Here is a 922,746-nt window from a genome sequence, read left to right on the forward strand (position 1 = left end):
GCTCCAAAGCCTGAATGGCGGGCGGCGCGCTTCACGTTGTGTTCTCGACCCAGCGGCCAGAGTGCGCCCATGCCTCGCCGAGCGGGCGAGAAACGTGGAGAACAACGATGAAAATGCGCACCTCCCTGCTGGGTATGTCCCTGACCGGCCTGATGGCGACGAGCACGTTCGCACAGGCGCAAAACTACGCGCATCAGCAGCGCTATACGGAAGCGGACGAAGGTCGCAGGTTTAACGACGGCACCCGCGTGCGCTGCCGCAACGTCGAAGTGCAGAAGAACTCGACCGATCCGAACCGCATCGGCGGTACGCTGGCCGGCGCTGCAATCGGTGGCCTGCTCGGCAACCAGGTTGGTGGCGGTAACGGCAAGAAGCTGGCGACCGTGGCAGGCGCAGTGGCCGGTGGCGCGGCGGGCCGCACCATCCAGGGCAACCGTCAGCAGGCCAACGGCAATCGCCAGGTCGAGCGCGTCTGCGAACGTCGCTGAGCAGGTGATGCGATGGGCCTGAGTTAATCCTGCAAGCCCCGGCCACGCCGGGGCTTTCTACGTTTGAGAATGGCGTTGTGCCGACGATTCATTGCGTATGTCATCGATGAGTGTTGTCCACGCGCATCGCAGTTGTTCATTGCGCTCACCAACGGCGTCGATGCCGCTACGGTATGCGCGCCTGCGCCTGCGCCTGCGCCGGCTTGCCGCGCTGGCGTGTGCAGGCGGCTTGCTGGCGGCTCAGCTGCTGCAGGTCGCCCATGCTGCGCCAAGCCAGACCGCAGATGCTGCCAGCGCAGATTGCGTGGAAGCATTGCTGCGACGGCTGGGCTGGACCATCCACCGCGCCGCGGTGCGCGAACCGGTACTCACGCGTGGTGAACCGTGTACGCGCGGCACGCTTGCGCAGGCGCAGGCCGCCGGGGATCTGCAGCTGACGCTTCCCGCCGATTGGGGCACTCAACAGCGCCGCGCAGCGCTGACCGCCGTGCTGGACGATGCAGCCACGCACTGCGCCTATGCGTTCGAACTCGGTGCTGCCACCCGCCGTGCGGTCACGCAATTGCAGAACAACCCGCGCTACCGCTTCTCGGCGGTGCAGCTGGGCTGGGTCGGATTCGGCTGGCGTGGCGCAGCCGCGCAGGGCTGGAGCGGTTTTCGCAGTTTCGGTCGCGGGTATCAGCCGCGCGGCAGCAATGCGCAGGCGCTGGATGCGTTCTACCGCGGCCAGGTGCGCTCCGAATGTGGCGTCGGCCGACAGGTGGCTCAGCTGGCCACCCAGCGCGAGTTGTTCGGCGATGCCGGGTTCGATAAGGCGTTCACGCCAGGCGAATTGTCGATCGGCACATTCCTGACCTTGCACGACACCGACAGCATCCTGCTCGGTGCGCATGCCGGGGAATTCTTCGCCGACGGCAAGGCAGTGAAGACCTCACAACTCGGGCGGCAGGCGTTCGTGGGCGCACCAGGCTTCATCGCGCATGTGTTCGACACGTCTTACCTGGATGACATCCACAATCAGGCCGAGAATTTCGTGGTGGTGGATGTCAGCGATGCAGCCGCGCAGGCGCTGGCGCGGCACGGTGGCTTTGCGTACTACGATGCGCGCAACCGGCAGATCTGGGAATTGGCCAAGCATTTGCGTGGGCCTGGCAAGCGCCGCTTCGAGCGCCTGCTTTACGAGCGCGACGCAGCGTTGCGGGCCACGCTCGACCCACAGCAGCAGACCCAGCTGCAGCAGCTGCAGACGCTGCTGGATGACCCGTTCTACCAAGGCTTTTTGGTCTATGTGCACCCCAAGGGCACCAAGCCGATCGGCTACCACGTGGCACGCCTGCTCGACCGTAACCCGCGCACCCCGTATGCCATCGACCTGACGTTGCACAATCTGCGCAGCACCTTGTATTGGCGGTGGATCGACTGGCAGCTGCAGCAGTGCAGCGCCGCCACCGTCGCGGAACAATCCATTGAGAATTCCGCCACGCCAGCGTACGCCGAGCGTGGCACCCTGCACTGATCAGATCATGAGGAGCGATTATGGAACTGGGTATGGTGGGACTGGGCCGCATGGGCGCCAACATGGCCGAGCGTTTGGTCAATGGCGGGCATCGCGTGCATGGCTACGATCCAGGCGCGAACGCGCGCACCAGCGCGCAAGCCAAGGGCATCGTCACCGCCGATGCGCTGGCAGCGCTGGTGTCGGCACTGCCGAGCCCGCGCGTGGTGTGGTTGATGGTCCCGGCCGGCAAGATCGTCGATGACACGCTGGCGCAGCTGCTGCCCTTGCTGCAGGCCGGCGACATCGTCATCGATGGCGGCAATTCGTACTACAAGGATTCGCAGCGGCGCGCAGCATTGCTGCACGCCAGTGGCATTGCGTTTGTCGATTGCGGCACCAGCGGTGGCATCTGGGGCCTGCAGGAAGGCTATAGCTTGATGGTGGGTGGCGACGAAGCGGCGGTGACGGCGTTGCACCCGATCCTGGCAACGCTCGCGCCGGCGCCGGACAAGGGCTGGGGACGCGTTGGCCCGAGCGGTGCCGGCCACTTCACCAAGATGGTCCACAACGGCATCGAATACGGAATGATGCAGGCCTACGCGGAAGGCTTCGCGCTGATGCAGCACAAAGCCGATTTTGCGCTGGATCTGCACCAGGTTGCCGAAATCTGGCGCGATGGCAGCGTGGTGCGTTCGTGGTTGCTGGATCTGACGGCCGATGCATTGACGCATAACCCGACCATGGCCGGCATTGCGCCCTTCGTGGCCGATTCGGGCGAAGGCCGCTGGACGGTTGCCGAAGCGATCGATCTGGAAGTCTCTACACCGGTCATCACGTTGTCGCTGATGGAGCGGCTGCGCTCGCGCGACAAGGATTCGTTTACCGACAAACTGCTGGCGGCGATGCGCAACCAGTTCGGCGGCCACGCGGTGATGACCACGACCTCGGCAGCGCCGACGATCGGTAGCAAGGACGCGTAAGGACTTGGATGCAATGACGGTGCGCGCCTGGAGTGCGGCGCGCACCGTTGGAAGTGGGCAACCGCCTCAGCGTTATTAACCGCGCGCGGCATCCACCCACTGCACTCGGCCGTCCGCAGCGCTGCGTTGCGCAAGGTCCACCAACTGCATCAGTTGCACCGCATCGGTGCCGCTGACCGGTGCCGCTCCGGTGCCTGCCAGCGCGTCGCGGAAGGCGGCGTAGCACTGCCGATAGTCGCCAGGCAGGTTGTCGGGCTGATGGGTGTGGATGCGGCCTTCGTCATCGACGCGGGTGAGCGTGCCCGGCAGCGGGTCCACGCCCCAGCCGACCGTGCCGGGGCGACGGCCGGCGCGCAGCTGGTCTTCCTGCGTATCCAGGCCGTGCTTGAGGTAACTGCCGCGCGTGCCATGCACGGCGAAGCGCAGGCTGCCATCGGCCACCAGCGACCCTGCGTGCAGAATCACGCGCAGCCGAGGGTAGTGCAGGGTGACGTGGAAATAATCCACGCTGCGCGCCTGCTCGCGCTGACGTTGCAGATCCGCGCCAATGCCCTGCGGCATACCGAACAACTGCATCGCCTGATCGAGCAGATGCGGGCCCAGGTCATACCACAGTCCGGCACCGGGGCCATCGCTCTCGCGCCAACGGTCGCGCACCTGCGGGCGATAGCGGTCGAAGTGCGAATGAAATTCCACCGCCTCGCCCAGCTGGCCTTCTTCGATCAGCCGGCGCACGGTGAGAAAGTCCGCATCCCAGCGGCGATTCTGGAACACGCTGATGATGCATCCCGCCGCATCGGCGGCAGCGACCATCTGCTGCGCCTGCGTCGCATCCAATGCAAACGGCTTGTCCACCAGCACATGCTTGCCGGCGGCCAGGGCCTTCAGCGCGAAGGGGGCATGGGTGTGGTTCGGGGTGGCCAGCACCACGGCATCCAGTGCGGGATCGGCCAGCGCACTGTCGAGGTCGGCCACCACGGTGACGCCGGGAAAATCGGACTGCGGCTGTTGCGGCTTGGACGACACCACACTGTGCAACTGCAGGCCGGGGGTGCTTGCGATCAGCGGTGCATGAAAGGTGCGGCCGACATAGCCATAGCCGACGACGGCCAGATTGAACTGTTTAGGCATTGAAAAAACGGTTCATCGCAACGACGGAGGGAGCACGCATGGTATTGCACCTGCCCGTGTGCGCAGGGTTCACAACCTCTGCATGCAACGGTCACGTCTGCTCGACGAGCGCCACCGCAAGCTGCGCCCACATTCAACAGGAGGTGCTTGGTATGAAGAACATGACGCATGCACGCAAGCTGCTGGCTCTGTCGCTGTCGCTCGGTCTGACCCTCGGCGCGTCGCAGGCATTTGCGGCACCGCAGGAACATGCCGACCACAAGGACCACGCTGCCGGCATGAACGAGTCCAAGAAGCCGGTCACCGACACCTGGATCACCACCAAGGTCAAGGCCGATCTGCTGGCCACCGACAATGTCTCGGGTACCGACGTGAAGGTCGAGACCAAGAACGGCATCGTGACCCTGACCGGCGCGGTTGCCACCCAGGCCGAGCATGACAAGGCCGTTGCCGTTGCCAAGGGCATCGAGGGCGTCAAGAGCGTCAAGTCGACCGGCCTGAAGGTCACCGCTGCGAAGAAGTAAGCGCAGCTGCTGCGAATGCCGGGTCGCCGAGGCGAGGCGGCGACCCGAGCACCGGGCGCACTCCACGGAGTGCGCCCTTTTTTTTTGTCTTGAAGAGGTGTCAGCTGAGCCGATGGCCGGCGACGCACTCGCGCGGTTTTCACGCATACTGCACGTATGCTATGCCTATTCAGCTATGTCGTAGTTCGGCATGATTTCTCTGAATCATTAATCTGGCAAGCTGCGTGATCGGAGACAATGCCGATCAGTCCTTGGCCCTGCAGTGAGCGGAATTCGGTCCAGCAATGCAAACAACGGTCCAAGCAGACAAATGGGATCGCTGGCGCCTGCCTTTGTTGGCGGTTGCCGTATTCCTGATTGTGGTGGTGCCCTCATTGTTGCTGCAGCAAATGGCCCGCAACGCGAACCAGGCTGCGTCGTGGGTGTCGCATAGCCAGCAAGTGCAGGAGACCGCACAGCGCCTGGAGGCGGCGATGCGCGATACCGAATCGGCGGCGCTGATGCGCTCGCACGGCGTGGAGCGCGAGGCGCTGAACGAGCGCATGCGCCGCGGCCGACGCGAAGCGCTGGCCGCCGTGCAGCGACTGATCGAACTGACCAAGGACAACCCCGCGCAGCTGGTACGCATCGGGCGTATCCAGAGCACCATCGAACGGCGCCTGTTGTTGGCCGAGCGTATTGCGGTGACCACCGCGCCGGAGCAGATACGCGCGCTGATCGACGACATGACGCTGAACAACCCGATCCGTGTGCTGATCGACGACCTGCAAAGCGCCGAAGGCCGGTTGCTGGCGCTGCGCAATGCGCGCGCCGAGACCGAGCGCTTGCATTACGCAGTGCTGAGCTGGGCGGCGCTGGGGGTGCAGTTGCTGCTGCTGGGCACGGTGACCTGGCTGCTGCAGCGGCAGATCCGCCGCCGCCTGGCGGCCGAGCAGGAATACCTGCGCGCCAACGGGCGCGCCAGCTCGGTGCTGCAAACCGTGCGCGAGCCGATCGTGTTGCTGGATGCCAGCCAGCGCATCGTGTTGCATAACCCGGCCTTTGCCGACCTGTATGGCCTGGAAGAGCGCGGCAACGAATTGATGCCACTGGAAGAGGTGGGCGAGGGCGTCTGGCGCGATGCACAGATCCATCAACGGCTGGCGGACGTGTTGTTGCGTGGACGCGAGTTGTGGGACTTCGAACATGAGCAGCGCGCCGCCGACGGCGTGCTACGCACCATGTTGATCAATGCACGCCGCATGCCGTTGCCCGACAGCACCGACGAAGACGTGGTGCTGATGACGGTGAGCGACATCAGCCTGCAGAAGGCCGCGCAGTTGCGTATCCAGGAGCTCAACCGGCAGATGGAAGGCAAGGTGGAGCAGGTCTCGGAAGTCAACCGCGAGCTGGAAGCCTTCAGTTACTCGGTCTCGCACGATCTACGCGCACCGCTGCGGCACGTGGCCGGATTCTCCGACAAGCTGGCGCGCCACCTGGGCGATGCGGCCGACGAGAAGTCGCGCCATTACATGGAAGTGATCAGCAGCTCGGCGCGGCGCATGGCCTCGCTGATCGACGATCTGCTGGTGTATTCGCGCCTGGGCCGCGGTGCGCTGCGCCTGCAGGCGGTGGACATGCAGTCGCTGGTGGCCGAAACGCGTGCGATCCTGGATTCCAACGTGCAGAGCGAGAACACTGGGCACCGGGTGGAATGGCATATCGCACCGCTGCCGGTGTTGGTTGCCGACGAAAACATGATGCGCCAGCTGTGGATGAACCTGCTCGGAAATGCGGTCAAGTACAGCGCCAAGCGCGAGGTGGCCAAAATCGAGGTCAGCTATACGCCGATGTCCGACGGCGGCCACCAGTTCAGCGTGCGCGACAACGGCGCCGGTTTCGACATGGAATACAGCGGAAAATTGTTCGGTGTGTTCCAACGTTTGCACAAGGCCAGCGAATACGCTGGTACCGGCATCGGCCTGGCCAGCGTGCGGCGCGTGTTGACGCGTCACGGCGGCCGGGTGTGGGCTGAAGGCGCCGTCGACGAGGGCGCCACGTTTTATTTCGTGTTACCTCCTGCGCTTGAAGCGCCCAACCAAGAGTTCATTGCATGACCGCCATCCGTACCATTCTTCTGGCAGAAGACAGCCCGGCCGATGCGGAGATGGCGGTCGACGCCTTGCGCGAAGCCCGCCTTGCCAATCCCATCGTGCACGTCGAAGACGGCGTGGAAGCCATGGACTACCTGCTGCGCCGTGGCGTGTTCGCCGACCGCGAGGAAGGCCTGCCGGCCGTGCTGCTGCTGGACATCAAGATGCCGCGCCTGGACGGGCTGGAAGTGCTCAAGCAAGTGCGCAGCGACGAAACGCTCAAGCGCCTGCCGGTGGTGATCCTGTCGTCCTCGCGCGAAGAAAGCGATCTGGCCCGCAGCTGGGACCTGGGCGTGAATGCCTATGTGGTCAAGCCGGTGGACGTTGACCAGTTCTTCAATGCGGTCAAGACGCTCGGCACCTTCTGGGCGGTCATCAACCAGGCACCGGAGCTGGACTGAACCATGCCGCATGAGGGGGGCAACCTGGAGCAGCTGAAGATCCTTCTGGTGGAAGATTCACCGGAAGACGCCGAGCTGTTGTCCGATCAGTTGCTCGAGGCCGGGCTGGATGCGGCATTCGAGCGCGTGGACAGCGAGCCGTCGCTGCGCGCCGCGCTGGATGAATTCCAGCCGGACATCGTGCTGTCGGACCTGAGCATGCCGGGCTTTTCCGGCCACCAGGCGCTGCGCCTGGTGCGCCAGAACGGTGCCACGCCCTTCATCTTCGTCTCCGGCACCATGGGCGAGGAGACCGCGGTCAAGGCGCTGCAGGATGGCGCCAACGACTACATCATCAAGCACAATCCGACGCGCTTGCCGAGCGCGGTGATCCGCGCGATCCGCGAGGCGCGCGCCGATCTGGAGCGCCAGCGCGTGGAAAGCGAGCTGATGCGCGCGCAGCGTCTGGAAAGCCTGGCGATGCTGGCGGCCGGTTTGAGCCACGACCTGCGCAATATCCTGCAACCGTTGTTGATCGTGCCCGACCTGCTGGCCGGGCGCACCGACGACCCGCAGCTGCGTCAGCTGGCCAACGTGGTGGCCGAATGCGGCCGGCGCGGGCATGAGATGGCCGAGTCGATGCTTTCTTTCGTGCGCGGTTCCAACAAGCCGCGCGAGCAGGTATCCCTCTCCAATCTGTTCCAGGCCGTGCAGATGCTGCTCAAGAGCAGCCTGCCCGACGGCGTGCGTCTGCAGATGGACAACATCGCTGCGGACCTGACCATTGAGGCCAACTACACCGAACTGCAGCAATGCCTGCTCAACTTGGGCTTGAACGCGATCCAGGCGATGCCCGAGGGCGGCAGACTGATCCTGGCAGCCGATCGCTACGATGCCTCGCGCGTGCGCATGAGCGTGTCCGACACCGGCGTGGGCATGAGCGACGAAACCCGCGCGCGCCTGTTCAGTCCTTTCTTCACCACCAAGGCCGATGGCACTGGGTTGGGACTGATTTCGTGCAAGCGCATCATCGAAAGCTATGGCGGCAGCATCGTGGTCGATAGCCGGCTGGGCGAAGGCACGCGCTTTGACATGATCGTGCCGATGCGTGCGGTGTCGGCGGCGGTGACCGAAGCCGAACTGCCGCTCCCGCTTGGCCACGGGCAGCGCATTTTGCTGGTGGATGGCGAGGCAACGCGCCTGTCGCTGCTGGGCAATGCGCTCTCCAGCCAGGGCTATCAGCCGCAGCTGGCCAGCGATGGCGCCGCGGCACTGCAACTGGTGCAGCAGCATGCGATGCCGGATCTGGTGATCATCGACAGCGACATCATCCTGCTTTCGGCAGTGAGCGTGCTGCTGAGCATGCAGGAGCTGGGCTACCAGGGGCCGGCGATCGTGCTGGAAGATGTCGGCGCGCCGTTGCAGCGTGCGCATTTTCCGGCGGATCTTCCAGTGCATGTGCTGCGCAAGCCGCTGGAAATGCGCCGGGTGTTCCGCGCCGTTTCGCATGCGCTGGAAGTGGCCTGACACCACGTCGCGCGCACCCATGGCGCGCATCGATGGGTGCGACACGATTGCAACAGTTGACGTCCACGCCGGCCGCGTGCGCGAATAACGTATGACCACCGTGCTTCTCAGCCTCGGCAGCAACGTCCAGCCGACCCACTACCTGCGCTTGGCTGTCGCCGCCCTGCGCGCGCGCTTCGGCCAGATCGTCGTGTCGCCCGCGTACCGCACGCCCGCAGTGGGCTTCGATGGGCCGGACTTCGTCAACAACGCGGTGGTACTGCAGACCGATCTGGATCTGGACGCGCTGGATCGCTGGCTGCATGCACTGGAAGATGCGCATGGACGCGATCGCAGCGGCCCGCGTTTCAGCGACCGCACCCTGGATCTGGATGTGGTGTTCTTCGGCGACCGTATCGTCGAAGGCCCCGGGCATCTGCGCATCCCGCGGCCCGAACTCAAACACGCATTCGTGCTCAAGCCGCTGGCCGACATCGCGCCGGACTTCATCGACCCGCTGAGCGGGCAGACGCTGGCAGCCCTGTGGCAGGCGCATCCGCAGCACGGCAGCGCGTTTGCCACGGTGGAGCTGGATGCGGCTGCGCCGCAGTTGAGCGTCACGCAATAGCGCTGTGCTGGCGGCGCGGTTGAGCGCGGCCGGGCAGGCGCGCAGGTCGCGCGATGATGGGCGTCACTGTCTGGCAGTGACGCACGCTGGCGAGGTCGCAGCCGAGCTCACGTGCATGACACAGAGAGCGTCCCTGCGCAGCGCAAGCGCGCAGGCCACCGAAGCGGCGTTCAACTGAGCTGGCGGCCACCATCCACATGCAGGGTATGGCCGGTGACGAAGCTGGCGTCGTCCAGCAGCCAGCGCACCGCTTCGGCAATTTCCTCCGGCGTACCGATGCGCGCCAGCGGCGTCCGCGCGAGCAGCGCCTGCTTGGCGTCGGCGGATTTGCCTTCTTCCGGCCACAGGATGGCGCCAGGCGCGACCGCGTTGACGCGCACCTGTGGCGCCAGTTCCAGCGCCAGCGACCGGGTCAGCATTTCCAGCGCGCTCTTGGACGCGCCGTAGAGCGGGTGGTTGCGCATCGGTTGCTGCGCGTGCAGATCGGTGAGGTTGACGATGGCCCCGCGCCGCTGGCGCAACTGCGCGGCGGCGGCTTGCGCGATGAAGAACGGCGCGCGTGCATTGACCGCAAACAATTCGTCCCACTGCGCTGCCGTGGCCGCGCCCACGGGGGTGGGGTAGAACGCCGAGGCGTTGTTGACCACGCCATCCAGGCGACCGAAGGCGGCAAGGCAGTCGGCCACCAATTGCGCAGGTGCGTCGGGCAAGCGCAGATCGGCGTGCAAGGCGTGTGCGCTGCCGGCACGCTGGGCGCACAGTTCGGCCACGCGTGCGTCCAACGCGTCGGCGGAGCGGTGTGCATGCAGCGCAACGCGGTAGCCGGCAGCATGCAGCGTGGTGGCGATCTGCGCGCCGATGCGGCGGGCTGCGCCGGTGATCAACACCACCTTGGAACTGTCTGTCATGGCGTACTCGCTCGGCGTTGCGGAGGGCTCGGCTATCCTGTGCATTGTCCCCGCAACCGGTGCCCGCATGCACGCCGACCTTCCCACACCCGATCCGGACGCGCTGGCCCATAGCGACCGGTTGGCTGCGCACGTACGCGCCGAAATCCAGGCCGCCGGTGGTGCGATTCCGTTCTCGCGCTTCATGGAGCTGGCGCTGTATGCGCCGGGCCTGGGCTATTACAGCGCCGGCGCCAGCAAGTTCGGCGAGGCCGGCGATTTCGTCACCGCTCCGGAATTGGGGCCGTTGTTTGCGGCCACCGTCTCCGGCGCGTTGGCGCCGGTATTGCAGCAGCTCGGGCCGCAGGCGCGGGTGCTGGAAGTGGGCGGCGGCAGCGGTGCGTTTGCCGAAGTCACGCTCAAGCGGCTGCTGGAACTGGACGCGTTGCCCGAGCGCTACGCGATCCTGGAGCCCAGCGCCGACCTGCGCGAACGTCAGCGCGAGCGACTGAGACGCAGCCTGATCCCGCCGGTGTTCGATCTGGTGGAATGGCTGGATGCGCCATTCCCGGACGATTGGGATGGCGTGCTGTTTGCCAACGAAGTCATCGACGCCTTGCCCACGCCGCGCTTCGCACTGCGCGATGGGCAGGTGTATGAAGAAACCGTGGTGCTGGATGCCCAGCAGCACTTCGCACGTGGCGAGCAACCGGCCGATGCGTTGCTGAGCGCAGCCGTGCGTCACCTGGAGCGCTATCTGGAGCAGCCGTTCGCCGATGGCTATCGCTCCGAGCTGCTGCCGCAATTGCCGTACTGGGTCCAGGCGGTCGCCGGCGGTTTGAAGCGTGGCGCGATGTTGTTCGTCGACTACGGTTATCCGCGCGGCGAGTTCTATCGTGCGCAGCGCGAGGACGGCACCTTGCGTGCGTTTTACCGGCACCGCATGCATGAAGATCTCTACCGCTGGCCAGGCCTGCAGGATCTGACCGCATCGGTGGACTTCACCGCGTTGGCCGAGGCAGGCACCGGCGCAGGTTTCGAGTTGGCCGGGTATTGCACGCAAGCAAGCTTCCTGCTCGGCAATGGGCTGGACGCCTTGTTAGCGCAGGCCGATACGCGCACCGATGAAGTGGGGCGCATGCGTCTGCGCGAACAGATCAAGCGGCTGACCCTACCCAGCGAGATGGGCGAGCGCTTCCAGGTGATGGGCTTCTCGCGCGATGTCGATTTCGCCCCGGCATTCCTGTCCGGCGATCTCACATGGCGGTTGTGAGTTCGGCACTCCGGCCGTTTCATCGGCCGCGCTTGTGGGTGGGCTTGTGGGTCGCGGCGATCGTTGTGGTCATTGCCGTGTGCCTGGGGCCGCCGCCGGAGTTTCCGGAGTTGCCGTCCAACAGCGACAAGGCCGAGCATTTCCTGACCTTCGCGCTGTTGTGTTGGGGAGCGGTGCAGTTGTTTGCCACCCGGCGCGCACTGGCGTTGGCTGCGTTCGGATTGGTGCTGCTGGGCATCGGCATCGAAATCGCGCAAGGCGCGCTGACCACCAATCGCAGCGCCGACCCGTACGATGCATTGGCCGATACGCTGGGCATTCTCGCCGGGCTATGTCTGGCATGGACGCCGTTGCGGTTTGTGATGGTGCGGATCGATCAGCGCCTGTTTGGACGGCGGTGACGCTGCTTGAACGAAGCTGCGGCAGGCCAGGTGCCTGCCCGCTGCCGTAAACGGAGCCGGGCGGCAGCGCGGTCCTGGTTGCGGCCGCGTGTTGCCGCAGCGATCTAACGCGTCGCGTTGCACGACCGCTTGCTCCACGGCAGCGTGCCGCGGCCGCGGCGGGGCATCCGCTGCCGCTGTGCGATGCAGGTTGTGCAGTCGTTACGCTGCGTTGCGGACCAGCGGCTGGCACGTCGCCACAGCGACCGCGGCCGTTACAGCTTCATCCTCAGCCCGAGATACAGCTGCCGTCCGGCGGCCGGCGAGAACATGGGCTGCGCCTGTGCCCAGAAGAAGCTGTCGTACCACACGTAGGCATACGCGCGACCGGTGGCATTGCGGACCTGCATGTCCACGCTCCAGTTCGGGTTGATCGTGTAGCGCGCGGTGAGGTCGAGCGTCGCAAAGCCGCCGTACTTGCCTGCCACGTTGCGTTCCTCGAGGTAGTAGTCGCCCTGGGCGCGCCCCTGCAGGCCCAGTTGCAACGCCTCGGTCGGGCGGTAGTTCACGCCGATGTTGCTGATGTAGCGGGGCGTGGCGATGACTTCGTTGCCTTGCAGCGACAATGCGGCGGCACGGTCGTCGCGCGTGATCTTGGCTTCCTGGTAGGCATGCGACGCCCAGAGCGTCCATCGATCGCCCAGCTGTGCGCTGATCTGCGCATCCACGCCGCGGCGACGCGTCTTGCCCAAGGTCACGGTAGTGCCGGTGGCCGGCATGTTCGAGACTTCGTTTTCCGCATCCTGTTGCCAGACGGCGACGCGCGCCTGGCTGCCTGCAAATGGGCTGAATTTCATGCCCAGCTCGACGCCGGTGTTGGTGGAAGGGCGGATGCCGGCTTGCCCTGGGGTGAGATAGGCCGGGGCGGTGGAGCCGGTCAACACCTGGAAGGTACGGCCCCAGTTGGCGTACACGTTGGTGCTGGGCGTCAGGGCGTAGATCACGCTGAGCTTGGGCTGCCCGATGCTGCCGTAACGCTGCAGCGGTGCGCGCACCGCATCCGGCAGCTGGGTGTCGCCGTCGAAGCGGTCCACGCGATAGGCCGGCACCAGCTTCAGGGCCTCGACCGGCTGATAGATGGCCTGTACGTAGGCGCCCCAGTTGTCGAACGTATAGCGGTCCGCGTTCTGGATGCGCGCTGGCGCTGCGGCAAAGTCGGTGGGCTCGGCATAGTTGAAGCGCTCGCGCCGGTACGCATTGTCTTGATGTTCGTAGTTGATGCCGCCTTCCAAGGTCAGCAGGTCGTTGGCGCGCAAGGTCAGGGTGTTGAGCATGCCGACCTGCGTTTCGTTCCAACGCCGACGCTGGCGCGGCGCATTGCCGATGGGCAGGTCGCTGAAGGTCACCCGGCGGTCGTCCTCGTAGCGGTTGTAGTAAAGCTTGCTGCCCAGGAACAGGGCGTCGGTCAGTTTCAGGTCCAGATGCATGCCGAGCTGCTGCATGTCGCGGTCGTCGCCATCGTTGCGGTTGCGGCGGTCCGAGCTGCGCCGATCCGCCTGCAGCTCTGCTGCGGTCATGAAGCCCGGCTCGTCGGCCTGGTTGCGGTACGTGCGTGCCGTCAGACCGATGCGCATGCCGTCGTCGAGAGTGCCGTAGAACTATTTGCCGCCCAGCACATACTTGCTGGAACGATCGTGCGCGCGATAGCCATCCGATGCCTGCGCGCCGATGAAGTAGTTCTGCGCGAATCCGTCGCGTTCGCGCCCGACCGCGATCTGCGCATCGCGGCTGGCGTAACTGCCGTAGGCCACGCGGGCATCGGTGTAGCTGCCGCCCTGGCGGGTGCCGAAGTTGATGTTGCCGCCGATGTTGTGCAGCCCATAGCGCGGATCGTTGGTGCCACGCACCACCTCGATGTAGCTGATTTCAAGCGGAAACAGCATGTCGATGAAGCGCTGGTTGCCGCTGTTGACGTTGCTGGGAATGCCGTCGATCAGGGTCTTGATCGCATTGAGATAGCCCTCGCCGTTGAAGGCGCGGAAGCTGACCTTGCCCGATTCGGCGCCCTGGCGGGTTTCGGTCAACTGCATGCCTGGCATCTGCCCCAGCAATTCCCAGCTGTAGGACACGTTCTTGTCCTCGATCTGGTCGGCGCCCAGCACATCCACCGACGTCAGCACCTGATGCGCACTGAGCTGGCCTTCGTGATGCTGATGGACGTCGACCTTGCCGAGCGTCAGTGCCGAATCGGAGGACTGCGCGCGTGCGTCGGCAGCAAACAGCAGAGCGGCGACAGTCGCCACGAGGGGATGGATCTTCATGAAGCGGGCAACACCTGGGGGCCAATGGAAACATGTGTCAGGAATGACATGTTATAACATTTTATGGCAAATTCAATTCGTGGTGTGCTGCTGCCGTCTTTGGCGACGGTCAGCAAAGAATCGTGTTGCAACGCGTGGTGCGCGGTTTGCGTATTGGCGATGCGCAGCGTGGGGAACCGCCAATAGCCACCGCACTGCAGGCGATGCAGGTGCGGTGCCGTTCCGCGCTGGCGGCCGACGTGACCGATCCCGCCGGCGCGTTGTTGCCGTGCTTATGCGGGCATGCGCACTGCGCGTTCGCGCAGCCACTTGGTGGCCACCCACTTGTCGCCGGCCAATACCGGCGCACCGGCGTGCAGGCTGCGTGTCATCGGGTGCGGGCGGTCGTAGCTGAAAAACACTGCGTTGCCCTTGACTGCAGCGACATCCAGATGCGCATCGGGAAAGCGCGTCGCGCCGCCGCGTTCTGGCGTGTTGAGGTACATCACCAGCGAGGCGACGCGTTGCCCGCCGGCCTGCAGCAATACCGGGGTGCCCGCTGCGTCCGGGTCGAAGTAATCGTAATGCGGCCTGTATTCCGCACCGGTGGCGTAGCGCAGCACTTGCAACCCTTCGCCGTGATCGACTGGCCAGTCGAGCAGGCGCGCGATGCGCGTTTCGATACGTTGGCACAGCGCATCCTGGCCAACGCGCAGACACATGCTGTCGCTGGTGCGTGCTGCATGCACCACGTGCTCTCCGCTTGCATCGTCCACGGTGCGCGAGCGCGCCAGGCGCGGCTGGGCCAAGGCGATCAATGCATCGCATTCCTCGTCGGAAAGAAAACCGCCGAGTACCACCACGCGTGGCAGCAACAGGCTGACCAGCACGCGCACATCGCGGTCGCCCAACGCAAGCAGCGACGCATCGGTGTCCTGTTGCAACGCGGGCACGCGCACCGGCATCGGCAAGCCGTTTGCTTGCGCGTGTTGCTGGATGTGCGCACGGACCAGTGCCTCGACCGCATCGATGGCGTCCTGCTCGTTCCAGCCCTGATCAAGCAGCGGCTGTAGCGCTTGCTCGGGCGAATGCCCGGCCATGGCTTGCGCCACGATCCAGTCGGCCAGCGGATTGGGGATATCTGTGTGTGTCATGGCTCTACAGTGCATGTCGTCGTGTGGCACTCGTATGTCAATTGTGTCGCGGTAAGACAAATGAAACAGATGCCCACTATAAAAGTGACGGGGATCTTGAACGTGCTCGCCACTGCAGTGCGCGGAACGCCACCAATTCTTGACGACTCCTCTTCATACCGGACCCTTTGACCTGGAGATCAGCCGCATGGCCGTTCGCAACAGCAGCAAGACACTTCTCATGACGTTTGGTACCGCACTGGCGCTGTCGGCCTGTGGTGGCGGAGCCGACCGTGTCGCCTCGCCAGGTGAAGGCGCATTCCCGCCGGCACCGGCCCCCGCGCCGACGCCGGCGCCCACGCCTGCACCAACGCCGGCACCTGCGCCGAGCGGCCCGGCCGCCGATTGCCCGAGCGGTTTTTCCAACGTCGGCACCATCGCCAACAACACGCTACGCGCCTGCCAGTTGCCGGAAACCATCAATGGCAACCTGGTGGTGCCGGCGCGCGCGGGCACCGTCTACTCGATCAGCGGCCGCGTCAATGTAGGTACCGACCGCGGTGGCAACGCCACCGCACCGGCAGCCGGTAGCACGCAGGGTGTTTTGACCATCGAGCCGGGCGTGACCCTGTTCGGCTCGGCCGGTAGCGACTACATCGTGGTCAATCGCGGTTCGCAGATCTTTGCCGAAGGCAGCGCGACTGCGCCGATCGTGTTCACCGCGCGTCAGGCGCTGGAGAGCACGGTCAGTGCCAACACCATCGGCCTGTGGGGCGGCATCGTGGTGCTGGGGCGTGCGGCGATCAACAACTGCCCGGGCACCACGGTGTCCGGTACGCCGGAATGTCAGGCGCAGGTCGAGGGGACCAACGCGTTCTATGGCGGCAACAACGCCACCGACAACAGCGGTTCGATGCGCTACCTGCGCGTGATGTATTCGGGCTTCGAAATTTCGCCGAATAACGAATTGCAAGGCATCACGCTGGCGGGCGTGGGCAGCGGCACCAAGCTGGATTATGTGCAGATCCACAACAGCTCCGACGATGGCATCGAATGGTTCGGCGGTACGGTCAACGGTAGCCATCTGGTCATCACCGGTGCCGACGACGATTCGCTGGATACCGATGCTGGTTGGAGCGGTGCACTGCAGTTCGGCATCGTGGTGCAGCGCGCCGGTGGCGGCGACCGCATGAACGAGTGGAGCAGCTTGCGTCGCCAGCCGTATTCGCGCCCCAAGGTGGCCAATTTCACCTACGTGGGCAATGCGCGCGCCGGTGCGGCGATCATGCTCAACCAGGGCACGCAGGCCGCGTTCTACAACTCGGTGGTGACCCGCCCAGCCGGCGGCACCGGTGATGGCCTGGTGTGCTTCAACCTGGCCGATACGGACACGCTCGGTACCTTCAACTCGGTGTTCTTCGCTTGCCCGACCGCCTTCGGCAGCGACGCGCGTGCGGCCAGCCAGTTTGCGGCCGGCACCAACAATGTCGCCAATGGCGTGTCCACATTGCAGAACACCTTCGTCAATGGCGTCAATGAATCCGCAGTACCGGCGTTTCAGGGCTTGAACGGGGTGAGCAGCTTCTTCCAGCAGGTGAACTACATCGGTGGCGTGCGCGATGCCAACGACACGTGGTGGCAGGGCTGGACCTGCGGCCTGACCGCCGATCGTCCCTGCTGAGGCATGGCATCGCGCGGCGGCCATCGGTCGCCGTGCGATGCGTCCAGCTTCATCTTTCTGTTGCCAGGGCTCCCACGATGCGAACCTCCGCTGTCGCCCGTCTTTCGCGGACGGGCCTGTCTCTTTCCATTTCCACCCTGCTGATGTCCGGCGCCGCCATGGCGCAGTCGACCACCAGCGATGCCGACGCCGGCAGCAGTACGTCCAGCGCGGCCAGTACCAGTGTGCCCAAGCAACTCGACCAGGTCGTGGTGCGTGGCGAATACATTCCCGAGCCGATGCTGCAAACCTCCGAAGTGGCCTCGTTCGTGACGCGCGAAGACATGGAGCGCACCGGCGACAGCAGCGCCGCGGTGGCGCTGACGCGTGTCACCGGGCTGAGCTTGTCGCGCGGCAAGTATGTGTATGTGCGCGGCCTGGGCGAGCGCTATTCGTCGGCGTTGTTCAACGGTTCGCCGCTGCCCAGCCCCGAGCCGATGCAGCGCGTGGTGCCGCTGGACCTGTTCCCCAGCGACGTGCTGGCCAGCGTGACCGTGCAAAAGACCTATTCGGCCGATTATCCGGGCGAATTCGGCGGCGGCGTGATCGACCTGCAATCGATGGAAATCCCCGACAAGCCATTCCTGTCGTTGACCGTGGGTGGCGGCGCCAACAGCGTCAGCACCGGCGAAAAAGGCCTGACATATTACGGCTCCGACGATGACGAGTGGGGTTTTGATGATGGTACGCGCAAGCAGCCTGCTGCCTTGCGCGATGCGATCAGGACCGGCCGCCGGGTCGATCTGGGCAGCTTTTCGCGCGAAGACATCCGCCGCATCGGGCGCAGTTTGAACGATGCCAACCTGTATGTGCTGCAGGAAAAGGACAGCATCGCTCCGGACGTCAATGTCGGCGGCAGCGCCGGTTACAGCATGGACGTGGGCGAGGCGAAACTTGGTGTTATCGCGGTGGCGAGCTACGACAACGAGTGGCGCACGCGCACCGGCAAGCAGCAGGACGGTATCTTTGTCGGCGACAGCGTCGAGTTCAATTCCAATTACGACTTCGCCACCACCCGCAATAATGTGCGCAGCAACGGCATGCTGGGGCTGGGGTGGGAATACGGCCGGCATGCCATCGGCTGGACCACGTTGTACGTGCACGACACCTTGAAGGTGGCGCGCAGCCGCGCCGGTCGCGACGAGCTGGCAGGTTTTGACGTGCGCGACGACAACACCGAGTGGTACGCGCGGCAGTTGATCAACAACCAGCTGCGCGGCACGCACGCGTTCGGCCAATACGATGATCTGAAGATCGAATGGCGGGCTGCAGTGGCCAACGCCAGCCGCGATGTGCCTTACGAAACCGGCATTCGCTACGAGCGGCTGGATGGTTACTGGGCGCACGATGCCTCACGGGTGCAGAACTACACCCGCTTCAGCAAGGTCGACGACAAGGTGGCCAGCGGCGGCGTGGATGTCACCTGGCGCTTGCCGATGGAGCACGACCTCACCGTCAAGGGCGGCCTGGCCTATCTGGACAACGACCGCAGCGCGTGGAGCCGCGAATTCCGCTTCCTGGCGCTGGACGGCCCGCTGCCGTTCCTGAACCAATATCAGCGCGTGGATTATCTGTTCTCCGATTACAACCTCAGCAACGATCTGCTGCGCCTGCGCGAAACCACCGGCAGTTTCGGTGCGGCCGCCTACGAGGCGACCTTGAAGGTCAAGGCGGCGTATCTGCAGGCGGAGGGCGAGATCGTGCCGACACTGCGCGCCACGGCGGGCGTGCGTTATGAAGACGCCACCCAGGCGGTGCATCCGTACGACATCTTCAGCGGCACGCGCCAGGACGGCGTGGCACCGTTGCAGAACAGCTATGCGCTGCCGTCGGCCACGCTCACCTGGAATTTTGCCGAGAACCAGCAGCTGCGCTTTGGCGCTTCCAAGACCATCGCACGCCCGCAATTTCGCGAAATGGCGCCACAGCAGTATCTGGACCCGGACATCGACCGCCAGTTCTTCGGCAACCCGTTCTTGGTCGATAGCGAGCTGGTCAACCTGGATGCGCGCTACGAATGGTTCTTCGAACCGGGCCAGTACGTCACCGTCGGCGCGTTCTATAAGAACATCGACAAGCCGATCGAAGCCATCGTCAACGACGCCCCTGGCGGTGGCATCGTGCAGAGCTTCATCAATGCGCCCAAGGCCACCCTGTACGGCGTGGAGCTGGAGGCCAAGAAGTATCTGCAGTTGCCGATCACTGCCGACTGGTGGGGCGACAAGCGCATGTTCGTGTCCGGCAACTACACGCGCACCAAGTCCAAGGTCAGTGCCAGCGATGGCGATACGGTGCAGCCGTTCGGCTTCAGTGCACCGGTGCAGGCAACCTTGTTCATTCGCGATGGCTCGGCATTGCAAGGCCAGTCCGATGACATCGCCAACCTGCAGATCGGCGTGGAAAGCGAGAGCACGCACAGCCAGGCGACATTGATCGCCAACTACGTGGGCGAGCGGGTGTCCGCGCGTGGTCGCCCCGGGCAGCCGGACTACATCGACAAACCGGGCACCTCGCTGGATCTGGTGATCAAGAAGGGGCTGGCGTGGTCGGGCGATACGGTGTCGGTGAATTTTGCCGCGCGCAACCTGCTCAAGACCAAGTACCAGGAGTACCAGGAGGTGGGGAGCAACCGGGTGGACCTTTACACCTACCAGCCTGGCATCAGCTATGACATCAGTGTGACAGCGCGCTTCTGATTTGAGGTGCGGTTGCCCGTGTCGCAAACGCCCGCTGTGCATCGCATGGCGGGCGTTTTGCATTTTTCATGTGGCGCCGTGTGTCGGTTTGTGTCATCGGTTTCTTCGAACTGACACATTGTCGCCGCATTCTGTCATCCAATCGAAATCCTGAGACGGATGTCCGCTTTGCAGCGCGCCTGGCCCTCGTTGAATTCCTTGTTGCTGGCGCCGGGCGCTCGCACGGCGGTGGCGTGCGGCGTGGTTGCATTGCTGGTGCTGCAAGGTGTGCGCCTGTTGTGGCTGGTGCTCACGCCGATCGGGCCGTTGGGCACTGCGCAGCGCGCTTCGGTCACGCGTCCTGACGTGTCGGCATTGCATCGCGATGTGTTCTATCGCAGCGCATCCGACGCCCACAGCGATGGCATCGTGCTGCACGGCGTGCGTGCTGGCGGCGCCCAGGCGGCCGCCTATCTCAGCGGTAGCGATGGCCGGCAAGGCGTCTATCGCGTAGGCGACACGGTTGCGACCGGCGTGGTGGTGCAGGCGATCGCGGCCGATCATGTGCTGCTGCGCGCGGGCGGCAGTGTCCGTCGCATTGCATTGGGTGAATCCGGTGCTGCGGCAGCAGCGCTCCCTCCTGCAGCAACGGGGGCCACCGCATCGGCCGCCGTCGCTGCAACAGTGCAATCGAATGTCAGCGCGGCAGCAGGCACGAGCGCAGCCACCGCCGTCGACCCGCAGCAGTTGCTCGCCAGTGCCGGCCTGCGCGCCAGCGCCGATGGCGGCGGTTTCACCATCATGCCGCGCGGCGATGGCGCGCTGCTGCGTCAGGCCGGCTTGGCGCCGGGCGATGTGCTCACCCAGATCAATGGCCGCACGCTCGATGCAGAACATCTGCGCGAGTTGCAGGACGAATTGCGCGATGGCCAGAGCGCCACGCTGACCTACCGCCGCGACGGCCAGACCCACACCATGACCTTGAAGCGCCCGCAATGACTGCTGTTCGCCCGCTCTGGCTGCTCTCGGCCGCGTTGTTGTTCGCGCTACCCGCGGTGCCGATGACCGCACTGCATGCTGCCGATGCGCCGGCAGTGCGACTGCAGGACGTGGACCTGCGCGCTTTCATCCAGGACGTCTCGCGCGCCACTGGCATTACCTTCATCGTGGACACGCGTGTGCAGGGCTCGGTCAACGTGGCGCGCGCGCAGGCGATGTCCGAAGCCGATCTGCTGGGCATGCTGCTGGCCGTGTTGCGTGCCAATGGATTGATTGCGGTATCCAGCGGGCCATCGACCTACCGCATCATTCCCGACGACACCGCCGCGCAGCAGCCGGGTAGCGCGGCCAACGGCAACCTGGGATTTGCCACGCAGGTCTTCACCCTGCAGCGCGTGGACGCACGCAGCGCGGCAGAAATCCTCAAGCCGCTGATCGGGCGCGGTGGCGTGATCATGGCGATGCCGCAAGGTAACAGCCTGTTGATTGCCGACTACGCCGATAATCTGCGACGCATCCGCACGCTGGTGGCGCAGATCGACACCGACCGTGCGGCCATCGATACGGTGACGCTGCGCAATAGCTCGGCGCAGGAACTGGCGCGCACCTTGACCTCGCTGTTTGGGCAAGGCGGCGAGCGCAGCAATGTGTTGTCGGTGTTGCCGGTGGAAAGCAGCAATTCCTTGATCGTGCGTGGCGACCCCGCACTGGTGCAGCGCGTGGTGCGCACCGCAGTCGATCTGGACGGGCGCGCCGAGCGCCGCGGCGACGTCAGCGTGGTGCGCCTGCAGCACGCCAGCGCGGAGCAATTGTTGCCGGTGCTGCAGCAGCTGGTCGGGCAGGCGCCAGGCAACGGGGCGCAGGCCGGGCAAGACACACGTACCAATGCAGTGGATGTGGCAGCCGCGAGCGGCGCGGCGCAGACGCAGGTGATCGCGCCGGCGGCAGGCAAGCGCCCGGTGATCGTGCGCTACCCAGGCTCCAATGCGTTGATCATCAATGCCGATCCGGAAACCCAGCGCGCCTTGATGGATGTGATCCGGCAGCTGGATGTGCATCGCGAGCAGGTATTGGTCGAAGCGATCGTGGTGGAGATTTCAGACACCGCCGCCAAGCGCCTGGGCGTGCAGCTGCTGCTGGCTGGCCGCAATGGCACGGTGCCCTTGCTCGCCACGCAATACAGCGGCGCGGCGCCAGGCATCGTGCCGCTGGCAGCGGCGGCAGCTGGCACGCGCAGCGGCAATGCCGACGACGATTCGGTGCTGGAACAGGCGCGCAACGTGGCTGCGCAATCGTTGCTGGGCTTGAGTGGCGGCTTGATCGGCCTGGCCGGGCAAAGCGACGATGCGGTGTTCGGCATGATCATCGATGCGGTCAAGAGCGACACAGGCTCCAACCTGTTGTCCACGCCCTCGATCATGACGCTGGACAACGAGCAGGCGCGCATCCTGGTAGGCCAGGAGGTGCCGATCACCACCGGCGAAGTGCTCGGCGCGGCCAACGACAACCCATTCCGCACCATCCAGCGCCAAGATGTGGGCGTGGAGCTGGAAGTGCGCCCGCAGATCAACACCGCCGGCGGCATCACGCTGGCGATCAAGCAGGAAGTCTCGGCGATTGCCGGGCCGGTCAGCGCGCAGTCGTCGGAGCTGGTGTTCAACAAGCGCCAGATCGAAACACGCGTGGTGGTGGAAAACGGCGCCATCGTCGCGCTTGGCGGCCTGCTCGACCAGAACGACCGCCAGACCGTGGAAAAGGTGCCGTTACTTGGCGATGTGCCCGGCCTGGGCGCGTTGTTCCGGCACAGGTCGCGCAACCGCGACAAAACCAATTTAATGGTGTTCATTCGCCCCACCATCATTCGCGATGCAGCCGATGCCCAGCGCATGACCGCGCCGCGCTACAACTACCTGCGCGAGCGTCAGCTGGCCGATGGCGATCCGGAAGCGGCGCTGGATGCCCTGGTACGCGACTACCTGCGTGCGCAGCCGCCGCAGCTGCCGGCCGGTCCGTCGTCAGGTGTCCCGGCAACTGCAACGCCACCTGCGCCCGGCGCGCGTCCCGTGCAGCGTTGATGCCATGAGTGCCGCCCGTGCCAGCATTTCCTATGCCTTCGCCAAGCGTCACGGCGTAGTGTTGCTTGGCAGCGACACCACCGCGCAAATCGGTTTGCGCGAAGGTGGCGATGTGCAGGCCCTGATCGAGTTGCGCCGCGCGTTGGGCATGCCGTTGCAGGTGCGCACGCTGGCGCCGTCGGTGTTCGACCGGCATGTGTCGGAGATCTACGCCGATGCCGGGCTGGAGCAAGGCGTGCAGGTGGAAGCGCTGGATCTGCATGGCAGCCTGGATTCGTTGATCGACGACATCCCCACCGCCGATCTGCTCGACAGCCAGGACGATGCGCCGATCATCCGCCTGATCAACGGCATCATCGCCGAGGCCGCACGGCTGGGTGCATCCGACGTGCATCTGGAATCCTACGAATCGCGCTTGCGCGTGCGCCTGCGCGTGGATGGCGTGATGCGCGAGGCGGCCACGCTGCCCGGACGCATCGCACCGCTGCTGGTGTCGCGCGTCAAGGTGATGGCGCGGCTGGATATTGCCGAAAAGCGCATCCCGCAGGATGGGCGCGTGTCGCTGGTGATGGGGGCCAAGGCACTGGACGTGCGGGTGTCCACGTTGCCCACGCGCGGCAGCGAACGGGTGGTGCTGCGTATCCTGGATAAGGAGCAGGGCACGCTGTCGCTGGCGCAGCTGGGCATGCCAGCTGCGGCGATGCACACCGTGCAGCGTGCATTGCAGGTGCCCAATGGCATCGTGCTGGTCACCGGCCCCACCGGCTCTGGCAAGACCACGACCTTGTACGCGGCGCTGAGCCTACTCAACGATGGCTCGCGCAATATCCTCACCGTGGAAGACCCGGTGGAATACGCCATCGACGGTGTCGGCCAGACCCAGGTCAACGCACGTGTCGGCATGACCTTCGCCGCCGGCCTGCGCGCGATCCTGCGCCAGGACCCGGACGTGGTGATGATCGGCGAGATCCGCGACACCGAGACCGCGCAGATTGCGGTACAGGCCAGCCTCACCGGCCATCTGGTGCTTTCCACCGTGCACACCAACGATGCGGTGGGCGCAGTCACGCGGTTGCGCGATATGGGAATCGAGCCGTTCTTGCTGGCTTCCAGTCTGCGACTGATTCTGGCGCAGCGGCTGGTGCGGCGCTTGTGCACGCAATGTCGCAGTGCACGGCCGATCGACGCCGGAACGGCCCACCTGTTGGAAGCGCCGGCCGATGCGGCGATCTACACAGCGGTGGGCTGCAACGCCTGCCACCACAGCGGATATGTCGGGCGCGTGGGCATCTACGAAGCCATTGCCGTGGACGATGCGATGCGCCGCCTGATCGGCGGCAACGCCGACGAAGATGCATTGGCTGCGGTGGCCTTCGCGCGCGCACCGCGGCTGGCCGATGCGGCACGCGCGGCGGTGCTGCAGGGCCTGACCACGCTGGAAGAAGCGCTGCGCGTCACCCGCCAACAGGAAGACGCGTATGCCGCAGTTTGATTACACCGTGCTCGATCTGCACGGGCGCAACCGGCACGGCGTCATCAGTGCCGACAGCGTGCACGGCGCACGTGCGCAGCTGGAACAACGGCAATGGGTGCCGGTGCGTGTGGAGGCTGCGGCCGCGACCGCCAGCACGTCTGGGCGCGCAGCGCGCTTCAGCGGCAAGGATCTGGTGCTGTTCACCCGCCAGCTCGCCACGCTGGTGGAGACCGCACCGCTGGAAGAGGCCTTGCGCACCATCGGCACCCAATCCGAACGCCGCGGCGTGCGTCGGGTCACCAGCCGGACGCATGCATTGGTGGTCGAAGGGTTTCGACTGTCCGATGCGATGGCACGCCAGGGCAAGGCGTTCCCTGCGTTGTATCGCGCGATGGTGGCCGCCGGCGAAAGCGCGGGTGCGTTGCCGCAGGTGCTGGAACGACTGGCCGATCTGCTCGAACGCCAGGCGCAAGTGCGCAGCAAATTACAGTCTGCATTGGTGTATCCGGCGGCGCTGGCAGTGACGGCCGGTGCGGTGGTGATCGTACTGATGACCTTCGTGGTGCCCAAGGTGGTGGACCAGTTCGATTCGATGGGCCGCGCGTTGCCGTGGCTGACGCGCGCGGTCATCGGCGTGTCGCAGTTTCTGCTGCACGCAGGCATCCCGTTGCTGGTTGCACTGGTGGTGGCGCTGGTTGCAACGGCACGGCTGCTCCAGCGCCCTGCGCTGCGCCTGGCCGCGGACCGGGCGCTCTTGCGTGCGCCGCTGCTGGGCCGGCTGATTCGCGATCTGCACGCCGCGCGCATGGCGCGCACCCTGGCGATCATGGTCAACAGCGGCTTGCCGTTGATGGAGGGGCTGATGATTGCCGCACGCACCGTGGACAACCGCGCACTACGCCTGGCCACCGATAGCATGGTCACCGCGATCCGCGAAGGCGGCAGCCTGGCCGCGGCCATGAAGCGTGCGGGGGTGTTTCCGCCAACGCTGCTGTACATGGCCTCCAGCGGCGAGAATAGCGGACGCCTGGCGCCGATGCTGGAGCGTGCCGCCGATTACCTGGAACGCGAATTCGAGGCCTTTACCGCCGCCGCGATGAGCCTGTTGGAGCCGGCCATCATCGTGCTGCTCGGCGGCGTGGTGGCGGTGATCGTGTTGTCGATCCTTCTTCCCATCCTGCAATTCAATACCCTCGCGCTTGGCTGAGCGCGGCCTCTCATCTTGGAGATCGTCATGCAGTACATCCACCCTCGTGCACGCGTTCGCTCGCTGACGGCACGTCGTCGCACGCGTGGCTTCACCCTGGTCGAACTGATGGTGGTCATCGTGATCATCGGCCTGCTCGCCACCGTGGTGATGATCAATGTGATGCCCAGCCAGGATCGCGCGATGGTGGAAAAAGCCCGCGCCGACGTCGCGGTACTGGAGCAGGCGCTGGAAACCTATCGCCTGGACAACCTCAGCTACCCAAGCACCGAACAAGGGCTGCAAGCCTTGCTCAACCCGCCGAGCGGATTGACGCGGCCGGAACGCTACCGGCAGGGCGGCTATATCCGCCGGCTGCCGGAAGACCCATGGGGGCATGCATACCAGTACCGGCGCCCGGGCCGCCAGGGCGGCTTCGACGTTTACTCGTTTGGCGCAGACGGTGCCGAAGGTGGCGACGCCGACAATGCCGATATCGGCAACTGGCGCTGAGTGCCGGCCGTGTCCGCAATGCTGGGCCCTCCAGGGCAGTGTTCCCCGCGCCTGCAGATGCGCGTGGCAAACCGCTGCGCGCGTGGCTTCACCTTGCTGGAGATGCTTGCCGTGCTGGTCATTGCCGCGCTGGCCAGCACCTTGGTGGTGATGACCTTGCCGGATACGCGGCGCGATCTGCACGATCATGCCGACACGCTGGCCAGCGCACTGATACATGCACGCGACGAAGCGATCCTGAGTTTGCGCATGGTGGAGGTCGGCATCGATGCCGGCGGTTATGGTTTCCGTCGCCAGGCGCAGCAGCAGTGGATTGCCTTGGATCAAGCGCCATTTGCCGCGATGCGTTGGCCGCAGGGCATCCAGGCGCAGCTGCCCGCCGACAGCAGACGCGTGAGTGTGCGCTTCGACCCCACCGGTGCGGCCACACCGCAGCGCATCGCGTTGGGCGACGGCCGCCAACAGGTACAGGTCGTGATCGATGCCGCAGGCGTGGTGCAGGTTGATGCGCCATCTCGCTGACGCACGCGCATCAGGTGGATTCTCGCTGCTCGAACTGATCGTCGCGCTGGCGATCTTCGCCATGGCGGCGGTTGGCCTGTTGAACCTTTCCGGCGAGAGTACCCGCACCGCCGTGGTGCTGGAGGAGCGTGCGTTGGCCGCGGTGGTGGCCGAGAATCAGGCGATCGAGGCGACGCTGGCGCCGGCTGCCGCGATTGGCGCGCCTGCGCACGGGCAGGTGGTGCTCGGCGGGCGCAGCTGGGAATGGCAACGCCAGTCGACGCCGGCTGGCGCTGCGGGCTTGTTGCAAATCCAGGTGCGCGTGCGCGCCGCAGGCCAGGCGCAGGAAGTTGCGAGTCTGACTATCCTGCGGAGCGCCGAATGATCCGCAAACAGCGCACGCGCGGCTTCACTTTGATCGAATTGCTGGTGGCGCTGGCGGTGTTCGCACTGGTGGCCGCAGCCGCGGTGATGGTGATGCGGCAGAGCATCGACCAGCGCGATGCCGTGCGTGCGCGGCTGCAGCAGATTCGCGACTTGCAATTGGCCCATGGCCTGCTGCGCAGCGACCTGCAGCAGGCTGCCGTGCGCCGCACGCGCAACAGCGAGGGCAGCGCCGCACGCAGTGCATTTGTCGCCAGTGCGCCTGGAACGTACGGGCCGTTGTTCGGGTTTGTGCGACGTGGCTGGAGCAATCCGGACCAGGCGCCGCGTGCGTCGCTGCAATACGTGGAATACCGGGTCGTGGAGGGGCGGCTGGAGCGCAGCGCACGCCCTGCGCTCGACGGCGCGGCAACTGGCACGCCGCAGGTGCTGTTGCGCGGCGTGCGTTCGGCGGCGGTGGCATTCCATTACCGGGCGCAATGGAGCGATGGCTGGAGCGGCGGGCTTGAAGCGTTGCCGGATGCAATCGCGCTGGAGCTGGACCTGGAGCACTGGGGGCGCGTGCGCCAACTGTTCCTGTTGCCGGAAGGGCGCACGTGATGGCACTGCACGCACCTGCCAGGCAACGCGGCGTGGCCTTGCTCACAGTATTGCTGCTGGTCGCCGTGATGACCTTGCTGATGGCGACCGTGCTGGAAGACCTGCGCTTTGGTCTGCGCCGCAGCGGCAATGGCCAGGCGATGACGCAAGCGCAGTGGTACGCGCTGGGCAGCGAGGCCGTTGCGCGGCAACGCTTGCAGGCACTGTCCAAACGGGATCCGCTGCGCACGACGCTGGACGGCGGCTGGAACGACCAGCCGATCCGCTTTCCGTTGGACGACGGCGCGGTGAGCGTGCGCCTGCGCGATCGCGGCGGTTGCTTCAATCTCAACAGCGTGGTGGTTGGTGCACCCGAACAATGGCAGCGTAGCGACGAGGGTGTACGCCAATATCGTGCATTGCTCGAGGTGTTGGGCATCGCCCCGCAACAGGCGCATGCGCTGACCGACGCATTGGTTGACTGGATCGACTCCGACACACAGCCGGGCGCGCACGGCGCCGAAGACGACCGTTACCTGCAGGCCGCCGCGCCACGGCGTACCGGTGCCACCTTGCTCGCGGGCGTCAGCGAACTGCGCGCCATCGACGGCTATACGCCGCAACTGATCGCACAACTGCAGCCGTATGTCTGCGCATTGCCGGAGGGCCGCTTGTCGCCGATCAATATCAACACGCTGCGCCTGGACGATGCGCCGGTGCTGGTGGCGTTGACCGAAGGAGCGCTGGAGCTGCCGGCCGCGCGGCGCATCATTGCTGCGCGGCCGGCCGGAGGATGGCGCGACATCAGGATGTTTCTCAGCCAGCCGGCACTGATGCAGGCCGGGCTGTCCAATACGGTGCTGGAACAGCTCGAACTGCGCACCCGCTACTTCTCCCTCTACAGCCAGGTCGACCATGCCGGCGCGCAGGTCATGCTGGAAGCATTGCTGCAACAGGAAACGGCCGGCCGGGTCCGGCTGGTCGCGCGCCAATGGAGTTCTGATCAATGACCACCACCTTGTTGTTGCTGCCAACCGATGCTGGTGCTCAATCCACTGCGGTACGTGTGGATGCGCAGGGGCAGGTGCAATCGGTGAAGCGGGCCACGACGCCGCCTGAGCCATCCGCGCGTACCCTCCTGGTGGTACCGGGTGTGGATGTGCACCTGCGCTGGTTGAGTTTGCCTGGCCGTAGCATGGCGCAATCACGGGCTGCTGCGCGCCTGCATTTGGCCGAGCATCTGGCTGTCGACGCGCAGGCCTTGCATGTGGTGATTGCCGCTGGCGCGGAGGCTGATGGCACGCGCCTGGTTGCCGCAGTGGACAGCGTGGTGATGCAACACTGGCTGGCGCGCGCAACGCAATTGGGCTGTGTTCCCGATGCGGTGGTGCCGGATTGCCTGCTGCTGGAGCCCGGTGCCGATGCAACGGTCGCGCTGATGCACTGGGATGGCCGTTGGCTGATCCGCGGCGTACAGCTGGCCTGCAGCCTGGAGCCAGAGGCGGCGCGTCTGCTGCTGGGCGATGGTGTGCCGGCCGTGCTGCCGGTGCCCGATCCGACGCAGTCCATTGCCTGCTTTGCGCGCAACGCTGCCCACGTGCCGATCAATCTTCTGCAGCACCGGTTCGCGAACAAGGCCGCTGCTGAGCAAAAGCGCGCTCCGCGCCGTCTGGCGGTGTTGGCCGCACTGGTGCTGCTCTCGCCGGCACTGCTTTTGCTGGCGCAGACATTGCGCTACGAGATCGGTGCGCGTGTACTGCAAACGCGCGCCGCCACGCAGTTGGGTGTGCGCGATGCAGCGGCGGTGCCCGCCGCATTGCAGGCGCGTCGGCAGGCCCGCACGGCGACCGATCGCCTGGCGGTGCAACTGAGCACCTTGTTCGCCGCAGTCGATGCCCTTCCAGCGGCAGAACTGGATCAGCTGGACTACAACGCCGCACAGCCGTTGCGTGCCACCTTGCTGCACACCGATGACGCCAGCCTGCAACAGCTCTCGGCGCGGCTTGCGGATGCCGGCTGGCAGTTGGATCCGGGCAGCAGCCAGGTCGAAGACGGTCGCATGCGGACACCGTTTGCGTTGGAGCCGTTGCGATGAAGGCAGCTGTGCAACGCGGCACGCACTGGTGGCAGGCGCGGGCGCCGCGAGAGCGGCGCATGCTGGGCGTGATGTGCGCGGCATTGGCGGCCTTCGTGGGTTGGTACGCGCTCTACATGCCATTGCGCCACTGGCATGACCGGGCTTGGGCGCGCTATGCCGACGCTGCGCAGCTGGTGCTCGATGCATCTGCGCAGGCAGCATCGACCGGACGCGCTGCCGCACCGGGCCCAGCGGCCTTGGCCGAGATCATCGCAAGCAGCGCACGCGATGCCGGCGTCGACATCACCTCCCAACAGCGCAGTGCCGCGGGCGGGGTGGAGGTGCAGATCGATGCCGTCAGCGCCGCCACGCTGTTCGGCTGGCTTGAGCGATTGCGACAGGCGCACGGCCTGGCGCCGACCCACCTGCGCGTGGCACGCGAGCAGGGCCAACTCCGCGTACGCTGCGGGTTTGCGGAATCGGGACCGTGACTCGCATGCGTTGGGCCTTGCTCTTGCTGTCGATGGCGGGTGTCGCGCTGCTGGCGTTTGTCCCGTTGCGCCTGGTGCTGCCACGCGAGGGGCTGCCGTTTTCGGTGCTGGACGTGGAGGGCCCGATCTGGGCCGGCACGTTGCGGCAGGTGCAATGGCAAGGCGTCGCGTTCGGCGATGTGGCGGTGCGGCCGCGGGTCTGGCCGCTGGTGCGTGGCGAACGTCAGGTGCAATTGCAGTCCACACAGTTGCAACTGCTGTTGGTGGATGGCGCGCAACGCGGCATGCGCAATGCACAGGGCCAACTGCTGGTGCGTCAGCCGGGTGGCGTGGCGCTGATCGATCTGGCGTTGCAGTTGCAGCAGATGGATCTGCTATTCGATGCCACCGGCTGTGTGCGGGCGCACGGGCGGGTCAGTCTGCAAGTGCTGGCTAGCGGCGCGGGCGAGCTGCCCGGTCTGTCGCCGCTGCGCTTGTCCGGGCAGCCGGCGTGTGTGGACCACATCGCCGTGCTGACTTTGGTGCCCGATACCGCACTGCCCGCCGGCGTGCAGGCCGAAGCACAGCTGCAACTCTGGCCCGACGGACGCTGGCAGCTGCAGTCGCGCGTCGATCCGGCGCAGGACGCGGTGTTGGGCGTCGGCCTGCAGTTGCTGGGCTTCGCTGCCACACCGGAGCGCGGGTTGGTGCGCAACGACCACGGTCAATTGCGCAATTAGCGCCATCGCTGGCTGCGCGCCGTAGCGCCGGTTTCCCTGCACCATGCGCGTGCATGCGGCGCCGCTGGCGCATCCATCGCGGCCGATCCAAGCAGCACGCCGGGGCATCCGCCGGAAAACGTTTCGCCATGGCGCGGTGTCGAGTGATCGCGGCATTCGTCAGCGCCCACGCAACCTGCGCATCAGCTCTGGCGGGCCTGCACGGCGCCGGCCAGGGGAGTGCAGCCGATCCGCCGCAGCCCTATGCCTCGCCCGATCGGGTGCATTCGGGGGGCGCCCGGGGCCTGATGCACGCGGGACGAATTGGTACTATATTGGACCTAACAAATCCAAGTCGGTCCGGAGGACAGGCAGTGGCCAGACCCAGAACCAATGCCAGGACGGACGACGACCCCAGGATGGACGCGCTGGCGCTGGAGGCTTCCGCGCCGACGCCGCTGTACCTGCAACTGGCCGCCAAGCTCAGCGATGCCATTCGCGGCGGGCAGTGGAAGGCCGGCGAGGCGCTGCCGGCCGAGCGCCAGCTGTGCGAACGGCTGCAGATCTCGCGGGTGACCCTGCGCCAGGCGGTGGATGTGCTGGTCGAACAAGGCTTGGTCTCGCGCCGGCAGGGCGCCGGCACCTTCGTCACCACCCAGATCCAGCATCAGCTCAGCGGCCTGACCAGTTTCAGCGAGACGCTGCGCATCAAGGGCTATGAACCCGGCACGCGCTGGCTGGAGCGGCGGCTGCGCCCGGCGCATGGTGAAGAGATCTTGCGGCTGGGCTTGTCGCCGGATGCGGCGGTGGCCTCGCTGACGCGTCTGCGCAGCGCCGACGACCGCGTCATGGCCTACGAGCACGCGGTGCTGCCGAAACGCATCGTCGCCGACCCGCAGCAGATCGGCGATTCGCTCTACAGCTATCTCGATGCGCAGGGCACGCCGGTGGTGCGCGCACTGCAGTACTTCCGCGCCATCAATCTGCCCGCACGGTTGGCCGAACACCTGCGCATGAAGACCGGCGAGGCGATTTTGCATGTGGTGCGCGTGGGCTATGCCCGCGATGGCAGTGCGATCGAATTGACCGACACCTATTGCCACAACGATTTCTACGATTTCGTCGCCGAACTGCGCCGCTGATGCCAACGGCATTCCTTACGACAACCTCAGAGCCAGCCGATCCATGACTACCGCCAGGCCCGCAAATCCCGTTGTCTCGATCGCCATCGTCGGCGTGCTGTTCTTCATCATCGGCTTTTTCACCTGGATTAACGGGCCGCTGATCACCTTCGTGCGCCTGGCGTTCGATCTCAACGAGGTCAACGCGTTCCTGGTGCTGATGGTGTTCTACCTGTCGTACTTCTTTCTGGCCTTGCCCTCGTCGTGGATTCTCAAACGCACCGGCATGAAGAAAGGCCTGGCGCTGAGCCTGGTGGTGATGGCTGTGGGCGCAGCAGGCTTCGGCCAGTTCGCCACGCAGCGCTGGTATCCGGGCGCGCTGGGCGGCCTGTTTGTCATCGGCAGCGGCCTGGCCCTGCTGCAGACGGCGATCAACCCGTACATCAGCATTCTCGGGCCGATCGAAAGCGCCGCGCGCCGTATTGCCTTGATGGGCATCTGCAACAAGATTGCCGGCATCCTGGCGCCGATCCTGATCGGCTCGCTGGTGCTGCACGGCATTGGTGACCTGTCCGCGCAGGTGGCCAGCGCCGATGCGGCAACCAAGGAAAGCTTGCTCACCGCCTTCGCCGCCAAGATTCACGCGCCGTATCTGGTGATGTCCGGTGTGCTGTTGCTGCTGGCCATCGGCGTGCTGTTCTCGCCGCTGCCCGAGCTCAAGCCCTCCGAAGCCAATGCCACGCCGGGCGCGAGCGGTGGCGTGGAGAAATCCAGCATCTTCCAGTTCCCGCACCTGTGTCTGGGCGTGCTTTGCCTGTTCGTCTACGTGGGCGTGGAAGTGATGGCCGGCGATGCCATCGGTACCTACGGGCACGGTTTCAGTCTCCCGTTGGACAGCACCAAGATCTTCACCTCCTACACATTGGGCGCGATGTTGCTGGGCTATATCGCCGGCCTGGTACTGATTCCGCGCGTGATCTCGCAGGCCCGTTATCTGAGCGTCTCGGCGGTGCTGGGTGTGCTGTTCTCGCTGGGTGCCTTGTTCACCGAAAATTATGTGTCGGTGGGCTTCGTGGCCGCGCTCGGCTTTGCCAACGCGATGATGTGGCCGGCGATCTTTCCGCTGGCCATTCGCGGACTGGGGCGCTTCACCGAAATCGGCTCGGCCCTGTTGGTGATGGGCATTGCCGGCGGCGCGATCATTCCGCAGCTGTTCGCCATCCTCAAGCAGCATTACGACTTCCAGGTCGTGTTCGCTGCGCTGATGGTGCCGTGCTATCTGTACATCCTGTTCTATTCGCTGCGCGGTCATCGCGTGGGCCTGCCGGCCCAGGCCAAGTGATCGCGGCGGCATGATGCGTTCCGACGGACAAGGTACATCCATGCGCAGGCCCACCATCAAAGATGTCGCCGAACGCGCCAAGGTCTCGTTGAAGACCGTGTCGCGGGTGATCAACAACGAGCCGTCGGTGATGCAGGCCACGCGCGCACGCGTGCTGCGCGCCATCGCCGATCTCGACTACGAACCCGACCCGTCCGCGCGCAACCTGCGTAGCGGCACGCCGTTCGTGATCGGCCTGGTATACGACAATCCCAACCCGTACCACATCATCGGCATCCAGAACGGCGTGCTGGCGGCGTGCCGGGAAACCGGCTTCGGCCTGCAGATCCATCCCTGCGATTCCACCTCGCCGTTGCTGGCCGAAGAACTGGCCGAATGGGTGCAGCGCTCGCGCCTGGCCGGCGTGGTATTGACCGCGCCGATGTCCGAACGGCCGGAGTTGCTGGCCGGCCTGGCCGCGCGCGGCATCAAGAGCGTGCGCATCATCGCCTCCACCGACGACCCCGGCGACGGCCCGTGCGTGTATATCGACGACCGCGACGCCGCCTATGAAATCACCGAGCACCTGATCCAGCTCGGCCATCAACGCATCGGCTTCCTGTGGGGCGGCCCGCAACATCGCTCCAGCGGCGAGCGTTACGCCGGCTATGAAGCGGCGTTGAAGGATTACGGCATCAGCCTGGACAAGCACCTGGTGATTCCCGGCGACTACACCTTCGACGATGGCTTCCGTGGCGCACGCCGGCTGTTGTCGTTGCGCGAGCCGCCCACCGCCATCTTCGGCAGCAATGACGAAATCGCGGCAGGCGTGCTGGCCGCAGCCAAGTCCACCGGCATGAACGTGCCATATCAATTGTCGATCGCCGGGTTCGAAGACAGCCCGTTCTCGCGCCAGTCGTGGCCGGCATTGACCACCGCCAAGCAGGCCACCGACGACATCGCGCGGCATGCCGCACGCTTGTTGATCAGCCAGCTGCGCAGCGACGCCTACGACGACCAACCGGCGCAATTGCAGAGCCGCGGCTTCGTGCCGCAATTGGTGGTGCGCGGCTCCACCGCGCCGGCGCCTGCGTCCACCGGCAAACCCCTTCCTCCTGAATCTGCCTGAGCCACGATGAGCCTTCCCTCCGAAACCGAGACCTTGATGTTCCGCGAAGCGGCGCAGACCGCCGATGTGGTGGCTGCACAGTTCGCGCGTAATGCCGACACCATCGCCGCGCTTGCGCAGTCGCTGCGCCAGACCCCGCCGCCGTTCGTGGTGACCTGCGCGCGCGGTAGCTCCGATCATGCGGCCACCTATGCCAAGTACCTGTTCGAAACCCAGCTCGGCATCGTCACCGCATCTGCGTCGCCATCGGTGGGCTCGGTCTACGCGGCGCCGCTGCAGCTGCGTGGCGCGCTGTATATCGTGATTTCGCAATCGGGCAAGAGCCCGGATCTGCTGCGCAATGCCGAAGCCGCCAAGGCTGCCGGCGCGCGCGTGGTCGCCCTGGTCAACGTGGAAGATTCGCCGCTGGCGCAACTGGCCGAGGTGGTGATTCCGCTGGGCGCAGGCCCGGAAACAAGCGTGGCCGCCACCAAGAGTTATCTCGCCTCGCTGGCCGCGGTGCTGCATCTGGGCGCTGTGTGGAAAAACGACCCGGCCTTGCTGGCCGCGCTCGATGCCTTGCCGCAGCAGTTGCGCAGCGCGTGGCAGGCCGATTGGTCGGCGCTCACTGCTGGCCTGGTGCCTGCGCACAACCTGTTCGTGCTCGGCCGCGGGCTGGGCCTGGGCGCAGCGCAGGAAGCAGCTTTGAAGTTCAAGGAAACCTGCGGCCTGCACGCCGAAGCCTACAGCTCGGCCGAGGTCAAGCACGGGCCGATGGCCCTGGTGGGGCCGGGCTTCCCGGTGCTGGTGTTCGCACAGCCCGACGAAACCGGCGCCGGTACCCGCGCACTGGCCGAAGAATTCCGTGCGCGTGGCGCGCAGGTGTGGCTGGCTGCGCCCGGTGGCGATTTACCGCTGGCAGACGCCGCGCACCCGGCCTGCGCGCCGCTGCTGACCGTGCAGAGCTTCTATCGCGCGATCAATGCACTGGCGCTGCAGCGCGGCAACAATCCCGATCTTCCGCCGCATCTGAACAAGGTCACGGAAACCGTCTGATCATGCATGCTCTCGCGACTCAGGCACTGTGCAATGCACGCGTGCTCACCGACAACGGATTGCAGGATGGCCTGGTCGTGGTACTGGCTGGCACGCAGATCCAGGCGATCGTGCCGGCCGACGATGCGCGTGTTGCGCAGGCGCACACGCGCGTGGATCTGGGCGGCGCCACCTTGCTGCCGGGTTTCATCGATATCCAGGTCAACGGCGGTGGCGGCGTGTTGTTCAACAACGCACGCGACCCGCAGGCGCTGGCCACCATTGCGGCCGCGCATCGTCGTTTCGGCACCACCGGCATGCTGCCGACCTTGATCAGCGACACCGCGCAGGTGATGGCCGAAGCGATCGATGCCACGCGCCAGGCCATCGCACAAGGCGTGCCCGGCGTGCTTGGCATCCATCTGGAGGGCCCGTACCTGAGTCCTGCGCGCAAGGGCACGCACGACGCAGACAAGTTCCGGGTGCCGGACGCGCACGAGATTGCTGTCGATACCTCATTGGACAACGGCGTCACCCTGATCACGCTCGCCCCCGAGCGCGTGCCGGTGGAGGACATCCGCGCGTTCGTGTCTGGCGGCGCAATCGTGTTTGCCGGCCACACTGCGGCCACCTACGAGCAGGCCCGCGATGGCATTGCCGCCGGCGTCAGCGGCTTCACGCACGTGTACAACGCGATGTCGCAACTGGCCGGGCGCGAACCCAATGCCGTGGGCGCTGCGCTGGAAGACCCCAATGTGTGGTGCGGCGTCATCGTCGACGGCGTGCACGTGCATCCGGCCAGCCTGCGTGTGGCGTTGGCGGCCAAACCGCGTGGCAAGCTGCTGCTGGTGACCGACGCCATGCCGATGGTCGGCAGCGACAGCGCCAGTTTCGACCTCTATGGCGAAACCATCACCGCCGTGGATGGCGTGGTGCGCAATGCCGACGGTGCACTGGCCGGCTCTGCATTGGACATGGCCACTGCCGTGCGCAACAGCGTGCGCTGGCTGGGCGTGGACCTGGCCGAAGCCGCGCGCATGGCCTCCACCTATCCTGCGCAATGCATTGGCCTGGGCGAACGCCTGGGACGCATCGCACCCGGCTACCAGGCCGATCTGGTACTGGTGGATGACGATGTGCAGGTGTTGGGCACGTGGGTGGCCGGGCAGCGCGATTAAGCGCCACGGACAACACGATTTGGCCGATCTATGCATCGTGCGCACCGCATTGTGTGATGCGGTGCGTGGGTTGTGTTTGAACTTTGAAATGCAGGGCGTGCAGCGGGCCCTGCATTGAATCTGCGCATGTCGCATGCTTGGCCTTGCGTACCCGACCAACGCGCTCGTTGCCGCCAGCACCTGATGTGCAGGTGTTGTTGCAGGCAGCCGGAACTATGCCGGACGCTGGCGCCGTGCACGCCCTGAGGCAACGATGAAACCAGTCCTGCGGTGGAGAGGCTGTTGTCTGGCCCGACACGCCTGCAGCTGGCGATCGTCTATCGGACGACAGCGCAGCGCTTAAACCTCCGCGAGTTCCATGCGCATCATCGATGCTCGCATGCGCAAGACACGCCGCGTGCGCAGATACTTTGCGCCGCAACATTCGGGTGCGCCGCCTTGTGCGAGCAGGGCCTAGGGCGCAGTGGTCTGCATCGACGCCAACGACAGTGAGACAGCGATCACGCCATCATCCCGACATCTGCAGGGAAGGCGGCGTTTAGTGCATAAAAATAGAGGTATGCAGCAGCGGGTTGACACTGCCACCCACGGAAGGCACCTTCGCTGGTAACGTTCTCAGCAAAGACATACCTACTCCACGTCTGAGAAGACGACAACCGGCCGTTGTTCCAGCGGTCCGGCGTTTACCCGCATGTCGTCATGCAATGCGGGCGGCTGCTCGTATCCGGCACAGGGGACGGATCACGGGCTAGGCACGCGCGTCGCGCGCCGTTGTGCAACCAAGCGGTTGCCATCCGACATCAGTGATGAGGTCCACGCAATGCTGTTTTCCCGTATGTTCGTGTTGTCCCCTTGCGTTCCGTTATCTGCGTCCAACAACCTATTGCGCCGCTCACCATTGAGCGCTGCTGTCGGGCGCCTGCTCATTGGTGGCGCCAGCCTGGCCTGCGTCGCAAGCCTTCCCGCAGTTGCGCAGGAGCAGCCCGCACCCGCGCAACAACAGACACCATCACAAACCAGTCCCTCGGTCTCCACCCTGGACGAAATCAAGGTGGTGGGTTATCAGGCCAGCCTGGGCAAGGCGCTCAACGTCAAGCGCAACGCCGACGCGATCGTCGATGCGATCAGCGCCGAAGACATCGGCAAGTTTCCAGATACCAATGTTGCCGAATCGCTGTCGCGGTTGTCCGGTATCACGGTGGACAGGCAGTTCGGCGAGGGTGAGAAAGTCAGCATCCTGGGAACCGACCCGGCGCTCAATCGCGTGCTGCTCAATGGCCAGACCATCGCATCGACCAGTTGGGGCGGCGATCCCAACGATCCGGACAGTCGCTCGTTCAACTACAGCACGCTGGCGCCGGAGGTGGTCGGCTTGATGGAGGTCTATAAGACGCCCGAAGCGCGCATCGACGAGGGCTCCATCGGTGGAACCGTAATCGTGCATACGCGCAAGCCGCTCGACCTGGATCGCAATACGCTCACCGGGACCGTCAGTTACGGCTACAACGATCGTTCCGACGAAGGCAAGCCGAACGCCTCGGCGCTGTACAGCTGGAAGAACCAGGACGAAACGCTGGGCGTGCTCACCTCGGTGATGCATTCGCAGCGTGTCCTGCGCCGCGACGGCGTCGAAATTTTCGGCTATGACAATGTGCAGGGCGCCGGGTTTCCACCAGGTGTGGTCGGCAGCAACACCGGCGTGTTTCCGACCTCGATCAACACGGCGTTGTTCCAGCAGACGCGCAAGCGCGACGGTGTCAGCGCAGCGCTGCAGTGGAAGCCAGATAGCGATTTCGAGCTCAATCTGACCGGTTTGTATGTCAAGGAAAGCTTCGACAACTACAACCAGAGCCGCTACGGCTATTGGGGTTCGACGCCGGGCGATGCGCAGGCACTGGGCTTCGAAAACGGTATCGCCACTTCGGGTACGTTCGGCGATCAGTCCAACACCTATCTCGACGGCTATCTGCGCAATAGCCAGGTCAGCACCGGCAGCATCCACTTGCGCACCGACTGGCATGGCGATGGCTGGAACGCCTCCAGCCAGGTGGGCTACACCAGTTCGCAAGGCGGCGCCGAGCGTATCTACGGCATCCAGTTCCGCAATCTGGCTGGCTACAGCTACGCCATCGATGGGCGCCGTACCGCGATGGACTACGGCACCGATCCCACCAATGCGGCAGCGATGCAGCTCAACAACGCATCGGCCAGTCACAGCCCGCAGTACGACAAGGAGCGCTATCTGCAGCTGGATTTCGATCATGCGGTGGAGTGGGGGCCGTTTACGCAGATCCTCACCGGCATCAAGCTCACCAATCACGCCACCGGGCAATCGTCCTATAGCCGTACCTGGACCCCGAACGATGGCAGCACGCTGGCGGCATTCTCGCCGGGCACCACGCCGTCGGGCTATCTGGACGGGCTGTCGACCAGCGCCGACATGCAACGCTGGTCGACCATCAACAGTGGTGCGATCAGCCGGTATATCAGCGGACTGGAAGGCGACGATGGGCTGCCGATCAGCTATGCCGGCAACTACAGCATCCAAGAGCAGAACCGTGCATGGTTTTTGCAAGGCAATTTTTCCGGCGAGCGGTACCGCGGCAACATCGGCGTGCGTTACGTGCATTCGCGCGATTCGACAGATGGCTACAGCTATGCACCGGGCGGCGGCTACACGCCGGTCAACTTTCTCAGCAGCTACGGTAAATGGCTGCCTTCGTTCAACATTGCCTACGACCTGCGCGACGACCTGATGCTGCGGTTTGCCGCCTCCAAGGTCATCGCGCGGCCGCGCTACACCAACATGACGCCGTACGTGGCCACCGACGACACCACGCTGACGGCGTCGACCGGCAATCCGGGACTGAGCCCATACGAGTCGACCAACCTGGGCGCCTCGCTGGAGTGGTATTTCTCCGACAGCAGCTTGCTCAGTGGCGAATTCTTCTCGCGCGATATCTCCAACTACATCCTGACCACCGTGCAGGACCGTGTGTTTTTCAATAACGCCACCGGTGGATCGAGTACCTACCAGACCTCGGTGCCGACCAATGCCGGCGATGCCAAGGTGCGCGGTGTGGCGCTCAATCTGCAGCACAATTTCGGCAATGGCTTCGGCGTGGTGGCCAACTACACCTATTCCGATTCCAACACCGACGGCGACTACAGCCTGCCTTACAACTCCCGCAACGCCTACAACATCAGCCCGTACTACGAGCAGGGCAAGTGGAGCGCACGGGTGAATCTGGGGTGGCGCTCGGAATACTTCACCCAGATTGGCCGGCTCAACGGGCAGCAGATGACCGACGCGTTTACGCAGGTAGATGCGTCATTGGGCTACCAGGCCACCGAGCGGCTGCGCGTGGCGCTGGAGGCCACCAACCTGCTGGATGAAACCTACTTCAGCTACATCGGCAACAAGAACCAGCCGTACTACATCTACAAGAACGGTCGCTCTTTCATGCTGAGCCTGAACTTCAAGCTGTGATGCCCGGCCGCGGCGGCTGCTCGTGGGCAGCCGCCTTTATCCAACGGCGGAAATCGGATTTCCGGTGAATTACTGACGTCGAATGGGCAGGCTTTTCGGTGCACCGGGTTGCTGCAATTCCGTCCTTGCTCGCGTCCCCACATCGCGTTGCACGTGAAAACAGGTGCGCGACATGCAATCATGCACCGATTTTTCGTGCCGCCGCAATCGCCGCAATGCGTGCCTTTGCCAATGCTTCACCGATCTGCGGGCCTTGCAGGCCCTCGGCTGCCAGGTCGCGCGCGTTGATTGCCAAGGCCGCGGCGTGCAGTCGCTTGAGTTCTTCGCCTTGTGGGTACGCGGCCTCTTCGCTACCCAGACGGCCACGCTTGTCGGCTTCGCAGACCAGTGCCAGCTGCGCGATACGTTCCGGCCGGCGAAACGCATCGCAGCGCAGCAGCAGTTCGTGCAGGGTACGGTCGCGCAGCTCGGCCAGGCGATGCACGTTCAAGTGCTCGCGGCAGGCGGTGACGGCGAGCTGGCGATACTCCTGCGGCACCTTGAGGCGTTCGCACAGCGCTTGCAATGGCGCCACGCCGCGTTGTTCGTGCATGACGTGGCGCGGCCATTCCTGGCGTGGTGTGAGTGCCTTGCCCAGATCGTGGGTCAGTGCAGCAAAGCCCACCAGCGCGTCGCCGGGCGCGAGACGCGCGGCCATGTCGCTGACCATTTCCTGGTGAATGCCGGTGTCGACCTCTGGATGGAATTCGGCGCGCTGCGGCACGCCGTACAGCGCATCGACTTCCGGCAGGATGACCCGCAGCGCATCGGTGTCGTGCAGCGTGCGCAGGAACGCCGAGGGCTGCGCGCAGCCCAAGGCGCGCCGCAGCTCCTGCCACACGCGCTCCGGTACCAGGCTATCGAGTTCGCCGCTGGCGGCCATGTCCCGCATCAATGCCGCAGTTTCAGCAGCGACAGTGAAGCCCAGCGGTGCCAGCCGCGCCATGAAGCGCGCGGCACGCAATACGCGCACAGGATCTTCGATGAACGCCGGACCGACATGCCGCAAGACGCGCGCCTGCAGATCACGCGCACCGTTGTACGGATCGAACAATTCACCCGTTTCCTCATCGCGCGCGATCGCGTTGATGGTGAAGTCGCGGCGTAGCAGGTCTTCTTCCAATGTCACCGATGGGTCGGCGTCCACCACGAAGCCGCGATATCCGCGGCCGGACTTGCGCTCGGTGCGCGCCAATGCGTATTCCTCGCCACTGCGCGGGTGCAGAAACACCGGGAAATCCTTGCCGACCGGCTTGAACCCCTGCGCTTCCATCTGCGCCTGATCGGCACCGACCACCACCCAGTCGCGGTCGCCAGCCGGCTGGTCAAGCAATGCATCGCGGACTGCGCCGCCAACAAGATAGATCTTCATCGGCGCATGATGCCCGAGCAATCATGCGCCTGTCTGTGCGGTGTCCCGGCTGCTTGCCGGCCCTTTGGCGGCGTGGACGCGGCCAATGGGCCTACGGACGGGTTCGCGATGGAGGCCAAAGGCGGGAGGACACCGCACGCGCGACCGAGGCAAGAGTCACCCGCGCACAGGGGTATCGCCGGCAATGTAGTAATCGGCGGTACTGCGCGCCAATGGGGTGCGGCCGCGCATGCGGTCGGCGATTTTCTCGGCAATCATGATGGTGGTGGCGTTGAGGTTGCCGGTGATGATGCGCGGCATGATCGAGGCGTCGATCACGCGCAGGCCCTCCATGCCGTGCACGCGGCCCTGGCCGTCGACAACCGCCATGTCGTCGGTGCCCATCGCGCACGAGCAGGAGGGGTGATAGGCGGTTTCTGCGCGGGAGCGGACGAATGCGTCCAGCTCCGCATCGGTCTTGCAGTCCGCGCTGGGGCTGATCTCGCGGCCGCGGTAGGGGTCTAGCGCCGGCTGCGCGATGATCTCGCGGGTGATGCGGATCGCATCGCGGAATTCCTGCCAGTCCTGGTCGGTGGATTGGTAGTTGAACAGGATCGAAGGATGCTGGCGCGGGTCGCGCGATTTGGCGTGCACACGCCCGCGGCTGGGGGTGCGCATCGAGCCGACGTGCGCTTGGAAGCCGTGCTCCTTGACGGCATTGCTGCCGTTGTAATTGATGGCCACCGGCAGGAAGTGGTACTGGATGTTGGGCCAGTCGAATTCCTCGCGCGTGCGGATGAAGCCGCCGGCTTCGAACTGATTGCTGGCGCCGGTGCCGGTGCCAGCGAACAACCATTCCGCGCCGATCGCCGGCTGGTTCCACCATTGCAGTGCCGGATACAGCGAGACCGGTTTGGTGCACGCATACTGGATATACACCTCCAGATGATCCTGCAGGTTCTGGCCGACACCGGGCAGGTCGTGCACCAGCTGCACATCGAGCGCGCGCAGCAGATCGGGCGCGCCCACGCCGGAGCGTTGCAGCAGCTGCGGCGAGGCGATCGCACCGGCGCACACCAGCACTTCGCGGCGTGCATGCGCATCGATTCCCTCGCTGCTGTTGCCCACCAGGTAATGCACGCCGATGGCACGCTTGCCTGCGAACAAAATGCGGTCGGTGGTGGCGTGGGTGACGATATGCAGGCCATCGCGCGGCTTGGCCATGTCCAGGTAGCCGCGCGCGGTGCTGGCACGGCGCCCGCGTGGTGTCACCGTGCGGTCCATCGGTCCGAAGCCTTCCTGCTGGTAACCATTGAGATCGTCGGTCCGCGGGTAGCCTGCCTGTACCCCTGCCTCGACCATGGCATGGAACAACACGTTGTTGTCGTTCTTCGGCGTTGCCACGCTCACCGGGCCGTCGCCGCCGTGATAGTCGTTGGCGCCGATGTCGCGCGTCTCTGCCTTGCGGAAGTACGGCAGGACGTCGCGGTAGCTCCAGTCCTCCAGGCCGGGACGCTTGGCCCAATGATCGAAGTCCAGCGCATTGCCGCGGATGTAGCACATGCCATTGATCAGCGACGAACCGCCCAGGCCCTTGCCGCGGCCGCATTCCATGCGCCGGTTGTCCATGTAGGGTTCCGGCTCGGTTTCGTAGGCCCAGTTGTAGCGACGCCCCTGCAACGGAAACGCCAATGCGGCCGGCATCTGCGTCCGGAAATCCAGGCGGTAATCCGGCCCGCCGGCTTCGAGCAGCAGCACGGTCACACCGGGATCTTCGGTCAGGCGTGCCGCCAGCACGTTGCCTGCCGAGCCGGCACCGATGATGATGTAGTCGTATTCGCGTTGCATGGTGTTCTCCTGATGCGGTAGCGGTGCGGTGGCGATCAAGGCGTATGGGACTGACGCAGGTAGGCTCCCGGGGAGCGATCGCGGCGCGTTGGTGCGACCGCGCTTGCCTGCGCTGGCTCCCCGCCGTCAGAACACCGACGCGTAGCGTTCCAGTTCGATCTGGACCGATTTGGTGCGCGTGTAGGCCTGCAGGGTCGCCAGGCCGTTTTCGCGACCCACGCCCGACTGCTTGTAGCCACCCACCGGCATCGGTGCCGGCGACTCGCCCCAGGTGTTGACCCAGCAGATGCCCGCTTCCAGGCGATGGATCAGACGATGTGCACGCGCCAGGTCCGGCGTGACCACGCCTGCCGCCAGGCCATACGTGGTGGCGTTGGCGCGCGTCACCGCTTCGTCTTCATCGTCGTAGGTGAGCAGGCTTAAAACCGGCCCGAAGATTTCCTCGCGTACGATGGTCATCACATCGGTGCAGTCGCTGAAGATGGTCGGCGCCACGTAATAGCCCTGCGCCAAGGCGCCGTCTTGCAGGCGCTCGCCGCCGCACAGCAGACGCGCGCCTTCGGCCTTGCCCTGTTCGATATGCTCCAGCACGCGCTGCATATGCGCGGCGCTGACCAGCGGACCGAAGGTGGTGCGCTCATCGAGCGGGTCGCCGATATGGATCCGTTGCACGCGGGCCAGCAGGCGCGCTTCGAATGCGTGACGCAAGGCGCGCGGCACGAACACGCGCGTGCCGTTGGTGCACACCTGCCCGGAGCTGTAGAAGTTGGCCATCATGGCGATGTCGGCCGCCAGGTCCAGGTCGGCATCGGCGCAGACGATCAGCGGCGACTTGCCGCCCAGCTCCATGGTCACCTCCTTCAGCGACGAACTCGATGCGCTGGCCATCACCTTGCGGCCGGTGGCGGTGCCGCCGGTGAAGCTGATCTTTTCGATCTGCGGATGCTCGGTGAGCGCCGTGCCCACGCTGGCACCATAGCCGGGCAACACGTTGAACACGCCATCGGGCAGGCCGGCCTCGGTGAAGATTTCGGCCAGTTTAAGCGCGGTGAGCGGGGTGACTTCGCTGGGTTTGAAGATCATCGCGTTACCGGCGGCCAGGGCGGGGGCGGCTTTCCACAACGCGATCTGGATGGGGTAATTCCATGCGCCGATCGCACCCACAACGCCCAGCGGTTCGTGGCGCGTGTAGAAGAAGCTGCCCTCGCGCAAGGGCACCTGCGCGCCCTGCAGCGCCTGCGCAACGCCGGCGTAATACTCCAGCACGTCGGCGCCGGTGAACACGTCCACGCTACGCGTTTCGCTCAGCGGCTTGCCGGTGTTGAGCGTTTCCAGCTCGGCCAACGCGTCGTTGCGCTCGCGCAGCAACGCCACCGCACGCAGCAAAATACGTGATCGCTCCACCATCGTCAGGGCGGCCCAGTGTTGCTGGCCTGCCTGCGCGCTATCGACGGCCGCATCCAGGTCGTCGGCACCGGCGTTGTGCACGTTGGCCAGCACCTCGCCGGTGGCGGGGTTGACCACTTCGAACGTGTGGCCGCCGCGGGCGGGAACATAACGGCCGCCGATATACAGCAACTGGTCGGGGAAACGTGGCATGACAAACCTCCTGTGGGACGGTCGCCGCAGCGAGGCACCTTCAGCGGGTGAGGTGCAGAAACTGCAGGTGACGTTCGTATTGATCGATGATGTCGTTGATGATCTGTTCGCGGCTGTAGCCCACCAGGTCGTAGTCCTGGCTGCCTTCGTACAGGTAGACCTCGGCGCGGTAGTAGCGCTGGTTGCGGAAGCGCTGCGCGGCAAACGACGGAGTGAGATAGCCGCGCATCACGATTTGATAGCGGAAACCCTGCTGTTCGCCGTGATCGACGCTGATTTCCATGTCGCCGTCGTCGATGCGGCTGCTGACCTTCCAGCCTTCCTCCTGCAGCTGTGCGGTGACCGCTTCGATGGCCGGGCGCACCTGGTCATGCATGAAGCGATACACCTCATCGCGCGCCGGGAAGTGCATCGCCTGGCCCAGCCGCTGACGCCAGCCGCCGTGGTGACGCGATTGCCCGATCAACGGGCTGGGGCTGTAAAGCTGCGCGCGTTTGCGCTGCGATTCTTCGCCAAGTGCGCGCGACAGGCCCCAGGCCATCAGCAGCAGCACTGCGGAAAATGGCAGCGACGCCAGCACCACCGCCGATTTCAGTGCGTCCATGCTGCCGGCCAGCAGCAAGCCTGCCGTGACCACGGCAGTGAGCACGCCCCAGAACACGCGCAGCCAGCGCGGGCCATCGTCGTGCGGTTCGCCGCCGTGAGAGGAGAGCGTGGACAACACCACCGTGCCGGAATCGGCGGAGGTCACGAAGAACACGAAGCTGATCGTCACCGTCACCGTGATCACCGTGCGGCTCCAGGGGTAACTCTGCAGCAACGCATACAACACTGTCTGCGGCGCATCGATGGCCTGCTGCGCCCAGGCAGCCTGGCCGTGATGCAGCAGCTGATCCAGCGCGCTGTTGCCGAAGATCGACAGCCACGCCAGCGTGAACCCGAGCGGGATCAGCAACACTCCCAGCACGAATTCGCGAATGGTGCGGCCGCGCGAGATGCGCGCGATGAACAGGCCGACGAAGGGTGCCCAGCCGATCCACCAGGCCCAATAGAACACTGTCCAGTTGCCCAGCCAATCGGCACGGCCACCATAGGCGTACACGTCGAAACTCTTGTTGACCACGCTGCCCAGGTAGTCGCCCAGGTTTTGCATCAGCGCATTGAGCAGGTACTGCGTCGGGCCGGCGAACAGCATGAACAACAACAGCGCAATGGCCAGCAGCATGTTGATGTCCGACATCCAGCGCACGCCTTTTTCGACGCCGGAGACCGCCACCACGATGGCCGCGCCCATCATCGCCACGATCAACGCGACCTGCACCCAGTGCGTATGCGGCATATCGAACAAGGTGCTCAGCCCGGCGTTGAGATGCAGCACGCCAAAACCCATGTCCGCACCGATGCCGAACACCGTGGCCACGATGCCCAGCGCATCCACGGTGTAACCGATCGGCCCGTTGATGCGCTTGCCGATCAGCGGATACAACGCCGAGCGCAATGCCAGCGGCAGGTTGTGGCGGAAGGCGAAATACGCCAGGGCCATGGCGGCCAGTGCGAACACCCCCCAACCATGCAGGCCCCAATGCAGGAACAGCACCTGCATCGCCTGGCGTGCGGACGCCTCGCCGCTGCCGGTACCACCCTGGGGTGGTTGCAGATAATGCGTGAGCGGCTCGGAGACGCAGAAGAAGAACAGCGTGATGCTGATGCCAGCGGCGAACAGCATGCCGGCCCAGGAGAGATAACTGAATTCCGGCTCGTCGTGATCGGCGCCCAGCTTGATGTTGCCGTAGCTAGACAGGGCCGTGGCTAAAACGAAAACCAGATACAGCGTCATCGCCAGCAGGTAGTACCAGCCGACATTGCGCGACGCCCAGGTCTGCGCATCCAGCAGCACACGCCCGGATTCCAGCGGAAACAACGACACCAGCAAGGCAAACGTGCATACGACAGTGGCAGCCAGCACGAACACCGGGCGCAGGGTACGTACCGGCAAGGTCTGCGGCGCTGTCGCACTCATGGCGACGCACTCATACGCTGCGTATCACGTGCTGTGCTCCCAACGAAAAACCGCCTGCGTTATCGCACAGGCGGTGTCGAGGGGGGGTCAGCGGTCGAGTTCGCCAATGCGAACCCGTTGTCACTTTTCCGGTTGCTTAACGCAGCAATTGCCTTGGCACGCGGATATCCATGCCCACCGCCAAGTGATCTGAAAACGCGGCCGGAATCGCTTCGGTATGTTCGATCACCAGGCTGTCGCTGACCAGGATGTGGTCGATCGCCCGGTCCGGACGCCAGCTGGGAAAGGTATGCACCTCGCAACTGGGCGGTTGCAGACGGGTATGGCGATAGAGCGATTGCATCTCCGGTCGATCGGCCATGCAATTGAAATCGCCCATCAACATCGCGTTGGGATGGTCGGACAATAGTTCGGCGATGAAGGCCAACTGCGCCATGCGCGAATTGGCGCCCAGCGACAGGTGCGCCACCGCCACGGCCAGGCCATCGCGGCCTTCGCCGAACTTCGCCAGCAGGATGCCGCGCCCGCCGATGCGGCCGGGCAGGGCATGGTCCTGCACTTCCACCGGTTCGAGCTTGCTCAACAAACCGTTGGCGCTGGAGGCCACCCCACCCATGCGGCGGTTGGGTTGGTGGCTCCAGTAATCGAAACCGGCGCGCTCGGCCAGATAGTGGGTCTGGTTGGTGAAACCCGAGCGCAGGCTACCCGGATCGGCCTCCTGCAGGCCGACGATGTCGCGTTCGCCCACCAGCTTGGCGATGCTGTCCAGGCTGGTGCGCTTGCTGCCCAGCGGCAACGCGTGCGACCAGCTGCGCGTCACATAGTCGCTGTAACGGCGAGTGCTGGAGCCGGCCTGGATATTGGCGGTCAGCACCCGCAGGATGCGCGAGTCCGAAGCGTTCACGACGTTGCGTTCGCGCGCCTCACTTGGCCAGCGTGGCGCGTTCGCGCGCGATCAGGTGATCGGCAATGCGCAGCATGTCCGGGAAGCTCTGGCCCTTGACCAGGTACTTGCCGTTGATGATCAGCGACGGGGTGCCGGTGATCTTGCTGCGGGTGGCGAACTGCTTGGCGCGGTTGGTCTTGGCCGAGACGCCGAAGCTGCTCATGGTGTCGATGAAGGTCTTCTGGTCCACGCCGTACTTGGCATAGAACGCGGCGATGTCCTGTACCGAATCCTTGCCGCGCTCGCCCTTGAGGGTCTGGTCGACGTGGATGGCCTTGTACAGCGCTTCGTGGGTCTTTTCCTGCACGCCCAGGGTTTCGGCGGCATAGAAGGCGCGGCCGTAGTCGTCCCACGGGCCACCGAACATGGCCGGCACATAGACGAAATGCACGTCCGACGGCAGGCCGGCCTTCCACGGCCCGATCAGCGGCTGGAACGCGTTGCAGGCAGGGCAGACGTAGCCGAAGACTTCGGCCACTTCGATCTTGCCGGCGGCCTGCTGATAGGGCTGGCCACCGTCGATGTCCAGATAATCGGTGCCGGCGACCGGCTCGGGGCCATTCGGTGCGCGCGGGGCAGCGCTGGGCGCGGCAGGCGGCGGCGTGGTGGCGCTTTCGCCCACTGCAGGCGGAGCGGCCGGATCGGTGGCCGGGGTAGCGGCAGCAGGCGCGGACGCCGGTTCGGCAGCTGGGGTGGTGGCGGCAGGTGCGGTGTCGGACGAACCGTCCTGCGCCTTGCAGGCGACCAGGATCGGCAACAGCGCCATCAGCGTCAGGGCGAAGCGGGTCTTCATCGGATTGGATCTCCAGCGTGGGGCGAGAAAAGGGCCGGACGGCCGCGGGGCGCATGATGCCACGCGTGGCCGTCGCTGGCGGTTATGCGGTTCAGCGCTTGGCTGGCGCGGCGTGTTCGCGGGCGATCAAATAGTCGGCAATCCGCAGCATGTCCGGGTAATTGCGTGCGCCGATCAGGTAACGGCCATTGACGATGATGGCCGGGGTGCCGGGGATCTTGCTGCGCAGCGCGAACTCGCGCGCGGCCTTGAGCTTGGCATCCACCGCCTCGCTCTTGTAGGTCTCGATGAAGCGCTGCTGCGGGATTCCATAAGTGGCGTAGAACGCGGCCAGTTCTTCGGGCGCCACGTTCTGGGTGGGCACGGTCTGCTTTTCATGGATCGCCTCGAACATGGCGCGGTGGCTGCGCTTGGCCACGCCCAGGATATCGGCGGCGAAGTAGGCGCGCGCGAACGCGTCCCAGAAGCCACCAAAGGCCGCCGGTACCGGGGTGAAGCGTACGTACGCCGGCTGCTTGGCCACCCAGGCTTCCAGCACCGGTTCGAAATGCGCGCAGTGCGGGCAGGTATAGCCGAAGACTTCGGTTACTTCGACCTTGCCGGCCAGCGGGGCGTACGGCTGGCCGCCGTCGATCAGGGTGTAGTCCTCGCCTTCGACCGGCACGGCCTTCTTGTCGGCGGCGCAGGCCACCAGCGGCAACAGGAACATCAACAGCAAGGTCAGACGGGAAAGCAATTTCATGCGGGCTCCGTGGGGGCGAGGGGGAGAGCGGTAAACGACGACGCCGGTCGCGGGACCGGCGTCGTGAAGCGGTGTGTGGCGACGGCAGGGATCAGCTCACGAACGTGCAGGCGCTCCTGCAGGCGGCTGCGTCGCTGCCGCGTCGTCGGCACGATCATGCAGGCCTTGCAGATAGCTGGCCAACGCCTGGATCTCCTGCTCGGTCAGCGGATGCGCCACCTGCGCCATGATATTGAACAGCGCCGGATTGCGCTCCTGGGTGGCGCCGGCCTGGTATTCCTTCAGGCGCCGCGCCACGTACTCGGCGTGCTGTCCGCCCAGGCGCGGATAGGCCGGGCCCGGATTGCCGCCGCCCGATGGCCCATGGCAGGCCATGCAGGCCGGCACGCCGCGCGCGATGTCGCCACCGCGGTAGAGCTTTTCGCCGACCTCGTAGAACTTCATGCCCTGGTACGGGCCCTCGGCGATCGCCGCGTCGTCGGCGACACCGGCGGAGGCCTTCTGGGTGGCGAAATAGGCGCCCAGATCGCGCATATCCTGCGCGGTGAGGTCCTTGACGAAGGGCACCATCACCGCCGACATCCCGGTATTACGCTCGCCGCTGGCAATCAGCGCCACCTGATGCGCCACGTAGCGCTCGGTTTGCCCGGCAATGCGTGGGTACATCGCCACTGCCGGATTGCCGTCCGGTCCATGGCAGGCTGCGCAGGCAGCGGCCTTGGTCTGGCCGGCCTTGGCATCTCCCCAGGTGGTCTTGGCCAGATCCACCTCCAGCGGCGCAACGCGCACCGGCGGCGGATCGGGGATCGGCGTGACTGCCGATTGCGCAAACGCCACGGCCGCAATGACCGGTACGGCGAGGGCGGCGAGGACTAGCACACGAGCATGGCGCATCAGCTAAAGCTCCGTATGGACCCGGCCCGCGCGCGTTGGGTACTGGCAGTGGCAGGCGTGCTTCGATTATCGACACGCCTTTGCGCCAGGGTCAACGAACAGTGCAGCAAAACTGCCAGGCTCGAACGTGCGATCCTAAGGGGATGTCGCTCCTTATCGAACAAGCCCGCTACCACCTGTCCGCCCACAACGCCCGGCAATTGCCCGACGACGACGGCTACGAGGTGGCCTTTGCCGGCCGCTCCAATGCCGGAAAATCCAGCGCGCTCAATGCGCTGACCCGCCAGAACGCGCTGGCGCGCGTGTCCAAGACCCCCGGCCGCACCCAGCAGCTGGTGTTCTTCCAGATCCAGCCCGAGCGGTATCTGGTGGACCTGCCCGGGTACGGCTACGCCAAGGTGCCGCAGGACCTGCAGGCGCACTGGCAGGCCTTCATCGACCGCTATTTCCGCACCCGCCAAGCCTTGCGCGGGCTGGTGGTGGTGATGGATATCCGCCACCCGCTGAAAGACTACGACCTGCAGATGCTCGGTTACGCCGCCGAACGCGGCCTGCCCGCGCATGGTTTGCTGACCAAGGCCGACAAGCTGGGCCGTGGCCAGCAGATGCAGGCCCTGCAGAAGGTCAAGAAGGAAGTGACCTCGCGCTTTGGCGACAGCGTGACCGTGCAGACCTACTCGGGCGAGTCGCGCCAGGGTGTGGACGAATTGCGCGGGATTGTCGGTGCTTGGCTGGGTTTGACAGTCGAGCCGCCGGCCGAGCACTGAGCGGGCACGGCAAGATTGCGCTGATCGCCCAGAGGCAGTGCGTCGCCGCATAGGCAGCAACACAACCGATTCGTGAGACGGTCGCGGCTGCTTAGACGTGGACGTTGAACAGGTGTCCGATCACGGCGGTGGTGGCCATTGCCGCTGCGCCCCAGAACAGCACCCGGATGGCGCCGCGCAGGCCAGAGGCGCCGCCAGTCCGCGCCGCTACCGCGCCGGTCAAGGCCAAACCGAGCAACGCGGTCAGGCTGGTCACCGGTGCCGTGCGAGCGGTCGGCGCCAGCAGCGCGGCCAGCAGCGGAAGTGCCGCGCCGCAGCAGAATGCCGCGGCCGACGCCAGCGCGGCCTGCAGCGGTCGCGCGCGCAGGCTCTCGGTGATGCCGAGTTCGTCGCGTGCATGTGCTCCCAGTGCATCCCTGGCGGTCAATTGTTCGGCGACCTGGCGTGCCAGCGCAGCATCCAGCCCGCGCTGGCAGTAGATCGCAGCGAGCTCTTCCAATTCGCTCTGCGGGTGATCGCGGAGTTCGCGCCGTTCCAGCGCCAGGTCGGCACGCTCGGTGTCCGCCTGCGATTGCACCGACACATATTCGCCGGCAGCCATCGACATCGCGCCGGCGACCAAGCCGGCGATGCCGGTGGCAAGCACGTCCGCTGCGGCCGCACCGCTGCTGGCCACGCCGACCAGCAAGCCGGCCACCGAGAGGATGCCGTCATTGGCGCCAAGCACGGCGGCACGCAGCCAGCCAGCGTTGTCGCTGCGATGGCGTTCGTGATGGATAGGTCGCATTGTGCGTGCTCCAGGTGGACACGGCGCCAACTTAACCGGGCAAGGCGGAGCAAGCGTGGTTGCGTCTTGTTCTCGCCGGCGTCCGCGTGGTGAGGTGTGGAATGCTGCACCACCACCGATGGCGATATGGGCGGTACGCCGCTCAGGCTATAGTGCCGGCCTTGCGACGGCGCCACGCCATCCCCAGATCATTCCCCCTTTTGCGCGAGCATCACACCTTGTCGAGTCCTAGCCACGTTGCCGAAACGCCGATCACCGAACGCGCGGAGCTGGTCCAGGTGCTGGCCTCCGGCGAGAAGCCGAGTGCGGACTGGCGGATCGGCACCGAGCACGAAAAGTTCGGCTTCCAGTTGGATGACCTGCGTGCGCCCAGCTTCGAAGGCGCACGCGGCATCGAGGCCTTGCTGACCGGGCTGACCCGTTTCGGCTGGGAGCCGGTGCAGGAAAACGGCCGCACCATTGCACTGCTGCGCGACGGCGCATCGGTGACGCTGGAGCCGGCCGGGCAACTGGAGCTCTCCGGCGCGGCAGTGGAAACCCTGCATCACACCTGCGTGGAAACCGGCACCCATCTAGACGAGGTGGCGCAGGTGGCCGGCGAGTTGCAGCTCGGCTTCCTGGGCATGGGCTTCCAGCCCAAGTGGCGTCGCGACCAGATGCCGTGGATGCCCAAGGGCCGCTACCAGATCATGAAGAACTACATGCCCAAGGTCGGCGCGCTCGGCCTGGACATGATGACGCGCACCTGCACGGTGCAGGTCAACCTGGATTACGCCACCGAAGCGGACATGGTGAAGAAGTTCCGCGTCTCGCTGGCGCTGCAGCCGATCGCCACCGCGTTGTTTGCCGATTCGCCGTTCACCGAAGGCAAGCCGAACGGCTACCTGAGCTACCGCTCGCATATCTGGACCGACACCGACGCCGATCGCACCGGCATGCTGGATTTCGTGTTCGAAGACGGGTTCGGCTACGAGCGCTACGTCGACTACCTGCTCGATGTGCCGATGTATTTTTCCTACCGCGATGGCGTGTATCACGACGCCAGCGGGCAGAGCTTCCGCGCTTTCATGCAGGGCAAGCTGCCCGCGCTGCCGGGCGCGTTGCCGACATTGCGCGATTGGTCCGGCCACATGACAACCGCGTTTCCGGAAGTGCGATTGAAGAAGTATCTGGAAATGCGCGGCGCCGATGCCGGCCCGTGGGATCGGTTGTGCGCGTTGTCGGCGTTCTGGGTCGGTCTGCTGTACGACCAGACCGCGCTGGATGCGGCTTGGGACCTGGTCAAGGATTTCAGCCCGACCGAGCGGCACGCGCTGCGCGACGGCGTGCCCAAGGACGCGTTGGGCCTGCCATTCCGCAATGGCACCGCGCGCGATCTGGCCGTGGAGGCGGTCAACATCGCGCGCGAAGGCCTGCGTCGCCGCGCACGCCTGAATCGCGACGGGCAGGACGAAACCGGTTTTCTGGATGTCATCGCCGAGATCGCCGAAAGCGGCGTCACCGCTGCCGAGCGCAAGCTGGCGCTGTATCACGGCGCATGGAACGGCGATATCGACCGGGTGTTCCGCGAGTTCGCTTACTGAGGGCACGTTGGCCGATCGCCAGCGCGCGTTGGCGCTGGCAGTCGTTGGCCGTCAGCAGGTGCGTGCCAGTGCCAGTGCAGGAGTCGTCGCGTCGGCCGATGTAGCCAGACGCGCAAGGCCATTGGCGCCGGAACGGCGTTCGTGGGCTCGGTTAAGCGCAACTGCCGCTCGCGCCGCCGACTGGCCGCACTCGATCTCGCGTCAGCGCCGTTCGGGCATGCAGGGCAGTCGTACGGTCACCCGCAATCCGCCACGCGGTCGATTGTCCAGGCGCAGGTCGCCGCCGTGCGCCAGCACGATGCTGTGCGCCACCGACAAGCCCAGCCCGATGCCGCCGGTATCGCGATTGCGCGAAGACTCGCCACGCACGAACGGCAGCAACAATTGTTCGCGCTGGGTAGGGTCGATGCCGGGGCCGTCGTCGTCGATCCACAGCACGCCGTCCTCGCCATCGCGCTGCAACTGCAGACGGGCGCGCTTGCCGTATTTCAACGCGTTTTCGAGCAAATTCATCACGGCACGGCGCAACGCCAGCGGGTCGCCGTCCAGGGTGATTTCCGGGCCCGGCAGCAGCTCGGCGTCGGCACCGATATCGGTGGCATTGTCCACCACGCTCTCCACCAGCAAGCGCAGATCCAGCGGCGCGCGCTCGCCGCGATGGCGATCGTTCTGGATGAAGTCCAGCGCTGCGGAAATCATCGCCTTCATTTCGTTGATATCGGCCAGCGCCTTGTCGCGCAGCGGTGGCTGCAGGCCATCCAGACGAAACGACAGCCGCGCCAGCGGCGTGCGCAGGTCGTGCGCGATCGCTGCGACCATGTGCGTGCGTTCGTTGATCAGGCGGTTCAGGCGTGCCTGCATCGCGTTGAACGAATCGGCTGCGCGCACGATTTCCGGCGGGCCGCTGCGTTGCAGGGCGGCGGCATCGGGATTACGGCCCAGGCGGTCGGCAGCTTCGGCAAAGCGCTTGATCGGTGCCGACAGTGCGCGCGAAAACCACCATGCCAGCGGTACGTTGGCCAGCAGGCCGGCCAGGAACAGCAGCACGACATGGGTCTTGAACTCGCCCGAGAGGCGTCGACGCGGCGATTCCACCGTGCGCCATCGGCCATCGGGTTGTTGCAGGGCGGCGGTGAAGCCGTCCAGCAGCGGTACGCCGGGGGTCAGGCGCTCGCTTTCCCAGGCGCCGGGCAGCTCGTCCGGGCGCAGCCCGTTGCCGGGCAGCGCAGCGGGGTGGCCGTCGCGCGGCCAGTCGTCCGGAAACGGCGGTAGAGGTTGCGCGCCAGGGCGTTCGTGCGCCCCGTCAGCGCCGTCGCCCGCGTGGTCCCGGTTGGACCACCGCTGCGGCGGCAGCATGCCGGGCTGCGGGCCTTCACGATCGTTGGCGTTGCGGTAGAACCGCACCTGGCGTTCGGGCACGTCCAGCCAGTGCGCAAGCAGCATTTCGGCGAAGGGGTCGCGCACCTGGCCTGTCGGCGGCACCGGGGCTTGTGCCGATTCGTGCACTTTCAGGGTCTGGGTCCCGGCCGGCATGCGGGTGGAGAGCAGCGCCACCACCTCCGGCGGATGGACCGGAGGCTCGTAGACGGGGGTCCGCATCACCAGCAGGGCGATGCCCACCGCCTGGGCGGTGAGCAAGGCCACCGCCAGCAACACAAAGGTCCGCGCAAAGATCGACAGCCCGCGCCGTGCCGGTTTGCTCACAGGCGCGAGACGCTCGGCAGCAGCATGTAGCCCTCGTTGCGTACGGTGCGAATCAACTCGGTATGGACGCGCTCATTGATTTTGCGGCGCAGGCGGCTGATCTGGCTGTCGATGGCGCGGTCGTAGACGTCGGTGTCGCGGCCGCGGGCGTAGTCCAGCAGCTGGTCGCGGCTGAGCACGCGCTGCGGGTGTTCGACGAAGGTGCGCAGCAGCGCGAACTCGCCGTCGGACAGATTGATGAAGATGCCGGTGGGGTCGCGCAGGTCGCGGCGCACCACGTCCAGCCGCCAGCCGGCGAATTCGTAGACGTTTCCGCGCTGGTCGGCCTGTTCGTTGCTGGCCTGGCTGCGCCGCAGCAGGGCCCGCACCCGGGCCAGCAGTTCGCGCGGATTGCAGGGTTTGGCCAGGTAATCGTCGGCACCCACTTCCAGGCCGATGATGCGGTCGGTGTCGTTACCCAGCGCACTGAGCATGATGACCGCAGGTGAACCGCGCTCGCTGGCCAGGGCGCGCGCTGCACTCAGCCCATCTTCTCCCGGCATCATCACGTCGAGTACGATGAGGTCCGGGCGGCGCTGCGCCATGACAGAGCGCATCTCCGCTACGTTTTCGGCCATATCCACCTGGTAGCCGTGAGCGCTCAGAAATTCGCCGATCAGCTTGCGCAGGTCCGGGTCGTCGTCGACCACGAGAACGCAGGGTTGTTGCAGGTCCATAGGGATCATCGTCTGTGGCGCGGAGCTTGGCCCGCGCGAGGTGGTGGCTGCCGGATACATGGTGCTCGCAATTGCAGGGCTGGAGCACGCATCATAATGATCGAATTTGTCAACCATTGGCACACGTGTAACGCACCATGACAGACCAGGACATCGCGCAGGAAGCCACGGCATCGACACTATGCCGTTGTACTGGCGCGTGCGGGCATGACAAGGCATTTCCAATGATGCGGGTGATCAGCCGCGACAACGGCGTGGGGCTGACCCGCGACATGGTGCTGATGGCCGACACGCTGCGCGCCGGCGGCGTGCCGGTGCAGGAAGTGGGATTCACCAGTCAGCGCCTGCATGACACCGGGCGCGAGGCACGCCTGTGGGCCAGCCGTACGCTGTTCGGGCGGGTGCCGCTGCAGATCTTTTCCGAGCGCGTGTACAAGCGCTGCCTGCCGCTGGGGCAGATCAACCTGCTGGTGCCCAACCCGGAATGGCTGCTGCCCAAATGGCTGCCATTGCTGCCGCGCTTCGATGCGGTGCTGTGCAAGACCCACCATGCCGAGCGAATCTTCCGCAGCCTTGGGTGCGCCACACGCTTCATCGGCTTTACCAGCCCGGATCGGTACGACCCACGCGTGTTTCGTCGGCGCGCTTTCTTCCACCTGGCCGGGCGCAGTACTGCCAAGGGCACGCGCGTCTTGCTGGATACCTGGCAGCAGCATCCGGAGTGGCCGCTGCTGACGGTGGTGCAGAACCCGCGCACTGCCGGCAAGCCGGTCGTGGCCCCGAATATCGACCACCGTGTGGGGTATCTGGACGATGCCGAACTGCGCCGCATGCAGAACGCGCATCTGTTCCATATATGCCCCTCCGAGGCCGAAGGGTTCGGGCATTACCTGATGGAAGCGCTAAGCGTGGGCGCGGTGACGTTGGCGACCGACGGCGAGCCGATGAACGAATTGATCAGGCCCGAACACGGGGTGCTGATTCCGGTGGCCGAGGTGCGTCAGCGTCGTCTGGCATCGTATTACTACGTGGACGCGGCAGGCATCGCGCAGGCAGTGCAAACCGCCCTGGCATTGCCGCAGGCGCAACTGGACCAGTTGTCGGCCAATGCGCGCGCGTTCTACCAGGCCAACGATGCGGCATTTGCCGCGCGCTTTCGCGCTGCGGTACTGGCCTCGCTACCGGAGCATGCAGTGGACGCTGCGGTCGCTGCGGTCGCTGCGGCGCCGGCCGCCGTCGAAAACTGACAGCGGCAGCACCTGCGTCGCCACTGTCGCACCAGCGGCATCTTGCAGCGCGTAAGCCGAAGCAGGTGTTGCACGCGCCTTGCGTCGACGCCGCACATGCCGGCAAGCGCCAATCCACGCCGGCGCGCGGCGCGCGGTGGCAAATGCGCAGCACAGTCAGCTGCAACTCTTCCCGGACGAGCGCGGCCCAGCCCCCGCCCGCCGTCTGCATGCCATACGCAGATGTGCCATCCAGCCAGGGAGATCACGATGGTCCACGCAGCACCACGCGTTGTCGTTACCACTGCAATACTCGCCGCGCTCAACCTGGCAGGTTGTGCGAGCCTGTGCGGTGCCCCGCCTCATGCGCCTTCGCCCTACGCGCATCGCGCGCCGCCACCGCCACCGCCACCGCCGGGTGCAGGAACCATCGAGGCGTCACCGCCTTGTGCGCCGGAACACGATGTGGTCCCAATGCCGCCGCTTGCCGGCGTGGCGCGCCGCGCTGCGCCGGAGCGGCAAGATCGGGGCAGTGGCGACGGCTGCCTGGTGCATAGGGGAATAGCACCGCCACCGCCGCCACCCTTCGATAGCGACGCATTCGACGCGCCGGATGCCGCAGATGAACCGCCTGGCCTGCCGCCAGACGATGCCGAATTCGACGCAGCGCTGCAGGCATGCGCTACCGCCGAAGGCATTGCAACGCCATTTCCGCAGGGGCCTTCGCCGGACCTGCCGCCTGACCTGCTGGCCGAATGCCTGGATGCCGCAGGATTTGCGCCGCCGCCGCCGCCGCCGCCGTTCCAGCCCTGGCGCTGATGCGGGGACGCCACCCCAGCGGTCGGCACCGGTCGGGATGATCGAAGGGGCCGGCGCTGCGGCCATGGCCCGCAACCATCCTTGCGCTGGGTGCCTCGCGCGTCAGCGGCGTGCGAGGTGTGTCGCCACGTCTGCGCAATGTGCATGCTGCATTGCGGCCAACAGGTGGGCTCTTGATTCCCGTGACGCCAGCGGCATTCGGGGCATCGCGCCATATGCCAACGCGTGGCGGTGATCGCGCTCGACAAGACGACGATCGGCATGCCGCCGGCCATAGCTTTTTTCGAAACAATCCATATACTGCCCCCCAGTATTTTGCTGGAGCTGCCATGCCGCATTCGCCGCACGAGAAAAAGCGAGCGCTAGCACGTGTGCGCCGTTTGCGCGGGCAGTGCGACGCGTTGGAGCGGGCGCTGCAGGCCGGCGCAGACTGCGCTCCGGTGTTGCAGCAGATCGCCGCCATCCGGGGCGCCGTGAACGGGCTGATGTCGCAGGTGCTTGAAGCGCATATCCGTGAAGATTTCGGGCACGCCGCCGCATCCGATGCGCAACGCGCCGAGCGGGTGCAGGACCTGCTCGGCCTGGTCCGGTCCTACCTGAAATAAAACTCCCACCGGGTCGGCGCGTGTCGCGCCCCCGTCCTCGAACCTCATCGTCAGGAGCCTCATCCCATGAAATCCCGTGCAGCAGTCGCATTCGGACCCGGCAAGCCGCTGGAAATCGTCGAAATCGACGTCGCGCCGCCGAAAGCGGGTGAAGTGCTGGTCCGCATCACCCACACCGGCGTGTGCCACACCGATGCATTCACGCTGTCCGGCGACGACCCGGAAGGCATCTTCCCGTCGGTACTCGGGCATGAAGGCGGCGGCATCGTCGAGGCGGTCGGCGAGGGCGTGACCAGCGTCAAGGTCGGCGATCACGTGATCCCGCTGTACACGGCCGAGTGCCGCAAGTGCAAATTCTGCCTGTCCGGCAAGACCAACCTGTGCCAGGCCGTGCGCGCCACCCAGGGCAAGGGCCTGATGCCGGACGGCACCACGCGCTTCTCCTACAACGGCGAGCCGATTTATCACTACATGGGCTGCAGCACCTTCAGCGAATACACCGTGGTGCCGGAAATTTCGCTGGCGGTGGTCAATCCGGAGGCGCCGCTGGAGAAGGTCTGCCTGCTCGGCTGCGGCGTTACCACCGGTATCGGCGCGGTGCACAACACCGCCAAGGTCAAGCCAGGCGAGAGTGTTGCCGTCTTCGGTCTGGGCGGTATCGGTCTTGCGGTGATCCAGGGCGCGGTACAGGCCAAGGCCGGGCGCATCCTGGCCATCGACACCAATCCGGGCAAGTTCGATCTGGCGCGCAGCATGGGCGCAACCGATTGCATCAACCCGAAGGACTACGACAGGCCGATTCAGGAGGTCATCGTCGAGTTGACCGATGGCGGCGTGGATTTCAGCTTCGAATGCATCGGCAACGTCAACGTGATGCGTTCGGCGCTGGAGTGCTGCCACAAGGGCTGGGGCGAGAGCGTCATCATCGGCGTGGCGGGCGCCGGCCAGGAAATCAGCACGCGTCCTTTCCAACTGGTGACTGGCCGCGTGTGGCGTGGCAGCGCCTTCGGTGGCGTCAAGGGACGTACGCAATTGCCGGGCATGGTGGAGCAGTCGATGAAGGGCGAGATCGACCTGGACCCATTCATCACCCACACCATGCCGTTGGAAGAGATCAACGAGGCCTTCCACCTGATGCACGAGGGCAAGTCGATCCGCACCGTGATCCATTTCTGACCAGACGGCCAGGAGCGGCGCGCGGCCGCTTCCGCGCACGTGGTACCCGACACTCCGGGAGGAGCGTAATGACTAACGTGTCGATTCATCCTTCGGTAGATAATGGTGTTGCGCGAAGTGGTGCAGAAAATTTTCGAGGCGGCACGCTTGAATGCCACTGCGCCAGCGACAAGGTGACCGTCGAGGTGTCTGCGCAGACCGCGCACAACCATGCGTGCGGTTGCAGTAAATGCTGGAAACCCGAGGGCGCGAAGTTCTCGGTGGTGGCGGTGGTTCCGCGCGACAACGTCAAGGTCACCGCGCACCAGGAAAAGCTGAAGATCGTCGACGAAAGCGCCACGATCCAGCGCCATGCGTGCACCGGTTGCGGCGTGCATCTGTATGGGCGGATCGAAAACAAGGATCACGCGTTTTACGGTCTGGATTTTGTGCACACCGAGTTGTCGAAACAACAGGGGTGGTCGGCACCGGGCTTTGCCGCGTTCGTTTCGTCGATCATCGAAACCGGTACGCCGCCGGAGCAGATGGATGGCGTACGCACGCGCCTGACCGAACTGGGGTTGCCGCCCTACGACTGCCTCTCTCCGGCGTTGATGGATGCCCTGTCGGCGCATGTGGCACGCCAAAAGGGTCTGTTGCACTGATGGTCCAACCCTGCAGCCGGCGATCCGGCTGCAGGGTTTTCTCTTCGTAAGGAATCTCATGGAACGTATCGAACACTGCGCCTGCTTCGGCGGCTGGCAGGATGTCTATCGGCATCAGTCGCACACCTTGAACTGCGGCATGCAGGTGGGCGTCTACCTGCCGCCGCAAGCCGCCGACGGCCCGTTGCCGGTGCTGTACTGGCTGAGCGGTTTGACCTGTACCGAACAGAATTTCATCAGCAAGGCCGGCGCGCAGCTCTATGCGGCCGAGCATGGCGTGATCCTGGTCGTGCCCGACACCAGCCCACGGGGCGAGGATGTGGCGGATGCGGACGGTTACGACATCGGCAAGGGCGCCGGCTTCTACGTCGATGCCACGCAAGCGCCATGGGCGGCGCACTACCGCATGTACGACTACGTGGTGAACGAATTACCGGCGTTGATTGAAGCGACCTTCGCCACCACCGGTGCGCGTGCGATCAGTGGCCATTCGATGGGTGGGCATGGCGCGTTGACCATCGCACTGAAGAATCCGGGCCGTTATCGCAGCGTGTCGGCGTTTTCGCCAATCGTGGCACCCAGCCAGGTGCCGTGGGGCGAGAAGGCGTTTGGCCAGTATCTGGGCAACGACCGTGCGACCTGGAAAGCCTACGATGCCACCGCATTGATCGCTGGCGCCCAGGAGCGTCTGCCCCTGCTCATCGACCAGGGCGACGCCGACGAATTTCTGCAAAACCAGCTGAAAACCGCATTGTTCGAAGATGCGGCAAGATCCGCCGGCTACCCGGTGACGGTGCGGCTGCAACCCGGCTACGACCACAGCTACTACTTCATCGCAAGCTTTATTGGCGAGCACATTGCGCATCATGCTGCAGCCTTGCGTGGTTGAGTGCCGCTGTTGGTGTACGCCGTTGGAGATGCCATCCGGTGGATGAGGGGCGGGCGCTGCGCCGATGCAGTGCATGGCTTTGGTTGCGGCGGAGTGGCCTGCCGCACCCGCTCTGCTATCGGCGGCGTCGTGCAATGCCCGCGCCGCCGACACATTGCGCATGGCCGTTCAACGAACGTCGCGCAGTTCCCAGTGCGAGCCAGCCAGGGCCTGCATGCGCTGTTTGAACAGGTCGCCGGGAATACTTGTCGTTGCGACCAGATCGATGCGCAGGTCGTGCTGCTTGCCGGTGACCGTGGCGGCCGGGTCGGTGATGCCCAGGCTGGGATCCACCTCGTCAGGATCGGTCTGTAGCTGGCGCCAACGGTCGAACCACGCCGGATCGCGTAGCGCCGCCTGCAATTGCTCGGCAAAGGCCTCGGCGCCATTGGCAGTGAAGCTCACCGAGGGCGCGCTGCCACGGGCGAGCTTGGGATCGGGCAAGCTAATCGAATAGCTGACAGGCATATGCAAGGCTCAGATGGAGGACGCCGGCACGGTAGTGCAGCTTAAGTGAGCATGCCGTCGACGGGCGGGCGAGTGCACAGGCGCGGGCGGACGGCGGTAGCAGCCGACAGCCAGGCATCTGTCCGTTTACTTCGCCCCAAAAAAAGGCGCCTTTCGGCGCCCTTTCTTCTACTCCGACGGCGACTTACTTCAACGCCTTGAAGCGCAAACGCTTCGGGCCGGCGTCGTCGCCCATTCGGCGGCGCTTGTCTTCCTCGTACTCGCGATAGTTGCCCTGGAAGAACTCCACGTGCGAGTCGCCTTCGAAGGCCAGGATGTGCGTGGCGATACGGTCCAGGAACCAGCGGTCATGCGAAATCACGAAGGTGTTGCCGGGGAACTCCAGCAACGCATCTTCCAGCGCACGCAGGGTTTCGATGTCCAGGTCGTTGGACGGTTCGTCCAGCAGCAGCACGTTGCCGCCCTGCAGCAGGGTCTTGGCCATGTGCAGGCGACCGCGCTCGCCACCGGACAGCGAACCGACCATCTTCTGCTGGTCCTGGCCCTTGAAGTTGAAGCGGCCGATATAGGCGCGCGACTGGATTTCGATGCCGTTGATGTTGAGGATGTCCAGGCCGCCAGCGATTTCCTGGAACACGTTGTGGTTGCCTTCCAGCGCGTCGCGGCTCTGGTCCACGTAGGACAGCTGCACGGTCGGTCCGACCACGATCTCGCCGGAGTCCGGCTTCTCCTGGCCGGTAATCATCTTGAACAGGGTCGACTTACCGGCACCGTTGGGGCCGATGATGCCGACGATGGCGCCCGGCGGCACGATCATCGACAGGTTGTCGATCAACAGGCGGTCGCCGAACTTCTTGGACACGTTCTTGAACTCCATCACCGCATTGCCCAGGCGCTCGCCCGGCGGGATGAAGATCTCGTTGGTTTCGTTGCGCTTCTGGTAATCGACCGACTGCAGCTCTTCCAGGCGGGCCAGACGCGCCTTGCCCTTGGTGCGGCCGCCCTTGGCGTTCTGCCGCGACCATTCCAGTTCCTTCTGGATCGCTTTCTGGCGAGACTTTTCCTGGTTGTCTTCCTGCTTGAGGCGCTCGTCCTTCTGGGTCAGCCAGTCGGTGTAGTTGCCCTTCCACGGAATGCCGCGGCCGCGGTCCAGTTCCAGGATCCACTCGGCGGCGTTGTCCAGGAAGTAGCGATCGTGGGTCACCGCCACCACGGTGCCGGTGTAGCGCGCCAGGAACTGCTCCAGCCATTCCACCGACTCGGCGTCCAGGTGGTTGGTGGGTTCGTCGAGCAGCAGCATGTCCGGCTTCTGCAGCAGCAGGCGGCACAGCGCCACGCGGCGCTTTTCACCACCGGAGAGCTTGCCCACGATGGCGTCCCACGGCGGCAGGCGCAGCGCATCGGCGGCTACGTCCAGTTGGTTTTCCAGCGTATGCGCATCGCCGGCGGCCAGGATCGCTTCCAGGCGTTCCTGTTCCTTGGCCAGCGCATCGAAGTCAGCGCCTTCTTCGGCATAGGCCAGATACACCGCATCCAGCGCGGCCTGGGCCTGCAGCACATCGCCCACGCCTTCTTCCACCGCCTCACGCACGGTGTGCTCGGGGTTGAGCTGCGGTTCCTGCGCCAGGTAGCCGACCTTGATGCCCGGTTGTGGGCGCGCCTCGCCTTCGAAATCGGTGTCCACCCCGGCCATGATCTTCAGTACCGTGGACTTGCCCGCGCCGTTCAGGCCCAGCAGGCCGATCTTGGCGCCCGGGAAAAAGCTCAGCGAGATGTCCTTGATGATCTGCCGCTTGGGCGGGACCACCTTGCTGACGCGGTTCATGGTGTAGATGTATTGCGACATGGGGGCTCCGTGGACGCAGGCAGCCCGCCGGCCGAGGCCGGAGGCAGCGGAAAAGGGGTTGCGCCAATTATACGGGCAAGTGGCTTGGGTCGCGGCAGCACCCCTGCAGCTAAACGGCACCTTGCTTGCGACCTGAATAGGCTTTTTCGTAATCGATTCCAGCAAGAATGCGTTAAGGCGGTCCGCCTCTTAATGAAATTACGACACCGCGAACAGGAACTGTCATGAACCGCAAACGCATCGTTACCGTTGTGCTTTCCTCCATCCTGGCGCTGGGTGCCTTCGCACCTGCTGCGTTCGCCGGAGATTGGGACCGCGACCACGATCGCCGCGGCCCTGACCGTCACCATGTCCATGATCGACGAGACTGGCGCGATGACCGCCGTGACGACCGTCGCGAGTGGCGCCAGGACCGTCGCTACTACAGCAATGGCTATCGCGAGGGCTACCGCGATGCCCGCTACCAGGACCGCCGCTACGACCGCAATCGCGTCTACGTCTACGATCGTCCGGCGTACTACCGCGCCGGCCCGCCGCCGCGTCCGTATTGGGCCCGTGGCCAGCGCTACCACGGCCCGGTCTATGTGGTGAACGATTACGACCGCTATGACCTGCGCCGCCCGCCGTACGGCTACCGCTGGCAGCGCGACGACCGCGGCAATCTGCTGCTGGTGGCCATCGCTACCGGCATCATTGCCGACCTGGTGCTCAACAACTAACCCGGCGCGGCCGCCGGGTCCTTCCCGGCCGCGGCCGGCAATCGGTTCAGTCATCACACAAGGGCGCACCTTCGGGTGCGCCTTTGTCATGAACTCAGGGCGGGCGCACAGGCGGCGCTGGCTGCGCGATTGGTCACCCGTGCGGCAGGGGCTTACAATCGGCAACCCTATTGGCAATAGCTGCCCCGGAGCTTGGAATGTTCTCGCGCGATGTCCGACTGGAAACCTACGACCCCGAACTGGCCAAGGCCATCGCTGCTGAAGCCGGCCGCCAGGAGGATCATGTCGAGCTGATCGCCAGCGAAAACTATTGCAGCCCGCTGGTGATGGAAGCGCAGGGCAGCCAGCTGACCAACAAGTACGCCGAAGGCTATCCGGGCAAGCGCTACTACGGTGGCTGCGAGTTCGTCGACATTGCCGAACAACTGGCGATCGACCGCATCAAGCAGGTGTTCGGCGCCGATTATGCGAACGTCCAGCCGCACAGCGGGTCCCAGGCCAACCAGGCAGTGTATCTGGCACTGCTGCAGCCGGGCGACACCATCCTGGGCATGAGCCTGGCGCATGGCGGTCACCTGACCCACGGCGCCAAGGTCAACGTCTCCGGCAAGCTGTTCAACGCGGTGCAGTACGGCGTCAACGAGCAGGGCCTGATCGACTACGACGAGGTCCAGCGCCTGGCGACGGAACACAAGCCCAAGATGGTGGTGGCCGGTTTCTCTGCGTATTCGCAGAAGATCGACTGGGCCCGCTTCCGCGCCATCGCCGACAGCGTCGGTGCCTATTTGTTCGTGGACATGGCCCACATTGCCGGGCTGGTCGCCGCCGGGGTGTACCCCAGCCCGATGGAACATGCGCACGTGGTCACCTCGACCACGCACAAGACACTGCGTGGCCCGCGTGGCGGCATCATCGTCGCCGAGGGCGCCAGCGAAGAGCTGCAGAAAAAGCTGCAGTCGATCGTGTTCCCCGGCATCCAGGGCGGCCCGCTGATGCACGTCATCGCGGCCAAGGCGGTGGCGTTCAAGGAGGCGCTGGAGCCGGCGTTCAAGACCTATCAGCAACAAGTGGTCAAGAACGCCCAGGCGATGGCCAATACGCTCATTGCGCGCGGCTACAAGATCGTCTCCGGCGGCACCGAGAACCACCTGATGCTGGTGGACATGATCGGTCGCGATGTCTCCGGCAAGGACGCCGAAGCTGCGCTCGGCAAGGCGCACATCACCGTCAACAAGAATTCGGTCCCCAACGACCCGCGCTCGCCGTTCGTCACTTCCGGTCTGCGCCTGGGCACTCCGGCGATCACCACGCGCGGTTATCAGGAACAGGACAGTATCGACCTGGCTAACTGGATCGCCGACGTGCTCGACGCGCCAACCGACGAAGCCGTGCTGGCGAAGGTGCGCGATGCCGTGACCGCGCAGTGCAAGCGCTATCCGGTGTATGGCTGAAATGCCGGGATTGGTGATTCGGGATTCTGAATGCGCTAACCGCGCGTTATTGCTTGTGCTGTTGCCAATCCCCAATCCCCAATCCCAAATCCCGGCCACCTAATGCATTGCCCCTTCTGCCAGCACAACGATACCCGCGTGATCGATTCGCGGGTGTCCGAAGACGGTACGACGATCCGTCGGCGCCGCGAGTGCGAGGCGTGCGGCGAGCGGTTCAGTACGCTGGAAACGATCGAACTGAAGCTGCCCACCGTGGTCAAGAGCGATGGTGGACGCGAGGCGTTCGATGCACGCAAGCTGCGCACCAGCTTCGACCGCGCGCTGCAAAAGCGGCCGGTGGCCGAAGAGCAGATCGAGGCGGCGGTGCGTGCGGTGGTGCACCAGCTGCGCATGTCCGGCGAGCGCGAAGTGGGTTCGCTGCGGGTAGGCGAATACGTGATGGTGGAGCTGCGCAAGCTCGATCATGTCGGCTATGTGCGCTTTGCTTCGGTGTATCGCAGTTTTCAGGACGTGGCCGATTTCCGCGAGGAAATCGAAAAGCTCGAACGCGAGCTGCCGGTCGGCAGCGAGCAACTGCCGCTGCTGGAAGCGGCATTGGAACGTGCCGGCAAACCCGGCAAGCGATGAGCGCGATGCGCATTGCCTGCGTTGCGCAAACGCCGCAGTACCTGCCTGCGATTGCGCAAGCGCATCTACAGGCCTTCGGCGCGCTGTTGCCGGAATGGAATATCGATGAGGCGCTGCGCGAATTGCGCAGCCATGCGCGCGATGGCGTCATTCCGACCACCTGGGTGGCGCTGGATCAAACACAGTGGCTGGGTTCGGTGAGCCTGCTCGAAAATGACGACGCACGCATTCGGCAATGGTCGCCGTGGTTGGCGTCGTTGTATGTGCAGCCGCAGGCGCGCGGGCAGGGCATTGGCGAGGCGTTGGTGGCGCACTGTGTGCAGGCCGCCGCGCAGTTGGGCGTGCCGCTGCTCTACCTGTATTGCCAGCCGGGATTGGTGCCGTTCTACCAGCGCCTGGGATGGCAGACACATACCGAGTTCCTGCTGGGCCCGATGCAGATCGTGGTGATGCGCATCGTGCCGGGAGTGCCATGCAATGCGTGAGGCCACAACGACGGCCAGTGCCGATGATCATCGCTGGATGGCGCATGCCTTGCGCCTGGCCGAACGCGGCGCCTACACCACCCGGCCCAATCCGATGGTGGGCTGCGTGATCGTGCGCGATGGCGTCTGCGTGGGCGAGGGCTTTCATCAACGTGCTGGCGGCCCGCATGCCGAAGTCTTCGCGCTGCGTGCAGCCGGTGAGTTGGCGCGCGGTGCCACCGCGTATGTGACGCTGGAGCCATGCGCGCACTATGGGCGTACCCCGCCATGCGCGCTGGCATTGATCGAGGCCGGCGTTGCGCGGGTGGTTGCGGCAATGGCCGACCCGTTTCCGCAGGTCAATGGCGGTGGGTTTGCGCTGCTGCGCGAGGCCGGGATCGACGTGCTGAGCGGCGTGATGGAAGCGCAGGCGCGCACGCTCAATCAGGGCTTCCTGTCGCGGGTGGAGCGTGGGCGGCCGTGGTTGCGGGTCAAACTCGGCGCCAGCCTGGATGGACGTACGGCGCTGGCCAGCGGCCAATCCAAATGGATTACCGGTGCCGACGCACGTGCAGACGTACAGCGCTGGCGTGCGCGTGCCGGGGCAATCCTCACCGGTGCTGGCACGGTGTTGGCCGACGATCCGTCGATGACGGTGCGGCTGGGCGACGACACCCCCGTGCAGCCGCCGCTGCGGGTGGTGCTCGATGCTGGGCTGCGGACGTTGGCGTGCGGCAATATCCGTACGGGGGACGCAGCGACGCTGTACCTGCATGACGAGTCGCTGACGCCGCCACCGCACGACGATGCGGAGTTTCTCGGCCTGCCGCTGCAGGACGGACGCTTTGCGCTGCCGACAGTGTTGCAGCTGCTGGCCGAGCGCGGCATCAACGAGCTGCACGTGGAAGCCGGGGCGACCCTGAGTGGTGCGCTAGTGCAAACAGGATTGATCGACGAGCTGCTGGTGTACCTTGCGCCGGTCCTGCTGGGCGACACCGCCAGGCCCTTGTTGGCCGGGCTCGGCATCGAGACGATGGCGCAGCGCTATCCGCTGCAGTTGGTGGAGGCGCGGCAGCTGCAGCAGGACCTGCGGTTGCGCTATGTGCCGCTCTCCTCTGCCGCCTTGTAAGAGGGCGGGCATCTGCGCGCGGTCTGCTGGGAGGCGACGCCGCAGTCTGGCAAGCGTATCGCGCGAGTGGTCTGCCGCGTCCCAAGCGCGCGTTGCACGTTAAAGTCAGTGGGCGGGGGGAGCGTCTGGGTCTGGCCTGACAGCCATCCATGCCCATAACGCAGAAGGCCCCGCATGCGGGGCCTTCTGGATACCGCACGATGCCGCGATCAGAAGCTGGCGCGGACGCCGATGGTGCCTTGACGGTTGCTATCGTAGAACTGCATCTCGCCGACGATGCCCCACATCGGCGTCAGGTTGACCTGCAGCCCCGCGATACCAGCGGCTTTGCCCTCGTTCTGGCCACCGCCGTTAAAATGAAAATAGCCGGCCTTCAGCCAGGCTTCGGTGCGCGGCGAAGGTTTCCCACGGACACCTGCAGTGATGCGGGCCACATCCACGTTGGCCTTGTCGGAGTCGCTCGACGTGCTGCTGGAGACTTTCGCTTTCACTTCCAACTGCTGGTAAGCAGCGTCAGCCACGAAATCTAGCTTTTCGGTGAACTCCATGTGGTAACCGATGCCGATTTCCGGCTGAGTGATCGTGTACTTGAGCCGTAATTCGTCTTCATCACCAGGAAAGCCAAAATCGAAGCGCTGGGTGTCAGAGACGCGGCTGTAGCTGCCGAAGACGAAGACCTGCGGAGCAATCGCGAACGAGCCCCGCGCATAGGCGCCGGACATTGCGTCCACGCCATCGCTCTTCAGATTGGCATAGCCGGCTTCCACATAGGTGTAGCTCATTCCTTCCGCAGATGCGGCAAACGGTGCGGCAGCCAGCAGGGCAGCCAGAATCAGGGTGTTACGCATTGGATGTCTCTCTCCGAATTGATGTCCGTGTCTCCACCCCGTTGCGAGGTGGAAAAGAACGACGTCTCCCGTCGCGGCGCGTAAATTAACAGATCCTTCACAATCCTGGCTATGGGGGATTTCCCGACATGACGCAGTGTCCTGCCAGCCTTGGCTCCCACTCGGCAATCGCGCCGATGTGCCCTGTTAAACTCTGCGCGCCGGTTCGCCGGTACTCACGAACGTCTTCAGGGCGGGGTGCGATTCCCCACCGGCGGTAGGCGTGCGCAAGCACGCGAGCCCGCGAGCGCTTGCACTCCAGGGTTGAGCGAACCAACGCGAGACCCTGATGTGCAAGGTCAGCAGATCCGGTCCGATGCCGGAGCCGACGGTATAGTCCGGATGAAAGAAGACGGCCAACGCTCAGCCTTGCGGCTGTGCGCGCGCCTGTTTGCTTTGCCTTGCGGCGTTTTTCGCTCAACTCCTACGAGAAACGACTAATGTCCATGCAGCACCTGCCGCGCTGCGCCGCGGCCTTCCAGCGCTCCATCACGGCAGCCTTGCTGCTGCAAGCGGGGGCACGCTGATGTTCACCGGCATCATCGAAGGCGTCGGCCAACTGGCCGCGCGACAGCCGCAGGGCGGCGATGTGCGTTTCACCTTCGCCACCGGCACGCTGCCGTTCGAAGCGGTCCAGTTGGGCGAAAGCATCGCCGTCAATGGCGTGTGCCTGACCGTGATTGCGTTTGACGCGGCCAGTTTTCAGGCCGATGCCTCGACCGAGACGCTGTCGCTGACCACCCTGGGCGCGTTGCCAGAGGGCGCACTGCTCAATCTGGAGCGCGCGATGCGGCCCACCGACCGGCTTGGCGGACACCTGGTCAGCGGACATGTGGATGGCCTGGGCCAGGTGCAGTCGGTCCATGACGATGCGCGTGCGCAGCGCTGGCGGTTTGCCGCGCCGGCGTCGGTGTTGCGCTATGTGGCCAAGAAGGGCTCGATCTGCGTGGACGGCGTGAGCCTCACCGTCAATGACGTAGACGAAGACGGCTTCGAGGTCGCGCTGATTCCGCATACCGTGGCCCACACCGCGTTTGCGCAGACTGCGGTCGGTGCGGCGGTGAACCTGGAAATCGATCTGGTGGCGCGCTATGTGGAGCGCCTGCTCGGCACGCGGGGGGCGGCATGAATTTCGCACCCGTTCCGGAACTGATCGAAGAACTGCGCGCCGGACGCATGGTGGTCATCGTCGATGACGAAGACCGCGAAAACGAAGGCGATCTGATCATGGCCGCCGAGTTGGTGAAGCCGTCGGACATCAACTTCATGGTCACCCACGCGCGCGGGCTGGTGTGCCTGTCGCTGACCCGCGAGCGCTGCGCGCAGCTGGGTCTGGCGCCGATGGTGCGCAACAACACCGCGCAGTTCCAGACCAACTTCACCGTCAGCATCGAAGCGGCCGAAGGCGTCACCACCGGCATTTCCGCCTACGACCGCGCGCACACCGTGCGTACCGCCGTACGCCCGGATGCCCGGCCGCAGGATCTGAGCCAGCCCGGGCATATCTTCCCGTTGATCTCCCAGCCCGGTGGCGTGCTGACCCGTGCCGGCCACACCGAAGCGGCCAGCGACTTGCCGATGCTGGCCGGGCTGGAACCGGCCGGTGTGCTGGTGGAAGTGCTCAACCCGGACGGCAGCATGGCGCGTCGCCCGCAGCTGGAAGTGTTCGCGCGCGAGCATGGGCTGAAAATGGGCTCGATCGCCGACCTGATCGCCTACCGGCTTGCCAATGAGCACACCGTCGAGCGCGTGGACGAGCGGCAGATCACCACCGAGTTCGGCCCGTTCAAGCTGGTGACCTACCGCGACCGCATCGCGCATGACCTGCACTTTGCGCTGGTGCGCGGTCGCGCCGATCCACACACGCCGACGCTGGTACGCGTGCAGGTGGAAAACCCGTTGGCCGACCTGCTGCATTGGCAGCGCGATGACTTTGGCGTGGCAGCCACCGACGCCTTGCGCGCGATCGCCGCCGAAGGGCAGGGCGTGATGGTGGTGCTGTCGGCGCCACGCGACAGCGAATCGCTGCTGGCACGGCTGCGCCAGCAGCCCGAAGCCGCCGCCAATGCCAAGGACGTGAGTCAGTGGCGGCGCAACGGCGCCGGTGCGCAGATCCTGGCCGACCTCGGCCTGGGCAAGTTGCGCGTGCTGGGCACCCCTCGGCGCCAGGTGGGGCTGGCCGGGTTCGGGCTGGAGGTGGTCGAGTATCTGGAATGCCATGCCGGTGAAGGCGTGCGCTCGGTGCCGCCGTCCGCCGTTCCCTGACATGGCTGCGAGCCGTTGCCGCAGTTAACGGCCGGTCCCGGTGGTCTCGACCATCGGGTAGCCGGCGGTGCGCGGCTGTCAGCAAGCGCCGCGCGTGCCGGCGCTGAAGTGGCCTGGTGTCGGCTGCCGATTCCAGCCGTAGGCTGCCCCGGCCGGTTGCAGGCGCAAACGCCTGGGGGCGCTGGGCGATGCCATCGATACCTTCGTCGATCGCCGTGCCCTGTATTGTCGAAGCGCATGGCCGGGTCTGCTTTGTCCGGCCCGGCCCACACGCGTCGGCCAGGCCTGGGCCCGGCAGCTGTTAAACTTCCCGCCCCCTCGAGTTGCCGACCCGCATGACCCACTACGAAGGCGATCTTCGCCCCACCACCGCGCGCTTTGCGATCATCGCCAGCCGCTGGAATGCCCGTATCACCGACGTGCTGGTTGCCGGCGCGCGCCAGAGCCTGGCCGGCAACGGCATCGGCGAAGATGCCATCGACGTGATCCGCGTGCCGGGTGCCTGGGAGATCCCTATCGCGGCCAATCGCGTGGCGCAGTCCGGCCAGCACGGCGCGATCATCGCGCTGGGCTGCGTGATTCGTGGCGATACCCGCCATTACGAGCACGTGGCCGACCTGTGCGCCGAAGGCCTGATGAGCGTGCAGCTGCAGACCGGCGTGCCGGTGCTCAACGGCGTGCTGGCGGTCGAACGCGTGGAAGATGCCGAAGCCCGTGCCGGCGGCAGCCACGGCAATAAAGGCGAGGAGTGCGCGCTTGCAGCGCTGGAACTGGTGAATTTGATGGAGTTGTTGCCATGAGCAAGCCCGGTGGACATTCGCGCCACGGCCGTCGCGACGGCATCGACCCGGTGCTGCGGTCGCGCGCACGTCGGCGCGCCTTGCAGGCGGTCTATGCCTGGCAGATCTCCGGCGGTTTCGCCAAGCAGGTGATCGCCCAGTTCGCGCACGAGCAGGCGCACGAAGTGGCCGATCTGGCGTACTTCGAGAACCTGGTGGAAGGCGTGCTGAGCAACCGCGCCGAGCTGGATACCGCGCTGACGCCGTATCTGGATCGCAGCGTGGAAGAGGTCGATGCGATCGAACGCGCCGTGCTGCGTCTGGCCGCCTACGAGTTGCTGTACCGCCAGGATGTGCCGTACCGCGTGGTGATCAACGAAGCGATCGAAACCGCCAAGCGCTTCGGCTCCGAGCACGGCCACACCTACGTCAACGGGGTACTGGACCGCGCGGCGGTGGAGTGGCGCAAGGTGGAGTCGGGCGCCTGAAGCGCCGAGATTGGGCATTCGTGATTCGGGATTTGCAGAGATTGACGGTCCTGCCGATGCGCGGTGCAACCGTGCGCATTTGAGCGGTTCGACCGTTGGGGTGAGCGGCCATGCCCGCGCTGCATATCGTTCGATGGTGCAGCTAATCCGCCATCTTGCCGCATCTTGCAAAGCCCGCTGCTACGAATCCCGAATGCCCAATTCCCAATCCCAGCCCTTCAAATGCCCGAATTCGATCTAATTGCCCGTCTGCGTGCGCGCATTGCGGCGCGTGCCGATGTGCCGTTGGGCATTGGCGACGATGCGGCGTTGCTGCAGCCGCCAGCCGGCGAGCAGTTGGCGATCACCGCCGATACGCTCAATGCAGGCGTGCATTTTCCGCACGAGACGCGTGCTGACGACCTGGGCTGGAAGACGCTGGCTGTCAATCTCTCCGATCTGGCGGCGATGGGCGCGCAACCGCGTTGGTGCACCTTGTCGCTGTCGTTGCCGCACGACGATGCGGCATGGGTGGATGGGTTTGCCGATGGCTTCTTCGCGCTGGCCGATGCGCACGACATTGTGCTGGTCGGTGGCGACACCACGCGTGGGCCGCTCTCGTGCGCGGTGACGGCGATCGGCAGCTTGCCGCCGGGCGCAGCATTGCGGCGCGACGGCGCGCGCGTTGGCGATGATGTGTGGGTGACCGGCGCGCCGGGTGAAGCCGCCGCCGCGTTGGCGTTGTGGCAGGCCGGCCAGCTGGATGTGACCTGCGCGGCTACCGACCCGTTGCACGAGCGCTGGCGTGGCCGCCTGCTGCGTCCGCAGCCCCGTGTACAGGCGGGGCTGCGCCTGCGCGGGCTTGCGCATGCGTGCGTGGACATTTCCGACGGGCTGCTGGCCGATCTAGGGCACCTGTGCGAGCGCAGCGGCGTGGGTGCGCGTCTGTTGCTTGCGGCCTTGCCGGCAATGCCGCGCAGGGCCGGAATTGACGTGGAGCAGTGCCTGGGCTGGCAACTCGGCGGTGGCGACGATTACGAGCTGTGTTTCACCGCCGCGCCGCAGCATCGCGATGCGGTGGCGCAGGCAATGGAATTTGCAAAGGTGGCTGCAACGCGCATCGGCCAGATTGTCGCCGCGCCCGGTGTGGTGGTGCACGACGCCGAGGGCAGCCCCTGGCACCCACCGCAGCGCGGCTATCAGCATTTCGTTGGCTGATGCGTGGGGTTGGAGCGTGTGCAGTGGAGACGGGCGGTGTCGGTGCGCTGCGCTGAGACGATGGCGCTGCGTTGATCGCTGGGTGCCGTATTGGATTGCTGCGGTGGCGCCTTCTGCGAAGTTGGGTGGAGCGCATCGGGAACAACGGGTGCTGCCAGCGCCCTCATCCGCCCTCCGGGCACCTTCTCCCGCAGGCGGGAGAAGGCAGCGAGCCCGCGTGATCCTGCCAGTCCTGCACGATGAGTCCATGTCGGCCGAGCTAGGCGCGATGCCGCCTCTCGCTTCCCGAATCCCGAATCCCGAATCCCGAATCCCGAATCCCGAATCCCGAATCCCGAATCCCGAATCCCGAATCCCGAATCCCGAATCCCGGCCCTTGAGCCATACCGTACCGTCTGGTACGTTCGCCACGTTCTCCCCCGAACCACGGATGCATCGCAGTTGCCGCTGGGCCATCCCGGCTCGGCTTTGCCTGGGAGAAGCAGCATGAGCAAGCGTTGGATCGGGAGCATCGTCGCACTGGCGTTGCTGTTGGCATCGGCGTCGGCCGTGGCGGGCGCCTTCAGCAAGACCTATGAACGCATCCCCGGCTGGAACGGGGCCCAAATGGGGGCCTTGGTGCTGGTGCCGCAAGGGCAGGGCGCCGGGCCGTTTCCGCTGATCGTGATGCCCGCCAGCTGGTCGTTGCCCAATCTGGAATATCTGGGCCGCGCCACCCAACTGGCCAGCGATGGCTATGTGGTGGTCAGCTATACCTCGCGCGGGTTCTGGGATTCGGCTGGGCAGATCGATATCGCCGGGCCGGACACGGTGGAAGACGTCAGCGCGGTGATCGACTGGGCGTTGGCGCATACGCCGGCCAACCCGAATGCGATCGGCGCGTCGGGCATTTCGTACGGGGCAGGCATCAGCCTGCTGGCGGCCGAGCGCGACCCGCGGATCAAGGCCGTGGCTGCGCTCAGCGGCTGGGCCGATCTGGAAGCGTCGCTGTATTCCAATCGTACGGTCAGCCAGCAGGGCGTCGGGCTGCTGGTGGGTGCAGGCGCACTGACCGGCCGGCCCGGCCCGGATCTGGCGCAGATCGGCGCACGCGTGGCGCAAGGCGATTACGACGGCGCGGTGCAGGGCTTCCTGCCGCAGGCCGCCTCGCGCAGCCCTGCGACCGATGTGGCAGCGCTCAACGCGCGCGGTACCGCGGTTTTGCTGGGAAATGCCTTCAACGACGGATTGTTTCCGCCGAACCAGACCATCGCCTTCTTCAACCAGTTGCGTGGCCCCAAACAACTGCTGCTCAGCCAGGGCGATCACGCCACCGCAGAGCTGCCCGGCGCATTGGGATTGCCAAATGAGATCTATACAGCGACCACGCGCTGGTTCGATCGCCACCTCAAGCAGCTTCGCAACGGCGTGGACGCAGAAGCACCGGTGCGGCTGTCGCCACGTGCCGGGCAATGGCTGGACTATCCGGACTGGGCATCGGTGCAACAGGCCACGACACAGCTGGGTCTGTCCGCACCAACCGGCTTGCTGAGCCCCACCGGTGGATTGACCGGCGGGACGTCCAGCGGCTGGCAATCGCGCATCGCCACCGACGTGCCGACCGTGGCCGATTCCGGGGTGGTGCTGGTCAGCGGTTTGCTGCAAGGCATCGGCCTGCCGGTGAGCACCTCCATTCCGCGGGTCAACCGCGCCGGTGCCGCGGTGTGGGTGGGCTCGCCATCGAACAGCACCCGGCGCCTGGCCGGTAGCCCGTCGCTACGTGTGACCGTGGTGCCCAGTCAATCGAAGGTAAGTCTGTTCGCGTATCTGTACCGCATGGATGGCTTGGGCGTTGCGCAACTGATCACGCATGCACCGTACTCGTTGCGCAATGCCACGCCGGGCCGCGCAGTCACCCTGGACTGGCCATTGCAGGCGGCGGCAACCGAGATTCCGGCAGGGCAGCGGCTGGTCTTGGTGATCGACACACGCGATGCGCGCTATACCGATGCCAGCGACGGCGGCGGTACGCTGACATTCACCTCGCCAGCTGCAGCGCCATCGGTATTGAACCTGCCGCTGCGGTAACGCGCGCCGGGACCTGACAGCTGCAGCGCTGCGCTTTTGCCGCAGGTCCTTGCCAGCATCCACGCAGACGCTGCAGCTAGATCCTGGCAGCTTTAGGGCGCGGCATCCATGCCGCGCAAGCCCCGGCAACGGTGCGCTTGCAGTGGTCCGTCCAGTTGATCGCTCTCTACGTGAGAGCGATGCACGAGGGCATTGCGGGCCTGCAATGCATTTCTTCACCACGATTGCCCGGCACTCGCGTGCATCGATGAGCTGGGAGGCGATTCGGAACAGCGAGGCAACGGTCATGTACACGACCTGCGTTCGGTTGGCTGCTGCAGGCTCGATCTTCTGAGGTTCAGTCAATTCACGCGAAGCCCGTCGCCAAAGACCCATCGCCCGCGACAGAGAGACGCTGATGGCCAGCCAAAGTGGTTCAGCCCTAACGCAGAAGGTACAGGGGGGGCGCACCGCTCGTGACGCTTCTCGTTTACCGCTACCTGATCTTCGCGGGCCTTGGCCTGCGGCCAAGACCCCCGAGATCAGCCGCTACGGGTGATTTATGCGGAATTTACGCGATGGCCAATTCAGGTCCATAGCGACTTTACGCGGCCCAGGCAGAGACTGCGCAGGTTGGCGGAGCGGTTCCGCCGTGGACGATTCCGATGCATCCCTTGACCTGTCTGCTCCATCGGCGCTGCGCGCACGGTGCGGCAGCGCTTTGCCATGTTGGCACGCACACGCGGCCGACGCCGTTGCACATCGCACTTATCGCGCCGCCGTGCGCGCAGATAGGGGAGTGACCGACATGCCTGGCTGGTTGTCCCTGTTGTGCGGCGTGGCCGTACTCGTTGCTGCTGCGTACCTGCTGTACGTGGTGCTGCGGCCCGAAGACTTCTGATCCGAGTGCGCTCCAATGACTGAAACTTTTCTTGTGTACGCGCTGGCCATCGTGCTGGCGTGGCCTCTGGGCCGTTATCTGGCTGCCGTGATGCGCGGTGCACCGATGCGCGGCGACATGCTGTTCGGCTGGATCGAACGGCCGTTGTACGCCTTGCTTGGCACGCGCCCGCAGCAGGGCATGTCGTGGCGCGGGTACAGCATGGCATTTCTGCTCAGCAACCTGGTCGTCGGTCTGCTGACCTGGGTGGTGTTCATGACCCAGGCGTGGCTGCCGTTCAACCCGGACGCCATCCCCAACATGCGCTGGGACACCGCGCTGCACACCATGGTGTCGTTTCTCACCAATACCAACCAGCAGCACTATTCTGGCCAGGCGCAGTTGTCGTATCTGGCGCAGATGACCGGCATCGTCGGCCTGCAGGTGGTGACGCCGATGATGGGCTTGGCGTTGGCGGTGGCGACGCTGCGGGCGTTGTTCGGTGGACGTGCAGCCAAACAGGCGTCGGTTGTTGCACCGAATTCGGACACGGCGGCCGTGGCGGAGATTGCGGAGCCGGAACCGTCGCGTCCGGGGCGCCAGCACGGCGGGTCGGGATTGGAAGCCCTGCCTGAAGCAGACGTCGGCAATTACTGGGCCGACGTGATTCGCTCCAGCGTGCGCGTGTTGTTGCCGCTGTGCCTGCTGTGGACCGTGCTGCTTGGCTGGCAGGGCGTGCCGTCGACATTGCAGGGCGCGGCGACCGCGACGCCGTTGGATAGCAGCGCGGGCATGCCCAAGCAGACCATTGCGGTGGGTCCGGTTGCAGCGATGGTGGCGGTGAAACAGCTCGGCACCAATGGCGGTGGCTGGTATGGCCCCAATAGTTCGGTGGCGCTGGAAAACCCCACGCCGTTGAGCAATCTGCTCGAAACGCTCGCGTTGGTCCTGCTGCCGATGAGCGTGGTGTTCATGGTCGGCTATCTGACCGGGCGCAAGCGGCTGACGGCGTTGGTGTTCGGCACGATGTTGACGATGTCGGCCGCGTCCACCGCATTGTTGCTGTGGTCCGAAGCGCATTCGGCCAGCGCGAACTCGCCGGCGCTGATGGAAGGCAAGGAAGTGCGCATCGGTGCCGATGCCTCTGCATTGTGGGCGGCGTTGACCACGCAGACCTCCAATGGTTCGGTCAATGCGATGCATGATTCGTTGGCGCCGTTGAGTGGCCTGGTCACGCTGGTCGACATGCTGATCAACGCCATCTGGGGCGGCATCGGCTGTGGTCTGCAGCAGTTCGTGGTGTATCTGTTGCTGAGCGTGTTCCTGGCCGGTTTGATGACCGGACGCACGCCGGAGTTGTTCGGCCGCAAGATCGAATCGCGCGAAGTGCAGTTGCTGGCGCTGTTGATCCTGCTGCAGCCGCTGGTGGTGTTGGGCTTTACCGCAGTGGCGCTGGCAATGCCGGCATTGACTGCCAATTCCAACCCCGGCTTCCATGGCATCAGCCAGGTGTTCTACGAGTACACCTCTGCATTCGCCAACAACGGCTCGGGTTTCGAAGGTCTGGGCGATGCCACGTACTGGTGGAATCTGAGCTGTTCGGTGGTGCTGGCGCTGGGCCGGTATCCGGCATTGATCCTGCCGTTGATGGTGGCCGCACGCATGGCAGTCAAGCGGCGTGCGCCGGAGTCGGCCGGCAGCCTGCAGGTCGAAACACCCACCTTTGCGCTGACCCTGATGGCAATCGTGATCGTGCTGACCGTGCTGCAGTTCATGCCGGCACTGGTGCTGGGTCCTATCGCTGAACACCTCGCCCTGGCGGCGTCCTGAGAGTTTTGAGCAATGTCTACGATCGATACGACTGAAAAACGCGCGCGCGGTGACGCAGCGTTGTTCGATGCCGCCGTGCTGGTTGCGGCGATGCGTGCGGCTTTTGCCAAGTTGGCGCCGCGGCATCTGCTGCGCAGCCCGGTGATGGCGGTGGTGATGGGTGGCACGGTGCTGGCGGCGGTGATCACCGCCAGCGGGCATTCGCATGCCGGCTTCGGCTGGGCGGTGACGACGATTCTGTTCGTCACCGTGCTGTTCGGTAATTTTGCCGAAGCCATCGCCGAAGCGCGTGGCCGCGGCCAGGCCGCGTCGCTACGGCGTGCGCGCAAGGACCTGGTGGCACGCAGGGTGGAAACCGCTCTTGGTGGCCGCGAAACGCGCGTGCCGGCAGCGGAGTTGCGTCCGGGCGATTACGTCATGGTGTCCGAAGGCGAATTCGTGCCCGCCGATGGCGAGATCGTGCGCGGTGTTGCCACCATCAACGAAGCGGCGGTGACCGGCGAATCGGCGCCGGTATTGCGCGAGGCCGGCACCGATCGCAGCGGCGTGATCGGTGGTACCCGCGTGCTCTCCGACGAGATCGTGTTCAAGGTCACCGCCGAGCCCGGGCACAGCTTTCTCGATCGCATGATTGCCTTGGTGGAAGGCGCCAACCGGCAAAAGACGCCGAACGAAATCGCGCTGACCTTGTTGCTGGCCGCGATGACGCTGACGTTCTTGATCGTGGTGGCATCGTTGCCGGCGATTGCGGGCTTTGTCGGCGTCACGCTGGATCCGCTGCTGCTGATCGCGCTGCTGGTGTGCCTGATCCCGACCACCATCGGCGGGCTGTTGCCGGCGATCGGTATCGCCGGTATGAACCGCGCGCTGTCGGCCAATGTATTGGCCAAATCCGGCAAGGCGGTGGAAGTGGCCGGCGACGTGGATGTGCTGCTGCTCGACAAGACCGGCACCATTACCTACGGCGACCGCCAGGCCACCGCGTTCCATCCGCTGGCCGGCGTGGACCGCACGCAACTGCGCGATGCGGCCATGCTCGCCTCGCTGGCCGATCCGACGCCGGAAGGCAAGTCCATCGTCAAGCTGGCGCGTCAGCAAGGTGCGGTCGCAGTGGAAGCCGAGGGTGGGCATTTCATCGCGTTCACCGCGCAGACGCGCATGTCCGGTGTCGATATCGGCGGGCGCAGCATCCGCAAGGGCGCCGGCGATGCGATCGTGGCGTATGTGCAGGCGCAGGGCGCGACGGTCTCGCCGGAACTGCAGGGCCGTATCGAGGAAGTCGCACGTGGCGGTGCCACACCGTTGCTGGTGGCCGAGGGCCGGCATGTGCTCGGTGTGGTCGAGTTGAGCGACGTGGTCAAGCAGGGCATCAAGGAAAAGTTCGCGCAGTTGCGTGCGATGGGCATCAAGACGGTGATGATCACCGGCGACAACCCGCTCACTGCTGCCGCAATCGCCGCCGAAGCCGGCGTGGACGACTACATCGCCCAGGCCCGCCCGGAAGACAAGCTGGCACGCATCCGTGCCGAACAGACAGGCGGACGGTTGGTGGCGATGGTCGGCGACGGCACCAACGACGCCCCGGCGCTCGCGCAGGCCGACGTGGGCCTGGCGATGAACTCCGGCACGCAGGCTGCCAAGGAAGCCGGCAACATGGTGGATCTGGATTCGGATCCGGCCAAGCTGCTGGCGGTGGTGGAAGTGGGCAAGCAGCAGCTGATCACGCGTGGCGCGTTGACCACCTTCTCGCTGGCCAACGACGTTTCCAAGTACTTCGCGATCCTGCCGGCGCTATTTGCCGCCGCCATCCCGTCGATGGCCGCGCTCAACGTGATGCAGCTCTCCAGCCCGCGCCATGCGGTGCTGGCGGCGCTGATCTTCAATGCGTTGATCATTCCGGCATTGATTCCGCTGGCATTGCGCGGCGTGCGTTTTCGTCCTTCCAGCGCTACCGCGCTGCTGCGCCGGAACATGCTGATCTACGGCGTGGGTGGCGTGTTGCTGCCGTTCGCTGCGATCAAAGTGATCGATCTGGCGCTGGTCGCCGTCTTCGGCGTCTGAGTTGCGTGTGAAGCACCTTTCTACTTCCGGGAACATGTCCATGTCTTCTTCCTTGCCGTTACGCGACGACGGTGTCCTGCGCGGTTCGCTGATGCTCGCGGTGTTCACCTTGTTCGGGTTGGGTCTGGCCTATTCGCTGATCGCCACCGGCATCACCGGGGCGCTGTTCTCCGAGCAGGCCACCGGCTCGCTGGTGCGCATCGATGCGCGCGTGGTTGGTTCGGCGCTGGTGGCCCAGCCGTTTACCGATGCGCGCTATTTCCAGCCGCGGCCGTCGGCGGCCAAGTACGACCTCACCGCCGCGGCCGGCAGCAACCAGGCCCGCTCCAATCCTGATTTGCTGGCCCGTATCGCGACCACGCGTGCGCAAGTGGCCACACGCGACGGTATCGCGCCAGAGGCCGTACCGGGCGAGCTGCTGACGCAATCCGGCAGCGGCCTGGACCCGCACCTGAGCCCGGCCGGCGCACAGGTGCAGATCCGCCGCGTGGCCGCCACACGCGGCTGGCCGGAGCAACGCGTTGCTGCGCTCGTGCAAGCGGCGACCGAAGCGCCACAGTTCGGACTGCTTGGGCAGCAGCGGGTGAATGTGTTGGCGTTGAATCTGGCGCTTGATCGAGCTGGGAATGGGGAGCCGGGAATGGCGAATGGTGTGAAGCAAGCGCACTAGGAACATCACGCAGCTGTACGCTCTGCGATTCCCGATTCCCGATTCCCGATTCTCGATGAACGACGCCCGCACCCAGCAAGCCGACGCCCTGATCGGCGAATTACAGCGCGAACACGGCGGGCGGCTGACGGTGTTCCTGGGCGCCGCGCCCGGGGTCGGCAAGACCTACGCCATGTTGTCGCGGGCGCGCGAGCGCCTGCGCCAGGGCATGGATGTGGTCGCCGGCGTGGTGGAAACGCACGGGCGCAGCGAAACCGCGGCGCTGCTGGAAGGCTTGCCGCTGCTGCCGCGGGCCCGGGTCAGCTACCAGGGCCGCATGCTGGAGGAACTGGATCTGGATGCCTTGCTGGCGCGCAAGCCGCGGCTGGCCCTGATCGACGAGCTGGCGCACCGCAACGTGCCGGGCAGCCGCCACGAACGGCGCTGGCAAGACATCGTGGAGCTGCTCGATGCCGGCATTGACGTCTACACCACGGTCAACATCCAGCACCTGGAAAGCCTCAACGACATCGTGCTGCGCATCACCGGCGTGCGCGTGTCCGAGACCGTGCCCGATGCCGTGTTCGACCGCCTGCGCGACATCGTGCTGGTGGACCTGCCGCCACGTGAGCTGATCGAACGCCTGCAGCAGGGCAAGGTGTATCTGCCCGAGCAGGCCACGCAGGCATTGCAGGCATTTTTCTCGCCTTCCAACCTCACCGCGTTGCGCGAGCTGGCGATGCAGACCGCCGCCGACCGCGTCGACAGCGATCTGCGCGATACCCAGGCCGCGCGCGGCCTGCCTGGCACCGCCGCGTTGCGACGCCGCGTGGTGGTGGCCATCGATGGCCGTGGCAGCTCGGATTATCTGGTGCGCGTAGCGCGGCGCCTGTCGGAGCGGCGCGATGCACCGTGGACGGTGGTCACCGTACAGACCCGCACCGTGGCCGATGCGGCCTGGCAGCTGGAAATCGATCGCGCATTCGCGCTCGCCCATCGTCTCGGTGGCGACACCGCGCTGCTGCACGGCGCCAACGTGGCCGACGCCTTGCTGGATTTCGCTTCGCAAAACGGCATCTCCACCCTGGTGCTGGGGCGCACCCGCGAGCGCCCGCTGGCGCGCATGTTCAACCGCACGCTGACCCAGCAATTGCTGCAACGTGGCGCGCATTACGAATTGGTCATCGTCAGCTCCGCCGATGCGCGCGCACGTGCGCGCAAACGCTGGCGCAATCCGCGCCAATGGCTGCAGCGTTACGACATGGCGTTCGCTGCGATCGCCGCAGCGGGCGCGGTGGGGGTGGCGTGGTTGCTGCAACGCTGGACCGACATCGACGACCTGTCGATGGTGTTCATCGTCGCGGTGGTGCTGGTGGCCTCGCGCACCCGCATGGCCGCTGCGGTGGTTGCCGCATTGCTGAGTTTTGTCGCCTACAACTTCTTCTTCATCGAACCGCGTTTCACCTTGCAGATCAGCGCGCGCCAGGGCGTGGTGACGGTCTGCCTGTTCCTGATCGCCGCGCTGGTCGCCGGCCGGCTGGCCTCGCGCCTGCGCAGCCAGGTACTGGCCTTGCGCGCGGCCAATGCGCACGCCAACGCGTTGCAGGCGCTGGGCCGCCAGCTCAGCACCGCCGCCGATCTGGGGCAGGTGCTGGAAGCCGGCCGTCGCGCGCTGACCACTGCGCTGGATGCCGACGTCTGGCTGCGCCTGGAGCAGCGCGAAAGCGACGCGCCCACCAGCCTCGGTGCGCTCGATCGCAGCGCCGCCGACTGGGCCCAGCGCCACGGCCAGCCCGCCGGACGCTTCACCGACACCCTGGCCGGGGCACAGTGGTGGTGCCTGCCGGTGCGCCACGAGCGCGGCACCCTGGGGGTGGCCGCGCTGCGCTTTCGGCAGGCCCTGCAACGGCCCGGCCTGGAACAACGCCGCCTGGCCGAGGCGATGGTGGAAGACATCGGCCAGGCCGCGTTGCGCACGCGCCTGGTCGCCGATCTGGAGGGTGCGCGCGTCAGTGGCGAAACCGAGCGCCTGCGTTCGGCCCTGCTCTCGTCGGTTTCGCACGATCTACGTTCGCCGCTGGCCTCGATGATCGGCTCGGCCAGCAGCCTGGCTAGCTACGGCGATGCGATGGACGCGCACGACCGCCACAGCCTGCTCGACACCATCCAGCTCGAAGGCGAGCGGCTGGATCGCTACATCCAGAACCTGCTGGACATGACCCGGCTCGGCCACACCGGCCTGACCTTGAATCGCGACTGGATCGGCGTCGACGAATTGATCGGCTCGGCCACCCGCCGCCTGCAGCGCTACCAGCCGGAGGTGCGCCTGCAACTGCACCTGGCCGCCGACCTGCCGGCAATCTGGGTGCACCCGGCTCTGGTGGAACAGGCCATCTTCAACGTGCTGGAAAATGCGGCGAAATTCTCGCCAGCCGGCGTGCCGGTGACCGTGCACGCACAGCTGCGCGCCGGCGCATTGCAGATCGACATCGGCGACCAGGGGCCGGGCATACCCGAAGACGAGCGTGCGCGGATCTTCGACATGTTCTACAGCGTGGAGCGCGGCGACCGCGGGCGCAACGGCACCGGCTTGGGTCTTGCCATCTGCCAGGGCATGATCGGCGCACACGGGGGCAGCGTGGAGGCATTGGCAGGCGCGCATGGTCACGGCACCACGATCCGCATTACGCTGCCGTTGCTCGTTCCCGCCGCGCCACCTCGCCCCGATGCCGACTGACCTCACCGCCATCCCGCCCGCCCGCGTGCTGATCGTCGACGACGAGCCGCAGATCCGTCGTTTCCTCGATATCAGCCTGCGTGCGCAGGGCTACCGCGTGCTGCAGGCCGGTACCGGCGAAGAAGGCCTGGCCTTGCTGGCCGGGCAGGGCGCCGAACTGGTGGTGCTGGACATCGGCCTGCCCGATCGCGATGGGCATGAAGTGCTGCGCGAGATCCGCCAGTGGTCCAACGTGCCGGTGATCATGCTGACCGTGCGCGCCGGCGAAACCGAAAAGGTCGCCGCGCTCGATGCCGGTGCCAACGACTACGTCACCAAACCCTTCGGCGTGCAGGAACTGATGGCCCGCATCCGCGCGCTGCTGCGCCAGGCCGGCGCCGGCAGCACGGTGGAAGAAAGCGTGTTCGACGATGGCCGGCTGCATATCCATCTGGGCCTGCGCGAGGTCACCCTCGACGGCGAGCCCGTGCCGCTGAGCCGCAAGGAATACGCCTTGCTCGCACTGCTGCTGAAACACGCCGGCCGCGTGGTCACCCAACCGCAGTTGTTGCGCGAAGTGTGGGGCCCCACCCACGAAGAAGACACCCACTACCTGCGCATCCTGGTCGGCAAATTGCGCCAGAAACTGCAGGACGATGCGGCCGACCCTCACTACATTGTCACCGAACCGGGCGTGGGGTTGCGGTTTATCGGGGGGATGCGGTGAATCCTGCGCATCGCTAAACGGGCGGCAACACCTTGCCCGGATTCAAGATCCCATCCGGGTCCAGCGCGGTCTTGATCGCGCGCATGGCGGCCAGTGTCGCTGCGCTGAAGGCCTGGCTCATGAAATCGCGCTTGGCCACGCCGATGCCGTGTTCGCCGGAAAGCGTGCCTTCCAGCGATAGCACTAATGCGAACAGCCGTGGCAATGCAGCATGCGCGCGGGCGTCTTCGCTGGCATCGGCCGGGTCGTACATGATGTTGACATGCAGGTTGCCGTTGCCGGCATGGCCGAAGGCGACGATAGGCAGTGCGACTTCGGCGGCAAGCGCTTCCACGCCGGCGACCAGTTCGGGGATGCGCGACACCGGCACCACCACGTCTTCGTTGATCTTGCCTGGCTTAATGGTGCGCAGGGCAGGCGACAAGGCGCGGCGCGCGGCCCACAGCTTGTCGCGCGCACTGCCATCGGCGGCCACGTCCAGGCTCAACACACCCTCGCCATCGGCTGCGTCATGCAGGGCTTGCAGCGCGTAGGGCAGGGTGTCGTGATCGCCGTCGGCTTCGATCAACAGCATGGCGCCGGCGTCGGGCACATCGCTGCCATTGCGGCGTAGCAGCGCAATCGCGCTGGCATCCATGAATTCCAGCATGGTGGGCGTGGTCGGTTGCGCCATGAGCCGCGACACTGCGGCTGCGGCGCTGGACGCATCGCGATACAGCGCGCGCAAGCCGGCTTGCGCAACTGCGCGCGGGGTCAGCTTCAAGGTCGCCTCGACGATGATCGCCAGGGTGCCCTCGCTGCCGACCAATAGATGCGTGAGGTCGTAACCGGTGGAATTCTTGGTGTACGCGCCGCCGCAGCGGATCACCTCGCCGGTTCCGGTCACTGCCACCAGGCCGAGCACGTTGTCGCGGGTGGCGCCGTATTTCACCGCGCGCGGGCCGCCGGCGTTGGTGGATAGATTGCCGCCGACGCTGCAGATCTCCGCGCTGGACGGGTCCGGCGGCCAGAACAATCCGTGCGGCTGCAGCGCCTGTTGCAGGTCGCCATTGAGCAAGCCCGGTTGCACCACCGCGCAGCGGTCTTGCGGACGCAGGGCCACAATCTGGTTCATGCGCGCCATCGACACCACCACGCCGCCGGAACACGGCACTGCCGCGCCGGTGGTGCCGGTGCCGGCGCCGCGCGCCACGATCGGCACGCCGTGCGCACGACAGGCCTGCACGATCGCCACCACCTCATCGGTGTCGTGCGGCAAGGCGACGGCAGCAGGCAATGCCCAGCGGCGCGAATCGTCTTCGCCGTAGCGGCGGCGCGAATCCTCGCCGGTCAACCAGCCATCGGGCCCCAGGCGCGCGGCCAACGACTCGGCAAGTGCGGTAGGAAGTACATCGGTCATGACATGCGATCCTGTGGAGCCGCGCGCTGGATGCATTTCCACCCCAGCACGGCGACGGTGAGCGGCAACCAGACCCAGCGCAGCTCGGAGAGCAGCGTGTCCATGCCGCGCGCATTGAAGAAGCCGCCCGCAAATGGCGACACCCGAATCGGCCGCCATGGTGCGAACCAGCGCGTCTGGCTCCACGGCCAACCCAGCGCCACGCCCAGGCCGCCGGAGGTCATCGCATCCAGCAGCGGGTGCGATGCGGTGCAGACGAACAAAAACACGGATGCCTGCACGGCGTCCGCTCGCAACAGGCGATGTAATGCAACGCCGAGCAACGCCATCACGGCGGCAAACAGCAGCGAGTGGCTGGCGCCGCGATGGCCGAATGCATCGGCGTAGGGAATGTGCAGCGCGAACGCCAGCACATCGGCATCGGGCAGCATCGCCGCCGCCACGCCGGCCGCGATCAGGTGCGGCGAGATGCGGCCGCGTTCGCTGGCGCACCACAGCGCCAATGGCACGGCAGCATGGGTCATGATGGTTGGCATAAGAAACGTTGGCGTGAGCGTCGGTGGCGGTCAGCAATCGTCGGCGCGGAACGCGTCGCGGATCCAGTGCAATACCGGCGGTTCGCCGCTGGCATCGACCACATCGAAGCGGCACGGCAGCGCCGCCAGGGCCGGGTGAGCGCCAAGAAACAACTGCGCGGCCAACACCAGCTTGCGACGCTTGCGCCAGTCCACCGATGCCGCACCGCCGCCGAAGCGGTCGTCGCGCCGGTAGCGCACTTCCACAAACACCAGCGATGGCCCATCGTGCATCACCAGATCCAGTTCGCCGCCGCGGTAGTTGGCGTTGCCGACCACCAGCCGTAGCCCGGCCTGCTCCAGCAACGCGCGTGCGGCCGCCTCAACCGCCGCACCACGCTGCTGACGCCCCACCGGCATGGCTCAGCGGCCGTCGGCGATCGGCGTTGGGCGGCCACCGCTGAAGGTGGACCAGGCCGGCGTACGCAGCACGTTGCCGAAGCCATCCAGGTGCAGGGTGCCGGTGGCGCCGCGCAGGCCGCCATCGGTGCCGGTGGCGAGTTTCTCCAGGTACGCCGTGATCTTCCAGGCGTCGTAGCCGAACGCGAACAGGCGGGCGGCCGGGCCGCGTGCGCTGGGCAGGGTGCTGGCCACCTGGCTGACCGCCGGCAGGCCGGACACGCCCAGGGCGGTCCAGGTTTCGCTCGGATAGACGATGCCATCCAGCGCCAGATCGTCTTCGACCTTGCCGGTGCCGGCCACCAATTGCGAGGTGCCCACGCGCGACTTGCCGGCGAATCCGGCCAGCGCCAGCTGCGGCGCCAAAGCACGCGCGGTGTTGCCGCGCACCGCCAGGAACACCGCGTCGGCGGTGCCGTAATTGCGCAGCTGCGCGCCGATGTCGCCCGGCGCGTCGGCCACGCTGATGCTGCCGGCCACCGTGCCGCCGCGTTCGCTGAAACGGTCGCGGAAGGCCTTGATGGTGCGCTTGCCGTTGTCGTCGCTGGTGCCGACGATCAGCACGTTGCGGCGTTCGCGCGAGAGCAGGTATTCGGCGGCCATGATGCCGTCGTCTTCCGGCGCCAGCGAGAAGCCTGCGCTGCCGGTGGGCGGGGCCTTGTTGTCGCTGGGACGGTTCAGTGCCAGCACCGGCACCGCCAGCTGGCCGCGCGCGAACAACGCGCTGACTTCGTCGCGCCCCAGCGGGCCGACCACGTAATCCACCCCGGCGCTCACCGCCTTGTCGTAGGCGGCATTGGCACCGGCGGCGGTGCCGGCGGTGTCGAAGAACTGCACCTCCGGGCGGCGGCGGGTTTCCGCGTAGTAGCCGGCCAGCAGGCCATCGCGTACCGGCGCGGCGGCGGTGGCCAGGTTGCCGGTGATCGGCAGCAGCACGCCCAGCTTGACCGGTGGGCGGTAGCCATCGCGCTCGGCGGGTGGGCGCTTGCTGGTGTCGAAGCCCCACTGCGCATCGCGCTCGAAGGCGCGCGGCAATGCCAGGCCGCGGCTGATCAACGCGCGCCCGGCAAAGTTGTACAACGGGTCGCCGGCCGGCAACGCAGCGGTGCGGCCCTTGAGGGTGGCGTCGTCGAGCGCGGCAAGCAGGCGCACGATGGCGCGCTGGTTGTCGCTGCGCGCGGTGCCGGTCAGGCTGGCATCGGCGCGCGCGCGGTCGGCGGCGGCACCGAACAGGTCGCCGGTGGCTTCCAGCGCCGCAGCGCGGGCCACCAGCCAGCGCGTCTGCAGCGGCTGGGTCAGCCCCTGCGGGCTGTCGCCCAGGGCCTGCAATGCCTGTGCGCCCTGCTTGTCGAGCACCGCCAGCTCGCCGGTGAGCAGCCCGAAGCGGGCCCGCTCCTCGCCGCTCAGGTGGCGCGCGTTGACCTGCGCCAGCAGCGTGCGGGCGCGCGCTTCGTCGCCAGCGTCGTGCCAGCCGAACGCCGCGGCAGCCAGCAGCCGGCTGCGTTGCGCGCCGCTGGCACTGGCAGCTTCGGCTTCCAGCTGCTGCGCGGCGTCGCGCGGTTTGCCCTGATCCAGCAGTGCCAGCGCTGCGCTCTGCGTCGGCGAGGCGGTCGGCGTGACGCTGCTGGTGGCGCAACCGGCGGCCAGCATCACCATCAGCGAAAGAGCAGAGATCCTTGCAACACGCTTGTTCATTTCAGATCCATTGGACAGGGGCCGCCGGGGCGGACCGTTAAAAACGCTACGATTCTACCCTTTGCCCCCGGAAAACCGCTGATGACGTCCCCTGGAACCCTGCACGTGGTCGCCACGCCGATCGGCAACCTGGCCGACCTGTCGCCGCGCGCGCAGGAGGTGTTGCGTGGCGTGGCCGCGATCTGCGCCGAAGACACCCGCCATACCCGCCAGTTGCTCGGCCATTTCGGCATCGACCGCCCGCTGCTGGCGCTGCACGACCACAACGAAGAGGCCATGTCCGAACGCATCGTGGCGCGCCTGCGCGAAGGCGAGTCGCTGGCCATCGTCAGCGACGCCGGCACCCCGCTGGTCAGCGACCCGGGGTTCAAACTGGTGCGCGCCGCGCGCGCCGCCGGCATCAAGGTCAGCCCGGTCCCGGGCGCCTGCGCGGCAATCGCTGCGCTCAGCGTGGCTGGCCTGCCCAGCGACCGCTTCGGCTTCGAAGGCTTTCTGCCGGCCAAGAGTGCCGCCCGTCGCGAGCGCCTGGCGCGGTTGGCAGGGGAGACCCGCACCCTGGTGTTCTACGAATCGGCGCACCGCATCGTCGAATCGTTGGCCGACCTGCGCTTTGCCTTCGGCGACGAGCGCCCGGCAGTGATCGCCCGCGAATTGACCAAACTCTTCGAAACCGTGCTCGACGGCAGCCTGGCGCAGCTGCAGGCCCAGGTCCAAGCCGACGACAACCAGCGCAAGGGCGAATTCGTGGTGATGGTGCAGGGCGCCGCCGACGCCGCCGAAGGCCAGCTCGCCGAAGGCCGCCGCGTCTACGCCAAGCTCGCCGAGCACCTGCCCCCATCCACCGCCGCCAAGCTGGCCGCCGAGCTGACCGGCGCGCCCCGGAAGGCGTTGTATGGCGGCTAATGCGGTCGTCGCAGGGCATGCCTGGAGACGACGGTGGTTGGTCGGCACTGCTCTCGCGCCCGGGTGCGCTCCTACAAGGCAATGGCCAGCTTGAAGTCGCCGTGCCGTTTCGCACCGCAGCGATAGCGTAGAATGCGCCCCGGCGGAGTCGGCCAGACAGTCGCGTCACTCGCAAGAGTGCCGAGGAAAGTCCGGGCTCCATAGGGCAAGGTGCCAGGTAACGCCTGGGCGGCGCAAGCCGACGGACAGTGCAACAGAAAGATACCGCCTACGTTCCCTTCGGGGAGCCGGTAAGGGTGAAATGGTGCGGTAAGAGCGCACCGCGAGTCCGGTAACGGACCGGCACGGCAAACCCCACCTGGAGCAAGACCAAATAGGGATCCATTGGCGTGGCCCGCGCTGGATCCGGGTAGGTTGCTTGAGCGCTGCGGTGACGTAGCGCCTAGACGAATGACTGTCCACGACAGAACCCGGCTTACCGGCCGGCTCCGCCGCCTTGCTTTGGGCATCGCCCAAAGCTAAGGCGCCCACGTTTCGTACCGCCGCAGGCGATACAAAACGCGAGTCCCGCTCCGGGCATTCCACATCCCCGCGGCTGTCGCCGCGCCCCTTTGACGCAAGGGGACTTGCAGGTAGGCAGTTGGTCGAGGCTTAGGCCGTTGGTCGAGGCTCTCGCGACGCGACCGACTCCCTTCCACCGCGTGCGGGGGAAGGTGCCCGAAGGGCGGATGGGGGCATGCAAGCGAATGGGGGCATGCAATTGGCAACGCCTGCAGCCGCATACGGCACTAGCCGAACGAGCGGTGAGCAGCGCGTCGAGGGCGTCGATGTTGATCTGGCCCTGGTCTTTCGATGGTCGGCGGGCATTGGCGTGAACATCGAACTGGACGGTCACCGCGTGGAAACCCGTCGGCGAAGGAGTTGTGCACCTCGGTGAAGGCCTTCCATTCGCTTGCCGCGCGTTGCAGCGCACGCGCGCTCGCGCTGAGGCTGTCGCGTTCCTTGGTGACTTACTCGGTCAAGGATCTTCCACACTTGCCGAGAGCTTGCCGGTCATTGCGCGGGCATGCGCCGCCAGGTCGGTCTTGCTGGTCGGATGCAACGGCTTCTTCTGCGCAGAAGCCTCGTGATAACGGTGCGTGCGTCCACTTCTCGGCCATGCGCATGCTTGTGGCTTGTCAACGCGGGCCAGGGATCTCCAGGCGTGTCTCGCCCTGCAAACTCCCATTCGGCCCGAAGCGTCGTTCGTGGATGAAGCCGTGGCCGTCATGGTCCACCGCAACGATGCTGCTGGCGCGGGGCCCGTAGCTGGGGCCGCCGATGAAGGCGGCCGAGAGCAGGCGTTCGGTGGGCAGGTCCACGCCGGTCTGCGGTAGCGCAGCGTCGGCGGCGATGGCCGGATTGCCCAGGGCGGTCCACAACGGCTGCAGGTCTTCATCGCCGTCGGCGCACCAGCGGTGCAGCACCTTGGTCAGCGCAGCGGTCTTGGGCCACGGCGCATCCAGCGGCCCGTTGGACATGCCATGGATGCCCGCAGCCAGCTGCCGCGCCAGTGGCGGGTGGTTGCTCAGGTGCTCGCAACGGTCGGCGTCGCACAGCAACAGGTTGAAAGGTGGGAACTGGTGGGCGGCGCCGGCCAGTGCGTCGGCGTAGGCAGTGGCGCTCAGGCTGCCGGACAGATAGTCGCCGATCAGATGCCCGCGCGAGCGCCCCGAGGCCGTGGCGAGCGGGTCACGCACGTTGGTGACCACCGCCGCGCGTCCATCCCGACCCAGGCCAACCCAACTGCCACCGGAGCGCAGGTCGCGACCGGCCAGCACGTTGTCGGCCGGCGCCGCCCAGCGCGCCAGTGCCGCAGTGGGACGTGCGTGGAATTCGTCGCGGTTGCCCGCCAGCAGTAAACGCCAGCGCGGGTGGACTTTCCAGGCAAGGGCGACCAGGCACATGCCACCGATTGTCACCTTGTTTGCGCAGTTGAGATACGCCGCTGGCGCAATGTGAAGTGAGACGGCAGTCGGGTTTACATGGCCTTCACCGCCCTGAATTTCCGTTCAATCTCAAAATATGAGACGAAACAGCAACTTGTGGATAACCTTTGAACAAGTCTCTAAAGAGTGCCGCAACTCATTGATGCAACTGGCGATTTGCGGCCTTGAAAACTGTTGACAACCTTTGACGCACTGCTAAGGTGGGCAACGGAGGGAAAACCAGGTGTTTTGTGGTTTTTCGTGGTTCAATGATCCCCCAGCGGGTATTCGAGGTTGCATTCGGTGTTTCAGGGCGAGACTGCCATCACGGTGGACGACAAGGGGCGTATGGCGGTGCCAACCGCATACCGCGACCTCGTTGCGCGTGTCAGCGGCAATCGTCTTGTCCTCACCTACAACCCGTTCGAAGCCGGATGCCTGTGGCTCTACGCGGAAAAGGAGTGGGAGCGGGTGCGCGACGACGTGATGTCCAAGCCCAACACCCAGCGCGTGGTCCGCACGCTGCAGCAGAAACTGGTGGGTTCTTCGGCGGTGCTCGAGTTGGACGCCAACGGCCGTCTGAGCATCCCGGCCAGCCATCGCAATGCGGTGGGCATCGAGAAAAAGGCCGTGCTGCTGGGCATGGGCGACAAGTTCGAACTCTGGAGCGAGCAGGCACATCGCGCACTGATTCAGCAGACATTGTCTGACGGGGATCTGGGCGATGAATTGCTCGATCTCAGGTTGTGAGCCGGGGTGCCCGGATGCGCGGTGAAGCGCAGCCCGGTCACCCGGTGTCGCAGCCGCCGGCGGCCCATGTGCCGGTGCTGTACACGCAGGTCCTGGATGGCCTGCAGGTGACCGAAAACGGAACGTATCTGGATGGCACGTTCGGGCGTGGCGGGCACGCACGCGGCGTGCTGGAACACCTTGGACCGGGAGGTCGACTGCTGGTGATGGACAAGGACCCCGAAGCGATCGCAGTGGCCGAACACAGCTTCGGCGGCGATGCGCGCGTGTCCATCCATCGCGGCAGTTTCGCCACGCTCGGCCAGGTGGTCGCCGCGGCCACCGTCGACGGCATCCTGCTGGACCTGGGCGTGTCTTCGCCGCAGCTGGACGTGGCCGGGCGTGGTTTCAGTTTCGGCAAGGACGGCCCGCTGGACATGCGCATGGACCCGGACGGCGGCCAGAGCGCGGCGCAGTGGCTGGCGCAGGCCGGCGAGCGCGAGATCGCCGATGTGCTGTGGACCTATGGCGAAGAACGCCAGAGCCGCCGCATCGCGCGCGCCATCGTGGCGCGTCGCGCCGAACAGCCGCTGCTGCGCACCGCACAACTGGCCGAGCTGATCGCATCGGTGATGCCGCGCGGCGACAGCAAGACGCATCCGGCCACGCGCAGCTTCCAGGCCATCCGCATCCACATCAATCGCGAGCTGGCCGATCTGGAAGCCGGGCTGGACGCTGCGTTGGACGCGCTCAAGCCGGGCGGCCGGCTGGCGGTGATCAGCTTCCATTCGCTGGAAGATCGCATCGTCAAGCAATTCATGGCCCGCTACGCCAAGGCCCCGCCGAGCAACCGCCGCCTGCCCGAAGCGCAGCCGTTCGTCCCCACGTTGCAGCTGATCAGCGGCGCGATCAAGGCCGACGATGCCGAGTTGAACGTCAACCCCCGCGCCCGCAGCGCGGTGTTGCGGGTGGCCGAGAAGCTGGGATTCGGCAGTCGGGATTCGGGATTGGAGGAGCGCCCTGAGCGAATCCCCAATCCCCAATCCCCAATCCCGGCGTCTCGAGGAGACGCCGCATGAGCCGCTTGCTGCTCGTCGTGCTGCTTGCTTGCAGCATCGCCTCGGCGATCGGGGTGGTGTACATGCGCCACATGCATCGCAAGCTGTTCGTGCAGTTGTCCAAGCTCGAACACACGCGCGACGAACTGAATATCGAATTCGGCCGGCTGCAGCTGGAGCAGGCCACGTGGGCGGAAAGCAACCGGGTCGATCAGGTCGCGCGCGCGCGCATCGGGATGAAGTTCCCGGAGACCAACGACATCGTGGTGGTGCGCCCATGACCGGTCGGCAGAGCAGCCGTTTCGCACGGCGCAGTCGCCGCCAGGACGGCGCACATGCAGGTGCGTCTGTGACAAAACGGCAGGACAGCCGCTTTGCACGGCGAAGCCGCCCGCAGCGTGGCGCACATGCAGGTGCGTCTGTGACAAAACGGCAGGACAGCCGTTTTGCACGGCGAAGCCGCCCGCAGGGTGGCGCACACGGAGGTGCGCCATGAAGGCCGGTCGCAACCGCCCCCGTAGCAATTTCAATCTCCGTGGTCGCCTGACCCTGGTCGGCATCGCGCTGGGCCTGTGCTCGGTGACGCTGATCGGGCGCGCGGCCTACGTGCAGCTGGTCAATCGCGATTTTTACCAGCGTCAGGGCGAAGCGCGTTACCTGCGCGAACTGCCCATCGCCACCTCGCGCGGCATGATCACCGACCGCAACGGCGAGCCGCTGGCGGTGTCCACGCCGGTGGAATCGATCTGGGTCAATCCGCAGGAACTGCTGCGCAACCCCGACCGCATTCCCGAGCTGGCAAAAGCGCTCGGGCAGCCGCTGGACGAGTTGAACGCCAAGCTGGCACAGAAAGCCGGCAAGGAATTCATGTACCTGCAGCGCCGGATCAATCCGGACAAGGCGCATGCGATCGTCGATCTGAAGATTCCTGGCGTGTTCTCGCAGCGCGAGTTCCGCCGCTTCTATCCGCAAGGCGAGGCGATGGCCCACGTGCTGGGCTTCACCAATATCGACGACCGCGGCCAGGAAGGTCTGGAGCTGGCGTTCGACGAATGGCTGCGCGGCAAGCCCGGCTCCAAGAAGGTGGTGCGCGATGCGCGCGGCGCCATCGTGGAAAGCGTGGACCTGGTGCGTCCGGCGCAGCCAGGCAAGGACCTGACGCTGAGCATCGACCGCCGCATCCAGTTCCTGGCCTACAAGGAACTGCGTAACGCCTTGGTCGAAAACAGCGCGGCCGGCGGTTCGATGGTGGTGATGGACGTGGCCACCGGCGAAGTGCTGGCGATGGTCAACCTGCCGACCTACAACCCCAATTCGGTGACCGGCATCAATCCGTCGGCGCGCCGCAACCGGGCGGTCACCGACCTGGTCGAGCCGGGTTCGACGATGAAGCCGCTGACCGTGGCCACCGCGCTGACCGCCGGCGTGGTGACCAAGGACACCGTCATCGACACCAACCCCGGCTACATGTCGGTGGGGCGCTTCACCATCCGCGACGTGCCGCGCAACAACGGCGTGCTCAACGTCACCGGCGTGATCACCCGCAGCTCGAACATCGGCGCGGCCAAGATCGCGGCCAAGGTGCCGGACCAGACCTTCTATCAGTCGATCCGCAACTTCGGTTACGGCAGTGCGCCGCATAGCGGGTTTCCCGGCGAATCGGCCGGCGTGGTACTGCAGCCGTCGCGCTGGAGCGGCCCGTCCAAGACCACGATGTCCTACGGTTACGGCCTGTCGGTGACGCCGCTGCAGATTGCGCAGGCGTACGCCACGCTGGGCAACGGTGGCAAACTCACTCCGCCGACCTTCGTGCGTGGCCAGCACAACGAAACCCGTCAGGTGATCACGCCGGAAGTGGCGCGCCAGGTCATCGACATGATGGAGACCGTAGTCACCCAGGGCGGCGCCAAGGGTGCGGCAATTCTGGGATACCACGTGGCCGGCAAGACCGGCACGGCGCGCAAGAATGGCGCCAACGGCTACGAGCGTGGGCACTACAACGCCCTGTTCGCGGGCCTGGTGCCGGCCACGCGCCCGCGCTTTGCCACCGTCATCGTGATCAACGATCCGCAAGGCAAGGTGTATTACGGCGGTCTGGTGTCGGCGCCGGTGTTCCATCGCGTGATGGAAGGCGCGCTGCGCCTGATGGACGTGCCGCCGGACGATATCCAGTCGTGGCTGGCTGCACAGGCTGCCGGCAAGACCGGCCAGCCGGTGGCCAAGCCGCAAGCGGCCGAACCGGATCCGGCGCTGGTGCCGGACCCGGTGGATGAAGTCTCTGCCGGCATTCCGACCGCACTGACGCCTGCGCCGGCTGCCGCGCCAGCGCAGCCCGCGCCATTGCAGGAGAGCCGCCAGTGAGCCGCTGCATGGCGCTTTCGCAGTTATTGCCGGACGTGGCGTTGACGCACGACGTGCAGGTGTCCGGGTTGGTGATGGATAGCCGTGCCGTGCGTCCGGGCGACGCGTTCGTGGCGATCGCCGGCTTCGGTGCGCATGGTCTGGGCTTTGTCGAACAGGCGCGCGCCAATGGCGCGGCGGCAGTGTTGTTCGAGCCGCCGGCGCCCGACGGTCTGCCGGTGCCGGCCGATGCGATTGCCGTGCCCGGTTTGCGCGCGCGCCTTGGCGTGATGGCCGATCAATTTCATGGTCGGCCGTCGCAGGCGATGCGCATGGTTGGCGTCACCGGTACCAACGGCAAGACCTCCACCGTGCAGCTGCTGGCGCAGGCATTGACGCTACTCGGTACGCCCACCGGCACGCTCGGTACGCTGGGCGTCGGTCTGTATGGCGCGGCCGTGCCGACCGGCTTCACCACGCCGCTGGTGCTGCCCACGCATGCCTTGCTGGCGCAATTGCGCGATGAAGGTGCGCAGGCGGTGGCAATGGAAGTCAGCTCGCACGCGCTTGATCAGGGCCGTGTGGATGCGGTGCACTTCGACGTGGCAGTGTTCACCAACCTCACCCGCGACCATCTCGATTACCACGGCGACATGGCGCAGTACGGCGCGGCGAAGGCCAAGCTGTTCACCCGCGCTGGCTTGAAAGCCGCCGTGGTGAACCTGGACGATACGTTCGGCCACACGCTGTTCGCTGCGCTCGATCCCGCGCTGCGCGCGATCGGTGTGAGCTCGCACGCGCATTCTGATGCCAGCGTGAGCGCGCAAGCACTGCAGCTGGACCACAACGGCATCAACTTTGCGTTGAATGTCCAGGGCCAGGTGCATCCGGTGCATTCGCCGCTGCTGGGCCGTTTCAACGTGGACAACCTGCTCGCCGTGGCCGGCGCGTTGTGGGCGATGGAGTTTGCGCCTGCGCAGATCGCCAGCGTGCTCGGCCAGTTGCAGCCTATCCATGGCCGCATGAACCGCCTTGGCGGCGCATATGGCGCACCGTTGGTGGTGGTCGATTACGCACACACGCCCGATGCGCTGGAACAGGCATTGAGCAGCCTGCGTTCGCATGCGCAGGACCGCCTGATCTGCGTGTTCGGCTGCGGTGGCGAACGCGACACCGGCAAGCGCCCGCAGATGGCGGCGATTGCCGAGCTCAAGGCCGACGTGGCGATCGTGACCGACGACAACCCGCGTGGCGAAGACGGCGATGCGATCGTGGCCGATATCCTGCGTGGCTTCGCGCGACCGGATGCGGCCATCGTGCAGCGCGACCGCGCCGCTGCGATCCATCAGGCCATCGGCATGGCCAGCCCATCGGACATCGTATTGATCGCCGGCAAGGGCCATGAGCCATATCAGGAAGTTGCCGGCGTGCGGCATGCCTTCGACGACGCCATCGTGGCAGCCCAGGCGCTGCTGCCGCGGACCGTCTTGGGGGTGCGCCCATGAAGCTCACGCCCCTGTCGTTGATTGCCCACTGGGCCGGCGGCGAGTTGCACGGCGACGACGCCATGATCGATGCGGTCGGCAACGACACCCGCGCGCTCGCCGACGGCAGCCTGTATGTAGCGCTGCGCGGCGAACGCTTCGATGGGCACGAGTTCGCCGCCGAGGCGGTGGCGCGCGGTGCAAGCGGTTTGCTGGTCGATCGCCTGCTGCCGGCGTTGAGCGTGCCGCAGGTGGTGGTGGACAACACCGAGCTGGCATTGGCGCGCATCGCCGCCGGCATGCAGCGCGACCGCGCCACGCGCGTGCTTGCGCTGACTGGCTCCAACGGCAAGACCAGCGTCAAGGCGCTGCTGTTGTCGATCCTGACCGAAGCCGGGCGCGTGGATGGCATCACCGTGTACGCCACGCCGGGCAACCGCAACAACGAGATCGGTTTGCCGCTGGCGGTGATCGCCGCGCCCGACGATGCGGACGTTGCGATCTACGAAATGGGCGCCGGCAAGCCGGGCGATATCGCCTATCTCACCGAGATTGCACGACCGCATGTCGCACTGGTCAACAACATCGCACCGGCGCATCTGGAACGTCTGGGCAGCCTGCTCGGCGTCGCACAGACCAAAGGCGCCATCTACGCCGCATTGCCTGCCGAGGGTGTGGCGGTGATCAACGCCGACGACGCGTTCGGTATGTGGTTCGAACAGCAGTTGCAGGCCCAGCCGGTGCGCGGACGTCGCATCTTGCGCTATGGCTTGCAGGCCAGTGCCGAGATCACCGCGCGTCAACTGCGTCTGCACACCGGCGGCGCGCAGTTCACCCTGGTGACGCCGCAGGGCGAGGCGCAGATTGCGCTGCCGTTGCCGGGCCGCCACAACGTGCTCAACGCACTGGCGGCTACCGGCCTTGTACTCGGTGCCGGCATCGCCTTGCCGGTGATCGCGGCCGGTCTGGCACAGGCACGCGCGGTGGCCGGCCGGCAGATCGCCCAGACCTTGCCCAACGGCGTGGTACTGATCGACGACAGCTACAACGCCAACCCGGGCTCGCTGGATGCGGCCATCGATGCCTTGGCCGCCGCACCGGGCGAAGGCTGGCTGGTGCTGGGCGACATGCGCGAACTCGGCGCCGAAGGCGTCGCACTACACGCCGCCGCGGGGCGTCGGGCGCGCGCGGCCAAGCTGCAGCGGTTGTATGCGCTGGGCGAGCTCAGCGCTGCCGCAGCGCAGGCATTCGGCGAAGGCGCCCGCGTGTTCGCCACGCACGCCGAGTTGATCGACGCCTTGCAGGCAGATCTGGTCGATGCCGCCAGCCAGCAACAGCAAGTGCCGCAGCACGGATCAGGAAATACGCAGGAACATGCAGTGATTCACCAACAGCAATCGCCATCCACCAACGCGCTTCCGGGCGTCGCCTCCATCACGATCCTGGTGAAGGGTTCGCGCGGCAGCGCGATGGACCGTATCGTCACCGCGTTGCTCGCACCGGCGGAGGATGCCTCCCATGCTGCTTGAGCTGGCCCGTTGGCTGCAGCAACTGGAGAGCCTGTTCGGGCTGTTCAACTATCTGACCTTCCGCGGCATCCTGGCGGCGCTGACGGCGCTGTTCCTGTCGTTATGGATGGGGCCTGCGGTGATCCGCAAGCTGGCCCAGTTCAAGGGCGGCCAGCCGATTCGCCAGGATGGCCCGCAAACGCATTTTTCCAAGGCCGGCACGCCGACCATGGGCGGTTCGCTGATCCTGCTCACCGTCACCTTGTCGGTGCTGTTGTGGGGTGATCTGCGCAACCGCTACGTGTGGTTGGTGCTGGCGGTGATGATCTGCTTCGGCGCGATCGGCTGGTACGACGACTGGATCAAGATCGTCAAACGCGATCCCAATGGATTGAAGTCGCGCTGGAAGTATCTGCTGCAATCGATCTTCGGTCTGGCCGCCGGCTTGTTCCTGTACTACACCGCCGATGTGCCGGCGGCGATCACGTTCTACATCCCCATGTTCAAGTCGATCGCGCTGCCGCTGGCCGGCGTGAGCTTCGTGGTGATCGCCTACTTCTGGATCGTGGGCTTCTCCAATGCGGTGAACCTCACCGATGGCCTGGATGGCCTGGCCATCATGCCGACCGTGCTGGTGGCCTGCGCGCTGGGCGTGTTCGCGTATGCCTCCGGCAACGTGGTGTTTGCCGAATACCTGAAAATTCCGCTGATTCCCGGTGCCGGCGAGCTGATCATCATCTGCTCGGCGATCGCCGGCGCAGGCCTGGGCTTTCTGTGGTTCAACACCTACCCGGCGATGGTGTTCATGGGCGACATCGGCGCGCTGTCGCTGGGCGCAGTGCTCGGCACCATCGCGGTGATCGTGCGTCAGGAGATGGTGCTGGTGATCATGGGCGGGGTGTTCGTGATCGAAACGCTGTCGGTGATGATCCAGGTGGCCAGCTTCAAGCTGACCGGCAAGCGCGTGTTCCGCATGGCGCCGATCCACCACCATTTCGAGCTCAAGGGTTGGCCGGAGCCGCGGGTGATCGTGCGCTTCTGGATCATTTCGGTGGTGCTGGTGCTGATCGGCCTTGCCACGCTGAAGGTGCGCTGATGAACGACATGTCCCGCCAGGCCACACGACTGGACGCCATCGGCGGCCGCTACGACCCGTGGCTGCTCGGGGCCGCCGTCACGCTCGCGTCGCTGGGCGTGGTGATGGTGGCGTCCAGCTCGATCGAGCTGGAAGCCAGCCCGTTCTATTACCTGACCCGCCACCTGCTGTTTTTGGGCGGCGGCATCGCACTGGCGTTCTGGGCGATGCGCACCGAGCTCAAGACCATCGAACAGCACAACCAGATGCTGTTGCTGGCCTGCTTTGTGCTGCTCGTGGTGGTGTTCGTGCCTGGCCTGGGCAGCACCGTCAATGGCGCCAAGCGCTGGATCAACCTGGGCGTGTCGCGGTTCCAGGTGGTCGAATCGGTGAAGGTGTTCTACATCATCTGGCTTGCGAGCTATCTGGTGCGGTTCCGCGACGAGGTCAACGCGACCTGGCAGGCAATGCTCAAGCCGGTGTTCGTGGTCGGCTTCTTGGTCGGCCTGTTGCTGCTGCAACCGGACTTCGGCTCCTCGATGCTGCTGTTGAGCGTGACCGCCTGCATGCTGGTGCTGGGCGGTGCGCCGATCGGGCGCATCATCCTGCCGATCCTGCTGCTGCTGCCGGCCCTGGTGGCATTGGTGATCTTCGAGCCGTACCGCATGCGGCGCGTGACCTCTTTCATGGACCCGTGGGTGGATCAGCTGGGCTCCGGTTACCAGCTGTCCAATGCGCTGATGGCCATCGGCCGCGGCCAGTGGACCGGCGTGGGCCTGGGCGCGTCGGTACAGAAGCTCAACTACCTGCCCGAATCGCATACCGACTTCATCTTCTCGGTGATTGCCGAGGAACTGGGCTTTGTGGGGGTGTGCGGGGTGATCGGGCTCTACGCGCTGCTGGTCGGTCGCGCCTTCTGGCTGGGCATGCGCTGCGTGGAAATGAAGCGGCATTTCTCCGGTTACATCGCCTTCGGCATCGGCCTGTGGATCGCGATGCAGAGCTTCGTGTCGATCGGCGTCAACCTGGGCATCCTGCCGACCAAGGGGCTGACCCTGCCGCTGATTTCGTCGGGCGGTTCGTCGGTGCTGATGACCTGTCTTGCAATGGGTGTGCTGCTGCGGGTGTCCTACGAGGCCGATCGCGCCGAGCGCCTGCGCAGCAAGTTGTCTCCGCAGAGCGCGGCCAGCTCGCCCGCCGAGCCGGCCGAGCCGGTGGTCGATTCGGTGCCGCCGGCGTACGCGCCGGCGCGCACGCCGCAGCGCGATACGGCCGCTGCACCCGCACCGGTTGCCGCACCGGTTGCCGCCGCCTATGTCGCACCGGCGTCGGCCATCCTGCGCGGCACCAGCCGCATGCAACCGCGTGTGGAACCGACGTTCGGGAGGATTGCGTGAGCGTTTCTGCGAGTGTCGCGCAAACGTCCGCACAGTCGTCTGTGGTGCTGCGGCCGGTCATGATCCTGGCTGGCGGCACCGGCGGGCACATCTTCCCGGGCCTGGCCGTGGCCAAGGTGCTGCGCGCACGCGGTGTGCCGGTGACCTGGCTGGGCGCCGATGGCGCGATGGAAACCCGCCTGGTGCCGCAGCACGAGATTCCCATCGATACGCTGGCCATCAGCGGCTTGCGCGGCAAGGGCGTGGTGAAGCTGCTCGGTGCGCCGGTGCGGGTGATGCGCGCGGTGCGCGCCGCCGGCTTGGTGCTGCGCAAGCGCCAGCCGCGTGCGGTGATCAGCTTTGGCGGCTTTGCAGCCGGCCCGGGCGGCCTGGCCGCGCGCCTGCTCGGTGCGCCATTGCTGGTGCACGAACAGAATCGCGCCCCGGGCATGACCAACAAGGTGTTGTCGCGTTTCGCGCGCCGCGTGCTGACCGGTTTCCCGGGCAGCTTCGCTGGCGAAGAAGCGGTGGGCAACCCGGTACGCGCCGAAATCGCTGCGTTGCCTGCGCCGGCCGATCGTTTGGTCGGTCGCACCGGCCCGGTACGCGTGCTGGTGCTGGGTGGTAGCCAGGGCGCGCGCGTGTTGAATCAGGCGGTGCCCGCAGCGTTGGCCGCACTGGGTCGCCCGGATGTCGAGGTGCGCCATCAGTGCGGCGAAAAGCTGCGCGCCGAAGCCGAAGCGGCTTATGCACAGGCAGGCGTCAACGCCAGCGTCGAACCCTTCATCGCCGACATGGCCGCTGCCTATGCCTGGGCAGATCTGGTGGTGTGCCGCGCCGGCGCATCCACCCTGGCCGAACTGTGCGCCGCCGGTGTCGGCAGCGTGCTGGTGCCGTTTGCCGCCGCCGTCGACGACCATCAAACCCGCAATGCCGAATACCTGGTCGGCGCCAACGCCGCCGTGCTGCTCAAGCAGGACGAGCGCCTGGCAGTGCACTTGCAGCAGGTGCTGCAGACCCTGCTCGCCGACCCGGCCCGGCGCCTGTCGATGGCCATCGCCGCCCGCACCCTGGCCAAGCCGGACGCCGCCGAGCGCATCGCCGACATCATTCTGCAAGAAGCCGGGAGTGGTGAATCGGGAATGGGGAATGGGCAGAGCTCAGAACAAACGCAGGAACACATCTTGATGCACGCAGACAAGCGCACCGACCAAGCATCCGTCGCCGCTGGCGCTCAGCTCCATACGATTCCCGATTCCCGATTCCCGATTTGCGCCACCGCAGGAGGTGCAGCGTGATCCGCCGTCTGCAAGACAGTGGCGATCTGGTGCGGGCGTTCCCGCGCGTGCATTTCGTCGGCATCGGCGGCACCGGCATGAGCGGTATTGCCGAGGTGATGCTGACGCTGGGCTATGAAGTGTCCGGCTCGGACAACGCCGACAACGTGGCCACGCGCCGGCTGGCCAAGCTGGGTGCGCGCGTGATGCGCGGCCATTCGGCGGCCAATGTGCTGGGCACCGATTGCGTGGTGGTGTCCAGCGCGATTCGCGAAGACAACCCCGAGCTGATGGAAGCGCGCAGCCAGCGCATTCCGATCATGCCGCGTGCGGCGATGCTGGCCGAGCTGATGCGTTTCCGTCGCGGCATTGCGGTGGCTGGCACGCATGGCAAGACCACCACCACCAGCCTGGCGGCTGCGGTGTTGAGCGAAGGCGGGTTGGACCCGACCTTCGTCATCGGCGGGCAGCTGCTGGCCGCCGGTGCCAACGCAAAGCTCGGTGGCGGCCAGTGGCTGGTCGCCGAAGCTGACGAAAGCGATGGCAGCTTCCTGCGCCTGAATCCGTTGATGGCGGTGATCACCAACATCGATGCGGATCACCTGGAAAACTACGGCAACGATTTCGCCCGCGTGCAGGCCGCATTCGCCGAATTCCTGCAGCGTCTGCCGTTCTACGGCTTGGCGTTGCTGTGCATCGACGACCCGGAAGTGGCTGCACTGGCCGGCAAGACGCCGCGCCACGTGATGAGCTACGGCATGAGCGAAACCGCCGACGTGCGCGCCGAAGATGTCGTGCAGGACGGCCCGCGCATGCGCTTCACGCTGCGCCTGCCCGAAGGCACCACCACGCCGGTGACGCTTGCGTTGCCGGGTCGGCACAATGTGCTCAACGCGCTGGCGGCGGCTGCAATCGGCTGGCAGCTCGGCGTGGCGCCGGAAACCATTGCGCGCGCGCTGGAAAACTTCGCCGGCATCGGCCGTCGTTTCAACGATCTGGGCGAAGTGACCACCAGCAGCGGTGCACGTGTGCGCGTGGTCGACGATTACGGCCATCACCCGCGCGAGCTCGAAGCCGTGTTCGCCGCCGCGCGTGGCGGCTGGCCGGACAAGCGTCTGGTGGTCGCCTTCCAGCCGCACCGCTATAGTCGCACCCGCGATCAGTTCGACGCCTTTGCCGCAGTGCTTAGCACGGTCGATGCGCTGGTGTTGAGCGAGGTCTACCCGGCCGGCGAAGCGCCGATCCCCGGTGCCGATTCGCGTGCACTGGCACGCGCCATCCGGGCGCGCGGCCGCAGCGAACCGGTGGTGGTCGGCCAGATCGCCGGCCTTGCCGAAGTGTTGCCGGACGTCCTGCAAGATGGTGACTTGCTGTTGATGATGGGCGCCGGCGATATCGGTTACGTGGCCCAGCACATCATCAACAACGGGTTTGTCGGAGAGCAGGCATGAGCGCGGTGATCGGCAACGCCCGCACCAGCGATCCGGCAGTCTTCGGTCGCGTCGCCGTGTTGCTCGGCGGCACTTCGTCCGAGCGCGAGGTGTCGTTGAATTCCGGCAGCAATGTGCTGGAAGCGCTGCGCGCACGCGGCGTCGATGCACAGCCGGTCGACGGCATTCCGGCGTTGGCCAAGGCCCTGGTCGCACAGCAGTTCGATCGCGTGTTCAATGTGCTGCACGGGCATAACGGCGGCGGCGAAGACGGCATCGTGCAGGGCCTGATGGACGCCTTCGGCGTGCCGTACACCGGCTCGGACGTGCTGGGTTCGGCGCTGAGCATGGACAAGATACGCACCAAGCAGGTGTGGCTGTCGTTGGGCCTGTCGACGCCGCGCTATGCGCGGCTGGCTGCTGGCGCGAGCGCTGAGGACATTCACGCTGCTGCTCAACACATCGGCTTGCCGGTGATCGTCAAGCCGGCCAATGAAGGGTCCAGCGTCGGCGTCAGCCGCGTGTTCGACCAGGCGCAGCTCGAAGAAGCAGTGACCCTGGCAGCGCGCTACGACGGCGCGCTGTTGATGGAACAATTGATCGAGGGCGACGAACTCACCGTAGCCGTGCTCGGCGACACCGCCTTGCCGTCGATCCGCATCGTGCCCAAGGGGCAGTGGTACGACTACAAAGCCAAGTACATCGCCGAGGACACGCAGTATCTGTGCCCGGGGCTGGAAGGCGAAGCCGAAGCACAGATCCGCCAGCTCGCGCTGGACGCCTTCCGTGCTGCCGGCTGTCGCGGCTGGGGCCGCGTGGACGTGATGCGCGATGGCCGCAGCGGCCAGCTGTACCTGCTCGAGGTCAACACCGCGCCCGGCATGACCAGCCACTCGCTGGTGCCCAAGGCCGCCCGCCAGCTCGGCATCGATTTCGAAACGCTGGTCTGGCGCGTGCTGGAGCAGACGCTGTGAAGCAGGGAATCGGGAGTCGGGAATCGGGAATCGCAACAGCGGCAGCCGGCCGTACGCCGCTGTTGACGATTCCCTATTCCCTATTCCCCATTCCCGCGCGCGGAGCGCGCGCATGAATGCCACCCTGCGCATCCTGGCCTGGTTGCTCGCGCTGGCGTTGGTCGCGCTGCCGGTGGTGGCCGTGCTCAATGGCTGGGTCGGCGCCGAGCGCTGGCCGCTGGCCAAGTTGCGGGTGTCCGGCGACTTCAAGCGGGTGCCGGCAGAGGAGTTGCGTGCGGTGGTGTTGCCGTATGCGCGTGCGGGCTTTTTTGCGGTGAAGTTGCAGCAGGCGCAGGACGCCATCGCGCGTTTGCCGTGGGTGGAAAGTGCGCAGGTGCGCAAGCGTTGGCCGGACGTGCTGGAAGTGCACGTGACCGAGCACAAGCCGTTCGCGCGCTGGGGCACCGACCGCATGCTGTCCGAGCAGGGCCGGCTGTTTCGCACCCCGCCGCTGTTGAAGGATTTCAAGTTGCCGCAACTCGGTGGGCCGGACAGCAAGACCCAGGACGTGGTGGCGCTGTACAACGAGTCGCGCGCGCTGTTCGCACCGACCGGGCTGGATGTGGAGCGTCTTGAAATGGACGCGCGCGGCAGCTGGTCGCTGGGGCTGAGCAATGGCGTGCAGATCGTGGTCGGCCGCGACGATGCACGCGCACGCTTGCAGCGCTTCGCCCGCGTGCTGCCGCAGCTGTCCGATCCACAGCGCCCCATCGCCCGCGCCGACCTGCGCTATACCAACGGATTTACCGTTGAGAGGCGAATGGAGAATGGGGAATCGGGAATGGAGAAGAAGCCCAAGCAGGCATCGCCCGCTACGACTCACGCACTTGTTCTCAATTCTCCCCGCATTCGTGCACCGCTGTTGACCATTCCCCATTCCCCATTCGCTATTCCCGGCTTTAAGACATGAACCGCAAAGGCGACAAATCCCTCATCGTTGGACTGGACATCGGCACCTCCAAGGTCGTTGCGCTGGTCGGCGAATACTCGCCCGGCAATCCGATCGAAGTGATCGGCATCGGTTCGCATGAATCGCGCGGTCTCAAGCGCGGCGTGGTGGTGGATATCGAATCCACCGTGCAGTCGATCCAGCGTGCGGTGGAAGAGGCCGAGCTGATGGCCGGCTGCGAAATCCGCTCGGTCTACGCGTCCATTTCCGGCAACCACGTGCAGTGCAAGAACTCGCCCGGCATCGTGCCGATCCGCGATGGCGAAGTGACCTGGAGCGATCTGGAACGCGTGCTCGATGCCGCCAAGGCGGTGGCCATTCCGGCCGACCAGCGCATCCTGCACGCGATTCCGCGCGAATACGTGCTGGACGATTCGCAGGAAGGCATCCGCAACCCGGTCGGCATGACCGGCGTGCGCCTGGAGGTGCATGCGCACCTGGTGGTGTGCGCGCAGTCGGCCGCCGCCAACATCACCAAGTGCGTGCAGAAGTGCGGCCTGCAGGTCGACGACCTGGTGCTGTCCTCGCTGGCCTCCTCGGTGGCCGTGTTGACCGCCGACGAACGCGAGCTGGGCGTGGTGCTGGTGGATATCGGCGCCGGCACTACCGATCTGGCGGTGTACGTGCAAGGCGCGATCTGCCACACCGCGTCGTTGCCGATCGCCGGCGACCACGTCACCAACGACATCGCGCACATGCTGCGCACGCCCACGCCGGAAGCCGAGCAGATCAAGGTCCGCTACGCCTGCGCGCTGGCACAGCTGGCCACCGCCGAAGAAAGCATCCAGGTGCCATCGGTGGGCGACCGCCCGCCGCGCCGCATGCCGCGCCATGCACTCGCGCAGGCGGTGCAGGGCCGTTACGAGGAAATCTTCGAGATGGTGCAGGCCGAACTGCGTCGTTCCGGCTTCGAAGAAATGGTGCGCGCCGGCATGGTGCTCACCGGCGGCGCCTCGAAGATGGAAGGCGTGGTGGAACTGGCCGAAGAAATGCTGCAGATGCCGGTGCGCGTGGGCATTCCGCAGCACGTCACCGGCCTGGGCGAAGTCGTCGGCAACCCGGTACACGCCTCCGGCGTGGGCCTGCTGCTGATGGGCAGCCAGATCGAACATCCACGCCGCCCGTCGATCCCGACCGGGCGCGCAGGCAGCTTGTTCAAGAAATTGAAGAATTGGTATCGCGGTGAATTTTGAATCGGGAATCGGGAATCGGGAATCGGTTAAAGCAAAGCAAAGCGGGTGCAGCAGGATTGAGTGGAGAGCGGTAAGAGTGGGCAGGGCGTAGTTTTTTTGTGGTTCCGCCGAGGAAACAGTGGTTGGAGCGAAGGTGTTTCGCTGTTGCGATTCCCCATTCCCAACTCCCCATTCCCGGCATTCAAACAACAACATTCGCCGACATGCGGGTGTTGGGCTGGCGAACGGAGCAATCCGATTCCCCATTCCCGATTCCCCATTCACGGCATCTAAAGAGGACACTGACATGGCACATTTCGAACTGATTGAAAAAATGGCTCCCAACGCGGTCATCAAGGTCGTGGGCGTGGGCGGCGGCGGCGGTAACGCGGTTGCGCACATGGTCAACACCAATGTCGATGGTGTGGAATTCATCACCGCCAACACCGACTCGCAGGCGATCAAGAACTGCGGCGCCAAGCTGCAGCTGCAGCTAGGCACCAACGTCACCAAGGGCCTGGGCGCAGGCGCCAATCCGGAAGTCGGCCGTCAGGCCGCGCTGGAAGATCGCGAGCGCATCATGGACGCACTGCAGGGTGCGGACATGGTGTTCATCACCGCCGGCATGGGCGGCGGTACCGGTACCGGTGCCGCACCGGTCGTCGCGCAGCTGGCCAAGGAAATGGGCATCCTGACCGTGGCCGTGGTCACCAAGCCGTTCCCGTTCGAAGGCCGCCGCCGCATGCAGGTGGCGCTGAAGGGCATCGAGGAACTGAGCCAGCATTGCGACTCGCTGATCACCATCCCCAACGAAAAGCTGATCACCGTGCTGGGCCGCAACGCCACCATGATCCAGGCGTTCCGCGCTGCCAACGATGTGCTGCAGGGCGCCGTGCAGGGCATCGCCGACCTGATCGTGCGCCCGGGCCTGATCAACGTCGACTTCGCCGACGTGCGCACCGTGATGTCGGAAATGGGCCTGGCCATGATGGGCACCGGTTCGGCACGCGGCGACGATCGCGCGCAGGCCGCTGCCGAAGCCGCCATCCAGAACCCGCTGCTGGACGATGTGAACCTGGCCGGTGCCAACGGCATCCTGGTCAACATCACCGCCGGCCCGGACTTCACCATGTCCGAGTTCGACGAGATCGGCCGCACCATCGAAGCGTTCGCCTCGGAAGACGCCACCGTGGTCGTCGGCACCGTGCTGGACCCGGACATGCAGGACGAAGTGCGCGTGACCGTGGTGGCCACCGGCCTGAACCGTGCGGTTGCCCGTCAGACCCAGCGTCCGGACCAGCGCGCGCCGATCAAGCTGGTGCGCAATGCCACCACCGGCCAGCCGGAGTTCGGCGATTTCGACACCACCAGCGGCGACGCGGTGTCCAAGGCGGTCGGCGGCAGCATGGGCCTGGGCCTGCGTCGTCCCAGCAGCGACTCGGTCGGCGGCGGCAGCCACAACAGCGGCGGCGCCTCGACGCCGGCGGCAGACCTGCCCAACGATTACCTGGATATCCCGGCGTTCCTGCGCCGCCAGGCCGACTGAGGATCGTCGGCTGCGTCGCTACGGTGACGCAGCCCGTCCCGCCCGGAGTCCGCTTCGGGTTGCATTGCCATGTCATGTCTTTCCTGCCGGATCGGTGCCGATCCGGCAGCTTTTGTTATCGCGTGACTGACTGATTACGGTTGCCGTCACGCGCCACTTGTTAAAATTCGGATAATCTCAACGGATTAGACAGTCGGTTCAGCGTCTGTCTGCATTGTTCATCCAGACTTCGCATATGACCCAGCAACGCACTCTCAAGAACACCATTCGCGCCACCGGCGTCGGCCTGCACAGCGGCGACAAGGTGTACATGACGTTACGGCCGGCTCCGGTCGATCATGGCGTGGTGTTCCGACGGGTGGACCTGGAACCGGTCGTCGAAGTGCCTGCAGATGCCGAGCTGGTCACCGAAACCACGCTGTGCACCGGGCTGACCTGCAACGGCGCCAAGATCCAGACCGTCGAACACCTGATGTCCGCACTGGCGGGCCTGGGTGTGGACAACGTCATCGTCGAACTGTCCTCGGCCGAGTTGCCGATCATGGATGGCTCGTCCGGTCCGTTCGTGTTCCTGCTGCAGTCGGCAGGCATCGTCGAGCAGAGCAAGCCCAAGCGCTTCATCCGGATCAAGCAGACGGTGGAAGTGCGCGACGGCGACAAGGTGGCGCGCTTCGAGCCGTACGAAGGCTACAAGCTGGGTTTCACCATCGAATTCAATCACCCGATGATTCCGGCCAAGCAGTCGCGCCAGGAGATCGATTTCTCTACTTCGGCGTACGTCAAGGAAATCTCGCGCGCCCGCACCTTCGGTTTCATGCGCGACCTGGAATATATGCGCGAGCGCAATCTGGGCCTGGGCGGTTCGATGGACAACGCCATCGTGCTCGATGAGTTCCGCGTGCTCAACGAAGACGGCCTGCGCTACACCAATGAATTCGTGCGGCACAAGATCCTGGACGCCATCGGCGACCTGTATCTGGCCGGCGGCGCCATCCTCGGCGCCTACGAAGGCTTCAAATCCGGCCACGCCCTCAACAACAAACTGGTGCGTGCGCTCCTGGCCGACCAGGCCGCCTGGGAATGGGTCAGCTTCCCGGAAGGCACCGAGCAACCGCCGGTCACCTACGCAAGCCCCGTCTACGCCTGATGTCGGGGAATGCCCTGGTTGGCGTTCGAAGTGTGAACCCGGTCGGATTTCCGGCCCATTCTTAACACTTATTTAAGACTTCCCTAACTCCTGCGGGCCACATGCCCGCTAGGATGCGTCGGGTCGTGCGTGGTCTTCGCAACTCGTTCACGCACTGGCGGCCGCCTCGGATGGGCGGCAAGGCTTCACCGTTTGGTCGGTAACACGTCCTGCAGGGAAGCCAACGCGTCGCGCAAGCCTTTGTGCGTCGCCTCGGATACAGGGTTAGGACGGTCGCGGTTCTGCTGCGTTGGGGAATGCAGCGGCACGGTTGCGTTCTTGACGGTCACCGCGGTGGCCTTCAGTCCGACGGATCGGGCGGCATCCAGGATTTGGGGCTCGGCAAGCCGCACCTTGGCATGCCAGACCGGCGAATCCACCAGAAAAACAAGCTGTTCGCCTCGGACATTGGCCAACCGGCAACGGGTCGCCAGATGAGGTGGTAACAGGGGGCGCAACTGCCGGTCCAGCGCATCGAGCCACAAGGCTCGGCGCAAGGGGTCGCCAGCCTTTTCCCCCAGCGCGGCCTCGATGGCCGGTTGTGGATTGGAAGGGTTGCGTGCGTTGGACTTGGGCTTGGACATGACACTCATATGGCGTTGAACAAAGTTGTAATCAAATCTCGGCAGACCCGGGCCCAGCGTGTGGCCCGACAGTTCCAGGACTTTGCAGCAGATCGGCCGATGGTGGTGCTTGGTGCGGTATTGGGCCTGGGCATGCTGATCGGCGTCGGTGCCAGCACCGCGACCGGCATGGTGACCAATTCGGCGTTGCAGGCCAAGGTCGCGCAGCAGCAGGCCGAGCTGGCCCAGGCGCAGCGCGCCTCGCAGGCGCAGGTCAATGCACTGGCCGCGCGCCTGGGCGAGCTGCAGGCGCAGGCCACCCGCCTCAACGCGTTGGGCGAGCGCCTGACCGAAATGGGCAAGTTGAAGGACGGCGAGTTCGACTTCGACGAGCCGGTCGGCGTCGGTGGCGGCGATGAGCCGGTCAGCGACATGCCGGTGAAGGACCTCAAGCAGACGCTAGGGCAGGTGGAGCAGCAGTTCTCCGCCTCCGGCCAGCAATTGAACGTGCTGGCCTCGCTGATGTTCGATCATCAGCTGGAGCAGAATTCGGTGCCCTCGCGGATGCCGATCCGCAACACCTACATCACCTCCGGTTTCGGCGGTCGTGCCGATCCGTTCGACGGTGGTTCGGCCTTCCACAAGGGCGTGGACTTCCATGCCAACGTGGGCGACCCGGTGCTGTCGGTGGCCGATGGCGTGGTCAGCTACGCTGGCGTACGCGGCGGTTACGGCAACGTGGTCGAAGTGGATCACGGCAATGGCTATGTGACTCGCTACGCGCACAATTCGCGCCTGGTGGTGAAGGTGGGCGATCTGGTGCGCGCCGGCCAGCAGGTCGCGCGTGCCGGTTCCAGCGGCCGCTCCACCGGTGCACACGTGCATTTCGAGGTCTGGGCGGACGGGCGCGTGGTCAATCCGCGCAAGTTCCTGGGTGAAGCCACGCCGGTGGGACGTCAGGGGCGCGGTTGACCAGGGCGCGGGCCGCGCTTGATTCGTGAAGGCCCGCCCCAAGCTACAATAGGGTGTTGCCATCGACAGGGCGCAGTGCGCCCTGTTTCGTTTACGGCGGTCGGGTCTGTGGGGACCGGCGTCGGTCAAACCGTTCCTTTTCAACCGGTTTCTTCAATGATCAACAGTCTGCTTACCCGTGTCTTTGGCAGTCGTAACGAACGCCAGCTGCGCCAGCTCAACCGCCTCGTCACCCAGATCAATGCGCTGGAGCCGACGATCGAGAAGCTCTCCGACGCCGAGCTGCAAGCCAAGACCCCGGAGTTCAAGCAGCGGCTTGCCGGCGGCGAGTCCCTGGACAAGATTCTTCCCGAAGCGTTCGCGGTATGCCGCGAGGCCAGCCGCCGCGTGCTGGGCATGCGCCATTACGATGTGCAGCTGATCGGCGGCATGGTGTTGCACCTGGGCAAGATCGCCGAGATGCGCACCGGCGAAGGCAAGACCCTGGTGGCCACGCTGCCGGTGTACCTCAACGCGCTGCAGGGCGAGGGCGTGCATGTGGTTACGGTCAACGACTACCTGGCGCGCCGCGACGCCGCGCAGATGGGCAAGCTGTACAACTGGCTGGGCCTGAGCGTGGGCGTGGTGTATCCGGGCATGCCGCACAGCGACAAGCGCGAAGCCTACGGCGCCGACATCACCTACGGCACCAACAACGAATTCGGCTTCGATTACCTGCGCGACAACATGGCGCTGTCGCGCGCCGACCGTTACCAGCGCAACCTGCATTACGCGATCGTCGACGAAGTCGACTCGATCCTGATCGACGAAGCGCGCACCCCGCTGATCATCTCCGGCCCGGCCGACGAATCGCCGGAGCTGTACATCCGCGTCAATCGCATCGTGCCGCAGCTGACCAGGCAGGAAAGCGAAGAAGGCGAAGGCGATTTCTGGATCGACGAAAAGGGCAAGCAGGTGCACCTGTCCGAGGCGGGCATGGGCCACGCCGAAGAGCTGCTGTTGCAGGCCGGCATCCTGGAAAATGCCGAAGACGGCCTGTATGCCGCGCAGAACCTGAGCGTGGTGCACCACCTCAATGCGGCGCTGCGCGCGCATGCCATCTATCAGCGCGATGTGGATTACATCGTGCGCGATGGCGAAGTGGTGATCGTGGACGAATTCACTGGCCGCACGCTGTCCGGGCGTCGCTGGTCCGACGGCCTGCACCAGGCGGTCGAAGCGAAGGAAGGCGTGCCGGTCCAGCGCGAGAACCAGACCCTGGCCAGCATCACCTTCCAGAACCTGTTCCGCATGTACAAGAAGCTGTCCGGCATGACCGGTACGGCCGATACCGAAGCCTACGAATTCCAGAGCATCTACGGCCTGGAAGTGGTGGTGATTCCGACCAACCGCCCGACCGTGCGCAAGGATCATCCGGACCAGGTGTTCCTCAACCGCAAGGGCAAGTTCAACGCGGTGCTGGCCGACATCGAAGATTGCGCCAAGCGCGGCCAGCCGGTGCTGGTGGGTACCACCTCGATCGAGACCTCGGAGATGCTGTCCGAGCATCTGCGCAAGGCCGGGGTGAAGCACGAGGTGCTCAATGCCAAGCAGCACGAGCGCGAAGCCACCATCGTGGCCAACGCGGGCCAGCCGGGTGCGGTGACCATCGCCACCAACATGGCCGGTCGCGGTACCGATATCGTGCTGGGCGGCTCGTTGGAATCGGAGTATCACGCCCTCGGCGAAGATGCCAGCGAAGACGCGCGTTTCAAGATCAAGACCGAGTGGCAGCGTCGTCATGACGCGGTCAAGGCGGCCGGCGGCCTGCACATCATCGGTACCGAGCGCCACGAATCGCGGCGTATCGACAACCAGCTGCGCGGCCGTGCCGGTCGTCAGGGCGACCCGGGTTCGTCGCGCTTCTATCTGTCGCTGGAAGACAATCTGATGCGCATCTTCGCCTCGGACTGGGTCCAGAAGGCGATGCGCATGATGGGCATGAAGGAAGACGACGTCATCGAAGATCGCCTGGTCAGCCGTCAGATCGAAAAGGCGCAGCGCAAGGTGGAAGCGCATAACTTCGACATCCGCAAGAACCTGCTGGATTTCGACGACGTCAACAACGATCAGCGCAAGGTGATCTACGCCCAGCGCGACGAATTGCTGGACGCCGAGTCGGTCAAGGACAATGTCGACGGGATTCGCGGCGATGTGATCTACGATCTGGTCGCACGCTTCGTGCCGCCCAATTCGGTCGACGAACAGTGGGACCTGAAGGGTCTGGAAGCCACGCTGGAGTCGGAGCTGGGCATGACCTTGTCGCTGACGGACATGGTGCGCGCGCAGGAAGAAATCGATGCCGAGCAGATCGCCGCCAAGGTGCAGACAGCGGTGGATGCGCATTTCGCCGAGAAGGAAGCGGCCATTGGCGCGGACACCATGCGCGCGCTGGAAAAGCACGTGATGCTGACCGTGCTCGACCAGGGCTGGAAGGAGCATCTGGCCAAGATGGATTACCTGCGCCAGGGCATCTACCTGCGCGGTTACGCGCAGAAGCAGCCCAAGCAGGAATACAAGAAGGAAGCCTTCGAGCTGTTCTCCGAGATGCTGGAGAACGTCAAGCGCGAGGTGATCAACCTGCTGGCGCGCGTGCGCATCCGCAGCGAAGAAGAAGTGGCCGAACTGGAAGAGCAGGAACGTCTCCAGGCGCAGGCGCGCTTGATGGCCTCGCAATTCCAGCACCAGGAGGCGGGCGGCTACGGTGCCGACGAGGAAGTGGAGCAGATGCAGGGCGGCAACGCGCCTGTGCCGGTGTCGCAGGTCACCCGCGACGAACCCAAGGTGGGCCGCAACGACCCATGCCCTTGTGGTAGCGGCAAGAAGTACAAGCATTGCCACGGTCAGCTCAGCTGATGCTGAGCTGACCGTGGAGCAGCCCGCGGCGCGGGCTGCTCACCAGGCGCCCGCGTAGCGGACGCCTGGCGCACGGTCCTTGCTTCCGATCCCCGGCGCCTTCGGCGCGCCCCCCTTACCAAGGGGGGCTTTGCTTTCGGAACTATCGCGATACTTTTGCAAGCCACGAGGTTACGCAGGGAAGGGCGGGGTTGGTTTGCCGTTGAGGCGGAGGTTGGGGATTCGGGACCGGCAATGCCTATGCAACGCCTGCGTTAGCCCATCCCGCATCCCTGCCTCATTGCGCTGTACCGCTCACTCGCGGCACTCTTGCAGCCATGCCTGATTCTCTTCGATCCATTCACGTCGTTGCCGGCGTGATCACCGACCCCCGCGGGCGCATCCTGCTGACCCGCCGTACCGAAACCCGCGACATGCCTGGCCTGTGGGAATTTCCGGGTGGCAAGCGCGAGCCTGGCGAGACCTCCGAACAAGCGTTGGTGCGCGAGCTCAACGAAGAGCTCGGCATCGAGGCGCAGGTGGGCGACTGGGTGATGGAGGTACCGCAGCTTTATCCGGACAAGCGGCTGCGCCTGGAAGTGCGTCATATCACTAGCTGGAAAGGCAGCCCGCGCGGCCGCGAAGGCCAGGCCATGACCTGGGTGGCGGCCGACAAGCTGGTCCGCTATTCGATGCCGCCGGCCGATGTGCCGGTGGTGGGCGTGCTACGGCAGCCGGACCGTTACCTGATCACGCCCGAGCCGGAGGACGAGGCGCGCTGGCTGGAGAGCCTGGAGCTCGCATTGCAGGACGGGATCACCCGGATCCAGCTGCGTGCGCGGCAGCTTGCGCCTGCGCGTTGGCAGGCGCTGTTGCAGCAGGTGATGCGCTTACGTGGCCGCACGCGTGCGCAACTGCTGCTCAATCGCGATATTGCGCTGGCTGCGGACCTGGGTCTCGGCGTGCATCTGGGATCGGAGCAATTGGCCGGTTTGCAGGAACGCCCGTTGCCGGCAGAACAGCTGGTGGCTGCGTCGTGCCATGGCCTGGACGACCTGCGTCACGCCCAACGGCTCGGCTGCGACTTCGCGGTATTGGGCCCGGTGCAGGCGACCGCTTCGCATCCGGGCACCACACCCATCGGCTGGGACGGTTTCGAAACCTTGCGCGAACAGGTCTCGCTGCCGATCTACGCGCTCGGCGGCATGCAGATCGAGGATCTGCGCGAGGCGCGCTCGCACGGCGCGCAGGGCATCGCGGCGATTCGCTCGCTGTGGCCGCAATGAGCGCACCGCAGCGTCCGACGGCCGAACCGCCAGCGCAACGCCCTCGCTAGCTGTCACGGCGTGCAGCGGTCCTGCGGTGATCCTGCGCAGCCGGATGCCACGCAGACGTTGCTAGAACGTCACCCAGAAGCAGTTGTATTGCCTGCGCAGCCGCAGCACGCTGCGCGCCGGCGTGCCGCTGGCAAGGTTCTGTTCCAGCCGCAGTCCCCAGGGGCGCGGGCGGCTGGGCGGGGTGGGGAGCGGCGCATCGATGGCACTGCCATCCAGCGACGGTGTGGGCGTGGTGGTGTCCGCGTCCCAGCTCGGGGTGTCGCTTTGCGGATACATCGGCACGATGTCCAGCAACGGGCGCTGCACGATGGCTTCCAGGCGGCTCAGCACCTGATTGGCGGCGGCATCGGATTGACCGCTCCACAGATACAGGCTGGACAGGCGGTTGACGTCGCGGCTGTCCACTGCCAATTGCAACAACGACACCAGTTCGCTCAGCCGCCGCGGGCAGCCATAGCGATACAGGCCGGTATTGCCTTGCGGGCGGATGGCAGGCGGTGTGCGGCTGGCCGCGCCGACGTCTTCGCAACGCCGGTCGGTGAACAGGGTTTGCCCATCCGGCGCGACGCAGCGATGGATTTCCTGCGCCTGCACGCGCGCGGCGGGATAGGCGCAGAGCAAGAACAACAGGGGCAGAAGGCGATGCATCGACGCAGCGTAGCCGGGCGCGTGTGAGCTGGCGATATGCATGCGCGCGGGTGTGCGAGGGCGAGGACTGGAATGCGAAGCAGGTGCTCAGCGTCCGAGCAGCTGCAACACCTGCGTGGTCGGCTTGGCCAGATTGAGGGTGTAGAAATGCAATGCCGGCGCGCCGCCTGCGATCAGGCGCTCGCACAAGGCCGCCACGACCTCTGCGCCGAAGGCACGCACCGCGTCGGCGTCGTCGCCGTAGGACTGCATCTTCTTGCCGATCCAGCGCGGGATCTCTGCGCCGCACTGCTCGGAAAACCGCCGCAGCTGCGAGAAATTGGAGATCGGCATGATGCCGGGAACGATCGGTATCTCCACGCCCATCCGCTGCACTGCGTCGCGGAAATGAAAGTAGGCATCGGCGTTGTAGAAATACTGGGTAATGGCCGCATCGGCGCCGGCATCGACCTTGGCCTTGAAATAGCGCAGGTCGCTGAGCGCGTCGGCCGCCTGCGGATGGGTTTCCGGATAGGCGCCGACCTCGATCCGGAACGCGTCGCCGTGCTCGGCGCGGATGAAGGCGATCAGGTCCGAGGCGTAACGCAGGTCGCCCGGATGGCCCATGCCCGACGGCAAGTCGCCACGCAGCGCGACGATGCGGGTGCAACCGATGGCCCGATACAGCTTGAGCAGCTCGCGGATTTCCTGCCGGCTACCGCCGACGCAGGACAGATGCGGCGCCGCTTCGAAGCCATGTTTCTGCTTGAGGTGGCGCACCGTCTCGGAGGTATAGCTGAGCGTGGAGCCGCCGGCGCCGAAGGTGCACGACACGTACTCCGGCGCGTAGCCCTTCAACCTGGCTGCTGTGCGGTCCAGTTGCGCGCGCTGATCATCGGTCTTTGGTGGGTAGAACTCGAAACTGAGATGCGTCATCGCGGCGGTTCCGGCGGATCGTCCGGGCATAATATCGCTTCATCGCGATGAATGCATATCTGGCTGCAACGATTCCGATGCGCCTTGTCGTGGGGCGGGCGAGGGCGGCAGCACGCGGAATGGCAGGTTGGCATAGCCGGCGCGACCGGCGTCATCGCGCGCTTCCACGAACAAGCGGTAATTGCCCGGCGGCGGTGCGATCAGGCGCACCTCCTCGCCTGTCCCATGTGCGCGGTTGCGACCACCGGCCACAGGGGGCGGCGCAATGGCGGCAGCGACCAGCGGTGGCAACGTCTCGGGGTCGCCACCGATGCTGCGTGCGGTGCTTTCGCTGCGCACATGCCAGTCGTAGTGCAGTGCGGATGCGCCGCTGGCAACAATGCGTGCGGTCACGGCCTGGCCCGGGCGAAGGCTCACGCTGTCGATGGCGCGTTGGCCAGCCAGCGTGAGCGACGATACCGCTGGCGCCCGCGTGGCCGGCCACTGGCCGGTCCACAGCCACTGCAGCGTGTCCACGCTGGGCGTGGCCTCGCCCGATGACAGGAACAGGCCATACCAGGTGGGCGTGCGCTCCTGCTTGTCGCCCCACAGGAACACGAACGAGCCCAGCCCCTGCCGTGCGTCGCTGGCGATGTAGCTGCGGTAGCGTTGTTCCAGCAAGAGTGCCTTGCGCGTGCTGTCGTCTTCGATCGGTGCGCCCCAGGTGGTGGTCGGCGATTCCCAATGTCCGGTGGGGCCCCACTCGGTGACTACGTAAGCGCCGCGCCAACCGCTCTCGTGCAGCTTCTGCGGCAGCGCTGCGATTTCGCCGTAAAGCTGCACGGCGATCAGGTCCAGTGCCGGCGCGCGCGTCCTGAGTTGGTCGATGAGTTGCTTGTCGAAACCGGCCAGGGTGGTGGTGACCGGATGATCCGGGTCGAGGGCATGGATCGCCTCGGCGATCTCGCCGACCGCATTCCAGACCTTGGGATTGGTGTAATCCAGATTGAGTTCGTTGCCGACCACCCACATCAGCACCGCCGGATGCATCGCCGATTGCCGTACCTGCGCAAGCACGCGCTGCAGTTGCTGCTGCACTGCCGCTGCATCGTCGTAATCGAAGCCGTGTCGCTGGTTGCCGATTTCGATGCCGACCGCCACCTTCAGGCCGTTGCGTTGTGCGCGATCGAGCAGGGCGCGCTGGCGCTGCGGGTCCGGATCCACGCGCCAGGTGCGCAACGCATTGCCGCCGCGTGCGGCCAGCGTTTCCATGCTGCCATTGCCCAGCCCGGCACCCTTGATCACGAAGGGAGCGCCATCCACCAACAAGCGGTAGCCGTCTGCTTCCTGCGCAATGCGCACCTGCGCCGCGCTTACCTGCGTGCTTGCGGACAGTGCGAGCGCGCAGACGGCGATGAGATGCGCATTCCATGGAAGTTGCATGGCGACTCCTGGTGGTTGGCAAGGCACCAGCATAGGCCGGGACACCGTGGTGCGGGCAGCCGCGCAGCATCTGCCTGGTTGGGGTTGCTTGCGGGAAATCGCCTTCGGTTCTGGGGCCGCGGTTGCTGATGCAATCGCGCGCCGCTTTGCGTGCTTGAACCTGCGGCGTATTCGGTGAGCGCAAGCGTGTCGCGGCGCCGGGCTGCATGCGACATGCAGGAAGCGGCGGTGGGCTTGGCACCAAATCCTGGCGTGGGATCTGATCGCATTGGCGCTGCGTCGACGACCGTGCGTTTGTGTTGGCCACGCAATCCAGGGTGGAGGCGCCATGTTGCTGAGCGATGTTGCAGCACGGTTGTTCCCTCGTCTCAGGCGTATTCTGGAAACCCGGCCAACCACTGCATGCGATATGTTGTGGGCGGCTGTCGATTCGACGGACGCAAGACGGATGGCATCTGCAGTGCGGGTGTATGGCATCGCTGCAGCCGCCCGATTGCGCATGCATCCCTGCGATGCTGTCGACGATGAGCGCTTGTCCGATACGCACGCTCTCCTTCGAATGCCACGCAGTATCACGACGTTGTCGAACACCCACCATCGCGCGCTCGCTGCTGCTGCGGCGACACCTGCACGTACACATGGGAGGCATCTGCGCCAGGCGTTGACGCCTGCACGCCTACACTGGACGCACTTTCCATGGAGCGCCTTCATGAGCGATACCACGATGACCGCCATCGCCATCCGCGATGGCAAGGGCGACGCCGACGCGCTGTACGCCACCGAGCAACCGCGCCCACGCCCTGCGCCGGGCCAGGTGCTGATCCGCGTGCATGCCGCCGGCATCAATCGCCCCGATCTGCTGCAACGCGCCGGGCACTACCCGCCGCCGCCTGGCGCGCCGGAAACGCTGGGGCTGGAAATCGCCGGCGAAATCGTGGAGCCGGCTGGTCGCTGGAAGGCGGGCGACCGCGTATGCGCGCTGCTGGGTGGCGGTGGCTACGCGCAATACGCCGCCGTCGATGCGCGTCACGTCCTGCCCATTCCCGCCGGCATGGATCTGGTGCACGCCGCCGCGTTACCGGAAACCATCTTCACTGCCTATGCCAATCTGTTCGAACACGGCCGGCTCGCGGCAGGCCAATGGTTGCTGCTGCATGGCGCAACCTCGGGCATCGGCGTCACGGCGATCCAGATGGCCAAGGCGGCGGGCGCGCACGTGCTGGCTACCGCGCGCTCGGCCAGCAAGGCGGCACAGGCGCGCGAGTTGGGGGCCGATGTGGCGATCGATTCCACCACTGCCTCGTTTGTCGAAGTGGCCAAGGCGCACGGCGGTGTGGATGTTGCGCTGGACATGGTGGGCGCCGCGGTCTTCGCCGACACCCTGGAAGCGCTCAACCCACACGGGCGCATCGTCTATATCGCCTCGCAGGCCGGCGCCACCATCGAGGTGCCGATTCCGGTGCTGATGCGCAAGCAGGCGGTCATCACCGGCTCGACGCTACGCCCACGCAGTGCAGACGAAAAAGCCCGGTTGGCCGCGGAAGTGGAGCGCGTGGTGTGGCCCTGGATCGAGCAGGGCAAGCTGCGCGTACTGCTCGACAAGCGCTTTGCGCTGAGCGAAGCGGCCGCGGCGCATCGTTACCTGGAGCAGGGCAGTCACCTGGGCAAGGTCGTGCTGGAGATGTAGAGCGTTGCCGCTGGCATCCACCAGATCGGCGCCTGCGGCTGCAGGCGCCGTGCGCCCGGCGATCGACAAGCGCCGGCCACGCCACTGCGCAATCGTGCAGGTATCTCGGCACGAGGTTCGCGTGTCGGTTGGCGGTTGCATCGTTTCACGCACACATAGTTCGCACTGCTGCGTCTGAAAGCACTGCCGCCTCGTGAGAACCCGCGGCCTATTCACTCACGATCAATGGCGGCAAACGAATGATGACGCGCTCTTTCGCTCAGGCTGTCCTGGCCTGCGCCGTCGCGCTGGGTATGACCGGTATCGCGCAGGCAGCCGAACCGGCACCTGCGCAAGGCGCCGTCGGTGGCGTGCTGGCGCCGCAACGCATCCTGCAGGTGGGATTGGTGCTCAAGCCGCAGGTGTCCATGCGTCAGCAACAGGCGGCGGTGGAGCAGTGGTTGACCCGCGATGGCGGCGATCCGCTGTTGCGCGGCCAACTCGCTCGTGCATCGGTTGCTTCCACCCGCGATATCGCACAGGTCAAGGCCTATCTGAGCCGGTATGGCATCACCGATGTACGCCCGGCCACCGATGGCCGCCTGCTGCAAGTGCGCGCGACAGCGGCGGCGTTGCAGGCCGCCCTTGGCGCCCCGCTGCGTGCGGTGAGTGCCGATGGCCGCGTCGGCGTTGCCGCCGCGCAGGGCGCGGTCGCAGTGCCGGCCGGCTTGCAGGCCGTGGTGCAAGGTGTGGTCGGCCTGGACGGTACCGCCGGGGCCAAGGTCACGCCGCATGGGGCGCCGCTGAGCGCTGCGCGCGCATCGTTGTCGAACAGTAACGCCGTGACGGCCGCCAGCAGCGGCGGCGCGGAAGTCGTGCGCCACAGTATCGAAGAGCTCAATAGCGCCTATGGCGCCGATACGCTGGCACCGGCCAGCGATATCGTCGGTGCGGTCATTGCCGCCGGCAATCTGGAAAATACCCTCGCGCGGCTGCAGAGCTTCCAGGCGCTGCACGGTCTGCATACCCCGGTCACGGTGGTGACGGTGGGCGACCCCGGCGCACCGGGGTATCAGTCCAATGCTGCCAGCAAGGATTCGGAAGTCGAGTGGGACATGGATACCCAGTTGCTGGTCGGCAGCGCCGGCGGGTTGAAGCGCCTGATCATCTACAACATCCCGGATTTTTCCTGGAACAGCATCATCGACGGCATGGCGCGCGCGGCCGACGACAACCTGGCCCGCGTAGTCAGCATGTCGATCTATGGGCAGGAACTCCAGGTCAACGACGCGGTCTTCCAGGCCATGGACGCCAGCCTGACCAAGGCGGTGCGCCAGGGACAGAACGTCGTGATCTGCAGCGGCGACGACGGCGTCTACCTGCCGCTGAGCGCACGCGCCAATGCGCCGTATTACGACTCGCTGGCCGGGCGCCCGGACCTGCGCCAGGTCGGTTGGCCGGCGTCGCACCGCTACGCGATTGCGGTGGGCGCCACCGAGTTGCTGACCCAGGGCGGCAACCCCGGACGCTATGCCTCCGAGCGCGTCTGGAATGCCGGTGTCGGCCGCCAACTCAGCCAGGGCGGCGTCAGCAAGATCGCCTATGCGCCGCAGTGGCAGCGCACCCTGCTGCCGGGGCAGACGGCCTCCGGCTACCGCGCAGTGCCCGATGTCAGCTTCAATGGCTCGTTCTACAGCAGTGCGCAGATCCGCGGCACCGATGCACAAGGCAACGAGGCTGCCTGGTATGTGTGGGGCACCAGTGCCGCCACCCCGACCTTCGCCGGCTATATCGCCCGGCTGTTGCAGTCGCATCCCAATCTGGGCTTTGTCGCGCCGCAGATCTATCAGTACGCGAGCCAGCGTCACGATGCACAGCGCGCCCATGACGTCGTGGTCGGCAGCAACGGCCTGTATCGCGATGGATACAACGCGAGCTACGGCTGGGACTTCGCGTCGGGCTGGGGCAGCATGAACATCGGCGACTTCGACCGTTTCCTGACGCAGGCAGCGCCGTGACCTTCACTGCGGGATGAGCGTGCCGCGCGTGCAGGACCCCAACCTCTGCCACTGCGCTCTTGCGTGCGCTGCTGCCACTTGGCGGGGCGGCTTACGGTCGGCCACCGCTGCGATGTGGTGCCGTGGGGGGCGATGACGAACGCGTCGTCGTCATCGTCGCCATGCTCCGGTTGCAAGCCTGGCGCGCAGGGCGGTGGCCGCCGTGCTTGTAGCGCAGCGCGATGGAAGGCGTCCGCCGCCGAGGCATCGGTGGCCGCAAATTTGAGGTGGACGCCGGCCCCCGGAACGCACTGTGCGGCCTGACGCTGCTTCAAGGCCGGGCAGTCTTCGCCGCCGGGCCTGCCATAGCCGGCAGCCTGGTCGCGCGTGCCCGGTGTCAGATCCGACCACACCCCGAACATAGCCAAGCGCGCCCAGCGTTGCGTCGTAAAAGGCGCCGGTTGGTCAGCACGCCGCTGCGCGTTGGTCCATCATGCGCAGCGCCGCGTCGCAATCGCCGACCTCGCTGCGGTGGATCAGCGGAGGCGTCGATCGTGCGAACGCCCAGCGCAACGTGATGCAACACCGGTGCAGCCTTCAAGGGCGACGGCACATCGGCATGCCGGCGGCGATGCTGGTCTGCATGCGGGCCTGCGTCAATCGCCGGTTGCAACGCGTGTCTGTGGCGTGGTGGTCGGGCGTCGTGCGCGTTGCTGCGGTGCCCGGTGTGCGTGTAGCGCGTCATGCCATGCGTGGTGCAAGCAGGCCGGCCCGTACGCAAAGACGAAACGCCAGGTATAGCAAAACAAGCAGGAGCGATGTCTCGCGGTGGGTCGCGCCCTGACCTTACACTGCGCCGTCGCGTGGGCTTCCCGCATCGCGCCCCTGCAGCGTTGCCCAAGCAGGGCGCGTGAGCAGGTGCTTGCGCCGCTTGCCACCTACTACCAGCACGAAGGTTTCGATGAAGCATCCAGACGCATTGCGTATTGCCCTTGTCGGGATCGGCAAGATCGCCCGCGACCAGCACGTGCCGACCATCGCGGCGCGCGAGGATGTGCAACTGGTGGCCACCGTGAGCCGGCATGGCACGGTCGACGGTGTGCCCGCCTATCACACCCTGGAAGACGCATTTGCCGCCCAGCCGCAGATCGAAGCGGTGGCCTTGTGCACGCCACCGGTCGGACGGCACGTATTGGCGCAGGCCGCGTTGATGGCCGGCCGCCATGTGTTTCTGGAAAAGCCGCCGGCCGCCACGCTCGCCGAAATTCATGACCTGCAAGCCGTGGCGCAGCGCGCGCAACTTACCTTGTTCACCAGCTGGCATTCGCGCTGCGCCGCCGGTGTCGCGCCTGCCCGTGCCTGGTTGGCCGACAAGCAACTCGTACGCGCGCACATCACCTGGAAGGAAGACATCCGCCACTGGCATCCAGGCCAGGACTGGATTCTGGAACCCGGCGGCATGGGGGTGTTCGACCCGGGCATCAATGCGCTCTCCATCGCGACCCATCTGCTGCCACGCAGCTTGGCGCTGCGCGACGCCGAGCTGCATACCCCGGAAAACCGCCAGGCGCCGCTGTATGCCAGGCTCGCGTTCGTCGACACCGCAGGACTGCCGGTGACGGCCGAATTCGATTTCCTGCAGACCGGGCACCAGCGCTGGGATATCGAAGTGGAAACCACCGCGGGCCTGCTCGTGCTCAGCGAAGGCGGGGCCAAGTTGAGCATCGATGGGCAACCGCAGGCGCTGCCTGCGGCCAGCGAATACGACGGCTTGTACGGCCGCTTCATGCAGCTGGTGCGCGCGGGCCAATCGGAAGTGGATATTGCACCGTTCGTGCACGTGGCAGATGCGTTCATGCTTGGCGCACGCCAGGTCACCGCAGCGTTCGCCTGGTAGGTCGGTCAGTCCACTTGGCCGACGGCGAACACCGCTGGCCAGTGCCGGTGGTGCTGCGGCCGGATGCTATCTGTGGACGTTAGGTGCGGGGCACGCAGTCGTGCGCCGCTGCCAGCGTCGTTCGCCCATCGCGGTGCGCGGCGCCGCACCAAACGCGCCGACTGCAACGCATGGCGTCGGTCCATCGATGCAGTGCGCATGTGCGCTGCACCCAATGGCCTGCTGGCGGCGCAGTCGATCGGCGCCAGCCCGCAGAGACAACGAAGCCCCCGTACGCCGGTTTGCGGCGGGGGCTTCGCCTTGATCGTATTGCAGCGTTCTCGTGCGAGGTTGCACGATACGCCGCGCTCACCGTTTCAAGCGACGAGAACACTGCAACGGAGTGTCATCGCCAGACTGTGGTGGTTGCTCAACGGCGCCACATGCGCGCGCCACGCGCCGGCAGGGTGAAGGTGTAGGAGCTGCTGGAAATGCGCACCACGTTGCCCGAGCCCAGCGCGTCCACGTAATCGGCATTCCAGTACAACACGCTGTTGTTCATCCCACCGTGGTGGTGACCGGGTTGCCGCACTTGTTGATGCCCACGATGCCCAGGCTGCCGCGACGGAACAGGATGTGGCAGGAGCTGGACGACAGGACCTGCATATCGGTGCCCTGCACGCCGTTATGAAAGCCGATCATGCGGCGCAGGTCGTCGCGGAGATAGGCGTTGACCCAGCGGTTGTCGCCGCTTTCGTTGTTGTCGGTATAGATCATCGGCATGCCGCCATTGCGACCGATCAGGTAGGCGTAGGCCAGCGTTTCATCCACCGGGTCGAGAATCGCGTAGCGGAAGCCGGCGTTGTTGGGAATGTCGTGGGTCACTGCAAAGGTCACGGCGCGGTTGCCCGGCAATGCCTGGCCCGACGCGGCGGGGTCCACCAGCTGCTGCATGCTGGCGCCAATGGCGAACGCATTGCGCACCGCATTGAACAATGGAAAGTCGTAGGCCGCATGCGGCGTGGATTGCAGATACGGCGCCAGGAACTGGTCGTAATCGCCATTGCCCGTGCCGCCGCCGGTGATCACTTCGCCGAAGACATACACACCCGAGCGGATGCCGGCATCGAAGACGCGATTGAGATGGTCGAAGGTCATATGCTTGGCCGCATCCACCCGGAAGCCGGTCACGCCAATGCTCTTGAGCGCCTGCAGATAGGCGCGCTGCTGCTGCACCACCCAGTCGTTGCCGATCAAGTCCGGCAGGCCTGGATCGCTGCCGCCGCCGCAGATGCGGTAATTGCGCACCTGGTAGGCGTCGTTGTAGTTGCTGATGCATTGCGCCGGGCCGAAATCGCTGGCGCTGAGGAAGTTTGACTGCAGCGTGCCGAACAGACGCAGCGCATCGTAACGGCCGGGGTTTGCAGCGTACTGCGACAGCACCGCGCTGCCCGGGTAATTGAGGTCCGAACGCGTGGCCGCTTCGTTGGCCATGTGGTTGAACACGATGTCGGCATAGGTTTCCACGCCGTTGTTGGCCAGCGCCTGGACCATCTTCTTGAATGCGGCGGTGTCGCCGAGCGGGTTATCGATCAGGCGGATGTCCTGGGGTTGATAGCGCGCCCACCAGGCACTCCCTTCGGAGCGGTACGCGGGGGCCACCAATACCTTGCGGTAGCCGGCATCGGCAATCTGCTTGGCGCGCGCTTCGACGGTGGCATACGGCCAGTTGAAGGCATGCAGGATGACATCGGCCTGCGCGTTGGCAGTGGTCAGCAGCAGGACCAATGCAGTCAGCAAGAGACGTGCACCGCGTTGCAGCAGTGAAGGTGGAGCATGAGCAGGCGTGTTGCGCATCGGATCGATCTCCAGTGGTAAGCGCAGGCCGACGCGCAGTGCGCGATGCCCGCATCAAGGCCTCCGGCCCCTGTTCCGGAAAGCGCGCGCACGGCGTGCAGCGCGCGGTGATGCTAAGCGCGCATCGCGGCGCAGCATGGGTGTTGTGCATACGTATTCACTGCAGCGGGCCAGCAAACTGCGCGCGGGGTTGGACGCCAACGGCGCGATTGGTCGCAAAAATCAGTGAACCACGCAGCCGTTGCCATCTCGCCCGCACCGGCCGTATCGAATCAAGACCTGGCGATAGCCTAAGTGCATCGTTGACATGCGGCGCGTGCAACGTGGCCGGCGCATCTGGCTAGACCGTCGCTGGTGACATAGAACAGCTGCTTGGCGTTGTTTGTCATTGGCACCGTGCACGTCACCTTTGCACGCCGCGCTGCCTTGTCCGGCAACGCCAAGGTGCCGATTTCCTGCTGCACGCTGCATCCGCATCGCGCCGAGCAGGCACAGCTCATCCCAGCGGCGATAAGGCCGAGCATGCGGCTGGTTGCGACGTGCAGCGGCACGGCCGCGATCCTGACACAGGCGATACCAACGGCTCGGCCCGGCCGCGACGATGAGGCGGCGCTGGCCGCGTTAAACTAGCTGCCAGTCCACTGCCCGGCCTCCCGATGCGCAATCCATTGCAAGAACAGCTGCTCAAGGCCGGCCTGGTGAAAAAGGCCCAGGTGGACAAGGTTGCGCGCGAACAGGTCAAGCAGCGCCATGCCAAGGGCGCGGCGGTGCAGCCGGCGGCGACGGACAAGGTCGATGCGGCGCGCCTGCAGGCCGAGCGTGCCGAGCGCGATCGTGCGCTGGCCGAAGAGCGCAACGTGCAGGTGCGCCGACAGGAGGTGCTCGCGCAGGTGCGGCAGATCGTGGAGACCAACAAGGTCAAGCGCGAAGGCGAGATCGACTACCGCTTCAACGACGGCAGCGTGATCCGCAGCGTGCTTGTCAACACGACGCTGCGCAGCCAGTTGGCCAGCGGCGCGCTGGTGATCGTGCGGTACGGCGATGGCTTTGAGCTGATTCCGCGCGCGGCCGCCGACAAGGTGTACAGCCGCGATGCCGATGCCGTGGTGCTGGACCACGGACGCAACAGCGCGCCGGCCACGCCCGACAGCGATGACGACTACTACAGCCAGTTCAAGGTGCCGGACGATTTGATCTGGTAACGCCGGCGAACTGCCGCATTGGGTGATTGCGGGACGGGGTCAGCGCCACCGCAGGCGCAACAACGCTGCATGCTGCGCACCTGCACGCTGTGGGTGCGTGTTCGCTGACCGCCGGAAACCAGGCCAGGCACTCGCGCCAGGCCGATCGCCGCGCGGTTGGCTGATGCTGATCAACGTAGTCGTGCGAACGCCTGCGCGCTAACCTGGCGCTCTTTGTCGCCGCATAGCCCGCTCATGTCGATCGTCTTGACCCAGTTCGCCCGCACCCGCTTGTTCCCGCGCGATGGGCGTCGCAATGCCATCCAGGACTGCACGCCGGAGCAGTTCCTCCAGCGGCTCAACGATGAGCCGCCGCTACGCGTGATCGAGGGCTATGCACCGTTTTGTCAGTTGCATGTGCACCGCAACTGGACCTCGACCCGCTGCCTCACCGTTCCCGTCACCGATGACAACCGGCACCTGCTGCGTTCCGGCTACGAGGCGCGCAGCACGCAGGAATTGGCCGTGCTGGTGCGTTGGTTCGAAGGTGTCGAGCCACCGGTGGCCGCGTATCTGCTGCCCATCCTCTACAGCCGCGACCAGTTGGCCAAGGAAGGCACGCCCATCGAGGCAGACTGGGGCGTGGTCGGTTGCCTCTACACCGCAGAGCCGGACGAAATTCCGATGGCACCGATCACCATGTTGCGCAATGCCTTGGGCGTGGAAGAGGGCGGCTCGGGTACGCCGCTGGACCGCGATGCCTATCGGCGTAGCGTTGCGTTCTGGGAGCGCAATGCCAATTGGCGTGGGTAAGCAGTTCGGTCGCGCTGCAATGGCCGAGCGCCACGCGCTCCCGGCGTGATTCGTCCCAGCCGTATGGCTGCAGTGCAGTCGCCGCAGACCTGATTCGCATCGGCAGCCTGCGGCTTACCGCAGTGGACGCCGCGATTGGCTTGGTGTGATCCAAACGGGTCGCGCCGGTTACAGGGCGGTCGGCAGGAAGGCCTCTTTGGCGAGCCTTTCCAGGTAGTTGCGCATGCGGTGTTCGATCAAGGCCGGCTCCGTTGGCAGCTGACGCACCGACGCGTTCCCGGTGCGCCGAGCATGGACGCGGGGATACGGCAGCGCCGGCACTGGCAGATCGAGAAATGCACACAGGCGTTCCCAGTGCGCGTCGGCGTCGGCATCGAGCACCAACAGGCGAGACGGCGGTACGCGCGCGATCACGCTCTGGTTCCAGCGACGGAAGTATTCGGTCATGAAGTCGCGATCACCGAGGTGTGCCTGGATGTCGCGACGCAAGAAGCGGCTCACGCGTTGGCCATGGGCGCCAAATAGCGACGGCACGCTGCCGTCGCCGGAGAAGATCGTCGCGCTGACCGAGTCGAACCACGCGTCGGGGTCGCGCATGGTCAGGATCACCTTGGCGCGCGGAAAGTGCGCGGACAATTCGTCCCAGAAGCAGCAACCGGGATAGTCGGTGGTCGCCGCATAGCCGGCGAACAGTGCATCCCAATCCGGGTGCCCGTCGATCGCCGCCTCCCAGCGCGGCAGGTCTCGACGCAGATTCGCTGCCAATTCCATCGCGTGATAGCAGCGGCCCACGCCGAGCTGCTCGAGTGCCAGCTTCAGGGAGAGGGTGCCGGTGCGGCCCAGGCCGGCGCCGATGAGTTGCAGGCTCACGACGTCCGCGCTTGGCCGTGCGCTAGCCACTGCGCTGCGTCTTCGCCGAGTTCCGCATGTGCGCGTTGCACATATGCGTGATTGAGCGCGTCCGGCAGGGCAGTGCGCCAGCGACCGCTGCGACCCTGGTTGAAGAAGGCCTTGCCGCCTTCGCGCCACAGGCCGGCGCCCTGAGGCACGTACCGCGCTGCATGCTGTCGCATGTAGTCGAAGCGGCAGTGCGCCACGATCGTGTCCCATTTGCCGGGTGGAACCGGAATGTCGAGGAAGGCGGCGATGCGGCGGACCTGGCCGGGCAGGTCGTCGAGCAGGTCGTTGTAATGAAGCTGCAGCACGTTCGCATCCTCGCGTCGCTCCCACCACGAACGCACGCCTTCCCATAACGGCCAGAATGGCGCTCCATCATGTTCCAGCCAATGCGCCACATAGGCATCGCGCGTCAGCTGCGGCGGCGGCAGCACGCGCAGCTTGCCGGGTTCGCCACCGCCAGCGTCCAGGCGTGCCTGCGCATCCTGGCTCACCGCGCATTGATGGTCATACAGACTCAGTGCAATGTCGCGTCCATCGCGGCCGATATACAGATATTTGGCCAGCGTGGTGGTGACCAGCGCATCGGCCGGCAAGTGCGTCTTCATGAAGCGTCGATGGTTCTGCGCGTCCAGCAGCGCGAGCTTGGTTGCCTTGTCCGGATAAACGCCGTCGACCCAAGGTGAAATCGCCGAAACATCGACCTCTGCTTCGCCGCCGAAGATCAGTTGCGCCACGATCTGCTGCAGCCAGGTCGTGCCGGCCTTGGCGTAACTGGCGATCACGATATCTCCTTCGCGCAGAGATAGATCGTTCCAGACGCTGGAGTCGAAGAATCGATGTGGATATTCCCTGAGCTTTTTGCGGATATGTAGATCGGTCATGCGGCAGTGCCTAGGCGAGATGCGATGCCCGGTCGTGGCCGTAGTGCGATGCGCACATCCAATGGTCGTAACACGAGCGCGGGAAAAGGCGTGGGGCGAGCATCGGCAGCCAGATGCAGGCTGCGCGACCGCAACACGGTGGCGATGACCGCGGTCATCTGGGTGAGGGCCAGCATGCTGCCGATGCAGCTGCGTGGGCCGCCGCCGAATGGAAAGTAGCTGTAGCGTGCCAGCGAGTGCGTGGCGGTATCGTCTAGCCAGCGGGCAGGCAGGAACGCCTCGGGATCGGGGAAATGACGTTCGTCGCGGTGCACCACCCATGGGCTGATCAGCAGCTGGGTGCCGCTTGGAACGTGGAAGCCGTCCAGGGTGGTGTCGCGTTGCGCAATCCGCGCGGTCATCCAGGCCGGCGGATACAGGCGCATGGCCTCTTTCACGCAGGCCCGCGCATGCGGCAAGCGGTCGAGCAACCCGGTGCCGGTTGCGGTATCAACATCGTCCAGTCCTTCCGCTTCCTGCGTAACCTGCTGCGCCACGTGCGGATGCTGCGCCAGTAGCAGCAAGGTCCAGGTCAGCGCGGCCGCCATCGGTTCCAACGCGGACATCAGCATCGCCGCAGCTTCGTCGCGGCACCAGTGGCTGTCACCCCGTGCAGCGTCGGCCAACAGCAGCGACAGGACCGATGCTGCGTGGGGTGGCTGCTGCCGAGCACGCATCAAAATTTGGTCCAGCGCCAGGTGGAGCTCGTCGCGTGCGTGGCGCATGCGCTGTCGATGCGCCGATGGCCACCACATCGGCACCAGGGATTGATGGCGCGTCTGCTGCAGGATCGTATCGATCATCGGCAGCATGCGCAGCAGGTCCGGTGCATGAACCGGATTTCCAAGGAGAAAGCCGGCGCCCAATTGCGCACATAATCCGGTCATGAGTGTGCGCATGTCCTGTGCAGCGACACACTCGTCCTGTTCGCTTAGAAGCGCCAGCGTGGCAGTCGATGCCTGCACTGCGGCATCACGCACCAAGGCGGCACGAAATGCAGGCTGCAGTGTCTGCCGCCTCTGCCGCCAGACGACGCCACTGCTGTTCATGACCGAGGCGGGGAATGCCGCGCGCCGCGCGATCGGGTCAGGATCGGTTTTTCCGTAAAGCGTCCCATCGTCGCTCAACACCGTAGCGATCGTGGCCGGCGCGGCGATCAGGTATGTGCGTTGGGCGACCCTGACCACGTCGCCATGCGCGCGCACGCACGATTGCAGAAATGCCAAGGGATCTTCGGAGAACTGCCGGCGGTTGCCGAACGCCCAGTGCCCAACCGGGCCGGGTGGGATTGCGTGCCCGCGACCTGAATTCATGCGCATTTGGGTGTGGCAAACGACGAAGCGGACGGCGCGTTGTGGACGGAGCGGGCCGGCGGCGAGGCCACGCTGTCACGGGAGGAGGTCTCGCTTCCCGTGACAGCGTGGGGGTTAGTAGCCGTAGATGTAACCGAGCTTGCGACCCCCGATGGCCTGGATCCAGCGCGACAGGGCATGAAAAAGACGGTTCATCATAATCTCCTTATAAAACGATCGATGGGAACAGCACGCTGATCTGTGTAGAAATTATTCAACAACGGTGTTGTTTGAACAGGGTTCAATAAATTGCATATGCCCTGCATTGGTCAAACCGGATTGCGCAGATCTGTCGCGGCATGCGTAGTATTTCGAGTCGTTGTCTCGGCCGCGAACGCTCACGCCTGCATCGCCGCGTACTATCGCCGAACTGTTCCGAATGCGAGCGCGCAGGATGCCCGGTTATTCCCAATACGATCGGATGGCGGCGTTTTACGACAGCATCCATGATCGTTGGCCGACGCAGGCACTGCAGCGGTGCGTGCAGACTTTGGCGGATCTGGCCGATGGCCGTGCATCGCTGGAGTTGGGCATCGGCAGCGGGCGTATCGCACTGCCGTTGGCCCAATGTGGCGTGCCGGTGACCGGCATCGACAATGCGCGCGCAATGCTTGACGCGTTGCGTGCCAAACCTGGCAGCGATCAGCTGCAACTGGTCCGCGCCGATTTTGCCGATATGCCGTTGAGTGGTCCGTTTGGTCTGATCTACGCGGTGAACGCGTTCGGCTACCTGCTCACCCAGGCCGAGCAGGTGCGCTGCGTCGTCAATGCCGCGCGTTGCCTTGCACCCGACGGCATGCTCGTGATCCAGACCGCGGTACCTGGCGCCGAAGTGTTCGACGGCAATGGAAAGATAACCCAGGTACTGGATATTCCGGAGTCGCAGCACGAGGGCGCTGCCGTGATGCTGGTGTGCTCGCAACCCGAGCCGGTGCAACAGCGGATCGATCAACGGGCAGTCGTTCTGAGCGAGGATGGCACGCGCATCTTTTCCGAACGTCGGCGTTATGTGTGGCCGTCGGAACTCGACCTGATGGCGCAGATCGCCGGTTTGCGACTGCACACGCGGTGGGGTGGGTGGGGCCGCGAGCCGTACGATGCGCGCAGCCGCATCCAGATCTCGGTGTACGTGCGGGCGGATACACGCAAAGAGCCAGGCACCGGTTCTGTTTCACTGTGAGCAGTAAAGAGCGGCTTATTCCTGCAGGCGGATTCTTGGAGTGGTGCTTGCGCGGGCTCCGTGGGTGGAGGCGCAGGCCAACGTAATGCAGGCGTGGGACAGCATCTCAGCCGGGAGAAGTTCCCGCCAATCACAAACAAAACGGGCGCCTTGCGGCGCCCGTTTGTTTGCATCGCGATGGTTCGCCGATGGATCAGTAGCGATAATGATCCGGCTTGTACGGGCCAGCCACGTCCACGCCGAGGTAGTCGGCCTGGTCCTTGGTCAGGGTGGTCAGCTTCACGCCGATCTTTTCCAAGTGCAGGCGCGCGACTTCTTCATCCAGGTGCTTGGGCAGGATGTAGACCTTCTTCTCGTAGCTGTCGCGCTTTTCCCATAGGTCGATCTGGGCCAGGGTTTGGTTGGCGAACGAGTTGGACATCACGAAGCTCGGGTGGCCGGTGGCGCAGCCCAGGTTCACCAGGCGGCCGTCGGCCAGCAGGAAGATCGCGTTGCCGTTGGGGAACACATACTTGTCCACCTGCGGCTTGATGTTGATCTTCTGCACGTCCTTCAGCGCCTTGAGCGCATCGACCTGGATCTCGTTGTCGAAGTGGCCGATGTTGCAGACGATGGCCTGGTCCTTCATCGCCTGCAGGTGCTCGACGGTGATGATGTCCTTGTTGCCGGTGGTGGTGACATAGATGTCGGCACGGCCCAGGGTGGATTCGATGGTGTTGACTTCGAAGCCTTCCATCGAGGCCTGCAATGCGCAGATCGGGTCGATTTCAGTGACGATCACGCGGGCGCCATAGGCGCGCAGCGAGGCAGCACTGCCCTTGCCGACATCGCCGTAGCCGCAGACCACGGCGACCTTGCCGGCCAGCATCACGTCCATCGCGCGCTTGAGGCCATCGGCCAGCGACTCGCGGCAGCCGTACAGGTTGTCGAACTTGCTCTTGGTGACCGAGTCGTTGACGTTGATGGCCGGGATCAGCAGCTTGCCGGCTTCGGCAATCTGATACAGGCGGTGCACGCCGGTGGTGGTCTCTTCGGAGACGCCCTTCCAGTCCTTGACCACGCGGCCCCAGTAGCCCGGGCGCTCGACGGCCACGCGCTTGAGCAACGCCTTGATGACGCCCTCTTCGTGCGAGGAGGCCGGCTCGTCCACCCAGGTGCTGCCGTTTTCGAGCTCGTAGCCCTTGTGGATCAGCAGGGTGACGTCGCCGCCGTCGTCCACCACCAGCTCGGGGCCGGTGAGGGTGCCGTCGGGCAGGGTGAAGGTCAGCGCGTCCAGGGTGCAGTCCCAGTACTCTTCCAGCGTCTCGCCCTTCCAGGCGAACACGGGCGTGCCGGTCGCGGCGATCGCGGCGGCGGCGTGGTCCTGGGTGGAGAAGATGTTGCACGAGGCCCAGCGCACATCGGCGCCGATGTCCTTGAGCGTTTCGATCAGCACCGCGGTCTGGATGGTCATGTGCAGCGAGCCGGTGATGCGCACATCCTTCAGCGGCTTGGTCTGCGCATGCTTGCGGCGGATCGACATCAGGCCCGGCATTTCGTGCTCGGCGATGTCCAGCTCCTTGCGGCCCCAATCGGCCAGGGAGATGTCGGCAATCTTGTAGTCGGTGTGCGGGGTGATCTTTGTGACAGCGCTCATGCAATGGCTCCGGTAGGCAAACGAATGTCTGCAATGCCGGGCGCCGTTGAACGGTAACTGCTGGTCGAGCCTGGCCGTATTGCCTGCACCTTGTGGTGCAGTGAGCGGATCAGTCCGCCCTACCGGTCGCAGCGCCCCTCGACGAGAGTGCCCGATTATATCGGCAGCACCCCCGCGCGGCATGAATTGCGGCCCACCCCCTACCAACGGCAGGGGAGCGGCCGGCAGGCGGCTGCTATGGTCCGGAGTCGATCATCGGCGGGGACGGACAATGCGGGCGAAACGGCATGCGCAAGGCTGGCGGCAGCACACATGGGCGTTGGCAGGGGCGCTGGCATTGAGCGCACCGGTGCTGGCCGGGGCGGCTAGCCCGGCAGCAACCGGCGCGGCAGTCGTGCAACCGGGCCCTGCGTCAGGCAGCAATTACCGACTGCCGTCCAAGGCGCTGCAGGCAGTGGTTGACGCCCCGCGTGCGCCGCTGCTGCAGCTCTCGCCCAGGCGCGATCTGGCCGCGATGCTGCAAATGCCGGCACTGCCTGACATCGCCGAGGTGGCCCAGCAGGAGCTGAAGCTGGCCGGCCTGCGCATCCATCCGAAGACCTTTGCGGCCAGCCGCTTTGCGTTCGCCAGCAAGCTGTGGCTGCTGTCGGTGGCCGACGGCAGCGAGCGGCAGATCGCCGGGTTGCCCTCCCCGCTGTCGCTGGCCGATCTGAGCTGGTCGCCCGACCAACGTTACCTGGCGTTTCGCCGCGAAGATGCCGCCAGCGGCGCCAACGAGCTGTGGCTGGTGGACGTGGCCGCCGGCCAGGCGCGGCGGCTGGTGGCCGGCTTGAACACCAGCGTCAACGACGACTTGCGTTGGTTGCCCGATGGCAGTGGCCTGCTGTTGCAGCAACAGGTGGCAGGGCAGGGCGCGCCGCCGACCCGCGACGCGACGCCAACCGGCCCGGCGACCCAGCAGACCAGTGCGGCTGCCGGGGTGCGCCGCTGCCCACCTATCAGGACCTGTTGCGCAACGAAGCCGATGCGCGCGTGTTCGAGTACTACGCCACCGGCCAACCGATCATCGTCACGGTGGCCGGGCAGGTGCGCCCGATCGGCACGCCGGGCATCTATCTCAATCTGTCGGTGTCGCCGGATGGCCGTTACATCCTGAGCGAACGCAGCGAGCGGCCGTTCTCGTATCTGGTGCCGGTGGACAACTTCGCGCGCCGCATCGAGGTGCTGGACCTGCAGGGCAAACCGGTGCGCCAGATCGCGCAGCTGCCGCTGGTGGAAGGCCTGCCGACCGGTAACGACGCGGTGCCGACCGGCGTGCGCGACATCGCCTGGCGGCACGATGCGCCGGCTACGCTGGTGTGGGCCGAAGCGCAGGACGGTGGCGACCCGGCACGTGAGAGCAAGGTCCGCGATGCGGTGCGGATGCAGGCCGCGCCGTTTACGCGCCCACCGGTGACGCTGGCACAGCTGGGTAGCCGCTTTGAAGGCATTCTATGGGGCCGCGGCGACTTGGCGATCGTGAGCGAAAGCTGGTGGAAGACCCGCCGCACCAAGCAATGGCGCGTCGCACCGGATCAACCGCAACGTGCGCCCGAACTGTTGTGGGACCGCTCCTCGCAGGACCGCTACAAGGACCCGGGCACGCCGGCGACGGTGGCCGATGGCAAGGGCCGCCCGCTGCTGCAGACCAGCAGCGATGGCAACAGCCTGTTCCTGTTCGGCAAGGGTGCTTCGCCGGAGGGTGACCGCCCCTTCGTCGATCGATTCGATCTGCGCAGCAAGCAGACCACGCGGTTGTTCCACTCGCAGGCGCCGACCTATTCCGCACCGCTGGCCTTGCTGGACGCACAGGCCACGCAACTGCTGCTCAGCCGCGAATCGCCGGAGGAACCGGCCAACTATGTCGTGCAGTCGCTGGGCGATGCGGCGCCTGCACCGCGTGCGTTGACGCACTTCGCACACCCACTGCCGCAGTTGCGCGGCGTGCAGAAAGAGCAGATCCGCTACAAGCGTGCCGACGGCGTGGACCTCACCGCCACGCTCTTGCTGCCGCCCGGTTACGACCCCAAGCGCGATGGCCCACGGCCGCTGCTGATGTGGGCCTACCCGGGCGAATTCAAAAGCGCCGACACCGCCAGCCAGGTCACCGACTCGCCGTACCGTTTCAACGCGATCAGCTACTGGGGGCCGCAGGCGTTTCTGGCGATCGGCTACGTGGTGCTCAACAATCCGAGCATGCCGATCGTCGGCGAAGGCGATGCCGAACCCAACGACACCTATGTGCCGCAGCTGATCGCCGATGCGCAGGCCGCCGTGGACGAAGTGGTGCGGCGTGGCGTGACCGACCGCGAGCACATCGCCATTGGCGGGCATTCCTACGGTGCTTCATGACTGCCAACCTGCTTGCGCACACGCGCCTGTTCAAGGCCGGCATCGCACGTAGCGGCGCCTACAACCGCACGCTCACCCCGTTCGGCTTCCAGGCCGAAGAACGCAATTACTGGCAGGCGCAACCGGTGTACCAGGCGATGTCGCCGTTCAATTACGCCGACAAGATCAAGGACCCGCTGCTGCTGATCCACGGCCAGGACGACAACAATACCGGCACCTTCCCGATCCAGAGCGAACGCATGTTCGCCGCGATCAAGGGCCTGGGCGGCACTGCGCGCCTGGTGATGTTGCCCAACGAATCGCATGCGTACCGCGCGCGGCAATCGATCATGCAGATGCTGGCCGAAAGCGAGCAGTGGTTGACGACCAATGTCGGCGAGCCGGTGAAGGATGCGAGCGCTTCACGCACACGTTGATCGATGGCGCGCTGGCACCGGTAGGAGCGCGCTTGCGCGCGATGCGGCTTGATCGATAAGGCTTCTCCGCGCCCGGGTGCGCTCCTACAGCAATCGCGGCCGGGCGCACCCGGCAGCATCTGCTGAGCCGTCCAGATCATTGCTGCGATCACCCGTAGGAGCCGGCTTGCCCGCGAGGGCGTTACCGGGAAAGCCGCGCCGCGTAGAGCGGGCTTGCTCGCGAGGGCATTACCGGGAAGACCCCCGTCGCGCGAGAGTGCGCTCCTACGAGAGCCCTCGGATACGCGCATTGGCACACGATGGTTGGTGTTGAAACCGTCACCGTCATCGCGATCATCTAATCCTTTTGGGTTAGTCTTCGACGACTTTGCGCTTGAAGAGGGTGTGCGTTTCCGATGAACGAGTACCGCAGCAGTCTTGTGTTCGCTACCCCCGATCTTCCCTTGCGCGACGATGTGCGTCGGCTCGGTGCACTGGTGGGCGATCTGCTTGCCGAGCAGGTTTCTGCGGAATTCCTCGATGAAATCGAACGCGTGCGCACCACCGCCATCTCGCGGCGCGAAAGCGATGCCCCACCTTCCACGCTGAGCGAACAACTCACCGGGCGGGCGCCGCGCGACGCCGAAGCGCTGGTGCGCGCCTTCAGTACCTATTTCCAGGTGGTCAATATCGCCGAGCGCGTGCACCGCATCCGGCGCCGCCGCGAATACCAGCGCAGCGGCACCGACACGCCGCAGCCCGATGGCCTGCACGACGCATTGCGCCGCCTCAAGGCGCAGGGCGTGACCCTGGACGAACTCAGCCAATGGTTGCCGCGCATCGATGTGGAGCCGGTGTTCACCGCGCATCCCACCGAGGCGGTGCGCCGCGCGCTGCTGGAAAAAGAACAGCTGATGGTCGCCAGCCTTGTCGACAACCTGGACGGCATGCGCACGCCCAACGAACGCGCCAGCGATGCCGCGCGCTTCCGCATGGCCCTGACCGCGTCGTGGCAGACCGCCGATTCCTCGCCGGTGCGCCCCACCGTGGACGACGAGCGCGAGCATGTGGGCTTCTATCTCACCCAGGTGCTCTACCGCGTCATCCCGGTGATGTACGAAACGCTGGAACACGCCATCGAAGAAACCTACGGCAGGGTGCCGGCATTGCCGCGTTTGCTGCGTTTCGGCACCTGGGTGGGCGGCGACATGGACGGCAATCCCAATGTGGATGCCAACACCATCGCCGGGACGCTGGACGCGCAGCGGCGCGCAGTGCTGGACCGCTATCAAAAAGAACTGTGGCAGCTGGCCAGCCTGCTCAGTCAGTCGACCACGCTGGTGCAGGTCAGCCCCGAACTCACCGCACAGCTGGAACGCTACCGCGCACTGCTGCCCGAGGCCGCCGCGCGTTCGCGCCCGCGCCATGGCGACATGCCGTACCGCCTGCTCAACGACCTGATGCGCGCACGACTGCAAGCCACCGTGGACGATGCCGAAGGTGCGTACGCGGCTCCATCGGAGCTCGAACAGGATCTGCAATTGATCCTGGACAGCCTGCAGGCCAACAAGGGCCTACATGCTGGGTGGTTCGCGGTGCGGCGGCTGCTGTGGCGGGTGCGCAGCTTCGGGTTCCATCTGGCGCGGCTGGACGTGCGCCAGGAATCGAGCGTGCATGCGCGCGCGGTGGCCGATGCCCTGGGCCAGGCCGACTGGGATGCGCAGGACGCCACCCAGCGTGCCGCCGTGCTCGGCCCGTATGCCGCAGGGCAGGAGCCCCTGCCGCGCGTGGACGATGAAGGCAACGCGCGTCTGGATGCGGTATTCGCCGCGCTCGCCGATGCACGCACCCGCCATGGCGCCGATGCATTGGGCAGCTACATCATCTCGATGGCGCATAACCGCGCCGACGTGCTGACCGTGCTGGCGCTGGCACGGCGTGGCGGCTTGGTCGACGACGCCGGCGCGGTGCCCCTGGATATCGTGCCGCTGTTCGAAACCGTGGACGATCTGCGCGGCGGTACCGGCACCGTGCAGGACCTGCTGGCCGACCCGGTGTATCGCCAGCATCTGGCCGCGCGCGGCGATACCCAGATGGTGATGCTGGGCTATTCGGATAGCGGCAAGGATGGTGGCATCGCCGCCTCGCGCTGGGGCCTGCAACGTGCGCAGGTCGAGCTGCTGGAAGCGGCGGCCGAGTTGGGCGTGCGGCTGACCTTCTTCCACGGCCGTGGCGGTTCGATCGCGCGCGGCGGCGGCAAGACCAGCCGCGCGCTGGATGCCGCACCGCGCGGCAGCGTGGATGGCCGCTTGCGCGTCACCGAGCAGGGCGAGGTGATCCACCGCAAGTACGGCATCCGCGCGTTGGCGCTGCGCTCGCTGGAGCAGATGACCGGCGCGGTGCTGCTTTCGAGCCTGCGCCCGCGTGCGCCCGAGCCGCGCGAGGCGCGCTGGCGCCCGGTGATGGATCTGGTGGCCGAGCGCAGCACGGTGGCCTACCGCGCCTTCGTCGGTGCGCCGGACTTCATGCAGTACTTCCGCCTGGCCACGCCGATCGATGTGATCGAGCGCATGACGCTGGGCTCGCGCCCGTCGCGGCGGCTGGGCCAGGACGCGGCCTTGTCCAACCTGCGTGCGATTCCGTGGGTGTTCGCGTGGAGCCAGGCGCGCGCGGTGATTCCGGGGTGGTATGGCGTCGGCAGCGGACTGCAGGCCGCGGTGGATGCCGGGCATGAAGACACCTTGCGCGAAATGGCGCAGGACTGGCCGTTCTTCCGCACCTTTCTGGACGACATCGCCATGGTGCTGTCCAAGGGCGATCTGAATATCGCCGAGTTGTTCTCGCGCTTGTCCGGCGACCTGCATACGCGGTTTTTCCCGCTGATTCGCGACGAGCTGGCGCTGACCAAGGGCTGGGTCAAGGCGCTGCTGCAACAACAGTCGCTGTTGCAGCACGACCCGCGGCTGGCGTTGTCGATCCGCCTGCGCAACCCGTACATCGACCCGATCAGCGTGCTGCAGGTGGACCTGCTGCAACGCTGGCGGGCAACCGACGGCGAAGACGAAGCGCTGCTGCGTGCGCTGGTGGCCTGCGTCAATGGCGTCTCGCAAGGCGTCCAGAACACCGGTTGATCGCATGGCCGGCTGCAGGGCGGGTAGGGAACAGATCCACCGCAAGCCAACGGCAACCACGCCGTTGGTCGGACAGCGCGGGTATTGAACAAGCGGACTCTGGCGTAAACGGACAAATCTGTCCGATAATGCCGGCATGATGACTTCCCGCCCCGACGCCGCGCTGCGCCGCCGGCAGATTCTCGATGCCGCCGACGAGGTGTTCAGCGAACACGGCGTCAATGCCCCGCTGGAGCTGGTGGTGGAACGCGCCGGTCTGGGGCGCGCCACGCTGTACCGCAATTTCCCCGACCGGCTGGCGCTGCTGACGGCATTGATGGCGCGTGGCCTGGATGGGTTGGAGCGCCTTGCCGCCGATCTCGCCGACCGCCCGGATGGCCTGGCGGTGCTGCTGCACGATGTCGCCGAGCACATCGCCCAGTCGTCGCCGCTGGTGGATTTCTGGCGCTCGATCGAACGCGCGCACCCCGCGGTGGAGGCAGCAGACCGGCGTGTGGTCGGCATCTTCCTGCCGTTCGTGCATCGCGCCCGCGACGCCGGGCTGTGCCGGGCCGATGTCGACGAGGAGCACGTGCTGCTGGTGATCGACATGCTGGGCAGCTGCCTGCGCGGCAACGACGAGGCAGAACGCAAACGGCTTGCGCATCGCTCGGCCGACCTGTTGATGCACGCGCTGGGCATGCAGGTGCCCGCAGGCGGCACGCGGTGACACCGGCCACACGTGCCCGCATCGGGCGCTGGGCCCTGCGCGTTGCGCTGGTGCTGGCCGCCGCATGGGGCGGACTGGCGATTTATTACGCACTGACCGGCAACGCCTTCGTACGCGCCGGATGGGTGGCCTCGTGGTGCGCGATGGCGGTGGCAGCGTTATGGGGGATGCGTCGTGGCCGCGAGAACTAGGCCCTGGTGGGCATCTTCAGTGCCGCGTTCGTGGTGCTGGCAGTGTCGTGGTGGATGATGCAGCCCAGCCAGGACCGCGACTGGGCCGACGATGTCGCCCAGCGTCTGCAGCCGCAGGTGCACGGCAACATCGTCACCCTGCACAACGTGCGCAACTTCGATTGGCGCAGCGAGACCGACTATGAGCCGCATTGGGAGACGCGCCACTACGATCTGAAACGCCTGGTCAGCGCGGATCTTGCGCTCTCGTACTGGATGGGCCCGGCGATCGCGCACACGCTGGTGTCGTTCGGCTTCGACGACGGTTCGCACGTGGTGTTTTCGCTGGAAATCCGCAAGGAACGTGGCGAATCGTTTTCTGCGTTGGGTGGATTCTTTCGTAGTTTCGAAGAAACCCTGGTCGCCGCCGACGAACGCGACATCCTGCGCGTACGCACCAACGTGCGTGGCGAAGACATGTACCTGTATCGCCTGGCGATTCCCAAGGCCGGGCTGCGCCGCATGTTCATGGGATATGTGGAACTGGCCAACCAACTCGATCGCAAGCCGGCGTTCTACAACACGCTCACCAGCAACTGCACCACGATCGTGTTTGCGCTGGTGCGGCAACTGCAGCCCACGCTGCCGCTGGATCATCGCCTGCTGCTGTCCGGCTATGTCGACGAATATGCCTACGACCACCATGGCCTGATGCCCGGTTATCCCTTCGCCACCTTGAAGCAGCGCGGGCATTTCACCGCGCGCGCGATCGCCGTCGACAAGGCCACGGATTTTTCTGCGCGCATCCGTGCCGGCATGCCGTTGGCACCGGCGCCAGGCGCAACAGCGATCACGCCGCGATGATGCCGCGCATGCCCCGATCTCGTGCCGCTGCATTCCTGGCGGGAGTGCTGGCAACTATGTGGTTGAGCGGCTGCGCCATGGTGACCGTGCAGTCGCGCAACAGCGGCGACTACATCGCGCAAACGCGGGGCGATGTGCTGAGTACCGGCCAATTGAGTCAGTCCGGCAGCGAGACCTTGCAGGTTGCCGGCTTGCAGCCCAAGGCCTGCCGCGCTGCGCCGCTACCGTGCCTGCAGCAGCTCACCAGTGAGGCCGGTATCGGCGATGAGCGGCGCTTGGCCACGCAGGCAGAACTGTGGACCGCGCGGGCCATCGCACTGAGCGGGCGCAACCCCGCCACGATGAGCGATGCCGCGGTGGAGGCCTGGCTGGAAGCGGCGCGGCATGCGTATGCGTACTTGTTTTTCACCGCGCGTGCGCCCAGCGCGCGGGCGTTCGAGAACCGCCAGTCGCAGGTGCGCGATTACTACAATTACGCCGTGCAGCAGGTGGTGGAGCGCTTGTTCGCACGCGCGCAGCAAGCCGGGCAAGCCACCCCGGCATCCACCGCGGTCGGGCGCTGGCAGCTCGACGTCGATTTGTCCGCCTATCGGCTGCCGGGCGACGGCAATACACCGCGTGCGATCTTTGCCGCTTCGGCGCTGCGCTTCAATGGCCTGCGCAGCACCTACCGGCGCGATGGATTCGGCGCCGAGCTGGTCGCGGAAGTGGACCCGCAAGTGGTTGGCGACCCCGCTGGGCTGGCGTTGCAGCAGGCCGTCGCGGCGGGTGCAGCGCCCGATCGCCCGTTACCGACGTTCAGCGAAATGCCGTACGCGCCGGCAACGATATTGCTGCGTTTTGAGGGCCAGACGCTCGCTGAGGTGTTACGCAGCCACCTCGCTACCTTGGTGCCGTACGACCCGTATCGCCAGAACGAAGTGGTGCTGCATGGCCAACGCGTGCCGCTGGCAGGCAACTTCACTGCCGCGTATGGATTGTGGCTGGCCAAATCCGGATTTGCGGAGCAGTCGCTGCGGTCGATGCTGGGCAGCGCACGCGGTATCGATCGTCCGCACCTGTATCTGATGCAGCCCTACGATCCCGACCGACGCGTACTGCTGATGCTGCACGGTCTGGCCAGCAGCCCGGAGGCATGGGTCAATGTGGCCAATGAAGTGATGGGCGATGAAACGCTGCGCCAGCGCTACCAGATCTGGCAGGTGTATTACCCGACCAACGCGCCGATGGCGATCAACCGTGCGGAAATTCAGTCGCTGGTGGAACGCAGCCTGCAGCACTTCGATCCGTCCGGCAGCGCGATCGCCTCGCACGAGATGGTGTTGGTCGGGCACAGCATGGGTGGGGTGATCGGGCGTCTGCTGGTGTCGTCCTCTGGCGAGCGGTTATGGGATTCCCTGCTGCAGAACTACCGGCTGGACGGCGAACGCGGCGCGCGTATCCGCGCCAAATTGTGGCCGTTGCTGCACTTTTCGCCGATGCCGCAAGTGGACCGCGCCATCTTCATTGCCGCGCCCCATCGCGGTACGCCACTGGCCGAGGGCGGGCTGGGGCGGTTTGTCGGTAAATTGATACGCCTGCCGGGCGCGTTGCTGGATCGCTTCGGCGATGTGATGCAAGACCTGGCCAACAGCGAACGCGACGATCCGGGCGGCGCTCCCCGCCGCAAAGGCCGCGCGCTGGTACCCACCAGCATCGACAACCTGCGCGACACCGATCCGTTCGTGCGTGCCACGATGGATCTGCCGATCTCTCCAAAAGTGCAGTACCACACCATCATCGGGCGCGAGAAACCGCAGATGCCGCTGGCCGATTCCGACGACGGCCTGGTGCCGTATCGCAGCGCGCATCTGGACGGCGCGGCCTCGGAACTGGTGGTGACCTCCTGGCACAGCGTGCAGGAAACGCCGCAGGCCATTCTGGAGATTCGTCGCATCCTGCATGTGCAGTTGCAGGCAGAGCAGCAGGCCGCGAACGCGCCGGGCCGCTAGGCTGCCGGTCGGGCGGCTGCAGTTCCGCGTGCTCCACCGGCGGCACCGGCATGCAGCCTGCAAGCCCGCGTCTTAGCGCCATGTTGACCGCGCGCATGCTATCAGGCGGGTCTGGTACAGGCTCGAACAAGGAAGAGGCGATGCGCAAGCTGTCGGCGATGTTGTGGGTACCGGTGTTGTTGGCCGGATGCGGGCGTGGCGAAGCTCCACAGGGTGCAACCACTGCTGCCAGTGCAACGGCCGCTGCACCGCTGCAGCCTGCAGGCACGTCCCAAGCTGCGGTGGCCGCCGAACAGGCCGCACCGGAATTTCCGGCCATCCCCACCATCGTGGTGCCCGAGATCGTTGGCGTCACTGCCGCGCAACGTGCATTGGAAGCATCGCTGCAGGACATTCTCGACCCGATCGAAGGCGTCAGCGTCGCCCCGGCACGCTGCGGCGATGGCGGTACCCTGATCACCGATGCCGGCATCACCAGCGTCGACGCCAACGGCAACCTGGTGCGCAATGGCGAGGGCGGCCTGTTCGATCTCAAGGCCGACGGCAGTGGCACCGCCAACTTCGAGGGCGGGTTGGTCAACGTCAATGCCGACGGCAGCGGCACCATCAATGCGACCGGCGACGGTGGGTCCGGTGGGGCGCTCATCGATGTGCAGTCCGATGGTGGCGGCACCTACAACGGCCCGGCCGGCTTGATCAGTCTGGACGGCAAGGGCGCCGGCACCTGGAACAGCGAAAAGAGCGGGCTTGTCGACAATCGCGGCGATGGCAGCGGCACCTGGAACGGGCCACGCGGGCTGGTCACCATCAACGCCGACGGCTCGGGCACCTGGAACGGTCCCGATGGCCTGGTGCAGAACCACGGCGACGGCACCGGCACGGTTGGTACGCCGCCGCGCGAAGTCCGCATGCCGCCGCTACCGAAAGTGCCGCCGGCAGGCCGCTTCCCGCCGCTGCAAAAGTTCGCACCGTCCGGCGCACCCTGCGGCTACCTGATCACCTTGAACGACCGCATCCTGTTCGACTTCGACAAGTCCGACATCCGCCCCGACGCGGCGCGCGTGCTCGACACCCTGAGCGCCGCACTGAGCAAGGTCACGGCAACGGACATGCAGGTGCGCGGGCACACCGACGCCAAGGGCAGCGATGATTACAACCAGGCGCTGTCCGAGCGCCGCGCAGTCGGCCAACGCAAAGGGCTATGGCGAATCGCAGCCGGTGGCGCCCAATACCGTCAACGGCCAGGACAATCCAGGCGGGCGGCAGCTCAATCGACGGGTGGAGATCTTCCTGCGGACCTGACGCAGGCGCGCGGCGGGAGGGCGCTTGACCGCACGGTACGGGCTGCCTTGCGTGCCACCGTGATGCGTGTCGGTCGCAGGCTGGCGGGTGGCCGAAGGCCGCCGACCACAGCTGCCGTTTGCACGTGCGCAATCGTCGGATGATTTTAGATGCGTGTCTGCGCCACCACCAGGGTCCATGCATCCACGGTCCGTGCATCGCATCGCTGACGCATGCCCTGTTGTTGGTGGGTGTACGCGCCAGGCAGGCAGCGCACACCTTTGACAAATTTCGCCTCCATACGGCAACGACTGTGCCGACTTGCGCATGCGTCGCGCGCATTTGTCATGTTCGCAAACACGGTCACCAAACTGACATACCGCATCACCACCATGCGCGGCGCCTGCTCGCAGGTGTGATGCAGTTCCGCCTTCGCTGGCTGCGTCGCTTCCCCACATTCGCGGCGGCGCAGCCTTGGCGCGCTGCTGCATTCATCGGATCCAATCATGATCGTTCGCTGTCCGCTGTTGCGTCCTTCGCGGTTGTCGCAGGCGCTGTGCTTATCGTTGTGCGCCCTGTGCGGCCATGCCGCGGCCCAGGAGACGCAGGCCACTACGCCTGCGCAGGGCGAGATGGCCACGCTGGACAAGGTCACCGTCGCGGCCACGCGCTATAACGCGACCGACATGCAGATGGCCGCCACCAATACCGTCAACGTGTTGTCGGCCGACGATCTCAAGACCACCGCCGTGCACAATGTCGCCGAAGCGCTGGGCCTGATGCCGGGCGTCAACGTGATCAATACCGGGCAGTCGTATTTCGGCGGCATCGACGGCGCCGCGCGCGGTGAAGGCATGTTTTCATCGGTACGCGGCCTCAATGCCGAATACAACGTCAACCTGATCAATGGCATCAACGTCGCCCAAGGCATGCCGTACAGCCGCGGCGTGCAATTGAGCCTGCTGCCGCCCTCGGGCCTGCAGACCATCGTGTTGAACAAGACCTCCACCGCCGACATGGACGGCGATGCGATCGGCGGCACCATCGATTACCGCACGCCCAGCGCATTCGATTCACCCGATCGCCAGGGCGGCAGCGTGACCTTGAGTGGACGCCTGGAAAGCCGTGCACGCGACTACGGCGATTCCGGGCTGGGCAGTGGCGCAGCTGGCGATTGGCATGCGCGTTTCGGCAATGCCGGGCAGTTCGGCGTGTCGGTCAGTGCGTATTACGACGAGCGCCATTTCGTGAACAGCGAAGTGGCCTCTGCCTCGGCGGCACGCAACGATGGCGCATGGAAATTCGCGCGTGCCGATGCCAGCGGCAAGCTGGCCGCTGGCGCCGACCCGCAAGAGGTCTTGCAGAGCACCGGCGTCAATATCGGTTACTCGCAGGGCGACACACGCCGCTACGGCGGCAACGCGGCCTTCGATTGGCGCGTGGATCCCAGCTTGCATCTGTATGCACGCATGACCTATGCCTTCGCCAAGACCGAGCAGAACACCGGCTACACGCAGTTCGTGCCGGCCAGTGTCAGCTTCACCCAGATCGGCAGCAGCGGCGTGTATCAGCCGCAGATCAACCGCGTTGCAGTACGTTACTGGTACGAAACCAACCCCGAGCAGGCCGACCTTGCCACCGTGCAGTTCGGCGCAGAAAAACAGCTTGGCCATTGGACGTTCGCACCGAACATCTTCTACGGCACCGGCAATAACGACCGCCCGGATCATGTGGAAATCTCCGCGCGCAACGACCAGTACAGTTCGACCAACTTCGCCTATGGCGCCAACCGTTTCATCAGCTACGACGGCGACGGTTTCCCGATTCCCTTGCTCACCCCGGCCATGCAGGCGCAGGCCTCGGACGTGGGCAGCCTGTATGCGCGGCGTACCGGGCAGATTTCCAAGCAATACAGCGGCCAGGACAAGGGCGGCGGCAAGTTCGACGTGGCATATGACTTCGATGCGGGGCTGCTTAGCCGCATTGCCTTTGGCGTGAAGTATGTCGACAGCTCGCGCAGCTTCACCGACCGCGATTGGACCAATGCCAAATACACCGATGGCACCTTGCTGCGCGATACCGGCCTGATCGCGCAGCGCTACGATGCGGTCTATCCAGGCCAGTACGCGTTTCCCACCGTGCGCCTGAGCAATGCTGCGCTCAACGACCTGATCGCACGCACGCTCACCCCCGCCAGTTTCGACAGTTGCGGCCAGTTGGCCATCAACAACCTCAACTGCAACACCATGCGCGCGACCGAAGCGGTGAGCGCTGCCTATGCAATGGCCACCTTGCGCACCGGCAACTGGGAAATCCTGCCGGGCGTGCGCTTCGAACACACCGCCATCACCAACACGTTCTGGGCGCAGCCGGCCGCCATCAACAGTGCCGAGCAGATCGGCGCATTCGCCAATAACCACACGCGCTACAACGTCGCCTTGCCCAGCGTGTTCGTCAATTACCGGCCCGATGGCGATGGCGCGGTGTATCGCGGCTCGGTATGGACCAGCTACACGCGTCCGGCCTTCGTGCAGCTAGGCGGCGGCCGCTCCACCGACATCTCCAGCGATGGCCAGACCACCATCACCGAAGGCAACCCGGACCTGAAACCGATCAAGTCGCTCAACGTGGACCTGTCGGGCGAATGGCAGAACGACAGCGGCGGCCACGCCATGTTGGCCGGCTACTACAAGCGCCTCACCGACTACATCTACGAAAGCGGTTCGAACGCCGCCAATGCCGGCGAAAGCCAAAGCGGCAATCTGCGTTTCGTGCGTCCGCAAAACGGCGGCGACGGCCGCGTGCTGGGCATGGAAGCAGCCGTGCGGCAAACCTTCCAGGGCCTGCCCGCACCGCTGGACGGCTTCGGCATCGGTGCCAATATCACCCGCCAGACCACGCGCGTGGACCTGGGCGAAGAAGGCTTCGCACACGAACGTATCCAGAACGCGCCGAACCTGCTCGCCAATGCGGAGCTGTTCTACGAAAAGGGGCCGTGGTCGGTGAACCTGAGCTATCACTACTCCGGCGAATACGTGTCGGTGTACGACTATCTCAACCAGGGCGCAAACTGGGACAACCTGTGGATCAAGCCGATCACCCGGGTGGACCTGCATCTGGGCTTTGCGCCAAACGATCACCTGCGCGTGGATCTGTCGGTGGCCAACCTCACCAAACAGCACAGCTATTGGGCGCATGTTGGCCATGACACCGATGCGATTTCCGACATCGTCGATTCCGGCATGACCAGCCTGTTGACCGCCAAGTATGTGTTCTGATCGCGTACGATTCGCATGCGACGACCTTCCAGGCGCGCAGCAAGATGCAGAGGTCACGACGGACGCGCGGCATCGCGCAGACCGTGCATGCGCTTGCGATGGAAGCGAGCAGTGGGCATTGCAACGCGCGTTGTCGGCCAGCGGTGGGGAGCCGCGATGGGCCGCCCGCGTTGTCGTGCGCATAGGTGCCGCGATGGGGATCGCGGCACCTACGCGGCAGGCCAGACGCGAGCAGGGCGCCGGTATTGCACCGAGGTCCGGCACGCCCCGTGGCACGCCGGTTGCTACCGGCAGTGTGCTGTGCGTGGTATTGGCGGCTGCGTTGGCGTTGGGCGGCTGCACCACGTCGATCCCGAGCGTGTCCACCGCGCGCGGCTCCACAGCGCACGGTGGCGATCAGCCGACGGGCATCGCCGGCAAACAGGTGGGCACCGGAGCGCCGGCATCCAAGCAGGCCGCGCAACTGGAGCGCGTGGTGGTGATATTCCGGCATGGCGTGCGCGCACCGCTGCAAGGCGAGGCCGCCGCCGCGCACTATGCCGACCAGCCCTGGCCGCAGTGGTCCACGCCTGCCAGCCTGCTCACTCCGCATGGTCGCCAAGGCGTGCGCTTGAGTGGCGAGTACCTGCGTCAGTGGCTGGTGCAGCAGGCGTTGTTGCCGGGCAACGGTTGCCCCGCACCTGACAGTGTGTCGGTGTGGGCCAATACCGATCAACGCACCATCGAGAGCGGCGCACTGCTGGCTGGCGCGCTTGCACCCGGCTGCGGCCTCGTGGCCGGGCATCGGGACGCTGGCAGCAACGATCCGCTGTTTCGACCGATCGAAGCCGGCACGGTGCCGTTCGATGCGGCGGCAGCGGTCGCATCGATCCAGCACCAGACCGGTGGCCCTGCCGCCCTGCTGCAAGGCCATGCTGCCGAGCTGCAGGCACTGCAGCAGATTCTGGGCTGCGCGCGGACGCCGTGCGAGTTTGCGCAGATGCCGTCCACGCTGACGCCGTCGGCCAACGGGCGCGGGCTTAAATTGGGTGGACCAATTGACCTGACCTCCGGCACCGGCGAGGTGTTGCTGCTGCAATACGCAGAGGGCCTGCCGCTGTCGCAGGTCGGTTGGGGCCGCGCGACGCCCGAGCGCCTGGCCCAGGTCTCACGCTTGCATGCATTGCTGTTCGATGTTTACGCACGGCCGCACTACATGGCCTCGCGGTCGGGCGCACCGCTGGCGCGCGAGGTCTTGCAACGTTTCGGCGACGCGCAGGCGCCGAAGGTCTCGGTGTTCGTCGGCAGCGACACCCACATCGCCGCATTGAGCGGCCTGCTGGATGTGCATTTCCATCTGCCCGGCTACGGCGCCGACGACCCGCCACCGGGCGGCGCATTGGTGCTCGGCCTTTGGCGCGAGAGCGACGGCCGCCAGCTCGTGCGCGCCCGTTACCTGGCGCAATCGCTGGATCAACTGCGCACGCTGGCACCGCTGGATCTGGCCCATCCGCCGCTGCAGCAGGACCTGTCGCTGGGCTTGTGCGCTCCGGGGCAACGCATGGCCTGCCCATTGGCGGATTTTGCGATGGCGCTAGAACAGCAGTTACAGCTCGATCGGTAGCGACAGGTTCGCGACCGCTGTTCTGCGGTGGTCCACATGGCATGTGGCTTCGCCCGTACCCTCACCCCAACCCCTCTCCCGTGGGGAGAGGGGCTTGAGCAGCGGGTGGCGTCGTTGTCCCTTCTCTCGCAAGGCGGGAGAAGGTGCCCCGTAGGGGCGGATGAGGGCGCGTGCGCAGCCACGTGCGATCGGGCAGGTGAGTGGCTTTGCCCGAACCCTCACCCCAACCCCTCTCCCGTGGGGAGAGGGGGCTTGAGCAGCGGTGGCATCGTTGTCCCTTCTCCCGCAAGGCGGGAGGTGCCCCGTAGGGGCGGATGAGGGCGCGTTCGCAGTCTCGTGCGATTCGGCAGGTGACTGGCTTCGCTCCGTACCCTCACCCCAACCCCCCTCCCGTGGGGAGAGGGGCTTGAGCGGCGGTGGTGTCGTTGTTCCTTCTCCCGCAAGGCGGGAGAAGGTGCCCCGTAGGGGCGGATGAGGGCGCGTTCGCAGTCTCGTGCGACTGGGCAGGTGAGTGGCTTCGCCCCGTACCCTCACCCCAACCCCTCTCCCCTCGGGGAGAGAGACTCTATTTCGTCACGCCCGTACGCGTGCGGGTCCGCCGTTAGCCGAAGCCTTCGCAACCTGCCACTTCCTGGCGTTGGGCAACCCACCGACAACCCCAAAAACGCAACTGGGCCGCATCAGCGGCCCAGTCGTTACGCGTCTACCTGGCTCCCGCAGGAGCGGGGCGATTATTTCAGCTTGGCGGCGGCACGCAGGGCGTCGGCGCGGTCGGTCTTTTCCCACGAGAACGAGGTCGCGCTGTGCTGCGCGCCGGTGCCGTCGGTGTAGGTGAAGTCATTCGGCTTGCGGCCGAAGTGGCCGTAAGACGCGGTCTGCTGATACATCGGGTGGATCAGGTCGAGCATCTGGATGATGCCGAACGGACGCAGGTCGAAATGCTTGCGGATCAGCTTTTCGATCTGCTCGTCAGCGATCTTGCCGGTGCCGAAGGTGGTGACCGAAATCGAGGTCGGCTCGGCCACGCCGATGGCGTAGGAGACCTGCACTTCGCAACGGTCGGCCAGACCCGCGGCCACCACGTTCTTGGCGACATAGCGCGCGGCATAGGCAGCCGAACGGTCGACCTTGGACGGATCCTTGCCGGAGAACGCGCCGCCACCATGACGGGCCCAGCCGCCGTAGGTGTCGACGATGATCTTGCGACCGGTCAGGCCGCAGTCGCCCACCGGGCCGCCGATCACGAACTTGCCGGTCGGGTTGATGTGGAACTTGGTGCCCTTGTGCAGCCACTTGGCCGGCAGCACCGGCTTGAGGATTTCCTCGCGTACCGCTTCGATCAGGTCCTTCTGCTTCACGCCCGGGTCGTGCTGGGTCGACAGCACCACCGCATCGATCGCCGTCGCCACGCCATCTTCATAGCGCAGGGTGACCTGCGACTTGGCGTCCGGACGCAGCCAGGACAGTGCCGAGTTCTTCTTCTTGCGGATCTTGGCCTGCTGCTCGACCAGGCGGTGCGAGAGGTGGATCGCCGCCGGCATGAAGCTGTCGGTTTCGTTGGTGGCATAGCCGAACATCAGGCCCTGGTCGCCGGCACCCTGCTGCTCGGGGTTCTTGCGATCCACGCCCTGGTTGATGTCCGGCGACTGCTTGCCGATCAGGTTGAGCACGCCACAGGTCTCGCCGTCGAAGCCGACGTCGGAGCTGTTGTAGCCGATGTCCAGGATCACCTTGCGGGTCAACGCTTCCAGATCGATCCAGGCACTGGTGGTCACTTCGCCGGCCACGATCGCAACGCCGGTCTTGACCATCGTCTCGCATGCCACGCGGGCGCGCTTGTCCTGGGCCAGGATGGCGTCCAGCACTGCGTCGGAGATCTGGTCGGCGATCTTGTCCGGATGGCCTTCGGAGACCGATTCGGAGGTGAACAGGTAGCTGGACATCAGGCTTATATCCCTTAATTCGGATGAAAAGATGGGTGCGGATGATACACGCCCCGTGTGTCGGTTGCATTGTGCGCCTGAATGGATCGCTTTGGGGTTAAGCCGAGATCGGTCCCCCTACCGGACGCCTGCGCCTGTGCGTTGCCCATGACGATTCGCTGCCCAGCGATGCAGCGGTGCCGGCCGGCGGCATGCCGCATCAACCATCCCGATCCGTGCATGTGCGGCCTGCTAGCATCGGCCGATGGATTCATTGACCCAGATCGTTCTTGGCGGCGCCATCGCTGCCGCCATCGCGCCGCCCGGACAGCGGCGTGCCGCCTTGTTGGCCGGCGCGGCACTGGGCACCTTGCCCGACCTCGACGCGCTGGCCTTGCTGCCGCTGACCGACGACCCGGTCACCCTGATGACCGTGCACCGCAGCGTCAGCCATTCGTTGTTCGTGCTGCCGCTGGTGGGCTGGTTGATCTGGTGGCTGTTCCGCCGCTACGGCAATGGACGCGTGGCCAGCGCACCCACGCGCTGGTTCTGGGCGATCCAGCTGGCCTTGATCACGCATCCGCTGCTGGATGCGTTCACTGTCTACGGCACCCAGCTGTGGTGGCCGTTGCAGCCGCATCCGACGATGTGGTCGAGCATGTTCATCATCGACCCGGCCTACACGTTGTGGCTGTTGCTCGCCTGTGCGGTGGCCTGGTTTGCGCGTGCGCGCCCGCTTGCGCAACACGTGTTGGTGATCGGATTGGTGGCGAGCACCGCGTATCTGGGTTGGTCGTTGATTGCCAAGCAACTGGTCGACCGCCAGGCCGACCGTGCGCTGGCGGCGATGGGCCTGGCCGATGCGCCGCGGTTCTCGGTCCCGATGCCGCTCAACACCTTGCTGTGGCGCGTGGTGGCGATGACGCCCAACGGCTATGTCATTGGCGAGCGTTCGCTGGTGGCCGACACCGGCCCGATGCACTTCCGTGGGTTTTCCAGCAACACCCAGGCCTTGGGCGAAGTGGCCAGCTTCGATTCGGTACGTCGGCTGACCTGGTTCAATCGCGGCTTCATGCGTGCGCGCCTGGTCGACGATGACCTGATGCTCAGCGACCTGCGCATGGGCCTGGAACCGGACTACAACTTCAACTTCGTGGTGGCCCATCGCGACAACGGAACCTGGCAGCCGATCGTGCCGCGGCAGGTGCAGGCGGCATACCGTGCGCCGGTGGCCCGCGATCAGATCGGCGCGGTGCTGGGGCAGATGTGGCATCGCATCTGGCACGAACCGCGCAGCACCGTGCTGACCGGCGGCCTGGAACATATCGGCCCCCCGGTCGCCGCGCCCGCATCGGCCACTCAATAGACCGTGGCGCGCGCCTGCACGAACGAATAGAAAAACACGGCGTCCGGGTCGCTGTGCACCTGCGCCAGCTCGCGGTGCATGCCCTCCACGGTGGCGGCCTCGACCGCGCCGGCCTGCAGTAATTGGTCGGCCGCCGAGAGCAGCACTTCTTCCCAGAACCCGATCATGGTCTTGCGCCGGCCCGGTTCGCGGTTGTCCAGGTGCAGCGTCTTGATCTGGGTGTGCACATCGCGAAACCCCCCGGCCAGCAGCAGGTTGCCCAGCTTGGCGCCGACGAACGGGTCGCCGCCCTGGTCGTGCTGGAAATCGTTGAAGGCCATCCAATAGCGCCACAGGTTGGGCGAATACGGATGCAGCAGGAACGAGGCATTCATCACCTCGGTCACATACACCGGCGAGCCGGGCAGCAGCACGCGCCGCACTTCGTTGAGTACGCGCGCAGGCGAGGGCACGTGTTCGAGCACCCAGCACAGAAACGCCGCATCGAACTGGCGCGCTTCGAACGGCAGGTCGCTGGCATCGGCCTGTTGCAGGGTGTAGCGCGCGCGGCACCATGCCAGCCGCTCGAGGTTTGCGCGTGCCGCGCCCAGTTGCGCTTCGCTCAAATCCACGCCGGTGACATGCAGCTCGGGAAAACGGCGCAACAGGATTTCGGTCTGTGCGCCGACGCCGCTGCCCACTTCCAGCAGGCGCCGCGCGCCGCTGTAGTCGATCTCATTGAACAGCGTGGTTTCCAGCAAGCGTGCCTGTTTGAGCAGACGCGCCTGTTCGGTGGCGGAAAAGCCGTGCAGATAGGTCGGGGTGTCGCTCGGTGCGCTCATGCGTGCGGCTCCAGCAGGACAGAAAACCTCAGGCAGCGTCCGATAGTGCGGGCGGTACGCCGGCGATCAAGGCATCGAAGTAATCGCGCGTCAGCGTCAACTGCGCATCGGGGGTTTCGGCGCGATTGACCACCGCCCGGAAGTCGGCGCTTTGCGGATGGTCCTTGGCATACCACCCCAGATGCTTGCGTGCGATGCGCACGCCCTGCGGTTGGCCATAAAACGCGTGCAGTGCTTCCAGGTGGCCGAGCAAGGTGTCGCGCACGAACGCCAGCGACGGTGGCGGCAATACCTCGCCGGTGGCCAAGAAATGCGCCACTTCGCCGAAGATCCACGGGCGGCCTTGCGCGGCGCGGCCGATCATCACCGCATCGGCGCCGGTGTCGCGCAGCACCTGGGCGGCTTTCTGCGGCGAGTCGATATCGCCATTGGCAACCACCGGGATCTGCAGCGCGGCCTTGATCTGCGCAATCGTCGCGTACTCGGCGCTGCCGGTGTAATGCTGGTCGCGGGTGCGCCCGTGTACGGCGAGCGCGGCGATGCCGCAGTCCTGCGCGATCCGCGCGATGGTCGGGCCGTTGCGGTGGTCGCAATCCCAACCGGTGCGGATCTTCAACGTCACCGGCACGTTCACTGCCTGTACCACCGCGGTCAGGATGCGCGCCACCAGGTCTTCATCGCGCATCAACGCCGAGCCGGCCCAGGCGTTGCAGACCTTCTTGGCCGGGCAACCCATGTTGATGTCGATCAACTGCGCACCGTGGTCGACGTTGTAGCGCGCTGCCTCGGCCAGTTGCTGCGGCTCGGTGCCGGCGATCTGCACGCTGATCGGGTCCGGCTCGCCGGCGTGGTCCATGCGGTGCAGCGATTTGCGCGTGCCCCAGAAACGCGGGTCGGAAATGGTCATTTCCGACACCGCCAGGCCCGCGCCCAGCCGCTTGCACAGCAGCCGGAACGGCTTGTCGGTGACGCCCGCCATGGGCGCGAGGATCACCTTCGGAGCGATGGAGTAGGGGCCGATCTGCATGGCGCTAGTGTAACGTCAGCGGTGACAGCCCTTCGTACCGCCAACCCTGCGGCGGCCGGGCAGGCACTGCCGCAGGTATGGCCTACTGCGAGACGGCCAAATTATCCAGGTACAGCTTGGCCTGGGTGCCGGCGCTGGCGCGGTACTCGACCACGTTATCGCCGGCATTCAAGGTTGCCGTCAGCGGACTGCTGGCCCAGTCGCTGGCCGAGCTGGTCTGGGCGAAGGCCGGAGTGCCGACACGCACGCCGTTGACGTACAGGTCCACGGTGGCGACGCTGGCGCCCGGTGCGGAATAGCGCGTGGCCAGCGTGTAGGTTCCGGCCTGCGGCACGTTGATGGTGGTCCGCAGGCGTGCGCCAGGGTTGCCGCCGAAGTCGACATATCCCAAGCCCTGGAAATTGTGCACCGTGCCGGAGACGCCATTGGGGACCAGACTGCCGATGCGCAGGAAGTCGAAGTTCTCCGCTTCGTATTGCCGCACACCGGTATAGGCGGGTGGCGCGGCAGGCGCCTGCAGTGCAGTCACCGGCGTAGCGCTTGCGCGCCCGGTGGCCGCGCCGGAGCACTGGATGGTGATATCCAGCGGCCCGTTGTGGGCGACGTTCAGAGTCAGAACCCCGTTACTGGGTGTGGCGGTCACACTACTGGCCCGGTGCTCGCCGCGATCGGTAAACGTATAGCTCGGCGTGCTGCTGGCGCCGCTGATGGCGATGGTGTCGGTCTTGAGCGGGCCGGTCTCCGAGTCGAAATTGGTCAGGTAGATCGACACCGAGTTGGCGAACTCCTTGACCACGCCGGTGGTGTAGGGGCCATACGTCATGCTGAGCGCGGCGCAACTGTTGTACTTGAGGTTGAACGCACCGCTGGTGGCCTTGTTGGTCTTGTAGGGGTTGTAGGTGACCCAGGTGTTGTCCTGGCGCCCGACGTAGAGGTCGCCGGTGGATTCCTGCGGGAACAGCGCATTCAATTCCTGGGTCTTGGCGGCGATGGAGGGCCAGCGGCTGTCGTATGCGCTGCGCTTGATCTGTACCGGGAAGGACTTGGCCAGGTCGTCGTTCAACTGCCACACGGTGGGGATGGCGGGGTAGCGTCCGCTCTTCTTGTACCAGCTGTGCTGGTTGAGATAGGTGCCGTCGTCATCCATCAGGTAGAGACCGGAGAACAGCGTCTCTGGCGTCGCGTACACGGCACGGTCGTTACCGGTGGTGACATCGTCGACCACCACCACCTTGGTCCGATCGATCACCTGCTGGCGATTGAGGATGTGCAAGGTGCCGTCGAGGATCTTGCGGTAGACATCCATGTGGATGTTCTTGAACTGCGGGAAGAACTGCCAACGACGGGTGTTGTAGCCATCGGCGGTGGTGCCGTTGGGCAGGCTTTGCACGCTGTCGGTCCAGATCAGTTCCGGGCCGTCGAAGTAGGTTTCGCCGGTCAGCGCCAGGTGCTCGATCAGATGCGGTGCGCCCGCCGGGATCGGATAGGCGCTGCCATCGGCGGCGTACCAGCCGCTGCTGTCCGGACGGATGCCGTAATGGCCCGCGAATCCCGACAGGAACATGCCCAGGCTGACACTTTCGATGTCGTGGTAGCCATAGTTCATCGTGAACTTTTCTTCGATGATGAAGTTTTTGGCATAGCTGGTGAGCGAGGTGCGCAAGGCATCGTTACGCTTGACCATCGCCAGCGGATTGATGTTGGCGCCCCAGAAGCCGCCGGTGAAGCTCACCGCCAGATAGCCGCCGTACTTGTTGGTCAGCTTGAGCAGGTTGGCCCAATGCTCCCAGCGCTGCGCCGCCGACACCGAGCACGGTTGATCGAATCCCCAGAACTGCTCGGCATAGTTGAAGCCAAGGAAGTTCGGATAGTCGCGGAAGAATTCACCGTACACCGTCGATTCGAGATCGGTGCCGTTGGGATAGTCGGGGAAGTGGCTGAAGCCGCCGCTGGAAGGCTGGACCATCGCCCAGACGCCGTTGGCTGCCGCGGTCTTGATCCACGAGCGTGCCGTCTCGATGCCGTTCTCCACCTGGTTCCAGTTGCACTGATTGTTGGTGGCGCCGTTGTGACTGATCGAGAGCGAGATCAGCAGCACCGTGTAGGGGCGCAGGTCTGCAGGAATCAGATCGATGATCTTCTGCGGATCGACGGCGTTCCAGGTGTCGGCATGGATCACGAACATCGGCTTGTCGGGCGCGAGGCTGCGCCGGAATGCCGGGTCGGTACTGGCGCTCGCCGTTGCCGTGGACGCCTGCGTCGTGGCCGGCGGCATGGCGCGCGGGGCACTCACGGTGACCGTCGCCGCCGGCGATGGGGTCGCAGCGGCGCCGACATCGGCGGCATCCTCGCCGCCGCAGGAACTGAGTAGGCAGGGCAGCAAGACGCAGGGCAGCAGGAATGGCGAGCGCGATCGACGCAGGATCATCGGTTGTTCCGTTGAGCTTGGGAGGGGGCAGGGCCAGGCACACGCGTGACTGCATTGCGTGACGCGGTGGTGCGCCAGTCGACGATGCAGCCGCATCTCGGCAAGCCGCGCCGCCAGGAGCGTCCTCGCATGACAGCAGGCAATGGTCGTGGTGCGCCCGGTGGTGCGGCGATAGTAGGCAAGCGCAGACAACGCGCTAGCGCGTGCAGCCGGTCAGCGCGCTTTATGCGATGCGCTTTCGCTTTTCGAACACAGAAAACAGCGCTGGGTCACGTGGCGCTGCGATGGCGCAGCTGGTGGCGTGAGGTCGGCAGCAGCGCGTGCGCAGCGCGGCGAAAACAGACATGCAGTCATGGCAGTGTCACATCGCTCGGCGCGATGCGGTGCGACGCGACTCGACGCGGTAAGAGGCCGCTAGCCGCTAGCCGCAGTCATCGTTGGTACGAGAAATGCGCGCGCATGCTTGCAGAAAGCCAGGGCACGCCAGTGTGGGTGCGGTGTCGATGGCATGCGCCTGTGGCGCACGCCAATCGCAATGAGCCGCGGTCTCACTCGTCCGCGCGTAGCCGCGGCATCGATACCGCTGCACCTTCCACTTCGGTGGAGCGCGCCGCATAACGCGTGGCAAAGCGCACGTGGGTGGCGAAGCTTGCAGCCGGTACCTGCGCCAGCGAGGCAACCAGCGCACCGTTGAACGCGTCGCCGGCACCGGTGGTGTCGATGGTCTGCGCGCTTTCCGCACCCACGCGGTAATGCGCCTGGGTATCGCCGCACAGTTGTTCTTCGGCGTGCGAAATGAAGGCGCCCACCGCGCCCAGCGTCACCACCACGGTACCGCCCGGCAGCAGCTTGCGGCACAGCGAATGCAGCGTATTGCCGTCCAGCGCGGCGACGTCGTCGGCATTGATGCGCTCGCCGACATGGCGACCGAGCAGTGCGGCGAATTCGGTTTCGTTGGGCGTCAGCACATCCGAAAGCTTGAGCAGGCCAATCGAGGTCGGTGCATTGGCCGGTGCGGCATTGAGGACGGTGAGCACGCCGCATTCGTGCGCCAACGCCAGGGCAGACTCGACCGTCTCGGCCGGGGATTCCAGCTGCGCCAGCAGCACCTTTGCCGCAGCGACCAGCGGGCGTTGATTCTCGATGAAGGCCGGGCTCAACACGGCGTTGGCGCCGGCGCCGATCACGATGGTGTTGCGGCCATGCCCGTCGACATAGATGCCGCCGGTGCCGGTCGGTTCGTTGCTGGGCTCGGCGATCAGCGCAAAGCCGTCCTGCGCGGCCAGCGAGCGCGCCAGCGCACCACCGGCGTCATCGCCCAGTGCGCACAGGAAATGTGTCTTGGCGCCAGCACGTGCGGCCGCAACCGCCTGATTGAAGCCCTTGCCACCCGGGCCAGTGCTGTAGCGCCCGGCGATGGTCGCGCCCGGCACCGGCAAGGTATCGCAGCGCCACACGTGATCGACATTGAAGGACCCGACAACGACGACCGAACTCATAAATACCTTGCCTTGAATGACTGACTTGAATGACTGGATGAAACGCGGCGTGCAGTGATTAGACCGTCACGCCGATGAACCCGCACCGCCTCAACCGAAATGCGACAGCACACCGGCAATGGTAGCGGTCATGAAGGTGGCGATCGAACCGCCGAGCACCGCACGCAGGCCGAACTTGGCCAGATCGTGACGACGTTCCGGCGCCAGCCCGCCGATCCCGCCGATCTGGATCGCGATCGAGCTGAAATTGGCGAAGCCGCACAGCGCGTAGGTGGCGATCAGGCGGCCCTCGGCGCTCAGGCCCACGCCCGGCACTTCGCCCTTGACGATGCGCGACAACTCGCTGTAGGCGACGAACTCGTTGATCACCACCTTCTGGCCGATCAACGAACCGACCGTGGTGGCATCCACCCACGGGGTGCCGATCACCCAGGCGATCGGCGCCAGCACGTAGCCGAAGATCGTCGACAGGTTGGTCGGGCGGCCCAGCAGCGCGGCGGCGCCGGTGACCTCGCCCAGCCAGGTCAGCGGTGCGTTGATCAGCGCGATCAGCGCGATGAAGGCCAGCAGCATCGCGCCGATGTTCAGCGCCAGGCGCAGGCCGTCGCCGGCACCGGCCGCAGCCGCATCGATGACATTGCTGGTGGTTTTTTCCACTTCCATCTTCACCGTGCCGCGGGTCAGCGGAGTGCCGGTTTCCGGCACCAACAGCTTGGCGACCACCAGCGTGGCGGGCGCGGCCATGATGCTGGCGGCCAACAGATGCTTGGCATAAAACGCCTGCTGCGCCGGATCGCTGCCGCCGAGCATGCCGACGTATGCAGCCAGCACGCCACCGGCGATATGCGCCATGCCGCCGATCATCATCGTCAGCAGCTCGGACTGGGTCATCTTGGGGATATACGGGCGCACCGTCAGCGGCGCTTCGGTCTGGCCGATGAAGACGCTGGCGCACACGCTGGTGGTTTCCGCACCGGAAACGCGCATCACCTTGGTGATTGCCCACGCCATCGCACGCACCACCATCTGCATCACGCCCAGGTGGTAAAGCACGCCCATCAGCGCCGAGAAGAAAATGATGGTGGGCAGCACCTGGAACGCAAAGATGAAGCCGTAGCTGTCGATGTTCATCAGGTTGCCGAAAATGAAGGTGGACCCCTCATTGACAAAACTCAGCACCTTGACGAAGCCCTTGCCCAGCGCGTCGAACACGTCGCGCCCGCCCGGCACCAGCAACACCAGTGCGGCGAACGAAATCTGCAGGGCCAGACCGGTGGCGACCAGCTTCCAGTCGATCGCGCGGCGGTTGCTCGAAAACAGCCAGGTGATGCCGATGAGCACCGCCAGACCGAACAGGCCGAAACCGATCCTTCCCAAACCTTCGACCATTCCAATCCCCGGGCTGCTGATGGCAAAACGGGAAGCCTAGAGCAGGGGGTGACAGGGGGCAAGGCGAGGGGCATTCAGATGGCCTCGGTCGGCCCACAGACGAGAGGCGGCGGGCTCGGGCAGGCCCGCGTTGGCGCGCCGTGGGACCGTGCTTGCGCAAAGTCGGGAGTTCGCTTGGACGAGGTGGCGGCATTTCACAGCGTGGCGGCGCGGCTGGTGGCTGTCGTGGCCGCGCCCGGATGAGGTGTTCACCGTCATGCGTCAGCGTTCGGGGGAACTGCCGCGCAGCCTGCAGTGGCTGAAGCGCGTGATTCGATCTACTGCTGCGACTGCTACGGCTGTCGTTGCTGTATCCGCTTCATTGGGCGGGGTGTCTCTGGCGCAGATGGCCTGGGACTGTTGGCGTTTGTGCGCGAGTGCTGCTGACCGCTGCACGCATATCCGCCGGCGTCATGCGCTGGTGTATCCAGGCACGGTGCCGCATCCGGTGTCGGGGCACGCCGTCAATCCGTCCATGCGGCTGGCTGGCGCATGCATGCCACCAATGGCCCCGCCCTGGTTGCGACGCCACACGCTGGCGATTTTGCCTGTCGATCGGCAAGCAGTCGCTGCAGCAAGGCGTCGCGCCTGTCACCTGTGGATTGATGGTGACGCATCGCGCATGTAGGTGTGGAAACGCCCATGCAAGCCGAAGCATTCGGTGCAGGTAACCACCAACGGCAGACCAACACCGACGCAAGCACCGATCACGGTGCATGCGCAGTGCAGGCGGTGCTGCGAAGAGACAGTCGATCCGAGGAGAGGCCGATGCACCGCGCCGTACACGCCGCGCGCTGTGCCTGCCCGACTACACTGCGCACTCCGGTCCGGGGCAGGTGCCCTGGAGGTTGTGGGAGTTCGCCATGCTTTACCGTCGTCTGGGTTCCACCGGGCTGCAGCTATCGGCCTTGTCGTTCGGGGCCTGGGTCACCTTCGGCAAACAGATCGGGCGCAGCGAAGCGCGCAATCTGATTGCCGCCGCCTGGGACAACGGCATCAACTTCTTCGATAACGCCGAGGTCTACGCGCGCGGTCGCGCCGAGGAAGTGATGGGCGATGTGATCGCCGATCTGCGTTTGCCGCGCGATGGCTTTTGCGTGTCGAGCAAGGTGTTCTTCGGTGCGGTCGACAGCCCGCGGCCGACCCAGCGCGGGCTCTCGCGCAAGCATGTCACCGATGCCTGTCACGCCGCGCTCAAGCGCCTGCGCGTGGAGTACCTGGATCTCTATTACTGCCATCGGCCCGATCCGGAAACCCCGATCCAGGAAACCGTACGCGCCATGGATGCGCTGATTCGCCAGGGCAAGGTGCTGTACTGGGGCACGTCCGAATGGAGCCCCGCGCAGTTGCGCGAGGCCATCGCCATTGCCGAACGCGAACATCTGCATGCGCCGGCGATGGAACAGCCGCAATACAACCTGCTGCACCGCGAGCGGCTGGAGCACGAATACGCCCCACTGTGCGAGAACGGGCTGGGCACCACGATCTGGTCGCCGCTGGCCTCGGGCCTGCTGACCGGCAAGTACAACACGGGCGTGGAGGCCGACAGCCGGCTGGGCCAGCCTGGCAACCAATGGTTGCAGGACGAAGTGCTGGGCGCGCCTGAAGCGCGCCGGCTGGAGCGCGCCCGCGCGTTCTGTGCGGTGGCGGCCGAGCTTGGCCAGTCGCCGGCGCAGTTGGCCATCGCCTGGTGCCTGCGCAACCGGCATGTGTCCAGCGTGATCCTGGGCGCGAGCCGGGTCACGCAGCTGGAAGAAAACCTCGGTGGCCTGGACACCCTGGATCAGGTCGATGACGCCGGCTGGGCGCGGGTGGAGTCGAGCACGCGCTGAGCCTGGGTTGATCGAGTGCTGCGGTGGATGTCTTGTGGCGGTCGCCGCAGCTGAGAACAGCGACGCCATCGTTTTGATTTGTGCCATGAATCGAAAATCAGGAAACGATTTAAAGATCAGGTGCCTCAAATGAGAATGGCTCTTGATCATTAAATGAGAATGGTTATTATTTGTCTGGCCAACCGACTGGAGAACCAGATCATGACCGCTCACCCCGTGCTGCTTCGCTCCGAACCGGTCAATCTGCGCGACCGCGCCACGCCGCGTGCCGTGCCCGCCGAAGACCTCATCAGCAGCGAGGCGCTGCTCAAGGGCCGGCGTGAAGTGCTGATCCAGCACGGCGATCGCGTCTATCGCCTGCGCCACACCAGCAACGACAAGCTGATCCTGACCAAGTAATTCCAGCCACGAGCTGGGCTGCGCACAGCCATTGTGCGCAGCCGCTGCCGCAACGCTCATCGTGCGCCTTGAGTGCCGATGACGCGATCCTGCTCCGCGCGCAACGCTCGATGGCCATCGCATCCCATCTCGCCGCACTCGCTCGCTGCGTGTGCGCAAAGATCGCAGCGGGCGCTGCCGCCGCCGCCCGCCACTCAACTCCCTCTTCCCTGCCGCGCGCGGCCTATGCCGCAACGCGCGCTGCCGGGGACGCGTAAAGGTTCCTGATGATCCGCCTGCATCCGCTGGTGGTCGCGCTGTCGCTGGCGCTGCCTGCTATTTCCCTGTGTGCCCGTGCTGCCGAACACGATGCCGGAGCGGAGGCTGCGCGTGAGGTGCACGACTTCGAACGGCTACAGGTCACCGCCACACGCACCCAGCGCGCACTGGTGGATGTGCCCAGCACGGTGGATGTGATCGATCGCGAACAGCTCGACAACCAACTGGTGCGCGAACTCAAGGATCTGTTCCGCTACACGCCGGGCGTATCGGTCACCAGCACCAGCGGCCGCTTCACCGGTGCCAGCGGCATCCGCATCCGTGGGCTGGATGGCAACCGCGTGGCGATGTTGGTGGATAACGTACCGGTGCCGGACAGCTTCAGCTTCGGCAGCTATCTCAACGCCAACCGCAACTTCGTCGACCTGGAGACGCTCAAGCGCGTGGAAGTGGTGCGCGGACCGGCCAGTTCGTTGTACGGCTCGGACGCATTGGGCGGTGTGGTCGCCTTCGTCACCAAGGATCCGTCGGACTATCTGAGCGCCGCCAAGCACAGCTACGTCGGCCTGAAGTTCGGCTATGAAGGCGACTGGAACGGTCTGTTCGCCGGTGCCACCGGCGCGTTCGGTGGCGAACGCTGGAGCGGCATGGTGGCGGTGAGTCATCGCCAGGGCCAGGAGGCGCAAAACCAGGGCGATAACCGCAGCCGCGATTTCACCCGCACCGCGGCCAATCCGCAGCGCATCGATGGCCGCAGCGTGCTCGCCAAACTGGTGTATGCCCCAAGCGCGCAACAGCGCTTCAAACTCACGGTCGAAGGCAACGAAGACGACGGCAGCATCGATGCATTGACCGGCGTCGACACGCGTAGTCCGACGGCGTCGCTACGCATCCTGTCGCAGGAAGGGCGCGATCATCAGACCCGTGCGCGGGTTTCGCTGCGGCACGAAGTCGATGCGCTGGATTCCGTGTTGGCCAACGATCTGCAGTGGCAGCTGTATCGCCAGGACAGCGAGAGCCTGCAACGCACCAACGAACTGCGCGGCAACAACACGCGCCGGCATAACGAGCACACCTTCGATCAGCGTGTTTACGGGCTGCTGGTCAACGCGCATAAAGCCATCGACACCGACATACTCAGTCACCAGATCACCTATGGCCTGGATGGCACCTGGACCGATACGCGGGCCAAGCGCGACGGCTATTCGGTCAACCTGGCCAATGGCATGGTGAGCGAGCGCGTTGGTCAGGACGCGTTTCCGGTGCGCGATTTCCCGATGAGCGAAACCACCAAGCTGGGGTTGTATGCGCAGGACGAAATCGGCTTGCTCGATGGGCGCTTGTCGCTGACCCCGGGTGTGCGCGTGGATTATTTCCGCCTGTCGCCGCAGGTGGACGCCATCTTTCGCGAAGACAATCCGGGCGTGGCCGTCGAGACCATCGATCAAACCCAGCTCTCGCCCAAGTTCGGCGGGGTGTGGCGGTTCTCCGATGCATGGTCGGCGTACGCCAACTATGCGCATGGCTTCCGTGCGCCGCCGTACAACGACGTCAATATCGGCTTTACCAATCTGCAGGCGCGCTACACCGCCATCGCCAATCCGGACCTGAAGTCGGAAACCAGTCGCGGTGGCGAACTGGGGCTGCGTTTCAACGATGCGGTCGGCTATGTCGGGCTGGCCGTGTACTACACCGATTACCGCAACTTCATCGAATCGTATGCGCCGGCCGGTGTGAATGCCGACGGGCTGGCGCTGTTCCAATCGCGCAACGTGGACGATGTGGTGATCAAGGGCGCAGAAGCACGCGCGGGGATCGATCTGGGCGCGCTGGCCGGTTGGCAGGGTTGGTCGCTCAACAGCGCCGTTGCCTATGCAGAAGGCGACAACCTCACCGACAGCACGCCGCTCAACTCGGTCGACCCATTGCGCGGCACGCTCGGCGTGGCCTTCGACAGCGATGCCTGGGGGGCGGAATTGATCGGTACCTTGGTGGCCCGCAAACGGCGCCCGCAGCTGGATAGCTATTACGTACCGGCCGGCTACGCCACGCTGGATCTGATGGGGCATTGGGAATTCGCGCCCGGCGCCAAGCTCACTGTCGGCGTGTTTAATCTGGCCGATCGCCGTTACGTGGACTGGAACGCGCTACCCAACGGCACGCTGGCCAGCAGCACGGTGCTGGACCGCTTCACCGGCGCCGGGCGTACTGCCTCGGTCAGCCTGGCCGTGAGCTGGTAGCGGCCATGCCCAACCTCCGCGCAATCCCGTTGCCCCTGCATGCACGTGCTACCCGCGCGGCACTGCCGCGACCACAGCAGTTAGCGGCGCTGGGGACGGTGCTTTGCCTGTATCGGCCCACGTTGGGCAACGAACTGGATGGTTGGCAGCACGCAGTCGCTGCAGCCGCGTCCCGTCGGGTGGACAGCGATGGCGTGCACGAAAGTATCTGGTTCTTCGATGCGGCAGGACACTGCTGCTGGCGGCTCTGCCTGTTGCCCGACAGCGATTTCCTGGGCTGGGACCGCCTGGTCTCGCGACTGCCGCCACTGCCAATGGATACGCACGCGCTGGGCGTCGGCGAACGGCTATGGCGCCGGCTGGCCGGACGCATGCGCGGTGATGCATGGCGCGTGAGCGCACTACGCTTGCAGCCTGCGGCCAGCCGCGATCACCCCATCACCGCCAGCCTGGTCACTGTCTCTGCACTGGGCGCCGAGGTTGCTGCACGGCTGGCACGCGAAGAGGGTATCGACGGCCGCGTGCTCGTGGACGACTGTTGCTGCGCCCGCGCTGCGGCACTGCGTACTACCGCTGCAAACGCATGCGGTTCCGATCCCACCGACATGACGACGTCGCTGCTGCGCTTGCGCCGTTGACCTCCCCACGGTCACAACCGAGAGTTCCAATGAGCCGACTGTTTCCCCGCTGTATCGCCGCCACGCTGAGCCTGTTGCCGTTGATTGCCGCCGCCGATGCCCAGCGCGATCGGCAAAGCATCCTGGCGATGCAGGGCGAGTACGCGGTGGATTTCGCGTTCGACGAAACCGTGCTGCTCAAGCCTGGCTACGAGCGTGCATCGGCCATGCGCAGCGGTGCCAGCGAAGTGGTCATCGTGGTGGAGGATTCGCCGCGCAAGCTGGTGCTGCAGCATCTGCTGGTCGACGAAAAGAGCGGGCATGTGACCAAGCATTGGCGGCAGGACTGGACCTTCGAGGCACCGCAGCGCTTCGAATTCACCGCCGAGCAGACCTGGACGGTGCATGCGCTGGCGCCTGCCCTCACCCGCGGTGCCTGGACGCAATGTGTGTATGAAGTCAGCGACGCGCCGCGCTATTGCGGCACCGGCCGCTGGGACTACGCCGATGGCCACCCCACCTGGACCAGCGATCCGAGCTGGCGCCCGTTGCCGCGGCGCGAGTACACCCGGCGCAGCGACTACAACGCGCTGTCGGTGATCAACCGCCACACGCTCACGCCGAATGGCTGGACCCACGAACAATTCAACACCAAGGTGTTGCGCAAGCCCGACGGCACCCAGGAAGCGATCGCACGCGAGTTCGGCTTCAACGATTACCGCAAGACCACCGAGGTGAACTTCGCCCCGGCCTACGCGTACTGGAAAGGCACGCAGGGGTATTGGGCCAAGGTGCGCGCGCGCTGGGCCGCATTCCTGCAAACACCACCGGGCCTGCATCTGAAAACCAAGCCGGACGGCATGGCGATGATCGTGCCGATGTTCGAGCAGGCCGAGTCAGTGCAGAAGGGCAAGCGGGTCAAGGACACGCAAATCGATGCGGTGTTCGCGCAGTGGGTCGAACCGGCGAACTAGGCACCCCGACGCCGTAGGAGCGCACCCGGGCGCGATATGGCATTCCCGGTAAGGCCCATCGAGCCGCGGGAGGCTCTTGCGAGGTCGACCCCGGGTACGCTCCTACGAGCGAGACGGCGCTTGCCTTTATTCCTTGAACATCAGAAGCGCGGCCACCAGGATCAGGCCGAACGCGGCCCAATGGTTCCACTTCAGCGACTGCCCCAGGTAGAAGGTGGAGAAACCGGCAAAGACCAGCAGCGTGATCACTTCCTGCATGCCCTTGAGTTGCGGCGCCGAATACACCGCGCTGCCCAGACGGTTGCCAGGCACCTGCAGGCAGTATTCGAAGAACGCGATGCCCCAGCTGACCAGGATGGCGATCATCAGCGGCGTGGTCTTGTACTTCAGGTGCCCGTACCAGGCGAAGGTCATGAACACGTTGCTGGCGATCAGCAGCAGGACCGGGTACAGGTAGGCGGTGAAGGGGGCAGTGGGCATGGCGGCGAGCGGCAGAGAACGGGGGCCGAAGCATAAGCCAAGCTCGTTAAGCGCACGCGACCGTGCCGCCGGGCTCGCTCTAGCGCAGCATGCCCCAGCGGCGCACCGTGGGCCGCTCGATCGCCTGGAACACCACGCCCTCCACCAGCAGTCCCAGCACGATCACCATCGCCAGCCCGGCGAATACCTTGTCGGTGTAAAGCTCATTGCGGTTCTGGAAGATGTACCAGCCCAGGCCGCCCTGGCCGGAGGTGGCGCCGAACACCAGTTCGGCGGCGATCAGGGTGCGCCAGGCGAACGCCCAACCGATCTTCAGCCCGGACAGGATCGCCGGCAGCGCTGCCGGAATCAGCAGTTGCGCCACATAGCGCGGGCCGCGCAGGCCGTAGTTGCGTCCGGCCATGCGCAGCGCGTCCGGCACCGCCTGGAAGCCGGCGTAGGTGGTCAGCGCCAGCGGCCACAGCACCGAGTGCACCAGCACGAACACCTGGCTGCCGGTGCCCAGCCCGAACCACAGCAAGGCCAGCGGCAGCAGCGCAATGGCCGGCAGCGGGTTGAACATGGCGGTCAGCGTGCCGAGTACATCGCGGCCCCAGCGCGTGGAGGCGGCCAGTGCGGTCAGCACGAACGCCAGCAGCACGCCCAGCGCATACCCCTGCGCCAGCACGCGCAACGAGGCACCCACCCGGCGCAGCAGTTCGCCCGACAGCAGCCCGTCGTAGAACGCGTGCGCGGTCTGGACTGCGCCGGGCAGCATCAGGTCGTCGCCGACCAGCCGCGCGGCGATTTCCCATGCCGCGACCAAGACCGCCAGCACCCATGCCTTGCGCAGCCATGGCGGTGCCTGCCGACGCGTGGGCGTGGTCGCGGCAACCAGGGCAGGGTCCAGCGGCGTCAGCGCCACTTCGTACTCGGGCCGTACCGGTGGAATCGGCGGCAATGCGCTTGCGGTGTTGTCGCTCATGTCAGCGCCTCGCGTTGACGCAGGGACGGGCGACGCAACGGTGCCACCTTGTCGTCGTCCAGCGTTTCGTCGGGCAGGTCGAACAGCAGCCGATGAATGCGTTGCGCGGTCTGCTGGAACGCCACGCTGCCGGCACTGTGCGGGCCAAAGGCATGCGCGTTGAGTTCGGCGCGCACCTGGCCCGGGTGCGGCGACAGCAGCAACACGCGGTTGCCGACCACCAATGCCTCTTCGATGGAATGGGTGACGAACAGTAGCGTGAAGCGCAATTGTTCCCACAATTCCAGCACCTGCTCCTGCATGCGCGAACGCGTCAGCGCATCCAGTGCCGCGAACGGTTCGTCCATCAGCAGGACACGCGGGCGCATCGCCAGGGCGCGTGCGATGGCCACACGCTGCTTCATGCCGCCAGACAAGGTGTGCGGGTAGGCATCTGCAAATCCGCCCAGCCCGACCTGCGCCAGACTTTCGTCTGCCCGCTCGCGCGCTTCGGCGCGACCGAGTTTGCGCGCCGCACGCAGCCCGAACACCACGTTCTCGCGCACGGTTTTCCATGGCGCCAACTGGTCGAATTCCTGGAATACCACCACCCGGTCCGGCCCAGGACCGGTGACCGCATGACCGTCCAGACGGATCTGTCCTTCGCGCGGGGCAACGAAACCGGCAACCGCCTTGAGCAACGTGGATTTACCGCAGCCTGAAGGCCCCAGCAGCACGAAGCGGTCGGCTTCGTGCACGTCGAAGCGCACGCGATGGGTCGCGCGCACCACGCGCTGGGCGGAGGCATATTCCAGGCTGAGCTGATCGATCTGCAGCAGGGGCATCGACATCGCTCAGCTCCCGCCCGCAATCAGCGGGTCGTCGAAAAAGTAATCGCCCACCTTGCCCGGCGCCTGCTTGATCGCCCCGCTGTGCTGCATGAACTTGCCCAGCCCCAGCGTGTTCTGCGGTGCCACGGTGAACTGCACCTTGGGGTCCTTGAGGATCTGCAGCACCAACGCGCGGTCGATGCCCGAGCCATTGCGGCGCAGGAAAATGTCTGCCGCCTGCTCCGGATGGGCAGTGACGAACTTCGCTGCCTGGTCCAGGGCCGCGACAAACGCGCGGTAGGTCTTGGGATTGTCCTTGCGGAATTTTTCGGTGGCATACAACACCGTTGCCGACGACGGCCCGCCTTCGATCTCGTAGGAACTGGTGACGATATGCGCGGCCGGGTTACGCGCCAGTTCCTGCTCCTGAAACGGCGGGCTGGCGAAATGCGCGGTGATTTCGGTGCGGCCACGGATGATCGCCGCGGCGGCATCCGGGTGCGGCAACGCCACCTGCAGCGCGTCGAGCTGATGGGTGCCCTTGTCGCCCCAGCGTTGTTGCGAGGCATGCTGCAGAAACCGCGACTGCACCGAGACACCCGTTGCCGGCACCGCAATGCGGTCCCTTGGCGTGAAATCGCCGATGGACTTGATGCGCGGAGCGTTGCTGATCAGGTAGTACGGGAAATTGCCCAGCGATGCGACACCACGGACATTCTGGCGGCCGCGCGTGCGGTCCCAGATCGTGAACAACGGCCCGACACCGGCACCGGCGATATCGATCGAACCGGTCAACAACGCATCGTTGACTGCCGCCCCGCCGGAGAGCTGCAGGAACTGCACGTCGATATCCACACCGGCGGCCTTGCCCTGCTGTTCGATCAACTTTTGGTCCTGCGCCACGTCCAGCAGCAGGTAAACGATGCCGAATTGCTTGGCGATCCGCAGCGTGCCTTCGGCCTGCGCCTGCGCGCTGTGCACCAGCGGCAGCGCGGCCAACACCAGCAGCGCGATGCGCCGCGAAAAACGCCGGCGCGGCGCAGGAGCGTGGGAAGAGACAGTCAAACGCATGCGGCGCTCCAGTCGAGAAGGGGAGGGAACAGGTGCAGGCTCAGAACGGCGCATCGCCTTCGATGGTGGTGCGGTTGAGCCGACGGCGCAGATGATCCGGCGTGCCCGCAGCCAGATGCATCACCGAACGGTTGTCCCAGAACACCATGTCGTGCGCCTGCCAGCGATGCCGATACACCAGCGCAGCATGCGTGGAGTGTTCGAACAACCTCTGCAATAGCGCGCGGCTCTCGTCCTCGGACAAGCCGACGATGCGAGTGGTGAAATGCTCGCTGACGAACAGCGCCTTGCGGCCGGTTTCCGGATGCGTGCGCACCACCGGGTGCTGCACCGGGGTGACCTCGGCAATCTGCTCCGGGCTCAATGCCGGGCGCCACGGATTGCGGGCGCGCAACTCCTCGTACTTGGCCAGATAGCTGTGTTCGGCACGCAGGTCCTGCACCGTGCGTTTGAGCGATTCGGGCAGCGTTTGCCATGCCAGGTGCTGGTTGGCAAAGAGGGTGTCGCCGCCTTCGCTGGGCAGCTCCTGCGCATGCAGCAGCGATCCCAGGCTCGGTGTTTCCTTGTAGGACAGATCCGAGTGCCAGTAATGCCCGGCATCGCCCAGCCCGATCGGCTCGCCGTTCTCCTTGATGTTGGACACCACCAGCACTTCCGGGTGCCCGCGCAGTTGAAAGTTGCGCAGCACGTGGATCTGCAGCGGCCCGAAGCGACGGCTGAATTCCACCTGCTGCGCCGGTGTGATGCGTTGATCGCGAAACACCAGCACGTGGTGATCCAGATACGCACGGTGGATACGCGCGAAGGTGGCCGCATCCAGCGGTTGCGCAAGGTCCAGACCGATCACCTCGGCGCCCAGCGGAGCGTCGAATGGCACGATCCGGACGCTGGAGGTCTGCACGGGGGAAGACGCATCGCGCGGCGTGTGCACACGCGTTGCGGAAGTGATGCTGGCCATGACGTGGCACCTCGACGGCAACGAAAGGCCGCCTGGGCCGGCGGCCGGACACACCACTCTAGGCAGTCGTGCCACCGCTGCGAACGTACGATTTGCAAGGTACTTATGCGCTGCAGACATATGCAGCGCTCACCGACGCGCGAGGCCTCTCGCGCCGGTCGCCACAGCGTCCGTTGCCTGGCGTGCAGCACCGCCACCAAGCCACCCGCCGCATGCCGTTACCCGCATGCGACGGGTGTTACCCGCACTTACTCGCTCCGCAATGCCAGCGCCGGCGGCGTGGACAGGATGCGCCGGGTGCCCGACCAACCCGCCAACAGACTCAACGCCAACCCGAACGCGCCGCCGAGCAGCAGGCGCGGCCAATCGGGCGTCAACGCCATCTCGAACGCCTGCTTCCCCACGACCGCGCCGATCACGGCCGCAGCGGTCACCGCCAGTGTCGCCGCCAGCACGCCGAGCGCGCCGAATTCCACCAGCACCGCCCCGCGTAACTGGCCACGGCGTGCGCCCAAGGTGCGCAATACCGCGCTATCGTAGCGGCGTTCGCCGGCGGTGGCCTGCAACGCGGCCAGCAACACCAGCACGCCGGCCAGCAGGCTGAAGCCCATCACCAGTTGCACCGCCTGTGCCACCTGGTCGATGACCTCGCGCACGCGGCCCAGGATGGCATCGATATCCAGCAGCGAAATGTTCGGATAGTCGCGACTCAGCGCCGCCAGCTTGGAGGCATTGCCCGGCGGCAGGTGGAAGGCCGAAATCAGGTTGTACGGCGCATCGCCGACCGATCCTTGATTGAGCAGCAGGAAGAAGTTGACCCGGAACGAATCCCAGTCGGCCTTGCGGATGCTGGTCACGGTGAACGTGCGTTGCTGCTCGCCCAGCAGCAGGGTGATGCGATCGCCCAGCTTGAGCTGGCAGCGCTGTGCCCAGCCTTCTTCCACCGAGGCTTCCGCCGCGGTGCTGTCGGCCGCCCAGAACTTGCCCTGCAGCAGCGTATTTGCCGGCGGAAACGCGTGGCGCCAGGAAAAATTCACCGGGCGGTTGTCGCCGTCGCCATCGTCGGCCGGGTCGCGGTCGCCACGCACCGGCGGTTTGTCGTTGATGGCCACCAGGCGCCCGGTGGAAAACGGCTCCACGGCCGCATCATTCACCCCCAGGCCGCGCAGCGTCTGCAGCACCGGCTGGGTTTGTTCGGGCTGGATGTTCATCAGGAAGTAGTTGGGCGTGTCTGCCGGCAGGCGGTCGCGCCATTGAGCGAGCAGGCCCGGGCCGACCACTGCCAGCAGCAACAGCGCGCACAACGACAGCGACAGCCCGACCAGTTGCACCACGCTCAGGCCGCGGCGCCGTGTCAGCGAGGCCAGGCCCAGTTTCCAGGCACCGCGCAGGCGGTGCTGGATCGGCCGCAGCAACGCGAGCAGGCCCAGCCCCAGCAACATCGCCACCAGTGCCAGCGCGGCCAGGCCGCCCAGCACCCAGCCGGCCAGCACCAGATTGCCGGTGGCATAGACGGTGAGCGCGAGCGTGGCGGCCAGTGCTGCGCCGTACACCAGCAACGAGCTGGGCGGCACGGCAGCAAAGCTGCGGTTGAGCACGCGCATCGGCGGCACGTTGCGCAGCCGCAGCAGCGGCGGCAGGCCGAAGCCCAGCAACAGCACCAGGCCGATGCCTGCACCGGCCAGGGCAGGGGTGGCCTGCGGCAGCGGCAGCCGGTTCGGGATCAGGCTGCCCAGCGCCTGCACCAGGCCTTCCTGCGCGAGCATGCCAAGCCCGATACCGACCAGGCAGGCCGGAATCGCCGTCAGCAGCAGCTGCAGCGACAGCATCGCCAGGATGTCGCGCTGGCGGGCACCCAGGCAGCGCAAGACCGCCACGGTGTCGATGCGTCGCATCGCGAACCGGTTCGCCGCCAGCGCAGTCGCCACGCCGGACAACAGCACGGCCAGCAATGCCGACAAGGCCAGGAAACGGCCGGCGCGATCGAACGCTGCACGCATGCCGCGTTGGGTGTCTTCGATACCGACCAAGCGGTACTCGCTGGCGCGGGGTTTCAACCAGGCGCGCAGATCGGCGATGGCATCCGGTGCGCCGGCGAACATCAGCCGATAGGAAGCGCGGCTGCCGGGGCCGAGCAGGCCGGCGCCGTCGATATCGGCGCGATTGACCAGCAGCGGCGGCGCGAGCTGCATCAGCTCACCGGAGGCATCGGGCTCGGCGCGCAACACGCCGGTGATGGTCAGATGGCCGGCACCGAATTCCAGCTGCTCGCCCACGTGCAGGCCCAGTGTTTCGAGCAGGCGCGGATCGGCATAGGCCTGGCCCGGCGGCGGTGCGCTGGCGGCGCGACCTTCCGTGCCGGTGCCGTCCCTGGACACCAGCAACTGCCCGCGCAGCGGGTAGCCGGCGCCGACGCCGCGGATATTGGCCATCTGGCTGGCATCGCCATGGAACAACACGCTGGGGAAGCTGACCATGCGCGTGCTCTGCAGGCCGCGCCGTTTGGCTTCTTCGGCAAAGTCGGCCGGGATTTCCTGCCGCCCGGTCACGCCCAGGTCGCCGCCAAGCACTTCGGCCGCGCTGGAGGTCAGTGCGAGCGTCACCCGGTCGACCAGGGTGCCCACTGCGGTCATCACCGCCACGCCCAGCACCAGCGCGGCGAACACGGTCAGCAGGTCCCCGGCCAGGAATTCGCGGCGCACCGCGCGCGCGGCTTGTCGCACGACGTTCATGCGGCCGGACCGGTCTGTGCGTGCAGGCGGCCGCTGTCGATGCGGTAAATATGGCGACAGCGCTGCGCCAGCGTCATGTCATGCGTGACCAGGACCAGCGTGGTGTCGCTGGTGGCGTTGAGCGCGAACAGCAGGTCGCTGATCTGCGCACCGGTGGCCTGGTCGAGGCTGCCGGTGGGCTCGTCGGCGAACAGGATGCGCGGGCGGGCCACGAAGGCGCGCGCCAGCGCCACGCGTTGCTGCTCGCCACCGGACAGCTGGCGCGGATAATGCCGCGCACGTGCGCTCAGGCCCACGGCCTCCAGCACCTCGCGCACCCGCGCCGGATCCTCGCGCCCGGCCAGTTCCAGCGGCAATGCGATGTTTTCTTCGGCAGTCAGCGCCGGCAGCAGGTGAAAACTCTGGAACACGAAGCCGACGTCGCGGGCGCGTAGCGCAGCGCGCGCTTCTTCGTCGAGCTGGCCCAGGTCCTGGCCCGCCAGCGCGATGCTGCCGCGGCTGGGCAGGTCAAGCCCGGCCAGCAGGCCGAGCAGGGTGGTCTTGCCGGAACCGGACGCGCCAACGATGGCGATGCTGTCGCCTTCACTGACCGTCAAGCTCACGTTGTCGAGGATGTGGAGCGTTCCCTCCGGGCCACTGACGGACTTGCCGACCTCGCGAACGTCGATGGCGGTGCGGGTGCTGGAGCGGGGGGCCAGACTGTCGATGAGGAATCTCCGAATGCGTGAAAGAACACTGCGATATGGCGTACTGGCCCTGTGGCTGCTGACACTCTCCCTGCTTGCGCCGGGGATTGCCTCTGCCAAAAGTCCGGTCGCCACCGCGCCGATCCTGGTCGTCGGCGACAGCCTGAGCGCTGCGCACAACATCCCGGTGCAGTCCGGCTGGGTGACCTTGCTGGACCAGCGCCTGAAGCGTGACATGGCGACGCCCCCGGCAGTCGTCAATGCCAGCATCAGCGGCGAAACCACCTCCGGCGCGCTGACCCGGCTGCCGGGCCTGCTGGAAAAGCACCGCCCCGGCGTGGTGGTCATCGAGCTCGGCGGCAACGACGCGCTGCGCGGGCTGACCCCGGCCCAGCTCAAGGGCAACCTGGAAAAGATGATCCAGCTCAGCCAGCAAGCCGGCGCCAAGGTGCTGTTGCTCGGGATCGACGTGCCGCCCAATTACGGCCCAGCCTACCGCGAGCGGCTCAAGGCGACCTATGCGGACCTCTCCAAACAGTACAAGACCGCGCTGGTGCCGTTCTTTTTGGAGAAGGTCGCGCTGCAGCCTGGCCTGATGCAGGCAGACGGCCTGCATCCCACCGCCGCCGCGCAACCGAAGGTGCTGGAGACGGTATGGCCGGCGTTGCGCCCGCTGCTCGGCCGCTAACGACGGGGCAGCGCAAAACGTTATCCAGTCTTCACGCCCTTTCCACCGTCGATCCGGCATTTTTCACAAAGCTGAAGACCGAGGAAAGTCCATGCGTCAGACCAAGGAAACGTCCGGCCTCGTGCTGGTCGTCGAAGACAACCGCAATATCTCCGAAATGATCGGCGAGTACCTGGAAGGCCGTGGCTTCGAGGTCGACTACGCGCAGGACGGCCTGGATGGCTACCGCCTTGCCGCGGAGAACAGCTACGACGTGGTCGTGCTGGATCTCATGCTGCCACGCCTGGACGGCATCGAAGTGTGCCGCCGCCTGCGTAACGACGCACGCAAGTCCACCCCGGTGTTGATGCTGACCGCCCGCGACACGCTGGACGACAAGCTCACCGGCCTGGGCTTTGGTGCCGATGACTACCTGACCAAGCCGTTCGCAATTCAGGAACTGGAAGCGCGCCTGCGTGCCCTGATCCGCCGCGAGCGTCGCCAGGTGGGCTCGGAAGTGCTCAAGGTCGCCGACCTGGTGCTGGACCCGGTGAGCATGCGGGCCACCCGTGCCGGCACCGAGCTGCAGCTCTCGCCGATCGGCCTGCGCTTGTTGACCATCCTGATGCGCGAATCGCCGCGCGTGGTCACCCGCCAGGAAATCGAGCGCGAAATCTGGGGCAACGGCCTGCCGGATTCGGACACCCTGCGCAGCCATCTGTACAACCTGCGCAAGATCATCGACAAGCCGTTCGACCGTCCGCTGCTGCACACCGTGCAGAGCGCCGGCTATCGCATCGCCGACATCGCCCAACCGATGGCGTGATGTCATGTGCCGGCCGCCGTTCTGGCGGCCGGCTGCCTGCGGTGCAGGCGCTCGCGCGCCGATCGATCTCCTGTGCCGCCGGCTGGTTGCACGAAGGACTCACGGAAGCGTTGCCTATACTCCGGCGCTCTTCCCTGGATGCAGCAATGCCACACGGGCTCCCGAGAAAAATACGTCTCGCCTTCCTGCTGCAGGTCGCGCTGGCGAGCCTGGCGCTCGTGCTGGCCGGGTATCTGGTGTCGTTCGTCATCAAATACAGCCTGGTGCGCACCGTGCTCGCCGACGAAGCCGTGCATTTCTGGCAGATGCAAAAGAGCGTGCCGGACAACCGGCCACCGAATACGCGCAACATCCAGGGCTATTTTTCGCCTGCCGGTGCTGCCCCCGCCGCTGCGCCGGCCGCGCTGCGCCACCTGTCTCCGGGTTTCAGCGAAGTGGCTGCTGCCGATGCGCTGGTGTATGTCGATCAGCGCCCGGAGGGGCGGCTGTATCTGGTGTTTCCGCGCTCGCGTGCGGCGCATCTGACCTTGTGGTTCGGTGTGGTGCCGGCAATCGTGGTGCTGGTGGCGATCTATGGCGTGTCCTGGTTCACCTATCGGGTTTCCAAGCGGCTGGTCTCGCCCATCAGCTGGCTGGCGCGGCGTGTGTCGCATTGGGATCCGCGCAACCCGGATGTGGACGAACTGGCTCCGGAGCGGCTGCCTGCCGAATTGCAGGGCGAAACACGCCAGCTGGCCGCCGCGCTGCATGCGCTGGGGCTGCGCGTCAGCGAGCATGTCGCGCGCGAACGCAATTTCACCCGCGATGCCAGCCATGAATTGCGCACTCCGCTCACGGTGATCCGCGTGGCCAGCGACATGGCCTTGGCCGACGACGAATTGTCCGCACGCACGCAGCGCAGCCTGCGCCGCATCCAGCGTGCCGGCCACGATATGGAAGCGGTGATCGATGCGTTCCTGATCCTGGCGCGCGAGGCAGAGATCGACCCGCAAAGCGAAAATTTCGATGTGGCCGAGCTTGCCAGCGAAGAACTGGAAAGTGCGCGCGAACTGCTCGGCGACAAACCGGTGTCGTTGCGCATGGTCGGCGACCGCAGCCTGCAGATGTTTGCTCCGCCCAGGGTCATGCGGGTGGTGCTCAGCAATCTGTTGCGTAACGCCTGCGCGTACACCGATACCGGCAGCATCGAGGTCGAGGTGACCCACGACCGTATCGTGGTCCGCGATACCGGCATTGGCATGAGCGAAGAGGCGCGTGCCCGCGCGTTCGAACCGTTCTTCCGCGCCGATCCCACCCGCCCGCAAGGCACGGGGCTTGGCCTGTCGATCGTTCGTCGGCTGTGCGATCGCTTCGGCTGGCGTATCGAACTGCAGAGCGAAGCCGGGGTCGGGACGTCAGTGGCGGTGATCGTCGCCTAAGGCGGTACTCGGGGGTCCTGGCGCGTGCTGATAACGCCCTGCTGCCGGCCAATAGCCAGGCAGCATGGCAGGAAGACGACGAACGGCTGCTGCACGTGCGATTGGCTAACTGCTTCAATCACTTTACTGGCCGCTCGGTAGCCGGAACGCTCGACGTGGTGCCAGCAGTGCAGCGCCCGGCGAGTGCACTCCTGCAGCGTGTTTAGCGACGTTGCAGATGCTTGGCATCGCCGGTATCTCTCGCGCACCGCAAACGCCATCGCCGCGGCCGAAATCGCAGACGCCTACGGCAGTCGTGTGTGAGAACAGGGCCGGCAGCCTGCCGCCACGATAAAAACGCGCTGCCATGGAGCGGCAGCCAACCTCGCGCCTGCAGCCGGCCGATCCGGCGACAGGCGTGCCGGATCGGCTCGGTTGCGTTCTAGCGTTGTTCCAATACCGGTGCCACGACCTTGCGCCAGATCGCGTACCCATCGGCCGTCATATGCAGCCTGTCGGCGCGGAACAGTTCTGCGCGCGGCTTGCCGCTGGCGTCGAGCATCGGAGTGTAGATGTCCACGAAGTCCACCCGCGGCAGCGGGGCGAGCGCGTCCTTGATCAGGCGGTTGGCCGTGATTACCGCCGGCAGCAACTGCGCGCGCGACGGGCTGGGCTTGATCGACAGATAGCTGATGCGTGCCTCGGGCAGGTCGCGGCGTACACGTGCAACGAATGCCAGCACGTCATCGCGCACCTGTTCGGGCGTGCGGCCGCTGTTGAGGTCGTTGTCGCCGGCATACAGCACCACCTGGCGTGGCGCATATGGAATCACGATGCGGTCTGCGTACCAGGTGCTGTCGCGCACTTCCGAGCCGCCGAAGCCGCGATTGATCACCGGTTTGCCCGGGAAATCCTGCGCCAATGTCTCCCAGAACCGGATCGACGAGCTGCCGACGAACACGATGCCGTGCTTGGGCGGAGGCTGGCGCGCATCGCTCTCGGCGAAGCGTTGCATGTCTTGTTCCCAAGCGGCATTGGAAACCTGGGCCGGCACGGCCGGAGCGGTGTGCAGGGCGTCGGCGTACGCATGGCCGGACAGAAGGGCGAGGGCGCACAGCACGCTGCGCAGGCGATGGATGGTCATGCAGGAACCTTCAACAGTGAAGCGGGCTCCCATGGTGCGCCAGGCTGGAAGCTGAGGGCAAACCTGCCGGCAGCTGGCGGGGCGGGGCGCCACGGTGCAAGATTCGCACTTTCCCCAGCAGCGACCATGCCATGCGTTCGACTTGTTCCCCTCTTCGCCCCTGCGGCAGGACGCACTGACGCATGGCCGATCAATTGGGGCACGTCCCGCGCGGTCCGCGCCGCATGCTCAAGGCGGCGATCTGGTCATGGCAGGGATTGCGCGCGGCGTGGCTGCACGAATCCTCGTTCCGCCTGGAGGTCTGTCTGGCAGCCGTGCTGGTACCGCTCGGTCTGTGGCTCGGGCAGTCGGGACTCGAGCGCATTGCACTGATTGCACCACTCTTGATCGTGTTGGCGGCCGAACTGCTGAACTCGGCCATCGAAGCGGTGATCGAACGCTACGGCCCGGAACACCACATATTGGCCGGGCGTGCCAAGGACATGGGTTCGGCGGCGGTGTTCGTGCTACTGATCAATGTGCTGCTGTGCTGGGGATTGATCCTGCTGCCGCGGCTGTGGTGACGCGCGGCAGGCAGGGCGAACCGGGCGGGGAGGTGTGCATGCGGGCTTGACTTGGCACGTGGCATGCTCGGGCTCTCTTCCAACGGAATCGCCTGCATGCCTGTCCTGATTCGCGCCCTGGTGTTGCTGATCCTGACCGCGTCGCTGTCCGGTTGCGGCTATAACGCGATCCAGCAGAAGGAAGAAGGCGTCAAGGCCGGTTGGTCGGAAGTGCTCAATCAGTATCAGCGCCGTGCCGATCTGATTCCCAACCTGGTGCGAACGGTGCAGGGCTACGCCCAGCAGGAACGCCAGGTCCTGACCGAGGTGACCAATGCGCGCGCGCGCGTCGGCCAGATCCAGGTCAACGCCGATGACGAAGCGTCGTTGAAGCAGTTCCAGCAGGCACAAGGCGAATTGGGTAGCGCGCTGTCGCGGTTGTTGGTGGTCAGCGAAAACTATCCGCAGCTCAAGTCGGACCAGTCGTTCCGCGATCTGCAGGTGCAGCTGGAAGGCACCGAGAACCGGATTACGGTAGCGCGTGGCCGCTATATCCAGACCGTGCAGGACTACAACACCTACATTCGCTCATTTCCGCAGGTGATCACGGCCAAGATCTTCGGATATCAGCCCAAGCCCAATTTCAGCGTGGAAAACGAAGCGCAGATCTCGCGGGCCCCGCAGGTGGATTTCGGTACGCAGCAGGCGCCGCAGCAACAGCCCGTGCCGCGGCCTGCGCAGTAATCAGCTGCTCTACGTGTCCGGCGCCTGTGCAGTCGTCGCCAGCAAGCGCAGTACGCGCTGTCGAACGACGCACGGGCACCTGCCACGGCAACGCCTGCCAAGGTGCACATCGGTCCGAATCTGCAGGCCAGACCGACAGAGGCGAGCGCTGGCTTCTCGCCCATCGGGGAGGGGGTGAAGGGAAGGCGCCAGAGCGTGCAGTCGTTCCGACCACCCGTGGCCTCGCTTCGGGCGCACCCTCTCTGCAAGAGGCAATGTCCTGCAGTGAGAAGGAATCGCAAACCCAGCGCTGATCGACGGTCAGCGCACATCAGCTAGGAGTCGGCAATGCGGCGATTGTGTGTGCGAGTGGTGTGGATGATGGCGTTGCTGCTGCTGCCGGCATCGCTGCTGGCGCAGGAGTTGGCTGCCATCCCGCCGCTGCGGTCGCCGGTGGTCGACGTCACCGGCACCCTGGATGCGGCGCAGATCCAGCGACTGGAGCAACAGGCGCTGGCCTTGCAGCAGCGCAAGGGCGCGCAGCTGCAGATTTTGATCGTGCCCACCACGCAGCCCGAAGCGATCGAGCAATACGCCCAGCGCGTGTTCGACCAATGGAAGATCGGCCGCCAGGGCGTGGACGACGGCGTGCTGCTGCTGGTGGCCAAGGACGACCGTCGCGTGCGCATCCAGCCAAGTTACGGGCTGGAGGGCGCCATTCCGGACATCACCGCCAACCGCATCATCCAGGAGTATCTGGCGCCGAGCTTTCGCGAGGGCGATTACGCGGGCGGCATCACGGCGGCGACCGCAACACTGGCCGGGCTGATCGAGGGCGAGGCCCTGCCGGCGCCGGTCAGCGGGCACGCCGATGGCGGCAACGGCACGGGCGGCGGTGGCTGGATCATGGCGCTGTTTATCGGCTTCGTGGTGGCGATGGTGGCGCGCGGCATCCTGGGCGCGCTACCGCGCCCGCTGCGCGCGGTGCTGACCGGCGTTGCCGCTGGCGGCGCGGCATTGCTATTGACGTCGTTGCTGTTCGCCAGCGCAGGTGCGGCGGTGATCGGTCTGCTGGCTGGCTTGGCCTCCGGCTCGCCGGGCCGCTTTGTCGGTGGCGGTGGCTGGGGTGGTGGCGGCTTCGGTGGATTTGGCGGCGGCGGCCGTGGCGGCTTCGGCGGTGGTGGTGGTTGGGGCGGTGGCGGCGGGTCATCAGGAGGCGGTGGCGCCTCGGGGAGCTGGTAATGCGGTGGCTCAGGCATCTTTTCGCGCCCTCGGCGCAGCGCATCTTTCCAGCCGCATGCATGGATTCCATTGCGGCGGCGGTGACTGCGAGCGAGCGCTCGCACACCGGCCAGATCATGGTCGCGGTCGAGGCCGACCTGCCACTGCAGGCATTGTGGCGCGGACACAGTGCACGCCAGCGCGCCGAGCAGGCCTTCGCGCAACTGCGGACCTGGGATACCGAAGCCAACAACGGGGTGCTGATTTACCTGCTGCTGGCCGACCACGCCATCGAGGTGGTGGCAGACCGCGGCCTGCGCAGCCGGGTGCCGGAAGCGTGTTGGGCAGAGGTGTGTCGGCGCATGCAGCAGTTCCTGCGCGAAGGCCAGCACGAAGCGGCGGTCCTGGCCGGCATCGAGGCGGTGACCGAGCTGTTGGCCGAGCATTTCCCGGCCCCCGCCGGCGCGCAGCATGAAGACGAGCTACCTGACCGGCCGCGGATCTTAGGCTGAGCGCGTACGAGGTGTCAGAATAGCGGCCTCGCTCTATGTGATACGCGGTCCGCATGATCTATTTGCACGCCATCGACCCCATTGCCTTCTCGCTCGGCCCGGTGCAGGTGCACTGGTATGGCTTGATGTACCTGGCGGCGTTCTTCTCTGCCTGGGCGCTGGGCCGTTCGCGCATCCTGCGCGGTCGTCTGCCCGGGGTAGACATGGATGGTTTCTCCGATCTGCTGTTCTACGGCATGCTCGGCGTGGTGTTGGGCGGGCGCATCGGCTACATGCTGTTCTATGCGTTCGAGACCTTCCTGGCCAATCCGCTGATCCTGTTCAAGGTCTGGGAAGGCGGCATGAGCTTCCACGGTGGCCTGCTCGGCGTGTTGATCGCTTGCTGGCTGTGGGCGCGCAAGCACCGGCTGCACTTCTTCGATGTGATGGATTTTGTCGCCCCGCTGGTGCCGCTGGGTCTCGGTTTCGGGAGGCTCGGCAATTTCGTCGGCGGCGAGTTGTGGGGAAAATTCACCCAGGCCGGCTGGGGCGTGATCTTTCCGCATGCGCCGGAGCTGGCCGACCGGTTGCCCGCGCAGATCCAGGCGCAGTACGCCGCCGGCGCCTTGAACCAGTTCGCCCGCCACCCCTCGCAGCTTTACGAAGCTGCGCTGGAAGGCGTGGTGATGTTCGTGGTGTTGTGGACGTTCTCGATGAAGCCGCGTGCACGGTATGCGGTCTCCGGCCTGTTTGCATTGCTGTATGGCGTGTTCCGTTTCATCGTCGAATTCGTGCGCGTACCCGATGCACCGATCGGCTACCTGGCCTTCAACTGGCTGACGATGGGCCAGATTCTGAGCCTGCCATTGATTGCGGTTGGCCTGGTGTTGCTGGCGATGTCGCGCCGCGCGCCGGTGTTGCAGCCGGTGCTGCCGGCGCCTGCGGGCGTGGAGGCTGCCAAGTGAAGCCGTACCTGGAGTTGTTGCAGCACGTGCTGGAACACGGCGCGGAGAAGTCCGACCGCACCGGCACCGGCACGCGCAGCGTGTTCGGCTGGCAGATGCGCTTCGATCTCAACGACGGCTTTCCGTTGGTGACCACCAAGAAGCTGCACCTGCGCTCGATCATCCATGAGTTGCTTTGGTTCCTGAAGGGCGACACCAATATCGGCTACCTCAGCGACCACCAGGTGCGCATCTGGGACGAGTGGGCCGACGACAACGGCGATCTGGGGCCGGTGTACGGTAAGCAGTGGCGGCGCTGGACTGGCCCGGACGGCGTCGAGATCGACCAGATGCAGTGGCTGGTGGATGAAATCAAGCGCAATCCGGATTCGCGTCGCCTGGTGATCAGCGCCTGGAATGTCGGCGAGCTGCCGCAGATGGCGTTGATGCCGTGCCACAGCCTGTTCCAATTCTATGTGGTGAACGGCAAGCTCAGTTGCCAGCTCTATCAGCGAAGCGGCGACATCTTTCTGGGCGTGCCGTTCAATATCGCCAGCTATGCGCTGCTGACCCACATGGTGGCGCAGTCCACCGGGCTGGGCGTGGGCGATTTCGTGCATACGTTGGGCGATGCGCACCTGTATTCCAATCACTTCGACCAGGCACGCGAGCAGCTGACGCGCACCCCGCGCGCGCTGCCCATCTTGCGTTTGAATCCCGAGGTCACCGACCTGTTCGCGTTCCGCTTCGAAGACATCGCCATCGAAGGCTACGACCCGCATCCGGCGATCAAGGCGCCGGTGGCGGTCTAGACTCAGCCTGGCCCATAACTGACTAGGCGCCTCATGCAGAAGATGAGTCTGTGCATCGCACTTGTATTCTGCTTGCTGACACCCGTGGCGGAAGCCCGGAAAGTGGCGGGCATGTCTCCAATCGAGCAGTCACGTCAAATCTACTTGCGAGTCTTTCAGCCGCCCTTGCACCAACAGATGGTGCAAGGTTCGATAGACGACTTGCTCAAGGTGACGGAAGCCCAAGCGAAATCCAAGTGGCAAGATAACTGTCCTGAAATGCAGCCTGCGCTGTCTTCGATGCTGGATAGGCAGTTGCGTCCGTCACTCGAAAGGATGATGAACGATCCGGCGCTCGCAGAGAGCACCATCGCGGCCATGCAAACGACACTCTCCGCGAGCGAGCGCGTCATGGCGACGGCGGCTCTAGACTCCGGAAACGACTTGGTGGCCACTCAATTGATCTACAACAACCAAGCGCTCGCACGGGAAGTGGGTGCGATCATGGAAAATACGCTGCGGGAAGCTCAGCCAGCCCTGATGGAGCTGGTCAAGAGCGGAAGTTTGAGCTTGAGGCCGATTGCCGAGATGTGCGATGCGCGCTTAATTCAAGGCCAGGGCAAAGAATGAAACTCTCGCTGATCGTCGCCTTCGACCGCAACAACGCCATCGGCCGCGACAACGATTTGCCCTGGAAATTGCCGGACGATCTCAAGCGCTTCAAGGCGCTGACGCTGGGCAAGCCGATCCTGATGGGGCGCAAGACGGCGCAATCGCTGGGGCGTGCGTTGCCGGGGCGATTGAATCTGGTGCTGACCCGTTCGGGACAGGTGCCGTTCGACGGCATGCAGGCTGTGGCGTCGGTAGAGCAGGCGATCGAACGCGCCGTGCAGGATGGGGCGCAGGAGCTGTGCGTGATCGGTGGCGGGGAGGTGTATCGCCTGACCATGGAGCGTGCCGATCTGCTGGCAGCGACTGAAGTGAACACCGCAGTGGATGGTGCCGACACGCATTTTCCGCCGATCGACCCAGCGGTGTGGTCGCCGGTGAAGCGCGAGTTGCATGCTGCCGATGATCGGCATGCCCATGCGTTTGCGTTCGTGGATTACGCGCGCCGCTGAGCGATGCCGTGTCGCGCCCGGCACCGCGATGGCGACGGGCGCCTCGCGCGCTCAGTCCTGTGGCGGATCGACCGGCGGCTTGGGGCCGGCCACTGCGTTCCCCGCATTGCCGCGATTGCCGCGCGAACGCTGACGTCCCTGTCGCTCACGTGGACGCCGCGGCGCGCGTGCGGCCGGTGCCGGCCCGGTCACTTCGCGTCCGGGCACCTGCACCACGCGTAGTTCATCGCTATCCAGCTGCAACGCCGTCAGCTTGCCGCCCCAGACCGCACCGGTATCGATCGCATGGACGCCCTGGGTGATCGTCAGACCCAGCGCGGACCAGTGCCCGCAGACGATCTTCAGGTCGCGCTCGACCCGACCCGGCACTTCGAACCAGGGATACAGGCCCTGTGCCTGCGTCCCCGGCGTGCCCTTGTCGTCGGTGGCGATGCGCCCACGCGGGGTGCAATAGCGCATGCGGGTGAACAGATTGATGATGGCGCGGCTGCGGTCGTAGCCGCTCAGGCCCGGCGACCAACCCGGCTGGTCGCCGTACATATTGCGCAGCAGCTTGCGATAGCCGCCGCCCTGCAGTTGCTGCTCGACCTCGCGTGCGTGTTTTTCGGCCATCTGCGTGGTCCACTTCGGCGCCAGCCCGGCGTGGATCATCATCCAGCCCAGCGCGCGGTCTACGTGCGCCAGCTTCTGCATGCGTAGCCAGTCCAGCAGCGCATCGCGATCTTCGGCCATCACGATGCGCAGCAGATCCGGATTGACCTTGCGCTGCTCTTCTTCCGAACGCGCACCGATCGCCAGCAGCGACAGGTCGTGATTGCCCAGCACCACCACGCTGTGCGCGCGCAATGAATGCACCAGACGCAACGTTTCCAGCGATTGCCCGCCACGGTTGACCAGGTCGCCGCAGAACCACAGCGTGTCCTGGGCGGGGTCGAAATTGATCTTCTCCAGCAAGCGCTGGGTGATGTCGTAGCACCCTTGCAGGTCGCCGATGGCCCAGACGCTCATTGCGTGCGCTCCCTCACTCCAGCATTCATCAGTGCAGCGTCCTGGGCACGCTCAGCACGAAGGCGGCGATCGGGGCGATAAATTCGGTGCCATCGTCGGCCACCATGTCGTAGTGGCCTTGCATCTGTCCCTGCTCGGTCTCCAGCAGCACGCCGGAGGTGTAATGGAAAGCCTCGCCCGGGCGCAGCCACGGCTGTTCGCCGACCACGCCTTCGCCATCCACCTGCTCGGTGCGACCGTTGCCATCGGTGATCTGCCAATGGCGCGCGATCAGGCGCGCAGGCACCGCGCCCGCATTCTGGATGCGGATGCTGTAGGCAAAGGCGTAGCGGCCTTCGTCCGGGGTGGATTGATGGGCGAGGAAGCGGGGCGATACCTCGACCTCGACCCGGTAGCGCGGATCATCTTGCATGGCGAAAGTCTAAATAAAACAGTGTGGGAGCGGCGCTCAAGCCAGCTCGACATTGGCCAGCCGGATGAAATCCGCGACCTCGAGTTGTTCGGCGCGTGCATCCGGTCTCACCTGCGCAGCCTCGAAATGGGCCGGTTCGCAGATGGTGGACAAGGCATTGCGCAGGGTCTTGCGGCGCTGCCCGAACCCGGCGCGCACCACATCGGCGAAGCGGCGGCGGTCGTTGATCTGCACCGTGGCCGGGTCGCGCGGCACCAGCCGCACCACGGCCGAGTCCACCTTCGGCGGCGGCCGGAACGCGCCCGGCGGCACCACGAACAGCGCAGTCACCTCGCAATACGCCTGCAGCATCACGCTGAGTCGTCCGTACACCTTGCTGCCGGGGCCGGCGGCCATGCGGTCGACCACTTCCTTTTGCAGCATGAAGTGCATGTCGGCCACGGCAGCGGCATGGTCCAGCGCATGGAACAGGATCGGCGAGGAGATGTTGTAGGGCAGGTTGCCGACCAGGCGGATCGGCGTGCCATCGGCCAGTGCAGTGAAATCCACGCTGAGCACGTCGCGGTGAATGATGCTCAGCGCGCCGATCGGTGCGGCGGCTTCGGTCAACGGCGCGATCAGGTCGCGATCGAATTCGATCACGGTCAACGCGCCATGCTTGCGTAGCAACGGAAAGGTGATGGCACCCTGGCCCGGGCCGATCTCGACCAGATGCTGGCCGGCGCGCGGGTCTACCGCCTGCACGATGCGGTCGATGTAATACCGGTCGGCAAGAAAGTGCTGGCCAAGCGACTTCTTGGCCGGTGCGCTGAAGGAAGAATTCATCTGCGCAGTTTAACGGAGGCCGCGCCTGCACGCGGCGTCGTCGCGCATCCGCCGGGCCTGGCGGATAGACGGCATGCACCAGCGGCATGCTCGCAGCGCGGAAGCACACGGGGTGTTAGCGGCGCGCCGCCAATCGCGCGCACAACGCAGTGGCTGCCATCAGGCTGGAGGGGTCGGCGATTCCGCGGCCGGCCAGTTCCAGCGCAGTACCGTGATCCACCGCAACGCGCGGGTAGGGCAGGCCCAGGGTGATGTTCACTGCCTGCTCGAAGCCGCTGTACTTGAGTACCGGCAGGCCCTGGTCGTGATACATCGCCACCACTGCGTCGAAACCACGCAGTTTCTGCGGCAGGAATGCGGTGTCCGCCGGCAGCGGGCCGATCAGCTGCATGCCCTCGCCGCGCAGCTGCTCCAGCAGCGGAATGACGATATCCAGTTCCTCGCGGCCCAGGTGACCGTCTTCGCCGGCATGCGGGTTGAGGCCGAGCACGGCGATGCGCGGGTGCTCCAGGCCGAAGTCGCGCTGCATCGCTGCGTGGGTGATGCGCAGGCACTGCAGCAGCGCATCGGCGGTGATTGCATCGGCCACCGCACGCAGCGGCAGATGGGTCGTCACCAGCGCGACGCGCACGATGCTGTTGGCCAACATCATCACCACCGGGCAACCGGCTTGTTCGGCCAGCAGTTCGGTGGTGCCGGTGTAAGCAATGCCGCCGGCATTGATCACTGCCTTGTGCACCGGGCCAGTGACGATTCCCTGCAACCGGCCGGCAAGGCAGTCGCCGGCCGCGCTGCGCAGGCCGGCGATCACCGCTGCGGCATTGGCCGGGTCAGGTGCGCCGAAGCGTGTTGCCACGGCTTGGCGAACGGGATGCAGCGGCAGGTCGCCAGGCGCGCGCGCGGGCTGGTCGGGATCGAGCAGCCGCACAGACAACGACAGCGCCGTGGCGGCGCTGTGCAGGGTATCTGGGTCGGCGTAGGCAATCAGATGCGCGTCCGAGCGCGGCTGCTGCGCGAGCCGGACGCAGAGTTCCGGCCCGATTCCGGCCGGCTCGCCTGGCACCAGCGCGAGCGACGGGACCATCATGCTATCCGGCTACCCGGTCTCAGCGCGTCGGCTTTGCCGGCGGCGGTGAGGGCGCTGCCGGATCAGCCGACTTGGCCGGAGCGGCAGTGGCATTGTCATCGGCACGGTCGCCGGTGCGGTAGCTCACATACGCTTCGCCACGCAGTTCCTGCAGATAGCGGTTGTACTCTTCTTCCAGCTTGCGGCGACCGATGGTTTCACGCACCTGCGCGCGCTGATTCTCGGCGCTCACGTCGGTCTGACGGCTGCCGACGCGCTGCACGATGTGCCAGCCCGCCTGGGTCCGGAACGGTTCGGAGACCGCGCCATCGGTCAAGCTTTCGACCTGCTTGCCGAAATCCGGGCCGAATGCGTCGGCTGGGAACCAGCCCAGATCGCCACCCTGGCCGCGGCTGTTGGTGTCCTCGGAGGACTCCTTGGCCGTCGCCTGGAAATCGGCACCGCCCACGATGCGCGCGCGAATCGTATCGATCTTTGCCTTGGCCTGCGCCTCGGTCTGGTTGTCGCCGATCCGCACCAGGATGTGGCGTGCGTGGTACTCGGTGACCATCTTCTTTTCGCCGCCGGCATTGGCGTCGCGCATTTCCACCAGCTTGAGCAGCTGGAAGCCGCTCGGGCCGCGCAGCGGGCCGGCCACCTGGCCAGGCTGCATGTCGCGGATCAGCTGCGCAAATGCGTTCGGGATCTCATCCAGGCTGCGCCAGCCCAGATCGCCACCTTCCAGCGCATTGGGGCTATCGGAATAACGCACCGCAGCGGCCGAAAAATCCAGCTCGCCCTTGTCGATCAATGCTTTGACGCCATCGACCTTCTTCTGGCCGGTGGCGATCTGCTCGGCAGTTGCGCCTTCCGGCAAGCCGATCAGGATGTGCGCCAGGTGGTACTGGCTACCGGTGGCGGCCTGTTGGGCCAGCGCGGTATCCACTTCGCCTTCGCTCACGCTGATGCGGCTCTGCGCAAAGCTTTGGCGCAGGCGCTGCACGATGATCTCGTCGCGCACCGAAGAGCGGAAATCGGCGTAGCCCATCCCGTCGGCTGCCAGCTTCTGGCGCAAGCCGTCCACCGTCGTGCCGTTCTGCTGGGCGATGCTGGCGATGGCGCGGTTGAGTTCCTCGTCGCTGACGCGGATGCCGTTGCCATCGGCACGGCTGACCTGCAGCTTGACCAGCACCAGGCGCTCAAGGACCTGGCGCTGCAGCACATCGTCTGGCGGCAGCTGGTTTTCGCGACCGGCGTACTGCGACTTGACGTTGCGCACGGCGCGATCGAGCTCGCTCTGCAGCACCACGTCTTCGTCGACGATGGCAGCGATGCGATCCAGCGGCTGGGATTGCTGTGCCGAGGCCAACGGCGAAACCGTGCTGGTGATGGCCAGCAGCGAGGCAAGAACAACAGAGAAAGGCTTGGTCATGGAATCAGGTTCGGATCGTAATCGTCCGGATTGGTCGTGGTGTTGCTGGGCGGGACCAGGTAGAGGTCGTCGCGGTAATAGCCGAGAATAGCACGGCGCAAAGTGCGGTCCGTGTTCTGCCCGAACGAGCTCAGGCCCTTCAGCACGAACTCAATCTGGATCGAGTTGTCCATCTCGCCATCGCGGTTGCGCACGAACCGGCGCACCAGCCCGCGCACCGCCAGGCAGCAGCTATCCCATTGCACGCCCCCGATGATTTCCAGCGGCTTGCGGTCCAGCAGCGAGTAGTAATACCGACCGACCGCGCTCCAGCTGGGGTTGATCGGGTACAGGAAGGAGAAATCGGCCTGCTTGAGCTGGTCGCTGTTGTCGGTGAGGTTGCGACGGTAGCGATACGCCAGGTTGATGATGCCGTCGTTGTTGAGCAGATAGCGCGTGCGCAGGCTGGCCAGATCTTCCTTGCGCGAGTTGGGGTTCCACTGGTAGGTGGCGCCCATCGACCAGCGGTCGTTGATCATGTAGTTGGCGTCGGCCACCCAGGCGGACTTGCCCTGGTCGATGGTCTGTTCGCTGCCGGCTGCCGAGTTGTTGCTGTTGTTGATGGTGACCAGCGAATCGCTGAAGTACAGGATTTGGCCCGCACTCAGCGAGAGCTTTTCGCGACCATCGTCCTGGCGCAGCCAGCGCGAGGTCACCGCCAGGGTCAGCTGGTTGGCATCGTTCTGGCGGTCGGCGCCGGTGTAGCGGGTGTCGCGGAACAGCTGCCCGTAGCTGAAGGTGAACGGACGGGTGTCGAACACCGGCAGATCGTCTTGGTCGCGGTATGGCACGTACAGGTAGTACATGCGCGGCTCCAACGTATTGAGATAGTTGGTGCCGAACAGCGAGGTTTCCCGATCGAAATACAGGCCGGCGTCCAGCGAGGCAATCGGCAGGCTACGCGACGGCGAGCGGTTGCCAGTCAGCGGTTTGGTATTGGCCAGCGTGGAATCCAGCTGGTACGCGGTGTAGCGCCATGCCACGGTGGGCGTCAGGAACCACGCTGCGCCCGACAGCGGCATCGAGATATACGGCTTGACGTCCAGGCGCGCACCGCTGCCGTATTCCTTGTTGCGGATATTGGTACGGACGTACTCGTCGCCATTGTTGCCGTTGGCGTTCGGGATGTAATTCACCTGGTACGAATCGTCGTGGGTGAAGCGCACCGCCTCGGCATAGATGCCGGCCTCGAAAATGCCCAGCGGCTTTTCCCAGGTGAAATACGCACGCGGCTGCCGGTTATATGGCAGGGCTTGCTCGTCCAGCGTGTAGTCGGTGAGCTGCCAACGGTCGGCCATCAGGCCTGCGGTCCAGGTTTCGCCGGTGCCGTAGATGCCCACGGTGCTCTGCAGGCTGGAAGCCGAGCCGATGCCGTTCAGGCGACTGGTGAAGTCCTCGACATAGCGCGTGTCGCTGACCCAGGAAATGCTGCTGCGCGCCTGCCAATTGCTGTTGACGTTGTGGTAGCCGCTGTAGAACACGCTGCCACGGTCCTTGTCGCGCAACTTGTCGTTGGGCAGGTAATTCCCGGTGACTTCACCGCGACCGCCCTCGTACAGGTAGCGGAATTCGGTGCCGAACATGAAACCGCGCTTGCTCATGTAGCGCGGCAACAACGTGGCGTCGTAGTTCGGCGCCAGGTTCAGATAGATCGGCTGCAGGTAATCGAAGCCGTTACGGCCGGACAGGCCGAATTGCGGAAACAGCAGGCCGGTCTGGCGGCGGTCATCGATCGGGAACTTGAACCACGGGAAGTACAGCACCGGCACCTTGCCGATCTGCAGCACCGCGTTGCGCGCGGTACCGAAACCTTCCTCGTTGTCGACGTCGATCTCCGGCGCGCGCACGCGCCAGATCGGCTGCGAGGGGTCGCAGGTGGTGTAGGTGGATCGATGCATCTGCCCGACCTGGCCCTGCAGGTCCACCGATTCGGCGTCGCCATTGCCGCGGCGCTCCACCAACTGGTACTGGATGTTGGTGACCTTGTGGGTGTCGGTATCCTGATTGCCCTCGGCGCGGTCGGCCACCATGCGGAACGAGGTGTCCTGGTAACGGACATTGCCTTCGGCGATGTAGTTGCCGGTTTCGGTGTCCATGCGCAGGTTGTCGGCACCCAGGAACTGGTCGCCGCGCTTCAGCGCGACATTGCCCTGGTATTGCGGGGTGGTGCTGGTGCCGGAGAGCTGGTCGCCTTCGATGTCGGTCGGCAACTGCTGGCGCATCTCGGCCGCCTTGGGGTCGGCGGCGGGGGCGCCGTCGAAGCCGGGTAGCGGGTCTACGGCCGGGCACAGTCCCCAGTTCAACGGCTTGTCGGCAGCCATGGCCGGAAGGCAGATGGCGATGCTCAAAGGCAGGGGCAGCAGGCGGAGAGCTCGGCGCACGCGTGGGTTCAACCAATAAAATGGCGACTAGCTTGCCGCATACCCCGCATAGGGGCAATGAAGAGCGCCGGCGCCGGGAGGGCGAGGTTCATCGCACCCGGCGACGCGACCGGCGCCCTGGCCGGGGTTCAGCGCAGCGCTGCCACGTGCGCCACGCTGCTTTCGCGCAGCGCCTGCAGGTCGTAGCCGCCTTCCAGCATCGAGACCACGCGGCCGCGTGCATGGCGGTCGGCCAGGGTGCGCAGCGCGCCGGTGAGCCAGGCGAAATCGGCGTCGTCCAGCATCAGGTCGGCCAGCGGGTCGCGCAGATGCGCATCGAAGCCGGCGGAGATCAGGATCAACTGCGGGCGGAAGGCATCGATGAGCGGCAGCATCTCGTCTTCCCAGACATTGCGGAAGCGCAGCCCGTCGCTGCCCGGTGGCAGCAGCAGGTTGTGGATATTGCCGACCCCGCGCTCGTACACGCTGCCCGAATGCGGATACAGCCCGGACTGGTGGGTGCTCAGGTATTGCACGGCGGGGTCGCGTTCGAAGATCGCCTGGGTGCCGTTACCGTGATGGACGTCGAAGTCCACGATGGTGATGCGCTCCAGCCCATGCCGGTCGCGCGCATGGGCGGCGGCCACGGCGATGTTGTTGAACAGGCAAAATCCCATCGATACCTGTGCGGTGGCGTGGTGACCGGGCGGACGCACCGCGCAGAAGGCGGTGCGGGTCTGGCCCTGCATCACCGCATCGACCGCGGCAATGCCGGCACCGGCCGCGCGCAAGGCCGCCGCGCGCGAGGCCGGCACCATGCGCGTGTCCACGTCCAGCTGACGGTAGCCCTCGAAGGCGGTTTCCAGCACTGCATCCACTTGCTCGCGCTCGTGCACGCGGCACAGGTCGCCCAGCTTGGCCAACGGCGCTTCGCGCCAGTCCAGATCCGGGAATGCGCCGCGCAGGGCCTGGACCACCGCTTCCAGGCGGGCGGGGCTTTCCGGGTGCTCAGGGCCGGCGTCGTGACCGAGGCAGGCGGGATGGGTAAAGACCAACATGGGGCAACTCTAGCCTCTGTGCCGACCCGGGCACATGCTCAACCGCGTCGGCGGTCGTGCCGCCACAGGACTTCCTGCCGACCATCGGTACGCGCCAGTACGCGCGCCAACACGAACAGCAGGTCGGACAAGCGGTTGAGGTAGCCGATCGCCTCGTTGCGTACCGTTTCCTGACGCGACAGCGCAACGGTCTCGCGCTCGGCCCGGCGCACGATGGTGCGGGCCAGGTGGCAGCGCGCGGCGGCCTCGCCGCCGGCTGGCAAGATGAATTCCTGCAGTGCGGGCAGGGTGTCGTTGAAGGCATCCAGCTGGCGCTCCAGCGCCTGGATGTCGGCCGCGTCGATGGCGGCATGGCCGGGAATGCACAGCTCGCCGCCCAAATCGAACAACTGGTGCTGCACGGTGGTCAGCAGTGCGGCGATCGGCTCCGGCACGCCGGGGGCGGCCAGCAGCACGCCGATGGCCGAATTGGCTTCGTCCACGGTGCCGTAGGCATTGACGCGCAACGCATCCTTGCCGGTGCGGCTGCCGTCGCCCAGGCCGGTACTGCCGTCGTCGCCGGTCCGCGTATAGATACGAGAGAGTCGGTTGCCCATGGCTTAGCCGGCGTAGGGCTGGCGACGCGGTGCGGACAGACGCTCGGCAGCCACCTGGATCACCGCGGCAGCCGCCACGTACAGCGCGGCGCTGCGCAGATAGGGCCCCAGCCAGTCGGTGTAATTCTTGAACCAGCCGGCCACGGTCGGGTCGGCCACGCTGGCGCTGATCCAGTAGAAGCTGCCCTGGGCGATCAGCTGGCACAGCGCCACGGCAATCAGCAGGGCCGGCACCAGTCGCGCCAGCGCGCTCCACTGTGCGCCGTGGTAGTGCCGGCGCAGCCACACGCCGCCGGCCCACAGCGCGAAATACGCCGGGATTAGGCACCAGTACGCCGGCGACACGCAGTAGTGCTGCCAGAAGCTCAGGCCCTGGCCGGTGATGACCAGCCAGTCCACCGCCACGGCCAGCAGCATCAGCAGCGGAAATGCCAGCTTGGTACGTGCAGCCAGATGGAATCCGCCGATGAAGAACACCGCCCAGGACGCGTCCGGAACCGGCGCGAAGTGATTGATCCGGGTGGCCGCCATCAACGCGGCGAGCAGACTCAGAATCAGGGTGTCGTGCGAGCGAGACGTCATGCGCGAGGCGGGCCGGATTGCAGGCCCTGGAGTGTAGCGTGGAAGTGGTGCTGCCCGCGGCTTGGGTAACGGCAGCTGCACAACGACTGTGCAGTGCCAAGCGGGCGTGGCCGGCGCCCGGAATCGGCCTGCGCCACGCCTACACCGCCGTTTCTGGGTGCGCCATCCACGCCCGCCTGGCGACTGCTCGCCACGCTTTTCCAGCCGCTGCATGTGTTTGGGGAGCGCGTGAAGCGCTGCGCTGCGCGTCAACCATGCACGGCGCAGGTGGCAGCGGGCGCGGCAAGATGTCCCGCCCTGCGTCGGCAACGCGCAGGGGGCGAAGGCTTATCATGTGGGGATGACACATCCCCATGACGTTCTGATCGTTGGCGGCGGCCTGGTCGGCTCCAGCCTTGCGATTGCGCTGGACCGCCTCGGCCTGGATGTCGGGCTGGTGGAGGCCACCCCGGCCGGCACGCCGCCGGCAGTGTTTGATCAACGCAACCTCAGTTTCGCCGCGGCCACCGTGAACGCGCTCGGTGCGCTCGGAGTGATGGCCAAGCTGCGCAGTCCGCCCGGGCCGATCCGGCGCATCCATGTCAGCCGCGCCGGGGACTTCGGCCGCGTGCAACTGGACGCGGCCGATTATGGCCGCGACGCCTTCGGCCAGGTGGTGGTGGCACGCGACTTCGGCGATGCCTTGCAAACGCGCCTGGACGAACTGACCCATCTGCGCCGTTACCGGCCCGCACGGTGCATCGGCATAGAACCGGTGCAGGACGACCTGCGCGCGGTGCGCCTGGCTACCGATGCGGGCGAGCAACGGGTGCAGGCCAAACTGGTGGTCGGCGCCGACGGCAGCCATAGCGCGGTGCGCGAGCTGCTGCATATCGGTACCGATACCCACGATTTCCTGCAGACCCTGTTCGTGGCGCGCGTGCGTGCCTCACGACCGCCCGATGGCACGGCCTGGGAGCGTTTTGGCGAACATGGGCCAACGGCGCTGTTGCCACGCGGCGACCGTCATTACGGTGCGATCCATTGCGTGGCGCGCGCCGAGGCCGAAGCCGTGGCTGCGCTCGATGACACCGGCTGGCTGGCGCGCCTGCAGCGTGCAGCCGGCTGGCGTGCCGGGCGCATGGTCGCCACCGGCGAACGCAGTGCCTATCCGCTGGTGCAGGTGCTGGCCGACAGCCTCATCGCCGAGCGCGTGGTGCTGCTGGGCAATGCCGCGCAGACGCTGCACCCGATCGGCGCGCAGGGCTTCAACCTGGGGCTGCGCGATGCGCTGACGCTGGCCGAATTGATCGAGCACGATCGCAGCGATGCCGGTGCCGGTGCGTTGCTGGCCGAGTATCTGGCGCGGCGGCGGGTGGATCGCGAGCACACCATCGGGCTTTCCAGCGGTCTGGCGCGGCTCACCGGCAACCCGGCACCGTTGCTGCGGCCGTTGCGTAGCCTGGGCTTGTTTGCGGCCTCGCAGGCGGCCCCGCTGCAATCGATGCTGGTGGGCGGCGCCATGGGCTTCCGTGGCGATGTGCCGCAACTGTGCCGGGGCAGCGCATGAGCCGGCGCAGCATGCACGAGGTGGTGATCGTCGGCGGTGGCGTCGTCGGCGCCGCCTGCGCGCTGGCATTGAACGATGCCGGCCTGCGCGTTGCCCTGATCGAAGGGCGCGAGCCTGCCCGCTGGCGCGCCGAGCAACCCGATCTGCGTGTCTATGCCTTCGCTGCCGACAATGCCGCGTTGCTCGACAGCCTGGGCGTGTGGAATGCGGTGCGTGCCGCGCGCGTGCAACCTTATCGGCGCATGCGGGTCTGGGATGCGGGCGGAGGTGGCGAGCTGGGCTTCGACGCCGACACCCTGGGACGCGAGCAATTAGGCTGGATCATCGAAAACGACGTGCTGGTGGACCGCCTGTGGGCCGCCGTGCACGCGGCCGGCATCGAAGTGCATTGCCCGGCACGCGTGGTCGAGCTGGAGCAGGACGCCGCCAGCGTGCGCCTGCGCCTGGACGATGGCAGCCGGCTGGAAGCGGCAATGGCCATCGCCGCCGATGGTGCAGCATCCACCCTGCGTGAACTCGCCGGGCTGCCGGTTTCCCGGCATGCCTACGCACAGCGCGGCGTGGTTGCCTTCGTGGAAACCGAGCACCCGCATCAGGCCACCGCCTGGCAGCGTTTCCTGACCACCGGGCCGCTGGCCTTCCTGCCGTTCGCCGATGGCCGCAGTTCGATCGTGTGGACCTTGCCCGATGCCGACGCCGAGCGCGTGCTGGCGCTGGACGATGCCAGTTTCTCGCGGGAGTTGACCCAGGCCTTTGCTGCGCGCCTGGGCGAGGTACGCGTGGTGTCGGCACGCACCGCCTTCCCGCTACAACGGCAGCTGGTGCAGCAGTACGTCAGCGGCCGCGTGCTCACCTTGGGCGATGCCGCGCATGTGGTGCATCCGCTGGCCGGGCAGGGCGTCAACCTGGGTCTGCGCGATGTGGCGGCGTTGCGGCAGAGCGTGCGCGAGGCGATGGCCAAACGCGCCGATTGGGCCGCGCCGCATCGCCTGCAACGCTGGGCACGTACCCGGCGCAGCGAGAACACCGTGGCTGCCTACGGCTTCGATGCGATCAACACGGTGTTTTCCAACGACGACATGCACCTGACCTTGTTGCGCGGATCGGTATTGGGCCTGGCCGGCAAGTTGCCGCCGTTGGTCGATGTGCTGTGGAAGCGCGCCTCCGGCGGCGCGTGAGCCAAGCGCGCCAGCCGCCAAAATCGGCGGCGGCTGGCTGTCATGCCTTGATATGCCTTTGATGCTATAGCGAAGGCAGCAGGTTCCATACGACGTGCGTGGCTGCCGTGGCTACAGTCGCGCCATGACCTTGTCTGCGCCTCCTTCGTCCAAGCCGGCAGTGTTGTTGTTGTGCGGGCTGCTGTGCGATGCCGCCATCTGGCAACCGCAGCGCACCGCGCTGCGCGATCTGGCCGATGTGCAGGTGATGGATTTCGCTGGCTTCGACAGCATTGCGCAGATGGCCGCGCATGTCTTGGCCGTTGCGCCGCCGCAGTTTGCGCTGGCAGGACATTCGATGGGCGGGCGGGTCGCGCTGGAAATCATGCGCCAGGCGCCCGCGCGCGTGCTGCGGCTGGCACTGCTGGATACGGGCATCGCGCCGCGCCGCGAGCGCGAACGCGAAGAACGGCTGGCATTGGTGCGACTTGCGCATGCCCAGGGAATGCAGGCGCTGGCGCAGCGCTGGCTGCCGCCGATGCTGCACCCCGATCACCGTGCCGATGGCGAATTGATGGATGGCTTGATGGCCATGGTGCAGCGGCAAAGCGCGCAAAGTTTTGCCGGGCAGATCAACGCCCTGCTGGAACGCCCCGATGCGGCGCCGGTGCTCGCGCACATCACATGCCCGACGTTGCTGGGCGTCGGGCGGCAAGACGCGTGGAGCCCGTTGGCGCGGCACCAGGACATGGCGCGACACATTCCGCAGGCGCGGCTGGCGATCTTCGAACACTGCGGGCACATGGCGCCGGTGGAAGCACCCGCTGCCGTCAGCGACGCGCTGCGCGACTGGTTGCAGGCCGCGTGATGGCGCACCCGCCCAACGCGTGGCACGAGGTGGCCACTGCTGCGCAAACACGCAATCCGCCGGATATCGAGAGTGCTTTGGTCACGCCTTGAGGAACGCTGCATGCACGAAGACGTTTCGATCATCATTGCCTGCGAGCAAGCGATCCGCCGGTTCGCGCTCTACAACGATCGCCATGATCATGCCGGTCTCGCCGCGTTGTTCACCGACGATGGCGTGTTCGCGCGCCCCAGTGCACCGGATGCGCCCGTGCGGGGGCGCGAGGCCATCTTGCAGTCGTTTCGCGAGCGTGCGCCGCGCACCACGTGCCACCTGATGCTCAATACCTTGGTCAGCGTCCAGTCGCACACGCTGGCGCATGCGCACAGCCACGTCCTGCTCTACACCGCTGACGCTACCTCCGCAGCGCCGCCGTGGACGGCGCAAGCGCCGGCATTGCTGGGCAGCTTCGAGGATGTGCTGGTGCTCGAGCAGGGACGCTGGTTGTTCCAGCAACGGCTCGGGTCACTGCTGCTGCGGGTCGGCGCCAGCTGAGTCGGCGCATCCGGGCGGCAGACAACTTCTTGACTCACCGCTGTCCTGACGGCGCATGCCGCGTGCCGCCGTCTTCCAGTCCCACGTTCTCCCCCTCCCCGTCGCGTTGCATCGCAGTCATCCATTCCCTTTGCATCGGAGATTCGCCTAGTGGAACGCGTCCGTTCGTCTGCTCGTTGTGGTTCGGTGTTGCCGCGTGCGCTGTCGCCTCGTCAACCTGCATTGATCATCGCTGCCTTGCTGGCCGCAGCGTCGCCGGCAGCGTGGGCGCAGGCTGTGCCGGAAACCGCGGCGCCACCCCAAGGCATCAATCTGGGTGGCACCAGTTTCTTGGATGGCTTCGGTTCCATGCAGCCTGGATGGACGGCCATCGAGTATCTGCGCTACTACGATTTCGACGCGATCAAAAATGCCAACGGCAACAATTCGCCGGCGTTCCGCGACCCCAAGGTTGGCGTCAGCGTCGCATTGACCCAGCTCATCTATGTCACGCCCTACACCTGGAAAGGCGGTTCGTTGAGCTTCAATGCGATCGTGCCGCTGGTCAATTACGACACCTCCGTCGCTGCCGATAGCCCGGTGCGCTTGAGCAGCAATGGCTTGGGCATGGGCGATATCTCGTTCGGGCCGGCGCTGCAGATGCCACCGGTGATGCGCGATGGGCGGGTGTTCTTCTTCCAGCGGTTTGCCATCGATGCCTTCGCGCCCGTGGGCAAGTTCGATCGCGATATCGCCATCAACCAGAGCACCGGTTTTTGGTCGGTCGCACCGCATTGGGCCTTCACCGTGCAACCCAGCGACACTTGGGAAATCAGCGGGCGGCTGAATTATCTCTATAACTTCCGCACCAGCCGCGCAGGTGGCGTGCCGCCGATTCCCGGGTTCCGTTTTCGCAATGGCCAGGCCGGCGATGTGCTCTGGGCGAACTTCGCCAGCTCGGTCAAGGTCACCGAGCAATTGCGTCTGGGCATCAACGGGTATTACCTGCAGCAGTTGAAGAACAACCGCACCAACGACCAGAGCGTCCCCGACAGCAAGCGCAGGCAGTTCTATGTTGGCCCCGGGTTGTCCTGGCGGTTCGACGAAAAGAACCTTCTCAACTTCAATGTGTACCTGCCCATCGAGGTGGAGAACTCGGTGGCAGGCAATAGCTACAACCTGATGATCGTGCACTCGCTGTAACGCGCGCCGGTCATGCATCCCGCATTGCCGCCGCCGCGGTGCCGGCGATGCGGGATGACGCGGATGCGATGCGTCATGCGAACGAGCTCGCGCTGGTGGCCTGGCCTCATCGCTTAAGCGGGATGCTTGGCACGCAGGGCATCGACGAGCAAAGCGCTCGTCTCACAGTCCCATGCTGTGCCGTTGCGTGTTGGCATGTTCGCGGAACAGCAATTCGGCGCGTGCGCCATCGCGTTGTTCGATGGCCGAGACAATGGCGCCGTGTTGCCTGTGCCCGTAAAACAGGTCGTCGTAGGCGAGCGCAGCAGTGCGTTGGCCGAACACGACGTTGACCGGGCTGACGAACGGCACCAGTGTGCAGCGTTCCACGGTTTCGGTCAGGATCGGCTTGTTGGCCGCCTCCACGATGGCGCGATGGAAACGGGCATTCATTGCGCCATACGCCTGCTCGTCGTCGGCACAGAGATTGCGGCTGGCCAGGATGCGGTCGCCTTCGCCCAGGCAGGCGTGCAAGGTGGCGAGCAACTCGGCGGCGGCGCCCCGTTCGGCGATGGTGCGCGCGGCCATGCCTTCCATCACTGCGCGCACCGCCAGTGCATCCAGGCTTTCCTGCTGGCTGAAGCGCCGCACGGCGTAACCACGGCTGCCTGCCTGCACCAGCAGGCCTTCCTGACATAACGCCGGCAGGGCCTGACGGATCGGCGTGCGCGAAATCGCCAGGCGCTCGGCCAGCGCGGCTTCGGTGACACGCTCGCCCGGCGCGAAGGTGCCGCACAGGATCAATTCGCGTAGCTGCTGAATCGCTTGCAATCGGTGGTTGTTCGCCATTGGCTCCATTCTCTCGCGCCATACCGCAGCGCACGTTCCTTCGACAGGGAAAACTTGCAATCACTTGTATAAAAACCTTGCGGATGAGATCGCTTGATGGCAATTTGGATCCCAAGGATACCGTTTTGGCAATCCGGAGTCGTTGGTCGTCCTTTGTTGGGATCCATTGCGTTGCAGATCCCCAATCACCCACTGACGCGCGCCTGCCCTGACCGGGGCCCGGCCCGCGTCGCAGGAGCGGAACATGGCAAGCATCATCGGCGGTATCGGAACCTCGCACGTTCCCACCATCGGGGTGGCCTACGACAAGGGCAAGCAGCAGGACCCGGTGTGGAAGCCGTTGTTCGACGGCTACACGCCGGTGGCCGCGTGGCTGGCCGAGCAGCAGGCCGACGTGCTGGTGTTCTTCTACAACGACCACTGCACGACGTTCTTCTTCGATCTGTATCCCACCTTCGCGCTGGGTGTGGGCGAGCGCTTTCCGGTTGCCGACGAAGGTGCGGGGCTGCGCAACCTGCCGCCGATCCGCGGCGACGTGCAGTTGCAGGCGCATATCGCCGAATGCCTGGTCAATGATGAATTCGACCTGACGGTGTTTCAGGACAAGCCGATCGACCATGGCTGCGCGGCGCCGCTGCCGCTGCTATGGCCGCATGTGCCGGACTGGCCGGGCACGGTGGTGCCGATCGCCATCAACGTGCTGCAGTACCCGCTGCCGACGGCGCGGCGCTGCTATCGCCTGGGCCAGGCAGTGCGCCGCGCGATCGAATCGTATCCGGAAGATCTTCGGGTGGTGGTGGTGGGTACCGGTGGGCTATCGCACCAGATCCATGGCGAGCGCACCGGGTTCAACAACACCGAATGGGACATGGAATTTCTGGACCGGTTCCAGCATGCGCCCGAGACCCTCACCGATCTCACCCACACCGATTACGTGCGCCTGGGCGGTGCGGAGAGCGTGGAGCAGATCATGTGGCTGGCGATGCGCGGCGCGCTGGATGGGCCGATCCGCAAGCTGCATCAGAACTACTACCTGATGACCACCACCGCGATGACCGTGGTGCTGTACGAGCCGGGCGAAGAAGCGGCTGGCGCGCCGCGTTCGGCCGATCTGCTCGCGCGCGCTGCCGCTGCGGCCTGAGGAGGTGCTGATGAATCCGCAAACCAAGGGCATGGAGCAGATCGGCGGTACGTACCTGTTCGATCTGCGTACCAGCAATCGCGCGCTGCGCCTGAACCGCTTTTTCTGGCACATGATCCGCGCGCCGTGGCGGGATCGTTTCTTGCAGGATGCAGAAGTTCTGATGCAGGAAGCCGAACTCACCGAGCAGGAGAAGGCGCTGATCCGTGCGCGCGACTGGCTGGGCCTGGTGCAATACGGCGCCAACTTCTTCGTCATCGAAAAATTCGCGCGCGTGGTGCGCATGACCAATCTGCAGGTCTACGCAATCATGCGCGGCGAATCGTTCGAAGACTTCATGCAGACGCGGCGTGTGCCCCATGCGCGCTGAGCTGGGCGCAGTGGCCGTGCGCCGCATCGTCGCGTTACCCGACTTCCCAACCCAAGGTCTTCCCCAATGACCATGTCATCCGTGTTCTTCGAACACCGCATCAAGGTGCGGCACCTGCGTGTCATCGAGGCGCTGGACCGACAGAAAAGCCTGTTGCGCGCCTCACGCGTCTTGAATGTCACCCAGCCCGCGCTCACGCGCGCCTTGCAGGAGATCGAAGAGATCGTCGGTGCGCCGCTGTTCGAGCGACATTCGCGCGGCGTTCGTCCCAATGCGATGGGCGAGGTGCTGGTGCAGACGGCGCATGTGGTGCTGGGGCAGCTACGACGCGCGCAGGACACCTTCGAAGGGCTGCTGCAGGACGATGCGCTCACGATCACCGTGGGCGCCTTGCCGGTGGCGGCCAGCGGTTTGCTGCCGGCGGTGCTGGCCGCGCTGTATCGCACCGAACCGACGCTACGGGTGCGCCTGCTGCATGGCCGCACCGATGAGCTGTTGCCCAAGCTGGCCGGTAACGAGATCGATCTGGTGGTCGGGCGGTTGTATCCGCTGGCCCGCTACGATGCATTGATTCGCAAGGTGTTGTACCAGGACCCGATCGCGCTGGTGGCGCGCAGCGACCACCCGCTATTTACCAATGGGCCGGTACGCATTGCCGAGGCGGTCGCGTACCGGCAGGTGCTGCCGACCCTGAGCCAGCATGTGGAACGCGACGTGGCGCAGGTCATGCGCGAGCATGGTCTTGCAACGCGCGACCAGTTGCGTTCCAGCTCGGCCAGTTTCACACGCGAAATCCTGCTCGGTACCGACAGCATTGCGGTGATGCCGAGCATGATGGTGGCCGGCGACATCGCACGTGGCGAGTTGCGTGCCTTCCAGCTGCAGCAGCCCTCGCAGGCACGCGCAGGAGGGGTGATCTATCGCGATGGCGCCGCAATCCACAAGCCCGGCGTGCGCTTGCTGATGCGCGAGCTGGAGCACCAGCTGGCCCTCATGGCCGAGCAGGGCGCGGTGTGGGTGGACGACCGCGTTGGCGAAGACGATGTATTGCTGGATGCGTCTGCGTGAGCGCATAAGGCTGGCGCAACGCGCAACGCTTGGCGATGCATGCTGGGTTGCATCGACGCCCAGGGGCCATTGAGCGTGGCTGCATACATCGGAACGTGCGCCGCGCCACAGCAACGGGCAGCCCAGGCTGCCCGTCGTGCCGTTGGCGGTGCGCATTCGCGCCCATGCGACGGCACCTCAGGTGTCACTGGCCAAGGTGTCCTTCAAGCGCGCTTTTTGTAATTTGCCGGTTGCCGTGCGCGGCAAGGCGTCCACCACGCGCAGATGCTTGGGGGCACCTTGTACTTGGCCAGGCGTGCGGCCAGATAGTTGCGGATCTCCTCCAGGTCCGGTGCCGCAGCGGCCGGCACGATCGCCAGATAACCTACCTCGCCCCATTGCGGGTCGGCCAGGCCGACCACCGCGCACTCGCGGATGTCCGGGTGGTCTGCGAGCAACGCTTCGATCTCTGCCGGATACACGTTCTCGCCGCCGGAAATGAACATGTCTTTCTTGCGGTCGACGACCCAGAAGAAACCGTCGGCATCGCGCTGCACGATATCGCCGGTACGGAACCAGCCCTGCCCATCGAGCACGTCGGCGCTTGCCTGCGGATCGCGCCAGTAACCGGGGCTGAGGTTGGGGCCGCGCAAGAGCAATTCGCCGGGAACGCCCGCTGGGCAGTCGTTGCCGTTGTCATCGACCACGCGCGTGCGCACCGATGGCGTCGCGATGCCGGCCGCGCCCAGCTTGTTGCGGATCACATCGCAATCCACCGACATGCCGAACACCGTGCCGGCTTCGCTCATGCCGAAGCCGCAGACCATCGGGATGCCATCGTCCAGCCAGCCAAGCAGATCGTCGCTGGCGTGCGGCGCGCCACCGCTGACCAATGCGGTGAGATGGCGCAGCGCTGCCGCATCGAAGCCGGGCTGTTGGCGAAATGCCTGCATCATCTGCGGCACGCCGACGTAATGCGTGATTCCCAGCGATGGATCGGCAAGCCAGCCCAACGAGCGTTTGGGCTCGAAGCCATTGGAGACCTGGATCGAACCGCCCACCGCCAGCGCCGAGCGCACATTGGTGACCAGGCCGATGATGTGAAACATCGGCGCTTCGCACAGAAAGCTGCTGCGCGCATCCACGCGTGTGGTGACGCCGAAGTTATGCGCGGCATGCCGCAGGTTCTGCTCGCTGAGCATCACGCCCTTGGGCTGGCCTGAAGTGCCGGAGGTAAACAGGATCAGGCTCACACGCTCCGGCGGAATCGATGGCGTGTCGGCAGGCTCCAGTGCATCGGCGCTCCCGATAAAACCTGCCAGGCTTTCCATGTCCGTGCGACCGGCAGCGACATCGTCGCCCAGCAGCACGCGCGGCTCTGCGCGTTGCAGTAGCGCATCGAGCTCGCTTGCGCTCAACCGCCAGTTGAGCGGGACATAGATCGCGCCGACCCGCCCGCAGGCAAAGTGCAGGGCCACCTGCCAAACCGAATTGCGCGCCAGCACCGCCAGCCGCTCGCCATCGACGCAGCCACGCCGACGCAGCAAGGCCGCCAGGCGGCCCACCAACGCATCCATTTCGGCGTACGTCCATTCCAGGCCCTGCACCAAATCGCGTGCGGCAAGCTGTTGCGGCGAGAGACGGGCGTGGAAGGCGATCGAGTCGGTCGGCATGGCCATGGCGCGGTCTTCTGGAAGAGTGGGAGGTGACTGGGTGTGGGTGCGGGTGCTGTGTGCGAAAGGTTGAGACGTCGCGCAAAAACGTGGTGCGCGAACGGCCGGTGCCGCCACACGCATGCCGGCGCACGGCAGGCAAGCAGTGTGCAATCGGTTGCTGGTGTGCATGCCAATACCCAGGCAGGCGCGCGTTGCTTGGGCTGTGCGCTAGCTCAGGTAGACGGTCTTGGTTTCGAGGAAGGCCTGCAGGCCTTCGATTCCGCCTTCGCGGCCGATGCCCGAGTGCTTGAAGCCACCGAATGGCATGCTGATATCGACCCACATGCCGTTGATTGCATGACTGCCGCTGCGCACGCGGCGCGCGATGCGATAGGCGCGTTCGGCGTCTTCGCTGTAGATGGTGCCGTGCAGGCCGTAGTCGCTGGCATTGGCCTTGGCGATGAGGTCGGCGTCGTCGTGGTAGTCGATGAAGCTCACCACTGGTCCGAAGATCTCCTCGCGCGCAATGGTCATGTCCGGCGTCACCTCGGCAAACACCGTCGGCTCGACGAAGAAGCCGCGCGACAGGTGCGCCGGGCGGCCTCCACCCATGACCAGGCGTGCGCCCTCGGCCTTGCCCTTGGCGATGTAGGACTGCACACGTTCGAGCTGGCGGCCAAGGGCCAACGGGCCCATGCCGGTGTCTGCCGCAAACGGGTCGCCCAGTTTCACGGCGCTCAATGCCGCGCAATACGCCTGCAGGATTTCTTCGCGGCGCTGCGCCGGCACCAGGACGCGGGTCAACGAGAAACACACCTGTCCGGCGATCGGCATGGAGTAGGGCACCAGGCTGGGCAGCACCTTGGCGAGGTCGGCATCTTCAAGCACGATCGCTGCCGATTTGCCGCCCAGCTCCAGGCCAACCCGTGCCAGACGCTCGGCGCAGGCAATGCCGATCGAGCGGCCGGCCTGGGTAGAGCCGGTGAAGCTGACCTTGTCCACGTGCGGGTGGCGGATCAATTGCTCGCCCACCTCGCAGCCGGCGGGGAGCAGGTTGAACACGCCATCGGGCACGCCGGCGGCGCTGATGCACTCGGCCAGGATATAGGCATCGATCGGGGTTTCCGGCGAGGGTTTGGCCACCACCGTGCAGCCGGCAGCCAGCGCGGCGGCGACCTTGTAGCACAGCAATACCAGCGGCGCGTTCCAGGGCGTGATGGCGGCGACCACGCCAACCGGCTCCTGCACCACATGCACGCGGCCACCATTGGGGCGCACGCGCGGTTCGACGAATGCGTGGGTGGCAATCAGATCGGCGTAGTAGTCGAATAAATCCGGCGCCTGCTGCGACGCGCGCCTGCTGAAGCCGATGGTGGCGCCCACCTGGCCGGTCCATGCTTCGGCCAGCTCCGGCATGCGTGCACGCAAGTGATCGGCCACCCGCTTGAGCACCACGCTGCGCTCTTGCGCGGAAAGCTGCGGCCAGGGGCCATGGTCGAACGCGCTGCGTGCAGCAGCGATGGCCGCTTCGGTATCTGCGTGCGAGGGCTCGGTGTAGCACAGCAGCGGTTGTTCGGTGTGCGGCGCGATCACATCGACAGTGCGATCGCCGGTGCTTGCGCGCCATTGCCCATCGATGAACAGGCCCAGGGGACTGCGCGCGGCGATCCCGCGCAGCGTTTCGGATAAGGCTTCCATACTCCCTCCTCGGTGCAGAAAACCACTGGCAGCGCCAGCGATGCACGCGCAACGCGCACCGCTTGGACGCCGTAGGACGCGCTTACGCTCGGTGCTTGCTGAGGTCGTACTCGCCCAGGCCAGGCTTGTAGCTCTTCTCGTCGATGAACTGACGGATGCCTTCCTTGCGGGCGTTGTTGTCGAACGAGTTGGCCGCTTCCTGCATGCGCACCAGGTAGTCTTCGGCCTCGTCGTAGGTCATGGTGCCGACGCGGCGTACCGCATCCTTGGCGTACTTGAGTGCGACCGGGTTCTTGCGCAGCAGCAGCTCGGCCACTTCGCGGGTGCGGGCTTCCAGGCGTTCCAATGGCACGCTTTCGTTGACCAGGCGCCATTCGGCAGCCTTCTTGCCATCTACCATTTCACCGGTCAGCGTCATCCACATCGCATCGCGCATCGACAGCAGTTCCACCGCGACCTTGGTGACGCCACCACCGGGCAGGATGCCCCAGTTGATTTCCGACAGGCCAAATTGCGCCTCATCGGCGGCAATCGCCAAGTCGCAGGCAAACAGCGGGCCGAAGCCACCGCCGAAACACCAGCCGTTGACCATGGCGATGGTCGGCTTCTGGTACCAGCGCAGACGACGGAACCAGCCGTACGATTCGCGCTGCGAGCGCCGCACGCCACGCAGGCCCTGCGCTTCGGTTTCGCGGAAATATTCCTTCAGGTCCATGCCCGCCGACCAGGCGGTGCCTTCGCCGCCGAGCACCAGCACGCCGACGTTGTCGTCGAACTCCAGCTCGTCCAGCACGTCCATCATGCGGCGGTTGAGCGCCGGGCTCATCGCGTTGCGCTTGTCGGGGCGAGCGAACTTCACCCAGGCGATGCGGTTTTCGATGCGAACCGATACCACGTCATGCTCGTTCAAGCGGCGTCTCCTTCGAGTCGTGAGAGTGCTGATGCGTTGATGGGCTCAGAGCGCTTCGGCCAGCGCGGTGTCTGGTACGGCGGCGCGCTCCAGCGCAGCGCTGGCGTTCAACTTGCAGAGCAGGCGCAGCAGGGTTTGTTGCTCGCCGGCCTGCAGGCCGGTGCAGGTGCGTTCGCCCGCGCGCGCCAGGCAGCCCTGTGCAACCAGCAGCGTGCGCTCGCCCGCGTCGGTCAGGTACAGGCCCTTGCTGCGACGGTCGCGGCCGGCAAGGCGTTCGATCAGGCCTTGCTCGGCCAGCGCATTGGCGATCTTCATGCCGGCGGCGCGATTAACCAGCAGCCGGTTGCCCAGCTCGGTCTGGTCGCAGCCGGGTTGATCGCGGATGTGGATCAACGCGGTCACGCGCGCCGGGGTCAGCTGCAGTTCGGCCAATTCCTGGCGCGCGGCGTGGCTGGAGGCCAGGGCGGCGAGTTGCAGCTGGTAGCCAAGGTCGGCGGCAAGTGAGAGGCAAGCGGTCATCGATCCGTCCAGATTGTATCCGTCAAATACAATCTAGCCGACCGAAGCGGGCGCTGCAAGAGGGGGCGAAAGCATGATGCGAAGCACAGTGCGCGGCTGCGTAGTAGCGCCGCGCCTGCCGTTACGACGATCAGCGAATCAGCCAGCCGGCGAGCTGTTCGCGGGTCAGGTACCCGCTGTGACGGGTGTCGAGCGCGTCGAATTCATCGGCCAGGGCAGGGTTGGCCTGCGCCTCCGCACGGCTGATGCGGCCATCGCCATCGGTATCCATGGCTTCGAAATCGATGCGATAGCTGCCGACCACGCTGCTGGGCTGGATCGAACGCACGATCACGCTGGATTCCCCGCGCGGGCGTTCCAGTTCGGTTTGATGGGTGACCTCGCCACTGGACAGCGGCTGGGTGCGGATGGCACTGGGCACGTCGATCAGCGGCATGCTGCTGGCCGGCGTCGTGGGCGCCTGTTGCGCCTGTGCGGCAGTGCAGAGCAAGAGCGACAGCGTGGAAACGAGTGTGGCAAGACTGCGGGTAGTCATCAGATCCCCCTGATGCGGAACAGCCCACAATCATAGGGCCTGGCGGCCTGTTGCGCTGGGCGTGACGGCGGCGCTGCGCTTGGCGGCCGGGATACGTTGCTGGAGTGTCACAAGCGGCGAACATGCCTTGTCGCGCTGCTGCGCAGTCAGCGTGAGGCGAGCACTGCGCATCGCATCGCGCAGTGCTCTGGTGAGCGCCACTCAGCCGGGGATGAAGGGGAACACGATCTTCAGCAACCCCTTCAGGCCGCCCTCCGCCGTGCTCGTCACCGCCTTGGCACCCAGGCTGTTGAGTGCCCGGCGCACGTCGTCCCAGCGCACCTGCGCGATGTCCTTCTTGAGCAGGTCCGACACCTCTTCTGCGGTGGGTGTGAGTTTCTGCAAAGCGCGCACGGTGGCTTGCGGATCCGGTTGCAGGTAGCCCCAGCGCTCGGCGATTTTCAGCAGCGTGTCGAAACGCACCGCGACCACTTCGCGGTTGCGTTCGTACACCGGCAGCGCACCGACATCCAAAATGGCTTGTTCGAACTGTTGCGCGTCGTCGGGGTGTTCGATGCGCACCGCCAAAAAGCCTTCCTTGCGGCTGCGTTCGCTGACATGTTTTGCGCCGGAGCGCAGATTGTCTTCGGTGAGCACGTTGGCGACGATCCGCTGCATCGCCGCGTCGCCCTCTTCGGGCACCAGCGAGCGCCAACGCGCATAGCCATCGCGCCGCAGCGCCTTGACCTTGGCCGACGTTACCCGCAACTGCAATGCGACCGCCGCGTTGGAGCTGTTGCGCGAGATGGCGCCATCGCGTTCGAGCAGCACGAAGATCAACAATTCCAGGTCACGCTTGGTCAGCGACTGAAACCCCTGCAACAGGGTCAGGCGCAGAAATTGGCTGCCGAAGGCGGCCGCGTCCTTCAATTCGATCGGTTGCATGGGGAGTCCTCCACAGGTGACCTGCAGCATGCCAGGACGCTGTTGCGCGGCCTGAGAACCAATGCGACGCACACGCCAGTTTCAGTGTCCGGTTTCGCGCCCGCGACGATCGGACCTGAACGTTTCAACTGCGCCACGATCCTGCAAGGTGACGAACACCTGCTTGCCATCGGCACCGCCGAAGGCCACGTTGCTGGCCTTGCGTCCCTTCAATGCAACCGTGCGCAGCAGCTTGCCCTGCGGCGACACCACTGCAATCTGCCCGGCATCGTAGCGGGCGATGTACAGATTGCCGTCGGCATCGCAGCGCATGCCGTCCATGCCGAAATCGGCAAAGCTGATCAGCAGCCGTTTGTTGCGCAGGCTGCCGTCGCTGCCACGGTCGTAGACCCACACCTTGCGCGACATGCTTTCGTTGACATACAGGTGCTTGCCGTCGGGGCTGACATCCAGGCCGTTTGGCGTGGTCATCCCTGCTTCCAGCAAGCGCACCGCGCCGTCGCGGCCGATGTGCCACAAGCGCCCGCCATTGTCCTTCCAGTTCGGATCGCTGGCGTAGAAGCTGCCATCGGGCGCCAGCGCCAGATCGTTGGGGCCGTCTGCTTCGGGCAACGCCGCAAAGGTACTCACCGCGCGCGTTTGCATGTTCACCTGCAGGATCTTGTGGCCGGTGTAATCGGCGACATACATGGTGCCGTCGCGAAAGCGGATGCCATTGCCGGTGCTTCCCGCGGGCAAGGTGACGAACACCTCGGCACGTGCGCTGCCGTCTGCCTGCAGCGCGATGCGCGCGATGGTGCCGTCCTTGCCCAGGTTCACCGCGTACAGCGCGCCATCCGGACCAGTCGCCGGGCCTTCGGCATTGTGTGTGAATGCGCCATCGCCGATCAGATCGCGCGCAACGAAGGGTGTGTCGGCAGCGATGGCGAGCGAACTGGACAACAGCAGTGCCAGCGGCAAACAGCGAAGATGGGCAGCGAGGGTCATGCGCAATGCTCCGGATGTGATCGCCAGCAGTGTGCCAGAACGTGCAGCGCGACCATGGCGGTGATCACACCCGATCAAGTAAGGTGCGCGAGCAGTACGCCCACACCCGCGAAGGAGGTTTGCATGTCCGTGGAATCGATCACACGTCGCCGCTTGCTTGCCGCCTTTGGCGGTGCAGGCATCCTGCTCGCTGCACCGACGTGGGCAGTGCCGAAGAAAAAGCCCGGAAAACCGCTCAATGTCGCGTTGGTCGGGTTGGGAAGTTATGCCAGCGAACAGCTCGCGCCCGGCCTGGCACTGACCAAGCATTGCAAGCTCGCCGGGATCGTCACCGGTACGCCGTCGAAGATTCCGCAGTGGCAATCCAAGTACGGCATCGCCGACCGCAATGTCTACAACTACGAGAACTTCGATCGTATTGCCGACAACGACGACATCGATGTGGTGTACATCGTCACGCCCACGCATCTGCATGCACCACTGACCCTGCGTGCGGCTGCCGCAGGCAAGCATGTATGGTGCGAAAAGCCGATGGCGATGCATGCCGGTGAATGCGAGGCCATGATCGCTGCCTGCAAACGCAACAAGGTGGCGCTGACGATCGGCTACCGCATGCAGCATGAACCCAATACGCGGCGCGTGATTGCGATGGCCAGCGAGAAACCGTTCGGCGCGATGCAGCGCGTGCGTGCCGAGGCCGGGTACAACGGCTACCAAGGCACCGCCAAGGCCGATCGCCCGTGGCGGTTGCGCTCGCAGTTCGGTGGTGGCGCGATGTACGACATGGGCGTGTATCCGCTCAATGCCGCCCGCTATACAACCGGCGCCGAGCCGCTGGCAGTGACGGCCAAGCGCTGGACCGACCGACCCGATCTGTTCGATGAAGTCGACGAGCACATGGACTTCACCCTGGAGTTTCCCAATGCGGTGCGCGCCGAGTGCAAGACCAGCTTCGGCAAGAACATGAATGTGTTGCGCGCCGAATGCGAGCGTGGCTGGTACGAGTTGTCGCCCTTCCAGAGCTACCAGGGCGTGACCGGCAGGGCCAGCGATGGCCGCGTGTTCGACGCCAAGGTGCCGCATCAGCAAGCGCTGCAGATGGACGAAGACGCGCTGGCGATTATGAACGGCGCACCATTACGTGCACCGGGCGAAGAAGGTCTGCGCGACATCCGCATCGTCGATGCGATCTACCGTTCGGCGCGCGAGGGCAGCAAGCGCATCGTGCTGTAAACGAGCCGGTTCCGGCGGCCAAGTGCCGCCGGGGCCACCGCAATAGCAAGCAGCGGCCCAGGGCCGCCAGGCATGGCAGCACACAGCGGCCAACACATATCCCGACTGTGGAGCGAGCAAGCGGCCAATCAGCCGCGGTGCGTCACGCCCGCAATCAATGGCCGACAGCCGCAAGCAGCACACCAGCGGCAACCCGCGGCCGCAGACATGTCGATTCAGTGAGAAGAGCAAGCGTCAATTTCGCAGAAGCGAGCCGCGCCAGTCGGGAAGCAATTTCTACTACAAGGCACGGGACAACCATCACGAGGATTCCCGCTGCACGCCTCAGGCGCGCTTCAAACGCTCAGAGCATCGCTGCAGGAATGATTCAAACGCTCAGTGAACGTTGCGCGGTGGTCGAAGGAATCGACGACAGCATACACAGCCGAACCGGCCAACTGCTTTTACGATTCCCGATTCCCGATTCCCGATTCCCGATTCCCGATTCCCGGCCTCACTCCCGCATCGCCAGTACCGTGATCTCCTCGCGATCGTGATACAGCTGCTTGGCGCGCACGATCAATGACTTTTCTGCCTGTTGCTCGAACAGGTCCAGGCATAGACGGGTCTCGTCCCAGCGCTTTTTCATCGGCAGCTTGAGGTTGAAGATGGTGTTGCGGCACCAGCCTTCGCGCACCCAGGTGGCCATGCGTTCGGCCACGCGGCGCGGTTGCTCGACCATGTCGCAGACCATCCAGTCCAGCGGTTGCGCAGGCTTCCAGTGAAAGCCGTCGGCACGCAGATGCTCCACCAGCCCGGTCTCCAGCACATGCTCGCGCAGCGGGCCGTTGTCCACGCTGGTCACGTGCACGTGCTGCCGCGTCAGTACCCAGGTCCAGCCGCCGGGCGCAGCGCCCAGATCGGCTGCGCGCATGCCCGGCTTGACCCGTGTGTCGCGTTCTTCGGGCGTGAGCAGCGTCAGCAGGGCTTCGTCGAGCTTGAGCGCAGAGCGCGAGGGCGCTTCCGGCAGCAACTTCAGGCGTGGAATGCCCAGTGGCCACGGCGCGCTGTCGGCGCTGTCGGCCATCGCCAGTACGGCGTGGTCGCCGTCGAGAAAACAGACGTGCAACCGCGGTTGGCGCAGTTGCGGCTTGTCGGTGAGCAAGCCGGCCTTGCGCAGGGCCGGGCGCAGCGCATTGCCGAAGCTGCGCGCCAGGCCCGCCAGCGGCTTGCCCGCGTCCGAATCCGGGTGTTCCACCCACAGATCGCCAAAGCGCTGCTGCCCGTCCAGCGCGGCCAGGATCGGCGTGATCCGGTCCTTGGGGTCGATGCCCTTCAGCTCGGCAATCACCACCAGCTTTTGCCGGGCGAAGATCAACTCGCGCCACTGCAGTTTTGCTGCAAGTTGCGCGGCGTCGTCGCAGACGAACAGCACATAGCCATCGTTGCGCTGGGTGCGCGCATAACCGGCGATGCCGACGAATGCCGCGCGCGCGCTCAGTTCTGCGGCCAGCTCAGGTTCGAAACCCTGCCGGCAATAACACAGCAGGCCGCTCATCGCTGCACCTGCCCGGCGCCCATTGCGCCTGCGACATCAATAATGGTCACCGCCGCCCTCGCCGTAGTTGCGCAGCACGGTACACGCCTGGTCGCGCAGCACGTCGCGCACCACCTCGATGCCGCGACGGGTCAGTTCGCCCACCCAGTCGGCCGGCAACGGGCCTTCGTCGAATTGCGTCAGCGCCATCACGTCGTCGGCGCGCGCGCCGATCAGCAGGCGATCGATGCCGGCCCATACGGTGGCGCCGTAGCACTGGCAGCACGGCTGCGCGGAGGTGGCCAGCGTCACCGGCGACAGCACATCGTTCAAGCGTGGCGTCTGCAGGCGCTGTTGCGCGAGCATGTAGGCCATGTTTTCGGCATGCGCCAGCGAGGTGGTCTGCGGCACCACGCGGTTCACTGCCGCGGCGATGATGCGGTGGTCCGGGCCGAACACCACCGCGCCGAACGGGCCGCCGCTGCGCTCGCGCACATTCATCCGTGACAGCTCGATCGCCAGGGCCACCTTGTCCTCATCGCTGGGATAGGCGCGGCTGTCGTCGACATGCGCGTGGATCCAGTCGGGCAGGGTGAGGTGGACGTGCGCGTAGAGCATCAGTGGACCATGTCTGTAGGGGGAGTGGCGGGGCGCAGTGTATCGGCCTGCGCGTCCTTTGCGGCACATTGGCCGGCCACGCACTGGCAGGCGCTGATCTCGCGGAAGCCGCACACGCTCATCATGCCGCCAGCCTGGCATTGCGCCAGCACGCCTTTGGGGTCGGTGGCGCTGTTGACGTTGACGCAGGCCGGAAACGCACCGCAACAGTTGCCGACATTCTTCACCGTGCAATCGGCATCGGTGCGGCAGGTGGCGGTGACGATGACCGCCTTGCCGGTTGCCGGGCCGCGTGTCGCGCCGGTCGCCGCAGGCGGCGTGGCGGTATCGGCCGGTGGTGCGGCCACGCAGCCAATCGACCCAAGACAGGCCAGCAGCAATAGCGTGCTCAGACACCGGGACAAAAGACGGGACATGCGGCCGCTCCGATCAGGATAGGTGAGCGGCCATGGTAAGCCCCGGATGCGCGGAATGTGGCGCGCGCAGGATCAGCGACAAGATCCCGCAATCCAGGTCATGCGCGCGTTGAGGCTGATGACGCTGGCGATGGCGTTGGGTGTGACCGGGACATGCCTGCAGTCTTGGAGCAGCTAACAAAACCATTGTGCAGCCCCATGCGGGCGCGGCCGATGCTCGAATCGGCACGTGCCACGCGTCCACTCCGGTTCCTCCGTACCGTCCGCACCCACCTGGCGACTGCTCGATACGTGTTGTCAGCCGCTCTTGGTGAAGTCAACGCCGTCTGCGCAGTGACCGGTGGCAGCGCGTGGCAAGGTCCAGTTGCTGCATGCTTTCGTCGCGGCGATCGCTGGGCAGATCGTCATCTAGCCGACCCGGAAGCAGCGTACAGAACACCTCGGCCGGAGTCGCCGCGTCCGAGATGGGCGGCTGCGGCGAGCAGGCCGCCAGGCCGATCGACAGCGAAAACACCGCGCCGCGCAAGATATTTGCAGGTGGGCGTAAGCATGGTTGCGGGAGGCACATGGCAGCATCGCTGGCTGACACAGCCTGCACTCTAGGCCGCCGCGTGCATCAGGTACCGGCGTCATTTCGCTTGCGCATGCAGTGCTGCGCACCACAGCACGCCGACCAGCAGGCAGGCGATGGCGGCCAGCTCCAGTGGCGTGGGCAGGCGCATTTCCCAGGCGAAGCCGTACAGCAGCGCAAAGACCGTCTCGAACACGATCATCTGCCCGACCAGGGTCAGCGGTAGCACGCGACTGGCACGGTTCCACAGCGCGTTGCCGATGATCGAGGCCAGGATGCCCAACAACAGCGACACGCCCCAGAAACTTGCCCACTCGAGCGGTGCATGCGTTGCACTGCCGATCAGGGCCACCGGTGCCAGCAACAACGCCAGTGCGCCGGTGACCACGCCGGTGAGCAACGACCAGTCGCCGCCGGACAGATCCGGGCGCCGCCGCAACCAGCGCGCATTGGCGATCGAATAGGCCGACCACGACACCAGCGCACCCGCCGCACACAGCAGGCCGGCGATCCGGGTCAGCCGATCGCTTGCCTGCTGGCCGGAGTCGTCCTGCACGGTATCCAGTGCCACCAATGTCACGCCGATCACGCACAGCACGCAGGGCGCGGCCAGACGTCGCAATTGCACCGCACCGGCGGCCCGCGTCCCGATCACGGTGACCACCACCGGCAACAGCCCGATGATCAATGCCGTTGCCGCGCCGCCTGCCCACTGCACGGCGCTGCCAAGCAGCACGTAATAAACCAGGTTTCCCATCAGGCTCAAGCGCACCAGCGCCCACCATTCGGCAGCGCCCAGCCGGGCAGCGGTCTGCCGCGCGCGGGGCGCCAGCAGCAAGGCCGCCACGGCGCCATACGCGAGATACCGCGCCACCGCCAACTGCAGCGGCGTAAAAGCGCCCAGCAGTTGCGGTGCCAGAAACACCAGCCCCCACAGCGCGCCTGCGCCGATTCCGCAGGCGACACCCACCATCAAGCGTTCACGCATCGTGCCGTTCCTCAGGGCGTGTATTGCAGCGTGCCGTGCGGCAGGGCGTTGATCAAGGCGAGCGCTGCAGACAGATACAACCCCGCCACGCCGCAACGGTGCGCTGTTCCAGCCGCTGTGATGTCGTCGGTCACACGCACCGCGCCGCGTGCGAACGATGGCGTTGCGCAATCAGTGGGATGGCGTCGCAGCACCTGCGCGACCGCCACGATCGTGATGGTCTGCAGATCCACGGCATGGCGGCCAGTCTGCTGCGCATCGGCGCTGCGGCGGCGAGGGTGCGTGATAACGCAGATGCCGCCTCTGCAGCCGCACAGCCGCCGACCGATCTCGCTGGCAGCGACGCCCTGCTTGCAAGAGCGCCGCTGGCTGTCCTGCGCGCTTACTTGGCCCAGGTATCGCGCAAGGTCACGCTGCGATTGAAGACCGGTGTGGCCGCACTATGGTCGCGACGGTCGGCAACGAAGTAACCGGTGCGTTCGAACTGGAACGCCTGCTCGGGCGCTGCCAACGCTGCACCCGGCTCCACGTAGCCGCGCACGTTGCGCTTGGATTCGGGGTTCAGGTAATCGCGGTAGGTCTTGCCTTCGGATTCGTCGTCGGGCTTCTCCACCGAAAACAGGCGGTCGTACAGGCGGATTTCCGCTTCCACCGCGTGCGCGGCGCTGACCCAGTGGATGGTGCCCTTGACCTTGCGGTTGGCACCTTCCATGCCCGGTCGCGATTCCGGATCCAGCCAGCCGCGCAGTTCGACGATCTCGCCGTCGGCGTTCTTGATCACCTCGTCCACGCGCGCAATGCCTGCGCCGCGCAAGCGGATTTCGCCGCCCGGCACCAGACGCTTCCAGCCCTTGGGCGGAACCTCGGCAAAATCCTCGCGCTCGATCCACAGCTCGCGCGCGAACGGCACCTCGCGTGTGCCAAAGCTGTCGTCCTTGGGGTGGTTGGAAAATTGCAGCGTTTCGGCGTGGCCTTCCGGCAGGTTGGTCAGCACCAGCTTGAGCGGATCGATCACGGCCATGCGGCGCGGCGCCGCTGCGTCCAGATCCTCGCGCAGGCAACCTTCCAGCACCGAGAAATCGATCAGCGAGTTCTGCTTGCTGATGCCCACGCGGTCGACGAACAACCGCATCGCCGCCGGCGTGTAGCCGCGGCGGCGCAGGCCCTGCAGCGTGTACATGCGCGGGTCGTCCCAACCGTCCACCAGTTGCTCTTCCACCAGCGCGGTGAGCTTGCGCTTGCTCATCACCGTGTAATTGATGTTGAGGCGCGAAAACTCGATCTGCCGCGGCTTGGCCGCTTCGCGCGGCAAGCCCTTGTCCAGCAGCGGCTGCAGCAGTTCCGGGTGACCGGCCAGGTCCACCTTGTCCACGCACCAGTCGTACAACGGGCGGTGGTCTTCGAATTCCAGCGTGCACAGCGAGTGGGTGATGCCTTCCACCGCATCGCCGAGCGAATGCGCGAAGTCGTACATGGGGTAGATCGGCCACGCATTGCCGGTGTTCTGGTGCTCCACATGCTTGATGCGGTACAGCGCCGGGTCGCGCAGGTTGATGTTGCCGCTGGCCATGTCGATCTTGGCGCGCAGCGTGCGCGCGCCGTCGGGGAATTCGCCGGCACGCATGCGCGCGAACAGCTCCAGGTTTTCTTCGACGCTGCGCTCGCGGAACGGCGAATTGCGGCCGGGCTCGGTCAGCGTGCCACGGTACTCGCGCACCTGTTCTGCGGACAGGTCGCACACGAACGCATGGCCATCGCGAATCAGCTTCTGCGCGGCCAGGTAATACACCTCGAAATAATCCGAGGCGTGGCGCAGTTGCGCCCACTCATAGCCCAGCCAGCGCACATCGTCCTGGATGGCGACCACGAACTCGGGGTCTTCCTTGGCCGGGTTGGTATCGTCCAGGCGCAGATTGCACAGCCCCCCGAACTCGGCCGCCAGTCCGAAATCCAGGCAGATCGCCTTGGCATGGCCGATGTGCAGGTAGCCGTTGGGCTCGGGCGGGAAGCGGGTGCGGATGACCGTGTGCTTGCCGCTGGCCAGATCCTCGCGGACGATCTGGCGGATGAAGTCTTTCTTCTCCGCCGGGGCGGTGGCGTCGGTGGCTAGGGTCTCGGACATGCGCGCATCAGCAATAGGTAAACCGCAAGTTTAGGCGGTGGCACCGGATAGGGGTAGGCGCGGGCGGCGGCGGGGTGCCGTCTGGGCGTCGATTTGCGTGTGGCCTGGTGCCCAATCGCCCCTGCAGGCCGTGCCGGGGTTGCGTGGGTTCTGGCGTCGCCTGCCTTCACGCTGCAACCCACCGGCACGCCAGGCGGCGCCGACGGACCAGGCGAGCAGGCGCGGTCGGAGCGCCCTTCGCGCAACAACCGCGGTGCCAAAGCCGCTCTCGCCTCACGCTTGGCTTCTTCGCGCTGTTGATCCGCAAACACGGCCTTGCGCGCGTGCTGCAGGACAGGGCATGCCGTGCGGCCCGGCATGGCTGGCGGGCATCGGCCGCGACGCGTACGCTGCGCCGACCCCGTTGGAGCGCTCGAGCCCATGTCACTGCCCCGTCTGGTGATCGGCGACAAGACCTTGTCTTCCTGGTCGTTGCGGCCGTGGCTGCTGTTGCGTCACTTCAAGGTGCCGTTCGAGGAAGTCGCGCTGCCACTGGCGACGCCCGAATTCCAGGCGCGTATTGCCGGGTATTCGCCGACCCGCCAGGTGCCGGTGCTGTGGGACGACGCCCTGCATGTGTGGGATTCGCTGGCGATCTGCGAGTACATCAACGAGCGCTGGCTGGACGGGCGCGGCTGGCCGGCCGACCTTGCCGTGCGCGCACAGGCGCGCGCTGCCGCGGCGGAGATGCATTCGGGCTTTGCGGCCTTGCGCAGCCAGCTGCCGATGAATCTGGCCCGCGCGCCGGGCCCTGCCCAGTGGGATGCGGCCGCCGAGCGCGATATCACGCGCATCCAGGCGCTGTGGGCCAGCCTGCGCGCCGAACACGGCCATGCCGGGCAGTTCCTGTGTGGGCAGTTCGGCATCGTCGATGCGATGTATGCGCCGGTGGCGCTGCGTTTTTCCAGCTACGGCGTGCCGTTGTTTGAAGCGGCCGGCGATTATCTGGCGGCGCTGGATGCGTTGCCGGCGTTGCGCGACTGGCGCAACGGCGCAGCGCGCGAACGTGCGGAGCGTGGCTGAAGATGCAAATCGCCTACCGCGCCAGTCACCTCATCGATGCGCATCTGGCCAAGCACGCGCTGGAAGATGCCGGCATCACCGCGTTCGTCTTCGGTGAATCGCTGCTGGGCGGCGCCGGCGAGCTGCCCGCCTTCGGCGTGCTGCAGGTCTGCGTGGCAGATATGCAGTTGACTCAGGCCCAGGCGGTGCTGGCAGAGATCGGCTTGTGCGGGCAGGTCACGCGGGCGCTGTAGCGTTGAACGCGCTGGGCGCCTGTGCAATGCCTGGCGTAGGAGCGCACCCGGGCGCGACGGGCATTGCCGGGAACATACGTCGCGCGCGGGTGCGCTCCTACGAGGGAATCGCGCGATCGCGCGCCCATCAACTCTGCTGACGCCACCCCGGCGGCGCTGCATCCGGCGCGGCCAATGCGCGCAGGCGCTTGAACAACACGGTGGTTTCGGCCACGTTCCAGACCCGCAGTGCGACCTCGAAGGTATCCAGCGGCTTGGTCAAAAAGTCCTTGGCGCCCAGGCCCAGTGCGCGGTGGCGCGCGCTGCGGCTGGGGTCGGCGGTGAGCACGATCACGGGCAGGAACTGGCCAGGGTCTGATAGCCGCGCCAGCTGTTCCAGCAGCGCGTAGCCGTCCAGCTCGGGCATCTTCAGATCCAGCAGGATCAGGTCCGGCGCAAATGCCGAGACCAGGCCCATGACCCGGAGCGGATCGGTGGTGGCGATCACTTGCTGGAAGCCTTCGCGTTGCAGCAGGTCTTCGAGCAACCGCACATTGGCCGGCTCGTCGTCGACAATGAGGATGCGGGAACCGAGGATTTCGTCGCGTGTCATGCCAGCAATCCGTCAAGCACAGTGAAGAATTCCGCCACATCGAGCGGCTTGGTCAGATAGGCGCGCACGCCTTGATTGCCGACGCGCGCCAGCGTGGCGGTCGTGGCATCGGCACTGATCACCACCACCGGGATGGCGGCCAGCGCCGGCTGCGCCTGCAATTCGCGCAACAGCTCTTCGCCGCTGCCATCGCTCAGGTGCAGGTCCAGCAGGATCAGATCCGGCGCGCCGTGCTGCAATAGCGCACGCGCCTGCGCCAGGCTGGCCGCTTCGAGCAGTTGCCACTGCGGGCGACGCTCGGTGAGCGTGCGGATCAACGCCTGATTCGATGGGTTGTCTTCGATGCTCAACAGCCGGCACACGCCGCTGCCGACACTGCTCGGCGGCACCAGCGGCCGCGCAGGTTCGCTTTGCTGATGCTCGCCCTGCGGCAGGGAAATCCAGAACCGCGCGCCATCGCTGCTGCTGTCCACGCCAATCTGCCCACCCATCGCCTCGATCAAGCGCTTGCTCAGCGCCAACCCCAGCCCGGTGCCTTCCACCGCAGAGCGCTCGGCGCCCAAACGCTCGAACGGTGTAAACAGGCGTTCGATCTGCGCCGGGGTCAGCCCCGCGCCCTGGTCGGCAACCGTGATACGCACCTGCTCGCCATCGGCCTGCGCGCTCACCTGCACCTGGCCGCCAGTACGATTGAACTTGACCGCGTTCGACAGCAGGTTGAGCAGCACCTGGCGCAGCCGCTGCGCATCGGCGCGCACCGTCCACGGTCCATCGATGGATGCCGGTTGCAGTGCAATGCCATGCTTGTCGGCATCCGGCGCGATCAGTCCCAAGGCTTCGTGCACGGCCGCGCGTACCGAGACCGGCCCCGGGCTCAGATCAAGTTGATCGGCTTCGATACGCGCGATGTCCAGCAGCTCGGTGATCAACCCGAGCAAGTGCCTGCCGGCACCCAGAATGTGCTGCAGGTGCCGCCGATGACCCGGCTCGGGCAGATCCATTTCCAGCACCTGCGCATAGCCCAGGATCGCATTGAGCGGAGTCCGCAGTTCATGGCTGCTGCGCGAGAGAAATTCGGTTTTTGCGCGGTTGGCGGTTTCGGCCTCGCGCCGCGCCAGCTGCGCTTCGGCTGCGCGTGCGGCCAATAGTTCGCTGGCTTGCGCCAGACGCTGCCCGACCTGGCCCAGCTCGTCGCCGGCACGCGGTTGCGGTGCCAGCGGCAGGCCTTCGCCCAGCCGGTCGGCGTTGGCGGCCAGGGTGCGCAGGCGCCCGGACAATGCCGAGGCGAACCATGCCACCGCAAAGACCGCGCCCAGCCCGCCCAGCATCGCCGCGCTCAAGGTGATGATGAGGTTGCGCTGGCGCAGCCCCTGCGCCTTGGCGGTACGCACCTGCAACTGCGCGGTTTCGTAGTTGCGCAATTCGCGCAGTTCCGCACGCAGGATGTCGAGTTTGTATTTGCCATCCCACAGTTGCCGGATCTCTTCTTCGCGGCTCAGATCCGGTGCCAGCAATCTGCGCCAACCCTGCATTTTTTCGGCAAAAAGCGGCTTGATGCGCGCAAAGCGCCGCGCCTGGCTGGGGTCGGTGATGCGTTGCGAAAGACGGTCGGCCACGCGCTGCAGCCGCGGCTCTGCATCGCGGTACGGGGTCAGGAATTCATCGCGCCGCACCAGCCGATAGCCGCGCACACCGGCCGCGGTTTCGGCCAACAGCGCGTGTGCTTCGTACAGGTCGCTGAGCACTTCCAGGGTCTGGCGCACGTCGTTTTCGGCGGCGATGTTCTGCCGTTCCACGCTGTAGATCGCCATCAACGCAACGGCCAGCAACAGCAGCGGCAGGGTGACCACCGCCAGGCTTTTGCGGGTAATCGGCCAATCGTTCCAACGCACCGCCAATGCATTCATAGCGCAAGTCCGGATTGGACCGCGTACACCGCGGCCTGGGTGCGATCTTTTACCTCAAGTTTCTGCAGGATTCGCTCCACGTGCACTTTGACCGTGCCGGGAGAAATCCCCAGTTCAGCTGCGAGGGTCGCGTTGGTGAGTCCGCGCGGGAGCAACGACAACACCTGTTTTTCGCGCTTGCTCAGCGCGGCCAGACGGTCGTCCTGCAGCGGTTTGCGCCGCCGCGTGGCAATTGGTTTGGCCGGTTCTGCCACCATCGCCGGCAGCAACAGCGCGAACGCCTGCAGCGCCTGCACGTCGTCATTGCCGGGAGGCGGGCGGCCGTCGCTCCAGGCCACGCAGAGCATGCCGTGCGTGGTGCCCAGCGCGTGGATCGGCACCCTGGCTTCGCGCATATCGGACGGGCGTGGCGGCATCCACCAGGCCGCTTCATGGCCATCGCCCGCGGCGCTGGCCCCGGGCGGCAATGCCCGGCCGCGGCTGGCTAACACCTGCGCGCGCGGGCCGCGCTGCGCCAATACCGCGCCGTGTTCCAGGCCCAGCAACAACAGCACCCGCCCGAGGACTGCATCGCAGGCCTGCTCGGGGCTCTGTGCCTGGCGCAGTGCAACGGCTGCTTCCCACAGCGCCTGCCAACGCGCGCTATCGGAGGCCTCGCGGCGCAAGGTCAGGCGCCAATCGCCAGCATTGGTAGGGGTTTCCATAGGTTCGCTCTAGGCCGATCAGCATATTTGAGTATATGCCACTCGGCAGAATTGTTGGGGCTGCTTGATTTCGATACTGGCCTTGCCTGCTGAGGCACCCCCATCAATCACACGGAGACTTCCCATGCGTCGCACCCTCTTCTCTCTGGTTCTGGCTGTGGCTGCCACCCCGGCGCTGGCTGGCGGCGTGATGCACTACACCGACAAGGCCAAGCTGCCGGCCGGCGGCGAGGAGCGCGAAGTCGCTGCGCTGTTCGACACCTGGAACGCGGCGCTGGCCACCGGCAACCCGCACAAGGTGGCCGACCTTTATGCACCGGACGGCGTGTTGCTGCCGACGGTCTCCAACGAAGTGCGCGCCTCGCGCGAGCAGATCGAAAACTACTTCGAGATGTTCCTGACCAAGAAGCCGCAGGGCGTGGTCAACTACCGCACCGTGCGCGTGCTCGACGACGACAGCGCCGTGGATGCCGGCGTGTACACCTTCACCTTGACCGACAAGGCCGGCAACAAGAGCAACGTGCAGGCCCGCTACACCTTCGTCTACGAAAAGCGCGACGGCAAGTGGTTGATCATCAACCACCACAGCTCGGCGATGCCGGAAGTGGACACGCGCGCGACAGTTGCCAAGGCCAAGTAATGCGGCGCGGGCGACAGGCGCCGGTCGGGCAGGCTTGAAAGTGGCTCTGGCCGGCGCCATCCAGCAGGCAATCCTCACGATTGCGGAGTTGCACCATGCTGGGAATCGGCGCCTTCAAACAACGTATGCCACGCCCGGGCGAAGCCCTGCCTGGGCGCGAGCAAGCGCTGCCGCTGCATAACACGCACCTGGTCAACGGCCATCCGTTGCGCGGGGAATTCACTGGTCTGGCCCAAGTGCAATTCGGGCTTGGCTGCTTCTGGGGCGCAGAACGCAAGTTCTGGAACGTGCCAGGGGTTTACACCACGGCAGTGGGTTACGCCGGCGGGCAGACGCCGAACGCGACCTATTCGGAAGTGTGTTCCGGGCAGACCGGCCACACCGAAGCGGTTCTGGTGGTGTTCGACGAACAAGCGGTGTCGTTCGCGCAATTGCTGCGTACGTTCTGGGAAAGCCACGACCCCACCCAGGGCATGCAGCAAGGTAACGATGTCGGCACGCAATATCGCTCGGCGATTTACTGCACCACGCAGGCGCAGTACGACGCCGCGCTTGCCAGCCGCGATGCGTATCAGCAACAACTGACCGCAGCCGGGTACGGCGAAATCACCACGGAGATCCGTTTCCCGGCGCCCACGTTCTACTACGCCGAAGACGATCACCAGCAATATCTGGCCAAGCACCCCAATGGTTATTGCGGGCTTGGCGGCACGGGAGTGAGCTGCCCGATCGGGCTGGATGCCTGACGGAAAGGCGGGCCGGATTGAAACGTTGCCATCCACAAAGATCGTGGCAGCGTGCCGATGGCCGACAGTGACCGGCAGCGTTATCACGATCAGGCACCGCATGGGAGTGCGTGCTAGGCAACTTGAATGGCTGCGTCGGAGACGGCGTGGCCATCTTTTTTTGCGGCGTTCTCGCCAGGCATGCCGCTGATGGCGCGGTGTGTTCGCAGGCGAACCGGCGCGGTGAAGCTGCGCCGCAAATCGCAGTTGCGTGCTGCCACGGCACGCGAGGCGTAAAAACCGGTTGCGTACCCAACCTGGCGCTCGTTGCGCCAGCATTGGAGGCAAGTCGCCAGGGCGCGCGAAAGACCGGTTGCTGCATCGGATGGTCAGCCGATGCAGCGCATCAACCATGCCGGCCTGAATCGAGTGGATTAAACGAATTCTCCGGCAAACATGCCGCGCAACTGGGCAAGCGTGTCGGTGCGCTCCGGATGCAATTGCCGCATGCATGCCAATGCGAAATTCACCGGGCTGGTGCCGGGTGCGGTGATGACGCCGTCGGCGCTGACCACCTTTTCGTGGCGATAGTGCGCAGCGCCTGCGGGCACCACGTGCTCCTGCAGGAAGGCCAGCGCGTTGCTGGTGTGCGCGCGCTCATCGAGCAGGCCGGCATAGGCGAAGGCGAGGGTGGCACCGCAAATCGCCGCGACCGGGCGCTGCTGCTGCACGCGCTCGACCAGCAAGCCGCTCAGACCGGGGATTTCGCCGGCCTGCCAGCGTTCGCTGCCGGGCAGGATCCACAGATCGGCCTGCAGTGGCGCCAGATCGGAAAGGGCGAATTCCGGCGTGATGCGCACCCCGCCGATGGACTGCAGCGGTTGCCCGTCGATACTGGCAATGGCGACCTGGTCGCCGAACCATTCGCGTGCTGCCGGCAGCACCACGCCGATTTCCCAATCGGCCACGCCGTCGACCATCACCACTGCAATGTTTGCCATTGTCCGTTACGCCAGTTGAGGGAATCCGGATTCTAGGCAGTGCGCGCGCAGCGGATGTAAGCGATATGTGGAGGGCAGGGCTCACTCGGTCCGGGCGTGACACGGCGCGGGTATGGCGTGACGTTGCCGCGCGGTCTCCTGCCTGTCGTGCAGCGGCGCTGATATGTGGTTGCCGTTGATCCCCGGCAAAGCCGGCTGCGCACGCCGACGCCCGCGAGCTGCCGCACCGGTGTCCGTTATCGGCACGCAGACCGGCTTGGCCGCACATCTCCATCTAAACCCAAGTCAAAAACGACAACGCCCGCAGCCAAGCAGCTGCAGGCGTTGTGAGCAGAACAGGCGCGCTGCGTGATCAGCCAGCGAGCTTGTCGGCGATGGTCTTGCGCAGTGCGTGCAAGTCCTTGGCGAACGTGTCGATGCCGCCGGCCAGCTTCTCGGTGGCCATCGGGTCGGCGGCCAGGCCCGAAGCGAAGCTGTCGCTGTCGATCGGGGTGAACGGGGCATTGTCGGCCTTGGCCGGGGAGAGCTTGCGCGGCAACTCGCCGTGCTCGGCGTCGAGCTTTTCCAGCAGGTCCGGCGAAATGGTCAGGCGGTCGCAACCTGCCAGCGCTTCGATCTGCGCGGTGGAGCGGAACGAGGCGCCCATGACCACGGTGGACGAGCCGCGCTGCTTGAACTCGTTATAGACGGTGCGCACGAAGACCACGCCCGGATCTTCGTCGATGCTAGCCGGGGTCTGCCCCTTGCCCACGTAGTAGTCCAGGATGCGGCCCACGAACGGAGAGATCAGGAACACGCCCGCTTCGGCGCAGGCCAGCGCCTGCGAGCGGTTGAAGATCAGCGTCAGGTTGCAGTCGATGCCTTCTTTCTGCAGCTGACGGGCGGCTTCGATGCCTTCCCAGGTCGCGGCGATCTTGATCAGGATCTTGTCCTTGGACACACCGCGCTCGGCGTACATCGCAATGAACTTGCGCGCCTTGGCGATGGTGGCCTGGGTGTCGTGTGCCAGATCGGCGTCGACTTCGGTGGACACGCGCCCCGGCACCAGTTCGGCCAGCTTGACGCCCACGCCGATGGTGAGCCGGTCGGCGACTTCGTTGACGGTGGCAGTGCGATCGTCGCCGCCGTGCTCGCGGCCCCAGGCCAGCTCGCGTTCGATCAGGTCGGCGTAGACCGGCAGATCCAGGGCCTTTTTGACCAGGGTGGGATTGGTGGTGCAGTCGACCGGCTGCAGGCGCTTGATGGCGTCGTAGTCGCCGGTATCGGCAACGACAACGGACAGTTCACGCAGCTGGGCGAGCTTGGAGGGGGATGCAGTCATGCGGGTTCTCTCGAATCGTGGAACGGGTCGGGGATAGGACGCAGCGCGCTACGTTAGCGCGCTGCGCGCCGGAAGTCGCCCGCAGCTGCGGGTTGGTCGTGCACGGCAGTCACGCGCAGGCGCAGGTCGCGTCCGTCGGGCGTGCGCCAATCGATGCTCTGGCCGACCGACAGGCCGAGCAATGCGCTGCCGACCGGCGCAAGCACCGAGATGCGGCCGTGCTGCACATCGGCTTCATGCGGATACACAAGGGTGAGCGTATGCCGTTCGCCATGCAGTTGGTCTTCGCATTCGATGCGTGAGTGCATGGTGACAACATCGCCGGGAATCTGGTCGGGCGGCAACACGCGGGCGCGGCCCAGTTCGTCGCTCAGCGCAGTGGCGGCGGGATGCTTGTTGAAGGTTGGCGAATCGAGCAATGCCTCGAGCCGGGCAAGGTCGTGGCTGGATACCAGGATGGATGGCGGCAAGCCGCTGTGGTGTTGCGAAGTCATGGCAGTCTCCTGACGAATACGGCTTGCCAACACGGCAAGCGGCACTGGCAAGATGAGGGCGCCGGCGGCTGATGGCAATGGATGGTGTGAAGCCAGGACACCGTCAGGGCCGCCAGGCAGTCGCTGCGGGCCTGGTGCGGCGAGCAAGCGCTGCGGTTGGGTCAATTGGAGGGGGAGGGCATGACGGGCGCTGCACACGAGCCTGCTACCAGCCCATGCCGCAAACGCCGCGCCATCGGTCTCAAGCAAGCGAACAAGACGCTGCGCGTACATCGCATGGTCGCGTGGGCAGCGCGCCGCCGCCAGCCGCGTCGAGCAGACAGCGGCGGATTGATGCGCCGCCAACCTTGGGCAAGAGGGCTGCGCACAAACACAAAGCGACGCTCGCGCGCCGCCCATTTCCAAACCTCCAACCACAGCCAAAGCGATCGCAACCGCGATACGCTTTTCCGATTCCCGATTCCCGATTCCCGATTCCCGATTCCCGAATCCCTAAGCCGCAACCGCCTTCGGTCCTGTCGCCGGCTGATCCAGCGTGAACAGGCTCTCGGGCAATTCCTTGAACAATTGCGAGAGCTGCTCGAGAAATGCGGTCATGGCCGAACTGCGGCGCCACGCCATCGCGATGCGGCGGCTAGGCTGCTTGTCTTCACGGAAGCGGATCAGGCGGATGTTCTCCGAGCGCGCAACAGGCGGCTTGACCGCCAACAGCGGCAGCAAGGTCACTCCGACATTCGCCGCGACCATCTGGCGCAAGGTTTCCAGACTGGTGGCCTGAAATTCGGATTTTTCCAGCGCGCCTGCCAGGTGGCAGACATCCAGTGCCTGGTCGCGCAAGCAGTGGCCATCTTCCAGCAGCAACAGTCGCTGCTCGGACAGGTCATCCAGGGTCATGCTGTCGTGGCGCGACAGCGGGTGGCCTTCGGGCACTGCCAGCACGAAGGGTTCTTCGAACAGGAATTCGGCATGCAGCTGGTCGTCCTGCAATGGCAGTGCAAGCAGTGCGGCATCCAGGCGGCCTTCGCGCAACTGGTGCATCAGCCGATCGCTCTTTTCTTCGATCAGCAGCAGTTCCAGACGCGGAAAACGCTGGCGGATACGCGGTACCACGTGCGGCAACAAATACGGGGCCAGGGTGGGAAAGATGCCCAGGCGCACCGTACCCGCTTCCGGATCCTGGCTGCGGCGTGCGGCTTCCTTCATCTGTTCCACCTCGGCCACGATGCTGCGCGCGCGCACGGCGGCTTCGCGGCCGGCCGGGGTCAGCATGACCTTGCGCGGTGCACGTTCCACCAGCGACACGCCGAGTTCGTCTTCGAGTTTCTTGATCTGGGTGGACAGCGTGGGCTGGCTGACAAAGCAGGCCGACGCAGCACGGCCGAAATGCTTGTGGTCGGCCAGGGCTACCAGATATTTCAGGTCACGCAGATTCATATGCAGCAGCCTTCTTTGCGGTGACGGGGAACGACTGGCGCGTGTGCAAGCTTAGGCGCCCGGGCTGGCCGGGCGCCAAGCAGGCGCTCGCTTATGCCGCCTGGGCCACGCTGTCGGCAGTGGCCGGTGCGCTGGTGCGGATCAGGTGGTCGAATGCGCTCAACGCGGCCTTGGAACCTTCGCCCATCGCGATCACGATCTGCTTGTACGGCACCGTGGTGGCGTCGCCCGCGGCGAACACGCCGGGCACATCGGTCTGGCCGCGGTCGTCGACGATGATTTCGCCGCGCGGCGACAGCGCCACCGTGCCGCGCAGGAACTCGGTGTTGGGGAGCAGGCCGATCTGCACGAACACACCTTCCAGCTCGATGTGCTGGATGTCGCCGCCGGTGCGGTCCTTGTAGACCAGACCGGTGACCTTCTGCCCGTCGCCCAGCACCTCAGTGGTCTGCGCGCTGGTGATGATGCGCACGTTGTGCAGGCTGCGCAGCTTGCGTTGCAGCACTTCGTCGGCGCGCAGCTTGTCGTCGAATTCCACCAGCGTGACATGCGCCACGATGCCGGCCAGATCGATCGCCGCTTCCACGCCGGAGTTGCCGCCGCCGATCACCGCCACGCGTTTGCCCTTGAACAGCGGGCCGTCGCAGTGCGGGCAATACGCCACGCCCTTGTTCTTGTACTGGTCTTCGCCGGGCACGTTCATCTGCCTCCAGCGCGCACCGGTGGACAGGATCACGGTCTTGCTCTTGAGCGAGGCGCCATTGGCCAGCTTGATTTCGATCAGGCCGTCGGCACCAGCCGGAATCAGCTGCTCGGCACGCTGCAGATTCATGATGTCCACGTCGTACTGGCGCACGTGCTGCTCCAGCGCGGCGGCCATCTTCGGGCCTTCGGTCTCCGGCACGGAGATGAAGTTTTCAATCGACATGGTGTCCAGCACCTGGCCGCCGAACCGTTCGGCCGCCACCCCGGTGCGGATGCCCTTGCGCGCGGCATACACCGCTGCTGCCGAGCCGGCCGGGCCACCGCCCACCACCAGCACGTCGAAGGCTTCTTTCGCGGCGATCTTCGCAGCGTCGCGCTTGGCGGCGTTGGTGTCGAGCTTGGCGACGATCTGCTCCAGCGTCATGCGGCCCTGGTCGAACAGCTCGCCGTTCAAGTACACGGTGGGCACCGACATGATCTGGCGGGCTTCCACTTCGTCCTGGAACCAGGCACCGTCGATGGCCACGTGCTTGATGCGCGGGTTGAGCACGGCCGCCAGGTTCAGCGCCTGCACCACGTCCGGGCAGTTCTGGCACGACAGCGAGAAATAGGTTTCGAACTGGTAGTCGCCCTCCAGGTGCTGCACCTGCTCGATCAGCTCGGCAGCGGCCTTGGACGGGTGGCCGCCCACCTGCAGCAGCGCCAGCACCAGCGAGGTGAACTCGTGGCCCATTGGCAAGCCGGCAAAGCGCAGCGAGATGTCCTGGCCCGGCGTGGTCAACGCGAACGAGGGCTTGCGCTGGTTGTCGTCGCGGTGGATGTCCAGGCTGATCTTGTCCGACAGCAGGACCAACTCTTCCAGCAGGTCGAGCATTTCGCGCGAGCCGGCACTGTCGTCGATCGAGGCGTTGATTTGAATCGGCCGCGTCACCCGTTCCAGGTAGGCGGTCAGCTGGGTCTTGAGATTGGCATCCAACATGGAGAACTCCTGGGAATGGGCAAGGGGAGGGCATGGCGTCGCTGCGCTGAGGCAGGTCGCCGGGAAGGAAGGGAGTGAACCGCAGCCGGCGCGAGGTCGGGATGCGTGCTGGCGGCGGCTGGCGGGCAGCCCGGCACCGGCTCCGGTTCACCCCCGGCCCAATTGGGCCGGAGATGCTCCGACCTTGCGACAGGTCGGAGGGGGACAGCCGGCTTAGATCTTGCCGACCAGGTCCAGCGACGGAGCCAGGGTCTTGGCGCCTTCCTTCCACTTGGCCGGGCAGACCTGGCCAGGATTGTTGGCCACGAACTGCGCCGCGGTCAGCTTGCGCAGCGTCTCGGTGACGTCGCGGGCGATGGAGTTGTCGTGGATTTCCAGGGTCTTGATCACGCCTTCCGGATTGATGATGAAGGTGCCGCGCAGTGCCAGGCCTTCTTCTTCAATGTGCACGCCGAACGCGCGGGTCAGCTTGTGGGTCGGGTCGCCGATCAACGGGAACTGCGCCTTGCCCACGGCCGGGGAGGTTTCGTGCCACACCTTGTGCGAGAAATGCGTGTCGGTGGTGACGATGTAGACCTCGGCGCCAGCCTTCTGGAAGGCGGCATAATTGTCGGCGGCGTCTTCCACTTCGGTCGGGCAGTTGAAGGTGAACGCGGCCGGCATGAAGATCAGCACCGACCACTTGCCCTTCAGGCTGGCCTCGGTGACCTCGATGAAGTTGCCGTTGTGGTACGCATTTGCCTTGAACGGCTGGACCTGGGTGTTGATAAGAGACATTGAGTTTCCTCGTGCGGTGAAAGGGGGCGGGGGATGGAACAAGCGCCATGGTAGGCAGAATCGATAGATTCCTCAAATCGATTGATAGAATTAAATAGATAGCCTGTGACTATCAACTCGTCAGATGGCATCTAGCGCAGTCGCAGTGCACGCCATGGTCGATAATGGCCAGCCGATGTTGCGCGTAGGTGAACAGCCCGTATGTCCGACGATCTTGCCGCCATTCCCGCCGATCAGTTGCTTCGCCGCGCTGCCGGGCGGATTGAGCGCTGCGATGCCGAAGCACTGCTGCTGCACGCCTTGGACCGTGATCGCGCCTGGCTGTTCATGCACGGCCGCGATGCGGTGCCTCTATCGGTCGCGCAGGCCTTCGACGCCTTGGTGCAGCGCCGCGAAGCCGGCGAACCGGTGGCCTATCTGACCGGCTCGCGCGGGTTCTGGACGCTGAACCTGGCGGTCTCGCCGGCCACGCTGATCCCGCGCGCCGACACCGAAGTGCTGGTCGAGCTGGCGCTGGAGCGCCTGGACACCATGCCAGGCCGTCGTGTCGCCGATCTGGGTACCGGCAGCGGCGCGATCGCGCTGGCTATCGCCAGTGAACGTCCGCAGGCGCAGGTGATCGCCACCGATGCCAGCGCCGCGGCGCTGGCGATGGCCCGGCGCAATGCAGACAGCCATGGCCTGCGCAATGTCGATTGCCGGCACGGGAGCTGGTTTGCGCCGCTGGCGGGGGAGGCCTTCGATCTGATCGCCAGCAACCCGCCGTATATCGCCGCGCACGACCCGCACCTGCAGCAGGGCGATCTGCGCTACGAACCGGCCAGCGCGCTGGCCTCGGGCAGCGACGGGCTGGACGATATCCGCCTGATCGTGGCCGATGCGCCTGCGCACCTGCTGCCCGGCGGCTGGTTGCTGCTGGAACACGGCTGGGACCAGGGGGCGGCGGTGGCCGAACTGCTGGCCGCGCGCGGCTTCGCTGCGGTGGCCACGCATCAGGATCTGGAGCAGCGCGATCGCGTGACCTTGGGGCGCTGGTCGCCAGCTGCGGGCCAGGCCAGCTGAGCAATTGCCTTAGCGCCATTCTCGGCAGACCCACCGCGCGTTCCGACGCGGAGCACGCGCATTCTGCAGGGCGGTCGTGCGTATGCGCCCGCCTGCCGGTGAGCGCTGAAGGTTGATGTGCTCTTCAGGGCCTTGCCCCTCACCGCGCATCCGCCTTTTCGATCGCAGGGCGTTGCCCGTGTGCGTGCGCAGCAGCCGATACACTAGCGGTTTCCCGCAGGACCGACGCATGCGCACGCTCTATCCCGAGATCACGCCCTACCAGCAGGGCAGCCTGAAGGTCGACGACCGCCACACGCTGTATTTCGAGCAGTGCGGCAATCCGCAGGGCAAGCGGGTGGTGATGTTGCATGGCGGCCCTGGCGGCGGATGCAACGACAAGATGCGGCGCTTCCACGACCCGGCCAAGTACCGCATCGTGTTGTTCGATCAGCGTGGTTCCGGCCGTTCCACGCCGCATGCCGATCTGGTGAACAACACCACCTGGGATCTGGTGGCCGACATCGAACGGCTGCGCACGCATCTGGGCATCGATCGCTGGCAGGTGTTCGGTGGCAGCTGGGGCTCCACGCTGGCGCTGGCCTATGCGCAGACCCACCCGCAGCAGGTCACCGAGCTGGTGCTGCGCGGCATTTTCCTGCTGCGCCGTTTCGAACTCGAATGGTTCTACCAGCAAGGCGCGAGCCGGCTGTTCCCGGATGCCTGGGAGCACTACATCAACGCGATTGCGCAGGACGAGCGCGGCGACCTGATCGCTGCCTTCCATCGCCGCCTGACCAGCGACGACGAGGCCACGCGGCTGGCCGCCGCCAAGGCCTGGAGCGTGTGGGAAGGCGCCACCAGCTTCCTGCATGTGGATCAGGACTTCGTCACCGGGCATGAAGACGCCCACTTTGCGCTGGCGTTCGCGCGCATCGAAAACCATTACTTCGTCAATGGCGGTTTCTTCGAGGTCGAAGACCAGTTGCTGCGCGACGCGCATCGCATTGCCGACATTCCCGGTGTGATCGTGCACGGCCGCTACGATGTGGTCTGCCCGCTGCAAAGCGCCTGGGACCTGCACAAGGTCTGGCCGAAAGCACAGCTGCAGATCAGCCCGGCATCGGGGCACTCGGCGTTCGAGCCGGAAAACGTCGATGCCTTAGTGCGTGCCACCGATCGCTTCGCCTGATCGCAGCGGCGCGCGTTGCGATGCGGAGGATCGTTGATTGCCTGCGCGGTGCGCGCGTCACCCGATTTGTAGGAGGGGTCGCTCGCGAAGGACTCGTTTTTCGTAGGAGCGCACCCGGGCGCGAGGTGCTTTATCGGTAACGCCCGTCGCGCCCGGGTGCGCTCCTGCCTGGTATGTGTTGTTCATCGTCGCATGTCGCAAGACAGTTATCGTTGCAGCAACCCATCGGCCAACGGTGGAAGAAGGCGCGCCAATCGTTGCGCCCACGCCGTTTGCCCGGCGGTGTCGGCAATCAGGTCCTGGCGGATTTCCAGTTCCACATGCAGCAGGCCGCGGCCCTCGCCATACACCGGAATGGCGTAATCGGTGGCGTCGCTGACCGCATACGGCTGGTTGTCGCCGACCACCAGGTCGGGTTCGGCACGCAGCGCCTGCAGCAGGCGATGCGCCAGCCGCGTGTCGCGGTGGTAGAGCACGCCGGCATGCCAGGGCCGCGCGTTGCCGGCCATGACCGGGGTGAAGCTGTGCATCGACACCAAGACGGTCGGTTGATGGCGCTGTGCACGCGCATCCAGCTCGGCGGCGATGCGTGCGTGATACGGCGCGAAGATCGCCGCGATGCGCTGCTGCCGGTCGCCGTCGGTCAGGTGCTGGTTGCCCGGAACCAGGGTGCCGTCGCTGACTGCCGGCATCAGGCTGGGAGCGTCGTGCGGGCGGTTGCAGTCGATCACCAGGCGCGAATACGTCTGCGCGATGGCGAACGCATCCAGCGCCTCGGCCAGCCGCTGGGTGATCTGCGCAATGCCGATATCCCAGCCGATATGGCGGTCCAGCTCGAACTGCGGCAGCCCCAGGTCGGCCAGCCGCGCCGGCACGCGTTGGCCGGCGTGGTCGGCGATCAACAGCCACGGCGAGGCGGCCTGCGCGTTGTACACGGCGAACGGCGCCGGATCGTCGGCGCCGAGCAATGGTTCGATGGCTGCGTCAGCCACGCGGGGTGCCGTCCAATGCATGATCGGCCAGATACAGGCCGGCCCACAGCTTGGGGTCCATCTGATAGCCCTCGGCCATCTTCTGCACCAGCCAGGCGCCGACCTGCGCGCGCGGGATTGCGTGCACGGTGATGTCCTCGCTGGCATCGCCGCCGCCGTCGCCGACCTTGCGCAGACCGGTGGCACGCACGAAGGCGATCTTCTCGCTGCTGGCGCCGGCCGAGGTGGGGCCGATCATCAGCACTTCGGCATGCTTGGCGGTCCAGCCGGTTTCTTCTTCCAGTTCGCGGATGGCCGACAGCTCGATCGATTCATCGGCATGCACATCGCCCACCGGCCCGGCCGGCATTTCGATGGTGCGCGCCTGCAGCGGCACGCGGAACTGTTCGACGAACAACATCGCATCATCCGGCGTTACCGCCACGATGATCGCCGCCAGGCCGCCGGCATGCACACGTTCGGAATACTCCCAGGTGCCACGCACGACCATGCGCTGGTACTTGCCTTCGTAGGCCACGGTGGGCGGGGTGTCGGGTCGGTTCATGGGCGGGGACCTTGTGCCAGGGAGACGGGAGGAAACGGTGCGGGGGCGCCGGTGCTGGCGGCCAACAGGCGGCGCCGGGTGAGCGGGCCGAAGCGCAGGCTTTCGCACAACCCGGCGAGCATGTCCGCATCGGCGTGGGCACGCGTGAAGCCGGCCTCGGTGAGCGCCAGCGGCGCGTCGAGCGCGATGGTGGTGAGCTGACGCCACAGCAATGCGTGTTCGCGCTGTTCGCGCAGCCGCACCGCCATTTGCGCCGCGCCGCGCAGGCGCAGGAAGGGAATTTCGTCGATGCGCTCCAGCAGCGCATCCAGGCTGCCGAAGTGCGCCAGCAGCACGGCCGCCGATTTGGCGCCGATGCCGGTCACGCCGGGGATGTTGTCGATGGCATCGCCGCATAACGCCAGGTAGTCGGCGATCTGGTGCGCATGCACGCCGTGGCGCGCCTTGACCCCATCCATGCCCCAGCGCTGGTTGCGCGCGTAGTCCCACTGCTCGTCATGCTCGAGCAATAACTGCGACAAGTCCTTGTCGGCCGACACGATCACCCCGCGCAAGCCGTGCGCCCGCACGCTGTGCAGCGCGCTGCCGATCAGGTCGTCGGCCTCGTAATCGCGGTGGGCCAGCACGCTCAGCCCGAGTGCTGCGCACAGCGCCTTGCAATGCGCGAACTGGCGTCGCAACGCATCCGGCGCGGGCGTGCGGTTGCCTTTGTAGGCCGGGTAGATCGCATGCCGGAAGCAGCTGTCCAGGGCTTCGTCAAAGGCGATGGTGATGTGCTGCGGATCTTCGCGTTCGAGCAGGTCCAGCAGAAACCGCGCAAAGCCGTGCACCGCATTGGTGGGCCACCCCTGCGCATCCTGGAATTCGTCCGGGATGGAGTGCCAGGCACGGAACACGTACAGGCTGGCATCCACCAGATACAGCGGGGACGGGCGCTGGATGGCCAGCGGCGCAGCGTCGAGCGGGTTGGTCGGTGTGGTCACGGCGTCCAGTCGCGCAGCAACGCACGCGGGTCCGGGCGCTCGCGTTCGGGCACCTGCATGCGCGGCGTGCCGATATGGATGAAGCCGGCGATGCGTTCGTTGTCTTGCAGGCCCAGGTAGCCCGTCACCGCCGGGTCGTAGGCCATCCACGCGCTCAACCACTGCGCGCCGAAGCCGTGCGCCTGGGCAGCCTGTAGCAACGCGAAACAGACGCAGCCGGCGGTGAGCAGTTGCTCCTGCACGGGTACCTTGTGCTCCGGGCGCAGCGAGGCGATCACCACGATCACCACCGGTGCGTCGCTGAAGCGTCCACGTTCCTTGGCAAGGGTGGCCGGCGATGCCAGCGGGTCGGCGGCCAGGGTGCGCTCGGCGAGGAACTCACCCAGCGCAGCGCGCGCGGCACCGCTGATGCGCAGAAAGCGGAACGGCACCAGTTTGCCGTGGTCGGGCACGCGCACCGCCGAGGTAAGCATGCGCAGCAAGGTGTCTTCATCCGGCCCGGGCGCGCCGAGTTGTTTGGAGGGAACCGAACGGCGCGCGTCCAGCGCCTGGAGCGAATACGGTGCGTGCATAGATCCGGGTCGGGGCAACGAGGTATCGAATTATAGACGGCCGCTTCCCAACGATCGCTGCAGCATGGCCGGTGGGGCCGTGGCTCTGCCGCGATCCACCTTCCGTACCCGCACCCATCTGGATTTCATCCACCGCGCGGGCCGCGGATTGTTGCGGGCAAGCCGTCTGGGATCAGCCCGATCTCCGGCGCCTGGTGGTCGGCGACCGGCGGCGTGGGCGGCGGTGCCTCGCCTCACCGGCGGAGCTGGCGATGCCGATGCTGCTGGAACGCCTGCGCCTGCAACGCGATGGCGATATCTTCCATGGCGCGATGCAATGCTTGGCGGATGGTCCGGAAGCGTCCGCGAAGCTGAAGGCTTAACACCCGCACGCGCAGAATGACCGCCGGCAAGCTCCACCGCGACGTTGCGAGCTAGGATGGCCGCTTGGCACGCAAACCCTGGGCGGTCACGAGTAAAGTGAGTAACATGTCACACTTAACGGATGCGCGAACCGCCTACCATGCACGGGCGGAATTTGGGGCCGCGTCTGTTTCTTCTCGTTTTGAAATTTTCACGCCTGCAGAGGCGGGGAGCCTTTGCGCATGACTTTTCAGCCCAGTCCGTCGGGACATCCGGGCCGTGACCAACGCTTGCTCGAGCAGGCGCACGACGTGTTCGTGCCGGCGCTCGCGCAGGTTTTTGCTGCTGCAGTCGCGCATTTCGACGATGTGCTGTTCGACCGTGCCGAATCCGCTGGCGCGTCACAGTTGCTGTTTCTCGATGGCATGCGCGAATTGCGCCGCAAGCGCGAAGACGTTGCACGCCAGTTCCGTCAACAGCTGGAAGACGGCTGGCAGGCGTTGGTGCTCGGCACGCCGTTGTCGGCCGAAGTGGTGCTGGCCGGCGACATGGGCGCCGGCCCGCTGAGTCTGGTGCCCGAGCACGTGCTCGAATCGCGGCTGGCAGTGCGCAATCTGGCCACGGTGCTGTTGCGCGATTTCAAACAGGTGCTGGCGCGGGTGGACCGCCGCCTGGGCTGGATTGCCGGCGGGCTGGAGCTGATGGCCGATACCAACCCGATTGGCCCCGAACATCTGGGCGTGGCGATCCACGAAGCCTTCGCCACCTGCGACCTGGCGCCGGAAGTGCGACTGGTGCTGATCAAGCTGTGCGAACGCGATCTGGCCGAGCCGATCGGCAAGTTGTACGCACGCCTGGACGAAACCCTGGCCAAGGCCGGGGTGATGCCGGAAATTTCGCAAGCCAAGCGCGCGCCGCCGCGCATGCAGCCGCGGGGCGAAACGCCGGAAGAGCGCGGCCAGGCAGAGGCGCAGGGCGCTCATGCCGAGATGGGCGGCGACGATCAGGGTGATCAGTACGCACCGGCCTGGGCCAACCGTTTTCTCGACCGTTGGGCGCACAGCCGCGGCCGCATGCAGGCCGCGACGCAACGCGGGCATGCCGACGGTGGCGGGGCTGGCGGCATGGACGGTGGGGCCGACCATCCCGGCGGTAGCCAGGGCATGCTGCTCGAGGCGCTGCACGAGTTGCTGCAACAGACCCGCAGCGTGCGCGACACCGCCGCTTCTGCCGCCACCGTCGCGGTTGGGCAGCAACGCCCGTTGAGCCAGCGCGAAATGATGTCGGTGCTGTCGCTGTTGCAGGCCACACCCAGCGCGACGCTGCAGGCGGCCATCGGCGACGACACCGAATCGCTTGCGCAGCGCTTGAAGAACGAGGTGCTTTCCAGCGCCACGCGCCTGGGCGTGGACCCGGCTACCGCAAAACTCGACCCGATGGACGAAGACGCCATCGACCTGGTCGGCATGCTGTTCGACGTGATGCTGGACGAGCGCGATCTGGAAAATCGTTCGCGCGAAATGATCGGCCGCCTGGTCGTGCCGTTCGTCAAGGTCGCGCTGCTGGACCGCAAGATGTTTGTGCAGAAGACCCATCCCGCGCGGCGCCTGCTCAACTCGCTGGCTGAGGCCTGCGAAGGCAACAACGGCGACAGCGCTGCCGAGCGCGTGCTGATGGGCAAGGTGGAAGAGATCGTCGACCGCCTAGTGGCCGAATTCAACGAAAACCTGGCGATCTTCCTCACCCTGGAAGAAGAATTCCGCGACTTCCTTTCGCAGCACCGGCGCCGGGTGGAAATTGCCGAGCGTCGTGCCACCGAAACCCAGCGCGGGCAGGAAAAGCTCGAGCTGGCGCGCAGCCGCGCGCTGTTGGAACTGGAGCAGCGTGCGCCCGAAGACGCGGGCCTGCCCAAGGCGGTGGACGACTTCCTGCGCCAGCCGTGGCTGCATCACCTGACCATGGCGATCCTGCGCGACGGCGAGGAAGGTCCCGGCACTATCGAGGCCCTGGCGCTGGCCGACGGCGTGCTGGAAGAACTGGCAGAAGCGCGCCGTCATATCGTCGGCAAGCCATGGCTGCAGGTCTGGCAGCCGGCGCTGCATCGCGTGTTCGCCAGCGTGGGCCTGCACGGGGATGCGGTGGTGGTGGCGATCACCGCCTTGCACGACACCTTGCAGGCGATCGCCGAAGCGCGCCCAGAACTGGAAAAAGCCCTGCCGGAACTGCCGCAGGTCAATCTGCCGCCACCGGCTGCGGAAAGCGTCAGTGTGGTGCTGGGTGCCGAAGCGGTCGCGCAAAGCATCGACAGTGCCGATGCCGAACGTTTCCGCGCAATGGATATCGGCACGTGGCTGGATTTTGTCGACAAGGACGGCAAGGTGCAGGCAGGCAAGCTGTCGTGGGTGAGCCCGATTTCGCAGCGCCTGCTGTTCGTCAATCGACGCGGCGTGCGTTTCTGTGTCGCTTCGCCGGAAGAACTGGCGGTGATGGTACGCCTGGGCCGCCTGCGCGAGCACATCAACGACGGCGCTTTCGACAGCGCGATGCAGGGCGTGATCGATCGCCTGGATCCGTTGCAGAACAACAGCACGGTGCACTGAGCAGTCCTACACGCAGTTGTCGCTGCCGGGGGCGTAGACGATTGGAACGCGCGCGCTGCGCGGGCGTCGTCCGGTACCACCGGCAGGCGCACCGCGCTCTGCCTGGCATCGCCGCGACTGGGCGCAAGACCTGAGCAACGCATGGCTGTGCAGGTGCTGGTGCTGAAAGAACGGGCCGCTGGCACGCCGCGTGGCCGCGACGCCGGAAACGGTCAGGAAACTGGCCGCGCCCGGTGCCGCCGTGTGGATCGAGCCGGGGCCGGCCGGGCCAGCAGCATGCACGATGCCGCGTACCTGCAGGCCGGTGCGCAGCCTGCCTGCGCCGGCGCCATGGCGCAGGCCGAGATGGTGCTGTGCGTGCAGGCGCCCTCTACCGACACATTGCTTCGCTGCAAACCGCACACGGCGGTGATCGGTATGCGCTGGCGCCGGACACAGATCCGGCGCGCCCAGGCATTTGCCACGCGGCAATTGATTGCGTTTCCACTGGAGCGCCTGCCGCGCACCGCACTCGCACAATCGATGGATGTGTTGCGCTCGCAGGCAGGCATGGCGAGTGACAAGGCGGTACGGAGTGCCGCGCAACTGGCGCCGCGTTTCTTTCCGATGCCCATCACCGCCGCCGGCACCATGCGCTGTGCAAAGTGTTGGCGATACGGACGGTGCGTTGACGCTCGGCCGGGACGATGAGTTGCTGGCCAAGACGCGCTATTCGGCGCCGGCAGCGACCGCCGCTTAGGCGTCGCAGAAAGTTCGGTGCACGCAATCCAGCAAGGGCAGCGCGCTGCGCATCACGACCCATCGTCGGCCCGGCGCTGAAGAGCGCCGTTCCGGGCCGGTTGAGGTTTGGCGCGGCCAGGCATTTCGTCATTGTCGTTGCAATGAGCGACGCAGCAAGGCCATCGATGCGAGTACCGGTGCTGGCGTGCGTGCCGTTTGCTGCGACGTCCTGTCGCTGCGTGCGCTACAAAACGTCTGCGGCCTCGCGTATGGGTATTCGGGGTGCGCAGTTTGCGCGTCGCTGCAGTGGCTGGCCTTGGCATGCTGCAAGTTGCCAAGCGCGACGGCTGATCAATGTCCACCGCGCATTGCAGCCCTGCGCGGCGCTTGAGCAAGCGCAATCTTCCGCCGGCTCCGCTGCGCACTCCTGGTAATCGTCAGTCCTCGACCGGTGGATGCTCGCGCAACCAAGCGCTGCGTTCGGCCGGGCTCATCTTCTGCCAGCGTTGCTGCAGTTCGTTGCGCTGTTGCGGGTTGAGCGTGCGCATGCGGTCGAACAAGGCCTTGGCCTCGCGGCGTTGCTCCGGACTCATGTTGCGGAAGCGGTCCATGCCGGCCTTGGCCTGCTTGCGCTGCTCGGGCGTCATGTCCAGCCAGCGGCGCGCGTGCCGGTACATCCTGGGGCGTTCTTCGGGCACGTCGTTCCAGCGCTCGCGCAGCGCATCGATCATGACCTGGCGCTGCTGCTTGGTCAGTTGGTCCCACTCGGGCATGGGCGTCTCGTCGCGCGGGCCCTGGCCGCGTGGGCCAGGCGCGTCCATGGGCGGACCCGGGGGCGGAGGTCCGGGCGGGCCGTCCTGAGCCAGCGTGGAGGCGCATGGCCCGGCGCACAGCAACAGGGTCAACAGCAGGCGGGTGGTGTGGGTCATCGTGCTTATTCCATGGCCAGGGCGGTGTCGGAGCCGAGCCAGACATACAGGTCCGGGTTCTGGGCCAGCAGGTCGTCTGTCTCGGTGGTGGCGCTGGTACTGGCAACCGGCGAGGTCGGCGCGGCGCCAGATGAGACGCTTTGGCTCGGATGCAGCTGCAGGCCGATGCCGATCGCCAGCAAGCCCGAGCATGCGGTGGCCAGCAACCAGTAGCCACGTCGGCTGCGCGTGGGTGCCGAGGCGTGGCGGGCCTGGCGCAGGCGTGCCAGTGTCTGCGGCGGCAGGCTGGTCAGCGCGGTGGCATGCAGCTGGCGCAGCTGCGCATCCAGCCGGGCGGTGTCGTGGGAGTGGTTCACAGGAAATCCTCGAACTGTTTTTGCAACGCGTCGCGCGCGCGCGACAGGTGGGTTTTGACCGAGCCTTCGGAGCAGCCCATCGCCTTGGCGGTGGTGGCCACGTCCAGGTCTTCGAGCACGCGCAGGGTGAAGGCTTCGCGCTGGCGCGCCGGCAACGTGCGCAATGCATCGACCAGCCGTTGGTAGGCCTGTTGATGCTGCTGTTCGTCGACCGGCCCGGTACCGGGGTCGGCCCAGTCGATCGGGCCTTCGTCGTCGGCGCGCTCGGTCGGTGCCCAAAACTTCAGGCGAAAGCTGCGTCGCCGCTGCAGGTCGATGATGCGGCTGCGCAGGATGCTCCAGAACAGCGGCGTCCATTCGTCGGCCGGCCGTTCGCGGTAGCCCAGCAGCTTCACCATGGCGTCCTGCACGGCGTCCAGCGCATCTTCGCGGTGCCGCAAGCCGGCCTCGGCAAAACGGAAGGCACGCGGCCCGATGCCGGCCAGAAAGGCATCCAGCGACACCGGCGCGGTGGCGGTCGATGCGGTTGTAGCTTGCGGATCGAAAGGAGTTCCCACCAGCACAGCGTAGCTTCCGCGGAGACGATACGACGTCAACGAACGAGCGCGGATTCGGTTGACAGGCGCCCGCACGGACGTGGCGTGGGTACGATCGGCGGGCCGCACCGGTCAGTGGAGCCAGCGACGATGAGCGACGGATTCGTAGCGTTGTACATCTTCATGCTGGCGGCCATCGCCGGCCACGTGATCATCTCGCCGGTGCCGGTGATGCGGCATACGCCACTGATGTCCGGCCCAACTTCGTCCACGGCATCGTGCTGACCGGGGCGATGATGGTGCTGGGGCATGCCGACACCACGGTGGAAAAGCGCTGGGATGTGTCGCAGTGGCGCTAGGTGCGGGAAACGCGGCGGGGCTAGGTGGTCACCGAGCGAATGTTGTAGACGTTCAAGTCCAGCAAGACGCCGCCTGGCAGGGATAAGTCACGAACGTCTGCACTGCCGAGCAAGCCCCACGGTGGGCTTGCCAGGCGGAACGCATGGCAAGTGTCTCCGTGACGGTTGCCGGGGCTGGAGTGGCCGCCGTATGGGCGCATGCGCCCAGAGCAAGAGTGGCGAGCAAGGCTTAGAGGGTGCGCGCGATCCTGAAGCGTCCGTTGTGCGCTGGCGTGGCGGCGACGCTAGTGGCCTCGGACATTGAGGTCAATCGTCAGGATTGCGTTGCGTTCTATCGCCGACCCGCTCGACAGCGTTTGGCCGGCGCCTCCACCAGTGCCGATCCCTCCCTCAACAGCCGGCCTGCGCTCGTCGCGATGCGCAATTTGGTACAGATGGCCAAGCCCAGTCGTTCCACTGACACGCCAACGGTCCGGCAATCGGCTAGGGGCCCTGTCATCGTGCCGATTCAGCGCGCCGTCCACCACGCCAGCACCAGCGCGGTGGCGTAGCACAGCAGGTCGAAGCCGTTGTTGGCCAGTTGCAGCAAGGTCCAGGCCAGGCCGGCGCCCATCTTCTGTGCCGAGGTCCACGGGTCCAGGCCGAGCGGTCCGCCCAGTTGGGCCGAGGCGATGCCCCAGTTGGCGCCCGCGATGATCAGCGCCGTCGCCACCAGGGCCACGCCGATGCGCAGGCGGCCTGCAGGCAGCGTGCCCAGGCGCAACATCCAGACGATCTCCAGCGCGGCGACCACGGCCATCCAGCCGGCCTGGTTGCCCAGGGCCAGGGCGATGAGCAACCAGGCGATGAGGGCGGTGACGCATCCCAGCAACAGGAGCGGGGGCCAGAGCCAGTGGGCCGTTCTGGCGGACGCGGTGGTGGGCGGCATTGGAGCTCCTGACAGTGCGCACATGATAGAGCGCGCGCCGGCCTTTGCGACGCACACCACACCACGACGGTGCGGCTGATGGAATGCAGCGTCGTTCCCGGCTGGCGCGGTGGCCGGCGGCGGTGGCGTCGCGGTCGGCTAGAATGGCCGACTTGCGCGCGACCTGCGCGGCCCCATATCCAGCCCATGTATTCCCGTAGCAGCGAACCCGTCCAGTTCGAACGCGATTGCGATGCCGTCATGGTGCCGCAGGGCGATTCGGTGACCCTGCCCGCCGGCAGTTACGGCTATATCACCCAGGCGCTGGGTGGCAGCTATACCGTCTTCGTCGAAGGCAATCTGTTCCGCATTGCCGGCAAGGATGGCGATGCGATCGGCAAGGAGGCCCCGCCGGGGCTGGAATTGCCCGCCAATGCCAGCGACGAAGAGGTGGAAGCGCTGGTGTGGCAGCAGCTGCGCACCTGTTTCGACCCGGAGATTCCATTCAATATCGTCGATCTGGGCCTGGTCTACGAAGCGGTGGTCAGCCATCGCGAGGAAGACGATCAGCGCCGGGTCGACGTCAAGATGACCTTGACCGCGCCCGGTTGCGGGATGGGCGAAATCCTGGTCGACGATGTGCGCAGCAAGGTCGAAATGATCCCGACCATCGCCGAGGCCGACGTCGAGCTGGTGTTCGACCCGCCGTGGGGCCGGCATATGATGTCCGAAGCGGCCCGTCTCGAGACCGGCATGCTCTGATCGTCACGCGCCATGTCCACGATGTGGCGCTGCGTCCTTTCGCCCGCCATACAGGAATCTCCCGGTGTCCGTGTCCTTCGCTTCCACCCGTTCTCCGTCGCCGCGCAGCGCCGACGAACTGTCCGTGATCCTGGCCGCACCCGGCTTCGGGCTGCATTTCACCGACCACATGGTCGCCATCTCCTGGAACAACGAGCAGGGCTGGCACGACGCGCAAGTGCGCGCGTACGGCCCGCTGCAGCTGGATCCGGCAGCGTCGGTGCTGCATTACGGCCAGGAGATCTTCGAAGGCATCAAGGCCTACCGGCACGCCGACGGTTCGATCTGGACCTTTCGTCCGCAAGCCAACGGCGAGCGCCTGCAGCGGTCGGCGCGCCGTCTGGCGCTGCCGGAATTGCCGGTGGACCTGTTCGTCGAATCGCTGCGCCAGCTGGTGGCCGTGGATAGCGGTTGGGTGCCGTCGGCGCCGGAGACCAGCCTGTATTTCCGCCCGTTCATGATTGCCGATGAGGCCTTCCTGGGCGTGCGTGCGGCGCACAAGGCCTCCTATTACGTGATCGCCAGCCCGGCCGGCCCGTATTTCGCCAAGGGCGTGGCGCCGGTGTCGATCTGGTTGTCCACCGAATACGCACGTGCGGCCAAGGGCGGCACCGGCGCGGCCAAGTGTGGCGGCAACTACGCCGCGTCGTTGTTGCCGCAGCAGAAGGCCTATGCCCAGGGCTGCTCGCAGGTGTTGTTCCTAGACCCGGTGGAAGGCAAGTACATCGAAGAACTCGGCGGCATGAACGTGTTCCTGGTCTACAAGGACGGCACGTTGGTGACCCCAGAACTGTCCGGCAGCATCCTGGAAGGCATCACCCGCGACAGCATCCTGCAACTGGCCCGCAACCGTGGCATGCAGGTGATCGAGCGCAAGGTCGCGATCGACGAGTGGAAGCAGGGCGTGGCATCGGGCGAGATCACCGAGGTGTTCGCCTGCGGTACCGCGGCGGTGGTGACCCCCATCGGCGAGCTGAAGGGCGAGGGGTTCGCGGTGGGCGATCTGTCCGCGCCCGCGGGCGAGGTGACCATGTCGCTGCGCCAGGAACTGACCGATATCCAGTACGGCCGCGTGCCGGACCGCCACGGTTGGTTGGTGCGTTTGTCGTAAGCAGACATAGTTCGTCAAACAACGGCCTCCGTGTGTCAGCACGGGGGCTTTTTTGTTTGCGCAACAGCAAAAAGACCATTTTTCGACCGTGAACCGGTCGAATTCAGCATGAGTCGTATGTGATTCAAATCGCACAATGACATTTTAATTTCGAAAATTACCAACTCCGTATTGTCCAGTTCGGTTTCTTTGGGATAGGTTCGCTGAACGGATCGATAACATGGGCGGTCCGGGGCACTGGGCCAGTCGCCATCGCGACGGTTTCGGAACTACCGCTTCGGCGGTTCTCTTGACTGGAAGGGAATTCGATGTCTAATGCGTCGTTTCGTCCGCGCCACCGAGCGCTCTGCATCCTGGGTGCTTCGGCACTGACCTCGCTGCTGCTGGCAACGCCGGCGTTCGCCGGCGATGTCTACCTGGGTGGCCTGGCCACCGCGCAGACCCACCAGAAGTTCATCGTGACCTACAAGGACGGCAGTAGCGCCCTGAGCAGCCCCAGTGTGTTGACGACCTCGTTGCGCACCGCTGCACGTGCGTTGCCGGCCAAGGCCGGCAAGCCGTTGGGCCTGAACAGCGTGCGTCGCCTGGCAGTGGGACCGGAGCTGGTTCAGGCCGACCGCGCGCTGGATCGCGCCGAAGCCGAAACCCTGATGCGCCAGCTGGCTGCCGACCCCAACGTGCAAAGCGTGGAAGTGGACCAGATGCTGTACCCCACGCTGACCCCCAACGACAGCCGCCTGTCCGAGCAGTGGGCCTTCGGCACCACCAACGCCGGGCTCAACATCCGCCCGGCCTGGGACAAATCCACCGGTGCCAACGTCGTGGTTGCGGTGATCGACACCGGCATCGTCAGCCATCCCGACCTCGACGCCAACATCCTGCCCGGCTACGACTTCATCAGCGATGCCACCGCCGCGCGCGACGGCAACGGGCGCGACAACAATCCTGCCGACGAAGGCGACTGGAACTCCACCAGTGGGTGCACCACGTCCAATTCCAGCTGGCACGGGACCCATGTCGCCGGCACGGTGGCGGCGGTGACCAACAACACCACCGGCGTGGCCGGCACCGCGTTCAATGCCAAGGTGGTGCCGGTCCGCGTGCTCGGCCGTTGCGGTGGTTCGCTGTCGGACATTGCCGATGCCATCATCTGGGCTTCCGGTGGCACCGTGAGCGGTGTGCCGGCCAATCCCAACGCCGCCGAAGTCATCAACATGTCGCTGGGCGGCGGTGGCACCTGTTCGTCCACGATGCAGAGCGCAATCAACGGCGCAGTCTCGCGCGGTACCACGGTGGTCGTGGCGGCCGGCAACAGTGCCGCCAACGTGTCCGGTTCGTTGCCGGCCAACTGCGCCAATGTGATCGCGGTGGCGGCCACGACCTCGGCCGGTGCCAAGGCCAGCTATTCCAACTACGGCAGCGGGATCGACGTTTCCGCGCCAGGGTCGGGCATCTTGTCCACGCTCAACAGCGGTACCACCACGCCGGGCAACGCCAGCTACGCTTCGTACAACGGCACCTCGATGGCGGCGCCGCACGTGGCCGGCGTTGTGGCCCTGGTGCAATCGGTGGCGCCCACCACGTTAACGCCTGCCGCAATGGAAACGCTGCTGAAGAACACCGCCCGCGCCTTGCCGGGAGCCTGTTCGGGCGGTTGCGGTGCGGGCATCGTCGATGCCGATGCGGCAGTAACGGCGGCCATCGCCGGCAGCAGTGGCGGTGGTGGTGGTGGCGGAACCGGCAACACCTTGACCAACGGCACGCCGGTGACCGGCCTGGGCGCAGCCACCGGCGCGGAGTTGAACTACACCATTACGGTGCCGGCCGGCAGCGGCACGCTGACGGTGGCCACCAGCGGCGGCAGCGGCGATGCAGACCTGTACGTGCGGGCCGGTAGCGCGCCCACCGACACCGTCTATGCCTGCCGTCCGTATCTCGATGGCAACGCCGAAACCTGCAGCATCACCTCGCCGTCGGGGACTTATTACGTGCGGATCAAGGCGTACAGCACGTTCTCCGGCGTGACCCTGACCGCCAGCTACTGACACGCTGGACCGCTGCACGCGTTCCCTGGCATGGCCGCCAGGGAACGCGCTTCTTGACTTCACCCCATCTGCGATACCTCGCCCAGGTCTGCCGTTTCGGCAGGCGCAGGCGACGTGTTGCCGCTTGGCCGGAATGGACACCGGTCAGTCGCTCCGACGGGCCTGGCGCCCGTGCAGTTTCCGGCTCCGAACCGCAGCGTGCGGCAACGGGCCGGCCCTCCCGCCGCAGCTGCGGCACCTCTCCAATAAGGAACGATCGATGTCCAATGTGTCGCAACGTCGTGCGCCCACGCGCGCGCTGGTAGTCCTGGGTGTTTCTGCGCTGACCTCGCTGCTGGCCGTGCCGGCGTTCGCCGGTCAGGTCAATCTGTCCGGGTTGGATTCGCAGCCCACCCTGGACCGCTTCATCGTCAAATACAAAGACGGTTCCAGTGCGGCGGTCAGCCCGACCTCGATGCGCGCATCGCTCAATTCCGTGGCCGGTGCAATGCCGGCACGCGCCGGCCGTGCGCTGGGCCTGAACCACGTGCGCCGCACGGCGTTGGGTTCGGAAGTGCTCAAGACCGACCGTGGCCTGGACCGCGCCGACGCCGAAACCCTGATGCGCCGCATCGCCGCCGACCCCAGCGTGGACTACGTGGAAGTCGACCAGATCATGTACCCGGTGCTGACCCCCAACGACACGCGCCTGTCCGAACAGTGGGGCTTCGGCACCTCTTCCTCCAGCATCAACGTGCGCCCGGCCTGGGACACCGCCACCGGTACCGGCGTGGTGGTGGCCGTGATCGACACCGGCATCATCAGTCATCCGGATCTCAACGCCAACGTGCTGCCGGGCTACGACTTCATCAGCGATGCCACGCGTGCACGCGACAACAACGGGCGCGACAGCAACCCGGCCGACCAGGGCGACTGGACCACGGCCAACCAGTGCTTCTCCGGTTCGCCGGCCGCCAATTCCAGCTGGCACGGCACCCACGTCGCCGGCACCATCGCGGCGGTCACCAACAACAGCACCGGCGTGGCCGGCACCGCATTCAACGCCCGCATCGTGCCGATCCGTGCGTTGGGTGCCTGCGGCGGCGCCACCTCCGACATCGTCGATGCGATCGTGTGGGCCTCGGGCGGCACCGTGTCCGGCGTGCCGGCCAATGCCAACCCGGCCGAAGTGATCAATATGTCGCTGGGCGGCAGTGGCAGCTGCTCGAGCAGTTACCAGAACGCGATCAACAGCGCGGTGTCGCGCGGCACCACCGTGGTGGTGGCGGCCGGCAACAGCAATGCCAACGTGGCCAACTTCACTCCGGCCAGCTGCGCCAACGTGATTTCGGTGGCATCGATCACTTCGACCGGCGCGCGTTCGAGCTTCTCCAACTATGGCACCGGCATCGATATCTCCGCGCCGGGTTCGGCGATCCTGTCGACCTTGAACAGCGGCACCACCACGCCGGGTTCGGCCAGCTACGCCAGCTACAACGGCACCTCGATGGCGGCCCCGCACGTGGCCGGCGTGGTGGCGCTGGTGCAGTCGGTCGCCAGCCGTCCGCTGACCCCTGCGGCGGTAGAAACGCTGCTGAAGAACACCGCACGTCCGCTGCCGGGCGCCTGCTCGGGCGGCTGCGGCGCGGGCATCGTCAACGCGGCCGGCGCGGTCAGCCAGACCCCGTAAACCTGCGCCGACGACGACCGCGCTGCCGGCGCGATGCCGGCAATGCGTCGGGTCTTCTCCGACACCCGTGTCGGTGGTTTGGAAACCTGCACTGCCCCGCTCTGAGCGGGGCAGTGTGCGTTTGGGAAGCGGCAATTGCCGCACCGCCGGCCAGGGCCGCCAGCGCTGGCTGAATGAAGCGCGTGCCAGCGTGGCACGGCCGCTTCAGCGCGCCCGGTCGCACGCCGATAGCCAGCCCACGTGAGGCATGCAACCTCTGCATGCACGCGCATCGGGCACGGCGCAGCGCAGTGGCGTCAGCGCGTTGCCAACCGGGTTGCAAGATCCTTGGGGAGGGATGAGGTCATGCCGTATCACTCAGTGGGCGCACTGCGCCGCGTTGCATTCGTCTGTGCGTTGTCATGCACGTTTCATGCCGCCGCTGGCGAGGTCAGTCTGCAAGGGCTGAATTCCAGCAGCACCCATCAGCGCTTCATCGTCAGCTACAAGAACAGCGTCGGTAGCAGCCGGGCGACCGGGTTGTCTGCGCCATGGGCTGAGATCGCGCGTGCCGTGCCGCAGGCGCGCGGGAAAGCGCTGGGCCTGTCGGCCACGCGCCGGCTCAGTGGCGGGCCGATGTTGCTGGTGGCTGACCGCAAGCTGGACCGCGTGGATTCGGAAAGCCTGATGCGGCGCCTGGCCGCCGACCCGGCGGTCAAACGCGTGGAAGTGGACATCCTGATGCGGCCATTGCTGGTTCCCAACGACCCGGGCGTGCCGCAGCAGTGGGCGATGGGCGCGACCGCCGCCAGCCTCAATATCCGTCCGGCCTGGGACCGTTCCACCGGCAAGGGCATCGTGGTGGCGGTGATCGACACCGGCATCACCAATCATCCGGACCTGGCAGCCAACGTGCTGCCCGGCTACGACTTCATCGTTGATCCGGCCACGGCGCGCGATGGCACTGCGCGCGATGCGAACGCCGCCGACCAAGGCGACTGGGCCGCGGCCAACGAATGCGGGCCTGGTGCGTCGGCGTCCAATTCCAGCTGGCATGGCACGCACGTGGCCGGCATCGTGGCGGCGGTGGGCAACAACGCGGTGGGCGTGGTCGGTACCGCGTTCAACGCCAAGATCCTGCCGTTGCGGGTGCTGGGCCGCTGCGGCGGCTACATGTCCGATATCGCCGATGCGATCGTGTGGGCGTCCGGCGGCAAGGTCAGCGGCGTGCCGACCAACCCGAATCCGGCCACGGTGATCAATCTGTCGTTGGGTGGCGCGGGCACCTGTTCGGCGACGTTGAACAACGCCATCGCCGCAGCCGTCACGCGCGGCAGCGCGGTGGTCGTGGCCGCCGGCAACAGCAATCTGGACGTCTCCACCAGCGTGCCGGCCAATTGCGCCAACGTCATCGCCGTGGCGGCCACCACCTCGGCCGGCGCCAAGGCCAGCTTCTCCAACTTCGGCAAGGGCGTGGATATCGCCGCGCCCGGGCAATCGATCGTGTCCACGCTCAATACCGGAACCACGGCACCGGGCAATGCGGCCTATGCGGTGTATAGCGGCACCTCGATGGCGGCGCCGCACGTGGCTGGCGTGGTGGCGCTGATGCAGTCGGTTGCCCTGAACCCGCTGACGCCGGCAACGGTGAAGGCCCTGCTGAAAGCCAGCGCGCGGCCCATGCCGGTGGCCTGCACACAGGGGTGCGGGGCCGGGCTGGTGAATGCCGATGGCGCGGTGGCGGCGGTGATCGAATCGACCACCTTGGCCAGGAATGTGGCACGCACCGGGCTGAGCGCAGCGCTTTCCGATTCGCTGTATTACCAGGTCAACGTGCCGGCCGGCACACGTTCGCTCAAGGTCACGCTCGCCGGTGGCAGCGGCAATGCCGACCTGTCGGTACGGGCCGGCGCGTTGCCGACCGACGCCGCATACAGCTGCCGCAGCGTGTTGCCGGGCAATGGCGACAGCTGCACGCTGGCCGCGCCGGCCGCGGGTGTCTATTACGTGCGCTTGAAGGCAACGCTGGGCTTTTCCGGCGTCAGTGTCACCGCAGCGTATTGAGTGGTTCCGGCGTGGCGTTGCCGTGCCGGACACGCGGCATGGTGCTCTGGTGCGGCAATGGTGCATGCAGTGCGGAAGACATCGGTGGAAGATCGACCTCACGCAGGCGATCTGTCAGAGCCATCGCGTGCGTCGCGTCCCAAACGCGTAACGCGCATGCCAACCGGCCTGCGCGCATCGCGTCTACGCGTTCACTCGCAGAGCGCGCAGGCGCGTGCGGCGATTGCTTGCATCAGCTGGTTGCCGGGCAATTCCAGCAGCAGCCCGCGTTGGCCGGCGTTGATCCACAGCGCCGGTGCATCCAACGCGGTGATTTCGACCAGCACCGGCGCCTGTCGTTGCTGGCCGAGCGGGCTGATGCCGCCGACCTTGTAGCCGGTGCGCCGTTCGGCATCGGCCACCTCCATCATGCGTGCCGACTTGCCGCCGCAAGCGCTGGCCAGTTTCTTCAATGACACCCGGCGATCGCATGGAATCACCACGCACACCGGCGTGTCGTCGACCCATGCCATCAGCGTCTTCAACACGGTATGCGGCTGCAGGCCCAACGCATGTGCGGCCTGCAATCCCTTCGCATCGGCATCGGCCTGGTAGTCGTAAGGATGCAGGACATAACCCACGCCGGCCGCGTCCAGTGCCTTGGTGGCGCGGGTGGCCTTGCTCATGCACTCAGACCGATTCGAAGCGGTTGGCGGCCACGTTCTTGCGCACCTTTTGCGGATTCCAGATGCGGCCGTTCATGGCGATATACACGCCTGCCGGTAGCGATTGCACTGCACCGACGGCGCAACCGATATTGAATTCGGCATCCGAGCCGCGAAAACGCGCCGGATTCAACGCGCCGGTCATCACGATGGTCTTGTCGGCGATCGTCTGCAGCACCTTGCCGGTTTCCACCATCGAATCGGTGCCGTGGGTGATCAACACGTGGCGGGTGGGCTGGGCGGCGATGGTGGCGCGGATCAGTTCGCGGTCGGCATCGGTGATGTGCAGCGAATCCTTGCGGATGATCGGAATCACCGAAAAACGAAACGTCACGCCCAGTTCTTTCAGAATCTGTCCGATCTGCGGGTCGCCGATCTGGTAGTCCGATTTGTCGTCGAAGTAGATCTTGTCGATCGTGCCACCGGTGGTGACGATCAGGAGGTCTTCCATTGCTGCGGATCCTGTAGGGCTAACGCGGGCAGGCCGCGCGCGGGCCGCCATGATACCGCCCGGCCAGGGGGCTGGCAGTACGGCAGCCATCGGAATAAACAGCGGGGTCGAGACGTGCGCCTGGTAGCCGAATGCGTGGCGGCGCTGCGTCCGATCGAAATGGCGTGGCACAGGCGCACGCCGACGCGCCCAAGGGTGACTGCCTGTTCCACGTGCAGCGCGTGTTGTGCAGGCCGGGCGGGGCCCTGGCCATGTCGTGCTTGCGTCGCGTCAGCGCGCAGCTGACTCTTAGACTGAACGCGTTCCTCAGCGGTGCCTGTGCCCAGCTTCCACATGCCGCAGCGCAAAACGCAGTGTGATCGGCGCACCCCTGCGCTGCGCTGGGCGCGTGTGCTACGTCACGGACTCAACAAAGGGGCATGACGGAAATTGACTTGACATGTATGCGGTCGATAGTCGGCGAGCCGTCGGTACGCATGCCCTCGGCATTCCCCTTCCCGGAGAGCCTCATGAACAAGTCCTTGTCGATGTTGCGCGCGCTCACCTGCGTGATGGCCGTGCTGCTGGCGGGCCACGCCGCCGCGCAGACGGTGACGATCACGCCTACGCAGACCTACCAGACGGTGCGCGGGTTCGGCGGTATGAATGGCGCCGGCTGGATCAACGACCTGACACCCGCGCAGGTGGATCTGGCTTACGGCAGCGGCACCGGGCAGATCGGGTTGTCGATCCTGCGCATGCGCATCGACCCCTCCAGCTCAGGCTGGGCGACCCAGGTGCCGACGGCAACGCGCGTGCATGCGCTGGGCGGGCTGGTGTTCGCAACCCCCTGGACCCCGCCGGCCTACATGAAGTCCAACAACAGCCTGACCAATGGCGGCAAGCTGCTGACCAATTACTACGGCGCCTATACCCAGCACCTGCTGGATTTCGCCAATTACATGTCGGGCAAGGGCGCGCCGCTGTATGCGATTTCCCTGCAGAACGAGCCGGATTGGCACCCGGATTACGAATCGGCCGATTGGAGCGGCAGCGACTTCGTCAACTACCTCGTGAGCCAAGGCAGCAGGTTCGGCAGCCTGAAGGTCATCGTCAGCGAGTCGGTGGGGTTCAACTTTTCCATCACCGACCCGGTCCTCAACAACGCCACGGCCAATCAGGCCACCTCCATCGTGGCCGGCCATCTGTATGGCGCAAAGCCGCGCGACTATGCCTTGGCGCGCAGCAAGGGCAAGCAGGTGTGGATGACCGAGCATTACACCGACAACACCGATGGCAACGCATGGCCGTCGGCATTGGGAGTGGCCAGCGAACTGCACGCCAGCATGGCGGCCAATTTCAATGCCTACATCTGGTGGTACATCCGGCGCAGCTACGGGTTGATCAGCGAAAACGGCGCGGTGAGCAAGCGCGGCTATGCGATGTCGCAGTTCGCACGCTTCGTGCGGCCAGGGTCGGTGCGCATCGGCGCCACCGAACACCCGTATAGCGATGTCTCGGTGACCGCCTACCGCACCCCGGACAACAAGCTGGTGGTGGTAGCGGTCAACACCAGCACCGGCCACCAGCGGCTGGACCTGACGCTACCGTCCGGCACTGCCACGCAGTTCGCCAAATACAGCACCTCGAGCACGCTCAATGTCGGGTTCGGCGGTAACTTCAGCGTGGTCAACGGCAAGACCTCGCTGTATGTCGACCCGCAGAGCGTGGCCACGCTGGTCGGAAACTGACAGCGGCCCCCGAAACGCCGCACGTCTTCGTCAGGTGGCGCGGACCGCGCGCAGGGACCGGGGTGGAGGCGTGTGCACGCCGCCCTGATCGCCGGCCGCGTCCGCCTGACGATGATTGCAGTTGGTTGAATGGCTGCGTTGGGGTGGTCGCGGCTGACCACCTCGACCGGACGCATGCCCAGCCGCATCGCGCAGCTGCGCACGCGGTTTGTTCGACTCGCCGATCAGCGTGGCGGGCGTTTCCTGCCAAAGCGCGCCGCCATGCCGGGGCCGCCGACCAAGCCCACCACCGCCAGGGCGAGCAGCAGTTCCAGCCATGCCATTACACGTGCCTGCGGCTGGCTCCAGGCGGCCATGACGCCATGGCTGAACCAGCCCAGCGCGAACACGCCGGCCCAGAAGCGTGCACGCGCGCTGCGTACGGCCAGCACCCCGGTCAGCGCGGCCGGCAGCACGAACACGATGAGCGCGGCCAGTGGGCGCGGGTCGTCGTGAAACCACACCGCAAACAACGCTGCCAGCGCCAGCAGCGCGGCGCTCAGCAACCAATGCGTGGCGCGCACGCTCACGGAGTTGCCAGCCGCCGCGCGACATCGGCCACCCGGCGGCCCAGCGCACGCGCCAGCAGCGCTTCGTCCTCGCTCGGTTGCGGGTCGCCGCCAGCGCCAGAGACATGGCTGGCACCATAGGGCGTGCCGCCACTGGTGGTGTGGCTGAGCGCAGCTTCCGTAAACGGAATCCCCACGATCAGGCAACCGTGATGCAGCAGCGGCAAGTGCATCGACAGCAAGGTGGATTCCTGGCCGCCATGCATCGACGCGGTAGAGGTAAACACGCCCGCCGGTTTGCCGGCCAGGGTGCCACTGGCCCATTCGGCGCCCAGGCTGTCGAGGAAATGCTTCATCGGTGCGGCCATGTTGCCGAAGCGGGTGGGGCTGCCCAGCAGCAGGCCGCTGCACTCGGCCAGATCGGCACGGTCTACATAGGGCGCGCCTTCGTCCGGGACCGGCGGGGCGCTGGTCTGGGTGACCGCAGCCACCGGTGGGACGGTGCGCAGCCGCGCGCTCATGCCGGGCACTTCGCCGATGCCGCGTGCGATCTGCCGCGCCAGCCGCGCCACCGAACCGCCCCGGCTGTAATACAGCACCAGAATCTCCGCCATCGTGTCGTTGCCGCCTGTGTGAGTTGCCGCAGTATCGGCCAAGCCAGCCTGTTGCTGCACGCCGCAGCTGCGGCAAGGCCGCGATGACGGCGCATCGGGTACCCTTGCGCGATGTCGCGTGTGAACAAACTCCACCAATGGAAAGAACGTCTGCGCGACCGCGCGCGGACGGTGAGTTTCGGGCGCTTTCTGTGGCGCCGCTTCCTGGACGACCGGCTGTTCCAGGCCGCCGCCTCGCTTGCGTACACCACCGTGTTCGCGCTGGTGCCGTTGGCGATCGTGGTGTTCGGGGTGCTGTCGGCGTTTCCGGCCTTCAACGAATGGAAGGACGCGCTGACCGACTTCATCTTCAACAATTTCGTGCCTGGCGCAGCGCGTTCGGTGCAGAACTATCTCAATCGCTCGCTGGAAGACCTGGGCAAGTTCACCGTGGCCGGCATGGTCGCGCTGGTGGCCTCGCTGCTGATCACCCTGCACAGCATCGAACAAACCTTCAACAGCATCTGGCGGGTCGCCGCCGCGCGCCCCAAGGTGACGCGCTTCCTGATCTATTGGACGGTGCTGACGCTGGGCACCATGCTGGCCGCCGCCGCCATGGCGATGGCGGCCTACGTGTTCGCACTGCCGCTGTTCCGCACCACCGAAGGCCAGTGGCTGGCCGAATTCGCCTGGCGGCTGGCGCCGATGGCGGTGGAGTTCGTCTGCATCGTGCTGATCTACCGCGTGGTGCCGCAGCACGTGGTGCGGCTGCGGCATGCGCTGCCGGGCGCGCTGCTGGCGGTGATCCTGATGGAAGTCGTCAAATGGGGGTTCGGCTTTTACCTGGGTAATTTCCAGACCTACCAACGCATCTACGGCGCGCTGTCGGCACTGCCGATCCTGCTGTTGTGGATCTACCTGAGCTGGGTGTCGGTGCTGCTGGGCGCCTCGCTGGCCTCGTCGATGTCCGCCTTCCGCTACCAGCCCGAGGCCATGCGGCTGCCCCCGGGCTTCGAGATCTATGGCCTGCTGCGTCTGCTCGGTCGGTTCCGCCAGGCGCGCATCCACGGCGATGGCCTGGACGAAGACCGCATCCTGGCGCTGGAGCCGATGCTCACCGACACGCTGATGCAGGAACTGCTGTGCGAGCTCAAGCGCATCCGCCTGCTGCGTCGCGACGAGCGCGGGCAGTGGCTGCTGGCGCGCGATCTGGATGTGGTGCCGCTGGCCGAACTCTACGAACACTGCCAGCTGCGCGTGCCGATCGAAGACCGCCCGTTGCCGTGCCGCGACGATGCCTACGGCCAGGCCGCCGCCGCCGCGCTGGAACAGCTGCGCCAACCCTTGCGCAGCGTGCTGGCGCAGCCGGTCGGCGACCTCTACACCCACCTTCCCGGAGATCCTGCATGACCGTGCGTCTTGTCCGCAGCGCCTGCGCGCTGCTATTGCCACTGCTGTTGCTGACCGCCTGCAAGCCGGCCAGCGAGGCCACTCCCGCTGCCGGCAACGGCGCTGCGCCTGCCGCCACGCCCCAGGCGCCGACCACGCCAGCCACGCCGGCCGACCCGGCTGCACCGCCCAACAGCTCGGTGGTGCAGCAGACCGCCCAGATGCCCAAGCTCTCGCTGCCGACCGTGACCGGCGAGACCTACGACCTGGCCGCGCACCGCGGCAAATGGGTGGTGGTGAATTTCTGGGCCACCTGGTGCGCGCCGTGCCTGAAGGAAATGCCCGAACTGTCGGCGCTGCACACCATGCGCGACACCGTCGAGGTGGTGGGTCTGGCCTACGAAGACATCACCAGCGCCGACATGCAGGCGTTCTTGAAGGACCACCCGGTGTCGTACCCCATCGCGATCCTCGACCCGTACCAGCCACCACAGGACTTCGCTACCCCGCGCGGCCTGCCGATGACCTACCTGATCGGCCCGGACGGCAAGGTGGCCAAGCAATTCCTTGGCCCGGTGACCGCACGCGATATCGAAGCGGCCGTCGGCATCACCGGCAAGGCGGGTTGATGCAGGCGGCGCGTTTTGTGGTGAGCGGCGTGGTGCAGGGCGTGTGGTACCGCGCGTCCACCCGTCAACGTGCAGTCGCACTCGGCCTGATCGGGCATGCCCGCAACCAGGCCGACGGCAGCGTGGAGGTAGTCGCCGCCGGTAGCGCGGCGGCGCTGGACGCCTTGGAAGCCTGGCTATGGCAGGGCCCGCCGGCTGCCACGGTCGCGGCGGTCACGCGCACGGCCTGCCCGGTTCCGCCGACTGAAGACTTTGTAACTGGGTGAGCGCGCGCCACTGAAGCAGGGCAACAGAGTTGGGTTGCCTCGCCGATAACCCTGTCAACGCGATCAGGCGTGCACGGGGAATGTAATGGCCGCTCCATCTCAAGACCGCAACGACGGGCACGACCTGCCCGCGCATCGCCGCAACCGCCAGATGGCGCAGCTGGCGCCGTGGCTGTATCTCGGTGGCCTGCTGGGCAGCGGCTGGTTGCTGTTTCTGCACCCGCAAACCCGTGTGCTACCCACCGGACAGGCGGCAACCAGCTGGCTGCTGGCCTGGATCTTTACCGGCATCGTGATCGGCGCGGTGGTGTGGAGCCTGCGTCTGGCACGCCAGGGGCTGGCTCAGCCTGCGGCAAGCTATCCGCTGTCGGCGCGCTTGCCCGATTCGTGGGCCGATGCCTACGCTGCACTCCTGCGCCCGGCCACTGCAGCTCCGGTGGCCGCGGCCAGGCCGGACCCGGCCGGCGCCCAGCGTGGTGCAGCCTGGCATCGCTTCGGCGGCGGCATGCTCAGCGCGGAAACCTTCGACCCCAACGACGCCACCCGCGCGCCTTGGGACGGGCTGGATGCGCAGTCCTGCATCGTGCGCCTGGACGATGTGCGTCAGGCCTGGCACAACGCCGCCGCCAACCGCACCCTGCAGCAGGAGCGCCGCTACTGGCTGGATGTGGTGCTGTCGCTGCTCGACCACGGCGTGATGCGCCCACTGCAGGACGGCTACCTGCCCGACACCGCCGCGCTGCGCACCGAACGCTTCCTGTTGGGCGCCGATGCCGGCCCGATCGTGCTGTCCGAGGTGCCGGCATTGTTTGCGCGGCGTCTGGCGCTAGCCATCGAAGCCATGCCGACCGCCCAGCGCGAAGCCGCTGGCGTGCAATGGCGTCTGCTGCAGCAATTGCATGCATTGGTCGCCGAAGGACGCATGTTGGACGAGCGTTCGCAGGTGATCCAGGTGCTGGCATGGAACCCGGATGTGGACCTGGACCAGGTCGAAGTGGCCTACATCCTGGCCGCCGAATACCGCGAAGGCATGCGCGACTGGCTGCGCCGCGCCGCGTTGGTGCGCCTGCCCGATAGCGCGTTGCGCCTGGACGAAGTGCTGCTGTCGTCCTGCAGCCCGCTCGGTGCGCAGGCCGACGATGTGGACTACATGGAAGCGATGCGTCCGCTGCATCGCGGCTTCATGCAATTGTTCAGTCAGCGCCTGAGCCAGCTGGTGCTGCAGGCCGAGCAGGCCGAACGTCAGGCCGGCCTGCACCCGCTATCGCGTGCCACCGCGGCCAGCGACGAAATCTCTCAGGACTGGGCGGCGTAATCGTCGATCGGTTCCAGCACGCCATAGCGTTCCTTGTGCAGCTTGCCGGGCAACGGCGGCAGCTGCACCCCCGCATCGGGCACCGCGGTGTCCGGTAGCCGGTCCAGTAGATCGCGGATCAGGCTCAGGCGGCCACGTTTCTGGTCGTTGAAATCCACCAGCGTCCACGGTGCGTCGGGCGTATGCGTGGCCTCCAGCATGCGTTCGCGTGCGGCGGTGTAGTCGTCGTATTTGGTGCGCGACTGCAGGTCCACCGGCGAGAGCTTCCAGCCCTTGAGCGGGTCTTCGCGGCGTTCGGCAAAGCGCTTTTCCTGCTCGGCCTGGTCCACGCACAGCCAGTACTTGAACAGCAGGATGCCGTCGTCGACCAGCATCTGTTCGAAGCGTGGCGCCTGCTCCAGGAACAGGTCGTACTGCGCGTCGGTGCAATAGCCCATCACCTTCTCGACGCCGGCGCGGTTGTACCAGCTGCGGTCCATCAGCACCAATTCGCCGCCCGCCGGCAGGTGCGTCACATAGCGCTGGAAATACCACTGCGTGCTTTCGCGGTCGTTGGGTTTGGGCAGCGCCACCACCCGACACTGGCGCGGGTTGAGGTGGCTGGCGATGGCCTGGATCACGCCGCCCTTGCCGGCGGTGTCGCGGCCTTCCACCAGCACCAGGGCGCGCTGGTTGGTGTGGCGCAGCCAGCGCGCCATGTCCACCAGCTCCAACTGCATTGGCGCCAGCAACTTTTTGTAAGCCTTGCGTTTCAGGTGCGACATGCGCGTTCCAACACCAGTGGAAAGCGCGCAGGCTATTGCCCCAGGCGTGGACGCAATGTCGCCAGATTGCACGGCTTGGTGCGGGCATCCAGCTGCGCACGCACGATCTTTTCCCAGGCCGTGCGGCAGGCCGAGGTGGAGCCGGGCAGGCAGAACACGAAGCTGTGATTGGCCAGCCCGGCAAAGGCGCGCGACTGCAGCGAGGAGGTGCCGATTTCTTCCACGCTGATCGCGCGGAACATCTCCCCGAAGCCAGGCATGAGCTTGTCCAGCAACGGAGTGATCGCTTCCGGGGTACTGTCGCGCCCCGTGAAGCCGGTGCCACCGGTGATCAGGATGCCGTCGACCTGCGCATCGGCAATCCAGTTCGACACGATCGCACGCATGCGGTAACGGTCGTCCGGGCACAGTGCACGTTCGTGCAGCACGTGGCCTTCGTGGGTGAGGGCATCGGCCAGGTAATCGCCGGAGCGGTCATCGGCCAGGGTGCGGCTGTCGGACACGGTCAGCACGCACAGGCGCAGGGGAATGAATTCGGGAATGGAAGGCATGCGTGCAGCCTAGCGAGCGTGGACGGCCGGGTACAGCGTTATGGTGTGAAGTTGCATGAACCGGGTGACTAAAGGGTGTTGGCTAACGCGTCGCTGTTAGCCCCTCTTCCTGCGAAAGAGGGGTTGGGGTGAGGGTACGGTTGACCGATACCACCGCCGGAGCCGCATGCTCATTCGGCGCTACGCGCTACCTTCGCCTCCGCATGAAGGAGGGCAATGTCCCGACGGGAGACGGCACTACAGCATCGATGCTTGTTCGCAGCGCTTGGCGGCGCCTTCCACCGCTCATCTCACGCAACACGTGGGTGCTGCACCCAACGACCGAGCCTGGAGCCGGCCAGCGAAACGACCGGGGGCGCCGGATGGTACGGCCGATGCCCGGAGACGCAGCCCATCGCTCGTCCACTCCAGCTTCGGCGCACCGGATGCCCGAGTAGCGACTGCTCGCGACAGCTGGCGGCGCTCTAAACCCCCAACCACCCGCTGCGCCGCGCAATACCACGCAGCAGCGCGGCCAGATCATCCGCAAACCCGTCCATATCGAAAACGCCGCTGCGCAGGCGTTGTTCCGCCACCCGAGCATGCACGCCACGCAATGCCTCTGCATCGCTCGCCAGTTCGATCGCCTTGGCCACAAACGCAGCGTCATCGGCAACATTCATGTCATCCAGCCCCAGATGATGATTCAGGCTGCCGGCCACACGCGCGGCAAACGTCTGCCCAGGCGTGGTCAAGACCGGGCAACCTGCCCATAACGCATCGGAGGCGGTGGTGTGCGCGTTGTACGGGTGCGTATCCAAAAACAGATCCGCGTGTCGATAGCGCGCCAGATACTGCCGGTGCGGCAGTTTGGGCATGAAGACCAAGCGCTGCGCATCCACGCCTTGTGCCTGCGCTGCTGCACGCAATCGCGCATCGGCCTGGCCCGGGCCGGACAGCAGCCACAGCACGCTGCCGGGCACCGCGCGCAACACCGCCAGCATGCGCGCCATGCTGCGTGGATTGAGCTTGTAACTGTTGTTGAAGCAGCACAGCACCACCGCATGCTCCGGCAGCCCGCACTGCACGCGCGATGGTGGTTCGTCCACCGTGCGCGAGGTGTCCGATGGCTGGAAGGCGCGCGGCAGGCGCAGCACCTGTTCGCTGTAGAACGGCTCCAGCGACGCCGGCAACGCAACGGCATCGCCAAGCACATAGTCCATCCACGGCGCGCCTGAGGTGCCCGGATACGCCAGCCAGTTGAGCTGTACCGGTGCCGGCCGCAATGCGAAGACTTCCGGTCGTCCGCCACCGCCCCAGCCACGCAGATCGAACAACAGATCGATGCCCTGGTCGCGGATATGGTGCGCAGTGGCCAGATGCCCCAGCGCAGTGACATCGTGCATGCGCGTTGCCTGCGCCAGGCGTGCGCGAATGTCGCTGCCATCGTCCGGGGTGGTTGCAAACAACTGCACCTGCAGGTCCGGTTGGCGTTGCTTCAATGCTTCGAACAAGGCCACCGTCAGCAAGCCCGTCGGGTGCGCACCAAAGCCGTTGGACACGAATCCGAGTTGCAGCGCGCCGTGGGTGCGCAGCGTTGCCGCTGGCAGCGGGCGCACGGAGGAGGCAACGACCTGCGCGCGGGTACGTGCGCACGCCAGTTGTTCCGCGGCGCTGGCGTCCTCGCTCAGGAACGCGAAAGGCTCCACGGCCGCCTGGCCTTGCGTCACTGCAGTGCGCACCTGTGCAGCCAGTGAGTCCAGCTCGCGCCAATCGCATAGGCGGCGCCGCCAGTTGAGCAATTGCGCGGTGATGTAGGGTTCGTCGGGCAATAGCCGATGGGCGCGCGTATAGGCGGCCGCGGCCTGTTCCGGTTGGCCTGCATCTTCGAGCGCGTGCCCAAGCCACAGGGCGATCCCTGGATGCTGCGGTACCAGGTCCGAGGCTTGCTGGAGCAGCGTGGCCGCTTCGGCATGGCGCTGTTGCGCCCAGCGCACCCGTCCCAGCCGCGCCACCGCTTCCGGATGGCCCGGATGCAACGCCAGCGCGCGCTGCACGGCTGTTTCGCCGGCAGCGGTGACGCCCATGCCCAGCTCGGCATCGGCCAGCATCAACCAGGCGACGAAATCGCCCGGCTGGCGTCGCACTTGCTCGCGCAGCTGCAGCAGCTCGCGCGGCACTTGCGCACTCACGGGCTATCGCTCAACCGTGCCAGTTCGTCGGCTTGATGTTCGTGCAGCAGCCGCCCGATCAATGCATCCAGGTCGCCTTCGATGATGTTGGGCAGGTCGTACAAGGTCAGCCCTTCGACGCGATGGTCGGTGATGCGACCCTGCGGAAAACTGTAGGTGCGGATGCGCTGGCTGCGGTCGCCGCTGCCCACCTGCAACTTGCGCGTCTGCGCTTCGGCCGCTGCCGCCTTGCTGCGTTCGGTGTCCAGCAGCTGCGCCTTCAACCGCTTCATCGCCTTGTCGCGATTGGCATGCTGGCTGCGCTCGGTCTGGCATTCCACCACCACCCCGCTGGGCACGTGGGTGATGCGGATCGCCGATTCGGTCTTGTTGACGTGCTGGCCGCCCGCACCGGACGAGCGAAACGTGTCCACCTTCAGATCGGCCGGATTGATCGTGATCTCTTCCACGTCGTCGGCTTCGGGAATGATCGCCACCGTGGCGGCCGAGGTGTGGATGCGGCCTTGCGATTCGGTTGCCGGCACGCGTTGCACCCGATGGGTGCCGGATTCGAATTTCAGGCGCGAATACGCGCCGCGCCCGACCACGCGCGCCACCACTTCCTTGTAGCCGCCGTGCTCGCCGGGGCTGTCCGATTCGATTTCCACCTTCCAGCCCTGGCGCTCTGCGTAGCGTGCGTACATGCGGAACAGGTCGCCGGCAAAGATCGCTGCCTCGTCACCGCCAGTGCCGGCGCGCACTTCCAGGAACAGGTTGCCGTCGTCGCGTGGGTCGCGCGGTACCAGCAGCGCGGCCAGCTGTGCATCGAGGTGTTCCAGGCGCGCCTGTGCAGCGGCCATTTCCTCTTCGGCCAGCTCGCGCATCTCCGGGTCGTTGCGCAGCGCCTCGGCCGTGGCCAGGTCGGCCTTGGCGCGCGCCTCCTCTTCCAGCGCCACCGCCACCGGCTCCAGTTGCGACAGTTCGCGCGAAAGCGTACGGAACGTGTCGTTGTTGCCCACCACATCGGGGTCGGAGAGCAGGTGCTGCAGTTCTTCGCGGCGCTCGGCCAGCGCTTCGAGCTTACGGCGCAGGGTCGGCGTCATCGGTCCTCACGATCGGGGTAGCTATGGGGGGATGTTGGTAACCCGGTTTTTCCGGAAACAGCCGGTCGGCCGCAGTGGTCAATTCCAGGTCGTTGTTGAGCGCCGCATCGCGTAGTGCGGCGGTGGGCGGATGCAGCAGGCGGTTGGTCAGCGCATGCGCCAGCTGCTCCAGCACTTCGTCGGCCGGTTTGCCGTTGTGCAACTGCTGGCGCGCCTTGGCCAGCAGCTCGTCGCGGGTGCTATCGCCGAAGGCGCGCAGCCGCTTGAGCGGTGCCTGGCGCGCGTTGGCCTGCAAGGTTTCGACATAGCGCGCCACTTGCAGGTCGATGATGGCTTCGGCCTGGTCGGCCGCTTCGCGGCGGCCACGGCGGTTGTCTTCGACCGCGCGTTCCAGGTCATCCACCGTGTACAGGTAGGCGTCGCTCAACTCACCCACCGAGGCCTCGATATCGCGCGGCACTGCCAGGTCGAACAGCAGCATCGGCTTGCGCTTGCGTGCGCGCAATGCCTGTTCCACCTGTGCGCGTGTCACCAGCGGCTCACGTGCAGCGGTGGCCGAAAACACCACATCCGCCTCGGCCAGGTGGCGTTCCAGATCGGTCAGCGGCAAGGCGAAGCCGCCGTGCTGGCTGGCGAGCGTCTGCGCGTGGGCGAGGGTGCGGTTGGCGATCAGCAGGCGGCGCACGCGGCCTTCGCTCAGATGCTTGGCCGCCAGTTCGATGGTTTCGCCGGCACCGATCAGCAACACCGTCGATTCGTTGAGCCGGGCAAACGAGTCTTGTGCCAACCGCACCGCCGTGGATGCGACCGACACCGGATTTGCGCCCACGCGGGTGTCGGTACGCGCGCGCTTGGCCACCGAAAAGGTCTGTTGGAACAGCCGGTCCAACCCGCTGCCCAGCGCGCCGTGCGCCCGCGCCACTGCCCAGGCGTCCTTCACCTGGCCGAGGATCTGGGGTTCTCCCAATACCATCGAATCCAGCCCGGTGGCGACGCGGAACAGGTGACGCACCGCCTCGGCTTCCTGGTGCTGGTACAGATAACCGCTCAGCCCGGGCGCGTGGGTTTCCAGCCAGGTGACCAGGCTGTGCGCCTCCTCGGCCATCGCATACAACTCGGTACGGTTGCAGGTGGACAGCAGCGCGGCCTCGCTTACCTGGGGCAGCGCACGCAGCGATTCGAGCGCGCGCGGCAGCGCATCACCTGCGAACGCCGCGCGTTCGCGCAGGTCCACAGGTGCGGTCTGGTGATTCAGTCCGAGCACCCACAACGTCATTGTTCAGTTGCTTGCGATAAGCTGGCGGCCATTCAGGGCCCCATTTTACGGCCCGGTTGCCCCCGATGCCTGTACCGATTCGCATCCTGTGTGTTCTTCTGCTGGTCGCAGTCTCCGCCAGTGCCACCGCAGCACCCAAGAAAGCACCGCCCGCTCCGCTCCCAAGCAGTGCCGGTACTTCGTCGCTGGAGCCGGTGCTGGCCGGCGAATTCGCCTTGCAGGCCGGGCAACTGGACGATGCCGCGCGCGCCTACCTGGACGCCGCCAAGGCCGAAGCCGGCGATGCCGGGCTGGCCGAGCGCGCCGCCCGCATCTCCATGTTGGCCAACGACGACCCGCGCGCGATCGAAGCGCTGGCGTTGTGGCGCGCCCGCGCGCCGTCGTCGATGTCCATGCGCAGCACCGAGGCCTCGCTGGCCCTGCGCCGCAACGACCTGCGCACCGCGCGCCGCGACCTGCTCGGCCTGCTCAAGGAGCCCGACCCGCGTGGCTGGCGCTTTGCGCTGATCGCCCTGGCCAACGGCGGCCGCGAGCCGGAAGCCTCGGCCGACGTGCTCGAAGACCTGGTCAAGGCCGGCGCCATCCCGAATCAGATCGAAGCCTGGCAGGAATTCGGTCGGCTCGCGCTGCGCATGGAGCGCCCCGCGCTGGCCAAGCGCATCGTCGACGAGGTGGTGCGCCGCTTCCCCGAAGAGCCGCGCGTGGCCTTGCTGCACGCCACCCAGTTGCAGCAGGAAGGCAAGAACGACGAAGCGCTGGCGCTGCTGAAGAATATCGAACCGCAGGCGGTCAAGGACTCCGAGCTGCGCGGCGCACTGGCGTTCGCCTACGACGCCATGGGCCAGACCGAAGCTGCGGCACGCGTGCTTTCGACCGGGCCGCAGGACACCCAGACCTATGGCTTGCGGGCCTCGATGCTGGCCAAGGAAAAAGACCGCAGCTCGCTGCAGGCGCTGTACGCCGAGCTCAAGAGCAACGCCACCAAGCCCGATCCGGACCGCCGTCTGCTGCTGGGCAAGATCGCCGAATTCCTCAAGCGCTACGACGAGGCGGTGGAGTGGTATCGCGGCGTGCCGGGTGGTCCGCAGCTCAGCGAGGCGCGTCTGCGCGCCGCCAGTGCCTTGTACGAACTGGGCCGCAAGCCCGAAGCGCTTGCCGAAGCCCGCGCCTTGCAGGGCGACGCCAGTGCCGACGATGACGCGCGCCGCGACGCCTACGTGCTCGAAGCCGAACTGCATCAGCGGGCCGACGATGCACCGGGCGAACTGGACGCCTTCGAACGTGGCCTGGCCGCCTACCCGGACGACAGCGCGTTGCTGTACGCCCGCGGGCTGGCCTGGGAGCGGCGCGACGATGTCCCGCGTGCCGAGGCCGATCTGCGCAAGATCCTGGTGACCGAACCGGAAAACGTCGCGGCCCTGAACGCGTTGGGCTATACCCTGGCCGACCGCACCACCCGCTACAAGGAAGCGTTGGCGCTGATCGACCGTGCCCGCACCGCCGACCCGGACAACCCGGCCATTGTCGACAGCTATGGCTGGGTGCTGTACCGGATGGGCCGCACCAAGGAAGCGCTGGTGCAGCTGCGTCGGGCCTGGGCGCTGGTCAAGGACCCGGAAATCGCGGCCCACGTGGGCGAAGTGCTGTGGGTCAGCGGCAAGCAGGATGAAGCGCGTCGCTACTTCGATGAAGCGCGCCGTCTCGACCCGGACAACCGTGCGCTGCAGCGCGCCGTGGAAAAGTTCGGGCTATGAGCAAGATGGTTCGAACGCTGGCCCTGGGCGGGCTGGTGCTGGTCGGCCTGTCGGCCTGCGTCAGCGTGCCGCGCGGGCAGGGCAGTGCGGCGGCCGTGGTCGATCATGTTTCCGACGGTGCGCGCCAGGCTGAAGCCGCTCGCCAGGCCTGGTTGCAGGTGCATCCCAACTGGTCCTTCCAGGGCCGGGTGGCGATCAGCAAGGACCGCGACGGCGGCAGCGGCCGCATCGATTGGCAGCAGGACGGCCCACGCTACCGCGTGCAACTCAGTGCGCCGGTCACCCGGCAAAGCTGGGTGCTCACCGGCGACACCACCAGCGGCGCCGGCCGGCTGGAAGGACTGGACGGCGGTCCGCGCAGTGGCCCCAATGCCGAGCAGGTGCTGCTGGAAGCAACCGGCTGGACTATCCCGGTCAACCAGATGCCGGACTGGGTGCGCGCGCTGCGCATCGCCGATGCGGCTGCCGCACGCGTCGATCTGGATGCGGCCGGGCGCCCGCGCACCGTGCAGCAGGACGGCTGGACCATCGATTTCCTGGCCTGGGCGCCGGCCGGCGTTGGCCAGCCCGAGCTGCCACAGCGGATCGAAGCCCGCAACGGCCAAGCAAAGGTGCGCCTGTTGGTCGACCAATGGACCGTATCGCCCTGATGGACGTGCCGGGAAGCGATTGGTTGGCGTGGCCCGCGCCGGCCAAGCTGAATCTGTTCCTGCAGATCACCGGGCGCCGTGCCGACGGCTACCACCTGCTGCAGACCGTGTTCCGGCTGCTGGACTGGGGGGACACCGTTCATCTTCGTGTGCGCCGCGACGGTCAGATCCGCCGCCTGGGCGAGAGTTTGCCCGGCGTTGCCGAAGACGATGACCTGGTGGTCCGCGCCGCGCGCCTGCTGCAATCGGCAACCAACGCCCAGGCGGGCGCGGAGATTCGGGTCGACAAGCGCATCCCGGCCGGCGGCGGTTTTGGCGGCGGCTCCTCGGACGCGGCGACCGTGCTGGTCGCGCTCAACGCCTTGTGGGGCCTGGGTCTGGCGGCCGATGCGCTGGCCGCGCTGGGCTTGCAGCTGGGCGCAGACGTGCCGGTCTTCGTGCGCGGCCGCAATGCCTGGGCCGAAGGCGTGGGCGAACAGCTGACCCCGATTTCCCTGCCGGAAGCGGCATATCTGCTGGTCGACCCTGGCATTCATGTGCCGACCCCGGCGTTATTTCGATCACAGGAATTGACGCGGGATGCTGCGCCCGCGAAAATAGCGGACTTCGCTTCCGGTTCCCTGCTCGACAATGCGTTCGAGCCGGTCCTGCGGCGCCGCGAACCCGCCGTCGAGGCGGTGTTCCAGGCGCTTTCCAGGGTCGGTACACCGCGTTTGACCGGGTCGGGAAGTGGTTGTTTCGTCGAGTTCGCCACGCGCGCTGCTGCAGAACAGGCGCTGGCGCAGTTGCCGGGCAGCCTGCGGGCGTGGGTGGTGGAGGGTGCAGTGCACTCGCCATTGCTCGACGCGCTGGACGCGACACAGGTTTGATGCAGGGGCGTCGCCAAGAGGCCCAAGGCACCAGGTTTTGATCCTGGCATTCGTAGGTTCGAATCCTACCGCCCCTGCCAGTTTGTCGAGAAAGGCAGGTCCGCCTGCATCAGGTTTCACTGCAGATCCTTTTGCAACACCTCGCGCATCCTTGCGCGGGAATCGAACGAAAGCCCGGCATTGGTTCGGCTTTGTCCTGCTCCACCATCGATCCGCACGCTCTTCGCCGCCGCCCGAGAGATCTCATGCAAGACCAACGTAATCTGCTGGTGTTCTCCGGCAATGCCAACAAGCCGCTTGCCCAGAGCATCTGCAAGGAACTGGGCGTTCGCATGGGCAAGGCGTTGGTCACGCGCTTTTCCGACGGCGAAGTGCAAGTGGAAATCGAAGAAAGCGTGCGTCGGCAGGAAGTGTTCGTCATCCAGCCCACCTGCGCGCCCAGCGCCGAAAACCTGATGGAACTGCTGGTGCTGATCGACGCGCTCAAGCGCGCCAGCGCCCAGTCGGTGACCGCGGTGATCCCGTATTTCGGTTATTCGCGCCAGGACCGTCGCATGCGCTCCTCGCGCGTGCCGATCACCGCCAAGGTGGCTGCCAAGATGATCTGCGCCATGGAGGCCGACCGCGTGCTGACGGTCGACCTGCACGCCGACCAGATCCAGGGCTTCTTCGATGTGCCGGTCGACAACGTCTATGCCTCGCCGCTGCTGCTGGCCGACATCTGGCGCGCCTACGGCACCGACAACCTGATCGTGGTGTCGCCGGACGTGGGCGGCGTGGTGCGCGCACGCGCCGTCGCCAAGCGCCTGGATGACGCCGATCTGGCCATCATCGACAAGCGCCGTCCGCGCGCCAACGTGGCCACCGTGATGAACATCATCGGCGACGTGCAGGGCAAGACCTGCGTGCTGGTCGACGACCTGGTCGATACCGCCGGTACCTTGTGCGCCGCTGCCGCAGCGCTGAAGCAGCGCGGCGCGCTCAAGGTCGTGGCCTACATCACCCACCCGGTGCTGTCGGGTCCGGCGGTGGACAACATCAACAATTCGCAGCTCGACGAGCTGGTGGTCACCGACACGATTCCGCTGAGCGAAGCGGCGCGCACCTGCGCCAAGATTCGTCAGTTGAGCGTGGCCGAGCTGCTGGCCGAGACCATCCGCCGTATCGCCTTCGGCGAATCGGTCAGCTCGCTCTACGTCGACTGATGCCCATTCGGTGCCCGGATTGCCGGGTGCCGCCACACGTCTCACCTGGTCGCGGGTGAGACGCTTCATCGCCGCGAGGCGGTGTTCCAACTAGGTAGTGAAATCCAATGGCAAAGACTCATGAAATCAAGGTCGAGCGCCGCGCTGACGAGGGGAAGGGTGCGAGCCGCCGCCTGCGTCACGCTGGCGTCATTCCGGCCATCGTGTACGGTGGCGAACTCGAGCCGGTCAGCATCCAGCTCAACCACGAGCAGATCTGGCTCGCCCAGCAGAACGAGTGGTTCTACTCGTCCATCCTGGACCTGAACCTCAATGGCGACGTGCAGCAGGTGCTGCTGCGCGACATGCAGCGCCATCCGTTCAAGCAGCTGATCATGCACATCGACTTCCAGCGCGTCAGCGCCAACGAGAAGCTCAGTGCTGCCGTGCCGCTGCACTTCATCAACGAAGCCAACTCGCCGGCCGGCAAGTCGAGCGAAGTGGTCGTCACCCACGAGCTCAACGAAGTGCAGGTGGTCTGCCTGCCGAAGGACCTGCCGGAGTTCATCGAAGTGGACCTCGGTGCACTGGAAGTGGGCAACGTGATCCACCTGTCCGAAATCAAGCTGCCGGCCGGTGTTGAAATTCCGGAGCTGAAGCTGGGCAAGGAGCACGACGTGGCAGTGGTTGCTGCCAAGCACGTGCGGATCGAAGAAGACGACGCTGCCGGCGAAGAAGGCAGCGAAGGCGCCGAGACCAAGTAATCCGTCGGCCGATCCCCTGCACTACGCGCGGGATCGGCTGCGGTCACTGGCATGTCTGCACTCCGCCTGATCGTCGGGCTCGGCAATCCGGGCCCGGAACACGCGCAAACCCGGCATAACGCCGGGTTTCGTTTCGTCGATGCCCTTATCGAGCGCAGTGGCGCCCGCTGGGCATTGGACAGCAAGTTGTTCGGCGAGACCGCCAAGGTCGAGATCGCCGGGCAGCCGGTCTGGCTGCTCAAGCCGGCCACCTTCATGAATCTCAGCGGCAAGTCGATCACCGCCGCATTGCGGTTCTGGAAGATCGAGCCCGAACACCTGCTCGTCGCCCATGACGAACTGGATCTGGCGCCCGGCACGGCACGGCTCAAGTTCGACGGCGGTCACGGCGGGCAAAACGGCTTGCGCGACACCATTCGCCTGCTCGGGCACGGCAAGTTTCACCGTCTGCGCGTCGGTATCGGTCATCCCGGTCACAAGGATCGCGTGGTGCCCTGGGTGCTGGGGCGGGCAGGGCGCGAGGACGATGCGGCGATCGGCGCTGCGGTGGATGCCGCCATCGACGTGCTGCCGCTGGCGATGGAAGGCAATTTCAACGAGGCGATGAAACGCCTGCATACCAGCAGGGATGCGTGATTGGGGATTGGGGATTCGTGGCCAGGTGGCATGACGAATCTCCAATCCCGAATCCCAAATCCCGGATGTGACCCATGGGTATCAAATGCGGCATCGTCGGCCTGCCCAACGTCGGCAAGTCGACCCTGTTCAACGCGCTGACCAAGGCGGGCATCGCTGCGGCCAATTTTCCGTTCTGCACCATCGAGCCGAACGTCGGCATCGTGCCGGTGCCCGATCCGCGCCTCAATCAGCTGGCTGACATCGTCAAGCCGCAAAAGCTGATTCCCACTGCGGTCGAGTTCGTCGATATCGCCGGCCTGGTGGCCGGTGCGGCGAGCGGCGAAGGCCTGGGCAACAAGTTCCTGGCCCACATCCGCGAAGTCGATGCGATCACCCACGTGGTGCGTTGCTTCGAGAACGACGACGTCATCCATGTCAACAACAAGGTCGACCCGATCGCCGATATCGAAACCATCGATACCGAGCTGGCGCTGGCCGATCTGGATAGCGTGGAAAAGGCCCTCAACCGTGCCGAACGCAGCGCCAAGGGCGGCGACAAGGATGCGGCGGCGCGCAAGCCGGTGCTGGCCAAGTTGCAGGCCGCGCTGGCCGACGGCAAGGCGGGTCGTGCCGCCGGTCTGGACGATGAAGAAAAGGCGCTGGTGCGCGATCTGTTCCTGCTGACGCTCAAGCCGGTGCTGTACATCGCCAACGTGCTGGAAGACGGCTTCGAGAACAATCCGCACCTGGATGCGGTGCGCGCGCATGCGGCTGTCGAAGGTGCCGAAGTGGTGCCGGTCTCGGCGGCCATCGAAGAAGAGCTGTCGCAGCTGGACGATGCCGATCGCGATAGTTTCCTGGCCGATCTCGGCCTGGAAGAGCCAGGTTTGAATCGTGTCATCCGTGCGGCCTACACACTGCTTGGCCTGCAAACGTATTTCACCGCAGGCGTCAAGGAAGTGCGCGCCTGGACGGTCAAGGCTGGTTCGACCGCGCCGCAGGCTGCTGTCGTGATCCATACCGATTTCGAAAAGGGCTTCATCCGCGCCGAGACGATCGGTTTCGACGACTTCATCAAATACCGCGGCGAAACCGGCGCCCGCGATGCCGGGCGTCTGCGTCTGGAAGGCAAGGAATACCGCGTCCAGGAAGGCGATGTGCTGCACTTCCGCTTCAACGTGTGATCGGCTGTGTGCGGCGCCTGACGCCGCGTGTGGTCAAGAGTGAAGAATTGCTCAAAATTTTTGTTGACACTGCATGCGTCCCACAACAAAATAACGGGCTGCTTCACCCCGAACCGAATTCGCCTCTCGGCGCACAGGTCCGGTAGTAAAAGCTGGAGGGATACCCAAGCGGCCAACGGGGGCAGACTGTAAATCTGCTGGCTTACGCCTTCGGTGGTTCGAATCCACCTCCCTCCACCAGTTTCACGTTGTGGCATGCAGTTCCCGGCGCGGGAGTAGTTCAACGGTAGAACCTCAGCCTTCCAAGCTGATGGTGCGGGTTCGATTCCCGTCTCCCGCTCCATTGAACGCAAATGCATGGCATAATGCAAAACTCGCTCACGTAGCTCAGTCGGTAGAGCACCTCCTTGGTAAGGAGGAGGTCGAAGGTTCGATTCCTTTCGTGAGCACCATTGCTCAATCGTCTTCAACTCCAAACGATTACCGAGACACGCACCCATGGCAAAAGCTAAATTCGAGCGCACCAAGCCGCACGTGAACGTCGGCACCATCGGTCACGTTGACCATGGCAAGACCACGTTGACCGCTGCGCTGACCAAGATCGGTGCCGAGCGTTTCGGTGGTGAGTTCAAGGCGTACGACGCGATCGACGCAGCGCCGGAAGAGAAGGCGCGCGGCATCACGATTTCGACCGCGCACGTCGAATATGAATCCCCGACCCGCCACTACGCGCACGTTGACTGCCCCGGCCACGCCGACTACGTCAAGAACATGATCACCGGTGCAGCGCAGATGGACGGCGCGATCCTGGTGTGCTCGGCCGCCGACGGCCCGATGCCGCAGACCCGCGAGCACATCCTGCTCTCGCGTCAGGTCGGTGTGCCGCACATCGTGGTGTTCCTGAACAAGGCCGACATGGTCGACGACGCCGAGCTGCTCGAGCTGGTCGAAATGGAAGTGCGCGAGCTGCTGAGCAAGTACGACTTCCCGGGCGATGACACCCCGATCATCCACGGTTCGGCGCGTCTGGCGCTGGACGGCGACCAGAGCGACATCGGCGTGCCGGCGATCCTGAAGCTGGTCGAGGCGCTGGATTCGTTCATTCCGGAGCCGACCCGCGACGTCGACCGTCCGTTTCTGATGCCGGTCGAAGACGTGTTCTCGATCTCCGGTCGCGGCACCGTGGTGACCGGTCGTATCGAGCGCGGCATCATCAAGGTCGGCGACGAAATCGAAATCGTCGGTGTCCGCGACACCCAGAAGACCACCGTCACCGGCGTGGAAATGTTCCGCAAGCTGCTGGACCAGGGCCAGGCAGGCGACAACGCCGGTCTGCTGCTGCGCGGCACCAAGCGTGACGACGTCGAGCGCGGCCAGGTGCTGTGCAAGCCGGGTTCGATCAAGCCTCACACCGAGTTCGAAGCCGAAGTCTACGTGCTGTCCAAGGACGAGGGTGGCCGTCATACCCCGTTCTTCAAGGGCTACCGTCCGCAGTTCTACTTCCGCACCACCGACATCACTGGCGCCTGCCAGCTGCCGGAAGGCGTGGAGATGGTGATGCCGGGCGACAACGTGAAGATGGTCGTGACCCTGATCAACCCGGTCGCGATGGACGAAGGTCTGCGCTTCGCCATCCGTGAAGGCGGCCGTACCGTCGGCGCCGGCGTGGTTGCCAAGATCATCAAGTAAGCGCCTGTATCCAGCTGCCTGTTGGCGGCTGGATTCAAACGAATGGCGGGCCGGCTGAACCGCGGTCCGCCTTCGTTGTCTTGGGGTTTGCGGTAAACGAGTACATACGCCAGTAGCTCAATTGGCAGAGCAGCGGTCTCCAAAACCGCAGGTTGGGGGTTCGAGTCCCTCCTGGCGTGCCACTCCTCTTTCCGGCCCAGCGATTCGGGTCAGATCGGTAACTAGAGCCGGATGAATAGCAAAATCGAGCCTTCCAAGAGCGCGTCCTCTAGCGCTGATGTCGTTAAGTACGTTGTCTCCGCTGCCCTTGTGGTTGCGGGGCTTTTTGTGTGGTTCTGGTTCTCCGCTCCCGAGCGCGCGACCCAGTTGGGCGCGTGGACGCCGCAGTTGCGTGCGTTGGCTGTCATCGTTGGATTGGTGGCGGGCGCATTTGTGTTTTTGGGCACCGGCAAGGGCCGGGAGACCCGCGAATTCCTGTCCGAATCCAGGTTCGAGTTGCGTAAGGTGGTCTGGCCCACGCGCCAGGAAGCTATCCGCACCACCTGGGTCGTGATTGTGGTTGTAATCATTCTGAGTTTGCTGTTGGGCGGCTTCGACTTTGTCATCCAGAAGCTCACGCAGTGGTTCCTGGCTCGTTGAGGAGAATCAAGCAGTGAAGCGTTGGTATGTCGTTCACGCCTATTCAGGCTTCGAAAAATCCGTTGCGCAGGCATTGCGCGACCGTATTGCGCGCGCCGAGATGGAAGACCGTTTCGGCGAGGTGCTGGTGCCGACCGAAGAGGTCATCGAAATGCGCGCCGGCCAGAAGCGTCGGTCCGAGCGCAAGTTCTTCCCGGGCTACGTGTTGGTGCAGATCGAAACGCATGAAGAGGCCGGTATTCCGCGCATCGACAACGAAAGCTGGCACCTGGTGAAGGAGACTTCGAAGGTGATGGGCTTCATCGGCGGTACCGCGGACCGTCCTTTGCCGATTCGTGATGAGGAAGCGGATGCGATCCTGCAGCGTGTGCAGGATGGCGTCGAGAAGCCGCGTCCGAAGGTGTTGTTCGAGCCGGGCCAGATGGTGCGCGTCACCGAGGGTCCGTTCAACGACTTCAACGGCGTTGTCGAGGAAGTCAACTACGAAAAGAGCAGGCTGCGTGTCGCCGTGCTCATCTTCGGTCGCTCTACGCCGGTCGAGCTCGAATTCGGTCAGGTCGAGAAGGGCTGACCCAGCGGGTGCCGGCTAGGCGCTTGCTCCAAATGCTGCTATAGTGCGCGGCTCGCTGTCCTGGCGAACCGCCTGGAACCAATGGCTGCCGCATGGCGGCCATCTGCGTGTGGTCAACAACGTGAAGCCGGGACACGTGAATCCCGGTCCGATGGGGAGCCTGCAGGTCAGGCGCTAGCACCCGGAGAGTATTGAAATGGCTAAGAAGATTACTGCTTTCATCAAGTTGCAGGTCAAGGCCGGTCAGGCCAACCCTGCGCCGCCGGTCGGCCCTGCCCTGGGTCAGCGCGGTCTGAACATCATGGAATTCTGCAAGGCATTCAACGCCGCGACGTCGAAGCTGGAGCCGGGTTTGCCGACGCCGGTGATCATCACCGCGTATTCCGATCGTACCTTCACGTTCGTCACCAAGAGCACCCCGGCCAGCGTGCTGCTCAAGAAGGCTGCAGGCGTGGCCTCCGGCTCGAAGCGTCCCAACACCGACAAGGTGGGCAAGGTGACGCGCAAGCAGCTGGAAGAGATCGCCAAGGTCAAGGAAGCCGATTTGACGGCAGCCGAGCTGGAAGCGGCAGTGCGCACGATTGCGGGTTCTGCCCGCAGCATGGGTTTGACGGTGGAGGGCTAAGACATGGCACAGAGCAAGCGCGTTAAGGCCATTACGGCCGCTGTCGTTCCGGGCAAGACCTATGCCTTCGAAGACGCAATCAAGATCCTGAAGACCGCCACCAAGGCCAAGTTCGTCGAGTCGATCGACGTTGCCGTGCGCCTGGGCGTGGACGCCAAGAAGTCCGACCAGCAGGTGCGCGGTTCCACCGTGCTGCCGGCCGGTACCGGTAAGAGCGTGCGCGTTGCAGTGTTCGCACCGGCCGGCGCCAAGGCTGACGAAGCCCTGGCCGCTGGCGCCGAGGCAGTGGGCATGGACGACCTGGCCGAAAAGATGCAGGCCGGCGATCTGAACTATGACGTGGTCATCGCGACCCCGGACGCCATGCGCGTCGTCGGTAAGCTGGGCACCCTGCTGGGTCCGCGCGGCTTGATGCCGAACCCGAAGGTCGGCACCGTCTCGGCCAATCCGGGCGAAGCGGTCAAGAATGCCAAGTCGGGCCAGGTGCGCTACCGCACCGACAAGGCCGGCATCATCCACTGCACCATCGGCAAGGCCAGCTTCGACGACGAAGCGCTGAAGTCGAACCTGCAGGCGCTGTTGCTGGATCTGGTCAAGGCCAAGCCGGCCACCTCCAAGGGTACCTACCTGCAGAAGGTGTCGGTCAGCTCGACCATGGGTCCGGGCGTGACGGTCGACCAGTCGAGCCTGTCGCTGAAGTAATCCGATACGTCGGGCGTCATGCGCCTGACGTATTCCTGTAGTACTGCATTGTTTTTCCGGCCCGGGTCACCGTGTGCTGGGAGTCCGTTCCCTCCTTTGGGGTAACGGACATTTTGAAGGCGATCGCCGGCACGTCCGGCGGTAGCCGTCAAAGACCGCAGGTGCGGTCAGCGCAGATCGACGACGGGCAGGGATGCTCGCACTGGCACGGAGTCGCCGTCGATGCAGCGGGATCGCTTAATTGGTTCGTGTCGAACCGGCCGGCGTAGATGGTGTCGCCCTTCTGGAGCTTTCTGGTTTACGCGCGTCTGGGACATCCCGGATCGAGTCCACTCCAGGTCTAGAGCGGCCACCAAAGGAACATCGGTCGATGTTCCCGGCTTCCAGGAAGGAGGCTGCCCTGGACCGCAACCGGCAGGAGCCGCGAGCGGAGTAGTTTGAAGCGGGGATAGCGATTCGGCATTGGGGATTTGCAGGGGCTGCTTCATGGCCTTCGACGAATCACCAATCACCAATCACCAATCACCAATCCCGGCTTTAACGGAGGAGTGCAATGGCTCTCAATCTGTCCCAGAAGCAAGAAGTAGTCGCCGAGCTGGCAGACATCGCCGCCAAGGCCCACTCCCTGATCGCCGCCGAATACGCTGGCACCACGGTCTCCCAGATGACCGCGATGCGCAAGCAGGCCCGCGAAACCGGCGTGTTCTTGAAAGTTGTCAAGAACACCCTGGCTGCGCGTGCCGTTGAAGGTACTGATTTCGCTGTCGCTGCTGACAAGCTGGTCGGTCCTCTGCTGTATGCGTTTTCGATGGAGGAGCCCGGCGCAGCCGGTCGCCTGATCAAGGAATTTGCCAAGAGCAACGACAAGCTGCAGGCCAAGGTCGTGTCCATCGGCGGGGAACTGTTCCCGGCTGGTCACGTCGACGTGTTGGCCTCGCTGCCGACCCGTGACCAGGCCCTGGCCATGCTGGCCCGCGTGCTGTCCGAACCGGCTGCCATGTTCGCCCGTGCCGTCAAGGCCGTTGGCGACAAGCAGGGTGGTGGCGAAGAAGCTGCCGCGCCGGCTGCCGAGACTGCCGAAGCTTGATGTCCTAGCGTTCGCTAGAACCCCAATCCAGAAAATCATTTAAAGGTAATCACAATGTCCCTTACCAACGAACAGATCGTCGACGCCATCGCCGAGAAGTCCCTGATGGAAGTGATGGAGCTGGTCAAGGCCATCGAAGAGAAGTTCGGCGTCTCCGCCGCTGCCCCGGTCGCTGCTGCTGCAGCCGGTCCGGCCGCCGTGGTTGAAGAGCAGACCGAGTTCACCGTGGTGCTGACCAGCGCCGGCACCAACAAGGTTGCCGCGATTAAGGCTGTCCGCGGCGTGACCGGCCTGGGTCTGAAGGAAGCTAAGGACCTGACCGAAGCCGGTGGCGTCCTGAAGGAAGGCGCTTCGAAGGACGAAGCCGAGAAGATCAAGAAGGAACTGACCGAAGCTGGCGCGACTGTCGAAATCAAGTAAGCAGTACCTTGCATCGCCAGCGTTTCATGGTGATGCACTGAAGGCTGGGAGCGTAAAGCTCCCGGCCTTTGGCCGTTGATGGAAAGCCGGGATTTGAGATTCGGCATTCGGGATTCGAAGGCGGCCTTCGCTAATCCCCAATCCCGTCATCCCCAATCCTCGCCTCACCGAGTTGGTAGTTGGAAGTAGCGGGAGAAGGCGTGCTGGTGCCGGCAATACCAGCGACTTCCAACTGACAATTTTGTTATTTCAGGGCCGCCGCGACGTGGCCCCCGCAGCCTAGGGTGAAGATCTCATGACGTCTTATTCGTTCACCGAAAAAAAGCGTATCCGCAAGGACTTCGGTAAGCAGCGCTCGATCCTCGAAGTGCCGTTTCTGCTTGCCATCCAGGTGGATTCCTACCGCGAATTCCTGCAGGAAGACGTGGAGCCGAACAAGCGCAAGGACCTCGGTCTGCACGCGGCATTGAAGTCGGTGTTCCCGATTTCCAGCTACAGCGGCAACGCTGCGCTGGAGTACGTCGGTTACAAGTTGGGTCAGCCGGTGTTTGACGAGCGTGAATGCCGTCAGCGCGGCATGAGCTATGGCGCGCCGCTGCGCGTGACCGTGCGCCTGGTGATCTACGACCGCGAGTCGTCGACCAAGGCGATCAAGTACGTGAAGGAGCAGGAGGTCTATCTCGGCGAAATTCCGCTGATGACCGGCAACGGTACCTTCATCGTCAACGGCACCGAGCGCGTGATCGTCTCGCAGCTGCACCGCTCGCCGGGCGTGTTCTTCGACCACGACCGTGGCAAGACCCACAGCTCGGGCAAGCTGCTCTATAGCGCCCGCATCATTCCGTACCGCGGCTCCTGGCTGGACTTCGAGTTCGACCCGAAGGATGCGCTGTTCACCCGTATCGACCGTCGCCGCAAGCTGCCGGTGTCGATCCTGTTGCGTGCGCTTGGCTACAGCAATGAAGAAATGCTGGCCGAGTTCTTCGAGATCAACACCTTCCACATCAACCCGGACGAGGGCGTCCAGCTGGAGCTGGTGCCGGAGCGTCTGCGTGGCGAAACGCTGAACTTCGACCTGGCCGATGGCGACAAGGTCATCGTGGAAGCGGGCAAGCGCATCACTGCGCGTCACGTCAAGCAACTGGAAGCTGCCGGCGTTGCCGCGCTGGCCGTGCCGGACGACTACCTGGTCGGCCGCATCCTGTCGCACGACGTAGTCGATGGCTCCACCGGCGAACTGCTGGCCAATGCCAACGACGAGATCAACGAAGACCAGCTGGCTGCCTTCCGCAAGGCGGGCGTCGATGCGGTCGGCACCCTGTGGGTGAACGACCTGGATCGTGGCCCGTACCTGTCCAATACCTTGCGCATCGATCCGACCAAGACGCAGCTGGAAGCGCTGGTCGAAATCTACCGCATGATGCGTCCGGGCGAGCCGCCGACCAAGGAAGCCGCGCAGAACCTGTTCCACAACCTGTTCTTCACCTTCGAGCGCTACGACCTGTCCACGGTCGGCCGCATGAAGTTCAACCGTCGCGTCGGTCGCAAGGACGTGCTGGGCGAGTCGGTGCTGTACGACAAGAAGTACTTTGCCGAGCGCAACGACGAAGAATCCAAGCGTCTGGTTGCCGAGCACGCCGACACTTCCGACATCCTGGAAGTGATCAAGGTGCTCACCGAAATCCGTAACGGTCGCGGCGTGGTCGATGACATCGATCACCTGGGCAACCGTCGCGTGCGTTCGGTCGGCGAAATGGCCGAGAACGTGTTCCGCGTGGGCCTGGTCCGCGTCGAGCGCGCGGTCAAGGAGCGTCTGTCGATGGCCGAGTCCGAAGGCCTGACCCCGCAGGAACTGATCAATGCCAAGCCGGTGGCTGCAGCGATCAAGGAATTCTTCGGCTCCTCGCAGCTGTCGCAGTTCATGGACCAGAACAACCCGCTGTCGGAAGTGACGCACAAGCGTCGCGTCTCCGCGCTGGGTCCGGGCGGTCTGACCCGCGAGCGCGCCGGCTTCGAAGTGCGCGACGTGCACCCGACCCATTACGGCCGCGTCTGCACCATCGAAACGCCGGAAGGCCCGAACATCGGCCTGATCAACTCGCTGGCCGTGTTCGCCCGCACCAACCAGTACGGCTTCCTCGAAACGCCGTACCGTAAGGTGCTGGACGGCAAGGTGTCCGACGACGTCGAATACCTGTCGGCGATCGAAGAAAACGAGTACGTGATCGCCCAGGCGAACGCGCTTACCGATGCCAAGAACATGCTCACCGAGCAGTTCGTGCCGTGCCGGTTCCAGGGCGAATCGCTGTTGAAGCCGCCGTCCGAAGTGCACTTCATGGACGTCTCGCCGATGCAGACCGTATCGGTCGCAGCGGCACTGGTGCCGTTCCTCGAGCACGACGACGCCAACCGCGCACTGATGGGCGCCAATATGCAGCGCCAGGCCGTGCCGACGCTGCGTTCGCAGAAGCCGCTGGTGGGTACCGGTATCGAACGTGCAGTGGCGCGCGACTCCGGCGTGACCGTCAACGCGCTGCGTGGTGGCGTGATCGAGCAGATCGACGCCGCGCGCATCGTGGTCAAGGTCAACGAGGCAGAAATCGGCGGCGGCACCGATGCCGGCGTGGATATCTACAACCTGATCAAGTACACCCGCTCCAACCAGAACACCTGCATCAACCAGCGTCCGCTGGTGAATGTGGGCGACGTGATCGCGCGCGGCGACGTGCTGGCCGACGGCCCGTCCACCGACATCGGTGAGCTGGCGCTGGGCCAGAACATGCTGATCGCCTTCATGCCGTGGAACGGCTACAACTTCGAAGACTCCATCCTGCTCTCCGAGCGCGTGGTCGAAGAGGATCGTTACACCACGATCCACATCGAAGAGCTGACCTGCGTGGCGCGCGACACCAAGCTGGGGCCGGAGGAAATTTCCGCCGACATCCCGAACGTGTCCGAGCAGGCCTTGAACCGTCTGGACGAAAGCGGTGTGGTGTACATCGGTGCGGAAGTGCGCGCCGGCGACATCATGGTCGGCAAGGTCACGCCGAAGGGCGAAAGCCAGCTGACCCCGGAAGAAAAGCTGCTGCGTGCGATCTTCGGCGAGAAGGCGTCCGACGTGAAGGACAGCTCGCTGCGCGTGCCCCCGGGCATGGACGGCACCGTCATCGACGTGCAGGTCTTCACCCGCGACGGCATCGAGAAGGACAAGCGTGCGCGTCAGATCGAAGAGTCTGAAATCAAGCGCGTCAAGAAGGACTTCGACGACCAGTTCCGCATCCTGGAAGCGGCGATCTACGCACGCCTGCGCTCGCAGATCGTGGGCAAGGTCGCCAATGGCGGCGCCAACCTGAAGAAGGGCGACACCGTCACCGACGCGTACCTGGACGGGCTGAAGAAGTCCGATTGGTTCCAGCTGCGCATGAAGGACGAAGACGCTGCCGACGCCATTGAGCGTGCGCAAAAGCAGATCCAGGCGCACGAGAAGGAATTCGAAGCACGTTTTGCCGACAAGCGCGGCAAGATCACCCAGGGCGACGACCTCGCACCGGGCGTGTTGAAGATGGTCAAGGTGTTCCTGGCGGTGAAGCGCCGCATCCAGCCGGGCGACAAGATGGCAGGCCGCCACGGCAACAAGGGTGTGGTCTCCAACGTGGTGCCCGTGGAAGACATGCCGTACATGGCCACCGGCGAGTCGGTCGACATCGTGTTGAACCCGCTCGGCGTGCCGTCGCGTATGAACATCGGCCAGATTCTGGAAGTGCATCTGGGCTGGGCCGCCAAGGGCCTGGGTCGCAAGATCCAGCGCATGCTGGAAGCCCAAGCCGCCGTCAGCGAGCTGCGCAAGTTCCTCAACGACATCTACAACCACGACAACGCGATCAATGCACAGCGCGTGGACCTGTCGCAGTTCAGCGATGAGGAATTGCTCAACCTGGGCAAGAACCTGATCGACGGCGTACCGATGGCGACTCCGGTGTTCGACGGCGCCAGCGAAGCGGAAATCAAGCGCATGCTGGAACTGGCCGACCTGCCGCAGAGCGGTCAGACCCAGCTGTACGACGGTCGCACTGGCGAAGCGTTCGATCGCAAGACCACGGTCGGCTACATGCATTACCTGAAGTTGAACCACTTGGTCGACGACAAGATGCATGCACGCTCGACTGGCCCGTACTCGCTCGTGACCCAGCAGCCGCTGGGCGGCAAGGCGCAGTTCGGTGGTCAGCGCTTCGGCGAAATGGAAGTCTGGGCGCTGGAAGCCTACGGCGCGGCCTACACCCTGCAGGAAATGCTGACGGTGAAGTCCGACGACGTGCAGGGCCGCAACCAGATGTACAAGAACATCGTCGATGGTGAGCACGAGATGGTCGCGGGCATGCCGGAATCCTTCAACGTGTTGGTGAAGGAAATCCGCTCGCTGGCGATCAACATGGAACTGGAAGAGTAAGAGCCGGGCCCGGTCAGGGGCCGGCAACCCGGAAGAGGCGAGCGCTCAGCGCGTGCGTTCTTCCGGGGGACGGTCCCTGATTCCAGTCCCGATCGAAGCTGTTCGCGTTTCATCTCAGATACGAAATTCCTCCGACCCGGAGATATCAAATGAAAGACCTGCTCAACCTCTTCAATCAGCAGCGCCAGACGCTGGATTTCGACGCGATCAAGATCGCGTTGGCGTCGCCGGACCTGATCCGTTCGTGGTCCTACGGCGAAGTGAAGAAGCCCGAAACCATCAACTACCGGACCTTCAAGCCCGAGCGTGACGGCCTGTTCTGCGCCGCCATCTTCGGACCGATCAAGGACTACGAGTGCCTGTGCGGCAAGTACAAGCGCATGAAGCACCGTGGCGTGGTCTGCGAAAAGTGCGGCACCGAAGTGACCCTGGCCAAGGTGCGCCGCGAGCGCATGGGCCACATCGACCTGGCCTCGCCGGTGGCGCACATCTGGTTCCTCAAGTCGCTGCCCTCGCGCATCGGCCTGATGCTGGATATGACCCTGCGTGACATCGAGCGCGTGCTGTACTTCGAAGCCTATGTCGTCACCGAGCCGGGCCTGACCCCGCTCGAGCGCCGCCAGCTGCTGACCGAAGAGCAGTACCTGACCGCACGCCAGGAGTACAACGACGACTTCGACGCCGCGATGGGCGCCGAGGCGGTGTATGAGCTGCTGCGCACGATCGACCTGCAATCGGAAATGACCCGCCTGCGCGAAGAAATCGCCAGCACCGGTTCGGAAACCAAGCTCAAGCGCCTCACCAAGCGCATCAAGCTGATCGAAGCCTTCCTGGAATCGGGCAACCGTCCGGAATGGATGGTCATGACCGTGCTGCCCGTGCTGCCGCCAGACCTGCGTCCGCTGGTGCCGCTGGATGGCGGCCGCTTCGCGACCTCGGATCTGAACGATCTGTACCGACGCGTGATCAACCGCAACAACCGCCTGCGTCGCCTGCTGGAGCTCAATGCGCCGGACATCATCGTGCGCAACGAAAAGCGCATGCTGCAGGAATCGGTCGATGCGCTGCTGGACAACGGCCGTCGCGGTCGTGCCATCACCGGCACCAACAAGCGTCCGCTGAAGTCGCTGGCCGACATGATCAAGGGCAAGCAGGGCCGGTTCCGTCAGAACCTGCTCGGCAAGCGCGTGGACTACTCTGGCCGTTCGGTCATCACCGTCGGTCCGTACCTCAAGCTGCACCAGTGCGGCCTGCCGAAGAAGATGGCGCTGGAGCTGTTCAAGCCGTTCGTGTTCGCCAAGCTGCAGCGTCGTGGCCTGGCCACCACCATCAAGGCCGCCAAGAAGCTGGTCGAGCGCGAAGAAGCCGAAGTCTGGGACATCCTGGAAGAAGTGATTCGTGAGCATCCGGTGCTGCTGAACCGAGCGCCGACCCTGCACCGTCTGGGTATCCAGGCGTTCGAACCGGTGTTGATCGAAGGCAAGGCCATCCAGCTGCATCCGCTGGTGTGTACCGCCTTCAACGCCGACTTCGACGGTGACCAGATGGCCGTCCACGTTCCGCTCTCGCTGGAAGCCCAGCTGGAAGCGCGTGCGTTGATGATGTCCACCAACAACATCCTGTCGCCGGCCAACGGCGAGCCGATCATCGTGCCGTCGCAGGACGTGGTGTTGGGTCTGTACTACATGAGCCGCGCCCTGGAGAACAAGAAGGGCGAAGGCATGGTGTTCGCCAACACCAGCGAAGTGAAGCGCGCCTACGACAACCGCGTGGTCGAACTGCACGCCAAGGTCAAGGTGCGCATCACCCAGGTGGACGTGGAAGCCGGCGGCAAGCGCAGCAGCGGCACCTCGATCGTGGACACCACGGTCGGCCGGGCGCTGCTGAGCGAAATCCTGCCCGAAGGCCTGCCGTTCCAGCTGGCCAACACCGAGATGACCAAGAAGAACATCTCGCGTCTGATCAACTCCAGCTACCGTCTGCTGGGCTTGAAGGACACCGTCGTGTTCGCCGACAAGCTGATGTACACCGGCTACGCCTACGCTACCCGCGCCGGCGTGTCGATCGGTATCGACGACATGCTGATCCCCGACGAGAAGAAGGGCATCCTCACCGAGGCCGAAGCCGAAGTGCTGGAAATCCAGGAGCAGTACCAGTCGGGTCTGGTCACCGCCGGCGAGCGCTACAACAAGGTCGTGGACATCTGGTCGCGTACCAGCGAGCGCATCGCCAAGGCGATGATGGACACCATCGGTACCGAAAAGGTCGAGAACGCCAAGGGCGAGACCATCGACCAGAAGTCGATGAACTCGCTGTACATCATGGCCGACTCCGGTGCCCGTGGTAGCCAGGCGCAGATCCGTCAGCTGGCCGGTATGCGCGGCCTGATGGCGCGTCCGGACGGCTCGATCATCGAGACGCCCATCAAGGCGAACTTCCGCGAAGGTCTGAACGTGCAGGAGTACTTCAACTCCACCCACGGTGCCCGTAAGGGTCTGGCCGATACTGCGCTGAAGACGGCGAACTCCGGTTACCTGACCCGCCGCCTGGTCGACGTGGCGCAGGACGTGGTGATCACCGAAATCGATTGCGGCACCACCGAAGGGTTGATCATGACCCCGATCGTGGAAGGCGGCGACGTGGTCGAGCCGTTGCGCGAGCGCGTGCTGGGTCGCGTGGTGGCCGAGGACGTGTACCTGCCGGGCAACGACGAAGAGCCGATCGTCACCCGCAACACGCTGCTCGACGAAGCCTGGGTGGCCAAGCTCGAAGACGCCAGCGTGCAGTCGGTGAAGGTGCGTTCGACCATCAGCTGCGAATCTTCGTTCGGCGTGTGCGCACGCTGCTATGGCCGTGACCTCGCACGTGGTCACCAGGTCAACATCGGTGAAGCGGTCGGCGTCATCGCCGCGCAGTCGATCGGTGAGCCGGGTACCCAGCTGACCATGCGTACGTTCCACATCGGTGGTGCGGCATCGCGTGCGGCTGCGGTGGACAACATCACCGTCAAGACCACCGGTTCGGTGAAGTTCAACAACCTCAAGTCGGTGGCGCATGCCAGCGGTTCGCTGGTTGCGGTCTCGCGTTCTGGCGAACTGTCCGTGCTCGATGGCCATGGCCGCGAGCGCGAGCGTTACAAGCTGCCGTACGGTGCGACCATCACGGCCAAAGACGGCGATGCGGTCAAGGCCGGGCAGAGCGTTGCCAACTGGGATCCGCATAACCATCCGATCGTGTCGGAAGTGGCCGGCTTCATCCGCTTCATCGACTTCGTCGACGGCGTCACCGTCATCGAGAAGACCGACGAGCTGACCGGTCTGGCGTCGCGTGAAATCACCGACCCGAAGCGTCGCGGTGCACAGGCCAAGGAACTGCGCCCGATCGTGCGCATCGTCGATGCCAAGGGTAACGACCTGACGATTCCGAATACGGATCTGCCGGCCCAGTACCTGCTGCCGCCGCGCTCCATCGTCAACCTGCAGGACGGCGCTGCCGTCGGCGTGGGCGACGTGGTCGCCAAGATCCCGCAGGAAGCGTCCAAGACCCGCGACATCACCGGTGGTCTGCCGCGCGTTGCCGACTTGTTCGAAGCACGCAAGCCGAAGGATCCGGCGATCCTGGCCGAACGCTCGGGCATCATCAGCTTCGGTAAGGACACCAAGGGCAAGCAGCGCCTGATCATCAAGGACACCGATGGTTCGGAACACGAAGAGCTGATTCCCAAGTACCGCCAGATCATCGTGTTCGAAGGCGAGCACGTGACCAAGGGCGAGACCGTGGTGGACGGCGAGCCGAGCCCGCAGGACATCCTGCGTCTGCTGGGCGTCGAGCCGCTGGCCGCATACCTGGTCAAGGAAATCCAGGACGTGTATCGCCTGCAAGGTGTGAAGATCAACGACAAGCACATCGAGGTGATCACGCGCCAGATGCTGCGTAAGGTCGAGATCGTCGACCAGGGCAATAGCAAGTTCCTCAACGGCGAGCAGGTCGAGCGCCAGCGCGTCATCGAGGAAAATGCCCGTCTGGTCAAGCGCAACGAACTGCCGGCCAAGTACGATCCGGTGTTGCTGGGTATCACCAAGGCATCGCTGGCCACCGAGTCGTTCATCTCGGCGGCGTCGTTCCAGGAGACCACCCGCGTGTTGACCGAGGCAGCCGTCCGCGGCACCCGCGACAACCTGCGCGGTCTGAAGGAAAATGTGATCGTGGGTCGTCTGATCCCGGCCGGTACGGGTCTGGCGTATCACGCCGGACGTCGCAAGGCCTCGGGTCTGACCGACTCGGAAATGGAAACGCTGTCGGGCAAGCCGGCAGCTGCCGAACCGGTCGCAGCAGTGGCCGACGCTGGCGCGGACGAGGAGTAAGCGCTCCGACGGCGGTCGCAAGACCGCCGTAAGCCAAGCGAAAAGGAGGGCAGGACGCCCTCCGTTTTCCGGCCTGGGATGGGCCAGCAGGTTCAGATTTCGTGAAGTTGACGGAGTTCCGTCCTGCCAGCTATACTTCTCTGTCTCGGTGGGCCGGTCTCGGCCTGCCTTCGTTTTCGTGCAGGCCGTCTCGGCCTATCAATCAGAAGAATCAACTGATGACGACGATCAATCAGCTGGTCCGCAAGCCTCGGCAAGCGACCACCTACAAGAGTGCCTCTCCGGCACTGGACAAGTGTCCGCAGCGCCGTGGCGTCTGCACACGCGTCTATACCACTACCCCGAAGAAGCCGAACTCGGCCCTGCGTAAGGTCGCCAAGGTGCGACTGACCAACCAGGAAGAGGTCATCAGCTACATCGGTGGTGAAGGCCACAACCTGCAGGAGCACTCCGTGGTCCTGATTCGCGGTGGCCGCGTCAGGGATCTTCCCGGTGTGCGTTATCACACCGTCCGTGGTTCGCTGGACGCCGCCGGCGTCGCCAAGCGTCGTCAAGGCCGTTCCAAGTACGGCGCCAAGCGCCCGAAGAGCTAAGGAAATACTCAAATGTCCCGTAAAGGTTCTACTCCGCAGCGCACCGTCCTGCCAGATCCAAAGCATGGCAGCGAAACCATTGCCCGCTTCATCAATATGGTGATGCAAAGTGGCAAGAAGTCGGTTGCTGAGAAAATTGTCTATGGCGCAATGGACGTCATTGGCGAAAAGAATCCGAATGCCATCGAGCTGGTGCAGAAAGCACTGGACAACGTGGCCCCGGCCGTCGAAGTTAAATCGCGTCGCGTCGGTGGTGCTACCTATCAGGTGCCCGTCGAAGTGCGTTCCTCCCGTCGCATGGCGCTGGCAATGCGCTGGTTGATCGATTCCGCGCGCAAGCGTGGCGAGAACACCATGCCGCGTAAGCTGGCTGCAGAACTGTTGGACGCCTCGGAAAGCCGCGGCGGCGCGATCAAGAAGCGCGAAGAGACCCACCGTATGGCGGAGGCGAACAAGGCGTTCGCACATTACCGCTGGTGACCTCGGGGGCCTTGGTAACGGGGCCCTTCAGCACCATATGAGTGCTGTTTGCGACGCATGTTGCGTCGCATCCAATCCGAAGGCCGCCGAAAGGCGGCGTTCGGCCATCCGAAATCCAAGAAATTGAGAGGCTCCCCGTGGCCCGCACCACCCCTATCGAGCGTTACCGCAACTTCGGCATCATGGCCCACATCGATGCCGGCAAGACCACCACGTCCGAACGCATCCTGTTCTACACCGGTGTCAGTCACAAGATCGGCGAAGTCCATGACGGCGCTGCAGTGATGGACTGGATGGAGCAGGAGCAGGAGCGTGGTATCACCATCACCTCCGCTGCGACCACCGCGTTCTGGTCGGGTATGGACAAGTCCATGCCGCAGCACCGCTTCAACATCATCGACACCCCCGGGCACGTCGACTTCACCATCGAAGTGGAGCGTTCCTTGCGCGTGCTCGACGGTGCGGTGTTCGTGCTGTGCGCCGTCGGTGGCGTGCAGCCGCAGTCCGAGACGGTGTGGCGCCAGGCCAACAAGTATTCCGTGCCGCGCATGGCCTTCGTCAACAAGATGGACCGTACCGGTGCCAACTTCGACAAGGTCGTTGAGCAGCTGAAGGCCCGTCTGGGTGCGTACGCCGTGCCGATGCAGGTGCCGATCGGCGCCGAAGACGGCTTTGAGGGCGTGGTCGACCTGCTGAAGATGAAGGCGATCCATTGGGATACCGCATCCCAGGGCACCACCTTCGAATACCGCGATATTCCGGCCGACCTGGTCGATGTCGCGACCGAGGCACGTTCGTTCATGGTCGAAGCGGCTGCGGAAGCCAGCGAAGACCTGATGGACAAGTACCTCAACGAGGGTGACCTGAGCGAACAGGAGATCCTGTCGGGTCTGCGCGAGCGCACCTTGAAGGTGGAAATCGTGCCGGTGTTCTGCGGTTCGGCATTCAAGAATAAGGGCGTGCAGGCCATGCTCGACGGCGTCGTGCACTTGCTGCCGTCGCCGGCTGACCGTCCGCCGGTGCAGGGCATCGACGAAGACGAGAAGGAAGATACCCGCGCTGCCACCGATACCGCGCCGTTCTCGGCGTTGGCGTTCAAGATCATGACCGACCCGTTCGTGGGCTCGCTGACGTTCTTCCGTGTCTATTCGGGCACGCTGAACTCCGGTGACCAGGTCTACAACCCGGTCAAGTCGAAGAAGGAGCGCGTGGGCCGCATCCTGCAGATGCACTCCAACAATCGCGAAGAGATCAAGGAAGTGCGCGCGGGCGACATCGCCGCTGCCGTGGGTCTGAAGGACGTCACCACCGGTGACACGCTGTGTGCGCAGGACAAGATCATCACCCTTGAGCGCATGGTGTTCCCGGAGCCGGTGATCTCGATGGCGGTGGAGCCGAAGACCAAGTCGGACCAGGAAAAGATGGGCATGGCCCTGGGCCGTCTGGCGCAGGAAGATCCCTCGTTCCGCGTCAAGACCGACGAAGAATCCGGCCAGACCATCATCTCGGGCATGGGCGAGTTGCACCTGGACATCATCGTCGACCGCATGCGTCGCGAGTTCAATGTCGAGGCCAACGTCGGCAAGCCGCAGGTGGCCTACCGCGAAACCATCCGCAAGTCCGACGTCAAGTCTGACTACAAGCACGCCAAACAGTCTGGTGGTAAGGGTCAGTACGGTCACGTGGTGATCGAGCTGTCGCCGATGACCGAGGAAGAGCGCAAGAGCGAGAACGTCAAGGACGATTTCCTCTTCGTCAACGACATCACCGGCGGCATCATCCCGAAGGAATTCATCCCCTCGGTCGAAAAGGGCCTGCGCGAGACGATCACCAGTGGTCCGATCGCCGGCTTCCCGGTGGTGGGCGTGAAGGTCAAGCTGGTGTTCGGCTCGTACCATGACGTCGACTCCTCGGAAATGGCGTTCAAGCTGGCTGCTTCGATGGCGTTCAAGCAGGGCTTCGCGAAAGCCAGCCCGGTGTTGCTGGAGCCGATCATGAAGGTCGAAATCGTCAGCCCGGAGGATTACCTGGGCGACGTGATGGGCGACGTGAGCCGCCGTCGTGGCGTGTTGCAGGGTCAGGACGACAGCCCGTCGGGCAAGATCATCAACGCGATGATCCCGTTGGGTGAAATGTTCGGTTACGCCACTTCGCTGCGCTCGATGAGCCAGGGCCGTGCGACGTTCTCGATGGAATTCGACCACTACGAAGAGGCACCGGCCAACATCGCCGACGCCGTCACCAAGAAGGGCTGAGTTCGCCCAGCCGCTTCTCACAAATTTTTCAATTAGAGGTAGTTAGTCATGGCAAAAGCTAAATTCGAGCGCACCAAGCCGCACGTGAACGTCGGCACCATCGGTCATGTTGACCATGGCAAGACCACGTTGACCGCTGCGCTGACTAAGATCGGTGCCGAGCGTTTCGGTGGTGAGTTCAAGGCGTACGACGCGATCGACGCAGCGCCGGAAGAGAAGGCGCGCGGCATCACGATTTCGACCGCGCACGTCGAATATGAATCCCCGACCCGCCACTACGCGCACGTTGACTGCCCCGGCCACGCCGACTACGTCAAGAACATGATCACCGGTGCAGCGCAGATGGACGGCGCGATCCTGGTGTGCTCGGCCGCCGACGGCCCGATGCCGCAGACCCGCGAGCACATCCTGCTCTCGCGTCAGGTCGGTGTGCCGCACATCGTGGTGTTCCTGAACAAGGCCGACATGGTCGACGACGCCGAGCTGCTCGAGCTGGTCGAAATGGAAGTGCGCGAGCTGCTGAGCAAGTACGACTTCCCGGGCGATGACACCCCGATCATCCACGGTTCGGCGCGTCTGGCGCTGGACGGCGACCAGAGCGACATCGGCGTGCCGGCGATCCTGAAGCTGGTCGAGGCGCTGGATTCGTTCATTCCGGAGCCGACCCGCGACGTCGACCGTCCGTTTCTGATGCCGGTCGAAGACGTGTTCTCGATCTCCGGTCGCGGCACCGTGGTGACCGGTCGTATCGAGCGCGGCATCATCAAGGTCGGCGACGAAATCGAAATCGTCGGTATCCGCGACACCCAGAAGACCACCGTCACCGGCGTGGAAATGTTCCGCAAGCTGCTGGACCAGGGCCAGGCAGGCGACAACGCCGGTCTGCTGCTGCGCGGCACCAAGCGTGACGACGTCGAGCGCGGCCAGGTGCTGTGCAAGCCGGGTTCGATCAAGCCGCACACCGAGTTCGAAGCCGAAGTCTACGTGCTGTCCAAGGACGAGGGTGGCCGTCATACCCCGTTCTTCAAGGGCTACCGTCCGCAGTTCTACTTCCGCACCACCGACATCACTGGCGCCTGCCAGCTGCCGGAAGGCGTTGAGATGGTGATGCCGGGCGACAACGTGAAGATGGTCGTGACCCTGATCAACCCGGTCGCGATGGATGAAGGTCTGCGCTTCGCCATCCGTGAAGGCGGCCGTACCGTCGGCGCTGGCGTGGTTGCCAAGATCATCAAGTAAGCAATGCCTGCAGCACGGCAGCTTCCGCTACCGTGTCGCTAGAAAGGAAAGGTCGGCGAAAGCCGGCCTTTTTCTTTGTCTGCGTGTTGGCGAAGTCCCGGCTTGGCGCGGGAATGCAGTTGCCGATGCAGAGAGAGATCAGAGAAAACAGGGCGCCTGCGCCACTCATAACGCTGTGCTAGGTGGCTGAGTCGGTGCGCGCGCAGATCGCACCGGCGGCATGATGATGGATCGACGAGCCGGCTGTCATGACGTAATGCGGCATGGCGCGCAGATGGCGACAATGGTCAGCGAATACCGTTGATCAGGCCGTTTGTCGGGTCTTTGAGCAGATTCAGGCCGGGCAATCGGAAATTGTCCAACTCCTGCTTGGTGGTTGCGATGTTCAACCCGACGATGGCCAAGGTGTCCGGGTCCACGTCGACGCCCAGCGGCATGGCGGGGAACTGGACATAGTCGCGGCTGGCATTCCACTGCGGGCTGCCGCCGATCGTTTGGAGGATGCGGTTGATATGGGTGCCGGCCGGATGGCCGAGCAGCTTGAAGGGCAGGGGCGCCTTCGGATCGGCGAAGGCGATCAGGTTGCTGACGCGGTCATCGCGGAATCCCACCACCAACTCGCCATGCGCCAGGGTGCCAGCTGGACGCGGCTGCTGCGCCAGCTGTGCTTTGAGGTCGCGCGGGTATAGATACAGCAGGCTGAGTCTGTGCGGGTCCACCGCATCGGTGCGAGTAATGTCAGGCTGCCCCAGCGCGGCCACTACCTGTTGCTTGCGCATTCCAAGTGCGACTGGACCGATGTGCGCGCATGCTGCCGGCAACGTGGTCGCGCTGGCGGATGTGGTAAACGCCTGGTGCAACGCATGCGAGCAGGCCTTGCCCTCGTTGTTGGCAGCGTGGGACTGCTGGGCGACGAGTCCGAGGAGCAGCAGGCCGAAAAACGAGAGAAAGTGCTGGGTCATAAAGGTCTCCGATGGCGAAATCCTTCAAGGGCGAGGCGGGCCGGGAAGGAAAGGCTAGCTACTCGTGTTGCTTGACACGCTTATCCTCGTTTCGCCTTTGCATCTGGCGGTTATCTGGCCCGCGATGGAGTTCGACCCGATGAGCGCCGGTGGGGCCTTCGATGTCGCCGAGCCCGGAAGCGTTGATCGCGATACGGTCCAGCATCAGCGCCGTCAGATGCCACGTCGCTTGCGCGGATACGGACGTCTTCGATGAGTTCGATATGGTTGGCGCTGCCAGTGTAATGGGCGGGTTCTAGTTGAGTGATCGACACCTTGCTACCGGGTGGGTCGTGGCGTGCTGCTTATGGTGTTGTCTGCAGGGCCATCGTTGTGCGCATCAGTGCTGCGACCTTAGTGTGCTTTGCCCGCACCGGCGGACCGGTGACGCACATGGGGCAAAGTCCTGGGTGCAGAGCGTGCCACGATCACTGCAGTACCGCGGCCACGCGGTTGGGATTCAATATTGCCGTGAAGCAATGTGGCTGCCCCCACTCGTGCGCCGCTAGGTGAATCGAGCGCCTGGTTGCGGAAAAGCGAACTTTCCATTCCACGCTGACCCGATCTCATCATCTGTTGTGAATGCCGTGCCGGTCCTGCCCGGTGGTCGTCACTGGAGATCAGGATGGTGGTGATCTTCTTTCTGACACTTGCAGACTGGCTTTTGCGACCCTTTCGTCGCTAGAGCGACATCGCTCGCGGCATCGGCTGGCGAAGGGCGTCCCCCATGTTGACGACAGGGCGCCGGCTACGACAGGGAGTTCAGTCGTTGTCCATGCCGCCGTGTCTGCGCCCCGGCCCTGAATTCTGGCCAGTCCGGGACTGGTGCCACGACGAGGTGGCGTCCGGAACGGGCTCATGTCCCCAGAGTCGCGACCTTGCTCACTCGGGAGCAGAACAGTGCGCTTGCAGACGCCGCGGCGAGCCACTACAATACGCGGCTCAGTGTCCCTGGGTAGGGCGCTGAGTTACAGCGAAAAGAACGGCAGGATGCCGCTCGTGTTCGCCAGACCGGGAAGGTCGCGTTGCATAGAGCACTCAACAACTCACGTGTTGTTGACCGTGCTCTTGTTGCGCATTATACTTTTCCGTCTGGGCAGGCCGGGTTACCGGGCTGCCTCAGTTTTTGGGCGGAGGAAATGCCCTCGCCAGCAGGATGCGCGGCGATTTCATCAACGTCAGGAATATCGGGGCAGGTATCCCAGAGGCCTTGCCCGTCGCTCTTTTAACGAAGGAAGCTTCCGTCATGTCGGAACAAAAGATCCGGATTCGGCTGAAGGCGTTCGATCATCGTTTGATCGACCGTTCGGCCAGCGAGATCGTCGAAACGGCTAAGCGGACCGGCGCGCAAGTGCGTGGCCCGATCCCGTTGCCGACCAAGATCGAACGTTACACCATCCTCGTATCCCCGCATGCCGACAAGGATGCGCGTGACCAGTACGAAACCCGCACGCACAAGCGTGTGCTCGATATCGTCGACCCGAACGACAAGACCGTGGACGCGCTGATGAAGCTCGAACTCGCGGCTGGCGTCGACGTACAGATCAAGTTGACCTGAGGACTACGACCATGACGAAGAAATATTCGTTGGGCTTCGTGGGCCGCAAGGCTGGCATGAGCCGCGTCTTCACTGAAGACGGCCGCTCGGTGCCGGTTACGCTGATCGAAGCAACTCCGAACCGCATCGCGCAGATCAAGACCGTCGAAACCGACGGCTACAGCGCCGTGCAGATTACCGTTGGCGCGCGTCGCGCCGCACTGGTCAACAAGCCGGCCGCCGGTCACTTCGCCAAGGCGAAGGTGGAAGCGGGTCGCGGCTTGTGGGAATTCCGTGTTGAAGATGCCCAGCTCGGCGATTTCGCCGTCGGTGGCGAAATCAAGGCGGACATCTTCGAGGTCGGCCAGAAGGTCGACGTCCAGGGCGTCACCAAGGGTAAGGGTTTCCAGGGCACCATCAAGCGCTACAACTTCCGTATGGGCGATGCAACCCACGGTAACTCGCTGTCGCATCGCGCGCCGGGTTCGCTGGGTCAGCGCCAGACGCCGGGTCGCGTTTTCCCGGGCAAGAAGATGTCGGGCCACATGGGCGCCGTGCAGCAAAGCACGCAGAACCTGGAAGTGGTCAAGGTCGACGTCGAGCGTGGTCTGATTGCTATCCGCGGCGCCGTGCCTGGCGCAGCTGGTGGCGACGTGATCGTCCGTCCGGCGAGCAAGGCATAAGGAGAGATGACGATGGAACTCGTTATCACGGGTAGCAACAACAAGGTCTCGGTCTCCGACGCCGTGTTCGGTCGCGAATTCAGCGAAGATCTGGTTCACCAGGTCGTCGTCGCTTATCGCAATGCCGGTCGCGCCGGTACCAAGGCACAGAAGACGCGTTCGGAAGTTGCGGGCACGACCAAGAAGTCGAAGAAGCAGAAGGGCGGCGGTGCGCGTCATGGCGCGCTGACGGCTCCGATCTTCGTCGGCGGCGGCGTGACCTTCGCGGCCAAGCCGCGTAGCTTCGAGCAGAAGGTCAACCGCAAGATGTACCGCGCGGCCATCTGCGCGATCTTCTCCGAGTTGAACCGTCAGGGTCGTCTGATGATCGTCGACGCGTTCGATCTCGAAGCGACCAAGACCAAGGGTCTGATCGAGAAGCTGAAGGGACTGGATGTGGGTAAGCGCCCGCTGATCGTCACCGAAGAAGCCTCCGAGCACCTGTATCTGTCCGCCCGCAATCTGCCGTATGTGCAGGTGCGTGACGTGCAGGGTCTGGATCCGGTCGCACTGGTCGGGGCCGATACGGTCGTGATCACCGCCGATGCGGTCAAGAAGGTCGAGGAGTGGCTGGCATGAGCGGCAACGAAAAAAGCAGCAACGAAAAAATCTTCAGCGTGCTGCGTGCTCCGCGAGTCTCCGAAAAGACCGCGCGCCTGCAGGAAATCTCCAACCAGTATGTCTTCGAAGTTTCGAACGACGCCACCAAGGCCGATGTAAAGGCCGCGGTTGAGCAGTTGTTCGACGTCAAGGTCAAGGCAGTCAACGTGGTCAACGTCAAGGGCAAGAGCAAGTCCTTCCGTAACCGTGCTGGCAACCGTGGCAATTGGCGCAAGGCGTACGTCCGCCTGGTCGATGGTCAGTCCATCGACGTAACGGCCAAGGCCTGAGGTCCATCCCATGCCATTGATGAAGTTCAAACCCACCTCTCCCGGCCGTCGTTCCGCCGTGCGCGTGGTCACTCCCGATCTGCACAAGGGCGCACCGCACGCGGCGCTGCTCGACTCGCAGAGCAAGTCCGGTGGTCGTAACCACCATGGCCGCATCACCGTGCGTCACGTCGGTGGTGGCCATAAGCAGCACTACCGCATCATCGACTTCAAGCGCAACAAGGAAGGCATTCCGGCGCGTGTGGAGCGGATCGAATACGATCCGAACCGTACCGCTCATATCGCCCTGCTGTGCTATGTCGACGGCGAGCGCCGCTACATCATCGCCCCGAAGGGCCTGAAGGCTGGCGACCAGGTCATTGCCGGTGCCAATGCACCGATCAAGACCGGCAACACGCTGCCGCTGCGTAACATCCCGGTCGGTACGACGGTTCACGGTATCGAGCTGAAGCCGGGTAAGGGCGCTCAGATCGCACGTGCTGCCGGTGCAGCCGTCCAGCTGGTCGCTCGCGAAGGCATCTATGCCACGCTGCGCCTGCGCTCGGGCGAAATGCGCAAGGTGCCGGTCGAGTGCCGCGCCACCATCGGCGAAGTCGGCAACGACGAGCACAACCTCGAGAAGTTGGGCAAGGCCGGCGCCAAGCGTTGGCGCGGTGTTCGCCCGACCGTTCGCGGTGCGGCCATGAACCCGGTCGATCACCCGCACGGTGGTGGTGAAGCGAAGGCTGGTCAGGGTAATCCGCATCCGGTCACCCCGTGGGGTGTTCCGACCAAGGGTTACAAGACGCGCAAGAACAAGCGCACCCAGCAGTTCATCGTCCGCGATCGTAGGGGCTAATCGACCATGGCACGTTCACTTAAGAAGGGCCCGTTCGTCGATCACCACCTTGCAAAGAAGGTGGAGTCCGCTGCGGGTAGCAAGAAGCCGATCAAGACCTGGTCGCGCCGTTCGATGATCCTGCCTGAAATGGTAGGCATCACCATCGCCGTGCATAACGGCAAGAACCACATTCCGGTGCTCGTCAACGAGAATATGGTCGGCCACAAGCTCGGCGAATTTGCCGTCACCCGGACCTTCAAGGGTCACGGTGGCGACAAGAAGTCGGGCAGGTAAGGAGAGATGACGATGGAAGCGAAAGCAATCCTGCGCACCGCGCGCATCTCCCCGCAGAAGGCCCGCCTGGTCGCTGACCAGGTGCGTGGTTTGTCCGCCGAACGTGCGGTCAATCTGCTGAAGTTCTCGGACAAGAAGGCTGCACACCTGATCAAAAAGGTGGTGGAGTCGGCGATCGCCAATGCCGAGAACAATCAGGGCGCGGATGTCGACGAGCTGAAGGTCAAGACCATCATGGTTGATGAAGGTCCCTCCCTGAAGCGTTTCATGGCGCGGGCGAAAGGCCGCGGTACCCGCATCCTCAAGCGCACCAGCCACATCACTGTGGTTGTGGGCGCCGCCAAGTAAGCGGAAAGGAAAAGACCATGGGTCATAAAGTTCATCCGACTGGAATTCGCCTGGGCATCGCCAAGGACTGGAATTCCAAGTGGTACGCAAACAAGGCCGAGTTCGCCGCCTATCTGGCAGCCGACATGAAAGTGCGTGAAATGCTGCGCAAGAAGCTCGCGCAGGCAGGTGTCAGCAAGATCTTGATCGAGCGCCCTGCCAAAACCGCCCGCGTGACCATTCATACCGCCCGTCCGGGCGTGGTGATCGGCAAGCGTGGCGAGGACATCGAAAAGCTGCGCAAGGAAGTGAGTGAGCTGATGGGCGTTCCGGCGCACATCAACGTCACCGAAGTGCGCAAGCCGGAGCTGGATGCGCAGCTGGTCGCCGAGTCGATCGCGCAGCAGCTTGAGCGTCGCATCATGTTCCGCCGTGCAATGAAGCGCTCGGTCGGTAACGCGATGCGCCTGGGTGCCTTGGGCATCAAGGTCAACGTGGCTGGCCGCCTCAACGGTGCAGAAATCGCCCGTTCGGAGTGGTACCGCGAAGGCCGCGTGCCGCTGCACACGCTACGTGCCGACATTGATTACGGTTTTGCCGAGGCGTCCACGACATACGGCATCATCGGCATCAAGGTCTGGATCTATAAGGGCGAAGTCTTCGACTTCTCTCAGGTTGGCCAGGAAAAGCAGGACGACAGCCCGCGCAACGATCGTAACGATCGCGGCGACCGTGGTGACCGCCCGTCGCGTCCGGCTCGTGAAGCGAGGTAACGGCAATGTTGCAACCCAAGCGAACCAAATATCGCAAGATGCACAAGGGCCGTAACGACGGCCTGGCATGGAGCGGAAACGCCGTCAGCTTCGGCGAGTATGGCCTCAAGGCCACGGCGCATGGTCAGCTGACCGCGCGCCAGATTGAAGCAGCACGCCGCACGATCAGCCGCCATGTCAAGAAGGGCGGCAAGATGTGGATCCGTGTGTTCCCCGACAAGCCGATCACCAAGAAGCCGATCGAAGTCCGCATGGGCTCCGGTAAGGGCAACGTGGAGTACTGGGTCGCGCAGATTCAGCCGGGCCGCATGATCTATGAAATCGAGGGAATCCCCGAAGAGATCGCACGTGAGGCGTTCCGCCTTGCCGCTGCCAAGCTCTCGGTGACCACCACTTTCGTGACCCGGACGGTGCGCTGATGGATACCAAACAACTCCGCGAAAAGTCGGCTGACGAATTGAAGGCCCACCTGATCGATCTGCGTAAGGAGCAGTTCTCGCTCCGGATGCAGCAGGTCACCGGCCAGCTGCCGAAGACCCACGAAACCCGCCGGGTGCGCCGCGAGATTGCTCGCGTCAAGCACCTGCTCGGCAGCACCAAGTAAGGACGGCCGCGATGAGCGACAATAACGAAAAGCAAACGCTGCGCACGGTCGAAGGCCGTGTCGTCAGCAACAAGATGGACAAGACGGTCACCGTGTTGGTGGAGCGCCAGGTCAAGCATGCGCTGTACGGCAAGTACATCAAGCGCTCGACCAAGCTGCACGCACACGACGCCGACAATGCCTGCAACGAAGGCGATGTCGTGCGCGTGACCGAGATTGCTCCGATGTCCAAGACCAAGAACTGGCGGGTGGTGGAAATCGTCGCCCGTTCGGCCGAATAAGGGAGATCTGAATCATGATCCAGATGCAGAGCTACCTCGATGTCGCCGACAATTCGGGTGCCAAGGAAGTGATGTGCATCAAGGTGCTGGGCGGCTCAAAGCGCCGTTACGCACACATTGGCGACATCATCAAGGTGACCGTCAAGGACGCCATTCCGCGTGGCAAGGTCAAGAAGGGCGAAGTCTACGACGCCGTCGTGGTGCGTACCCGCAAGGGTGTGCGCCGTCCCGACGGTTCGCTGATCCGCTTCGATGGCAACGCCGCTGTGCTGTTGAACAATAAGCAGGAGCCGATCGGGACCCGCATCTTCGGGCCGGTGACGCGCGAGCTGCGTTCCGAGAAGTTCATGAAGATCGTCTCGCTCGCTCCCGAAGTGCTGTGAGCGGAGGACATACACATGGCTAACCGTATCAAGAAGGGCGACCAGGTCGTCATCAACACCGGCAAGGACAAGGGTAAGCAGGGTGAAGTGGTGCGTGTGGACGGCGATCGCGTGATCGTCTCCAACGCCAACGTCATCAAGCGCCATACCAAGCCGAACCCGCAGGCAGGCGTTGCCGGCGGCGTGGTCGAGCGTGAAGCGTCGATCCATATCTCCAACGTCAATATCGTCAACCCGGCAACGGGCAAGGGCGAGCGCGTTGGCTTCAAGGTGCTGGAGGATGGACGCAAACTGCGTGTGTTCCGCTCCAGCGGTGAGGCGCTCGACGCCTGAGGAATGAGATCATGAACACTCGTCTCGAAAAGTTTTACAAGGAAAACGTGGTGCCGGCCCTGATGAAGGAATTCGGCTACACCAATCCGATGGAAGTGCCGAAGCTGGTCAAGGTCACGCTCAACATGGGCGTGGGCGAAGCCGCTACCAACAAGAAGATCCTGGAAAATGCGGTCGCCGACATGGCCAAGATCTCCGGTCAAAAGCCGGTGGTCACCAAGTCGCGCGTTTCGGTCGCATCCTTCAAGATCCGTGACGGTTGGCCGATCGGCTGCAAGACCACCTTGCGTCGCGCCAAGATGTACGAGTTCCTGGATCGCCTGATCAACATCTCGTTGCCGCGCGTGCGCGACTTCCGTGGTGTGTCCGGTCGCTCCTTCGACGGTCGTGGCAACTTCAACATGGGTGTGAAAGAACAGATCATCTTCCCGGAAATCGACTTCGACGCCGTCGACGCGATTCGCGGTATGGATATCGCCATCACCACCACCGCCAAGACGGATGCGGAAGCGAAGGCGCTGCTGGCAGCGTTCAAGTTCCCGTTCCGTAACTGACCGTCGAGGACATCCGAAATGGCAAAGACCTCCATGATCCACCGCGACATCAAGCGTGCAAAGCTGGCGAAGAAATTCGCCGGCAAGCGTGATGCGCTGAAGAAGATCCTCTCCAGTCAGGACGCGTCCTACGAAGAGAAGATCGATGCGTCGACCAAGTTGCAGAAGCTGCCGCGCGATTCGTCGCCGAGCCGCCATCGCAACCGTTGCGAATTGTCCGGTCGTCCGCGCGGTGTCTACCGCAAGTTCGGTCTGGGCCGCAACATGCTGCGCAAGGCCACGATGAACGGCGACGTTCCGGGCCTGCGTAAGGCAAGCTGGTAACAGCATTCCGGCCGCCCGCGGCCGGATTTGAACAGGATGGTTCTGTTCAACACGAGAGTCCGACGCAAGTCGGGCTCTTTTGTCGTATACTTCCGCTTCTGTCTTGCCCGTAGGGGCCTGGCATGGCGTCAAGGGTCCTGGCCCGTCCCCAGGAAAACACAAGATTTTCGCGAAAGCGGATATCGGTGCACTCAAAGGTACTCACATGAGCATGACTGATCCCATCGCCGACCTGCTGGTTCGCATCAAGAATGCGGCCGCGGTTGGTAAGCAGACGGTGAAATTGCCGTCGTCCAAGATTAAGGTTGCGATCGCCCAGGTCCTGAAGGACGAGGGTTACATCACCGACCTGCGCGTGACCCAGACCGAAAACAACAAGGCGGAACTGGAAATCGTGCTGAAGTATTTCGAAGGCCGCCCGGTCATCGAGACCCTGAAGCGTTTTTCGCGCTCGGGTCTGCGCCAGTACCGCGGCAAGACCGAGCTGCCCAAGGTCCTCGGTGGCCTGGGTATCGCCATCATCTCCACGTCGAAGGGCATCATGACCGATGCGCAGGCTCGCGAAGCCGGCGTTGGTGGTGAAGTTCTGTGCTTCGTGGCCTAAGGGAAGGAATCGAACATGTCCCGTGTAGCCAAGAAGCCTGTTTCCCTCCCGAAGGGTGTTGAACTCAAGGTCCAGCCTGAGCTGGTCAGCGTCAAGGGCCCGAAGGGCACGTTGACCCTGCCGAAGCCGGCTGGTGTCGAAATCGCCATCGATGGCGACGTTGCCACGCTGTCGGCTAACGATCCGTCGCAGATCGCCCTCACCGGCACCGTGCGCGCCATTTTGGCCAATATGGTCAAGGGTGTCTCCGAAGGCTTCGAGCGCAAGCTCGAGCTGGTGGGCGTCGGTTACCGTGCTGCCATGCAGGGCAAGGACCTGAGCCTGGCGCTCGGCTTCTCGCACCCGCTGGTGTTCGTGGCGCCGGAAGGCATCACGCTGTCGACCCCGAGCCAGACCGAAATCGTGGTCCAGGGCGCCGACAAGCAGCGCGTCGGCGAAGTTGCCGCCAAGATCCGCGGTTTCCGTCCGCCGGAGCCCTACAAGGGCAAGGGTGTGAAGTACGCCGGTGAAGTCATCATTCGCAAGGAAGCCAAGAAGGCGTAAGGCAGGTCCCTCTGCGAGGAGCCCGGCCATCCATGGCCGGACTTTTCAATGTACAAGCCTGTTTTCCTTCAGCTTTCGTAGGATAAATATCATGAGCATCAACAAGAACATCGCCCGTCTGCGTCGCGCCAAGTCCACCCGTGCGCACATCCGTGAGCTGGGCGTTGCCCGTCTATCGGTGCTGCGCACCGGCCAGCACCTGTATGCGCAGGTCTTCACTGCCGACGGCTCCAAGGTGATCGCTGCTGCGAACACCCTGCAGGCCGACGTCAAGGACGGCCTGAAGAACGGCAAGAACAGCGATGCGGCTGCCAAGGTCGGCAAGCTGATCGCCGAGCGCGCCAAGGCTGCGGGTATCGAGAAGGTCGCATTCGACCGCTCGGGCTACCGTTACCACGGCCGCATCAAGGCGCTCGCTGACGCGGCGCGCGAAGGCGGCCTGCAGTTCTAAGTACTGCTGCGAAGGTGGTCATCGACCACCTTCGCGATACCGCCGGCAGGAAGATGCCGGACCGACCCGTTCTTTTGCAGCGGCATCGGGAACACCGCGTCACTTCACAACCATAAGCGGCTTCGAGCCGTACATACTCAATCAATCAAGGAATCAAGATGGCAGAAGAACGTGCACCGCGGGGTCGTGATCGCGACCGTAACCGCGAAGAGAAAGTCGACGATGGCATGATCGAGAAGCTGGTCGCGGTCAATCGCGTCAGCAAGACCGTCAAGGGCGGTCGCCAGTTCACCTTCACCGCGCTGACCGTGGTCGGCGATGGTCTGGGCAAGGTCGGTTTCGGCTATGGCAAGGCGCGCGAAGTGCCGGTCGCCATCCAGAAGTCGATGGAACAGGCGCGCAAGAACCTGGCCACTGTCGATCTGAACAACGGCACCTTGTGGCATGCGGTCAAGTCGGGCCATGGCGCAGCACGCGTCTACATGCAGCCGGCTTCGGAAGGTACGGGCGTCATCGCGGGCGGCGCCATGCGCGCTGTGCTGGAAGCGGTTGGCGTGAAGAACGTGCTGGCCAAGGCCGTTGGTTCGCGTAATCCGGTCAACCTGGTCCGCGCGACTCTGAAGGGTCTGTCGGAAGTGCAGTCGCCGGCACGCGTTGCGGCCAAGCGCGGCAAGAAGGTGGAGGAGCTCAACCATGGCTAAGGACACCAACAAGACCGTGAAGGTGCGCCTGGTGCGTGGCCTGCGTGGAACCCAGTCGCGTCACCGCCTGTCGGTGCGTGCGTTGGGCCTGAATAAGCTCAACGATGTGCGTGAACTGAAGGACAGCCCGCAGGTGCGTGGCCTGATCAATACGGTTCACTACCTCGTCAAGGTTGAGGAGTAATCCCATGACTCTGCGTCTTAATGACCTCAAGCCGGCCGACGGCGCCCGTACCGAGCGCACCCGCGTCGGTCGTGGTATCGGTTCGGGCCTCGGCAAGACCGCTGGTCGCGGTCACAAGGGTTCGTTCGCTCGTAAGGGTGGCGGCAAGATCAAGGCCGGCTTCGAAGGCGGCCAGACCCCGATGCAGCGCCGTCTGCCCAAGATCGGTTTCCGCTCCAAGATGGCGCGCGATACCGCAGAAGTGCTGTCGTATCAGCTGGACAAGCTGGATGCCGGTGATGTCGATTTCGCAGCGCTGCGTGCGGCCAATTTGGTCCCGAGCCGCGCCAAGAAGGCGAAGATCGTGCTGAAGGGCGAGCTGAGCAAGAAGTTCGTGCTGAAGGGCGTTGCGGCAACCGCAGGCGCCAAGGCGGCAATCGAAGCTGCCGGCGGCAGCGTAGAGGAGTAATCGGCAGATGGCGCAGGCTGGCATTGGTAACCTCGGTGGCGGGCTCGGCAAGTTCACGGAACTTCGCCAGCGGCTACTGTTCGTCCTCGGGGCATTGATCGTCTATCGCATCGGTTGCTACGTGCCGGTGCCTGGCGTGAATCCCGATGCCATGCTTTCGTTGATGCAGGCGCAGGGCGGCGGCATCGTGGACATGTTCAACATGTTCTCGGGCGGCGCCCTGCACCGTTTCAGTATTTTTGCGTTGAACGTGATGCCGTACATCTCGGCATCGATCGTGATCCAGTTGGCCACGCATATCTTTCCCGCCCTCAAGGCGATGCAGAAGGAAGGCGAATCGGGCCGACGCAAGATCACCCAGTATTCGCGCATCGGTGCGGTGTTGCTGGCAGTGGTGCAGGGCGGCAGTATCGCGCTGGCACTGCAGAACCAGACCGCCCCGGGCGGCGCTCCGGTGGTCTATGCGCCGGGCATGGGCTTCGTGCTCACCGCGGTGATCGCATTGACCGCTGGCACCATCTTCCTGATGTGGGTCGGTGAGCAGGTCACCGAGCGCGGCATCGGTAACGGCGTATCGTTGATCATCTTCGCCGGTATTGTCGCAGGCCTTCCGTCGGCAGCGATCCAGACCGTTGAAGCGTTCCGCGAAGGCAATCTGAGCTTTATTTCGCTGTTGTTGATCGTCATCACGATCCTGGCGTTCACGCTGTTCGTCGTATTTGTCGAGCGTGGGCAGCGCCGGATCACGGTCAACTACGCGCGCCGCCAGGGCGGTCGCAATGCGTACATGAACCAGACCTCGTTCCTGCCGCTGAAGCTCAACATGGCCGGCGTGATTCCGCCGATCTTCGCGTCCAGCATCCTGGCATTCCCGGCGACGCTGTCGATGTGGTCCGGCCAGGCGGCCTCGGGTGGGGTGGGGTCGTGGCTGCAGAAGATTGCCAATGCGCTTGGGCCCGGTGAGCCGGTGCACATGCTGGTCTTCGCTGCGCTGATTATTGGTTTTGCGTTCTTCTATACCGCGCTGGTGTTCAACTCGCAGGAAACCGCGGACAACCTCAAGAAGTCGGGCGCACTGATTCCGGGCATCCGTCCTGGCAAGGCGACCGCTGATTATGTCGATGGCGTGCTGACGCGTCTGACCGCAGCCGGTTCGTTGTACCTGGTGATCGTTTGCCTGTTGCCGGAAATCATGCGCACGCAGCTCGGTACCTCGTTCCACTTCGGTGGCACTTCGCTGTTGATCGCGGTAGTGGTGGTGATGGACTTCATTGCGCAGATTCAGGCGCACTTGATGTCGCACCAGTATGAGAGCTTGCTGAAGAAGGCCAACCTGAAGGGTGGGTCACGCGGCGGTCTTGCGCGCGGTTAAGTGGTACACTAGATCTTCATTGCGTGAAGACGGCCTGGTTCCCGGGCCACGATCTTCCGATCAGAAGGGCGGCTCGCGCGACGTCTCGCGCGCGGGTGTGACGGGGTGGTCTTGTGCGGGAGTAGCACAGGCGATTCAGAGCGGTTTTCTGGATCAACACCGTCCGGCGCCGGAGCGAGGGCACACTCCCCACGCCGGGTCCATGGAACCTTTGGTTCCACGGGCTTCAAAGCAATCCGAGGCCTTGCTATAATTCCGAGTTCACTTTTGATCCATCCTGCCGGATGGCGCCTGGGCGCTGTCGGGCCATCACTCAGTTGGAGAATCGCGTCATGGCGCGTATTGCAGGCGTCAACCTGCCAGCCCAGAAGCACGTCTGGGTCGGGTTGCAAAGCATCTACGGCATCGGCCGTACCCGTTCGAAGAAGCTCTGCAAATCCGCAGGCGTTACCTCGACCACGAAGATTCGTGATCTGTCCGAACCCGAAATCGAGCGCCTGCGCGCCGAAGTCGGCAAGTATGTCGTCGAAGGCGACCTGCGCCGCGAAATCGGTATCGCGATCAAGCGACTGATGGACCTGGGCTGCTATCGCGGCCTGCGTCATCGCCGTGGTCTCCCGCTGCGTGGTCAGCGCACCCGTACCAACGCCCGCACCCGCAAGGGTCCGCGCAAGGCGATCAGGAAGTAAGGGATAGATCATGGCCAAGCCAGCAGAAAAGAAAACGAAGAAGAAGATCAAGCGCGTCATCACTGACGGCGTCGCTCACGTCCACGCTTCGTTCAACAACACCATCGTCACCATCACCGATCGCCAGGGCAATGCACTGTCGTGGGCTACGTCCGGCGGCGCCGGTTTCCGTGGTTCGCGTAAGTCGACCCCGTTCGCTGCCCAGGTTGCCGCCGAGAAGGCTGGCCGCGCTGCGCTCGATTACGGCGTGAAGTCGCTGGAAGTGCGTATCAAGGGTCCGGGTCCGGGCCGTGAGTCGGCCGTGCGTTCGTTGAACAACGTGGGCTACAAGATCACCAACATCATCGACGTGACGCCAATCCCGCACAACGGGTGCCGTCCGCCGAAGAAGCGTCGCGTCTAAAGGGAGCGATAAGAAATGGCTCGTTATATCGGTCCTACCTGTAAGCTCGCGCGTCGCGAAGGCGCCGACCTTTCCCTCAAGAGCCCGGCGCGTGCGCTGGACTCCAAGTGCAAGCTTGAGCAGAAGCCCGGCCAGCACGGCGCGGCTCGCAAGGGCAAGCTCTCCGACTACGCCACCCAGCTGCGCGAAAAGCAGAAGGTCAAGCGTATCTACGGTCTGCTGGAACGTCAGTTCCGCAACTACTACAAGAAGGCCTCTACCAAGAAGGGCAACACCGGCGAGAACCTGCTGCAGTTGTTGGAAACCCGTCTGGACAACGTCTGCTATCGCATGGGCTTTGCCGTCACCCGTCCGGCTGCGCGCCAGCTGGTGTCGCACCGTGGCGTGCTGGTCAACGGCAAGTCGGTGAACCTGGCCTCGTACCAGATCAAGGCCGGCGATGCGATCACGCTGTCGGAAAAGGCACAGAAGCAGCTCCGCGTGCAGGAAGCCCTGACCGTGGCTGAGCAGCACGACATGACGCCGTCGTGGGTTGAAGTCGATTCGAAGAAGTTCAGCGGCGTGTTCAAGGCCGTTCCGGATCGCGCTGACCTGCCTTCGGATATCAACGAAGCGCTGATCGTCGAGTTGTATTCGAAGTAATTCACATTGGAGAACCTCCGGTACTGCCGGAGGTTCGCAGGAGACCCCGCAACATGACGGTTACCGCCAACCAGGTTCTGCGCCCCCGTGGTCCGCAGATCGAACGTCTTACCGACAACCGTGCCAAGGTCGTGATCGAACCCTTGGAGCGCGGTTACGGGCACACGTTGGGCAATGCCCTGCGTCGTGTGTTGTTGTCGTCGATCCCCGGTTTTGCGATCACCGAGGTCGAGATCGACGGCGTGCTGCACGAGTACACCACGGTCGAAGGTCTGCAGGAAGACGTGCTCGACGTCCTGCTGAACCTGAAAGACGTGGCCATTCGCATGCATAGTGGCGATAGCGCCACGCTGTCGCTGTCCAAGCAGGGTCCGGGTACGGTCACTGCGGCAGACATCAGGACCGATCACAACGTCGAGATCATCAACGGCGACCATGTGATCTGCCACCTGACCAAAGACACCGCGCTGAACATGCGCTTGAAGATCGAGCGTGGTTTCGGCTACCAGCCGGCTGCTGCACGTCGTCGTCCGGATGAAGAGACCCGTACCATCGGTCGTCTGATGCTGGATGCGTCGTTCTCGCCGGTGCGTCGCGTTGCCTACGCCGTGGAAGCTGCGCGCGTTGAACAGCGTACCGACCTCGACAAGCTGGTCATCGATATCGAAACCAACGGCACGATCGATGCCGAGGAAGCCGTGCGCACCGCCGCCGACATCCTCAGCGATCAGCTGTCGGTATTCGGCGATTTCACCCACCGCGATCGCGGTGCGGCCAAGCCGGCTGCCAGCGGTGTGGATCCGGTGCTGCTGCGCCCGATCGACGACCTCGAGCTGACCGTGCGTTCGGCCAACTGCCTCAAGGCCGAGAGCATCTATTACATCGGCGATCTGATCCAGAAGACCGAAGTGGAGCTGCTCAAGACCCCGAACCTGGGCAAGAAGTCGCTCACCGAAATCAAGGAAGTGCTGGCACAGCGCGGCCTTGCGCTGGGCATGAAGCTGGAGAACTGGCCGCCGGCCGGCGTCGCCCAGCACGGCATGCTTGGTTAATGCATCAAGGCATGGGCGTCTTCGGGCGCCCATGTTCGTTTTTCTACATCGACGGGTTAAAGCCTGCGATGACATCCGGTTCAAGGACGGCCGGCTCGGACCAACCGCAGTCCATTCAACAACGCCAGGATGGCGACAACGTCACTGAAGCAGTCTCAATATTCCTTAGGAAATCACACTCATGCGTCACCAGAAATCCGGTCGTAAGTTCAACCGTACCAGCGCGCACCGCGAAGCCATGTTCCGCAATATGGCCGCTTCGCTGTTCAAGCACGAGCTGATCAAGACCACCTTGCCGAAGGCCAAGGAACTGCGTCGCGTCGCCGAGCCGCTGATCACGATCGGCAAGGTCGATGGCGTTGCCAATCGTCGTCTGGCGTTCGCTCGCCTGCGCGACAAGGAAGCGGTGGGCAAGCTGTTCGTCGAATTGGGCCCGCGTTATGCGACCCGTCCCGGCGGCTACCTGCGTATCCTGAAGGCCGGCTTCCGTGCTGGTGACAATGCGCCGATGGCGTATGTCGAGCTGGTCGACCGTCCGGTCGTTGCCGAAGAAGTGGCCGAGTAATCGGATCGCCTCTGTAAAGATTCTCGAAAAAGCCCGGCACGCGCCGGGCTTTTTTATTGCCAGTCGAATGGGTTGGGTGCTGAACGCTGTTGGCTCTATCAGTCGGCCGGCGCGTGCTGCGCAAGCTGGGGCGATGCGGGTAAGCAGGCGTGCACGGAAACGCGCCTGCGGCTTGGTCGATGCGTGTCGGTGCCCGAGGCTGCACCGGCGTCGCCGTGATTGGATGTTTCATGCGGTGATCCTGACCTCTGGGGTAATGCGTGCAGCGCTTGCTCGCCTTGTCGCCGCCATGCGGCAGATCCCTCCCGGCGCCTCGACCGAAGGGCCGCGCGTTCGAGCATGCGTGGTCACGGCCGTGGCGATGGCTGATAATCGACAACCTGACCCAAGGCAAGCAGTGACGATGAATCCATTTCGTTGGAGTTTCCGGGCGCAGTTTCTGCTGGGCTTTCTTGCATGCGCAGGATTGCTGGCTTACGCGATCTATGTGCAGTTGCATCTGGGTCTGGAGCCGTGCCCGCTGTGCATCTTCCAACGGATCGCCTTCGCGGCGCTGGCAGTGTTTTTTCTGCTCGGCGCACTGCATGGGCCGCGTGCCGCCGCCGGGCGCAAGGTCTATGGGGTCTTGAGTTTCATCGCCGCAGGCGTGGGCATGGGCATCGCTGCGCGGCATGTGTGGGTGCAGATCCGGCCCAAGGACATGATGTCTTCGTGCGGGCCGCCGTTGAGCTTTCTGAGCGAGACGATGGGGCCCTTCGAGGTGTTCCGCACCGTGCTGACCGGCACCGGCGACTGCGGCAATATCGATTGGCGCTTCCTCGGGTTGAGCATGCCGATGTGGAGCATGGTGTGGTTCGTGGGGTTGGCGTTGTGGGCGCTGTACGCGGGCTTCAAGGCGCGGCGTAGCTCGGTCCATCACTAACGGCTCCGGTGCGTTGCAGTGCCCTGCGGCAGCCTGGTAGGCGTGCAGGGTCATCGTGATGGTCAACGGGTGCTGTGCGTCACCTAGGCGACGCTGATGCGTGATTGGCGGGTAGAAGGGGCGCCTGATCCGCTGCAGGTCAGGCACCTTGGTTCGTCGCAAGGTGGCCGGCCTGCGCTGCGTTGGGCCGGCGCGTCTGCTTCCAGGCCTTGGTGCTGGACGCCGCTGCCGCTGCCGCTACTGCTACCGCTACGGCTGCTGCTGCCGCTTTTGTACGCGTCTGCGGCGTGTCGACCGCGAGCGCCAATGAGGACATCGAAGGCGTGACTGATTCCTGGCTCTTTCCGCTGGCCAGCGCTGGTGGATCGCCGTTGGATCGCGGCACCGCTCGAATCAATGAGCCGATGCATGCGTCTGCCAAACGATGCGCATCCCGCATGCGGGCGGTAGGCAGCGTGGCCAGCTGCTCGCTAGGCTCGGTCATCGGACTTCGGCAACGAATGGGCCGGTTATGCACCGTTCCATCCGTTGCCTTGCACCGCATCAGAAGTCCTGTTGCAGGCTCACATAGACGCCGCGGCGCGGCGCCCACTGTGGCGCGAAGACGCCGATACCGCCGCCATCGCGCAACTGGTAGCTGCGGTTGAGGACATTGACTGCGGCCAATTGCACGTGCAGCGGATGCGTATTGACGTCGAAGTCGTGGCCGACGCTGGCGTTCAACTGGAAGTACGACGGAAGCGAAGCGCCGTTGGGCACAGTGTCGGTATCGGTGCGCAAGCCGCTGCCGAACAGATAGTTGAGGCCGACCTTGCTGCCTTCGCTGAAGGCGTAGTTGATGCCGCCGGAAGAGGTCAGCTTCTGGTCGTGATCCAGGTGGATCCAATTGTCGTAGGTATAGGCCAGCGCATCCGGATCGAAATTGTACAGGCTGGTCATGACCCGCTTGCCCATGGCTTTGCTGTAGGCAAGATTGAAATACGCCGTCACCGGCCCGTTAGTGTAGTCGGCACTGAATTCGGCGCCGCGGATGCGGCCATAGCGGTAATTGAAGGTGGAATAGATATAGGCGGCACCGAACTGGCCTTCGTCCTGGAGCCGGTCTGCCTTGCGGTAATAGGTGTCCAGGCCGAGCGTCAGATGGTCGGTGACCACTTGCGAGATGCCCAGGTCGTAGTAGTCGCTACGCTCGCTCAGTGGCGTGGTCGGGCCGTCACCGGCCGACTGTTGGTTGGTGGTGCCGTCGTAGAGCGCGATGTCGCTGGTGGAGATCAGCTCGCTGGCCGGTGGGGTGAAGTAACGCGCGTATCCGGCGTGCAGGGTGGTGCTGTCGCTGGCGCGCCAGATGACGCCCAGGCGCGGGCTGAGCTGACCTTCGGTCGCGCCGAAGGCCTTGTATTTGTCGCCGCGCAGCCCGTAATTGACGGTCCAGTCCTCGCCGATCTTCCACTCGTCCTGCAGGTAGAGCGCGTAGGTGCTGGCATGGAAACGGCTGCCGTCGGGAATGAACAGTGGCACGTTACTGCTCTGGCTGCCGTCGTCGTTGGCGGGGAAGACATACGAATTGTTGCTGGCGATGGCGTGTTCGAAATTGCCATACACGCCGTAGCGCAGCGTGTGCGAGCCGCCCCATGGCGTCGCGAAATCCGCCTGCACGGTATTGGCGCGGTTGCTGCGGTCCACCTGCGAGGCGATGCCGTTGAAGATCAGGTCGCCGGCAACGTCGGGGGAGAAGGCGACGTTGCTGTAACGCTGGCCGGCGGAGAGCTGATAGTTGGTGTCGCCGAGCGTGCCTTGCAGGGCCAGGGTGCCGAAGCGGGTGTTTTCGCGCTGGTTCTCGTCCAGGCGCGAGGAGTCGAAATCGGTGGTGCCCAGGTAATCGAAGGCCGGCGTCTGCCCTGGATTGTTGGGGATCTGGAAGCGATTGTTCGCGTAGCCGACGAGCAGGCTGAGACGGGTGTTGTCGTTGACCAGGTAGGTCAGATCGGCGAAGCCCTTGCCCTGATGGGTTTTGTCATGGAGGGGGTTGAGGCTGTCGACCGGGTTTTCCAGGCCATTCTTGTTCTGGTCGTAATCGCCGCTGACGAACCAGCTCCAACGCCCGCTGCTGCCCCACAGCGAGGCGTTGGGGTTGATGGTGCCGAATGACCCGGCGGTGATACCGACGCTACCGCCATTGCCGAGTTCGGCACCGCTCTTGGTGGTGATGTCGACCACCGCAGCGGTGCGGTCGCCGAACTGTGCCGGCAACGCGCCATCGAGCAGCTTGAGGTTCTTGATGATGCGGGGCTCCAGGCTCTGGCCGAAGCCGGAGATGGATTCGGGAATGATCACGCCGTTGATGCGGTACTGCAGGTTGGCGTGGTCGCCGCGCACGTGGATGCCGCCGTAGGAATCCTGCACCACGCCCGGGGCTTGCAGCAGGACCTGATTGAGTGGGGTCGCCGCGCCGAGCGGCAGGCGATCGATGTCGTCAGCGGTGATGGCGAATTGGCTGCTGCCGATGTCCGGCGACAGGGCATTGCGCGCCGCCTCGAGCTTGGCGATCACATTGACCGTGTCCAGATCGGTCGTGCGTTCGGCGTCGGCATCGGCAGCAAACGCCATACCGATGGGGGCTGCCAGCAGGGCGGCGGTAATGGCGGCAGACAGGAGACGAGGAGTCATGGCGGTTTCGCGGGGCGGGTGAGGGGAGGTATTGTTACCTTGTAACGTTGAGCGCTTTGGCGAGCGCTAGCGTAGGTCGAAAGTCATGGCTCGACAGGCAATGTTGTTTGCTGTTCAGGTCCAAGCGCCTGCGCGCGATAAGCGCGTTGGACGGATTTGGCGGCAATTCGGTGCCACTGGCCTCCCGGCGCTTTGCGTAGCATTCCGGCTCTGCGAACATCGCAGGCTGCCTAGGAGTCCTTTCATGAATCTTCCTGTTGCCACTTCCGCTACCGATTCGGCCGCCGCAGCGTGGGCACCGGACAGCTGGCGCGGCAAACCTGCATTGCAGCTGCCGGTGTACCCGGATGAGCGCGCGCTGCAGGCGGCCATGCACGAGTTGGGGCGGCTGCCGCCGCTGGTGACCTCGTGGGAAATCTTTGCGCTCAAGCGCCAGTTGGCCGAAGCGCAGGAAGGCAAACGCTTCCTGCTGCAGGGTGGCGATTGCGCTGAAAATTTCAGCGATTGCGAATCGGGCACCATCTCCAACCGGTTGAAGGTGCTGCTGCAAATGAGCCTGGTGCTGGTGCATGGCCTGCATTTGCCGGTGGTGCGGGTGGGGCGCTTTGCCGGGCAATACGCCAAGCCGCGCTCGGCCGACACCGAAACGCGCGATGGGGTGACCTTGCCGAGCTATCGCGGCGATGTGATCAACGCGCCGGACTTTACCGAGGCCGCGCGCGTGCCCGATCCGCGTCGCATGATCACCGCGCATTCGCGCTCGGCAATGACGATGAACTTCGTGCGCGCGTTGATCGACGGCGGCTTCGCCGACCTGCATCACCCCGAATACTGGAATCTGGACTGGGTGGGCTATTCGCCGCTGGCGGCGGACTACCAGAAGATGGTGGCCTCGATCGGCGACGCCGTGCGCTTCATGGAAACGCTGTCCGGGGCAGAGGTATACAACCTCAATCGCATCGATTTCTACACCTCGCACGAGGCCTTGTTGCTGCCGTACGAAGAAGGCCTGACCCGTCAGGTGCCGCGCCAGTGGGGCTGGTTCAATCTGAGCACGCATTACCCATGGATCGGGATGCGGACGGCCGCGCTGGATGGCGCGCACGTGGAATACCTGCGTGGCGTGCGTAACCCGATTGCGATCAAGGTCGGGCCGTCGGTGCAGCCTGACCAGCTCTTGCGCCTGATCGATGTGCTCAATCCCGAGGACGAGCCCGGGCGTTTGAGCTTCATCCATCGCATGGGCGCGGCGCAGATCGCCGAGAAGTTGCCGCCGTTGCTGGATGCGGTCAAGCGCGACGGGCGGCGGGTGCTATGGGTGTGCGATGCGATGCATGGCAATACCGAAAGCACCGGAAATGGCTACAAAACGCGGCGCTTCGACAATATTCGCAACGAAGTGGAGACCTCGTTCGATCTGCACGCGGCCGCCGGCACGCGGCTGGGCGGCGTGCATCTGGAACTCACCGGCGAAGATGTCACCGAATGCACCGGCGGTGCGCGCGAGCTCACCGAGCGCGATCTGGAACGGGCGTATCGCTCCAGCGTGGATCCGCGTCTGAACTACGAACAGTCGCTGGAAATTGCGATGGCGATCGTGCGCAAGCAGCAACAGGTGGCCTCGCAGCCGCTGCGCGCATGATCGGCGTATGCGCATGACGTGATGCTCATGCCGCGTGCGGCATGCTCTGGCAGCCATCCCTCTTTCCCCCACAGGAGGAACGGTTTGACTGCCGATTGGAACGTCATCCGCGAATACGCAATTCCGCTCGGTGCCTCGCTGCTGGCGGGCATCGTTACCTGGTCGTTGATGCTGTGGCTGTTTCGCCGCATGCAGGGCCGCGACTACCGCCGCGCGCGCATCATTCGCGTGATCACGCTGCCGGCGGCATTTATCCTGCCGTTGCTGTTTCTGGGGATTGCCACCGAAGCGACCCCGTTGGCCGGCAAGGCGCTGGCAGCGGTGCAGCATCTGCTGCACCTGGGAATCGTCGGCTGCGTCACCTGGCTGCTGGTACGCGCGGTGGCCGCCGGCGAAGCGGCGATCTTGCGCAGCAACCCGATCGAGGTGTCGGACAACCTCACCGCACGGCGCATCCAGACCCAGGCGCGGGTGCTGAGCCGCGTGCTGATGGGCACGGTGATCTTGCTCGGCATTTCGGTGGTGCTGCTGACCTTCCCGCAGGTGCGCCAGATCGGCAAGACCTTGCTGGCGTCGGCCGGCATCATCGGGCTGGTGGCCGGTATCGCGGCCAAGCCGGTGTTCGGCAACCTGATCGCCGGCTTGCAGATTGCACTGACCCAGCCCATTCGCCTGGACGATGTGGTGATCGTGGAGGGCGAGTGGGGCCGCATCGAAGAGATCGGCAGCTCGTACGTGGTGGTACGGATCTGGGACGAGCGCCGCATGGTGGTGCCGCTGACCTGGTGGATCGAAAACCCGTTTCAGAACTGGACGCGCAGCAGTGCCGATCTGCTCGGCACCGCGTTCCTGTGGCTGGATTACCGCACGCCGATTGCAGCGGTACGTGCGGAGCTGGAGCGTATTTGCCACAGCGAACCGCTATGGGATGGCCGCGTGTGCGTGACCCAGATTACCGACACCAGCGACAACACCATCCAGGTGCGACTGCTGGTCAGCGCACGCAATTCGGGCGATGCCTTCGATCTGCGCTGCCTGGTGCGCGAACGCATGATCGATTTCCTGACCCGCGAGCATGCCTATGCCTTGCCGAGGCTGCGCGCCGAAATCGCGACGCAGGAAAGAACGCCATCACGCCCTGCCGAGCCGATTGCACAGGAGAGCGTGCGCTCGCCGGGCGCCGAAGACGGCGAGCCTGCGGCCAGCATCTAGCGCGGCCAAGACCGCTTGCACGGTCGCCAAGCGGTGCGGCCGGTGCTCGGCATCCGCATGTCCTCCGGTGTCTTCGCACCGTGCGCGCTACGTACGCATCAGCGACTGCTCGCTACGGTTTGATAGTCGTGCTTGGGGCCTCGTATAGCGCTGGCTACCGGCGTCCAAGACGTACGGTTGGTACTTATGAAGGTATCGGAGGGCACGGTCTTGGCGCTTGCATTTGTTCGCGCAAGTACTGGCTGCGCTTGCATGCGTCAGTGCGGCGTCCAATGCCAGCCGTGGCACGTGGTCATGCGTCGCCCAATCAATTCTTCTTGATCGACGCCCGTGCCGGCACGACGGGCACGGGTGCTGATGTGGCTGGATCGCGCGCACTCGGCGCACTTGGCGCATAGCCCGGCGTAAAGCGCGCATGGCTGCGTTGTTCGTACGCATACGCCAGCTCGATCAGGCGCGGCTCGCTCCAGGCCGTGCCCATGAACAACAGGCCGAGTGGCAAGCCCTGGGTCTGCCCCATCGGCACGCTCAGGCTCGGATAGCCGGCCACCGCCGCGGCACCATAGCCGGCACCGGGGAAGGTATCGCCCTTGCCGAGTGTGGTGATCCATGCCGCGCCGGTGGTAGGCACGATCAAGGCATCCAAGCGATCTGCCTTCAAGGCTGCGTCGATGCCTTCCGGTCCGGCGAGCCGTCTGGCAGTGGCGCGCGCACTCAGGTACCCCGCATCGTCCAGACCGGGCGCTGCCTGCGCCTGTTCGAACAATTCCTGCCCGAAGTACGGCATCTCGCGCTGCGCCTGCGTGCGATTGAACGCAATCAACTGCCCCAGGCTCGCCACGGGCGCGCGGTGGTTCTGCAGATACGCGTTCAAACCGGCCTTGAATTCGACCAATAAGACCGTTTGCTCGGCAGCATCCCACTTGCCATCCGTGGCCAGCGCGGTCTCGACCACGGTGGCGCCGGCGTCACGCAGGGTGCGCACGGCGCGGTCGAGCGCCGCGGCGATCGCCGGGTCCTCGCGCAGCGGGTTGCGCAACAGGCCCAGGCGCGCGCCACGCAGGCTGTCGGGTTTCAGGTGGGCCAGGTAATCGACGCTGGTCGCCGGTGCCTTGGCGGTGGCCGGGTCCTGCGGGTCGGGTGCGGCGATGGCCTGCAGCACTGCAGCACTGCAGCCGCATCGGCGACGCTGCGCGTCATCGGGCCGGCGGTGTCCTGGCTGGCGGAAATCGGGATGATGCCGTCGCGACTGACCAGGCCCACGGTCGGCTTGAGCCCGACCAGGCCGTTGACCGATGCCGGGCAGGTGATGCTGCCGTCGGTTTCGGTACCGATGCCGACGGTGGCCAGGCTGGCCGCGATGGCCGCACCGGTACCGGCACTGGAACCGCAGGGATTACGATCCAGCGCATACGGATTGCGCGTGAGCCCCCCGCGTCCGCTCCAGCCGGAACTGGATTGGGTGGAGCGGAAATTGGCCCATTCGCTGAGGTTGGTCTTGCCCAGGATCACCGCACCGGCGGCGCGCAGGCGCTGCACCACAAACGCATCGCGGTCGGGGCGGAACTCGGCCAGCGCGAGCGAGCCAGCGCTGTTGACCATCGGCAGCGCGTCGATATTGTCCTTCAGCAGCACCGGGATGCCGTGCAGCGGCCCACGCACGTGGCCGGCTTTGCGTTCGGCGTCCAGGGCGCGTGCGTCGGCTTCGGCCTGTGGATTGAGTTCGATCACCGCGTTGAGCCTGGGGCCGGCGCCATCGATGCTGGCAATCCGCTGCAGATACGCGCGCGTCAGTTGCAGGCTGCTGCTCTGGCCGCTGGCCATGCGCGCCTGCAGGCCGGCGACGTCGGCCTCGCTCAGATCGAACGAAAGGACGGTGGATGCGTTGGCAGCACCGGTCGCAGAACGCGACGGATCATCGGCATGCGCACAGCCGCACAGCGCGGCAAGCAGCGCGAAGGACAAAAGAGTGAATCGCATGGAAGGTCGTCCCCGGGGAGAAGTTGCAGGCTAACGGCGCTGCGTCGGGGTGACAACGGAAGGACGCGCCCGCCAACGGGCGGCAAACTCAGCGACTGCGGCGCCGCACCAGATCGCGTGCCAGCACGCCGACCACCAGCAGGTTGATCGCCAGCACGCCCCAGGCGGTCCAGCCAGGATGGCGCACGATGGCGTAGATATCGAAAGGCAGATAGATGGCCGCCGACAGGCAGCCCAGCACCGAGGCCCACGCCTTGGCACGCCACAGACCCCAGGCTTCCACCACATGCAGCAGGCCATAGGCCAGCATGGCGGCAGCAGCTAGATGCACCGCATCGGGGCTGATGGTCTTGAGCAACGACGGCAGCGCGCCGTGGTCGGGGTCCAGATTGAAGCGGCGGATCAGGGTGATGACCGCGTTTTGCAGCGGGAGCGGGCCCAGAATTTCCAGGCCCGTCGCCGCCAGCAGCGCAAGCGTTCCCTTGACCGCCTCAAGCAAGGCGATCACATGCAGTCCCGGATGCGCGCGCGGATCCGGGCTATAGGGTTTGTTACTCACGCGTCAGCTCAACAACTCAGCCCGAACGGCCGGCGCGCTTGCGGTCGCTTTCGGTCAGAAACTTCTTGCGCAGGCGGATTTCCTTCGGGGTGACTTCCACCAGCTCGTCGTCCTCGATGAAGTCCAGCGCCTGTTCCAGCGTGTACTTGATCGCCGGGGTCAACTTGATCGCATCGTCCTTGCCCGAGGCGCGCATGTTGGTCAGCGGCTTGGTCTTGATCGCGTTGACGGTCAGGTCGTTGTCCTTGGAATGGATACCGACCAGCTGGCCTTCGTACACGTTGTCGCCTTCGGCGGCGAACAGGCGGCCACGCTCTTCCAGCGGTCCCAGGGCATAGGCCGGGGTCGCGCCCGGTGCATTGGCAATCATCACGCCGTTCTGGCGCTTGGCGATCGCGCCCTGTTCCTTCGGACCGTAGTGGTCGAACACGTGGAACAGCAGGCCCGAGCCCTGGGTCAGGGTGCGGAATTCGTTCTGGAAGCCGATCAGGCCACGCGCCGGGATCATGTAATCCAGGCGCACGCGGCCCTTGCCGTCGGGTTCCATGTTCTTCAGCTGGCTCTTGCGGGTGCCCAGCTTTTCCATCACGCCGCCCTGGTGCTGTTCTTCGATGTCCACCACCAGCTGTTCGATCGGCTCCATCAGCTTGCCGTCGATTTCCTTGATGATCACTTCCGGACGCGACACGGCCAGCTCGTAGCCTTCACGACGCATGTTTTCGATCAGCACCGACAGGTGCAGCTCGCCACGGCCGGAGACCAGGAACTTGTCGGCGTCCGAGCCTTCCTCGACCTTCAGCGCCACGTTGTGCACCTTCTCGCGGTCCAGGCGGTCGCGCAGCTGGCGGCTGGTCAGGAACTTGCCGCCGGACAAGTCCTTGTTGCCGGCGAACGGCGAGTTGTTGACCTGGAAGGTCATCGAGATGGTCGGCTCGTCCACGGTCAGCGCCGGCAGCGCTTCGGGATGATCGAGCGCGCATACGGTGTCGGAGATGGTCAGTTCCTGGATGCCGGAGATGGCCACGATGTCGCCGGCCTCGGCGGTGTCCTGCTCGATACGCTCCAGGCCCAGGAAGCCCAGTACCTGCAGCACCTTGCCCTGGCGCTTCTTGCCTTCGCGGTCGATCACGCTGACCGGCATGTTCTTCTTCAGGGTGCCGCGCTGGATGCGGCCGATGCCGATCACGCCGACGAAATTGTTGTAGTCCAGCTGGCTGATGCGCATCTGGAACGGGCCGTCCGGGTCCACGTCCGGGGCCGAGACGTGCTGCATGATCGCTTCGTACAGCGGGGTCATGTCGCCTTCGCGCACGTCCGAATCCAGGCTGGCGTAGCCGTTCAGTGCGGAGGTGTAGACGATCGGGAAATCCAGCTGCTCGTCGGTGGCGCCGAGCTTGTCGAACAGGTCGAACACCTGGTCGATCACCCAGTCCGGGCGTGCGCCGGGACGGTCGATCTTGTTGACCACCACGATCGGCTTGAAGCCCATCGCAAAGGCCTTCTGGGTCACGAAGCGGGTCTGCGGCATCGGGCCGTCCATCGCGTCGACCAGGATCAGCACCGAGTCCACCATCGACAGCACGCGCTCGACTTCGCCACCGAAGTCGGCGTGTCCAGGGGTGTCGACGATGTTGATGCGGTTACCCTGCCAGGTGATGGCGGTGTTCTTGGCCAGGATCGTGATGCCACGTTCCTTTTCCTGGTCGTTGCTGTCCATCACGCGTTCAGCCAACACCGTGCGTTCGGACAGGGTGCCCGACTGCTTCAGCAGGCAGTCGACGAGGGTGGTCTTGCCGTGGTCGACGTGCGCGACGATGGCGATATTGCGGAGTTTTTCGATAGACATGCGGAAAGGGCCCCTGTCTGGCGCCAGTCTTGAGATGAGGTAAGCCCGACATTATAGCGGTTTCGTTGCGCTGCCGTTGCCGATTGCCCGAAGTTGATTCAGATGGCCCATTCAGCCAGCGTGACGGGCCATGCGCCGGGCGGGCGGGAGCGTTGAACGATGGTCGTACCCATGCGGTCGGCCACGCACCCGGGTGTATCCTAGCGGGCTATTGATCACCCCAGAACCTGCAAGGATTTCTATGTCCCTGATCGCCACTTTCGACACCTCCCGCGGCCCGATCGTCGTCGAGCTGTACCCGGACAAGGCCCCGCTGACGGTTGCCAACTTCGTCAACCTGGCCAAGCGCGGCTTCTATAATGGCCTGAGCTTCCACCGCGTCATCGCCGACTTCATGATCCAGGGCGGTTGCCCGGAAGGTTCCGGCCGCGGTGGCCCGGGCTACCGTTTCGAAGACGAGACCAACAATGGCGTCGGCCACGAGCGCGGCGTGCTGTCCATGGCCAATGCCGGCCCGAACACCAACGGCAGCCAATTCTTCATCACCCACACCGCCACCCCGTGGCTGGACGGCAAGCACACCGTGTTCGGCAAGGTCACCCAGGGCCTGGACGTGGTCGATAGCGTTGCCCAGGGCGACACCATCAAGACGCTCACCATCGAAGGCGACACCGACGCCGTGCTGGCCGCCAAGGCCGACCGCGTTGCGGAGTGGAACAAGATCCTCGCCGCCTGATCGCATCCCGTCGAACGGCCGCCATGTGCGGCCGTTCGCTTGTCAACGCGCGCCGCCAGGCCTTGCGCCCCGCCAGCGTGCGACCCCCGCCAACGTTTTTTAGCAGAGGAAACTCCCCATGAAAGCACCTGTTCGTGTTGCTGTGACCGGCGCTGCCGGCCAGATCGGCTATGCCCTGCTGTTCCGCATCGCCTCCGGCGAAATGCTGGGCAAGGACCAGCCGGTCATCCTGCAGTTGCTTGAACTGCCGATTGAGAAGGCCCAGGCCGCCCTCAAGGGCGTGATGATGGAACTGGAGGACTGCGCGTTCCCGCTGCTGGCCGGCATGGTCGGTACCGACGACGCCGAAGTGGCCTTCAAGGACGTCGATGTCGCCCTGCTGGTCGGTTCGCGTCCGCGCGGCCCTGGCATGGAGCGCAAGGACCTGCTGCTGGCCAATGCGGAAATCTTTACCGCACAGGGCGCGGCCCTGAACAAGGTCGCCAAGCGCGACGTGAAGGTGCTGGTGGTCGGCAACCCGGCCAACACCAACGCCTACATCGCCATGAAGTCGGCGCCGAACCTGGACCCGAAGAATTTCACCGCCATGCTGCGCCTGGACCACAACCGTGCGCTGAGCCAGCTCTCGGCCAAGCTCGGCAAGCCGGTCGCCGGCATCGAGAAGCTGGCGGTGTGGGGTAACCACAGCCCGACCATGTACCCGGATTATCGTTTCGCCACCGCCGATGGCGCCTCCATCAGCGATGCGATCAACGACCAGGAGTGGAACGCTTCCACCTTCATTCCGACCGTGGGCAAGCGCGGTGCAGCGATCATCGAAGCGCGTGGCCTGTCCTCGGCCGCCTCCGCCGCCAATGCCGCCATCGACCACATCCGTGACTGGGTGCTGGGCACCAACGGTAAGTGGGTGACGATGGGCGTGCCGTCGGACGGCTCCTACGGCATTCCGGAAGGCGTGATGTTCGGCTTCCCCGTCACCACCGAAAACGGCAAGTACACCATCGTCAAGGATCTGCCGATCGACGACTTCAGCCAGAAGTACATCGACAAGACCCTGGCCGAGCTGGAAGAAGAGCGCAGCGGCGTGGCGCATCTGCTGGGCTGAGTTGTTCGGTCACTGCTGTCATGAAAACGCCGGGCATTGCCCGGCGTTTTTTGTTGCGCGTCGTGTGGCAGACGCCTGCGCGGTCAGGCCAGACCTTCGGCCTTGAGTGCAGCCTGCACATCGGCATCGGCCAGCATGCGTTGCACGAACGTCTGCAGCGCATTCAATCCATCCAGATTCACCGTGACTTTCTGCGCCCACAGCAAGGTGACGAACAGATACGCATCGGCACCGGTGTGGCTGTCGCTGGCAAGCCAGTTGCGACCTTGCAGATGCGCATCGACGCGCTCGTACAGCGTGCGCAATTTGCTGCGCGCATCGTCCTGGCTGCGTGCAATCAGCGCCGGGTCTTGCAGATACGCGGTGCTGCCGAAGATCGGCTTGAAGGTGGGGTGCACGTCGGCGTTGACGAAGGCGATCCACCGATTGATTTCGGCACGGCTGCGCGCGGTGCCATCGCCGGCCAGGCCGGTGAGCGGTGCGATGTCGGCGATGTAATTGAGGATGGCTGCGTTCTGGGTCAGTGCCCAATCGTCGACCAGCAGCAATGGCACGGCGCCTGCGGGATTCAGGCGCAAGTATTCGGGAGATTTCATCGTCGCCGCATCGACCACACTCAGCTCGAACGGCAGCCCCGACCAACGCAACACGATGTGATCTGCCAGCGAACAAGCGCCGGGCTTGGTATACAGCTTCATGGACGGTACCCGCGGGAATGAAGATCCAAGCTTAGCGGGCAGACGACGCCGTGTGGAGCGCGCAGCGGGTATTGCGGCTTCAATAGGGCGCCGCTGAGTTGCCTTGTGGTCGCTGGAGCCGGTGTCGTGCCGAGATGAATGGCATCACCGAGCTGGCCGCGCGCACGTGGCGGCTCCGGCTTGGTCAGGAGCTTGTTTGCAACCCACCGGCTGTGCGAGACGGGGCGGTGCCTGATACGGCGTGCGGCCGCACCGACTGATTGCCATGTGGGCGCCGTGTTCGTCGCGCTGCGACGCATGACTGTCTCGAGATGGGCGCTTGAAACGCATCAAACCCATCGACACTGCATCTTGATGATCGGCGAGCTAAGCAACCTATGACGCTCGCAGGCGCCGCAACGCTGCGCGCTCAGGACGCGTTGCGCGGGCGCAGCGATTGCACGCGATAGAACGTGTGGTCGCCGATGGTGGCCACCTGATAGGCATTGCGCCAGCTGGGGCTTGCGATTGCGCTTGCGGCAAAGTGGCTGGCGCCCGGCACGATCTCTTTGCGTTGGCCAACCGGCAATGCCCAGTTGCGCTGCGCCGCCAGTGCCACGCCCAATGCCTTGTTCCAGGCATCGTCGTTCTTCAACTGCGTGCCTGGCGCGACGATCGTCGGCGCGAACTGCTTGCGTGCAGTGACCACCTGGCACATCGAGTCGCCCCACAAACCGCTATCCAGGCGGCGCAATGCAACTTCTGCAACGGCCTGCTGGCCACGCAAGGTCTGGTCGCGCGCTTCCAGATAGACGGTCGTGCTCAAACACAGCGAATCTGCGGCTGGCTGCGGCAACACATGCGACAGCCAGAGTATCCAAACAAGTTTCATAGAACTCCTTGCTCCGTATGGGCCGGTCCGCAGAGCATCCAATGTGGATGCACCAGTGCAGAGGGCTTGGCGTCATGGGGAGGCGACCTGCCACCGGTCGCCAAATGCTTCGGCGAAAGACCATCTGCCGAAGGCGCCCACCAAATGCGGTGGGTCAAAAAGTTGGCGCAAGGTAGGCGTCGATCACACAATCGCGGCTGAATGAGAGGGGTTGACGATGACGATTGCCCGCAACGCATAGCGCTGCGCAGCAGCGTCGCGTGCATCGCAACATCGAATCTGCGTCGCATCATTGCAGCGACTGTTGTGCTGCGTAAGTTCCTTGCCGCATCGCGCGCGTTTGCGGCACTACGCGCCGGTTGGATGGTCGTACTGGTAGGCAACAGCGCCCGCTGCATAAGCACAACTTTCATGCACGCGCTCGTCACGCGTTGTCGTGCTGGCTGGTGGCGTTGAGTAATTGAGTTTCGTACATCGACCGCGGATGCGCGAGAAAGACAAGCGTTGCGCAGACGCCAGAGATGGCGGAAGTGCTGCGCGTCCGAGCTGCAGCGTCGTGCTGCTCGATGCTGATTTATGCATCATCTTTGATGCGTATAGATGCGCAGTTGACGCATCTGCTGGTAACGCCATCAGAAGCAGCGTAGACGCCAGCCATTGCAGCGAAAGCTATCTGCCATTACGTCGCGATTGCCGGTGTCGCATGATGTTCGGAAGATGCCTGGCGATGTTTCGAAAGCTCGTCGATCATTCGATGCATCAGTGGTGCGCGTTATTGCGTTGCGATTGCTTCCGGGCTCGCATGTTCAAGAGCACAAGAGCACAAGAGCGCAAGAGCGCAAGAGCGCAAAAGAGCAAAAGAGCAAAAGAGCAAAAGAGCAAAAGAGCAAAAGAGCAAAAGAGCAAGAGCGCGGAGATGCTCAAGTGCAAAAAAGTGTCAGACACAAAATTTTTAAAGACGAATTGGCGCCAAAGCGAAGGTGGCGCTGATGCGCATAATGCTGCAGCCAGTGCAGCACGCACTGTCATCGACGCGCGCATGCACCTTGCGAAAATCTCTGTCGAAGCGATAAGGCATGTGGTGCGATCGCATCCCGTAAGCGCGCTGATGCTGTAGCGGAAACTGCAGATCGACAACGCAAGCAGCAAGCGCTGACCTGACCACGTTCTGGTTCCGAGAAGTGCCCGCCCATCTACCAGGCAGGCGCTTTTCGAAATACGCAGTCATGCAGGCACGCAAGATGGCAGGCGGTAGGGCGTGAGGCGACCATGCATCGGGCACGTATCGCCGAGCCGCGCGACAAGAAAAAGATGGGCGTTGCAGACCGCCACATCCGCGTGCACGTCGGCGTCGATAATGCCGCATGCACGTCAGCCGTGCAGCCGAGCCCTCAGCACGACGACGGCATCGTAGCGACGCCGTCGTCGAGAACTCTTTACAGGGTCGCGGCCAACCGACTTGCCTGGTTGATCGCACGCTTGGCATCCAGTTCGGCCGCCACGTCCGCGCCGCCGATCAGGTGCGGCTGCTGGCCATTGGCTTGTAGCGTGGCCAGCAGCTCGCGGCGCGGCTCCTGCCCGGCGCACACCACCACCGTGCCGACATCCAGCAGCTGTTCGCTGCCTTCCACGCGAATGCGCAGGCCGGCATCGTCCACGCCCAGATATTCCACGCCGCCGAGCATCTTGACGCCCTTGGCCTTGAGCGTCGCGCGGTGGATCCAGCCGGTGGTCTTGCCCAGGCGTCCACCGGGCTTGCCGGGGCTGCGCTGCAACAGCCAGACCTGGCGGGCGGCGCGCTCGGGTTGCGGTTTGGTCAACGCGCCGCGCGCTTCGAAGCTGGGATCTACGCCCCATTCGGCCATCCAGCGCTGCGGATCCAGCGCCGGCGATTGGCCGGTGTGCACCAGAAATTCGCCGACATCAAAGCCAATTCCGCCGGCACCGATGATCGCCACCTTGTCGGCGGCCACGTGCCGGCCCAGCACCACGTCGAGGTAGCTCACCACCATCGGATGATCGGCACCGGGAAAGTCCACCTTGCGCGGCTCGATGCCGGTTGCCAGCACGACTTCGTCGAAGTCTTTCAGATCGTCCGCCTGCACCAGGGTATTCAGACGCAGCTGCACGCCGGTCGCTTCGATGCGATGGCCGAAATAACGCAAGGTCTCGTTGAACTCCTCCTTGCCCGGAATGCGCCTGGCGACATTGAATTGCCCGCCGATCGCATCGCTTGCATCGAACAAGGTCACCCGGTGCCCGCGTTCGGCTGCCACTGTCGCGCAGGCCAGGCCGGCCGGGCCGGCACCGACCACGGCAATGCGCTTGGGCGTGGCAGTGGGGGTGTAGTTGAGTTCGGTCTCGTGTGCGGCGCGCGGGTTGACCAGGCAGCTGGCCAGCTTGTTGTCGAACACATGATCCAGGCAGGCCTGATTACAGGCGATGCACGTATTGATGGTGTGCGCCTGCCCGGCGCGCGCCTTGTTGGTCCACTGCGGGTCGGCCAGCAGCGGCCGCGCCAGCGACACCATGTCTGCTGCACCGTCGGCCAGGATGCGCTCGGCCACCTCCGGCATGTTGATGCGGTTGGTGGCCACCACCGGAATGCGCAGATGCGGCTTGAGTTTGGCGGTGACCCCGGCAAACGCGGCGCGCGGCACCGAGGTGGCGATGGTGGGAATGCGCGCTTCGTGCCAACCGATCCCGGAATTGATGATGGTCGCGCCGGCCGCTTCGATCGCCTGCGCCTGCGCCAGGATTTCCTGCCACTGGTTGCCGTCTTCGACCAGGTCCACCAGCGACAGCCGGTAGATGATGATGAAGTCCGGCCCGCAGGCCTCGCGGATGCGCCGCACGATCTCCACCGCAAAGCGCATGCGCTTGCTGGCATCGCCGCCCCAGGCGTCGCTGCGCCGATTGGTGCGCGCGGCGGTGAATTCGTTGATCAGATAGCCTTCCGAGCCCATGACCTCGACGCCGTCGTAGCCCGCCTCGCGCGCCAGCCGCGCGGCACGCGCATAGGCGGCGATCTGCCGGTCCACCGCGCCGGCCGACAACGCACGCGGAGTGAACGGGTTGATCGGTGCCTTCAGCCTGGATGGCGCAACCGAGAGCGGGTGGTACGCATAGCGCCCGGCGTGCAGCAGTTGCAGGCAGATCTTGGCGCCGTGCTCGTGGACTGCGCGGGTGACCTGGCGATGCGGGCGGACCTCCCACGGCCACGACAACTTGCCGCCGAACGGCTTGAGCCAGCCCACCACATTGGGCGAAAAGCCACCAGTCACGATCAGGCCCACGCCACCGGCGGCGCGCTCGGCAAAATACGCTGCCAACTTGGGGAAGTCGCGCGCACGGTCTTCCAGGCCCGTATGCATCGAGCCCATCAGGACGCGATTACGCAATTGCGTGAAGCCCAGATCGAGCGGGGTGAACAGGTGTGGGAAAGACAGGGCGGACGGGCCGGTGGCGGGCGACATGATGTGGATACGCTGGCGTACGGATTGCGCACGATGCCGGCAAAGCGGCGCGGCGGCAAGTCCTGGCGTATGCAGCCGCCACGCGGATGCTGGAAACGGCCGGTCGGCAACACGCCTACGCGGCCGCCCGCACGGGCGCGCCCGGTTGCATAGGCGCAGCATCGATGCATCGCAGCGACCTTGGCCAGATGGCCGCCTTACCAGCCGGCCAGCACCAGCTTGCCGATCGTGCTGCCGCTTTCCAGCCGACGATGCGCCTCGCGCAGCTGCTGCGCATTGATCGGCGACAGCGTCTCGGTATGCGTGGTGCGCAGCTCGCCGGCATCGATCAGGCTGGCCGCCCGGTTGAGGATACGGTGCTGCTCGACCATGTCCTCGGTCGCGTAGCGCGCGCGCGTGAACATCAGCTCCCAATGAATGCCGATGCATTTGGATTTGTAGGGGTCGCCGATCGACAACGCCCCGCGCGGCTCCACGATCAGGCCCACGTGGCCCTGCGGTGCCAGCACTTCGCCCAGTGGCTGCCAGTAGCGGTCGGTATCGGCCAAGTTGAGCGCCGCATCCACCGTGTCCAGCCCCAGCGCCTGCAGTTGCGGCGGCAGCGGCTGGTGATGATCGATCACGTGATGCGCGCCCATCTGGCGAACCCACTCGATGCTCTCCGGGCGCGAGGCGGTGGCAATCACCGTGAATCCGGCATGCCGCGCCAGCTGGATCGCGATGGAGCCCACGCCACCAGCGCCGCCGATGATCAGCAGATGCCTGCCGCGATTGCGTGCACCGTCGAACGAAAAGGGCATGCGCTGGAACAGCAGCTCCCATGCCGTCAGGGTGGTCAGCGGCAGCGCAGCTGCCTGCGCGAAGCTGAGCGAGGTCGGTTTGCATCCGGCAATGCGGGCGTCCACCAGCTGGTACTGCGCATTGCTGCCCGGCCGCCCGATATCGCCAGCGTAGTAGACCTCGTCGCCGACCGCAAAGGCAGTAACCTCCGGGCCGACCGCCTCGATCACGCCGGCTGCGTCGTAACCCAGGATCTTCGGCGCCTGCAGCGGCTGCGGCTTGGGCGCGCGCACCTTCGTATCGACCGGGTTCACCGAGATCGCCTCCACCCGCACCAATAAGTCATACCCCGACGGCGCCGCAGGTGTCGGAAGTTCCATGTCAATCAGCGATTCGGGATCGTCGATCGGAAGATAGCGGGTGAGGGCGACAGCTTTCATTGGAGCGCTCCTGAGCGGGAGGTTCAGGGTGCGTTGTGGAGCAAGTCGCTCGCAACCACCAACCCCACAATTCAGCTCGGACGGGGCTTGGTGTTCACCAATGTAGTTTTCGGTGCGGTCTGGAACACTGAAAACCGGTCAGCCCGAAGGCGTATTCAAGTGACTTAATTGGGCTGCGGTTCATGCAGGTGCGATCCCCGAATTGGGCGCCCGGTCATTTCCTTCATGAAGCTGTATACGTAGGATTGCTTGGCGTTGCGGGACCTGGTGATTGCTTTCACATGTTATATGACCGTTAACGCGATCTTCACCGAGGCCGGCTTAATCTGCGCCCCGATGGCTCTGGATGTGACGAGCATCTTTACCAAGCACAACGCCTCTATCGGTTTTATCTCCCAAAGAAGGAGCTGTATAAATGAACAAGAAAATTCTCACTGCCGCGTTGCTCGGCGGTCTGGCAGTTGCCCAGGCTGCTTCCGCGCAGGAGTTCGACGACCGTTGGTACCTGACCGGTAGCGCTGGCTTCAACTTCCAGGACAGCGATCGCCTGACCAATGATGCCCCGTTCGTCACCCTGGGTCTGGGCAAGTTCGTGAGCCCGAACTGGTCGATCGACGGTGAGCTGAACTATCAGAACCCGAACTTCGATGCCAACCAGGACCTGAACTGGAGCCAGTACGGCATCTCGTTCGACCTGCGTCGCCACTTCATCCAGGAAGGCCGCGGCTGGAACCCCTACCTGCTGTTCGGTCTGGGCTATCAGCGTTCGGAAGAAGAATTCGACGCGACCCCGAACCCGGTTTCGCCGGGCCAGCAGAAGGACGGCAACTTTGCCGCCAAGGCTGGTGTCGGTCTGCAGACCACCTTCGACAAGCGCGTCGCCGTGCGTGCCGAGTTGGCCTACCGCGCTGACTTCAACGACCAGAGCGTTGCCGCTCCGCGCGAAGACTGGTTCGGTGACGTGCTGGCTTCGGTCGGCGTCGTGATCCCGCTGGGACCGGCTCCGTCGACCGCTCCGCCGCCGGCCCCGGCTCCGGTTGCTCCGAGCTGCGCCGATCTGGATGACGATGGTGACGGCGTCAACAACTGCGACGACAAGTGCCCGAACTCGCAGCCTGGCCAGACCATCGGTCCGGACGGTTGCCCGGTTCCTGTCTCGATCGATCTGAAGGGCGTGAACTTCGACTTCAACAAGTCGACCCTGCGTCCGGATGCCGTGTCGATCCTGAGCGAAGCGACCGAAATCCTGAAGCGCTACCCCGACCTGAAGGTCGAGGTTGCCGGTCACACCGACTCGAAGGGTACCGACGCGTACAACCAGAAGCTGTCCGAGCGTCGTGCGACCACCGTGTACGACTACCTGACCAAGAACGGCGTCGATGCGTCGCGTCTGGTCGGCCCGATCGGCTACGGCGAGAGCCGTCCGATTGCTCCGAACACCAACCCGGATGGTTCGGACAATCCGGAAGGTCGTGCGAAGAACCGTCGTACCGAGCTGAACGTCCAGAACTAATCGGACCGCTAGCTTGCTGCACACAAAACCCGGCCTTGCGCCGGGTTTTGTCTATGCAGGCCCCGGAAAAGCGCGCTCAAGCGCTGCCCATCCTGTCTGTGTTGCCATCCAGGCACGGTTCCTGTTGAAACAGCGTTCATCGCTGCCTACACTCGCCGCGTCAATACCACACTCATACCTGGAAGAACCCGATGCTGCGTACCGCTACGGCAGGACTGCTCTGTCTCGCTCTGATCCCCGCTGCCTACGCCGCTCCGAACTGCGCCGGCAGCATGGTGTCCCAGCCGCTGCCGTTGCCCGCCACCGTGGTTGCACCGGCGGCTGCCGAGTTCTACACCCGCAGCGTGCAGCTGGGCATGCCCACCGGCGTGCTGGCACAGCCCTATAGCAGCGACCAGTCGGTGGATCGTGTGCTGCTGCGCCTGCGCGTGGAAGGCTGCCAGGATCTGGCCAAGGTCATTCCGCCTGGCGGCACCGTCAACCCGAACGACCCGGCTGCCTACAAGGCCACCACCGCGTTCGACAACACCCCGTGGCGCTTCGACATGAGCCAGAACGGCAAGCGCATGACGGCAGAAGAATTCGATGCCTGGATGAAGGCCCGCGGTGTGCGCGTGGTCAAGGCTCGCCCGGCCGCTGGCGCGGCACCTGCAGCGGCAGCGCCCGCAGCACCTGCGGCCGACGCCAAGTCGGTCGAAAACAAGTAAGCCTGCGGTCGGGACGGCATGCCCCGGCGACCTGCGCCGGCACCGTCCCGGCAGCGTCAGCGTAGCCCGGGAGCGGCCGGTCCAGTGCGCACGTCCGCTGCCGCATCTGCCAATGCCGTGCCACGCCATGGGCTGGCGCGCGTGCTGTCCAAGCTCGGCGTGTGTTCGCGCACCGAGGCGGCGCGCTGGATCGCCGATGGCCGCGTCAGCGTGTCGGCGCGTGTGGTGCGCGACCCCGAATGCCCGATCCGCGGCGATCAGCAATCGTCCATCACTGTCGACGGGCAGCCGCTTGCGGGACCGGCGCGTTGCTATCTGATGCTCAACAAACCGCGCGGCATGGTCACCACCGTGCGCGACGAGCAGGGCAGGGACACGGTCTACCGTTGCTTTGATGGCGCGGGCTTGCCGTGGATCGCGCCGGTGGGGCGCCTGGACAAGGCCAGCGAGGGCCTGCTGCTTTTCAGCAACGACCCGCAATGGGCGGCGACAGTGACCGACCCGGCAACCGGGCCGGACAAGACGTATCACGTGCAGATCGATTGCCGCCCCAGTGCCGCGCAACTGGCGCAGCTGCAGGCCGGTGTGGTCGATCCGGACACTGAGGGCGGCGGCGTGCTGTTGCGCGCAAAGCAGGTCAGCGTGCTACGCGAAGGCGAGCGCAATGCCTGGCTGGAAATCGTGCTGGACGAAGGCCGTAACCGGCAGATCCGCCGGCTGTTAGCCGCAGTGGACATCGGCGTGCTGCGGCTGGTGCGCGTGGCGATCGGCGCGCTGGCGATGGGAGCGCTCGGCAAAGGCGCGTGGCGGATGCTGAGCGCCGAGGAAGTCAGGGCGTTGGTGCCGGCGGCGCACGCCAGCGTGCCAGACGCGCGCTGAGCAGGGCGCTCACCACCTCAACCGCACGCGTGTTGCCAGCGCCGTTGGCATCGTGGCGGCGCCCCTTGGCGTGATTGCAGCCAGCACAGGCCAGCGCCAGATTGCGCGCATCGTTGGCGTCCTCGCCCACCAGCGCGCACAGCGACGCGGCCGCGCGACGACCGAACCAGGCCTGCGGCACCACGTGTTCCAACGTGGTGTGGCCCAGCGGTTCGCCGTCGGCGCGCACCTGCAGATGCCGACGGCAGTGCAGGCAGCGTGTCTCCCAATGGCCGTCGCGCAGCTGCGCCTGCGCATCGGTCTGCGCCGCCAACAGCAGCCGTTGGCGCAGCACCGTGCGCATGCTCAGGCGTCGACGACCTTGAGTTCGCGCCCGATCTTGATGAACGCTTCGATCGCTTGATCCAGGTGCGCGCGTGTATGCGCTGCGCTGATCTGGGTGCGAATGCGTGCCTGGCCTTTCGGAACCACCGGGAAGAAAAAGCCGATGGCGTAGATGCCTTCTTCCAGCAAGCGCTCGGCGAACTTTTGCGCCAGCGGTGCGTCGTACAGCATCACCGGGCTGATCGGATGTACGCCCGGTTTGACATCGAAACCGGCGGCGGTCATCCGCTCACGGAAATACCGGGTGTTTTCGACCAGCTGGGTGCGCAGCTCGCCGGCGGCGTCCAGCATTTCGAAGGCTTTGATGCCGGCGGCCACCACGTGCGGCGGCAACGAGTTGGAGAACAAGTACGGGCGCGAACGTTGGCGCAGCAGTTCGATCACTTCACGCTTTGCGGTGGTGAAGCCGCCCAATGCGCCGCCCATGGCCTTGCCCAGCGTGCCGGTGAAGATGTCGATCTTGTCCATCACCCCCTTGACCTCGGCCGAGCCGCGACCGGTGGCGCCCAGGAAGCCGGTGGCATGGCATTCGTCGATATGCACCAGCGCGTTGTACTTGCGGGCCAGGGCCGTGATCTCGTCGAGCGGGGCGATGAAGCCGTCCATCGAGAACACGCCGTCGCTGGTGATCAGCTTGGTCTTGCAGCCGGCGGCGTCGGCGGCCTGCAGCTGCGCTTCCAGGTCGGCCATGTCGCAGTTGGCGTAGCGGAAGCGCTTGGCCTTGCACAGGCGCACGCCGTCGATGATGGAGGCATGGTTGAGCGCGTCGGAAATGATGGCGTCGTGCTCGCCGAGCAGCGGTTCGAACAAGCCGCCGTTGGCATCGAAGCACGCCGCGTAGAGGATGGTGTCCTCGGTGCCGAAGAACTCGGCGATGGTGCGCTCGAGCTGCTTGTGCAGGTCCTGGGTGCCGCAGATGAAGCGCACCGAGGCCATGCCGAAGCCGTGGCTGTCCAGCGCGTCCTTGGCAGCCTGGATGATGTCCGGGTGGTCGGCCAGGCCCAGATAGTTGTTGGCGCAGAAGTTCAGCACACCGCGGCCATCGGCCAGGGTGATCTCGGCCGACTGCGGACCGGTGATGATGCGCTCGGACTTGAACAGGCCTTGGGCCTGGATGGCCTCCAGTTCGGCGGCGTAATGGGCGGTCAGCGCGGCGGGAGCGGTGGTCATGGCGGTCGCAGTGGCAGAAAGAAGCGCAATTTTAACGATCACGGTGGCATACCACTACGTCATGCAATATCGGCATAAGCGGCGGCGCGGATGTCATTTCACCGCCTGCGTGCCGCTGCGCAGCATGGCATGCTTGCTGTTCAGCTGTGCTCAACCGGCCAGGAGATCGTCGTGACATACCCCCGTTTCCGTTTTGCCTCCCTTCTTTGCGCCTTGCTGGTCCTGGCCGGGCCGGCTGGTACACGCGAGATCGGGCTGCTCAACGTGAGCTACGACCCCACCCGCGAGTTCTACCGCGACTACAACGCCGCCTTCGCCGCGCAGTGGAAACAGCAGCACCCACAGGACACCGTCACCGTGGAAACCTCGCACGGCGGCTCTGGCAAGCAGGCGCGCGCGGTGATCGACGGCATCGAGGCCGACGTGGTGACCCTGGCGCTGGCCTACGACGTGGATGCCATCGCGCAGAAGGCCAAGCTGATCGATGCCGATTGGGAAAAGCGCCTGCCCGACAACAGTGCGCCGTACACCTCGACCATCGTATTCCTGGTGCGCAAGGGCAACCCGAAGAACATCCACGACTGGCCGGACTTGCTGCGCTCGGGCGTCGCGGTGGTGACGCCGAACCCGAAGACCTCCGGAGGCGCGCGCTGGAACTATCTGGCCGCCTGGGCGTATGCCGACCACATCTTCAAGGGCGACCGCGAGCGCATCCTGCGCTATATGCAGGCGTTGTTCCGCAACGTGCCGGTGCTGGATACCGGCGCGCGCGGTGCCACCACGACGTTCGTGCAGCGCGGCATCGGCGATGTGTTGCTGGCCTGGGAAAACGAAGCGTTGCTGGCGCGCGAGGAACTGGGCAAGGACAAGTTCGAGATCGTGGTGCCGAAGCTGTCGATCCTGGCCGAGCCGTCGGTGGCGCTGGTGGACAAGAACGTCGACAAGCATGGCACCCGCGAGGTGGCCGAAGCCTACCTGCGCGATCTGTATGCGCCCGAAGGGCAGAAGCTGGCAGCCAGGCATTTTTATCGCCCGCGGCATCCCGAATTTGCCGATGCGGCCGACATGGCGCGGTTTCCGGACATCAAGCTGGTGACCATCCAGCAGGCGTTCGGCTCGTGGGAGAAGGCGCAGCAGGAGCACTTCGCCGACGGTGGCGTGTTCGACCAGATCCAGGCCAACAAGTAGGCGATGTCGATGTCGGTTGCACCCCACCCAGCGCCGTCATCGCGCCGACGCGTGATGCCGGGGCTGGGCCTGAGTCTGGGAATCACCCTGACCTGGCTTGGCCTGATCGTGCTGATCCCGCTGCTGGGCATCTTCATCAAGACCAGCGGGTTGGGTTGGGAAGGCGTGTGGAAGGTCTGGAGCGAGCCGCGCGTGCTATCGGCGCTGCGGGTGAGCTTCGGCACCGCGTTTGCGGCCGGCGCCTTCAACGCAGTGATGGGGACCTGGGTGGCGTGGGTCTTCGTGCGCTACAGGTTCCCGGGCAAGCGTTTTTTCGATGCGGTGATCGATCTGCCGTTCGCGTTACCCACAGCGGTGGCCGGCATTGCGCTGACTGCACTGTATGGCGGCAACGGGTGGGTAGGGCGCTGGCTGGAGGCGATCGGGATCAAGGTGGCCTATACGCAGCTGGGTATCGTGCTGGCGTTGGTCTTCGTGGGCCTGCCTTTCGTGGTGCGGGTGGTGCAGCCAGTGCTGGCCGAGAGCGATCGTGAAATGGAGGCTGCCGCCGCCACGTTGGGTGCCTCGCGCTGGCAGACCGTATGGCGGGTGGTGCTGCCGGGGCTGTGGCCGGCAGTCCTGACCGGCTTTGCGCTGGCGTTTGCGCGCGGCGTGGGGGAGTACGGCTCGGTGATCTTCATTGCCGGCAACCTGCCCAATTCCACCGAGATCGCGCCGCTGCTGATCACCATCCGGCTGGAAGAATTCGACTACGCCGGCGCCACAGCCATTGCCGCGGCCATGTTGTTGCTGTCGTTCGTGATCTTGCTGGTAGTCAATACGCTGCAGGCACGGCTGCTGCGCTATCAACGGAGGCCCGTATGAACGATGCCGTTTCATCGCTGCCTTCCATGTTGCCGACCCATGCCATGACCCAGCAGGCGCGTCGCATCAGCGATTCGGCCACCAACGAGCCGCGTTGGGTGCAATGGCTGATGATCCTGGGGGCCGTGCTGTTTCTGCTGGCGTTCTTACTGCTGCCGCTGGTGCTGGTATTCGCCGAGGCATTGCGTGGCGGTTGGGAAACCTTCCTGCGCGCGGTGGTCGACCCTGACGCGTTGTCGGCGATCAAGCTGACCTTGCTGGTGACCGCAATCGTGCTGCCGTTGAATCTGGTATTCGGCGTGGCCGCTGCGTGGGCCATCAGCAAGCATCAGTTCTGGGGCAAACGTCTGCTGGTCAGCCTGATCGACCTGCCGTTTTCGGTGTCGCCGGTAGTGGCGGGCCTGATCTTCGTGCTGATCTTCGGCCGCAGCGGCTGGGCCTGGCCGTTGATCGACGAAGGCTGGCATGTGCAGCTGCCGGCGCTGGGCGATTTTGTAATCCAGCTGCCGCGGATCGTGTTCGCGTTACCGGGCATCGTGCTGGCGACCACGTTCGTGACATTCCCCTTCATTGCGCGCGAATTGATGCCGCTGATGGAGCAGCAAGGCAGCGACGAGGAACTGGCGGCATTGAGCCTGGGCGCGAACGGCTGGCAGATGTTCTGGCGGGTGACGTTGCCCAATATCCGTTGGGGCCTGTTGTACGGCGTGCTGTTGTGCGCGGCGCGTGCGATGGGCGAGTTCGGTGCGGTGTCGGTGGTGTCCGGGCATATCCGTGGACGCACCAATACGCTGCCGCTGCATGTGGAAATTCTCTACAACGAATATGCCTACAGCGCTGCGTTTGCGTGCGCGTCGCTGCTGGCATTGACCGCGCTGCTGACCTTGGCGCTGAAGACGTATCTGGAATGGCGACACGGCGATTCGCTGGCCGCCAACCACCGCCACTGAGGTGACCATGGGCATCCGCATTCACCGCCTGCGCAAGCAGTTCGAGACCTTTACCGCGCTGGACGACATCAACCTGGAAGTGCGCCAGGGCGAGTTGCTGGCCTTGCTTGGGCCCTCCGGTTCGGGCAAGACCACGCTGCTGCGGATCATGGCCGGGCTGGAGCATGCCGATGGCGGCCAGGTGCTGTTCGGTGACGAAGATGCCACCCGCATGAGCGTGCAATCGCGCCGGGTCGGCTTCGTGTTCCAGCACTACGCACTGTTCAAGCACATGGACGTGTTCGAGAACATCGCATTCGGCTTGCGGGTGCGCCGCGGCAACGAACGTTGGGCCGAAGCGCGCATCCGTGCGCGCGTGGAAGAGCTGTTGGCGCTGGTGCAACTGCAGGGGCTGGAACAGCGGTATCCCACCCAACTCTCCGGCGGCCAGCGGCAGCGCGTGGCGCTGGCGCGCGCGCTGGCGATCGAACCGCGCGTGCTATTGCTGGACGAGCCATTCGGTGCGCTGGATGCGCAGGTGCGCCGCGACCTGCGCCGTTGGCTGCGCGAGTTGCACGAACGTACCGGCCTGACCACGGTCTTCGTCACCCATGACCAGGAAGAAGCACTGGAACTGGCCGACCGCGTGGCCATTCTCAACCGCGGGCGCATCGAGCAACTCGACACGCCGGCGATGATCTACGACAAGCCGGCCTCGCCCTTCGTGTATTCGTTCGTGGGCGCGGTGAACCGTATTCCCGGGGTGCTGGCGCAGGGGCAGATCCAGGTTGCTGGGCACGCACTGCCCCTGGCCAATGCCGCGCTGGCTGCAGGGCCGGTGGAGGTGTATGTGCGGCCGGAAGATCTGGTGCCCGACGAGGCAGGCTGGCCGGCGACGGTGGCGTGGTCGCAGCGCAGCGGCCCACGCCTGCGGCTGCGCGCAACGCTGGAACCGGCGGGCAACGAGGTGGAAGTGGAACTGCCGGCCTCGGCCGGCAGCTTTCAACCGGGGCAGCAAGTGCGCCTGGCAGCACGGCAGTACGGGATATTTCCTGCGAAAGCAGGCGCCGGCTGAGATCGGTGAGCATGTAAGGGGATGTGCGAGGCGCGTTTCGCCTTTGCTGTGACCAATCCCCCCAATGCCCGATTTCAACCCTGGACATCAAGAATCGGCGCACGCGGTCGATGACATCGACACCTGATTCGCGCATGGGCTCTTGAGTGTGTGCGCTGGATCAAGCGAACGCGACTTTCATGTTGCGCTGCAATGACAGTTGGACTAATAAGTCCTTGCAGCCTCGCTTCGCGCCATCCCACCGTTCATCGCTCCAGGAGATGCCCATGAAGTCGTCCCCGCTCGCTTGTTGTCTGTCGTTCCTGCTACTAGGCGTTGCACCGCTTGCGCAGGCGCAGGACGAAGATGCGTCCACATCGCCGTTCAGTGGCACCTTTGCGGTGACCAGCGATTACCTGTTCCGTGGTATTTCGCAGACAAACGAAGAGCCTGCGTTTCAGGCCGGTTTGACCTACAAGACGCCATTCGGGTTGTACCTGGGGACCTGGACATCCAACGTCGATTTCGGCGCTGGCGATCCGGATTGGGAAGTGGATGGTTTCGTCGGCTACAACACCGACCTGGGCACCCGCTGGAACTTCGACGTCATGATCAACCGCTATCAGTACCTGGGAGCGGGCGCATCCAACTATGCCGAGTTGATCACCAAGACCACATTCTTGAAGACCTATAGCGTGACGGTCGCCTACACCGACGATCTCTACGGCAGCAAGACCGATGGCTATTACTACGCCTTCGATGCCAATTGGACGTTGCCGTACGACTTTACGTTCGGCGCGCACGCAGGGCACAGCGTCTACACCTCGTCGCTGAGTCAGGTGGACCACGACTACAACGATTTCGGCGTCAACGTCGGCAAGACCTTCGGCCCGTTGGGTTTGAGCGTGGGGTATTACGACACCAGCAAAGCCGCCGAATTCGGCTTCGGGCGTCAGAATTCGCAGAACCATCTGGTGGCGACGGCGACCGTCACCTGGCCGTGATGGCGATGACTGAAGCAGCTCTGACAACGCGCAGGATCGTCGTCATGCGGGAAGCGTCGACACACTGAGTCTTTCGGCTCTGCATCCAGACTGGGTCAAGACTCGAGGCTTGGCTGGATTGTTTTTTTGAATGACTGCAGCCTGCGGATCGATCACGTGCGCAGCGGCCGATCTGCGGATCTTCGGCAGGGGGCTTGCCCCCTCACCATGGCGGGACACGCTGCAAGTACATCCTTGTCAGCGCCTTGGCGGCATCCGTGCCGCCAAGGGTCCGGCGACGGTAGCGGGCAAGCACCAGTTGAGATGACCGGTGCGTAGAGTTCAAACGAAGCAGTCAGCAAATGATCTACTGCAGTGTGTTGCTCTTCGTGAAAGTGGCCAGTATTCGATCTGCCGCGGTGTGCTCGTCTTCGATGGATCCAACAGCAAATTATTTGGTGCGGTGTCCTTGTCGATTGCGGGACCGTTGGCGGCATGGATGCCGCCATCGAGCCCACATGGACGTGCTTGCGGCGTGTCCCGTGAGCGGCGAGGCGCCGCGCCCTCGACCCACGAGGCGTTTATCCAGCCCCTAGCCGACCCCGCGTCTGTTGAGATGCTTCGCTAGCTCCTGAAAAAATCGCTCGCCGCATTCGTCAGCATGTGTAGGTCAGAAAACGCGAAAGGCGCCTCGCGGCGCCTTTCGCATATCTGCAGTGTCAGTCGATCAATTCCAGCTCAGCACGACCTTGCCGGCCTTGCCTTCTTCCATCAGGTCGAAGCCCTTCTGGAAGTCGTCGATCGGCAGCTGATGGGTCAGCACCTTGTGCAGCGGAAAACCCGACAGCACCAGCTGCGTCATCTTGTACCAGGTCTCGTACATCTTGCGGCCGTAGATGCCTTGCACGGTGAGGCCCTTGAAGATGATCTTGTCCCAGTCGCAACCGGCCCCACGCGGCATGATGCCGAGCATGGCGATCTTGCCGCCGTGGTACATGCAGTCGAGCATGTCGTTGAACGCGCGCGGGTTGCCGCTCATTTCCAGGCCCACGTCGAAGCCTTCCATGTGCAGGTCCTTCATCACCTCTTTCAGCGAGGTGTTGGCGACGTTGACCACGCGCGTGGCACCCATGTCGGCCGCCAGCTTGAGGCGAAAATCGTTGACATCGGTGACCACCACATTGCGCGCACCGATGTGCTTGCAGATGCCGGCCGCAATGATGCCGATCGGGCCGGCGCCGGTGATCAGCACGTCCTCGCCGATGACGTCGAATTCAAGCGCGCAATGCGCAGCATTGCCGTAGGGGTCGAAGAACGCGGCAAGCTCGGACGGAATCTGGTCCGGGATCGGCCACAGGTTGCTGGCCGGCATCACCATGTATTCGGCGAAAGCGCCGTTGACGTTGACACCGATCCCGACCGTGTTGGGGCACAGGTGCGGACGGCCGCCACGGCAGTTGCGGCAATGGCCGCACACGATATGGCCTTCGGCCGACACGCGCTGGCCGACCTGATAACCGGTCACTGCCGAACCGAGCTCGGCCACCCGGCCGACGAATTCATGACCGATGGTCAGGCCCGGCTTGATGGTGCGTTGGCTCCACTCGTCCCACAGGTAGATGTGCAGGTCGGTGCCGCAAATGGCGGTCTTTTCCAGCTTGATCAATACCTCGTTGGGGCCGGGCGTCGGCACCGGCACCTGCTCCAGCCAGATGCCCTTGTTCGCTTCGCGCTTGACCAGCGCCTTCATCGTCTGCGCCATCTGGCGGAACCTGCTGAGTGAAAGTAAGTCGGCGATTATAGGCGGGGGCCAGGCGGATGCATGTGGCGGTGCACGAGCAATGGTCCCGGCGCAGTCTGGGCCGGGTGGTGGTGGTGATGGGGCGGTTGGCGGAGAGGATGCGTCTGTTGCCGGGCGTTGCCCCCATCCGCCCTTCGGGCACCTTCCCCCGCAGGCGGGGGAAGCGCAGGGAAGCCGAGCGACAGGGAAGTGGAGCTACAAGGAAGTCGGCAAGCAGGGAAGGTGAGAAGCAGGGACGTCGATAAGGAGGGAGGCCGCTGTGCAAGACCGGCCACCGCTTGGGGGAGGCAAAGGAAAAGCGGAGAAGGCAAAAAGTAGATGAGGCCGAGAACGGCAAGGAAGACAGAAAGCAGGTGAGGCGAGACACGATAAGCCGAGCAAGCGCGAAGCTATGTGAACGGGCGCCGCGGACCGGCTTGAGGCGTCAAGACGCCGCCGGCCTGCCTTCTCCCGCGCGCGGGAGAAGGTGGCGCGTAGCGCCGGATGAGGGCGCTTTCAGATGATGCAGCGCTACTTAGAACTTCACATCCAGGCTCATGAAGTACTGCCGCGGTGCGCCGACCACCATGGTCTGGTTGTAGCCATCCGGATCGGAGGCGACGTAGCCGTTGGTGCCGGTGCTGGCGAAGTAGCGCTTGTCGGTGAGATTGCTGATGTTGAGCGCCAGCGCCACATCCGCCACCCCGCCGACACGCCCGAAGTCGTACCGCGCCCCGGCATTGAACAGCCAGTAGGACGGCACCTGCGAATCGTTGAGGAAGGTGATGTAGCGCTTGTCCACGTACTTGCCGTCCAGATCCAGACGCAGGTTGCCGATCTGGTAGCTGGCGCTGGAAGAGAACATCAACGCCGGGATGCCCACCACGTCCTTGCCGGAGGTGGCGACCACGCCGTTGTTGAGGTAATCGTCCTGGTAACGCGAGCGATTCCACGACAACGAGTTCAACCAGCTCAGCCCTTCGGTCGGGCGCCACATCAGCGCCAGATCCGCACCGGCGCTGTGCACCGCGCCAACGTTGCTCAGGATCGCCGCGCAGGTCTGCACCGCGGTGCACGGCGAGGTGGTCAGCAGGCGGTTGGAGAACTTGGTGAAGTAGGCGTCGGCCGAGAGCTGGAACTGCTCGTCCTGCACGCGGTAGCCCACCTGCACGGTCTGCGATTGTTCCGGCTCCAGCGTGGAGCGGCTACGGTCGAAGGCGGCCTGCGAGGTGGCGAACGGGGTGAAGCCGAACGCCGCGATGTTCTTGCTGTAGGACGCGTACAGGTCCTGGCGTTCGTCGAGCTTGTAGTTGATACCCACCTGCGGCAGGAAATTGTCTTCGGCGCGAATGCGGCCCTGTGCCAGCGCGGTGGTCGGCACCAGCGATTGCGCGCGCGTCGTGGTGTTGAGCGCTTTTGCGCCGTAATTCAGGGTCAGGCGATCATCGAGCAGGCGCACGGTGTCCTGCAGATACAACATGCGGGTTTGCGTGGTGTAGCGCTGCAGGAAGTCGCGACGGAACGGGGTCTGTGCGTCGTACACGTTGTAGAGCGAGGTGTAACCTTCGTTGCCGAGCGCGAAGTAGTTGCGGCCCTGCGTGGTGCGCGCGTTTTCTGCCCATGCGCCCACCTCCAGATCATGATTGCCCCACGACCATTTCAATGCGGTGGTGCCGCCGAAGCGATCCAGGCCGTAGTCGGTGGTGCGCATCGACAACGGAACCTGTGCAGAGGTGGGCACATACGGTGTCACCCATTGGCCTTCGCCACGATTGCCGTGGTAATAGCCGCTGGCATCGAGTGTGGCGCCGCCGAAGACAAACGTGCCCGACAGGCCTGCCAGGTTGTCGCGACGCAGTCCGCCGCCGGCGTAATAACTGGCATCGAGCCAGCTGTAGTCGCTGGGCAGACCGGCCAGCGATTGCGGGTAGCCGTTGGCCACGCCGCTGATGGCGCCGGTGTTCTGGTAGGCGCGCGCCATCTGCACGGCGGTGGCCCAATCCGGTTGCAGGTAATCGTAGTCCCAGCCGAGCACGCGCTGGCTGGTCAACGACAGATCCATGTAGTCGTATTCCTTGCGCCGCGAGGTATCGACGAACAGGCTCAGGCGGTTGCCGTCGCCCCACTGGTACACCGTCTTGAGATTGGCCTGTTCGGATGTCTGATCACCATAGCCCTTCCACTTGTCGGTGCTGGCATTGGCGTACGACAGATACGCCGACAGCCCATCGCGATCGCCGGTGTCGGCGCGCACGAAGGTGCGGCGCGTCGCATCGCTACCCACCGTCTGCACCAATCGTGCGCCGGGTGTGGTCTGTGGGTCGGCCGAGTAGAACTGCATGGTGCCGCCGAGATTGGTGTTGGAGGCGGTGCCGAGCGCGCCTGCCCCTTGCGCAATCTCTACCGAACCGAGGTTTTCCGAAATGATGGCGCGCGTGATGTGCAGGCCATTGGTCACGCCATAGCTCATGTTGCCCAGTGGAATGCCATCGAGCGTGTAACCCAGGCGGCTTTGGTCGAAGCCATGCAGGGTCACCTGCGTGGACCATTCGTAGGTGCCGAATGGATCGGCGGACTGGAACTGCACCCCAGGCAGTTTTTCCACCGCCTTGAACGCGCTGCTACCGGGCGTCAGCTGCTCGATGTCCTGCTGGCTGATGCGTTGCACCTGGCGGGTGCTGCCTTGTGACACCACGTTGATTGCATCCAGTTGCGTTGCATTGGCGGCGTCGGCCACAGGGGTGGCTGCCTCCGCTGCCGGAGCAACGGCAACCGGGTCAGCCGGCGAGGCGGCCTGCGAAACGACGGGAAGCAGCGTTGCCAGGGCAAGCGCCAGCGGAGTGACATGAAAGCGACGAGCGGAAGTCATGGGGGAGTCCTGTTCGGCCACGGCTGAGGGCGGACGCACGGTGCAAAGCCGGCGTTTCGCGACGCAGGGTGTCAACGGCTCATGAAACATTGATGACGGTCGCTGTCGCAAAACTGTCGTGCTCGCCCGCTATACGTGTGGTGTCCAGCCGCGCTGCGCGGTGACAAAAGCACTACTTTTTTGCAGGTTCTGCCGCCATGACGTCTTCCTCTTCGCGTCGCGATTTCCTCAAGCGCGTCGCTGCGCTCACTGCTGCCGGCGCCTTGCCGTCTTCGATCGGCCGTGCGCTCGCTCTGCCGGCCAACGCGCGGACCGGCACGTTGCGCGATCTCGAACATGTGTTGATCCTGATGCAGGAAAACCGCTCGTTCGATCATTATTTCGGCGCGCTACGCGGCGTGCGTGGCTTTGGCGATCCGCGCGCGCTGCAACTGCGCGATGGCCATCCGGTATGGAGTCAACCCACGTCCGATGGACGACGCTTGCTGCCGTTCGCGTTCGATTCGCAACATACCTGCGCGCCGTTGATCAAGAGTCTGGATCATTCCTGGAAGGCCGGTCACGGGCAGGACCCGGCACGCTGGGCCGAATACGATGCATGGGTACCGTGCAAGGGCGAATTGACGATGGGGTACTTCCAGCGTCACGACATCCCGTACTACCACGCGCTTGCCGACGCGTTCACCATCTGCGATGGCTATTACTGCTCGCTGCACGGGCCGACCAACCCCAATCGCATGTATCTGTTCACCGGTACCAGCGGCCCGAGCGTGGGCAACGTCGGCGCGCAGGCGGTGACCAATGACGACGATGGCAACTGGACCGCCGACATGGCGCGCGACAAGCCCGGCTACGCAGCACTGCAATGGACCACGTACGCGCAGCGCTTGCAGGCTGCCGGCGTGGACTGGCGCGTGTATCAGGAATACGACAACTTCGGCTGCAACTCGCTGGCATATTTTTCGCACTATCGCGATCTGCGCACCGACGACGAACGGTACCGGCGTGCACGTGCGTGTGTGCCCGGTTCCACCGCGGCCAACGCCGCCACCACCCAGGCCGAGCATCTGGTTGCCGCGATCGCTGCCGATGTGCAGGCCAATCGCCTGCCGCAGGTGTCGTGGGTCATCCCGCCCACCGCGTATTGCGAACACCCCGAAGCGCCGCCTGCCTATGGCGAGTCGCTGGTGGCGCGTCTGATCGATGCGCTCACTGCCAATCCAGAGGTGTGGGCCAAGACGGCGCTGATCATCAATTACGACGAGAACGACGGCTTCTTCGATCACGTGCCCGCGCCGTTGCCGGCATTGGACGCACGCATGGGGCGCAGCAATGTCGACACGCGTGGCGAGGTCTACGATGGCGTGCCGATCGGCCTGGGCATTCGCGTGCCGATGCTGGTGATCTCGCCGTGGACGCGTGGTGGCTGGGTCAACTCGCAGGTGTTCGATCACACCTCGGTCCTGCGTCTGCTGGAACGCCGCTTCGGCGTGGCCGAACCGAACATCAGCCCGTGGCGGCGTGCGGTCAGCGGCGATCTCACCAGCGTGTTCGACTTCCGCAAGCCGGACGATTCGGCGTTGAGCGCGTTGCCGTCGGTCGACGACTATCGCGCACGTACCGCTGCCTTGCGCGACAAGCCGCTACCGTCTGCGCCTGCCGCCGCGACGATGCCGCGGCAGGAACCGGGGCAACGGCCGGCGCGCGCATTGCCGTATGCCTTGCAGGTGCATGCACGCGTACAAGAGGGCGCCGCCGTGCAGTTGCAGTTCGTCAACAGCGGCGCGGCAGCGGCGGCGTTCAATGTCTACAGCAGCGCGGCCAGTGGCGGCCCCTGGTATTACACCGTGCTGCCCGGCACGCAGTTGGACGATGCGCCGGTTGGGGCCACGCACAAGGGTGCGTACGCGTTGCGCGTGCACGGGCCCAATGGCTTCTTGCGCGAGTTCGCCGGGCAGGTGCCAAGTGCCTCTGCGCCCTCGGCAGCGCCATGGGTGGAGGCGCGACAGGAGGGCGACGCCTTGGTGCTGGAAATCGGCAATGCCGGGCAGCACGCCTGCACCGTGCAACTGCGTGCGCTGGACTATGCAGACCCAGGTACGCGTACCTTGCCGCTGGCTGCAGGCCAGCGCGAGACCATTCGCCTGGCGCTTGCCGCCAGCAATCACTGGTACGACCTGGTGGTGGAGCAACCGGGCAGCGCCTTCCGCCGCCGGCTGGCCGGGCATCTGGAAACCGGCAGACCCAGCCGCAGCGACCCCGCGTTCGGTCGCGTCTAGGCCGGCGCTCGGCCGCGGTACGCTGCAGGCGAATCCGCTGGCGCCTACTGCGCGGCAAACGGGCGCGCGCGGAGAGCACGCGCCGACCCTGCCATCGGTCATGGGTTTGCCAGCGAATGTTGGCGTTACACTGTAACGAAAATAACCCGTGGGGCTGTCGATGCGTCCAAACCTGTTCGCTGTTTCCGTGCTGGCCACGCTGGCTGTCGTTTCGTCTGCACAGGCGGGCGAGGGGATGTGGGTTCCACAACAACTGCCCGAGATCGCCGGGCCCCTCCAGCAAGCAGGCTTGCGGCTTTCGCCGCAGCAGCTGGCCGACCTGACTGGCGATCCGATGGGCGCGGTGGTCGCCCTGGGTGGTTGCACCGCCAGCTTCGTCTCGCCGCAGGGGCTGGTCGTCACCAACCACCACTGTGCCTATGGCGCGATCCAGCTCAACTCCACCGCGCAAAAGAACCTGATCAAGGACGGGTTCAACGCCGCACGCCCAGCCGACGAGCTCAGCGCCGGTCCCAGTGCGCGTATCTACGTGCTCGATGCCATTACCGACGTCACGGCACCGGCAAAGGCAGCGATGGCCACTGCAGGCGAGGACGCGCTCAAGCGCACGCTGGCCCTGGAGGATTTCAGCAAGCAGCAGATCGCCTCCTGCGAAGCGCAGCCGGGTTACCGCTGCCAGTTCTTCAGTTTTACCGGGGGCAACGCCTACCGGTTGTTCAAGAACCTGGAAATCAAGGATGTGCGCCTGGTCTACGCACCGCCCGGCAGCGTGGGCAAGTTCGGCGGCGACATCGACAACTGGATGTGGCCGCGCCATACCGGCGATTTCTCGTTCTATCGCGCCTATGTAGGCAAGGACGGCAAGCCTGCCGCCTACGCAAAGGACAATGTGCCCTACCAGCCCAAGCACTTCCTGAAATTCGCCGACCAGCCGCTGGGCGCCGGCGACTTCGTGATGGTGGCCGGCTATCCGGGCCGCACCAATCGCTACGCGCTGGCCGCCGAATTCGACAACACGGCCAATTGGACCTACCCGGTGGTCGGCCAGCAGTTGAAGGACGTGATCGGCCTGATCGAACAGGCAGGCAAGCACGATCCCGACATCCAGGTGAAATACGCCAGCACCGTCGCCAGCCTCAATAACTCCGCCAAGAACTTCGATGGGCAACTGGAAGGTTTCAAGCGCATCAATGCGCAGGCCACCAAGCAGGCCGACGAAGCGGCGGTGCTGGCCTGGCTCAAGGGGCAGGGTGCGGGCGGGCGCAACGCGCTTGCCGCGCACGACACCTTGGTCAAGCTGCTCAAGCAGACCCAGGCCACGCAACAGCGCGACTTCGTGCTGCGCCAGTTCGACTCCACCGGAACGGTGGGCGCCGCAGTAACGCTGTACCGGCTGGCGCTGGAGCGTGCCAAGCCCAATGCGCAACGCGAATCCGGGTACCAGGACCGCGACCTGCCGTCGATCGAAGCGACGATGAAGCAGATGGAGCGCCGTTACGTGCCGGCCATGGATCGTCAGCTGCAACAGTACTGGCTCAGCCAGTATCTGAAGCTGCCGGCCACCCAGCGCATCGCCGCGCTGGACCAGTGGTTGGGCGGTCGCGATGTGGCGGCCGTGCAGGCGGCCGTGGGCAAGCTCGATGGCACGGTGTTGGGAAGCACGCAAGCGCGGCTGACGTGGCTTGCCGCCGACCGGGCCGCCTTTGAAACCAGCACCGATCCGGCGATCCAGTACGCCGTGGCGGTAACCCCGGCCCTGTTGCAGATCGAGCGCGAAGACAAACTGCGTACCGGCGAGCAGCTCAAGGCGCGGCCGGTGTATCTGCAAGCCCTGGCCGACTACAAGAAGAGCCGGGGCGAGGCGGTCTACCCGGATGCCAACCTGTCGCTGCGCATCACCTTCGGCAACGTCAAGGGTTACGTCCCGAAAGACGGAGTGGCCTACACACCGTTCACCACCTTGGAAGGGGTGGCCGCCAAGGAGACCGGCGCCGATCCGTTCGATTCGCCCAAGGCCCTGCTGGATGCGGTCAAGGCCAGGCGCTACGCCGGGCTGGAGGACAAACGCCTGGGCTCGGTGCCAGTCAATTTCCTGTCGGACCTGGACATCACCGGCGGCAACTCCGGTTCGCCGGTGATGGACGCGCAGGGCAAGCTGGTCGGCCTGGCGTTCGACGGAAATTGGGAATCGGTGAGCAGCAACTGGATCTTCGACCCGGCCATGACCCGCATGATTGCCGTGGACAGCCGCTATCTGCGTTGGATCATGACCGAGGTCGCTCCGGCGCCACAGCTGTTGCAGGAGCTCGGCGTGCGCTGACGCGGGCGGCCGGCGCGGGGGCGGCAGGGGTTATCATGCGGTCCCGTTTCGCTGCGGCGAGCGGGCCCCTCCCCCAAGGAACTCCCAGCGCATGCGCATCCTGCTTGCTCGTCACGGCGAGACGCCGTGGAACGCCGAAGGCCGTTACCAGGGCCAGATCGATATTCCGCTTTCGCGAGTCGGCGAAGGCCAGGCGCGCGCATTGGGCGAACGGTTGCACACGCTGCAGATCGACCGCGCGGTGGCATCGCCGTTGTCGCGCGCGCAGGCCACTGCTAAGGCCGCATTGGGCGCTGCGCGCGCAGTGCTGCTGCAGACCGATGCCGACCTGCAGGAAATTGCACACGGCGAATGGGAAGGCCTGCTGGCCAGCGAGATCAACGACAAGGACCCGGCACGTCTGCGCGCCTGGCGCGAAGAGCCCGATACGGTGTTGATGCCGGGTGGCGAATCGCTGCGTCAGGTGCTCGATCGCAGCTGGCGCGGCCTGGTGCGCGCCGCCGATGGGCTGGGCGCGGACGGCACCTTGCTGGTGGTTGCGCACGATGCGGTCAATCGGGTGATCCTGTGCAAGATCCTGGGCCTGCCGTTGTCCAAGCTGTGGAGCTTCCGACAGGCCCCGACCACGCTGAACCTGCTCGAAGGCGATGACGTAGAGCATCTTGAAGTGGTACGCCTCAACGACTGTGCGCACCACACACCGTTCTTTGGTGAGGCAAAGCATCGGGCGTTATAGCGTCTGGCAACGTCAGCGCAGGTCTACCAGGACGGAGACGAGTCATCATGGACATGTCGCGGTTCAAAGAAAGATTGTGGCCGGTATGCCTCTTTCTGACATTCTTGTTTTTTCTGCAGGTCCACTATTTCAGGTTTCTTCCGCCAACGAATGCATTGATCGATCTGACCTTTGTGGTCGCATGTGTTGCAGCTGCGATGTTTTTTTCCTTGTTGCTGTGGGCCAATGCAACTGGCCGGCTTCAACGTCAGATCGAAGCACATGGTGCCGGCAGCGTCATGTTCCGGTGGTCGTTGCTGGGCATCGTCATTGCGATGCTGGGATGGTCATTGATCCTCAGACTCGGTCCCTGGGTATGGACAGAAGTCTTTGGCGATGTGTACTCAGAAGATGTCTTGATCCGCTCGGCTTCTGGGAGTTTGCTCTGCCCGCATGCGGTAACGGTGGACCCCATGCCGCGTGGAGCCCCGCAACGGCTTTGTCTGCTGGCTGGTGAAGTTCCTGATTTGGGTGACGGATATGTACAGGCAGTGATCGAGGGGAAACGCTCAGCTGCTGGCTCTACAGTGCGCAATCTTCATCTCAATGCCACCCATCAGTGATTGGGTAGTGATGCGCGTCCTGACGGATGGCGTGATGTGGTTGCTCAAGTGATGGCGTGCGATCTAGTGACGGTATTCGCGATATACGGTGTACCGTTATTATTGGGCTTATTATGCTTGTTGCTGCTATGCAGGCTGCTGCCATGGCTGTTCACCGTGGTGGTGGGCGAGTCATACGAAACGACATACGTGATGCAGGCGCATCACCAATATGATCGCAAGCTTTGCGAATACCGATTAACTGGTGGGCCGATGGAAGGTGCCGTGCCAGGCTATCTCTGCATCAATGAGTCGTCTTATCGGCGCCATCTGGAGCAACCGGTGCAGGTGTTATTGACCGGCCAGCGGTCTGTGCTGGGCGTGCGGATTAAAGGGATTTACGAGAATGAACCACGCAACACCAGGGTTCGAACTCGGATAGCGCTTGGCGTGGTCGGCAGTCACGTGGAAGTGCATGCACGGTTTTTCATCGGGCCTCAGCCATCGCTTTGCTGATAAATTGTGCGCTGCATTGGCGATAATGCTCCCCAATACGCATGAAGTCAGGTAACCCCGTGCCCACTCCCAGCACACTTTCCGACTGGCTCGCCTACATCGAGCAGCAGCATCCCAGCAGCATCGCGATGGGGTTGGAGCGTGTGCGCGAAGTGGCCGCGCGCTTGCAGATCGCCGCGCCGGCCAAGCACGTCATCGTCGTGGGCGGGACCAATGGCAAGGGCTCGACCGTGGCCTTCATCGAGTCGATCGGTCGCGCCGCCGGCTGGAAGGTGGGTGCCTACACCTCGCCGCATTTGCTGCGCTACAACGAGCGCGTGCGTATCGATGGCGAAGAGGCCAGCGACGCGCAGCTGGCCGCGGCGTTTGCGGCGGTCGAAGCAGCGCGCGGCGACACGGCGTTGACCTATTTCGAGTTCGGCACCCTGGCGGCGCTATGGTTGTTCCAGCAGTCCGCGCTGGAGTTGGCGGTGCTGGAAATCGGCCTGGGCGGGCGCCTGGATGCGGTGAACATCGTCGATTCGGATGTGGCGGTGATCACCACCGTGGATATCGACCACACCGACTGGCTGGGCGAAGACCGCGAGGCCATCGGCACCGAGAAGGCCGGGATCATCCGCGCCTGGAAGCCGGTGGTGCTGGGCGAGATCGACCCGCCGTCCAGTGTGCTGCGTCGCGCCTACCAGCTCGGTGCCAATGCAATCCGTGCCGGTAGCGATTATTTCTTCGAGCCGATCGACACACAGCACGCCGAGAGCCCGCGAGCCGATGCGCCGCAGTGGCGCTGGCGCGATGTGGCCGTGACGCTGGAACTGCCGATGCCGGCACTGCACGCGCCGGTGCAGCTGGCCAACGCCGCTGCCGCGATCGCCGCATTGCAGGCACTGCCGGTGGACGTGCCCGGCGCGGCCTGGGCACAGGGCATCGGCAACGCGCACGTGGCCGGACGACTGCAGCGGCTTGAGGTCGATGGCGTGCAGATATTGCTGGACGTCGGCCATAACCCGCAGGCCGCGCGCGCGCTGGCCGCCGCGCTCGGTGCGCAGGCGCATGCCGGCAGCACCTATGCGATCTACGCCGCATTGGCCGACAAGGATGTGCTGGGCGTGGTGGAGGCAGTCGCTGCGCAGATCGACCACTGGGCGCTGGCGGGGCTGGAAGGCGCACGCGGCCAATCGGCGCAGGCGTTGCAGGCCCGGCTGCAAGGCAGTGCCGCCGCGCAGGCGCCGTGTCATCGCGATGTTGCCGGCGCAGTGCACGCGGTCCTGGACGCGGCCAGCCCCGGCGACCGCGTGCTGGTGTTAGGCTCGTTTCACACCGTGGCCGACGCGCTTGACGCACTTCATTCAGCCCGCTGAGGTCGTCGGGGTGGCGCCGGCCTTATAATCGCCGCGGCACCCCGCCACGCCGCCTCTCGTCTCTTCCGTGGATACTGCTCTGAAACAGCGACTGATTGGCGCCATCGTTCTGGTGGCGCTTGCCGTGATCTTCCTGCCGATGCTGGTCAAGGGCCCCGCGCCGTCGAGCGGTGTGGCCGATGTGCCGCTCGAGGCGCCCGCAGCGCCCGCCAATGGCGAGTTCGAAACCCGCGAATTGCCGCTGGTCACTCCGGGCAATGCACCGGCCGGTGGCGCGCTGGGCATGGCCGGCGCGCCGGCGCCGGTGCAGAACAACTCCGACGCCGCCGATCTGGCCGCTCCATCCAGCACGCCCTCGGCTCCGGAAGTGGCTGCCGGCAACTACGCTGTGAATTTCGGTGCATACGCCACCAGCGCCGACGCCGACGCGGTGATTGCACGGCTCAAGCAGGCGCAGTTGCCCGGTTTCAGCGAAAAGACCCAGATCAACGGCCGCCCGGCCTGGCGCGTGCGCGTGGGGCCGTATGCCGACCAGGCCCAGGCCGAATCGGCCCGGCTGCAGGCAGTGAAGGTGCGCAGCGACGTCAACGCCCAGGTGGTGACGTTGGATGCCAACGCCGCTGCGCCGGCGCCCGTCGCCAGCGCGCCGGTGCCTGCACCTGCTGCCAAACCCGGCAGCAGCGTCGCTGCCGCCGGCACCACCGCACCGACCAAGACCGAAAGCCTGCCGCCGGAGCCCGCCAAACCGGTGGTCGCCGCGCCCAAGCCCGCCGAAGTGGCCAAGCCCGCGCCGACCAAGTCTGAGGTCGCCAAGCCTGCAACCCCTACGCCTGCAGCCGCCAAGCCGGAGCTTGCCGCCAAGCCCGAGCCTGCCAAGCCGGTGGTCACCGCGCCGGCTGCGCCTGCGGCCAGTGCGGTCGGGTTTGCCGTGCAGCTGGGTGCGTTCGGTCGTGCCGAAGACGCCGATGCCTTGCGCGACCGCGTGCGCGCCGCAGGCTTCAGCGCCTTCGTCGAACAGGTGCGGACCGACAAGGGCGCGTTGAACCGTGTGCGTGTCGGCCCGGTCGCCAATCGCAGCGATGCCGAACAGTTGCGTGCCCAGGTGGCAGCCAAGGTCGGTATCTCCGGCATGGTGCGTCCGCATCCGTAATCGCAATGCCGGCCGCAAGCAAGCGCGGCCGCCGCGCAGGTGGCAGCCGCTCGTACACTGCACTACCTGTGGACCGTCACGTGTCTGCCAACTGCCTGCACTGCGTGCCTGCAGCTGCTGGATTTTCGAACGCCTCGCACCCATGGAGGGGAGGGCAATGACGACCGAGCCCAATTGCACTCACGGCGCGCGCGCCACGCGGAGAAGTTGCCCATGATCGACATGGTGCTGGGCGTCATCATTCTGGTGTCGGCCCTGTTGGGCTTGCTGCGTGGCTTTGTCGCGATCGTGGTGGGCACGTTGTCGTGGCTGCTGGCCGGGTGGGCCACCTTCATGTTCGGCGGCGCAGCCGCGCGCTGGCTGGCCGATGGCAAGCATCCGTCTGCGACCGAATCGTTCGGCGGTTACGCCATGGTGTTCGTCGGCGTGCTAATCAGCGTGGCGGTGATTGGCATGGTGATCCGCGCGGGCGTGGATGCGATCAAGCTTGGCGGCACCGACCGCATGCTCGGGTTCGGCCTGGGCGTGGTGCGCGGTGCGTTTCTGGCCAGCGTGCTGGTACTGCTGATGGGCTTCACCCCGCTGCCGCGCGAGCCGGCATGGCGCCAGTCGGTGCTGCTGCCCATGCTGCAGCCGGGCGCGGGCTGGATGCGTGCGCAGCTGCCGGCCTGGCGAATGCCATCGATGGAGATGCCATCAATGGAACTCGGCAACTTGCCCACGGAGTTGGGGAAGTTGCCTTCGGCAGGCGATAATACGGATCTGGGCAAGGCACTTGGCGGTTCCGGGCTGAGCGACACCATCACCCGTGCGCTTGGCAAACCCGGCAAGACGGCTGGCGACGGACGCGATCCGACGCAGGCGATGCCGGCCAACATCGATCCGGCGCAGGTTCGCGGCGGAGAAAGCGACCCGGCTCGGGTCGAATCCCAAGGCCAGGCACGGCCACCTTCACAGTAACGGCGCAAGCCGAAGCGGAGAACGCGCACCATGTGTGGCATCGTCGGTATTGTCGGCAACCAGAACGTCGCCGGGCAGCTGTATGACGGCCTGACCGTCCTGCAGCATCGTGGGCAGGACGCCGCAGGCATCGCCACCGCAGACGGCACGCGCCTGCGCGTGCAGAAGGCCAATGGCCTGGTGCGCGACGTCTTCGACGAAAAGAAGATGGCGGTGCTGGAAGGCCGCGTCGGTATCGCGCATTGCCGCTACCCGACCGCAGGCTCGGAAGGCATGGACGAGGCGCAGCCGTTCTACGTCAATTCGCCCTACGGCATCGCGCTGGCGCACAACGGCAACCTGATCAACACCGAGGCGTTGCGCCAGCAGGTGTTCGAAGCCGACCGCCGCAACATCAACACCGATTCGGACAGCGAAGTGCTGTTGAACGTGTTCGCCTACGAGCTGGACGCGCAGCGCATGCTCACCCCCGAAGCGGCGATCCGTGCGGTGGCCGGCGTGCACCGCCGCTGCAAGGGCGGCTACGCGGTGGTCAGCGTGGTGCTGGGCCTGGGCCTGGTCGCGTTCCGCGACCCGCACGGCATCCGCCCGCTGGTGCTGGGCAAGCGCGAGCATGCCGAAGGCACCGAATACATCGTGTCCTCCGAATCGGCAGCGCTGGATATCCTCGGCTACCAGCGCGTGCGCGATGTGCGCCCGGGTGAAGCGCTGGTGATCACCGCGCGCGGCGAGCTGTTCTCGGAAGTCTGCGCCGCGCCGACCAACAACGCGCCATGCATTTTCGAGTACGTGTATTTCGCGCGTCCCGATTCGATGATCGACAACATCTCGGTGCACAAGGCGCGCATGCGCATGGGCCTGAAGCTGGGCGAAAAGATCCTGCGCCTGCGCCCGGACCATGACATCGACACCATCATTCCGATCCCGGACACCTCGCGCGATGTGGCGCTGGAGATGTCCAACGTGCTCGGCGTGAAATACCGCGAGGGCTTCGTCAAGAATCGCTACGTGGGCCGTACCTTCATCATGCCGGGGCAGGGCGAACGCCAGAAATCGGTACGCCGCAAGCTCAACCCGATCCACCTGGAATTCCGCAACCGCGTGGTGCTGCTGGTGGACGATTCGATCGTGCGCGGCACCACCAGCCGGCAGATCGTGCAGATGGCACGCGATGCCGGCGCACGCAAGGTGTACCTGGCCTCGGCCGCGCCGCCGGTGCGTTACCCCAACATCTACGGCATCGACATGCCGGCGGCCGAAGAACTCATTGCGCATGGCCGCAGCGAGCTGGAAATCCAGGAGTTCCTGGGCTGCGACTGGCTGATCTACCAGGATCTGGAAGACCTGGAAGTGGCGGTGCGCGAAGGCAACCCGGACATCAAGCAGTTCGATTCCTCGTGCTTCAACGGCGAATACATCACCGGCATCGAGCCGGGGTATTTCGAACGCATCCAGCAGCTGCGCTCGGACGATGCCAAGAAGCGTCGCCGCGCCTGAGTCACCGAGGCGCGGCGGCCGCCTGGCCGCGCTGGTAGGCGTGCGGATGGCATCGGCAGGGTGTGGCGACCAAAGCGCTGCAGCCATCCACACGCTCGAGGGTGCGCGCCTGCACAACGGGCAGTGGCCTGCGGCCGAACGCGTGCAAGCGCAATCGGTTTCTGCAGCGCGCCATTGCCTCGTCCGGCCAACGGCATGAGCAGCGATCCGTTCGCAAGCGCGGATCTGTTCGACGCCGCGCGCCTGTGCCTGGACCAGGCCGACCCGCGACAGAAAGTCGCGCTGACCCAGCACTACGCAGCCGCCTTTCGCGAAGGCGTCCTGACGCTCGATCCGGCGGCGCCTGCGCCTGCGCCGATCCGCATGCCAGGCCGTCCGCCGGCGCCACTGCTGGTGCATCCGCGCGACTTGCCGCGCCGTGGACTGGGCACGCCGGAAGGGCGCGCTGCGTTCATTCACGCCATTGCGCACATCGAGCTCAACGCCATCGATCTGGCGTGGGATGCGGTGTACCGCTTTCGCGGGCTTCCCGCGGCGTTCTACGCCGATTGGGTGGCGGTGGCCGACGATGAATCGCGCCACTTCATGTTGCTGCGCGCACGATTGCAGGCGCACGACCACGACTACGGCGATTTCGCCGCGCATAACGGGTTGTGGGAAATGTGCGAGAAGACGGCACACGACGGTCTGGCGCGCATGGCGCTGGTGCCGCGCGTGCTCGAAGCGCGCGGCCTGGACGTGACACCGGCAATGATCGTCAAGCTTCGCTCGCTCGGCGACGCTGCCACGGCCGAAGTGCTCGAAACCATCCTGCGCGAAGAAGTGGCGCACGTGGCCGCCGGCTCGCGTTGGTACCGCTGGTATTGCGAGCAGGCCGGTGTCGAGCCGCGCGCACGGTTCAAGGCGCTGCTGCGCGAATACGCCGGCGGGTATCTGCATGGGCCGTTCAATCTGCAGGCGCGCCTGCTTGCCGGCTTCGACGAGGACGAGCTGGCCGACCTGGTGGAGCAGGCTGGCTGAGCGTGGCCTGCATGTGAGTCGCGAACCTGCGTTGCTGGCCTGCGTCGTGGATCTGACGCCTGCGTGCGCGAATTCCAATGACGCCACACACGCCGCGTCACGCGCCACAGATTGGAGCGCCTCTTCGCGTCATGGCCGATGCGGCGAGCATCGATGCACGCCGTGCCATGCGTGACGACGTGGCGCCGCGCGCCATCTGCACCGACGCCGACGCCGACGCGGTGCGGTGTCGGCAACACAGGCGAGGATCGACACAGCCGATCGCGTGGCGATGCAATCAGGTCCATGTGCATCGATCTGTTTGATCTCGTGGGATCGCCCTGTTGTCTGCGAAGGCGGCTGTGCTCGTTCGACACGCTCGCTAAAAACATGCGCTGTGACTGGGACTGTGCGCTGGTTCCTCTTCCAGAACTGCTGGAATCGCATCCAGGTCTTGGCAAACATCACAGAAACATAATTTTCCGTTGCAACAACTTGCATTCGGTACAGGCACGCGCGCCCTAATGGCGTCCCGGGGGCAGGGGCCCGGTGTTTCACATCCGTAACTTTCATGTCTTAGGAGAGAAAGACGATGAAGTCGAAGTCGATGTGCACCACGGTCGGTCTGATTGCCATGTGCCTGGCCGGCTCGGCCGCCGCTGCCGGCAAACCGTTGTATCAAACCGGCCCTGCGCTGAGCCGCAGTGCCACCGCCACCGCTGCAGCCGAACCTTCGCTGCAACGCCTGTTGAGCGCCCCGTCCACTGCCAACGCGCAAGTGGTTCAGCTCGACGCCGGCGCGGTGACCGCCTCGGAAAAATTGCTGGAGCTGCAGCTGGATGGTCAGGCCATCACAGCCACCCAGGCCAAGGTCGATGCCCTGGAGGGCGGCGACAGCGTGTGGTACGGCAATCTCGGGCCGCGTGCCGGCACCCGCGCGCGCACGCTGTCGGGCGTGGACCCGCTGAACTCGGCCATCTTGGTGCGCAGCGGCGACACCGTGACCGGTACGATTCGCTACGCCGGCAAGCTCTATCGCTTGCGTCCGCTGGCCGATGGCCGCCACGTGCTGGTGCAAGTGGATGAGCAACGCATGCCGCAGGAGCACCCGGCCGACTACAGCCTGCTGCCGAAGTTCGATATGCCCGGCGATGGACGCGTGAGCGCTGCGGCCGCCTCATCAGGTAGCCCGGCTACCATTCGCGTGCTCGTGGTCGCCACCAACAAGGCCGTGACCGCTTACGGCGGCAACATGCAATCGCTGGTGCAACTGGCGGTGGCCGAAGCCAACCAGGGTTACATCAACAGCAACGTGGGCATCACCTTGCAGCTGGCGCGCTACGAGACCACCAGCTACACCGAGACCGGCAACTTCACGACCGACCTGCAGCGTTTCCGCGTGACCAACGACGGCTACATGGACAGCATCCACACCAGCCGCAACACCTACACGGCCGATGTGGGAGTCATCGTGCTGGATAACAGCAGCTACTGCGGCCTGGCATCGGGTATCGGCTCTAACGCCGCGAGCGCATTTGCTTCGGTGTACTGGGATTGCGCCACCGGCTACTACAGCTTCGCCCATGAAATCGGGCATCTGCAAAGCGCACGCCACGACGCCACCAACGACCCGAGCACCTCGCCGTACGCGTATGGCCACGGCTACCGCTACGGCAACAGCTGGCGCACCATCATGGCCTACGACTGCACCAGCGGTTGCCCGCGCCTGAACTACTGGTCCAACCCCAACATCAGCTACAACGGCGTGCCCATGGGCAATGCCAGCACCGCCGACAACCAACGCGTACTGGTCAATACCAAGGCCACGATCGCCGCCTTCCGTTAAGCGGTTGTCGACCGATCCAAGCCCGGCCCGGCACCGCAAGTGCCGGGCGTTCTAGCTACACCCGCGCGCATGGATCGCGCAGACTAGGCGCACCGCCGGTGACTGCCGGCCTTGTCCTGTCGAGCGGAGCCCTCATGTCCACGTCCCTGCGTCATGCGCTTGTGTTCCTGGCCGCGCTGACGGTTGCCGGATGCAAGCAGCAACCGGCCGACCCTGTCGCCACGCAACCCAAACCTGCCGTGAGCGCATCGGCGGCGCCTCCCAGCGAAGACGCGCAAGCTCGCGCGCTGCAGGCGCTCCAAACCCGCTTGCAGGGCGACAAGGTGTACCCGGATAACTGCATCAGCATCATGGCCGAGGACGGCGATGCACCTGCGCCGGACACGTTCGATTTTGCGGTGCGCGAACGCCATGGCGACGGCTGCCCCGGCGACCCGCAGACCAGCCCGGTACGCGACCGGTTCCGCGTGCAGGCCGATGGCACGCTGCTGTGGTACGACGTGGTGAATGCCGATTTCGTCGACTACGCCGAGCGTGCGCGAAGCGCGCAGTGATGCGTTGCGGTCATTGATTGGCACACCTGACGATGCTGCGCGCCTCGATCGGCAAGCGCTGCCGATCCATCGTTGCGTCGCCGCGCGTCTGTGGCCTCAGGCGCGCTTTCGCGCATGCTGCATGCCCTGAATGCAGCACTGCGCCGCCGCGCCTGCCATGGCACGGCAATGTGGATCGGCTGTGTTACAGCGCCAACTGCTCCAGCGACACGCCATCGGCATCCACGCGCAGGACCGAGCCTTGCTCGTACCAGTCGCCCAGCACGATGCGCGTGCAGGTGGTGCCGCCGGCCTGCAAGGTGTGGATGGCAGGGCGATGGGTATGGCCGTGGATCAGTCGATCCAGCCCGTAACGCACGAAGGTGGCTTCCACTTCGGCCGGCGCCACGTCGGTGACGGTTTCGAAGCGCGACTGGTCGCCCTGCTTGAGTTCTGCATGCCGCGCCTGACTGGCCGCGCGCGCCTGCTGCGCGAACGCAACGCGTGCGGCCAGCGGCTGGGCCAGGAACTGCGCCTGGAACACCGGGTCGCGCGTCTGCGCGCGGAAGGCCTGGTAGGCCGTGTCGTCGGTGCACAGCAAGTCGCCGTGCATCAGTAGCGTGGTGTGCCCGTACAGATCGATGACGGTGGGGTCGGGCAGGATCCGGAAGCCCGCCCGTTGCGCGTAGGCTTCGCCCACCAGGAAGTCGCGGTTGCCGGCCATGAAGAACACCGGCACGCCCGAATCTGCCACTGCATGCAGGGCCACCGCCACTGCATCGGCGGCGGTGGATGGAGTGTCGTCGCCGATCCAGGCTTCGAACAGATCGCCCAGGATGTAGAGCGCGTCGCTCCCGGGCACCTGCGTACGCAGGAAGTCCAGGAACAACTCGGTGATCGCCGGCCGGGCCGGATCCAGATGCAGGTCGGAAATGAACAGGGTCGTCATTGCGCCATTGTACGGCGGCAGCGCGGGGCGGGAATCGGGAATCGGGAATCGCAGAAGCATTGCAGCTCCGCGGCGATTGGTGGGCCAACTCGCAACGACACCGCAGGCTGGCGATCGCCAGTCAGACATCCTGCGGGTCGCACGTGCCGTGGCACATGCGCGCGGGTGGGCACCCTTCCGTCAGTCCACCGCGTACCGTCAGCGCAAGATCCCCGCGAAGCGTCAGTGCAAGATCCCCTCTCCCTGCGGAACAGGGGTGGGGGTGAGGGTACGGGGCGAAGCCACGCGCTGAAGTCGCAATTGCTGCGCTGGGTTCTTTTCGACTTTTACGAAACGCCCATCGACGGCGAGTGCATGAGGCTTCGACGGTACCCTCATCGGCCCCTGCGCGGCCCCTTCTCCCCCACAAAGATGGCCAATGTCCCGAAGGGAGAAGGATGAAGCGAAGAGGTCTTGCTGCTGACTGGGCAGCGTCTTGGTCGCTGTCCGTTTGCCGTTACGCTTACCTGTCAGCGAGCCGCCATCACGCAACCCCCAGCGCTCATCCCAGCACCACCGGCAAGCCCCATAGCGACAGGCTCGCCAGCAGCACGCCGATCAGCGTGGCGGCCAGCACGTCGCTGGGATAATGCAGCCCCAGCACCACCCGCGAGAGCGCCACGCCGGCCGAAAACGGCACCAGCAAGGGGGCCAGCCAGGGGTAGTAGGCCAGCGCCACGATGCTGAAGGACACCGCGTGCAAGGTATGGCCGGAGGGGAAACTGAACTCGTCCAGCGGCGCCACCCATGCGCGAATCCGCACGTCCGCCGCATACGGGCGCGGACGCCGTGTCCAGCGTTTGAGCGCCTTGTACAACGTCAATGCAAGCACGCCGGTGGCGGCCATGTGCGCCGATGCACGCACACCGTCCATGCCGTCGAGCACTACCAGCAACCCCATCAAGGCGTACCAGAACACGCCGTCGCCCAGCCGGCTGATGGTGGCGAAGACACGCCGTACCGGGTTGCGTCGGCACCACAGATTGGCGCGTCGGCACCAGCGCGCTTCGTGACCGCGCAAGACCTCAAGCCGCGTTGACGACATAACGCCCCCGTGCAGCACTGATTCCCAGCAACAAGGCTTCGAAATCGGAGACCACATTGTCCGGATGCAATTTCTTCATCGCCTGCGCCGCCGCCGTGCCCATGCGCCGGCGCAGTGCGTCGTCTTCGGTCAGCGCGACGGCGGCCTGGATAAAGGCCTCGTCGGTGTCCACCGCCGCGCCGGTATGGCCGTTGCGCAGATATTCGCGGGCCGCGCCGTAGTCGAAAGCGACCGTCGCCACGCCGCTGGCCATTGCTTCCAGCGTCACATTGCCGAAGGTTTCGCTGCGGCTGGGAAATAGGAACAGATCGCCGCTGGCGAAGTGACGCGCCAATGCATCGCTACGCTGGACACCGCAGAAAATGAAGTCCGGATTGTCGTGCGCAAGCTTCTCGCGCGCCGGGCCATCGCCCACCCAGACGAAACGCGCCTTCGGGCGGATCTGCTGCAGTTTGCGAAAGGCGCGTACAGCCAGCGGCAGATTCTTTTCGCTTGCAATACGCCCCACATAGATGGCGGCAAAGCCTTCGCCTTCGATGCCCCAATCGGCGCGCAATGCGACATCGCGACGGCTCGGATCGAATTGCTGGCTATCCACCGCGCGCGCCAGCAATTGCACGCGCTCGAAGCCATCGTCGCGCAGGAACTGCTGCAACTCGCGCGTGGGCACCAGGGTGGCATCGGCCTGGTTGTGGAAGCGCCGCATCCAGCGCAGCGCGGTGCCCTGCAGCCAGGCGGCACCGTAGTCGGGCAGGTATTCGTCGAAGCGGGTGTGGAAGCCGGTGGCGACCGGAATGCCGAGCCGGCGGGCCGCGCGCATTGCCGACCAGCCCAGGGGGCCTTCCGTGGCCACATAGATCGCGTCCGGTTGCGTGCTGCGCCAATGACGGACGAGGCGTTGCGTCGCCGGCAGGCCGAATTTCAATCCCGGGTAGCGCGGCAACGAGGCGCCACGCACCAGCAGCGCATCGGTCGGCGCGGTATCGGCGCTCTGGCGTGGCCGCACCACATCTACCTGGTGTCCACGCGCACGCAGACCGGTTTCCAGACCATGCACGGTCAACGCAACACCGTTGACCTCGGGGGGGTAGGTTTCGGTAACGATCGCGTAGCGCATGCCCGTTCTCCCGTTTTGACTAGCTTCCGGGAGTGCGATGGCATTGATGTTGCGCCGATAAGACGTGGCGGTGACAGCTGTGACGGGAATGGAGAATCGGGAATCGGGAATCGCAAAGGCAGCGTGTTGCTTCGGTTCGGCGCCATCAACACCAGTCAGAAACTTCTAAGAGCCCCGTGGCGGACTATTCCCGATTCCCGATTCCCGCCTGAGGCCGCAGGCCTCAGGTCACAAACGGTTTGAACGCAATTCCCAGCCCGGCCATGCTCTCGACTTCGCCGATCAGATCGGCGCGCAGCAGCGGGCGCGAGTCGATCCAGCTTTGCGACAGGATCAGCGATAGCCGGGTGTCGTCGGCGGTGAGTTCCAGGGTCGGAATCGGATCCGCCTCGTGTGCGCGGTGCAGCAATACCGCCAGTCGCAGCAGCGCGGCCTTGCGCCGGGTCGGCAGCAACAGGCGGTCGGGCAATGCATCGAAAGCGGTCTTGGGCACATTGCGGCGGTGCGTGCGCACCAGCGAGGCCAGCACTTGCTGTTCCTGTCGCGAAAAACCCGCGATATCCGAATGCTCCAGGATGTAGCTACCGTGCACGTGGTATTGGCTGTGCGCGATGATCAGCCCCAGCTCGTGCAGGCGCGCGGCGCGACGCAGCACCTGCGCATCGTCGCCATCCAGTTGCCAGGATTCGCAGACCTGGTCGAACAGGCGGCAGGCGGTCGCTTCCACGCGCTGCGCCTGTACTTCGTCGATGCCGTAACGCTGCATCAGCGAGGTCACCGAACTGTCGCGCGGGTCGTTTTCCCCGCCACGGCCAAGCATGTCGTACAGGATGCCTTCGCGCATCGCCGCCTTGCTGACCATCAGTTTCTCCAAGCCCAGCGCCTGGAACGCCGCTTCCAGCACCAGGATGCCGCCGGCGATGATCGGCCGCCGTTCGGCCGCCAGGCCGGGTAGCTGGATGTCTTCGATACGCTTGGCCTTGAGCAACTCCTCGCGCAGCGCCGGCAGCGCCTGCGCGGTGATCGCGCCCTTGGTCAGCTTCATCGCCGCGCACATCTCGCCGATGGCCTTGTGCGTGCCGGACGAGCCGATCGCCTCATGCCAGCCCAGCGCCTTGTACTGGCCGGCGAACTGCTGGAACTCGGCGCCGATCTCGGTCAGCGCGTCCTTCCATTTCTTCTTGGACAATTTGCCGCCGGGAAAAAACCGCCGCGTGCTGGCAATGCATCCGGCCTGCAGACTCTCGCGTTCCAGCGTCTGAAACCCGCGGCCGATGATGAACTCGGTCGAGCCGCCTCCGATGTCGATCACCAGCCGGCGTTGGTCGGGCTTGGGCGGTTGCGCATGCGCCACGCCCAGATAGATCAGGCGTGCTTCCTCGCGCCCGCTGACCACTTCGATCGCATGGCCCAGCGCGGTTTCGGCCGGCATCAAAAACGCTTGCGGCGAACGCAGCTGACGCACCGTGTTGGTCGCCAGCGCACGCACGCGCAGCGAAGGCACGTCGCGAATGCGCTGGCCGAAACGCGCCAGGCATTCCAGTGCGCGTTGGCGCGCTTCGTTGGAGAGCCCACCTTTGCCATCCAGGCCATCGGCCATGCGCACGGTCTCGCGCAGGCGATCGACGACGCGCAGCTGACCCATCAGGTAGCGCGCAATGACCATGTGGAAACTGTTGGAGCCTAGGTCGATGGCGGCAAGAAAATCGCCATCGCGCAGGGGCGGAATCGTGGGGGAGGGCATTGGCATGGCCGCATGGTAGCCGATGGGCTGTTGGCCACGTGAGAGGCCGTGCGTGCGCCCAGCCGACCGCGCACGCGATCGGTATTGCCAAGCGCTGGAAGCGGACGGTCAGTCGCCGTAATGGGTATGCCGCATGCCTGCGCAAGCGGCTTGCCACCTGGCGTGCGGCAATGAGCGCTCAGATCCGCTCGAGCAAGGTCATCTGCGCCGAATGCGCCGGCTCGCCCGGGGCAGGCGTGCGCTTGTGGTACACGCCCTCGGCGTCCAGCTCCCACGCGCTGACGTTGTCGTCCAGATAGTTCTGCAGCACCTCACGGTAGACGCGTTTGGCCAGGTCCGGTTCCAGGATCGGGAAGCAGGTCTCCACCCGCCGCAGCAGATTGCGTTCCAACCAGTCGGCACTGGCGCAGTACAACTCGGCGGCCCCGTCGTTGCCGAACCAGTACACGCGGCTATGTTCCAGAAAGCGGCCCACGATCGAACGCACGCGGATGTTGTCGGACACCCCTGGCACCCCGGGGCGCAGCGTGCAGGCCCCGCGCACGATCAGATCGATCTGCACCCCGGCCTGCGACGCCGTGTACAACGCACGCACCACCTGCGGTTCGTTGAGGGCGTTCATCTTGGCGATGATGCGGCCCGGGCGACCCTTGCGGGCCAGCCGTGTCTCGCGATCGATCCGCTTCAACACGCCGGCATGCAGCGTAAACGGCGACTGCAGCAACTGGTCCAGCTTCATGCGCGGCGCAAGCCCGGACAACTGCTGGAACAGCATGTGCACGTCGTTGCCGATTTCGGCATCGGCGGTGATCAGGCTGATGTCGGTATACAGGCGCGCGGTGCCGCTGTGGTAATTGCCGGTGCCCAGGTGCACGTAGCGTTTGAGCTTGCGGCCCTCGCGGCGCACGATCAGCAGCATCTTGGCGTGGGTCTTGAAGCCGACCACGCCGTAGACCACCTGCACGCCGGCTTCCTGCAGTTTGTCGGCCAGGCCCAGGTTGGCTTCTTCATCGAAGCGCGCACGCAACTCCACCACCACGGTGACGTCCTTGCCGTTGCGCGCGGCCAGAATCAGCGCATCGACAATCAACGAATCCTTGCCGGTGCGGTACAGCGTCTGCTTGATCGCCAGCACGTTCGGGTCGACCGCGGCCTGGCGGATGACGTCCAGCACCGCGGTAAACGCATCGAAGGGGTGATGCAGCAACACATCGCCTTTCTTGACGATCTCGAAGATGCCCTCGCTGTCGCGCAAGGTGCGCGGATTGAACGAGGGGTACTTGAGTTCGGGGCGCTGTACCAGGTCGTAGACCTGCGTGACGCGGCTCAAGTTGACCGGCCCGGCGATGCGGTAGACCGCGTTCTCGTTCAGGCCGAAATTCTGCAACAAGGTGCGCAGGATCGGTGCCGGGCAATCGTGCGCGATCTCCAGTCGCACCGCCGGCCGGTAGCCGCGCGTGACCAGTTCATCGCGCAGGGCCAGCGCCAGGTTCTCGACTTCTTCCTCGTCCACCACCAGTTCGGAATTGCGGGTGACGCGGAACTGATACGAGCCCATCACCTGCATGCCCGGGAACAGCTCGTCGACGAATTCGGACAACACCGAGGACAGGAACACGAAGCTCTGCGTGCCCTCCGGCGACAGGCTTGCCGGCAGCTGGATGATGCGGGGCAGCGAACGCGGTGCGCGCACGATGGCCAGATGCCCGGCGCGTCCGAACGCGTCCTGGCCTTCCAGCACCACCACGATGTTCAAGGTCTTGTTGAGGATCTTCGGGAACGGGTGCGCAGGGTCCAGGCCCAGTGGCGACAGCACCGGCATGATCTCGTTGCGGAAATACGCACGCAGCCAACGTTTCTGGCGCGCGGTCCATGCCGAACGGCTGAGCACGGCAACGCCTGCGTCTTCCATCGCCGGCCGCAGCACCTCGTTCCACGCGTGGTACTGCTGCTCGACCAATTTGGCGGCGCGATCGTGCACCGCGTTGAGGATGGCGGTCGGGCTCAGCCCGTCCGGCGCCGGCGGCAGCCCGAACTCCTGTGCGTGCCGCACGGTAGCTGCGCGGATTTCGAAGAACTCGTCCAGGTTGGTGCACGAGATGCACAGGAAGCGCAGCCGTTCCAGCAATGGCACCTGCTCGTCGAGCGCCTGCGCCAGCACCCGGAAGTTGAAGTCCAGTTGCGACAGCTCGCGGTTGATGTACAGCGCCGGATCACGCAACGGATCGGTGGCGACGTCGTCGCCGGGTGTGATGTCGTGCAGTTCTTTGGCGTGGCCCATGGAATCGATCGTCAAGACGGGTTGTGTAATTGCCTGGGTCGCGCAACGCAGGCAATGCGGCGCGTGGCAGACGCGTCCATCGCAGCGCGCTGCGGCGCGCACTGACTACATATCACGCCGAGCGTGACAGTGGCACCGATTGCTCGCGCTGCACGACGCGCGCAGGTACGAAATGACACGAGAATTCGCTGCCGCGTCCCACTTCGCTTTCGATATCCAGGCGCGCCTGGTGCAGCCCCAGGATGTGCTTGACGATCGACAGTCCCAGCCCGGTGCCGCCGCTCTCGCGCGAGCGGCTGCTGGACACCCGGTAGAAGCGTTCGGTGATGCGCGGCAGGTGCGAGGCGGGGATGCCATAGCCGGTGTCGCGCACGGCCAGCGCCGCACCGTCGCCTTCGCGCACGAAACGGATCGTCACCGTGCCGCCGCCGGGCGTGTAGCGCACCGCATTGGTGACCAGATTGGAAAACGCACTGTGCAGCTCCTTGTTGGAGCCGAGCAGGTCCACACCGGCCTCGTCGATCACCTCCACGGTGTGGCGGCCCTGGCTGTGCGCCTCGGCCTCGCGGCGCAAGGTCGACAGCATGGGCGCCATCGCCACGTGTTCTTCGCCGAGTTCTTCCTGCGATTCCAGCCGCGACAGCGTCAGCAGGTCTTCGACCAGCTGCGCCATGCGTTGCGATTGCTTGCGCATTTCCGCCAGCATCGGGCCCGAATCGGGAAAGTCTTCCGGATCGAGCATGTCCAGATACCCGTGCACCACCGTCAGCGGGGTACGCAGTTCATGCGAGACGTTGGCCACGAAATCGCGGCGCACCTGTTCCAGCCGCAGCAGCTTGCTGACATCGCGCGCCACCAGCAGCCAGTAGTCGTCGGAGTAGGGGATCAGGCGCAGGTTCAGGCGCAGATTCGGGTCTGCCGGCGAGGCGGCATCCAGCATCGGCTCGGCGTTGCGCCCGGCCGCCAGCCAGTGCGCCAGCGGCAACGGCTGCAGCCGCTCCACGATCGACACGCCCATGTCGCCGGGATGGTGCAGGCCGAGCAAACCGCCGGCTGCCTTGTTGAACCACTGCACGCGCTGGCTGTTGCGATCCACGACCACCACCGCATCCGGCAGCGCCTGCGCCGCGGCGCGGTAGGTGCGCAACATTTCGATCAGGCGGCGCTTGCGTGCGCGCATTTCGGCCTGGCTGCGATACAGCAGCCGGTCCAGTTCGTTCCAGGCGCCGATCCCCGCCGCCGGCTCGGCACGCTGGCGTGCAGTGAGCCGGCGCAGCACCTGGCGCAGCCGCCAGTAATGCCAGGCCAGCACGCCCAGGGCGGTGAGCGTCAGTGCCATCCACACATGCCCGATCAGCACGCCTGCCACGACGGCAGCGCCCAACAACAGCGCGAGGGTGCCCAGCGTCTTGAGCCAGGCGGAACGGATGTGTTGAGGCATGGAAGGCGTTACCACGAAGCGTCAGGTAGGCAGCCGCCCGACCGGTGTGCGGCCGGGCGGCTTTGCGGCACGTCAGGTCGCCGAGGAAAAACGATAGCCCGAGCCACGCACGGTCTGCACCATGTTTTCCAGCCCGAACGGTTCCAGCGTCTTGCGCAGGCGGCGGATATGCACGTCGATGGTGCGCTCTTCCACATACACGCTGCCACCCCAGACATGGTCCAGCAGCTGGGTGCGCGTATACACGCGCTCGGGGTGTGTCATGAAAAAGTGCAGCAGACGATATTCGGTCGGGCCGATCGGCACCGGCGCATCGCCGGCGAACACCCGGTGCGCGGCGCCGTCGATGCGCAGCTTGCCTACCGCCACGCTGCCGTCTTCGTCGTCTTCACGGGTGCGCCGCATCACCGCGCGGATGCGCGCCAGCAGCTCGCGTGCAGAGAACGGCTTGACCACGTAATCGTCGACGCCGGCTTCCAGGCCGCCGACGCGGTCGTTTTCTTCGCCGCGCGCGGTGAGCATGATGATCGGAATCTCGCGAGTGAGCTGCTCCTTGCGCCAGCGCCTTGCCAGGTCCAGCCCGCTGGTGCCCGGCAACATCCAGTCCAGCAGGATCAGGTCCGGCACACGGTCGGCGATGGCGGTCTGCGCCTCGCGGGCGTCGCCGGCATGGATGGGCTCGAACTCGCCTTTGCGCAGCGCGAACGCCACCATGTCGCGGATCGCGGGTTCGTCATCGACGATCAGAATGCGTTTCTGCACGCGGGGCTTACCGTCTGGCTTTGGTTGATCGCCAGTAGACTACGGTTTTGTGACTCTAATGTGACATCGCCGAAGGCGCCTGCGCGGCGGCTGTGGGGCGTGAAGCGGACTGGGCAGTTCCGTTACCGGCGGGCGGCCGCGCGATAACCTTCCGTCGTGAACAGCCGGCGATGCATCGGCGATCAGCGCGTGGACAAATCCGGGTCGCGGATACCCTGGCGACGCAGCTCCAGCACGGTTGGGGTGATCGCGGCAATGCGCGCATCCACGCGCGCCCGTGTCACATAGTCGAGATCCTTCTTTTTCAGTGCTTCCAGCTGGATTAATGCCTGTTCGGCGCGGCCGTTCAAGAACGCAGCCTCCGCATACGCTTCGCTGGCGCGCAATGGGTCGCCGGACAGCTCGCAGGCACGCGCGTAGCTCTGCTGCAGCAGCGGGTCGTCGCTGCTCCGGTGCAACAACGGCTCCAGCACCTGGCGCGCGCGCTGGCCGGACTCCTTGCTGGCCTGCTCGTTGAGCGCAGTGGCATAGGTCAGCGCGACCGCGCGGTTGTTGGGTAATTGCTTGAGCAGCGCATCGAAGCGGGCATTGGCCGTTTCTCGCGGACCCACGCGCGCCTGCGCCTCGCTCAGGCCCAGCGCCAGCCACAAATTGTCCGGATGCGCCTGGAGCAGGCTGGTCAGCTCGGCCACCGGCTCGCCCGGCCGCCCGCCGCTGTTGCGCAGCCGCGCCAGCGCCAGGCCGTAGCGCTGCGGATCGCTCAAGCCGTGTTTGGCGCTGCGGCGCAGGTTTTCGTACTCGCGAATGGCCGCATCCGGCGTGGCGGCGCTGAGTACGCGCAGGCGCTCCTTGGCCCAATCGAAACCCTGTTGGTCGGCGCCGCGGCTGAGCGCATCCACCGGCAACCGCAGCGCGTAAGGGAGCAGCGCGTTGCCATTGCGGCTGAGCGGCTCCGACAGCGATGGGTCGGCCGGGTCGACGCGCTCCTGGCGCGTCCCGCCCGGCACCGAGGTCGTCAGGACCACGGTGTTCTTCTTCATCTGCTCGGCGCGCGACTTGGCTTCGCTGATGCGGGTGACGGTCACCGGGTGGGTCTGCAGGAAATCCGGCGCGCTGTAGCCGCCCTCGTTGGCACGCATCGCCACCGACATGCGCTCGAAGAAGCCTGCCATCGCGTCCACGTCGTAGCCGCTGCGCGCCAACGTGCGGATGCCCAGCCGGTCGGCTTCGGACTCGTTGGAGCGGGTGTAGTCGATCTGCCGCTGCTGCATCAGCCCCATCGCGCTGGTGATGGTGGCCATGGTGGCGTCACCCTTGGAGTTGCCCCCGGCCTGCTGCGCTGCCACCACCGCCGCCAGCATGCCGAGCAGGATCGGAATCTGGTCGCGCTGCGCGCGCTCCACTCCACGTAGCACGTGCTGCTGGGTGACGTGGGCGATCTCGTGCGACAGCACCGCCGCCACTTCGTCCTCGCGCTCGGCGGTCAACACCAGCCCGGCATTGACGGCGATGTAGCCACCCAGCGTGGCGAATGCGTTGATCTGGCGGTCGCGCAGCATGAAAAACGTAAACGGCTGCTGCGGTTGGTCGCTGTTGGCGCCCAGCCGGGTGCCCATGGTCTGCAGCCAGTCGGTGATCAGCGGGTCGTCCAGCACGTAGTCGTAGTTGCGCAACTCGGCCAGCATCATCCGGCCATATTCGGTCTGGCGGGCCGGGGTCAGCAACTCGCCGGCCGACGAACCGATATCGGGCAGGCGGCTTTCCTGCGCAGGTGCCACACCCATGGCAACGGCCAGCGTGAGGGCAGTGGCGAGCGGTAGCAGGCGCAAGTGGAACTCCCAGGTGATGCGCGGAGCATGCGGGCAGCCCGGCGCAGAGGCGTGAATCATCGGTTAACCCACAGTGTTGCGGTGACGACATGGAAATTCCAGTCGCCCGGTACCATGTGTCAGACCTCACACCAACCACGGAGTTTCCCGTGAGCCAAGACCATACCGATCAGGACGCGGCCTCCGGCCCGCAGATCACCCTGTATTCCTCCGCCATCTGCCCGTATTGCGTGGCGGCCAAGAACTTCCTCAAGAGCAAGGGCAAGACCTGGACCGAGGTGCGGATCGACCTGGACCCGGCCGAGCGCGACAGGATGATTGCCCTGGCCAAGCGCACCAGCGTGCCGCAGATCTTCGTCGGCGACGTCCACGTGGGCGGCTACGACGACATGATGGCCATGCATCGTGCCGGCAAGCTCGAGCCGCTGCTGGCCGGCAGCGCGGGCGGCCAGGCATGAGTGGTTCCGACGACGGCAGCGCCGACCGCCTGCGCGAGTTCACCGAATTTCGTCAGCGCATGAACCAGCGCATCCTGGCCGAGCCGAACCAGGTGGTGCGCCGGTTCTTCGCGCTCGACACGCAGACCTACCAGGCCGGCGCGCTGGACGTGAAGACCAAGGAACTGCTCGGCCTGGTCGCCTCGATGGTGCTGCGCTGCGACGACTGCATCAGCTATCACGTGGCCCAGTGCAAGGAAGCCGGCGTGAGCCGGGAAGAGTTCTTCGAAACCTTCTCGGTCGGCCTGGTGGTCGGCGGCTCCATTGTCATCCCGCATCTTCGCCGCGCGGTGGATTTCCTGGACCAGCTCGAAGGCGGTGCACAAGTGCCGGCCCAGCACGCACACGACTGAGTGTGGTGCTGAGGCGGAAGTGGGGGATTCGGGATTAGTAAAAGCGAGCAGGACACGCGCCGCCCGATCAGGCGGCGCGTTGCGTTTGGGCGCCAGCGGCTCTTGATGGCTGCGAAAACATAGCGGGCAGTCGTCAGGCGGTGTGGGCGGCATGGAGCAACCGCAGTGCGCGGAGGATGGATCCATGCCGATTCCGTGCACCGGCTTCCTGGCCACGCAGTCGTTGGATGGTGGCCCTTAGACCAAGGTCGGTTTGGGCGCCTTCACCGGCATCGGGCATAATTGCCCGTGAAACCTCCTTGCGCCGCTCTGCCGGGTATTGCGGCTGGCGCTCCCCCCTTCAAGTTCGGAAACCCAACGTTATGACGCAGACAATCACGGTCATCCGCGGCGACGGCATCGGCCCGGAGATCATGGATGCCACGCTGTTCGTGCTCGACGCGCTGCAGGCTGGCCTGACCTACGAATACGCCGACGCCGGCTTGGTTGCGCTGGAAAAGCACGGCGATCTGCTGCCTGAGTCCACTCTGGCGTCGATCACCAAGAACAAGGTGGCGCTGAAAAGCCCGCTGACCACGCCGGTCGGCGAGGGTTTCAGCTCGATCAACGTCGCCATGCGTCGCAAGTTCGACCTGTACGCCAACGTGCGTCCGGCCAAGTCGTTCCCGAACACCAAGTCGCGCTTCGCCGACGGCGTGGACCTGATCACGGTGCGCGAGAACACCGAAGGCGCGTACCTGAGCGAAGGCCAGACCGTGTCAGAGGATGGCGAGACCGCGTTCTCCGGCACCCGGATCACCCGCAAGGGCTCCGAGCGCATCGTGCGCTACGCCTTCGAGCTGGCCAAGAGCACCGGCCGCAAGAAGGTCACCGCCGTGCACAAGGCCAACATCATCAAGTCGACCTCGGGCCTGTTCCTGAAGGTGGCACGCGATGTGGCCGCGCAGTACCCGGAGATCGAATTCCAGGAAATGATCGTCGACAACACCTGCATGCAGCTGGTGATGCGTCCGGAGCAGTTCGACATCATCGTGACCACCAACCTGTTCGGCGACATCATCTCCGATCTGTGCGCCGGCCTGGTCGGCGGCCTGGGCCTGGCCCCGGGCGCCAACATCGGCCTGGACGCGGCGATCTTCGAAGCCGTGCACGGCTCGGCGCCGGATATCGCAGGGCAGGGCAAGGCAAACCCGTGCGCGCTGCTGCTGGGCGCGGCGCAGATGCTGGACCACATCGGTCAGCCGCAGAATGCCGAGCGCCTGCGCGAAGCCATCGTCGCCACCCTGGAGGCCAAGGATTCGCTGACCCCCGACCTGGGCGGCACCGGCAACACCATGGGCTTCGCCAAGGCCATCGCCAGCCGCCTCTGAGCGCCTGGCAGATTTGCACAAAAAGAAAGGGCGCCTAGGCGCCCTTTCTTTTTGTTGGAAACCGGTCGCTCGACGCCAGTGTCACGCGTTCAAGCGAGGGGAGCCGCCGTTGCGATTCCCGAATCCCGAATCCCAGCTCAATTGCGCGACTGCAGCTTCGATAGCAGGCGCAGGAACTCGATGTACAGCCACACCAGCGTCACCATCAGGCCGAATGCGCCGTACCACTCCATGTGCTTGGGCGCGCCTTGCTCGACGCCGCTCTCGATGAAGTCGAAGTCCAGCACCAGGTTCAACGCCGCCACCACCACCACGAACAGGCTGAAACCGATGCCGATCAGGCCCGAGTCGTGGATGAAAGGGATGCGCACACCGAACAGGCCCAGCACGATGGTCGCCAGATAGACCAGCGCGATACCGCCGGTGGCTGCGACCACGCCCAGCTTGAAGTTTTCGGTGGCCTTGATCATTCCGCTGCGATACGCAAACAGCAGCGCGAACAGGGTGCCGAAGGTGAGCAGGATGGCCTGGAACACGATGCCGTTGAAGCGTGCTTCGTACACTGCCGAGATCGAGCCGAGGAAGAAGCCTTCGATCAATGCATATAGCGGCGCCGTAATCGGTGCCCAGGTCGGCTTGAAGCAGGTAGCCAGTGCGAACACCAGGCCGCCGATCGCGCCGGCGATCATGTAGATGCGCGCGACAGGCAGCGGCATGCCATCGGAGCCGATCGATTGCGACCACGCGAAGGCGGCGGTGATCACCGCCATCAGCAACAACGCGCCGGTCTTGTTGACCGTGCCGTTGAGGGTCATCGCCTGACCGTCGCGGGTGACGATCGAGCCGGAGCCGGAGTCGAGAAATGTGGATTCCCGAAGGGCAGGGTTACCGCTACGCATGCGTGTTCTCCATGAAAATAGTGCTCACCCTACTGGCGAACGTGGTTGCGAGGATAGCTGATCGTTCAACTTACACAGGGTGATTGACAGCGAGGCCAATCATTCCCAAAATAGCCGACCTTTCGAGCCTTCGGGATTGAAAGGTCCCGCCGGGGTATAGCGCAGTCTGGTAGCGCGCCTGCTTTGGGAGCAGGATGTCGGGGGTTCGAATCCCTCTACCCCGACCATTCCGAGCTTTCGACGGCGTGGGAATGCGAAGTTCGGTCCGGGCGCCCGTAGCTCAACCGGATAGAGCACCGGCCTTCTAAGCCGGCGGTTACAGGTTCGAGTCCTGTCGGGCGCGCCATCGGCGGTACGGTAGGAAGCAGGTTTTCAGTGGTGGCTGTAGCTCAGCTGGTTAGAGTACTGGATTGTGATTCCAGATGTCGGGGGTTCGAGTCCCCTCAGCCACCCCACTGATGACGGGAAATTGCAGGAATGTTTGACCCCATGTGTCACGGGGTGTTGCAACGAAGCAAAAATGCACATACAATGTGCGACCAGTTTCAGGGCCGTTAGCTCAGTTGGTAGAGCAGTTGACTCTTAATCAATAGGTCCAAGGTTCGAATCCTTGACGGCCCACCAAATAAAAGCACTTAGGCAGCCGCCTAGGTGCTTTTCTTTTTCCAGGACCAAAAACAGGGTGCGCTCGTTGGGGCTGCTTTGAAAGAATCGAGGCCAGCGATAACTCGGCGTCGCGACCACGCTGTTGCAGCTTGGCGATAGCGCCGGCACCGCCCATGTCTGGTCCGGTTGGATAGCGGCTTTTCAACGCCTTTGGGGCAACGCTCAACATCGAACGCCTGGCTGGAGCGCGCTTGCCGCAGTCGCCGTCAGGGATCGAGCCGGGTCAGTTCTTCAGCGATGCCAGAAGTCTCGCGGTGCGCCATTGCGGGGCCACGTCATGGCTGTGCTGAGCGCGTCGCGCGCCGTGCTCTGCGCGATCTACAAGAAGTTGCAGGAAGCAGCCACGTCACTCGCCAGCGCCCCCGTGCAAGGCCCGCAACGCAGGCGTCTGGCTTCGCTGATCCGCAAAACTGGCCCCGAGTCCGACCAGCCCGTTGAGGGGGGGGCGACGTGATTCGCTCATCCGGGTCGATCTCTTCGATGCAATCACGTGACAGTGCCACGGTCTGGCGATATTGGGCTGTCATCGCAAGTGCTGATTTCACGCGGAAATTAACGAAATTTTCTCAAATCCGGCTGCAACGTGCTGGCAGCGAATGGGCTTTGTCTGCATTCAGTCGGGCGGGTGGGCCGGCCGCCGATGGCCCTCTGCATTGCATGGAGCCTCAAGTCACCGCGCGAAGCAGCTCGTGCCCTGCGGACATCACGCGCCCAGGCCTCGCAGCGCTTTTTCTTTACCGGCATCCCTGCAACAATAGCCGGGCATCTACGGCATTGCGAAAGTGGCGGAATTGGTAGACGCACCAGATTTAGGTTCTGACGCCGTAAGGCGTGGGGGTTCGAGTCCCCCCTTTCGCACCAATGCCGCGCGGCCGTGTGGGTTCCGGCCGCTGCACTTCCTGCAAACCGCTCGCTTGTGTCCGTAACGCCGCTGCGCGCATGCCGCTGGCAGCGGCCGCCGTTATCGGCGAAACTACAAGGCTCGGCGGCATTCTCGCCATCCGTCAACCCGCATCTTCCATCTCGTGCCGACGCTGTGCGCTGTCGGTGGCAGGAGTCAACATGCAAGCATCGATCGAATCCACCGGCAATCTGGAACGCCGCCTGACCTTCACCCTGCCGCAGGAGCGCCTGGAGACGCACGTCGGGGGCCGCCTGCGCGAGCTTGCGCGGACCACGCGCATCAAGGGCTTCCGTCCCGGCAAGGTGCCGACCAAGGTGATCGAGCAGCGCTTCGGTCAGCAGGTGCGTGCCGAGGCGATGGAAGGCCTGCTGCGTGAGACCTTCGATTCGGCCGTCCGCGAGCATTCGCTGCGCCTGGCCGGCAACCCGCGTATCGATCAGGGCGAGACCGATTTCGACTTCGTCGCCACCTTCGAAGTGGTACCGGATTTCGGCGACATCGACGTGACCAAGCTGTCGGTGGTGCGTGCGACCGCTGAAGTGACCGATGCCGACATCGACCAGATGATCGAGAACCTGCGCCTGCAGCGCCGCACCTGGAATCCGGTCGAGCGCGGTGCGCAGGTCGGCGACCTGGTGGCGCTGGAGACCTGGTCGCAGGCTGGCGACGAGCGTCTGCCCGCCGAAGGCGTGGAGACCGGCAGCAGCGTGCTGGGTTCGGGCGTGATGTTCGACCAGATCGAAAAGGGCCTGGAAGGCCTGACCAAGGGTGAAGAAAAGACCCTGACCGTCGATTTTCCTGCCGAATGGCGCGTCCCGCAGCTGGCGGGCAAGACCGTGCAGGTGCACGTCAAGGCGGTCGAAGTCTCCGAGCCGGTGTTGCCGGCAGTGGACAAGGAGTTCATCAAGAGCTTCGGCGTGAAGAGCGGCGATGCCGAGCAGTTCCGCGCCGATATCCGCACCAACCTGGAGCGCGAACTCAAGGGCGCGCTGATGAACCGTCTGCGCCGCGAAGTGGGCGAGCAGCTGATTGCCGCCTACGCGCATGTCGAAATGCCGCCGCGCCTGGTCGAGAACGAAGCCCGTTCGATGCTGGCCCAGCAGGTCGAGCAGGTCCGCCGCAGCGGTCGCGATCCGGGTCAGGTGCCGGCCGATGCGCACCAGGGATTCATGGATGCCGCCGCCAAGCGCGTGCTGGTCGGTCTGCTGGTGGGCGAGGTGGCGCGCCGCAACGAATTGCGCCTGGAATCCAAGCGCGTCAGCGAAACGCTGCGTCTGATCGCTTCGACCTACGAAGAGCCGGAACAGGTCATTGAGATGTATCGCAACGACCCCCAACTGATGAACGGGCTGCAGAGCCGCGTGATGGAAGAGCAGGTGATCGACTGGATCGCCGAGCGCGCCCAGCACACCGAGCAGTCGCTGTCGTTCCAGGACGCCATCCGCGTCTGATCCGGCAGTAAGAGAAGAACCGCGCCCGCAGCTTGGGGGGGCGGATGGCGAACACCGGCAGCGGCACAGGCCGCTGCCACAACGGGAAGACTGATGAGCATTGTGACCAAAGCCCTGAACCTGGTGCCCATGGTGGTCGAGCAGACCAGCCGTGGCGAGCGTGCGTACGACATCTACTCGCGTCTGCTGAAGGAGCGTCTGATCTTCCTGGTCGGTCCGATCGACGACCATATGGCCAACGTGATCGTGGCCCAGCTGCTGTTCCTGGAAGCGGATAACCCGGAAAAGGACATCAGCATCTACATCAATTCGCCCGGTGGCGTGGTCACTGCCGGCATGGCGATCTACGACACCATGCAGTACATCAAGCCGGACGTCAGCACCATCTGCGTCGGCCAGGCCGCCTCGATGGGCGCGCTGCTGCTGGCCTCGGGTGCGGCCGGCAAGCGCTACGCGTTGCCGAATTCGCGCGTGATGATCCATCAGCCGCTGGGTGGCTTCCAGGGCCAGGCGACCGATATCGATATCCATGCGCGCGAGATCCTGACCCTGCGTTCGCGCCTGAACGAGATCCTGGCCAAGCACACCGGCCAATCGCTGGAGACCATCGCGCGCGACACCGAACGCGACAACTTCAAGAGCGCGGTCGATGCGCAGGCCTACGGCCTGGTGGATCAGGTGCTTGAACGTCGTCCGGAAGAGTCGATCCAGCCGTCTTGATCGTCAAGTTATTGAAATTGCAGGAAAAACCGGCAGGGTCGGGCGGGGCGAATGTCCTCCCGACCCTGTGCTATTCTCGAAATCGAACCCCCGTGCATCGGGTGGGGTAACTGGGTAACAGAAGCATGAGCGAAGACCGCCAAGGTCGTTCCGGCGACAGCAACAAGATTCTCTACTGCTCGTTCTGCGGTAAGAGTCAGCATGAAGTCCGTAAGCTGATTGCCGGTCCCAGCGTATTCATCTGCGATGAGTGCGTTGAGCTGTGCAACGACATCATCCGCGAGGAACTCGAAGAGAAGGCGCAGTCGGCACGTTCCAGCCTGCCCAAGCCGCGCGAGATTCTCGAGGTGCTGGATCAATACGTGATCGGGCAGCTGCGCGCCAAGCGCACGCTCGCGGTGGCGGTGTACAACCACTACAAGCGTATCGAGAGCCGCAGCAAGAACGATGACGTCGAGCTGGCGAAATCCAACATCCTGCTGGTCGGTCCGACCGGTTCGGGCAAGACGCTGCTGGCCGAAACGCTGGCGCGCCTGCTCAATGTGCCGTTCACGATCGCCGATGCCACCACGCTCACCGAAGCCGGCTATGTCGGCGAGGACGTGGAAAACATCATCCAGAAGCTGCTGCAGAAGTGCGATTACGACGTCGAGAAGGCGCAGCAGGGCATCGTCTACATCGACGAAATCGACAAGATCTCGCGCAAGAGCGAGAACCCGTCGATCACCCGCGATGTGTCCGGCGAAGGCGTGCAGCAGGCGCTGCTGAAGCTGATCGAAGGCACGGTGGCTTCGGTGCCGCCGCAGGGCGGCCGCAAGCACCCGCAGCAGGAATTCCTGCAGGTCGATACCAAGAACATCCTGTTCATCTGCGGCGGTGCATTCGCCGGGCTGGACAAGGTTATTCAGCAGCGTTCCAACGACGCTGGCGGCATTGGCTTCGGTGCCAAGGTCAAGAGCAGCGAGCGCAAGCAGGAAGTGGGCAAGATCCTGGCCGAAGTCGAGCCGGAAGATCTGATCAAGTTCGGCCTGATTCCCGAGTTCGTCGGCCGTCTGCCGGTGGTCGCCACGCTGGAAGAGCTCGATGAGCCGGCGCTGATCAAGATCCTGACCGAGCCCAAGAACGCCATCACCAAGCAGTTCAAGAAGTTGTTCGACATGGAAGGCGTGGAGCTGGAGTTCCGCCCCGATGCCCTTTCGGCGATCGCCAAGAAGGCGCTCAAGCGCAAGACCGGCGCCCGCGGGCTGCGCACCATCGTCGAATCGGTGCTGCTGGACACCATGTACGAGCTGCCGTCGCAGGAAAACGTCAGCAAGGTCGTGGTGGACGAGTCGGTGATCGAGCACAAGTCCGAGCCGTATCTGATCTACCAGGCGCAACCGGCTCCCGCCAAGGCTGCGTCCGGGGACTGAGTCTGTTGGCCGCCTCGCCGGGCCTCGGCCTCGCTGGCGGATAACCGCTTTCCGAACGCTACTTGCAACACCTCGCCGATGGCCCCATAACGGGGCCATCGGCTTTTTACTGCCCCAAAAACCCCCATTCCTGCGGAGTGCCCCATGGCCCAGTCCCAACCAGAAATTCTCGATCTGCCAGTGTTGCCGCTGCGCGACGTGGTGGTGTTTCCGCACATGGTGATCCCGCTGTTCGTCGGCCGCGACAAGTCGATGCGCGCGCTGGAAAAAGCCATGGAAGCGGACAAGCGCATCCTGTTGGTGGCGCAGAAGTCGGCCGAGACCGACGACCCGGCTGCCGGCGACCTGTATACCGTCGGCACCCTGGCGCAGGTGCTGCAGTTGCTCAAGCTCCCCGATGGCACCATCAAGGTGCTGGTCGAGGGTCTGTCGCGGGTCACCGTGGACAAGGTTGTCGAGCAGGACGGCGCATTGCAGGGGCAGGGCACCGAAATCGAGGCCAGCGACGCGCGCGAGCCGCGCGAGGTGGAAGCGATTGCGCGGTCGCTGATGTCGCTGTTCGAACAGTACGTCAAGACCAATCGCAAGCTGCCGCCAGAGCTGCTTCAGACCTTGTCGGGCATCGATGAGCCGGGCCGCCTGGCGGACACCATCGCCGCCCACATCGGTGTGCGTCTGGCCGACAAGCAGCGTCTGCTGGAAATCACCGACACCGGAGAACGGCTGGAATTGCTGGTCGGTCTGGTGGATGGCGAAATCGACGTGCAGCAGCTGGAAAAGCGCATCCGCGGCCGGGTCAAGTCGCAGATGGAAAAGAGCCAGCGCGAGTACTACCTCAACGAGCAGATGAAGGCGATCCAGAAGGAACTGGGCGACCTGGACGATGCGCCCGGCGAGCTGGAAGAGCTGGCGCGCAAGATCGCCGAGTCGGGCATGCCCAAGCCGGTCGAGACCAAGGCCAAGGCCGAGCTCAACAAGCTCAAGCAGATGTCGCCGATGTCCGCCGAGGCGGCCGTGGTGCGCAACTACCTGGACTGGCTGCTGGGCGTGCCGTGGAAGAAGCGCACCAAGGTGCGCAAGGACCTCAAGGTTGCCGAAGATACGCTGGACGCCGATCACTACGGCCTGGACAAGGTCAAGGAGCGCATCCTTGAATACTTGGCCGTGCAGTCGCGCGTGAAGCAGATGAAGGGGCCGATCCTGTGCCTGGTCGGGCCGCCGGGCGTGGGCAAGACCTCGCTCGGGCAGTCGATCGCCAAGGCGACCAACCGCAAGTTCGTGCGTATGAGCCTGGGCGGCATTCGCGACGAGGCCGAAATCCGTGGCCACCGCCGGACCTATGTCGGTTCGATGCCGGGCCGCCTGGTGCAGAACCTCAACAAGGTCGGCAGCAAGAATCCGCTGTTCCTGCTGGACGAAATCGACAAGATGTCGATGGACTTCCGTGGCGACCCGTCGTCGGCATTGCTGGAGGTGCTGGACCCGGAGCAGAACAACTCGTTCAACGACCATTATCTGGAGGTCGATCTGGACCTGTCGGAGGTGATGTTCGTCGCCACCTCCAACTCGCTCAATATCCCGGGCCCGTTGCTGGACCGCATGGAAGTGATCCGCATCCCCGGGTACACCGAGGACGAGAAGCTCAACATTGCCACGCGCTATCTGATGCCCAAGCAGATCAAGGCCAACGGCTTGAAGCCGGAAGAGATCGAGATCGCCAGCGATGCGATCCAGGACATCGTGCGGTATTACACGCGAGAGTCGGGCGTGCGTAACCTCGAGCGCGAGGTGGCCAAGATCTGCCGCAAGGTGGTCAAGGAAATTGCGCTCGCAGGTCCGCAGCCGGCGGCCAAGAAGGCGGTTGCCAAGAAGGGCAAGCCAAAGGCGCTGGTCACCGTCAATGCGAAGAATCTCGACAAGTATCTGGGCGTGCGTCGTTTCGACTTCGGCCGTGCCGAAGAAGAAAACGAGATCGGTCTGGTCACGGGTCTGGCATGGACCGAAGTCGGCGGCGAACTGCTGCAGGTCGAGTCCACGTTGGTGCCGGGCAAGGGCAACCTGATCCTCACCGGCCAGCTCGGCAATGTCATGAAGGAATCGGCATCGGCGGCATTGTCGGTGGTGCGTTCGCGCGCCGAGCGGCTCGGCATCGATGTGGATTTCCTGCAGAAGCAGGATGTGCATGTGCATGTGCCCGACGGCGCCACGCCCAAGGATGGCCCAAGCGCAGGTATCGCGATGGTGACCTCGCTGGTGTCGGTGCTGACGCGGGTGCCGATTCGCGCCGATGTGGCGATGACCGGCGAGATCACCCTGCGCGGACGGGTATCGGCGATCGGTGGCTTGAAGGAGAAGTTGCTGGCGGCCCTGCGCGGTGGCATCCGCACCGTGCTGATCCCGGACGAGAACCGCAAGGACTTGGCCGACATCCCTCCGAACGTGACCCGCGATCTGAAGATCGTGCCGGTGAAGTGGATCGACGAGGTGCTGGACCTGGCACTGGAACGTCCGCTCGCGCCGAAGAAGGCCGGCAAGGAAAAGGCCCGCAAGGCGGCTTCGCGGGTGACCGTGCGCGGCAAGTCGCGTAGCACACCGGGTACCCGCGTCAAGCACTAACGAGGGCTGTCTAAGCCTAGCCAAAACAAGCCAAAACCCGCGTCGTTATTGGGTTTTGGCTTGCGTGCTGTTGGGGGCGCTGGTATAAATGCACGACTCGTGGGCGCGGCAAAATGTGATGCGTCATGCGATACCACTTGTGTCGGGTTCTTCGCTTAGGGCAAGAGCGCCGATTGTCGATTCCGCGGCATCTGCCGCAAAGGGAGTTTCAAGAATGAATAAAACCGAATTGATCGATGGCGTTGCCGCTGCCGCTGACATCTCCAAGGCTGAAGCTGGCCGTGCTGTTGACGCGGTTGTGAGCGAAATCACCAAGGCACTGAAGAAGGGCGACGCCGTCACCCTCGTTGGCTTCGGTACCTTCCAGGTCCGTGAGCGCGCCGAGCGCACCGGCCGCAATCCGAAGACCGGCGACAGCATCAAGATCGCTGCTTCGAAGAATCCTGCATTCAAGGCTGGTAAAGCCCTGAAGGATGCAGTAAACTAATCGACTCGCTAGGGTGCTTAGCTCAGCGGTAGAGCGTCTCCCTTACACGGAGAGGGTCGGGGGTTCGAAACCCTCAGCACCCACCATTAAGCACCAGGCAAATGTTTCAAGCGCGGAGCGGTAGTTCAGCTGGTTAGAATGCTGGCCTGTCACGCCGGAGGTCGCGGGTTCGAGTCCCGTCCGCTCCGCCAGTTACACGCAAAGCCCCTGAGCAATTGGGGGCTTCGTTTTCTCCACGACATTCGTGATGCGAATGGAGTGGAGGCAGATGTCCAAGTTTAAAGCGGAGCGGTAGTTCAGCTGGTTAGAATGCTGGCCTGTCACGCCGGAGGTCGCGGGTTCGAGTCCCGTCCGCTCCGCCAGTTATACGAAGCCCTCGGCCTTGTGTCGGGGGTTTTTTTTGACTGTCGGTTGGCGGGTGTGGGTCCATTGGTCGTGGCGTCGTCGCGTGCTGTTGCGCATCGGGCAGCGGCACGTGCCGCTGCGTTTGACGGTGCTTCGGTCTGTGGCCCGAGTGGGCGCTGTTCACCCTGGATCAACTGATGCGCCACGCCGTCGTCACGGGCATTGGGCTGGGTGCTTGGCGCCAAGCGCGTTACACTGCGCGGCTCGCCCACAGGCCGTGATTTGCCAATGCTGCAGAAACTTCGCGACAAGACGTCAGGCTGGATCGCTACCGCCATCCTCGGGTTGCTGATGATTCCATTCCTGTTCGTCATCGACAACAGCTACCTCGGCGGTATTGGCGCCAACAACGTGGCCAAGGTGCAGGCGCCGCCGACCTGGTGGAAATCGGCACCGTCGTGGTGGCCGGTCTCGTTGCTGTGGCAGCACCACGAAATCAGCACGCAGGATTTCCGCGCGCGCTTTGAGCAGGCGCGCATGCAGGAGCGTCAGCGCCAGGGCGAGAAATTCGATCCGCGCACCTTCGAATCCCGCGAAAACAAGCTGCAGGTGCTCGACCAACTGGTCGACGAACAGGTGGTGCGACTGGGTGCGGAAGACGCTGGAATCGTCATCGGTGATGCGACCGTGCGCGATTACATTGCCAACATTCCTGCATTCCAGGTCGATGGCAAGTTCAGTCCCGACCAGTACCGCGCTGCGCTCGCGCAGGGCACGCCGCCGCGCACGCCAGCGCAGTTCGACACGCTGGTGCGCGATAGCCTGCAGCAGTCGGTGATCCCACAGGCGGTGGCGGAGTCCGGCTTTGCGACCAAGTCCGAGTTCGAGCGCCTGCTCAAGCTGATGGGCGAGACGCGCGATGTGGAGCTGGCGATGCTGCCGCCACCGGCCGCAGACACCGCGCCGGTGAGCGATGCGCAGATCAAGCAATGGTACGACGGGCATACGCAGGATTTCCGTCAGCCGGAAACCGTGACGATCGAATACGTGGAACTCAACGCCGCCACGATGCCGCCAGCCACTGCGGCCGACGAGGCCACGCTGCGCAAGCGTTATGAAGACGAGAAGGCACGCTTCGTCGAGCCGGAGCAACGCCTTGCGTCGCACATCCTGATCAGTGCCGGCGCCGATGCCGCCGCGCAGAAGGCTGCCGAAGCGAAGGCTGCCAAGCTCGCTGCCGAGGCCAAGCAGCCGGGTGCCGACTTTGCTGCGCTGGCGAAAGCCAATTCGCAGGACCCTGGCTCCAAGGATGCCGGCGGCGACCTGGGCTGGGTCGAGAAGGGCACGATGGTCAAGCCGTTCGAGGACGCGCTGTTCTCGATGAAGGCTGGCGAGGTGGTCGGCCCGATCAAGAGCGAATTCGGCTATCACGTGATCCAGCTGCGTGAGGTCAAGGGCGGCCAGGGCAAGTCGTTCGAGCAGGTGCGCGACCAACTCGCTGCCGAGCAGCTCAAGGCTGACGCAGACAAGGCCTTTGCCGATGTCAGTGGCAAGTTGGTGGACCAGGTTTACAAAAACCCCACCGCACTGGAGCCGGCGGCCAAGCAGGTCGGCCTGCCGGTGCAGACGCTGGGGCCGTTCTCGCGCAGTGATGCCAGCGGTGTTGCCGCCAACCCGGCTGTGCTGCGCGCGGCGTTTTCCGAAACGCTGGTGCAGGACGGCACCGTGAGCGATCCCATCACCATCGCGCCGAACCACAGCGTGGTGTTGCGTGTGACCAATCACACTGCCGAACAGGCATTGCCGTTGGACAAGGTGCGCGACAAGGTGACCGCGGCAATCCGTGCAGACCGTGCCGAGAAAGCCGCCGCGGCTGCTGCCGACGCCTTGCTGGCACGCGTGCAAAAGGGTGAGACGCTGCAGGCGCTGGCCGACAGCGAGAAGTTGCAGGTGCAGCCGATCCCGGGGCTGCCGCGGACGGCGCCGATCCCGACCCCGGCTGCGAACCGTGCGATCTTCAGCGCGCCGCGACCGACCGAAGGCAAGCCGTCGGTGGGCAAGGTGGAGCTGGATGGCGGGCGCTTTGCTGTCTTTGTCATCAGCAAGGCGACGCCGGGCGATCTGAAGCAGATGCCGGCCGAACAGCAGACGATGCTGCGCGAGCAGTTGAGCCAGATCGACGGAAACAACGCTGCGCAGGCTTATGTCAAGGAAATGCGCAAGCGCTACAAGATTCAGATCGAAGAGGCCCAGCTCTAAGGTGGGATAATCATCGGTAGAGAAAAGCCCGGGCAACCGGGCTTTTTCTTTGGGCGTTCGCCGTGCAGAACGGGCCGGCTGACGCCTGTCGCAGTCACACTCCCGTGCGGCGCGGATTGATTGGCCGGCAGCGTTTGCGTGCCCGGATGGCTCAAGGGAGTTGCGCTTGCAGTACGCCAATCGCGGGGTTGTCGGCTAGTCGCCTGACGATGTGGCAGTCGCCGCCTTTACCGCTCGATTGTGCGACGGCGCGCGCGGGCAGGGGTCCTGAAAGACATGCGAGGTGTACCGCTGATGATCTCCGGTGGCCGGGTCAGTTGAATGGCTAGGCACGATTGACCTAACGGGGAGCATCGCTAACGTCATGGCGCGCATTGCGTGGAGGTCTGCAGGCTTCGATTTCGTCGGAGCTCAGCTTGCAGACCTAGCGCCAGGTCGGTTCTCCGGCGCGACACCCGGGAGGTACTAGCTGTGCGTCTGCGCCCCAGGTCACATTCGACATCCATCTTTCGCGACCGAAGCGGCCTGACCAAGGCGGCTGGGTTGGTGAGCGAAGTTCAGGATCGACGCGCTCATGCTGCTGGCCGCCTGCCTGCGCCCACGACGACGTTCAAGGTGCGCCGGCCCTCGGCGCGTCACTCAGGGCGAATCGTCGAACGACAGCACCATGCCAGGCTTCAGGATGGCGCTTTTGTCCAGGCCGTTGGTGGCGAGCAGGGTCGTCACGGTGATGCCATAGCGGCGTGCGATCGCCCAGGCCGATTCGCCACTGCGCACGGTGTGGGTACGTGCCGGCGAGGTCGACGCTTTGCTGGCTGCAGAGGCGACGGCGGTCGGTGCCGCAGTGCTGGCGGCGCCAGTTCCCACCTGGGCAGATGCGACCGCGGCGCTATTCGCGCCGGGCTGCGGCGGCGCAAGCGGCGCAAGCACGTGCACACCGCGCGGCGCAACGCGTGCGCCAGCGAGGGCGGGATTCAGGCGCGCGAGCACTTGCGGCTCGATCGCGCGCTGTCCAGCCCAGGCATTTAGGCTGGTGCCTGCCGGCAACGCATGTTCGGTGAGGACGGGTACCTCGCGATCCAGTGAAGTCAGCAAGTTGCCCTGCTGTTGCGCGTGATCGAGCACGCAGGCAAGTGCGTGCAGTTTTTCCACATAGTCGTAGGTGACCTTGGACATGCCCGGCAATTCGGACGGGCGTGCGTTTTGCGCGTTCATCCCGGCGCTGCGCATTGCTTGCAGCACGCGGTACTCGCCGGCGTTGTAGGCCATCAGGGCCAGGCGCCAGTCTCCGCCGAACATGCCGTAAAGGGTCTTGAGATAGCGCACCGCCGCAGTGGTGGAGTCCACCGCCGACAGGCGTCCGTCGTATTGCGCACCGACCGGCACCTGGTGGTTGCGCGCGGTGGTCGCGATGAATTGCCACAAGCCGGCAGGACCGCTGCCGTTGCGGGCCCCCGGGCGGTAGCCGCTTTCAACGAATGGAATCAGCGCAAATTCGGTCGGCATGTCGGCCTTGCGCAACTCGTCGACGACATAACCGAAGAGAGGCAGGACATCCTGTGCGTCGTCTGCCAGGCGGGCCGGGGCGCGCGAAAAATGCTGTTCCCAGCGGGCATCGCTATGCGCACTGTCGCACCCCGGGTCGGCGCGGCCGTCGAGGAAGGCCGAAAAAATCTCGCGCCCGTTGCGGAGGCTGGGCGCGCTGGCTTGCGCGACCTGGCTACTTGCGCGTGCGGAGCTTGCGTCGTTGGGCGTTGCGGCTGCCGGTGCAATGGCCGAACAGGCGGCCAGCACTGCCAAAACCATGCGCCTCATGCGCGAAATTCGTCTTTCCAGCGCCGAAGTTCGGCGAAAACATCAACTTCAGAGGAAATTGCGCCGGGTGCGCGCGATGCCACTGCAGCGCGGATTTCGGGGCGGCCGGTGCGTAAGAACGGATTGGTGGCCAGTTCACTCTTGAGCGAAATCGGCAGGGTAGGACGGGCTGCATGACGCATGGCCTGGGCTTCCTGTTGACGGCGCTGCAAGGCAGCGTTGGTGGGATCGACGTGCAGCGCGAAGGCCGCGTTGGCCATCGTGTATTCGTGGCCGCAACACACAAGCGTTTCGCCAGGCAGGCAGGCCAGGCGCTGCAACGAGTCGAACATCTGGGGAGCGGTACCTTCGAACATCCGCCCACAGCCTAGGCTGAACAGGGTATCACCGCTGAACAGGTGACCGTCAGCGACGAAGGCGATGTGGCTGCGGGTGTGGCCGGGCACCTCAAGCACCTGGAACTCGACATCCAGCAGGCGCAAGCGCTCGCCGTGACCCACCCGATGCGCGTCCGCCGGGATGCGTTCGTCGGCCGGGCCGAACAGCTCCAGGTCCGGCCAGCGCTGCTGGAGCTCGGCAACGCCGCCGATATGGTCGCCGTGGTGGTGGGTCAGCAGGACAGCGCTCGGCACCAGGCCCTGGTGCTGCGCGGCCGCCAGGACCGGCTCGGACTGACCGGGGTCGACAATAATGGCGCGGCCATCTGCAGCGATCAGCGCCCAGATGTAGTTGTCGTCGAATGCGGGCAGGGCGATCAGTCGCATAGAATTGGGACCATGCCTGCCCCGCCATTCTCCCGTCAAGCTGGCGTCTCATCCTGGTTTGAAACCGGCGCCGGGCGCGGCCTGCTTCAGCTGGAGCGTCGTCTGGCGTTGGAAGCGCTCCAGACACGGCCGTCGCAGCCGTGGTTGTGGCTGACGCCGACCGCCGACATGCCGGCGCGCGAGCTGCTGCAAGGGCGCGGTTTGCGGCTGCATCGCAGTGCCGGCCGCTTTGCTGGCGACGCACGCTGCGCGCTGCCATTTCCGCTGCCCACCGAGAGCCTGCAGGCGATCGTGGCGCAGCATGCGGTAGTTGGTGGGGCAGCGGATTTTCTGGCCGAATGCGAGCGTTTGCTGATGCCCGGCGGCCGTCTATGGCTGTTCACGCTCAATCCGATGAGCCCCTACCGCTTCCGCTGGGCGCGGCGCGGGCCGGTCGCGTTGCGTCCGGATCGCTGGCGCCTGTTGGCGCAGCGTGCCGGTCTGCACAGCGTGCAGGCGGAGCGCTACCTGGGGCCGATCTGGCGCCCCAGCGGCGAGTCCACCGACCCCGGTCGGGCACCCTGGCGCGCGGTGTACCTGCTGGAGGTTGAAAAGCGCGCTGCCGCAGCGATCGGGCCGACACCGATTGCCCTGCCTGCCCGCTGGCCACAACCGGTGGCCACGATCTGACCTGTTTACGTTCAACTCTGGAACCTGATGAAATCCATTGAAGTGCATACCGATGGCTCCTGCCTCGGCAATCCCGGCCCGGGCGGCTGGGCGGCCTTGTTGCGTTACAACGGCCGCGAGAAGGAGCTGGCCGGCGGTGAGGCGGTGTCGACGAACAACCGCATGGAATTGATGGCGGCGATCATGGCGCTGGAAACGCTGACCGAGCCGTGCCAGATCGTGTTGCATACCGATTCGCAGTACGTGCGCCAAGGCATCACCGAATGGATGTCGGGATGGGTGCGGCGCAACTGGAAAACCGCCGGTGGCGATCCGGTCAAAAATCGCGAGTTGTGGGAGCGGCTGCACGCGGCCACGCAGCGCCATCGCATCGATTGGCGTTGGGTGAAAGGCCACAATGGCGACCCGGACAACGAGCGCGTCGACGTGCTCGCCCGCAATCAGGCCATCGCCCAGCGCGATGGTCTTGCGACATCGTAAGAGGACACATGCGTCAGATCATTCTCGATACCGAAACCACCGGCCTGGAGTGGCGCAAGGGCAACCGCGTCGTCGAAATCGGCGCGGTGGAGCTGCTGGAGCGGCGTCCGAGCGGCAACAATTTCCATCGTTACCTGAAGCCCGACTGCGATTTCGAACCGGGCGCACAAGAGGTGACCGGGCTGACCCTGGAATTTCTGGCCGATAAACCGCTGTTCGGCGAGGTGGTGGACGAGTTTCTTGCCTATATCGACGGCGCGGAACTGATCATCCACAACGCCGCGTTCGACCTGGGGTTTCTGGACAACGAGCTGTCACTGCTGGGCGATCACTACGGGCGCATCGTCGAGCGCGCCACGGTGGTGGATACCTTGATGATGGCGCGCGAGCGCTATCCGGGGCAGCGCAATTCCCTGGATGCCTTGTGCAAGCGTCTGGGCGTGGACAACTCGCATCGCCAGCTGCACGGCGCCTTGCTCGATGCCCAGATCCTGGCCGATGTGTATATCGCGCTGACCTCGGGCCAGGAGGAGATCGGGTTTGCCAGTGCCGACGCTGGCCAGCAGAGCGAAAGTGCGAGCGGCATGATCGCGTTCGACCCGGCGCTGCTGTTGCCGCGTCCGCGCGTTGCGGTGACCGCTTCCGAATCGCAGGCGCACGAGGCACGCCTGGCGCAGCTGCGCAAGAAGGCAGGGCGTGCGTTGTGGGATCCGCCGGTCGAGGAGATTGCGGTCGCCGGCTAGGCGACGATAAGCAATAGGCGAGTGGCAGGCGACGTTCTCAGGCGTAGCTCGCCCAGCCGCTCGCGACGCGCACTGCGCGGATCAAGATGCAAAGCGGCTGTTGAAATGCTCCAGCAGCGCGAGGTGTGCCTCAGTAACTGCGCACCAGGATCGCGGTGATGTTGTCCGAACCGCCGCCATCCAGTGCGGCGGCGACCAGGCATTCCACGCACTCCTGCGCGCTGCAGTCGGCCTGCGACAACGTGGCAGCGATGGCGGCATCGTCCACCTCTTCGGTCAGGCCGTCGCTGCACAGCAACAGCTGCATGCCGGATTTGAGTTCGCCTTGCATGATGGCGACATTCAGATGCGCCGGGTCGGTTACGCCGAGTGCCTGGGTCACCACGTTGCGATGCGGGTGCGCGCGTGCCTGCTCGCTGGTCAGCGTGCCCTGGGCGATGAGCTCCTGGACGTAGCTGTGGTCCTGGCTCAGCTGCGCCAGCCGGCCATCGCGCCACAGGTAGGCGCGGCTGTCGCCGACCCAGGCCACTTCGAAACGCTGGCCCAGCACGCGCGCGGCGACCACGGTGGTGCCCATCGGCAAGGTATCGTTGCAGCGGCGCGAAGTCTTGATGATCTCTTCGTCGGCGATGCGTACCGCCTGGGCCAGCGGGGTACCGGCGCGGACTTCTCGCACGATGGTTTCGCGCGCCAGTGCGCTGGCCACTTCCCCGCAGGCATGCCCCCCCATGCCGTCGGCGACCAGCCACAATCCCAGCTCGCTGTCGCCGTAATAGGTGTCCTCGTTGAGGTCACGGCGCAGGCCGACATGGGTGAGGTGTCCGAATTCGAGCATGGGGCCGGGTCGCCAAGGAGAAGATGCGCCACCATCATCGCGGGCCGGCCGGTTAGCGGCAACACGCCACGCGCGGGCGCCGCAGCACCGGTTCACGCCTGGATGCGGGCAGGCACCGTCTGCGCCGGCCCGGGCCGCTTGTGGCTGGGGCCATGTGCCCGTATGATGCACGGCCCCAGGACACTGGGGACCATCTGGAGAGGTGGCAGAGCGGTTGAATGTACCTGACTCGAAATCAGGCAGGCGTTTATAGCGCCTCGGGGGTTCGAATCCCCCCCTCTCCGCCAGATTGAGGCGAGCAGTTGTGCCAGTGCCGCGTGAGTTTCGCCGGCGGCATTGGGGGGGATGAGAAGCCCCGGGTTCGACAGGCAGCGCAGCTGCCTGCACGGCGAAGCCGCCCGCAGGGCGAAGGCACGTAGTGCCGAGTGAATCCCCCTCTCCGCCAGATTGAGGTGAAGCAGTTGTGCCAGTGCCGCGTGAGTTTCGCCGGCGGCATTGGGGGGGGATAGAAGCCCCGGGTTCGACAGGCAGCGTAGCTGCCTGCACGGCGAAGCCGCCCGCAGGGCGAAGGCACTTAGTGCTGAGTGAATCCTCCCCTCTGTCGCCAGATTCGCATCAGCCCCGCAAGGGGGCTTTTGTTTATGTATGGCAGTCGCCGGCCGCGGCGATGACTACAATCCGCCCGATCCCCCGTTGGAGGCCTGTCATGTCCGAGATCCTGGTGCCCGTGTCCTTTGGTGAGCTGCTCGACAAGATCGCGATCCTGCAGATCAAGTCCGAGCGCATGCGCGATGCGGCCAAGTTGGCCAATGTGCGCAACGAGCTGTCTGCGCTGGAAACCAGCTGGATGGCGCATCCGGCCGCCGGGCACGACATCGTGCGCCTGCGCGCCGAGCTCAAGGCCGTCAACGAGCGGCTGTGGGTGATCGAGGACGACATCCGCCTCAAGGAGCAAGCGCAGAGCTTCGACGATGCCTTCGTGCAGCTGGCGCGCAGCGTGTATATCGAAAACGACGAGCGCGCGCGCATCAAAAAGGAAATCAACCTGGCGCTGGGTTCTGCGTATGTGGAAGAAAAGTCCTATCAGGACTATCGCGCTACCGGCGTCTGAGCATGTTGACGGTTTGATCGCGGGGGTGGTCTGACAGTGCGAGTTGTTGCAGCAAGCGTATCCGCTCGATCTCACGCCCATTGGTGCGGGCGCCTCTGCCATTTGCCCGGCGCCTGATCGCCGAGCAGATTCAGGGCCAGTGATGAAGGGCTGGCTGCGTCGCCTTTGCGCCAACTGTGTGGCGGTCCGGCGGCGATTGATCGCCGATCTTCAACGCCGATGGTCGGCGCGATAGCGCTCAAAGGCGGCAATCGCGTCATCCACGGTGATCAGCGACATCACCTCGTCGAATTCGATCTTGGTTCCCCAGCTCAGCTGGTCGGCCGGTTTTTGCAGGAATTTGCGCGCGGCGTCGTCGTAGCGGTCCACGCAATAGCGCACGTCCGAATACGGGCCGCTCCGTCGCGGGTTGCTGGCGGCATGCAGGCCGAGCACCTTCGTGCCCATCGCATTGGCGATGTGCATCGGCCCCGAATCCGGCGTGACCACCAGATCCGCGCGGGCGAGCAGGGCGGGCAGCTGCTTGAGCGTGTCCTTGCCAACCAGGTCCAGCACCGGCGCATGCGCGTTGGCGATGATGGCGTCGGCGGTGCTGCGTTCCAGATCGCTGCGGCCGCCGCACAGCACGATCCGCCAGCCCTGCGCGGCGGCATGGTCGGCCAGCGCGGCATGGCGATCGGGATACCAGTTGCGACGCGCGTGGCTGGAGCAGGGTGAGATCATCAGCACCGGGCGACCATCGTCCTGCCACTGAGCCTGCGCCCAGGCGTGTGCGTCCTCGGGCACCGGCAGATCCCAGCGCACGTGGTTTTGGCGCAGGCCCAGCGGCTCGGCAAAGCTGCCGATGGCGTCGAGCACATGGATGCCGGGTCGATCTGCGATGCGCTCGTTGACGAACAGGCCGTGCAGGTCCTTGGAGCGGCTGCGGTCGTAGCCGATGCGTCGCCGCGCCGGCACGAAGGCCGACAGCACATTGGCGCGAAAGGCCACCTGCATCTGCAGCAAGGCATCGAAGCGGCCCAGCGGCGCCAGCGACCGGCGTAGCGCGCGCATGCCGGCCACCCCGCTGCGTTTGTCGTAGGCGTGAAATTGCACGCCGGGCAGGCCATCGAGCAATTTCAGCCCGGCCTTGTCGATGATCCAATGCAGTTGGGTTCCAGGAAACCCCGCCTGCAACGTGCGTACCAGTGGCACCACATGGGTGACATCGCCCAGGGCGGACAAGCGCAGCAAACACAGCGATGCGGGCGTTACAGCCATGGTGTTGTTAGACTCGATAGATGGTTTCTTTCGATGCCACCGAAGCGCTGGCGCCGTACCGCGAAGGTCGCGGTTATGGCGCCATTCTGTTCGACCGCGAACGGCTGCGGCAAGCCGATGCCAGCCTGTTTTCGCCGCAATCGTGGGGCGACAGGGCGCGCCCGGTGGACGCAGGCGGGCGTGGCGGCGCGTGGTTCGTGGATGCGCCATTCGGCCATAGCGTGTTGCGGCAGTACCTGCGTGGCGGCATGGCCGCACGCGTGAGCCGCGATCGCTACCTGTGGAAAGGGGCAGGGCGTACGCGCAGTTTTGCCGAGTTCCGGCTGATGCGCGAACTGCTCAAACGCAAGTTGCCAGTGCCGCGTCCGTTGGCCGCCTGTTATCTGCGCGAAGGCGTGGGCTATCGCGCTGCGCTGTTGATGGAGCGGCTGGAAAACGTGCGCTCATTGGCCGACCACGCCCAGGTCGCCGGCCGCGGTGCGCCGTGGGAGGCGACCGGCCAGCTGATTGCACGCTTCCATCGCGCTGGCCTGGATCACGCCGATCTCAACGCGCACAACATCCTGTTCGACGCCGGCGGGCATGGCTGGTTGATCGATTTCGACCGCGGCGTGCTGCGCATTCCGGCCACGCGCTGGCGCGAGCGCAACCTCAAGCGGCTGCATCGCTCGCTGTTGAAGCTGCGCGGCAACCGCAGCCGCGAAGACGTCGACAAGGACTATGCGCGCCTGCATCGCGCCTACGAACTGGCCTGGGGCCGGGGCTACTGATGGACTGGGGCTTGCGCGTGCAGGGCGTCGGCAATGCGTCGGCGGTGGCGCTTGGCTCGCCGATGGCCACGCTCGAGCGCGCCGGTGCGCCCTGGCTGACCATCGATTGCGGCAGCGAGGGCCTGACCGCCTATCAGGCCCACTATGGCCAGCTGCCACAGGCAATCTTCATCACCCACGTGCATCTGGACCATGTCGGCGGCCTGGAACGGGTGTTCGTCGACAGTTATTTCTCCGAGCGCCGCGGACGCACGCGCCTGTACGTACCGGCGCCGGTCGTGCCGCTGCTGCAGCGGCGCATCGCCGATTACCCCAACGTGCTGGCCGAGGGCGGGGCGAACTTCTGGGATGCGTTCCAGCTGGTGCCGGTCGGCGATGCGTTCTGGCACGACGGCGTGCGGCTGGAAGTGTTCCCGGTACGCCACCACTGGCCCGAGACGGCTTACGGATTGCGTTTGCAAGGCGCGCTGGTCTGGACCGGCGATACCCGGCCGATTCCGGAAATGCTGAAGCGTTATGCGGACGACAGCGAGCTCATCGCACATGACTGCGGCGTTCACGGCAACCCGTCGCATACTGGCGTGGACGATTTGGAGCGGGAATACCCGCAGGACCTGTTGAGCCGCATGCTGCTGTACCACTACGCCAGCGACGCCGAAGGCGATGTGCTGCGTGCACGTGGCCACCGCGTTGCCGTGCCCGGTCAATACCTCGCGTTGGCGAACCCGACCGCCGCGACGGTGCCCTGATGGGCGCCTTGCTGCAGCCGGATCTCGTGATGGCGCCGATGCAGGACCGCTACGGCCGCCCGTTGCGCGATCTGCGCCTGTCGGTGATCGAAGCCTGCAATTTCCGCTGCGGGTACTGCATGCCGGCCGATCGCGTGCCGGACGATTACGGCTTCGATTCACAGCAGCGGTTGAGTTTCGATCAGCTGGAAACCCTGGTGCGTGCCTTCGTCTCGGTCGGTGTGACCAAGGTACGCCTGACTGGCGGAGAGCCGCTGCTGCGCCGCGACCTGCCGAGCCTGATCGCACGGCTGACCGCGATCGAGGGCATCGAAGATCTGGCCCTGACCACCAACGGCACCTTGCTCGCCCGCCAGGCCGTCGCGCTGCGGCAGGCCGGGTTGCGCCGCATCACCGTCAGCATGGATGCGCTGGAACCGGCGTTGTTCAGGCGCATGAGCGGCGATCGCGGCGAGATTGCGCAGGTGCTGGCCGGCATCGCCGCCGCCGAGCACGCCGGTTTTCAGCGGCTGAAGATCAATTGCGTGGTGCAGCGTGGCGTCAACGAAGCTCAGGTGCTGCCGCTGGTGGAGCACTTCCGCGGCACCGGGCACGTGCTGCGCTTCATCGAATTCATGGACGTAGGCAGCTGCAATGGCTGGACCCCGGATGCGGTGGTGACCTCAGCGCAATTGCACGAACGCATCCACGCGCGCTGGCCGCTGGTGGCGCTGGACGCCAATTACACCGGGGAAGTGGCCCAGCGCCACGCGTTCGCGGATGGCGCCGGCGAAGTGGGCTTCGTCAGTTCGGTCAGCGTGCCGTTCTGCGGCGATTGCCAGCGGGCGCGCGTCTCGGCCGACGGGCATCTGTATACCTGCCTGTTCGCCAGCCAGGGCCACGACCTCAAGCCGGCCCTGGCCAATGGCGCGCCTGCGCTGGCGACGCATCTGCGCCAGCGCTGGAGCGTGCGTGGCGACCGCTACAGCGAAGTGCGCGCCTCGGTGCCACGGCGCGGCAAGCCGGTCGAGATGTTCTTGATCGGCGGATGAGCGAGGACGCGCTGCTGGTGCTGCTGCGCACGCTGGAGCTGCGTCTGCTCGATCCGCAGCAGCGTGCCGATGTCCAGGTGTTGGAAGCGCTGCTCGATCCGGCATTTGTCGAGTTCGGTACGTCGGGCCATCGGTACACGCGGAGCGAGGTAATCGCGGCCTTGCGCGTCCCCGGTGTCGCTGCCGAGTACTGCGCAGACGACTTCGAATGCGCGCGGTTGGCACCGGATCTGGCGCAGGTGCGCTATCGGTCGATGGATCGCCGGCAGGGTGTTGAGCGGCAGGCCTTGCGCAGCTCGTTGTGGCGCAGGAATGCTGCTGGATGGCAGCTGCTGTTCCATCAAGGTACCTTGTTCACCGAGAATGCCGCATCCTGATGGCCTGTCGTTCGCGTCGTTTCCCATGCCTGCAAAATCCCGTTCCGCACGCCTCACCCATCTGGACGATGCCGGGCTCCCCACCATGGTGGATGTCTCGGACAAGGCGGTTACCGCCCGTAGCGCCACCGCGGAAAGCCGCGTGCGCTTTCCGGCTGCCGTGGCCGCACAATTGCGCGCCAACGGCTTGCGTAGTGCCAAGGGCGGCATCGTAGAGACGGCGGTGATTGCCGGCACCATGGCGGTCAAGCGCACGCACGAATTGATTCCGTTCTGCCATCCATTGCCGATCGATGCGTGTCGTTTCGAGATCGACTGGGCAGGCGAGCAGCTGCTGGACATCCGTTGCACGGTGCGCTGCGTGCATCGCACCGGTGTGGAGATGGAAGCGCTGACCGGTGCCAGCGTGGCGGCGTTGACGGTGTATGACATGTGCAAGGCGTTGTCGCACAGCATGAGCATCGGCCCGACCAAATTGGTGTCCAAGCGCGGCGGCAAGCGCGACATCGGAGCGGAACAATGACGGTCATGGTGACGGTGCTGTACTTCGCCAGCCTGCGCGAGGCTGCAGGCATTGCCGACGAGCGTGTGCACACCGGCGCGCAGGATCTGCGCGGCCTGTATGCAGAACTCGATGCACGGCATGGCCTGCGCTGGACGCCTGCGCAGCTGCGTGTGGCTGTCGATGGCGCATTCGCGCGCTGGGAGGATGCGCTGCGCGACGGCAGCGAAGTGGTGTTCATTCCGCCGGTGTCGGGAGGTTGACTGTGAACGAGCAGGTCGCCGCGATCTTTGCGCTTTCCGAGGTGCCGTTGCCGATCGATCAGCTGCGTGCCGGGGTGGAACACCCGCAAGCCGGCGCGTTTGCCAGTTTCGAAGGCTGGGTGCGCAATCACAACGAAGGCCGCGGCGTGGCCGGCTTGCGTTACGAAGCCTATGCCGCGCTCGCGCAGGCCGAGGGGCAGCGTGTTGTCGACGAAGCAATGCAGCGATTCGCCATCGTGCACGCGCATTGCGTGCACCGCGTGGGTGAGTTGCGTATCGGCGAGATGGCGGTGTGGGTCGGCGTCAGTGCGGCGCATCGTGGCGCCGCATTCGACGCATGTCGCTACATCATCGATGAGGTCAAGGCGCGGGTGCCGATCTGGAAGCACGAGCATTACCTGGAAGGCGACGCGGGTTGGTTGCATCCCGAATCGCAACCTTAGCGATGCAGATGCGGCGCGCGTCCGCGCGTGAGTAGGCGACCGGCGTTGCATAGGGCGCAGCGCAGCACGAGCTGCCTGCTGCTTGTGGCTGGATCAATCGCGCGCAAGCCAGGGGTTCCAGCCAGCTCGCCTGCAGTCTTTCGAAGTTGGGGGTGGTGTCCCCGCCGGTTGACCTCGGCGCCCGCATCGCGCCGTGGGAGACGCTAACGCTGCGGGATGCATGCGCCGTCGCCACGGCGGGCACGAATGACGGATCGGCCTTATGCATGGGCATGCAGCGCTGCAAAAGATCCCCGCTGCTTGTTGCTCATGAATCGTGAGAAAGCCAGGGCTCCGGCTAGTTCGCCTGGAGTCTTTCGAAGTTGGGGGTGGTGTCCCCGCCGGTTGACCTCGGCGCCCGCATCGCGCCGTGGGAGACGCTAACGCTGCGGGATGCATGCGCCGTCGCCACGGCGGGCACGAATGATGGGTCGGCTTTTCGCATCGGCTTTGCGTATGGGCGCACAGCGCTGTACGAGGTGATCGCTATTTGCTGCTCGATCAATCGTGCGCAAGCCAGAGGTTCCAGCTGGTTCGCTTGGCGTCTGTCGAACGTTAGGGTGGTGTCCCCGCCGGTTGACCTCGGCGCCCGCATCAATCGATACCGTTGCTGCCTTCCGGCCCTGGCGGGATTTTCGATCTAGCGTCGCGAGGGACCGACGGGGCCACCATAAGACGTGGGCCACGATGCCGTGGCCCTGGACCCGTGCAATCAGCTTGCAGAGTCATAAAACTGGCGGAGAGAGAGGGGGAGGTACTGATCCCACTCGAACGTCCTGACTCTCCTACAGCCACGCAAACCAGGAGGGTGTCCTGCTTTGTGGTCCGCCATTGTAGCGGGTGCAGTGTCTTGGGCGCTAGTCCAGCTGCAAGACATCGAACCTGTTGCCTAAGGGGCCGCGCTGTCCGTAGTCTGTAGTCGGTTTATGCACCTACTTCAAGTAGCGCAGGGCAGCGCAGCAGTTTCAAATAAAGGAAGGGGATAGAGTTGAGCAATGATCGCGTGGTCGAATATCAGAGCGAACATTTCGATTGCAGCACTTGTGTTATTGAAGGACTGGGCCAAGAAGTGGTGGATGCGCTCGGTTGCGGGATCGAAACTGATTTGTTGATTGGGCTAATCGGAGCGCCGACAAAATCGAAAATCAGGGTCGTGGTGAAATGGGAGTGGTCTGAGGAAGAAATTCCTGATGGGGAGGACGTGCCCCCGGGTATTTTGTTTCTTGTGGAAAACGATAAATATTTCGATGAGCCCGCCGAAGTGGTCGTATTTTTGGATGGTCTAAGAGACAAGATTGGTGTTTATCTGAAGCTAATTGTCTTCAAAGATGACCCTGCGCTGAAAGGGCTTGCTGGGCACATGATTCATGTCATGGCAGGGGCCGCGTTGAAGATTCCCGGCACCTCTAGGCTGAAGCTCTGGGCTGCGGGCGGCCTTTTATGGGACGATATGAGCCCTGGCGTGAGGTGGGGCGGATATTTCGCATGGCCAAAATACGGCTTCGATTGCATTGTCCCGAGCCCCACAAGAGCGCTGTTCGCACACTTCCCCTACTATCCGGCTGGACTCGCCTCTTGCCTGAAGGTTTCTGATGTGTTATCGTTAGTTGGCGGAAGGGATTTTTGGAAAATTGCTGGTGAAGGTTCCTATATGAACTTTGACTTGGCGAAGAATTCGAAATCACGCGAAACGCTAGGCAAGTTCCTTCAGGACTGGAGAAAGATATGAAGGTCAAACAGGGTTTGATAGCACGTGTGCTAGGGCGCTTTCAGTCGACCAAAAAAATAAAGGCTGGTGCCAGTTTGCCTGTCTACAGCGTGCACAGAGAGAAGGGTGCTAGGCAGATAACGAATTCCGAAGAAATGAAGAGAAGTCGCGTTTACGCGAATGTCCCACTTGGGATGGATTGAAAAAAAAAGCTCCCGAAAGGGAGCTTTTTTGTTGAAGCCATATGGGAGCCAAGTGTTCGTTCTTGAGATGGCGATCATTCCGTCAGCTGCATCCATGCCACGAGCAGTACCATGGGCAGCCCGCTAAGCATCGAGGTGACCCAAAAAGCCCCCATGACGGTCAGCGGGGTCATGACCCACCACTGTGCAGCGGTGAACCCTTGGTCGCGCCGCCGAGCCGCGTCAGCCTGCTGCGGATAGAGCCGCTCCGCTTTCCGCAGACCCCGTCGAGCCATTAGCGGTCCGACGATGAAACCAAACGGGCCCAGGAAGAGCAGGCTCAGCGAGAACCACCAGAAGAAGCGGTTGTGCGGAGTCATGACCTTCCTGGGAGCAGCGCGGAGCGCGGCGTCCCCGCCAGCCCCCACGGCGTCGACGGACGTTCCTGCCATCGAATCAGTCTTCATGCTCATTTGGCGTAGGCCCTCCAAGTGCCGTCGGCTTTGGCATAGCGCAAGTTCTTGTTGACCGGCACGGGGACCTGCCGACCGGCAATCACCAGGACCACTTGGCCGCGCGTGTCGCAGCGGTAGCCGTCGGCGCCCTCGGCTTCCACACAGCCGGAGAGCTCGAAGTTTTGAATGTCCGTGACCTGGCCGGCGCCGCTCTGCTGAAGCAGCGCGACCAGCGCCTGCTTGGCGCTGTCGCTCGACGGCTTGCCGCTGCAGGCACTCAGGCCCAGGGCCATGGTCAACGCGACCAAGCCAATCCATGCGTTTTTCATGTCGTTCCTTTGCTGGGTAAAAAGGGAGGAAGTGAGGGCGAGCGGGCTCTTACTTGTCGCGGTTGCCGTCGGGCTTAAAGCCCGCGATCCAGAGCCTGGTGTCTTTGAAAGGCGTCAGCATTCCTGACGGTCCCGGGTGCAGGTCAGAGGTCTGGAGGAATCCCGAGACCCAGGCGACGCGCAGGGCGACATCGACGGCACGGTCAGCCACGCCGGGCCGGCTCACGTTGACGACAAAAGGCTGCGCTGGCGGGTTGGGGCCGCTGGAGCGCTGGACGCCCGTGTTGGGCTTGCTGGAAGGCACGCGGACGCCGTTGAGGGTATCCCTGCCTTTCCACAGAGCGGAGGTATTGAGCTCAGCGGTTTCGCCCAGGTCGTCCGTTTCCGTCACCGCGGCATCGAAGCAGGTGCGGAAGGTTTCGACGCTTGAGGCGGTCGGACTGGTCCAGATGCGAGCTTCGACCGTCCAGCAGGGCAGCGAGGCGCCCCATTCGGTGAAGGTCAACGTGACTCGGGGCCACTCCAGCTTCCCGTGCTGGGCCTGCTGGTGGTTGTCGCCTTTGAAGAGCCCGGGCAGCTTTCCTGCACCGCTGAGGGGCGCGTAGATGGCGCCAGTGCCTTGCGCGCTGGTTTTGCTGCCCGAGTTCGGCTGGATGCCGACCAGCTGCCTCCCAGAGTCGGCCAGGCTCTTTCGGAGCTGACGGAAGAAGCCGGGTTTTTGTTCCGGCACGTCCTGGGCGTGGGTGGTGAAAGGCCTGATGAGTGTCAATGCCAGGAGCGCTGCGAACACTCCTTGTCCTGAAAGTTCCATGTGGCCTCAGATAGATGTGGTTCTATCTGCCATATTGGAAGATAAGTGCGCTAGGATGCTACTCGGTGCAGACTTGGAGGTCAGCCATCAGTTAGATCTCCATGCCCGCATCTCTGCCCACAAGTTCCGTCTTCGGTCGTCGCCTACGTGCGGCCAGGCGCGTGGCAGGCCTGTCGCAAGTCGAACTGGGAGCGCTGCTGGGGATGAATGAGAAATCTGCCTCGTCACGACTCTCCCGCTACGAGCGGGGGGAGAGGGAGCCCGACCACGAGACGCTGGCGGCTTTAAGCAAGGTGCTGGACGTGCCTCCGGCCTACTTCCATGCAAGTTCGGACGTGCTGGCAGAGATCATCCTGCTTGTCGCCAGATTGCCTGTAGACCGTCAGGAAAGGCTTCTAGGTGTCATCAAGGGCTACCTGACCCAGCCGCAAGCACATGTTGAGAAGGATTGACTTGGCAGGGAGGCGGCATTAGATTTGCCGAGTGGAGCAGAAAATGGTGATGAAGCGGTTGCAAACCTTTTTTTTGCTGGTATAGTTCCAGGCTTGTAATGCACCCCGTCGTTCCTGGTGGATGAGCGGGTATTAATCTTCGCCGGCGGTGGTAACGCTGTCCGGATTTAATGTAAAAAAAAAAGGCAAAAATGGGCGCTTCGGCGTCCATTTTTGTATCCAATTCAGGGGTGGACATGGATCGTTTGTGCGGTTTTCATTGATGGTGGCTATGTAGCCAAGCTGCTCAGCAACAACTTTGATGGGGCAAGGATTGACTACAGTAAATTTGTGCAGCACGTCCTGCAGGGATCTGACGTGTTGCGCACTTATTACTACGACTGCCCGCCGTATCAATCATCCCACCCGACAGAAGAAGAAGCCCAGCGATTTGCAGGGAAGGAAAAGTTCTTCAACGCGCTGTCTCGCCTTCCTCGCTTCCAAGTCAGGCAGGGTAAGTTGGAGCGTCGCGGGACTGCACCAAACTTTGTGTTTCAGCAGAAGCGGGTAGATATTCTCCTCGGAGTGGACATGGTTGAGCTCGCAGCGACTCGCCAGATCCAGAAGGCAATTCTAATTGCCGGGGATAGTGACTTTGTTCCGGCTATTGAGGCAGTGAAGCGCCATGGGGTGCTTACTGTGCTGTGGCACGGCCCCCACATCAGGGGGCCCGGAAACACGGTCCACGACGAACTATGGGACCAGTTCGATGAGCGCTTTGAAATCGACTTGGCTGTGGTGGCGGGTAGTGCTCCGCAGCAGAGTCGATGAGGTCCTGAGGCCGCTTCGCATAGCGCAGCCTTGAAAGCTGCGCAGCAATGTATTGGTTTGGGGTTGGTTGGAGGTCAAGGGTAGAACTTGCTCGAAGCTGCCAAGCACTTGGCAAACTGCCCCCGGTGGTAGCGCGGCAGTTCCATGTTTGGCTGATAGAGCTCCAAGGCGCTGATTTGCTTGCTTCGTGTCACCTGCGGTTTCTTGTGCAGGTAGTGCTGGCGCAAGACCTGGACCCGGTCGCGGGGATCGGTGCTGTGGCCGGTGACCAAGGCAATCTCCTTCTCCGGCACGTCGTTGACGTCGAGCTCAGTGGCCAGCGTATGGCGGAAAGCATGGAACCCGACGCCCTTGGGGAAGCCCAGGCTCTTTAGGTAGCGCCCAAAGTCCACCACGAACTGCTGGCTGTAACGCGCATTCGTTTCCCCTGTCGTGCGGTTCACGCCGGCGGAGAGCAGGGGGAACAGCCGAGGGTGGCCGATCGCTTTCATGTCTTCCACGAACTCCAGGAATCCGGCCTCCAAGAGCGGCTTGGCGATAGGGATGATGCGCATGCACCCCGCGCCCTTCATGCTTTGCCGGCTGCGCCGACGGCGTTTCGGGTCCGCGGCCAAGTCTTGGTCCAACGTCTTCTGGAAAGAGATGCACCACACCCCGCGTTCCTCGATGATGTCGGTCAGCTTCAGCTGGCAGACCTCGTTGACCCTGGCGCCGGTATACAAGCCGATCATCGGCGCCCACCAATACTGGGGTTTCTTGGCCCAGGGGATGAATGTCTCGGGGTCGAAAATGGCCTGCAGGTCTTCGTCCTCGAACAGCCGGATGGCCTTCTCTGGATCGATGGTGTCGTCCTGCTTGATCTTCCGGGAGGCTTTCATGGGCGAAGAAACGATGGCCTGTCCGTTGACCAAGTGGTTGAAGAAAGCGACGAGGAACCGGCGATGACGCTCCTCGGTGGCCGGGGCCAGCGGCGGCACGTCCTGCTCTTTCCCCATGGCGATGGCTTCGTCGAAGGTGAGATCCTTCAACAGCGGGTCCGACGTCAAGTTCCTGGGGGCCCAGCGTAGGAGCTTCCAGAGCGCTTGGATGTGGTGGTAGTCGACACGGGACGCGGAGATGTTGCCGCAGGTAAGAAGCAGCAGCTTCAACGTGCGCTCGGTGGACTGCACGGTCTTCGGGTCGAGCTGGCGGCGACGCATGTCCTCCAGATGATCTTCGATCTCCTTGACCAAGGGGCGCGAAGGCGTGCCGGTAATCCCCCCACAGGTTAGCTGACGCCAGAAGTGGAATTTTCTCGTACCCTTTTCCGAGGAGGTTCCATGAAGACATCCCGCTTCACCGACAGCCAGATCATTGCCGTCCTCAAGCAGGCCGAGGCCGGCACGCCCGTGCCGGAGTTGTGCCGGGAACACGGCATCAGCTCGGCGACGTTCTACAAGTGGCGCAGCAAGTTCGGCGGCATGGACGCATCGCTGATGTCCCAGCTCAGGGAGCTGCAGGACGAGAACCGGCGCCTGAAGAAGATGTACGCCGATGCCCAGCTCAGCGCCGACCTGCTGAAGGAGGCGATGGCAAAAAAATGGTGAGGCCATCTCAACGCCGGGAGATGGCCCGATGGGCCGTAGATGGTGGCCACACGAACATCCGGCATGCCTGCCGGACCTTTGCGGTGAGCGAGACCTGCTTTCGCTATCAAGCCAAGGCCAGCGAGGAGAACGCCCGGATTGCCGATTGGCTGGTGCGGTTGACCACAACCTATCGTGATTGGGGGTTCGGCCTGTGCTTTCTGCACCTGCGCAACGTGAAGGGCTTTGGCTGGAATCACAAGCGGGTGTACCGCATCTATCGGGAGCTGGAGTTGAACCTGCGGATCAAGCCGAAGAAGCGGCTGGTGCGCGAGCGGCCAGAGCCGTTGGCGGTGCCGGAGACGATCAACCAGGTCTGGTCGATGGATTTCATGCACGACCAGCTGGCCGACGGCCGCAGCTTCCGGTTGTTCAATGTGCTCGATGACTTCAACCGTGAGGGTCTGGGCATCGAGGTCGACTTATCGCTGCCATCGGCCCGGGTGATCCGCTCGTTGGAACAGATCATTGACTGGCGCGGCAAGCCAAACGCCATTCGCTGCGACAACGGCCCGGAGTACATCAGCGGCGCGCTGCTAGCTTGGGCACAGCAGCGCGGGATTCGGATCGAGCACATCCAGCCAGGCAAGCCGCAGCAGAATGCCTATGTCGAACGTTACAACCGCACCGTCCGCTACGCCTGGCTGGCCACAACGTTGTTCGACACCATCGAGCAGGTTCAGGACAAGGCCACGCGCTGGCTATGGACGTACAACCATGAGCGCCCCAACATGGCGCTCGGCGGTATCACGCCAGCAATGAAATTGGCGATGGCCGCCTAGCTCCACTTTTGGCGAACGCTCAAAGCGGGGGGATTACCTGCCCATGGGCAGTTGCGCTGGGTAGCGCGTGCTGTTCTTCGTGCCGCTCTTCCGTCCGGTTTCGTCGAGCGCGGCGAGGATGTATTCTTGGAGATTGATGGCGGCTTCCCGGCCTCGGATGATGGCGCGGTCGATACGGAACCGTCCGATGTGGATGCCTTCCAAGTGCAGGAGGCCGAAGGGCGAAGCGATGTAATCGTTGAGTGCAGCGGAGGGTAGAGCGGTCATGGGTCACTTCCATCGGAGATGGAAGTAGGGATATGACAGGAGGAAAATTCGTCAACGGGGTCGATACAAAAATTTGCGGCGGCGGCGCAGTCCTTAGGTGTTGGGATATTCCCAATGAAGTGCTTCCCGGGTCCGCCAATTCGTTATCCGGCGAGAAGCCTTGTAAACCAAGGGTTTCAAGAGAATTTGTGTCGATTTATCGCAGTCAATTGCGTACTGTTTGCAGTAAATAAGCTAACTAAATGACCTTATTTCTCGATTTTGAAAATGAATTTAAGTTAAATGTTAGCCTGTTATTGTTAGTCTGATTTATATTAAAAGCAGCGATCTGCTTGGTTCAGAACTTTCTGACATCCGATGGGGCGCGACACCGATGGTCCGACGAATGGCAGGAGCGCAATCTGACCTTGCCGGGCGTGGACCCCAATGACCGCTTCCCCTGCAGGCGCTTGAGCAGCGTCGTGCTGGCATCTGCTAGGGGGCTGGTAGTGTTGACTTGTGACGATGTGTCTTAAACAGTGGAAGACGGTGGCCGACCTGACAAGTGCTTACTGTGCCTTGCCATTGGATTGAGGAAGGACAACGGAAATCGATCTTTTGCCATTTGAGGCCTGAAATGCGCCAGGCCAAAAGGCAATAGCACCCGCAGCACAGGTGCCTCGCTCGCATTGGATTTCTATTTTTCCAGATTTATCAAGATGAACTGCTGCGGCTGCAGTTGCTACCGCTAAGCTTCCGGCCAGACACCAATACAGGTTCACTGATCGCTTTCTAGCGGTCAGCACCGACAAAAAGAAAAGGGCGGCAAAGAATCCTGCACCCGCAAGCGCCTTTAGCCAAGTTTCCAAGAAAACCTGTGTTCGTCCGGGACCAGTGAAGACGTAGGTGGCTAGGACTGAGAACGCCAGCCAAGCCGCGCCGGAGATAGCGAAGGCTGCCCCTGGTGTTTTGTGTCCACGCCACACCAAATCTGCTTGCAACACGAAGAATGCTAACAGCAAAAGTGGCGCTACTGCGTAGCCAAGTAGCCCAAATTGGTTTTGAGTCACCAGAAAAAGGGCCGAGCAAGCCACTGTCCCAAGGAGAAGAGTTACTTCGCGGGAGCGCAGGCTAAGCCTGCGCTCCCTGAAATGGACTGTGCTCATTACTTAACTTGCACTACATCGCCGACAAGGACGGTTCCGCTGCCTACAGTCACTGTGCCTCCAGAAATGGTCGCTGCGCCACTTGACGTGAGCCAGTCTATCCCACGCTGGTAATCAGGTCGAGACGCCGCGTCCGGGCTTTCGTAAGAACTGTAATCGACGTTGATAGGCTCGCTGCTAGATGTCCCAATGAGGTTGCCTGCTGAATCGTAGGCTTCAACGTAAACAATGGCTCGCTTAGCAGAGTCGTAAGCGAAAATCGCCCTGCTTTTATCATTGAACGTTGTGTCAATGCGGATGCTGTAATCCTCCGAGCTCCTCCATTTGTAAGCGTTGGACAGAACCTGTTGAATGAAGAAGATGAAATTTTCGCCGGTGTTGGGCACTTGCCAGTCGTTTGCTTCAAGCCACTGTATGACCTGCTGACGCGTTGCGCCTTCCCGACGCACATCAAATGCACTAGCAAATGCTGCTGACTGGTCTGCTGCAGGCGTGGCCATCTTCCTGACTGAGCTGGGTGTGACAGTTCCATTAGCTAAGTCAATCTTCACGTTGAGAGTGCCGATATTTCCGTAACTCCGATATACAGACGAATAAACGGCGAACTGGTCGATATCTGCTTGTGCCACAGGTCGCTCTTGAATCCCCGGCGGCGCCACAGAGACGGGACCGTTTACAGTATTGACCGTGTAGAGGTATGGAATGCCGGTCGAACGATCACCGATGTAGGCTTGACCGAGACCCGAAGTCAGCTGATTTGCAAGCGCTCCTCGTTGCGCCTGTGTGCAGGCATCACAGAAGTGGATGTCATTCGCAGTGGCTTGTCCGACATATCCTGCGAGCACTAGGCTGCCAGCCATCACAATCGTCTTAATCGTCAAGAACCCCTTTTTAATCCCCTGCCATGGCAGGTTCACCCCCGCCACCTCCTATCGTCAAACCTAAATTCAGTCGTAATTTTGGAATGTAGAGCTCGGTCACACTTGACGGCCAACGCCCACAAAAATCTGGTCTGAGGCTGGGCCTGACGGCCGTCGAGCAGAGGAAATCCTGTCGTGGCACGGGCTAACGGACGCGGACGACAAGGGTTGATGCCAAGTTGCGGTTAGGCCGCGCTTAGCGAGCTTGTGCTCTAGTCGTAGCACATGGTCATCCAATGCTTAGCTTAGCCACGCGCAGCGCTTCGCTCGGGAAGACGGCGCTGGGACTGGAGTAGCGTTGACGAGTAATGCCGCCTGATAAAAATGTTCCAGGCAGTATCCCCAACTGAGCAGCCGGGGCATGCCGGGCACTTGTGAAGCGGCAGGATGTGTGGCTCTGAGATGGTGTGACGATCTAATCAAGTGCTTAACCGATATGCGGCCTCACATGCCGTGAGGCTTATATTTTTTGCGGACAGGTAGCCCATGTTCCTGCCTGATGGAGTTTTCGCTCGGTTGCCTGGTCTTTCGATATTCGTATTTTCCGACGCCGACGGCCCTGAGTTCCTCCTTTCCGGCTTCGGATGTTTCGTCGTAGCGATCTCCACCCTTGTAGGCTCTCGATGTGCCCGCCAATAGATGCTGAGCATGGATAAGCTCGTGTGCAAGAACTACAAACGACTCCTCGGGATCCGATCCAAGACGAAGAGGGGAGCCGTTTGAATTCAGTTCGATATGACTCTGCGGGCTCCATTCTATAATGGCATTGCATCCCTTTCCTTTTCTTGCTCGTTCCTTGGCGAGCTCTAGGTTATCGGCGAAAGTCTCTGGATCATATTTTTCAACTTCGCTCGCGCTAAGTACGGCTCTGGTATTGGGCTGCGCTTCAGCGCCGATCTCCGCTATGGTCACTTTTCGATTCTTGCGAGCGCTGATAGCGCTCAAGCCTTGAAGAAGAGCGCTGCCTGAGCTGCCGGCCGCAATCTTCTCAAGCGCTGATTCAACTTGGTTCTTGTATGGCTCTTCTCGAGCGCTTGTCTGAGTGGAAATATAGATTCCTGGAAAGTTCGTTTGACTGATTGGCATGTGAGTATGTGTCGTCGAAGTGTCTGTAGGAGTTGCACTTGAATGGTAACGGTGAGGAGGCTGACATGTCGCCGGCATGTGAAATCCTGTCATCAATGGCGAATGCATGTTCCATTTCGGGCTCTGTGGATTGAGTTGTCGCAGAGCAGTGCAACCTCCGCGACGCGGTTGAATTAATCAAATTTATATTCAAAGCAGCGATGTGTGTGCCTCGGAACTTTCTGGCATCCAATAGGGCGCGACACCGATGGCGCGACGAATGCTAAGAGCGCAATCTGACCTTGCCGGACGTGGGACCCAATGGTCGCTCACCCTACGGGGCGCTTGAGCAGCGCCATCTCGGCACGTGAAGGGGGCTAGCTGCCCTGCGTTGGCCGCGGCGTCTCAAGCGGTGCGACCGCACTGCCGGTAATCCCCCCACAGGTTAGCTGACGCCAGAAGTGGAATTTTCTCGTACCCTTTTCCGAGGAGGTTCCATGAAGACATCCCGCTTCACCGACAGCCAGATCATTGCCGTCCTCAAGCAGGCCGAGGCCGGCACGCCCGTGCCGGAGTTGTGCCGGGAACACGGCATCAGCTCGGCGACGTTCTACAAGTGGCGCAGCAAGTTCGGCGGCATGGACGCATCGCTGATGTCCCAGCTCAGGGAGCTGCAGGACGAGAACCGGCGCCTGAAGAAGATGTACGCCGATGCCCAGCTCAGCGCCGACCTGCTGAAGGAGGCGATGGCAAAAAAATGGTGAGGCCATCTCAACGCCGGGAGATGGCCCGATGGGCCGTAGATGGTGGCCACACGAACATCCGGCATGCCTGCCGGACCTTTGCGGTGAGCGAGACCTGCTTTCGCTATCAAGCCAAGGCCAGCGAGGAGAACGCCCGGATTGCCGATTGGCTGGTGCGGTTGACCACAACCTATCGTGATTGGGGGTTCGGCCTGTGCTTTCTGCACCTGCGCAACGTGAAGGGCTTTGGCTGGAATCACAAGCGGGTGTACCGCATCTATCGGGAGCTGGAGTTGAACCTGCGGATCAAGCCGAAGAAGCGGCTGGTGCGCGAGCGGCCAGAGCCGTTGGCGGTGCCGGAGACGATCAACCAGGTCTGGTCGATGGATTTCATGCACGACCAGCTGGCCGACGGCCGCAGCTTCCGGTTGTTCAATGTGCTCGATGACTTCAACCGTGAGGGTCTGGGCATCGAGGTCGACTTATCGCTGCCATCGGCCCGGGTGATCCGCTCGTTGGAACAGATCATTGACTGGCGCGGCAAGCCAAACGCCATTCGCTGCGACAACGGCCCGGAGTACATCAGCGGCGCGCTGCTAGCTTGGGCACAGCAGCGCGGGATTCGGATCGAGCACATCCAGCCAGGCAAGCCGCAGCAGAATGCCTATGTCGAACGTTACAACCGCACCGTCCGCTACGCCTGGCTGGCCACAACGTTGTTCGACACCATCGAGCAGGTTCAGGACAAGGCCACGCGCTGGCTATGGACGTACAACCATGAGCGCCCCAACATGGCGCTCGGCGGTATCACGCCAGCAATGAAATTGGCGATGGCCGCCTAGCTCCACTTTTGGCGAACGCTCAAAGCGGGGGGATTACCGATGTATGTCTATATCAAGGTGTGGTGGTGCCACCGTCGCCATCGCCCGCGGAGGAAAAATTCATTGCGGCAACTCTCGGGCTGTATAAGCTTTACTATCCCGAACTTGTAGATGCCTCAGATGCAGCAGGAGGAGAGCAGCAGGAGATTGGTCGGTCATGGGACAGGTCTGAGGCTAAGAGGGCTGCCATTTTTCAAATCGAGAGCTTTAAACTGCTTGTTCGTTACCGTTCTGATGTTACTCGTAGACGTGTCACTCTCATGCAATACCATCAGATGATGACAATTAGAGAGGAGTTCGAGCGCTCGCGAGAATTAATCGAACAAGAATTCGTCGAAGGAGGGACGAGTAGCTGGTTAGATTTTGTTAGGAATTTTGATGAGCTGACACAAAGATTTCAAGAAAGTCTAGCCACGATTTTACCTGAAGAGGACTACAAGGCTCTGCTTGACATTTCTCGCGATGAACGCATTGTCTTGTCTGACCCCGCTATTGTCGAAAGCATTTATGAACCAGAGTCAAGGCCGCGAGGGCCTGGAAGAAGGTCGCCGTGAATATGGCCGGCGACTGAGTCCCCAAGAATATGATTTGCAAACGATATCTCTTTACGAAGGTCAGGCGCCGATTCCTTCGCGGGATGATCTCGAAAAAATAAGGCGTGCTGAACTCGACTTGACGGTTGATTTCACCTTAGGGGTAGGCTTTCCTCGGGATAAGAGAGATGAGCTATGGTGCACTCAGCGGAAGCTGGCTAGGAGTAGCATTGCTCGTCTGGTCTTTGGAATTTTTGCAAGTCCATTCGCGCCATCTCGCTACCTAGTCAAATCACAGGTTAGAGCGTTTTCGAAAATTCTCAATCGCCGAGAAGTTTGCGATTTTCTCGGGCTCAGTGATAAAGATTTCGAAGATCTAATGTGATATAGGAATGCTTTGATTATACCGATACTCATACGGTGGTAGTCGGGCAACATCTCTGCCCCGAAGAGCCTAGATTCCCGGAAAGCACGCAAAAATGCACCGCTATGGATGAACCCTCCTGGCCCCTTGTCCAAAGGTCTGTCGCCGCGCTGTGCGTGACTCCAGGTGGGCGACGCGTATCATTATACGCAACCGCGTTCTTCGCTTTAAACCAACACGCGTCAGCACCAAGCTAACCTTGACAAGACCCTTTCCAGATGATCATGGATCATTGTCGTAGCAAGCGTGGCCAGACGGCACGCCAACCTGTTGTGATCACGCCCCGGTGTTCGCGAATGCGGCATCGAGGGCAGCATCTGTAGCCAAAGCAAGAGGATCTACTCCATGCCGGGCAGACGCGGCTACGGGCGTCACCTGCCGCGGCGAGCGTTGTCTTGCAGCGCTCATGCTGGAACGGTCGGGCGCTAAGACACCTTGCCGCGTTAGAACGAGTAGCGGGATGTTGGGCGTGTGCCTTTCTTGTCTGCCCAAGTTGGCGATCGTGACTGTAGACTTTGCTCGACTAAGGTAAGAGCCGTACCCAGGTGGCCGGAGAACGCATGGAAACAACGACGAACAATCAGCCCAAGAAAGGGGAGTTCTTCCACCTGCAGCCGGACGTTCGGCGCGGGGGAAAAGGCCATGGGGTTGTCTTTGAGAACCGAGATGCTCTCATCACTCCGCCAAGGCTAATTCTGAAGCCTAAGGACGGCGGATTTCCCGCTTTGCGCGAGATCCCTCGCCTTGTCTACCAACCCGGTGAAGGCGTGCTTCCCGAAGACCTGGAAGGGGGATTCAGCGGCTACTGGCTGGTTTCAGAGCGCCTGCGTCGAGTGATGGAGATGGTAGATCCTGCGGCGTTCGAGTTTGCCGAGACTGACTATCGGTTGGCCGATGGCTCGAAGGGGCCAAACGTCTACCTGTGCGATGTGGTCCGCACGTTGGACGCGCTGGATGAAGATGCCTCTCACCTCGATATCAAGGTGAGTGACGAATACGAAGATGGTAAATATTACAGCCTGGCAGGGGGCTCGCGGCTGGCCTTCAAACGCGACGTGCTGGGGTCGGCGCACGTGTTCAGGCTGCCGTTTCACGGCGGCGTCTTTTGTGACCGGGTGTTCAAGGATGCTGTGAAAGCAGCCGGGATAGGCGCGCAAGGTCAGTCGGACGGCCTCTGGTTCTACGATGTAGTCAACCGATAAGGCTAGCCACAAGGTCGCAAGGAAGGAGCCTGATCCGTGTCGAACTACCGAACGCTTTTTCAGGACCACCACAATATTGAACAGCAGACGCTGAAGAACAGCGAGTTGCTTGATGAGCTTCAGCGGGCGGGGAAGTTCGATATCCACGCACCGCAAAACCGACTGTTCCTCCCGGCCAATCCAGCATTTGCTCAAATGATGGGCATCACGCCACATAGCGGCGGCCCTCTTAGCGCATACCAGTATGGGCTGCTTGATCGCCTTGAAGATATTTCCGCGTCTCGAGATGGACAAGCCATGTTGGAGGGCGACCCAGCGGCAATGGACCGCGTTGTCCAGCGCGTCGAGCAACTACGCGATACAGTCAAAGTAGGCCTAATCAACGGCGACTTGAACACCAATACACCTATTGGTTTAACCCCTGCGCAGACTAGCCAGAGGGTTCAAGACTTTTTCCGCGATATCCCGACCTGCCAGCAGACCCATGCCCAACAGATTGAAGCCTTGAAGGGCTTCACGGGGGTGGACCACGGCTGGGGGGCTGTTGCGCATTCCGAGTCGCGCATCGTCACCACGCTCAACCAGATCGATGTCAGCAACACCGCCATCATTCGAGGCGGGGACATGAGCTTCAGCGCCATGGGTTGTCACTCGCCATCGCCAATGCCCATCACGATGGGCGCGTGGTCTTTTCCGAGCGGAGCATCCTCAAGGTCGAGCAGGTTCTGGGCGAAGAAGCCGCCGGAGCTCTGCGGGTTCCCCGTGGGCAAAGGGGTGCCGCGTCCATGGAAGTATTGCTCGGCAATGCGTCGGCGAGCACCTTGGTGCGTTCGGGCGGTTTGTTGGCGACCGGCGCAGACGCAGTGATGACAGCTCGCCGATCTGCCGAGTTGCTGGAACAAGGCAATGCCACCGCCGCGCAGTCCGAAGTTACCCATGCATTGGCCCGCAACGTCGGCGGGTGGGCCGGTGGTGCCTCCACCGCGGCGGCTCTGGGCGGCAGCGGCTTCGTCCCGGCGGCGTTGGTGGTCGGCGACGCGCTGTTGATGAGCAAGGCGTTCGACAAAGGCGCCGATTTGCTGGACAACCGCGTCATCTACCACCAGACCGACAAGGCGGGCGTGGAGTGGCAGTTCAACGGCCGCAACTGGCAGCGCGAAGCCGCCATTGACCTCGCCCAGGAGGGACGGCGCACATCGGGCGAGCAGCCCGTGGTCGCCAGCTATGAGAAATCGCAGGAACTGGGCGCGCTTGCTAACGCCAAGGCAGTGGAGCTGGCGTTGGGCAAAGCACCGCCACCCCAGGACCCGTTCAACCTCCCCGCCCAGGCAAGCGACCACGTGGGATTGGACAACCAGAACTGGCGGCGCAATCCAGAGAGCCAGGCATGGGAACGCCAAGTCAAAACCGCCGTGTCCGGTGCCAACGACCGAGGCAGCTACGAGCACCAGACCGCCTCCCCGGAACGGGCACAGCAACTCAACCAAGAAGCCCTGGGCCGCATCGAAAGCAACATCGCCACCGGGCGCGAAGCCATCGCCACCGCCTACCTGGAAAACCATGCAGCGCAACGCGCCCAGGCTTACGGTGTCGAAGTGCCTGCGGCTGTTCAAGCCGCCCAGGCCAAGCCCGGCGCGGTGCTGGGGTCAGACGCTCAGCTTTACCAGCGCACTGAGTCAGGACAGTGGGCCGGCAAAGATGGCGTCGCCAGTGGCAATCTGGCGGTGGAGCTGGAACTGACCGACCAGATGCGCCAGGCCTCGCTGGAGCGCGCTAAGGAAACCCTGGCGGCTATTGAGGCACTTCCCGCGCCCACGGCTGCGCAGCTGGAGCACAACGAGCTGCTGCACCGTTACCGGGCCGCAGGCGTCGATTTGAACGTCAACCCGCAGACCCAGCAGGCCGTGGCTCTGGCCTCGCAGCGGACCATGGACGCCAATGGCATCAGCGGGCCGACCATGCAGCAGTTGCAGCGCAATGAGTCGGGGCAATATGGGTATGACAGCCCCATCGCGCACCTCCAACGCTGCAGCGATGGGGTCACTCGTGTGGTGGCCATCACCAGCAGCGAAGACATCCGGCAGGCGTTGAGTGAGACGCAAGGCTATCGGCGAGAATCGCCGATCCTTGGGCGCGTGACCGAGGGAACTGCAGACGCGGACACATCGACCTCTGAGTCGTCCAATCCGCAGCAAGTGCTGGATATCCAGGCGCGCATGCAAGCCTCTGTCGCGGCGCAGGCTCGGCAAGAACGTGAACAGCAAGAGCGTGTTGCGCAAGAGCAGCACGTCGCGCAAGTGCGCGAGCACCTCCAGCAGGCACAGCCTGAGCACGAAGACAGGTCGCAAAGCGAACAAGCGGTCCAGGCGCAGGCCGTGTTGGAAGGTCAACGCCAAGCCGAGCAGCAGCGTGAGCTAGAAGAGCGCCAGGTGCAGGAGCGCCAAGCTGACAATCAGCAGCGGGAGCAACAAGACCGGCAGGCTCAAGAAACCAGGCAGGTTGAGGCCCAGGAAGGTCAGGCTCGGCAGGCACAGGATCAGCAGCAACAAACTCAAGCACTCGAACCGACGCAGGACCAACGTCAGCAAGCCTCGCAGCAACCAGACACTCAGCTGCACGCACCAGAGCTCGCGCTGACTCAGCAAACAACGCTCCCTCAGTCACAGGAGGATGCACGCTCACGGCTGGCAACACAAAATCAACCGGCGAACGAACGCCTTGCTCCTGACGCACATGACTCACTGAAGCAAACGTCCGAGGCAGGTGACGCGCAGGCGCGTCAAGCCCAAGAAGCAGAGCACTCGCTGGAAATGTCGGCGGTGGAGAATCGCGCCGTCGCCCGCGTCCAGGCGTCTTCCTCCAAAGGCCCGGAGCCGGGAAGCCTATCTTCCCAGAGCTGCAGGCCGATGCGGAGCCGTCAGCGCTAACGCAGCATGTGGAGATGGAGCAAGCGTTGGTCCGCCAGCAAGACACGGCGCGTGAGCAGGAGGCAGAGCCGGTTCGCGTCATAGCTCAAACAACGCCTGCGACAGCAGAGCCGTTGAGTGCATCGCAATCCGCAGCGTCTACCAATCCTGAGCAAGAAACGACGTCAGAGCAGAACCGCCCTTCGGACGCGTTTCTCGCTGAGCATGACGCGCCAGCGCTATCCCCTGCATACCTCGCGCAGGCATACGGGCAATCGTTAGGAGGTAGCGCAGAGAATCGCTTTCCCAAGGAGCCAGCAGACGCGGAAAGCCAGCAGGCCCAATCGACCCCAGCGCAGGAGCGCAGCGCCGCTGACCCGGGTGGCGCACTGTTCCTGGAAGAGACCATGCGCTCGCTGCGTCAACTGCAACAGGAGATTGAGGCGGCTGATCGGGAAGACGAACGCTTCCATCAGGAATGGAAGGAGTATCGCGAGCGTGGAGAACCCTATCCCTTCGCTCACCACGATACGCAACGCGTGCAAGGCGCAAGCCTCGATGGGTTCCCGCAACACGAGCAAGCGCGTCGCTCGCCCAGTGAAGCTGCTGAGCAAACCGATGCCTTTCCACCTCTAGCTCAGCGCTTCGCCGGTCCAGGGGCAGGGGATGCGCCAAACGATTCGTCGCAGACTCAGCGAAAATCCATCACCGGCGACCCGGACGTGGACGAGGTGCTCTACGCGCTCGACAGCAAGAACGAGTTGGCGATTGAGCAGGCCCTGGACCGGGTGGCCAACAGCGCAGCGACGCAGGCGCTCATCAAAAAAGGCAACGAGTTCCTTGAGGCGCAGGCCCAGCAGGAGGCCCAGGAGCTCGCCGCCACACGCCAGGCGCTGGGGATGGATGTCTCAGCGGAGATCAACACCAGCCGCGGGCCGGTGATGGTGATGACCTTGCCGGAGTTTGCCAAGGGACCGATGCAGAGCGGTCCCCAAGGGGACGGCGGTGGGGGTGGAGACGGCGGAGGAGGCGGTGGCGGAGGAGGAGGCGGCGGTTAGTCAAAATCGCTTCCGTGACCAGCCGAGCTCAGGAAACCTCATGGACAGGCAAGATGCCGCAATGGCGGAAATGATGGCCACGTTGAATGCATCGAACACCTCGTTGCAAGAGACGGTCAAAGTGCTGACGACGTTGGTGGCATCCATGCATCAGCGCGAACAACGGTTGCGCGAGGTGGTTGCCGAGCAACTTCAGGTAGTCCAACACGCGGCCAGCAGCGCCGATGCCAAGGTCAATCGAGTGCTGGAGAATGCGTTGCCGCGCTTGACGCAGCTGACCAATCAGGCGTTGACGCAGACGCTGGAACCGGCCGCCAGGCGGTTCAACAAAGAGATGGCTCATGCGGACGAGACGTTGCAGCAAGCCACTCGGCGTTACGCGCAGGCCCAGCAGTCCTTGGAAACACGGATCACGCGGCGCATGGGCATCGCATCCGCCACGATGCTCGTGGCCGGCGTGTTGGGCCTAGGGGCGGTGGCCTACTCGGTGGGCATCATCAACGAAAAGCGAACCGAACTCGCACAGCTTCGAGCATCCATCGACTACATCGATCGCGTGTCTCGTGCGGACCTCGCCCCCTGTGGCGAAGGCCGGCTTTGTGCCACCCTCGAGAAGAACGGGCCGCGTTACGGCAACCAGAGGCAATACAGAGCGATCAACCTACGCAATACATCGGCTGCGCGGTGATGCCTGCTGGCCTCGTTCGGTCAGTGGAGCATCGACAAGGCTGCCGGCTGCTTTGGTCCTTTGCCTGCCGGCTTCATTCGATGGGACCCCTTGGCGGTCGCACTGTCCGTTGATGGCCACCATTTGCCTGCTGCAACCTTCCGGCGCACCAGGGCTTTGAACGCTTCGGGAGTTAGAAGCTTCTTGCGCCTGTGCCGGCGCTGGTTGCAGGTCCAACAGGCGGCGGCGATGTTTCCTCGCGTGTCTTTGCCGCCCTCCTGCTGAGCCAATAGGTGCTCAGCAGTGCACTGGGAGTAACGTGCGGTGCGGGGGGATAGCTCAAGCTCTGTCGGACAGGTCAGCCACATTGGTTGCTCGCAATAGCAGCAACGCCCCTGTTGGGAATGGAAGGCGAGGGTGCGGAGGAATTGAAGGCGGGTCATGGAAGGCTCCTGGAATCAAGGTTCGATTCCCGTGCCTCCTAGATGAGAACCTCGGGCACCCGGAGCCTAGAGGCTATGCGGGCACAACACCGGGGGATGCCCCACTGGCTAATACTTTGTAACCGACCATCGGTGCGGCTGCAACCCTTTGGCGCGCGGTTGGCAGGACGGCCGACCAGGCTCAATGGGTGCTGTGACTATCTTCAGTGTTCGAGATTTCCATTCGCAACGCGCCGAGGGAGCGCGCTTGGTTACGGATTGCCGCGTCGCTCCGATTTCCTACGTGAGCCAAAAGCGCACCCACCAACTCGGTGTCCTCCAGGGATTCTGCTCCTGCAAGAAACACGAGCTCTGCCACCCGCCCGCGTCGCTTGGCTTCTTCGCGGCGCTGCGTTTCCTTGGCCTTCACCGCTTGGCGCTGTTGCGCTAAAAGCTCGCGCGCTTGATGCTGAGCTAAGCGTTCCGTGGCGCGTTGGATTTGGTCTCGGTAGTGATTCGTTGCGGTCATGCGTTTCTCCTGTCGCTTGGAAATGAGTCAAGCAGGAAAACTGCTTGCGTCAAGCGTTGGGCTGGTCTCAAATTTCGTCCGCCCCGAGAATCGAAAAGGCTGAAAAACAAGGCTTAGAAGAAAGAAGCAAGAGCGCACCTAGGTGTCACTGCGTGACACGTGCGCAAAGGGCTCCGCCCCTTGAACCCCAAGCGCCGAGGGCGCTTGCGAAAATCCAAAGCCGAGGCATAAACCAAGCAACCCCACTGCTTCGGAGTCTCCGCCTCATGGCCATCTACCACGCCAACGTAAAAACATTCAGCCGCGCCAAAGGACATTCGTCCATTGCTGCGGCCGCCTACCGCGCCGGCCTGCTTCTCGAGGACGAGAAGACCGGGCAGCGCCACGACTACCGCCGGCGGGACGGCGTGGTCGAAACCCGCTGCATCGCCCCCGAAGACGCGCCCGACTGGGCCCTGGTCCCTGCCCAGCTCTGGCCAGCTGCAGAAGCCGCCGAGCGTCGCAAAGATTCGACGGTCGCGCGTGAGTTCGAGTTCGCGTTGCCCCACGAGCTTGACGACCTCCAGCGCTCCGACCTGGCCGTGGAAGTCACCCGTGCGCTGGTCAGTCGCTACGGGTTCGCGGCGCAGGCCAGCATCCACAGCCCCGGCAGCAAGGACGGCTTGAACTGGCACGTCCATGTCCTGGCGACGACCCGTCGCATGGGACCAGACGGTCTCACGGACAAAACCAAGGAACTGGACGGCGGGCCATCGGGACGTGTCGAGGTTCAGTGGGTGCGCGAACTCATCGCCTCCACCACCAACGCCCATCTCGAAAAGGCGGCGCTTGAGATTCGGGTGGACCACCGCAGTTTGGAAGCACAGGCAAGTGACGCCTTGGCGCGCGGCGACCTGGCCGCGGCTGCCATCCTGTCCCGCGAGCCCACCAAGCACGTCGGCAAGAACGGCACTGCGTTGGCCCGGCGCGGCCAGCCTTCGGAGCGGTTCGAAGCCAACCAGCTCATCGAAGAGACCAACGAGACGACGTTTAAGAAGCTGGTTGCTGCGTTCGAGCAGGAGGGGCGCGCCATGCCGGTGCCCGACGGCCACAACCAGGCCCAGGCCGAGCGCGAGGCTCGCCGACCTTCTGATGGGCTGTCCTTGCCGCTCGGGCCTGGGGCAGGGCGCATCGAGGTGTCCCGCAGCATGGCGACCCTTGCCCGTGGGTTGGGACTGATGGAGGCCAAGCCGCCGCGCGAGCCACGTTCGGTCGCGGAGCTCGCAGAGGAGGCCAATGACGAATGGGGAGTGGCTGTTCAAGCGGATCCCCGCTTGGCTCAGACCCTCCAATCAACCTTGGCATTGTTGCAGTGGATCAGGGAGCGCGTGACTGCCTTCGCCGAGGAGGCCCGGCTACGCCCGGACCTCAACGAGCTACTGCGGCGGTTGCGGCGCTTCAAGGCAGCCGCCATGAAGTTCGCCCGGCGGCTCTTGGCGGGGCGCCGAGCGGAGAAGCTGCACCACATGGCCGAAAACGCGTGGCACGACTTTTTGGCGAACAATCCCGAGCCGGGGACCTCGTGGACGCACGGGGACTGGAAGCAGCGGCGCGGCCGTCGGTTGAACACCCTCGAAGCCCGAGCCGCAGAGCTGGCCGATGCAAGGGCCAGGGTGACCTCGGAGGAACAAGCCCTTTGTAAGAAAGAGGCATCTGCCAGCGCGGCGCATCTGGAGGCTTGGAGCCGGGACATGCTCCAGCGCTATCCCCTCCAGCTTGACATGGCGATTGAACCTGATCAGCCTCGTTCAAGTCCTGCCATCTCCGCCCCTCCTGCTCCTACCTACGTTCCCAAGCCGCCGCGCTTCCACTGAAACCAAAGAGCCCCGCAGTGCGGGGCTCAATGTTTGCGGGCTCTCGGTCGGATTAGTGGAGGGTAGGACGCTTCTTGCTGCGGACTGGATCCAGCTGCGCGTCTTTCTTATTCCGGCCCGCGCGCCATTCCTCCACCGACGGGAACTCGCGCACGATGACGGCCTCGCGGGTGCGCACCGACTGGGAGGGCTGAGGAGGCGCGTGGTCCAACGATTGAGCGGCGGTGCTCCCGCCTGGCGGCTTCTTCTGGCTATAGACGATCAGCTCGCCAGCAGAGGCCCAGGCATTGCAGACGTTGCGTTGTCGCACGAGCGGCTCGTCAGACAGCGTTTGGCTCATCAGCCCGGCGAGCAGCTGGCCGGCGATTTCGAGTTGTTGGGGGTTGGTGGTCATCAAAGCTCCTACTTGTGGGGGGGGCCCTCATCCAATCAGTAATTTGAAACTTCGCAAGAGTTCGCTTTGAGCTGTATTTCACAAATTTGAATGCGCGAAAAAACTTGATGGACGCTATGCCTTTTTTGGGATATGAGCGCCTTAGATGCTTTTCGAATTTTTTGTTATAGCTCGTGCGCAAGCGGGCGGCTTGGACGCGGGCGAGTGGTTCCGTCAAATGGACTTCCCCTTCCTGCGAAGCGCTGACCTGCCAACTGCCAGTGTCCCCGTGCTGAACGAGGAGGCTGGGACGGCTGCGGAGGTCGGGCGAAGATGGTGGGGCGGCCTGGTTCAGGTGTAGGCCAATGCGCCGTTTCATTTTCGCCCATTGAAAAGACTTTACTTGTCGACGTATCGCCAATATCGTTGAGCCCTAGCCGCTCCCCTTTATGGGACAGGTTGTGATCACCACCGCTGCCAGCGTGGGGTGGGTGGGAATGGATTCCTAACTGATGCTGCGAGTGCAGCTGACAAGGAGTGTTGCCGTGTCAAATCGGGCCGTGGCGCGTTTCTCTGCTTCCTCAGTTCTGTCTAAGGGCGGGCGTTACGCGGCGCTCTTGATGCCGGTTGTTTTTGGTGCCTATGCGTTGCAAGTTGCTAGTCCTGCGCACGCCCAAACCCCGCCTAAAGCCACGTTCTGCGCGGCGGGCATCGGCTGCTACGACACGATGGAGAAAGCCGCCGATGCCATTCGCAACTCCAAGGACTACCAAGGCATCGGTCAGTATTTGAAGGCCTACTCCAGAGGTTTTTTGAATCGGGGAGCGGGAGAGGTCTGGACCTATTTCCGTGTTCCGTCTCTCAAGGCCACCTCGGTCTCTAACCCATCCTATGGGGTCAACCTGGGTATCTACGGGGTCGGAAACCCCGGGTGCACAGCGTCCCCAGAGTTTGGATCAAGCTGGTGCACAGATGAAGGCGCACTCATCGCCAAGTCGTTGGACATCCTAACGACCAAGGTTGGGAAGTCTTGTTCACTTCAGTCCAATACTCAAACGTCGGATTACAACACGACAGGGCTGGGTAATCCCCCCGCTTTGAGCGTTCGCCAAAAGTGGAGCTAGGCGGCCATCGCCAATTTCATTGCTGGCGTGATACCGCCGAGCGCCATGTTGGGGCGCTCATGGTTGTACGTCCATAGCCAGCGCGTGGCCTTGTCCTGAACCTGCTCGATGGTGTCGAACAACGTTGTGGCCAGCCAGGCGTAGCGGACGGTGCGGTTGTAACGTTCGACATAGGCATTCTGCTGCGGCTTGCCTGGCTGGATGTGCTCGATCCGAATCCCGCGCTGCTGTGCCCAAGCTAGCAGCGCGCCGCTGATGTACTCCGGGCCGTTGTCGCAGCGAATGGCGTTTGGCTTGCCGCGCCAGTCAATGATCTGTTCCAACGAGCGGATCACCCGGGCCGATGGCAGCGATAAGTCGACCTCGATGCCCAGACCCTCACGGTTGAAGTCATCGAGCACATTGAACAACCGGAAGCTGCGGCCGTCGGCCAGCTGGTCGTGCATGAAATCCATCGACCAGACCTGGTTGATCGTCTCCGGCACCGCCAACGGCTCTGGCCGCTCGCGCACCAGCCGCTTCTTCGGCTTGATCCGCAGGTTCAACTCCAGCTCCCGATAGATGCGGTACACCCGCTTGTGATTCCAGCCAAAGCCCTTCACGTTGCGCAGGTGCAGAAAGCACAGGCCGAACCCCCAATCACGATAGGTTGTGGTCAACCGCACCAGCCAATCGGCAATCCGGGCGTTCTCCTCGCTGGCCTTGGCTTGATAGCGAAAGCAGGTCTCGCTCACCGCAAAGGTCCGGCAGGCATGCCGGATGTTCGTGTGGCCACCATCTACGGCCCATCGGGCCATCTCCCGGCGTTGAGATGGCCTCACCATTTTTTTGCCATCGCCTCCTTCAGCAGGTCGGCGCTGAGCTGGGCATCGGCGTACATCTTCTTCAGGCGCCGGTTCTCGTCCTGCAGCTCCCTGAGCTGGGACATCAGCGATGCGTCCATGCCGCCGAACTTGCTGCGCCACTTGTAGAACGTCGCCGAGCTGATGCCGTGTTCCCGGCACAACTCCGGCACGGGCGTGCCGGCCTCGGCCTGCTTGAGGACGGCAATGATCTGGCTGTCGGTGAAGCGGGATGTCTTCATGGAACCTCCTCGGAAAAGGGTACGAGAAAATTCCACTTCTGGCGTCAGCTAACCTGTGGGGGGATTACCCCTTCATCCGAAATTTGGATGCAGGGGAGGCCGCCATCCGTAACCACGTCGGCGGTCAGCAGTTGGCCGACCTCCGAGGCGCGGGCGCCGGTATACAGCCCGAGGAGGGAGGCCCATCGCGCGGCCAAGGGCAATGCTTCGAAGGCGGCCGGCGCGAACAAGGCCTGGACCTGGTGGGCGTCGTAGGCTTTGAATCCGAACTTGCGCCGAGCGCGCTTTTCCCGGGTGGAGTAGCTCACGTGCCCGGAGGCGGGGTTGTCGCCCCGGGGGTAGTGGCCGGACGCTTGGGCCCATTCGAAGAACCCGCCCTTGCCGCCGATATAGCTCTGCTTATTGGTCAGTGTCGGGGTGGAGGCGCCTTTGTCGCGCATGTCTTGATACCACCGGGCCAGGTCCGAACGGGTGACCGTGTGCAGCTTGGTCTTATCGCCGAGAAAGCTGGTCAGCAGTTCGACAGCGGTCCGCTTGATGGTCCAGGTCTTGGGCAAGGTGCTGCCCTTGAGGCTGTTCAGCCAGGCGTCTCGGGCCTTCCCGAGCGTGATTGATTCGAGGGAGGGTCTGGTTACCCGCCTCGGCGTGGGGAGAGGCGGCACATGCTGGTGAATCAGCTCTCCCAACGCGCTGGGCTGCGGGGCCGTGAGCGCCATAAGTTGCTGGTAGAGCGTGACGTCCTCGGGGGTGTCGATCTGCCATTGCTCGGTAATCGACCCATCCGGAGAGCGCGTCCGATTCAGCGTCAGCTCCTGCGGACGGGTGCCGGTCAAGCGCGCCAGGAGCGCGTCCAAGTCGTCGTCTCGGTTTTGCATGCGTCGTTCCTTCAACACAGTGAAGACCTGAGCATACCGGGCAGCCAGGGTCAGCGCGCGCAATCTCGCCTCCCGCATGTCGTAGGTGTGCAGGGTGCGTTTAAAGGTCTGGCGACCCACGATGGGCTGCAAATCGACCGGGACACGTTGGCGGTAGGACCAGAGTCCGGAGGGAGCTCGAACGAGATGATGAGGAATGCGCATAAGTGTCGTGTGTTCCGACGTGCGCAGCTGCAGCCAGTTTTTACGCTAACAAAAAACCCCTGATTTCTCAGGGGTTTGCGTATTCTGGCGGAGAGAGGGGGATTCGAACCCCCGAAGCGCGGTTTAGACGCTTACACACTTTCCAGGCGTGCTCCTTCAACCACTCGGACACCTCTCCGTGCCTGCACGACTGTGGTCGAACAGGGCCGCAAATTCTAGCGGTCGCCGGCCCGTATCACAAGCTGAATCTTCCAGCCGCAGTCGTTGAGACCGGGCGTGGCACAATATCGGCTCAAACAAAGCCGGTTGCCCGATGTCTTATCTTGTTCTCGCCCGCAAGTGGCGCCCGAAGCGTTTTGCCGAACTCGTAGGCCAGGAACACGTGGTCCGCGCGCTCAGTAACGCGCTCGACAGTGGGCGCGTGCATCACGCGTTCCTGTTCACCGGCACCCGTGGCGTGGGCAAGACCACCATTGCGCGCATTTTCGCCAAATCGCTCAATTGCGAGACCGGCACCAGTGCCGATCCGTGCGGGACGTGCCCGGCCTGCCTGGACATCGACGCCGGGCGCTACATCGACCTGTTGGAGATCGATGCCGCGTCCAACACCGGCGTGGACGATGTGCGCGAGGTGATCGAGAACGCGCAGTACATGCCCTCGCGCGGCAAGTTCAAGGTCTACCTGATCGACGAAGTGCACATGCTGTCCAAGGCGGCGTTCAATGCGCTGCTGAAGACCCTGGAAGAGCCGCCCGAGCACGTGAAGTTCCTGCTGGCCACCACCGACCCGCAGAAATTGCCGGTGACGGTGCTGTCGCGCTGCCTGCAGTTCAACCTCAAGCGCCTGGACGAAGACCAGATTCAGGGGCAGATGACTCGCATCCTGGCCGCCGAGCAGATCGAATCGGACCCGTCGGCGATCGTGCAGCTGTCCAAGGCGGCCGACGGCTCGCTGCGCGATGGCCTGTCGCTGCTGGATCAGGCGATTGCCTACGCCGGCGGTGCGCTGCGCGAGGATGTGGTGCGCACGATGCTCGGCACGGTGGACCGCACCCAGGTCGGCGCGATGCTGCAGTCGCTGGCCGATGGCGATGGCGCGCGCCTGTTGCAGGTGGTGGCCGCGCTGGCCGAATTTTCGCCCGATTGGAGCGGCGTGCTGGAGGCCCTGGCCGAGGCGTTGCACCGGGTGCAGGTGCAGCAGCTGGTGCCGTCGGTGGCCTTTGTCGGCGACGGCATCGACCCGACGCCGTTTGCGGCGCAGCTGCGACCGGAAGTGGTGCAGCTGTGGTATCAGATGGCGCTCAACGGGCGGCGCGACCTGTATCTGGCGCCCAGTCCACGCGCCGGTTTCGAAATGGCAGTGCTGCGCATGCTTGCCTTCCGCCCCGCAGCGGCGGTGCCCGCTGGCGGCTCGGATGACGGGCGCGGCGCCAGCGCAGGCGGTAGCGCGCGTTCGGCCCCTGCCGGCGGTCAGGCTGCTGCGCCGGCAGCGGTAGCGCCGGTGACGGCTGCGCCCGCCGTAGTGGCCGCGCCTGCTGCGGTGACCGCTACGATGCCTGCTGCCGCAGCGGAGGCGTCCTTGCCGGCATCAGCGACCCAGGCAATCCCGACTCCGGCTGCGGCTCCTGTCGTCATGCTTCCCTCCCAAGCGCCTCCTCCGGCCGGCCGCGCGTCGGCAGCCAGTGCACGTAATGACGACACGCCGCCGTGGGCCGTGGACGATGCACCGGTGCGGGCGCAGGCCGCGCCGGCGCACGACACCATGGCCGTGCTTGCGCCCGAAGCGGCGATGGCTCCGCCGTCTGCACCCGCCGAGCTCGCGCAGCCCGATGCGATTGCGTCTGACGCTGCGGTTGAAGCTCCGGCTTCGCTTGTCGTGTCTTTGCCGACCGCGCTGGTCGATCCCTCATCATTTGAAGAGTCAACGCTGGTTGCGCCACCGACAACGGCAGCGCCCGCATCGGACTCGGCAACCGACGCGACGGCCCTGCTCGATGACGGCCGCATCGCCGATGCCGAGCAATGGCTGGAACTGGTCACGCGCAGTGGCTTGAATGGCCCGTCGCGCCAGTTGGCCGCCAACGCCGCCTTTATCGGCCATCGCGATGGCGTGCTGCGGCTGGCGCTGGCGCCGGGCTTCGAATATCTCCACTCCGAGCGCTCCATCGCCAACCTTGCGCAGGCGCTGGCACCGGTGTTGGGAAATCCGCCGCGCATCGTCATCGAAACCGGTAGTGCCGATGTCGAAACCTTGCATGAGCGTGCCAACCGCCAGAAAGGCGAGCGCCAGAGCGCGGCCGAAACAGCCTTCATGAACGACCCGACGGTGCAGCTGCTGATTCAGCAGCAAGGCGCGCGGATCGTGCCCGATTCCATCCGCCCTTACGACGAGTGACGACCCATGCGTGGAAACATTGCCCAACTGATGCAGCAGGCGCAAAAGATGCAGGAAAACCTGCAGCGCGCCCAGGAAGAACTGGCCAAGCTGGAAGTCACCGGCACCGCTGGCGGTGGCATGGTCAGCGTGACGCTGACCGGCGCCAAGGAGTGCCGCAAGGTGCGCATCGACCCAAGCATCCTCTCCGACCAGGAGATGGCCGAGGATCTGATCGCCGCCGCCTTCAACGACGCCTCCAACAAGATCGACGCCGAATCCAAGGATCGCATGGGCTCGGCGACCGCCGGCATGCAGTTGCCGCCGGGCATGAAGCTGCCGTTCTGAAAGGCGGGGAATCGGGAGTAGGGAATCGGGAATCGTAGAGCGAGCTGGCTTTGCTGTTGCGATTCCCCAATCCCGATTCCCAATTCCCGACCCAATGTCCACTCTGCTCGAACAACTGATCGAGGCCTTTCGGGTATTGCCCGGCGTAGGCCAGAAATCGGCGCAACGTATGGCCTATCACGTGCTCGAGCGCGAGCGTGAGGGCGGGCGTCGGCTGGCCGCGGCCTTGGGCAACGCGGTGGAAAAGGTCGGGCATTGCGTGCAGTGCCGCGATTTCACCGAATCTGAAATCTGCACCATTTGCGCCAGCAGCCGCCGCGATCGGCAGCAGCTATGTGTGGTGGAGTCGCCGGCCGACCGCCTAGCGATCGAGCACGCCACCGGCTACCGCGGGCTGTATTTCATTCTGCAAGGGCGCCTGTCGCCGCTGGATGGCATCGGCCCGCGCGAACTGGGGCTGGATCGGCTCGGCGAACGGCTGGCTGCCGGCGAAGTGACCGAAATGATCATCGCCACCAACGCCACGGTCGAAGGCGAAGCCACGGCCCATTACCTGGCGCAACTGGCGCGCCAGCACGCAGTACGCCCGAGCCGGCTTGCCCAGGGCATGCCGCTGGGTGGCGAGCTGGAGTATGTGGACCGGGGCACCCTGTCGCATGCCTTCGGCACCCGCAGTGAGGTGCTTTGAGGGCGGGGAATCGCGAATGGTGAATAGGGAATCGGAGAAGCAAAGTCAGAAGCACGCGCGGTAAGCTTTGGCCAATCCCGAATCCCGAATCCCGTCTATGACTGACACCCTCTTCGGCAAAATCATTCGTCGCGAAATTCCGGCCACCATCGTTTATGAAGACGACGAGGTGCTGGGCTTCGAAGACATCGCGCCGCAGGCGCCGGTGCATGTGCTCTTCATTCCCAAGCAGCATGCCTTTCCCACCCTGGACGATGTGCCACCCGAGCAGGCGCTGCTGGTTGGCAAGCTGGCAATCGCGGCGGCGACCTATGCGCGTGCGCAAGGCTTGGCGCAAGACGGCTACCGCATCGTGATGAATTGCCGCGAGCATGCCGGCCAGACGGTGTTCCATATCCATCTGCATCTGCTGGCCGGTGCGCCGCTGGGCCGCTTCGGCACGCCATGATGCGTCGTTGGATCACGCGTGGCGCGCAAGCCGCGTCAGGCGGCGATCGTCGCGCAGAGACAAAAACGCCGCTCCCTGCGAGCGGCGTTTTTGCGAGTAACGTAGGTTAGCGGCGCATTACCACCAGCCGCGGCCCCAGCCCCAACCGCCGCCCCAGCGCGGACCCCACGGATCGCCCCACGGGCCATACGGGTAAGCCGGCACGACTTCCACGTCGCGCACGACCGGCCACAGGTAGACCACATCGGCATTGACCTTGGGCAGCTTGTAGTCGTACTCGCCGATCTTGGTGGTTTCGTAGCCGTCGATCTTGCCGATGAAGGTCACTTCACGGCCCGGCTCGAACACCGCCGGATCGTAGAAGCCCGAGCGGCAGGCCAGGAAACGGCCATCGCTGGCATCCACGGCATTACGGTCGGGACGACCGCTGGCATTGAGCGGGCGCGAGATCAGCTCGAAGCAGGTCTGGCCCTGGCCAGGCGTGGTCTTGATGATCTTGCCACCCCAGCGCACGGACGTGCCGACCTGCGCGCTGGCGGTGGAATCGCTCGGACTGACCGCGGGGAACTGGCCCTGCAGCGGCTTGGGGGCGGTGGCGCAGGCTGCGAGCCCGAGCACAGCGATAAGAGGAACAAGAAAACGGGTACTCATGAGGAAGCTCCGGTTCGCGGGCGATGCTGCAGCAAATCTTTCAAGAGAGTGGCGCTGTCCGAATCAGCGCCAGCGTATCGCGCGGCAGCGAAACGTTGGCTGAGTGCCAACAGTGGCGTATTGGGGTGTGCGCGGGCGACACGTTGCGCCCACACACCGGCCGGTTCGTGCGGTTCACGGGCAAGGCCGAGCTTGCGGTAGCGGCGGCTCAGTCGGTGCCAGGCGCGCAGCAACGGATCGCGCTCACGTTCGCCACGTGCCAGTAGCCAGCCCATCCACGCCAGCGCGCTCACCGCGAACACGCCGAAGATGGCGGCCAGTTGCGAGGTGTCCAGGCGATCGATGCCGAAGGGTTGCAGCAGCCGTTGCTGGCGGTCGGCGTCGAAGGACAGCACCAGCTCGTTCCAGCCGCGCCGCAGCCAGTCGCTGACCTGGCCCAGGCTGGCCCATGTACCGAGGTCGGCGAAGTCGTTGCCGCTGCCGGCTTGCAGGCGATCTTCGAGCGTGTCGTAGATGCGTTCCGGCGCCACCGCGGCAGTGGGGTCCACGCGTACCCAGCCGCGCCCGGCCAGCCAGACTTCGGTCCAGGCGTGCGCGTCCATGCGGCGTACCACCCAGTAATTGCCCAGCCGGTTGTAGGTGCCGCCGGCGTACCCGGTCACCACGCGCGCCGGGATGCCGGCCGCGCGCATCAGCACCACGAACGAGGAGCTGAAGTGTTCGCAGAAACCGGCCTTCTGCTGGAACAGGAACTCGTCGACGCTGTTGCGGCCGAGCAGCGGCGTGTCCAGCGTGTAGGCGAATTCGCGGGTGATCCACTGCAGCGCGCGCTGCACCACCGCATCGTCGTTGTCGCCGGCCTCGCGACGCCATTGCCGTGCCAGCGTCAGCGTGCGCGGATTGAAACCGGGCGGCAGGGCAAGTGCACGCTTGCGCAACTGATCGGGCAGATCGGTATCGAAGCGCGTTGGCGGTGCCGATTGCAGGTCCCAGCGGGTCAGTGCGCTCAACGGCCGTTGCGCGAACAGTTCGTAGTCCGGAGATAACTCGGCGTTGGGCACGCCCTGGGTAGGCAGATCCAGCGACACCAGCTGGCGGCGATCGGTCGGTTCGTAATCTAGGCGATAACGGTAGGTTTGCGGACCTGCGGTGACCGAAGCGGGCTGGCCGCGGCCGGTCCAGCGCGCGCGCTGCCAGGTGCGGCCGTCGAAGTCCCACATCACCGGGCCGCGCCAGTAGCGCTGTTGCGGTGGCGGCGCCTTGCCGGCGAATTGCACGCGCAAGGCCGGGCTGTCGTCGGCCATCAGGTCGATCCATTCGCCCGGCGACATGTTGTCCGACAGGCCAGGCCGGGAGCGCGCGCGCTCGGGCACGCCCCACAGCGGTGCACTCAGGCGCGGCAGCAACCAGAACGTGGCCAGCGCCAGCGGCACGCCGATGGCAACCAGCTTGCCGATACCACGCAATTGCAGGCGCAGGGCCGGCGTGGCGGCGTGGTGTTCTTCGTCGGCCAGCCGCTGCATGCTCAGCAATGCGCTGACCACTGCCAACAATGCCAGGCTCATCGTTGCCGGGCCCTGGTCGAGCAGAAAGGCGGCAAACGGTGCGAACAACACAAAACCCAACAGGCTGCGTGCATCGCGCAAGGTACGCAGTTCGGAGGCCTTGATCGCCAGCATCGATGCCAGCACCGCGCAGCCGGTGTCGCGGCCAAAGCGCATGCCGATCTGCCAATACACCGCCGCCAGCATGGCGATCACCAACAACAGCCGCACCGGCGCCATCAAGGTGCCGCGCCAGCTCAGCACGCCGACCAGCACCGCGGCCACGGCGACAGTGGCCGCAAGCAGGCCGGGCAACTGCAACAGCAGCGGCGTCAATGCCAGCCAACTGGTGGCCAGCACCCAGGCGCGGCTGGCCTGGCTGATCGGGAGGGCGGGCTCAGTCATGCGGAAGCAGGGCCAGGGCGCGTTGGCACAGGTGGTGGTGCGACGGTCCTTGCGCGGGACCTAACGGTGGCTGGCCGGGCAGCAGCAGGCGATAACGGCGCCCGTCGCGCTCGGCCAGGTTGACCCAGCGGGCAAGGCGCGCAATGCGGCGCTCGTACGGCAGCGCATTGAGCGCACGCCAGTCCAGCGTGACGTCGACTCCCAGTGGCTGTTCGTATTCGCGCACCAGGAGCGTGTCGCGACGGGCCGAGTGTTTCCAGGAAATCGTGCGCGGGGCGTCGCCAGCGCGATACGGGCGCAGCTGGTGCAGCTCTTCGCCTTGCGCATGCAGGCGCGTCTTGTTGGGCGAGCCCGTCCCATCGGGCAGCGCCGGACCCTGTTGTTCGGGCCTGGGGTAGGCCAGCAATGGCGTTTCCGGCCAGACCCACGACCAGGCGCGCACCAGGCCCAGCGGCTGGGTGCTGGACAGGCGGATGCGCTCGATATCCTGCCAGCCGCGGCGCTCGGTCGGCACCAGCAGATCGACCTCGGCCATGTCGTGCTCGATCAACGCGCAGAAGCCGCTGCTGTCCAGATGATCCAGCCGCAGCCCGCGCCGCGCGCGGGTATCGCGACGCGCCAACGACACCCGCATGCGCAGCGGCTCGCCGGCGACCACCGGTTCGGCCGATACCGCTTCGATACGCAGCGCCGACAGCTGCAGGTGCGCCATGATGCTGCTGGCGATCCCGGCCGTGGCCAGCAACAGCGCCAGCAGCAGCGCCGGGTTGTTGTTGTAGTTCAGTGCGCCCAGCAGCATCGCCAGCAACAATGCGCTGACAAACAGCCCGAAGCGGGTCGGCAACACGTAGATGCGCCGCCGATCCAGCACGATCGGCACGCCTTCCGCGCCCCGCGGCCGCACCAGCAGGCTGAGTCGGCGGACGATGCCGCGCAGGTGCGCACGCACCTGGGTCAGTCCACCGGCACGCTGTGCAGCAACGCCTTGGCCAGTGTCGGCCCGGACGACGATTCGGCTTCCGGCACCAGCCGGTGCCCGGCCACGGCCACAAACAACGCCTGCACGTCTTCGGGCAGCACATGCTCGCGCCCAAGCAGCAGTGCATAGGCCTTGGCCGCGCGCAGCAAGGCGATACCGGCGCGTGGCGACAGGCCTACGCGCACCCCGGCATGCTGGCGGCTACGCAGCAACAGGGCCTGCACATAGCCGATCAGCGCATCGCTGGTATGGATCTGGTTGACCACCCCGCGCAGCGCGACCACGTCGGCGTCGCTCAGTTGCGGGGCGGCCTGGGCAATCAGTTCGCGCCGATCCGTGCCCGACAGCAGCGCACGCTCGGCATCGGCGCTGGGGTAGCCCAGGCTCAGCCGCAGCAGGAAGCGGTCCAGCTGCGAATCCGGCAGCGGGAAGGTGCCGGACAGATCGACCGGGTTCTGCGTGGCAATCACGAAAAACGGCTCCGGCAAGGCATGCGTCACGCCATCCAGCGTCACCTGCTGCTCGGCCATCGCTTCCAGCAGCGAGCTTTGCGTACGCGGCGGAGCCCGGTTGATCTCGTCGGCCAGCAGTACGTTGGTGAACACCGGTCCGGGGTGGAACTGGAACTGCCGCGAGGCAGCGTCGTATACCGATACGCCCAGCACATCGGCCGGCAGCAGATCGGAGGTGAACTGCACGCGCTGGAAGCCCAGCCCCAGGCTGGAGGCCATCGCATGGGCGAGCGTGGTCTTGCCCAGGCCGGGCAGGTCCTCGATCAATAAATGTCCTCCGGACAGCAAGGCCACGAACGCCAGCCGCACTTCCTGCGCCTTGCCCAGCAGCAGCGAATTGACCTGGTCTTGCGCGCGCCGCAGCGATTGGCGCAGCGCATCGGTTAGCATTTCCGTGGAACGCAGCGGTGTCGACATCACAATTCCGTAGGTGGAAAAGAAGAGTGCACAGGGCAATGCAGGGGGACCAACGCGCACATCGCACCTTCGTGATCCTGTGGACACTGGCGACAGCCGTCAAGCTATTGATCGCCGCACGCTTGCCGCTCTTCGTCGACGAGGCCTTCTACTGGCAGGAAGGCCAGCATCTGGCGGCGGCGTATTCGGATCTGCCGGGCATGACCGCCTGGCTGGCGCGGCTGGGCGTGGAGCTGGGCGGACATCATCTGTTGGCGTTGCGGCTGCCGTTTCTGGCCATTTCCGCGCTGATTCCCTGGTTGATCGCGCATATCGCCACGCGCTGGTTCGGCTCCACGCTGGGGTGGCAAGCTGGCAGCCTGACCTTGCTGATGCCGCTGTCGGCCACGCTGGGCATTCTGGCCGTGCCGGATGTGCCGATGGCATTGGCGGCGGTGTTGTGCATGGACGCTGGCGCGCGCCTGCTGCGCGAGGTCGATGCCACCAGCGCGCTGGAGCTCGCCATTGGCCTGGCCATCGGCGCACTCAGCCACTACCGCTTTGTCGGGGTGATCGGGGTGGGCTGCATTGCATTGCTGTGCATCCCGCAGGGGCGTGCGGTGATGCGCGACCCACGCATCTGGATGGCACTGACCGTCGGCGCGGTGAGCTGGCTGCCGCTGCTGTTCTGGAATACCGACCACGACGATGCCGGGTTGCGTTTTCAATTGGTCGACCGGCACCCGTGGCGGTTCCAGATCGGCGGGCTGTGGTTCCTGCTGATCCAGACGGTGGCGGTGACGCCGCTACTGGCCTGGGCGATGGTCAAGGTGGGTCTGGCCGGCACCCGCAGCGGTGGCGGCTCGCGCGCGCAATGGCGCTATTTCGGTCTGCTCGGCGGCATTTCGACCGTGGCGATCTTCGTGCTGGGCTTCTTCAGCGATGCCGAGCGGATCAGCTTCCATTGGCCGCTGCCCGGCTATCTGGCGCTGCTGGTGGCAGTGCCGATGATCCTGATGCGGTGGCCGCATGCGCTGCGGCGTGCCGCCTGGCTGCTTGCGCTGCTCGGCATGCTCGGCGCATACGGCTACTACCTGGCGGTGTCGGTGCCGTCGATTCGCGCCCATGCCGCTGGCGAAAAATACTACCCGCGCAACTTCGCCGGCTGGAACGATCTGGCGCATGCGGTCAAATCCCGGTTGGCGCAGATGCCGCCAGGCACGCGCGTGCTGGCAGAAAATTTCAAGGTGGGCGCCGAGCTCGGCTTCCAGTTGCACGACGCCAAGATCGAGGTGCTGCGTGCCGACTTGAATGATAAGCACGGGCGCAGCGCGCAGCTGCAGCAGTGGGGCCTGCTCAGCGATGGCGCGCGCACCGGGCCACGGCTGCTGGTGCTCTCGCCCAGCGATCAGCGCTACCGCGATCTGTTGAAGCGCTATCACGCCATCTGCGACATGGTCGGCCCGCTACCGCCACCGACGGTGGTCTCTACCGACCATGGTTATCAGCGCTTCCTGCTGTTCGCACTGCCTGCAAAACGCCAGCCCGGGCCGTGCGTGACCCCGGCGATGGCCTGGATCGACGCACCGCTGCCGAACGTCTCGGTGTCCGGCACGTTTGAGGTGCGCGGCTGGGCCTTCAAGGATGGCGTCGGGCTGGCGAATGTCGAGCTGCTACTCGACGGCCGCCCGGTGGCGAACGCCGAATATGGCAGTGCGCTGGACGTGCGCCCGTATTGGAAAATCTCCAACGACCCACAGCACCCCAACGTCGGCTTCACCGCCACGCTCGACGCCCACGCCTTGCCGCCCGGCACGCACTGGTTGGGACTGCGCCTGCACGGCCGAGACGGCAGCGTGGAAGATTGGTGGGAGCAACCCCTCACTGTCAGAGATAATGCCCAGTTGCAGCGATCAAGCGCCCACTAGAGCGGTCCGCAAGAGTCGCCACGCTGTTCAAGCAATCTTCTACGTCGTCCTGCTTCTCGGACCGAAGACGTAGCTGTCGGTGAGGAGTTTTGCAAACCTGTCAGAGGTAACGGACGAACCAAAAACGGTTGGTCGCGCTGGCGGTCGCTAAAATGCACCCACAGGCCATGTGCTTGGCTCCCCGTCGTGAAACGGCCGCTGCTAGCCGACAAGGCAATGAAGGAAAAGCAATTGCCGCGCAAATATAGGGCTTTATCCAGCGACTCCGGCGACCGGCTGGGAGCAGGCCGGGCTTAGGGCAAGCTCTCGCACCAGTTGTTGGATTTTTTGCAGGCACACGCCTTCTCAATTGGGTCTCCACTGCCGGCGTGACGTGGGGATCGCTGACGCCACCGTTGGTGCCAAGTGGTTCTATTGAGTGGTCGGCGTGCTGGCAATGGTCGTTGTCGCCCAGGGTGCTCTAAGCCGATCCATGGCGATTCGCAAACAACCTCCTGAGCCAGCCTTGGCCACGGACTGTACTTGCGGTGGGACAACGGACATCGTGAGGTCTTGCCCAGCCTGCTGCGTCTTGCCGAGCTCAGATGGTTTTATCGAGATCAATGGCTGCAGATTCGGGCGGGTGTTGCGTCGGCGTTGCTGGCAGTGTGGATGCTGCGACGTCTGGTTCAAACTGAGCGTCTGGGTGCTACGGCATACGCCGCCGGACTGATTGGAACCCTGAGTGTCTTCTGGCTGGGAACGAACGGGCATTGGCGCATGCAGACGTTGCTCCCTCATGTCTTCGTGCTCCCAGGGTAAGAGGTAACCCCTGGGTTTTGGGCTTGCCTTCGCGTCTGGTGGTTCAAGCGGTTGACTCGATTCTGGCGCCCTGATTGCAAACGAGGTCTTGCCTTCTATTGGGTCATCGCTGTCGATCACTCAAGGCAGGTCAAATTCCGCTTGCCGTAACAACCGCGCCAGCGCAATCAGCGGTAGGCCCACCAAGGCGGTGGGGTCTTGCGAGCGGACCGCGTCGAACAGGCTCATGCCGAGGCCTTCGCATTTGAAGCTGCCGGCGCAATCCAGGGCCGGTTCGGCGTCCAGGTAGCGTTCGATCTCGGCGATGGTCAGCGCGCGGAGCTGCACCTCGGTCAGGTCCAGCGCGTGCAGCTGGCGTTCCGGGCCGACCAGGCTGACGGCGGTATGGAAGCGCACGGTTTGGCCGGACATGGCAGTCAGCTGCATCCGGGCACGCTCGCGCGTGCCGGGTTTGCCCAACGCCTGGCCGTCCAGGTCGGCGACCTGGTCCGAGCCGATCACCCAGGCGGCCGGGAAGCGGGCTGCCACCGCGGCGGCTTTTTCCACAGCCAGGCGGCTGGCCAGTGCGCTCGGGGATTCGCCCGGCTGTGCCTGCTCATCGACCTCCGGCCGGACGGTGTCGAACTCGAGCTGCAGGCGCCCGAGCAGCTCGCGCCGATAGACAGACGTGGAAGCAAGGATCAGGCGTGGCATCATGGCGCGCTACCGGGGTGGGCAGGGGAGTCTGCCGTCCCGCGGCCCCTGCGGCAATCGCGTGAATGGAGTCATTTGACAGGGCTGCCGCGGGTCTTTAACATTCTGCGGCTTATGTCCGCGAACGTGCCCGAAATGCTGGATGCTTGGCGGATGGTCGCAGCGCGCAGGCGCTTCGACGGCCGCATCCCGCTCTCTGCGATGACCCGTCTGCAGGGAAGTCTTGTCGATACCGACGGCGAATGTGTCTATTCGCTTCAATTCGATCAAGACCCTCTGCTCAAGGTCGCCTATGTCGAACTCGGTATCGATGTGGAGCTTCCGCTGGCCTGCCAGCGCAGCCTGCAACGCTTTCTGTATCCGGTGCAAATCAGACAGCGTCTTGGTTTGATCCGTGACGAGGCCGACGAAGCTGCATTGCCGGCCGAGTACGAAGCGTTGCTGGTGCCGGAAGATGGCATGCTGCGGGCAGTCGACATGATCGAGGACGAACTGGTGCTGTCAGTGCCAGTGGTGCCGGTGGCGCCGGGTAGCGAAGCGATCGACGCCGAATGGGTTCCGACCCAGGAAGAGCAAGACAAGGCCAGTCCGTTCGCGGCGCTGGCAGCGTTGAAGAAACAGTAACCGCCGCTGTTAAGGGCGGTAAGACAGGTCGAGGCGGGCGTAGAGCGTGCTGTTCGACTCAACAGACAAGTTATCGAACTAAAGTTGGAGCAATCCCATGGCTGTGCAGAAATCCCGTGTCACCCCGTCCCGCCGCGGCCAGCGTCGTTCGCACGATGCCCTGACCGCCAAGCAGCTGTCGACCGACCCGACCAGCGGCGAGATCCATCTGCGCCACCACATCACCGCTGACGGTTATTACCGCGGCAAGAAGGTGATCGCGACCAAGTCGTCGGCCGTCCAAGAAGATTGATCCGTGGCGCCCGCCGCGTTCGACGCGGCCGGGTGACTCTCGCTTCTTCAGGAGCCGCCGGTCACCGCGGCTCTTGCAACAGGGAACAGTATGAGCAAGCGGATCTATTCCAGAATCGCGGGCACGGGTAGCTATTTGCCCGAAAAGGTGTTGACCAACGACGACATGTCGAAGATCGTCGACACCAGCGATGAATGGATCTTCTCGCGCACTGGCATCCGTGAACGTCACATCGTTGCCGACGACCAGACCACCAGCGATCTGGCGTATTTCGCCTCGCTGAAGGCGATGGAAGCGGCCGGTGTGACCGCCGACGAGATCGATCTGATCGTCATCGGTACCACCACCCCGGACCTGATCTTTCCGTCGACCGCCTGCTTGTTGCAGGCCCGGCTGGGTAACGTCGGTTGCGGTGCGATGGACGTCAATGCTGCCTGCTCGGGTTTTGTCTACGCGCTCAGCGTGGCCGACAAGTTCGTACGCAGTGGTGACGCCAAGACCGTACTGGTGGTTGGCGCAGAAACCCTGACCCGCATCGTCGACTGGACTGATCGCACCACCTGCGTGCTGTTCGGCGATGGCGCCGGCGCGGTGATCCTCAAGGCCGACGAAGAAACCGGCATCCTCAGCACCCATTTGCACGCTGATGGCAGCAAGAAAGAGCTGCTGTGGGATCCGGTGGGGGTCTCGGTGGGGTTCGGCGAAGGCAAGAATGGCGGCGGCGCGTTGCTGATGAAGGGCAACGACGTCTTCAAGTATGCGGTCAAGGCGCTGGACTCGGTGGTCGACGAGACTCTGGCGGCCAATGGCTACGACAAGCACGACCTGGATTGGCTGATTCCGCATCAGGCCAACCTGCGCATCATTGAAGCCACTGCCAAGCGGCTGGAGCTGCCGATGGAGCAGGTGGTCGTTACCGTGGATCGCCATGGCAATACGTCGTCTGCGTCGGTGCCGCTGGCACTGGACGAGGCGGTCCGCTCCGGTCGCGTGCAGCGTGGGCAGTTGCTGTTGCTGGAAGCCTTCGGTGGCGGCTTCACCTGGGGCTCGGCGCTGCTGCGCTACTGACGTTTCTGCGTCCTGCGCGCAAATAGGTGCGCACGTCCACTCAAGCGGATTCGTGCATGGCGGGGGCGCGCGTCTTTACCTTGCGGTGGTGGCAATCTTGCCTCCCGGGGCGTGTGTACGGTTTCGGAGCGTTTGAATTTCCGTGACGGGCAGCGCCCGGTCTTAGGTCGCGTGATTCGCTTGATTCGCCAGATGCGACCCGTTTGCGGGCCAGGGCGTCGGGCAGGCCGGCGGGCAGGTAAATTCAGCGCATGCACCCCGCCCACGACCCCGACTTCGTCGCCTTGCTCACCGGTAGCTACCGGCGGTTTGCAGGCCGCCCGTTGGTCGCAGATCGACCGATCGAGCCCGATTGGCTATATCGCGATGCGCCTTTCGCCCTGCTTGCGCACGATACCGATGCAGACCCGCGGTTTGTCTATGCGAACCAGGCGGCGCAGCGCGTTTTCGGCTATAGCTGGGGCGAGTTCGTCGGCATGCCATCGCGGCTATCGGCAGAATTGCCGGAACGAGCGGAACGTCAGCGGTTGCTCGATGCGGTCACCCGCGACGGCGTCGTAAGCGGCTACGCGGGTGTGCGGATCGCGAAGGATGGTTCACGCTTCCGGATCGCCGGGGGTGTGGTCTGGCAGCTGGTCGATGAGGACGGGGTGCTGCGTGGACAAGCGGCGGCATTTCCGCTGCCGGGGTAGGCAAGGCGCAGCTGGCAGCACCGGGTGCGCCCGGCCCTTCAGCTTCCTCGCTGGCGTTGCGGGCGCTGGCCGCGCCGCCTTCGCCGGCAGCGCTTTCATCATCGAACCCGAATAGCGGCGCGTCAGCGCGACTGCTGCCGTTGCGCGCACGGCCCGACCCCGCCCGGTGTGCGGTTTTGCGAAGTGGCGACACGTCCGCGCGGCCATCTGCATACGCGGCAGTACAGACGCCGGGGCGATTTCGCACGTATGATCCCGGCTCGATTTTTGTAGGCAGCAACGCGTGACCGAATCCACTCTCGCCTTCGTGTTTCCCGGCCAGGGCTCGCAGTCCTTGGGCATGCTGGCCGAATTGTCCGAACTGCACCCGCAGATTCGCGACACGTTTGCCGAAGCCTCCGAAGGCGCTGGCGTCGACTTATGGGCCTTGTCCCAGGGCGGCCCGGAAGAAATGCTCAATCGCACCGAATACACCCAGCCCGCCTTGTTGGCCGCGGGCGTGGCGGTGTGGCGGCTGTGGACTGCCCAGCGCGGGCAGCGCCCGACGCTGCTGGCGGGACACAGCTTGGGCGAATACACCGCGCTGGTCGCGGCCGACGCCTTGTCGCTGCACGATGGTGCGCATCTGGTGCGGTTGCGCGGCCAGTTCATGCAGGCTGCGGCACCGGCGGGCGTCGGCGCGATGGCTGCGGTGCTGGGCGCAGAAGATGCCGTGGTACAGGAGGTCTGTGAGCAGGCGTCCGGTAGCGACGTCGTGGTGCCGGCCAACTTCAATTCGCCCGGTCAGATCGTGATTGGCGGCCACGCTGCGGCGGTGGATCGCGCGCTGGCACTGCTGGCCGAACGCGGCGTGCGCAAGGCGGTCAAGCTGGCCGTGAGCGTGCCATCGCACACCCCGCTGATGCGCGATGCCGCCAACCAGCTCGGCGAGGCAATGGCCGGGCTGACCTGGCACGCCCCGCAGATTCCGGTGGTGCAGAACGTGGACGCGCGCGTACATGAAGGCAACACGGCCATCCGCCAGGCGTTGGTGGAGCAGCTCTACCTGCCGGTGCAATGGACCGGCTGCGTGCAGGCGCTCGCCAGCCGGGGCATCACCCGCGTTGCCGAATGCGGCCCGGGCAAGGTGCTGAGCGGGCTGATCAAGCGGATCGACAAGAGTCTGGACGCACGGCCGCTGGCAACGCCTGCCGACTATGCCGGCGCGCTCGACGCGTGGGCGCACTGATCCAACGCCGCTGCCGGTGGTGCCGGCACCCCTCGACGTTCGCGGCCACGGTTGCGGCGTCCCCCATCGAGGAACAGCAATCATGAGCAAGCCCCTGCAGGGCGAAATCGCCCTCGTCACCGGCGCCAGTCGCGGCATCGGTGCGGCCATTGCCGACACCCTGGCCGCCCAGGGCGCCACGGTCATCGGCACCGCCACCTCGACCTCCGGCGCTGCGGCGATCGGCGAGCGTCTGGCGGCCCACGGCGGACACGGCCGTGAACTGAACGTCACCGACGCGGTTGCGGTCGATGGCCTGATCGATGCCATCGGCAAGGAGTTCGGCGCCATCTCGATCCTGGTCAACAACGCCGGCATCACCCGCGACAATCTGTTGATGCGGATGAAGGACGACGACTGGCAGGCGATTATCGACACCAACCTGACCAGCGTGTTCCGCACCTCCAAGGCGGTCATGCGCGGCATGATGAAGGCGCGCAAGGGCCGCATCATCAATATCGCCTCGGTGGTGGGCGTGACCGGCAATCCGGGCCAGACCAACTATGCCGCCGCCAAGGCCGGCATCATCGCGTTCTCCAAATCGCTGGCCAAGGAAATTGGCTCGCGCGGGGTGACCGTGAATGTGGTGGCGCCCGGTTTTATCGACACCGACATGACCAAGGCGCTGCCGGACGAGGCCAGGACCGCCTTGTTGCAACAGATTGCGCTGGGTCATCTGGGCCAGCCGGAAGACATCGCCAATGCGGTGGCGTTTCTGGCCGGCCCGACGGCCCGCTACATCACCGGTGAGACCCTGCACGTCAACGGCGGCATGTACATGCCGTAAGCGTGCGGCGCCGGGAGGCGCTAAGTGGCTGATCGGCCGGGAGTTGTGATGCAATGCAAGGCCCGGTCGCTTCCACTACACTATCCAACGCGGCCATCGCAGCAGCGATGGCATTTTGTGAGTCCCTCACAGGAGCACCGCACATCGTGTGCGGGGATCCTGAAACTCGAACCACCACTACTCCAGCTGGAGCGATATCCCCAATGAGCACCATCGAAGAACGCGTCAAGAAAATCGTCGTCGAACAACTCGGCGTCAAGGAAGAGGAAGTCACCACCAGCGCATCGTTCGTCGATGACCTGGGTGCCGACTCGCTGGACACCGTCGAGCTGGTGATGGCGCTGGAAGAAGAGTTCGAGTGCGAGATCCCGGACGAAGAAGCCGAGAAGATCACCTCGGTGCAGCAGGCGATCGACTACGTCAAGGCTCACGTCAAGAGCTGATGCGTTGTTCCTGATCGCGGCGGCGTGCATCGAGCCGCTGCCGCATCAGACATTCCATGGGGCCGCTGATGCGGCCCTGTGTTTTTCAAGTGTCACCCGCAAACCCCAAGCACCGTCCGTTCCGTGGTGAGGAGATCTGCAATGAGTCGTCGTGTTGTCGTTACCGGCATGGGCATGGTGTCGCCGCTGGGCAATGATCTGGCCACCAGCTGGGATGGAATCGTCCACGGCCGCTCGGGCATTGGCCCGATCACGCAGATCGATGCCTCGCAGTTCACCACCAAGATCGCCGGTGAAATCAAGAATTTCGACCCCACGCTTTTTGTGTCCGCCAAGGACGTCAAGAAGATGGATTCGTTCATCCACTACGGTGTCGGCGCCTCGTTCATGGCGCTGGACGATTCCGGCCTGGAAATCGACGAAAGCAATGCCGAACGCGTGGGCGCCATTCTCGGCTCCGGCATCGGCGGCCTGCTCGGCATTGAAGAGCAGACCATCAAATTCCATGAGGGCGGCGCACGCAAGATTTCGCCGTTCTATGTGCCCAGCACCATCATCAACATGCTGCCCGGCCAGGTGAGCCTGATCAAAGGGCTGAAGGGCCCGACGTTCTCGGCGGTATCGGCCTGCGCCACGTCCAATCATTCGATCGGCACCGCGATGCGCATGATCCAGCACGGCGATGCCGACGTGATGCTGGCGGGCGGTGCCGAGCGCGGCTCCTCGCCGAGTTCGGTGGGCGGCTTTTGCGCGATGAAAGCGATGTCCACCCGTAACGATGATCCCACCGGCGCCTCGCGGCCATGGGACAAGCAGCGCGATGGCTTCGTGCTGGGCGACGGCGCCGGCGTGCTGGTGCTGGAAGAGTACGAACACGCCAAGGCGCGTGGCGCGCGCATCTATGCCGAACTGGTCGGCTTCGGTGCCAGCTCCGATGCGTTCCACATGACCGCCCCCAGCGAAGACGGCGAGGGCGCGGCGCGCAGCATGGCGGCAGCGTTGCGCGATGCCAAGCTCAATCCCGAGCAGATCGGCTACCTCAACGCGCACGGCACCTCCACGCCGCTGGGCGACCTGGCCGAAACGATGGCGATGAAGCGCGCGCTGGGCGATCACGCCTACAAGACCATGGTGAGCTCGACCAAGTCGATGACCGGACACCTGCTCGGCGCGGCTGGCGGTGTGGAAGCGATCTTCTCGGTGATGGCGCTGCACACCGGCATCATCCCGCCGACCATCAACCTGGAAGAGCCAAGCGACGGCTGCGACCTGGATTACGTGCCGAACGTCGCGCGCGAGGTGCAGGTGGATGCGGTGATGTCCAACGGCTTCGGCTTTGGCGGCACCAACGGCACGCTGGTGTTCAAGCGCGTTTGACTCTGCAAATCGGTCGCGTGGCCGTCATTGGCGCGCGATCTGCCTGGCTGCCGCATGCACTGCCGGCGTGCGGGTTGATGTTCCATCCTGCGATCAACCGTTGATCCACTCCTCGCGTGCGCTGCGTACGGCAGCGGCGCGCCTGTACCTCACGCCATGCCGGACCGATGACGCTTACCCGATCACTGCATGCGGACATCGACCTGCTGGCGCTGCATCGGCTGTCACCGCAGCGCTATCCGGCCCTGCTGGAATCCAGCGCTTCCGGCACCGAGCACGGTCGCTGGGATGTCCTGCTGCTGGCGGAGGGGCCATGCCTGCGGCTGGATCCGGACGGACGCACGCGCGATGGCACTGGGCAAGTGCTGGAGGGCGGTTTCCTGGCGGCGCTGGATGCCGCCTGGCAGGCCGAGCGGGTGCCGCACGCGCCTGCGAGCCCCTGGCCATTTCGCGGCGGTTGGGCGCTATTGCTGGATTACGAGTTGGCAGCGCAGGTCGAACCGATTCTGCAGTTGCCGACGCGCAGCGATGGCGTGCCCACCGCGCTGGCCTTGCGCGCGCCGGCAGCGGTGCTGCGCGATCGCCTGCACGGGCGCTGCGTGGCGCTGGCAGAGCCGGGTCGGGAGGAGTTGTTGCAGCAGATCGGCGAGGACATTGCTGCCTGCGCCGCACTGCCGCCGCTGCCTGCCTGGGCCGGGCCGCTTGCGGTGGACGAAGATGCCCCCGAGCGTTTTACCGCGGCAGTGGAGCGCGTGCTCGATTACCTGCGCGCCGGCGATGTGTTCCAGGCCAATATCTCGCGCGCCTGGCACGCGGCATTCGCTGCGGTGGTCGATCCTGCCGCCTTGCATACGCGCCTGCGTGCAGCCAATCCGGCGCCGTTCGCCGGCCTGTTCGTGGCAGCCGGGCGTGCAGTGGCCAGTTCCTCGCCCGAACGGCTGGTCTCGGTACAGGGCGATGTGGTGCAGACGCGTCCGATCGCCGGAACACGCGCGCGGTTTGCCGGCGACGACGATGCCGCACGTATTCGTGAGCTGGTGGGGCATCCGAAAGAGCGCGCCGAGCACGTGATGCTGATCGATCTGGAGCGCAACGACCTGGGCCGCCTTTGCGCGCCGGGCACCGTGGAGGTGGACGAGTTGATGTGCGTGGAGAGCTATGCGCATGTGCATCACATCGTCAGCAACGTGCGCGGGCGCCTGCGCGCCGGGGTAACGCCCGGTGAGGTAATTGCCGCGGTGTTTCCCGGTGGCACCATTACCGGTTGCCCGAAGGTGCGCTGCATGCAGGTCATCGCCGAGCTCGAACAGACTGCGCGTGGGGCCTATACCGGCGCATTGGGCTGGCTCAATCGCGATGGCGACATGGATCTGAATATCCTGATCCGCACTGCCGAGGTGGCCGGTCGCCAGGTGCGGTTCCGCACCGGGGCCGGGATCGTGGTGGATTCGGATCCGCAGCGCGAGCTGGACGAAACCCGCGCCAAGGCGCGTGGCGTGTTGCGTGCGATCGAGCAGACATGAGCGCTTCAACGGGACATCACCGGCGCGCGGTATCCTGCGCGGCGCAGGGGCAATGACGAGGTGGGTGTGGCGGTGACTGGCAAACGCGGATGTCTGGCCGTGCTGGGCACGGTGTTGCTGCTTGCAGCGCTACTGGCGATTGCCGCCGTGGTGGCGTGGCGGCATTACCTGCACTTCGCCGATACCCCCGTGGCCGCGAGCGCGCCCAGCGTGGTGATTGCGCCCGGCGATTCGCTCAAGGCCACGTTGCGCAAACTGCGTGCTGCCGGCCTGGCGCAGGGCACCGAGCTGGAATGGCAGCTGTTGGCGCGCCAGGTCGGTGCGGCCGGCAAGCTCAAGGTGGGCGAGTATGCGCTGTCGCCGGCGCTGTCGCCGGCGCTGTCGCCGCGTGAGCTGCTGACGCGCATGCGCCAGGGGCGGGTGATCCAATACCGCTTCACGATCGTGGAAGGCTGGAATTTCCGTCAGCTGCGCGCCGCCCTGGCGACTGCCACGCCGCTGCAACATTCCATCAATGCGCTGGACGATGCGGCACTGATGGCCCGGCTGGGATTTGCCAAGCAGCATCCGGAAGGACGCTTCCTGCCGGAGACCTATGTGTACCAGCGTGGCGACAGCGACATCGATGTGCTCAAGCGCGCGCATGCGGCCATGGACAAGGCATTGGCGCAGGCCTGGGAGCAGCGCGCCCCGAACCTGCCGCTCGCCTCGCCGGAGCAGGCATTGATCCTGGCCTCGATCATCGAAAAGGAAACGGCGCTGGCCTCCGAGCGCCCGCTCATCGCCGGGGTGTTCCTGCGCCGCTTGCAGCTGGGCATGAAGCTGCAGACCGACCCCACCGTGATCTATGGCATCGGCAGCAGCTACGACGGCAATATCCGTCGCCGCGACCTGACCACCGATACGCCGTACAACACCTACACCCGCACCGGCCTGACGCCGACGCCGATCGCCATGCCGGGGCGCGAGGCGCTGCTGGCGGCGGTGCGGCCGGCGCCCGGCGAAGCGCTGTATTTCGTGGCGGTGGGCGATGGCACCGGCGCGCACGCGTTTTCGGCCACGTTGGCCGAACATAACGCAGCGGTAGCGCGCTATATGCAGCGCCGCCGGCTGCCGAGCACGCCGCAGACGGAGACCACGCCATGACCGCCGCATTTTCGCCCTGGCAGCAGCGCGCCTTCGACCAGACCGTGGCTGCGCTGGATGCGGGGCGGCTCGGACATGGGTTGCTGATCTGCGGCCCGCAAGGTCTGGGCAAGCGCGCGGTCGCCCTGGCCCTGGCCGAGCACGTCCTGGCCAGTTCGCCAGACCCGGCGCTGGCGCAGCGCACACGCCAGCTGATTGCCGCCGGTACCCATCCGGACCTGCAACTGGTCTCGTTCATTCCCAATCGCACCGGCGACAAACTGCGTACCGAGATCATCATCGAGCAGGTGCGCGAAATTTCGCAGAAACTCGCGCTGACCCCGCAGTACGGCATCGCGCAGGTCGTGATCGTCGACCCGGCCGATGCGATCAATCGCTCGGCCTGCAATGCCTTGCTCAAGACCCTGGAAGAACCCTCGCCAGGGCGCTACCTGTGGTTGATCAGCGCGCAGCCAGCGCGTCTGCCGGCGACCATCCGCAGCCGTTGCCAGCGCCTGGAATTCAAGCTGCCGCCCGCGCACGAGGCGCTGGCCTGGTTGCTGTCCCAGGGTGTGAGCGAGCGCGCCGCGCAGGAAGCGCTGGACGCCGCGCGCGGCCACCCCGGCCTGGCCGCGCAGTGGTTGCGCGAAGATGGCCTGGCCGTGCGGCGTGCGGTTGCGCAGGATCTGGAGCAGATCGCCAGTGGGCGCGCTGGCGCCGTCGATGTCGCGCAGCGGTGGACCAACGATGGCCAGGCCGACCAACGCCTGCGCCATGCTGCCGATCTGGCATTGGCACAGGCATCGGCCGGCTTGACCGATCCATCGCGGTTGCACAAGCTGGCGACCTGGTTCGACGCTGCCAACCGCACCCGCGATCTGCTGCGCACCACCGTCCGCGCCGACCTGGCAGTGACGGAATTATTGCTGTCCTGGCGCGAGGGAGAGCGCCAGCCACGTCCTAGGGGAACTCGATGAGTGCAATGAATGCACGCCAAGGCATTTTGTCGCTGGCGTTGAAAGACAAGCCAGCGCTCTACAGCGCCTACATGCCGTTCGTGAAAGGCGGCGGCATCTTCGTGCCCACGCCCAAGCGCTACATGCTGGGCGACGAAGTCTTCCTGCTGCTGACCCTGCCGGACTCCAGCGAGCGTCTGCCGGTCGCCGGCAAGGTCATCTGGACCACGCCTGCCGGCGCGCAGGGCAACCGCGCCGCCGGCATCGGCGTGCAGTTCCCCGACGGCCCGGAAGGCGAGGCGGTACGCAACAAGATCGAGACGCTGCTGGCCGGATTGACCACCTCGGACAAGCCGACGCATACGATGTAAGCGGCAGGGGCAGGGCGAGATGCCAGTGAGGCTCGCGGTAGAGCTGCTAGGTCATCGCGGCAGACCGGTGCGATGAATGTGCGATCTGGCTGGCGTGAAAGAGAGCAGGTAAACAGTTGTTGACGACCGCCGCCGCTGCCCTATAATGTGCGGCTCGCGTCACCGGGCGGTTAGCTCAGCGGTAGAGCATTGCCTTCACACGGCAAGGGTCACAGGTTCGAACCCTGTACCGCCCACCATGAATTCAGTGTCAAACGAAAGCCGGCGAAAGCCGGTTTTTTCGTAGTTGCAGCGCATCAAGCACAGGCTTGGTGATATGACTGCGCGCAGTCACCTTTCGATGCAGCGATACAGGCGGTCACCACCGCCAACTCGGCGGTATGGCATGCGATCGCTGGCTTCCGTGACATGCGGGAGGCTGGGGACGCAGGGGTCCCCTTTGAGCTCATTATCGATGGCGACTACATTGCTACCGAGCCATTTCCCGGTCTTGGCGTGAACTGGACCTTTAAGGTTTACCCGGAACAGTTGCGGGAGCGCGCGCAGGAAGTGGTTCGATATACCGCGCGTCAAGCAATCGTCGAAATCTCTGATGCCATGTGGAGGTATGCGTTGGCATCAGACCTCAAGCGGAGCGATGAAAGTGAGCCCGCGGTTGTCTTGCTGCGCGCCTTGCGTAACGCATATGCCCATCGTAGGGATGACTGGGCTTTCGGTAAGGCTGAGCTGCCGCTTCGGTGGCGGCAGCTGGATCTTGTTCCTGGGATGCAGGGTCTACCAGTCAGCGAGACCATTTTTCTCAATGAACAACTGTTACTCATCAACGACGCGATCTATCTGCTCGATCCCGACAGCACTTTGACGAGGCAGGTTCATCGTTGAACTGGGCGCTACACGGTTTGCTTGGCCTATCGACTGCGAGAGCAACCAGCTGCGGTGCTGGTATCGCCGTGCTTAACTGAGAGCGGAGTCCGGCACCATTCGCGCCAGACGCTGCGTTTAAGCACTTTTCGCTAGGACGGGTGCCTTGCGAGCTCGACAGGGACTTGCCATCCTGCAAGGCCCCGGATCGAGATGGAGTGGCGATGAAGACGCTGCTTGGAAGTGCGCTGGTTGCGACGTTGCTGTTGGCCGGGTGTGCGCGCGACGTGGGCGAGCAATTCGTGGGCAAGTGGGTCAATGTGAAGTCGGAAAAGCACGTGCTGAGCATCGAGCACAATGGCGAGAGCTTCATCATTCGCGACACCCAACCGGAGCTGTTCGGCAATGGCGTCAAGACCCGCAATCATCCGGCATTGCTGACCAAGGGCGTGCTGCAGGTATCCAACGGGGTGGGCACGGTCAACTACGCGATCGATGAGGCGACCGGCAAGTTGAGCACGGGCGATACCGAGTACACGCGGGTCAAGTGACGGCAAGACGCTTGGTCAACGGCATGCGATGGAGGCGCGGTGTTGCGGCAGGCGAGTTGATCGTGTCACCAGCTAGCTGCCTCATGTCTTCTGATTGCGGCGCACACGGTGGTCAGCGTGGGCTGGGCATCCATGCGCCGAGCGCGCATGCCATGCCGTCATCTGCCGCTTGAGTGTGGAAGGTCGCGCATGCCTGTGTGGTCTGATCAGTCGTGCGAGTTCGCGCTTGCACTATGTACGCGACGCCACCGCCTGCGCCTGCATCCAGCGCCACAGCGTGGTGCGCGAGACGCCGAGCGCTTGCGCGGCGAGGGTGCGGTTGCCGTTGGCGCGGTCGAGCGCTGCGCGGACTGCGCTGGCGGTGAGCTGCAGGCGAGAGGTCGCCAAATCGGCATGCTCAAGCGGTGCGCCGCGGTTGTCGGGAGGAGTATCGAATAATTCCGGCGCCCAGCGTCCGAGTTGCTCCAAACTCAGGCTGTCGTGCGGTTGGGCTTTCCAGTGAATGCATAGCCGTTCCACCAAATTGCGCAGCTCGCGCACATTGCCGGGCCAGCTGTGTTGTTGCAGGCATTGCAGTGCAGCTGGCGATAGCGGCGATGGCATGCTGCCGAGTTGCTGGAAAAAATGCGCAAGCAATAAGGCAATGTCGCGGTGGCGGTGTCGTAGCGGCGGTAGTGCAATGCGCAGCGCGGCAAGACGATAGAACAGGTCGCGGCGGAAGCGGCCCTGTTCGACCAACTGCTGCAGTTCCTGCAGGCTGGCGGCAACCACGCGCACGTCGATCGCAACGGGCACAGTTGCGCCGACGCGCAGCACTTCACGTTCTTCCAGGACGCGCAGTAGCCGGGTCTGCAACGGCATGGGCAATTCGCCGATTTCGTCGAGGAACAGCGTGCCGTCCTGCGCAGCTTCGATCAGACCGGTGTGGCCGCCGCGACGGGCACCGGTAAAGGCGCCGTCGCTGTAGCCGAACAGTTCCGCCTCCAGCAACGATTCGCTGATGGCGCCACAGTTGATCGCCACGAAACGGCCGCGGCGACGACTGCCGGCATGCAGTTGTCGCGCGACCAGTTCCTTGCCGGTGCCGGTTTCGCCGCTGATCAACACGGTGCCGGCATGCGGTGCGTAGAGCTGCACCAGCTCGCGCACGCCCCGCATTGCGCTGTCTTCGCCCAGCAGGGCGTCGGCGCGTCGCGCGCGGCGAGGCGCGGTACGGCCGGCGAAGCGATCGGTGCCTGGAGCGACGCCCAGCGTGATGGCCTGTTCCAGCGCGTGACGCACCGAATCGGCCGAATACAGCAGCACGCCAGGCAGCCCGGCCTGCTCGGCGAAATCGATCGCCATGCCGGTGCCGACAATGACCTGGATGCCGCTGGCGCGCAGATCGGCGATGCAGTGGCGTGCGTCTTCGGCGGTGACGAAACGGCGGTGTTCGATTTCCAGATCGAAGCTGTGCTGAAACGCGCGGAACGACGGCACATCGGTGGCGTGGGTGACCACGCCGATGCGTGGCGCAATGCGGCGCGCACGCGCCAGCGCTTCCATCAGATCGAACCCGGTGGCCTGGATGGGCGCCAAGGGCAGCGCGAGCCGGCTGCGCAGGTACGCCGCATTGGATCCGCCGGCCACCAGCGCGTCGCAGCGCTCGCGGCGCAGGCGCTGGCCGATGACCTCGACCGCTTCGGCAAAGCCGAGGTTGATCTGCTCGATGCGCGCGCGCTGGTCGAACTCGGGAATGACATCGGCCAGCAGGCCGGTCAGGCGCGAGACGCTGACGGTCCAGATGATGGGCAAGGAGGCGTCTGCGGTTTCCGGAAGGACAGGGCTGCGCATGACGTTGCCGCGTTTCAAAGGTGTTTCATGGTGGGCCATTTGTTGCATGAGTGCAACGAACGGTCGGCAGAGGTCCATAGGAATCAATGGCTTGCACTTGGCATGGTGTTTGCGCCTGTACGGTTATCCCACTCAAGGAACCGCCATGACGCCCTCGTCCACTCCCTCCGCTGGCACGCGGTTTCGCGCAGCACTGGCTGCCGAATCGCCGTTGCAGGTGATCGGTGCGATCAATGCCAACCATGCGCTGTTGGCGCAACGCGCCGGCTATCAGGCGATCTACCTGTCAGGCGGCGGCGTGGCGGCCGGGTCGCTGGGGTTGCCGGACCTGGGCATCAACACGCTGGAAGATGTGCTGATCGACGTGCGGCGTATCACCGACGTGTGCGAGTTGCCGCTGTTGGTGGATGTGGACACCGGTTTTGGCCCGAGCGCGTTCAATATCGAGCGCACCATCAAGTCGCTGATCAAGGCGGGCGCGGGCGGCTGCCATATCGAAGACCAGGTTGGTGCCAAGCGCTGCGGTCACCGGCCGGGCAAGGAGATCGTGAGCCAGGGCGAGATGGTGGATCGGGTCAAGGCCGCGGCCGATGCCAAGACCGATGCGGCGTTCTTCCTCATTGCGCGCACCGACGCAATCCAGATGGAAGGCGTGGATGCGGCGATCGAACGCGCCATCGCCTGCGTGGAAGCGGGTGCGGACGGCATCTTCGCCGAAGCTGCCTACGACCTGGAGACCTACAAACGCTTCGTCGATGCGGTAGGCGTGCCGGTGCTGGCCAACATCACCGAATTCGGCAAGACCCCGCTGTTTACGCGCGACCAGTTGGCGCAAGCCGGCGTGGCGATCCAGCTGTTTCCGCTGTCGGCATTTCGCGCGGCCAACAAGGCCGCCGAGGCGGTCTATGCCGCAATTCGGCGCGACGGCCATCAGCAGGGCGTGCTGGATAGCATGCAGACGCGCGAAGAGCTGTACGAACGCATCGGCTATCACGATTACGAGCAGCGCCTGGATGCGTTGTTTGCGCGCAAAGGCGCATGATTACGCGCTGCTGACCAACTTCATTGCCACCTCGCACGCCACGCCGCGACACCACAAAGTTTGGGAGCTCATCGCATGAACGACACTGTCACTCCTGGTTTCAAGCCGAAAAAATCCGTTGCCTTGTCCGGCACTGCCGCCGGTAACACGGCCCTGTGCACGGTGGGGCGCAGCGGTAACGATCTGCATTACCGCGGTTACGACATTCTCGACCTGGCCAGCACCAGCGAGTTCGAAGAGATTGCGTACCTGCTGGTGCACGGCAAGCTGCCCAACAGCGGCGAACTGCGCGGCTACAAGGCCAAGCTGCGCTCGCTGCGCGGTGTGCCGGCAGCGGTGAAAATTGCGCTGGAACAGTTGCCGCCGTCAGCGCATCCGATGGATGTGATGCGCACCGGCGTGTCGGTGCTGGGCTGCCTGCAGCCGGAAAAAGACGACCACAACCACCCGGGTGCGCGCGACATCGCCGACAAGTTGATGGCCTCACTCGGTTCGATGCTGCTGTACTGGTATCACTACAGCCACAACGGCAAGCGCATCGAGGTGGAGACCGACGACGATTCCATCGGTGGGCATTTCCTGCATTTGCTGCACGGGTTTGCGCCCAAGGACTCGTGGGTGCGCGCGATGCACACCAGCCTGATCCTGTATGCAGAGCACGAGTTCAATGCATCCACGTTTGCCTGCCGCGTGATTGCCGGCACCGGCAGCGACATGTACAGCGCCATCGCCGGTGGTATCGGCGCGCTGCGTGGTCCCAAGCATGGCGGCGCCAATGAAGTCGCGTTCGAAGTGCAGAAGCGCTACGACACGCCGGACGAAGCCGAGGCCGACATCAAGGCGCGGGTGGAGCGCAAGGAAGTGGTGATCGGCTTCGGGCACCCGGTGTATACGGTGTCCGACCCGCGCAACAAGGTGATCAAGGACGTGGCGCGCGAGCTCTCCGACGAACAGGGCAGCCGCAAGATGTACGACATCGCCGAACGTCTGGAAAGCGTGATGTGGGACATCAAGAAGATGTTTCCGAACCTGGACTGGTTCAGTGCGGTGAGCTACCACATGATGGGTGTGCCGACGGCGATGTTCACCCCGCTGTTCGTGCTGGCGCGCACGGCCGGCTGGAGCGCGCACATCATCGAGCAGCGCGTGGACGGCAAGATCATTCGGCCCTCGGCCAATTACACCGGGCCGGAAGATCAGGTGTTCGTGCCGCTGGATCAGCGTTCTTGAGTCGCTATGAGGGCGATACCGGCCCTCATTGCCTTATTCCCTGGTTTCCCCGTTCCCTCATCCGCCCGTCGGGCACCTTCTCCCGCTTGCGGGAGAAGGACAAAGTGAATGCAAACTCCTCGGCCGCCTTGTGATATCGCCAGCCATGAATAGCCAGTACCGCAAGCCCTTGCCGGGCACCTCGTTGGATTACTTCGATGCACGCGCCGCCGTCGATACGCTGCAGCCCGGTGCGTATGCGAGCTTGCCGTATACCGCACGCGTGCATGCCGAGAATCTGGTGCGGCGTGCAGAGCCACACATGCTGGAGGCGTACCTGGGGCAGTTGATCGAGCGCAAGCGCGATCTGGATTTTCCGTGGTTTCCGGCACGGGTGGTGTGTCACGACATCCTGGGCCAGACCGCATTGGTGGATCTTGCGGGCTTGCGCGATGCCATTGCCGAGCAGGGCGGCGACCCGGCACAGGTCAATCCGGTGGTGCCGGTGCAGTTGATCGTGGATCACTCGCTGGCAGTGGAATACGCCGGCTTCGACAAGCAGGCCTTTGCCAAGAATCGTAGCGTGGAGGATCGGCGTAATGCCGATCGCTTCCACTTCATCGAATGGACCAAGCGCGCGTTCGAAAACATGGAAGTGATCCCGCCAGGCAACGGCATCATGCATCAGATCAATCTGGAGAAGATGTCGCCGGTGATCTACACGCTGGACGGCGTGGCGTTTCCGGATACCTGTGTGGGCACCGACAGTCATACGCCGCATGTGGATGCGCTGGGCGTGATCGCGGTGGGTGTGGGCGGATTGGAGGCGGAGAACGTGATGCTGGGGCGCGCCTCGTGGATGCGCCTGCCGGACATCATCGGCGTGGAATTGACCGGCCGGCCGGCGCCGGGCATCACTGCCACCGACATCGTGCTGGCATTGACCGAATTCCTGCGCGCGCAACGCGTGGTTGGGGCGTATCTCGAGTTCTATGGCGATGGTGCGCGTGGGCTGACCATCGGCGACCGCGCGACCATCTCCAACATGACGCCGGAATTCGGTGCGACGGCGGCGATGTTCTACATCGACCAGCAAACCATCGATTACCTGCGCTTGACCGGTCGCGACGATGCGCAGGTCGCATTGGTGGAAATCTATGCGCGGCATACCGGCCTATGGGCCGACGATCTGGCCACCGCGCACTACGAGCGCGTGCTGCAGTTCGATCTGGCGAGCGTAGTGCGCAACATGGCCGGGCCGTCCAATCCGCACAAGCGCGTGGCCACCACCGAACTGTCAGAGCGTGGGATTGCCCGTGCGTGGGAGCAGGTGCCGGGGCAGATGCCTGACGGCGCCGTGATCATTGCAGCGATCACCTCGTGCACCAATACCTCCAACCCGCGCAATGTCATCGCGGCCGGTTTGCTGGCGCGCAATGCCAATGCGCGTGGCTTGACCCGCAAGCCGTGGGTGAAGAGCTCGCTGGCGCCGGGCTCCAAGGCAGTGCAGCTGTACCTGGAAGAAGCCGGTTTACTGCGCGAGCTGGAGCAGTTGGGCTTCGGCATCGTGGCGTTTGCCTGCACCACCTGCAACGGCATGAGCGGTGCGCTGGATCCTGCGATCCAGCAGGAGATCATCGATCGCGATCTGTATGCCACGGCAGTGCTCTCGGGCAACCGCAATTTCGATGGCCGCATCCATCCGTATGCCAAGCAGGCGTTTCTCGCATCGCCGCCGCTGGTGATTGCCTATGCCATTGCCGGTACGGTGCGCTTCGATATCGAAAAGGATGTCCTGGGCATCGACGCCGACGGCGTGCCGGTCACGCTCAAGGACCTGTGGCCGAGCGATGCCGAGATCGATGCGGTGGTGGCGCGCAGCGTCAAGCCGGAACACTTCCGCAGCGTGTACGACCCGATGTTCAAGCGCAGCGTGGGGCACGGAATCAGCGTGAACCCGTTGTACGATTGGCGCCCGGCCAGCACGTATATTCGGCGCCCGCCGTATTGGGAAGGCGCGTTGGCCGGTGCGCGCACGCTGCGCGGCATGCGCCCGTTGGCCGTTCTGGGCGACAACATCACCACCGACCATTTGTCGCCGTCGAACGCGATCATGGCCGGCAGTGCGGCCGGGCAATACCTGGCGCAGATGGGCGTGCCGGAGGAGGACTTCAATTCCTACGCCACCCATCGCGGCGACCATCTCACCGCACAGCGCGCCACCTTTGCCAATCCCAAACTGATCAACGAAATGGCGGTGGTCGATGGGCAGGTCAAGGCTGGTTCGCTGGCGCGTCTTGAGCCGGAAGGCCAGGTGCTGCGCATGTGGGAGGCGATCGAAACCTACATGACGCGCAAGCAGCCGCTGATCATCATTGCCGGCGCCGATTACGGGCAGGGGTCTTCGCGCGACTGGGCAGCCAAGGGCGTGCGGCTTGCCGGCGTGGAAGTGATCGTCGCCGAAGGCTTCGAGCGGATCCACCGCACCAACCTGATCGGCATGGGCGTGCTGCCGCTGGAGTTCAAGCCGGGCACCGATCGCAAGACCCTGGGCATCGATGGCAGCGAAACCTTCGACGTGGTGGGTGAGCGCACGCCCGGCGCCACGCTGACGTTGTCGATCCACCGGCGCAATGGCGAGCAACTGCAGGTGCCGGTGACCTGCCGTCTGGATACTGCAGAGGAAGTGTCGATTTACGAAGCCGGTGGTGTCTTGCAGCGGTTTGCGCAGGATTTTCTCGAGGCAAACAAGGCGGCATAGGGCAGCATCATGGCCGATTCTTCGCGATTGATCTTCATGCTCAAGCCGCCACCGCAGGTGCTTGAAGCGATGGCCGGTGCCGTGGCCGCACACCGCCTCGATGCACTGCTTGGTGACGCGTACTTCGATCCAGGCAACTGGCATCAGTCGGTTTCGGATCGGTTTGAAGGGTCAGTTGCGCGTGCGGCAATGCTGCGCGCTGGCGATCGTCTCGATGCCCAGGCCGTTACGTTGTGCTTGAACCGGATCACCAGTCGCGGAACAGACCCGGTGCATTGGGCATTCCGGGCAGAGGGCGTTCCATTTGCCTTCGTTGCATTGCAGGCTGCCATCACAGCGGCGCTGCGTGCGGAAGGCCTACACGCAGGGGGCGGACATACGCCGCACGTAACGATTAGCTATGCAGCGCCCGGTAAGCTCAACCAGCCAATTGTGCCCATCACCTGGCACGCCACTGAGGTGCTATTGGTCGAAGGCGGTGGGCGACCGTACCGCTATGTACCCATCGGATCTTGGCCATTACAACCTGAGGGCCTCATGCCGGAGCAGGCGCAACTACCGCTATGACCTGAGTCGGAAGGCGTGTTGCGATCCTTATGGTGATGCTTGGCCAGTTCGTACAGATGCATCACGCAACATGTTTCACATCACGTCCGCACGTCGTTTTCCAAGGAATATTCATGGCATTCGCTCCCCAACTCCGCATCCCCGCCACCTACATGCGCGGGGGCACCAGCAAGGGCGTGTTTTTCCGTCTGCAGGATCTGCCCGTGGCCGCGCAGCAACCAGGGGCTGCACGCGATGCGCTGTTGTTGCGGGTGATCGGCAGCCCGGATCCGTATGCCAAGCAGATCGATGGCATGGGCGGGGCCACTTCGAGCACCAGCAAGAGCGTCATTGTCTCGGCCAGCACGCGCGATGGGCACGATGTGGACTACCTGTTCGGGCAGGTGTCCATCGAGAGTGCGTTCGTGGATTGGAGCGGCAACTGCGGCAATCTGTCGGCGGCGGTGGGGCCGTTCGCCATCGCCAGCGGCTTGGTCGATCCCGCACGCGTGCCACGCGATGGGGTGGCCACGGTGCGGATCTGGCAGGCCAATATCGGCAAGACCATCGTGGCGCATGTGCCGATGACCGATGGGGTGGTGCAGGAAACCGGCGACTTCGAACTGGATGGCGTGACCTTTCCCGCGGCCGAAGTGCAGCTGGAATTTCTCGACCCGGCCGACGATGCCGAAGGCGAGGGCGGGGCGATGTTTCCCACCGGCAACGTCATCGATCAACTGCAAATTCCCGGGCTGGGCACGCTCGATGCCACGCTGATCAACGCGGGCATTCCCACCATCTTCGTCAACGCGAGAGACCTGGGTTACACCGGGGCCGAGCTGCAGGACGCCATCAACGGCGACCCGCGCGCCTTGACCATGTTCGAGACATTGCGCGCGCATGGGGCGGTGCGGATGGGGTTGATTGCGAAGGTGGAAGACGCCGCGACGCGGCAGCACACGCCCAAGGTCGCCTTCGTGGCACCGCCAGCCGACTACACCGCATCCAGCGGCAAGCCGGTGCACGCGGCCGAAATCGATCTGCTGGTGCGTGCGATGTCGATGGGCAAATTGCATCACGCGATGATGGGCACTGCAGCAGTTGCGATCGGCACCGCTGCGGCCGTGCCGGGCACGCTGGTCAATCTGGCTGCCGGCGGTGCGGCGCGCTCGGCGGTGCGCTTCGGGCATCCGTCCGGCACCTTGCGGGTTGGTGCGCAGACGCAGCTGGTCGAGGGCCAGTGGCAGGTGACAAAGGCGCTGATGAGCCGCAGTGCGCGGGTGCTGATGGAGGGGTGGGTCAGGGTACCGGCGCCTGTTGCCGAGGTTGGGTAAGCCTGCGCAAGGTGTTGGCGTGCGTGGCTGCACGCGATACATGCCTGGCGTGCGAGGCGCTTGCTTGGTGCTGGTGTGCGAGATGTGCATCGCGTCGGTCGGGCGCGCCCGGTCGCGAATGCGGAGCCGGCGTCGCGCTGCCCGCGTCAGCCGGATCTGCTCCGCATCGGCATGTCCGGGCGGACGCGTTGGAAGCCAACGCAGCTGCGTTTGAGTGCGGCGTGTCTCCTCATGCTGGATGTGATTCCGATGCCATTGATCGATGTTACTGGGTTGCGCCCTAGGCAACTGGCGCAGGCCATACAGCGCAGGACAACATGGCCAGCATCGCTAACCGAGCGTGCTTTCTCGTCGTCGTGAAAAACGCACGGTGCTGTTGCATTAATTCGAACGCTTTTTCGAATTCTGGAAACTTTTTCGCACGCGCTCTGCCATATTTGTGTAAATCGTGTTAATTCTGTTGCACCGCGGCACGCAGGCCGGGCCGCCCCGCCACCAGAATCCGGAGTTCTTCCCATGTCCGCCAGCCGGTCGCTCAAGATCAGCGCGCTTGCCGTTGCCATCGTTTCCTTTCTTCCGCTCCAAGCCGCTGCCCAGCAGGCGCCCGGCGGCGACGGCGTCGTGCGTCTGGATGCGGTCAAGGTCACGGTCGAGCGGCGTTCGGAAGACTCCAAGGACGTGCCGGTTTCCGCATCGGTATTGCGCCCGGAATTCCTGGATGCCATCTCCACCAGCGGCTCGGACATCCGCGTGCTGGCCGGCAAGGCGCCCAGCCTGAACATCGAATCGTCCAACGGCCGTGTGTTCCCGCGCGTGTACATCCGCGGCTACGGCAATACGGACTTCAACACCTATGCCTCGCAGCCGGTGTCGCTGATCTATGACGACGTGGTGCAGGAAAACGCCTTCCTGAAGGGCTTCCCGATCTTCGATCTGGAAGGCCTGGAAGTGCTGCGCGGCCCGCAAGGCACGCTGTTCGGCCGCAATACGCCGGCCGGCGTGGTCAAGTTCAATTCGGTCAAGCCGACCATCGGCGCCAATGACGGCTACGCGAGCCTGTCGTACGGCACCTACGGCACCATGACCCTGGAAAGCGGCCTGAGCATCGCGATGGGCGACCATTGGGCAGCGCGTCTGTCGACCCTGGGCCAACGCCGCGACGATTGGGTGGAAAACCGCGACGGCCGCGATCTGGAAGGCTATACCGATTCGGCCGTGCGCCTGCAGCTGCTGTACCAGGCCAGCGACGACTTCAGCGCCTTGTTCAATGCGCATGCGCGCCATCTGGACGGCACCGCGCGGCTGTTCCGCGCCAACATCATCCAGCCCGGCACCAACCAGCTGGTGGATGGCTTCGATGCGGAAAAATCCTTCATCGATGGTGCCAACACGCAGGAACTGCAGACCTACGGCGGCAGCGCCAACCTGACCTGGGATCTGGGCGACGTCGCGCTGCACTCGATCACCGCCTACGAAGGGATCGGCAAGTACTACAGCCGTGGCGATATCGACGGTGGCTTCGGCGCGGTGTTCGCACCGCCGTCGGGCCCGGGCGTGATTCCGTTCCCGGTGGAAACCGCCGGGGGCATCAAGAGCCTGGATCAGTACAGCCAGGAGGTGCGCGCCGAATCGCAGTACGACGGCCCGCTCAACTGGCAGGCCGGCCTGTACTACTTCCACGACGATGTGGAAGGCGAAAACTACACCTACAACACCCTCAGTGGCGGTGATCTGGCCAGCTATCAGCTGACCCGCCAGCGTAACACCTCCTGGGCGGCGTTCGGCTCGTTGAACTACGCGGCCAGCGACCGTTTGAACCTGCGCGCCGGCATCCGCTACACCTACGACAAGAAGACCTTCGACGTGCTGGCGCTGGATCGCGTCACCCTGGTCGAACCGTCCAGCGGCGAGACCGACAACTCCAAGGTCACCGGCGATCTGGCGGCCACGTTCTCGATCAACGACGACGTCAACGTGTATGCACGTGCCGCACGCGGTTTCCGCGGCGCCAGTTTCGGCGTGCCGTCGGGCACCGCGCCGCTGACGGTAGCCGAGCCGGAGACGGTGGATTCGTTCGAGGTCGGCATCAAGTCGGATTTGTTCGACAATCGCGCGCGCCTGAGCTTCGACATCTACGATTTCCGGGTGAAGAACCAGCAGCTCACCGCGGTGGGCGGCGCGTCCAACGACATCCGCCTGCTCAACGCCGACAAGACCAAGGCGCGCGGCGCCGAGTTCGATTTCGAGGCGCTGCTCACCCAGAACCTGCGCGTGACCGCCGGCGGCGCCTACAACTGGACCCGCATCGACGACCCCAACCTGTCGGTGGGCATCTGCCGCACCTGCACCGTCACCGACCCGATCAACGCGGCAGGCCGCGCGGTGATCGACGGCAACGATTTGCCGCAGGCAGCCAAGTGGATGGCCAATGCGACCTTGCGTTACGGCATTCCGATGGGCAACGACGGCGAGCTGTTCTTCTACACCGACTGGTCCTACCGCAGCGAAGTGAACTTCTTCCTGTACGACTCCAAGGAGTTCACCGGCCAGCCGCTGGTCGAAGGTGGCGCCAAGATCGGCTACAACTGGGGCGCGGGTGCGTACGAGTTGTCGGTGTTCTGCCGCAACTGCACCAACCAGATCCGCGTGACCGGTGCAATCGACTTCAACAACCTCACCGGCTTCATCAACGACCCGCGCATCGTGGGTGCGCAGTTCCGCGCCAACTTCTGATCGGCGTTTTGGCGTAGCACTATCGAGCCGCCGGCTATCATGCCGGCGGTTTTTTTATGGTCGCAGGAGTGGATGCATGCAGCGTGGATGGCCAAACATGTGGTGGATGCTGGGGCTGTGGTGTGCGTCGGCAGTGGCATGGGCGCAGACACCTGCCGCCACTGCCGCGCAGCCGGCGCCCACGCCCACCTCGACATCGACATCGACATCGACGTCCCCCGAGTTGCTGGTGGTCTCTACCGATATTGGCGACGACATCGACGATGCGTTCGCGCTCGGGCTGCTGTTGCGTAGCCCGCAGCTGCAGGTGCTGGGCATTGCATCGGCATGGGGCGACACCAGCTTGCGGGCACAGCTGCTGCAGCGCCTGTTGCAGCAGGCCGGGCGCAGCGAAATTGCGTTGGCGGTGGGCGCACGCACCACCAGCGCGATCCCCTTCAGCCAGGCGCGCTGGGCCGCCAGGGGACAGTTGCCCGACAAGCTGCCGGATGCGGCCGCGATGATCCTGCAGCAGGCGCGCCTGTACCCTGGCAAGGTGACCTTGCTGGTATTGGGGCCGATGACCGACGCCGCAGTGGCGCAGCAGCGCGACCCGGCCGGCTTTGCCAAGCTCAAGCGCATCGTGGCGATGGGCGGTTCGGTGCGCGTCGGCTACGGAAAGTCGGCCTATCGGCCGGCCAGCGCGCCGGCGCCGGAGTACAACATCCTGGCCGATGTGCCGGCGGCGCAGCGGGTGTTCGCGACCGGCGTGCCGATCGTATTGCTGCCCTTGGACGCCACCCAGATCACGCTGGAAGAACCCGAGCGCATCGCGCTGTTTGCGCACGGCGACGGGCTCACCGATGCGCTCACGCAGCTGTACTACCAGTGGCGCAACACCGACCAGCCCTGGGCCAGTGCCACGCCCACGTTATTCGATGTGGTGCCGGTGGCCTGGCTGCTGCGCCCCGACCTGTGCCCGATCACGCCACTGCATCTGGACGTGGATGCGCAAGGCTATACCCGCGAAGGTGCCGGTACGCCCAATGTGCAGGCCTGTCTGCGCGTGGACAAGCCGGCGTTGATCGACCTGTACATGCGCACGGTGCTGCAGTTGCGCTAGGAGTGGCTGTCAAAATGTGGTGGGCACCCGCTTGGTGGCGAGCGCAGTGGTTTTATTGGCCGCAATTTGGGATGCAGTCAAAAGTCTGTTTGGTCGTGCGCGCGATGCCCTCACCGCTCGCCGGACACGGCGTGAACCGGTCCATGCGGATGCGATGGCGGCATCCATGCCGCCACCGCGCCCGCAATCGGCAAGGGCAGCGCGCCCAGGAAGTTGGCTGGTGGCCAACTGAAAGCGGGTCACTCGGCTCGCGTGCTGCCGCGGATCGATTGTTTGGCACTCGATGGACGCGACAACAGAACGAGCGAGGGCCTGCAGCCAACGCCGCAGTCCAGCTGCCTGCGCTAGGCGGCATACCGTGGTTTGGCGGTCGCTCCAAGCGCGGGTACCAGACCACTGCGCTCACTGCCAGTCGGCCATCGCAACGCTCGCCAGCAGGGCACGCTTGCCGCCCATCGGCAAGCAGCCACGTCGTCGCATTGGCGCCATCAGCCAGATGCGCAGCGTCGCTATACTTGCGTTCTCACATTGCGAGTAGCACGAATGGACAGCCAGGGATCACGGATGATGCGGTCGGGCACGCGGCGCATGCTGCTGTGGGTGGTGTTGCTGGCCGTGGCAATCGGCGCGGTGGCGTGCAAGCGCAACGAAAGCGGTCAGCTGCCCGCCGCCAGCGGCGAGGCGATCAAGGCCGAAAAGCAGGCCATCACCGGTTTCGCGTTGGCGCGTGCCTATCCCGACCAGACCAGCGACGGCCTGTCGCTGGCACTGGAATTCTCGCGGCCACTGGTCGGCACGCAGGATTTCGATGCGCTGGTGCGCTTCGAAGAAAAGGTCGGCACGGGCGACAGCAGCTGGACGCTGTCCGAGGACGGCAAGACGCTGCGCTACCCGTACGTCGAAGCGGCCAAGGACTACACCGTGCTGGTCGACGCCAACCTGCTGGCCGCCGACGGCAGCCGCCTGAGCACGCCGCTCAAGCAAAAGGTCTACACCGGCGAACTCAAGCCTGTGGCCGGGTTCGCTTCGCAGGGCAGCGTGTTGCCGGCGCGCGAAAGCCGCGGCCTGCCGGTGGTGTCGGTCAACGTGTCGGAAGTGGACGTGGAGTTCCTGCGCGTGCGCGAAAAATCGCTGCCGGCGTTCTTCCAGCAGTTCCAGCGTGGCGGGCGCCGTGGCAGCTGGGATCTGGAGAGCGAATACAGCGGCAACCAGCCGCTGTCCAAGCTGGCCGACCCGGTGTATGTCAATCGCTTCATCCTTGGCGGCAAGAAGAACGAGCGCGTGCTGACCTACCTGCCGACGCAGGACATCAAGGAACTGCAGGAACCTGGCCTGTATTTCGCGGTGATGAAGCGTGCTGGCAGTTTCGAGAACGAATTCGACACCGCGTTCTTTACCGTCAGCGACATCGGCCTGCATACGCGCGCCTACAAGGACAAGTTGTTCGTGCACACCGCCTCGTTGCAGAGCGGCGAGCCGATCAAGAACGTGGAGCTGCGCATCCTCGATGCCAAGGGCGAGTTGTTCCTGAAAGGTGCGACCGACGGTAACGGCAATGCGCTGCTCAACTACACGCTCGACGCCGGCCATGTGCTGACCGCCCGCAGCAAGACCGACATTTCGCTGCTGCCGTTCAACCAGCCCGCATTGGATTTGAGCGAGTTCGCCGTGGCCGGGCGCCAGGGCGCGTGGTTCGATGTGTTCGCCTGGGCCGGTCGCGATCTGTATCGCCCCGGCGAAACCATGCGGGTGTCGGCGATCCTGCGCGACAACGATGGCAAACCGACCAAGCCGCAACCGGTGTTCCTGCGTCTGAAGCAGCCGGACGGCAAGACCTTCCGCGAGACCAAGCTGCTGCCGGGCGAGCAGGGCTATTTCGAATTCGCCCAGCAGATTCCGGCCGATGCGCCGACCGGCCGCTGGCAGGTGGAATTCCGCACCGATCCGGCCAGCAAGGACGCCGTGCAGGGCATGACCGTGCGCGTGGAAGAGTTCCTGCCCGAGCGCATGAAGCTGGACCTGGACAGTACGCAAAAAACCTTGAGCGCCGGCCAGCCGTTCAAGCTGGTGGCCAATGCCGCGTACCTGTACGGCGCACCGGCCGCCGGCAACCGTTTCACCGCCAAGCTGGCGGTCAGCGTCGAGCAGCATCCGCTGGAAGCGTTGCCCGGCTGGTTCTTCGGCGACCCCACGCTGGAGCTGCCGCGCGAAGCCAAGGACGTGATCGACACCGAGTTCGGTGGCGACGGCATCCTGCGCGAAGACATCGCATTGCCGGCCGAAGCCAAGCCGGTCAGCACGATTGCCGCCGTCGTTTCCGGCAGCGTGTACGAAACCGGCGGGCGCACGGTCACCCGCACCCTCAAGCGCGTGCTGTGGCCGGCCAAGGCCCTGGTCGGCGTGCGGCCATTGTTCGACGACAAAGACGGCACCGATGCCAATGGGACGGCGCGCTTCGAAGTGACCCGCGTGGATGCCGATGGCAAGCCGCAGCCGGCCAAGGGCCTGAAGGTCACGCTGGTGCGCGAGCTGCGCGATTACCACTGGAACTACACCGACAACCACTGGGATTACGACTTCACCCGCCGCTTCGAAAACAAGGACACGCGCACGCTCGATGTGGGCAGCGTCAATGCCAAGATCGATTTCCCGGTGGAATGGGGCGAATACCGCCTGGATGTGTTCGACCCGGCCAGCGGGCTGACCACGCGTTACCCGTTCCGCGCCGGCTGGAGCTGGAACGATGAAAACCGTGGCCTGGACGCGCGCCCGGACAAGGTCAAGCTGGCGCTGGACAAGACCGGCTACCGCGCCGGCGACACGCTCAAGGTGACGCTGACTCCGCCGCATGCCGGCAAGGGCGTGTTGCTGGTGGAAAGCGACAAGCTGCTGTACGTGCAGGACATCGACGTCAAGCCGGGCAGCAGCTTCGAGATTCCGGTGACCGAGGCGTGGGAGCGCCACGATGTGTATGTCACCGCACTGGTCTTCCGCGGCGGCAGTGCGCCCAGCAAGATCACCCCGGCACGCGCGGTGGGCGTGGCCTATGTGCCGATGGATCGCAAGGCGCGGCGCGTGGCGGTGGGCTTGTCCGCACCCAAGCAGATGCGCCCCGAGCAGCCCTTGCCGGTAACGGTGAGCGTGCCCGAGCTGGCAGGCCAGGCCGCGCACGTGACCATTTCGGCAGTGGACGTGGGCATCCTCAACATCACCCGTTTCCCGGTGCCCGATGCCAATGCGCAGTTCTTTGCGCAGCGTCGTCTGGGGACCGATGCGTACGACATCTATGGGCGGGTGATCGAAAGTTTCGAAGGCGCCAGCGGCAAGCTCAAGTTCGGCGGCGACATGGCGCTGGAAGCCTTGCCGCAGGCCAAGCGCCCGACCGCGCGCGTACAGACCGTCGACCTGTTTTCCGGCTCGGTCAAACTCGACGCCCGTGGCAACGCGCGCGTGCAACTGCCGGTGCCGGATTTCAACGGCACCTTGCGGGTGTCGGCGCTGGTGTACTCGGACACGCGGTACGGCAACCGCGACATGGAAACCGTCGTGCGTGCACCAATCCTGGCCGAGGCCAGCATGCCGCGCGTGATGGCCCCGGGCGACCGCAGCACGGTGACGCTGGACGTGCAGAATTTCACCGGCAAGCCGGGCGAATTCGACGTGCGTGTGGAGGGCATGGGCCCGCTGGCCATCGGCGAAGCGTCGCGCAGCGTCAAGCTCGGCATGGACGCCAAGCAGACGCTGAGCTTCCCGCTGAGCGCCACCGAAGGCTACAGCGTGGCCAAGGTGCGCGTGCGCGTGGACGGAAACGGGTTCAAGGCCGACCGTAGCTACGAGCTGCCGGTGCGCGCCGGCTGGCCACAGGTGCTGCGTGCGCAGACCCGCGTGCTCGATCCGCTGGCGCCGATCACCCTGGACAGCGGCTTTGCCGATGGCCTGATGGCCGGCTCGGTCACCGCGCGCATGGTGGTCAGTGCGTTGCCGCCGATTCCGTTCGCCAGCGCATTGCAGGGCGCGTTGGAGTATCCGTACGGCTGCGCCGAGCAGACCACCAGCAAGGGCTATGCGGCGCTGCTGCTCGACGATGCCACCGCCAGGGCGCTCGGCACCAAGGGGCTGGAAGCGGCCAAGCGCCGCGAGCGCATGGAAGGCGCGTTCGGGCGCCTGGCGTCGATGCAGATCGCCAGCGGGCATTTTTCGATGTGGGGCGACGATGGCTACGTCAACCCGGGACTGACGCCGTATATCGCCGAGTTCCTGCTCGACGCCAAGGACGCCGGTTTTGCGGTGCCCGACACGGTGCTGCAGAAGGCGCTCAATCGCCTGAGCGAAGATCTGTTGTCCGGTGGCAACGAGTTCTATGGGCAGGACCGCCGCGACAACCTGAAGTTCGCCAATCAGGCCTGGTCCGGCTACGTGCTGGCACGCGTCAACCGCGCGCCGCTGGGCACGCTGCGCGCGCTGTACGACAACCAGCGCGACAAGGCGCTGACGGGCCTGTCGCTGGTGCATCTGGGCATCGCCTTGTCGCTGCAGGGCGATACCAAGCGTGGCGAAGCGGCGATCAAGGCCGGGTTTGCCAAGGACAGCAGCGAGCGTCCGCCGTACTTCGGCGATTACGGCAGCGCGATCCGCGACGACGCCTTGATGATGGCGTTGCTGCACGAACGCGGTTTGTCCAAGCCCGAGTACGACACCCGCGCGGTGGCCCTGGGCCGCGCGCTGGATGCACGTCGCGCGAGCGGTTGGTTGTGGCTGAGCACGCAGGAGCAAGTGGCGCTTGCCAGGTTGGGCAAGGCGTTGATGGTCGGGCAGGGCAAGCAGGTGTCCGGCAGCTTGACGGTGGGCGACCAGGTGCAGCAGATCGCACCGGCACGCGTGTTCGGGCGCAGTTTCGACAGTGCGGCCCTGGCGCGCGGCGTGCAGTTCGCACCGCAAGGCGAGGCGCCGATGTACGCCAGCCTGGAAGTGGCCGGCATTCCGCGCAGCGCACCGGAACCGGATACGCGCAATCTCAGCGTGGAGCGCAGCTGGTACACCACCGATGGCAAGCCATGGACCCCGCGTCCGCTCAAGGAAGGCGAAGCGTTGATCGTGCGCGTCAGCATTACTGCCAACAGCAGCATGCCCGACGCCTTGCTCACCGACCTGTTGCCGGCCGGTTTGGAAATCGAGAATTTCAATCTCGGCGATGCCAAGCAATGGGCCGACGTGGTGGTGGACGGTATCGGCATCAGCGAGCGGTCCAGCGCCGCCGACGTCAAGCACGAAGAATTCCGCGACGACCGCTATGTGGCCGCGCTGGCGCTCTCTTCCGGCAGCAAGGCGCAGGTGTACTACCTGGTGCGTGCCGTCACCCCCGGCACCTACACGGTGCCGCCGTCGCTGGTGGAAGACATGTACCGGCCGGAGCTGCGCGGTGTAGGCCGCAGCACGCCAGCCACGATGACGGTGGTGCAGCCGTAGGGCGACAAGGAGCGCGCTCGCGCGATGGGGCGTACCGGTACGCCCCATCGCATGCGAGCGCGCTTCTACGTACGGTGTTTTTCACCGAAGCGAGTGTCCGGCTCCGATGCCAGCGTTTGCGTGGCTGGGCCAGCGTGCAGCGATGATCAACGCTATTTCCGCGGGACATCGTGCGCTTGGTCGTGGTCGGCACTCGCTTGCGAATCACTGCTACCGCCTCACCGTCACGAGGCGCCAGCGGCAACGCCTAGTCGACGATTTTCAGCTGGCCGCATCAGCGTCCCGTGCGTTCATCGCCGCGCTGCCAGGAGCGCAAGCGCGCTCCTAAGAGCCCTAACTTCGCACACCGCGACATCGCTGCGCATGGTCTTCTTGGTGCGACCTGGGTGACACACGAAGGTCATTTTTCAACTCTACGGTGGCGTGCTTTCTCATCGGCGCGGCGTTGGTGCCGCGCAAATAACGGGATTCCATGCAGCGCTTCGATCCGTACCGTGTGCACCTGTCCGTTCTCGCCGTGGCCATCGCCGCATGTTCGCCTGCAGTGCAGGCGCAAACCGTCGGCGCATCATCCGATGCTGCGCGCCTTGCGTCGCCAATGCCTCCGGACACGGTATCAACCAACGAGAGCCAGCGTCGTACAGAGACAGCGTCGGTGGTAGAGCACCGCTCCAACACCGACGCTACAGACACGCGCAGCGATGCAGCCGGCAGCGATGCGCCCGCCGCAGACGCGCCGGAAAGCGGCGTAAAAACCCTCGATGCCATGCAGGTCACCGGCGTGCGCCGCGCCAACGCGGCTGCGGTGGAAAGCAAGCGCGCGGCGACCAATATCACCGATGTGATCAGCGCCACCGATGTGCGTGCCTTGCCCGACAGCACCATCGTCGAGGCATTGCGGCGCGTGCCGGGCTTGTCCGTCTTGCCTGCCACCGACAACGAGCATCCGCGCGATGAAGCAGCCACGCCGGTCTTGCGTGGCCTGGGGCCGTCGTACAACAACGTCACCATTGACGGGCTCACCATCGCCTCGCCCGGTACACCGAACGGTACGCTCGGTTCGATCACCCGCGGCGTGCGCCTGGACCTGTTGCCGGCCTCGATGGTCAGCGAATTGCAGGTCGTCAAGACCTTCACCCCCGACCTGGACCCCAACGCCACCGGCGGTGCGATCAACCTGAAAACCCGCAGCGCGTTCGAAAACGGTGGCAAGCCGTTCTTCAGCGCCGAGGCAGCGCTAGGCCACGCAAACGATGTAGGCAAGCCGCGCGATCAGGACGACCCCGGTTATCGCTTGAACGCCACCGGCAGCCGCACCTTCGGGAGCGAGCAGCAGTACGGTGTCACCCTGTCTGCCAACTATCAAACGCTGAGCAGCTACACCGAAACCCATATGACCACCGACACGGTGCATTACGGGTTCTACGACAACAGCGGTGTCTTGCAGACCGGCGACAGCCTGGGCAATGGCTGGGCGGTGCCGCAGCAGGATAAATACTGGTACGTGCAGGATCAGCGCGACCGTTATGGCCTCACCGGCAAGTTCGAGATGCGGCCCAGCGCGGCGCTGGAAGCCTATGCCATGGCCGGCTACTACTATTTCAAGGACGACATGGAGCGCAACGAGGTCATCATCGATCCGCGCAACCGTGGCCGGGTCTTCAATCAGACCGCCACCTCCGGCAGTTATCCCGGTGGCGACGTCGAGGTGGGCTATTCGAACCAGATCGTCACCACGCGTACCAAGGTTGCGCAGCTGGGAGCGATCTGGCGGCCCACCGATCGCCAACAGTTTTCCGCGCGTGGTGCGTGGTCGGATGCGACCTACGACGAGCCGATTCGCATGATCAAGTACGCTACCGGCATCACGCGCCCGGCACCGGTGCCGGTGGGCCAGACCGGCAGTGGCGTGACCATCAATGCCACGCCCGATTATGCGTTCAACTACGACACGTCCGGGTTCGACCAGCGCTTCGGCGTGTCGCCGCAGGCCTACAACAACCTGGACAATTACAGCCTGTCGTACTGGCGCCCGGACTATAAACGCACCGCCGCCGATCGCATCCTCACCGGTCGGCTCGATTACGGCTTCAATCAAGGCGAAAGCGATCAGGGCATTGGCTTTGCGGCAGGCGTGTCGTACACCACCGACAAGCCGTCCTATGAGATCTATCGCGTCGAGTACCAGCCCAATACGACGGCGCCAACGCTCGGTCTGGCCGACGTCGTGGGTACCGGCAGGGCGCCGATGCGCTATGCCGGCTTGAACCTGCTGAGCATCGACCCGAACAAGGCCAATCGCGTGCTGGCAGCCGTGCCGTTGAGCGCGTTCAACAGCACCGACCAGCAGGCCTTCAGCAATCAGGACAACTTCACGCATACCGAAAAAACCTTCGGCAGCTATGGCTTGGTGAGCTATCGCAGCGATCGTTTGAACGTGCAGGCCGGTGTGCATTTCGACAGCACCAAGCTCGACACGGTGGGCCGCCAGCGGCAGCTGGATGCGGCAACCAATCACTACGTGTACGTCGATAACCCGACCAGTGCGGATTACGACTATCTGCTGCCATCGGCGGTGATGACCTATCACCTGACCGATGCGCTGGACCTGCGTGCCGGTGCAAGCCGCACGCTGGGCCGCCCGCCGTACGATGCCTATGCGGCGCGTACCTCGATCGGCTTCGTCAATGCGACAGACGCGGGCAACCCGAATGCGCAGGGCGTCACCGTCACCATCGGCAACCCGGATATCAAGCCGCGCGTGTCCAACAACCTGGATCTGTCGCTGGAATGGCGACTGCCCGGCGATTTCGATGCGTTCGCCTCCGCCGCCGTCTTCGACAAGCACATCCAGGACGAGATCTTTACGCTCTCGCGCACCGACAGCTTCACTTTCGACGGCACCACCTATGCGAATGCGTTCATCAGCACGCCGGCCAATGCCGCCAAGGCGCGCATCCGCGGTGTGGAGCTCAACGGCATCGTCAACACACTAGGGCCGATCGTGCCGTGGTTGCGTGGCGTCGGCTTCAGCGCCAACCTCGCGTTGCTCGATGGCAGTCTGGATGTGCCCTACAGCGTCGGCAGCGGCAGCAGCCTGACCCAGCGCGAGCGCAAGCTCGACAATCTGGTTGGTCAGCCCGATTACACCGCCAACGCAACGCTGTTCTACAACCCCGGTGGGCTGGAGCTGCGCGCGGCCTACAACCGGCAAGGCAAGGCGCTGCGCTCCATCGTCAGCAATATCGATTGGCAGGACCTGTACTGGTCGCCGCGTTCGCAACTGGATTTCACCGCCACCTATGCGGTGAGCAAGCAGTTGAGCCTGATCGGCCAGGTCAGCAATCTCACCGACAGCCGCATCACCAGCGTGACCGGCCCAGGCGAGAATCTGCTCAAGGACAGTTACTCGGTGCCTACGACCTATTGGGTTGGTTTGCGGTTTACACCGGCGTTTTGACCACCTTCCCTCCCTTCTTCCTTCGGATTGCGCTACCCATGAAATCCTCTTTGTTGCCGCTACTGTTGCTGGCCAGTGGCCTGACCGGCTCTGCCGCTGCGGCATCCAGTACCGGCGCCGGTACGGCGATCCAGGCGCGCCTGGCCAATCCCGACGGTGGGATCTTCGTCGTCGCCCATCGCGGCTGCCACAACCCTGCTCCTGCGCACGGCTTCCCCGGCCATGCGCCGGAGAACTCGCTGGCCGGCCTGGAGCGCTGCGTGGCGATGGGCGTGGATATGGTCGAAACCGATATCCGCCGCGCGGCGATGGCACCCTGGTGATGTTCCATGACGCCACCGTCGAGCGCACCACCGACGGCAGCGGCAAAGTCGCCGAGTTGACCTGGGCGCAGCTATCGCGACTGCGGCTGCGCGACGACGAGGGCGGCGCCGATGCCGCACTCACCGACCAGCATCCGGTGCGGCTGGATCAGATGCTGGCCGCGGCCAAGGGCCGCATCATGCTCAATCTGGACGTCAAGGCACCGATCTATGCCGAAGTCGCGGACGCGGTGCGGCGCGCCGGTATGGAGCGCCAGGTGGTCCTCAAGACCGAGGTCGGCGTGTACAGCCAGCCGCTGGCATCGCTGCCGCCGTTCGACCGTATCAACTTCACCCCGATCCTGCTCAATCCGCCGGGTACCGACGACTTGCTGAAGACCTTGCGTACCTAGCTGAGCGGCAAGGTGCGGCCGGTGGCGATCGAACTGCCACGGATCAGCGGCGAGCAGTTGCCCGCGCTGGCTACACTGGCCAAGCAGCAGCACGTGCGGCTGCTGGTCAACACGCTGTGGGATGGCTTCGTCGCCGGTGCCGGCGGCGACGCGGATGCGGTGCGCGATCCGGATGCGGTGTGGGGACGGCTGCATCGCGCCGGCATCAGCGCGTTCCAGACCGACGAACCCGAAGCGCTGCTGCATTACCGCGCCTCGCTCGAACAACACTGAGCACGCACTTTGCCGCGCAACCGTCCGCAATCGGTCGGTGCGCGTCTACTTGCGGACGCTGTGCCCCTGACTGGCGAGAGCGCTGTGTAGCGGTTTCAATGACTTATCACGCTTTGCGACCTGGCATGCCATCTGCTTTGCAATGGCCATGGATAGCGCGAAGTCTCCACCGCGTTCGTTCTGGCGCCACCAACGCGGTTGGCTGTCACTGGCCATTGGCGTCATTGTCCTCGCTGCTGTGGCGGTAGCTGTGGATCGATGCCGCCACGCGCGGGTCCAGGCCAAACGCTGATCCTGCAGCTGCGCAATCCCGAGCTGGACGCCGCACTGGATCGCGCCCACGCCGCGCTGGCCTGACCCATAGCGAGATCGTCGAGGCGCAGCAGCGTAGCCGCGCCAGCATCGAAACCCAGCGCGTGGCGGAGCATGGCCTTGCAGCGCTTTCTCGGCGGCTATGCGCGGCTGGCGCGACTACCGGCGCCGGTGCCGGCAGCACTCGCGCTGGCGCCGGGTTGCGGCTGCGCGCCGATACCGACCAGCTCGAGCAGGTGTTGATCAATCTGTTGCGCAACGCGTTGGAGTCCGGTGGCGATGCGCCGGTCGTTCTGCGGGCGTGCGCCGATGGCGCGATGGCACGCATCGAGGTGCTCGATGGCGGTGTCGGATTGCCGCCTAGCGACAATTTGTTTGTGCCGTTCTTCACCACCAAGCCCGGCGGCTCGGGGATTGGTCTGGTGCTGTCGCGGCAGATCGTAGACGCACAGGGCGGCAGCCTGGAGCTTAGACCACGCAGCGATGCGCCGGGCAGTGGTGCCAAGTTGTGGCTGCCGCTGGCGGCGGACGGCGCGGTGTGATGCCGGTGCCATGGCCTGCCATCGGATCGGCCTGTGCGGAAACGTCGCGCCAGCACGCCGCCTTGCCCATGACGTTGCCGCAACGGGCAAAATAGCGGCTTCCATTGGGAGCACGCATGCTGCAGGACGACACCGCCGCCACGCATCCCGCGCGGCGAACCCGGCGCTGGACGCGCCTGCTGCCTTGGCTGCGCTGGGGTACGGTGGTGCTGTTGAGCGCGCTGTTGCTGTTGGACCTGGCCTTCCCGCTGCCGTTGCCCAAATCCCGCGACACCTCCACCCTGGTGGTCGCGCGCGATGGCACGCCGTTACGCGCCTTCGCCGACCGTAATGGCGTATGGCGTTACCCCGCCACGCCGCAGAGCGTGTCGCCGCTGTATCTGCAGGCGCTGCTGAACTACGAAGATCGCTGGTTCTGGCGCCACCCAGGCGTCAATCCGTGGGGTCTGCTGCGTGCCGGGGGGCAGTGGATCGAGCAGGGCCGCATCGTGTCCGGCGGCTCCACCCTGACCATGCAGGTGGCACGCATCCTGGACCCGCATACGCGCACGCCATGGGGCAAGGCCAAGCAGTTGTTGCGCGCGTTGCAGCTGGAAGCGCACCTGAGCAAGCATGAGATTCTCATGCTGTATCTGGAGCGCGCGCCCTACGGCGGCACCATCGAAGGGGTGGAGGCGGCCAGCTGGGCGTATCTGGGCAAGCCGGCCAAGGCCTTGTCGCATGCCGAGGCCGCGTTGCTGGCGGTATTGCCGCAGTCGCCCAGCCGCCTGCGCCCGGACCGGCACCCGGAAGCGGCGCAACGCGCACGCGACAAGGTGCTCGACCGCATGGTCGAGCTGGGCGTGTGGTCGCGCGCACAGGTGGACGATGCGCGCATCGAACCGGTGGTCACCCGCTCGCTCAAGCCGCCCCTGCATGCGGCCCTGCTGGCGCAGCGCCTGCACAGCGCGCAGCCGCGTGCGGCGCGTATCGTCACCACGCTGGATGCGGAATTGCAGCGCACGCTGGAAGAGCGCGTGTCCACGTATTTTTCGCAGCTGCCGGAGCGCACCTCCGCGGCATTGCTGGTGGTGGATAACGCCACGATGGAGGCGCGCGCCTACGTGGGCTCGGCCAGTTTCGGCGACCGCAAGCGCCTGGGTCATGTCGACATGGTGCAGGCGTGGCGCTCGCCGGGCTCCACGCTCAAGCCCTTCCTGTATGGCATGGCGCTGGACGATGGCCTGATCCATTCCGAAAGCCTGTTGGTGGATGCGCCGCAGAGTTTTGGCGACTACCGGCCCGGCAACTTCGATGCGGCGTTCAACGGCCCGGTGAGCGCGGCCACGGCGTTGCGGCTGTCGTTGAACGTGCCGGCAGTGGATCTGCTCGAGCGCATCGGCCCGGCGCGCTTTGCTGCGCGACTGTCCAATGCCGGGATTGCGCTGCATTTTCCCTCCGGCAGTACGCCGTCGCTGGCGTTGATATTGGGCGGTACCGGCGCACAGTTACAGGAGTTGGTGGGCGCGTTCGCCGCGCTCAATCGCAGCGGCATTGCTGGACGTGTGCGCTATACGCCGGACGATGCGCATATTGATCGCCGCTTGATGTCGCCGGGTGCGGCCTGGATCGTGCGCGAAATCTTGCAAAGCAATCCGCGGCCCGGCTACGGCAGCGGCACGTTCGATACCACCGCACGCCCCGGCGTGGCGTGGAAGACCGGCACCAGTTACGGCTACCGCGATGCATGGGCCCTTGGCGGAACGCGGCGTTACACCGTCGGCGTCTGGGTAGGACGGCCGGACGGCACCCCGCTGCCGGGCCAATACGGTGCGGTCACCGCATTGCCATTGATGTTCGAAGTCATCGATGCCTTGCCCCGTAGCGCTGGCGACAGTGCGCCGTTGCCGATGCCAGCCACGGTGCAGGCAATCAACATCTGCTGGCCGCTGGGCGGCGCCGCCGATCAGACGCCACCGCCTCTGTGCGCACGTCGTGCCGATGCGTATGCACTCGACGGTGCCGTGCCGCCCACCTTTGCCGAGCGCGACGCGCGTCTTTGGCAAAGCGGGCAGGTGCGCTTCGAGGTCGATGCGCGCAGCGGTCAGCGGTTGTCGCAGGAATGCAGCCAACCGCATGCGCGTGTGCCGCGCGCGGTGGCGCGCTGGCCGGCATTGGTCTCGCCCTGGCTCAGTACATCCGAACGCGCCGCCGCGCAACTGCCGCCCTTGGCTGACGATTGCGTGCCGGACGGGCGCATGACCGGTGGCGGGGTGCTACGCATCGACGGGTTGAGTGACCGCGCCACGCTTGCGCGGGCCAATGACGCCGCGCGCCCGGTACGGCTGCAGTTACGTGCGCTGGGCAGCGAGGCGCGAATCGATTGGCTGCTGGATGGCCGCTGGATTGCGCAAACCAGCGGAAGGCAAGGATTTCAGCGCGATTTCGAAGAAGCCGGGTTGCATACGCTCACCGCAATGGCCAGCGATGGCGCATGGACGCAGGTGCGCTTTCGGGTATTGCGCTGACCGGATCACCAACCAAGTGCGACCGCCCCGTGCTTGGCGGCAGACCTGCTGCGCGCGACAAACGGGTAGGAGCGCACCCGGGCGCGAAGAGGCCTTGCCGGGAATGCGTCATCGCGCCCAGGTGCGCTCCTACAGAGGCGTTGACGAGGGCGGCGGCTGCGTCGGGATCTGTCCGCCTCGTAGGGGCGTGGCTCACGGGGCGCGATCGTATACGCGCAAGCTGGCGGCACAAAAAAAGACAGACAGCGCGCTCTAAGCGCTGACCTGTCTGCCTCATCACCGAGTCGATTTCAATTTCAACTCGCTGCGATCGTTCATCGCAACGCAGCGCTACATCGCAGAAATCAAAAACTCACTCGCCGATCCAGCCTTCCAGCATGTCGGCGAATTCATCGGCATGTTCTTCTTCCTGGGCCAGGATGCTTTCCAGAATGCGCTTGGTGGTGGTGTCCTTGTCGCCGATGAAATCGATCATCTCCCGGTAGCTATCGATGGCGATGCGTTCGGCGATGAGGTTTTCCTTCACCATGTCGCGCAGATCGGTGCCTTCCTTGTATTCGGCATGCGAGCGCTTGGTCAGCGTGTCCGGATTGAGGTCCGGTTCGCCACCCAGCTGCACGATGCGCTCGGCCAGCTTGTGTGCGTGCTCTTGTTCCTGTTGCGCATGTTCCAGGAACTCGCCCTTCACTGCGTCGGCAAGCATGCCCTTGGCCATGAAGTAGTGGCGGTAGTAGCGCAAGGTGCACACGTATTCGGTGGCAAGCGCGGTGTTGAGCAATTCGATCACCTTCTCACGATCGGCGTGGTAGCTCTCGGTGATGGCGCCGTCTTCGATGCTCTGGCGCGCGCGGGCGCGCAAGGTGGCAGTGTCGGTGATACCGGCGGGGGTTTTGGTGGCTGGCTGATCAGACATGGCTGGCCGTGTTCCTTCTGAGTGGATGGGAGAAATGGGTGCTCAATCCGGCAGATGCTGCAGCACGTAATCGGCTGCAGAGACTTTGAACTCGCCGGGTTCTTCAACAAACAACGCCTTGACCACGGCGTCGTCTGCATACAGCGCATAGCGGCGCGAGCGCAGGCCCATGCCCGAGCCGCTGGCGTCGATTTCAAGGCCCAGGGCGCGCGCCAGTTCGGCGTTGCCGTCGGGTAACAGGTGCAGGCCGTCGGGGATCAACTGGCTGCGTCCCCAGGCCTGCATCACGAACGGGTCGTTGACCGCGGTGCACAGCACGTCGATACCGCGCTTGCGGAATTGCTCGAAGTGTTCCACATAGCCCGGCAGGTGCTTGGCCGAGCAGGTGGGAGTAAAGGCCCCCGGCACCGCGAACATCAGTACCTTGCGGCCTGCGAACAGGCTGTGGGTGTCGACGGCCTCGATGCCCTCGCGCAGGCGCTTGAGCACGACTTCGGGAATGCGGTCACCAACGTGGATGGTCATGCGGCGGGCTCCTGTGGCTGAACGGATTCTAGAAAGGGGCAGGGGAAAAGCGCGTCAACGCGCTTGAAATCCGTCCGGCCACGCCTATCTGACGCACATGGCCGGCGCACCTGCGCATCCTGCAGTCGCCGGCCCCGTCATCAACCTTTTGGAGGCTTTCAATGAACATCGTTCGTTATCCCCAATTTCCCACCCACGCGCTGCAGAACGAGATCAAGCATGTGTTCGATCGCTTCTTCGAGCAGAACGGCGACACCGACGAATCGGCGGTGGTGACCGCGCAGTGGGTGCCACGCGTCGACATCAAGGAAGAGCCGAATCACTTCGTGCTGTACGCCGATTTGCCGGGCATCGATCCGAGCCAGATCGAGGTGCAGATGGACAAGGGCATCCTGTCGATTAAGGGGGAGCGCAAGAGCGAATCCAGCACCGAGACCGAGCGCTTCTCGCGGATTGAGCGCCGCCACGGCAGCTTCCATCGCCGCTTCGCGCTGCCCGATAGCGCCGATGCCGATGGCATCACGGCTGCGGGCCATAACGGCGTGCTGGAAATCCGCATTCCCAAGCGCCCGGCCGCCACGCCGCGCCGTATCCAGGTGGGCAACGGTCAGAACCCCAACGGCAGCACGGTGCAGTAAGCGCAATGAACCGCGCGGCGGTGCGCCGTGCAGGCGCGCAATGTTCGCCTGGCCGGCCTGTCCTGTGCGTGCAGGCTGGCCAGGCGACCGGCAGTTCCGACTGGCCCCTCTGCCAGCCGAAACTGGCCGCCGCAAGACGCTGACCCTGGAGCGAGGCCACCGCTTCGCTCTCCGGCGACAGTCGCGCCGTAGAATAGGCGCGGTTGCCCGCCCGGCTGCGAATAGATTGGCCAACAGCTCCCAGGCGTGACCGCTTGCGGACGCGGCTGGTATGCAAACCCGGCACGTACATCGGTACGGGGCAGGGTTGCACGCCTTCCGCCCTGCATACGCGCTGTCCGCCGGAGCGCTGGCCGTTCGAACTGGCTCGTGGCCTCGGCTGCGGGCCATTTTTTTTCCAGAGGTGATTAGATGGAATTCAAGGATTACTACGCAACGCTCGGCGTGGAGCCCAGTGCAGGCGATGCGGAGATCAAGACCGCCTACCGCCGGCTCGCACGCAAATATCACCCCGATGTCAGCAAGGAAGCCGGCGCCGAAGACAAGTTCAAGGCGATCAACGAAGCCTACGAAGCGCTGCGCGACCCGGCCAAGCGCAAGGCCTACGACCAGTTGAAGGCGCAGGGATTCCGGCCGGGCGACGAGTTCCAGGCCCCGCCTAATTACGGCGGCGGGCAGGGCTTCGATTTCGAGGAGGTGTTCGGCAATGGCGGCGCCGGCGGCGGCTTCAGCGATTTCTTCGAAAGCCTGTTCGCCGGCCAGCGCGGTGGCCGGCCGCGCGGCCCCGGCGCCGGGCCTGGTGCCGGGGCCGGCCCGCAGGCGCGCGGCGACACCCGCGCCAAGCTTGCGGTGCCGTTGGAAGCGGTGCATTCGGGCGACAGCGTGCGCATCACCATCAATGGCAAGCAATTGGACGTGCGCGTGCCCAAGGGCGTGCAGCCCGGCCAGGTGATCCGCCTGAGCGGGCAGGGCAACGGCGGCGGCAACCTGTTGCTGGAGATCGAATACGCGGCGCATCCGCATTTCGAAGTGGACGGGCGCAACATCCTGTACACCTTGCAGGTCATGCCCTGGCAGGCCGCGCTGGGCACCACCATCAGCGTGCCCACCCTGGGCGGCTCGGTCGAATTGAAGGTGCCGGCCGATTCGGACGCCGGGCGCAAGCTGCGCCTGCGCGGCCGCGGCCTGCCGGGCGCCACCCAGGGCGACCAGATCGTGGAACTGGAAATCCTCGCTCCCGCCCCCACCGACGATGCGCAGAAGAAGGCCTACCGCAACCTGGCCAAGGCATTCGGCGAGACCGTAGGCTGAATTGATCGAAGGGCCGGATCAGCTGTGCGCGCACGAGGGTTGGGCGAGGCCACGCTCGCCCAGCGATGCGGCAGGTGATGTCGGCCCGCATCATCGAATCTTGGCCCCCCCTCATTCGGCCCTGGAGAGGGGGAGCTAGCCCCTCTCCTTTGGGAGAGGGGTGAGGGTTGGGTGCTCCGCAACCTGATCATCAACTCGATCTGCATCCCTCGCATCGGGACCCCGCCCCATCCAGCGCATGCGCCCCTTGTCTGCGATGAAAGGGGACAGGAGAGCGAATCGACGCGGTCGCTCGGTGCGTCCTGTATTGAATCCAGCCTGTCCTATCCAACGTAGTGGCTCCAGCGACTGGCAAAACAGCGCATGCTCCATCACCTCTGGCCTCGCTCACAAACCACGAACCGTCACACAACTCACCTGGCCCAGCTATCGAAAGCGCGGCGGGCGCACTACACTCGCCGCGCACACTAGGGGAAACACATGGCACGCATTTTGATCGTCGACGACTCGCCGTCGCAGCTGCTGGGGATTCAGCGCATCGTCGAGAAGCTGGGGCACGAAACCATCACCGCCACCGATGGTGCCGCCGGCGTGGAAGCGGCCAAGGAATCGCTGCCGGATCTGGTGCTGATGGACGTAGTGATGCCCAACCTCAACGGGTTCCAGGCCACGCGCACGCTCAAGCGCGAGCCCACCACCCAGCATATTCCGGTCATCCTGGTCACCACCAAGGATCAGGACACCGACCGCATGTGGGGCATGCGCCAGGGGGCCCGCGCCTACATCACCAAGCCGTTCTCCGAAGACGAGCTGCTGGAAGTGATGGAGCGAGTGTTCAACCAGAAGGACGAGCCCCCGCAAGCGTAAGTGCACCGGCGAGCCGTGATCGAGGGCGGATTTCGGCAACGCAGATGGGGGATTAGGGTGGAATGTGCCAACCCTCTCTTGCGCGCTGGGGAGCCCGCTGAGGGTTCGGCAGACCGGCCATGCGGAAGTCCACGTCGTCGTTCGCCATCGCATCGCAGCTGCACCTTCAGGCTGTGCCGAGCGCTACCTTCTGCCGATGGGCCGTGGAAGCGCAGTCGGGGTGAAGCGCGCGGCGCAGCCGTCGTCGCCCGGGAACACCCTATGGTTGAAAGGATGAGCGCCCAGGACGCAATCGCCGCTGGGCCGCACGCGTGCGATCTCCCATCACCGTCCGCGCTCGACCCCTGCCATCCAGGCACGCGCCCGGTCAGCGGTCTTCAACCGCCCAAGACCCATCAGGTGGCCGGCTGCGTCCAACAGATGCGCACGCAGCGCTCGGCAGGCGCATCCATGCCTGTTGCAGCCACGTGCATCCTTGTCTCCAGGTCCTCGGCGCAAAGGCCCCCGCCGGTCGGCCGCTGCGTGTGTCCCAGCAGCCCGATCCGCCCCGCCGGCTAAACCAACCATGCATCGCACCGGGTCTTTCAAAACGGCGGGTCTGCCCCATCTAGTAGAATCGGCGAATCAAACAACATGGCGGCACTGCGGGACTGGCCCGCACAGCCCCTCGATCATGGAGCGTGCATGGCCTGGAACACACCCGGCAACAAGGGCGGAGACGGCCCGGACCCCAACCGTCGCAGGTCCTGGGGACCGCGTGGTGGTGGCAACGGCGGCGGTTGGGGCAATCTGCCCGCTCCGTTGAAGGAGCTGTTCGACGGCGGCGTGGGGCGCTGGATCCTGGTCGCGGTGGTGCTGATGGTGCTGTTCTCCAGCTTCCAGCTCATCGGCGAGCAGCAGCGTGGCGTGGTGCTGCGCTTCGGCCAGTTCTCGCGCATCCTGCAGCCCGGCCCGAACTTCAAGCTGCCCTGGCCGATCGAGTCGGTGCGCAAGGTCAATGCCACCGAGATCAAGACCTTCAGCAACCAGGTGCCGGTGCTGACGCGCGACGAGAACATCGTCAACGTCTCGCTCAACGTGCAGTACCAGATCAACGACCCGCGCAAATACCTGTTCGGTTCGCGCAATGCCGATCTGGTGCTGGAGCAGGCTGCGCAAAGTGCCGTGCGCGAGCAGGTGGGGCGTTCGGACCTCAATACCGTGCTCAACAATCGCGGCCCGCTGGCGATCGCCTCCAAGGACCGGCTGCAGGCGGCGCTGGATGCCTATAACACCGGCCTGGCCGTCACCGGCGTGACCCTGCCGGATGCGCGCCCGCCGGAAGAAGTGAAGCCGGCCTTCGACGAGGTCAACGGTGCCCAGCAGGTGCGCGAGCGCCTGATCAACGAAGCCCAGGCGTACGCCGCCAAGGTGGTGCCCGAAGCGCGCGGCCAGGGTGCCCGCACCCGTACCGGCGCCGAAGGCTACAAGCAGGCCACCATTTCCAAGGCCGAGGGCGACGCCGATCGCTTCACGCTGTTGCAGGCCCAGTACGCCGGCGCGCCGGAAGTCACCCGCAAGCGGCTGTGGCTGGAAACCGTGCAGAAGGTGCTGTCGGAGAACCGCAAGGTCATCGGTAGCGATGGCCGCCAGGTCATCTACGTCCCGCTGCCGGCCGACGCCAGCAAGCCGGCCACTTCCGCTGGCAATGCCGGCATGCCGTCGATGGTGCCGCAGGACGTGCTGTTGAATCCGCCGCAAAGCGCCAGTAGCGAGGCCATCCGCAACCCGGAGCGCGGCCCGCGCCCGACCGGCCGTGAGGGAACCGAATAATGAAGAATTCGCTAGTGATCGGCCTGATCATTGCCGTCTTGCTGACCCTGATGGGCTCGGTGTTCGTCGTGCGCGAAGACCAGACCGCCATGGTGCTCAACCTGGGCCGTGTCGTGCGTGCCGACCTCAAGCCCGGTTTGCATTTCAAGATTCCCGTGGTGGAATCGGTACGCGTGTTCGACCGCCGCTTCCAGGTGCTGGACACCGCTCCTGCGCGTTACTTCACTGCCGAGCAGAAAGACGTGAGCGTGGATTTCTTCGCCATCGGCTACATCTCCGATGTGCGGGCGTTCTATCGTGCGACCGGTGGCGAGGAATCGGTGGCCAACTCGCGCCTGGCCCCGATCATCACCGATTCGCTGCGCAACCAGATCAACTCGCGCACTCTGCAACAGTTGGTTTCCGGCGACCGCAGCGAACTGATCGCCAACCAGCTCAAGGGCATCAATGGCGCCATCAAGGGCCTGGGGATGCAGATCACCGACCTGCGCATCAAGCAGATCGACCTGCCGACCGACAGCCAGGTGATCACCGACGTGTACGAGCGCATGCGCGCCCAGCGCAAGCAGGAAGCGAGCAAGCTGCGCGCCGAAGGCGAAGAGCAGGCGCTGACCATCCGCGCACAAGCCGACCGCGAGTCCACCGTGATCGTGGCCGACGCCGAGCGCGACGCGCAGAAACTGCGTGGTGAAGGCGATGCCGAAGCAGCCCGCATCTACGGCCAGGCCGGTTCCAAGGATCCGTCGTTCTATGCGTTCTACCGCAGCCTGGAGGCCTACCGCAGCTCCATGACCGACGGCAATGGCGTGGTGGTGCTGGACAAGAACGACCCGTTCCTGCAGTACCTCAAGAGCGACCGTTGATCGTTCTGCCTTGAAACAACGCTCTGCCTTGAAACAAGAACGCCCGCGTAATGCGGGCGTTCTTGTATGCGCTGTCAGCCAATCAAGCTGAGGCTACTCTTGCACCCGTCGTCGGGCCCAGCCAAATCAATCAGACGGATACCGCGGTTGCAGAAGCGCGCACGACCTTGGGGCCTAGTCGTTTGCCTAGGGCGATGGCCGGCGCCTCGATGAAGCGATAGGTCAGTGCCGCCATCGGTAACGTAACCAGCAAGGTCAAGGCGGCACAGCCTGCGTAGGCGACCGAGGGGTTCGGCGTTGCGTCCTGGATGCGCCGAAACAGCGGCGCCAGTATCGCAATCACCACGGGGTGGCCCAGGTAGACCGAATAGCTGATCTTGCCTAGAAAAGCCGTTACCGGATTAACTACCAGGCGAGGAGGCGACTGCGACATGCCGACCAATAACAATGCATACATCAGCCCGCTAGCGATCCAGTAAGTGGTGGGGCCGATCATGGCCAACGCCAGCAAGGTGATCGTTCCAGCCAAACCGGCCGAACCGACAGCGATCGACACCGCGCCCCAATGCTTCGCGGTGACTGGCGTTGTCTCGCAGAATTTCCGGTAGGCAAAGAAAGTACACAAGCCAATTGCAAATGCTGGGAAATGACGCAGTAGCCCGTAGTCGCCGATCATTGCGGTGCCTGCGTCTCCAAGAACTCCCGCTCCCGCCAGGCCGGCGGCAGTGATGGCGCAAAGCGCCAGCACCGAGGCATCGCGCATGGTTCTGACAACCAGGAAAAGTAGCGGAAACACCGCATAGAACAGCATTTCCACACCGATGGCCCAACTGGCCCAGACAATGCCGTCCTCCCAGCCGCGGACGAAGTTGAAGGTGAAAGTCAGATTTGCTGCGATTTCCGCCCAATGGTGTCCGGCATGGGGGCCGCGTCCATCCCGATAAACAGAAAAGGCCAGCCAACAATAAAATAGTGGCGCAATGCGAAAAAAGCGATGCAGATAGAAGCTCGCCAGCGGTCGGCCGGTTGCGGCATGGCGTGGCATCGTGTAGCACAGCGAGAAAGCGCTGATGGCAAAGAACAATGCCACTCCGCTGCCGCCTGCCATCAGCACAGGTGTGAGTGCATGGCCAGGCGAAATTGCCGGGGTCGGCATGGCCATGACATGAAATAGCAGCACATACAGCGCGGCCAACCCGCGAAGTGCGTCCAAGAAGACCAGCCGATTGTTCGTAAGCATGCGTCCTTGCCAATGAGAAAACACGCAACGATAGGCGTTGCGGCGCGTCAGCTCAAATGGCGCGTACTGCAACACGGCCGAGCGTCATGGAAAGAGGAGCAACTCGTGCACGGTCGTGACCGCTCAATGCGACCTTAGTGGTGTCCTTGCATGGCGCGCCCGTATCTCGCTACTGCGGACACACTTTTTACTGCGGACACACTTTTTATGGAGCAGCTGAAGGCTGTTACTTTCTGGTTGAGTCCTTCCGGGTTGAGTCGAGCATTGTGTCTTGAAGCCAGGATCGACCAGTGCCGGCAGGAGCAGAATTGGGCGGTAACGCCATTTCCGTGGACCTGGCAAGTAGGCACACTTCGGAGCCCTGATGCGGTGCTCCCTCATGCATGACCTATTGACCGCCCTATGCCTGATTGTTGTGATTGAAGGCCTGCTGCTGTTCGCCGCGCCCAGGCAGTGGAAACTCATGGTCGAGCAACTGTTCAGCTTGCCTACGGCCCATCTGCGTGCCATTGGCGGGGTCACCCTGGCGCTTGGCGCTATCGCGCTCTGGATCGTCCGCCATTGAGCGATGGCGGCAGGGCGCGGCCCGTTCACTACCGAGGCCAGAGCCGGTAGTTCGGGCACCGACCTGCCCCCGGGGTATCGGCGCCAGGGGTAGTGCACGCCACCGGAAACCCGGATAATGCACAAAAGCCGGCCGGGCACGCTCCAACCAGAGCACTCGGTTCGGCTTTTTCCGTGTCAGGGCTATCGCGCCACTGCAACGCTCCCCGATGGAGCCGCGCGCAGGGTGTCGCGGCCAACCCTGCAGCGGTCCCATCCCGCGGCCCCGATGGCCGCAGCAAAACTTAGGAGTTCACCCGTCATGGGTCAGTCAGTTGTCGTGCTCGGTGCCCAGTGGGGCGATGAAGGCAAAGGCAAGATCGTCGATCTGCTCACCGAGGAAATCGGTGCGGTGGTCCGCTTCCAGGGCGGCCACAACGCTGGCCACACGCTCGTCATCAACGGCAAAAAGACCGTCTTGCATCTGATTCCGTCCGGCATCCTGCGCGAGGACGCGCTGTGCCTGATCGGCAATGGCGTGGTGATCTCCCCGGCCGCCTTGATCAAGGAAATCAGCGAGCTGGAAGACGCCGGCGTGGAAGTGCGTTCGCGCCTGAAGATTTCTCCGGCTGCGCCGTTGATCATGCCCTACCACATCGCGCTGGATCAGGCGCGCGAGAAGGCCGCTGGCGGCAAGGCCATCGGCACTACCGGCCGCGGCATCGGCCCGGCCTACGAAGACAAGGTGGCGCGTCGCGGCATCCGCATCGCCGACCTGCATTACCCGCCGCAGCTGGAAGAGCTGCTGCGCACCGCGCTGGACTACCACAACTTCGTGCTGACCAAGTACCTGGGCGTGGAAGCGGTCGATTTCCAGAAGACCTACGACGAGGCGCTGGCCTTCGGCGAGTACGTGCAGCCGATGAAGTCGGACGTGGCCGGCATCCTGCACGACCTGCGCAAGCAGGGTAAGCGCGTGCTGTTCGAGGGCGCGCAGGGTGCGTTGCTGGACATCGACCACGGCACCTATCCGTACGTCACCAGCTCCAACACCACCGTGGGCGGCGCACTGGCCGGTACCGGCGTTGGCGCCGATGCGATCGACTACGTCCTCGGCATTGCCAAGGCGTACGCCACGCGTGTCGGCGGCGGCCCGTTCCCGACCGAACTGGACGACGAAGTGGGCCAGGGCATCCGCGACCGCGGCGCCGAGTACGGCGCGTCCACCGGTCGCCCGCGTCGCTGCGGCTGGATGGACATCGTGGCGCTCAAGCGTGCGGTGGCCATCAACGGCATTTCGGGCCTGTGCATCACCAAGCTCGACGTGCTCGACGGCATGGAGAAGCTGAAGATCTGCATCGCCTACGAATATCACGGCAAGCGCACCGAGTACGCGCCGCTGGACGCGCAAGGCTGGGAAGAGTGCACCCCCGTGTACCTGGAGTTCCCGGGTTGGAGCGAGAACACCCACGGCATCACCGTGTGGGACGAACTGCCGCCCGCCGCTCGCGCCTACCTGCGCGCGCTGGAAGAACTGGCCGGCTGCCCCATCTCGATCGTCTCCACCGGCCCGGATCGCGACCATACGATGGTGCTGCAGGATCCGTTCGCCTGATCGGCTGATGCGTGATTGAACCGACGAAAGCCCTGCGAAAGCGGGGCTTTTGTTTGCAAAACGCCATTGCGTTGCCTCGTCCATGTGCCCGCATCTGCCTGACGTCGCTGATCAGGTGTTATTGCCCGCCCAGGCCTGATCGATGCGGGGCGGGTTCAGCAGGGCGGTGTAGCATGCTCCGCCAATCGGGATTGCCTTGGTTTGACGCACGCGTGCCCTGTCGTTGCCGTGGCTTCTCTTTGACGTGTGTGTCTTCGCATCTGTCAGGCAGGCGCATGACTTTCGGCCGTGTGTGGTCTTGCATGTCGGCGCGATGATGCTGGCCGCTTTACGACGTCGTTTACTTCATTACTCATTTTAGGAATCTCATGCGCCAGATCCTGGTGACTGCTATTGCGCTGGCCCTGGCCAGCACCTGCGCCGTTTCGCCGGCTCACGCTGCTGTGGCTGCACCGGAGGCGGCCAGCGCATCGGTCGCGCAGGTCACCAGCCAGTTGCCGCGCACGGCCAAGCCCACCCACTACGCGGTGGAAATCACCCCGCATGCCGACAAGATGACCTTCGACGGCAAAGCGGCCATCGACGTCGTGGTGCTACAAGCCACCGACCGCATCGTGTTGCAGGCGGCCAACCTCAGCTTCGCGCGCAGTACATTGGCGCAGCGCAAGGGTGGCACGCCGCAGACGGCCAAGGTCAGCACCGACGCGCAGGCGCAGACCGCCACCTTCGCTTTCGACAAACCGCTGGCACCGGGCAACTACGTGTTGTCCATCGACTACAGCGGTGTGATCAACACCCAGGCCAACGGCCTGTTCGCACTGGATTACGCCACTCCGCAAGGCCAGCGCCGCGCGTTGTTCACCCAGTTCGAAAACTCCGATGCACGCCGCTTCCTTCCGTCGTGGGACGAGCCTAATTTCAAAGCCACCTTCGACCTGGCAGTCAATGCGCCGGCCACGCAGATGGCGGTGAGCAACATGCCGGTTGCCTCGTCCAGCAATGGTGCCGGCGGCATGAAGCGCGTGGTCTTCCAGACCACGCCCAGGATGTCCACGTACCTGCTGTTCCTGAGTGTCGGCGACTTCGAGCGGGCGGCGCGCAAGGCCGACAACGGCACCGAGATCGGCGTGATCGCGCAGAAGGGCAAGGTGGACCAGGCGCAGTTCGCACTGGATTCGGGCCGCGATGTGCTGCACGAATACAACGCTTATTTCGGCATTCCATACCCATTGCCGAAGCTGGACAACATCGCCGCACCCGGGCAAAGCCAGTTCTTCAGTGCAATGGAAAACTGGGGAGCGATCTTCACCTTCGAATACTCGCTGCTGCTCGACCCGGCCACCTCCAACATCGACGACAAACAGGGCGTTTTCACCGTTGCCGCGCACGAGATCGCGCATCAGTGGTTCGGCAACCTGGTGACCATGGCGTGGTGGGACGACCTGTGGCTCAACGAAGGGTTCGCCAACTGGATGGAGGCGCGCACCACGCACAAGCTGCACCCGGAGTGGGACATCGACAACACCGGCGCAGCCTTCAAGAGCCGCGCGGCGATGCAGCGCGATGCGTATGTCACCACCCACCCGGTGGTGCAGCACGTCGCCACGGTGGAGCAGGCCAGCCAGGCATTCGACCAGATCACCTACGACAAGGGCGAAGCGGTGATCGCCATGCTCGAAGACTATGTGGGCGCAGACAACTGGCGCAGCGGTGTGCGCAGTTACATCAAGCAGCATCAATACGGCAATGCCGTCACCGATGCGTTGTGGCAGCAGATCGATGCGGTGGAACCGGGCAAGCAGTTCACCCAGGTGGCGCACGACTTCACCTTGCAGCCGGGCGTGCCGTTGATCAAGGTCAGCGCCAGCTGCACGGCAGGCACCACCACCGTGCAGCTGAAACAAGGCGAATACACCGTCGACCGCCCCGCCAAACCGCCATTGCGCTGGCATGTGCCCGTCACGGTGCGGGGCGCCAATGGCACGCCGGTGCGCGTGTTGGTGGATGCCAGCGCGCAGATGCAGCTACCCGGCTGCGATGCGCCTGTTGTAGTCAATGCCGGGCAGAAGGGGTACTTCCGCACGCTGTATGCACCGGCGCAATTCACCGCGCTCAGCAAGGGGTTCGACGCGTTGCCGGTGGTCGATCAGCTGGGTGTGCTGATGGATACCGCTGCCCTGGCACCGGTGGGCCTGCAGCCCGAGGCGGACCTGCTCGAGCTCACCGCCAAGGTGCCGGTGGGTGGCTCGCCGGATCTGTGGAAAGTGGTGTCTGAGACGTATTCCAGCATCGATCGCCTGTTCGCCGACGACCTCAAGGCGCAGGCCGGCTGGCGGCGCTTCGCGCGGGCACGGCTTGCGCCCGAGTTCGCCACGCTCGGCTGGGACGAGCGCAAGGACGATAGTGCGCAGACCAAGCAGTTGCGCGCCAGCCTGCTCAACAGCCTGAGCGCGCTGGACGATGCACAGGTGATTGCCGAAGCGCAGCGTCGTTTCGCTGCGTTTCAGGCCGACCCGGGCACGTTGTCGCCGGAGTTGCGTAGCACGGTGCTGCGCATCGTCGCCCGCCATGCCGACGCGGCCACGTGGGACGCGTTGCATGCCATGGCAAAGAAGGAAACCTCCTCGATGCTGCGCGACCAGTCGTATGCGTTACTCGCCTACGCCAAGGACCCGGCATTGGCGCAGCGCGCCCTTGAACTTGCACTCACCGACGAGCCCGGCGCCACCACCGGTGCCAGCATGATCGGCGATGTCGCCAGCGAGCACCCGGAGCTGGCATTCGACTTCGCACTGGCGCATCGCGCCCAGGTGGACACGTTGATCGACTCCACCTCGCGCGCCCGCTACTACCCGCACCTGGCCGCAGGCTCCAGCAAGCTGGAGACCATCGACAAGATCAAGGCGTACGCCGACAAGTACCTCGCTCCCACCTCGCGCCGCGATGCCGAAACCGCCATCAGCACCATCCAGACGCGGGTGACCTTGCGCGAACGGCGCGTGCCGCAGATTGCGGCATGGTTGAAGAAGCAGAAGAGCTAAGCAGTTGCGTGGAAAAACAAAAAAGCCCGGTAATTCCGGGCTTTTTTGTTCGGTGCAGAGGCCGCCATTGCAGGTGAAGCGGATTGAACAGCAACAGTAGCGAAGGGATCCGATGAGCAACTGCCTGAAAAGCGCAGCGTGCGCGTGGTGACTGCCGAAGCCGGGGTCGCGTGTTTCCGAGTCGTGCTGCCGCTCTGCGCGCCGCGTCTGGCTTCGGCGCGCCTGCCGACCGGCTGCGGTTGGCTGCGTGCATCACGCCATGCGCATCGACATGTTCTCGCGAACCCGATTGTCCATGTCTTGCTGCTGGCTCTGCGCCAGGGTTGGTTGCCGCTCCACGCTGGCCATTTCCAGCTGCTGCAGCGACTGCTCAACCGGCGTGCGCACCGCCACATCGGTGGGCATGGCAGCACGCAAATGGGCAGGGTTGTTCAATTCTCCCTGCACCACGAAGACCGTGCGCCCTGCCGGGTGTTCGGTGGTCTGGTTGCTCAGCACAACATGATCGGCGCGATCCAGATTGTTCTGGCGGGCGAGGGTCATCACGCTGGCGATCAGGCGGTCGCTAGTGTCGTCATGCGTCCGCCCGGCTTGCGCATCGATGGCACTCACGCCCGCGCGTACCTGCTGCAGCAACGCGTAGTCCCGGTGATCCGGGCCGATATCGGCCAGCTTGGTGGGCGGCAGCATCCGATCGGGCACGCCGTCGGTCGACGCGGTGAACGGACTGCGGGTGATGGAGCGGTACGGATCATCGGCATGGAACTGCGTGGCTTTCTGCTGCCGTTCCAGGCGTACTTCGCGCGCATCGTTGAGTTCTGCAATGCGGGCGGGATTGGTTTCTTCGCGCATGGAAAGATGCCCGCCGCCTGCGCTGACGTTCACCCACTTGTGTTCTTTTTCGAAGTACATCGCGTAGAAGCTGTTGCTGCCGATGACGTTGGGGTCGACCGCGGAGCGGCCCTCCAGCATTTGGATCGCTTCGGTGGTGCCGAGCTTGGCCAAGTACTGGCTGCCGGCCGCCACGCCCATCTGCGCGAAGGTCTCGTAGCCGGTATTGCTGATGCGAGTGGCGCCGACGTACTCGTTGTCGAGCATGTTGGTCCAGATTTGTTCGAGCTTCTGGGGACCGCTTTTTTCCAGGGCCGCTTGCAGGAGGACGCGTGGAGTCCAGCAGTTGGGGTCGAGACGATGCTGCTCAAACGCGCGGTCGTGCGCGAGCATGACGGAGGCGCCTGGTAGGTTCAGTGCCAGATCCGGACGGTCTCGACGGAGCCATGCTTGCCGAAGTTCCAAATCCCTCTCCAGCAACGTCTGTCCGAAGCTCTCCCACTGACGTTCGCTCAGTTGAGCATTAGCAAAGCGCGAGCCGCTGTCGTGCTGCGTATTCGCGTAATCCTGCGCGTAACTATTCGCAACGCGCCCCGGCAAACTGTCATTACGCACGACACCAAGCGCGAGCGTCCCGTAGCCGTCTGCATCGGGCAGTTGCGAGAGGTAGTTCCAGTACAGCTCACGATTGCCTGCTTTTGCGTAGCTGCGCAGGATCGTCAAGTCCTGCTGAGTTAATCCACCCATGATTTACTCCTTGCAAAAAGTCTGGATCACCCAACTTTAGTGCGTGCCAAAACGTCCCGAATCGCTTTTTCCATACGTTTCCAGTCCCTTAGAAACGCGCGATGGTAGTTGAGCGTGATGGATAGTTTATTCTCGACATCCACAAGGTAGTGCGTGCATCCGGCGACAACTGGCCCTTCTTCGTCAATGACTTGGTCGCCCTCAAGCCGGATGCCGTCCTTACGAAACTTGACGCTATCGCACTTGATGAAAGTGGTGAGATTGCCGCCGGAATCGCGCGCGACATACCAATCGTCCTCAAACGCGGGGTTGCGTGTCGGAGGTTTGCTGTAGCGGGCCTCGTACGCTTTAACGTACACCGCCATCTTTTCTTCATCGATGGCATACGGCGTCAATCCGAGTGTTTCAGGCTGTGCAATACGCAGATCGAGTCTGTCGACGGGATCACCTCGTTCGACCGAATCAGGCTCGGTGATTGCTTCATTGGATGAGTAGCGTGCCAGCAATGCCTCGATGGGGACGCGGTCGACATAGTCAACCGAGGCATGGATTTCCTTCCGGAAATCATTCGTACGCGGGTTGGCCCGTGCGCCAGGCGGCGTGGGGGTCATATCCGGCCACTCGATGACAAGCGTCACGCCTTCGCCCGGCCATGGTGCGATCTGGCTGTCCAGGTAGTTGGCGGGGATGCGGAAGGTATTCGGCCCCAGCTTTACGTCAACCGGAGCGTCCGAATAGGTATGCCCGTTGATGGTGCGACCGGTGGTGACGGTGTCCGACATGGGGGAAGTCCTTTTATGTTCGGGTGATGGCGTCCGTGCACATGCACTGCCGGTCACGGCGATGGCGAGTGCAAGGGCCAGGGATCGGCCGGATGACATCATGTACATTGGTCAATCCATTGCAGGGTTCGTCCCGAACTATAGGCAAATCACGATCAAGGCGACAGCAAGCCCAGTTAGTGCACGTGCAGTGCGCCGCATGACATCGGAATGCGGCGCACTGCCAGCAGGAGATACGCGCGGACACAAGGTCGGCCGTGCAGCGGCAGCTCGCTATATGTGCTGAAGGATGGCATTTGCCGCCATCTGTCGTGGGAATGGCGTGTTAGCCCGTTGCCGTAACGCGCTGATCGAGGTCAGTACTCCTTCGCCGATGTGTCGATCCAACTGCAGCGAGGTCCCTTTGGGTGTCGTCCAGAGGCGTGGGCTGCACGACGTGGAGAGCTGCAGTGCCATCAGTACAAATGTGGCCGCGTCATGCCCCGAACGCACCGTCGATCGTATGCATCGCGCCAGTCACAAAGCTCGCTTCCGGGCCCGCCAGCCAGGCCACCATGCCAGCCACTTCCTCGGCGCGGCCGTGGCGCTTGATCGCCATGAAGCTGTGCATCAGGTCTTTCATCGGTCCGTTTTCCGGATTGGCGTCGGTATCGATCGGGCCGGGTTGCACCACGTTGATGGTGATGCCGCGCGGCCCGAAGTCGCGCGCCAGCCCGCGGGCCAGCCCTTGCAGCGCGGATTTGCTTAGCGCGTAAGAGGCCATGCCGGGCAGCGGCATGCGGTCGCCGTTGACCGAGCCGATGACGATGATGCGGCCACCCGATGGCATCTGCCGCGCGGCCTCGACAGCGGCGTGGTAGGGCGCGTGCACGTTGATGCGGAACAGCCGGTCGACCGCGTCCGGATCCTGGTCCAGCGCATCGCCGAACAACGCAATGCCGGAGTTCACCACCAGCACATCCAGCGGCCCGCTGCGGCGCACCGTGGCGATGACCGCATCGCGATCGGCGCTGTCTGCCAGCACCGCGGTGCTGCCGGTTTCGCCGGCCAGGCGCTGCGCCGCCTCGGCAGAGCCAGCATAGGTAAACGTCACTCGCGCACCTTCGGCCACGAAGCGCCGCACGATCGCGGCCCCAATTCCCCGGCTGCCACCAAGCACCAACACCGACTTGTTCTTGAACGCTGACATGTACCTACCTCGCTATTAATATAGCGAGTAATACATAATAGATTTCGGTTGCCGTCAAGGGTTTTGTAACAATGACTACAGAAATCTCACGGGCCCGCGGCCGGCCGCGGGCGTTCGACGCGGAGCAAGCGGTCGCCACCGCGCAGCGGCTGTTCCATGCAAGCGGCTACGACGCATTGAGCGTGGCCGATCTCACCGCGGCGCTGGGCATCAACCCACCCAGTTTCTACGCCGCCTTCGGCAGCAAGGCCGGCCTGTACGCGCGCATCCTCGACCGCTATGCGCAGACCGGCGCGATCCCGCTGCCGCAACTCCTGGACGCCGACCGACCGCTGGCCGACGCGCTGGCCGATGTACTGGAGCACGCCGCCCGCTGCTACGCCGCAGACCCCGCCGCCACCGGCTGCCTGGTGCTGGAGGGCACGCGCAGCAACGACGCGCAGGCGCGCGAGGCCGCCTGCGGCTTTCATGTCGCCGCCCAGGCGTTGATCCGCTCCCACATCGCCCAGCAGTGCCCGCACGACGCAGACCGGCTGGCCGATTTCGTCAGCACCACCATGGCCGGCCTGTCCGCCAGCGCCCGGCATGGGCAGAGCCTGGAGCGTCTGTTGGCGAGTGCGCGGTTGGCGGGGGAGGGGATTCGGGCGGCGTTGCGCGGGTAGTGCAGGTAGCGGGTGGGCAGAAGGCTTTCGATGGTGTGAGCTGCCGCAAAGCGGGAGTGTCAGATTCGTTCTTGCGCGAGTTGGTGATCGGTTTCGGCGCCAGCGTTACGTCCTGTTGTTTGAGATTGAAAGCGATCAAGTCGTCACCGTTTTAGCAGTCAGGCATCTTTCGCAGTCAGGCATCAGCGTGAAGACGACTATCATTAGGCGGCGAGTCAATCGAGAAGTGGCGTCTGTGCCTCGGGGCGCGTCGCCAATTGCGGGAAGATGGAGACACAGGGGATTGGATGGACAAGTCGTCGTTAACCGAGCGCGATATCTGCACGAAATTCATCATTCCCTCGATCGTCGCCGCGGGCTGGGATCTGGATTTCCAGGTGCGCGAAGAGGTCGCTTTTACCAAGGGGCGTGTCGTAGTTCGCGGCAAGCTGCACAGCCGGGGGTTGGCGCGTCGTGCCGACGTCGTGCTATACCACCGAGCCAATCTTCCTTTGGCCGTGATCGAGGCAAAGGACAACAGGCATACCGTTGGTTCCGGTATGCAACAGGCACTGGGATATGCAGATGCGCTGGATGTTCCGTTTGTGTTCTCGAGCAACGGCGACGGATTCCTTTTCCATGATAGAACCGCGACCGGCGACAAGATCGAATCCGAATTAACGTTGGACCAGTTTCCCTCGCCAGAGGAACTTTGGCGTCGCTATTGCATCTGGAAGGGGCTTGGTGAGGACGCGCGGCAGGTGGTCGAGTCCCCGTATTACGATGATGGCAGCAGTCGCTCGCCGCGCTACTACCAGATCAATGCGATCAATCGAACGATCGAAGCTGTGGCCAATGGTCAAAACCGCATCCTGCTGGTGATGGCCACCGGAACCGGCAAAACCTATACCGCTTTCCAGATCATTTGGCGGCTTTGGAAGTCGCGCCAGAAGAAGCGCATCTTGTTCCTGGCTGATCGCAACATCTTGGTCGATCAGACAAAAAACAACGATTTCAAGCCGTTCGGCACGGCGATGACCAAGATCACCAAGCGCCAGATTGATACGTCTTACGAGATCTACCTGTCGCTGTACCAGGCGGTAACCGGCGTAGAGGACGTCAAGAACATCTACAAGCAGTTCTCTCGGGAATTCTTTGATCTTGTCGTCATCGATGAATGCCATCGTGGCAGCGCGGCCGAGGATTCTGCGTGGCGGGAGATCCTGGAGTATTTCTCTGGTGCCACGCATATCGGTTTGACCGCAACGCCAAAGGAGACCAAGGAAGTCTCTAGCAGTACTTACTTTGGAGAACCCGTCTACAGCTACACGCTGAAGCAGGGCATCGATGACGGCTTCCTGGCACCGTACAAAGTGGTGCGCATCGACTTCGATGTCGATCTGCAGGGCTGGCGGCCACCTAAAGGGATGCGCGACAAAAACGGCGAGTTGATCGAAGATCGCATCTACAACCTGCGGGATATGGATCGCCAGCTTGTGGTCGAAGCGCGGACGTATCTGGTCGCGCAGAAAGTCACCGAATTCCTCACTGCCACCGGTCCATTCCAGAAGACCATTGTGTTCTGCGACGACATCGATCATGCCGAGCGTATGCGCCAGGCCTTGGTGAATCTCAATCCAAAGCGTGTCGCGGAAAATCGCAAGTACGTCATGCGCATCACCGGCGATGACAACGAGGGAAAGGCCGAACTGGACAATTTCATCAATCCTGAAATGCGTTACCCCGTCATCGCGACCACCAGCAAGCTGATGACAACCGGCGTTGACGCGCAAACCTGCACGCTCGTCGTGCTGGACCAGCACATCAGGTCGATGACCGAGTTCAAGCAGATCATCGGTCGCGGGACCCGTATCAATGAGGATTACGGCAAGTACTGGTTCACCATCATGGATTTCAAGAAGGCGACCGAACTGTTCGCTGATCCATCATTCGATGGAGACCCCGAGGTGATCTACAACCCCTCGCCCAATGACAGTCCGGTACCGCCTGAGATCGGGGGCGGCGACGGTGGCGACGGCGGTGGCGACGGCGGTGGGATCGTCGATCCTCCAGAGGGCGGTGATGACGTCACCACTGGCGGTGAAGATGGGCCGAAGCGCATCAAATACGTCATCGACAAACTGCCGGTATCGGTCGTGGCCGAGCGCGTCCTGTATTACGGGTCCGATGGCAAGCTCATCACTGAGTCGCTGCGCGACTATACCCGCGAGCGCGTCCTGCGCCAGTTTGCGTCGCTCGATGACTTCCTGCGGCGCTGGAGCGATGCCCAGCAGAAGAAGGCCATAATCGATGAGCTGGCTACGCAGGGCGTGCTTTGGGAGGAACTGGCCGGCGAGGTCGAGAAGAAGCTCGGTCAGTCGCTCGATCCGTTCGATCTGATCTGTCACGTGGCCTTCGATCAACCGCCGCTGTCGCGCAGGGAGCGAGCGGAGGGTGTGCGCAAGCGCAATTACTTCGCCAGGTATCAGGGCAAGGCGCGGCAAGTGCTCGAAGGCTTGTTGGACAAGTACGCCGACACCGGGGTGGAGCACATCGAGGACATCAGGATCCTGCAGCTCGATCCGTTTCGTGCCCTTGGAGCACCGGTCGAACTTGTGGCGGCCTTTGGCGGCAAGACGAATTACCAGCGCGCCATCCTGGACCTGGAAAGCCAGCTATATAGCAGTGCGGACGTTGCCTGACCTGCGTTCCATAGTATTCTTGTCCTCTGTTTCAGGACGGGGGACGGGCCATTTCCGTTACTCATGAAAAGTCAAGACATCCTGCTCTTGCTGAAGCTGGTCAGCCTTGAGCGCCAACAATTGGTCCCTGTGAGCGGCGAGAAAGCAGCGCTCGGCATTCCTGATGACTGGCGTGGCTGGGCCGTGTCGGCGGCTCAGGAGGATGAGATGGCGGCAGGCTTGGCCGAAGATGCCTTCTCCGTGCGCGGCCTTGAGGAATCCACCGGCATCAGCAAATCGGAAGTCAGTCAGGCGCTCCGGCGTTGCGCCGACGTGGGGCTGGTGCTGGCCGAGCGCGGCAGTGGCATCCCGCGCGCCAACACGCGCGCGCTGCTGGGCTTTGTGTTGAACGGGCTGAAGTATGTGTTTCCGGCGCGCCCGGGCCCGATTGTCCGCGGCATTCCCACGGCACACGCGGCGCCAGTGCTGGTCGATCGCCTGTTGTCCGCAGGCGAACACATCTACGTCTGGGAGGACGGCTACGGCAGCGAGCAGGGCCAGCGCGTGGTGCCGCTCTACAAGAGCGTGCCGCGTGCCGTACGTCGCGATGCGGAGCTGTACGCCATGCTGGCGCTGGTGGACGCGATCCGGCTGGGGCGTGAGCGTGAGTCGGCGCTTGCCGGCAGTGTGCTGACCCAATACCTGCGGGAGGTACCGTGATGGGCACGCCTGGAAACTGGGATATCCAGCAGCACATGCTGGCACGCGTGGCCGAAGCGCTTGGGCCGGATCTGCTGCCGGAAGTTGCCTTCGTCGGTGGCTGCACCACCGGTCTGCTGATGACAGACGCGGTCAGCCGGGAAGCTGTTCGCTTTACCGAAGACGTCGACTTGATCGTGCACGTCATGGGCTTGGGCAGTTGGTACCGTCTGCAGCAGGTGCTGGCCGGTAAGGGCTTTCGCACCTCGCCCAACGACGACGTCGTCTGCCGTACCCGCCTGCGCGATCAACATGCCAGCGAACTGATCGTCGATTTCATGCCTGATGACGCTGTCGTCCTCGGCTTCAGCAATCGCTGGTACGCCGATGCGCTGCGTGAGGCGTACGATCACGCACTGCCGTCAGGTGTGACAATCCGCGTGGTCGCTCCAGCCTATTTTCTGGGCACCAAGCTGGAGGCCTACCGGGGTCGCGGCAACCGCGATCCATTGGCCAGCCGGGATGTCGAGGACATCCTCAATGTCGTGGATGGCCGCGCCACCCTGTGCGATGAGGTCGCGCAGGCGTCCACGGCATTGCAGTTGGATATCGCACAGGGGATCGCCGAACTCCTGCGCCACCGCGACTTCAACTATGCCGTTCGGGCCACTTCCAACAACAACCGCCAGCGCGAGGAGTTGATCTTCACGCGGCTGGACGCACTTGCATCCTTCAACAGGTAACACGATGTCGATCAGCAGCACCATCAAATCCATCCAGGACATCATGCGCAAGGACTCCGGCGTCGACGGAGACGCGCAGCGCATCGGCCAGCTGGTGTGGATGTTGTTCCTCAAAATTCTTGATGACCGTGAGCAGGAATGGGAGCTCATCCACGAGGACTACCGTTCGCCGTTGCCACAGCGCCTGCGTTGGCGCAATTGGGCAGCCAATCCGGAAGGGATCACCGGTGATGAGCTGAAGAACTTCATCGATATCGACCTGTTTCCCGAGCTGCGTGATCTGACGCCGCGCCATAGCAAGCCGCTGGGCTTTGTCGTGCGCGATGTGTTCCAGGACGCCTACAACTACATGAAGTCCGGGCAGCTGATCCGCCAGGTACTCAACAAGATCCAGAGCGGCGTGGACTTCAACAAGGCGCAGGAACGCCATGCGTTCGGCGACATGTACGAGCAGCTGCTGCGCGACCTGCAGAGCGCCGGTAATGCAGGCGAGTTCTATACGCCGCGCCCGGTCACCGAGTTCATGGTGCGCATGGTCGACCCCAAGCTGCATGAAAAGGTCATGGACCCGGCCTGTGGCACCGGCGGCTTCCTCACCTGCGCCATCGAGCACAAGCGCCAGCGCTATGTGCGCACCGCCGAGGACGAGGCCATCCTGCAGGCCAGCATCTTCGGCGTGGAGAAGAAGCCGCTGCCGCACCTGCTGGCTACCACTAACATGGTGCTGCACGGCATCGAGGTGCCCAGCCAGATCAAGCACGACAACACCCTGGCGCGCCCGCTGATCAGCTGGGGGCCGGGCGAGCGGGTCGACTGCATTGTCGCCAATCCACCATTCGGCGGCATGGAAGAAGACGGCATCGAAAGCAACTTCCCCGCTGCCTTCCGCACCCGTGAAACCGCCGACCTGTTCCTGGTGCTGATCATGCACCTGCTCAAGGACGGTGGCCGCGCCGCCGTGGTGCTGCCCGATGGCTTCCTCTTTGGCGAAGGCATCAAGAGCCGCATCAAGGAAAAGCTGCTCACCGAGTGCAACCTGCACACCGTCGTTCGCCTGCCCAATGGCGTGTTCAACCCCTACACCGGCATCAAGACCAACCTGCTGTTCTTCACCAAGGGCACGCCCACCAAGGATGTGTGGTTCTACGAGCACCAGTACCCGGCTGGCTACAAGAGTTACTCCAAGACCAAGCCCATGCGCGTCGAGGAGTTCGCCGTTGAGGAAGCCTGGTGGGGCAGCGAGGCCGATGGCTTTGCTGCTCGCCAGGAAAATGAGTTCGCCTGGAAGGTCAGCTTCGACGAACTGCAAAGCCGCAACTGGAACCTCGACAGCAAGAACCCGCATGTGGGCGAGCAGATCAGCCACAACCCGGACGAGCTGCTGCGCGGCTATGCCGCCCTGCAAGGCGAGATTGACGGGTTGCGTGACCAGCTCAAGGCTGTGCTGGCCGAAGCGCTGGAGCGCCGGGTATGACGACGCTGCTTACCCGCAATCTGCCGCTGCTGGCAGGCGCGCCCAATGGTATCAAGAAGCTGCGCGAGCTGATTCTGGAGCTGGCGGTGCGTGGCAAGCTGGTGCCGCAAGATCCGAATGATGAGCCGGCGAGTGAGCTGCTGAAGCGGATTGCGGAGGAAAAAGCGCGGTTGGTGGCTGAGGGGAAGATCAAGAAGCAGAAGCCACTTGCCGAGATTGGCGAAGAAGAGACACCGTTTGAAGTGCCTACCAACTGGGCGTGGACGCGTCTTGGAGAGTTGGGTTTAGTCGGGTCTAGTTCGCGTGTACACCAGAAAGACTGGCAAACTAGCGGTATTCCTTTCTACCGTGCCCGGGAAATAGTTCGGCTATCCAAAGATGGTTTTGTCGAAAACGAATTATTTATTTCGGAGGCTCTATATCAAGAGCTTTCCACAGGAGAGTCAGCGCCGAAAGTAGGAGACATAATGCTGACAGGTGTAGGGACAATTGGTGTCCCATACCGCGTACAGAAAACAGATCGTTTTTACTTTAAGGATGCCAGCGTCCTGATTTTCAAAAATCATATAGCGGATAATTCAGGCTATCTTCTTAAGTACTTCGTTTCTCCGCTATGGATAGAGAAAATTCACGCTGAGAGCATGGGTACGACAGTACACACGCTCACTATCGCCAGAGCAAATGAAACACTCTGCCCACTGCCGCCACTCGCCGAACAATACCGCATCGTCGCCAAAGTCGATGAGCTGATGGCCCTGTGCGACCGGCTGGAAGCTCGGCAGGCCGATGCCGGCAGCGCCCACGCCCAACTGGTGCAGGCGCTGCTGGACAGCCTGACCCAGGCCCCCGATGCCGAGGACTTTGCGCAAAGCTGGCAGCACCTGGCCGAGCACTTCCACACCCTGTTCACCACAGAATCCAGCATCGACGCCCTCAAGCAAACTCTGCTGCAACTGGCGGTGATGGGAAAACTTGTGCCTCAAGATCCTAGTGATGAGCCGGCTAGTGAACTTTGCAAAAGTATCGAGGCCGAGAAGCAGCGCTTAGTAGCAGAAAAAAAAATGAAAGAAACTCCACACCTGGAGCCAGTAAGCACTGATGAAGAGCTGTTCACTGCTCCGTCTTCCTGGGTGTGGGTACGCATGGGCGATATATGTCGACCTATATCTTCTGGTTCCACTCCGCCCTCAGATTTATTTCGGTACGACGAAGGAATACCGTTCCTTAAGGTCTACAACATTCGGAACCAAGAAATCGATTTCGAATACAAAAAACAATTTGTGAGTCCTGAGAATCATAGGGGGAAGATGAAGCGCTCCGCTCTGGTGCCTGGTGACGTGGTTATGAACATTGTCGGCCCACCATTGGGCAAGGTCGCGATCATTCCCGATACTTTTCCTGAGTGGAACTGCAATCAAGCGATAGTGTTTTTCGGACTGATTGCGCCAGTGAGCCGTCAGTACATCTATACGTTTTTGAAGGAAGGTTCGTTTTTAAAAAACATCGCTCTTATTGGTACAGCAGGGCAAGACAATATCTCGGTTACCAAATCTAAAAATATAGCTGTGCCGCTGCCACCAATTGCCGAACAACACCGCATCGTCGCCAAACTCGATCAACTAATGGCGCTTTGTGATCAGCTCAAATCACGCCTCAGCGAAGCCCGGCAAGTACATGAGTACTTGGCCAATGCATTGATTGGCCAAGCTTTAAGTGGTGAAAAGAAGTCAGGTGCCGAGGTCGTTGATTTCAGTGCTTACCTCATTTCAAAGCTCGCGCCACAACGCACCTTTGGGCGCGTGGCACATATGAAGATGCTGTTTTTGGCGGATTCCCATCTTGGCTTGGGTTTGATGGATGGATATCGTCGCCATGCGGCGGGTCCGCTCGATACGTCGATTTATCGAATGGAGGAGCGTGCCGCTCAAGAAGGGCTGTATTCGGCCTCGATCGAGGTGCTGAAATCTGGGCAGGAAAAGGTCTCCTATCATGTCGGGGCGAACATCAGTCGCTCTGTCGAAATGGCGGCTGCCGCACTTGGCGCTGGTCGGAAGGAGTTGGATCGTCTTATCGCGTTATTCGAAGGGCGTAAGACGGACGATCTGGAGGCTGTCGCAACGCTATACGCAGTCTGGAACGATGCGCTTGCTGGGGGGCTCCATCCCAATGACGAGTGGTTGATCAGCGAGTTCCGCAACAACTGGCATGAGGCGAAGGAGCGCTTCACGCCGGACATCTTGGGTAACTGGCTTGGCTGGATGCGCGATCATGGACTTGTCCCGACGGGTAACAGTGCGGTGACGAAGTCACAGGCAGCTTTCTTGTTCAAATGAACCTGTGGCGTTCGGGGTACGGGCTGATGGCAACGAGTCGTCTGAGCTCCGACGAGGAGAGCTCGTTGCCGTTGGCCAATGATGCGTTTCCCTGCTCGCAGCAGTGTTCGATATCCATGCTTGACGTCGGGATTTTTCAGTAGCAGTCTTGCTGCACGGAGCCTCGAAACTCCTCAAACAGCGGTACCCACCTCCGAAATACTGGTGGGTTTTTTGTGCCTGCATGTTTTGCAGGCACAACCGACGCGATGCCTGCGTCGGGAGGGCGGCGAATACAACACCCGCAAGGGGAATAAGCCCGCCGGCTGTTTGCGGTTTCGAGCCTCCCGACTTCCCGTCCGTCGCCTCGCGGCGGGCGGGGGCGATTCCATGGAATGAGGAGCAGGCCATGTCGGACGTTGTACGCGATGTGCAGTCACAGCCGGGCTATTACATGCCGGAAGGCGCGCAATACCGCCTGCAGCAATTGCGCGACCATATGCGCTTTTTGGCGCGTCTGGCGCAGCCACGCACGCAGGCCGAAGAGCAGGCAAGGCAGCCGACCATCTGCATGGACGAGTTGGCGTTTTGTCTGGAACTACTGGCCGAGCAGGTGGGGAGAGTGCTGGACGATGTGGAGTGCGCTGTGATCGAAGGCGCGCATCCATTGCCATGACGTGTTGTGCCGTCTGGATCTTTTGCCGTATGGATCACTGCCGAATGGACGCATTGATCGGCCTACGTATGGCAGCAAGCAGCGGTGCCGATTGAATGCCCGAATCAGCGCTCAGACTGCTCGCAGGCGTGCACACTTGCCTCACTTGTCTGTCGATCCCGCGCTTCTAGACCCAGCCACCACACACTGCATGGTCTATCGGTTCGCGCTCACTTGTAACGTGGGCGCTGCTAAAAATAATTGCTGCTAAAAAGAAGGCAAGCGCTTCAGTTTTTCGAAGGTGCGATGCATCCGATCACGGGGCGGGAGCGGCGGTTCGGTGAAAAAGGGGTCGCGCAGCAGTCTCTCTGCCTTGGTGCGCTCGCCGGTTCCGTCGTCCAGCATGCTGTTGAAGAAGTGGACCACCGTGCGCTTGTGGTCGGCCGGGAGAGCCTGCAACGCATCCATGAAGGGGAAGGTGTCTGCAGTCTTGGTGCGATTGATCCCGATCATGCCCATGTTGTAGTCGGGGCGCTTGAGCACATGCACCAGCAGTTGCGCCACGCTGTAGACGTCGCGCGCATGCCTGGCAGGGGTGCTCAAGTCGTAGAAGCCCGGTGTGCCGCCGCGGTTCGGATCGCCTTCTTCTGCGCCGAGTCCCATGTCGATCAGCCGAAAGATCCTGGTGGGTTGGTCGTACATGACGTTGTTGTGCGAGATGTCCTGATGCACGATGCCGGCGTCTTCGCAGCAGGCGATGCCCACCAGTACATCGGCCATCAGCTGCCGGGCCAGGCCGAGATACTCCATTGCGCTGATGGCGCCTTGCTGCAGCGCTGTGCGTGCGCGGCCAATCATGCTGCGCACGCTGATGCCGTCGATTTTCTCCAGCAAAATTCCGAAGGTGTGTTCGATCTGCACCACGCCATGGGCATGGACGATATACGGCACCGCATCGACCGACCTGATCATTTGATACTCCTGGAAGATCATGGCTTTGCGCTCATCGATCCGCTCCTGCAGCGTCGGTGCGTCTGCAACGGTGGCGGGGTCGCACAGTGTCGGTGGGATCGGCCATTGCGGGTCCGTGCACAACAAGGCCTTGAAGATGAAGTCGCGGCCGCAATGTTGCCCGCCCTGCCAGAGATCTTCGGCCAGCCGAACCGCGTAGGTCGAGGCGGAGGCGCCGGTGCCGATGGTTGGCAGTGTGTGCAGCGTTGCTGCAGTGCCTGCGTTCCCGCTTTCCAGCGTCACCTGGAGAAAACCAGTGTCTACATCCACGGCGCCGGGCTTCAACGCCGAGAGCTTCTGAATCAAGTCCGGGCGTTCGGATCGGCTGGTCAGCGATTTCACCAGACGCGGGCTCAGCACGACGTGCTGCCGGGCATGACGCATCTCGCTGACCAGACGCCGTGCGTTGCGCAAGTTCTGGAATGCGTCATTGCTGTCGGCGCCCGCAAGAGCCGATGTGCGCGCCGGCGTCTCCAGCAGGCAGGCCCAGGTCGGTGAGCCGGGCTGCGGGCCCAGACGGGGGCTGCGGCCGGTGACAGGCGTCGTTGGCGAGTCGCTACTGGATGAGGACCAGGTGTGCGGTGCCAACGCTGCCTGCAGGCGGGGCACCACGACCTCCAGGCGCGTATTTTCATCGGCGAGCACGCCGGTGGTGCTTCTTCGTTTTTCCAGCAGGTTGAGTGGATGGTCTGCGACGGGATGGGGCGGGGTGTGCTGCTCGGGCGCCTGTGCAGTTTCGGGCGCATCGCGCTCTGCGTCTGCGCGCAGCGCCGTGGAAGGGAGAGTGACGTTGCCGGAGATCTGTTTCATGGTCGAGGCCAGTGTGGTCAACGATCAGGGGAGGTGGCTCTGGCGGTTCGCTTGCAACACACGGCATGCGGCAGCTGGCGTGAGCCCGTTGCAACCAGGAGCCACTCAGCGGCGATGTCGGCTGCGTCACCGGCATCATCATTGAGGCAGTGGTGCATGCGTAGTGAGCAATGCACGAAGCGGTGCAGGCGTGGGCGAAGTTGCGCCAGTGCTGCGTGTCTTGGCATCCGGGGCGGCGGGATCGCGCCGGCGGGTGTGGCCGACGCGCAATGTCAACACGATCGCCAGCCACCCGGCTCGTTCGCCTGCAGCGACGCACTGGTGCCGGCTGGAACGCGTGCGCGCTTTGGCAAGCGCAGCGCCGCTTGATTCGTGTTCGGCAATGGTTTTTCGGCCGGATGCGTCATGCCCGATCACGCTGGGGAACAATGGCGCGCACCGAAAGCGGAGAGGTGACCATGCAACCGTTAGCGTTGACATCCGCCACGCGCAGAGGCGCCAGGCGCGAGCAGCAAGAGGACGCGACCGTGGCAGATGCCGGCCCGTCTGCACCGGCCAGCGACCCGCACGCCAATACGCAGCTGGCCCAGAGCCTGCCGCGGCGGCCGGTCCGTGAGGCGCCGCTGAGGGCGCCTGGCACGCCGCGTGGCGTCCACCTCGCCAATCTAGGGCGAACGATGGCTTATGTGGGCGCCGCCGGGTCCGCACTCTGCGGAGGGTTTGCGGCACTCCAGGCACCCGCCGCGGCGGCATACGGCTATCTCAACGATGATCAGTATTACAAGAATCTTGCTGTGGTGAGTAGCTGCCAGGCAGTGGGAGCGCTGGCCGCATTCTTGGGGATGAGGCTGGCCGATGTGATGGCCGCTCGTTACGTGGAGGCGCAAGCTCGGTGGTACGACGTGCCGACCAAGGCGCAGCGGGCAAGCGAGTTGGGAACAACCGAGGCCTGCCTGGATCAGGCGGTCGACATGGTGACCAGATTGGACGCCGACCATCCTGGTCCTGCCATGGACGAAGGCGAGCGGCTGGCATTGGCCAGGGATCTGCTGAACCTCATCATGGTAGAACGTTCCCGTCTGCCGCCAGACCTATGGCGAGCAGCGAGCAGCACTGACAACAACAGCGATGCGTACGGTCTGGTCGCCCGGCTCCTGCAGGCCGCCAGAGCCCGTGCAGCGGAAGAGGCGTCCACGTCGTCGGCAGATTGAGCGCGCCTGCCTGCAAGATACCCGGGCGCGGCCCGCAATCGCCGGGCAGTGCTGCTTTGGGATTACACCGGCGCCGACTTGAGAATGCCCGACAAACTCTCGCGCAGGATCAGCTGCAGATGCATGCGGTTGAGTTCCATGCCGCTGGTCATCACGCTGTGCAGGCCGCCGCACATGGCGGCAACGGCGAACACGCGGGCCTGGAATTCCTGTTCGCTGCTGGCGGTGTCGGTGTGGCCGCGGAGCAGACGCTTGAGCAATGCGCTGAGGTGTTCGATCAGCGATGCGCTCTGCCGGCGCATGAAGGCGGCCAGCACCGGGTCGCGTAGCGTGGCCAGGTGCAGCTCCAGGTCGATGCGGGTGCGCTTGATGTTGATTTCCTGCAGCAGCCAGTCTTCGAGCAGGCCGGCGATGAAGTCCACCACGTGCACATTGGCCGGGCGTTCCACCAGCCACATCTGACGGATGGCGCGCATGTAATTGCGCTCGAGCAATGCGCGCACCAGCGCGTCCTTGTCTTCGAAGCGCTGCAGCAGGCTGCCGCATGACAGACGGGTGCGTTCGGCGATGAGTTCGAAGCTGGTGGCCGAAAGGCCGATCTCGTCGATGCAGCGTTCGGCCGCATCCAATACGTCGTCTACCAGGAGCTCTTCGCGCTGTTTTGCGGTGCGCAGCTGAAGGACGTTGGACATGGGCGAGCGAGGTGTCGGGGGCCTGCAGTATACCGAGCCAGGGTTACGCATCCGTTGGAGCGGCGCTGGTCTGTGCTATGGCGCATGGTTCTTGCAGCGTGTGCGATGTGCGGGCTCATGCATGACACCGGTGGCGCGGCCGCGCACGGCCGCAGGCATGGTCGACCAGCTGTTCACGGCGGCTGTGCGACACGTGGTGCCGACGTGATGCAGGAGATGGGTGTGAGTGAGAACAGTGCGGTTGCGGGGGTGTCGGCGCAGTGGCCGGCGCGCTTGTGGGTGGTGCGGCATGGGCAAAGCGCGGGCAACGTGGCGCGCGATGTGGCCGAATCCAATGGCGCGACGTTGATCGACCTGGAGCATCGCGATGCGGACGTGCCGCTCTCGGAACTGGGCGAGCGCCAGGCCGAGGCATTGGGCGCGTGGATGGCTGGGCTGCCCGAACACGAGCGGCCGAGCTTGATCCTGAGTTCCACCTACGTGCGCGCGCGACAAACCGCCGCTGCGGTGGCACGTGCGCTCGGCCAGCCGGCCGATGCGGTCAGCGTGGACGAGCGGCTGCGCGAGAAGGAATTCGGCGTGCTCGACCGCTACACCACGGCCGGTATCCTGGCGACGTTTCCGGCGCTGGCCGAGCAACGCAAGCTGGTGGGCAAGTTCTATTTTCGCCCGCCTGGTGGCGAGAGTTGGTGCGATGTGATCTTTCGGTTGCGCAGCATCGTGGGCGACCTGCAGCGCAATCATGTGGGTGCGCGTGTGCTGATCGTGGGGCACCAGGTCATCGTCAACTGCTTCCGTTACCTGATCGAGCGGATGGACGAGGCCACCATCCTGGCCATCGACCGCGAAGGCGATGTGCCGAACTGTGGCGTCACCGAATATGCGGCCGCGGCCGATGGGCAATCGCTGCAATTGGTGCGCACCAAGTTCGTGCCGCCAGAGCTGGCCGACGAGCCGGTGACCACCGAATCCGACCGCCCGGCCGGAGCGCGCTGATGGCCGCCGCACGCCTTCGCACGCTGACCGCTGCCGCACTGCGTGCGATGCCGCTGCCATCGCCCGGCGGCGACAAGGAGCAGCGGGGGCGCGTGTTGGTGGTCGGTGGGTCGATGCGCGTGCCCGGTGCGGCGTTGCTGGCCGGGGAAGCTGCATTGCGCGCGGGCGCCGGCAAATTGCAGATCGCCACCGCTGCCAGCGTGGCGCCGGCGATGGCCCTGGCGGTGCCCGAGGCATTGGTGCTGGGGCTGGGGCAGAACGGGCAGGGCGAGATTACGCGCGGGCATCGTGCGTTGGACGCGGCGCTGGCCGCCTGCGACGCGGCCGTGATCGGGCCGGGCATGGCCTCGACGACGACGACAACGGCGCTGGTCAAGCTGGCCGCTGCCAAGGCGGTCTGTACCTTGGTGCTGGACGCCGGTGCGTTAGTGCGCAGCTTGCGTGCGCCGCCCGGGCGCCCATTCGTGCTGACGCCGCATGCCGGCGAAATGGCAACCCTCGCCGGCGATGACAAGGCCGCGGTGGAAGCGGCGCCCGGCGAGTACGCGCTGACCTTCGCGCGGAAGATGCGCAGCGTGGTGATCGTCAAGGGCGCGGACAGTTTCATCGCCGGGCCGGACGGTGCGTTGTGGGTGCATCGCGGCGGTGTGCCCGGGCTGGGCACCTCGGGTTCGGGCGACACCTTGGCCGGGTTGATTGCAGGTTTCGCTGCGCGGGGCAGCGACGCGTTGACCGCGGCGTTATGGGGCGTGTTCGTGCATGCGGCTGTTGGCAAACAGCTCGCAAAGCGGATCGGCACGGTGGGATTTTTGGCGCGCGAGATTCCGCCGGAAGTGCCAGGCGTCCTGGATCGTTTGTCGCGTAGGTGATCAAGCCCTTTTCCAGACGGCAGAGGTGCATGTTGGCGCTGCAGCTGAGCCCCTCTCCCGCCGGGAGAGGGGTTGGGGTGAGGGTACGACAACTGGGATTGGTGCAGATTGAAGTCTTATTCCTCGCTGTTTGTGATGCATCAAGCGCTGCCGGCACCGCCATCTGCGCCCGTACCCTCATCCGGCGCTGCGCCACCTTCTCACCCATGAAGGGGGGCAATGTCCCGCCGGGAGAAAGGAATGCTTGTGCTGCAGCCAAGCCCCCCTGCTGATGGAAGAACCAATGAATGCCACACCGCGTTGCGCTTGCGCTCGTTTTTCGTGCGATGTTGCGGCGCGTTGGTCGGTTAGGCTTGCGCGATCTACCTGGGAGGGTGCGCGGTGAAGCGAGCGATGACGTGGTCGGTGGTGGGAATGCTGGGGATGCTGGGCACGGTGAGCAGCGCGAGCGCCGCAACGGCAGCCGTGGCACACGCGGCGGCTGCAGCAGCGCCAGATGCAACCTCGCCAGCGACGCGCAGCGCTGGCGCATTGCGCATCTACACCAGCTCCCAAGGCGCCACGCAACAGATGCGCGCCAGCACGGCGGCCGCGCCTGTCGCCGGCCATGCATTGACCGAAAAAGAAAACTCCATCTTCGTCAATCCGCAGCGGCAGTTTCAGCAGGTACTGGGTATTGGTGGTGCGATCACCGATTCCAGCGCAGAGACCTTTGCCAAGCTGCCCAAGCGTACGCAACGTGCGTTGCTCACGGCCTACTACGATCCGCAGCAGGGCATCGGCTACACGCTGGCGCGTACCACCATCCATAGCTCGGATTTCAGCAGCGGCAGCTACACCTACATCAAGGAGGGCGACGCGGCGCTGAAGAGTTTTTCGGTCAAGCACGATGCCAAGTACCGCATCCCGATGTTGCGCCAGGCCATTGCGGCGGCCGGCGGCAAGCTCACCACGTTCGCCAGCCCGTGGAGTGCGCCGGCCTTCATGAAAGACAGCAAGACCATGCTCAAGGGCGGCAAGCTATTGCCCGAGTACGCGCAGGCCTGGGCAAGCTACTACACGCGGTTTATCGCGGCCTACGAAAAAGCGGGCATCCCCATCTGGGGCATCAGCCTGCAGAACGAGCCGATGGCGGTGCAGACCTGGGAGTCGATGCTGTTTTCGGCCGAAGACGAACGCGACTTCCTGAAGAATCATCTTGGGCCCACCATGGCCAGCGCCGGCTACGGCGATCGCAAGATCATCGTGTGGGACCACAACCGCGACATGATGGTGCACCGCGCGCATGTGATCTTCGATGATCCGGAGGCGGCAAAATATGCGTGGGGCATGGGCTTCCACTGGTACGAAACCTGGGCCGGATTCGAGCCGATGGTGGAGAACGTGGCGGCAGTGGCGCAGGCCTACCCGGACAAGCACCTGCTGTTGACCGAAGCGGCGGTGGAAAAGTTCGACCCGGCCAAGTTGCAGTACTGGCCCAATGGCGAACGCTACGGCACGGCCATCATCAACGACCTCAATCATGGCGCAGTGGGCTGGACGGACTGGAACATTCTGCTCGACCAACAGGGCGGGCCGAACCATGTAGGCAATTACTGCTTTGCGCCGGTGCATGCCGATACGCGCACCGGCGAGGTGACCTATACGCCGAGCTATTGGTATATCGGCCACTTTTCCAAATTCATCCGGCCGGGCGCACGGCGGGTCAGCGCGGCCAGCAGCCGCAGCAATCTGGCGACCACCGCGTTTGTCAACACCGATGGCAGCCTGGCCATGGTGGTCATGAATGCCAGCGACGTGGCGATTGCCTACAACCTGTATGTGGGCGAAGCATCCAGCACGTTGGAAATTCCCGCGCACGCGATCCAGACGGTGGTAATGGCGCAGTAGGCGAATCGACGCAATGGGTCGAGCTGTGGTCTGGCGCAGCCGCATTCGCGAGGTGTCCGCTTCTGCCGACGGCAGAAGGCGTCTGCTGATGGCAGCCTGATGCACCGGCGAGGACAGATGCTGCGCTGCGCTTATTCGCCATCTACGGCCAGCGCTGCGTGGATCAGCGCGAGGTGGCTCAAGCCTTGCGGTACGTTGCCCAGGGCGGCGCCAGTGCTGGTGTCCAGCATCTCGGACATCAGTGCGACATCGTTGCCCAGCTGTTCCAGCAACTGTTCGAACAAGCGCCTGGCTTCGGCACGCTCGCCGAGCAGCCCATAAGCTTCGACCAGCCAGAACGAGCAGGCGATAAATGCTCCTTCGCGTTGTTGCATGCCGCTGTAGCGGTGCAGCAATGCGTCGCTGCCGAGTTCTGCGGCAATGGCATCGCGGGTGGCGATCATGCGCTCGCGGCGCGGCCCGCCCAGCCCAAAGCGCGAGGCCAACAGCAGGCTTGCGTCCAGGTCGTCGGTGTCCGCGTAAAAGGTGTATGCCTGCTTGGCGTCGGACCAGCAGTGCATGTCGATCCACTCCAGAATCCGCGCCTGTTCGCGCTCCCAGCGTGGCAGCATCGCGGTGGAGAGGTGGCCGGCCTTGGCCAGCTCGCTGGCGCGGCGCAGCGCCAGCCAGCATTCCACTTTGGACATGGTGTAGTGTTGGGCGGTTTCCAGTTCCCAGAAGCCTGCGTCCTTGCGCATCCAGGTGTCTGCGCATTCGTTGCCGAGCTCGAACAACTGACGTGCGGTTTCCTGGTCCAGGATGTGGCCTGCATCGAGGAAGCGCGCGGCCATTTCGAAGATATCTCCGTACAGGCACAGCTGCAGCTGGGTGTTGGCGGTGTTGCCCACGCGCACCGGGCGCGTGTTGCGATAGCCGGGAATGTCGATCACGCGTTCGTCGGGCACCAACGCGCCATCCAGGGTGTAGCAGGGGCGCACGCCGGGCCGGTGCTGGCGGATGGTGCGCATCAACCAGCTAAACGCAGCCTTGGCATCGGCCAATGCACCCACGCGCAGGAAGGCCTTGGTGGTGTAGGCGGCATCGCGGACCCAGGCATAGCGGTAATCCCAATTGCCGTTTGCGCCAATCTGTTCCGGCAATGACGTGGTGACTGCAGCAGCGATGGCGCCGGTAGGCGAAAACCACAGGAACTTGAGCGCCAGCGCAGAGCGCACGACCGCATCGCGGTAACTCTTGTCGTAAGACAGGTTGCCGCTCCACTCGCGCCACTCCTGGTCGCTGCGCTCGATGCGCCCACCGATGTCTTCCAGCGCGGGCACTGGCAGCGCATCTTCTTCGGCGGCCAGCAGTGCTACGACCTGGGTGTCGCCTGCGTGGATCGCCAGCGTCACGTGCACGCCGCGGTCATCGCACCGCACTAGCTGCGCTGCATTCTCGTCGTAGCGCAACATGGTCATGAGCGAACCGACGTGATGCACACGTCCGTTCGGCGTCTCGCTTTGCCAGGGGGTGGCTTCTCCGGCACGTGTGCCGGGCCGGTAGATCAGGTCGAAGACAACGCGGCCTTCGATGCCTTCGATGCGTCGCGCAAGTTCCGACCACGGCAGCCGGCCGGCTTCGCCGCTGTTGAGTGACTCGGTCAGGCGTGCGCTGCCGGTGGCGGTGCTGAAGGTCGTTTCGAGAATATTGCTGCCATCGCGGTAGTTGCGCTGCACGTGCTGCAGCTGTTGCGGCGTAAGGGCGAAATAGCCGCCTTCGCCTGCATCCAACAGGCGATCGAACAACGGCGGCGAGTCCATCTTCGGCACGCACCACCAATCGATGCTGCCGTCTGCACCGCATAACGCCACCGAGCGCCCGTCACCGATCGCCGCATAAGCGGCGATCGGCAAGGCGCCGGTGGCATCGCGTCGAAACTCAGCGCCGGGATGGCTCAAGACAGCAACAGGCCGCCAGTGGCACCGAACACTTCGCCGGTGGCGTAGCTCGATTCCTGCGATGCAAGAATCACATACAGCGGCGCCATTTCCACCGGCTGGCCAGCGCGCTTGAGCGGCGTTTCAGAGCCGAAATCGGGAATCTTTTCCGGCGGCTGACCACCGCTGGGCTGCAGCGGCGTCCACACCGGTCCAGGCGCGACTGCGTTGACGCGAATCCCCTTCTCGGCGATCTGCTGCGCCAGCCCCTTGGTGAAGTTGACGATGGCCGCCTTGGTGGAAGCGTAGTCGAGCAGCGTAGGCGAGGGCTGATACGACTGGATCGAACCGGTATTGATGATGGAGGCACCCGGCGGCAAATGCGGGATGGCCGCCTTGCACAGCCAAAACATCGCATAGACGTTGGTCTTGTAGGTGGCGTCGAACTGCTCGGTCGTGATGTCCGCGATGTCTTTCACGGCGGTCTGTTTACCCGCGATGTTGACCAGTACATCCAGTCCGCCAAGCTCTTTCACCGCCCGATCCACGAGTTGGGTACAAAATTCCTCGTTCTTGAGATCGCCCGGAACGCTGATGGCTTTGCGCCCTTCTGCCTGGATCAGTTGCACGACTTCGGCTGCGTCCTGTTCCTCTTCCGGCAGGTAATTGAGCACGATATCGGCACCTTCGCGTGCAAATGCGATGGCGGTGGCGCGCCCGATCCCGGAATCTGCGCCGGTGATCAGGGCCTTGCGACCCTGCAAGCGACCAAAGCCCTTGTAGCTCTGCTCGCCATGGTCTGCCTTGGGCTGCAGTTCGTGGACGGTGCCCGGCGCTTGCTGGGTTTGTTCCGGAAATTGCGGTTGCGGGAACTGGGTCAACGGGTTCTGCATTTCGTACTGATTCTTGGTGCTGGACATGCACACGCTCCTGCATTGGGGGAAGGGCAGGCACGCAGTCGTCGTGCGTACCGATGACGACCAGTGTGGAAAGCGGGGCGATGCGTATCGGTGAACGAAAGTTGTGCATCGTGTGAATACGTGACCGCGGTGCATGCAGTGCCATCGCCCCGGAGACGTCGCATTCAGAAACTGACGCAAGACAAACGCACGCGTTGCGCAGGAGTCGACGACGCTGGCACAGCTGGCTGTACGGCAGCGTTGATCGAGCGCGGTGCATGCGGTTTGCGCATGCGGACCCACGACTGAGGCAATTAGCCAGGGCCACTCCAGGGGCAGCTGACCAAATGTAGCGAACGTTCGGTGGAGCCGCGCAGACACCTCATTTCCTGCGGGATACATCCCTGCAGGATCATCCGGGCGCTACATCTCGCAACGGCGTTGGATCATTGCAGCTGGGCCGACATCGAATACGGCCGCTGCGCCGGGTCGGTGGCCCATCGCGGATTCGGTGTCGCCTGCATGCGGAAACGCAGCTCGCCGCCAGCCTGGATTTCCTCGTGTGTCACATAAGCGCGGGTCAGCGGTTTGCCGTTGAGCGTGGCGCTGCCGACGTAGCTGCGTGCATCGCTCACGCCTTCGGCGATGATCGAGAAACGATTGCCATTGGGCAGGTTGAGCGTGGCACGCGGCAGGAACGGGCGGCCGATGACGTACTGGTTGCTGCCGGGCGCCACCGGGTAGAAGCCCAGCGTGGTGAACACGTACCAGGCCGACATCTGGCCGAGATCGTCGTTGCCGGCCAGGCCCTCGGGCCCGGCGTGATACTGGCTGCGCATGATCTGGGTCAGGCGCGCCTGCGTGCGCCACGGTTGGCCGGCATACGCATACAGATAGGCAACGTGATGGCTGGGTTCGTTGCCGTGCGCGTACCAGCCGATCAGGCCGGTGATGTCTTCCATGTGCTCGAAGATCTTCGGGTCCACCTTGGCATCGAACACCGCATCCAGCCGGGCAAGCAAGTTGTCGTCGCCGCCATGCGCGGCAGCCAGCCCGGCCACGTCCTGCGGCACGTACCAGGAGTATTGCCACGCATTGCCTTCGGTGTAGTCGCTGCCGTAGCCACTGGCAGATGGGTCGAATGGCTCGCGGAAGTTGCCGGCGCGGGTGCGCGCGCGCATGTAGCCGGTGGCCGGGTCGAAGGCATGCTTCCAGTTGCCTGCGCGCTTGTTGAATTCTGCAGCGATGGCGGGCTTGCCGAGCTTGTCGGCCATGCGCGCGATGGTCCAGTCGTCGAAGGCATATTCCAGCGTCTTGGAGGCGGCTTCGCCTTCTTCGTCGATGGGCACGTAGCCCAGCTCGCGGTATTGCGCAATGCCATCGTACGGGCCGTAGTTGGCGCTGGCGACCATGGCCTGCAGGGCTTCCTCTGCGTCGAAGCCGCCGATGCCTTTCATGTACGCGTCGGCAATCACCGGGACGGCGTGGTAGCCGATCATGCACCAGGTTTCCAGGCCATGGAATGCCCATATCGGCAGGATGCCGTAGGCGCTTTCGCGACGCGAGGCGAGCAGGGAATTGACCACGTCGCTGCTGCGTTGCGCCGGCTGCACCAGGGTGAGCAGCGGATGCAAGGCGCGGTAGGTGTCCCACAGCGAGAAGGTGGAGTAGTTGGTCCAGCCATTTGCCTGATGCACCGCATTGTCCGGCCCGCGGTAGCGGCCGTCGCTGTCCATGAACAGCGTTGGCCCCAGCAGGGTGTGATAGAGCGCGGTGTAGAGCTGGGTGCGTTGTTGCGTGGTGCCTTGTGCATCGATCGCCGACAGCGCCTGCGTCCATTGCGCACGTGCATCGGTGCGTACGCGATCGAAATCGAAGCCAGGCACTTCGGCGGCGAGGTTGGCGATGGCGCCGGCCTCGCTGACCGGCGAGAGCGCCACCTTCACCACCAGCGGTGTGCCGTCATTGGCCACGTCGAACACACCGACCAGTTGCCGGCCTTCGATCTGCGCGCGCTGCGCAGGATTCTTTTCGCCCGGTGGTGGGAAACCCTTGTATGGGATGTCCTGCTCGGTGTCATGCAGTTGCGTGGCAGTGAGCGGACGCGAGAAGCGCATGGCGAAATACAGCTGCCGGCCGGGCGCCCAGCCGCGTGTTTCGCGAAAGCCGGTCACCGTGCCATCGCTGCGCACCCGCAGCCGCGACCACTGCACCTTGCCGGGGTAGTCGTACAGGCTGGTGCGCAGGTCGATGAGCACATGCGCCGGCGTGCCTTTGGGAAACTGATAGCGATGCACGCCCACGCGCGCGCTGGCGGTGAGTTCGGCGCGGATGTTGCGGTCTTTCAAGGTCACTGCGTAATAGCCGGGCTGCGCCTGTTCGCTGGCGTGGTCGAACTGCGCGGTATAGCCGCTGCCCGGCTTGCTGGCGTCGCCGCGTTCGAGCTTGATGTCGCCGGCCTGCGGCATCAGCAGGATGTCGCCCAGATCCGAATGCCCGGAGCCGGAAAAATGCGTATGCGAGAACCCGACGATGGTGGTGTCGCTATGCCGATAGCCAGCTGCCCAGCCGTAGGCGTCCTTGCGCGGCTTGATTTGCGTATCCGGGCTCAGCTGCACCATGCCGAACGGCACCGTGGCACCTGGATAGGTATGGCCTTCGCCACCGGTGCCAATGAACGGGTCCACTGCGTCGAAGGCAGTTGCAGGCGTACGCGGCGCCGCGTTGCCGAACACTGCGACGACGGCGGCAAGCAATGCCAGCCAACGAGCCCGACGTGGGGCGATCAAGCGAGACGACATGCCAAGTGCTCCAGGCGGATGCAGCGCCGGACCGTAGCACAGCTGAGCGGGCGCGCTACAGGTGAGAGGATGCGATGGCCATCGTGGTCATGGTTGGGTTCGCTGAGCAGGCGCGCGTGATCGATGTGGTTGCTTGGGCACGCACCGCGGCACATCTGGCGGCTGTCGTGCTGCATGGACGTTAGTCTGTGTTCTCCGCGTGGTCCGCGTTAGGCAATCGCCGGCGAGAACGCGCAACGGTCGCCAACGCAGTCGCACACCGCAGCCATTTCCCTGCGCCGTGACGCCAGCACCGCCAAACCCGCCACTGCTGCAGCGGCGGCACCGATCAACACCTTGTCGCGGGGAGAGCGTGCGCGCAATCCGGGGCGCCGCCGGTCGCCACCGTCGATGCCGCGGCAATGCCAGGTGCTTGCCCGATGCCGCTGGACACGCCGCAAATCACCACGTGGGCAGGAGGGGGGCGATGCATGCGATCTCTCCACGAAAACGAGCAGGCATGCTTGATCGCCGTACGTGAGAACGGTGCGGCGCTTTGTGTACCGCAGCGTGAAGCTGAACTGGTCGGCTGGCGCCATGGGCGACGAAGGCGTGGCGCTGAAATCTGCTGCAGGCGCCCGCATATTGCGTTGATGGATTTGTTCAACGCTCCCATCGCACCGCTGCAGGTGCTGCACGACCAGCAAGGTGGCGTGCGCTATTGGCCGCAGCTGTTGCCGCCCGCACTGGCGCAGGCCGCGTTCGACGCACTGCGCGAGGGCGCCGATTGGCGCAGCCAGCGCCGCGAAATGTACGAACGGGTGGTGGAGGTGCCGCGCCTGCTGGCCTCGTATCGGTTGGATGAAACATGGCCTGCGGGATTGCCGCTGCAGCGCTTGCTCGATGCGGTGCAGGCGGTGCTCCCGGCGCCGCATAACGCGGCGGGCTTGAATCTGTACCGCGATGGGCGCGACAGCGTGGCAATGCATCACGACGCATTGCACACACTGGTGGCACCGCATCCGATCGCGCTGCTGTCGCTGGGTGCACCGCGCCGGATGCAACTGCGCGCCAAGGACGGCAACGCGCGGGCGGTTGCGCTAGAGCTGGCACCGGGGAGCCTGCTGGCGATGAGCCACGCTTCGCAACACACGCACGCGCACGGCATTGCCAAAACCACGGGCGCGGTGGGCGAGCGCATCAGCGTGGTGTTTCGCGTGCGCCCGGCCCAGCGCATGGCGGCCGGGCAGCATGGGCCACATTGGCAGCCCGTGCGGTCGTAGTGCCCAGGCTTGGGCTCGATTGATCGGGCAGCTCACAAAACGCCTGTGCAGTTGTCGGACGCGCACAAGGGTTACTTTGCGCGGGATGCAACATGCGGATCCTGCGTTTGCCATGCGCGGTCTGCACCTGGCGGATGATTGCTTGCCGGGTGTATCGGCCGCGCCGGATTCCCCACGCCGAACGCGTGCGGTCTTCACCAGCTGCAAGCGCCTGACCGGCCGCAGCACGCGCTCGCGTACGCTTGCCCGGTGTCTGCACGCTGTCGCGGCGATGCGTGACCATTTCGGGTGATTGCCATTGCCATCACCACTGCCCATGCTTGCATGTGATCCCCTAGCCGCGTCGCCCCTCCATGTCTTTGGACCAGACCCGCCACCATCAGATGTTTCCCGAGCTGGACGCGGGCCAGCTGTCGATCACCCGGCGATTTGCCAGCGGGCCGGCGCAACGGTTCGGCGCGGGCGATCCCGTGTTCGAGGTTGGCGATGCCCACGCGCCGGTGTGGGTGGTGCTGGAGGGCGCCATCGAAGTGGTGCGCCGCGACGGACTGGGCAACGAAAAGCCGATCACCCGGCACACGCCCGGCCAGTTCACCGGCGAGGTGAGTCAGCTGGCCGGGCGCGCGTCGCTGGCGGCCGGACGTGCCGGGCCGGACGGCTGCCTGGCGCTGCCCTTCGATACCGCGCATCTGCGCGCGCTGATGATCAGTTCGGCCGAAGTGGGCGAAGTGGTGATGCGTGCGTTGATCCTGCGCCGCGTCGGGCTGATCGAGGGCGATGCTTCCGGTTCGGTGCTGATCGGCGAGCCGAACGATCCGCATCTGACCCGTCTGCAGGGATTTTTGACCCGCAACGGCTACCCCAACACGGTGATGGATGTCTCCGACGACGACGGCCGCGCGTTGGTGGAGCGCCTGGGCATCCAGGAACACGATCTGCCGGTGATGGTGTGCCCCAGCGGGCGGGTGCTGCGCCAGCCCAGCGACGCCGAAGCCGCGCATTGCCTGGGCATGACGCCGGACATCGACCCGGACAAACGTTACGACGTGGCGATTGTGGGCGCCGGCCCTGCCGGCCTGGCGACGGCGGTGTATGCCGCATCCGAAGGCTTGTCGGTGCTGGTGCTGGACCAGCGCGCCATCGGCGGGCAGGCCGGTGCGTCGGCGCGCATCGAAAATTATCTCGGCTTTCCCACCGGCATTTCCGGGCAGGCGCTGGCCGGGCGCGCGTACAACCAGGCGCTGAAATTCGGCGCGGAACTGGCGATTCCGATCGAGGCGGCCACGCTGGAATGCGGCCGCGACGATGGCGCGCTAAAGCTGGATCTGGCCGATGGCAAACAAGTGCTGGCCAGCACGGTGGTGATCGCCTCGGGTGCGCGCTACCGGCGCCCGGAGATCGAGGGCCTGGATCGCTTCGAAGGCCACGGTGTGTCCTACTGGGCCTCGCCGGTGGAAGCGCGCCTGTGCGAAGGCGGCGTGGTGGCGCTGGTGGGCGGCGGCAATTCTGCAGGGCAGGCGGTGGCGTTCCTGGCGCCGCGGGTCAAGGAACTGCACCTGATCATTCGCGGCGACGGGCTGGAAAGCTCGATGTCGCAATACCTCATCGAACGTATCGCCGCGTTGCCGAACGTGCAGCTGCACACCGGCACCGAAGTGGCCGCGCTGGAAGGCGACCCCGAGCGCGGCTTGCAGGCCGCGGTGTTGCGCACGCGCAAGGACGGTGCAACCGCGCGCGTGGAGTTGCGGCACCTGTTCCTGTTCGTCGGCGCAGACCCCAACACCGGTTGGCTGCAGGACTGCGTGGACACCGACAAGCGCGGCTTCGTCATGACCGGCACCGCGCGTGGCGACGGCGTACCGGCGTGCCTGCCGCTGGAAACCAATCGCCCTGGCGTATTCGCCATCGGCGATGTGCGTGCGGGCTCGGTCAAGCGCGTGGCCGCCGCAGTGGGCGAGGGCGCCGCCGTGGTTGCGCAGATCCATCAGTACCTCGCACATCAGGCCAACCCGGTGCCGGTCTCCGAACTTGCCAGCGCCAGCCAGGAGTCCACCAGCGCATGAGCCAACACTGCCGCCATACCGATCAAATCCATGCGGTCACACCCAGTGCGCGCGGCTGCGAAGAGTGCCTGGCCATCGACAGCGTCTGGGTGCATCTGCGCCTGTGCCGCAGTTGCGGCCATGTGGGGTGTTGCGACGACTCGCCCAACCGACATGCCACCGCGCATCACCATGCCACCGGCCATCCCATCATCGAAGGCTACGACCCGCCCGAAGGCTGGGGCTGGTGCTATGTGGATGAAGTGGAGGTGGAGCTGCCGGATCAGACGCCGCAGCTGGGGCCGATTCCGCGGTATGTGTGAGTGGCGCCGCGTGGTGTTCGGCGGTCGCTGGTGGCTTGCGAGGCGGTGTCGGGATCGGGATCGGGATCGGGAATCGGGAATCGGGAATCGGGAATCGGGATTGGGGAATCGTAAGAGCGGTTTCCGCGCGTTCGATTGCCGCTGGTTGGGACGTTGTGCGCTTGCGCCTGCGTGTTGCGCTTGCTGGTTGGCGCGCAGATTTGCGTCGTTCGTGCGCACACCCGCACGCTCACTGCGGCCAATGCACCTTCGGTAGTTCTCCGATCTGGGGTCTGGCGAACAGATAGCCTTGCTGCAGGTGGATGCCCAGGTCGCGCAGGGTGCGGTATTCGTCGGGTTGTTCGATGCCCTCGGCGATGACGGCAATGCCGAGTTCTTCGCACATGCGGGTGACATGGCGCACGATGGCCTGGCGGCTGCGGTCGGTGTCGATCCCGCGGACCAGGGCGATGTCCAGCTTGAGCAGATCCGGCTGGAACTCGGCCAGCAGGCCGAGCCCGGCGTAGCCGGCGCCGAAGTCGTCGATGGCGGTCTTCATGCCACGCGCCTGATAGGTGCGCAAGATACCGAGCAGATGCGCCGGATCGGTGAGATGTTCCTGCTCGCTGACCTCGAAGATGATGGCGTCGAGCGGCCAACCGTGTTGCGCGGTGGCCGATAGCGTGGCGCGCAGGCAATGCTCGGGGTTATAGACCGCGTTGGGCATGAAGTTGATCGACAGCAGCGCCGGCAGGCCAATCTGCGCAGCGCATTCGATGGCCTTGATGCGGCAGGCCTGGTCGAATGCGTAGCGATTGCGCTCATCCACTGCGGCCAGGATGCTGCCGGCCGACTCGCCGTTGATGCCGCGCACCAGCGCCTCGCCTGCGTAGATGCTGCGGGTGGACACGTCCACGATCGGCTGGAAGGCCATGGTGATCGCGGTGGGGAAGTCTTGGCCGTCGCGGCAGGCGTTGCAGACAGGAAGTGTGGTCATGGCGTTGGGTCATCGAACGGCGTAGGTGCAGCCTAGACCTATCGGCCGCGATCGCGCAGCATTGAGCCTGAATCACTCATGGCGGTGTCCTCACCTGTCGGCAGTCGGGCTCGGCGATACTAGGCGCATCGCTCGCATCGGATGCCCCATGGCCGCTCTCACCGAACGCTATGCCCTGGCCGTGGACTACGCGCGTATCGCGCACGCCGGGCAGGTGCGCAAGGGCACGCAGGTGCCCTACCTGAGTCATTTGCTGGGCGTCTCGACGCTGGTGCTGGAATGCGGCGGCGATGAGGAACAAGCCATCGCCGGCCTGCTGCACGATGTGGTGGAAGACTGCGGCGGCGGGCACGAGGCCTCGATCCGCGCACAGTTCGGCGATGCGGTGGCCGATATCGTGATGGCGTGCACCGATGCCACTGCCGAAGACAAGGCCGAGGTGGACAACAGCCAGCGCGCACGCAAACGCGATTGGCGCGAGCGCAAGCAGGCCTATCTTGCGCACCTGCGCAAGACGCCCGAGCGCGCGCTGCTGGTGTCCGGCTGCGACAAGCTCTATAACGCGCGCAGCATCGTGCAGGACCTGGAAAATCCTGCGGTCGGTCAGGACATCTTCAATGTGTTTACCGCCGGGCGCGAAGGCACGTTGTGGTATTACGCCGCGCTGGAAGAGGTCTTCCGTACCCGCAATGCCGCCACCGCGCGGCTGTTCAGTGGCGTGGTGAGGCGCATGCATGCCCTGGCCGACACCGGCGAGCAGGTGTCGCCGGCGCATGCGCTAGGTTAAGCGCCGCATAGAGAGGGCGGTACGCGCCTCAGGCACGAGCGGCTCACGCCAGGCAGCGGCAGCGACCACACAAGATGTGACTGCTACGCGCTGTCCACATCCATCTGACGAATGCGCCCCCGTGCCTCGTTGGCCACTGCATGCCATCTGCAGCGCCTGGCACCTCAGGTGTTGCCTGCGCTCGATCAGCATCGCTGACACCGGCTGCATGCCGCGCACGCTAGGCTGGCGTCTTGTCGATCTCTGGTTTCGGTAGTCATGTCAAACGCGACGTCTTCCACTGGCCTGGTGCGCGTGCGCGTGCGCGGCGCGCGCGAGCACAACCTCAAGAACGTGGATGTGGACATCCCCCGCGATGCGCTGGTGGTGTTTACCGGCATTTCCGGCTCGGGCAAGTCGTCGTTGGCGTTCGGCACCATTTTTGCCGAGGCGCAGCGGCGCTATCTGGATTCGATCTCGCCGTATGCGCGGCGGCTGATCGACCAGGTCGGTGTGCCGGAGGTGGATTCCATCGATGGCCTGCCACCGGCGGTGGCCCTGCAGCAGGCGCGCGGCGCGCCCAGCGCACGCTCGTCGGTGGGCAGCGTCACCACCATCTCCAACTCGTTGCGCATGCTGTATTCGCGTGCCGGCCAGTACCCGCCGGGGCAGGAGATCATCTACGCCGACGGTTTTTCGCCGAACACGCCCGCGGGAGCATGCCCGACCTGCCACGGCCTGGGGCGCATCTATGACGCCACCGAAGCGACCATGGTGCCGGACCGAAGCCTGAGCATTCGCGAGCGCGCGGTCGCCGCCTGGCCGGGCGCATGGCATGGGCAGAACCAACGCGACATCCTCACCACGCTGGGCCATGACGTGGATGTGCCATGGCACACGCTGCCGAAGAAGACCCGCGACTGGATCCTGTTTAGCGACGAACAGCCGGTGGTGCCGGTCTATGCCGGTTACAACTTGGCCGAGGTCAAGCGCGCACTCAAGCGCAAGGAAGAGCCCAGCTACATGGGCACCTTCACCAGTGCGCGGCGTTATGTGCTGCACACCTTCGCCACCACGCAAAGCGCGCAGATGAAAAAGCGCGTGGCGCAGTATTTGCTCAGCACGCAATGCCCGCAGTGCGACGGCAAGCGCCTGCGCCGCGAGGCCTTGTCGGTCACCTTTGCCGGGCTGGATATCGGGGAGCTGTCGCGGCGCCCGCTGGACGAGGTGGCCGAGCTGCTGCGCCCCGCCGCCGAAGCCACGCCCTCCAACAGTACGCGCAAGGGTGCGCGCCAGCATCCGGAACAGGTGATCGCCGCGCAACGCATCGCCGCGGATCTGCGCGCGCGCATTGCCGTCGTACAGGCGCTGGGTCTGGGCTATCTCAGCCTGGAGCGCAGCACGCCGACCTTGTCGCCGGGCGAGTTGCAACGGCTGCGGCTGGCCACGCAGATCCGCTCGCAGTTGTTCGGCGTGGTGTACGTGATGGACGAACCATCGGCCGGCTTGCATCCCGCCGATGCGCAGGCGCTGCTGGGTGCGTTGGATCAACTCAAGGCGGCCGGAAACTCGGTCTTCGTGGTCGAACACGAAGTGGACGTGATCCGCCATGCAGACTGGATCGTGGATGTCGGCCCGGCAGCCGGCGTGCAGGGCGGGCAGGTGCTCTACAGCGGCCCGCCCGCAGGATTGGAGCAGGTGCAGGCCTCGTCCACGCGGCGCTATCTGTTCGGCGCACCGCCGCAGGTGCATCGCCATGCGCGCGTGGCAAGCGCTTGGCTGCAGCTGCGCGGCATCACCCGCAACAACGTCCGTGCGCTGGATGTGGACCTGCCGTTGGGTGTCTTCACCACCGTGACCGGTGTGTCCGGCTCGGGCAAATCGTCGTTGGTGAGCCAGGCGCTGGTGGAACTGCTGGCCGCCCATCTGGGGCAGGCGCAGGCAGAGGACGAAGACGCCTTGGATCCGCTGGAGCGCGGCACGCAGGTGCCGTTGGGCGGTGCGATTGTCGCCGGGTTGGATCAGGTGCGCCGGCTGGTGCGCGTGGATCAAAAGCCCATCGGCCGCACCCCGCGCTCCAATCTGGCCACCTACACCGGCCTGTTCGACCCGGTGCGCAAGCTGTTTGCGGCCACGTCGGCCGCACGCCGGCGCCGTTATGACCCGGGGCAATTCTCCTTCAACGTCGCCAAGGGCCGCTGTGCCACCTGCGAGGGCGAAGGCTCGGTGTACGTGGAATTGCTGTTCATGCCCAGCGTCTACGCACCGTGCCCCACCTGCCACGGCGCACGCTATAACGCCAAGACGTTGGAGATTGCGCTACGCGGTCGCAACATCGCGCAGGTGCTGGAAATGACGGTGGATCAGGCAGCCGGTTTCTTCGCCGACGATGCCAGCGTGCTGCGCCCGTTGCAGGTGTTGCGCGAAGTGGGGCTGGGCTATCTGCGTCTTGGTCAGCCGGCCACCGAGCTATCCGGTGGCGAAGCGCAGCGCATCAAGCTGGCGACCGAGCTGCAACGCGCGCAGCGACGCGACACCGTCTACGTGCTGGACGAGCCGACCACCGGCCTGCATCCGTCCGACGTGGATACCTTGATGGGCCAACTGCAAGGGCTGGTCGACGCAGGCAACACGGTGATCGTGGTCGAACACGATATGCGCGTGGCCGCCAGCAGCGACTGGGTGCTGGAGATGGGGCCGGGCGCGGGTGACGCTGGCGGCAACGTGGTTGTCGCAGGCACGCCGGCTGCGGTAGCTCAATATGTCAAGAGCCGAACAGCTGCATTTCTTGCGCCGTTGATCGTTTAGGCGACGCACGTCGCAACTGATCGATACGGTCGGAATTTCAGTGCGCCACGTTTCGCCATCGCGCGCGGCGCTTCGCATTCGACATTCCGCGCGATGCTCAGCGCACTACTTTAGGGGGTGAGCAGCGGGACGTTGAATGCCCGACGTGTCCGCAGCGATACATTCTGACGGATGTCATTTCTTCTGGGAGGCAGGACGATATGCGCTTAATCACAGCAAGGCAACAGCGTCACGCTCGGGGCGTGAGCGTGTTCAATTGCGTGCACACCCTGAGTTTGCCAGCGCCCGCGTGAGCTCGCGTTTCTGGCGGGCTCGCCGTCTGGCCTGAACTGGCAATGCGTCGGTGCGCCAAGTGAGGGCCTGGGCGTTGCCCGCGCCCATCGAGTGTTTCCGATCAAGCCGAATGGATTGCCTACGCATGCTCCGCGCACTGTCAGGCATCCGTGGGCCTGTCTTGATCGGGAATGCACATCTGCGGTACTTCACGCCGTGTGAGGCGTCGCCCTGCAGACGTCGCGCCGAGCATCCCATTTTTTTGGATAGTTCGATGACCACATCACACTCCATCGCTTCCTCAAGTGCGTCTCGGTCGCTGCCGGCACCAGATTCGGTAGACACGTCGGTGCCGACCACAGTCTCACCGCGGCCGCCTTTCCCTGAGTCTCCGGCGCATGCGCCGGGCGCCTTGCCGGTAAGGCGACGCGCATCCAGCACCTCAACCACCGCGGTCCGCCTGCGCAGTTCCCCGTCGCAGCACGGCCGACGTGCCAGCGTGCAGCTCGACGGCGCCTCCGCGTCGGATCGCGAGGTCGCTCGCATAATTGACGCTTGTCTTGCGCGTCGGCCGGCGATCCAGAGCGAATCGGCGCTAGGCGGCGGTGGACGTCTGCTGCGCTATGTGGCCGACCCCAAGGATCCGCGGATGCCACGCAACGAGGCGTTCTTCACCACAACGCCAGGTTTACTGATCGCAGGGTTGACCGTGCATCCGGACGTCGAACGCCGCACCGGCACGGCGCCGACCGCCGACCAGATCGCCAGCCAGCTTGCCGAGCCGCCGATTGGTCTGCTGACCGGTATCTGGCAGGCGACCGATGGTCAGTGTTTCACCTGTCGTGCTAACCAGCTGCATCGCGCCGATGCGCGTGGGCGCTGGGTACCGGTTCCGCTGCCCGCCGCGTGCGGTGCAGCTGCCGATATCCGCATGCTCGGCCTGCAGGCCGATGGCGCTGTGTATCTGCAGGCGGGTGCTCACTGCTGGCGCGCCGGCAGTGAGCAGATATCCGTCAGCGTCGACGATCTACCGGACGGCGCCGTGCTTCGTTTCGATGCCGATGGCAGGCCATGCCTGCTGCATGATGGCCTGTTCCGGCGTTGCGATGAGGATATGCCCGACCGGATGGTGGAGTTGTTGCGTCCGGTGCCTGGCGGCCCAGCCTTCGAGCCGACGCCTGCGGTGCCGGTCGATGTGCTGCCGCTGCCGCATCCTGACGCCGGCACCGCGTTGATGCTCGATGACAAGGGGCGCGTGTATGAGGCGGATCTGCGCGGAACCGGGCCGATCGCTGCACGGCGCCTGACCTTGCCGGATCGGCCGGAGCGCTCACAGGGATGGGCGGTCACGTCCATCGGGCTTGCCACCGACAACGGTGTGCATCTTGTGCTGGAAGACAGAACCGGGCACCGCATCGCGTTGCAACGGCCGGCAGGACAAGCGAGATTCCAGCCGGCGTTCATGCTCGACCGTCCGCTTCTGCTGATGCGCAGCGAAGGGCTGCAGCTGCCCGCCGATGAGGCGATACAGTCGCCGGTGGTGCTGGATGGACATGCCCGGCTGGGGCATTTGGACGGGGTGCTGCACTACTCGCCCGCGCCAGACCAGCCATGGGAGCGGCTAAAGCTTGCCGATGGCGCTCCACTCACCGGCGTTGTCTCGTTGCATACCGGAGCGCGTGGCTTCGTCGACCGTCGGCCAGTGTTTGCGTTGCTGGCTTCGCCGCCGCAACTGGTCGACATCACGCTTCCCGGGCGGACCACCTGGCTGGCGGCCGATGCGGTGCCCACCACGCCTTCCGGTGGGCCGCTCATCGTGGTGCCGGATGTAGTGGAGGTGCGCTGCAAGCCAATCGCCCATTTCGACGAAGAGCTTGTCCAGGCGGCAGTGCATGCAGATCGCAGCGCGGTAGTGATGACGGCGTCGGGAACGTTGCTCAAGGTGGATGCGGAAGGCAACCGCGGCAGCATCCCCCCGCTGCAACGCCCGCTGGCAATCGCGGTCGGGTTGGACGATGTGCTGTATGCGTTAGACCACCCTCACCAAGGGCCTGTGCAGCTATACCGGCTTGCAGAACACGGGCAGTGGGATGCGGTGCAGATCACCTTGCCAAAGACGCTACCGCCACCGCGTGGGCTGCGCAGTACGCGTACCGGGCGACTCCAGGTGCAGTTGGGCGCGCGCTGGCACGCCGTGTTGCCAGCAATGACGGCTGCAGATGGCACCCTCCTGGCGGCACGCGTTGCCGCGTCTCCGTCACTCGAGGAAGTCGCCGCTGCCAGTACCCAGTCCGGTACCAATGCCCACATAAACCAGCAGCAGGCAAGTCGGATCAGTACGCCCGACCACGACGCGGCGATCAGCACGACCTTGCTGGGCACCACGTCCACCGATCCGTTAAGTTTGAGCTCGAATGTGCAGGTCCTGGTCGAGAGTGGTCGCGCTCAGGCCACCGCGCTCGCGCAAGTGATGACAGACATAGTCGGAGGTGCTGTGCGCACGCTGGCCGGATGGACCGGCGTGACACAGCCACCCACACCGCAGCAACAGCGACTTGCCGGCGTCCGCCAGGAGGCGATGCAGGCCCAGTCGCTTGCGCTGGAACTGTTCGAGAGTTTGCCTGTCCTGGCCGAGGTGCGTATTGCCGCTGCGGCGTCTGAGCGCCAACCGGTTGATGGGCTTTCGGCTGAACAGAATGCGCGCCTGGTGGCCTTGCGCGAAACGGCCTTGACCGGGCTGTTGCGCGATCTGCGCAAGATCGGATTCCGCGATGGCGCGCTGGCCGCCGATTTTTCCATGGCGGACGGGGCCTCCATCCAGCGGACAAGTTCGACTCCCAGCTATCGCGTCGCCGAACTTTGGCGGCGGGCGCGTTCTGCGGTCACTCGCGCTGTGGTGCAGAAGGATGATGACCTGATGCCCTCATTTGACCGTTGCATCGCTGCGCTGGCCGGTGGCGCAGCGCTACATCCGCAGGCACTGAGCGACATCGAGCATGCGCTGCTTGCCGAGTTGCGTGAGGTCGTCCATCGACTCAAGACCGCCAAGGTCGCTTTGCCGGCCCAGAAGGAGCAAGCCGCCAACGCAGCCGATGCGCCCAATGCGCTGCGCAGCGCCTGCCTGCTCGCAGGCTTGGTTGAGTACGACGCGCTGCTGGGCGTTCACGACGCGCAGGCGCTGGAGGCAGCCGACGCCAGGCGGCAGCAGTCCGGGTTGCATGCGCTGGCCAAGCTGGGGCTGTCGTCCTGGCGCGAACTGGAGGCATTCGATGACGTGGTGTCGACCTTTCGGCAAGAGGTCACTACTCCCGGCAGCGCCCGCCAGCTGCAGCTGCTCAAGAGTCTTGGTCTGCCGCAGGGGAGCGCCCCAGATGAAATGGCATCGCGCATGATCGATGTGCTGCAGGACCTGTTCAATCGCAGCACCTTCTTCTCGACTCGGGTGCGCTCGGCCGAGCTGCGCGGCTCGCTGGGGTCGGTGCAATGGATGCATGTAAATCCGATCAATGTCGGTATGGGAGGGGAGGCCATCCACGCGCTGGGCGTCGAGCGCATCGGCGATTCGAAGGACGGCGACGCGGGCTTGGTGGCCTTCTTCGTGCGCCACGCAAAAGCGACCGCGTCCGCAACCGCAGGCCTGAGCATTGATCTTGAACCGGGCCCGGGGACCGGCGGACATGTGTATGTGGACGCCCCGGGGCAAACAGTGTCTGCAACCTGGGGCGGCGCGGCCAATCTAGGCGTGGGGGGGACCTATCAACATGGCGTGGGCGCGGCAGTCATCCTGTCGCCGGACACCATCCCCGAATTTGCCAGACTGTTGTTCGACCGGTACGCCGGCGATACCACCTGCCTGTTACGTGCAGGTGTGAATGATGGGGCGATCGGCCTGGATCTGTTTGAAACCAACATCAACGCGTCGCTCAACGTCAACCTGGCTGTGAATCCCCTGGCAGTCAGGCATCCCTTCGGCGCGAAACAGCCCACCGCACAGGGCGCAGCCACCGGCAGTCCGCGCAGCGCGATTACGGTGTCGGTGCCGGTCGGCATGACGGCGCAGATCGGGGTGCAATGGAGCCAGATGGAATTGCATCTGGACCACGCCTGGCAAGACATCATCGGCCTGGAATTCCAGGGTCGCATCGGCATTAATGCCGAGGTCAATGCCGGCATCAATTCAGGTGGCACATTGACTTCGGTACTTGGACGCAATTTCAAACGGCTGGTCAATGCCGTCACCGGTGCCGGCACGCTGCAGCTGGCCGGTGTGCGAGTGGCGTCTAGCGACGTGCAGTTGCCAACCAACGCAATACTGGACGATACGCGCACCGGCCCGTTATTGGGCACTGCCAGCTACAAGCGCACCCTGGATACGAATGCCGCGCAGCCGGTGACGCGGCATCGATGGGACACGTTGCGCGCACGGCTCACGGCCGTTTTTCCAGAAAGCAGCGCCGAACTGAGCGCGATGGAGTATCCGTCCACGCCGGAAGAGCGCAGTGTCGTGCTGCGCAAGGCGCTCGAACGTATCCAGGGTCCCGACGCGCTGGCCATCGAAGCTGGCGCGGCACTCGGCGGAGCAGCCCTGGCGCGACAGCGGACGCTCGCCGCGCAAGCGACTAGTGCCGCGGCGGCATCGCTGTGGAAAGGCGGTACGGCGGCCGAGCGCGCGGCAGTGGTCGACATGCTGCATCAGCTGCGGCAGGAGGACGCTGCAGCCATCCAGCAGCGGGCGCGCGTGATTCCCGGCGCCCGCGTAGAGATCAACATGTTCGGACGCGAATCGCTCGACGCGGTAATCAGTCATGCCATCGGCCACTGCGCGCTGGGCGAGAAGATGCGCGACGTTGCCGAGATACGACGCAAGATTCCCGGGCTGGATGAGGCGTTGCGCAGATTCAAGGACATCCCGTATGTCAATCAGGTTCGTTTCGTGTTTGAGATGCGGCCGCAGGCGATGGTGGCGATCAACGACGCCCTAGCCGCCAGGCAGCATGCGCAGTCAGCAGCTGCACTGGGATTGCCGGTGTCCAGCGACGGGATGTCCTGGCAGGACGTTCTGGTTGCCGCGCAGCAATCGCCGGATCTGTACCGGCTTGCGGCCATCGCCGTTCACAATACCGACGAAAATCCGGTCACCAGTCGTGTCGGTCTGCCGCTGCTCAATGTGGTGTCGACGGCGGTCGCCTCGCACCAGTTGTTCGAGGCGGAGATTCAGTTCCGTTACGGGTTGTACGACCGCATCGAAGGGGCGGAAGTCCTCGAAGCCGGTGCGCGTGCGCTGCGCCGCCCCCTGGACCGTCTGCAGCAGGCCGGCGTGCAGGCGCTTGGGCAACCTCAGCGTGCGCAAGTGCCGCAACCGGGCAGGGTCTCCCCGCGGGCCGAGCGCCCAGGGTTACAGGAGGCGCGCGAGCTTGCATTTGAACGGCATCTGCAGACGGGCACGCCGCCGGAGGGTCCTCATCTACGCGCGTTGACGCGCGAATTGGCACGCCTGGAAGAACAAACGCTTGGAGTTGATGCGCAGCGCCGCAACTGCGCTGCGCTGATGGAGGCAGTGGGGCTCGCACAGGCCAAGGCAGGCGAACGCATCGACCGCTTGTTGGCCAGACTTGCGCCAACAGGCCAGGACATCACCGAAGCGGCGATCGCGCCGTGGAGCTTGCGCCAAGCGCTTGCGTCGTTGCACGCCTGCAGGGAGGTGGTGACACAGGCCGAGCATGCGCTTGACCAGGCGCACGGTCGCCTAAATCACCTGATGGCCGGGCGCAGCGCAATGGAGGAGATTGCGGTAGCTCAGCATGCGTTCGAATTACTGCGGCAGGCTGCACAAAGTGAGTCGTCACTGATTGCAGCGATCGACTACCTTCTGCGCCAGACTGCAGAGGCGTATGACGCGCAAGAGGCGCAACTGCAGGACCTGGACGACAGGTTGAACGACCTGTTGCAGCGTCTGGCGGATCTGCAGCGCGTGTCTGAGCTAGAGCGTCAGTCTATCGAACATGCCGAGCGCGATGCCGACATCCGACGCCAAGCGCTGCGGGTATTGCGCATGCATGCCACGAGCACCGATGCGTTGGCGAACGACACCGCCAGCGAGGATGAGGCAGTGCGGGTACTCGAAGAGGCGCAAACGAAACTGAGCAGGGTCCAGCAGCAATCGGCAGAGACACGCGATCGCATCGTTGCGCTGATGTCGTTAGCGCACGGCGTGCGCGCCAGGCTGGCTGAAGAATCAGATGCGTTAGGCGACATCGATGCACAGACACGTGCAGCACGGCAAACCATGACACGTGCGCACGACCTCGGTGAAAAGGCGCGGGCTGCCATGCTGGCGATGTTGGGCGCACCCTTCGGCGACGATGCCGCGCCAGCGGCCGATGCCGGCGATGACATCACCCTGGCCGATGAGCAATGAGCCTGATGCGCCGGGCACGCTTGAATGCCGTCCTGACCGCGCAGGCGTACGCGCGATGCGCGGGCGCGCTGCATGACAGGAGGGCGCGAGACCGGCGGCGGGGCGCTGCGGGTTGGAGCGTCAACCAGGCGCGTGTAGCCGAGGATGATCGCGACGTAGCGATTATATAGATAGACCGTACCGATGGCCTGCGCAGCACGCTGGTCATCGCAGTGTGCATCAGCGCAGCTGTTCAAAACTGGCCGACACAACCGGTAGCGTCGGGCGGCCGTGTCACCCACATATCGAACAGCTCCCGCTCCAAGGTCGGCGGTGTGGCCGGAGTAGCTCAGCGGCTCACCGGGCGCCAGCAGCGCCAGGTCGGCACGGCGCCCGGCTGCTACCTGGGGTCTGCAGCGCTCGGATAGCGGGTGGGCGCAGGTGCAGCGCTCCGCGGCCTGCGGCAGGCCGAGGTTTGTCATTCGGTGGCGTTCTTCGCCACTGGTCGCGCAACAGACCTGATAAGTGGCCGAAACCGCGTGCGCAACACAAAGGACCTGCAGACCGAACTACGGCATCAGTTCGATACACGGGTGGTGGAAGCCGTAGCGGCGGTGGTCGATTCGGAAAACGGCACTGGTCAGCAATTGCGGCGCGCATGCGCCCGAAGCATTGGATGCGCTTTACCGGCAGCTGGAAGACACCCTGGTGCAGCTGTTGCGCCTGCATGTGTGCAGGGGCCGCGGAATGTCGGCCGACGATTCGACCAAATCCTGCGCTTGCGACCAACCGGCCTGAAAGCGTCGGCCAACAACGAGTTGGTCTTGAGGCGGCTGTTGCCTGCCAGATCACCATAGCTGTGGTCACGGTGCGCATAGGTGCTAGCGAGACATCAGGCAAGAAGAAGTCCGCGCGACGCTGATGCGGCGACTGGCATGTACTGCACCGCTCACACTCGACGCTGCACCGCTCCGATAACACGATGGGCCCAGTGCACCGAATGCATTGGGCCCATCGTCGTGACCCATGAGAGCAGCGGCAACGTGGCTGCGTTTTCGTAACCCGTCTTATCGCTGCGCCATGCATTCATACAGGCGCAACGTGCCACGCAGGTCAGTCCGCCATCACCTTGTCCGGTGTCATCGGTGTGCTGCGGATGCGCTTGCCGGTCGCGTGGAAGATGGCGTTGCAGATTGCCGCAGAAACGCCGACCAGGCCGATTTCGCCAACGCCTTTCGCCCCCAGGCTGCTGACGACACGGTCGTCTTCGTCCGCGAAGATCACGTCGATGTCGTGGATGTCGGCGTTGGCGGAGACGTGATACAGCGCCAGGTCGTGATTCATGAAGCGGCCGAAGCGATGGTCCGATTGGGTGTGCTCGTGCAGCGCCTGGCCAATGCCCCAAACCACGCCACCCACGATCTGGCTGCGTGCGGTGATCGGATTGAGGATGCGCCCGGCGGCAACGGCGCTGACCACGCGGGTGACCCGCACCGTGCCCAGTTCTTCGTCCACCCGCACCTCCACAAAAACGGCGCCGTGCGTGGCACGGGTGTATTTGCGTTGCTTGAGTACGTTCGGCAGCAGCAGGAACTTATCTTCGATCTGTTCCAGCCCTGCAGTGCGCAGCAGGTCGGTCAAGGCGATGGCGCTGCCGGCATCGGCCCGCAATGCCAGCTTGCCGTCGGCAAAGACCACATCGTCAGGCTTGGCTTTTGCGAAGCGCGATTCGGGCAGCGCCTGTGCCAGCCGTAGTAACCGGCCACGCAGCTTGCCGCACACGCCATCCACCGCCGAGCCCACCGTGGTGACGTGCGAGGAGCCGCCTTCGATCGGCGCGACCGGCAAGGTGGAGTCGCCAAGTTGAAACGTCACCCGCTCCAATGGCAGGCCCAGCGCTTCGGCAGCGATCATCGCCATCACCGTGTAGGTGCCGGTGCCGATATCGCTGGCCGCGCTGCTGACCACCAAACGGCCGTCGGCATGCAGCGCCGCATGTGCGCGCGCGAACATCTGCATCGCATCCCATTGCCCGGTGGCCATGCCCCAGCCCACCCACTCGCTGCCTTCCTTGCGCGCGCGTGGTTGCAGGGGTCGTTGCGCCCAACCGAAGCGCTCTGCCCCTTGCTCGTAACACTGGCGCAGCGCCTTGGTGGAGTAGGGCTTGTCGTCGGCCGGATTGACCTCGGCGTAATTCTTCAGGCGCAGTGCCAACGGATCGATGCCGACCTCATAGGCCAACTCGTCCATCGCCACTTCCAGCGCATGCACACCGTGCGCGGCGCCGGGTGCACGCATGTCGATCGGGCTGTATTGGTCCAGGCTCACCAGCTTGTAGCCCAGGTGCACGTTGTCGCAGGCATACAACTGCCCGCTCCAGTTGACCACCACCTCCACGTAGTCTTCGATGCGCGAGGTTTCGGCGATGGCTTCATGCCAGACCGAGCGCAAGGTGCCATCGCGGTCTGCGCCGAGCTTGAGCCGCTGCAGCGTTTCCGGGCGGTGGCCGAAGGTGAACATCTGTTGCCGCGTCAGCACCACACGGACCGAGCGATCCAGCAGGATCGACGCCATCACCGCCAGCGGCAGTTGATACTGCGGGCGCAGCCCCGAGCCGAACGCGCCCCCCACATATGGGTTGCGCACGGTCACCTTGCGCTTGCTCAGCCCAAACACATGCGACACATACCAACGGCTGTTCTGCGAGCCCTGGGTTTTGTCGTAAATGGTGAAGTGGCCGTCGGCATCGCGGATCACGGTGGACGCGAACAACTCCATCGGGTTGTGGTGCTCGACGCCCCTGTAGTAGTCGGCCTGTACCTGGCAGGCGGCATTGTCGAAGGCGCTCTGTGGATCGCCCTTGTCCTTGGGCGGCGGCGAAAATCCGGCCTTCAGCGGCCTGGGCGTGTGCGCACGGTCCAGGTTGGTCATCAGGTTGGTGTCGTGCGGGTCCTGCAGCAGCTCCACTTCCACCAGGTGCGCGGCATGGCGCGCCGCTTCGAAGGTCTCGGCGACCACCAGCGCGATGGGCTGGCCGCTGTACAGGATCTTGTTGTCGTACAACGGACGGAAGGGCGAACCGGCCGGCGCCGTCATGTCCTTGTAGAACAGGTCCATGCCGCGCATGTGCGGGCGGTTTTCGTGGGTGACGATCTCCAGCACGCCGGGAACTGCGCGTGCCGCATCCAGATGGAAGGCAACGATTTCACCCTTGGCAATGCTGCTGTTGACCACCACGCCATAGGCCAGGTCTGGCACCGGCCATTCGGCGGCATAACGCGCCTGGCCGGTCACCTTTGCGCGTCCGTCGATGCGCGTGACGCCGGTGCCGGTGGGGCGGTAGCCGGTGCCATTGTCGGCAACCGGTGGGGTCAGCTCGCTGTCGGACAGGTCGGTGCTACGTGCGTTCATGGCGATTCCTCCAGCGCACCGGTGCGCCCGCGGTTGTCGATGGTGCCTTCGCGCGCAACGCTCAATGCGAGCACGATGGCGCGGCGTGCCAGCGGCAGCTTGAAGGCGTTTTCGCCCTGCGGTTGCGTACCCTGCAGCAGCGCATCGGCCAGACGGCCGAAGGTGTCGGCATTGGCCGGCTGGCCAACCAGCTGTGCCTCTGCCTCGGCATTGCGCCAGGGTTTGTGCGCCACGCCGCCTAGTGCCACACGCACCTGGCGAATGCTGCCGTCCTCGGCCAGATCCAGGGCCGCTGCCACCGACACCAGCGCGAACGCATAGGAGAGGCGCTCGCGGATCTTGAGGTAGGCACTGTGCGCGACAAAGCGCTGCGCATCGGGCAGGTCGATATGCACGATCAGTTCGTCCGGCGCCAAGGTGCTATCCAGTTCCGGGTGATCGCCAGGCAGGCGGTGGAACTGCGCGAATGGAATATCGCGCTCGCCTTTGGCGCCCTGCACATGCACCACGGCATCCAGCGCCGCCAATGCCACGCACATGTCCGATGGGTGCGTGGCGATGCAATGCGCGCTGGTGCCGAGAATGGCGTTGTATTTGGTCAGCCCGCCAATGGCCGAGCAGCCGGTGCCCGGATCGCGTTTGTTGCAGGGGGTGGCATGGTCGTAGAAATACATGCAGCGCGTGCGCTGCAGCAGGTTGCCGCCATTGCTGGCCATGTTGCGAATCTGCGGCGAGGCGCCGGCTAGAATCGCCGCGCTCAACAACGGGTACCGCGTCTCCACCTCTGGGTGATACGCGGTGTCGGCATTGCGTGCCAGCGCGCCCAGGCGCAGGCCGCCGTCGGGCTGGGTGCTGATGCTGTCCAGCGGCAGCCGATTGATGTCCACCAGGCTGCTGGGGCGCATCAGCTGCAGTTTCATCAGGTCGGTCAGATTGGTGCCGCCGGCGATGAAGCGTACCGGTGCCTCGGAGGGCACCGGCTGCGCGTCGCCGCTGCGCGCTGCCATAGCGCCGAGTGCGGCATCGACGGTGTCCGGGCGTGTGTAGGTGAGCGGAATCATGCCGGCACCGTCCCGGGCGTCCACGGAGTGGCCGCGCTGTCGCTGCTGTCGCTGGGCTTGCCCATCACTTCCATCACGGCATCGGTGATCTGCGGATAGGCACCGCAACGGCAGATATTGCCGCTCATCAGTTCACGCACCTGATCGCGATCGTGCGCTTTGCCTTCGTTGATCAGGCCCACCGCCGAGCACAGCTGCCCAGGGGTGCAGTACCCGCACTGAAATGCGTCGTTGGCGATGAAGGCGCGTTGCAGCGGATGCAGTGCATCGCCATCGGCCAGCCCTTCGACGGTGGTGATGTCGGCACCGTCCTGCATGACGGCCAGGGTCAGGCAGCTGTTGATGCGGCGGCCATCGACCAGCACCGTGCAAGCGCCGCACTGGCCGTGGTCGCAACCCTTCTTGGTGCCGGTGAGGTCGAGGCGGTCGCGCAGCAGGTCGAGCAGGCTCACCCAGGCTTCGAGTTGCAAGTGATAAGGCTGACCGTTGATGCGCAGGTTGACCGGGTAGGTCGGCGCACTGGTGGTGGCAGTGGCCGGCGCCGTGTCATGGGAAGTGGCGGGTGTGGCAGTCATGCGAACCCCGTGGCGATGGCTGAGGAGAAGGACCACCACCTTGACGGCGCTGTGGTCAACGCAAAGTGACCACGGCTGCGATTGGCACCGATGCGGCGCGGCGTACGCGCATTCAGGAGCGGCGTCGTGACCGCTGCACGCTCGCGCCTGCATGGCGCGCGTGCGCAGGCGGGCATCGCGTGGAGTGCCACATGCTGCGCTGAATTCGTCAGCTTCCCGCGCGCGTCAATGCGGCGGTGTCCCAGCTGTTGCGACGTGCCGCCGTTATCCTGGCGGCATGAAGACGAGGTGGCAGCAATGAGCCGGCGTGGTGGCAGTGCGGATCTTCCCTTGCATGGAGGTCGCGTTCCGCGGTGGTTGGGTGAGCGGATGACACGGCTTGGCGCAGTGATGTGCGAGGCGATCGTGCACAGCTATGGGCGCGATGAATTGTTGCGGCGGCTTGCGCACCCGTTCTGGTTTCAGTCGTTCGGTGCGGTCATGGGCATGGACTGGCACTCGTCCGGCATTACCACCAGCGTGATCGGCGCACTCAAGCGCGGGTTGACGCCGCTGGCCGGCGAACTGGGCATTCATGTGTGTGGCGGGCGCGGCCGGCATTCGCGCGCCACGCCGTCCGAATTGTTGGCAGTGGGCGATGCGGTCGGGCTGGACGGCGCCGCGTTGGCGCAGGCCAGCCGCCTGGTCGCCAAGGTGGACAGCGCTGCCGTGCAGGACGGCTTCGATCTGTACCTGCATGGCTTCATCGTCAGCGACGATGGCCGCTGGGTGGTGGTGCAACAAGGCATGCACGGGCAGCGCAAGCAGGCGCGCCGGTATCACTGGCTCTCCGAAGGACTGAGCAGCTTTGTGGATGCGCCGCATGCGGCCATCGATGGCGCGCATCAAGGCAATATCGTCAATCTCGCCGACCACCGCGCCGCTGCCTCGCGCGATGCGCAGTTGGAGCTGCTGCGCAGCACAGCGCCGGACCGGCTGGCCCGCCAATGGCAACGGATTGCGGATGTGGAGGCGCCTGGCGCGGCGCTTGCGGCGCAAGGTCCGCTCACCGGCGATCTATTCGCCGGGCACGCCTGGGGCCCGGCACAACAACCGCATCTGTGCATGCCCGACCATCATGACGTGCGCAGCGAAAACGTGATCACACGACGGCTGCACGCCAGCCTGGCCGCCGCCGCCGAAGCCGGGCCGCGCGATTTCACCGCGTTGCTGCAGGTGCCCGGCGTGGGAGCGCGCACGTTGCGCTCGCTGGCGATGGTGGCCGAGGTGATGCATGGCACGCCATGCCGTTTCAGCGACCCGGCACGCTTTTCGCTTGCGCATGGCGGTAAGGACCGGCAACCGTTCCCGGTGCCCACACGCGTGCTCGATCACACCATCGGCGTACTCAAGCAGGCGATGCAGCAGGCCAAGCTGGGCAACGACGAACGCTTGCAGGCGATTGCGCGGCTGGATGCACAGGCGCGTCGGCTCGAAGCCAGTGCACAAGGGCCGACGGTGGAAAACTACATCGCGCAGGAACGTCGCGAGTCGCATCGCTATGGCGGGCGCAGCGTGTTCGGCTGGGAACCGGCGCCGGAGGATGCGCACACGGCGCAGCCGACCCAAGCGCATGCAGGTCGCCGATGAGCGTGCGCGCACGTGGCAGCATGCCGGTGGCCATCGATGGACGTTGCTTCACCTATGTGTTCCCCTGCCAATGGGAAGACCATTGCAAGATCGGTTTTTCGCGTGATCCGCTGGGGCGCATCGGTAGCCTGCATCCGCGCTGGTTCGATTTTTTCGATCTGGAGCACGGGCTGCTGGTGGAAACCGAACGCGAGCGCGATGCGCGCGATCTCGAACTGCAACTGCGGCGCCCGCTGCTTGTCCACAACGCACCGGCACCGATGGCGATCCGCGCAGTGGCCGGTGGGCATACCGAATGGTTTCGGGGCGTGGGCGATGCATTGCAAGGTGCAGTCGCGCAACTGCAGCAGGGCGGGTACCGCGTGTTCGTGTTGCGCGATTGGCTGCAGGCGGCGATGGCCCAGCGTATCGATCGGCTCTACGACTGGGCTGCGGTGCAGTTGAGTGCGGACGAACTGGATGGCTTGGTCGGTCCTACGCCAGCACAACGTGCGCTGCGCGATGTACTCGATGGCTATCGCGCATTGGATTTTTCCATGCAGCAACATCTGCCCGAACACATTTGGGTTTGGTATTGCCGCAACCGCTGAGCATGTTGCCAGCATGTTGACGTGCGGGGCCTGAGCATCGCCTCAACCCTGAGGAGTGGCTTATGCAGATTGCACAACTGACATTGACCGACGCATTCAAGGTGCTGTTTTCGGTGCGCCAGGTGCAAGCCGCCGAAATGGTGATTGCACCGGGCCAGGGCGAAGGCGGGCCCGGCAATCGCCACCGTGGTGCCGATCAATGGCTGTACGTGGTGGAAGGCACCGGCGAGGCAGTGATCGAGGGGCAGACCCATGCACTGCAGGCCGGTAGCCTGATCGCCATCGAGCGCGGTGAAACCCACGCGATTCGCAATACGGGGAATACACCGCTGAAGACGGTCAATTTCTATCACCCGCCTGCCTACGATGCCCAAGGCGAACCCTTGCCAGCCGGTGAGGCATTTGATCGCTGGCGGTGGTGCCTGTCGTTGCGTGGATCGGTCACTGCGCATGCAGGACTTGGTAAGGCGGCAGGCATGCTTCAACGCCAGGTGATCACCACGCCCACTGCGCATTGACGCCATGCTTGTTACATCGAATTGCCATCCACCAACAGGGGAAGTGCCATGCCACAGGCCAAGACACGCCGCGCTGCTGCCAAGGACAAGCGCGAAGGAAAATCGGCCAGCACCCAGGCCGGTGAATATGTCAAAGAAGAAATCGACCAGGTGCGCGACGGCGCGCATGGTGTGAAAAGCACCAAGCAGGCCATTGCGATCGGCTTATCCAAGGCGCGCCGCGATGGCGTGGATGTTGCCCCGCGCAGTTCCGCGTCCAAGGCCACCAAGAAAAAAGCCGCGCAGGACAAGGCCGCGGCAACCTCCAAAAAGCCGGTGTCGCCTACGCGCTCGGCCGGTGCCAAGAAAGCCCTCAAGACCGCCAGCAAGGACACGACCGCCAAGAAGACGGTAGGCAAACAGGCATTGTCCAAACAGACCACGCGTGCCGCGAAAAAGCGCACGGCCAGCGACCGTTCGACGGCAGCAAAGAAGGCGGCAAAGACCAAGGGTCCGGCCGTACGCAAGGCCGCCGCGAAGAAAGCGGCAGCGACGCGCAAGCGTGCCGAATAAGGGGGCATGCGTTAGACAGCGACGTCGATGCTGACCGAGTTGCGACGTTTAGATCCGCTACTTGCGCACTCATGTGCCAATACTGGCGCGTTGCTGCCCAGGGTTGCTTCAGCCGTAATGACCTTGCGGTTCGTGCACATGCGTGTCTGCACGCAACCGCACGCGCGGCCGTAGCCACTGGGCGAATGCCGCTTCGCTCCACCCGCCATTGGCCAGCCCCATCATGGCAACGTATTTTTCTTCCTGCGAGGCGATGAGCTCGGCACCGTTGAGCAGCAAGAAGACCCGGTAGCACACATGGGCAGTCCGTTTGTTGCCATCCACGAACGGGTGATTGCGCGCGAGCCCATACGCCAGGCTGGCCGTCAGCTCCACCAGATCGGGCGCAGGGTCGCCATACGAAAACAGTTGTTGCGGGCGTGCAAGTGCCGAATCCAGTAGCGCTTCGTCGCGCACTCCGCTTGCACCCCCGTGTTCGCTCAATTGGCGTTCGTGGATGGCCAATGCAAGCGCATGCGTGATCCAGATCAGCATGCGCGTGTTCACTTGGCCAGCTTGTTCAGCACTTGGCGATCCTCACGCATCACCTGCTCGGCCACATCCATCTGCGCGGCCAACGTCGGGTCGAATGCGGTCAGCTTGATGCCGTCGGGCGTTTCCAGTGCATAGAGTTCGTCGCCCTTTCCAAGCCGCAGGCGGGCCAGCAGTTCCTTGGGCAGGATGACGCCGGCGGAATTGCCGATGGCGGTGATCTTGAGTTTCATGGCGGCACTCTCACGTTGGTACGAAAGTTATAACCCTGTCGTTGGCCGGTCGCAAGCGGCGTGCTGAAGCGGCTCAGCAAGGCAGTCTCGCCTGCTGCGATCGATGGGTGTACAAATGTACACCTTGTCTCCTGCTGCTGCCGCGCCCCGATGCCATCGCTTTCCCCCCAACGTGCCGCCGTGCTGGCGTTCCTACAGGAGCAGGCCCACGCAGGCGTCTCGCCCAGCCTGGCCGAGATCGCGCAGGCCTTCGGGTTTGCCTCGCGCAATGCCGCGCAAAAGCACGTGCAGGCGCTGGCCGACGCCGGTTTGATCGAGCTGCTGCCCAATCAGAAACGTGGCATCCGCATGCCGGGTGGCGCCGGTCGCGATGCATTGCTGGCCTTGCCGGTGCTGGGGCGGGTGGCCGCGGGCCTGCCGATCGGTGCGGATATCGGCCTGGAGCGTCAGCTCTGGCTGGACCGCGCGCTGTTCTCGCTGCGCCCGGATTACCTGCTGAAAGTGCAGGGCGATTCGATGATCGATGACGGCATCCTGGATGGCGACCTGGTGGGCGTCCACCGCAGCAACGAGGCGCGCGACGGGCAGATCGTGGTGGCGCGGGTGGATGGCGAAATCACCATCAAGCGCCTGGAGCGCGGCGCCGAACGGATCCGCCTGCTGCCGCGCAATCGTGCGCATGCGCCGATCGTGGTGGCGGCCGATGCCGACTTCGCGATCGAAGGGCTGTACTGCGGCCTGATCCGGCAGGGCTGAGATGAGCCAGGAGCCGGCGCGCATCAGACAGGACGGCAATGCGGCCGTGGCACTGCCGCTGGACGCCCTGCTGGCTGCGCGCACCGTCTGGCGTGCAGGCCAGGGCACGGCCACCGCCAATGGCGGTGAATCCACCGGGCATGCGGCGTTGGATGCGTTGCTGCCCGATGGCGGCTGGCCGCGGCGTGCGTTGACCGAGTTGCTGTTGCCTGCGCATGGCATCGGCGAAATCGCCTTGTTGCTGCCCACGCTGGCACGCATGACCGCCAGCAGCAGCCGGGTGGTGCTGGTCGCACCGCCGTTCATTCCTTACGCGCCGGCCTGGCAGGCAGGCGGGGTGGTGCTGGAGCATCTGGAAGTGGTGCAGGCCGAGCCGCGCGACGCGTTATGGGCGTTCGAACAATGCTTGCGCAGCGGTGCATGCGCTGCGGTACTGGGCTGGCCGCAGACTGGCGATGCGCGTGCGCTGCGCCGGGTGCAGGTGGCGGCCGATAGCGGCAATTGCTGCGCGTTCGCACTGCGCGACCGCCGTCATGCGGTGAATGCATCGCCAGCGGCCTTGCGGCTGGAATTCCTGCCCGAGCGCGATGCCTGGCAGGTGCGCAAATGCCGCGGCGGGCAGGTGCCGTCGCAGCCGTTGCGGCTGGCGCATTGAGCCGCGCGCATGTTGTGGGCCTGCATCTTGCTGCCGCAGCTGGCGCTGGACGCCGTCCTTCGGCGTCTGGAAGAGCCACAGGCGCCACTGGCGCTGGTGGAAGGCCCGGCGCAGCTGCGCAGCCTGCATTCGGTCAATGCTGCCGCTGGCGCAGCTGGGTTGAAGGCCGGCATGCGGCTATCGGCGGCGCATGCCTTGATGACCCAGGTGCGCACCATCGATTACGACGCGCAAAACGAAGCGCGCACGCAGCGCTTTCTTGCGGCCTGGGCGTATCGGCATAGTTCGCTGGTCAGCCAGCAGTGGTCGCGCGCCATCGTGCTGGAAGCCGGTGCCAGCTTTCGCCTGTTCGGTCCCTGGCCACGCTTCGAGCGCCGCCTGCGCGATGAGCTGCAGGCATTGGGCTTCCAGCACCGGCTTGCGCTGGCGCCCACGCCGCGTGCCGCGCGCGTGCTGGCCGGCCTGCGCGACGGCATGGTGGTGACGCAATTGCCGGCCCTGCACAGCACGCTCGACAAGGTGCCTGTGCGCCGTGCTGCATTGCCCGACGATGCCGGCGAGCGCCTGCAGCACATGGGCGTGCGCACGCTCGCGGCGGTGCGCGGCCTGCCGCGCGACGGGTTGCGCCGGCGGTTTGGTGCGGGCCTGCTCGATCATCTGGATCGCCTCTACGGGCAGGTCGACGACCCACTGGAGTGCTACGCGCCGCCAGACCACTTCGACCATCGCGTGGAGCTGGGCTATGAGGTGGAAACGCATCCGGCGCTGCTGTTTCCGTTGCGCCGGCTGATCGGCGACCTGTGCATGTATCTGTCCATTCGCGATGGCGGCGTGCAGCGGTTTTTGCTGCGCCTGGAGCACGAAGAAGGCGCCACCGATGTCGAGATCGGCCTGCTCACACCGGAGCGCGCGCCGACCTTGCTGTTCGAGCTGGCCCGCAACCGGCTGGAGCGTGTGGAGATTCCACGGCCGGTGGTGGCGATGCGCTTGCTGGCACGGCAACTACCACCGTTCGTGCCGGCCATGCGCGACCTGTTCGATCAGCGCGCGCAACAATCGGTGGAGTGGCCGCAACTGCGCGAGCGCCTGCGTGCACGGCTTGGCGATGACGCGGTCTATCGTGTGTTGCCGGCCGACGACCCGCGCCCGGAGCGCGCGTGGCGTCGCGCCATCGGCGATGCGGTGCGCGAAGCCGCTGCGCCGCCGCGTCCGCCGCGCCCCACCTGGTTGCTGCCGCAGCCGGTGCCGCTGCACGACCCGCACCTGCGCATCGTGTCCGGCCCGGAACGGCTGGAAAGCGGTTGGTGGGACGACGATGAAGCCCGTCGCGATTACTACGTGGTGGAGACTGCGCGCGGCCGGCGTGGCTGGGCCTTTGCCGCACCTGGCCGGGTAGATGGCTGGATGCTGCATGGGTGGTTTGCGTGAGCGCGCGCATGTTCGCGCGGTATCGGAGCAGGTACCGACTGTCTGGTGGTTGCGGCTGGGGCGCGCGTGGCCGATGCCAGGGCTGCAGGCAAGACGCAGCAGCATCTTCAATGGCGCGATCTGCTGCGCACTGCAAAAACCGTCTGGCGCAGCGCGCTGTTGAAGGCAGCCGCCCATGAGCTGGGATGACGCCATCGATGGCGTAGACCGCGACACGCCCGGCGGGCGCATGCCGCGCGCCTGGAATGTGGCCGCACGGTTGCGCGCGGCCAATGACGACATCAGCCATGCGCACGTTGCCGATGGCTTGCCCGCCTATGCCGAGCTGCACTGCCTGTCGGACTTCTCGTTCCTGCGTGGCGCCTCCAGCGCCGAACAGCTGTTCGTGCGCGCACAACACTGCGGCTACAGCGCCTTGGCCATCACCGACGAATGCTCGCTGGCCGGCATCGTGCGTGGCCTGGAAGCGTCGCGCGCCACCGGCGTGCGGCTGATCGTCGGTAGCGAATTCGCCCTGGTCGATGGCACCCGCTTCGTGCTGCTGGTGGAAGAGGCGAACGGTTATCCGCAATTGTGCGCGCTGATCACCACCGCGCGGCGCGCGGCCAGCAAGGGCGCGTATCGCTTGGGGCGGGCCGAGGTGGAAGCGCAGTTTCGTGATGTGGCGCCGGGCGTGTTTGCACTGTGGCTGCCCGGCGCGCAGCCGCAGGCAGAGCAAGGTGCCTGGTTGCAGCAGGTGTTCGGCGAGCGCGCATTTCTGGCAGTGGAATTGCATCGCGAACAGGACGATGTCGCACGCCTGCAGGTCCTGCAAGCGCTGGCGCAGCAACTGGGCATGACCGCACTGGCTAGCGGCGATGTGCATATGGCGCAGCGCCGCGAGCGCATCGTGCAAGACACCCTGACCGCCATCCGCCACACGCTGCCGCTGGCGGACTGCGGCGCGCACCTGTTTCGCAATGGCGAGCGCCATCTGCGCACCCGGCGTGCCCTGGGGAACATCTACCCGGAAGCGTTGTTGCAGGCCACGGTGGAGCTGGCGCAACGCTGCACCTTCGATATTTCCAAGATCAGCTACACCTATCCCAGAGAACTGGTGCCGGAAGGCCACACGCCCACCAGCTATCTACGCCAGCTCACCGAAGCCGGCATCCGCAAGCGCTGGCCGGGCGGCATCTCGGCCAAGGTGCGAGAGGACATCGAAAAAGAGTTGGCGCTGATCGCGCTCAAGAAGTACGAAGCTTTCTTCCTCACTGTGCAAGATGTGGTGCGCTTCGCACGCGAACAGGACATTCTCTGCCAGGGCCGTGGCTCATCGGCCAATTCGGCGGTGTGTTATGCGCTGGGCATCACCGCAGTCAATCCCGACGAGACGCGTCTGTTGATGGCGCGCTTCCTGTCCGAAAAACGCGATGAGCCGCCGGATATCGACGTGGACTTCGAACATGAACGCCGCGAGGAAGTGCTGCAGTACGTCTACAGCAAGTACGGGCGCGAACGCGCGGCGCTGGCGGCGACGGTGATCTGCTATCGCGGCAAGAGCGCGGTGCGCGATGTGGCCAAGGCCTTTGGCCTGCCGCCGGACCAGATTGCGTTGCTGGCCAATTGCTATGGCTGGGGCAATGGCGAAACACCGATGGAACAGCGCATCGAAGAAGCCGGGTTCGATCTTGCCAACCCGTTGATCAACAAGATCCTGGACGTGACAGAGCACTTGCGCGATCACCCACGGCATCTGTCCCAGCACGTGGGCGGGTTCGTCATCTCCGACGAGCCCTTGTCGCTACTGGTGCCGGTGGAAAACGCCGCGATGGCAGACCGCACCATCATCCAGTGGGACAAGGACGATCTGGAAACCATGAAGTTGCTCAAGGTCGATTGCCTGGCCCTGGGCATGCTGACCTGCATTCGCAAGACGCTGGACCTGGTGCGTGGCCACCGTCATCGCGACTATGCGTTGGCCACCTTGCCGGATGAGGATGCGGCGACCTACAAGATGATCCAGCGCGCCGATACGGTCGGCGTGTTCCAGATCGAGTCTCGTGCGCAGATGGCGATGCTGCCAAGGCTCAAACCGGCAGAGTTCTACGACCTGGTCATCGAAGTGGCGATCGTGCGCCCTGGCCCGATCCAGGGCGACATGGTGCATCCGTACCTGCAACGTCGCAAAGACAAGAGCCTGATCAACTATCCCTCCGAAGGCGTCGAGAAAATTCTCGGGCCGACATTGGGGATCCCGCTGTTCCAGGAGCAGGTCATGGAGTTGGTGATCCACGCCGGCTACGATCCTGACGAGGCCGACAAGCTACGCCGCTCGATGGCGGCCTGGCGCCGCGGTGGCGATATGGAATCGCATCGCGTGCGCATTCGTGCATTGATGGAAGGCAAAGGCTACGCCTCCAGCTTCATCGACCAGATCTTCGAACAGATCAAGGGTTTCGGTTCCTACGGTTTTCCGCAGAGTCACGCCGCCTCGTTCGCCAAACTCGTCTATGCCAGTTGCTGGCTCAAACGCCACGAGCCGGCTGCCTTCGCCTGCGGGCTGCTCAACGCGCAGCCGATGGGTTTCTATTCGGCCAGCCAGATCGTGCAGGATGCGCGCCGCGGCAGCCCCGAGCGCGAGCGTGTGGAGGTGCTGCCGGTGGATGTGTTGCACAGCGACTGGGGCAACACCCTGGTCGGTGGCCGGCCCTGGTGCAGCGACCAAGACCCAGGCGAACAACCGGCGATCCGGCTGGGCATGCGGCAGGTCGCCGGACTGTCGCAAGTGGTGGCGCAGCGCATCGTTGCCGCACGCACGCAGCGGGCGTTCGCCGATATCGGCGATCTGTGCCTGCGCGCCGCACTCGACGAAAAAGCACGCCTGGCATTGGCAGAAGCCGGCGCTCTGCAAGGCATGGTGGGCAACCGCAATGCCGCGCGCTGGGCCATGGCCGGTGTGGAGGCGCGCCGCCCCCTGTTGCCGGGCAGCCCGGAGGAGCGCCCGGTGGAGTTCGAGGCGCCGCGCGCGGGCGAAGAAATTCTTGCCGATTACCGCTCGGTCGGCCTGAGTCTGCGCCAGCATCCAATGGCGCTGCTACGGCCGCAGATGCGCCAGCGACGCATCCTGGGCCTGCGCGAGTTGCAGGGCCGCCGCCACGGCAGCGGCGTGCATGTGGCCGGCCTGGTCACCCAGCGCCAGCGCCCGGCTACCGCCAAGGGCACCATCTTCGTCACCCTGGAAGACGAGCAGGGCATGATCAACGTCATCGTCTGGTCGCACCTTGCGCTGCGTCGCCGCCGTGCGCTGCTGGAATCGCGCCTGCTTGCCGTGCGCGGTCGCTGGGAACGCGTGGACGGCGTAGAGCATCTCATCGCCGGCGACCTGTACGACCTCAGCAACCTGCTCGGCGACATGCAGCTGCCCTCGCGCGATTTCCATTGACGCCTTTTTAGGTGCATGCATTGCTGCTAGATTCCGCACTCGGTTTGCCTACAACACGGAGTCGTACATGCGGAAATGGATCATTCCTGCGGCCCTGGTGCTGCTGATGGCGGCCGGCACTGCCACGGCCCAGGTGGATGTCGGCGCCTACATCAAGAAAGACAAGTTCGCCGACATCAGGCTATCGCCCAGCGGCGTGTATTTCGCCGCGACCGTGCCGATGGAAGACAAGACCGCCCTTGCGATCATGCGGCGTTCGGACAACAGCATCGGCGCCACCTTCGTGCTGGAAAAGAACACGTACGTGAGCGATTTCGCCTGGGTCAGCGACACCCGCGTGTTGATTTCCATTGCACAGAAGTACGGCCTGCTCGACAAGCCGCTGCCGACCGGCGAGCTGTATGCCATCAATGCCGATGGCACCGGAGTCGAGTTGCTGGTGGGCTACCGCGCACGCGGCACCGGCCTTGGCACCAACATCAAGGTCAAGAAGACCGAAGCGGTGGCCGCATTCCTGACCGATCCCTTGCCCGACGACGACCGCAGCGTGATCGTGGCGATCTGGCCGATGTCGGGGCAGGATCCCTACACCCGCGCAGAAAAACTCGACGTCACCACCGGCCGCCGTCTCCCGCTGGCGCGTGCGCCGATTCAGCGCGCCAGTTTCACCACCGACCATCATGGGCAGGTGCGCTTTGCGCAGGGGGCGGGCTCGGACAACGTGAGCAAGCTGTATTACCGCAAGGGCGCGGGCGACGAATGGGCGCTGATCAACGACGAGCAGGTCAGTGGCCATGTCGAAACACCGCTGGGTTTTTCGCAAGACGAGCGCATTGCCTACTTGCGCGTGCAAAGCGCCAACGGCCCCGATGCGATCGTCGGCTGGGACATCCAGGCCGATCGCCGTGAGCAGGTATTGCGCGACGCGGTGGCCGACCCACTGGAGATCATCTACCGCAACGGCACCAGCATCCCGGTCGGCGCCACTTTCATGGCCGACCGCCCCCACACCCGCTTTTTCGACGAGCATGGTGTCGAGGCGCGGATGTATCACAGTCTGGAGGCGGCCTTCGCCGGCAATGCGGTGCGCGTGACCTCCAGCACCAAGGACGGTCGCTACGTGATGCTGGAAGCCTATTCGGGCAGTAATCCTGGCGACTTCTACGTGTTCGACACGCAACAGAACAAAGCCCAGCATGTGATCAGTCGGCGCGACTGGTTCGACCCCGAGCGCACGGCCACCGTGCAGCCGATTGCGCTGCAGGCACGTGACGGAGCGCCGTTGCATGGGTATCTCACGCTGCCGCGCAGCGGGGGCGACAAACAGCTGCCAATGGTGGTGATGCCCCATGGCGGTCCCTTCGAGATCTTCGACAGCTGGCAGTTCGACGACGATGCGCAGCTGCTGGCGCAAGCGGGCTATGCGGTGCTGCAGATCAATTTCCGTGGCTCTGGCAATTATGGGCGCCACTTCCAGCACGCCGGCGCGCGTCAGTGGGGCGGCACCATGCAGGACGATGTGACCGACGCAACGCGCTGGGCGATTGGCCAGGGGTATGCCGATGCACGCAAGATCTGCATCTTTGGCGCCAGTTACGGTGCGTACGCAGCCTTGATGGGTGCGGCAAAGGAATCGGGCCTGTATGCGTGCGCGGCCGGTTATGTGGGCGTCTACGACTTGCCGATGATGTTCACCAGCGGCGACATCCAGAAGCGCGGTTCCGGCGAGAACTACCTCAAGCAGTGGTTGGGTGATCCGGCCACCCTGGCCGCACGTTCGCCGGTCAATCTGGCCAAGCAGATCAAGGTGCCGGTGTTCCTGGCCGCAGGGGGCGAAGACGAGCGCGCGCCCATCCAGCACAGCAAGCGAATGGAAGCGGCATTACGCCAGGCCGGCACGCCAGTGGAAACGCTGTACTTCGACACGGAAGGCCACGGCTTCTACACCGAACCCCATCGACGCGCGTTCTACACCCAGCTGCTGGCATTTCTGTCCAGATCGCTGGGTGGCGCCAAGGCCGACTGAGCGTCATCGAGACGGTCGCCTTGTCGAACTGCCGAGTTCGCTTGCCTTCCCTGTCGGCCGGGCCAGCCGGTGAGGCCGTGCGCTGTACAGACCCAGCCAGAAGCCTGAGTGAATCGTCCTGCCGTCGGTCATTGGCAGTGAACCGGTCCGTGTTACACCATGCAGGTCCGCGCGGCCGCGCTGGCTTGTCTTTCACCCACGAGGCGATCATGAAGTTGGAGGCGTTGTTCGACCAGTTGCACACCTTGCCCACCGTGCCCAAGGTGGCGCAAGACCTGATCCGTCAATTCGACGATCCGCAGACCGATATCGATACGCTGGCGCACAGTATCGAGCGCGATCCGGTGATTGCCGCCAAAGTGTTGCGGCTGGCCAATTCGGCGCGCTTCCATGGCTTGCGCGATTCCACCAGCGTGGAAGACGCGGCCATGCGCCTGGGCTTCAACACGCTGCGCACGCTGGTGCTGGCGTCGGCGATGACGGGCGCGTTCCGGGCCGGCCCGGGCTTCGACCTCAAGGCCTTCTGGCGGCACAGTTTCGAAGTGGCCGGCATCTGCCGCCTGCTGGCGCGCCAGCAGGGGCTGGACCCGGAGACGGCCTTCACCTGCGGGATGATGCACAACATCGGCGAGCTCTTGATCCAGTCCGGTGCGCCGGAATACGCCAGCCGCATCAATCACGAAACCTCCGCTGCCGGTCATGCGGCCGAAGAAACCCTGCAACTGGGCTTCGGTTACCCGGAAGTCGGAGCCGAGCTGGCACGGCGCTGGCAGCTGCCCGTGGTGATCCAGGAAGCCATCGCGTACCAGGTCCGGCCCGCCGCGGCCCCGGACGGTGCACGCATGCCATTGCTGGTGGCCCAGGCGGTACTGGTCTGCGATGCGCTGCATGCGCATGGCGGCGCCACCGCGGAGGCATTGGAAGCAGTACGCAGCCCGCTGATGGAGGGCGTGGATCTGGACGGGTTGTTCGCCGCGCTGCCGGAAGTCATCGAGGCCGATCGCGCCTTTGCCGAGTTGCTGCACTGACCCTCGGCAGGACGCGCTGCTGCGTCATTGCCGGCGCAGCGGCGCATGCGCAGTCGTGTGCGTCTTGCATTGCACGCGCGGTGCCCGCTGCTGCCATGCAGTGATCGCCGCGTCGGGCGCAGATTCCGGGAGGCGTCAGCGCGACTACGCTCCGCTTCGCAGCAGCTGGCGCCAGGCGGCAGGCACGGCGCACATGTATCGACGCTGGGGTGAACGTGTTTGGAAACGTGCCCGCGCGCTTAGCAGCAAACGTGCCGGATGCCGCTGCGATTGGACAGTTGCACCCCAGGCAGCAGCGCATGCGTCGGGTCGCCCCGGTGAAGTCCACCCGCCACAGCACGCACACTGTCACGCCGCGTCGCAGCTGGACTCGCGTGGACACAGGCGCTAGCGTGGTGCGGATTTTTTGCCTACAGGGGAATGCCCAATGAGCCACGACGCGCAGCCGCGCCAGCTCACCTTCCGTGCCGTCGCGCTGGCCATCGTGCTGGCGGTCGTGCTTTCGGCCGCCAATGCCTACCTCGGCCTGTTTGCCGGCTTGACCATCGCCACCGCCATCCCGGCAGCCGTCGTGTCGATGGGTGTGCTGCGCCTGTTGGGCGGCGGCACCATCCTGGAAAACAACATCGTCCAGACCGGGGCGTCGGCCGGCTCGTCGATCGCGGCCGGGGTGATCTTCACCATCCCCGCGCTGGTGATCATGGGCTATTGGCCGGACTTCAAGTACTGGTGGGTGCTGGGCATCGCCGGCATGGGCGGCCTGCTGGGCGTGTTGTTCTCGGTGCCGCTGCGTCGCTCGATGATCGTCGAAGACCCGCTGCCGTTCCCCGAAGGCAAGGCGGCGGCCGAAGTGCTCAAAGCCGGCGAAAATCCCGGCCCGGGCCTGAAGATTCTGGCCATTTCCGGCGCTATCGGTGCGCTGGTCAAGCTGGCTGCGGCCAGCGGCCTGCGCGTGATTCCGGACACCTGGGCGCAGGCCACCTACTTGGGCAGCAGCCGGCTGGTGGGCTATATCGGCACCAACCTGTCGCCGGCGCTGCTGGGCGTGGGCTACATCGTCGGTTTGAACGTGGGCATCGTGGTGCTGTCCGGTTCGATCCTGTCCTGGCACATCGCCATCCCGTTGTATCAGCAGTTCTTCATGGGCTCGGACCCGGCCCTGGCGCAGAGCCTGGTCGGTGCATCGGCTGCCGATGCAGCGTTCGGCATCTGGGGCGCGAAGATCCGCTACCTCGGTGTCGGCGCGATGTTGATCGGTGGTGTGTGGACCCTGTTTTCGCTGCGCAAATCGCTGTTTTCCGGCGTCAAGAGCGGTTTTGCGGCTGCGCGCAAGAGTGGCGGCGGCGTGGTCGCAGAGACCGAGCGCGATCTGCCGATGAAGTGGATGCTGGTAGCGCTGGTGCTGTGCACGCTACCGCTGCTGGGCCTGTATCAGGCCATCGTGCAGCAGTGGCATGTGTCGATCCCGATGACCATCATCATGATCGTGGCCGGCTTCCTGTTCGTATCCGTTTCGGGCTATCTGGCGGGTTTGATCGGTTCGTCCAACAACCCGGTGTCGGGCATCACCATCTCCACCATCCTGTTCGCCTCGGCGGTGCTGGTGTTGCTGCTCGGCAAGAGCGGCCTGGTGCCGGTGGGCATCGGCGCCGCGCCGCTGGGCGCGGTGGCCGCGATCATGATCGGCGCGGTGGTGTGCTGCGCGGCGGCGGTGGGCGGGGATAACCTGCAGGATCTCAAGGCCGGTTATCTGGTCGGTGCCACACCGTGGAAACAGCAGCTGATGCTGGGCATCGGCGCGTTCTCGTGCGCATTGATCATGGCGCCCGTGCTGAACCTGCTGGCCCAGGCCTATGGCATCGGCCCGGCCACGCCCCAGCATCCCAACTCGCTGGGCGCGCCGCAGGCCACGCTGATGGCCTCGGTGGCCAAGGGCCTGTTCGGCGGCCAGCTGCCGTGGAGCATGATCGCGATCGGTGCCGGCGTGGGCGCGGCCATCATCGCGCTGGACGAATGGTTGAAGGCTACCGGCAAGCGCTTCCGCGTGCCGGTGCTGGCCGCGGCCATCGGTATCTATCTGCCGCTGGAACTGATGGTGCCGATCTTCCTGGGCGGGCTGATCGCGCATCTGGTGGAACGCTTCCACAACATCCGTGCCGACGACGAAGACGGCCGTGACCGCGTGCATCGCCCGGGCGTGCTGTTTGCCGCTGGCCTGATCACCGGCGAGGCGCTGATGGGCATCGCCATTGCGGTGCCGATCGTACTGTCCAGCCGCGCCGATGTGCTGGCATTGCCGGCCGCGCTGCAGCTCAACCAATGGGTCGGTCTGGCGATTCTGGCCCTGGTCGGCTGGCTGCTGTATCGCGTCGGCAAGCGCGGCGAACAGGCCGCCTGAGTGTGATACCCGATGGCGCATGCGCTCGGCATGCGCCATCTGCAAGCTGCGCTTGGTGGCATGCGCAGCTTGATCCAGCGCAGATTTGATGGCTCGGGAACCCGCTGGCTGGGCCACTGCCTCTAGCCGGCTAAGACGGATGGTTTACACACCAGCGCTGCAATGGCGCCAGGTGCTCCGCACGACGGCTGTCGATTCGCCGTTTCGATTGCATCGTGGCCACTGCGTCCGTCACACCGCATGCGAACCGTGTAGCACTGCCGCATGCGGGGCATCGCTGCCTGCACAGCTACCGGCTACCCGCATCGCCAGGCAATGTCTTTGCGCCGGCTTTACGCCCTGCGCCGCTGCCGTGCATAGCGACTTTATGCCGCCGCTCCTTATCGTGCCGTCTCCTGCACAACGGTGCGCCACGAGTGCTGCATGCCTGGACTGACCTGATCCCAACCACGCTGGAAACCGTGGCGCGCTTACGCGCTTTACTTGACGTTCGTAACGCCAGGCAAGTGTCTGCCAGTGCAAACACGCGCACTGCTCTCCAGCAAGCGTGCTCAACGCATCGCGACCGTGCTGGCGCCGCCCTGAAAAACCTGCAGTCGCGGCACTGCCGACCAAGCGCAGCGCCGCCATGCCGCGCGTCGTAACGCCTTACTCATCCCACTCTTCAACGCTGCACGGTCATGCGATTCGTGCCGCGCTTTGCCCTGGAATCACCGCAATGCCCACCATCACCTCGCGCTCGTCTTCCCGCAGGACTCTGCTCGCCGTCATCGTTACTGCAGCGCTGAGCAGCCTTGCAGTTCAGGCGCAGGCGCAAGACGCCACCGACGCGGCGCTTTGCACCGATCGGCCGACCAAGGCCAATGCCACCTGCACCGTGCCGGCCGGCGACTGGCAGCTGGAAACCGACATCGGCAATTACACGCGCGACAGCCAGCCCGGCACACGCACAGAGACGGCGTACTTCACCAATCCCACGCTCAAGTACGGCGTCAGCGACCGTATCGATCTGCAACTCAACTGGGCACCGCAGCTGCAGGTCAAGACCACCGACCGCGCCACCGGCGCGCGCAGCAGCCTGAGCGGCGGCGGCGATCTGTATCTGCGCATGAAGGCGCGTGTGTACGAGAGCGACACCGCCAGCGTGGCGCTGCTGCCGTTCGTCAAAGCACCCACCGCGCGTACCGGCCTGGGCAACGACACCTGGGAAGGCGGCCTGGCGCTGCCGGTCAACTTCGTGCTGCCCAGCAGCTTCTCGCTGACGTTCGGTCCGGAGCTGGATTGGTTGGCCGACAGCGATGGCAGCGGCAAGCATGTCGCCATCGTCAACGTGATCAATCTCGCGCGCCCGATCACGCCGAAGTTATCGATGGCCGTGGAACTGTGGTCCTCGATCAACCGCGACCCGGCGCGGACCGTCGAGCAGTACTCGGCCGATATCGCGGCGTCGTATCTGCTCAACCCGCTGTTGCAGCTGGACGTGGGTGCCAATTTCGGCCTCAACGACCGCACGCCCGATACGCAGGTCTACGTCGGCCTGTCGCACTGCTTCTAAGGGCAGCGAACAAAACAGCTGCGCAGCCACCAGGCGGGCGCGGCCGGTGCTCGGAATCGGCATGTGCCACGCGTACACTCCGGTTCTGAGTGCCCCGTCCGCACCCACCTGACGACAGCGCGCTGCGTTCTGTTAGCCGCTCCAAAGCGCTCAGCCGCCCATGTTGCGTATAGGCGGCATGGGCGGACGCATGCGTGCGCGGCGCACTGCGTCGCGCCGCATGACCTGCTGCCTTTGCGCGTGCGCCGCAGCAACGCCTACCATCGACGTTTTGCCGTTGCCGGAGATCTCGATGAAGCTGCGTCACGCCGTATTGCCCTTGTGTTTGCTGGCTGCCTTGCCAAGCCTTGCCGCCGCGCGCGGTTTCGATGTGCGCGACATGGTGGCGCTGGACCGGGTGTCCTCGCCCACGCTCAGCCCGGATGGCAGCGTGGTGCTGTTCGCCAAGCGCCAGGCCAAGACCGCCAATGGCAAGCCGGCCACCAGCCTGTGGGTGCGCAATCTGCGTACGCGCGATCTGGCGCCGCCCAAGCGGCTCACCCCGGAAGGATGGAACGTCAACAGCCCGACGTTGTCGCCGGACGGCAAGACGGTGTACTTCCTCAGCAGCAAATCCGGCAGCCAGCAGCTCTACGCGCAGCCGATGGCCGGCGGCACCCCGCAGCAACTCACCGCATTTGCAGTAGACGTGGACAGCTACAAGCTCTCGCCGGACGGCAAGCGCATCGCCTTCAGCGCGGGGGTGTTCCAGGACTGCGGTTCGGACCTGGGCTGCACCAAGAAGAAGCTGGGCGAGCTCAAGAACAACAAGGCCAGCGGCGTGGTGTACGACCAGTTGTTCGTGCGTCATTGGGACACCTGGAACGATGGTCGCCGCAATACCTTGTTCGTGGCCGAGTTGCCTGCGGCTGGTGCGAAGGCAGTGGTCGGGGCATCGGCGATCAGCGCCACGCTGGCCGGCGACGCGCCGTCTAAGCCGTTCGGTGGCAACGACGATTACACCTGGTCGCCCGACGGCAGCAGCGTGGTGGCCAGCGTGCGCATTCCGCAGCCGCATGGCCCGGAAGCAGGGAAGAACCCCAAGGCCGGCGGCAAGCCCACCGGCAACGACGAGCCCTGGCAGACCAACTTCGATCTGTACCGCCTGGATGCGAGCGGCAAGTCCGCGCCGGTCAACCTGACCGCGGCCAACCCGGCCTGGGATGCCGGCCCGGTGTTCAGCACCGACGGCAAGACCCTGTACTACCGCGCCATGAAGCGCCCGGGCTTCGAGGCCGACCGCTTCGGCCTGATGGCGATGGATGTGGCCAGCGGCAAGACCCGCGAGATCGCGCCGAAGTGGGACCGCTCGGCCGGCGAAATCGTGCTGAGCGCCGACGGCAGCAGCCTGTACACCAGTGCCGATGATCTCGGCGAGCATCCGCTGTTCAAGATCGATATCGCCAGCGGCGAGGCGACCAAGCTGGTGGGCGAGGGCAGCGTGCACGCCCCGACGCTGGCCGGCAATACGCTGGCGTTTACGCGCAGCTCGCTCAAGAGCGGCGACCAGGTCTTCGTCAGCGATGCGCAAGGCCAGGGCCTGCGCGCGATCAGCCAGAGCGCTGGCGAAATGCTGCCCGACGTGCAGTTCGGCGATTACGAGCAGTTCCAGTTCAAGGGCTGGAACAACGACACCGTGCATGGCTACGTGGTCAAGCCGTACAACTATCAGCAGGGCAAGACCTATCCGGTGGCGTTCCTGATCCACGGCGGCCCGCAGGGCAGCTTCGGCAATGGCTGGAGCAACCGCTGGAATCCGCAGACCTACGCCGGGCAGGGCTATGCGGTGGTGATGATCGACTTCCACGGCTCCACCGGCTACGGCCAGGAGTTCACCGACGCCATCAGCCAGCATTGGGGCGACCGCCCGCTGGAAGATCTGCAAAAAGGCTGGGCCGCCGCGCAGAAGCAATACGGCTTCCTCAACGGCGACAAGGCCTGCGCATTGGGCGCCAGCTATGGCGGCTACATGGTCTATTGGTTGGCGGGCAACTGGAATCAACCATGGAAGTGCCTGGTCGACCACGACGGCGTGTTCGACAACCGCACCATGGGCTATGCCACCGAGGAACTCTGGTTCAGCGAGTGGGAAAACGGCGGCACGCCGTGGCAGAACCCGGCCGGTTACGAGAAGTTCAACCCGGTGCTGCACGTGGACAAGTGGAAGGTGCCGATGCTGGTCATCCACGGTCAGCAGGATTTCCGCATTCCGGTCGAACAGGGCCTGGCTGCGTTCACCGCGCTGCAGCGCAAGGGCATCGATTCCAAGTTCCTGTATTTCCCGGACGAGAACCACTGGGTGCTCAAGCCGGATAACAGCATCTTGTGGCATGACACCGTCAATGGCTGGCTGAAGCAGCATATCGGCCAGTGATGAACGACCGACACGCCGCCAGGCGCGGCGTGTCGGTTGCTTGAGCGATTGCGTTCTCTGGGTGATGGGCGCTGTCGAAGTCACCGTTCGGCAGTCGCATCCTGCCCGTTGCGGCTGGAATGCTAGCGAGCGGTTGTGCGCACTGCCAGAGGCACGCTGCCGTTATTCCACATCCCATCTGCCGTGCGTGCACTGCATTCTTCCCGGCGGTCCATGCCCACCTGACATCTGCTCGGTGCTAGCCGCGCTTGGCCAGCTGGCCTTCCACGATGTCCAGAATTTCCGACACCGCAATCCCGAACGAGCCGGCACGCCCGGCGTCGAACGCCGCCTTCCACTCGGCATACCCGGGCAGATAGGCCTGATTGGGCGTGCTGTCGCCGACATGTTCGGCAGCGCTGCGCTCCAGCGTCTGTGCAATGACCGGTATGTGCGGCAGCGTGTCCAGCGTCCCGTTGAGCATTCCCGCATGACGCACCTGGACGTCGCTGATGGTCACATGCAGGATCTGGCCACCCTGCGGATGCGTATCGATCTGGTTGATCAGCAACAGCGGCGTTTCGGCGGCACTGCGCCCGCGGCAGCGCCACAGCTGGCCGACTGCATACGGTGAAGACGTCGTGGTTGAAGCGTTGGCGATGGCCATCGAAAACTCCGCGAGCAAACCGCAATGATGCAGCTTGCGTGCGACGATGGCGACCGGCACGGCGGTGGGCGCGCTGGTATCGATGCCTCCGCCCGCGGTCGCAATGACCGATGCCGGCGACGACTATCGACCTGAAGCGTTGGCAGTTCCAACGACATCACGCGCACTGGATGAGCACGCTTGGCGTGAACCGGCTGCAACGCCGCCGTCCGGATCACGGGCCAATGCATCCCAAATGCGATTGCCGCAGCGCATCACAGGCATGTCAAACTAGCGCATCTTCCTCTTCCCAGTTCCCTGCCAGGACCGCAAGGACCGTTTGCATGCGCACGTCGTTCCGCCCCGCATTGTGGGCAATCGCCCTGATCTGCAGTCCCGCCCTGGGCGCCGCGTCGCGGCCCGCCGTTGCGCCTGCGCGCGCCCCGGTGGCGGCGGCTGCGTCGTCCGAGCTAGGCGGCGATGCGAGCGTGCCATTGCCGGCCGTGCTGAAATCCGGCATGGGGTATCGCGCGTTCGCCCAGGCAGTGATGGAGCAAGGCTGGCAGCTGGTGGATCCCCTTGCGGCCGATAGCTGCATGGCTGCTGGCGACTGTGAGATCGAGTTCATTGCGCCCGGCGGCAGCGCGCGGCTGCGCGTGCAGGTGGGCTCACAGGCCGGTGCGGCGGTGGTGCAGAGCTGGCGTGCGCGACAGGTGCCGCTGGATCGCATCGGTAACCCGACCGCTGCGGCGGGAGATGCCAAGCCTGCACCGGCGGCAGTGGACGCAGGCAACAACGCGCGCTGAGTCCTCCGGCCGCAGGCCGATCGCGCCTGCGGCGTATCATGTCGCGGCAGGGTCGGATCGTTTCGATCGCACACCTGGTTTGATGCGCTTTTCCCGGTCTCGAGCACCTTGCCCTGCATGAACCCTCTCGCATGAAGAGCATCGATCCTGCCGATCTTGAAGCGTTGTTCGATGCGGTGCCGGACGTGTTGTTCTTCGTCAAGGATCGCGAGGGCCGCTACACCCACGTCAACCAGACCATGCTGCGGCGGCTGGGGCTGAAATCGCGCAAGGACCTGATCGGCAAGCGTGTTGCCGAGGTCTATCCCAGCGGACTGGGCGCCAATTACGCCAATCAGGACGAGCAGGTGCTGGCCGGCGAGGTGATCGACAACCTGCTGGAGCTCCACCTGTTCGCCAACCGTGAGCCTGGCTGGTGCCTGACCTGCAAGCGGCCGTTGGTGGTGAATGGCAAGGTGCAGGGCATCATCGGCATCTCGCGCGATCTGGGCCCGCAGGACGGGCACGAATCGCAATACGAAAAGCTGCGACTTGCGCTGGCGTATCTCAACGCCAATTACGCGCAGAACGTCCGCATGCAGGCTCTGGTGGAGATCACCGGGTTTTCCATGTCCAAGCTGCAACGCTCGTTCCGCAAGGTCTTCCAGCTCACGCCGCAACAGGTATTGGCCAAGCTGCGCCTGCAGATGGCGATGCACCTGCTGCACGGGAACAAGAGCCTCACCGAAATCGGCCACGCGTGCGGCTTCAGCGATCAAAGCGCGTTCGCGCGGCAATTCAAGCAAGCGGTGGGCATGACGCCGCGCGAATATCGTGCATTGGCGAATGCGCAGCAGTTTTCAGCCGAAACAGTGTAGATGCGGGGCAATCTCAACGTGCCTGCACGAGACGTGAGTTGAGCCTGAATTCTCTTGAACTGCCTGATGAGGTGCTTCAAACAAGCGCCCTGTTGCGCGCCGATACCGCGTTGCGCGCCTTGCAAAGGGGCAGCCCATGCAAGGCCCTTGCCTCGTCTCGACGCGCCACAGGATGCTGCGCAGTCACCTCAAAGTCCATGACACGCTCCCAAGGGCGTCGGATGCGGTAACCGGTATTGATAGGTGCACAAATGATCGGGGAGCTGCCTTGATCGCGTTGTCTGGTCATTGAATAAAGGCGTGCGCAGCCGGGTGTCTTCGTATCAGTCACCAAGCATTCGCGCGGCATGCGAACAGCGCAGCGTTCGGTGGTTTACTACGGCGGCGATGTCAGGCATATCGACAAGCGAGTCGGTCGAGTTTCTTATGTTGAAACGGCAATACGTATTCGCTGCGCACGTCACGTGTAATTGAACGATGAAAAATATCGGTTTCATCAGCGAGCGACGCAGGCACTGCAATATGCAGCACGATAAGGCAGACGGATCGCGCACCATGCATAGGTGACGCGGCGACTGCTCTACGCATCGGCAACACGCTTCGCTGCCCGCTCGCTAGGTTTGGTGTGCGACACCCTCACGTTCCATGCAGATGTCGTGACGGGGGGATATCAGAATGCCGTGTGCGAGCGGCCATATCGGAGGATGCACCGTGCCTAAGATTGGATCGACCAAGCAGGCCTCACCGGATCCCGCGCAATTGATTCAAGCCGCATCGACACCATCGGGCTCGGGAGCGGCCACCAGCGCGCCTGCCGATAGCGTGACGGTCTCCGCGCAACTCGGCGGGCTTGCGGTCAGGCCGCAAAGACTGGGCCGGGCCTCCAGAGCCAATCCTCCGGCGGCATCCAATGCCCAGGACGTCATGGCGGCGCTCTTTGCCGGGCCGTCCGTCCCGCAAAGACCAGATCCCTTCGAGGTATTGAGCAGGGCCTCGTCCAGGCTGCGACGCTTCAACGATTTGACCAAAGAATTAGCGCCGACCGAAACATCGGATATCAGGGTACTGGAAGCAAGACTCCGGTCCGGAACGTCCGCGATCGAATCGGGTCGACAAGCATTGCAGGCGCTGGCCGAGCTGAAGATCCAAAAACGTATGCCGCTTGCCGGCATCGCAGAGCATGAGAATTACGTGGTGTCGCATCTGGCCGTGGCTGCATCCCTTCACTACGGTTCATGCGAGCAGATGCTCGAGCGGAAACTGATCAAGGAATTGGGCCATGTCCCCAATCAAAGGGCCGAGTTGGTGGTGTTGTCCGCCGACGCCATCCGTCAGCAGCAACCGGAACCATGGCTTGCGTTGCGCGCGCATCTTCTTGATGCCCTTGCAGCCATGGAAGAGGTTTGCCAGCGCGTCAAGTCGCCGATGACGGGGCTGAGGCCGTCCGATGCGCTCAGGAACAATCTGCCGGTCGCGAGGGCGATGATGGGGTCGTGCCATGAGCGGATGCAGACCGTCCGCGGGATACTCGTCGAAATACACTCGAAGAAACTTTACGATCAGGCCTACCAGTACGGCCTGTTCGAGGTGATTGACCGGCTGAGAGAGCTCGAAGAAATCGACAGCCTTCGCCATGCCGAGGTGGGTGAAGCGCTCAGGCATGTGGTCGAGGTCCATCTCGAATGCATGTCCTCGACCGGGCACTCGCTGACACCGGAGAGGCTGGCCATGTACAAGAGCGTGGTCGTCGACTACGCCGAGATGCGCGGCCGAGCAGGGATGCAGCTGTGTGTGGATGCCGCCGCGCTCATCGAGGAAGGGGGGCATGCCAGGGATCATCTATGGGCAACAATGCTCGATCTTGCACAGGCGCTAACCGACCAACGCCAAGCGATCGTTGACATGTGCCAGTTCGCCGTCCAGGACAGACAGCTGATTGGCGCGGCAGTGGCTTCGCCCGAACAGCGACCGGCGTCGCTCACCACAAGCGTGCCGACAACGAGCGCAGGCAAATCGAGCAGGTCACGTAAGACGCGCACGCGCACGCCTGATGTGTCCAGCTGGCGGCAGCGCCCGCGCAGCGGGTCGTCGATGAGCGCAGCGCTGCGCAAAAGCAGGCCGACGAGGTACTGAGAAGCACACGCTTGGAGACGTTGCCAGTGGCAGAATTCGGCGGCGATTTCATCGCGCTTGCCAAGCGCCTTGGCAAGGACACCGTCGACGTAGAGCGCCTCATCGGCGACTCCAGACATGACGCGGCGACGGCCTTCGATTTTGCCAGGACCCGCATGCAGGGCTGGTTCGGATCGAGTGAGCGCTTGCTGCAGCTCAAAGGCAAGCTCCGTGCAGGCGACGAGCGCATCGAACAACTCGACACGCGGCTGCGTCTTCTCCAGAGGATCGAGCAAGATTTCGAACGGCGCGAAGCCGATGCGCTCAAGACCGATCCGCAGCCACGCGCGCTGCATCTGGAGCGCCTGTTGGCCATGAATGGACTGGCACGCGTCACGGCGCCGAACCTGCTTCGTTCAGAGGGCGACCGTGGCGACCGTGGCAGACTATTCGAAGTGCGTATCGAGCACACGCCGCAGTCCAATGGAGACAATCCTGCGCCCTGGTTCGTCCACATACATACCGACAAATCGGTGACTTCCGCTGGTGTGCGCGCGCTTCACTACAAGGAGTTGACCGCCGTCCACCTGAAGACGGCCAGGGAGGTCAACCTAGGCGCACGCTGGGAAGAGGTGATGCGCGCCCTCGGCAATACCGGCGCCAAGGTGCACCGGGCAACCATCGGCTCCAAGCTGCTTGGCCAGCTTTTGGTGGCTGGTGCTGGTGGGCACCAGTAGAAAGGGCACTGAGTCTGTCCTCTCCAAGCAAAGAGATCCCCGCAGCAAAGGTCTCGGAGCTGCACGAATCACTTAACGTGACTGGCCAGTTGCAGCGGGTCTGGCAAGGACCTGCGACCGGTAAGCATCTGAGAGAGGCGATCCGGCAGGCGGGGAGCTTGGGGTCTGTTTGTATGCCAATGCCTCGCAGGAAGAAAGCCGGTCTAAAACGCCCTAGCCAGTGAACGCGCTGGTCGCAGCCGTCATTTCCGGGATGTTTGAACCACGTTGTTGAGGAAAGAAGAATTGCGTGCCAACACCTGGTTCACCAGCGCGGCATCGGGCATCCAACCTGCGGCAGACATGCCTTTCAATTGATCGCCCAACGAACGCAAGGACGCCGTGGCGGAGTTCACGTCGAGCGCGGCGTACCACTGCTTGACCATTTCCACTTCGGGCCTGGCTTGCCCGTCAAGCGCCTCGCCTATGGCCTGGATGACCATGGCATGCACGCTCTTCAGGCCTGTCGCATAACGATCGCTCATCACGCTTTTATGAAGCAGCACGTCCAGCGCGCTTGCCGGGGCCCGAATGACGTCTCCCCAACCATGCCGAAAGCGTGGATCTGACGGCACATCCTGCTCCCGATCGTAGCGAAAGCCGGTCACGTCGATGCTGATGACCTTGTGGCGTGCATCTTCCCCGGAAACGACCAGCATATTGTCCGGGCCAAGATCAGACGCTTCACCCAGGGTCAGCCTGACCAGCAACGATGCGAACAGCCCGTCCAGACCGTTGTGGCGCAGTGTGTCGACCAATGCCTGTTTGCCTGCACGGAGATTGACCGGATCGTTAATCCGCGCAAGCAGCGCGCGGTCTTCGGCCAGTTCATCCGCCTGCGCACCGCTGTCGGGCGCGGCGCTTTCGACACGGGCAGCGGCTTGCTTGGCCTGTGCAAGCGAAACCTCAGGCGGCAGAAACGCTTTAGTCAGGAACGTGTCCAGCGGCTGTGCATCATGGATGAGTCGCGAGGCGATCAAGGCGTTGCTGGGCAGTGTCAGCAGCGATGAGTCCGGAATGTGTTGCCGCGACAGATAGCATTCCTGCAGCGCATTGACCAGATCCTGGGCGGCAGCGACGTTGATGACGTCGAACAGGATGGGGATGCCAAGGGGATTGCGTAATCGAGGATCAGCGGCCACCAGGCTGTCGTGAATCCTGCAGACATCGTCGATATCCAATGCCCCTGTCTTGGCCTTTTCCGCCATTTCTTTGCCTTTTTCGGTATCGAGAAAGGCATGGAAGGCCAGTGTCAGCCGTTGCTGCGTGGCCTGCTTGTCTATGGCGCCTTCAAGCAGCCTGGCTGCAGAGCCAACGATGTAGCCCAAACGCTTGGTGGCCTTCTCGACTTGCCCTTTCGCGCAACAGGCCACTGCTTGACCCAGCAGGCTTCGCGAAATTCCGGTTTTGACGAGGTGTTCCTGGCCATCGAGCATCCCGACCATGCCAACATCGCTGCCTCCCAATGTCGCCTTGGAGCGCGAGAAGACGACAGCACTTCCAGACAGGCGCATCGGTTCATGGCCGCCAATGCCGGCCTTGGTTGAGAGAAACGCGACAGGCCGCATAACCGAGAATATGGGCTTATCCGGCCGGTTTACGCCGGGAGCCGAGGCAGGCGCACGTATGCTCCTGGTGCACGCGGTGTCCGGCGTCATGCAATCGGGCGCGGGGGCTGCGCCGGCCCGAGCCATGCTGCGGCGTGGCGTTAGTCCAGCCAATCGTGCGTCAGTGCCATGTTGCCGATCGTCGGCCGTTGCCGGGTCGCGTGGTAACGCCGCGTCATCGGTCGCAGGGAGCGGCAAGCTTGCTGCACCAGAGGTCGGGGTGATACGGGATTCCATACCGTGCTCCAATAACCAGCGGCACATTTTGCAATGTGGCCAATTCCGAGCAACTCCATTTGGCGTAATCGTCATCCGGTAAGCGAATATCGACCGAGCGTCATCATCGACGTTATCCGGACACGACACACGCGGCCTTGGACGCGCGCGACATGTAAAGTCGCTTGCGTCAGGGCCTTCTATCGCGGCTTGTCGCGAACATCGCGTGGATGCTCATGCTGCTTGCGCTATCGAAGCTTCGGCTAAAACAAAACAATCGACGCCTGCCGTGGGAATGGCGCGCCGTACTTGCCGCTACTCCGCAAACGCGTGGTAGCGGCGAAAGCCGAGGGACGTAGCGCTCCAGTGCAGCCGGTGTGCCGTCCCTCGGTTTTAACCCGGGTTATTGGAGCTTCCCTGGGTGCGGTTACGCCAGCATGCGCACCTTCGGCTCGCGTGCCCATTGGCGGGTTTTTGCTGCGGTGATGAATGCCTTGGTATCGGCAGCGGGAACGACGCCCGCATCCTTGCCCACGTTGCCGGCCTTCAACAACACCTGCGCGCCTTCGTCGAACGCGATGGCCTTCAGATGCGCCCAGGCAAAGCTCACGAAATCCAATGCCGCCGATTCACGTGTCAGCAGTTTGGCCGCCTCCGAGGACAGCAGCACCGCCACCGCATCGAAGACCACCGAGGGCGTGCCCGCCAGTTGCCCATCGGCGGCCAACTGCTTGCCGTCGCTAAGCTTGGCGCCGCCGAGTTTCGGCGCAACGATCTTGACCGTCGCGCCTGCAGCTTCGGCCGCCTTGCGAACTGCCTTGATTGCCGCTGCGTCCGAGCCATCGTGAATCAGGATGCCCACCGTGCGCCCTTTCAAGGTGTCCTTCATCTTGCCGATGACCTGCAAGGCAGGCGAGAGCGGCATGTCGATCGGCGCCACTGCCGCCGGCGGTGCTGGCGGCAGGGCGGTCATGCCCATGCCATCGGCCACACGCTGCGCCAGCTCCTGGTCGATGTGGCGCAGATGCCCCACGATGGCCTCGCGCACGTAAGCGGTCTCCACCTTCGACAGTTCGAACACCAATGCCGAGGCGATATGCGCCTGTTCCGGTGCGGTCTGGCTGCGGAAGAATAGGCGCGCCTGGCTGTAGTGATCGGCGAAGCTTTCTGCGCGTACGCGGCCCTTGGCACCTTCTTCGGCAGGAGTTGCGTGGCTGGGGAAGCCACGCAGCGCTTCACGCGGCGCATCGGCCTGCAGCGAGCTGGGCTCATAGGCGACGCGGCCCTTGGGCACGCCCATCTGCATGTGACCATCGCGCTGGTTGTTGGCGAACGGGCACTTGGGCGCGTTGACCGGAATCTGATGGAAATTCGGCCCGCCCAGACGGCTCAGCTGCGTATCCAGATACGAGAACAGGCGGCCTTGCAGCAGCGGGTCGTTGCTGAAGTCGATGCCGGGCACGATGTTGGCCGGGCAGTAGGCAACCTGCTCGGTTTCGGCAAAGAAGTTGTCCGGCCAGCGGTCGAGCACCATGCGGCCGACGATCTGCAACGGCACCAGCTCCTCGGGAATGACCTTGGTCGAATCCAGATGATCGAACGGGAACGTTGCTGCCTGCGCTTCGGTGAACAACTGCACGCCGAGTTCCCATTCGGGGAAATCGCCGTTCTGGATCGCTTCGAACAGGTCGCGGCGGTGGAAATCCTGATCGGCGCCGGCGATCTTGACCGCCTCGTCCCAGATGGTCGATTGCAGGCCCAGCTTGGGGCGCCAATGGAACTTGACGAAGGTGCTTTCGCCCTTGTCATTGAGGAACCGGAAGCTGTGGATGCCGAACCCTTCGATCATGCGTAGCGAGCGCGGGATGGTGCGGTCGCTCATCGCCCACATCACCATGTGCATCGATTCGGGTGTCAGCGAAATGAAATCCCAGAACGTGTCGTGCGCGCTGGCAGCCTGGGGGAAACCACGGTCCGGCTCCATCTTCACCGCATGAATCAGGTCCGGGAATTTCATCGCATCCTGGATGAAGAACACCGGGATATTGTTGCCGACCAGATCCCAATTGCCTTCCTTGGTGTAGAACTTCACCGCGAAGCCGCGCACATCGCGCGGCGTATCCACCGAGCCGGCGCCACCTGCGACAGTGGAAAAACGCGTAAACAACGGAGTTTTTTCGCCAACCTCGGTAAAGATCTTGGCGGTGGTGTACTGGCTCAACGACTTGGTGAGTTCGAAGTAGCCGTGCGCGGCACTGCCGCGCGCATGCACGATGCGTTCGGGAATGCGTTCGTGATCGAAGTGGGTGATCTTTTCGCGCAGGATGAAATCTTCCAGCAACGTCGGGCCGCGCGGCGTGGCGCGGAGCGAGTTCTGGTTGTCACCGACAGGAATGCCCTGGTTGGTGGTCAGTTGCGGGTGCGTGCCGCCTGCCTTCTGGTGCAACTCATCGCCAGTACCGCGCGACCCATCGACGGTGGCGCTGACAGGTGCAAGGGCAGGGACCTGCGCGGATTTGCTGGGGGACTTGGCCATGGAAACTCCACTGTGGCGGGCTTGGGATGCGGGCTGAGCCATAAAGCCTGGGAGTGGCGCTGTTAATTGCATGTGTCTGCTTGCGAACGAAAACTCACATACGTCGCAAACATTGCGCGACGTCGCAGTTGCATGTGTTGCATCGATCACGCCACGCGCGTCGCCACGCAGATGCGCAAACAAGCGGGCGCGACCTTGCTGAGTCTTACAGAAGATCGAGCGGCTGTTTGCGCGTAGGCGGCGCGAAGGCGCGATCGATCTCGGCAAGATCGTCTGCGTGCAATTGCAGCGTGCACGCCGCGGCGTTGGCACGCACATGCGCCGGCGTTCCAGATTCGGGAATGGCGATGACATTGCCGCTGTGGATCGCCCACGCCAGCGCCACCGCGGTGGCTGCAACGCCGCGACGCTCGCCGATGGCGTGCAGGACCGGATGATCCAGCAACGAGCGGCTGCCAAGCGGCGAATACGCCATCACCACCACCTCGTGCGCGGCGCACCATGGCAGCAGGTCGAACTCGATGCCGCGGCTGCCGGCGTGATACAGCACCTGGTTGACCAGGCAGCGCGAGCCGCCATCGATTGCCCAGAGCTCTTCCATGTCATCGACATCGAAGTTCGATACGCCCCAATCGCGGATCTTGCCGGCATCGCGGAGCGCTTCGAACGCATCCACCACTTCGGCCAGATCGCTGCCGCCACGCCAGTGCAGCAGATACAGATCCAATGCGCGCACGCCCAGCCGTTGCAGGCTGGCTTCGCAGGCGCGGGCAATCCCGCGTGCACTGGCATTGCCGGGCAACACCTTGGACACCACGTAGGGCGGTTGCGTGCGGCCGATGGCCTGACCGATCAATTGCTCGGCGCGCCCATTGCCGTACATCTCGGCAGTGTCGATCAGCTGCATGCCCAATTGCTGACCGAGTTGCAGCGCTTCAATTTCCTGCTCGGGCGCATGCCGGCCCTGGCCCAGGTTCCAGGAGCCCAGACCTAACGCAGGCACGTGACGCCCGTTGCGCAGGCGCACCTGCGCGCAGGAGGATAAAGACGATTCGGACATGATGGGCTCCTGTCTTGTTGGAATGGGTGACGGCCGCATCACACCGGTGGCCTTGTCACTGCGACGATGGCTGCACCGATGTTGTCGCAGTGTCTGCACGCGCATCCCAGAATGCACATCGATGACGCTGCACGAAGTCGGGCGTGGCGCCGATCCTGTGCGGCGACAGCGTCAGCGGCGCGTCGCCATCAAAGCGCGGCCACGGCGGCCGCCCGCTACCGTTGGGATCGCCGGTGCGCGCGAATGCACCCCAGTAATCCTGCAGCGTATTGGCAAACGCGTGCTGCGCCGGACTGAACTGCGCCTGGCCACTGAGTACCCACGGACGCTGAAACAGATACACCAGTTCGGCGGCATGGAAAGCGCCCAATGCAGGCGAAAACGGCAGGCGTAACAGACCGTACGGCGCGTGCGGGTCGTCGAACTCGTAGGCGTACACCGGCGCATGCGTGCGCAATGCCTGCCCCAGCCGGCGTGCGGGGCAGGCGAAGCCGCCATCAGTCACGATGTCGGCGAACGCTTCCCAGCGCGATTGCGCGGCAACGGCTGCATATTGCGTCAGGACCGGGGCAGGCGAGGCATGCATGCGTTGTACGCGCGCTTCGTATCCGCTGCGCAGGTTGAGCTTGCCGATGTAGGACAGCAGTTGCGCAAACAAGCGCCCTTCGTCGCGATTGGTGCCGAGCAGTACCGGCACCTGCGCATGCTGGCCGCTGGCGATTGCCGCGGCCGGTGGCAGCGGCAATGCCTGGCCACCGGACATCGGCGCCCACGCGTCGCTGCCGGTCAGGCCACGCCGCTGGGGTGCTGCATCGGCCAGCCTTTCGGCCGGCAATGCGCGCAGGCAGGCGGCCACATCGCGCGTGCGCGCGCAACCCACGCGTTGCGCCATGCGTACGCCGCCACTTTCTGCCTCGCGCTGCGGCACGCTGGAATCGCTCGCCAGGCAACTGCCGCTTTGCAGGATGGCGCGTTGAAACAATCCCGCCGCGCCGGGCGAAGCGAGCTGATAACAGATGCTCCATCCACCGGCCGATTCACCGAACACGGTGACATTGCGCGCATCGCCGCCGAATGCGGCGATATTGCCCTGCACCCAGCGCAAGGCCGCCTGCTGGTCGAGCAATGCATAGGCGCCTTCGCCTTCGTCACGCAGGCCTGGATGTGCGTAGAAACCGAACACGCCCAGCCGATAGTTGGGTGCCACCACAACGACATCCTGGCGTGCAGCCAACGCGCTCAGGTCGTAGTCGACATTGCTGCCCAGCTCCAGCGCGCCGCCATAGATCCACACCATCACCGCGCGTGGATGCGCAGGTGCCGGGCCGGGCGGTGCGTAGACATTGAGCGTGAGGCAATCTTCGGAAACATGCTTCTGCCCGAAGCGATAGCGCGGCAGGCAGGCCGGGCCGGCCTGGGTGGCGTCGCGGACCTGGGTCCATGCGGCTGGCGGTTGCGGTGCGCGAAAGCGCAGTGCACCTACCGGCGGCGCTGCGAACGGCACGCCCAGGAACGCGCGACCCTGTGCACTGGCCACCCCGCGCACCGGGCCGGCTGTCGTCTGCACCACCTCTGCACGCGCATCGGGCGCGTGCACCAGCGCCGGTACCTCGCCGGGGCGGCGCGGTGCGCAGCCAACCAGCAGGCAGGCTGCCAACAGGGCGGCAGCAAGGAAGTTCGGTTCACGCATGCGCCAGGGTCTGCTGTGGAATGAGAGCGTCCGCCATCATCCTGGTGGCACGTGTAGGCCAGGAAAACGGCTGGCAGTGCGATGGCATCTGGGCATTCAATCGCAGCGCAATAAAAAACCCAGCCGCGTTACCGGCTGGGTTGTGTTGGCCGTCGCGGTGCGGCGATCAGGCCTCGGCGTCTTCCTTGTAGGCATCGACCGGGATGCACGCGCACATCACGTTCTTGTCGCCGTAGACGTTGTCCACGCGTGCCACCGGCGGCCAGTACTTCTGCTGCTTGAGGCTGGGCAGCGGGAAGGCGGCCAGTTCGCGCGGGTAGGCATGCGTCCACTCGCTGGCCGAGACCTGGGTTGCGGTATGTGGGGCGTGCTTGAGCGGGTTGTCCTCGCGGTCCAGGCGGCCGTCTTCGATGGCGCGGATCTCTTGGCGGATCTGGATCATCGCGTCGATGAAGCGGTCCAGTTCGTGCTGCGATTCGCTTTCGGTCGGCTCCACCATCAGCGTGCCGGCGACCGGAAAGCTCAGCGTCGGTGCGTGGAAGCCGAAGTCGATCAGCCGCTTGGCGATGTCTTCGGCGCCGATGCCGCTGGTCTTCTCCAGCGGGCGTACGTCGAGGATGCATTCGTGCGCGACCAGGCCATTGCGGCCGGTGTACAGCGTCTTGTAGTGCGGTGCCAGGCGCTTGGCGATGTAGTTGGCGTTGAGCAATGCCACTTGCGTGGCCTTGCGCAGACCGGCGCTGCCCATCATGGTCACGTACATCCAGCTGATCGGCAGGATCGAGGCCGAGCCATAACTGGCAGCGCTGACCATGCCGACGTCGCCTTCGCCGCCGAGCGTCTTCGGCAAATACGGGGCCAAGTGCGACTTCACCGCACACGGGCCCACGCCCGGGCCGCCGCCGCCATGCGGAATGCAGAAGGTCTTGTGCAGGTTGAGGTGCGACACGTCCGAGCCCCACTTGCCGGGCTTGGCCACGCCGACCAGCGCGTTCATGTTGGCGCCATCGGTATAGACCTGGCCGCCATGCGCATGCACCGCTTCGCAGATCGCCACCACGTCTTCTTCGAACACGCCGTGGGTGGACGGGTAGGTGATCATCAGTGCGGCCAGGCGATCGGAATATTTTTCCGCCTTGGCGCGGATGTCGTCCACGTCCACGTTGCCGTTGGCATCGCACTTGGTCACCACCACGGTCATGCCGCACATCTGTGCGGAGGCCGGGTTGGTGCCGTGCGCCGACTCGGGGATCAGGCAGATGTCGCGATGGCCTTCGCCGCGTGCGCGGTGATAGGCGCGGATCGCCAGCAGGCCGGCATATTCGCCCTGCGCGCCGGAGTTGGGCTGCAGGCTCACCGCGTCGTAGCCGGTGCACTCGACCAGCATCGCTTCCAATTCTTCGATCAGCTGCGCGTAGCCGGCGGACTGTTCGGCCGGTGCAAGCGGATGGATCGCTCCGAACTCCGGCCAGGTCACCGGAATCATCTCGGCGGTGGCGTTGAGCTTCATGGTGCAGCTGCCCAGCGGGATCATGGTGCGATCCATCGCCAGGTCCTTGTCGGCCAGCGAGCGCATGTAGCGCAGCAGTTCGTGTTCGCTGTGATGGGTGTTGAATACCGGGTGGGTCAGGAACGGGGTGGTGCGCAGCAGGCCCTGCGGCAGGGCATCGGCGGTGGCGGCATCCAGCGCGTCCACATCGGCCGTGGCACCGAACAGCTGCGCCAGCGCAACCACGTCGGCGCGGGTGGTGGTTTCGTCCAGGCTGATGCCCACCGCTTCGCTGTCGATGGCGCGCAGGTTGATGCCGGCCGCACGCGCACGGGCGTGGATGGCATCGGCATCGATCGCCTTGACGTGCAGGGTGTCGAAGAAGCGCTCGCCCACGGTGACGCCGGCGCTGCGCAGTGCGGCGGCCAGGATCGCCGCCAGGCGATGGGTGCGGCGCGCGATGCGGGTCAGGCCGTCGGGGCCGTGGTAGACCGCGTACATCGACGCCATCACCGCCAGCAGCACCTGCGCAGTGCAGATGTTGGAGGTGGCCTTTTCGCGGCGGATATGTTGCTCGCGGGTCTGCAGGGTCAGGCGATACGCCGGGTTGCCGGCGGCATCGATCGACACGCCGATCAAGCGGCCCGGCATCGAGCGCTTGTAGGCATCGCGGCACGCCATGAAGGCGGCATGCGGGCCGCCGAAACCGAACGGCACACCGAAGCGCTGCGAGTTGCCGACCACGATATCCGCACCCCATTCGCCCGGGGCGGCGATCAAGGTCAGCGCCAGCAGGTCGGTGGCCACCGCGACCAGGCCGCCTTGCGCGTGCACGGCCTCGGCCAGTGCAGCGTGATCGCCGATATGACCGAAGCTGTCCGGGTACTGCAGCAGCACGCCGAAGCACTCGGCCTGCAGCGCTTCTTCCGGCGTGCCGACGCGCAGCACGATGTCCAGTGGCTCGGCGCGCGTGCGCAGCAGTTCCAGCGTCTGCGGGTGCACCGCGTCGTGCACGAAGAAGGTGTTGGACTTGGATTTGGCCGAACGCTTGGCCAGCGTCATCGCCTCGGCCGCGGCGGTGGCTTCGTCCAGCAGCGAGGCGTTGGCGATCTGCATGCCGGTGAGGTCGGCGCACAGGGTCTGGAAGTTGATCAGCGCTTCCATGCGGCCTTGCGAGATTTCCGCCTGGTACGGCGTGTAGGCGGTGTACCAGGCCGGGTTCTCCAGGATGTTGCGCAGGATCACCTTCGGCGTGTGGGTACCGTAATAGCCCTGGCCGATGAAGTTGCGATACACGGTGTTCTTGTCGGCGATGGCGCGGATCTTGGCCAGCGCTTCTTCTTCGGTGATCGCCTCGGGCAGCGCCAGCGGCGCCGGCGACTTGATGTTGCCCGGCACGATGGCATCGGTCAGCGCATCCAGGCAGGCGTGGCCGACCACGTCCAGCATCTGGGCGATTTCCGCGTCGTTGGGGCCGATATGGCGTTCGACGAACGCGCTGTGGTGTTCGAGGTCGCGCAGGGAAGACGGGGTCTGGGACATGGCGGGCATCCGGAGCAGAGGGCATGCGAAAGGTCGGAAGCACCACGACCGGTCTGACGCGCATGCGCGCGCCACGACCTGCCGCAGCGGCGGTCTTCCTCGCGCCCCTCTGTCCTTTTGCCTGAGAGTTTAGGAACGCGGCATGGCACCTGGCCTGCCTGCATTCCGTGCCCCTTCGGCGCCGGCCGCGGCCGGTCTCTCCAGAGTTGTGTTGAAGATGGTATCGGGCCTGAGCGATTACGGGCTGTTGCGCCTTCGGCAGCGGCAGTGCCGCTTCTCCCACCGTGTTGCCTGGCTAGTATAGCCAGCGCCCGGCCGCTTGGCGAAACGCTTTTCGGCGGCATGAAATGCCGGAGGCCGGGCGAGTCGCCTCGTCCGGCCTCCGGGGTTTGAGCGGCCGCTGTTCCCACCGCTACCGGGCGGTCCGGCAACGGCAGCGCCCGCTCGCTCCTGCCCGCGCAGGCGGATCAGTGGTGCCCGTTCTTGGGCGGCGGATCGTGCTTGGTATTGGCGCCCGGCGGGGGATAGTCCCCACCGCCGACATGCTTCCACAGACGCTGGTCCAGGGGCTCCAGCTGGCCCTTGGCCCCGGCGGGCCGCTGCAGCGCTTGCGCACCATTGGTTGGCGATTTTTTCGACAGATTCATGTTGACGTCCTCACGGGTTTTCCCTTCGTACGCAGCGTCACGCCGCCCGAAGGGACGACTGCGTGACCGCCTCGGCCATCTGCCCGTTGGCCGGTGAGGCGACAGTGGTCGCCGGACCGCAGAGCCGGGGACAGCACCATGCGATCCAGCGTGCGCGGGTGCCGTTGCGACCCAGGGCCGGCGCACGACGCTGTGTGCGCGGTAACGAACGTCGCATCCGCCAGGTGAGTGCCGGCACGTGCCGATGTGATGCCGGTCACGGCAAGCGCTCCCGACCACCCGGTCGGAGCGCTGGCATTCGCAAAGCGCAGCGCCTTTGCGCAGCGTGTCCGCGTGTGCAGTGGCACGCGATGCAGGCTTGGCCGGCGATGCGTCTCGCCGGCATGCCGCCGCCGACCAGCATTGGATAGGGGAGGCGCGAGGTGGACTACCATTTCATTTCCGGGCTGCCGCGGGCGGGCTCGTCCTTGCTGGCCGCGTTGCTGCGACAGAACCCGCACGTGCACGCCGATGTCACCTCGCCGGTCGCGCGACTGTACGCGGCGATGCTGATGGGCATGAGCGAGGAACATCCTTCCAACGTGCAGATCGATGACGCACAGCGGGTACGGCTGCTGCGTTCGGTCTTCGACGCCTATTACCAGGATCGCCAGGGGCTGGGCACGGTGTTCGACACCAATCGCGCCTGGTGCAGTCGCCTGGCAGGGCTGGCGACGCTATTTCCGCACAGCCGTGTCATCTGTTGCGTTCGCGATGTTGGCTGGGTCGTCGATAGCTTCGAGCGCCTGGCGCAGACCCAGCCGCTGCGCTTGTCGGCGTTGTTCGGCTACGACCCGGAAGACTCGGTCTCGATGCGCGCGGACCTGCTGACCGCACCGCGCGGCGTGGTGGGCTATGCGCTGGATGGGCTGCGCCAGGCGTTCTACGGCGAACATGCCGATCGACTGCTGCTGTTGCGCTACGACACGCTGGCGCAACGGCCGGCGCAGGCGATGGAGCAGGTCTACGCTTTCCTGCAACTGCCGGCGTTCGCGCACGACTATGCCGGTGTCCAGGCCGAGGCCGAACGCTTCGATGCCGCGTTGCAGATGCCGGGCCTGCATCGCGTCCGTCGCGGGGTGCAGTACGTCCCCCGGCGCAGCGTGTTGCCCCCGGCGCTGTTCGAACGGTTGCAGGAGCTGGCCTTCTGGGAACGCGGGCCCTCGCATGGAGCCCTGCTGGTATGAGCAGGCGCGTGGCTTGGCAGCACACGGCGACGCGGCAGCACCGAGCAGGCAGGCAGCACGGGCGGGCGTCGGCGGCCGCCAGCGGATGACGACCCTGTTCCGACGCGAGGCGGTGGACTACCGGCAGCGCAGTCGGCTCGGGCCGGTGGTGCTGCGCCAGCATGGCGCGCTGCGTTGGTGCGTAGGCCTGCTGATGACGACCGTGATCCTGCTGCTGGTCGGATTCTTCCGCCTGGGCTTCGCGCGCAGCGAGACCTTGTATGGCACGGTCGTCCCGGCGGGCGGACTGATCGCCGTCACCACACCGCAGTCGGGCGTGGTGGTGCAGGTCGGCGCCGCGCAGGGCCAGCGCGTCGCTGCGGGCCAGCTGCTGTTCGTGTTGTCGGCCGAACATCGCGACGATCGCGGGCGGCCGACCCAGCGCGCTGCTGCGGTGCTGGCCGAACAGCAGCGCCTGGCCGTCGAGGCGATGGCGCAGTTGCGTGCCCAGGGGCGCGTGCAGCAGCAGGCGGCTGCGCGGGCGCTGGCCGGCCTGCGCGACCGCCTGCAGCAGATCGACGCCGAGCTGGACTTGCTGCGCCATTGGCAGCAACTGACCCAATCGATCGAGCAGCGTTACCGCACCGCGTTGACGCGCGGCCTGGTCAGCCAGCAATTCGTCGATGAGAAACAGGCCGACGTGCTCGACCAACGCGCGCATACCCTGGAGCTGCAGCGCGAGCGCATGGCCTTGGCCGATGCGCTTGCGCAGGCCCAGGCCGAGGTGCAGCAACTGCCATTGAGCGTGCACCAGCAATTGGCGATGGCCGGTGCCGGCCTGCAGGAGGATCGGCGTGCGGCGATCGAGCAGGCGGCCGCGTCGCGTTGGGAAGTGCGCGCGCCGCGTGCCGGGCGGGTGGCGCTGCGACCGCTGCAGCGCGGGCAGGCGGTCGCGCAGGGGCAACGGCTGGCCGATCTACTGCCGACGTCGATGGCGACCGAGGTCGTGTTGTATGCGCCCTCCCGGGCCGCCGGGCTGATTGGGCCCGGCATGCCGGTGCAACTGCGCTTCGACGCCTTGCCCTACCAGCATTACGGTCAGTTTGCCGGGCAGGTGGTCGAGATCGCCGCCGCGCCCGAACCGCCGCGTGTCGACTCCACGTCGGCGAGCGAACCGTTATACCGCGTGCGGGTGCGCCTGGCCGGGGATGCCGCGCTGCGTGAAGGACGCACCGCGGTCCTGCGACCGGGTATGCGCGTGCAGGGCACGCTGGCATTGGAATGGCGGCGCTTCTCGCAGTGGGCCTTCGAGCCGCTGTCCAGCTTGCACGGTACGCTGCGATGAGCCGCTGGCGGGCGCAGTTGCGTCGCGCGTCCGCCGTGCGTGGCTTGCCGATGATCCTGCAGGGCCAGGTCGGCGAATGCGGATTGGCCGCCATGGCCATGATCGCCCACTATCACGGTTGCCACATCGGCCTGGCCGAGCTGCGCCACCGGTTCCTGCTGTCGCGGCAGGGCACCAACCTGGCCAATCTGGTGGCGATCGCGCAGGCGCTCGGTCTGCAGGCGCGCGCGTTGCGGCTGGAAATGGACGCGCTGCCGGAGTTGCAGCTGCCCTGCATCGTGCATTGGGATCTCAATCATTTCGTCGTGCTCAAGCGGGTGGGCGCCCGTCGTCTGCAGATCCACGATCCGGCCAGCGGGCCGCGGAGCCTGACGCCGGGCGAATTCGCCCGGCATTTCTCCGGGATCGCGCTGGAACTCAGCCCGGCCGCCGACTTCCGTCCGCAAGCTGCGGCGCCGGCAGTGGCGTTGTCCTCGTTGATCGGTCGTGTCCACGGACTTGGACGTGCGGTCTGGCAGGTGCTTGCGTTGGCATTCGCGCTCGAGGTGCTCAGCCTGGGCATGCCGTTCCAACTGCAGTGGATCGTCGATCAGGCGGTGCCGTCGGCCGACATCGGGTTGATCCATGTCCTTGGCGCCGGGTTCCTGTTGCTGGTGGTCCTGCAATCCTGCATCGCCCTGCTGCGCGGATGGCTGATCGCCAGCGTGTCGGCACAGCTGGGTTTTCAATGGATGGGGCAGGTGTTTGCGCACCTGCTCGCGCTCCCATTGGCGTATTTCGAGAAGCGTCACCTCGGCGGCATCCAGTCGCGCTTCGCCTCGATCGTGCAGGTGCAACGCACCTTGACGACCGGATTCACCCAGACCCTGGTCGATGGCGTGCTGGTGATCGGCACCCTTGGCCTGATGCTGGTCTACAGCGTCGGCCTCAGCGCGATCACGCTGGTGGCGGTAGCGCTGTATGCGGCGACACGCTGGCTGTGGCTGCGGAGGATGCGCGAAGCCGCCGCCGAGCAGTTGTTGTGGGACGCGCGCCAGCACACCCACCTGCTGGAGAGCGTGCGCGGCATCCAGGGCGTGCGGCTGTTCGGGCGCCAGCAGGTGCGGCGCATGGACTGGACCCATCTGCTGGCCGAACAGACCAATGCACAACTGCGCCTGGCGCAGGGCGAGGTCTGGCAGTCGTCACTCAAGCGCCTGCTGTTCGGATGCGAGCGGGTGCTGGTGATCTGGCTCGCCGCGTTCGCGATCCTGCGCGCAGAGCTTTCGCTGGGCATGCTGCTGGCATTCATGGCCTATCGCGAGCAGTTCGCCATGCGCTTGTCCGAGCTGATCGATCGGCTGGTGGAGTTCCGCCTGTTGCGCGTCCATCTGGAGCGGGTGGCCGACATCGTCCACCAGCCGCGCGAGGAGGCCGATCAGCGCATCGATGCGCCGGCCTGGAACGACACCACCATCGAACTGTGCGGCATCGGCTTCCGCTACGCCGACGATACCCCGGCGGTGCTCGAAGACGTCAGCGTGCACATCGCCAGCGGCGAATGCGTGGCCATCACCGGCGCGTCCGGGTGCGGCAAGACCACCTTGGTCAAGGTGATCCTCGGGCTGCTGAAACCCAGCGTCGGACACGTAAAGATCGGCGGGCGCCCGCTGAGCGAGGCGGCGCTGACGCACTATCGCGCCATCGTCGGCACGGTGATGCAGGACGATCTACTGTTCACCGGATCGGTCAGCGAAAACATCAGTTTCTTCGACCCGGAGCCGGACCAGGCGCAGGTCGAACGTTGCGCGCGCATCGCCGGCGTGCATCAGGAGGTGGAGCAGATGCCGCTCGGCTACGCCTCGTTGTTGAGCGAGGCGGGTAACGGGTTGTCGGGCGGGCAGCGGCAACGCGTCTTGCTGGCACGCGCGCTGTACAGGTCGCCACGTATCCTGGTGCTGGACGAGGCGACCAGCCATCTGGACGTGATGAACGAGCAGCGCGTCAATCGCGCAATCCAGGCAATGCAGGTCACCCGGATCATCGTGGCGCATCGGCGCGAAACTGTCGGCATGGCCGCGCGCGTCATCACCCTGGAGCAGGGCCGGGTGGTGAGCGATCAGCCGATCGCCGATTGGCAGCGGCTGCAGGAGCGCTCCACCGCAGCCGACTGATCGCTGCCGTTGGGCACTGGGCGCCGAGCACTGCCGGCGCCGTCATTGTCAGGTGTGCGGCCGCTCGGTTGGGCAGGATGACGATGCGGTGCCAGGATGAAGCGGACGCGGCTGCGATTTGCATGCCTGCGTGCCGCGCATGCGCTCCATCGCTGGCCGCATGCGGTGGCAGTTGGCGTAAAGTGTCGGCTTCTTTGCCCCATGCCTGCCGCTGCGCTCGTTGGCCTGACCACCGCTGCCGGTGCCTGCGCGTGGGGAGTCCTCCGGATACCGTTGCGCATGACTTCTGCTGTTCCCTCCACCCGTCGCATGGCGCTGCTGCTGGCCGGGCTGGCGATGTTCGGCCCGTTTTCGATCGACACCATCTTCCCGGCGTTCTCGCAACTTGGCCGCAGCCTGGCGGTGGACCAGGTGGCGATCCAGCAGACCATCAGCGTCTATCTGCTGGCGTATGGCCTGATGAGCATCGCGCACGGGCCGTTGTCCGATGCCTGGGGCCGCAAGCGGGTGATCCTGGGCGGGCTGGCCTTGTTTGTCGCCGGTTCGATCGGCTGTGCGTTGTCGCAAGACTTGCCCACGCTACTGGCGTTCCGCGCGCTGCAGGGCCTGTCGGCCGGCGTGGGCATGATCGTCGGGCGGGCGGTGATCCGCGACCTGTTCCATGGCCCTGACGCACAGCGGCTGATGAGCCAGGTGTCGATGATCTTCGGGATTGCGCCGGCCATCGCGCCGATCATCGGCGGCTGGATCCTGCTCAGTGGCGCCGGCTGGCCGTTGATCTTCTGGTTCCTGGTGGTGTTTGGCCTGGTGCTGCTCATCGCAACCCTGACCTGGCTGCCGGAGACCCACCCGGTGGAGGCGCGCACCCCGCTGCAGTTCAAACGCCTAATGCAGGATTACGTGCGCATCGGCTTCAATCCGCGCTTCCAGCGCCTGGCCGCGGCCGGGTCGTTCAATTTCGCCGGCATCTTCCTCTACATCGCCTCGGCCCCGGTGCTGATCATGCAGCACCTGAAGCTGGGCGAAGGCGATTTCGCCTGGCTGTTCATTCCCACCATCGGCGGCATGACGCTGGGCTCGTTCCTGTCCGGGCGCATGGCCGGGCGCATGCAGCCGGTGCGGCAGATCCGCATCGGCTTCATCTGCTGCGGCGTGGCGGCACTGGCCAATCTGGCCTACACCTTTGCGGTGGCGCAGATCGCGCTGCCGTGGGCGGTGCTGCCGATCTTCCTGGCCGGCATGGGCATGGCGTTGATCTTTCCGATCCTGGCGCTGGCGGTGCTGGACATGTACCCGCAGCAGCGCGGCCTGGCGTCGTCGCTGCAGGCCTTCACCCAGTTGATGACCAATACGGTGGTGGCCGGGGTGCTGTCGCCGCTGCTGAGTGAACATCCGCGGCATCTGGCGATCGGCATGACCGGCTTTTTCTTGCTGGGCTGGCTATTCTGGCGCTGGGAGCGCCGCAGCGGCCGCCGTCTACGGCACCGCCAGGCCACCGAGGCAGTGCCTCTGGAGCCGGCCGACCACCTCTGACCTCACAGGAGCCTGCATGTCCACCGATTCCAAGTTGCGCCGTGATGCCCGCAAGCGTGCCGCCGAGCGCCAGCGCAACCAGGCCGCCGCCAATCCCGCGCCGGTGTCCCCGATCGAACCGCATGCCGAACTCCGCGACCAGCAACGCACGCTATTGGCCGGCATCGTCCGCCGCGACGGCGAATGGGTGCTGGGAATGGATGGCCGCATCGCCGGCGAAAGCACCAGCGCCGCGCAGGTGCTGGCGCTGATCATGCGCGCGGCCGAGTTGCACGAACGCCAGGGCACCCCGGTGCGGCTGACCTACTCGGACGCCCTCAAGGACGCCGCGCATGCCGAGGCCCGTGCCGACGGTATGGAGTTCGAGCAGTTCAAGACCAAGTTGAGCGAACGGTTGCAGGGCGGCACCAAGCTCAACTGAGCTTGGCTGCGGCGTAGTCCCGTGTTTCGCTTACTCCGAAGACCGATGCTCGATCCACACAGGACATGCAAGACTGAAAATCAACAGGAATGCACGAAACCCTATGCGCCAACCAAGATGGCGAATGTCTCCTGGACCGGCGCTACGGCCTGCCTTATTGCCTCAGGGAAACATTCCGAACCAGGGGCCGATGTTAAGTTCCTTGCGTGACATGAGGGTTTGGAACGACAGGGTTTTTTCTTTTTGCCCTGCGCGCAGTCCGCTGCTTTCGATAAATGCGGACAGCATGTATGCGTTGACGCAGGTGCATCCTAAGAATTTTTCCCGGGATTCCATGTTGGGGATCATCGAATTGTAGAGAACGTAGTACGGGATCGCATCGATGTTGTGGGTAGTGCCCAGGACGTTGGCGGCATCGATCAGTGCCGCCATCTGCTGCAAGTTGAAGGTGTAGGACATGACTCCGATGCTGCGTACGACATCCAGCCGTTTTGCCTGGATCAGGCAGGCATTGCGGTCGCCGTATCGCCACATCCAGTCTGCGCCATATTCTCCCTCGAGGTGAGCGCCTTGAAAGCTGGTCGTGACCAGCGGCAGCTGATTTTCAAGCGCGAGCTGGTTGATCGTGGTGAGGTTGACCGAGGTGATCGCGTCTTCGCGGATCATCTCGCCCAGGTTGGCCGAGCCGGCCATGATGTTCCAGGTCCATACGGATTGCTGCATCAGGATTTCGCTGATTTCCATGTCTTGCTCCGATGATTGTTGAAGTAATGCGCGTTGAACACGGCGATGACGGGGGCGAGTGATCGAATCAGGATTCGGTAACTTGTTTAACCAGCCAGTAAATTTCCCTGACGGTCTGTAGTGCGATGGTCTGGCTTTCCGCTCGCACGGTTTTCAGTGGAAGGCCATTCGGCAGCGACATTCCCGGAAACAGCACGATCGGAACGCCATTGTTTTCGGTGGACAACGGCTTGGGTTCAGGTACGTCGGCAAAGCTACGTCTGATCAATGCAACGATCACGCCCAGCGCCGCAAGCGCCAGCGCTGCGATCAAGGCGACCAGTAACTTGATCGGAGGCAGTGGAATCTTCTCGATCAGGTTCGCGATGAAAATAACGGCAATCAGGCATTCCAGATTCAATGGGCAGTTCAATACCTGGACCATCTGGATCTGCACCAACTGCCCGGCCTGCTGCACGAATTCCACCTCGTATGGCGTTCCATTCACCTGGATCGGAACCGTTACTTGGCGACGCGCCAATGTATTGTCGGTTGCCCGGTAGTTGATCTTGGTCAGGCCCGTCGCGATCGGTGACGGATCTTCGAGCAACAACCATCGGGTGTCGTAAGAGGCAATCCGGACCTGCGTGGCGTTTGCCTGGACAAGAAAAAAACAGTGCGTGTCCGCTGGCTGCGATTGCGGGTACTGCTTGTATGCGGTCGGGAAAGCCACCACCAGCACCTGTGCCGGCAATGGCCGACTCCTACTGTTCGATCGCTCCATGTGCGAGCCCGACCTCGACAGCTGCTGCGTTGGTTGCCTCGTACGCCTCCAGCCCAAGCACGATCGCACCTGCGCTCAAGGCCAGAGAGCCAAAGATCAAGGGCGATGGTTCGTCCTGCAGCACTTGGGTCATCAGTGCATATGCTGCCTGCGCGCTCGGGATCGCGGTGGCATTCAGCGCGGCGGCAGCCGCGAGCGGAGCTGTCACGATCGAACCCTTCGCAGTCACGCTATTTCTCCGGCATTGGCGGCAGGTTGTAGAGCTGGCGAATGCGGTTCAAGACCTTGTTGTTTTCCTCGGTGATGATGCGCATCTGTTCGTCTGCATTTCCATCAACGCCCAGCAGTGCGACGTTGGTGGCGACCTTGGTCATCGAATCCGCGATCTCGTTCACGGCCTGCCCAAGTTGCCCGATGGATTCCGGTTGGGTCATGTGGGCGCTCCTTCTGATGGCAATGTTGTGGTGGCAGATTGGTGTTGCTGGTCCATCTGGAAGTCCGGGCTGCTGGTGGCCAGCTGGGTGACGACCGTTGAGTTGATGTACGTGTTGCACGCAGAAAACGTATCGGGGCCGAATATCGCATCCTTCGTACTGCTACCGACGGTCGTCGAGGCCGTAGTGGTTATCACGCCCGTTTCGCGGTGTCTGATCACGTAATATGGCTGAGGCAGTAGGGCAGCCTGCATGCCGCTGAGCAGGCGACCCTCCATAAGTGCCAGGACCTGGCTGTTGTAATGCTCCATCGACGTACCGGCATCGTCAGGCTTGTCGCTCATGCCGACACCACGGGTTTTGCCGGCGTATGCATTGACTTCAGTGTTGCTCTTAGGTCGAGCAGGCTTTGTGCCATGCCATTGGATGTCAATAACGAGCCAGTTGACCTTGCATTTATGGGGTCCGAGGCTTGTACGCCGTTGACAGCCTTGGCAAGGATGGATTGCCGCAATCGATTGGATGCGTCCTGATGAACGATCTGGGTCTTGGCAGAGAGATCGCTGCTCGCCACCTGATTGGCGTAAGCAAGCATTGAGATAAGTGCGCCTTGCTGTGAGATGGCCAAACCACTCAAAGCGGTGGAGGAAAGAATTGGATCTGATGTAGATGGAATGCCATTAACTGTGATTTCAATTTCCATGAGCGATCACCTTAGAAGGGATGGGGGCCATGCGCGGCCCCCATCTTTACCGCTACGCCTTTACCGTCTCGATGAAGAGGTCTTGATGGTGACACCAGAGCTATCGAGACTGATCTGGATATCTTCCTTGGCGTAAGTGCCAGGGAAGAAGATCGCTTGTCCCTGCTTCGGAATGACAAGCCGATGCTGGGAATCCACACTCAGATTCATCTCTAGCAGTAGCATGAGTCTTTGCCACCAGCCGTCGGGAAGTTTTGCTCCTGACGTAACCAGAAACGCCGAAACTGTTGCCTTCAGGTCAGTGATGGTTTGCGCCAGTTCGTTGGAAGTCAGGACATCCACGGCAGAGCGGGCTTCCAGTGGCCCAATGTTGCTGAGGCTGTTGGTGGCCTTGGCGACGACCGGTATGCCAAGTTCCGTGACAGCCTGCTGGTTGGAGACCGCGTTTTGTTGTCCGAGATTGTTACTGGCCAGAACATTCGAATACGCCAGGTTGGACAGCATTGCCGGCTGCTCGGAGATCGCCTTCAAATTACCGATTGCAACTGCGCTAACTACCTCTTCTTCTAGCATGATCGTTGCTCCTTCCAAGGCCTAACAATCACTTACTGTCGAGGGGCGAATGCCTGCAGGGTGGCCTTCATGTCGGCAATGGTCTGCGCAAGCTCATCGTTGGTGAGGATGTCCACGGCAGAGCGTGCTTCCAGCGGTCCAAGATTGCTGATGGTGTTGGATGCCTTGGCAACAATCGAAATCCCAAGCTCGTTCATCGCCTGCTGGTTGGCAACTGCATTTTGTTGCGACAGATTGGTATTGGCCACGGTATTGGAGTAGGCCAAATTGGACAACATTGCGGGCTGTTCCGAGATGGCTTTCAGATTACCGATGGCAACAGCGCTCACTACTTCATCGGGCAGAGGCATGTGATTCTCCTGAGATTGAAAAACAGACGAGGGTTGAAGCGGCTTTCCTACCGCAGCCCCTGTTCGGGGGAGGATGCTGTCATCGCAAGTCAATAGACCCGGACGAGCGCATGCGTGGTGGGTGCGTTTGCACGATGCCCGTTACTTAGGGGGAAGCGTCGCGCTGCGTCTGGATGGCACCCATGTCTTTGATCAGCTTTTCGATGTCCTTGACCATCTGGTCAATGCTTTGCTGATTTTTGCACTCGCTTGTGCGTTCGATCATTGCGACGCACTTCGCAGCGGCAGCCATCTGCACCTGATTCATGGCTTGTTGCTGGCTGAGCGAAATTTGCTGTTGCATGTTCTGGTTGAATATTTGTTGCGCTAAAGCAAGGTTTGCAAGAACAGCGGGCTGCTCGCCTATGGATTTTGCGTTCGATATGGCGATGGCTTGAATAATGTCGGCGGGGAGTGAGTCAGCCATTTAGCTCTCCATAATGAGCGCGTCTTGCCGAGGCGAGTGTTTGCGAAACGATGATTGAATCCTAGGGCAGGGCTCTGTCGCCGAACAAGTATCGTTACGGTAGCTTTCCGGTATCGCTATCCGTAACGCGCAAAGTGTCGCAAGCTCAATTGAATTTAGATGGGTGAAAGTGGATCGATAGCCGTTTTCTCTGTGATCTGCACCGCATTCTTTAGTCTGCGTATCGCGCCCGGAAATGAAGACTTTCTTTGGCAGTTGAGAAATTTCGCTGCCTGTCACGCAAACTGCCCTAGGTGTGCTGCGATGGATCAATTTCTTTGCTGAGCTAAATTGACGGGATATGGTTGCTCGTCTGGGGCAAGTTGCATAGGACGAGCTCGCTGAGGTCTGTCTGGTGTAGGCCCTTAAAGCACCGGGGCGAGACAGGTTTTTGCAAATCAGGACGCACGCGGCCCGTGCACCTGCTGGATGATTTGTGCTTATGAAATCGGCCTTGGCTGACCCGATGGGAGTGACAGGACGGATGAGGGTGTATCGTGACCGAGGTGATGGGTGAGGTTGGGGAAGAGGAAATTCGATCAGCCTGTAACGCATTGCTTAGCAGCGACGCCTTTATCAAAGCGCCGCGAATGGGTCGTTTACTCACGTACCTGGTTGAGCAAGCAATTGCCGGGAGAAGCCGCAATACCAACGAGTACGCCATCGGTATTGACGTGTTCGATCGCAACCCGGCCAACTATGTTCCGGCGGAAGATCCGGTCGTCAGGGTGCAGGTGGGGCGCTTACGCCAGCGACTGAATTCTTATTATTGCCAACAGGGCGCGGCGGCGGCGCTTGTGATCAGTATTCCCCTTGGCAGTTACATGCCAGTGATACTGCGGCGCAACCCTGCGCCGTCTTCGCCTGGGAGCGGTCTGATCATTCAGCCGATCCACTACATTGCGGAGCGTAGCGATGGGCAGGCATTTACGCATGGACTCTACGAGGAACTACTTGATCAATTGTTCCAGACCTTCGGTGAAGCGTTTGCCGTGTTGCCGGTTGCAGCGTCTGCCAACGGCGACGCGATGACATCCAAAGAGCTTCTTTCTGGCGCTAGCGTCAACCACTCTATCGAGGGCAGTGTGCGTGTCGATGCCGAGCGCATTAGGGCCTCCTTCAGAATCGTGGACTCTTCGCTGCGCAGGATTCGCTGGGCGAGGCACTTCGATCGCTCGATCGGATTCGGCATACAGCAGCAGGAGGAACTGGCTACGTCAATCTGTACTGCGTTGAAGCAAGTCTTCTCGTTTGATTTGCGTGCGCGCTTGTAACCGTCGGGTGGGCCGACAGGCGCTGATTGCCAGATGCCCAACGCATCTGTTGACGTGGGGCAGCATACTCAAAAGATCCCCTAGGTCGGTCATGTAGCCTGCAACCGCCGCACAGGTTCAGCGCGAAACGGGATGTTCAGGGCTGCTGCTGTTGACCGGAATGCTGGCCTGCCACCCACACATCTGCCCCTGATTCTGCTGTTTCAACCATTCGCTCATTGGCGCGAAGTACTCCAGCATCGGGCCGGCATCGAGTTTGTCATTGCCGGTGAGTTCCTTGAGGGTGGTTTGCCAGGGCTGGCTGGAACCACGCTGCAGCATCGACCAGAACTTCTGCCCGGCGTCCTTGTTACCGTAGAAGCTGCAGTCGTACAGCGGCCCTTGATGGCCGGCGGCCTGACACAGGCCTTTGTAGAACTGGAATTGCAGGATATGCGCCAGAAAGTAGCGCGTGTACGGTGTGTTGCCCGGCACGTGGTACTTGGCGCCAGGGTCGAAGAATTCTTCGCCGCGCGCGCCGACCGGCGCCACGCCCTGGTACTTGGCTTTCAATTCCCACCAGGCCTGGTTGTAATGCTCGGGCGTGATGGAGCCGTCGAACACGCCCCAGCGCCAGCGGTCGATCATCAAACCAAACGGCAGGAACGCCACCTTGCTCAGGGCCATGCGCATCTGCGAATTGATCAACGACTCGCGACCGGTCTGTTGCTCGCCCACCATGTCGATCGACTGCAGGTACTTGGGCGTCATCGCCAGCACGATGGTGTCGCCGATCGCTTCGTGGAAGCCGTCGTTGGCGCCGTTCTGGAACAGCGGCGGTAACGGGTTATAGGCCAGGTCGTAATAGATGTGTCCCAGCTCGTGGTAGATGGTGGTGAAGTCTTCTTCGGTCGGTTTGATGCACATTTTGGTGCGCACATCCGCGCCGATGTTCTGGTTCGCCTCGCCGCCCATGTTCATGTCCCAGGCGCTGGCGTGGCACACCACATCGCGGTCCAGCGGCTTGATGAACTGCGAGCGCTGCCAATAGGTGTCCGGCAGCTTGGGCATGCCCAGCGAGGTGTAGAAATCCTGCGCGCGTTCGGTCATCTGCTTGGCGGTACGCAGCTGCGCTTCGCGTTCGGCGTTGAAGCGTGCGGCCGCGCCACCATCGCCGCCGGCGTTGCGCGCCAGCACTGCAGTGAGGTTGCCCTGGTACTGCTTTTCCAACGCGGAGGTGATGTCCAGGTCGCCGGCCCCGGGGTAGGGCTGCAGCAGATCCCACAGATTGCTCCAGTCCTGCTGCCACATGTTGCCCATCAGATGTGCCGGCAACAGGCCGCCGGCGACCTCGCCCTTGTCCTTACCGTATTGCGTATCGAGTTTGCCGCGCGCATAGCACTGCAACTGCGCATACAACGGCTTGACCTGTTCCCACAGGCGGTCGGTTTCGCTGGCCAGTTGCGCCGGCGGCATGTCGTAGCCGCTGCGCCATAGCACCCCGACGTCGGCGAAGCCCAGCCCGCGTGCGCCCTCGTTGGCCAGTTCCACGAAGCGTTGATAATCCTTGCGCATGGGCTGCGCAGTGCTGTGCCAGCCCTGCCAGGCGTCGAGTTGTTCGTTGTAGTCGCGGCTGCTGGCCAGCACTTGTTCCAACTCGCCGAGCTGGCGGCAGCGGCGCTGCTCGCCTTCGCCTACGCAGTAGCTGCCGGCGCCGTAATCGCCTTCCATCTTGGCCGCGATGCGGGTGAGCTCGGCCAGCTTGGCCGGGTCGCGCGGTGCGGGCAGGGCACTCATCAATTTCAGCAACTGCAGCGCACGCGCACTGTCGGCCGACATCGGCGTGCCGGCATACTGCTTGGATTGTTCGATCCACCGATCCAGCTGCGCCAGCGAACGTTCGTTGGCCTTGGCCGCCAGCAACTGCGAATCGCCGTTGATATAGGTCGACGACAGCCACTGCGCAGCGGTGGTTTCCGGATAGGTCGCCTTGTATTCGGCGCTGATGCGCGCAACGAACTGGTCGGCGCTTTCGGCCGGCGCGGCCTTGCTCGCGACAGGTTTGTCCGGTGGTGCCGCATCCCGGCGGCAGCCCGACAGGCTCAGGGTGCCGGCAGCCACAGCCAACGCCAGCAACAGCAAACGAGGATTCACGGGTGGTCCTTGCAGTGAAGTCCGGCGAAGGCTAGAGCGCGCCGGGTTTCAGGGCAAGGGGCAACGCACGCCACGCCTGCGATGCGGCAGGCAGACGCAGGCGTTGGCGATCAGCGCAACGTCGTGCCGGTGCACTTGGCGAACAGGTCGCGCTCGGGCGCGTAGGCGCTGGTCTTGACCTGCATCAACCCAAGTACCGACGGGAACAGCGCATCCTGATCGGTGTATTGCCCTGCACGGTGGCGCAGGCAGGCTTCGTCCAGGCCGCGATCGCGCGCGAACTCCGGCGAGAACCACATCACCATCGGCACATGGGTCTGCTCCTTGGGCGCGATGGCATACGGAACGCCGTGCAGGTACAGGCCTTTTTCGCCGAGCGATTCGCCGTGATCGGAGAGATAGATCATCGCCGTGTCGTAGTCCGGCAGGCCGCGCAGCGCATGGATGGCCTGATTGAGGAAGTGGTCGGTGTACACAATCGAATTGTCGTAGGCGTTGACGATGTCCTGGCGGCCGCAGCTGCCCAGATCCGCGGTCTTGCACACTGGCTTGAAGCGTTCGAACTGCGCCGGATATCGCTCGAAGTAGCTCGGGCCATGGCTGCCCAGTTGGTGCAGCACCACCACGCGGTCGCCAGGCTTTGCGCGCACCTGCGCAGCCAAGTCGCTCAACAGGATCTCGTCCATGCAGCGGCCATCGGCGCACAGGCCCGGTGTGGTGGCATCGTCCAGCCTCTGGATGTCCAACCCGTCGCACACGCCCTTGCACCCTGACTGGTTGTCGCGCCATAGCGTCGAGATGCCAGCGTGTTCCAGCACATGCAGGAACGACTGATGGCCTCGAATCATGTCTTCGTTGTAATCGCGACGGCCGTAGGGGGAGAACATGCAGGGCACCGAGACCTCGGTGCTGGTCCCGCACGAATGCATATCGGGGAAATTGATCACCCCTGCCTGCGCCAGCTCCGGCGTGGTCTGGCGGGCATAGCCGTTGAGACCCCAGTTCTGCGCGCGCGCGGTCTCGCCCAGCACCACCAGTAACAGGCGCGGGCGGCTGCCCGGCGCACGCGGCGTGGCCATCGCATCGTGCTCGATCGGCTGTTTGGGCGCGCGCTTGATCGGCGATTCGGATTTGAGGTTTTGCCGCAATGCCACGATGTAATTGATCGGCGTGGCCAAATAACGCACTTCGCGATGATTGCGCATCAGTGCGGAAATATCCTGCGACGAGAGCATGGCGCCAGCAGCGCCCACCACCGCCACCACCAGCAGGAAAACCGATCGCACCAGCACCGCCTTGCCCACGCTGCGTGCGCGCAAACGGGTGCGCCACAGCAATGCGGCCGGAATCAGGAAGTAGCACACCAGCGGGAGGATCAGGCCCGGCGTGAGCAGCTCGCGCGATTCCTTGTGATCGGTATGCAGCACGTTGCGCAGCATGTCCGCATCCAGATAGACGTTGTAGCTGTCCATGTAGTGCGCGGCCAGTGCGGTAGTGAACAGCAATAGCGTCAGCAGCGGCTTTGCATTCCAGCGCCAGACCAGCACGCCCAGGAGCAGCGCATGCACGGCCACCAGCAGCGCCATCAACGAGATCGCAAACCCGATGCTGCCCGGATGCGTGGCCATGGCCGTGCGCCAGAACAATTGATTGCACACCAAAGCAAAAAACAGGCTCGACAGCAGCACCAGCGCTTCGGTCGACACCGTCGGCCGCGTACTCCATGTCAGCGCGCGCAGGCCACTACGCTTGCGCGGTTCCGGCAACCAGGTACTCATGCTGCGTCCCCCGAGAGCAACATCAATCCAAGCGCGCGACGCGGCCGTTGCAGCATCACGCAGTACAGTGCAAGTGCGCTCACCCAGCACACCGCCAGCGACCACAGGTCGTGCGAGAGAAAATGCGCGCCGCGCAGTTGTTGCGCAACACCGAAAATGAGACCTGCCGCCAAGCCTATGAACAAACCTGCAAACCGCCATGCAGGACGGAGCGCCAGCGCACAAAAATACAGCGCCACCCATGCATAACCGGCACTGGCATGGCCGGCCGGAAAGCAACCGGACGCGGCAATGCCGTGGCGCGATTCGAATAGCCCGATCATCGCTTGCGTGCCGCCATAGCGGCTCAGATCCCACGGGCAATCCATCGCCGTCCACGACTTGAGCAGCGACACCAGCGAGGTCGACAGTGCGACGGAGGCGGCCAGGTAGGTCAGCGGCCAGCGCAACACCTTCAGGCGTGGCCTGCACCACGCAACGATGGCCAGCACCAGCACGCCGACCCCGGCTGCCGTGCTCAACCATTTACCCACGCGGTGGATCACGCCACTGGTGAACCAGTGGTCCTTGAGTAGCCAGTGCCCGCCTTCCAGCCGATACAGCGCATCGGCGATCCATTGGTCGCCACCGGCGCCCATCAACAGCGCGCTCGCCAACAGGACGCAGGCAAGGGGCAGCCACAGATGGCGCACGAAGAAGTGCGTCTTCATGCCGCTGGCGGTATGCGCCACGGCCGGCGCACGGATGGGAAGCGTTGTCATCGAGATGGCGGCCTGTGTCAATGCCCGACATCTTCGAAACCCGGATGTCGGAAAGCGGTCGGACCGGGGTTGCTTGGCCGTTAACCCGACGCCAAGCGTTCAGTCTGCATCGCCTTCGCTACCGGTCTGTTCGGCGTCGGACACGGTGGCGATGCAACCGGCATGCCACGCCGTGCCCGGCAGCAATTGCCATTGGTTGCGATTGGACTCGCCGATATCGATGCGTTGTGCCGGATCGATACACGCCGGCACCGCCTGCTTGAGCACGAACAGCCAGCGGGTGTGTGGCGCTTGCGCAAGCCACGGGCCTGCCTTGGCCCACTGCTCCTGCCAGCTCGCCTTGAAGCCGAAATCGGTGACCGGGCGATCGGCCTGCAGCAGGTTCTGTTCGCGCCAGGCCAGCATGCCCAGCTGCGCGTCCGGACCGATGCGCTGGCCCACGCGCTGCATCAAACCTGCGGACGAACTGTAGGGATCCAGCGCGGGCATCAACCCCAGGCCGAACACCGTCCACAGCGCGGCGGTCATCACCACCAGCGCGGTGCCCGCGCGTTTACCGCGCGACCATGCAATTGCGGCCAGGCCAACCACGCCCAGGCCGATCAACCAGAAACCCACCGGCTGCAGCGAGGCAAGCGCCATGCCGCGCTTGACTGCGGTGTTTTCGGCCCAGTGCAGATGCAGCGCAATGCCGCCGCCCAGCACCAGGCCGGCAACGCCAAGCAGCAGCACATACCCGCTCAGCAGCATCCGCACGCCGCGCCGGCGCAACAACCCGGCCAGCAGCGGCGCCGCGGCGATGCACAGCGCCGGCAGCATCGGGAAGATATAGACCTCGCGCTTGCCCGGGCTGGCGCTGAAGAACAGCAGCACCAGCACGCTCCAGGCCAGAAGCAGCACATAGCGTGGGTCGCCGCGGCGCAGTCGCCGCCACCAGGCCGGCAACAGCCACGGCAACAACAGGCAGCCGGGTAGCCACAAGGTGGCGATCACCTGCAGGTAGTACCAGAACGGTTTGACGTGATGCCAGGCGTGCGCGTAGCGCGTGCCGGTCTGCTTGAACAACAGCTCGTGCGCGTAGGCATGCAGCTGCGGGTCGTCGCTGTGCCACAGCGCGATGCCCAGCGGCCCCAGCCACACCGCCGTACCGGCCACGAACGCCGGCAGCACCAGTGCCCAGCTGCGTCCTGCCAGCGCGCGCGCCGGCAACACGCGCCAATGCGTACGCCGCAGCGCCATCCACGGCAGCAACAGCAGCAGCGGCAGAAAACCGACGCCCTTGGTCACCGTACCGACGCCGGCAGCAAACAGGCCCAGCGTCCATGCGCGCCAGTCCGGCCCGCGCAGCAGGTGCCGCAGCATTCCCCACAACGATAGGGTGGTCAGCGCCACCAGCACCATGTCGATCTGCGCACGCTTGGCCATCAGGCCGAACTGCAGCACCGTGAACGAGGCCAGCACCGCATGGGCCGCCACACGCCGGGTCCATAGCCGGCGCGCGATATCCCAGGTCAGCCACAGCGTGGCCAGCGCGGCCAGCAGCGACGGCAGCAGGAAGGCCACCGGCCAGTGCGGTACCAGTTCGTAGGTTGCCGCCTGCAGCCACATGAAGACCGGCGGTTTTTCTGCATACAACTCACTGCCACGGTGCGGCAACAGCCACTGGCCGGTCTCGACCATGGTGCGCGCGGCCAGCACGAAGCGCGGTTCGTCCGGCGGATTGGGTTGGCGCATGCCCAGCCCGGCCAGCAAGCTGACGAGGATCAACAGCAACGCGGCCAGCAGCGCGCGCTGGCGGGATGAGGAGGCAGCGATGGCAGGCGACACGCGCACGCCCTGAGTAGATGCGGGCAGACACTATCTGGCAAGTGGGTCGGAAATTTGTCGGAGCCGAGCCCGCGTGATCGTGCATCGCAGCGCAGGCATCGCCGTGCGCGGGTGCTGAAGCGCAACCGATCGGGAAGACCGTACCGGCGATGGCGGTTGCACTTGGCCGGCCTCGGTTAGGATGCGCACACTGTGCCTGCCAGGCGTCCCGGAACTCCGCTCATGCGGCTGCTGGTCATTGAAGACAACCGCAATATGGTTGCCAACCTGTTCGACTATTTCGAAGCGCGCGGGCATACCCTGGACGCCGCGCCCGATGGCGTCACCGGCCTGCACCTGGCCACCACCCAGCAGTACGACGCATTGATCCTGGACTGGATGATGCCGCGCATGGATGGACCGGAAGTGCTGCGCCGGCTGCGCGAGCAGCACCAGTCCGAACTGCCGGTGATCATGCTCACCGCACGCGACGAACTGCCGGACAAGATTGCCGGCTTTCGCGCCGGCGCCGACGACTACCTGACCAAACCCTTCGCCTTGCCCGAGCTAGAGGTGCGTATCGAAGCCTTGCTGGCGCGTGCGCACGGCCGTCGCCGCGGCAAGCTGCTGCAAGTGGCCGACCTGCGCCTGGACCTGGCCACGCTGGAAGCCACCCGCGCCGGCCAGGTGCTGCACCTGTATCCGGCCTGCCGCAAGTTGCTGGAAGTGCTCATGCAGGCCAGCCCGGCCGCGGTGACGCGGCAACGCCTGGAGCAATCGTTGTGGGGCGACGATCCGCCCGACGGCGACATGCTGCGCTCGCATATCTACGAGTTGCGTCGCAGCGTGGACGGCCCGTTCGCGCAAAAACTGATCCATACCTTGCCGCGGCTCGGCTACCGGCTGGCGCAGCTGGATGCGGCCGATGCACCTGGCGCCGGCGACTGCAGCGATGTCTAAACAGCGCCCGTTGGGTCGCCGCGTGCTGGTGTGGTTGTTCGGCTACACGCTGCTGATGACGCTGGCGGTGTTCGGCACTGCGCAGTACCTGCACGAACGCGCCGAACATGGCGTGTGGCGCTCGCTGCTGAATTCCGAACTGGACAGCATCCTCGAGCGCAGCGTGCAGAATCCGGAGTATCACTGGCAGGACTCGGACACCTTGCGGCTGTACCGCGTCGAGGATGTCGCGCGCACACCGCCGGTCTTGCGCACCCTGCATCCCGGCCTGCACGACGGTCTGGAGATCGCCGGTCGCCAGAGTGCGGTGATGGTGCGCGACACCGCGCATGCCGGCCGCCTGGCCCTGGTGCTGGACATCACCGATTTCGAAGCGCTGGAAAAATTCCTTACCCGCTGGATGCTGGCCGCCGGCATCGCGCTGATCGGCATCACCTTGCTGATGGGCACGTATGCGATGGCCCGGCTGGTGCGCCCTTTGGTGGAACTTGCGCGCGACATCGGCGCATTGCGGCCGGAGCAGCGCGCGCAGCAGATTGCGGTCGGGCCACAGGGCAGCGCCGAGTTGTACGTCATTGCCGATGCGCTCAACGATTATCTCGAGCGCAACAGCCAGTTCGTCGACCGTGAGCGCGCCTTCATCGACAGCGCCAGCCACGAACTGCGCACGCCCATCGCGGTGATCGGCAATGCGGTGGAGCTGGCGCTGGAGCAACCCGGCACGCCGCCGGCGGTACGCCACCAGCTGCAGCGCATTGCGCAGACCAGCGCCTCGGTCGAGCAGTTGATCACCTTGCTGCTGGTGCTGGCCAAGGACCCTGGCCGGCTGGTGCGCAGCAGCGATTCGGTGCGGCTGGATCAGTTGCTGCCGGACATCGTGGCCGACCACACGCACCTGTGCGCCGACAAGGATCTGCAACTGGTCATGGACCCGTTGCCGCCGTGCAGCCTGGTCGCGCCGGTCGCCATCGTGCAGACGGCCATCGGCAACCTGCTGCGCAACGCCATCGAAAACAGCGACCGCGGCATCATTCGCATCTCGCTGTCGGCGCCCGGCGTGGTCCGCATTGCCGACCCTGGCCATGGCATGACACCCGAAGAGATCAGCGCCATCTACACGCGCCTGGCGCGCGGCAACGCCCGCCAGGGGAGCGGCATCGGGCTGGAACTGATCGGACGGTTGTGCGAGCACCTGGGCTGGCACCTGCAGCTGGATTCCAACGCCGGGCAGGGCACGGTGGCCACGCTGGATCTCTCCGGCGCCACGGCAACGGGATCCTGAGGGCGATCACGCGACCGACTGCGCTCGCGCCGGATGGTGCGTCCGGTACTCGCTCCTGCAGGTGCCACACGTGCGCCGTGGCTCCTGCGAACGCCACACCGGCCTAGTGACCGTTCGCTGCTGACAGCTACTCGCTGCGATTGCGCCGGCGCTTGAACGCGCCGCGCTCGCTCAGACAGGCCACTTCAGGCAGGCAGCAGGCCGCGAGCGTCCAGCCAGCTGCGCGCGTCCTCCGCGTCGTGCTCGAACCAGGCGCGGGTGGAGCCCAGCCGATACGTATAGCCCCAGCGGTCCATGTCCGCCATCAGGCGCGCGCTGCCCACGCCGGGCAGTTGCTCGGCCAGCAGGATCTGCAGGTAACAGGTGGCGTCTTCTTCCTCCACCGAATCGGTGGCATCGGTGTGCACCGCGGCGCGTTTTTCCGCAGGCAGCACGATCAGATGTCCGGCTTCGTGCAGGAGCGAATGCACCGGTGTGTCGTCGCGCACATACACATCGCAGCCGATGATGCCGGCCTCCGGTTCTCCCCAGAAACTGCCTGGAATCGCCGCGCCCGATTCCACACGATGCAGGCGCAAGCCATAGCGCGCGAGCAGGGCGGCAGGTGCGTCCAGGCCGATATCGGCCACGCAAAGAACATCGGCGGCGGTGGGTGTGGCAGTGGGGGCAGTGGTCACGCGCAATGGCTCGCGGTCAGGTCACATGCGACAACGGCACCGTGCGAACCCGGTGCCGTTCTGGGCGCTTACTTGTCGCCGTCTTCCGGCAGGGCGACCGAGATGTCCAGCACGTCATGCTCGCCGTCCTTGACCAGATCAACCCGCACCGCATCGGCGTCGATGTTGACGTACTTCTTGATCACTTCCAGCAGTTCGCGCTGCATCAGCGGCAGGTAATCCGGCCCGCCGCGATGGTTGCGCTCCTGCGCAATGATGATCTGCAGGCGGTTCTTGGCCGTCTCGGCGGTGTTCTTCTTGCTCTTGAGAAAATCGAGCAGGCCCATGCTTACCCTCCGAACAGCTTGCTGAAGAAGCCTTTCTTCTCCACGGATGTGAATCGCATCGGGCGCTCCTCGCCCATGATGCGGGCGACTGCGTCGTCATACGCCTGGCCGGCCGGGGACTCGGCATCCAGGATCACCGGCTCGCCCTTGTTGGAGGCGTTGAGCACGTCGCCGGATTCGGGAATCACGCCGATCGCCTTCAGGCCGAGCACTTCTTCCACGTCGGTGATGCTGAGCATCTCGCCGCCTTCCACGCGGCCGGGGCTGTAGCGGGTCAGCAACAGGAACGCCGGCACGGCCTTGCCTTCTTCGGCCTTGCGGGTCTTGGAATCGAGCAGGCCGATGATGCGGTCCGAGTCGCGCACCGAAGACACTTCCGGATTGACCACCACCACCGCGCGGTCGGCGAAATACATCGCCAGGAACGCGCCTTTTTCGATACCGGCCGGCGAGTCGCAGACGATGTAGTCGAAGCCGTCGGCGGCCAGGTCCTTGAGCACCTTTTCCACGCCTTCCTGGGTCAGCGCGTCCTTGTCGCGCGTCTGCGAGGCGGCCAGGACGTACAGGTTCTCGAACCGCTTGTCCTTGATCAGCGATTGCTTGAGCGTGGCTTCGCCGTGTACGACATTGACGAAGTCGTACACCACACGCCGCTCGCAGCCCATGATCAGGTCCAGGTTGCGCAAGCCAACGTCGAAGTCGATGACCGCCACCTTCTTGCCGCGTTTGGCCAGCCCGCAAGCCAGGCTTGCGCTGGTGGTGGTCTTGCCGACGCCGCCCTTGCCGGAGGTGACTACGATGATTTCAGCCAAAGGATTTCTCCGAATATTTCTGTGGTTGGGCCGCGTCAATCAAGCGCAGCGATCTTGATCTGATCCTGCTCCAGCCAGACCTGGACGGCCTTGCCACGCAGGTCCATGGGAACATCGTCCAGCACCTTGTAGTGGCCAGCGATGGCAACCAGTTCGGCGTGGAAGTCGCGGCAGAAGATGCGCGCGTCGGGGTTGCCCTGCGCGCCGGCCAGAGCGCGGCCACGCAGGGTACCGTAGATGTGGATGCTGCCGTCGGCGATGACCTCGGCCCCGGCACCGACCGTACTGAGTACGGTCAGGTCGCAGTTCTCCGCGTACAGCTGCTGACCCGAACGCACCGCGGTGCGCTGCATCCGGCCCGGAGCCGGTCGCGCGGCCGGCGGCGCGGGTTCGGCACGTGCGGGCGGCGGCGGTGGCGGCGGCGGACTGACCGCGCTCGGCTCGTACTGCGCGCGAAACTTGGCCAGCAGCGGCACGCCCAACTGCTGGGACAGCAGGTCGATCTCGCTGGTGCCGTAGGCCAGCGCCACCGGCAGCACGCCGGCATCGCGCAGACCTTCCAGCAGGGACTTGGCCGTGGCCAGGTCCGGCACCTGCGACAGCCCGCCGAAATCCAGGATCACCGCCGCACGGCCGAACAACTTGGGCGCGCGGCTCACGCGCTCGCGCATTTCCTGCACCAGCCGCGGCACATCCAGCGTCCGCACGCGCAGGTTGGCAATACCTACCTGGCCGATCTTCAGTTCGCCGGCCTGCTCAAAATCCACATTCACACTTGCCACAACTCAGCTCCCCGTCGATGGGCTAGCGGTGGTGGCGGCATGACGCGGCCGGCCCACCCACGGCAAGTGGTCGGGCAACTTGCCGCCATAGGTCTCCTTGACCCACCGATAGCTGCACATGTCTTTCATCAGCATGCTGGCGCGCACTTCCACGTCGGGCATGGTGTTCTGGCCAACCTCACGGAAGCCGAAGCTGCCATGGAACAGCAAGGCCGCATCTGCGCCATGGTCCAGAAACACCTCGCACGCCAGCTGCGGGTAACGCAGCTCGGTATAGCTCTGCACATCGGCATAGAACGCCCGCCCGACGCCACCGCCGCGGCGGCGGCTGGCGACCACGATGCGGTCGATATAGAAGAATTCCGGGTGGCGGTCCCGAAACCAGGCGAAATTGCTGCTGTCGTGCGCACTGCCGCTTCCGAAACCGACCAGAAACCCGGCCAGGTTGCCGTCGCGCTCGGCGACGCGGAAATATTCGGCCTGCGCGTAGAAACGTTGCAGCTTGGTTGAATCCAGCGGCAGGATCGCCAGTCCGGCATTGTTGTTCAGGGCCAGGACGGAATCGAGCTCGTGCTCGCGCACGTCGCGGATGACGATCGACATTGGGACTCCGTGGGGTAACGCCTCGACCCGAAATCGGATCTGCGTCGGATTATTACATGCGGGGCCTGAAGCGGCGACCCGCCACGTGCGATCGGCCGGCGCGCGGCAGGTGCCGGCATGCAACGGCGCGTCGGCACAGGCGCGGTGCGGGCCGGCATCCGCAATCCTTGCACGCCGGCATGCATGACTTCCGGCAAGAGGGCAGCGCGGTCGCTTACGCCTAAGATGCGGACATGTTGGGATACCTCAGTCATACGCGCGTCCTGCGCTTCGCCGGCCTGTTCACCTGGGCGATGATCGTCATGCCCCTGGTGTACACGTACTGGCCGCCGGCCGAAGAGGGCGACCACCGCAGCGTGGCCGAGGCGGTGATGATGTCGGCATTCTTCATCGGCTTCGGCGCCAGCTACTTCTGGTTGACCCGCGGCTTGAACAGCGGCGGCCACGCGCACTGGTACGACCGGCTGATCCTGTTGCTGCTCACCATCTGCGCGCTGGCGGTGAGCTATCTGAGCGGAACCGGGCTCGGCAGCATCCTGATGATGGTGGCGGCCGGGGTGATCCCGTGGCTGCTGCCGCTGCGCGTGGGCGTGCTGTGGTTGGTGCTGAGCCAGCTGGCGGTGCTGCCGGTGTTCTACTACCTGCGCCCGGACTTCACCCTGTTCGCGGCGTTGATGCAGTCGCTGTTGTACGGCGGCTTTTCGATGTTCATCTTCGTCACCAGCCTGGTGGCCCGCCAACAGACCGATGCGCGCGAAGAGCAACGCCGGCTCAATGCCGAATTGCGCGCCACCCGCGCGTTGCTGGCCGAGAGCGCGCGCATCAACGAGCGCACCCGTATCTCGCGCGAGCTGCACGATCTGCTGGGCCATCACCTCACCGCGCTCAGTCTCAACCTCGAAGTGGCCGGTCACATCACCGAGGGGCAGGCCCAGGAGCATGTGCGCCAGGCGCACACGCTGGCCAAGTTGTTGCTCACCGATGTGCGCGAGGCGGTCAGCCATCTGCGCGACAGCGGTGCGATCGACCTGGAAGCGGCGCTGCGCCCGCTGGTCACCCAGGTGCCGTCGTTGGATATCCATCTGGACATCGCCCAGCCGCTGACCCTGGACGACCCCGAGCGCGCCCACGTGCTGCTGCGCTGCACCCAGGAAATCATCACCAATGCGGTGCGCCACGCCGGCGCGCGCAACCTGTGGATCCAGGTGCGCCGCGATGCCGATACGGTGCTGATCGACGCCCGCGACGACGGCCACGGCGCCGATGCGGTCGCGCCCGGCAACGGGCTGCGCGGCATGCGCGAGCGGTTGAACCAGTATGGTGGGCAGCTCGAAATTCAAACCCGGCGGGGTGACGGCTTTGGCCTACGCATCGCTGTTCCAGGCGCGCCGGCACTGATGCCTGCGGCCGTGACTCAAGGAGTGTTGTGATGATCCGTGTGTGCCTGGTCGACGATCAAACCCTGGTGCGCCAGGGGATCCGCTCGCTGTTGGCGCTGGACGACGGCATCGAGGTAGTGGCCGAGGCCTCCGACGGCAAGCAGGCGGTGGAGCAGATTCCGCAGATCCAGCCGGACGTGGTGCTGATGGACATGCGCATGCCGGTGATGTCCGGGCTGGAAGCGCTGCAGATGCTCTCGCGCAACGGCACCCTGCCGCCGACCATCATCCTGACCACCTTCGACGACGACCAATTGGTATTGGCCGGGCTCAAGGCCGGCGCCAAGGGCTACCTGCTCAAGGACGTCTCGCTGGAACAACTGGTCGGCGCCATCCGCACCGTCGCCGAAGGTGGTTCGCTGGTGCAGCCGGCAGTGACCCAGCGCCTGCTCTCGGGCCTGGAGCACATGCGCAACGAGTTCGTTAGCCTGGACCGGCCCGATCCGCTCACCGACCGCGAGACCGAGATCCTGCGGCTGATGGCGAGCGGGTTCTCCAACAAGGAAATCGCCAACTCGCTGGGTGTGGCCGAAGGCACCATCAAGAATCACGTCTCCAACATCCTCTCCAAGCTCGGCGTACGCGACCGCACCCGCGCGGTGCTGAAGGCGTTCGAGCTGCAGTTGGTGTGAGATCGGCGCCGCACCGCCAAGCTCGACGCCGCGCCGGCCTGCAGCAAGGGCGGAGCTCGCATTCAGGACGCTGCAGCGCCGGTGGGACTGCCAGACGGGCGGCCCGGTGCCGCCTGGCAGCTGCAACATCACACGCACGCAGCACGTGATGTGCATGATAGCGGCGCGCAATCGCCCAAACCCTTGTGCAGGTTGGGATTGCGCATCCCCTACGCGCTGCGTTGCGCGGTGAATGACACCGCAAGACCGCGCTACCCGTCGCACAACTGAACATCTTTCTCGAAGCCTGCTAGGATGGTGGCTTCGCTTCACTCAACCCGGCCGTGGGATCGGCCCCGGAGACCTCCTGAATGACCCGTATTATCGAGTTCCTGATCGCCTTGGGGATCGTGGCTGGCTTGTTTGTCGTGGTGGGCTTGGTGTTGCCCTCGGAGCGGCAGATGTCCGAGAGTGTTGAGACCAACCGCAGGATGACGATTGTTTACGACACCGTGAACAGCTTCCGTCGTTTCAAGGATTGGAACCCGCTTGTGCTGCGTGACCCGAAGATCCAGCTGAAGCTGGCCGGCCCGGAAGAGGGCAAGGGTGCACGCGTCGAATACAGCTCCACCGAGGGCTATATCGGCAACGGCAGCTGGGAGATCAAAAACAGCGTCAAGAACGAGCGTGTCGAGATCGCGATCGAAGATCCCACCAAGGGCTACGACAAGGTCACCAATTTCACCCTGGTGCCGACCGGCAAGAACAACAAGAACGTCAAGATCACCCAGGATTACAGCGTCAAGTACGGCTGGAACCTGTTCGGTCGCTATGCCGGTCTGTACGTCAGCCGCCACGTGGGCGACGACCTGAAGCTGGGTCTGTCGCGTCTGGCGACCGCGCTGGCCACCGTGCCGAACTTCGACTACCGCGCCGAGCTTGACGGCAAGCCGGTGTTGAGCGACCTGAAGATCGTCGATGTGCCGGCCGAGGACCTGTTGGTCGTCACCGCGGGCAACATCGATCGTGACAACGAGACGATCAAGAAGTCGATCAAGGACAACCAGGAGTGGATCAAGCGCGTGATGGATTCCAACGGCCTTGAAGCGGTTGGTCCGGTGCGCATCGTGACCACCGACTTTGCGTCCGACAAGTACGCCTTCGACGTGGTGCAGCCGGTGCGCAAGCGCGCTGGTGGCGCTCCGAAGACCGACGCCAAGGCCGACACTGCCAAGACCGACGCCAAGAAGGACGACGCGGCTGGCGCGGCACCTGCCGATGCAACCCCGGTGGCTGCGACCGGCGACGAGCTGAAGCTCAACATTCCGTCCGAAGCACCGGTGAAGTACCAGCGGGTTCCGGCGCACCGTTCGGCGTTTGCGACCTACGCAGGCCATATGGCCGGTCTGGACGCAGTGCGTAACTCGTTGCGTGCCTGGGCTGCCACCAGTGGCATGGACGTGACCGATCGTCCGTACGAAGCCTGGAAGGGTGGCGTGGACAAGTCGTTCACCCAGGACGGTACGTACGACGTCTACTGGGCCATCAAGTAATCGTCTCACCGCGATGAGCTGATCCAGACGAAAACGCGCCGCAGACTTGCGGCGCGTTTTTTTTTGCGCTGCGGCGCTGCTATGGAAGTTGCCTGCATGTCTTTGCTTGATCGTCGCAAGAAACACCCCTCGCTGCTGGCGTTCTGCGGTGGCCTGTTGGCGGCCATTGCCGTCGGTCTATCGGCCTATGCCTCGCACGGCGTTGCCGATGCGGTGGTGCAGTCGCGGCTGCAGCTGGCGTCCTTGTACGCATTCGGCCATGGCGCGGTCCTCACCGTGCTGGGCGCCACCGAAACGCGCGCGCTGGGCAGGGTGGGCTTGTACCTGTTGTTGCTCGGCACCTTGCTGTTTACCGGTAGCCTGGTCGGGGGCGCGCTGCTGCAGTGGCCGACCACCCTGGCGCCGGTCGGCGGAGTTGGCCTGATGCTGGGCTGGGTGGTGCTGGCCATCGGTGCGTTGAGGCGCTGAGCATGCCGCGCCATGCCCGCGGATTCGATGTGGAGGCTGCGTTCGCGTACCTGTCCCGGCGCGATCGCGCGCTGGGCGCGTGGATGAAGCGCATTGGCCCGATCGCCCCGCAACCAGGGTGGCACAAACCCTTCGATCCGGTGGATGCGCTGGCACGCGCCATCCTGTTTCAGCAACTCAGCGGCAAGGCGGCGTCGACCATCGTGGCGCGGGTGGAAGTGGCGATCGGCGCGCAGCGGCTGCATGCGGACACCCTCGGCCGTATCGACGATGCGGCACTGCGTGCCTGCGGCGTTTCCGGCAACAAGGCGCTCGCGCTGCGCGATCTGGCGCGGCGCGAAAGCGAAGGCGAGATTCCCTCGCTGCGCAGACTCGCTTTCATGGACGAGGACGCCATCGTGCAGGCGCTGGTGCCGGTGCGCGGCATCGGCCGCTGGACGGTGGAAATGATGCTGATGTTCCGCCTGGGCCGCCCGGATCTGTTGCCCATCGACGACCTGGGCGTGCGCAAAGGGGCGCAGCGCGTGGACAAGCAGGAGCAGATGCCTACGCCCAAGGACTTGGCTGCTCGCGGCGAACGCTGGGGCCCGTACCGCACCTATGCCGCGTTCTATCTGTGGAAGATTGCCGACTTCAGTGTGGCGACCAAGGTGCCGACACCGCGTTCGCAGGAGTAGGGCGCTCGCACGCGGGTCAGACGCGACGGGCGGTAATCTCCAGCCGCGCTACGTGGCGTATGAGGTTCGGCCGGCTCATCTGGCCGACCAACGCCAATGCCACGGTTCGTAGACGATGCCATGCGGGTTGTTGCGTGGATAACTCAGGCGGTAGCCGAACGCGTGCGTGTGGCTGCACAACCAGGCGAATGCGGGCGTGGCTTCGAAGGACTCTTCGGCCGGCGGCTCGCCCGGTGTGCCCAGGTCCAGTGCGTCGCCGCTGTGGTGTTCGCTGAAACCCGGCGCCGCGTTGACCGTGAGGATCTGCTCCAGGGTGAGCCCGTGCGCGAACTTGCGCTCGAAGATGCCCAGTTGGTAGTCGTGGCTGCGGTAGCCGGAAATCGCATCGAGCACGATGTCTGCGCGCAGCGCAGCCGCACGCATCCGTCGCCATGCGCGTGCAGCACCAGCGCTGAGCCATAACGGACGGCCGAAGCGATCGCGTCCGGCAAACTGCAGTGCAGCCGGTTCGGCGATCAACTGCAGGCCCGTCCGTTGCACGTAGTCGTCGGCGACGAGCCCGAGCTGGCTCAGCCGGCGCTGCAATCCGTCGATCGCCAGCGTATCGTCGTGTACCTGGCCGTTGCGGCCGGTTGCGCTCTGCAGACGGTCCAATGCTTCGTCCAGGCCAGGCTCGCGTGCCAGCCGCGGGATCAGCGGCATCAGACCCTGCGGAAGATGTGCAGCCAGATAGCGCCCATCGCGTTTGCGTCGCAATAGCCAGTCGGCCTGTGCCAGCACACGCGCATCCGCATTGCCGCGCGCGCGCAGCAGATCGGCCGGCCACAGCTCGATCGCGCTGGTATTGAGGAGTGCACGTTGAGGATGATGCATCTACGCAGCTTAGCGTTTGCCAGGTGAGTGCTGCCAGTCCAGCCGGGCGCTGTGACCACGCGCCAAGCCACACGCACGAACCGCTATACCGCTGCGCAGGCGCGTCCGGAAGATCGACGGCGCGTGATCAATTTTCGGATGTTTCTTTTCCGCCCTGCGGCTTCGGTAGCCGGCCAGCCTTGCGTAACGCATCGCGCAGCACGTACTCGATCTGCGCATTGAGGCTGCGCAATTCGTCGTCGGCCCAGCGCTGCACGGCGGCCAACACATCGGCATTGATACGCAGTGGGTAGGCTTTTTTTTCGCTCATTTGCCGTCTCTGCGGCCGCCGTGACGGCGCAGGTGCATCAGCATCGACACGATCAACGCGTTGACGCCGACGAGCATGCCGATCACCACCGCATAGATACCGGCGCGGTTGTCGCCGGCCCAGTACAGGCACGCAGCGCCGACCAGGATCACCAGGCTGATCAGCGCCCAGCGCAGGCCCAGGCCGCGTGCGCGGTCGTCGTCGTCCGCGCCGATGGACGCGGCGATGGCCAGCGCGGGCAAGCCGGAAAGCGCAACCACCAGGGGCACCATGATATTCATCGGATCGATCTCGGAGTGGCTGATGCAACAGAAGCAAGTCGTCGCCAGGGCGGGCATGGAGGGTGCGCCCACACGCGCAGTGTACGAGTGGCGCATGCCGATGCCGAACCGTGGCTGCGCCCGGACGGCAGTGAGCGCAGCTGTTTTATCGGTTGCCCTCAATACAGCGAGCCGGCGTTGACCACCGGTTGGGTCCCGCGATCGGAACACAACACGGTGAGCAGGTTGCTGACCATATGCGCCTTGCGCTCTTCGTCCAGTTGCACCACGCCATTCTTCTGCAACTCCGACAGCGCCATTTCGACCATCCCGACAGCGCCGGCGACGATGCGCGAGCGTGCTGCGATCACCGCATTGGCCTGCTGGCGCTGCAGCATGGCCTGGGCGATTTCCGGCGCATAGGCGAGGTGGCTGATGCGCGCCTCGATCACGTCCACGCCGGCCTGGGTCAGGCGCTCGTCCAGATGGCGCTTGAGCTGCTCGCTGATTTCCGCCGGATGGCTGCGCAGCGAAATCTGGCCGTCTTCGTGCTGGTCGTACGGATAGCTGGTCGCCATCGCGCGCAGCGCCGCTTCGGACTGGATATGCACGAAGCTCTCGTAGTCGTCGACGTTGTAGACCGCTTCGGAGGCATCCAGCACCTGCCAGACGATCACCGCCGCGATTTCGATCGGGCTCCCATCCAGCTCGTTGACCTTGAGTCGTCCGCTTTCGAAATTGCGCACGCGCTGGCTGACGCGACGCTTGGCGTAGAACGGCACATTCCAGCGCAGGCCGGCGTCCTTGACGGTCCCGACGTACTTGCCGAACAGGCTCAATACCGCGGCCTGGTTGGGCTCCAGCGTATACAGGCCGGCCAACATGAAAATGCACGCCGCCGCGACCAGCACTGCAGCGACGAACGCGCCTGGCGTGACGCTGGTGCCGGCCATCATTGTCAGCACGTACCAGCCGGCACCGAGGAGGCCGGCGCCTGCAACGAGGACGACAGGAATGCCGGGTAACGAACCAATCGGCTTCTCTTTCATGAGCGCGAGTCCTTATGGAGTGGTAAAAAGATATCAATGTGATATCATTTAAACAACTGCCGTTCGTCGGCGTGGCAGCGGGCAACCGTTAGAATGGCGGCCCCCTCTCGCTCTGGATCGCGCTCATGACCACTCTCGGCACGCCGTTATCGCCTTCTGCCACCCGCGTGTTGTTGCTGGGCTCAGGCGAACTGGGCAAGGAAGTGGCGATCGAGCTGCAGCGTTTCGGTGTGGAAGTGATCGCAGCCGACCGCTATGCCAATGCACCGGCAATGCAGGTGGCGCACCGCTCGCATGTGCTGGACATGCTCGACCCCGCCGCATTGCGCGCGCTGATCGCCAGCGAGCAGCCGCATCTGATCGTGCCGGAGATCGAGGCGATCCATACCGAGACCCTGGTGGCGCTGGAACGCGAGCAAGGCCAAAAGGTCATCCCGACCGCGCGTGCCGCCCGCCTGACCATGGACCGCGAAGGCATTCGCCGCCTGGCCGCCGAAACGCTGGGCTTGCCGACCTCGCCGTATCGCTTTGTCGATACCGTCGAGGAGTATCGCGATGCAATCGCCGCGGTGGGCTTGCCATGCGTGGTCAAGCCGGTGATGTCGTCCTCGGGCAAGGGCCAGAGCACCCTGCGTAGCGAGGCCGATATCGATGCGGCGTGGGCGTATGCGCAGACCGGCGGGCGTGCCGGTGCCGGTCGCTGCATCGTCGAAGGCTTCATCGATTTCGATTACGAAATTACCTTGCTCACCGTGCGGCATGCCGGCGGCACCTCGTACTGCGACCCCATCGGGCATTGGCAGCAGGACGGCGACTACCGCGAAAGCTGGCAGCCGCAGCCGATGTCGGCCGCTGCGTTGCGCCGCTCGCAGCAGATCGCCAAGGCCATCACCGACGAGCTCGGCGGCTGGGGCCTGTTCGGCGTGGAGTTGTTCGTCAAGGGCGACGAGGTGTGGTTCAGCGAAGTCTCGCCGCGCCCGCACGACACCGGCCTGGTCACGCTGGTCTCGCAGGAACTGAGCGAATTCGCGCTGCACGCCCGCGCCATCCTTGGCCTGCCGGTGGGCGCGCAGGACGGCGGCGTGATCCGTCAGGCCGGCCCTTCGGCGTCGTGCGCGTTGCTGGCGCACGGCAATGGCGTGCCGGTGTTCGATAACGTGGCCGAGGCACTGCGCGACCCGGACACCGCACTGCGCCTGTTCGGCAAGCCGCGCGTGGACGGCCATCGCCGCGTCGGCGTCACCCTGGCGCGTGCGGACAGCATCGATGCCGCGCGTGAGAAGGCGCGCGTCGCTGCTGCGGCGTTGACGATCCAGCTGCAGGCCTGAGCGGCGTAGGTCAGACGCAGTGCTGCGCACGGCTGCATTGCGTCGACTCGGCAAGGGCGCTCGGGATTGATGCGGACGTCTTCCCGAGGATGCCTGACGCAGCTGATTGATTGCCCCTGGTGACGCCACGTCGTCGGTCACCGCAAGCAGCACGGCGCCCGACGAGCTGCTCGTGCGTGGATCTTTTTCCAGCCGGGTGCCGAGACCGCAGATGGGCAAGCAACTCGCTGCTCCGAATCCCTAATCCCAACTCCCCAACCCCCCGCTACTCCGCCACATCCACCCACACCGCATGATGGTCGCTGCCATCGGCAATCGCCGCCTCCGGCGCGTTGCTGGCCGGCCAGAAAATGCCGCTGCCGATCAGGGTGAACTGGTGCGATGGCAGCACGTAGTCCAGGCGCATGGTGCCGGCCTGCGGGCCGAAGTCGCCGGTGACCTGGTGCGGGTCGCCGCTGTGGGCGATGCCCAACGCGGCGTATTCGGCGGTTTTTTCCGGGCCGCCATCGCTGCGCGGGGTGGGGTACTGCAGCACGCGCGGGTGGTTGATCAAGGCGCGGATCGCCTCATGGCGGCCGGCGCCATCGACCGGGTCGTTGTTCAGATCGCCCAGGATGACGAAGCGCGCATCGGCAGCCAAGCCGCCGCAGCCGCCCTTGTCGTCGCAGAGCCAGCGTTGGCTTTCGGGTGCGTTGTCCAGGTAGGCGCGCCACAACTGCAGCTCGTCGTGGTTGCGCGCGGCGTTGCGTTTCTCGGCACCGTCGAACACCGGTGGGGTGGGGTGCGACACCAGCGCATGCACGACACCCACCGGCGTGCGCACCGGCACATCCCAATGCGATTTGGACGACAGCCGCAGCTGTGCCCAGATGGCATCGCTGTAGTACGACGTCTTGCTGGCCGGATCGATCGGCCGCAGCGCGCCAGGTAGCGCGCTCCACTTCAGCAACTGGAAGCTCCGCACCGCCTGCGCATCGATCGGGTAGCGCGACAACACCAGCATGCCGTACTGGCCAGGATGCAGCCCGTAGCCCCACGCGTCGTTGCCACGCGCGCGGCCTTCGCCGCCGGCGCTGCCGTTGTTGTCCAGATCCAGGCCGCTCGGCACGCCGGTATTGACCGGTGCCAGATAGCGGTACGGATAACGCAACGCCTCGCCGCCGCCCGGCTGGGCCACTTGCAGATAGCGTTGCTGGAACAGATCGGCAGCACGGTGTTCCGGGTCGAAGTCGAACTCGTTGAGCAGCACCAGGTCCGGGCGCACGCGCTGCAGTACCGCAGCGATCTTGCGCGCATGCGCGCTGTCGCCCTGCAGCTCGCGTATCAGGCCGCCGGCCTCGTCCGAATACAGCGAGGTGTTGTAGGTGGCGATGCGCAGCTGTGCCGCGGCCGGCCGGGCGGCGAGGGTGTCGGTCTGCATCGTGGGCGAGGGCGCGGGGTGGGCGCAGGCCGCGCACAGGGCGGTCAGCGTGAGCAGCAGGAAAGGTTTGATCATTGCGAGATTCTCGCATGCGGGATGCGACACGCCGATGTCGCAATCCGGCGGTTCAGTCGGCCGATGCGTGGGCGGGCAAGCCGCGCCAGTGGCGGCCATCGTAGGCTTCCAGTGCACTGAAGCGGCGCTTGTAGTTCATTTTCGCGTGGCCATTGATCCAGTACCCCAGATACAGGTGCGCGCGTCGCTCGCGTTGCGCCCACTGGATCTGCTGCAGGATCGCGAACGTGCCCAGGCTGCGCGCTGCCGCCTCCGGCGCGTAGAACGTGTAGACCGCCGACAACGCATGCTCGGTGACATCGGTCACTGCAACCGCCAGCAGCCGGCCGGGCAGGTGCGCGATGGCCGGTTCGCGGATCTCCAGAAAGCGCCCGTGCGACCAGCCGCCGATCAGGAACTGGTCGAATTCGGTGGCGCCATGTTCGTCCATGCCGCCGCCGGGATGCCGGTGCTTGAGGTACTGGCGATAGAGCGCCAGTTGTTCGTCGGTGCGCTCGGCGGCCACCACGCGGACCACCAGATCCTGGTTGCGCGCCAGGCAACGGCGTTGGCTGCGGTCTGGATGGAACGCATCCACCGCGATGCGTACCGGCACGCAGGCACGGCACCGTTCGCAGTGCGGCCGGTAGACCAGGTCGCCGGAGCGACGGAACCCCCATGCCAGCGCTTGCGGATAAATCGCCCCCAGGCGCGGATCGTGCGGGTCCAGCACCAGATCGCGCGCCTGCCGGTCGGACCAATAGCCACAGGCATGCTCGCCGGTCTGGAACAGGCGCAGGTCGTCGTGGGTGTCGGCATGGATGGCCATGGCCGAAGGATAGCGCCTGCGCGTCGCAGCAGCGGCGACTGTCCGCCGGATGAATACGTCCGGCCTGGGCGTCAACGCGCGCAGCGATGGCTCGTTGATGAGGGTGTTGGTGGCAGCGCACGGATGATCCGCACGCACCACCCACGCGATGCGGCCCATGCAGGTGCCGCGTGTGGTTCCTATCTTCCAGGAGTGTCTCATGACGTCACGCAAACCCTTTCTCGCCCTGGCCGTGCTGGCCGCGCTGTCCGCTGGCACCGCATTCGCCGCCACCGTGCCGGCTCCCGGCGATGCGCCGCGGCCTGCCAAGCTCGACAAGAGCGGCGATGGCGTGATCGACCGCAGCGAAGCGGCTGCCGATCCGACGCTGGCCGCGCAGTTCGATACGTTGGACACCAACAAGGACGGCAAGCTGTCGCGCGACGAGCGCCCGCATCATCGTGGCCCTGGGCGCGATGGGCGCGGCGGACGTGGCGAATGGATGGCCAAGCTCGATACCAACAAGGATGGCCGTATCAGCCGCGAAGAAGCCAAGGCCGACCCCAAGTTCGCTGCACGCTTCGACCAGATGGATCTCAACAAGGACGGCTTCGTCGACCGTGCCGACCGTGAGTTGCGCATGCAGCAGCATCGCGACGCGTGGTTTGCCAAGGCCGATACCGACAAGGACGGCAAGCTGAGCAAGGCCGAGTTCGATGCCGCGTCCAAGTGGCGTGGCGGGCACGGACCGGGTGGGATGGGCAGGCACGGCGACGATGGCAAGCCGGCACCGGCCGCCGCACCTGCGACGAACCGCTGAGGCATCGCCGACTGCGGCACTCGTTGCGTATTGGCGAGTGCCGCTTGGGTGAGTGGTGGGTTCACCAGTTGTTTGCAGTACGTAACAAGGCGCCGATCGACCGCGCCCTTCCGCCTGGCGGGAGGGCGCTTGCGTTTGGGACAGACGCTGAGCGCGGGCACAACGCTCAGTCGTGCTTCCACGAGGTGGGAACCGGATTGGAGACGGTGTTTTTCTCCAGCGTGTAGGTGCCGTTCTGCTGCGCGATCGCTTCGCCGGTGTCGACGATGGCGTTCTGGATGAAGACATTCTGCTGCTCGCCGCGCACGAAGGTCAGCTGGTGGAACGCGGTCTTGTTGCCCCAGTCTTCCGAGGGCAGGGAGATGAACCGGATGGTGTAGGTCTGGTCGTCGAATGTTCCCTGCAGGACATAGACGCCGTAATGGTTTTCGCCCTGGGAAATGATTTTGTACATGCCGTTGCTGAAATAATAGATTTCCGCGTCGGGGAACGGCTTCTTGTCGTAGAGCTTGCGGTAGTGAAGCACCTGCTTGAAGGTGGGTGCTCCGAAACTCACCGACAGCGTCTTGCCATCGGGGGACTTGGTGAGTCCGTCCGCATGCGCGCTCATGCTGACCATCATCAGCAGACTGGTGAACAGACTTGCCTTCACTTCATGACTCCGTGGTCTGGTTGAATCCTGCCTGCTTATAGCAGCGCGGGCGTTGCCCGATGACAGCGATGGTCGGATACGAATCCATCACTTCGGATCATGGAGCGTGGCTCGCCGCGCGCCTCCCCTCGCACGCAGACCACATTGAGCCGGATCCATCGCGCACGCCACCAGGTTGCCGTATGCAGTTGTCGCGTCGGCGTGCGCTTGGCTCGGCGTCGGCGTGTCATCGTCTTGGAAAAGTTTGCCGCTGCCGAACCAGCGGTGATATCCGGTCGGCTCAGAGCATTCCTGACTGCATGTAGTGCCGCACGACGGGCACAATGACAGCCGCAGTGCTCACCAGCATCGCGCCGGGACTGAACATGCAGCGGTACAACAGCGGCGCCCGGGTGGCGCCGTGTCTGCGCGCATCGCGTTCGAGCATGGGGCGCATGACGCGTGGCAGGATGCGCAGGGATTGATAGTTGAGTACCGCCATGCCTGCGCACAGCGTCAGAACCGATACCCACGCGCCTGCGTGCAGGTATTTCAGCACCAACGTGCTGCCGCATACCAGCACCGAGGTCAGCGTGGTGACGTGCACGAACCGACGGATCGCCGCTGCCTCGCTGGCGGTCTGTGCGAAGCGCAGCAGGTACCAGTACGTCCAGTAGGTACCGATCCCGGCAACCAGCACCGCGCACGCAGCGAACAGTGCCGGCATGCCGAGCCAGAGGCTGAGCGCGCCAGCGGCGCCGCCCCCACCCAGCGCCGAGCCGCTCAACCCGCTCGCGCCCAGTTTTCCCGCGCCTCCGATGCCCGTCAGCACAACCGCCGCGCTAGCCTTGCCCGGCGCGCCCAACAGGCTGGCCGAGCTCACTGCGCTGGCGAATGCCATGCCGGGTGCGCTGCGACGCGCGAACTCGCCGAACCGGCGCAGCAGCTCGCTGCGTACGCTGGCACGTGCGCGCGACAGGCGCTTGCGTACTGCTGCATCGCTGAGCCCAAGCAGCGAGGCAACCTGTTGCGAGCTCTGGCCTTCGCGGTAATACAACAGCAGCGTTTCGCGACTTTCTTCCGGCAATGCAGAAATGATGTCGAGCGCGGCGATCTCTTCTTCCACCTGCAGCAACTGCTCGGCGGGCGAGGGCGCCGGGTCGGCGGCCATCGCAATGGCAAGCTCGGCCGCTTCACCACTGAGCGCGCGATGGCGGTTGGCGCGCAGCCAGTCGCGCGCCAGGTTGCGGGTGATCTGGCGCAGCCAGGGCAGGAAGCTGGCCGGCTGATGCAGTTGCGCCAGCCGCTGCCAGGCACGCAGGAAGGCCTCCTGGGCAATGTCTTCGCTGGCTGCGATGTCGCGGGTGATCGCCAGCGCGATCGCAGTCACCGTGTTCTGGCACGCAAGCACGATGCGCCCGTAAGCCTGCTGGCAGCCAGCCGCGGCGCTGGGCAGGTCGCGTTGCAACATCAGATTCAGCGTGTCGGCGTTCATCGGCGCAATCCATGTCCTGATGCCAGCATGACGCAGGCCGGCGACGGATGTGACCGCGCCGACGAGCATGCCTGCCGTACCAGCGGGTGACCGCGCTGGCCAGCCGCGTTCAGCGGGTCGGCTGGATCCGTACGCGCACTTCGTCGTCTTCTGCTGCCGGTGGTACGCCATCTGGCGCTGGCGTCCGTTGCGATGCCGGCTGGGCCGCTGGTGCCACTTGCGTCGGCGCGCTGCGGTGGCGCATCACCACCACCATCGCCACGGCGCCGATCACCAGCAGCAACACCAGGCGGATACGCCAAGCCCAGCTGCGCGCATTGGAGCTGGAGCCGTTTTCACCCTCGCGGAAGGTGTATTCCACATTCGGCAGGTCGCGGCGGGTGGTGTCCAGCAGGCGGGCGTCGCGCAGCAGCTCGCGTGCGCGCGGCTGGTCGTTGGCATGCACGATCCAGACGGTGGGCTGCGCCTGGGCGTTGCTCTGCTCCAGGTAGCTGAACTGGCCGCCTCGCTTGCTTTGATACGAGCGACCGTTGCTGATGCGGATCTCGATTCCCGCATCGCGCAAGAGATTGGCCACGCCTTCGGCGGTTTCGATACGTTGACTGCTGAAGATCTTGCGCATGGTGGAAAACGCCGTTGGGTCCGGAACAGATGGCGCCGTCGAGGCGCCAGTTCAAGATGAAACATCAAGGTGCGGGTGATGCGGTCAGGTGATCGCATGCGCATGCCCATGGCAGGCAAGCATGCCAGCTTGCGGTGTCTGCAGTGCGCGGGGCGCGGTGGCCGGTTGCCTTCGACCCAGTCGGGGTGCGCACTGGCCTCACGCAGCGTGCCGCGCTGTCGCGGTGTGCGGTCTACCCCCTGGCCGGCACGGCAATCGCGCTGCCCTCAGGCACTACCCGGATCAGGCCTTCCTGCGTGGTGCTAGCCACCAGCACGCCGTCGCGGGTGAAAAACTGTCCGCGGGCCAGACCGCGTGCGCCCTGCGCGGTGGGGCTGTCGAGCGAGTACAGCAGCCAGTCGTCGGTACGGAACGGACGATGAAACCACAGGGCATGATCGAGCGAGGCCATCTGCACGTTCGGCGTGTAATAGCTGATGCCGTGCGGAAATGTCGAGGTGCCGAGCAACTGGAAATCCGACGCGTACGCAAGCAGCGCTTGATGCAAGCCAACATCCTCGCCGATGGGATCGTTCAGGCGCAGCCACATCTGCTGGAACGGCGGGCGCTTTGGCGGCTTGAGTTCGTCGCGCGGAAAGACATGGCGAAACTCGAACGGGCCGCCGCGCGACAGCCAGCGCTGCACCTTGGCCGGCAGCTTGGCCAACACCTCCGGTGCCAGCGGTGCGGCCGGTTCGATGTCTTCCGGTGGCGGCACCACCGGCATCGCCGACTGATGCTCGGCGCCGTCTTCGCGCTCCTGAAACGAGGCGGCGCAGAAAAAGATCACCTTGCCGTGCTGGATCGCCGTGACCCGGCGCACCGAGAAACTGCCGCCATCGCGGGTGCGATCGACGTCGTAGACGATGGGGTGGTCGATATTGCCGGCACGCAGGAAATACGCATGCAGCGAATGCGCCTGACGCCCGTTTTCGACCGTGGCCTGCGCTGCCGACAACGCCTGGCCCAGCACCTGCCCGCCGAACACGTATTTGGTGCCAATGTCGCGGCTCTGGCCACGGAACAGGTTGTCTTCCAGGCGCTCCAGCGACAGCAGGCTGATCAGTTCGGAGACGACGGGTTCGGCGGTGGCGGACAAGGGGCTGGCCTGGGCATGCAACGGATTGCGAGTATACCGGCCCGCCCAAGGGGCGCCGCGGGGGCGGGGTTCAGGCCTTCTGCAGGCGCGCCACCAGGCCATGCAGCGCGGTCTGCGCATCCGGCGCGTACCAGCCATCGATGAAGCGCTCCAGCTGGATCAACTCCGGCGCCAATGCCGCACGCAGGTCGGCACGCGCAATCGCGCGCGTGGTCAACATCGGTTGGCGGGGAAGCTGCTGCAGCTCCTGCAGCCACGCCACCGCGCGTGCGGTGACCAGCTCGCCATCGACCAGTTCGTCCACCAGTCCGATCGCGACCGCCTGTTCGGCCGGCAGCAGGTGCCCGGAGATCAGCAGGCGCTCGGCGCGATGCGCACCCACCACGCGGCGCAACAGGCGTTGGATCCCCTCTGGCGCAGCAAGGCCTACCTGCACTTCGTTGAGGCCGATCGTATAGGGTCTTGCGGTATCGGCACTGCGCGCCATCACCCGGTAGTCGCAGCACAACGCCAGCACGCAGCCGCCGGCCGGCGCATGCCCGCCGATGGCCGCTACCACCGGCACGCGGCTGTTGGCCAGCGCCTGCGCCGCATCGAAGAACGCGGTCCAACTAGCCAACAGCGCCGTGCGGTCGGTACCGTGCGCCAGCAGATGCGGCACATCCATGCCGCCGGAAAAAATCCGCTCGCTGCCCGACAGCACGATGCCATCGACTTCCTCGCCCGCCTGCCGCACCGCGACGCTCAATGCCTGGCACAACGCGCTGTCCAGCGCGTTGACCGGCGGGCGCGCCAGACGGATTTCGCGAAGACGGCCATGGTCTAAGATCTGGATGCTCATTCGGGGCTCCTGGAGGTCAGGTCATGATAGACGGCAGTCGAAGCAGGCGGGGTAGGTGGGCCGGCGTGGTACTCGCGGCGTTGGCGCTGGCGGCAAGTGCGGGCGTGTCGGCGCAATGCCTGCCCGAATTCAAGAATGGCTGGATCCGCATCCCGCCGCCCGGTGGCATGGGCATGGCGGCCGGGTTCGGGCAATTTCATAACGGCTGTGCGCAGCCGCTGAAGATCACTGCTGCCAACAGCAGCGTATTTGCCGATGTCTCGTTGCACGAAACCACCCAGGTCAATGGCGTCAGCCGCATGCGTGCGGTGCCCGAACTGGCATTGCCTGCCGGCAAATCGGTGCCGCTGGCGCCGGGTGGCCTGCACCTGATGTTGATGGATGCCAATGCGCCATTGCAGGAAGGTGCGCAGGTGCCGGTGAGCTTTACCCTGCAGGACGGTCGCCAAATCAAGGCCACCTTGGAAGCACGCAAGCGCGCGCCCGGGTCTTGAGTGTCTGATGGCCGTTGCGCGCGTGCGCCGGCATTGAAATGAAAGCGGCGGCTCCACACGGAGCCGCCGCCGATCTTTCGCGCTGCTGCAACGTCAGCGAAGCAGCCGATGGGAATTCAGCTGCTGGCCGCGCGCACCGCATCCGGCAGCGCGGCGCTCTTGCCGGTCTGCGTATCGATCCACACCACGACCACGTTGCCATCGGAGTACAGTTTGCTGTCGTCCTTCTGGTCGAAGATGCGGTGGCCGATGGTCACGCTGCTGGTGCCCAGGCGTTCGACGAACAACTCGACGGTGATGTCGTTGGGCCAGATCAACGGTTGCTTGTAGTTGACGTTGGTGGCCGCAACCACCGGCGCGATGTGGTCGGTCATCGCCACGCCTTGCACGCCCAGCATCCAGCGCACGCGCGCTTCTTCCAGATAGGAAATGTACTTGGCGTTGTTGACGTGGCCCATGCTGTCCATGTCGCGCCAGCGCACGCTGATGGGGATGCGTGCCAGGATCTTGTGTTCGCTCATCAGCTTGCCTTCTTCTTCGCAGTCTTCTTGGTGGCGGATGTGGCGGCCTTGGCCACCTTCTCCGGTTTGATCTTGCGCGGAGGGCGCGCATCGGGCTTGTTGGCCATCGCCGCCGGACGCGTTTCGCGCGCCTTCACCGATGGCAGCATCTTGGCCAGGAACTGCCCCGTGTAGGACGCCTTGTGTGCAGCCACATCTTCCGGCGTGCCGGAAATCAGGACGGTGCCGCCGCGATGTCCGCCTTCCGGGCCCAGGTCCACGATCCAGTCGGCGGTCTTGATCACGTCCAGATTGTGTTCGATCACCACCACGGTGTTGCCTTCGTCGCGCAGCTTGTGCAGCACGCCAAGCAACGCTTCGATATCGTGGAAGTGCAGGCCGGTGGTCGGTTCGTCCAGGATGTACAAGGTGCGTCCGGTATCGCGACGCGACAGTTCCTTGGACAGCTTGACGCGCTGCGCTTCACCACCGGAGAGCGTGGTCGCGCTCTGGCCCAGCTTGATGTAGCTCAATCCCACATCGACCAGCGTTTCCAGTTTGCGTGCGATCGACGGCACCGGCTCGAACAGGCGCAGCGCATCTTCCACGGTCATCTGCAGCACGTCGCTGATGTTGAAACCCTTGTAGCGGATCTCCAGCGTTTCGCGGTTATAGCGCTTGCCGTGGCAGACGTCGCAGGGCACGTAGACGTCGGGCAGGAAGTGCATCTCCACCTTGATCATGCCGTCGCCCTGGCAGGCCTCGCAGCGGCCGCCACGCACGTTGAAACTGAAACGCCCCGGCGAGTAGCCGCGTGCACGCGCCTCGGGCACCTGCGCAAACAGCTCGCGCAACGGCGTGAACATGCCGGTGTAGGTGGCCGGGTTGGAGCGCGGCGTGCGCCCGATCGGCGACTGGTCGATATCCACCACCTTGTCGAACAGGTCCAGGTTTTCGACTTCGCGATGCGGCGCTACGGTGTGCGAGGCGCCATTGATCTCGTTGGCCGCCAGGGTGAACAAGGTATCGTTGATCAGCGTCGACTTGCCCGAGCCGGACACGCCGGTGATGCAGGTCAGCAGGCCGGCGGGAATGTCCAGGTCGACATTCTTCAGGTTGTTGCCGGTGGCCCCGCGCAGATGCAGCATCATCTTCGGATTGGGCTTGTGGCGCTGCTTGGGAATCTCGATGCGGCGCTTGCCCGACAGGTATTGGCCGGTCAACGAGCGCGGCGATTTCAGGATGTCGTCCAGCGTGCCTTGCGCGCAGATTTCGCCGCCATGCACGCCCGCACCGGGGCCAATGTCCAGCACGTGGTCGGCCAGGCGGATCGCATCTTCGTCATGCTCGACCACGATCACGGTGTTGCCCAGGTCGCGCAGCCGCGTCAGCGTGCCGAGCAGGCGTTCGTTGTCACGCTGGTGCAGGCCGATCGAGGGCTCGTCCAGCACATACATCACCCCGACCAGGCCGGCACCGATCTGGCTGGCCAGGCGGATGCGCTGCGCCTCGCCGCCGGACAAGGTGTCGGCCTTGCGTTCCAGGGTGAGGTAATCCAGGCCCACATCGACCAGGAAGCCCAACCGCTCGCCGATCTCCTTGACGATCTTGGTCGCGATCTCGCCACGCCAGCCCGGCAAGGACAGGCCGCGGAAAAAGTTCAGCGCTTCGTTGACCGGCAGCACCACCAGCTCGGGCAACGGGCGGTCGGCGACGAACACGTTGCGTGCGGCTCGATTCAAGCGCGTGCCGTTGCAGGCAGGGCAGGGTTGCTGGCTGACGTATTTGGTCAGCTCTTCGCGCACTGCCGGCGACTCGGTTTCGCGGTAGCGACGTTCCAGGTTCGGCAGGATGCCCTCGAAGCGATGCTTGCGCGTGGTGCGCCCGCCCGCATCGGTGAAGTAGGTGAAGCTGATCACCTCATCGCCGCTGCCGAACAGCACCGCCTGGCGCACCTTGGCCGGCAGCGTGTTCCATACCGCGTCCACGTCGAACTTGTAGTGCTTGGCCAGCGAAGCAATCAGCTGGAAATAATAGGCATTGCGCCGATCCCAGCCGCGTACCGCGCCGGCCGAAAGCGACAGCTCCGGATGCACCACGACGCGATCCGGATCGAAGAATTCGGCCACGCCCAGGCCGTCGCAGCTGGGGCAGGCGCCCACCGGTGCGTTGAACGAAAACAGCCGCGGTTCCAGCTCCGGCAGCGAGTAATCGCACACCGGGCAGCTGTACTTGGACGAGAACAGGTGCGGCGCCGCAGCCGGGTCGTCCAGCGACTGCACCGCCACCATGCCTTCGCCGAGCTTGAGTGCGGTCTCGAAACTTTCCGCCAGCCGCTGCTTGATGTCTTCGCGCGGACGGAAGCGGTCGATCACCGCTTCGATGGTGTGCTTCTGGCGCAGCGCCAGCGGCGGCACTGCATCGATTTCGTACAGCTCGCCGTCCACGCGCACGCGCACGAAGCCCTGCGCACGCAGTTGTTCGAACACCTGCGCATGCTCACCCTTGCGCTCGCGGATCACCGGCGCCAGCAGCATGTAGCGCTGCTCCTGGTCCTGGGTGAGCATGTGATCGACCATCTGGCTGACGGTCTGCGCCTCCAGCGGGAAGCCGTGGTCCGGGCAACGCGGCTGTCCCACGCGTGCATACAGCAGGCGCAGGTAATCGTAGATCTCGGTGATCGTGCCGACCGTGGAGCGCGGGTTATGCGAGGTGGACTTCTGTTCGATCGAAATCGCCGGGGACAGGCCTTCGATGTGGTCCAGGTCCGGCTTTTCCATCACGCTGAGGAACTGGCGCGCATACGCCGACAGCGACTCGACGTAGCGGCGCTGGCCCTCCGCATAAATGGTGTCGAACGCCAACGACGACTTGCCCGAGCCGGACAGGCCGGTGATCACGATCAGTTTGTCGCGAGGCAGGTCGAGGTCGATGTTCTTGAGGTTGTGCGTCCGCGCGCCGCGGATGCGGATGAAATCCATCGCCATGGGGGATCCGATGTCGGGCCGGCGAACCGGCGGTGGTGCGAGCGTGCTCAGCAGGAATGAGTGGCAGTCGATCAGCCTACCCGCCGACCTAGGTGAGGGCAATTGCCCCAAATGCCAGTCTGCCGGGGCCGTTGTGGCGGCCGGATGATGCGTTCCACCAGCCCGGTTCGGGCCGGCAGCGGCGGGCCCGCTTGCGACTTGACCCGAAACCGGCTAGGTCAGTACAATTCCGCTCCTGTCTGCCCCACGGGCAAGTCAGGCGACCATAATAACTACAGAGGAACACCTGGTCATGTACGCAGTTCTGGTAACCGGCGGTAAGCAATACCGCGTCGCGCAGGGCGAAACGCTCCGCGTGGAAAAGCTCGAAGTCGAAGCTGGCAACGAGATCAAGTTCGACACCATCCTGATGTTGGGCGATAGCGATGGCATCAAGCTGGGCGATGCGCTGAAGGGCGCCTCGGTCACCGCCAAGGTCGTGGCCCACGGCCGCGCCGACAAGGTGCGCATCATCAAGTTCCGTCGCCGCAAGCACCACATGAAGCGTCAGGGACACCGTCAGCACTACACCGAAATCGAGATCACCGGCATCGCCGGTGGCGACAAGAAGTAAGGAGAACCAGTCATGGCACATAAAAAGGGCGTAGGTTCCTCGCGCAACGGTCGCGATTCGAATCCGAAGTACCTCGGCGTGAAGATCTTCGGTGGCCAGGCCATCGACGCCGGCAACATCATCGTGCGTCAGCGCGGCACCCAGTTCCATCCGGGCGCCGGTGTCGGCCTGGGTCGTGACCACACGCTGTTTGCGCTGGTCGACGGCAAGGTGGAGTTCTCCACCAAGGGCCCGAAGAAGCGTCGTACCGTCAGCGTGGTTGCCGAGGCGTAATCGCCCGCTCCATGCAGGCCAGTTCGCCCGGCAACGCTGCCGGGCGAACGAGACGGAAAGCCCCGCTTCGGCGGGGTTTTGCGTTTGAGAATCGGGAATCGGGAATAAGGAATCGAAAAAAGCGATTCTGCTCCCCGACCGGATTCTGCAGCCAGGCCGGCGAGCAGTCTTGCCGGCAGGAAGCAGTCATTCGCTGTGCCGATTCCCGATTCCCTATTCTCCATTCCCGGTTGTCATCCCATGAAATTAGTCGACGAAGCAGAAATCCTGGTCACCGCCGGTAATGGCGGCAACGGCTGTGTCGGCTTTCGCCGCGAGAAGTTCATTCCGCTGGGTGGGCCCGATGGCGGCGATGGCGGTGCCGGCGGTAGCGTCTGGATCGTGGCCGACGAGAACGTCAACACGCTGGTCGATTTCCGCCATGAGCGCACCTTCAAGGCGCAGCGCGGCGAGAACGGCATGGGCCGGCAGGCGTACGGCAAGGGCGGCGAAGACCGCATCATCGTGGTGCCGGTCGGTACCGTGGTGATCAATGTGCAGACCGATGAAGTGATCGGCGACCTGACCCAGCACGGCGACCGCTTGCTGGTGGCCAAGGGCGGCAAGGGCGGCCTGGGCAACATGCATTTCAAGAGCTCGGTCAACCGCGCGCCGCGCCAGGCCACCACCGGTGAGGAGGGCGAAGAACGTCTGCTCAAGCTGGAACTGAAGCTGCTGGCCGACGTCGGCCTGCTGGGGTTCCCCAATGCCGGCAAGAGCACCTTGATCCGCGCGGTGTCCTCGGCCACGCCGAAGGTGGCCGACTACCCGTTCACGACCCTGTACCCGAATCTGGGCGTGGTCAGTGTCGAGGCATACCGCAGTTTCGTCATCGCCGACGTTCCGGGTCTGATCGAAGGTGCCGCCGACGGCGCCGGTCTGGGCACGCAGTTCCTGCGCCATCTGCAGCGCACCCGCCTGCTGTTGCATCTGGTGGACATGGCCCCGATGGATGGTGGCGTGGATGGCGTATCGCCGGCCGACCAGGTGCGCACCATCGAACGCGAACTGGAACGGCACGATCCCGAGTTGCTGAAGAAGCCGCGCTGGCTGGTGCTCAACAAGGCCGACCTGATGTTCGAAGACGAGGCGCGTGCCGCCGCAGAGGGCATCGTGGCCGAGTTGGGTTGGACGGCGCCGTGGTATCTGGTGTCCGCCCTCGGGCGTGACGGCACGTTCCCGATCATGAAAGACGTGATGGCGTTCTTCGACCGCCAGCGCGAAGACGAGCTTGATGCACGCGATGCGGGCTGAGTGCAGGCGCAGGCACACAAAAAACCCGGCCAAGGCCGGGTTTTTCTGTATTGCCGGAAGCCAGGCTCCCGGCAATGCGCCAACTGGTCGCTTACGCGGCCTTGATGGCCTTGATGCGAGCGGTCAGGCGGCTCTTGTGGCGTGCAGCCTTGTTCTTGTGGATCAGGCCGCGGGCGCTGAAACGGTCGAGGATGGGCTGAGCAACGGCGAAAGCGGCTTCGGCGCCTGCAGCATCGTTGGCGTCAAGGGCCTTGATCACCTTCTTGACGGCGGTGCGCAGCATCGAGCGCTGACCGGTGTTGCGCTCATTGCGCACAATGGTCTGCTTGGCGCGCTTCTTGGCGGACTTGATATTGGCCACGGTGGTGGGTTCCTGAAAAATCGGTATGGTGGAAAAAGCAAGCGCGAAAGTATGATGGACCCGGATATGTACGTCAAGTCAGTTGTCAAGAGGGATGCAGCGTGAGCAAGCCCGGCATGTTGAGAGGCCTGCTCTCATTCAGCAGTATGACCATGATCTCGCGGGTGCTGGGCCTGATCCGCGACCAGGCGATTTCCACCACCTTCGGCGCCAATGCGGTGACCGACGCGTTCTGGGTGGCCTTCCGCATTCCCAATTTCCTGCGCCGGCTGTTCGCCGAAGGCTCGTTCGCCACCGCCTTCGTGCCGGTGTTCACCGAGGTCAAGGAGACCCGCCCGCATGCCGATCTGCGCGAGCTGATGGCGCGCGTGTCCGGCACCTTGGGCGGGATGTTGCTGCTGATCACCGCACTGGGGTTGATCTTCACCCCGCAACTGGCCGCGGTGTTTTCCGATGGTGCGGCCACCGATCCGGAAAAATACGGTTTGTTGGTCGATCTGTTGCGGCTGACCTTTCCGTTCCTGCTGTTCGTCTCGTTGACGGCGCTGGCCGGCGGCGCGCTCAACAGTTTCCAGCGCTTTGCCATTCCGGCGCTGACGCCGGTCATCCTCAATCTGTGCATGATTGCCGGCGCGCTGTGGTTGGCGCCGCGGTTGGACGTCCCGATCCTGGCGCTGGGCTGGGCGGTGCTGGTGGCCGGTGCGCTGCAGTTGCTGTTCCAGCTGCCGGCGCTCAAGGGCATCGACCTGCTGACGCTGCCGCGCTGGGGCTGGAATCATCCGGATGTGCGCAAGGTGCTGACCTTGATGATCCCGACCTTGTTCGGCTCGTCGATTGCGCAGATCAACCTGATGCTGGATACGGTGATCGCTGCGCGCCTGGCTGATGGGTCGCAGTCGTGGCTGTCGCTGGCCGACCGGTTCCTGGAACTGCCGCTAGGTGTGTTTGGCGTGGCGCTGGGCACGGTGATCCTTCCGGCGCTGGCCCGCCATCATGTCAAGACCGATCGCACTGCCTTCTCCGGCGCGCTGGACTGGGGCTTCCGCACCACCTTGCTGATCGCGATGCCGGCCATGCTGGGCTTGCTGCTGCTGGCCGAGCCGTTGGTGGCGACATTGTTCCAGTACCGCCAGTTCACTGCGTTCGACACCCGCATGACGGCGATGTCGGTCTATGGTCTGAGTTTCGGTTTGCCGGCCTACGCCATGCTGAAGGTGCTGTTGCCGGCCTTCTATGCGCGCCAGGACACCCGCACGCCGGTGCGGGCGGGCGTGGCGGCGCTGATCGCCAACATGGTCTTCAACTTCGCGTTGCTGGCGGTCGTGTACCAGATCATGGTGCCGCCCGAACTCAAGGCGCAGGGTGTGATGCAGGCGCTGGGCAAGCAGCCGGGCCTGCATCTGGCGTTGGGTATCGCCAGTGCGTTGTCGAGCTATCTCAACCTGGGACTGTTGTGGTACTGGCTGGGCAAGTCGGGGGTGTACCAGCGCCGCCCGGGCTGGGGTGGCTATGCGCTGCGTCTGCTGCTGGCATGTGCGGCGATGGCGGCGGTGCTGTTGAGTCTGCTGTGGTGGCTGCCGTCGTTTACGCAGATGGACAAATGGAACCGCATCGGCTGGCTCGCGGTGCTTGTCGGCATTGGCGGGGCGACGTATCTGGTCGCGCAGTTGGCGCTGGGGCTGCGGCCGCGGCATCTGCGCGAAGGCTGAGGCCACTGCCGAACGAATGCGCGCGGCACGGTCGCCTGCACTGGCTGAAGGTTGCGCATCCCCGCGTACCGCACGCGGGACGCGCTGCCACGCCAAGGTGCCCATACGGCTTGACAGGCACGGCTATACTTGCAGGTTATGTATCAACGAGGGTCGGCCGGCGGGCCGGCATCTGTTTGGATCGAGGAATGAGCAGGCTGTTTAGAGACGTCGAAGGCGGGACGCTGTTCCCGCGCGGAAGCGTGGTCTGCATCGGCGCCTTCGATGGCCTGCATCTGGGGCATCGGACGCTGGTGCAACACGCCGTTGCGCGTGCCCGCGCACTCGGTGTGCCGGGCGTGGCGGTGAGCTTCGAGCCGCTGCCGCGCGAGTTTTTCGCACCTGCCGCGCCGCCGCCGCGTCTGACCCTGGCGCGCGCCAAGATCGAAGGCTTGTACGGGTTCGGCGCCGACAGCGTGGGCATGATCCGTTTCGACGGTCGCCTGTCCAAGATGAGTGCGGAAGATTTCGTGCGGCTGGCGCTGGTTGGCCGGCTGCGCGCACGCGAAGTCTGGATTGGCCCGGAATTCCGTTTCGGCCATCGACGCAGCGGCGACATCGGTCTGTTGCGCACGCTTGGCGAGCAGCATGGGTTTGTGGCGGGCGAGATTGCGCCGGTGCACCTGCATGGCGAGCGGATTTCGGCAACGCGGATTCGCGAACTGCTCGGCGCCGGCGAATTCGCCCACGCTGGCGACTTGCTCGGTCGCCCGTACGCCATTGGTGGCCGGGTCGTGCGCGGCAAGCAACTTGGCCGTACCTTGGGCTATCCCACCGCCAACCTGCGCTTTCCGCGCACGCCGGCGTTGTCGGGAATCTATGCGACCTGGGTGCACGGCGTGGCCGAGCGGCCGTGGCCGTCGGTGTCGAGCTTCGGTACGCGCCCCACGGTAGCGGGCGTGGAGCCGCTGCTGGAAGCGCACTTGTTCGATTTCCAGTGCGATCTGTACGGCCGGCACATTGCCGTGGAATTCGTCGCCAAGCTGCGCGACGAAGAAAAATTCGATGGACTGGAGGCGCTGACCGTGCAGATGCACCGCGATGCAGAGCAGGCACGTGAGGTGCTGGCGGCGCAGATGCGTGCTGAGCACCAACCCTCAACGACGGTCAGTCCCTCGCAAGAGCCCGTAGACACTGCGAGTCCCTCGCAACAGCCCGTACATCCGTGTGCGGGCAATAAAGATGCGAGTCCCTCGCAAGAGCCCGCACATCCGTGTGCGGACTTATTAAAAGATCCAGCGCAACGGTAGATTCCTGTGACCCAAGACTACAAAGCCACTCTTCATCTGCCTGCGACGGAATTTCCGATGCGTGGCGACCTGCCCAAGCGCGAGCCGGCGATGCTGGAGCGCTGGGAGCGCGAGGGCTTCTACGCGCAGCTGCGTGCCAATGCCGCTGGCCGCCCGTTGTTCGTGCTGCACGACGGACCGCCGTATGCCAATGGCCAGATCCATCTCGGCCACGCGGTCAACAAGATCCTCAAGGACATCATCGTCAAGTCCAAGTACCTGGCCGGCTTCGATGCGCCGTACATCCCGGGCTGGGACTGCCATGGCCTGCCGATCGAGATCGCGATCGAAAAAAAATACGGCAAGGTCGGCGTCAAGCTCGATGCGGCGGAATTTCGACAGAAATGCCGCGAATACGCGACCGAGCAGATCGATCTGCAGCGGCGCGATTTCAAGCGCCTGGGCGTGATCGGCGATTGGGACAATCCGTACAAGACACTGGATTTCCGCTTCGAAGCCAACGAAATCCGCGCGCTGGCCAAGGTGGTCGATAACGGTCATCTGACCCGCGGCGTCAAGCCGGTGCACTGGTGCTTCGATTGCGGTTCGGCGCTGGCCGAGGCCGAGATCGAATACGCCGACAAGGTGTCGCCGACGGTGGATATCGCCTATCCGGCGCGCGACCCGGGTGCGGTGGCTGCCGCATTCGGCGCGAGGCTGCCGGCGGGCGTGGGCGTGGCGGTGCCGATCTGGACCACCACGCCGTGGACGCTGCCGGCGTCGCTTGCGGTGAGTCTGGGCGCGGAGCTCGACTATGTGCTGGTCGAAGGCCCCGCCGATCGCGGCCAGCCGCGCTGGCTGGTAGTCGCCGAAGCGTTGGCTGCCAAGGCGCTGGCACGCTACGGCGTGGGCGAGGTGGTGGTGCACGGCCACGCCAAGGGCGCGGCGCTGGAACAGATGCTGCTCAATCACCCGTTCTATGCCGAACGCGAAATCCCGCTGTTGCTGGGTGATCACGTGTCGGCCGAGGAAGGTACCGGCGCGGTGCATACCGCACCCGGCCACGGCCAGGAGGACTATCAGGTCTCCAAGCAGTACGGCCTGCTGGAGCGTTACGGCGCGGCGCAGATCAACCCGGTGGACGGGCGCGGCGTGTATCTGCCGTCGACCTCGCCGCTGGGCGACACCGTGCTGGCCGGGCTGCATATCTGGAAGGCGAACGAGGTCATCATCGAGGCGCTGCGCGAGACCGGCGTGCTGCTGGCGGCCAGCAAGATGGAGCACAGCTATCCGCATTGCTGGCGCCACAAGACGCCGATCGCGTTCCGCGCCACGCCGCAGTGGTTCATCTCGATGGAGCAGGCCAACCTGCGTGCCGACGCGCTCAAGGCCATCGAAAACGTGCATTGGTATCCGTCCTGGGGCCAGGCGCGTATCGCCGGCATGGTCGACGGGCGCCCGGACTGGACCATCTCGCGGCAGCGCACCTGGGGCGTGCCGATCGCCTTGTTCGTGCATCGCGAAACCGGCGAGCCGCATCCGCGCAGCACCGCGTTGCTGCGCCAGGTCGCCGACCGCGTGGAGCAGGGCGGCGTGGATGTCTGGTACACGCTGGACGCCTCCGAACTGCTCGGGAGCGAGGCGGCCGACTACGAGAAGATCACCGACATCCTGGATGTGTGGTTCGACTCCGGCGTGACGCACGAAGCGGTGCTTGCGGATCGTGGCCTGCCCAAGCCGGCCGACCTGTATCTGGAAGGTTCCGACCAGCACCGCGGCTGGTTCCAGTCGTCGCTGCTGAGCGGCGTGGCGATGGACAAGGTTGCGCCGTACAAGCAGTGCCTGACCCACGGCTTCACCGTGGACGAACACGGCCGCAAGATGTCCAAGTCGCTGGGCAACGGCATCGAACCGCAGGACATCATGAAGACGCTGGGCGCTGACATCCTGCGCCTGTGGATCGCCTCGGCCGATTACAGCAACGAGATGTCGCTGTCGCAGGAGATCCTCAAGCGCAACGCCGATGCGTATCGCCGGTTGCGCAACACCGCGCGCTTCCTGCTCGGCAACCTGCACGGTTTTGACCCGCTGCAGCACCTGGTGGCGCTGGACGAGATGGTCCTGCTGGACCGCTGGATCGTGCATCGCGCACACGAGCTGCAGGAAAAAATTGTGGCCGCCTACGCGCGCTACGATTTTGCCGAGATCGTGCAGGCGCTGCTGAATTTCTGCAGCGTGGACCTGGGCTCGCTGTACCTGGATGTCACCAAGGACCGCCTGTACACGATGGCCGAGGACGCACGCGGCCGCCGTTCGGCGCAGAGCGCGATGTATCACGTGGCCGAGGCATTCGTGCGCTGGATCGCGCCGGTGTTGAGTTTCACCGCCGAGGAACTGTGGGGCTACCTGCCGGGCCAGCGTGCCGACAACGTGCTGTTTTCCACTTGGTACGACGGCCTTGCGCCGTTGCCGGCCGACGCTGCATTGACCGGTGCGGATGTCGACAAGTTGCTGGTCCTGCGCGAGCAGGTGGCCAAGGTGCTGGAACCGATGCGTGCCAACGGCGCGATCGGTGCGGCGCTGGAAGCGGAAATCACCGTGGCCGCCGATGCGCAGACCGCCGCGCGCTGGCAGCCGCTGGCCGAGGAGCTGCGCTTCTTGTTCATCAGTGGCGATGTCACCGTGATCGCGGCCAGCACCGACGACATCTTCGTCAGTGCGCAGCCCACGACCAAGGCCAAGTGCGTGCGCTGCTGGCATCACCAGGCCAGCGTGGGCAGCGACCCCCGTCACCCCGAACTGTGCAGCCGTTGCGTCAGCAATATCGAAGGTCCGGGCGAGCAGCGTCGCTGGTTCTGACGCCGCTGTGCCGGCGGTGCGTGGCGGGGATCTCGCCACGCACGGCTGGCCTCTGGCGCTGGCGCAGCCCGCGTCAGCTGCCGGGGTAGCCCCGGTCGCCCTGCGGCGAGGCGGCCATTCCGCCGTGCGCCTGGCTTGCTGAAGCTTGGGGCATGCATCGGGGCGGGGCGGCGCGGCTGGTCGAGCCGCCCGTGCCATCCTTGTCCGCCTGCAATCGTGCATCTGTCGTTTTCTGCCGCTGCCGTCACTGTCTCCCACCCAGGCGTCTTCTCCGGCATCGGAGGAGCGGCCACCAACTGCGATCCTTCGACATGAGTCAACGCCCCAATCCCTCGGCCCTGATCTGGCTGCTGCTCTCTGCGCTGGTGGTCGGCCTGGACCAGTGGAGCAAGGCCTGGGTGCTGTCCAGCCTGCCCGAGTACACCCCGGTGCCGGTGATCGACGGCTTCTGGAACTGGTACCGCACCTACAACACCGGCGCGGCCTTCAGCTTTCTGAGCGATGCCGGCGGCTGGCAGCTGTGGTTCTTCACTGCGTTGGCGGTGGGCATCAGCGGCCTGCTGGCGTTCTGGCTCTCGCGCACTGCGCGCGGGCAGTGGCGCAGCGCGCTGCCGTATGCGCTGGTGATCGGTGGGGCGATCGGCAACGTGATCGACCGGCTGATGCACGGCCACGTGGTGGATTTCATCCAGTGGTACATCGGCAGCCACACCTGGCCGTCCTTCAATATCGCCGACTCGGCGATCGTGGGTGGCGCGATTGGGATTGCCGTGTTCGGGTTGTTCGACAAATCCGGCACGCAGGGGCAGGGAACCGGGAATCTGCGCTGAAGCCTGCCTGCAGGCGCGTGCCGCCCGGTCCGACCCCGCACCCCTCAGTCCCGTAGAATGCCCGCCATGGATGTCCTGCTCGCCAATCCCCGTGGTTTTTGTGCCGGTGTCGACCGTGCGATCGAGATCGTCAAGCGAGCGATCGAGACGCTGGGCGCGCCGATCTATGTGCGGCACGAGGTCGTGCACAACCGCTTCGTGGTCGACGACCTCAAGCAGCGTGGGGCGATCTTCGTCGAAGAACTCGACGAGGTGCCCGACGATGCCACCGTGATCTTCAGCGCGCATGGCGTCTCGCAGGCGGTGCGCCAGGAAGCCGAGCGGCGTGGACTGAAGGTGTTCGACGCCACCTGCCCACTGGTGACCAAGGTGCATTTCGAGGTGGCGCGGCACTGCCGGGCCGGCCGCGACGTGGTGCTGATCGGCCATGCCGGGCACCCGGAAGTGGAAGGCACGATGGGGCAGTGGAGCCGCGAGCGCGGGGCGGGCACGATCTATCTGGTCGAAGACATCGAACAGGTCGCCACGCTCGATGTCCGCCAGCCCGATAACCTTGCCTACACCACCCAGACCACGCTGTCGGTGGACGACACCATGGGCATCATCGAAGCCCTGCGTGCGCGCTACCCGGCAATGCAGGGGCCGCGCCACGACGACATCTGCTACGCCACCCAGAACCGCCAGGACGCGGTGCGCGATCTGGCGCGCCAGTGCGATCTGGTGCTGGTGGTCGGTTCGCCCAACAGCTCCAATTCCAACCGCTTGAGCGAGCTGGCCCGGCGCGACGGGGTGGAGTCCTACCTGATCGACAACGCCAGCGAGATCGACCCGGCCTGGATCGTTGGCAAGCAGCATATCGGCCTGACCGCCGGCGCCTCTGCGCCGCAGGTGTTGGTCGATGGCGTGCTGGCGCGCCTGCGCGAACTGGGCGCGGCCGGCGTCTCCGAACTGGAAGGCGAGCCGGAATCGATGGTGTTCGCGCTGCCTAAGGAGCTGCGCTTGCGTCTGGTCAGCTGACGCGACGCCCTCCGGCAGGGCAAAGCACCCGCAGCGATTGACCCGAGGGGCGCTGCGCTCCTACAATTCATGGCTCGCCGGAATAGCTCAGTTGGTAGAGCGGCGCATTCGTAATGCGTAGGTCGTAGGTTCGATTCCTATTTCCGGCACCACGCTACAAGACTGGGTCGGCCTGTGCCGGCACAGTTGCGTTTTGAAGCGTCGAGCGCCGTGTTTCACGCATTGCTCGCGTGTGTTGCAGCCACGCAGGCGCTTCCCGTTCGGCGAACGCAACGGCGCAATTCTTGCCTCGCGCTGCGCTGCGACAACATGTCGCACAAATTGGCGCGCTTTTATTGCGTCAGATCATTGCCAATGGGTTTCGTGCAGGTGCAGCAAAGACTAAAATTAGCGCGCTAACCCGCGTCTTCGGTCTGCGCAGTCCATCTCCTCCAGGAAGACAGCTGCGTCGGGTACATCCCACGACGGATACGACGAACGAGGCTGGCGTTCCTTCGCACTTGGATCGACCGATGATTCCGCTGAAACAGCTCGGGCGTTTACTTCGTCCAGGTCTGATGTTGCCCTTCCTGCTGCTGGCAGGCTGCAACTCGGCCATCCTCAATCCGAAAGGCCAGATCGGCCACGACGAAAAGCAACTGCTGATCACCTCGGTGGTGCTGATGCTGATCGTGGTCATCCCGGTGATCGTGATGACGATTGCGTTCGCGTGGAAATATCGCGCATCCAACACCAAGGCGCGCTACGAGCCGGACTGGTCGCACTCCACTGCCATCGAAGTGGTGGTGTGGTCGATCCCGTGCGTGATCATCCTGGTGCTGGCGGTGCTGACCTGGCGTTCGTCGCATGCGCTGGACCCCTACCGGCCGCTGGATTCGGACGTCAAGCCGATCAACATCGAAGCGGTGTCGCTGGACTGGAAGTGGATGTTCATCTATCCCGACCAGAACATCGCCACCGTCAACGAGATCGCGTTCCCGGTGCACACGCCGCTGAACTTCAAGATCACCTCCGACACGGTGATGAACTCGTTCTTCATCCCGCACCTGGGCACCATGATCTACGCCATGGCGGGCATGGAAACCAAGCTGCACCTGGTGGCCAACGAGCCGGGCGAATACTTTGGCCTGTCGACCAACTACAGCGGCCACGGCTTTTCGAAGATGAGCTTCAAGGCGCACGCCGTCGATCAGGCCGGCTTCGAGGCCTGGGTGGCCAAGGTCAAGGCCTCGCCGACCGCGTTGAATGCAGCCGAGTACCAGGTGCTGGCAGCCAACCGCAACGACAAGGAACAGTATCCGGTCACCTACTACTCGTCGGTGCAGGACGGCATGTTCCGCTCGCTGGTCGACAAATACATGAATGGTCCGGGCCACAGTAAGGGCCACGGCGACCATCAGGCATCGGCTACGGAGCCGGTCGCCATGTGCACTTCTGGAGACAAGTGATGCTAGGCAAACTCACCATCGAGGCAGTTCCGTACCACGAGCCGATCATCATGGTCGCGCTGGGTGGTGCCGGCCTGCTCGGCCTGCTCATCGCGGGCGCCATCACCAAGTACAAGCTGTGGGGCTATCTCTGGAAAGAGTGGTTCACCTCGGTGGATCACAAGCGCATCGGCGTGATGTACATCATCGTGGCGTTGGTCATGCTGCTGCGCGGCTTTGCCGACGCGGCGATGATGCGCACACAGCAGGCGCTGGCCGGCGGCGGTGGCGAAGGCGTGCTGCCTCCGCATCACTACGACCAGATCTTCACCGCGCACGGCGTGATCATGATCTTCTTCATGGCCATGCCGTTCATGACGGGCCTGTTGAACCTGATCGTGCCGCTGCAGATCGGTGCGCGCGACGTGGCGTTCCCGTTCCTGAACTCGCTGAGCTTCTGGCTGTTCGTGGCCGGTGCGGCGCTGATCAATATCTCGCTGGGTGTCGGTGAATTCGCCCAGACCGGTTGGCTGGCGTATCCGCCGTTGTCGGGACTGGAATACAGTCCGGGGGTCGGTGTCGATTACTACATCTGGGCGCTGCAGGTGTCCGGTTTAGGCACCTTGCTGACCGGCATCAACTTCTTCGTGACGATCATGCGCATGCGCGCGCCGGGCATGACCCTGATGCGCATGCCGATCTTCACCTGGACCGCGCTGATCACCAACATCCTGATCATCGCCGCGTTCCCGATCCTGACCGTGGCGCTGGCGCTGCTGGGTGCCGACCGGTACCTGGGCACGCACTTCTTCACCAATGACGGTGGCGGCAACGCCATGATGTACGTCAACCTGATCTGGATCTGGGGCCACCCGGAGGTTTACATCCTGATCCTGCCGGCGTTCGGCATCTTCTCCGAACTGATCGCCACCTACAGCCGCAAGCGCCTGTTCGGCTATACCTCGATGGTGTACGCGACCTCGTGCATCGGCGTGCTGTCGTTCGTGGTGTGGTTGCACCACTTCTTCACCATGGGTTCGGGTGCCAACGTCAATGCCTTCTTCGGCATCACGACGATGATCATCTCGATCCCGACCGGCGTGAAGATCTTCAACTGGCTGTTCACCATGTTCCGCGGTCGCGTGCACATGACCTCGCCGGTGCTGTGGACGATCGGTTTCATCATCACCTTCACCATCGGTGGCATGACCGGCGTGATGCTGGCGATTCCGGCCGTGGACTTCGTGCTGCACAACAGCCTGTTCCTGATCGCGCACTTCCATAACGTCATCATCGGCGGTGTGGTGTTCGGTTACCTGGCGGGCCTGACCTACTGGTTCCCGAAGGCGTTCGGCTTCAAGCTCAACGAGAAGATCGGCAAGGCCTCGTTCTGGTGCTGGATCATCGGCTTCTTCGTCGCCTTCATGCCGCTGTACGTGCTCGGCTTCATGGGCATGACCCGTCGCATGAACACCTACAACCACCCCGAGTGGGCGCCGTGGCTGTACGTGGCCGCGGTGGGTGCTGCGATCATCGGCATGGGCATCTTCTTGAACCTGGTGCAGATCGGTTACAGCGTGTGGAAGCGCAAGGAGCATATGGACTACACGGGTGATCCGTGGGATGGCCGTACGCTGGAATGGGCAACCTCCTCGCCGCCGCCGTTCTACAACTTCGCCGTGCTGCCGCACATCGACGACCGCGACCAGTTCTGGGCCGACAAGCAGAATGGCAAGGGCTGGGTGCGTCCGTCCAAGTACGAAGCGATCCACATGCCGCGTAACACCGGTGCCGGCGTCTATATCGGTGCCTTCAGTGTGCTGCTGGGCTTCGGTCTGATCTGGCACATCTGGTGGCTGGCCATCATCGGCCTGGTGGGCATGATCGGCAGCTTCATCGCACGTACCTTCGATGACGACATCGATTACTGGGTGCCGGCCGACGAAGTGGAGCGCATCGAAAACGCACGTTTCGCCCTGCTCGAACAGCAACAGGCGGCGCAGGCCGCGAAGGTGGTATGACCATGGCTTCCTCGACCACGCTTGACCACGCCGCCCACGCGGGCGGGCACGATCACGACCACGAACATCACGACGGCGGTGGCAACACCGTCTTCGGGTTCTGGGTCTACCTGATGAGCGACTGCCTGCTGTTTGCCGGTCTGTTCGCCACCTATGCGGTGCTCTCCGGCGCCACGGTGGACGGGCCGACCGCCAAGGAGCTGTTCGATCTGAAGTTCGTGCTGGTGGAAACCTTCCTGCTGTTGTTCAGCAGCTTGAGCTTCGGCTTTGCGATGATCGCCGCGCACAAGCGCAAGATGGGCGGCCTGTACGGCTGGCTGGCCGTCACCGCGCTGCTGGGTATCGGCTTCCTGTGCATGGAAGTGTGGGAGTTCAATCACCTGATCCATGAAGGTGCCGGCCCGGGGCGCAGTGCGTTCCTGTCGGCGTTCTTCACCCTGGTGGGTACGCACGGTCTGCACGTGGCCTCCGGCCTGCTGTGGATGGCCGTGCTGGTGATCCAGATTTCCAAGAACGGCCTGACCGCGCGCAACAGCACGCGTCTGGCGTGCCTGAGCCTGTTCTGGCACTTCCTGGACATCATCTGGATCGGTGTGTTCACCGTCGTCTATCTGCTGGGAGCGCTGTAATGGCCAATCACCACCACACCGATACCGCTGCCGACGCGCATGCCGGCGGCCTGAAGTCCTACCTGATCGGCTTTGTGATGGCCGTGATCCTCACCGTCATCCCGTTTGCGATGGTGATGAGCGGCGCGTTCTCCAAGGGCGTCACTGTCGTCGTGATTTCGGTCATGGCCGCAGTGCAGATGCTGGTGCACATGGTGTACTTCCTGCACATGGACCGCACGCCGGAGCAGCGCTCCAACGTGCAGGTTGGCCTGTTCTCGCTGCTGATCATCGGCATCGTGATCGTCGGCTCGCTGTGGGTGCTGCACAACATGAACGTCAACATGATGCATTGAGACGGCGCTACGCCGGATCACAGCAAGGTTGAGGAAGAGGTCGCCAGTGATTGGCGGCCTTTTTTTATGCGTCAATCGCCCGCAGCATGACCAATGGCATACGGTCAAGCACAGGCAGGCGCTTAGCATCATGGGCTTGCCTGTTCCAGGTCACCTGCGGAGTTGCGATGAAAATGCCCACCCTGTTGTCCGTGTCGTTGTTGGCGGCGTTGTCGCTGCCGGCAGCTGCGCAAACCGCACCGCCGCAGGACGTGCCGTTCGATGGCACCTTGAAGATCGACGTGGATGCCACCGATCTGGCGCACCGCATCTTCAAGGTCAAGACCACCATGCCGGCCAAGCCCGGCCCGATGACGCTGCTCTACCCGCAGTGGATTCCGGGCAATCATTCGCCGACCGGGCCGATCGACAAGCTCGCCGGCCTGGTGATCAAGGTCGATGGCAAGGTGGTGCCATGGAAGCGCGACCAATTCGACGTCTATGCGTTCAAGGTGGATGTGCCACAGGGCGCCACCGAACTGACGGCCGAGTTCAAGTTCCTCTCGCCGCAGGCCGGCAACCAGGGCCGGGTGATGATGACCCCGGAAATGCTCAACCTGCAGTGGAACACCACGGCGCTGTACCCGGCCGGTTATTTCGCGCGCAACATCAAGGCGCAGGCCAGCGTCACGCTGCCGGCCGGCTGGAGCTATGCCACGGCACTGGAAACCGATCGCCGCGTGGGCGACACGGTGAGCTTCAAGCCGATCGATTTCGACGACCTGGTCGATTCGCCGATGTTCGCCGGCAAGTACTACAAGCGCGTGGAACTGAGCACCGGCAAGCAGCCGGTCTACCTCAACGTGTTCGCCGATGAAGCCAAGTCGCTGGAGGCCAAGCCCGAGCAGATCAAGGCGCATGCGGCGCTGGTGCAGCAGATGGACAAGCTGTACGGCGCGCGTCACTTCGACCATTACGAATTCCTGTTGGCGCTGACCAAGAAGCTGGGCGGCATCGGCCTGGAGCATCACCGTTCCAGCGAAAACAGCGGCCCGCCGAATTACTTCACCGAGTGGGACAAGAGCTGGACCATGCGCGACCTGCTGGCGCACGAGTTCAATCACTCCTGGAACGGCAAATACCGCCGCGGCGCCGACCTGGCGACGCCGAACTTCAACGTGCCGATGGGCGACAGCCTGCTGTGGTTGTACGAAGGCCAGACCCAGTTCTGGGGCGAAGTGGTGGCCGCACGTTCCGGCCTGTGGACGCAGGACCAGGCACGCGAGATGCTGGCCGGCGTGGCGGCAACCTACGAGCGCGGCCGCCCCGGCATGGGCTGGCGCACGGTGCAGGACACCACCAACGACCCGACCATGTCGATGCGGCGTCCCAAGGCGTACCGCAGCTACCAGATGAGCGAGGACTATTACTCCGGCGGCCAGATGATGTGGCTGGAAGTGGATGGCAAGCTGCGCGCGCTGACCAACAACAAGCGTTCCATCGACGATTTCGCCAAGGCGTTCTTCGGCATGAAGAACGGCGATTGGGATGTCAATCCGTACACCTTCGACGACATCGTGAGCACGCTCAACGGCGTGGCCGCCTACGACTGGGCCAGCCTGTTGCGCGAGCGCATGGACGGGCACGGTTCGTTGAATGGCGGCATCGAAGCCAATGGCTGGAAGCTGGTCTACACCGACGAGCCGAACCTGGCGATCAAGACCTACGAGAGCAACGAGAACGACGTCAGCCTGACCTATTCGCTGGGCCTGTCGCTGGAAGGCTCGGGCGAAGTCAACGAGGTGTTGTGGGACAGCCCGGCATTCAATGCCGGCATCATCAACGGCAACACCCTGGTGGCCGTCAACGGCCGCGCCTTCAGCGCCGATGTGATCAAGGATGCGATCAAGGCGGCCAAGGGCACTACGGCGCCGATCGAGCTGCTGGTCAAGCGTGGCGACCGCTACGAAACCGTCCGCATCGACTACCACGGCGGTCTGCTGTACCCGCATCTGGAACGCATCGCCGGCAAGCCGGATCGCCTGAGCGAGTTGTACAAGGCGCGCTGAGTGGCGCATGCCCACGTCGTTGCCCGACGTGGGATCAGCGGAATCCAAGCGGCATGGCCGGTGGTCACCGGTCATGCCGCCGTTGTGTGAGCGCAGCCGGTCACCGCTTGCACTGCACATCAGCAAGCCGTCGACTTGCCCGATTCCCGATTCCCGATTCCCGATTCCCGATTCCCGAATCCCGAATCCCGAATCCCGAATCCCGAATCCCGAATCCGCAAAGCCCTGCGTCGCGCACACTGAGACCGTCAGCCACTATCCTGCTGCTTCAACAACGATGGGCAAGAGCGATGGCGAAGGCGAAAACGGCCTATGTCTGCGGCGAGTGCGGCGCCGAGTACACCAAGTGGCAGGGGCAGTGCACCGAATGCGGTGTCTGGAACACGCTGAGCGAAATCGTGCTCGAAAGCGCCACGCCGGGCGGCAAGGCATCGCCAGCGGCATCGCGGCGTAGCGGCTGGGCCGGCAAGACCGAGGCGCCCAAGATCACTGCACTCAAGGATGTGCAGCAGACCGAGCAGGCGCGCGTTTCCACCGGTATCGGCGAGTTCGATCGGGTGTTGGGTGGTGGGCTGGTGGAAGGTGCGGTGGTGCTGATCGGCGGCGACCCCGGGATCGGCAAGTCGACGCTGCTGCTGCAGGCGCTGGCGAGCATGGCCTCCACGTTGCCGGTGTTGTATGTGACCGGCGAAGAATCGCTGGCCCAGGTGGCAGGGCGCGCGGTGCGCCTGGACCTGCCGCTGGAAGGCCTGAACGCCCTGGCCGAAACCGGCATCGAAAACATCCTGCAGCATGCCAGCGTGGCGCGGCCGAAGCTGATCGTGGCCGATTCGGTACAAACCTTGTGGACCGAGTCGTTGAGCGCAGCGCCGGGCTCGGTGAGCCAGGTGCGCGAGAGCGCAGCCCGGCTGGTGCGCTACGCCAAGGAAACCGGCACCGCGGTGTTTCTGGTCGGCCATGTGACCAAGGAAGGCGGCATCGCCGGGCCCCGCGTGCTCGAGCACATGGTCGATGCGGTGCTGTATTTCGAAGGCGAGAGCGGCAGCCGGTTCCGCCTGTTGCGCGCGTTCAAGAACCGCTTCGGTGCGGTCAACGAACTGGGCGTGTTCGCGATGGGTGAGAAGGGCCTGAAGGAAGTCTCCAACCCATCGGCGATTTTCCTCTCCGGTGGCAGCACCCAGCAGCCCGGCAGTTGCGTGATGGTCACCCGCGAAGGCACCCGCCCGCTGATGGTGGAGGTGCAGGCGTTGGTGGATGCCTCGCCGTTGTCCAACCCGCGTCGGGTGGCAGTGGGTCTGGAGCAGAACCGGCTGGCGATGCTGCTGGCGGTGCTGCATCGCCACGGAGGCATCGTGGTGGGCGATCAGGACGTGTTCGTCAATGTGGTGGGCGGCATCCGCGTGCAGGAAACCGCGGCCGATTTGCCGGTGCTGCTGGCAGTGCTGTCGTCGCTGCGCGACCGGCCGCTGTCCGAAAAGACCATCGCGTTCGGCGAAGTGGGCCTGTCCGGCGAAATCCGCCCGGTGCCCAATGGCGAGGACCGGCTGAAGGAGGCAGCGACGCATGGCTTCAAGCGCGCCATCGTGCCCCGCGCCAATGCGCCCAAGACCACCAGCATCAAGGGCATGGACATCATTGCCGTGGAACGCTTGAGCCAGGCATTGGAAGCGGCGGCCGACTGAAGCCGCGCGCCTTGCCGATGTTGCGATAGGCCGGGTTGGCGGCCGGCGAATGCGTCGGAAGCGCCGCCTGGGCATGTTCCAGAGCAGCTGCCGCCATCGTTCCGGCCAGCTGCCGGGCGACCATCGAGCATCGTCCGGCTTGGTCACCCCTGGTGCGGCCGTGCTGCCGCTCAAGAAACGCTGGGTGCAGGGGGCGTCGCGTGCCTTCGGACCTGCTGCGGGACGCGGGCATGGCATGTGTCGCAGGGCGACCGGACGCCCACAAACCGTTTGTCGGACAAACACCGGGATTTGCATTTGCTTGTCGAGAAAGCGTTTTCAGAAAGAGTGGGGCTATGGCAACATGCGCGGCCCGTTGCCCTGTGCACCGGATCACACACACTGCTCACTGCCGTTTTCAGGAGAATCACGATGGAATGGATGTTGCTGCCGCTCAAGCGTTACGCCGACTTCAACGGTCGCTCGCGCCGCAAGGAATACTGGATGTTCGCGCTGATGCAGTGCTTGGTGCTGTTCGTGTTTGGCGGCCTGTTTGCCGTCGCCGCATTGGCATTGGGGAACGAGAACGGCCCGGGTGCGCTGGCTTGGTTGATCTGTGCGGTCATGGTGATCGTTTGTCTGGCGTTGATCGTGCCCGGTATTGCAGTCACGGTGCGCCGCCTGCACGACCAGGACAAGTCCGGCTGGTTTTATCTGATCAGCCTGGTGCCGTACGTTGGTGCTTTCGTGTTGCTGGTCTTCATGTGCATCGAAGGCACGCCCGGCCCGAACCAGTACGGCGAAAATCCCAAGCAGTAACTCGCGTTATGAACGCGGACAACGGCGCAGGAGTTTCCTGCGCCGTTGTTGTTTGTGCGTGTGCCAATCGTGCCATTGCGCGCTTTGCAGAGGCGGACGGCCACCGCTGCGTGCGTGACAGTTGCCAGCAAGTCTGTGCGCTGCAAAGCGCGCGCCCGCATCGGACCCACAGAGATGGACGGCGGCGACACCGCGACATGCTTGAGGCGTCTTGCGCTGAGCGGTCCCGGCGCAGCAGGCAGTGCTGCATGTGATGCTGCGGCATCGCTTCATAGATGCGGCGATGTCACTCGACCCTGATCAGCATGTGCGCTGCATCATGCAGCGAACGATGCCGCTGCAGGCGCATGGCCGGTACACCTGCAGAACTTGAGTGACGGCACAGCATGCAGGCCGAGGGCGCGTGGAGGCCGCGCTGTCATCGATGCCGTGCCGACGCACGTGGTGTCATCAAACTGCCTTCGCTGTAACGCAAGCGAAACTGCGCAATGCAGGTCGCAGATGGCTTCTCTGCAGCGGTGCGCTTGCTCAGCAGGCAGCTGCGTGATGTGCAGGGCCAAGACTTGGGCTGACGGCCTTGCTCATCGTCGTTGCCTCGGTATCGTGCAGCGCGAGCTCCAGCTTGTAGCCGTGCGAGTAGACGGTTCTGATGCGGACTGCGCTGCTGTCACTGCTCAGCTGCAGTTTCTTGCGCAACTTGTAGATGTGCTGTTCCATGGTGCGGTCGGTGAATTCGGTATGGCTGCCCCAGACCGCCTTGGCCAGCTGGCAACGCCGGAAGCACACACCGGGGCTGGAAAAGAGCAGCCAGGCAATCGAGAACTCGCGTGCGGTCAATACGATCGGTTTGCCTTCCAGATAGACGGTATTTTCATCGCGGATCAGCTGGTATGGACCAACGCTCAGGTGCTGCGTCTCCGGGCAGGCATGCGCCACCGGCGATATCGCCAGGACCGCGCGCACGTGCAACTCGTGCGAATTGAAAGGCAGTGCAAGGACCTCCTGCGCGCCTGCGCGATACCAGGCCAGAATGCTGTCGGCGCAATCGAAACGTCCAAGCACGATCAGCGGCGTGGGCTGGCCGCTATGGCAGCGCTGCCAGGCCAGCAGTGAACTGTCATCGGCGGCGACACAGCTGGCATCGAAGATCAGCAGCTCGCACGGCGAGTGCCGCAGCGAACGCAGAAGCTCCAGTTCCTCGGAAAACGTCGAGACGTTGCGCGCGAGCGGTGCAAGGCTGGCATTGATCTGCGAGACCAAGCGCGCGTCCTGCGTCAACAGAAACACCGATCCGGCGTTGGAGGGGGAGTGGTCGTTCATTCAGGCGGCCTTCGCGTGTCGGCGTACAAGCCACGCATGGGACGGGCGCCGGTACTGGTTGGCCAATGCCAGGACAAAATCCATCTTCAAAGATCGCTGCATCGTCGGACCAGTCGGTTGGCGGGGGAGTGTCCAGCGGAGCTGGCAGAATGGTATGTACCATTGCGGAGGCCAAAAGTTTCACGCTTGCATACGTGCCTTCGGATTTGTCGACAGCGGCTTTAGCTCGCGCTCATTTAGACGTAACAGAGCTCTTACAGAGAGGGCATGGTAATCCCCCCACAGGTTAGCTGACGCCAGAAGTGGAATTTTCTCGTACCCTTTTCCGAGGAGGTTCCATGAAGACATCCCGCTTCACCGACAGCCAGATCATTGCCGTCCTCAAGCAGGCCGAGGCCGGCACGCCCGTGCCGGAGTTGTGCCGGGAACACGGCATCAGCTCGGCGACGTTCTACAAGTGGCGCAGCAAGTTCGGCGGCATGGACGCATCGCTGATGTCCCAGCTCAGGGAGCTGCAGGACGAGAACCGGCGCCTGAAGAAGATGTACGCCGATGCCCAGCTCAGCGCCGACCTGCTGAAGGAGGCGATGGCAAAAAAATGGTGAGGCCATCTCAACGCCGGGAGATGGCCCGATGGGCCGTAGATGGTGGCCACACGAACATCCGGCATGCCTGCCGGACCTTTGCGGTGAGCGAGACCTGCTTTCGCTATCAAGCCAAGGCCAGCGAGGAGAACGCCCGGATTGCCGATTGGCTGGTGCGGTTGACCACAACCTATCGTGATTGGGGGTTCGGCCTGTGCTTTCTGCACCTGCGCAACGTGAAGGGCTTTGGCTGGAATCACAAGCGGGTGTACCGCATCTATCGGGAGCTGGAGTTGAACCTGCGGATCAAGCCGAAGAAGCGGCTGGTGCGCGAGCGGCCAGAGCCGTTGGCGGTGCCGGAGACGATCAACCAGGTCTGGTCGATGGATTTCATGCACGACCAGCTGGCCGACGGCCGCAGCTTCCGGTTGTTCAATGTGCTCGATGACTTCAACCGTGAGGGTCTGGGCATCGAGGTCGACTTATCGCTGCCATCGGCCCGGGTGATCCGCTCGTTGGAACAGATCATTGACTGGCGCGGCAAGCCAAACGCCATTCGCTGCGACAACGGCCCGGAGTACATCAGCGGCGCGCTGCTAGCTTGGGCACAGCAGCGCGGGATTCGGATCGAGCACATCCAGCCAGGCAAGCCGCAGCAGAATGCCTATGTCGAACGTTACAACCGCACCGTCCGCTACGCCTGGCTGGCCACAACGTTGTTCGACACCATCGAGCAGGTTCAGGACAAGGCCACGCGCTGGCTATGGACGTACAACCATGAGCGCCCCAACATGGCGCTCGGCGGTATCACGCCAGCAATGAAATTGGCGATGGCCGCCTAGCTCCACTTTTGGCGAACGCTCAAAGCGGGGGGATTACCGCATGTCTAGTCCGCATGCATCGCTTGGCACCGTGCGTGTGACCAGTGACATTTCGGTTGCTGAGGTCTAGACCAATCTATTGCGATTGGTGGTGTGATCGCGCGTGACTGGAATAGGTCGGCAGCGATTGTCGCCGTGTCATGCCTGCTCTTTTCGATCAAACGCCTCTCGGCATACCTGTCCGTACAGTTACTGGGCATCGCATTCGATCATCGCCGACAAGCATCGACGCGTCTGCAAGCGGCGCGTTCGCAGACGTTGTCCGACTGTACCGAAAGAGTGGCGTAGACCGGCGAGATCAATACTTGACCGCATGGCACGAAATGTCTGGAGTACGACAACGACGACGCGTTGCAAAGCGCTTTACGCCCGGAAGAAAACGCATCGACTGGATGATTGACAGAGTGAGCTTTTTTGATTTTTTCAATGGCTCCGAGAGGGAATTTCTATTGGACCCGCTGCATACAATCGTTTGCGCCCGCGAGTTCGGCGCCTGTTGTCTTTTGCTCCGCCCCCCAAAGAGAGAGACCGGCATGATCCTTTCCACCTACTTTGCAGCGATCTCTGCGTTGTCTTACGCAGAACGTCTTCCTACCTATACGAGCAGGATGCTGGTTGGTGCTTGGCCACAGGGACTGCAACATCTCCAACAGCGACGCGACGGACAGGGCGCAGCGGATGGCGCCGACGATGAGGTGAGCTTGTTCGGTGCCAGCGGCGATGCGCTGCTGATCCTGGAATATCAGGAAGAGGCCGAAGATGCGTATCGGCAGGCCTTGAAGGCAATGCGCGGGCATCAGCGCCAATTGCGCCTGCTGTCGTGCCGGAACACCGCCTGGTTGATGCTGAGCCAGCGACGCCTGAGCGCGGCGTTGAATTGTTTCGCTCAGTTGGCAATGGACCGCGAGACGCCGCCCAGCCTGTGCGGCGAGAGCCTGCTGGGCAAGTCGCTGACCCACTTCCATCTGGGCCAGAGCACGTTGGCCTTGCAGACCCTGGAGCGTGCCCGCGAGGTGCTGGCCGAGCTGGAGAGCGGGGCGTCGGATTGGCTGCGGATTGCCACTGCGCTGCGTCTGGACATGATTGCGCAGCTGCGTATCCGTCGCTCCGACCGCATGAGCGACCACGTGTTCTGGCAAGCCACGCTGCGTCAGGAAGATGCCACGCATGCGTTCGAACCCAGCGACCTGCGCGCCTGCATTGCCGATCTGGCAGAGAGCATGCCGGTGCTGGCGCAGCGTATGCGGCATGTCCGCAGCCTGTTGCGTATTGCCGGCGGCGACACCTTCGGCTTCGACGCGCAGATCGACGCATTGCCGGCCGCGGCCACCGGCTGCCCACCGTGCGCGCGCCAGGACGCGCAGGTGGAACTGGCGCTGGCGGCATTGGCGGTGGGCCGTGCCGATCTGGCCGAGCGTGCGCTGGCCGGTGCCGGTCGGCATCATGCGCCGCGCTGGAACCTGGAGTTCGAGTACTGCCAGGCCAAGATCAGCCAGGCGATGGGGCGCACCGAACAAGCGTTGCTGCTCTACAACCGCTACGCGCTGGACGCGGTGCAGTGCCTGCGTAGCGAAGTCCAAGCCCCGCGCTTGCTGGAAAGCGGCACCCCCGCGCACGTCAGCGACGATATCTCCGCCCGGTTGCCGGCCAAGTATCGGCGCGCCTACAGCTACATGATCACCAATGCGCATCGCTCGGATCTGTCGATCAACGAAGTGGCCGCGCAGATCGGGGTCACCGGGCGCGCGCTGCAGCAAGCGTTCAAGTCGGCTACCGGGCTCTCGCCGACGCAGGTGCTGCGCCGTTACCGGATGCAAAGCATCCGCGACGAATTGCTGGCCGAAGGCGGCTGCGGCAGTGTGTTGCAGGCGGCCAGTCGCTGGGGCGTCGGTAGCCGTTCGGCGTTGGCCAAGGGCTATCGGCAGCACTTCAACGAGGCGCCGATGGAGACCTTGCAGCGGTAATTTCCGCAACCCACGGGTTGGTAGCGCTACCGATCCGTGGAGGTCAATCCGGCGTGCGGTGCAGTGCGTCGCTGTACGCAACGGAGGGCAGGGATCAAACTGAGACGTGCGTGCAATGTGGGTTCCGGCTATCCTTTCCGGCTGGCACTGGCACCCAGGTGACGCGTCCGAGGATGGGCATCGTCGCCGAGGAAACGACGACCGATCATGCAAGATCCCACCCCCGGGGCGACCGACGCCTCGCAGATCCGCCGGGCAGGCGTCGATCTCAATGGACTGATGTCGGTCCTCAGCAAGCACCTGTATTCCACCCCGGTGGTGGCGCTGCGCGAGCTGGTGCAGAACGCGCACGATTCCATCCTGCGCCGTCGTCTGGAACAACCCGATTGGCACGGCGAGTCGCGCATCGAGGTGCATGCCGATACCGCGCAGGGCATCGTGCGCATCGTCGATACCGGTGCCGGACTGACCCAGCAGGAAATACACGACTACCTGGCTACCGTCGGCGTGGGCTATACACGCGGGCTGCGCCAGGGCGGCCACGAGGACAGCGGCCTGATCGGCATGTTCGGGCTGGGCTTCCTGTCCGCCTTCGTGCTGGCGCGGCGGGTGACTGTGCGCACCACCTCCTACCAGTCTCCCACGCTGGGCCATTGCTACATCTCCAGCAACGCCGAGCAGTACACGGTCAGCCCGATTCCCGCGCGTGCGCAGGTGGGTACCGAGGTGGTGCTGGAATTGCACAGCGAGTATCTGGCGTTGGCGCAGGAAGGCCGGCTGGGTGAGATTCTGTCGCGCTATTGCGCGCTGCTGCGCGAGCCAATCTGGATCGGCGCCGCAACCCAGCCGATCAATCCCGAGCCGCCGCCGTGGCGCGTGCAGGACGCCGTGCCGCTGCATCCGGTGCAGGCCTGGCGCCGTCAACGCGAGTTCGCCGCGCGCTTCGAGCGCAATTTCGAGCCGTTGTGCTGCATGCCGGTGCGTGCGGAAGAGGGCAGCGATGCGGTCGGCCTGTTGTGGGTGCAGGACGGTGCGACCTACGGCACCAGCGACAACCGCAATCTCTCGGTGTTCCTGCGCGGCATGTTGCTGGATGACAACGCGCGCGAGTTGCTGCCGCCGTGGGCAGGCTTCATCGGTGGGGTGATCGAATCCAATCGGTTGACGCCCACCGCAAGCCGCGAAGACCTGCAGCGCGATACGGTCTATAGCGCGGTGCAGCACGCCTTGTCCGAGGCGTTGGTGCAGGGCCTGGCCGATGTGGCGCGCCAGCAACCGGAGGCATGGCGACGCATCCTGCTACGCCATAACGAAGCCCTGCTGGGTGCGGCGTTGTGCGACGAGCGCCTGTTCGAATTGCTGCTGGAACACGTGCGGGTACCCACATCGCAAGGCGATCTGCCAGCGCAGCAATTGCCGTCGCGCGGTGCGGTGCATGTGATCCTCGATAGCGACAGCGGTTTCGAAGAAATGCTGTTCCGTGCGATGGGCGTGCCGGTGGCTTATGGCAACCGCTATGCGGTGGTGCCGTTTCTGCGGCGCTGGGCGCAGGTCAAGGGTGTGCGTCTGGTCGAGCTGGGCACCGAGCAGGGCAACCGCCAGTTGTTCCAGCTGGACACGCTGCCGGCCGACGAACTGGCCTGGCTGGAACAGCAGCTTGGCGATGGCGAAGCGTTGGTGCCGGCGCGTTTCAGCCCGCAGGAATTGCCGCTGGTGGTGGTGCCCGACCGCGAGGCCGAGCTCAAACGCCGCCTGGAGCAGGACGAAAACGACAAGCGCGTTTCCACCGCCGCGTTGCGCCTGGCGCGGCAATTCACCGCGCGCATCGAAGCGCGACAGACCCAGCGGCTGTATCTGAATCTGGATAATCCGGCGCTACAGGCCTTGCTAGGCGCGCAGCGCGCAGGCAATCGGCAGGCAGTGGTGGCGGCACGCTTGCTGCGTGCGCTCAAGGTGATCGTCTCGGCGCAAGGGCGTACGCAGCCGCAGCCGGGCAGCACCGAATCGGGTGCTTCCGATCTCAACAAGGCCTTCGGCGATTTCGCCGAGACCGTGACCCAATTGTTGGCGCGCTGACGCGCCGCATCGCAGGAGCGACACGATGGAAATCTGGAACTGGGTAGAAAAGCTGCAGGACGATCTGGGCGAAGCCGGGCAGCCGCAAAATGCGCAGCTGTTGACGCGGCTGACCGACCACATCTGCGATCTGCAGATCGACCGTGCCGAGGCCTTGCTGCCGGAGGCGCGTGCGCTGGGCAAGACGCTGGCCAACCCGTGGCTGGAGGTGTTCGTCGGGCATTGGGAAATGCGTAACCGGGTCGGCAACCTGTGCGAAGGCGAACGCGCGCTGGGCGATGCGGTGGCGCTGTTCGAGCGTGCGCATCGCGCCGACGCAGTGGAGTGCCCGCAATCGGTCTGCGTGACCCAGGATCTGGCCGCGTGTTATGCCAACATCGATGGCCCGGGCTGGGTGGAAGAACGCATCGAGGTGTGCGACGAAACCCTGGGCCGCATCGACCCGAGCTGGTCGTGTTACCAGTGCCTGAGCTGCGAAAAAGCCGATGCATTGCTCGATGACGGGCGTGGTGACGCGGCGCTGCAGTATCTGGAGCAGCAGTCGCAGACCATCCTGGCGCATGGCGGCGAAATCTACGACGGCGTGCCGGACATGCGCATCTCGATCCTGCTTGCGCTGGGGCGTGCGCAGGAAGCGCTGGCGCTGGTGGAACAGCGCGAACGCGACGCCGCGCGCGAAGGCGTCGAGTGGGCCAATTGCAGCCAGCCGCGGCGCCTGCAGAAAGCGCGCGCATTGGCGCTGTTGCAGCGCGATGACGAGGCCATGGAAGCGCTGCTGCCATGGCGCGAGATTGCGCCGCGGTATCGCCTGCACTGGCTGCGCGCGGTGGCGGTGCTGGTGACGCGCGCGCCCGAGCGCAATAGCTGGGACCTGGGCAGCCGCGTGCAGCAGATGCTCGACCATTACGCGCAGGTTGGCGCGTATCGCATCCTGATCGAAGCGGCCGAGCTTGCGATCGGGTTGGCACTGCAACGCGGCGCGGTGTGGACCGCGCAGCGGCATCTGGCGCTTGCGCGCGCGCATCTGCCCAAGCTGCGCCACGACCGCGGCGCAACGCAGTTGCTGGATGGCCTGGCCGCGCGCATCGATGCAGCGCCTGCGGGCGAGACTGCGCCGGTACCGGCCGCACACCTGCTGGAATGGTTGAACGCGCAAGGCGAGGATGTGGTGCGCAATCCCGAACGCGAAGCGCAGTGGCTGCTGCAGGCCGTTGCGCAGTGCCCGGACGATGCCGAACTTGTCGATACCACCGCATCGGCCTTGAGCGCCTGTGCGGCCGACGAAGAAGCGATCGCACTGCTGTGGTCGTTCGTGCAGCGGCATGCCGATCGCGAAACCAGCCCCACGTTCCGCCTGATGAATCTGTTGCTTGGCCGCGGCGACGAAGCAGGTCTGCGCCGTTTGGTGCAGCTGTATCGCCCACAGGTGCCGGTGGCGGCGTTGTGGTGCGAGGCGCAACTGGCGCAGCGGCTGGCCGATTGGCCGGCGCTGGAGCAGGCCTGCACCGCACTGTTGCAGCTGTCGCCCGGCTCGCATGGTGCGCGTGGGCTGCTGGCGCGCATGTATCTCAACACCGGCCGGTTTGCCGAGGCCGCCGCGGTCTATCGGCAACTGACCGAACTGCTGGAGGAGCCGCGCTCTGCGCATTGGGACCACATGACGGCGGCCAGCGCGGCGCAGGATTGGGACGCGGTGCGTGCCTCTGCGCAGGCGATCGGCATGGAGCTGAGCAACACCAGCGGCGTGGTCGAAGAAACGTGGGGCTGGGTCATCGTGCGCTGCATCGACGATGGCGAAGCGGTGGAGTATTACGCGCGCCGTACCGGCCCGGTCACTGCACGCATCGTCGAAAACGCGCCTGCACATCGGCGCCAGCATGTCGGCGACTGGGTGGTCTTCGACGCAGAACTGTTGTATCCGCCGCCGGAAGACGAGGCCGAGCGCGAGCGTTTCGTGCCGACCTACGCGCAGGTGCATGTGCTGCAGGCCGGCGGTTATGCGAACAGCTGGCTGGTCGACGGCGTGCATCCCGGCGAAGACGCCATCAATGCGTTGCGCGAGGAGGTCGAAGCGCGTGGCTGGACGCTGTGGCTGCACAGTCGCGACGACTATCGGGTGATCGACCCGGAAGACCCGGACAGCTTCGATCCGGAACAGGCCGGTTCGGGGCTGCCCGGGGTGCTCTTCACCGTGGCCTTGCCGGAAGCGGTTGCGCCGCTCGAACTGCATCGCGCCTTGCTCGCAGCGACAGCGCAGTGGCCGCACGCGATGTGCTGGCTGCGGCTTGCCGAAGCCTGCGGCCAGGATCCGCAGCCGCATTTGGACGCAGTGGAGCGCTACGGGCTGTAAGGCAGCGATCGGCGTGATTGGATGGCAGGTGTCGCCGGGGTTGGGATGGACATTGGCGATCGTGGCGTGCGTTCGAGCGCCACGCTGGATGCGCGGCGCTGCATCCGGCGTCGAGAGCACGCGCATGGCTCTTCCACAACGCGGTGGCATCCGTGCCGGCACGCCCTCTCGCGTCTGACATGCCGCCACACCGTCGGCAGGGCGATGACGCAAATGCAGGCCCTGCGTGCAAGCGCAAGGCGCAGCGCTCCGTCACGGCCGCTTCTGCGGCATTTGGTCTTGTTGGTGTCCATCGTGCCGAGGGAGCTTGCCATGGCCCTGGCAATGCCGATCGGGACGCATTGCCGCAGGCTCAGGACGCAGTGACGTGCCGTTGATCGGCCATCGCCAGGGCTGAGGGCGATGGCACGCTGCGGGCATGGTTTTGCCTTGCACGCGCAATGGCGCAGCGCATGTCCGCAGGCGTGGACCGGCGCACGTTCGGCATGTGCGTCGCAATGTCACACTGCACGCGTGGGCCGGATGACTGCTACAGGTTGGCTCGCTGGTTGGCCAATCTGAGTTGCTTTATTCTGCTGCGCATCGGCGTGGGGGCGCCGCGTCGGTCGGGCGCAGTCCAGCCCGCATGCCCAACCTCTCTTCTTTTGGTGGGTGATCTCATGGTGGCATTGCAGCAGCGCTCGATCGATGCGATTGGTGGCCAGGAACACGCGTTGTTGGCCGCATGGTTGGAGTCCAGCCTGGGCAACGATGCGCGTCTGTCGCGGCAGGAGTTCGAAGCGCAGGCTGGCGAATTCCTGCGCTTGCTGGTGGCCTCGTTGAAGCACGACGGTAGCAGCCTGGACAGTGCCGAATGGAGCGAGGTGCGTCGCTTCCTGGAAAATCTCTCGCGCGACCGCGCCACGCGCGGTTTCGATTCGCAGGAAACCGCCAACTTCATCTTTTCGCTCAAGCGCGTGTTGTTTGCGCTGGTGCAGCGCGAATACGCCAGTAGCCCGGACGAACTGGGCAAGCAGTTGTGGGCGTTATCGGAATTGCTCGACCGCCTGGGCTTGTACACCGTGAAGGTTTTCCAGAAGACCCGCGAAGACATCATCGTGCGTCAGCAGGAAGAGATGCTGGAGCTGTCCACCCCGGTGGTGAAGCTGTGGGAGGGCGTGCTGGCACTGCCGATGATCGGTACACTGGATTCGCAGCGCACCCAGGTGGTGATGGAATCGCTGTTGCAGCGCATTGTCGACACCGGCTCGGAAATCGCCATCATCGACATCACCGGCGTGCCCACCGTGGACACCCTGGTGGCGCAGCATCTGCTCAAGACCGTGACCGCGATCCGGCTGATGGGGGCCGACGCCATCATCAGCGGCGTGCGCCCGCAGATTGCGCAGACCATCGTGCATCTGGGCCTGGACCTGCAGGGGATCGTGACCAAGGCCAACCTGGCCGATGCCTTGGCGCTGGCGCTCAAGCGCACCGGCGTTGCCGTCAGCAAGGCAGACTGACATGGAGCGTATTCCGATCCTGCGGATGGGCCATCTGTTGCTGGTCACCATCCAGGTCGACATGCACGACCAGCTGGCGCTGCAACTGCAAGACGACCTGTCCGAGAAGATCAGCGCCACCTCTGCGCGTGGGGTGTTGATCGACATTTCCGCGCTGGACATCGTCGACTCGTTCATCGGTCGCATGATCAGCACCATTTCCGGACTGGCGACGCTGATGGGTGCGCAAACCGTGGTGGTGGGCATGCAGCCGGCGGTGGCGATCACCCTGGTGGAGTTGGGGCTGACCTTGCCGTCGGTGCGCACCGCGCTCGATGTCGAGCGCGGCATGCGACTGCTGCAACAACCCGATGCGGCTCCATGACGGCCGGCTCGCAGCCGGTGCGCACCGAGCAGGACGTGGTGCTGGCGCGGCAGACCGTGCGCAAGCTGGTAGTGCAGTGCGGGCTGCGCCTGGTCGATCAGACCAAGCTGGTCACTGCGGCCAGCGAGCTGGCGCGCAATACCGTGATCTACGGTGGTGGTGGCGACATGGACTGGGCATTGGTCGAAAGCGGCATCCGCAAGGGTGTGCAGCTGACGTTCCGCGACCAGGGCCCGGGCATTGCAGACCTGGAACTTGCGCTGACCGACGGCTGGACCTCCGGCAATGGCCTGGGGCTGGGATTGTCCGGCAGCCGGCGGCTGGTGGACGATTTCGTGCTCGATAGCGCAGCCGGCAAGGGCACCCGCATCACCATCACCAAATGGAAGTAACCATGACCGGCGCGCTCACCCAGGTGATCCGCGTCGAAGAGGGTACCCAGGTGGGGCAGGTGCGTCGCGAAGCGGTGGCGCTTGCACAGGCCTGCGGTTTCGATGAGGACGGCTGTGGGCGCGTGGCCTTGGTGGCGACCGAGTTGTGCACCAACTTGCTCAACCATGCCGGTGGCGGGCAGATGCAGCTGTGCAGCGTCGCCGGCCGCGATGGCCTGGGCATCGAGCTGTGCACGCTCGATCAGGGGCGCGGATTCGTGCTGGCCGATTGCCTGCCGGACGGGTACTCCACCGGCAGCACGCCTGGCAATGGCCTGGGCACGGTACAGCGACATGCCGCCTTGCTGGATGCCTATTCCGATGCGCGGGGGGCCGTGGTCCTGGCACGCGTGTATGCCGATGCCGAGAGCACGCCCGATCTGCCCTACGGCGCGCTGCGTATGCCGCTGCAGAACGAAACGGTGTGCGGCGATGGCTGGCATTTGGCGATCGAGGCGCAACGGGTGACCGTGAGCATGATCGACGGCCTGGGCCATGGAGCCGGGGCGGCCGATGCAGCCGATGCCGGCACGCGCGCTGCTGCAACGGCCCGTGGCGAGCCGGGCGAACGCATCGCCCGCCTGCATGCCGGCATGAGCGGCACGCGCGGCGGTGCGGCGGCGGTCATGCAGTTCGATGCCGGCAGCGGCCAGGCGCGCTTTGCCGGGGTGGGCAATATCGTCGCTTCGTTGTGCGATGGCGATGGTGTGCGCGGCATGCCCTCGCACCCGGGCATCGTCGGGGTCCAGTTCCGCAAGGCGCAACCGTTCGACTTTCCACACGCCGCCGGCAAGTTGCTCATCATGCACAGCGACGGCCTGCAATCGCGCTGGACCCTGCGCGATCACCCGGGCCTGCTGTCGCGCCATCCACGCATCATTGCCGCGGTGCTGGCACGCGATTACGCGCGCGGCCGCGACGATTGCTGCGTGTTCGTCATGCGCTTAGGAGGCATGCAATGAATTCGACCACCGAGATGCCGGCAGCCGAGGCGATGGCTGAACTTGAAAGCTTGCGTCAGCAGAACCAGGCCTTGCGCGAAGAGCTGGAAGAAACCAACCAGGGCGTGCTGGCCTTGTATGCCGAGCTCGACCAGCAGGCCGAACAGCTGCGCGAGGTGTCCGAACTCAAGAGCCGCTTCCTGTCGTACATGAGTCACGAGTTCCGTACCCCGCTAGGCTCGATCCTGAGCATCACCCGGCTGCTGGAGGATGGCATGGACGGGCCGCTCAATGCCGAGCAGCTCAAGCAGGTGCGCTTTGTCAGCGGTTCGGCGCGCGAGCTCACCGAGATGGTGGACGACCTGCTGGACCTGGCCAAGATCGAGGCCGGGCGCATCACCATTTCGCCGGGCTGGTTCGACCTGATGGACCTGTTCGCGGCGCTGCGCGGCATGTTCCGTCCGCTCACCGATGTGGGCAATACCACGTTGATCTTCGAGGATCCGCCGGTGCTGCCGCTGCTCTATACCGACGACAAGAAGCTGGCGCAGATCCTGCGCAATTTCATTTCCAACGCGCTCAAGTTCACCCCGCAGGGGCAGGTGCGCGTGTTCGCGCAGCTGGAAGGCGACAGCCATGTACGCTTTGGCGTGCAGGACACCGGCATCGGCATTGCGGCCGAGCTTCACGAGGCCTTGTTCGAAGATTTCGTACAGGTGGACTCGCCGCTGCAAAAACGCCTGACCGGCACCGGCCTGGGGTTGTCGATCTGCAAACGGTTCGCCGAATTGCTGGGCGGCCGGGTGGGGATCAACAGCGTGGTCGGGCAGGGTTCCGAATTTTACGTGGTGCTGCCGGTGACGCTGGCAGCGGAGGAGACACGTGGGCAGTAAGCACCACATTCTGGTCGTCGACGACAACGCGGTGACGCGTTATTCGGTGCGGCGCGTGCTCGAACACCATCAGTTCGTGGTCGAAGAAGCCGGCACCGGGACCGAGGGTCTTGCCAAACTGGCTGCGCAGACGTTTTCTGCGGTGGTGCTGGACGTCAACCTGCCGGACATGAGCGGCTTTGATATCGTGCGGACGCTGCGTGCCGAGCCGCGCACCGCGTTGCTGCCGGTGGTGCATGTCTCGGCGGCCTCGATCGCCACCGGCGACATGATCACCGGGCTGGATGCCGGTGCCGATGCCTACCTGATCCATCCGGTCGACCCCAACGTGTTGCTGGCCACGTTGCGCACGCTGTTGCGCGCACGCCGTGCCGAGGAGGCGTTGCGGATCAGCGAGGCGCGTTTCCGCGAGATCTTCGAACACATCAGTGCACCGATTGCGGTCGTGGACGCCAACCTGCACATGCACCAGGCCAATGCCGCGTTCCAGCGCCTGATCGGTAGCGCCACACCCGGCACCGCGATCCGCGCCGCCGGGTTGGATCAGGCCGCCGCCGTCCACGCACTGACCACAGCGTTGGCGCAACGCGAGCGCTGGAGCGGCACCTTGTCGCTGCTGCGCGATGGCAAGCTCTGCGAAACCGAATGGCGGGTGTCGCCCTACCGCGAGCCGGATCTGGGACTGTTGCTGGTGGAAGACGTCACCGAGCAGCGCCTGCGCGAGCGCGAACAGCGCCAGGAACTGGATACCGCCACCAGCGAGCTCGCGCATCAGATCGCGCAGCGCCAGCACACCGAAATCCAGTTGCTGCAGGCGCAGAAGATGGAAGCGCTGGGCAAGCTCACCGGTGGCATCGCGCACGACTTCAACAACCTGCTGACCAGCATCATTTCCGGGTTGGACATGATCCAGCTCGCAGTGGAATCCAACCGCATCGAACGGGTGCCGCGCCTGGCCGAAATCGCCACCGGCTCTGCGCACCGCGCCGCTGCGCTGACCCAGCGCATGCTCGCGTTCGCACGCAAGCAATCGCTGGACGCGCAACCGTTCGACGTCAACACCCGTGTGCGTTCGCTGGAAGACATGCTGCAGCGCTCGATCGGCGAAAACATCGCGCTGGAGCTGGACCTTGCCTCCACGCCGCTGGTGGCCGTTGCCGATGCCAACCAGCTCGAAAACGTGGTGCTCAACCTGGTCATCAATGCGCGCGATGCCCTGAAAGGGCAGGGCACCATCCGCATCCAGAGTGCGGCCTACACCGCGCACAACGACCCGGAACTGGACGATGGCGACTATGTCGCGGTGAAGGTGATCGACAACGGGAGCGGGATCGAGCCGGCCATTCTCGACCAGGTGTTCGAGCCGTTTTTCACCACCAAACCCATCGGCGAAGGCACCGGTCTTGGCCTGTCGATGACCTACGGGTTCGCACGTCAATCCGGCGGCACCGCGCGCATCACCAGCGAGGTGGGGCATGGCACCACGGTGGCGCTCCTGCTGCCGCGCGGGCTCTCGGCCAACGAGATGCTGCCGGCACCGCCGCCCAGCGCGCCGCGCACGCGCAACGAGCGCATCTTGCTGGTAGACGACACCGATGTGGTGCGCATGATGGTGAGCGAAGTGCTCGGCGATGCCGGCTACCAGGTCATCGAAGCCGAGGATGCCAACGGCGCGCTGGAACACTTGCGCACCGAGGTGCACATCGATCTGGTGGTTTCCGATGTCGGCCTGCCCGGCATGAACGGGCGCGACATGGCCGATGTGGCGCGCACGCTACGCCCGGGCCTGCCGATCCTGTTCATTACCGGCTACGCCGAAAACGCGGTCACGCGGCAAGAATTTCTGGCAGAGGGCATGGCCTTGCTGCCCAAGCCTTTCAGCCTCAACGATCTGCTCAACACGGTGGGGCAGATGCTCGACAGCAGCGTCCTGGCGCGGGCGTAGGGCGTTAAGGCGGCCCCAAACGCACATGCGTGGCTGCGGGGTGGGCGCGGCCGGCGCCCGGACCACGCATGCACCAGGCGTGCAGCGCCGTTCCTGCACGCCGCTCAGCGCGCATACGCGTACGGCCCGAACGTGGCGCCGAGAAAGCCGCCGGCCGTCTCGGTGCTGAGCACGCTCGCATCGCCTTGTTCGAGCAGCGTCTGCCACTGCCCCTGGCCGACGGCGTAATCCACGTGCACGCGTGCGGCATCCAGCGCAAAGCGCAGTTTCACCGGTTGCGTGGCATCGGGCAGTGGCGCGCGTGCCAGTTCGGTGCCGGTGCCGGGCTGCTGCGGTCCGGCGCGGCGATACAGCACCACCGCAGCGCCGCTGGCTTCGCGCACCAGCATTGCTGCCAGGAAATTGCTCTCCTTGGCCACGATCGCAAGACCGGCCTGTTCGCCCGGTGCCAGCGCGCTGCCATCCACGCTGGCGACCAAGGTGGCGTGATGATGCTGCAGGCGATGACCCAGATAGGCTGGCTGACCACGGCCGATATCGCCCAGCGCAATCTTGGCCGGGGTCACGCGCAAGCCTTGCGCGCCGGGCTGATACCACGCGGTCGTTGGTGGGTGGATGGTCATCCATTGCATCGGCACGCGCGCATCCCCGAAGCGCTCGCTCCACTGCATCGGCCCGGTGGTCGGCATGGCCTGCGTGCCCGCCGGCAAGGGTGGGCACGCAGCCACCGCAGGGACCGCGGCGCCGTGCGGCAGCACCATCGGCCAGCCATCGCGCCATTGCACCGGCAACAGGAAGGTTTCCCGGCCCACGTTGTAGTGATTGCCCCGGTAAGGACGCGTCGCGAGAAATACCGCCCACCATGTGCCGTCCTTGAGTTCGACGAACTGCGCATGCCCGGCCGAGGTGATCGGCGCAGTGCGCAATGGGTCCAGGTCGCGTTGGGTGAGGACCGGATTGCCGCTCCAGGTTTCGTATGGCCCGGTGATCTGGCGGCTGCGGTAGATCATCTGCGCATGCTGCTCGCCGGTGCCGCCTTCGGCCGCGGTGAGGTAGTAGTAGCCATCGCGGCGGAACAGGTGCGGGCCTTCGATGTGTTCGGGATTGGTCGCCGGCTTGAAGCCGGAATCCACGATCACCTGCCGGGTGCCGACCAACTTCATGCTGGCCAGATCCAGCTGCTGCAGCCAGATGGCGCGGTGCCCGTCGTAGCGCATCTTGCCGGCCGGCACGTCGTTGTTGACCAGCCAGGCGCTGCCATCGTCATCGAAAAACAGCGAGGGGTCGATGCCCTTGGCGTCCAGCCAGATCGGATCGGACCATGGCCCGGCCGGATCGGTGGCGGTGATCAGGAAATTGCCGCCATCGCAGTAGAAACAGGTATTGGCGATATAGAAGGTGCCGGCGTGGTAGCTGATGCTGGCGGCAAACAGACCGCGGGTCAGTTCGTCGTTGCCGTAGTCGATCTGGGTTGCACGGTCGATCGCGTTGCCGATCTGGTTCCAGTGCACCAGGTCGCTGCTCTTGAAGACCGGCAGGCCGGGGAAGTAGCCGAAACTGGAATTGACCAAGTAGAAATCGTCGCCGACCCGCACCGCCGATGGGTCCGGATGGAAACCGGCCACGACCGGATTGCGGTACTGCGCGGCGGTTGGCACCGGGCCGCCATCGTCGCCCTGGTACTCGATCTGCGTGATCAACGCGGTGCCGGCATGCGCCAGCGGACAGCTCACTGCAGCCAGCAGGCCGGCCAACCATGCGAGTCGTTTCAAGAGATCCCCTTGTGCCATGCCCTGGCGCAACGCCAGCAAGACACCAGCATGACAGCACGCAAGGCGGCGTGGCATGACGTTTTGCGATGCCAGCGCTGCGTGGCGGCATGCCTCCATGCGTGTAGCGGAGTGGGTGGATCGGGTGTTGCCACTTCGCTGCAACATTGCTGACATATCGTGCGCGCGGCGCCACGCGGCGCCGCCATCAGGCGTGCCGTGCCAAACGGCTCCGACGCTGTGTCATCACCTCGCTTCACTACTTAGGATCAATCCGCATGTCGTTGTACTCGCCTGTCCTCCCGTCGCCGGTGTCCGCTCGTGCACAGGTCGCTGCGCGCCGCCGCGCCGCCGTGCAGCGCACGCCGCTCGCACGTGCCTGCGCCGGCCTGTTGCTTGCCTCGTTGGCGGCAACCGCGTCTGCGCAGCAAGCGCCAGCGGCCCAGGGCGAAGCCAGCCCGACCGCGCTGGACACGGTCACCGTCACCGCCGAGCACCGCGAGCAGAACCTACAGGACGTGCCGGTCTCGGTTGGCGTGGTGCAGGGCGCAGCGATGCGCGACTTCACCGCCGGTGGCGATGACACGCTGCTGGCGCTTTCCGGCCGCGTGCCGGGCTTCTATGCCGAAACCACCACCGGGCGCATCTTCCCGCGTTTCTATATCCGTGGCCTGGGCAATATCGATTTCTACCTGGGTGCCTCGCAGCCGGTGTCCATCATCCAGGACGATGTGGTGCTGGAGCATGTCGTGCTCAAATCCAATCCGGTCTATGACGTGGATCAGGTCGAAGTGCTGCGTGGCCCGCAAGGCACGCTGTTCGGCCGCAATACCACCGCCGGCATCGTCAAGTTCGATACGGTCAAGCCCAGCGACACCTACATCGGCCGCGTCAATGCCAGCTACGGCAGCTACAACACGCTCTCGCTGGATGGCGGCTTCGGTGGTCCCATCAACGACGTGCTGTCGTTCCGCGTATCGGCGTTGTACCAGCACCGCGACGATTGGGTGGACAACACCTTTGCCGGCAGCAGCGCCGACGGCACGCGCACGCCACGCAAGGACGCGATGGGCGGTTACAACGACCGCAACGCGCGCCTGCAGTTGCTGCTCAAGCCCAACGATGCGTTTTCGCTGCTGGGCTCGGTGCACACGCGCGACTATGACGGCACCTCCACCTTGTTCCTGCGCAACGCGATCACACGTGGCAGCGACAAGGTGGACGTGCCGCGCGACCGCGTGGCCTACGATGAGGGGCACGACAACCCGCAGGCGTATCAAACCGATGGCGGCTCGCTCAAGGCGATTTACGACTTCGGTGGCGTGTCGCTGACCTCCATCACCGCCTACGAAACCACTTCCGGCTACAGCCGTGGCGACACCGATGGCGGTGCTGCCGCCAATTACCCGGTCAATGGCGTGCCGAACGGCTTTGGCCAGTCGATGGGACAGATCCGCGACCTGGATCAGTACACGCAGGAATTACGCCTGGCCAGCGAAGGCGACCAGGCCCTGCAGTGGCAGGTGGGCGCGTTCTACTTCGACGGCCGCGACACCACCGATTTCTACCAGCGTGCCTATTTCCTGCAGACCGCCGCGCGCAACCCGAATAACTGGGTGCGCCTGCGCAATACCAATACCTCGTGGGCCGGCTTCGGGCAGCTCAGTTACAAAGCCACCGACGCGCTGACGCTGACCGCCGGCATCCGCCAGACCAGGGACAGCAAGGAAACCCGTCTGCTCAAGACCGCCGACACCGCGGCCGGGGTGGTGACCTACCGCGGCCGCCGCGATGTGCGCATGTCCGACACCCAGCCCAGCTGGGATCTGAGCGCGATGTATGAGATCGACCCGCAGCTGAGCGTGTATGCGCGCGTGGCGCGCGGTTTCCGCGGCCCCACCATCCAGGGCCGCAGCGCGGTGTTCAATTCCGATTTCACCACTGCCGATTCGGAAACCATCCTGTCCTGGGAAGCGGGCATCAAGAGCAGCCTGTTCGAGAACCGCCTGCGCCTGAATGTCAGCGGATTCACCTACACGGTCGACGATATCCAGCTCAACGGCAACGACTCGGACGGCAATGGCGTGCTGTTCAATGCCGACAAGGCCAAGGCCTACGGCATGGAAGCGGATCTGGACTGGCGCCCGATTTCCAACCTGTCGATCACCGCCGGCCTGAGCCTGTTGCACAGCGAAATCCACGATAAACGCGTCTATGCGCAGGCCTGCGCGCTCAATGGCGTGGTGGTGTGCACCGTCAACGACCCGACCATCCGCGTCGGTGCCAACACCTTCGCCCAGATCGACGGCAACCCGCTGCCCAACGCGCCCAAGTACAACCTCAACCTGGCCGCGCGCTACGACATCCCGGTGGGCAACGACGGCGCGTTCTTCGTGTCCACCGACTGGAACAAGCAAGGCCAGACCAGCTTCGTGCTGTACGATTCCACCGAATTCCGCTCCGACGGCAATTTCGAAGGTGGCCTCAAGCTGGGTTACACCGGTGGCTACGGTGCGTGGGAAGTGGCGGCGTTCGCGCGCAACATCACCAACGAAAAGAATCTCAAGGGCGTGATCGAAAACTACATGGCCGCGGTCTACAACGAGCCGCGTGTGGTTGGGGTGTCGGTCAACGTCAACTGGCAGTAACGGGTTGATCGCCTGATCGCAGTCTCTGCGGCGTCTGCGCCGCAGTGATGTTTCCTGCAGGTGGAGAGGCCAGCTGTGTGCATGTGCAGCTGGCCTTCGGGTTGCGTCACCGCTTGCTCAGGACAGAGCGCACCCAGTTGACGATTTGCGCGCTGCTCACCGCGCCGGAATGACGGCCCAGTTCCTGCCCACCCTGGATGACCAGCAAGGTGGGAATGCTGCGGATGCCAAAGCGCGTGCCCAGCGCCGGATGCAGGTCGGTATCCACCTTGGCCAGGCGCACCTGCGGTTCCAATGCTGCGGCGGCTGCGGCAAATTGCGGCGCCATGCTCATGCATGGCCCACACCAGGGCGCCCAGAAGTCCACCACCAGCGGCAGTGCACTGCGTAGCGCATGCTTGTCGAAATCCGCAGCCGACAACGCCACCGGCGTCCCCAGGAACAGCGGGCGATGGCAGCTGCCGCAGTTGGGTGCATCGCGCAGGCGCGTAGGCGCAATGCGGTTCATCGCAGCGCAACTCGGGCAGGCGATCAGCAGTGGTGCGTCGGTCATGTGGGTCTCCAGTCGGCGGTACTGCCTGCGCTGTCTCCGGCCATCGCTGGCCGCGCATGCTGCATGCGCCCAGTGTAGCGATCACCACAAAAGATTCCGTGCCCACTGCCAGCGGCAGCACCAGCCTGCGCAGGCCTGGCCAACGTCCTGCGGGCCGCCGTGCGCTGCAACGCTCAAGCCGATTGGCCCAACGCCACGATCGGCACGAAGCCACCGTAGACCATGCGCTTGCCGTCGAATGGCATCGGATTGACCGACGGGTCCATGCGTGGGTCTTCCATCATCTTGCGCATGCCCTCATCGCGGGTGGCCTTGTCCGGCCATTCGATCCAGGAAAACACCACCGTCTCTTCGGCGGTGGCATCGACTGCGCGATAGAAGTCGGTCCATTGCCCCGGTTGGACATCGTCACCCCAACACTCCACCACACGCAGCGCGCCGTATTCCATGATGACCGCATCGCCCATGCGGGCATGCGCGATGAATGCGTCTTTGTTGGCTGTAGGGACGGCAAGTACAAAACCATCGATATACGACATAACCACCTCCGCAGATGGGGTGCATGGTGTGCACCCGAGGATGACCAAGGAATGTCTGGTACGACCAACAACCGGAGAGCAGTGGGGCAGGAGCGTGCGTCCAGCGCGCTGGCCGCACGAGCATACGGTGCATGGTGCGCGACGGCACTGCTTGAGTTGGCTGTCACCCGGGCAGCCAGGCGTTCTGCCAATGCCCTGGCTGTCGGGCTCGCTGGCGCGGGGCGGCGGATCTGTCGTGGGCCGATCGATGGCAGCGCACTGCTAGCCTCTTGCTGGAGGCCGCGGCAATGCATCGGCCAAGATGCGTTGGTCTTACATCTGCGTGCGCACCGGCACTGCAGTTGCCGGCAAAGTGCCGCGGTCAGGCGGCCAGGTTGTGGCGGCGCAGGCGTGCTTCGAAGACCACGTCGCCGTCCTCGTTGCGCGCCTGCAGCGTGCCGCCGTGAGCCTTGACGAACTGGTCGGCGATGAACAGGCCCAGTCCCAATCCCTGGCTGGCATGGAAGCTGGCCTTGAACGGCTCGAACAGACGCGGCATCAGGCTGTCGGGAATGCTGCCGGCGTTGCGCACCGACAGGCGCAGGGTGTCGTGTTCGCGTCCATCCAGATGCACCTGCACCGGATGGCGTCCGCCATGCAGGACGGCATTGCCGACCAGATTGGACACGACCTGCGCCAACCGGTCGCCATCGCCATCGCCATCCAGGTCGCCCTCGGTGCGCAGGTCGATGGTGGTGTGCGGGTTGGCCTGCGCCACTTCGCCCACCACGCTGTGCACCACCTCGCCAAGGTTGCACGGGCCGAACTGCATCGGCAAACCATCGGTGCGCAGGCGCGAAAAATCCAGCAATTGCTCGACCATGCGCGACATCCGGTGCGCGCTGTTTTCCAGGTGTTCCAGCGTGCGCGCCGCCGAGCTGTCGGCATCGACATCCAGGCCGAGTTTGTCGGCGCACAACAGGATCACCGACAGCGGTGTGCGCAGATCGTGGGTGAGCACGGCCATCATGGTTTCGTTGAGCGTGAGCGCGCGTTCGAGCGAGGCATTTCTCGCCTTGAGCAGCCGCCGCTGCTGGTACAACTCGATGAACACGTTGACCTTGCTCAGGATGACGTGCGGCTCGATCGGCTTGTGCAGAAAATCCACGGCGCCGGTTTCGTAACCCTGGAAAGCGCGCATCGGATCGTTCGGCGAGGCGGTCAGGAAAATGATCGGCACGTGCCGGGTGCGCTGCGAACCGCGCATCAGTTCCGCCAGCGAAAAGCCGTCCATTTCCGGCATGTGCACATCCAGCAGTGCCAATGCCACGTCGTGTTCGAGCAGCAGTTCCAGCGCCTGCGCACCGGAGGCTGCGCACAGCACGCGGATGCCGTCGCGTTGCAGCAGCGCTTCCATGGCCACCAGATTCTGCGGCACATCGTCCACGATCAGGATCTTGGTCGATTCGGAGTCGTCGCTGCTTGCAGCCAGGCCGGTCGCGGTGAGGTTCATGCGTGAAAAGCTTCCAGTCGGGTGCAGATGGCTTGCAGGGTCAGCACCGCATCGGCGCCGGCGTGGGCGAGAGCAGAGGCGGGCATCAGCGAGGCGGCGGCGTCATCCGGGCGCTGGATCCAGGCGGTACCGCCCACCGAACGCACCGCAGCCACCCCGGCGCTGCCGTCGCTGCTGGCACCGGTGAGCAGGATCGCCAGCAGGCGTTCGCCGAAGACATCGGCAGCCGATTCGAACAGCAGGTCGATCGCCGGGCGCGAAAACAACACCGGCGCATCCATCGACAACGCCAGGCTGTCGCGGGTTTCCACCAGCAGGTGGTAGTCGGGCGGGGCGATGGTGACGGTGCTGGGCAGCAGCGGTTGCTTGTCGTCGGCCTCGCGCACCGGCAACGCGCAGCGCGCATCCAGCAGCTCGGCGATATGACTGGGGCGGTCGCGCGGCAGATGCAGCACGACCAGCACCGGCATCGGCAGATCTGCCGGCAGCCCGGACAACAACGCCTGCAGGGCCATCACCCCGCCGGCGGAGGCACCGATCACGATCGCATCGAAATGCTGGGCTGCAGATGCGCGGCTCATGCGGCCTTCCGATACAGCCGCTGCTCGCGCGCGCAGGCTTCGAAGGCCTGCGCATGCGCGCCGAACTGCAGCGACTCCTTGCTGCCCAAGCCGAGAAATCCGCGATGCACCAATGCGTCGTAGAACAGCCCCACCGCGCGATCCTGCAAGCTGCGGTTGAAATAGATCAGCACGTTGCGGCACGACACCAAGTGGACTTCGGAAAACACCGTGTCGGTGGCCAGGCTGTGATCGGCGAACACGATATTGCGTTTCAGGCGGCGGTCGAACACCGCACCGTCGTAAGCGGTGGTGTAGTAGTCCGACAGCGAGGTGCGGCCACCGGCGTCCAGATAATTGCGGCTGAACTGCGCAATACGATCGATCCCATAGGCGCCGGCTTCGGCCATGCCCAGCGCTTCGGGGTTGATGTCGGTGGCGTAGATCACCGCCTTTTCCAGCAGGCCTTCTTCGTGCAGCAGGATGGCCAGGGACCAGACTTCTTCACCGGTACTGCAACCTGCCACCCAGAGCTTGATCGAGGGATAGGTACGCAATAACGGCACCGCATGCTCGCGCAGGACGCGGAAATACGCCGGGTCGCGGAACATTTCCGAGACCTGCACGGTGAAGAACTGCATCGCCTGCGCAAAGATGTCCGGCTCGTGCAGCAGACGGTGCTGCAGATCGGCCACGCGCACGCAGTCGAAACGCGCCATCGCGTGGCGCATGCGCCGCCGCAACGACGACACCGCATAGTCGCGGAAGTCGTAGTGATAGCGCTGGAAGACCGCTTCCAGCAGCACGCGCAGTTCCAGGTCGAACAGCTCCACCGGGTTCATTGCCGCGAGCACCAGACGCGGCACAGCGAGACCAGCTTGTCCACGTCGATGGGCTTGGCGATGTAGTCGTTAGCGCCGGCTTCCAGGCAACGTTCGCGGTCGTCGGCCATGGCCTTGGCGGTCAGCGCGATGATGGGCAGATCCTGCCATTGACGGTTTGCTCGGATCTGCCGCATCGCGGTGATGCCATCCATCTCCGGCATCATGATGTCCATCAGGACCAGGTCCACTTCGTGCTTGGCCAGGTGCTCCAGCGCCTCGCGGCCATTGCGTGCGATCTGCAGCGTGACGCCCAGCGGTTCGAGCACGCTGGAGAGCGCGAAGATGTTGCGCACATCGTCTTCGGCCAGCAACGCGGTGGCGCCGTCCAGCACCGCGTCGCGGCGGCGTGCTTCGCGCAGCAGGCGCTGCTGATCGCTGGGCAGCGAGGCTTCCACGCTGTGCAGGAACAGCGTCACCTCGTCGAGCAGGCGTTCCGGCGAGCGCACGCCCTTGATGATGATGCTCTTGGAATACCGGCGCAGGCCCTGCTCTTCGTCGCGGGTCAGCGCGCGCCCGGTGTAGACGATCACGGGCGGAAAGGCGACCGCATCGTTGCCGGCCATGCGTTCGAGCAGGTCGTAGCCGCTGCCGTCGGGCAAGGCCAGATCGGTGACCATGCAATCGAATGTCGAGCCTGCCAGCTGGTCCATCGCCTCGGCAATGCTGCCGACCGCGACGATGTCCAGCTGGTCGCGCGCCAGCAGCAGTTGCAGGTTCGCGCGCAATGCGCTGTCGTCTTCGACGATCAGCAAACGACGTACTGCGCGTGCGTTGGTTTCTTCCAGCTGGCGGATCGCCCCGGCCAGCAATTCGCGCGTGGCGGGCTTGATCAGGTAGCCGACCGCACCAAGCTCCAGCGCAATCTGGCTGCGTTCCAACGCCGACACCACGTGGACCGGTACGTGGCGTGTGGCCGGATCGCGCTTGAGGCGTTCGAGCACGCTCAGGCCGGAGGCATCCGGCAAGCCGATGTCGAGCAGGATGCCGCTGGGGCGCAGCTCGGCGGCTAGGCGCAGGGCCTCTTCTGCGTTGGGGGCCACCACGCAATCGAAGTCCAGTTCGTGGGCCAGTTCCACCAGCGCTTGCGCAAAGCGGGTGTCGTCTTCCACCGCCAGGATTAGCCGGCCGGGGCGGCTGCGTTGGTCGCGATCGTCGTCGGCTCGCTGGATCGGTGCAGCATTGGGCGATGCGATCGGCACCGGCATCGTGTGGGCCACGGCACCACCGGATGCGCCGGATTGCGCACCCAGCGCGCTGCCGTTGCGTTGTTGCACGTGGGCTCCAGAGGCCGGGACTGCGGCTACCACGGGGTTCGCAGCTGCATCGGCAGGGCCAAGCACTTCCGCAGGTGCGCCATCGGTCGGCAATTCCAGCGTAAAGCAGCTGCCGCGCCCGGGCTCGCTGTCCACACTGATGCTGCCGCCCATGCGTTGCGCCAGGTCGCGCGAAATCGACAGACCCAACCCGGTACCGCCATAACGGCGGCGCGTGCTGCCATCGGCCTGACGGAACGCTTCGAAGATCACCTCGCTCTGTTCGCGCGCGATGCCGATGCCGGTATCGGTCACCGCAAAGCGCACACGGCCAGGCGCATGCGCCTGGACGGTCAAGCTGACCTTGCCGTGTTCGGTGAACTTGATGGCGTTGGCCAGCAGGTTCTTCAGGATCTGCTGCAGCCGCTGGTTGTCCACGACCAACTGTGCCGGCGCGCCGGCAGCTGCCGCGATCTCCAATGCCAGGCCCTTCTGCCGCGCCAACGGTTCGAAGGTTTCGCGCAGGCGCTGCAGCACCGATCCGGTGACGACCATTTCGTCGGCCAACTCCACGTGTCCGGCTTCGATCTTGGACAGATCCAGGATGTCGTTGATCAGTGCCAGCAGGTCGTTGTTGGACGACAGGATCGCCTGCGCATACTTCACCTGCTCGGCGCTGAGCGTGCCGTCCTTGTTGTCGGCCAGCAGCTTGGCCAGGATCAAGGCGCTGTTGAGCGGCGTGCGCAACTCGTGCGACATGTTGGCCAGGAATTCTGACTTGTAGCGCGAGGCGGCAGACAACTCGTTGCTGTTGCGCACCAGCTGATTCTGCGCGATTAACAAGGCCTGCTTTTGCGCCTCAAGCGCCTGCGTGCGCTCTTCCAGCTGCACGTTGGTCTGTTCCAGTTCTGCCTGCTGCACTTCCAGGTCGCTTTGCGATTGCTGCAGGCTGCGGCTCTGTTCTTCGAGTTCCTCGTTGGCCACGCGCAGCTCTTCCTGCTGGGTCTGCAGTTCCTCGCTCTGGCGCTGGGTTTCTTCCAGCAAGGCCACCAGTTGCGCGCGCAGCAATGCGGTGCGCAGTGCCAGGCCGATGTTCTCGCCGCAGCGTGCCAGCAGTTCGTCTTCGCGCGAGCCGGCGGTGCGTGGGTCGGTCACGCGCCCGAGTTCGATGATGCCGATCACCCGGTCGTCGGCGGTGATCGGCGCCAGCAGCAACTCCTGGCAGTTGCTCTGACCAAGCCCGGAGGCAATCTGCAGATGCCCGGCGTCCATGCCGCGGATGCGACGCACCGTGCCATGTTTCAACACTTCGCCGAGCTGGCCGGCAGCGGTTGGCAGGGTCTGCGGCAGATCGGGCGGCAACGCCGCACCACCGGTGAGTCGCAGACGGTCGCCCTCGATGCGATACAGCGCGCCGACCTGCGCATCCAGTGTCTGGCATAGTGCGCGCACCGCGGCGTCGGCCAGCTCCTGCGGTGCCTGATCGCCGCGCAAACTGGCCTCGACCGTGTTTTCTGCCTGCTGCAGCCACAGTGCGAATTCGGCTTGCCGGCGTGCGCGGATCGCCTGCATCACCACCAATGCCATTGCCAGGAACGACACGCCGCCAATGCTGCGATTGACCGAGGAAAAACTGGAATTGGTACTTGGTGGCGCGAGCTGGAAACCAATCGCCAGCAAGACACACGACAGCACGCCCACGACGAGCGGCACCTGCGGCCGGTTCTGAAACACCGTCACGCCCACTGCCACGAAGTAGGTCAGCCACACCGCATAACCGAGCGGGGTCACCAGCTCCATGCCCAGCGTTGCAGCCATCAAGGCCCCCGCGATGACCCAAATCCAGCGGTCGCGTGTGGTCGAGATGGTTTGCATAAGGTGCGTGGACCGAACTGGGAGGGCGGTCATGGTAGCCGATAACTTTCACGTACAAATCGCCGGAAATTTGACGCTTTTTGCTGCCGGGTTAGCTTGCACGCAGCCTTCACGCCGCTATCAATATGGTCCCGCGCTTTTCCGGAGAATCATCGCGCGATGGATGCGGAAACGGCCATCGACAGCGCAGGGCCGCTTTCTTACGACAGCCGGCAGTGTCAGCTGTTGGTACAGAGCGTGTCCGATTACGCGATCTACATGCTCGATATCGGTGGGCATATTCGCAGCTGGAATCCCGGCGGTGAGCGCATCAAGGGCTACAGCGCAAGCGAGGTCTTAGGCACGCATTTCTCGCGGTTCTACCTGCCCGAGGATGCGCAACGCGACGAACCCGGTCGCAATCTGGAAATCGCCAAGCGGGAAGGGCGCTTCGCTGCCGAAGGTTGGCGCCTGCGCAAGGACGGCAGCCGATTCTGGGCCAGCGTGGTCATCGAACCGGTGCTCGAATTCGGCGTATTGGTGGGATTTGCAAAAATCACCCGCGACCTGACCGAGCGCCATGAAGCCCAGCAGCTGCTGCAACAGGCGCAGCAGGCGTTGCTGCAATCGCAGAAGGTCGAAGCCTTGGGCCGGTTGACGCTGGGCATGGCCCACGATTTCAACAACCTGCTCACGGTGATGGTGACCAGCCTGGATCTGATTGCGTTGCGCGCAGGCGATGACGCGCGCACCCGCGTGCTGATCGAAGTGGCGCAAACGGCGGTGGATCGCGGCACCTTGTTGACGCGGCAACTGCTCGCGTTCGCGCGCGGGCAACAGCTGAACCCCGAGCGCCACCCCGTCAACGACGTCGTGACCCGTTCGTTGGAACTGTTGCGGCGTGCCTGCCCACCGGGTGTGAGCTTGTCGTTGCAGTTTGCCGACGCACTGCCGCATGTGCGCGTGGACCCTGGTCAGCTGGAGGCGGCGCTGCTCAACCTGGTCTTCAACAGTTGCGATGCGATGCCCGCTGGCGGCGGCATCGTGTTGCTCACTTTTGCTGCGCAACGATCCGAACCGTCAGGCCCACAAGGTGCAAGTCGCCCGTACGTGGCCCTTGCGGTACGCGACGACGGTCCGGGGATGTCCGCGCACGTTGCACAACGCGCCAGCGAACCATTTTTCACCACCAAAGATGTCGGCAAGGGCTCTGGCCTGGGCTTGAGCCAGGTCTATGGCTTCGCATCCCAGTCCGGTGGCTTTGTCGAGCTTGAGACCGCACCTGGACGCGGCACCACCGTCACCGTGTTTCTTCCGGCCGTCGAGGAGGCCGAGCATGACTGAATCCCTTCGCCTGCTGATGGTGGAAGACCAAGAAGAACTGCGCGAATTGATCGGCGAAGCGCTGCGCGATGCCGGCATCAGCGTCGACACCGCCGATGATGGTCACAGCGCATTGCGCATGGTGCGCGACAGCGGCCCGTACGATGTGGTGTTCAGTGATATCCGCATGCCCAACGGCATGTCGGGCATTGAACTGAGCGAGCAGGTGGCGCAACTGCTGCCGCAGGCGCGCGTGATTCTGGCCTCGGGGTTTGCCAAGGCGCAGTTGCCGCCGTTGCCGGCCCAGGTCGATTTCCTGCCCAAACCCTACCGCCTGCGCCAGCTCATCGACATGCTCAAGAGCACCCCGGCCAGCGCGTAAACGTCGACCGGGCGTGCGGCATCGACGGCGCTGCTAGTCGCCTCGTCGATGGCGCCTTCAATCCGGAGTGTCACGCCGGCACGGCGACGTGACCACCAAGTACATCGGTAATGCAACGATCGCGCCCCTTTCGAAGGCGCGCCCGCACGCGGCAACGCGGCGTCCACACGGCCGGCAGTGCCCGACACGTCATGCGTCTGGGCAGCCCTGCGCATTGCATCCGATCGCTATTGCAGCTTGAGCATCACGATCGAATGCGCCGGCAGCGCCACGTTCACTGCCTTGCCTTGGACACGTGCGCCCTTGAATGCCGCCGGCGCAACGGCCGTTGGCTGCGCATAGGTGTTGTACGTGGTGATCGCCGGTGCGGTCAGGATCTGTCCCTCCACCGCACGTAGCGGCAGCCCTTCCACCTGCACGCTTACAGTCGCCGCTGCGGTCGCGTCCAGATTGGTAAGTGCGAGATACACATGGCCATCTTTCGCCTTCACCGCCGAGCCGTGCACTGCCGGCACCTGCGTGTCGCCATGACGGTACTGCGGTGTCTGCAATTGCAATGGCAGGTGCGTGGCGTCCTGGTAGGGCTTGTAGAGCGCAAACACGTGATAGGTCGGCGTCAGCACCATCTTGTCGCCATCGGTGAGGATCATCGCCTGCAGCACATTGACCATCTGCGCGATGTTGGCCATGCGCACGCGCTCGGCATGCCGGCTGAAGATGTCGAAGTTGAGGGAGGCCACCAGCGCGTCGCGCAGGCTGTTTTGCTGCTGCAGGAAACCGGGGTTGGTGCCGGGCAATGGCGCATACCAGGTGCCCCATTCGTCCACGACCAGGGCCACTTTCTTGGCCGGGTCGTACTTGTCCATGATCGCGCTGTGCTTGGTGATCAGCTCGTCCATCACCAACGTGCGCGACAATGTCTGGATCCACCCGGCTTCGTCGAACGTGGTCGAAGACGCGCGCGGCGGCCAGCCACCGGGAATGGTGTAGTAATGCATGCTCAGCCCATCCATGAACTTGGTGGCCTCGCGCATCATCACCTCGGTCCAGTGATAGTCGTCGTCGCTTGGGCCAGGCGCGATCTTGAGAATCTTCTGGTTGGCCGGCGACTTGACGAAGGTCTGGTAGCGGCGAAACACATCGGCTGCGTATTCCACGCGCATGTTGCCGCCGCAGCCCCACAGCTCGTTGCCCACGCCGAAGTAGGGGACCTGCCAGGGCGCATCGCGGCCATTGGCGCGGCGCTCATTGGCCAGGCTCGAGCGTGTCGGCGCGGTCATGTACTCGCTCCACTGCGCAATCTCCTCCGGCGCAGCATCGCCCACGTTGCCGGCGACATAGGCCTGGGTGCCGAGCAATTCGGTGAAGTCCATGAACTCGTGCGTGCCGAAACGGTTGGACTCCTCCACACCGCCCCAGTGCGTGTTGACCCGGATCGGGCGCTTGGCCGGCGTGCCGACGCCATCGCGCCAGTGGTACTCGTCGGCGAAGCAACCTCCGGGCCAGCGAATGTTGGGCACGGCGATGGCTTTCAGTGCGGCGACCACGTCGTTGCGATAGCCGCGCGTATTGGGAATCGGCGACTGCTCGCCCACCCACACGCCACCATAGATGCCGGTGCCCAGATGCTCGGCGAATTGGCCGAACAGTTGCCGCGACACCTGCGCGCCGGGCTGGTCCACGCGCAAGGTGCCGCTGACCTTGACCTCGGCAGCGAAGGCGGCCGGCACGCTGGCGAGCGAGGCGGCGACGAAAACGGCGTTCAACAGCTGCCTGCGCGATGCCTGCAATGCGGGGGGAATCCACTGCATCGGGTCGGTGCTCCTGTGCTGGTCGATGGTCGGTTGGGTGCTGCTGCGATGGGAAGCGCGCGGCTAGCGTAGTGCCGGTGGCCGTTCTTTGTATTGCTGCAGCGCGAGCACTGCAGGCGAGCGCGGCAGTCGCTTCGCCGCCGCAATCGTCTCGCCGGCCAGGATGTGCGCAGCAGCATGGTCGGCAGCCACCGCATGCGGCTATGCTCGCGGGCTATCTCATCGGCAGGACGATCCATGCAGCGAGTGTTCGGGCAGTTGCCAGACGGTGTCGAGATCCACGCACTCACGTTACGCAGCGAGGCTGGTCTGCAGGCGGAGGTGCTCACCTATGGCGGCATCCTGCATACGCTGCAGTTGACGACCGCTCAGGGTGTGGTGCCGCTGGTGCTGAACCTGCCGGATCTACCCGCCTATGCTGCCGATGGCGACAGCCTCAACATTCTGGTGGGCCGCTTCGGCAACCGCATCGCCGGTGCGCGTTACACCCTGGAAGGCGTCACCCACATGCTGGCCGCCAATGAAGGGCGTAACCAACTGCACGGCGGGCTGCGCGGTTTCGGGCGACGGGTGTGGAGCGTGCTGGAGCAGGCGCCGGACCAGGTGCTGCTGGGCTACGACTCGCCCGATGGCGAAGAGGGCTACCCCGGCAATCTGCAGGTGCGTGCGCGCCTGCAGCTTCACGGGTGGAGCCTGCAGCTGGACTTCGAAGCGCACTGCGATGCCGCGACTGCGTTGAACCTCACCCATCACCCGTATTTCAACCTGTCCGGCGACCCGCAGCTGCGTGCCGCAGCGCAGGTGCTGCGCGTGCCTGCCGATCGCTACCTGCCGGTGGATGCCGAGTCGATCCCCACGGGCCAGATCGCATCGGTGACCGGTACCCCATTCGATTTCCGCCAGCCTGCCGCGCTGGCCGACAACACCGACCCGGCAAATCCGCAGATCGTCCTCGGCAAGGGCTATGACCAGTGTCTGGTGCTGGCCGCCGACGCGGACTGCGTTGCCGAGCTGTACTCCCCCCACAGCGGGGTGGCACTGCGCATCGGCAGCGATGCCCCGGCGGTGCAGGTGTACGAAGGCCAGCATCTGGACGCCCACCATCCCGGACTGGGGCGTGGCGTCTGCCTGGAGCCGCAGGACTATCCGGACGCCCCCAACCATCCCAACTTCCCGTCGACCATCCTGCGGCCGGGCCAGACCTACCGCCGCAGTATCAGCTATCGCTTTGCCGATGCTGGGCCGGACCAGCCGTGGGATGCTGTACGCGCCGCGCTGGATGCGTGAGAGATTTGATTTCAGCGCTGAGGAGTTAGCTGGGCTGCGTCGTGCGGGAGCGACCCGGCGCCGCTGATCGCAGCGTCAGTTCTGACAGTGCGCATCCTTCAGTTGCCGTAAGCCTGGTTGCCAACGACCTGGCGTGGCCGATACCCGTAGCGCGCCGCACAAGATCGATCCATGCGCGCGCGGTCGGCGCACCAGCCAGGATGTGCGCGATCAACGCGATCGCAGTTCGCCGTACTCGATTTCGAATCTGAGACGCTGGCTAGGCCAACCGCGCTCAACGCGGCCCCAGCACCAGCTCGATGACGAACTTGCTGCCGAAGAACGACAGCACCAGCAGCACCATCGCGGTCAGCGTCCAGTGCACCGCCTTGGTGCCGCGCCAGCCGTTGCGCCAGCGGCCGATCAGCAGCGCACCGAACACGATCCACGACAGGATGCTCAGCACGGTCTTTTGCAACAGCCGCTGCGCCAGGAAGTCCTGCACGAACAACAGCCCGGTCAGCAGGGTCAGGCTCAACAGCACAAAGCCCACCGTAATCGTGCGGAACAGCAGCGTTTCCAGCTCGGTCAGCGGTGGCAGTGCGCGCAGCCAGCTATGGAAATCGCGCCGCCGCAACGCGCGTTCCTGCAGCCACAGCATGATTGCCAGCAGCGCCGCGATGCCCAGCGTGGCGTAGGCCAGCAAGGCCAGCCACGCGTGCAATTCCAGTCGCCAGCCCAGATCCGAGCTGGGTTCGTGGCCGTAGGCGTGGTAGCTGGCCAGCAGGATCGCCGACAGCGGGAACACCACCACGCCCACCGCCGCCATCCGCCCGCGGCCGCCGAACACCGCCGTCAGCGCAGCCATGCCCAGCCCGCACAACGACAGTGCCGCGAAGAAATGCATGTCCGGCCCGCCGGCGGTGCGCACGGCCACCAGCACGTGGTAACCGGCGTGCAACGCCACTGCAGCCAGTGCGGGCGCCAGCCAGCGCGCAGGCGATTGGTTGCCATCGCGCAACACTGCCCGGGTGAGCAGCGCCGTGGCCAGCAGGTATAGGGCGAACGCGATGAGAACGATTGTCATCGTGGAAGTTTCGCATGGTGGGGCCGGGATTGGGGATGGGGGAATCGGGAATCGGGAATCGGGGAGGCCTGGGCCGTGGGTCGCTTGGGTTTTGCTGGCGGGCGGTCTCTCGTCGCGAGGGAGCGCCTGGTGAAGCAGGGTGCGCCTGGCACGCAGGAGCGCGGCTTTCGCCGGCCTTGCTGCCGTTCCTGCGCGTCCCGGTTCGGTCCCGGCTGATTGCCCGCCTCGCAGCACGGTCGAAGAGTTCCTCACCGGGCACCTTGCCGGGCCCATGCAGGCCGGGGCAGGCCGCCAGCCGGTGCCGCTATAATCGGCACCCGTTTCCCCTCTGCGGTCCTGTGCGCATGTTCGAGTCCCTTACCCAACGTCTCTCCGGCACCATGGAGCGCCTGCGCGGCCGCGGCCGCCTGACCGAGGAGAACATCCGCGAAGCCACCCGCGAAGTGCGTATCGCGCTGCTGGAGGCCGACGTCGCGCTGCCGGTGGTGCAGGCGTTGATCGAGCGCATCAAGGTGCGCGCAGTGGGCCAGGAAGTGCTCAAGTCGTTGACCCCGGGCCAGGCGCTGATCAAGGTGGTGCGCGACGAGCTCACCGCCGTGATGGGCGCGGCCGCCACCGACCTCAATCTCAACGTGCCGGCACCGGCGATTGTGCTGATGGCCGGTTTGCAGGGCGCCGGCAAGACCACCACGGTCGGCAAGCTCGCCAAGCACCTGAAGGAAAAGCGCAAGAAGAAGGTCATGGTGGTTTCGGCCGACGTCTACCGCCCGGCCGCGATCGAGCAGCTCAAGACCCTGGCCGACCAGGTCGGGGTGCTGTTCTTCGCCTCCGATGCGTCGCAGAAGCCGGTCGACATCGTGCGTGCTGCCATCAGCGATGCGCGCAAGTCCTTCGTCGACGTGCTGCTGGTCGACACCGCCGGCCGCCTGGCGATCGATCAGGCGATGATGGACGAGATCAAGGCGCTGCATGCCGCGGTCAACCCCACCGAAACCCTGTTCGTGGTCGATGCGATGACCGGCCAGGACGCGGCCAACACCGCCAAGGCCTTCGGCGAGGCGCTGCCGCTGACCGGCGTGGTGCTGACCAAGACCGACGGCGATGCCCGCGGCGGCGCGGCACTGAGCGTGCGCTACATCACCGGCAAGCCGATCAAGTTCGTTGGTACCGGCGAAAAGACCGATGGCCTGGACGTGTTCCATCCCGATCGCGTCGCCAGCCGCATCCTGGACATGGGCGACGTGCTGTCGCTGGTGGAGCAGGTCGAGCACAGCGTCGACCAGGAAAAGGCCGCCAAGCTGGCCGCCAAGGTCGCCAAGGGCAAGAAGTTCGACCTCAACGACATGAAGGAACAGCTCGAGCAGATGCAGAACATGGGCGGCATCCATGGGCTGATGGACAAGCTGCCGGGCATGGGCCAGATCCCGGACAACGTCAAGCAGCAGGTCACCGGCAAGGAAGTGCCGCGCATGATCGCCATCATCAATTCGATGACCAAGAAGGAACGCCGCAACCCGGCGCTGCTCAACGGCTCGCGCCGCGCCCGCATTGCCCGCGGCTCGGGCATGCAGCCGGCCGACGTCAACAAGCTGATGAAGCAGTACCAGCAGATGGAAAAGATGATGGGCAAGCTGGCCGGTGGCGGCATGAAGGGCCTGATGCGCAACATGAAGGGCATGATGGGCGCCATGGGCGGCCGCGGCGGCATGCCGTTCCGCTGAGCAACCTGCGCACGCCGCGCTGCGAAGCATTCGCAGGCGCGCAGTGCATGCATCTTGCGCTGGCCCTTGTGCCGGCGTGGCACACCACATCGAGGCGGGTGGTCGTTCCGGCAGGTCTTGCTCTCTGGCGGTGCATCGCACTGGTTGTTGCGGGTGTCGACCGCCTATTGCTCGCGCACTGCAGGCGTGCGAGCGGCATTGTTCGCCGCTGAAGACGTGGGCGACGCCACCAGTACCGCGCAGGCGATCGCTCGCCTGCTGCAGCTCGACACAACAACCTAACGCGGCCTCCAGCAAGCCGTGCGCCATGTCGCCGTGCCCAAGTGGCGCCGCCACATCGTGGACGTGCTGTCTTAGGAAGAAGTGGGCCGGAGCCGGAACATGCGTGGCGAGCGCAACACCGGCCAGCTGCACGCAGCGTACCTGTCGTGCCGATGGCGATTGCTGCCTGGCTTGCGCTATGCGAGCCGCCGGCGCGGTGCCCCCAACCGGCTTCGGCGTTTATCGATCAGTGCTTGTGGCGCGCTTCTCTATAGCGTCCGCAGCGCCGGCGTACTTCGCGTCGGAGACTGTCTGGGTCGAAGAGTCATACCGGCAAGCATGCCGATACCGGCGCATGCGCAGAGAACATCTGCTACGCAGCCATCAGCCGGGCGCCGCAGGTGCTCGTGCCTGTGCCGGCATCGGCGTCCCTGCGTCGCGGTTACCATGTGGCATCTCATGGTGCGCGAAGTGATTGATGACCAGGTTTTCCAACGTCGATGCCTTTCAGCAGCGCTTTGGGCTGCGCTTGCCGATCCTGCTCAGCCCCATGGCCGGCGCCTGCCCGGTGCCATTGTCGGCGGCGGTCGCCAACGCCGGGGGCATGGGCGCGATGGGGGCCGTGTTATCGCAGCCGCACGACATCGTGGCGTGGATGGCCGCATTCGGTGTGGCCAGCGCAGGGCCTGCGCAGGTCAATCTATGGATTCCCGACCCGGCACCTGCGCGCGATGCGGCGACCGAAGCGCGGCTGCGCGCGTTTCTTGCGCAGTGGGGGCCCCCGGTGCCGGAGACAGCGGGCGACGCGACACCTGCCGATTTCGACGCGCAATTGGACGCCTTGCTCGCCGCGCGGCCAGCAGTTGCCTCATCGATCATGGGTATCTTTCGGCCCGATCAGGTGGCACGTCTCAAGAATGCCGGGATCGCCTGGTTCGCCTGCGCCACCACATTGGACGAAGCCCTTGCGGCGCAGGCAGCAGGTGCCGATGCAGTGGTTGCGCAAGGGGCCGAAGCCGGTGGTCATCGCGGTGCGTTCGAGGCCGGCCGCGCCGCGCAGCAGATGACCGGACTATTGGCGCTGTTGCCGCGCCTGGTCGATCGTCTCGATATCCCGATCATCGCGGCCGGCGGTATCGCCGATGCGCGCGGCATTGCGGCGGCGCTGACGTTGGGCGCAAGCGCGGTGCAGATCGGCACCGGTCTGCTACGCACCCCCGAAGCTGCATTGCCGAGCGCCTGGGCCGACGCGTTATCTCAGGCAGAGCCGGAGCACACCCAGCCAACCCGCGCATTCTCGGGTCGGTTGGGGCGCGCGCTGGCCACACCGTATGTCAGTGCAGCAAACGCTGCAGACGCACCACCACCTGCGCCATACCCGGTGCAGCGCGGGCTCACCGCACCGATGCGCCAGGCGGCCGCGCGCGACAATCGTCTGGATGCAATGCAGGCCTGGGCCGGCCAATCGGCCTGGATGGCGCCTGCGCAACCTGCTGCGCACGTCGTGACGCAGTGGTGGGAACAGGCGCAAGCGCTGCTGTGCCGTTGATCTTCTGCAATGGCGTAGCCGCCACCGCGCAGCAGCTCAGTGCTGCGGCGTTGAACAATTACGGCCACTTCACCACGCTGCAGGTGCGCGACAACGCTGCGCTTGGGCTGGACCTGCATCTGCAGCGTCTGCAGCACGACAGCGCAGCCTTGTTTGGTGCTGCCGTCGATATTGACGCCATTTGCGCGCAGTTGCGCATTGCGTTGTCGGGTGCCGGCAGCACCGATGCGAGCGTGCGCATCACGGTGTTTTCGCAGGATTTCGACCTGCGCGATCCAGCGCGCGCCGTCGCACTGGATGTGTTGATCGCGCTCTCGCCCGCCGCGCAGACGCCCGCCACCGCTGTGCGCGTGCAGCCGGCCAATTACGTGCGCGAGCAGCCGCTGTGCAAGCACGTCGGCACCTTTGCGCTGCTGCAGCTGCGCCGTCAGGCACTGCTTGCCGGGTTCGACGATGCGCTGCTGATCGATCCGCAAGGCCGGCTCGTGGAGGGTGCATTCTGGAATCTGGGCCTGTGGCAGCAGGGCAGGGTCGTGTGGCCACAGGGGCCGGCCTTGCCCGGCACCCGGCAGCGTCTGCTGCAGGCCGGGCTGCAGGCGCTTGGCATCGAGCAGGACACGCGCCCGGTCGCGCTGGGCGAGCTCCACGCATTCGATGGCGGCTTCAGCTGCAATGCGCGCGGGCAACAAGCGTTGGCGGCGGTCGGGTCTGTGCAGTGGCCGGACGGCGCCGCCCAGCTGGCGGTTTTGGAGCGGGCCCTGCAAACCCAGGCCTGGCAAGCGATCTGAGCGATTCAGGGGCGGCTTGGCTTCGCCGCCGGAGCCCGCTATAATCGCCGGCTTACCGCGCCACTCTGGCGACTGGGCAACTAGGAAAACAACACCATGGTCAAGATCCGACTGACCCGCGGCGGCGCCAAGAAGCGTCCGTTCTACCACATCATCGTGACCGACGTGCGCAGCGCGCGCGACGGCCGCAACATCGAGCGCCTGGGTTACTACAACCCGGTTGCCCAGGGTGCAGAACCGCGCATCGTGCTGGACGTCGCACGCGTCGACCATTGGGTCGGCAACGGTGCGCAGCTGACCGACAAGGTGCGTAACCTGTATCGCGAAGCCAAGTCTCAGGCCGCTGCGGCCTGAACTTGAGGGCCGGGTGTCGCCACCTGGCCCAGAGTCGACGCAGATGAAGCAGACCGAGCGCCGCATCCTGTTAGGCAGGATTGTCGGCGCTTTTGGTGTCAAGGGCGAGCTGAAGCTCGAATCCTGGACCGAGCCACGGACCGCCATCTTCCGGTATCAGCCGTGGATCGTGCGCGCGCCGTCCGGACAGGAGTCGGTGGTCAGCGGCGTGCGTGGGCGCGATCAGGGCAAGAATCTGATTGCGGTGTTCCCTGGCGTCACCGACCGTGACACGGTCGAAGCCATGCACGGGACTGAAATCTACGTCGCGCGCAGTGCCTTGCCGCCGCCCAAGCCCGACGAATATTACTGGGTGGATCTGGAAGAATTGCAGGTGGAAACCGTCGAAGGCGTCAAGCTGGGCACGGTGTCGCACCTGTTCTCCACCGGCTCCAACGACGTGGTGGTGGTGCGTGGCGATCGTGAGCGCATGATTCCGTTCGTGTTCCCGGATTTCGTCAAGTCGGTGGATTTCGAAGCCAACTTGATCGTGGTGGACTGGGATCCGGATTTCTGATCGAAGCCATCCGCTTCGCTCTTGCCTTACCCATTGCCGATTCCCGAATCCCTGCCAGTGCGCATCGACGTCATCAGCCTGTTCCCCGAGTTCATCGCGCAATGCGCGGCGTTCGGCGTGGTCGGGCGGGCGCAGGAGCGCGGCTTGCTGGAATTGCACGGCTGGAATCCGCGCGAGCATGCGCAGGGCAACTATCGCCGCGTGGACGACCGTCCGTTCGGTGGCGGGCCCGGCATGGTGATGTTGATCGAGCCGTTGCGGGCCTGTCTGGGCGCGGTGCAGGCCGCAGACGCGCGGCCAGCGCCCGTGATCTACCTCAGCCCGCAGGGGCGTCCGCTCACGCAGGCGCTCGCACGCGAGTTGGCGCAGTTGCCGCGCCTGATGTTGTTGTGCGGTCGCTATGAAGGCGTGGACGAGCGCTTTTTGGCGCAGGCGGTGGATATGGAAATCTCCATCGGCGATTACGTCTTGTCCGGCGGTGAACTAGGTGCCGCAGTGCTGGTGGACGTGGTGGCGCGGTTGCAGGACGGCGTATTGAACGACGCCGAATCTGCCGCCCAGGACAGTTTCGAAGGCCCGCAGGGCCTGCTCGATTGTCCGCATTACAGCCATCCGGCGACCCACGCATGGGGCGATGTGCCCGATGTGCTGCGGTCGGGCAACCATGCGGCAATTGCGCGCTGGCGCCGGAAGCAATCGCTGGGCCGGACCTGGCTGCGTCGTCCGGACCTGCTCGACGAGGCGGGGCTGGAGAAGAACGATCGCCGTCTGCTGGACGAGTTTCGCCGCGAACTCGCCCCGGACGACGAGAAATAATGGCTCACCCCTAGCTCTTGCAAGATTGATTGGGGTACAATATGCGGCTCGCTGGCCAGCCTTGCGTCTGGCCCTCCTACGAACCTCGAGCAATCGCCGTGCGGCGACTGCCGGTCCAATATCACCAGACACGCGGTGCCCACCATGAGCAAACTCAACAAGACCATCCTGGCTGACTTCGAAGCCGCCCAGATCCAGCGCAAGCTGCCGGAATTCAACCAGGGCGACACCGTTGTGGTGAACGTCAAGGTAAAGGAAGGCAACCGCGAGCGCGTGCAGGCCTATGAGGGCGTGGTGATCGGTACCAAGAATGCCGGCCTGAACTCCTCCTTCACCGTGCGCAAGATCTCGCATGGCTTTGGCGTGGAGCGCGTGTTCCAGACCCACAGCGCCATCATCGACTCGGTCGAAGTGAAGCGTCGCGGTAAGGTGCGCGCCGGTAAGCTGTACTACCTGCGTGGTCTGGAAGGCAAGGCTGCCCGCATCAAGGAAGATCTGGCCGCCGCTGCGCAGGCCAAGGCTGCTCGCCAGGCTGCTGCCAAGGCGGAGTAAGCCCCATTGGCGGGCCTGTCCCGCCACTGCCAAACAGCCGCCTTCGAGCGGCTGTTTGCGTTTGTGGGAATGCCTGTTCGATTGCGGCATCCACGCATGCTGCACACCGCGCCTTGAGCGAATGCGTCCAGCAACCCGTGCTCTCGATCAGGGTGGTCGAGGTATGGAGGCTGGCCACCCTGATCCCACGACGGTTGCAAGCGCATGCACCCGCGGTGGCTGCGGACCGGACGGTACGCCTGCGGCAAACGCGACTAACGCTGCGGCGTCCGCGGTAATTGCTGTCCGCCTAGTGCATCGGTGAGCGGGGCCGGGTCGGCGACCGGCGAGGCCGGATGCGCCGGCACTTCCGCTGCTGCCGCAAGTTCCGACGGATGCGTGGGTGCGCTCAGCATGCGCGCCTTGCGCCAGCCGCCCCAGCGGTAGTACGCCAGCGACAGCAGCATCGAACAGGCCGAACTGATCGGAAAGCTCCACCACACCGCATCGGCCCCCAGATGCGGCAGCAGCACGTTGGCCAATGGCACGCGCACGCCCCATAGCGAAAACGCCAGGATCAACAACGGCGGAATCACCGCACCGGTGGCGCGCACCACGCCCGAGACCACGAAGCTGACACCGAACAGCAGGAACGACCAGATCGCAATGTGGTTGAGGTGCCGGGCAACCTCCAGCGTGGCGCTGCCTTCGGGCAGAAACAGGGCCAAGGTCCAGCGATCGAACAGGATCAGCAGCACGATCAGCAGGCCTGTCATCAGGAAATTGGCGGCGATGCCGGTACGTGCGACCGCATCCACGCGCGACCACAGGCCGGCACCCACATTCTGGGCGGCCATCGACGAACACGCTGCGCCCACCGCCATGGCCGGCATCTGCACATAGTTCCATAGCTGCAATCCTGCGCCGAATGCGGCAGCGGTTTCGGTGCCGAAACCATTGACCAACGACAACATGGCGATCATCGACAGCGAGATCATCACCATCTGCAGACCCATCGGCACGCCTTTGACGATCAACGCGCGCAGGATGGCTGGGTCGATGCGAAACAGCCGCACGTCGCTCCGGCCTAGCCACAAGACATGGCGTTTCTTGCGTAAATACACCAGCAACCCAGCCAGTGCGACGACCTGCGCGATCAACGTGGCCCAGGCCGCGCCGGCAATGCCCAATGCCGGAAACGGGCCGATACCGAACAACAGCAGCGGGTTGAACACGATATCCAGCAGCACCGACAGCAACAGGAACCGGAACGGCGTGCGTGCATCGCCGGTGCCGCGCAAGGCGGCCGAGAGGAACGCGAACAGATACAGCGTGGGCATCGCCAGGAAGATCACCCGCAGATAGTCTTCGGCCAGGGTTTGCGAGGCGGCGGGCGTGCCCATGGCGCTCAGCAAATGCGGCGCCAGGTACCAGCCGAGCACGGCGATCACGGCCGACAGCCCGCCGAAAAAGCTCGCGCTGGTGCCCATCACCTTGCGCGCCTAGGCGATATCGCGCGCGCCCATCGCCTGGCCGATCAGGATGGTCGAGGCCATGCCGATGCCGAACACCGAGCCGATCAGGAAGAACATGATGCTGTTGGCATTGGCCGCCGCGGTCAGCGCTTCTTCGCCGAGATAGCGGCCGATCCAGATCGCGTTGATCGATCCGTTGAGCGACTGGGCGATGTTGCCGGCCATGATCGGCAGTGCGAACAACAGCAGATTCTTGCCGATCGGGCCTTCGGTCAGGACAGCGGATTTGGGCATCGCAGTCGTATCGTCGCGCAGAAGGTGCGGACACTAGCATTGCCCGGGTGAGCCCGAATGCAGCGCATGCGGCGAGGCGGCGTGGGGCGCGCCGATCGTGGAGCACGCTGCGCGCCTTGTCTGGCAGCGGCATGCAAAGCAGCCGCAGGCGTGTGCCTGCCTAGGCAATGCGGCAGGCGGGCCTGGCGAGGACTGGGGATGCAGGTCTGGGCTGGCCGCAGCCATGGTCGGACGTGGTCGCCGGCTGGCCTGCCGATGCGCCGGCCGATCGCTGCATCGCAGTTGGACACCTATGGATGCGCCCGTTCGTCTAAGAACGGCTAACAAAACTACTGCGCAGCCGCCAGGCGGGCGCGGCCGGTGCTCGGAATCCTCATGTACCACCCGTACACTCCGGTTCCTGCGCGCCGTCCGCGTCCACCTGACAGCTGCTCGCTACGTGTTGTTAGTCGCTCTAAGACCCGAATGCGCGAGCGCCATGCGGCCCAAAGTAGCAAGGACGCAAAGCCCACTATGCTGTCGCGATGGAAATTCGTGCGACCCGTTTGCTGCATCTGCTCGACGCCCTGCGCGCACGGCGTCGGCCCGTGGCCGGTGCCCAGCTCGCCACTGCGCTGGGCGTCAGCCTGCGCACGTTGTACCGCGATATCGCCACCTTGCGCGCGCAGGGCGCCGACATCATTGGCGATCCCGGGGTGGGCTACGTGTTGCGTCCAGGCTTCCTGCTGCCGGCACTGAATTTCACCGAGGACGAACTGGAGGCCCTGACCCTGGGCGCGCGCTGGGTGGAGCGCCAGGCCGATCCGGAACTGGCGCAGGCAGCGCAGCGCGCGGTGGCGCGTATCACCGCCACGCTGCCCGGCAACTTGCGCGCATCGATCGAGACGAGCGGGCTGCTGGTGCCCGCGGCCGATGCCGCGCAACCGCCCGCACCGTGGCTGCCGATCCTGCGTCGCGGCATCCGGCTCGAACACGTGCTGCGGGTGGACTACGCCGATGCCGAAGGTACTGCCTCGCAACGGCGGGTCTGGCCGTTCGCGATGGCCTTTCTCGGCGGCTACGGCATGATCGCCGCGTGGTGCGAATTGCGCGGCGATTTCCGCCACTTCCGTGCCGACCGGGTGCTGGCCCTGGCCGACGACGGCGAACGCTATCCCTCGCGCCGGCATCTGCTGATCAAGCGCTGGCGCGCGGCGACCGGCTACGGAGCCGACTGCTGACAGCACCTGTCAGCAAGGCAGGACCAGACTGCAGGCTGTCCACCACCGAAGTCTGCCCATGTCCACCGAGATCGTGCTCCACACCCACCCATTGTCACGCGGCCGTGTCGCCCGCTGGATGCTGGAGGAAACCGGCCTGCCGTACCAGGCGGTCATCCTCGACTACGGCACCACGATGAAGGCGCCGGACTATCTGGCGATCAACCCGATGGGCAAGGTGCCGGCGCTGCGTCATGGCGACACGGTCGTTACCGAGAATGCGGCGATCTGTGCCTACCTGGCCGACCTGGTGCCGGAGCGGCACCTGGCGCCGCCGCCGGGATCGCCGGCGCGCGCCGATTATTACCGTTGGCTGTTTTTCCTGGCCGGCCCAGTGGAGGCGCTGCTGACCGCGAAGGAAAGCGGCGTGCTGGCACCGGCACGCAGCGCCGGCTACGGCCACGAAGCGGACCTTCTGCACACCCTGGAACAGGCGGTCGCGGGCCGCGAGCATCTGGCCGGCGACCGCTTCAGCGCGGCCGACCTGTACATGGCGGCGGTGGTGGGGTTCTACACGCGTACCGGCATGCTGGAACCGCGCCCTGCGTTTACCGCCTTCGCGCAACGGCATGCCGCCCGGCCTGCGGTGCTGCGCGCCAACGTCGCCGACGACGCGTTGATCGCGGCGCATCCAAACCCGGACATGCCGCGCACCGTGGCCACAGCGAACACCTAGCGGAGGAGGGCATCCGCCGGCGGTGACGCCCTGCGGTGCAGGCCAGGTCGGGCCTGGTCCTGCCCGCTTGAGTTTCGCAGCCGTTGCCCAAACATCGGGTGTGGCGCACGCCATTGGCGAGGACGACGCCGGCAACCACGCTGGCGTCTGCGCAAGATCGCAGCATTGGCACGCATGCAATGCGTACTGCGCGAGCCACCGCACGACACGAGACCGCAAGACGAATGAATCTAGAGCTGGAGCAGGCGATGACGGTCAGGCTGGATGTCTGGCTCTGGGCAGCGCGCTTTTTCAAGACGCGCAGCCTGGCCAAGAACGCAGTGGAGACCGGCAAGGTCGACGTGGCCGGCCAGCGTCCAAAGCCGTCGCGCGCGCTGCGCAGCGGCGAACAACTGCGTATCGACCGCGGCGGCGAAATCTTCGAGATCACCGTTGCCGCGCTCAGCGATGTACGCGGCCCGGCGCCGGTGGCGCAGGCGCTCTACATCGAGAGCGACGGTTCGCGCGAGGCCCGCGCGCAATGGCGCCTGCAGCGCGCTGCCGAGCGTACCGGCTACCGTGCGCCCGAGGGTAAACCGGACAAGCGCGCGCGCCGCCTGATCACGGCATTGGGCGATATCGACGCGTTGTAGCGCGCTGTCGCAACAAGCGCTCATGCAATAGACCCCGCAAACGCAAACGCCCCGTTGATCGGGGCGTTTGTGTGCGGGCTCGCGCACCTGCGTGTTGGCAGGTGCGCATGAGTGAAGACGCTTAGGCCAGATCGAAGCGATCCAGCTGCATCACCTTGGTCCAGGCAGCAACGAAGTCATGCACGAACTTCTCCTGCGCATCGGCGCTGGCATAGACCTCGGCCACTGCACGCAGGATGGAGTTGGAGCCGAACACCAGGTCCACGCGCGTGCCGGTCCAGCGAAGTTCACCGGTACTGCGGTCGCGGCCTTCGTAGGCATCCTTCGCCTCCGAGGTGGCCTTCCACTCGGTGCGCATGTCGAGCAGGTTGGCGAAGAAGTCGTTGCTCAATACACCGGGGCGGCTGGTGAACACGCCATGCTTCGAGTCGCCGACATTGGCGCCCAGCACGCGCAGGCCGCCGACCAGCACGGTCAACTCCGGTGCGGTGAGGGTGAGCAGCTGGGCCTTGTCGATCAACAGCGCCTCGGCCGGCACTGCGTAGCGGCGCTTGGCGAAGTTGCGGAAGCCATCGGCCACCGGTTCGAGCACGGCGAAGGATTCCACATCGGTCTGTTCCTGCGACGCATCGGTACGGCCGGGTGCGAACGGCACGGTGACCTGGTGGCCGGCGGCCTGCGCCGCGTGTTCGACCGCCGCATTACCGGCCAGCACGATCAGGTCGGCCAGCGAAATCTTCTTGCCACCCGGGTGCGCGGCGTTGAAGTCGGCCTGGATGCGTTGCAGCGTCGCGAGCACCTTGGCCAGTTGCTCGGGCTGATTGGCCTGCCAATCCTTCTGCGGGGCCAGGCGGATGCGCGCACCGTTGGCGCCGCCACGCTTGTCCGAGCCGCGGAACGTGGAGGCAGACGCCCACGCGGTGGACACCAGCTGCGCCACGCTCAGGCCCGAGGCCAGGATGGTCTGCTTGAGCGCGGCGGCATCCTGCGCGTCGACCAGGGCGTGATCGACCGCCGGCACCGGGTCTTGCCAGATCAGCTCTTCGGCAGGCACGTCCGCACCCAGGTAGCGTGCGCGTGGGCCCATGTCGCGGTGGGTGAGCTTGAACCACGCGCGTGCGAAGGCATCGGCGAATTGTTCGGGATGCTGCTGGAAACGCCGCGAGATGGCTTCGTACGCGGGGTCGAAGCGCAGCGCCAGATCGGTGGTCAGCATCGTCGGGCGATGCTTCCTGGAGGCGTCGTGCGCATCGGGAATGACGGCGTCGGCGTTCTTGGCCACCCACTGGTGCGCGCCGGCCGGGCTCTTGCTCAGCTCCCACTCGAAACCGAACAGATGGTCGAAGTAGTCGTTGCTCCACTGCGCCGGCGTGGTGGTCCAGGTGACTTCCAGGCCGCTGGTGATGGTGTCGGCGCCCTTGCCGCTGCCGTAGCGGTTATGCCAGCCCAAGCCCTGGCTTTCCAGTTCGCCAGCTTCGGGTTCGGCGCCCACGTTGTCGGCCGGGCCGGCACCGTGGGTCTTGCCGAAGGTGTGGCCGCCGGCGATCAACGCCACGGTCTCTTCATCGTTCATGGCCATGCGCGCGAAGGTGTCGCGGATGTCGCGTGCGGAGGCGATCGGGTCGGGGTTGCCGTCCGGGCCTTCCGGATTGACGTAGATCAGGCCCATCTGCACGGCGGCCAGCGGGTTTTCCAGGTCGCGGGTATGCGGCACCTGGCTGTCGTCGTCCTTCACCAGCACCCCGTGCGCTTCGTCCACGCCGGGCGAGCCGCGCGAATAGCGGTCGTCGCCACCCAGCCACTTGGTTTCGCGACCCCAGTACAGATCCTGATCCGGCTCCCAGGTGTCTTCGCGACCGCCGGCGAAGCCGAACGTCTTGAAGCCCATCGATTCCAGCGCGACGTTGCCGGTAAGAATCATCAAATCGGCCCAGGAAATGGCCTGGCCGTATTTCTGCTTGATCGGCCATAGCAGGCGACGCGCCTTGTCCAGGCTGACGTTGTCCGGCCAGCTGTTGAGGGGGGCGAAGCGTTGCTGCCCACGTCCGCCACCGCCACGTCCGTCGCCGATGCGATAGGTGCCGGCGCTATGCCAGGCCATGCGCACGAACAGCGGGCCGTAATGGCCGAAGTCGGCCGGCCACCACTCCTGCGAATCGGTCATCAACGCATGCAGGTCCCGCTTGAGCGCCTGCAGGTCCAGGCGCTTGAACGCGTCGGCATAGTTGAACGACTGGCCCAGCGGATTGGATTTGCTCGAATGCTGGCTGAGCAGATCCACGCGCAGCTGCTTGGGCCACCAATCGCGATTGGTGGTTCCGGTACCGACGACGGCGTGGTTGAGCGGGCACTTTGCTTCGGTGGTCATGGCAATACCTATGTGCAAGGGCACTTGGGGAGCTGCGTGCCGAAGGTTGCAGACACGTGCTGTTGGAGTCGAAGTGGCGGATGGGGCTTAAGGCTGAGTCATCGGGGCTGCGGGAAGTTGCGAGCGATGCCGGCCTGGCGTGGCCGCTGTGTTCGTCGATGCTAGCGCCTGCCTGGAGGCCCGGAATAGGTCGACCGCGAGCGGGCAGAGGTGGCAGGGACACGCATCAGGCGGACTCATCACGGTGGCGTTGCGCACACGATATGGAGCATCGATCATTTGGTGAATTCGAATTATTCAACCATATCGATAGCGTGCCACTATGGATAGCACGCCGGTGCCCAACCGGCGTGCCGCATGCCGATTGCATGGGGGCAGGCCGTCATCCGCATCTGCAACTGGGGCCGCCGCCCGGTTGACCTGCTGGCTCAGCGTTTGCCGAACAGGCTGCCGCCCAGCTTCATGACATCGCCCAGACCCAGCTGCCCGTCGCCGTCCTGGTCCAGCACGCTGGCCAGTAGCCCGCCGGCACCGGGATGGCTGCGCGCCTGCTGATGTTCCTGTGCCAGCGCAGGCCCGAGCTGGCCGCTGGCTGCGGCATCGCCGCCCAGAAAGCGCTTGGCCAGATACGCCATCACGATCGGGGCAAGCAGCTGCAATAACTGACTGGCCTTACTGGTCTCCAGCCCGGTGGCCTGGCCCAGGCCGGCAGCGGCCTGCGGCGCCTTGTCGCCGAACAGATGGCCGACGATGCCGGCACCGTTGCCTTGCGCACCGGTGGCCGAACCGCCCAATAGCGAGCCGAGCAAGCTGCCGAGGTCTGGACTGGCAGCATGGTCGCGTTGCAGTGCGCCCAGCAACGCGTCGGTGCCACCGGCCTGCTGGCTATTGCGGCCCAGCGCCCCCATCAGCAATGGCAGCGCGGCCTGCACTGCCGACTGCGCCTGCTCTGGCGCAATGCCCAGGCGGCCGGCGAGTTGCTGCAGCGGCGGACCCTGCAATTGCGCGGCGAGTTGGTGGGTCAACGAAGCGGACATGATCATCGGAAGGTTTCCTGTCTGGCGAAGCGTTGCGGCAGGGTGCGCCGGTCACGCCGACAGATCAATCCAGCCAGCTGCACCCGAAGCGCTTTACGCACGGCACGATGCAGGACTTGGCAGCCCGCAACCATGCCGTCACCACTTCCAAAATCAGCGAACAAATCCCGCAACGCAGCATCAAAATCGATTTCCGATTCCTGCGAGGCAATGCATCCGCACACGCAGCAAGCGAAAGTCACGCAGCTACGCTCCTACGATTCCCGATTCCCGATTCCCGATTCCCGATTCCCGATTCCCAAATCCCGGCCCCTCAAAGCAACGCCTTCAACCGATACAGCGCCTCCAGCGCCTGCTTGGGGGTGAGCTCATCCGGATCCAGCGCCTGCAAGGCTTCCTGTGCAGCGGAGGAGGGGGCGGTGAACAGCCCGAACTGTTGCGGCGCATCCAGCGCGGTGGGCGCCATCTGCGCGCTGTGGCTTTCGCCGCCGCGTTGTTCCAGTTCCACCAAGCGTCGGCGCGCCTGCGTCACCGCCGCCTTGGGCAGGCCGGCCAGCGCGGCCACCTGCAGGCCGAAACTGCGATTGGCCGGGCCATCTTTCACTGCGTGCATGAACACCAGGCGCTCGCCGTGTTCGACTGCGTCCAGATGCACGTTGGCGATGCCACTGGCGCCGCCGGCATGCGATTGGTCGGCCAGCGCGGTGAGCTCGAAATAATGCGTGGCAAACAGCGTGTAGCAGCGATTGGTGTGCGCCAGATGGCGTGCGACGGCATCGGCCAGTGCCAGGCCATCGTAGGTGGAGGTACCGCGGCCGATCTCGTCCATCAGCACCAGCGACTGCGGCGTGGCGTGATGCAGGATGTAGCTGGTTTCAGCCATTTCCACCATGAAGGTGGACTGCCCGCGCGCCAGGTCGTCGCCGGCGCCGATGCGGGTGAGGATGCGGTCGATCGGCCCGATCACCGCACGGCTGGCCGGCACGTAGCTGCCGATATGCGCCAACAACACGATCAGTGCGTTCTGCCGCATATAGGTCGATTTACCGCCCATGTTCGGGCCGGTGATCACCAGCATGCGACGATCGCCGTGCAGGTCCAGATCGTTGGGTTCGAATGGTTGTTCGCGTACCGCCTCCACGACCGGGTGACGGCCGCGTTCGATACGCAGGCACGGCGCGTTGTCGAGCTCCGGTTGCGACCAATCCAGCGCCTGCGCGCGTTCGGCAAAGCCGGCCAACACATCCAGTTCGCTGAGTGCACCTGCGCAGCGCTTGAGACCTTCCAGCTCGGTGCCAAGCGCATCGAGCAGGCCTTCGTACAGCAGTTTTTCGCGCGATAGCGAACGCTCGCGTGCCGACAGCACCTTGTCTTCGAAGCTCTTGAGTTCTTCGGTGATGTAGCGCTCGGCGTTGGTCAACGTCTGCCGGCGGCTGTAGTGCAACGGGGCTTTGTCCGCCTGGCCCTTGCTGATCTCGATGTAGTAGCCGTGCACGCGGTTGTAGCCGACCTTGAGCGTGGCGATGCCGCTGCTGGCGCGCTCGCGTTGTTCCAGGTCGATCAAGAATTGATCGGCATTGGTGGACAAACGACGCAGCTCATCCAGATCGGCGTCGTAGCCGGTGGCGATGACGCCGCCGTCGCTGAGCTTGAGCGGCGGGATCTCGGCCACTGCGCTGATCAACAGATGCGCGGTGGCATCGTGCTCGCCGAGTTCGGCATGCAGCGTCTGCAGGCGCGGCGAATCCAACGGCGCCAGGATTGCGCGCACCTTCGGCAACAGCGCCAGGCCATCGCGCAAGGTGGAGAAATCGCGCGGCCGCGCCGAGCGCAACGCCACGCGGGTCAGGATGCGTTCCAGATCGCCGAGCGCACGGAAGGCTTCGCGCAGATCGGCATCGGCACCTGCATCGATCAACGTGCCAACCGCATGGTGGCGCTGCACCAGCACATCGCGCAGGCGCAGCGGACGGTGCAGCCAGCGCCGGAGCAGACGCCCGCCCATCGGCGTGACGGTGCTGTCCAGTACGCCGAGCAAGGTGTTGCGGGTATCGCCATCGACGCGCGTATCCAGCTCCAGATGCCGGCGCGTGGCCGCGTTCATCGAGATGGCCTCGCTGGCCACCTCTATCGCGATCGAGGTCAGGTGCGGCAAGCGCTGTTTCTGGGTCTCTTCGACATAGCCCAGCAGCGCGCCGGCGGCAGCCGTGGCGCAAGGTTTGTCGTCGATGCCGAAGCCCGACAGATCGTGCAATTTGAAGAACGCCAGCAGCTGTCGGCGTCCGCTGTCGGCATCGAACAGCCACGGCGGCCGGCGCCGCACGCCGATGCGCCCGCGCAGGAAGTCCGGCCAGTTGTCTTCGTCGGGCACCAGCAGCTCGGCCGGTTCCAGGCGTGCGATTTCCGCTTCCAGCGCATCGGCGCTGTCCACTTTGTTGACCAGGAAGCGCCCGCCGGCCAGATCGGCCCAGGCCAGGCCGTAGCCCTGCTTGCTGCGCGAGATCGCCATCAACAAGGTGTCGCGACGTTCGTCCAGCAGTGCCTCGTCGGTGACCGTGCCTGGCGTGACGATGCGCACCACCTTGCGCTCGACCAGCCCCTTGGCCAGCGCCGGGTCGCCGATCTGCTCGCAGATCGCCACCGACTCGCCCAGTGCCACCAAGCGCGCCAGATAGCCTTCATATGCATGCACCGGCACCCCGGCCATGGGAATTGGCGCACCGCCGGAGCTACCGCGCTGGGTCAGGGTGATGTCGAGCAGCCGCGCGGCCTTGCGCGCGTCGTCGTAGAACAGCTCGTAGAAATCGCCCATGCGAAAGAACAGCAGCAGATCGGGGTAGTCCGATTTGGCTGCGAAGAACTGCTTCATCAGCGGAGTGTGCTCGGGAGTACACGTGCTGGGCTTGGAGGTGTCTTTGGCGTTGGAGCTTTGCAAGAAGGTCTTCCAGAATCGGGGCGAGTTGGCGCAAACACGATGGGGGCACACCGCGCGAGCGACGCTGCGATGGTGCCCGCCCTCTCGGCGCTGCGGCGGCCGTGGGGCCATCAGCCTGCGAGCCGTCAGTTTAGCCGAGGAGTGGCCAGATCCTGGACTCTCGTTGGCGGCTGGCGCCCGCATCCCTGGGGAGCAAGGGTGTCTTGGTCGGTTCATCCGCGTGACATTCAGAGCTGCTGCCTCCGGGCGCTGCCCGGGCTCCCCTGTCGACGCGTCCCCGCGCTGCGAACATCGTTGGACGGCCCGTCGTTAAAGGAATGCGAGCCCGTCCTTGCTGCAGATCCACTGGTTGGGAGGCGATGACCACCCGTTGTCGCGACGCATGCAACTGCCGCCCGGCAGAAAAGGCGACGAGACCTCACACGGAAGCTCCACGCTCGCGCTGCGGCGCGGGCGACGACAGGCGCAATGGCAATGCACCCAGATGTGGGCGCCGGCGAAGGACTCGCTTGAGTGCCTTGACCCGACCACCGCTGTGAACGGATACGGACGATGACGCAATCGCGTTCGACCTGGCACGCTGCACGCGGCTGCATGTCATGGACAGGTACGGCCAGTGCGGCACGACGTCGGCGACATGGCCTAAGTCTAGTTGCTGCCAACTGACCGGACGCCCCGCAAGCGTGCCGATTCACCGACGCCAGCGTGCGCCACGCCGCAGCCGATTGGTATCGACATCCTACTGGCGGGCTGCGTGACTATTGGGCCAGGCGGTGACGTGCCAGGTCGCGATACCGATGCGTACACGCCCGCCGCATCGGTCAGGCAGCGGCCATGTCGCCGTTTGCGACGTCCGTTTCGTAGCGAGCGTCTGGCCAGTGCATGGAGAGACGAAACCTTCGACGACTTCGTTAGTAGTAAATAGGCGTAACAGCTATCAGATCATCGTCGGCATGCGATTTGGTGACGCGCAGCGCTTGCTTTGCGATGGGGAAGGATTTTTTTAATGGCCTGTGTGATCGCGATCAATCGCGGATTGTGAAAAAACTTACTCCGTGCTGGATTCCGAAAAACTGGTTGCCTTTCCATGATTGAAATTCTGGGCGCAATTGTGCAGTTTCGATATTAAAAAACATCTGGCGTTTGTCGCGACCTCACCAGACTCTTTCGCAGCAACGACACATACCGGTGTGATCGATGGGCATAGGTTTGCGCTCCGGGAATTGGCTGATTTCTCAAAAGGCTTGTCGACCGAACGCAAGCGAGCTAGCGCTCTCCTATGCCATCGGTTCCAGGTTTCGCGTTCGGTTGCAGCGTGATGTGCGGATGCCTGCATGCAGTGGTTCCATCCAATCGAGAGGCGCTAGGTCATGTTGAAAAAACTGCATCACGTCGGATACCGCTGCAGGGACGCCAGCGAGACCGTTGCGTTCTACACGCAGGTGATCGGCTTGAAGTTTGCCGCTGCCATGATCGATCACGTGCCGTCGAGCGGGGCACGTCCGATCAACAACAATATTTTCTTCGAAATGGAAGACGGCAGTTACATCTGCTTCTTCGACATCCTGGGAAGCGACGATGCAATGGTGCCGGTTGCCGATGACTGGGCGCAGCATCTGGCGCTGGAGGTAAGCGATGAGGCGCGTGCCGAAACGATCGCATCCAGGTTGCGCGCACACGGCACCCGGGTCGAGGGACCGGTGATCCATGACGTGGCCGGTGACGATACCCATGCCGAGCTCGCGCGTTCCTGGTACTTCCAGGATCCCAACGGACATCGACTGGAACTGCTGGTCAAGCCGGCCATTGCCCAGACTGGCATCTGGAGCGACTTGCAGAAAAATGCCTACGCCAATCTTGCCAGGTGGGAGCGTTTGAAGAGGAGCGCCGCCGCATGAGCGCCCTGCATTCACTCAGCGGCCAGCAGGCACTTCCGAGCGCGCCGCGGTGCACGTGACCGGAGCCGAGCGTGGCGCAATGAACTACTGGGACTACATCAGGGTGGAGCAATTATTGTCGCTGCAGGGCGGGCTGGGAGACGACGAGACGGCCGTCGGCAACGACGAGGCGCTGTTCATCGCAGTGCACCAGATCTACGAGTTGTGGTTCAAGCTCATCCTGCGTGAGCTCGGCTCGACACGCGACTTGCTGCAGGAACTGCAGCCGGACGACGAACGTATCGTCATCGCCGTTCGCTCGCTGAGCCGTGCAACGGCGGTGTTCGAGCAGGCCAATCTGCATTTCAAGCTGATGGAGACCATGACGGCGCGCGATTTTCTGGAGTTCCGCGGCCGTCTGGCGCCTGCCAGCGGCTTCCAGTCCGCTCAGCTGCGCGAGATCGAGGTGTTGCTGGGTCTGGAGGATTCCGACCGTCTCGCCACCGGGCAGGGCTACTCTTTCAAGGATGCCCTCAGGCTGCCCGATGGCGCCCTTTCGACATCGGCGCGCCGTCTCGAGGCGCGGATCGCAGGTGGTCCCAGCCTCAAACAAAGCCTGTACGCGTGGTTGGAACGTCTGCCGATCGCTGGATCGACCGATCCGGCGGTCGCCGAGCGGTTCGCGCAGCGCTATCTCGATGCCCTGCGTGCTGAAGGCCGCTGGCGCCTGAAGTTGGCGCAGGACAACGGGACGGCGCCGCAGGCCATCGATCAGCAACGCTCGCGATTGGCACTTGAAGACGCGCATGCGGCGGCCTTCCTGCGTGCAGAGGAAGATCCGTCGGCGCCGGCACACGTGCGTGCGCAGCGCCGTGGGGTGCGCACGGCCATGATCTTCGTGGAAAGCTATCGCGAGCTGCCGCAGATGGCCTGGCCACGCGAGCTACTCGAAGGCGTGATCGCGCTGGAACAGGCCATGCTGATCTGGCGCCAGCGGCATGCGCGGATGGTGGAGCGCTTCATCGGTCACCGTGCAGGTACCGGTGGATCGCCCGGGGTCGCTTACCTGGACCAGACCGCGCTGCAGTATCGCGTGTTTTCCGACCTGTGGACCGTGCGTTCGCTGCTGTTGCGCAAGGACTGCCTACCGTCGCTGGATGCTGTCCGGCATGGCGAGGACGTCACCCAATGAGAGGCAAGCACATTGCCGTGCTGGGCGGCAGTATCGCGGGGTTGACGAGTGCGCTGGCGTTTGCGCGCAGTGGTGCCAGGGTGACATTGATCGAGCGGGACGCGGTTGATGCAGCGCGTGTTGCAGAGACTGCCTGTGAGGCGTCGGTCAGCGACGGATGGCGTAAGGGTGTGCCGCACGCCAGGCATACGCACGCGCTGGCCGCGCTCGGGCGGCGGACGCTGCGGGAGCGTGCGCCGGACGTGTGGAGCGCATTGATCGCCGCAGGCGCCATCGAAATGCCCTTCGGTGCGCAGTTACAGGGCCTTGCCGCCACTCCGCGTTGCGACGATCCGGACCTGTTCGGGTTGTCGGTGCGTCGGGCCTTCGTCGAGACGGTGTTGCGGCCGATCGTGCTGGTCGAGCCAAACGTCACCGTGCTCGCGCAGACCGCGGTAAGCGGGCTGCTTGTTGAAGGGGAGGGGGCTGCGATGGTGCACGGCGTGCAGACCGCCAACGGCGAGGTGCGCGCGGATCTGACCATCGATGCGCTTGGCCGCAGGTCCGCGCTTTGCAAGTGGCTGCACGCCGCAGGTGCTGCAACGCCTTCGGAAACAGTTGAGAACTGCGGGCTGGCCTACTACACCCGCTGGTACCGCCTGATCCGTCGACCGGCGGTTCGCCTGGATGCAGGATTCTCGGCAGGTGGGTATGCCGCCACAAGCGGGTGCATCGTCTGTCCTGCGGACAATGGCTACGCGTCGATCACCCTGATGGTGCCGCAAGCCGACAAGGCGCTGCATGCGTTCGATGCGCCAGAGCTGTTCACCGCTGCGGCGCGGCAACACGCCGGCATCGCAGCGTGGCTGCAGCCTGGCGTCTGCGAGCCGGTATCGGACGTGCTGCGCTGGCCTGTCTGCGAGAACCGCTTTCGACACTTCATGGCCGATGGGCAGCCGATGGTGCTGGGTGTGGTCGCCGTTGGCGATGCGTTGTGCACGACCAATCCCACCTATACCCGCGGCATGTCGTTGGCGATGCGTCATGCGTTCGCGCTTGCCGATCTAGTGCAGCAAGACGGCTTGGACGATCCGCATCGCTTCGCGGCGCAGGCCGATGCTCTCGTGCAACAGTGGATTCGGCCGTGGCACGACGACAGCGTCCTGCAGGACCGTGCGCGCAGCGCGCTGTGGGCCGGTGCCCCATCCCCGCCGACGCCGCCGCAGGGGCAGATCACGCTACAGCAGATTGCCGCCGCTGCGCGCCATGACGCAGTGGTCTGGCAGGCACTGGCGCGCCGCACAGGGATGCTGGACCCACCCGATGCGATCTTTGCGCGTGCCAATGTGCTGGCGCGCGTGCGCGCATTGGGCGTGCAGCCCATGCCGCCATCGCAACCTGGCCGAGACGCACTGCTACAGCTCATCGACCGGCACCGCTCCGCCAACTGTGTCCACCCGCCTGCCTGATGACCGGGTCACCTGGAGTTCTTCATGCAACAAGCAACCTGGGGTCTGGACCGCAGTCCAAGCCCGTTTCGGAGCCACTTTGCGTTGGATCCCGACGTGCGCTGTCTCAATCACGGCATGTTGGGCGCCTGTCCAGTCATGGTCCTGCAACGGCAAGCCGAGCTGCGCGCGCGCATGGAACGTCAACCCGCGGCGTTTGTCCTGCGCGAACTTCCGCTGTTGCTGGACGAGGCTCGCCAGGCCCTGTGCGAGGTGATCGGCGCCGATCCCGAGGATCTGGCTCTTGTCCCCAATGTCACCACTGCGTTGAGCGCGGTGCTGCGCTCGCGTGTCTTCGTGCCGGGCGATGAGATCCTCACCACCGATCACGCCTATCTGTCCTGTGCCAATCTGCTGGATTTCATTGCGCGTTCCACCGGGGCCGTGGTGGTGGTTGCCAGGGTACAGGTGCCTGTCAGCCATCCCGATGAGATCCTCGATGCGGTGCTCGGCCGCGTGACCGCGCGGACACGCTTGGCGGTGCTGGACCACGTCAGCAGCCCCACCGCCATCGTGTTCCCGATCGCAGCACTGGTGCAGCGCCTGGATGCGATGGGCGTCGACACGCTGGTGGACGGTGCGCATGCACCGGGCATGCTGGCGCTGGATCTTCGCGCCATTGGGGCGGCCTACTACGCAGGGGATTGCCACAAATGGCTGTGCAGCCCGCGCGGCGCGGGTTTCCTGCATGTGCGAGGCGATCGCCAGCAGGGCCTGCATCCGGCAGTGATCAGTCGCGGTTACGGCGATACGGCGACACGTCGGCCGCGTCTGCATCTCGAATTCGACTGGCTGGGCACTTCGGATCCGACCGCGCTGCTCTGCATTCCCGCAGCGCTGCAGTTTCTGGCTGGGCTGCTGCCTGGTGGACTGGACGCGTTGTACGCACGCAACCACGCATTGGCCACCCGCGCAGCTGCGCGTCTTGCACAGTCGTTGCCGTTGATGCGCGTGGCGCCGGAGACGATGGTAGGCAGCATGGTGGCGTTGCTGATGGAGTGCCAAGCTCCGACGATCACCGCCGCCCAACTGCAGGATCGGCTGTACGACGCGCACGCGATCGATGTCGCCGTTGCCGCCTGGGCAACGCCAGCGGGGCAGTTGGTCCGCATATCGGCGCAGGCGTACAACACGCTGGACGACTATGCCCGGCTGGGCGAGGCCTTGGCTCACTGCCTTGCGGCACCAAGCGATGCCGAGACGCAAGGAGTGTTGGCATGAGCGTTCCCTGCTTCGAGAACAAGCATGTCGTGATCACCGGTGGCGCAGGCGGAATCGGTAGCGAGCTGATCAAGGTCTTTGCGCAGGCGGGGTGCAAGGTGACCTTCACCTATCGGCCGGGCGAAGACAGTCGCTTGCGCGCAGGCGCGCTGGTAAAGGCGAATGGCGCCGATCGAGTGGTTGCACGGGTCCTGGATGTTGGCGATCGCGATAGCCACGCCCATTTCATGCAGGCCCTGACCGAGCCTGTCGACATCGTCATCCATAACGCAGGTGTCGGCACCAAGACCGTGGAGCGTGCAGCGGCAAGCCACAAGGAACAGGACGAGGTGTTCTTCCGCGTCAATACGCTCGGGCCGTTGTGGTTGAGCGAAGATCTGATTCCCGGCATGCAGGCGCGCGGGCACGGGAAGATCCTGTTTATGAGTTCGGTGGATGGCGGCATCACACATTTCCCGCGCTTCCGTGCGGCCGACGGCATGAGCAAGGCGGCGGTGGCGTTCCTGGGCCGGCAGTTGGCTGCCACCTACGCGTGTACCGGCATCGATGTCTTCACCGTCTGTCCAGGCGCGACCGATACGCCGATGTTCCAGGCCAGTACCTTGAACGCGCTGTCGTCCGAGCAGAGGCAGGCGCTCGAAGCCTCGCTGCCGGGGGGGCGGTTGATCCATCCGCGCGAGATCGCCGATCTCTGCTTCTACCTCTGTCGCGAGGAGGCGCGCATCCTGCGTGGCGCGGTCATCGATGCATCGCTCGGCCTGGGTGTCTGCCCGGCCGTCATGGGATAAGGACCGCACGCATGCCTGTACCGTCGAACAGTTTCTGGGAGCAGTGGCTCATCGCGCATCGTGCCAAGCCCGAGGCCTGCGTGACCTACTCGTTGTCGCCCTCGCCGCCGTTGCAGCCGTTCCTGTCGCAACTGGATCCAGCGTCGTCGCTGGACTGGACAGGCGAGGACTATCAGGGCTTGCCCAGCTTGCGCGAGCGGGTGCTTGAGCAGTACGGCTATCGTCCGAGCTGCGATGTGGACGATGTGCTGATCACCGCCGGTGCGCAGGAGGCCAATTACCTTGTGCTGACGCAGCTGTTGCGTGCGGGCGATGAGTTCGTCATCGACGCACCGGGCTGGCAGCAGCCACTCGTCCTTGCCGAGCAGATCGGCGCGGTCGCCAAGCGTGTGCAGCGGACGGAAGCATCTGGCTGGGCGCTGGACATCGCGCAGCTCGAATCGCTGGTGAGTCCGAAGACCAAACTCATCTTCCTGTGCAACCCGAACAATCCCACCGGGCGGGTGGAAGATGCGCAGACGGTGCAACGCATCATCGCCGCCGCAGACCGGGTCGGTGCGTACATTGTGTCCGACGAGGTCTATCGTGGACTGGAGTGGACCGGGCAGGACACTCCGCGTATCGCAACGCTGTACGCGCGCGGCATCAGTACCGGTAGCGTCTCCAAACTGCTTGGTTTGCAGGGCTTGCGTACCGGGTGGATGGTGACGCGCGACCGCGCGCTGCTGAACGCGGCGATGGTGTTGCGCGAGAACACCAGCGAGATCATGAACGTGCTGGGGGAGCGCATCGCCGAAATTGCGCTACGACCGGAATACTTCGGGCCGGCGGTGGCGCACTCGCGTGCTGTCGGGCAAGAACGAATCGCGTTGCTGGATCGTTTTGTCTCCGGGCAGCCCGCGTTGACATGGACGTCGCCGCAAGCCGGGCTGCTGGGACTTGCACGCTTGCATTTGCCGATCGGTGCCGATGATTTCAGCAGGCAACTGCTGGCGCCGCCATACAACACGTTCGTGATGTCCGGTGGTGCGTATGCCTGCCCGCAGCATATGCGTCTTGGAGCCGGTGGGGTGTCGCTGCCGGAATTGGAGCTGGGGCTTGCGCGGATGGCGCAGTTATTGGCGTCTATTGCGCAGGACGAGCGATAGACCAGCGAACGCGCGTTCGTCAGCGCGGGTGCGCCTATTGCACGCATCAGAGGTCTGATATCGGATAAACCGTGACGTGTTCGATGTCCGTTTCCTCGTGGCGAGGGCGGGCCATGTCGACCCCGTCTCGATTTGCAGATGCGCCGCCTGGCACATCTTGGGCGTACATTCCGGGCCGGCCTTACTGGCGACATGCAAGGCCGGCGACTTGCTTAGCCGGCCTCATGGTCTAACCATTTGTTATCGAAGCGGTGAGCACATTCCCCGAATGGCGATCGGACGGACGGGGAAGGTGCGCAAAACCGTGGTGCGGGAGTGAGTGGTCTATCTCATCCCCGGCACTCGCCACGCCCAACCGACGATTGCGCGATCGTCAGGGCAGTTGTGGTTGGAATATCTGCCGGCTCAGAACTCCTGCCAGTCGGCACTGTTGCTTGAGACGCTTGCCACTGCCGCCTGCCTGGCCGGACGCTTGACCGCGGCCATGGCGAGCTCGCGCTTGGGCGGGGCCGCTGGCTTGCTTTTGGGCTGCAGCACGGCGGGCGCAGCTGGGCGGATGGCGGCCGGCCGCTCGGCTTGTATCTTGAAGATCGACACCGCCTGGGTGAGTTCGCCGGCCTGTTCTTCCATCGAACGTGCGGCAGCAGTGGCTTCTTCCACCAGCGCGGCGTTTTGCTGGGTGGTTTCGTCCATCTGGGTGACGGTGAGGTTGACCTGTTCGATGCCCGCCGACTGTTCCTGCGAGGCCGCGGAGATCTCGCCCATGATGTCGGTGACGCGCTGCACGCTGGCAACGATTTCCGCCATGGTGGTGCCGGCGGTGTGCACCAGGGTGGAACCTTCTGCCACCCGCTGTACCGAATCGTCGATCAGGCTCTTGATCTCCTTGGCGGCCGCGGTGGAGCGCTGCGCCAGTGTGCGCACCTCGGAGGCGACAACGGCAAAGCCGCGGCCCTGTTCGCCGGCGCGCGCCGCTTCCACCGCGGCGTTGAGTGCCAGGATGTTGGTCTGGAACGAGATGCCGTCGATGACGCTGATGATGTCGGCGATCTTCTTGGACGAGGCCTCGATACCGCTCATGGTGCCGACGACCTTGCTGACGACGTCGCCACCTTGCGAGGCGACGCTGGCAGCGCCGATCGCCAGTTGATTGGCTTGGCGGGCGTGCTCGGCATTCTGGCGCACGGTGGAAGTGAGTTCTTCCATCGACGCTGCGGTTTCTTCCAGATTGGCAGCCTGCTGTTCGGTGCGCTGCGACAGGTCCTGATTGCCGGCGGCGATTTCGCTGGCGGCCGCGTTGATCGACACCGCCGAGTGCTGGATGCGCCCGACGATTTCGGCCAGCTGCGTGGCGGTGGCATTGGCATCGTCGCGCATCTGCGCGAACACGCCCCTGAAATCGCCGCTCATGCGTGCGGTCAGGTCGCCTGCAGCGATGGATCGCAGCAGCGAGGACAGCGATTGCAGGTTGCCGTCTGCGGTGGACATCAACTGGTTGAGGCTGTCGACCATGATGTGGAAGTCGTACTGGAAGCGGCCGGCATCGCCACGCGCGCTGAAGTCGCCATTGGCGGCGGACTGCGCAAGTTGCTTGATTTCCGCGTTCATCGCCGACAGGTTGGCCTTGACCTCGTTCATGGTCTGCGTAAGCACGGCTTTTTCGCCGGGCAATGCGTCCATGCTCACGCTCAGATCGCCAATGGCATAGCGCCCCATGATGCGGGCGAGCGTGGTCTGCACCTCAAGATGCGAGGCGACCAGCGCGTTGGTGTCCTGTGCCATGCGGCCGTACTCGCCGGGAAACGCATCGGCGTCGATTCGGAAGCTGGTCTGTCCTTGATCATGGCGCTTGGCCATGTCGGTCTGCGCGTGCAGCAACGACTGCAACTGCGTCTGCATGCCGCTCATGGCACGTAGCAGGCGACCGGTTTCATCTTGCGCGTCGGACTGCACCTGGTTGTCCAGTTGGCCCTTGGCAATGGCTTCGGCGGCCTTGGTGGCGCGGGCGAGCGGGTGGGTGAGGCTGCGGGTGATCAGCCAGGCAAGCAGGGCGCTGATGGTGACCACGGCCACGCCGCCGATAAACAACAGCCACTTGGCGCGGGTCAGCGACTGCACAGCGTCGGCGTAAGCTTGCTGGCTCTGCTCTTCCTGCCGGCTGACCAGCTGGCGGATCTTGTCCTGCCATGCGGCGTTGGCCTGACGCCCCGCCTCGTTGAGCAGTGCCTGCGCGGCTGCGTTTTCATCTTTGGCCGCCAGTGCCATGACCTCATCATTGATCTTGCCGGAAACCAGGCGCTGCGCATCCATTTCCTTGCGAATCTTGCGGCCTTCTTCCGAGGTGGGCAGCGTATCGAGCTTTTCGCGCAGTTCCTTGTAGCGCTGGCGTTGCGCCTTGATCGCTTCCAACGCCTGCGTGTTGAGCGCTTCGCTGGTGGCCATGGCGTAGGTGCTCAAGGCGATCATGATCGACGAGTTGGCGTCCAGCATCCCGTTGCCCATCTGGATCTTGGCCATACGATCCAGCACGATGAAATCCAGCTGCTTCCTGGCGCTGGCCATCGAGCTCAGCCCGGTCGCGACCAGCAAGCCGGAAAGCACGATCAGCAGGCCGAAGGCGGCGACCGACGGAATAACGTTGAAGTAGGGCGGTCATGCGGCAATCCCGGAATCGAAGTGGATGGGCGCCGTCCGGTCAGCCGCGTGAAGAACGCATGAAGGTGGGGCAGCATCGGGATAACGATAGGAAATCGGCAAACTTGACCGCCCGCAGTACCGCTCGGATTTAGGCCCGAGTTGTGAACGTCGCCGTTCAGACCCCAGCGCCGGAAAGCGCTGCATGAGGACGTCAAACCATGGCAGAGGCTGCTTTCTGTGCCGTCATTGCTGACCTCTGCTGCCCATTCCGTTGCAGTTGTCGGGTCTGCTGCCTGCAAGCTACCCGTGCGACAGCCGCGCATGGAGGACTGCAATCAGGAATGGCGTGCCGCCGTCGACGCGCCGGGCGATCGGCTGGCCGCGCTGCGCCAGGCGCGCTGCTGAAGCCGATGCTGATGTCGCATCCGGTTCCACTTGTCTCGCCGAACGCCTGATACGAACCGTCTTCCTGGATCGTCGTCCTTACACAGAGCAGGGCTGTCGCCGCGGTGGAACGACCGACGGATGAGCGCATGCCGGAACACCCAAGGCATGCAAAGCCACGTCTCGCGGGCACTGTGCCCGGGTAGATTTGCGATAGGCGCGCCATCGCGTGTCTTGTTGTCCTGCTACATGTCAGCACCAGACGCGGCGCGGCGAAGTCTCCGAATGACTGCCGGTTGGCCCGAACGATGGAAATTCAGCATCACCGCTCAGGGTTCTTTGCTGGAACTGGAGCCGATGCGGCGCGCTTCCGCGATCTGACGCGAAAGCCGGCAAGGCGCCGTGCGGCGAACCATTCGCCGTCGACCATGAACGCTTGTCGCATGCTTCCACGTTCTTCGACGCCAGCCGGGACGGCGCCAGTGCGTGTGCGGTGCTTGCATCACCATCCGTTGCTGCGGGGCAGGACTCTTCGCCATTGGAAAAGCTAAGATCGAAACTTGTGCAAAGTCGGAAGTCGCCAATGATCGATCGTCGTACCTTTCTTGCCACGGGTGTGGTGGCCGCTGCCGCCAGTTTCGGCGCGTCGGCAGCGGGCATCGCGCCGGCGCCGCGCGCCAGCGGACCGGCGCCGTGGGGTGCGGTGCCCAGCCCGCGACAGCTGCGTTGGCATCGGTGGGAGCAATACGCCTTCGTGCATTTTGCGATGAATACCTTCACCGACAAGGAATGGGGCTACGGCGACGAGGATCCGCGCAAATTCGATCCCAGCGATTTTTCAGCCGATCAGATCGTCGCCGCTGCCAAGGCCGGCAATCTGAAAGGGCTGATTTTCACCGCCAAGCACCACGATGGATTCTGCCTGTGGCCGACACGCCTGACCGAGCATTGCATCCGCAATTCGCCCTACAAAAACGGCAAGGGTGACATCGTCGGCGAGATGGCCGCGGCATGCCGACGCGCGGGCCTGGCCTTCGGCATCTATCTCTCCCCCTGGGATCGCAACCACGCCGAATATGGCCGCCCCGGCTATCTGGACTATTTCCGCAAACAGATCGTCGAACTCTGCACGGGCTACGGCGACCTGTTCGAGTTCTGGTTCGACGGCGCCAATGGCGGCGACGGCTATTACGGTGGCGCGCGCGAATCGCGCAAGATCGATGCGCCTGCGTACTACAACTGGCCGCGGATGATCGAGCTGGTGCATCGGCATCAGCCGATGGCATGTACCTTCGATCCGCTCGGCGCCGATATCCGGTGGGGCGGCAACGAAGACGGCATCGCTGGCGATCCGTCCTGGCCGACCATGCCCAATGCGCCGTACACCCAGGAAAACGGCAATTCCGGCGTGCGCGGGGGAGCGCTGTGGTGGCCGGCCGAAACCAATACGTCGATCCGTCCGGGCTGGTTCTATCACGCTGACGAAGACGGCAAGGTGCGCAGCCCGGAGAATCTGGTGCGCTACTTCGACACCTCGGTGGCGCGCGGTACCAACATGAACCTCAATCTGCCGCCCGACCGACGCGGCCGCATCCCCGACCACGACGTGGCGGTGCTGCAGAGTTTCGGCGATGCGATACGCGCCAGTTTCGCCATCGACCTGGCCAAGGGCGCCAAGGCCAGTGCCAGTGCGTCGCGCGGTGTCGGGTTCGAGCCGGCGCGCGTGCTCGATCGCCAGCCGGACAGCTACTGGTCTACGCCGGATGAGATCACCACGCCGACGCTGACGCTGGAACTGTCGACGGCGCACAGCTTCGACCTGATCCGGTTGCGCGAATACCTGCCGCTGGGCGTGCGCGTTACCCGCTTCGCGGTCGAAGCCGAGTTCGATGGGCAATGGCGGCGGTTGGCCGAGGCGCAGTGCATCGGTGCACAGCGGATCGTGCGCCTGGAGCGCCCGATCGCCGCACGCCGGGTGCGCCTGGTCGTGCTCGAGGCACCGGTCTGCCCGGCGATCAGCGAATTCGCCCTGTTCCGCGCCGTTGCGCCTGTGCCGGTCGCGCGCCCGGTGGCGAATGCGCCGGACGTGCTGTCCACCGCCGGCTGGCGCATCGTCGAGGCGAGCGCGCCAGGGGCGGAGAAGTTGCTCGACGACGATGCCAGCACGATCTGGATCACGCCCGCACCGACGCCGGGCCATCCCGTGCAGGCGACCATCGACCTCGGCGCGTCGCGTCAGGTTGCCGGGTTCAGCCTCACGCCCTCGCGCGCAGTGATGACCGGTGCGGCGCCGCCGAAGGGCTATCGCGCCGAAACCAGCGAAGATGGCCAGCACTGGCAGCCGGCCGGCGCCGGCGAGCTCTCCAACATCGCCTATGCGCTCTCGACCCAGAGGCTGAATTTCCCCGAGGTCCGCCAGATCCGCTATCTGCGGCTGTCGTTCGCGGAGACGGCGGTGCCCGCCGAGCGGCTGGCGATTGCAGGGATCGGTGCGTTCTCACGCTTGCGATGAGAGCGTGCACTCCCGCGCGGCCGTGCGCCGCGTGGGAGGGTATCGCTGGGTGGCGACAGTTTCGCGCGTCGAACACGTCAAGCGACGCGATGGAGAGGGCGCTGGCCGCAGTCGCACCATGTGGCGAACCTGAATCGTCAACCTGGCTTGCACGCCGTCGTTCCAGATGAGGCGCTATGGTGCGCGGCGCATGACGCAGGCGACCTGGTTGGATATGGAACAGAAACAACACGAGTGGATGCAGGCGGTGACCGAGGCGCTCAGCGATCTGCTGGCCGCGCGCGTGACCCAGTCCACGCTGCTGGAGGCGATGCTGGTCTCGCATCCGGATCCGGTGACGCTTAGAAAGGCGTGGGATGAGTTGTCGTCCCAGCGCATCGCCTATGTGGCGCAGAACAAAGCGCTGGCCGACGACCCGCGCCCGATGGATGCCCAGACACTGGAGCAGTTCCGCGCGTGGGAAGACAAGTTCAACCGCTATTTTCCGCGCGACCCGGCTGCCGGAAGTGCGCAGACCTGAGGCTGCCGATGTGACGCGGACGTAGGGGGCCGACCTGTCAGGGCTGCCGACGATGTGCGCGCCGTGGCCAAAGCCCGCATGCGATCTTTCTAGCCCGGGATCACCTGCTCGATCGTCGCCGCCAGCAAACCTACCGATGGACGGCCCTCGACGCGCGTATGGCGCCGCTACGCTGCCGAGGCCACTACTGGCCCCGGTCACGCAGCACGTTCGGTTGCCGTACGCGGCGATTGGGCTTCAAGTCACCGACGCGCGCGCTCGCATGGGCTCGGCAGGCAGGCGCAACGTGGATGCGGTCAGCCCAGGCGCAGTTGCCTGCAGCACGATGTCGCCACTGCTGCGCGTGGTTTGCAGCAGCGCCGCACACAAGCCGTTGAACGCCTTGCGCCGCGGCGCCTTGTCGTCTTCGTGGCTGCTGGGATCGCCATTGCCGACACCAATCAGTTGCGCGGGTCCGCGCAGCGTAAATTGCACCAGGTTGTCGGCAGTCGGTACCAGGCGGCCTTGCGCATCGAGGATTTCCACCTTCACCACGGCCACATCTTCGGCATCGGCACGTAGCGCGTTGCGGTCGCAGCTCAAGCGAATCGCCGCCGGCGTGCCCGTGGTTTCGCGGCGCTCGCTGAGGAGCAGTTTGCCGCCGCGATAGCCGCGCGCTTCGATCATGCCGGGCGCATAGGCCACGCGCCATTCGACATGGCCGTAGGCCGGCACCTGCTGCAGGCCCTGGCTGACACCATTGACCAGCAGTTCCACCGCCTCGAGATTGCTATGGCACCAGACCGCGATGTGGCCGTTGTCGTCGGGCTGCAGCACGCCGTCCCAGTTCCAGTGCGGGAACAGATGCAGGACCGGTTCGCTGGTCCATTGCGCGCGGTAGTACCAGTAATTGTCTTTCGGAAAGCCGCAGCTATCGAGCACGCCGAATTGCGAAGCCACATTCGGCCAGCGGTTGTAGGGCGTGGGCTCGCCGCGATAGTCGAAGCCGGTCCAGATGAAGCCGCCGGCGATATACGGGCGTTGCGCGACATAGCTCCACCAGGCTTCGGCGGTGCTGGCCCACCAGGGATGGTCCAGGTCGTAGGCGCGGGTATAGCCGCGTTGCTCGTCGCGCTGATAGTTGCCGCGCACCGACACGGTGCTGCCGGTTTCGCTGCCGTAGATCGGGATGTGGGGGTATTGCGCATGGAAGCCATCCATCTGGCTGGTGCGGTAGTTGAAGCCGACCACATCCACCACCTGGCCCACGCCGTCACCGAAACCTTTGTCCATGGCGAAGGTGGTGGGGCGGGTGGGATCGAGCTGGCGCACGCGTTGTTGCATGCGGGTCACGATGCGTGCACCGCGCTCGGTCACTTGCTGCGGTTCCTCGTTGCCGAGCGACCACAGGATGACGCTGGGATGATTGCGGCCACGCCGTACCATCGTTTCCAGCTCGCCCATGGCCTCAGGATCGGTGGACATGCGGCGGGTTTCTTCGATCACCAACATGCCCAATCGGTCGCACAGCGCGAGCAATGCCGGGGTGGCCGGATTGTGCGAGCTGCGGTAGGCGTTGCAGCCCATCGACTTGAGCTGGCGCAGGCGCCATTCGTGCAGCGCATCCGGGATGGCGGTGCCCACACCTGCGTGATCCTGATGATTGTTGGTGCCGTGCAACTTGAGCGGTGCGCCGTTCAACAGGAAGCCGCGCTGTGCGTCGAAGGCGATGCTGCGCACGCCAAACGGCGTGACCAGCGCATCGACTGCAGTGCCATCGCTGTGCACGCTGCTGGTCAGGCTGTAGAGCTGGGGCGTGTCGATCGACCAAAGCGCGGCCGGCCCGAGCGGCAAGGTCTGTTCGACCACCTGCAGCTGTCCGGGTGCGACAGTGACCACTGCGCTGGCCGCTTGCGCCACGGTGCGTCCATCCGGTGCGGTGATACGCGTCTGCACAATGCACTGGCGTGGCGTGGCGCCGTCGTTGCGCACTTCGGTGGAGAGTTGCGCAGTGGCATTGCCATCCTGAACGGTGCTGCGCACGAACACCCCGTCTTGCGGGATGTGGAGCGGGGCGGTCTTCTGCAGCCACACATGCCGGTAGATGCCGGCGCCTTCGTAGAACCAGCCTTCGCCCAGCGTGGCATCCACGCGGATGGCGATGATGTTGGGCTTGCCGTACTCGAGCACGTCGCTGAGGTCGACTTCGAAGCCGCAATAGCCGCTGGCATTGCGGCCGACGATGTGCCCATTGCAGAACACGATGCACTCACGGAACACGCCATCGAACACCAGGGCGATGCGCTTGCCCAGATCGCTTGCCGGAATCTGCAATATGCGCCGATACCAGCCCACGCTGTTCTCCGGAAAGCTCGTGCCCAGCGGCTGGTAGCCGTGCGCAGCAGCCGGGTCTTCCTCGGTGATGGAGGCCGAGATCGGCTCCTGCCGAAACGGCAGGCCAACGGCCCAATCGTGGGGGAGATCCACCTGCTGCCAGTCACTGTCGTCGAACGCCAGTTGCGCGGCAGTGGCGGTGTCCTTGCCGGCCTTGGCGAAGGTGCGTTGGAACGTGCCGAACTCGAAATCGCGCGCAGCATCGCTGGCATGGCCCAGGTGGAAGCGCCAACCGAAGTCGAACAGCAGACGCTCACGCGGTGCCAGCGCTGCATCGCCCAGCGTTGATGCTGAGATGGCGTGTTTGGTCGCAGCCGGTGCAGCCGTAGCGCCGGCCGACGCCAGTGCGCCGGCTGCGCCCACCGGCAGTGCGGCGCTCACCCCACTGGCCAGCATGCCGCGCAGCAACTCACGCCGATTGATGCCGCTCATGGTTGTGTCCTTTTGCCGGCTGCTGCGGAACCATCTGGTGTACTGGCAGCATGTTGGCTTGCGTTGGGCTTACTTGAGGCAGGCACGCCGGTATACGGGTGGCGCATGAAGTCGATCGCCGGCAGCACCTCGTTGCCGTGCTTGAAGTCGAAGAAGCTGGCGTTTTCCCACGACGAGCCGGTGCCCCAGCGCGTTTTGCAACGGCTGCTGGTCCATGCCGGCTCCCAATACACCACGCCCGCCCCGCCGGCATCGATGACCAGTTGGGTGAGGTCCACCATGTAGCGTGCCTGGCCTTGCGGCGTGGCCGGGTAGCCGGCAATCAGCGAGTCTTCGCCGAGCAGGTTGTGCGAGGTGTCGCCTGCGTCCAGCGTCCACGGGTATGCAGTTTCCACCACCACGACATCGGCGTCATAACGGCCGCGCAGACGCCTGATGGTCTTGCCCAGTTCGGCCATCGATTGCGTGGACCACTTGCGGTAGTAGCTGATGCCGATCAGATCGAAATCGGTGACGCCGGCCTTGGTGGCGTCGGCGAACCACGGCTGCACATTTTCCGGTTGGGCGATATGCAGCATCACCCGCGGCTTGATCGTCGAGCGCGCGCCCATGTCGCGCACCGCCTTGATGCCGGCGTTGAACAGCTTGGCGTTGCGCTGCCAATCGATCGGGCGCTTCTTGTCCCAGGGCGTGCTGTCCATCAGGTCGGAATTGCTTTCGTTGCCCACTTGCACGAGCTCGGGCATCAAGCCGGCGCGGTCGAGCGCACTGAGCGTGTCGTAGGTGAAGCCATACAGCGTACGTGCCAGCTCGTCGGTGTCGGTGATGCTGGCCCAGGCCTTGGGAATCAGTTGCTTTTCGCCGTCGGCCCAATCGTCGGAGTAGTGCAGATCCAGCAGCACCTGCATGCCGTGCGCGCGTGCACGCGCAATGGTTTTCTTCACGTCCGACAGGTCGCTGTACTTGGTCCAGCGCGCATCGTTCCACAAGCGCACGCGCACCAGATTGGCGCCGTGTGCGTGGAACAGTTCGAACGGATCGGTGACCACGCCGTTCTCGCGGTATTGCACGCCGCACTCTTCCATCTCGTTGACGTAGGACAGGTCCGCGCCGAGATACAACGTGGCGGGAGCCGGGGCGGCGTGTGCGAAGGTGGAAATGGCCAGCGCCAGGAGCGCGGGCGTCCAGAGACGGCGGGGTGAGCGCATGCAATTCCTCGACAGAGACAACGTGGAGCGGGCGACAGCATGCCGCAGGCGGCCGTGCTGCCGCCGTGCGCAGTCCAATCGTGGCGTGCAGACTGGACTGCGCACAATGGCTGCGGTGTCATGCAGGTGTGCAGCCATCAGATCGGCTGCACAGCAGCCTGTGCAGCCGATCGGGCGATGCTCAGAACTTGTAGGTGGCTTCCAGCTGGTAACGACGACCGAACAGCTGGTAGCCGCCATCGTCCTGATTGGCCAGGCGATTGGGCTTGTTGTCGGTGTAGGCGCGCAGCGGCTCGTTGGTGAGATTGCTGGCCTGGAAACGGAAGCCGAGCTGCTTGCTGTATTGCCAGTTCAAGCTCAGATCCACCGTGCCTTCGCTTTGCAGGCGCGCCAGCCGTGCGGCATTCCAGCCGTACACCACCGTGTAGGGGCTGTGGTACTTGTAGCCCACGCGCGCTTCGAAGGAGCCGGTGCTGTACCACAGGTCGAAGGTGCCGGTCTTGCGTGCCAGCCCGCTCAACGGCAACGGGTTGTCTTCCAGCGAGAATTCCTTGAGGTTGGAATCCACCAGCGAATAGTTCGAGTAGACGCCGAAGTTTTCCATGTGCGGGATGAAGTAGAACGGCGTCTGGAAGGTGAGCTCCACGCCATTGATGTAGCCGCCACCGCCATTGAACGGCGCGCTGACCAGGTAATCCAGGCCGTTGATCGTTTCGCGGTCGGTACGGTAGCCGATGCTCGAATCCACTTCCTTGCGATACACGGCCAGTGCGGCGAGCGCTTCGGTATGGAAGTACCACTCGTAGGAAACATCGACCTGGGTGGCCTTGAACGGGTCCAGCTGCGGATTGCCGCCGCTGCCGGTGAGCTGGCCAACGGTCACGCTGGGGTCGTCCAGGCGACGGCCGGTGCGCAGCTCGTCCAGCGGCGGACGCGCGATGACCTTGGCCACCGCAAAGCGCAGGATGCGCTGGTCGTCGATCAGGAAATTGAGCGTGGCGCTGGGCAGGACGTCGGTATATTCCTTGCTGCCGGTGCTGGGCTGGATGGTGCTGCCGACCGAATCGAAACCCTCGCTGGTGGTCTTGGTGTTGATCAGGCGCACGCCGACATTGCCGGTGACATCGGTGCCGAACAGCTGCGAGCTGAAGACCGCCTTGGCGAAGGCTTCGCGCACGTCTTCCTTGACGTTCCAATGGTCGAGCAGTTGTTCGTCGAGCGTGCTCGGATCGAACCCGCCAAAGCCGATGCGTGCGATCTCGGCCATGTTGCCGCCGGTCAGCGTGGGCACGTTCAAGTCGGGCATGTTGACCGGGTAGATCAGGTCCTGATACGCCGAGATCGGCTGGTCGTAGCCGGACTGGTTGCTGAGGAAGCGACGGTTCTGTTTTTCGCGACGTGCGGCGCGTGCGCCGAACTCCAGCGAGGTAAACGGGCCGGCATCCACGGCGCGGCTGGCATTGAGTGCCAGCGCAGCGATCTTGTCGCGCAGGGCCTGCGGCTCGGTCTGCCCGGCAATGCCGTATTCGGGCGTGTCCGAGCTGGTGCTGATGGTGGGGGTGACGCTGCGGCGGAAATCGAACGAGATGGTGTCCGGATTGCTGCCGAAACGTACCGCCTGCCAGGTGTTGTCGCGCTTGGCCTGCGAGAACGACAGGTCGCTGCCCAGGGTCCACACATCGCCGCTCCACTTGGCGTTCAAGCCGCCGGCGGTGAGTGTCTTGACCTCGTTGTAGTGGCTGACCACATGGTCGACCTGCAGGTTGGAATTGGCCAGCGTGCCGGCTACCACATCGCCATCGACGATGGTGTAGGACGAGCCCGGCGTGGTGTATGGATTGGTGCTGCCGGAGAAGGTGCTGAAGGCCAGCCCGTTGAACCAGTTCTGCAACTGGTCTTCGTCGATTTCGATGCGCGAATACAGCCCGTCGAATTTCAATTCGAAATTGCCCGAGCGCCACTGCACGGTGCCCATCGCGCCGGTGCGGGTCTGGTCGATCAGCTTGAGCTGGTCGGCCGCGCCCCATGGGGTCGGGTCCACGCTGCCGTCGCCATCCACGTCGCGCGAGGTGGTGGCATCGGTATAGCCCCAGCTGCCGATCGAGGAACTGGCGTTCTTCTGCTTCTGGTAGGTTGCGCCGAACGCCACCGCCAGGTTGTCGTTGAGCTTGTGCACCCAGCTGGCGCCGAAGCGGCTGCCCCACGGGCTGTAGCCGTCCACATCCTTGGCGTGGTCGTAGAACACCGGGCCGGCGGTGCCGACGAATCCCGGCCCGGTGTAATCGAGCGGGCTGATGGTGGAGATGTCCACGGTGGCGGCAAGACCGCCGGCGACCAGATCCGCAGACTGGGTCTTGTAGACCTTGACGGTGGAGACGATCTCGGTGGGGAAGACCTCCCAACGCACGGCGCGATTGGGTTCGGAGGAGGCGATTTCGCGCCCGTTGACGGTACCCATGGTCATGCGCGGGCCCAGGCCGCGTACGGTGGCCAGGCTCTCGTTGCCGCGGTCGCGGGTCCCGTTGACGCCGGGCAGCCGCACCAGCGCTTCGGCCACGGTGACGTTGGGCATCTGGCCCATGTTGTCGGCGGAGATCACTTCCACGACGTGATCGGACATCTGCTTGGCCTGCACCGCCTGATTCAGGCTTGCGCGCTGGCCGATCACGGTGATGTTGTCCAGCGCCACCGGCGTTTGGCCGTTGCCCGCAGCCGGGCTGGCGTCGCCTGCGGGTGGGGCGGCGGGGGCGCTGTCTTGTGCGTGCGCGCCGAACGCGGTCGCCAATACGCAAGCGATGGTGGTGCACAGGATGGCGCGCACTGGCGTGCGGCGCAGGCGCCGGCTGGCCGGATGGCCGTTATGGTGAACAGACATCGGTTGATCCCTCCCAGGACAAAGTGACCGAAGACGGTGGTAGCTGCTGGTGCGGCCAGCCGCGTGGAGCGGGTCTGGCGCATCCGCGCGGGTGTGGTCGGTGGTGCTGTGCTGCGTGATCAGTGTTGGTCGTTTTTTTGCGTGACGCCGGAAGCGCGCTGCGTCGCGCTGGCGTCCCCCTGTCTTGCATGTGTCCGCTTCAGGGTAGAAGCGCAAGCCATTCCATTCCAATGAAGCATTTTGCGGCAGCTATCTCGCCTTGGAATGCTGCGCTGCGGCACTCGCGCTTGCTTGGTCCCCGTCGAAGGTGCGGCGGTGATGCGGCACAGAGGCTGTGGCATGGGGGCGGATACTTGGCTGACTTGGGCTGATCCGATTGCCCGATGGTGTCGCCGCTTTTCCGACAGCGGCAGCCTCCAGATGGGCCGATGCAATCGACCCGGGGGCAGTGTGTCTGTCGTTGCGATCGCAGGCCGACGCACGGCCACTTCAGATGACCAGGTTCAATTCCCACCAACCGGCCAACGCGCCCGCGCGGGCAGGCGTGGCAGCGCAGGGAAGGCGCGCTGCACGCAGTCGCTGCGTTCGCAGGTCAGGCAGCCCGGGCCGATCGGTACTGCATCGTCGACCGCGTTCAGATCCCAGCCGCGCGCATACACCAGTTGATCGGCGTGGCGCAGGTCGCAGCCCATTGCCAGGGCAAACGTCTTGCGTGGGCGGCCATACCCGGGCGGGCCGCTGCTGACCTGGCGGGCCAGCCAGAAATAGCGCCGGCCGTCGGGCATGCGCGCAATCTGGGTGAGGATGCGGTCGGGCTGGTTGAACGCCTCGTACACGATCCACAGCGGACAGGCACCGCCGACATGCGAGAAATGGAAATCGGTGGCCGAGTGGCGCTTGGATACGTTGCCGGCGCGGTCCACCCGCATGAAGAAGATCGGCAAACCGGCTGCCCCGCGCCGCTGCAAGGTGCTGAGCCGGTGACACACCGCTTCGAAGCCCACGTCGAAGCGGTCGGCCAACCATTCGATGTCGTAGCGCGAGGTTTGCGCGCTGTGCAGGAACGCGCTGTACGGCATCACCAACGCGCCGGCGAAGTAGTTCGACAGACCGATGCGCGAGAGCGCGATGCGTTCGGCGTCTTCGAAACCGGCATCGGCAATGCGCGCGTCCAGCAGCGGCGCGCATTCCAGCAACGCCAGCTGCGCGGCCATCTGGAATGCCTGCTGCCCCGGCCGCAAGTGCGCCGGCAGCCACAGCACGCGCGCCTGCGCATCCATGCTGCGTTTGTCGTGGTGCAGGTCGGCGGCGTCCTGCACCAGCAGGCCATGACGATCGGCCAGCCGTTGGCGCAGCCGCAGCGGCAGATTTTCCGGGGTCAATCCGAGTTCGGCGTAAAGCGCTTCGGCGCGCTCGTCCAGCTCGGGCAGATAGTTGTGCGCGCGGTTGAAGTAGTCGCGCACCTGCTCGCCGGGCGATAGCGATGGGATTGCCGCGTGCTCGACCCCGACCTGCAGCTCCAGCGCAGCGTTGCGTTCGAGCAGCTGCTGATGGGCGCGGTGCAGGTCCAGCAGTGCCTGCGCTACCTGCGGCAGGTTGCCGGTGAGTGCGCGCAGCTCGGCCGGCAACAGCGTGTGGCCCAGGCTGCGCAGCGATTCGTCCAGCGGCTCGACCAGTGCGGCCGGGTCGTCCAGATCCAGCAGGCCGTCCAGGTCGCCCAGCGCGGTCTTGAGCCGCTGCTGGATGGCCAGGGTGAGCGGGCGCTGGTTGCGCTCGATCTGGTTGAGATAGCTCGGCGACAGTTCGAGCCGGCGCGCCAGCTCGGCCTGGGTCAGGCCATGGCGCTGGCGCAACCGCTGCAGGCGCAGCCCGAGCTGGTGGCGGAGTTGAGCATGCGACTGAGGCATTCGCAAGATTCGCAAGATTGTGTCGCAAGCTTAGCGCGATTAAGCATTTGTGGGCTGGGAATGGCGGGCGTCGATGCAAACAATGCGAAGCCATGGCCTGCGACGGCCCGATGTCCTTCTCAACAAGCGAGCCCTGCAATGCGCCAATCCGTCCCCCGCGTCTGCCTGTTGATCGATGGCGAGTTGGTGGTGTCCGCCAGCACGCAGTGGCAGGACGTCGTCAACCCGGCCGACCAATCGGTGCTGGCCCAGGTCCCGTTCGCCACCACCGCCGAAGTGGATGCCGCCGTGGCAGCGGCCAGCCGCGCCTTCGTGACCTGGCGCAAGACGCCGATCGGTACCCGCGCGCGTATTTTTCTCAAATACCAGCAGCTGATCCGCGAAAACATGCCCGAATTGGCTGCGCTGCTGAGCGCCGAGCAGGGCAAGACCCTGGCCGATGCCGAAGGCGATGTGTTCCGTGGCTTGGAAGTGGTGGAGCACGCCGCGGCCATCGGCAACCTGCAACTGGGCGAGCTGGCCAACAACGTCGCCAACGGCGTGGACACCTATAGCCTGCTGCAGCCGTTGGGCGTGTGCGCGGGCATCACCCCGTTCAATTTCCCGGCGATGATTCCGCTGTGGATGTTTCCGATGGCAATTGCCACTGGCAACACCTTCGTGCTCAAGCCCTCCGAGCAAGATCCGATGGTGACCATGCGGCTGGTGGAGCTTGCGCTGGAGGCCGGCATTCCCAAGGGCGTGCTCAACGTTGTGCACGGCGGCGAAGACGTGGTCAATGCGCTGTGCGATCACCCCGACATCAAGGCGTTGTCGTTCGTCGGTTCCACCAAGGTGGGCACGCACGTGTATCAACGTGCCTCGCTCGCCGGCAAACGCGTGCAATGCATGATGGGCGCCAAAAACCACGCCGTGGTGCTGCCGGACGCCAACCGCGAGCAGACGCTCAATGCGATGGTCGGTGCCGCATTCGGTGCTGCGGGGCAGCGCTGCATGGCCGCATCCACGCTGGTCTTGGTCGGTGAAGCGCGCGCGTGGATTCCGGAGTTGGTGAGCAAGGCCAAGAGCCTGAAAATCGGCGCCGGCAACGCCCCGGGCACCGAGGTCGGTCCGCTGATTTCCTGCGCTGCGCGCGAGCGGGTGGAAGGCTTGATCGCGTCCGGCGTGGAGCAGGGCGCCACGCTGGAACTGGACGGGCGAGCGCCGCAGGTGCCGGGGTTCGAGCAGGGCAACTTCGTCGGCCCGACCATCTTTTCCGGGGTCAAGCCGGGCATGCGCATCTACGACGAAGAAATCTTCGGACCGGTGCTGGTGATCCTGGAAGCGGCCACGCTGGACGAGGCCATCGCGCTGGTCAACGCCAATCCCAACGGTAACGGCACGGCGTTGTTCACCCAATCGGGCGCGGCAGCGCGGCGTTTCCAGGAAGACATCGATGTGGGCCAGGTCGGCATCAATGTGCCGATCCCGGTGCCGGTGCCGCTGTTTTCCTTCACCGGCTCGCGCGCTTCCAAGCTCGGCGACCTGGGCCCGTACGGCAAGCAGGTGGTGATGTTCTACACCCAGACCAAGACCGTGACCGCGCGCTGGTTCGATGACCAGACGCTGGGCCATGGCGTCAACACCACCATCTCTCTCAAGTGAGCCGATCGCCATGAATGCAGCCATCCAGCTACACCCGAACGCGGCCGATCTGAACGACGAGCAGGAGGCCTTCCGCGCCGCCGCCCGCGACTTCGCCGACAAGGAACTCGCCCCGTATGCAGCGCAGTGGGACGCAGAAGGTCACTTCCCGCGCGAAGCCATCGCCAAGGCCGCCGAGCTCGGTTTTTGCGGACTTTACACCGATGAAGGCGTGGGCGGCCTGGGCATGCGTCGGCTCGATGCGGCGGTGGTGTTCGAAGAACTGGCCACGGTGGATCCGTCCACCTCGGCGTTCATCAGCATCCACAACATGGCCACCTGGTTGATCGCCAGCTATGGCACCGAGGCGGTGCGCGCGCAGTGGGGCGAGGCGATGACCAGCGGCGCCAAGCTGGGCTCGTACTGCCTGACCGAGCCGGGTAGCGGTTCGGACGCGGCATCGCTGAAATCTGGCGCGCAGCGCGACGGCGACAGCTATGTGCTCAACGGCAGCAAGGCCTTCATCTCCGGCGCCGGCGCAACCGACGTGCTGGTGGTGATGGCACGTACCGGCGAAGACGGTGCACGTGGCATCAGCGCCTTCGTGGTGCCGGCCGATGCGCCGGGCATCAGCTACGGCCGCAAGGAAGAGAAGATGGGCTGGAACAGCCAGCCCACGCGGGGTGTGAGCTTCGAAAACGTGCGGATTCCGGCCGGCAACCTGCTGGGCAAGGAAGGCGAAGGCTTCAAGATGGCGATGAAGGCGCTGGATGGTGGCCGCATCAATATCGCCGCGTGTTCGTTGGGCGCCGCGCAAGGCGCGCTGGATGCGGCGCGTCGCTACATGGGCGAGCGTCGCCAGTTCGGCAAGAAACTGGCCGATTTCCAGGCGCTGCAGTTCAAGCTGGCCGACATGGCCACGCAGCTGGTGGCCGCGCGGCAGATGGTGCACACCGCCGCGCGCAAGCTCGATGCCGGCAGCCACGATGCCACCGTATGGTGTGCGATGGCCAAGCGCTTCGCTACCGATGCCGGCTTTGCCATCTGCGACGATGCCTTGCAGATTCACGGCGGCTACGGCTATATCCGCGAATACCCGATCGAGCGTTTGCTGCGCGATAGCCGCGTGCACCGCATTCTGGAAGGCACCAACGAGGTGATGCGCATGATCGTGGCGCGCCACCTGCTCAATGGCGAGGAGGAATTGCGATGAGCGACTGGGAAGGGCGCCTCCACACCGGTCTGCAGGTCGAGCGCGATGGGCACGTGGCCATCGTGACCTTGAGCAACCCACCGGCCAACACCTGGACCGTGCACAGCCTGGCGGCCCTGCGTGACCTGGTGCGCGCACTGGATGCCGATCGCAGCATCTATGCGTTGGTGACCACTGGCGAGGGCGAGAAGTTCTTCAGCGCCGGTGCCGATCTCAAGCAGTTCGCCGACGGCGACAAGGCCAACGCACGCGAGGCCGCGCGCCGGTTCGGCGAAGCATTCGAAGCCTTGAGTGCATTTCGCGGCGTGTCGATCGCCGCAATCAACGGCTATGCGATGGGCGGCGGGCTGGAGTGCGCGTTGGCTTGCGATCTGCGCATTGCCGAGCAGCATGCACAGCTCGCGTTGCCCGAAGCCAGCGTTGGCTTGCTGCCGTGTGCAGGCGGCACCCAGAACCTGCCGCGCCTGGTCGGCGAGGGCTGGGCCAAGCGCATGATCCTGTTGGGCGAACGTATAGATGCGGCAACCGCCCAGCGCATCGGTCTGGTGGAAGAAGTGGTTGGCAAGGGCGAGTCGCGCGCGCTGGCGGTTGCCTGGGCACAGCGGTCCGGTAAACAGAGTCCGGTCAGTGTGGCGGCCTGCAAGCGGCTGGTGCAGTCCACCCGGCATGGGACGCACGCAGCGGCATTGATTGCCGAGCGCGAAGCGTTCGTGGATCTGTTCGAGCACGCCGACCAGGTCGAAGGTGTGGCTGCATTCCTGGAAAAGCGCGCACTGCAGTGGAGCAATCGCTGATGGCAGAGGTGAGCGCAACCGACGACGCACCGGTGCTGTTCGAGCAGCGTGCATGCGCCGATGGGCATCGCATCGGCATTGCCACCTTGAATGCGCCCAAGACGCTCAATGGCCTGTCGTTGCAGATGACGCGGCTGCTGGATGCGCAGTTGCGCGCCTGGGCCGACGACGCGCAGATCGCGTGCGTGGTGTTGCGTGGCGCAGGCGAAAAGGCGTTCTGTGCTGGTGGCGATCTGCATGGCCTGTACCAGAGCATGTGTGCGCACCGCGATGCAGTGCCCGACCGTGCAGCGCGACGCGCAGCGCCGCAGGCCAATGCGCATGCGGCCGCATTTTTCGAGGAGGAATACCGGCTCGACTACCGCATCCATACCTATCCCAAGCCGCTGCTGTGCTGGGGCCACGGCATCGTGATGGGCGGTGGCATCGGCCTGATGTCCGGCGCCAGCCATCGCGTGGTCACCGAACGCTCGCGGCTTGCCATGCCGGAGATCAGCGTGGGGTTGTTCCCGGATGTGGGTGGCAGCTGGTTGTTGCGTCGGGTGCCGCACGGCGCCGGCCTGTTTCTGGCGCTGACTGGCGCGCCGCTGGATGCCAGCGATGCCATTTACGCGGGATTGGCAGATGTGCGCCTGGAGCATGCGCAGTACGCGGCAGTGCTGGATGCGCTGAGCGCGCACGCATGGACGGGCGATGCCGATAACGACCGCACCCAGCTCAGCGCGTTCCTGCATGGCATTGCGCAACCCACCGAGCCGGGCCCGCTACAAGTCCATGCACAGCTGATCGAACAGTTGGTGGCCGGCGAATCACTGGAGGACGTTGTCGCTGCAATCCTGGCGCTGCAAGGCGAAGACAGCTGGCTGCAGGCCGCGCGCGCCACCTTGGCCGCCGGTGCGCCGGGCTCGGCGCGCCTTGCCTGGGAGCTGCATCGCCACCCGGACACCACGACGCTTGCCGATACCTTTCGCACCGAGTACGTGGTCGCGTTGCATGCGGCCGCACACGGCGATTTTGCCGAGGGCATCCGCGCGCTGTTGATCGATAAGGACCGCCAACCGCACTGGCAGCCTGCATCGCTGGAGGAAGCCGATGCGCCGTGGGCTGAAGCCTTCCTTGTTGCGCCCTGGTTGCCTGCATCGCATCCGCTCGCCGATTTGGGGGCAGGCGAGTTGGGTGCGCAGTGAGTGGCTGGCGCCTTGCGAAGTCCGTTTGGCCCACGCCGGATTGCATCGCGCTTGCCATGTCTGACCTGTGTCGTGGCAGCTGGAACTGGCGGCGGCTCCGCGCGCACCAGTAATCGGTGATGATCCCGGCTATTTATTGAAGATGGTCCTACTTTGGAAACCGACACCATGAGCAAGATCGCATTTATCGGCCTGGGCAATATGGGCGGGCCAATGGCTGCCAATCTGATCAAGGCCGGGCATCAGCTGCGGGTGTTCGATCTCGCGCCGGCTGCCATCGATGCTGCTGCAGCGGCCGGCGCGCAGGCTGCCAGCTCCGCACAGGACACGCTGGTCGATGCCGAGGTCGTGATCTCGATGCTGCCTGCAAGCCGGCATGTCGAAGGTGTGTACCTGGGCGAGTCCGGCATCCTGGCGCAGATCCCGGATGGGGCCCTGGTTATCGATTGCAGCACCATCGCACCGGTGTCTGCGCGCAAGGTGGCCGATGCGGCCAGGGCGCGTGGCCTGACGATGCTGGACGCCCCGGTCTCCGGTGGCACCGCCGGTGCTGCAGCCGGCACGCTGACCTTTATCGTCGGCGGCGCTGCCGATGCGCTGGAGCGCGCGCGCCCGGTGCTGCAGGCCATGGGGAAGAACATCTTCCACGTCGGCGACAACGGAGCGGGGCAGGTCGCCAAGCTATGCAACAACATGGCCCTGGGCGTGATCATGGCGGCCACCGGCGAAGCGCTGGCGCTCGGCGTCGCGCAGGGCCTGGACCCTGCGGTGCTGTCGCAGATGATGGCGGTCAGTACCGGGCGCAGCTGGGCCACCGAGGTGTGCAACCCGTGGCCCGGCGTGCTGCCCAATGCGCCGGCTTCACGCGGTTATAGCGGCGGCTTCGGCAACGACCTGATGCTCAAGGACCTGGGGCTGGTTGCCGAGTCGGCAGTGCAGGCCGGCGTCTCGATTCCGCTCGGTGAGCTGGCGCGCAACCTGTATGCAATGAACAGCCAGGCCGGCAACGGGGCGCTGGATTTTTCCAGCGTGGTCAAGCTGGTCGCCAAGGTCTAGCGAGCCACCTGGCTCGCGCCGCGAATTGCTGGAAGGGCGGTGGCGGTACGGTGCTGACATGCTTCCAGACCCTGACTGCATTCCTTATCGCCTTGCAGTAGCGCAACCACTGCGCCTTGTGCGGCCCGCCGCACGGCTCGCGTGATGTGATGTCATTACGCGCAGGTGTAATAGTCTCCGCCATCGCGTGCGCCTAAGGTGCGCGCACTGCAGCAGACCACGACATCCATGGGACACGACCACAACCACGCACCCAGCGAAATCCGTCACGAAGCACCCTTGTGGTGGGCACTGGGGTTGACCGCCACCTTCCTGCTGGCAGAGATCATCGGCGCATTCGTGACCAACAGCCTGGCGCTGCTGTCCGACGCTGCGCATATGGCCACCGACACCGTCGGCCTGATGATCGCGCTGGTCGCGGTGCGCCTGAGCCGTCGCCCGGCCGACGCGCGTCGCACCTATGGTTATGTGCGGCTCGAAGCGCTCGGCGCACTGGCCAATGGCGCGCTGTTGTTCGCAGTGGGCGGCTACATCCTGTGGGAGGCCGCGCAACGCTTCCGCGCTCCGCAGGACATCGGGTACAGCGGCATGCTGCTGATCGCAGGCTTCGGCCTGGTGATCAATCTGATCGCGATGAAGCTGCTGCACGCCGGCAGGGGCGAAAGCCTTAACGTCAAGGGCGCCTATCTGGAAGTCTGGAGCGACATGCTCGGCTCGGTGGCAGTGATCATCGGTGCCCTGCTGATCCGCTGGACCGGCTGGCAGTGGATCGACCCGGTGCTGGCCGTGCTGATCGGCCTGTGGGTCTTGCCGCGCACCTGGGTGCTGCTGCGCGAGGCGATCAACGTGTTGCTCGAAGGCGTGCCCAAGGGGATCGACCTGGCTCAGGTGCAGCAGGCGTTGACCAGCCACCCTGGGGTCGAGGACGTGCACGACCTGCATGTCTGGGCGCTGGCCTCCAGCACGCCGGCGCTCACCGCGCACATCGTGGTCAATGAGACCACCGACCGCGACCGTCTGCGTGATGCGCTCGGCGCCCTGTTGCATGAGCGCTTCGATATCGCGCACGTCACCTTGCAGGTGGAAAGCGGTGACTGCGGCACTGAACCTTGCGGCACGCCCAAACCGGCGGCAGGCACGGGCCATGACGCGCACCATGGGCACGCTCATGCGCATGGGCACACGCATGGCGGGCATTCCCACTGATCGCCGGTGGCGCACGGGTGAGCATTCCGAGCCGGTAACGATGCACCTTCGCCAAGGGTCGCGGCGCGATGCCGTCATCGGTGCGCCGCGGGCTTGCTGTCGCCCGGTCATCCAGGCCGTATGATCCGGACGGGAATGGCTGACGGGCGACACGTGGCATGGGGGGACAGGTCGAGCAGGTCAACGAGCAGATCGCCGCACTGATTGCGCAGGCCAGTACGGCTGCATCGGCCGGTCAATGGCAGCAAGCCGAACGGCTGTGGGGACAGGTCCACCAGTTGGCACCCGCGCATCCGCACGCCTTGTACAGCCTAGGCGTCCATGCCCATCAACGTGGCGATGCGGTTGCAGCGCTGGAGTATTTGATGGCAGCGCGATCAAGCAATCCAGGCGATCCGATGATCGTATTGACCATCGCCGTGGTGAAGCAGGCGCAAGGCGATCTCGACGGCCAGTGGCAAGCCATCATCGCAGCGTTGGCGCTGGATGCGTATTTTTTGCCGGGCTTGCTGGCCAAAGCCGCATTCCTGGAAACGCGCGGGCGGCCGCACGCGGCAGCCGGGGTCTATCGCGATGCGCTCGCCGTCGCGCCGCCGGAGCCTCAATGGCCAGCGGTGTTGCGCCGCAAACTGCTGCACGCGCAACAGGCGGTCGAGCAGGACACGCTGGAATTGGAAGCCAGGTTGCGGGCCGCATTGGAGATTCCGCGTACGTCAGTAGACGCGGCCCTGCACGGCCGCTGGGACGAAGCTGCGGCGATCGCGTGTGGTCGCACCAGGCCATTTCATTCCCAATCCAATCGCCTGCATATTCCGCGCCTGCCGGCCTTGCCATTTCACGCGGAAGCCGCATTTCCCTGGATCGACGAGCTGCAGCGTCATACCGATGCGATCACGCATGAACTGCGTGCCGTGATGGATGAGAACACGCGCGGATTTGCTCCTTACATCGCCTACGCGCCCGACCAGCCGGTCAATCAATGGAAAGACCTCAATCATTCGCCGGCATGGAGTTCCTACCCGCTCTGGGCACACGGCCAGCCAGTGGAAGCGCATCTGCAACGTTGCCCGGCGACCGCGTACGCTTTATCGCTGGTGGATGCGGCGCAGATCGATGGCGTCTGTCCGAATGCCATGTTTTCCGTGCTGGCGCCGCACACCACCATTCCTCCGCACCATGGCGAAACCAACGCCCGGTTGGTGGCGCATCTACCGCTGATCGTGCCGGAGCACTGCAGCTTTCGGGTAGGGTATGACTGGCGACGCTGGGAAGCCGGGAAAGTGCTTGTGTTCGACGATTCGATCGAGCACGAGGCACGCAACGACAGCGCGCAGGTCCGGGCAGTCCTGATTTTCGACGTCTGGAATCCGCTGCTCACTCAGGAGGAGCGGGCAATGGTCAATGCCATGGAAGCTGCCATCGCAGCGCACCGGGGCGGATGAGCGTTTACTTGTTCGCTGATCAATCCGGGAGCGGGACGCCGGCCTTGCCGAGAGCGATGCGCAGCGGAGCAAGCTGCGTCGCATACGATCTCCAGCGTCCCGAAGCCTCGCCGTGCAAGGGGCGGCGGACTTGCCAGTAGCTTGCGGTTCGCACCGCACGTTCCGCCAGGTGGAAGTCCAGGCACGCCGGCTCCCAGGGCAGTTGCAGGAATTCCAGCAAGGCGCGCAGGGTCGGCCCGGGCGCGGCCACAAAGGCATCGTAGTCGAAGGTATGGATGCTGTCCGGGTAGAGCGACATCCAGTGGTTCATCAAGTGGTGGTACGCGCCATAAAAATGCCCGATGTCTTCCAGCTTGCCCGCGTATCCGAATCCGTGCGGATTGAGCTGTTGCATAAAGATCGATAGCCCATTGTCCAACGGATGACGGCGCGTATGCACGATCCGTGCCGATGGGAACAGGCGTTTGATCAAGCCGATCAGCTGGAAATTGTCCGGGCGCTTGTCGGTGATGTAGCGCAGCTGCGCTTGGTCGGGAACGACTGCATCGAGGTGCCGCCGATAGCTGAGGGCGAGCTGCGCGAGCATCTGTTGCGAGAGCGTACTGACGGCTTGCGGAAACGGAGATAGCCTTTGCGCGACCAATCGGGGTAGCGCATCCATCTCGCCGCCCGCAGCAACTTGTGAGTGGCTCGACAATGCATGCTCGATCAGCGTAGACCCGGAGCGAAACATTCCACAGATAAATAGCGCAGGCGTTGCGTCGTGTGCACCTGCATGCGGCAGCAGCGTAGATTCAACAGCCACGCGGTCGAATGCGGCCATCAATGCGTCGAAATGACGCTGGGTGCGTTGCGGGTCGTATGTGGGTACTTGCGCATAGGCGTGCCGGTTGGCAGCGGTGGCCGTATCGAATGCATGCCGATGCTGGCCAAGACGGTCGTAGGCATGGGCCAACGCATGCAGCACGGTCGCCACAAGCGGCGGCTCCAGTCCTTGCACAGAGATCGCCTGGGTCAGGCCAATCATGCGCGGGTCGTCGACGGCGGTGGGTGGGTCCAGATGCAGCAGCCTTGCAGCAGCCTGCAATTGCAGTGCCCGCGTCGCTGGATCGACCGGGGCGACGGCAAGAAGCTGCGTATAGGCGGCAATGGCATGAGCACGTGCGCCCAGCTCCTCGTGCAGATTGCCCAGATTCAACAGCGCGGGAGGATAGGCCGGCCGGCAATGTAGCGCCAATTCGAGTTCTTGCAACGCCGCGGCGGCGTCATCGAGGTGCTCGCTGAGCAGTACTGCGCGATTGAGGTGGATCTGCTCCGGTGCGGCCGCTCCGCATGCCAGCGCCTGTGCATACGCCTGCAATGCTGCAGGGATGTCGCCGGTGCGGCGGAACAGGTACCCCAGGTTGTACCAGGCATCGGCGGCGTGTGGGCGGTCCCGCACGATCGATTGATACGCAGCAATCGCCTGTTGCAGGTGACCTTGCTGCAGGAGGTGCGCTGCCCGCTGATCAGAGGTATTCAATGCGCGGTTCCGGCTGGCGATGCAGCAATTTGGACCATTGCAGCTTAGGTGGGGTGCACATGCCGTTCAATCGGTGCCGGGCAGCAAGCACAAGCGGCAATCCCACCGTCGTCCACTTGCCTTGTATGCTCGTCTGCAGGCGATGACCGAAGACCGACAGATGGCCAGACCGATGCAATGGGTGCCGATCCTGCTGAGCTGCGCAGGCAGCGTGTCGGCGCAGGAGCCTGCGACGCATGCATGCGCTTCGGTGATCGATCCACTGCCGCGCCTCGCCTGCTATGACGCCAGTTATCCCCCGTCGGCGGCGGTGCGGGCGGCGGAAGCCGACAGAGGCATGCGCGAATTTGGGCATCACGCGGCCCATGCGCCCGCAGCATCCACCACGCAGTCCGCCCCGTCCCAGGTGAGCGCGACCGTGCTTGCCGTGGCCTATCAAGCCGATGGCACCCGCCTGGTGTCGTTGGATACACAGCAGCGCTGGGCGTTGACAGAAGCGAGCAGTCGCGGTCATCTGGCCGAGGGCGAGCGTGTCGTGATTCGCAAGGCGGCCATGGGCAGCTACATGCTGGTGACGCCTGCGGGCGTGGCGTTGCGCGCCCGGCGCGTCGATTGAGCGGCCGATGCAATGCATGGAGAGGAGAGTGGATTGACCGAGTTACAGCTGCGCAGCATCTTGCGGGAAGGGTACCAGTGGCTGCGCCAGGGCCGTTACAGCGAGGCAATCCATCTGGCAGAACGCGCCTGTCTGGAGTATCCGGACCAGGCGCATTTGCTGGAATTGGCCAGCGAAGCCCACCTGGCACACGGCGACCCGCACACTGCAGGCGAACGGATCGCGAGGGCAGCGGCGGTCGCGTCGGCACCGCTTGCTCTGTTGATCAAGTACGCCAGCCTGCTGGTCCAGCTGCGACGCCGGCATGACGCGTTGTCGGTCGCCCGACAAGCGCACGCCCTGGCTGAAACCGATGGCACGGCGTTGTGGCGGATTGGTGCGTTATACAGTGCCTGCCACGATGTCTGTGCTGCCCGCGACACCTACCAGCAGGCGCTTGGGCTGTTGGGAGAACCGCCACCGCTGTTGTACGACCTGGCCACCATGCAATTTTTTGGTGGTGAGTTCGATGCCGCAGAAACCACCCTGCAGCGCTTGCTGCAATTGGCGCCAGGGGCGGGGGATGCGCTGTATCTGCGCGCCACCTTGCGCCGGCAGACCGCGCAGCGCAATCATCTGGACGATTTGCGGCAACGGCTGCAACACACGGCGCTTGCCGAGCCCTCTGCCAGGGCGGCGGCACTGTATGCGCTGGCCAAGGAACAGGAAGATCTGGGGCTGCATGCAGACGCGTTCCAGACTCTTACCGCAGCTGCGACAGGCAAGCGCCAGACCTTGCAATACGATGTCGCTGCCGAATGCGCGCAGATCGCGGCGGTGCGCAAGAGCTACGACGAGACCGCGCTACGCGCGCTGCAACCCGGTCATGGCGGTGAAGGCCTCATTTTCATCGTCGGCTTGCCACGGTCGGGGACGACCTTGCTGGAGCGTCTGCTCATCCAGCACGGTGATGCGCGCTCGGCTGGAGAGCTAATGGATTTCGGCATGGTTCTGGGCGAGGCGACCGCCCGCGTCGTGTCGGCCCACCCAGGCCTGACGGCGGTGCAGGCATCGCTGAAAATCGATTTCGCTGCGCTCGGACAGGAGTACCTGCGGGGCGCCCGCGAAGTCGTTCATGGCCACCCGGTGGCGATCGACAAGATGCCGATCAACTATCTCTACTGTGGCCTGATCGCGACCGCGCTGCCGAAAGCGCACATCATCCATCTTGCACGCGATCCGCTCGATACCTGTTACGCGATGTACAAGACCTTGTTTTACAACGCCTATCCGTTTTCTTACGCGTTGGACGAGATCGGCGAGTACTACCTTGCCTACCGTCAAATCATGCAGCACTGGCACGCAGTGCTGCCGGGCAGGATTCTGGATGTGCATTACGAAGCACTGGTCAGCGAGACCGAACAACAGATCGCGCGCGTGCTGGCCCACTGTGGGCTGGCCGCAACCGACACAGTGCCCGAGCTAGGCGCGGTGGCGTTCGTTACTGCGAGCGCAGCGCAAGTGCGCGGGGAGGTGCATCAACGTTCGGTGCGCAGCTCCCGCCGACACCTGGCAGGGCTTGCGCCGCTAGTGAAGCAGCTTCAGGACGCAGGTGTATCGCTCCTGCAGTTGAACGGGCTGGACGCCGCTATCGGTCAATGACGCTCAGCCGAATAGGCGCGTCACAAGCGACCCCATCCGGTGCGATCGTAGACGCACTTATTGTGTGATCGCTGCACTTTTTTGGGGCTTTCTTGCACCAATCAGGAGCGATGCTGAACGGGGGTTTAATTATCTTCGACATCGTCTTAACATCGGGTCGGCAGCGTTTTTTCGGGCGCCGTTTCGCCTGCCGCTAGCCACTGTGAGCATCGCATCGCGATGCCTTGCCTACGCCGCAGCAACCGTGATGCCTCTGCATCAATGCAGATGTATTGCCTTGTGTTGCGCTTATCCGTTCGGATCGTCGGAGAGAGAGATGAGATTGAAGACCACCAAACTGCGCGATGCCATCAAGATGTCGCTCACCGCCGGCGCAGCTGCGCTGGCATTGACTGGCACCGTGATGGCGCAGGAACAGCCCGCCCTGGAACTTAAAAGCCTGGACGCCATCAGTGTCACCGGCACGCGTATCAAGAGTCAGACGATGACTGCCTCCAGTCCGGTCGCAGAAATCAACAAGGAAGAATTCCAGTACACCGGCTCGACCAAGGTCGAAGATCTGATCAATCAGTACCCGCAACTTGCTGCCTCGTTCGATAACTTCGCCAACAACGGGTCCCAGGGTTATGCAACGGTCGACCTTCGCGGGCTGGGCGCGCAGCGCACACTGACCCTTGTCAACGGCCGACGCATTCCCAAGGGAATCGGTGAAAGTCCGGATATCAGCATCATTCCTGCAGCGTTGGTGCGCCGGGTGGACATCCTGACCGGCGGCGCCTCTGCGGTGTACGGCTCCGACGCGGTTGCCGGTGTGGTCAATTTCGTGCTGGATGACGAATTTGAAGGTGTGAGCGTGGATATGGGCTACAACGGCTATCAGCACGACAACAGTAACAAGTTGATGCGTGGGCTGATGGACGAGGCCGGCTACGATTATCCCACCGGTAATTCCGGCTTGGACGGCATCTCCCGCAACGTCGACCTCGCGATCGGTGGCAGCTTTGGCGAATCCGGTCATGCAACTGCCTGGGCCACCTGGCGCGAGAACGATCCCTTGCTGCAAGGACAGCGCGACTACTCCGCATGTGCATTGAGCAATCGCGGCACTGCCTGCGGCGGCTCTGCAACGGCTGATCCTGCAAATTTCTATGTGGTGGCGCCATCGGCCGGCGCGTTCTACGTGCAGCCTTCTGCCAGTGGAACCTGGTCGCAGGTCGCTTCGCCGAACCTCTACAACTTTGCACCGCTGAATTATTACCAGCGGCCGGACACGCGCTACACCGCCGGTACCAATATCAAGTATGAGGTCAACGAACACTTCAAGCCCTACCTCGAAACGTTGTTCGTCAACCGCAAGAGTTCGACCCAGATCGCGCCCTCCGGTGCGTTCTTCACCGACCTCAACGTCAACTGCGCGACCTCGGTGATCGGCAGCTTGTGCAACGATGTCGGCATTACCGACGACGAGTTCACCGTGTATGTGGCCAAGCGCAACGTCGAGGGCGGCCCACGCATCACCGAGTCGGATACCAATAGTTTCAGCATCACGACCGGCGCACAGGGCGATATCAACGACAACTGGTCGTACGACGCCTCGTTTACCTACAACCGCAGTACCACCAAGTCGGAAAACATCAACGACTTCGTGACCACCCGGGTGCGCGACGCATTGCTTGGCTGCCAGCCGGGATCCTTCGATGGCTGCGTGCCGTACAGCGTCTGGAACGACAGCGTCACCGCCGAACAGGCGCAAGCATTGCAAGGCGTCGGCGTCGTCAACTACGAAACCTCGATGCGTGTATTCAATGCGTACGTCACCGGTAACTTCGGCTATAGCCTGCCTTGGGCTGGCGATCATCCGATCAGCGTCGTTGGTGGCGTGGAAACCCGCACCGAAACCTTCAAGCGTGTTGCCGACAGCAATATGCAGACCGGCAACTTCACCGGCCTGGGCGGACCGACCTCGAACGTCTCCGGCGATATCAGCGTCAAGGAGCTGTTCCTAGAAGGCGCAGTGCCGTTGCTGGCGCAGTCGGGCAGCCTGGATCAGCTGGACATGCAGCTTGGCTATCGCTATTCGGACTACGACATTTCCGGCGGCGTGAGTACGTACAAGGCGGGCCTGGGAGCGACCTTCGCGGATGGCAAGTACCATGTGCGTGCAGGCTGGAATCGTGCCATCCGTGCGCCGAACATCACCGAGGTTCTTCCAACATCCTGACCGCCTGCGGTGTGACCGGTAATGCGGACCTGTGTAGCCGTATCCGCCGCAATGCCACGACCGGCGACCTGTTCCGCGGCAGCGATGTGGACACCTCCGGCCTGATCTTCAACTCCCAGGACAACTTCGGTTCGTTGCACTTCCAGGGCGTGGATCTGACGGCCTCCTATGCCTGGAGCATCGGGCCGGGACGCCTGACTGCCTCGATGATGGGCAGTTATGCCATCAAGCAGGAATACGAGCCGGTTCCGGGCGTGCAGCAGGTGACCTACGACTGCGCTGGCGTGGTGAACGTGGCATGCAACAGTGCCGAATGGCGGCATGTGCTGAGCACGCGCTACAGCTTCGATCGCTACACCGTTGGCCTGCGCTGGCGTTACATCGGTGAGCTGGACTACCGGAACACCGATGGCACCGCCGGTACCACCGACGTGCGCTTGGTCAATCAGGACAACAAGGTGTCGGCGTACAACTACTTCGATCTCTCCGGGTCGATGCAGCTGGGCGATTACGTCACCTGGACCCTGGGTATCAACAACATCGCCGACAAGGAGCCGCCGCTAGTGGGCGGCAGCTTGACCTTCAATGCCAACTCGTTGGGTGGTTACGACCAGGCTGGACGCTATTTCTTCACCAGTGTGGGTCTGCGTTTCTGAGTCGCATTGCAGGGAGGGAAAAAAGAACGGCGGGCCTCGGCTCGCCGTTCTTTTTTGTATCTGAGCCAAGCGCAGCGACCGCGCAACGATGCATCCTTCCACGCATCGTTTGCCGTTGCGATCCGTGCCTGCTTGAGGCCGAAGATGAGCGTATGCGGCTTACACTGCCGCTTCCCGCAACAACGGCGAACCCCAACCCGGGCGCGGCGCGAAGCGTTCGCCGTAGCGTGCCTGCAGCGCCTGCAGGCGCTCCAGCAGCGCGTCTGCGCCGACGCTGCGGACGTATTGGATCGGGCCGCCGCGGAAAGGCGCAAACCCTGTGCCGAAGATGACCCCGGCGTCCAGCAGGTCAGCGTCGGCCACCACGCCGTCGTGCAGGCATGCCACCGCTTCGTTGAGCAGCGGCAGGATCAAGCGATCTTCCAGATCCGCCGGCGCGGTGTAACCGCTGGCAACCTCGGGTTTGACGGCGCGTCCGTTCTCCCACTTGTACAGGCCCTGGCCGTCCTTCTTGCCGCGCTTGCCGGCTTCCACGGTCGCCAGTGCCGCCGGGATGGGCAAACGCAGAAATGGTGCCAGCTCCGCGCCTACACCGGCCGCCACATCCAGGCCCACGGTATCGATCAATTCGATCGGCCCCATCGGCATGCCGAACTTCACCGCAGCCTTGTCCAGTACCGGGCCGGGAATGCCTTCGGCATACGCGGTGGCCGCCTCGAGCAGGTAGGGGAACAGCACCCGGTTGACCAGGAACCCCGGCGTGCCGGCCACCGGCACCGGGAACTTGTCCAAGGCCTTGCAGAACGCCGCCAGGCGCGCGACGTTGGCCGGATCCAGGCCGTCGTGCTGCACGATTTCCACCAGCGGCATCATTGCCACCGGGTTGAAGTAGTGTAGGCCGGCGAACTGCGCCGGGCGCTGGATGTGGTCACGCAATTCGGTCAGCGGAATCGACGAAGTATTGGTCGTCAGCAATGCATCCGGCTTGAGTTGCGGCTCGATCGATTGATACAGGTCGCGCTTTGCCTGCGGGTTTTCGATGATCGCCTCGATCACCAGATCGGCCTGGGTCACGCCCGCGCCAGCCAGGTCGCCGCGCAGACGCGCCGCCACTGCCGGCAGCTTGGCGTCGTCCTTGACGCGCTTGGCGAACAGCTCGCCGCCGCGCGTCAGCGCCGTATCGATAAAACGTTGTTCGCGGTCCTGCAACGTGACTTCGAAGCCCTTGTACGCCGCCCAGGCCGCGATATCGCCGCCCATGACGCCAGCGCCGATCACATGCACGTGGCGAATCGGGGCTGCTGCCGCGCCGGCTGCGTCCTTGCCGCCCAGCGCTTTCAGGCGCTCGGTCAGGAAGAAAATCCGGATCAGGTTGCGTGCGGTCGGCGTGCTGGCAAGTTTGACCACCGCCTTGCGCTCGGCCGCCAGACGCGCCTGGATGCCGCTACCGCCCGCCCGCTCCCAGACGTTGATCAAGGCGTAGGGCGCCGGGTAATGCTCCTTGCGCGCCTTGCGCGCCACCTGCTTGCGCATCTGCGGTGCCAGGATCTTGCGTGCCAGCAGGGTATTGGTCGCCCAGGCAGTGGCCCGCTGCTTGAACGCACGCGTGGTGCCGGCGAGCGCCAGGCTGGCTGCCACATCCACCAGCACGGCAGCTGCGGCGACCTTGTCGACCAGGCCCATCGCACGCGCCGCCTTGGCCGACACCGTGCGACCGGTGAGCATCAGGTCCATCGCCGCCGGCGCACCGATCAGGCGCGGCAAGCGGGCGCTGCCGCCCCAGCCGGGGAAGATGCCGAGCTTGGTTTCCGGCAGCCCGATGCGGGTGCTGCCGTCATCGGACGCCACGCGGTAGCGGCACGCCAACGCGATTTCGGTGCCACCGCCCATGCAGAAGCCATGAATCGCCGCGACGGTGGGGCAGGGCAGCTCGGCCAGCTTCTGGAAGACCTGCTGCCCGCGATGGATCGCATCGTTGACCGTGCCCTTGCGATCGAATTCCTGGAATTCCTTCAGATCGGCGCCGGCGATGAAGCCGTTGGGCTTGCCGGAGCGCAGCACCACGCCCTTTGGCGGATCCAGTGCCAGCCGCTCGACCACGGCGCCCAGCTCCAGCAGCACCTCCTGCGAAAATGCATTGACCGGTGCGCCCTGCCGATCGAGGCTGAGCACCACCACGCCGTCCTCGCGCAGATCGGCCTGCCAATGGCTGAATCGGAGCCCGTCGAAACCTGGAAGCATGCGTCTGGCCATCCGGCAATAGAAGGAAAGGTCGTTATCATCCAGAGGTTGTTTCCTTCACGTCAAATACCCATACCTGTCGACAGGGGAGATCTGCGCGTTGCGCGCGGCGTCGCCAGCGGTGCATCGCTGCCGCTACCCTGATGCGTGACGTCGTACGGATCGGTATGAACTTTTCTTCTCAATGGCGGTCTCATTGCCCGACTTCGGTGGGCTGACAGGAGTGCGGCCCGATATGGCCGAAGTCGATACACCTCAGGAGCTGGACCTGGAACTGGTCCGGCGTGTGCAGCGCGGCGAAGGTGCGGCGTTCGATGTACTGGTGCGCAAATACCAGCATCGGATCGTTGCGTTGATCGGGCGCTACATCGCCGACTGGAGCGAATGCCAGGACGTTGCCCAGGACACGTTTGTGCGCGCGTATCGCGCCATCAACAGTTTTCGTGGCGACGCCCAGTTCTATACCTGGCTGCACCGCATTGCCGTCAACACTGCCAAGAACCATCTGGTTGCGCACAACCGCCGCCCGCCCACCGACGACATCGAGATCAGCGATGCCGAACAATTCGATGGAGCGACCCGGTTGCGCGACACCGATACCCCGGAGCGTGAATTGATGCGACAGGAGCTGGAACAAACGGTGATGCGTGCGGTCCAAGCGCTACCGGAAGAACTTCGGTTGGCCATCACCCTGCGCGAGGTGGAGGGCCTGAGCTACGACGAAATCGCGCAAAAGATGGATTGCCCGATCGGAACGGTGCGCTCGCGCATCTTCCGGGCGCGCGAGGCCATCGACATCGAGCTGCGGCCTCTGCTGGAGACCGAAAGCGCTACCCGTGAGCGACACCGCGTATGAACCAGAACCCTGCCATGTCCACCACCGACAAGTTCGAACTTCACTATCGCCAGCAGCTGTCCGCGCTGGTCGACGGCGAGTTGAGCGCCGACGAGTCGCGCTTCCTGTTGCGCCGTCTGGCCCACGACGAAGAATTGGCCGGCTGCCACGAGCGCTGGCAGTTGTGCGGCGATGTGCTGCGCGGTGCGGCCAGTGCGCCCGCTCCGCTGGATTTCGCGGCGCGTGTGCGCAGTGCCATTGCCGCCGAGCCGGCACCGCAAGCCCAGCCTGCGGCCCGCCCGGGCGCTCGTTGGCGCTGGGGCGGTGGCGCAGCGATTGCCGCCTCGGTCGCGGCGGTTGCCTTGTTCCTGGCACGCGAGCGCCTGCCCGACACTGCCCCGCCCGCTGCTCAGACCCCCGTCTATGCCAGCACTGCGCAGCTTCCGCCTGCCTCGCAGACCCCGCAGGTGCCTGTGGCACCCAAGTCGCCGGCCGCACCGGCGCCGGGGACGCCGGATCAGGTGGCCGCGCTTGCTGCTGCCGTGCCTGCCGCTGCGCTGGCCTCTACTCGCCGCGGCGCGGCAACCCGCAATCAGCAAGTCGCACGCAACGCCGCCGCGCGTCAGCAACAGGCGCCGACCCGCATGGTCGCTGCGGCAGCACCGGCTTCCACGGGGGCCGCATCTGCGGTTGCGGCGACGCCGTCCAACCCGTTCACGCATCCGGATACCACGCTGCAGGCACGTCCGTGGCCGCGCGCGGCCTTGTCCGGGGCTGGCGAAAGCTCGCTCAATGCCAGTTTCCGCCAGAGCCGACCCGGCACGGCGTTCTATCCGTTCGAGCCCGCGCCACAGGCAGTGACCAGTCCGGCGTCGAATCGGCCGGCACCGGCGCAGGCCCCGCAGGACTGACCCTGTCGCCGGCCTTCACCCGTTCGGCAATCTCCCTTCCGTTATCGTGCCGGGCCCGTGTCGCCACGCGGGTCTGGCCCCTGTCGCCCTGCCATCGGAGGCAACCTGATGAACCATCGCATCCGCACCCAGATGTTCGGCCTGATCGCCATGACCCTGCCGTTGGCCGCCTGCGCGCAGCAGCCCGCACCCGCTGCCAAGGACCTCGCCCCGATCGCCGCCAACCGCAGTGCCACGCCGGCGCCGCAGCTGGTGGCGGGGTTGCCGGACTTCACCAATCTGGTCGAGCAGGTCGGCCCGGGCGTGGTCAATATCGAAACCACCATCACCCGCAAGGATGCCATGGCGCGTCAGCAGCGCAGCGGCCCGGGTGGCCGTGGCGGCGGTGCGATGCCTGATGACGATCAGATGCCGGAATTCTTCCGCCGCTTCTTCGGGCCGGATTTCCAGATGCCGGGCGGGCCGCGGCAGGGGCCTGGCGGCGGCGATGACGACGGCGGCATCGCCGGCAAGTCGATGGGCTCGGGCTTCATCATTTCGGCCGACGGCTACGTCCTGACCAACCACCACGTGGTCGATGGCGCCAGCGAAGTGACCGTCAAGCTCACCGACCGCCGCGAGTTCAAGGCCAAGGTGGTGGGGAGCGATGAGCAATACGACGTGGCGCTGCTGAAGATCGAGGCCAAGGGCCTTCCGACCGTGCGCCTGGGCGATTCCAACACGCTCAAGCCGGGGCAGTGGGTGGTGGCGATCGGCTCGCCGTTCGGCCTGGACCACTCGGTCACTGCCGGCATCGTCAGTGCCACCGGGCGCAGCAATCCGTACGCCGACCAGCGCTACGTGCCCTTCATCCAGACCGACGTGGCGATCAACCAGGGCAATTCCGGTGGCCCGCTGCTCAATACGCGTGGCGAGGTGGTCGGCATCAATTCGCAGATCTTCTCCGCGTCCGGCGGTTACATGGGCATCAGTTTCGCCATTCCGATCGACCTGGCCTTCAGCGCGGCAGAGCAGATCAAGGCCACCGGCCACGTAAGTCGCGGCATGCTGGGCGTGCAGGTCGGTCCGATCGACTCGCTCAAGGCGCAAGGCCTGGGCTTGCCGGATAGCCGTGGTGCCCTGGTCAACGATATTCCGGCCGGCAGCCCGGCAGCCAAGGCCGGTGTCGAAGTGGGCGACGTGATCCGCGCGGTCAACGGCAAGCCGATCGATGTCGCCAGCGATCTGCCGCCCATGATCGGGCTGATGGCGCCCGGCACCAAGGTGACCCTGGATGTCTTGCGCGACGGCAAGCCGCGCAAGGTGACGGTCACGCTGGCCCCACTGCAGGACGGCGGCGAGAACGCTGCGCCGCGCACCGCCGCCGATGAGGCTAAGCCCGGCGCCCCGGCGAGCGTGGAATTGCTCGGCCTGCAAGTGGCCGATCTCACCGCTTCCGAGCGTAGCCGCTTGGGCCTGGAAGCGGGCGAGGGCGTGCGCATTGCCGCGGTCACCGGTGCGGCGGCACGCAGCACCCAGCCCCCGCTGTCGCCGGGCCTGATCATCGCCCGCGTCGGCCGTACCAAGGTCGGCAGCGTCGCCGAACTCAACCGCGCGCTATCCAGCTACAAGAAGGGCGACGTGATCATGCTGCTGGTGACCGACGGCAAGGCGACCAGCTACGTGGCCTTGAAGGCCGGCGGCTAAGGGCGGGAATGGAGAATCGGGAATCGAGAATGGCAAGAGCAGGAGCGTCTCCGCGAGCCGAGAGCTCACCTGGCTTTTCCGATTCCCCACTCCCGATTCCCAATTCCCGGCCCCAAGGGGGCCGAGCGTGCGATAATGCTGCGTTACCCTGACGACGGCTGCGCCGGCGCCCACCTCAATGTCCTCTGATTCAATGCGGAACATCCGCAATTTCTCCATCATTGCCCACGTCGACCACGGCAAATCCACCCTGGCCGACCGCATCATCCAGCTGTGCGGCGGCCTGCAGGCGCGCGAGATGGAAGCCCAGGTGCTCGACTCCAATCCGATCGAGCGCGAACGCGGCATCACCATCAAGGCGCAGTCGGTGTCCCTGCCATACACGGCCAAGGACGGGCAGACCTACCATCTGAATTTCATCGATACCCCCGGGCACGTCGACTTCTCCTACGAAGTCAGCCGCTCGCTAGCTGCCTGCGAAGGTGCGCTGCTGGTGGTGGATGCCGCGCAGGGCGTGGAAGCGCAGTCGGTGGCCAACTGCTACACGGCAGTGGAGCAGGGGCTGGAAGTGGTGCCGGTGCTCAACAAGATCGACCTGCCCACCGCCGATGTCGACCGCGCCAAGGCCGAGATCGAAGCGGTGATCGGCATCGATGCCGAAGACGCGGTGGCGGTGAGTGCCAAGACCGGCCTGAACATCGATCTGGTGCTGGAGGCGATCGTGCATCGCATTCCGCCGCCGAAGCCGCGCGATACCGACAAGCTGCAGGCGCTGATCATCGATTCCTGGTTCGACAACTACCTGGGCGTGGTGTCGCTGGTGCGCGTGATGCAGGGCGAGATCAAGCCCGGGAGCAAGATCCTGGTGATGTCCACCGGGCGCACCCATCTGGTGGACAAGGTCGGCGTATTCACCCCCAAGCGCAAGGAGCTGCCTGCACTCGGCGCCGGCGAAGTGGGTTGGATCAACGCGTCCATCAAGGACGTGCATGGCGCCCCGGTCGGCGACACCCTGACCCTGGCCGGCGATCCGGCGCCGCATGCCTTGCCCGGCTTCCAGGAAATGCAGCCGCGCGTGTTCGCCGGCCTGTTCCCGGTCGATGCGGAGGATTACCCGGACCTGCGCGAAGCGCTCGACAAGCTGCGCCTGAACGACGCCGCGCTGCGCTTCGAGCCGGAAAGCTCCGAAGCGATGGGCTTTGGTTTCCGCTGCGGCTTTTTGGGCATGCTGCACATGGAAATCGTGCAGGAGCGCCTGGAGCGCGAATACAACCTGGACCTGATCAGCACCGCGCCCACCGTGGTGTATGAAGTGCTCAAGACCGATGGCACGATCGTCAACATGGACAACCCGGCCAAGTTGCCGCAGTTGAACCTGGTGCAGGAAATCCGCGAGCCCATCATTCGCGCCAATGTCCTCACGCCCGAGGAGTACATCGGCAACATCATCAAGCTGTGCGAAGAAAAGCGCGGCACGCAGATCGGCATCAATTACCTGGGCAGCCAGGTGCAGATCAGCTACGAGCTGCCGATGGCCGAGGTGGTGCTGGACTTCTTCGACAAGCTCAAGTCGGTCAGCCGTGGCTATGCCTCGCTGGATTACCACTTCGTGCGGTTCGATGCCGGCCCGTTCGTGCGCGTGGACGTGCTGATCAACGGCGACAAGGTCGATGCGTTGTCGTTGATCGTGCACCGCAGCCACGCCGATCGTCGTGGCCGCGAGCTGTGCGAAAAGATGAAGGATCTGATTCCGCGGCAGATGTTCGACGTGGCGATTCAGGCCGCGATCGGCTCGCAGATCATCTCGCGCTCCACGGTCAAGGCGATGCGCAAGAACGTGCTGGCCAAGTGCTATGGTGGCGACGTTTCGCGCAAGAAAAAGCTGCTGGAGAAGCAGAAAGAAGGCAAGAAACGCATGAAGCAGGTCGGCCGCGTGGAGATTCCGCAGGAGGCCTTCCTGGCTGTCCTGCAGATGGATAAGTAGCTGGGAATGGTGAATCGGGAATCGGGAATCGTAAGAGCGCGAGTGCTCCTGCTGTTCCGATTCCCCATTCTCGATTCTCGATTCCCTTTCCGAAAGGAACATCAATGAAATGGTTTGAAATCATCCTGGTTGTCCTGACGCTGGGCAGCGGCTTCATCTGGCTGCTGGACAAGCTGTTTCTGGCCAAGCGCCGTGCGGCGAGGGCCGGGTTGCTGGACAGCGAGCCGGCGATCATCGATTACTCGCGCGCCTTTTTCCCGGTGCTGGCGGTGGTGCTGATCCTGCGCAGCTTCGTGGCCGAGCCGTACAAGATCCCATCCAGTTCGATGATGCCCAACCTGCTGATCGGCGATTTCATCCTGGTCAACAAGTTCGCCTACGGCTTCCGCCTGCCGATCACCAATACCAAGTTCATTCCCACCGGCGAGCCCAAGCGCGGCGACGTGGTGGTGTTCAAGCCGCCGCACGCGCCGGACCAGAACTGGATCAAGCGCGTGGTGGGCCTGCCGGGCGACAAGATCGGCTTCCACGGCGATACGCTGTACATCAACGACAAACCGATGCATTACACGGTCAAGGGCGAGTACATCGGCAAGGGCAAGGGCGCCGAGATGACCGGCACCACGCTGCTGGTCGAGGACCTGCCAGGCCGCACGCATACCGTGCTGGAATGGCTGGACCGCAACATGCCGGCCGGCCAGGGCGACTGGACCGTGCCGGCGGACAGCTATTTCGTGATGGGGGATAATCGCGACAACAGCGAGGACAGCCGGTTCTGGACCCAAACGCACTTTCTGCCGGAAGCCAATCTGCGCGGCAAGGCGTTCCTGATCTGGCTCAATTGCGAAGGATGGTTCTGCAAGGGGAGTTTCGATCCATCGCGGATCGGGACTGGAATCCAGTAAATGCACGCACGGCGTGCCAGGGGAAGCACAATGAAGCGCAAGCAAAGCGGTATGACGTTGACGTCGTTCGTGGTGGTGCTGGCGGTGGTGGGGTTCGGTTTGTACATCGGGATGAAGCTGTTTCCGATGTACCAGGAGTACTACGCGGTGCGTACGTCGATGAAGGGCTTGGCAAATGAAGCAGGCACTTCCGACTTGGATCCGTCCAAGTTGCAGGACATGTTCTTCAAGCGCCTGTACATCAACTATTCTGAAAATGTAAAAAGAGAAGACGTCAAGTTCGAGCGGATCGAAGGCGGCTGGCGCATGAAGGTCAACTACGAAGTCCGTCGCGAGCTGGTTGGCAATCTGGATGTGGTCGGCAAGTTCGATACGGCACAGGATCTGACGAAGCGCGGTGTCGAATAGAACCTTCCAACGCGGTGATCCGATCGGGCACGCATTCGCCGATCCGGCTCTGCTCGCCCAGGCGCTGCGGCATCGCAGCGCCGGGACACCGCATAACGAGCGACTGGAATTCCTCGGCGACGGCATCGTCAACCTGCTGATCGCTGAGGCGCTGTATCAACGGTGGCCCAAGGCCGATGAAGGCGCATTGACCCGTGCACGTGCCGAACTCGTGCGCGAAGGTGCGCTGGCCGTGATCGGACGTACGTTGAATCTCGGCGAGCGCCTCACGCTGGGCCCAGGCGAGTTGAAGTCCGGTGGTCACCGGCGCGATTCGATCCTGGCCGATGCGGTCGAAGCGATCGTCGCGGCCATCTATCTGGACTGCGGTTTCGAGCGTTGCCGTGCAGTGGTGCTGCCGTGGTTCGAAGCCTCGCTGGCGGCATTGCCGGTGGGCAAGGCAGAAAAGGATCCCAAGACCCGGCTGCAGGAATGGCTGCAAGCGCGGCAACTGCCGCTGCCCCATTACGCGCTGATCAGCGAGAGCGGCGACGAGCATGCCAAGCAGTTCCACGTCGCCTGCATTCTGGAGCAGCCCGTCGCCCGCGCCGAGGGTCAGGGCACCTCGCGTCGCCTCGCAGAGCAACAGGCGGCGACTCTTGTCATCGCACAACTGGATTCAAACACGTGAGCGAAACCTCTTCCCCCCACCGCAGCGGTAGCGTTGCGGTGATCGGCCGGCCCAACGTCGGCAAGTCCACCCTGACCAACGCCCTGGTCGGCGCGAAGGTCAGCATCGTCTCCAACCGGCCGCAGACCACGCGTCATCGGTTGCTGGGCATCGCCACCTTCCCGGAAGGGCAGCTGGTGCTAGTCGACACCCCGGGCCTGCACCGCGAGCAGAAGCGCGCAATGAACCGGGTGATGAATCGCGCCGCGCGCGGCTCGCTCGAGGGCGTGGACGCGGTGGTCTTGGTGATCGAAGCCGGCCGCTGGGACGAGGAAGACACGCTGGCGTTCCGCGTGCTCAGCGACGCCAGCGTGCCGGTGGTGCTGGTGGTCAACAAGGTCGACCGGCTCAAGGACAAGACCGCGTTGTTTCCGTTCCTGGCCCAGGTCAGCGAGGGGCGCACCTTCGCCGCCGTGCATCCGGTGTCCGCGCTCAAGCGCAAGGGCTTGGAGGCATTGGTCGGCGACCTGCTCAAGCTGGTGCCCGAGGCCGAGGCGATGTTCGGCGAAGACGAGATTACCGACCGCAGCCAGCGCTTTTTGGCCGGCGAACTGGTGCGTGAGCAGCTCATGCGTCAGCTCGGCGAAGAGCTGCCGTACGCCACCACCGTCGAGATCGAGCGCTTTGCCGAAGATGGCGCGCTACTGCGCATCGGTGCGGTGATCTGGGTCGAGCGCGAAGGCCAGAAGGCCATCGTGATCGGCAAGGGCGGCACCCGTTTGAAAGAAATCGGTGGCAAGGCGCGCCTGCAGATGGAGCGCCTGTTCGGTGCCAAGGTGTTCCTGGAAACCTGGGTGCGCGTGCGCGAAGGCTGGTCGGACGACGAGGCTGCGCTGAAGGCATTCGGCTACGAATGAGGCCGGGAAGGCCGCGACTGGGAACCCGGGACCGGCGACCCGGGAGCTGGGTCAGGCAGTTGGTCGGCATGCTGTCGGGAAGACGTTTTTTCGCATGTTTCAACGTCGCGTGCGGCGATGACGGCAGTGGCTCGGCTCCCTGTCGCCGCGCCGCGCTGCGCGGCGACGGCCGATCCGGCGCTTTTTCCGAGGCCCCGGTTCAGCATCCCCAATCCTGGCTTTGCCTGCCGTGCTGATCGAGCACGCGCGCGGATTTGTGCTGCACGTACGGGCCTGGCGCGAGACCAGCCTGCTGGTGGAAGTGCTGACCGAGCAACATGGGCGGGTGGGACTGCTGGCGCGCGGTGTGCAGGGGCCACGCAAGCAGGCGCTGCGCGCGGCCTTGCAGCCCTTGCAGCTGATCCAGTTCAGTGCCGTGCAGCGCGGCGAGCTGGCCCAACTGCGCCAGGCCGAAGCGCTGGATACCGCGCCGCGGCTGGTCGGCGACACCATGCTGGCCGGTTTCTATATCAACGAATTGCTGCTGCGCCTGGCCCCGCGTAACGATCCGGTGCCTGAACTTTATGCCTGTTATGCGCAGGCACGTGCCCACCTTGCGTCCGATCTGCCGTTGGCGTGGGGGCTGCGCCGGTTCGAGCGCGACGTGCTGGAAGGGCTGGGGTTCGCCTTCGATCTGCAGCACGACAGCGACGGGCAACCGATCAACCCGGCAGCGCGGTACCGGCTGGATCCGCAGGAGGGCGCCTTGCGTGTGTTGAGCGAACGGCTAGCCCAGGATCGCCGCGAAACCGTCACCGGTGCGGCGCTGCTGGCGCTCGGCGAAGACGTCATGCCGGATGCGGACGACATGCCCGGCCTGCGCCGCAGCATGCGCGGCGTGCTGTTGCATCATCTGGGCGGGCGTGGCCTGAAATCCTGGGAAATGCTCGAGGACCTCGCGCGCCGTCGTTGATGGCGCGGAGTGCTGAAGGTGCATGCGTGATTAGCGCTGGACAAAAGTCCAGCAGCGACCGGCGATAGCACGGCGCAGCAGCGAATTGAGCGAAGCGGGTGCTCGGAGAACCGACAGGCAGTACCTGCGCCCGTTGGTCTAGAAAGCCATTCAGCCTACCCCAGCCCACGAGCGCTCCTCTCGTCACCGACGTGGACCGGGCGAGCAGCAACGGCATACGCCTGCGTCGAGCCTGGCGCTCCTCCAGGCAGTCAATCGCCGGCAACTGGAGCCGGTGCCACCTGCAATACGCAGCTCGATCGGCAAGACGACGATGCATCGGCCGCGGCGCCGAGCCGGAAGCGCACCGCCGCCGACGCCTGGCCCACCACGTCTGGCAAGGAGGTGCTGCGGTTGGTTCGCTCAGTGCAGCAACGCAGCCACCGCCGCATGGAACTGGGTGCGTGCGGTGCGCGAGTGCGGGTCGCCGCGCAGCAGGCGCACTGCGCCGGCAAGCCGCGCTGCGCCGACGAAGCCACAGCTGGCCTGCAATCGATGAAGATGGCTGCGTAATGCCTGTTCGTCGCTGATCTGCAAGGCCGAATCCACCGCATCCCGGGTGCCCGGCAGCTCGGCCAGGAACAACTCGCGCAAGGCATTAAGATGGTGCTGCTGGCCGTTGAGCGCACTCAGCGCTGCGGTCTCGTCCCAGTCGCTGGCGGCGATGTCCAGCACGCCCACCGGGGCCACGCTGTAGCGACCGCGTGCCAGGCCGCGCCGCACCGCCTGCAGCAGGCGCTCGGAGGTCAGCGGTTTGACCAGCATTTCCAGAAACCCGTCCGATTGCAGGCTGTGCTGCATCGACATGGTGGCGTCGGCGGTGTGCGCCAGTGCTGGCACGTCCGGATGCAGCAGGCGCAATGCACGCAGTAGCCCGCTACCGGTGCCATCGGGAAGGTTGACGTCGATCAGCCAGAGGTCGTGGCGACGTTCGCGCGCGCGGTCGAGTGCGGAAGAAAGGGAATCGGCGCAGTCGACCGTGGCCGGAAGACTTTCAAGGACAGCCTGTAAGAATCCGCGGCTGATCGGGTCGTCTTCCACCAGCAGTAGGCGTGGGTGGGGTTCCTGGCGTGTGGCCATGTTCATGCTGCCTCCATGTCAGCGATGCCGCGTCCTGATTTGTCGCGCGCAGCGGAAGTTTGCCTGTGTTTGTGGGGCGCGACAATTGTTGCGCCGACCGGCGCGGCCTCCATCGGTCGCATCTGCGACAATACGCACCCTTTTTGCCCGCAGCTTGTCGCCACGTGGCCAGAACCAGAAACCGTCTCGACCGTACCCCCTTCCAGACCGCGGTCACCGACCTGAGCCATGACGGCCGCGGGGTTGCCCGCCGCGACGGCGAGGGCGGCAAGGTCACCTTCATCAGCGGCGCCTTGCCGGGCGAGTTGGTGCGCGCCGAACCCACCGCCCGCAGCCGGCATTTCGATGAGGCCAAGACCGTGGAGGTGCTGGAGGCATCGCCGCAACGGGTCACCCCGCGCTGCCCGCACTTTGGCGTCTGCGCGGGCTGCGTGTTGCAGCATCTGGAGGAGTCGCAGCAGATCGTGGCCAAACAGCGCGTGCTGATGGACAACCTGGAACGTATCGGTCACGTCACTCCGCAAGCCGTGCTGCCCGCGCTGACCGGCGACAACTGGGGGTATCGGCGCAAGGGCAGGTTCTCGGTGCGTCGCGTCGAGAAGAAGGACAAGACCTTGGTCGGCTTTCGTGAGCTCGACCCGCGGTTCGTGGCCGACTTGTCCGTCTGCTACACGGTGATTCCGCAGATCGGCGAGAAGATTCCCTTGCTTGCCGCGCTGATCGAAGGCATGGACGGCAAGCGCGACATTCCGCAGATCGAATTCATCGCCGGCGACGATGCGGTGGCCTTGACCATCAGACATATGCAGCCGCTCAGCGAGCGCGACCGCCAGGCTTGGGTCGCCTTCGCCCAGGAGCACGGCTTTGCGGTTTTCCTGCAGCCAGGCGGGGTGGACAGCGTGCATCCGCTGTGGCCGCAGGACGTGCCGCTCTCGTTCCGCTTGCCGCAATGGGATGTGGAATTGGCGTTCCGGCCGCTGGACTTCATCCAGGTCAACGCGTCGCTCAATCAGAAAATGATCGCGCATGCAGTCGCGCTGCTGGAGGCCAAGCCCGACGACCGCGTGCTGGACCTGTTCTGCGGCCTGGGCAACTTCACCCTGCCGCTGGCACGCGTGGTGCGCGAGGTGGTGGGTGTGGAAGGCGATGCCGGACTTGTGGCAAGGGCGAAGGAGAACGCCCAGCGCAATGGCCTGGACAATGCGCAGTTCTACGCCGCCGATCTGACCCAGGATCAGCGCAGCGCACCCTGGATGCGCCAGGGCTTCGACAAGCTGTTGTTGGATCCGCCACGCTCTGGCGCGTTGGAAGTACTGCAGCAGCTGCCGTTGAAGACGTTCGAGCGCATCGTCTATGTGAGCTGCCACCCCGGCTCGCTGGCGCGCGACGCCGGCTATCTGGTCAACGAGCAGGGCTTCACGCTGGTCTGCGCGGGCGCGATGGACATGTTCCCGCACACCGCCCATGTGGAAAGCATTGCGGTGTTTGAGAGGCGGTGATTCGGGATTGGGCATTGGGCATTGGCGAAAGCGAACACCTTCGCTCTACGTCGCAACTGTCGTTTCGCGCATGTCGCTCGCTATTGCGTTCGGATTCGACTGCAATCTGTGGATTGATAAGATCTGACGTCACTGGCACTGGCACTGGCTCCTGCTTCAACCAATCCCCACTCCCGAATCCCCAATCCCATGCCTCTAGAAATCGAACGCAAATTCCTGGTCACCGGCGATGGCTGGCGCAACGCCGCGCATGCGGTGATTCCGATGGCGCAGGGCTATCTCAACGATCAGGCGGCGCTGCGCAGTGGGACGCAAAATGCCTCGGTACGGGTGCGGATCCAGGGCGAAAGTGCGTTTCTCAATCTGAAATCGCGCGAGGTGGGGCATACGCGTCAGGAGTTCGAATATCCGATTCCACTGGCCGATGCACGCGCATTGCTGGCGCTGTGCGTTGGCGGCCTGATCGACAAACGCCGTCATCTGGTCGCCTACCAGGGGCATGTGTGGGAAGTGGATGAATTCCTCGGCGACAACGCCGGTCTGATCGTGGCCGAAATCGAGCTTGAACGCGCCGACGACGCATTCGCCACGCCGGAATGGGTCGGGACCGAAGTCACCGACGACGTGCGCTATTACAACCTGGCCCTGGCCTCGCATCCATTCAAGCAGTGGAAAGAGGCTTTGTGAGTCGGGATTTGGATTTGCAAAGGCAGGCGCGCAGCTCGGTGCCTTGAAGGCCTGATACGGGAGTTAGGATGGGCGATGCTTAAAAACAGATCGGTGCGCGACACCAGGCCGCCTAGCAGCGCTTAATCACCGCTCCCCCATTCGGCATCGGCAAACACTTCGCGATTGCATTATCCCGTCTATGCTTTGCCCATCCCCAAGAAACGAATCCCAGCTCATGCGCATCGACATCTGGTCCGACGTAGTGTGTCCCTGGTGCTGGATCGGCAAACGCCGTTTCCAGGCCGCCCTTGCGGCACTTGGCGCGCAGGCGCCGGCCTTGGACATTCATTACCACGCGTTCCAGCTTGACCCAGATGCCGGCCTGGAGCCGACGCCCTTGCGCGAGGCCCTGGCGTCGAAGTTCGGCGGTACGGCACGGGTCGAACAGATCCTGGGGCAGACCCAGGCCACTGCGCAGGCGGAAGGCTTGCCGCTGGACTTCGGCCGTGGGCAGGTGCAGGTCAGCACGCTGCGTGCGCATCGTGTGATCTGGCTGGCCAGCCACGAGGGCAATGTGGACGCGGTCATGGAAGCGCTGTTCCATGCGCATTTTGCCGAAGGCCAAAACGTGGGTGCGACCGACACGCTGGTGCGTGCCGGCGAGGCCGGCGGCCTTACGGCGGCGCGTGTGCAGGCGATGCTGGAATCGGACGAAGGCACCGTCGAGGTACAAGCGCAGCTAGCGCAGGCCGCCGCGTTGGGCATCCGTGCGGTGCCCAGCTTTGTGATCGACGGCCGCGCGCTGATCCAGGGCGCGCAGCCGCCGGAGAGTTTTGCGCAGGCGCTGCTGCAGTTGGCGGCCGAATCGACGCCAGTGGGCGGGCCCGATGCCTGCGGGCCTGACGGCTGCGCGGTGTGACCCGCATGCCTGCCGCATGCACCGGCACGTGCGCGATGGCATGACGCCGCCCGGGCGCGCGCAGACGATCGCCGTGATCGGCGCCGGGTTGGCCGGCTTGGCCTGCGCGCAGCAGCTGCAGGCGGCAGGCCATGCAGTGACGGTGTTCGATCAGGCCAAGACCCCGGGCGGTCGCATGCGCCACTACGGGGCCAAGCAGTGGCAATGCGATCACGGAGCGCAGTATTTCACCGCGCGCGGTCCTGCATTTGCAGCGGTCGTGGATGCCTGGATCGATGCCGGTATCGCCGCGCCCTGGCAGGCGCGTATCGCAAGCTGGGATGGCGCGCAGTTGCGCCGATCCCAGAGTGTACTGACGCGCTACGTGGGTGTTCCTGGGATGGCCGCGCCGGCGCGTGCGCTTGCTGTGCAGTTGGATGTTCGCCTGTGTGCCCAGGTGCGCGCGCTGCAGCGCCGCCGAACGGGTTGGCGCCTGTCGGTATTGCAAGACGCTGCAGAGCATCTGTTCGATACGGTGGTGCTGGCCGTCCCGGCGCCGAGTGCGGCTGCGTTACTCGGACAGGTTGCGCCTGCGCTGGCAACGATTGCCGAGCAGGTGCGCATGCAGCCTGCGTGGGCGGTGATGGCACACTTCGATGCGCCCATCGATCCGGGCTATGACGCGCTGTTCGTCAATGCCGGCCCGTTGCGCTGGGTGGCGCGCAACGCCAGCAAGCCTGCGCGTGTGGGGGCGGAGACCTGGCTGCTGCATGCAACGGCCGAGTGGAGCCAGGTGCATTGCGATGCCCAGCCTGGGCAGGTCATCGCCAGCCTCGTTCCGGAACTTGCTGCGCTCGGTTTGCCGATGCCGCAGTCTTGCGATGCGTTTTTCTGGGAAGTGGCCAGCAGCGACCCCGCATTGCAACTCGGCTGCGTCTGGGATGCGCCGCTGGGCTTGGGGATGTGTGGCGACTGGTTGGCCGGCGGCAAGGTGGAGGGCGCATGGCAGAGCGCAATGGCGTTGGCCCGGCGCGTGTGTGCGGGCGATGTGCCGCACAGCGTCTGCGACTGACGCTGTGCCAAGCGGTGCAGAACTAAAGGGTAGTGCAGTGCAAGTCCATACCGCGGTCATGGCAGTCGTTCGTGCATGCGTCCGCGTCGACCCGAGGATGTTTCTCGCGTCCAAGGCGCGCCCATGCGCCTCCTTGGCATGGACGCGCCCATGCGCCCCGCATCATCGGGCGCCACTGTGATGCATGATTCCAGCGCACTTATCGCGCAAACCAATCCGCAGACGCCGGCGCAGACGCTGCGCTTGATCCTGGGCGACCAGCTCAATCCGCAGCACAGCTGGTTCGCCACGCGCGATGCGGGGGTGGTCTATGTGTTGATGGAAGTGCGGCAGGAAACCGACTACGTACTGCATCACGCGCAGAAGGTCCTGGCGATCTTCGCGGCCATGCGCGCGTTCGCCGCAGGCTTGCGGCGTGCAGGGCATCGGGTGCGCTATGTGACGATCGACAACGCCAGCAACCGGCAGTCGATCCCGCACAACCTCGAGGCATTGATGGCGCATTACCGCGCCGACCATCTGGAGTACCAGTCCCCGGACGAATGGCGGCTGGACGAAGCACTACAGCACTGGAGCGCCGCGCAACCCTTTGCCACGCGCATGGTCGACAGCGAACATTTCCTGACCGTGCGCAACGAAGTCGCCGCCTGTTTTCGCACTGGCAGCCCATGGCGCATGGAAGTGTTTTATCGGCGTATGCGGCGCCAGCATCGCATCCTGCTCGATGCAGCAGGCGAGCCGGAAGGTGGGCGCTGGAACTTCGACCACGACAACCGTGCGCCGTGGCCGGGCCACCCGCCTGTCCCCCAGGATTGGCGCACGACCCACGATCACAGCGCGCTGTGGCACACGATCCAAGCCGCCGGCGTGCGCAGCTTTGGCGCACCGAACGCGCAAGCCCTGCCATGGCCGCTGGATCGCGACGAAGCCTTGCAGCATCTGGACGCTTTCATCGCGCATGCATTGCCCAATTTCGGCCGCTTTGAAGATGCGATGAGCACGCGTAACCCGCGCCTGTTCCATTCGCTGCTCTCGTTCGCGCTCAACGTCAAGATGCTGCACCCGCACGAGGTGATTGCGCGCGCCGAAGCTGCATGGCGGCAAGGGCATGCGCCGTTGGCGGCGGTGGAAGGCTTCATCCGGCAGATTCTGGGCTGGCGCGAGTACGTGCGCGGCGTGTACTGGTCGCAGATGCCCGGCTACGCGGAATCGAATCGTCTCGACCAGCATGCGCCGCTGCCGCACTGGTTCTGGGACGGGCAGATCGGCATGCGCTGCCTGGCCGATGCGGTCGGCAATTCTTTGGCCAACGCGCATGCGCATCACATCCAGCGGCTGATGGTGATCGGCAATTTTGCGCTGCTGGCGGGGCTGGATCCGCAGGCCCTGCATCGCTGGTATCTGGGCGTTTACATCGACGCCTTCGAGTGGGTGGAGCTGCCCAATACGGTGGGCATGAGCCAGTTCGCCGATGGCGGCCTGCTCGGCAGCAAGCCGTATATCAGCGGCGCGGCCTACATCGATCGCATGAGCGATTACTGCGGTGGTTGCCGGTACCAACGCAAGTTGCGGGTCGGCCCGAACGCCTGCCCCTACAACGCGCTGTATTGGGATTTCCTGCAGCGCCAGCGCCCGCTGTTGGGCGCCAACGAACGCCTGGCGCTGCCGTACCGCCAGCTCGACGGGATGGCGCCCGAAGTGTTGGCACAGGTGCAGGCCCAGGCCGCGCATTGGCGCGCCCACCTCGAGGGGCTGTAAGTCTGCCGGCAGTGCCCGCAGCTGAATGCGCGATCTGACGCTGCCACGCGCATCTGCGACAATGCCGCGCTGCGCCACCATGGCGCCTGGCCCGGGAGTCCCCCAACATGCTTCTGATCGGCGTTGCCGGTACCGAACTCAGCGCACAGGAACGCGAATGGCTGCAGCACGATGCGGTTGCCGGCGTGGTGCTGTTCAAGCGCAACTTCGCCTCGCGCACCCAGGTGGCCGAGCTGTCGGCCGCCATTCGCGCCGCCGCGCCGCGCCCGGTGCTGATCTGCGTGGACCAGGAAGGCGGGCGCGTGCAGCGGTTTCGCGAAGGATTCAGCGCGCTGGCGCCGTTGCAAAGCTTCGGTGCGCAGTACGAGCAGGACCCGGAGTCTGCACTGGCCGCGGCGCGCGCGCATGCGCAGTTGATGGCCAGCGAGGTCCGCGCCAGCGGCGTGGACCTGAGCTTTGCGCCGGTGGTAGACCTGGGCCGCGGCAACCGCGCCATCGGCGATCGCGCCTTCAGCGACGACCCGCAGATCGTGGCCACCTTCACGCGTGCCTATGTGCAGGCGCTGCACGGCGCCGGCATGGCCGCCACGCTCAAGCATTTCCCCGGGCACGGCACCGTGCTGGAAGATACCCACGTCGATCACGCCAGCGACCCACGGCCGCTGGAGGTGCTGCAGGCCGAAGACCTGGTGCCGTTCGTGGCGGGCATCGAGGCCGGCGCCGACGCCGTGATGATGGCGCACGTGGTCTACCCGCAGGTCGCGCCGGAGCCGGCCGGCTATTCGCAGCGCTGGATCGAGCAGATCCTGCGCGGCCAGATGGGCTTCCGCGGGGTGGTCTTTTCCGACGACATCGGCATGGCCGCCTCCTTCAGTGCCGGCGGCGTGGCGGGCCGGGTGCATGCGCATCTGGATGCCGGCTGCGACGTGGTGCTGGTGTGCCACCCGGAGCTGGTCGCCGAATCGCTGCAGGCCGTGCAGGGCCGCAGCCTCAATACCGCTGCATTGATCGGCCTGATCGGCCGTGGCGGACTGGGCTGGGATGGCCTGCTCGCCGGCACCGACGCCTCATTCACCACTCCTCCTTCTGCCCATTTCGGAACAACTGCCTGATGTCCACGCTCACCATTTCCCAGGCCCTGGCCCAAGCCGATCTGCTGGTCGACCGTCCCGCCATCGATGCCGCCGTTGCCACCATCGCCGATGCGATCGCACGCGACTACGCCGGCGAAGTGCCGGTGTACCTCACCATCATGCACGGTGCGCTGCCGTTCTCGGGCCAGCTTGCGCTTGAGCTGGGCGCACGCGGGCAGGACCTGCAATTCGATTACCTGCATGCCACCCGGTACCGCGGCGAAACCATCGGCGGCGAACTGGTGTGGAAGCACCGTCCGGCCACCGCATTGTTCGGTCGCCGCGTGATCCTGGTCGACGACATTCTCGACGAGGGCTACACGCTGCAGGGCGTGCGCCAGTGGTGCCTGGAACAGGGCGCCACCGACGTGCGCGTGGCGGTGTTGACCGTCAAGCGGCACGACCGTTGCGTGCCGGGCGTAAGCGCCGATTATGTGGGCGTGGAAGTGCCCGACCGTTACGTGTTCGGCTTCGGCATGGACGTCAACGAGCAGCTGCGCGGTATTCCTGCCATCTATGCGATGAAGCCGTAATGCTGCAAATCCATGCCCGCATCGTTGCGGGCAGCTCGGCGCGCACGCGTGCGCTCCCCATTATGTCTTTCGCTGCAGAGGTCGGTTGTGTCCGCAAATTCCATCGCATTGGCCGTCATCGGCGGCACGGGTGTCTACAAGCTCGCGCAGCTGGACGATGTGCAATCGCACGAAGTCCAAACGCCCTACGGCGCGCCGTCCGGGCCGATTCGCGTCGGTATGCTGCTCGGCCATCGCGTGGCCTTCCTGGCGCGCCATGGCGAAGGCCATTCGCTGCCACCGCACAAGGTCAATTACCGCGCAAACATCGCTGCACTGCAGCAAATCGGCGCCTCGCGGGTGCTGGCGCTCAACACCGTGGGTGGGATCACCGAACAGTTTGGCCCGCGCGTGTTGGCGTGCCCGGATCAGTTGATCGACTACACCTGGGGCCGCGTGTCCACGTTCTGCGAAGAGACTGGAAGCGAAGTGCAGCACGTGGATTTCGGCCACCCGTATTCGCCGATGTTTCGCAGCAAGGTCATTGCGGCAGCCAAAGTGACCGGCGTCACGCTGGTGGCCGGCGGCTGCTACGGTGCAACGCAAGGACCGCGACTGGAAACGGTTGCAGAGATCGCACGCATGCGTCGCGACGGCTGCGATCTTGTGGGCATGACCGGCATGCCCGAAGCTGGGCTGGCACGCGAAAAAGGCTTGGAATATGCGTGTTTGGCGATCGTGGCCAACTGGGCGGCCGGTTGCGGCGACGCGCAGGAAATCACCATGGCCGACGTGTTGGCCAACGTCGATGCGGCTTCGTCCGGGCTGCCCGAGCTGATTGGCGAACTTGCACGCGGGTGATTGTCATCGGGGCATAAGCTTTGCATACTCGGCGCGTACGCACCGCCGTACACCACCCATTAATTATTGCAAAGGTCTCGCATCACCATGCCGAACGGTACCGTCAAGTGGTTCAACGACGCCAAGGGATTTGGCTTCATCTCACCGGAGGACGGCAGCGCCGATGTCTTCGCGCACTTCTCCGCGATCAATTCCAAGGGCTTCCGCAGCCTGCAGGAAGGCCAGCGCGTCAGTTATGACGTGACCCAGGGCCCCAAGGGTGCCCAGGCTTCGAACATCACGCCGGTCGAGTAATCTGACTCGATTGTGCGGTTGAAAAACCCCGCCACGGCGGGGTTTTTTTTGCGCCGATTGTGCGCGGGCAGCGATCGCCAGACAGGGCAGGGACGATGCAACGAGCATTACGTATTGCAGTAGTGGGCTACGGAACGGCGGGGCAGGCATTGGCCGTGCTGCTCGGCGCCGACGGGCATCAGCTGGAGGTCTTCGAGCGCGCAGCTGCACCCGGGCCGGTGGGCGCCGGTTTTCTGCTGCAACCCAGCGGGTTGCAGGTGCTCTGGAACATGGGCTTGCTGCCGCAGGCGCTTGCGCATGGAGCGCCGGTGCGCCGCCTGTATGGCGACACGCCGTGCGGGCGCGCGGTGATGGACATGCAGTACCGCGATCTGGATCCGCGCCTGATGGGTGTGGGCATGCAGCGCGGCGCGTTGTTTACGCTGCTGCGCGAGGCCTGGCCGCAGCACGCGCAACTGCATGTAGACACGCAGATCACCGCGATCGACCACGCGGGCGTGCGCGTGCAGGATCAACGCGGGCAGTGGCATGGCCCCTTCGATCTGATCATCGCCGCCGATGGCTCGGCTTCCACGTTGCGTGCGCAGGCACAGGGAACGCAGCTGGATCGGGTATATCCATGGGGGGCGCTCTGGTGCCTGCTGCCACGCGAAGACTGGCCGTTCGTGGACGAATTGCGCCAGCGCTATATCGGCGCACGCAAGATGATCGGCCTGTTGCCGGTGGGCACGCGCCCGGGCGACGACACGCCGCGGCTGAGCTTTTTCTGGAGCCTGCAGTGCAGCGATTTCGTTGCGTGGGAACAGCGCGGCATTGCCGCCTGGCGCGACGAGGTGGCGCAGATGTGGCCGGAAGCACACGCGCGGCTTGCCACGGTGCAGGTGCATGGTGCACTGGCGCGCGCGAGCTATCGCGATGCGGTGGTGTCGCGCTGGCATCGCGGCCGCTTCGTGCTTGCCGGCGATGCCGCGCATGCGATGAGCCCGCAGTTGGGGCAGGGCGTGAACATGGCGCTGCTGGACGCATTGGCGATGCGCGATGCGTTGCGCGCCAGCGCCGATCTGGACGCTGCCTTGCAGCGCTACCAGCGCGAACGCCAGGCGCACGTGGCGATCTATCACCGCTGGAGCCGCTGGCTGACGCCGCTGTTCCAGTCCGAACGCGATCTGTGGGCACATGGCCGCGATCTGCTGCTACGCCCGATGGGACGCGTGCCGGGTGGACGCGGGCACATGTTGCGTGTGCTCAGCGGCACCCAGCACGGTTGGTTCGGCAAGCTGGCGCTGGCGCCTGAATTCGTCGAGGCCTTGGCGCAGCCAGTCGTGCGGCTGGCCGACGCTAACGCCGAAGCAGTTGCACGGCCATAGCATCGACCGGTGCGTGCGTGGCAGGGCTAACGCACCGGCAGTGCCAACGCATCGCCTTCCACGCAGGCAACCAGGCGCTCGCCTTCGGTCAACGTCGGCACGATGCCTGCGGTGAACTGCGAGAACGCCGGCAGGATGGTGACGCGCTCGCGCAACCAGAACGCCGGCCAGCGCCGCGACAACCCTGGCAGCTTGGCCAGCGGATGCAGGTGCCCACATAGCACGTGGCCGGTGGGATGCGGCAATGGGTCATGGCGCAGCACGAACGGCCCATCTTCGACCTGTTCGCCGGCCGCTTCGATGTGCAACTCCGCACCGGCCAGGGCGCGGTCGTGATTGCCGCGGATGGCGATCACGCGCAACGCGCAATGCCGTTCGCGCCATGCGCTCCAGCGTCGGTGCCAGGCGGCACGCGGCGCGGGCCCGTGCAACAGGTCGCCCAAAATCCACAGCGTCCGGACATCGCGTTGATCCAGCAACGCATCCAGCCGCTCCAGATCGTGCGCGGTGCCGCCGGCCGGCAAGCCGATGCCGGCACGTCGGAAGACATCGGCCTTGCCCAGGTGCAGGTCGGCGATCAACAGCGCACGGTGTGCCGGGCGATACAACGCACGCTCGCCGAGCAATTCCACGGTTTCGCCGGCCAGCTGCAGCTGCACGCTATCGCCCATGCTTACGTTCCAGTTGTTCGGCAGCACGCAAGACGCGCGCCTTCCAGTCCTCGGTACTCAGCTGCCCACGCACGCGTTCGGCCCACAGCGGAAACGATAACGGCGTGAGGCTGCGTGGCTTGCGCAGGCGCAACTCGCGACGCGCGCAGTCTTCCAACGCATGCGCAAGCCGCGCCAGTTCGAGCTGGCCTTCGAACACCTCGCGCTCGGCCTGGGCGAGCAGCAGGTGATCGGGATCGAAGCGTTGCAACACGTCGTACAACAAACCGCTGGACGCCTGCAGCTGGCGCAGGCTGCGCGGTGCACGGCCAGGCAACGACGGCGACAACAAGCCCGCCACGCGCGCGATTTCGCGGAACTGCCGGCGGGCCAACTCGCCGAGGTTGAGGCTGTCGCGCAGATCGTCGAACAGTCCCGCCGGCGAGAGCAGGGCCTGCAGCACATCGGCATCGATGTCGACATCCTGCGCCGGCGACAGCACAAAGCCGTAGTCGTTGGCAGCGAAGCTGAAGGTATTGCGCTGGCGTCGGCCCCAACGTGCCGCCAGCAACGCGGCCAGGCCTTCGTTGACCTGCCGGCCGGCAAAGGGGTAGACGAAGACGTGGCGGCCGTCGCGCGCCTTGACGCTTTCCACCAATAGATGGTCCGGCCCAGGCAGCGAAGAGAGCGATGCCTGCAGGTGCAATAACGGCGCCAGTGCCTGCATCTCCGGCGCATCGCCGGGGGCGGCGAAGACCGCTTCCACCTCGCGCCCCAATGCCGACGACAGCGGCATGCGCCCGCCCATCCATTTCGGCACCACGCCGCTGCCGCCCTTGGCCACACGCACGTAGGCAGTCATGTCTTCCAGGCGCACCAGTTCCAGCAGGCGGCCGGCGAACTGGAAGCGGTCGCCGCGGCGCAGGCGGCCGATGAATTGTTCTTCCACCGCGCCTAGCCGCCCGCCGCGCAGAAACTGCACGCGCACGCTGCCGTCGCTGGTGATCGTGCCGATGGACAGCCGGTGCCGCAGCGCGACGCGTCGGTCGATCACGCGGTACAGACCCTCCTCGTCGCGCACCACTTTGTGAAAGTCCGGGTAGTGCGCCAGCGCGCTGCCGCCTTGCACGATGAAATCCAGCACCGCGTTCCAGGTGGTCCTTTTCAGCGCGGCGAAGGCATCGGTACCGCGCACTTCCTCGAACAACGCGTCGGCGTGGAAGCCGCCGCCGAGGGCGAGGGTGACGCAGTGCTGCGCCAGTACGTCCAGCGATAACCGTGGCGGTGGACGCGCTTCGATATGGCCGTGCACCAGCGCGCGACGGGCCGCGGCATATTCGACCAGTTCCAGTGCATGCGAGGGGACGCACACCACGTGGCCGGACTCGCCGGGACGATGGCGTGCGCGGCCGGCGCGTTGCAGCAGGCGCGCGATGCCTTTCGGGCTGCCGACCTGCAGCACCTGATCCACGGCCGGGAAGTCCACGCCCAGGTCCAGGCTGGAGGTGGCGACCACGCAGCGTAGGCTGCCGTCGGCCAGCCCGCGTTCGGCGGCAGTGCGTAGCGACGGATCCAGCGAGCCGTGGTGCAGCGCCAGCGTGGCCAGGTCTTCGGGCCACACCGCGCTCAAGGCCTGATGCCACAACTCGGCCTGCGCGCGCGTATTGGTAAACACCAGGCTGGTGCGCTGCTGCATGATCTTTTGCAGCACGCGCGCCAGTTGCGCCAGACCGAGGTGGCCTGCCCAGGGAAAGCGCTCGCCGCTGTCCGGCAGCAAGGTTTCCAGCGTCATCGTGCGCGGTTTGACGCCGGAGACCAGCGCCGCCTCGGGGCGATGCGGCAACAGCACATCGCGTGCCTGCGACAAATTACCCAGCGTTGCCGACAGCCCCCAGATGCGCAGTTGCGGCGTCCAGCCGCGCAAGCGCGCAAGACACAGCTGCAGCAACACGCCGCGCTTGTTGCCCAGCAGTTCGTGCCATTCGTCGACGATCACGCAGCGCAATGCCGATAGCTGCGGCGCGGTATCCGGATACGACAATAGCAAGGCCAGCGATTCGGGCGTGGTCACCAGTACATCGAGCTTGCCGCTGCGGGCCAGCCGCTTGTCGCGCGCGCTGGCATCGCCGGTGCGCAGGCCCACCTGCCAATCCAGCCCTAACGCATCCACCGGCTCGCGCAGCGCGCGTGCGGTGTCGGCGGCCAGTGCGCGCAGCGGCGTGATCCACAACACCTGCAGATTGCGTTGCGGCTGGCGACGCGCAGGCGAGGCGGGTTTGCCCGGTTTGCGCGGGGATGTGCGCCCACGCGCGGCCAATGCCTCCAGCAACGGCCCGCCGAATGCCGCCAGCGTCTTGCCGCTGCCGGTGGGCGTGTGCAGCAGGCCGGATTCGCCGTCGAGATAGCGCTTCCACACATCGCGTTGAAACGGCAGCGGCGCCCAGCCGCGCCGTGCGAACCAGGCACGCCACTGTTGCAGTGGCGTGCCGTACGTGTGCTGCGTGACGCTCACCGCGCCAGTGCCTGCAGGGTGCTCAGATGATCGGCTTCGGCCATTGGCTTGTCGTGACGCCAGCGCAGGATGCGCGGGAAGCGCACTGCGATACCGGACTTGTGCCGCGCGCTGCGGTTCACCGCTTCAAACCCCAGCTCGAACACATGCTGCGCGGTGACTGCGCGCACCGGGCCGAAACGCTCGGTGGTGTTGGCACGGATCCAGCGATCCAGCTGCAGGATTTCCTTGTCGTCCAGGCCCGAATACGCCTTGGCGATCGGCACCAGTTGGCCTTCATTCCACAGCCCGAAGGTGTAGTCGGTATAGAGCGTGCTGCGTCGGCCGTGGCCGGCTTGCGCGTACAGCAGCACCGCATCGATGGTGAGTGGGTCGATCTTCCATTTCCACCAGTCGCCGCGACGGCGACCGGATTGATACACCGAGCCGGCGCGCTTGAGCATCAACCCTTCCACGCCGCGTTCGCGCGCTTCCACGCGCACCTGCGCTGCGGCCTGCCAATCGCTGACCTGCACCAGCGGCGAGGCAACGATGCGCGGGTCTGCAAGCGCGGAGAGCACGTCTTCCAGCAGAGCGCGCCGCTCCTGCAGCGGGCGCTCGCGCAGGTCTTCGCCCGCCAGTTCCAACAGGTCGTAGGCCACCACGCGCGCCGGTGCGGCGGCCAAGGTCTTGGGCCCGGGCTTGAGCCGCTGGATCCGCGTCTGCAACGCGGTAAACGGCATCGGCAGGGGCTGTTCGGGTTGCCAGGCCAGCAGCTCGCCATCGATGACGGTGCCGTCCGGCAATTGCATCGCGGCGTGTTCGATTTCAGGGAAACGTCCATCCAGACGTTCTTCGCCGCGCGACCACAGTGCCGCTTCGCCAGCGCGGCGAATCAGCTGCAGGCGAATGCCGTCCCATTTCCATTCCAGCAGCCAGTCGTCGATGGCGCCCAATGTTTCGACCTCCGCTTCCAGCGGCGAAGCCAGGAAGAACGGGTAGGGCTGCTGGCGGTCGCCGGGCAATTCTTCGCTGGTCAACAGGTCTGCAAGATAGGTCGGATGCGGCCGCCAACTGCCCAGCATGCGCTGGGCAATGCGCGCGATGTCCACGCCCGACAATTCGGCCAGCGCCTGCTGCACGAGCCGTTGCGACACGCCAACCCGCAGTGCGCCGGTCAGCAGCTTGTTGAACACCAGCCGCTCGTCGAAGGCCAGGCTGCGCCACGCCTGCACGATGCAGGCCTTGCGGATTTCCACGTCCTGGTTGGCGATCGGCAGTAGCCGCTGTTCGATCCACTCTGCCAAGGGCAGGTCGGCCGCCTCTGTGACCGGGTCGTCCAGCAGCAGGGCCAGAGTTTCTGCCAGATCGCCGACATGGTCGTAGCTGTCGGCGACCAGCCAGTCGGCAACGCCGGCGGTGTCGGTGATCCAATCACGCAGTTCGCCGCTGCTGGCAATGCGCATGCGCGCGCTAGCCACCTTGCCACCGGCCAGAAGATAGAGCGCCCATGCCGCGTCCAGCGCGGGCGCCTCGCGGAAATACGCCACCAGTGCAGCGCGCTTGTCGAGCGTGCCGGTGCTGCGGTCCAGGGTGCGGTACAACGCCGCGAAACGCCTCACGGCAGCGCCCGTGGCGCTGCGCGCCTGTCGGCAGCACGCAGTTCCAGTGCGCGTCGGGTAAACGCGGCAAGCACGCCTGGGCGCCGTAGCGCTCGCGGTGGACCGATGGTGGCCGCTGGTGCGCTGCGATGCACGCAAAACGCCAACGCATGACGGCGAAACGCGAGCGCACCGCTCAGGCGAATACGCGGACGCGCGCGAACATAACGACGTGCGGGCAGCGGGTTCATTCCTCGGCTCCGAAATCGGTGCGGAAGGCTTCTGCTGCGACGCCGCGCTCCCGCAGGTGTTGGATCAATGCATCGGTATTGCCATGGGTGGCAATGACGCGCTGTGCGCCGGTTTCTTCGATGGTGCGCAGCAGGTCGGGCCAGTCGGCATGGTCGGAGACCACAAAGCCGCGGTCGTAATTGCGCCGACGACGATTGCCGCGGATGCGCATCCAGCCCGAGGCAAAACCCTGCTGTGCGCTGCGGAACCGGCGGATCCAGGCACTGCCGGCCGCCGATGGCGGTGCGATGACCAACTGCCCGGCATAGTCGGCGCCGCGCGCATGCTCGCTGACCGGCTGCGTGTCCAGCATCGGGATGCCTGCCTGGCGGTAGACCTCCACACCTACCGCGACGGCGCCATGCAGCAATGCCGGCTGCGTCTCCCACGCGCGCAATTCGGCCAATACGCGTTGCGCCTTGCCTAGCGCATAGCAATACAGGATGGCCGCTTCGCCGCATTCGGCGCATTCGCGGCGCCAGGCGGAAATATCGGCCGCGACCTCGGAGGTGTCGGGCCAGCGATACACCGGCAGGCCGAACGTCGCCTCGGTGATGAAGGTGTCGCACGGCACCACTTCGAACGGCTTGCAGGTGGGGTCGGGCTGGCGCTTGTAGTCGCCGGAGGCCACCCAGACCTCGCCATCCACTTCGATGCGCACCTGCGCCGACCCCAGCACGTGTCCGGCCGGATGCAGCGACACGCGCGCACGACCCAGCTGAAACGTTTCACCATCCGCATGCGTGTGATAGACCTGTTCGCCCAGGCGCCATTGCAGGATGGACAAGCTCTCGCGCGTGCAGTGGTACTCGCCCATGCCGCTGCGGGCGTGGTCGCCGTGACCATGCGTGATCACCGCGCGCGGCACCGGCCGCCACGGGTCGATATGGAAGTCGCCTTGCGGGCAATACAGGCCCTCCGGCCCGAGCACCACCAGATCGCCGCGTGTGTGAGTTGTCTCATCGTTGCCGTTGCGCATGCGGCAACTCTGGCCAAGCCGGTGTGCAGATCCTGAGAATGGGAGCCGTGCGCCGGTGCGTTCGTGCAGCACGCGCTTACCGGCAGGTGCCACGACGTCGCGAGCCGCCGCCGGACGGGCGTGGACGGCGCGCAGAGGTCGGCGTGCAGAGGCCAGCGTGCAGAGGCCAAGGGTGCACGCATGGCACATGCCGGTCAGTTCACCGCCACGTTCGTCCGGCAGTGCGCGTTTAGTAGTGTTGGCAGCCGCGTGGATCGTGGACGCCTTAGAGCGGCCAACAAAACAAAGCGAGCGGCCGTCAGGTGGCGTCGACGGTACGAAGGAACCGCGGTGTACGCGTGGTACACACCGATTCCGAGCAACGGCCGCGCCCGCCTGGCTGCGCAGTCGTTTTGTTAGCTGTTCTTAATGCCGCGTACGTCGCCCAGGCGAACGCACCGCGCTCGCTTCCACCGCCAGGGTAAAGCCGCGTTCTTCGCCGCCGTGCATGGCGCCGACATCGACCACCTGGCGACGGATCTCCTCGCCCTTACCGTTGCGCACCACCACCACCACCGTGTATTCCCACGGATCGCCTTCGGCCGGGTGGCGGATGGTGCCGTCGACCTTGAGCGGCACGATCGGCGCCGGCTGCGCGTGTTGCGCAGCCGCCGAATCGAAGCGCAGGTGGTGCTTGCACGCAGGGCAGACGCTGGCGCTTTCCAGGATCGTCGCCTTGCAGTGCGGACAGCTACGCGTGGCGCCGGGCGTGCCCGGGCGAGGTGCACTCATGTGGCGTCGCTGTCTCCGCTGACGACCGGCTTGCTGGTCGCGACCGGCTTGCCGCCATCATCGCCCCAGCCGAAATCGGCCTGGCCGCGCATGCGCGCACCCGATGCCACCGTGAGGCTGCCGGCCTTGACGTCGCCGACCAACACCCCGGATGTCTGCAGTTCGACCTGCGCGGCAGATTCGATGTTGCCCTCCAGCTCGCCGGCGATGATCACCTTGTTGGCGCGCACGCCGCCATTGAGCTTGGCGCCGCGTTCGATGGTCAGATCGCCCTTGACGTTGACATCGCCCTTGAAGCGGCCGGCCAGGCGCACATGACCTGCGCCTTCGATCTTGCCTTCGATGCTGATGTCGGCAGCGATCAGCGACTCTTTCGCTTCGCTATGACGCTGCGTGGCTGCAGTTGTCGGTGCGACGCTGGGCGCTGCGGCGGCGGGCACCGGCGGTGCGGGGCTGGTCTCGGCGGTGAACAGCCTGCCATCGGCAGCAGGAACCTCGGGGGTGACCGGAACGCCGTCTTTCTTGTTGGGACCTTGATCGCGCCACATCGACATCGGACTGCCTCGCTTTAGGGGTCGAGGCCGACTATCGCTGCGCAACTGGATCTTTTGTGTGACGAACTCCGCAATCCGCGATGGACGGCGTGCGTGCCGAAGCTGTCGGCAAACGTCGCGGGCAGAGCCCAGGTGGGTGCGGTGTACAGGAGCGGCAGTGTCGCTCGACACATCGCGGACACGGCCGCACCGGCCTGGCAGCTGCGCCGCGGCTTTGTCAGCTGCTTTCAGTTCGCACTGTCCGTCGCAGCACCGTGTCGCTCGACCCGGTTGCGCCCAGCGCGCTTGGCGCGATACAGCGCTGCGTCGGCTTTCTGGATCAGGCTCGCACCCTGTTCGCCATCGGCCGGGAAACTGGCCACGCCGATCGAGGCAGTCACCTTCGGCAACGCGCGCGCACCGTCGCTGACCGCCAGCGCGGCGATGTAACCGCGGATCTGCTCGGCCACGCGCATGGCTTCCTCGCCATCGGCTTCGGGCAGAAGGACGGTGAATTCCTCACCGCCGTAGCGGCATGCCACGTCCTCGGCGCGCAGGCGGGTCAGCAGCACCTCGCCCACCGCTGCCAGCAACAGGTCGCCACCGGCATGGCCTTGGCTGTCGTTGAACTGTTTGAAATGGTCCACGTCCAGCATCAACACCGACAACGGCAGACCACGCCGTGCGCACCGCGCCAGCTCGTGGCTCAGCGATTCTTCCAGATAGCGGCGGTTATACAGCCCCGTCAGCGCATCGCGGATCGACTGCCGGCGCAGCGATTCGCGCAGGCGCAGGTTGCTCAGCGCCAACGACAACTGCTCGGCGGCCGCCTCGGCGATTTCCAGCCGCGGCATCGGCCCCGGGCCGGCCGCGGACAGGAACAGAAACCCGAGCTGGGTGCCTTGCGCCGACATCGGCAGGCACGCGGTGGTGACGGACGCATCGCGTGCGGGTTCTTCGATATGCGCACACAGCGCATCCCGGCCCAGGTCGTGGACGATATGCGGCTGGCCGCGGCGCAGCGCCCAGCATTGCTCCGGCGACAGATGCGGCGCACTGCGCACCAGCGGCTCGCCCCAGTGGCTGATCGCCTCGGCGCGGTCTTGCGAGGCGCGCAGCAGGTACACGCTTCCCGCCACGCCCGGCAGCAGGCTGGCCAGGGTACGGCTGCTGACCATCAACGCTTCTTCGGCACTGATGCAGCTCTGCAGCAGGCCGGTGTAGCGGCTGAGCAGGTTGAGGTCGGCGGTACTGCGCTGCAGTGCGTCGATGCTCTCGCCCAACTCGCGATTGGCCTGCGCCGCCAGCTGTTCGGCCTGCGCGCGATGGCGCAGTTCGCGCATCAACAGCGCATAGACCATGCCCACCACCACCAGCCCGAACGGAATGCCGGCCAGCGCCAGTGCCAGCAACAGGTTGGCGCTTTGTTCGCTGCTTCGCGCGCGTTGTGCCAGCAGTTCCTGTTCGCGCTGCACCATCGCCAATGCCTGCTCGCGGATCGCGCTGGTGGTGCGGAAGGCGCTCTGCCGGATGTCGGCACGTGCCGGCTCCAGCCCACTTTGCGTATAGATGTCGAGCACGTGCTGAATCTGCCGCAGGCGGGTTTCCACCAGCCGTTGCAACTGCGCCAGGTGCTGCTCCTGCGCGGGGTTGTCGACGATCAGGCGGCGCAGGTTGTCCATCAGGATCGGCAAACGTTCGACACTGGTGTGATAGTCGAGCAGGTAGGCGTCGTTGCCGGTGAGCAGGAAACCACGCTGCGCCGATTCGGCATCGAGCACGCGCGCCTGGATCTCGTCGACCCGCCCGATCACCTCGTGGGTATGCGACACCAGCGCGGCGTCGGCCAGCGAACGGCGGGCACCGACGAAGATGCCGATTCCGATGACGACGAAGATCAGCGCAGAAAAAATCAGCGCCAGCTGGTTGCGCCGGCGTGACGTAAAAGAAGAGGACATATGCGAATGCTAGCCTGCCGGCCTCGACAACACGAGCCACCCGTCGGCCGAGACAAGCGCGCCGGCACATGGCCGGCGCGTGGCGGGTGCCGCGAAAGAGGGGCGACTCAGTGCTGCGCGTGGTCGGCGTCGTGCTTGTCGGCGTTCTGTTCGGCCTTGTTGGCCATTTCACGCGTCTTGTCGGCTGTGGCATCGGCCGCATTGGCGGTGGCGCGGCTGGCGTCTGCGGCCAACTCGCGCGCAGCCACGCGTGCATCGGCAGTTGCGGCCTTCGCTTCCACTGCTGCACGGTCTGCGGCCTGTTCGGTCGCGGCGGCGGCGTGCTTGGCGGCAGACGCGGCATCGCGGCGCGCCTGCTCGGCATCCGGGCCCTGACAGGCAGCAAGGGTGAGGGCGGCGATGGCGCTCAACGACAGCATGCGGATCGTCTTCATGGGTGGTCCTGTTCCTGTTCCGGTGTTGGAAGCCGGAGCTTATGCAGGAGGCGATGCAGCCTGCGTCAATGCGCAGCCGGCCATTCAGCCACGGGGTAGACAGACGCAGTCTTGCAGGATGTTGGTGGTCATGCCGGCGGGTACGGCGTGCAAGGCCGGAATCGCAGGCAAAAAAAAGCCGCTGGAAACCAGCGGCTTTTTTCGAACTCGCTTGGAGTCAAGAAGTGATTACTTCTTGGCTTCTTCTGCGGTGTCCTTGGCAGCCTTGGCGGTGTCTTCAGCCGTCTTGGCAGCGTCGGCAGCCTGGTCAGCAGCAGCGTCGGTCGCGGCGCCGGAAGCAGCCTGGGCAGCGTCAGCAGCGGTGTCGGCCGAAGCAGCAGCGGTGTTGGCAGCAGCCTGAGCGGCGTCAGCCGACTGAGAGCCCGAGGCAGCAGCCTGGTCGGCAGCGGTCTGAGCGTCGGCAGCAGCTTCGTTAGCCGAAGCAGCAGCGTCCTGAGCCTGTTCCGGCTTCGAGCAAGCGGTCAGGGCCAGGCCCAGAGCCATTGCGATCAGCAGCTTGTTGATGGTCATTGTTTCAATCCTCGTCGTTAGATTAGGCAACGCGCTATTGCGCGCCCCCGACATGATGACGGCCACAAGACGAGTGTCAAGCGCACGCGCATTCAGTTTTGCAAAATCGCCGTTAAAGATAATTAAATCAATTCGATAGCGATGGCGGTCGCTTCGCCGCCACCGATGCATAGCGTTGCGAGTCCGCGCTTGCCTCCGCGGCTGCGCAACGCGTTCACCAATGTCACCACCAAACGCGCGCCGGATGCGCCGATCGGATGGCCCAATGCGCAGGCGCCGCCATGCACATTGACCTTCTCGTGCGCGATGCCGAGTTGCTTGATCGGTGCCATCGCCACGACGGCGAAGGCTTCGTTGATTTCGAACAGATCCACATCGTCCAATTGCCAGCCGAGCTTGCCAAGCAGCGCTTGAATCGCAGCGACCGGTGCGGTGGTGAACCACTCCGGCTCCTGAGAATGGGTGACGTGGCCGACAATGCGCGCCAGCGGCGTCACGCCGCGGCGTTGCGCGTCGTCCGCGCTCATCAGGACGGTGATTGCCGCGCCATCGGAAATACTCGAGGAACTGGCCGCGGTCACGCTGCCGTCCTTCTTGAAGGCCGGCTTCAGTGTTGGAATCTTGGCCACGTCCGATTTGCCCGGCTGCTCATCGCTGTCCACGACGACTTCGCCCTTGCGCGTGGCCACCGTCACCGGCACGATTTCGTCGGCAAACGCGCCGCTGCGCTGCGCCGCCTGCGCGCGTTCCACCGAGGCGATCGCGAATGCATCCTGGTCGGCGCGGGTGAAGCCGAACGTCTCCGCGGTGGCTTCGCCGAACACGCCCATGGCCTGGCCGTCATACGGATTGGTCAGGCCGTCCCAGGCCATGTGATCGACCGCCTGGAAATTGCCGTAGCGATTGCCGGTACGCGAGTTGGGCAGCAGATGCGGGGCATTGCTCATCGACTCCATGCCGCCGGCCACCACGATGCTGGCCGAGCCGGCCTTGATCAGGTCGTGTCCCAACATGATCGCCTTCATGCCCGAGCCGCACACCTTGTTGATGGTGGTGGCGCCGGTGGAGGTCGGAATGCCCGCGGCAATCGCGGCCTGGCGCGCAGGTGCCTGGCCAAGATTGGCCGGCAGCACGCAGCCGACGATGACCTCGGAAATATCGGCAGGTGCGATGCCCGATTGCGCGAGCGCGCCCCGGATGGCAGCCGCGGCGAGCGTGGGTGCCGGCACCGCATTGAATTGGCCGAGGAACGAGCCGATGGCAGTACGTTTGGCAGCAACGATGACGATGTCGGACATGAGCAGATACCGTTTAAAGTGAAACGATTATCTGCCTCATGGCGGCGCCGCGCCAGCACGCGCCCCACGCGCACGCTTTCCGATTAAAGTAAGCAAAGCGTTATTCGGGCCCGATTGGGCCCCATCCATGGAATGGGTTCGGGGAGAACACAAATGAAGAAGCAAGACGTCGCCAGGACTGTCCTGGCCTCGGCGCTGGCCGTTGCGTTGACCGCATGTGGCGGTGGTGGTGGCGGAGGTGGTATCCGTCCAAGCACTCCGGCCGCACCGCCGGTGACCTCGCCACCGCCGCCGCCGCCAACATCGCCGCCAACATCGCCGCCGCCACCGGTGACGACACCCACCACGCCGGAGCCGGCGATCGATGCGCATCTGGCGCTGACCAACGCGCGTGCGGCGCAGGTGCTTGGCTTCACGGGTGCTGGGTACCGCATCGGTGTCATCGATACCGGCATCAATGCCAATCATCCGGCGTTGCAGGGACGCGTCAGCGACAGCTTCATCTATGTGGACCCACGAACCAACAACACCGCGGTGGGCGATGTGGTCGGGCACGGAACCGTGGTGGCCGAGCTGGCCGCCGGGCGTGCGGTCGGGCAATGGCCCGGCGGCATCGCGCCGGGCGCGGGCCTGGTGTCTGCGCGCATCATCAGCGACCGTGCGCCGGAGGATGACGGCAGCGGCGACGGTAACGAGGTCGATGGACCGCTTGGCCTGGGACCGGTGCACGCCGATCTGATCAGTGCCGGTGTGCGCATCATGAACAACTCGTGGGGCGGCCTGTACTGGAACGACCCGACGGTGACCAATCAGATTGCCCAGGAATACCGCCCCTTCATCCTCAGTAACGATGGGCTAGTGGTGTTCGCGTCGGGCAATGAATCGCGCTCGCAGCCCTCCGATACGGCGGCGCTGCCCAGTCAGCCTGGCCCCAACGGAACGCTGCCGGCGGCCGATCTGGAGCGCGGTTGGTTGGTGGTGGGCGCGCTGGATACCGCCAACCCGACGCAACTGGCGTCGTACTCCAACGCCTGTGGTGTGGCGATGCGCTACTGCCTGGTCGCGCCAGGCACGTCGCTGTTCATCGACCCGGACGCCACTGCCGGCAACATCCGTTATTTCTACGGCAGCGGCACCTCGTTTGCAGCGCCGCTGGTCTCCGGTGCGGCTGCGCTGGTGTGGCAGGCATTTCCGTATTTCAACAACGATCTGGTGCGCCAGACCTTGCTGGGAACCGCCACCGACTTGGGAGCTGCGGGCGTGGATCCGGTCTTCGGCTACGGCCTGCTCAACGTCGGCAAGGCAGTGTTGGGGCCGGCACGCTTCGATTGGGGCACGGTGGATGTCAATGTCACCACCTTGCGTTCGACCTGGGCCAACGCCATCAGTGGCACCGGTGGCCTGACCAAGCGCGGCACCGGCACCTTGGTATTGAGCAGCACGGCCAATGCCTTCACCGGCGACACCCAGGTACTTGGCGGCACCTTGCAGACGGCCAGCTTGCAGAGTGCGCGCGTGAGCATCGCCAACGGCGCGCGCTTGGTTGGCGCGGGCAACGTCGGTGGTCGGGTCGACAACGCCGGCACCTTGCAGGTCAACGGCGCAACCGCCTCCATTGCCGGCAACTACACGCAGGCCAGCAATGGTCGCCTGGCGGTGAATGTGGGTGACCGTTTGAATGTGGCGGGCACGGCGACCATCGCAGGCGACCTGCAATTGCTCGGTCGGCGCGACTACGTCGTCAACAACACCACCTACGCGGTGCTGCAGGCGACCGGTGGTTTGCAAGGCACATTCGACACGCTGAGCAGCGGGCCGGCGGTGACCTTTCTGAGCGCCACGCGCAGCTACGACGCCAACACCGCGTATGTGTCGCTGCAGCGCATGGATGTCACCGCGGTCGCCGCGTCGCTGGGCGCGATCGGCACCGCATCGATGGATTCGGCCATCCGCGTCGAGCAGGCGTTCCAGCAGGTCGATGCGCAGCAGTTCCAGGGCAACGGTGCGCTCAGCGGCGGCTTCATTCGCGCTGCAGCTGCCTTGCAACAATCGCCAAACGCCAAGGCCGCCGCCGATTCGCTGCGCAGCCTGTCTGGCCGTGCGCATGCCGATTCTGCGGCGATGACCTTCGACACCATCGACCTGGGTCGCCGCGCACTGGCAGCGCATTTCGATGGGCTCTCGCAACAGCCGCGTCTGTTGGGCAACTGGCAGCGGGCCCTTGGCGGGCCGGGCGAGGGTGGTGCAACCACTTCGGGATTTGCCACCTCCGGCTGGATGATGGGCAACGATGTACGCCTGGCTTCCGGTGCGGTCACCGGTTTTGCGTTCGGCGAAACGCGCTCCAGCAGCCTGGGCGACCTGGATGGGGCACGCGGGCGCGATCGTCAGGTGCAGGCGCAGCTGTATTGGGGCACGACATTGGGCGCTGCGTACACGCTGGGCCAAGTGGGCTTTGGCAACGTCAATCGGCAGATCGAGCGCACCCTGCAGCTGGGCGAAGACCGCAGCAGCGCCTTCAGCGACTACAGCGGCAGTTACCTCAGCAGCAATCTGGAAACCGGGTACCGCCTGGGCGGTGCGCGTGCAAGCCTGACGCCGTATATGGGCCTGGATTACGTGCGTTTGCGCAGCGATGGTTTCCGCGAAAACGGCGGCGATGGCTTCGGATTGCGTGCCAACGCGAATACGTCATCGCGCACGCAGGCACTTGCCGGCGTGCGCTCGGCGTATCGCTGGCGCGGCCTCCAGCTGGGCGGCTATGCGGAATGGCAGCAGGCGCTGAGCAGCGACGGCTTGACGCTGGAGGCCAGCTTCGTGGGGGTGGATGCGTGGGCACCGCTGCGTGGCATGCAGCCGGCACGCTCGGGTGGTCTGTTCGGCATCACCGCTGCTGCGCCGGTTGGCCCGCAGAGCCAGCTGCGTTTCGGTTACGACCAGCGGGTGGGCGAGCGCGGCGACGACCGTGCGCTGAGCCTGAAGTACAGCGCCGATTTCTGATCGGCGTGCATGACGCCCGGGCGCAATGCCCGGGCGTGGCGTTTTCGGCGGCAATCACCTACCACGGTGATCACCTACGACGCTGATCGTCATGCCCAATCCGTCCGTTTCCGGTTACTCGCCGCGCAGTTTGTGCAGGAAGCGCGGCGCAGTGCGGCCCAGCGGCAGCTTGAGCTTGCTGATGGACTCGATGCGCGCTTCGGCAATCCGGTCGGCCGCCTGCTGCGGCGAAACGTCCAGCTGCGTGGACAGATCGAAGACCTTTTCCAGGTTGTGATAGATGCTGCGGATCAGCCGCATCGCGCGCTCGCGGTTATAGCCGTCGATCTCCAGCGACACATTCATCACTCCGCCCGCATTCACCACGTAATCGGGCGCATACAAAATGCCGCGCCGATGCAGCTCTTCGCCAATGGCGGCGCTGGCCAGCTGGTTATTGGCCGTGCCGCAGATGATCTTGGCCTTGAGTTGCGGCAGCGTGTCTTCGTTGATGGCACCTTCCAGCGCGCACGGGGCAAACACGTCGGCCGACACCTGATGGATTTCATCCGGGCGCACCGCTTCTGCACCGTATTCGGCCACCGCGCGGTCCACCAGCGCCTGATTCAGGTCGGCCACATAGAGTTTTGCGCCGCGTTCCTTGAGCAGCTTCACCAACTCCATGCCGATATGGCCCAGCCCCTGGATCGCGATGCTGGCCTTGCCGACTTCTTCGTGGCCGAGCTTGCGGTTGAGCGAGGCCATCAGCGCCTGCAGCGCGCCATAGGCTGTGAACGGCGCTGGGTCGCCGGAGCCGCGATGCACCTGGTGCACGCCGGTGACGTACTCGCTTTCCAGGTAGATCTGCTCCATGTCGTTGACGTCCGTGCCGACGTCCTCGGAGGTGATGTAGCGCCCGCCGAGGGTGTCGACGAACCGGCCGAAGGCGCGGAACAGCGCTTCGGTCTTGTCGGTCCGAGGGTCGCCGATGATGACCGCCTTGCCGCCGCCGACATTCAGGCCGGCCAGGGCGTTCTTGTAGGTCATGGTGCGGCTCAGCCGCAGCGCGTCGTTGAGTGCCGCCTCGCTACTGGCATATGGGCGCATCCGCACGCCACCCAACGCTGGCCCAAGGCGCGTGCTGTGCAGGGCGATGATCGCCTTGAGCCCGGCGTCGCGGTTGTGACAGAAAATCACCTGCTCGTGGCCGGTGGTATCGAGGGTGTCGAAAAGCATCGAAGGCTCCGCGGGGCTGCGTGATGTGCCTTCCCTGAAGCCGGGCGTGCACCCGTGCCGTGGGAAACAAAAAACGCGACGTTTGCAGATCCTGTCCGATCACGTCGCGTTGCAACATTTTAAACCACGTCGGCAGGGGGTTGTGTATGAATCTGTTCACCAATCCCGGTAGCGTTGCTGGCGGAACCACAGCGTCCCCAGCCATTTGCTGCCTGCCGTGACCGGCAGGCCGGCGTGCAGCGAATCGGCGTCCGGGCGGCCATCGGCATGCAGGTTGTCGAAGCAGACCAGTGTGCCGGGACGTGGCCGTACGCGAACGCCGGCGACCGGAAATTCGGTGTCGCCACCGGCGCCGACGTCGTTGAGATAGACGCAGACGGTGCGCTGGCGGTTGCCGGCGGTAGGACGGTCGGCGGCGATCGTTCCGGGCGGCAGGTAGTCGCGGTGCGCGCGGTACTGCTCGCCCGGTGCGTAGCACAACACCGAGAGCGGTTCTGCGTGGGCGAGCGGGAGCTGCGCGCAGGCCGCCAACCGCGCCTGCGCGGCACGCGCGGCGAAGTCCTCGATGATAGGTCCAATGTCGCACCGCGGCTGGTGCGGACCGGCGCGCGCTGGGTGCTGGCATCGTTGGGATCGATCACCTTCGAGGCACGCAGATGCGGTCGCGCCAGCAGCATGAGCAAGCGGCATTCGTCGGCCGACAGGACTGCGGCATATTCTTCGATGCGTGGGGCTGTGTGGCGTCGCACCGGGCCAACACGCGGCGCGAATGCGATGCGGTGATCGTCGGTGTCGTCTGCGGGGTCCGGCGGCGCGACGTCCACTGCCGGTAGCGCGGTCATGCCCAGGGGCTGCAGCTGCTGCATGAGCTGTGCAGCGGCGTCGGGCTGGGGCGGCACGCCTTCGCCACGCAGCAGGCGCTCGGCCAACAGGGCGGCCGACACCGCATCGCCGCCTGCCGCTGCGCGTTCCAGCAAGGCCACGCACTGCCGTTGCCGCTCCGGATGCGCCACACGCCCGTGATGGATGGCGATGGCGCGTAGCGCTGGCGGGTAGTCGGCAGCGGCTGCCGACTGCAGTCGATCCTGCGCAGTGCCGGCCAGGGCCAGCGGCTGCTCTCCCACCGCCAGGGTCGCCAGCAGATAGCCTGCTGCCGCAGTGCCCTGCCGCTCGGCCAGCTCCCAGTACGCCCGCGCCTGACCGACGTCCGCCTCGCAACCGACGCCATAGGCCCGCATGCGCCCGGCTTCGACCTGCGCCAGCGCATCGCCGGCGGCCGCGCTGCGCGAATACCAGGACAGCGCTTGTTCCGGTTGGCCGGCTCGCACCAGCGCCTGGGCCAGCGCGTTGATCGCGCCGGGTTGCTGGCGTTGCGCGGCGCGGGTGAGGTCTGCAAGAGAGGAGGGCTGCATGCGCGCATCCTAAAGTGGCCAACGCCCCGAGCGAGCGGTCGTCAGGCGCAGGTTGGCGGCGCGCTCGGAACTGCAGTGCACGAAAGTGTAAGAGTGGGACTGGCGATCCAGGGCAGCGGCGGCGTGCGCGCCCGCCTGTCGGTGAGCGCAGCGGTTCGGTCAGCCACGCCGGGCTGCACGTCCTGCATTGCTCAGCGATCGGCAGACAGGGCCAATTGCGTCAGATACAGGCGCAAATCGAATTCCAGCTGGTGATAGTCCGGGGTCATGTGGTTGCAGAGCTGGTAGAAGGCCTTGTTGTGATCGGCCTCCTTCAGGTGCGCCAGTTCGTGCGCCACGATCATCTGCAAGAACGGTTCCGGCGCGTCGCGAAACACCGAAGCGATGCGGATCTCGCGGCTGGCCTTCAGGCGACCGCCGTGCACGCGGGAGACCGCCGTATGCGTGCCCAGGGCGTGTTTGACCACATGCAGATGATTGTCGTACATCGCCTTGTGCAGGGTCGGCGATGAGCGCATGTAGCGCTCCTTCATCGCCTTGACGTACTCGTAGAGATGGCGATCGGTGCGGATTGCGTGCCGGTCCGGGTAACGCCGCGCCAGCACGGTGGCGAGCTTGTCCTGCGCGATCAGCTCACGCACCTGATCCAGGACGGCGGGCGGGTAGCCGGTGAGGTAGCGAAGAGTGTCCATGGCGATCTGTCGCGGGCAAGCACGCATGATCGCCGATGTATCGGTTACTGACCAATCCACGCGTGCAGGTGCGTGACTACGCACCGGGCGCATGCGCGCCGAGTCGATGTGGCAGGCGCGTGCATCTGTTGCGCTCAGTGCGCTTTGCACGATGCGATGCGGATGTGGTGTTCGGTCGTGTACGGACGGCCCCGCGCGCTGCTGTGTTGATGTCTCCACGAGCGCGCGCGCCTGCGTGGAAGCGCTGCCTGTTCTCTGAATGCACCGCATGTATTGCAGCGTGTGTCAGGCGTATTCACGAGTGCGGCACATTCGAATAGGTAGCGTGCGATGCATGTCTTGTGGCGCTGCGCCGCAAGCACACGATCGAACAACGGCACGGTGCCGATGAGGAGACAACATCATGATCAAGTGGGCCATCATTTTCGCAATCATCGGCTTGATCGCCGGTGCGCTGGGCTTCGGCGGCATGGCCGGCGCGGCGATGGGGATTGCCAAGTTCCTGTTCTGGGCGGGCATCATCATCGCCATCGTGCTGTTCGTGCTGGGCATGACGATTGCCAAGAAAGTGACCTGACGCAGATTGCACAGCCGGGCACGCGCGTTGCGGCCTGCTATCCTGCCTGTGAAGCAAAGGAGCGGCCAATGGCCGCTCTTTTTTTACCGAAGCGCTGGCAAGCATGTCGGCTGCAGGCGACCTCAAGCGTGGTGCGCGAGCGCGCTTCTGCCTTAAACGCCGGTATCGTCGGCAGTGGTATGCAAGGCGATGTTGAGTTGATCGATGGTCACGATCCAGTCGGCATCGTCGAGGCGTTCTTCACGCAATAGTTGGGATTGGGCAGGCGTCCAGAACGGCGCTTCTTCCAAGCGCATATCGCCCGGCAGCGGGGAATGCTCGGCAATGAAGCTGCGAATGCTGGCTTCGTCGGACGGCAGGCCAAGCTGGGCGAAGAGTTCGGAAAACGGGTGGACGGGCTGTTCCATTGCTGTTCCTTCGTGGATGCGGGTGGCGGAGTGCTTGCTCACTGCCGCGCGTGCGGCCGGTGGCGGTGATTTGATGCTAGTTCAACTAGCTTGAGCGTACTGTGCACGTGCGGCTTGGATTTGCCTGCGCGAATGACCATATGTGTGTCCAGACCAGCGAGGTGAGCGACCATGGCGACCGGATGGGCGGGTGATGGAGCGGTACAGGACCAGATCGATGCCACTGTCGACGATGCGATCAAGCGCGCACGGAGTCAGCTGCATCAAGGGCCGAGTCTGACGCACTGCGAGGAGTGCGACGCACCGATTCCCGAGGCGCGTCGCAAGGCAGTGCCCGGCGTGCATTTGTGCGTAAGTTGCCAAGAGGCGCACGACCAGGAGCAGGCCGCGCAAAGCGGCTACAACCGTCGCGGCAGCAAGGACAGTCAGCTGCGTTGAGTTTGATGGGCCATGCACTCGGTGCAGTCGCGACCGCGCTCACGGCATCCGGCGCCGCTACCGCAAGCCAACGCTGCAGTGGAGCCTGCCGTGGTCGCCGAAGTGTGCCGCTTGCGGACGCTGCCGTGTTTGCGTTCTGCCACTGGCGAACTCGCCGCCGTCACGCGTCTTCGCCTTGCGCCTAGTTGGCGTTGAAGCTGCCGGTCTCGCGCCAGCGACGCGTCGTACGCTGGAAAAACAGGCTGTTGGGGACTTGCAGTACGCTACCGGCACGCTCGCCGGTTTCTTCCAGCGTGGTGTAGATCACGTTGATATCGATCACACGTCCCTTCAAGCCGGGCTTGTCGCCGCCTTCGAGTACCTCGATGTGATCGTGCAGGCGAAATGGCCGCGTGGTGATGATCAGGAACGTGCAGAAAATATTGGACAGCACGCTCCATGCAGCGAAGAAGGCCACTGCGCCGACGGCTGCGAACCCGGTGAATGCAGTCCACAAGGTGCCACCCGAGACGCCGACGACCCGCAGCACCATCAGCAAGGCACTGACCGAAATGACGAAACTGCCGACGCGGCGGATACCGATCATCATTTCGGCCGGCACGCTGTAACGCGTGCACAGCCGCCGCAGCAATTGCCGGAGCAGCAGGCGGACCAGCGCGGCAACTGCCAGAATCAGCACGATCTTGACCGTCGGCACCGCAATCGCCAGCCATGCTGGATTCCAATGGGGCAACAGGCTGCGGATCATGGCGGGCAACGCATCGGCGGCAGACATCTCAGCGTGCAGGATCAAAAGGGGCATTCATTGTAGCGGGCCAACTCTGCGCTGTCGGTGTGCAGCGTGAATGCATGCGCGTCTGCGCATGTAGACGTGCCGCAGATTGCACGCGTTCAATGCGTGCATGCCCACACGCGCATGCAGGTGGAGTCGGCAGGTACACGCCTGGGGGGGTAGCGCGGATGCGGCGCAAGGCGCCGACGCCCCGCAGCGTTCGGTTGCCGCGCATCGGCAGCCTGTGCGAAGTCATTGCGTGGGGCGTCGCCACAAGCGACACGACATCGCATTGGAGGTACGTTCCTGCGTGATGCGTCTGCATGACAGCGACGTACCCCAGAAACAAACATGCCACCTTGCGGTGGCATGTCGATACAACAATCCAACTTCGCGGCACCATGCACTGCAACCTGCCGCGGTGTTGGCTGCGTCAGGCGGTTTTGTCGCCGTCGTTGCGCGCCGGGCCGAAGTTGGTGGTGAGCACTTCGATCCGGCCGCCGGTCTTGCGGAACGCGGCGATGTCGGCAGCGATGCGCTCACGACTGAGCGGCTGCGACTTGCCTTCGCTGCGAGCGATGCTGGGCTGGGATTTCTGCTTGGTCGCGGGACGTGCCATGTGGCCTCCTGTAGCGGGGAAGTGCGGTGACACCGCGTGCGGCTAGGGTGGCGCGCGCGGAAGCGGTGTCGAGAGTGCGACGGCGTTCGGTGCGCCATTGCGGTGGCACGGTGTGCGTGCCATTGCAGGCAAGACGGCTGGGCGTCGAGCAGCAACCGCACATTCTAAGGGATGAGGTGGCAGCGCGTGTTAATCGCCCGACGAGTGGGCCTGTGCGGCGGCCCAGGCCAAGCCCTGGACCACACCGAATGACGGATCGCCATGCACCAGGCGCGATTCGGGGAACGCAGCGGCCACGGTCTCGCGGATGTAGCCGGCCCGCGACATGCCGCCGGTCAGGAACACCGTCGTCGGTGCGGCCGCCATGTCGGCGCGCACCTGTTCCAGCAGGCTCGCCAATTCGCCGAGATAGCTGGAAGCGGACGCAACCAATGCATCGGCCTGCACGTCCACGCCCAGGCCGCGCTCGATGAAGTCGAGCGCGGCCTGGTGCCGATCCGCCTCGCTGAGCGCGATCTTGCAGGCTTCCACGCCGCGATACAGGCGCGCGGTGTTGCCGGTGTCCTGCAGGGCCTGCAGGCGCTTGTCGAAGGGGGCGGGCACGTCCTGGTACTTGTGCAGGCGAAATTCGCGCTGTCGCGTCATGTCCTGCACCATCGCCGCCTCCACGTAATGGTGGGTGGGCACGCGGGTGATGCCGCGGCCGAACAGTGGCATGTAGGCCGCCAGGCTCAGCGCCAGATCGATATCGGTACCGCCTCGCGCAATTCCCCAGGCACGGTGTACCTGCGGCGCAGCGCTGCCACCGACGCTGGCATGGGCAATGTCGGTGGTGCCGCCGCCGATATCCACCACCACGGTGTCGTGGCGGCTGTCGTGGCTGACGTGGTAATGCATCGCGGCCGCTGCAGGTTCTTCGAGAAAGTCCACATTGTCGAAACCGGCGGCGATCGCGGCGGTCTGCAGGATCTCCAGCGCCTGCGCATTGCCGGCCTCGCCGATCGAACTGCGAAATTGCACCGGCCGGCCCAGGGTGGCTTGGCGGATGTTCACATCGAACTGGCGCGAAGCGGTCAGTCGGATATGTTCCAGCACATGGGTCGCGATGCCGGTAATGGTTTGGCGCGCGCGCGGATGCAGGTTGTAGCCCAGCATCGACTTGGGGCTCTGCACCAGGCTGCCTTCGCCTTCGAGAAAATACGCATCCAGCGCTTCGTCGCCGTAGACGGCGTTCTGCAGCAGGGCAGCGGAACTGCGTGGCTCACGTACCTGCTCTTCCATCCACTGCCGCCGCACGATGCGGATCGCGTCGCGGCGCAGGCTGTCGTTGTTGGGAGTGCGGCCGGCGGCCAATGCATCGCGGCGGCCCGAGTCGATGAGCCGCTCCACCTCGTACTCCAGCGCTGGCGTCAGGCTGAAATTGTCCGGGTCGCGCATGGTCTCGGGAAAATACACGGTGGTGCGGAACTGCAAGGCCTCGCCGAAGCGCACCGGCACCACCTGCCCATCCACGATCGCCGCGGCGGCGGAGTTGCTGGTACCGAAGTCGATGCCGAGTTTCATTCAGACGGGCCTGGAGAGCGGGCCGCGCACTTTACTACGGCTGCCGCGCCTGCCGTCGAGACCGGCAGCGTCGGTGATGCCAGTGGCCGAACACAGGCGCTGTGTCGGGCACTGGCCGCGCCGCAGCCACGCGGGCGCGGCGCGCGCTCCGGTCAGGCCGCCAGCTCGGCCACGTGACCGTCGTTCAATTCCTGCGTGGTGGCCTCGCGCACTGCCACCACCTCGACCGCAAAGTGCAACGTTTGCCCGGCCAGTGGGTGGTTGCCGTCCACGGTGACCTGGTCAGGGCCGACCTCGGTCACTGTGACCAGGACCGGGCCCTGCTGCGTGCGCGCTTCGAACTGCACGCCGGGGACCACTTCCACATCGGTCGGAAACGCATCGCGGGGCACCTGCTGGATGAGCTGCGCATGACGCGGGCCATAGCCCTGTTCGGGCACGACGTCGGCGGTGAGCGTATCGCCCAGCTGCTTGCCTTCCAGTGCCTGCTCCAGGCCGGGCACGATGTTGCCGGCGCCATGCAGATAACTCAGCGGGGTGTCGGGCGTGGAGCGGTCCAGCACTTGGCCGTTGTCGTCGGAAAGGGTGTAGTGAATGGTCGCAACGCGACCTTGGCTGATTTCCATTGGAAACCTCCATGACGGGTGATCGAGGGGAATGCATCGGCTGATTCACGATGCGAAGAGATGCCGCACGCACACCGTAGGCAATCGCACCGGATCATGCAACCGCAGCCGGGTTTGCGGTTGAGGCGGGGATCAGCTTGGCGGCACGACGCCACGACCAGGCTCGCGCCGGCTACGTCAGCGCGACCACGGATTGAAGCGGGGTGTGGGTCGGGCCGACCGTCCTCAGCGCGATCGGCGAGTTCGGCAATGGCGCTTGGTTAGAACGACACGCGCAACCCCGCAGCGACCGATAGGCATGTCCATCACGACATCTGCATACCGCACGCTCCGGTCTCCCTCAGTTCGGCTCTGCGCCGCTCTCGATCTGCGCACGCCGTGCACGCCAGGTTTCCGGGGTCTGCGGCTTGATGAACAGGGCGGTGAGTTCGGGATGTTGCTGCTTGGCAGCGGCTTCGATTCGCCCGACGCAGGCCTCGATCTGCGGTGTGGTGCGACTGTCTTCGAACTCGGCGCTCAACGCCGCCACCACCTGGTTGGGGCCCATCTGCATGGTGAGCACGCCATTGGCCGCACGCACGTCCGGGTCGCTGGCGGCGATGCGCAGCAGCGAGTCGGTGACATGCGCATGCGCCGGCTCGCCGATCAGCAGGCCCTTGGTTTCGCGCGCCAGCAGGAACGCGGTAAATGCCAGTACCCCGGCGATGCCGATCGAAGCGATGCCGTCGAGTTCGGGCATGTCGAACAATTGCGCACCGGCCAGGCCGAGCAGCGCCATCAGCAGGCCGATCAATGCGGCGCTGTCTTCCAACAATACGGTGAAGGTGGTGGGGTCCTTGCTCTGGCGAAATGCCTGGAAATAGCCCATGCGGCCTTTCTTGGAGCGAAATTCGCGTACCGCCACCACCCACGAAATGCCTTCGAACACGATCGATACGCCGAGCACGCAGTAGGCGATCAGATGGCTCTTGGCCGGCTCGGGGTTGCGTAAATGCACGATACCTTCGTACAGCGACACGCCTGCACCCATCGCAAAGACCAGCAGGGCGACGATGAAACTCCAGAAATACAGCTCGCGCCCGTAACCGAACGGATGGGTCGGGGTGGGCGGCTGTGCGGCGCGGCGCAAGCCATACAACAGCAGCACTTCGTTGACGGTGTCCACCAGCGAATGCACGCCTTCGCTGAGCATGGCCGAGCTGCCGGAGATGCCGGCGGCGATGAACTTGGCCACGGCAATGGCCAGATTGCCCGCCAGTGCCACGTACACCACCACGTGCGACCCCTTGGTCTTGCCTGGGCCGTTACCGCGGCCGGCGTCGCCCTGTTCGGGGCGAGGGGAGGGCGGGATTGTGCGCGAGGAAGGGGACACTGGCTGATGGGACACGCGCGACCTGCGGGGCATTCGACAAGCGCCGCACTATCGCGCCATCGCCGTGCCGGGTGCGTGATCGCGCACCCGGGCGGCTACAATCCACGCCCGCTTCGATCAAGGAATTGCATGCCTACCGTCCCCGCCTGCCCGCAATGCGGACTGGACAACACCTATGCCGATGGCGCGACGTCGATCTGCGCCGAGTGCGGCTTCGAATGGAGCGCGGGCGATGCCGCGGCAGACACGACGGTGGTGCGCGACAGCAACGGCAACGTGCTGCAGGCCGGCGACACGGTCACCGTGATCAAGGATCTCAAGGTCAAGGGCTCTTCGATCCCGCTCAAGCAGGGCACGGTGATCCGCAATATTCGCCTGGTCGAAGACGATGCCGAGCACATCGAGGGCAACTCGGAAAAGATCAAGGGCCTGGTGTTGAAGACCTGTTTCCTGCGCAAGGCATAGGCGCGGTTGACCAGCGGCGCCGCAGAACGCGATGGCGCCAAGCCGGCGCGCGCATCGCCCCTATGCGCAGCGCACCTGAGGCTAGGGAAGTGCAGGCCCGTTGCGCTGATCGCGCGGAGACACCGCCGTTACCCTGCCGCGCTGTCGCATCCACCAGCGCATGTCGCGGCGGGCGCTGCTCAAGCCACCTTGCTGGCCGACACCGCCGCGTGCGCCGGCGCCGGCTTATCGCATCCAGCGCATCGACCTTGTCACCCGGATTGCCGCAGGTCGCATTCGAACCCATCCCGGCGACGAAGCGGATTGGCGGCGCGCCGCTGAGTTCGCGGCAGCCGTCCAGCAATCGACCCGGTCGTGACGGTGCACACCGGGATGAGGTGGCGGCACTTCCATCAACAAACCCTGGCTGTCGGGCCGCATAGTAAGCGGTGCATTTGCAAGACCGGCAGCTGCTTATCGGCCACCAGCAGGATGCAGCGCATCGGCGTTACCCACGCAACCGCACCATGCCAGGTGGCAGGTGCGGTCGCGCGGTGAGGTGCTGATCAGGCGATCACTTCGGCAATGCGGGGTAATCGGTGTAGCCCTTGGCACCGCCGCCGTACATCGTTGCCTGATCGATCTCGGCCAGCGGCGCGTTCTCGCGCAGCCGGCGCACCAGGTCCGGGTTGGCGATGAACGGGCGGCCGTAGGCGATCGCATCGGCGTAGCCGCTGCTGATGGCGTGTTCGGACATGCCGCGGTCGTAGCCGTTGTTGGCGATCCATGCGCCGTCGAACTTGGCGCGCAATGCGGCGTAGTCGAAGGCGATGTTGTCGCGCGGGCCGCCGGTGGCACCTTCGATCACGTGCACGAAGGCCAGCCCGCCGATCAGATTCAGGCGCTCGACCGCACGCTCGAACAGCGGCTGCGGGTCGGAGTCGTGCGCGCCGTACACCGGGGGCACCGGCGACAAGCGCACGCCGGTGCGCTCGGCGCCGATTTCATCGGCAATCGCCTGCACCACTTCGGCAAGCAGGCGGGTACGGTTTTCGATATCGCCACCGTAGGCGTCGGTGCGCTGGTTGGAGCTGTCGCGCAGGAATTGGTCCAACAAATAGCCGTTGGCCGCATGCACTTCCACGCCGTCGAAGCCGGCATCGAGCGCGTTGCGCGCCGCGATGCGGTAGTCCTCGATCAAGCCGGGGATTTCGTCCAGTGCCAGCGCGCGCGGCTCGGACACGTCCTCGAATCCGTTCTTGGTGAAGGTCTTGCCTTCGGCGCGAATGGCGCTGGGCGCAACCGGCACTTCGCCCGGCGGCAGCACACTGGTGTGCGAGACACGGCCGACGTGCCACAGCTGTAGCACGATCTTGCCGCCGCGGCGATGCACTTCATCGGTCACGGCGCGCCAGCCGTCGATTTGTTCCTTGGTGTAGATGCCGGGCGTATCGAGGTAGCCCTGGCCCAGCGGACTGATCTGGGTGCCTTCGGCCACGATCAGGCCGGCGGTGGCGCGCTGGCCGTAATACTCGGCGGCGAGCGGCGAGGGCACCTGGCCCGCGACGGCGCGGTTGCGCGTCAGCGGGGCCATGATCACGCGGTTGGCAAGATCCAGCGCGCCCAGGCGCACCGGCGAGAACAAGGGGGATTGAGTGGATTTGGACATCAGCAGCCAGTCGAAATTGATCACGCGCCAGGCGCGACGCCGCGCCGATCGCGGTGCCCGGTAGCGATGGTGGCGGACTCGAGCAGATTCGAGCGATGCAGATAGGACACAGCGTCCCTGTCGCGTCGAATGCGTTGTAACTGTGATGGAGTGGGCGCTGGGACTGAACAGGCCGTGGTGTCGCGCTTTCCTGCTCTGCTGCATTGCACAATAATAGGCCGCCCCGCCATTCCTGGAGTCGGGCATGACCGATACCGCTTTTTCCTCGTCACGCGTGTCCCGGCGCGATTACGTGCTGATCCTGCTTGCGCTGGCGATGGGCGGCTTCGCGATCGGCATCAGCGAATTTTCCACCATGGGCCTGATGACGCAGATTGCGCAGGGCTTGCAGATCACCGAACCGCAGGTCGGTCACGTCATCAGCGCGTATGCACTGGGCGTGGTGGTTGGTGCGCCCTTGCTGGCGATCCTGGGCGCGCGCTGGCCGCGGCGCACCTTGTTGCTGATGCTGATGGTGTTCTATGCGCTGGGCAACGTGGCCAGCGCATTGGCACCGAGCTACCACACCATGCTGCTGTGCCGCTTTATCGCCGGGCTGCCGCACGGCGCCTACTTCGGCGTTGCGTCGCTGGTGGCCGCATCGATCAGCCCGCCCAATCAACGTGCCACTGCAGTGGGGCGGGTCTTGTTGGGGTTGAGCGTCGCGTTGCTGGTGGGCAACCCGCTGGCAACCTGGCTGGGGCAAATCGTGAGCTGGCGCTGGGCCTATGCGTCGGTGTCGGTGATTGCGCTGGGCACGGTCGCCGCTGTGGCGATCCTGTTGCCGCCGCAGCCGGAGGAGCCGCGCCAGCAGCCGCTGCGTGAATTGCGCGCGTTCAATCAGCCGCAGGTGTGGCTGGCATTGGCGATCGGGGCGGTGGGTTTTTCCGGCATGTTCTGCGTCTTCAGTTACCTTGCGCCGACCTTGACTGCGGTGACCGGCGTGACCGCAGCGCGTATCCCGTTGGCGATGGTGGCATTCGGCGTGGGCGGGGTGCTGGGCAGCATCCTGGGCGGTTGGTTGTTCGACCGCATGCAGTTCCGCGCGGTGCCGGTGTTGCTGCTGTGGTCGATGGTGGTGATGCTGACGTTTCCGCTGGCAGCGCTATCAGACGTGTGGGTGTTCGTCTCGATCGTGGCGGTCGGCACCATGGGGGCGTTGGCGCCTGCCTTGCAGACGCGTTTGATGGACGTGGCAGCAGAAGCGCAGACCCTGGCCGCAGCCTCCAACCATGCAGCGTTCAATACGGCCAATGCATTGGGCCCCTGGCTGGGCGGCATGGCGATCACGGCAGGTTGGGGATGGACCTCCACCGGCTATGTCGGCGCGGCCACCGCGCTCGGTGGGTTGCTGGTCTATGCAGCGGCGGTGTGGCAGGAGCGTCATCAGCAGCGCACGGTGTTGACGAACTGCTGAGTGGTCGGTGCCGCGACGGGCAAGCGCTCGCGGCAACGTTCGCCACGCGGCAGCCGCTTGCGCCGCGATGCGGCGATCCGCAGACCATGGCGTCGCCACAGCCATCTCACGTGGTAGCGGCGAGACTTGGTGCCCAACCAAGCGGACCGAACAGTGCCATGACCGAGTTCACTCCACCGCCGTGGAAGCGCGCCAATCCCAAGGGCAAGGCGAAGTCGACGCCATTGACCGACGCGCAAAAGGCAGCGGCCAAGCAGCGTGCAGAAGAAGCGGGACGGCCGTATCCGAACCTGGTCGACAACATGTGGGCCAGTCGCCAGCCGAAGTGATCTTGACCCGCTGTTGGCATGGATGAATTGCAATTCATCGCCTGCACGACGGTGTGAGGAAGACGCCCGCATCGCTCACATATCGATTATGCAGGCGGGGCGAGGATGAGGCCGTACACAACGCGACGGCAATGCAATCGAGCCATCGATTGACTCACCTTCCGCCGCATGCGCAGTCATCGCACCGTGCAGCGTCGGCCCATCCCAACAAGGAGCCACACATGAGCATTCAGAGCAAAACCGAGCATAGCCTCAACGACCTTATCGCCATCTCGCGCGACGGCAAGGACTTCTATGAAGAAGCCGCGGCCAAGGTGGGCGACGCAGAGCTCGCGACGCTGTTCCGTCGCATTGCCGGCGTCAAGACCGACATCGTCAGCAGCCTGAGCAGTGTGGTCACCGCCGCCGGTGGAACGCCGGAACAGCACGGCACCATGGTGGGCAGCATGCAGCAGTTCTACGGCAAGGTTCGTGCAACCCTGGGCGACACCAAGTACGGCTATGTGGCCGAATTGGAAGAGTCCGAAGACCGTCTGTTGAAGGCGTTCGATCAGACCATCGCCGACCAGGACACCCCGGCCGCTGCACGCGAAGCCGCGCTGCGCCTGCTGCCGGAAGTGCGCGCTTGCCATGACGTCATGCGTAACCGCAAGCATGCGATGAAGAGCGCTGCATAAATCGAGTGCAGAACCGAAGTGCATCGTCACCGAACCGATGCAGCTCCGGGGTAAGACGATAAAGGCGGAAACGGGCAGCGCAGGCTGCCCGTTTCTTTTTGTGTCGTGGCACGGCGCGCGTGCCTGGCCAACGCCGCAATCGCAGTTCCACGCAATGCGGAACGGTTCCACATCCGCATCCTGCAATTCGGCATATTCGGTGCGCGTCGGGTCTGTTAGTATCCGCCGCCCTTCTTCAGGCAGGCCCGCGTTGCGCGGTCGTGGCATCCACCCATGAAGCAACAGTTCCTGTACCTGTCGTCGGCCGAGGCGCAGTTGTCGCTCGGGCTTGGCGAAGAGAAGACCACCGAACGTTTGTTTTTCGCGGTGATGGCCGATGCGCCCACCGCCGAGCATGCAGCGCGGATCGCCGACAACCTGTTGCAAGGCGGGCACGCCGAAGGCAAGCCGCTTGCGCGCGAACGGCTGCATGTGACCCTGCATCATCTGGGCGATTACGCCGGTGGCCTGCCGCCCTCGTTGGTGAGCCGCGCCAGCCAGGCCGCGACGCGCGTGCAGATGGACGCGTTCGAGGTGGAGTTCGATCGCGTCGGCACCTTCGGTGGCAGGCGCTCGCAGCTTCCCTGCGTGCTGCGTGGCGAAGAGCAGGTGCGTGGGCTTTACGAGCTGCAAGGCGCATTGGGAAAGCAGCTGGCGCATGTCGGCATTGCCGGCGACGCGCAATACACGCCGCACATGACGCTGCTGTACTGCAATCAGGCGGTGCCGCAGCGGCGCTGCGATGCGCTTGCCTGGACCGTACGCGAGTTCGCGTTGGTGCGCAGCTTTCTCGGCCAGTCGCGCTACCAGATCGAAGGCCGCTGGTCGCTGCGCTGATGGGCATGGCCACGCGTACGCGGTAGCCTGCGGCATGGGCATCGTCACGCCATTGCCATTGCACGCCGACCACCTGGCCGCGCTCGAACAGGCCTATGCCACGCCACCGCGCGCTTACCACCACTTCGGCCATGTCCGCGCGGTGCTGCAGCACTACGCAGAGGTCGTCGCCGGGCCGGGCTGGCGCCAGCCGGTGGAGGTCTGGCTGGCGGTGCTGTTCCACGATGCGGTGTATCAGCCCGGACGCAGCGACAATGAAGCGCAATCGGCACGGATGGCGGCCGAATCCATCCCGCGCTGGTGGCCGCAGGCCCAGGTGGATGTCGAGCGGGTGCAGGCGCTGATCCTGCTCACGGCCCGGCATGGGCACGTGCTGCCGCAGGATGTGGATGAAGACGCCGCGCTGTTCCTGGACTGCGACATGGCGATCCTGGCCGCGCCCGCAGCGGTGTTCGATGCCTATGATCGGGCCATCGCCGAGGAGTATCGCGGGCACGTGCCCAGCGTGCTGTTCCGGCTCAATCGCCGCCGGTTCCTGGCCGGTGTGCTCAAGCAACCGCGCATCTTCCTGAGCGACTACTTCCATACCCATCACGACACCGCGGCGCGCGCCAATCTGCGCCGGCGGCTGGGGCGCTGAGCGGCCATGCCCCGGCCGGGCTGCATGCCCGGCTGAGTCCGATGCGCACGCTACAATGCCCGCATGCACGACAGCGCTGCTTCCAGCCCCGACCCACGCCCTATCGCCCCGCAGCCGCCTGCGCCCAACGAATGTTGCGAGAGCGGCTGCCCGCTGTGCGTGCACGATCTGTATGCCGAGGAGCTGACGCGTTACCGCCAGGCCCTGGCCGCGTGGGAGGCGCGCCAGCCGGTGCCCAGCCGCCCCGAAGCCCAATGAGCGCTGTCCCGCGCTTCGCGCTGCAGTCCGGAACGATTATCTTTGAACCACTTTTCCCGATGGTGCGACATGCGACGACTTGAAATGTGGAGCGCGCTCTGCGGCGCGGCGATGTTGACGCTGTCGGGCATGGTCGCCGCGCAGGCGCCGGGACCGGTCAGCCATGGCCGTTTCGAGCAGGTGCCGGTGCTGATGCCAAAGGGCGAGCCGCAACGGGTGGTGATCTGGCTGGCCGGTGCCGGCAATGCCGCCAAGCGCCAGGCCCAGGCAGAAAGCCTGCGCGCAGACGGTGCGATGGTGGCGGTGGTGGATACCGCGCACCTGTACGCGGTGCTGCGCAAGGCCGGCGGCACCTGCACGTTCTCGGTTGGCGACGTGGAAAACTTCTCGCGCTACATGCAGGCCTTCTACCACATTCCCACCTACCGCCTGCCGCTGCTGGTGGGCGATGGCGAGGGCGCGGCGCTGGCCTACGCGATCGCTGCGCAATCCAAGTCGCATGTGCTGGCCGGCGTGCTGACCGACGGGCTGTGCCCGGCCACCGTGTCTAACCAGGCGATCTGCCAGCCGGGTGTCAGCCCGGGCACCAATACATTGTTGCCGGTGCCGCTGCAGATTCCGTGGGTGCTGGCCGCCAGCCAGGACAAACGCTGCCCCGCGGCCACCGAGGAGGGTTTCCTCAAACAGGTGCCGCAGGCGCGAACCTTCCGGCGCTCCGCACAAGGCGACATCCTGCCCGGCCTGCGTGCCGCGGTGCGCTCGTTGGGCGAGCAGAAGGGGGTGGCTTTGCCGCCGCCGCCGGGCGGTCTGGCGGATCTGCCGGTGGTGGAACTGCCGGCCAAGCCCGATGGCGACAGCGACGACGACACCTTCGTGATCTTCGTCTCCGGCGATGGCGGTTGGGCCGGCCTGGACGAAGAGGTGGCCGACGCGCTCGCCGCGCAAGGCATTCCGGTGGTCGGCCTGGATTCGCTGCGTTACTTCTGGACCGAGCGCACGCCGCAAGGCTTTGCCGACGACCTGGATCGCATTGCCCGCATCTATGCGCAGCGCTGGGATCGTCAGCGCGTGGTCTTGATCGGGTTTTCGCAGGGCGCCGACGTGCTGCCGGCGGCCATCAACAAACTGCCGGCGGCGACCAAGCAGAACCTGCGCATGACGGCGCTGTTGTCGGTCGGCAAGCTGGCCGACTACGAATTCCATGTCAGCAATTGGCTGGGCTCGGACGACGAGGGCCTGCCGATCGCGCCGGAGATACAGCGTCTGCCGGCCGGCACGACGGTGTGCATCTACGGCCAGGACGACGGCGATGCGCTCTGCCCGGACCTGCCCGCAAACGCGGCCAAGCGGGTCGCACTGCCGGGCGATCACCATTTCAAGGGCGATTACGCGACCCTGGCCAAGACGATCATGGACCAGTTGCACGCGCTGTCGAAATAAGGCGCAACACCGGTTGCTTTGATGCGCGCGCCGACGTGTCGATGTCGGCGTCTTGACGCTGTACGTCGCTGCCGAAGGCGATGTACAGAAGTCCGATCATTCAATTCCGCCGCCGTGCTTTCCGCCCCGGCGATTCCTTTCGGCCGCCGGCGATGGCATGCGTGCAAACGCCCGCAGCGACATGCGCAAGGTTGGTGAGCGGCCGCGGTGCCGCATCCGGTGTCGGGATGCAGGTGAATCCATCCATGCAAGCGCTCTGGCTGGATCCAGGCCGCCGCACGGTCCCGCCCTCGAATGCGGCACCGCGCCTTCACGTTTCGCCCCCGTTTCTTGGCAGGCCAGCATTGCAGGAACCGAGTGCGCCTGCGCTTCCGGCATCCGCAGTGACCAGTGCCGCCAGACCCGCAGGCCTGGCGCCAGCGTCCCGCCAGGCCTTACTCCTGCCGCCCAGGATCGGCCGAGATCAGGCGGGTGACATCCAGCAAGGCGGCCGGCAGATGCATGCCGCCGGGGGCGACCAGGTAGCGCGGGCGCCAGGTCGGGGCGAACTTCGACTTGAAGCGGCGCAGACCGCTGAATCCGTAGAAGCGCTCGCCGTGCCGCGCGACCAGGCTGGCGAAGCGGTTCCAGCGCCCGGCCAGGCGATGTTCGGCCAGGCCCGACAACGGCGCCATGCCCAGCGAGAACCGCGTGTAGCCGTTGGCCTGGCCCCACAGGAACAACTCGATGAACAGGAAGTCCATGGTGCCCTTCGGTGCCTGCGCGCTGTGCCGCATCAGGTCCACCGAGAGTTCGCCACCGGCCGGTGCCCACCACACATTGGCGAATGCCACGATCTGGCCTTCGGCCTCGGCCACCGCCACTGGGAAGCGACGCAGGTAATCCGGATCGAAGCTGCCCAGCGAGAAGCCTTTCTCTTCGCCGGATTTTTCTTCCAGCCATTGTTCCGACACCTCGGCCAGGCGCGGCAATACCTCCTCCACCTGTTCGGGCGGCAGCATGCGGAAGCTCAGGCCGCCGCGCTTGCCGCGGTTCCAGGCCTGGCGCAGGTCGGCACGGTCGCGGCCTTCCAGGGTGAAACCCTCCAGCGGCACGATCGCCTCTTCGCCCAGCTTGACCAGGGTCAGGCCCATGTCGAGATAGGTCTGCCAGTACCGTTCGCCGACCTGGTAGAACACCGGGCGCAGGCCCATGTGGTCGGCCTCTTCACGGAAGCGCCAGATCAGCGCGCACGCCACCTCCGGCGGACCGACCGGGTCGCCCATGGAAATCAACGAACCGCCATAGCGCTGCATCATCACAAAGCCACGGCGCTGCTCATCCAACAAAAACGCCTTGTCGCCGGTCAGCGCCAGGCAGGCCTGGGTATCGGTGCTGGTGGCCAGGATCGGTGCCAGCGTCTGCAGCGTCTGGGCATCGGCGGCCGGCATCGGCCTGCGCCCACCACGCAGCAGGCGCGCCATGCCGAACACGATCACGCCCACGCACAAGATCAGCGCGGCGCGCAATGCGCGCGGCGCATTGGCCGAGGTGGCGAACTGCCACCACAGATCGTTGCTGTATTCGACATGGCTGTAGACGAAGAACAGCAGCCAGAACGTGGCCACCAGCACCAGGCCCAGGTTGCTCAGCCAGCGCCATGACCAGGCTTCGTCCAGCAGCGCGCCCTGGCGATAGAACTCGCGCCGTGCCGCCCACAGCGCAACTGCTGCCAGCGCCGCCGACAACGACACCGAGATATGGCTGCCGCGCAGCAGCGCCAATGGCGGCAGCAGCAGGCACACGCCCAGCGCCAGCACCCAGGCCGCATGGCTGCGGCGCTGCAGGCCCTGGCCGATCAGCAGCAGCATCATGCCGCCCAGGCTGACCAGCAGGTGCGAGGTTTCGATCAGCGGCAGCGGCGCCACTTCCTGGCGCGCGCGCGGTGTCGGCAGGGTGCCGTCGATCACCAGCGCGGCACCCACCGCAAACACCGCCAACGCCAGAATCTGCGGCAGCCACGGGCGCAGGGTCTTCCACACGGTGCGCGCGGTGCTGGCGCCGACGCGTACCGGCGCGCGCAGCCCGGAGGCGGCCGCCATGGCCACGGAGATCAGCAGCGGCACGATGTAATACGTGACGCGGTAAGCCAGCGCCGCCGCCAGGACCGCGGCAGGGGTCACGTGCGGCAGCAGTTTGAGCAGGCTCCACTCGAACACGCCCAGGCCGGCCGGCACGGTGGAGATCAGCCCGGCCACCACGGCCACCAGCCAGATGCCGATGAAGCCGAAGTAGCCGGTACCGGGGTCCGGCGGCAGCAGCACGTAGAACGCGGCCGCGGCCAGGCCCAGCTCCACCACGCTCAGTGCGGTGACGCCCAGGACCGTGGTGCGGTCCGGTAACCAGAACCGGTGGCTGCGGATGCCGAACTCGCGGCCCTGTTTGCCGACCAGCGCCAGCATGGCGCCGTAGCCGACCAGCAGGACGATGCCGGCGATGCGGATGGCCTGCGCGGTGATCGGCAACGCGCGCGCGGCCGCTTCCGGTTCCAGCAGCAATGCCAGACCCAGCAGCACCCAGGCCCCGAAGATGAAACCAAGTGTGCTCATCAGCACCACCTGGCCGATCTCGGCCAGGGTCAGGCCCACGCTGCCGTAGCCGCGCAGGCGCACGGCGCCGCCGGTGAGAGCGGCAAAGCCCAAGGTCTGCCCGACCGCATGCGCCATGAAGGCAGTGATGCCCACCCGTGCCGGATGCAACTGCTTGCCGGTGCGCTTGAGCCCCACCCAGTCGAAGCCGACCAGGCACGCGTAGCTGCTCAAGCCGAGCAGCAGCGTCAGTGCGATCTGCCCCGCACCCAGCGCACGGAACGCGTGCCGGATCTGGCGATAGCCGTGGTCGGTGAACTGCGACGACAGCGCATGCAGGGCCATCGCCAGGATCGCCAGGCTGATGATGACCGGCAGGGCGCGACGCCAACCGCTGGCGGAGCTTTCGGAGGACGTGGAGGTATCCGTCATGAGGGCAACGGGATCTGCTGAAAGGGAAGAAGGGTGCATGCACGAGATGTGCCGCGCGCGCGTTTGCAATGCATGGGCCGGTCGGGTTGAGGGTGCATGCCGCGTGGTTGCGAAGGTGCCGACATCCGGTGAACGCCGTGGTTCGATCGTACCGACACAGTATCTGTGCGGGCCGGCCGCGCGCATCATAGGGCAAAGCCGCACACACTTGCCGAACGAACACGACAGGACCGCCATGACAGTTGGAAGGCAGACAGGCTGCTGATGCGCAATCCACCCGATTCCCCAAGGTTTGCGCCCCACGCGCGCGCCATGCCGCCGCGCTGGCGCGGCTCCGCCGGCCGCATCGCCGCGGCCGCGGGCATGGTCTTCATTGGGCTGGTGCTGGTGCTGCAATGGCTGCGCGGCGATCTATGGTGGGTGGATGCGCAACTGAGCGCCTATCTGCACGGCCCGTATGGCCTGTTGCTGCGCACCGCCTACTGCCTGTTGGCCGCCACGATGGCGTGGCTGGCGCTGGGCCTGTATGCGGCATTGGCGCCGGCCGCGCGCAGCCGCACCGTGCTGGGTTTGTTCTGGATGGCCGCAGTGGGCCTGTGCATGGTCTCGATCGGGGACAGCTGGATGCCCGAGCTGGCACCGGAGGCAGCGGCGATGGTGCATGTGCTGTCGGCGGATACGACGTTTCTGTGCGTGATTGCCGCGGTGTTGCTGCAGTCGTGGTACTTCCGACGCGATGTGCGGTGGCGTGCGCACTTCCTTCGGCCTTTCTGCTGGGCTGGGCCGCGTTTGCGGTGTTGCTGTTCCATGTCACGGTGACGAGCGCACCTCTGGGCACCAGCCAGAAGATCGCCATCGTGCTGATCGTGGTGTGGATGGTGCGCGCGGGCACCGTGTTGGCGCGCTGCGAGCGCGACGGGGCTGCACGTCTGCCGCATTCGCGGGACAATGCAGGGGTCAATCAACCGTAGGAAGCCTGAAATGCTGCAGCGATTCGATGCGGGTCCGCGTATGTCCGAAATGACCGTCCATGCCGGCGTGTGTTACCTGGCCGGCCAGATTGCCGAGGACACCAGCCAGGACATCACCGGGCAGACCCGCCAGGTGCTGGGCGAGATCGACAAGCTGCTGGCGCTGGCGGCCAGCGACAAGACCAAGATCCTGCGGGCGGAAATCTTCCTCGCCGACATCGCCGATTTCGATGGCATGAACAAGGCCTGGGACGAGTGGGTGCCGCACGGCTTCACGCCTGCCCGCGCCACCGTTGAAGCCAAGTTGGCGCGGCCGGAGTGGAAGGTGGAAATCGTGGTGACCGCTGCGGCGGGCTGAGCGCGCCACTGGGTGCGGCGCTTGAAGCGGCGCGCGATGGCACGCACCGCTTCAGCGCAACCAAGTGACTGCTGCGCGGTTATCGCAGTGCGCGCACGTATGCACGCACGGTGCATGGTGGCCTGCAGTCATGTTCGCAACCACTGCCGGCGCTGCAGTCAGCGCTTGACGAAGCGGTAATGCGCCACACCCCATTCGCGGCCTTGGTCGTAGCCGAACAATTCCGCGCATGCCAGCCAGAACATCCGCCAGCGCTGCCACCAGCGCTGCGCATCGTCGCCGTAGGTCTGCTTCAGCAGCGGCATGATCTGGTCGCGGTGGCGGTCCTGGTTTTCCAGCCAGGCGTTGGCGGTCTTTTCGTAATGCTCGCCCGACAGCACCCAGCGTTGTTCGATCACCACATCTTGCTGGAAATGCAGCAGGGTATCGGCCGCCGGCATCAGCCCGCCGGTGAAAAAGTGCCGGCCCATCCAGTTGTCTTCGCCTGCCACTTCGAACGGGTAGGCCAGATCGCGGTGGCAAAAAATGTGCACGAACAGCTTGCCGCCCGGTGCCAGCCAGCTGCCGACGCGCGCGAGCAACTCGCGGTAGTTGCGCATGTGCTCGAACATTTCCACTGACACCACGCGATCGAAGTCGCCCGGTGGCAGGGTCAGCGCGTTGACGTCGGCAGTGATCACCTGCACGTTGCCCAGCCCGCGGATGCGGCACTGCTCGAGGATATGCGCGCGCTGCGGGCGTGAGTTGGAGACTGCCGTGATGCTGGCATTCGGATAGCGCTCGGCCATCCACAGCGTCAACGAGCCCCAGCCGCAGCCTAATTCCAGGATGCGCTGTCCATCGGCCAGCTCGGCGCGTTCGCCGTACAGCGCCAGCATGCGTTCTTCGGCGGCATCCAGAGTGGGCGTGGTGGCGTCCCAATAGCAGCTGCTGTACTTGAGCCGGCGGCCCAGGCACAGGGTGAAGAACTGCGGCGGCAATTCGTAATGCTGGCGATTGGCCGCATCGGTTTCGATCGCGATTGCGCTGGCGCGCAGGCTGTCGATGAAGGCGCGCTGGCGCTCGCCGTTGGCATCGGCATCGTTGCCGCGCTCATCGCGCAGGCGCTGCGCACATAGGCGACGGATGCCGTAGCGCAAGACCGCATCGGGCAGCACGCCGGATTCGGCGAGCCGCGTGGCGAAGGCTTCTTCGGGCTGCGCGGAGGGCGGGACGATAACGGTAGACATGCAACTCTCCAGGCAAATCAGGACGAAGGGGGAAGCGGAAAGAACGCGCTGGTGCTGCGCTGGTACTGGGCATAGTCCTCGCCACGCGAGCGCAGCGCCTGTTGCTCGGTGTAAGGAATGCCGGTGAAGCGATACAGAAACACGAACATCACCACCGGCCCGAGCGCGCACAGCGCCACCGGCCACGGGCCTGCACCGACGGCCAGCGCCAGATACGCGAACCAGTGCACGAACTCGAAAAAGTAATTTGGGTGGCGCGAATAACGCCATAGTCCGGCGCGACAGGTCTTGCCGCGATTGGCCGGGTTGGCCTTGTGCGCCGACAGCTGCCGGTCCGCCAATGCCTCGCCACCGACTGCGATCAACCACACGACGATCGCGATGCCTGTCCATGCGCTCCATTGCGCGTTTGGGTTGCTCGCAGCGGCCAGGAACGGCACCGCAAATAGCACCACCACCACCGCCTGGGCCAGGAAAAAGCCAAGGAACTTGCTCTGGCTGCCGTTCCAATGTTCGCGCAACGCGCGGTAGCGGCCGTCTTCGTGCGGGTCACCGAACACGCGCACCCCCAGATGCAGCGCCAGACGCGCGCCCCACACGCCCCCAAGCACCGCCACCAGCACGCGCGGCAGCACCGCGCCATCGGACATCCACGCACAATACGGCGCAGCCACCGCCAGGCAGCCCGCCCACAACACATCGACCGGGCCGGCGTTGCCGCTGCGACGCTGCCATAGCCAGCCGATCACCATCACCACGCTTGCGAATACGCCCACATGCAGCAGCGGCCAGGCATTCATTGCAGTTCTCCAGTGGGGTCATCGGGCAATGGTCGCGCCAGCCGGCGTGCATACAGCGACAACACGCCGCAGGCCACGCCCCAGCCGATGCCCACGGCAAGCACGGCATGCAGGTAAGGCGCTTGAAATTCCACCGCATGCCAGCTGCGTTGCGCCAGCCAGTACGAAAACGGCCCGAAGATGGCGCCCAGCAGCACCGCCAGCCACGGCCGCTGCATTGCCGTGGCCAGCGAATGGTTGAGGGTGAGCGCAAAGCCCAGCCACAACGCCAGGATCCACGGCGGCGCCAGCAGGCTGCCCGGCCACGGCGCGGCGTAGCGCACCCAATTGCCCGCGGCGAGCGTGGTGTCCAGCAGCAAGCCCAGCGATAAGGCTGCCACCACTAACTGCACGTCGCCGGGCGCGCGTCGCGATGGCCACAGCTGGTACAGCGCAAATGCGGCCAGCACCAGCAGCGTTGGCCAGATGCGCGCATGCGCAGCGGAACTGACCGCTACCAGCCACAGCACCTGCAGGCCGAGGTAGTTGCCGAGCTGCTTCATGCGTCGGCGGCAAGGCCCGGTACGAACTGCGGCGGGCGCGCACCGGGCTTGCTCAGCCACAAATGCACATCGCCGATCGAGCGTTCCAGAAAACCGGCTTCGCAATAGGCCAGGTAAAACTCCCACATGCGGATGAAGCGCTCGTCGTAACCCAGCGCACGCACCTGCGGCAACTGCGCCATGAAACGCTGCCGCCACGCGCGCAAGGTCAGCGCGTAGCTCGGGCCGATGTCTTCCAGATTGAACAGGCGCAGATCGCTGGCGCGCGCGATCGCGCCGGTCATCGCCGCAACCGAAGGAATGAAGCTGCCCGGGAAAATATGCCGTTTGATGAAGTCCACCGAGTGCAGCGCCTGCTTGTAGCGGTGGTCTTCGATGGTGATGGCCTGGATCAGCGCTTCGCCATCGTCCGCCAGCAGGCTGCCGACCTTGGCGAAGTAGGTGTCCAGATACTGGTGGCCGATGGCTTCGATCATCTCGATCGAGACCACGCGGTCGAAGCGGCCTTCCAGGTCGCGGTAGTCGCGCAACAGCACCGTCACCCGATCGCTCAGCCCTGCCGCGGCGATGCGTTGGTTGGCCAGCTCGAACTGCTCGCGCGAAATGGTGGTGGTGGTAACGCGGCAGCCGTGTTCGCGTGCGGCGTGCAGCGCGAAGCCGCCCCAGCCGGTGCCGATCTCCACCACATGATGGTGCGGCGCCAGGCGCAGTTTCTGGCAGATGCGTTCGAGCTTGCGGGTTGCTGCGCGCTCCAGCGCCGCTTCGCCCTGCGCCTCTTCGCCATCGACGAAGATGGCCGACGAGTACATCAGGTTTTCATCCAGGAACAGCTTGAACAGCGGGTTGCCCAGATCGTAATGCGCGGCGATATTGCGCCGGCTGCCGCTGCGGGTATTGCGCGCAAACGCATGCAGGCTGCGCATGGCCCAGCCGCCCAAACGCGCGGTGCCGGTCTCCATCGCGTCCAGCCGCTCGCGGTTGCGCAGCAGCAGCCGCATCAACGCCACCAGGTCGTCGCACTGCCATTGCCCGTCCATATACGACTCGCCCGCACCGACGCTGCCGTTGAGCGCCGCCTGCCGATAGAAGCCGGGATCGATCACGCGCAACTGCATCTGCAAGGCCTGCGCGCCAGTGGCCGTGCCAAGTGTGGTGACGGTGCCGGCTTCGTGCAGCTGCAGTTGCCCATCGCGCAACTCGCCAAGCGTGGCCAGCAGGCGCTTGCGCAGCAGGCGGTCCGTCCAGGAGGCCGCGCGCGGCGCGGCGTGATCGGGCAGGGACGTGGCGTTCATCGGGGTTCTCGCACAGGCGGGTGAGGGTGGTCGTGGACGGGGTTGCCGCGCAGCCACAGGCGCAGGGCCTGCCAGTGGATGGCGACCACCACCCACACCGTCATCAACGGATAGGCCAGCAACGTGCGCGCCAGGTTGCGCGCGGTGAGCGGTTGACGCTGCAGCACCAAGGTGGCGTCGAAGCGGCGCGTGCCGCTGTTGTCGATGGAACCGCCGGCATCGTCGCCAACGGTGTCCAGCACATCCATGTGCACGCGCAACTGCGCATCCGGCACGCTGAAGCGCCAGTCGTAGCAGTGCTGCATGCCCATGAACGGCGAAACGTGGAAGCGCTTGTCGAAGCGCCACGCGTGCACATCGCGATGTGTGCGCGCCTGCGCGACCGGCAGCACGTAGGTGTGGCGCTGCTGCCAGGGGGTGTTGGTGATTTCGGCCACGATCCAGCGCAGGCTGTCGTGGCGATCGAAGCAATAGTAGAAGCTGACCGGGTTGAACACGTGGCCGAAATAACGTAGGTGCGTCAACAGCCGGATCGCGCCTTCGGGGCGCTCGCCGGTATGCGTCTGCACGCAGTCGCGCACGGCCTGGTCCAGCGGAATGTTGGCATCGCCCAGATAGTCGCTGCGCCGGAACTGCGCCAGATTGGCGCGCCCCACCGACCACAACCAGCGTCGTGCGAACACCTGGTCCAGCTCGGACAGATCCAGGTACATCAGGAACAGGCGATAGCGAAAGTGCAACGCCTTGGGCATGAAGCGCCGGTGTCGCACCCAGCCGGTGTAGATCGCGCTGCGCAACGGCCCCGCCACGCGACCGGCACCGCTGCCCTCGGCAGGGGGCAACGGCACCGCGTCGTGGTGGGCGTCGCGCAGCAGCTGCATCACCAATGCACTCCCAGGCCATGCGCGACGTCCACGCCGCTGCGCAGGCCGTCTTCGTGGAAACCGAAGCCCCACGCGGCGCCGGCAAACCAGGTGTGCTGCACGCCCTGGATGTCGGCCTTGCGCGCTTGTGCCGCCACTGCCGCCGCGTTCTGTACCGGATGGCGGTAGCGCATGCGCCGCAGCACCTTGCCGGGGTCGATCTCGTGATTACGATTGAGGCTGACGATGAACGGCTGCGGTGACGCGATCGACTGCAGTGCGTTCATCCAGTAGCTCACCGTGCAGGCGGCATCCGGGTCGGCCGGCACGTGCGCGTTCCATGCGGCCCAGGCGCGCCGGTCGCGCGGCAGCACGCTGGCATCGGTGTGCAGCACGGTATCGTTGTCCTGGTAGGTGATGCCGCCCAGGATGTGTCGTTCGGCCGGCGTGGCGTCGCTGAGCAGACCCAGCGCATCGTCGGCATGGCAGGCCAGCACCACGTGGTCGAAATGTTCCTCGCAATGCGAAGCTTTCACTACCACGCCATTGGGCGTGCGGCGGATCGACTGTACCGGCGTGGACAGGCGCTCGATCACCTGCCAGCGCCGCCGCAGCGCACGCACATAGCTGTTGGACCCGCCACGCACCACCTGCCACTGCGGGCGCCCGCTCAGTTGCAGCATGTGGTGATTGGCCATGAAACCGATCAACTGGCCCATCGGAAATTCGAGAATGGTCTGCGAGGGCGAGGACCACAGCGCGGAGGCCATCGGCACCAGGTGCTGGTCGCGGAACGCATCCGAATAGCCGTGCCGCTGCAGATACGCGCCCAGCGTGCTGAAACGCTCGTCGCTGTGCAGCACCGCCGGTGCTTGGCGATAGAAGCGGCGCAGGTCGGCCAGCATGCCCCAGAAGCGCGGACTGACTAGGTTGCGGCGCTGGCAGAACAATCCGCCCAGGCTGCCGGCGTTGTATTCGAGACCGCTGCGTGCATCGTGGACCGAAAAGCTCATCGTGGTCGGCTGCGCGGCCACGTCCAGCTCGGCGAACATGCGGGTGAGCAGCGGGTAATGCTGCGGATTGAACACGATGAAGCCGCTGTCCACCGCGTAACGCTGACCGTCCAGGTCGATGTCGTGCGTGTGCGTATGCCCGCCCAGATAATCGGCGGCCTCGAATAAGGTGACCTCGTAGCGCCGCGACAACAGCCACGCTGCACCGAGGCCGGCGATTCCGCTGCCGACCACGGCAATTCTGCCCTCGCTCATCGTTTCACCCGTTCGGCGCGCTGGGTGAGCAGCTTCGGCATCGGCTTGAGGTCCCACACCAGCCCCACCCACGACATCGCGGTGAGTCCGTACCAGGTCATGTCGTATTCCCACCATCGCAATCCCTGGCGCGCCGAGCCGGGAAAGAAATGGTGATTGTTGTGCCAGCCTTCGCCGAAGGTGAGCAATGCCAGCAGCCAATTGTTGCGGCTGTCGTCGCGGGTGTCGAAGCGCCGGCTGCCGAAACGATGCGCCAGCGAGTTGATGGTGAAGGTGGCATGGAACAACGCCACGGTGGAGATCACAAAGCCCCACACCAGCAACTGCGCACCGCTGGTCTCCAGCGCGGGCGCAGCTACTGCCAGCCAGTTGCCGAGCAGGTAGAGGCCTAGCGCCAGCAGCACCGGCATCACGATGTCGAAGCGGTCCAGAAAGCGCAGTTCGGCAAAACGGCGCAGGTCGGGGATCACTTCCCAGTCGGTGCGGAAATTGCGCGGGGTCAGGAACCAGCCGGTATGGCTCCACCAGAAGCCGTGCTGCGCCGGCGAATGCGGATCGCGCCCGGTGTCGGTATGCCGATGGTGGTTGCGATGATGCGCCGCCCACCACAACGGCCCGCGCTGCACGCAGGTGGCCCCGATGGCGGCGAACACGAACTGCAACACTCGCGAAGTCTTGAAGGCGCGGTGCGAAAAATAGCGGTGATAAAACCCGGTGAGCGCGAACATGCGCAGCGCGTACAACGCCACGGCCATGCCCACCGCAAACCAGGACGCACCGACCCAGAACACTGCCAGGCAGGCCAGGTGCAACGCGATAAAGGGCACCGCACGTAGCCAGTCGATGCGATCGGCACGCGCTGGGTCCAGGGGCTCGTTGGTTTGCGAATCCACCCAGCGACGCAGGCTGCCGACCCGTGCGGCCAGGCCGCCGCGTGGCGGTGCGGTGGCGGGCTGCGGCGCTGCGGCGTGAGGGTCCAGGCCAGTGCTCGGCACGCGTGATTCTCCATAGGTAGTCGTGACCCAGTACGGACGCTGCCGGCAAACAGATGCACCAGGCCGCTTGATCGTCGCATGCATGGGTGGGGTTCGCTTGGCGTTGCGAATGAATCGCGCAGCTGCGCACACATTGCCCGCGCCAGCGCATACCGGCGTGGATGAGGCTGTTTTGGAAGGCCTCGCCTGCGACGTGCCCGCAGGCGAGGCTAGGCGCGTTGGATCAGGGAGCCATCGCCAGCGTGCTGATGCCGCCCTTAGCCACCACCGTACCGGTGGCAACGCCACCGGGCGCGCCACCCGGCGGCTCCAGCGTGACGGCCAGAATGGCTTCGTTGCTCAACATGGGCATCAACTGATCAGGAATCTGCGCACGGCGTGCACGTTGATCGTCGAAGGTCCCCATCGAATGCGCCTTGCCATCGGGGGTGATCAGCCACAGCTCCGGCACCTTGTCGGCGGTGGCGGTGCGGTCCAACGGCGTCACCGTGATGGTGTGCTTGTCGGCGTCCATCAAGGCCACATAACCCGGGCGACCGTCTTCGGTGGCCAGGGTCGAGGTCATGGCGATCCCGGTCGCGGCAGGGGGATTGGTCGCAGGCGGGGGGACCGGGGTCTGCACCACCTCGCCAGTGGGCGGCGGCTGCACCGGTGCCGGCGGCGTACGCACGTTGAGCAGGGCGAGCACGCAGACCGCTGCAGTGGCCAGGCCACCGACGCTGGCCCAACGCCAGAACCGCACGCTGTTCCACAACGGCGCCGCAGGCGCGGACGTGCCGACCGGCGCTGCAGAAGGCACCGCGCGTAAGGGCGTATCGAAGCCCAGCGCCTGGCGCACGCGCACCCACACCTGATCCGGCGGCGTCTGCGCGACGATTTCTTCCAGCAGCGGCGACAGCAGTTCCTGCCACTGCAGCACTGCCTGGGCGAACTGGCCGTCGGTGGCGATGCGTTGTTCGGCCGCCAGGCGTTCTTCCGCGCTCAGCAGGCCAAGCACGTATTCGCCGGCAAGCACGTCGCGTGGCGGTTCCTGGTCGATGGGAAAGGGCGTACTCATCGTTCCAGACATGCCTTGAGTTTGGCCAGACCCCGACGGATCCAGCTCTTGACCGTGCCGATCGGCGTATCGGTGCGCGCGGCGAGTTCTTCGTAGGTGATGCCTTCGAAGAACGCCGTGCGAATCAACTCGCTGCGCGGCGGTTCCAGCTCGGCCAGGCAGTGATCGATGCGCCGGCGCGTGCTGGCGCGCTCGGTGCGATCCAGCGGCGAGGCATCGCTGGCACGCAGTTCGCCGGCATCGTCCAGCGCCACGTTGCGGCGCTGCGGCGCGTTGGCGCGCAGATGGTCGATGGCCTTGTTGCGCGCGATCATCGCCAGCCACGTGAGCCCGCGTGCGCGGCTCGGGTCGAACTGTCCGGCCTTGTGCCAGATCAGCGTGAACACGTCCTGCAGCACCTCTTCGGCTTCGGCACGTTGCGGGATCATCCGCAGGCACACGCCGAACAGCTTGGCGGAGGTTTGCCGATACAGCGCTTCGAAAGCATGCCGGTCGCCGCCGGCGGTTGCGGTCAGCAGGCGTCCGGTCTCATCGTCGTCGTGGCCAGGAATGGCACTCATGCGGTCGGGCGTTGGGTGAGGTGGGGGCGATGCTACCGGACTGGGCCGAGCGTGTCTTTCACTTACGCTGGAACCACAGCAGCACCGCGGCAAGCAACAACAAGATCTCCACCCCGGCAAGCGCAACAGTGGGCGCAGAGACCGGCCACAAGCGCGAGAGCGAGACGCTGCGGAACAGCACGATGGGGGCATAGAACGCCAGGGCGACCACCAGGCCGGTGCGGGCTTGGTCGATCCACGCGAAGTAGCCGAACAGGAACGCCATGCCCAGCTGCAGCCCGCCGTAGATGACCAGATACTCCGACTGCCCGGCCGGCGAGAGCTGGGTATAGCCCACGGCCGTTGCGGTCTTGGCTGGAGAGAGCGTGCACCACACCGCCAGAACGAAATAGAGCACTGCATTGATCCAGAGATAGGCTTTTGCCACGACGCTGCTCCTGTACGGGGAATGGGTGCCCGGGCCGTTGTACGCAAGCGCGCGTGGTCGGACGTGAAGATGGCGCGGGCGTGCGTCACGAGGCGCTGCACGACGTGGCCAGCGGTTGCTCGCGCGCTTCGCGCAATTCCTCGGCACTGGCCGCGCGCGCAGGGGTGTCCGGGAACACGATGCGCACGTGCGGATAGTGGCCGTTCGCATCGCGCAGATTGCCGACCCCGCGGAACTCGAGCAGCCGCTTGTCGGCGAGCGAATAACGCACCTCCAGCGATGGCACTGCCGCGCCGTACCAGGCATCCAGACTGATGCGGAAGCGCCGCTGGCCGTCGGCATCGCCCAGGCGTTCGACCCGGAAGCCCACCTGCCGCTGCAGGCTGGGCAGCACGAAGTCCACCTTTTGCGGCGCGCGTGCGATGGCGTCCCACTGCTCGCGCAGATAGGCGTCGAACCCGGCATCGATCACCCGCGCGCCGGCGCCAGGCGGCAGCGCGGTGCGGCGTTCGGGTTTGCCTGGGGCGAGCTGATACATTTCGCGAACACCGTCGCGTTGGCGCACGCCTTCGCGATATCCGTCGCGTCCATCGATCAGGCTGAAGTCGGGCGAGCTGCCGCCGCCGTCGACCTGCTTGCGCGCAAACGCTCGCCCGTCCGGGCAGCGGTACAGCACCAGCCGCCCGCCATCGTCGAGCAACCAGTGCGACTCGCGATACCGCAACGCGCCGCTGTCGCCATCGAAGGCATCGCCGTCCACCCGCGTCACCGCGGCCGCGCCGAGCGGCAGGCTGCCCAGCACCAGCAGCAACAACGGCGGAATCGGCCGGCAACGGACGGTGAGCGCGGCGAGGGTGGCGGCAAGTGGACGCATCGGCGGATCCTCGATGGGAGTGCCTACCAATACGGGCGCGGCCGCAGCACGGATGCGCCGGCTGCGTCAGGGCGTTCCTGACGGCGCTGGCGCGGTTGGCCTATGGAGTAGTTGGTGATGGCGCTGGCAGTGCTGCAGCGTCACGGCGTCGTGTGGCAACCGGTGCTCTTGCCGCATGGGCGAGCGAGAGTGACGACAAGCGTGGTGGCACATGCCAGGCGCGCGCGCGTGGTGCAAGGTTTCGAACGGTGGGTGCATGCGCGCAGCGCGATCAGGTTGTCCTGCGCAGTCTGCGGTTAGCTCATTGCCACCGGTCCGCAGCGTGGCGCCGCGACATGCCGGTGGCGCAGGTCTGCATGCGCATGCGACTGGCGCGCAGCCGATGCGGTCGTACCCCGGAGATTCGGACGACTGCCAGGCCGCTTGCGGCGGTGTCGATGTTCTTCGTGCCGGCCTTCCAACCTGGATGCGGCAGCGCACTGATCGAGCGGGGCTCGCCTGCGTGTCGTGCAGCTTGAATCCGCCTGTCGCAGCGGGTGGTCATGCTGGCATGCGCGCCAATCCACGACCACGCAGGCACCGACTGGGCGCGGTATCGCGCTGGCCGCCGCGCTCAGCCGGTTGGATGCAACGCGATGCAATCCACCGGGCAAGCCGGCAGGCACAGTTCGCAACCGGTGCACAATGGCGCGATCACCGTATGCATGTGCTTGGCGCCGCCGACGATGGCATCCACGGGGCAAGCCTGGATGCACTTGGTGCAGCCGATGCAGTCGGCTTCCACGATCCAGGCCACCTGCGGCAGTTTATGTACCCCGCGACTGCGATCGTAGGGACGTGCCGGCACGCCCAGCACCTGCGCCAATGCGCGTGCCCCGGCATCGCCGCCGGGCGGGCAGTGATCGATCGACGCCTGGCCCTCTGCCATCGCCTGCGCATACGGACGACAGCCGTCATACCCGCATTGCCCGCATTGGGTCTGCGGCAGCAGGCGGTCGAGGCGTTCGACCAGATCGGGAGCAGGGGCGGGCGTCGCGGCCATCTCAGTGCAGCAAATTGCCGCGATACCAGCGTTGTTGCGCAAGTGCGAGCATCGGTTTGTCTTCGCGGCTGTCGCCATACGCGTGCACGCAGTCGTACCGATGCAAGTCGTAGTGACTGCGAATCCGCGCGACCTTGTGCGGCCCGCAGTCGCCATCGGCATAGCGCCCGCTCAGCACGCCTGCAGCGTGTTCGAGCCGATTGCAGATCAGCGACAGCCCGTGCCGGGTGCACCACGGTTGCAGATACAGATCCAGCGACGCCGACACCAGCACCACTTCATGCCCCTGCGCCTGGTGCCAGTCGATGCGTTGCATCATCTCCCCGCGCAGCATGCCCGGCAGCGCAGTGCGCGCGTACTCGGCGCCATGCGCTTCCATCTCATCGAGCGAGCGGCCGCTGAAAACCAGCCGCGTCACCCGCGCGCGCAGTGCGGCTGCAGACACCACACCCATCCGGAACCCCAGCACCCATGGCCCCGCCTGCCATCTCGCTGCCGCAACCTGTGCCGGCGTTGCCACCTTGCGCAGGAAACGCCCATAGCTGTCGCAGGTGGTGATGGTGTGGTCGAAGTCGAACAGGGCCAGGTGCATGGGGGCTGGGATTGGGGAGTCGTGAGTCGGGATTGGTTAAAAGCGCGGTGACTGATTGTTCCCTTCTCCCTCGTGCTGGAGAAGGTGCCCCGCAGGGGCGGATGAGGGCACGCGCGAAGCCACGTGCAGTTACAACGACACTAGAGCTTCGCCCCGTACCCTCACCCCAACCCCTCTCCCGCAGGAGAGGGGCTTCACGCCCCGGACCGCATGGAAACAGGAGCTTGGTATCGGGCTTCTTTAAAACCCCGCACTAGTCAAAGATCGACGACGCATCAAATTTGTCTTGGGTCAGCAAGTCAGGTTTGGCTTTTACCAATCCCAAATCCCAACTCCCCAATCGCGTTACCTGACCGGCATGCCCGGCTGTGCGCCGCTGTCGGCATCCAGCAGCGCCAGGGCGCCGCCGTCGAAGCCGGCCGACAGGATCATGCCCTCGCTGATGCCGAAGCGCATCTTGCGTGGCGCCAGGTTGGCGATGAACACCACGCTGCGGCCCACCAACGTCTCCGGCTCGCCGTAGCTGCCACGGATGCCGGAGAAGATCTGCCGCTTGCCCAGTTCGCCGGCGTCCAGTTCGAAATGCAGCAACTTGTCCGAGCCGTCCACGAATTCGCACACCAGCACCTTGCCGATGCGCAGGTCGAGCTTGGCGAAATCGTCGATGCCGATGAGGCCGGGATTGGTGGTTTGGGATTCGGGATTCGCAACGGCGGCAGGCTTTGCGTCGGCCTTGCTCGGTGCGGACTTGGTGGTCGCAGCAGGTGCCGCAGGTGCGGCCATCGTGTCTTTGGAAGCGTCGGTCATGGCGTCGATCAGTTTGGGGTCGATACGGGTGAACAGGGCGGTGTAGGGCTGGATCGTGTGCGCCGTGAGCGGGCGGACCACGTCTTCCCAACTGGTCATCGGTGCCGACAGGAAGGCTTCGGCTTCGGCGCAGGTACGCGGCAGGATCGGCTTGAGCGCGGCCACCAGGATGCGAAACAGGTTCAGGCCCTGCGTGCACACCGACTGCAGCTGCGCATCGGCGCCGTCCTGCTTGGCGATCACCCATGGCTTGGTGTCGTCGATGTACTTATTGGCCTCGTCGGCCAGCGCCATGGTCTGGCGGATCGCGCTGGCTGCATCGTTGCGTTCGTAGGCCTCACGGATCGGCGCCAGCGCGGCGACGAAGCGGTCGTACTGCGCCGGGTCGGGCAGCGCCTCGGCCAGCTTGCCGTCGAAGCGCTTGCCGATGAAGCCGGCGCAACGGCTGGCCAGGTTGACGAACTTGCCCACCAGATCCGCATTGACCCGTGCGATGAAATCGCCCAGGTTCAGATCCAGATCGTCCACGCCGCCGGAGGACTTGGCGGCAAAGTAGTAACGCAGCGCCTCCGGTTCCAGGCCCACATCCAGGAAGGTCCGCGCCATCACAAAGGTGCCGCGCGACTTGGACATCTTGGCGCCGTCCACGGTCAGATAACCGTTGACGTGCAGGCGGGTCGGCGCGCGGTGGCCGGTGCCGTGCAGCACCGCCGGCCAGAACAGGCCGTGGAAATTGACGATGTCCTTGCCGATGAAATGATGCAGCTCGGTCTGCGTGCCGGCGACCAGATGCGCTTGGAAATCCTCGCCCATCTGCGCGCATAGCGTCTTGAAGCTGCACAGGTAGCCGATCGGCGCGTCCAGCCAAACGTAGAAATACTTGCCTGGCTGTCCGGGGATCTGGAAGCCGAAGTAGGGCGCATCGCGCGAGATATCCCACGCGCGCAGGCCGCCTTCGGCATCCAGCCATTCCTTGAGCTTGGCCTTGACGCCGGGCAATGCCACGTCGCCAGCCAGCCACTCACGCAGGAAACCGTCGAAATGGCCGACTTCGAAGAAGAAATGCTCCGAATCGCGCAGTTCCGGGGTGGCGCCGGAGATCACCGACTTCGGTTCCTTCAACTCGGTGGGCGAGTAGGTCGCACCGCAGACCTCGCAGTTGTCGCCGTACTGGTCGGGGCTGCCGCAGTTGGGGCAGATGCCCTTGATGTAGCGGTCCGGCAGGAACATGCCCTTGGCCGTGTCGTAGAACTGCGCCACCGAGCGCCGGCTGATGTGGCCTGCCGCCTCGAGCTTGGCGTAGAAGGCTTCGGTGAGCTCGCGATTGACCGGCGAATTGGTCGAATCGTAATGGTCGAAGGTCACCCCGAACGCGGCGAAATCGCGCTCGTGGCTGGCCTGGATGTTGGCGATGAAGGCTTCCGGGGTCACCCCGGCCCTCTCTGCAGCGAGCATGATCGGCGTGCCGTGGGTGTCGTCGGCACAGACGAACCAGGTCTTGTCGCCGCGCAACCGGCGCGCGCGCACCCAGATGTCGGCCTGGATGTAGCCGACCAGGTGGCCAAGATGCAGCGGGCCGTTGGCGTACGGCAGGGCAGTGGTGACGAGTGCGGTGCGGGTCATGGCAGGCGTAATGCGGGGGACACGCGATTATCGCATTAGTCGGGAAAGGGGCGGGAATGGGGAATGGGGATTCGGGAATCGGTAGAGGCAGGGTAAGTTTCTTGCGCTGTTGATGGGCGCCGGCCGTGGGAGCGCAATGGCGCTCACCCCTGCCTTTCAATTTTTCTCGCGGGCCGGCATTGCGGATTGGAGAACAAAAAAGGCGCCCCGAAGGACGCCTGCTCTGACGATTCCCGATTCCCCAATCCCGAATCCCGGCTACTCACGCACCCACGTCTGGGTACGGCCCAGCGCTTCGATGCCGACATAGCCGCGCATCTGCAGCTTCTTGCCGCCATCGGTGAGGGTGATCTTGGACTTGTAGGTCTTGCCCTTGGCCGGGTCGAGTACCGACCCGCCGCTCCACACCGCGGTGCCGTCGGGCTTGAGGCCCCACAGGATGGTCATGCCTTTGATCGGCTTGCCCTTGAGCGCGCCTTCGCACTTGTCGCAGACCGGGTTGGGCCCTTTGGACGACTGCAGGATCTCGACCACCTTGCCGCTCAGCGTGCCATTGGCGGCCTGCTCGATCTGCACCACCGATTTGGGCTTGCCGGTTTCATCGTCGATGGTCGTCCAGCGGCCCACCGGCGAATCGGCTGCATGGGCCATCAGCGAAGCGGCCGCCAGCGGCAGGGCGAGCAACAGGGTCTTGAAGGTCTTGCGCATGGTTCCCCTCCCAGGGTTTGCTAGGGCCGCCGTCGGCGGCCTGATCGCGAATGTATACCGCGGGGTATGGTGCGGGAAAGTCAGGGCGTTCAGTTTGAAACGGGGCAGCGCGATGCCGCCGTCGTCTGCTCGGCCATGAGGCGTGTTCGTCCCTGCTGGGTGACGATGCGGAACATTTCCACCTCGCACTCCTGCCCATGCGACAGGATGGTGGCGACATAATCCTGGCCGGTCTCAGGGACAAAGCTGCGGCTTACAGTACACAGCGGTGCGTTCATCACGCAGCGGTTGTCCATGCAGCCGCCTGCCGACAGGGAGAGGGTGATCGGCTCGCCTGCCTTGACCTGCGTTTCGGTTACGTAGCGTCCTCCGCTGACGGCAACGGCAGGTATCCCGATCTTCTGCCCTGCGCCGGTGCCGAACGGACCGGGCCGCGAGCCTGGTGCAATGCCGGCGCCACGTAGCGTTCCGCCGACGCATGTGCGGTTTGGATAAAGCACAGGTGCGGGTCGCTCGGTGACCAGGCGGACACGCGCACGCGGCCCATCGCGTGGCGCATCGAAGGTCGACAAGGAAATCTTCGCGCTGCGTGTCATCCCGCAGCCGGCCAGAAGCGCGACCAGCGCGGTGAGGAAAATGCGTCTAGTCGGCATGGCACTCGCCTGAAATCGGAACAACTTCCAGATCCGCCGGGGCAGCGCCGGTCTTGACGTCGATGACGGTGAGCAGACAACGTTGGTCATCGTAGAGCTGGCTGGCGACATAGTGCTCGCCAGGCGCGGGCGTGAATGCCAGCAGGTTGGTGCAATTGCTTGTGGTCAGGCTCCGACGACGCGAGTCGAGCGTTTGCACCATGCGTGCGCGTAAGAACAGCGGTCTATCGGGGACAACCGAATACGCCTCGCGAGACTGATTGTTGCTCAACTTCCCGAGTACGCCGTTGACGGGTGGCGTCAGTGCGCCCAGAAATCCGCCATGGACACCCTTTGCGCAGCTGGCATCGTCGAAGACATCGAAGTATTGGACCGGCTCGATCGGGATCGGGGCGGGCCTGGTGGGCTTGGCCAGCGTCAGGGTGGCGAACGGCTCGCCGGGTTTTGGCGCGACATAGCGCTTGGGGAAAAGAAAGCCGCAGCCGGCAAGCACGATCGCGATGGCGACAACGATGCGCAGGATGAAATGAAACATGCTTCAGGTCCGGCATGGCGTCTGTTGGTCTGTGCCGCATCCATGCCTGCGACGACGCTGCGGCGACATGCCGCCAGCGTCTCGATAACGGCCGCGCGCCCCTGCGCTTGAGTCACGTGGTCGACACCTTCACGAGGCGAAGTTCGGCGCGTGACGTGACGGGCACGCGTGCCTCACTGCACTGCAGTTGCGGCAGGCACAGGCGCTAGCCGATCTCGTACAGCTCCAGCGGCAACTCGTCCGGGTCTGCGAAGAAAGTAAAGCGGCGGCCGGTGTATTCGTCGATGCGGATGTCTTCGGTCGCCACAGCATGGGCGTTGAGATGCGCAACTGCCGCGTCCAGGTCGTCGACACGAAAGGCCAGGTGGCGCAAGCCGCGCGCTTCGGGGCGGCTGGGCCGCAGTGGCGCGTTGGGGAACGAGAACAGCTCGATCTGCCCGCCGTCGGGCAGCGCCAGATCCAGCTTCCACGAGTCGCGCGCCTGTCGGTAATGCTCGTCGAGCACACGCAGGCCCAAAATGTCGCAATAGAACCGTTTGGAGACCGCGTAGTCGCCGGCAATGATTGCCACGTGGTGAATGCCGGCGAGCATCATGCGGGGCTCCGATGAAGTGCCGTCGACCAGCCGCGCGGTGCCGGCACGCTCGAAGGCGCGTCGCACATAAAGTCAAGGCGCGGGCTTGCGATTGAAAACGCAGCAGCGTCGTCGCACGCAGGTTGCCGTGGCATCGGCAGGATTGTGGGCAAGTCCACAGCAGGCAGGCCGTGCGCGGATGTTTGCGGAGCTGGAAGGCGATGGTGCGGCATGTCGGAGGGCTGGCAGAAACCAGTCGGCAGCATAACCGCCCGCTCGTTAGCCGCAGGCCCCGGTTCACGGCGCGCGTACGGCTGTGCCCGTTCGCGCACGGTCGCAGGATGGCCGATCGACATCGGGCGGGAGCGATGCACTGCGGGTAACGCGGCGCCCTGTGCGTGCACATCGAGGACAGCACGGCTGATTTGCCAACGGCCACTGCACGGACCTGCAGTCCCGCATGCGCGATTCCTGGACGCAGGTGCGGAAGGGCAGCGCAGCGCTGTCCGCCGACATCCTCCGCGTGGCAGGCCGATCTCAGGGGTTTGCCGATGGGTTGCACTGTCGACGCAACCGATGCTGGACACCGATGTCGTACCGGTGCGCGTTTGCATGACGCCGCCGCGGCATCGTCCTTCCATGCCAACCGAGCCTGCCAATGTCCATTCTTGCGTTTCAACCGGAGTATCTCAAATCCATCCCCCAGGGCGTGCATGTGATCCGGCACCCGGCCGGCACGCTGCCCGATCGCGACGCGATCGTCGCGGCCTTGCCGCGCACCGGGCAGGGCACGCCGCAATTGCATTACGACACGCTGTGGATCGGCGGCGGCCACGGCGATGTCGACAACCAAGGAGCACCGACCAAGTTAAACGACTGCACAGGTGTCGAAAAGGTCACGAGCTTCATCGAGGATCTGGTCACCATCGGCATCCGCACGCCGGCGCTGATCGTCGATAGCTGCTTTTCGCTGGCCTGGCTGCCGCAATTTGCTCCCTTGCTCACCGAGGACGGCATGTTTGCCGGCTGGTCGAGCATCTGCAACAGCAATCGCATCGAATCGCTGACATCGGGCCAGTTGCCCGCGTTAGTGGAGCAGCTCGAGACCGCGCTGGCGCAAGTGACCACGGCCGCGTCCAGCCAGGTGGTCTACATCGCTCGCGACCGGGTGCTGATTCGCTATGGCCGGTTGACCGCGATCGGGGGCGTGATGACTGCCGGCGATATCGCCGATGCCGAGGCAACCCTCGCCCGCGTCGGCAAGGCGACCTGGCAGGGCAGGCCGCTGATCGCCACCGACCAGCGCATCGAGGACCGCACGCGGTTCATCGAACGCCTGCACCAGCTCTGACCGGCCTGTCACCGTCGCCCATCCGGTCATCCACCCAACACCAGAGGACTTTCTCCATGACGACCTATACCAACAACGGCACCGGCACGTTCAGCAGTGCCAGCAACGCGATCCGCAAGCATGTGCTCGACGACTACCTGGCGGCGAAGATCGCCAACCATCTCGGCATCCGCCGCAGCGAGGTCAACGACCGTACCGTGATCCAAGTGCCCGCCAACTACGCCAACAGCGAAGGCGTGATTTCGGGCATGGAACTGGTCAAAGGGCTGCGCGTGGACCTGCAGCGCGCGCAGGCCCACGACGGTAATACCTACGCGACCTGGCAGGTGCAGTGGGGCACCGGCAGCAACGGCAAAACCGGCGGTGCCTATGCCGGCGTGTTGATGCGGGTGGCGACCGACTTCACGTTCGCCGAGTTCCGCCAGGCGATGAGCGAGAGCTTCGGCTACACACCGGGCGCCTATTGCCGGCTCGATCCCTGACCGGCACCGCGAACGAACCGATCGGCAGCATCACCGCCCGCCAGTCAGAGGCGGGCCCTCGCCCACGGCTGGCCCGCACACGGCTGTGCCCGTCTGCGTGCGCGTGGCAGGATGCAGGTTCCCCCCGATCAGATACACCCATGCCCGAATCGCCACCGATCACCGCCCCGCAGTTCCAGCGCAGCATGCAGGTGCGCCATCTGGTAATGCTGTCGCTGGGCGGGGTGATCGGCACCGGCCTGTTCTTCAACACCGGGTACATCATTGCCAGTACCGGCGCGCTGGGCACGGTATTGGCGTATCTGATCGGCGCACTGGTGGTGTACCTGGTGATGCAATGCCTGGGCGAGCTGGCGGTGGCGATGCCGCAGACCGGTGCGTTTCACGTGTATGCCGCGCGTTACCTCGGCCCGGCGACTGGCTATGTGGTGGCATGGTTGTACTGGTTGACCTGGACGGTGGCATTGGGCTCGAGCCTGACTGCCGCAGCCTTCTGCATGCAGTACTGGTTTCCGCACAGCCCGGCGTGGCCGTGGTGCCTGCTGTTCTGCGCGCTGATCTTTGGCCTGAACACGGTGTCGGCGCGCTGGTTTGCCGAAGGCGAGTTCTGGTTTTCGTTGATCAAGGTGATCACCATCGTGGTGTTCATCGTGCTGGGCGGCGCGGCGGTGATCGGTCTGTTGCCGTTGGCCGATGGTTCGCCCGCACCCGGGTTGCGCCATCTGCGCGCCGACGGCTGGTTTGCGCACGGCACGCTGCCGATCTTGATGACGATGGTGGCGGTGAATTTCGCATTTTCCGGCACCGAGTTGATCGGCGTGGCGGCCGGCGAAACCGCCCAGCCCGCACGCGCGATTCCGCTGGCAATCCGCACCACGCTGGTGCGGCTGGTGGTGCTGTTCGTCGGCACGGTGCTGGTGCTGGCGGCGCTGCTTCCCGCCAAACAAGCGGCCGTGGACACCAGCCCGTTCGTGCGCGCCTTCGAGCTGTTTGGCATTCCCTATGCAGCCGACATCTTGAACGCGGTGATCCTCACCGCGATCCTGTCGGCAGCCAATTCCGGCCTGTATGCAGCCGCGCGCATGCTGTGGTCATTGGCCGATGCAGGCACGTTGCCGAGCGGCCTGGCGCGCTTGACCGGCCGCGGCATTCCATTGCGCGCCGTGTCGCTGAGCATGCTGGGCGGCTTGCTGGCGCTGCTCACCGGCGTGTATGCGGCCGACACCGTGTTCGTTGCGATCTCGGCGGTCTCGGGGTTTGCGGTGGTGGCGGTGTGGCTGAGCATCTGCGCGGCGCATTACCGTTTCCGTCGCCAACTGCTGCGCGATGGCGTTGCGCTGGAAACGCTGGCGTATCGTGCGCCGTGGTATCCGTGGACACCAATCCTGGTCGTTTTGCTGTGTCTGCTCGCCTGCATCGGGCTGGCATTCGATCCGCAGCAGCGCATTGCGCTGTGGTGCGGGATTCCGTTCGTCGCGCTGTGCTATGGCGCCTACGCACTGACCCAATGGCTTGCGGCCCGGAGACTGCACGCATGACGATTCTTCCACGCCAGCCGCGCGCCAATGCGCCTTTCAGCCAAGTCTTGCAGCACGACGGGTATGTGGTGCTGGATGGCGCGCTGGCCACCGAGCTGGAACAGCGCGGCTGCGATCTCAACGATGCGCTGTGGTCGGCGCGCGTGCTGATGGAGCAGCCGGAGCTGATCTATCAAGTGCATCGCGACTACTTCGCTGCCGGTGCGCAATGCGCGATCACCGCCAGTTATCAGGCCACGCCGCTGGGATTTGCCGCGCGTGGACTGGATCTGGCGCAATCGCAGGCGCTGATCGCGCGCAGCGTGCACCTGGCCGCGCAGGCACGCGCCGACCACTTGCAACTGCAGCCGGACGCTGCGCCGTTGTGGGTGGCCGGCTCGGTGGGGCCGTATGGCGCCTATCTGGCCGATGGCTCGGAATATCGGGGCGACTACGTCCTGCCGATCGAACACCTGATGGATTTCCATCGTCCGCGCATCGCAGCGCTGGCGGAGGCGGGCGTGGATCTGCTGGCTTGCGAGACGCTGCCATCGGCCAGCGAAATCGTGGCGCTGCGGCAGTTGCTGCAACACGAATTTCCGCAGCTGCATGCCTGGTTTTCCTTCACCTTGCGCGATGCGGCGCATCTGAGCGATGGCACGCCGCTGGCGCAGGTGGTGCCGGCGCTGGATGCCTGCGCGCAGGCGATCGCGGTGGGCATCAATTGCATTGCGCTGGATCAGGCGAGCGCTGCATTGCACAGCCTTGCGGCGCTGGCTGCGCTGCCGCTGGTGGTATATCCCAACTCGGGCGAGCACTACGACGCCAGCGACAAGCGCTGGCATGCCGGTCACGCGGCTGCGCTCACGTTGGCCGACCAGCATGCGCACTGGCTGGCGGCTGGCGCGCGCTTGATCGGTGGTTGCTGTCGCACCGCACCGCGCGATATCGCCGCGCTGGCGGCGGCGCGTGCGCGGGACTGACCCGACTTACGAACGCGCGCTCACCAGAGGCCAACCTGCCGTGACGGGTCAGCAGCGTCCAACCACCGCAACCGCGCGCGTCACCCCTTCTGGGTGGCGATCCAGCGCTGGATCTTGTCCTGCAGGATATCCAGCGGCACCGAGCCGTCCTTGAGCACTTCGGTGTGGAAGGCGCGCACATCGAAGCGTGGGCCCAGCTCGCGCTGCGCCTGCTCGCGCAATTGCGCAATCTTCATCTCGCCCACCTTGTACGCCAGCGCCTGGCCGGGAATGGCCATGTAGCGGTCCACCTCGGCTTCGGCATCGGCGCGGCTCATGGCGGAGTTGTCCACCATGTAGTCGATGGCCTGGCTCCGCGTCCAGCCCTTGCTGTGCAGGCCGGTATCGGTGACCAGGCGAATCGAGCGCCACAACGCGTTCTGCAGATAGCCGTAGTAGTTGTACGGGTCATCATACAGCCCCAGCTCGCGGCCAAGCGATTCGGCATACAGGCCCCAGCCTTCGATGTAGGCCGTCTCGCCGCCCAGGCGGCGGAACTTGGGCAGGTCGGTCAGCTGCTGCTGCAAGCCCAGCTGGTAGTGGTGGCCGGGCACCGCCTCGTGCAGGTACAGGCTCTCGGCCTCCCAGGTCTTGCGCGAAGGCAGGTCCGAAGTGTTGACGTAGAAGATGCCCGGCGTGCTGCCGTCGCCGCTGGGGCGCATGTACGAGCCGCTGGCGGCCGATTGCGCACGCTGCGGTTCCACCGCACGGACTTCCAGCGCCGGCATGCCCTGGGTGTTGAACAGCCGCGGCACCGCCAGCTGCACGCGGCCCTGCAGGCTGCGGTACGTGCCCAGCAACTCGGTGTCGCTGCGGAAGCCAAAGCGCCGGTCGGTCTGCATGAACTTGTAGAACTTGGGCAGGTTGCCGCGGAACTTGACCTGTTTGGCCAATGCCTGGATTTCGCCCTGCAGGCGAGCGACCTCATCCAGGCCGATCTGATGCACCTGCTCCGGGGTCAGGTCCGTGGTGGTGCTCTGGCGTACGTCGTAGGCGTACCACGCCGCGCCGTTCGGCAAGGCGGCCAGACCATCGCTGTCGCGGCAGGCGGGCAGGTATTCGGTGGCGATGAAGCCGCGCAACGCGCGGTAGGCCGGCATGATGCGCACTTCGATCATGCGCTTGTACTCGGCAGTGATGCGCTGCTTGTCGGCCTCGGGCATGTCGGCCGGCAGGTTGCGCACCGGCCCCCAGAACAGGCTGTCTTCGGCATTGCGCGCGATGATCGCGTCCAGCTGCGGCAGCACCTTCTGCATCAGCACCTTGGGCTGCACCACGCCGGCCTGCATGCCGGCCCGCATGTTGGCGATGGCCTGCTCGAACAGGTCGGGAATGCCGAGCGCACGCCGCGACCAATTGTCGTAATCCTTGACCGTCTTGAACGGCTGGGCGCCGGTGCCCGAGCCCAGCACCACCGCAATGCTGGCGATGTTGTAGAACTGGTTGATCGGCAGCATCCAGCTGGGAAACTGCTCGGCCGCCAGCGCGCTGCGCGCATCGCGCACGAAGATCTGGTAACTGAGCAGGTCCTGCCCACTCAGCCCGTCGGGCCCCAGCGCCTCGGCCTTGCCCAGCCACAGCACGGTGAAGTCGTGCGACTGCTGGCGGAACGCCGGCGACAGGAAGTTCGGTAGCTGGTCGTTATAGCGGCTCTCGCCCTGGAAGGTGGCCTGCAGCGGGTTGAGCTTGAGCGAGGCGTCCCAGTACTGGTCGTACAGCAGGTTGAGCTGCTGCGCCTTGGTCAGCACCACTGGCGCTGCAACCGCGCGTGGCCTGGCCGTGGCAGCCTTGCTGCCCTTGCCCCTGGTGTTTTTGGCTGCCGGCTTGGCGGTCTTCTTGCCTTTGCTCGCCTTCGCGCGCGTTTGCGTGGTCTGTGCCTTGGCGGTCTTCTTCTTGGCCGCATCGGCCGGCGCCGCCAGCGACAGGCTCACGAGGGCGGCCATGGCCAGGGACAGCAGGCGGGAAAAGCTGAGGGGCATTACCGGCTCCGGAAACAAGCGAGCGGGGAGCTTGCCCGATCCGCACGGTTACGGCCACCCATTGGGGGCATACCGCCTATCGGCAATTCATGCGGCGCATGGGCACGGTGCTGCGCCCGCGCGATGTGGTGCGCTGCGACATGCCCAGCGAGGCGGCGTGCAGCCACAGCGCTTGGTAGGCGGGCGCGGGGCGCCGCGATCAGGACCACCGTCGACCAGGTGCTGCCACCGCAGCCATTGCGGCGCGATGACCTGGCCGGGAGGGAAGCCCGGCTCAGTCGGCAGCGGCTTCTTCGCGCAGCTGCTCGGCGCGCTCGGCGCCCAGGTACGCCGTGATGCCGCGGCGTGCCAGATACAGCAGCGGGATCAGCAACACCGCAAAGCCCATCTTGTAGATGTAGTTGAGCGTGCTTACCGCCAGGAACTGGTCGATCGACCAATGCTGCGGGCCGAGCACGAAGGCGATGTAGATCACCACGAAGCTGTCCACCACCTGCGAGACCGCAGTGGAGCCGGTGGCGCGCAGCCACACGTGTTTTTCGCCGGTGACGCGGCGGATGCGGTGAAACACCGAGACATCGATCAACTGGCTGAACAGGAAGGCCGCCAGCGAGCCGCCGATGGTCCACAGCCCTTGCCCGAACACTGCCGCGAATGCGGCCTGGTAATCGGGCACCCCCTGGCTCTGCGCCGCCGTGACCCACCAGCCAGCCGGCGCCAGCGCGATGGCCGCGAATGCGAACACGAAGCCGTAGCCGATCAGCGCCACTGCCACCCACGAGATGAAACGCACCCCGCGGCTGCCGAAGAACTCGTTGATGGTGTCGGTCATGATGAACACGATCGGCCACAGCAAGGTGCCGGCGGTGAAGCTGAGCGAGCCGCGCTGGCCGAACAGATTCCAGTTCAACGGCGCAATGCCGAGCGTGTCTTCCAGCGCGAAGATCTTGACGCCGATGAACTCGGCCAGCGCCGCATTGACGCAGAAGAAGGCCGCCAGCGCGATGAACAGGCGTACCGCACGATCGTCGAGGGTGCGCACATGGGGCATGGTGTCAGCGATCCGCAGTCCGGGTGAAGGGAACCGATTCGGGCGCCACCGCGCCACCGGAAATGATGAAGCTCATCGCCTGATCCACGCTCCAGTCGGTGGGCGTGAGCAGCTCCACCGGCACGATTTCCAGGTAGCCGGAGGTGGGATTGGGCGTGGTGGGCACGTAGACTGCGGCCAGCTCGCGGCCGGTGCCCTGTTCCTTGATCACGCGGGTGACCAGGCCCACCGACTTCATGTCGCGATGTGGGAAATCGATCAGCACCACGCGCTGGGTGCTGCCGGGCTGGGTCTGCAAGATGTCCAGCAACTTGCGCGCGCTGTCGTAGACCACGCTGGCCAGCGGAATGCGCCGCATGATGGCCTCGAACCAGCGCATCAAGCGCTGGCCGATCACGCGCCGGCTCAGGATCCCGACGAACAGGATGACTGCCACGGTGGCGATCAGGGCGATGGTGTTCTGCACCCACAGCGCCTTGAACCAGCCCAGATAATCGGGAAACGACGCAGCGATGCGTTCGGACAACGGCACCACCCACGGGCTGCTGATGCCCGAAAGCAGCGAGAAGACGAACTTCACCACCACCCAGGTCAACCAGACCGGCAGCAAGGTGAGCAACCCGGTCAGAAAGACCCGTTGCAGGGAAGGGCGGACGTGGGGAGTGGGGGATTCGGACATCGGCATAGTGTAGGCATTCGGCCACGTTCGGTGGGGCTGGGGCCGGGGTTTGGCAGCAGGCATTCGCCATTGGCAAAAGTGTTTCGCGTGCCCCAAGCCGGCGCAATCCCATGATTCCGGTACCCACATCGCCACAGACGTGGCGGCACCCGTCGCCCAGCCGCAACGGGCAACCGGTGCAGCCTCCAGTCGTTGGGGAAACATGCCGCGCAGGGGCGGATGAGGGGGCGGCGTCTGCCAGCGCCCGGATTCTTTCGACGACTGACTGGCACCATCGCCCATCGCTGGCGCGGTGTGGTTCCAGCACGCGGTGTCGTTGCCCACTGTTGCGCAGGTCGCCAGACACGCGGCTGCCGATGGTCTGCGGCCCGAAAGAACGCAGTGCGTCTGTGCCCGTCGCAGGCCTGCGCCGATGGCACTAAGATGCGCAGCTCCCAGGGATGGATCTTTCGCACGTGTTCGCCAAATTTCTCAAAGCCGCCTTGCTCGGTGTCTGCATCCTGATCGCAGCAGTGCTGGCGCTGTATATGGTCTCCAGGCATTGGCCGATTCCCGAATCGCAGCATCAGGCGTTGGCGCAGCTGCGCCAGCCGCTGCCGCCGTTGCGCGGGAGCAACATGTTCGGGGCGCTGTGGTCGCTGTCGTACGCGATTCCGGAGGCGCAGCGCGAGACAGTGCTGGCCCAGGACGTCGCGCGATTCAATCGGCTGCCGGAGCAGGCGGCATTTCAAAGCGCCGCTGCAGGCTATCGGCGCTTGCCAGGCTGGCCGTCCGGCGCGCCTGCGCTGTGCATGGCTAGCGCTGGCGGATGCTTGCAGCGCGTGCGCGAACAACCGCAGGCCTATGCCGCGGCGCTGGCCGCACAGGCACCGATGCTCGCGCGGATGCGCGCGTTGGCGCAACACGCCGACTACCGTAGCCCGTTCCGTCCACGTGTCGGTACGCCGTTGCCCGAACTGCCGCGCATGACCTTGTCGATGACGGCCAGCGCCTTGGACTTTGTCCAGGGGCGCACCACCCAGGCCTTGTCCGATGTCTGCACCGATGCACAGGTGGCCCGTGTGCTGATGCGCAGTAGCGACAATCTGGCAATCACGATGATCGGCGCGGCGATGCTGCGCGGCAATGCGCACCTGTTTGCCGACATGCTGGCCGAATTGCCGGCGCAGCATCCGCTGCCCGCGCAATGCGCCGCTGCCTTTGCGCCGCTGCCGGTGGAAGAGATCGCGCTGTGTCACGCGTTGCACGGCGAATCGCGGATGGTGTTTGCGCTGCTGCAGGAGGATGCGTTGACGCAAGGCGGCCAATCGTCCTGGCAAGACCGGTTCCCGTTACGGTTGCTGGACTCCCAACGCACCCAGGCCTTGCTGGCGCCCACCTTTACCTGGGCCTGCAGCGCGCCGGTGCGGACCTTGCTGGCACAGGATCAGCCGGTTCCGCAAACGCTGATCCCGTTGCCCCAGACCGCATCGGTGGCCTGCGTCGCCAATGCCACCGGGTGTTTGCTGGCAAGCGTGTCGCATCCGGACTACCTCAACTATCAGCACAAGATGCAGGACACCGCCGCTGCATTGCGCGCGCTGTCGGCACTGCAGTGGTTGCGCGACCATCCTGAGCAGACAACGCCGCTGCCGCAGCGGATCGCCGCGCTACCGCCTGCGTTGCGTGGACAGGTGCGCCCGCTAGGCGCCGGAAACGACGGCAAGAGCCTGACGCTTCGGCAATACGCACGAAGGGAGGGCGTGGCAGGGAACGATCGCTGGCCGTTGCCGGCCAGTGCGATCGCGGCCACCCAGGCAGCCTCATCGGCTCGATAAACAAGACGCTTTCTGCACTGCCAGGCACAGGTCGCAGCGCCGGCGCACGCGGTCTGCGCCTGCATGCGCAATGCGTGTATCCGCAGCGGCTGCCTGCCGCCACCGACGGACAGCCGTCAAAGCGACGATCAGTGCGTCGCTGTGTCCCGCTGCCGGGCGCATGCGCCCTTGTTCGCTGGCATCGGCATCGCCCGCACGCCAAAAAACAACATGCCGCGTCCTTGCGGGACGCGGCATGTGATGATGCCACTGCAGGTCGGGGATGCATGACGCACCCAGCCGCTGTGTCAGAAGCGGAAGTTCAACCAGCCCATCACGAAGGTCGAATCGCCGTAGCCTGCCTTCTCCAGCGCGGGCCCGGCCATCAGATGTTCGGCGCGGAAGGTCACCGACCAGTTCGGGTCGATATTCCAGGTGGCGTTGATGCGCGGCATGGTGCCGATGCGGCGCTCACCGGTGTTCTGGGTGCGTGCATAGGCGCGTGCCTGGTTGTTGTAGATCGCATCGCTGGTGGTCTGGCGCCACAGCGTTTCCCATTCCAGGTTCACGGTGAGCTTGGAGGTCGGGGAGAACGTCAACGTCGGTGCGGCAGTGACCAGGTTCACCGGCCCGAAGAACGTGGCCCAGCTGAAGTAGATCGTGTTGCCGTACAGGAAGTTGTTGTTGCGCAGCGTGCCGGTGCCGGAGGTGCCGCCGCCACCGGAGGCGATTTCGCTATGGAAGCCCAGGCGCGGCTTCCAGCCGGTTTCGCTCAGCGACCAGGCGTTGGACGTACTGGCCATGTAGGCGCGCAGGTCGCGTCCGCCGAAGCTGCCGCGCTGCACGGTCACGAACGAATCGGTGCGCAGCTTGCCCACATTGCCCCATAGGCGCAGGCCGTAGTAATTGCGGTTTTCTTCCGCGGTCTGGCGGCCCCACACCTGGTTGTCGTTGCGGAACTGATAGAAGAACGGCTCCAGGTACATCGGCTTGGCAGTCGCCAAGCGATAGCCACCGACCACGCCGCGGAAGTGCCGCGAGCGGTCGATGCGATCATCGCCGAGGCCTTCGGTGCCATCGATGTTGAAATTGAAATCGAACAGGTCAACACGCGTCCTGTCGCCGATTGCCCAAGCGCGTGCGCCGTTGAAGGTCACGAAGATATCGGTGTTGTCGCGCAGCGCCATCAGCGTGGTCGGGCCATCGACGAACACCTGGCGGCCGACGCGCAGGCCGGTGTCGGCGTTGCCGATACGGCCTTTCACGTCGAAGAACACCTGCTGCAGGATCGCGTTGTTTTCCTGGGTGCCGGTCTTGGTGCCTTCGTTGCGCCCGTCCAGGCTGCCATGCGCCAATTCCGTGTACAGACGGAAGTGCTCGCCCACATGGAAGTCGGCGCCGAAGAAGGCGCGCAGCAGATACTGCTGCTGCGAATGGCTGCCGGGAATCAGGCCCGGATTGGTGATGGTATTGCTGCGCACGCGCAACTCGTTGCTGAGCGACACATATACATCGCCGTCGTCGTTGAGCGGGATGTACTTGAGCGGATCGAACGGACTCTTGCGCTTGGACGGGTCCTTCAGATACGACCAGTCTTCGGCCCAGCGCACCTGCCACATGTTGCCGCCTTGCTTGGCACCCCAACCCTGCGCTTCGAGCGGATAGCCCTTGGCGGTGGCCGGAGCGGCGGTGACCGGCGCTTTCGCCGGCTCGGCAACGGCCTGCTCGGCATTGGTCGGCGCCGGCTGCACCTGCGCCAGGCCAAGACCCGGCAGCGCCAACCCGATCGCAAGGCACAAGCGCCGTGTGGCACCAAAGGAAGTATCAGCCATGGCCGCCTGCGCCAAGCGTGTCGTTTGCATCGTATTCCCCGTCGAAAGTGAAAACCCCTAGGCGAAAGGTATCGGCAGGGGGGACACCGACTGTAGTAAAGCCGTGCCAGAAAGGCAGTAACCCAAAGGTTCTAAGCTCATGAACTCACTGGGTTTGCGCAGGCGGGCGCTAGTGGGGCGGGGATTGGGGATTCGGTATTGCGGATTCGCAACGGCGGCGCTACTGCGACGGGGCTCGCTGCGATGGGGCTCGCTGCGATGACGACAATTGCTCAAACAAGCTAGCGACCACGGCTTTTTTTTTGACCAATCCCCAATGCCGAATCCCCAATCCCCGCCCATGACTACCGGCACATTCACTATAGCTAGGTTCTACATAGCATCACCTTCAACCTAGCGGAGATGGCCGATGAGCGAGCCGGATATCCACCTACGCAAATTTCAGAAGGAACTGAGTGCGGGCACGGTCTCGTTGGCCTTGCTGGCCGTCCTGGCACAGGCCGATACACCGCTGTACGGCTACCTCATCGCCAAGCGGCTCGAGCGTCTGGAGGGCGTGCTCAGCGGCAAGCAGAGCGCCCTGTATCCGGTGCTGCGCAATCTGGAAGGGGCCGGGTTGCTGCACAGCCATGTCGAGCCCTCGGCCTCCGGGCCACCGCGGCGGTATTACCGCATCACCGACAGCGGGCGTGACTGCCTGCGCGACTGGACCGCCGCCTGGCGTGCCACCCGAGATTCCGTTGATTCAGTGCTGGAGGGGACCCACTCATGAAGACAGTTGCACAGGCACACCCGTTGCCGACCACCATTGGCGATTATCTGCTGCAGCTGCGCCAGGCGCTGTCCGGTGCAGATCCGGCAATGATCCAGGACGCGCTTTACGACGCCGAAGAGTATCTGCGTTCGGAACTGGCAGAACAGAAAGGCAAGAGCGAGGCCGAGGTCATTGCCGGCGTGGCCAGCAGCTACGGCGCGCCGGAGGAAGTGGCAGAGATCTACCGCGAAACCGAGGTGACCGTGGCACGCGCACTGCGTTCCCCGGTGCCACCGAGGCGGGCATCGTGGATCGGCACGTTCTTCGGTGTGGCCGCCGACCCCCGCACCTATGGCGCCTTGTTCTACATGCTGCTGTCGCTGCTCACCGGGGTGTTCTATTTCACCTGGGTCGTGACTGGCGCCAGCCTGTCGATCGGGATGTTGATCCTGATCATCGGCGTGCCGCTGCTGGTGTTGTTCTTCGGCTCGGTGCGGGTGTTGTCGCTGGTGGAAGGCCGCGTGGTCGAGACGCTGCTCGGCGTGCGCATGCCGCGTCGCCCGCAATACCCGGGCCTGCAAGGTGGTTGGCTGCAGCGTATCGGCGCGATGTTCACCGATGCGCGGACCTGGAGCACGATGCTGTATTTCCTGCTGATGCTGCCGCTGGGCATTCTGTATTTCACTGTGTTTTGCACGCTGCTGGCGCTGTCGTTGGGCCTGGCCGCTTCACCGATCGCGGTGCTGTTCGACAACCTCGCCGTGCTGACCTGGGATGGCGTGGACATCACCAGCGCCTGGCTGACGCTGCCGTTGTTCGCAGCGGGCGTGCTGTTGTTGTTCGTTACGCTGCACCTGGCGCGCGCGTTCGGCAAGTTGCACGGCATGTTCGCCAAGCACCTGCTGGTCAAGGGCGGAGAAGCGGCCGCGTGATGCGCCTGGCCGAGATGTCAGCGTGCGCAGGGTCGGTGGTGGTGCTCGCTCGCCGGCATCACGTCGTCTCGCGGTTGCACGCAGATCGAAATGAACATCCCCGGCATTGCCGGGGATGTTGTGTGGATCAGGCGCGTTTGCCGCGCTTGCGGATCGGGGTCACGGTGGCCGGGTCGCGGCTACCCACCGGGTCGGCGTCGTAGCGGGCGATGAATTCGCGCACCTGCGGGTACACCACCTCGCGCCAGCGACGGCCGCTGAAGATGCCGTAATGGCCGGCGCCTTCCACCACCAGATGGCGCCGATGCGCCGCATCGATGCCGGTGCACAGATCGTGCACCGCCTCGGTCTGGCCGAGGCCGGCGATGTCGTCCAGCTCGCCTTCGATGCTCAGCAGCGCGGTATTGCGGATCGCCGAGGGCTTGACCAACTGGCCGTCCACCTTCCACTTGCCTTGCGGCAGCAGGAACTCCTGGAACACGACGCGAATGGTGTCCAGGTAATACTCGGCCGGCATGTCGAGCACGGCGTTGTATTCGTCGTAGAACTGCCGGTGCGCTTGCGCATCCTGCAGATCGCCCTTGACCAGATCGGTGTAGAAATCCCAGTGCGACATCACGTGCCGGTTGGGGTTCATCGACAGGAAGCCGGCGTGTTGCAGGAAGCCCGGATACACCTGGCGGCCATGGCCCGGATACGGGAACGGCACGGTGTGGATCAGGTTGTTCTGGAACCACTCGATGCCGTTTTCCGTGGCCAGGTTGTTGACCTGGGTGGGGCTGCGACGCGCATCGATCGGCCCGCCCATCATCACCAGCGAGCGCGGGGTGGGCTCGTCGTTGCTGGCCATCAGCGACACTGCAGCCAGCACCGGCACGGTAGGCTGGCACACGCTCACCACATGCAGGCGCTCGGCGCCGATATGGCGGATGAATTCCTGGATGTAGGTGATGTAGTCCTCGAGCCGGAACGCGCCGGCGTCCAGCGGTACCATGCGCGCGTCCACCCAGTCGGTCACATAGACCTTGTGGTTGCGCAGCAGGGTGCGCACGGTGTCGCGCAGCAACGTGGCGTGGTGGCCGGACAACGGCGCCACCACCAGCACGGCAGGCTGCTCCTTCATCTTGCCGATTAGCTCGACGTGGTCGCTGAAACGCTTGAAGCGCAGCAGCCGGCAGAACGGCTTGCTCAACACTTCGCGTTCGATGATCGGTAGCGAATGGCCATCGACCTCGACATCGTCGAGCGCCCAGGCCGGTTTTTCGTATTCCTTGCCCAGCCGGTGGAACAACTCGTTGCTGGCGGCCATGCGCTCGGCGCCCGGGAGCGAGGCCCACAGGCTGTCCGGGTCGGAAAACATCTTGGCGTTCGCCTGGGCCTGATGTACCCAGGGGGCTAGCAGATTGCGGGTCAGCTCATGCAGTTGATAAAGCATTCCACCCATCCGTGCGGTTTTGCTGCCGCGCAGCATACCGGTTTTGGCGCATTTGCACCTTAATGGGGCTGCGGACCGTTGAGGCTGCCATACGATTGACGGCAAGCGCGAGCGCGTTGATTTGCCGCGGTTTGGTTTGCCGCAAGTGGTGATGCTTTGGACGGCTGCGCGCGCCGAAAGCGCGCGTTCGGCGCAGAACCCTGCGGCCTGCTGGACGAGTCCCTCTCCTGTAGAGGAACACGTGAGGTCGGAGCGCAGCCCAGTGCACTCAAACTTCTTCAGCGCTCGATCTCCACCAGGCTTCGCACGTACCTCGTCCGCCCCTGCGGGGCACCTTCTCCCGGCGGGAAGGAATCAAGCCGCTCAGCCTGCGAGGAAGGCTGCGTGGACTGAAGCCCCTCTCCTGCGGGAGAGGGTTGCGGTAAGGGGGCGCGGCGAAGCCACTCGCCACGCGTGCCGCAACCGGCCAACGTTTTGCTTAGCCGCGTTCCAGTGCAGAGGCCTCATCGGCCAACTGTGGCGACAACCAGCAATGCGAGCCGAGTGCAGCAAACCCCACGCTGGCGAAGCGGCGCCGATACCAGCGCGCCGATCGCGCCTGGAAGCCGTCGTGATCGCCCTCGAACGCATCTTCTTCGGCGAAGGCTTCCAGAAACGCCACGCCTGCGCACATCTCGGCCAACCCCGGCAGGCCCTGGTTGAACTCGCGCGTGGGCACGTAATGCAGCACGTCCGAGCAGATCAGCAGATCCACCGGGGCGCACGGGCGCAGCCAGGCAAAATCGCCGAAGCGGGCAGGGTGGATCTGGCGACTGCGGCCATAGCGCTGCACCGCATAGGCGCTGCTGTCGAAACCCAGATAACTCAGCTTTGGCCGCAATGCCAACAACGGCGCGCGCCATGCGGCTTCGCCGCAGCCGACATCGAGCACGCTGCGGATCGGCCGTTCCAGGTAGTACTCGGCCTGGGCCACGGCGAGTGCGACCTTGCGTCGCAGGCGTGCGGGGTCGGCCAGCCCGGCATCGCGATACCAGCGGCGGAAATAGTGGGCGTCGTACTGTTTGGGGTCGGACTGCTGCATGGGCTTGGCTGCTTTCGCGCGCGCGGATAGGTGAAAATGCGGGCCATCCTACGCGAGCCAGCGGAGCCAGCGCATGACCCTGTATTTGTGGATCAAGACCTTCCACCTGTTGTTCGTAATCGCCTGGATGGCCGCGGTGTTCTACCTGCCGCGCATTCTGGTCAACATCGCCGAAGCCGGCAGCGACACCGCGGTGCGTGCGCGCCTGGTGTTGATGGGGCGGCGGCTCTATGCATTCGGCCACAGCATGCTCGGTCTGGCACTGCTGCTGGGGGCGGTGCTCTGGCAGGGTTATCGGGTCATCCCGGATTTCCCGACGATGGTCGCCGGCGGCTGGCTGCACGCCAAGCTGTTTGCCGTGGCATTGATTCTTGCCCATTACATCGTGTCCGGGCGCTGGGTCAAAGGCGCCGAACAGGGGCGTGCAGTGCCCAGCGGTCGGGCGCTGCGCTGGTTCAACGAAGCACCGGTGATCCTGCTGGTCGGCGTGATCTGGTTGGTGCTGGCCAAGCCGTTCTGAGCGCATTGCCCACCGCATCTGCGTACGCCTGACGGCTCCGGCGCGCCGGTGCCAAGGCTGCTACTGCCGAAAAAATACGGGGCATTCCGGTGTCCCGCCGCGCATGCCTGTGGTGGTTCATGGAGGGACGGCCAGTGACGTGGAGATGTGCGCACCGGGCAAAAGGGCCGATGAATCTTAGGGTCCGCGCGAGCGCGACGACGAATTCATGCGCCTGACGGGTGTTGCTTGAGCAGCATCTCCAGATACCGTTTCTGGGGTCCGGCAAATCCCTTTCTGCCGTATAGCGCGTAAATTTTGCCGAAGGCAGCATAGGCGCGTGCCTCATCCCCGAGCTGCAGCATCGCTTCGCCTTCGGTCATCAGCACAAGATGGTCGGTGTGGTCTGGGTCGTCGTACATCAGTGCCATCACCTGGATCCATCGAAGCACGTTTTCCTGATCGTGCAGGTCGGCGTAATCCTTGACGAAACTTGCAGACAGGCTTTGCGGGTAATAATCCCAGTTCGCCTTGGGTTCGGGGATCAGCGCCCACGCCTGTAATCCCAGGGCGAGCGATTCGGCCAGCGCGCCGCTGCGAAACCGCTGTGTCGATTGCTCCAGCAGACGATCGATCCCGGCTCTCAGACCTGCCTCGATTTCAGGCTTCCTTTGCATGGTGATGGCCTTGATCAGGTTGCCGAGCGATTGGTTGCCGAGCGATGCAATGTGCGTGACCTGCAGCTGCACGGGCGTCGTGTTGGCTGCTCTCAGGCGCCGGTGTCGAGCTCGCGCAGGCCCTTGCGCGCCAGGTCGACCCAGGCGCGTTGCTCGCGTTGGTAATGCTTGGGCGAGGCGGCGGCGTGACGCAGCACCTGTTCGTACACCGCCCTGGCCTGGTCATTGCGTGCGATGCGCTGCAGCAGTTGTGCATAGCGTACGCGTGCTTCTTCGCCCGGATAGCCTTGGGCCAGTGTGTCGTATTCATGCAGCGCAGCCTCGGTATCGCCGCTGCCTTCGACCGCGCGTGCATACAGCAGATGCCCGTCATGCGAACGGAAACTGGGGTTGGCCGCGATCAAGGCATCCAGGGTCTGCCGCGTCTGCTGCGGCTGGCCCAGCCCGAACTGTGCCTTGGCCAGGCCGAGCATCAGGTGCGGGTCATCGCGATAGAGACCGCGCAAGGCGCCCTGGTAATGCTCGGCGGCCTGGGCGTAATCGCCGCGCGCCAGCAAGGTCTCTGCGAGCTGGCGGCGATTTTCCGGTGTGTCGGCCACATCCAGCCGGCGTGAGGCATCGCGCTGTTCGCGTTGCGGGTCCAGGGTGCTGCGCACGCGCTTGAGGCCACGGCGTGCATAGGGGTCGTTGCGCAGATCGGGGATGACCGCCACGCACACATAGACCAGCACCGCCAGCAGCGAAAACGCCAGCAGCAGGAAGATCCAGTACAAGGGCCGCCCGCTGCGCACGACGTGGACGCAGCAGGCGGCTTGCAGCAGCAGTGAGATCAGCAGGAGCGGAGACATGCGGGTGTGGCGTCCTTTCCATGGCCGTGCACTGGACGCGGCAGGCCGTCGTGCGAATCAATGCCCTTCGTAGGCACCGTAGCTGCGCAGGCGCTCGTAGCGCTGCTGCAGCAGCGTTTCCACTGGAATCTTTTCCAGCGCGTCCAGCTCGTTGAGCAGCACGGCTTTCAGGCGTTTGCCCATCTGTTCGGGATTGCGATGCGCACCGCCGGTGGGTTCACGGATCACCTTGTCGACCAGGCCCAGGCCTTTCAGGCGCTTGGCGGTCAGGCCGAGCTGTTCGGCGGCATCCTTGGCCTTGGCCGCGTCCTTCCACAGGATCGAGGCGCAGCCTTCCGGCGAAATCACCGAATAGGTGCCGTATTCCAGCATCAGGGTGCGGTCGCCCACGCCGATCGCCAGCGCGCCACCGGAGCCGCCTTCGCCGATGACGGTGCAGATCACCGGAATCTTCAGCTCGGCCATTTCCAGCAGGTTGCGCGCGATCGCCTCGGACTGGCCGCGCTCCTCGGCACCGATGCCCGGATACGCGCCGGGGGTATCGATGAAGGTCAGCAGCGGCAGGCGGAAGCGTTCGGCCAGCTTCATCAGGCGCAAGGCCTTGCGGTAGCCCTCCGGGCGCGGCATGCCGAAGTTGCGTGCCACCTTGGTCTTGGTGTCGCGGCCCTTCTGGTGGCCGATGATCACCACCGGACGGCCGTCGATACGGCCCAGGCCCCCGACGATGGCCTTGTCGTCGGCATAGGCGCGGTCGCCGGCCAGCTCCTGGAATTCGTCGCAGATGGTGTTGATGTAATCCAGCGTGTACGGGCGCTGCGGGTGGCGCGCCAGCTGCGAGACCTGCCAGGCCGACAGATCGCGGAAGATCTGCGCGGTGCGCACGCGCAGCTTGTCGCGCAGCGCCCGCACTTCGGTCTCCACGTTGACCGCAGGCCCGGTACTGGCCTTGCGCAGTTCCTGGATCTTTGCTTCCAGATCGGCGATGGGTTGCTCGAAGTCGAGGTAGTTAGGATTCATGCAATGGCGTCGTCAACGTAAGGCGGGGAGTGTAGCTGAAGCGCTGCCCTCGGCCCGTACGGGGGCGTTGGGAGCGGAATCGGGAATGGAGAATCGGGAATCAGAGCAAGGTATCCGGCCGCCACGCTTTTGCGATTCCCCATTCCCGATTCCCCATTCTCACGCCCACGGTGGGCTGTACTTGATCTTCACCGTCCGCACCGCAGGGTCGGCGCGCAGGCTGTCCATCAGCTGCTGGTCGATGCGCACCGAATGGGTGCCGTTGAGGTCGAGCATGCCGGCCACCCCGCCGCTGGGGGCGCGCAGCAGCAGGTCCAGGCGCAGGGGGGTCTTGCCGGGGCGGTGCTTGGCCAGCAGTGTGTCGATGCGCTTGAAGGCCTGCTTTTCGCGCAGGTCCAGGCGCAGCGACAGGCGCTGGGCGTGGTCGGCGCAGATCTGCTCGTAGTCCCAGCACTGGCGGATGCGCAGGCTGTAGCCGCCGTTGAATTCGTCCTCGCGCAGACCGCCCTTGACGATCAGGATGCGGTCGCGAGTGAGCAGGTGGCCGAACTCGGCCATCGCATCGGAAAACGCGCTGCATTCCACCCGGCCGCGGCCGTCTTCGAGCTGCACGAACACCTGGCTGTCGCCCTTGCGGCGCACGCCGACCACCTGGCCGGCAAGAATGGCGCTCACCTCCGGGCGCCAGGCGCGTTTTTCGCCGTCGCCGCCACCGCCGCCGCCACGCTGTTGCGAGGCCAGGATCTTTTCCAGCGCGCCCAGGTCGCAGCCGACCAGCTCGCGCACTTCTTCGCGGTGCGGATCGAACGGGTGCCCGCTGAGATAGAAACCCAGCGTTTCGCGCTCGCCGGTGAGCAGCTGGCCCAGCGGCCATTCCTTGCTTTCGGGCAGGTCCAGGCGCATTGCCGGGGCGCTCGGGTCGGGCCCGCCGAACAGCGAGTTCTGGCCCGAGGCGCGCTCACGCGCCATCTGCTCGGTGGCTTTCATCACCTCCGGCAGCTGCAGCATCAGCGAGGCGCGGTTCTTGCCCAGGCCATCCATCGCGCCGGCATTGATCATCGCTTCCAGCGTGCGCCGATTGAGCTTTGCGGTGCCCACGCGCGTGCAGAAATCCAGCAGCGTGGTGTACGGGCCGCCGCGCTGGCGTTCTTCGACGATCGCCTCGCAGGCGCCCTGGCCGACGCCCTTGATCGCGCCCAGGCCGTATTGAATGGTGTCCGGGCTGGCCGCCTCGAACATGTACGCCGACTCGTTGACGCGCGGCGGCTTGACGGTGAGGCCGAGGTTGCGCACCTCATCCAGGAAGCCCACCACCTTGTCGGTGTTGTCCATGTCCGAGGACAGCGTGGCGGCCATGAATTCGGCCGGGTAATGCCGTTTTAGCCAGGCGGTCTGGTAGCTGACCAACGCGTAGGCGGCCGCGTGCGACTTGTTGAAGCCGTAGCCGGCGAACTTCTCCATCAGGTCGAAGATTTCGTCGGCCTTGGCCGCGCTCACCCCGCCCTTGGCCGCACCTTCGCGGAAGATTTCGCGGTGCTTGGCCATTTCGGCCGGCACCTTCTTGCCCATCGCGCGACGCAGCAGGTCGGCGCCGCCCAGCGAGTAGTCGCCGACGATCTGCGCCATCTGCATCACCTGCTCCTGGTACACCATGATGCCGTAGGTGTCTTTCAGGATGACTTCGGTGCGCGGATCGGGGTAGACGATCTCCTGCTGGCCGTGCTTGCGCGCGTTGAAGTCCGGGATCAGGTCCATCGGGCCTGGACGGTACAGCGACACCAGCGCGATCAGGTCTTCGAAGCGGTCCGGGCGCGCGTCCTTGAGAAGGCGGCGCATGCCCGAGGATTCGAACTGGAACACCGCGCCGGTATTGCCCGAGGCGAACACGCCCTTGTAGGTGGGCACGTCGTCGAGCGGGATGGCGGTGATGTCGACCGGGTCGATGCCCGCGCGCGCATGGCGCACGTTGATCGCCTTGACCGCCCAATCGATGATGGTCAGCGTGCGCAGGCCCAGGAAGTCGAACTTCACCAGGCCCACCGCTTCGACGTCGTCCTTGTCGAACTGGGTCACCGGGTTCTTGCCGCGGCCGTCTTCGTCGTGTTCGGCGAACAGCGGGCAGAACTCGGAGAGCGGATCGGGCGCGATCACCACGCCGCCGGCGTGCTTGCCGGCGTTGCGGGTGAGGTCTTCGAGCTGGCGCGCCAGATCCATCAGGTCGCGCACGTCGTCTTCGACCTGGTAGCGCTGGATCAGGTCCGGCGAGGCCATCTCCGAGTCCTTGCCTTCGCCCATCGCGTCCTTGAGCGTGATGCCCAGGATGTTGGGGATCAGCTTGGCCACGCTGTCGACCAGCCCATACGAAAAGCCCAGCACGCGCCCGGCATCGCGTACCACGGCCTTGGCGGCCATGGTGCCGTAGGTGATGATCTGGCTGACGCGTTCGCGGCCGTATTTGCGCGCCACGTAGTCGATGACTTCGTCGCGCCGGTCCATGCAGAAGTCGATGTCGAAGTCGGGCATCGACACGCGCTCAGGATTCAAGAAGCGCTCGAACAGCAGGTTGTACGGCAGCGGGTCCAGGTCGGTGATCTGCAGCGCCCAGGCTACCAGCGAGCCGGCACCGGAACCGCGCCCCGGGCCGATCGGAATGCCCTGGTTCTTGCCCCACTGGATGAAGTCGGCCACGATCAGGAAGTAGCCGGGGAAGCCCATCTTGATGATGGTGTCCAGCTCGAATTCGAGCCGGTCCACATAGTCCTGGCGGGTCTTGCCTGGCGCGATCGGGTTCTTTTCCAGGCGTGCGGCCAGACCCTGTCGCGACTGGCTGCGGATCCAGCTATCCAGGGTCTCGTCTTCCGGCACCGGGTAGGCGGGCAGGAAGTAGGTACCCAGGCGCATCTCGATGTTGCAGCGCTGCGCCAGCGCATGGGTGTTGTCGATGGCGTCGGGGATGTCGGCGAACAGCGCCGCCATCTCCTCGCTGGATTTCATGTACTGCTGGTCGCTGTACTCGCGCGGGCGCTTGGGGTCGTCCAGCACGCGGCCGGAGGAAATGCACACGCGCGCTTCGTGCGCATTGAAGTCGCTGGCGTACAAAAAACGCACGTCGTTGCTGGCCACCACCGGCAGCCCGCGCACGCCGGCGGCGTGCAGCGCGAACTGGTTGAAGCGTTCCTCGCCCTCGCGCCCGGTGCGGGTGAGCTCCAGGTGCAGGCCATCGCCGAACACGCGCTGCCAGTCGGCCAGCTGCTGCTCGGCAAGGTCCGCGCGGCCCTCGTTGAACAGGCGCCCGGCCAGGCTGTCGCGGCCGGCCAACGCAAACAGGTTGGCGTGCCCGGCCTGCAGCCATTCGGGATGGATCGCCACGCCGCCTTCGGGGCGGTGGCCTTCCATCCAGGCGCGGGTGAGCAGCCGCGACAGGCTCAGGTAGCCGTCGCGGTCGCGGCACAGCAGGGTCATGCGCCAGGGCGTCATGTCCGGCGTGGCGATCATCACATCGGCGCCGGCGATCGGCTTGATGCCAACCCCTTCGGCGGCCTTGTAGAACTTGACCAGCGCGAACAGGTTGTTGAGGTCGGTGACTGCCAGCGCGGGCATGTCGAGTTCGACTGCCCGGCTCAGCAGGTTGGCCTGCTTGGCCTTTTTCGGGTCAGCCTGATCCGGTTTCTCGGGCACACGGATGGTGGAATCCGCCAGCGAGAACTCGGTGTGGACGTGCAGATGGACGAAGCGGGAAGTGGACATGCGGGACCGGAATAATGCGCGGTCAGGGTACCGGCGGGGGCGGGGGCGAACAAGGCTTGACAGCAGGGGGCCGGACCCGGGACCGGGGACCTGGAAAGGCGGGCAATCGCTTGCTGCGCCGGCACTGCACAGGCATCGGAGGCCTGCAGGACCGATTACGCGTGGAATGATGTGTGTCCGGAGCCACCGCGCACGTCATGCAATGTGCGGCTGTTCAGGCGCCGACGCGCAAGCGGACAGGCCGATGCCGACCCTGGCGTGTCCTACAACGACGCGACCAGTTGCCCGACCTGCAGCTGTTCCGGGGCATGGGTCGCGGGGCCCGGTTCACGGCCTTCCAGCGCCAGGCGCACCGGCGCAAAGCTGCGCCGATGCTGCGGACATGGCCCGTGGGTTTGCAACGCGGCCAGATGCACCGGCGTGCTGTAGCCCTTGTGTTGATCGAAGCGGTATTCCGGGTGCCGCATGTGCAGTTCGTGCATCAGCCGGTCGCGGGTCACCTTGGCCACGATCGAGGCGGCCATGATGGCGCGGTCCAGCGCGTCGCCGCCGATCAATGCCTCGGCCGGGCAGGGCAGGCCCTTGGGCACGCGGTTGCCGTCGATGCGCGCGAACCCGGCCACATGCGCCACGCCTTCCACCGCCCGCCGCATGCCGAGCATGGTCGCCTGGTAGATATTGATGCGGTCGATCTCTTCGCTGTCGATCAACACCACCGACCACGCCAGCGCCCGATCGACGATGCGCGCATACAGCTGCTCGCGCCGCTCGGCCGTGAGCTGCTTGGAATCGTCCAGCCCATTGATGCGCGGTTTGCCGGGATCGAACACCACGGCCGCGACGGCCACCGGCCCGGCCAATGGGCCGCGGCCAGCTTCGTCGACGCCGGCGACCAGGTGGGAGTCGTGAATGGGGAATGGGGAATCGTGGAAAAGCCCGTCCTGCGTCGTCGGAACGACAACCGCGCCATTGGAGGTAGAGCGCCTCATGCGCCGGCTCCTGCCGATTCCCGATTCTCCATTCCCGATTCCCGCTGCGACAGCAGCTCAGCCACCGCATCCGCTGCCCGCGCCGACGCATCACGGCGCAACTGCGCATGCAGGGCCAGGTAGCGCGGTTGCAGGGCGGCGACCTTGTCGGGGTGTTTGAACCAGTCCAGCAGTGCCACGCACAGTCGCTCGGGGGTGCAGTCGTCCTGCATCAGTTCCGGCGCCAGGTCGTCATTGGCCAGGATATTGGGCAGGGCGTAGCGGTTGACCTTGAGCAGGCCCAGCAGCTTGACGATGCGGTAGGTGACCGGGGCGACCTTGTAGCCCACCACCATCGGGCGGTTGACCAGCATGGCTTCCAGCGTGGCGGTGCCGGAGGCCAGCAGCACCACGTCGGCGGCCAGCATGGCGGTGCGCGCCTGGCCGTCGAGCAGGTGCGAGCGCATCACCGGCAGCGACGAGCGTGAGAGCTGCTCGGCCAGCAGTTGCTTGCAGCCCGGATTGGCGGCCGGTACCAGCACGTGCAGGTTGGGCAGGTGCTCGGACACCAGCCAGGCGGCCTGGAAAAAGGTGTCGCCGAGCCGGCTGATTTCGCCGTGCCGGCTGCCCGGCAACACTGCCAGGACGGTGCTGGAGGCGGACAGGCCCAGCGTTGCGCGCGCCGCTGCGCGGTCGGCCTGGTAGGCGATATCGTCGGCCATCGGATGGCCGACAAAGCGCGCGTCCACGCCATGCTTGGCATAGATCGGCGGTTCCATCGGAAACAGGCACAGCACCAGATCGGCGCTGACCCCGATTTTTTCGGCACGTTTCTCGCGCCACGCCCACACCGACGGGCTGACGTAGTGCACGGTCTTGATCCCGCGCTGCTTGAGCCAGCGTTCCACCGGCAGATTGAAATCCGGCGCGTCGATGCCGATGAACACGTCCGGCTTCCACGCCAGCACCCGCTCGCGGAACGCACTGCGCAGCTTGAGCAGGCGCGGCAGATGGCGCAGCACTTCGGTCAGGCCCATCACCGCCAGCTCGCTGGCATCGAACCAGGTCTGGCAACCGACCCCACGCATCGCATCGCCACCGATGCCCACGAATTCGGCATTCGGATAGCGCAGCCGCAGCTGCTCGATCAGCCCGGCTCCGAGGATGTCGCCAGAGGCCTCGCCAGCGATCAGGGCGATGCGGGGAGGGCGCGCATGCGCGCCGGGAATGGGGAGTGGGGAATGGGGAATCGGCAGAGCCGTCGGTTCGCTGCCGACTGACGCGCCGTTGCGCTGACCGTCCACGATTCCCGACTCCCGATTCCCGATTCTCTTCATCGCAACAACGGCCGTTCTGCCGCTTCGATGAACTCGAGCATTCCGCGCACATCCTCGCTGCTCTCGGCCTGCTCGGCCAGCTGCGCCTTGGCATCGGCCAGCGGCAGGCCGGCCACGTACAGCGTGCGGTAGGCGCGCTTGATCGCGGTGATGCGTTCGGCGTCGAAACCGCGACGCTTGAGCCCCTCGCTATTGATGCCGCGTGGCCGCCCCAGCGAGTCGCTGCCCACCATGGTGAACGGCGGGACGTCGCCGTTGGTCAGCGCGCCCATGCCCAGGAAGGCGTGCGCGCCGATGCGGCAAAACTGATGCGCGCCGGCAAAGCCGCTGATGATCACGTAGTCGCCAACGGTGACGTGGCCGGCCAAGGTGGTGTTGTTGGAAAACACGCAGTGGTTGCCCACCTGGCAGTCGTGCGCCACGTGCGTGTAGGCCAGCATCCAGTTGTCGTTGCCGACCACGGTGATGCCGCCGCCGCCGCCGGTGCCGCGATTGATGGTGACGAACTCGCGGATCACGTTGCCGTCGCCGATCACCAGTTCGGTGCGCTCGCCGGCGTACTTCTTGTCCTGCGGTTCGCCGCCGATCGCGGCGTGGCCGATGAAGCGGTTGTTGCGACCGATCCGGGTCGGGCCGTGGATCGAGCAATGTGGCCCCACCTCGGTGCCCGCCCCGATCTGCACATCGGCGCCGATCAGCGAAAAGGCGCCGACGCGGACGTCGTCTGCCAGCGTTGCCGATGGATCGATGACCGCCGTGGGATGAATCAAAGGTGTTGAATCGCGCATCGTGTCTTACTCCGAAAGCGGGTGATTACCTGGCGCCGGCGCACATCACCTCGGCACTGGCCACCACTTCGCCATCGACCTTGGCTTCGCCATAGAAGCATCCCACGTTGCGGATCAGGCGCTTCATCTGCACCTCCATGATCAACACGTCACCCGGGACCACCTGCTTGTTGAAGCGGGCCTTGTCCACCTTGACCATATAGAACAGCTGCGACAAGGCATCGCGGCCCAGGCCGAGCTGGGTCATTACCCCGCCGACCTGCGCCAGCGCCTCGATGATCAGCACGCCAGGCATCACCGGACGGTTCGGAAAATGGCCCTGGAAAAACGGCTCGTTGATGCTGACGTTCTTCTGCGCCACGATCCACTTGGTTTCCAGATCGAGTTCGAGGATGCGGTCGACCAGCAGAAACGGGTAACGGTGCGGGAGCAGCGTCTGGATCTGACTGACGTCGATCGGCAGTTCGTAAACGTGGTGGCTCATTCTTTCTCCTTGCCCACAGCCAGGATGCGCCTCGCGAGCACATCAAGCTGCTTGAAGCGCGCGGCGTTTTTGCGCCACGTGCGATTGTCGGTGAGAGGGGTGCCGGACGAATACTCGCCCGGCTCATGGATGGAATTACGCACGACAGACTTGCCGGTGATCACCACCTTGTCGCAGATCTCCAGGTGGCCGACCACGCCGACATGCCCGCCAAGCAGGCAATAACGGCCGATCTTGGCGCTGCCGGCAATGCCGGTGCAGCCGGCAATCGCACTGTGCGCGCCGATGCGGCAGTTGTGCGCGATCTGCACCAGGTTGTCCACGCGCACGTCTTCTTCCAGCACGGTGTCTTCCAGCGCGCCGCGGTCGATGCAGGTGTTGGCGCCGATTTCGCAATCGTCGCCAATCACCACACCCCCGAGCTGGGGCACCTTGATCCAGTGCCCGGCATCCATGGCCAGGCCGAAGCCATCGGCGCCGATCACCGCACCGGGGTGGATGCGCACGCGCTTGCCCAACCGCACGCGGGTGACCAGGGTGACGCGCGCCAGCAACTCGCTGCCCTCGTCCACCACGCAGTCTTCGCCGATGATGCTGCCGGTGCCGATCACGCAGCCATCGCCCACGCGACTGCGCGCGCCGATGCTGACGAAGGGGCCGACGTGGGCGGTGGCCGAGACCTGGGCGGTCGGATCGATCACCGCAGAGGCATGGATGCCCGGTTCGCGCACCGGTGCCACATCGAACAGTGCGGCGATCTTGGCGAATGCGGTATACGGGTCCTTGGCGACCAGCGCGGTGCCTTTGGCGGCGTCGGCATCGTCGGCACGCAGCACCACGACCGCGGCCTGGGTGTCGGCCAGTTGCGGACGATAGCGCGGGTTGGACAGGAAGCTCAGCTGGCCTGCGCCTGCGTGGGCCAGGGTGGCGGCGCCGCTGACTTCGGTGGTGCCGTCACCGACGACGGTCAACCCGAATTGTTCGGCAATCGCACTGGCGGTCAATCGCATCAGGGTAAACCTCGCGTAAACGGTAAGTGACTGGTTTAACAGTGAGAAAACATCGCCAACAGTTGGCTAAACAGTCGAGCGTATTGCTTGCCGGGCCGCAACGATGCGGCGAACCCCAGGAAGAAACATATGAAAACTGTTCTCTCGATTTTCGGTAGCGTGATCCTGCTGGGCGCAATCACCAGTGCATCGGCCGACGATTTCGCGCAGCAGCGCACCAACGCGCTGAGCTTCTGGGACCAGCAGGTGCAATGCGTGGACACATCCGATTGGGGCGCCACCGCCACCTGCCTGGGCAATGTCTGGAACAACTACTTCTAAAGCTGTTTCGTACCAGTGTTCAAACAACAATGGCGGCCCGGGCGTCCGGGCCGCCATTGTTGCGCGTGCCAATCTTAGAACTGGCCGCCGAAGGTGAACTGCAGACGCTCGATCTCGTCGTTGTCTTCCTTCTTCAGCGGAAATGCGTAGCTGATCGAAATGGGGCCGACCGGGGCGCGCCACAACAGCGCCACACCGGTGGAGGCGCGCAGCTCGTTGGCCTTGAAGTTGTCCACGCCGTTGTACACGTTGCCGAAATCGACGAATGCCGAAACGCGCGCTGACGGGCTGTCGAACAGCTTGGGGAAATACATTTCCACCGAACCCACGGTCTTGAACGAGCCACCCAGCGGCTGGCCGCGGGTATAGCCGTTGATCGCTTCCGAACGCGGGCCCAGGGTGTTGTCTTCGAAGCCACGGACCGAATTGGTACCGCCGGCGTAGAAGTTCTCGTAGAACGGCAGGCCGGTGGCGGTGACCGTGCGGGTGCTGCCATCCGGGTTGGTCAGCACGCGGGTGCTGTCCTTCCCGTAACTGTCGCCGTAACCCAGTTCGAAGCGCGTGTTCAACACCAGCGCCGGAATGATCGGCCAGTAGTTGGAGATCTGGTAGTTGAGCTTGTAGTACTCGACCGTGGAGCCGGGCAGGGTGGTTTCCAGGCCCACACGCTGGTACATGCCGCGGGTCGGCATGAAGAAGTCGTTGCGGGTGTCGCGTGCCCAGCCCAGCTCCGTGCGCCATGCATGGAAGGTGCGCGTGCCGATCGCATTGATGTAGTCGATGATCGCCTGCGGCGTGGTGCCGGCGAAGGTCGTGATCTGGTTGCTGTCGATACCCACCATTGCCGAGACGGTGTCGTTTTCGGTGATCGGCACGCCGAACACCACCTGCGCCGAACCGTTCTTGCTGTTGAACTGCGCGGTGTTGAAGTCCGAGTAATCTAGCGCGCGCCAGGACAGGTTGTAGCCCAGCGATACGCCGTCGTCGGTAAAGAACGGGTTGGTGTAGGAGAACGCGTAGCGTTGCTGGTAGCTGCTGCGCGAAGCCTCCACTGCCACGCGGTTACCGCCACCCAGGAAGTTGTTCTGCGACAACTGCACCGAGGTGGTCACGCCGAAGCTCTGCGAGTAGCCCAGACCGAACACGAAGCTGCCGGAGGTGGTCTCCTTGACGTTGTAGACCACGTCGACCTGGTCGTTGCTGCCGGGCACCGCGGGCGTTTCCACGTCCACGCTTTCGAAGTAGCCCAGGCGCTGCAGACGGATCTTGGAACGGTCGATCGCGGCCTGCGAATACCAGGTGTTTTCGAACTGGCGCATTTCGCGGCGCAAGACCTCGTCGGAGGTGCGGCTGTTGCCCTTGTAGAGGATGCGGCGCACGGTCACGCGCGGGCCGGGCACCACCTGCAGGTTCACGGCCACGGTGCGGTCTTCGCGGTTCGGCGTCGGGATCGGGTTGACCTTGGCGAACGCGTAGCCGACGTTGCTCAGCGTGTTGGTGATCGCATCGGAGGTGTACTCCAGCAACGCACGCGAGAAGATGTCGCCGGCCTTGGGGATCACCAGGCGCTCGATGTCGGCCTGCGGCAGCACGGTGTCGCCGGTCACCTTGATTTCGGAAATCTTGTACTGCTCGCCCTCGGTGACGCCGGCGCTGATGAACATGTCGCGCTTGTCGGGGCTGATCGAGACCTGGGTGGAGTCGATGCTGAAGTCGACATAGCCGCGGTCCAGGTACCAGGAGTTGAGCTTTTCCAGGTCGCCGGACATCTTTTCCTTGGAGTACTGGTCGTCGCGGCGGTACCACGAGGCCCAGTTGTGCTCCTTGGATTCCCAGTTGTCCAGGATGTCCTCGTTGGCGAACTTTTCCGTACCGATCAGGTTGACGTGGCGGATCTTGGCCGCCTTGCCTTCCTTGATCGCAATGGCCACGTCGACGCGGTTACGGTCCAGCGGGCTCACCGTCGGGGTGATTTCCACGTTGTACTTACCGCGGTTGTTGTACTGGCGGGTCAGCTCCTGGGTCACGCGGTCCAGGCTCAGGCGATCGAAGGTGCCGCCCTCGGACAGGCCGATGTCGCCCAGGCCCTTGAGCAGTTCCTCGGACTTGATGTCCTTGTTGCCGGTCACGGTGAGCTTGTTGATCGCCGGACGCTCCTTGACCGTGATCACCAGGATGTTGCCCTGGCGATCCAGCTGCACGTCCTCGAAGAAGCCGGTGCGGTAGAGCGCACGGATCGCGTCCGCCACCTTGGCATCGTCCACGGTGTCGCCGCGGTTCACCGGCAGATAGGTGAATACGGTGCCGGAGGCGATGCGCTGCAGGCCGTCGACGCGGATGTCGCTGGCAACGAACGGCTCGACGGCCAGAGCAACGGCCGGCAGGCTGAGGCCGGCGGCAAGAGCGAGGGCAAGCAGGCGGCGAGTGGGAAGACGCGTCATGTCACATCCGGTTGGAGTCGTATTCGGGTGTTGCTGGATGCCGGCGTATGACGACGACAACAGGCGGAAAGAGTGGAGCAGCTTCATCGTGGAACCAGGCCGAGGATGTCGTTGTAGAACGCCAGTCCCATCAACCCGGCCAGGACCGCCAGGCCGACGTATTGTCCGGCAATCATGGCCCGTTCGCTGATCGGGCTGCCCTTGATCAACTCGATAAGGTAATACAGCAGATGCCCACCGTCCAAGATCGGGATGGGCATCAGGTTGATGATCGCAAGGCTGAGCGACAGCAACCCGAGGAAATACAGGAACCAGTCGAGCCCGCGTTCGGCCGAGGCGTTGGCGGCGCGCGCAATGGTGACCGGGCCGGAGATGTTCTTGACCGAGGCCTGGCCGGTCAGCATGCGCTTCATCATGCCCAGCGAATCGGCGGTCATCCGGCCGGTTTCGCGGATCGCGGCCGGCACGGCGGCGAACAGCCCGTACTGCTGGCGGCTGTCGTATGCCGGAGCCGGGGCGGCGGCCGGACGCACGCCGATCATCCATTGGCCCTGCGGCGACTTGCGCGGGGCGATTTCCAGCGCCAGCCGGTCTTCGCCACGCGCCACCTCGATCATGCCCGGCCCGCCGTGGGCGCCCAACGCCTGCACCTGCGGAATGATGTCTTCGGCCGAGCGGATCGGCTGGCCATCGATGGCCACGATCCGGTCGCCCGGCTTGAGCAGGCCATCGGCCACCGAGCCCTTCACCACTTCGGCAATCACCGGTGGCTGCAGCATGAACTGCCAGCCGATGCCGGCCAGTGCGGCAACGCGGCGTTCGTCGAAACCGACCGGCAACTGCGACAGGCGCAAGGTGTGTTCGCTGCTGCTCGCAGTGTCGGAGGCGGTCAGGACGCGGACATCGCGCCTGTCCATTGCCGCAGTGGTGAGCTGCAGGCTGGCATCGCTCCAGCTGCTCACGCTGCGGCCGTCGATGCGTACGATGCGCTCGCCCGGAGTCAGTCCGGCTTCGGCGGCCAGGCCATCGGCGCGACCGACGGTTGCCGAATAATCCTGCTTGCCGACCACGAACATCGCCCACAGCATCGCCATGCACAGCAGCAGGTTGGCGATGGGGCCCGCCGCGACGATCGCGATGCGCTGCCACACGGTCTTGCGATTGAAGGCCTGGTCCTGCTCGGCCGGATGCACGTCGCCTTCGCGCTCGTCGAGCATTTTGACGTAGCCGCCCAGCGGGATCGCGGCGACCACGAACTCGGTGCCGTGGCGATCGCGGCGCATCCACAGCGGTTTGCCGAAGCCCACCGAAAAACGCGGCACCTTGACGCCGCAGCGCCGCGCGACCCAGAAATGCCCGAATTCGTGAAAGGTCACCAACACGCCCAGGCTGACGATCATCCACCAGACCGAACCGATGAAATCACCCATGTGTGCAGCTCGTGTGCGTGGAACGATCAGGCATGAAGGGCGTGATGGGCGAGGGCGCGTTCAGTGATTTGCCGGGCTTGCGCATCGGCAAAAAGCAGGGTGTCGAGGGAATCGGCATTGTGCCGCTGGAGCGTTGTCAGTGTGTGTTCGACCAACGCAGGGATCGCTAGGAAACCCACCTGGCCCTGAAGAAAGGCTGAAACAGCCACTTCATTGGCCGCGTTCAGGATCGCCGGGGCGGTGCCGCCGGCCCGTAATGCGTCCCAGGCCAGACGCAGACACGGGAATGCGGCGGTGTCGGGGGCCTCGAAATCCAGCCGGCCCTGGGTCAGCAGGTCAAGTCCGGCGACACCGGAGTCGACCCGCTCCGGCCACGTCAAGCCCACCGCCAGGGTGGTTCGCATGTCCGGCAGGCCAAGCTGGGCAAGGGTGGAGCCGTCGACGAATTCCACCAGCGAATGCACCAGGCTCTGCGGATGCACCAGCACATCGATCTGCTCGCCCGGCAGTCCGAACAAGTGATGCGCCTCGATGACTTCCAGGCCCTTGTTCATCAGGGTCGCCGAATCCACCGAGATCTTCGGTCCCATCGACCACTTCGGGTGGGCGACGGCCTGCGCCGGCGTTACCGCCGTCAGCGCCTCACGGTCCCAGCCACGGAACGGACCGCCCGAGGCGGTCAGTACCACGCGGCGCACGCCACGACTGGCGTCGCAGGAGCGCAGGCACTGGAAGATAGCGCTGTGTTCGCTGTCGATCGGGATGATTTCAGCCCCGGCAGCGGCTGCGGTGCGGGTCAGCAGCTCGCCGGCCAGCACCAGGGATTCCTTGTTGGCCAGCAACAGGCGCTTGCCGGCGCGCGCTGCCGCCAGCGTAGACGGCAGCCCGGCCGCACCCACGATCGCCGCCACCACGGTGTCGCACGCATCGCCACTCGCCAGTGCGTCCAACGCCTCGGCGCCGGCATGCGCCTGGGTCGCCAGGCCCAGCGCGCGCAGGCCATCGCGCAGTGCCGGGTACAGCGTCGTCTCGGCAATCACCGCATGCGCAGGCCGGTGGGTGGCGCAGAGCCCCAGCAGCTCGTCGACCTTGCTGCCGGCCGACAGCACGCTGGCGCGCAGCCGCTCGGGGTGGCGCGCGATCACGTCCAGTGCCGATGCGCCGATCGAGCCGGTGGCGCCGAAGACGGCGACCTGACGGGGAGAAGAGCCAGCCATGCCTAGAATCCGAGAATTTCCTTGCCGAGTGCGAACACCGGCAGGGCAGCGAGCACGCCATCGATGCGGTCCAGCACGCCGCCATGGCCAGGAATCAGCGTGCCCGAATCCTTGGCGCCGGCGTGGCGCTTGAGCAGGCTTTCGAACAGGTCGCCCAGCACCGATGCCAGCACCGCCAGCGCGGAGACCAGCACCAGCTGCGGCACATGCGCCAGGGTCAGCCCGGCCAGCCAGCCGAACGCGCAGGCAACTGCAATCCCGGCGAGCAGGCCTCCGAGCAACCCTTCGATGGTCTTGTTGGGGCTGACCCGCGGCGCCAGCTTGTGCTTGCCGAACGCGCGGCCGGCGAAATACGCACCGGAGTCGGCCGCCCACACCATGGTCAGCGCGGTCAGCAACCACAGGTTGCCCTTGTCCGGGCTGGCATGCAGCAGCACCAGCGCCGCCCATGCCGGCAGCACCGCCAGGGTGCCGGCGGCCAGCTTGAGTGCGCGCGCCTGGCCGTTGCCATGATCGGCGCCGAAGGTGAAAAAGCGCAGCCAGAGCAGCGCCAACAGCCACCACGCCACGCCGACCAGCGACGCAATCTGGAACAGCACCATCGAGCCGGCCGAGGCCCACACCATCAGCACCATCAGCAGCAGATTGAGCATCAGCAGCACGGTGCGCGGCAGGCTGTCGTCGATGCCGGAGAGCTTGAGCCACTCCCACAGACCGGTCAGGAACAGGACCGCCGCCAGCGCTGCCAGCCATTGAGTGGGCAGCAGCACGATCGCGCAAATCGCGAGCGGCGCCATGATCAGCGCGGCAATCACGCGAGTCTTGGTCATGCGGAGGAGCTCTCCGTCGCCTTGTCGGCGATCTGTGCGCTGGTCAGGCCGAAGCGGCGTTCACGCCCGGCATAGTCGTCCAGCGCTTGCTGCAGCACGCCGGCATCGAACTCCGGCCACAGGGTTTCGGTGAACCACAGCTCGGTGTAAGCCAGCTGCCACAACAGGAAATTACTGATGCGGGTGTCGCCACCGGTGCGGATGAACAGATCCGGCGCGGGCAGGTCGGCCAGGGCGACCCGGCTGGACAGCAGCGCTTCGTCGATCTGCTCTGGCTGCAGGCGGCCGGCAGCCACGTCTTCGGCCAACGCGCGGGCCGCCGCGGCGATGTCCTGGCGGCCGCCGTAGCTGGCGGCGATGCTCAGCACCAGCCGCGAGTTCGCTGCGGTGCTGCGCTCGGCGCCGGCCATGCGGTCGCGCAATGGTGCGGCAAAGCGGCTGCGGTCGCCGATGAAGCGCACCTGCACGCCACGTCGCTGCAATTCTTCGACTTCGCGGTCGAGCGCATGCAGGAACAGCTTCATCAGCGCATCGACCTCATCCTGCGGACGGCCCCAGTTTTCACTGGAAAACGCGAACAGGGTCAGCGCCGACACGCCTTTTTCCAGGCAGAAATCGATCGTGCGATTGACCGCGCGCGCGCCGGCACGGTGGCCGATGACGCGCGGACGCCGCCGACGCTGCGCCCAACGCCCATTGCCATCCATGATGATGGCAATGTGGCGCGGCACAGCAGCAGAGAGGACGGGATGCATGGCAGGCGATGCCACGATCAGACCGTCATCAATTCCTGTTCCTTGCCCTTGACGACCTCATCCACGTCCTTGATGGACTTGTCGGTCAGTTTCTGGATGTCGTCTTCGGCGCTGCGGGCCTCGTCTTCGGTGACGGCCTTGTCCTTGAGCAGATCCTTGACCTGCTGGTTGGCATCGCGGCGGATGTTACGGATCGCCACCTTGCTGTCTTCGCCCTCGCCATGCACGGACTTGCTGAGCTCCTTGCGGCGCTCCTCGGTCAGCGGCGGCAGGTTCAGGCGGATCACGGTGCCGACCACGGTCGGGGTCAGGCCCAGATCCGAGGCATAAATGGCTTTTTCCACGTCCTTGATCATGCCCTTGTCGAACAGGCTGATGACCAGCGAGCGGCCTTCGGACACGCTGATGCTGGCAACCTGATTCAGGGGCGTGTCGGCGCCGTAGGCCTTGACCTTGATGCCGTCCAGCAGCGCCGGCGAGGCACGGCCGGTGCGGATGGTGGTGAGGGAATGGCGCAGAGCATCGATGCTCTTGGTCATGCGCGTCTGCGCGTCTTGTTTGATCTGGGTGAGCATCGCCGGAATCCGTGTGGAGCTGAATCCGGAGATTATAGCCGGGACTGAGGTTTCACGACTCGCGGGCCGCCAGCACCCGCGCAGCCGGTTCACTTGCCGCCCCTTTCTAGGTGCCGGGTCCGCGGGTTGGAGATCGCCGCACAGCTTGCGGTACTGCGCCTTGCGATTCCCCAATCCCGATTCCCCGCCTCAGCTACGGCCCTGCACCAACGTGCCGATCTGCTCGCCATGCAGGATGCGCAGCAGCACGCCCGGTTCGCTCATGCCGAAGATGCGCAGCGGCAGGTCGCTGTCGCGCGCCAGTGCAAAGGCGGCGGTATCCATCACCTCCAGGCCCTGCAGGATCACCTGGTCGTAGGTCAGGCTGTCGTAGCGCACCGCATCGGTGTGCTTCTTCGGGTCCTTGTCGTACACGCCGTCGACCTTGGTTGCCTTGAGCAGCAGGTCGGCACCGATCTCGATCGCGCGCAGCGCCGCGCCCGAGTCGGTGGTGAAGAACGGGTTGCCGGTGCCGGCGGCGAAGATCGCGATGCGGCCCTTTTCCAGGTGACGGATCGCGCGGCGACGGATGAAGTCTTCGCAGACATCGTTGATCTTGATCGCGCTCATCACGCGCACCTTGGCGCCAAGCTTTTCCAGCGCATCCTGCATGGCCAGCGCGTTGATCACCGTGGCCAGCATGCCCATGTGATCGCCGGTGACGCGGTCCATGCCGCTGGCGGCCAGGCCGGCGCCGCGGAAGATATTGCCGCCGCCGATGACCAGGGCCACCTGCGCGCCGGCCTGCTGGGCTTCGATCACTTCATGGGCAAGGCGGTTGATCACCTTGGGATCGATGCCGTAATCCCCGTCCCCCATCAGCGCCTCCCCGGAAAGTTTGAGAAGAATGCGGCGATAGGAAAGTTCGGACATGGGAAACCTCGGGGGTGGGGGATCGGCAAACGCCGACAATTCTAGCGGAAGCCTGTCACCTGACGTGGTAAAAATTCCTTTGTCGGTAGTGGCGTGACCGGTTGCTCAGTGCGCGCGCGGGTTCGGCGGCGTTGGTACATCGGTCGCATCGTATGCGGTGACGCGGTTGCGGCCGCGATGCTTGGAGCGATACAGCGTGCTGTCGGCGGCCTGCAACAAATGGTCGATGCTGTCGAACTGGCGCTCGGCACCGCCGTGCGTGGCAAGACCCGCAGAGAACGTGATATGCAGTGGGCCGCCCTGCAGTTGCGCCATCGGCGTGCGTGCGGTTTCGGCCAGGATGCGCTCGATCACCATCAGCGCCGCATCGGCGGGTGTATTGGGCAGGATCACCAGGAATTCTTCGCCGCCGTAGCGCGCCACCAGGTCGCTGGTGCGCACCATGCGTTGCAGCGTTTGCGCGAAATTGCGCAACACTTCATCGCCGACCAGATGCCCGTGCGCATCGTTGACGCGCTTGAAGTCGTCCAGGTCGATGAAGGCGATCGACAGCGGCCAGCCCTGGCGCGAGGCCAGTTCGAACTCATGCGTCAGCGCAGTACCGAGCTGATGCCGGTTGAACACGCCGGTCAGCGCATCGCGACTGGCCTGTTCGGCCAGGTGACGCATGCGGTTTTCCGATTCGTCGGCATGCCGGCGCGCTTCGGCCACGTCCTGCAACTCGCGCAGGCTACGCAGCATCGCCAGTTCACGCGCCTGCTCGAAGATCATCTGGATGTGCTCGGGCTGCGGCATGCGGATGTCGAACAGCGCCTCCAGTTCCGGCAACGATTCGGCGATGCGTTCGATCACTTTCTCGAAGCGTTCGGCATCGAGCTCCAGCACGTCCTGGGCCTGTTGCTGCGCATGTTCGGTTGCAGCGACCGCACTGGCCGAAAGCCAGATATCGGCCAGGCGCCCGGATAGCGCCACGCAGGCCATGAACGGTTCCAGGCCGGCCGGTTCTTCTTCGCTCTGCGCAATCGCATTCTGCAGATACGGCGGCAATTGCCACTGATGCGCCAGCCAGGCGCCGACTTCGGCATGCGTGGCGCCCAGCTGTTCGCGTTCGGCATTCAGCAGCGCGGTGTTGTCGGCGGCCTGTTCCAGCAGCGGCCCGTAGAGATCGGGCGCGCCTTGCAACAGGGCAAGCTTGCCGATGTCCTGCAGCAGGCCAGCCAGCATCAATTCTTCGGGTTTGCGGATGCCGTAGGCCTGGCCGAGGATGCGACTGGCCAGCGCGCATAGGCCGGCGCGGCGCCAGATGCGCTCATGCAAGGGGTGGGCGATGAAGGTGCTGCGCACGCCGTGCACCATCGAAAAGCCCAATGCCAGGCTCAAGGTCGCGTTGAGGCCGAGCATGGTCAGCGCCTGGCCGAGATTGTCGATGCGGCGGCGACTGGCGTAGAGCGGTGAATTGGCCACCCGCAGCATGCGTGCGCTCAATGCCATGTCCATGCCGATGATCTTGGCCGTGGTGGTCATGTCCACGTCCGGATCCTGCGCAAGTTCGATGATGCGCAGCGCAACCCCGGGCGGCGAGGGCAGGTTGCGGCAGTAGTGCAGGGCGGCCTGGAGATCTGGTTGCATGAGTCATAGCCAACAGTGGCCACAAGCATACAGCTGCGGTCGTTGAGTGGGGCGCGCCATGCTCGGCCATCGCCGCGCCACAAAACACGCGTGATGAACGCCAAAGCCTGGTCGGCATCTTCGGGTAACGGCAATGTCGATGACATCTGTAGAGTTGAGGCCGCTTGCTGCGGTGCCGGATGCGTCCGCTTCAGGTTCGCGTCCGTGTGCGGATGCGTGACCAATAGGCAAAAAAAAGCCGCGGCATGCCGCGGCTTTTTCCCGAGCGGGGAAGATCAGGCCAGGCCGGCCTGCTTCATCACTTCGGCAGCGTAGTCTTCCACCACCTTCTCGATGCCTTCGCCAACGGCCAGGCGCTGGAAGCCGATCACGTCGGCGCCGGCGGCCTTGACTGCCTGCTCGACGGTCTGGTCGGTGTTGAGCACGTACGGCTGGCCGTACAGCGTGACCTCGTTGACGATCTTGCTGATCTTGCCGCTGATGATCTTTTCCAGGATGTCGGCCGGCTTAGCCTTGTCCTTTTCGGACATCTTGGCCAGCTCGATTTCCTTTTCCTTGGCGATGAAATCGGCCGGCACGTCGGAAGCTTTCACGTGCGGCGGGTTCATGGCGGCGATGTGCATGGCGATGCCGCGCGCCAGCTCGATGTCGCCACCCTTCAGCTCGACCAGCACGCCGATACGGCCGCCGTGCACATAGGCGGCGACGTTGTTGGCGCTGTCGATACGGACCAGGCGACGCACCTGCAGGTTCTCGCCGACCTTGGCGATGACCGCAGCGCGACGCTCTTCGATGGTCTCGCCGCTGTCGAGCTTGACGCTCTTGAGCGCTTCGGCATCGGCTGCATCCGAGTTCAGGGCAGCATTGGCCACGACTTCGGTGAAGGCCAGGAAGTTCTCGTCCTTGGCGACGAAGTCGGTCTCGGAGTTGACTTCGACCAGTACGGCCTTGCCGCCGGCCTGGGCGGTGGCGATGCGGCCTTCGGCGGCAACGCGGTCAGCCTTCTTGTCGGCCTTGGCCAGGCCCGACTTGCGCAGCCACTCGGCCGCGGCGTCGATGTCGCCTGCGTTTTCGACGAGTGCCTTCTTGCACTCCATCATGCCGGCGCCGGTGCGCTCGCGCAGTTCCTTGACCAGGGAAGCAGTGATTTCCATGGAATTACCTCATATGGACGAATGCGTGCGGCGGAAGTGATTCCGCCAGTAGGAGACGGTGCAGCATGCCGCCGCCCCCGTAGATGTATTCAGTCGCCTCGGCGACGGAGCGACAGGGCGCCGTCGGGGCTGCGGCCGCACAGCATGGTGCGGCCGCATTGCACGCCGATTACTCGGCGGCGTCGGCCTTCTTGTCGCCCTTCTTGGCCGGAGCGCGACGGCCCTTGCCTTCGTCGGCGGACTCGGCCGAGAACTCTTCTTCGCGAACAGAAGCGGAGTTCGGCGCAGCAGCCTTGCCTTCCAGCACGGCATCGGCAGCGGCGCGTGCATACAGCTGCACGGCGCGGATGGCGTCGTCGTTGCCCGGGATGGCGTAGTCGACCAGGGCCGGATCGTAGTTGGTATCGACCACGGCGATCACCGGAATGCCGAGCTTCTTGGCTTCCTTGATGGCGATGTCTTCATGGCCGATATCGATCACGAAGATCGCGTCGGGCAGGCGGTTCATTTCCTTGATGCCGCCAAGCGAGGCGTCCAGCTTCTCGCGCTCGCGACGCAGGCCCAGCACTTCGTGCTTGACCAGCTTGTCGAAGGTGCCGTCAGTTTCAGCGGCTTCCAGTTCCTTCAGGCGGGCAACCGACTGCTTGACGGTGCGGAAGTTGGTCAGCGTGCCGCCCAGCCAGCGTTGGGTCATGAACGGCATGTTGCAACGCTCGGCTTCTTCCTTGATGGACTCGCGCGCGCTGCGCTTGGTGCCCAGGAACAGTACGGTGCCGCGCTTCTGCGCAACCGAGGAGAGGAAGTTCATCGCGTCGTTGAAGAGCGGAACGGTCTTCTCGAGGTTGATGATATGGATCTTGCCGCGAGCGCCGAAGATGTACGGCGCCATCTTGGGGTTCCAGTAGCGGGTCTGGTGGCCGAAATGGACGCCGGCTTCCAGCATCTGACGCATGGTGACTTGGGGCATTGCAGTAACTCCGTAAGAGCGGAATCGCCGTGCGCGGCTTGTTGTTGAAAAGTCCGCACATGGATGTGCGGGCCGTTGCGAGGGACTCGCATCAAATCGCACAAGATTCCGGGGTTGGGCTTCCCTGTTGCCTCCGCGACGAACCCCTTGTGAGGGCACCCCGGCGCGGATGGCGGCAGCAGGTGTGAATTCGTCGGTGACGTCCGACGTGGACGACGCAATGCGCAAGAGACGCAAAACAGCCGACGGAGTATAGCTGGCTGGGTGACTTGGTGCAATTGGTATGGTTCTGAGGCAGCTGACAGTGATCGCTGGGAGATTCGGGAGTCGGGATTAGAGATTGGTTTAGAGCGGATCGCGAATGACCGGTCGTGTCGCACATGCCGAAGGACGGCCAGGCCAGCAACGCTTTTGCGAATCCCCAATCCCGGCCCTCACGGCTCCAGGGCCAATGTACTCTCGATGTCGCTGTTGATACGCGCCACGAAGCGGCCGCTGCCTGCGGGCAGGTTGGCGGGCAAGGTCCATTGGCGGGTCTGGCCGGGCAGGACGTAGCCGGCCAGGTCGCCGCGGATGTTGCGGCGGGTGCCGCCGGCATCGATGTACGCCAGGTCGGCCAGGCGTGCATGGCTGGAGCCGGAATTGTAGATACGCAACGCGCGCTGGCTGCCGTGCCCGGCCAGGCTGGCGTGCAACGCCGGTTGCACTGCGCTGGCCTGGCTGGGCTGTGCAAACACCGGGGTGGAATAACGCAGCAGGTCGGTCTCGTTGCCGATCGCGTGCTGGGTCACGACAAGCCGGTAGCTGTCTTCGGCCTGGCTGGGGCTGGGGCCAAGGCGGATCACGCGCAGCAGTTGCCGGCCTTGCGGCGGAATTTCGAAGTGCGACGGGCTGACCGTGACGCCGCTGGCCGGCTCGAGCAGTTCGCGCTCGCCGTCCTGGCGCCAGCGGTAGAGCTTGGCGTCGGCACGCCATGGCTGTGCGGCCTGGTTGTAGAGCCAGACCGTTGTCTGGTCGCTGTCGGCCGGGATATGCGCGGTGGTCGGCGCGATGGCGATCTCGGCAGCGCTCGCGGCGCCGCTTGCTGCCACGCAGCCCAGGACCAGGGCCGAGGCCATCAGATCGCGAAGATAGCGGGCAGTGGCCATGCTCAGAACGCGATGGTGGTGATGCGCGCAGCGCCGGCGGGCATCGGCCCGGCAAGTGCGCTGGCGTCCTGGCCGGTGCTGGTGACGGCGGCTGCCTCATTGCTGCTGGGCGGCTCGGCGATCGCCATCGGCGTGCCCCTGGAGCAGCTGGCGCGCGGCGGCGCGGTACGCAGTTCGCAACCGCTGAGCAGGCGCAGGCCGATGTGCAGGGTGGAGTTTTCCGGCCCCTGCGCAGTGGCCGCGTTCGCCGCGGTAGAGGTCGCGGCGTAGGCAAGCGCAGCCAGGGCCAGTCGTTTCAGGAGGGTGACCAGCGTCATGGAGGCAATCGTTTGCATTGGAGACGTAAGAAATAGCGACGCCCCCGATACGAACTTTATTAACTGTCAGTAAGTGATGGAGACGGTCACCGTGTCGGTGTAGGCGCCGGCAATCGGCAGCTGCGGGGCCGGCGCGCGTCCATAAACGGTGACCGTCTGGGTGGTGCCATTGCCGGTGCCGGACAGCGTGTCCACCCCGATGACGGTGCCCCACCGGTTACTGCGGCCGGTATTGCTGTAGAGCTCGTAGTTGACGTAGTTGGCGCTGGTTGCGTGACGCATTCGCCGCACGCTGCCGCTGGCATTGCTGCCATTGTCCAGGCCGATATTCCAGGCGGTGCGGTTGGTGCAGGCCAGGCTGATGGTAGAGGTGCGATCGATCGCGGCGTCGATACTGCCGGCAATGCTGCCGAAGTCCAGATCGGTGGTGACGTAGGCATTGCAGCGTGCCGGCACAGTGGCCGAGGCAGTGAACGGGAAGGCGTTGCTGGCAGTCTTGGAGCCGGTGCCGCCGGCCGTACAGCTGCTCGGCAGCGAGGGTACGCCGGTGATGCTTTCGTTGTAGGAGTAGCGCAGCACAGTGTCGGCGCCGCCAAAGCTGCTGGTGTGGTTGCCAACCGAGAGAATCTGGTTGGCCGGAATCCGCCCGTACACGGTGATGGTGGCGGTCTGCGAGCCGCCGGTGATCACCGGGACGTTGTAAGACAGCGTCAATGTCCGCGGCGAGGGGGCCGCCGACCCGGTGGCGCCCCAGATCTGCGTACGGGTTGCCTCGCTGTAGATCTGGAAATCCAGGCTGTCGCTGGTGGAGTTGAGCATGCGACGAGGCGCATACGCGCCGCTGCTGGCACTGCCGGGGCCAAGGTCCAGGCAGAGGCTAACTTGTGCATAGCCCAGTACGCTGAGCGCGGCGGTCGCGCAGGAAACGTTGAGGGTTGCCACCGCATCGGTGGTGCCGTTGGCCGCCACGTTGCCAAACGCCAATGGCGTGCCGAGGGTGACGGTGCAGGTGGTATCTGCGTGCGCCCGCTCGCTGGGCCCAAGCCACAGCATCGCGATCGTCAGCGCGAGCATCAGGCGCCAAAGCGTGGACATGCTCATGGGGTGGTCTGCTCGGGGATGCACTGCAGCGGACCCACCCGCGGGATGCCGCCCGGGTCGGCCGGATACGCGAACTGCGCAACGCAGCGGCCCTGGGGCAGGTCGACCAGGATGCGGTTGTCGCGTTGCAGGTTGTCCAGATAGGTTTCGCCGTCGTAGCCGACCACCACGCGCTCGGTACTGCCCTCGCGCTGTACCACGCTGCCGACGGGCAGCGGCGCGCCGTGCGCATCGTGCAGCACGATGATGGCGGCGCGCACGCGGGTAATGCCGAAGCGCACCGCCACACCGGATTGCTGGCGCGGTGTCACCGTGGTGTCGACACGGTCCACGCGCAGGTCTGCCGGCAGGCTCAGGGTGTCGATGGAGAGCTGGTTGCGCTGCCACGATTGCAACGGCGTCACCAGCAGGGTGCCGCGCGCGTCGGTGACGCCGATCAAGCGGTTTTCCAGCCGTACCGGAATGCCGGGCTGGCCGTCGGTGGAGACCACCGCGAACGCGTCCTGGATATCGCGCGCGGCGAAGGTGCGGCCGTTCATCCACACCAGGCTGCCGCTGGCGCTGGCATAGCCGAAGGTATCGCCATCCTGGGTTGCTGCGCCGAGGTTGTAACGACCGACCCGGTTCAACCAGCCCAGTTCGGCCAGCCCGCCGCTGGCATCGTCGCCGGCACGTCCTTGCAGGCGCCAGCCGATGCCGCCCAGATCGCCATCGCCAGGCAGTGGCTGGCTGACGTCGGCCACCAAGCCGGTGCGGTCGCCGTTGCGCTGCATCGATGCGCTGGCCTGACGCACTTCGCCGAAGGTGGTCGACAGCGACAGGTACAGGCTGCGATCGCTGGAGACATCCAGATTCTGATTGCCCGACAGATTGGCCGCCCAGTTGCGCCCGAAATTGCGCGACCAGAACACGCTGGCATAGCGCGAGGTATCGCCCTGCGGATAGCTCAGCCGCACATAGCTGGTGCCGAGCGAGCCGATCGGGTCGACGTTGACCCCGACTGCTGCACGGTCGCTGACGCGCGCTGGCAGGGCGCCTTGCAGTGCGCCCAGGTCGCGATAATCGCCATGGGTGCGCTGGCTGCCCAGATTGACGTTGAAACGCCGGTTGTTCCAGGCGTAGCCCAGCACGTACTGGCCGCCACGCAGCGCGTCCATCTCGCTATGCGCGTAGGCGGCATTGAACACACCGCCCACGCCAAGCAGCCACACACCGCCTGCGCCTGCGTTGATCACGCCACCGCCAGTTTCGGCATGCGCTTCGATCGTGAAATCCTCGCGCAGGCCTTTGCGAAAGGTGGCGCTGGCCACACGACGTTGGTCATACGAAAACGAGCGCACGCCGTAGTCGCGGCGCAGATGACCGATGCCGGCCGACCATTCGGAAATGCCGCGCGCCAGCAGCTGCGGTGTGCCATAGAACGCAAAATCCAGCCGACGCACGCGTCCGAACGCATCGGTCACCACGATCTGCGCCTGGCCGGTGCCGCTGATGCCCGGTTGCGCGGCCAGCTGAAACGGGCCGGCCGGCACCTGGCCGCTGTACTGGCGCAAGCCGTCCACATACAGCTCGACGGTGGAAGGCACTGCCGCTTCGCCGAGAAAGCTCGGCGTTGGGGTCAGCACCCGATACGGTTGCAAGGCGTAATTGCGGCCGATCTGCACGCCGCCCAGGCGGATCGAGCGGCTCCAGTCGACAAAGCCGCTATAGAAATCGCCCACGCTGAGGCTGGTGGCGCTGTCCGGGAAATCCATCTGCCAGGCACTGTCCAGACGCACCGCTTCGCTGCGCCAGCGGTTGTCCTGTGGGCGGTCGTAGGCCAGAAAGACCGCGGTGGTATCGACCATGCCACGCCCGATGCCGAACGCGCGCACTTCGGTGGCCAGCGACGCGCTGCTGACGCCGGCGTTGCGGGTGGCATACAGGTCGTAATTGAGCAGCATGCCTGGCGATGCGGTGGCGCTGGGCGGGGCCACTTGTTCGGCTTTGAGCACGGTAGTGGACAACGACAGCTGGGCCAGCGGCGCCTGCAGCGCGAGCCGCTGCAGCGCGGCGTCGTAGCGCACTTCCACGTCGGGCAGGCGGTCCAGATCGACCACTTCGCCAGGCACGCGGTCGGCCAGGATGAAGCCGAGTTTGCGCAGGGTTTCCACCGAGCCGCGGAGCCGCCCGTCGACCAGTTCGAAGGGTGCCAAGCCGCGGTCGGCCTGGTTTAAGGTCACGTCCAGATACAGCGTTTGCGGCTGTGGCGTGGCGCTGGGTGGCGGCTGATCGGGAAGCGACGCCACATCGGCCAGATCGCCGGCTGCGGCGCTGCCCAGGCAACTGGCGGTCGCAAGCAGCGTCATCGCCAGCCGCGCCGCATCACGGTGCCGTCGGCGCGGCCAACAAAGTACGTTCGTCAGCCTCACCATTGATCCTTGCGATGATGGTGCCGCGGCCGAACTGCGCCAGCGGCGCATCCAGCGACCAGCGCATGGTCTGCCCGGGCAGCACATAACCGACCAAGCCGTTCAATGCGGTCTTGGTTGCGCCATCGACCTGGTGCCGCAGGTCGGCGACCTGCGCATGGCCGGTGCCGGTGTTGCTGATCTGTATCTGCGCCTTGCCGTCGCTGCCGGCAACCACTTGCGCGCTCAGGGTCGGCGAGGGTTCGGCGTTGCCGGGCGGCAGCAAGAAGATCGGCACCGAGTAACGCAGCACGAACTGCATGCCTTTGCGGTCGGCATCGGCGCTGGGCAGCTCGTCGACGATGATGCGGTAACACTGCTCCTGTCCGCTCGGGGCAGGCCCGGCGCGGATGACCCGGATCAACTGGCGCTCGCCAGCGGCCAGGGTGCGCATCGGCGGGCTGACCAGCAGATCCTGGGTGGGATCGAGCTGATCCTGCCCATCGCGTTGGGTCCAGCGATAGGCGCGGGTCTGCACCTGGACCGGCGCGCTGCCGCTGTTGCTCAGCCACAGGCCGTCGGCGGTCTGCTGGGCGCTCAGGCTCAGCGATGTGGGCGCCAGCTGCAGGCTGGCGGCATGCGCCGGCGTCGGCAGGGCGCCGTTGGCCATGACCAGCGTCATCGCCAGCCCGGCCGACATCAGCCAGGCAGGTAGACGTGACAACGGGCGGTGATGCACAGGCATGCGCGGGCTCAATAGACGATCGTGGCAGTGATCGTGTCCTGATAGCTACCGGTCGCAGGATTGTTGGCCGACGGGTTGGTCACGCGACCGTAGACCGGGTAGACCTGATTCAGGCCGGTGGCGGTGCGGCTGAGCGTGTTGGTGCCGGTGGTGCTGCCCCAGACCGTGCTGCGGCCCAGATCCTGGTAGAGCTGGTAGGCGATGTAGTTGTTGGTGGTCACCAGCGCGTCGGTATTTTTCATGCGGCGGGTGGTGACGTCGTTGGCCGTCCCGGCATTGCTGCCCGCGCTCAGCGCGATGTTGTACGGCGTCAACGCGGTGCACTGGGCGGTCACGCTGCCGTTGGCGTCGGCATTGGCGGTCGAGGTCGAGAGTACCGAGCCGAAGTCGACGTCCGTGGCGGACGCAGCGGTAATCGTGCAGGCCTTGGTGACCGCGATCTTGACGTTGAAGGTGGTGGTGTCTGCCGCGCTCGCGATGCCAATGGTCGAGAGCAGGCCGAGCGATAGCAGGACAGGGCGGACAGTACGCATGGACATTTCCTTGACCGTTCTGGTCATTGATGACGCGACGAGTCGTCGCCTTCCCTGCAATGCATCAGCTGTGCCAAACATAACGCCGAATTCACACGCTATCTAGCTGTCTTGACTGGTTTTATTGATAAAAGTGGGATGTCTTACGGATGACTCCGTTAGGGCCTTTTTTGACGCTGCGTGCACGGCGTCACGCATGAATAGGCAGCCGCGACGGTTTTCCGTTGTGCGGTCCGCTTGCTACCGGTTGCGGTATCCACACAAAAAGCGCAGGCGCGGGTCGTTCAGATTCAGCCCGGATCGGCGATAATCGTGGCCATGAGCGTCAATCTGAAAACCAAAGAAGAAATCGAACTGATGCGCGTCGCTGGCCGCTTGGCCGCCGAGGTGCTCGATGTGGTGGCACCGCACGTGAAGCCGGGCGTGACCACTGCCGAGCTGGACCGCATCTGCCATGACCACATCGTCAACGTGCAGGGCACCATCCCCGCCAATGTCGGCTATCGTGGTTTCCCCAAGAGCGTGTGTACCTCGGTCAACAACGTGATCTGTCACGGCATCCCGAGTGCAGCCAAGGTGTTGAAGGACGGCGACATCGTCAATATCGACGTCACCGTCATCAAGGACGGCTGGCACGGCGACACCAGCCGCATGTACTACGTCGGCACCCCGTCGGTGATGGCCAAGCGCCTGGTCGAAACGACTTATGAAGCGATGTGGCGCGGCATCCGGGCGGTCAAGCCGGGCGCCACGCTAGGCGATGTGGGCCATGCCATCCAGAAGTTCGCCGAAGCCGAGCGCTTCAGCGTGGTACGCGATTACTGCGGCCACGGCATCGGCAAGGTGTATCACGACGAGCCGCAGGTCATGCATTACGGCCGTCCGGGCGAAGGGCTGGTGCTCAAGCCGGGCATGACCTTCACCATCGAGCCGATGATCAACGAAGGCACCTATCACCATAAGACGCTGCCGGACGGCTGGACCGTGGTCACCAAGGACCGCAAGTTGTCTGCGCAGTGGGAACACATGGTTGCGGTCACCGAAGACGGCGTGGATGTGTTGACGCTGTCGGCCAATTCGCCCGCGCCGGTATGACGGACACGCCGGCGGAGCGACCCGACCCGGGCGTCGCCGGCGACGCTGACTGGGCCGCGCAGGCCCGTCCGCTGCTGGTGCATGCGGACATGCGCCTGTGCAAACGCTTCGACCAGGGCGAGCCGATCGAGCGTCTGGTGGCGCTGCGCGCCCGCGCGGTCGACCAATTGATGCGCAATGCCTGGATGCGCTGCATGCCGGCCGATAGCGGTTTGTCGCTGCATGCGGTTGGCGGCTACGGACGGGGCGAGTTGTTTCCGCGCTCGGATGTGGATGTGCTGGTGCTGGGCGACACCGCCGCGCAACAGCAGCACGAGCAGGCCCTGGCGCGCTTGTTTGCGCTGCTCTGGGATGTGGGCCTGCCGATCAGTCACGCGGTGCGCTCGCCGGCGCAGTGCACTGCTGCGGCCGCCGACCAGACCGTGCTCACTGCCTTGATCGAATCGCGCGCACTGGTGGCCGATGCCGCCGCGCGCGCTGCGCTGGCGACGGCGATCGCGCCGCCGCAGGTGTGGCCGCCGCGCGACTTCTTCCAGGCCAAGCGCGAGGAATTGCTGGCGCGCCATCAGCGCTTCGGCGACACCGCCGATAATCTCGAACCCGACATCAAGGATGGCCCCGGTGGTCTGCGCGACCTGCAGACGCTGGGCTGGATGGCCTTGCGCGCGTTCGGGGTCAAGGACCTGGAGGCCCTGGTCGGGCTGGGCCATGTCGGCTTCGACGAGGCCGCCGCGTTGCGTCGCGAGCGCGAAGAGCTTGCCCGGCTGCGTTTCGGTCTGCACATCGTGGCCAACCGGCCGGAAGAGCGGCTGCGGTTCGATTATCAAAAGACCCTTGCCGAACGGTTGGGGTTCGCCGACGACCCGGAAAGCCTGGGCGTGGAAAAAATGATGCAGCGCTTTTATCGCAGCGCTGCATTGATCCGCCGCATCAGCGACCGCTTGTTGCAGCGTTTCGAAGAACAGTTCGATGGCGAAGCGACGCCGGAGCCTCTGGGCGGCGGCTTCAGCCTGCGCCGCGGCTACCTGGCTGCCGACGCCGAGAGCTGGCCAGACGGCGATGTGCTGCAGGTGTTCGCGCTGTTTGCGCAATGGGCCGCGCATCGCGAGGTGCGCGGACTGCATTCGCTGACCGCGCGCGCGCTGGCCGAGGTTCTGCGCGATCTGCCGGCATACGACATGGCCGATGCCACGGCCCGGGAACGCTTCATGGCATTGCTGCGCGGCCCGCGTGCGGTGGAAACGCTCAATCGCATGGCGCGGCTGGGCGTGCTGGGCCAGTGGATTCCGGCATTCGCCAGCGTTTCCGGGCGCATGCAGTTCGACCTGTTCCATGTCTATACGGTGGACCAGCACACCTTGATGGTGCTGCGGAACATCGCACTGTTTGCCGCCGGCCGCGCCGACGAACGCTTCTCGATCGCGCATGAAGTCTGGCCGCGTTTGCGCAAGCCGGAACTGCTGTTGCTGGCGGGCCTGTTCCACGACATCGCCAAGGGCCGCGGCGGCGATCACTCGGAACTGGGCGCAGTGGATGCGCGTGCGTTCTGCCTGGCGCATCGCCTGAGCGAAGGCGATACCGAGCTGGTGACCTGGCTGGTGGAACAGCACTTGCGCATGTCGGTCACCGCGCAGAAGCAGGACATTTCCGACCCGGAGGTGATTCACCGTTTCGCAACGTTGGTCGGCACACGCGAACGTCTGGATTATCTGTACCTGCTCACCTGTGCCGACATCGCCGGCACCAGTCCCAAGTTGTGGAACGCGTGGAAAGATCGGCTGTTGGCGGATCTGTATTTCGCCGCGCGTCGCGCGTTGCGCGAAGGCCTGGAGCACCCACCACCGCGCGAAGAACGGCTACGCGAGGCGCGCGAATCGGCGCGTACCTTGATGCAGGCGCAAGGGCACGACGATGTCACCATCGATCGCCAGTTTGCCGGCATGCCGGACGAGAATTTCCTGCGTTTCCGTCCCGAGCAATTGGCATGGCAGGCGGCCTCGCTGATCGAAGTGGAGATCGGCCAGACCCTGGTCAAGGCGCGTCGCGCGGTGCCGGACAACGACGCGCTGGAAGTGTTCGTGTATTCGCCGGACCGCGATGGGCTGTTTGCGACCATCGTGGCCACGCTTGATCGCAAGGGCTACGGCATCCATTGCGCACGTGTGCTGGACGCGCCACACGATGCGATCTTCGACGTGTTCGAAGTGTTGCCGCAGGAGACCTATGCCGACGGCGACCCGCAGCGGCTTGCGGCAACGCTGCGTCAGGTGCTGGCCGGCGACCTGCAGAAGGTGCGCCCGGCACGCCGTGCGGTGCCGCGCCAGCTGCGGCATTTCCGCTTCGCACCGCGGGTGGAGTTCAGCGAAAGCGCCGGCGGCCGCCGCACCCGCATCAGTCTGGTCGCACCCGACCGCCCCGGCCTGCTTGCCGATGTCGCGCACGTGTTGCGCATGCAGCACCTGCGCGTGCACGACGCGCGTATCGCCACCTTCGGCGAACGTGCCGAAGACCAGTTCCAGATCACCGACGAGCATGACCGCCCGTTGTCCGAATCCGCCCGGCAGGCGCTGCGCGATGCGCTGTGCGCCTGCCTTGACCCTGTCTAGCTAGCAACTCCGGAGACCCCCATGGCCACCAGCAAGAAGACCGCGCGCAAGCAGAGCGCGACCACCACCGCAGCCTCCAAGCGCGCGGCTGCAACGGGCGGCAAGGCCGCCAAGGTGCCGGCTGTTGCCGCCTCAAAGCCAGGCGTTGGCGTCGGCAAACAGGGCGCAGCAGCGGGCGCTGTCGGCAAAAAGGCTGCTGCATCCGATGCGGCAAGCCCGAAAACCGCTGCAAACAAGACGGGCGGCAAGACCGCAACGTCCGCTGCGCCACGCGTGGCCAAGCAGCCGACCAAAGTGGTTGCTGCACCGGCCGCAAAGAAGGCTGCGGCGGCAAGGAAGCTGCCGATTGCCGAGCAGGCCGTGCACAGCGTCGCACCGCAGGCCGGCAGCGACGAGCTCAAGCTGGGCATCGAAAGCGCATTCGAACGGCGCGCCACGCTGACTATCGACGAGATCGACGGTTCCACCCGTGCCATTGTCAATCGCGTGATCGACGGACTGGAAAGCGGGCAGTTCCGCGTCGCCGAGCCGGACGGGCAGGGAGGCTGGACCGTCAACGAGTGGCTGAAAAAAGCGGTACTGCTCTACTTCCGCGTCAACGAGATGGCGGTGATCGACGCCCAGCCGGCGCCGTTCTGGGACAAGGTGGAATCGCGCTTTGCCGGCTTCCATGAAGCCGAATTCCGCAAGGCCGGCGTGCGCGTGGTGCCGGGCGCAGTGGCGCGTCGCGGCAGTTATTTCGGCAAGGACGTGGTGCTGATGCCGAGCTTCACCAACATCGGCGCCTATGTTGGCGAAGGCACCATGGTCGATACCTGGGCCACGGTGGGGTCGTGCGCGCAGATCGGCAAACACTGCCATTTGTCCGGCGGCGCCGGCATCGGCGGCGTGCTCGAACCGCTGCAGGCCAGCCCCACCATCATCGAAGATCACTGCTTTATCGGCGCTCGCTCGGAAGTGGTGGAAGGCGTGGTCATCGGGCACCACAGCGTGATCGGCATGGGCGTGTTCATCGGCCAGAGCACACGCATCTACAACCGCGCTACCGGCGAGATTTCCTACGGCTATGTGCCGCCGTACAGCGTGGTGGTGTCCGGGCAGTTGCCCTCCAAGGACGGCTCGCACTCGCTGTATTGCGCGGTAATCGTCAAGCAGGTGGATGCCAAGACGCGCAGTAAGACCAGCGTCAACGAACTGTTGCGTGGTCTGGCGGATTAATCCGCTTCGCATCGGCAACAGCTGACGCGCAGCGCCGGTCGAGAGTGCGCCTTTGGCACTCTCGATTGCCGCAATCACCCGCGTGTCTCAGCGCGCTTGTGAGATCGCTTGCCGGTCGCGTTGCACGCAGTTCCATCGCAACCCCTTTCACGAAGTGAGGGGATCTGCACCGCCCTTTGGGATATGTCACATGACCACGCTCTACGGACTCAAAAACTGCGATACCTGCAAGAAAGCCACCAAGTGGCTGGATCGTTTTGGTGTGGCGTATACGTTTGTCGACTATCGCGATCACAAGCCGGAGCCGGACACCCTGGTGGCGTGGGCGGAGCAGGTCGGTGGATTCGATGCATTGATCAACAAGTCCTCGACCACCTGGCGGCAGTTGCCGGACAACCGCAAGGCGGCGGGCAGTGCGGCCGAATGGAAGCTGTTGCTGCGCGAATACCCGCAGCTGATCCGGCGGCCGCTTGTCGCCACCGACGAGGGCGCGCTGCATCAGGGCTTTTCCGATAACGGCTTCAAGAAGCTATTCGGCGTTGGCTAAGCGACTGCGGATTTCGACGGTGCTGCAGACCGTGTTGCCGCTATCGTCGCGGCGCATGACGTCTGGCATGTTGATCGCGCCCGCATCGGCTGGGTAAGCGGTTCGATGTCGCACCGGCAATGACGCGAGTACTGCCTGCAAACCGATTCGCTGCCACGACGGCAACTGCGATCAAACCACGCCGATCGATGCAGACGCGCTTTTCTCCATCAACGCCGCGATGCGGCTCTACTGCGGTGACGTTTCATGAGCGATGTGCTGGAGTTGACCTGTGACCTCATTGCACGTGCCTCGGTAACGCCGGCCGATGCCGGTTGCCAGGCCGCAATTGCGCAGCGCCTGCGCGCAGCCGGCTTCGGCTGCGAGCACTTGCGCCTGGGCGAGGTCGAGAATCTGTGGGCAACCCATGGCAGCGGTGCGCCAGTGCTGGTATTGCTCGGGCATACCGATGTGGTGCCGCCGGGCCCGCGCGAGGCGTGGACCAGCGATCCGTTCGATCCGCAGATCCGCGACGGCGTGCTGTATGGGCGTGGTGCCGCGGACATGAAAGGCAGCGTGGCCGCGTTCGTGGTTGCCGCGGAGCAATTCGTCGCTGCCCACCCAACGCACCCCGGCACGCTGGCGGTGCTGTTGACTTCGGACGAAGAGGGCGATGCCATCGATGGCGTGCGCCGGGTTGCCGAGGTGTTTCGCGAACGCGGGCAAGCGATCGACTGGTGCATCACCGGCGAGCCGTCGTCCACCGAGCGCCTGGGCGATCTGTTGCGCGTCGGCCGTCGCGGCAGCCTGTCCGGCACGTTGACCGTGAAAGGTGTGCAGGGGCATGTGGCGTATCCGCACAAGGCGCGCAACCCGATCCATCTGGCAGCGCCTGCGCTGGCCGAACTGGTGGCGCGGCAATGGGACGATGGCTTCGAAAGCTTTCCGCCCACCAGCCTGCAAGTTTCCAACATCCACGCCGGCACCGGCGCCAATAACGTGATTCCTGGCGAGCTGCAGGTGGCCTTCAATCTGCGCTATACGCCGCATTGGGACGCGCCGCGCCTGGAAGCCGAAGTCACCGCACTGCTCGATCGGCATGCGCTGGACTACACGCTGCGCTGGCACCGCAGCGGCGAACCGTTCTACACCCCGGAAGGGCGGTTGCGCAGCGTCGCGCGCGAGGTCTTGGGCGAGTTCGCCGGTGCGCCGCCGGAAGAAAGCACCGGTGGCGGCACTTCCGACGCGCGCTTCATCGCGCCATTGGGCGCGCAATGCATCGAAGTGGGCCCGGTCAATGCCAGCATCCACCAGGTCGACGAGCATGTGCGCGTGGCCGACCTGCAGGCGCTACCGGCGCTGTACCGCAGGTTGATCGAGCGCCTGCTAGTCGAGTGAGCGGACCGCGCAGACGCCGTTGTTGCCGCTGAAACAGTTGCGCCGGTACAACCGAACCGTTAGCGTCGGCGACATGGTCACTCGCCTCGCCAACCTCAATAACGCCAACCGCAACAATCTGCGCGCGAATAATCGTGCGCGGCCGATGCGGGTCTGCGACTAGGCGACGTCCACCAAACGCCCAGGAACCAGAAAAACCCGCATCGGCCGATGCGGGTTTTTTTATGGGTGTCGATCCTTGCAGCACGCTCTCACCGGCCGCCAACCCCCGCAGTTCTTCAGGAGTGTTTCCATGTGTTCCATCTTCGGTATTTTCGGCCTGCAACCTGGTGACGACCTGCAGGCGCTGCGCCGGCAGGCGCTGGAATGCTCGCAGCGCCAGCGGCATCGCGGGCCCGACTGGAGCGGCGTCTACGTCGATACCGGCGCCATCCTGGTGCACGAGCGCCTGGCCATCGTCGATCCGGCGGGCGGCTCGCAACCGTTGCTCTCCGACGACGGGCAGCTCGCCTTGGCGGTCAATGGCGAGATCTACAATCATCGCGAACTCAAGGCGGAACTGCTGCAGCCGTATGCGTTCCAGACCGGCTCCGATTGCGAGGTGATCAATGCGCTGTATCGCGAAGATACGCCGGCCTCGTATCTCAACCGCCTCAACGGGATCTTTGCCTTCGCGCTGTGGGACAAGACACAAGGGCGCGTCATCATCGCGCGTGACCCGATCGGCGTGGTGCCGCTGTACTGGGGACACGACCGCGAAGGCCGTTTGCGGGTGGCGTCGGAACTGAAATCGCTGGTGGACGACTGTGCCGATGCCGCGCAATTTCCGCCGGGTCATTGGTACGACAGCGCCACCGGCGCACTGAGCCGCTACTACGAGCGCGCCTGGCGCGACTATGACGCGGTGGAAGGTGTACAGGTGCAACTGCAGGAATTGCGCGAAGCATTCGAGCGCGCCGTGCACCGTCAGCTCATGACCGATGTGCCGTACGGTGTGTTGCTGTCCGGTGGCCTGGATTCTTCGCTGGTTGCGGCCGTGGCCGCGCGCTACGCCCGTCATCGCATCGAAGAAAACGACATCACCGAGGCCTGGTGGCCACGCTTGCATTCGTTCGCGATCGGCTTGAAGGGTTCGCCAGATCTGGCCGCCGCCGAAGTGGCTGCCGCAGCGCTCGGCACCGTGCATCATGGTTTCGAATACACCTTCGACGAAGGCCTGGATGCATTGCCCGACGTCATTCGCCACATCGAAACCTATGACGTCACCACCATTCGCGCCTCCACGCCGATGTTCTTGCTGGCGCGGCGGATCAAGGCAATGGGCGTCAAGATGGTGCTGTCCGGCGAAGGCAGCGACGAGATCTTCGGCGGCTACCTGTATTTCCATAAGGCGCCGAACGCGCGCGAATTCCACGGAGAGCTGGTACGCAAGCTCGATGCGCTCAACAACTACGATTGCCTGCGCGCGAACAAGTCGATGATGGCCTGGGGCGTGGAGCCACGCGTGCCGTTCCTGGACCGCGAATTCCTGGACGTGGCGATGCGCATGGATGCCGGCTTCAAGATGATCGACAAGACCAGCAGCGGGGCCACGCGTATGGAGAAGGGCGTACTGCGCGAGGCATTTGCCGGCTACCTGCCCGAATCGATCCTGTGGCGTCAGAAAGAGCAGTTCAGCGACGGCGTGGGCTACGGCTGGATCGACGGACTGAAGGCGCATGCGCAGGCGCAGGTGAGCGACCGCGAACTGGCCGCCGCCGACCGACGCTTCCCGGTCAACCCGCCACAGACCAAGGAGGCGTATTTCTATCGCAGTTTGTTCGAGCAGTTTTTCCCCGGTCAGGCGGCGGCGGAAACCGTGCCGGGCGGCAAGTCGATTGCCTGTTCCTCGCCAACGGCGATTGCCTGGGATGCGAGTTTTGCCGCGATGGCCGACCCATCGGGCCGCGCGATTGCCGGGGTGCACGCGCAGGCGCTGGCGTCATAAGGCTGCAGTCACTAAAGCGGCCGGCCTGCATCGCTGCATGGCCGGCCGCTCAGTCAATAGCGCGTCTTATTGCTCGTGACGCACGCAGTACCCATAGCGCTGCGGATCGATATCCACACCGGCCATGTCGGCCTGGTTGTTGCGCCACAGGTTCGGCTTGAAGTCGGCCGAGGTGCAGTTGGCTGCGCGGTCCACGCCGATGGTGTAGGTAAACGGCGTGTTGGCAAAACGGTTGTTCTCGAACACGTTGTCCTGGCTCATGCTGTTGTCCCAGCACAAGATTTCCGGTGTGCGATAACGAATCGCGCAGGCCAGAAACACGCCGGCCACCTTGTTGCCGTCGAATTGATTGTTGCTGAAGCGGTTGCGCCGCGCGTCAGAGAGATAGATCCCCTGGCTGCCGTTGCGCTCGAAACGGTTGTTGCGGATCTCGCTGTCTTCCAGGTGCTCGGTGGTCAAGCCGGCGGCCACGTTGTCGTGGATGTAGTTGTTGACCATCGTGACCTTGGCGGTGCGGTTGAACGAGACGCCGTCCCAGATTGCGCCGGACACATCGTTGTTTTCGATGGTGATCTCGCGGGTGTCGTACTCGCTCAGCAGGCACGCGCTGCGGCACTTGTTGACCTGCAAACCGGCAAGCCGGATCCCTTGTCCGGACCGCACCACCACCGCGCTATTGCTCAGGTAGGGGCGCTCGGGCATGAACTCCTTGTCGCCTGTGCTCGCGACGATCTGCATGTCTTCGATGCTGACGTTGCGGATCACCCCGGTGGGCTGCTGGTTTTCGTAATCGCCGACCACCAGCACCGGCTGCTGCACACCGTCGGCCATGCGCACGACGGTGCTCGGGCCCTGGCCGCGCAGGGTGAAGTTGCCGCGGTGGATCGAGACCAAGCCGTTGAGCGGGAACTCGCCCTTTTCCAGGCAAAGTACCGTCGGTTTGTCGCTCTGCGGCAGTTTGTCGATGGCTTTTTGCAGGTCCTGGCCAGGGCGTACCTTGGCGGTGCAGGCAGCCACAGGCGCATCCGGCGGGCCGGATTTGGCTGGCGGCGCGGCCGAGCAGGCAGTGGCAAACAGCAGTGGCAACAGGGCGGAAACGGAGCGGGCAAGCACAGGCATGCGGATTCCGATCAGTGGGGGGAGAAGGGCGATGTGCGGAGCAGGACTCCAATCGCGACGGGCTCTAGTGTGTCCCACCGAACGTTAAGTTCCAGCCCATGCGCAGCCGCGCGATTCGGCGCAGGTTCATTACGTTGCTGCAGTCGAGGCTGTTTTTCCCATCCGAGAAGCCGCTGCGTTGACCGGCATCACATTGCGAACGCTGTCGTCAGCGCTCGATGCATCTTGCATTGAACAGATTCGCAGTTCCACGCCACGACTTGCGCCCGTCTTCAACGATGTTGCGCATGCAGGTGGTCGTGCGGTGTCAGACGCCGTGTGTCTTTCCAAACACGAGCAACACGTATTTGGAGCAGGTGGCAGCCGCATGCGCGATGCGCTGTGCACGTCGATCGCCCAGCTTGCCGGTGGCGTGCCACATACCCGCTGCGCGCTGGTCAGAAGCTGTAAGCCAGCTGCACGTAGATGCGACGCGGCTCGCCGGGGAAGTGCCCGGCGCGCGTATTGAACCCGCTTACCGCATAGACCTTGTCGAACAGGTTCTTGACGTTGATCTGCAGCTTCCACGCGTCCCACTGCGTCTGCCAGCTGATGTCGTAAATGGCATACGGTTTGACGCGTTGGCCATCCAGGCTGACGCGTTCGCCCACGTAGTCGGCACCGAAGGCGATCGCCGAGCGCCACATCGGCAGGTCGTAGCGCGTCCACAGGCCGAAGGTGTTGCGCGGTGCATTGGCGAAGCGATCGCCAGAGGCATTGGTGATGCCGTTGGTGCCTGCATCGAGCACGCGTGCATCGTTGTAGGCATAAGTGAGATTGAGTACCCAGCGCTTGGTCAGGTCGGCCAGCAGGTCGACTTCCAACCCTTCGCTGCGCACCAAGCCAAGCGCAGAGAGTTGATTGACGCCGTCGACGACGCGCCCGTTCGCCTGCACGATATTGCTGCGCTCGATGCGGTACAGCGCCGTGTTGAGGGTGAGTCCGCCATCATTGAGCGCAGTCTTCAGGCCCACTTCCCATTGCGTGCTGCGTTCCGGTGCGAACGGGCCGCCCACGCTGCTGTCCTGATTGGCCGCGTCCTGCGGCAGGAAACCGCTGGCATAGCTTGCGTAGGCATTGATGCCGTCGCGTAACACCACGGTGCTGCCGACGCGCCAACTGAGATCGTTGCCGGTGACGTGCGAGCCACTCAGCAGGTCGTCGTCCTTGAAGCCGTCCCAGCGTAACCCGGCCATTGCATACCAGCGCGGCGTCAGCGTGAGTTCGTCCTGCAGATAGGCGCCATAGCGTTGACTGCGCGTGCTGGTGGCACGCCAGGGCAGGGCATCCAAACCGTAATCGTAGAAGCCGCTGCGGCCGTACACCGGGTTGAACAAATCGATGCCAGGCACCGGGCCACGCACGCGTCCGCTGTCGGCGGTGTTGGCGGTTTGCGCGCGGAAATCCGCGTCCAGGCGGTAGTAGTCCGCGCCCATCAGCAGCTTGTGGTCGATCGCCCCGGTACTGGTGCGGAATATCGCGTTGACGTTGCTGGAGATCGCATCGTTGTCGCGGTATTGATTGCGCAGCTGCCGGGTCATCCACTCGGCGGTGCCGTCGCGATCGCGGTCGATCAAGCCCATCGGCTCGTGATAGATCTGATGCTCCTGGTTTTTGAACCAGCGCAGCGCCATGTCCACGTCCCACGCGTTGGACGGCGCAAACCGATACTGCGCAAGCGCCACCTTGGCACGCATGTCCAGGAAATCGGTGGGTTCGTTGTGGTTCCAGCGCCGGTCGGTGAGGAAGTTGCCGTCGTTATCGACCGGTACGCCGCGCAACCGGTTGCCGCCCAGGTTTTGGGTGATGTCGATGTATTGCAGGGTGAGCTCGCCGGTATCGCCGAGATCGAAGGCCACCGACGCATCGCCGATCTGGCTCTGGCTGTCGGTATTCCAACGAAACCCGTCTTCGCCATCGGCATAGGCGCCGATGCGGTAACGGATGCGGCCATCTGCGCGCGCAGGGCCGGTGGCCTCGAACGAGGCTGCACCGAAGGATTGATTGCCCAGCTGCAGTTCGATGCGGCGCGCCGCCTGATGAGCGGGTTTGCGCGTGACGTAGTTGATCACACCCCCGGGTTCGCCACCGCCGTACAGCGCACCGGCTGGACCCTTGAGCACTTCCACGCGTTCGATGTTGAACAGCTGCGGCACCGAGAACCCGGCATACGGGTCGCCGCGCAGGCCGTCGTACAGCACGTTTTCCTGGCGGAAACCGCGCAAGGTCACGCCGGCATAGCTGAAGAAGCTGATGCCGCTGATGCTGCGATACAGATCGGTGATCTGCCGCGCAGCCTGGTCGTCGATCAACTCGCGCGGCAGCACCTGCACCGACTGAGGCACCAGCGCCAGCGGGGTATCGGTACGCGTGGCAACGGCTGCGTCTTCGGACTTGTAGAGCGTCTGCGCACGGCCGACGACATCCACGCTATCCAGCTCGGTCACGGCCGGCGAGGTTGTGTGTTGAGCCAAGGCGGGAAGGGCGTGCAGGGCGAGCGCAGCGGCAAGCGCGGTGACAAGAAGCGTGGGGCGCATTGGTCACTAATGGGAATGGTTATCAAGTGCATCTTAGCATGATGTGTTTGCTCGATCACGGAGACGGGATGCTGGGCGCCATGGTCGATGGCGTCTGCGCGCCCGTGTGCGGATGCAACCATGCGACGCGAAGATGCGGAGCGCGGAGACGCACAAGGCATGCGTGCGCAGCTTCCTTCTCCTGCCGAACAGTGTCCCGCTCATGCGGGAGAAGGTGCCCGAAGGGCGGACGAGGGTATGTGCGAGGCCCCATGCACGCGCGAAGAGGTCCACACACACTCATGGTGTGTGATGGGCGTACCCTCACCCCAACCCCTCTTCCAAGGGGAGAGGGGCTTGAAGCGGCGATGCCGTTGACGTCTTCGTCCTGCTGCGCTGGACGCGGCGCAGCAGCGTTGCCGCCCGCTGTTACTGCGGACGCAAGTGCAGCGTGTAACGCGTGGCAGTGGGCAAAAATGGTGTGGGTCTGCCATGCACCCAATCGTCGTGTCCTGCGCCCCAGAACGGCGAGAACGGGTGGCCGCTCTGGCCGCCGGGCATGTGCACGATGCCGTCCTGCTCGTGGCCGGGCGAGACCACCATGCGCTCGGAGGCGCCAAAGGCCGGGCCTTGCACACGCGGCATGTCGCGGTCGCCCGGCAGTTGATCGGGCGGCATGCAGAGCCAACGCTTGGCCAGGGCGGGCAGTGCACGCGCGATGGGGTGGCAGATGGCGGCAGTATTGCGCTGGCCCCAGGTGTGCTGGCCGCGCGGTTCGCTTTGTGCGTCTTCGGCAGTCACGTCTGACTGCGCACTGCGCGCAGCATCTTCGAGCAACTGGTCCCAGCTTGCGGCGGCGGGCGGTAGCAGGTTGGCTGGGCGCTGTTGCAGCAACGGCCAGACGATGCCCTCCAGTTGCGCACGACGTGGCGGCAGGAACTCCTCCCCAAGCGCGGCTTTTGCCGGCGCCAGCAGGCCGGCTTCCACCGCCTCGATGGTCTTGCTGCGAAATTCGCGCACGATGCGATAGCTGGCCGAGCCAGTCGATGCGCGCCCATCCCAGTCGCGCGTGGCGTATGCGACCTGTTGTAGTGCCGGGTCCTTGCTGTGCTCGACCACGCTACGCAACAGGTGCCACCAGCGCGTGAGCAGCACGGCGCGATCGTCGAGCTGGATGGCCAGCAGGTCGCGTTCGTTGAAGCGCTGCTTTGCGAAAAGATCATCGCGAATCTGCCGTGCCCGCGCGCCAAGGTCGTAACCTGCGTTGCCAAGCGTTGCCAGTTGCTGCGTATCGACGATACGGTTGTTGGCGGTCCAGAGCCGGTGCGATGGCGGATCGATCAACGCCGGCGCAGCGTCGCTGCGCAGCGACCATGGCAGGCAGGTGCCAGACATCGAAGGCGCTGCAGCCAGCTCTGCAGCTGCGCCGGATGCTGCCTCAGGCGCGGGCGTCGATGTCGCCAATTCGGCAATCCCGCTCGGGCCGCACCCGGTGTTGCGCGCGGGGCGCGCGCCGATCAGGCGCCAGGCGATGCGTCCGCTGCGATCGGCAAGCAACAGGTTCTGCGCCGGAATGCCGGAGCGGTCGGCCACCGCGAACGCCGCCTGCAGATCGCCCGCTGTGCTCATCTGGGCGAAGTCCAGCCGGATCGCACCGGGCAACTGCGCTGCCCAACGCAATGCCAGCGCGCTGCCGTCGGCATTGACGTGCAGCAGCGGTCCCCACGCCGCTTCGCGGACCTCGAACTGCACCGGCGCTGCGCCCGCCACGCGGATGGTTTCCACATGCGTGGTCAGTGCTTGCGGGTGACCCGGTGTGGGTGCAGGAATGCGCGCGAAATCCGCAGTGTCGATATAGCTGTTGGTAAACGCCCACGCCACATGCCCGTTGCTGCCCACGACCACCGCCGGCAGACCCGGCAGCGTGAATCCGGTGACATCCACCTTGCCATCGGGCGCGTTGCTGTCTGCATAGCGCAGGCGTGCGCGGAACCAGATATTGGGCGCACGCAGGCCCAGGTGCATGTCGTCGGCAACGATGGCGCGGCCGTCGGCGGTGAGGCTGCCGTCTACCGCGAAGTTGTTGCTGCCCGGCGTCGGCGTTTCCGCGTGCGGCGCGGCAGGCGGATGCGGTAGACGGCGTAGATCCAGCGCGTCCGCATCCGGCAAGCGGGCGTCGCCCTGTGGCGGTCCGAACAATGGCGCGTCCCAACTGGAGCCCTGATGATCGAGCAGCGCCGCCAGCGCAGGCGGCACCACGGCACGGATGCGTGCGGCGGCCAGTTCGGTCTGGTTGTCGCTGTCCTGCAGGTCCGCGTACATCGCAAGGCCGCTGAGGATGGAGTCCTCCAGCGTCCATGCGCGCGGTGTCTGGCGCAGCAGCAGATAGGGCCAGGGCCGTACGCGCAGTGCCGCCAGTCCTGCGTTGACGCCATCGGTATACGCTTGCAATGCGGCGCGCTGGCTGCCGGTGGCGATATCCAGGCTGGCCTGCACGCGCGCACGCAGACGGTGCACGCGGTTGCGCTTGTCCAGGTCCACGGCCTTGGCGCCAAACAGCTCGGACAACTCGCCGGCCGGTGCGCGGCGCATCAGGTCCATCTCGAAATAGCGTTCCTGCGCATGCACGTAGCCGAGCGCACGCATCGCATCGAGCTGGTTTGCTGCATCGATGGTGACCACGCCCAGCCGGTCGCGCTGCACGCTGACCGGCGCAGCCAGGCCGCCGAGCGCGCTGTCGCCGTCCAACTGCGGCAGGCTGCCGCGCATCAACAGATACAGCCCCAGGCTGGCCGCCAGGACCAGCAACACGATTCCCAGCAGCAGCCGGCCCAGCCATTTACGCATTGTCGGTTCCTTGGACCCCAGTGAAGTGTGGCCGGCGGACATGACCGTGGCGGGTCTGGCCGCAAGCGCAACTGAAAGTGATTCCGATTAGATCATTGCCCGGCGGCTTAGGGCACCATGCGCGCACTGCGTCGCTGGAGCACACCATGAAAGGCCATCCCGAAGTCGTCGATTACCTCAAGCAGCTGCTGCGCGGTGAATTGGCGGCCCGCGATCAATATTTCCTGCATTCGCGCCGGTACGAGGATCAGGGCCTGATGGCGCTGTATGAGCGCATCAACCATGAGATGGAAGAGGAAACCGAGCACGCCGACGCGCTGTTGCGGCGCATCCTGTTCCTGGAAGGCGACCCGGACATGCGCCCGGCCGAATTCACCCCCGGCAAGACCGTGGTCGAAATGCTCGAGCGCGACCTGGTTGTCGAGTACGAAGTGCGCGCTGCGCTCGCTGCCGGCATGAAGCTGTGCGAAGAGCATGGCGACTACGTCAGCCGCGACGTGTTGCTCAAGCAGTTGCAGGACACCGAAGAAGATCATGCGTGGTGGCTGGAGCAGCAGCTTGGCCTGATCAAGCGCATCGGGCTGGAGCTGTACCAGACCTCGAAGATCGACAAGGGCCACGTCGCCGGTTGAGTGGCGAGTAGCGTGGCAGACGCGGTGTGGCGCTCGGCGAGGCGGAGCGTTGCGCTGCCCATCAGGGAGCGCTGGGCAGGGCCGTTCTTCTTGCACAGCAGAGGCGCTGACCGGCTGGGGCAAGTTGCCTGGGTTGATCAGTACAGGGTCGTTTCGCGGGAGTGCCGTGCGGGCGCCGGGACGCAGGGCATCAACGATGGCGCGTAGCTGGCTTCGCGTGGCACGCGCCTGGGGCGACGCACTGGGCCCGAACGTCGGCAACCCGAGGTCGCTGCTGCATTAGCGCCAGCCAGTGCAGCGTCAGGCCCGGGACATGGGCCGCGCGTTACCCCGCCGGCACTCAGCAGCGTTGCAGGCGATAGACCGCAGTGGTCAGTGCAGTGACGCCCTCGGCGCGAAAACGTGGTTCCTGCTCGAGGATGTCGCGCTGTTCCAGCTGCTGCACCTGCCACTGCGCATCGAACAGCGCATGCACTTCGGCGGCATCCACCGCGAAGGGTGGGCCGGCTTTTTCGGCCTGCGGATAGTCCAGGGTGATCAGCAGCCCACCGCAACCGGCCGGCAGGCGCGCGTAGGTCGTGTGCAGATACTGCCGGCGCAGTTCGGCAGGCAATGCCACCAGTGCTGCACGGTCATACACCGCCATGCAATCGGCCAGCACGCTGCGATCGAGTGCGAACGCGTCGCCACAGATGATCTCGATGGGGCCGGCGATGAAATGCTCGCCGGCGCTGCTGGTGTGGCGCTGCGGCTGCAGGCCCGCTTCGGCGAAGAATTGCGTCACGGCCAGCGGCGACAGCTCCACGCCCAGGACACGATGGCCTTGCGCAGCCAGCCAGTGCATGTCCAGTGTCTTGCCGCACAGCGGTACCAGCACGCGTGCCGCATGTGGCAGCTGCAGTGCGGGCCAGTGCTTCTGCAGCAGCGGCATGACCTCGTCCTGATGAAAGCCTGTCTGTCCGTCGTGCCAGCGTTGCAGCCAGAAGTCTGTATCCATGGTCTCGTCGTGTTGGTGCAGCCCAGTGTGGTACCGCGCTTAAGATAAAACGCGCCAGTCTGCGCGGCGCGGCAGGGGGCTCAGTATTGCGGGTGATGGAGTTGGCTTTGCGGCCAGGCGCATCGATCAGATCGCCGGCTGCGTGGTTGCATGCTGGGAGGGGCCACAGAACTATGTTCGCTGCGTCAGTTCAGACGCTACAGCACTTGCCGGAATCAAATCGCGTGACGGGGTGATTCAACTGACTGGTAGACGCGCGATGAGCCGCAGTCCCTCTGCATCGGCGCAGGCCTGATCGTAATGAACCAGGCCACAAAAGTCCGTGTCGACCATGATGCCGTGACCAAGATAGTTCCAGCTCTCGTGGCCTTGAAGATGATCGGCTGTGTCCATGCAGGCAACGACAGTCCCGCGGTAGCGCGTGTCGATCTCGATCAGATCACCGGCTTTTGCTTCCTGGCCATCCGCGTACAGCATTGAACCTCCCAGCCAAGACAACGCAGTGCGGTGCGTGGGTGATCCGCGCCTTGGCGGGCTGAGGGCGACTGCAGGTCAGCCGCGCCGCCGCGCGCGGTGAGTGGATGCCGTTACTGCACTTCCAGCCCATCGACTTTTTGCCGCGCCTCAGCAGACCGCGGAGACCCCAGTGTCAGTCGCGCCGCCGCGCGCGATGAGTGGATGACCGTTACTGCACCTCCAGTCCATCCACCTTCTGCCGCGCCTCAGCAGCTTGAGGCGATAGCAATGCCAGTCGCGCCGCCGCGCGCCAGACGAGTGAATTACCGTCACTGCACCTCCAGTCCATCCACCTTCTGCCGCGCCTCAGCAGCTTGAGGCGATAGCAATGTCAGTCGCGCCGCCGCGCGCCAGACGAGTGAATCACCGTCACTGCACCTCCAGTCCATCCACCTTCTGCCGCGCCTCAGCAGCTTGAGGCGATAGCAATGCCAGTCGCGCCGCCGCGCGCCAGACGAGTGAATCACCGTCACTGCACCTCCAGTCCATCCACCTTCTGCCACCCTCTTGGCAACAACGACCCACGGCTCGCACGTGCGCCCACATACGTGTCCAGGTCCTTGAACGACAGGCTCATGGTGCGTGCGCCGCTGCGTACCAGCAGCGTGTTGCCCGGGGCGACCGCCACCACGGCCACCACCCGTTCGGTGCCGAGCTTGGCCTTGGGGATCTCGATGATCTTGTTGCCTTTGCCCTTGTCCAGCTCGGGCACGTCGGTTGCAGGCACCGCGAGCAGATTGCCGGCGCTGGTCACCGCGACGATGCGATCGGTTTGCGGGTTGCTGACCTGGGCCGGCGTCAGCACATGCGATCCGGTGGTCAGGTTGAGCATGGCCTTGCCGGCCTTGTTGCGGCCGGTGAGGTTTTCGAAACGGGTGACGAAGCCGTAGCCGTGCGAGGACGCCAGCACGAAGCGGGCGGCGTTGTCGGCACTGGCCATGACCTGGAACGCCGCGCCAGACGCCGGCGAGAACCGCCCGGTCAGCGGCTCGCCGTTACCGCGCGCCGAGGGCAGGGTGTGCACGGCGGTGGAATAGGCGCGGCCGTCCGAATCCAGGAACGCCACCTGGTGCGTGCTGCGGCTGCGGACCGCCGCCAGCAGGCCATCGCCATCGCGGTAGGACATGCCGGCCGGGTCGACTTCGTGCCCCTTGGCCGCGCGAACCCAGCCCTTTTGCGACAGCACCACGGTCATCGGTTCGCTGGCCACCATTTCGGTTTCGTCGATGGCTTGCGCGGCGCCGCGCTGCACCAGCGGCGAACGACGCGCATCGCCGAACTTCTTGGCGTCGGCAGTCAGTTCGTCCTTGATCAGCTTCTTCAACTTGGTCTTGCTTTCCAGGATCGCCATGATCTGCGCGCGTTCCTTGGCGAGCGCTTCCTGTTCGCCGCGGATCTTCATTTCTTCCAGGCGCGCCAGTTGGCGCAGCTTGGTTTCCAGAATGTATTCGGCCTGTTCTTCGCTCAGCGCGAAGCGCGAGATCAGCACCGGCTTGGGTTCGTCTTCGCTGCGGACGATGCGGATCACTTCGTCCAGGTTGAGGAAGGCGATCAACAAGCCTTCCAACAGGTGCAGGCGACGCTCGACCTTCTGCAGGCGGTGGTTGAGGCGGCGGGTCACCGTATCGCTGCGGAAGCTCAGCCATTCGCTCAGCAGGTGCTTGAGGTTCTTGACCTGCGGGCGGCCGTCCAGGCCGATCACGTTGAGGTTGACGCGGTAGCTGCGCTCAAGGTCGGTGGTGACGAACAAATGGCCCATCAACTGCTCGGCATCCACGCGGTTGGAGCGCGGCACCAGCACCACCCGCACCGGGCTGGTGTGGTCGGATTCGTCGCGGATGTCTTCCAGCCACGGCAGCTTCTTGGCACGCATCTGCTGGGCGATCTGCTCGATCACCTTGGACGGGGAGACCTGGTAGGGCAGCGCATCGATGACGATGTTGGCGTGCTCTTTCTTGTAGGTGGCGCGTGCGCGCACGCTGCCGTGACCGGTTTCGTAGATGTTCCGCAGGTCCGCAGCCGGCGTGATGATCTCGGCGGTGGTCGGGTAATCCGGGCCCAGAACGTGCTCGCACAGGTCGGCGACGCTGGCATCGGGATCATCGAGCAGCCGCAGCAATGCGCTGACGATCTCGTTGAGATTGTGCGGCGGCACGTCGGTGGCCATGCCCACCGCAATGCCGGTGGTGCCGTTGAGCAGCAGATGCGGCAGGCGTGCCGGCAACCAGGTGGGTTCTTCCAGGGTGCCGTCGAAGTTGGGCGCCCAGTCGGTCGTGCCCTGGCCAAGCTCGCCCAGCAGCACTTCGGCGATCGGGGTCAGCTTGGACTCGGTATAGCGCATCGCGGCGAACGACTTTGGGTCGTCGGTGGAGCCGAAGTTGCCCTGGCCTTCGATCAGCGGATAGCGGTAGGAGAACGGCTGCGCCATCAGCACCAGCGCCTCATAGCAGGCGCTGTCGCCGTGCGGGTGGTACTTACCGATCACATCGCCCACGGTACGCGCGGATTTCTTCGGCTTGGCGGCGGCATTCAGGCCCAGCTCGCTCATCGCGTAGACGATGCGGCGCTGCACCGGCTTCAGGCCGTCGCCCAGGAACGGCAGGGCGCGGTCGAGCACCACGTACATCGAGTAGTCGAGATAGGCGCGTTCGGCGTACTCGCGCAGCGGCAGCTGTTCGAAGCCGTGGAAGGTGGGGCGGGTCAGATCGGTCATGTAAAGCCAGGTCCTGCGTGAAGAGGAACCCACGCCGGGGCGCGGGCTCGAAGAGCGCCGATTATCCGGATGCGGCGGGGGATGCCAAGCCGCGCGCATGCGAGCCGGCCAGATAACGGGCGGGCGGGGCGCCGAAATGGCGGTGGAACACGCTGACGAAGGCGCTGGGGCTGCTGTAGCCAAGCTGGTCGGCCACCTGCGCCACCGCATGGCCCTGGCTGAGCCGCCGTAGGCCTTCGGTCAGGCGGGCCTGCTGCCGCCACTGCGCAAAGCTCAGGCCGGTCTCGTCGCGAAAATGCCGGCTCAAGCTGCGCGGCGACAATCCGCCCCAGTCGGCCCAGGCGTCCAGCGGGCGCGGGTCGGCGGGCGTGTTGAGCAACTGGCGGGCGATCCGCAGCAGCCGGCGGTCGGCGGGCATCGGCAGGTGCAGGTGGTCGATCTGCACCTGGCATAGCTCGTCCAGCAGCACCGCAGCCAGGCGTTGCTGGGCGGTATCCAGTGGCTGATCCAGCGGCCAGCTGGCGGCCCGCATGATGGCCTCGCGGGCCAGACCGGTCAGTCGGATCACCCCGCCTTGCGCAGGCAGGGCGGCGCAGGCATCCGGTCGCACAACCACGCCCCAGCCGCGCATCTGCCCGGCCAGCTCCACGGTGTGCTGCTGCCCGGGCGGCAGCCAGCCGGCGCAACCCGGTGGCAGCGACAAGGCGCCTTGTTCGGTATGCACGGTGAGCACGCCATGTTCCACATACATCAGCTGGCCGCGGACATGCGCGTGCCAGGCGGTTTCCGGCGCCCACACCTCGCGCAGTTCGGCCAGGAACGCGATCAGCACGGGCCCATCGGCCTTTTCGAAACTGGCGCGTATGCCGGGCGGCAATGCGTCGATCTGGGTTGGCGGGTTTTCGATACTCATTGGCCGAATTGTATTACCGAGCCAGCGCGCACGCCGCGTAAGGTGGCGATCCTTGCGTGCGGTTTAATCCCTGGCGGGATAATTGCGTTGACAAATATATTTTTCGGAACAAAATGTGCCGCATGAATGTTTCGTCTTCCGCCGCGCCGTCGTTCGGCCTGTTGCTGCGTCAGGTGCGCGATGCGCTGATGCGCCAGCTCGATGCCGAGATGAAGGGCGAACTGCCCGATTTCGGCTTCAGCCATTACGTAGGCCTGAAGATCTTGGCGGTGCGCTCGCCGTGCACGGCCAACGAACTGGCGCTGGCGCTGGACCAGACCCCGAGCGCGGTGACCCGCCTGCTCGACAAGCTCGAAGCGCTGGGCGCGGTGCGGCGTGAGCCGCATGCGCAGGACCGGCGCGCGCTGCAGATCGTCATGACCGAGCAGGGCGTGGCGCTCTGGGAGCGGCTGCGCCTGCGCGGCGAACGCGCCATCGAGCACGGCCTGCGCGACCTGTCCGCGGCCGAGCGCGAACTTCTCACCTCACTTCTTATCCGTGTCCGCGATGCACTCAACTCATGAACGCTGCTAGTTCCCCGACCCAGATGCTGCGCCCGCGCTCGATGCGCCTGGCGCAGCCGCTCGTTATCACCGCCCTGGCACTGGCGTTGGCCGCCTGCGCCAGCAGCCGTGGCCTGAATCCGCAGGGCGCCGTGCTGGATCCCGGCACGCTGCATGCAGAGCGCACCCTGGCGCAGCAAACCGCGCTGAGTCCGGCCGCGTGGCCGGCCAGCGACTGGTGGCGCGCGCTGGGCGATGCGCAGCTGGACGCGCTGATCGCCGAAGGCCTGCAGCACAGCCCCAGCCTCGCTGCGGCGGATGCGCGCCTGCAGCAGGCGCAGGCGCGTATCGGCAGTGCACAGGCCGAACGCGGCCCCAGCCTCTCGGTGTCCGGCGGCTACACCGGCCTGCAACTGCCTGAATCCATGGTCGGCGAAGAGCTCGGCGGCAGCTACGGCGGCAGCGCGCAGGTCGTGCTGGATTTCCGCTACGGCATCGATCTGTGGGGTGGCAAGCGCAGCGCGTGGGAAGCGGCAGTGGACCAGGCGCATGCGGCCGAAGTGGATGCGCAGGCGGCACGATTGAACCTGTCGTCGGCGATTGCCGAAGGCTATGCGCAGCTCGCGTACGCGTGGAGCCTGCACGACCTGGCCAACGACGAATTGAGCCGTGCGCAGAAGACCCTGGAGCTGACCCGGCAACGCCGCAGCGCCGGCATCGACAGCGAATTGCAGGTGCGCCAGGCGCAAGCGCGGGTGCCGGCCGCGCAACAGCAGCTGCAATCGGCGCAGCAGCAGATCGACGAAGCCCGCACCGCATTGGCAGCCTTGCTCGGGCAGGGCCCGGATCGCGGTCTGGACATCGCCCGTCCTGCACTCGCTGCGGGCATCGCCACGCAGTTGCCGAGCATGCTGCCGGCCGACCTGCTGGGTCGTCGCCCGGACGTGGTGGCGGCGCGTTGGCGCGTGGAGGCGGCCGACAAGGACATCGCAGTCGCCAAGACCCGCTTCTATCCCAGCCTCAACCTCACCGCATTGGGCGGTGTGATCAATCCGGATGTGGGCAAGCTGCTGGAAAGCGGCTCGGTGTTCGGTCTGGTTGCGCCGGCGCTCAGCCTGCCGATCTTCGACGGCGGCAAGCTGCGCGCCAACCTGGCCGGCAGCGATGCGCAATACGACCTGGCCGTGGCTGACTACAACCAGAAAGTGATCGCGGCGCTGCGCGAAGTGGCCGACCAGGTCACCGCCGTGCGTTCGCTGGAGCAACGCGCACAAGCGCAGAACGATGCCGTGCAGACCGCCACGGCCGCCTTCGAGCTGGCCCAGCAGCGTTACCGCGCCGGCATCGGCAGCTATCTGGAAGTGCTCAGCGTGCAAGAGCAGTTGCTCGTCGCACGCCAACGTATGGCCGGGCTGCAGTCGCAACAACTTCTGGCCTCGGTGAGGTTGCAGCGTGCGCTGGGCGGCGGATTCACGCCGCAGCCCTCACGCGACACCGCCCACACCGCGCCCACTTCCGCACAACCGAATTCCTGAGACATCGACGATGAGCCAGACGACTTCAACTTCTCCTCAACCCGCACCGGCTGCGCCCAGCAAGCGCCGCGCTGCGCTGCGTATCGTGGCCATCGTGGTGATCCTGGCGATCATCGGCCTGGTGGTGTGGTACTTGCTGGTCGGCCGTTGGCACGAAGACACCGACGACGCGTATGTGCAGGGCAACCAGGTGCAGATCACCCCGATGGTGGGCGGTACCGTGGTCAGCATCGGCGCCGAAGACGGCATGCGTGTGGAGCGCGGCCAGTTGCTGGTGCAGCTGGATCCGGCCGATACCGAGGTCGCCTTGCAGCAGGCCGAAGCCAACCTGGCCAAGACCGTGCGTCAGGTGCGCGGTCTGTATCGCACCGTGGAAGGTGCGCAAGCCGAGTTGTCCGCACGCGAAGTCACGCTGCGCAGTGCGCGCTCGGACTTTGCACGGCGCAAGGACCTGGCCGCCACTGGCGCCATCTCCAATGAAGAACTGGCGCATGCCCGCGACGAACTGGCCGCCGCCGAAGCGGCCGTGAGCGGCTCGCGCGAGAGCTTGGAGCGTAACCGTGCATTGGTGGACGACAGTGCGGTGGCCAACCAGCCGGACGTGCAGACCGCCGCCGCACAACTGCGTCAGGCGTATTTGAATCATGCGCGCACCGGCGTGGTGGCGCCGGTGTCCGGGTATGTCGCACGGCGCTCGGCGCAGGTTGGTCAGCGTGTGCAGCCGGGCAGTGTGTTGATGGCGGTGGTGCCGCTGGAGCAGGTGTGGGTGGAAGCTAATTTCAAGGAAACCCAGCTCAAGCACATGCGCCTGGGCCAGGAGGTGGAACTGCATTCTGATCTGTACGGCGGTGGCGTGGATTACACCGGTCGCATCGAGAGCCTTGGCCTGGGGACCGGCAGCGCGTTCTCGCTGTTGCCGGCGCAGAACGCCAGCGGCAACTGGATCAAGATCGTGCAGCGCGTGCCGGTCCGCATTGCAGTGGATGCCAAGCAGCTGGCCAGCAATCCGCTGCGGATTGGCCTGTCGATGAAGGTCGATGTGAACCTGCACGATCAGCAGGGCAGCGTGCTGCCGACCAAGGTCGCCAACGGCGCGGTATTTTCCACTGACGTGTATGCGCAGCAGCTCAAGGCTGCCGACGCCGACATCCAACGCATCATCCAGGACAACCTGCCCTCGCAGGCTGCCAGCAAGGCGGGCTAAGCCACCATGTCTTCGCAAGCTCCCACCGCGCCCGGCGGCCCGGCGGCACCGGCGCCGGCCGCCGGATTTCGCCCGGCCAGCGTGGCGTTGTGCACCGTGGGCCTGGCCATGGCCTCGTTCATGCAGGTGCTGGACACCACCATCGCCAACGTCTCGCTGCCGACCATCGCCGGCAACCTCGGCGCCAGCTCGCAGCAGGCCACCTGGGTGATCACCTCGTTCGCGGTCAGTACTGCCATTGCGCTGCCGCTGACCGGTTGGTTGAGTCGCCGGTTTGGCGAAACCAAGTTGTTCGTGTGGTCCACGCTGGCGTTCACCATCGCCTCGCTGCTGTGCGGTCTTGCGCAGAGCATGGGGATGCTGGTGGTGGCGCGCGCGCTGCAAGGATTTGTTGCCGGCCCGATGTATCCCATCACCCAGAGTCTGCTAGTGTCGATCTATCCGCGCGAAAAACGCGGGCAGGCGCTGGCGTTGCTGGCGATGATTACCGTGGTGGCGCCGATCGCCGGGCCGATTCTCGGCGGTTGGATCACCGACAACTACAGCTGGGAATGGATCTTCCTGATCAACGTGCCGTTGGGCATCATCGCCAGCAGCATCGTCGGTTCGCAGTTGCGGCATCGTCCCGAACAGCTCGAAAAGCCGCGCATGGATTACATCGGCCTGATCCTGCTGGTGGTTGGCGTGGGCGCACTGCAGCTGGTGCTGGATCTGGGCAATGACGAAGACTGGTTCTCTTCGGACAAGATCGTTGTGCTGGCCTGCATCGCGGCAGTGGCGTTGGTGGTGTTCGTGATCTGGGAGTTGACGGACAAGGATCCCATCGTCGATCTCAAGTTGTTCCGGCATCGCAATTTCCGCGCCGGTACCTTGGCGATGGTGGTGGCGTATGCGGCGTTCTTCAGCGTGAGCCTGCTGATCCCGCAATGGCTGCAGCGCGATATGGGCTATACCGCGATCTGGGCCGGCCTTGCCACCGCGCCGATCGGCATCCTGCCGGTGCTGATGACGCCGTTCGTAGGCAAATACGCGCTGCGCTTCGACCTGCGCATGCTGGCCACCATCGCCTTTATCTTCATGTCGTTCACCAGCTTCTTCCGCTCCAATTTCAACCTGCAGGTGGACTTCGGCCATGTGGCCACGATCCAGTTGGTGATGGGCGTGGGCGTGGCGTTGTTCTTCATGCCGGTGTTGCAGATCCTGTTGTCGGATCTGGATGGCCGCGAGATCGCGGCTGGTTCGGGCCTGGCCACCTTCCTGCGCACGCTGGGCGGTAGCTTTGCCGCATCGTTGACCACGTATCTGTGGGCACGCCGTACCCAGGTGCACCACGCGCACATTACCGAGCACATTTCGGTGTACACGCCCGGCATGCAGGAGCAGGTGACCGCGATGGGGCAGGGCGACCTGCAACGCGGTGCGGCATCGCTCAATAACATGATCAACCACCAGGCCTCGCAGATGGGTTTCAACGACATCTTCTATCTGCTTGGATGGACGTTCCTGGCGATCATCTTCTTCCTGTGGCTGGCAAAACCGCCGTTCGGTGCCGGGGCCGGAAGTGCGGCGGCAGCTGGCGGGCACTGAGCCCACTATCCAGGGCGTTACGGCATCGTCGGTCAGGCGGTGTCGTGGTGTACAGCGGCAAGGGGCTCTTTCGCGGCGTCGAGCGGCTTGCCGATCTGGACACCAAGCAGCCGGTGACGCCAGCGCAACGCGTTGCTGCGTTTTCGGTGAGCAAGCGGTTCGACAGTACGCTGTCTTTCCACACGTATCGACGAACCGGCCACACCGCTGCACTCACCGGCCGATGGCGACATGCGGGCATGTGCCAATGCACGATGCACCGAAGACGCCGCGGCTGCCGATCCAACTTGAGCGGGTCGTCAATACGGCCGGATCCAATATTGATTGGCCGCGTGAGGCCGCTTTCAGGCGCGCGCGATGGGCCGCTTGCGCAGGTGAGGTGCCAGGCGCTCTCGCAAGGGTTGGGGTAGCATGCGTCGCTGCCAAGCGCGGCTCTGTTTTTTCGAGAGGGCCACGCGCGGCGTCGTGCGCGGGCATGCGGTCTGCGTTTTTCATCACACAAGGAAGCTTCGATGATGTTTCGATCCTCATGGCGTCGCGTCTGTGCGACGGCATTGCTCATCCCACTTCTTGCCCTCGCTGCCGTTGTGCAGACGCAGGCTGCGGCCGTACGTCCGGAGGTGGCCAAGCAGGCCAAGGCGTATAGCTCAAACGATGGCGTCAAGGTGTCGACCTTGCGCTACGGCCCGCGCGAAAAAAATCAGGCGCTGGTGGAGGTAACCGGTGCCGACAGCGAGATCGACGACAAGATCCTGCTGGCAACAACGGCCGCTACGCAAAAGGACACCCGCTACACGGTTCAGCTGAAAGGCCGTCCGTACGTGCTGCTGATCCTCGACGAAGGTGGTGGCGAGTTGTACCTGCCAGGTGCGGCGAAGCCGGCGCGTGTCGGCTATGACGCCGGTGTCTCGGAGCAGATCAATCCCGAGCATTATCTGACCGATTATCTTGAGCAGATGGCCGGCAGCAACTAGGCAACGCAACGCGCTGCAGGCCTGCGTGGCCAGGTCTGCAGCACGGTCCGGTTTCAAAACTCGGCAACATTGCCGCTTCGTCCGGTGCAGTTGCACATCAGGGGTTTGCGATCATGGCAGGGGCGTCGTTCGTCAGATCATTGCAGTGCCTAGCGGTGCTTCTCGCACCGGTGCTTGCGTTGCCTGCCTTGGCCACACCCACATTGCAGTGCCCGGCAGCCTTGCACATCACCGATGGCACCTTGCAGAGCCCGGACCTGCCGTTGGGCGCGCAGCTCGGCGTCGATCCGCACCAGGCGCTGCGGTTATCGTCGATTGGCGTGTATTCGGGCCACCCCCGCGAGCGTGCCGCCCTGGTGCCGCGCAACGCGGAAGCAGCGCAGCCGCGTGGCTTGGCGCACTGGGTCTGGCGTTTCGATGATGCAGACCCGCACGGCATCTATGTGGTTTGCGCGTACGGTGAGGCAGTGCAGGTGTCCCTGCGCATCAGCGATACCGCACGCATCTGCACAGGCACCTTGCGCAGCGACCCCATGCCCGAAGCCGAGCGGAGTGCATCCTTCGACTGCCAGTAGCGCGCCCGACCGGATAGTTGAGCAGGCGGGGGCGTACTGTCGACCAGCGCATCGCGCTGCCTGTCTTGCACATCGCCCAAACGCAGAAAACCCCGCCGAAGCGAGGTTTTTTACGATCTACCGTGAGTCGTGGTGCCCAGGAGAGGACTCGAACCTCCACGAAGTTGCCCCCGCTAGCACCTGAAGCTAGTGCGTCTACCAATTCCGCCACCTGGGCGACTCAGGGAGCGAATTGTGCAAGCTGGGCGCGAAGCTGTCAACGCACCCGGCACATTTTTTTTGTCGCCCCGTACGCGGCACGGCAACCGAACCGGCCCGATGCCGGCGCACGTGGCGCATGCATTGCTGCATGCGCCACGTGCGCTCACGGCAACTGTGCCGCCTGCAGCGTGACCTGGGCAGTTTGCACCGGCTCGCTCGCCGAGCGCGCCAGCTGCACGTGGTACGTGCCCGCGGCAATCGTCCAGCGACGTGCCTTGGCATCGAAATCGGCCAAGGTCCTGGGCTCTGCGACGACCTGCACGCTGCGTTTTTCGCCAGGCTTTAGCGTGAGTTTCTGCCAGCCGATCAGGCGCAGCGGGGTGGCGTGGCCGTCGGGCAGGGTGATGTAGAGCTGCGGCACGGCGGCGCCTTCGCGCGGGCCGGTGTTTTCCACCTCGAAGCTGGCGGTGAGCTGGCTGCCGCGTGCCTCCACCTGCAGCCCGCCCATGCGGAACTGCGTGTACGACAGGCCATGGCCGAACGGGTAGCGTGGTGTCAGCTTGCGCGCGGCGAACCACTTGTAGCCGACGTTGGCGCCTTCGATGGCGTAGTCGATGGTGTCTTCGCCCGGCTTGGCCGGCTTGAAGCCCAGCCCCGGAATCGACGGACGCGGCAGCTGCGATTCGTCCACCGGCCAGGTCACCGGCAGGTGGCCGGAAGGATTCACCGCGCCGGTCAGCAGGTTGGCGATCGCCTCACCGCCACCGATGCCCGGATACCACGCCTGCAACACCGCCGGCACGCGTTCGGCCCACGGCATGCGCACCGGTCCGTTGGTTTCCAGCACCACGGCGGTCTTCGGGTTGGCTTTGGCCACCGCGTCGATCAACGCGTCCTGGTTGTCGGGCAAGCGCATGTCCGGCAGATCCACCGATTCGGCCGCCCACTGGGTGGCGAACACGATCGCCACATCGGCGGCCTTGGCGACGCGTGCGGCCGCATTGCGGTCCTTGCCGTCCACGTAATCGATCTGCACGTTCGGCAATGCCGCACGCAGTGCCTGCAGCGGCGAGGACGGATGGATGATCACCGGGCCGGGCCAGGTGGTCGGCGTGATGCCCGGTACCGCGTTGCCGCCGTTGATGGTGTAGTCCACGCGCGAGGAGCCGCCGCCGGACATCACGCCCTTGTCGGCGTAGCCGCCGATCACGGCAATGCGACGCACGTCTTTGGACAACGGCAATGTGGCCTGCTCGTTACGCAGCAACACGCTGCCTTCTTCGGCCACATGTTGCGCAGCCAACAGACCGGCCTTGCCGTCGATGGACTGACGCTGAGTGGGGTGATCGAAAGCGCCATGTGCGAACAGGCTACGCAACACGCGCCTGACCATGTCGTCCAAGCGCGCGCGCGGCACCACGCCGGCAGACACCGCCATGCGCAACGGGGTATCGAAAAACACCGCCGCGTCGAACACTTCGCCGGCCGATTGTTGATCCAGCCCGGCCAATGCCGCCTTGGAACCGCTATGCACGCCGCCCCAATCGGACATCACGTAACCGGGGTATTTCCATTCCTGCTTGAGCACCTGGTTGAGCAGGTAATCGTGCTCGCAACCATAGATGCCGTTGATCTTGTTGTACGAACACATCACCGAGGCCGGGTCGCCGATCTTCAGTGCAATCTCGAAGGCCAGCAGGTCCGATTCGTGCATCGCCTGCTCGCCGATCTGCGCGCTATGAAAGTTGCGCCTTGTTTCCATATCGTTGAGTGCGAAGTGCTTCATCGTGGACAGCACATGTTCGCTTTGCACGCCGCGAATCGATTCGCCGACCATGGTGCCGGCCAGCAACGGGTCTTCACCGGCGTATTCGAAGTTGCGCCCATTACGCGGGTCGCGCTGAAGGTTGACGCTGCCGGCGAGCAACACGTTGAAGCCCTGCTGCCAGGATTCGCGGCCCATGGTCTTGCCGCCGGTATACGCCAGTTGCCGGTTCCAGCTCGATGCGGTCGACGGCCCCGAGGGCATCGCGGTGGCGTAGTCGCCCTTGCGGATGCCGCCGGGGTTGGTCACGCCGACGCCGGCATCGGCCAGTTGCTGGGCGGGAATGCCCAGGCGCGCAATACCGGGAACGTAGCCGGCCGAACCGAGCGCGCCTTCGGGCTTGGGAATCTTGTCGGTGCCCAGGCCGAAATAGCTGCGCAGCATCTGGAATTTTTCATCCTCGCTCATCTGCGCCAGCAGGCGGTCGGCGCGCTGGTCCGGGGTCAATGCAGTGTCCATCCACGGCTGCGAAGATGGCGCGCCTTGCGCAACGGCCAGCGGCGCGGCCAGGGCGCTGCCCAAGCCCATCACGACCGCCAGGACCAGGGGCCGTGGACGGTGATGACGGGATGTAAACGGTTTCATATCGAGCTGTGGCACGGGATATCCTTGTGGTACTGGGTCAAAACACATACGAGGGGCACCGAGGTGCCCAAATCGGAAAGGCGCGGTGATGCCGCGCCGACGCGTGCAGAATCCGCAGGCGGTTAGAAGTCGGTCTGCGCGGTGCGCAGGATCGGGTAGAGCTGGTAGCGCTCATCCCACGATGCGTGGCGCTTGGCAAAGAATTCCAGCCGCGCCTGCGGGTTGTTGGAAAAGTCCGGATCGCTGGCGATGCGCTGTTCGAACTGCGCCTTCAACGCGGCATCGTTGGCGAGCATGTCGCGCGCGACGTCTTCGGCGACGTAGGCTTCCATGTATTCCTTGCGCTCGAACGCGGTATTGAAAAAGCCCCACTGCAGCAGCGAATCCGGCGCCTGCGGTTCCAGGATCGCCATCACCAGGCGCGCCTTGGATTGGGCGATCGGCACGAACAGCGAGCCAGCCGGCACATCGCGGCTTTCATCGCGCCATTGCCCGCTGAGTTCGACTGTCTGATGGCTTTCGTTGGAGCGTGCCGCGAACTTGACCGCGTCGGCGCGGAAGGTTTGCACCGGCCGCTGCGCCGCATTGCCGATGGTCGTGAACTGGATGCCATGCAGGCGCAGTTTTTCGCCCACCAAGGCTGCTTGCGCAGCCGGGACCAGGTAGCCGCCGCGCGGCGCATCCACCACCACATCGGGCTTGATCTGGTCGCGCAGCGGCACCTTCCAGACTTGGGGCTTGCTTTCGTCGTAGCGCGTCATCAGCGCGCCGGAAATCGGCGACGGTGTGCGCGTATACGCGTAGCCACGAAACGCCACGGTGCGTGCGTCTGGGCCCGCAGCGAAGCTCAACGGTTCGGTCGTGCCGGCCAAGCGCGTGGCGCGCTGATCGGCCGCCAGTGCATCGGCGCGCCACTGGGTGCCATGGCGTGCGGCCTGCTGCAACACCGAGACGATGGCGTTGCGGGTGATCCGCACGCGCGTGGGGTAATCCTTCCACGAATGCGTTTCTACCAACATGCCGAAGCGGTTGCGTAGCAGGAAATAGCCATGCGAAAAGCGTGGCGGCGACACATCATCGGCAAAGCCGGAACTGGGGTCGTCTTCGTGCACGAAGGACGGGTAGTACGGCAGCGGCAACGAGCCCTGTCTCTTCAAATCGGCAAGCACTGCGTCGCGCCAGCGTGTGCCATCGCGCTGCAAGCTCGCATCGCCGGCATGCGCCGGTTCCACCTGCACCGAGACGTCGTGCTCGAACTTGGCGCCGTCGGTGACGTGCAGGTCTACATACATCAGCGGGTCCCATTGCTGCACCAGTTGCAGCATGGCCTGCATTTCCGGCGCGTCAGCCTTGACGTAATCGCGGTTGAGATTGAGGTTCTGCGCGGTGGTGCGCCAGCCCATCTGCTCGGGGCCGCGCTGGTTGGGGCGGTTCCAGGCACCGAAGCGCTCATGCCCATCGACGTTGAATACCGGCACGAACACCCACACCAACTTGTCCAGCACGCCGTGGCCGGCCTTGCCGTCGAGCAACTCGCGCAGAGCAAGAAAGCCCGCATCCTTGCCATCGATCTCGCCGGCATGGATGCCGCCCTGGACCAAGACCACCGGCAGCTTGCGTTGCGCTGCCGATTGCGCGTCGAGCGCGCCGCTGGTGGAGGCGATCAAGGCCTTCATCGGCCTGCCCTCGGGCGTGGTACCGAACTGGATGCAACGCACCGCCTGCGGGTAGCGCTGCGCAAATGCATCGCACAGTGCAATGACTTCGTCGTAGCGGCCGGTCTGGATGAAACCGCTGCGCTCTGCCTGGGTAGTCAGCGGCGCGGCAGCCAGTGCGGCGGGGGCGGAAGTCAGCAGTAACAGGCTCAGGGCCAGGCGAGTGAAGCGGGGCATCCAGCGGTCCAGTGTTCCAGGAAAACGTTTGCAATGTAGCCGAGCCGGTGTGCAAGGCCAATCTGCACTGCGTCATGGTCCTGCTGTGACCGGTGCCAAGCGCGGGCTTCACCTGCACGCGTGGCGGCTTTCCGTTGACCGGGTGGGCGACATTCGAGGTAGACGCAGGCAATGCGGCTGCCGTGCGACGTTTGGCGCCATGGTGTTTTCGGCCGACCTGGACGACACCGGTCGCGCCAAGGTGAGGTCCGCCAGCCGCGTCCGCCCAGCGCCTGCGTCCGGCATGTTCGGGCGGCAATGGCGGCCGGCGGTCGGGCGCCGGTACGATAGGGCCTGTTTTCAGCATGACCGGACTGCCTTTGACCACCTCCATCTCGCCAGGCGCTTCTGCCGGCGCGCGGCTGCCGCGCCAGATTCCTTTCATCATCGGCAACGAGGCCTGCGAGCGTTTCAGCTTCTACGGCATGCGCAACATCCTGGTGCAGTTCCTGATCACCTCGCTGTTGCTGCAGGAAATCAGCGGGCCGGGGCGCGAAGCCGAGGCCAAGCACATCCTGCACAGTTTCATGATCGGGGTGTATTTCTTCCCGTTGCTGGGCGGTTGGCTGGCCGACCGCTTTTTCGGCAAGTACAACACCATCCTGTGGTTCAGCCTGGTGTATTGCGCCGGGCACGCCTGCCTTGCGCTGTTTGAAGGCAGCCGCGACGGGTTTTTTCTGGGTCTGGGCCTGATCGCGCTGGGCGCAGGTGGCATCAAGCCGCTGGTGGCCTCGTTCATGGGCGATCAGTTCGACCAGTCCAACAAGCACCTGGCCAAGGTGGTGTTCGACGCCTTCTACTGGATCATCAACTTCGGCTCGCTGTTCGCCTCGCTGCTGATTCCGCTGGCGCTGAAGAATCTTGGCCCGGCCTGGGCATTCGGCATCCCGGGCATCCTGATGTTCGTGGCCACGCTGGTGTTCTGGCTTGGGCGCAAGCGCTATGTCTTGGTGCCGCTGCCGCCGAAGGACCCGCATGGGTTCGGCGCGGTGGTGCGTACGGCGTTATTGACGCACGTGCCCGGGCAGGGGCGTCCGGGCCTGATGCTGGCGGTCGTCTCGGTGTTGCTGGCGCTGGCCGGCTTCGCGCTGGTCGAGCAATTGGGCATCGTGGTGTGCCTGTGCATTGCGCTGGTGCTGTTGCTGGCCGGGATCGGCGGCGGGACCTGGTGGCAGCTGGAACGCGCGCGGGGCACCCATCCGGATGTTGCGGTGGAAGGCGTGCGTGCGCTGTTGCGGGTGTTGGTGATCTTCGCGCTGGTGACGCCGTTCTTTTCGTTGTTCGACCAGAAGGCCTCGACCTGGGTGCTGCAGGGGCGCGAGATGACCATGCCGGCCTGGTTCACCGCCTCGCAGATGCAGGCGCTCAATCCGCTGCTGGTGATGCTGCTGATCCCCTTCAACAACCTGGTGCTGTACCCGCTGCTGCGACGTGGCGGCTGGGAGCCCACCCCGTTACGCCGCATGACCAGCGGCATCGCCTTCAGTGGCGTGGCCTGGATTGCGGTAGGCGCGATCCAGATGGTGATGGACGGTGGCGAGCCGATGCACATCGCCTGGCAGATCCTGCCGTACGCACTGCTCACCTTCGGCGAGGTGCTGGTGTCGGCCACCGGTATCGAGTTCGCCTACAGCCAGGCGCCGCCGTCGATGAAGGGGGTGGTGATGAGTTTCTGGTATCTCACCACCACCGTCGGCAATCTATGGGTGCTGCTGTCGAACCTGGCGGTGCGCAACGCGACGGTGACTGCGCATATCGCCGATACTGGGCTCAGCGAAGCGGCCTTCTTGATGTTCTTCTTCGCGGCCTTCGCGTTCCTGGCGGCACTTGCCTTCGGCTTGTACGCACGCCGGTATCGCATGGTCGACAATTACCGTACTGCCTGAGGTCTGCATGATTACCCTGATCCTGATCGCCATCACCGGCATCGTCTCGTGGATGGCGTTCAACAACCGCAAGTTGAGCGACAGGCTGATCTTGTGGCCGCCGGCGGTGGACAAGCACAAGCAATACGACCGCCTGGTGACCTATGGCTTCATCCATGCCGACCTGGGGCACCTGATCTTCAACATGATCACGCTGTTCTTCTTCGGCCGGGTGATCGAGAACGTGATGGCCCAGCTTACCGGCAGTGTGCTGACCTATCCGTTGTTCTATCTGGCCGCACTGGTGGTCTCGATCCTACCCAGCTACCTGAAGAACCAGAAGAATCCGAATTACCTCAGTCTGGGCGCATCCGGTGCGGTGTCGGCGGTGCTGTTTGCCTTCATCCTGCTGCAACCATGGACGATCATCCTGGTGCTGTTCATTCCGGCCCCGGCGATTCTGTATGCGGTGTTCTATGTGGGCTACAGCCTGTGGATGGACCGCCGCGGCGGCGATCGCATCAACCACAGCGCGCATCTGGCCGGCGCCGCGTTCGGCGTGATGTTCATGCTGATCATGGAACCGCGCGTGTGGCAGGTGTTTCTGGAGCAGCTGTCCAACCCGCGCTTCGGCTGAGCGCGATACGCGGCGGTTACGCTGCCAAGCTCAATGCACAGGACGCTGTCGCAGGTAGGAAGTGACGTTTGATTGCGCGCAGCGCGTCCCTTCTGCACGCCGAACGCGTGATTGCAGGTCGCGCGACGGGATGCCCAACGACTGCTGGGGTGTACGGACTGGCCCGTTGCGGGAAGCGGGTGAGAACCCGGTTTGGTAAGGCCCAGCCATGTCCTGCCGCGCAGTCGCACGGTCTCGACAGACGTGTTAGATGCGATCAACGACTGCACAGCGGATGAGACCGCTGTGCAGCGATGCGCCAGCTCAGGCCGCGTTGCGTTCCTGGTCGGCGCTGGATGCCACGCCGTACGCCTGCTGCAGGCGCTTGTACACCGTATCGTTGAGCTGCGTGAAATCCGGATTGTGGGTGTCGCCCTTGAGGGCGAACTGGAACAGGCCCTCCAGCAACGAGCTGTCGCTGTCTGCGCTGTGTCCTGCCGAATCGTTGTTCATGCGGTGGCTCCCTCGTAGGTAAGACGAAGACGTCGCTGCTACCGCACACCGGTTGCCGCGATTGCCTTCGGGTCAGCTATCGGCGCTGCCCGGACGAACTTGAGGGCGCGTTGCGCAAGCTGGGCAGCCGATCACAGCAGCGATTCACTTTCACGCAGGCGCGGCATCGCGCTGGTCACACTGACCACCACTTCTTGCTGGCGCAGAACTTGAGAGAGGCGTCGACAGTGCACGCAGAACACGATCCGGACCGGCAGCGTTTCAACATAGACACCGATGGACATCGCGCCGAGCTCGCCTATCGGCGCGAGGGTGAGATCATGACCATCACGCACACGCAGGTGCCGGAGGCGGTCAGCGGACGCGGAATTGCCGCGGCATTGGTCGAGGACGCTTTGACATTCGCGCGGCAACACGATTTGAAGGTGGTTGCGGCGTGCAGCTATGCCGATACATACGTGCGTCGACATCCGCAGTATCACGATTTGCTGGCCTGACCAGCAGCGGGTCTTTTCGTAACACAAGTCATATCAGGGGAGCAGGTGGTAATGGGGCGGTTGCTTGGAGTCAAGGCAGTGCAGGGCTTGCTGGTGCTGGCCGTGTTGGCGGGATGTACGCAGCGCGCACCGACAACGGCAGAGCCAAGCGCGCCGGCCGCCGATGCGGCGCCCGCGGCGGCAGCGCCTGCAGAGCCGACCGTCGTACAGAGCGGCCCGCTGGAAGATGTGATCGAACATGCGCCGGCTTACATGGTGGGCATCAGCTATCCGCGCGGGCTGGATGCATATCCGGAACTCACTGCGCTCATTCGCGGTTATGCCCAGGATGCGCGTGCCGAACTGATGCAGGCAGTCTCGGGTCTGGGCAACGACAAGCCGCCCGCGCCGTATGAGCTGTCGCTGGCCTTCGAAACCGTGTTGCAGACCCCGGAACTGATCGTGATTTCCGCCGACGGCAGCAGGTACACCGGTGGTGCGCACGGCGAGCCGCTGGTGGCGCGCTTCGTCTGGTTGGTCAAGGAGCGCAAGCAATTGACCGCGCAGGCGCTGATTCCGGATCCGGCAGGCTGGGAAAAGATCGGCCGCGAGGTCGCGGCGCAATTGCATGCAGCAGCGACCCAGCGTGTCCAGGCCGATCGCGTGCCGGTAGAAGAGCAGGCTGAGCAGGTAGCGTCGGCCGACCGCATGATTGCCGAAGGCACCGCCGCGCAGGTGGAAAATTTTGCGCAGTTCGTCCCGGTGTTGAATGCAACTGGGCAGATCACTGCCGTGCGCTTTGTGTTTCCGCCCTATCAGGTGGGTCCCTACTCGGATGGCACGCAGATGGCTGAGGTCGCTGCCTCCACATTATTGCCTTCGGTCGCACCGGAATATGTACATCTCTTCGCGCGCTGAGGTGTTGCATCGCGCATGTTGTGATTGAATGGCCCGGCCATTCAGCAACGTACTCCAACGGGTGATATGAGTAGTTTCGACTCAACCGCAAGTCGCGTGGACCACACCTGCGTGCGTTATCCGGCATTCCCGCGGGAGCCGGCAATATTGGTGAGACTGATCAAGCATCTCCACAAGCGCCTGCATACACTCGGGTGCGTGCGGCTCAAGCCTTATGGCATCAGTCCGCCGGAATACGAAATTCTGATGATGCTCTATGGCACACCGGAGCAGTCGATCACTCCGACCGAGGTGGCCGAAGCCGCCAGCGAAAAGCCGGCCAACATCACCCGGCTCACCGATCAGCTGTGCGAGAAAGGCCTGATCACGCGCACCAGCAGCCCCGAAGATCGGCGCAAGATCGTACTGACGCTGCGGCCCGCGGGCCTGGCCTTGATCGAAAGACTGTTGCCCGATGCCTGTACGCTGTTGGATGCAGAAACCGCCAGCATGAGCGAGGCCGAGCAGCTGCGTTTGGAGAAGCTGCTGAGAAAGCTCCTGGACGGCGTGGACGCGGTCGAACTCTAAGCACTGCGCGTTGCGCGTGCGACAAGGCGCTGCAACTACAGCCAGCAAAAAGCCGCCCTGATCGCCCGGGGCGGCGTTGTCCTCTCATCTGTTCTCGAACAAGGACTTGCCGATACATTGCGAGCAGTTGGATGGCTCGTCTGGTGTCGGAGACCGGCATGCCCGCACGGGACATGCCGATCCTGTTGCCAAGCACCCGGCCTGATGACCGTGCGCGGATCGTGCAGCCGATTTATGGCTTGGACTGCGGCGCTTCCGGAGTGGCGCCATCGCCGCCTTGCGCGCTGAGACCGCGCTTTTCGAGCAGCGGCTCGATCTGCGGCGCATGCCCGGCAAAGTTCTGGAACAGCTCCATCGCATCCACGCTACCGCCGCGCGAAAGCAGGGTCTTGCGGAAACGATCGCCATTGGCGCGGCTCAGGCCACCGTGCTGCTTGAACCACTGCTGGGTGTTGGCGTCCAGCACTTCCGACCAGATGTAGGCGTAGTAGCCTGCCGCGTAACCGCCCATGATGTGGCTGAAATACGGGGTCTTGTAGCGCGGGGGCACTGGCGCGTAGGCAATGCCGTCCTGCTGCAGCGCCTTGGCTTCGAATGCCATCACGCCGGCAGCGTCCGGCACCTGGCTGGCGCTGACCTGGTGCCAGTTCTGATCCAGCATCGCCGCACCCAGATACTCGGTGGTGGCAAAGCCCTGGTTGAACTTGGATGCGGCAATCACCTTGTCCAGCAACGCCTGCGGCATCGGGGTGCCGTTCTGATAATGCTTTGCGTAGTTCTTCAGGATGGATGGCTCGTCGGCCCACATCTCGTTGACCTGCGAGGGGAACTCGACGAAGTCGCGCGGCACGCTGGTGCCGGAGAAATACGGGTATTTGACGTCGGAGAACATGCCGTGCAGCGCATGCCCGAACTCATGGAACATGGTGGTCACCTCATCCCAGGTCAGCAGCGTCGGCTGGCCGGCCGGCGGCTTGGGAATGTTGAGGTGATTGGCCACCACCGGCTTGAAGCCGGTCAGCGCCGATTGCGATACATAGGAGTTCATCCATGCGCCACCGCGCTTGGATTCGCGCGCATACATGTCGGCGATGAAGATCGCCAACTGCTTGCCGTCGGCATCGAACACGTCGTAGACGGTGATGTCGTCGCGGTAGGTCGGCAGGTCGGTGCGCTGCTTGAAGGTCAGGCCGTATTCCTGGTTGGCCGCATAGAACACGCCGTTTTCCAGCACGTTCTTGAGCTCGAAGTATGGCTTGAGCTGGGATTCGTCGAAGTTGTACTTGGCCTGGCGCACTTTTTCGCTGTAGTAGGCCCAGTCCCAGGCTTCGAGCTTGAAGGTCGGCTTGCGCGCGGCCTTTTGTTCCTTGTCGATCATCGCCTGCAGATCGGCGGCTTCGCGCTTGGCATTGGCCACCGCGGCCGGCGCCAGTTTGCCCAGCATTGCGTTGACCGCTTCAGGCGTCTTGGCGGTCTGGTTTTCCAGCGAGTAGGCGGCATAGGTGGGGAAGCCGAGCAGCTTGGCCTTGTCGGCACGCAGCTTCATGATGCGCGAGACCAGCGCGGTGTTGTCGTACTGGCCGCCGTGGCTTCCGCGCGACACCGAGGCGTCGTAGATCTTCTTGCGCAGCTCGCGATTCTTCAGCTGTGTCAGTGGCGGCTGGCCGGTGGTGTTGAGCAAGGCAATGACGTACTTGCCATCGAGTTTGCGCGCCTTGGCCGCTTCGGCGGCAGCGGCGATCTGCTCCTGCGACAAACCGTCCAGTTGCTTGACGTCATCCACGACCACAGCGGCAGCATTCACCTCGGCCAGCACGTTCTGGCTGAACGTGGTACCCAGGTTGGCCAGCTCGGCATTCATCGCCTTGAGCGTGGTCTTGTCGGCGTCGGAGAGCTTGGCGCCGTCGCGCACGAAATCGCTGTAGTACTTCTCGACCAGGCGTACGCCCTGCGCATCCAGCCCCAGCGTGGCGCGTTGCTCGTACAGGCTCTGGATGCGTGCAAACAGCTTGCCGTTGAGCGAAATGGCATCGCGGTGCGCTGCGAACTTCGCCGAATAGTCGGCCTGCAGTTTCTTGCGCGCGTCGTTGGTGTCTGCGCCCACCAGATTGAAGAACACCGTGGTGGCGCGATCGAGCGTGGCGCCGCTCTTTTCCAGCGCGATGATGGTGTTCTCGAAGCTGGGCTTGGCCTTCTGGTTGGCGATTTTTTCGACTTCCTTCAGCTGCTCGGCCATGCCGGCATCGAAGGCAGGTGCGAAATCGCTGTCCTTGATTTTGTCGAACTGCGGGTAATGCAGCGGCAGCGTGCTGTCGGCAAAGAAGGGGTTGGCTTGGGTGGCGGCCTGCGTGGCAGCGGGGGCGGCGATGCTGTAGGACGGCATGGCAAGTCCCAGGGCGGCGGCCAGGGCAAAAGCGAGACGGGTGGTCAAGAGAGTTGCTCCAAAGTGCGAACCCCCGAGGCTAACCCAGCCGGTCGGGACAGGCGTGTGACAAAAGGCATGGCTGCCAGGCCAAGACGACGCGAGCAGGCGGGCACAACCGTTGCTCGCGTTGCGAGGGTACGAGTCGATGCAAGCTGGGCCTGTACCGCCGGCGGACGTGTGCCGGCTGCACCCCTTGGCACCTTGCGAGCTAGCTGTGTTCGGGTGAGCTTGCCGAGCTCCCAGGGCGTCTGCTTGACGCTCCCGACCTGCCGCGCCGCAGGCGATCTGCCGCACGGTTGCCTGCTGCAATCTTTCGGCCGCTGCGTGGCCGCCGTGCAGGCGGCTACGGTACGCTGCCCGTTTCGCACACCGCAGGGCAACCATGAGCGACATCTCCACCTTCGCATTCACCGACCTGGAAGGCCGCACCCAGTCGATGCGCGACTACGCCGGCAACGTCCTGCTGGTGGTCAATGTTGCCTCCAAGTGCGGGTTTACGCCGCAATATGCGGGGCTGCAGGCGCTGTGGCAGCGTTATCGCGAACGTGGGCTGGTGGTGATCGGCTTTCCATGCGATCAATTCGGGCATCAGGAGCCGGGCGATGCGGCGCAGATCCGCCAGTTCTGCTCGCTCGACTATGCGGTGGATTTTCCGCTGGCAGCAAAAATCGAGGTCAACGGCAACGGCGCGCATCCGCTGTGGCAATGGCTCAAGCACGAACAACGCGGCGTGCTCGGGTCCGAAGCGATCAAGTGGAACTTCACCAAGTTCCTGATCGGCCGCGACGGCCGCGTATTGGAACGTTATGCGCCCACCACCAAGCCGGAAGCATTGGCCGCCGACATCGAGCGCGCGTTGGGCGCGTGATCCGGCAGGCATGGTGTTGAACCGTAGGAGCGCACCCGGGCGCGACGGAGCTTTTCCCGTAACGCCTCGTCGCGCCCGGCTGCGCTTCTACGACATCGGGTGCTTCAACGAAACGCCGCAACGTGCTGGTATTTCACCGGTGCCACGTCACTTTTCGACGAATGCACGCTCAAACACGTAATGCCCCGGCGTGCCGATGCGCGGCGAGGTCTGGAAACCGCGGCTATCGAGCAGGGTGCGCAGGTCGGCCAGCATCTGCGGGCTACCGCAGATCATGAAGCGGTCGTTGGCCGGATCCAATGTCGGCAACCCGAGCGTCTGCTGCATGCGCCCATCGGCCATCAGTTCGGTCAAACGGCCTTGGTTGGCGAAGGCTTCGCGCGTGACCGCCGGGTAGTACAGCAATTTCTCGCGCAGCAGGTCGCCGAGGAATTCGTGCTGCGGCAACTCGCGTTCGAAGTAATCGCGGTAGGCCAGATCCTGCACGAAACGCACGCCCTGGGTGAGGATCACCTTGTCGAAACGCTCGTAGGTTTCCGGGTCCTTGATGATCGACAGCCATGGCGCCAGGCCGGTGCCGGTGCCCAGCAGATACAGGTTGCGCCCGGGGTGCAGGTCGCTGATCAGCAACGTGCCGGTGGGTTTCCTGCCGACCAGCACCTTGTCGCCCGGTTGGATGTGCTGCAGCCGCGAGGTCAACGGGCCGTCCGGCACCTTGATGCTGAAGAACTCCAGATGTTCTTCCCAATTGGCGCTGGCGATCGAATACGCACGCAGCAACGGACGCGTTTCGGTTTCCAGCCCGATCATCACGAACTGCCCGTTTTCGAAACGGAACCCGGCATCGCGGGTCGTGGTGAAGCTGAAGTAGGCATCGGTCCAGTGACGGACCTCGAGCACCGTTTCGGCGCCAAAAGCGGAAGACATACCGGTAAGTGTCGTGGGAAGAGTACCCGGCAATTCTACCTCAAGCCGGCCAAATGAGATGAACTCTCATTTGGTGGGAATGGAGAATCGGGAATCGGGAATGGGGTGCAGTGCCGAACGATCTGTGCCTCTTCAGGATCCGCAGGCTCAGTACCTGTCAGCCGCAGGAGCGCCGCTTCTAACGATTCCCCATTCCCGATTCCCAAATCCCGACCTCACCGATACCCCGCCGCCTGCAATTCGAACAATTCCGCATACCGGCCGCCTTGGGCCATCAACTCGTCGTGGGTGCCGTTGGCCTCGATGCGGCCTGCGGCCAGCACCAGGATGCGGTCGGCCATGCGCACGCTGGAGAAACGGTGCGAAATCAGCACCGCGGTGCGGTTGTCCGACAGTTCCTTGAAGCGCTGGAACACCTCGAATTCGCTGCGCGCATCCAGCGCGGCGGTGGGTTCGTCCAGGATCATCAGCTGCGCATCGCGCATGTAGGCGCGAGCGATGGCGATCTTCTGCCATTGCCCGCCGGACAGATCCACGCTGTTCTTGAAGCGCCGCCCGATCAGCTGGTCGTAGCCGTCGGGCAGGCTGTCGATCAGCTCGCCTGCCATCGCGCGTTGTGCGGCGGCGCGGATACGTGGCGCGTCGTCCATCGCATCCACCTGGCCCACGCCGATGTTTTCGCCCACGCTCAGGTGATAGCGCACGAAGTCCTGGAAAATCACGCCCAGGTTGGCGCGCAGGTCGTCCAGATCGTAGTCGCGCAGATCGTGGCCATCGAGCAGGATGCGGCCTTCGTCGGGGTCGTAGAGCCGGGCCAGCAGCTTGACCAGGGTGGTCTTGCCGGCGCCGTTTTCGCCGACCAGCGCCAGCACTTCGCCGGCACGCAGTTCGAAATCCAGGTGCCGCACCGTCCATTGTTCCGCGTCCGGGTAGCGGAAGCCGACGTCTTCGAACACGAAGCCCTGGCGGATCGGGCGCGGCACCGGCAGCGCGTTCGGGCGCGAGCGGATTTCCGGCACGATGTTGAAGAACGAATACAGATCGTCCAGATACAGCGCCTGGCCTGCGACCTGCGAAAAGCCGATCAGCAAGCCTTCCAGCAACTGCCGCAGGCGCAGGAAACTGCCGGCCAGAAAGGTCAGGTCGCCGATGCTGAAATCGCCGCGCACCGTGCGCCAGGCGATGTAGCCGTAGGCCATGTAGTAGCCCAGGGTGCCGAGCGCGGCCAGCAGCGCTCCCCACATTGCGCGCTTGCGTGCCAGCGCACGGTTGGCCTGGAAGAACTTGTCGGCCAGCCGGCGGTAGCGCGCGATCAGGAAGCGGTGCAGGTTGAGGATCTTGACTTCCTTGGCCGTCTCCACGCTGGCGCCGACCTGGCGCAGGTAATCGAGCTGGCGCCGTTCCGGCGTCCACTGGAAGTTGAGCGAATAGCCCAGCGCATTGAAGTGCGCCTCGCCGATGAAGGCCGGGATCAATGCCACCGCCAGCAGCACGATCAACCACGGCGCATAGACCACCAGGCCCACCGCCAGGCTGACCACGGTGATGGCGTCCTGCACCTGGCCAAACAGCTGGCTCATCAGGTTCATGCGGTTCATGGTCTGGCGTCGCGCGCGATCCAGCTTGTCCTGCCGGTCCGGGTCTTCGAAATCCTCCAGATCCAGCTGCGCGGCGTGTTCCATCAGACGCACGCTGGCGGCGTTGTTGAACAACTCCGACAGCAGCGCATCGGCATAACCGACCAGCCGGCCGAGCAGGTCCGAGCCGATCGCCAGCGCCAGTTCCAGCGCCAGCAGTTCCAGCAGCCGGTTCAGTCGGCCGCTGCCCAGCGCCTGCGCGAACGAGTCGAATGCCTGCGGCTGGCCGACCAGATGGATCGCCTCGTCGATGATCAATTTGCCGATGTACAGCGTCGCCACCGGCATCAGCGCGCGCAGCACGCGCAAGCCGATGCTGCTGGCACTCAGCCAGCGGCTGGTCTGCCAGATCTGCTGCAGGAACGGCGGCAGATTGCGCAGCGCATCCAGGCGCTCGCGCAGGGTAGGGCCGGTACGGGGGGCGGCGGGCGCAGGAGCGCCGGAACGGGAAGCTGACATCGTATTAGTGTGCCGCGCCCGGCGTGGGCGCGGGGTGTGGGGCCAACCATAAGAAAGGGGCAGGGCCCAGGCAGGCGCGTGCTCGCCTCGCGGCGCCCAGGGCTCACCGTCGGCCGCCGCGCCGGCAACGGTCGGTGGATTGGTGGCTTGCCATCACCGCAGCACGATCGCAGCACTGCGGCGACCACCGGCGAAAGGCCGCATCGGTCAATCGCAGCGATAGACGCCGCACCCGGACGCGCCTGCGGTTTGCTCTAAAATGCCCGGATTGCACCCCCGCCAGCCGTAGAGCCAGCCGTGACCTCGATCAAGCAGGAAGACCTCATCCAGTCCGTCGCCGATGCGTTGCAGTACATCAGTTACTACCACCCGGTCGACTACATCAAGAATCTGTCCGCCGCCTACGAGCGCGAAGAGTCGCCGGCTGCCAAGGACGCCATTGCGCAGATCCTGATCAACTCGCGCATGTGCGCCGAAGGCCACCGACCGATCTGCCAGGACACCGGCATCGTCACCGTGTTCCTGGAAATCGGCATGAACGTGCGCTGGGACGACGCCACCATGGGCGTGGAAGACATGGTCAACGAGGGCGTGCGTCGCGCCTACAACCACCCCGACAACAAGCTGCGCGCCAGCGTGCTGGCCGACCCGGCCGGCAAGCGCGCCAATACCCGCGACAACACGCCGGCAGTGGTCAACACCAAGATCGTGCCCGGCGACCATGTCGAGGTGATCGTCGCGGCCAAGGGCGGCGGTTCGGAGGCCAAGAGCAAGTTCGCCATGCTCAATCCCTCCGATTCCATCGTCGATTGGGTGCTCAAGACCGTGCCGACCATGGGCGCCGGCTGGTGTCCGCCGGGCATGCTGGGCATCGGCATCGGCGGCACCGCCGAGAAGGCCATGCTGCTGGCCAAGGAAGCCTTGATGGAGCCGATCGACATCGTCGACCTGCAGGCGCGCGGCGCGGCCAACCGTGCCGAAGAACTGCGGCTTGAGCTGTATGAAAAGGTCAATGCGCTGGGCATCGGCGCGCAGGGCCTGGGTGGCCTGACCACCGTGCTGGATATCAAGGTCAAGGATTACCCGACCCATGCGGCCAACCTGCCGGTGGCGTTGATCCCCAACTGCGCCGCCACCCGCCATGCGCATTTCACCCTGGACGGCAGCGGCCCGGTGATGCTGGATCCGCCGTCGCTGGAAGACTGGCCCAAGCTCACCTACAACCCGACCAATGCGCGCCGGGTCAACCTGGACACCATCAGCAAGGAAGAAGTCGCCAGCTTCAAGCCGGGCGAGGTGATCCTGCTCAACGGCAAGCTGCTGACCGGCCGCGACGCTGCGCACAAGCGCATGATCGACATGCTCAACCGCGGCGAAACCCTGCCGGTGGACTTCACCAATCGCTTCATCTACTACGTCGGCCCGGTCGATCCGGTGCGCGACGAAGTGGTGGGCCCGGCTGGCCCCACCACCGCCACGCGCATGGACAAGTTCACCCGGCAGATGCTGGAACAGACCGGCCTGCTCGGCATGGTCGGCAAGTCCGAGCGCGGCGATGCGGCGATCGCCGCGATCCGCGACAACAAGGCCGTCTACCTGATGGCGGTCGGCGGCTCGGCGTATCTGGTGTCCAAGGCGATCAAGGCCGCGCGCGTGCTGGCGTTCGAGGATCTCGGCATGGAGGCGATCTACGAATTCGAGGTCAAGGACATGCCGGTGACGGTCGCGGTGGATTCCAGCGGCGAATCGGTGCACAAGACCGGCCCGCGCCAATGGCAGTCGCGGATCGGCAAGATTCCGGTGGTGGTGGAGTAACGGCGGCGATCGAGCCGGCCTCACTGCCGTTGCGCGGGTGTGGCCGGTGCCGGTGAGCTGCAGGCACGATGCGCGCATGCCGCATCGTGTCGAGTGCGTCGTGGTGCCGGTGCGCGCGTCGGTGCAGCAGTGATTGCACGGCACAGGTCTTCGACAGCGCGGTAAAAACAACGACAATCGCCGTGCGCCGCGCAGACGTCGCCCGCCTTGCGCGCCTGTCCCTACCGATCCCGGAGCCCCGCATGGTCGCCACGCTGTACCACTCCCCCAGTACCGCAGCGTTGGTGGTGCATTGGCTGCTGATCGAACTGGATATTCCGCACGCACTGCACCCATTGGATTTCGAACGCGGCGAGCACAAATCGCCGCAGTACCTGGCGCTCAACCCCGCCGGCGTGGTGCCCACGCTGGTGCTCGATGGCCAAGTGCTCACGGAAGCTGCAGCCATCGTGCTGCACCTGGCCGACCTGCATCCGCAGGCCGGGCTGGCCCCGGCAGTCGGCACGCCCGAGCGTGCGGCGTACTACAAGTGGATGTTCTTCTGCGCCAACACCCTGCAGCCGGCGTACCGCGCCTGGTTCTACCCGAGCGAGCCGGCCGGGGCCGGGCAGGCCGAGGCGGCGCAGATGCACGCCCGCCGCAAGCTCGAAGCGGCCTGGGCCCAGGTCGATGCGCATCTGCAGGCCCACGGCCCATATCTGCTCGGGAAAACCGTGTCGGCAGCCGACTTCATGTTGACCATGCTGATGCGCTGGTCGCGCAACATGCCGCGGCCGACCGATACCTGGCCTGCGCTGCAGGCGCACGCAATGCGGATGAAGGCGCGCCCGGCGTTTCAGGAAACCTATCGCCGGGAGGGCCTGACGGACTGGACCTGAACCTGCGTCCGCGGACCGCGCCTTTTGATCGCAATCTCCATCCGCCCGTTTGGTCGCGTCCGCCACATAGTACGATCGCGACACCAACCACAGAGCAGGGGGCCTCGTCCATGTCGCATTCCGCATCGCGTCGAAAATTGCTTCAGTGCGCGTGTTGCGCGCCGATCGCGGCTGCTGCCGCGTCCGTGCCGTTCGCCTTGCGCGCGGCGCCGTCCAAGAAAACCGATTTGAATGCCGAGCAGGCGCTGCAGATTCTGCGTGACGGCAACAACGCATTCGTCGAAAACCGCCCCAAGAAAGTGATCTCCGACAGCAAGCGCCGCCTGGAGCTTGCGCTGGGCCAGACCCCGTTCGTCATCCTGGTGTCGTGCTCGGATTCGCGCGTGCCACCGGAACTCCTGTTCGGCCGCGGCCTAGGCGAAATGTTCATCGTGCGCAACGCCGGCAATACCGTCGACACCACCGCGCTCGGTTCGATCGAATATGCAGTCAGCCAGCTCGGCGTGCCGCTGGTGGTGGTGATGGGCCACGAAAGCTGCGGTGCGGTGGCCGCGGCAGTGTCGGTCGTGGAGAACAACACGTTCTTCCCTGGCGCAATCGGCGCGATGATCGAGCCGATCGTTCCGGCGGTGCTGACCGCCAAGGCCAAGGGCGGTACCAACCTGCTGGCCGACTCGGTCAAGGCCAACGTCAAGCGTACTGTCGACCGCTTGCGCGCGGCATCCGAACCTGCACTGCTCGAACCATTGCGCGCCGGCAATGTGCGCGTGGTCGGTGCGTACTACACCTTGCAGGACGGCAAGGTGGACTTCTTCGACGTCTGAGTCGAGCACAGGCACGCCTCGGCCAGCGCGACATGCGTTGGTCCGCGGGCAATGTCTTTCCGCATGGGTGTGCAGAAGAAAAAGGCCGACATGCGCACATGCCGGCCTGCGATTGATCAACTCGGTGCAGTTCGCCGTTTGACTGCCTTGCACGATGCGCCGGCCCGTGTGCCGGCGATCATCGGCAGCAGCGCTTGTCGTGAGCACCCTGCAACACCATTGGGCGCGGCCAGGGCGATCAAACGACGTCGCCGGCAATGCGGATGGCGCGTAGGGCTCGCAACGCTGAAGCAGTACATGCGGCGCGTAGGGCTCGCAACGCTGAAGCAGTACATGCCGAACACCGGCTGCTGCCGCCTTGCGGCGAACGCAGCCGGTTTGCGCGCGGTGCCTAGAACCACTCCAGCAATGACACGCCCACACCGATGTAGGTTGCCTTGTGGTTGTAGTCGATCATGCTTTCGCCGTAGCCATCGAACACCTGTACATGGCCGCGCAACAGGTTGGTGATGGGGAAGCCGTAATCCAGCTGCACCGAGCCGTGCGAGCGGTCGCCGCCACGCAGCGAGTGGCGTGCGATCAGCGCCAATTCGTGGCCGTCCTTGTTGTACACCAGCGTGGCATCGCCGCGGCCCATGTAATCCTCGATATCGGGATTGTTGTCGTCGGCGCGGTCTTCCTTGATACGGAACCACGGGCGCAGCGTCAGCGCCAAGTTCTCGCGATCCAGCCCGAAATTCAGGATCACCCGATTCCACGAACGCGACAGCGGGTCGGCACGCCCATTGGACATGTGATTGAGGCTGATGCCGCTCATGCGGCCCTTCCAGCCGAAGATGCTGTAGTTGTTGCGAAAGACCAGCATCGCTTCGGGCTCGTAGTTGGTCTCGCGGAACGGGCGCGACGCATCGGCGTTGTAGGCCTGCCAGCGCGAGCTCTGGGTGTAGCCCATCCAGATATCGCCGTTGTCGCCGAACAGGTCTTCCACCACCTTGGTCTTGAAGCTGAGCTGGAACTTGAGCTCGGTGCTGTCCAGCTGCTGCGGTGTGTCGAGCGAGTTGGCCGGATTCGGCGACTGCGGAGTGCGGTTGGTGTCGCTGGTCCAGAACGCCGGCAACAGGTACACCGGCTTGTAGCCGCGCAGCTGGAAGGTGCCCAGCTTGGAGTCCTTGGCCAGTTCCCATCGTCGGTCCAGCAAGGAGCCGCGGCCGGCATTGGCCACGGCTTCTTCTTTCGGTTGGTCCTGGCCGTCGGCGCGGAAGAAATCGCCGACCCGGCTGATGGTGCGCGTATCGTCGGGCTTGGCGTCCTTCTGCTTGGCCAGTTGCGCTGCGGCATCTGCCTCTGCGGTTTGCTGCGGCGTGTAGCCCAGCGCCTTGTCGTAACAGGCCAGGCGAGCGGCATCGGAGGTCACCGAGGTGCAGGCTTGCGGCGAGGCCGGCTGCGGTGCGATTTCCTGCGCATGTGCCACTGGCGCGGCGGCCAGTGCGATCAGCATCAGGGGGCGGGTGTGGTGCTTGGACATGGGCGGTCTGGCCAAAGTGAAGGCGCCAGGCAGGCGCAGAGATACCCAGCTTAACGGTCGCGTCTGCATACGCAGTGTGTACACGACGGCATAACATTCGGTTGAATTGCGTCGCCCCAGCAGCTGCCTGCAACGTGTTGCCGAAGGCCGGTATGCGCATGGAGTGTCCCCGCCACGCGTCAGTCGAGTGAGCGCAGGTGGCTGTTACGCGCCTCCCGGACAAGACGCGCGTACACCGCCGTCGAGCCGTTGCAAAGCCCTAGAAAAACCAGCCGATGGCGAACACACCCAACATGCACAGGCCAAGCGCCAGCTTGGTGGCGGTGCCGAGCATGATGCCCACCCAGGTACCGAGACCGACCTTGGTGGCCTGGCCGGATTTGCGTGTCTGGTAGTACTCGCCGAGCCAGGCGCCAGCGAACGGGCCGACGAACAGCCCGATCGGCAGGAAGAAAATGCCTGCAATGCCCACGATGACCGAACCCCACAATGCCATCTTGCTGGCACCTACCCGCTGCGCCCCGTACAGCGTGGCCAGGAAGTCGACCAGATACGACAGCGCGGTGATCACCCCCAGCACGACCAGCGTCACCCAGCCGATGTGGGTGAAATCGTCGGCCCAAGCGGCAACCAGCAGGCCGGCAAACACCAGCGGCAGTCCCGGCAGGGCCGGCAGGATGACGCCAGCCAGGCCGATCAGCACGAGCGCCGTGGCCAGGACGTAGTAGACGACGACGGTATCCATGATGGTTACACAGGTCCTAATTCAGGCTTGACAAAAAGGCGCAAGGGGTGCTTGAAAATTCATTTTGTGCGGGTTAAGTTGCAGCCGCTGCTGTTTGCAAAGGTCACCGTGAATCGTGGCCTGATGCGGTAGATCGCCTGATCCGCTACATCCTTGTACCTCGCTTCCTCCTTGCAATCACAGCCACCACCGCTCGTCCATCACAGTGTCGTAGGGAGTCAGTCGAGATGTCCAACATCGAACGCGAAAATGGTGTCGTGAAGTGGTTCAACGATGCCAAGGGCTTTGGGTTCATCAGCCGCGAAAATGGCGAAGACGTCTTCGTGCATTTCCGCGCGATCCAGATCCAGGGCTTCAAGAGTCTCAAGGAAGGTCAGAAGGTCAGCTTCACGGTCGTGCAAGGCCAGAAGGGCCTGCAGGCCGATGCAGTGCAGGTGGTCTGAGCCGCTGCGCGGAGCGCATCAGCCACGCAACAAAAATGCCCGTCACCGGGCCTTTTTGTTGTTTGCAACGGTGTCGTTCGCGGCGCCTGCCAACTGGCGACGCAGCGGCAGGGCATAGGCCCCGCCGGGCGGAAGGATCAGCGCAGCACGACCTTGCCGTTGACCACGCGCACGTACGCGTTCTCTCGCACGCCAGCCAGGTCGCGCTGGTTGACCACGATCACGCGGCCGTCGTCCATGCGCACCTGCACGTCGAAGCTGGCGCTGGTGACGTTGTTCTGGATGGCGTTGCCTGCCAGCGCGCCGGCAGCGGCGCCGGCCACGGCCGACACGTTCTTGTTGCCCGTACTGCCGCCGGTCTCCTTGGAAATCTGGCGGCCGGCCACCGCGCCCACGATGCCGCCCAGCACGGCGCCAGTGCCGGTCGGCGCGGTGCGGGTGGGGCCGACTTCATCGATCCGGGTCACGATGCCGCAGTCCACGCAGCGCTGCGGTTGCGAGTAGCCCTGGTCATAACCGCGGTCGCCGCGATAGCTGCCGTATTGGGGTTGGGAGGTGGCGCAGCCAACCAGGGTTGCGGTTGCAGCCAGGCCAATGACGAGCAGTCGGGTCTTCATGAAATCTCTCCGGGGTGGTTCGAAAAGGCGGCCGGGGCCGCGGCGACGTCATCCTGTGATGGTCCAGGTGAACGGCCTGCCAACTACGACACTGCAGGCTTAACGAAACCCGAGCGTCGTATTCATCAAAGCTCAGCGAAAGTCGCGGTGGCAGGCCTCGCAGGCATCGGAGATGCGGGAGTGGAGTTCGCCCAGCTGACTGCAATCGCTCGGCGTCACGCGCGCGGCCTGGTCCAGCACGGCACGCAATGCCTGCGCGTGCTCGCTGAAGCGACGATCCTCGCCAATCGCAGGGAAGGCCGGCTCGACTTCGTCGGCCAGCAGGCGCAGCGATTGCAGCCGTCGCTGTTGCTGCATCGGCGTGCAGGTGGCGCCTGCGTCCGGTCGCAATGCGCGTAACTGGTAGGCCATGATCTGCATCAGGCTATCGGGCACCGGGTCGCGTCGTGACCGGAGTGCGTTGGCCACCATGACCGTGGCGACCAGGCCGATCAGCAGGCCCAGCACCAGCATGAAGGCGTAGCGGGCGGCGCGTGATTGGGTGGGAGGCGGGGCGTGCATGCGATGGCTCCTGGGACGCAACGTTCGTTGCGGCAGCGTGGGCGCGCCCTGGGCGGGGCGCGTAAAATACGCCGATGAAAGCACAATGGCGTGAACGCTTTGCCGGTATCGACCGGCTGTATGGGGTCGGCACGGTCGAGCGCTTGTCGGCGTGCCGCGTGGCGGTGGTCGGCATGGGTGGGGTGGGCTCGTGGGTGGTCGAGGCGCTGGCACGCACCGGGGTGGGGCACATCCGCCTGATCGATGCCGACGACCTGTGCGTGTCCAACACCAACCGGCAGCTGCCGGCGCTGGCCGGGCAATACGGGCGCAACAAGGCGCGTGCGATGGCCGAGCGCTGCGTGGCGATCAACCCTGACATCGAAGCCGACGCGGTCGAGGCTTTCCTGACCTCGGGCAATATCGACAGCTTGCTGGGTGAGGGCTTCGACCTGGTGATCGATGCCTGCGACAGCTTTCGGGTCAAGGTGGAAACCATCGCCTGGTGCCGCCGGCGCAAGTTGCCGCTGTTGACCGTTGGCGCGGCGGGCGGGCGCACCGACCCGACGCTGGTGCGCGTGCGCGATGTCTCGCGCACCGAGCACGATGCGATGCTGGCGCTGATCCGCAAGAAGCTGCGCAGCGAATTCAATTTTCCCAAGAACCCGCAGCGCTACTTCGGCGTGCCCGCGGTGTATTCGCTGGAAAACGTCAAATACCCGCAGGCCGATGGCAGCGTTTGCGGCATCCGCCCGCAGCTCGATGCCGATGCCACGCTCAAGCTGGATTGCGGTGCAGGGCTGGGTGCGGCCACGCATATCACCGGTACCTTTGCATTCGTGGCCGTGGGCAAGGCGTTGGACATGTTGCTCAAGCCCAAGGCCGCGGCAGCGACGCCGGCGGCCGAGGCGGTTGCGGCGTCGTGATGTGGCCTGCGCGCTGTCGTGCTGGCCGTGCGCGCTGATACGCACGCTGCGCTAGTGCGGTAGGCCGAACAGGCTGCGTGCGTTGGCCGATGTCTGCGCAGCAATGTGCGCAGGGTCTTGCCCGCGGAGCTGGGCGATGCAGTCCAATACCGTGCGCAGATACGCCGGCTCGTTGCGTTGGCCGCGGTTGCCGGCGTCGGGCTGATCCGGCGCATCGGTTTCCAGCAGCAGGTGCTGCAGCGGCATGCTGGCCACCAGCCCGCGCAAGCGATTGGCACGCGGGTAGGTCACCGGGCCGCCCAGGCCGATCATGAAATCCAGTTTCCACAACTGCTGCGCCTGCTCGGGGCTGCCGGCAAAGCTGTGCACCACGCCGCGCAGGCCACCTGTCGCCTTGATGCGGGCGATGACTTCCTCGGTGGCGCGGCGGGCATGCACGATCAATGGCAGGTCGAAGCGCTTGGCCAGCTGCAGCTGAGCATCGAAATAGGCGCGTTGCGCCTGCGCATCCAGTCCGTCGACGAAGAAGTCCAGGCCGCATTCGCCGATCGCGCAGGGCCGCTCGCGTTCGATCCACTCGGCCAGCAGCTCCAGGTCTTCGGGGCGGTGTTGGTCCAGAAACAGCGGATGCAGGCCATAAGCGGGGTAGAGGCCAGGTGCCTGATCGCAGACCGCACGCAGGCCCGGCCAGCTGGCGGCGGTGATCGCCGGGACCACTTGTTGCATGACGCCCGCGGCGCGGGCGCGCGCGACCACCGCCGCGCGGTCGTGGTCGAACTCGCCTGCATCCAGATGGCAATGGCTGTCGATCAGCTGCATCAGTCGCGGCGCACCGGTTCCGGCGCGGGCGCCTTGCGGGTTTTCCAATTGGCCAGCAGCAGCGTGGTCAGGCCGAACAGCAATTCGTCCAGAAACGGGATCGGGTCCGGCATCACCACGTCGATCAGAAACAGCGCGGCGGCCAGCTTGAACAAGGTGGGATAGCGCAGCGTGCTGGCCCAATCCAGCGCGCGTGCGGTCAAGGGATTTCGCATGCGAATGCTCCGGCTGTTAGAGATGCATGAAGTAACCGCTAGCTGAACTTAACCGCCGTGTTCATGAGCGAGCGCCTTTTCGTTCAGGGTTCCCATGCTGGAATCACGGCCGTCAACAACGCGGTGCGTCCGCAGGGAGCTGGTGATGAAGAGCAATACGACAACTATACTGGTCGCTGCTGGTGCCTTGCTGGTCGGAGGTGCCGCCACTGCCGCTTTCATGAATAACCGCCCATCGTCTGGCGATTTTGTCGCCAACGGCCAGCCGGCGCCGCGCGGCCTGGAATATGCCGATGTGGTCAAGGTTGCCCCCATCACCCAACGCGAGCCGCAGTATGCGCAGGTGATCAACAGCAACGCCGTCCGCGAGACCACCACCAGCACGTCGCCACGTGAAGTGTGCCGCGATGTCGTGGTGCAGGAGCGTCTGCCCGAGCGCGACGGTAACGTCGGCGGCACCGTGGCCGGTGCGGTCATCGGCGGCCTGATCGGCAACCAGGTGGGTGGCGGCAACGGCCGCAAGCTGGCGACCGCCGCAGGTGCGGTGGGCGGCGGCTTCATCGGTAACCGCGTCGACCGAAACCACGTCGGCGGCCGGGTCGTCGATCGCACCGAGCGTCAGTGCCATACCGAAAATGCCAACTCCTCGTCTTCGCGCGTGGTCGGCTACGACGTGACCTATCGCAATGCCGATGGCACCACCGGCACCATGCGCATGGACAGCAAGCCGGGCGAGCGCATCTCGCTGGGCGACGCCGACAACGTGGTGGCTTATGACGTCACCTACCGCTACGACGGGTTCGAAAAGACCGTGCGCATGAACGACAAGCCCACCGGCGACCGTCTGCCGGTGGTCGATGGCCAGCTGGTGACCCAGATGGCATCGACGGCGGTCGACTCCAACGTGCGCCAGGACGGTTTGAGCACCCGGCAGTAACGGGCCAGCCGCAGCGACACGCAGTCGATGCAGTCGTTGGAAAAGAGCCGGCATTGCCGGCTCTTTTCGTTAGCGCCAGGGCCGGACTGGTGCTCTGCCATGTTGGGGCGGCAACTGGCGGATAATCGCGCTTTCAGCTTGCGATGGAAGCCAACATGCCGGTGCGCCCCGATGACCTGTTCGACGTATGCGCGCTGCTCACCGACGAAGAGCGGGCGGTGCAGGATGCGGTCGCGCGCTTTACCGATACGCGGGTGGTGCCGGCGATCGGCGATGCCTTCGATGCCGGACGCTTTCCGCGCGAGTGGATTCCGGAACTGGCGGAACTGGGGCTGCTGGGCGCCAGCCTGCCGGTGCGCGAGGGCGGTGCGGGCCTGGGCGCGGTGTCCTACGGATTGATCTGCCAGGAACTGGAGCGCGGCGACAGCGGCCTGCGCAGCTTCGTCAGCGTGCAGTCGTCGTTGTGCATGTACCCCATCCATGCCTACGGTAGCGACGAACAGCGGCTGCGCTGGCTGCCGGAAATGGCGGCCGGCCGGGTCATCGGCTGTTTCGGCCTCAGCGAGGCGCAGGGCGGGTCGGACCCGGCCGCGATGACGACCCGCGCGGTGCGCGAGGGCGATGGCTGGCGCTTGAACGGCGCCAAGCTGTGGATCACCAACGGCAGCATTGCGGGGCTGGCGATTATCTGGGCGCATACCGACGATGGCGTGCGCGGCTTTCTGGTCGAAACCGACAGCGCCGGTTTCAGCGCGCAGGACATCAGCCACAAGATGAGCCTGCGTGCGTCGGTCACCTCGGGACTGTTCCTGGACAATGTGTTCGTGCCCGAGCAGATGCGGTTGCCGCGGGCGGCCGGTTTGAAGGCGCCGCTGAGTTGCCTCAACCAGGCGCGCTACGGCATTGCCTGGGGCGCGATCGGCGCGGCAGTGGCCTGCCTGCGCGAGGCGCTGGCCTATGCCGGCGAGCGCATCCTGTTCGGCCGACCGCTGGCCGCCACGCAAAGCGCGCAGATCAAACTGGCCGACATGGCGCGGCGGATTTCCACCGCCCAGCTGCTCGCGTTGCAGCTCGGGCGTTTGAAGGAGGCCGGGACGCTGCAGCCGGAGCAGATCTCGCTGGCAAAATGGAATAATTGCCGCATGGCGCTGGATGTGGCGCGCCAATGCCGCGACCTGCTGGGCGCGGCCGGCATCACCACCGAGCATGTGGCGATCCGGCATGCGCTGAACCTGGAATCGGTGATCACCTACGAAGGCACCGAAACCGTGCATCAGCTGGTAGTGGGACGTGCGCTGACAGGACTCAATGCGTTTTGACGAGGAGTGGGGGCTTGATCGGCAAGGATGTGAGGCGACGCCTGCGCGGCGTTTTCTGGACCGTTTGTTCGCTCGCGGGCATGGCAATCGCGCCAGCGCGGGCCAACGAGGCGCCACGCATGGCGCCGACGCCGACGTGGGTGGTGGCCGACGCCGTGCCCGAGAATGTGCCTGGCGCCACCGGGCTGCGCTATGAGCTGGTGTCCGACCAGGTCGATCTGACCGGCCGCGCGCCGCAGGCCTACCGCCGGCTTAGCTACACCGTGCAGCGCGCCAAAAGCCTGGAGGAAGCCGGGCAGATTTCCATCGACTACCAGCCGCAGTACCAGCAGCTGGAGCTCAACAGCCTGGATGTCTGGCGCGCCGGCAAGCGGATCGATATGCGCAGCCAGGCGCATTACGCCAAATTGCGGCGCGAGAGCGGCCTGGAGAATGGGTTGATCGATGGCGCGCTGACGCTGTCGATCACCTTGCCGGATCTGCGCGTGGGTGACCGTGTCGACTATGGCGTGACCATCAGCGGCAGCAATCCGGTATTCGGCAAAGGCTATTACGACGTGTTCGAAGCGCGCTACGGCGTGCCGCTGGGTGAACGCCGGGTGCGGGTGCGCTATCCCGCCCAGTTGCCGCTGCAGTGGCGCATCAGCGCGCCGGGGTTCGGCCGGAACGTGCGCACGCTCGATGGGGTGACGCAGTTGGACATCGGCGCCAGCAACATTGCAGCGGTGCAGGAAGAAAAAGACGCGCCGGACGATGTGGACCCGTATGGCGTGATCGAAGTCTCCACCGCCGGCAGTTGGGGGGCGGTGGCGGCCTGGGCGGCGCAGCTGTATCCGCGTGCATTCGAGCAGCCGCAGGTGGCCGCCAAGATGGCGCAGAGCCTGATGTTGCGCAGCGACGACCCGCAAGGTGCGTTGCTGCGCGCCGTGGCGTTCGTGCAGGGCGAGATCCGTTACGTCGGCCTGGATATGGGCGAAAACTCGCACGCCCCGCACGCGCCCGAAGTGACGCTGCGCAACCGCTACGGCGATTGCAAGGACAAGGCGACGCTGCTGATCGCACTGCTGCAGCTGGCCGGCATCCGCGCCGAGCCGGTGCTGGTCAGCAGCGACAAAGGGCATGGGCTGGAAAAGCGGTTGCCCAGTCCGTACGCCTTCGATCATGTGGTGGTGCGTGCGCATCTGCCGCAGGGCGAGGTGTGGGTGGATGCCACGCGCGATCGCGAAGAGGGTCCGTTGGCACAGCGTCGGCCGCTGCCGTTCGTGCGCGGATTGCCCGTGATTGCGGGGCAGGACACATTGGTTGACGTGCCTGCGCCGATGCCTGCGTTGCCGCAGATCGAAGTGAATGAAGAAATTTCCATTTCGCTGCGCAAGCCGCAGCGCTGGGCAAGCTTCACGGTGGACACCATGTATCGCCAGGGCCGCGGCGAGCGTGTCGCCAGCAGCTTCGACGACGATGGTGCGCAGACGGTGGGCGAGCACTATCTGGAATTCATGCAGCAGTACTACACCGCGCTCACCCAGGTGCGCGTGCCGAGCATCGACGCTGCCGATCCGCTCAATGTGCGCACGCACGAGGCCTACCGGCTGGAGTGGTCAGCCGAGGAGGGCGATGAGCTGGGCTTCCCGTTGTTCCAGCTTGGCGAGTGGATGGATGCGTTACCGAAAGAGGCGCGCAAGAGTCCGCTGGCGCTGGGCGGCCCGCGGCTGGCGCGGCAGACCGTGCGCGTGCACGGCGACCCGGCGATCCAGGTGGAAGCAGACACGCAAGTGGTCGCCAATCCGTGGTTCCGCTTCTCGCGCAGCATTGCGATGCGCGAGGGAAAAATGGTCATCGTGGGCGAATGGCAGCGCTTCACCGACCGTATTCCGGCCAACGGCGTGGCGCGCGCGGCTGCCGACATGGAACGCGCGCGCGACCTGTTGTACTTCAATCACGATCTCACGCCAAAGCGGCGCACCCAGCCGCCCGACTGGCGTGCGCTCGGCTATCCGCTGGCCGGCTTGGTGGCCCTGGTGGTGTTGCTAGTGGCCTGCTTTTTCTGGTGGCGCGGCGGTGGCCTGGGCGGAATCATGTTCGATCCCTATGCCACGGTGACGCGGATGCCGCAGCACGCTCGGTTGCGCTGGAGCGCCTGGGCGGTGTTTGCGGCGACCACGCTGCTGTCGGCGTGGGGGTGGCTGCACGCACTGCCGCTATGGGCCAAGGCCGGTGGTGTCATTGTCGTGGTTGCAATCGCCTTGCTGGGAGGCGTGCTGCTCAAGCAGATCCTGCGTTGGATGGGCAGCGGAGCCCCACTTGGGCAGGTGTTGCCGGCAATGGCCGGCTGCGCCTTGCCGTGGCTGGTATGCCTGTTGGCGGCCGTGGTCGCGCTCAAGGGCCAGGTTGCATTGCTGCGCACCGGCGCGACCGATCCGGCCGGCATGGCGCAGCTGGCGACATGCATCTTGCTGCTGATGCTGGGGGCGCTGTGGTGGTCGGTCTGCTCGGTGCAGGCCGCGGCCGCCGCTGCCGGCTGCGCGCGCACGCGTGCGTTCGGCGCCTGGGCGCTGACGGTGGCGGCGTTGGGCATCCTGATGGCGGTGTTGAGCGTGCCGGTGGCGGTGGTGGCCTTGGCCTGACGCAGGTCGGCGCGGCAGTGCATGCAAACCGGCATCGGTGCGCCGCTGTTGTGTGCGGGGCTTTGCAAAGGCACGCGGGGCTGTGACACTGCCAGCCCCCTCGTTGCTGTCGCGGAGCCAGCCAGATGTCGAGCGTGCGTCCCCCGTTGACCGTCCATGGCATGTCCAGTTCCGGCAATTGCTACAAGGTGCGCCTGCTGCTGGAACAGTTGGGCAGCCGCTATCACTGGGTCGAGGTGGACAGCGTGGCCGGGCAGACCCGCACGCCCGCGTATCTGGCCAAGAACCCCAACGGCAAGGTGCCGATGGTCGAGCGCGACGATGGCCGCGTGTTGACCGAATCCAACGCGATCCTGTTCTGGCTGGCCGAAGGCACACCGTATCTGCCCACCGATGCGTGGCAGCGGGCGCAGGCATTGAGCTGGATGTTCTTCGAGCAATACAGCCATGAGCCCTATGTGGCGGTGGCGCGGTTCATCAGCCTGTGGACGCCACGCGACGCCGCACGCCGCGCCGAGCTGCCACAGCTGCGCGCACGCGGCGAGCAGGCGCTGGCGGTGATGGAGCAGCATCTGCAGCAGCACGCCTGGTTCACCGGTAGCGACTACGGCATCGCCGATATCGCATTGTTCGCCTACACCCACTGCGCCGAAGACGGTGGTTTCGATCTTGATCGCTGGCCAGCGATTAGCGCGTGGTTGCATCGCGTGCAGGCGCTGCCGCGTTTCGTGCCGATGCCGGCCGCTGCATCGGTGGCGGCATGAGCCGTCTGCGCGATCTGCAGGTGGCTTGCCGGGTCAGTGCTGTGTGCCCGGCGGACGGCTGTCTTGACGCTCCTGCATCGGTATCGGCATGCGCCGTGCGGCTGCTCGGGCGGGTGCAACGCGTCAGGCGGGCCGGCGACTCCCGCTTGGCCGTGGCCGGCCGGCAGGAGCGCTGACGATGTGCGGATTGGCAGGAATGTTGCTGGCTTCGCCGCGCCTGCATGGCGAACAGCTCGATGCGCTGGTGCGGCCGATGGGGGCCGCCTTGCGCCACCGCGGTCCCGACGATGCCGGCACCTGGTGCGATGCGCAGGCAGGCATTGCGCTGGCGCATCAGCGCTTGAGCATTCTGGATCTGTCGCCGCTCGGCCATCAGCCGATGCGCTCGGCCGATGGCCGCTACGTGCTGGCCTATAACGGCGAGGTCTATAACTTCGCGCAGCTGCGCGCAGCGCTTTCCGCGCTTGGGCATCGCTTCCGCGGCCACTCCGATACCGAAGTGCTGCTGGCGGCCGTGGTGGAGTGGGGCCTGGATGAGACGTTGATCCGCTGCAACGGCATGTTCGCCATTGCGTTGTGGGACGAGCGCGACAACTGCCTGTTTCTGGCCCGCGACCGCGTCGGCAAGAAGCCGCTGTACTACGGGTGGGCCGGCGACACCTTGGTGTTCGGTTCCGAACTCAAGGCCTTGTGGCAGCATCCGGATTTCGACAACGGCGTGGATCGCGATGCGCTCACGCTGCTGCTGCGGCTGGGCTATATCCCGGCACCGGCCTGCATCCACGAGCACACCTTCAAGCTGATGCCCGGCCGGGTGCTGCGCATGGATGCGCAAGCTGTCGCAGCCGGCGCGGCCGCGCATCGTCCCGACCAGGCGCAGCAACCGTTCTGGAACGCCCGCGAGGCGATGCAACGCGCGCTGGCGACGCCGTTCACCGGTACCGACGCGCAGGCCGAAGCGCAGTTGGATAGCGTGCTGCGCGATGCGGTGGCCTTGCGCATGGTGGCCGATGTGCCGGTGGGCGTGTTCCTGTCCGGCGGCACCGACTCGTCCATCGTCACTGCGATGATGCAGGCGCAGAGCGCGCAACCGGTGCACACCTTCAGCATTGGCTTCGAAGGCTCGCACCACGACGAAGCGCCGCTGGCGCGCGAGGTGGCCACGCATCTGCGTACCGACCACACCGAACTCTATGTCAGCGGCGCCGACGCGCTGGCGGTGGTGCCGAACCTGCCGGACATGTTCGACGAACCCTTCGCCGATGCGTCGCAAGTGCCGACCGCGCTGGTCGCACGGCTGGCACGCGGCGGGGTCACGGTGGCGCTGTCCGGCGATGGTGGCGACGAATTGTTCTTCGGCTATGGCCGATATCAGCGCGCACTGCGCAATTGGCGCATGCACGGCCTGGTGCCAGGCCCGCTGCGTCGCCTGATGGCGGTGGCAGCGCGTCGCAATGGCGAATCCTCGCGCACCGGCGGGCTCGCTGCGCTGGTGGCCGAAGCCGGCGCACGCGGCATCGGCGACATCTACCGCAACCGCATTTCGCGCTGGCGTGATCCGGCCGCGGTGGTGCTGGGCGCCACCGAACCCGACAGTTTCTACAGCCTGGCCGATCCGCTGCATGGGTCCGGTACGCCGGCCGACGCGATGATGCTGGCCGATTTTGCCGCCTACCTGCCGGACGACCTGCTGTGCAAGGTGGATCGCACCACCATGGCGGTGGGGCTGGAAGCGCGTGCGCCCCTGCTGGATTGGCGCGTGGCCGAATTCGCCTGGTCGCTGCCGCTGTCGCTGAAATATCGCGATGGAGTGAGCAAGTATCTGCTCAAGCGCGTGCTGTGCCGCTACCTGCCGGACGCAATGGTGTACCGCGGCAAGCGCGGCTTTGGTGCACCGGTCAGCGCATGGCTGCGCGGCGATCTGCACGGCTGGGCGGACGATCTGCTGGCGCACGGCGCCCTGCAGCGCGAAGGCGTGTTCGCCGCCGACAGCGTGGCCCGCCTGTGGCGCGACTTCAACGGTGGCGAGCGCAAATGGCATACGCATCTGTGGACGGTGCTGATGTTCCAGGCTTGGCAGGCACACTGGCGCGAACAGCGCGCGGCCGTGGTGCGCTGACGCCTGAGGCTGGGGTCTGCGCACGCGGCGGGGTGGGCAAAGCCGCCGATGCGCGTTGCCGCGCGCGCGTTTGCGTATTGCCGCTGCGGCGCAGATGCCGGCGGCGTTTCACCGGCCCTGAGCATCCGGCTGGGTAGGGTGGGGCCCTGTTTCCACGGAGCATTCCCATGAGCAAGCTCACCATTGCCGTGCTGGTCGGCAGCCTGCGCGCCGAGTCGTATAACCGCCAGCTGGCGCGCGCGCTGGAGCATCTGGCCGGCGACAAGGCCGTGTTCGAGTACCTGGAGATCGGCGATATCCCGTTGTACAACCAGGACCGCGACGGCGATTATCCCGCCGAAGGCACACGGCTGAAGCAGCAGATCCGCGCCGCCCATGCGCTGCTGTTCGTCACCCCCGAATACAACCGCTCCATTCCCGGCGTGCTCAAGAACGCCATCGACACCGGCTCGCGCCCCTACGGCGATAGCGCGTTTGCCGGCAAACCGGCGGCGGTGGTGGGCATCTCGGTCGGCGCGATCGGCACTGCTACCGCGCAGCAGCACCTGCGTAACGTGCTGGCATACCTGGATATGCATGTGCTTGGCCAGCCGGAAGTGTTCCTGCAATACAAGGACGGCCTGTTCGGGCCCGACGACCAGATCGCCAATGCCGACAGCCGCAAGTTTTTGCAGGGCTTCATCGACCAGTTCCTGGGCCTGATCGGACATCTCAAGCGCTGAGTTGACCACAGCGGCGCCGCACGTCGCTGCGGCGCCGTGCTGGGCCTTGGGCGAGGGCGGAAACCTAAGCGGCGCAAGGGTCTCGGCATCTGCGACGGCCGCCGCGTAGAACGTGGATGCACCGGCTATACAGCAGTTATCCACAGAGTTGTGCATGGTCGTCGGCCGCGCCGATGACTATGCTTCCTGCCCTCGTCTCCCCGCGTCAGGTTTGTTTGTCCATGTCCGCTCGTCCTGGTTTCCGTTCCAAGCGCAGTCGCGATCGCGACGACGACGATTACGATCGTCCCGAGCCACGTCTGGACCAGCTGCGGGTACCGCCGCATTCGGTCGAGGCCGAACAGGCGGTGCTGGGCGGCCTGATGCTGGCGCCGGACGCGTTCGACCGGGTCAACGACCAGCTCACCGAAAACGACTTCTACCGACGCGACCATCGGCTGATCTACCGCGCGATTCGCGAACTGAACGAGAAAGACCGCCCGTTCGATGCAGTGACCCTGGGCGAATGGTTCGAGTCGCAGGGCAAGCTGGAGCAGGTGGGCGATGGCGCGTACCTGATCGAGCTGGCCAGCACCACGCCGTCGGCAGCCAACATCGCCGCGTATGCGGAAATCGTGCGCGACAAGGCGGTGCTGCGGCAGTTGATCGAGGTGGGCACCACCATCGTCAACGACGGCTTTCAGCCGGAAGGGCGCGACAGCGTCGAGTTGCTGTCTTCGGCCGAAAAGGCCGTGTTCAAGATCGCCGAAGCCGGCGCGCGCGGGCGCACCGATTTCGTGGCCATGCCCGGGGCATTGAAGGATGCCTTCGAAGAACTGCGCAACCGCTTCGAAAACGGCGGCAACATCACCGGCCTGCCGACCGGCTACACCGATTTCGATGCGATGACCGCCGGCCTGCAGCCGACCGACCTGATCATCCTGGCGGCGCGTCCGGCGATGGGCAAGACCACCTTCGCGCTGAACATTGCCGAATACGCCGCGATCAAGTCCAAGAAGGGCGTGGCGGTGTTTTCGATGGAAATGTCGGCCTCGCAGCTGGCGATGCGCCTGATCTCCTCCAATGGCCGCATCAATGCGCAGCGCCTGCGCACCGGTGCGCTGGAAGACGAGGACTGGGCGCGCGTGACCGGCGCGATCAAGATGCTCAAGGAAACCAAGATCTTCATCGACGACACCCCGGGCGTTTCGCCGGAAGTGCTGCGTTCCAAGTGCCGCCGGCTCAAGCGCGAACACGACCTGGGACTGATCGTCATCGATTACCTGCAGCTGATGTCGGTGCCGGGTAACAGCGAAAACCGCGCGACCGAAATTTCGGAAATCTCGCGCTCGCTGAAAGGCCTGGCCAAGGAACTCAACGTGCCGGTGATTGCGTTGTCGCAGCTCAACCGCTCGCTGGAAACCCGCACCGACAAGCGCCCGGTGATGGCGGACTTGCGCGAGTCGGGCGCGATCGAGCAGGACGCGGACATGATCGTCTTCATCTACCGCGACGACTACTACAACAAGGAAAATTCGCCGGACAAGGGCCTGGCCGAAATCATCATCGGCAAGCACCGCGGCGGACCGACCGGTTCGTGCAAGCTCAAGTTCTTCGGCGAATACACCCGCTTCGACAACCTGGCGCACGACTCGGTGGGCAGTTTCGAGTAAGCGCTGCGGTGGATCGGCCGGGCAGTCATCCGGCGCCCGGCATCGCGCCATCGTTGCGCCCGCTGGCTTATGCTGCGCAGCCTCATCGTTCGCTGCCGAGCTCGTATGTCATACGCCATCGTCTGGTTCCGTCGCGATCTGCGTCTGCAAGACAACCCGGCCTTGCGCGCCGCACTCGATGCGGGGCATCACCCGATTCCGTTGTACATCGACGCGCCGCACGAAGAGGGCGAATGGACGCCTGGCGCCGCATCGCGCAGCTGGCGGCATCGCGCCCTTGCAGCCCTGGATGACGCGTTGCGTGCGCTCGGCAGCGGCCTGGTCATTCGCTCCGGCAACAGCGCGCAGGTGCTGGATGAGGTGATCGCGCAGACCGGCGCGGTGGCGGTGTACTGGAACCGCAAATACGAGCCGGCCACGCAGCCGCGCGACGCACAGATCAAGCGCGACCTGCGCGAGCGCGGCATCGAGGTGCAGAGCTGCAATGCCGCGCTGCTGTTCGAACCGTGGCAGTTGTCCACGCAGCAGGGCGGCCCGTACAAGGTGTTTACCCCGTTCTGGCGCAATGCGCTGACGCAGCTGCAATTGCCCGCCGCCATGGATGCGCCGCGTCGCCTGCCGCCGCTGCCTGCGAGCTTGAAGACCGATGCGCTCGACACGCTGCAGTTGGTGCCCAGCCTGCAGTGGGACCAGGGCTTCTGGGAGCACTGGCAGCCCGGCGAAGCCGGCGCGCACGAAATGCTGGAGATCTTTATCGACGGCGCGCTGTCTGGATATCGCGAAAACCGCGATCGCCCCGATCGCGTCGGCACCTCGCAACTGTCGCCGCATCTGCACTTTGGCGAGATTGCTCCGTGGCGGATTGCCAGCGCGCTGGAAGCGCAGCGCACTGCGCGCAATGGCGCCGAAATCGATGGCTATATCCGGCAGCTGGGCTGGCGCGACTTTGCGTATCACTTGCTGCATCACTTCCCGGACACCACCAACCAGAATCTCAATCCACGCTTTGCAGGATTCGACTGGGCAACGGTCGACCCGGTGGCATTGCAGGCCTGGCAGCGTGGCCGCACCGGCATTCCCATCGTCGATGCCGGCATGCGCCAGCTCTGGCATACCGGCTGGATGCACAACCGCGTGCGCATGATCGTCGCCAGTTTTTTGTGCAAGCATCTGCGCATCCACTGGATCGAAGGCGCGCGCTGGTTCTGGGACACGCTAATCGATGCGGACCTGGCCAACAATACGCTGGGCTGGCAGTGGGTGGCCGGCACCGGCGCCGATGCGGCGCCCTATTTCCGCGTGTTCAACCCGGTGACGCAGGCAGAAAAATTCGACCCGCAGGCGACCTACATCACGCGCTGGGTGCCTGAGCTGGGCAAGCTTGCGGTGAAGGAACGCTTCGCGCCGTGGTTGCATCCATTGGCGCTGGCTCGCTTTGCTCCGGAGTATCCGCGCAATCCAATCATTGGCTTGGCCGAGGGCCGCGATGCGGCGCTGGCCGCGTATGCGAAGTCGCGTGCCTAGTCGCTGCTGATCGATGCGCGTGTGCCCGTTCGCATGGTGCACACCGTGCTGTTTGATGAGTGAGTACAGGGCCTGCAACGCGCGTCGTTGACCGGCCTGCGCTGATTGATGTGGTGGTGCACGAATGCGTGTCATCGCCGGAAACGTTTTCCTGAATGGCGCACCTGCTGCGCATGGATTGCGGCGGTTTTCATCATGCGCCAGTCGCGTGGGCCTGTTTATCCTCGCGCACACGATTGAGCGCCGGATGGTCCGGCCATAGGAGAACACCATGTCCCCAGCAGCCACCAAGAGTCTTGCCGTTGCACTGGCCAGCGCCATTGCGCTGTCCGCTTGCGCCACCGGCGGCTCGTATGTGCAGCGCGACCAATACGGCGAGCAGACACAACAGCAGAATCGAACCGGCCGCAACGCGCTGATCGGTACCGCCATTGGTGTGGCTGCAGGCCTGCTCACCGGCGATAGCGCCACCGAGCGTCGTCAGCACGCAATGGTCGGCGCCGGCATCGGTGCACTGAGCGGTGCGGCGATCGGCCAGTACCAGGATCGCCAGGAGCGCGCGCTGCGCGAGCGCACCGCCAACACCGGGATCGAAGTACAACGCCAGGGCGACAACATCAGCCTGAACCTGCCCGACGGCATCACCTTCGACTTCGGCAAGTCGGCTTTGAAGCCGCAGTTCTACACCGCGCTCAACGGCGTGGCCTCCACGCTGCGCGAGTACAACCAGACCATGGTGGAAGTGGTGGGGCATACCGATAGCGTGGGTAGCGATGCGGTCAATCAACGCCTGTCCGAAGAGCGCGCCAGCGCAGTTGCACAGTACCTGACGGCGCAAGGTGTGCAGCGCGAGCGCATGGAAACCATGGGGGCCGGCAAGCGTTATCCGATTGCCGACAACACCACCGACGCCGGCCGGGCCAAGAACCGTCGCGTCGAAATCCGCCTGATTCCCTTGCGTGCCGAAGGCGCTGCCAGCAATAGCGGCATGCGTTGAGGGGATGCAGTGAATCGTGGCGAGTCGGATGACTCACCCGCGATGTGCTGATGTACGCAAAACAGGCCGCGAAAGCGGCCTGTTTTTCTGCTGCATGGTGTGATCAAGAGCAGCTAACCAATCGCTCGGGTCTAGAACGTCTGGTCTGCACGGCTTTGAGGTCTCGATCTTCCGATGTCATCGGCGCTGATGTGTCGGCGCAACTGTGGAACTTCAAAGCGCGGATCTGAATGTTGTTGCAGGGCCCTTGCCCGCCCACCATCGCGGGACACGCTGCAAGTACGTCCATGTAAGCTCCGTGGCGGCATCCATGCCGCTCAAGGTCCCGCGACGGTGAGCGGGCAAGGACCAGTCGAGTTGGTCGCTGTATTTGTGCGAGCGATTGATGCGTTCGCTAGCGATTTAAGGAGGTGCGGCTAGCTCGCAGTGCTCAAGCGAAGGTATCTCCACCACCTTTCCTACGATGGGCCGCTTTCCGAGCGACCGACCAACGTTCTGGTGCGGTGTCCTCGCCGCTTGCGGGACCGTTGGCGGCATGGGCCGCCATCGAGCCCCCATGGACGGGTTGACGGCGTGTCCCGCGAGCGGCGGGGGTACCGCGCGCGCGACCGAGTCGGCTTTGCGCTCATCGGGTGATCGCATCCGACGACGCCACGACGGACGTCTGGATCTTTCCCAACTCACCGCTTACGGCAGTGAGATCATTTGCAAACCGACCGAGCTATCGTCGGCTGTACGCGTGTGGTGACAGAGATGCATTCACTGAGTTGCATCGATGAACTTATGGGCTGCGCCAGACGGCTGGCACCGCCGGCGCACGCTTGATCGGCCACTATGCCGTGACGTTTTCCAGAATCCGCTTGCCTTCGGCGCGCAACTGCGCGTCTGCGCCCACGTCGACTTTTGCATCGTGGTCGGCCTTTTGTGCGGCCAGACGGGCAGGGCACTGCGCCATCATGTAGTCCGCATCGAAGTTCATGCGCGTCACCAAAAAGTCCACGAATGCACGTACTTTCGGCGACACCAGTCGGCCACCGGCGAACACCGCGTTGAAGTCCACCTCAGGCCCGGTCCAACCGGCCAGCACGCGGCGCACCAGGCCCGATTGCACGAACGGTTTGGCCATCACATCGCCAGTCAGCAACAGGCCTTCGCCGCACAACACCGCACCGTTGAGCGCAGCCGGATCGTTGGCCACCATCAGCGGATTGACCGGGAAATCGCGTACATCGCTGCCATCGCTGAGCGACCAGAAGAAGCGGTTGTTGTGCACGTTGCGGTTCTTGCGCAAGGCAAGCGTGCGATGGAATTGCAATTCATCCGGATGCAGCGGCTCGCCATAGCGTTCGATGTAGGATGGGCTGGCGAACACCTGGGTGCGCAAGCTGCCGAGCTTGCGCGCCACCAGGTTGGAATCGGGCAGCGCACCAACCCGCAATGCCAGGTCGGCTTCGCCTCCGATCAGGTCCAGCTTCTCGTTGCCCAGATGCATGTCCAGCTGGATTTCCGGATATTGCGCGTGGAATTCGCCCAGCAACGGCGCGATCCAGGTAATGCCCAACGAATACGGCACGGTAAAACGCAACCAGCCACGCGGGCCCGATTGCAGTTGTCCCACCGCGCTTTCGGCCTCTTCCAGCTCGCGCGCGATGCGCTGGCAATGTTCGTGGTACACCGAGCCGGCTTCGGTCAGCCCGATGCGGCGCGTGGTTCGATGCAGCAGGCGCGCACCCAACCGGGTTTCCAGTTCCTGCACCTTGCGGCTGACGGTGGTCTTGGGCAGGCCAAGCGCGTTGGCGGCGGCGATGAAGCTGCCTTGTTCGACCACCTTGACGAAGATCAAGGTGTCGTTGAGATCGTGAGTCATGGGATGCCTTCAGGGGGCCAGGAGGGATTAGACCGCTTACGGGACGATTATTCCCCTAAATCCGGACTAATCAAGTGCTGCTTTGAAGCCTAACTTATGCGGCATCCCCTCCATGCAGGAGCACGGCCATGTGGTTGTGCAATGTCTTCGGCGTGTCCTCCAGCAAGCGCAGCGCAATCGAAAACGCCTTCGATCCGGTCGTTTCCACGGAAAAACGGTCTTACGACAGTGCCTTGCGCGAATTCTCCAGCTCGCCACGGCGGCAGGCTGGCGGCGCGCCTGCGCAGCGAACTGGACTGCAGGCGCGCTGGGCGCGGCGCGGAATTATCCCGATCTCGGGAGCGAAAATCCCATGAGCGGGATGGTTCAATCCGAGACGGCCGTCATTGGCGGCGCGGGCAACGTGGGCATGGGCATTGTCTCTGCGTTGCTGGACGCCGGCATGCCAACGGTGGCGATTGGGCGCGACGCCGCCAAGCTGGACGCACTGCGCGCGCAGCATGGTCACTCGCCGCTGCTGGACATCGTGCAGGGATCGGTGGCCGACGATGCGTCCGCGCAGCGCCTGGCCACCGAACTGGCCCAGCGGCAACGACCGCTGGGTGCGGTGATCGCCAGCCTGGGCAGCCCGCCGAAGGCCGGGCGGCTGGTGGATCGGCCGGTGGCCGCCCTGCGTCGTCGCCTGGAGCGCGACGTGCTGCCGCATCTGGCTGCCGCCCGCCACCTGCTGCCGCTGCTGGCCGAAGCCGACGGCGGCGGCCGCTATCTGCTGCTCGGCAGTCCGTGCGCGCTGCGTGCCTGGTCGGCGCATGGCGATCGGTCGGTTGCGGCCTCCGCCACCCGCATGCTTGCCCAGGTGTTGCACGAGGAAGCCAAGCCGTTGGGCGTCCGCGTGCAGTTGCTCTCGGTCGAGCAGCCGGTCTGCACGCCCGGTCGCGCCAAGGACGCCTGTCCGGAATGGATCCGTGCCGTGGACGTCGGCCGCGCCGCTGTTTCCCTGATCGCCGGACCTGGCCAGCCCGGACAAGCCATCGTGACCGTGAGTCGTCGCCCGCCGGCCGCACCGTCGGCGAGCCGGCTGGCCGGTCTGCAATTTCCCATCCCCACCCGAGAGATTTCCCCATGACCACGAACGCCACCCCGTTCCGTTTTCCCTTGCGTACCGTGTTGGCGGGCGCCGTGCTTGCGGTCGTGCTCGCCGGCTGCGGCAGCAAGGCCGCCGAGACCGGCGCACCGCCGCCGCCCAGTGTCAGCGTCGCGCCGGTGCTGATGAAGCAGATCAGCCAGTGGGACGAATTCAGCGGCCGCATCGAACCGGTGGAAAGCGTCGAACTGCGTCCGCGCGTGTCCGGCTATATCGACAAGGTCAACTACACCGAAGGTGCGGAAGTGAAGAAGGGCGATGTGCTGTTCACCATCGACGAGCGTAGCTACCGCGCCGAGTTCGCGCGTGCCAACGCTTCGCTGGTGCGTGCCCGCACCCAGGCCACGCTGGCACGTAGCGAAGCTGCGCGTGCACGCAAATTGTCCGAGCAGCAGGCCATCTCCACCGAAACCTGGGAGCAACGTCGCGCCGCCGCCGATCAGGCCGATGCCGACCTGCAGGCCGCCCAGGCCGCGGTGGACACCGCCAGGCTCAACCTGGACTGGACGCGCGTGCGCGCTCCCATCGACGGCCGCGCCGGGCGTGCGATGGTCACCGCCGGCAACCTGGTCACGGCTGGCGACAGTGCCAGCGTGCTGACCACGCTGGTGTCGCTGGACAAGGTGTTTGTCTATTTCGACGCCGACGAAGGTACCTTCCTGCGCTATTCGCAGATGGCCCGCAACGGCGAGCGCCCGGACGAACGTGGCGGCGAGTTGCCGGTGCGGATCGGGCTGGTCGGCGAGCAGGGCTTCCCGCACGCCGGTCGCGTGGATTTCCTGGACAACCAGGTGACCCGCAGCACCGGCACCATCCGCGTCCGCGCGGTGCTGGACAACGCGCAACGGCAATTCACGCCGGGCTTGTATGCGCACGTGCAGTTGCTGGGCAGCGGCCAGTTCAAGGCCATGCTGGTGGACGAAAAGGCCGTGCTCACCGACCAGGACCGCAAGTACGTCTACGTGGTGGACAAGGACGGCAAGGCGCAGCGCCGCGATGTGGAGCTCGGCCGCAGTGCCGATGGTCTGCGCATCGTGCGTAGCGGCCTGGCCGCCGGCGACCGCGTGGTGGTCGATGGCGTGCAGAAGATCTTCATGCCCGGCATGCCGGTGGACGCCAAGACCGTGGCCATGGCGCCGGCGGCGGACAAGCGCACCGCTTCCAATTAGGTATCGCCAACGCGCGTTGCGCGCCGTCGCGCCTTCCCGGCGACTGCGCGCCACCTGCCACGGCTGCACTGATCCATCGCTGCATCGCAGCTCATGACTGCCGGCCTCGTCATCAGGCCGGCCCGGGGCCGCCGTGCCGCGCCGCCACCCGGCGGCACCCTCTTTCAGGACCATCCCAATGGACTTTTCCCGTTTTTTCATCGACCGGCCGATCTTTGCCGCGGTGCTGTCGATCATCATCTTCGCCGCCGGCCTGATCGCCATGCCGCTGCTGCCGATCAGCGAATACCCCGAAGTGGTACCGCCGAGCGTGCAGGTGCGCGCGGTGTATCCGGGCGCCAACCCCAAGGTCATTGCCGAAACCGTCGCCACGCCGCTTGAGGAAGCCATCAACGGCGTGGAAAACATGATGTACATGAAGTCGGTGGCCGGCTCGGACGGCGTGCTGGTGGTCACCGTGACCTTCAAGCCCGGCACCGATCCGGACCAGGCGCAGGTGCAGGTGCAGAACCGCGTCAGCCAGGCGCAGGCGCGTCTGCCCGAAGACGTGCGCCGCCAGGGCGTGACCACGCAGAAGCAATCGCCGACGCTGACCATGGTCGTGCATCTGACCTCGCCCAAGGGCAAGTACAACTCGCTATACCTGAGCAATTACGCCACCTTGAAGGTCAAGGACGAGCTGTCGCGCCTGCCGGGCGTGGGCCAGATCCAGATCTTCGGTGCCGGCGACTACGCCATGCGCATCTGGTTGAACCCCGACAAGGTGGCCGCACGCGGGCTCACCGCCAGCGATGTGGTCGCCGCCATCCGCGAGCAGAACGTGCAGGTCTCCGCCGGCCAGCTCGGTGCCGAGCCCATGCCCAACAAGAGCGATTTCCTGCTCTCGATCAACGCGCAGGGCCGCCTCACCACTGAAGAAGAGTTCGGCAACATCGTCATCCGCAGCGGCAACAGCGGCGAGATCGTGCGCTTGAGCGATGTGGCGCGCCTGGAACTGGGCGCCGGCAACTACACCTTGCGCTCGCAGCTGGACAACCAGAACGCGGTAGGCATGGGCGTGTTCCAGTCGCCCGGCGCCAACGCGATCGAATTGTCCGATGCGGTACGCGCCAAGATGGCCGAGCTGGAAAAGCAGTTCCCGCAGGACATGGCATGGTCGGCCGCGTACGACCCGACCGTGTTCGTGCGCGATTCGATCAGCGCGGTGGTGCACACGCTGCTGGAAGCGGTGCTGCTGGTGGTGCTGGTGGTGATCCTGTTCCTGCAGACCTGGCGCGCTTCGATCATTCCGTTGCTGGCGGTGCCGGTGTCGGTGGTCGGTACGTTTGCCGCGCTGTATCTGCTGGGTTTCTCCATCAATACGCTGAGCCTGTTCGGCTTGGTGCTGGCGATCGGCATCGTGGTCGACGACGCGATCGTGGTGGTGGAAAACGTCGAGCGCAACATCGAAGAAGGGTTGAGTCCGCTGGCGGCCGCGCATCAGGCCATGCGCGAAGTGTCCGGGCCGATCATCGCCATCGCGCTGGTGCTGTGCGCGGTGTTCGTGCCGATGGCGTTCCTGTCGGGTGTGACCGGCCAGTTCTACAAGCAGTTCGCGGTGACCATCGCCATTTCCACGGTGATTTCGGCGATCAACTCGCTGACCTTGTCGCCGGCGCTGGCGGCGATGCTGCTCAAGTTGCACGACGCGCCCAAGGACGGTCCGTCGCGGTTGATCGACCGCTTGTTCGGCTGGTTGTTCCGCCCGTTCAACCGTTTCTTCAACACCAGCTCGCACAAGTACCAAGGTGCGGTGTCGCGTGCGCTGGGCAAGCGAGGTGCGGTGTTCGTGGTCTACCTGCTGCTGCTGGTCGGTACCGGTTTCATGTTCAAGCTGGTGCCGGGCGGCTTCATTCCGACCCAGGACAAGCTGTACCTGATTGCCGGCACCAAGCTGCCGGAAGGATCGTCGCTGGAGCGCACCAATGAAGTGATCCGCCAGATCACCCAGATCGCGCTGCAGACCGACGGGGTGGATCACGCCATTGCGTTCCCCGGCCTGAATCCGCTGCAGTTCACCAATACGCCCAATACCGGCACGGTGTTCCTGACGCTCAAGCCATTCAGCCAGCGCAGCCGCACCGCCGCGCAGATCAATGCGGAAATCAACGCACGCATCAGCCAGATCCAGCAGGGCTTCACATTCGCCTTCATGCCGCCGCCGATTCTGGGTTTGGGCCAGGGCTCGGGCTATTCGCTGTACATCCAGGACCGTGCCGGCCTGGGCTATGGCCAGTTGCAGAGTGCGGTGAATGCGATGTCCGGTGCGATCTCGCAAACGCCGGGCATGCAGTTCCCGATCGGCACCTACCAGGCCAACGTGCCGCAGCTCGACGCCAAGGTCGACCGCGACAAGGCCAAGGCGCAGGGCGTGCCGTTGACCAACCTGTTCGACACGCTGCAGACCTATCTGGGGTCGTCCTACATCAACGACTTCAATCGCTTCGGTCGCACCTACCAGGTGATCGCCCAGGCCGATGGACAGTTCCGCGATAGCGTGGAAGACATCGCCAACCTGCGCACGCGCAATGCCAACGGCGACATGGTGCCGATCGGCAGCATGGTCACGCTGGGCCAGACCTACGGCCCGGACCCGGTGATCCGCTACAACGGCTACCCGGCTGCCGACCTCATCGGCGAGGCGGATCCGCGCGTGCTGTCGTCCACCGAGGCGATGCAGAAGCTGTCCAGCATGGCGCCGCAGGTGCTGCCCAACGGCATGAACATCGAGTGGACCGACCTGAGCTACCAGCAGTCCACGCAAGGCAACTCGGCATTGATCGTGTTCCCGATGGCGGTGTTGCTCGCGTTCCTGGTGCTGGCCGCGTTGTACGAAAGCTGGACGCTGCCGCTGGCCGTGATCCTGATCGTTCCGATGACCTTGCTGTCTGCGTTGTTCGGTGTGTGGCTCACCGGCGGCGACAACAACGTGTTCGTGCAGGTGGGTCTGGTGGTGTTGATGGGCCTGGCATGCAAGAACGCGATCCTGATCGTGGAGTTCGCCCGCGAACTGGAAATGCACGGCAAGGGCATCGTTGAAGCGGCACTGGAAGCCTGCCGCCTGCGCCTGCGTCCGATCGTGATGACCTCCATCGCCTTCATCGCCGGCACCGTGCCGCTGGTGTTTGGCCATGGTGCCGGCGCCGAAGTGCGCTCGGTCACCGGTATCACGGTGTTCGCCGGCATGCTGGGTGTGACCTTGTTCGGCCTGTTCCTGACGCCGGTGTTCTACGTGGCGCTGCGCAAGTGGGTGACCCGTCGCGGTCCCGCGACACCGCCCGCAGTTGCGCACGATCACGCCCACGTCAACGCCTGAGCGCGCATTACTTCCCCCTCCATACATTCGAAGGATTTACACATGAGCAATACCAAGATCGCACTGGTCACCGGCGCCACCCGCGGTATCGGCCTGGAGACCGTTCGTCAACTCGCACAGGCCGGCGTGCACACGCTGCTGGCCGGGCGCAAGCGCGACGACGCCGTGGCCGCGGCCCTCAAGTTGCAGGCCGAAGGCCTGCCGGTGGAGGCCATCCAGCTCGATGTCAACGACGACATCAGCGTTGCTGCCGCCGTGGGCACGGTGGAGCAGCGTCATGGCCATCTGGACATCCTGATCAACAATGCCGGCATCATGCTCGATGACCTGCAGCGCACCCCGTCGCAGCAGAGCCTGGAGGTATGGAAGCGCACCTTCGACACCAACCTGTTCGCCGTGGTCGAGGTGACCAAGGCCTTCCTGCCGCTGCTGCGTCGCTCGCTGGCCGGGCGCATCGTCAATGTGTCCAGCCTCCTCGGCTCGCTGACCTTGCATAGCCAACCCGGCTCGCCGATCTACGATTTCAAGATTCCGGCTTACAACATCTCCAAGAGCGCGTTGAACAGCTGGACCGTGCATCTGGCCCACGAATTGCGCGACACCGCCATCAAGGTCAATGCCGTGCATCCGGGCTCGGTCAAGACCGACATGAACGGTGGTGGGGAACTCGAGGTGGAGCAGGGCGCTGCCAGCAGTGTGCAAATGGCGCTGTTGGATGCGCACGGTGCCACCGGCAGCTTTACCCATCTGGGAGAGGTGTTGCCATGGTAAGAAACTTCCTGAGCGTGGCCTTGGCTGCGCTGGTGCTCAGCGGTTGCGCGGTCGGGCCGGATTACCGCCCCGATCCGCCCGCGGCGGTGACGCTGCAAGGCGCGCAGGACGCATCCTTCAGCACCGAATCGCCGGTCGGCAACTGGTGGTCGCAATTCGACGACCCGGTGCTGGAACAGCTGGTGCGCGACGCCTTGTTCGCCAACCACGACCTGCGCATCGCGGTGGCGCGCGTCAAGCAGGCGCGCGCGGTGTTCGTCGAGCGCCGTCTGGATCAGGCGCCGCATATCACCGCGCAAGGCAGCTTCGATCGTCGCGAACAGCAGCAGGTGATCGCCGGCAATCAGCGCTTTCTGACCGAGCAGACCACGCTTGGTCTGGATGCGGCCTGGGAGCTGGACCTGTTCGGCCGGCAGCGGCGTGCATCGGAGGCCGCGCGTGCCGACCTGGATGCCGAGCAGGCCAACCTGCAGGACGTGCAGGTCACCGTTGCTGCCGAAGTGGCACGCAATTATTTCGAACTGCGCGGCACCCAGAAGCGGCTGGATGTCTCCAAGCGCACGCTCACCAACCTGCGCGACACCCAGAAGCTGACGCAGACGCGGTGGGATCTGGGTGCAGGCAGCGAGCTGGATGTGCAGAGCAGCCTGGCGCGGTTGAAGGCGATCGAAGCGGATATTCCGCTGCTGGAAACCGCCGAGGCGCAATACCGCCACCGTCTGGCGGTGTTGCTGGGCCAGCAACCCGATGCCTTGGATGCCACCTTGGCCGCGCGCGAGATGCCGGCGTTCGCGCGGCCGCTGCCGCTGGGCGATACCGCCGGCTTGCTGCGTCAGCGTCCGGATGTGCGCGGCGCCGAGCGCCGGCTGGCGGCAGCCACCGCGCAAGTGGGCGTGGCCACGGCCGACCTGTTTCCGCGCATCAGCGTGAGCGGGTTCGTCGGCTTCCTGACCGGCGACGCGGCCAGGTTGACCGAAGGCAATGCCAAGGCCTGGTCGGTGACCCCGTCGATCAGCTGGGCCGCCTTCGATTTCGGCACCGTGCGCGCGCGGTTGCGCGCCAGCAAGGCGCAGGCCGAAGGTGCGTTGGCGCAGTATCAGCAAACCGTCTTGCTGGCGCTGGAAGACACCGAAAACGCGTTGATCGGCTATGGCCGCCAGCAGGCGCGCCTGGCCATCGTGGTGGAGCAGGCCAATGCCGCGCGGCGTGCCGAGCAGTTGGCGCAGATCCGCTACCGCGAGGGCTCGGAAGACTTCCTCACCCTGCTGGATGCGCAGCGTACCCAGCTGGCGGCCGATGATGCGTTGGCGCAGGCCGAAGCGGCGGTGAATGTCGGCGTGGTCGGCGTGTACAAGGCGCTCGGTGGCTGGAAGCAGGATCAAGCGCCTGCGGCACCGGTGGCCGTGGTCGGTCGTTGAACGATGCGCGCGGGGCGGCCAGTGGGTCGCCCCGCAGGTCTGGCTGCAGCGTCAGCGTTCAGCGAGGCGATCGAAGGTATGCGGTGATGGCGGGCGATACCGGCCATGCATCCGACGCCATCGGTTCGCTCGCCTCTCTGGCAGGTGCGCGACCGGCGTTTCGTCAGCACCATCGCATTCGTGCCATGCATCAACCCATCTGCCAGGTGCATATGCAGACGCCGACGCATGCATACCGCCAGGCGTTTATTCGGCGATCCTCACGCTGTCGCGTCCGCCGTTCTTGGCCAGATACAGCGCTGCATCGGCACGCGAAAACCAGTCCTGCCAATGCGTTTCGCCATCGTGGCGCGCCGCGCCCAGCGAGACGGTGATGCGCCCGCCGGGTCCGCGCAAGCCGTTGCGTATCACCTTGCGCAAGCGTTTGGTGGCCGCTTCCAGTTCGGCCAGCGAGCCGGCACGCAGCAGCACCACAAATTCTTCGCCACCAAAACGGAACACCTGGTGCGGGTCGCGTACTTCGAAGCGCAGGATGGTGGCCAGGTCCGAAAGCGCCGCGTCGCCGGCGGCATGCCCGTACAGATCGTTGACCTCCTTGAAGTGATCCAGGTCCAGGATGATCAGGCTGTTGAGCCGGTCGTGCGGTTGGCGTTGATCGATCTGGTGGGTCAGCGCACGTTCCAGCATGCGACGGTTGGGCAAGCCGGTCAGTGCATCCAGCGAGGCCAGTTCTTCCAGATGCACGCGGTCGTCCTGCATCCGCAGCGAAAACGCATAGCCCACCGCCAGCGTCACCAGCGTCACCACGATCGTCGACACGCCCTGGCCGGGGCTGGTGATCAGGCCGGGCAAGAACAACAAGGCGGCCAGCAGCGGCAAGCTCAACAACACCGCGCGCCGTGGGCCGCACAGGAAATAATTGGTGGCCAGCACCGGAAACAGCCAGGGCAGGGCGCCATCGCCCCCGGTCCAGCACGCCACCAGGCACCCGCCGACATTGATCGACGCCAGCCACACGCCGCCAGCGCCGGTGTCTTCGGCACTGCGCATCTGCCAGCCCCGCCATACCGCCAGCACGCCCAGCGCAGCGGTGACCAGACACGCAACTGCCTGACCGGTCATGGCCAGGTACACCGCATAGAGGCAAAGCAACAGCGCGGTGATTGGCCCAAGCATCTTGACGATGCCGAGTCGAAAATCCCGCCGCAGGTGGAGGATCACAGGGAAGGTTCTATAGGAGTCGGCATCATTATCGGCGGAGCGCGGTCAAAGTTGAGCATGCCTTCATCGCCGCAATGGGTAGGAAAGTGAAGCGTTGCAGCGCAAGGCTTCGCACATCCTTGACGGCGTTGCCGCAAACGTATCGTTTTGGTTGTCGGAGTCTGCCATGCCCACCCGCGAAGAACTTGCCACGCGCCTGGACGCGTTGCAGGAACAGTTGCCCAAGTTGTCGGCAGATGAAGATGCGGATTTCGACTACCTGGATTTTCAGGCGCGTGCAGAAGCGATCCTGAGCAGCGCCGCGCAGGACGATGCCGCCTATGTGCGCACGCGTATCGACGGCATGCTGGCCGGTGCGGTCTTGATTCCCACCGATGATGCGGGCCAGGCCTGCGGCTGAGGCCTCGTCTTGGCATGAGCCCAGGTGCTTGAGTGTTAGTCGCTGCAATGCGGGCGCCGGCGAACGATACGAGCATCTTCGCGTAGATGCTCGCAACAGGGTTCGCAAAGCGCGCGCGATGCGGATCTGAGTGTGGACCGCGCAACACCCGTCTTGGCAGCAGGCCGCAGAAGCACGCCTGGCCGTTGTTCAGGCCACGAATGCAAGGACGTCCGCGCTCACCACCTGATTGCGGCCACCCTGCTTGGCGCGATACAGCGCCGCGTCCGCCCGTTGCACCAACGAAGCCACGGTGGCGGCATGATCGGGGAAGCTGGCCGCGCCGAACGAGGCGGTGACCTTCGGCAGACAGACGCCATCGCCCATCACCTGCAAGGCCTCGATGCTGACGCGCAGTTTCTCCGCCATCATGCAGGCGGTTGGCAGATCGACCTCGGGCAGGATGATCGTCAATTCTTCGCCGCCGTACCGGCAGCAGATGTCCTCGCCACGCGTCTGCGCCAGCAGCAATTCGCCAATGGCCGCCAGTACGCGGTCGCCGCCGCTGTGCCCATGCAGGTCGTTGAACCGCTTGAAGTGATCCACATCCAGCATCAGCACCGACAACGGCAGCGCCCGGCGCGTGCAGCGCGCCAACTCGTGATTGAGGGTTTCTTCCAGATAGCGGCGGTTGTACAGGCCTGTCAGCGGGTCGCGGATCGACTGCTGGCGCAGCGTTTCGCGCAAGCGCAGGTTGTGCAGCGCCAGGGAGAGTTGTTCCGCTGCCGCCTCGGCCACGGTCAACGAGGCCAGATCGTCGGGGTCTTCGCTACGCAATGCCAGCATCCCCAACTGCGTGCCCTGCGCCGAGAGCGGAATGCAGGCGGTGGCCGCATTCGCCGGGAGGTTGACGCCGGCATGCTGGCATAGCATCCCGGCGCTGGCGTCCATCACCACATGGGTGCGGTCGCGGCGCAACGCCCAGCAGTTGTCCGGCGCGATGCTGGCACTGGCGTCGTCGGCCATCTCGCCCCAGGCGACCACCTGTTCGGCACGATCGCGCGAGGCGCGTAGCAGGTAGACCGCGCCGGCGGCACCTGGAATCAGCGGCGCAATCGTGCGTGCGGTGATTTCCAGCGCTTCTTCGGCGTTGCGGCAGTTCTGCAGCAGCCCGGAGTAGCGTGCCAGCGCCTCCAGGCCAGCGGAGGTGCGTTCGAGTGCGGCAAACGACTCGATCAGGCGCTCGCTGGTCCGGCTGGCGTCGTCTTCGGCACGCGTGCGCCGTTCCAGCTCGCGCGACAGCAGGCGATAGGCCAGCAGCATCACCAGCAAGCCACTGACAATGCCGATCACGGTCACCCATAGCGCCCACTGTGCGCTGCGTGTGGTGGCCGCGTTGCGCCTGATCAGTTGCTGCCGCTCCAGCTCCGTCATGGTCTGCACCTGGCGGCGCAGCGATGAAGAGGTCTGGAACACCCCGCGCGCAATGGCGGCACGCGCGCCATCCAGGCCTTGCTTGCGATAGCGATGCAACAGCTCGTCGATCTGCACCAGGCGCGCGTCCACCAAACGGCTCAGCACGACCACATTGCGCCGCTGCGTCGGGTTGTCCTGCACCAGGGCGTCCAGCCGCACGATGCGCTCGGGCAGGCGGCCGATCGCATCGGCATACACGCCCAGAAAGGCCTCGTTGTCGGTCAGCACGTAGCCGCGCGCCGACGATTCCGCCGACAGCATGCCCGCCTGGATTTCGTCGATGCTGGCAATCACTTCCTGCGTGTGCGTCACCCAGCCGGCGTCCGACAGCGAACGCTGCGTGGTGAGATATCCACCCACGCCGATCAGCACAAAGATCAGCCCGCCCACCAGCAATGCCCCGGCAGCGCGACGTTTGGTTCTTTTGGTCAACACCGCGTTCCCCGGCACGATTGTCTGGTCGAGGTCGATGCAAGTCGCGTGCCTACGCTCCACTTCGCTTTGCCGAGTCAGCTGGCAGACGGCGCATTGCCCCCGGCCGCAGCATCGTGACGGTATGCTGGCAAGCAGTCACCGAAAAGGGCGCCCATTGGTCATTTTTCTAGGCAATTACCAGCTCACCTGTCATGCCGCCAAAGGCGATACCCCCGCCCATGGCTGGGTTGCCGGCTGGGATATCGCACAGATCGGCATTGGCCGTGGCGCGAACCTGGCAGGCGCTGCGCTGTCGTCGACCTTTCCTGACCATCGCAGCGCCATGGCCGCCGCCCGCATTGCCGGCATGGTCACGCTGGAAGCCATGCACGCCAAGGCGCAAGAACAGCGCGAGCACGCCTGAGCAAGGTGCTGACGGCTGGCACGCGATTTGCTCTGGTCTGATCAGGGCGCTGTCGAGCGTCCCTGGAGCAAGTGCAATGGAAGAGCCCAACAAAAGCGCCCTGGTGCTGCTGCAATTGGAAGCCAGCGCGTTGCTGGCCTTATTCGATCAACTCCGCGGTGATGCCGTTCCGCGGTGCGCAGACGCCGGAGGACTTGCAGACGCGGTCGACGGTCACCAAGCGCACGAACACGCAGTGCACGTCACTAACTGACGCAGCGCGCAGTCTCGCATTGGGTCAGGCAACACCCATGAAAAAGGCCGGGAATCCTCTGCATCGAGAATTCCCGGCCTTGGTCGGTCGTCTTAGGACCGTGGTTTGGTGGAGGTGGGCGGAATCGAACCGCCGTCCGGAAGCACTCCATCCCCAGCACTACATGCTTAGCCCTCCGTTAGATCTCGTTCCCAGGCAGCACGGTTGGCAAAGCGCACCTGGAAACCAGCCTGCTTTATCTGACCGGTAGCTGACAGGCAGCCACTACCGATGGTTCCGTGATAATGACCCTACACCTACGAGCACGGGCACAAGTAGGTTCGGGGGTTCGCCTTAGGCGGCTGTAGAACTACAACTAAAGCCAATTAAGCGGCGATAGCGAAGTCCGAACCGTAGTTGTCATCGTTGGCAACTAAAAGTTTGCTGCTGGATTAACGAGGAAAGCTGCCCCCTCGGCATGCGCCAAGCGACTTCGCGACCCCCGTCGAAACCAGTGCACCCCCGGGGAAAGCAGTAAAACGCTGACCGGCTCAGTGTAGGGATCGGCGCGCCCTGTCACAAGTAGTGAGATGCGCAGCGCTTACAGTGGCTTCAGTCCCGTACCGGACGGAACAGTCTGCAAACGAAGGAGCGATGCGATGGCGACAGGCAAGCCCCCACGTTCGAAACCTGCACGCGCGCTGCCGCGCAAGGCTGCTGCTAGCACGCAACATGCGGCGCGGCCGCGCGCTCCGCGTGCGCAGCAAGCCGGCGCCGAGGAGCCCGAGGCGACCCGCGTGCAAGGCAAGGCGCGTACGGTGATCTACATCCATGGCATCGGCAACAAGCCGCCGGCCGATGTGCTGCGTTGCCAGTGGGACAAGGCCTTGTTCGGGCGGCCCATGGGCGAGCGCACGCGGCTGGCGTACTGGGTCAATCGCGAGCGGTATCCAGTGGCCGAGCCGGGCAATTGCGATGCGCGCGATGTGGGTCCGGCGCTCAATCAAAGTGTGCAGCGCGCCTTGAGTACGCTTGGCCTGGTGCCGGGCGAACAGGACCTGCACCTGTTGGCAGACGCGCTGGCGCAGAGCGAGCAGGAACGTGCCGATCTGCATCGGCTGCTGGACGAGCTTCAGGGCACGTCCGTGCCCGGCAGCGTGCAGGCCAAGGGGGCCATCGATGCGATCAACCGGGTGTTGCTACGGCTGATTTCCGCCGCATTGTTGCAGGACGTACATGACCTGTTCTTCGTGCCGGACCGTGCGGCGCTGATACGCGAAAGTCTGGCGCAGCGGCTGCGCGCAGGCGGCGGGCCATTCGTGGTAGTGGCGCACAGCCAGGGTTCGATGATCGCCTTTGATGTGCTGCGCCAGCTGAAGGCCGCCGACTGCGAGGTCAGTTTGTTCCTCACCCTGGGCTCGCCACTAGGCTTGCCGCAGGTGCGTAGCATGTTCAAGCGCTGGACCGGCACGCGCAAACTGCCGTTCCCCGAGTGCGTACAGCGCTGGATCAATGTGGCAGAAACGCGCGACCCGATCGCGCTGGACCCGGACCTCACCGACGACATCGCCAATGCGAAAGGACGTTTCGAAAACCTGGCCGCTGCGCGTTTGAATCCGGACTGGCAGCACAACCCGCATTCGGCGTCGGGTTATCTGTCGATTCCGCAGGTGCGCGCCGCGGTGCGCCAAGCCGTGGGTGTGGGTTTCGATCAGCCGGTGTCCAATGCAGTGCTGATCAAGGACCTCAGCGAACAGCTGGAAGCGCATGGCCCGGAGTACCGACACGATGTGCTGATCGAACTGGATCGGCGCGTGTTGGGGCACGACCCCGCCGGTGTGCGCGCATTGCTGTTGCAGCATGTGCGTCAGGCCGCTGCGCGTACCACCGGCCTGAGCGGCGATGCGCTGGATGAGGCGATCGAGCTGGAAGACAGCCTGCAGCGTTTCGTGTCTGCGCGGCTGACCCGGTTCGAGATCGAATCGCTGCAGGATCGCTACCGCGCGTTGGGCTTTCGGCGGGTGTGGCGCGATGCCGGAAAACGCGCGTTGATCCATGTATCGGGTAACGTGCTGCATGCCGATGCGGCACGCACGGCGTATCGCGCGCGCGGGCAACAGATCGGTTGGGCGGTGATGGATACCGGCATCGCGGCCGATCACCCGCATTTTTTCGTCAAGGGTGAGCGCGACAACGTGGTGGCCCAGTGGGATTGCACGCGACGCGGTGCGCCCAAACGGCTGACCCGCGGCGATGGCACGGCGTTTACCCGGCTCGATCGGCATGGCCACGGCACGCATATCGCCGGCATCATCGCCGGGCAGTGCCGCGCGTCGATCCCGGATGCGAGCGGCACGCCCGGCCGTACGCTGGAAGTCTCCGGCATGGCGCCGGAGACCCAGTTGTACGGCTTCAAGGTGCTCGACGATGCCGGAAACGGGCGCGATTCGTGGACGATCAAGGCGGTGCAGCAGGTGGCCGACATCAACGAGCGCGCCGGCGAGCTGGTCATCCATGGCGTCAATCTGAGCCTGGGCGGCTGCTTCGACCCGGAGAGCTACGGCTGCGGGTTTACGCCGTTGTGCAACGAATTACGCCGGCTGTGGCGGCAAGGCGTGCTGGTGGTGGTCGCGGCCGGCAACGAAGGCCTGGCCTGGTTGATGCGCAACGACGGTGACGCATATGCGGCCAACATGGATCTGTCGATCAGCGACCCGGGCAATCTGGAAGACGCCATCGTGGTCGGCTCGGTGCACAAGAGCAGCCCGCACAACTATGGCGTGTCGTATTTTTCCTCGCGCGGGCCGACCGCCGACGGCCGCAGCAAGCCGGATGTGGTTGCGCCAGGGGAGAAGATCCTGTCGGCCTACTACGACTTCGACCCGAACGACCCGTCCAGCCTGATGGTGGAGATGAGCGGCACCAGCATGGCCGCACCGCATGTTTCCGGCGTGCTGGCGGGCTTCTTGTCGGCGCGCCGCGAGTTCATCGGCTTCCCGGACCGGGTCAAGCAATTGCTGCTGGATACCTGCACCGACCTGCAACGCGACCGCTATGTGCAGGGCAGGGGAGTGCCGAATTTGATGCGGATGCTTGGAGCGACGTGATTCGGAGCCGTGAGTCGGGATTGGGGATTGGCAAGAGCGGTGTGGCTTAGCCTCGCCGCTCTCCAGGTGTGGATCGCAAGCCAGCAGTGCAAAAAGCCACGCAAAACCGCTGTAGCCAATCCCTAATCCCGAATCCCAAATCCCGGCCCCTCAGGCATCACGATTATGCCGCCGCATTACGCGCTGCTTGTCGCGCTGCCAGTCGCGGTCCTTGGCGGCGTCGCGCTTGTCGTGATTCTGCTTGCCCTTGGCGAGGGCGATTTCCAGCTTGACCTTGTTGCTGCTCCAATACAGCGCGGTGGGCACCAGGGTGTAGCCTTCGCGCTCCACGCGGGTGAGCACCTTGTCGATCTCGGCCCGGTGCAGCAGCAGTTTGCGGTCGCGCCGTTCCACGGGCACCGTGTGGGTGGAGGCCTGGATCAGCGGCGTGATCTGCGCGCCGATCAGGTAGATCTCGCCCGAGCGCACATAGGCATAGCCATCGACGATGTTGGCGCGGCCGGCGCGGATCGCCTTGACCTCCCAGCCCTGTAGTGCCAGGCCGGCTTCGTAGCGTTCTTCCAGGTGGTATTCGTGGCGCGCACGCTTGTTCAACGCGATGGTTTTCGTGGCCTTCGCGCCGTTTGCTTTATCCTTGGTCTGTTTCTTGCTCATCCGCCCATTGTCGCCGATTCGGTGTCGTCAAACGATCTTCCGTCTTTCACAAGTTAGCGAATGCCTACCATCCGTCGCAGCGCCCTGGTCGAACACAGCGCCACCCGCATGTTCGATCTGGTCAATGATGTCGCCGCCTACCCGCGCCGTTTCGGCTGGTGCGACGCTGCCAATGTGCTTGAGCAGGACCAGGCGCACATCGTGGCGCGCCTGGATTTGGGGCTGGGCTCGTTCCGCACCTGGTTCACCACCGAGAACATCCTCGAGCGCCCGGAGCGCATCGTCATGCACCTGCGCGATGGCCCGTTCAAGCGCCTGGAAGGTTTGTGGGAGTTCCAGGCGCTGGGCGAGGGCGCCTGCAAGGTGAGTCTGACCCTGGAGGTCGAAACCAGCTCGCGACTGCTTGGCCCGGCGCTGGCGCTGGGGTTTCAGGGCTTGGCCGACCGCATGGTCAACGACTTCGTGCGCGTCGCCGACCGCGGCGACGTCTAGGGTGCGCGCCGGCATGCGTATCGAGGTCGTGCTGGCCTGGCCGGATCGCTACAGCTCGGTGCAACTGGAATTGCCGCAGGGCGCAACGGTAGCCGAAGCCGTCGCCACGTCCGGTCTGGCGTTGGAGCAGGCCCCTGCCGCGCATGCGGTGCACGGACTGATCGCGCGACCGGAGCAGGTATTGCGCGATGGCGACCGGGTCGAATTGCTGAGGCCGCTGTTGCTGGACCCGAAGGAGGCGCGGCGGCGGCGTGCCGGACCAAGCAAAAAAGCAGGCTCAAATAGCTAGCGATTCCCAGCGCTGCGAAGCAGGTCAGGTCGCTGCAAAGCCGGTGCTGCTGGCCTTTGCCCCGCAAAATCAGATGTGTTCTATGAGTCGAACGGGCCCGCTTGGACCTACGACATGCCGGACAAGGCGCGGCGGATCGGTCCTGGCGGCAGCCCTGCGAGGTCACTGAAGCGCCCTCTTGGCATCAGGCAAAACGAAAAACGCATCCGTTCGAAGGGATGCGTTTTGGTCCGATCAGACGATCACGACACCGTCGAGCAGCGGTATCAACGGCCGCGTTGCTTCTTCTTGTCGCGTGCCAGGTTGCGGCCGAACTGCTTGGGTGCGGCTTTGGCCAACTGCTCGTCCTGCGACGGGAAATAGTCGCCTTCCCAGCGCGCGACCTGTTCGTTCTCGAAGAACACCGTGAAATTCTTGATCTCGGTACGCGCCAGGCGGTCCACGCGCTGCGTGGAGGTGTAGTCCCAGCGCTGGGCATGGAACGGGTCGGGGATCGAGGGCGTGCCCAGCAACGCGCTGACCTGCTGCTTGCTCTGGCCTACCTGCAGTTGCTCCACGGCGTTCTGTTTGATCAGATTGCCCTGGTAGATCGGCTGCTTGTAGATGATGCCGCAGCCAGCGGTGGAAAGAGCAATGGCGGCGACCAGCAGGAGATTACGCATCGGGGATTAAGTGCTGAGGAAATCACGCCGATGATACACTTCCGCCGGTCGCCGCGACCCGTTTGATGGCAGCTGGCGCTAAATCGCCAATGAACGGAGAACGTATGGAAACCCACGACCTGCGCAAAGTCGGGCTCAAGGTGACCCATCCGCGCATGCGGATCCTGGAATTGCTCGAACAGAAGAGCAACCAGCATCACCTCAGCGCAGAAGACATCTATCGCCAACTGCTCGACCACGGCGATGAGATCGGGCTGGCCACGGTGTACCGGGTGCTGACCCAGTTCGAGGCGGCCGGCTTGGTGCTGAAGCACAATTTCGAAGGCGGGCAGGCCGTGTACGAGCTGGATCGAGGCGGTCACCACGACCATATGGTCGACGTCGATACCGGTCATGTGATCGAGTTCGAGAGCGAGGAGATCGAGGCGCTGCAGCGCCAGATCGCCGCCAAGCACGGCTACGAACTGGAAGAGCACTCGCTGGTGCTGTACGTGCGCAAGAAGCGTCCGCGCTGAGTTCGGTGTCTGCAGAGATGTAATGACGGGGCGGCTTCGGCCGCCTTGTGCGTGCTGGGGCGTGTTGGTGGGTTTGCTGCAGGCCCATGTCCCCATCCGCCCTTCGGGCACCTTCCCCCCGCAGGCGGGGGAAGGGAGCAGGTGGTGGTCGGTTGCAGTGCAACCGACGGATGCGGTGCAACCGACAGATCACGCGCAGCCAGGCATCGCTTCTCCCGCTGGCGGGAGAAGGTGGCGCGCAGCGCCGGATGCGGGGATACCGTTTGCGCCTGTTGCGCCTGTTGCGCCTGTCGTGGTCGCGTCGCAGAGGGCTTGCCCCCATCCGCCCTTCGGGCACCTTCCTCCGCAGGCGGGGGAAGGGGGCAGGTGGTGGTCGGTTGCAGTGCAACCGACAGATGCAGTGCAACCGACAGATCACGCGCAGCCAGGCATCGCTTGTCCCGCTGGCGGGAGACGGTGGCGCGCAGCGCCGGGTGCGGGGAGATACCGTTTGCGCTTGTTGCGCTTGTTGCGCTTGTTGCGCCTGTCGCGCCTGCCGTGGTCGCGTCGCGGAGGGCTCGCCCCCATCCGCCCTTCGGGCACCTTCCCCCGCAGGCGGGGGAAGGGAGCCTTGTCAGCCGGGAAGGGAGACTCGTCAGCGGGGGAGGGAACGGGGACTCTGAATTTGCGAGCGCTCGACGCGATCAGGCGCTCTGCAGTAGCTTGCGAGCCGCTGCGCGTGCTTCCTTGCTCACTTCCACGCCGCCCAGCATCCGCGCCAGCTCTTCCTGGCGGGCCTGCGGGCCGAGCAGTTCGACCGCGCTTTGGGTCATGCCGTCCACCGGCGCCTTGCTGACCCGGTAATGCGCGTGGCCCTTGGCGGCGACCTGCGGCAGGTGGGTGACGCACAGCACCTGGCGCTCTTCGCCCAGCGCGCGCAGTTTCTGCCCGACGATGTCGGCCACCGCGCCGCCGATGCCCGAATCCACTTCGTCGAACACCATGGTGGGCACGCTGTCCAGGCCCAGTGCGGCCACTTCGATGGCCAGCGAAATGCGCGACAGCTCGCCGCCGGAGGCGACCTTGCGCAACGCACGCGGGGGTTGCCCGGCGTTGGCGGCGACCAGGAATTCCACCCGTTCGGCGCCGTTGGGATCGGGGCGGGCGCCCTCGTGCGGCTGCAGCTGGATCAGGAACTGCCCGCCGCCCATGCCCAACTCGCCGATCAACGCGGTGGTGGCGGCCGACAACGCCTCGGCGGCGGTGGTGCGGCTGTCGCTGAGCGCGCCGGCCGCACTGCGCCAGGCGGCGGTGGCGGTTTCGATGTGCTTGTCGAGCTGCTGCAGGCGCTCGTCGGCGCCGCGCAGGCTCTCGACCTCGGCAGCCAGATGATCGCGATGCGCGGCCAGCTCGTCCGGCGTGACGCGGTGTTTGCGCGCCAGGTCGTGCAGACGGCCGAGGCGGCGCTCCATCGCCTCGAATTGGGCCGGGTCGGCCTCCAGGTCGTCGCGCACGCGGTCGAGCAGGGCCAGCGCTTCCTCGATCTGGATGACAGCGCTGTCCAGCAGCGCGTCCACCTCGCCCAGGCGCGGTTCGTGCTCTGCCACGCGCGACAAATCGTGGCGGCTGTCCTGCAACAGGCCCAGGGCGCTGGCGCCGTCGTCGCCGTTGAGCTGCTGGGCGACGCTGTCGCAGGCGCCGATCAGCGCGGTGGCGTGGGCCTGGCGGCGGTGATTGACGTCCAGTGCGGCAATCGCGGCCGGGTCCAGGTCCTCGCGCTCCAGTTCGGCCAGTTGGTGCTCCAGGAAGCCGATCCGGTCGGAGACATCGCCCTGCGCCGACAGCGCATCGCGCTCGTCCAGCAGCGCCTGCCATCGCTGGCTGGCCTGGCGCACCTGCTCGCGCTGGGCGCTGTTGCGGGCATAGGCATCGAGCAGGGCGAGCTGGCTGTGCCGGGCCATCAGCGCCTGGTGCTCGTGCTGGCCGTGGATTTCCACCAGCTTGGAGGCCAGTTCGGCCAGCTGCGAGGAGGTGACCGGGCGGCCGTTGATCCACGCGCGCGAGCCACCGTCGGCGCGGATGATCCGGCGCAGCTGGCATTGCGCCTCGTCGTCGAGTTCGTTATCGGCCAGCCAGCCCAGCCCAGGGTGCTCGGCCGGCAGCTGGAACTCGGCCGACAGTTCGGCGCGCTCGGCGCCATGACGGACCACGCCGCTGTCGGCGCGCAGGCCGGACAGGAAGCCCAGCGCGTCCACCATCAGCGACTTGCCGGCGCCGGTTTCGCCAGATACCACGGTCATTCCCGGCCCGAATTCCAGTTCGGTGGCACGGACAACGGCGAAATCCTTGATCGAGAGGTGTCTGAGCATGAGGTCGAGTGTGAATGCTTTGGGGAAGCTTAGGGTGGCAGGGGCAGACGGGGAATCGGACGCTTGCCATCCCCGGGGCCAGACATTATCTATGCGCTGTCTCACCGGATGATCCCATGCGCGCGTCCCAGTCCCCAATGCTCGACCCCCGCGCCCGCCAGTTGCTGCGCACCCTGATTGCGCGCTACATCCGCGACGGCGAGCCGGTGGGCTCCAAGACGCTGGCCCAGCATGCGGGGCTGGATGTCAGCCCGGCGACCATCCGCAATATCCTGGCCGACCTGGAAGACGTCGGCCTGCTCAGCTCCCCGCATACCTCGGCCGGACGCGTGCCCACTGCGCATGGCTACCGGGTATTCGTCGACAGCCTGGTGCAGATGCAGCCGCCCGGCGAAGAAGAAGTGCGCCGGCTGCGCGCGGAGCTGGCCAGCGGCAACGGGACCCAGTCGCTGCTGGGCAGCGCCTCGCAGATGCTGTCGGCGATGAGTCATTTCGTCGGCGTGGTCAGCGCGCCGCGCCGCGAGCAGTTCGCGTTCCGGCATATCGATTTCGTGGCGCTGGATGCGCGCCGCGTGCTGGCGATCCTGGTGTTCGCCGACAACGAGGTGCAGAACCGCGTAATCGAGCCGCGGCGCGCCTACGAGCCAGCCGAGCTGGAACGGGTGGCCAACTACCTCAATGCGCAGTTTGCCGGGCGCGCGCTGGCCGATATCCGCGCCTGCCTGCTGCGCGAGCTGCGCATGGCCAAGAACGAGATGGAGCAGCTGCTGGCGCACAGCGTGGACCTGGCCAGCGAGGCGCTGGTGCCGGCCGATGCCGACGACATGGTGATGGCCGGGCAGACCCAGCTGATGGGCGTGCAGGACCTGTCGGACCTGGATCGCCTGCGCGAACTGTTCGAGGCCTTCGCCAGCAAGCGCGAGATCCTGCAGCTGCTTGAACGCACCATCCAGGCACCGGGCGTGCGCATCTTCATTGGCGAGGAGACCGGCATGGTGTCGCTGGAAGACGTCTCGCTGGTCACTGCACCTTACGCCGCCAATGGCCAGGTGCTGGGTGTGCTGGGGGTGATCGGGCCCAAACGCATGGCCTACGACCGGCTGATTCCGCTGGTGCAGACCGCCGCCGACGTGCTGGGCGCGGCCATGGAGTCGCCCGGCACGCGATAACCGGCATCGATCGGCGCGATGCTTTGCTTGAAACGCGCGCAGGCGCCCATATACGGGGTGACGTTGGGGCGGGCGTTCCGCTTGCCCGGGAACTGCACATGAACCAAGACCACCCCGAATTCGACTCCGAAGACCTGTCCCAGAATCCACCCGAGACCGATCCGCTCAAGGCCGAGATCGAATCGCTGCGCAGCGAGATCGCCCTGGTCAAGGCCGACGCCCTGCGCGAGCGCGCCGACCTGGAGAACCAGCGCAAGCGGATCGCCCGCGACGTGGAAAACGCGCGCAAGTTCGCCAACGAGAAGCTGCTCGGCGAACTGCTGCCGGTGTTCGACAGCCTGGACGCGGGGCTCACCGCCGCCGGCACCGAACCCAGCCCGCTGCGCGACGGCCTGGACATGACCTACAAGCAATTGCTCAAGGTGGCCGCCGACAACGGCCTGACCCTGCTCGATCCGGTCGGCCAGCCGTTCAACCCGGACCAGCACCAGGCGATCAGCCAGGGCGAGGCCGAAGGCATCGCGCCCGGCCACGTAGTGCAGGTGTTCCAGAAGGGCTACCTGCTCAACGACCGCCTGCTGCGCCCGGCGCTGGTAGTGGTCGCCAAGCACGACTGAACCGCAGCGCCGGCTGAACTGCCAGGCGCAGGCATGAAACACAGATGTGCGCCGGTGGCTTGAACACCTGCGCACCACCCCCACATCTCAGCCAGACCCGGCGTCGCCGGACACAGCTAAAGACTCATCAGGAGCGTATCCATGGGCAAGATCATTGGTATTGACCTCGGCACCACGAACTCGTGCGTGTCGATCATGGACGGCGGCAAGGCCCGCGTCATCGAAAACTCCGAGGGCGATCGCACCACGCCTTCGATCGTCGCCTACACCAAGGACGGCGAAGTGCTGGTCGGTGCCTCGGCCAAGCGCCAGGCGGTGACCAACCCGAAGAACACCTTCTACGCGGTGAAGCGCCTGATCGGCCGCAAGTTCACCGACGGCGAAGTGCAGAAGGACATCTCGCACGTGCCGTACGGCATCCTGGCGCACGACAACGGCGACGCCTGGGTGCAGACCAGCGATGCCAAGCGCATGGCGCCGCAGGAAATCTCCGCGCGCGTGCTGGAAAAGATGAAGAAGACCGCCGAAGACTTCCTCGGCGAGAAGGTCACCGAGGCGGTGATCACCGTGCCGGCGTACTTCAACGACAGCCAGCGCCAGGCCACCAAGGATGCCGGCCGCATCGCCGGTCTGGACGTCAAGCGCATCATCAACGAGCCGACCGCCGCAGCCCTGGCCTATGGCCTGGACAAGAACGGCGGCGACCGCAAGATCGCGGTGTACGATCTGGGCGGCGGTACCTTCGACGTCTCGATCATCGAAATCGCCGAAGTCGATGGCGAAAAGCAGTTCGAGGTGCTGGCCACCAACGGCGACACCTTCCTGGGCGGCGAAGACTTCGACAACCGCGTCATCGAGTATCTGGTCGATGAGTTCAACAAGGACCAGGGCATCGACCTGCGCAAGGATCCGCTAGCCCTGCAGCGCCTGAAGGACGCGGCCGAACGCGCCAAGATCGAGTTGTCGTCCAGCCAGCAGACCGAAGTGAACCTGCCGTACGTCACCGCCGATGCCTCGGGCCCGAAGCACCTCAACATCAAGTTGACCCGTGCCAAGCTCGAAGCGCTGGTGGAAGACCTGGTCAAGAAGTCGATCGAGCCGTGCCGCACCGCGTTGAACGACGCCGGCCTGCGCGCCAGCGACATCAACGAGGTGATCCTGGTCGGCGGTCAGACCCGCATGCCGAAGGTGCAGCAGGCGGTGGCCGACTTCTTCGGCAAGGAACCGCGCAAGGACGTCAACCCGGACGAAGCGGTGGCCGTGGGCGCCGCGATCCAGGGCGGTGTGCTGGCCGGCGACGTCAAGGACGTGCTGCTGCTGGACGTGACCCCGCTGTCGCTGGGTATCGAAACCATGGGCGGCGTGTTCACCAAGATCATCGAAAAGAACACCACCATCCCGACCAAGGCTTCGCAGACCTTCTCCACTGCCGAAGACAACCAGTCGGCCGTGACCGTGCATGTGTTGCAGGGTGAGCGTGAGCAGGCCCGCTTCAACAAGTCGCTGGCCAAGTTCGACCTGTCCGGCATCGAGCCGGCGCCGCGCGGCATGCCGCAGGTGGAAGTGTCCTTCGACATCGACGCCAACGGCATCCTGCACGTGTCGGCCAAGGACAAGAAGACCA

The 922,746-nt window shown here is 64.9% G+C and carries 772 protein-coding genes, 18 tRNA genes, 7 other RNA genes, 30 pseudogenes and 3 riboswitches (1 of these 830 running past the window's edge); of the genes and pseudogenes, 497 read left to right on the forward strand and 330 right to left on the reverse strand.

All coding sequences use genetic code 11. The annotated features are described in order from the left end of the window. The first annotated feature begins 107 nt into the window (after window positions 1–107). The 3 genes from FLG15_RS03145 to gnd all read left to right on the forward strand — a co-directional run bounded on the left by FLG15_RS03145 (window position 108) and on the right by gnd (window position 2,966). Window positions 108–488 carry a glycine zipper 2TM domain-containing protein gene (locus tag FLG15_RS03145; RefSeq protein ID WP_057678345.1) on the forward strand — a complete coding sequence of 127 codons (381 nt, stop codon included), beginning with the start codon at window positions 108–110 and terminating at the stop codon, window positions 486–488. 160 nt (window positions 489–648) lie between these two features. After that, window positions 649–2,004, forward strand: a complete 1,356-nt coding sequence (locus tag FLG15_RS03150; protein WP_150147552.1) for a hypothetical protein — start codon at window positions 649–651, stop codon at window positions 2,002–2,004. Between the two features lie 20 nt (window positions 2,005–2,024). Next, complete coding sequence (gnd, locus tag FLG15_RS03155) at window positions 2,025–2,966, forward strand: phosphogluconate dehydrogenase (NAD(+)-dependent, decarboxylating) (RefSeq protein ID WP_057678347.1); 942 nt, start codon at window positions 2,025–2,027, stop codon at window positions 2,964–2,966. A 75-nt stretch (window positions 2,967–3,041) separates the two neighbouring features. On the opposite strand, the gene FLG15_RS03160 is transcribed toward gnd, so the two are convergent. Then, complete coding sequence (locus FLG15_RS03160; RefSeq protein ID WP_150145516.1) at window positions 3,042–4,097, reverse strand: oxidoreductase; 1,056 nt, start codon at window positions 4,095–4,097, stop codon at window positions 3,042–3,044. 152 nt (window positions 4,098–4,249) lie between these two features. On the opposite strand from FLG15_RS03160, the gene FLG15_RS03165 reads away from it, so the two are divergent. From FLG15_RS03165 to folK, 5 genes are all read left to right on the forward strand, one after another. Beyond that, window positions 4,250–4,621: a BON domain-containing protein gene (locus FLG15_RS03165; protein ID WP_008572114.1), complete on the forward strand. Its 372-nt coding sequence runs from the start codon at window positions 4,250–4,252 to the stop codon at window positions 4,619–4,621. A gap of 284 nt (window positions 4,622–4,905) precedes the next feature. Beyond that, a complete protein-coding gene (locus FLG15_RS03170; RefSeq protein ID WP_057678349.1) occupies window positions 4,906–6,717 on the forward strand; it encodes a sensor histidine kinase in 1,812 nt (603 codons plus the stop codon). Further along, complete coding sequence (locus tag FLG15_RS03175; RefSeq protein WP_017158470.1) at window positions 6,714–7,154, forward strand: response regulator; 441 nt, start codon at window positions 6,714–6,716, stop codon at window positions 7,152–7,154. Before FLG15_RS03170 ends, FLG15_RS03175 begins: the two co-directional genes overlap by 4 nt. Window positions 7,155–7,157: 3 nt before the next feature. Beyond that, complete coding sequence (locus FLG15_RS03180) at window positions 7,158–8,660, forward strand: ATP-binding response regulator (protein WP_057678350.1); 1,503 nt, start codon at window positions 7,158–7,160, stop codon at window positions 8,658–8,660. A 91-nt stretch (window positions 8,661–8,751) separates the two neighbouring features. Further along, window positions 8,752–9,267: a 2-amino-4-hydroxy-6-hydroxymethyldihydropteridine diphosphokinase gene (gene folK, locus FLG15_RS03185; protein WP_057678351.1), complete on the forward strand. Its 516-nt coding sequence runs from the start codon at window positions 8,752–8,754 to the stop codon at window positions 9,265–9,267. Between the two features lie 170 nt (window positions 9,268–9,437). On the opposite strand, the gene FLG15_RS03190 is transcribed toward folK, so the two are convergent. Beyond that, window positions 9,438–10,175, reverse strand: coding sequence for a pteridine reductase (locus FLG15_RS03190; RefSeq protein WP_057678352.1), 738 nt, complete (start codon window positions 10,173–10,175; stop codon window positions 9,438–9,440). Between FLG15_RS03190 and FLG15_RS03195 the strand changes: the two genes are divergently transcribed. Beyond that, window positions 10,174–11,427 (forward strand): class I SAM-dependent methyltransferase, encoded by a 1,254-nt coding sequence (locus FLG15_RS03195; protein ID WP_209228194.1) that lies wholly within the window; start codon window positions 10,174–10,176, stop codon window positions 11,425–11,427. The genes FLG15_RS03190 and FLG15_RS03195 overlap by 2 nt on opposite strands. Next, a complete protein-coding gene (locus FLG15_RS03200; RefSeq protein WP_057678353.1) occupies window positions 11,415–11,828 on the forward strand; it encodes a VanZ family protein in 414 nt (137 codons plus the stop codon). The genes FLG15_RS03195 and FLG15_RS03200 overlap by 13 nt, the downstream gene beginning before the upstream one ends. Before the next feature lie 254 nt (window positions 11,829–12,082). Here the strand turns inward: FLG15_RS03200 and FLG15_RS03205 are convergent. Together FLG15_RS03205 and FLG15_RS03215 are read right to left on the reverse strand one after the other, a co-directional pair. Beyond that, window positions 12,083–14,128: pseudogene (locus FLG15_RS03205) on the reverse strand (TonB-dependent receptor). Window positions 14,129–14,400: 272 nt separating this feature from the next. Continuing rightward, the gene (locus FLG15_RS03215) at window positions 14,401–15,261 is read right to left on the reverse strand and encodes a 2OG-Fe(II) oxygenase (RefSeq protein ID WP_057678355.1); all 861 of its coding nucleotides are present in this window, start codon (window positions 15,259–15,261) and stop codon (window positions 14,401–14,403) included. Window positions 15,262–15,448: 187 nt separating this feature from the next. On the opposite strand from FLG15_RS03215, the gene FLG15_RS03220 reads away from it, so the two are divergent. The 20 genes from FLG15_RS03220 (at window position 15,449) to FLG15_RS03315 (ending at window position 39,865) form a co-directional block, all read left to right on the forward strand. After that, the gene (locus tag FLG15_RS03220) at window positions 15,449–16,921 is read left to right on the forward strand and encodes a beta-helix domain-containing protein (RefSeq protein WP_209225725.1); all 1,473 of its coding nucleotides are present in this window, start codon (window positions 15,449–15,451) and stop codon (window positions 16,919–16,921) included. A 77-nt stretch (window positions 16,922–16,998) separates the two neighbouring features. Further along, entirely contained in the window at window positions 16,999–19,656 is a 2,658-nt protein-coding gene (locus FLG15_RS03225; protein ID WP_150145521.1) for a TonB-dependent receptor domain-containing protein, read from the forward strand. A gap of 159 nt (window positions 19,657–19,815) precedes the next feature. Further along, window positions 19,816–20,634 (forward strand): type II secretion system protein N, encoded by an 819-nt coding sequence (locus FLG15_RS03230; protein ID WP_150145523.1) that lies wholly within the window; start codon window positions 19,816–19,818, stop codon window positions 20,632–20,634. Further along, window positions 20,631–22,709: a type II secretion system secretin GspD gene (gene gspD, locus FLG15_RS03235; RefSeq protein ID WP_150145525.1), complete on the forward strand. Its 2,079-nt coding sequence runs from the start codon at window positions 20,631–20,633 to the stop codon at window positions 22,707–22,709. The genes FLG15_RS03230 and gspD overlap by 4 nt, the downstream gene beginning before the upstream one ends. A 4-nt stretch (window positions 22,710–22,713) precedes the next feature. Continuing rightward, window positions 22,714–24,201, forward strand: coding sequence for a type II secretion system ATPase GspE (gene gspE / locus FLG15_RS03240; protein WP_057679664.1), 1,488 nt, complete (start codon window positions 22,714–22,716; stop codon window positions 24,199–24,201). Continuing rightward, window positions 24,188–25,390 (forward strand): type II secretion system inner membrane protein GspF, encoded by a 1,203-nt coding sequence (gene gspF, locus FLG15_RS03245; protein ID WP_057687023.1) that lies wholly within the window; start codon window positions 24,188–24,190, stop codon window positions 25,388–25,390. The genes gspE and gspF overlap by 14 nt, the downstream gene beginning before the upstream one ends. A 27-nt stretch (window positions 25,391–25,417) precedes the next feature. Further along, window positions 25,418–25,882, forward strand: a complete 465-nt coding sequence (gene gspG, locus FLG15_RS03250) for a type II secretion system major pseudopilin GspG (protein WP_150145527.1) — start codon at window positions 25,418–25,420, stop codon at window positions 25,880–25,882. A 57-nt stretch (window positions 25,883–25,939) separates the two neighbouring features. Continuing rightward, entirely contained in the window at window positions 25,940–26,404 is a 465-nt protein-coding gene (locus FLG15_RS03255; protein WP_150145529.1) for a GspH/FimT family pseudopilin, read from the forward strand. Continuing rightward, window positions 26,388–26,768 (forward strand): type II secretion system minor pseudopilin GspI, encoded by a 381-nt coding sequence (gene gspI, locus FLG15_RS03260; protein ID WP_057677777.1) that lies wholly within the window; start codon window positions 26,388–26,390, stop codon window positions 26,766–26,768. Before FLG15_RS03255 ends, gspI begins: the two co-directional genes overlap by 17 nt. Beyond that, window positions 26,765–27,367 (forward strand): type II secretion system minor pseudopilin GspJ, encoded by a 603-nt coding sequence (gspJ, locus tag FLG15_RS03265; RefSeq protein ID WP_057677749.1) that lies wholly within the window; start codon window positions 26,765–26,767, stop codon window positions 27,365–27,367. Before gspI ends, gspJ begins: the two co-directional genes overlap by 4 nt. Next, window positions 27,367–28,356 carry a type II secretion system minor pseudopilin GspK gene (gene gspK, locus FLG15_RS03270; protein ID WP_057677750.1) on the forward strand — a complete coding sequence of 330 codons (990 nt, stop codon included), beginning with the start codon at window positions 27,367–27,369 and terminating at the stop codon, window positions 28,354–28,356. Before gspJ ends, gspK begins: the two co-directional genes overlap by 1 nt. Further along, window positions 28,353–29,441: a type II secretion system protein GspL gene (gene gspL / locus FLG15_RS03275; RefSeq protein ID WP_057677751.1), complete on the forward strand. Its 1,089-nt coding sequence runs from the start codon at window positions 28,353–28,355 to the stop codon at window positions 29,439–29,441. The genes gspK and gspL overlap by 4 nt, the downstream gene beginning before the upstream one ends. Continuing rightward, window positions 29,438–29,914 carry a type II secretion system protein M gene (locus FLG15_RS03280; RefSeq protein WP_057677752.1) on the forward strand — a complete coding sequence of 159 codons (477 nt, stop codon included), beginning with the start codon at window positions 29,438–29,440 and terminating at the stop codon, window positions 29,912–29,914. Before gspL ends, FLG15_RS03280 begins: the two co-directional genes overlap by 4 nt. A gap of 5 nt (window positions 29,915–29,919) precedes the next feature. Beyond that, window positions 29,920–30,633: a type II secretion system protein N gene (gene gspN, locus FLG15_RS03285; RefSeq protein ID WP_057677753.1), complete on the forward strand. Its 714-nt coding sequence runs from the start codon at window positions 29,920–29,922 to the stop codon at window positions 30,631–30,633. 398 nt (window positions 30,634–31,031) lie between these two features. Further along, entirely contained in the window at window positions 31,032–31,754 is a 723-nt protein-coding gene (locus FLG15_RS03290) for a GntR family transcriptional regulator (protein WP_039573304.1), read from the forward strand. A 43-nt stretch (window positions 31,755–31,797) separates the two neighbouring features. Continuing rightward, a complete protein-coding gene (locus FLG15_RS03295; protein WP_057677754.1) occupies window positions 31,798–33,075 on the forward strand; it encodes a sugar MFS transporter in 1,278 nt (425 codons plus the stop codon). 40 nt (window positions 33,076–33,115) lie between these two features. Further along, window positions 33,116–34,183 carry a LacI family DNA-binding transcriptional regulator gene (locus FLG15_RS03300; protein ID WP_003482633.1) on the forward strand — a complete coding sequence of 356 codons (1,068 nt, stop codon included), beginning with the start codon at window positions 33,116–33,118 and terminating at the stop codon, window positions 34,181–34,183. A gap of 6 nt (window positions 34,184–34,189) precedes the next feature. Next, window positions 34,190–35,218, forward strand: coding sequence for an SIS domain-containing protein (locus tag FLG15_RS03305; protein WP_057677755.1), 1,029 nt, complete (start codon window positions 34,190–34,192; stop codon window positions 35,216–35,218). 2 nt (window positions 35,219–35,220) lie between these two features. Further along, window positions 35,221–36,375, forward strand: coding sequence for an N-acetylglucosamine-6-phosphate deacetylase (gene nagA, locus FLG15_RS03310; RefSeq protein ID WP_057677756.1), 1,155 nt, complete (start codon window positions 35,221–35,223; stop codon window positions 36,373–36,375). A gap of 820 nt (window positions 36,376–37,195) precedes the next feature. After that, entirely contained in the window at window positions 37,196–39,865 is a 2,670-nt protein-coding gene (locus FLG15_RS03315) for a TonB-dependent receptor (RefSeq protein ID WP_057677757.1), read from the forward strand. A gap of 178 nt (window positions 39,866–40,043) precedes the next feature. Here FLG15_RS03315 and FLG15_RS03320 read toward each other — a convergent pair whose 3' ends face one another. The 8 genes from FLG15_RS03320 to FLG15_RS03355 form a co-directional block, all read right to left on the reverse strand. Further along, on the reverse strand, window positions 40,044–41,276 hold the full coding sequence (locus FLG15_RS03320; protein WP_057677758.1) for a multifunctional CCA addition/repair protein: 1,233 nt from the start codon (window positions 41,274–41,276) through the stop codon (window positions 40,044–40,046). Between the two features lie 156 nt (window positions 41,277–41,432). Beyond that, window positions 41,433–43,103: a choline dehydrogenase gene (gene betA, locus FLG15_RS03325; protein ID WP_057677778.1), complete on the reverse strand. Its 1,671-nt coding sequence runs from the start codon at window positions 43,101–43,103 to the stop codon at window positions 41,433–41,435. A 126-nt stretch (window positions 43,104–43,229) separates the two neighbouring features. After that, window positions 43,230–44,702, reverse strand: coding sequence for a betaine-aldehyde dehydrogenase (gene betB, locus FLG15_RS03330; RefSeq protein WP_150145531.1), 1,473 nt, complete (start codon window positions 44,700–44,702; stop codon window positions 43,230–43,232). Window positions 44,703–44,742: 40 nt separating this feature from the next. Next, the gene (gene betT, locus FLG15_RS03335) at window positions 44,743–46,722 is read right to left on the reverse strand and encodes a choline BCCT transporter BetT (protein ID WP_057677760.1); all 1,980 of its coding nucleotides are present in this window, start codon (window positions 46,720–46,722) and stop codon (window positions 44,743–44,745) included. Window positions 46,723–46,858: 136 nt separating this feature from the next. Continuing rightward, window positions 46,859–47,596 (reverse strand): endonuclease/exonuclease/phosphatase family protein, encoded by a 738-nt coding sequence (locus FLG15_RS03340; RefSeq protein WP_010377815.1) that lies wholly within the window; start codon window positions 47,594–47,596, stop codon window positions 46,859–46,861. Between the two features lie 49 nt (window positions 47,597–47,645). Continuing rightward, entirely contained in the window at window positions 47,646–48,461 is an 816-nt protein-coding gene (locus FLG15_RS03345) for a thiol:disulfide interchange protein DsbA/DsbL (protein ID WP_017156697.1), read from the reverse strand. Between the two features lie 91 nt (window positions 48,462–48,552). Further along, on the reverse strand, window positions 48,553–49,203 hold the full coding sequence (locus tag FLG15_RS03350) for a thiol:disulfide interchange protein DsbA/DsbL (RefSeq protein ID WP_057677762.1): 651 nt from the start codon (window positions 49,201–49,203) through the stop codon (window positions 48,553–48,555). Between the two features lie 96 nt (window positions 49,204–49,299). Next, window positions 49,300–50,097: a c-type cytochrome gene (locus FLG15_RS03355; RefSeq protein WP_057677763.1), complete on the reverse strand. Its 798-nt coding sequence runs from the start codon at window positions 50,095–50,097 to the stop codon at window positions 49,300–49,302. A 143-nt stretch (window positions 50,098–50,240) separates the two neighbouring features. Here FLG15_RS03355 and yihA point away from each other — a divergent pair, with 143 nt between their 5' ends. Further along, a complete protein-coding gene (gene yihA / locus FLG15_RS03360; protein WP_150145533.1) occupies window positions 50,241–50,864 on the forward strand; it encodes a ribosome biogenesis GTP-binding protein YihA/YsxC in 624 nt (207 codons plus the stop codon). A gap of 91 nt (window positions 50,865–50,955) precedes the next feature. Here the strand turns inward: yihA and FLG15_RS03365 are convergent, their stop codons facing one another. Beyond that, entirely contained in the window at window positions 50,956–51,651 is a 696-nt protein-coding gene (locus FLG15_RS03365; protein WP_057677764.1) for a VIT1/CCC1 transporter family protein, read from the reverse strand. Between the two features lie 200 nt (window positions 51,652–51,851). On the opposite strand from FLG15_RS03365, the gene FLG15_RS03370 reads away from it, so the two are divergent. Beyond that, window positions 51,852–53,234 carry a glutamate--cysteine ligase gene (locus tag FLG15_RS03370; protein WP_209228196.1) on the forward strand — a complete coding sequence of 461 codons (1,383 nt, stop codon included), beginning with the start codon at window positions 51,852–51,854 and terminating at the stop codon, window positions 53,232–53,234. A 201-nt stretch (window positions 53,235–53,435) separates the two neighbouring features. On the opposite strand, the gene FLG15_RS03375 is transcribed toward FLG15_RS03370, so the two are convergent. Both FLG15_RS03375 and FLG15_RS03380 read right to left on the reverse strand, forming a co-directional pair. After that, window positions 53,436–54,938 carry an ATP-binding protein gene (locus FLG15_RS03375; RefSeq protein WP_057677766.1) on the reverse strand — a complete coding sequence of 501 codons (1,503 nt, stop codon included), beginning with the start codon at window positions 54,936–54,938 and terminating at the stop codon, window positions 53,436–53,438. Continuing rightward, entirely contained in the window at window positions 54,935–55,654 is a 720-nt protein-coding gene (locus FLG15_RS03380) for a response regulator (protein WP_011050505.1), read from the reverse strand. The genes FLG15_RS03375 and FLG15_RS03380 overlap by 4 nt, the downstream gene beginning before the upstream one ends. A gap of 137 nt (window positions 55,655–55,791) precedes the next feature. Here FLG15_RS03380 and FLG15_RS03385 point away from each other — a divergent pair, with 137 nt between their 5' ends. The 6 genes from FLG15_RS03385 to fghA all read left to right on the forward strand — a co-directional run bounded on the left by FLG15_RS03385 (window position 55,792) and on the right by fghA (window position 61,013). Further along, window positions 55,792–56,901: a glycosyltransferase gene (locus tag FLG15_RS03385; RefSeq protein WP_150145537.1), complete on the forward strand. Its 1,110-nt coding sequence runs from the start codon at window positions 55,792–55,794 to the stop codon at window positions 56,899–56,901. A 453-nt stretch (window positions 56,902–57,354) separates the two neighbouring features. Continuing rightward, window positions 57,355–57,699, forward strand: coding sequence for a hypothetical protein (locus FLG15_RS03390; RefSeq protein ID WP_150145539.1), 345 nt, complete (start codon window positions 57,355–57,357; stop codon window positions 57,697–57,699). 329 nt (window positions 57,700–58,028) lie between these two features. Then, on the forward strand, window positions 58,029–58,304 hold the full coding sequence (locus tag FLG15_RS03395; protein ID WP_005911021.1) for a metal/formaldehyde-sensitive transcriptional repressor: 276 nt from the start codon (window positions 58,029–58,031) through the stop codon (window positions 58,302–58,304). Between the two features lie 66 nt (window positions 58,305–58,370). Then, window positions 58,371–59,480, forward strand: a complete 1,110-nt coding sequence (locus tag FLG15_RS03400; RefSeq protein WP_057677769.1) for an S-(hydroxymethyl)glutathione dehydrogenase/class III alcohol dehydrogenase — start codon at window positions 58,371–58,373, stop codon at window positions 59,478–59,480. A gap of 68 nt (window positions 59,481–59,548) precedes the next feature. Continuing rightward, on the forward strand, window positions 59,549–60,124 hold the full coding sequence (gene gfa, locus FLG15_RS03405; protein ID WP_039573181.1) for an S-(hydroxymethyl)glutathione synthase: 576 nt from the start codon (window positions 59,549–59,551) through the stop codon (window positions 60,122–60,124). A gap of 58 nt (window positions 60,125–60,182) precedes the next feature. Beyond that, window positions 60,183–61,013 carry an S-formylglutathione hydrolase gene (gene fghA / locus FLG15_RS03410; protein ID WP_057677770.1) on the forward strand — a complete coding sequence of 277 codons (831 nt, stop codon included), beginning with the start codon at window positions 60,183–60,185 and terminating at the stop codon, window positions 61,011–61,013. A gap of 168 nt (window positions 61,014–61,181) precedes the next feature. On the opposite strand, the gene FLG15_RS03415 is transcribed toward fghA, so the two are convergent. Together FLG15_RS03415 and ettA are read right to left on the reverse strand one after the other, a co-directional pair. Beyond that, window positions 61,182–61,520 carry a hypothetical protein gene (locus FLG15_RS03415; RefSeq protein ID WP_008576771.1) on the reverse strand — a complete coding sequence of 113 codons (339 nt, stop codon included), beginning with the start codon at window positions 61,518–61,520 and terminating at the stop codon, window positions 61,182–61,184. 184 nt (window positions 61,521–61,704) lie between these two features. Next, complete coding sequence (gene ettA / locus FLG15_RS03420; RefSeq protein WP_005910999.1) at window positions 61,705–63,366, reverse strand: energy-dependent translational throttle protein EttA; 1,662 nt, start codon at window positions 63,364–63,366, stop codon at window positions 61,705–61,707. A gap of 224 nt (window positions 63,367–63,590) precedes the next feature. On the opposite strand from ettA, the gene FLG15_RS03425 reads away from it, so the two are divergent. The 5 genes from FLG15_RS03425 (at window position 63,591) to ribD (ending at window position 67,756) form a co-directional block, all read left to right on the forward strand. Next, window positions 63,591–64,085: an RcnB family protein gene (locus FLG15_RS03425; RefSeq protein WP_057677771.1), complete on the forward strand. Its 495-nt coding sequence runs from the start codon at window positions 63,591–63,593 to the stop codon at window positions 64,083–64,085. Between the two features lie 197 nt (window positions 64,086–64,282). Next, window positions 64,283–65,536, forward strand: coding sequence for a serine hydroxymethyltransferase (glyA, locus tag FLG15_RS03430; RefSeq protein WP_057677772.1), 1,254 nt, complete (start codon window positions 64,283–64,285; stop codon window positions 65,534–65,536). Between the two features lie 102 nt (window positions 65,537–65,638). Then, a complete protein-coding gene (gene nrdR / locus FLG15_RS03435; protein ID WP_003490311.1) occupies window positions 65,639–66,163 on the forward strand; it encodes a transcriptional regulator NrdR in 525 nt (174 codons plus the stop codon). Then, window positions 66,160–66,648 (forward strand): GNAT family N-acetyltransferase, encoded by a 489-nt coding sequence (locus FLG15_RS03440; protein WP_039574625.1) that lies wholly within the window; start codon window positions 66,160–66,162, stop codon window positions 66,646–66,648. Before nrdR ends, FLG15_RS03440 begins: the two co-directional genes overlap by 4 nt. Further along, window positions 66,641–67,756: a bifunctional diaminohydroxyphosphoribosylaminopyrimidine deaminase/5-amino-6-(5-phosphoribosylamino)uracil reductase RibD gene (ribD, locus tag FLG15_RS03445; RefSeq protein WP_057677773.1), complete on the forward strand. Its 1,116-nt coding sequence runs from the start codon at window positions 66,641–66,643 to the stop codon at window positions 67,754–67,756. Before FLG15_RS03440 ends, ribD begins: the two co-directional genes overlap by 8 nt. A gap of 209 nt (window positions 67,757–67,965) precedes the next feature. On the opposite strand, the gene FLG15_RS03450 is transcribed toward ribD, so the two are convergent. Further along, on the reverse strand, window positions 67,966–68,604 hold the full coding sequence (locus FLG15_RS03450; RefSeq protein WP_057677774.1) for an outer membrane beta-barrel protein: 639 nt from the start codon (window positions 68,602–68,604) through the stop codon (window positions 67,966–67,968). A gap of 219 nt (window positions 68,605–68,823) precedes the next feature. Continuing rightward, a riboswitch (FMN riboswitch) is annotated at window positions 68,824–69,001 on the forward strand. A 168-nt stretch (window positions 69,002–69,169) separates the two neighbouring features. Between FLG15_RS03450 and FLG15_RS03455 the strand changes: the two genes are divergently transcribed. The 12 genes from FLG15_RS03455 to FLG15_RS03515 all read left to right on the forward strand — a co-directional run bounded on the left by FLG15_RS03455 (window position 69,170) and on the right by FLG15_RS03515 (window position 84,281). Further along, the gene (locus tag FLG15_RS03455) at window positions 69,170–69,772 is read left to right on the forward strand and encodes a riboflavin synthase (protein WP_005920959.1); all 603 of its coding nucleotides are present in this window, start codon (window positions 69,170–69,172) and stop codon (window positions 69,770–69,772) included. Then, on the forward strand, window positions 69,769–70,908 hold the full coding sequence (gene ribB, locus FLG15_RS03460; RefSeq protein ID WP_057677775.1) for a 3,4-dihydroxy-2-butanone-4-phosphate synthase: 1,140 nt from the start codon (window positions 69,769–69,771) through the stop codon (window positions 70,906–70,908). Before FLG15_RS03455 ends, ribB begins: the two co-directional genes overlap by 4 nt. A 335-nt stretch (window positions 70,909–71,243) precedes the next feature. Beyond that, on the forward strand, window positions 71,244–71,708 hold the full coding sequence (gene ribH / locus FLG15_RS03465; RefSeq protein ID WP_003490334.1) for a 6,7-dimethyl-8-ribityllumazine synthase: 465 nt from the start codon (window positions 71,244–71,246) through the stop codon (window positions 71,706–71,708). Beyond that, window positions 71,705–72,175 (forward strand): transcription antitermination factor NusB, encoded by a 471-nt coding sequence (gene nusB, locus FLG15_RS03470; protein ID WP_007968663.1) that lies wholly within the window; start codon window positions 71,705–71,707, stop codon window positions 72,173–72,175. Before ribH ends, nusB begins: the two co-directional genes overlap by 4 nt. A 222-nt stretch (window positions 72,176–72,397) precedes the next feature. Beyond that, window positions 72,398–73,372, forward strand: coding sequence for a thiamine-phosphate kinase (gene thiL / locus FLG15_RS03475; RefSeq protein WP_057687022.1), 975 nt, complete (start codon window positions 72,398–72,400; stop codon window positions 73,370–73,372). 486 nt (window positions 73,373–73,858) lie between these two features. Continuing rightward, on the forward strand, window positions 73,859–75,439 hold the full coding sequence (locus FLG15_RS03485) for a CocE/NonD family hydrolase (protein ID WP_057677503.1): 1,581 nt from the start codon (window positions 73,859–73,861) through the stop codon (window positions 75,437–75,439). A gap of 787 nt (window positions 75,440–76,226) precedes the next feature. Next, window positions 76,227–76,319 carry a potassium-transporting ATPase subunit F gene (locus FLG15_RS03490; protein WP_005910961.1) on the forward strand — a complete coding sequence of 31 codons (93 nt, stop codon included), beginning with the start codon at window positions 76,227–76,229 and terminating at the stop codon, window positions 76,317–76,319. Between the two features lie 15 nt (window positions 76,320–76,334). Then, the gene (gene kdpA, locus FLG15_RS03495) at window positions 76,335–78,128 is read left to right on the forward strand and encodes a potassium-transporting ATPase subunit KdpA (protein ID WP_057677502.1); all 1,794 of its coding nucleotides are present in this window, start codon (window positions 76,335–76,337) and stop codon (window positions 78,126–78,128) included. A 12-nt stretch (window positions 78,129–78,140) separates the two neighbouring features. Then, complete coding sequence (gene kdpB / locus FLG15_RS03500; protein ID WP_150145541.1) at window positions 78,141–80,189, forward strand: potassium-transporting ATPase subunit KdpB; 2,049 nt, start codon at window positions 78,141–78,143, stop codon at window positions 80,187–80,189. Between the two features lie 40 nt (window positions 80,190–80,229). Next, window positions 80,230–80,859, forward strand: a complete 630-nt coding sequence (gene kdpC / locus FLG15_RS03505; protein WP_150145543.1) for a potassium-transporting ATPase subunit KdpC — start codon at window positions 80,230–80,232, stop codon at window positions 80,857–80,859. Between the two features lie 55 nt (window positions 80,860–80,914). After that, complete coding sequence (locus FLG15_RS03510; RefSeq protein ID WP_057679709.1) at window positions 80,915–83,575, forward strand: DUF4118 domain-containing protein; 2,661 nt, start codon at window positions 80,915–80,917, stop codon at window positions 83,573–83,575. Continuing rightward, window positions 83,565–84,281, forward strand: coding sequence for a response regulator (locus FLG15_RS03515; protein ID WP_017156726.1), 717 nt, complete (start codon window positions 83,565–83,567; stop codon window positions 84,279–84,281). The genes FLG15_RS03510 and FLG15_RS03515 overlap by 11 nt, the downstream gene beginning before the upstream one ends. A gap of 13 nt (window positions 84,282–84,294) precedes the next feature. Here the strand turns inward: FLG15_RS03515 and FLG15_RS03520 are convergent, their stop codons facing one another. Genes FLG15_RS03520 through FLG15_RS03535 form a run of 4 tightly spaced genes read right to left on the reverse strand, consistent with a single transcriptional unit; the run spans window position 84,295 to window position 88,310 of the window. Further along, complete coding sequence (locus tag FLG15_RS03520; RefSeq protein ID WP_150145545.1) at window positions 84,295–85,680, reverse strand: FAD-binding oxidoreductase; 1,386 nt, start codon at window positions 85,678–85,680, stop codon at window positions 84,295–84,297. Continuing rightward, window positions 85,677–86,216 carry a metal-dependent hydrolase gene (locus tag FLG15_RS03525; protein WP_057680142.1) on the reverse strand — a complete coding sequence of 180 codons (540 nt, stop codon included), beginning with the start codon at window positions 86,214–86,216 and terminating at the stop codon, window positions 85,677–85,679. The genes FLG15_RS03520 and FLG15_RS03525 overlap by 4 nt, the downstream gene beginning before the upstream one ends. A gap of 30 nt (window positions 86,217–86,246) precedes the next feature. Further along, window positions 86,247–86,615 carry a YraN family protein gene (locus FLG15_RS03530; protein WP_057680143.1) on the reverse strand — a complete coding sequence of 123 codons (369 nt, stop codon included), beginning with the start codon at window positions 86,613–86,615 and terminating at the stop codon, window positions 86,247–86,249. Window positions 86,616–86,618: 3 nt separating this feature from the next. Then, window positions 86,619–88,310, reverse strand: a complete 1,692-nt coding sequence (locus FLG15_RS03535; protein ID WP_170922311.1) for a penicillin-binding protein activator — start codon at window positions 88,308–88,310, stop codon at window positions 86,619–86,621. 120 nt (window positions 88,311–88,430) lie between these two features. Here FLG15_RS03535 and rsmI point away from each other — a divergent pair, with 120 nt between their 5' ends. Together rsmI and rnpB are read left to right on the forward strand one after the other, a co-directional pair. Next, entirely contained in the window at window positions 88,431–89,252 is an 822-nt protein-coding gene (rsmI, locus tag FLG15_RS03540) for a 16S rRNA (cytidine(1402)-2'-O)-methyltransferase (protein WP_007968687.1), read from the forward strand. A gap of 144 nt (window positions 89,253–89,396) precedes the next feature. Beyond that, window positions 89,397–89,746: RNase P RNA component class A (gene rnpB / locus FLG15_RS03545), an RNA gene on the forward strand. Between the two features lie 408 nt (window positions 89,747–90,154). Here rnpB and FLG15_RS03550 read toward each other — a convergent pair. Both FLG15_RS03550 and FLG15_RS03555 read right to left on the reverse strand, forming a co-directional pair. Then, window positions 90,155–90,444, reverse strand: a pseudogene (locus tag FLG15_RS03550) (type II toxin-antitoxin system CcdA family antitoxin); the annotation flags it as partial. Continuing rightward, on the reverse strand, window positions 90,431–91,213 hold the full coding sequence (locus FLG15_RS03555) for an NRDE family protein (RefSeq protein WP_170922307.1): 783 nt from the start codon (window positions 91,211–91,213) through the stop codon (window positions 90,431–90,433). The pseudogene FLG15_RS03550 and the gene FLG15_RS03555, both read right to left, overlap by 14 nt. A gap of 309 nt (window positions 91,214–91,522) precedes the next feature. Between FLG15_RS03555 and mraZ the strand changes: the two genes are divergently transcribed. The 15 genes from mraZ to lpxC all read left to right on the forward strand — a co-directional run bounded on the left by mraZ (window position 91,523) and on the right by lpxC (window position 109,323). Then, window positions 91,523–91,969 (forward strand): division/cell wall cluster transcriptional repressor MraZ, encoded by a 447-nt coding sequence (gene mraZ / locus FLG15_RS03560; RefSeq protein ID WP_003485296.1) that lies wholly within the window; start codon window positions 91,523–91,525, stop codon window positions 91,967–91,969. A gap of 14 nt (window positions 91,970–91,983) precedes the next feature. Further along, on the forward strand, window positions 91,984–93,027 hold the full coding sequence (rsmH, locus tag FLG15_RS03565; RefSeq protein ID WP_057678880.1) for a 16S rRNA (cytosine(1402)-N(4))-methyltransferase RsmH: 1,044 nt from the start codon (window positions 91,984–91,986) through the stop codon (window positions 93,025–93,027). After that, on the forward strand, window positions 93,024–93,287 hold the full coding sequence (gene ftsL, locus FLG15_RS03570) for a cell division protein FtsL (protein WP_005910928.1): 264 nt from the start codon (window positions 93,024–93,026) through the stop codon (window positions 93,285–93,287). The genes rsmH and ftsL overlap by 4 nt, the downstream gene beginning before the upstream one ends. Window positions 93,288–93,498: 211 nt before the next feature. Then, window positions 93,499–95,367, forward strand: coding sequence for a peptidoglycan D,D-transpeptidase FtsI family protein (locus tag FLG15_RS03575; protein ID WP_150145547.1), 1,869 nt, complete (start codon window positions 93,499–93,501; stop codon window positions 95,365–95,367). 8 nt (window positions 95,368–95,375) lie between these two features. Beyond that, entirely contained in the window at window positions 95,376–96,851 is a 1,476-nt protein-coding gene (locus tag FLG15_RS03580) for a UDP-N-acetylmuramoyl-L-alanyl-D-glutamate--2,6-diaminopimelate ligase (protein ID WP_209225697.1), read from the forward strand. Continuing rightward, window positions 96,848–98,359 carry a UDP-N-acetylmuramoyl-tripeptide--D-alanyl-D-alanine ligase gene (locus FLG15_RS03585; RefSeq protein ID WP_057678883.1) on the forward strand — a complete coding sequence of 504 codons (1,512 nt, stop codon included), beginning with the start codon at window positions 96,848–96,850 and terminating at the stop codon, window positions 98,357–98,359. The genes FLG15_RS03580 and FLG15_RS03585 overlap by 4 nt, the downstream gene beginning before the upstream one ends. After that, window positions 98,349–99,434, forward strand: coding sequence for a phospho-N-acetylmuramoyl-pentapeptide-transferase (mraY, locus tag FLG15_RS03590; protein ID WP_003485285.1), 1,086 nt, complete (start codon window positions 98,349–98,351; stop codon window positions 99,432–99,434). Before FLG15_RS03585 ends, mraY begins: the two co-directional genes overlap by 11 nt. Further along, window positions 99,434–100,810: a putative lipid II flippase FtsW gene (gene ftsW, locus FLG15_RS03595; protein WP_150145551.1), complete on the forward strand. Its 1,377-nt coding sequence runs from the start codon at window positions 99,434–99,436 to the stop codon at window positions 100,808–100,810. Before mraY ends, ftsW begins: the two co-directional genes overlap by 1 nt. Continuing rightward, the gene (gene murG, locus FLG15_RS03600) at window positions 100,807–102,087 is read left to right on the forward strand and encodes an undecaprenyldiphospho-muramoylpentapeptide beta-N-acetylglucosaminyltransferase (protein WP_057678885.1); all 1,281 of its coding nucleotides are present in this window, start codon (window positions 100,807–100,809) and stop codon (window positions 102,085–102,087) included. Before ftsW ends, murG begins: the two co-directional genes overlap by 4 nt. Then, window positions 102,084–103,517: a UDP-N-acetylmuramate--L-alanine ligase gene (gene murC, locus FLG15_RS03605; protein ID WP_057678886.1), complete on the forward strand. Its 1,434-nt coding sequence runs from the start codon at window positions 102,084–102,086 to the stop codon at window positions 103,515–103,517. The genes murG and murC overlap by 4 nt, the downstream gene beginning before the upstream one ends. Next, window positions 103,514–104,470 (forward strand): D-alanine--D-alanine ligase, encoded by a 957-nt coding sequence (locus FLG15_RS03610; RefSeq protein WP_057678887.1) that lies wholly within the window; start codon window positions 103,514–103,516, stop codon window positions 104,468–104,470. The genes murC and FLG15_RS03610 overlap by 4 nt, the downstream gene beginning before the upstream one ends. A gap of 112 nt (window positions 104,471–104,582) precedes the next feature. Beyond that, window positions 104,583–105,419: a cell division protein FtsQ/DivIB gene (locus tag FLG15_RS03615; RefSeq protein ID WP_057678888.1), complete on the forward strand. Its 837-nt coding sequence runs from the start codon at window positions 104,583–104,585 to the stop codon at window positions 105,417–105,419. Then, entirely contained in the window at window positions 105,416–106,651 is a 1,236-nt protein-coding gene (ftsA, locus tag FLG15_RS03620; protein ID WP_003485272.1) for a cell division protein FtsA, read from the forward strand. The genes FLG15_RS03615 and ftsA overlap by 4 nt, the downstream gene beginning before the upstream one ends. Before the next feature lie 286 nt (window positions 106,652–106,937). Beyond that, entirely contained in the window at window positions 106,938–108,176 is a 1,239-nt protein-coding gene (ftsZ, locus tag FLG15_RS03625; RefSeq protein ID WP_017155387.1) for a cell division protein FtsZ, read from the forward strand. Window positions 108,177–108,411: 235 nt separating this feature from the next. Continuing rightward, on the forward strand, window positions 108,412–109,323 hold the full coding sequence (gene lpxC, locus FLG15_RS03630; RefSeq protein WP_017155386.1) for a UDP-3-O-acyl-N-acetylglucosamine deacetylase: 912 nt from the start codon (window positions 108,412–108,414) through the stop codon (window positions 109,321–109,323). Window positions 109,324–109,508: 185 nt separating this feature from the next. Here the strand turns inward: lpxC and FLG15_RS03635 are convergent, their stop codons facing one another. Continuing rightward, window positions 109,509–109,955, reverse strand: coding sequence for a DciA family protein (locus FLG15_RS03635; protein ID WP_150145553.1), 447 nt, complete (start codon window positions 109,953–109,955; stop codon window positions 109,509–109,511). Between FLG15_RS03635 and FLG15_RS03640 the strand changes: the two genes are divergently transcribed. The 3 genes from FLG15_RS03640 (at window position 109,956) to FLG15_RS03650 (ending at window position 115,057) form a co-directional block, all read left to right on the forward strand. Continuing rightward, the gene (locus FLG15_RS03640; protein WP_017158828.1) at window positions 109,956–110,897 is read left to right on the forward strand and encodes a M23 family metallopeptidase; all 942 of its coding nucleotides are present in this window, start codon (window positions 109,956–109,958) and stop codon (window positions 110,895–110,897) included. Between the two features lie 156 nt (window positions 110,898–111,053). Then, complete coding sequence (secA, locus tag FLG15_RS03645; protein WP_057678890.1) at window positions 111,054–113,792, forward strand: preprotein translocase subunit SecA; 2,739 nt, start codon at window positions 111,054–111,056, stop codon at window positions 113,790–113,792. Window positions 113,793–114,109: 317 nt separating this feature from the next. Then, on the forward strand, window positions 114,110–115,057 hold the full coding sequence (locus FLG15_RS03650) for a Nudix family hydrolase (RefSeq protein ID WP_057679393.1): 948 nt from the start codon (window positions 114,110–114,112) through the stop codon (window positions 115,055–115,057). 111 nt (window positions 115,058–115,168) lie between these two features. On the opposite strand, the gene FLG15_RS03655 is transcribed toward FLG15_RS03650, so the two are convergent. The 3 genes from FLG15_RS03655 to FLG15_RS03665 are packed head-to-tail and all read right to left on the reverse strand — an operon-like array spanning window position 115,169 to window position 118,093. Then, entirely contained in the window at window positions 115,169–115,798 is a 630-nt protein-coding gene (locus tag FLG15_RS03655; RefSeq protein ID WP_150145555.1) for a hypothetical protein, read from the reverse strand. Between the two features lie 45 nt (window positions 115,799–115,843). Further along, on the reverse strand, window positions 115,844–116,671 hold the full coding sequence (metF, locus tag FLG15_RS03660; RefSeq protein ID WP_057679392.1) for a methylenetetrahydrofolate reductase [NAD(P)H]: 828 nt from the start codon (window positions 116,669–116,671) through the stop codon (window positions 115,844–115,846). A 39-nt stretch (window positions 116,672–116,710) separates the two neighbouring features. Then, window positions 116,711–118,093, reverse strand: a complete 1,383-nt coding sequence (locus tag FLG15_RS03665) for a glycoside hydrolase family 2 TIM barrel-domain containing protein (protein WP_057679391.1) — start codon at window positions 118,091–118,093, stop codon at window positions 116,711–116,713. Between the two features lie 709 nt (window positions 118,094–118,802). Here FLG15_RS03665 and FLG15_RS03680 point away from each other — a divergent pair. The 3 genes from FLG15_RS03680 to FLG15_RS03695 all read left to right on the forward strand — a co-directional run bounded on the left by FLG15_RS03680 (window position 118,803) and on the right by FLG15_RS03695 (window position 123,653). Continuing rightward, the gene (locus tag FLG15_RS03680; RefSeq protein ID WP_057679390.1) at window positions 118,803–119,780 is read left to right on the forward strand and encodes an NAD(P)H-quinone oxidoreductase; all 978 of its coding nucleotides are present in this window, start codon (window positions 118,803–118,805) and stop codon (window positions 119,778–119,780) included. 239 nt (window positions 119,781–120,019) lie between these two features. After that, complete coding sequence (locus FLG15_RS03685; RefSeq protein ID WP_057679389.1) at window positions 120,020–121,777, forward strand: S53 family peptidase; 1,758 nt, start codon at window positions 120,020–120,022, stop codon at window positions 121,775–121,777. Between the two features lie 940 nt (window positions 121,778–122,717). Further along, window positions 122,718–123,653 carry a Gfo/Idh/MocA family protein gene (locus FLG15_RS03695; RefSeq protein ID WP_057679387.1) on the forward strand — a complete coding sequence of 312 codons (936 nt, stop codon included), beginning with the start codon at window positions 122,718–122,720 and terminating at the stop codon, window positions 123,651–123,653. A 409-nt stretch (window positions 123,654–124,062) separates the two neighbouring features. On the opposite strand, the pseudogene FLG15_RS03705 reads toward FLG15_RS03695, so the two are convergent. Next, window positions 124,063–125,432, reverse strand: a pseudogene (locus FLG15_RS03705) (alpha-amylase family protein). A gap of 347 nt (window positions 125,433–125,779) precedes the next feature. Continuing rightward, a pseudogene (locus tag FLG15_RS03710) lies at window positions 125,780–125,960 on the reverse strand (hypothetical protein). A gap of 185 nt (window positions 125,961–126,145) precedes the next feature. Between FLG15_RS03710 and FLG15_RS03715 the strand changes: the two are divergent. Then, window positions 126,146–126,691 carry a DUF2058 domain-containing protein gene (locus FLG15_RS03715; RefSeq protein ID WP_057679384.1) on the forward strand — a complete coding sequence of 182 codons (546 nt, stop codon included), beginning with the start codon at window positions 126,146–126,148 and terminating at the stop codon, window positions 126,689–126,691. A gap of 234 nt (window positions 126,692–126,925) precedes the next feature. Then, the gene (locus FLG15_RS03720) at window positions 126,926–127,483 is read left to right on the forward strand and encodes a DUF3228 family protein (protein ID WP_057679383.1); all 558 of its coding nucleotides are present in this window, start codon (window positions 126,926–126,928) and stop codon (window positions 127,481–127,483) included. 168 nt (window positions 127,484–127,651) lie between these two features. Here FLG15_RS03720 and FLG15_RS03725 read toward each other — a convergent pair whose 3' ends face one another. The 3 genes from FLG15_RS03725 to FLG15_RS03735 are packed head-to-tail and all read right to left on the reverse strand — an operon-like array spanning window position 127,652 to window position 130,529. Beyond that, window positions 127,652–128,353 (reverse strand): sulfotransferase family protein, encoded by a 702-nt coding sequence (locus tag FLG15_RS03725; RefSeq protein WP_057679382.1) that lies wholly within the window; start codon window positions 128,351–128,353, stop codon window positions 127,652–127,654. After that, complete coding sequence (locus FLG15_RS03730; RefSeq protein WP_057679381.1) at window positions 128,350–129,264, reverse strand: sulfotransferase domain-containing protein; 915 nt, start codon at window positions 129,262–129,264, stop codon at window positions 128,350–128,352. The genes FLG15_RS03725 and FLG15_RS03730 overlap by 4 nt, the downstream gene beginning before the upstream one ends. After that, window positions 129,261–130,529, reverse strand: coding sequence for a cytochrome P450 (locus tag FLG15_RS03735; RefSeq protein ID WP_057687035.1), 1,269 nt, complete (start codon window positions 130,527–130,529; stop codon window positions 129,261–129,263). Before FLG15_RS03735 ends, FLG15_RS03730 begins: the two co-directional genes overlap by 4 nt. A 520-nt stretch (window positions 130,530–131,049) precedes the next feature. Here FLG15_RS03735 and FLG15_RS03740 point away from each other — a divergent pair. Further along, the gene (locus FLG15_RS03740; protein WP_057679416.1) at window positions 131,050–131,835 is read left to right on the forward strand and encodes a class I SAM-dependent DNA methyltransferase; all 786 of its coding nucleotides are present in this window, start codon (window positions 131,050–131,052) and stop codon (window positions 131,833–131,835) included. A gap of 193 nt (window positions 131,836–132,028) precedes the next feature. On the opposite strand, the gene ahcY is transcribed toward FLG15_RS03740, so the two are convergent. Next, window positions 132,029–133,471 (reverse strand): adenosylhomocysteinase, encoded by a 1,443-nt coding sequence (ahcY, locus tag FLG15_RS03745; RefSeq protein ID WP_057679417.1) that lies wholly within the window; start codon window positions 133,469–133,471, stop codon window positions 132,029–132,031. A gap of 31 nt (window positions 133,472–133,502) precedes the next feature. After that, window positions 133,503–133,617: riboswitch (S-adenosyl-L-homocysteine riboswitch) on the reverse strand. A gap of 173 nt (window positions 133,618–133,790) precedes the next feature. On the opposite strand from ahcY, the pseudogene FLG15_RS03750 reads away from it, so the two are divergent. The 6 genes and pseudogenes from FLG15_RS03750 (at window position 133,791) to FLG15_RS03775 (ending at window position 144,424) form a co-directional block, all read left to right on the forward strand. Further along, window positions 133,791–136,278 (forward strand): annotated as a pseudogene (locus FLG15_RS03750) (S9 family peptidase). Between the two features lie 395 nt (window positions 136,279–136,673). After that, a complete protein-coding gene (gene ppc / locus FLG15_RS03755) occupies window positions 136,674–139,388 on the forward strand; it encodes a phosphoenolpyruvate carboxylase (protein ID WP_057679419.1) in 2,715 nt (904 codons plus the stop codon). Window positions 139,389–139,524: 136 nt separating this feature from the next. Next, window positions 139,525–140,097 carry a TetR/AcrR family transcriptional regulator gene (locus FLG15_RS03760; protein ID WP_057679420.1) on the forward strand — a complete coding sequence of 191 codons (573 nt, stop codon included), beginning with the start codon at window positions 139,525–139,527 and terminating at the stop codon, window positions 140,095–140,097. Continuing rightward, a pseudogene (locus FLG15_RS03765) lies at window positions 140,094–141,131 on the forward strand (Lnb N-terminal periplasmic domain-containing protein). Before FLG15_RS03760 ends, FLG15_RS03765 begins: the two are co-directional and overlap by 4 nt. After that, on the forward strand, window positions 141,128–143,122 hold the full coding sequence (locus FLG15_RS03770) for an esterase/lipase family protein (RefSeq protein ID WP_150145559.1): 1,995 nt from the start codon (window positions 141,128–141,130) through the stop codon (window positions 143,120–143,122). The pseudogene FLG15_RS03765 and the gene FLG15_RS03770 overlap by 4 nt, the downstream one beginning before the upstream one ends. 140 nt (window positions 143,123–143,262) lie before the next feature. Next, a pseudogene (locus FLG15_RS03775) lies at window positions 143,263–144,424 on the forward strand (OmpA family protein). 145 nt (window positions 144,425–144,569) lie between these two features. Here the strand turns inward: FLG15_RS03775 and FLG15_RS03780 are convergent. Further along, a complete protein-coding gene (locus tag FLG15_RS03780) occupies window positions 144,570–144,911 on the reverse strand; it encodes a hypothetical protein (protein WP_057679422.1) in 342 nt (113 codons plus the stop codon). Between FLG15_RS03780 and FLG15_RS03785 the strand changes: the two genes are divergently transcribed. Further along, window positions 144,910–147,681 (forward strand): TonB-dependent receptor, encoded by a 2,772-nt coding sequence (locus FLG15_RS03785; protein WP_057687018.1) that lies wholly within the window; start codon window positions 144,910–144,912, stop codon window positions 147,679–147,681. The genes FLG15_RS03780 and FLG15_RS03785 overlap by 2 nt on opposite strands. After that, a complete protein-coding gene (locus FLG15_RS03790; RefSeq protein WP_057679415.1) occupies window positions 147,671–149,284 on the forward strand; it encodes a histidine-type phosphatase in 1,614 nt (537 codons plus the stop codon). Before FLG15_RS03785 ends, FLG15_RS03790 begins: the two co-directional genes overlap by 11 nt. 731 nt (window positions 149,285–150,015) lie before the next feature. Here the strand turns inward: FLG15_RS03790 and metK are convergent. Beyond that, a complete protein-coding gene (gene metK / locus FLG15_RS03795; RefSeq protein ID WP_057679414.1) occupies window positions 150,016–151,227 on the reverse strand; it encodes a methionine adenosyltransferase in 1,212 nt (403 codons plus the stop codon). A gap of 244 nt (window positions 151,228–151,471) precedes the next feature. On the opposite strand from metK, the gene FLG15_RS03800 reads away from it, so the two are divergent. Beyond that, the gene (locus FLG15_RS03800) at window positions 151,472–152,572 is read left to right on the forward strand and encodes a metal-dependent hydrolase (RefSeq protein WP_150145561.1); all 1,101 of its coding nucleotides are present in this window, start codon (window positions 151,472–151,474) and stop codon (window positions 152,570–152,572) included. On the opposite strand, the gene FLG15_RS03805 is transcribed toward FLG15_RS03800, so the two are convergent. The 5 genes from FLG15_RS03805 to FLG15_RS03825 form a co-directional block, all read right to left on the reverse strand. After that, entirely contained in the window at window positions 152,566–153,393 is an 828-nt protein-coding gene (locus FLG15_RS03805) for a class I SAM-dependent methyltransferase (protein WP_017157339.1), read from the reverse strand. The two genes, FLG15_RS03800 and FLG15_RS03805, sit on opposite strands and share 7 nt — an antisense overlap. Window positions 153,394–153,421: 28 nt before the next feature. Then, window positions 153,422–154,420: a tRNA dihydrouridine synthase DusB gene (dusB, locus tag FLG15_RS03810; RefSeq protein ID WP_057679412.1), complete on the reverse strand. Its 999-nt coding sequence runs from the start codon at window positions 154,418–154,420 to the stop codon at window positions 153,422–153,424. An 82-nt stretch (window positions 154,421–154,502) separates the two neighbouring features. After that, on the reverse strand, window positions 154,503–156,848 hold the full coding sequence (locus FLG15_RS03815) for a glycoside hydrolase family 98 domain-containing protein (protein WP_150145563.1): 2,346 nt from the start codon (window positions 156,846–156,848) through the stop codon (window positions 154,503–154,505). A 548-nt stretch (window positions 156,849–157,396) separates the two neighbouring features. Further along, the gene (locus FLG15_RS03820; RefSeq protein ID WP_057677923.1) at window positions 157,397–158,347 is read right to left on the reverse strand and encodes a ribokinase; all 951 of its coding nucleotides are present in this window, start codon (window positions 158,345–158,347) and stop codon (window positions 157,397–157,399) included. A gap of 90 nt (window positions 158,348–158,437) precedes the next feature. After that, a complete protein-coding gene (locus tag FLG15_RS03825) occupies window positions 158,438–159,736 on the reverse strand; it encodes a NupC/NupG family nucleoside CNT transporter (protein ID WP_008573564.1) in 1,299 nt (432 codons plus the stop codon). A gap of 902 nt (window positions 159,737–160,638) precedes the next feature. On the opposite strand from FLG15_RS03825, the gene FLG15_RS03830 reads away from it, so the two are divergent. The 5 genes from FLG15_RS03830 (at window position 160,639) to FLG15_RS03850 (ending at window position 166,095) form a co-directional block, all read left to right on the forward strand. Continuing rightward, entirely contained in the window at window positions 160,639–161,607 is a 969-nt protein-coding gene (locus FLG15_RS03830) for a potassium channel beta subunit family protein (RefSeq protein WP_057677924.1), read from the forward strand. 159 nt (window positions 161,608–161,766) lie between these two features. Next, on the forward strand, window positions 161,767–162,006 hold the full coding sequence (gene hemP, locus FLG15_RS03835; RefSeq protein ID WP_003485179.1) for a hemin uptake protein HemP: 240 nt from the start codon (window positions 161,767–161,769) through the stop codon (window positions 162,004–162,006). A 266-nt stretch (window positions 162,007–162,272) separates the two neighbouring features. Continuing rightward, window positions 162,273–164,504 carry a TonB-dependent hemoglobin/transferrin/lactoferrin family receptor gene (locus FLG15_RS03840; protein WP_057677921.1) on the forward strand — a complete coding sequence of 744 codons (2,232 nt, stop codon included), beginning with the start codon at window positions 162,273–162,275 and terminating at the stop codon, window positions 164,502–164,504. A 5-nt stretch (window positions 164,505–164,509) separates the two neighbouring features. Then, window positions 164,510–165,142, forward strand: a complete 633-nt coding sequence (locus tag FLG15_RS03845) for a hypothetical protein (protein WP_057677920.1) — start codon at window positions 164,510–164,512, stop codon at window positions 165,140–165,142. Window positions 165,143–165,171: 29 nt separating this feature from the next. Continuing rightward, window positions 165,172–166,095 carry a DUF6607 family protein gene (locus FLG15_RS03850; RefSeq protein WP_150145565.1) on the forward strand — a complete coding sequence of 308 codons (924 nt, stop codon included), beginning with the start codon at window positions 165,172–165,174 and terminating at the stop codon, window positions 166,093–166,095. A 126-nt stretch (window positions 166,096–166,221) separates the two neighbouring features. Here the strand turns inward: FLG15_RS03850 and FLG15_RS03855 are convergent, their stop codons facing one another. The 7 genes from FLG15_RS03855 to FLG15_RS03885 all read right to left on the reverse strand — a co-directional run bounded on the left by FLG15_RS03855 (window position 166,222) and on the right by FLG15_RS03885 (window position 173,705). Continuing rightward, the gene (locus tag FLG15_RS03855; RefSeq protein ID WP_031421165.1) at window positions 166,222–166,575 is read right to left on the reverse strand and encodes a DMT family protein; all 354 of its coding nucleotides are present in this window, start codon (window positions 166,573–166,575) and stop codon (window positions 166,222–166,224) included. Between the two features lie 79 nt (window positions 166,576–166,654). After that, window positions 166,655–167,539 carry an ABC transporter permease gene (locus FLG15_RS03860; protein ID WP_057677918.1) on the reverse strand — a complete coding sequence of 295 codons (885 nt, stop codon included), beginning with the start codon at window positions 167,537–167,539 and terminating at the stop codon, window positions 166,655–166,657. Next, window positions 167,536–168,369: an ABC transporter ATP-binding protein gene (locus tag FLG15_RS03865; RefSeq protein ID WP_057677917.1), complete on the reverse strand. Its 834-nt coding sequence runs from the start codon at window positions 168,367–168,369 to the stop codon at window positions 167,536–167,538. Before FLG15_RS03865 ends, FLG15_RS03860 begins: the two co-directional genes overlap by 4 nt. Before the next feature lie 3 nt (window positions 168,370–168,372). Continuing rightward, a complete protein-coding gene (locus FLG15_RS03870; protein ID WP_057677916.1) occupies window positions 168,373–169,419 on the reverse strand; it encodes an ABC transporter substrate-binding protein in 1,047 nt (348 codons plus the stop codon). A gap of 40 nt (window positions 169,420–169,459) precedes the next feature. After that, complete coding sequence (locus tag FLG15_RS03875; protein WP_057677915.1) at window positions 169,460–170,377, reverse strand: TauD/TfdA dioxygenase family protein; 918 nt, start codon at window positions 170,375–170,377, stop codon at window positions 169,460–169,462. Between the two features lie 248 nt (window positions 170,378–170,625). Continuing rightward, on the reverse strand, window positions 170,626–173,109 hold the full coding sequence (locus tag FLG15_RS03880) for an ABC transporter permease (protein ID WP_150145567.1): 2,484 nt from the start codon (window positions 173,107–173,109) through the stop codon (window positions 170,626–170,628). Further along, a complete protein-coding gene (locus tag FLG15_RS03885) occupies window positions 173,106–173,705 on the reverse strand; it encodes an ABC transporter ATP-binding protein (protein ID WP_020372742.1) in 600 nt (199 codons plus the stop codon). Before FLG15_RS03885 ends, FLG15_RS03880 begins: the two co-directional genes overlap by 4 nt. 109 nt (window positions 173,706–173,814) lie before the next feature. Between FLG15_RS03885 and FLG15_RS03890 the strand changes: the two genes are divergently transcribed. The 3 genes from FLG15_RS03890 (at window position 173,815) to FLG15_RS03900 (ending at window position 176,706) form a co-directional block, all read left to right on the forward strand. Next, window positions 173,815–174,483: an arylesterase gene (locus tag FLG15_RS03890; RefSeq protein WP_170922310.1), complete on the forward strand. Its 669-nt coding sequence runs from the start codon at window positions 173,815–173,817 to the stop codon at window positions 174,481–174,483. A gap of 91 nt (window positions 174,484–174,574) precedes the next feature. Next, window positions 174,575–175,288, forward strand: a complete 714-nt coding sequence (locus FLG15_RS03895; protein WP_002811889.1) for a response regulator transcription factor — start codon at window positions 174,575–174,577, stop codon at window positions 175,286–175,288. Window positions 175,289–175,434: 146 nt separating this feature from the next. Further along, complete coding sequence (locus FLG15_RS03900; protein ID WP_017157324.1) at window positions 175,435–176,706, forward strand: sensor histidine kinase; 1,272 nt, start codon at window positions 175,435–175,437, stop codon at window positions 176,704–176,706. 421 nt (window positions 176,707–177,127) lie between these two features. Here the strand turns inward: FLG15_RS03900 and FLG15_RS03905 are convergent, their stop codons facing one another. Further along, window positions 177,128–177,829: an SGNH/GDSL hydrolase family protein gene (locus FLG15_RS03905; RefSeq protein WP_057680060.1), complete on the reverse strand. Its 702-nt coding sequence runs from the start codon at window positions 177,827–177,829 to the stop codon at window positions 177,128–177,130. A gap of 182 nt (window positions 177,830–178,011) precedes the next feature. Here FLG15_RS03905 and FLG15_RS03910 point away from each other — a divergent pair, with 182 nt between their 5' ends. The 8 genes from FLG15_RS03910 to FLG15_RS03945 all read left to right on the forward strand — a co-directional run bounded on the left by FLG15_RS03910 (window position 178,012) and on the right by FLG15_RS03945 (window position 183,662). Next, window positions 178,012–178,392 (forward strand): diacylglycerol kinase, encoded by a 381-nt coding sequence (locus tag FLG15_RS03910; RefSeq protein ID WP_017157322.1) that lies wholly within the window; start codon window positions 178,012–178,014, stop codon window positions 178,390–178,392. A gap of 96 nt (window positions 178,393–178,488) precedes the next feature. After that, complete coding sequence (locus FLG15_RS03915; protein ID WP_057680129.1) at window positions 178,489–179,115, forward strand: LemA family protein; 627 nt, start codon at window positions 178,489–178,491, stop codon at window positions 179,113–179,115. 327 nt (window positions 179,116–179,442) lie between these two features. Further along, window positions 179,443–180,336, forward strand: a complete 894-nt coding sequence (locus FLG15_RS03920) for a TPM domain-containing protein (protein ID WP_150145569.1) — start codon at window positions 179,443–179,445, stop codon at window positions 180,334–180,336. Next, entirely contained in the window at window positions 180,336–180,827 is a 492-nt protein-coding gene (locus FLG15_RS03925; protein ID WP_057680137.1) for a TPM domain-containing protein, read from the forward strand. The genes FLG15_RS03920 and FLG15_RS03925 overlap by 1 nt, the downstream gene beginning before the upstream one ends. A 53-nt stretch (window positions 180,828–180,880) precedes the next feature. Beyond that, on the forward strand, window positions 180,881–181,771 hold the full coding sequence (gene lgt, locus FLG15_RS03930) for a prolipoprotein diacylglyceryl transferase (RefSeq protein ID WP_011346474.1): 891 nt from the start codon (window positions 180,881–180,883) through the stop codon (window positions 181,769–181,771). Continuing rightward, window positions 181,768–182,562, forward strand: a complete 795-nt coding sequence (locus tag FLG15_RS03935) for a thymidylate synthase (protein ID WP_057680136.1) — start codon at window positions 181,768–181,770, stop codon at window positions 182,560–182,562. The genes lgt and FLG15_RS03935 overlap by 4 nt, the downstream gene beginning before the upstream one ends. 33 nt (window positions 182,563–182,595) lie before the next feature. After that, window positions 182,596–183,171, forward strand: coding sequence for a hypothetical protein (locus FLG15_RS03940; RefSeq protein ID WP_057687014.1), 576 nt, complete (start codon window positions 182,596–182,598; stop codon window positions 183,169–183,171). Then, complete coding sequence (locus tag FLG15_RS03945) at window positions 183,168–183,662, forward strand: dihydrofolate reductase (protein ID WP_057680171.1); 495 nt, start codon at window positions 183,168–183,170, stop codon at window positions 183,660–183,662. The genes FLG15_RS03940 and FLG15_RS03945 overlap by 4 nt, the downstream gene beginning before the upstream one ends. 51 nt (window positions 183,663–183,713) lie before the next feature. On the opposite strand, the gene FLG15_RS03950 is transcribed toward FLG15_RS03945, so the two are convergent. From FLG15_RS03950 to FLG15_RS03990, 9 genes are all read right to left on the reverse strand, one after another. After that, window positions 183,714–184,670, reverse strand: coding sequence for a symmetrical bis(5'-nucleosyl)-tetraphosphatase (locus FLG15_RS03950; protein WP_017159103.1), 957 nt, complete (start codon window positions 184,668–184,670; stop codon window positions 183,714–183,716). A 28-nt stretch (window positions 184,671–184,698) separates the two neighbouring features. Continuing rightward, window positions 184,699–185,082 carry a Co2+/Mg2+ efflux facilitator ApaG/CorD gene (apaG, locus tag FLG15_RS03955; RefSeq protein WP_007965232.1) on the reverse strand — a complete coding sequence of 128 codons (384 nt, stop codon included), beginning with the start codon at window positions 185,080–185,082 and terminating at the stop codon, window positions 184,699–184,701. A gap of 36 nt (window positions 185,083–185,118) precedes the next feature. Next, window positions 185,119–185,907, reverse strand: a complete 789-nt coding sequence (gene rsmA, locus FLG15_RS03960; protein ID WP_057680066.1) for a 16S rRNA (adenine(1518)-N(6)/adenine(1519)-N(6))-dimethyltransferase RsmA — start codon at window positions 185,905–185,907, stop codon at window positions 185,119–185,121. A 115-nt stretch (window positions 185,908–186,022) separates the two neighbouring features. Continuing rightward, complete coding sequence (gene pdxA / locus FLG15_RS03965; protein WP_039570749.1) at window positions 186,023–186,994, reverse strand: 4-hydroxythreonine-4-phosphate dehydrogenase PdxA; 972 nt, start codon at window positions 186,992–186,994, stop codon at window positions 186,023–186,025. Window positions 186,995–187,013: 19 nt separating this feature from the next. Beyond that, window positions 187,014–188,405 carry a peptidylprolyl isomerase gene (locus tag FLG15_RS03970; RefSeq protein ID WP_039570752.1) on the reverse strand — a complete coding sequence of 464 codons (1,392 nt, stop codon included), beginning with the start codon at window positions 188,403–188,405 and terminating at the stop codon, window positions 187,014–187,016. Next, a complete protein-coding gene (lptD, locus tag FLG15_RS03975) occupies window positions 188,402–190,825 on the reverse strand; it encodes an LPS-assembly protein LptD (protein ID WP_370512611.1) in 2,424 nt (807 codons plus the stop codon). The genes FLG15_RS03970 and lptD overlap by 4 nt, the downstream gene beginning before the upstream one ends. A 128-nt stretch (window positions 190,826–190,953) precedes the next feature. Beyond that, entirely contained in the window at window positions 190,954–191,862 is a 909-nt protein-coding gene (locus FLG15_RS03980) for a histone deacetylase family protein (protein WP_057680064.1), read from the reverse strand. Between the two features lie 38 nt (window positions 191,863–191,900). Beyond that, entirely contained in the window at window positions 191,901–192,458 is a 558-nt protein-coding gene (locus tag FLG15_RS03985; RefSeq protein ID WP_057680063.1) for a cob(I)yrinic acid a,c-diamide adenosyltransferase, read from the reverse strand. A 3-nt stretch (window positions 192,459–192,461) separates the two neighbouring features. Next, window positions 192,462–193,040 carry a hypothetical protein gene (locus tag FLG15_RS03990; protein ID WP_017159102.1) on the reverse strand — a complete coding sequence of 193 codons (579 nt, stop codon included), beginning with the start codon at window positions 193,038–193,040 and terminating at the stop codon, window positions 192,462–192,464. A gap of 340 nt (window positions 193,041–193,380) precedes the next feature. Between FLG15_RS03990 and ubiH the strand changes: the two genes are divergently transcribed. The 5 genes from ubiH to FLG15_RS04020 all read left to right on the forward strand — a co-directional run bounded on the left by ubiH (window position 193,381) and on the right by FLG15_RS04020 (window position 198,330). Next, window positions 193,381–194,589 (forward strand): 2-octaprenyl-6-methoxyphenyl hydroxylase, encoded by a 1,209-nt coding sequence (gene ubiH / locus FLG15_RS04000; RefSeq protein ID WP_150145573.1) that lies wholly within the window; start codon window positions 193,381–193,383, stop codon window positions 194,587–194,589. Further along, on the forward strand, window positions 194,586–195,767 hold the full coding sequence (locus FLG15_RS04005; RefSeq protein ID WP_057687013.1) for a UbiH/UbiF family hydroxylase: 1,182 nt from the start codon (window positions 194,586–194,588) through the stop codon (window positions 195,765–195,767). Before ubiH ends, FLG15_RS04005 begins: the two co-directional genes overlap by 4 nt. Before the next feature lie 124 nt (window positions 195,768–195,891). Then, entirely contained in the window at window positions 195,892–196,614 is a 723-nt protein-coding gene (locus tag FLG15_RS04010) for an alpha/beta fold hydrolase (RefSeq protein WP_057680024.1), read from the forward strand. Window positions 196,615–196,716: 102 nt separating this feature from the next. Next, window positions 196,717–197,148, forward strand: a complete 432-nt coding sequence (locus tag FLG15_RS04015; RefSeq protein ID WP_057680025.1) for a nuclear transport factor 2 family protein — start codon at window positions 196,717–196,719, stop codon at window positions 197,146–197,148. 150 nt (window positions 197,149–197,298) lie between these two features. Beyond that, window positions 197,299–198,330, forward strand: coding sequence for a SphA family protein (locus FLG15_RS04020; protein WP_057680026.1), 1,032 nt, complete (start codon window positions 197,299–197,301; stop codon window positions 198,328–198,330). 162 nt (window positions 198,331–198,492) lie between these two features. Here the strand turns inward: FLG15_RS04020 and FLG15_RS04025 are convergent, their stop codons facing one another. Continuing rightward, a complete protein-coding gene (locus FLG15_RS04025) occupies window positions 198,493–199,167 on the reverse strand; it encodes a GntR family transcriptional regulator (RefSeq protein WP_017157302.1) in 675 nt (224 codons plus the stop codon). Window positions 199,168–199,402: 235 nt separating this feature from the next. On the opposite strand from FLG15_RS04025, the gene FLG15_RS04030 reads away from it, so the two are divergent. The 3 genes from FLG15_RS04030 (at window position 199,403) to FLG15_RS04040 (ending at window position 201,737) form a co-directional block, all read left to right on the forward strand. Further along, on the forward strand, window positions 199,403–200,299 hold the full coding sequence (locus FLG15_RS04030; RefSeq protein WP_017157301.1) for a gallate dioxygenase: 897 nt from the start codon (window positions 199,403–199,405) through the stop codon (window positions 200,297–200,299). A gap of 10 nt (window positions 200,300–200,309) precedes the next feature. Next, on the forward strand, window positions 200,310–200,669 hold the full coding sequence (locus FLG15_RS04035) for a protocatechuate 3,4-dioxygenase (RefSeq protein WP_057679205.1): 360 nt from the start codon (window positions 200,310–200,312) through the stop codon (window positions 200,667–200,669). Between the two features lie 66 nt (window positions 200,670–200,735). Further along, window positions 200,736–201,737, forward strand: coding sequence for a LysR substrate-binding domain-containing protein (locus FLG15_RS04040; protein ID WP_017157299.1), 1,002 nt, complete (start codon window positions 200,736–200,738; stop codon window positions 201,735–201,737). Between the two features lie 177 nt (window positions 201,738–201,914). Here the strand turns inward: FLG15_RS04040 and FLG15_RS04045 are convergent. The 7 genes and pseudogenes from FLG15_RS04045 to FLG15_RS04075 form a co-directional block, all read right to left on the reverse strand. Next, window positions 201,915–203,395: pseudogene (locus tag FLG15_RS04045) on the reverse strand (AMP-binding protein). 204 nt (window positions 203,396–203,599) lie between these two features. Then, window positions 203,600–205,069 carry an aldehyde dehydrogenase gene (locus tag FLG15_RS04050; RefSeq protein ID WP_057679203.1) on the reverse strand — a complete coding sequence of 490 codons (1,470 nt, stop codon included), beginning with the start codon at window positions 205,067–205,069 and terminating at the stop codon, window positions 203,600–203,602. An 82-nt stretch (window positions 205,070–205,151) separates the two neighbouring features. Continuing rightward, on the reverse strand, window positions 205,152–205,979 hold the full coding sequence (locus FLG15_RS04055) for a p-hydroxycinnamoyl CoA hydratase/lyase (protein ID WP_008572593.1): 828 nt from the start codon (window positions 205,977–205,979) through the stop codon (window positions 205,152–205,154). 45 nt (window positions 205,980–206,024) lie between these two features. Continuing rightward, entirely contained in the window at window positions 206,025–206,498 is a 474-nt protein-coding gene (locus tag FLG15_RS04060; protein ID WP_017159099.1) for a MarR family winged helix-turn-helix transcriptional regulator, read from the reverse strand. A gap of 130 nt (window positions 206,499–206,628) precedes the next feature. Further along, the gene (locus FLG15_RS04065; protein ID WP_057659524.1) at window positions 206,629–207,033 is read right to left on the reverse strand and encodes an EF-hand domain-containing protein; all 405 of its coding nucleotides are present in this window, start codon (window positions 207,031–207,033) and stop codon (window positions 206,629–206,631) included. Window positions 207,034–207,234: 201 nt separating this feature from the next. Beyond that, the gene (locus FLG15_RS04070; protein ID WP_057659521.1) at window positions 207,235–207,957 is read right to left on the reverse strand and encodes a hypothetical protein; all 723 of its coding nucleotides are present in this window, start codon (window positions 207,955–207,957) and stop codon (window positions 207,235–207,237) included. Between the two features lie 81 nt (window positions 207,958–208,038). Continuing rightward, window positions 208,039–208,944 carry an SMP-30/gluconolactonase/LRE family protein gene (locus tag FLG15_RS04075; RefSeq protein WP_057679201.1) on the reverse strand — a complete coding sequence of 302 codons (906 nt, stop codon included), beginning with the start codon at window positions 208,942–208,944 and terminating at the stop codon, window positions 208,039–208,041. Window positions 208,945–209,067: 123 nt separating this feature from the next. Between FLG15_RS04075 and FLG15_RS04080 the strand changes: the two genes are divergently transcribed. After that, entirely contained in the window at window positions 209,068–210,177 is a 1,110-nt protein-coding gene (locus tag FLG15_RS04080) for a Gfo/Idh/MocA family protein (RefSeq protein WP_150145575.1), read from the forward strand. Window positions 210,178–210,670: 493 nt separating this feature from the next. Here the strand turns inward: FLG15_RS04080 and rlmM are convergent, their stop codons facing one another. The 3 genes from rlmM to FLG15_RS04095 are packed head-to-tail and all read right to left on the reverse strand — an operon-like array spanning window position 210,671 to window position 212,658. After that, entirely contained in the window at window positions 210,671–211,714 is a 1,044-nt protein-coding gene (gene rlmM / locus FLG15_RS04085) for a 23S rRNA (cytidine(2498)-2'-O)-methyltransferase RlmM (RefSeq protein WP_017157292.1), read from the reverse strand. Window positions 211,715–211,750: 36 nt separating this feature from the next. Next, window positions 211,751–212,311 (reverse strand): nucleoside deaminase, encoded by a 561-nt coding sequence (locus FLG15_RS04090; protein ID WP_039570775.1) that lies wholly within the window; start codon window positions 212,309–212,311, stop codon window positions 211,751–211,753. Continuing rightward, on the reverse strand, window positions 212,311–212,658 hold the full coding sequence (locus FLG15_RS04095) for a hypothetical protein (RefSeq protein WP_237377094.1): 348 nt from the start codon (window positions 212,656–212,658) through the stop codon (window positions 212,311–212,313). Before FLG15_RS04095 ends, FLG15_RS04090 begins: the two co-directional genes overlap by 1 nt. Window positions 212,659–212,954: 296 nt before the next feature. Between FLG15_RS04095 and FLG15_RS04100 the strand changes: the two genes are divergently transcribed. Continuing rightward, window positions 212,955–213,030, forward strand: a non-coding RNA gene (locus FLG15_RS04100) — sX9 sRNA. A 326-nt stretch (window positions 213,031–213,356) separates the two neighbouring features. Here FLG15_RS04100 and FLG15_RS04105 read toward each other — a convergent pair. From FLG15_RS04105 to FLG15_RS04115, 3 genes are all read right to left on the reverse strand, one after another. After that, the gene (locus tag FLG15_RS04105; RefSeq protein ID WP_039570781.1) at window positions 213,357–214,286 is read right to left on the reverse strand and encodes a DMT family transporter; all 930 of its coding nucleotides are present in this window, start codon (window positions 214,284–214,286) and stop codon (window positions 213,357–213,359) included. 11 nt (window positions 214,287–214,297) lie between these two features. Next, the gene (locus tag FLG15_RS04110) at window positions 214,298–214,519 is read right to left on the reverse strand and encodes a hypothetical protein (protein ID WP_057679196.1); all 222 of its coding nucleotides are present in this window, start codon (window positions 214,517–214,519) and stop codon (window positions 214,298–214,300) included. A 149-nt stretch (window positions 214,520–214,668) separates the two neighbouring features. After that, entirely contained in the window at window positions 214,669–216,408 is a 1,740-nt protein-coding gene (locus FLG15_RS04115; protein ID WP_150145576.1) for a glutamine--tRNA ligase/YqeY domain fusion protein, read from the reverse strand. Between the two features lie 420 nt (window positions 216,409–216,828). Between FLG15_RS04115 and FLG15_RS04120 the strand changes: the two genes are divergently transcribed. Both FLG15_RS04120 and FLG15_RS04125 read left to right on the forward strand, forming a co-directional pair. Further along, window positions 216,829–217,470, forward strand: a complete 642-nt coding sequence (locus tag FLG15_RS04120) for a glutathione S-transferase family protein (protein ID WP_057679194.1) — start codon at window positions 216,829–216,831, stop codon at window positions 217,468–217,470. Window positions 217,471–217,472: 2 nt separating this feature from the next. Further along, window positions 217,473–217,703, forward strand: a complete 231-nt coding sequence (locus FLG15_RS04125) for a putative signal transducing protein (protein ID WP_039570790.1) — start codon at window positions 217,473–217,475, stop codon at window positions 217,701–217,703. A gap of 127 nt (window positions 217,704–217,830) precedes the next feature. Here the strand turns inward: FLG15_RS04125 and FLG15_RS04130 are convergent, their stop codons facing one another. From FLG15_RS04130 to FLG15_RS04140, 3 genes are read right to left on the reverse strand one after another with little or no spacing between them, the layout of a single operon-like run. Continuing rightward, window positions 217,831–218,295, reverse strand: a complete 465-nt coding sequence (locus FLG15_RS04130; protein WP_017157282.1) for a response regulator — start codon at window positions 218,293–218,295, stop codon at window positions 217,831–217,833. Beyond that, window positions 218,292–220,202, reverse strand: a complete 1,911-nt coding sequence (locus FLG15_RS04135) for an ATP-binding protein (RefSeq protein WP_150145578.1) — start codon at window positions 220,200–220,202, stop codon at window positions 218,292–218,294. The genes FLG15_RS04130 and FLG15_RS04135 overlap by 4 nt, the downstream gene beginning before the upstream one ends. Then, the gene (locus FLG15_RS04140) at window positions 220,199–220,906 is read right to left on the reverse strand and encodes a helix-turn-helix transcriptional regulator (RefSeq protein ID WP_057679192.1); all 708 of its coding nucleotides are present in this window, start codon (window positions 220,904–220,906) and stop codon (window positions 220,199–220,201) included. Before FLG15_RS04140 ends, FLG15_RS04135 begins: the two co-directional genes overlap by 4 nt. 124 nt (window positions 220,907–221,030) lie before the next feature. On the opposite strand from FLG15_RS04140, the gene FLG15_RS04145 reads away from it, so the two are divergent. After that, complete coding sequence (locus tag FLG15_RS04145; RefSeq protein WP_057687012.1) at window positions 221,031–221,546, forward strand: SgcJ/EcaC family oxidoreductase; 516 nt, start codon at window positions 221,031–221,033, stop codon at window positions 221,544–221,546. Between the two features lie 95 nt (window positions 221,547–221,641). After that, window positions 221,642–222,292, forward strand: a complete 651-nt coding sequence (msrA, locus tag FLG15_RS04150) for a peptide-methionine (S)-S-oxide reductase MsrA (protein ID WP_054318707.1) — start codon at window positions 221,642–221,644, stop codon at window positions 222,290–222,292. A gap of 113 nt (window positions 222,293–222,405) precedes the next feature. On the opposite strand, the pseudogene FLG15_RS04155 reads toward msrA, so the two are convergent. The 7 genes and pseudogenes from FLG15_RS04155 to ahpC all read right to left on the reverse strand — a co-directional run bounded on the left by FLG15_RS04155 (window position 222,406) and on the right by ahpC (window position 228,982). After that, a pseudogene (locus FLG15_RS04155) lies at window positions 222,406–222,610 on the reverse strand (hypothetical protein). Window positions 222,611–222,705: 95 nt separating this feature from the next. Continuing rightward, window positions 222,706–223,272 (reverse strand): type 1 glutamine amidotransferase family protein, encoded by a 567-nt coding sequence (locus FLG15_RS04160; RefSeq protein WP_057680022.1) that lies wholly within the window; start codon window positions 223,270–223,272, stop codon window positions 222,706–222,708. A 352-nt stretch (window positions 223,273–223,624) separates the two neighbouring features. Beyond that, window positions 223,625–224,593 (reverse strand): transaldolase, encoded by a 969-nt coding sequence (locus tag FLG15_RS04165; RefSeq protein WP_057680021.1) that lies wholly within the window; start codon window positions 224,591–224,593, stop codon window positions 223,625–223,627. A gap of 53 nt (window positions 224,594–224,646) precedes the next feature. Further along, complete coding sequence (gene rnk, locus FLG15_RS04170; RefSeq protein WP_057680020.1) at window positions 224,647–225,087, reverse strand: nucleoside diphosphate kinase regulator; 441 nt, start codon at window positions 225,085–225,087, stop codon at window positions 224,647–224,649. Between the two features lie 492 nt (window positions 225,088–225,579). Further along, window positions 225,580–226,521 carry a LysR substrate-binding domain-containing protein gene (locus tag FLG15_RS04180; RefSeq protein WP_017159506.1) on the reverse strand — a complete coding sequence of 314 codons (942 nt, stop codon included), beginning with the start codon at window positions 226,519–226,521 and terminating at the stop codon, window positions 225,580–225,582. 91 nt (window positions 226,522–226,612) lie between these two features. Beyond that, window positions 226,613–228,205 (reverse strand): alkyl hydroperoxide reductase subunit F, encoded by a 1,593-nt coding sequence (gene ahpF, locus FLG15_RS04185; RefSeq protein WP_008576352.1) that lies wholly within the window; start codon window positions 228,203–228,205, stop codon window positions 226,613–226,615. A gap of 213 nt (window positions 228,206–228,418) precedes the next feature. Next, window positions 228,419–228,982, reverse strand: a complete 564-nt coding sequence (gene ahpC, locus FLG15_RS04190) for an alkyl hydroperoxide reductase subunit C (protein WP_003488826.1) — start codon at window positions 228,980–228,982, stop codon at window positions 228,419–228,421. Window positions 228,983–229,183: 201 nt separating this feature from the next. Between ahpC and prmC the strand changes: the two genes are divergently transcribed. Both prmC and pip read left to right on the forward strand, forming a co-directional pair. Then, window positions 229,184–230,044, forward strand: a complete 861-nt coding sequence (gene prmC / locus FLG15_RS04195) for a peptide chain release factor N(5)-glutamine methyltransferase (RefSeq protein WP_057680019.1) — start codon at window positions 229,184–229,186, stop codon at window positions 230,042–230,044. A gap of 229 nt (window positions 230,045–230,273) precedes the next feature. Beyond that, window positions 230,274–231,215 (forward strand): prolyl aminopeptidase, encoded by a 942-nt coding sequence (pip, locus tag FLG15_RS04200; RefSeq protein WP_150145580.1) that lies wholly within the window; start codon window positions 230,274–230,276, stop codon window positions 231,213–231,215. Between the two features lie 206 nt (window positions 231,216–231,421). Here the strand turns inward: pip and FLG15_RS04205 are convergent, their stop codons facing one another. From FLG15_RS04205 to FLG15_RS04220, 4 genes are read right to left on the reverse strand one after another with little or no spacing between them, the layout of a single operon-like run. Further along, complete coding sequence (locus FLG15_RS04205) at window positions 231,422–232,207, reverse strand: N-formylglutamate amidohydrolase (protein ID WP_057680017.1); 786 nt, start codon at window positions 232,205–232,207, stop codon at window positions 231,422–231,424. Then, window positions 232,200–232,751: an NUDIX hydrolase gene (locus FLG15_RS04210; RefSeq protein WP_150145582.1), complete on the reverse strand. Its 552-nt coding sequence runs from the start codon at window positions 232,749–232,751 to the stop codon at window positions 232,200–232,202. The genes FLG15_RS04205 and FLG15_RS04210 overlap by 8 nt, the downstream gene beginning before the upstream one ends. Next, entirely contained in the window at window positions 232,748–233,734 is a 987-nt protein-coding gene (locus tag FLG15_RS04215; protein WP_057662651.1) for a 5'-3' exonuclease, read from the reverse strand. The genes FLG15_RS04210 and FLG15_RS04215 overlap by 4 nt, the downstream gene beginning before the upstream one ends. Continuing rightward, entirely contained in the window at window positions 233,731–234,306 is a 576-nt protein-coding gene (locus FLG15_RS04220) for a nitroreductase family protein (RefSeq protein WP_057662653.1), read from the reverse strand. The genes FLG15_RS04215 and FLG15_RS04220 overlap by 4 nt, the downstream gene beginning before the upstream one ends. Window positions 234,307–234,370: 64 nt before the next feature. On the opposite strand from FLG15_RS04220, the pseudogene FLG15_RS04225 reads away from it, so the two are divergent. The 3 genes and pseudogenes from FLG15_RS04225 to FLG15_RS04235 all read left to right on the forward strand — a co-directional run bounded on the left by FLG15_RS04225 (window position 234,371) and on the right by FLG15_RS04235 (window position 237,938). After that, window positions 234,371–234,668: pseudogene (locus FLG15_RS04225) on the forward strand (hypothetical protein). 222 nt (window positions 234,669–234,890) lie between these two features. Beyond that, a complete protein-coding gene (gene pacR / locus FLG15_RS04230) occupies window positions 234,891–237,248 on the forward strand; it encodes a PacR family protein (RefSeq protein ID WP_057680015.1) in 2,358 nt (785 codons plus the stop codon). A gap of 141 nt (window positions 237,249–237,389) precedes the next feature. Beyond that, window positions 237,390–237,938 carry a Rossmann-fold NAD(P)-binding domain-containing protein gene (locus tag FLG15_RS04235; protein ID WP_370512612.1) on the forward strand — a complete coding sequence of 183 codons (549 nt, stop codon included), beginning with the start codon at window positions 237,390–237,392 and terminating at the stop codon, window positions 237,936–237,938. A gap of 467 nt (window positions 237,939–238,405) precedes the next feature. Here FLG15_RS04235 and FLG15_RS04245 read toward each other — a convergent pair whose 3' ends face one another. Genes FLG15_RS04245 through FLG15_RS04255 form a run of 3 tightly spaced genes read right to left on the reverse strand, consistent with a single transcriptional unit; the run spans window position 238,406 to window position 239,816 of the window. Further along, window positions 238,406–238,897, reverse strand: coding sequence for a DUF3106 domain-containing protein (locus FLG15_RS04245; protein ID WP_017156962.1), 492 nt, complete (start codon window positions 238,895–238,897; stop codon window positions 238,406–238,408). A 5-nt stretch (window positions 238,898–238,902) separates the two neighbouring features. Beyond that, complete coding sequence (locus FLG15_RS04250; RefSeq protein ID WP_057680014.1) at window positions 238,903–239,253, reverse strand: hypothetical protein; 351 nt, start codon at window positions 239,251–239,253, stop codon at window positions 238,903–238,905. Beyond that, window positions 239,250–239,816 carry an RNA polymerase sigma factor gene (locus FLG15_RS04255; RefSeq protein WP_057680013.1) on the reverse strand — a complete coding sequence of 189 codons (567 nt, stop codon included), beginning with the start codon at window positions 239,814–239,816 and terminating at the stop codon, window positions 239,250–239,252. The genes FLG15_RS04250 and FLG15_RS04255 overlap by 4 nt, the downstream gene beginning before the upstream one ends. Before the next feature lie 123 nt (window positions 239,817–239,939). Here FLG15_RS04255 and FLG15_RS04260 point away from each other — a divergent pair. Continuing rightward, a pseudogene (locus FLG15_RS04260) lies at window positions 239,940–240,196 on the forward strand (proton-translocating transhydrogenase family protein). Between the two features lie 460 nt (window positions 240,197–240,656). On the opposite strand, the gene FLG15_RS04265 reads toward FLG15_RS04260, so the two are convergent. Then, the gene (locus FLG15_RS04265) at window positions 240,657–241,076 is read right to left on the reverse strand and encodes a hypothetical protein (RefSeq protein ID WP_057680012.1); all 420 of its coding nucleotides are present in this window, start codon (window positions 241,074–241,076) and stop codon (window positions 240,657–240,659) included. A gap of 186 nt (window positions 241,077–241,262) precedes the next feature. Here FLG15_RS04265 and sufT point away from each other — a divergent pair, with 186 nt between their 5' ends. The 5 genes from sufT (at window position 241,263) to FLG15_RS04290 (ending at window position 248,724) form a co-directional block, all read left to right on the forward strand. After that, window positions 241,263–241,817: a putative Fe-S cluster assembly protein SufT gene (gene sufT, locus FLG15_RS04270; protein ID WP_017156958.1), complete on the forward strand. Its 555-nt coding sequence runs from the start codon at window positions 241,263–241,265 to the stop codon at window positions 241,815–241,817. Between the two features lie 64 nt (window positions 241,818–241,881). Then, window positions 241,882–242,967 carry a branched-chain amino acid aminotransferase gene (locus FLG15_RS04275; RefSeq protein ID WP_057680011.1) on the forward strand — a complete coding sequence of 362 codons (1,086 nt, stop codon included), beginning with the start codon at window positions 241,882–241,884 and terminating at the stop codon, window positions 242,965–242,967. Between the two features lie 308 nt (window positions 242,968–243,275). After that, window positions 243,276–245,012: a S8 family peptidase gene (locus tag FLG15_RS04280; RefSeq protein ID WP_150145584.1), complete on the forward strand. Its 1,737-nt coding sequence runs from the start codon at window positions 243,276–243,278 to the stop codon at window positions 245,010–245,012. 259 nt (window positions 245,013–245,271) lie between these two features. Beyond that, window positions 245,272–246,681, forward strand: a complete 1,410-nt coding sequence (locus tag FLG15_RS04285; protein ID WP_150145586.1) for a S8 family peptidase — start codon at window positions 245,272–245,274, stop codon at window positions 246,679–246,681. A 345-nt stretch (window positions 246,682–247,026) separates the two neighbouring features. Then, a complete protein-coding gene (locus FLG15_RS04290) occupies window positions 247,027–248,724 on the forward strand; it encodes a S8 family peptidase (RefSeq protein WP_057679423.1) in 1,698 nt (565 codons plus the stop codon). A 191-nt stretch (window positions 248,725–248,915) separates the two neighbouring features. Here FLG15_RS04290 and ybaK read toward each other — a convergent pair whose 3' ends face one another. Next, window positions 248,916–249,389: a Cys-tRNA(Pro) deacylase gene (gene ybaK / locus FLG15_RS04295; RefSeq protein WP_057687011.1), complete on the reverse strand. Its 474-nt coding sequence runs from the start codon at window positions 249,387–249,389 to the stop codon at window positions 248,916–248,918. A 4-nt stretch (window positions 249,390–249,393) separates the two neighbouring features. After that, entirely contained in the window at window positions 249,394–249,879 is a 486-nt protein-coding gene (locus FLG15_RS04300; RefSeq protein ID WP_003488754.1) for an asparaginase domain-containing protein, read from the reverse strand. Between the two features lie 509 nt (window positions 249,880–250,388). Between FLG15_RS04300 and FLG15_RS04310 the strand changes: the two genes are divergently transcribed. Then, window positions 250,389–251,609 (forward strand): glycoside hydrolase family 30 beta sandwich domain-containing protein, encoded by a 1,221-nt coding sequence (locus tag FLG15_RS04310; RefSeq protein ID WP_057678913.1) that lies wholly within the window; start codon window positions 250,389–250,391, stop codon window positions 251,607–251,609. 224 nt (window positions 251,610–251,833) lie between these two features. Here the strand turns inward: FLG15_RS04310 and FLG15_RS04315 are convergent, their stop codons facing one another. After that, window positions 251,834–252,178, reverse strand: coding sequence for a DUF2069 domain-containing protein (locus tag FLG15_RS04315; protein ID WP_057678914.1), 345 nt, complete (start codon window positions 252,176–252,178; stop codon window positions 251,834–251,836). Then, a complete protein-coding gene (wrbA, locus tag FLG15_RS04320; protein WP_017160451.1) occupies window positions 252,175–252,771 on the reverse strand; it encodes an NAD(P)H:quinone oxidoreductase in 597 nt (198 codons plus the stop codon). Before wrbA ends, FLG15_RS04315 begins: the two co-directional genes overlap by 4 nt. Window positions 252,772–252,882: 111 nt before the next feature. Between wrbA and FLG15_RS04325 the strand changes: the two genes are divergently transcribed. From FLG15_RS04325 to FLG15_RS04340, 4 genes are all read left to right on the forward strand, one after another. Further along, window positions 252,883–254,160: a YihY family inner membrane protein gene (locus tag FLG15_RS04325; protein ID WP_150145588.1), complete on the forward strand. Its 1,278-nt coding sequence runs from the start codon at window positions 252,883–252,885 to the stop codon at window positions 254,158–254,160. After that, window positions 254,157–254,768 carry a TlpA family protein disulfide reductase gene (locus FLG15_RS04330; protein ID WP_003486785.1) on the forward strand — a complete coding sequence of 204 codons (612 nt, stop codon included), beginning with the start codon at window positions 254,157–254,159 and terminating at the stop codon, window positions 254,766–254,768. The genes FLG15_RS04325 and FLG15_RS04330 overlap by 4 nt, the downstream gene beginning before the upstream one ends. Then, complete coding sequence (locus FLG15_RS04335) at window positions 254,768–255,034, forward strand: acylphosphatase (protein WP_057678916.1); 267 nt, start codon at window positions 254,768–254,770, stop codon at window positions 255,032–255,034. Before FLG15_RS04330 ends, FLG15_RS04335 begins: the two co-directional genes overlap by 1 nt. 85 nt (window positions 255,035–255,119) lie before the next feature. Continuing rightward, complete coding sequence (locus FLG15_RS04340; RefSeq protein ID WP_017156946.1) at window positions 255,120–256,349, forward strand: hypothetical protein; 1,230 nt, start codon at window positions 255,120–255,122, stop codon at window positions 256,347–256,349. On the opposite strand, the gene ppk2 is transcribed toward FLG15_RS04340, so the two are convergent. From ppk2 to hemA, 5 genes are all read right to left on the reverse strand, one after another. Further along, window positions 256,331–257,113 carry a polyphosphate kinase 2 gene (ppk2, locus tag FLG15_RS04345; protein WP_057678918.1) on the reverse strand — a complete coding sequence of 261 codons (783 nt, stop codon included), beginning with the start codon at window positions 257,111–257,113 and terminating at the stop codon, window positions 256,331–256,333. The genes FLG15_RS04340 and ppk2 overlap by 19 nt on opposite strands. Before the next feature lie 32 nt (window positions 257,114–257,145). After that, window positions 257,146–257,664, reverse strand: coding sequence for a molybdenum cofactor biosynthesis protein B (gene moaB / locus FLG15_RS04350; RefSeq protein WP_057678919.1), 519 nt, complete (start codon window positions 257,662–257,664; stop codon window positions 257,146–257,148). 464 nt (window positions 257,665–258,128) lie between these two features. Continuing rightward, window positions 258,129–259,835: an O-linked N-acetylglucosamine transferase, SPINDLY family protein gene (locus FLG15_RS04355; protein ID WP_057678920.1), complete on the reverse strand. Its 1,707-nt coding sequence runs from the start codon at window positions 259,833–259,835 to the stop codon at window positions 258,129–258,131. Then, window positions 259,832–260,917: a peptide chain release factor 1 gene (prfA, locus tag FLG15_RS04360; RefSeq protein WP_017155005.1), complete on the reverse strand. Its 1,086-nt coding sequence runs from the start codon at window positions 260,915–260,917 to the stop codon at window positions 259,832–259,834. The genes FLG15_RS04355 and prfA overlap by 4 nt, the downstream gene beginning before the upstream one ends. Beyond that, window positions 260,895–262,193, reverse strand: coding sequence for a glutamyl-tRNA reductase (hemA, locus tag FLG15_RS04365; protein WP_057662692.1), 1,299 nt, complete (start codon window positions 262,191–262,193; stop codon window positions 260,895–260,897). Before hemA ends, prfA begins: the two co-directional genes overlap by 23 nt. Before the next feature lie 65 nt (window positions 262,194–262,258). On the opposite strand from hemA, the gene FLG15_RS04370 reads away from it, so the two are divergent. The 25 genes from FLG15_RS04370 to tuf (FLG15_RS04490) all read left to right on the forward strand — a co-directional run bounded on the left by FLG15_RS04370 (window position 262,259) and on the right by tuf (FLG15_RS04490) (window position 288,327). Then, the gene (locus FLG15_RS04370; protein WP_057678922.1) at window positions 262,259–263,947 is read left to right on the forward strand and encodes a tetratricopeptide repeat protein; all 1,689 of its coding nucleotides are present in this window, start codon (window positions 262,259–262,261) and stop codon (window positions 263,945–263,947) included. Then, window positions 263,944–264,597 carry a lipoprotein insertase outer membrane protein LolB gene (lolB, locus tag FLG15_RS04375; protein ID WP_057678923.1) on the forward strand — a complete coding sequence of 218 codons (654 nt, stop codon included), beginning with the start codon at window positions 263,944–263,946 and terminating at the stop codon, window positions 264,595–264,597. The genes FLG15_RS04370 and lolB overlap by 4 nt, the downstream gene beginning before the upstream one ends. Further along, on the forward strand, window positions 264,579–265,466 hold the full coding sequence (gene ispE / locus FLG15_RS04380) for a 4-(cytidine 5'-diphospho)-2-C-methyl-D-erythritol kinase (RefSeq protein ID WP_057678924.1): 888 nt from the start codon (window positions 264,579–264,581) through the stop codon (window positions 265,464–265,466). Before lolB ends, ispE begins: the two co-directional genes overlap by 19 nt. Window positions 265,467–265,469: 3 nt before the next feature. Beyond that, window positions 265,470–265,546 (forward strand) — tRNA-Gln (locus tag FLG15_RS04385). 165 nt (window positions 265,547–265,711) lie between these two features. Then, complete coding sequence (locus FLG15_RS04390) at window positions 265,712–266,671, forward strand: ribose-phosphate diphosphokinase (RefSeq protein ID WP_003486761.1); 960 nt, start codon at window positions 265,712–265,714, stop codon at window positions 266,669–266,671. Window positions 266,672–266,778: 107 nt separating this feature from the next. Continuing rightward, window positions 266,779–267,414 carry a 50S ribosomal protein L25/general stress protein Ctc gene (locus FLG15_RS04395; protein ID WP_017155010.1) on the forward strand — a complete coding sequence of 212 codons (636 nt, stop codon included), beginning with the start codon at window positions 266,779–266,781 and terminating at the stop codon, window positions 267,412–267,414. Window positions 267,415–267,465: 51 nt separating this feature from the next. Continuing rightward, window positions 267,466–268,050 (forward strand): aminoacyl-tRNA hydrolase, encoded by a 585-nt coding sequence (pth, locus tag FLG15_RS04400; RefSeq protein ID WP_041019062.1) that lies wholly within the window; start codon window positions 267,466–267,468, stop codon window positions 268,048–268,050. Window positions 268,051–268,124: 74 nt separating this feature from the next. Further along, entirely contained in the window at window positions 268,125–269,216 is a 1,092-nt protein-coding gene (ychF, locus tag FLG15_RS04405; protein WP_150145590.1) for a redox-regulated ATPase YchF, read from the forward strand. Between the two features lie 154 nt (window positions 269,217–269,370). Then, window positions 269,371–269,456: transfer RNA gene (locus tag FLG15_RS04410), tRNA-Tyr, on the forward strand. A 29-nt stretch (window positions 269,457–269,485) separates the two neighbouring features. Continuing rightward, window positions 269,486–269,559 (forward strand) — tRNA-Gly (locus tag FLG15_RS04415). A gap of 33 nt (window positions 269,560–269,592) precedes the next feature. Next, window positions 269,593–269,668 (forward strand) — tRNA-Thr (locus FLG15_RS04420). A 46-nt stretch (window positions 269,669–269,714) separates the two neighbouring features. Beyond that, window positions 269,715–270,905 carry an elongation factor Tu gene (gene tuf / locus FLG15_RS04425; protein ID WP_150145591.1) on the forward strand — a complete coding sequence of 397 codons (1,191 nt, stop codon included), beginning with the start codon at window positions 269,715–269,717 and terminating at the stop codon, window positions 270,903–270,905. A 106-nt stretch (window positions 270,906–271,011) separates the two neighbouring features. After that, window positions 271,012–271,087: transfer RNA gene (locus FLG15_RS04430), tRNA-Trp, on the forward strand. A 49-nt stretch (window positions 271,088–271,136) separates the two neighbouring features. Further along, complete coding sequence (gene secE, locus FLG15_RS04435) at window positions 271,137–271,544, forward strand: preprotein translocase subunit SecE (protein ID WP_005917581.1); 408 nt, start codon at window positions 271,137–271,139, stop codon at window positions 271,542–271,544. Window positions 271,545–271,557: 13 nt separating this feature from the next. Continuing rightward, window positions 271,558–272,115, forward strand: coding sequence for a transcription termination/antitermination protein NusG (gene nusG / locus FLG15_RS04440; RefSeq protein WP_017156205.1), 558 nt, complete (start codon window positions 271,558–271,560; stop codon window positions 272,113–272,115). A gap of 196 nt (window positions 272,116–272,311) precedes the next feature. Continuing rightward, the gene (gene rplK, locus FLG15_RS04445; RefSeq protein ID WP_017156206.1) at window positions 272,312–272,740 is read left to right on the forward strand and encodes a 50S ribosomal protein L11; all 429 of its coding nucleotides are present in this window, start codon (window positions 272,312–272,314) and stop codon (window positions 272,738–272,740) included. A 3-nt stretch (window positions 272,741–272,743) separates the two neighbouring features. Next, entirely contained in the window at window positions 272,744–273,442 is a 699-nt protein-coding gene (gene rplA / locus FLG15_RS04450) for a 50S ribosomal protein L1 (protein WP_003486747.1), read from the forward strand. Between the two features lie 553 nt (window positions 273,443–273,995). Next, a complete protein-coding gene (rplJ, locus tag FLG15_RS04455; protein WP_017156207.1) occupies window positions 273,996–274,529 on the forward strand; it encodes a 50S ribosomal protein L10 in 534 nt (177 codons plus the stop codon). A gap of 54 nt (window positions 274,530–274,583) precedes the next feature. Then, complete coding sequence (rplL, locus tag FLG15_RS04460) at window positions 274,584–274,949, forward strand: 50S ribosomal protein L7/L12 (RefSeq protein WP_017156208.1); 366 nt, start codon at window positions 274,584–274,586, stop codon at window positions 274,947–274,949. Window positions 274,950–275,244: 295 nt separating this feature from the next. After that, entirely contained in the window at window positions 275,245–279,396 is a 4,152-nt protein-coding gene (gene rpoB, locus FLG15_RS04465) for a DNA-directed RNA polymerase subunit beta (protein ID WP_003486738.1), read from the forward strand. 149 nt (window positions 279,397–279,545) lie between these two features. Next, the gene (gene rpoC, locus FLG15_RS04470; RefSeq protein ID WP_011346539.1) at window positions 279,546–283,760 is read left to right on the forward strand and encodes a DNA-directed RNA polymerase subunit beta'; all 4,215 of its coding nucleotides are present in this window, start codon (window positions 279,546–279,548) and stop codon (window positions 283,758–283,760) included. A gap of 218 nt (window positions 283,761–283,978) precedes the next feature. Beyond that, entirely contained in the window at window positions 283,979–284,353 is a 375-nt protein-coding gene (gene rpsL / locus FLG15_RS04475) for a 30S ribosomal protein S12 (RefSeq protein ID WP_065627264.1), read from the forward strand. A 12-nt stretch (window positions 284,354–284,365) separates the two neighbouring features. Beyond that, window positions 284,366–284,833, forward strand: coding sequence for a 30S ribosomal protein S7 (rpsG, locus tag FLG15_RS04480; protein ID WP_005917592.1), 468 nt, complete (start codon window positions 284,366–284,368; stop codon window positions 284,831–284,833). A gap of 137 nt (window positions 284,834–284,970) precedes the next feature. After that, window positions 284,971–287,088: an elongation factor G gene (fusA, locus tag FLG15_RS04485; RefSeq protein ID WP_017156211.1), complete on the forward strand. Its 2,118-nt coding sequence runs from the start codon at window positions 284,971–284,973 to the stop codon at window positions 287,086–287,088. Window positions 287,089–287,136: 48 nt separating this feature from the next. After that, a complete protein-coding gene (tuf, locus tag FLG15_RS04490; RefSeq protein ID WP_003486726.1) occupies window positions 287,137–288,327 on the forward strand; it encodes an elongation factor Tu in 1,191 nt (396 codons plus the stop codon). Between the two features lie 287 nt (window positions 288,328–288,614). Here tuf (FLG15_RS04490) and FLG15_RS04495 read toward each other — a convergent pair whose 3' ends face one another. Beyond that, window positions 288,615–289,289 (reverse strand): hypothetical protein, encoded by a 675-nt coding sequence (locus FLG15_RS04495; RefSeq protein ID WP_057679582.1) that lies wholly within the window; start codon window positions 289,287–289,289, stop codon window positions 288,615–288,617. A 1,285-nt stretch (window positions 289,290–290,574) separates the two neighbouring features. Between FLG15_RS04495 and rpsJ the strand changes: the two genes are divergently transcribed. The 28 genes from rpsJ to FLG15_RS04635 all read left to right on the forward strand — a co-directional run bounded on the left by rpsJ (window position 290,575) and on the right by FLG15_RS04635 (window position 305,746). Further along, window positions 290,575–290,886, forward strand: coding sequence for a 30S ribosomal protein S10 (gene rpsJ / locus FLG15_RS04500; RefSeq protein ID WP_003486723.1), 312 nt, complete (start codon window positions 290,575–290,577; stop codon window positions 290,884–290,886). 11 nt (window positions 290,887–290,897) lie between these two features. Further along, on the forward strand, window positions 290,898–291,548 hold the full coding sequence (gene rplC, locus FLG15_RS04505; RefSeq protein ID WP_005993363.1) for a 50S ribosomal protein L3: 651 nt from the start codon (window positions 290,898–290,900) through the stop codon (window positions 291,546–291,548). 12 nt (window positions 291,549–291,560) lie between these two features. Next, window positions 291,561–292,166 (forward strand): 50S ribosomal protein L4, encoded by a 606-nt coding sequence (gene rplD, locus FLG15_RS04510; protein ID WP_010371054.1) that lies wholly within the window; start codon window positions 291,561–291,563, stop codon window positions 292,164–292,166. Further along, the gene (gene rplW / locus FLG15_RS04515; RefSeq protein WP_057679583.1) at window positions 292,163–292,477 is read left to right on the forward strand and encodes a 50S ribosomal protein L23; all 315 of its coding nucleotides are present in this window, start codon (window positions 292,163–292,165) and stop codon (window positions 292,475–292,477) included. Before rplD ends, rplW begins: the two co-directional genes overlap by 4 nt. 10 nt (window positions 292,478–292,487) lie before the next feature. Beyond that, window positions 292,488–293,315 carry a 50S ribosomal protein L2 gene (rplB, locus tag FLG15_RS04520; RefSeq protein WP_003486715.1) on the forward strand — a complete coding sequence of 276 codons (828 nt, stop codon included), beginning with the start codon at window positions 292,488–292,490 and terminating at the stop codon, window positions 293,313–293,315. 6 nt (window positions 293,316–293,321) lie between these two features. Next, window positions 293,322–293,591 carry a 30S ribosomal protein S19 gene (rpsS, locus tag FLG15_RS04525; RefSeq protein WP_005917128.1) on the forward strand — a complete coding sequence of 90 codons (270 nt, stop codon included), beginning with the start codon at window positions 293,322–293,324 and terminating at the stop codon, window positions 293,589–293,591. Window positions 293,592–293,603: 12 nt separating this feature from the next. After that, a complete protein-coding gene (gene rplV / locus FLG15_RS04530; protein WP_003486710.1) occupies window positions 293,604–293,939 on the forward strand; it encodes a 50S ribosomal protein L22 in 336 nt (111 codons plus the stop codon). Window positions 293,940–293,956: 17 nt separating this feature from the next. Beyond that, complete coding sequence (gene rpsC / locus FLG15_RS04535; RefSeq protein ID WP_057679584.1) at window positions 293,957–294,691, forward strand: 30S ribosomal protein S3; 735 nt, start codon at window positions 293,957–293,959, stop codon at window positions 294,689–294,691. Window positions 294,692–294,696: 5 nt separating this feature from the next. Continuing rightward, window positions 294,697–295,110 (forward strand): 50S ribosomal protein L16, encoded by a 414-nt coding sequence (rplP, locus tag FLG15_RS04540; RefSeq protein WP_042823914.1) that lies wholly within the window; start codon window positions 294,697–294,699, stop codon window positions 295,108–295,110. Beyond that, the gene (gene rpmC / locus FLG15_RS04545) at window positions 295,110–295,295 is read left to right on the forward strand and encodes a 50S ribosomal protein L29 (RefSeq protein ID WP_017156219.1); all 186 of its coding nucleotides are present in this window, start codon (window positions 295,110–295,112) and stop codon (window positions 295,293–295,295) included. Before rplP ends, rpmC begins: the two co-directional genes overlap by 1 nt. Window positions 295,296–295,306: 11 nt before the next feature. Next, window positions 295,307–295,576 carry a 30S ribosomal protein S17 gene (gene rpsQ / locus FLG15_RS04550; RefSeq protein ID WP_057679585.1) on the forward strand — a complete coding sequence of 90 codons (270 nt, stop codon included), beginning with the start codon at window positions 295,307–295,309 and terminating at the stop codon, window positions 295,574–295,576. A 14-nt stretch (window positions 295,577–295,590) separates the two neighbouring features. Continuing rightward, entirely contained in the window at window positions 295,591–295,959 is a 369-nt protein-coding gene (gene rplN, locus FLG15_RS04555; RefSeq protein WP_003486699.1) for a 50S ribosomal protein L14, read from the forward strand. Window positions 295,960–295,974: 15 nt separating this feature from the next. Next, the gene (gene rplX / locus FLG15_RS04560) at window positions 295,975–296,292 is read left to right on the forward strand and encodes a 50S ribosomal protein L24 (protein WP_003486696.1); all 318 of its coding nucleotides are present in this window, start codon (window positions 295,975–295,977) and stop codon (window positions 296,290–296,292) included. An 11-nt stretch (window positions 296,293–296,303) separates the two neighbouring features. Then, complete coding sequence (rplE, locus tag FLG15_RS04565; RefSeq protein ID WP_008571668.1) at window positions 296,304–296,846, forward strand: 50S ribosomal protein L5; 543 nt, start codon at window positions 296,304–296,306, stop codon at window positions 296,844–296,846. Window positions 296,847–296,864: 18 nt separating this feature from the next. Continuing rightward, window positions 296,865–297,170 carry a 30S ribosomal protein S14 gene (gene rpsN, locus FLG15_RS04570; RefSeq protein WP_005917137.1) on the forward strand — a complete coding sequence of 102 codons (306 nt, stop codon included), beginning with the start codon at window positions 296,865–296,867 and terminating at the stop codon, window positions 297,168–297,170. Between the two features lie 205 nt (window positions 297,171–297,375). Then, a complete protein-coding gene (gene rpsH, locus FLG15_RS04575; protein WP_003486688.1) occupies window positions 297,376–297,774 on the forward strand; it encodes a 30S ribosomal protein S8 in 399 nt (132 codons plus the stop codon). Between the two features lie 15 nt (window positions 297,775–297,789). After that, complete coding sequence (gene rplF / locus FLG15_RS04580; RefSeq protein ID WP_017156220.1) at window positions 297,790–298,317, forward strand: 50S ribosomal protein L6; 528 nt, start codon at window positions 297,790–297,792, stop codon at window positions 298,315–298,317. Between the two features lie 91 nt (window positions 298,318–298,408). After that, window positions 298,409–298,768, forward strand: a complete 360-nt coding sequence (gene rplR / locus FLG15_RS04585; RefSeq protein ID WP_003486684.1) for a 50S ribosomal protein L18 — start codon at window positions 298,409–298,411, stop codon at window positions 298,766–298,768. A gap of 158 nt (window positions 298,769–298,926) precedes the next feature. Further along, entirely contained in the window at window positions 298,927–299,469 is a 543-nt protein-coding gene (gene rpsE / locus FLG15_RS04590; protein ID WP_150145594.1) for a 30S ribosomal protein S5, read from the forward strand. Further along, a complete protein-coding gene (gene rpmD, locus FLG15_RS04595; RefSeq protein WP_003486678.1) occupies window positions 299,462–299,653 on the forward strand; it encodes a 50S ribosomal protein L30 in 192 nt (63 codons plus the stop codon). Before rpsE ends, rpmD begins: the two co-directional genes overlap by 8 nt. Window positions 299,654–299,657: 4 nt before the next feature. Further along, window positions 299,658–300,101 carry a 50S ribosomal protein L15 gene (gene rplO, locus FLG15_RS04600; protein ID WP_003486676.1) on the forward strand — a complete coding sequence of 148 codons (444 nt, stop codon included), beginning with the start codon at window positions 299,658–299,660 and terminating at the stop codon, window positions 300,099–300,101. A gap of 7 nt (window positions 300,102–300,108) precedes the next feature. Then, a complete protein-coding gene (secY, locus tag FLG15_RS04605; protein WP_008571664.1) occupies window positions 300,109–301,473 on the forward strand; it encodes a preprotein translocase subunit SecY in 1,365 nt (454 codons plus the stop codon). 332 nt (window positions 301,474–301,805) lie between these two features. After that, complete coding sequence (rpsM, locus tag FLG15_RS04610) at window positions 301,806–302,162, forward strand: 30S ribosomal protein S13 (protein WP_057661874.1); 357 nt, start codon at window positions 301,806–301,808, stop codon at window positions 302,160–302,162. Between the two features lie 10 nt (window positions 302,163–302,172). Next, window positions 302,173–302,565 (forward strand): 30S ribosomal protein S11, encoded by a 393-nt coding sequence (rpsK, locus tag FLG15_RS04615; RefSeq protein WP_003486671.1) that lies wholly within the window; start codon window positions 302,173–302,175, stop codon window positions 302,563–302,565. A 15-nt stretch (window positions 302,566–302,580) separates the two neighbouring features. Continuing rightward, window positions 302,581–303,207, forward strand: coding sequence for a 30S ribosomal protein S4 (rpsD, locus tag FLG15_RS04620; RefSeq protein WP_002811641.1), 627 nt, complete (start codon window positions 302,581–302,583; stop codon window positions 303,205–303,207). Window positions 303,208–303,260: 53 nt separating this feature from the next. Then, window positions 303,261–304,259, forward strand: a complete 999-nt coding sequence (locus FLG15_RS04625) for a DNA-directed RNA polymerase subunit alpha (protein ID WP_002811635.1) — start codon at window positions 303,261–303,263, stop codon at window positions 304,257–304,259. A 181-nt stretch (window positions 304,260–304,440) separates the two neighbouring features. Beyond that, window positions 304,441–304,824 carry a 50S ribosomal protein L17 gene (rplQ, locus tag FLG15_RS04630; RefSeq protein WP_003486665.1) on the forward strand — a complete coding sequence of 128 codons (384 nt, stop codon included), beginning with the start codon at window positions 304,441–304,443 and terminating at the stop codon, window positions 304,822–304,824. Between the two features lie 403 nt (window positions 304,825–305,227). Then, window positions 305,228–305,746 carry a disulfide bond formation protein B gene (locus tag FLG15_RS04635; protein ID WP_008571663.1) on the forward strand — a complete coding sequence of 173 codons (519 nt, stop codon included), beginning with the start codon at window positions 305,228–305,230 and terminating at the stop codon, window positions 305,744–305,746. A gap of 139 nt (window positions 305,747–305,885) precedes the next feature. Here the strand turns inward: FLG15_RS04635 and FLG15_RS04640 are convergent, their stop codons facing one another. Genes FLG15_RS04640 through FLG15_RS04650 form a run of 3 tightly spaced genes read right to left on the reverse strand, consistent with a single transcriptional unit; the run spans window position 305,886 to window position 308,633 of the window. After that, window positions 305,886–306,230, reverse strand: a complete 345-nt coding sequence (locus FLG15_RS04640) for a hypothetical protein (protein WP_057687037.1) — start codon at window positions 306,228–306,230, stop codon at window positions 305,886–305,888. A gap of 59 nt (window positions 306,231–306,289) precedes the next feature. Continuing rightward, complete coding sequence (locus FLG15_RS04645; RefSeq protein ID WP_150145596.1) at window positions 306,290–308,413, reverse strand: TonB-dependent receptor; 2,124 nt, start codon at window positions 308,411–308,413, stop codon at window positions 306,290–306,292. 34 nt (window positions 308,414–308,447) lie between these two features. Continuing rightward, window positions 308,448–308,633 carry a hypothetical protein gene (locus FLG15_RS04650; protein ID WP_081022913.1) on the reverse strand — a complete coding sequence of 62 codons (186 nt, stop codon included), beginning with the start codon at window positions 308,631–308,633 and terminating at the stop codon, window positions 308,448–308,450. A gap of 24 nt (window positions 308,634–308,657) precedes the next feature. On the opposite strand from FLG15_RS04650, the gene FLG15_RS04655 reads away from it, so the two are divergent. Together FLG15_RS04655 and FLG15_RS04660 are read left to right on the forward strand one after the other, a co-directional pair. Continuing rightward, complete coding sequence (locus FLG15_RS04655; protein ID WP_150145598.1) at window positions 308,658–310,055, forward strand: class II 3-deoxy-7-phosphoheptulonate synthase; 1,398 nt, start codon at window positions 308,658–308,660, stop codon at window positions 310,053–310,055. Between the two features lie 84 nt (window positions 310,056–310,139). After that, window positions 310,140–311,267 carry a mechanosensitive ion channel family protein gene (locus FLG15_RS04660; RefSeq protein ID WP_057679590.1) on the forward strand — a complete coding sequence of 376 codons (1,128 nt, stop codon included), beginning with the start codon at window positions 310,140–310,142 and terminating at the stop codon, window positions 311,265–311,267. A gap of 307 nt (window positions 311,268–311,574) precedes the next feature. Here FLG15_RS04660 and FLG15_RS04665 read toward each other — a convergent pair. The 3 genes and pseudogenes from FLG15_RS04665 to typA form a co-directional block, all read right to left on the reverse strand. Further along, a pseudogene (locus FLG15_RS04665) lies at window positions 311,575–313,232 on the reverse strand (amidase). Between the two features lie 103 nt (window positions 313,233–313,335). After that, on the reverse strand, window positions 313,336–313,755 hold the full coding sequence (locus FLG15_RS04670; RefSeq protein WP_017156227.1) for a DUF2127 domain-containing protein: 420 nt from the start codon (window positions 313,753–313,755) through the stop codon (window positions 313,336–313,338). A gap of 67 nt (window positions 313,756–313,822) precedes the next feature. Beyond that, a complete protein-coding gene (typA, locus tag FLG15_RS04675) occupies window positions 313,823–315,652 on the reverse strand; it encodes a translational GTPase TypA (RefSeq protein WP_057679592.1) in 1,830 nt (609 codons plus the stop codon). Window positions 315,653–315,893: 241 nt separating this feature from the next. Between typA and FLG15_RS04680 the strand changes: the two genes are divergently transcribed. Further along, a complete protein-coding gene (locus tag FLG15_RS04680; protein WP_017156228.1) occupies window positions 315,894–316,388 on the forward strand; it encodes a peptidylprolyl isomerase in 495 nt (164 codons plus the stop codon). 118 nt (window positions 316,389–316,506) lie between these two features. Beyond that, entirely contained in the window at window positions 316,507–317,493 is a 987-nt protein-coding gene (locus tag FLG15_RS04685; protein WP_057679593.1) for a malate dehydrogenase, read from the forward strand. 83 nt (window positions 317,494–317,576) lie between these two features. On the opposite strand, the gene FLG15_RS04690 is transcribed toward FLG15_RS04685, so the two are convergent. After that, window positions 317,577–318,191 carry a glutathione binding-like protein gene (locus tag FLG15_RS04690; protein ID WP_057679594.1) on the reverse strand — a complete coding sequence of 205 codons (615 nt, stop codon included), beginning with the start codon at window positions 318,189–318,191 and terminating at the stop codon, window positions 317,577–317,579. A gap of 409 nt (window positions 318,192–318,600) precedes the next feature. Beyond that, window positions 318,601–319,062, reverse strand: a complete 462-nt coding sequence (locus tag FLG15_RS04695) for a cell wall hydrolase (protein ID WP_005915848.1) — start codon at window positions 319,060–319,062, stop codon at window positions 318,601–318,603. A 484-nt stretch (window positions 319,063–319,546) separates the two neighbouring features. On the opposite strand from FLG15_RS04695, the gene FLG15_RS23325 reads away from it, so the two are divergent. Next, complete coding sequence (locus FLG15_RS23325; RefSeq protein ID WP_209228219.1) at window positions 319,547–320,179, forward strand: hypothetical protein; 633 nt, start codon at window positions 319,547–319,549, stop codon at window positions 320,177–320,179. 319 nt (window positions 320,180–320,498) lie between these two features. Here FLG15_RS23325 and FLG15_RS04710 read toward each other — a convergent pair whose 3' ends face one another. Both FLG15_RS04710 and FLG15_RS04715 read right to left on the reverse strand, forming a co-directional pair. Then, the gene (locus tag FLG15_RS04710; protein WP_057679596.1) at window positions 320,499–322,538 is read right to left on the reverse strand and encodes an NADPH-dependent 2,4-dienoyl-CoA reductase; all 2,040 of its coding nucleotides are present in this window, start codon (window positions 322,536–322,538) and stop codon (window positions 320,499–320,501) included. A 197-nt stretch (window positions 322,539–322,735) separates the two neighbouring features. Then, entirely contained in the window at window positions 322,736–323,758 is a 1,023-nt protein-coding gene (locus FLG15_RS04715) for a zinc-binding alcohol dehydrogenase family protein (RefSeq protein WP_057679597.1), read from the reverse strand. Between the two features lie 415 nt (window positions 323,759–324,173). Between FLG15_RS04715 and FLG15_RS04725 the strand changes: the two genes are divergently transcribed. The 3 genes from FLG15_RS04725 to FLG15_RS04735 all read left to right on the forward strand — a co-directional run bounded on the left by FLG15_RS04725 (window position 324,174) and on the right by FLG15_RS04735 (window position 326,857). After that, complete coding sequence (locus FLG15_RS04725; protein WP_008571649.1) at window positions 324,174–325,271, forward strand: OmpA family protein; 1,098 nt, start codon at window positions 324,174–324,176, stop codon at window positions 325,269–325,271. A gap of 191 nt (window positions 325,272–325,462) precedes the next feature. Continuing rightward, complete coding sequence (locus tag FLG15_RS04730; RefSeq protein ID WP_007968908.1) at window positions 325,463–325,978, forward strand: hypothetical protein; 516 nt, start codon at window positions 325,463–325,465, stop codon at window positions 325,976–325,978. An 18-nt stretch (window positions 325,979–325,996) separates the two neighbouring features. Next, entirely contained in the window at window positions 325,997–326,857 is an 861-nt protein-coding gene (locus FLG15_RS04735; RefSeq protein ID WP_057679598.1) for a pseudouridine synthase, read from the forward strand. On the opposite strand, the gene FLG15_RS04740 is transcribed toward FLG15_RS04735, so the two are convergent. Further along, window positions 326,808–327,200, reverse strand: a complete 393-nt coding sequence (locus tag FLG15_RS04740) for an HNH endonuclease (protein ID WP_057679599.1) — start codon at window positions 327,198–327,200, stop codon at window positions 326,808–326,810. The genes FLG15_RS04735 and FLG15_RS04740 overlap by 50 nt on opposite strands. A 2-nt stretch (window positions 327,201–327,202) precedes the next feature. Continuing rightward, window positions 327,203–328,411 carry a glycine C-acetyltransferase gene (gene kbl, locus FLG15_RS04745; RefSeq protein ID WP_057679600.1) on the reverse strand — a complete coding sequence of 403 codons (1,209 nt, stop codon included), beginning with the start codon at window positions 328,409–328,411 and terminating at the stop codon, window positions 327,203–327,205. Window positions 328,412–328,501: 90 nt separating this feature from the next. Here kbl and FLG15_RS04750 point away from each other — a divergent pair, with 90 nt between their 5' ends. The 6 genes and pseudogenes from FLG15_RS04750 to FLG15_RS23330 form a co-directional block, all read left to right on the forward strand. Next, on the forward strand, window positions 328,502–329,599 hold the full coding sequence (locus tag FLG15_RS04750; protein ID WP_057679601.1) for a sulfate ABC transporter substrate-binding protein: 1,098 nt from the start codon (window positions 328,502–328,504) through the stop codon (window positions 329,597–329,599). A 3-nt stretch (window positions 329,600–329,602) separates the two neighbouring features. After that, window positions 329,603–330,463 (forward strand): sulfate ABC transporter permease subunit CysT, encoded by an 861-nt coding sequence (gene cysT / locus FLG15_RS04755; RefSeq protein WP_017156236.1) that lies wholly within the window; start codon window positions 329,603–329,605, stop codon window positions 330,461–330,463. After that, window positions 330,460–331,413 carry a sulfate ABC transporter permease subunit CysW gene (gene cysW / locus FLG15_RS04760; RefSeq protein ID WP_150145600.1) on the forward strand — a complete coding sequence of 318 codons (954 nt, stop codon included), beginning with the start codon at window positions 330,460–330,462 and terminating at the stop codon, window positions 331,411–331,413. The genes cysT and cysW overlap by 4 nt, the downstream gene beginning before the upstream one ends. A gap of 7 nt (window positions 331,414–331,420) precedes the next feature. Further along, window positions 331,421–332,467, forward strand: coding sequence for a sulfate/molybdate ABC transporter ATP-binding protein (locus FLG15_RS04765; protein ID WP_057679604.1), 1,047 nt, complete (start codon window positions 331,421–331,423; stop codon window positions 332,465–332,467). 266 nt (window positions 332,468–332,733) lie between these two features. After that, the gene (locus tag FLG15_RS04770; protein WP_057679603.1) at window positions 332,734–333,450 is read left to right on the forward strand and encodes a TorF family putative porin; all 717 of its coding nucleotides are present in this window, start codon (window positions 332,734–332,736) and stop codon (window positions 333,448–333,450) included. Between the two features lie 423 nt (window positions 333,451–333,873). Then, a pseudogene (locus FLG15_RS23330) lies at window positions 333,874–334,057 on the forward strand (hypothetical protein); the annotation flags it as partial. A gap of 99 nt (window positions 334,058–334,156) precedes the next feature. Here the strand turns inward: FLG15_RS23330 and tdh are convergent. Both tdh and FLG15_RS04780 read right to left on the reverse strand, forming a co-directional pair. Next, window positions 334,157–335,191: an L-threonine 3-dehydrogenase gene (gene tdh, locus FLG15_RS04775; RefSeq protein WP_017156240.1), complete on the reverse strand. Its 1,035-nt coding sequence runs from the start codon at window positions 335,189–335,191 to the stop codon at window positions 334,157–334,159. A 553-nt stretch (window positions 335,192–335,744) separates the two neighbouring features. Continuing rightward, window positions 335,745–338,168 (reverse strand): TonB-dependent receptor, encoded by a 2,424-nt coding sequence (locus FLG15_RS04780; RefSeq protein WP_081022916.1) that lies wholly within the window; start codon window positions 338,166–338,168, stop codon window positions 335,745–335,747. 107 nt (window positions 338,169–338,275) lie between these two features. Between FLG15_RS04780 and FLG15_RS04785 the strand changes: the two genes are divergently transcribed. From FLG15_RS04785 to FLG15_RS04845, 12 genes are all read left to right on the forward strand, one after another. Beyond that, on the forward strand, window positions 338,276–340,357 hold the full coding sequence (locus FLG15_RS04785; protein WP_057678502.1) for a phosphocholine-specific phospholipase C: 2,082 nt from the start codon (window positions 338,276–338,278) through the stop codon (window positions 340,355–340,357). Between the two features lie 235 nt (window positions 340,358–340,592). Then, window positions 340,593–342,677, forward strand: a complete 2,085-nt coding sequence (locus FLG15_RS04790; protein WP_209226068.1) for a S46 family peptidase — start codon at window positions 340,593–340,595, stop codon at window positions 342,675–342,677. 91 nt (window positions 342,678–342,768) lie between these two features. Next, complete coding sequence (locus tag FLG15_RS04795) at window positions 342,769–343,413, forward strand: histidine phosphatase family protein (protein ID WP_057678504.1); 645 nt, start codon at window positions 342,769–342,771, stop codon at window positions 343,411–343,413. 155 nt (window positions 343,414–343,568) lie between these two features. Continuing rightward, window positions 343,569–344,015: a hypothetical protein gene (locus FLG15_RS04800; protein ID WP_150117245.1), complete on the forward strand. Its 447-nt coding sequence runs from the start codon at window positions 343,569–343,571 to the stop codon at window positions 344,013–344,015. Continuing rightward, window positions 344,016–344,510: a hypothetical protein gene (locus FLG15_RS04805; protein ID WP_158011209.1), complete on the forward strand. Its 495-nt coding sequence runs from the start codon at window positions 344,016–344,018 to the stop codon at window positions 344,508–344,510. Between the two features lie 41 nt (window positions 344,511–344,551). Further along, window positions 344,552–345,868, forward strand: coding sequence for a bifunctional tetrahydrofolate synthase/dihydrofolate synthase (gene folC / locus FLG15_RS04810; RefSeq protein ID WP_244665575.1), 1,317 nt, complete (start codon window positions 344,552–344,554; stop codon window positions 345,866–345,868). A 67-nt stretch (window positions 345,869–345,935) separates the two neighbouring features. Continuing rightward, window positions 345,936–347,018: an SPOR domain-containing protein gene (locus FLG15_RS04815; RefSeq protein ID WP_057678506.1), complete on the forward strand. Its 1,083-nt coding sequence runs from the start codon at window positions 345,936–345,938 to the stop codon at window positions 347,016–347,018. A 213-nt stretch (window positions 347,019–347,231) separates the two neighbouring features. After that, entirely contained in the window at window positions 347,232–347,978 is a 747-nt protein-coding gene (locus FLG15_RS04820) for a CvpA family protein (protein ID WP_057678507.1), read from the forward strand. Between the two features lie 30 nt (window positions 347,979–348,008). Beyond that, window positions 348,009–349,475, forward strand: a complete 1,467-nt coding sequence (purF, locus tag FLG15_RS04825) for an amidophosphoribosyltransferase (protein ID WP_003483730.1) — start codon at window positions 348,009–348,011, stop codon at window positions 349,473–349,475. A gap of 174 nt (window positions 349,476–349,649) precedes the next feature. Then, window positions 349,650–350,495: a ferritin-like domain-containing protein gene (locus FLG15_RS04830; protein ID WP_017156249.1), complete on the forward strand. Its 846-nt coding sequence runs from the start codon at window positions 349,650–349,652 to the stop codon at window positions 350,493–350,495. A gap of 571 nt (window positions 350,496–351,066) precedes the next feature. Further along, on the forward strand, window positions 351,067–352,320 hold the full coding sequence (locus FLG15_RS04840) for a zinc-dependent metalloprotease (RefSeq protein WP_057678508.1): 1,254 nt from the start codon (window positions 351,067–351,069) through the stop codon (window positions 352,318–352,320). 134 nt (window positions 352,321–352,454) lie between these two features. Further along, window positions 352,455–352,874, forward strand: a complete 420-nt coding sequence (locus tag FLG15_RS04845) for a hypothetical protein (protein WP_017156253.1) — start codon at window positions 352,455–352,457, stop codon at window positions 352,872–352,874. A 184-nt stretch (window positions 352,875–353,058) separates the two neighbouring features. On the opposite strand, the gene lpxH is transcribed toward FLG15_RS04845, so the two are convergent. The 8 genes from lpxH to FLG15_RS04885 form a co-directional block, all read right to left on the reverse strand. Beyond that, on the reverse strand, window positions 353,059–353,802 hold the full coding sequence (gene lpxH / locus FLG15_RS04850) for a UDP-2,3-diacylglucosamine diphosphatase (protein ID WP_057661881.1): 744 nt from the start codon (window positions 353,800–353,802) through the stop codon (window positions 353,059–353,061). 541 nt (window positions 353,803–354,343) lie between these two features. Beyond that, a complete protein-coding gene (locus FLG15_RS04855) occupies window positions 354,344–354,886 on the reverse strand; it encodes a phosphatase PAP2 family protein (RefSeq protein ID WP_011050667.1) in 543 nt (180 codons plus the stop codon). Continuing rightward, window positions 354,867–356,003 (reverse strand): glycosyltransferase family 4 protein, encoded by a 1,137-nt coding sequence (locus FLG15_RS04860; protein ID WP_057678601.1) that lies wholly within the window; start codon window positions 356,001–356,003, stop codon window positions 354,867–354,869. Before FLG15_RS04860 ends, FLG15_RS04855 begins: the two co-directional genes overlap by 20 nt. Window positions 356,004–356,226: 223 nt before the next feature. Further along, window positions 356,227–357,747 carry an exopolyphosphatase gene (gene ppx / locus FLG15_RS04865; protein WP_180301572.1) on the reverse strand — a complete coding sequence of 507 codons (1,521 nt, stop codon included), beginning with the start codon at window positions 357,745–357,747 and terminating at the stop codon, window positions 356,227–356,229. Between the two features lie 178 nt (window positions 357,748–357,925). Next, window positions 357,926–360,028, reverse strand: a complete 2,103-nt coding sequence (gene ppk1, locus FLG15_RS04870) for a polyphosphate kinase 1 (RefSeq protein ID WP_017158111.1) — start codon at window positions 360,026–360,028, stop codon at window positions 357,926–357,928. Window positions 360,029–360,140: 112 nt separating this feature from the next. Then, the gene (phoR, locus tag FLG15_RS04875; protein ID WP_057678603.1) at window positions 360,141–361,469 is read right to left on the reverse strand and encodes a phosphate regulon sensor histidine kinase PhoR; all 1,329 of its coding nucleotides are present in this window, start codon (window positions 361,467–361,469) and stop codon (window positions 360,141–360,143) included. A gap of 72 nt (window positions 361,470–361,541) precedes the next feature. After that, entirely contained in the window at window positions 361,542–362,231 is a 690-nt protein-coding gene (phoB, locus tag FLG15_RS04880) for a phosphate regulon transcriptional regulator PhoB (RefSeq protein ID WP_003483753.1), read from the reverse strand. Window positions 362,232–362,413: 182 nt separating this feature from the next. After that, complete coding sequence (locus FLG15_RS04885) at window positions 362,414–364,060, reverse strand: M48 family metalloprotease (protein WP_150147557.1); 1,647 nt, start codon at window positions 364,058–364,060, stop codon at window positions 362,414–362,416. A gap of 149 nt (window positions 364,061–364,209) precedes the next feature. Between FLG15_RS04885 and grxC the strand changes: the two genes are divergently transcribed. From grxC to FLG15_RS04900, 3 genes are all read left to right on the forward strand, one after another. After that, entirely contained in the window at window positions 364,210–364,518 is a 309-nt protein-coding gene (grxC, locus tag FLG15_RS04890) for a glutaredoxin 3 (RefSeq protein WP_017158114.1), read from the forward strand. Then, window positions 364,515–364,910 carry a carboxymuconolactone decarboxylase family protein gene (locus FLG15_RS04895; protein ID WP_057678605.1) on the forward strand — a complete coding sequence of 132 codons (396 nt, stop codon included), beginning with the start codon at window positions 364,515–364,517 and terminating at the stop codon, window positions 364,908–364,910. Before grxC ends, FLG15_RS04895 begins: the two co-directional genes overlap by 4 nt. Window positions 364,911–365,272: 362 nt before the next feature. After that, on the forward strand, window positions 365,273–366,280 hold the full coding sequence (locus FLG15_RS04900; protein ID WP_003483762.1) for an isocitrate dehydrogenase: 1,008 nt from the start codon (window positions 365,273–365,275) through the stop codon (window positions 366,278–366,280). A gap of 137 nt (window positions 366,281–366,417) precedes the next feature. Here FLG15_RS04900 and FLG15_RS04905 read toward each other — a convergent pair whose 3' ends face one another. After that, window positions 366,418–367,179: a Bax inhibitor-1/YccA family protein gene (locus FLG15_RS04905; RefSeq protein WP_017158117.1), complete on the reverse strand. Its 762-nt coding sequence runs from the start codon at window positions 367,177–367,179 to the stop codon at window positions 366,418–366,420. 150 nt (window positions 367,180–367,329) lie between these two features. Between FLG15_RS04905 and FLG15_RS04910 the strand changes: the two genes are divergently transcribed. From FLG15_RS04910 to FLG15_RS04980, 14 genes are all read left to right on the forward strand, one after another. Beyond that, window positions 367,330–367,406: transfer RNA gene (locus FLG15_RS04910), tRNA-Pro, on the forward strand. A gap of 42 nt (window positions 367,407–367,448) precedes the next feature. Continuing rightward, window positions 367,449–367,525: transfer RNA gene (locus FLG15_RS04915), tRNA-Arg, on the forward strand. A gap of 32 nt (window positions 367,526–367,557) precedes the next feature. Next, window positions 367,558–367,634: transfer RNA gene (locus FLG15_RS04920), tRNA-His, on the forward strand. Window positions 367,635–367,727: 93 nt separating this feature from the next. Beyond that, window positions 367,728–367,803 (forward strand) — tRNA-Lys (locus FLG15_RS04925). Window positions 367,804–368,621: 818 nt separating this feature from the next. Beyond that, window positions 368,622–368,706, forward strand: a tRNA-Leu gene (locus FLG15_RS04935). A gap of 201 nt (window positions 368,707–368,907) precedes the next feature. Continuing rightward, entirely contained in the window at window positions 368,908–370,200 is a 1,293-nt protein-coding gene (gene tig / locus FLG15_RS04940; protein WP_005913863.1) for a trigger factor, read from the forward strand. A 93-nt stretch (window positions 370,201–370,293) separates the two neighbouring features. Next, window positions 370,294–370,920 carry an ATP-dependent Clp endopeptidase proteolytic subunit ClpP gene (gene clpP, locus FLG15_RS04945; RefSeq protein ID WP_002806026.1) on the forward strand — a complete coding sequence of 209 codons (627 nt, stop codon included), beginning with the start codon at window positions 370,294–370,296 and terminating at the stop codon, window positions 370,918–370,920. 125 nt (window positions 370,921–371,045) lie between these two features. Continuing rightward, a complete protein-coding gene (gene clpX, locus FLG15_RS04950; RefSeq protein WP_003483788.1) occupies window positions 371,046–372,332 on the forward strand; it encodes an ATP-dependent Clp protease ATP-binding subunit ClpX in 1,287 nt (428 codons plus the stop codon). Window positions 372,333–372,476: 144 nt separating this feature from the next. Next, complete coding sequence (gene lon / locus FLG15_RS04955) at window positions 372,477–374,948, forward strand: endopeptidase La (protein ID WP_017158121.1); 2,472 nt, start codon at window positions 372,477–372,479, stop codon at window positions 374,946–374,948. Between the two features lie 214 nt (window positions 374,949–375,162). After that, complete coding sequence (gene hbs, locus FLG15_RS04960) at window positions 375,163–375,435, forward strand: non-specific DNA-binding protein Hbs (RefSeq protein WP_002806049.1); 273 nt, start codon at window positions 375,163–375,165, stop codon at window positions 375,433–375,435. Window positions 375,436–375,446: 11 nt separating this feature from the next. Next, window positions 375,447–375,521 (forward strand) — tRNA-Val (locus tag FLG15_RS04965). A gap of 28 nt (window positions 375,522–375,549) precedes the next feature. Beyond that, window positions 375,550–375,626 (forward strand) — tRNA-Asp (locus FLG15_RS04970). A 94-nt stretch (window positions 375,627–375,720) separates the two neighbouring features. Next, window positions 375,721–375,797 (forward strand) — tRNA-Asp (locus FLG15_RS04975). Window positions 375,798–376,068: 271 nt separating this feature from the next. Then, complete coding sequence (locus tag FLG15_RS04980; protein WP_017159639.1) at window positions 376,069–378,039, forward strand: peptidyl-prolyl cis-trans isomerase; 1,971 nt, start codon at window positions 376,069–376,071, stop codon at window positions 378,037–378,039. A 639-nt stretch (window positions 378,040–378,678) separates the two neighbouring features. On the opposite strand, the gene FLG15_RS04985 is transcribed toward FLG15_RS04980, so the two are convergent. Then, window positions 378,679–379,854, reverse strand: a complete 1,176-nt coding sequence (locus FLG15_RS04985) for a lytic transglycosylase domain-containing protein (protein ID WP_150145606.1) — start codon at window positions 379,852–379,854, stop codon at window positions 378,679–378,681. Continuing rightward, complete coding sequence (gene gloB, locus FLG15_RS04990; protein ID WP_057679775.1) at window positions 379,851–380,618, reverse strand: hydroxyacylglutathione hydrolase; 768 nt, start codon at window positions 380,616–380,618, stop codon at window positions 379,851–379,853. Before gloB ends, FLG15_RS04985 begins: the two co-directional genes overlap by 4 nt. A 12-nt stretch (window positions 380,619–380,630) precedes the next feature. Between gloB and FLG15_RS04995 the strand changes: the two genes are divergently transcribed. Genes FLG15_RS04995 through dnaQ form a run of 3 tightly spaced genes read left to right on the forward strand, consistent with a single transcriptional unit; the run spans window position 380,631 to window position 382,510 of the window. After that, window positions 380,631–381,287 carry a class I SAM-dependent methyltransferase gene (locus FLG15_RS04995; RefSeq protein WP_003483816.1) on the forward strand — a complete coding sequence of 219 codons (657 nt, stop codon included), beginning with the start codon at window positions 380,631–380,633 and terminating at the stop codon, window positions 381,285–381,287. 27 nt (window positions 381,288–381,314) lie between these two features. Continuing rightward, the gene (rnhA, locus tag FLG15_RS05000) at window positions 381,315–381,767 is read left to right on the forward strand and encodes a ribonuclease HI (RefSeq protein WP_017158126.1); all 453 of its coding nucleotides are present in this window, start codon (window positions 381,315–381,317) and stop codon (window positions 381,765–381,767) included. Window positions 381,768–381,775: 8 nt separating this feature from the next. Further along, the gene (gene dnaQ / locus FLG15_RS05005; protein ID WP_039574183.1) at window positions 381,776–382,510 is read left to right on the forward strand and encodes a DNA polymerase III subunit epsilon; all 735 of its coding nucleotides are present in this window, start codon (window positions 381,776–381,778) and stop codon (window positions 382,508–382,510) included. A 130-nt stretch (window positions 382,511–382,640) separates the two neighbouring features. Here dnaQ and FLG15_RS05010 read toward each other — a convergent pair whose 3' ends face one another. After that, on the reverse strand, window positions 382,641–383,345 hold the full coding sequence (locus tag FLG15_RS05010; RefSeq protein ID WP_003483822.1) for a PP2C family protein-serine/threonine phosphatase: 705 nt from the start codon (window positions 383,343–383,345) through the stop codon (window positions 382,641–382,643). Window positions 383,346–383,541: 196 nt separating this feature from the next. On the opposite strand from FLG15_RS05010, the gene FLG15_RS05015 reads away from it, so the two are divergent. Together FLG15_RS05015 and FLG15_RS05020 are read left to right on the forward strand one after the other, a co-directional pair. Next, a tRNA-Ser gene (locus FLG15_RS05015) sits at window positions 383,542–383,632 on the forward strand. A gap of 419 nt (window positions 383,633–384,051) precedes the next feature. Further along, window positions 384,052–384,456 (forward strand): DUF6165 family protein, encoded by a 405-nt coding sequence (locus FLG15_RS05020; protein WP_017158129.1) that lies wholly within the window; start codon window positions 384,052–384,054, stop codon window positions 384,454–384,456. 210 nt (window positions 384,457–384,666) lie between these two features. Here FLG15_RS05020 and FLG15_RS05025 read toward each other — a convergent pair whose 3' ends face one another. Further along, a complete protein-coding gene (locus FLG15_RS05025) occupies window positions 384,667–385,716 on the reverse strand; it encodes a glycosyltransferase family 9 protein (RefSeq protein ID WP_057678964.1) in 1,050 nt (349 codons plus the stop codon). A gap of 20 nt (window positions 385,717–385,736) precedes the next feature. Here FLG15_RS05025 and FLG15_RS05030 point away from each other — a divergent pair, with 20 nt between their 5' ends. From FLG15_RS05030 to FLG15_RS05060, 7 genes are read left to right on the forward strand one after another with little or no spacing between them, the layout of a single operon-like run. After that, window positions 385,737–386,486: a 3-deoxy-D-manno-octulosonic acid kinase gene (locus tag FLG15_RS05030; protein WP_057678963.1), complete on the forward strand. Its 750-nt coding sequence runs from the start codon at window positions 385,737–385,739 to the stop codon at window positions 386,484–386,486. Then, window positions 386,486–387,235 (forward strand): MBL fold metallo-hydrolase, encoded by a 750-nt coding sequence (locus tag FLG15_RS05035; protein ID WP_057678962.1) that lies wholly within the window; start codon window positions 386,486–386,488, stop codon window positions 387,233–387,235. Before FLG15_RS05030 ends, FLG15_RS05035 begins: the two co-directional genes overlap by 1 nt. After that, complete coding sequence (moaA, locus tag FLG15_RS05040) at window positions 387,235–388,266, forward strand: GTP 3',8-cyclase MoaA (RefSeq protein WP_057678961.1); 1,032 nt, start codon at window positions 387,235–387,237, stop codon at window positions 388,264–388,266. Before FLG15_RS05035 ends, moaA begins: the two co-directional genes overlap by 1 nt. Beyond that, window positions 388,263–388,643 (forward strand): nuclear transport factor 2 family protein, encoded by a 381-nt coding sequence (locus tag FLG15_RS05045; RefSeq protein ID WP_081022918.1) that lies wholly within the window; start codon window positions 388,263–388,265, stop codon window positions 388,641–388,643. Before moaA ends, FLG15_RS05045 begins: the two co-directional genes overlap by 4 nt. A 25-nt stretch (window positions 388,644–388,668) precedes the next feature. Beyond that, the gene (gene moaC / locus FLG15_RS05050) at window positions 388,669–389,166 is read left to right on the forward strand and encodes a cyclic pyranopterin monophosphate synthase MoaC (RefSeq protein WP_057678965.1); all 498 of its coding nucleotides are present in this window, start codon (window positions 388,669–388,671) and stop codon (window positions 389,164–389,166) included. Beyond that, a complete protein-coding gene (locus tag FLG15_RS05055; RefSeq protein WP_042676279.1) occupies window positions 389,163–389,408 on the forward strand; it encodes a MoaD/ThiS family protein in 246 nt (81 codons plus the stop codon). Before moaC ends, FLG15_RS05055 begins: the two co-directional genes overlap by 4 nt. Beyond that, window positions 389,405–389,851 (forward strand): molybdenum cofactor biosynthesis protein MoaE, encoded by a 447-nt coding sequence (locus tag FLG15_RS05060; protein WP_042676280.1) that lies wholly within the window; start codon window positions 389,405–389,407, stop codon window positions 389,849–389,851. Before FLG15_RS05055 ends, FLG15_RS05060 begins: the two co-directional genes overlap by 4 nt. Before the next feature lie 605 nt (window positions 389,852–390,456). Here FLG15_RS05060 and ffs read toward each other — a convergent pair. After that, window positions 390,457–390,553: signal recognition particle sRNA small type (gene ffs, locus FLG15_RS05065), an RNA gene on the reverse strand. 325 nt (window positions 390,554–390,878) lie between these two features. Here ffs and FLG15_RS05070 point away from each other — a divergent pair. Next, complete coding sequence (locus FLG15_RS05070; protein WP_150145608.1) at window positions 390,879–391,619, forward strand: hypothetical protein; 741 nt, start codon at window positions 390,879–390,881, stop codon at window positions 391,617–391,619. A gap of 256 nt (window positions 391,620–391,875) precedes the next feature. On the opposite strand, the gene FLG15_RS05075 is transcribed toward FLG15_RS05070, so the two are convergent. From FLG15_RS05075 to FLG15_RS05085, 3 genes are read right to left on the reverse strand one after another with little or no spacing between them, the layout of a single operon-like run. After that, a complete protein-coding gene (locus tag FLG15_RS05075; RefSeq protein ID WP_170922390.1) occupies window positions 391,876–392,253 on the reverse strand; it encodes a hypothetical protein in 378 nt (125 codons plus the stop codon). After that, entirely contained in the window at window positions 392,250–392,564 is a 315-nt protein-coding gene (locus FLG15_RS05080) for a hypothetical protein (protein WP_150145610.1), read from the reverse strand. The genes FLG15_RS05075 and FLG15_RS05080 overlap by 4 nt, the downstream gene beginning before the upstream one ends. Before the next feature lie 49 nt (window positions 392,565–392,613). Further along, the gene (locus FLG15_RS05085) at window positions 392,614–393,375 is read right to left on the reverse strand and encodes a hypothetical protein (protein ID WP_057679997.1); all 762 of its coding nucleotides are present in this window, start codon (window positions 393,373–393,375) and stop codon (window positions 392,614–392,616) included. Between the two features lie 101 nt (window positions 393,376–393,476). Between FLG15_RS05085 and FLG15_RS05090 the strand changes: the two genes are divergently transcribed. Then, on the forward strand, window positions 393,477–393,827 hold the full coding sequence (locus FLG15_RS05090; protein ID WP_081022919.1) for a helix-turn-helix domain-containing protein: 351 nt from the start codon (window positions 393,477–393,479) through the stop codon (window positions 393,825–393,827). 213 nt (window positions 393,828–394,040) lie between these two features. After that, window positions 394,041–394,637 carry an NYN domain-containing protein gene (locus FLG15_RS05095; protein WP_150145612.1) on the forward strand — a complete coding sequence of 199 codons (597 nt, stop codon included), beginning with the start codon at window positions 394,041–394,043 and terminating at the stop codon, window positions 394,635–394,637. Between the two features lie 74 nt (window positions 394,638–394,711). Here FLG15_RS05095 and FLG15_RS05100 read toward each other — a convergent pair. After that, a pseudogene (locus FLG15_RS05100) lies at window positions 394,712–395,887 on the reverse strand (site-specific integrase); the annotation flags it as partial. A 69-nt stretch (window positions 395,888–395,956) separates the two neighbouring features. Here FLG15_RS05100 and FLG15_RS05105 point away from each other — a divergent pair. Beyond that, window positions 395,957–397,044 (forward strand): IS3-like element ISXcd1 family transposase gene (locus FLG15_RS05105; RefSeq protein WP_223842567.1). Its coding sequence is split into 2 segments (ribosomal slippage): window positions 395,957–396,209 and window positions 396,209–397,044, totalling 1,089 coding nucleotides; the frame shifts between segments, so codons are not numbered across the junction. A gap of 39 nt (window positions 397,045–397,083) precedes the next feature. On the opposite strand, the pseudogene FLG15_RS05110 reads toward FLG15_RS05105, so the two are convergent. The 4 genes and pseudogenes from FLG15_RS05110 to xopG all read right to left on the reverse strand — a co-directional run. Beyond that, window positions 397,084–397,311, reverse strand: a pseudogene (locus FLG15_RS05110) (integrase); the annotation flags it as partial. Between the two features lie 548 nt (window positions 397,312–397,859). Then, the gene (locus tag FLG15_RS05115) at window positions 397,860–398,456 is read right to left on the reverse strand and encodes a hypothetical protein (RefSeq protein ID WP_005997165.1); all 597 of its coding nucleotides are present in this window, start codon (window positions 398,454–398,456) and stop codon (window positions 397,860–397,862) included. Next, window positions 398,456–399,085: a hypothetical protein gene (locus tag FLG15_RS05120; protein ID WP_029217237.1), complete on the reverse strand. Its 630-nt coding sequence runs from the start codon at window positions 399,083–399,085 to the stop codon at window positions 398,456–398,458. The genes FLG15_RS05115 and FLG15_RS05120 overlap by 1 nt, the downstream gene beginning before the upstream one ends. Before the next feature lie 735 nt (window positions 399,086–399,820). Beyond that, the gene (xopG, locus tag FLG15_RS05125; RefSeq protein WP_005997167.1) at window positions 399,821–400,462 is read right to left on the reverse strand and encodes a XopG/HopH/AvrPtoH family type III secretion system effector; all 642 of its coding nucleotides are present in this window, start codon (window positions 400,460–400,462) and stop codon (window positions 399,821–399,823) included. A gap of 476 nt (window positions 400,463–400,938) precedes the next feature. On the opposite strand from xopG, the gene FLG15_RS05130 reads away from it, so the two are divergent. The 5 genes and pseudogenes from FLG15_RS05130 (at window position 400,939) to FLG15_RS05155 (ending at window position 408,876) form a co-directional block, all read left to right on the forward strand. Continuing rightward, a protein-coding gene (locus FLG15_RS05130; RefSeq protein ID WP_223842567.1) for an IS3-like element ISXcd1 family transposase occupies window positions 400,939–402,026 on the forward strand; the annotation gives its coding sequence in 2 pieces (ribosomal slippage) (window positions 400,939–401,191 and window positions 401,191–402,026; 1,089 coding nt in all). Between the two features lie 546 nt (window positions 402,027–402,572). Then, window positions 402,573–402,983: a hypothetical protein gene (locus FLG15_RS23335; RefSeq protein ID WP_158011227.1), complete on the forward strand. Its 411-nt coding sequence runs from the start codon at window positions 402,573–402,575 to the stop codon at window positions 402,981–402,983. 599 nt (window positions 402,984–403,582) lie between these two features. Then, window positions 403,583–404,224 carry a DUF1629 domain-containing protein gene (locus tag FLG15_RS05140; protein WP_150145616.1) on the forward strand — a complete coding sequence of 214 codons (642 nt, stop codon included), beginning with the start codon at window positions 403,583–403,585 and terminating at the stop codon, window positions 404,222–404,224. A gap of 36 nt (window positions 404,225–404,260) precedes the next feature. Next, a pseudogene (locus FLG15_RS05150) lies at window positions 404,261–408,188 on the forward strand (coiled-coil domain-containing protein). Window positions 408,189–408,228: 40 nt separating this feature from the next. Beyond that, complete coding sequence (locus FLG15_RS05155; protein ID WP_150145618.1) at window positions 408,229–408,876, forward strand: hypothetical protein; 648 nt, start codon at window positions 408,229–408,231, stop codon at window positions 408,874–408,876. Window positions 408,877–408,896: 20 nt separating this feature from the next. Here the strand turns inward: FLG15_RS05155 and FLG15_RS05160 are convergent, their stop codons facing one another. After that, window positions 408,897–409,298, reverse strand: coding sequence for an HNH endonuclease (locus tag FLG15_RS05160; RefSeq protein WP_150145620.1), 402 nt, complete (start codon window positions 409,296–409,298; stop codon window positions 408,897–408,899). A gap of 181 nt (window positions 409,299–409,479) precedes the next feature. Continuing rightward, window positions 409,480–409,806 (reverse strand): hypothetical protein, encoded by a 327-nt coding sequence (locus tag FLG15_RS05165; protein ID WP_150145621.1) that lies wholly within the window; start codon window positions 409,804–409,806, stop codon window positions 409,480–409,482. A gap of 266 nt (window positions 409,807–410,072) precedes the next feature. On the opposite strand from FLG15_RS05165, the gene FLG15_RS05170 reads away from it, so the two are divergent. Further along, window positions 410,073–411,659, forward strand: coding sequence for a MobA/MobL family protein (locus FLG15_RS05170; protein WP_150145623.1), 1,587 nt, complete (start codon window positions 410,073–410,075; stop codon window positions 411,657–411,659). A 52-nt stretch (window positions 411,660–411,711) separates the two neighbouring features. Here FLG15_RS05170 and FLG15_RS05175 read toward each other — a convergent pair whose 3' ends face one another. Next, window positions 411,712–412,053: a hypothetical protein gene (locus tag FLG15_RS05175; protein WP_150145625.1), complete on the reverse strand. Its 342-nt coding sequence runs from the start codon at window positions 412,051–412,053 to the stop codon at window positions 411,712–411,714. A 524-nt stretch (window positions 412,054–412,577) separates the two neighbouring features. Here FLG15_RS05175 and FLG15_RS05180 point away from each other — a divergent pair. Then, a complete protein-coding gene (locus tag FLG15_RS05180; protein ID WP_209260616.1) occupies window positions 412,578–413,156 on the forward strand; it encodes a hypothetical protein in 579 nt (192 codons plus the stop codon). On the opposite strand, the gene FLG15_RS05185 is transcribed toward FLG15_RS05180, so the two are convergent. The 3 genes and pseudogenes from FLG15_RS05185 to FLG15_RS05195 all read right to left on the reverse strand — a co-directional run bounded on the left by FLG15_RS05185 (window position 413,153) and on the right by FLG15_RS05195 (window position 415,497). Next, window positions 413,153–414,240, reverse strand: a protein-coding gene (locus FLG15_RS05185; protein WP_223842567.1) for an IS3-like element ISXcd1 family transposase whose coding sequence is annotated in 2 segments (ribosomal slippage) — window positions 413,153–413,988 and window positions 413,988–414,240 — 1,089 coding nt in all. Because the reading frame shifts where the segments join, the coding sequence is not laid out codon by codon here. The genes FLG15_RS05180 and FLG15_RS05185 overlap by 4 nt on opposite strands. A 68-nt stretch (window positions 414,241–414,308) precedes the next feature. Beyond that, window positions 414,309–415,319: pseudogene (locus FLG15_RS05190) on the reverse strand (DUF6538 domain-containing protein); the annotation flags it as partial. An 85-nt stretch (window positions 415,320–415,404) separates the two neighbouring features. After that, window positions 415,405–415,497 (reverse strand) — tRNA-Ser (locus FLG15_RS05195). Between the two features lie 135 nt (window positions 415,498–415,632). Here FLG15_RS05195 and dnaX point away from each other — a divergent pair. The 4 genes from dnaX (at window position 415,633) to FLG15_RS05215 (ending at window position 419,177) form a co-directional block, all read left to right on the forward strand. Then, a complete protein-coding gene (gene dnaX, locus FLG15_RS05200) occupies window positions 415,633–417,714 on the forward strand; it encodes a DNA polymerase III subunit gamma/tau (protein WP_150145627.1) in 2,082 nt (693 codons plus the stop codon). 6 nt (window positions 417,715–417,720) lie between these two features. Continuing rightward, window positions 417,721–418,041, forward strand: a complete 321-nt coding sequence (locus FLG15_RS05205; RefSeq protein WP_005913896.1) for a YbaB/EbfC family nucleoid-associated protein — start codon at window positions 417,721–417,723, stop codon at window positions 418,039–418,041. A gap of 94 nt (window positions 418,042–418,135) precedes the next feature. Then, the gene (gene recR, locus FLG15_RS05210) at window positions 418,136–418,729 is read left to right on the forward strand and encodes a recombination mediator RecR (protein WP_150145629.1); all 594 of its coding nucleotides are present in this window, start codon (window positions 418,136–418,138) and stop codon (window positions 418,727–418,729) included. 97 nt (window positions 418,730–418,826) lie between these two features. After that, window positions 418,827–419,177, forward strand: coding sequence for a histidine triad nucleotide-binding protein (locus FLG15_RS05215; protein ID WP_057677880.1), 351 nt, complete (start codon window positions 418,827–418,829; stop codon window positions 419,175–419,177). A gap of 117 nt (window positions 419,178–419,294) precedes the next feature. On the opposite strand, the gene FLG15_RS05220 is transcribed toward FLG15_RS05215, so the two are convergent. From FLG15_RS05220 to FLG15_RS05235, 4 genes are read right to left on the reverse strand one after another with little or no spacing between them, the layout of a single operon-like run. Further along, window positions 419,295–419,828, reverse strand: coding sequence for a Slp family lipoprotein (locus FLG15_RS05220; protein ID WP_017155798.1), 534 nt, complete (start codon window positions 419,826–419,828; stop codon window positions 419,295–419,297). Then, a complete protein-coding gene (locus FLG15_RS05225; RefSeq protein WP_150145631.1) occupies window positions 419,825–421,777 on the reverse strand; it encodes a transglutaminase TgpA family protein in 1,953 nt (650 codons plus the stop codon). Before FLG15_RS05225 ends, FLG15_RS05220 begins: the two co-directional genes overlap by 4 nt. Continuing rightward, on the reverse strand, window positions 421,770–422,726 hold the full coding sequence (locus tag FLG15_RS05230; protein WP_057677878.1) for a DUF58 domain-containing protein: 957 nt from the start codon (window positions 422,724–422,726) through the stop codon (window positions 421,770–421,772). The genes FLG15_RS05225 and FLG15_RS05230 overlap by 8 nt, the downstream gene beginning before the upstream one ends. A 5-nt stretch (window positions 422,727–422,731) precedes the next feature. Then, entirely contained in the window at window positions 422,732–423,685 is a 954-nt protein-coding gene (locus FLG15_RS05235; protein WP_057677877.1) for an AAA family ATPase, read from the reverse strand. A 38-nt stretch (window positions 423,686–423,723) separates the two neighbouring features. On the opposite strand from FLG15_RS05235, the gene FLG15_RS05240 reads away from it, so the two are divergent. Further along, window positions 423,724–425,592, forward strand: coding sequence for a glycosyltransferase family 39 protein (locus FLG15_RS05240; protein WP_057677876.1), 1,869 nt, complete (start codon window positions 423,724–423,726; stop codon window positions 425,590–425,592). A 921-nt stretch (window positions 425,593–426,513) separates the two neighbouring features. Here the strand turns inward: FLG15_RS05240 and FLG15_RS05250 are convergent. Then, a complete protein-coding gene (locus FLG15_RS05250; protein WP_057677875.1) occupies window positions 426,514–427,089 on the reverse strand; it encodes a Maf family protein in 576 nt (191 codons plus the stop codon). Window positions 427,090–427,200: 111 nt separating this feature from the next. Here FLG15_RS05250 and FLG15_RS05255 point away from each other — a divergent pair, with 111 nt between their 5' ends. The 15 genes from FLG15_RS05255 (at window position 427,201) to FLG15_RS05325 (ending at window position 439,023) form a co-directional block, all read left to right on the forward strand. Beyond that, window positions 427,201–427,710, forward strand: a complete 510-nt coding sequence (locus tag FLG15_RS05255) for a YceD family protein (protein ID WP_150147563.1) — start codon at window positions 427,201–427,203, stop codon at window positions 427,708–427,710. A gap of 97 nt (window positions 427,711–427,807) precedes the next feature. Then, window positions 427,808–428,002, forward strand: a complete 195-nt coding sequence (gene rpmF / locus FLG15_RS05260) for a 50S ribosomal protein L32 (RefSeq protein ID WP_003483870.1) — start codon at window positions 427,808–427,810, stop codon at window positions 428,000–428,002. A gap of 90 nt (window positions 428,003–428,092) precedes the next feature. After that, on the forward strand, window positions 428,093–429,070 hold the full coding sequence (locus FLG15_RS05265) for a beta-ketoacyl-ACP synthase III (RefSeq protein WP_031421440.1): 978 nt from the start codon (window positions 428,093–428,095) through the stop codon (window positions 429,068–429,070). Between the two features lie 251 nt (window positions 429,071–429,321). After that, the gene (locus FLG15_RS05270; RefSeq protein WP_057677873.1) at window positions 429,322–429,762 is read left to right on the forward strand and encodes an MEKHLA domain-containing protein; all 441 of its coding nucleotides are present in this window, start codon (window positions 429,322–429,324) and stop codon (window positions 429,760–429,762) included. A 283-nt stretch (window positions 429,763–430,045) separates the two neighbouring features. Next, window positions 430,046–430,990, forward strand: coding sequence for an ACP S-malonyltransferase (fabD, locus tag FLG15_RS05275; RefSeq protein WP_150145633.1), 945 nt, complete (start codon window positions 430,046–430,048; stop codon window positions 430,988–430,990). Window positions 430,991–431,072: 82 nt separating this feature from the next. After that, the gene (fabG, locus tag FLG15_RS05280) at window positions 431,073–431,816 is read left to right on the forward strand and encodes a 3-oxoacyl-ACP reductase FabG (RefSeq protein WP_057677871.1); all 744 of its coding nucleotides are present in this window, start codon (window positions 431,073–431,075) and stop codon (window positions 431,814–431,816) included. A 203-nt stretch (window positions 431,817–432,019) separates the two neighbouring features. Beyond that, window positions 432,020–432,259, forward strand: coding sequence for an acyl carrier protein (acpP, locus tag FLG15_RS05285; RefSeq protein WP_002814322.1), 240 nt, complete (start codon window positions 432,020–432,022; stop codon window positions 432,257–432,259). A 141-nt stretch (window positions 432,260–432,400) separates the two neighbouring features. Beyond that, the gene (fabF, locus tag FLG15_RS05290) at window positions 432,401–433,636 is read left to right on the forward strand and encodes a beta-ketoacyl-ACP synthase II (RefSeq protein ID WP_017155788.1); all 1,236 of its coding nucleotides are present in this window, start codon (window positions 432,401–432,403) and stop codon (window positions 433,634–433,636) included. 167 nt (window positions 433,637–433,803) lie between these two features. Then, window positions 433,804–435,159: an aminodeoxychorismate synthase component I gene (locus tag FLG15_RS05295; protein WP_057677870.1), complete on the forward strand. Its 1,356-nt coding sequence runs from the start codon at window positions 433,804–433,806 to the stop codon at window positions 435,157–435,159. A 60-nt stretch (window positions 435,160–435,219) separates the two neighbouring features. Continuing rightward, window positions 435,220–436,305, forward strand: a complete 1,086-nt coding sequence (gene mltG, locus FLG15_RS05300) for an endolytic transglycosylase MltG (RefSeq protein WP_150145635.1) — start codon at window positions 435,220–435,222, stop codon at window positions 436,303–436,305. Then, entirely contained in the window at window positions 436,302–437,261 is a 960-nt protein-coding gene (locus FLG15_RS05305) for a DNA polymerase III subunit delta' (protein ID WP_150145637.1), read from the forward strand. The genes mltG and FLG15_RS05305 overlap by 4 nt, the downstream gene beginning before the upstream one ends. Beyond that, window positions 437,258–437,611 (forward strand): PilZ domain-containing protein, encoded by a 354-nt coding sequence (locus tag FLG15_RS05310; protein ID WP_003483889.1) that lies wholly within the window; start codon window positions 437,258–437,260, stop codon window positions 437,609–437,611. Before FLG15_RS05305 ends, FLG15_RS05310 begins: the two co-directional genes overlap by 4 nt. A gap of 164 nt (window positions 437,612–437,775) precedes the next feature. Further along, window positions 437,776–437,850, forward strand: a tRNA-Val gene (locus tag FLG15_RS05315). Between the two features lie 169 nt (window positions 437,851–438,019). Further along, a complete protein-coding gene (locus tag FLG15_RS05320; RefSeq protein WP_057677868.1) occupies window positions 438,020–438,493 on the forward strand; it encodes a hypothetical protein in 474 nt (157 codons plus the stop codon). A gap of 203 nt (window positions 438,494–438,696) precedes the next feature. Beyond that, the gene (locus FLG15_RS05325) at window positions 438,697–439,023 is read left to right on the forward strand and encodes a hypothetical protein (RefSeq protein ID WP_039572873.1); all 327 of its coding nucleotides are present in this window, start codon (window positions 438,697–438,699) and stop codon (window positions 439,021–439,023) included. A 231-nt stretch (window positions 439,024–439,254) separates the two neighbouring features. Here the strand turns inward: FLG15_RS05325 and prpR are convergent, their stop codons facing one another. Beyond that, complete coding sequence (gene prpR, locus FLG15_RS05330; RefSeq protein ID WP_061112160.1) at window positions 439,255–440,874, reverse strand: propionate catabolism operon regulatory protein PrpR; 1,620 nt, start codon at window positions 440,872–440,874, stop codon at window positions 439,255–439,257. A 127-nt stretch (window positions 440,875–441,001) separates the two neighbouring features. Between prpR and prpB the strand changes: the two genes are divergently transcribed. The 7 genes from prpB (at window position 441,002) to FLG15_RS05365 (ending at window position 451,583) form a co-directional block, all read left to right on the forward strand. Then, window positions 441,002–441,898, forward strand: coding sequence for a methylisocitrate lyase (prpB, locus tag FLG15_RS05335; protein WP_039572867.1), 897 nt, complete (start codon window positions 441,002–441,004; stop codon window positions 441,896–441,898). 75 nt (window positions 441,899–441,973) lie between these two features. Then, window positions 441,974–443,128 carry a bifunctional 2-methylcitrate synthase/citrate synthase gene (prpC, locus tag FLG15_RS05340; RefSeq protein WP_057677867.1) on the forward strand — a complete coding sequence of 385 codons (1,155 nt, stop codon included), beginning with the start codon at window positions 441,974–441,976 and terminating at the stop codon, window positions 443,126–443,128. A gap of 145 nt (window positions 443,129–443,273) precedes the next feature. Next, window positions 443,274–445,868, forward strand: a complete 2,595-nt coding sequence (gene acnD / locus FLG15_RS05345) for a Fe/S-dependent 2-methylisocitrate dehydratase AcnD (RefSeq protein WP_057679236.1) — start codon at window positions 443,274–443,276, stop codon at window positions 445,866–445,868. A gap of 9 nt (window positions 445,869–445,877) precedes the next feature. Continuing rightward, complete coding sequence (locus FLG15_RS05350) at window positions 445,878–446,435, forward strand: 2'-5' RNA ligase family protein (protein WP_057679235.1); 558 nt, start codon at window positions 445,878–445,880, stop codon at window positions 446,433–446,435. Window positions 446,436–446,548: 113 nt separating this feature from the next. Continuing rightward, complete coding sequence (gene prpF, locus FLG15_RS05355) at window positions 446,549–447,748, forward strand: 2-methylaconitate cis-trans isomerase PrpF (protein ID WP_150145639.1); 1,200 nt, start codon at window positions 446,549–446,551, stop codon at window positions 447,746–447,748. A 516-nt stretch (window positions 447,749–448,264) separates the two neighbouring features. After that, entirely contained in the window at window positions 448,265–450,481 is a 2,217-nt protein-coding gene (locus FLG15_RS05360) for a TonB-dependent receptor (RefSeq protein WP_150145641.1), read from the forward strand. 106 nt (window positions 450,482–450,587) lie between these two features. Next, window positions 450,588–451,583, forward strand: coding sequence for a nucleoside hydrolase (locus FLG15_RS05365; RefSeq protein ID WP_057679237.1), 996 nt, complete (start codon window positions 450,588–450,590; stop codon window positions 451,581–451,583). 52 nt (window positions 451,584–451,635) lie between these two features. Here FLG15_RS05365 and FLG15_RS23340 read toward each other — a convergent pair. Continuing rightward, window positions 451,636–451,817, reverse strand: a pseudogene (locus FLG15_RS23340) (hypothetical protein); the annotation flags it as partial. A gap of 330 nt (window positions 451,818–452,147) precedes the next feature. Between FLG15_RS23340 and FLG15_RS05375 the strand changes: the two are divergent. From FLG15_RS05375 to pbpC, 5 genes and pseudogenes are all read left to right on the forward strand, one after another. Further along, window positions 452,148–457,049, forward strand: coding sequence for an alpha-2-macroglobulin family protein (locus FLG15_RS05375; protein WP_170922356.1), 4,902 nt, complete (start codon window positions 452,148–452,150; stop codon window positions 457,047–457,049). Window positions 457,050–457,521: 472 nt separating this feature from the next. Then, the gene (locus FLG15_RS05385) at window positions 457,522–460,509 is read left to right on the forward strand and encodes a TonB-dependent receptor (RefSeq protein ID WP_150145643.1); all 2,988 of its coding nucleotides are present in this window, start codon (window positions 457,522–457,524) and stop codon (window positions 460,507–460,509) included. Window positions 460,510–460,547: 38 nt separating this feature from the next. Beyond that, a pseudogene (locus FLG15_RS05390) lies at window positions 460,548–461,497 on the forward strand (glycerophosphodiester phosphodiesterase family protein). A 426-nt stretch (window positions 461,498–461,923) separates the two neighbouring features. Beyond that, window positions 461,924–462,351, forward strand: a pseudogene (locus FLG15_RS05395) (ATP-binding protein). Window positions 462,352–462,467: 116 nt separating this feature from the next. Then, on the forward strand, window positions 462,468–464,858 hold the full coding sequence (gene pbpC / locus FLG15_RS05400) for a penicillin-binding protein 1C (RefSeq protein WP_057679230.1): 2,391 nt from the start codon (window positions 462,468–462,470) through the stop codon (window positions 464,856–464,858). A gap of 352 nt (window positions 464,859–465,210) precedes the next feature. Here pbpC and FLG15_RS05405 read toward each other — a convergent pair whose 3' ends face one another. Further along, a complete protein-coding gene (locus tag FLG15_RS05405; protein ID WP_008571580.1) occupies window positions 465,211–465,771 on the reverse strand; it encodes a ferritin-like domain-containing protein in 561 nt (186 codons plus the stop codon). Between the two features lie 42 nt (window positions 465,772–465,813). After that, window positions 465,814–466,296, reverse strand: a complete 483-nt coding sequence (locus tag FLG15_RS05410; protein WP_057679229.1) for a peroxiredoxin — start codon at window positions 466,294–466,296, stop codon at window positions 465,814–465,816. A 161-nt stretch (window positions 466,297–466,457) separates the two neighbouring features. Here FLG15_RS05410 and FLG15_RS05415 point away from each other — a divergent pair, with 161 nt between their 5' ends. The 5 genes from FLG15_RS05415 to hflC all read left to right on the forward strand — a co-directional run bounded on the left by FLG15_RS05415 (window position 466,458) and on the right by hflC (window position 471,787). Next, the gene (locus tag FLG15_RS05415) at window positions 466,458–466,934 is read left to right on the forward strand and encodes an Hsp20/alpha crystallin family protein (RefSeq protein WP_057679228.1); all 477 of its coding nucleotides are present in this window, start codon (window positions 466,458–466,460) and stop codon (window positions 466,932–466,934) included. Window positions 466,935–467,345: 411 nt separating this feature from the next. Next, window positions 467,346–468,245 carry a DnaJ C-terminal domain-containing protein gene (locus tag FLG15_RS05420; protein WP_057679227.1) on the forward strand — a complete coding sequence of 300 codons (900 nt, stop codon included), beginning with the start codon at window positions 467,346–467,348 and terminating at the stop codon, window positions 468,243–468,245. Between the two features lie 480 nt (window positions 468,246–468,725). Then, window positions 468,726–469,112 (forward strand): twitching motility response regulator PilH, encoded by a 387-nt coding sequence (gene pilH / locus FLG15_RS05425; protein ID WP_017155764.1) that lies wholly within the window; start codon window positions 468,726–468,728, stop codon window positions 469,110–469,112. 684 nt (window positions 469,113–469,796) lie between these two features. After that, entirely contained in the window at window positions 469,797–470,924 is a 1,128-nt protein-coding gene (hflK, locus tag FLG15_RS05430) for an FtsH protease activity modulator HflK (RefSeq protein WP_017155763.1), read from the forward strand. Further along, window positions 470,924–471,787, forward strand: coding sequence for a protease modulator HflC (gene hflC, locus FLG15_RS05435; RefSeq protein ID WP_003483929.1), 864 nt, complete (start codon window positions 470,924–470,926; stop codon window positions 471,785–471,787). The genes hflK and hflC overlap by 1 nt, the downstream gene beginning before the upstream one ends. A gap of 130 nt (window positions 471,788–471,917) precedes the next feature. Here the strand turns inward: hflC and FLG15_RS05440 are convergent, their stop codons facing one another. Then, window positions 471,918–473,027, reverse strand: a complete 1,110-nt coding sequence (locus FLG15_RS05440) for an acyltransferase family protein (RefSeq protein ID WP_150147566.1) — start codon at window positions 473,025–473,027, stop codon at window positions 471,918–471,920. A gap of 364 nt (window positions 473,028–473,391) precedes the next feature. On the opposite strand from FLG15_RS05440, the gene FLG15_RS05445 reads away from it, so the two are divergent. From FLG15_RS05445 to FLG15_RS05455, 3 genes are all read left to right on the forward strand, one after another. Continuing rightward, window positions 473,392–473,592: a DUF2065 domain-containing protein gene (locus FLG15_RS05445; RefSeq protein ID WP_017155761.1), complete on the forward strand. Its 201-nt coding sequence runs from the start codon at window positions 473,392–473,394 to the stop codon at window positions 473,590–473,592. 300 nt (window positions 473,593–473,892) lie between these two features. Beyond that, a complete protein-coding gene (locus FLG15_RS05450; protein ID WP_017154927.1) occupies window positions 473,893–475,185 on the forward strand; it encodes an adenylosuccinate synthase in 1,293 nt (430 codons plus the stop codon). A 368-nt stretch (window positions 475,186–475,553) separates the two neighbouring features. Then, a complete protein-coding gene (locus FLG15_RS05455) occupies window positions 475,554–478,226 on the forward strand; it encodes a M1 family metallopeptidase (RefSeq protein WP_057679226.1) in 2,673 nt (890 codons plus the stop codon). Between the two features lie 252 nt (window positions 478,227–478,478). On the opposite strand, the gene FLG15_RS05460 is transcribed toward FLG15_RS05455, so the two are convergent. The 3 genes from FLG15_RS05460 to bdcA form a co-directional block, all read right to left on the reverse strand. Continuing rightward, entirely contained in the window at window positions 478,479–479,804 is a 1,326-nt protein-coding gene (locus tag FLG15_RS05460; protein ID WP_057679225.1) for a Smlt3024 family type IV secretion system effector, read from the reverse strand. 26 nt (window positions 479,805–479,830) lie between these two features. Then, the gene (locus FLG15_RS05465; protein ID WP_057679224.1) at window positions 479,831–480,694 is read right to left on the reverse strand and encodes a Smlt3025 familytype IV secretion system inhibitor; all 864 of its coding nucleotides are present in this window, start codon (window positions 480,692–480,694) and stop codon (window positions 479,831–479,833) included. A gap of 367 nt (window positions 480,695–481,061) precedes the next feature. After that, window positions 481,062–481,775 (reverse strand): SDR family oxidoreductase, encoded by a 714-nt coding sequence (gene bdcA, locus FLG15_RS05475; protein WP_017154930.1) that lies wholly within the window; start codon window positions 481,773–481,775, stop codon window positions 481,062–481,064. A 71-nt stretch (window positions 481,776–481,846) separates the two neighbouring features. On the opposite strand from bdcA, the gene FLG15_RS05480 reads away from it, so the two are divergent. The 7 genes from FLG15_RS05480 (at window position 481,847) to FLG15_RS05515 (ending at window position 491,001) form a co-directional block, all read left to right on the forward strand. Beyond that, window positions 481,847–482,437, forward strand: a complete 591-nt coding sequence (locus tag FLG15_RS05480; RefSeq protein ID WP_057679223.1) for a TetR/AcrR family transcriptional regulator — start codon at window positions 481,847–481,849, stop codon at window positions 482,435–482,437. 287 nt (window positions 482,438–482,724) lie between these two features. Further along, window positions 482,725–485,118, forward strand: a complete 2,394-nt coding sequence (hsdR, locus tag FLG15_RS05490) for an EcoAI/FtnUII family type I restriction enzme subunit R (RefSeq protein ID WP_057679222.1) — start codon at window positions 482,725–482,727, stop codon at window positions 485,116–485,118. Between the two features lie 63 nt (window positions 485,119–485,181). Beyond that, window positions 485,182–485,817, forward strand: a complete 636-nt coding sequence (locus FLG15_RS05495) for a transcriptional regulator (protein ID WP_150145645.1) — start codon at window positions 485,182–485,184, stop codon at window positions 485,815–485,817. Between the two features lie 47 nt (window positions 485,818–485,864). Beyond that, window positions 485,865–486,539 (forward strand): nucleotidyl transferase AbiEii/AbiGii toxin family protein, encoded by a 675-nt coding sequence (locus FLG15_RS05500; protein ID WP_342344114.1) that lies wholly within the window; start codon window positions 485,865–485,867, stop codon window positions 486,537–486,539. A gap of 4 nt (window positions 486,540–486,543) precedes the next feature. Then, window positions 486,544–488,013 carry a type I restriction-modification system subunit M gene (locus FLG15_RS05505; protein WP_057679219.1) on the forward strand — a complete coding sequence of 490 codons (1,470 nt, stop codon included), beginning with the start codon at window positions 486,544–486,546 and terminating at the stop codon, window positions 488,011–488,013. Continuing rightward, entirely contained in the window at window positions 488,010–490,346 is a 2,337-nt protein-coding gene (locus tag FLG15_RS05510) for a restriction endonuclease subunit S (RefSeq protein WP_057679218.1), read from the forward strand. The genes FLG15_RS05505 and FLG15_RS05510 overlap by 4 nt, the downstream gene beginning before the upstream one ends. Before the next feature lie 388 nt (window positions 490,347–490,734). After that, window positions 490,735–491,001, forward strand: coding sequence for an XAC0095 family protein (locus FLG15_RS05515; protein ID WP_150147569.1), 267 nt, complete (start codon window positions 490,735–490,737; stop codon window positions 490,999–491,001). A 246-nt stretch (window positions 491,002–491,247) separates the two neighbouring features. Here FLG15_RS05515 and xopAU read toward each other — a convergent pair whose 3' ends face one another. Continuing rightward, complete coding sequence (xopAU, locus tag FLG15_RS05520; RefSeq protein WP_150145649.1) at window positions 491,248–492,822, reverse strand: serine/threonine protein kinase; 1,575 nt, start codon at window positions 492,820–492,822, stop codon at window positions 491,248–491,250. Window positions 492,823–493,229: 407 nt separating this feature from the next. On the opposite strand from xopAU, the gene xopAV reads away from it, so the two are divergent. Beyond that, window positions 493,230–494,012 (forward strand): type III secretion system effector XopAV, encoded by a 783-nt coding sequence (gene xopAV, locus FLG15_RS05530; protein WP_057679928.1) that lies wholly within the window; start codon window positions 493,230–493,232, stop codon window positions 494,010–494,012. 62 nt (window positions 494,013–494,074) lie between these two features. Here xopAV and FLG15_RS05535 read toward each other — a convergent pair whose 3' ends face one another. Beyond that, window positions 494,075–494,704 (reverse strand): TetR/AcrR family transcriptional regulator, encoded by a 630-nt coding sequence (locus tag FLG15_RS05535; protein WP_025981762.1) that lies wholly within the window; start codon window positions 494,702–494,704, stop codon window positions 494,075–494,077. A gap of 216 nt (window positions 494,705–494,920) precedes the next feature. Between FLG15_RS05535 and FLG15_RS05540 the strand changes: the two genes are divergently transcribed. The 3 genes from FLG15_RS05540 to FLG15_RS05550 all read left to right on the forward strand — a co-directional run bounded on the left by FLG15_RS05540 (window position 494,921) and on the right by FLG15_RS05550 (window position 498,459). Further along, entirely contained in the window at window positions 494,921–495,700 is a 780-nt protein-coding gene (locus FLG15_RS05540; protein WP_017157920.1) for a histidine phosphatase family protein, read from the forward strand. Further along, a complete protein-coding gene (locus FLG15_RS05545; RefSeq protein WP_057679929.1) occupies window positions 495,700–496,569 on the forward strand; it encodes an NAD(P)H-hydrate dehydratase in 870 nt (289 codons plus the stop codon). The genes FLG15_RS05540 and FLG15_RS05545 overlap by 1 nt, the downstream gene beginning before the upstream one ends. A 414-nt stretch (window positions 496,570–496,983) precedes the next feature. After that, on the forward strand, window positions 496,984–498,459 hold the full coding sequence (locus FLG15_RS05550; protein ID WP_057679930.1) for a glycoside hydrolase family 30 protein: 1,476 nt from the start codon (window positions 496,984–496,986) through the stop codon (window positions 498,457–498,459). A 131-nt stretch (window positions 498,460–498,590) separates the two neighbouring features. Here FLG15_RS05550 and FLG15_RS05555 read toward each other — a convergent pair whose 3' ends face one another. The 3 genes from FLG15_RS05555 to FLG15_RS05570 form a co-directional block, all read right to left on the reverse strand. Next, on the reverse strand, window positions 498,591–500,396 hold the full coding sequence (locus FLG15_RS05555) for a glycoside hydrolase family 15 protein (protein ID WP_057679931.1): 1,806 nt from the start codon (window positions 500,394–500,396) through the stop codon (window positions 498,591–498,593). Next, window positions 500,393–501,295 carry an SDR family oxidoreductase gene (locus tag FLG15_RS05560; protein ID WP_057679932.1) on the reverse strand — a complete coding sequence of 301 codons (903 nt, stop codon included), beginning with the start codon at window positions 501,293–501,295 and terminating at the stop codon, window positions 500,393–500,395. The genes FLG15_RS05555 and FLG15_RS05560 overlap by 4 nt, the downstream gene beginning before the upstream one ends. 425 nt (window positions 501,296–501,720) lie before the next feature. Then, window positions 501,721–504,075, reverse strand: coding sequence for a GH92 family glycosyl hydrolase (locus FLG15_RS05570; protein WP_150145651.1), 2,355 nt, complete (start codon window positions 504,073–504,075; stop codon window positions 501,721–501,723). A 419-nt stretch (window positions 504,076–504,494) separates the two neighbouring features. Between FLG15_RS05570 and FLG15_RS23345 the strand changes: the two are divergent. From FLG15_RS23345 to FLG15_RS05595, 5 genes and pseudogenes are all read left to right on the forward strand, one after another. After that, window positions 504,495–504,676: pseudogene (locus FLG15_RS23345) on the forward strand (hypothetical protein). A gap of 31 nt (window positions 504,677–504,707) precedes the next feature. Beyond that, window positions 504,708–505,337, forward strand: coding sequence for an alpha-ketoglutarate-dependent dioxygenase AlkB (locus FLG15_RS05580; RefSeq protein WP_150145652.1), 630 nt, complete (start codon window positions 504,708–504,710; stop codon window positions 505,335–505,337). A gap of 85 nt (window positions 505,338–505,422) precedes the next feature. Then, window positions 505,423–505,629, forward strand: a complete 207-nt coding sequence (locus FLG15_RS05585; RefSeq protein ID WP_057679936.1) for a hypothetical protein — start codon at window positions 505,423–505,425, stop codon at window positions 505,627–505,629. A 61-nt stretch (window positions 505,630–505,690) separates the two neighbouring features. Continuing rightward, a complete protein-coding gene (locus FLG15_RS05590; protein ID WP_150145654.1) occupies window positions 505,691–507,400 on the forward strand; it encodes an FAD-dependent oxidoreductase in 1,710 nt (569 codons plus the stop codon). Beyond that, on the forward strand, window positions 507,397–507,702 hold the full coding sequence (locus FLG15_RS05595; RefSeq protein ID WP_007965509.1) for a UBP-type zinc finger domain-containing protein: 306 nt from the start codon (window positions 507,397–507,399) through the stop codon (window positions 507,700–507,702). Before FLG15_RS05590 ends, FLG15_RS05595 begins: the two co-directional genes overlap by 4 nt. Before the next feature lie 229 nt (window positions 507,703–507,931). On the opposite strand, the gene FLG15_RS05600 is transcribed toward FLG15_RS05595, so the two are convergent. Continuing rightward, window positions 507,932–508,678 (reverse strand): EAL domain-containing protein, encoded by a 747-nt coding sequence (locus FLG15_RS05600; RefSeq protein ID WP_057678210.1) that lies wholly within the window; start codon window positions 508,676–508,678, stop codon window positions 507,932–507,934. A 148-nt stretch (window positions 508,679–508,826) separates the two neighbouring features. Between FLG15_RS05600 and FLG15_RS05605 the strand changes: the two genes are divergently transcribed. The 3 genes from FLG15_RS05605 (at window position 508,827) to FLG15_RS05615 (ending at window position 518,943) form a co-directional block, all read left to right on the forward strand. After that, on the forward strand, window positions 508,827–509,465 hold the full coding sequence (locus tag FLG15_RS05605) for an HD domain-containing protein (protein WP_057678211.1): 639 nt from the start codon (window positions 508,827–508,829) through the stop codon (window positions 509,463–509,465). A 258-nt stretch (window positions 509,466–509,723) separates the two neighbouring features. Further along, window positions 509,724–512,252, forward strand: a complete 2,529-nt coding sequence (locus tag FLG15_RS05610; RefSeq protein WP_150145656.1) for an excinuclease ABC subunit UvrA — start codon at window positions 509,724–509,726, stop codon at window positions 512,250–512,252. 685 nt (window positions 512,253–512,937) lie between these two features. After that, window positions 512,938–518,943 carry a coiled-coil domain-containing protein gene (locus tag FLG15_RS05615; protein ID WP_150147571.1) on the forward strand — a complete coding sequence of 2,002 codons (6,006 nt, stop codon included), beginning with the start codon at window positions 512,938–512,940 and terminating at the stop codon, window positions 518,941–518,943. Window positions 518,944–520,035: 1,092 nt separating this feature from the next. Here the strand turns inward: FLG15_RS05615 and FLG15_RS05620 are convergent. Genes FLG15_RS05620 through FLG15_RS05630 form a run of 3 tightly spaced genes read right to left on the reverse strand, consistent with a single transcriptional unit; the run spans window position 520,036 to window position 523,969 of the window. Further along, a complete protein-coding gene (locus tag FLG15_RS05620; RefSeq protein ID WP_057678213.1) occupies window positions 520,036–522,333 on the reverse strand; it encodes a xanthine dehydrogenase family protein molybdopterin-binding subunit in 2,298 nt (765 codons plus the stop codon). Next, the gene (locus FLG15_RS05625; RefSeq protein ID WP_057678214.1) at window positions 522,330–523,418 is read right to left on the reverse strand and encodes an FAD binding domain-containing protein; all 1,089 of its coding nucleotides are present in this window, start codon (window positions 523,416–523,418) and stop codon (window positions 522,330–522,332) included. The genes FLG15_RS05620 and FLG15_RS05625 overlap by 4 nt, the downstream gene beginning before the upstream one ends. Next, entirely contained in the window at window positions 523,391–523,969 is a 579-nt protein-coding gene (locus FLG15_RS05630; RefSeq protein ID WP_057678215.1) for a (2Fe-2S)-binding protein, read from the reverse strand. The genes FLG15_RS05625 and FLG15_RS05630 overlap by 28 nt, the downstream gene beginning before the upstream one ends. Before the next feature lie 297 nt (window positions 523,970–524,266). Here FLG15_RS05630 and FLG15_RS05635 point away from each other — a divergent pair, with 297 nt between their 5' ends. The 4 genes and pseudogenes from FLG15_RS05635 (at window position 524,267) to FLG15_RS05650 (ending at window position 527,258) form a co-directional block, all read left to right on the forward strand. Continuing rightward, on the forward strand, window positions 524,267–525,598 hold the full coding sequence (locus FLG15_RS05635) for a DUF763 domain-containing protein (RefSeq protein WP_057678216.1): 1,332 nt from the start codon (window positions 524,267–524,269) through the stop codon (window positions 525,596–525,598). Continuing rightward, window positions 525,595–526,188 (forward strand): GIY-YIG nuclease family protein, encoded by a 594-nt coding sequence (locus tag FLG15_RS05640; protein ID WP_057678217.1) that lies wholly within the window; start codon window positions 525,595–525,597, stop codon window positions 526,186–526,188. Before FLG15_RS05635 ends, FLG15_RS05640 begins: the two co-directional genes overlap by 4 nt. 62 nt (window positions 526,189–526,250) lie before the next feature. Then, window positions 526,251–526,589, forward strand: a pseudogene (locus FLG15_RS05645) (cupin domain-containing protein); the annotation flags it as partial. Window positions 526,590–526,754: 165 nt separating this feature from the next. After that, on the forward strand, window positions 526,755–527,258 hold the full coding sequence (locus FLG15_RS05650; RefSeq protein WP_057678218.1) for a DUF6496 domain-containing protein: 504 nt from the start codon (window positions 526,755–526,757) through the stop codon (window positions 527,256–527,258). Window positions 527,259–527,366: 108 nt separating this feature from the next. Here the strand turns inward: FLG15_RS05650 and FLG15_RS05655 are convergent, their stop codons facing one another. Together FLG15_RS05655 and FLG15_RS05660 are read right to left on the reverse strand one after the other, a co-directional pair. Then, a complete protein-coding gene (locus FLG15_RS05655; protein ID WP_057678224.1) occupies window positions 527,367–527,792 on the reverse strand; it encodes a type II toxin-antitoxin system death-on-curing family toxin in 426 nt (141 codons plus the stop codon). A gap of 8 nt (window positions 527,793–527,800) precedes the next feature. After that, entirely contained in the window at window positions 527,801–528,022 is a 222-nt protein-coding gene (locus FLG15_RS05660; protein WP_003490241.1) for an AbrB/MazE/SpoVT family DNA-binding domain-containing protein, read from the reverse strand. Between the two features lie 150 nt (window positions 528,023–528,172). On the opposite strand from FLG15_RS05660, the gene lexA reads away from it, so the two are divergent. The 4 genes from lexA (at window position 528,173) to FLG15_RS05680 (ending at window position 534,285) form a co-directional block, all read left to right on the forward strand. Beyond that, window positions 528,173–528,778 (forward strand): transcriptional repressor LexA, encoded by a 606-nt coding sequence (gene lexA, locus FLG15_RS05665; RefSeq protein WP_150145658.1) that lies wholly within the window; start codon window positions 528,173–528,175, stop codon window positions 528,776–528,778. A 1-nt stretch (window position 528,779) separates the two neighbouring features. Then, window positions 528,780–529,433 carry a translesion DNA synthesis-associated protein ImuA gene (gene imuA / locus FLG15_RS05670; RefSeq protein WP_209227340.1) on the forward strand — a complete coding sequence of 218 codons (654 nt, stop codon included), beginning with the start codon at window positions 528,780–528,782 and terminating at the stop codon, window positions 529,431–529,433. 9 nt (window positions 529,434–529,442) lie between these two features. Continuing rightward, window positions 529,443–530,861 carry a Y-family DNA polymerase gene (locus tag FLG15_RS05675; protein ID WP_057678221.1) on the forward strand — a complete coding sequence of 473 codons (1,419 nt, stop codon included), beginning with the start codon at window positions 529,443–529,445 and terminating at the stop codon, window positions 530,859–530,861. Between the two features lie 175 nt (window positions 530,862–531,036). Further along, a complete protein-coding gene (locus FLG15_RS05680) occupies window positions 531,037–534,285 on the forward strand; it encodes an error-prone DNA polymerase (protein ID WP_209228225.1) in 3,249 nt (1,082 codons plus the stop codon). Window positions 534,286–534,432: 147 nt separating this feature from the next. On the opposite strand, the gene FLG15_RS05685 is transcribed toward FLG15_RS05680, so the two are convergent. Next, window positions 534,433–534,618: a hypothetical protein gene (locus FLG15_RS05685; RefSeq protein WP_081022823.1), complete on the reverse strand. Its 186-nt coding sequence runs from the start codon at window positions 534,616–534,618 to the stop codon at window positions 534,433–534,435. 100 nt (window positions 534,619–534,718) lie between these two features. Here FLG15_RS05685 and FLG15_RS05690 point away from each other — a divergent pair, with 100 nt between their 5' ends. From FLG15_RS05690 to FLG15_RS05715, 6 genes are all read left to right on the forward strand, one after another. Further along, window positions 534,719–536,311 (forward strand): alpha/beta hydrolase family protein, encoded by a 1,593-nt coding sequence (locus FLG15_RS05690; protein ID WP_057678225.1) that lies wholly within the window; start codon window positions 534,719–534,721, stop codon window positions 536,309–536,311. A 209-nt stretch (window positions 536,312–536,520) separates the two neighbouring features. Further along, window positions 536,521–537,339: an HDOD domain-containing protein gene (locus FLG15_RS05695; RefSeq protein ID WP_150145660.1), complete on the forward strand. Its 819-nt coding sequence runs from the start codon at window positions 536,521–536,523 to the stop codon at window positions 537,337–537,339. A 427-nt stretch (window positions 537,340–537,766) separates the two neighbouring features. Further along, window positions 537,767–539,737 carry an OPT family oligopeptide transporter gene (locus FLG15_RS05700; protein WP_017157890.1) on the forward strand — a complete coding sequence of 657 codons (1,971 nt, stop codon included), beginning with the start codon at window positions 537,767–537,769 and terminating at the stop codon, window positions 539,735–539,737. Between the two features lie 718 nt (window positions 539,738–540,455). Next, window positions 540,456–541,292 carry a transporter gene (locus FLG15_RS05705; protein ID WP_057677421.1) on the forward strand — a complete coding sequence of 279 codons (837 nt, stop codon included), beginning with the start codon at window positions 540,456–540,458 and terminating at the stop codon, window positions 541,290–541,292. A 61-nt stretch (window positions 541,293–541,353) separates the two neighbouring features. Next, a non-coding RNA gene (locus FLG15_RS05710) (sX9 sRNA) lies at window positions 541,354–541,430 on the forward strand. Between the two features lie 154 nt (window positions 541,431–541,584). Further along, window positions 541,585–543,705, forward strand: a complete 2,121-nt coding sequence (locus FLG15_RS05715) for an alpha/beta hydrolase family protein (protein ID WP_057677419.1) — start codon at window positions 541,585–541,587, stop codon at window positions 543,703–543,705. Between the two features lie 238 nt (window positions 543,706–543,943). Here the strand turns inward: FLG15_RS05715 and FLG15_RS05720 are convergent, their stop codons facing one another. After that, window positions 543,944–544,351, reverse strand: coding sequence for a hypothetical protein (locus FLG15_RS05720; RefSeq protein ID WP_209228663.1), 408 nt, complete (start codon window positions 544,349–544,351; stop codon window positions 543,944–543,946). 323 nt (window positions 544,352–544,674) lie between these two features. Here FLG15_RS05720 and FLG15_RS05725 point away from each other — a divergent pair, with 323 nt between their 5' ends. From FLG15_RS05725 to xopP, 3 genes and pseudogenes are all read left to right on the forward strand, one after another. Further along, entirely contained in the window at window positions 544,675–545,136 is a 462-nt protein-coding gene (locus FLG15_RS05725; RefSeq protein WP_057677417.1) for a hypothetical protein, read from the forward strand. Between the two features lie 131 nt (window positions 545,137–545,267). Continuing rightward, window positions 545,268–545,993, forward strand: coding sequence for an AraC family transcriptional regulator (locus FLG15_RS05730; protein WP_057677416.1), 726 nt, complete (start codon window positions 545,268–545,270; stop codon window positions 545,991–545,993). A 711-nt stretch (window positions 545,994–546,704) separates the two neighbouring features. Next, window positions 546,705–548,842: pseudogene (xopP, locus tag FLG15_RS23350) on the forward strand (type III secretion system effector XopP). A gap of 242 nt (window positions 548,843–549,084) precedes the next feature. On the opposite strand, the gene FLG15_RS05750 reads toward xopP, so the two are convergent. The 6 genes from FLG15_RS05750 to raxX all read right to left on the reverse strand — a co-directional run bounded on the left by FLG15_RS05750 (window position 549,085) and on the right by raxX (window position 559,668). Continuing rightward, entirely contained in the window at window positions 549,085–550,317 is a 1,233-nt protein-coding gene (locus tag FLG15_RS05750) for a type III secretion system effector protein (protein ID WP_150147580.1), read from the reverse strand. Window positions 550,318–551,131: 814 nt separating this feature from the next. Further along, complete coding sequence (locus tag FLG15_RS05760; protein ID WP_150145666.1) at window positions 551,132–553,240, reverse strand: catalase; 2,109 nt, start codon at window positions 553,238–553,240, stop codon at window positions 551,132–551,134. A 205-nt stretch (window positions 553,241–553,445) separates the two neighbouring features. After that, complete coding sequence (locus FLG15_RS05765) at window positions 553,446–554,300, reverse strand: aldo/keto reductase (RefSeq protein WP_057677411.1); 855 nt, start codon at window positions 554,298–554,300, stop codon at window positions 553,446–553,448. Window positions 554,301–554,355: 55 nt separating this feature from the next. Next, entirely contained in the window at window positions 554,356–555,990 is a 1,635-nt protein-coding gene (locus FLG15_RS05770) for a carboxylesterase/lipase family protein (protein WP_150145668.1), read from the reverse strand. Between the two features lie 166 nt (window positions 555,991–556,156). Next, window positions 556,157–559,030: an aminomethyl-transferring glycine dehydrogenase gene (gcvP, locus tag FLG15_RS05775; RefSeq protein WP_170922303.1), complete on the reverse strand. Its 2,874-nt coding sequence runs from the start codon at window positions 559,028–559,030 to the stop codon at window positions 556,157–556,159. Between the two features lie 90 nt (window positions 559,031–559,120). Then, a riboswitch (glycine riboswitch) is annotated at window positions 559,121–559,235 on the reverse strand. Between the two features lie 253 nt (window positions 559,236–559,488). Then, window positions 559,489–559,668, reverse strand: coding sequence for a RaxX family RiPP (gene raxX, locus FLG15_RS05780; protein ID WP_014089614.1), 180 nt, complete (start codon window positions 559,666–559,668; stop codon window positions 559,489–559,491). A 422-nt stretch (window positions 559,669–560,090) separates the two neighbouring features. Here raxX and raxST point away from each other — a divergent pair, with 422 nt between their 5' ends. From raxST to FLG15_RS05805, 5 genes are all read left to right on the forward strand, one after another. Continuing rightward, the gene (gene raxST, locus FLG15_RS05785; RefSeq protein ID WP_057677409.1) at window positions 560,091–560,894 is read left to right on the forward strand and encodes a RiPP modification sulfotransferase RaxST; all 804 of its coding nucleotides are present in this window, start codon (window positions 560,091–560,093) and stop codon (window positions 560,892–560,894) included. Next, entirely contained in the window at window positions 560,875–562,218 is a 1,344-nt protein-coding gene (locus tag FLG15_RS05790; RefSeq protein ID WP_150145670.1) for an HlyD family secretion protein, read from the forward strand. Before raxST ends, FLG15_RS05790 begins: the two co-directional genes overlap by 20 nt. Beyond that, entirely contained in the window at window positions 562,215–564,371 is a 2,157-nt protein-coding gene (raxB, locus tag FLG15_RS05795; protein WP_057677408.1) for a peptidase domain-containing ABC transporter RaxB, read from the forward strand. Before FLG15_RS05790 ends, raxB begins: the two co-directional genes overlap by 4 nt. Window positions 564,372–564,650: 279 nt before the next feature. Further along, the gene (locus FLG15_RS05800; RefSeq protein WP_057677407.1) at window positions 564,651–565,904 is read left to right on the forward strand and encodes a multidrug effflux MFS transporter; all 1,254 of its coding nucleotides are present in this window, start codon (window positions 564,651–564,653) and stop codon (window positions 565,902–565,904) included. Between the two features lie 16 nt (window positions 565,905–565,920). Continuing rightward, window positions 565,921–566,325 carry a hypothetical protein gene (locus FLG15_RS05805; protein WP_042821546.1) on the forward strand — a complete coding sequence of 135 codons (405 nt, stop codon included), beginning with the start codon at window positions 565,921–565,923 and terminating at the stop codon, window positions 566,323–566,325. 162 nt (window positions 566,326–566,487) lie between these two features. On the opposite strand, the pseudogene FLG15_RS05810 reads toward FLG15_RS05805, so the two are convergent. The 9 genes and pseudogenes from FLG15_RS05810 to FLG15_RS05850 form a co-directional block, all read right to left on the reverse strand. Further along, window positions 566,488–567,110 (reverse strand): annotated as a pseudogene (locus FLG15_RS05810) (DUF6615 family protein). Between the two features lie 26 nt (window positions 567,111–567,136). Continuing rightward, entirely contained in the window at window positions 567,137–567,802 is a 666-nt protein-coding gene (locus FLG15_RS05815) for a hypothetical protein (protein WP_170922302.1), read from the reverse strand. Window positions 567,803–567,812: 10 nt separating this feature from the next. Then, window positions 567,813–568,061 (reverse strand): hypothetical protein, encoded by a 249-nt coding sequence (locus FLG15_RS05820; RefSeq protein WP_057677406.1) that lies wholly within the window; start codon window positions 568,059–568,061, stop codon window positions 567,813–567,815. A 1-nt stretch (window position 568,062) separates the two neighbouring features. Then, window positions 568,063–568,266: a Ras family protein gene (locus FLG15_RS05825; protein ID WP_150145672.1), complete on the reverse strand. Its 204-nt coding sequence runs from the start codon at window positions 568,264–568,266 to the stop codon at window positions 568,063–568,065. Beyond that, window positions 568,263–568,610 (reverse strand): hypothetical protein, encoded by a 348-nt coding sequence (locus FLG15_RS05830; protein ID WP_057677404.1) that lies wholly within the window; start codon window positions 568,608–568,610, stop codon window positions 568,263–568,265. Before FLG15_RS05830 ends, FLG15_RS05825 begins: the two co-directional genes overlap by 4 nt. Continuing rightward, on the reverse strand, window positions 568,607–568,969 hold the full coding sequence (locus FLG15_RS05835; protein ID WP_139790904.1) for a hypothetical protein: 363 nt from the start codon (window positions 568,967–568,969) through the stop codon (window positions 568,607–568,609). Before FLG15_RS05835 ends, FLG15_RS05830 begins: the two co-directional genes overlap by 4 nt. Before the next feature lie 60 nt (window positions 568,970–569,029). Then, a complete protein-coding gene (locus FLG15_RS05840) occupies window positions 569,030–569,542 on the reverse strand; it encodes a hypothetical protein (RefSeq protein ID WP_017163058.1) in 513 nt (170 codons plus the stop codon). Window positions 569,543–569,574: 32 nt separating this feature from the next. Continuing rightward, entirely contained in the window at window positions 569,575–569,892 is a 318-nt protein-coding gene (locus FLG15_RS05845; RefSeq protein WP_025998511.1) for a hypothetical protein, read from the reverse strand. A gap of 145 nt (window positions 569,893–570,037) precedes the next feature. Further along, a complete protein-coding gene (locus tag FLG15_RS05850) occupies window positions 570,038–570,358 on the reverse strand; it encodes a hypothetical protein (protein WP_017160219.1) in 321 nt (106 codons plus the stop codon). A 593-nt stretch (window positions 570,359–570,951) separates the two neighbouring features. Between FLG15_RS05850 and FLG15_RS05855 the strand changes: the two genes are divergently transcribed. Next, a complete protein-coding gene (locus FLG15_RS05855; protein WP_057677403.1) occupies window positions 570,952–571,671 on the forward strand; it encodes a hypothetical protein in 720 nt (239 codons plus the stop codon). Window positions 571,672–571,788: 117 nt separating this feature from the next. Here FLG15_RS05855 and FLG15_RS05860 read toward each other — a convergent pair whose 3' ends face one another. From FLG15_RS05860 to FLG15_RS05875, 4 genes are all read right to left on the reverse strand, one after another. Continuing rightward, window positions 571,789–573,804 (reverse strand): M2 family metallopeptidase, encoded by a 2,016-nt coding sequence (locus tag FLG15_RS05860; protein ID WP_150145674.1) that lies wholly within the window; start codon window positions 573,802–573,804, stop codon window positions 571,789–571,791. Window positions 573,805–573,914: 110 nt separating this feature from the next. After that, the gene (locus FLG15_RS05865) at window positions 573,915–575,582 is read right to left on the reverse strand and encodes a phosphoethanolamine transferase (RefSeq protein ID WP_057677401.1); all 1,668 of its coding nucleotides are present in this window, start codon (window positions 575,580–575,582) and stop codon (window positions 573,915–573,917) included. Further along, window positions 575,579–576,343 (reverse strand): phosphatase PAP2 family protein, encoded by a 765-nt coding sequence (locus FLG15_RS05870; protein WP_017156550.1) that lies wholly within the window; start codon window positions 576,341–576,343, stop codon window positions 575,579–575,581. The genes FLG15_RS05865 and FLG15_RS05870 overlap by 4 nt, the downstream gene beginning before the upstream one ends. 99 nt (window positions 576,344–576,442) lie before the next feature. Then, window positions 576,443–578,176 carry an ArnT family glycosyltransferase gene (locus tag FLG15_RS05875; RefSeq protein WP_057677400.1) on the reverse strand — a complete coding sequence of 578 codons (1,734 nt, stop codon included), beginning with the start codon at window positions 578,174–578,176 and terminating at the stop codon, window positions 576,443–576,445. A 216-nt stretch (window positions 578,177–578,392) separates the two neighbouring features. Between FLG15_RS05875 and FLG15_RS05880 the strand changes: the two genes are divergently transcribed. Both FLG15_RS05880 and FLG15_RS05885 read left to right on the forward strand, forming a co-directional pair. Next, window positions 578,393–579,109: a response regulator transcription factor gene (locus FLG15_RS05880; protein ID WP_017156552.1), complete on the forward strand. Its 717-nt coding sequence runs from the start codon at window positions 578,393–578,395 to the stop codon at window positions 579,107–579,109. Beyond that, window positions 579,075–580,391, forward strand: a complete 1,317-nt coding sequence (locus FLG15_RS05885) for a sensor histidine kinase (RefSeq protein ID WP_057677399.1) — start codon at window positions 579,075–579,077, stop codon at window positions 580,389–580,391. Before FLG15_RS05880 ends, FLG15_RS05885 begins: the two co-directional genes overlap by 35 nt. Before the next feature lie 185 nt (window positions 580,392–580,576). Here the strand turns inward: FLG15_RS05885 and FLG15_RS05890 are convergent, their stop codons facing one another. From FLG15_RS05890 to FLG15_RS05910, 5 genes are all read right to left on the reverse strand, one after another. After that, complete coding sequence (locus tag FLG15_RS05890) at window positions 580,577–581,068, reverse strand: hypothetical protein (protein WP_017156554.1); 492 nt, start codon at window positions 581,066–581,068, stop codon at window positions 580,577–580,579. A gap of 68 nt (window positions 581,069–581,136) precedes the next feature. Continuing rightward, entirely contained in the window at window positions 581,137–581,394 is a 258-nt protein-coding gene (gene minE / locus FLG15_RS05895) for a cell division topological specificity factor MinE (protein WP_003484370.1), read from the reverse strand. A gap of 2 nt (window positions 581,395–581,396) precedes the next feature. Then, complete coding sequence (gene minD / locus FLG15_RS05900; RefSeq protein WP_005930297.1) at window positions 581,397–582,206, reverse strand: septum site-determining protein MinD; 810 nt, start codon at window positions 582,204–582,206, stop codon at window positions 581,397–581,399. 35 nt (window positions 582,207–582,241) lie between these two features. Beyond that, window positions 582,242–582,988: a septum site-determining protein MinC gene (gene minC / locus FLG15_RS05905; RefSeq protein WP_057677398.1), complete on the reverse strand. Its 747-nt coding sequence runs from the start codon at window positions 582,986–582,988 to the stop codon at window positions 582,242–582,244. A 3-nt stretch (window positions 582,989–582,991) separates the two neighbouring features. After that, window positions 582,992–583,591: a GNAT family N-acetyltransferase gene (locus FLG15_RS05910; RefSeq protein WP_017156556.1), complete on the reverse strand. Its 600-nt coding sequence runs from the start codon at window positions 583,589–583,591 to the stop codon at window positions 582,992–582,994. 233 nt (window positions 583,592–583,824) lie between these two features. On the opposite strand from FLG15_RS05910, the gene FLG15_RS05920 reads away from it, so the two are divergent. From FLG15_RS05920 to FLG15_RS05940, 5 genes are all read left to right on the forward strand, one after another. Then, entirely contained in the window at window positions 583,825–585,021 is a 1,197-nt protein-coding gene (locus FLG15_RS05920) for a sensor histidine kinase (RefSeq protein WP_005915636.1), read from the forward strand. Beyond that, on the forward strand, window positions 585,021–585,662 hold the full coding sequence (locus FLG15_RS05925; protein WP_008574699.1) for a response regulator: 642 nt from the start codon (window positions 585,021–585,023) through the stop codon (window positions 585,660–585,662). Before FLG15_RS05920 ends, FLG15_RS05925 begins: the two co-directional genes overlap by 1 nt. Before the next feature lie 350 nt (window positions 585,663–586,012). Then, the gene (locus FLG15_RS05930) at window positions 586,013–587,194 is read left to right on the forward strand and encodes a polyketide cyclase (protein ID WP_017156557.1); all 1,182 of its coding nucleotides are present in this window, start codon (window positions 586,013–586,015) and stop codon (window positions 587,192–587,194) included. An 81-nt stretch (window positions 587,195–587,275) separates the two neighbouring features. After that, window positions 587,276–587,662 (forward strand): DUF423 domain-containing protein, encoded by a 387-nt coding sequence (locus tag FLG15_RS05935; RefSeq protein WP_057677397.1) that lies wholly within the window; start codon window positions 587,276–587,278, stop codon window positions 587,660–587,662. Between the two features lie 2 nt (window positions 587,663–587,664). Continuing rightward, window positions 587,665–588,339 (forward strand): DNA-3-methyladenine glycosylase family protein, encoded by a 675-nt coding sequence (locus FLG15_RS05940; RefSeq protein WP_033478221.1) that lies wholly within the window; start codon window positions 587,665–587,667, stop codon window positions 588,337–588,339. Between the two features lie 75 nt (window positions 588,340–588,414). Here the strand turns inward: FLG15_RS05940 and FLG15_RS05945 are convergent, their stop codons facing one another. The 4 genes from FLG15_RS05945 to FLG15_RS05960 all read right to left on the reverse strand — a co-directional run bounded on the left by FLG15_RS05945 (window position 588,415) and on the right by FLG15_RS05960 (window position 590,831). Next, on the reverse strand, window positions 588,415–589,212 hold the full coding sequence (locus FLG15_RS05945) for a M15 family metallopeptidase (RefSeq protein WP_150145676.1): 798 nt from the start codon (window positions 589,210–589,212) through the stop codon (window positions 588,415–588,417). A 127-nt stretch (window positions 589,213–589,339) separates the two neighbouring features. Then, window positions 589,340–589,522 (reverse strand): type II toxin-antitoxin system antitoxin, encoded by a 183-nt coding sequence (locus FLG15_RS05950; protein ID WP_017156561.1) that lies wholly within the window; start codon window positions 589,520–589,522, stop codon window positions 589,340–589,342. Further along, window positions 589,519–589,803 carry a hypothetical protein gene (locus FLG15_RS05955; RefSeq protein ID WP_017156562.1) on the reverse strand — a complete coding sequence of 95 codons (285 nt, stop codon included), beginning with the start codon at window positions 589,801–589,803 and terminating at the stop codon, window positions 589,519–589,521. Before FLG15_RS05955 ends, FLG15_RS05950 begins: the two co-directional genes overlap by 4 nt. Window positions 589,804–589,961: 158 nt before the next feature. Continuing rightward, window positions 589,962–590,831 (reverse strand): SPFH domain-containing protein, encoded by an 870-nt coding sequence (locus tag FLG15_RS05960; RefSeq protein WP_017160216.1) that lies wholly within the window; start codon window positions 590,829–590,831, stop codon window positions 589,962–589,964. Window positions 590,832–590,956: 125 nt separating this feature from the next. Here FLG15_RS05960 and purT point away from each other — a divergent pair, with 125 nt between their 5' ends. After that, the gene (gene purT, locus FLG15_RS05965) at window positions 590,957–592,159 is read left to right on the forward strand and encodes a formate-dependent phosphoribosylglycinamide formyltransferase (RefSeq protein WP_057677394.1); all 1,203 of its coding nucleotides are present in this window, start codon (window positions 590,957–590,959) and stop codon (window positions 592,157–592,159) included. Between the two features lie 265 nt (window positions 592,160–592,424). Here the strand turns inward: purT and FLG15_RS05970 are convergent, their stop codons facing one another. After that, window positions 592,425–593,753, reverse strand: coding sequence for an endonuclease/exonuclease/phosphatase family protein (locus FLG15_RS05970; protein WP_057677393.1), 1,329 nt, complete (start codon window positions 593,751–593,753; stop codon window positions 592,425–592,427). After that, the gene (locus tag FLG15_RS05975; protein ID WP_057677392.1) at window positions 593,707–594,621 is read right to left on the reverse strand and encodes an arginyltransferase; all 915 of its coding nucleotides are present in this window, start codon (window positions 594,619–594,621) and stop codon (window positions 593,707–593,709) included. The genes FLG15_RS05970 and FLG15_RS05975 overlap by 47 nt, the downstream gene beginning before the upstream one ends. Window positions 594,622–594,661: 40 nt before the next feature. Between FLG15_RS05975 and FLG15_RS05980 the strand changes: the two genes are divergently transcribed. Next, on the forward strand, window positions 594,662–595,261 hold the full coding sequence (locus FLG15_RS05980; protein WP_150145678.1) for an EF-hand domain-containing protein: 600 nt from the start codon (window positions 594,662–594,664) through the stop codon (window positions 595,259–595,261). 166 nt (window positions 595,262–595,427) lie between these two features. Here the strand turns inward: FLG15_RS05980 and FLG15_RS05985 are convergent, their stop codons facing one another. The 5 genes from FLG15_RS05985 to FLG15_RS06005 all read right to left on the reverse strand — a co-directional run bounded on the left by FLG15_RS05985 (window position 595,428) and on the right by FLG15_RS06005 (window position 599,988). Next, entirely contained in the window at window positions 595,428–595,913 is a 486-nt protein-coding gene (locus FLG15_RS05985; protein WP_170922301.1) for a hypothetical protein, read from the reverse strand. 280 nt (window positions 595,914–596,193) lie between these two features. Further along, window positions 596,194–597,387, reverse strand: a complete 1,194-nt coding sequence (locus FLG15_RS05990; protein ID WP_150145680.1) for an RNA polymerase sigma factor — start codon at window positions 597,385–597,387, stop codon at window positions 596,194–596,196. Between the two features lie 109 nt (window positions 597,388–597,496). After that, window positions 597,497–598,009, reverse strand: a complete 513-nt coding sequence (locus FLG15_RS05995; protein ID WP_150145682.1) for a putative signal transducing protein — start codon at window positions 598,007–598,009, stop codon at window positions 597,497–597,499. A gap of 232 nt (window positions 598,010–598,241) precedes the next feature. Then, window positions 598,242–599,147: an acyl-CoA thioesterase II gene (gene tesB / locus FLG15_RS06000; protein WP_057677390.1), complete on the reverse strand. Its 906-nt coding sequence runs from the start codon at window positions 599,145–599,147 to the stop codon at window positions 598,242–598,244. A gap of 70 nt (window positions 599,148–599,217) precedes the next feature. Continuing rightward, complete coding sequence (locus FLG15_RS06005; protein WP_150145684.1) at window positions 599,218–599,988, reverse strand: enoyl-CoA hydratase/isomerase family protein; 771 nt, start codon at window positions 599,986–599,988, stop codon at window positions 599,218–599,220. 65 nt (window positions 599,989–600,053) lie between these two features. Between FLG15_RS06005 and FLG15_RS06010 the strand changes: the two genes are divergently transcribed. Continuing rightward, window positions 600,054–600,482 carry a copper chaperone PCu(A)C gene (locus tag FLG15_RS06010; protein ID WP_057677389.1) on the forward strand — a complete coding sequence of 143 codons (429 nt, stop codon included), beginning with the start codon at window positions 600,054–600,056 and terminating at the stop codon, window positions 600,480–600,482. Between the two features lie 116 nt (window positions 600,483–600,598). Here the strand turns inward: FLG15_RS06010 and FLG15_RS06015 are convergent, their stop codons facing one another. Then, complete coding sequence (locus FLG15_RS06015; protein WP_057677388.1) at window positions 600,599–601,003, reverse strand: acyl-CoA thioesterase; 405 nt, start codon at window positions 601,001–601,003, stop codon at window positions 600,599–600,601. Continuing rightward, window positions 601,003–603,969: an excinuclease ABC subunit UvrA gene (uvrA, locus tag FLG15_RS06020; protein ID WP_057677387.1), complete on the reverse strand. Its 2,967-nt coding sequence runs from the start codon at window positions 603,967–603,969 to the stop codon at window positions 601,003–601,005. Before uvrA ends, FLG15_RS06015 begins: the two co-directional genes overlap by 1 nt. Window positions 603,970–604,261: 292 nt before the next feature. Between uvrA and rplU the strand changes: the two genes are divergently transcribed. From rplU to obgE, 3 genes are all read left to right on the forward strand, one after another. Beyond that, window positions 604,262–604,582 (forward strand): 50S ribosomal protein L21, encoded by a 321-nt coding sequence (gene rplU, locus FLG15_RS06025; protein ID WP_003484328.1) that lies wholly within the window; start codon window positions 604,262–604,264, stop codon window positions 604,580–604,582. Window positions 604,583–604,594: 12 nt separating this feature from the next. Beyond that, a complete protein-coding gene (gene rpmA, locus FLG15_RS06030) occupies window positions 604,595–604,855 on the forward strand; it encodes a 50S ribosomal protein L27 (protein WP_003484326.1) in 261 nt (86 codons plus the stop codon). 240 nt (window positions 604,856–605,095) lie between these two features. After that, entirely contained in the window at window positions 605,096–606,148 is a 1,053-nt protein-coding gene (gene obgE, locus FLG15_RS06035) for a GTPase ObgE (RefSeq protein WP_057677386.1), read from the forward strand. A 91-nt stretch (window positions 606,149–606,239) separates the two neighbouring features. Here the strand turns inward: obgE and rpsT are convergent, their stop codons facing one another. Next, window positions 606,240–606,509: a 30S ribosomal protein S20 gene (rpsT, locus tag FLG15_RS06040; RefSeq protein ID WP_003484323.1), complete on the reverse strand. Its 270-nt coding sequence runs from the start codon at window positions 606,507–606,509 to the stop codon at window positions 606,240–606,242. Window positions 606,510–606,625: 116 nt separating this feature from the next. Here rpsT and murJ point away from each other — a divergent pair, with 116 nt between their 5' ends. The 13 genes from murJ (at window position 606,626) to FLG15_RS06105 (ending at window position 623,132) form a co-directional block, all read left to right on the forward strand. Further along, window positions 606,626–608,218, forward strand: coding sequence for a murein biosynthesis integral membrane protein MurJ (gene murJ / locus FLG15_RS06045; protein ID WP_057677385.1), 1,593 nt, complete (start codon window positions 606,626–606,628; stop codon window positions 608,216–608,218). A gap of 188 nt (window positions 608,219–608,406) precedes the next feature. Beyond that, window positions 608,407–609,507: a bifunctional riboflavin kinase/FAD synthetase gene (locus FLG15_RS06050; protein WP_150145686.1), complete on the forward strand. Its 1,101-nt coding sequence runs from the start codon at window positions 608,407–608,409 to the stop codon at window positions 609,505–609,507. 6 nt (window positions 609,508–609,513) lie between these two features. After that, window positions 609,514–612,345 (forward strand): isoleucine--tRNA ligase, encoded by a 2,832-nt coding sequence (gene ileS, locus FLG15_RS06055; RefSeq protein ID WP_150145688.1) that lies wholly within the window; start codon window positions 609,514–609,516, stop codon window positions 612,343–612,345. 311 nt (window positions 612,346–612,656) lie between these two features. Beyond that, window positions 612,657–613,175 (forward strand): signal peptidase II, encoded by a 519-nt coding sequence (gene lspA, locus FLG15_RS06060; RefSeq protein WP_057677382.1) that lies wholly within the window; start codon window positions 612,657–612,659, stop codon window positions 613,173–613,175. Between the two features lie 66 nt (window positions 613,176–613,241). Then, complete coding sequence (gene ispH, locus FLG15_RS06065) at window positions 613,242–614,192, forward strand: 4-hydroxy-3-methylbut-2-enyl diphosphate reductase (RefSeq protein WP_014089639.1); 951 nt, start codon at window positions 613,242–613,244, stop codon at window positions 614,190–614,192. A gap of 76 nt (window positions 614,193–614,268) precedes the next feature. Then, a tRNA-Thr gene (locus FLG15_RS06070) sits at window positions 614,269–614,344 on the forward strand. A 360-nt stretch (window positions 614,345–614,704) separates the two neighbouring features. Continuing rightward, on the forward strand, window positions 614,705–615,640 hold the full coding sequence (gene cyoA, locus FLG15_RS06075; RefSeq protein ID WP_011346764.1) for a ubiquinol oxidase subunit II: 936 nt from the start codon (window positions 614,705–614,707) through the stop codon (window positions 615,638–615,640). Then, window positions 615,640–617,640, forward strand: coding sequence for a cytochrome o ubiquinol oxidase subunit I (cyoB, locus tag FLG15_RS06080; RefSeq protein ID WP_003484298.1), 2,001 nt, complete (start codon window positions 615,640–615,642; stop codon window positions 617,638–617,640). Before cyoA ends, cyoB begins: the two co-directional genes overlap by 1 nt. Next, complete coding sequence (gene cyoC, locus FLG15_RS06085) at window positions 617,637–618,269, forward strand: cytochrome o ubiquinol oxidase subunit III (RefSeq protein WP_008577121.1); 633 nt, start codon at window positions 617,637–617,639, stop codon at window positions 618,267–618,269. The genes cyoB and cyoC overlap by 4 nt, the downstream gene beginning before the upstream one ends. Continuing rightward, window positions 618,269–618,604, forward strand: a complete 336-nt coding sequence (cyoD, locus tag FLG15_RS06090) for a cytochrome o ubiquinol oxidase subunit IV (RefSeq protein ID WP_017156584.1) — start codon at window positions 618,269–618,271, stop codon at window positions 618,602–618,604. The genes cyoC and cyoD overlap by 1 nt, the downstream gene beginning before the upstream one ends. A gap of 167 nt (window positions 618,605–618,771) precedes the next feature. Beyond that, window positions 618,772–620,652, forward strand: coding sequence for a M61 family metallopeptidase (locus tag FLG15_RS06095; protein WP_209225444.1), 1,881 nt, complete (start codon window positions 618,772–618,774; stop codon window positions 620,650–620,652). Window positions 620,653–620,942: 290 nt separating this feature from the next. Next, window positions 620,943–622,334, forward strand: coding sequence for a DNA repair protein RadA (radA, locus tag FLG15_RS06100; RefSeq protein ID WP_057679519.1), 1,392 nt, complete (start codon window positions 620,943–620,945; stop codon window positions 622,332–622,334). 411 nt (window positions 622,335–622,745) lie between these two features. Beyond that, on the forward strand, window positions 622,746–623,132 hold the full coding sequence (locus FLG15_RS06105; protein ID WP_057679520.1) for a DUF805 domain-containing protein: 387 nt from the start codon (window positions 622,746–622,748) through the stop codon (window positions 623,130–623,132). A 528-nt stretch (window positions 623,133–623,660) separates the two neighbouring features. Here FLG15_RS06105 and FLG15_RS06110 read toward each other — a convergent pair. After that, complete coding sequence (locus FLG15_RS06110) at window positions 623,661–624,452, reverse strand: response regulator transcription factor (RefSeq protein ID WP_057679521.1); 792 nt, start codon at window positions 624,450–624,452, stop codon at window positions 623,661–623,663. Between the two features lie 338 nt (window positions 624,453–624,790). Here FLG15_RS06110 and FLG15_RS06115 point away from each other — a divergent pair. The 10 genes from FLG15_RS06115 (at window position 624,791) to FLG15_RS06160 (ending at window position 638,383) form a co-directional block, all read left to right on the forward strand. Beyond that, window positions 624,791–625,878 (forward strand): IS3-like element ISXcd1 family transposase gene (locus tag FLG15_RS06115; RefSeq protein WP_223842567.1). Its coding sequence is split into 2 segments (ribosomal slippage): window positions 624,791–625,043 and window positions 625,043–625,878, totalling 1,089 coding nucleotides; the frame shifts between segments, so codons are not numbered across the junction. Window positions 625,879–626,525: 647 nt separating this feature from the next. Continuing rightward, complete coding sequence (locus tag FLG15_RS06120) at window positions 626,526–627,881, forward strand: helix-turn-helix transcriptional regulator (RefSeq protein ID WP_170922306.1); 1,356 nt, start codon at window positions 626,526–626,528, stop codon at window positions 627,879–627,881. Window positions 627,882–628,088: 207 nt separating this feature from the next. Then, window positions 628,089–629,957, forward strand: a complete 1,869-nt coding sequence (locus FLG15_RS06125; RefSeq protein WP_057679523.1) for an ATP-binding protein — start codon at window positions 628,089–628,091, stop codon at window positions 629,955–629,957. Window positions 629,958–629,982: 25 nt separating this feature from the next. Then, window positions 629,983–632,307, forward strand: a complete 2,325-nt coding sequence (locus FLG15_RS06130) for a tetratricopeptide repeat protein (protein WP_057679524.1) — start codon at window positions 629,983–629,985, stop codon at window positions 632,305–632,307. A gap of 659 nt (window positions 632,308–632,966) precedes the next feature. Then, complete coding sequence (locus FLG15_RS06135) at window positions 632,967–633,809, forward strand: STAS domain-containing protein (protein ID WP_017159688.1); 843 nt, start codon at window positions 632,967–632,969, stop codon at window positions 633,807–633,809. Between the two features lies 1 nt (window position 633,810). Beyond that, window positions 633,811–634,173 carry an STAS domain-containing protein gene (locus tag FLG15_RS06140; protein ID WP_003484273.1) on the forward strand — a complete coding sequence of 121 codons (363 nt, stop codon included), beginning with the start codon at window positions 633,811–633,813 and terminating at the stop codon, window positions 634,171–634,173. Next, on the forward strand, window positions 634,170–634,565 hold the full coding sequence (locus tag FLG15_RS06145) for an ATP-binding protein (protein WP_017156591.1): 396 nt from the start codon (window positions 634,170–634,172) through the stop codon (window positions 634,563–634,565). Before FLG15_RS06140 ends, FLG15_RS06145 begins: the two co-directional genes overlap by 4 nt. Window positions 634,566–634,567: 2 nt before the next feature. Beyond that, window positions 634,568–635,566 carry an ATP-binding protein gene (locus tag FLG15_RS06150; RefSeq protein ID WP_081022818.1) on the forward strand — a complete coding sequence of 333 codons (999 nt, stop codon included), beginning with the start codon at window positions 634,568–634,570 and terminating at the stop codon, window positions 635,564–635,566. Next, entirely contained in the window at window positions 635,563–636,438 is an 876-nt protein-coding gene (locus tag FLG15_RS06155) for a sensor histidine kinase (protein WP_017156593.1), read from the forward strand. Before FLG15_RS06150 ends, FLG15_RS06155 begins: the two co-directional genes overlap by 4 nt. Continuing rightward, entirely contained in the window at window positions 636,428–638,383 is a 1,956-nt protein-coding gene (locus tag FLG15_RS06160; protein ID WP_057679866.1) for a response regulator, read from the forward strand. The genes FLG15_RS06155 and FLG15_RS06160 overlap by 11 nt, the downstream gene beginning before the upstream one ends. A 104-nt stretch (window positions 638,384–638,487) precedes the next feature. Here the strand turns inward: FLG15_RS06160 and FLG15_RS06165 are convergent, their stop codons facing one another. Further along, window positions 638,488–640,194 (reverse strand): glycoside hydrolase family 43 protein, encoded by a 1,707-nt coding sequence (locus FLG15_RS06165; RefSeq protein WP_150147586.1) that lies wholly within the window; start codon window positions 640,192–640,194, stop codon window positions 638,488–638,490. A 236-nt stretch (window positions 640,195–640,430) separates the two neighbouring features. Between FLG15_RS06165 and FLG15_RS06170 the strand changes: the two genes are divergently transcribed. After that, entirely contained in the window at window positions 640,431–642,800 is a 2,370-nt protein-coding gene (locus FLG15_RS06170; RefSeq protein WP_150145690.1) for a TonB-dependent receptor, read from the forward strand. A gap of 106 nt (window positions 642,801–642,906) precedes the next feature. Here FLG15_RS06170 and trxC read toward each other — a convergent pair whose 3' ends face one another. The 6 genes from trxC to FLG15_RS06200 all read right to left on the reverse strand — a co-directional run bounded on the left by trxC (window position 642,907) and on the right by FLG15_RS06200 (window position 649,956). Further along, window positions 642,907–643,353, reverse strand: coding sequence for a thioredoxin TrxC (gene trxC, locus FLG15_RS06175; RefSeq protein WP_057679869.1), 447 nt, complete (start codon window positions 643,351–643,353; stop codon window positions 642,907–642,909). 173 nt (window positions 643,354–643,526) lie between these two features. Next, window positions 643,527–643,892, reverse strand: coding sequence for a DUF1428 domain-containing protein (locus FLG15_RS06180; RefSeq protein WP_039569667.1), 366 nt, complete (start codon window positions 643,890–643,892; stop codon window positions 643,527–643,529). Window positions 643,893–644,253: 361 nt separating this feature from the next. Beyond that, window positions 644,254–645,384, reverse strand: a complete 1,131-nt coding sequence (locus FLG15_RS06185) for a hybrid sensor histidine kinase/response regulator (RefSeq protein WP_017158000.1) — start codon at window positions 645,382–645,384, stop codon at window positions 644,254–644,256. Next, on the reverse strand, window positions 645,381–645,965 hold the full coding sequence (locus FLG15_RS06190) for a chemotaxis protein CheB (protein WP_057679870.1): 585 nt from the start codon (window positions 645,963–645,965) through the stop codon (window positions 645,381–645,383). The genes FLG15_RS06185 and FLG15_RS06190 overlap by 4 nt, the downstream gene beginning before the upstream one ends. After that, a complete protein-coding gene (locus FLG15_RS06195) occupies window positions 645,962–646,810 on the reverse strand; it encodes a CheR family methyltransferase (protein WP_209228155.1) in 849 nt (282 codons plus the stop codon). Before FLG15_RS06195 ends, FLG15_RS06190 begins: the two co-directional genes overlap by 4 nt. Continuing rightward, window positions 646,783–649,956, reverse strand: a complete 3,174-nt coding sequence (locus FLG15_RS06200) for a response regulator (protein ID WP_057686999.1) — start codon at window positions 649,954–649,956, stop codon at window positions 646,783–646,785. The genes FLG15_RS06195 and FLG15_RS06200 overlap by 28 nt, the downstream gene beginning before the upstream one ends. Before the next feature lie 159 nt (window positions 649,957–650,115). On the opposite strand from FLG15_RS06200, the gene FLG15_RS06205 reads away from it, so the two are divergent. Beyond that, window positions 650,116–651,279 carry a two-component system sensor histidine kinase NtrB gene (locus FLG15_RS06205; protein WP_057680131.1) on the forward strand — a complete coding sequence of 388 codons (1,164 nt, stop codon included), beginning with the start codon at window positions 650,116–650,118 and terminating at the stop codon, window positions 651,277–651,279. Beyond that, a complete protein-coding gene (locus FLG15_RS06210) occupies window positions 651,272–651,640 on the forward strand; it encodes a response regulator (protein ID WP_017159693.1) in 369 nt (122 codons plus the stop codon). The genes FLG15_RS06205 and FLG15_RS06210 overlap by 8 nt, the downstream gene beginning before the upstream one ends. A gap of 227 nt (window positions 651,641–651,867) precedes the next feature. On the opposite strand, the gene FLG15_RS06215 is transcribed toward FLG15_RS06210, so the two are convergent. Next, on the reverse strand, window positions 651,868–653,451 hold the full coding sequence (locus FLG15_RS06215; RefSeq protein ID WP_057680132.1) for an alpha-N-arabinofuranosidase: 1,584 nt from the start codon (window positions 653,449–653,451) through the stop codon (window positions 651,868–651,870). A gap of 237 nt (window positions 653,452–653,688) precedes the next feature. On the opposite strand from FLG15_RS06215, the gene FLG15_RS06220 reads away from it, so the two are divergent. Then, on the forward strand, window positions 653,689–654,738 hold the full coding sequence (locus tag FLG15_RS06220) for an aldose epimerase family protein (protein ID WP_150145694.1): 1,050 nt from the start codon (window positions 653,689–653,691) through the stop codon (window positions 654,736–654,738). Window positions 654,739–655,012: 274 nt separating this feature from the next. Here the strand turns inward: FLG15_RS06220 and FLG15_RS06225 are convergent, their stop codons facing one another. Next, entirely contained in the window at window positions 655,013–655,804 is a 792-nt protein-coding gene (locus FLG15_RS06225; protein WP_017158009.1) for a cytochrome C assembly family protein, read from the reverse strand. A gap of 344 nt (window positions 655,805–656,148) precedes the next feature. Here FLG15_RS06225 and ffh point away from each other — a divergent pair, with 344 nt between their 5' ends. The 7 genes from ffh to rplS all read left to right on the forward strand — a co-directional run bounded on the left by ffh (window position 656,149) and on the right by rplS (window position 662,401). After that, window positions 656,149–657,525: a signal recognition particle protein gene (ffh, locus tag FLG15_RS06230; RefSeq protein ID WP_017158010.1), complete on the forward strand. Its 1,377-nt coding sequence runs from the start codon at window positions 656,149–656,151 to the stop codon at window positions 657,523–657,525. A 739-nt stretch (window positions 657,526–658,264) separates the two neighbouring features. Then, entirely contained in the window at window positions 658,265–659,335 is a 1,071-nt protein-coding gene (locus tag FLG15_RS06235) for an NAD(P)H-dependent flavin oxidoreductase (RefSeq protein WP_057686997.1), read from the forward strand. Further along, window positions 659,326–660,123 (forward strand): aminotransferase class IV family protein, encoded by a 798-nt coding sequence (locus FLG15_RS06240; RefSeq protein WP_057680052.1) that lies wholly within the window; start codon window positions 659,326–659,328, stop codon window positions 660,121–660,123. Before FLG15_RS06235 ends, FLG15_RS06240 begins: the two co-directional genes overlap by 10 nt. A 96-nt stretch (window positions 660,124–660,219) precedes the next feature. Continuing rightward, window positions 660,220–660,477 carry a 30S ribosomal protein S16 gene (gene rpsP, locus FLG15_RS06245; RefSeq protein WP_003484223.1) on the forward strand — a complete coding sequence of 86 codons (258 nt, stop codon included), beginning with the start codon at window positions 660,220–660,222 and terminating at the stop codon, window positions 660,475–660,477. Between the two features lie 43 nt (window positions 660,478–660,520). After that, window positions 660,521–661,033 (forward strand): ribosome maturation factor RimM, encoded by a 513-nt coding sequence (gene rimM / locus FLG15_RS06250; protein ID WP_017158014.1) that lies wholly within the window; start codon window positions 660,521–660,523, stop codon window positions 661,031–661,033. A gap of 57 nt (window positions 661,034–661,090) precedes the next feature. Beyond that, window positions 661,091–661,849 (forward strand): tRNA (guanosine(37)-N1)-methyltransferase TrmD, encoded by a 759-nt coding sequence (gene trmD / locus FLG15_RS06255; RefSeq protein ID WP_057680058.1) that lies wholly within the window; start codon window positions 661,091–661,093, stop codon window positions 661,847–661,849. A 144-nt stretch (window positions 661,850–661,993) separates the two neighbouring features. Further along, a complete protein-coding gene (rplS, locus tag FLG15_RS06260; protein WP_003484215.1) occupies window positions 661,994–662,401 on the forward strand; it encodes a 50S ribosomal protein L19 in 408 nt (135 codons plus the stop codon). Window positions 662,402–662,655: 254 nt separating this feature from the next. On the opposite strand, the pseudogene FLG15_RS06265 reads toward rplS, so the two are convergent. Continuing rightward, window positions 662,656–664,149 (reverse strand): annotated as a pseudogene (locus tag FLG15_RS06265) (MATE family efflux transporter). Between the two features lie 375 nt (window positions 664,150–664,524). Between FLG15_RS06265 and FLG15_RS06270 the strand changes: the two are divergent. The 4 genes from FLG15_RS06270 to FLG15_RS06285 all read left to right on the forward strand — a co-directional run bounded on the left by FLG15_RS06270 (window position 664,525) and on the right by FLG15_RS06285 (window position 666,716). After that, window positions 664,525–664,600, forward strand: a non-coding RNA gene (locus tag FLG15_RS06270) — sX9 sRNA. A 73-nt stretch (window positions 664,601–664,673) separates the two neighbouring features. Beyond that, complete coding sequence (locus FLG15_RS06275; RefSeq protein WP_057680054.1) at window positions 664,674–665,369, forward strand: helix-turn-helix transcriptional regulator; 696 nt, start codon at window positions 664,674–664,676, stop codon at window positions 665,367–665,369. 58 nt (window positions 665,370–665,427) lie between these two features. Then, entirely contained in the window at window positions 665,428–666,084 is a 657-nt protein-coding gene (locus FLG15_RS06280; RefSeq protein WP_150145696.1) for a glutathione S-transferase family protein, read from the forward strand. A gap of 224 nt (window positions 666,085–666,308) precedes the next feature. Beyond that, complete coding sequence (locus FLG15_RS06285; protein WP_057680056.1) at window positions 666,309–666,716, forward strand: RNA-binding S4 domain-containing protein; 408 nt, start codon at window positions 666,309–666,311, stop codon at window positions 666,714–666,716. A gap of 121 nt (window positions 666,717–666,837) precedes the next feature. Here FLG15_RS06285 and katG read toward each other — a convergent pair whose 3' ends face one another. The 4 genes from katG to mutS all read right to left on the reverse strand — a co-directional run bounded on the left by katG (window position 666,838) and on the right by mutS (window position 673,056). Continuing rightward, entirely contained in the window at window positions 666,838–669,084 is a 2,247-nt protein-coding gene (katG, locus tag FLG15_RS06290; protein ID WP_057686996.1) for a catalase/peroxidase HPI, read from the reverse strand. 428 nt (window positions 669,085–669,512) lie between these two features. Next, complete coding sequence (locus FLG15_RS06295) at window positions 669,513–670,127, reverse strand: DUF937 domain-containing protein (protein ID WP_057686995.1); 615 nt, start codon at window positions 670,125–670,127, stop codon at window positions 669,513–669,515. Beyond that, complete coding sequence (locus tag FLG15_RS06300; protein WP_139790903.1) at window positions 670,124–670,363, reverse strand: hypothetical protein; 240 nt, start codon at window positions 670,361–670,363, stop codon at window positions 670,124–670,126. The genes FLG15_RS06295 and FLG15_RS06300 overlap by 4 nt, the downstream gene beginning before the upstream one ends. 71 nt (window positions 670,364–670,434) lie before the next feature. After that, complete coding sequence (gene mutS / locus FLG15_RS06305; RefSeq protein ID WP_150145698.1) at window positions 670,435–673,056, reverse strand: DNA mismatch repair protein MutS; 2,622 nt, start codon at window positions 673,054–673,056, stop codon at window positions 670,435–670,437. 1,370 nt (window positions 673,057–674,426) lie between these two features. Here mutS and FLG15_RS06310 point away from each other — a divergent pair. The 6 genes from FLG15_RS06310 to FLG15_RS06335 all read left to right on the forward strand — a co-directional run bounded on the left by FLG15_RS06310 (window position 674,427) and on the right by FLG15_RS06335 (window position 680,769). Next, window positions 674,427–674,954 carry a VOC family protein gene (locus tag FLG15_RS06310; RefSeq protein WP_057678388.1) on the forward strand — a complete coding sequence of 176 codons (528 nt, stop codon included), beginning with the start codon at window positions 674,427–674,429 and terminating at the stop codon, window positions 674,952–674,954. Between the two features lie 79 nt (window positions 674,955–675,033). After that, window positions 675,034–676,125, forward strand: a complete 1,092-nt coding sequence (locus FLG15_RS06315; RefSeq protein WP_057678387.1) for a tryptophan 2,3-dioxygenase family protein — start codon at window positions 675,034–675,036, stop codon at window positions 676,123–676,125. Beyond that, a complete protein-coding gene (locus FLG15_RS06320; RefSeq protein ID WP_150145700.1) occupies window positions 676,122–677,573 on the forward strand; it encodes an FAD-dependent oxidoreductase in 1,452 nt (483 codons plus the stop codon). The genes FLG15_RS06315 and FLG15_RS06320 overlap by 4 nt, the downstream gene beginning before the upstream one ends. A gap of 174 nt (window positions 677,574–677,747) precedes the next feature. Then, entirely contained in the window at window positions 677,748–678,833 is a 1,086-nt protein-coding gene (locus FLG15_RS06325) for an aminotransferase class V-fold PLP-dependent enzyme (protein WP_232782269.1), read from the forward strand. Next, window positions 678,830–679,621, forward strand: coding sequence for an SDR family oxidoreductase (locus FLG15_RS06330; RefSeq protein ID WP_057678385.1), 792 nt, complete (start codon window positions 678,830–678,832; stop codon window positions 679,619–679,621). Before FLG15_RS06325 ends, FLG15_RS06330 begins: the two co-directional genes overlap by 4 nt. 11 nt (window positions 679,622–679,632) lie before the next feature. Continuing rightward, window positions 679,633–680,769, forward strand: a complete 1,137-nt coding sequence (locus FLG15_RS06335; protein WP_057678384.1) for an aminotransferase class I/II-fold pyridoxal phosphate-dependent enzyme — start codon at window positions 679,633–679,635, stop codon at window positions 680,767–680,769. Window positions 680,770–681,174: 405 nt separating this feature from the next. Here the strand turns inward: FLG15_RS06335 and FLG15_RS06340 are convergent. Continuing rightward, window positions 681,175–683,425, reverse strand: a pseudogene (locus FLG15_RS06340) (methyl-accepting chemotaxis protein). A gap of 948 nt (window positions 683,426–684,373) precedes the next feature. Here FLG15_RS06340 and FLG15_RS06345 point away from each other — a divergent pair. Both FLG15_RS06345 and FLG15_RS06350 read left to right on the forward strand, forming a co-directional pair. Next, complete coding sequence (locus tag FLG15_RS06345; RefSeq protein WP_057677969.1) at window positions 684,374–686,302, forward strand: alpha-L-fucosidase; 1,929 nt, start codon at window positions 684,374–684,376, stop codon at window positions 686,300–686,302. 166 nt (window positions 686,303–686,468) lie between these two features. Next, window positions 686,469–686,822, forward strand: coding sequence for a hypothetical protein (locus FLG15_RS06350; RefSeq protein ID WP_150145702.1), 354 nt, complete (start codon window positions 686,469–686,471; stop codon window positions 686,820–686,822). Window positions 686,823–687,059: 237 nt separating this feature from the next. Here the strand turns inward: FLG15_RS06350 and galA are convergent, their stop codons facing one another. The 4 genes from galA to FLG15_RS06370 form a co-directional block, all read right to left on the reverse strand. Continuing rightward, window positions 687,060–689,627, reverse strand: coding sequence for a beta-galactosidase GalA (gene galA, locus FLG15_RS06355; RefSeq protein ID WP_150145704.1), 2,568 nt, complete (start codon window positions 689,625–689,627; stop codon window positions 687,060–687,062). After that, window positions 689,624–690,835: a glycoside hydrolase family 53 protein gene (locus tag FLG15_RS06360; protein ID WP_150145706.1), complete on the reverse strand. Its 1,212-nt coding sequence runs from the start codon at window positions 690,833–690,835 to the stop codon at window positions 689,624–689,626. The genes galA and FLG15_RS06360 overlap by 4 nt, the downstream gene beginning before the upstream one ends. Window positions 690,836–691,016: 181 nt before the next feature. Next, window positions 691,017–693,710, reverse strand: a complete 2,694-nt coding sequence (locus FLG15_RS06365) for a TonB-dependent receptor (protein ID WP_057677972.1) — start codon at window positions 693,708–693,710, stop codon at window positions 691,017–691,019. 503 nt (window positions 693,711–694,213) lie between these two features. Further along, complete coding sequence (locus FLG15_RS06370; protein WP_039568309.1) at window positions 694,214–695,617, reverse strand: helix-turn-helix domain-containing protein; 1,404 nt, start codon at window positions 695,615–695,617, stop codon at window positions 694,214–694,216. 138 nt (window positions 695,618–695,755) lie between these two features. Here FLG15_RS06370 and FLG15_RS06375 point away from each other — a divergent pair, with 138 nt between their 5' ends. The 7 genes from FLG15_RS06375 (at window position 695,756) to FLG15_RS06405 (ending at window position 704,138) form a co-directional block, all read left to right on the forward strand. Further along, window positions 695,756–697,261 carry a CoA-acylating methylmalonate-semialdehyde dehydrogenase gene (locus FLG15_RS06375; protein WP_057677973.1) on the forward strand — a complete coding sequence of 502 codons (1,506 nt, stop codon included), beginning with the start codon at window positions 695,756–695,758 and terminating at the stop codon, window positions 697,259–697,261. Window positions 697,262–697,271: 10 nt separating this feature from the next. After that, window positions 697,272–698,453 carry an acyl-CoA dehydrogenase family protein gene (locus FLG15_RS06380; RefSeq protein WP_057677974.1) on the forward strand — a complete coding sequence of 394 codons (1,182 nt, stop codon included), beginning with the start codon at window positions 697,272–697,274 and terminating at the stop codon, window positions 698,451–698,453. After that, the gene (locus tag FLG15_RS06385) at window positions 698,450–699,247 is read left to right on the forward strand and encodes an enoyl-CoA hydratase (RefSeq protein WP_150145708.1); all 798 of its coding nucleotides are present in this window, start codon (window positions 698,450–698,452) and stop codon (window positions 699,245–699,247) included. Before FLG15_RS06380 ends, FLG15_RS06385 begins: the two co-directional genes overlap by 4 nt. Continuing rightward, window positions 699,247–700,434, forward strand: a complete 1,188-nt coding sequence (locus FLG15_RS06390; RefSeq protein ID WP_057677999.1) for an enoyl-CoA hydratase/isomerase family protein — start codon at window positions 699,247–699,249, stop codon at window positions 700,432–700,434. Before FLG15_RS06385 ends, FLG15_RS06390 begins: the two co-directional genes overlap by 1 nt. A gap of 153 nt (window positions 700,435–700,587) precedes the next feature. Continuing rightward, complete coding sequence (gene mmsB, locus FLG15_RS06395) at window positions 700,588–701,490, forward strand: 3-hydroxyisobutyrate dehydrogenase (RefSeq protein ID WP_017155592.1); 903 nt, start codon at window positions 700,588–700,590, stop codon at window positions 701,488–701,490. A gap of 228 nt (window positions 701,491–701,718) precedes the next feature. Next, the gene (locus FLG15_RS06400) at window positions 701,719–702,696 is read left to right on the forward strand and encodes a cation diffusion facilitator family transporter (protein ID WP_150145710.1); all 978 of its coding nucleotides are present in this window, start codon (window positions 701,719–701,721) and stop codon (window positions 702,694–702,696) included. A gap of 158 nt (window positions 702,697–702,854) precedes the next feature. Then, window positions 702,855–704,138 (forward strand): aspartyl/asparaginyl beta-hydroxylase domain-containing protein, encoded by a 1,284-nt coding sequence (locus tag FLG15_RS06405; protein WP_057677976.1) that lies wholly within the window; start codon window positions 702,855–702,857, stop codon window positions 704,136–704,138. Between the two features lie 19 nt (window positions 704,139–704,157). On the opposite strand, the gene FLG15_RS06410 is transcribed toward FLG15_RS06405, so the two are convergent. Next, window positions 704,158–705,660, reverse strand: a complete 1,503-nt coding sequence (locus FLG15_RS06410) for a sulfotransferase (protein WP_057677977.1) — start codon at window positions 705,658–705,660, stop codon at window positions 704,158–704,160. Between the two features lie 142 nt (window positions 705,661–705,802). On the opposite strand from FLG15_RS06410, the gene FLG15_RS06415 reads away from it, so the two are divergent. The 3 genes and pseudogenes from FLG15_RS06415 to FLG15_RS06425 all read left to right on the forward strand — a co-directional run bounded on the left by FLG15_RS06415 (window position 705,803) and on the right by FLG15_RS06425 (window position 710,794). Further along, window positions 705,803–706,276, forward strand: coding sequence for a hypothetical protein (locus tag FLG15_RS06415; protein ID WP_057677978.1), 474 nt, complete (start codon window positions 705,803–705,805; stop codon window positions 706,274–706,276). A 33-nt stretch (window positions 706,277–706,309) separates the two neighbouring features. Beyond that, window positions 706,310–707,917 carry a tetratricopeptide repeat-containing sulfotransferase family protein gene (locus FLG15_RS06420; RefSeq protein ID WP_057677979.1) on the forward strand — a complete coding sequence of 536 codons (1,608 nt, stop codon included), beginning with the start codon at window positions 706,310–706,312 and terminating at the stop codon, window positions 707,915–707,917. Window positions 707,918–708,233: 316 nt separating this feature from the next. Next, window positions 708,234–710,794, forward strand: a pseudogene (locus FLG15_RS06425) (TonB-dependent receptor domain-containing protein). A gap of 159 nt (window positions 710,795–710,953) precedes the next feature. On the opposite strand, the gene FLG15_RS06430 reads toward FLG15_RS06425, so the two are convergent. Next, a complete protein-coding gene (locus FLG15_RS06430) occupies window positions 710,954–713,035 on the reverse strand; it encodes a 3-hydroxyacyl-CoA dehydrogenase NAD-binding domain-containing protein (protein WP_057677981.1) in 2,082 nt (693 codons plus the stop codon). Between the two features lie 235 nt (window positions 713,036–713,270). Between FLG15_RS06430 and rpoE the strand changes: the two genes are divergently transcribed. The 9 genes from rpoE to recO all read left to right on the forward strand — a co-directional run bounded on the left by rpoE (window position 713,271) and on the right by recO (window position 722,282). Next, the gene (gene rpoE / locus FLG15_RS06435) at window positions 713,271–713,891 is read left to right on the forward strand and encodes an RNA polymerase sigma factor RpoE (RefSeq protein WP_017155600.1); all 621 of its coding nucleotides are present in this window, start codon (window positions 713,271–713,273) and stop codon (window positions 713,889–713,891) included. Further along, window positions 713,888–714,781, forward strand: a complete 894-nt coding sequence (locus tag FLG15_RS06440) for a sigma-E factor negative regulatory protein (protein ID WP_057677982.1) — start codon at window positions 713,888–713,890, stop codon at window positions 714,779–714,781. Before rpoE ends, FLG15_RS06440 begins: the two co-directional genes overlap by 4 nt. A 108-nt stretch (window positions 714,782–714,889) precedes the next feature. Beyond that, entirely contained in the window at window positions 714,890–716,467 is a 1,578-nt protein-coding gene (locus FLG15_RS06445) for a DegQ family serine endoprotease (protein ID WP_057677983.1), read from the forward strand. Window positions 716,468–716,660: 193 nt separating this feature from the next. Next, entirely contained in the window at window positions 716,661–718,451 is a 1,791-nt protein-coding gene (lepA, locus tag FLG15_RS06450) for a translation elongation factor 4 (protein WP_057677984.1), read from the forward strand. A 104-nt stretch (window positions 718,452–718,555) separates the two neighbouring features. Continuing rightward, window positions 718,556–719,356: a signal peptidase I gene (lepB, locus tag FLG15_RS06455; protein WP_007970507.1), complete on the forward strand. Its 801-nt coding sequence runs from the start codon at window positions 718,556–718,558 to the stop codon at window positions 719,354–719,356. Beyond that, a complete protein-coding gene (locus tag FLG15_RS06460; RefSeq protein ID WP_081022815.1) occupies window positions 719,357–719,764 on the forward strand; it encodes a DUF4845 domain-containing protein in 408 nt (135 codons plus the stop codon). Then, window positions 719,754–720,434, forward strand: a complete 681-nt coding sequence (gene rnc / locus FLG15_RS06465; RefSeq protein WP_017155605.1) for a ribonuclease III — start codon at window positions 719,754–719,756, stop codon at window positions 720,432–720,434. The genes FLG15_RS06460 and rnc overlap by 11 nt, the downstream gene beginning before the upstream one ends. Further along, complete coding sequence (gene era, locus FLG15_RS06470) at window positions 720,431–721,330, forward strand: GTPase Era (RefSeq protein ID WP_150145712.1); 900 nt, start codon at window positions 720,431–720,433, stop codon at window positions 721,328–721,330. Before rnc ends, era begins: the two co-directional genes overlap by 4 nt. A 229-nt stretch (window positions 721,331–721,559) precedes the next feature. Then, window positions 721,560–722,282 (forward strand): DNA repair protein RecO, encoded by a 723-nt coding sequence (gene recO, locus FLG15_RS06475; RefSeq protein ID WP_150145714.1) that lies wholly within the window; start codon window positions 721,560–721,562, stop codon window positions 722,280–722,282. 402 nt (window positions 722,283–722,684) lie between these two features. On the opposite strand, the gene FLG15_RS06480 is transcribed toward recO, so the two are convergent. Beyond that, a complete protein-coding gene (locus tag FLG15_RS06480; RefSeq protein ID WP_008574276.1) occupies window positions 722,685–723,407 on the reverse strand; it encodes an Hpt domain-containing response regulator in 723 nt (240 codons plus the stop codon). Window positions 723,408–723,565: 158 nt separating this feature from the next. On the opposite strand from FLG15_RS06480, the gene rlmD reads away from it, so the two are divergent. From rlmD to FLG15_RS06530, 10 genes are all read left to right on the forward strand, one after another. Further along, complete coding sequence (gene rlmD, locus FLG15_RS06485; RefSeq protein ID WP_017159520.1) at window positions 723,566–724,900, forward strand: 23S rRNA (uracil(1939)-C(5))-methyltransferase RlmD; 1,335 nt, start codon at window positions 723,566–723,568, stop codon at window positions 724,898–724,900. 189 nt (window positions 724,901–725,089) lie between these two features. After that, window positions 725,090–725,587, forward strand: a complete 498-nt coding sequence (locus FLG15_RS06490; protein WP_057677987.1) for a CYTH domain-containing protein — start codon at window positions 725,090–725,092, stop codon at window positions 725,585–725,587. 217 nt (window positions 725,588–725,804) lie between these two features. After that, window positions 725,805–726,488 (forward strand): DsbA family oxidoreductase, encoded by a 684-nt coding sequence (locus FLG15_RS06495; protein ID WP_057677988.1) that lies wholly within the window; start codon window positions 725,805–725,807, stop codon window positions 726,486–726,488. Window positions 726,489–726,504: 16 nt separating this feature from the next. After that, window positions 726,505–727,539 carry an NAD(P)/FAD-dependent oxidoreductase gene (locus tag FLG15_RS06500; RefSeq protein WP_057677989.1) on the forward strand — a complete coding sequence of 345 codons (1,035 nt, stop codon included), beginning with the start codon at window positions 726,505–726,507 and terminating at the stop codon, window positions 727,537–727,539. Window positions 727,540–727,719: 180 nt separating this feature from the next. Further along, window positions 727,720–729,297, forward strand: coding sequence for a cryptochrome/photolyase family protein (locus FLG15_RS06505; protein ID WP_057677990.1), 1,578 nt, complete (start codon window positions 727,720–727,722; stop codon window positions 729,295–729,297). 107 nt (window positions 729,298–729,404) lie between these two features. After that, the gene (gene nagZ / locus FLG15_RS06510; RefSeq protein ID WP_150145716.1) at window positions 729,405–730,409 is read left to right on the forward strand and encodes a beta-N-acetylhexosaminidase; all 1,005 of its coding nucleotides are present in this window, start codon (window positions 729,405–729,407) and stop codon (window positions 730,407–730,409) included. After that, window positions 730,409–730,963, forward strand: coding sequence for a hypoxanthine-guanine phosphoribosyltransferase (locus FLG15_RS06515; RefSeq protein ID WP_057677992.1), 555 nt, complete (start codon window positions 730,409–730,411; stop codon window positions 730,961–730,963). Before nagZ ends, FLG15_RS06515 begins: the two co-directional genes overlap by 1 nt. Before the next feature lie 87 nt (window positions 730,964–731,050). Next, on the forward strand, window positions 731,051–731,803 hold the full coding sequence (locus tag FLG15_RS06520; protein ID WP_057677993.1) for an S-methyl-5'-thioinosine phosphorylase: 753 nt from the start codon (window positions 731,051–731,053) through the stop codon (window positions 731,801–731,803). Between the two features lie 87 nt (window positions 731,804–731,890). Further along, window positions 731,891–732,097 carry a transcription antiterminator/RNA stability regulator CspE gene (gene cspE / locus FLG15_RS06525; protein ID WP_003488188.1) on the forward strand — a complete coding sequence of 69 codons (207 nt, stop codon included), beginning with the start codon at window positions 731,891–731,893 and terminating at the stop codon, window positions 732,095–732,097. A gap of 95 nt (window positions 732,098–732,192) precedes the next feature. Continuing rightward, window positions 732,193–733,464 (forward strand): FAD-dependent oxidoreductase, encoded by a 1,272-nt coding sequence (locus tag FLG15_RS06530; RefSeq protein ID WP_057677994.1) that lies wholly within the window; start codon window positions 732,193–732,195, stop codon window positions 733,462–733,464. 26 nt (window positions 733,465–733,490) lie between these two features. On the opposite strand, the gene pdeM is transcribed toward FLG15_RS06530, so the two are convergent. From pdeM to FLG15_RS06595, 12 genes are all read right to left on the reverse strand, one after another. Further along, window positions 733,491–734,135 carry a ligase-associated DNA damage response endonuclease PdeM gene (gene pdeM / locus FLG15_RS06535; RefSeq protein WP_057660848.1) on the reverse strand — a complete coding sequence of 215 codons (645 nt, stop codon included), beginning with the start codon at window positions 734,133–734,135 and terminating at the stop codon, window positions 733,491–733,493. Beyond that, a complete protein-coding gene (locus FLG15_RS06540) occupies window positions 734,125–736,626 on the reverse strand; it encodes a ligase-associated DNA damage response DEXH box helicase (RefSeq protein WP_057677995.1) in 2,502 nt (833 codons plus the stop codon). The genes pdeM and FLG15_RS06540 overlap by 11 nt, the downstream gene beginning before the upstream one ends. Then, window positions 736,623–738,227: an ATP-dependent DNA ligase gene (locus FLG15_RS06545; protein ID WP_057677996.1), complete on the reverse strand. Its 1,605-nt coding sequence runs from the start codon at window positions 738,225–738,227 to the stop codon at window positions 736,623–736,625. The genes FLG15_RS06540 and FLG15_RS06545 overlap by 4 nt, the downstream gene beginning before the upstream one ends. Further along, window positions 738,224–738,457 carry a hypothetical protein gene (locus FLG15_RS06550; protein WP_057677997.1) on the reverse strand — a complete coding sequence of 78 codons (234 nt, stop codon included), beginning with the start codon at window positions 738,455–738,457 and terminating at the stop codon, window positions 738,224–738,226. The genes FLG15_RS06545 and FLG15_RS06550 overlap by 4 nt, the downstream gene beginning before the upstream one ends. Then, window positions 738,454–739,476: a ligase-associated DNA damage response exonuclease gene (locus FLG15_RS06555; protein WP_057686992.1), complete on the reverse strand. Its 1,023-nt coding sequence runs from the start codon at window positions 739,474–739,476 to the stop codon at window positions 738,454–738,456. Before FLG15_RS06555 ends, FLG15_RS06550 begins: the two co-directional genes overlap by 4 nt. Window positions 739,477–739,748: 272 nt before the next feature. Then, a non-coding RNA gene (locus FLG15_RS06560) (sX9 sRNA) lies at window positions 739,749–739,823 on the reverse strand. A gap of 58 nt (window positions 739,824–739,881) precedes the next feature. Beyond that, window positions 739,882–740,247, reverse strand: coding sequence for a hypothetical protein (locus FLG15_RS06565; protein ID WP_057679958.1), 366 nt, complete (start codon window positions 740,245–740,247; stop codon window positions 739,882–739,884). Continuing rightward, the gene (locus FLG15_RS06570) at window positions 740,244–740,801 is read right to left on the reverse strand and encodes a bactofilin family protein (RefSeq protein WP_057679959.1); all 558 of its coding nucleotides are present in this window, start codon (window positions 740,799–740,801) and stop codon (window positions 740,244–740,246) included. Before FLG15_RS06570 ends, FLG15_RS06565 begins: the two co-directional genes overlap by 4 nt. Before the next feature lie 227 nt (window positions 740,802–741,028). Further along, complete coding sequence (locus FLG15_RS06575) at window positions 741,029–742,738, reverse strand: diguanylate cyclase (RefSeq protein ID WP_057679960.1); 1,710 nt, start codon at window positions 742,736–742,738, stop codon at window positions 741,029–741,031. Between the two features lie 107 nt (window positions 742,739–742,845). Further along, a complete protein-coding gene (locus FLG15_RS06580) occupies window positions 742,846–743,172 on the reverse strand; it encodes an XAC1346 family secretion chaperone (protein WP_011346837.1) in 327 nt (108 codons plus the stop codon). A gap of 228 nt (window positions 743,173–743,400) precedes the next feature. Further along, complete coding sequence (locus FLG15_RS06590) at window positions 743,401–743,742, reverse strand: hypothetical protein (protein WP_003489455.1); 342 nt, start codon at window positions 743,740–743,742, stop codon at window positions 743,401–743,403. A gap of 122 nt (window positions 743,743–743,864) precedes the next feature. After that, entirely contained in the window at window positions 743,865–745,040 is a 1,176-nt protein-coding gene (locus tag FLG15_RS06595) for a thiolase family protein (protein WP_057679961.1), read from the reverse strand. A 153-nt stretch (window positions 745,041–745,193) separates the two neighbouring features. Here FLG15_RS06595 and FLG15_RS06600 point away from each other — a divergent pair, with 153 nt between their 5' ends. Then, complete coding sequence (locus tag FLG15_RS06600) at window positions 745,194–748,040, forward strand: autotransporter serine protease (protein ID WP_150145718.1); 2,847 nt, start codon at window positions 745,194–745,196, stop codon at window positions 748,038–748,040. A gap of 114 nt (window positions 748,041–748,154) precedes the next feature. On the opposite strand, the gene FLG15_RS06605 is transcribed toward FLG15_RS06600, so the two are convergent. The 3 genes and pseudogenes from FLG15_RS06605 to FLG15_RS06615 form a co-directional block, all read right to left on the reverse strand. Beyond that, entirely contained in the window at window positions 748,155–749,255 is a 1,101-nt protein-coding gene (locus FLG15_RS06605) for a Glu/Leu/Phe/Val dehydrogenase dimerization domain-containing protein (protein WP_057679963.1), read from the reverse strand. Between the two features lie 156 nt (window positions 749,256–749,411). Next, window positions 749,412–750,667, reverse strand: a pseudogene (locus FLG15_RS06610) (2OG-Fe(II) oxygenase). A gap of 191 nt (window positions 750,668–750,858) precedes the next feature. Then, window positions 750,859–751,386, reverse strand: a complete 528-nt coding sequence (locus tag FLG15_RS06615; RefSeq protein ID WP_033478454.1) for a M48 family metallopeptidase — start codon at window positions 751,384–751,386, stop codon at window positions 750,859–750,861. Between the two features lie 376 nt (window positions 751,387–751,762). Here FLG15_RS06615 and FLG15_RS06620 point away from each other — a divergent pair, with 376 nt between their 5' ends. Beyond that, entirely contained in the window at window positions 751,763–751,936 is a 174-nt protein-coding gene (locus FLG15_RS06620; RefSeq protein WP_003489471.1) for a DUF1328 domain-containing protein, read from the forward strand. Between the two features lie 152 nt (window positions 751,937–752,088). Here the strand turns inward: FLG15_RS06620 and FLG15_RS06625 are convergent, their stop codons facing one another. Next, window positions 752,089–752,343 (reverse strand): DUF2789 domain-containing protein, encoded by a 255-nt coding sequence (locus tag FLG15_RS06625; protein WP_008578215.1) that lies wholly within the window; start codon window positions 752,341–752,343, stop codon window positions 752,089–752,091. A 171-nt stretch (window positions 752,344–752,514) separates the two neighbouring features. Between FLG15_RS06625 and FLG15_RS06630 the strand changes: the two genes are divergently transcribed. After that, on the forward strand, window positions 752,515–752,781 hold the full coding sequence (locus tag FLG15_RS06630; protein WP_057679071.1) for a DksA/TraR family C4-type zinc finger protein: 267 nt from the start codon (window positions 752,515–752,517) through the stop codon (window positions 752,779–752,781). 181 nt (window positions 752,782–752,962) lie between these two features. On the opposite strand, the gene FLG15_RS06635 is transcribed toward FLG15_RS06630, so the two are convergent. The 5 genes from FLG15_RS06635 to FLG15_RS06660 all read right to left on the reverse strand — a co-directional run bounded on the left by FLG15_RS06635 (window position 752,963) and on the right by FLG15_RS06660 (window position 757,748). Then, entirely contained in the window at window positions 752,963–753,556 is a 594-nt protein-coding gene (locus FLG15_RS06635) for a mechanosensitive ion channel family protein (RefSeq protein ID WP_150145720.1), read from the reverse strand. 430 nt (window positions 753,557–753,986) lie between these two features. Continuing rightward, window positions 753,987–754,172 carry a hypothetical protein gene (locus tag FLG15_RS06645; RefSeq protein ID WP_017155632.1) on the reverse strand — a complete coding sequence of 62 codons (186 nt, stop codon included), beginning with the start codon at window positions 754,170–754,172 and terminating at the stop codon, window positions 753,987–753,989. 189 nt (window positions 754,173–754,361) lie between these two features. Beyond that, complete coding sequence (locus FLG15_RS06650) at window positions 754,362–755,735, reverse strand: Hsp70 family protein (RefSeq protein WP_150145724.1); 1,374 nt, start codon at window positions 755,733–755,735, stop codon at window positions 754,362–754,364. Window positions 755,736–755,887: 152 nt separating this feature from the next. Then, window positions 755,888–756,361, reverse strand: a complete 474-nt coding sequence (locus FLG15_RS06655) for an FKBP-type peptidyl-prolyl cis-trans isomerase (protein ID WP_017155634.1) — start codon at window positions 756,359–756,361, stop codon at window positions 755,888–755,890. 340 nt (window positions 756,362–756,701) lie between these two features. Beyond that, window positions 756,702–757,748 carry a cation diffusion facilitator family transporter gene (locus FLG15_RS06660; protein ID WP_057679075.1) on the reverse strand — a complete coding sequence of 349 codons (1,047 nt, stop codon included), beginning with the start codon at window positions 757,746–757,748 and terminating at the stop codon, window positions 756,702–756,704. 114 nt (window positions 757,749–757,862) lie between these two features. Between FLG15_RS06660 and FLG15_RS06665 the strand changes: the two genes are divergently transcribed. Then, window positions 757,863–758,198 carry a zinc ribbon domain-containing protein YjdM gene (locus tag FLG15_RS06665; protein WP_057679076.1) on the forward strand — a complete coding sequence of 112 codons (336 nt, stop codon included), beginning with the start codon at window positions 757,863–757,865 and terminating at the stop codon, window positions 758,196–758,198. Window positions 758,199–758,279: 81 nt separating this feature from the next. On the opposite strand, the pseudogene FLG15_RS06670 reads toward FLG15_RS06665, so the two are convergent. Then, window positions 758,280–758,541, reverse strand: a pseudogene (locus tag FLG15_RS06670) (hypothetical protein). Window positions 758,542–758,751: 210 nt separating this feature from the next. Then, complete coding sequence (locus FLG15_RS06675; RefSeq protein ID WP_150145726.1) at window positions 758,752–759,870, reverse strand: alkene reductase; 1,119 nt, start codon at window positions 759,868–759,870, stop codon at window positions 758,752–758,754. Window positions 759,871–760,090: 220 nt separating this feature from the next. On the opposite strand from FLG15_RS06675, the gene FLG15_RS06680 reads away from it, so the two are divergent. From FLG15_RS06680 to FLG15_RS06710, 7 genes are all read left to right on the forward strand, one after another. Continuing rightward, the gene (locus FLG15_RS06680) at window positions 760,091–761,302 is read left to right on the forward strand and encodes an MFS transporter (RefSeq protein ID WP_057679078.1); all 1,212 of its coding nucleotides are present in this window, start codon (window positions 760,091–760,093) and stop codon (window positions 761,300–761,302) included. Between the two features lie 158 nt (window positions 761,303–761,460). Then, entirely contained in the window at window positions 761,461–761,631 is a 171-nt protein-coding gene (locus tag FLG15_RS06685) for a hypothetical protein (RefSeq protein ID WP_057679079.1), read from the forward strand. Between the two features lie 221 nt (window positions 761,632–761,852). Further along, window positions 761,853–762,308: a PA2169 family four-helix-bundle protein gene (locus FLG15_RS06690; protein ID WP_017158528.1), complete on the forward strand. Its 456-nt coding sequence runs from the start codon at window positions 761,853–761,855 to the stop codon at window positions 762,306–762,308. A gap of 273 nt (window positions 762,309–762,581) precedes the next feature. Then, window positions 762,582–763,184, forward strand: coding sequence for an RNA 2',3'-cyclic phosphodiesterase (thpR, locus tag FLG15_RS06695; RefSeq protein ID WP_057679080.1), 603 nt, complete (start codon window positions 762,582–762,584; stop codon window positions 763,182–763,184). A gap of 34 nt (window positions 763,185–763,218) precedes the next feature. Further along, window positions 763,219–763,824, forward strand: a complete 606-nt coding sequence (locus FLG15_RS06700; protein ID WP_057679081.1) for an HD domain-containing protein — start codon at window positions 763,219–763,221, stop codon at window positions 763,822–763,824. Between the two features lie 63 nt (window positions 763,825–763,887). Continuing rightward, a complete protein-coding gene (locus FLG15_RS06705; RefSeq protein WP_057679082.1) occupies window positions 763,888–764,082 on the forward strand; it encodes an oxidoreductase-like domain-containing protein in 195 nt (64 codons plus the stop codon). 69 nt (window positions 764,083–764,151) lie between these two features. Further along, window positions 764,152–765,522, forward strand: a complete 1,371-nt coding sequence (locus FLG15_RS06710; protein WP_057679083.1) for a virulence factor — start codon at window positions 764,152–764,154, stop codon at window positions 765,520–765,522. A 434-nt stretch (window positions 765,523–765,956) separates the two neighbouring features. Here FLG15_RS06710 and mprF read toward each other — a convergent pair whose 3' ends face one another. Beyond that, window positions 765,957–768,521 (reverse strand): bifunctional lysylphosphatidylglycerol flippase/synthetase MprF, encoded by a 2,565-nt coding sequence (gene mprF, locus FLG15_RS06715; protein ID WP_057686991.1) that lies wholly within the window; start codon window positions 768,519–768,521, stop codon window positions 765,957–765,959. Between the two features lie 264 nt (window positions 768,522–768,785). Here mprF and FLG15_RS06720 point away from each other — a divergent pair. Together FLG15_RS06720 and FLG15_RS06725 are read left to right on the forward strand one after the other, a co-directional pair. Further along, window positions 768,786–769,492: pseudogene (locus FLG15_RS06720) on the forward strand (DUF998 domain-containing protein). A gap of 10 nt (window positions 769,493–769,502) precedes the next feature. Next, window positions 769,503–769,850: a RidA family protein gene (locus tag FLG15_RS06725; protein ID WP_008578235.1), complete on the forward strand. Its 348-nt coding sequence runs from the start codon at window positions 769,503–769,505 to the stop codon at window positions 769,848–769,850. 158 nt (window positions 769,851–770,008) lie between these two features. Here the strand turns inward: FLG15_RS06725 and FLG15_RS06730 are convergent, their stop codons facing one another. From FLG15_RS06730 to gloA2, 18 genes are all read right to left on the reverse strand, one after another. After that, complete coding sequence (locus FLG15_RS06730) at window positions 770,009–771,079, reverse strand: SAM-dependent methyltransferase (RefSeq protein WP_057679752.1); 1,071 nt, start codon at window positions 771,077–771,079, stop codon at window positions 770,009–770,011. Window positions 771,080–771,096: 17 nt separating this feature from the next. Further along, window positions 771,097–771,879, reverse strand: coding sequence for a DUF1295 domain-containing protein (locus FLG15_RS06735; RefSeq protein ID WP_057679753.1), 783 nt, complete (start codon window positions 771,877–771,879; stop codon window positions 771,097–771,099). Next, a complete protein-coding gene (locus FLG15_RS06740) occupies window positions 771,876–772,421 on the reverse strand; it encodes a DUF2878 domain-containing protein (protein ID WP_057679754.1) in 546 nt (181 codons plus the stop codon). The genes FLG15_RS06735 and FLG15_RS06740 overlap by 4 nt, the downstream gene beginning before the upstream one ends. Further along, window positions 772,418–773,713: an SAM-dependent methyltransferase gene (locus FLG15_RS06745; RefSeq protein WP_057679755.1), complete on the reverse strand. Its 1,296-nt coding sequence runs from the start codon at window positions 773,711–773,713 to the stop codon at window positions 772,418–772,420. The genes FLG15_RS06740 and FLG15_RS06745 overlap by 4 nt, the downstream gene beginning before the upstream one ends. Next, window positions 773,710–774,594: a DUF1365 domain-containing protein gene (locus FLG15_RS06750; RefSeq protein WP_209225466.1), complete on the reverse strand. Its 885-nt coding sequence runs from the start codon at window positions 774,592–774,594 to the stop codon at window positions 773,710–773,712. Before FLG15_RS06750 ends, FLG15_RS06745 begins: the two co-directional genes overlap by 4 nt. Then, window positions 774,594–775,844 (reverse strand): NAD(P)/FAD-dependent oxidoreductase, encoded by a 1,251-nt coding sequence (locus FLG15_RS06755; protein ID WP_057679756.1) that lies wholly within the window; start codon window positions 775,842–775,844, stop codon window positions 774,594–774,596. Before FLG15_RS06755 ends, FLG15_RS06750 begins: the two co-directional genes overlap by 1 nt. Further along, window positions 775,841–776,839: an acyl-CoA desaturase gene (locus FLG15_RS06760; protein WP_057679757.1), complete on the reverse strand. Its 999-nt coding sequence runs from the start codon at window positions 776,837–776,839 to the stop codon at window positions 775,841–775,843. Before FLG15_RS06760 ends, FLG15_RS06755 begins: the two co-directional genes overlap by 4 nt. A 223-nt stretch (window positions 776,840–777,062) precedes the next feature. Beyond that, window positions 777,063–777,896: an anti-sigma factor gene (locus FLG15_RS06765; protein WP_057679758.1), complete on the reverse strand. Its 834-nt coding sequence runs from the start codon at window positions 777,894–777,896 to the stop codon at window positions 777,063–777,065. After that, the gene (locus tag FLG15_RS06770) at window positions 777,893–778,456 is read right to left on the reverse strand and encodes a sigma-70 family RNA polymerase sigma factor (RefSeq protein WP_003485439.1); all 564 of its coding nucleotides are present in this window, start codon (window positions 778,454–778,456) and stop codon (window positions 777,893–777,895) included. The genes FLG15_RS06765 and FLG15_RS06770 overlap by 4 nt, the downstream gene beginning before the upstream one ends. 58 nt (window positions 778,457–778,514) lie before the next feature. Then, complete coding sequence (locus FLG15_RS06775; RefSeq protein ID WP_057686141.1) at window positions 778,515–778,883, reverse strand: hypothetical protein; 369 nt, start codon at window positions 778,881–778,883, stop codon at window positions 778,515–778,517. Between the two features lie 85 nt (window positions 778,884–778,968). After that, entirely contained in the window at window positions 778,969–779,757 is a 789-nt protein-coding gene (locus FLG15_RS06780; protein WP_057679762.1) for a hypothetical protein, read from the reverse strand. Window positions 779,758–780,370: 613 nt separating this feature from the next. Further along, window positions 780,371–780,799 carry an Rnf electron transport complex subunit RnfB gene (gene rnfB, locus FLG15_RS06785; RefSeq protein ID WP_057679759.1) on the reverse strand — a complete coding sequence of 143 codons (429 nt, stop codon included), beginning with the start codon at window positions 780,797–780,799 and terminating at the stop codon, window positions 780,371–780,373. A 1-nt stretch (window position 780,800) separates the two neighbouring features. Beyond that, window positions 780,801–781,391, reverse strand: coding sequence for an HAD family hydrolase (locus FLG15_RS06790; RefSeq protein ID WP_057679760.1), 591 nt, complete (start codon window positions 781,389–781,391; stop codon window positions 780,801–780,803). A gap of 345 nt (window positions 781,392–781,736) precedes the next feature. Beyond that, window positions 781,737–783,821: a methionine--tRNA ligase gene (metG, locus tag FLG15_RS06800; RefSeq protein WP_057679311.1), complete on the reverse strand. Its 2,085-nt coding sequence runs from the start codon at window positions 783,819–783,821 to the stop codon at window positions 781,737–781,739. Between the two features lie 258 nt (window positions 783,822–784,079). Next, window positions 784,080–784,529 (reverse strand): DUF2147 domain-containing protein, encoded by a 450-nt coding sequence (locus FLG15_RS06805; protein WP_039574777.1) that lies wholly within the window; start codon window positions 784,527–784,529, stop codon window positions 784,080–784,082. Between the two features lie 89 nt (window positions 784,530–784,618). Continuing rightward, on the reverse strand, window positions 784,619–785,182 hold the full coding sequence (locus FLG15_RS06810; RefSeq protein WP_057679312.1) for a hypothetical protein: 564 nt from the start codon (window positions 785,180–785,182) through the stop codon (window positions 784,619–784,621). Further along, the gene (locus FLG15_RS06815; RefSeq protein WP_057679313.1) at window positions 785,172–785,717 is read right to left on the reverse strand and encodes a hypothetical protein; all 546 of its coding nucleotides are present in this window, start codon (window positions 785,715–785,717) and stop codon (window positions 785,172–785,174) included. The genes FLG15_RS06810 and FLG15_RS06815 overlap by 11 nt, the downstream gene beginning before the upstream one ends. Window positions 785,718–785,922: 205 nt before the next feature. Beyond that, window positions 785,923–786,312, reverse strand: coding sequence for an SMU1112c/YaeR family gloxylase I-like metalloprotein (gene gloA2, locus FLG15_RS06820; RefSeq protein WP_057679324.1), 390 nt, complete (start codon window positions 786,310–786,312; stop codon window positions 785,923–785,925). Between the two features lie 748 nt (window positions 786,313–787,060). On the opposite strand from gloA2, the gene FLG15_RS06825 reads away from it, so the two are divergent. The 4 genes from FLG15_RS06825 to mmuM all read left to right on the forward strand — a co-directional run bounded on the left by FLG15_RS06825 (window position 787,061) and on the right by mmuM (window position 790,624). Next, on the forward strand, window positions 787,061–787,642 hold the full coding sequence (locus FLG15_RS06825) for a hypothetical protein (RefSeq protein WP_170922373.1): 582 nt from the start codon (window positions 787,061–787,063) through the stop codon (window positions 787,640–787,642). Window positions 787,643–787,698: 56 nt separating this feature from the next. Further along, window positions 787,699–788,124, forward strand: coding sequence for a hypothetical protein (locus tag FLG15_RS06830; protein ID WP_057679315.1), 426 nt, complete (start codon window positions 787,699–787,701; stop codon window positions 788,122–788,124). Window positions 788,125–788,264: 140 nt separating this feature from the next. Continuing rightward, window positions 788,265–789,662, forward strand: coding sequence for an S-methylmethionine permease (gene mmuP / locus FLG15_RS06835; RefSeq protein WP_150145730.1), 1,398 nt, complete (start codon window positions 788,265–788,267; stop codon window positions 789,660–789,662). Next, on the forward strand, window positions 789,659–790,624 hold the full coding sequence (gene mmuM, locus FLG15_RS06840) for a homocysteine S-methyltransferase (protein WP_150145732.1): 966 nt from the start codon (window positions 789,659–789,661) through the stop codon (window positions 790,622–790,624). The genes mmuP and mmuM overlap by 4 nt, the downstream gene beginning before the upstream one ends. 80 nt (window positions 790,625–790,704) lie before the next feature. Here mmuM and FLG15_RS06845 read toward each other — a convergent pair whose 3' ends face one another. The 3 genes from FLG15_RS06845 to FLG15_RS06855 form a co-directional block, all read right to left on the reverse strand. After that, window positions 790,705–792,642 (reverse strand): DUF885 domain-containing protein, encoded by a 1,938-nt coding sequence (locus tag FLG15_RS06845; RefSeq protein ID WP_057679318.1) that lies wholly within the window; start codon window positions 792,640–792,642, stop codon window positions 790,705–790,707. 274 nt (window positions 792,643–792,916) lie between these two features. Then, window positions 792,917–793,693 (reverse strand): queuosine precursor transporter, encoded by a 777-nt coding sequence (locus FLG15_RS06850; protein ID WP_057679319.1) that lies wholly within the window; start codon window positions 793,691–793,693, stop codon window positions 792,917–792,919. A gap of 4 nt (window positions 793,694–793,697) precedes the next feature. Continuing rightward, window positions 793,698–794,372 (reverse strand): DUF502 domain-containing protein, encoded by a 675-nt coding sequence (locus FLG15_RS06855; protein ID WP_150145734.1) that lies wholly within the window; start codon window positions 794,370–794,372, stop codon window positions 793,698–793,700. Window positions 794,373–794,812: 440 nt separating this feature from the next. On the opposite strand from FLG15_RS06855, the gene FLG15_RS06860 reads away from it, so the two are divergent. Beyond that, window positions 794,813–796,189, forward strand: coding sequence for a hypothetical protein (locus tag FLG15_RS06860; RefSeq protein WP_057679320.1), 1,377 nt, complete (start codon window positions 794,813–794,815; stop codon window positions 796,187–796,189). A 287-nt stretch (window positions 796,190–796,476) separates the two neighbouring features. On the opposite strand, the gene FLG15_RS06865 is transcribed toward FLG15_RS06860, so the two are convergent. Next, window positions 796,477–798,030 (reverse strand): alginate export family protein, encoded by a 1,554-nt coding sequence (locus tag FLG15_RS06865; protein WP_057679321.1) that lies wholly within the window; start codon window positions 798,028–798,030, stop codon window positions 796,477–796,479. Window positions 798,031–798,409: 379 nt separating this feature from the next. Here FLG15_RS06865 and FLG15_RS06870 point away from each other — a divergent pair, with 379 nt between their 5' ends. Together FLG15_RS06870 and FLG15_RS06875 are read left to right on the forward strand one after the other, a co-directional pair. After that, on the forward strand, window positions 798,410–798,772 hold the full coding sequence (locus FLG15_RS06870; protein WP_057662021.1) for a PadR family transcriptional regulator: 363 nt from the start codon (window positions 798,410–798,412) through the stop codon (window positions 798,770–798,772). Further along, a complete protein-coding gene (locus FLG15_RS06875) occupies window positions 798,769–799,686 on the forward strand; it encodes a sensor domain-containing protein (protein ID WP_150145736.1) in 918 nt (305 codons plus the stop codon). The genes FLG15_RS06870 and FLG15_RS06875 overlap by 4 nt, the downstream gene beginning before the upstream one ends. 127 nt (window positions 799,687–799,813) lie before the next feature. On the opposite strand, the gene FLG15_RS06880 is transcribed toward FLG15_RS06875, so the two are convergent. After that, window positions 799,814–801,157 carry a polyhydroxyalkanoate depolymerase gene (locus FLG15_RS06880; RefSeq protein WP_017155677.1) on the reverse strand — a complete coding sequence of 448 codons (1,344 nt, stop codon included), beginning with the start codon at window positions 801,155–801,157 and terminating at the stop codon, window positions 799,814–799,816. A 442-nt stretch (window positions 801,158–801,599) separates the two neighbouring features. Continuing rightward, window positions 801,600–802,202, reverse strand: coding sequence for a methyltransferase (locus tag FLG15_RS06885; RefSeq protein WP_057662016.1), 603 nt, complete (start codon window positions 802,200–802,202; stop codon window positions 801,600–801,602). 73 nt (window positions 802,203–802,275) lie between these two features. Here FLG15_RS06885 and FLG15_RS06890 point away from each other — a divergent pair, with 73 nt between their 5' ends. Beyond that, complete coding sequence (locus tag FLG15_RS06890; RefSeq protein WP_017155679.1) at window positions 802,276–802,722, forward strand: HemJ family protein; 447 nt, start codon at window positions 802,276–802,278, stop codon at window positions 802,720–802,722. A gap of 206 nt (window positions 802,723–802,928) precedes the next feature. Here the strand turns inward: FLG15_RS06890 and FLG15_RS06895 are convergent, their stop codons facing one another. The 9 genes from FLG15_RS06895 to lpxD form a co-directional block, all read right to left on the reverse strand. Beyond that, the gene (locus tag FLG15_RS06895) at window positions 802,929–803,450 is read right to left on the reverse strand and encodes a hypothetical protein (protein ID WP_057679322.1); all 522 of its coding nucleotides are present in this window, start codon (window positions 803,448–803,450) and stop codon (window positions 802,929–802,931) included. A gap of 20 nt (window positions 803,451–803,470) precedes the next feature. Beyond that, window positions 803,471–804,226: a tetratricopeptide repeat protein gene (locus FLG15_RS06900; RefSeq protein ID WP_057679323.1), complete on the reverse strand. Its 756-nt coding sequence runs from the start codon at window positions 804,224–804,226 to the stop codon at window positions 803,471–803,473. Between the two features lie 57 nt (window positions 804,227–804,283). Then, window positions 804,284–805,243, reverse strand: a complete 960-nt coding sequence (locus tag FLG15_RS06905; protein ID WP_047693638.1) for an acetyl-CoA carboxylase carboxyltransferase subunit alpha — start codon at window positions 805,241–805,243, stop codon at window positions 804,284–804,286. 159 nt (window positions 805,244–805,402) lie between these two features. After that, entirely contained in the window at window positions 805,403–808,990 is a 3,588-nt protein-coding gene (gene dnaE, locus FLG15_RS06910; RefSeq protein ID WP_057686990.1) for a DNA polymerase III subunit alpha, read from the reverse strand. Between the two features lie 263 nt (window positions 808,991–809,253). Then, complete coding sequence (gene rnhB / locus FLG15_RS06915; RefSeq protein WP_150145738.1) at window positions 809,254–809,979, reverse strand: ribonuclease HII; 726 nt, start codon at window positions 809,977–809,979, stop codon at window positions 809,254–809,256. Then, a complete protein-coding gene (lpxB, locus tag FLG15_RS06920) occupies window positions 809,976–811,262 on the reverse strand; it encodes a lipid-A-disaccharide synthase (protein WP_057679655.1) in 1,287 nt (428 codons plus the stop codon). The genes rnhB and lpxB overlap by 4 nt, the downstream gene beginning before the upstream one ends. A gap of 29 nt (window positions 811,263–811,291) precedes the next feature. Further along, window positions 811,292–812,083: an acyl-ACP--UDP-N-acetylglucosamine O-acyltransferase gene (lpxA, locus tag FLG15_RS06925; RefSeq protein WP_017155686.1), complete on the reverse strand. Its 792-nt coding sequence runs from the start codon at window positions 812,081–812,083 to the stop codon at window positions 811,292–811,294. 25 nt (window positions 812,084–812,108) lie between these two features. Next, window positions 812,109–812,567 carry a 3-hydroxyacyl-ACP dehydratase FabZ gene (gene fabZ, locus FLG15_RS06930; RefSeq protein ID WP_003485378.1) on the reverse strand — a complete coding sequence of 153 codons (459 nt, stop codon included), beginning with the start codon at window positions 812,565–812,567 and terminating at the stop codon, window positions 812,109–812,111. Next, window positions 812,564–813,577: a UDP-3-O-(3-hydroxymyristoyl)glucosamine N-acyltransferase gene (gene lpxD, locus FLG15_RS06935; RefSeq protein ID WP_057679654.1), complete on the reverse strand. Its 1,014-nt coding sequence runs from the start codon at window positions 813,575–813,577 to the stop codon at window positions 812,564–812,566. The genes fabZ and lpxD overlap by 4 nt, the downstream gene beginning before the upstream one ends. Window positions 813,578–813,706: 129 nt before the next feature. Between lpxD and FLG15_RS06940 the strand changes: the two genes are divergently transcribed. Then, window positions 813,707–813,898, forward strand: a complete 192-nt coding sequence (locus tag FLG15_RS06940; protein WP_039575407.1) for a hypothetical protein — start codon at window positions 813,707–813,709, stop codon at window positions 813,896–813,898. 74 nt (window positions 813,899–813,972) lie between these two features. Here the strand turns inward: FLG15_RS06940 and bamA are convergent, their stop codons facing one another. The 16 genes from bamA to FLG15_RS07020 form a co-directional block, all read right to left on the reverse strand. Beyond that, a complete protein-coding gene (gene bamA, locus FLG15_RS06945) occupies window positions 813,973–816,339 on the reverse strand; it encodes an outer membrane protein assembly factor BamA (RefSeq protein ID WP_003485373.1) in 2,367 nt (788 codons plus the stop codon). Window positions 816,340–816,422: 83 nt separating this feature from the next. After that, on the reverse strand, window positions 816,423–817,769 hold the full coding sequence (gene rseP / locus FLG15_RS06950; RefSeq protein WP_057679653.1) for an RIP metalloprotease RseP: 1,347 nt from the start codon (window positions 817,767–817,769) through the stop codon (window positions 816,423–816,425). Between the two features lie 26 nt (window positions 817,770–817,795). Then, window positions 817,796–818,986 carry a 1-deoxy-D-xylulose-5-phosphate reductoisomerase gene (locus FLG15_RS06955; RefSeq protein WP_057679652.1) on the reverse strand — a complete coding sequence of 397 codons (1,191 nt, stop codon included), beginning with the start codon at window positions 818,984–818,986 and terminating at the stop codon, window positions 817,796–817,798. 2 nt (window positions 818,987–818,988) lie between these two features. After that, entirely contained in the window at window positions 818,989–819,816 is an 828-nt protein-coding gene (locus tag FLG15_RS06960) for a phosphatidate cytidylyltransferase (protein ID WP_003485370.1), read from the reverse strand. Further along, window positions 819,813–820,571 carry a polyprenyl diphosphate synthase gene (uppS, locus tag FLG15_RS06965; protein WP_057661990.1) on the reverse strand — a complete coding sequence of 253 codons (759 nt, stop codon included), beginning with the start codon at window positions 820,569–820,571 and terminating at the stop codon, window positions 819,813–819,815. Before uppS ends, FLG15_RS06960 begins: the two co-directional genes overlap by 4 nt. A 17-nt stretch (window positions 820,572–820,588) precedes the next feature. Continuing rightward, window positions 820,589–821,146 carry a ribosome recycling factor gene (gene frr / locus FLG15_RS06970; protein WP_057661986.1) on the reverse strand — a complete coding sequence of 186 codons (558 nt, stop codon included), beginning with the start codon at window positions 821,144–821,146 and terminating at the stop codon, window positions 820,589–820,591. Between the two features lie 189 nt (window positions 821,147–821,335). Then, window positions 821,336–822,058 (reverse strand): UMP kinase, encoded by a 723-nt coding sequence (gene pyrH, locus FLG15_RS06975; RefSeq protein WP_005911727.1) that lies wholly within the window; start codon window positions 822,056–822,058, stop codon window positions 821,336–821,338. 105 nt (window positions 822,059–822,163) lie between these two features. Continuing rightward, window positions 822,164–823,687, reverse strand: a complete 1,524-nt coding sequence (locus FLG15_RS06980; RefSeq protein ID WP_057679651.1) for a sensor domain-containing diguanylate cyclase — start codon at window positions 823,685–823,687, stop codon at window positions 822,164–822,166. Between the two features lie 275 nt (window positions 823,688–823,962). After that, window positions 823,963–824,841 carry a translation elongation factor Ts gene (gene tsf / locus FLG15_RS06985; RefSeq protein ID WP_007962895.1) on the reverse strand — a complete coding sequence of 293 codons (879 nt, stop codon included), beginning with the start codon at window positions 824,839–824,841 and terminating at the stop codon, window positions 823,963–823,965. Between the two features lie 169 nt (window positions 824,842–825,010). Continuing rightward, window positions 825,011–825,808: a 30S ribosomal protein S2 gene (gene rpsB, locus FLG15_RS06990; RefSeq protein WP_011346896.1), complete on the reverse strand. Its 798-nt coding sequence runs from the start codon at window positions 825,806–825,808 to the stop codon at window positions 825,011–825,013. Between the two features lie 434 nt (window positions 825,809–826,242). Further along, on the reverse strand, window positions 826,243–826,956 hold the full coding sequence (locus tag FLG15_RS06995; protein WP_057679650.1) for a fimbrial biogenesis chaperone: 714 nt from the start codon (window positions 826,954–826,956) through the stop codon (window positions 826,243–826,245). A 2-nt stretch (window positions 826,957–826,958) separates the two neighbouring features. Then, window positions 826,959–827,291 (reverse strand): hypothetical protein, encoded by a 333-nt coding sequence (locus tag FLG15_RS07000; RefSeq protein ID WP_057679649.1) that lies wholly within the window; start codon window positions 827,289–827,291, stop codon window positions 826,959–826,961. Window positions 827,292–827,339: 48 nt separating this feature from the next. Beyond that, the gene (locus FLG15_RS07005) at window positions 827,340–828,374 is read right to left on the reverse strand and encodes a Csu type fimbrial protein (RefSeq protein WP_150145740.1); all 1,035 of its coding nucleotides are present in this window, start codon (window positions 828,372–828,374) and stop codon (window positions 827,340–827,342) included. After that, window positions 828,371–830,722: a fimbria/pilus outer membrane usher protein gene (locus tag FLG15_RS07010; protein WP_150145742.1), complete on the reverse strand. Its 2,352-nt coding sequence runs from the start codon at window positions 830,720–830,722 to the stop codon at window positions 828,371–828,373. The genes FLG15_RS07005 and FLG15_RS07010 overlap by 4 nt, the downstream gene beginning before the upstream one ends. A 16-nt stretch (window positions 830,723–830,738) precedes the next feature. After that, window positions 830,739–831,509, reverse strand: coding sequence for a fimbrial biogenesis chaperone (locus FLG15_RS07015; protein WP_039574789.1), 771 nt, complete (start codon window positions 831,507–831,509; stop codon window positions 830,739–830,741). An 8-nt stretch (window positions 831,510–831,517) separates the two neighbouring features. Next, entirely contained in the window at window positions 831,518–832,042 is a 525-nt protein-coding gene (locus FLG15_RS07020; RefSeq protein WP_057679657.1) for a Csu type fimbrial protein, read from the reverse strand. A gap of 318 nt (window positions 832,043–832,360) precedes the next feature. Here FLG15_RS07020 and map point away from each other — a divergent pair, with 318 nt between their 5' ends. The 6 genes from map to asnB (FLG15_RS07050) all read left to right on the forward strand — a co-directional run bounded on the left by map (window position 832,361) and on the right by asnB (FLG15_RS07050) (window position 840,872). Then, window positions 832,361–833,137, forward strand: coding sequence for a type I methionyl aminopeptidase (map, locus tag FLG15_RS07025; RefSeq protein ID WP_008576697.1), 777 nt, complete (start codon window positions 832,361–832,363; stop codon window positions 833,135–833,137). Continuing rightward, window positions 833,134–835,743, forward strand: coding sequence for a [protein-PII] uridylyltransferase (locus FLG15_RS07030; RefSeq protein WP_150145744.1), 2,610 nt, complete (start codon window positions 833,134–833,136; stop codon window positions 835,741–835,743). Before map ends, FLG15_RS07030 begins: the two co-directional genes overlap by 4 nt. 21 nt (window positions 835,744–835,764) lie before the next feature. Continuing rightward, entirely contained in the window at window positions 835,765–836,961 is a 1,197-nt protein-coding gene (gene dapD / locus FLG15_RS07035) for a 2,3,4,5-tetrahydropyridine-2,6-dicarboxylate N-succinyltransferase (protein WP_150145746.1), read from the forward strand. Between the two features lie 190 nt (window positions 836,962–837,151). Then, window positions 837,152–837,508, forward strand: coding sequence for an arsenate reductase (locus FLG15_RS07040; protein WP_057679645.1), 357 nt, complete (start codon window positions 837,152–837,154; stop codon window positions 837,506–837,508). A gap of 246 nt (window positions 837,509–837,754) precedes the next feature. After that, window positions 837,755–838,885 carry a succinyl-diaminopimelate desuccinylase gene (dapE, locus tag FLG15_RS07045; RefSeq protein WP_057679644.1) on the forward strand — a complete coding sequence of 377 codons (1,131 nt, stop codon included), beginning with the start codon at window positions 837,755–837,757 and terminating at the stop codon, window positions 838,883–838,885. 292 nt (window positions 838,886–839,177) lie between these two features. Beyond that, window positions 839,178–840,872, forward strand: a complete 1,695-nt coding sequence (gene asnB / locus FLG15_RS07050; RefSeq protein ID WP_150145748.1) for an asparagine synthase B — start codon at window positions 839,178–839,180, stop codon at window positions 840,870–840,872. Window positions 840,873–840,938: 66 nt separating this feature from the next. On the opposite strand, the gene hpaM is transcribed toward asnB (FLG15_RS07050), so the two are convergent. The 3 genes from hpaM to FLG15_RS07070 form a co-directional block, all read right to left on the reverse strand. Beyond that, the gene (gene hpaM / locus FLG15_RS07055; RefSeq protein ID WP_150145750.1) at window positions 840,939–842,069 is read right to left on the reverse strand and encodes a type III secretion-associated outer membrane-bound protein HpaM; all 1,131 of its coding nucleotides are present in this window, start codon (window positions 842,067–842,069) and stop codon (window positions 840,939–840,941) included. Between the two features lie 359 nt (window positions 842,070–842,428). Further along, complete coding sequence (locus FLG15_RS07060; protein ID WP_150145752.1) at window positions 842,429–844,567, reverse strand: TonB-dependent siderophore receptor; 2,139 nt, start codon at window positions 844,565–844,567, stop codon at window positions 842,429–842,431. A 408-nt stretch (window positions 844,568–844,975) separates the two neighbouring features. Continuing rightward, window positions 844,976–847,393, reverse strand: a complete 2,418-nt coding sequence (locus tag FLG15_RS07070) for a penicillin acylase family protein (RefSeq protein ID WP_057679640.1) — start codon at window positions 847,391–847,393, stop codon at window positions 844,976–844,978. A gap of 146 nt (window positions 847,394–847,539) precedes the next feature. On the opposite strand from FLG15_RS07070, the gene bfr reads away from it, so the two are divergent. After that, window positions 847,540–848,025, forward strand: a complete 486-nt coding sequence (gene bfr, locus FLG15_RS07075) for a bacterioferritin (protein WP_003485327.1) — start codon at window positions 847,540–847,542, stop codon at window positions 848,023–848,025. A 340-nt stretch (window positions 848,026–848,365) separates the two neighbouring features. On the opposite strand, the gene FLG15_RS07080 is transcribed toward bfr, so the two are convergent. The 4 genes from FLG15_RS07080 to FLG15_RS07095 all read right to left on the reverse strand — a co-directional run bounded on the left by FLG15_RS07080 (window position 848,366) and on the right by FLG15_RS07095 (window position 853,164). Continuing rightward, window positions 848,366–849,022, reverse strand: coding sequence for a thiopurine S-methyltransferase (locus FLG15_RS07080; protein WP_057679639.1), 657 nt, complete (start codon window positions 849,020–849,022; stop codon window positions 848,366–848,368). Window positions 849,023–849,259: 237 nt separating this feature from the next. Beyond that, on the reverse strand, window positions 849,260–849,499 hold the full coding sequence (locus tag FLG15_RS07085; protein ID WP_057679638.1) for a hypothetical protein: 240 nt from the start codon (window positions 849,497–849,499) through the stop codon (window positions 849,260–849,262). A gap of 508 nt (window positions 849,500–850,007) precedes the next feature. Beyond that, on the reverse strand, window positions 850,008–852,251 hold the full coding sequence (gene parC / locus FLG15_RS07090) for a DNA topoisomerase IV subunit A (protein ID WP_057686989.1): 2,244 nt from the start codon (window positions 852,249–852,251) through the stop codon (window positions 850,008–850,010). Between the two features lie 61 nt (window positions 852,252–852,312). After that, window positions 852,313–853,164 carry an AraC family transcriptional regulator gene (locus tag FLG15_RS07095; protein WP_057678305.1) on the reverse strand — a complete coding sequence of 284 codons (852 nt, stop codon included), beginning with the start codon at window positions 853,162–853,164 and terminating at the stop codon, window positions 852,313–852,315. Window positions 853,165–853,286: 122 nt separating this feature from the next. Here FLG15_RS07095 and FLG15_RS07100 point away from each other — a divergent pair, with 122 nt between their 5' ends. The 4 genes from FLG15_RS07100 to FLG15_RS07115 are packed head-to-tail and all read left to right on the forward strand — an operon-like array spanning window position 853,287 to window position 858,032. Next, window positions 853,287–853,727, forward strand: a complete 441-nt coding sequence (locus tag FLG15_RS07100; protein ID WP_017155712.1) for a MarR family winged helix-turn-helix transcriptional regulator — start codon at window positions 853,287–853,289, stop codon at window positions 853,725–853,727. Between the two features lie 23 nt (window positions 853,728–853,750). Next, window positions 853,751–855,241: an AdeC/AdeK/OprM family multidrug efflux complex outer membrane factor gene (locus FLG15_RS07105; RefSeq protein ID WP_057678306.1), complete on the forward strand. Its 1,491-nt coding sequence runs from the start codon at window positions 853,751–853,753 to the stop codon at window positions 855,239–855,241. A 10-nt stretch (window positions 855,242–855,251) separates the two neighbouring features. Beyond that, window positions 855,252–856,445 carry an HlyD family secretion protein gene (locus FLG15_RS07110; protein WP_057678307.1) on the forward strand — a complete coding sequence of 398 codons (1,194 nt, stop codon included), beginning with the start codon at window positions 855,252–855,254 and terminating at the stop codon, window positions 856,443–856,445. Between the two features lie 6 nt (window positions 856,446–856,451). Continuing rightward, window positions 856,452–858,032, forward strand: a complete 1,581-nt coding sequence (locus FLG15_RS07115) for a DHA2 family efflux MFS transporter permease subunit (RefSeq protein ID WP_017155715.1) — start codon at window positions 856,452–856,454, stop codon at window positions 858,030–858,032. A gap of 32 nt (window positions 858,033–858,064) precedes the next feature. Here FLG15_RS07115 and FLG15_RS23355 read toward each other — a convergent pair whose 3' ends face one another. Further along, on the reverse strand, window positions 858,065–858,265 hold the full coding sequence (locus FLG15_RS23355) for a hypothetical protein (RefSeq protein ID WP_158011221.1): 201 nt from the start codon (window positions 858,263–858,265) through the stop codon (window positions 858,065–858,067). A gap of 354 nt (window positions 858,266–858,619) precedes the next feature. Between FLG15_RS23355 and FLG15_RS07120 the strand changes: the two genes are divergently transcribed. Beyond that, window positions 858,620–859,006 (forward strand): hypothetical protein, encoded by a 387-nt coding sequence (locus FLG15_RS07120; RefSeq protein ID WP_057678308.1) that lies wholly within the window; start codon window positions 858,620–858,622, stop codon window positions 859,004–859,006. 188 nt (window positions 859,007–859,194) lie between these two features. Beyond that, window positions 859,195–859,581 (forward strand): STY0301 family protein, encoded by a 387-nt coding sequence (locus tag FLG15_RS07125; RefSeq protein WP_370512613.1) that lies wholly within the window; start codon window positions 859,195–859,197, stop codon window positions 859,579–859,581. Window positions 859,582–859,711: 130 nt separating this feature from the next. On the opposite strand, the gene FLG15_RS07130 is transcribed toward FLG15_RS07125, so the two are convergent. From FLG15_RS07130 to FLG15_RS07140, 3 genes are all read right to left on the reverse strand, one after another. Beyond that, a tRNA-Leu gene (locus FLG15_RS07130) sits at window positions 859,712–859,798 on the reverse strand. A 147-nt stretch (window positions 859,799–859,945) separates the two neighbouring features. Then, the gene (locus FLG15_RS07135) at window positions 859,946–862,135 is read right to left on the reverse strand and encodes a beta-glucosidase family protein (protein ID WP_057678310.1); all 2,190 of its coding nucleotides are present in this window, start codon (window positions 862,133–862,135) and stop codon (window positions 859,946–859,948) included. A gap of 179 nt (window positions 862,136–862,314) precedes the next feature. After that, a complete protein-coding gene (locus FLG15_RS07140; protein WP_150145754.1) occupies window positions 862,315–864,084 on the reverse strand; it encodes a M14 family metallopeptidase in 1,770 nt (589 codons plus the stop codon). A 344-nt stretch (window positions 864,085–864,428) separates the two neighbouring features. Between FLG15_RS07140 and FLG15_RS07145 the strand changes: the two genes are divergently transcribed. Together FLG15_RS07145 and FLG15_RS07150 are read left to right on the forward strand one after the other, a co-directional pair. Beyond that, complete coding sequence (locus FLG15_RS07145) at window positions 864,429–866,009, forward strand: POT-type proton-dependent oligopeptide transporter (RefSeq protein ID WP_370512614.1); 1,581 nt, start codon at window positions 864,429–864,431, stop codon at window positions 866,007–866,009. 7 nt (window positions 866,010–866,016) lie between these two features. Further along, window positions 866,017–866,625, forward strand: a complete 609-nt coding sequence (locus FLG15_RS07150) for a rhomboid family intramembrane serine protease (RefSeq protein ID WP_003483519.1) — start codon at window positions 866,017–866,019, stop codon at window positions 866,623–866,625. Between the two features lie 303 nt (window positions 866,626–866,928). Here FLG15_RS07150 and FLG15_RS07155 read toward each other — a convergent pair whose 3' ends face one another. Then, window positions 866,929–867,117: a hypothetical protein gene (locus FLG15_RS07155; protein WP_057679835.1), complete on the reverse strand. Its 189-nt coding sequence runs from the start codon at window positions 867,115–867,117 to the stop codon at window positions 866,929–866,931. 227 nt (window positions 867,118–867,344) lie between these two features. Here FLG15_RS07155 and FLG15_RS07160 point away from each other — a divergent pair, with 227 nt between their 5' ends. The 3 genes from FLG15_RS07160 to FLG15_RS07170 all read left to right on the forward strand — a co-directional run bounded on the left by FLG15_RS07160 (window position 867,345) and on the right by FLG15_RS07170 (window position 869,078). Then, the gene (locus tag FLG15_RS07160; protein ID WP_057679836.1) at window positions 867,345–867,614 is read left to right on the forward strand and encodes a GNAT family N-acetyltransferase; all 270 of its coding nucleotides are present in this window, start codon (window positions 867,345–867,347) and stop codon (window positions 867,612–867,614) included. A 51-nt stretch (window positions 867,615–867,665) separates the two neighbouring features. Then, window positions 867,666–868,511, forward strand: a complete 846-nt coding sequence (locus FLG15_RS07165) for a DUF3298 and DUF4163 domain-containing protein (protein ID WP_057679837.1) — start codon at window positions 867,666–867,668, stop codon at window positions 868,509–868,511. 66 nt (window positions 868,512–868,577) lie between these two features. Further along, complete coding sequence (locus FLG15_RS07170) at window positions 868,578–869,078, forward strand: MarR family winged helix-turn-helix transcriptional regulator (RefSeq protein ID WP_057679838.1); 501 nt, start codon at window positions 868,578–868,580, stop codon at window positions 869,076–869,078. A gap of 232 nt (window positions 869,079–869,310) precedes the next feature. Here the strand turns inward: FLG15_RS07170 and FLG15_RS07175 are convergent, their stop codons facing one another. Further along, entirely contained in the window at window positions 869,311–871,509 is a 2,199-nt protein-coding gene (locus FLG15_RS07175) for a M3 family metallopeptidase (RefSeq protein ID WP_170922370.1), read from the reverse strand. Window positions 871,510–871,885: 376 nt separating this feature from the next. Between FLG15_RS07175 and FLG15_RS07185 the strand changes: the two genes are divergently transcribed. Then, window positions 871,886–872,371, forward strand: a complete 486-nt coding sequence (locus tag FLG15_RS07185; RefSeq protein WP_057679840.1) for a glutathione peroxidase — start codon at window positions 871,886–871,888, stop codon at window positions 872,369–872,371. Between the two features lie 147 nt (window positions 872,372–872,518). Here the strand turns inward: FLG15_RS07185 and FLG15_RS07190 are convergent, their stop codons facing one another. Both FLG15_RS07190 and FLG15_RS07195 read right to left on the reverse strand, forming a co-directional pair. Further along, the gene (locus tag FLG15_RS07190; protein WP_057686988.1) at window positions 872,519–873,298 is read right to left on the reverse strand and encodes a ferredoxin--NADP reductase; all 780 of its coding nucleotides are present in this window, start codon (window positions 873,296–873,298) and stop codon (window positions 872,519–872,521) included. Window positions 873,299–873,513: 215 nt separating this feature from the next. Beyond that, window positions 873,514–875,394, reverse strand: a complete 1,881-nt coding sequence (locus FLG15_RS07195) for an ABC transporter ATP-binding protein (RefSeq protein WP_017155727.1) — start codon at window positions 875,392–875,394, stop codon at window positions 873,514–873,516. Window positions 875,395–875,691: 297 nt separating this feature from the next. Here FLG15_RS07195 and FLG15_RS07200 point away from each other — a divergent pair, with 297 nt between their 5' ends. The 4 genes from FLG15_RS07200 (at window position 875,692) to FLG15_RS07215 (ending at window position 878,911) form a co-directional block, all read left to right on the forward strand. Next, on the forward strand, window positions 875,692–877,209 hold the full coding sequence (locus FLG15_RS07200; RefSeq protein WP_057661651.1) for a fumarate hydratase: 1,518 nt from the start codon (window positions 875,692–875,694) through the stop codon (window positions 877,207–877,209). Between the two features lie 37 nt (window positions 877,210–877,246). Then, window positions 877,247–877,342 (forward strand): hypothetical protein, encoded by a 96-nt coding sequence (locus FLG15_RS07205; protein WP_017155729.1) that lies wholly within the window; start codon window positions 877,247–877,249, stop codon window positions 877,340–877,342. A gap of 109 nt (window positions 877,343–877,451) precedes the next feature. Continuing rightward, window positions 877,452–878,087, forward strand: a complete 636-nt coding sequence (locus tag FLG15_RS07210; protein WP_057678448.1) for a glutathione S-transferase family protein — start codon at window positions 877,452–877,454, stop codon at window positions 878,085–878,087. Between the two features lie 185 nt (window positions 878,088–878,272). After that, the gene (locus FLG15_RS07215) at window positions 878,273–878,911 is read left to right on the forward strand and encodes a carbonic anhydrase (RefSeq protein WP_017155731.1); all 639 of its coding nucleotides are present in this window, start codon (window positions 878,273–878,275) and stop codon (window positions 878,909–878,911) included. 391 nt (window positions 878,912–879,302) lie between these two features. Here FLG15_RS07215 and FLG15_RS07220 read toward each other — a convergent pair whose 3' ends face one another. Further along, window positions 879,303–880,436: a phospholipase A gene (locus FLG15_RS07220; RefSeq protein ID WP_150145756.1), complete on the reverse strand. Its 1,134-nt coding sequence runs from the start codon at window positions 880,434–880,436 to the stop codon at window positions 879,303–879,305. Between the two features lie 259 nt (window positions 880,437–880,695). Continuing rightward, on the reverse strand, window positions 880,696–881,181 hold the full coding sequence (locus tag FLG15_RS07225) for a DUF456 domain-containing protein (protein ID WP_150145758.1): 486 nt from the start codon (window positions 881,179–881,181) through the stop codon (window positions 880,696–880,698). Window positions 881,182–881,408: 227 nt separating this feature from the next. Between FLG15_RS07225 and FLG15_RS07230 the strand changes: the two genes are divergently transcribed. After that, window positions 881,409–881,624, forward strand: a complete 216-nt coding sequence (locus FLG15_RS07230; RefSeq protein ID WP_003483561.1) for a cold-shock protein — start codon at window positions 881,409–881,411, stop codon at window positions 881,622–881,624. A 137-nt stretch (window positions 881,625–881,761) separates the two neighbouring features. On the opposite strand, the gene FLG15_RS07235 is transcribed toward FLG15_RS07230, so the two are convergent. Together FLG15_RS07235 and FLG15_RS07240 are read right to left on the reverse strand one after the other, a co-directional pair. Further along, a complete protein-coding gene (locus FLG15_RS07235) occupies window positions 881,762–882,241 on the reverse strand; it encodes a glycine zipper 2TM domain-containing protein (RefSeq protein ID WP_017155734.1) in 480 nt (159 codons plus the stop codon). 132 nt (window positions 882,242–882,373) lie between these two features. Next, on the reverse strand, window positions 882,374–882,802 hold the full coding sequence (locus FLG15_RS07240) for a cytochrome c (protein ID WP_057678449.1): 429 nt from the start codon (window positions 882,800–882,802) through the stop codon (window positions 882,374–882,376). Window positions 882,803–882,876: 74 nt separating this feature from the next. Between FLG15_RS07240 and FLG15_RS07245 the strand changes: the two genes are divergently transcribed. Beyond that, entirely contained in the window at window positions 882,877–883,707 is an 831-nt protein-coding gene (locus tag FLG15_RS07245) for a tRNA threonylcarbamoyladenosine dehydratase (RefSeq protein ID WP_057678450.1), read from the forward strand. Window positions 883,708–883,758: 51 nt separating this feature from the next. Here FLG15_RS07245 and FLG15_RS07250 read toward each other — a convergent pair whose 3' ends face one another. Together FLG15_RS07250 and FLG15_RS07255 are read right to left on the reverse strand one after the other, a co-directional pair. Next, window positions 883,759–884,526 carry a TatD family hydrolase gene (locus FLG15_RS07250; protein WP_057678451.1) on the reverse strand — a complete coding sequence of 256 codons (768 nt, stop codon included), beginning with the start codon at window positions 884,524–884,526 and terminating at the stop codon, window positions 883,759–883,761. After that, complete coding sequence (locus FLG15_RS07255) at window positions 884,526–884,741, reverse strand: DUF6116 family protein (protein ID WP_057678452.1); 216 nt, start codon at window positions 884,739–884,741, stop codon at window positions 884,526–884,528. The genes FLG15_RS07250 and FLG15_RS07255 overlap by 1 nt, the downstream gene beginning before the upstream one ends. Before the next feature lie 145 nt (window positions 884,742–884,886). On the opposite strand from FLG15_RS07255, the gene FLG15_RS07260 reads away from it, so the two are divergent. The 9 genes from FLG15_RS07260 to FLG15_RS07305 all read left to right on the forward strand — a co-directional run bounded on the left by FLG15_RS07260 (window position 884,887) and on the right by FLG15_RS07305 (window position 897,399). Beyond that, complete coding sequence (locus tag FLG15_RS07260; RefSeq protein WP_150145760.1) at window positions 884,887–885,678, forward strand: glycine zipper 2TM domain-containing protein; 792 nt, start codon at window positions 884,887–884,889, stop codon at window positions 885,676–885,678. Between the two features lie 143 nt (window positions 885,679–885,821). Beyond that, window positions 885,822–886,997, forward strand: a complete 1,176-nt coding sequence (locus FLG15_RS07265) for an acyl-CoA dehydrogenase family protein (protein WP_162267527.1) — start codon at window positions 885,822–885,824, stop codon at window positions 886,995–886,997. An 80-nt stretch (window positions 886,998–887,077) separates the two neighbouring features. After that, entirely contained in the window at window positions 887,078–889,621 is a 2,544-nt protein-coding gene (locus tag FLG15_RS07270) for a DUF3857 domain-containing protein (RefSeq protein WP_150145762.1), read from the forward strand. Between the two features lie 125 nt (window positions 889,622–889,746). Then, the gene (locus tag FLG15_RS07275; protein WP_039570421.1) at window positions 889,747–890,385 is read left to right on the forward strand and encodes a glutathione S-transferase family protein; all 639 of its coding nucleotides are present in this window, start codon (window positions 889,747–889,749) and stop codon (window positions 890,383–890,385) included. A 178-nt stretch (window positions 890,386–890,563) separates the two neighbouring features. Beyond that, window positions 890,564–892,504: an asparagine synthase (glutamine-hydrolyzing) gene (gene asnB / locus FLG15_RS07285; protein WP_057677822.1), complete on the forward strand. Its 1,941-nt coding sequence runs from the start codon at window positions 890,564–890,566 to the stop codon at window positions 892,502–892,504. 167 nt (window positions 892,505–892,671) lie between these two features. Next, a complete protein-coding gene (locus tag FLG15_RS07290) occupies window positions 892,672–893,226 on the forward strand; it encodes an NADPH-dependent FMN reductase (protein ID WP_057677823.1) in 555 nt (184 codons plus the stop codon). Between the two features lie 221 nt (window positions 893,227–893,447). Beyond that, window positions 893,448–894,878 carry a replicative DNA helicase gene (locus tag FLG15_RS07295; RefSeq protein WP_003483586.1) on the forward strand — a complete coding sequence of 477 codons (1,431 nt, stop codon included), beginning with the start codon at window positions 893,448–893,450 and terminating at the stop codon, window positions 894,876–894,878. A 105-nt stretch (window positions 894,879–894,983) separates the two neighbouring features. Continuing rightward, window positions 894,984–896,402: a cryptochrome/photolyase family protein gene (locus tag FLG15_RS07300; protein WP_057677825.1), complete on the forward strand. Its 1,419-nt coding sequence runs from the start codon at window positions 894,984–894,986 to the stop codon at window positions 896,400–896,402. 271 nt (window positions 896,403–896,673) lie between these two features. Beyond that, window positions 896,674–897,399, forward strand: coding sequence for a YiaD family glycine zipper/OmpA-like lipoprotein (locus FLG15_RS07305; protein ID WP_017155745.1), 726 nt, complete (start codon window positions 896,674–896,676; stop codon window positions 897,397–897,399). A gap of 832 nt (window positions 897,400–898,231) precedes the next feature. Here FLG15_RS07305 and FLG15_RS07310 read toward each other — a convergent pair. After that, a complete protein-coding gene (locus FLG15_RS07310) occupies window positions 898,232–899,266 on the reverse strand; it encodes an XC_2801 family transcriptional regulator (protein ID WP_017155746.1) in 1,035 nt (344 codons plus the stop codon). Window positions 899,267–899,394: 128 nt separating this feature from the next. Here FLG15_RS07310 and FLG15_RS07315 point away from each other — a divergent pair, with 128 nt between their 5' ends. The 6 genes from FLG15_RS07315 (at window position 899,395) to FLG15_RS07340 (ending at window position 907,123) form a co-directional block, all read left to right on the forward strand. Beyond that, window positions 899,395–899,622 carry a hypothetical protein gene (locus tag FLG15_RS07315; RefSeq protein ID WP_057677826.1) on the forward strand — a complete coding sequence of 76 codons (228 nt, stop codon included), beginning with the start codon at window positions 899,395–899,397 and terminating at the stop codon, window positions 899,620–899,622. Then, a complete protein-coding gene (locus FLG15_RS07320) occupies window positions 899,619–900,392 on the forward strand; it encodes an SDR family NAD(P)-dependent oxidoreductase (RefSeq protein WP_209225329.1) in 774 nt (257 codons plus the stop codon). Before FLG15_RS07315 ends, FLG15_RS07320 begins: the two co-directional genes overlap by 4 nt. Further along, entirely contained in the window at window positions 900,389–901,579 is a 1,191-nt protein-coding gene (locus tag FLG15_RS07325; protein WP_057677827.1) for an efflux RND transporter periplasmic adaptor subunit, read from the forward strand. Before FLG15_RS07320 ends, FLG15_RS07325 begins: the two co-directional genes overlap by 4 nt. A 178-nt stretch (window positions 901,580–901,757) precedes the next feature. Continuing rightward, window positions 901,758–904,934, forward strand: coding sequence for an efflux RND transporter permease subunit (locus tag FLG15_RS07330; RefSeq protein WP_150145764.1), 3,177 nt, complete (start codon window positions 901,758–901,760; stop codon window positions 904,932–904,934). Between the two features lie 42 nt (window positions 904,935–904,976). Continuing rightward, window positions 904,977–905,705: an SDR family oxidoreductase gene (locus FLG15_RS07335; protein WP_017159388.1), complete on the forward strand. Its 729-nt coding sequence runs from the start codon at window positions 904,977–904,979 to the stop codon at window positions 905,703–905,705. Beyond that, window positions 905,699–907,123 carry an efflux transporter outer membrane subunit gene (locus FLG15_RS07340; protein ID WP_057677829.1) on the forward strand — a complete coding sequence of 475 codons (1,425 nt, stop codon included), beginning with the start codon at window positions 905,699–905,701 and terminating at the stop codon, window positions 907,121–907,123. Before FLG15_RS07335 ends, FLG15_RS07340 begins: the two co-directional genes overlap by 7 nt. A gap of 246 nt (window positions 907,124–907,369) precedes the next feature. Here FLG15_RS07340 and FLG15_RS07345 read toward each other — a convergent pair whose 3' ends face one another. Continuing rightward, window positions 907,370–908,344, reverse strand: a complete 975-nt coding sequence (locus FLG15_RS07345; protein ID WP_150145766.1) for a GGDEF domain-containing protein — start codon at window positions 908,342–908,344, stop codon at window positions 907,370–907,372. Between the two features lie 94 nt (window positions 908,345–908,438). Between FLG15_RS07345 and FLG15_RS07350 the strand changes: the two genes are divergently transcribed. Further along, complete coding sequence (locus tag FLG15_RS07350) at window positions 908,439–908,744, forward strand: hypothetical protein (RefSeq protein ID WP_057677830.1); 306 nt, start codon at window positions 908,439–908,441, stop codon at window positions 908,742–908,744. A gap of 189 nt (window positions 908,745–908,933) precedes the next feature. Here the strand turns inward: FLG15_RS07350 and FLG15_RS07355 are convergent, their stop codons facing one another. Continuing rightward, complete coding sequence (locus tag FLG15_RS07355; RefSeq protein WP_057677844.1) at window positions 908,934–910,589, reverse strand: sensor domain-containing diguanylate cyclase; 1,656 nt, start codon at window positions 910,587–910,589, stop codon at window positions 908,934–908,936. Between the two features lie 199 nt (window positions 910,590–910,788). On the opposite strand from FLG15_RS07355, the gene FLG15_RS07360 reads away from it, so the two are divergent. Together FLG15_RS07360 and FLG15_RS23360 are read left to right on the forward strand one after the other, a co-directional pair. Continuing rightward, entirely contained in the window at window positions 910,789–911,037 is a 249-nt protein-coding gene (locus FLG15_RS07360; protein ID WP_039570443.1) for a hypothetical protein, read from the forward strand. Window positions 911,038–911,113: 76 nt separating this feature from the next. After that, window positions 911,114–911,290, forward strand: coding sequence for a hypothetical protein (locus FLG15_RS23360; RefSeq protein WP_158011220.1), 177 nt, complete (start codon window positions 911,114–911,116; stop codon window positions 911,288–911,290). Window positions 911,291–911,396: 106 nt separating this feature from the next. On the opposite strand, the gene ssrA is transcribed toward FLG15_RS23360, so the two are convergent. After that, window positions 911,397–911,793: a transfer-messenger RNA gene (gene ssrA / locus FLG15_RS07365) on the reverse strand. Between the two features lie 135 nt (window positions 911,794–911,928). Between ssrA and FLG15_RS07370 the strand changes: the two genes are divergently transcribed. Next, complete coding sequence (locus tag FLG15_RS07370) at window positions 911,929–914,376, forward strand: S8 family serine peptidase (RefSeq protein WP_150145768.1); 2,448 nt, start codon at window positions 911,929–911,931, stop codon at window positions 914,374–914,376. A gap of 150 nt (window positions 914,377–914,526) precedes the next feature. Here the strand turns inward: FLG15_RS07370 and smpB are convergent, their stop codons facing one another. Further along, complete coding sequence (gene smpB / locus FLG15_RS07375; RefSeq protein ID WP_005913721.1) at window positions 914,527–915,030, reverse strand: SsrA-binding protein SmpB; 504 nt, start codon at window positions 915,028–915,030, stop codon at window positions 914,527–914,529. A 60-nt stretch (window positions 915,031–915,090) separates the two neighbouring features. Between smpB and FLG15_RS07380 the strand changes: the two genes are divergently transcribed. After that, entirely contained in the window at window positions 915,091–915,522 is a 432-nt protein-coding gene (locus FLG15_RS07380) for a type II toxin-antitoxin system RatA family toxin (RefSeq protein ID WP_005913723.1), read from the forward strand. A 1-nt stretch (window position 915,523) separates the two neighbouring features. Beyond that, window positions 915,524–915,811 carry an RnfH family protein gene (locus tag FLG15_RS07385; RefSeq protein WP_170922369.1) on the forward strand — a complete coding sequence of 96 codons (288 nt, stop codon included), beginning with the start codon at window positions 915,524–915,526 and terminating at the stop codon, window positions 915,809–915,811. A 266-nt stretch (window positions 915,812–916,077) separates the two neighbouring features. Here FLG15_RS07385 and FLG15_RS07390 read toward each other — a convergent pair whose 3' ends face one another. Next, window positions 916,078–916,473, reverse strand: coding sequence for an outer membrane protein assembly factor BamE (locus FLG15_RS07390; RefSeq protein WP_008577244.1), 396 nt, complete (start codon window positions 916,471–916,473; stop codon window positions 916,078–916,080). 104 nt (window positions 916,474–916,577) lie between these two features. On the opposite strand from FLG15_RS07390, the gene fur reads away from it, so the two are divergent. Further along, complete coding sequence (gene fur, locus FLG15_RS07395) at window positions 916,578–916,988, forward strand: ferric iron uptake transcriptional regulator (RefSeq protein WP_005988392.1); 411 nt, start codon at window positions 916,578–916,580, stop codon at window positions 916,986–916,988. A 683-nt stretch (window positions 916,989–917,671) separates the two neighbouring features. Here the strand turns inward: fur and recN are convergent. Then, window positions 917,672–919,336, reverse strand: a complete 1,665-nt coding sequence (recN, locus tag FLG15_RS07400) for a DNA repair protein RecN (protein WP_057679953.1) — start codon at window positions 919,334–919,336, stop codon at window positions 917,672–917,674. 137 nt (window positions 919,337–919,473) lie between these two features. Between recN and hrcA the strand changes: the two genes are divergently transcribed. The 3 genes from hrcA to dnaK all read left to right on the forward strand — a co-directional run. Then, the gene (gene hrcA / locus FLG15_RS07405; RefSeq protein WP_057679954.1) at window positions 919,474–920,505 is read left to right on the forward strand and encodes a heat-inducible transcriptional repressor HrcA; all 1,032 of its coding nucleotides are present in this window, start codon (window positions 919,474–919,476) and stop codon (window positions 920,503–920,505) included. A gap of 98 nt (window positions 920,506–920,603) precedes the next feature. After that, complete coding sequence (gene grpE, locus FLG15_RS07410; protein WP_017156777.1) at window positions 920,604–921,122, forward strand: nucleotide exchange factor GrpE; 519 nt, start codon at window positions 920,604–920,606, stop codon at window positions 921,120–921,122. A 141-nt stretch (window positions 921,123–921,263) separates the two neighbouring features. Then, window positions 921,264–922,746 carry the 5' portion of a molecular chaperone DnaK gene (gene dnaK / locus FLG15_RS07415; protein ID WP_057679955.1) on the forward strand. 446 nt of this gene lie beyond the right edge of the window, so the window shows 1,483 of its 1,929 coding nt (coding positions 1–1,483); its start codon is at window positions 921,264–921,266; the stop codon falls past the right edge of the window.

The organism is Xanthomonas phaseoli pv. dieffenbachiae, from assembly GCF_008639345.1.
Lineage (GTDB): Bacteria > Pseudomonadota > Gammaproteobacteria > Xanthomonadales > Xanthomonadaceae > Xanthomonas > Xanthomonas phaseoli.

Coding starts and splice junctions, on each gene's coding strand:
- FLG15_RS03145 (WP_057678345.1), top strand. CDS start 108: ATGAAAATGCGCACCTCCCTGCTGGGTATGTCCCTGACCGGCCTGATG.
- FLG15_RS03150 (WP_150147552.1), top strand. CDS start 649: ATGCCGCTACGGTATGCGCGCCTGCGCCTGCGCCTGCGCCGGCTTGCC.
- gnd (WP_057678347.1), top strand. CDS start 2,025: ATGGAACTGGGTATGGTGGGACTGGGCCGCATGGGCGCCAACATGGCC.
- FLG15_RS03160 (WP_150145516.1), bottom strand. CDS start 4,097: ATGCCTAAACAGTTCAATCTGGCCGTCGTCGGCTATGGCTATGTCGGC.
- FLG15_RS03165 (WP_008572114.1), top strand. CDS start 4,250: ATGAAGAACATGACGCATGCACGCAAGCTGCTGGCTCTGTCGCTGTCG.
- FLG15_RS03170 (WP_057678349.1), top strand. CDS start 4,906: ATGCAAACAACGGTCCAAGCAGACAAATGGGATCGCTGGCGCCTGCCT.
- FLG15_RS03175 (WP_017158470.1), top strand. CDS start 6,714: ATGACCGCCATCCGTACCATTCTTCTGGCAGAAGACAGCCCGGCCGAT.
- FLG15_RS03180 (WP_057678350.1), top strand. CDS start 7,158: ATGCCGCATGAGGGGGGCAACCTGGAGCAGCTGAAGATCCTTCTGGTG.
- folK (WP_057678351.1), top strand. CDS start 8,752: ATGACCACCGTGCTTCTCAGCCTCGGCAGCAACGTCCAGCCGACCCAC.
- FLG15_RS03195 (WP_209228194.1), top strand. CDS start 10,174: ATGGCGTACTCGCTCGGCGTTGCGGAGGGCTCGGCTATCCTGTGCATT.
- FLG15_RS03190 (WP_057678352.1), bottom strand. CDS start 10,175: ATGACAGACAGTTCCAAGGTGGTGTTGATCACCGGCGCAGCCCGCCGC.
- FLG15_RS03200 (WP_057678353.1), top strand. CDS start 11,415: ATGGCGGTTGTGAGTTCGGCACTCCGGCCGTTTCATCGGCCGCGCTTG.
- FLG15_RS03215 (WP_057678355.1), bottom strand. CDS start 15,261: ATGACACACACAGATATCCCCAATCCGCTGGCCGACTGGATCGTGGCG.
- FLG15_RS03220 (WP_209225725.1), top strand. CDS start 15,449: ATGGCCGTTCGCAACAGCAGCAAGACACTTCTCATGACGTTTGGTACC.
- FLG15_RS03225 (WP_150145521.1), top strand. CDS start 16,999: ATGCGAACCTCCGCTGTCGCCCGTCTTTCGCGGACGGGCCTGTCTCTT.
- FLG15_RS03230 (WP_150145523.1), top strand. CDS start 19,816: ATGTCCGCTTTGCAGCGCGCCTGGCCCTCGTTGAATTCCTTGTTGCTG.
- gspD (WP_150145525.1), top strand. CDS start 20,631: ATGACTGCTGTTCGCCCGCTCTGGCTGCTCTCGGCCGCGTTGTTGTTC.
- gspE (WP_057679664.1), top strand. CDS start 22,714: ATGAGTGCCGCCCGTGCCAGCATTTCCTATGCCTTCGCCAAGCGTCAC.
- gspF (WP_057687023.1), top strand. CDS start 24,188: ATGCCGCAGTTTGATTACACCGTGCTCGATCTGCACGGGCGCAACCGG.
- gspG (WP_150145527.1), top strand. CDS start 25,418: ATGCAGTACATCCACCCTCGTGCACGCGTTCGCTCGCTGACGGCACGT.
- FLG15_RS03255 (WP_150145529.1), top strand. CDS start 25,940: ATGCGCGTGGCAAACCGCTGCGCGCGTGGCTTCACCTTGCTGGAGATG.
- gspI (WP_057677777.1), top strand. CDS start 26,388: ATGCGCCATCTCGCTGACGCACGCGCATCAGGTGGATTCTCGCTGCTC.
- gspJ (WP_057677749.1), top strand. CDS start 26,765: ATGATCCGCAAACAGCGCACGCGCGGCTTCACTTTGATCGAATTGCTG.
- gspK (WP_057677750.1), top strand. CDS start 27,367: ATGGCACTGCACGCACCTGCCAGGCAACGCGGCGTGGCCTTGCTCACA.
- gspL (WP_057677751.1), top strand. CDS start 28,353: ATGACCACCACCTTGTTGTTGCTGCCAACCGATGCTGGTGCTCAATCC.
- FLG15_RS03280 (WP_057677752.1), top strand. CDS start 29,438: ATGAAGGCAGCTGTGCAACGCGGCACGCACTGGTGGCAGGCGCGGGCG.
- gspN (WP_057677753.1), top strand. CDS start 29,920: ATGCGTTGGGCCTTGCTCTTGCTGTCGATGGCGGGTGTCGCGCTGCTG.
- FLG15_RS03290 (WP_039573304.1), top strand. CDS start 31,032: ATGGACGCGCTGGCGCTGGAGGCTTCCGCGCCGACGCCGCTGTACCTG.
- FLG15_RS03295 (WP_057677754.1), top strand. CDS start 31,798: ATGACTACCGCCAGGCCCGCAAATCCCGTTGTCTCGATCGCCATCGTC.
- FLG15_RS03300 (WP_003482633.1), top strand. CDS start 33,116: ATGCGCAGGCCCACCATCAAAGATGTCGCCGAACGCGCCAAGGTCTCG.
- FLG15_RS03305 (WP_057677755.1), top strand. CDS start 34,190: ATGAGCCTTCCCTCCGAAACCGAGACCTTGATGTTCCGCGAAGCGGCG.
- nagA (WP_057677756.1), top strand. CDS start 35,221: ATGCATGCTCTCGCGACTCAGGCACTGTGCAATGCACGCGTGCTCACC.
- FLG15_RS03315 (WP_057677757.1), top strand. CDS start 37,196: ATGCTGTTTTCCCGTATGTTCGTGTTGTCCCCTTGCGTTCCGTTATCT.
- FLG15_RS03320 (WP_057677758.1), bottom strand. CDS start 41,276: ATGAAGATCTATCTTGTTGGCGGCGCAGTCCGCGATGCATTGCTTGAC.
- betA (WP_057677778.1), bottom strand. CDS start 43,103: ATGCAACGCGAATACGACTACATCATCATCGGTGCCGGCTCGGCAGGC.
- betB (WP_150145531.1), bottom strand. CDS start 44,702: ATGCCACGTTTCCCCGACCAGTTGCTGTATATCGGCGGCCGTTATGTT.
- betT (WP_057677760.1), bottom strand. CDS start 46,722: ATGAGTGCGACAGCGCCGCAGACCTTGCCGGTACGTACCCTGCGCCCG.
- FLG15_RS03345 (WP_017156697.1), bottom strand. CDS start 48,461: ATGAAGACCCGCTTCGCCCTGACGCTGATGGCGCTGTTGCCGATCCTG.
- FLG15_RS03350 (WP_057677762.1), bottom strand. CDS start 49,203: ATGAAATTGCTTTCCCGTCTGACCTTGCTGTTGATGTTCCTGTTGCCG.
- FLG15_RS03355 (WP_057677763.1), bottom strand. CDS start 50,097: ATGCGCCATGCTCGTGTGCTAGTCCTCGCCGCCCTCGCCGTACCGGTC.
- yihA (WP_150145533.1), top strand. CDS start 50,241: ATGTCGCTCCTTATCGAACAAGCCCGCTACCACCTGTCCGCCCACAAC.
- FLG15_RS03365 (WP_057677764.1), bottom strand. CDS start 51,651: ATGCGACCTATCCATCACGAACGCCATCGCAGCGACAACGCTGGCTGG.
- FLG15_RS03380 (WP_011050505.1), bottom strand. CDS start 55,654: ATGGACCTGCAACAACCCTGCGTTCTCGTGGTCGACGACGACCCGGAC.
- FLG15_RS03385 (WP_150145537.1), top strand. CDS start 55,792: ATGACAGACCAGGACATCGCGCAGGAAGCCACGGCATCGACACTATGC.
- FLG15_RS03390 (WP_150145539.1), top strand. CDS start 57,355: ATGCCGCCGCTTGCCGGCGTGGCGCGCCGCGCTGCGCCGGAGCGGCAA.
- FLG15_RS03395 (WP_005911021.1), top strand. CDS start 58,029: ATGCCGCATTCGCCGCACGAGAAAAAGCGAGCGCTAGCACGTGTGCGC.
- FLG15_RS03400 (WP_057677769.1), top strand. CDS start 58,371: ATGAAATCCCGTGCAGCAGTCGCATTCGGACCCGGCAAGCCGCTGGAA.
- gfa (WP_039573181.1), top strand. CDS start 59,549: ATGACTAACGTGTCGATTCATCCTTCGGTAGATAATGGTGTTGCGCGA.
- fghA (WP_057677770.1), top strand. CDS start 60,183: ATGGAACGTATCGAACACTGCGCCTGCTTCGGCGGCTGGCAGGATGTC.
- FLG15_RS03415 (WP_008576771.1), bottom strand. CDS start 61,520: ATGCCTGTCAGCTATTCGATTAGCTTGCCCGATCCCAAGCTCGCCCGT.
- ettA (WP_005910999.1), bottom strand. CDS start 63,366: ATGTCGCAATACATCTACACCATGAACCGCGTCAGCAAGGTGGTCCCG.
- FLG15_RS03425 (WP_057677771.1), top strand. CDS start 63,591: ATGAACCGCAAACGCATCGTTACCGTTGTGCTTTCCTCCATCCTGGCG.
- glyA (WP_057677772.1), top strand. CDS start 64,283: ATGTTCTCGCGCGATGTCCGACTGGAAACCTACGACCCCGAACTGGCC.
- nrdR (WP_003490311.1), top strand. CDS start 65,639: ATGCATTGCCCCTTCTGCCAGCACAACGATACCCGCGTGATCGATTCG.
- FLG15_RS03440 (WP_039574625.1), top strand. CDS start 66,160: ATGAGCGCGATGCGCATTGCCTGCGTTGCGCAAACGCCGCAGTACCTG.
- ribD (WP_057677773.1), top strand. CDS start 66,641: ATGCGTGAGGCCACAACGACGGCCAGTGCCGATGATCATCGCTGGATG.
- FLG15_RS03450 (WP_057677774.1), bottom strand. CDS start 68,604: ATGCGTAACACCCTGATTCTGGCTGCCCTGCTGGCTGCCGCACCGTTT.
- FLG15_RS03455 (WP_005920959.1), top strand. CDS start 69,170: ATGTTCACCGGCATCATCGAAGGCGTCGGCCAACTGGCCGCGCGACAG.
- ribB (WP_057677775.1), top strand. CDS start 69,769: ATGAATTTCGCACCCGTTCCGGAACTGATCGAAGAACTGCGCGCCGGA.
- ribH (WP_003490334.1), top strand. CDS start 71,244: ATGACCCACTACGAAGGCGATCTTCGCCCCACCACCGCGCGCTTTGCG.
- nusB (WP_007968663.1), top strand. CDS start 71,705: ATGAGCAAGCCCGGTGGACATTCGCGCCACGGCCGTCGCGACGGCATC.
- thiL (WP_057687022.1), top strand. CDS start 72,398: ATGCCCGAATTCGATCTAATTGCCCGTCTGCGTGCGCGCATTGCGGCG.
- FLG15_RS03485 (WP_057677503.1), top strand. CDS start 73,859: ATGAGCAAGCGTTGGATCGGGAGCATCGTCGCACTGGCGTTGCTGTTG.
- FLG15_RS03490 (WP_005910961.1), top strand. CDS start 76,227: ATGCCTGGCTGGTTGTCCCTGTTGTGCGGCGTGGCCGTACTCGTTGCT.
- kdpA (WP_057677502.1), top strand. CDS start 76,335: ATGACTGAAACTTTTCTTGTGTACGCGCTGGCCATCGTGCTGGCGTGG.
- kdpB (WP_150145541.1), top strand. CDS start 78,141: ATGTCTACGATCGATACGACTGAAAAACGCGCGCGCGGTGACGCAGCG.
- kdpC (WP_150145543.1), top strand. CDS start 80,230: ATGTCTTCTTCCTTGCCGTTACGCGACGACGGTGTCCTGCGCGGTTCG.
- FLG15_RS03510 (WP_057679709.1), top strand. CDS start 80,915: ATGAACGACGCCCGCACCCAGCAAGCCGACGCCCTGATCGGCGAATTA.
- FLG15_RS03515 (WP_017156726.1), top strand. CDS start 83,565: ATGCCGACTGACCTCACCGCCATCCCGCCCGCCCGCGTGCTGATCGTC.
- FLG15_RS03520 (WP_150145545.1), bottom strand. CDS start 85,680: ATGACCGATGTACTTCCTACCGCACTTGCCGAGTCGTTGGCCGCGCGC.
- FLG15_RS03525 (WP_057680142.1), bottom strand. CDS start 86,216: ATGCCAACCATCATGACCCATGCTGCCGTGCCATTGGCGCTGTGGTGC.
- FLG15_RS03530 (WP_057680143.1), bottom strand. CDS start 86,615: ATGCCGGTGGGGCGTCAGCAGCGTGGTGCGGCGGTTGAGGCGGCCGCA.
- FLG15_RS03535 (WP_170922311.1), bottom strand. CDS start 88,310: ATGGTGATGCTGGCCGCCGGTTGCGCCACCAGCAGCGTCACGCCGACC.
- rsmI (WP_007968687.1), top strand. CDS start 88,431: ATGACGTCCCCTGGAACCCTGCACGTGGTCGCCACGCCGATCGGCAAC.
- rsmH (WP_057678880.1), top strand. CDS start 91,984: ATGCGCGGTGAAGCGCAGCCCGGTCACCCGGTGTCGCAGCCGCCGGCG.
- ftsL (WP_005910928.1), top strand. CDS start 93,024: ATGAGCCGCTTGCTGCTCGTCGTGCTGCTTGCTTGCAGCATCGCCTCG.
- FLG15_RS03575 (WP_150145547.1), top strand. CDS start 93,499: ATGAAGGCCGGTCGCAACCGCCCCCGTAGCAATTTCAATCTCCGTGGT.
- FLG15_RS03580 (WP_209225697.1), top strand. CDS start 95,376: ATGGCGCTTTCGCAGTTATTGCCGGACGTGGCGTTGACGCACGACGTG.
- FLG15_RS03585 (WP_057678883.1), top strand. CDS start 96,848: ATGAAGCTCACGCCCCTGTCGTTGATTGCCCACTGGGCCGGCGGCGAG.
- mraY (WP_003485285.1), top strand. CDS start 98,349: ATGCTGCTTGAGCTGGCCCGTTGGCTGCAGCAACTGGAGAGCCTGTTC.
- ftsW (WP_150145551.1), top strand. CDS start 99,434: ATGAACGACATGTCCCGCCAGGCCACACGACTGGACGCCATCGGCGGC.
- FLG15_RS03610 (WP_057678887.1), top strand. CDS start 103,514: ATGAGCGCGGTGATCGGCAACGCCCGCACCAGCGATCCGGCAGTCTTC.
- FLG15_RS03615 (WP_057678888.1), top strand. CDS start 104,583: ATGAATGCCACCCTGCGCATCCTGGCCTGGTTGCTCGCGCTGGCGTTG.
- ftsA (WP_003485272.1), top strand. CDS start 105,416: ATGAACCGCAAAGGCGACAAATCCCTCATCGTTGGACTGGACATCGGC.
- ftsZ (WP_017155387.1), top strand. CDS start 106,938: ATGGCACATTTCGAACTGATTGAAAAAATGGCTCCCAACGCGGTCATC.
- lpxC (WP_017155386.1), top strand. CDS start 108,412: ATGACCCAGCAACGCACTCTCAAGAACACCATTCGCGCCACCGGCGTC.
- FLG15_RS03635 (WP_150145553.1), bottom strand. CDS start 109,955: ATGAGTGTCATGTCCAAGCCCAAGTCCAACGCACGCAACCCTTCCAAT.
- FLG15_RS03640 (WP_017158828.1), top strand. CDS start 109,956: ATGGCGTTGAACAAAGTTGTAATCAAATCTCGGCAGACCCGGGCCCAG.
- secA (WP_057678890.1), top strand. CDS start 111,054: ATGATCAACAGTCTGCTTACCCGTGTCTTTGGCAGTCGTAACGAACGC.
- FLG15_RS03650 (WP_057679393.1), top strand. CDS start 114,110: ATGCCTGATTCTCTTCGATCCATTCACGTCGTTGCCGGCGTGATCACC.
- FLG15_RS03655 (WP_150145555.1), bottom strand. CDS start 115,798: ATGCATATCGCCAGCTCACACGCGCCCGGCTACGCTGCGTCGATGCAT.
- metF (WP_057679392.1), bottom strand. CDS start 116,671: ATGACGCATCTCAGTTTCGAGTTCTACCCACCAAAGACCGATGATCAG.
- FLG15_RS03665 (WP_057679391.1), bottom strand. CDS start 118,093: ATGCAACTTCCATGGAATGCGCATCTCATCGCCGTCTGCGCGCTCGCA.
- FLG15_RS03680 (WP_057679390.1), top strand. CDS start 118,803: ATGAGCGATACCACGATGACCGCCATCGCCATCCGCGATGGCAAGGGC.
- FLG15_RS03685 (WP_057679389.1), top strand. CDS start 120,020: ATGATGACGCGCTCTTTCGCTCAGGCTGTCCTGGCCTGCGCCGTCGCG.
- FLG15_RS03695 (WP_057679387.1), top strand. CDS start 122,718: ATGAAGCATCCAGACGCATTGCGTATTGCCCTTGTCGGGATCGGCAAG.
- FLG15_RS03715 (WP_057679384.1), top strand. CDS start 126,146: ATGCGCAATCCATTGCAAGAACAGCTGCTCAAGGCCGGCCTGGTGAAA.
- FLG15_RS03720 (WP_057679383.1), top strand. CDS start 126,926: ATGTCGATCGTCTTGACCCAGTTCGCCCGCACCCGCTTGTTCCCGCGC.
- FLG15_RS03730 (WP_057679381.1), bottom strand. CDS start 129,264: ATGACCGATCTACATATCCGCAAAAAGCTCAGGGAATATCCACATCGA.
- FLG15_RS03740 (WP_057679416.1), top strand. CDS start 131,050: ATGCCCGGTTATTCCCAATACGATCGGATGGCGGCGTTTTACGACAGC.
- ahcY (WP_057679417.1), bottom strand. CDS start 133,471: ATGAGCGCTGTCACAAAGATCACCCCGCACACCGACTACAAGATTGCC.
- ppc (WP_057679419.1), top strand. CDS start 136,674: ATGAACGAGTACCGCAGCAGTCTTGTGTTCGCTACCCCCGATCTTCCC.
- FLG15_RS03760 (WP_057679420.1), top strand. CDS start 139,525: ATGATGACTTCCCGCCCCGACGCCGCGCTGCGCCGCCGGCAGATTCTC.
- FLG15_RS03770 (WP_150145559.1), top strand. CDS start 141,128: ATGATGCCGCGCATGCCCCGATCTCGTGCCGCTGCATTCCTGGCGGGA.
- FLG15_RS03785 (WP_057687018.1), top strand. CDS start 144,910: ATGATCGTTCGCTGTCCGCTGTTGCGTCCTTCGCGGTTGTCGCAGGCG.
- FLG15_RS03780 (WP_057679422.1), bottom strand. CDS start 144,911: ATGATTGGATCCGATGAATGCAGCAGCGCGCCAAGGCTGCGCCGCCGC.
- FLG15_RS03790 (WP_057679415.1), top strand. CDS start 147,671: ATGTGTTCTGATCGCGTACGATTCGCATGCGACGACCTTCCAGGCGCG.
- metK (WP_057679414.1), bottom strand. CDS start 151,227: ATGTCCAGCTACCTGTTCACCTCCGAATCGGTCTCCGAAGGCCATCCG.
- FLG15_RS03800 (WP_150145561.1), top strand. CDS start 151,472: ATGGATTCATTGACCCAGATCGTTCTTGGCGGCGCCATCGCTGCCGCC.
- FLG15_RS03805 (WP_017157339.1), bottom strand. CDS start 153,393: ATGAGCGCACCGAGCGACACCCCGACCTATCTGCACGGCTTTTCCGCC.
- dusB (WP_057679412.1), bottom strand. CDS start 154,420: ATGCAGATCGGCCCCTACTCCATCGCTCCGAAGGTGATCCTCGCGCCC.
- FLG15_RS03815 (WP_150145563.1), bottom strand. CDS start 156,848: ATGATCCTGCGTCGATCGCGCTCGCCATTCCTGCTGCCCTGCGTCTTG.
- FLG15_RS03820 (WP_057677923.1), bottom strand. CDS start 158,347: ATGAGTTCGGTCGTCGTTGTCGGGTCCTTCAATGTCGATCACGTGTGG.
- FLG15_RS03825 (WP_008573564.1), bottom strand. CDS start 159,736: ATGGTCGAAGGTTTGGGAAGGATCGGTTTCGGCCTGTTCGGTCTGGCG.
- FLG15_RS03830 (WP_057677924.1), top strand. CDS start 160,639: ATGCTTTACCGTCGTCTGGGTTCCACCGGGCTGCAGCTATCGGCCTTG.
- hemP (WP_003485179.1), top strand. CDS start 161,767: ATGGTTATTATTTGTCTGGCCAACCGACTGGAGAACCAGATCATGACC.
- FLG15_RS03840 (WP_057677921.1), top strand. CDS start 162,273: ATGATCCGCCTGCATCCGCTGGTGGTCGCGCTGTCGCTGGCGCTGCCT.
- FLG15_RS03845 (WP_057677920.1), top strand. CDS start 164,510: ATGCCCAACCTCCGCGCAATCCCGTTGCCCCTGCATGCACGTGCTACC.
- FLG15_RS03850 (WP_150145565.1), top strand. CDS start 165,172: ATGAGCCGACTGTTTCCCCGCTGTATCGCCGCCACGCTGAGCCTGTTG.
- FLG15_RS03855 (WP_031421165.1), bottom strand. CDS start 166,575: ATGCCCACTGCCCCCTTCACCGCCTACCTGTACCCGGTCCTGCTGCTG.
- FLG15_RS03860 (WP_057677918.1), bottom strand. CDS start 167,539: ATGAGCGACAACACCGCAAGCGCATTGCCGCCGATTCCACCGGTACGG.
- FLG15_RS03865 (WP_057677917.1), bottom strand. CDS start 168,369: ATGTCGATGCCCCTGCTGCAGATCGATCAGCTCAGCCTGGAATATGCC.
- FLG15_RS03870 (WP_057677916.1), bottom strand. CDS start 169,419: ATGCGTTTGACTGTCTCTTCCCACGCTCCTGCGCCGCGCCGGCGTTTT.
- FLG15_RS03875 (WP_057677915.1), bottom strand. CDS start 170,377: ATGGCCAGCATCACTTCCGCAACGCGTGTGCACACGCCGCGCGATGCG.
- FLG15_RS03880 (WP_150145567.1), bottom strand. CDS start 173,109: ATGAACGTCGTGCGACAAGCCGCGCGCGCGGTGCGCCGCGAATTCCTG.
- FLG15_RS03890 (WP_170922310.1), top strand. CDS start 173,815: ATGAGGAATCTCCGAATGCGTGAAAGAACACTGCGATATGGCGTACTG.
- FLG15_RS03895 (WP_002811889.1), top strand. CDS start 174,575: ATGCGTCAGACCAAGGAAACGTCCGGCCTCGTGCTGGTCGTCGAAGAC.
- FLG15_RS03900 (WP_017157324.1), top strand. CDS start 175,435: ATGCCACACGGGCTCCCGAGAAAAATACGTCTCGCCTTCCTGCTGCAG.
- FLG15_RS03905 (WP_057680060.1), bottom strand. CDS start 177,829: ATGACCATCCATCGCCTGCGCAGCGTGCTGTGCGCCCTCGCCCTTCTG.
- FLG15_RS03910 (WP_017157322.1), top strand. CDS start 178,012: ATGGCCGATCAATTGGGGCACGTCCCGCGCGGTCCGCGCCGCATGCTC.
- FLG15_RS03915 (WP_057680129.1), top strand. CDS start 178,489: ATGCCTGTCCTGATTCGCGCCCTGGTGTTGCTGATCCTGACCGCGTCG.
- FLG15_RS03920 (WP_150145569.1), top strand. CDS start 179,443: ATGCGGCGATTGTGTGTGCGAGTGGTGTGGATGATGGCGTTGCTGCTG.
- FLG15_RS03925 (WP_057680137.1), top strand. CDS start 180,336: ATGCGGTGGCTCAGGCATCTTTTCGCGCCCTCGGCGCAGCGCATCTTT.
- lgt (WP_011346474.1), top strand. CDS start 180,881: ATGATCTATTTGCACGCCATCGACCCCATTGCCTTCTCGCTCGGCCCG.
- FLG15_RS03940 (WP_057687014.1), top strand. CDS start 182,596: ATGCAGAAGATGAGTCTGTGCATCGCACTTGTATTCTGCTTGCTGACA.
- FLG15_RS03945 (WP_057680171.1), top strand. CDS start 183,168: ATGAAACTCTCGCTGATCGTCGCCTTCGACCGCAACAACGCCATCGGC.
- FLG15_RS03950 (WP_017159103.1), bottom strand. CDS start 184,670: ATGAGCGTCTGGGCCATCGGCGACCTGCAAGGGTGCTACGACATCACC.
- apaG (WP_007965232.1), bottom strand. CDS start 185,082: ATGCAAGATGATCCGCGCTACCGGGTCGAGGTCGAGGTATCGCCCCGC.
- rsmA (WP_057680066.1), bottom strand. CDS start 185,907: ATGAATTCTTCCTTCAGCGCACCGGCCAAGAAGTCGCTTGGCCAGCAC.
- pdxA (WP_039570749.1), bottom strand. CDS start 186,994: ATGATGGTCCCGTCGCTCGCGCTGGTGCCAGGCGAGCCGGCCGGAATC.
- FLG15_RS03970 (WP_039570752.1), bottom strand. CDS start 188,405: ATGACCAAGCCTTTCTCTGTTGTTCTTGCCTCGCTGCTGGCCATCACC.
- FLG15_RS03980 (WP_057680064.1), bottom strand. CDS start 191,862: ATGTTGGTCTTTACCCATCCCGCCTGCCTCGGTCACGACGCCGGCCCT.
- FLG15_RS03985 (WP_057680063.1), bottom strand. CDS start 192,458: ATGGGCAACCGACTCTCTCGTATCTATACGCGGACCGGCGACGACGGC.
- FLG15_RS03990 (WP_017159102.1), bottom strand. CDS start 193,040: ATGACGTCTCGCTCGCACGACACCCTGATTCTGAGTCTGCTCGCCGCG.
- ubiH (WP_150145573.1), top strand. CDS start 193,381: ATGACACATCCCCATGACGTTCTGATCGTTGGCGGCGGCCTGGTCGGC.
- FLG15_RS04005 (WP_057687013.1), top strand. CDS start 194,586: ATGAGCCGGCGCAGCATGCACGAGGTGGTGATCGTCGGCGGTGGCGTC.
- FLG15_RS04010 (WP_057680024.1), top strand. CDS start 195,892: ATGACCTTGTCTGCGCCTCCTTCGTCCAAGCCGGCAGTGTTGTTGTTG.
- FLG15_RS04015 (WP_057680025.1), top strand. CDS start 196,717: ATGCACGAAGACGTTTCGATCATCATTGCCTGCGAGCAAGCGATCCGC.
- FLG15_RS04025 (WP_017157302.1), bottom strand. CDS start 199,167: ATGGAGCCAATGGCGAACAACCACCGATTGCAAGCGATTCAGCAGCTA.
- FLG15_RS04030 (WP_017157301.1), top strand. CDS start 199,403: ATGGCAAGCATCATCGGCGGTATCGGAACCTCGCACGTTCCCACCATC.
- FLG15_RS04035 (WP_057679205.1), top strand. CDS start 200,310: ATGAATCCGCAAACCAAGGGCATGGAGCAGATCGGCGGTACGTACCTG.
- FLG15_RS04040 (WP_017157299.1), top strand. CDS start 200,736: ATGACCATGTCATCCGTGTTCTTCGAACACCGCATCAAGGTGCGGCAC.
- FLG15_RS04050 (WP_057679203.1), bottom strand. CDS start 205,069: ATGGAAGCCTTATCCGAAACGCTGCGCGGGATCGCCGCGCGCAGTCCC.
- FLG15_RS04060 (WP_017159099.1), bottom strand. CDS start 206,498: ATGACCGCTTGCCTCTCACTTGCCGCCGACCTTGGCTACCAGCTGCAA.
- FLG15_RS04065 (WP_057659524.1), bottom strand. CDS start 207,033: ATGACTACCCGCAGTCTTGCCACACTCGTTTCCACGCTGTCGCTCTTG.
- FLG15_RS04070 (WP_057659521.1), bottom strand. CDS start 207,957: ATGCAACCGATCGAATTGAAGGACGCGGCCGCCTTCGGCAGCCAATTT.
- FLG15_RS04075 (WP_057679201.1), bottom strand. CDS start 208,944: ATGACCCTCGCTGCCCATCTTCGCTGTTTGCCGCTGGCACTGCTGTTG.
- FLG15_RS04080 (WP_150145575.1), top strand. CDS start 209,068: ATGTCCGTGGAATCGATCACACGTCGCCGCTTGCTTGCCGCCTTTGGC.
- rlmM (WP_017157292.1), bottom strand. CDS start 211,714: ATGAGCGGCCTGCTGTGTTATTGCCGGCAGGGTTTCGAACCTGAGCTG.
- FLG15_RS04090 (WP_039570775.1), bottom strand. CDS start 212,311: ATGCTCTACGCGCACGTCCACCTCACCCTGCCCGACTGGATCCACGCG.
- FLG15_RS04105 (WP_039570781.1), bottom strand. CDS start 214,286: ATGCGTGAACGCTTGATGGTGGGTGTCGCCTGCGGAATCGGCGCAGGC.
- FLG15_RS04115 (WP_150145576.1), bottom strand. CDS start 216,408: ATGTCCGAGACCCTAGCCACCGACGCCACCGCCCCGGCGGAGAAGAAA.
- FLG15_RS04120 (WP_057679194.1), top strand. CDS start 216,829: ATGTCACTGCCCCGTCTGGTGATCGGCGACAAGACCTTGTCTTCCTGG.
- FLG15_RS04125 (WP_039570790.1), top strand. CDS start 217,473: ATGCAAATCGCCTACCGCGCCAGTCACCTCATCGATGCGCATCTGGCC.
- FLG15_RS04130 (WP_017157282.1), bottom strand. CDS start 218,295: ATGACACGCGACGAAATCCTCGGTTCCCGCATCCTCATTGTCGACGAC.
- FLG15_RS04135 (WP_150145578.1), bottom strand. CDS start 220,202: ATGAATGCATTGGCGGTGCGTTGGAACGATTGGCCGATTACCCGCAAA.
- FLG15_RS04140 (WP_057679192.1), bottom strand. CDS start 220,906: ATGGAAACCCCTACCAATGCTGGCGATTGGCGCCTGACCTTGCGCCGC.
- FLG15_RS04145 (WP_057687012.1), top strand. CDS start 221,031: ATGCGTCGCACCCTCTTCTCTCTGGTTCTGGCTGTGGCTGCCACCCCG.
- msrA (WP_054318707.1), top strand. CDS start 221,642: ATGCTGGGAATCGGCGCCTTCAAACAACGTATGCCACGCCCGGGCGAA.
- FLG15_RS04160 (WP_057680022.1), bottom strand. CDS start 223,272: ATGGCAAACATTGCAGTGGTGATGGTCGACGGCGTGGCCGATTGGGAA.
- FLG15_RS04165 (WP_057680021.1), bottom strand. CDS start 224,593: ATGACTGCATCCCCCTCCAAGCTCGCCCAGCTGCGTGAACTGTCCGTT.
- rnk (WP_057680020.1), bottom strand. CDS start 225,087: ATGACTTCGCAACACCACAGCGGCTTGCCGCCATCCATCCTGGTATCC.
- FLG15_RS04180 (WP_017159506.1), bottom strand. CDS start 226,521: ATGAATCTGCGTGACCTGAAATATCTGGTAGCCCTGGCCGACCACAAG.
- ahpF (WP_008576352.1), bottom strand. CDS start 228,205: ATGTTGGATGCCAATCTCAAGACCCAGCTGACCGCCTACCTGGAACGG.
- ahpC (WP_003488826.1), bottom strand. CDS start 228,982: ATGTCTCTTATCAACACCCAGGTCCAGCCGTTCAAGGCAAATGCGTAC.
- prmC (WP_057680019.1), top strand. CDS start 229,184: ATGTCCGACGATCTTGCCGCCATTCCCGCCGATCAGTTGCTTCGCCGC.
- pip (WP_150145580.1), top strand. CDS start 230,274: ATGCGCACGCTCTATCCCGAGATCACGCCCTACCAGCAGGGCAGCCTG.
- FLG15_RS04210 (WP_150145582.1), bottom strand. CDS start 232,751: ATGAACCGACCCGACACCCCGCCCACCGTGGCCTACGAAGGCAAGTAC.
- FLG15_RS04220 (WP_057662653.1), bottom strand. CDS start 234,306: ATGCACGCACCGTATTCGCTCCAGGCGCTGGACGCGCGCCGTTCGGTT.
- pacR (WP_057680015.1), top strand. CDS start 234,891: ATGACTTTTCAGCCCAGTCCGTCGGGACATCCGGGCCGTGACCAACGC.
- FLG15_RS04235 (WP_370512612.1), top strand. CDS start 237,390: ATGGCTGTGCAGGTGCTGGTGCTGAAAGAACGGGCCGCTGGCACGCCG.
- FLG15_RS04245 (WP_017156962.1), bottom strand. CDS start 238,897: ATGACCCACACCACCCGCCTGCTGTTGACCCTGTTGCTGTGCGCCGGG.
- FLG15_RS04265 (WP_057680012.1), bottom strand. CDS start 241,076: ATGCCGCCCACCACCGCGTCCGCCAGAACGGCCCACTGGCTCTGGCCC.
- sufT (WP_017156958.1), top strand. CDS start 241,263: ATGTATTCCCGTAGCAGCGAACCCGTCCAGTTCGAACGCGATTGCGAT.
- FLG15_RS04280 (WP_150145584.1), top strand. CDS start 243,276: ATGTCTAATGCGTCGTTTCGTCCGCGCCACCGAGCGCTCTGCATCCTG.
- FLG15_RS04285 (WP_150145586.1), top strand. CDS start 245,272: ATGTCCAATGTGTCGCAACGTCGTGCGCCCACGCGCGCGCTGGTAGTC.
- FLG15_RS04290 (WP_057679423.1), top strand. CDS start 247,027: ATGCCGTATCACTCAGTGGGCGCACTGCGCCGCGTTGCATTCGTCTGT.
- ybaK (WP_057687011.1), bottom strand. CDS start 249,389: ATGAGCAAGGCCACCCGCGCCACCAAGGCACTGGACGCGGCCGGCGTG.
- FLG15_RS04300 (WP_003488754.1), bottom strand. CDS start 249,879: ATGGAAGACCTCCTGATCGTCACCACCGGTGGCACGATCGACAAGATC.
- FLG15_RS04310 (WP_057678913.1), top strand. CDS start 250,389: ATGAACAAGTCCTTGTCGATGTTGCGCGCGCTCACCTGCGTGATGGCC.
- wrbA (WP_017160451.1), bottom strand. CDS start 252,771: ATGGCGGAGATTCTGGTGCTGTATTACAGCCGGGGCGGTTCGGTGGCG.
- FLG15_RS04325 (WP_150145588.1), top strand. CDS start 252,883: ATGTCGCGTGTGAACAAACTCCACCAATGGAAAGAACGTCTGCGCGAC.
- FLG15_RS04330 (WP_003486785.1), top strand. CDS start 254,157: ATGACCGTGCGTCTTGTCCGCAGCGCCTGCGCGCTGCTATTGCCACTG.
- FLG15_RS04335 (WP_057678916.1), top strand. CDS start 254,768: ATGCAGGCGGCGCGTTTTGTGGTGAGCGGCGTGGTGCAGGGCGTGTGG.
- FLG15_RS04340 (WP_017156946.1), top strand. CDS start 255,120: ATGGCCGCTCCATCTCAAGACCGCAACGACGGGCACGACCTGCCCGCG.
- ppk2 (WP_057678918.1), bottom strand. CDS start 257,113: ATGTCGCACCTGAAACGCAAGGCTTACAAAAAGTTGCTGGCGCCAATG.
- moaB (WP_057678919.1), bottom strand. CDS start 257,664: ATGCCTTCCATTCCCGAATTCATTCCCCTGCGCCTGTGCGTGCTGACC.
- prfA (WP_017155005.1), bottom strand. CDS start 260,917: ATGACGCCGACCCTGCGCCGTAAGCTCGAAGCGCTGGCCGAGCGCCGC.
- hemA (WP_057662692.1), bottom strand. CDS start 262,193: ATGACGTTGTGGGTGCTCGGACTGAATCACCAGACCGCACCTGTGGAC.
- FLG15_RS04370 (WP_057678922.1), top strand. CDS start 262,259: ATGCCTGTACCGATTCGCATCCTGTGTGTTCTTCTGCTGGTCGCAGTC.
- lolB (WP_057678923.1), top strand. CDS start 263,944: ATGAGCAAGATGGTTCGAACGCTGGCCCTGGGCGGGCTGGTGCTGGTC.
- ispE (WP_057678924.1), top strand. CDS start 264,579: ATGGACCGTATCGCCCTGATGGACGTGCCGGGAAGCGATTGGTTGGCG.
- FLG15_RS04390 (WP_003486761.1), top strand. CDS start 265,712: ATGCAAGACCAACGTAATCTGCTGGTGTTCTCCGGCAATGCCAACAAG.
- FLG15_RS04395 (WP_017155010.1), top strand. CDS start 266,779: ATGGCAAAGACTCATGAAATCAAGGTCGAGCGCCGCGCTGACGAGGGG.
- pth (WP_041019062.1), top strand. CDS start 267,466: ATGTCTGCACTCCGCCTGATCGTCGGGCTCGGCAATCCGGGCCCGGAA.
- ychF (WP_150145590.1), top strand. CDS start 268,125: ATGGGTATCAAATGCGGCATCGTCGGCCTGCCCAACGTCGGCAAGTCG.
- tuf (WP_150145591.1), top strand. CDS start 269,715: ATGGCAAAAGCTAAATTCGAGCGCACCAAGCCGCACGTGAACGTCGGC.
- secE (WP_005917581.1), top strand. CDS start 271,137: ATGAATAGCAAAATCGAGCCTTCCAAGAGCGCGTCCTCTAGCGCTGAT.
- rplK (WP_017156206.1), top strand. CDS start 272,312: ATGGCTAAGAAGATTACTGCTTTCATCAAGTTGCAGGTCAAGGCCGGT.
- rplA (WP_003486747.1), top strand. CDS start 272,744: ATGGCACAGAGCAAGCGCGTTAAGGCCATTACGGCCGCTGTCGTTCCG.
- rplJ (WP_017156207.1), top strand. CDS start 273,996: ATGGCTCTCAATCTGTCCCAGAAGCAAGAAGTAGTCGCCGAGCTGGCA.
- rplL (WP_017156208.1), top strand. CDS start 274,584: ATGTCCCTTACCAACGAACAGATCGTCGACGCCATCGCCGAGAAGTCC.
- rpoB (WP_003486738.1), top strand. CDS start 275,245: ATGACGTCTTATTCGTTCACCGAAAAAAAGCGTATCCGCAAGGACTTC.
- rpoC (WP_011346539.1), top strand. CDS start 279,546: ATGAAAGACCTGCTCAACCTCTTCAATCAGCAGCGCCAGACGCTGGAT.
- rpsL (WP_065627264.1), top strand. CDS start 283,979: ATGACGACGATCAATCAGCTGGTCCGCAAGCCTCGGCAAGCGACCACC.
- rpsG (WP_005917592.1), top strand. CDS start 284,366: ATGTCCCGTAAAGGTTCTACTCCGCAGCGCACCGTCCTGCCAGATCCA.
- tuf (WP_003486726.1), top strand. CDS start 287,137: ATGGCAAAAGCTAAATTCGAGCGCACCAAGCCGCACGTGAACGTCGGC.
- FLG15_RS04495 (WP_057679582.1), bottom strand. CDS start 289,289: ATGACCCAGCACTTTCTCTCGTTTTTCGGCCTGCTGCTCCTCGGACTC.
- rpsJ (WP_003486723.1), top strand. CDS start 290,575: ATGTCGGAACAAAAGATCCGGATTCGGCTGAAGGCGTTCGATCATCGT.
- rplC (WP_005993363.1), top strand. CDS start 290,898: ATGACGAAGAAATATTCGTTGGGCTTCGTGGGCCGCAAGGCTGGCATG.
- rplD (WP_010371054.1), top strand. CDS start 291,561: ATGGAACTCGTTATCACGGGTAGCAACAACAAGGTCTCGGTCTCCGAC.
- rplW (WP_057679583.1), top strand. CDS start 292,163: ATGAGCGGCAACGAAAAAAGCAGCAACGAAAAAATCTTCAGCGTGCTG.
- rplB (WP_003486715.1), top strand. CDS start 292,488: ATGCCATTGATGAAGTTCAAACCCACCTCTCCCGGCCGTCGTTCCGCC.
- rpsS (WP_005917128.1), top strand. CDS start 293,322: ATGGCACGTTCACTTAAGAAGGGCCCGTTCGTCGATCACCACCTTGCA.
- rplV (WP_003486710.1), top strand. CDS start 293,604: ATGGAAGCGAAAGCAATCCTGCGCACCGCGCGCATCTCCCCGCAGAAG.
- rpsC (WP_057679584.1), top strand. CDS start 293,957: ATGGGTCATAAAGTTCATCCGACTGGAATTCGCCTGGGCATCGCCAAG.
- rplP (WP_042823914.1), top strand. CDS start 294,697: ATGTTGCAACCCAAGCGAACCAAATATCGCAAGATGCACAAGGGCCGT.
- rpmC (WP_017156219.1), top strand. CDS start 295,110: ATGGATACCAAACAACTCCGCGAAAAGTCGGCTGACGAATTGAAGGCC.
- rpsQ (WP_057679585.1), top strand. CDS start 295,307: ATGAGCGACAATAACGAAAAGCAAACGCTGCGCACGGTCGAAGGCCGT.
- rplN (WP_003486699.1), top strand. CDS start 295,591: ATGATCCAGATGCAGAGCTACCTCGATGTCGCCGACAATTCGGGTGCC.
- rplX (WP_003486696.1), top strand. CDS start 295,975: ATGGCTAACCGTATCAAGAAGGGCGACCAGGTCGTCATCAACACCGGC.
- rplE (WP_008571668.1), top strand. CDS start 296,304: ATGAACACTCGTCTCGAAAAGTTTTACAAGGAAAACGTGGTGCCGGCC.
- rpsN (WP_005917137.1), top strand. CDS start 296,865: ATGGCAAAGACCTCCATGATCCACCGCGACATCAAGCGTGCAAAGCTG.
- rpsH (WP_003486688.1), top strand. CDS start 297,376: ATGAGCATGACTGATCCCATCGCCGACCTGCTGGTTCGCATCAAGAAT.
- rplF (WP_017156220.1), top strand. CDS start 297,790: ATGTCCCGTGTAGCCAAGAAGCCTGTTTCCCTCCCGAAGGGTGTTGAA.
- rplR (WP_003486684.1), top strand. CDS start 298,409: ATGAGCATCAACAAGAACATCGCCCGTCTGCGTCGCGCCAAGTCCACC.
- rpsE (WP_150145594.1), top strand. CDS start 298,927: ATGGCAGAAGAACGTGCACCGCGGGGTCGTGATCGCGACCGTAACCGC.
- rpmD (WP_003486678.1), top strand. CDS start 299,462: ATGGCTAAGGACACCAACAAGACCGTGAAGGTGCGCCTGGTGCGTGGC.
- rplO (WP_003486676.1), top strand. CDS start 299,658: ATGACTCTGCGTCTTAATGACCTCAAGCCGGCCGACGGCGCCCGTACC.
- secY (WP_008571664.1), top strand. CDS start 300,109: ATGGCGCAGGCTGGCATTGGTAACCTCGGTGGCGGGCTCGGCAAGTTC.
- rpsM (WP_057661874.1), top strand. CDS start 301,806: ATGGCGCGTATTGCAGGCGTCAACCTGCCAGCCCAGAAGCACGTCTGG.
- rpsK (WP_003486671.1), top strand. CDS start 302,173: ATGGCCAAGCCAGCAGAAAAGAAAACGAAGAAGAAGATCAAGCGCGTC.
- rpsD (WP_002811641.1), top strand. CDS start 302,581: ATGGCTCGTTATATCGGTCCTACCTGTAAGCTCGCGCGTCGCGAAGGC.
- FLG15_RS04625 (WP_002811635.1), top strand. CDS start 303,261: ATGACGGTTACCGCCAACCAGGTTCTGCGCCCCCGTGGTCCGCAGATC.
- rplQ (WP_003486665.1), top strand. CDS start 304,441: ATGCGTCACCAGAAATCCGGTCGTAAGTTCAACCGTACCAGCGCGCAC.
- FLG15_RS04635 (WP_008571663.1), top strand. CDS start 305,228: ATGAATCCATTTCGTTGGAGTTTCCGGGCGCAGTTTCTGCTGGGCTTT.
- FLG15_RS04640 (WP_057687037.1), bottom strand. CDS start 306,230: ATGACCGAGCCTAGCGAGCAGCTGGCCACGCTGCCTACCGCCCGCATG.
- FLG15_RS04645 (WP_150145596.1), bottom strand. CDS start 308,413: ATGACTCCTCGTCTCCTGTCTGCCGCCATTACCGCCGCCCTGCTGGCA.
- FLG15_RS04650 (WP_081022913.1), bottom strand. CDS start 308,633: ATGTTCGCAGAGCCGGAATGCTACGCAAAGCGCCGGGAGGCCAGTGGC.
- FLG15_RS04655 (WP_150145598.1), top strand. CDS start 308,658: ATGAATCTTCCTGTTGCCACTTCCGCTACCGATTCGGCCGCCGCAGCG.
- typA (WP_057679592.1), bottom strand. CDS start 315,652: ATGTCTATCGAAAAACTCCGCAATATCGCCATCGTCGCGCACGTCGAC.
- FLG15_RS04680 (WP_017156228.1), top strand. CDS start 315,894: ATGTCCCTGATCGCCACTTTCGACACCTCCCGCGGCCCGATCGTCGTC.
- FLG15_RS04685 (WP_057679593.1), top strand. CDS start 316,507: ATGAAAGCACCTGTTCGTGTTGCTGTGACCGGCGCTGCCGGCCAGATC.
- FLG15_RS04690 (WP_057679594.1), bottom strand. CDS start 318,191: ATGAAGCTGTATACCAAGCCCGGCGCTTGTTCGCTGGCAGATCACATC.
- FLG15_RS04695 (WP_005915848.1), bottom strand. CDS start 319,062: ATGAAACTTGTTTGGATACTCTGGCTGTCGCATGTGTTGCCGCAGCCA.
- FLG15_RS23325 (WP_209228219.1), top strand. CDS start 319,547: ATGCGCGAGAAAGACAAGCGTTGCGCAGACGCCAGAGATGGCGGAAGT.
- FLG15_RS04710 (WP_057679596.1), bottom strand. CDS start 322,538: ATGTCGCCCGCCACCGGCCCGTCCGCCCTGTCTTTCCCACACCTGTTC.
- FLG15_RS04715 (WP_057679597.1), bottom strand. CDS start 323,758: ATGAAAGCTGTCGCCCTCACCCGCTATCTTCCGATCGACGATCCCGAA.
- FLG15_RS04725 (WP_008571649.1), top strand. CDS start 324,174: ATGAACAAGAAAATTCTCACTGCCGCGTTGCTCGGCGGTCTGGCAGTT.
- FLG15_RS04730 (WP_007968908.1), top strand. CDS start 325,463: ATGCTGCGTACCGCTACGGCAGGACTGCTCTGTCTCGCTCTGATCCCC.
- FLG15_RS04735 (WP_057679598.1), top strand. CDS start 325,997: ATGCCCCGGCGACCTGCGCCGGCACCGTCCCGGCAGCGTCAGCGTAGC.
- FLG15_RS04740 (WP_057679599.1), bottom strand. CDS start 327,200: ATGCGCACGGTGCTGCGCCAACGGCTGCTGTTGGCGGCGCAGACCGAT.
- kbl (WP_057679600.1), bottom strand. CDS start 328,411: ATGACCACCGCTCCCGCCGCGCTGACCGCCCATTACGCCGCCGAACTG.
- FLG15_RS04750 (WP_057679601.1), top strand. CDS start 328,502: ATGTCATTTCACCGCCTGCGTGCCGCTGCGCAGCATGGCATGCTTGCT.
- cysT (WP_017156236.1), top strand. CDS start 329,603: ATGTCGATGTCGGTTGCACCCCACCCAGCGCCGTCATCGCGCCGACGC.
- cysW (WP_150145600.1), top strand. CDS start 330,460: ATGAACGATGCCGTTTCATCGCTGCCTTCCATGTTGCCGACCCATGCC.
- FLG15_RS04765 (WP_057679604.1), top strand. CDS start 331,421: ATGGGCATCCGCATTCACCGCCTGCGCAAGCAGTTCGAGACCTTTACC.
- FLG15_RS04770 (WP_057679603.1), top strand. CDS start 332,734: ATGAAGTCGTCCCCGCTCGCTTGTTGTCTGTCGTTCCTGCTACTAGGC.
- tdh (WP_017156240.1), bottom strand. CDS start 335,191: ATGGCGCAGACGATGAAGGCGCTGGTCAAGCGCGAAGCGAACAAGGGC.
- FLG15_RS04780 (WP_081022916.1), bottom strand. CDS start 338,168: ATGTTTCATGAGCCGTTGACACCCTGCGTCGCGAAACGCCGGCTTTGC.
- FLG15_RS04785 (WP_057678502.1), top strand. CDS start 338,276: ATGACGTCTTCCTCTTCGCGTCGCGATTTCCTCAAGCGCGTCGCTGCG.
- FLG15_RS04790 (WP_209226068.1), top strand. CDS start 340,593: ATGTGGGTTCCACAACAACTGCCCGAGATCGCCGGGCCCCTCCAGCAA.
- FLG15_RS04795 (WP_057678504.1), top strand. CDS start 342,769: ATGCGCATCCTGCTTGCTCGTCACGGCGAGACGCCGTGGAACGCCGAA.
- folC (WP_244665575.1), top strand. CDS start 344,552: ATGAAGTCAGGTAACCCCGTGCCCACTCCCAGCACACTTTCCGACTGG.
- FLG15_RS04820 (WP_057678507.1), top strand. CDS start 347,232: ATGATCGACATGGTGCTGGGCGTCATCATTCTGGTGTCGGCCCTGTTG.
- purF (WP_003483730.1), top strand. CDS start 348,009: ATGTGTGGCATCGTCGGTATTGTCGGCAACCAGAACGTCGCCGGGCAG.
- FLG15_RS04840 (WP_057678508.1), top strand. CDS start 351,067: ATGAAGTCGAAGTCGATGTGCACCACGGTCGGTCTGATTGCCATGTGC.
- FLG15_RS04845 (WP_017156253.1), top strand. CDS start 352,455: ATGTCCACGTCCCTGCGTCATGCGCTTGTGTTCCTGGCCGCGCTGACG.
- lpxH (WP_057661881.1), bottom strand. CDS start 353,802: ATGACGACCCTGTTCATTTCCGACCTGCATCTGGATCCGGCCCGGCCG.
- FLG15_RS04855 (WP_011050667.1), bottom strand. CDS start 354,886: ATGTCGTCAACGCGGCTTGAGGTCTTGCGCGGTCACGAAGCGCGCTGG.
- FLG15_RS04860 (WP_057678601.1), bottom strand. CDS start 356,003: ATGCGCTACGCGATCGTTACCGAAACCTACCCCCCCGAGGTCAACGGT.
- ppx (WP_180301572.1), bottom strand. CDS start 357,747: ATGCCCTCCCCCACGATTCCGCCCCTGCGCGATGGCGATTTTCTTGCC.
- ppk1 (WP_017158111.1), bottom strand. CDS start 360,028: ATGGGCCACGCCAAAGAACTGCACGACATCACACCCGGCGACGACGTC.
- phoR (WP_057678603.1), bottom strand. CDS start 361,469: ATGCCTCAACACATCCGTTCCGCCTGGCTCAAGACGCTGGGCACCCTC.
- FLG15_RS04895 (WP_057678605.1), top strand. CDS start 364,515: ATGAGTGGTTCCGACGACGGCAGCGCCGACCGCCTGCGCGAGTTCACC.
- FLG15_RS04900 (WP_003483762.1), top strand. CDS start 365,273: ATGACGCAGACAATCACGGTCATCCGCGGCGACGGCATCGGCCCGGAG.
- FLG15_RS04905 (WP_017158117.1), bottom strand. CDS start 367,179: ATGCGTAGCGGTAACCCTGCCCTTCGGGAATCCACATTTCTCGACTCC.
- tig (WP_005913863.1), top strand. CDS start 368,908: ATGCAAGCATCGATCGAATCCACCGGCAATCTGGAACGCCGCCTGACC.
- clpP (WP_002806026.1), top strand. CDS start 370,294: ATGAGCATTGTGACCAAAGCCCTGAACCTGGTGCCCATGGTGGTCGAG.
- clpX (WP_003483788.1), top strand. CDS start 371,046: ATGAGCGAAGACCGCCAAGGTCGTTCCGGCGACAGCAACAAGATTCTC.
- lon (WP_017158121.1), top strand. CDS start 372,477: ATGGCCCAGTCCCAACCAGAAATTCTCGATCTGCCAGTGTTGCCGCTG.
- hbs (WP_002806049.1), top strand. CDS start 375,163: ATGAATAAAACCGAATTGATCGATGGCGTTGCCGCTGCCGCTGACATC.
- FLG15_RS04980 (WP_017159639.1), top strand. CDS start 376,069: ATGCTGCAGAAACTTCGCGACAAGACGTCAGGCTGGATCGCTACCGCC.
- FLG15_RS04985 (WP_150145606.1), bottom strand. CDS start 379,854: ATGAGGCGCATGGTTTTGGCAGTGCTGGCCGCCTGTTCGGCCATTGCA.
- gloB (WP_057679775.1), bottom strand. CDS start 380,618: ATGCGACTGATCGCCCTGCCCGCATTCGACGACAACTACATCTGGGCG.
- FLG15_RS04995 (WP_003483816.1), top strand. CDS start 380,631: ATGCCTGCCCCGCCATTCTCCCGTCAAGCTGGCGTCTCATCCTGGTTT.
- rnhA (WP_017158126.1), top strand. CDS start 381,315: ATGAAATCCATTGAAGTGCATACCGATGGCTCCTGCCTCGGCAATCCC.
- dnaQ (WP_039574183.1), top strand. CDS start 381,776: ATGCGTCAGATCATTCTCGATACCGAAACCACCGGCCTGGAGTGGCGC.
- FLG15_RS05010 (WP_003483822.1), bottom strand. CDS start 383,345: ATGCTCGAATTCGGACACCTCACCCATGTCGGCCTGCGCCGTGACCTC.
- FLG15_RS05020 (WP_017158129.1), top strand. CDS start 384,052: ATGTCCGAGATCCTGGTGCCCGTGTCCTTTGGTGAGCTGCTCGACAAG.
- FLG15_RS05025 (WP_057678964.1), bottom strand. CDS start 385,716: ATGGCTGTAACGCCCGCATCGCTGTGTTTGCTGCGCTTGTCCGCCCTG.
- FLG15_RS05030 (WP_057678963.1), top strand. CDS start 385,737: ATGGTTTCTTTCGATGCCACCGAAGCGCTGGCGCCGTACCGCGAAGGT.
- FLG15_RS05035 (WP_057678962.1), top strand. CDS start 386,486: ATGGACTGGGGCTTGCGCGTGCAGGGCGTCGGCAATGCGTCGGCGGTG.
- moaA (WP_057678961.1), top strand. CDS start 387,235: ATGGGCGCCTTGCTGCAGCCGGATCTCGTGATGGCGCCGATGCAGGAC.
- FLG15_RS05045 (WP_081022918.1), top strand. CDS start 388,263: ATGAGCGAGGACGCGCTGCTGGTGCTGCTGCGCACGCTGGAGCTGCGT.
- moaC (WP_057678965.1), top strand. CDS start 388,669: ATGCCTGCAAAATCCCGTTCCGCACGCCTCACCCATCTGGACGATGCC.
- FLG15_RS05055 (WP_042676279.1), top strand. CDS start 389,163: ATGACGGTCATGGTGACGGTGCTGTACTTCGCCAGCCTGCGCGAGGCT.
- FLG15_RS05075 (WP_170922390.1), bottom strand. CDS start 392,253: ATGAGCATGAAGACTGATTCGATGGCAGGAACGTCCGTCGACGCCGTG.
- FLG15_RS05080 (WP_150145610.1), bottom strand. CDS start 392,564: ATGAAAAACGCATGGATTGGCTTGGTCGCGTTGACCATGGCCCTGGGC.
- FLG15_RS05085 (WP_057679997.1), bottom strand. CDS start 393,375: ATGGAACTTTCAGGACAAGGAGTGTTCGCAGCGCTCCTGGCATTGACA.
- FLG15_RS05090 (WP_081022919.1), top strand. CDS start 393,477: ATGCCCGCATCTCTGCCCACAAGTTCCGTCTTCGGTCGTCGCCTACGT.
- FLG15_RS05115 (WP_005997165.1), bottom strand. CDS start 398,456: ATGAGCACAGTCCATTTCAGGGAGCGCAGGCTTAGCCTGCGCTCCCGC.
- xopG (WP_005997167.1), bottom strand. CDS start 400,462: ATGCCAATCAGTCAAACGAACTTTCCAGGAATCTATATTTCCACTCAG.
- FLG15_RS23335 (WP_158011227.1), top strand. CDS start 402,573: ATGAACCAGAGTCAAGGCCGCGAGGGCCTGGAAGAAGGTCGCCGTGAA.
- FLG15_RS05140 (WP_150145616.1), top strand. CDS start 403,583: ATGGAAACAACGACGAACAATCAGCCCAAGAAAGGGGAGTTCTTCCAC.
- FLG15_RS05155 (WP_150145618.1), top strand. CDS start 408,229: ATGGACAGGCAAGATGCCGCAATGGCGGAAATGATGGCCACGTTGAAT.
- FLG15_RS05160 (WP_150145620.1), bottom strand. CDS start 409,298: ATGACCCGCCTTCAATTCCTCCGCACCCTCGCCTTCCATTCCCAACAG.
- FLG15_RS05165 (WP_150145621.1), bottom strand. CDS start 409,806: ATGACCGCAACGAATCACTACCGAGACCAAATCCAACGCGCCACGGAA.
- FLG15_RS05170 (WP_150145623.1), top strand. CDS start 410,073: ATGGCCATCTACCACGCCAACGTAAAAACATTCAGCCGCGCCAAAGGA.
- FLG15_RS05175 (WP_150145625.1), bottom strand. CDS start 412,053: ATGACCACCAACCCCCAACAACTCGAAATCGCCGGCCAGCTGCTCGCC.
- dnaX (WP_150145627.1), top strand. CDS start 415,633: ATGTCTTATCTTGTTCTCGCCCGCAAGTGGCGCCCGAAGCGTTTTGCC.
- FLG15_RS05205 (WP_005913896.1), top strand. CDS start 417,721: ATGCGTGGAAACATTGCCCAACTGATGCAGCAGGCGCAAAAGATGCAG.
- recR (WP_150145629.1), top strand. CDS start 418,136: ATGTCCACTCTGCTCGAACAACTGATCGAGGCCTTTCGGGTATTGCCC.
- FLG15_RS05215 (WP_057677880.1), top strand. CDS start 418,827: ATGACTGACACCCTCTTCGGCAAAATCATTCGTCGCGAAATTCCGGCC.
- FLG15_RS05220 (WP_017155798.1), bottom strand. CDS start 419,828: ATGAGTACCCGTTTTCTTGTTCCTCTTATCGCTGTGCTCGGGCTCGCA.
- FLG15_RS05225 (WP_150145631.1), bottom strand. CDS start 421,777: ATGACTGAGCCCGCCCTCCCGATCAGCCAGGCCAGCCGCGCCTGGGTG.
- FLG15_RS05235 (WP_057677877.1), bottom strand. CDS start 423,685: ATGTCGACACCGCTGCGTTCCACGGAAATGCTAACCGATGCGCTGCGC.
- FLG15_RS05240 (WP_057677876.1), top strand. CDS start 423,724: ATGCAGGGGGACCAACGCGCACATCGCACCTTCGTGATCCTGTGGACA.
- FLG15_RS05250 (WP_057677875.1), bottom strand. CDS start 427,089: ATGATGCCACGCCTGATCCTTGCTTCCACGTCTGTCTATCGGCGCGAG.
- FLG15_RS05255 (WP_150147563.1), top strand. CDS start 427,201: ATGTCCGCGAACGTGCCCGAAATGCTGGATGCTTGGCGGATGGTCGCA.
- rpmF (WP_003483870.1), top strand. CDS start 427,808: ATGGCTGTGCAGAAATCCCGTGTCACCCCGTCCCGCCGCGGCCAGCGT.
- FLG15_RS05265 (WP_031421440.1), top strand. CDS start 428,093: ATGAGCAAGCGGATCTATTCCAGAATCGCGGGCACGGGTAGCTATTTG.
- FLG15_RS05270 (WP_057677873.1), top strand. CDS start 429,322: ATGCACCCCGCCCACGACCCCGACTTCGTCGCCTTGCTCACCGGTAGC.
- fabG (WP_057677871.1), top strand. CDS start 431,073: ATGAGCAAGCCCCTGCAGGGCGAAATCGCCCTCGTCACCGGCGCCAGT.
- acpP (WP_002814322.1), top strand. CDS start 432,020: ATGAGCACCATCGAAGAACGCGTCAAGAAAATCGTCGTCGAACAACTC.
- fabF (WP_017155788.1), top strand. CDS start 432,401: ATGAGTCGTCGTGTTGTCGTTACCGGCATGGGCATGGTGTCGCCGCTG.
- FLG15_RS05295 (WP_057677870.1), top strand. CDS start 433,804: ATGACGCTTACCCGATCACTGCATGCGGACATCGACCTGCTGGCGCTG.
- FLG15_RS05305 (WP_150145637.1), top strand. CDS start 436,302: ATGACCGCCGCATTTTCGCCCTGGCAGCAGCGCGCCTTCGACCAGACC.
- FLG15_RS05310 (WP_003483889.1), top strand. CDS start 437,258: ATGAGTGCAATGAATGCACGCCAAGGCATTTTGTCGCTGGCGTTGAAA.
- FLG15_RS05320 (WP_057677868.1), top strand. CDS start 438,020: ATGCGGGAGGCTGGGGACGCAGGGGTCCCCTTTGAGCTCATTATCGAT.
- FLG15_RS05325 (WP_039572873.1), top strand. CDS start 438,697: ATGAAGACGCTGCTTGGAAGTGCGCTGGTTGCGACGTTGCTGTTGGCC.
- prpB (WP_039572867.1), top strand. CDS start 441,002: ATGACGCCCTCGTCCACTCCCTCCGCTGGCACGCGGTTTCGCGCAGCA.
- prpC (WP_057677867.1), top strand. CDS start 441,974: ATGAACGACACTGTCACTCCTGGTTTCAAGCCGAAAAAATCCGTTGCC.
- acnD (WP_057679236.1), top strand. CDS start 443,274: ATGAATAGCCAGTACCGCAAGCCCTTGCCGGGCACCTCGTTGGATTAC.
- FLG15_RS05350 (WP_057679235.1), top strand. CDS start 445,878: ATGGCCGATTCTTCGCGATTGATCTTCATGCTCAAGCCGCCACCGCAG.
- prpF (WP_150145639.1), top strand. CDS start 446,549: ATGGCATTCGCTCCCCAACTCCGCATCCCCGCCACCTACATGCGCGGG.
- FLG15_RS05360 (WP_150145641.1), top strand. CDS start 448,265: ATGTCCGCCAGCCGGTCGCTCAAGATCAGCGCGCTTGCCGTTGCCATC.
- FLG15_RS05365 (WP_057679237.1), top strand. CDS start 450,588: ATGCTGGGGCTGTGGTGTGCGTCGGCAGTGGCATGGGCGCAGACACCT.
- FLG15_RS05375 (WP_170922356.1), top strand. CDS start 452,148: ATGATGCGGTCGGGCACGCGGCGCATGCTGCTGTGGGTGGTGTTGCTG.
- FLG15_RS05385 (WP_150145643.1), top strand. CDS start 457,522: ATGCAGCGCTTCGATCCGTACCGTGTGCACCTGTCCGTTCTCGCCGTG.
- pbpC (WP_057679230.1), top strand. CDS start 462,468: ATGCTGCAGGACGACACCGCCGCCACGCATCCCGCGCGGCGAACCCGG.
- FLG15_RS05405 (WP_008571580.1), bottom strand. CDS start 465,771: ATGTCTGATCAGCCAGCCACCAAAACCCCCGCCGGTATCACCGACACT.
- FLG15_RS05410 (WP_057679229.1), bottom strand. CDS start 466,296: ATGACCATCCACGTTGGTGACCGCATTCCCGAAGTCGTGCTCAAGCGC.
- FLG15_RS05415 (WP_057679228.1), top strand. CDS start 466,458: ATGAACATCGTTCGTTATCCCCAATTTCCCACCCACGCGCTGCAGAAC.
- FLG15_RS05420 (WP_057679227.1), top strand. CDS start 467,346: ATGGAATTCAAGGATTACTACGCAACGCTCGGCGTGGAGCCCAGTGCA.
- pilH (WP_017155764.1), top strand. CDS start 468,726: ATGGCACGCATTTTGATCGTCGACGACTCGCCGTCGCAGCTGCTGGGG.
- hflK (WP_017155763.1), top strand. CDS start 469,797: ATGGCCTGGAACACACCCGGCAACAAGGGCGGAGACGGCCCGGACCCC.
- hflC (WP_003483929.1), top strand. CDS start 470,924: ATGAAGAATTCGCTAGTGATCGGCCTGATCATTGCCGTCTTGCTGACC.
- FLG15_RS05440 (WP_150147566.1), bottom strand. CDS start 473,027: ATGCTTACGAACAATCGGCTGGTCTTCTTGGACGCACTTCGCGGGTTG.
- FLG15_RS05445 (WP_017155761.1), top strand. CDS start 473,392: ATGCGGTGCTCCCTCATGCATGACCTATTGACCGCCCTATGCCTGATT.
- FLG15_RS05450 (WP_017154927.1), top strand. CDS start 473,893: ATGGGTCAGTCAGTTGTCGTGCTCGGTGCCCAGTGGGGCGATGAAGGC.
- FLG15_RS05455 (WP_057679226.1), top strand. CDS start 475,554: ATGCGCCAGATCCTGGTGACTGCTATTGCGCTGGCCCTGGCCAGCACC.
- FLG15_RS05460 (WP_057679225.1), bottom strand. CDS start 479,804: ATGGGTGGATTAACTCAGCAGGACTTGACGATCCTGCGCAGCTACGCA.
- FLG15_RS05465 (WP_057679224.1), bottom strand. CDS start 480,694: ATGTACATGATGTCATCCGGCCGATCCCTGGCCCTTGCACTCGCCATC.
- bdcA (WP_017154930.1), bottom strand. CDS start 481,775: ATGTCAGCGTTCAAGAACAAGTCGGTGTTGGTGCTTGGTGGCAGCCGG.
- FLG15_RS05480 (WP_057679223.1), top strand. CDS start 481,847: ATGACTACAGAAATCTCACGGGCCCGCGGCCGGCCGCGGGCGTTCGAC.
- hsdR (WP_057679222.1), top strand. CDS start 482,725: ATGGACAAGTCGTCGTTAACCGAGCGCGATATCTGCACGAAATTCATC.
- FLG15_RS05495 (WP_150145645.1), top strand. CDS start 485,182: ATGAAAAGTCAAGACATCCTGCTCTTGCTGAAGCTGGTCAGCCTTGAG.
- FLG15_RS05505 (WP_057679219.1), top strand. CDS start 486,544: ATGTCGATCAGCAGCACCATCAAATCCATCCAGGACATCATGCGCAAG.
- FLG15_RS05510 (WP_057679218.1), top strand. CDS start 488,010: ATGACGACGCTGCTTACCCGCAATCTGCCGCTGCTGGCAGGCGCGCCC.
- FLG15_RS05515 (WP_150147569.1), top strand. CDS start 490,735: ATGTCGGACGTTGTACGCGATGTGCAGTCACAGCCGGGCTATTACATG.
- xopAV (WP_057679928.1), top strand. CDS start 493,230: ATGGCGCGCACCGAAAGCGGAGAGGTGACCATGCAACCGTTAGCGTTG.
- FLG15_RS05535 (WP_025981762.1), bottom strand. CDS start 494,704: ATGTCCAACGTCCTTCAGCTGCGCACCGCAAAACAGCGCGAAGAGCTC.
- FLG15_RS05540 (WP_017157920.1), top strand. CDS start 494,921: ATGGGTGTGAGTGAGAACAGTGCGGTTGCGGGGGTGTCGGCGCAGTGG.
- FLG15_RS05545 (WP_057679929.1), top strand. CDS start 495,700: ATGGCCGCCGCACGCCTTCGCACGCTGACCGCTGCCGCACTGCGTGCG.
- FLG15_RS05550 (WP_057679930.1), top strand. CDS start 496,984: ATGCTGGGGATGCTGGGCACGGTGAGCAGCGCGAGCGCCGCAACGGCA.
- FLG15_RS05560 (WP_057679932.1), bottom strand. CDS start 501,295: ATGTCCAGCACCAAGAATCAGTACGAAATGCAGAACCCGTTGACCCAG.
- FLG15_RS05570 (WP_150145651.1), bottom strand. CDS start 504,075: ATGTCGTCTCGCTTGATCGCCCCACGTCGGGCTCGTTGGCTGGCATTG.
- FLG15_RS05580 (WP_150145652.1), top strand. CDS start 504,708: ATGGATTTGTTCAACGCTCCCATCGCACCGCTGCAGGTGCTGCACGAC.
- FLG15_RS05585 (WP_057679936.1), top strand. CDS start 505,423: ATGCAACATGCGGATCCTGCGTTTGCCATGCGCGGTCTGCACCTGGCG.
- FLG15_RS05590 (WP_150145654.1), top strand. CDS start 505,691: ATGTCTTTGGACCAGACCCGCCACCATCAGATGTTTCCCGAGCTGGAC.
- FLG15_RS05595 (WP_007965509.1), top strand. CDS start 507,397: ATGAGCCAACACTGCCGCCATACCGATCAAATCCATGCGGTCACACCC.
- FLG15_RS05600 (WP_057678210.1), bottom strand. CDS start 508,678: ATGACCACACTTCCTGTCTGCAACGCCTGCCGCGACGGCCAAGACTTC.
- FLG15_RS05605 (WP_057678211.1), top strand. CDS start 508,827: ATGGCCGCTCTCACCGAACGCTATGCCCTGGCCGTGGACTACGCGCGT.
- FLG15_RS05610 (WP_150145656.1), top strand. CDS start 509,724: ATGTCAAACGCGACGTCTTCCACTGGCCTGGTGCGCGTGCGCGTGCGC.
- FLG15_RS05620 (WP_057678213.1), bottom strand. CDS start 522,333: ATGAACGCACGTAGCACCGACCTGTCCGACAGCGAGCTGACCCCACCG.
- FLG15_RS05630 (WP_057678215.1), bottom strand. CDS start 523,969: ATGACTGCCACACCCGCCACTTCCCATGACACGGCGCCGGCCACTGCC.
- FLG15_RS05635 (WP_057678216.1), top strand. CDS start 524,267: ATGAGCCGGCGTGGTGGCAGTGCGGATCTTCCCTTGCATGGAGGTCGC.
- FLG15_RS05640 (WP_057678217.1), top strand. CDS start 525,595: ATGAGCGTGCGCGCACGTGGCAGCATGCCGGTGGCCATCGATGGACGT.
- FLG15_RS05650 (WP_057678218.1), top strand. CDS start 526,755: ATGCCACAGGCCAAGACACGCCGCGCTGCTGCCAAGGACAAGCGCGAA.
- FLG15_RS05655 (WP_057678224.1), bottom strand. CDS start 527,792: ATGCTGATCTGGATCACGCATGCGCTTGCATTGGCCATCCACGAACGC.
- FLG15_RS05660 (WP_003490241.1), bottom strand. CDS start 528,022: ATGAAACTCAAGATCACCGCCATCGGCAATTCCGCCGGCGTCATCCTG.
- lexA (WP_150145658.1), top strand. CDS start 528,173: ATGCCATCGCTTTCCCCCCAACGTGCCGCCGTGCTGGCGTTCCTACAG.
- imuA (WP_209227340.1), top strand. CDS start 528,780: ATGAGCCAGGAGCCGGCGCGCATCAGACAGGACGGCAATGCGGCCGTG.
- FLG15_RS05675 (WP_057678221.1), top strand. CDS start 529,443: ATGTTGTGGGCCTGCATCTTGCTGCCGCAGCTGGCGCTGGACGCCGTC.
- FLG15_RS05680 (WP_209228225.1), top strand. CDS start 531,037: ATGAGCTGGGATGACGCCATCGATGGCGTAGACCGCGACACGCCCGGC.
- FLG15_RS05695 (WP_150145660.1), top strand. CDS start 536,521: ATGAAGTTGGAGGCGTTGTTCGACCAGTTGCACACCTTGCCCACCGTG.
- FLG15_RS05700 (WP_017157890.1), top strand. CDS start 537,767: ATGAGCCACGACGCGCAGCCGCGCCAGCTCACCTTCCGTGCCGTCGCG.
- FLG15_RS05705 (WP_057677421.1), top strand. CDS start 540,456: ATGCCCACCATCACCTCGCGCTCGTCTTCCCGCAGGACTCTGCTCGCC.
- FLG15_RS05715 (WP_057677419.1), top strand. CDS start 541,585: ATGAAGCTGCGTCACGCCGTATTGCCCTTGTGTTTGCTGGCTGCCTTG.
- FLG15_RS05720 (WP_209228663.1), bottom strand. CDS start 544,351: ATGGCCATCGCCAACGCTTCAACCACGACGTCTTCACCGTATGCAGTC.
- FLG15_RS05725 (WP_057677417.1), top strand. CDS start 544,675: ATGCGCACGTCGTTCCGCCCCGCATTGTGGGCAATCGCCCTGATCTGC.
- FLG15_RS05730 (WP_057677416.1), top strand. CDS start 545,268: ATGAAGAGCATCGATCCTGCCGATCTTGAAGCGTTGTTCGATGCGGTG.
- FLG15_RS05750 (WP_150147580.1), bottom strand. CDS start 550,317: ATGCTCGATGGCCAGGAACACCTCGTCAAAACCGGAATTTCGCGAAGC.
- FLG15_RS05760 (WP_150145666.1), bottom strand. CDS start 553,240: ATGGCCAAGTCCCCCAGCAAATCCGCGCAGGTCCCTGCCCTTGCACCT.
- FLG15_RS05765 (WP_057677411.1), bottom strand. CDS start 554,300: ATGTCCGAATCGTCTTTATCCTCCTGCGCGCAGGTGCGCCTGCGCAAC.
- FLG15_RS05770 (WP_150145668.1), bottom strand. CDS start 555,990: ATGCGTGAACCGAACTTCCTTGCTGCCGCCCTGTTGGCAGCCTGCCTG.
- gcvP (WP_170922303.1), bottom strand. CDS start 559,030: ATGCCCGCCATGTCCCAGACCCCGTCTTCCCTGCGCGACCTCGAACAC.
- raxX (WP_014089614.1), bottom strand. CDS start 559,668: ATGAATCTGTCGAAAAAATCGCCAACCAATGGTGCGCAAGCGCTGCAG.
- FLG15_RS05790 (WP_150145670.1), top strand. CDS start 560,875: ATGGAGCCCTGCTGGTATGAGCAGGCGCGTGGCTTGGCAGCACACGGC.
- raxB (WP_057677408.1), top strand. CDS start 562,215: ATGAGCCGCTGGCGGGCGCAGTTGCGTCGCGCGTCCGCCGTGCGTGGC.
- FLG15_RS05800 (WP_057677407.1), top strand. CDS start 564,651: ATGACTTCTGCTGTTCCCTCCACCCGTCGCATGGCGCTGCTGCTGGCC.
- FLG15_RS05805 (WP_042821546.1), top strand. CDS start 565,921: ATGTCCACCGATTCCAAGTTGCGCCGTGATGCCCGCAAGCGTGCCGCC.
- FLG15_RS05825 (WP_150145672.1), bottom strand. CDS start 568,266: ATGACCCAACCGGAATCCATCGGGCAACTTGGGCAGGCCGTGAACGAG.
- FLG15_RS05830 (WP_057677404.1), bottom strand. CDS start 568,610: ATGAGCGACAAGCCTGACGATGCCGGTACGTCGATGGAGCATTACAAC.
- FLG15_RS05835 (WP_139790904.1), bottom strand. CDS start 568,969: ATGGAAATTGAAATCACAGTTAATGGCATTCCATCTACATCAGATCCA.
- FLG15_RS05840 (WP_017163058.1), bottom strand. CDS start 569,542: ATGCTAGAAGAAGAGGTAGTTAGCGCAGTTGCAATCGGTAATTTGAAG.
- FLG15_RS05845 (WP_025998511.1), bottom strand. CDS start 569,892: ATGCCTCTGCCCGATGAAGTAGTGAGCGCTGTTGCCATCGGTAATCTG.
- FLG15_RS05850 (WP_017160219.1), bottom strand. CDS start 570,358: ATGGCTGACTCACTCCCCGCCGACATTATTCAAGCCATCGCCATATCG.
- FLG15_RS05865 (WP_057677401.1), bottom strand. CDS start 575,582: ATGAGTACCTGGTTGCCGGAACCGCGCAAGCGTAGTGGCCTGCGCGCG.
- FLG15_RS05870 (WP_017156550.1), bottom strand. CDS start 576,343: ATGACAACGCTTCCCATCCGTGCGCCGGCCGTGGCGCATACCGCCAGC.
- FLG15_RS05880 (WP_017156552.1), top strand. CDS start 578,393: ATGCGGCTGCTGGTCATTGAAGACAACCGCAATATGGTTGCCAACCTG.
- FLG15_RS05885 (WP_057677399.1), top strand. CDS start 579,075: ATGCACCTGGCGCCGGCGACTGCAGCGATGTCTAAACAGCGCCCGTTG.
- minE (WP_003484370.1), bottom strand. CDS start 581,394: ATGGGCCTGCTCGATTTTCTCAAGAGCAAGAAGAACACCGCCGAGACG.
- FLG15_RS05910 (WP_017156556.1), bottom strand. CDS start 583,591: ATGTCGATCGTCATCCGCGACGTGCGCGAGCACGAGCTCGATTCCGTC.
- FLG15_RS05920 (WP_005915636.1), top strand. CDS start 583,825: ATGTTGGGATACCTCAGTCATACGCGCGTCCTGCGCTTCGCCGGCCTG.
- FLG15_RS05925 (WP_008574699.1), top strand. CDS start 585,021: ATGATCCGTGTGTGCCTGGTCGACGATCAAACCCTGGTGCGCCAGGGG.
- FLG15_RS05930 (WP_017156557.1), top strand. CDS start 586,013: ATGACCCGTATTATCGAGTTCCTGATCGCCTTGGGGATCGTGGCTGGC.
- FLG15_RS05935 (WP_057677397.1), top strand. CDS start 587,276: ATGGAAGTTGCCTGCATGTCTTTGCTTGATCGTCGCAAGAAACACCCC.
- FLG15_RS05940 (WP_033478221.1), top strand. CDS start 587,665: ATGCCGCGCCATGCCCGCGGATTCGATGTGGAGGCTGCGTTCGCGTAC.
- FLG15_RS05945 (WP_150145676.1), bottom strand. CDS start 589,212: ATGCATCATCCTCAACGTGCACTCCTCAATACCAGCGCGATCGAGCTG.
- FLG15_RS05950 (WP_017156561.1), bottom strand. CDS start 589,522: ATGAGCGAAAAAAAAGCCTACCCACTGCGTATCAATGCCGATGTGTTG.
- FLG15_RS05955 (WP_017156562.1), bottom strand. CDS start 589,803: ATGAATATCATGGTGCCCCTGGTGGTTGCGCTTTCCGGCTTGCCCGCG.
- FLG15_RS05960 (WP_017160216.1), bottom strand. CDS start 590,831: ATGAAAGAGAAGCCGATTGGTTCGTTACCCGGCATTCCTGTCGTCCTC.
- purT (WP_057677394.1), top strand. CDS start 590,957: ATGACCACTCTCGGCACGCCGTTATCGCCTTCTGCCACCCGCGTGTTG.
- FLG15_RS05970 (WP_057677393.1), bottom strand. CDS start 593,753: ATGGCCGCCACTGGCGCGGCTTGCCCGCCCACGCATCGGCCGACTGAA.
- FLG15_RS05975 (WP_057677392.1), bottom strand. CDS start 594,621: ATGGGCCGCATCGCGTGGGTGGTGCGTGCGGATCATCCGTGCGCTGCC.
- FLG15_RS05980 (WP_150145678.1), top strand. CDS start 594,662: ATGACGTCACGCAAACCCTTTCTCGCCCTGGCCGTGCTGGCCGCGCTG.
- FLG15_RS05990 (WP_150145680.1), bottom strand. CDS start 597,387: ATGAACGCCGACACGCTGAATCTGATGTTGCAACGCGACCTGCCCAGC.
- FLG15_RS05995 (WP_150145682.1), bottom strand. CDS start 598,009: ATGCGCAAGATCTTCAGCAGTCAACGTATCGAAACCGCCGAAGGCGTG.
- FLG15_RS06005 (WP_150145684.1), bottom strand. CDS start 599,988: ATGAGCATCCAGATCTTAGACCATGGCCGTCTTCGCGAAATCCGTCTG.
- FLG15_RS06015 (WP_057677388.1), bottom strand. CDS start 601,003: ATGAGCGAACACAAGATCCTGGCACGCATCCCCATCAGCGTGCGCTGG.
- uvrA (WP_057677387.1), bottom strand. CDS start 603,969: ATGGCGATGGATTTCATCCGCATCCGCGGCGCGCGGACGCACAACCTC.
- rplU (WP_003484328.1), top strand. CDS start 604,262: ATGTACGCAGTTCTGGTAACCGGCGGTAAGCAATACCGCGTCGCGCAG.
- rpmA (WP_003484326.1), top strand. CDS start 604,595: ATGGCACATAAAAAGGGCGTAGGTTCCTCGCGCAACGGTCGCGATTCG.
- obgE (WP_057677386.1), top strand. CDS start 605,096: ATGAAATTAGTCGACGAAGCAGAAATCCTGGTCACCGCCGGTAATGGC.
- murJ (WP_057677385.1), top strand. CDS start 606,626: ATGTTGAGAGGCCTGCTCTCATTCAGCAGTATGACCATGATCTCGCGG.
- FLG15_RS06050 (WP_150145686.1), top strand. CDS start 608,407: ATGAGCAGGCTGTTTAGAGACGTCGAAGGCGGGACGCTGTTCCCGCGC.
- lspA (WP_057677382.1), top strand. CDS start 612,657: ATGAGTCAACGCCCCAATCCCTCGGCCCTGATCTGGCTGCTGCTCTCT.
- ispH (WP_014089639.1), top strand. CDS start 613,242: ATGGATGTCCTGCTCGCCAATCCCCGTGGTTTTTGTGCCGGTGTCGAC.
- cyoA (WP_011346764.1), top strand. CDS start 614,705: ATGATTCCGCTGAAACAGCTCGGGCGTTTACTTCGTCCAGGTCTGATG.
- cyoB (WP_003484298.1), top strand. CDS start 615,640: ATGCTAGGCAAACTCACCATCGAGGCAGTTCCGTACCACGAGCCGATC.
- cyoC (WP_008577121.1), top strand. CDS start 617,637: ATGACCATGGCTTCCTCGACCACGCTTGACCACGCCGCCCACGCGGGC.
- cyoD (WP_017156584.1), top strand. CDS start 618,269: ATGGCCAATCACCACCACACCGATACCGCTGCCGACGCGCATGCCGGC.
- FLG15_RS06095 (WP_209225444.1), top strand. CDS start 618,772: ATGAAAATGCCCACCCTGTTGTCCGTGTCGTTGTTGGCGGCGTTGTCG.
- radA (WP_057679519.1), top strand. CDS start 620,943: ATGGCGAAGGCGAAAACGGCCTATGTCTGCGGCGAGTGCGGCGCCGAG.
- FLG15_RS06105 (WP_057679520.1), top strand. CDS start 622,746: ATGGAATGGATGTTGCTGCCGCTCAAGCGTTACGCCGACTTCAACGGT.
- FLG15_RS06110 (WP_057679521.1), bottom strand. CDS start 624,452: ATGAACGACCACTCCCCCTCCAACGCCGGATCGGTGTTTCTGTTGACG.
- FLG15_RS06120 (WP_170922306.1), top strand. CDS start 626,526: ATGCTGGTTGGTGCTTGGCCACAGGGACTGCAACATCTCCAACAGCGA.
- FLG15_RS06125 (WP_057679523.1), top strand. CDS start 628,089: ATGCAAGATCCCACCCCCGGGGCGACCGACGCCTCGCAGATCCGCCGG.
- FLG15_RS06130 (WP_057679524.1), top strand. CDS start 629,983: ATGGAAATCTGGAACTGGGTAGAAAAGCTGCAGGACGATCTGGGCGAA.
- FLG15_RS06135 (WP_017159688.1), top strand. CDS start 632,967: ATGGTGGCATTGCAGCAGCGCTCGATCGATGCGATTGGTGGCCAGGAA.
- FLG15_RS06140 (WP_003484273.1), top strand. CDS start 633,811: ATGGAGCGTATTCCGATCCTGCGGATGGGCCATCTGTTGCTGGTCACC.
- FLG15_RS06145 (WP_017156591.1), top strand. CDS start 634,170: ATGACGGCCGGCTCGCAGCCGGTGCGCACCGAGCAGGACGTGGTGCTG.
- FLG15_RS06150 (WP_081022818.1), top strand. CDS start 634,568: ATGACCGGCGCGCTCACCCAGGTGATCCGCGTCGAAGAGGGTACCCAG.
- FLG15_RS06155 (WP_017156593.1), top strand. CDS start 635,563: ATGAATTCGACCACCGAGATGCCGGCAGCCGAGGCGATGGCTGAACTT.
- FLG15_RS06170 (WP_150145690.1), top strand. CDS start 640,431: ATGTCGTTGTACTCGCCTGTCCTCCCGTCGCCGGTGTCCGCTCGTGCA.
- trxC (WP_057679869.1), bottom strand. CDS start 643,353: ATGACCGACGCACCACTGCTGATCGCCTGCCCGAGTTGCGCTGCGATG.
- FLG15_RS06180 (WP_039569667.1), bottom strand. CDS start 643,892: ATGTCGTATATCGATGGTTTTGTACTTGCCGTCCCTACAGCCAACAAA.
- FLG15_RS06185 (WP_017158000.1), bottom strand. CDS start 645,384: ATGAACCTCACCGCGACCGGCCTGGCTGCAAGCAGCGACGACTCCGAA.
- FLG15_RS06190 (WP_057679870.1), bottom strand. CDS start 645,965: ATGAGCCGCGCATCTGCAGCCCAGCATTTCGATGCGATCGTGATCGGT.
- FLG15_RS06200 (WP_057686999.1), bottom strand. CDS start 649,956: ATGCAAACCATCTCGACCACACGCGACCGCTGGATTTGGGTCATCGCG.
- FLG15_RS06205 (WP_057680131.1), top strand. CDS start 650,116: ATGGATGCGGAAACGGCCATCGACAGCGCAGGGCCGCTTTCTTACGAC.
- FLG15_RS06210 (WP_017159693.1), top strand. CDS start 651,272: ATGACTGAATCCCTTCGCCTGCTGATGGTGGAAGACCAAGAAGAACTG.
- FLG15_RS06215 (WP_057680132.1), bottom strand. CDS start 653,451: ATGCAGTGGATTCCCCCCGCATTGCAGGCATCGCGCAGGCAGCTGTTG.
- FLG15_RS06220 (WP_150145694.1), top strand. CDS start 653,689: ATGCAGCGAGTGTTCGGGCAGTTGCCAGACGGTGTCGAGATCCACGCA.
- FLG15_RS06225 (WP_017158009.1), bottom strand. CDS start 655,804: ATGACAATCGTTCTCATCGCGTTCGCCCTATACCTGCTGGCCACGGCG.
- ffh (WP_017158010.1), top strand. CDS start 656,149: ATGTTCGAGTCCCTTACCCAACGTCTCTCCGGCACCATGGAGCGCCTG.
- FLG15_RS06235 (WP_057686997.1), top strand. CDS start 658,265: ATGACCAGGTTTTCCAACGTCGATGCCTTTCAGCAGCGCTTTGGGCTG.
- rpsP (WP_003484223.1), top strand. CDS start 660,220: ATGGTCAAGATCCGACTGACCCGCGGCGGCGCCAAGAAGCGTCCGTTC.
- rimM (WP_017158014.1), top strand. CDS start 660,521: ATGAAGCAGACCGAGCGCCGCATCCTGTTAGGCAGGATTGTCGGCGCT.
- rplS (WP_003484215.1), top strand. CDS start 661,994: ATGAGCAAACTCAACAAGACCATCCTGGCTGACTTCGAAGCCGCCCAG.
- FLG15_RS06275 (WP_057680054.1), top strand. CDS start 664,674: ATGGAAATTCGTGCGACCCGTTTGCTGCATCTGCTCGACGCCCTGCGC.
- FLG15_RS06280 (WP_150145696.1), top strand. CDS start 665,428: ATGTCCACCGAGATCGTGCTCCACACCCACCCATTGTCACGCGGCCGT.
- FLG15_RS06285 (WP_057680056.1), top strand. CDS start 666,309: ATGAATCTAGAGCTGGAGCAGGCGATGACGGTCAGGCTGGATGTCTGG.
- katG (WP_057686996.1), bottom strand. CDS start 669,084: ATGACCACCGAAGCAAAGTGCCCGCTCAACCACGCCGTCGTCGGTACC.
- FLG15_RS06295 (WP_057686995.1), bottom strand. CDS start 670,127: ATGATCATGTCCGCTTCGTTGACCCACCAACTCGCCGCGCAATTGCAG.
- FLG15_RS06310 (WP_057678388.1), top strand. CDS start 674,427: ATGTTGAAAAAACTGCATCACGTCGGATACCGCTGCAGGGACGCCAGC.
- FLG15_RS06315 (WP_057678387.1), top strand. CDS start 675,034: ATGAACTACTGGGACTACATCAGGGTGGAGCAATTATTGTCGCTGCAG.
- FLG15_RS06320 (WP_150145700.1), top strand. CDS start 676,122: ATGAGAGGCAAGCACATTGCCGTGCTGGGCGGCAGTATCGCGGGGTTG.
- FLG15_RS06325 (WP_232782269.1), top strand. CDS start 677,748: ATGGAACGTCAACCCGCGGCGTTTGTCCTGCGCGAACTTCCGCTGTTG.
- FLG15_RS06330 (WP_057678385.1), top strand. CDS start 678,830: ATGAGCGTTCCCTGCTTCGAGAACAAGCATGTCGTGATCACCGGTGGC.
- FLG15_RS06335 (WP_057678384.1), top strand. CDS start 679,633: ATGCCTGTACCGTCGAACAGTTTCTGGGAGCAGTGGCTCATCGCGCAT.
- FLG15_RS06345 (WP_057677969.1), top strand. CDS start 684,374: ATGATCGATCGTCGTACCTTTCTTGCCACGGGTGTGGTGGCCGCTGCC.
- FLG15_RS06350 (WP_150145702.1), top strand. CDS start 686,469: ATGAGGCGCTATGGTGCGCGGCGCATGACGCAGGCGACCTGGTTGGAT.
- galA (WP_150145704.1), bottom strand. CDS start 689,627: ATGAGCGGCATCAATCGGCGTGAGTTGCTGCGCGGCATGCTGGCCAGT.
- FLG15_RS06360 (WP_150145706.1), bottom strand. CDS start 690,835: ATGCGCTCACCCCGCCGTCTCTGGACGCCCGCGCTCCTGGCGCTGGCC.
- FLG15_RS06365 (WP_057677972.1), bottom strand. CDS start 693,710: ATGTCTGTTCACCATAACGGCCATCCGGCCAGCCGGCGCCTGCGCCGC.
- FLG15_RS06370 (WP_039568309.1), bottom strand. CDS start 695,617: ATGCCTCAGTCGCATGCTCAACTCCGCCACCAGCTCGGGCTGCGCCTG.
- FLG15_RS06375 (WP_057677973.1), top strand. CDS start 695,756: ATGCGCCAATCCGTCCCCCGCGTCTGCCTGTTGATCGATGGCGAGTTG.
- FLG15_RS06380 (WP_057677974.1), top strand. CDS start 697,272: ATGAATGCAGCCATCCAGCTACACCCGAACGCGGCCGATCTGAACGAC.
- FLG15_RS06385 (WP_150145708.1), top strand. CDS start 698,450: ATGAGCGACTGGGAAGGGCGCCTCCACACCGGTCTGCAGGTCGAGCGC.
- FLG15_RS06390 (WP_057677999.1), top strand. CDS start 699,247: ATGGCAGAGGTGAGCGCAACCGACGACGCACCGGTGCTGTTCGAGCAG.
- FLG15_RS06400 (WP_150145710.1), top strand. CDS start 701,719: ATGGGACACGACCACAACCACGCACCCAGCGAAATCCGTCACGAAGCA.
- FLG15_RS06405 (WP_057677976.1), top strand. CDS start 702,855: ATGGGGGGACAGGTCGAGCAGGTCAACGAGCAGATCGCCGCACTGATT.
- FLG15_RS06415 (WP_057677978.1), top strand. CDS start 705,803: ATGACCGAAGACCGACAGATGGCCAGACCGATGCAATGGGTGCCGATC.
- FLG15_RS06430 (WP_057677981.1), bottom strand. CDS start 713,035: ATGCTTCCAGGTTTCGACGGGCTCCGATTCAGCCATTGGCAGGCCGAT.
- rpoE (WP_017155600.1), top strand. CDS start 713,271: ATGGCCGAAGTCGATACACCTCAGGAGCTGGACCTGGAACTGGTCCGG.
- FLG15_RS06440 (WP_057677982.1), top strand. CDS start 713,888: ATGAACCAGAACCCTGCCATGTCCACCACCGACAAGTTCGAACTTCAC.
- FLG15_RS06445 (WP_057677983.1), top strand. CDS start 714,890: ATGAACCATCGCATCCGCACCCAGATGTTCGGCCTGATCGCCATGACC.
- lepA (WP_057677984.1), top strand. CDS start 716,661: ATGCGGAACATCCGCAATTTCTCCATCATTGCCCACGTCGACCACGGC.
- lepB (WP_007970507.1), top strand. CDS start 718,556: ATGAAATGGTTTGAAATCATCCTGGTTGTCCTGACGCTGGGCAGCGGC.
- FLG15_RS06460 (WP_081022815.1), top strand. CDS start 719,357: ATGCACGCACGGCGTGCCAGGGGAAGCACAATGAAGCGCAAGCAAAGC.
- FLG15_RS06480 (WP_008574276.1), bottom strand. CDS start 723,407: ATGAACATGGCCACACGCCAGGAACCCCACCCACGCCTACTGCTGGTG.
- FLG15_RS06490 (WP_057677987.1), top strand. CDS start 725,090: ATGCCTCTAGAAATCGAACGCAAATTCCTGGTCACCGGCGATGGCTGG.
- FLG15_RS06495 (WP_057677988.1), top strand. CDS start 725,805: ATGCGCATCGACATCTGGTCCGACGTAGTGTGTCCCTGGTGCTGGATC.
- FLG15_RS06500 (WP_057677989.1), top strand. CDS start 726,505: ATGCACCGGCACGTGCGCGATGGCATGACGCCGCCCGGGCGCGCGCAG.
- FLG15_RS06505 (WP_057677990.1), top strand. CDS start 727,720: ATGCATGATTCCAGCGCACTTATCGCGCAAACCAATCCGCAGACGCCG.
- nagZ (WP_150145716.1), top strand. CDS start 729,405: ATGCTTCTGATCGGCGTTGCCGGTACCGAACTCAGCGCACAGGAACGC.
- FLG15_RS06515 (WP_057677992.1), top strand. CDS start 730,409: ATGTCCACGCTCACCATTTCCCAGGCCCTGGCCCAAGCCGATCTGCTG.
- cspE (WP_003488188.1), top strand. CDS start 731,891: ATGCCGAACGGTACCGTCAAGTGGTTCAACGACGCCAAGGGATTTGGC.
- FLG15_RS06530 (WP_057677994.1), top strand. CDS start 732,193: ATGCAACGAGCATTACGTATTGCAGTAGTGGGCTACGGAACGGCGGGG.
- pdeM (WP_057660848.1), bottom strand. CDS start 734,135: ATGGGCGATAGCGTGCAGCTGCAGCTGGCCGGCGAAACCGTGGAATTG.
- FLG15_RS06550 (WP_057677997.1), bottom strand. CDS start 738,457: ATGAACCCGCTGCCCGCACGTCGTTATGTTCGCGCGCGTCCGCGTATT.
- FLG15_RS06555 (WP_057686992.1), bottom strand. CDS start 739,476: ATGCGCAACGGCAACGATGAGACAACTCACACACGCGGCGATCTGGTG.
- FLG15_RS06565 (WP_057679958.1), bottom strand. CDS start 740,247: ATGAGTGCACCTCGCCCGGGCACGCCCGGCGCCACGCGTAGCTGTCCG.
- FLG15_RS06570 (WP_057679959.1), bottom strand. CDS start 740,801: ATGTCGATGTGGCGCGATCAAGGTCCCAACAAGAAAGACGGCGTTCCG.
- FLG15_RS06575 (WP_057679960.1), bottom strand. CDS start 742,738: ATGTCCTCTTCTTTTACGTCACGCCGGCGCAACCAGCTGGCGCTGATT.
- FLG15_RS06580 (WP_011346837.1), bottom strand. CDS start 743,172: ATGAAGACGATCCGCATGCTGTCGTTGAGCGCCATCGCCGCCCTCACC.
- FLG15_RS06590 (WP_003489455.1), bottom strand. CDS start 743,742: ATGACCATCAACAAGCTGCTGATCGCAATGGCTCTGGGCCTGGCCCTG.
- FLG15_RS06595 (WP_057679961.1), bottom strand. CDS start 745,040: ATGTCCGACATCGTCATCGTTGCTGCCAAACGTACTGCCATCGGCTCG.
- FLG15_RS06600 (WP_150145718.1), top strand. CDS start 745,194: ATGAAGAAGCAAGACGTCGCCAGGACTGTCCTGGCCTCGGCGCTGGCC.
- FLG15_RS06605 (WP_057679963.1), bottom strand. CDS start 749,255: ATGCTTTTCGACACCCTCGATACCACCGGCCACGAGCAGGTGATTTTC.
- FLG15_RS06615 (WP_033478454.1), bottom strand. CDS start 751,386: ATGCGTGCTTGCCCGCGACAGATCGCCATGGACACTCTTCGCTACCTC.
- FLG15_RS06620 (WP_003489471.1), top strand. CDS start 751,763: ATGATCAAGTGGGCCATCATTTTCGCAATCATCGGCTTGATCGCCGGT.
- FLG15_RS06625 (WP_008578215.1), bottom strand. CDS start 752,343: ATGGAACAGCCCGTCCACCCGTTTTCCGAACTCTTCGCCCAGCTTGGC.
- FLG15_RS06630 (WP_057679071.1), top strand. CDS start 752,515: ATGGCGACCGGATGGGCGGGTGATGGAGCGGTACAGGACCAGATCGAT.
- FLG15_RS06635 (WP_150145720.1), bottom strand. CDS start 753,556: ATGTCTGCCGCCGATGCGTTGCCCGCCATGATCCGCAGCCTGTTGCCC.
- FLG15_RS06645 (WP_017155632.1), bottom strand. CDS start 754,172: ATGGCACGTCCCGCGACCAAGCAGAAATCCCAGCCCAGCATCGCTCGC.
- FLG15_RS06650 (WP_150145724.1), bottom strand. CDS start 755,735: ATGAAACTCGGCATCGACTTCGGTACCAGCAACTCCGCCGCCGCGGCG.
- FLG15_RS06655 (WP_017155634.1), bottom strand. CDS start 756,361: ATGGAAATCAGCCAAGGTCGCGTTGCGACCATTCACTACACCCTTTCC.
- FLG15_RS06665 (WP_057679076.1), top strand. CDS start 757,863: ATGCCTACCGTCCCCGCCTGCCCGCAATGCGGACTGGACAACACCTAT.
- FLG15_RS06680 (WP_057679078.1), top strand. CDS start 760,091: ATGACCGATACCGCTTTTTCCTCGTCACGCGTGTCCCGGCGCGATTAC.
- FLG15_RS06685 (WP_057679079.1), top strand. CDS start 761,461: ATGACCGAGTTCACTCCACCGCCGTGGAAGCGCGCCAATCCCAAGGGC.
- FLG15_RS06690 (WP_017158528.1), top strand. CDS start 761,853: ATGAGCATTCAGAGCAAAACCGAGCATAGCCTCAACGACCTTATCGCC.
- thpR (WP_057679080.1), top strand. CDS start 762,582: ATGAAGCAACAGTTCCTGTACCTGTCGTCGGCCGAGGCGCAGTTGTCG.
- FLG15_RS06700 (WP_057679081.1), top strand. CDS start 763,219: ATGGGCATCGTCACGCCATTGCCATTGCACGCCGACCACCTGGCCGCG.
- FLG15_RS06705 (WP_057679082.1), top strand. CDS start 763,888: ATGCACGACAGCGCTGCTTCCAGCCCCGACCCACGCCCTATCGCCCCG.
- FLG15_RS06710 (WP_057679083.1), top strand. CDS start 764,152: ATGCGACGACTTGAAATGTGGAGCGCGCTCTGCGGCGCGGCGATGTTG.
- mprF (WP_057686991.1), bottom strand. CDS start 768,521: ATGACGGATACCTCCACGTCCTCCGAAAGCTCCGCCAGCGGTTGGCGT.
- FLG15_RS06725 (WP_008578235.1), top strand. CDS start 769,503: ATGCTGCAGCGATTCGATGCGGGTCCGCGTATGTCCGAAATGACCGTC.
- FLG15_RS06730 (WP_057679752.1), bottom strand. CDS start 771,079: ATGTCTACCGTTATCGTCCCGCCCTCCGCGCAGCCCGAAGAAGCCTTC.
- FLG15_RS06735 (WP_057679753.1), bottom strand. CDS start 771,879: ATGAATGCCTGGCCGCTGCTGCATGTGGGCGTATTCGCAAGCGTGGTG.
- FLG15_RS06740 (WP_057679754.1), bottom strand. CDS start 772,421: ATGAAGCAGCTCGGCAACTACCTCGGCCTGCAGGTGCTGTGGCTGGTA.
- FLG15_RS06745 (WP_057679755.1), bottom strand. CDS start 773,713: ATGAACGCCACGTCCCTGCCCGATCACGCCGCGCCGCGCGCGGCCTCC.
- FLG15_RS06750 (WP_209225466.1), bottom strand. CDS start 774,594: ATGCAGCTGCTGCGCGACGCCCACCACGACGCGGTGCCGTTGCCCCCT.
- FLG15_RS06755 (WP_057679756.1), bottom strand. CDS start 775,844: ATGAGCGAGGGCAGAATTGCCGTGGTCGGCAGCGGAATCGCCGGCCTC.
- FLG15_RS06765 (WP_057679758.1), bottom strand. CDS start 777,896: ATGAGTACGCCCTTTCCCATCGACCAGGAACCGCCACGCGACGTGCTT.
- FLG15_RS06770 (WP_003485439.1), bottom strand. CDS start 778,456: ATGAGTGCCATTCCTGGCCACGACGACGATGAGACCGGACGCCTGCTG.
- FLG15_RS06780 (WP_057679762.1), bottom strand. CDS start 779,757: ATGCGTCCACTTGCCGCCACCCTCGCCGCGCTCACCGTCCGTTGCCGG.
- rnfB (WP_057679759.1), bottom strand. CDS start 780,799: ATGGCCGCGACGCCCGCCCCTGCTCCCGATCTGGTCGAACGCCTCGAC.
- FLG15_RS06790 (WP_057679760.1), bottom strand. CDS start 781,391: ATGCACCTGGCCCTGTTCGACTTCGACCACACCATCACCACCTGCGAC.
- metG (WP_057679311.1), bottom strand. CDS start 783,821: ATGACCCGCACCGCACTCGTCACCACTGCCCTGCCGTACGCCAACGGC.
- FLG15_RS06805 (WP_039574777.1), bottom strand. CDS start 784,529: ATGCGCAAGACCTTCAAGACCCTGTTGCTCGCCCTGCCGCTGGCGGCC.
- FLG15_RS06810 (WP_057679312.1), bottom strand. CDS start 785,182: ATGCCGACTAGACGCATTTTCCTCACCGCGCTGGTCGCGCTTCTGGCC.
- FLG15_RS06815 (WP_057679313.1), bottom strand. CDS start 785,717: ATGTTTCATTTCATCCTGCGCATCGTTGTCGCCATCGCGATCGTGCTT.
- gloA2 (WP_057679324.1), bottom strand. CDS start 786,312: ATGATGCTCGCCGGCATTCACCACGTGGCAATCATTGCCGGCGACTAC.
- FLG15_RS06830 (WP_057679315.1), top strand. CDS start 787,699: ATGACGACCTATACCAACAACGGCACCGGCACGTTCAGCAGTGCCAGC.
- mmuP (WP_150145730.1), top strand. CDS start 788,265: ATGCCCGAATCGCCACCGATCACCGCCCCGCAGTTCCAGCGCAGCATG.
- mmuM (WP_150145732.1), top strand. CDS start 789,659: ATGACGATTCTTCCACGCCAGCCGCGCGCCAATGCGCCTTTCAGCCAA.
- FLG15_RS06845 (WP_057679318.1), bottom strand. CDS start 792,642: ATGCCCCTCAGCTTTTCCCGCCTGCTGTCCCTGGCCATGGCCGCCCTC.
- FLG15_RS06850 (WP_057679319.1), bottom strand. CDS start 793,693: ATGCCCCATGTGCGCACCCTCGACGATCGTGCGGTACGCCTGTTCATC.
- FLG15_RS06855 (WP_150145734.1), bottom strand. CDS start 794,372: ATGTCCGAATCCCCCACTCCCCACGTCCGCCCTTCCCTGCAACGGGTC.
- FLG15_RS06860 (WP_057679320.1), top strand. CDS start 794,813: ATGGATCTTTCGCACGTGTTCGCCAAATTTCTCAAAGCCGCCTTGCTC.
- FLG15_RS06865 (WP_057679321.1), bottom strand. CDS start 798,030: ATGCAAACGACACGCTTGGCGCAGGCGGCCATGGCTGATACTTCCTTT.
- FLG15_RS06870 (WP_057662021.1), top strand. CDS start 798,410: ATGAGCGAGCCGGATATCCACCTACGCAAATTTCAGAAGGAACTGAGT.
- FLG15_RS06875 (WP_150145736.1), top strand. CDS start 798,769: ATGAAGACAGTTGCACAGGCACACCCGTTGCCGACCACCATTGGCGAT.
- FLG15_RS06880 (WP_017155677.1), bottom strand. CDS start 801,157: ATGCTGCGCGGCAGCAAAACCGCACGGATGGGTGGAATGCTTTATCAA.
- FLG15_RS06885 (WP_057662016.1), bottom strand. CDS start 802,202: ATGCAGCAGTCCGACCCCAAACAGTACGACGCCCACTATTTCCGCCGC.
- FLG15_RS06890 (WP_017155679.1), top strand. CDS start 802,276: ATGACCCTGTATTTGTGGATCAAGACCTTCCACCTGTTGTTCGTAATC.
- FLG15_RS06900 (WP_057679323.1), bottom strand. CDS start 804,226: ATGTCTCCGCTCCTGCTGATCTCACTGCTGCTGCAAGCCGCCTGCTGC.
- FLG15_RS06905 (WP_047693638.1), bottom strand. CDS start 805,243: ATGAATCCTAACTACCTCGACTTCGAGCAACCCATCGCCGATCTGGAA.
- dnaE (WP_057686990.1), bottom strand. CDS start 808,990: ATGTCCACTTCCCGCTTCGTCCATCTGCACGTCCACACCGAGTTCTCG.
- rnhB (WP_150145738.1), bottom strand. CDS start 809,979: ATGAGGCGCTCTACCTCCAATGGCGCGGTTGTCGTTCCGACGACGCAG.
- lpxA (WP_017155686.1), bottom strand. CDS start 812,083: ATGCGCGATTCAACACCTTTGATTCATCCCACGGCGGTCATCGATCCA.
- fabZ (WP_003485378.1), bottom strand. CDS start 812,567: ATGAGCCACCACGTTTACGAACTGCCGATCGACGTCAGTCAGATCCAG.
- lpxD (WP_057679654.1), bottom strand. CDS start 813,577: ATGCGATTGACCGCCAGTGCGATTGCCGAACAATTCGGGTTGACCGTC.
- FLG15_RS06940 (WP_039575407.1), top strand. CDS start 813,707: ATGAAAACTGTTCTCTCGATTTTCGGTAGCGTGATCCTGCTGGGCGCA.
- bamA (WP_003485373.1), bottom strand. CDS start 816,339: ATGACGCGTCTTCCCACTCGCCGCCTGCTTGCCCTCGCTCTTGCCGCC.
- rseP (WP_057679653.1), bottom strand. CDS start 817,769: ATGGGTGATTTCATCGGTTCGGTCTGGTGGATGATCGTCAGCCTGGGC.
- FLG15_RS06955 (WP_057679652.1), bottom strand. CDS start 818,986: ATGGCTGGCTCTTCTCCCCGTCAGGTCGCCGTCTTCGGCGCCACCGGC.
- FLG15_RS06960 (WP_003485370.1), bottom strand. CDS start 819,816: ATGACCAAGACTCGCGTGATTGCCGCGCTGATCATGGCGCCGCTCGCG.
- uppS (WP_057661990.1), bottom strand. CDS start 820,571: ATGCATCCCGTCCTCTCTGCTGCTGTGCCGCGCCACATTGCCATCATC.
- frr (WP_057661986.1), bottom strand. CDS start 821,146: ATGCTCACCCAGATCAAACAAGACGCGCAGACGCGCATGACCAAGAGC.
- pyrH (WP_005911727.1), bottom strand. CDS start 822,058: ATGTCCGAACTTTCCTATCGCCGCATTCTTCTCAAACTTTCCGGGGAG.
- FLG15_RS06980 (WP_057679651.1), bottom strand. CDS start 823,687: ATGCAACCAGATCTCCAGGCCGCCCTGCACTACTGCCGCAACCTGCCC.
- tsf (WP_007962895.1), bottom strand. CDS start 824,841: ATGGAAATCACTGCTTCCCTGGTCAAGGAACTGCGCGAGCGCACCGGC.
- rpsB (WP_011346896.1), bottom strand. CDS start 825,808: ATGCCCCAAGTCACCATGCGTCAGATGCTGGAAGCCGGCGTCCATTTC.
- FLG15_RS06995 (WP_057679650.1), bottom strand. CDS start 826,956: ATGGCCACTGCCCGCTATCTTCGCGATCTGATGGCCTCGGCCCTGGTC.
- FLG15_RS07000 (WP_057679649.1), bottom strand. CDS start 827,291: ATGCAAACGATTGCCTCCATGACGCTGGTCACCCTCCTGAAACGACTG.
- FLG15_RS07005 (WP_150145740.1), bottom strand. CDS start 828,374: ATGAGCATGTCCACGCTTTGGCGCCTGATGCTCGCGCTGACGATCGCG.
- FLG15_RS07010 (WP_150145742.1), bottom strand. CDS start 830,722: ATGACGCTGCTTGCGACCGCCAGTTGCCTGGGCAGCGCCGCAGCCGGC.
- FLG15_RS07015 (WP_039574789.1), bottom strand. CDS start 831,509: ATGCCTGTGCATCACCGCCCGTTGTCACGTCTACCTGCCTGGCTGATG.
- FLG15_RS07020 (WP_057679657.1), bottom strand. CDS start 832,042: ATGCGTACTGTCCGCCCTGTCCTGCTATCGCTCGGCCTGCTCTCGACC.
- map (WP_008576697.1), top strand. CDS start 832,361: ATGAGCGTCAATCTGAAAACCAAAGAAGAAATCGAACTGATGCGCGTC.
- FLG15_RS07030 (WP_150145744.1), top strand. CDS start 833,134: ATGACGGACACGCCGGCGGAGCGACCCGACCCGGGCGTCGCCGGCGAC.
- dapD (WP_150145746.1), top strand. CDS start 835,765: ATGGCCACCAGCAAGAAGACCGCGCGCAAGCAGAGCGCGACCACCACC.
- FLG15_RS07040 (WP_057679645.1), top strand. CDS start 837,152: ATGACCACGCTCTACGGACTCAAAAACTGCGATACCTGCAAGAAAGCC.
- dapE (WP_057679644.1), top strand. CDS start 837,755: ATGAGCGATGTGCTGGAGTTGACCTGTGACCTCATTGCACGTGCCTCG.
- asnB (WP_150145748.1), top strand. CDS start 839,178: ATGTGTTCCATCTTCGGTATTTTCGGCCTGCAACCTGGTGACGACCTG.
- FLG15_RS07060 (WP_150145752.1), bottom strand. CDS start 844,567: ATGCGCCCCACGCTTCTTGTCACCGCGCTTGCCGCTGCGCTCGCCCTG.
- FLG15_RS07070 (WP_057679640.1), bottom strand. CDS start 847,393: ATGCGTAAATGGCTGGGCCGGCTGCTGCTGGGAATCGTGTTGCTGGTC.
- bfr (WP_003485327.1), top strand. CDS start 847,540: ATGAAAGGCCATCCCGAAGTCGTCGATTACCTCAAGCAGCTGCTGCGC.
- FLG15_RS07080 (WP_057679639.1), bottom strand. CDS start 849,022: ATGGATACAGACTTCTGGCTGCAACGCTGGCACGACGGACAGACAGGC.
- FLG15_RS07085 (WP_057679638.1), bottom strand. CDS start 849,499: ATGCTGTACGCGGATGGCCAGGAAGCAAAAGCCGGTGATCTGATCGAG.
- parC (WP_057686989.1), bottom strand. CDS start 852,251: ATGACCGATCTGACCCGCCCCACCTTCCACGGCTTCGAACAGCTGCCG.
- FLG15_RS07095 (WP_057678305.1), bottom strand. CDS start 853,164: ATGAGTATCGAAAACCCGCCAACCCAGATCGACGCATTGCCGCCCGGC.
- FLG15_RS07100 (WP_017155712.1), top strand. CDS start 853,287: ATGAATGTTTCGTCTTCCGCCGCGCCGTCGTTCGGCCTGTTGCTGCGT.
- FLG15_RS07105 (WP_057678306.1), top strand. CDS start 853,751: ATGCTGCGCCCGCGCTCGATGCGCCTGGCGCAGCCGCTCGTTATCACC.
- FLG15_RS07110 (WP_057678307.1), top strand. CDS start 855,252: ATGAGCCAGACGACTTCAACTTCTCCTCAACCCGCACCGGCTGCGCCC.
- FLG15_RS07115 (WP_017155715.1), top strand. CDS start 856,452: ATGTCTTCGCAAGCTCCCACCGCGCCCGGCGGCCCGGCGGCACCGGCG.
- FLG15_RS23355 (WP_158011221.1), bottom strand. CDS start 858,265: ATGTCGCCATCGGCCGGTGAGTGCAGCGGTGTGGCCGGTTCGTCGATA.
- FLG15_RS07135 (WP_057678310.1), bottom strand. CDS start 862,135: ATGGGCTTGGGCAGCGCCCTGGCCGCGCCGCTGGCCGTTGCGCAAGGC.
- FLG15_RS07140 (WP_150145754.1), bottom strand. CDS start 864,084: ATGCCCCGCTTCACTCGCCTGGCCCTGAGCCTGTTACTGCTGACTTCC.
- FLG15_RS07145 (WP_370512614.1), top strand. CDS start 864,429: ATGACCGGACTGCCTTTGACCACCTCCATCTCGCCAGGCGCTTCTGCC.
- FLG15_RS07150 (WP_003483519.1), top strand. CDS start 866,017: ATGATTACCCTGATCCTGATCGCCATCACCGGCATCGTCTCGTGGATG.
- FLG15_RS07155 (WP_057679835.1), bottom strand. CDS start 867,117: ATGAACAACGATTCGGCAGGACACAGCGCAGACAGCGACAGCTCGTTG.
- FLG15_RS07165 (WP_057679837.1), top strand. CDS start 867,666: ATGGGGCGGTTGCTTGGAGTCAAGGCAGTGCAGGGCTTGCTGGTGCTG.
- FLG15_RS07170 (WP_057679838.1), top strand. CDS start 868,578: ATGAGTAGTTTCGACTCAACCGCAAGTCGCGTGGACCACACCTGCGTG.
- FLG15_RS07185 (WP_057679840.1), top strand. CDS start 871,886: ATGAGCGACATCTCCACCTTCGCATTCACCGACCTGGAAGGCCGCACC.
- FLG15_RS07190 (WP_057686988.1), bottom strand. CDS start 873,298: ATGTCTTCCGCTTTTGGCGCCGAAACGGTGCTCGAGGTCCGTCACTGG.
- FLG15_RS07195 (WP_017155727.1), bottom strand. CDS start 875,394: ATGTCAGCTTCCCGTTCCGGCGCTCCTGCGCCCGCCGCCCCCCGTACC.
- FLG15_RS07210 (WP_057678448.1), top strand. CDS start 877,452: ATGGTCGCCACGCTGTACCACTCCCCCAGTACCGCAGCGTTGGTGGTG.
- FLG15_RS07220 (WP_150145756.1), bottom strand. CDS start 880,436: ATGTCCAAGCACCACACCCGCCCCCTGATGCTGATCGCACTGGCCGCC.
- FLG15_RS07225 (WP_150145758.1), bottom strand. CDS start 881,181: ATGGATACCGTCGTCGTCTACTACGTCCTGGCCACGGCGCTCGTGCTG.
- FLG15_RS07230 (WP_003483561.1), top strand. CDS start 881,409: ATGTCCAACATCGAACGCGAAAATGGTGTCGTGAAGTGGTTCAACGAT.
- FLG15_RS07235 (WP_017155734.1), bottom strand. CDS start 882,241: ATGAAGACCCGACTGCTCGTCATTGGCCTGGCTGCAACCGCAACCCTG.
- FLG15_RS07240 (WP_057678449.1), bottom strand. CDS start 882,802: ATGCACGCCCCGCCTCCCACCCAATCACGCGCCGCCCGCTACGCCTTC.
- FLG15_RS07245 (WP_057678450.1), top strand. CDS start 882,877: ATGAAAGCACAATGGCGTGAACGCTTTGCCGGTATCGACCGGCTGTAT.
- FLG15_RS07250 (WP_057678451.1), bottom strand. CDS start 884,526: ATGCAGCTGATCGACAGCCATTGCCATCTGGATGCAGGCGAGTTCGAC.
- FLG15_RS07255 (WP_057678452.1), bottom strand. CDS start 884,741: ATGCGAAATCCCTTGACCGCACGCGCGCTGGATTGGGCCAGCACGCTG.
- FLG15_RS07260 (WP_150145760.1), top strand. CDS start 884,887: ATGAAGAGCAATACGACAACTATACTGGTCGCTGCTGGTGCCTTGCTG.
- FLG15_RS07265 (WP_162267527.1), top strand. CDS start 885,822: ATGGAAGCCAACATGCCGGTGCGCCCCGATGACCTGTTCGACGTATGC.
- FLG15_RS07270 (WP_150145762.1), top strand. CDS start 887,078: ATGGCAATCGCGCCAGCGCGGGCCAACGAGGCGCCACGCATGGCGCCG.
- FLG15_RS07275 (WP_039570421.1), top strand. CDS start 889,747: ATGTCGAGCGTGCGTCCCCCGTTGACCGTCCATGGCATGTCCAGTTCC.
- asnB (WP_057677822.1), top strand. CDS start 890,564: ATGTGCGGATTGGCAGGAATGTTGCTGGCTTCGCCGCGCCTGCATGGC.
- FLG15_RS07290 (WP_057677823.1), top strand. CDS start 892,672: ATGAGCAAGCTCACCATTGCCGTGCTGGTCGGCAGCCTGCGCGCCGAG.
- FLG15_RS07295 (WP_003483586.1), top strand. CDS start 893,448: ATGTCCGCTCGTCCTGGTTTCCGTTCCAAGCGCAGTCGCGATCGCGAC.
- FLG15_RS07300 (WP_057677825.1), top strand. CDS start 894,984: ATGTCATACGCCATCGTCTGGTTCCGTCGCGATCTGCGTCTGCAAGAC.
- FLG15_RS07305 (WP_017155745.1), top strand. CDS start 896,674: ATGTCCCCAGCAGCCACCAAGAGTCTTGCCGTTGCACTGGCCAGCGCC.
- FLG15_RS07310 (WP_017155746.1), bottom strand. CDS start 899,266: ATGACTCACGATCTCAACGACACCTTGATCTTCGTCAAGGTGGTCGAA.
- FLG15_RS07315 (WP_057677826.1), top strand. CDS start 899,395: ATGTGGTTGTGCAATGTCTTCGGCGTGTCCTCCAGCAAGCGCAGCGCA.
- FLG15_RS07320 (WP_209225329.1), top strand. CDS start 899,619: ATGAGCGGGATGGTTCAATCCGAGACGGCCGTCATTGGCGGCGCGGGC.
- FLG15_RS07325 (WP_057677827.1), top strand. CDS start 900,389: ATGACCACGAACGCCACCCCGTTCCGTTTTCCCTTGCGTACCGTGTTG.
- FLG15_RS07330 (WP_150145764.1), top strand. CDS start 901,758: ATGGACTTTTCCCGTTTTTTCATCGACCGGCCGATCTTTGCCGCGGTG.
- FLG15_RS07335 (WP_017159388.1), top strand. CDS start 904,977: ATGAGCAATACCAAGATCGCACTGGTCACCGGCGCCACCCGCGGTATC.
- FLG15_RS07340 (WP_057677829.1), top strand. CDS start 905,699: ATGGTAAGAAACTTCCTGAGCGTGGCCTTGGCTGCGCTGGTGCTCAGC.
- FLG15_RS23360 (WP_158011220.1), top strand. CDS start 911,114: ATGGAAGAGCCCAACAAAAGCGCCCTGGTGCTGCTGCAATTGGAAGCC.
- FLG15_RS07370 (WP_150145768.1), top strand. CDS start 911,929: ATGGCGACAGGCAAGCCCCCACGTTCGAAACCTGCACGCGCGCTGCCG.
- smpB (WP_005913721.1), bottom strand. CDS start 915,030: ATGAGCAAGAAACAGACCAAGGATAAAGCAAACGGCGCGAAGGCCACG.
- FLG15_RS07380 (WP_005913723.1), top strand. CDS start 915,091: ATGCCTACCATCCGTCGCAGCGCCCTGGTCGAACACAGCGCCACCCGC.
- FLG15_RS07390 (WP_008577244.1), bottom strand. CDS start 916,473: ATGCGTAATCTCCTGCTGGTCGCCGCCATTGCTCTTTCCACCGCTGGC.
- fur (WP_005988392.1), top strand. CDS start 916,578: ATGGAAACCCACGACCTGCGCAAAGTCGGGCTCAAGGTGACCCATCCG.
- recN (WP_057679953.1), bottom strand. CDS start 919,336: ATGCTCAGACACCTCTCGATCAAGGATTTCGCCGTTGTCCGTGCCACC.
- hrcA (WP_057679954.1), top strand. CDS start 919,474: ATGCTCGACCCCCGCGCCCGCCAGTTGCTGCGCACCCTGATTGCGCGC.
- grpE (WP_017156777.1), top strand. CDS start 920,604: ATGAACCAAGACCACCCCGAATTCGACTCCGAAGACCTGTCCCAGAAT.